The sequence below is a fragment of the Mycolicibacter sp. MU0102 genome (assembly GCF_963378105.1).
Lineage (GTDB): Bacteria > Actinomycetota > Actinomycetes > Mycobacteriales > Mycobacteriaceae > Mycobacterium > Mycobacterium holstebronense.
Genome location: NZ_OY726398.1, coordinates 3,660,696 through 4,583,441 on the forward strand (window position 1 = coordinate 3,660,696; position 922,746 = coordinate 4,583,441).

At 67.5% G+C, this 922,746-nt stretch carries 792 protein-coding genes, 8 tRNA genes, 1 other RNA gene and 9 pseudogenes (2 of these 810 running past the window's edge); 355 read left to right on the forward strand and 455 right to left on the reverse strand.

The features are described 5' to 3' along the window. Nucleotides 1-6: pseudogene (locus RCP37_RS17230) on the reverse strand (ATP-binding cassette domain-containing protein); its annotated part reaches 2,040 nt to the left of the window's first position; the annotation flags it as partial. A 140-nt stretch (nt 7-146) separates the two neighbouring features. On the opposite strand from RCP37_RS17230, the gene RCP37_RS17235 reads away from it, so the two are divergent. The 4 genes from RCP37_RS17235 to RCP37_RS17250 all read left to right on the forward strand — a co-directional run bounded on the left by RCP37_RS17235 (nt 147) and on the right by RCP37_RS17250 (nt 5,069). Continuing rightward, nucleotides 147-1,667: a CoA-acylating methylmalonate-semialdehyde dehydrogenase gene (locus tag RCP37_RS17235; protein WP_308484219.1), complete on the forward strand. Its 1,521-nt coding sequence runs from the start codon at nt 147-149 to the stop codon at nt 1,665-1,667. A 4-nt stretch (nt 1,668-1,671) separates the two neighbouring features. Then, the gene (locus tag RCP37_RS17240; protein ID WP_308484220.1) at nt 1,672-2,835 is read left to right on the forward strand and encodes an isobutyryl-CoA dehydrogenase; all 1,164 of its coding nucleotides are present in this window, start codon (nt 1,672-1,674) and stop codon (nt 2,833-2,835) included. Nucleotides 2,836-2,873: 38 nt separating this feature from the next. Beyond that, the gene (gene mmsB, locus RCP37_RS17245) at nt 2,874-3,749 is read left to right on the forward strand and encodes a 3-hydroxyisobutyrate dehydrogenase (protein ID WP_308484221.1); all 876 of its coding nucleotides are present in this window, start codon (nt 2,874-2,876) and stop codon (nt 3,747-3,749) included. Between the two features lie 69 nt (nt 3,750-3,818). Continuing rightward, entirely contained in the window at nt 3,819-5,069 is a 1,251-nt protein-coding gene (locus RCP37_RS17250) for an HNH endonuclease signature motif containing protein (RefSeq protein WP_308484222.1), read from the forward strand. A 15-nt stretch (nt 5,070-5,084) separates the two neighbouring features. Here the strand turns inward: RCP37_RS17250 and RCP37_RS17255 are convergent, their stop codons facing one another. Then, entirely contained in the window at nt 5,085-5,741 is a 657-nt protein-coding gene (locus RCP37_RS17255) for a L,D-transpeptidase family protein (RefSeq protein ID WP_308484223.1), read from the reverse strand. Nucleotides 5,742-5,812: 71 nt separating this feature from the next. After that, nucleotides 5,813-6,346 carry an HAD family hydrolase gene (locus RCP37_RS17260; protein WP_308484224.1) on the reverse strand — a complete coding sequence of 178 codons (534 nt, stop codon included), beginning with the start codon at nt 6,344-6,346 and terminating at the stop codon, nt 5,813-5,815. A 197-nt stretch (nt 6,347-6,543) separates the two neighbouring features. On the opposite strand from RCP37_RS17260, the gene RCP37_RS17265 reads away from it, so the two are divergent. Both RCP37_RS17265 and RCP37_RS17270 read left to right on the forward strand, forming a co-directional pair. Beyond that, nucleotides 6,544-7,194 carry a response regulator gene (locus RCP37_RS17265; protein WP_308484225.1) on the forward strand — a complete coding sequence of 217 codons (651 nt, stop codon included), beginning with the start codon at nt 6,544-6,546 and terminating at the stop codon, nt 7,192-7,194. A gap of 44 nt (nt 7,195-7,238) precedes the next feature. Further along, nucleotides 7,239-8,441 (forward strand): GAF domain-containing sensor histidine kinase, encoded by a 1,203-nt coding sequence (locus tag RCP37_RS17270; RefSeq protein WP_308487133.1) that lies wholly within the window; start codon nt 7,239-7,241, stop codon nt 8,439-8,441. A gap of 4 nt (nt 8,442-8,445) precedes the next feature. On the opposite strand, the gene RCP37_RS17275 is transcribed toward RCP37_RS17270, so the two are convergent. Next, entirely contained in the window at nt 8,446-8,964 is a 519-nt protein-coding gene (locus tag RCP37_RS17275; RefSeq protein ID WP_308484226.1) for a MarR family winged helix-turn-helix transcriptional regulator, read from the reverse strand. 150 nt (nt 8,965-9,114) lie between these two features. On the opposite strand from RCP37_RS17275, the gene RCP37_RS17280 reads away from it, so the two are divergent. Continuing rightward, nucleotides 9,115-10,167, forward strand: coding sequence for a type III polyketide synthase (locus RCP37_RS17280; RefSeq protein WP_308484227.1), 1,053 nt, complete (start codon nt 9,115-9,117; stop codon nt 10,165-10,167). Nucleotides 10,168-10,176: 9 nt separating this feature from the next. Here the strand turns inward: RCP37_RS17280 and RCP37_RS17285 are convergent, their stop codons facing one another. Further along, the gene (locus tag RCP37_RS17285) at nt 10,177-10,395 is read right to left on the reverse strand and encodes a sigma factor-like helix-turn-helix DNA-binding protein (protein ID WP_373693050.1); all 219 of its coding nucleotides are present in this window, start codon (nt 10,393-10,395) and stop codon (nt 10,177-10,179) included. A 113-nt stretch (nt 10,396-10,508) separates the two neighbouring features. Between RCP37_RS17285 and RCP37_RS17290 the strand changes: the two genes are divergently transcribed. The 3 genes from RCP37_RS17290 to RCP37_RS17300 all read left to right on the forward strand — a co-directional run bounded on the left by RCP37_RS17290 (nt 10,509) and on the right by RCP37_RS17300 (nt 14,503). Continuing rightward, complete coding sequence (locus RCP37_RS17290; RefSeq protein WP_308484228.1) at nt 10,509-11,117, forward strand: TetR/AcrR family transcriptional regulator; 609 nt, start codon at nt 10,509-10,511, stop codon at nt 11,115-11,117. A gap of 150 nt (nt 11,118-11,267) precedes the next feature. Continuing rightward, nucleotides 11,268-12,008 (forward strand): ABC transporter ATP-binding protein, encoded by a 741-nt coding sequence (locus RCP37_RS17295; protein ID WP_308487134.1) that lies wholly within the window; start codon nt 11,268-11,270, stop codon nt 12,006-12,008. Then, nucleotides 12,005-14,503, forward strand: a complete 2,499-nt coding sequence (locus RCP37_RS17300; protein WP_308484229.1) for an ABC transporter permease — start codon at nt 12,005-12,007, stop codon at nt 14,501-14,503. Before RCP37_RS17295 ends, RCP37_RS17300 begins: the two co-directional genes overlap by 4 nt. Before the next feature lie 24 nt (nt 14,504-14,527). On the opposite strand, the gene RCP37_RS17305 is transcribed toward RCP37_RS17300, so the two are convergent. The 7 genes from RCP37_RS17305 to secY form a co-directional block, all read right to left on the reverse strand. Continuing rightward, on the reverse strand, nt 14,528-15,019 hold the full coding sequence (locus RCP37_RS17305; protein ID WP_308484230.1) for a hypothetical protein: 492 nt from the start codon (nt 15,017-15,019) through the stop codon (nt 14,528-14,530). Next, complete coding sequence (locus RCP37_RS17310; protein WP_308484231.1) at nt 15,016-15,699, reverse strand: class I SAM-dependent methyltransferase; 684 nt, start codon at nt 15,697-15,699, stop codon at nt 15,016-15,018. Before RCP37_RS17310 ends, RCP37_RS17305 begins: the two co-directional genes overlap by 4 nt. Beyond that, nucleotides 15,686-16,276, reverse strand: coding sequence for a DUF4389 domain-containing protein (locus RCP37_RS17315; protein ID WP_308487135.1), 591 nt, complete (start codon nt 16,274-16,276; stop codon nt 15,686-15,688). Before RCP37_RS17315 ends, RCP37_RS17310 begins: the two co-directional genes overlap by 14 nt. Nucleotides 16,277-16,358: 82 nt before the next feature. Beyond that, nucleotides 16,359-17,591 (reverse strand): FAD-dependent oxidoreductase, encoded by a 1,233-nt coding sequence (locus tag RCP37_RS17320; RefSeq protein WP_308484232.1) that lies wholly within the window; start codon nt 17,589-17,591, stop codon nt 16,359-16,361. Nucleotides 17,592-17,652: 61 nt separating this feature from the next. Then, a complete protein-coding gene (map, locus tag RCP37_RS17325; protein ID WP_308484233.1) occupies nt 17,653-18,456 on the reverse strand; it encodes a type I methionyl aminopeptidase in 804 nt (267 codons plus the stop codon). Next, the gene (locus RCP37_RS17330) at nt 18,456-19,007 is read right to left on the reverse strand and encodes an adenylate kinase (RefSeq protein WP_308484234.1); all 552 of its coding nucleotides are present in this window, start codon (nt 19,005-19,007) and stop codon (nt 18,456-18,458) included. Before RCP37_RS17330 ends, map begins: the two co-directional genes overlap by 1 nt. Continuing rightward, on the reverse strand, nt 19,004-20,335 hold the full coding sequence (secY, locus tag RCP37_RS17335) for a preprotein translocase subunit SecY (protein WP_308484235.1): 1,332 nt from the start codon (nt 20,333-20,335) through the stop codon (nt 19,004-19,006). Before secY ends, RCP37_RS17330 begins: the two co-directional genes overlap by 4 nt. Nucleotides 20,336-20,649: 314 nt before the next feature. Between secY and RCP37_RS17340 the strand changes: the two genes are divergently transcribed. Together RCP37_RS17340 and RCP37_RS17345 are read left to right on the forward strand one after the other, a co-directional pair. Then, a complete protein-coding gene (locus RCP37_RS17340; RefSeq protein WP_308484236.1) occupies nt 20,650-21,573 on the forward strand; it encodes a class I SAM-dependent methyltransferase in 924 nt (307 codons plus the stop codon). Between the two features lie 5 nt (nt 21,574-21,578). Further along, nucleotides 21,579-22,487: an SAM-dependent methyltransferase gene (locus RCP37_RS17345; RefSeq protein WP_308484237.1), complete on the forward strand. Its 909-nt coding sequence runs from the start codon at nt 21,579-21,581 to the stop codon at nt 22,485-22,487. Nucleotides 22,488-22,571: 84 nt separating this feature from the next. Here the strand turns inward: RCP37_RS17345 and RCP37_RS17350 are convergent, their stop codons facing one another. Further along, nucleotides 22,572-27,551, reverse strand: coding sequence for a PE family protein (locus RCP37_RS17350; protein ID WP_308484238.1), 4,980 nt, complete (start codon nt 27,549-27,551; stop codon nt 22,572-22,574). 396 nt (nt 27,552-27,947) lie between these two features. Further along, on the reverse strand, nt 27,948-28,190 hold the full coding sequence (locus RCP37_RS17355; RefSeq protein ID WP_308484239.1) for a hypothetical protein: 243 nt from the start codon (nt 28,188-28,190) through the stop codon (nt 27,948-27,950). A 115-nt stretch (nt 28,191-28,305) separates the two neighbouring features. Here RCP37_RS17355 and RCP37_RS17360 point away from each other — a divergent pair, with 115 nt between their 5' ends. Continuing rightward, nucleotides 28,306-29,538: a serine hydrolase domain-containing protein gene (locus RCP37_RS17360; RefSeq protein ID WP_308484240.1), complete on the forward strand. Its 1,233-nt coding sequence runs from the start codon at nt 28,306-28,308 to the stop codon at nt 29,536-29,538. Nucleotides 29,539-29,541: 3 nt separating this feature from the next. Here the strand turns inward: RCP37_RS17360 and RCP37_RS17365 are convergent, their stop codons facing one another. The 13 genes from RCP37_RS17365 to RCP37_RS17425 form a co-directional block, all read right to left on the reverse strand. Beyond that, the gene (locus RCP37_RS17365; protein WP_308484241.1) at nt 29,542-29,847 is read right to left on the reverse strand and encodes a DUF732 domain-containing protein; all 306 of its coding nucleotides are present in this window, start codon (nt 29,845-29,847) and stop codon (nt 29,542-29,544) included. A gap of 87 nt (nt 29,848-29,934) precedes the next feature. Continuing rightward, entirely contained in the window at nt 29,935-31,707 is a 1,773-nt protein-coding gene (sppA, locus tag RCP37_RS17370; RefSeq protein ID WP_308484242.1) for a signal peptide peptidase SppA, read from the reverse strand. Nucleotides 31,708-31,840: 133 nt separating this feature from the next. After that, nucleotides 31,841-32,281: a 50S ribosomal protein L15 gene (gene rplO / locus RCP37_RS17375; protein ID WP_308484243.1), complete on the reverse strand. Its 441-nt coding sequence runs from the start codon at nt 32,279-32,281 to the stop codon at nt 31,841-31,843. Continuing rightward, entirely contained in the window at nt 32,278-32,460 is a 183-nt protein-coding gene (gene rpmD / locus RCP37_RS17380; protein ID WP_308484244.1) for a 50S ribosomal protein L30, read from the reverse strand. The genes rplO and rpmD overlap by 4 nt, the downstream gene beginning before the upstream one ends. 2 nt (nt 32,461-32,462) lie before the next feature. Then, nucleotides 32,463-33,158, reverse strand: a complete 696-nt coding sequence (gene rpsE / locus RCP37_RS17385; RefSeq protein WP_105295603.1) for a 30S ribosomal protein S5 — start codon at nt 33,156-33,158, stop codon at nt 32,463-32,465. A gap of 34 nt (nt 33,159-33,192) precedes the next feature. Then, on the reverse strand, nt 33,193-33,600 hold the full coding sequence (rplR, locus tag RCP37_RS17390) for a 50S ribosomal protein L18 (RefSeq protein ID WP_024440397.1): 408 nt from the start codon (nt 33,598-33,600) through the stop codon (nt 33,193-33,195). A 2-nt stretch (nt 33,601-33,602) separates the two neighbouring features. After that, a complete protein-coding gene (gene rplF, locus RCP37_RS17395; RefSeq protein WP_024440398.1) occupies nt 33,603-34,142 on the reverse strand; it encodes a 50S ribosomal protein L6 in 540 nt (179 codons plus the stop codon). A 13-nt stretch (nt 34,143-34,155) separates the two neighbouring features. Then, nucleotides 34,156-34,554, reverse strand: a complete 399-nt coding sequence (rpsH, locus tag RCP37_RS17400; RefSeq protein ID WP_013830245.1) for a 30S ribosomal protein S8 — start codon at nt 34,552-34,554, stop codon at nt 34,156-34,158. 19 nt (nt 34,555-34,573) lie between these two features. Further along, nucleotides 34,574-34,759 carry a type Z 30S ribosomal protein S14 gene (locus RCP37_RS17405; RefSeq protein WP_024440399.1) on the reverse strand — a complete coding sequence of 62 codons (186 nt, stop codon included), beginning with the start codon at nt 34,757-34,759 and terminating at the stop codon, nt 34,574-34,576. Between the two features lie 2 nt (nt 34,760-34,761). Continuing rightward, nucleotides 34,762-35,325, reverse strand: coding sequence for a 50S ribosomal protein L5 (gene rplE, locus RCP37_RS17410; protein ID WP_308484245.1), 564 nt, complete (start codon nt 35,323-35,325; stop codon nt 34,762-34,764). A gap of 2 nt (nt 35,326-35,327) precedes the next feature. Further along, the gene (gene rplX, locus RCP37_RS17415) at nt 35,328-35,645 is read right to left on the reverse strand and encodes a 50S ribosomal protein L24 (RefSeq protein WP_046188192.1); all 318 of its coding nucleotides are present in this window, start codon (nt 35,643-35,645) and stop codon (nt 35,328-35,330) included. Then, nucleotides 35,646-36,014: a 50S ribosomal protein L14 gene (gene rplN / locus RCP37_RS17420; RefSeq protein WP_024440402.1), complete on the reverse strand. Its 369-nt coding sequence runs from the start codon at nt 36,012-36,014 to the stop codon at nt 35,646-35,648. It lies immediately after the preceding gene. A 191-nt stretch (nt 36,015-36,205) separates the two neighbouring features. After that, nucleotides 36,206-37,135 (reverse strand): DUF4436 domain-containing protein, encoded by a 930-nt coding sequence (locus tag RCP37_RS17425; RefSeq protein WP_308484246.1) that lies wholly within the window; start codon nt 37,133-37,135, stop codon nt 36,206-36,208. A gap of 177 nt (nt 37,136-37,312) precedes the next feature. Between RCP37_RS17425 and pstS (RCP37_RS17430) the strand changes: the two genes are divergently transcribed. Next, nucleotides 37,313-38,431 carry a phosphate ABC transporter substrate-binding protein PstS gene (pstS, locus tag RCP37_RS17430; RefSeq protein WP_308484247.1) on the forward strand — a complete coding sequence of 373 codons (1,119 nt, stop codon included), beginning with the start codon at nt 37,313-37,315 and terminating at the stop codon, nt 38,429-38,431. On the opposite strand, the gene RCP37_RS17435 is transcribed toward pstS (RCP37_RS17430), so the two are convergent. From RCP37_RS17435 to RCP37_RS17445, 3 genes are read right to left on the reverse strand one after another with little or no spacing between them, the layout of a single operon-like run. Then, on the reverse strand, nt 38,392-39,300 hold the full coding sequence (locus tag RCP37_RS17435) for a formylglycine-generating enzyme family protein (RefSeq protein ID WP_308484248.1): 909 nt from the start codon (nt 39,298-39,300) through the stop codon (nt 38,392-38,394). The genes pstS (RCP37_RS17430) and RCP37_RS17435 overlap by 40 nt on opposite strands. Before the next feature lie 4 nt (nt 39,301-39,304). Continuing rightward, on the reverse strand, nt 39,305-41,653 hold the full coding sequence (locus RCP37_RS17440) for an arylsulfatase (protein ID WP_308484249.1): 2,349 nt from the start codon (nt 41,651-41,653) through the stop codon (nt 39,305-39,307). Between the two features lie 38 nt (nt 41,654-41,691). Next, nucleotides 41,692-42,636: a LysR family transcriptional regulator gene (locus tag RCP37_RS17445; protein WP_308484250.1), complete on the reverse strand. Its 945-nt coding sequence runs from the start codon at nt 42,634-42,636 to the stop codon at nt 41,692-41,694. A 454-nt stretch (nt 42,637-43,090) separates the two neighbouring features. Here RCP37_RS17445 and RCP37_RS17450 point away from each other — a divergent pair, with 454 nt between their 5' ends. Then, the gene (locus RCP37_RS17450) at nt 43,091-44,149 is read left to right on the forward strand and encodes a hypothetical protein (protein WP_308484251.1); all 1,059 of its coding nucleotides are present in this window, start codon (nt 43,091-43,093) and stop codon (nt 44,147-44,149) included. 150 nt (nt 44,150-44,299) lie between these two features. Further along, nucleotides 44,300-45,499: a type VII secretion protein EccE gene (gene eccE, locus RCP37_RS17455; protein ID WP_308484252.1), complete on the forward strand. Its 1,200-nt coding sequence runs from the start codon at nt 44,300-44,302 to the stop codon at nt 45,497-45,499. Between the two features lie 112 nt (nt 45,500-45,611). Here the strand turns inward: eccE and rpsQ are convergent, their stop codons facing one another. The 11 genes from rpsQ to rpsJ are packed head-to-tail and all read right to left on the reverse strand — an operon-like array spanning nt 45,612 to nt 51,149. Continuing rightward, the gene (gene rpsQ / locus RCP37_RS17460) at nt 45,612-45,929 is read right to left on the reverse strand and encodes a 30S ribosomal protein S17 (protein WP_067969775.1); all 318 of its coding nucleotides are present in this window, start codon (nt 45,927-45,929) and stop codon (nt 45,612-45,614) included. After that, nucleotides 45,929-46,171, reverse strand: coding sequence for a 50S ribosomal protein L29 (gene rpmC, locus RCP37_RS17465; RefSeq protein ID WP_047318355.1), 243 nt, complete (start codon nt 46,169-46,171; stop codon nt 45,929-45,931). Before rpmC ends, rpsQ begins: the two co-directional genes overlap by 1 nt. Continuing rightward, the gene (gene rplP / locus RCP37_RS17470) at nt 46,171-46,587 is read right to left on the reverse strand and encodes a 50S ribosomal protein L16 (RefSeq protein WP_024440409.1); all 417 of its coding nucleotides are present in this window, start codon (nt 46,585-46,587) and stop codon (nt 46,171-46,173) included. The genes rpmC and rplP overlap by 1 nt, the downstream gene beginning before the upstream one ends. Before the next feature lie 2 nt (nt 46,588-46,589). Beyond that, a complete protein-coding gene (gene rpsC, locus RCP37_RS17475; RefSeq protein ID WP_308484253.1) occupies nt 46,590-47,432 on the reverse strand; it encodes a 30S ribosomal protein S3 in 843 nt (280 codons plus the stop codon). Then, nucleotides 47,432-48,058, reverse strand: coding sequence for a 50S ribosomal protein L22 (gene rplV, locus RCP37_RS17480; RefSeq protein WP_308484254.1), 627 nt, complete (start codon nt 48,056-48,058; stop codon nt 47,432-47,434). The genes rpsC and rplV overlap by 1 nt, the downstream gene beginning before the upstream one ends. After that, nucleotides 48,055-48,336 (reverse strand): 30S ribosomal protein S19, encoded by a 282-nt coding sequence (gene rpsS / locus RCP37_RS17485; protein ID WP_024440412.1) that lies wholly within the window; start codon nt 48,334-48,336, stop codon nt 48,055-48,057. Before rpsS ends, rplV begins: the two co-directional genes overlap by 4 nt. A 17-nt stretch (nt 48,337-48,353) precedes the next feature. Beyond that, the gene (gene rplB, locus RCP37_RS17490) at nt 48,354-49,190 is read right to left on the reverse strand and encodes a 50S ribosomal protein L2 (RefSeq protein WP_308484255.1); all 837 of its coding nucleotides are present in this window, start codon (nt 49,188-49,190) and stop codon (nt 48,354-48,356) included. A gap of 27 nt (nt 49,191-49,217) precedes the next feature. After that, a complete protein-coding gene (gene rplW / locus RCP37_RS17495; RefSeq protein WP_308484256.1) occupies nt 49,218-49,520 on the reverse strand; it encodes a 50S ribosomal protein L23 in 303 nt (100 codons plus the stop codon). Beyond that, nucleotides 49,520-50,176: a 50S ribosomal protein L4 gene (gene rplD, locus RCP37_RS17500; RefSeq protein ID WP_047318351.1), complete on the reverse strand. Its 657-nt coding sequence runs from the start codon at nt 50,174-50,176 to the stop codon at nt 49,520-49,522. The genes rplW and rplD overlap by 1 nt, the downstream gene beginning before the upstream one ends. Continuing rightward, a complete protein-coding gene (rplC, locus tag RCP37_RS17505; RefSeq protein WP_308484257.1) occupies nt 50,176-50,829 on the reverse strand; it encodes a 50S ribosomal protein L3 in 654 nt (217 codons plus the stop codon). Before rplC ends, rplD begins: the two co-directional genes overlap by 1 nt. A 14-nt stretch (nt 50,830-50,843) precedes the next feature. After that, a complete protein-coding gene (rpsJ, locus tag RCP37_RS17510) occupies nt 50,844-51,149 on the reverse strand; it encodes a 30S ribosomal protein S10 (protein ID WP_003883485.1) in 306 nt (101 codons plus the stop codon). A gap of 462 nt (nt 51,150-51,611) precedes the next feature. On the opposite strand from rpsJ, the gene RCP37_RS17515 reads away from it, so the two are divergent. After that, a complete protein-coding gene (locus RCP37_RS17515; RefSeq protein ID WP_308484258.1) occupies nt 51,612-52,085 on the forward strand; it encodes a hotdog fold domain-containing protein in 474 nt (157 codons plus the stop codon). Between the two features lie 43 nt (nt 52,086-52,128). Here the strand turns inward: RCP37_RS17515 and RCP37_RS17520 are convergent, their stop codons facing one another. Further along, on the reverse strand, nt 52,129-53,781 hold the full coding sequence (locus RCP37_RS17520) for a carboxylesterase/lipase family protein (protein WP_308484259.1): 1,653 nt from the start codon (nt 53,779-53,781) through the stop codon (nt 52,129-52,131). 114 nt (nt 53,782-53,895) lie between these two features. Here RCP37_RS17520 and RCP37_RS17525 point away from each other — a divergent pair, with 114 nt between their 5' ends. Beyond that, a complete protein-coding gene (locus RCP37_RS17525) occupies nt 53,896-55,149 on the forward strand; it encodes a cytochrome P450 (protein WP_308484260.1) in 1,254 nt (417 codons plus the stop codon). Here the strand turns inward: RCP37_RS17525 and mftG are convergent. From mftG to mftA, 7 genes are all read right to left on the reverse strand, one after another. After that, nucleotides 55,131-56,579 (reverse strand): mycofactocin dehydrogenase MftG, encoded by a 1,449-nt coding sequence (mftG, locus tag RCP37_RS17530; protein WP_308484261.1) that lies wholly within the window; start codon nt 56,577-56,579, stop codon nt 55,131-55,133. The two genes, RCP37_RS17525 and mftG, sit on opposite strands and share 19 nt — an antisense overlap. A gap of 6 nt (nt 56,580-56,585) precedes the next feature. Then, nucleotides 56,586-57,998 carry a mycofactocin biosynthesis glycosyltransferase MftF gene (gene mftF, locus RCP37_RS17535; protein ID WP_308484262.1) on the reverse strand — a complete coding sequence of 471 codons (1,413 nt, stop codon included), beginning with the start codon at nt 57,996-57,998 and terminating at the stop codon, nt 56,586-56,588. After that, nucleotides 57,995-58,741: a mycofactocin biosynthesis peptidyl-dipeptidase MftE gene (mftE, locus tag RCP37_RS17540; RefSeq protein WP_308484263.1), complete on the reverse strand. Its 747-nt coding sequence runs from the start codon at nt 58,739-58,741 to the stop codon at nt 57,995-57,997. Before mftE ends, mftF begins: the two co-directional genes overlap by 4 nt. A gap of 196 nt (nt 58,742-58,937) precedes the next feature. Next, entirely contained in the window at nt 58,938-60,128 is a 1,191-nt protein-coding gene (mftD, locus tag RCP37_RS17545; RefSeq protein WP_308484264.1) for a pre-mycofactocin synthase MftD, read from the reverse strand. A 2-nt stretch (nt 60,129-60,130) separates the two neighbouring features. After that, entirely contained in the window at nt 60,131-61,312 is a 1,182-nt protein-coding gene (gene mftC / locus RCP37_RS17550; protein WP_308484265.1) for a mycofactocin radical SAM maturase, read from the reverse strand. After that, nucleotides 61,309-61,614, reverse strand: a complete 306-nt coding sequence (mftB, locus tag RCP37_RS17555) for a mycofactocin biosynthesis chaperone MftB (protein ID WP_308484266.1) — start codon at nt 61,612-61,614, stop codon at nt 61,309-61,311. The genes mftC and mftB overlap by 4 nt, the downstream gene beginning before the upstream one ends. A 2-nt stretch (nt 61,615-61,616) precedes the next feature. Next, nucleotides 61,617-61,742: a mycofactocin precursor MftA gene (mftA, locus tag RCP37_RS17560; RefSeq protein WP_308484267.1), complete on the reverse strand. Its 126-nt coding sequence runs from the start codon at nt 61,740-61,742 to the stop codon at nt 61,617-61,619. Nucleotides 61,743-61,847: 105 nt separating this feature from the next. On the opposite strand from mftA, the gene mftR reads away from it, so the two are divergent. Beyond that, complete coding sequence (mftR, locus tag RCP37_RS17565) at nt 61,848-62,444, forward strand: mycofactocin system transcriptional regulator MftR (protein WP_308484268.1); 597 nt, start codon at nt 61,848-61,850, stop codon at nt 62,442-62,444. 10 nt (nt 62,445-62,454) lie between these two features. On the opposite strand, the gene RCP37_RS17570 is transcribed toward mftR, so the two are convergent. From RCP37_RS17570 to RCP37_RS17585, 4 genes and pseudogenes are all read right to left on the reverse strand, one after another. Further along, entirely contained in the window at nt 62,455-63,501 is a 1,047-nt protein-coding gene (locus RCP37_RS17570) for a TIGR03857 family LLM class F420-dependent oxidoreductase (protein ID WP_308484269.1), read from the reverse strand. 11 nt (nt 63,502-63,512) lie between these two features. Beyond that, nucleotides 63,513-63,596: pseudogene (locus tag RCP37_RS17575) on the reverse strand (nuclear transport factor 2 family protein); the annotation flags it as partial. A 23-nt stretch (nt 63,597-63,619) separates the two neighbouring features. Then, on the reverse strand, nt 63,620-64,729 hold the full coding sequence (locus RCP37_RS17580) for an alpha/beta hydrolase family protein (protein ID WP_308484270.1): 1,110 nt from the start codon (nt 64,727-64,729) through the stop codon (nt 63,620-63,622). A 3-nt stretch (nt 64,730-64,732) separates the two neighbouring features. Next, nucleotides 64,733-66,361 carry a flavin-containing monooxygenase gene (locus tag RCP37_RS17585; protein WP_308484271.1) on the reverse strand — a complete coding sequence of 543 codons (1,629 nt, stop codon included), beginning with the start codon at nt 66,359-66,361 and terminating at the stop codon, nt 64,733-64,735. A gap of 92 nt (nt 66,362-66,453) precedes the next feature. Between RCP37_RS17585 and RCP37_RS17590 the strand changes: the two genes are divergently transcribed. Genes RCP37_RS17590 through RCP37_RS17600 form a run of 3 tightly spaced genes read left to right on the forward strand, consistent with a single transcriptional unit; the run spans nt 66,454 to nt 69,715 of the window. Then, on the forward strand, nt 66,454-67,464 hold the full coding sequence (locus RCP37_RS17590; protein ID WP_308484272.1) for an aromatic ring-hydroxylating oxygenase subunit alpha: 1,011 nt from the start codon (nt 66,454-66,456) through the stop codon (nt 67,462-67,464). After that, nucleotides 67,461-68,078, forward strand: a complete 618-nt coding sequence (locus tag RCP37_RS17595; RefSeq protein ID WP_308484273.1) for a cysteine hydrolase family protein — start codon at nt 67,461-67,463, stop codon at nt 68,076-68,078. The genes RCP37_RS17590 and RCP37_RS17595 overlap by 4 nt, the downstream gene beginning before the upstream one ends. Beyond that, complete coding sequence (locus tag RCP37_RS17600) at nt 68,066-69,715, forward strand: medium-chain acyl-CoA ligase Mig (protein WP_308484274.1); 1,650 nt, start codon at nt 68,066-68,068, stop codon at nt 69,713-69,715. The genes RCP37_RS17595 and RCP37_RS17600 overlap by 13 nt, the downstream gene beginning before the upstream one ends. A 5-nt stretch (nt 69,716-69,720) precedes the next feature. Here RCP37_RS17600 and RCP37_RS17605 read toward each other — a convergent pair whose 3' ends face one another. Beyond that, on the reverse strand, nt 69,721-71,148 hold the full coding sequence (locus tag RCP37_RS17605; RefSeq protein ID WP_308487136.1) for an aldehyde dehydrogenase family protein: 1,428 nt from the start codon (nt 71,146-71,148) through the stop codon (nt 69,721-69,723). 17 nt (nt 71,149-71,165) lie between these two features. After that, the gene (locus RCP37_RS17610) at nt 71,166-71,984 is read right to left on the reverse strand and encodes an NAD(P)-dependent oxidoreductase (protein ID WP_308484275.1); all 819 of its coding nucleotides are present in this window, start codon (nt 71,982-71,984) and stop codon (nt 71,166-71,168) included. A gap of 125 nt (nt 71,985-72,109) precedes the next feature. Between RCP37_RS17610 and RCP37_RS17615 the strand changes: the two genes are divergently transcribed. From RCP37_RS17615 to RCP37_RS17625, 3 genes are all read left to right on the forward strand, one after another. Continuing rightward, nucleotides 72,110-72,895 carry an SDR family oxidoreductase gene (locus tag RCP37_RS17615; protein WP_308484276.1) on the forward strand — a complete coding sequence of 262 codons (786 nt, stop codon included), beginning with the start codon at nt 72,110-72,112 and terminating at the stop codon, nt 72,893-72,895. Nucleotides 72,896-72,918: 23 nt separating this feature from the next. Then, the gene (locus RCP37_RS17620; protein WP_308484277.1) at nt 72,919-74,199 is read left to right on the forward strand and encodes a cytochrome P450; all 1,281 of its coding nucleotides are present in this window, start codon (nt 72,919-72,921) and stop codon (nt 74,197-74,199) included. Between the two features lie 74 nt (nt 74,200-74,273). Further along, a complete protein-coding gene (locus RCP37_RS17625; protein WP_308484278.1) occupies nt 74,274-75,485 on the forward strand; it encodes a cytochrome P450 in 1,212 nt (403 codons plus the stop codon). 10 nt (nt 75,486-75,495) lie between these two features. On the opposite strand, the gene RCP37_RS17630 is transcribed toward RCP37_RS17625, so the two are convergent. Further along, on the reverse strand, nt 75,496-77,031 hold the full coding sequence (locus tag RCP37_RS17630) for an aldehyde dehydrogenase family protein (RefSeq protein WP_308484279.1): 1,536 nt from the start codon (nt 77,029-77,031) through the stop codon (nt 75,496-75,498). A gap of 104 nt (nt 77,032-77,135) precedes the next feature. Here RCP37_RS17630 and RCP37_RS17635 point away from each other — a divergent pair, with 104 nt between their 5' ends. The 4 genes from RCP37_RS17635 (at nt 77,136) to RCP37_RS17650 (ending at nt 81,248) form a co-directional block, all read left to right on the forward strand. Beyond that, nucleotides 77,136-78,350, forward strand: a complete 1,215-nt coding sequence (locus tag RCP37_RS17635; protein ID WP_308487137.1) for a CaiB/BaiF CoA transferase family protein — start codon at nt 77,136-77,138, stop codon at nt 78,348-78,350. A 75-nt stretch (nt 78,351-78,425) separates the two neighbouring features. Further along, the gene (locus RCP37_RS17640; RefSeq protein WP_308484280.1) at nt 78,426-78,839 is read left to right on the forward strand and encodes a Zn-ribbon domain-containing OB-fold protein; all 414 of its coding nucleotides are present in this window, start codon (nt 78,426-78,428) and stop codon (nt 78,837-78,839) included. 14 nt (nt 78,840-78,853) lie between these two features. Next, nucleotides 78,854-80,002, forward strand: a complete 1,149-nt coding sequence (locus tag RCP37_RS17645) for a thiolase family protein (protein ID WP_308484281.1) — start codon at nt 78,854-78,856, stop codon at nt 80,000-80,002. Between the two features lie 16 nt (nt 80,003-80,018). Next, on the forward strand, nt 80,019-81,248 hold the full coding sequence (locus tag RCP37_RS17650) for an amidohydrolase family protein (RefSeq protein WP_308484282.1): 1,230 nt from the start codon (nt 80,019-80,021) through the stop codon (nt 81,246-81,248). Nucleotides 81,249-81,316: 68 nt separating this feature from the next. Here the strand turns inward: RCP37_RS17650 and RCP37_RS17655 are convergent, their stop codons facing one another. The 9 genes from RCP37_RS17655 to RCP37_RS17695 form a co-directional block, all read right to left on the reverse strand. Continuing rightward, the gene (locus RCP37_RS17655; RefSeq protein ID WP_308484283.1) at nt 81,317-82,075 is read right to left on the reverse strand and encodes an SDR family NAD(P)-dependent oxidoreductase; all 759 of its coding nucleotides are present in this window, start codon (nt 82,073-82,075) and stop codon (nt 81,317-81,319) included. A gap of 142 nt (nt 82,076-82,217) precedes the next feature. Continuing rightward, nucleotides 82,218-82,706: a nuclear transport factor 2 family protein gene (locus tag RCP37_RS17660; RefSeq protein WP_308484284.1), complete on the reverse strand. Its 489-nt coding sequence runs from the start codon at nt 82,704-82,706 to the stop codon at nt 82,218-82,220. Beyond that, entirely contained in the window at nt 82,699-83,121 is a 423-nt protein-coding gene (locus RCP37_RS17665) for a Zn-ribbon domain-containing OB-fold protein (RefSeq protein ID WP_308484285.1), read from the reverse strand. Before RCP37_RS17665 ends, RCP37_RS17660 begins: the two co-directional genes overlap by 8 nt. Before the next feature lie 7 nt (nt 83,122-83,128). After that, nucleotides 83,129-84,337, reverse strand: coding sequence for a thiolase family protein (locus RCP37_RS17670; RefSeq protein ID WP_308484286.1), 1,209 nt, complete (start codon nt 84,335-84,337; stop codon nt 83,129-83,131). Between the two features lie 17 nt (nt 84,338-84,354). Then, nucleotides 84,355-86,574: an acyl-CoA dehydrogenase family protein gene (locus tag RCP37_RS17675; protein ID WP_308484287.1), complete on the reverse strand. Its 2,220-nt coding sequence runs from the start codon at nt 86,572-86,574 to the stop codon at nt 84,355-84,357. Beyond that, complete coding sequence (locus RCP37_RS17680; RefSeq protein ID WP_308484288.1) at nt 86,571-87,128, reverse strand: IclR family transcriptional regulator; 558 nt, start codon at nt 87,126-87,128, stop codon at nt 86,571-86,573. The genes RCP37_RS17675 and RCP37_RS17680 overlap by 4 nt, the downstream gene beginning before the upstream one ends. A 141-nt stretch (nt 87,129-87,269) precedes the next feature. Next, nucleotides 87,270-87,485, reverse strand: a complete 216-nt coding sequence (locus tag RCP37_RS17685) for a helix-turn-helix domain-containing protein (protein ID WP_308484289.1) — start codon at nt 87,483-87,485, stop codon at nt 87,270-87,272. 51 nt (nt 87,486-87,536) lie between these two features. Further along, complete coding sequence (locus RCP37_RS17690) at nt 87,537-88,358, reverse strand: SDR family oxidoreductase (protein WP_308484290.1); 822 nt, start codon at nt 88,356-88,358, stop codon at nt 87,537-87,539. A gap of 4 nt (nt 88,359-88,362) precedes the next feature. Further along, on the reverse strand, nt 88,363-89,625 hold the full coding sequence (locus tag RCP37_RS17695; RefSeq protein WP_308484291.1) for an amidohydrolase family protein: 1,263 nt from the start codon (nt 89,623-89,625) through the stop codon (nt 88,363-88,365). A 25-nt stretch (nt 89,626-89,650) separates the two neighbouring features. On the opposite strand from RCP37_RS17695, the gene RCP37_RS17700 reads away from it, so the two are divergent. Further along, nucleotides 89,651-90,475 (forward strand): AraC family transcriptional regulator, encoded by an 825-nt coding sequence (locus RCP37_RS17700; RefSeq protein ID WP_308484292.1) that lies wholly within the window; start codon nt 89,651-89,653, stop codon nt 90,473-90,475. Here the strand turns inward: RCP37_RS17700 and RCP37_RS17705 are convergent. From RCP37_RS17705 to RCP37_RS17740, 8 genes are all read right to left on the reverse strand, one after another. Beyond that, nucleotides 90,462-91,640: an acyl-CoA dehydrogenase family protein gene (locus RCP37_RS17705; RefSeq protein WP_308484293.1), complete on the reverse strand. Its 1,179-nt coding sequence runs from the start codon at nt 91,638-91,640 to the stop codon at nt 90,462-90,464. The two genes, RCP37_RS17700 and RCP37_RS17705, sit on opposite strands and share 14 nt — an antisense overlap. Before the next feature lie 13 nt (nt 91,641-91,653). Continuing rightward, a complete protein-coding gene (locus RCP37_RS17710) occupies nt 91,654-92,739 on the reverse strand; it encodes an acyl-CoA dehydrogenase family protein (RefSeq protein ID WP_308484294.1) in 1,086 nt (361 codons plus the stop codon). Between the two features lies 1 nt (nt 92,740). Next, nucleotides 92,741-93,595 carry an amidohydrolase family protein gene (locus tag RCP37_RS17715; protein ID WP_308487138.1) on the reverse strand — a complete coding sequence of 285 codons (855 nt, stop codon included), beginning with the start codon at nt 93,593-93,595 and terminating at the stop codon, nt 92,741-92,743. Between the two features lie 5 nt (nt 93,596-93,600). Continuing rightward, a complete protein-coding gene (locus tag RCP37_RS17720; RefSeq protein WP_308484295.1) occupies nt 93,601-95,217 on the reverse strand; it encodes an acyl-CoA synthetase in 1,617 nt (538 codons plus the stop codon). 2 nt (nt 95,218-95,219) lie between these two features. Then, entirely contained in the window at nt 95,220-96,470 is a 1,251-nt protein-coding gene (locus tag RCP37_RS17725) for an amidohydrolase family protein (RefSeq protein ID WP_308484296.1), read from the reverse strand. Nucleotides 96,471-96,474: 4 nt separating this feature from the next. Beyond that, on the reverse strand, nt 96,475-97,278 hold the full coding sequence (locus tag RCP37_RS17730; RefSeq protein WP_308484297.1) for an enoyl-CoA hydratase: 804 nt from the start codon (nt 97,276-97,278) through the stop codon (nt 96,475-96,477). A gap of 135 nt (nt 97,279-97,413) precedes the next feature. Continuing rightward, on the reverse strand, nt 97,414-98,211 hold the full coding sequence (locus RCP37_RS17735; RefSeq protein WP_308484298.1) for an SDR family NAD(P)-dependent oxidoreductase: 798 nt from the start codon (nt 98,209-98,211) through the stop codon (nt 97,414-97,416). Nucleotides 98,212-98,226: 15 nt separating this feature from the next. Next, a complete protein-coding gene (locus tag RCP37_RS17740; RefSeq protein WP_308484299.1) occupies nt 98,227-98,988 on the reverse strand; it encodes a crotonase/enoyl-CoA hydratase family protein in 762 nt (253 codons plus the stop codon). Between the two features lie 153 nt (nt 98,989-99,141). Between RCP37_RS17740 and RCP37_RS17745 the strand changes: the two genes are divergently transcribed. Then, on the forward strand, nt 99,142-99,891 hold the full coding sequence (locus RCP37_RS17745; RefSeq protein WP_308484300.1) for a TetR/AcrR family transcriptional regulator: 750 nt from the start codon (nt 99,142-99,144) through the stop codon (nt 99,889-99,891). On the opposite strand, the gene RCP37_RS17750 is transcribed toward RCP37_RS17745, so the two are convergent. Then, nucleotides 99,892-101,067: a thiolase family protein gene (locus RCP37_RS17750; protein WP_308484301.1), complete on the reverse strand. Its 1,176-nt coding sequence runs from the start codon at nt 101,065-101,067 to the stop codon at nt 99,892-99,894. A 124-nt stretch (nt 101,068-101,191) separates the two neighbouring features. Here RCP37_RS17750 and RCP37_RS17755 point away from each other — a divergent pair, with 124 nt between their 5' ends. The 3 genes from RCP37_RS17755 to RCP37_RS17765 all read left to right on the forward strand — a co-directional run bounded on the left by RCP37_RS17755 (nt 101,192) and on the right by RCP37_RS17765 (nt 104,180). Then, complete coding sequence (locus tag RCP37_RS17755) at nt 101,192-101,815, forward strand: TetR/AcrR family transcriptional regulator (protein WP_308484302.1); 624 nt, start codon at nt 101,192-101,194, stop codon at nt 101,813-101,815. Between the two features lie 67 nt (nt 101,816-101,882). Next, complete coding sequence (locus tag RCP37_RS17760; RefSeq protein WP_308484303.1) at nt 101,883-103,406, forward strand: oxygenase MpaB family protein; 1,524 nt, start codon at nt 101,883-101,885, stop codon at nt 103,404-103,406. 15 nt (nt 103,407-103,421) lie between these two features. Then, a complete protein-coding gene (locus RCP37_RS17765; RefSeq protein ID WP_308484304.1) occupies nt 103,422-104,180 on the forward strand; it encodes a nuclear transport factor 2 family protein in 759 nt (252 codons plus the stop codon). 32 nt (nt 104,181-104,212) lie between these two features. Here the strand turns inward: RCP37_RS17765 and RCP37_RS17770 are convergent, their stop codons facing one another. Next, on the reverse strand, nt 104,213-105,100 hold the full coding sequence (locus tag RCP37_RS17770) for an enoyl-CoA hydratase/isomerase family protein (RefSeq protein ID WP_308484305.1): 888 nt from the start codon (nt 105,098-105,100) through the stop codon (nt 104,213-104,215). Then, a complete protein-coding gene (locus RCP37_RS17775; RefSeq protein ID WP_308484306.1) occupies nt 105,097-105,789 on the reverse strand; it encodes a hotdog family protein in 693 nt (230 codons plus the stop codon). Before RCP37_RS17775 ends, RCP37_RS17770 begins: the two co-directional genes overlap by 4 nt. A gap of 68 nt (nt 105,790-105,857) precedes the next feature. Here RCP37_RS17775 and RCP37_RS17780 point away from each other — a divergent pair, with 68 nt between their 5' ends. From RCP37_RS17780 to RCP37_RS17815, 8 genes are read left to right on the forward strand one after another with little or no spacing between them, the layout of a single operon-like run. Next, a complete protein-coding gene (locus RCP37_RS17780) occupies nt 105,858-106,697 on the forward strand; it encodes an enoyl-CoA hydratase/isomerase family protein (RefSeq protein WP_308484307.1) in 840 nt (279 codons plus the stop codon). Between the two features lie 17 nt (nt 106,698-106,714). After that, nucleotides 106,715-107,521: an enoyl-CoA hydratase/isomerase family protein gene (locus RCP37_RS17785; protein ID WP_308484308.1), complete on the forward strand. Its 807-nt coding sequence runs from the start codon at nt 106,715-106,717 to the stop codon at nt 107,519-107,521. Then, nucleotides 107,518-108,306, forward strand: coding sequence for an enoyl-CoA hydratase/isomerase family protein (locus RCP37_RS17790; RefSeq protein WP_308484309.1), 789 nt, complete (start codon nt 107,518-107,520; stop codon nt 108,304-108,306). The genes RCP37_RS17785 and RCP37_RS17790 overlap by 4 nt, the downstream gene beginning before the upstream one ends. Then, nucleotides 108,306-109,775, forward strand: coding sequence for a class I adenylate-forming enzyme family protein (locus RCP37_RS17795; RefSeq protein ID WP_308484310.1), 1,470 nt, complete (start codon nt 108,306-108,308; stop codon nt 109,773-109,775). The genes RCP37_RS17790 and RCP37_RS17795 overlap by 1 nt, the downstream gene beginning before the upstream one ends. Continuing rightward, entirely contained in the window at nt 109,765-111,288 is a 1,524-nt protein-coding gene (locus RCP37_RS17800) for a class I adenylate-forming enzyme family protein (RefSeq protein WP_308484311.1), read from the forward strand. The genes RCP37_RS17795 and RCP37_RS17800 overlap by 11 nt, the downstream gene beginning before the upstream one ends. Continuing rightward, nucleotides 111,281-112,807, forward strand: a complete 1,527-nt coding sequence (locus RCP37_RS17805; RefSeq protein WP_308484312.1) for a class I adenylate-forming enzyme family protein — start codon at nt 111,281-111,283, stop codon at nt 112,805-112,807. The genes RCP37_RS17800 and RCP37_RS17805 overlap by 8 nt, the downstream gene beginning before the upstream one ends. Before the next feature lie 22 nt (nt 112,808-112,829). After that, the gene (locus RCP37_RS17810) at nt 112,830-113,651 is read left to right on the forward strand and encodes a mycofactocin-coupled SDR family oxidoreductase (RefSeq protein WP_308484313.1); all 822 of its coding nucleotides are present in this window, start codon (nt 112,830-112,832) and stop codon (nt 113,649-113,651) included. Nucleotides 113,652-113,658: 7 nt separating this feature from the next. Beyond that, nucleotides 113,659-115,134 carry an ANL family adenylate-forming protein gene (locus tag RCP37_RS17815; RefSeq protein WP_308484314.1) on the forward strand — a complete coding sequence of 492 codons (1,476 nt, stop codon included), beginning with the start codon at nt 113,659-113,661 and terminating at the stop codon, nt 115,132-115,134. A gap of 22 nt (nt 115,135-115,156) precedes the next feature. Here RCP37_RS17815 and RCP37_RS17820 read toward each other — a convergent pair whose 3' ends face one another. The 12 genes from RCP37_RS17820 to RCP37_RS17875 all read right to left on the reverse strand — a co-directional run bounded on the left by RCP37_RS17820 (nt 115,157) and on the right by RCP37_RS17875 (nt 126,085). After that, complete coding sequence (locus RCP37_RS17820) at nt 115,157-116,353, reverse strand: cytochrome P450 (RefSeq protein WP_308484315.1); 1,197 nt, start codon at nt 116,351-116,353, stop codon at nt 115,157-115,159. Beyond that, on the reverse strand, nt 116,350-116,754 hold the full coding sequence (locus RCP37_RS17825) for a hypothetical protein (RefSeq protein ID WP_308484316.1): 405 nt from the start codon (nt 116,752-116,754) through the stop codon (nt 116,350-116,352). Before RCP37_RS17825 ends, RCP37_RS17820 begins: the two co-directional genes overlap by 4 nt. Nucleotides 116,755-116,768: 14 nt before the next feature. Continuing rightward, nucleotides 116,769-117,464 (reverse strand): hypothetical protein, encoded by a 696-nt coding sequence (locus RCP37_RS17830; protein WP_308484317.1) that lies wholly within the window; start codon nt 117,462-117,464, stop codon nt 116,769-116,771. Further along, nucleotides 117,461-117,589: a hypothetical protein gene (locus tag RCP37_RS17835; RefSeq protein WP_308484318.1), complete on the reverse strand. Its 129-nt coding sequence runs from the start codon at nt 117,587-117,589 to the stop codon at nt 117,461-117,463. Before RCP37_RS17835 ends, RCP37_RS17830 begins: the two co-directional genes overlap by 4 nt. A 14-nt stretch (nt 117,590-117,603) precedes the next feature. Continuing rightward, nucleotides 117,604-118,398: a CbbQ/NirQ/NorQ/GpvN family protein gene (locus RCP37_RS17840; RefSeq protein WP_308484319.1), complete on the reverse strand. Its 795-nt coding sequence runs from the start codon at nt 118,396-118,398 to the stop codon at nt 117,604-117,606. A 22-nt stretch (nt 118,399-118,420) separates the two neighbouring features. Further along, nucleotides 118,421-119,953, reverse strand: coding sequence for a nitric oxide reductase activation protein NorD (locus RCP37_RS17845; RefSeq protein WP_308484320.1), 1,533 nt, complete (start codon nt 119,951-119,953; stop codon nt 118,421-118,423). A 120-nt stretch (nt 119,954-120,073) separates the two neighbouring features. Then, nucleotides 120,074-120,679, reverse strand: coding sequence for a hypothetical protein (locus tag RCP37_RS17850; protein ID WP_373693199.1), 606 nt, complete (start codon nt 120,677-120,679; stop codon nt 120,074-120,076). Nucleotides 120,680-120,850: 171 nt separating this feature from the next. Then, complete coding sequence (locus RCP37_RS17855) at nt 120,851-121,465, reverse strand: TetR family transcriptional regulator (RefSeq protein WP_308484322.1); 615 nt, start codon at nt 121,463-121,465, stop codon at nt 120,851-120,853. An 83-nt stretch (nt 121,466-121,548) separates the two neighbouring features. Further along, complete coding sequence (locus tag RCP37_RS17860; protein WP_308484323.1) at nt 121,549-121,731, reverse strand: (2Fe-2S)-binding protein; 183 nt, start codon at nt 121,729-121,731, stop codon at nt 121,549-121,551. Nucleotides 121,732-121,737: 6 nt separating this feature from the next. Continuing rightward, nucleotides 121,738-123,201: a FadD3 family acyl-CoA ligase gene (locus tag RCP37_RS17865; RefSeq protein ID WP_308484324.1), complete on the reverse strand. Its 1,464-nt coding sequence runs from the start codon at nt 123,199-123,201 to the stop codon at nt 121,738-121,740. 2 nt (nt 123,202-123,203) lie between these two features. After that, nucleotides 123,204-124,394, reverse strand: coding sequence for an amidohydrolase family protein (locus RCP37_RS17870; RefSeq protein WP_308484325.1), 1,191 nt, complete (start codon nt 124,392-124,394; stop codon nt 123,204-123,206). A gap of 35 nt (nt 124,395-124,429) precedes the next feature. Further along, complete coding sequence (locus tag RCP37_RS17875; RefSeq protein ID WP_308484326.1) at nt 124,430-126,085, reverse strand: AMP-binding protein; 1,656 nt, start codon at nt 126,083-126,085, stop codon at nt 124,430-124,432. Nucleotides 126,086-126,142: 57 nt separating this feature from the next. On the opposite strand from RCP37_RS17875, the gene RCP37_RS17880 reads away from it, so the two are divergent. Continuing rightward, the gene (locus tag RCP37_RS17880; protein WP_308484327.1) at nt 126,143-126,886 is read left to right on the forward strand and encodes an enoyl-CoA hydratase/isomerase family protein; all 744 of its coding nucleotides are present in this window, start codon (nt 126,143-126,145) and stop codon (nt 126,884-126,886) included. Here the strand turns inward: RCP37_RS17880 and RCP37_RS17885 are convergent. Further along, nucleotides 126,883-127,536 carry a TetR family transcriptional regulator gene (locus tag RCP37_RS17885; RefSeq protein ID WP_308484328.1) on the reverse strand — a complete coding sequence of 218 codons (654 nt, stop codon included), beginning with the start codon at nt 127,534-127,536 and terminating at the stop codon, nt 126,883-126,885. The genes RCP37_RS17880 and RCP37_RS17885 overlap by 4 nt on opposite strands. Nucleotides 127,537-127,676: 140 nt before the next feature. Between RCP37_RS17885 and RCP37_RS17890 the strand changes: the two genes are divergently transcribed. From RCP37_RS17890 to RCP37_RS17915, 6 genes are read left to right on the forward strand one after another with little or no spacing between them, the layout of a single operon-like run. Then, nucleotides 127,677-128,975: a cytochrome P450 gene (locus RCP37_RS17890; protein WP_308484329.1), complete on the forward strand. Its 1,299-nt coding sequence runs from the start codon at nt 127,677-127,679 to the stop codon at nt 128,973-128,975. Between the two features lie 29 nt (nt 128,976-129,004). Further along, nucleotides 129,005-130,207 (forward strand): cytochrome P450, encoded by a 1,203-nt coding sequence (locus RCP37_RS17895; protein ID WP_308484330.1) that lies wholly within the window; start codon nt 129,005-129,007, stop codon nt 130,205-130,207. A gap of 35 nt (nt 130,208-130,242) precedes the next feature. Beyond that, nucleotides 130,243-131,082 carry a mycofactocin-coupled SDR family oxidoreductase gene (locus RCP37_RS17900; RefSeq protein WP_240175346.1) on the forward strand — a complete coding sequence of 280 codons (840 nt, stop codon included), beginning with the start codon at nt 130,243-130,245 and terminating at the stop codon, nt 131,080-131,082. A gap of 47 nt (nt 131,083-131,129) precedes the next feature. After that, entirely contained in the window at nt 131,130-132,158 is a 1,029-nt protein-coding gene (locus RCP37_RS17905) for a phosphotransferase (protein WP_308484331.1), read from the forward strand. 49 nt (nt 132,159-132,207) lie between these two features. Then, nucleotides 132,208-132,711 (forward strand): SRPBCC family protein, encoded by a 504-nt coding sequence (locus tag RCP37_RS17910; protein WP_308484332.1) that lies wholly within the window; start codon nt 132,208-132,210, stop codon nt 132,709-132,711. Beyond that, the gene (locus RCP37_RS17915) at nt 132,711-133,772 is read left to right on the forward strand and encodes an LLM class flavin-dependent oxidoreductase (protein ID WP_308484333.1); all 1,062 of its coding nucleotides are present in this window, start codon (nt 132,711-132,713) and stop codon (nt 133,770-133,772) included. The genes RCP37_RS17910 and RCP37_RS17915 overlap by 1 nt, the downstream gene beginning before the upstream one ends. A gap of 8 nt (nt 133,773-133,780) precedes the next feature. Here RCP37_RS17915 and RCP37_RS17920 read toward each other — a convergent pair whose 3' ends face one another. The 9 genes from RCP37_RS17920 to RCP37_RS17960 are packed head-to-tail and all read right to left on the reverse strand — an operon-like array spanning nt 133,781 to nt 143,658. Next, a complete protein-coding gene (locus RCP37_RS17920; protein ID WP_308484334.1) occupies nt 133,781-136,183 on the reverse strand; it encodes a CaiB/BaiF CoA-transferase family protein in 2,403 nt (800 codons plus the stop codon). A gap of 4 nt (nt 136,184-136,187) precedes the next feature. Continuing rightward, the gene (locus RCP37_RS17925; RefSeq protein ID WP_308484335.1) at nt 136,188-137,153 is read right to left on the reverse strand and encodes an enoyl-CoA hydratase/isomerase family protein; all 966 of its coding nucleotides are present in this window, start codon (nt 137,151-137,153) and stop codon (nt 136,188-136,190) included. Nucleotides 137,154-137,168: 15 nt separating this feature from the next. After that, entirely contained in the window at nt 137,169-138,287 is a 1,119-nt protein-coding gene (locus tag RCP37_RS17930) for a M24 family metallopeptidase (RefSeq protein WP_308484336.1), read from the reverse strand. Then, nucleotides 138,277-139,476 (reverse strand): M24 family metallopeptidase, encoded by a 1,200-nt coding sequence (locus tag RCP37_RS17935; RefSeq protein WP_308484337.1) that lies wholly within the window; start codon nt 139,474-139,476, stop codon nt 138,277-138,279. Before RCP37_RS17935 ends, RCP37_RS17930 begins: the two co-directional genes overlap by 11 nt. After that, nucleotides 139,476-140,657 carry an amidohydrolase family protein gene (locus tag RCP37_RS17940; RefSeq protein ID WP_308484338.1) on the reverse strand — a complete coding sequence of 394 codons (1,182 nt, stop codon included), beginning with the start codon at nt 140,655-140,657 and terminating at the stop codon, nt 139,476-139,478. Before RCP37_RS17940 ends, RCP37_RS17935 begins: the two co-directional genes overlap by 1 nt. Nucleotides 140,658-140,682: 25 nt before the next feature. Further along, a complete protein-coding gene (locus RCP37_RS17945) occupies nt 140,683-141,873 on the reverse strand; it encodes a cytochrome P450 (RefSeq protein WP_308487139.1) in 1,191 nt (396 codons plus the stop codon). Between the two features lie 50 nt (nt 141,874-141,923). After that, nucleotides 141,924-142,121 carry a ferredoxin gene (locus RCP37_RS17950; RefSeq protein WP_308484339.1) on the reverse strand — a complete coding sequence of 66 codons (198 nt, stop codon included), beginning with the start codon at nt 142,119-142,121 and terminating at the stop codon, nt 141,924-141,926. Beyond that, the gene (locus RCP37_RS17955; RefSeq protein WP_308484340.1) at nt 142,118-142,783 is read right to left on the reverse strand and encodes a TetR/AcrR family transcriptional regulator; all 666 of its coding nucleotides are present in this window, start codon (nt 142,781-142,783) and stop codon (nt 142,118-142,120) included. The genes RCP37_RS17950 and RCP37_RS17955 overlap by 4 nt, the downstream gene beginning before the upstream one ends. Nucleotides 142,784-142,827: 44 nt before the next feature. Further along, complete coding sequence (locus tag RCP37_RS17960; protein WP_308484341.1) at nt 142,828-143,658, reverse strand: SDR family NAD(P)-dependent oxidoreductase; 831 nt, start codon at nt 143,656-143,658, stop codon at nt 142,828-142,830. A gap of 104 nt (nt 143,659-143,762) precedes the next feature. Between RCP37_RS17960 and RCP37_RS17965 the strand changes: the two genes are divergently transcribed. Then, the gene (locus RCP37_RS17965) at nt 143,763-144,209 is read left to right on the forward strand and encodes a nuclear transport factor 2 family protein (protein ID WP_308484342.1); all 447 of its coding nucleotides are present in this window, start codon (nt 143,763-143,765) and stop codon (nt 144,207-144,209) included. Here the strand turns inward: RCP37_RS17965 and RCP37_RS17970 are convergent. From RCP37_RS17970 to RCP37_RS18010, 9 genes are read right to left on the reverse strand one after another with little or no spacing between them, the layout of a single operon-like run. After that, nucleotides 144,186-145,007, reverse strand: coding sequence for an alpha/beta fold hydrolase (locus tag RCP37_RS17970; protein ID WP_308484343.1), 822 nt, complete (start codon nt 145,005-145,007; stop codon nt 144,186-144,188). The two genes, RCP37_RS17965 and RCP37_RS17970, sit on opposite strands and share 24 nt — an antisense overlap. Nucleotides 145,008-145,016: 9 nt before the next feature. Continuing rightward, entirely contained in the window at nt 145,017-145,775 is a 759-nt protein-coding gene (locus tag RCP37_RS17975; RefSeq protein WP_308484344.1) for an alpha/beta fold hydrolase, read from the reverse strand. 17 nt (nt 145,776-145,792) lie between these two features. Then, complete coding sequence (locus tag RCP37_RS17980) at nt 145,793-146,782, reverse strand: cyclase family protein (protein WP_308484345.1); 990 nt, start codon at nt 146,780-146,782, stop codon at nt 145,793-145,795. Continuing rightward, the gene (locus tag RCP37_RS17985) at nt 146,770-147,606 is read right to left on the reverse strand and encodes a coniferyl-alcohol dehydrogenase (RefSeq protein WP_308484346.1); all 837 of its coding nucleotides are present in this window, start codon (nt 147,604-147,606) and stop codon (nt 146,770-146,772) included. The genes RCP37_RS17980 and RCP37_RS17985 overlap by 13 nt, the downstream gene beginning before the upstream one ends. Continuing rightward, complete coding sequence (locus tag RCP37_RS17990; protein ID WP_308484347.1) at nt 147,603-148,916, reverse strand: LLM class flavin-dependent oxidoreductase; 1,314 nt, start codon at nt 148,914-148,916, stop codon at nt 147,603-147,605. The genes RCP37_RS17985 and RCP37_RS17990 overlap by 4 nt, the downstream gene beginning before the upstream one ends. Before the next feature lie 3 nt (nt 148,917-148,919). After that, nucleotides 148,920-150,668 (reverse strand): FAD-binding protein, encoded by a 1,749-nt coding sequence (locus RCP37_RS17995; protein WP_308484348.1) that lies wholly within the window; start codon nt 150,666-150,668, stop codon nt 148,920-148,922. Further along, entirely contained in the window at nt 150,665-151,594 is a 930-nt protein-coding gene (locus RCP37_RS18000) for a 3-carboxyethylcatechol 2,3-dioxygenase (protein ID WP_308484349.1), read from the reverse strand. Before RCP37_RS18000 ends, RCP37_RS17995 begins: the two co-directional genes overlap by 4 nt. Further along, nucleotides 151,551-153,248, reverse strand: a complete 1,698-nt coding sequence (locus RCP37_RS18005; protein ID WP_308484350.1) for a bifunctional 3-(3-hydroxy-phenyl)propionate/3-hydroxycinnamic acid hydroxylase — start codon at nt 153,246-153,248, stop codon at nt 151,551-151,553. Before RCP37_RS18005 ends, RCP37_RS18000 begins: the two co-directional genes overlap by 44 nt. A 1-nt stretch (nt 153,249) precedes the next feature. Next, nucleotides 153,250-154,113: an alpha/beta fold hydrolase gene (locus RCP37_RS18010; protein ID WP_308484351.1), complete on the reverse strand. Its 864-nt coding sequence runs from the start codon at nt 154,111-154,113 to the stop codon at nt 153,250-153,252. 108 nt (nt 154,114-154,221) lie between these two features. On the opposite strand from RCP37_RS18010, the gene RCP37_RS18015 reads away from it, so the two are divergent. From RCP37_RS18015 to RCP37_RS18035, 5 genes are all read left to right on the forward strand, one after another. Beyond that, nucleotides 154,222-154,941 carry an IclR family transcriptional regulator domain-containing protein gene (locus tag RCP37_RS18015; protein ID WP_308484352.1) on the forward strand — a complete coding sequence of 240 codons (720 nt, stop codon included), beginning with the start codon at nt 154,222-154,224 and terminating at the stop codon, nt 154,939-154,941. Nucleotides 154,942-154,960: 19 nt separating this feature from the next. Then, complete coding sequence (locus tag RCP37_RS18020; RefSeq protein ID WP_308484353.1) at nt 154,961-156,589, forward strand: FAD-dependent oxidoreductase; 1,629 nt, start codon at nt 154,961-154,963, stop codon at nt 156,587-156,589. A gap of 109 nt (nt 156,590-156,698) precedes the next feature. Beyond that, nucleotides 156,699-157,130 (forward strand): Rv2576c family protein, encoded by a 432-nt coding sequence (locus RCP37_RS18025; RefSeq protein ID WP_308484354.1) that lies wholly within the window; start codon nt 156,699-156,701, stop codon nt 157,128-157,130. 40 nt (nt 157,131-157,170) lie between these two features. Next, a complete protein-coding gene (locus RCP37_RS18030; protein WP_308484355.1) occupies nt 157,171-157,983 on the forward strand; it encodes an Rv1363c family protein in 813 nt (270 codons plus the stop codon). Continuing rightward, nucleotides 157,980-158,648: a twin-arginine translocation pathway signal gene (locus RCP37_RS18035; protein WP_308484356.1), complete on the forward strand. Its 669-nt coding sequence runs from the start codon at nt 157,980-157,982 to the stop codon at nt 158,646-158,648. Before RCP37_RS18030 ends, RCP37_RS18035 begins: the two co-directional genes overlap by 4 nt. Before the next feature lie 4 nt (nt 158,649-158,652). Here RCP37_RS18035 and RCP37_RS18040 read toward each other — a convergent pair whose 3' ends face one another. From RCP37_RS18040 to RCP37_RS18095, 12 genes are read right to left on the reverse strand one after another with little or no spacing between them, the layout of a single operon-like run. Next, nucleotides 158,653-159,111, reverse strand: coding sequence for a hypothetical protein (locus RCP37_RS18040; RefSeq protein ID WP_308484357.1), 459 nt, complete (start codon nt 159,109-159,111; stop codon nt 158,653-158,655). A 36-nt stretch (nt 159,112-159,147) separates the two neighbouring features. Beyond that, nucleotides 159,148-159,567, reverse strand: a complete 420-nt coding sequence (locus tag RCP37_RS18045; protein ID WP_308484358.1) for a hypothetical protein — start codon at nt 159,565-159,567, stop codon at nt 159,148-159,150. A 15-nt stretch (nt 159,568-159,582) separates the two neighbouring features. Continuing rightward, the gene (locus RCP37_RS18050; RefSeq protein ID WP_308484359.1) at nt 159,583-160,089 is read right to left on the reverse strand and encodes an Rv2253/PknI dimerization domain-containing protein; all 507 of its coding nucleotides are present in this window, start codon (nt 160,087-160,089) and stop codon (nt 159,583-159,585) included. A 20-nt stretch (nt 160,090-160,109) separates the two neighbouring features. Further along, on the reverse strand, nt 160,110-161,651 hold the full coding sequence (locus RCP37_RS18055; RefSeq protein WP_308484360.1) for an MCE family protein: 1,542 nt from the start codon (nt 161,649-161,651) through the stop codon (nt 160,110-160,112). After that, the gene (locus RCP37_RS18060; protein ID WP_308484361.1) at nt 161,652-162,815 is read right to left on the reverse strand and encodes an MCE family protein; all 1,164 of its coding nucleotides are present in this window, start codon (nt 162,813-162,815) and stop codon (nt 161,652-161,654) included. It abuts the gene before it with no gap. Next, a complete protein-coding gene (locus tag RCP37_RS18065; RefSeq protein WP_308484362.1) occupies nt 162,812-164,266 on the reverse strand; it encodes an MCE family protein in 1,455 nt (484 codons plus the stop codon). Before RCP37_RS18065 ends, RCP37_RS18060 begins: the two co-directional genes overlap by 4 nt. Next, nucleotides 164,263-165,357, reverse strand: a complete 1,095-nt coding sequence (locus RCP37_RS18070) for an MCE family protein (protein WP_308484363.1) — start codon at nt 165,355-165,357, stop codon at nt 164,263-164,265. The genes RCP37_RS18065 and RCP37_RS18070 overlap by 4 nt, the downstream gene beginning before the upstream one ends. A gap of 46 nt (nt 165,358-165,403) precedes the next feature. Then, nucleotides 165,404-166,432 (reverse strand): MCE family protein, encoded by a 1,029-nt coding sequence (locus RCP37_RS18075; RefSeq protein WP_308484364.1) that lies wholly within the window; start codon nt 166,430-166,432, stop codon nt 165,404-165,406. Then, nucleotides 166,429-167,730 carry an MCE family protein gene (locus RCP37_RS18080; protein WP_308484365.1) on the reverse strand — a complete coding sequence of 434 codons (1,302 nt, stop codon included), beginning with the start codon at nt 167,728-167,730 and terminating at the stop codon, nt 166,429-166,431. The genes RCP37_RS18075 and RCP37_RS18080 overlap by 4 nt, the downstream gene beginning before the upstream one ends. Then, nucleotides 167,730-167,918: a hypothetical protein gene (locus RCP37_RS18085; RefSeq protein ID WP_308484366.1), complete on the reverse strand. Its 189-nt coding sequence runs from the start codon at nt 167,916-167,918 to the stop codon at nt 167,730-167,732. Before RCP37_RS18085 ends, RCP37_RS18080 begins: the two co-directional genes overlap by 1 nt. Before the next feature lie 29 nt (nt 167,919-167,947). After that, the gene (locus RCP37_RS18090) at nt 167,948-169,153 is read right to left on the reverse strand and encodes a CaiB/BaiF CoA transferase family protein (RefSeq protein ID WP_308484367.1); all 1,206 of its coding nucleotides are present in this window, start codon (nt 169,151-169,153) and stop codon (nt 167,948-167,950) included. After that, nucleotides 169,150-170,652 carry an aldehyde dehydrogenase family protein gene (locus tag RCP37_RS18095; RefSeq protein WP_308484368.1) on the reverse strand — a complete coding sequence of 501 codons (1,503 nt, stop codon included), beginning with the start codon at nt 170,650-170,652 and terminating at the stop codon, nt 169,150-169,152. The genes RCP37_RS18090 and RCP37_RS18095 overlap by 4 nt, the downstream gene beginning before the upstream one ends. Nucleotides 170,653-170,887: 235 nt before the next feature. Between RCP37_RS18095 and RCP37_RS18100 the strand changes: the two genes are divergently transcribed. The 4 genes from RCP37_RS18100 to RCP37_RS18115 all read left to right on the forward strand — a co-directional run bounded on the left by RCP37_RS18100 (nt 170,888) and on the right by RCP37_RS18115 (nt 174,164). Continuing rightward, on the forward strand, nt 170,888-171,589 hold the full coding sequence (locus tag RCP37_RS18100) for an SDR family NAD(P)-dependent oxidoreductase (protein WP_308487140.1): 702 nt from the start codon (nt 170,888-170,890) through the stop codon (nt 171,587-171,589). A 57-nt stretch (nt 171,590-171,646) separates the two neighbouring features. After that, nucleotides 171,647-172,507, forward strand: coding sequence for a mycofactocin-coupled SDR family oxidoreductase (locus RCP37_RS18105; protein ID WP_308484369.1), 861 nt, complete (start codon nt 171,647-171,649; stop codon nt 172,505-172,507). A gap of 63 nt (nt 172,508-172,570) precedes the next feature. Continuing rightward, nucleotides 172,571-172,765: a ferredoxin gene (locus RCP37_RS18110; protein ID WP_024440885.1), complete on the forward strand. Its 195-nt coding sequence runs from the start codon at nt 172,571-172,573 to the stop codon at nt 172,763-172,765. Between the two features lie 16 nt (nt 172,766-172,781). After that, on the forward strand, nt 172,782-174,164 hold the full coding sequence (locus RCP37_RS18115; RefSeq protein WP_308484370.1) for a cytochrome P450: 1,383 nt from the start codon (nt 172,782-172,784) through the stop codon (nt 174,162-174,164). A gap of 47 nt (nt 174,165-174,211) precedes the next feature. Here RCP37_RS18115 and RCP37_RS18120 read toward each other — a convergent pair whose 3' ends face one another. Continuing rightward, nucleotides 174,212-175,396, reverse strand: a complete 1,185-nt coding sequence (locus RCP37_RS18120; RefSeq protein WP_308484371.1) for an acyl-CoA dehydrogenase family protein — start codon at nt 175,394-175,396, stop codon at nt 174,212-174,214. Then, nucleotides 175,380-176,396: an acyl-CoA dehydrogenase family protein gene (locus RCP37_RS18125; RefSeq protein ID WP_308484372.1), complete on the reverse strand. Its 1,017-nt coding sequence runs from the start codon at nt 176,394-176,396 to the stop codon at nt 175,380-175,382. The genes RCP37_RS18120 and RCP37_RS18125 overlap by 17 nt, the downstream gene beginning before the upstream one ends. 268 nt (nt 176,397-176,664) lie before the next feature. Between RCP37_RS18125 and RCP37_RS18130 the strand changes: the two genes are divergently transcribed. The 4 genes from RCP37_RS18130 to RCP37_RS18145 are packed head-to-tail and all read left to right on the forward strand — an operon-like array spanning nt 176,665 to nt 180,209. Continuing rightward, complete coding sequence (locus RCP37_RS18130) at nt 176,665-177,762, forward strand: amidohydrolase family protein (protein WP_308484373.1); 1,098 nt, start codon at nt 176,665-176,667, stop codon at nt 177,760-177,762. 28 nt (nt 177,763-177,790) lie between these two features. Then, nucleotides 177,791-178,933 carry an amidohydrolase family protein gene (locus tag RCP37_RS18135; protein ID WP_308484374.1) on the forward strand — a complete coding sequence of 381 codons (1,143 nt, stop codon included), beginning with the start codon at nt 177,791-177,793 and terminating at the stop codon, nt 178,931-178,933. Beyond that, entirely contained in the window at nt 178,934-179,326 is a 393-nt protein-coding gene (locus RCP37_RS18140; RefSeq protein WP_308484375.1) for a Rieske (2Fe-2S) protein, read from the forward strand. A gap of 16 nt (nt 179,327-179,342) precedes the next feature. Continuing rightward, the gene (locus RCP37_RS18145) at nt 179,343-180,209 is read left to right on the forward strand and encodes an alpha/beta fold hydrolase (RefSeq protein ID WP_308484376.1); all 867 of its coding nucleotides are present in this window, start codon (nt 179,343-179,345) and stop codon (nt 180,207-180,209) included. 5 nt (nt 180,210-180,214) lie between these two features. Here RCP37_RS18145 and RCP37_RS18150 read toward each other — a convergent pair whose 3' ends face one another. Beyond that, a complete protein-coding gene (locus tag RCP37_RS18150) occupies nt 180,215-180,685 on the reverse strand; it encodes a hypothetical protein (protein ID WP_308484377.1) in 471 nt (156 codons plus the stop codon). A gap of 29 nt (nt 180,686-180,714) precedes the next feature. Here RCP37_RS18150 and RCP37_RS18155 point away from each other — a divergent pair, with 29 nt between their 5' ends. The 7 genes and pseudogenes from RCP37_RS18155 to RCP37_RS18185 all read left to right on the forward strand — a co-directional run bounded on the left by RCP37_RS18155 (nt 180,715) and on the right by RCP37_RS18185 (nt 187,125). Then, nucleotides 180,715-182,028: an NADH-ubiquinone oxidoreductase-F iron-sulfur binding region domain-containing protein gene (locus tag RCP37_RS18155; protein ID WP_308484378.1), complete on the forward strand. Its 1,314-nt coding sequence runs from the start codon at nt 180,715-180,717 to the stop codon at nt 182,026-182,028. Then, nucleotides 182,025-182,219: pseudogene (locus RCP37_RS18160) on the forward strand (ferredoxin); the annotation flags it as partial. The gene RCP37_RS18155 and the pseudogene RCP37_RS18160, both read left to right, overlap by 4 nt. Nucleotides 182,220-182,230: 11 nt before the next feature. Beyond that, on the forward strand, nt 182,231-183,895 hold the full coding sequence (locus tag RCP37_RS18165; protein ID WP_308484379.1) for a thiolase C-terminal domain-containing protein: 1,665 nt from the start codon (nt 182,231-182,233) through the stop codon (nt 183,893-183,895). 20 nt (nt 183,896-183,915) lie between these two features. Beyond that, nucleotides 183,916-184,773, forward strand: coding sequence for an alpha/beta hydrolase (locus RCP37_RS18170; protein WP_308487141.1), 858 nt, complete (start codon nt 183,916-183,918; stop codon nt 184,771-184,773). Continuing rightward, the gene (locus RCP37_RS18175) at nt 184,773-185,591 is read left to right on the forward strand and encodes an NAD(P)-dependent oxidoreductase (protein ID WP_308484380.1); all 819 of its coding nucleotides are present in this window, start codon (nt 184,773-184,775) and stop codon (nt 185,589-185,591) included. The genes RCP37_RS18170 and RCP37_RS18175 overlap by 1 nt, the downstream gene beginning before the upstream one ends. A gap of 113 nt (nt 185,592-185,704) precedes the next feature. Beyond that, entirely contained in the window at nt 185,705-186,907 is a 1,203-nt protein-coding gene (locus tag RCP37_RS18180; RefSeq protein ID WP_308484381.1) for a cytochrome P450, read from the forward strand. An 8-nt stretch (nt 186,908-186,915) separates the two neighbouring features. Then, nucleotides 186,916-187,125: a ferredoxin gene (locus tag RCP37_RS18185; protein ID WP_308484382.1), complete on the forward strand. Its 210-nt coding sequence runs from the start codon at nt 186,916-186,918 to the stop codon at nt 187,123-187,125. Between the two features lie 14 nt (nt 187,126-187,139). On the opposite strand, the gene RCP37_RS18190 is transcribed toward RCP37_RS18185, so the two are convergent. The 4 genes from RCP37_RS18190 to RCP37_RS18205 all read right to left on the reverse strand — a co-directional run bounded on the left by RCP37_RS18190 (nt 187,140) and on the right by RCP37_RS18205 (nt 190,333). Beyond that, nucleotides 187,140-187,445, reverse strand: coding sequence for a DUF1330 domain-containing protein (locus tag RCP37_RS18190; protein ID WP_308484383.1), 306 nt, complete (start codon nt 187,443-187,445; stop codon nt 187,140-187,142). Then, nucleotides 187,445-187,651, reverse strand: a complete 207-nt coding sequence (locus RCP37_RS18195; RefSeq protein ID WP_224973123.1) for a ferredoxin — start codon at nt 187,649-187,651, stop codon at nt 187,445-187,447. Before RCP37_RS18195 ends, RCP37_RS18190 begins: the two co-directional genes overlap by 1 nt. After that, nucleotides 187,648-188,943, reverse strand: coding sequence for a cytochrome P450 (locus tag RCP37_RS18200; protein ID WP_308484384.1), 1,296 nt, complete (start codon nt 188,941-188,943; stop codon nt 187,648-187,650). Before RCP37_RS18200 ends, RCP37_RS18195 begins: the two co-directional genes overlap by 4 nt. A gap of 109 nt (nt 188,944-189,052) precedes the next feature. Continuing rightward, nucleotides 189,053-190,333: an amidohydrolase family protein gene (locus RCP37_RS18205; RefSeq protein ID WP_308484385.1), complete on the reverse strand. Its 1,281-nt coding sequence runs from the start codon at nt 190,331-190,333 to the stop codon at nt 189,053-189,055. A gap of 259 nt (nt 190,334-190,592) precedes the next feature. Between RCP37_RS18205 and RCP37_RS18210 the strand changes: the two genes are divergently transcribed. The 7 genes from RCP37_RS18210 to RCP37_RS18240 are packed head-to-tail and all read left to right on the forward strand — an operon-like array spanning nt 190,593 to nt 196,286. Next, nucleotides 190,593-191,138 (forward strand): carboxymuconolactone decarboxylase family protein, encoded by a 546-nt coding sequence (locus RCP37_RS18210; RefSeq protein ID WP_308484386.1) that lies wholly within the window; start codon nt 190,593-190,595, stop codon nt 191,136-191,138. Between the two features lie 4 nt (nt 191,139-191,142). Next, on the forward strand, nt 191,143-192,420 hold the full coding sequence (locus tag RCP37_RS18215; protein ID WP_308484387.1) for an aromatic ring-hydroxylating oxygenase subunit alpha: 1,278 nt from the start codon (nt 191,143-191,145) through the stop codon (nt 192,418-192,420). Further along, nucleotides 192,404-192,727, forward strand: coding sequence for a hypothetical protein (locus tag RCP37_RS18220; RefSeq protein WP_308484388.1), 324 nt, complete (start codon nt 192,404-192,406; stop codon nt 192,725-192,727). Before RCP37_RS18215 ends, RCP37_RS18220 begins: the two co-directional genes overlap by 17 nt. A gap of 2 nt (nt 192,728-192,729) precedes the next feature. After that, on the forward strand, nt 192,730-193,959 hold the full coding sequence (locus RCP37_RS18225; protein WP_308487142.1) for a metal-dependent hydrolase family protein: 1,230 nt from the start codon (nt 192,730-192,732) through the stop codon (nt 193,957-193,959). Then, the gene (locus tag RCP37_RS18230) at nt 193,943-194,362 is read left to right on the forward strand and encodes a nuclear transport factor 2 family protein (protein ID WP_308484389.1); all 420 of its coding nucleotides are present in this window, start codon (nt 193,943-193,945) and stop codon (nt 194,360-194,362) included. The genes RCP37_RS18225 and RCP37_RS18230 overlap by 17 nt, the downstream gene beginning before the upstream one ends. After that, complete coding sequence (locus RCP37_RS18235; RefSeq protein WP_308484390.1) at nt 194,362-195,471, forward strand: acyl-CoA dehydrogenase family protein; 1,110 nt, start codon at nt 194,362-194,364, stop codon at nt 195,469-195,471. The genes RCP37_RS18230 and RCP37_RS18235 overlap by 1 nt, the downstream gene beginning before the upstream one ends. Before the next feature lie 2 nt (nt 195,472-195,473). Further along, complete coding sequence (locus RCP37_RS18240) at nt 195,474-196,286, forward strand: acyl-CoA dehydrogenase family protein (RefSeq protein WP_308484392.1); 813 nt, start codon at nt 195,474-195,476, stop codon at nt 196,284-196,286. 71 nt (nt 196,287-196,357) lie between these two features. Here the strand turns inward: RCP37_RS18240 and RCP37_RS18245 are convergent, their stop codons facing one another. After that, complete coding sequence (locus RCP37_RS18245; RefSeq protein ID WP_308484393.1) at nt 196,358-197,533, reverse strand: acyl-CoA dehydrogenase family protein; 1,176 nt, start codon at nt 197,531-197,533, stop codon at nt 196,358-196,360. A gap of 221 nt (nt 197,534-197,754) precedes the next feature. On the opposite strand from RCP37_RS18245, the gene RCP37_RS18250 reads away from it, so the two are divergent. The 4 genes from RCP37_RS18250 (at nt 197,755) to RCP37_RS18265 (ending at nt 201,741) form a co-directional block, all read left to right on the forward strand. After that, nucleotides 197,755-198,408, forward strand: a complete 654-nt coding sequence (locus RCP37_RS18250) for a TetR/AcrR family transcriptional regulator (RefSeq protein WP_308484394.1) — start codon at nt 197,755-197,757, stop codon at nt 198,406-198,408. 115 nt (nt 198,409-198,523) lie between these two features. Then, nucleotides 198,524-199,087: a TetR/AcrR family transcriptional regulator gene (locus RCP37_RS18255; protein WP_308487143.1), complete on the forward strand. Its 564-nt coding sequence runs from the start codon at nt 198,524-198,526 to the stop codon at nt 199,085-199,087. A 98-nt stretch (nt 199,088-199,185) separates the two neighbouring features. Continuing rightward, the gene (locus RCP37_RS18260; protein WP_308484395.1) at nt 199,186-200,643 is read left to right on the forward strand and encodes an aldehyde dehydrogenase family protein; all 1,458 of its coding nucleotides are present in this window, start codon (nt 199,186-199,188) and stop codon (nt 200,641-200,643) included. Nucleotides 200,644-200,664: 21 nt separating this feature from the next. Next, nucleotides 200,665-201,741, forward strand: a complete 1,077-nt coding sequence (locus RCP37_RS18265; protein ID WP_308484396.1) for an NAD(P)H-dependent amine dehydrogenase family protein — start codon at nt 200,665-200,667, stop codon at nt 201,739-201,741. Here the strand turns inward: RCP37_RS18265 and RCP37_RS18270 are convergent. From RCP37_RS18270 to RCP37_RS18315, 10 genes are all read right to left on the reverse strand, one after another. After that, the gene (locus tag RCP37_RS18270) at nt 201,729-202,022 is read right to left on the reverse strand and encodes a cytochrome C oxidase subunit IV family protein (protein WP_308484397.1); all 294 of its coding nucleotides are present in this window, start codon (nt 202,020-202,022) and stop codon (nt 201,729-201,731) included. The genes RCP37_RS18265 and RCP37_RS18270 overlap by 13 nt on opposite strands. Before the next feature lie 5 nt (nt 202,023-202,027). Beyond that, nucleotides 202,028-202,600, reverse strand: a complete 573-nt coding sequence (locus RCP37_RS18275; protein WP_308484398.1) for a cytochrome c oxidase subunit 3 — start codon at nt 202,598-202,600, stop codon at nt 202,028-202,030. After that, nucleotides 202,597-203,355, reverse strand: a complete 759-nt coding sequence (locus tag RCP37_RS18280; protein ID WP_373693052.1) for a hypothetical protein — start codon at nt 203,353-203,355, stop codon at nt 202,597-202,599. The genes RCP37_RS18275 and RCP37_RS18280 overlap by 4 nt, the downstream gene beginning before the upstream one ends. Beyond that, nucleotides 203,352-204,107 (reverse strand): hypothetical protein, encoded by a 756-nt coding sequence (locus tag RCP37_RS18285; protein ID WP_308484399.1) that lies wholly within the window; start codon nt 204,105-204,107, stop codon nt 203,352-203,354. The genes RCP37_RS18280 and RCP37_RS18285 overlap by 4 nt, the downstream gene beginning before the upstream one ends. Before the next feature lie 110 nt (nt 204,108-204,217). Beyond that, complete coding sequence (locus RCP37_RS18290) at nt 204,218-204,805, reverse strand: TetR/AcrR family transcriptional regulator (RefSeq protein ID WP_308484400.1); 588 nt, start codon at nt 204,803-204,805, stop codon at nt 204,218-204,220. Between the two features lie 21 nt (nt 204,806-204,826). After that, entirely contained in the window at nt 204,827-205,696 is an 870-nt protein-coding gene (gene meaB, locus RCP37_RS18295) for a methylmalonyl Co-A mutase-associated GTPase MeaB (protein WP_308484401.1), read from the reverse strand. A gap of 8 nt (nt 205,697-205,704) precedes the next feature. Further along, entirely contained in the window at nt 205,705-206,472 is a 768-nt protein-coding gene (locus tag RCP37_RS18300) for an enoyl-CoA hydratase/isomerase family protein (protein ID WP_308484402.1), read from the reverse strand. A gap of 59 nt (nt 206,473-206,531) precedes the next feature. Beyond that, on the reverse strand, nt 206,532-207,623 hold the full coding sequence (locus RCP37_RS18305) for an acyl-CoA dehydrogenase family protein (RefSeq protein WP_308484403.1): 1,092 nt from the start codon (nt 207,621-207,623) through the stop codon (nt 206,532-206,534). Then, nucleotides 207,610-208,515, reverse strand: a complete 906-nt coding sequence (locus RCP37_RS18310) for an acyl-CoA dehydrogenase family protein (RefSeq protein ID WP_308484404.1) — start codon at nt 208,513-208,515, stop codon at nt 207,610-207,612. The genes RCP37_RS18305 and RCP37_RS18310 overlap by 14 nt, the downstream gene beginning before the upstream one ends. Beyond that, nucleotides 208,500-209,915, reverse strand: a complete 1,416-nt coding sequence (locus RCP37_RS18315; protein ID WP_308484405.1) for a class I adenylate-forming enzyme family protein — start codon at nt 209,913-209,915, stop codon at nt 208,500-208,502. The genes RCP37_RS18310 and RCP37_RS18315 overlap by 16 nt, the downstream gene beginning before the upstream one ends. 71 nt (nt 209,916-209,986) lie before the next feature. Between RCP37_RS18315 and RCP37_RS18320 the strand changes: the two genes are divergently transcribed. Continuing rightward, nucleotides 209,987-211,009, forward strand: coding sequence for a ferredoxin--NADP reductase (locus tag RCP37_RS18320; RefSeq protein ID WP_308484407.1), 1,023 nt, complete (start codon nt 209,987-209,989; stop codon nt 211,007-211,009). Nucleotides 211,010-211,025: 16 nt separating this feature from the next. Here RCP37_RS18320 and RCP37_RS18325 read toward each other — a convergent pair whose 3' ends face one another. Genes RCP37_RS18325 through RCP37_RS18350 form a run of 6 tightly spaced genes read right to left on the reverse strand, consistent with a single transcriptional unit; the run spans nt 211,026 to nt 218,345 of the window. Then, a complete protein-coding gene (locus RCP37_RS18325; RefSeq protein ID WP_308484408.1) occupies nt 211,026-212,453 on the reverse strand; it encodes an aldehyde dehydrogenase family protein in 1,428 nt (475 codons plus the stop codon). Between the two features lie 16 nt (nt 212,454-212,469). Then, a complete protein-coding gene (locus RCP37_RS18330; RefSeq protein ID WP_308484409.1) occupies nt 212,470-213,420 on the reverse strand; it encodes an SDR family NAD(P)-dependent oxidoreductase in 951 nt (316 codons plus the stop codon). Then, nucleotides 213,417-214,244: a TauD/TfdA dioxygenase family protein gene (locus tag RCP37_RS18335; protein WP_308484410.1), complete on the reverse strand. Its 828-nt coding sequence runs from the start codon at nt 214,242-214,244 to the stop codon at nt 213,417-213,419. The genes RCP37_RS18330 and RCP37_RS18335 overlap by 4 nt, the downstream gene beginning before the upstream one ends. Continuing rightward, nucleotides 214,241-216,085: a flavin-containing monooxygenase gene (locus RCP37_RS18340; protein ID WP_308484411.1), complete on the reverse strand. Its 1,845-nt coding sequence runs from the start codon at nt 216,083-216,085 to the stop codon at nt 214,241-214,243. The genes RCP37_RS18335 and RCP37_RS18340 overlap by 4 nt, the downstream gene beginning before the upstream one ends. Continuing rightward, nucleotides 216,082-217,464, reverse strand: a complete 1,383-nt coding sequence (locus RCP37_RS18345; protein ID WP_308484412.1) for an aromatic ring-hydroxylating oxygenase subunit alpha — start codon at nt 217,462-217,464, stop codon at nt 216,082-216,084. The genes RCP37_RS18340 and RCP37_RS18345 overlap by 4 nt, the downstream gene beginning before the upstream one ends. Further along, on the reverse strand, nt 217,464-218,345 hold the full coding sequence (locus tag RCP37_RS18350; RefSeq protein WP_308484413.1) for an SDR family NAD(P)-dependent oxidoreductase: 882 nt from the start codon (nt 218,343-218,345) through the stop codon (nt 217,464-217,466). The genes RCP37_RS18345 and RCP37_RS18350 overlap by 1 nt, the downstream gene beginning before the upstream one ends. A gap of 330 nt (nt 218,346-218,675) precedes the next feature. Here RCP37_RS18350 and RCP37_RS18355 point away from each other — a divergent pair, with 330 nt between their 5' ends. From RCP37_RS18355 to phoU, 5 genes are all read left to right on the forward strand, one after another. Continuing rightward, nucleotides 218,676-219,260, forward strand: a complete 585-nt coding sequence (locus RCP37_RS18355; protein WP_308484414.1) for a TetR/AcrR family transcriptional regulator — start codon at nt 218,676-218,678, stop codon at nt 219,258-219,260. A gap of 108 nt (nt 219,261-219,368) precedes the next feature. Next, nucleotides 219,369-220,370, forward strand: a complete 1,002-nt coding sequence (locus RCP37_RS18360) for an acyl-ACP desaturase (protein ID WP_308484415.1) — start codon at nt 219,369-219,371, stop codon at nt 220,368-220,370. A 14-nt stretch (nt 220,371-220,384) separates the two neighbouring features. Then, nucleotides 220,385-221,539: a tRNA dihydrouridine synthase DusB gene (gene dusB, locus RCP37_RS18365; protein ID WP_373693200.1), complete on the forward strand. Its 1,155-nt coding sequence runs from the start codon at nt 220,385-220,387 to the stop codon at nt 221,537-221,539. 182 nt (nt 221,540-221,721) lie between these two features. Continuing rightward, nucleotides 221,722-223,986: an LCP family protein gene (locus RCP37_RS18370; protein WP_308484417.1), complete on the forward strand. Its 2,265-nt coding sequence runs from the start codon at nt 221,722-221,724 to the stop codon at nt 223,984-223,986. A 55-nt stretch (nt 223,987-224,041) separates the two neighbouring features. After that, nucleotides 224,042-224,710, forward strand: coding sequence for a phosphate signaling complex protein PhoU (phoU, locus tag RCP37_RS18375; protein ID WP_046282758.1), 669 nt, complete (start codon nt 224,042-224,044; stop codon nt 224,708-224,710). Here the strand turns inward: phoU and hrpA are convergent. Continuing rightward, nucleotides 224,699-228,610 carry an ATP-dependent RNA helicase HrpA gene (gene hrpA, locus RCP37_RS18380; RefSeq protein ID WP_308484418.1) on the reverse strand — a complete coding sequence of 1,304 codons (3,912 nt, stop codon included), beginning with the start codon at nt 228,608-228,610 and terminating at the stop codon, nt 224,699-224,701. The two genes, phoU and hrpA, sit on opposite strands and share 12 nt — an antisense overlap. A 251-nt stretch (nt 228,611-228,861) precedes the next feature. On the opposite strand from hrpA, the gene pstS (RCP37_RS18385) reads away from it, so the two are divergent. Genes pstS (RCP37_RS18385) through pstA (RCP37_RS18395) form a run of 3 tightly spaced genes read left to right on the forward strand, consistent with a single transcriptional unit; the run spans nt 228,862 to nt 231,847 of the window. Continuing rightward, nucleotides 228,862-229,977 carry a phosphate ABC transporter substrate-binding protein PstS gene (gene pstS / locus RCP37_RS18385; RefSeq protein WP_308484419.1) on the forward strand — a complete coding sequence of 372 codons (1,116 nt, stop codon included), beginning with the start codon at nt 228,862-228,864 and terminating at the stop codon, nt 229,975-229,977. Between the two features lie 26 nt (nt 229,978-230,003). Next, the gene (gene pstC / locus RCP37_RS18390) at nt 230,004-230,936 is read left to right on the forward strand and encodes a phosphate ABC transporter permease subunit PstC (protein WP_308484420.1); all 933 of its coding nucleotides are present in this window, start codon (nt 230,004-230,006) and stop codon (nt 230,934-230,936) included. Continuing rightward, nucleotides 230,933-231,847 carry a phosphate ABC transporter permease PstA gene (gene pstA, locus RCP37_RS18395; protein WP_308484421.1) on the forward strand — a complete coding sequence of 305 codons (915 nt, stop codon included), beginning with the start codon at nt 230,933-230,935 and terminating at the stop codon, nt 231,845-231,847. The genes pstC (RCP37_RS18390) and pstA (RCP37_RS18395) overlap by 4 nt, the downstream gene beginning before the upstream one ends. Nucleotides 231,848-231,925: 78 nt before the next feature. Here the strand turns inward: pstA (RCP37_RS18395) and RCP37_RS18400 are convergent, their stop codons facing one another. The 9 genes from RCP37_RS18400 to RCP37_RS18440 all read right to left on the reverse strand — a co-directional run bounded on the left by RCP37_RS18400 (nt 231,926) and on the right by RCP37_RS18440 (nt 241,988). Next, nucleotides 231,926-233,950: a serine/threonine-protein kinase PknD gene (locus RCP37_RS18400; protein WP_308484422.1), complete on the reverse strand. Its 2,025-nt coding sequence runs from the start codon at nt 233,948-233,950 to the stop codon at nt 231,926-231,928. 109 nt (nt 233,951-234,059) lie between these two features. Continuing rightward, nucleotides 234,060-235,166: a phosphate ABC transporter substrate-binding protein PstS gene (gene pstS / locus RCP37_RS18405; RefSeq protein WP_308484423.1), complete on the reverse strand. Its 1,107-nt coding sequence runs from the start codon at nt 235,164-235,166 to the stop codon at nt 234,060-234,062. Nucleotides 235,167-235,223: 57 nt separating this feature from the next. Continuing rightward, a complete protein-coding gene (gene pstB, locus RCP37_RS18410) occupies nt 235,224-236,000 on the reverse strand; it encodes a phosphate ABC transporter ATP-binding protein PstB (protein ID WP_065153054.1) in 777 nt (258 codons plus the stop codon). 309 nt (nt 236,001-236,309) lie between these two features. Then, nucleotides 236,310-237,086, reverse strand: coding sequence for a phosphate ABC transporter ATP-binding protein PstB (gene pstB / locus RCP37_RS18415; protein WP_308484424.1), 777 nt, complete (start codon nt 237,084-237,086; stop codon nt 236,310-236,312). A gap of 52 nt (nt 237,087-237,138) precedes the next feature. Next, complete coding sequence (gene pstA / locus RCP37_RS18420) at nt 237,139-238,053, reverse strand: phosphate ABC transporter permease PstA (RefSeq protein ID WP_046286419.1); 915 nt, start codon at nt 238,051-238,053, stop codon at nt 237,139-237,141. Then, nucleotides 238,050-239,030, reverse strand: a complete 981-nt coding sequence (gene pstC / locus RCP37_RS18425) for a phosphate ABC transporter permease subunit PstC (RefSeq protein WP_373693053.1) — start codon at nt 239,028-239,030, stop codon at nt 238,050-238,052. Before pstC (RCP37_RS18425) ends, pstA (RCP37_RS18420) begins: the two co-directional genes overlap by 4 nt. Nucleotides 239,031-239,079: 49 nt before the next feature. Further along, nucleotides 239,080-240,198 carry a phosphate ABC transporter substrate-binding protein PstS gene (gene pstS / locus RCP37_RS18430; RefSeq protein WP_308484425.1) on the reverse strand — a complete coding sequence of 373 codons (1,119 nt, stop codon included), beginning with the start codon at nt 240,196-240,198 and terminating at the stop codon, nt 239,080-239,082. A gap of 111 nt (nt 240,199-240,309) precedes the next feature. Further along, on the reverse strand, nt 240,310-241,221 hold the full coding sequence (gene mshD, locus RCP37_RS18435) for a mycothiol synthase (protein ID WP_308484426.1): 912 nt from the start codon (nt 241,219-241,221) through the stop codon (nt 240,310-240,312). Further along, nucleotides 241,218-241,988, reverse strand: coding sequence for a winged helix-turn-helix transcriptional regulator (locus tag RCP37_RS18440; RefSeq protein ID WP_308484427.1), 771 nt, complete (start codon nt 241,986-241,988; stop codon nt 241,218-241,220). Before RCP37_RS18440 ends, mshD begins: the two co-directional genes overlap by 4 nt. A gap of 82 nt (nt 241,989-242,070) precedes the next feature. Between RCP37_RS18440 and lmeA the strand changes: the two genes are divergently transcribed. From lmeA to RCP37_RS18470, 7 genes are all read left to right on the forward strand, one after another. Further along, nucleotides 242,071-242,841, forward strand: coding sequence for a mannan chain length control protein LmeA (gene lmeA / locus RCP37_RS18445; RefSeq protein ID WP_308487146.1), 771 nt, complete (start codon nt 242,071-242,073; stop codon nt 242,839-242,841). Continuing rightward, nucleotides 242,838-243,263, forward strand: a complete 426-nt coding sequence (locus RCP37_RS18450) for a thioredoxin family protein (RefSeq protein WP_308484428.1) — start codon at nt 242,838-242,840, stop codon at nt 243,261-243,263. Before lmeA ends, RCP37_RS18450 begins: the two co-directional genes overlap by 4 nt. Nucleotides 243,264-243,313: 50 nt before the next feature. Then, a complete protein-coding gene (locus tag RCP37_RS22205) occupies nt 243,314-243,382 on the forward strand; it encodes a putative leader peptide (RefSeq protein ID WP_350355359.1) in 69 nt (22 codons plus the stop codon). A gap of 91 nt (nt 243,383-243,473) precedes the next feature. After that, complete coding sequence (locus RCP37_RS18455; protein ID WP_308484429.1) at nt 243,474-243,932, forward strand: DUF4395 domain-containing protein; 459 nt, start codon at nt 243,474-243,476, stop codon at nt 243,930-243,932. A gap of 42 nt (nt 243,933-243,974) precedes the next feature. Beyond that, a complete protein-coding gene (locus RCP37_RS18460) occupies nt 243,975-244,808 on the forward strand; it encodes a sulfurtransferase (RefSeq protein ID WP_308484430.1) in 834 nt (277 codons plus the stop codon). A 1-nt stretch (nt 244,809) separates the two neighbouring features. Then, nucleotides 244,810-245,112 (forward strand): DUF1416 domain-containing protein, encoded by a 303-nt coding sequence (locus RCP37_RS18465; protein ID WP_046286426.1) that lies wholly within the window; start codon nt 244,810-244,812, stop codon nt 245,110-245,112. Nucleotides 245,113-245,229: 117 nt separating this feature from the next. After that, nucleotides 245,230-245,904 (forward strand): heme-binding beta-barrel domain-containing protein, encoded by a 675-nt coding sequence (locus tag RCP37_RS18470; protein ID WP_308484431.1) that lies wholly within the window; start codon nt 245,230-245,232, stop codon nt 245,902-245,904. A gap of 36 nt (nt 245,905-245,940) precedes the next feature. On the opposite strand, the gene RCP37_RS18475 is transcribed toward RCP37_RS18470, so the two are convergent. After that, nucleotides 245,941-246,810, reverse strand: coding sequence for an aminodeoxychorismate lyase (locus RCP37_RS18475; RefSeq protein ID WP_308484432.1), 870 nt, complete (start codon nt 246,808-246,810; stop codon nt 245,941-245,943). Nucleotides 246,811-246,845: 35 nt separating this feature from the next. Between RCP37_RS18475 and ygfZ the strand changes: the two genes are divergently transcribed. Both ygfZ and RCP37_RS18485 read left to right on the forward strand, forming a co-directional pair. Then, nucleotides 246,846-247,925 (forward strand): CAF17-like 4Fe-4S cluster assembly/insertion protein YgfZ, encoded by a 1,080-nt coding sequence (gene ygfZ, locus RCP37_RS18480; RefSeq protein ID WP_308484433.1) that lies wholly within the window; start codon nt 246,846-246,848, stop codon nt 247,923-247,925. Between the two features lie 135 nt (nt 247,926-248,060). Further along, complete coding sequence (locus RCP37_RS18485; protein WP_081654520.1) at nt 248,061-248,228, forward strand: DUF3073 domain-containing protein; 168 nt, start codon at nt 248,061-248,063, stop codon at nt 248,226-248,228. Between the two features lie 71 nt (nt 248,229-248,299). On the opposite strand, the gene purM is transcribed toward RCP37_RS18485, so the two are convergent. The 8 genes from purM to RCP37_RS18525 form a co-directional block, all read right to left on the reverse strand. Further along, nucleotides 248,300-249,385, reverse strand: coding sequence for a phosphoribosylformylglycinamidine cyclo-ligase (gene purM, locus RCP37_RS18490; RefSeq protein WP_308484434.1), 1,086 nt, complete (start codon nt 249,383-249,385; stop codon nt 248,300-248,302). A 57-nt stretch (nt 249,386-249,442) separates the two neighbouring features. Continuing rightward, nucleotides 249,443-250,672, reverse strand: coding sequence for an acyl-CoA dehydrogenase family protein (locus tag RCP37_RS18495; RefSeq protein ID WP_308484435.1), 1,230 nt, complete (start codon nt 250,670-250,672; stop codon nt 249,443-249,445). Next, nucleotides 250,669-251,811, reverse strand: coding sequence for an acyl-CoA dehydrogenase family protein (locus RCP37_RS18500; protein WP_308484436.1), 1,143 nt, complete (start codon nt 251,809-251,811; stop codon nt 250,669-250,671). The genes RCP37_RS18495 and RCP37_RS18500 overlap by 4 nt, the downstream gene beginning before the upstream one ends. 23 nt (nt 251,812-251,834) lie before the next feature. Next, nucleotides 251,835-252,689, reverse strand: coding sequence for a TauD/TfdA dioxygenase family protein (locus tag RCP37_RS18505; protein ID WP_308484437.1), 855 nt, complete (start codon nt 252,687-252,689; stop codon nt 251,835-251,837). Between the two features lie 41 nt (nt 252,690-252,730). Next, the gene (locus tag RCP37_RS18510; RefSeq protein WP_308484438.1) at nt 252,731-253,066 is read right to left on the reverse strand and encodes a hypothetical protein; all 336 of its coding nucleotides are present in this window, start codon (nt 253,064-253,066) and stop codon (nt 252,731-252,733) included. Continuing rightward, nucleotides 253,063-254,298 (reverse strand): aromatic ring-hydroxylating dioxygenase subunit alpha, encoded by a 1,236-nt coding sequence (locus RCP37_RS18515; protein WP_308484439.1) that lies wholly within the window; start codon nt 254,296-254,298, stop codon nt 253,063-253,065. The genes RCP37_RS18510 and RCP37_RS18515 overlap by 4 nt, the downstream gene beginning before the upstream one ends. Continuing rightward, nucleotides 254,295-255,053 carry an SDR family NAD(P)-dependent oxidoreductase gene (locus RCP37_RS18520; RefSeq protein ID WP_308484440.1) on the reverse strand — a complete coding sequence of 253 codons (759 nt, stop codon included), beginning with the start codon at nt 255,051-255,053 and terminating at the stop codon, nt 254,295-254,297. The genes RCP37_RS18515 and RCP37_RS18520 overlap by 4 nt, the downstream gene beginning before the upstream one ends. Before the next feature lie 116 nt (nt 255,054-255,169). After that, the gene (locus tag RCP37_RS18525; RefSeq protein WP_308484441.1) at nt 255,170-255,772 is read right to left on the reverse strand and encodes a TetR/AcrR family transcriptional regulator; all 603 of its coding nucleotides are present in this window, start codon (nt 255,770-255,772) and stop codon (nt 255,170-255,172) included. 101 nt (nt 255,773-255,873) lie between these two features. Here RCP37_RS18525 and RCP37_RS18530 point away from each other — a divergent pair, with 101 nt between their 5' ends. Beyond that, a complete protein-coding gene (locus RCP37_RS18530; RefSeq protein WP_308484442.1) occupies nt 255,874-257,025 on the forward strand; it encodes a spirocyclase AveC family protein in 1,152 nt (383 codons plus the stop codon). A 2-nt stretch (nt 257,026-257,027) separates the two neighbouring features. Then, the gene (locus RCP37_RS18535) at nt 257,028-258,236 is read left to right on the forward strand and encodes a cytochrome P450 (protein ID WP_373693201.1); all 1,209 of its coding nucleotides are present in this window, start codon (nt 257,028-257,030) and stop codon (nt 258,234-258,236) included. A gap of 17 nt (nt 258,237-258,253) precedes the next feature. Here RCP37_RS18535 and RCP37_RS18540 read toward each other — a convergent pair whose 3' ends face one another. The 10 genes from RCP37_RS18540 to RCP37_RS18585 form a co-directional block, all read right to left on the reverse strand. After that, nucleotides 258,254-258,706: a MarR family winged helix-turn-helix transcriptional regulator gene (locus tag RCP37_RS18540; RefSeq protein ID WP_308484445.1), complete on the reverse strand. Its 453-nt coding sequence runs from the start codon at nt 258,704-258,706 to the stop codon at nt 258,254-258,256. A 14-nt stretch (nt 258,707-258,720) separates the two neighbouring features. Next, on the reverse strand, nt 258,721-259,968 hold the full coding sequence (locus RCP37_RS18545; protein ID WP_308484446.1) for a metal-dependent hydrolase family protein: 1,248 nt from the start codon (nt 259,966-259,968) through the stop codon (nt 258,721-258,723). A gap of 8 nt (nt 259,969-259,976) precedes the next feature. After that, nucleotides 259,977-260,297 carry a hypothetical protein gene (locus RCP37_RS18550; protein WP_308487147.1) on the reverse strand — a complete coding sequence of 107 codons (321 nt, stop codon included), beginning with the start codon at nt 260,295-260,297 and terminating at the stop codon, nt 259,977-259,979. Between the two features lie 15 nt (nt 260,298-260,312). After that, nucleotides 260,313-261,578, reverse strand: a complete 1,266-nt coding sequence (locus RCP37_RS18555) for an aromatic ring-hydroxylating oxygenase subunit alpha (RefSeq protein ID WP_308484447.1) — start codon at nt 261,576-261,578, stop codon at nt 260,313-260,315. Nucleotides 261,579-261,710: 132 nt separating this feature from the next. Next, nucleotides 261,711-263,228 (reverse strand): amidophosphoribosyltransferase, encoded by a 1,518-nt coding sequence (gene purF, locus RCP37_RS18560; RefSeq protein ID WP_308484448.1) that lies wholly within the window; start codon nt 263,226-263,228, stop codon nt 261,711-261,713. Between the two features lie 51 nt (nt 263,229-263,279). After that, nucleotides 263,280-263,684 carry a sterol carrier family protein gene (locus RCP37_RS18565; RefSeq protein WP_308484449.1) on the reverse strand — a complete coding sequence of 135 codons (405 nt, stop codon included), beginning with the start codon at nt 263,682-263,684 and terminating at the stop codon, nt 263,280-263,282. A gap of 3 nt (nt 263,685-263,687) precedes the next feature. Then, on the reverse strand, nt 263,688-264,530 hold the full coding sequence (locus RCP37_RS18570; RefSeq protein WP_308484450.1) for an alpha/beta fold hydrolase: 843 nt from the start codon (nt 264,528-264,530) through the stop codon (nt 263,688-263,690). Nucleotides 264,531-264,563: 33 nt separating this feature from the next. Beyond that, nucleotides 264,564-266,267 carry an alpha/beta hydrolase gene (locus RCP37_RS18575; protein ID WP_308484451.1) on the reverse strand — a complete coding sequence of 568 codons (1,704 nt, stop codon included), beginning with the start codon at nt 266,265-266,267 and terminating at the stop codon, nt 264,564-264,566. 12 nt (nt 266,268-266,279) lie between these two features. Continuing rightward, entirely contained in the window at nt 266,280-268,574 is a 2,295-nt protein-coding gene (purL, locus tag RCP37_RS18580; RefSeq protein ID WP_308484452.1) for a phosphoribosylformylglycinamidine synthase subunit PurL, read from the reverse strand. 22 nt (nt 268,575-268,596) lie between these two features. After that, on the reverse strand, nt 268,597-269,865 hold the full coding sequence (locus RCP37_RS18585) for a M18 family aminopeptidase (protein ID WP_308484453.1): 1,269 nt from the start codon (nt 269,863-269,865) through the stop codon (nt 268,597-268,599). Nucleotides 269,866-269,917: 52 nt separating this feature from the next. On the opposite strand from RCP37_RS18585, the gene RCP37_RS18590 reads away from it, so the two are divergent. Further along, nucleotides 269,918-270,937 carry a Dyp-type peroxidase gene (locus RCP37_RS18590; RefSeq protein WP_308484454.1) on the forward strand — a complete coding sequence of 340 codons (1,020 nt, stop codon included), beginning with the start codon at nt 269,918-269,920 and terminating at the stop codon, nt 270,935-270,937. Continuing rightward, complete coding sequence (locus tag RCP37_RS18595) at nt 270,934-271,731, forward strand: family 1 encapsulin nanocompartment shell protein (RefSeq protein ID WP_308484455.1); 798 nt, start codon at nt 270,934-270,936, stop codon at nt 271,729-271,731. The genes RCP37_RS18590 and RCP37_RS18595 overlap by 4 nt, the downstream gene beginning before the upstream one ends. A gap of 3 nt (nt 271,732-271,734) precedes the next feature. Here the strand turns inward: RCP37_RS18595 and purQ are convergent, their stop codons facing one another. Beyond that, entirely contained in the window at nt 271,735-272,409 is a 675-nt protein-coding gene (purQ, locus tag RCP37_RS18600) for a phosphoribosylformylglycinamidine synthase subunit PurQ (protein ID WP_308484456.1), read from the reverse strand. Then, nucleotides 272,406-272,645 (reverse strand): phosphoribosylformylglycinamidine synthase subunit PurS, encoded by a 240-nt coding sequence (purS, locus tag RCP37_RS18605; protein WP_024441898.1) that lies wholly within the window; start codon nt 272,643-272,645, stop codon nt 272,406-272,408. The genes purQ and purS overlap by 4 nt, the downstream gene beginning before the upstream one ends. 86 nt (nt 272,646-272,731) lie before the next feature. Between purS and RCP37_RS18610 the strand changes: the two genes are divergently transcribed. After that, on the forward strand, nt 272,732-273,370 hold the full coding sequence (locus tag RCP37_RS18610) for an MBL fold metallo-hydrolase (protein ID WP_308484457.1): 639 nt from the start codon (nt 272,732-272,734) through the stop codon (nt 273,368-273,370). Between the two features lies 1 nt (nt 273,371). Here RCP37_RS18610 and RCP37_RS18615 read toward each other — a convergent pair whose 3' ends face one another. The 6 genes from RCP37_RS18615 to RCP37_RS18640 form a co-directional block, all read right to left on the reverse strand. After that, nucleotides 273,372-275,027 carry an FAD-binding dehydrogenase gene (locus tag RCP37_RS18615; protein WP_308484458.1) on the reverse strand — a complete coding sequence of 552 codons (1,656 nt, stop codon included), beginning with the start codon at nt 275,025-275,027 and terminating at the stop codon, nt 273,372-273,374. 19 nt (nt 275,028-275,046) lie between these two features. Further along, complete coding sequence (locus RCP37_RS18620) at nt 275,047-275,760, reverse strand: DUF2334 domain-containing protein (protein WP_308484459.1); 714 nt, start codon at nt 275,758-275,760, stop codon at nt 275,047-275,049. A gap of 61 nt (nt 275,761-275,821) precedes the next feature. Next, nucleotides 275,822-277,165, reverse strand: coding sequence for a DUF2254 domain-containing protein (locus RCP37_RS18625; protein WP_308484460.1), 1,344 nt, complete (start codon nt 277,163-277,165; stop codon nt 275,822-275,824). Beyond that, a complete protein-coding gene (locus RCP37_RS18630; RefSeq protein ID WP_308484461.1) occupies nt 277,165-277,653 on the reverse strand; it encodes a glutathione peroxidase in 489 nt (162 codons plus the stop codon). The genes RCP37_RS18625 and RCP37_RS18630 overlap by 1 nt, the downstream gene beginning before the upstream one ends. Nucleotides 277,654-277,663: 10 nt before the next feature. Then, entirely contained in the window at nt 277,664-279,790 is a 2,127-nt protein-coding gene (locus RCP37_RS18635; protein ID WP_308484462.1) for a S9 family peptidase, read from the reverse strand. Continuing rightward, nucleotides 279,787-280,683 carry a phosphoribosylaminoimidazolesuccinocarboxamide synthase gene (locus RCP37_RS18640; RefSeq protein WP_308484463.1) on the reverse strand — a complete coding sequence of 299 codons (897 nt, stop codon included), beginning with the start codon at nt 280,681-280,683 and terminating at the stop codon, nt 279,787-279,789. The genes RCP37_RS18635 and RCP37_RS18640 overlap by 4 nt, the downstream gene beginning before the upstream one ends. 40 nt (nt 280,684-280,723) lie before the next feature. Between RCP37_RS18640 and RCP37_RS18645 the strand changes: the two genes are divergently transcribed. Together RCP37_RS18645 and RCP37_RS18650 are read left to right on the forward strand one after the other, a co-directional pair. Beyond that, on the forward strand, nt 280,724-281,359 hold the full coding sequence (locus tag RCP37_RS18645; protein WP_308484464.1) for a hypothetical protein: 636 nt from the start codon (nt 280,724-280,726) through the stop codon (nt 281,357-281,359). Nucleotides 281,360-281,409: 50 nt separating this feature from the next. Then, nucleotides 281,410-282,267 (forward strand): PDDEXK-like endonuclease domain-containing protein, encoded by an 858-nt coding sequence (locus RCP37_RS18650; RefSeq protein WP_308484465.1) that lies wholly within the window; start codon nt 281,410-281,412, stop codon nt 282,265-282,267. Between the two features lie 42 nt (nt 282,268-282,309). Here the strand turns inward: RCP37_RS18650 and RCP37_RS18655 are convergent, their stop codons facing one another. From RCP37_RS18655 to RCP37_RS18665, 3 genes are read right to left on the reverse strand one after another with little or no spacing between them, the layout of a single operon-like run. Next, nucleotides 282,310-283,533 (reverse strand): cytochrome P450, encoded by a 1,224-nt coding sequence (locus RCP37_RS18655; protein WP_308484466.1) that lies wholly within the window; start codon nt 283,531-283,533, stop codon nt 282,310-282,312. A 5-nt stretch (nt 283,534-283,538) separates the two neighbouring features. Further along, complete coding sequence (purB, locus tag RCP37_RS18660; protein WP_308484467.1) at nt 283,539-284,957, reverse strand: adenylosuccinate lyase; 1,419 nt, start codon at nt 284,955-284,957, stop codon at nt 283,539-283,541. Between the two features lie 6 nt (nt 284,958-284,963). Further along, the gene (locus tag RCP37_RS18665) at nt 284,964-285,545 is read right to left on the reverse strand and encodes a hypothetical protein (protein ID WP_308484468.1); all 582 of its coding nucleotides are present in this window, start codon (nt 285,543-285,545) and stop codon (nt 284,964-284,966) included. Between the two features lie 78 nt (nt 285,546-285,623). Here RCP37_RS18665 and RCP37_RS18670 point away from each other — a divergent pair, with 78 nt between their 5' ends. Continuing rightward, a complete protein-coding gene (locus RCP37_RS18670) occupies nt 285,624-286,295 on the forward strand; it encodes a TetR/AcrR family transcriptional regulator (protein ID WP_308484469.1) in 672 nt (223 codons plus the stop codon). Nucleotides 286,296-286,335: 40 nt separating this feature from the next. On the opposite strand, the gene pntB is transcribed toward RCP37_RS18670, so the two are convergent. The 3 genes from pntB to RCP37_RS18685 form a co-directional block, all read right to left on the reverse strand. Next, nucleotides 286,336-287,757, reverse strand: coding sequence for a Re/Si-specific NAD(P)(+) transhydrogenase subunit beta (gene pntB / locus RCP37_RS18675; RefSeq protein WP_308484470.1), 1,422 nt, complete (start codon nt 287,755-287,757; stop codon nt 286,336-286,338). 35 nt (nt 287,758-287,792) lie between these two features. After that, the gene (locus tag RCP37_RS18680; protein WP_308487148.1) at nt 287,793-289,316 is read right to left on the reverse strand and encodes a Re/Si-specific NAD(P)(+) transhydrogenase subunit alpha; all 1,524 of its coding nucleotides are present in this window, start codon (nt 289,314-289,316) and stop codon (nt 287,793-287,795) included. A gap of 138 nt (nt 289,317-289,454) precedes the next feature. Continuing rightward, nucleotides 289,455-290,084: a TetR/AcrR family transcriptional regulator gene (locus tag RCP37_RS18685; RefSeq protein WP_308487149.1), complete on the reverse strand. Its 630-nt coding sequence runs from the start codon at nt 290,082-290,084 to the stop codon at nt 289,455-289,457. 79 nt (nt 290,085-290,163) lie between these two features. On the opposite strand from RCP37_RS18685, the gene RCP37_RS18690 reads away from it, so the two are divergent. Together RCP37_RS18690 and RCP37_RS18695 are read left to right on the forward strand one after the other, a co-directional pair. Continuing rightward, nucleotides 290,164-291,006: an alpha/beta hydrolase-fold protein gene (locus RCP37_RS18690; protein WP_308484471.1), complete on the forward strand. Its 843-nt coding sequence runs from the start codon at nt 290,164-290,166 to the stop codon at nt 291,004-291,006. Between the two features lie 260 nt (nt 291,007-291,266). After that, nucleotides 291,267-293,039 (forward strand): hypothetical protein, encoded by a 1,773-nt coding sequence (locus RCP37_RS18695; RefSeq protein ID WP_308484472.1) that lies wholly within the window; start codon nt 291,267-291,269, stop codon nt 293,037-293,039. Nucleotides 293,040-293,057: 18 nt separating this feature from the next. Here RCP37_RS18695 and RCP37_RS18700 read toward each other — a convergent pair whose 3' ends face one another. The 8 genes from RCP37_RS18700 to RCP37_RS18735 form a co-directional block, all read right to left on the reverse strand. Continuing rightward, nucleotides 293,058-293,654, reverse strand: coding sequence for a hypothetical protein (locus RCP37_RS18700; protein ID WP_308484473.1), 597 nt, complete (start codon nt 293,652-293,654; stop codon nt 293,058-293,060). A 30-nt stretch (nt 293,655-293,684) separates the two neighbouring features. Then, nucleotides 293,685-294,953: a phosphoribosylamine--glycine ligase gene (gene purD / locus RCP37_RS18705; protein ID WP_308484474.1), complete on the reverse strand. Its 1,269-nt coding sequence runs from the start codon at nt 294,951-294,953 to the stop codon at nt 293,685-293,687. A 129-nt stretch (nt 294,954-295,082) separates the two neighbouring features. After that, the gene (locus RCP37_RS18710; RefSeq protein WP_308484475.1) at nt 295,083-304,970 is read right to left on the reverse strand and encodes a hypothetical protein; all 9,888 of its coding nucleotides are present in this window, start codon (nt 304,968-304,970) and stop codon (nt 295,083-295,085) included. Nucleotides 304,971-305,687: 717 nt separating this feature from the next. Then, a complete protein-coding gene (locus tag RCP37_RS18715) occupies nt 305,688-306,563 on the reverse strand; it encodes an SDR family NAD(P)-dependent oxidoreductase (RefSeq protein WP_308484476.1) in 876 nt (291 codons plus the stop codon). Then, nucleotides 306,560-306,985, reverse strand: coding sequence for a carboxymuconolactone decarboxylase family protein (locus RCP37_RS18720; RefSeq protein ID WP_046286453.1), 426 nt, complete (start codon nt 306,983-306,985; stop codon nt 306,560-306,562). The genes RCP37_RS18715 and RCP37_RS18720 overlap by 4 nt, the downstream gene beginning before the upstream one ends. Further along, on the reverse strand, nt 306,985-307,875 hold the full coding sequence (locus RCP37_RS18725) for an NAD(P)-dependent oxidoreductase (RefSeq protein ID WP_308484477.1): 891 nt from the start codon (nt 307,873-307,875) through the stop codon (nt 306,985-306,987). The genes RCP37_RS18720 and RCP37_RS18725 overlap by 1 nt, the downstream gene beginning before the upstream one ends. Next, nucleotides 307,872-308,624: an SDR family oxidoreductase gene (locus RCP37_RS18730; protein WP_308484478.1), complete on the reverse strand. Its 753-nt coding sequence runs from the start codon at nt 308,622-308,624 to the stop codon at nt 307,872-307,874. The genes RCP37_RS18725 and RCP37_RS18730 overlap by 4 nt, the downstream gene beginning before the upstream one ends. Nucleotides 308,625-308,655: 31 nt before the next feature. After that, nucleotides 308,656-310,125, reverse strand: coding sequence for an aldehyde dehydrogenase (locus RCP37_RS18735; RefSeq protein ID WP_308484479.1), 1,470 nt, complete (start codon nt 310,123-310,125; stop codon nt 308,656-308,658). Nucleotides 310,126-310,306: 181 nt separating this feature from the next. On the opposite strand from RCP37_RS18735, the gene RCP37_RS18740 reads away from it, so the two are divergent. The 11 genes from RCP37_RS18740 (at nt 310,307) to RCP37_RS18790 (ending at nt 320,961) form a co-directional block, all read left to right on the forward strand. Continuing rightward, on the forward strand, nt 310,307-310,945 hold the full coding sequence (locus RCP37_RS18740; protein WP_308484480.1) for a TetR family transcriptional regulator: 639 nt from the start codon (nt 310,307-310,309) through the stop codon (nt 310,943-310,945). Further along, a complete protein-coding gene (locus RCP37_RS18745) occupies nt 310,942-312,159 on the forward strand; it encodes a cytochrome P450 (protein ID WP_308484481.1) in 1,218 nt (405 codons plus the stop codon). Before RCP37_RS18740 ends, RCP37_RS18745 begins: the two co-directional genes overlap by 4 nt. Beyond that, nucleotides 312,160-312,987 (forward strand): SDR family oxidoreductase, encoded by an 828-nt coding sequence (locus RCP37_RS18750; RefSeq protein WP_308484482.1) that lies wholly within the window; start codon nt 312,160-312,162, stop codon nt 312,985-312,987. Further along, nucleotides 312,984-314,339, forward strand: coding sequence for a lanosterol 14-alpha demethylase (locus tag RCP37_RS18755; RefSeq protein ID WP_308484483.1), 1,356 nt, complete (start codon nt 312,984-312,986; stop codon nt 314,337-314,339). Before RCP37_RS18750 ends, RCP37_RS18755 begins: the two co-directional genes overlap by 4 nt. 19 nt (nt 314,340-314,358) lie before the next feature. Beyond that, nucleotides 314,359-314,565, forward strand: a complete 207-nt coding sequence (locus RCP37_RS18760; RefSeq protein ID WP_308484484.1) for a ferredoxin — start codon at nt 314,359-314,361, stop codon at nt 314,563-314,565. Nucleotides 314,566-314,567: 2 nt separating this feature from the next. Then, a complete protein-coding gene (locus tag RCP37_RS18765) occupies nt 314,568-315,122 on the forward strand; it encodes a nuclear transport factor 2 family protein (RefSeq protein WP_308484485.1) in 555 nt (184 codons plus the stop codon). A gap of 26 nt (nt 315,123-315,148) precedes the next feature. Next, nucleotides 315,149-316,231, forward strand: a complete 1,083-nt coding sequence (locus RCP37_RS18770) for an NAD(P)H-dependent amine dehydrogenase family protein (protein WP_308484486.1) — start codon at nt 315,149-315,151, stop codon at nt 316,229-316,231. Nucleotides 316,232-316,282: 51 nt separating this feature from the next. Beyond that, complete coding sequence (locus RCP37_RS18775) at nt 316,283-317,023, forward strand: glucose 1-dehydrogenase (RefSeq protein WP_308484487.1); 741 nt, start codon at nt 316,283-316,285, stop codon at nt 317,021-317,023. A 71-nt stretch (nt 317,024-317,094) separates the two neighbouring features. Further along, entirely contained in the window at nt 317,095-318,345 is a 1,251-nt protein-coding gene (locus RCP37_RS18780; RefSeq protein ID WP_373693055.1) for a cytochrome P450, read from the forward strand. Nucleotides 318,346-318,488: 143 nt separating this feature from the next. Then, nucleotides 318,489-319,616 carry an NDMA-dependent alcohol dehydrogenase gene (locus RCP37_RS18785; RefSeq protein WP_308484489.1) on the forward strand — a complete coding sequence of 376 codons (1,128 nt, stop codon included), beginning with the start codon at nt 318,489-318,491 and terminating at the stop codon, nt 319,614-319,616. A gap of 85 nt (nt 319,617-319,701) precedes the next feature. After that, nucleotides 319,702-320,961 (forward strand): IS30 family transposase, encoded by a 1,260-nt coding sequence (locus RCP37_RS18790; RefSeq protein ID WP_308483379.1) that lies wholly within the window; start codon nt 319,702-319,704, stop codon nt 320,959-320,961. A 45-nt stretch (nt 320,962-321,006) separates the two neighbouring features. Here the strand turns inward: RCP37_RS18790 and RCP37_RS18795 are convergent, their stop codons facing one another. Continuing rightward, a complete protein-coding gene (locus RCP37_RS18795) occupies nt 321,007-321,537 on the reverse strand; it encodes a YceI family protein (RefSeq protein ID WP_308484490.1) in 531 nt (176 codons plus the stop codon). Between the two features lie 121 nt (nt 321,538-321,658). Here RCP37_RS18795 and RCP37_RS18800 point away from each other — a divergent pair, with 121 nt between their 5' ends. Beyond that, nucleotides 321,659-322,063 (forward strand): HIT family protein, encoded by a 405-nt coding sequence (locus RCP37_RS18800; RefSeq protein WP_308484491.1) that lies wholly within the window; start codon nt 321,659-321,661, stop codon nt 322,061-322,063. A 3-nt stretch (nt 322,064-322,066) separates the two neighbouring features. Here the strand turns inward: RCP37_RS18800 and RCP37_RS18805 are convergent, their stop codons facing one another. Further along, the gene (locus RCP37_RS18805; RefSeq protein WP_308484492.1) at nt 322,067-323,530 is read right to left on the reverse strand and encodes a sensor histidine kinase; all 1,464 of its coding nucleotides are present in this window, start codon (nt 323,528-323,530) and stop codon (nt 322,067-322,069) included. Between the two features lie 63 nt (nt 323,531-323,593). Continuing rightward, a complete protein-coding gene (locus RCP37_RS18810; RefSeq protein ID WP_308484493.1) occupies nt 323,594-324,313 on the reverse strand; it encodes a response regulator transcription factor in 720 nt (239 codons plus the stop codon). 117 nt (nt 324,314-324,430) lie between these two features. On the opposite strand from RCP37_RS18810, the gene RCP37_RS18815 reads away from it, so the two are divergent. Further along, nucleotides 324,431-325,174, forward strand: coding sequence for a hypothetical protein (locus RCP37_RS18815; RefSeq protein ID WP_308487150.1), 744 nt, complete (start codon nt 324,431-324,433; stop codon nt 325,172-325,174). On the opposite strand, the gene RCP37_RS18820 is transcribed toward RCP37_RS18815, so the two are convergent. The 3 genes from RCP37_RS18820 to RCP37_RS18830 all read right to left on the reverse strand — a co-directional run bounded on the left by RCP37_RS18820 (nt 325,163) and on the right by RCP37_RS18830 (nt 325,746). Continuing rightward, entirely contained in the window at nt 325,163-325,285 is a 123-nt protein-coding gene (locus RCP37_RS18820) for a hypothetical protein (protein WP_308487238.1), read from the reverse strand. The genes RCP37_RS18815 and RCP37_RS18820 overlap by 12 nt on opposite strands. After that, entirely contained in the window at nt 325,230-325,637 is a 408-nt protein-coding gene (locus RCP37_RS18825; RefSeq protein ID WP_308484494.1) for an HNH endonuclease, read from the reverse strand. Before RCP37_RS18825 ends, RCP37_RS18820 begins: the two co-directional genes overlap by 56 nt. A gap of 33 nt (nt 325,638-325,670) precedes the next feature. Next, nucleotides 325,671-325,746 (reverse strand) — tRNA-Thr (locus RCP37_RS18830). A 272-nt stretch (nt 325,747-326,018) separates the two neighbouring features. Between RCP37_RS18830 and RCP37_RS18835 the strand changes: the two genes are divergently transcribed. Continuing rightward, nucleotides 326,019-327,269 carry a hypothetical protein gene (locus RCP37_RS18835; RefSeq protein ID WP_308484495.1) on the forward strand — a complete coding sequence of 417 codons (1,251 nt, stop codon included), beginning with the start codon at nt 326,019-326,021 and terminating at the stop codon, nt 327,267-327,269. A 49-nt stretch (nt 327,270-327,318) separates the two neighbouring features. Here RCP37_RS18835 and RCP37_RS18840 read toward each other — a convergent pair whose 3' ends face one another. From RCP37_RS18840 to RCP37_RS18855, 4 genes are read right to left on the reverse strand one after another with little or no spacing between them, the layout of a single operon-like run. Continuing rightward, on the reverse strand, nt 327,319-328,179 hold the full coding sequence (locus RCP37_RS18840; RefSeq protein ID WP_308484496.1) for an alpha/beta fold hydrolase: 861 nt from the start codon (nt 328,177-328,179) through the stop codon (nt 327,319-327,321). 9 nt (nt 328,180-328,188) lie between these two features. Next, complete coding sequence (locus tag RCP37_RS18845) at nt 328,189-328,995, reverse strand: glucose 1-dehydrogenase (protein WP_308484497.1); 807 nt, start codon at nt 328,993-328,995, stop codon at nt 328,189-328,191. Then, complete coding sequence (locus tag RCP37_RS18850) at nt 328,995-329,792, reverse strand: SDR family NAD(P)-dependent oxidoreductase (RefSeq protein WP_308484498.1); 798 nt, start codon at nt 329,790-329,792, stop codon at nt 328,995-328,997. The genes RCP37_RS18845 and RCP37_RS18850 overlap by 1 nt, the downstream gene beginning before the upstream one ends. After that, nucleotides 329,783-330,748: an alpha/beta hydrolase gene (locus tag RCP37_RS18855; RefSeq protein WP_308484499.1), complete on the reverse strand. Its 966-nt coding sequence runs from the start codon at nt 330,746-330,748 to the stop codon at nt 329,783-329,785. The genes RCP37_RS18850 and RCP37_RS18855 overlap by 10 nt, the downstream gene beginning before the upstream one ends. Nucleotides 330,749-330,882: 134 nt before the next feature. Here RCP37_RS18855 and RCP37_RS18860 point away from each other — a divergent pair, with 134 nt between their 5' ends. After that, nucleotides 330,883-332,325 (forward strand): wax ester/triacylglycerol synthase family O-acyltransferase, encoded by a 1,443-nt coding sequence (locus RCP37_RS18860; RefSeq protein WP_308484500.1) that lies wholly within the window; start codon nt 330,883-330,885, stop codon nt 332,323-332,325. Here RCP37_RS18860 and RCP37_RS18865 read toward each other — a convergent pair. Next, nucleotides 332,242-333,108 (reverse strand): acyl-CoA dehydrogenase family protein, encoded by an 867-nt coding sequence (locus RCP37_RS18865; RefSeq protein ID WP_308484501.1) that lies wholly within the window; start codon nt 333,106-333,108, stop codon nt 332,242-332,244. The two genes, RCP37_RS18860 and RCP37_RS18865, sit on opposite strands and share 84 nt — an antisense overlap. Before the next feature lie 69 nt (nt 333,109-333,177). Here RCP37_RS18865 and RCP37_RS18870 point away from each other — a divergent pair, with 69 nt between their 5' ends. Then, nucleotides 333,178-334,269 (forward strand): acyl-CoA dehydrogenase family protein, encoded by a 1,092-nt coding sequence (locus RCP37_RS18870; protein WP_308484503.1) that lies wholly within the window; start codon nt 333,178-333,180, stop codon nt 334,267-334,269. A 5-nt stretch (nt 334,270-334,274) separates the two neighbouring features. On the opposite strand, the gene RCP37_RS18875 is transcribed toward RCP37_RS18870, so the two are convergent. Both RCP37_RS18875 and RCP37_RS18880 read right to left on the reverse strand, forming a co-directional pair. Beyond that, nucleotides 334,275-335,096: an IclR family transcriptional regulator gene (locus tag RCP37_RS18875; protein ID WP_308484504.1), complete on the reverse strand. Its 822-nt coding sequence runs from the start codon at nt 335,094-335,096 to the stop codon at nt 334,275-334,277. Between the two features lie 23 nt (nt 335,097-335,119). Next, nucleotides 335,120-335,896 carry a glucose 1-dehydrogenase gene (locus RCP37_RS18880; RefSeq protein WP_308484505.1) on the reverse strand — a complete coding sequence of 259 codons (777 nt, stop codon included), beginning with the start codon at nt 335,894-335,896 and terminating at the stop codon, nt 335,120-335,122. Nucleotides 335,897-335,996: 100 nt separating this feature from the next. Here RCP37_RS18880 and RCP37_RS18885 point away from each other — a divergent pair, with 100 nt between their 5' ends. Continuing rightward, on the forward strand, nt 335,997-337,649 hold the full coding sequence (locus tag RCP37_RS18885) for a flavin-containing monooxygenase (RefSeq protein WP_308484506.1): 1,653 nt from the start codon (nt 335,997-335,999) through the stop codon (nt 337,647-337,649). Nucleotides 337,650-338,074: 425 nt separating this feature from the next. Beyond that, the gene (locus RCP37_RS18890) at nt 338,075-338,698 is read left to right on the forward strand and encodes a TetR/AcrR family transcriptional regulator (RefSeq protein WP_308484507.1); all 624 of its coding nucleotides are present in this window, start codon (nt 338,075-338,077) and stop codon (nt 338,696-338,698) included. Nucleotides 338,699-338,728: 30 nt separating this feature from the next. On the opposite strand, the gene dmpG (RCP37_RS18895) is transcribed toward RCP37_RS18890, so the two are convergent. From dmpG (RCP37_RS18895) to RCP37_RS18920, 6 genes are all read right to left on the reverse strand, one after another. Continuing rightward, a complete protein-coding gene (dmpG, locus tag RCP37_RS18895; protein ID WP_308484508.1) occupies nt 338,729-339,757 on the reverse strand; it encodes a 4-hydroxy-2-oxovalerate aldolase in 1,029 nt (342 codons plus the stop codon). Next, nucleotides 339,757-340,686: an acetaldehyde dehydrogenase (acetylating) gene (locus RCP37_RS18900; RefSeq protein ID WP_308484509.1), complete on the reverse strand. Its 930-nt coding sequence runs from the start codon at nt 340,684-340,686 to the stop codon at nt 339,757-339,759. The genes dmpG (RCP37_RS18895) and RCP37_RS18900 overlap by 1 nt, the downstream gene beginning before the upstream one ends. A 120-nt stretch (nt 340,687-340,806) precedes the next feature. Next, entirely contained in the window at nt 340,807-341,673 is an 867-nt protein-coding gene (locus RCP37_RS18905) for an SDR family oxidoreductase (RefSeq protein ID WP_308484510.1), read from the reverse strand. 65 nt (nt 341,674-341,738) lie between these two features. Then, a complete protein-coding gene (locus tag RCP37_RS18910; protein ID WP_308484511.1) occupies nt 341,739-342,584 on the reverse strand; it encodes a mycofactocin-coupled SDR family oxidoreductase in 846 nt (281 codons plus the stop codon). Beyond that, entirely contained in the window at nt 342,581-343,378 is a 798-nt protein-coding gene (locus RCP37_RS18915; protein WP_308484512.1) for a mycofactocin-coupled SDR family oxidoreductase, read from the reverse strand. Before RCP37_RS18915 ends, RCP37_RS18910 begins: the two co-directional genes overlap by 4 nt. Continuing rightward, nucleotides 343,378-344,991 carry a flavin-containing monooxygenase gene (locus tag RCP37_RS18920; protein ID WP_308484513.1) on the reverse strand — a complete coding sequence of 538 codons (1,614 nt, stop codon included), beginning with the start codon at nt 344,989-344,991 and terminating at the stop codon, nt 343,378-343,380. The genes RCP37_RS18915 and RCP37_RS18920 overlap by 1 nt, the downstream gene beginning before the upstream one ends. A 130-nt stretch (nt 344,992-345,121) precedes the next feature. On the opposite strand from RCP37_RS18920, the pseudogene RCP37_RS18925 reads away from it, so the two are divergent. The 9 genes and pseudogenes from RCP37_RS18925 to RCP37_RS18965 form a co-directional block, all read left to right on the forward strand. Beyond that, nucleotides 345,122-345,553: pseudogene (locus tag RCP37_RS18925) on the forward strand (FAD-binding oxidoreductase); the annotation flags it as partial. A gap of 83 nt (nt 345,554-345,636) precedes the next feature. Continuing rightward, nucleotides 345,637-346,754 (forward strand): IS3 family transposase gene (locus RCP37_RS18930; protein WP_308483786.1). Its coding sequence is split into 2 segments (ribosomal slippage): nt 345,637-345,904 and nt 345,904-346,754, totalling 1,119 coding nucleotides; the frame shifts between segments, so codons are not numbered across the junction. A gap of 43 nt (nt 346,755-346,797) precedes the next feature. Then, nucleotides 346,798-347,427: pseudogene (locus RCP37_RS18935) on the forward strand (flavin reductase family protein); the annotation flags it as partial. 101 nt (nt 347,428-347,528) lie between these two features. Continuing rightward, complete coding sequence (locus RCP37_RS18940; protein WP_308484514.1) at nt 347,529-348,710, forward strand: acyl-CoA dehydrogenase family protein; 1,182 nt, start codon at nt 347,529-347,531, stop codon at nt 348,708-348,710. A 9-nt stretch (nt 348,711-348,719) separates the two neighbouring features. After that, on the forward strand, nt 348,720-349,628 hold the full coding sequence (gene bphC, locus RCP37_RS18945; RefSeq protein WP_308484515.1) for a biphenyl-2,3-diol 1,2-dioxygenase: 909 nt from the start codon (nt 348,720-348,722) through the stop codon (nt 349,626-349,628). Between the two features lie 98 nt (nt 349,629-349,726). Then, a complete protein-coding gene (locus tag RCP37_RS18950) occupies nt 349,727-349,876 on the forward strand; it encodes a hypothetical protein (RefSeq protein WP_308487151.1) in 150 nt (49 codons plus the stop codon). Further along, nucleotides 349,812-350,302 (forward strand): annotated as a pseudogene (locus RCP37_RS18955) (flavoprotein); the annotation flags it as partial. The gene RCP37_RS18950 and the pseudogene RCP37_RS18955, both read left to right, overlap by 65 nt. 222 nt (nt 350,303-350,524) lie before the next feature. Next, nucleotides 350,525-351,394 carry an IclR family transcriptional regulator gene (locus RCP37_RS18960; RefSeq protein ID WP_308484516.1) on the forward strand — a complete coding sequence of 290 codons (870 nt, stop codon included), beginning with the start codon at nt 350,525-350,527 and terminating at the stop codon, nt 351,392-351,394. Continuing rightward, nucleotides 351,391-352,338: a LipP1 family hormone-sensitive lipase gene (locus RCP37_RS18965; RefSeq protein ID WP_308484517.1), complete on the forward strand. Its 948-nt coding sequence runs from the start codon at nt 351,391-351,393 to the stop codon at nt 352,336-352,338. Before RCP37_RS18960 ends, RCP37_RS18965 begins: the two co-directional genes overlap by 4 nt. On the opposite strand, the gene RCP37_RS18970 is transcribed toward RCP37_RS18965, so the two are convergent. Further along, nucleotides 352,328-353,566: an NADH:flavin oxidoreductase gene (locus RCP37_RS18970; protein ID WP_308484518.1), complete on the reverse strand. Its 1,239-nt coding sequence runs from the start codon at nt 353,564-353,566 to the stop codon at nt 352,328-352,330. The genes RCP37_RS18965 and RCP37_RS18970 overlap by 11 nt on opposite strands. Nucleotides 353,567-353,668: 102 nt before the next feature. Here RCP37_RS18970 and RCP37_RS18975 point away from each other — a divergent pair, with 102 nt between their 5' ends. Then, nucleotides 353,669-354,034, forward strand: coding sequence for a hypothetical protein (locus tag RCP37_RS18975; protein WP_308484519.1), 366 nt, complete (start codon nt 353,669-353,671; stop codon nt 354,032-354,034). After that, on the forward strand, nt 354,027-354,650 hold the full coding sequence (locus RCP37_RS18980) for a Dabb family protein (protein ID WP_308484520.1): 624 nt from the start codon (nt 354,027-354,029) through the stop codon (nt 354,648-354,650). The genes RCP37_RS18975 and RCP37_RS18980 overlap by 8 nt, the downstream gene beginning before the upstream one ends. A 14-nt stretch (nt 354,651-354,664) precedes the next feature. On the opposite strand, the gene RCP37_RS18985 is transcribed toward RCP37_RS18980, so the two are convergent. Both RCP37_RS18985 and RCP37_RS18990 read right to left on the reverse strand, forming a co-directional pair. After that, entirely contained in the window at nt 354,665-355,552 is an 888-nt protein-coding gene (locus RCP37_RS18985; protein WP_308484521.1) for an SDR family NAD(P)-dependent oxidoreductase, read from the reverse strand. Then, the gene (locus RCP37_RS18990; RefSeq protein ID WP_308484522.1) at nt 355,549-357,471 is read right to left on the reverse strand and encodes an NAD(P)-binding domain-containing protein; all 1,923 of its coding nucleotides are present in this window, start codon (nt 357,469-357,471) and stop codon (nt 355,549-355,551) included. The genes RCP37_RS18985 and RCP37_RS18990 overlap by 4 nt, the downstream gene beginning before the upstream one ends. 118 nt (nt 357,472-357,589) lie before the next feature. Here RCP37_RS18990 and RCP37_RS18995 point away from each other — a divergent pair, with 118 nt between their 5' ends. From RCP37_RS18995 to RCP37_RS19040, 10 genes are all read left to right on the forward strand, one after another. After that, on the forward strand, nt 357,590-359,173 hold the full coding sequence (locus RCP37_RS18995; protein ID WP_308484523.1) for an acyl-CoA synthetase: 1,584 nt from the start codon (nt 357,590-357,592) through the stop codon (nt 359,171-359,173). Between the two features lie 171 nt (nt 359,174-359,344). Then, the gene (locus RCP37_RS19000) at nt 359,345-360,463 is read left to right on the forward strand and encodes a zinc-binding dehydrogenase (protein WP_308484524.1); all 1,119 of its coding nucleotides are present in this window, start codon (nt 359,345-359,347) and stop codon (nt 360,461-360,463) included. 24 nt (nt 360,464-360,487) lie between these two features. Then, nucleotides 360,488-361,912, forward strand: a complete 1,425-nt coding sequence (locus RCP37_RS19005) for an aldehyde dehydrogenase family protein (RefSeq protein WP_308484525.1) — start codon at nt 360,488-360,490, stop codon at nt 361,910-361,912. Nucleotides 361,913-361,979: 67 nt separating this feature from the next. Next, on the forward strand, nt 361,980-362,759 hold the full coding sequence (locus RCP37_RS19010; RefSeq protein WP_308487152.1) for a crotonase/enoyl-CoA hydratase family protein: 780 nt from the start codon (nt 361,980-361,982) through the stop codon (nt 362,757-362,759). Further along, nucleotides 362,759-363,910, forward strand: coding sequence for an acyl-CoA dehydrogenase family protein (locus RCP37_RS19015; protein WP_308484526.1), 1,152 nt, complete (start codon nt 362,759-362,761; stop codon nt 363,908-363,910). Before RCP37_RS19010 ends, RCP37_RS19015 begins: the two co-directional genes overlap by 1 nt. Continuing rightward, nucleotides 363,907-364,944, forward strand: a complete 1,038-nt coding sequence (locus RCP37_RS19020) for an acyl-CoA dehydrogenase family protein (RefSeq protein WP_308484527.1) — start codon at nt 363,907-363,909, stop codon at nt 364,942-364,944. Before RCP37_RS19015 ends, RCP37_RS19020 begins: the two co-directional genes overlap by 4 nt. A gap of 106 nt (nt 364,945-365,050) precedes the next feature. Further along, nucleotides 365,051-365,557 carry a nuclear transport factor 2 family protein gene (locus RCP37_RS19025; RefSeq protein ID WP_308484528.1) on the forward strand — a complete coding sequence of 169 codons (507 nt, stop codon included), beginning with the start codon at nt 365,051-365,053 and terminating at the stop codon, nt 365,555-365,557. 3 nt (nt 365,558-365,560) lie between these two features. Further along, the gene (locus tag RCP37_RS19030) at nt 365,561-366,451 is read left to right on the forward strand and encodes an SDR family NAD(P)-dependent oxidoreductase (protein WP_308484529.1); all 891 of its coding nucleotides are present in this window, start codon (nt 365,561-365,563) and stop codon (nt 366,449-366,451) included. Between the two features lie 10 nt (nt 366,452-366,461). After that, nucleotides 366,462-367,418: an alpha/beta hydrolase gene (locus RCP37_RS19035; protein ID WP_308484530.1), complete on the forward strand. Its 957-nt coding sequence runs from the start codon at nt 366,462-366,464 to the stop codon at nt 367,416-367,418. A 140-nt stretch (nt 367,419-367,558) separates the two neighbouring features. Beyond that, nucleotides 367,559-368,635, forward strand: coding sequence for a hypothetical protein (locus RCP37_RS19040; protein WP_308484531.1), 1,077 nt, complete (start codon nt 367,559-367,561; stop codon nt 368,633-368,635). Between the two features lie 65 nt (nt 368,636-368,700). On the opposite strand, the gene RCP37_RS19045 is transcribed toward RCP37_RS19040, so the two are convergent. Then, nucleotides 368,701-368,994 carry a ferredoxin gene (locus RCP37_RS19045; protein WP_308487153.1) on the reverse strand — a complete coding sequence of 98 codons (294 nt, stop codon included), beginning with the start codon at nt 368,992-368,994 and terminating at the stop codon, nt 368,701-368,703. After that, a complete protein-coding gene (locus RCP37_RS19050) occupies nt 368,978-370,162 on the reverse strand; it encodes a 3-ketosteroid-9-alpha-monooxygenase, oxygenase component (RefSeq protein WP_308484532.1) in 1,185 nt (394 codons plus the stop codon). The genes RCP37_RS19045 and RCP37_RS19050 overlap by 17 nt, the downstream gene beginning before the upstream one ends. Nucleotides 370,163-370,288: 126 nt before the next feature. Here RCP37_RS19050 and RCP37_RS19055 point away from each other — a divergent pair, with 126 nt between their 5' ends. Further along, nucleotides 370,289-371,968 carry a 3-ketosteroid-delta-1-dehydrogenase gene (locus tag RCP37_RS19055; protein WP_308484533.1) on the forward strand — a complete coding sequence of 560 codons (1,680 nt, stop codon included), beginning with the start codon at nt 370,289-370,291 and terminating at the stop codon, nt 371,966-371,968. A 53-nt stretch (nt 371,969-372,021) separates the two neighbouring features. Further along, nucleotides 372,022-373,638, forward strand: a complete 1,617-nt coding sequence (locus tag RCP37_RS19060; protein WP_308487154.1) for an FAD-binding protein — start codon at nt 372,022-372,024, stop codon at nt 373,636-373,638. Nucleotides 373,639-373,640: 2 nt separating this feature from the next. On the opposite strand, the gene RCP37_RS19065 is transcribed toward RCP37_RS19060, so the two are convergent. Continuing rightward, entirely contained in the window at nt 373,641-374,309 is a 669-nt protein-coding gene (locus RCP37_RS19065; protein WP_308484534.1) for a PadR family transcriptional regulator, read from the reverse strand. 129 nt (nt 374,310-374,438) lie between these two features. Between RCP37_RS19065 and RCP37_RS19070 the strand changes: the two genes are divergently transcribed. The 3 genes from RCP37_RS19070 to RCP37_RS19080 are packed head-to-tail and all read left to right on the forward strand — an operon-like array spanning nt 374,439 to nt 377,126. Next, the gene (locus RCP37_RS19070; RefSeq protein ID WP_308484535.1) at nt 374,439-374,975 is read left to right on the forward strand and encodes a flavin reductase family protein; all 537 of its coding nucleotides are present in this window, start codon (nt 374,439-374,441) and stop codon (nt 374,973-374,975) included. Continuing rightward, the gene (locus RCP37_RS19075) at nt 374,968-376,515 is read left to right on the forward strand and encodes an FAD-binding protein (RefSeq protein ID WP_308484536.1); all 1,548 of its coding nucleotides are present in this window, start codon (nt 374,968-374,970) and stop codon (nt 376,513-376,515) included. Before RCP37_RS19070 ends, RCP37_RS19075 begins: the two co-directional genes overlap by 8 nt. Beyond that, nucleotides 376,512-377,126, forward strand: coding sequence for a PaaI family thioesterase (locus tag RCP37_RS19080; protein ID WP_308484537.1), 615 nt, complete (start codon nt 376,512-376,514; stop codon nt 377,124-377,126). The genes RCP37_RS19075 and RCP37_RS19080 overlap by 4 nt, the downstream gene beginning before the upstream one ends. A 16-nt stretch (nt 377,127-377,142) precedes the next feature. On the opposite strand, the gene RCP37_RS19085 is transcribed toward RCP37_RS19080, so the two are convergent. From RCP37_RS19085 to RCP37_RS19100, 4 genes are all read right to left on the reverse strand, one after another. Next, nucleotides 377,143-377,760: a hypothetical protein gene (locus tag RCP37_RS19085; protein ID WP_308484538.1), complete on the reverse strand. Its 618-nt coding sequence runs from the start codon at nt 377,758-377,760 to the stop codon at nt 377,143-377,145. Then, a complete protein-coding gene (locus RCP37_RS19090; RefSeq protein ID WP_308484539.1) occupies nt 377,757-378,557 on the reverse strand; it encodes an Rv1363c family protein in 801 nt (266 codons plus the stop codon). Before RCP37_RS19090 ends, RCP37_RS19085 begins: the two co-directional genes overlap by 4 nt. Before the next feature lie 144 nt (nt 378,558-378,701). After that, on the reverse strand, nt 378,702-379,103 hold the full coding sequence (locus tag RCP37_RS19095) for an Rv2576c family protein (RefSeq protein WP_308484540.1): 402 nt from the start codon (nt 379,101-379,103) through the stop codon (nt 378,702-378,704). Next, the gene (locus RCP37_RS19100; RefSeq protein WP_308484541.1) at nt 379,096-379,491 is read right to left on the reverse strand and encodes a hypothetical protein; all 396 of its coding nucleotides are present in this window, start codon (nt 379,489-379,491) and stop codon (nt 379,096-379,098) included. The genes RCP37_RS19095 and RCP37_RS19100 overlap by 8 nt, the downstream gene beginning before the upstream one ends. A gap of 142 nt (nt 379,492-379,633) precedes the next feature. Between RCP37_RS19100 and RCP37_RS19105 the strand changes: the two genes are divergently transcribed. Then, entirely contained in the window at nt 379,634-380,143 is a 510-nt protein-coding gene (locus tag RCP37_RS19105) for an Rv2253/PknI dimerization domain-containing protein (RefSeq protein ID WP_308484542.1), read from the forward strand. Between the two features lie 48 nt (nt 380,144-380,191). On the opposite strand, the gene RCP37_RS19110 is transcribed toward RCP37_RS19105, so the two are convergent. From RCP37_RS19110 to RCP37_RS19145, 8 genes are read right to left on the reverse strand one after another with little or no spacing between them, the layout of a single operon-like run. Next, entirely contained in the window at nt 380,192-381,727 is a 1,536-nt protein-coding gene (locus tag RCP37_RS19110) for an MCE family protein (RefSeq protein WP_308484543.1), read from the reverse strand. Next, nucleotides 381,727-382,935: an MCE family protein gene (locus tag RCP37_RS19115; protein WP_373693056.1), complete on the reverse strand. Its 1,209-nt coding sequence runs from the start codon at nt 382,933-382,935 to the stop codon at nt 381,727-381,729. Before RCP37_RS19115 ends, RCP37_RS19110 begins: the two co-directional genes overlap by 1 nt. Then, nucleotides 382,932-384,401: an MCE family protein gene (locus RCP37_RS19120; protein ID WP_308484544.1), complete on the reverse strand. Its 1,470-nt coding sequence runs from the start codon at nt 384,399-384,401 to the stop codon at nt 382,932-382,934. The genes RCP37_RS19115 and RCP37_RS19120 overlap by 4 nt, the downstream gene beginning before the upstream one ends. Continuing rightward, nucleotides 384,398-385,480 (reverse strand): MCE family protein, encoded by a 1,083-nt coding sequence (locus RCP37_RS19125; protein WP_308484545.1) that lies wholly within the window; start codon nt 385,478-385,480, stop codon nt 384,398-384,400. Before RCP37_RS19125 ends, RCP37_RS19120 begins: the two co-directional genes overlap by 4 nt. Beyond that, nucleotides 385,480-386,511, reverse strand: coding sequence for an MCE family protein (locus RCP37_RS19130; RefSeq protein WP_308484546.1), 1,032 nt, complete (start codon nt 386,509-386,511; stop codon nt 385,480-385,482). The genes RCP37_RS19125 and RCP37_RS19130 overlap by 1 nt, the downstream gene beginning before the upstream one ends. After that, entirely contained in the window at nt 386,508-387,701 is a 1,194-nt protein-coding gene (locus tag RCP37_RS19135; RefSeq protein ID WP_308484547.1) for an MCE family protein, read from the reverse strand. The genes RCP37_RS19130 and RCP37_RS19135 overlap by 4 nt, the downstream gene beginning before the upstream one ends. Nucleotides 387,702-387,718: 17 nt before the next feature. Further along, nucleotides 387,719-388,567 carry an MlaE family ABC transporter permease gene (locus RCP37_RS19140; protein ID WP_308484548.1) on the reverse strand — a complete coding sequence of 283 codons (849 nt, stop codon included), beginning with the start codon at nt 388,565-388,567 and terminating at the stop codon, nt 387,719-387,721. 12 nt (nt 388,568-388,579) lie between these two features. After that, nucleotides 388,580-389,392 (reverse strand): MlaE family ABC transporter permease, encoded by an 813-nt coding sequence (locus RCP37_RS19145; RefSeq protein ID WP_308484549.1) that lies wholly within the window; start codon nt 389,390-389,392, stop codon nt 388,580-388,582. 207 nt (nt 389,393-389,599) lie between these two features. Here RCP37_RS19145 and RCP37_RS19150 point away from each other — a divergent pair, with 207 nt between their 5' ends. Further along, the gene (locus RCP37_RS19150) at nt 389,600-390,427 is read left to right on the forward strand and encodes an SDR family NAD(P)-dependent oxidoreductase (RefSeq protein WP_308484550.1); all 828 of its coding nucleotides are present in this window, start codon (nt 389,600-389,602) and stop codon (nt 390,425-390,427) included. Nucleotides 390,428-390,467: 40 nt separating this feature from the next. Next, nucleotides 390,468-390,920: a hypothetical protein gene (locus RCP37_RS19155; protein ID WP_308484551.1), complete on the forward strand. Its 453-nt coding sequence runs from the start codon at nt 390,468-390,470 to the stop codon at nt 390,918-390,920. A gap of 68 nt (nt 390,921-390,988) precedes the next feature. On the opposite strand, the gene RCP37_RS19160 is transcribed toward RCP37_RS19155, so the two are convergent. Next, nucleotides 390,989-391,849: an SDR family oxidoreductase gene (locus RCP37_RS19160; RefSeq protein WP_308484552.1), complete on the reverse strand. Its 861-nt coding sequence runs from the start codon at nt 391,847-391,849 to the stop codon at nt 390,989-390,991. A 61-nt stretch (nt 391,850-391,910) separates the two neighbouring features. Here RCP37_RS19160 and RCP37_RS19165 point away from each other — a divergent pair, with 61 nt between their 5' ends. Then, entirely contained in the window at nt 391,911-392,786 is an 876-nt protein-coding gene (locus RCP37_RS19165) for an NAD(P)-dependent oxidoreductase (RefSeq protein ID WP_308487156.1), read from the forward strand. 6 nt (nt 392,787-392,792) lie between these two features. Here RCP37_RS19165 and RCP37_RS19170 read toward each other — a convergent pair whose 3' ends face one another. Together RCP37_RS19170 and RCP37_RS19175 are read right to left on the reverse strand one after the other, a co-directional pair. Next, on the reverse strand, nt 392,793-393,614 hold the full coding sequence (locus RCP37_RS19170; protein ID WP_308484553.1) for an SDR family oxidoreductase: 822 nt from the start codon (nt 393,612-393,614) through the stop codon (nt 392,793-392,795). Nucleotides 393,615-393,705: 91 nt separating this feature from the next. Further along, nucleotides 393,706-394,638, reverse strand: coding sequence for an enoyl-CoA hydratase (locus tag RCP37_RS19175; protein ID WP_308484554.1), 933 nt, complete (start codon nt 394,636-394,638; stop codon nt 393,706-393,708). Nucleotides 394,639-394,737: 99 nt separating this feature from the next. Between RCP37_RS19175 and RCP37_RS19180 the strand changes: the two genes are divergently transcribed. Beyond that, nucleotides 394,738-394,911: a hypothetical protein gene (locus RCP37_RS19180; protein ID WP_109403096.1), complete on the forward strand. Its 174-nt coding sequence runs from the start codon at nt 394,738-394,740 to the stop codon at nt 394,909-394,911. Beyond that, nucleotides 394,912-396,396, forward strand: a complete 1,485-nt coding sequence (locus tag RCP37_RS19185) for an alpha,alpha-trehalose-phosphate synthase (UDP-forming) (RefSeq protein ID WP_308484555.1) — start codon at nt 394,912-394,914, stop codon at nt 396,394-396,396. It abuts the gene before it with no gap. 56 nt (nt 396,397-396,452) lie between these two features. On the opposite strand, the gene RCP37_RS19190 is transcribed toward RCP37_RS19185, so the two are convergent. From RCP37_RS19190 to RCP37_RS19250, 13 genes are all read right to left on the reverse strand, one after another. Beyond that, nucleotides 396,453-396,992 (reverse strand): hypothetical protein, encoded by a 540-nt coding sequence (locus RCP37_RS19190; protein WP_308484556.1) that lies wholly within the window; start codon nt 396,990-396,992, stop codon nt 396,453-396,455. A gap of 17 nt (nt 396,993-397,009) precedes the next feature. Further along, nucleotides 397,010-397,498 carry a mammalian cell entry protein gene (locus RCP37_RS19195; RefSeq protein ID WP_308484557.1) on the reverse strand — a complete coding sequence of 163 codons (489 nt, stop codon included), beginning with the start codon at nt 397,496-397,498 and terminating at the stop codon, nt 397,010-397,012. Next, on the reverse strand, nt 397,495-398,166 hold the full coding sequence (locus RCP37_RS19200) for an Rv1363c family protein (RefSeq protein ID WP_308484558.1): 672 nt from the start codon (nt 398,164-398,166) through the stop codon (nt 397,495-397,497). The genes RCP37_RS19195 and RCP37_RS19200 overlap by 4 nt, the downstream gene beginning before the upstream one ends. Continuing rightward, nucleotides 398,163-399,854, reverse strand: a complete 1,692-nt coding sequence (locus tag RCP37_RS19205) for an MCE family protein (protein ID WP_065042413.1) — start codon at nt 399,852-399,854, stop codon at nt 398,163-398,165. The genes RCP37_RS19200 and RCP37_RS19205 overlap by 4 nt, the downstream gene beginning before the upstream one ends. A 6-nt stretch (nt 399,855-399,860) precedes the next feature. Beyond that, entirely contained in the window at nt 399,861-401,048 is a 1,188-nt protein-coding gene (locus RCP37_RS19210; protein WP_308484559.1) for an MCE family protein, read from the reverse strand. Next, nucleotides 401,045-402,379 (reverse strand): MCE family protein, encoded by a 1,335-nt coding sequence (locus tag RCP37_RS19215; RefSeq protein WP_308484560.1) that lies wholly within the window; start codon nt 402,377-402,379, stop codon nt 401,045-401,047. The genes RCP37_RS19210 and RCP37_RS19215 overlap by 4 nt, the downstream gene beginning before the upstream one ends. Next, on the reverse strand, nt 402,376-403,434 hold the full coding sequence (locus tag RCP37_RS19220) for an MCE family protein (protein WP_308487157.1): 1,059 nt from the start codon (nt 403,432-403,434) through the stop codon (nt 402,376-402,378). Before RCP37_RS19220 ends, RCP37_RS19215 begins: the two co-directional genes overlap by 4 nt. Continuing rightward, complete coding sequence (locus RCP37_RS19225) at nt 403,421-404,458, reverse strand: MCE family protein (protein WP_308484561.1); 1,038 nt, start codon at nt 404,456-404,458, stop codon at nt 403,421-403,423. The genes RCP37_RS19220 and RCP37_RS19225 overlap by 14 nt, the downstream gene beginning before the upstream one ends. Further along, entirely contained in the window at nt 404,458-405,630 is a 1,173-nt protein-coding gene (locus RCP37_RS19230; RefSeq protein ID WP_373693202.1) for an MCE family protein, read from the reverse strand. Before RCP37_RS19230 ends, RCP37_RS19225 begins: the two co-directional genes overlap by 1 nt. Nucleotides 405,631-405,670: 40 nt before the next feature. Beyond that, nucleotides 405,671-406,513, reverse strand: a complete 843-nt coding sequence (locus RCP37_RS19235) for an MlaE family ABC transporter permease (protein WP_308484563.1) — start codon at nt 406,511-406,513, stop codon at nt 405,671-405,673. Then, complete coding sequence (locus RCP37_RS19240) at nt 406,510-407,274, reverse strand: MlaE family ABC transporter permease (protein ID WP_308484564.1); 765 nt, start codon at nt 407,272-407,274, stop codon at nt 406,510-406,512. The genes RCP37_RS19235 and RCP37_RS19240 overlap by 4 nt, the downstream gene beginning before the upstream one ends. A 240-nt stretch (nt 407,275-407,514) precedes the next feature. Next, complete coding sequence (locus RCP37_RS19245; RefSeq protein WP_308484565.1) at nt 407,515-408,426, reverse strand: 3-oxoacyl-ACP reductase; 912 nt, start codon at nt 408,424-408,426, stop codon at nt 407,515-407,517. 79 nt (nt 408,427-408,505) lie between these two features. Further along, on the reverse strand, nt 408,506-408,700 hold the full coding sequence (locus RCP37_RS19250; RefSeq protein WP_308484566.1) for a ferredoxin: 195 nt from the start codon (nt 408,698-408,700) through the stop codon (nt 408,506-408,508). A gap of 193 nt (nt 408,701-408,893) precedes the next feature. On the opposite strand from RCP37_RS19250, the gene RCP37_RS19255 reads away from it, so the two are divergent. Both RCP37_RS19255 and RCP37_RS19260 read left to right on the forward strand, forming a co-directional pair. Further along, nucleotides 408,894-410,072: an acyl-CoA dehydrogenase family protein gene (locus RCP37_RS19255; RefSeq protein WP_308484567.1), complete on the forward strand. Its 1,179-nt coding sequence runs from the start codon at nt 408,894-408,896 to the stop codon at nt 410,070-410,072. 34 nt (nt 410,073-410,106) lie between these two features. After that, complete coding sequence (locus tag RCP37_RS19260) at nt 410,107-411,204, forward strand: acyl-CoA dehydrogenase family protein (protein WP_308484568.1); 1,098 nt, start codon at nt 410,107-410,109, stop codon at nt 411,202-411,204. Nucleotides 411,205-411,212: 8 nt separating this feature from the next. On the opposite strand, the gene RCP37_RS19265 is transcribed toward RCP37_RS19260, so the two are convergent. After that, nucleotides 411,213-411,722: a nuclear transport factor 2 family protein gene (locus tag RCP37_RS19265; RefSeq protein ID WP_308484569.1), complete on the reverse strand. Its 510-nt coding sequence runs from the start codon at nt 411,720-411,722 to the stop codon at nt 411,213-411,215. A gap of 29 nt (nt 411,723-411,751) precedes the next feature. On the opposite strand from RCP37_RS19265, the gene fadD17 reads away from it, so the two are divergent. Then, nucleotides 411,752-413,269 (forward strand): long-chain-fatty-acid--CoA ligase FadD17, encoded by a 1,518-nt coding sequence (gene fadD17, locus RCP37_RS19270; protein ID WP_308484570.1) that lies wholly within the window; start codon nt 411,752-411,754, stop codon nt 413,267-413,269. A 28-nt stretch (nt 413,270-413,297) separates the two neighbouring features. Here fadD17 and RCP37_RS19275 read toward each other — a convergent pair whose 3' ends face one another. After that, nucleotides 413,298-413,774, reverse strand: coding sequence for an Rv1419 family lectin (locus tag RCP37_RS19275; RefSeq protein ID WP_308484571.1), 477 nt, complete (start codon nt 413,772-413,774; stop codon nt 413,298-413,300). Between the two features lie 263 nt (nt 413,775-414,037). On the opposite strand from RCP37_RS19275, the gene RCP37_RS19280 reads away from it, so the two are divergent. Both RCP37_RS19280 and RCP37_RS19285 read left to right on the forward strand, forming a co-directional pair. Beyond that, nucleotides 414,038-414,742, forward strand: a complete 705-nt coding sequence (locus RCP37_RS19280; RefSeq protein WP_308484572.1) for a hypothetical protein — start codon at nt 414,038-414,040, stop codon at nt 414,740-414,742. A 42-nt stretch (nt 414,743-414,784) separates the two neighbouring features. Then, the gene (locus RCP37_RS19285) at nt 414,785-416,338 is read left to right on the forward strand and encodes a succinic semialdehyde dehydrogenase (protein ID WP_308484573.1); all 1,554 of its coding nucleotides are present in this window, start codon (nt 414,785-414,787) and stop codon (nt 416,336-416,338) included. 3 nt (nt 416,339-416,341) lie between these two features. Here the strand turns inward: RCP37_RS19285 and RCP37_RS19290 are convergent, their stop codons facing one another. Then, the gene (locus RCP37_RS19290) at nt 416,342-417,757 is read right to left on the reverse strand and encodes a WS/DGAT/MGAT family O-acyltransferase (protein ID WP_308484574.1); all 1,416 of its coding nucleotides are present in this window, start codon (nt 417,755-417,757) and stop codon (nt 416,342-416,344) included. A 62-nt stretch (nt 417,758-417,819) separates the two neighbouring features. Further along, complete coding sequence (locus tag RCP37_RS19295; protein ID WP_308484575.1) at nt 417,820-419,472, reverse strand: medium/long-chain-fatty-acid--CoA/3-oxocholest-4-en-26-oate--CoA ligase; 1,653 nt, start codon at nt 419,470-419,472, stop codon at nt 417,820-417,822. Between the two features lie 69 nt (nt 419,473-419,541). Here RCP37_RS19295 and RCP37_RS19300 point away from each other — a divergent pair, with 69 nt between their 5' ends. The 3 genes from RCP37_RS19300 (at nt 419,542) to RCP37_RS22210 (ending at nt 421,669) form a co-directional block, all read left to right on the forward strand. Then, on the forward strand, nt 419,542-420,342 hold the full coding sequence (locus tag RCP37_RS19300; RefSeq protein WP_308484576.1) for a crotonase/enoyl-CoA hydratase family protein: 801 nt from the start codon (nt 419,542-419,544) through the stop codon (nt 420,340-420,342). Further along, entirely contained in the window at nt 420,342-421,337 is a 996-nt protein-coding gene (locus tag RCP37_RS19305) for an NAD-dependent epimerase/dehydratase family protein (RefSeq protein ID WP_308484577.1), read from the forward strand. The genes RCP37_RS19300 and RCP37_RS19305 overlap by 1 nt, the downstream gene beginning before the upstream one ends. A gap of 83 nt (nt 421,338-421,420) precedes the next feature. Further along, nucleotides 421,421-421,669, forward strand: a complete 249-nt coding sequence (locus RCP37_RS22210) for a putative endonuclease domain-containing protein (RefSeq protein ID WP_373693057.1) — start codon at nt 421,421-421,423, stop codon at nt 421,667-421,669. A gap of 21 nt (nt 421,670-421,690) precedes the next feature. On the opposite strand, the gene RCP37_RS19315 is transcribed toward RCP37_RS22210, so the two are convergent. Then, a complete protein-coding gene (locus RCP37_RS19315; RefSeq protein WP_308484578.1) occupies nt 421,691-422,920 on the reverse strand; it encodes a cytochrome P450 in 1,230 nt (409 codons plus the stop codon). A 30-nt stretch (nt 422,921-422,950) separates the two neighbouring features. On the opposite strand from RCP37_RS19315, the gene RCP37_RS19320 reads away from it, so the two are divergent. The 4 genes from RCP37_RS19320 (at nt 422,951) to RCP37_RS19335 (ending at nt 426,457) form a co-directional block, all read left to right on the forward strand. After that, entirely contained in the window at nt 422,951-423,676 is a 726-nt protein-coding gene (locus tag RCP37_RS19320; protein WP_308484579.1) for an acetoacetate decarboxylase family protein, read from the forward strand. Nucleotides 423,677-423,792: 116 nt separating this feature from the next. Then, nucleotides 423,793-424,107, forward strand: a complete 315-nt coding sequence (locus RCP37_RS19325) for a DUF2563 family protein (RefSeq protein ID WP_308484580.1) — start codon at nt 423,793-423,795, stop codon at nt 424,105-424,107. Continuing rightward, complete coding sequence (locus tag RCP37_RS19330; RefSeq protein WP_308484581.1) at nt 424,089-425,975, forward strand: TNT domain-containing protein; 1,887 nt, start codon at nt 424,089-424,091, stop codon at nt 425,973-425,975. The genes RCP37_RS19325 and RCP37_RS19330 overlap by 19 nt, the downstream gene beginning before the upstream one ends. Further along, nucleotides 425,972-426,457, forward strand: coding sequence for an Imm61 family immunity protein (locus RCP37_RS19335; protein ID WP_308484582.1), 486 nt, complete (start codon nt 425,972-425,974; stop codon nt 426,455-426,457). Before RCP37_RS19330 ends, RCP37_RS19335 begins: the two co-directional genes overlap by 4 nt. 43 nt (nt 426,458-426,500) lie before the next feature. On the opposite strand, the gene RCP37_RS19340 is transcribed toward RCP37_RS19335, so the two are convergent. Continuing rightward, complete coding sequence (locus tag RCP37_RS19340) at nt 426,501-428,051, reverse strand: acyl-CoA synthetase (RefSeq protein ID WP_308484583.1); 1,551 nt, start codon at nt 428,049-428,051, stop codon at nt 426,501-426,503. 66 nt (nt 428,052-428,117) lie between these two features. Next, entirely contained in the window at nt 428,118-429,149 is a 1,032-nt protein-coding gene (locus tag RCP37_RS19345) for an LLM class F420-dependent oxidoreductase (RefSeq protein ID WP_308484584.1), read from the reverse strand. 58 nt (nt 429,150-429,207) lie between these two features. On the opposite strand from RCP37_RS19345, the gene RCP37_RS19350 reads away from it, so the two are divergent. The 4 genes from RCP37_RS19350 to RCP37_RS19365 are packed head-to-tail and all read left to right on the forward strand — an operon-like array spanning nt 429,208 to nt 432,881. Then, a complete protein-coding gene (locus tag RCP37_RS19350) occupies nt 429,208-430,200 on the forward strand; it encodes a Zn-ribbon domain-containing OB-fold protein (protein WP_308484585.1) in 993 nt (330 codons plus the stop codon). An 8-nt stretch (nt 430,201-430,208) separates the two neighbouring features. Further along, nucleotides 430,209-431,273 carry a thiolase family protein gene (locus tag RCP37_RS19355; protein ID WP_308484586.1) on the forward strand — a complete coding sequence of 355 codons (1,065 nt, stop codon included), beginning with the start codon at nt 430,209-430,211 and terminating at the stop codon, nt 431,271-431,273. Beyond that, the gene (locus RCP37_RS19360; RefSeq protein ID WP_308484587.1) at nt 431,273-432,457 is read left to right on the forward strand and encodes a thiolase family protein; all 1,185 of its coding nucleotides are present in this window, start codon (nt 431,273-431,275) and stop codon (nt 432,455-432,457) included. The genes RCP37_RS19355 and RCP37_RS19360 overlap by 1 nt, the downstream gene beginning before the upstream one ends. Nucleotides 432,458-432,470: 13 nt before the next feature. Beyond that, nucleotides 432,471-432,881 carry a nuclear transport factor 2 family protein gene (locus RCP37_RS19365; RefSeq protein ID WP_308484588.1) on the forward strand — a complete coding sequence of 137 codons (411 nt, stop codon included), beginning with the start codon at nt 432,471-432,473 and terminating at the stop codon, nt 432,879-432,881. Nucleotides 432,882-432,899: 18 nt separating this feature from the next. Here the strand turns inward: RCP37_RS19365 and RCP37_RS19370 are convergent, their stop codons facing one another. Next, complete coding sequence (locus tag RCP37_RS19370) at nt 432,900-433,433, reverse strand: gamma carbonic anhydrase family protein (RefSeq protein ID WP_308484589.1); 534 nt, start codon at nt 433,431-433,433, stop codon at nt 432,900-432,902. Nucleotides 433,434-433,543: 110 nt separating this feature from the next. Here RCP37_RS19370 and RCP37_RS19375 point away from each other — a divergent pair, with 110 nt between their 5' ends. Then, nucleotides 433,544-434,716: a 3-ketosteroid-9-alpha-monooxygenase, oxygenase component gene (locus RCP37_RS19375; protein ID WP_308484590.1), complete on the forward strand. Its 1,173-nt coding sequence runs from the start codon at nt 433,544-433,546 to the stop codon at nt 434,714-434,716. Between the two features lie 10 nt (nt 434,717-434,726). After that, nucleotides 434,727-435,197, forward strand: coding sequence for a hypothetical protein (locus RCP37_RS19380; RefSeq protein ID WP_308484591.1), 471 nt, complete (start codon nt 434,727-434,729; stop codon nt 435,195-435,197). A gap of 86 nt (nt 435,198-435,283) precedes the next feature. Here RCP37_RS19380 and RCP37_RS19385 read toward each other — a convergent pair whose 3' ends face one another. The 3 genes from RCP37_RS19385 to RCP37_RS19395 are packed head-to-tail and all read right to left on the reverse strand — an operon-like array spanning nt 435,284 to nt 438,341. Beyond that, on the reverse strand, nt 435,284-436,429 hold the full coding sequence (locus tag RCP37_RS19385) for a sulfotransferase family protein (RefSeq protein ID WP_308484592.1): 1,146 nt from the start codon (nt 436,427-436,429) through the stop codon (nt 435,284-435,286). After that, nucleotides 436,429-437,211, reverse strand: coding sequence for an SDR family oxidoreductase (locus tag RCP37_RS19390; RefSeq protein ID WP_308487158.1), 783 nt, complete (start codon nt 437,209-437,211; stop codon nt 436,429-436,431). The genes RCP37_RS19385 and RCP37_RS19390 overlap by 1 nt, the downstream gene beginning before the upstream one ends. Before the next feature lie 2 nt (nt 437,212-437,213). Further along, complete coding sequence (locus RCP37_RS19395) at nt 437,214-438,341, reverse strand: hypothetical protein (protein WP_308484593.1); 1,128 nt, start codon at nt 438,339-438,341, stop codon at nt 437,214-437,216. A gap of 96 nt (nt 438,342-438,437) precedes the next feature. Here RCP37_RS19395 and RCP37_RS19400 point away from each other — a divergent pair, with 96 nt between their 5' ends. The 5 genes from RCP37_RS19400 (at nt 438,438) to RCP37_RS19420 (ending at nt 443,303) form a co-directional block, all read left to right on the forward strand. Beyond that, nucleotides 438,438-439,373 carry an IclR family transcriptional regulator gene (locus tag RCP37_RS19400; protein WP_308484594.1) on the forward strand — a complete coding sequence of 312 codons (936 nt, stop codon included), beginning with the start codon at nt 438,438-438,440 and terminating at the stop codon, nt 439,371-439,373. Next, nucleotides 439,370-439,837, forward strand: coding sequence for a nuclear transport factor 2 family protein (locus tag RCP37_RS19405; protein ID WP_308484595.1), 468 nt, complete (start codon nt 439,370-439,372; stop codon nt 439,835-439,837). The genes RCP37_RS19400 and RCP37_RS19405 overlap by 4 nt, the downstream gene beginning before the upstream one ends. Further along, complete coding sequence (locus RCP37_RS19410; protein WP_308484596.1) at nt 439,834-440,775, forward strand: TIGR03619 family F420-dependent LLM class oxidoreductase; 942 nt, start codon at nt 439,834-439,836, stop codon at nt 440,773-440,775. The genes RCP37_RS19405 and RCP37_RS19410 overlap by 4 nt, the downstream gene beginning before the upstream one ends. A gap of 12 nt (nt 440,776-440,787) precedes the next feature. Beyond that, entirely contained in the window at nt 440,788-441,507 is a 720-nt protein-coding gene (locus RCP37_RS19415; RefSeq protein WP_308484597.1) for an EthD domain-containing protein, read from the forward strand. 524 nt (nt 441,508-442,031) lie between these two features. Further along, nucleotides 442,032-443,303 carry a cytochrome P450 gene (locus RCP37_RS19420; RefSeq protein WP_308484598.1) on the forward strand — a complete coding sequence of 424 codons (1,272 nt, stop codon included), beginning with the start codon at nt 442,032-442,034 and terminating at the stop codon, nt 443,301-443,303. A 57-nt stretch (nt 443,304-443,360) separates the two neighbouring features. On the opposite strand, the gene RCP37_RS19425 is transcribed toward RCP37_RS19420, so the two are convergent. The 5 genes from RCP37_RS19425 to RCP37_RS19445 are packed head-to-tail and all read right to left on the reverse strand — an operon-like array spanning nt 443,361 to nt 448,508. Then, the gene (locus RCP37_RS19425) at nt 443,361-443,624 is read right to left on the reverse strand and encodes a hypothetical protein (protein ID WP_308484599.1); all 264 of its coding nucleotides are present in this window, start codon (nt 443,622-443,624) and stop codon (nt 443,361-443,363) included. A 31-nt stretch (nt 443,625-443,655) separates the two neighbouring features. After that, nucleotides 443,656-445,737, reverse strand: a complete 2,082-nt coding sequence (locus RCP37_RS19430) for a RecQ family ATP-dependent DNA helicase (RefSeq protein ID WP_308484600.1) — start codon at nt 445,735-445,737, stop codon at nt 443,656-443,658. 7 nt (nt 445,738-445,744) lie between these two features. Next, entirely contained in the window at nt 445,745-446,773 is a 1,029-nt protein-coding gene (gene dmpG / locus RCP37_RS19435; RefSeq protein WP_308484508.1) for a 4-hydroxy-2-oxovalerate aldolase, read from the reverse strand. Beyond that, the gene (locus RCP37_RS19440; protein ID WP_065153197.1) at nt 446,773-447,702 is read right to left on the reverse strand and encodes an acetaldehyde dehydrogenase (acetylating); all 930 of its coding nucleotides are present in this window, start codon (nt 447,700-447,702) and stop codon (nt 446,773-446,775) included. Before RCP37_RS19440 ends, dmpG (RCP37_RS19435) begins: the two co-directional genes overlap by 1 nt. A 20-nt stretch (nt 447,703-447,722) precedes the next feature. Beyond that, nucleotides 447,723-448,508 carry a 2-keto-4-pentenoate hydratase gene (locus RCP37_RS19445; protein ID WP_308484601.1) on the reverse strand — a complete coding sequence of 262 codons (786 nt, stop codon included), beginning with the start codon at nt 448,506-448,508 and terminating at the stop codon, nt 447,723-447,725. 206 nt (nt 448,509-448,714) lie between these two features. On the opposite strand from RCP37_RS19445, the gene RCP37_RS19450 reads away from it, so the two are divergent. Continuing rightward, entirely contained in the window at nt 448,715-450,937 is a 2,223-nt protein-coding gene (locus RCP37_RS19450; protein ID WP_308484602.1) for a TIM-barrel domain-containing protein, read from the forward strand. A 1-nt stretch (nt 450,938) separates the two neighbouring features. Here the strand turns inward: RCP37_RS19450 and RCP37_RS19455 are convergent, their stop codons facing one another. Then, nucleotides 450,939-452,198, reverse strand: a complete 1,260-nt coding sequence (locus RCP37_RS19455; protein WP_308484603.1) for a cytochrome P450 — start codon at nt 452,196-452,198, stop codon at nt 450,939-450,941. A gap of 255 nt (nt 452,199-452,453) precedes the next feature. Here RCP37_RS19455 and kstD point away from each other — a divergent pair, with 255 nt between their 5' ends. The 6 genes from kstD (at nt 452,454) to RCP37_RS19485 (ending at nt 461,361) form a co-directional block, all read left to right on the forward strand. Then, nucleotides 452,454-454,145: a 3-oxosteroid 1-dehydrogenase gene (gene kstD / locus RCP37_RS19460; RefSeq protein WP_308484604.1), complete on the forward strand. Its 1,692-nt coding sequence runs from the start codon at nt 452,454-452,456 to the stop codon at nt 454,143-454,145. A 2-nt stretch (nt 454,146-454,147) separates the two neighbouring features. After that, complete coding sequence (locus tag RCP37_RS19465; protein ID WP_308484605.1) at nt 454,148-455,008, forward strand: enoyl-CoA hydratase ChsH3; 861 nt, start codon at nt 454,148-454,150, stop codon at nt 455,006-455,008. A gap of 384 nt (nt 455,009-455,392) precedes the next feature. Beyond that, entirely contained in the window at nt 455,393-455,575 is a 183-nt protein-coding gene (locus tag RCP37_RS19470; RefSeq protein ID WP_308484606.1) for a hypothetical protein, read from the forward strand. 308 nt (nt 455,576-455,883) lie between these two features. Beyond that, nucleotides 455,884-457,395: a PPE family protein gene (locus tag RCP37_RS19475; protein ID WP_308484607.1), complete on the forward strand. Its 1,512-nt coding sequence runs from the start codon at nt 455,884-455,886 to the stop codon at nt 457,393-457,395. A 386-nt stretch (nt 457,396-457,781) separates the two neighbouring features. After that, nucleotides 457,782-459,485, forward strand: coding sequence for a hypothetical protein (locus RCP37_RS19480; RefSeq protein ID WP_308484608.1), 1,704 nt, complete (start codon nt 457,782-457,784; stop codon nt 459,483-459,485). A gap of 382 nt (nt 459,486-459,867) precedes the next feature. Further along, nucleotides 459,868-461,361 carry a PPE family protein gene (locus RCP37_RS19485; protein WP_308484609.1) on the forward strand — a complete coding sequence of 498 codons (1,494 nt, stop codon included), beginning with the start codon at nt 459,868-459,870 and terminating at the stop codon, nt 461,359-461,361. On the opposite strand, the gene RCP37_RS19490 is transcribed toward RCP37_RS19485, so the two are convergent. Genes RCP37_RS19490 through RCP37_RS19515 form a run of 6 tightly spaced genes read right to left on the reverse strand, consistent with a single transcriptional unit; the run spans nt 461,358 to nt 467,365 of the window. Continuing rightward, on the reverse strand, nt 461,358-462,515 hold the full coding sequence (locus RCP37_RS19490; RefSeq protein ID WP_065039216.1) for a 17-hydroxy-3-oxo-4-pregnene-20-carboxyl-CoA lyase: 1,158 nt from the start codon (nt 462,513-462,515) through the stop codon (nt 461,358-461,360). The genes RCP37_RS19485 and RCP37_RS19490 overlap by 4 nt on opposite strands. Next, on the reverse strand, nt 462,515-462,916 hold the full coding sequence (locus RCP37_RS19495) for a MaoC family dehydratase (RefSeq protein WP_308484610.1): 402 nt from the start codon (nt 462,914-462,916) through the stop codon (nt 462,515-462,517). Before RCP37_RS19495 ends, RCP37_RS19490 begins: the two co-directional genes overlap by 1 nt. After that, nucleotides 462,913-463,896, reverse strand: a complete 984-nt coding sequence (locus RCP37_RS19500; protein ID WP_308484611.1) for a bifunctional MaoC family dehydratase N-terminal/OB-fold nucleic acid binding domain-containing protein — start codon at nt 463,894-463,896, stop codon at nt 462,913-462,915. The genes RCP37_RS19495 and RCP37_RS19500 overlap by 4 nt, the downstream gene beginning before the upstream one ends. Before the next feature lie 13 nt (nt 463,897-463,909). Then, nucleotides 463,910-465,073 (reverse strand): acyl-CoA dehydrogenase FadE29, encoded by a 1,164-nt coding sequence (gene fadE29, locus RCP37_RS19505; protein WP_308484612.1) that lies wholly within the window; start codon nt 465,071-465,073, stop codon nt 463,910-463,912. After that, the gene (locus tag RCP37_RS19510; protein ID WP_308484613.1) at nt 465,074-466,078 is read right to left on the reverse strand and encodes an acyl-CoA dehydrogenase family protein; all 1,005 of its coding nucleotides are present in this window, start codon (nt 466,076-466,078) and stop codon (nt 465,074-465,076) included. Between the two features lie 36 nt (nt 466,079-466,114). Then, complete coding sequence (locus RCP37_RS19515) at nt 466,115-467,365, reverse strand: cytochrome P450 (RefSeq protein ID WP_308484614.1); 1,251 nt, start codon at nt 467,363-467,365, stop codon at nt 466,115-466,117. A gap of 158 nt (nt 467,366-467,523) precedes the next feature. Between RCP37_RS19515 and RCP37_RS19520 the strand changes: the two genes are divergently transcribed. The 4 genes from RCP37_RS19520 to RCP37_RS19535 are packed head-to-tail and all read left to right on the forward strand — an operon-like array spanning nt 467,524 to nt 470,522. Next, nucleotides 467,524-468,675, forward strand: a complete 1,152-nt coding sequence (locus RCP37_RS19520) for a steroid 3-ketoacyl-CoA thiolase (RefSeq protein ID WP_308484615.1) — start codon at nt 467,524-467,526, stop codon at nt 468,673-468,675. Next, nucleotides 468,675-469,064 (forward strand): DUF8021 domain-containing protein, encoded by a 390-nt coding sequence (locus RCP37_RS19525; RefSeq protein ID WP_308484616.1) that lies wholly within the window; start codon nt 468,675-468,677, stop codon nt 469,062-469,064. The genes RCP37_RS19520 and RCP37_RS19525 overlap by 1 nt, the downstream gene beginning before the upstream one ends. 9 nt (nt 469,065-469,073) lie before the next feature. Continuing rightward, nucleotides 469,074-469,562, forward strand: coding sequence for a nitroreductase family deazaflavin-dependent oxidoreductase (locus RCP37_RS19530; RefSeq protein WP_308484617.1), 489 nt, complete (start codon nt 469,074-469,076; stop codon nt 469,560-469,562). A 9-nt stretch (nt 469,563-469,571) separates the two neighbouring features. Beyond that, complete coding sequence (locus RCP37_RS19535; RefSeq protein ID WP_308484618.1) at nt 469,572-470,522, forward strand: histidine phosphatase family protein; 951 nt, start codon at nt 469,572-469,574, stop codon at nt 470,520-470,522. A 127-nt stretch (nt 470,523-470,649) separates the two neighbouring features. On the opposite strand, the gene RCP37_RS19540 is transcribed toward RCP37_RS19535, so the two are convergent. Then, nucleotides 470,650-482,808, reverse strand: coding sequence for a hypothetical protein (locus RCP37_RS19540; RefSeq protein ID WP_308484619.1), 12,159 nt, complete (start codon nt 482,806-482,808; stop codon nt 470,650-470,652). Nucleotides 482,809-483,581: 773 nt separating this feature from the next. On the opposite strand from RCP37_RS19540, the gene RCP37_RS19545 reads away from it, so the two are divergent. Further along, entirely contained in the window at nt 483,582-486,824 is a 3,243-nt protein-coding gene (locus tag RCP37_RS19545; RefSeq protein ID WP_308484620.1) for a helix-turn-helix transcriptional regulator, read from the forward strand. 41 nt (nt 486,825-486,865) lie between these two features. On the opposite strand, the gene RCP37_RS19550 is transcribed toward RCP37_RS19545, so the two are convergent. The 3 genes from RCP37_RS19550 to RCP37_RS19560 form a co-directional block, all read right to left on the reverse strand. Then, on the reverse strand, nt 486,866-487,705 hold the full coding sequence (locus RCP37_RS19550; protein WP_308487159.1) for a fatty acid desaturase: 840 nt from the start codon (nt 487,703-487,705) through the stop codon (nt 486,866-486,868). A 343-nt stretch (nt 487,706-488,048) separates the two neighbouring features. Then, complete coding sequence (locus tag RCP37_RS19555) at nt 488,049-488,954, reverse strand: SDR family oxidoreductase (protein ID WP_308484621.1); 906 nt, start codon at nt 488,952-488,954, stop codon at nt 488,049-488,051. 13 nt (nt 488,955-488,967) lie between these two features. After that, on the reverse strand, nt 488,968-489,732 hold the full coding sequence (locus tag RCP37_RS19560) for an SDR family oxidoreductase (protein WP_308484622.1): 765 nt from the start codon (nt 489,730-489,732) through the stop codon (nt 488,968-488,970). A gap of 68 nt (nt 489,733-489,800) precedes the next feature. Here RCP37_RS19560 and echA20 point away from each other — a divergent pair, with 68 nt between their 5' ends. The 4 genes from echA20 to ipdC are packed head-to-tail and all read left to right on the forward strand — an operon-like array spanning nt 489,801 to nt 493,250. Next, complete coding sequence (gene echA20, locus RCP37_RS19565; protein ID WP_065039185.1) at nt 489,801-490,559, forward strand: (7aS)-7a-methyl-1,5-dioxo-2,3,5,6,7,7a-hexahydro-1H-indene-carboxyl-CoA hydrolase; 759 nt, start codon at nt 489,801-489,803, stop codon at nt 490,557-490,559. Further along, on the forward strand, nt 490,556-491,434 hold the full coding sequence (ipdA, locus tag RCP37_RS19570) for a cholesterol ring-cleaving hydrolase subunit IpdA (RefSeq protein WP_308484623.1): 879 nt from the start codon (nt 490,556-490,558) through the stop codon (nt 491,432-491,434). The genes echA20 and ipdA overlap by 4 nt, the downstream gene beginning before the upstream one ends. Then, on the forward strand, nt 491,431-492,183 hold the full coding sequence (gene ipdB / locus RCP37_RS19575; RefSeq protein WP_308484624.1) for a cholesterol ring-cleaving hydrolase subunit IpdB: 753 nt from the start codon (nt 491,431-491,433) through the stop codon (nt 492,181-492,183). The genes ipdA and ipdB overlap by 4 nt, the downstream gene beginning before the upstream one ends. Next, entirely contained in the window at nt 492,180-493,250 is a 1,071-nt protein-coding gene (gene ipdC / locus RCP37_RS19580) for a (3aS,4S,5R,7aS)-5-hydroxy-7a-methyl-1-oxo-octahydro-1H-indene-4-carboxyl-CoA dehydrogenase (protein WP_308484625.1), read from the forward strand. Before ipdB ends, ipdC begins: the two co-directional genes overlap by 4 nt. A 12-nt stretch (nt 493,251-493,262) precedes the next feature. Here the strand turns inward: ipdC and RCP37_RS19585 are convergent, their stop codons facing one another. Beyond that, entirely contained in the window at nt 493,263-493,652 is a 390-nt protein-coding gene (locus RCP37_RS19585) for a VOC family protein (RefSeq protein WP_308484626.1), read from the reverse strand. Between the two features lie 34 nt (nt 493,653-493,686). Next, nucleotides 493,687-494,373, reverse strand: a complete 687-nt coding sequence (locus tag RCP37_RS19590; RefSeq protein ID WP_308484627.1) for a DUF899 domain-containing protein — start codon at nt 494,371-494,373, stop codon at nt 493,687-493,689. A gap of 86 nt (nt 494,374-494,459) precedes the next feature. Here RCP37_RS19590 and RCP37_RS19595 point away from each other — a divergent pair, with 86 nt between their 5' ends. Then, nucleotides 494,460-495,065, forward strand: a complete 606-nt coding sequence (locus RCP37_RS19595; RefSeq protein ID WP_308484628.1) for a TetR/AcrR family transcriptional regulator — start codon at nt 494,460-494,462, stop codon at nt 495,063-495,065. Between the two features lie 18 nt (nt 495,066-495,083). Here RCP37_RS19595 and RCP37_RS19600 read toward each other — a convergent pair whose 3' ends face one another. Genes RCP37_RS19600 through ipdE1 form a run of 5 tightly spaced genes read right to left on the reverse strand, consistent with a single transcriptional unit; the run spans nt 495,084 to nt 499,460 of the window. Further along, nucleotides 495,084-495,749: a TetR/AcrR family transcriptional regulator gene (locus RCP37_RS19600; RefSeq protein ID WP_308484629.1), complete on the reverse strand. Its 666-nt coding sequence runs from the start codon at nt 495,747-495,749 to the stop codon at nt 495,084-495,086. An 11-nt stretch (nt 495,750-495,760) separates the two neighbouring features. Beyond that, nucleotides 495,761-496,915 (reverse strand): steroid 3-ketoacyl-CoA thiolase FadA6, encoded by a 1,155-nt coding sequence (gene fadA6 / locus RCP37_RS19605; RefSeq protein ID WP_308487160.1) that lies wholly within the window; start codon nt 496,913-496,915, stop codon nt 495,761-495,763. A gap of 13 nt (nt 496,916-496,928) precedes the next feature. Further along, a complete protein-coding gene (gene kstR2, locus RCP37_RS19610) occupies nt 496,929-497,507 on the reverse strand; it encodes a TetR family transcriptional regulator KstR2 (protein WP_308484630.1) in 579 nt (192 codons plus the stop codon). 4 nt (nt 497,508-497,511) lie between these two features. Then, entirely contained in the window at nt 497,512-498,315 is an 804-nt protein-coding gene (ipdF, locus tag RCP37_RS19615; protein ID WP_308484631.1) for a (5R,7aS)-5-hydroxy-7a-methyl-1-oxo-2,3,5,6,7,7a-hexahydro-1H-indene-carboxyl-CoA reductase, read from the reverse strand. Next, nucleotides 498,312-499,460 carry an acyl-CoA dehydrogenase IpdE1 gene (ipdE1, locus tag RCP37_RS19620; protein ID WP_308484632.1) on the reverse strand — a complete coding sequence of 383 codons (1,149 nt, stop codon included), beginning with the start codon at nt 499,458-499,460 and terminating at the stop codon, nt 498,312-498,314. Before ipdE1 ends, ipdF begins: the two co-directional genes overlap by 4 nt. Nucleotides 499,461-499,566: 106 nt before the next feature. Between ipdE1 and fadD3 the strand changes: the two genes are divergently transcribed. The 9 genes from fadD3 to RCP37_RS19665 are packed head-to-tail and all read left to right on the forward strand — an operon-like array spanning nt 499,567 to nt 509,242. Then, nucleotides 499,567-501,111: a 3-((3aS,4S,7aS)-7a-methyl-1,5-dioxo-octahydro-1H-inden-4-yl)propanoate--CoA ligase FadD3 gene (gene fadD3, locus RCP37_RS19625; protein ID WP_308484633.1), complete on the forward strand. Its 1,545-nt coding sequence runs from the start codon at nt 499,567-499,569 to the stop codon at nt 501,109-501,111. Next, nucleotides 501,112-502,245, forward strand: coding sequence for an acyl-CoA dehydrogenase family protein (locus RCP37_RS19630; protein WP_308484634.1), 1,134 nt, complete (start codon nt 501,112-501,114; stop codon nt 502,243-502,245). Further along, nucleotides 502,242-503,207, forward strand: coding sequence for an acyl-CoA dehydrogenase family protein (locus RCP37_RS19635; protein WP_308484635.1), 966 nt, complete (start codon nt 502,242-502,244; stop codon nt 503,205-503,207). Before RCP37_RS19630 ends, RCP37_RS19635 begins: the two co-directional genes overlap by 4 nt. After that, nucleotides 503,208-504,158, forward strand: coding sequence for an acyl-CoA dehydrogenase IpdE2 (gene ipdE2, locus RCP37_RS19640; RefSeq protein ID WP_308484636.1), 951 nt, complete (start codon nt 503,208-503,210; stop codon nt 504,156-504,158). It begins immediately after the preceding gene. A gap of 19 nt (nt 504,159-504,177) precedes the next feature. Next, nucleotides 504,178-505,164: a bile salt hydrolase gene (locus tag RCP37_RS19645; RefSeq protein ID WP_308484637.1), complete on the forward strand. Its 987-nt coding sequence runs from the start codon at nt 504,178-504,180 to the stop codon at nt 505,162-505,164. Beyond that, the gene (locus RCP37_RS19650) at nt 505,161-506,351 is read left to right on the forward strand and encodes an alpha/beta hydrolase family protein (RefSeq protein ID WP_373693059.1); all 1,191 of its coding nucleotides are present in this window, start codon (nt 505,161-505,163) and stop codon (nt 506,349-506,351) included. The genes RCP37_RS19645 and RCP37_RS19650 overlap by 4 nt, the downstream gene beginning before the upstream one ends. After that, nucleotides 506,348-507,514 (forward strand): pyridoxal phosphate-dependent aminotransferase, encoded by a 1,167-nt coding sequence (locus tag RCP37_RS19655; protein WP_024442404.1) that lies wholly within the window; start codon nt 506,348-506,350, stop codon nt 507,512-507,514. The genes RCP37_RS19650 and RCP37_RS19655 overlap by 4 nt, the downstream gene beginning before the upstream one ends. Nucleotides 507,515-507,559: 45 nt before the next feature. Then, nucleotides 507,560-507,958, forward strand: coding sequence for a heme-binding protein (locus tag RCP37_RS19660; protein ID WP_024442403.1), 399 nt, complete (start codon nt 507,560-507,562; stop codon nt 507,956-507,958). A 9-nt stretch (nt 507,959-507,967) separates the two neighbouring features. After that, nucleotides 507,968-509,242, forward strand: a complete 1,275-nt coding sequence (locus tag RCP37_RS19665) for a hypothetical protein (RefSeq protein WP_308484638.1) — start codon at nt 507,968-507,970, stop codon at nt 509,240-509,242. Here RCP37_RS19665 and RCP37_RS19670 read toward each other — a convergent pair. Then, the gene (locus tag RCP37_RS19670; RefSeq protein ID WP_308484639.1) at nt 509,237-509,707 is read right to left on the reverse strand and encodes a hypothetical protein; all 471 of its coding nucleotides are present in this window, start codon (nt 509,705-509,707) and stop codon (nt 509,237-509,239) included. The genes RCP37_RS19665 and RCP37_RS19670 overlap by 6 nt on opposite strands. Before the next feature lie 7 nt (nt 509,708-509,714). Between RCP37_RS19670 and RCP37_RS19675 the strand changes: the two genes are divergently transcribed. Then, on the forward strand, nt 509,715-510,641 hold the full coding sequence (locus RCP37_RS19675) for an alpha/beta hydrolase (protein ID WP_308484640.1): 927 nt from the start codon (nt 509,715-509,717) through the stop codon (nt 510,639-510,641). A 14-nt stretch (nt 510,642-510,655) separates the two neighbouring features. On the opposite strand, the gene hsaB is transcribed toward RCP37_RS19675, so the two are convergent. From hsaB to hsaA, 3 genes are read right to left on the reverse strand one after another with little or no spacing between them, the layout of a single operon-like run. After that, the gene (gene hsaB, locus RCP37_RS19680; RefSeq protein ID WP_308487162.1) at nt 510,656-511,207 is read right to left on the reverse strand and encodes a 3-hydroxy-9,10-secoandrosta-1,3,5(10)-triene-9,17-dione monooxygenase reductase subunit; all 552 of its coding nucleotides are present in this window, start codon (nt 511,205-511,207) and stop codon (nt 510,656-510,658) included. 20 nt (nt 511,208-511,227) lie between these two features. Beyond that, nucleotides 511,228-512,127, reverse strand: coding sequence for an iron-dependent extradiol dioxygenase HsaC (gene hsaC / locus RCP37_RS19685; RefSeq protein ID WP_308484641.1), 900 nt, complete (start codon nt 512,125-512,127; stop codon nt 511,228-511,230). Between the two features lie 49 nt (nt 512,128-512,176). Next, nucleotides 512,177-513,367: a 3-hydroxy-9,10-secoandrosta-1,3,5(10)-triene-9,17-dione monooxygenase oxygenase subunit gene (gene hsaA / locus RCP37_RS19690; protein WP_308484642.1), complete on the reverse strand. Its 1,191-nt coding sequence runs from the start codon at nt 513,365-513,367 to the stop codon at nt 512,177-512,179. Nucleotides 513,368-513,540: 173 nt separating this feature from the next. Here hsaA and RCP37_RS19695 point away from each other — a divergent pair, with 173 nt between their 5' ends. Both RCP37_RS19695 and RCP37_RS19700 read left to right on the forward strand, forming a co-directional pair. Beyond that, the gene (locus tag RCP37_RS19695; RefSeq protein WP_308484643.1) at nt 513,541-514,629 is read left to right on the forward strand and encodes a 2Fe-2S iron-sulfur cluster-binding protein; all 1,089 of its coding nucleotides are present in this window, start codon (nt 513,541-513,543) and stop codon (nt 514,627-514,629) included. Nucleotides 514,630-514,651: 22 nt separating this feature from the next. Then, a complete protein-coding gene (locus tag RCP37_RS19700; protein WP_308484644.1) occupies nt 514,652-515,212 on the forward strand; it encodes a hypothetical protein in 561 nt (186 codons plus the stop codon). Between the two features lie 11 nt (nt 515,213-515,223). Here the strand turns inward: RCP37_RS19700 and RCP37_RS19705 are convergent, their stop codons facing one another. From RCP37_RS19705 to glgX, 4 genes are all read right to left on the reverse strand, one after another. Beyond that, nucleotides 515,224-519,369: a bifunctional nitrate reductase/sulfite reductase flavoprotein subunit alpha gene (locus RCP37_RS19705; protein ID WP_308484645.1), complete on the reverse strand. Its 4,146-nt coding sequence runs from the start codon at nt 519,367-519,369 to the stop codon at nt 515,224-515,226. Nucleotides 519,370-519,585: 216 nt separating this feature from the next. Beyond that, nucleotides 519,586-521,310, reverse strand: a complete 1,725-nt coding sequence (treZ, locus tag RCP37_RS19710) for a malto-oligosyltrehalose trehalohydrolase (RefSeq protein WP_308484646.1) — start codon at nt 521,308-521,310, stop codon at nt 519,586-519,588. Then, entirely contained in the window at nt 521,303-523,609 is a 2,307-nt protein-coding gene (treY, locus tag RCP37_RS19715) for a malto-oligosyltrehalose synthase (RefSeq protein WP_308484647.1), read from the reverse strand. Before treY ends, treZ begins: the two co-directional genes overlap by 8 nt. 3 nt (nt 523,610-523,612) lie before the next feature. Continuing rightward, complete coding sequence (gene glgX, locus RCP37_RS19720) at nt 523,613-525,811, reverse strand: glycogen debranching protein GlgX (RefSeq protein WP_373693060.1); 2,199 nt, start codon at nt 525,809-525,811, stop codon at nt 523,613-523,615. A 157-nt stretch (nt 525,812-525,968) separates the two neighbouring features. On the opposite strand from glgX, the gene malQ reads away from it, so the two are divergent. From malQ to RCP37_RS19735, 3 genes are read left to right on the forward strand one after another with little or no spacing between them, the layout of a single operon-like run. Further along, entirely contained in the window at nt 525,969-527,966 is a 1,998-nt protein-coding gene (malQ, locus tag RCP37_RS19725; RefSeq protein ID WP_308484649.1) for a 4-alpha-glucanotransferase, read from the forward strand. Between the two features lie 30 nt (nt 527,967-527,996). After that, nucleotides 527,997-529,817: a maltose alpha-D-glucosyltransferase gene (treS, locus tag RCP37_RS19730; RefSeq protein WP_308484650.1), complete on the forward strand. Its 1,821-nt coding sequence runs from the start codon at nt 527,997-527,999 to the stop codon at nt 529,815-529,817. Next, nucleotides 529,814-531,166: a maltokinase N-terminal cap-like domain-containing protein gene (locus RCP37_RS19735; protein WP_308484651.1), complete on the forward strand. Its 1,353-nt coding sequence runs from the start codon at nt 529,814-529,816 to the stop codon at nt 531,164-531,166. The genes treS and RCP37_RS19735 overlap by 4 nt, the downstream gene beginning before the upstream one ends. Here RCP37_RS19735 and glgB read toward each other — a convergent pair. The 3 genes from glgB to RCP37_RS19750 form a co-directional block, all read right to left on the reverse strand. Then, nucleotides 531,159-533,375, reverse strand: a complete 2,217-nt coding sequence (gene glgB / locus RCP37_RS19740) for a 1,4-alpha-glucan branching protein GlgB (protein ID WP_308484652.1) — start codon at nt 533,373-533,375, stop codon at nt 531,159-531,161. The two genes, RCP37_RS19735 and glgB, sit on opposite strands and share 8 nt — an antisense overlap. Nucleotides 533,376-533,382: 7 nt before the next feature. Further along, the gene (locus tag RCP37_RS19745; protein WP_308484653.1) at nt 533,383-535,395 is read right to left on the reverse strand and encodes an alpha-1,4-glucan--maltose-1-phosphate maltosyltransferase; all 2,013 of its coding nucleotides are present in this window, start codon (nt 535,393-535,395) and stop codon (nt 533,383-533,385) included. A 92-nt stretch (nt 535,396-535,487) separates the two neighbouring features. Continuing rightward, a complete protein-coding gene (locus RCP37_RS19750; protein ID WP_308484654.1) occupies nt 535,488-537,620 on the reverse strand; it encodes an acyl-CoA dehydrogenase family protein in 2,133 nt (710 codons plus the stop codon). Nucleotides 537,621-537,838: 218 nt separating this feature from the next. Here RCP37_RS19750 and kstR point away from each other — a divergent pair, with 218 nt between their 5' ends. From kstR to RCP37_RS19770, 4 genes are read left to right on the forward strand one after another with little or no spacing between them, the layout of a single operon-like run. Further along, nucleotides 537,839-538,510 (forward strand): cholesterol catabolism transcriptional regulator KstR, encoded by a 672-nt coding sequence (gene kstR / locus RCP37_RS19755; RefSeq protein ID WP_308484655.1) that lies wholly within the window; start codon nt 537,839-537,841, stop codon nt 538,508-538,510. 16 nt (nt 538,511-538,526) lie between these two features. After that, on the forward strand, nt 538,527-539,792 hold the full coding sequence (locus tag RCP37_RS19760; RefSeq protein ID WP_373693061.1) for an MFS transporter: 1,266 nt from the start codon (nt 538,527-538,529) through the stop codon (nt 539,790-539,792). A 4-nt stretch (nt 539,793-539,796) separates the two neighbouring features. Then, nucleotides 539,797-540,717, forward strand: coding sequence for an MBL fold metallo-hydrolase (locus RCP37_RS19765; protein ID WP_308484657.1), 921 nt, complete (start codon nt 539,797-539,799; stop codon nt 540,715-540,717). Further along, a complete protein-coding gene (locus tag RCP37_RS19770) occupies nt 540,714-541,958 on the forward strand; it encodes an SLC13 family permease (protein ID WP_308487163.1) in 1,245 nt (414 codons plus the stop codon). The genes RCP37_RS19765 and RCP37_RS19770 overlap by 4 nt, the downstream gene beginning before the upstream one ends. Here RCP37_RS19770 and RCP37_RS19775 read toward each other — a convergent pair. Genes RCP37_RS19775 through cysS form a run of 3 tightly spaced genes read right to left on the reverse strand, consistent with a single transcriptional unit; the run spans nt 541,955 to nt 545,199 of the window. Further along, a complete protein-coding gene (locus RCP37_RS19775; protein WP_373693203.1) occupies nt 541,955-542,818 on the reverse strand; it encodes a glycerophosphodiester phosphodiesterase in 864 nt (287 codons plus the stop codon). The genes RCP37_RS19770 and RCP37_RS19775 overlap by 4 nt on opposite strands. A 29-nt stretch (nt 542,819-542,847) precedes the next feature. Then, on the reverse strand, nt 542,848-543,789 hold the full coding sequence (gene rlmB, locus RCP37_RS19780) for a 23S rRNA (guanosine(2251)-2'-O)-methyltransferase RlmB (RefSeq protein WP_308484659.1): 942 nt from the start codon (nt 543,787-543,789) through the stop codon (nt 542,848-542,850). Continuing rightward, the gene (gene cysS, locus RCP37_RS19785) at nt 543,790-545,199 is read right to left on the reverse strand and encodes a cysteine--tRNA ligase (protein ID WP_308484660.1); all 1,410 of its coding nucleotides are present in this window, start codon (nt 545,197-545,199) and stop codon (nt 543,790-543,792) included. Nucleotides 545,200-545,325: 126 nt separating this feature from the next. On the opposite strand from cysS, the gene RCP37_RS19790 reads away from it, so the two are divergent. Further along, nucleotides 545,326-546,189, forward strand: coding sequence for a hypothetical protein (locus RCP37_RS19790; protein WP_308484661.1), 864 nt, complete (start codon nt 545,326-545,328; stop codon nt 546,187-546,189). Between the two features lie 16 nt (nt 546,190-546,205). Here the strand turns inward: RCP37_RS19790 and ispF are convergent, their stop codons facing one another. Genes ispF through carD form a run of 3 tightly spaced genes read right to left on the reverse strand, consistent with a single transcriptional unit; the run spans nt 546,206 to nt 547,876 of the window. Continuing rightward, nucleotides 546,206-546,682 carry a 2-C-methyl-D-erythritol 2,4-cyclodiphosphate synthase gene (gene ispF / locus RCP37_RS19795; protein WP_308484662.1) on the reverse strand — a complete coding sequence of 159 codons (477 nt, stop codon included), beginning with the start codon at nt 546,680-546,682 and terminating at the stop codon, nt 546,206-546,208. After that, nucleotides 546,679-547,344 carry a 2-C-methyl-D-erythritol 4-phosphate cytidylyltransferase gene (gene ispD / locus RCP37_RS19800; RefSeq protein WP_308484663.1) on the reverse strand — a complete coding sequence of 222 codons (666 nt, stop codon included), beginning with the start codon at nt 547,342-547,344 and terminating at the stop codon, nt 546,679-546,681. The genes ispF and ispD overlap by 4 nt, the downstream gene beginning before the upstream one ends. A 43-nt stretch (nt 547,345-547,387) precedes the next feature. After that, on the reverse strand, nt 547,388-547,876 hold the full coding sequence (gene carD / locus RCP37_RS19805) for an RNA polymerase-binding transcription factor CarD (protein WP_046316144.1): 489 nt from the start codon (nt 547,874-547,876) through the stop codon (nt 547,388-547,390). 271 nt (nt 547,877-548,147) lie between these two features. Here carD and RCP37_RS19810 point away from each other — a divergent pair, with 271 nt between their 5' ends. Beyond that, entirely contained in the window at nt 548,148-548,696 is a 549-nt protein-coding gene (locus RCP37_RS19810; RefSeq protein ID WP_308484664.1) for a copper chaperone PCu(A)C domain-containing protein, read from the forward strand. A gap of 60 nt (nt 548,697-548,756) precedes the next feature. After that, nucleotides 548,757-550,163 (forward strand): DNA repair protein RadA, encoded by a 1,407-nt coding sequence (gene radA, locus RCP37_RS19815; protein ID WP_308484665.1) that lies wholly within the window; start codon nt 548,757-548,759, stop codon nt 550,161-550,163. A gap of 7 nt (nt 550,164-550,170) precedes the next feature. Here the strand turns inward: radA and RCP37_RS19820 are convergent, their stop codons facing one another. Further along, nucleotides 550,171-550,935, reverse strand: a complete 765-nt coding sequence (locus tag RCP37_RS19820) for a hypothetical protein (protein ID WP_308484666.1) — start codon at nt 550,933-550,935, stop codon at nt 550,171-550,173. A gap of 79 nt (nt 550,936-551,014) precedes the next feature. Further along, nucleotides 551,015-551,644: a carbonic anhydrase gene (locus RCP37_RS19825; RefSeq protein WP_308484667.1), complete on the reverse strand. Its 630-nt coding sequence runs from the start codon at nt 551,642-551,644 to the stop codon at nt 551,015-551,017. On the opposite strand from RCP37_RS19825, the gene RCP37_RS19830 reads away from it, so the two are divergent. Then, a complete protein-coding gene (locus tag RCP37_RS19830; protein WP_308484668.1) occupies nt 551,643-552,581 on the forward strand; it encodes an iron-sulfur binding domain-containing protein in 939 nt (312 codons plus the stop codon). The two genes, RCP37_RS19825 and RCP37_RS19830, sit on opposite strands and share 2 nt — an antisense overlap. Here RCP37_RS19830 and RCP37_RS19835 read toward each other — a convergent pair. After that, nucleotides 552,548-553,309 (reverse strand): alpha/beta fold hydrolase, encoded by a 762-nt coding sequence (locus RCP37_RS19835; RefSeq protein WP_308484669.1) that lies wholly within the window; start codon nt 553,307-553,309, stop codon nt 552,548-552,550. The two genes, RCP37_RS19830 and RCP37_RS19835, sit on opposite strands and share 34 nt — an antisense overlap. Nucleotides 553,310-553,332: 23 nt before the next feature. Between RCP37_RS19835 and mhuD the strand changes: the two genes are divergently transcribed. Genes mhuD through RCP37_RS19850 form a run of 3 tightly spaced genes read left to right on the forward strand, consistent with a single transcriptional unit; the run spans nt 553,333 to nt 555,671 of the window. Then, nucleotides 553,333-553,650 carry a mycobilin-forming heme oxygenase MhuD gene (mhuD, locus tag RCP37_RS19840; protein ID WP_024442369.1) on the forward strand — a complete coding sequence of 106 codons (318 nt, stop codon included), beginning with the start codon at nt 553,333-553,335 and terminating at the stop codon, nt 553,648-553,650. 4 nt (nt 553,651-553,654) lie between these two features. Beyond that, nucleotides 553,655-555,001 (forward strand): serine hydrolase, encoded by a 1,347-nt coding sequence (locus RCP37_RS19845; protein ID WP_373693063.1) that lies wholly within the window; start codon nt 553,655-553,657, stop codon nt 554,999-555,001. Nucleotides 555,002-555,017: 16 nt separating this feature from the next. Continuing rightward, a complete protein-coding gene (locus RCP37_RS19850; protein ID WP_308484670.1) occupies nt 555,018-555,671 on the forward strand; it encodes a dihydrofolate reductase family protein in 654 nt (217 codons plus the stop codon). Between the two features lie 65 nt (nt 555,672-555,736). On the opposite strand, the gene clpC1 is transcribed toward RCP37_RS19850, so the two are convergent. The 14 genes from clpC1 to ftsH all read right to left on the reverse strand — a co-directional run bounded on the left by clpC1 (nt 555,737) and on the right by ftsH (nt 570,440). Beyond that, the gene (gene clpC1 / locus RCP37_RS19855; RefSeq protein ID WP_308484671.1) at nt 555,737-558,256 is read right to left on the reverse strand and encodes an ATP-dependent protease ATP-binding subunit ClpC; all 2,520 of its coding nucleotides are present in this window, start codon (nt 558,254-558,256) and stop codon (nt 555,737-555,739) included. 296 nt (nt 558,257-558,552) lie between these two features. Continuing rightward, nucleotides 558,553-558,888 (reverse strand): histone-like nucleoid-structuring protein Lsr2, encoded by a 336-nt coding sequence (gene lsr2 / locus RCP37_RS19860; RefSeq protein ID WP_024442366.1) that lies wholly within the window; start codon nt 558,886-558,888, stop codon nt 558,553-558,555. A 115-nt stretch (nt 558,889-559,003) separates the two neighbouring features. Beyond that, entirely contained in the window at nt 559,004-560,527 is a 1,524-nt protein-coding gene (gene lysS / locus RCP37_RS19865) for a lysine--tRNA ligase (protein ID WP_308484672.1), read from the reverse strand. A 51-nt stretch (nt 560,528-560,578) separates the two neighbouring features. Continuing rightward, a complete protein-coding gene (locus tag RCP37_RS19870) occupies nt 560,579-561,391 on the reverse strand; it encodes a type III pantothenate kinase (protein ID WP_065040518.1) in 813 nt (270 codons plus the stop codon). Nucleotides 561,392-561,393: 2 nt separating this feature from the next. Continuing rightward, on the reverse strand, nt 561,394-561,810 hold the full coding sequence (gene panD, locus RCP37_RS19875) for an aspartate 1-decarboxylase (protein WP_308484673.1): 417 nt from the start codon (nt 561,808-561,810) through the stop codon (nt 561,394-561,396). Then, nucleotides 561,810-562,745 carry a pantoate--beta-alanine ligase gene (panC, locus tag RCP37_RS19880; protein ID WP_308484674.1) on the reverse strand — a complete coding sequence of 312 codons (936 nt, stop codon included), beginning with the start codon at nt 562,743-562,745 and terminating at the stop codon, nt 561,810-561,812. Before panC ends, panD begins: the two co-directional genes overlap by 1 nt. Further along, a complete protein-coding gene (locus RCP37_RS19885; RefSeq protein WP_308484675.1) occupies nt 562,742-563,644 on the reverse strand; it encodes a Rossmann-like and DUF2520 domain-containing protein in 903 nt (300 codons plus the stop codon). Before RCP37_RS19885 ends, panC begins: the two co-directional genes overlap by 4 nt. Before the next feature lie 128 nt (nt 563,645-563,772). Beyond that, nucleotides 563,773-565,137 (reverse strand): DUF6779 domain-containing protein, encoded by a 1,365-nt coding sequence (locus tag RCP37_RS19890; RefSeq protein WP_308484676.1) that lies wholly within the window; start codon nt 565,135-565,137, stop codon nt 563,773-563,775. 105 nt (nt 565,138-565,242) lie between these two features. Then, nucleotides 565,243-565,728: a DUF3180 domain-containing protein gene (locus RCP37_RS19895; protein ID WP_308484677.1), complete on the reverse strand. Its 486-nt coding sequence runs from the start codon at nt 565,726-565,728 to the stop codon at nt 565,243-565,245. Next, nucleotides 565,728-566,246, reverse strand: coding sequence for a 2-amino-4-hydroxy-6-hydroxymethyldihydropteridine diphosphokinase (folK, locus tag RCP37_RS19900; protein WP_308484678.1), 519 nt, complete (start codon nt 566,244-566,246; stop codon nt 565,728-565,730). The genes RCP37_RS19895 and folK overlap by 1 nt, the downstream gene beginning before the upstream one ends. Further along, nucleotides 566,243-566,632, reverse strand: coding sequence for a dihydroneopterin aldolase (gene folB / locus RCP37_RS19905; RefSeq protein WP_065040511.1), 390 nt, complete (start codon nt 566,630-566,632; stop codon nt 566,243-566,245). The genes folK and folB overlap by 4 nt, the downstream gene beginning before the upstream one ends. Continuing rightward, nucleotides 566,625-567,461: a dihydropteroate synthase gene (gene folP / locus RCP37_RS19910; protein WP_308484679.1), complete on the reverse strand. Its 837-nt coding sequence runs from the start codon at nt 567,459-567,461 to the stop codon at nt 566,625-566,627. The genes folB and folP overlap by 8 nt, the downstream gene beginning before the upstream one ends. Next, entirely contained in the window at nt 567,458-568,036 is a 579-nt protein-coding gene (gene folE, locus RCP37_RS19915; RefSeq protein ID WP_308487165.1) for a GTP cyclohydrolase I FolE, read from the reverse strand. The genes folP and folE overlap by 4 nt, the downstream gene beginning before the upstream one ends. A 16-nt stretch (nt 568,037-568,052) precedes the next feature. Beyond that, the gene (ftsH, locus tag RCP37_RS19920) at nt 568,053-570,440 is read right to left on the reverse strand and encodes an ATP-dependent zinc metalloprotease FtsH (RefSeq protein ID WP_308484680.1); all 2,388 of its coding nucleotides are present in this window, start codon (nt 570,438-570,440) and stop codon (nt 568,053-568,055) included. Nucleotides 570,441-570,549: 109 nt separating this feature from the next. On the opposite strand from ftsH, the gene RCP37_RS19925 reads away from it, so the two are divergent. Genes RCP37_RS19925 through RCP37_RS19935 form a run of 3 tightly spaced genes read left to right on the forward strand, consistent with a single transcriptional unit; the run spans nt 570,550 to nt 573,784 of the window. Next, nucleotides 570,550-571,566 (forward strand): alpha/beta fold hydrolase, encoded by a 1,017-nt coding sequence (locus RCP37_RS19925; RefSeq protein WP_373693065.1) that lies wholly within the window; start codon nt 570,550-570,552, stop codon nt 571,564-571,566. After that, nucleotides 571,563-572,768 (forward strand): LLM class flavin-dependent oxidoreductase, encoded by a 1,206-nt coding sequence (locus RCP37_RS19930; RefSeq protein ID WP_308484681.1) that lies wholly within the window; start codon nt 571,563-571,565, stop codon nt 572,766-572,768. Before RCP37_RS19925 ends, RCP37_RS19930 begins: the two co-directional genes overlap by 4 nt. Continuing rightward, nucleotides 572,768-573,784 carry a zinc-binding dehydrogenase gene (locus tag RCP37_RS19935; RefSeq protein WP_308484682.1) on the forward strand — a complete coding sequence of 339 codons (1,017 nt, stop codon included), beginning with the start codon at nt 572,768-572,770 and terminating at the stop codon, nt 573,782-573,784. The genes RCP37_RS19930 and RCP37_RS19935 overlap by 1 nt, the downstream gene beginning before the upstream one ends. A gap of 62 nt (nt 573,785-573,846) precedes the next feature. On the opposite strand, the gene RCP37_RS19940 is transcribed toward RCP37_RS19935, so the two are convergent. Next, entirely contained in the window at nt 573,847-574,701 is an 855-nt protein-coding gene (locus tag RCP37_RS19940; RefSeq protein WP_308484683.1) for an SCO6745 family protein, read from the reverse strand. 65 nt (nt 574,702-574,766) lie between these two features. Here RCP37_RS19940 and RCP37_RS19945 point away from each other — a divergent pair, with 65 nt between their 5' ends. The 3 genes from RCP37_RS19945 (at nt 574,767) to RCP37_RS19955 (ending at nt 580,145) form a co-directional block, all read left to right on the forward strand. Next, entirely contained in the window at nt 574,767-575,507 is a 741-nt protein-coding gene (locus tag RCP37_RS19945; protein WP_308484684.1) for an SIMPL domain-containing protein, read from the forward strand. An 83-nt stretch (nt 575,508-575,590) separates the two neighbouring features. Continuing rightward, a complete protein-coding gene (locus RCP37_RS19950; protein ID WP_308487167.1) occupies nt 575,591-577,105 on the forward strand; it encodes an HNH endonuclease signature motif containing protein in 1,515 nt (504 codons plus the stop codon). A 193-nt stretch (nt 577,106-577,298) separates the two neighbouring features. Further along, nucleotides 577,299-580,145, forward strand: a complete 2,847-nt coding sequence (locus RCP37_RS19955; RefSeq protein ID WP_308484685.1) for an MMPL/RND family transporter — start codon at nt 577,299-577,301, stop codon at nt 580,143-580,145. Between the two features lie 77 nt (nt 580,146-580,222). On the opposite strand, the gene gjpA (RCP37_RS19960) is transcribed toward RCP37_RS19955, so the two are convergent. Further along, nucleotides 580,223-581,077 (reverse strand): outer membrane porin GjpA, encoded by an 855-nt coding sequence (gjpA, locus tag RCP37_RS19960; RefSeq protein ID WP_308484686.1) that lies wholly within the window; start codon nt 581,075-581,077, stop codon nt 580,223-580,225. A 147-nt stretch (nt 581,078-581,224) separates the two neighbouring features. After that, entirely contained in the window at nt 581,225-582,034 is an 810-nt protein-coding gene (locus RCP37_RS19965) for a class I SAM-dependent methyltransferase (RefSeq protein ID WP_308484687.1), read from the reverse strand. Between the two features lie 183 nt (nt 582,035-582,217). Here RCP37_RS19965 and RCP37_RS19970 point away from each other — a divergent pair, with 183 nt between their 5' ends. The 9 genes and pseudogenes from RCP37_RS19970 (at nt 582,218) to RCP37_RS20010 (ending at nt 593,884) form a co-directional block, all read left to right on the forward strand. Continuing rightward, nucleotides 582,218-583,639, forward strand: a complete 1,422-nt coding sequence (locus tag RCP37_RS19970; protein WP_308484688.1) for a PPE family protein — start codon at nt 582,218-582,220, stop codon at nt 583,637-583,639. A gap of 22 nt (nt 583,640-583,661) precedes the next feature. Next, nucleotides 583,662-584,531, forward strand: a complete 870-nt coding sequence (gene scoE, locus RCP37_RS19975; protein ID WP_308484689.1) for a (3R)-3-[(carboxymethyl)amino]fatty acid oxygenase/decarboxylase — start codon at nt 583,662-583,664, stop codon at nt 584,529-584,531. Beyond that, entirely contained in the window at nt 584,528-585,070 is a 543-nt protein-coding gene (locus RCP37_RS19980; protein WP_308484690.1) for an FcoT family thioesterase, read from the forward strand. The genes scoE and RCP37_RS19980 overlap by 4 nt, the downstream gene beginning before the upstream one ends. A gap of 23 nt (nt 585,071-585,093) precedes the next feature. Continuing rightward, nucleotides 585,094-586,650 (forward strand): fatty acid--CoA ligase FadD10, encoded by a 1,557-nt coding sequence (fadD10, locus tag RCP37_RS19985; RefSeq protein WP_373693066.1) that lies wholly within the window; start codon nt 585,094-585,096, stop codon nt 586,648-586,650. 4 nt (nt 586,651-586,654) lie between these two features. Next, on the forward strand, nt 586,655-586,888 hold the full coding sequence (locus tag RCP37_RS19990) for an acyl carrier protein MmaB (RefSeq protein WP_308487169.1): 234 nt from the start codon (nt 586,655-586,657) through the stop codon (nt 586,886-586,888). Beyond that, nucleotides 586,881-590,978, forward strand: coding sequence for an AMP-binding protein (locus RCP37_RS19995; RefSeq protein ID WP_308484691.1), 4,098 nt, complete (start codon nt 586,881-586,883; stop codon nt 590,976-590,978). The genes RCP37_RS19990 and RCP37_RS19995 overlap by 8 nt, the downstream gene beginning before the upstream one ends. A 35-nt stretch (nt 590,979-591,013) precedes the next feature. Then, the gene (locus RCP37_RS20000; RefSeq protein WP_308484692.1) at nt 591,014-591,373 is read left to right on the forward strand and encodes a heavy-metal-associated domain-containing protein; all 360 of its coding nucleotides are present in this window, start codon (nt 591,014-591,016) and stop codon (nt 591,371-591,373) included. Nucleotides 591,374-591,774: 401 nt separating this feature from the next. Continuing rightward, nucleotides 591,775-593,165, forward strand: a pseudogene (locus tag RCP37_RS20005) (WS/DGAT/MGAT family O-acyltransferase). 197 nt (nt 593,166-593,362) lie between these two features. Further along, the gene (locus tag RCP37_RS20010; protein ID WP_308484693.1) at nt 593,363-593,884 is read left to right on the forward strand and encodes a DUF5994 family protein; all 522 of its coding nucleotides are present in this window, start codon (nt 593,363-593,365) and stop codon (nt 593,882-593,884) included. Between the two features lie 475 nt (nt 593,885-594,359). Here the strand turns inward: RCP37_RS20010 and hpt are convergent, their stop codons facing one another. The 4 genes from hpt to dacB are packed head-to-tail and all read right to left on the reverse strand — an operon-like array spanning nt 594,360 to nt 598,363. Continuing rightward, the gene (gene hpt, locus RCP37_RS20015; protein WP_373693068.1) at nt 594,360-594,986 is read right to left on the reverse strand and encodes a hypoxanthine phosphoribosyltransferase; all 627 of its coding nucleotides are present in this window, start codon (nt 594,984-594,986) and stop codon (nt 594,360-594,362) included. 28 nt (nt 594,987-595,014) lie between these two features. Continuing rightward, on the reverse strand, nt 595,015-595,977 hold the full coding sequence (tilS, locus tag RCP37_RS20020; protein ID WP_373693069.1) for a tRNA lysidine(34) synthetase TilS: 963 nt from the start codon (nt 595,975-595,977) through the stop codon (nt 595,015-595,017). Continuing rightward, nucleotides 595,956-596,990, reverse strand: a complete 1,035-nt coding sequence (locus tag RCP37_RS20025; protein ID WP_308484694.1) for an Rv3626c family coenzyme F420 biosynthesis-associated protein — start codon at nt 596,988-596,990, stop codon at nt 595,956-595,958. The genes tilS and RCP37_RS20025 overlap by 22 nt, the downstream gene beginning before the upstream one ends. Next, nucleotides 596,987-598,363, reverse strand: a complete 1,377-nt coding sequence (gene dacB / locus RCP37_RS20030; RefSeq protein WP_308484695.1) for a D-alanyl-D-alanine carboxypeptidase/D-alanyl-D-alanine endopeptidase — start codon at nt 598,361-598,363, stop codon at nt 596,987-596,989. The genes RCP37_RS20025 and dacB overlap by 4 nt, the downstream gene beginning before the upstream one ends. An 80-nt stretch (nt 598,364-598,443) precedes the next feature. Here dacB and RCP37_RS20035 point away from each other — a divergent pair, with 80 nt between their 5' ends. Further along, nucleotides 598,444-598,932: an inorganic diphosphatase gene (locus RCP37_RS20035; protein ID WP_024441707.1), complete on the forward strand. Its 489-nt coding sequence runs from the start codon at nt 598,444-598,446 to the stop codon at nt 598,930-598,932. On the opposite strand, the gene RCP37_RS20040 is transcribed toward RCP37_RS20035, so the two are convergent. Beyond that, nucleotides 598,913-599,611: a TetR/AcrR family transcriptional regulator gene (locus RCP37_RS20040; protein ID WP_308484696.1), complete on the reverse strand. Its 699-nt coding sequence runs from the start codon at nt 599,609-599,611 to the stop codon at nt 598,913-598,915. The two genes, RCP37_RS20035 and RCP37_RS20040, sit on opposite strands and share 20 nt — an antisense overlap. A 110-nt stretch (nt 599,612-599,721) precedes the next feature. Between RCP37_RS20040 and RCP37_RS20045 the strand changes: the two genes are divergently transcribed. Then, nucleotides 599,722-600,159, forward strand: coding sequence for a nitroreductase/quinone reductase family protein (locus RCP37_RS20045; protein ID WP_308484697.1), 438 nt, complete (start codon nt 599,722-599,724; stop codon nt 600,157-600,159). On the opposite strand, the gene RCP37_RS20050 is transcribed toward RCP37_RS20045, so the two are convergent. Continuing rightward, a complete protein-coding gene (locus tag RCP37_RS20050; RefSeq protein WP_308484698.1) occupies nt 600,148-601,137 on the reverse strand; it encodes a TerC/Alx family metal homeostasis membrane protein in 990 nt (329 codons plus the stop codon). The two genes, RCP37_RS20045 and RCP37_RS20050, sit on opposite strands and share 12 nt — an antisense overlap. Nucleotides 601,138-601,290: 153 nt before the next feature. On the opposite strand from RCP37_RS20050, the gene RCP37_RS20055 reads away from it, so the two are divergent. The 4 genes from RCP37_RS20055 to RCP37_RS20070 all read left to right on the forward strand — a co-directional run bounded on the left by RCP37_RS20055 (nt 601,291) and on the right by RCP37_RS20070 (nt 603,824). Further along, the gene (locus tag RCP37_RS20055; RefSeq protein WP_308487172.1) at nt 601,291-602,490 is read left to right on the forward strand and encodes a polysaccharide biosynthesis protein; all 1,200 of its coding nucleotides are present in this window, start codon (nt 601,291-601,293) and stop codon (nt 602,488-602,490) included. Nucleotides 602,491-602,517: 27 nt separating this feature from the next. Further along, complete coding sequence (locus RCP37_RS20060) at nt 602,518-603,216, forward strand: polyprenyl-phospho-N-acetylgalactosaminyl synthase PpgS (RefSeq protein WP_308487173.1); 699 nt, start codon at nt 602,518-602,520, stop codon at nt 603,214-603,216. Further along, the gene (locus RCP37_RS20065) at nt 603,213-603,581 is read left to right on the forward strand and encodes a DUF2304 domain-containing protein (protein ID WP_308484699.1); all 369 of its coding nucleotides are present in this window, start codon (nt 603,213-603,215) and stop codon (nt 603,579-603,581) included. The genes RCP37_RS20060 and RCP37_RS20065 overlap by 4 nt, the downstream gene beginning before the upstream one ends. A 72-nt stretch (nt 603,582-603,653) precedes the next feature. Beyond that, a complete protein-coding gene (locus RCP37_RS20070) occupies nt 603,654-603,824 on the forward strand; it encodes an Rv1535 domain-containing protein (RefSeq protein ID WP_308484700.1) in 171 nt (56 codons plus the stop codon). 10 nt (nt 603,825-603,834) lie between these two features. Here the strand turns inward: RCP37_RS20070 and RCP37_RS20075 are convergent, their stop codons facing one another. Further along, nucleotides 603,835-608,427, reverse strand: coding sequence for a cation-translocating P-type ATPase (locus RCP37_RS20075; protein WP_308484701.1), 4,593 nt, complete (start codon nt 608,425-608,427; stop codon nt 603,835-603,837). 147 nt (nt 608,428-608,574) lie between these two features. After that, nucleotides 608,575-609,519 carry an NAD-dependent epimerase/dehydratase family protein gene (locus tag RCP37_RS20080; protein ID WP_308484702.1) on the reverse strand — a complete coding sequence of 315 codons (945 nt, stop codon included), beginning with the start codon at nt 609,517-609,519 and terminating at the stop codon, nt 608,575-608,577. 32 nt (nt 609,520-609,551) lie between these two features. Here RCP37_RS20080 and RCP37_RS20085 point away from each other — a divergent pair, with 32 nt between their 5' ends. From RCP37_RS20085 to RCP37_RS20125, 9 genes are all read left to right on the forward strand, one after another. Beyond that, nucleotides 609,552-611,345, forward strand: a complete 1,794-nt coding sequence (locus tag RCP37_RS20085; protein ID WP_308484703.1) for a hypothetical protein — start codon at nt 609,552-609,554, stop codon at nt 611,343-611,345. A gap of 72 nt (nt 611,346-611,417) precedes the next feature. Next, a complete protein-coding gene (locus RCP37_RS20090; RefSeq protein WP_308487174.1) occupies nt 611,418-612,128 on the forward strand; it encodes a VIT1/CCC1 transporter family protein in 711 nt (236 codons plus the stop codon). Between the two features lie 11 nt (nt 612,129-612,139). Then, on the forward strand, nt 612,140-613,402 hold the full coding sequence (locus RCP37_RS20095; protein WP_308484704.1) for an APC family permease: 1,263 nt from the start codon (nt 612,140-612,142) through the stop codon (nt 613,400-613,402). 33 nt (nt 613,403-613,435) lie between these two features. Then, the gene (locus tag RCP37_RS20100; RefSeq protein ID WP_373693070.1) at nt 613,436-617,407 is read left to right on the forward strand and encodes a Pls/PosA family non-ribosomal peptide synthetase; all 3,972 of its coding nucleotides are present in this window, start codon (nt 613,436-613,438) and stop codon (nt 617,405-617,407) included. After that, on the forward strand, nt 617,404-618,747 hold the full coding sequence (locus RCP37_RS20105; RefSeq protein WP_308484706.1) for a M1 family metallopeptidase: 1,344 nt from the start codon (nt 617,404-617,406) through the stop codon (nt 618,745-618,747). Before RCP37_RS20100 ends, RCP37_RS20105 begins: the two co-directional genes overlap by 4 nt. Nucleotides 618,748-618,853: 106 nt before the next feature. Next, on the forward strand, nt 618,854-620,122 hold the full coding sequence (locus RCP37_RS20110; RefSeq protein WP_308484707.1) for a PPE family protein, SVP subgroup: 1,269 nt from the start codon (nt 618,854-618,856) through the stop codon (nt 620,120-620,122). Next, nucleotides 620,119-621,333, forward strand: a complete 1,215-nt coding sequence (locus RCP37_RS20115; RefSeq protein ID WP_308484708.1) for a PPE domain-containing protein — start codon at nt 620,119-620,121, stop codon at nt 621,331-621,333. Before RCP37_RS20110 ends, RCP37_RS20115 begins: the two co-directional genes overlap by 4 nt. Before the next feature lie 27 nt (nt 621,334-621,360). Continuing rightward, nucleotides 621,361-622,125: a response regulator transcription factor gene (locus RCP37_RS20120; protein ID WP_308484709.1), complete on the forward strand. Its 765-nt coding sequence runs from the start codon at nt 621,361-621,363 to the stop codon at nt 622,123-622,125. After that, nucleotides 622,122-623,630 (forward strand): sensor histidine kinase, encoded by a 1,509-nt coding sequence (locus RCP37_RS20125; protein ID WP_373693071.1) that lies wholly within the window; start codon nt 622,122-622,124, stop codon nt 623,628-623,630. Before RCP37_RS20120 ends, RCP37_RS20125 begins: the two co-directional genes overlap by 4 nt. Here the strand turns inward: RCP37_RS20125 and RCP37_RS20130 are convergent. After that, on the reverse strand, nt 623,627-624,925 hold the full coding sequence (locus RCP37_RS20130; protein WP_308484711.1) for a TQXA domain-containing protein: 1,299 nt from the start codon (nt 624,923-624,925) through the stop codon (nt 623,627-623,629). The genes RCP37_RS20125 and RCP37_RS20130 overlap by 4 nt on opposite strands. Before the next feature lie 287 nt (nt 624,926-625,212). Here RCP37_RS20130 and RCP37_RS20135 point away from each other — a divergent pair, with 287 nt between their 5' ends. From RCP37_RS20135 to epsC, 4 genes are read left to right on the forward strand one after another with little or no spacing between them, the layout of a single operon-like run. Continuing rightward, complete coding sequence (locus tag RCP37_RS20135; protein WP_308484712.1) at nt 625,213-626,136, forward strand: family 2A encapsulin nanocompartment shell protein; 924 nt, start codon at nt 625,213-625,215, stop codon at nt 626,134-626,136. Then, nucleotides 626,123-627,775, forward strand: coding sequence for a family 2A encapsulin nanocompartment cargo protein cysteine desulfurase (locus RCP37_RS20140; RefSeq protein ID WP_308484713.1), 1,653 nt, complete (start codon nt 626,123-626,125; stop codon nt 627,773-627,775). Before RCP37_RS20135 ends, RCP37_RS20140 begins: the two co-directional genes overlap by 14 nt. A 34-nt stretch (nt 627,776-627,809) precedes the next feature. Beyond that, on the forward strand, nt 627,810-628,745 hold the full coding sequence (gene cysK, locus RCP37_RS20145) for a cysteine synthase A (protein WP_308484715.1): 936 nt from the start codon (nt 627,810-627,812) through the stop codon (nt 628,743-628,745). A gap of 8 nt (nt 628,746-628,753) precedes the next feature. After that, entirely contained in the window at nt 628,754-629,338 is a 585-nt protein-coding gene (gene epsC / locus RCP37_RS20150; protein ID WP_308484716.1) for a serine O-acetyltransferase EpsC, read from the forward strand. 8 nt (nt 629,339-629,346) lie between these two features. Here the strand turns inward: epsC and RCP37_RS20155 are convergent, their stop codons facing one another. After that, nucleotides 629,347-630,144 (reverse strand): class I SAM-dependent methyltransferase, encoded by a 798-nt coding sequence (locus RCP37_RS20155; protein WP_308484717.1) that lies wholly within the window; start codon nt 630,142-630,144, stop codon nt 629,347-629,349. Between the two features lie 151 nt (nt 630,145-630,295). After that, a complete protein-coding gene (locus RCP37_RS20160; RefSeq protein ID WP_308484718.1) occupies nt 630,296-631,192 on the reverse strand; it encodes a hypothetical protein in 897 nt (298 codons plus the stop codon). A 154-nt stretch (nt 631,193-631,346) separates the two neighbouring features. Here RCP37_RS20160 and RCP37_RS20165 point away from each other — a divergent pair, with 154 nt between their 5' ends. Continuing rightward, nucleotides 631,347-631,874, forward strand: coding sequence for a hypothetical protein (locus tag RCP37_RS20165; RefSeq protein ID WP_308484719.1), 528 nt, complete (start codon nt 631,347-631,349; stop codon nt 631,872-631,874). Between the two features lie 292 nt (nt 631,875-632,166). Here RCP37_RS20165 and RCP37_RS20170 read toward each other — a convergent pair whose 3' ends face one another. From RCP37_RS20170 to RCP37_RS20185, 4 genes are all read right to left on the reverse strand, one after another. Next, nucleotides 632,167-632,568, reverse strand: coding sequence for a hypothetical protein (locus RCP37_RS20170; RefSeq protein WP_308484720.1), 402 nt, complete (start codon nt 632,566-632,568; stop codon nt 632,167-632,169). A 112-nt stretch (nt 632,569-632,680) separates the two neighbouring features. Then, the gene (locus tag RCP37_RS20175; RefSeq protein ID WP_308484721.1) at nt 632,681-633,472 is read right to left on the reverse strand and encodes a hypothetical protein; all 792 of its coding nucleotides are present in this window, start codon (nt 633,470-633,472) and stop codon (nt 632,681-632,683) included. A 131-nt stretch (nt 633,473-633,603) separates the two neighbouring features. Next, nucleotides 633,604-633,679, reverse strand: a tRNA-Thr gene (locus tag RCP37_RS20180). Between the two features lie 29 nt (nt 633,680-633,708). Then, a complete protein-coding gene (locus tag RCP37_RS20185) occupies nt 633,709-634,935 on the reverse strand; it encodes a DNA polymerase III subunit delta' (RefSeq protein ID WP_308484722.1) in 1,227 nt (408 codons plus the stop codon). A 53-nt stretch (nt 634,936-634,988) separates the two neighbouring features. Here RCP37_RS20185 and RCP37_RS20190 point away from each other — a divergent pair, with 53 nt between their 5' ends. Then, nucleotides 634,989-636,653: an adenylate/guanylate cyclase domain-containing protein gene (locus RCP37_RS20190; protein WP_308487175.1), complete on the forward strand. Its 1,665-nt coding sequence runs from the start codon at nt 634,989-634,991 to the stop codon at nt 636,651-636,653. Nucleotide 636,654: 1 nt separating this feature from the next. Here RCP37_RS20190 and topA read toward each other — a convergent pair whose 3' ends face one another. The 3 genes from topA to RCP37_RS20205 all read right to left on the reverse strand — a co-directional run bounded on the left by topA (nt 636,655) and on the right by RCP37_RS20205 (nt 640,532). After that, nucleotides 636,655-639,474, reverse strand: a complete 2,820-nt coding sequence (gene topA / locus RCP37_RS20195; RefSeq protein WP_308484723.1) for a type I DNA topoisomerase — start codon at nt 639,472-639,474, stop codon at nt 636,655-636,657. 116 nt (nt 639,475-639,590) lie between these two features. After that, complete coding sequence (locus RCP37_RS20200; RefSeq protein WP_308484724.1) at nt 639,591-640,202, reverse strand: hypothetical protein; 612 nt, start codon at nt 640,200-640,202, stop codon at nt 639,591-639,593. A 126-nt stretch (nt 640,203-640,328) separates the two neighbouring features. After that, nucleotides 640,329-640,532, reverse strand: coding sequence for a cold-shock protein (locus tag RCP37_RS20205; RefSeq protein WP_005138711.1), 204 nt, complete (start codon nt 640,530-640,532; stop codon nt 640,329-640,331). A 366-nt stretch (nt 640,533-640,898) separates the two neighbouring features. Between RCP37_RS20205 and RCP37_RS20210 the strand changes: the two genes are divergently transcribed. Together RCP37_RS20210 and RCP37_RS20215 are read left to right on the forward strand one after the other, a co-directional pair. Then, nucleotides 640,899-643,262: a DNA 3'-5' helicase SftH gene (locus tag RCP37_RS20210; protein WP_308484725.1), complete on the forward strand. Its 2,364-nt coding sequence runs from the start codon at nt 640,899-640,901 to the stop codon at nt 643,260-643,262. Between the two features lie 296 nt (nt 643,263-643,558). Continuing rightward, the gene (locus RCP37_RS20215; RefSeq protein WP_308484726.1) at nt 643,559-644,596 is read left to right on the forward strand and encodes a PAS domain-containing protein; all 1,038 of its coding nucleotides are present in this window, start codon (nt 643,559-643,561) and stop codon (nt 644,594-644,596) included. On the opposite strand, the gene RCP37_RS20220 is transcribed toward RCP37_RS20215, so the two are convergent. The 7 genes from RCP37_RS20220 to ssd form a co-directional block, all read right to left on the reverse strand. Continuing rightward, on the reverse strand, nt 644,593-644,904 hold the full coding sequence (locus RCP37_RS20220) for an Rv3654c family TadE-like protein (protein WP_255611376.1): 312 nt from the start codon (nt 644,902-644,904) through the stop codon (nt 644,593-644,595). The genes RCP37_RS20215 and RCP37_RS20220 overlap by 4 nt on opposite strands. A gap of 16 nt (nt 644,905-644,920) precedes the next feature. Next, the gene (locus tag RCP37_RS20225) at nt 644,921-645,268 is read right to left on the reverse strand and encodes a TadE family type IV pilus minor pilin (protein ID WP_308484727.1); all 348 of its coding nucleotides are present in this window, start codon (nt 645,266-645,268) and stop codon (nt 644,921-644,923) included. Nucleotides 645,269-645,274: 6 nt separating this feature from the next. Continuing rightward, nucleotides 645,275-645,466 carry a DUF4244 domain-containing protein gene (locus RCP37_RS20230; RefSeq protein ID WP_024441735.1) on the reverse strand — a complete coding sequence of 64 codons (192 nt, stop codon included), beginning with the start codon at nt 645,464-645,466 and terminating at the stop codon, nt 645,275-645,277. A 92-nt stretch (nt 645,467-645,558) separates the two neighbouring features. Beyond that, nucleotides 645,559-646,149: a type II secretion system F family protein gene (locus RCP37_RS20235; RefSeq protein WP_308484728.1), complete on the reverse strand. Its 591-nt coding sequence runs from the start codon at nt 646,147-646,149 to the stop codon at nt 645,559-645,561. Further along, a complete protein-coding gene (locus RCP37_RS20240; protein WP_308484729.1) occupies nt 646,146-646,958 on the reverse strand; it encodes a type II secretion system F family protein in 813 nt (270 codons plus the stop codon). The genes RCP37_RS20235 and RCP37_RS20240 overlap by 4 nt, the downstream gene beginning before the upstream one ends. Next, nucleotides 646,955-648,139: a TadA family conjugal transfer-associated ATPase gene (locus RCP37_RS20245; RefSeq protein WP_308484730.1), complete on the reverse strand. Its 1,185-nt coding sequence runs from the start codon at nt 648,137-648,139 to the stop codon at nt 646,955-646,957. Before RCP37_RS20245 ends, RCP37_RS20240 begins: the two co-directional genes overlap by 4 nt. After that, nucleotides 648,136-649,218, reverse strand: coding sequence for a septum site-determining protein Ssd (gene ssd / locus RCP37_RS20250; protein ID WP_308484731.1), 1,083 nt, complete (start codon nt 649,216-649,218; stop codon nt 648,136-648,138). The genes RCP37_RS20245 and ssd overlap by 4 nt, the downstream gene beginning before the upstream one ends. Before the next feature lie 507 nt (nt 649,219-649,725). Between ssd and RCP37_RS20255 the strand changes: the two are divergent. After that, nucleotides 649,726-650,511, forward strand: a pseudogene (locus RCP37_RS20255) (HAD-IB family hydrolase); the annotation flags it as partial. 437 nt (nt 650,512-650,948) lie between these two features. Here RCP37_RS20255 and RCP37_RS20260 read toward each other — a convergent pair. Then, the gene (locus tag RCP37_RS20260) at nt 650,949-651,695 is read right to left on the reverse strand and encodes an oxidoreductase (RefSeq protein WP_308484732.1); all 747 of its coding nucleotides are present in this window, start codon (nt 651,693-651,695) and stop codon (nt 650,949-650,951) included. Between the two features lie 31 nt (nt 651,696-651,726). Here RCP37_RS20260 and acs point away from each other — a divergent pair, with 31 nt between their 5' ends. Further along, a complete protein-coding gene (acs, locus tag RCP37_RS20265; RefSeq protein ID WP_373693072.1) occupies nt 651,727-653,697 on the forward strand; it encodes an acetate--CoA ligase in 1,971 nt (656 codons plus the stop codon). An 18-nt stretch (nt 653,698-653,715) separates the two neighbouring features. Here acs and RCP37_RS20270 read toward each other — a convergent pair whose 3' ends face one another. Beyond that, the gene (locus RCP37_RS20270; RefSeq protein WP_373693074.1) at nt 653,716-654,432 is read right to left on the reverse strand and encodes a chymotrypsin family serine protease; all 717 of its coding nucleotides are present in this window, start codon (nt 654,430-654,432) and stop codon (nt 653,716-653,718) included. Between the two features lie 57 nt (nt 654,433-654,489). Here RCP37_RS20270 and RCP37_RS20275 point away from each other — a divergent pair, with 57 nt between their 5' ends. The 3 genes from RCP37_RS20275 to RCP37_RS20285 are packed head-to-tail and all read left to right on the forward strand — an operon-like array spanning nt 654,490 to nt 656,152. Then, on the forward strand, nt 654,490-654,645 hold the full coding sequence (locus RCP37_RS20275) for a hypothetical protein (protein ID WP_308484734.1): 156 nt from the start codon (nt 654,490-654,492) through the stop codon (nt 654,643-654,645). Further along, nucleotides 654,642-655,196: a phage holin family protein gene (locus tag RCP37_RS20280; protein ID WP_308484735.1), complete on the forward strand. Its 555-nt coding sequence runs from the start codon at nt 654,642-654,644 to the stop codon at nt 655,194-655,196. Before RCP37_RS20275 ends, RCP37_RS20280 begins: the two co-directional genes overlap by 4 nt. Beyond that, nucleotides 655,196-656,152, forward strand: a complete 957-nt coding sequence (locus tag RCP37_RS20285) for an alpha/beta fold hydrolase (protein ID WP_308484736.1) — start codon at nt 655,196-655,198, stop codon at nt 656,150-656,152. Before RCP37_RS20280 ends, RCP37_RS20285 begins: the two co-directional genes overlap by 1 nt. A gap of 1 nt (nt 656,153) precedes the next feature. On the opposite strand, the gene marP is transcribed toward RCP37_RS20285, so the two are convergent. The 4 genes from marP to nth are packed head-to-tail and all read right to left on the reverse strand — an operon-like array spanning nt 656,154 to nt 659,482. Beyond that, on the reverse strand, nt 656,154-657,347 hold the full coding sequence (gene marP / locus RCP37_RS20290) for an acid resistance serine protease MarP (RefSeq protein WP_308484737.1): 1,194 nt from the start codon (nt 657,345-657,347) through the stop codon (nt 656,154-656,156). Beyond that, on the reverse strand, nt 657,344-658,126 hold the full coding sequence (locus RCP37_RS20295; protein WP_308484738.1) for an NUDIX hydrolase: 783 nt from the start codon (nt 658,124-658,126) through the stop codon (nt 657,344-657,346). Before RCP37_RS20295 ends, marP begins: the two co-directional genes overlap by 4 nt. Nucleotides 658,127-658,163: 37 nt before the next feature. After that, the gene (locus RCP37_RS20300; protein WP_308484739.1) at nt 658,164-658,787 is read right to left on the reverse strand and encodes a TlpA family protein disulfide reductase; all 624 of its coding nucleotides are present in this window, start codon (nt 658,785-658,787) and stop codon (nt 658,164-658,166) included. Between the two features lie 14 nt (nt 658,788-658,801). Then, complete coding sequence (gene nth, locus RCP37_RS20305) at nt 658,802-659,482, reverse strand: endonuclease III (protein ID WP_308487177.1); 681 nt, start codon at nt 659,480-659,482, stop codon at nt 658,802-658,804. 132 nt (nt 659,483-659,614) lie between these two features. Here nth and RCP37_RS20310 point away from each other — a divergent pair, with 132 nt between their 5' ends. Together RCP37_RS20310 and crp are read left to right on the forward strand one after the other, a co-directional pair. Continuing rightward, nucleotides 659,615-659,755 (forward strand): hypothetical protein, encoded by a 141-nt coding sequence (locus RCP37_RS20310; protein ID WP_308484740.1) that lies wholly within the window; start codon nt 659,615-659,617, stop codon nt 659,753-659,755. A 105-nt stretch (nt 659,756-659,860) separates the two neighbouring features. Further along, a complete protein-coding gene (gene crp, locus RCP37_RS20315; protein WP_013830875.1) occupies nt 659,861-660,535 on the forward strand; it encodes a cAMP-activated global transcriptional regulator CRP in 675 nt (224 codons plus the stop codon). Nucleotides 660,536-660,608: 73 nt separating this feature from the next. On the opposite strand, the gene RCP37_RS20320 is transcribed toward crp, so the two are convergent. From RCP37_RS20320 to RCP37_RS20330, 3 genes are read right to left on the reverse strand one after another with little or no spacing between them, the layout of a single operon-like run. Then, complete coding sequence (locus tag RCP37_RS20320; RefSeq protein WP_308484741.1) at nt 660,609-661,388, reverse strand: MBL fold metallo-hydrolase; 780 nt, start codon at nt 661,386-661,388, stop codon at nt 660,609-660,611. Between the two features lie 7 nt (nt 661,389-661,395). Continuing rightward, nucleotides 661,396-661,863, reverse strand: coding sequence for a RidA family protein (locus RCP37_RS20325; RefSeq protein ID WP_308484742.1), 468 nt, complete (start codon nt 661,861-661,863; stop codon nt 661,396-661,398). Beyond that, nucleotides 661,860-662,021 carry a Sp36 family protein gene (locus tag RCP37_RS20330; protein WP_109519602.1) on the reverse strand — a complete coding sequence of 54 codons (162 nt, stop codon included), beginning with the start codon at nt 662,019-662,021 and terminating at the stop codon, nt 661,860-661,862. Before RCP37_RS20330 ends, RCP37_RS20325 begins: the two co-directional genes overlap by 4 nt. A gap of 47 nt (nt 662,022-662,068) precedes the next feature. Here RCP37_RS20330 and bagA point away from each other — a divergent pair, with 47 nt between their 5' ends. Then, nucleotides 662,069-663,091 carry an ATPase BagA gene (gene bagA, locus RCP37_RS20335; protein ID WP_308484743.1) on the forward strand — a complete coding sequence of 341 codons (1,023 nt, stop codon included), beginning with the start codon at nt 662,069-662,071 and terminating at the stop codon, nt 663,089-663,091. Beyond that, nucleotides 663,088-664,239, forward strand: a complete 1,152-nt coding sequence (gene bagB, locus RCP37_RS20340; protein WP_308484744.1) for an ATPase BagB — start codon at nt 663,088-663,090, stop codon at nt 664,237-664,239. The genes bagA and bagB overlap by 4 nt, the downstream gene beginning before the upstream one ends. 37 nt (nt 664,240-664,276) lie before the next feature. Here bagB and RCP37_RS20345 read toward each other — a convergent pair whose 3' ends face one another. After that, nucleotides 664,277-664,612, reverse strand: a complete 336-nt coding sequence (locus RCP37_RS20345; RefSeq protein WP_224974262.1) for a WhiB family transcriptional regulator — start codon at nt 664,610-664,612, stop codon at nt 664,277-664,279. 158 nt (nt 664,613-664,770) lie between these two features. After that, entirely contained in the window at nt 664,771-664,968 is a 198-nt protein-coding gene (locus RCP37_RS20350) for a hypothetical protein (RefSeq protein ID WP_308484745.1), read from the reverse strand. A 16-nt stretch (nt 664,969-664,984) separates the two neighbouring features. Here RCP37_RS20350 and ponA2 point away from each other — a divergent pair, with 16 nt between their 5' ends. The 6 genes from ponA2 to RCP37_RS20380 all read left to right on the forward strand — a co-directional run bounded on the left by ponA2 (nt 664,985) and on the right by RCP37_RS20380 (nt 670,796). Continuing rightward, nucleotides 664,985-667,405 carry a transglycosylase/D,D-transpeptidase PonA2 gene (ponA2, locus tag RCP37_RS20355; RefSeq protein WP_308484746.1) on the forward strand — a complete coding sequence of 807 codons (2,421 nt, stop codon included), beginning with the start codon at nt 664,985-664,987 and terminating at the stop codon, nt 667,403-667,405. A 38-nt stretch (nt 667,406-667,443) separates the two neighbouring features. Continuing rightward, a complete protein-coding gene (locus tag RCP37_RS20360; protein WP_308484747.1) occupies nt 667,444-668,409 on the forward strand; it encodes a metallophosphoesterase in 966 nt (321 codons plus the stop codon). Next, entirely contained in the window at nt 668,406-669,512 is a 1,107-nt protein-coding gene (gene cds1, locus RCP37_RS20365; protein WP_308484748.1) for an L-cysteine desulfhydrase Cds1, read from the forward strand. The genes RCP37_RS20360 and cds1 overlap by 4 nt, the downstream gene beginning before the upstream one ends. A gap of 282 nt (nt 669,513-669,794) precedes the next feature. Next, nucleotides 669,795-669,868, forward strand: a tRNA-Pro gene (locus tag RCP37_RS20370). Nucleotides 669,869-670,065: 197 nt separating this feature from the next. Further along, on the forward strand, nt 670,066-670,323 hold the full coding sequence (locus tag RCP37_RS20375) for a DUF3297 family protein (RefSeq protein WP_308484749.1): 258 nt from the start codon (nt 670,066-670,068) through the stop codon (nt 670,321-670,323). Between the two features lie 71 nt (nt 670,324-670,394). Continuing rightward, nucleotides 670,395-670,796, forward strand: coding sequence for a hypothetical protein (locus RCP37_RS20380; protein ID WP_308484750.1), 402 nt, complete (start codon nt 670,395-670,397; stop codon nt 670,794-670,796). Nucleotides 670,797-671,066: 270 nt separating this feature from the next. Here RCP37_RS20380 and RCP37_RS20385 read toward each other — a convergent pair whose 3' ends face one another. Then, nucleotides 671,067-671,531: a GatB/YqeY domain-containing protein gene (locus RCP37_RS20385; protein ID WP_308484751.1), complete on the reverse strand. Its 465-nt coding sequence runs from the start codon at nt 671,529-671,531 to the stop codon at nt 671,067-671,069. A gap of 25 nt (nt 671,532-671,556) precedes the next feature. On the opposite strand from RCP37_RS20385, the gene RCP37_RS20390 reads away from it, so the two are divergent. Genes RCP37_RS20390 through RCP37_RS20410 form a run of 5 tightly spaced genes read left to right on the forward strand, consistent with a single transcriptional unit; the run spans nt 671,557 to nt 676,833 of the window. Continuing rightward, complete coding sequence (locus RCP37_RS20390; RefSeq protein ID WP_308484752.1) at nt 671,557-672,819, forward strand: hypothetical protein; 1,263 nt, start codon at nt 671,557-671,559, stop codon at nt 672,817-672,819. 9 nt (nt 672,820-672,828) lie between these two features. Beyond that, on the forward strand, nt 672,829-673,437 hold the full coding sequence (locus RCP37_RS20395) for a DUF4129 domain-containing protein (RefSeq protein WP_308484753.1): 609 nt from the start codon (nt 672,829-672,831) through the stop codon (nt 673,435-673,437). Beyond that, a complete protein-coding gene (locus tag RCP37_RS20400; protein ID WP_308484754.1) occupies nt 673,434-674,543 on the forward strand; it encodes a DUF4350 domain-containing protein in 1,110 nt (369 codons plus the stop codon). Before RCP37_RS20395 ends, RCP37_RS20400 begins: the two co-directional genes overlap by 4 nt. Then, nucleotides 674,540-675,517 (forward strand): AAA family ATPase, encoded by a 978-nt coding sequence (locus RCP37_RS20405; RefSeq protein WP_308484755.1) that lies wholly within the window; start codon nt 674,540-674,542, stop codon nt 675,515-675,517. Before RCP37_RS20400 ends, RCP37_RS20405 begins: the two co-directional genes overlap by 4 nt. Beyond that, on the forward strand, nt 675,514-676,833 hold the full coding sequence (locus tag RCP37_RS20410; RefSeq protein WP_308484756.1) for a DUF58 domain-containing protein: 1,320 nt from the start codon (nt 675,514-675,516) through the stop codon (nt 676,831-676,833). Before RCP37_RS20405 ends, RCP37_RS20410 begins: the two co-directional genes overlap by 4 nt. Nucleotides 676,834-676,840: 7 nt before the next feature. Here RCP37_RS20410 and RCP37_RS20415 read toward each other — a convergent pair whose 3' ends face one another. Beyond that, nucleotides 676,841-677,833 (reverse strand): stage II sporulation protein M, encoded by a 993-nt coding sequence (locus tag RCP37_RS20415; RefSeq protein ID WP_308484757.1) that lies wholly within the window; start codon nt 677,831-677,833, stop codon nt 676,841-676,843. A 154-nt stretch (nt 677,834-677,987) separates the two neighbouring features. Between RCP37_RS20415 and RCP37_RS20420 the strand changes: the two genes are divergently transcribed. Then, nucleotides 677,988-678,818 (forward strand): RDD family protein, encoded by an 831-nt coding sequence (locus RCP37_RS20420; protein ID WP_308484758.1) that lies wholly within the window; start codon nt 677,988-677,990, stop codon nt 678,816-678,818. Between the two features lie 203 nt (nt 678,819-679,021). Continuing rightward, nucleotides 679,022-679,801: a PadR family transcriptional regulator gene (locus RCP37_RS20425; protein ID WP_308484759.1), complete on the forward strand. Its 780-nt coding sequence runs from the start codon at nt 679,022-679,024 to the stop codon at nt 679,799-679,801. 14 nt (nt 679,802-679,815) lie between these two features. On the opposite strand, the gene RCP37_RS20430 is transcribed toward RCP37_RS20425, so the two are convergent. After that, nucleotides 679,816-680,547 (reverse strand): HNH endonuclease family protein, encoded by a 732-nt coding sequence (locus RCP37_RS20430; protein WP_308484760.1) that lies wholly within the window; start codon nt 680,545-680,547, stop codon nt 679,816-679,818. A gap of 2 nt (nt 680,548-680,549) precedes the next feature. Continuing rightward, on the reverse strand, nt 680,550-682,067 hold the full coding sequence (gene glpK, locus RCP37_RS20435) for a glycerol kinase GlpK (RefSeq protein WP_373693075.1): 1,518 nt from the start codon (nt 682,065-682,067) through the stop codon (nt 680,550-680,552). Between the two features lie 294 nt (nt 682,068-682,361). On the opposite strand from glpK, the gene RCP37_RS20440 reads away from it, so the two are divergent. Further along, the gene (locus tag RCP37_RS20440) at nt 682,362-684,674 is read left to right on the forward strand and encodes a DUF7159 family protein (protein WP_308484762.1); all 2,313 of its coding nucleotides are present in this window, start codon (nt 682,362-682,364) and stop codon (nt 684,672-684,674) included. Here the strand turns inward: RCP37_RS20440 and egtE are convergent. The 9 genes from egtE to RCP37_RS20485 all read right to left on the reverse strand — a co-directional run bounded on the left by egtE (nt 684,671) and on the right by RCP37_RS20485 (nt 693,054). Continuing rightward, nucleotides 684,671-685,777, reverse strand: a complete 1,107-nt coding sequence (gene egtE / locus RCP37_RS20445; RefSeq protein WP_308484763.1) for an ergothioneine biosynthesis PLP-dependent enzyme EgtE — start codon at nt 685,775-685,777, stop codon at nt 684,671-684,673. The genes RCP37_RS20440 and egtE overlap by 4 nt on opposite strands. Beyond that, nucleotides 685,774-686,742 (reverse strand): L-histidine N(alpha)-methyltransferase, encoded by a 969-nt coding sequence (gene egtD / locus RCP37_RS20450; protein ID WP_308484764.1) that lies wholly within the window; start codon nt 686,740-686,742, stop codon nt 685,774-685,776. Before egtD ends, egtE begins: the two co-directional genes overlap by 4 nt. Continuing rightward, nucleotides 686,739-687,440 carry an ergothioneine biosynthesis protein EgtC gene (egtC, locus tag RCP37_RS20455; RefSeq protein WP_308484765.1) on the reverse strand — a complete coding sequence of 234 codons (702 nt, stop codon included), beginning with the start codon at nt 687,438-687,440 and terminating at the stop codon, nt 686,739-686,741. The genes egtD and egtC overlap by 4 nt, the downstream gene beginning before the upstream one ends. Next, the gene (egtB, locus tag RCP37_RS20460) at nt 687,440-688,720 is read right to left on the reverse strand and encodes an ergothioneine biosynthesis protein EgtB (RefSeq protein ID WP_308484766.1); all 1,281 of its coding nucleotides are present in this window, start codon (nt 688,718-688,720) and stop codon (nt 687,440-687,442) included. The genes egtC and egtB overlap by 1 nt, the downstream gene beginning before the upstream one ends. After that, nucleotides 688,717-690,003 carry an ergothioneine biosynthesis glutamate--cysteine ligase EgtA gene (gene egtA / locus RCP37_RS20465; RefSeq protein ID WP_308484767.1) on the reverse strand — a complete coding sequence of 429 codons (1,287 nt, stop codon included), beginning with the start codon at nt 690,001-690,003 and terminating at the stop codon, nt 688,717-688,719. Before egtA ends, egtB begins: the two co-directional genes overlap by 4 nt. 64 nt (nt 690,004-690,067) lie before the next feature. Then, nucleotides 690,068-690,688: a sensor domain-containing protein gene (locus tag RCP37_RS20470; RefSeq protein ID WP_308487178.1), complete on the reverse strand. Its 621-nt coding sequence runs from the start codon at nt 690,686-690,688 to the stop codon at nt 690,068-690,070. Between the two features lie 34 nt (nt 690,689-690,722). Beyond that, complete coding sequence (locus RCP37_RS20475) at nt 690,723-692,171, reverse strand: catalase (RefSeq protein WP_308484768.1); 1,449 nt, start codon at nt 692,169-692,171, stop codon at nt 690,723-690,725. Between the two features lie 118 nt (nt 692,172-692,289). Beyond that, entirely contained in the window at nt 692,290-692,637 is a 348-nt protein-coding gene (locus RCP37_RS20480; RefSeq protein WP_308484769.1) for a hypothetical protein, read from the reverse strand. Between the two features lie 81 nt (nt 692,638-692,718). Then, nucleotides 692,719-693,054, reverse strand: coding sequence for a hypothetical protein (locus RCP37_RS20485; protein ID WP_046282722.1), 336 nt, complete (start codon nt 693,052-693,054; stop codon nt 692,719-692,721). 231 nt (nt 693,055-693,285) lie between these two features. Between RCP37_RS20485 and RCP37_RS20490 the strand changes: the two genes are divergently transcribed. Beyond that, nucleotides 693,286-694,032: a hypothetical protein gene (locus RCP37_RS20490; protein ID WP_308484770.1), complete on the forward strand. Its 747-nt coding sequence runs from the start codon at nt 693,286-693,288 to the stop codon at nt 694,030-694,032. Here RCP37_RS20490 and RCP37_RS20495 read toward each other — a convergent pair. The 3 genes from RCP37_RS20495 to RCP37_RS20505 form a co-directional block, all read right to left on the reverse strand. After that, a complete protein-coding gene (locus RCP37_RS20495) occupies nt 694,025-695,131 on the reverse strand; it encodes a DUF4185 domain-containing protein (protein ID WP_308484771.1) in 1,107 nt (368 codons plus the stop codon). The genes RCP37_RS20490 and RCP37_RS20495 overlap by 8 nt on opposite strands. Before the next feature lie 90 nt (nt 695,132-695,221). Continuing rightward, nucleotides 695,222-696,268 (reverse strand): aspartate-semialdehyde dehydrogenase, encoded by a 1,047-nt coding sequence (locus RCP37_RS20500; RefSeq protein WP_308484772.1) that lies wholly within the window; start codon nt 696,266-696,268, stop codon nt 695,222-695,224. Next, nucleotides 696,269-697,534, reverse strand: a complete 1,266-nt coding sequence (locus tag RCP37_RS20505) for an aspartate kinase (protein WP_046282719.1) — start codon at nt 697,532-697,534, stop codon at nt 696,269-696,271. 281 nt (nt 697,535-697,815) lie between these two features. On the opposite strand from RCP37_RS20505, the gene leuA reads away from it, so the two are divergent. Both leuA and RCP37_RS20515 read left to right on the forward strand, forming a co-directional pair. Continuing rightward, complete coding sequence (gene leuA, locus RCP37_RS20510; RefSeq protein WP_308484773.1) at nt 697,816-699,633, forward strand: 2-isopropylmalate synthase; 1,818 nt, start codon at nt 697,816-697,818, stop codon at nt 699,631-699,633. 40 nt (nt 699,634-699,673) lie between these two features. Beyond that, entirely contained in the window at nt 699,674-701,503 is a 1,830-nt protein-coding gene (locus RCP37_RS20515) for a sigma-54-dependent Fis family transcriptional regulator (protein ID WP_308484774.1), read from the forward strand. Here the strand turns inward: RCP37_RS20515 and RCP37_RS20520 are convergent. Both RCP37_RS20520 and RCP37_RS20525 read right to left on the reverse strand, forming a co-directional pair. Then, a complete protein-coding gene (locus RCP37_RS20520; RefSeq protein ID WP_308484775.1) occupies nt 701,485-702,591 on the reverse strand; it encodes an alpha/beta hydrolase fold domain-containing protein in 1,107 nt (368 codons plus the stop codon). The genes RCP37_RS20515 and RCP37_RS20520 overlap by 19 nt on opposite strands. A gap of 108 nt (nt 702,592-702,699) precedes the next feature. Further along, a complete protein-coding gene (locus tag RCP37_RS20525) occupies nt 702,700-703,698 on the reverse strand; it encodes a DEDDh family exonuclease (RefSeq protein WP_308484776.1) in 999 nt (332 codons plus the stop codon). A 73-nt stretch (nt 703,699-703,771) separates the two neighbouring features. Between RCP37_RS20525 and RCP37_RS20530 the strand changes: the two genes are divergently transcribed. From RCP37_RS20530 to RCP37_RS20560, 7 genes are all read left to right on the forward strand, one after another. After that, the gene (locus tag RCP37_RS20530; protein ID WP_308484777.1) at nt 703,772-704,992 is read left to right on the forward strand and encodes a Mur ligase family protein; all 1,221 of its coding nucleotides are present in this window, start codon (nt 703,772-703,774) and stop codon (nt 704,990-704,992) included. Continuing rightward, entirely contained in the window at nt 704,989-705,696 is a 708-nt protein-coding gene (locus tag RCP37_RS20535) for a type 1 glutamine amidotransferase (RefSeq protein WP_308484778.1), read from the forward strand. Before RCP37_RS20530 ends, RCP37_RS20535 begins: the two co-directional genes overlap by 4 nt. Before the next feature lie 13 nt (nt 705,697-705,709). After that, nucleotides 705,710-706,990: a PucR family transcriptional regulator gene (locus tag RCP37_RS20540; protein ID WP_308484779.1), complete on the forward strand. Its 1,281-nt coding sequence runs from the start codon at nt 705,710-705,712 to the stop codon at nt 706,988-706,990. Between the two features lie 106 nt (nt 706,991-707,096). Next, nucleotides 707,097-708,320: an alkane 1-monooxygenase gene (locus RCP37_RS20545; protein ID WP_308484780.1), complete on the forward strand. Its 1,224-nt coding sequence runs from the start codon at nt 707,097-707,099 to the stop codon at nt 708,318-708,320. Next, nucleotides 708,320-708,493 (forward strand): rubredoxin, encoded by a 174-nt coding sequence (locus tag RCP37_RS20550; RefSeq protein WP_308484781.1) that lies wholly within the window; start codon nt 708,320-708,322, stop codon nt 708,491-708,493. Before RCP37_RS20545 ends, RCP37_RS20550 begins: the two co-directional genes overlap by 1 nt. Beyond that, the gene (locus RCP37_RS20555) at nt 708,490-708,672 is read left to right on the forward strand and encodes a rubredoxin (protein ID WP_024443033.1); all 183 of its coding nucleotides are present in this window, start codon (nt 708,490-708,492) and stop codon (nt 708,670-708,672) included. Before RCP37_RS20550 ends, RCP37_RS20555 begins: the two co-directional genes overlap by 4 nt. Beyond that, nucleotides 708,669-709,826: an NAD(P)/FAD-dependent oxidoreductase gene (locus tag RCP37_RS20560; RefSeq protein WP_308484782.1), complete on the forward strand. Its 1,158-nt coding sequence runs from the start codon at nt 708,669-708,671 to the stop codon at nt 709,824-709,826. The genes RCP37_RS20555 and RCP37_RS20560 overlap by 4 nt, the downstream gene beginning before the upstream one ends. Here the strand turns inward: RCP37_RS20560 and RCP37_RS20565 are convergent. From RCP37_RS20565 to RCP37_RS20575, 3 genes are all read right to left on the reverse strand, one after another. Continuing rightward, nucleotides 709,823-710,671, reverse strand: a complete 849-nt coding sequence (locus RCP37_RS20565; RefSeq protein WP_308484783.1) for a type IV toxin-antitoxin system AbiEi family antitoxin — start codon at nt 710,669-710,671, stop codon at nt 709,823-709,825. The two genes, RCP37_RS20560 and RCP37_RS20565, sit on opposite strands and share 4 nt — an antisense overlap. A 103-nt stretch (nt 710,672-710,774) precedes the next feature. Next, the gene (recR, locus tag RCP37_RS20570; RefSeq protein WP_308484784.1) at nt 710,775-711,386 is read right to left on the reverse strand and encodes a recombination mediator RecR; all 612 of its coding nucleotides are present in this window, start codon (nt 711,384-711,386) and stop codon (nt 710,775-710,777) included. Further along, nucleotides 711,387-711,722, reverse strand: coding sequence for a YbaB/EbfC family nucleoid-associated protein (locus tag RCP37_RS20575; protein WP_308484785.1), 336 nt, complete (start codon nt 711,720-711,722; stop codon nt 711,387-711,389). A 129-nt stretch (nt 711,723-711,851) separates the two neighbouring features. Between RCP37_RS20575 and RCP37_RS20580 the strand changes: the two genes are divergently transcribed. Genes RCP37_RS20580 through RCP37_RS20590 form a run of 3 tightly spaced genes read left to right on the forward strand, consistent with a single transcriptional unit; the run spans nt 711,852 to nt 715,359 of the window. Next, nucleotides 711,852-712,616: an Rv3717 family N-acetylmuramoyl-L-alanine amidase gene (locus RCP37_RS20580; RefSeq protein ID WP_308484786.1), complete on the forward strand. Its 765-nt coding sequence runs from the start codon at nt 711,852-711,854 to the stop codon at nt 712,614-712,616. 53 nt (nt 712,617-712,669) lie between these two features. Then, nucleotides 712,670-714,049 carry an FAD-binding oxidoreductase gene (locus tag RCP37_RS20585; RefSeq protein WP_308484787.1) on the forward strand — a complete coding sequence of 460 codons (1,380 nt, stop codon included), beginning with the start codon at nt 712,670-712,672 and terminating at the stop codon, nt 714,047-714,049. Continuing rightward, the gene (locus tag RCP37_RS20590; protein ID WP_308484788.1) at nt 714,046-715,359 is read left to right on the forward strand and encodes a class I SAM-dependent methyltransferase; all 1,314 of its coding nucleotides are present in this window, start codon (nt 714,046-714,048) and stop codon (nt 715,357-715,359) included. The genes RCP37_RS20585 and RCP37_RS20590 overlap by 4 nt, the downstream gene beginning before the upstream one ends. A 14-nt stretch (nt 715,360-715,373) precedes the next feature. On the opposite strand, the gene RCP37_RS20595 is transcribed toward RCP37_RS20590, so the two are convergent. Next, nucleotides 715,374-716,606, reverse strand: a complete 1,233-nt coding sequence (locus tag RCP37_RS20595) for an FAD-dependent oxidoreductase (protein ID WP_308484789.1) — start codon at nt 716,604-716,606, stop codon at nt 715,374-715,376. 73 nt (nt 716,607-716,679) lie between these two features. Between RCP37_RS20595 and RCP37_RS20600 the strand changes: the two genes are divergently transcribed. After that, the gene (locus tag RCP37_RS20600) at nt 716,680-717,993 is read left to right on the forward strand and encodes a class I SAM-dependent methyltransferase (protein ID WP_308484790.1); all 1,314 of its coding nucleotides are present in this window, start codon (nt 716,680-716,682) and stop codon (nt 717,991-717,993) included. A 4-nt stretch (nt 717,994-717,997) separates the two neighbouring features. On the opposite strand, the gene RCP37_RS20605 is transcribed toward RCP37_RS20600, so the two are convergent. The 4 genes from RCP37_RS20605 to ffs all read right to left on the reverse strand — a co-directional run bounded on the left by RCP37_RS20605 (nt 717,998) and on the right by ffs (nt 722,022). After that, nucleotides 717,998-719,959 carry a DNA polymerase III subunits gamma/tau gene (locus RCP37_RS20605; protein ID WP_308484791.1) on the reverse strand — a complete coding sequence of 654 codons (1,962 nt, stop codon included), beginning with the start codon at nt 719,957-719,959 and terminating at the stop codon, nt 717,998-718,000. Between the two features lie 54 nt (nt 719,960-720,013). Beyond that, the gene (locus RCP37_RS20610) at nt 720,014-720,616 is read right to left on the reverse strand and encodes a CHAP domain-containing protein (protein ID WP_308484792.1); all 603 of its coding nucleotides are present in this window, start codon (nt 720,614-720,616) and stop codon (nt 720,014-720,016) included. A 1-nt stretch (nt 720,617) separates the two neighbouring features. Further along, nucleotides 720,618-721,895, reverse strand: coding sequence for an aspartate aminotransferase type Ic (locus RCP37_RS20615; protein ID WP_308484793.1), 1,278 nt, complete (start codon nt 721,893-721,895; stop codon nt 720,618-720,620). A 32-nt stretch (nt 721,896-721,927) separates the two neighbouring features. Beyond that, nucleotides 721,928-722,022, reverse strand: an RNA gene (gene ffs, locus RCP37_RS20620) — signal recognition particle sRNA small type. A gap of 102 nt (nt 722,023-722,124) precedes the next feature. On the opposite strand from ffs, the gene RCP37_RS20625 reads away from it, so the two are divergent. The 3 genes from RCP37_RS20625 (at nt 722,125) to RCP37_RS20635 (ending at nt 724,385) form a co-directional block, all read left to right on the forward strand. Then, nucleotides 722,125-722,210: transfer RNA gene (locus RCP37_RS20625), tRNA-Ser, on the forward strand. An 81-nt stretch (nt 722,211-722,291) separates the two neighbouring features. After that, nucleotides 722,292-723,020 (forward strand): lipid uptake coordinator LucA, encoded by a 729-nt coding sequence (locus RCP37_RS20630; protein ID WP_308484794.1) that lies wholly within the window; start codon nt 722,292-722,294, stop codon nt 723,018-723,020. A 30-nt stretch (nt 723,021-723,050) separates the two neighbouring features. Next, entirely contained in the window at nt 723,051-724,385 is a 1,335-nt protein-coding gene (locus RCP37_RS20635) for a DUF4226 domain-containing protein (RefSeq protein WP_308484795.1), read from the forward strand. Nucleotides 724,386-724,416: 31 nt separating this feature from the next. Here RCP37_RS20635 and RCP37_RS20640 read toward each other — a convergent pair whose 3' ends face one another. The 4 genes from RCP37_RS20640 to RCP37_RS20655 all read right to left on the reverse strand — a co-directional run bounded on the left by RCP37_RS20640 (nt 724,417) and on the right by RCP37_RS20655 (nt 728,999). Then, nucleotides 724,417-724,980 carry a hypothetical protein gene (locus RCP37_RS20640; RefSeq protein WP_308484796.1) on the reverse strand — a complete coding sequence of 188 codons (564 nt, stop codon included), beginning with the start codon at nt 724,978-724,980 and terminating at the stop codon, nt 724,417-724,419. A gap of 10 nt (nt 724,981-724,990) precedes the next feature. Further along, complete coding sequence (locus RCP37_RS20645; protein ID WP_373693076.1) at nt 724,991-725,464, reverse strand: DUF5078 domain-containing protein; 474 nt, start codon at nt 725,462-725,464, stop codon at nt 724,991-724,993. A 215-nt stretch (nt 725,465-725,679) separates the two neighbouring features. Further along, nucleotides 725,680-728,580 (reverse strand): MMPL/RND family transporter, encoded by a 2,901-nt coding sequence (locus RCP37_RS20650; RefSeq protein ID WP_308484797.1) that lies wholly within the window; start codon nt 728,578-728,580, stop codon nt 725,680-725,682. Further along, the gene (locus RCP37_RS20655; RefSeq protein WP_308487179.1) at nt 728,577-728,999 is read right to left on the reverse strand and encodes an MmpS family transport accessory protein; all 423 of its coding nucleotides are present in this window, start codon (nt 728,997-728,999) and stop codon (nt 728,577-728,579) included. Before RCP37_RS20655 ends, RCP37_RS20650 begins: the two co-directional genes overlap by 4 nt. A gap of 128 nt (nt 729,000-729,127) precedes the next feature. Between RCP37_RS20655 and RCP37_RS20660 the strand changes: the two genes are divergently transcribed. Continuing rightward, a complete protein-coding gene (locus RCP37_RS20660; RefSeq protein ID WP_308484798.1) occupies nt 729,128-729,790 on the forward strand; it encodes a TetR/AcrR family transcriptional regulator in 663 nt (220 codons plus the stop codon). A gap of 84 nt (nt 729,791-729,874) precedes the next feature. Here the strand turns inward: RCP37_RS20660 and RCP37_RS20665 are convergent, their stop codons facing one another. The 3 genes from RCP37_RS20665 to RCP37_RS20675 are packed head-to-tail and all read right to left on the reverse strand — an operon-like array spanning nt 729,875 to nt 732,885. After that, nucleotides 729,875-730,906, reverse strand: a complete 1,032-nt coding sequence (locus tag RCP37_RS20665; protein WP_308484799.1) for a DNA polymerase domain-containing protein — start codon at nt 730,904-730,906, stop codon at nt 729,875-729,877. A gap of 1 nt (nt 730,907) precedes the next feature. Next, a complete protein-coding gene (locus RCP37_RS20670; protein WP_308487180.1) occupies nt 730,908-731,951 on the reverse strand; it encodes an ATP-dependent DNA ligase in 1,044 nt (347 codons plus the stop codon). A gap of 16 nt (nt 731,952-731,967) precedes the next feature. Next, the gene (locus tag RCP37_RS20675; protein WP_308484800.1) at nt 731,968-732,885 is read right to left on the reverse strand and encodes a haloalkane dehalogenase; all 918 of its coding nucleotides are present in this window, start codon (nt 732,883-732,885) and stop codon (nt 731,968-731,970) included. A 78-nt stretch (nt 732,886-732,963) separates the two neighbouring features. Here RCP37_RS20675 and RCP37_RS20680 point away from each other — a divergent pair, with 78 nt between their 5' ends. Then, nucleotides 732,964-733,380 (forward strand): DUF302 domain-containing protein, encoded by a 417-nt coding sequence (locus tag RCP37_RS20680; RefSeq protein ID WP_308484801.1) that lies wholly within the window; start codon nt 732,964-732,966, stop codon nt 733,378-733,380. 181 nt (nt 733,381-733,561) lie between these two features. Beyond that, a complete protein-coding gene (locus tag RCP37_RS20685) occupies nt 733,562-735,415 on the forward strand; it encodes a fatty acyl-AMP ligase (RefSeq protein ID WP_308484802.1) in 1,854 nt (617 codons plus the stop codon). Here the strand turns inward: RCP37_RS20685 and RCP37_RS20690 are convergent. From RCP37_RS20690 to RCP37_RS20705, 4 genes and pseudogenes are all read right to left on the reverse strand, one after another. Beyond that, nucleotides 735,412-735,885, reverse strand: coding sequence for an NUDIX hydrolase (locus RCP37_RS20690; RefSeq protein WP_308484803.1), 474 nt, complete (start codon nt 735,883-735,885; stop codon nt 735,412-735,414). The two genes, RCP37_RS20685 and RCP37_RS20690, sit on opposite strands and share 4 nt — an antisense overlap. Nucleotides 735,886-735,888: 3 nt before the next feature. Then, nucleotides 735,889-737,247: a WS/DGAT/MGAT family O-acyltransferase gene (locus tag RCP37_RS20695; RefSeq protein WP_308484804.1), complete on the reverse strand. Its 1,359-nt coding sequence runs from the start codon at nt 737,245-737,247 to the stop codon at nt 735,889-735,891. A gap of 39 nt (nt 737,248-737,286) precedes the next feature. Then, entirely contained in the window at nt 737,287-738,666 is a 1,380-nt protein-coding gene (gene tnpB / locus RCP37_RS20700; protein WP_308484805.1) for an IS607 family element RNA-guided endonuclease TnpB, read from the reverse strand. Continuing rightward, nucleotides 738,666-738,785, reverse strand: a pseudogene (locus tag RCP37_RS20705) (IS607 family transposase); the annotation flags it as partial. The pseudogene RCP37_RS20705 and the gene tnpB, both read right to left, overlap by 1 nt. Before the next feature lie 163 nt (nt 738,786-738,948). Here RCP37_RS20705 and RCP37_RS20710 point away from each other — a divergent pair. From RCP37_RS20710 to RCP37_RS20725, 4 genes are all read left to right on the forward strand, one after another. Further along, the gene (locus RCP37_RS20710; RefSeq protein ID WP_308484806.1) at nt 738,949-739,680 is read left to right on the forward strand and encodes an Rv3717 family N-acetylmuramoyl-L-alanine amidase; all 732 of its coding nucleotides are present in this window, start codon (nt 738,949-738,951) and stop codon (nt 739,678-739,680) included. 2 nt (nt 739,681-739,682) lie between these two features. Beyond that, on the forward strand, nt 739,683-741,146 hold the full coding sequence (locus RCP37_RS20715; RefSeq protein WP_308484807.1) for a neutral zinc metallopeptidase: 1,464 nt from the start codon (nt 739,683-739,685) through the stop codon (nt 741,144-741,146). 343 nt (nt 741,147-741,489) lie between these two features. Further along, nucleotides 741,490-741,813 (forward strand): DUF4333 domain-containing protein, encoded by a 324-nt coding sequence (locus RCP37_RS20720; RefSeq protein ID WP_308484808.1) that lies wholly within the window; start codon nt 741,490-741,492, stop codon nt 741,811-741,813. A 164-nt stretch (nt 741,814-741,977) separates the two neighbouring features. Continuing rightward, complete coding sequence (locus RCP37_RS20725) at nt 741,978-742,820, forward strand: formate/nitrite transporter family protein (RefSeq protein ID WP_308484809.1); 843 nt, start codon at nt 741,978-741,980, stop codon at nt 742,818-742,820. A gap of 27 nt (nt 742,821-742,847) precedes the next feature. Here the strand turns inward: RCP37_RS20725 and RCP37_RS20730 are convergent, their stop codons facing one another. The 4 genes from RCP37_RS20730 to RCP37_RS20745 form a co-directional block, all read right to left on the reverse strand. Continuing rightward, entirely contained in the window at nt 742,848-743,609 is a 762-nt protein-coding gene (locus tag RCP37_RS20730; RefSeq protein WP_308484810.1) for an ANTAR domain-containing protein, read from the reverse strand. Nucleotides 743,610-743,767: 158 nt separating this feature from the next. After that, a tRNA-Ser gene (locus RCP37_RS20735) sits at nt 743,768-743,858 on the reverse strand. A gap of 29 nt (nt 743,859-743,887) precedes the next feature. Beyond that, the gene (locus RCP37_RS20740) at nt 743,888-744,355 is read right to left on the reverse strand and encodes a nucleoside deaminase (protein ID WP_308484811.1); all 468 of its coding nucleotides are present in this window, start codon (nt 744,353-744,355) and stop codon (nt 743,888-743,890) included. Beyond that, complete coding sequence (locus RCP37_RS20745) at nt 744,352-744,873, reverse strand: tRNA adenosine deaminase-associated protein (protein WP_308484812.1); 522 nt, start codon at nt 744,871-744,873, stop codon at nt 744,352-744,354. Before RCP37_RS20745 ends, RCP37_RS20740 begins: the two co-directional genes overlap by 4 nt. Before the next feature lie 84 nt (nt 744,874-744,957). Between RCP37_RS20745 and RCP37_RS20750 the strand changes: the two genes are divergently transcribed. After that, a complete protein-coding gene (locus RCP37_RS20750; protein WP_308487181.1) occupies nt 744,958-745,899 on the forward strand; it encodes a prephenate dehydrogenase in 942 nt (313 codons plus the stop codon). Here RCP37_RS20750 and RCP37_RS20755 read toward each other — a convergent pair. Continuing rightward, a complete protein-coding gene (locus RCP37_RS20755; RefSeq protein WP_373693077.1) occupies nt 745,865-746,461 on the reverse strand; it encodes a putative glycolipid-binding domain-containing protein in 597 nt (198 codons plus the stop codon). The genes RCP37_RS20750 and RCP37_RS20755 overlap by 35 nt on opposite strands. 105 nt (nt 746,462-746,566) lie before the next feature. Between RCP37_RS20755 and RCP37_RS20760 the strand changes: the two genes are divergently transcribed. Beyond that, nucleotides 746,567-746,896 (forward strand): LapA family protein, encoded by a 330-nt coding sequence (locus RCP37_RS20760; protein ID WP_308484813.1) that lies wholly within the window; start codon nt 746,567-746,569, stop codon nt 746,894-746,896. Between the two features lie 10 nt (nt 746,897-746,906). Here RCP37_RS20760 and RCP37_RS20765 read toward each other — a convergent pair whose 3' ends face one another. The 6 genes from RCP37_RS20765 to RCP37_RS20790 are packed head-to-tail and all read right to left on the reverse strand — an operon-like array spanning nt 746,907 to nt 752,062. Beyond that, nucleotides 746,907-747,551: a histidine phosphatase family protein gene (locus RCP37_RS20765; protein ID WP_308484814.1), complete on the reverse strand. Its 645-nt coding sequence runs from the start codon at nt 747,549-747,551 to the stop codon at nt 746,907-746,909. Nucleotides 747,552-747,585: 34 nt separating this feature from the next. Further along, on the reverse strand, nt 747,586-749,457 hold the full coding sequence (locus RCP37_RS20770; protein ID WP_308484815.1) for an alkyl/aryl-sulfatase: 1,872 nt from the start codon (nt 749,455-749,457) through the stop codon (nt 747,586-747,588). A gap of 47 nt (nt 749,458-749,504) precedes the next feature. Next, entirely contained in the window at nt 749,505-749,639 is a 135-nt protein-coding gene (locus RCP37_RS20775; RefSeq protein ID WP_308484816.1) for a hypothetical protein, read from the reverse strand. A 7-nt stretch (nt 749,640-749,646) separates the two neighbouring features. Beyond that, entirely contained in the window at nt 749,647-749,829 is a 183-nt protein-coding gene (locus RCP37_RS20780; RefSeq protein WP_308484817.1) for a hypothetical protein, read from the reverse strand. 42 nt (nt 749,830-749,871) lie between these two features. Continuing rightward, complete coding sequence (locus RCP37_RS20785) at nt 749,872-751,380, reverse strand: sensor histidine kinase (RefSeq protein WP_308484818.1); 1,509 nt, start codon at nt 751,378-751,380, stop codon at nt 749,872-749,874. Next, on the reverse strand, nt 751,358-752,062 hold the full coding sequence (locus RCP37_RS20790) for a response regulator transcription factor (protein WP_308487183.1): 705 nt from the start codon (nt 752,060-752,062) through the stop codon (nt 751,358-751,360). The genes RCP37_RS20785 and RCP37_RS20790 overlap by 23 nt, the downstream gene beginning before the upstream one ends. 75 nt (nt 752,063-752,137) lie before the next feature. On the opposite strand from RCP37_RS20790, the gene RCP37_RS20795 reads away from it, so the two are divergent. From RCP37_RS20795 to RCP37_RS20825, 7 genes are all read left to right on the forward strand, one after another. After that, nucleotides 752,138-752,482 (forward strand): nuclear transport factor 2 family protein, encoded by a 345-nt coding sequence (locus tag RCP37_RS20795; RefSeq protein WP_308484819.1) that lies wholly within the window; start codon nt 752,138-752,140, stop codon nt 752,480-752,482. A gap of 93 nt (nt 752,483-752,575) precedes the next feature. Further along, on the forward strand, nt 752,576-753,574 hold the full coding sequence (locus RCP37_RS20800) for a phosphotransferase family protein (protein ID WP_308487184.1): 999 nt from the start codon (nt 752,576-752,578) through the stop codon (nt 753,572-753,574). Next, nucleotides 753,571-754,824, forward strand: coding sequence for an amidohydrolase (locus RCP37_RS20805; RefSeq protein WP_308484820.1), 1,254 nt, complete (start codon nt 753,571-753,573; stop codon nt 754,822-754,824). The genes RCP37_RS20800 and RCP37_RS20805 overlap by 4 nt, the downstream gene beginning before the upstream one ends. Nucleotides 754,825-754,894: 70 nt before the next feature. Beyond that, nucleotides 754,895-755,203 (forward strand): hypothetical protein, encoded by a 309-nt coding sequence (locus RCP37_RS20810; protein ID WP_019737957.1) that lies wholly within the window; start codon nt 754,895-754,897, stop codon nt 755,201-755,203. 28 nt (nt 755,204-755,231) lie between these two features. Continuing rightward, nucleotides 755,232-755,987 carry a hypothetical protein gene (locus RCP37_RS20815; protein ID WP_308484821.1) on the forward strand — a complete coding sequence of 252 codons (756 nt, stop codon included), beginning with the start codon at nt 755,232-755,234 and terminating at the stop codon, nt 755,985-755,987. Between the two features lie 9 nt (nt 755,988-755,996). After that, nucleotides 755,997-756,737 carry a hypothetical protein gene (locus RCP37_RS20820; protein WP_308484822.1) on the forward strand — a complete coding sequence of 247 codons (741 nt, stop codon included), beginning with the start codon at nt 755,997-755,999 and terminating at the stop codon, nt 756,735-756,737. Further along, complete coding sequence (locus tag RCP37_RS20825; protein ID WP_308484823.1) at nt 756,734-757,483, forward strand: hypothetical protein; 750 nt, start codon at nt 756,734-756,736, stop codon at nt 757,481-757,483. The genes RCP37_RS20820 and RCP37_RS20825 overlap by 4 nt, the downstream gene beginning before the upstream one ends. A gap of 21 nt (nt 757,484-757,504) precedes the next feature. Here the strand turns inward: RCP37_RS20825 and RCP37_RS20830 are convergent, their stop codons facing one another. The 3 genes from RCP37_RS20830 to RCP37_RS20840 all read right to left on the reverse strand — a co-directional run bounded on the left by RCP37_RS20830 (nt 757,505) and on the right by RCP37_RS20840 (nt 758,191). Further along, a complete protein-coding gene (locus RCP37_RS20830) occupies nt 757,505-757,882 on the reverse strand; it encodes a BlaI/MecI/CopY family transcriptional regulator (RefSeq protein ID WP_308484824.1) in 378 nt (125 codons plus the stop codon). 110 nt (nt 757,883-757,992) lie between these two features. Then, nucleotides 757,993-758,065 (reverse strand) — tRNA-Arg (locus RCP37_RS20835). Nucleotides 758,066-758,102: 37 nt separating this feature from the next. After that, nucleotides 758,103-758,191: transfer RNA gene (locus tag RCP37_RS20840), tRNA-Ser, on the reverse strand. A 97-nt stretch (nt 758,192-758,288) separates the two neighbouring features. Between RCP37_RS20840 and hisC the strand changes: the two genes are divergently transcribed. The 3 genes from hisC to RCP37_RS20855 all read left to right on the forward strand — a co-directional run bounded on the left by hisC (nt 758,289) and on the right by RCP37_RS20855 (nt 760,329). Then, the gene (hisC, locus tag RCP37_RS20845) at nt 758,289-759,335 is read left to right on the forward strand and encodes a histidinol-phosphate transaminase (RefSeq protein WP_308484825.1); all 1,047 of its coding nucleotides are present in this window, start codon (nt 758,289-758,291) and stop codon (nt 759,333-759,335) included. Between the two features lie 11 nt (nt 759,336-759,346). Then, nucleotides 759,347-759,760, forward strand: a complete 414-nt coding sequence (locus RCP37_RS20850) for an SRPBCC family protein (RefSeq protein ID WP_046287114.1) — start codon at nt 759,347-759,349, stop codon at nt 759,758-759,760. A gap of 98 nt (nt 759,761-759,858) precedes the next feature. Continuing rightward, nucleotides 759,859-760,329, forward strand: a complete 471-nt coding sequence (locus RCP37_RS20855) for a DUF4334 domain-containing protein (RefSeq protein ID WP_308484826.1) — start codon at nt 759,859-759,861, stop codon at nt 760,327-760,329. 9 nt (nt 760,330-760,338) lie between these two features. Here the strand turns inward: RCP37_RS20855 and RCP37_RS20860 are convergent, their stop codons facing one another. Together RCP37_RS20860 and RCP37_RS20865 are read right to left on the reverse strand one after the other, a co-directional pair. Further along, complete coding sequence (locus RCP37_RS20860; protein WP_308484827.1) at nt 760,339-761,325, reverse strand: TerC/Alx family metal homeostasis membrane protein; 987 nt, start codon at nt 761,323-761,325, stop codon at nt 760,339-760,341. 56 nt (nt 761,326-761,381) lie between these two features. Continuing rightward, the gene (locus RCP37_RS20865) at nt 761,382-761,957 is read right to left on the reverse strand and encodes a TIGR03086 family metal-binding protein (protein ID WP_308484828.1); all 576 of its coding nucleotides are present in this window, start codon (nt 761,955-761,957) and stop codon (nt 761,382-761,384) included. Nucleotides 761,958-761,980: 23 nt separating this feature from the next. Between RCP37_RS20865 and RCP37_RS20870 the strand changes: the two genes are divergently transcribed. Genes RCP37_RS20870 through lipE form a run of 4 tightly spaced genes read left to right on the forward strand, consistent with a single transcriptional unit; the run spans nt 761,981 to nt 765,272 of the window. After that, nucleotides 761,981-762,805, forward strand: a complete 825-nt coding sequence (locus RCP37_RS20870; protein ID WP_308484829.1) for a crotonase/enoyl-CoA hydratase family protein — start codon at nt 761,981-761,983, stop codon at nt 762,803-762,805. Then, nucleotides 762,805-763,128, forward strand: a complete 324-nt coding sequence (locus tag RCP37_RS20875; protein ID WP_065042122.1) for a DMT family transporter — start codon at nt 762,805-762,807, stop codon at nt 763,126-763,128. The genes RCP37_RS20870 and RCP37_RS20875 overlap by 1 nt, the downstream gene beginning before the upstream one ends. Next, nucleotides 763,125-763,997 carry an acyl-CoA thioesterase gene (locus RCP37_RS20880; protein ID WP_308484830.1) on the forward strand — a complete coding sequence of 291 codons (873 nt, stop codon included), beginning with the start codon at nt 763,125-763,127 and terminating at the stop codon, nt 763,995-763,997. The genes RCP37_RS20875 and RCP37_RS20880 overlap by 4 nt, the downstream gene beginning before the upstream one ends. Nucleotides 763,998-764,030: 33 nt before the next feature. After that, nucleotides 764,031-765,272 carry a lipase LipE gene (gene lipE / locus RCP37_RS20885; RefSeq protein WP_308484831.1) on the forward strand — a complete coding sequence of 414 codons (1,242 nt, stop codon included), beginning with the start codon at nt 764,031-764,033 and terminating at the stop codon, nt 765,270-765,272. A 130-nt stretch (nt 765,273-765,402) separates the two neighbouring features. Here lipE and RCP37_RS20890 read toward each other — a convergent pair whose 3' ends face one another. The 9 genes from RCP37_RS20890 to RCP37_RS20930 form a co-directional block, all read right to left on the reverse strand. Then, nucleotides 765,403-769,551 (reverse strand): PGRS repeat-containing protein, encoded by a 4,149-nt coding sequence (locus RCP37_RS20890; protein WP_308484832.1) that lies wholly within the window; start codon nt 769,549-769,551, stop codon nt 765,403-765,405. A 60-nt stretch (nt 769,552-769,611) separates the two neighbouring features. Next, entirely contained in the window at nt 769,612-770,736 is a 1,125-nt protein-coding gene (gene gjpA, locus RCP37_RS20895; RefSeq protein ID WP_308484833.1) for an outer membrane porin GjpA, read from the reverse strand. Between the two features lie 543 nt (nt 770,737-771,279). After that, the gene (locus tag RCP37_RS20900) at nt 771,280-771,765 is read right to left on the reverse strand and encodes a MarR family winged helix-turn-helix transcriptional regulator (RefSeq protein WP_308484834.1); all 486 of its coding nucleotides are present in this window, start codon (nt 771,763-771,765) and stop codon (nt 771,280-771,282) included. Between the two features lie 85 nt (nt 771,766-771,850). Beyond that, nucleotides 771,851-772,363: a MarR family winged helix-turn-helix transcriptional regulator gene (locus RCP37_RS20905; RefSeq protein WP_308484835.1), complete on the reverse strand. Its 513-nt coding sequence runs from the start codon at nt 772,361-772,363 to the stop codon at nt 771,851-771,853. Between the two features lie 419 nt (nt 772,364-772,782). Then, on the reverse strand, nt 772,783-773,328 hold the full coding sequence (locus tag RCP37_RS20910) for a MarR family winged helix-turn-helix transcriptional regulator (RefSeq protein ID WP_308484836.1): 546 nt from the start codon (nt 773,326-773,328) through the stop codon (nt 772,783-772,785). 596 nt (nt 773,329-773,924) lie between these two features. Next, a tRNA-Ser gene (locus tag RCP37_RS20915) sits at nt 773,925-774,014 on the reverse strand. A gap of 100 nt (nt 774,015-774,114) precedes the next feature. Then, nucleotides 774,115-776,598: a PGRS repeat-containing protein gene (locus RCP37_RS20920; protein ID WP_308484837.1), complete on the reverse strand. Its 2,484-nt coding sequence runs from the start codon at nt 776,596-776,598 to the stop codon at nt 774,115-774,117. A 48-nt stretch (nt 776,599-776,646) separates the two neighbouring features. Then, the gene (gene gjpA / locus RCP37_RS20925; protein ID WP_308484838.1) at nt 776,647-777,726 is read right to left on the reverse strand and encodes an outer membrane porin GjpA; all 1,080 of its coding nucleotides are present in this window, start codon (nt 777,724-777,726) and stop codon (nt 776,647-776,649) included. A 455-nt stretch (nt 777,727-778,181) separates the two neighbouring features. Next, the gene (locus RCP37_RS20930; RefSeq protein WP_308484839.1) at nt 778,182-779,183 is read right to left on the reverse strand and encodes a MarR family winged helix-turn-helix transcriptional regulator; all 1,002 of its coding nucleotides are present in this window, start codon (nt 779,181-779,183) and stop codon (nt 778,182-778,184) included. Between the two features lie 75 nt (nt 779,184-779,258). Here RCP37_RS20930 and RCP37_RS20935 point away from each other — a divergent pair, with 75 nt between their 5' ends. Continuing rightward, a complete protein-coding gene (locus RCP37_RS20935; RefSeq protein WP_308484840.1) occupies nt 779,259-780,227 on the forward strand; it encodes an NAD(P)H-quinone oxidoreductase in 969 nt (322 codons plus the stop codon). 201 nt (nt 780,228-780,428) lie between these two features. After that, nucleotides 780,429-781,049, forward strand: coding sequence for a GNAT family N-acetyltransferase (locus RCP37_RS20940; RefSeq protein ID WP_308484841.1), 621 nt, complete (start codon nt 780,429-780,431; stop codon nt 781,047-781,049). Nucleotides 781,050-781,190: 141 nt separating this feature from the next. Here RCP37_RS20940 and RCP37_RS20945 read toward each other — a convergent pair whose 3' ends face one another. The 6 genes from RCP37_RS20945 to RCP37_RS20970 all read right to left on the reverse strand — a co-directional run bounded on the left by RCP37_RS20945 (nt 781,191) and on the right by RCP37_RS20970 (nt 807,789). Then, nucleotides 781,191-790,241 (reverse strand): PE family protein, encoded by a 9,051-nt coding sequence (locus tag RCP37_RS20945; protein WP_308484842.1) that lies wholly within the window; start codon nt 790,239-790,241, stop codon nt 781,191-781,193. A gap of 109 nt (nt 790,242-790,350) precedes the next feature. Beyond that, entirely contained in the window at nt 790,351-799,122 is an 8,772-nt protein-coding gene (locus tag RCP37_RS20950; RefSeq protein WP_308484843.1) for a PE family protein, read from the reverse strand. Between the two features lie 87 nt (nt 799,123-799,209). Further along, a complete protein-coding gene (locus RCP37_RS20955) occupies nt 799,210-801,615 on the reverse strand; it encodes a hypothetical protein (RefSeq protein WP_308484844.1) in 2,406 nt (801 codons plus the stop codon). 49 nt (nt 801,616-801,664) lie between these two features. After that, on the reverse strand, nt 801,665-803,968 hold the full coding sequence (locus RCP37_RS20960) for an autotransporter outer membrane beta-barrel domain-containing protein (protein ID WP_308484845.1): 2,304 nt from the start codon (nt 803,966-803,968) through the stop codon (nt 801,665-801,667). 454 nt (nt 803,969-804,422) lie between these two features. Next, a complete protein-coding gene (locus tag RCP37_RS20965) occupies nt 804,423-806,309 on the reverse strand; it encodes a fatty acyl-AMP ligase (RefSeq protein ID WP_308484846.1) in 1,887 nt (628 codons plus the stop codon). Between the two features lie 283 nt (nt 806,310-806,592). Next, nucleotides 806,593-807,789 (reverse strand): cysteine desulfurase-like protein, encoded by a 1,197-nt coding sequence (locus RCP37_RS20970; protein WP_308484847.1) that lies wholly within the window; start codon nt 807,787-807,789, stop codon nt 806,593-806,595. Nucleotides 807,790-807,913: 124 nt separating this feature from the next. Here RCP37_RS20970 and RCP37_RS20975 point away from each other — a divergent pair, with 124 nt between their 5' ends. The 7 genes from RCP37_RS20975 to RCP37_RS21005 are packed head-to-tail and all read left to right on the forward strand — an operon-like array spanning nt 807,914 to nt 813,657. After that, nucleotides 807,914-809,848 (forward strand): DUF6541 family protein, encoded by a 1,935-nt coding sequence (locus RCP37_RS20975; protein ID WP_373693204.1) that lies wholly within the window; start codon nt 807,914-807,916, stop codon nt 809,846-809,848. A 26-nt stretch (nt 809,849-809,874) separates the two neighbouring features. Then, nucleotides 809,875-810,402 (forward strand): bacterial proteasome activator family protein, encoded by a 528-nt coding sequence (locus RCP37_RS20980; protein WP_308487185.1) that lies wholly within the window; start codon nt 809,875-809,877, stop codon nt 810,400-810,402. Nucleotides 810,403-810,421: 19 nt separating this feature from the next. Continuing rightward, complete coding sequence (gene wzt / locus RCP37_RS20985) at nt 810,422-811,231, forward strand: galactan export ABC transporter ATP-binding subunit Wzt/RfbE (RefSeq protein ID WP_308484849.1); 810 nt, start codon at nt 810,422-810,424, stop codon at nt 811,229-811,231. Then, on the forward strand, nt 811,228-812,148 hold the full coding sequence (glfT1, locus tag RCP37_RS20990) for a galactofuranosyltransferase GlfT1 (RefSeq protein WP_308484850.1): 921 nt from the start codon (nt 811,228-811,230) through the stop codon (nt 812,146-812,148). Before wzt ends, glfT1 begins: the two co-directional genes overlap by 4 nt. Further along, nucleotides 812,145-812,975, forward strand: coding sequence for a galactan export ABC transporter permease subunit Wzm/RfbD (gene wzm, locus RCP37_RS20995; protein WP_047320635.1), 831 nt, complete (start codon nt 812,145-812,147; stop codon nt 812,973-812,975). Before glfT1 ends, wzm begins: the two co-directional genes overlap by 4 nt. Before the next feature lie 56 nt (nt 812,976-813,031). Further along, the gene (gene vapB / locus RCP37_RS21000) at nt 813,032-813,256 is read left to right on the forward strand and encodes a type II toxin-antitoxin system VapB family antitoxin (RefSeq protein ID WP_308484851.1); all 225 of its coding nucleotides are present in this window, start codon (nt 813,032-813,034) and stop codon (nt 813,254-813,256) included. Further along, entirely contained in the window at nt 813,247-813,657 is a 411-nt protein-coding gene (locus RCP37_RS21005) for a PIN domain-containing protein (RefSeq protein ID WP_308487186.1), read from the forward strand. Before vapB ends, RCP37_RS21005 begins: the two co-directional genes overlap by 10 nt. Before the next feature lie 9 nt (nt 813,658-813,666). Here RCP37_RS21005 and RCP37_RS21010 read toward each other — a convergent pair whose 3' ends face one another. Continuing rightward, nucleotides 813,667-813,834 (reverse strand): hypothetical protein, encoded by a 168-nt coding sequence (locus tag RCP37_RS21010; protein WP_308484852.1) that lies wholly within the window; start codon nt 813,832-813,834, stop codon nt 813,667-813,669. 202 nt (nt 813,835-814,036) lie between these two features. On the opposite strand from RCP37_RS21010, the gene RCP37_RS21015 reads away from it, so the two are divergent. Continuing rightward, the gene (locus RCP37_RS21015) at nt 814,037-814,282 is read left to right on the forward strand and encodes an antitoxin VapB family protein (protein WP_308484853.1); all 246 of its coding nucleotides are present in this window, start codon (nt 814,037-814,039) and stop codon (nt 814,280-814,282) included. Further along, nucleotides 814,267-814,671 carry a type II toxin-antitoxin system VapC family toxin gene (locus RCP37_RS21020; RefSeq protein ID WP_308484854.1) on the forward strand — a complete coding sequence of 135 codons (405 nt, stop codon included), beginning with the start codon at nt 814,267-814,269 and terminating at the stop codon, nt 814,669-814,671. Before RCP37_RS21015 ends, RCP37_RS21020 begins: the two co-directional genes overlap by 16 nt. A 49-nt stretch (nt 814,672-814,720) precedes the next feature. On the opposite strand, the gene RCP37_RS21025 is transcribed toward RCP37_RS21020, so the two are convergent. Next, complete coding sequence (locus tag RCP37_RS21025; protein WP_308484855.1) at nt 814,721-815,383, reverse strand: hypothetical protein; 663 nt, start codon at nt 815,381-815,383, stop codon at nt 814,721-814,723. Nucleotides 815,384-815,638: 255 nt separating this feature from the next. Next, a complete protein-coding gene (locus RCP37_RS21030; protein WP_308484856.1) occupies nt 815,639-818,143 on the reverse strand; it encodes a PE family protein in 2,505 nt (834 codons plus the stop codon). Between the two features lie 357 nt (nt 818,144-818,500). Between RCP37_RS21030 and RCP37_RS21035 the strand changes: the two genes are divergently transcribed. Next, on the forward strand, nt 818,501-818,911 hold the full coding sequence (locus tag RCP37_RS21035) for a GtrA family protein (RefSeq protein WP_308484857.1): 411 nt from the start codon (nt 818,501-818,503) through the stop codon (nt 818,909-818,911). Nucleotides 818,912-818,980: 69 nt separating this feature from the next. On the opposite strand, the gene RCP37_RS21040 is transcribed toward RCP37_RS21035, so the two are convergent. From RCP37_RS21040 to RCP37_RS21055, 4 genes are all read right to left on the reverse strand, one after another. Continuing rightward, a complete protein-coding gene (locus tag RCP37_RS21040) occupies nt 818,981-832,480 on the reverse strand; it encodes a beta strand repeat-containing protein (RefSeq protein WP_308484858.1) in 13,500 nt (4,499 codons plus the stop codon). A 440-nt stretch (nt 832,481-832,920) separates the two neighbouring features. Beyond that, nucleotides 832,921-848,424, reverse strand: coding sequence for a beta strand repeat-containing protein (locus RCP37_RS21045; RefSeq protein ID WP_308484859.1), 15,504 nt, complete (start codon nt 848,422-848,424; stop codon nt 832,921-832,923). A gap of 579 nt (nt 848,425-849,003) precedes the next feature. Next, entirely contained in the window at nt 849,004-864,462 is a 15,459-nt protein-coding gene (locus RCP37_RS21050; protein WP_308484860.1) for a beta strand repeat-containing protein, read from the reverse strand. Between the two features lie 736 nt (nt 864,463-865,198). Then, on the reverse strand, nt 865,199-865,747 hold the full coding sequence (locus RCP37_RS21055; protein ID WP_308484861.1) for a hypothetical protein: 549 nt from the start codon (nt 865,745-865,747) through the stop codon (nt 865,199-865,201). A gap of 77 nt (nt 865,748-865,824) precedes the next feature. Here RCP37_RS21055 and RCP37_RS21060 point away from each other — a divergent pair, with 77 nt between their 5' ends. The 7 genes from RCP37_RS21060 to RCP37_RS21090 all read left to right on the forward strand — a co-directional run bounded on the left by RCP37_RS21060 (nt 865,825) and on the right by RCP37_RS21090 (nt 880,165). Beyond that, the gene (locus tag RCP37_RS21060) at nt 865,825-867,207 is read left to right on the forward strand and encodes a decaprenylphosphoryl-beta-D-ribose oxidase (protein ID WP_308484862.1); all 1,383 of its coding nucleotides are present in this window, start codon (nt 865,825-865,827) and stop codon (nt 867,205-867,207) included. Further along, the gene (locus tag RCP37_RS21065) at nt 867,208-867,972 is read left to right on the forward strand and encodes a decaprenylphospho-beta-D-erythro-pentofuranosid-2-ulose 2-reductase (protein ID WP_308484863.1); all 765 of its coding nucleotides are present in this window, start codon (nt 867,208-867,210) and stop codon (nt 867,970-867,972) included. 181 nt (nt 867,973-868,153) lie between these two features. Further along, a complete protein-coding gene (locus RCP37_RS21070; protein ID WP_308487187.1) occupies nt 868,154-869,989 on the forward strand; it encodes a galactan 5-O-arabinofuranosyltransferase in 1,836 nt (611 codons plus the stop codon). Next, a complete protein-coding gene (locus RCP37_RS21075; RefSeq protein ID WP_308487188.1) occupies nt 869,986-873,210 on the forward strand; it encodes an arabinosyltransferase domain-containing protein in 3,225 nt (1,074 codons plus the stop codon). Before RCP37_RS21070 ends, RCP37_RS21075 begins: the two co-directional genes overlap by 4 nt. Nucleotides 873,211-873,325: 115 nt before the next feature. Beyond that, nucleotides 873,326-873,643 (forward strand): hypothetical protein, encoded by a 318-nt coding sequence (locus RCP37_RS21080; RefSeq protein ID WP_308484864.1) that lies wholly within the window; start codon nt 873,326-873,328, stop codon nt 873,641-873,643. Nucleotides 873,644-873,722: 79 nt separating this feature from the next. Beyond that, nucleotides 873,723-876,989 (forward strand): arabinosyltransferase domain-containing protein, encoded by a 3,267-nt coding sequence (locus RCP37_RS21085; protein WP_308484865.1) that lies wholly within the window; start codon nt 873,723-873,725, stop codon nt 876,987-876,989. Further along, entirely contained in the window at nt 876,986-880,165 is a 3,180-nt protein-coding gene (locus tag RCP37_RS21090; protein WP_308484866.1) for an arabinosyltransferase domain-containing protein, read from the forward strand. The genes RCP37_RS21085 and RCP37_RS21090 overlap by 4 nt, the downstream gene beginning before the upstream one ends. A gap of 8 nt (nt 880,166-880,173) precedes the next feature. Here RCP37_RS21090 and RCP37_RS21095 read toward each other — a convergent pair whose 3' ends face one another. The 13 genes from RCP37_RS21095 to glf all read right to left on the reverse strand — a co-directional run bounded on the left by RCP37_RS21095 (nt 880,174) and on the right by glf (nt 902,889). Continuing rightward, the gene (locus RCP37_RS21095) at nt 880,174-881,592 is read right to left on the reverse strand and encodes an MFS transporter (protein ID WP_308484867.1); all 1,419 of its coding nucleotides are present in this window, start codon (nt 881,590-881,592) and stop codon (nt 880,174-880,176) included. Between the two features lie 227 nt (nt 881,593-881,819). Further along, nucleotides 881,820-883,112, reverse strand: coding sequence for a PE-PPE domain-containing protein (locus RCP37_RS21100; RefSeq protein ID WP_308484868.1), 1,293 nt, complete (start codon nt 883,110-883,112; stop codon nt 881,820-881,822). 393 nt (nt 883,113-883,505) lie between these two features. Next, nucleotides 883,506-885,059, reverse strand: a complete 1,554-nt coding sequence (locus RCP37_RS21105; protein WP_308484869.1) for an acyl-CoA carboxylase subunit beta — start codon at nt 885,057-885,059, stop codon at nt 883,506-883,508. Further along, on the reverse strand, nt 885,056-890,398 hold the full coding sequence (gene pks13 / locus RCP37_RS21110; RefSeq protein ID WP_308484870.1) for a polyketide synthase Pks13: 5,343 nt from the start codon (nt 890,396-890,398) through the stop codon (nt 885,056-885,058). Before pks13 ends, RCP37_RS21105 begins: the two co-directional genes overlap by 4 nt. Before the next feature lie 6 nt (nt 890,399-890,404). Beyond that, nucleotides 890,405-892,315: a long-chain-fatty-acid--AMP ligase FadD32 gene (gene fadD32 / locus RCP37_RS21115; RefSeq protein ID WP_308484871.1), complete on the reverse strand. Its 1,911-nt coding sequence runs from the start codon at nt 892,313-892,315 to the stop codon at nt 890,405-890,407. A 409-nt stretch (nt 892,316-892,724) separates the two neighbouring features. Next, on the reverse strand, nt 892,725-893,681 hold the full coding sequence (gene culp6 / locus RCP37_RS21120; RefSeq protein ID WP_308484872.1) for a carboxylesterase Culp6: 957 nt from the start codon (nt 893,679-893,681) through the stop codon (nt 892,725-892,727). A 269-nt stretch (nt 893,682-893,950) separates the two neighbouring features. Beyond that, nucleotides 893,951-894,844, reverse strand: a complete 894-nt coding sequence (locus tag RCP37_RS21125) for an alpha/beta hydrolase-fold protein (RefSeq protein ID WP_308484873.1) — start codon at nt 894,842-894,844, stop codon at nt 893,951-893,953. Between the two features lie 171 nt (nt 894,845-895,015). After that, nucleotides 895,016-896,008 carry an esterase family protein gene (locus RCP37_RS21130; RefSeq protein WP_373693078.1) on the reverse strand — a complete coding sequence of 331 codons (993 nt, stop codon included), beginning with the start codon at nt 896,006-896,008 and terminating at the stop codon, nt 895,016-895,018. Nucleotides 896,009-896,294: 286 nt separating this feature from the next. Further along, nucleotides 896,295-898,319 carry a terminal beta-(1->2)-arabinofuranosyltransferase gene (zomB, locus tag RCP37_RS21135; RefSeq protein WP_308484875.1) on the reverse strand — a complete coding sequence of 675 codons (2,025 nt, stop codon included), beginning with the start codon at nt 898,317-898,319 and terminating at the stop codon, nt 896,295-896,297. Beyond that, nucleotides 898,297-899,220 carry a decaprenyl-phosphate phosphoribosyltransferase gene (locus tag RCP37_RS21140; protein ID WP_308484876.1) on the reverse strand — a complete coding sequence of 308 codons (924 nt, stop codon included), beginning with the start codon at nt 899,218-899,220 and terminating at the stop codon, nt 898,297-898,299. The genes zomB and RCP37_RS21140 overlap by 23 nt, the downstream gene beginning before the upstream one ends. Beyond that, nucleotides 899,217-899,798: a phosphatase PAP2 family protein gene (locus tag RCP37_RS21145; protein WP_373693079.1), complete on the reverse strand. Its 582-nt coding sequence runs from the start codon at nt 899,796-899,798 to the stop codon at nt 899,217-899,219. Before RCP37_RS21145 ends, RCP37_RS21140 begins: the two co-directional genes overlap by 4 nt. Continuing rightward, a complete protein-coding gene (locus RCP37_RS21150) occupies nt 899,795-901,690 on the reverse strand; it encodes a glycosyltransferase (protein WP_308484877.1) in 1,896 nt (631 codons plus the stop codon). Before RCP37_RS21150 ends, RCP37_RS21145 begins: the two co-directional genes overlap by 4 nt. Continuing rightward, a complete protein-coding gene (gene glf, locus RCP37_RS21155) occupies nt 901,687-902,889 on the reverse strand; it encodes a UDP-galactopyranose mutase (RefSeq protein ID WP_308487190.1) in 1,203 nt (400 codons plus the stop codon). The genes RCP37_RS21150 and glf overlap by 4 nt, the downstream gene beginning before the upstream one ends. Nucleotides 902,890-903,188: 299 nt before the next feature. Between glf and RCP37_RS21160 the strand changes: the two genes are divergently transcribed. Continuing rightward, nucleotides 903,189-904,091 (forward strand): hypothetical protein, encoded by a 903-nt coding sequence (locus RCP37_RS21160; RefSeq protein ID WP_308484878.1) that lies wholly within the window; start codon nt 903,189-903,191, stop codon nt 904,089-904,091. Nucleotides 904,092-904,261: 170 nt separating this feature from the next. Beyond that, on the forward strand, nt 904,262-905,983 hold the full coding sequence (locus RCP37_RS21165) for an N-acetylmuramoyl-L-alanine amidase (RefSeq protein WP_308484879.1): 1,722 nt from the start codon (nt 904,262-904,264) through the stop codon (nt 905,981-905,983). 16 nt (nt 905,984-905,999) lie between these two features. On the opposite strand, the gene RCP37_RS21170 is transcribed toward RCP37_RS21165, so the two are convergent. From RCP37_RS21170 to RCP37_RS21185, 4 genes are read right to left on the reverse strand one after another with little or no spacing between them, the layout of a single operon-like run. Next, the gene (locus RCP37_RS21170; RefSeq protein ID WP_308484880.1) at nt 906,000-906,830 is read right to left on the reverse strand and encodes an HAD family hydrolase; all 831 of its coding nucleotides are present in this window, start codon (nt 906,828-906,830) and stop codon (nt 906,000-906,002) included. Further along, nucleotides 906,830-907,624, reverse strand: a complete 795-nt coding sequence (locus RCP37_RS21175; RefSeq protein WP_308484881.1) for a lysophospholipid acyltransferase family protein — start codon at nt 907,622-907,624, stop codon at nt 906,830-906,832. Before RCP37_RS21175 ends, RCP37_RS21170 begins: the two co-directional genes overlap by 1 nt. A gap of 3 nt (nt 907,625-907,627) precedes the next feature. After that, nucleotides 907,628-908,404 carry a lysophospholipid acyltransferase family protein gene (locus RCP37_RS21180; RefSeq protein WP_308484882.1) on the reverse strand — a complete coding sequence of 259 codons (777 nt, stop codon included), beginning with the start codon at nt 908,402-908,404 and terminating at the stop codon, nt 907,628-907,630. A gap of 7 nt (nt 908,405-908,411) precedes the next feature. Further along, on the reverse strand, nt 908,412-909,203 hold the full coding sequence (locus RCP37_RS21185) for a lysophospholipid acyltransferase family protein (protein WP_308484883.1): 792 nt from the start codon (nt 909,201-909,203) through the stop codon (nt 908,412-908,414). 83 nt (nt 909,204-909,286) lie between these two features. Between RCP37_RS21185 and RCP37_RS21190 the strand changes: the two genes are divergently transcribed. Continuing rightward, nucleotides 909,287-910,846 carry an MBL fold metallo-hydrolase gene (locus tag RCP37_RS21190; RefSeq protein WP_308484884.1) on the forward strand — a complete coding sequence of 520 codons (1,560 nt, stop codon included), beginning with the start codon at nt 909,287-909,289 and terminating at the stop codon, nt 910,844-910,846. Continuing rightward, on the forward strand, nt 910,843-911,181 hold the full coding sequence (locus RCP37_RS21195; RefSeq protein WP_308484885.1) for a hypothetical protein: 339 nt from the start codon (nt 910,843-910,845) through the stop codon (nt 911,179-911,181). The genes RCP37_RS21190 and RCP37_RS21195 overlap by 4 nt, the downstream gene beginning before the upstream one ends. Nucleotides 911,182-911,197: 16 nt before the next feature. On the opposite strand, the gene RCP37_RS21200 is transcribed toward RCP37_RS21195, so the two are convergent. Both RCP37_RS21200 and RCP37_RS21205 read right to left on the reverse strand, forming a co-directional pair. Then, on the reverse strand, nt 911,198-912,754 hold the full coding sequence (locus RCP37_RS21200) for a phytoene desaturase family protein (protein WP_308484886.1): 1,557 nt from the start codon (nt 912,752-912,754) through the stop codon (nt 911,198-911,200). Between the two features lie 69 nt (nt 912,755-912,823). Then, complete coding sequence (locus RCP37_RS21205; protein WP_308484887.1) at nt 912,824-913,408, reverse strand: TetR/AcrR family transcriptional regulator; 585 nt, start codon at nt 913,406-913,408, stop codon at nt 912,824-912,826. Between the two features lie 80 nt (nt 913,409-913,488). Between RCP37_RS21205 and RCP37_RS21210 the strand changes: the two genes are divergently transcribed. Together RCP37_RS21210 and RCP37_RS21215 are read left to right on the forward strand one after the other, a co-directional pair. After that, entirely contained in the window at nt 913,489-913,962 is a 474-nt protein-coding gene (locus RCP37_RS21210) for a DUF2834 domain-containing protein (RefSeq protein ID WP_308484888.1), read from the forward strand. 67 nt (nt 913,963-914,029) lie between these two features. Further along, nucleotides 914,030-914,590: a TetR/AcrR family transcriptional regulator gene (locus RCP37_RS21215; RefSeq protein WP_308484889.1), complete on the forward strand. Its 561-nt coding sequence runs from the start codon at nt 914,030-914,032 to the stop codon at nt 914,588-914,590. 4 nt (nt 914,591-914,594) lie between these two features. Here the strand turns inward: RCP37_RS21215 and RCP37_RS21220 are convergent, their stop codons facing one another. From RCP37_RS21220 to RCP37_RS21240, 5 genes are read right to left on the reverse strand one after another with little or no spacing between them, the layout of a single operon-like run. Further along, nucleotides 914,595-915,035, reverse strand: a complete 441-nt coding sequence (locus tag RCP37_RS21220; protein WP_308484890.1) for a DUF5078 domain-containing protein — start codon at nt 915,033-915,035, stop codon at nt 914,595-914,597. Next, nucleotides 915,032-915,364, reverse strand: coding sequence for a DUF732 domain-containing protein (locus RCP37_RS21225; RefSeq protein WP_308484891.1), 333 nt, complete (start codon nt 915,362-915,364; stop codon nt 915,032-915,034). Before RCP37_RS21225 ends, RCP37_RS21220 begins: the two co-directional genes overlap by 4 nt. Next, nucleotides 915,364-918,309, reverse strand: coding sequence for an MMPL/RND family transporter (locus RCP37_RS21230; RefSeq protein ID WP_308484892.1), 2,946 nt, complete (start codon nt 918,307-918,309; stop codon nt 915,364-915,366). The genes RCP37_RS21225 and RCP37_RS21230 overlap by 1 nt, the downstream gene beginning before the upstream one ends. Beyond that, nucleotides 918,306-918,731, reverse strand: a complete 426-nt coding sequence (locus tag RCP37_RS21235; RefSeq protein WP_308484893.1) for an MmpS family transport accessory protein — start codon at nt 918,729-918,731, stop codon at nt 918,306-918,308. Before RCP37_RS21235 ends, RCP37_RS21230 begins: the two co-directional genes overlap by 4 nt. Beyond that, on the reverse strand, nt 918,728-918,949 hold the full coding sequence (locus RCP37_RS21240; protein ID WP_308484894.1) for a hypothetical protein: 222 nt from the start codon (nt 918,947-918,949) through the stop codon (nt 918,728-918,730). The genes RCP37_RS21235 and RCP37_RS21240 overlap by 4 nt, the downstream gene beginning before the upstream one ends. A 151-nt stretch (nt 918,950-919,100) precedes the next feature. Between RCP37_RS21240 and RCP37_RS21245 the strand changes: the two genes are divergently transcribed. Then, entirely contained in the window at nt 919,101-919,658 is a 558-nt protein-coding gene (locus RCP37_RS21245) for a TetR/AcrR family transcriptional regulator (RefSeq protein WP_308484895.1), read from the forward strand. A gap of 12 nt (nt 919,659-919,670) precedes the next feature. On the opposite strand, the gene serS is transcribed toward RCP37_RS21245, so the two are convergent. Next, on the reverse strand, nt 919,671-920,933 hold the full coding sequence (serS, locus tag RCP37_RS21250) for a serine--tRNA ligase (RefSeq protein WP_308484896.1): 1,263 nt from the start codon (nt 920,931-920,933) through the stop codon (nt 919,671-919,673). A gap of 82 nt (nt 920,934-921,015) precedes the next feature. Here serS and RCP37_RS21255 point away from each other — a divergent pair, with 82 nt between their 5' ends. The 3 genes from RCP37_RS21255 to RCP37_RS21265 are packed head-to-tail and all read left to right on the forward strand — an operon-like array spanning nt 921,016 to nt 922,720. Next, nucleotides 921,016-922,125 (forward strand): septum formation family protein, encoded by a 1,110-nt coding sequence (locus RCP37_RS21255; RefSeq protein WP_373693080.1) that lies wholly within the window; start codon nt 921,016-921,018, stop codon nt 922,123-922,125. Beyond that, complete coding sequence (locus tag RCP37_RS21260; RefSeq protein WP_224974483.1) at nt 922,122-922,472, forward strand: metallopeptidase family protein; 351 nt, start codon at nt 922,122-922,124, stop codon at nt 922,470-922,472. Before RCP37_RS21255 ends, RCP37_RS21260 begins: the two co-directional genes overlap by 4 nt. A 59-nt stretch (nt 922,473-922,531) precedes the next feature. Further along, entirely contained in the window at nt 922,532-922,720 is a 189-nt protein-coding gene (locus RCP37_RS21265; protein WP_308484898.1) for a hypothetical protein, read from the forward strand. On the opposite strand, the gene RCP37_RS21270 is transcribed toward RCP37_RS21265, so the two are convergent. Further along, nucleotides 922,717-922,746 carry the 3' end of a histidine phosphatase family protein gene (locus tag RCP37_RS21270; RefSeq protein WP_308484899.1) on the reverse strand. Its footprint extends 660 nt past the window's final position, so only the last 30 of its 690 coding nucleotides appear in the window; its start codon lies beyond the right edge, outside the window — the gene reads right to left on this strand; the stop codon is at nt 922,717-922,719. The genes RCP37_RS21265 and RCP37_RS21270 overlap by 4 nt on opposite strands.

The window sequence follows — 922,746 nt, forward strand, 5'->3', positions numbered from 1 at the left end:
GGTAGGACAACCCTAGTGTCGGGTGCTCCATACCCGCTGTGAACGCACGCGAGAACCCTCTAGCAATTACTAGGATGTCCTAGTATTCTCGGGCTCGGGCCGATCCAGCCCATCACTCGCCACTGAAAACACTCCGGGATGAGCGCATGAGCACACAGATTCCGCACTTCATCGATGGCCACCGAAACGCCGGCACGTCACAGCGCACCACCGACGTCTTCGACCCCAACACCGGCGAGGTGCAGGCCACCCTGCCGCTGGCCAACACCGCCGACGTCGACGCCGCGGTCACCTCCGCGGCAGCGGCCCAGCGCGATTGGGCCGCCTACAACCCGCAGCGCCGGGCCCGGGTGATGATGCGTTTCATCGACCTGGTCAACACCCATGTCGGCGAGCTGGCCGAGCTGCTCTCCCGCGAGCACGGCAAGACCCTCGAGGACGCCCGCGGCGACATCCAGCGCGGCATCGAGGTGATCGAGTTCTGCGTCGGCATCCCGCATCTGCTCAAGGGCGAGCACACCGAGGGAGCCGGCCCCGGCATCGACGTGTTCTCGCTGCGCCAGCCGCTGGGCGTGGTCGCCGGGATCACCCCGTTCAACTTCCCGGCAATGATTCCGCTGTGGCAGGCCGGACCAGCCCTGGCGTGCGGAAACGCCTTCATCCTCAAGCCGTCCGAACGTGACCCGTCAGTGCCGGTGCGCCTTGCTGAGCTGTTCGTCGAGGCCGGGTTGCCGCCGGGCGTGCTGCAGGTGGTGCACGGCGACAAGGAAGCCGTCGACGCCCTGCTGCACCACCCGGACGTCGCCGCGATCGGCTTCGTCGGCAGCTCCGACATCGCGCAGTACATCTACTCGACGGCCACCGCCAACGGTAAGCGCGCCCAGTGCTTCGGCGGGGCCAAGAACCACATGATCGTGATGCCCGACGCCGACCTGGACCAGGCCGTCGACGCGCTGATCGGCGCCGGCTACGGCAGTGCCGGCGAGCGCTGCATGGCGATCTCGGTGGCGGTCCCCGTCGGCGAGCAGACCGCCGAGCGGTTGCGTTCCCGACTGGTGGAGCGCATCAACAGCCTGCGAGTCGGCCACAGCCTGGACCCCAAGGCCGACTACGGCCCGCTGGTCACCCGGGCCGCTCTGGACCGGGTCAACGACTACATCGGCCAAGGCGTGACCGCCGGCGCCGAGCTGGTGATCGACGGCCGCGAACGGGCCAGCGACGACACCCAATTCGGGGACGCCGATCTGACCGGCGGCTTCTTCGCCGGACCGACGCTGTTCGACCGTGTCACCACCGATATGTCGATCTACACCGACGAGATCTTCGGCCCGGTGCTGTGCATGGTCCGTGCCCACGACTACGAAGAAGCCCTGCGGCTGCCGAGCGAGCACGAGTACGGCAACGGGGTGGCGATCTTCACCCGCGACGGCGACACCGCCCGCGACTTCACCTCCCGGGTGCAGGTCGGCATGGTCGGGGTGAACGTGCCGATCCCGGTGCCGGTGGCCTATCACACCTTCGGCGGCTGGAAGCGGTCCGGCTTCGGCGACCTCAACCAGCACGGGACGGCGTCCATCACCTTCTACACGAAGGTGAAGACCGTCACGCAGCGTTGGCCCTCGGGGATCAAGGATGGCGCTGAATTCCACATCCCCACAATGGAATAGGACAATGAACACCATCTTGGATGACGAAGAACGGGTGATCGTCGACACCGCGGCAGCGTTCGCCGACAAGCGCCTGGCCCCCTACGCCCTGGAATGGGACGCCACCCACCACTTTCCGGTCGACGTGATGCAGGAGGCAGCCCAGCTGGGGATGGCGGCGATCTATTGCCGCGACGACGTGGGCGGCTCCGGGCTGCGCCGCCTGGACGGGGTGCGGATCTTCGAGCAGCTCTCGATCGCCGACCCGGTGATCGCTGCCTACCTGTCGATCCACAACATGTGTGCCTGGATGATCGACAGCTACGGCACCGAAGACCAGCGCAAGAGCTGGGTGCCACGGCTGGCGTCGATGGACGCGGTGGCCAGTTACTGCCTCACCGAACCCGGCGCGGGCTCGGACGCCAGCGCATTGAGCACGCGCGCGGTGCGCTCGGGCGACGACTACGTGCTCGACGGGGTCAAACAGTTCATCTCCGGCGCCGGAGTCTCGGACGTCTATGTGGTGATGGCCCGAACCGGCAGTGACGGCCCGCGGGGCATTTCCACCTTCATCGTCGAAAAAGACACGCCGGGACTGAGTTTCGGTGCCGCCGAGCAGAAGATGGGCTGGAACTCCCAGCCGACCGCGCAGGTGATCTTCGACGGGGTGCGGGTGCCGGCTGAGGCGATGCTCGGCGGCCCCGAGGGCGACGGCAACGGTTTTGCCATCGCGATGAACGGCCTCAACGGCGGCCGGATCAACATCGCCGCCTGCTCGATGGGCGGCGGACAGGCAGCATTCGACAAGACCGGCAGCTACCTGGCTGACCGGACGGCATTTGGTAAGGCGCTGCTGGACGAGCCGACGATCCGGTTCACCCTGGCCGACATGGCCACCGCGCTTCAGACCTCACGGCTGCTGTTGTGGCATGCGGCGACCGCGCTCGACAACAACTCCCCCGACAAAGTGGAGCTGTGCGCGATGGCCAAGCGCTACGTCACCGACGCCTGCTTCGACGTCGCCGACAAGGCACTGCAGCTGCACGGCGGGTACGGATATCTGCGCGAATACGGTCTGGAGAAAATCGTCCGCGATCTTCGGGTGCACCGCATCCTGGAGGGCACCAACGAGATCATGCGGTTGGTGATCGGCCGGGCCGAAGCGGCCCGCGTCCGGTCCGGTCAGTAACCCCCGCCACCGGCACCCCGGGCCACTTAGGAGCACATATGGCAATCGTCGCGTTTCTCGGTCTGGGCCACATGGGTGGGCCGATGTCGGCGAACCTGGTCGCCGCCGGGCACACCGTGCGCGGCTTCGACCCGGTGCCGGCAGCCACCGCGGCCGCCGAGCAACACGGCGTGAGCATCCACGCCAGCGCCGCCGAGGCGGTGGCCGGTGCGGACACGGTGGTGACGATGCTTCCGCACGGGGACGCGGTGAAGAGCTGCTACGCCGAGATCCTGCCCGCGGCCTCCCCCGACACCCTGTTCATCGACAGCTCCACCATCTCGGTGGCCGACGCCCGCGAGGTGCACGCCCTGGCCGGCTCACACGGGTTCGCCCAGCTCGATGCGCCGGTGTCCGGCGGAGTCACCGGTGCGGTCGCAGGGCGGCTGGCATTCATGGTCGGTGGCGAGGACGCCGCCGTGGCACGGGCTACCCCGGTGCTGGAACCGATGGCCGCCAAGGTCATCCACTGCGGGGCGGCCGGCGCCGGCCAGGCCGCCAAGGTCTGCAACAACATGGTGCTGGCCGTGCAACAGGTGGCGGTCGCCGAGGCGTTCGTGCTGGCCGAAAAGCTGGGCCTGGCCGACCAAGCCCTCTTCGACGTGATGACCGGCGCCACCGGAAACTGCTGGGCGCTGCACACCAACTGCCCCGTCCCGGGTCCGGTGCCGACCTCTCCGGCGAACCGGAACTTCGAGCCGGGTTTTGCCACCGCGCTGATGAACAAGGACCTCGGGCTGGCGATGGACGCGGTCGCCTCCACCGGGTCGGCTGCCCCGCTCGGCAGCCACGCCGCCCAGATCTACCGCGACTTCGCCGCCGAACACAGCGCGCAGGATTTCAGCGCGGTGATCAACCTGCTGCGCGACAGCTGAGCGCGCCGCCGGCCTGAACGATCGCGATCGCCGCCCGAACTTGTCGGACCCTCCTGCCATGCTGATGGCATGTCCGCGACCGCGACCTCGGCAGGCGCAGAAACGCGTCCTGACCAGCGTCTCGAGCTGCTGTTCGAGGAACTCTCGGAGCTGACCGGCCAGCGCAACGCGATCGATGGCCGCATCGTGGACATCATCGCCGAGATCGACCACGACGAACTCTGGGGCGCAACGGGGGCACGCTCGGTCGCCGCCCTGGTGGCCTGGAAGACCGGAACATCGCCGGGCAACGCGCACACGATCGCGACCGTGGCGCACCGCCGCGAAGCGTTTCCCCGCTGCACCCAAGGGATGCGCGACGGCCGCTTCTCCCTGGACCAGGTCGGCGTAATCGCCCAGCGAGGCGGCGACGGATCCGACGAGCACTACGCGCAGCTGGCCGGTGTCGCCACGGTCAGCCAACTGCGCACGGCGGTCAAACTCGAACCACGCCCCTACCCCGGCCCGCGGCCCGACCCGCAGCCGGCGATCACCAAGAACTCCAACGCCGAACTCGACATCTGGCGTATCGCCTTGCCGCACACCGAATCAGCCATGCTCGACGCCGCACTGCAGTCGCATCTCGACGCCCTGATCGCCGCGTGGAGCCGCGACCGTGACAGCAACACCACCACGCCCGACAACCATCCCCCGATGCCGACCCAGATCGATGCGTTCCTGTCACTGGTCGAGACCGGGTGGGACACCGAGGCACAACGACGACCGCACGGTCAGCGCACCACCGTCGTGGTGCATCTTGATATCGAACAGCAGATCGCCAACCTGCATCTGGGCCCGCTACTGCCCGAATCCGAGCGGCAGTACCTGACCTGTGACGCCACCTGCGAAGTGTGGTTCGAGCTTGCCGGCGAAGTGATCGGATGCGGTCGATCGACCCGCACCATCAGCCGTCGACTGCGCCGCGCCCTCGAACACCGCCATGCCACCTGCGCTGTTCCCGGATGCAGCGCCACCCGCGGCCTGCACGCCCACCACATCCGACACTGGGAAGACGGCGGCGAAACCGAACTGAACAACCTTGTCCTGGTCTGCCCCTATCACCACCGGCTGCACCACCGAGGCATCATCACGATCACCGGGCCGGCCGACCATCTCCTCGTCACCGACACAGACGGCCGACAACTGCACCCCGGATCACTGGCCCGCCCACCACGCACCCCCGCACCCGCGGTCGCACCCTGCCCCGGACCGACCGGCGAACGCGCCGACTGGTGGTGGTACCAACCCTTCCAACCCCAAGCACCACCGAGCACTAACTGACCTGCAGCCTGCGGCCTACTTCGCGATCGCCATCACTGCGCCCGGCCGTAGCCAGCCGATGATCTTCACCAGCGTGGCGTCATCGATGGCCACGCAGCCCGCCGTCGGCCCACCGTCGGTGGTGTGAAAGAAGTAGGCGGAGCCGTCACCGGGGGTGCGGGTTTTGTTGACGCCGATGACCACCGCGTGCCGATACTGCGGGATGTTGAGGTTCTCGCTGGCCGACGTGTTGAACGGACACTGGGCTTTTTTGCAGACCTGCATGGTGTTGTAGGTCGGGCTGCCCGAGTCGCTGTCCCACCAGTGGTCGGATCCGACCTGCACATACGGCAGTCCCCCGCCAGGATTCGGCGCGGTGCCGAACGCCGAATCGAGCGTGTAAAACCCCATCGGGGTCGACGGCTCGCCTTCCTTGGTCTCTCGCGTGATGCCTGCGGAGCCGACATGTGCCGGGATCCCGGCCGCGATCGCTTCCCAGCCCGCGGCAGTCCGCTGATAGACATCGATCTTGGCGGTCGAATGACCAACTCCGACAACCGAAACCACCTGGGTAGCGTTGCCGACCGCATTCCCGAACCACGGTTCGACGACCGCCGCGGCCAGCGGCGCGGTCACCGACGTCACGCCCATCGCGCACAGCGCTGCGCACAAAAGAACCACCAGTCGACGCACCACAGCATGGTCGGTGACCGGAGGGGTCAGCGTCAAACAATGGTCATGGCGCGGCGTAACCAGCGCCGAGATCAACCTGCTTCGCGGCAGCTGAACCGGGCGACCACCCGCTGCGCCTGCAACTCCCGGCAGCCGTTGGCCAGCAGTCCGTCGTAACGGCTGGAACCCGCGTAGATCGCCGGCAGTCCGATCGCGGCTGCGGTGCGGGCCCCGGACTCGTAGCCGGCGATCACCAGCGCCTCCCCGGCCACAATGCCAAGCTCCCACAGCGCCAGCCGGTAGAGCTCGGCGTCCCCGGCGGGGCCGGTCAGGTCGTCGGCGCTCACCACGGTCTCGGCCATGCCGTCACCGATCAGTTCCCGCACCCGCTCCTGCACCCAGGCACGCGGGCCAGCGCCGACCACCGCGATCCACAGACCGGTGGCGAACAGGCTCAACACCAGGTCCACCAGGCCCGAGCGGGGTTCGCCGTCGGCGTCGGCGAGTGCGTCAAGATCGAAGATCACCGCTTGTAGGGGGTAAACCTCGGCATCCGGGTGCGCCTGGTCCCACCAGAACGGGCGGCCCGGACCGGTCCATGTCGCGAGTTCAGTTGTGATCTGCATAACAGACACCGTGCCGGAAAGAGGCGCGGGTGTCCTCCCCCATTGGGGGGATCTGGGCGGGGTAATCACCGCCGGGTTCATCGGCGGTCCCAACTTCGCCTCTCCTCCGCCGTCCCTACGGGCCGACTCCGTCGAGCCTCGCTGAACCGCCCGGTTCATTCGGCGGTCCCAACGTCGCGGGGCCCTATTGTCTTGCTATGCCCGTGCGCCTGGTCCTCGTCGACGACCACGAGATGGTGATCGAGGGCCTGCGGGCCATGCTCACCGCGTTCGCCGACCGGATCGAAGTGGTCGGCCAGGCGATCAACGCCGAACAGGCCATGGCCGTGATCGCCGACACCGACCCCGACATCGTGCTGTGCGATGTGCGGATGCGCGGTGAGAGCGGCCTGGACCTCTGCCTGGCGCTGCGGGAACGCGACCCGGAACGCAAGGTCGTGATGCTCTCGGTCTACGACGACGAGCAGTACCTGTTCGAGGCGCTGCGCGTCGGCGCGAGCGGTTACCTGCTCAAGAGCATCAGCAGTGACGACTTGGTGCATCAGATCGAGTTGGCCCACCGCGGTGAGACGGTGATCGACCCCGGACTGGCAGCGCGGGCGGCCGGCACCGCCGCACGACTGCAACGCGACGAGTTCTGGCCCGGCGCCCGCCAGGGGCTCACCCAGCGAGAAAGTGAGATCCTGGCCTACATGGTCAGCGGGCTGTCCAACCGCGGGATCGCCACCAAGCTGGTGATCGGCGACGAGACGGTCAAATCTCACCTCCGCTCGATCTACCGCAAACTCGGGGTGTCCGACCGGACCGGTGCGGTGGCCACCGCGCTACGCGAAGGCATCTACCGGTGAGCTCCACCAGCGGGCCGCGCTCCCGCCCCCGCAAGACCACGGCGGTGCGGGATTTCGTCGACGCCAACCACGAGCTGGCGCTGCTGCGGGAGCTCATCCAGGCCGCCTCCAGCGGGCCGGGCGTGGAGCCGCTGGCCGCCGCGGCGGCGCGGATGATCACCGCGGCCACCGGCACCGACGTCTGCTTCGTGCACGTCCTCGACGACACCGAGCGCTCGCTGACCCTGACCGGTGCTACCCCACCGTTCGACACCGAGGTGGGCAAGATCCGGCTGCCGCTGGGATCGGGGGTCTCGGGCTGGGTGGCGCGGCACCGCGAGCCGGTGGTGATCAGCGACAACAAGGAGGCCGACTCGCGCTACCTGCCGATCGAGTCGCTGCGTGGGCGCGACTTCACCTCGATGGTGTCGGTGCCGATGGAGACCGATCCGGGCGGGCTGGTGGGTGTGCTCAACGTGCACACCGTGACGCGCCGCGAGTTCACCCCCGGCGACGTCGAGTTGCTGCGGGTGATCGGCCGGCTCATTGCCGGTGCCATGCACCAGGCCCGGCTGCACCGGCAGCTGGTGGCGCGTGAACGTGCCCACGAACTCTTCGTCGAGCAGGTGATCGAAGCCCAGGAGATCGAGCGGCGCCGGTTGGCCGGCGACATCCACGACGGCATCTCCCAGCGGCTGGTGACGCTGGCCTATCGGCTGGACGCCGCTGCCCGCGCGGTCGGCAATGACCCGGACGAGGCGTCGACGCAGCTCGAGGCCGCTCGTGAACTCGCCGGGCTGACCCTGCAGGAGACCCGGGTGGCGATCAGCGGGCTGCGGCCACCAGTGCTCGACGATCTGGGCCTGTCCGGTGGCCTGGCCAGCCTCGCCCGGTCGATCCCGCAACTCACGATTGAGCTGGACCTGGCCGAGACCCGGTTACCCGAGCACATCGAGCTGGCGCTGTACCGGATCGCGCAGGAGGGCCTGCAGAACGTGGTCAAACACGCAGCCGCGACGACGGTGCGGCTGGGATTCGCGATCACCGCCGACCCCGACACGGCGCGGCTGGAGATCGTCGACGACGGGGTGGGTTTTGACACCTTCGAGCACCCCGTGGGCGGCGACGAGATGGGCGGCTACGGGGTGCTGTCGATGGCCGAGCGCGCCGAGCTGGTCGGTGGCCGGCTCAACATCCGGTCGCGCCCTGGAGCGGGCACCGCCGTCATTGCCACGATCCCGATCCCGTCCCCCGCCGCACGCGCGTGAATCGCTAGAAGTCCCCGGCGTTGCGCCGCAACGTCTCGATCGCCGAGGACAACGTCCGCGATTCCTGAACCGACATACCGATGTCGGCGAACACCTCACGGTTGAGGCTGAGCGTGGCGTCCGCAACGGTGGCGCGACCCAAGTCGGTGATCGACACCAGCGTGGTGCGGCCGTCGGTGGGGTGCGGCAGCCGCTCGACCAAGCCGGCCGCCTCCAACCGCCGGATCGCGTGCGTGACACTGGTGACGTGGACCTGTAGCCGGTCGGATGCCTTGGTGATCGGCAACTCCCCAGAGCGGCTGAACGCCAGCAGCCGCAGCAGCTCGAATCGAGAGAAGCTCAAGTCATAGGGCCGCAGGGTCGCCTCCACCCGCGCCAGCAGGATCTGGTGGGCGCGCATCACCGATGTCACCGCCACCATTCCGTCGGCGACCTCACCCCAGCCTGCCCGCTCCCAGTTGGCGCGGGCCAGCGCGATCGGGTCGGCTGGGGCAAGATCGCCGGAGGAACTGGAAGCTGCCACGCCCTTTTCTTACCGCACCGCGCGCCACCGTCACGTCGGTGTGCGGCAATTGCCACCCCGGTGCCGGTGGCAGAACGCGAAGGCAGAGGTCGGAAGGTTCAGCGCGGTAGCGGAATTGAACCGTTGAGCGCTCGGCAACGTGACACCAACATGACCCCCTCTTCGCCTTCGCTTGCTGCGGTAGCCGTTGAATTCCCGCCGAACCGCTACAGCCAAGAGGAATCGGCCCAGGCACTGGGCGATTTCGCCGGCCCTGAATTTCGGCGGTTCTTCGAGGCCAGCGGCGTTGCATCGCGCCATCTGGCGTTGCCGCTGCCGCGCTACGGCGAGCTGAGCGGTTTCACCGAGGCGAACGACACCTTCATCGAGGTCGCCTTGGACCTCGGTGAGCAGGCCCTACTGGCGGCCCTGGATGCCGCGAAGGTCAAACCGGCCGACGTCGACGTGATGGTGTCGACGACGGTGACCGGGCTGGCCGTACCGACACTGGAGGCCAGGTTGGCGGCCAGGGTGGGGCTGCGGCCCGACGTCAAGCGAATCCCGCTGTTCGGCTTGGGCTGCGTCGCGGGCGCTGCCGGAGTGGCTCGGATGTACGACTATCTGCGTTCCTACCCCGACCAGGTGGCGGCGTTGCTCGCGGTCGAGCTGTGCTCGCTGACCATTCAGCGCGACGACCGTTCGATGGCCAATTTCGTGGCGGCCAGCCTGTTCGGTGACGGCGCGGCCGCCGTGATCGCGACCGGGGCGAACCGGCGCCCGCTCCGACCGAAAGCGCCGAAAGTATTGGCCACCCGCAGCCGGCTCTACCCCGACACCCAGGACGTAATGGGCTGGGACATCGGCACCAGCGGCTTCCGGATCAAGCTGTCCGTCGAGGTCGCCACCGTCGTCGAGAAGTATCTGGCCGAGGATGTTCGCAACTTCTTGGCCGACTGCGGGATGACCGTCGACGACGTGTCGACCTATGTCTGCCATCCCGGTGGACCGAAAGTTATCGAGGCGGTCCAGGACGTGTTGGAGCTGCCTGCCGATGCGCTGGATCGAACCCGAACGTCGTTGCGCGAGAACGGGAATCTGTCATCGGTCTCGGTACTTGACGTGCTGCGGGCCACCATGACCGATCCGCCGCCGCCGGGCTCGTTCGGACTGATGATCGCGATGGGGCCGGGATTCTGCTCCGAACTCGTACTGCTTGGCTGGTAGCCCGAGGTATTACCGGTTGATTCCGGCCCTCGGGAGACCGGCCCGCAATGCGCACAGCGCCTCGTGCAGCTCGCCTTTGACCGTGTCGTCACCGATACCGAGATCCGCGGCGATCTGCGCTGTCGTCCAGCCGAGGTAGTAGGACCGGTAGATCACGGCGCGGTACCGGCCCGACAACCGGGCCAGTGCACCTTTGACCTGGTCCGCACTTCCCGCCGACGGCACCATCCCGTTCCGCCTCCGACCCGGTACACCTAGCCATCCTTGTAAGGACCGATACAACTACACCATAGATGTATCTCGCGCGACATTTCTATCTTTTTGTCGCTATCCTTTGAGGCGTGCCCGCCGTGCCGAATTTTCAGGCCGAGGTCCGGCAGATGCTCTACAACCGGATCCTCGACGCGGCCCACGCGCTGGTCTGCGCCGAGGGGTGGCAAGCGGTGAACATGTCGCGCATCGCCGCCACGGTCGGCATCAGCCGGCAGGTGCTCTACAAGGAGATCGGCGCGAAGCAGGCGCTGGGCGAGGCCTTGGTTCAGCGTGAGACCACCCGGTTCATCACCGGCGTGATCACGGCCATCCAGTCCCACCCCGACGACATCGCCGCCGGTCTGGCCGCCGGCGCCGCCTTCACCCTTCGCGCCGCCGCCGACGATCCCCTGGTCACCGCGACGCTGACCCGCGAGAACCAGGCTGAGGCGGGCCTGACTCCGCTACTCACTGTGGGACCGACGCCGATCCTGGCCGGTGCGGTCGAGGCCATGGCGGCCGCGGTCCGCTCGTCCTACGACCTGCCCGATGCCATCGATCGGCAGCTGAATTCGATCGTCGAGGTCGATGTCCGGCTGACGCTGAGCCATCTGCTGCAGCCGATGGGCGGCATCGACGATGCCGTCCGCCAGATCCACAGCACCTTGCGTGCGCTGTTCGACGCCGCGGCGTCCTAGGCATCCATGGGTGCAATTCCCGGCAACCCGGTCCCCACGCTGAACCACAGAGCCTCGCCAAGCGTGTCAAGGATCAGAACCCGCGGATAGGGAGTGACGCCCTTGCACACCGATCTTCGCCTTCACCGGGATCAGTCGCGCCCAAGTGAGCTGACCATCGAACTACGCGACGTCGTCCGCGAGTACCGGATCGGCGGCCAATTGGTGCGCGCACTCGACCGGATCAACCTGCATCTCACCGGCGGCCAGTTCGTGTCGATCGTCGGGCCGTCGGGCGCGGGCAAGAGCACGCTGTTACATCTACTCGGGGCACTGGACTCCCCCGACAGCGGTTCGATCGTGTTCGACGGCGCTGAGATCGGCCGGCTCGGGGACGAGCAGGCGTCGGCGTTTCGCCGGCATCGGGTGGGGTTCGTGTTTCAGTTCTTCAACCTGCTGCCAACCCTGTCGGCGTGGGAGAACGTAGCCGTTCCCAAGCTCCTCGACGGCAGCCGACTGGACAGGGTCAAGCGCGATGCGATCGAGTTACTGGGGCGGGTCGGGCTCGGTAACCGGGTCGAGCACCGTCCGGCGGAGCTGTCCGGCGGCCAGCTGCAGCGTGTCGCGATAGCCCGGGCCCTGATGATGGATCCGTCGCTGATCCTCGCCGACGAACCCACCGGAAATCTCGACTCCGCAACGGGCGCTGCGATTTTGCGGCTGCTTTCCGAAGTGGCGCACGAGGGCGGCCGCTCCCGGATGGTGGTGATGGTGACCCATGACCGCGATGCCGCGGCAGCCACCGACCGGGTGATCAGCCTGCAGGACGGCCGGGTCGGTTCCGACAGCGGGTCGCCGCGCGATGAACACCGCGGATCGTCACGCAATGGACGGGCGACGGTCCGGCGATGACGTCGGCGATCGCCGCCACCGCGAGCCGACTTCGGCTGTTCAGTCTGCGCGAATTGGCCGTACACCGGCGTCGTACCGTCGCCACGGTCACGGTCATGGCCGTGTCGGCGATGTATCTGGTTGCGGTGCTGGGCATCTTCGGGTCGATCACCGGTTCGGTGAATCGGCTCTCCGACGGGATCGCCGGGTTCGCCTCACTCGAAGTGTCCGGCGTCACCGATGCGGGATTTCCCGACTCGCTGGCGGCCGAGGTAGCCCGGGTTCCCGGCGTCGCGACCGCGGCGCCGCTGATCCGGGCGACCACTCCCACGGCCACCGGGACAATCCTGTTGTTCGGCGCGGATGCCAGCAGCGTGGCCCTGGCCGGCGCGCTGGCCGATGCGCTGGCTCATCCGCCGACGGGGCCATCGCCGACACCGAGCGGCGTGCAGGTCGGGCCCGGGGTGGGCCATGGCAAAGGCGACGGATTCCGGCTGGGCACGACCTGGGTCACGGTGACGCAGGTGCTCACCGGCAAGCATCTCGCCGACCTCAATGGCGGCAACTACGTGCTGGCCCCACTTGCCTTGGCGCAGAACATCACCGGACGCGCTGGCCAGCTCGATTCGATACTGATCACCACCAAGCCGGGCACGGACCCGGCCGCGGTGCGCACCGCGGTGACCTCCGCCGTCAACGGGCGAGCGATAGTCGCCGAACCACGGATGCGCGCCACTCGCGCCGGCGACGGCGTCAAGCTGATGAACTACATGGCGCTGATGGGCGCGGCGGTTGCGTTGGTGGTCGGCGCGTTCCTGGTCTACACCACCATGACCATGGCGATCGCTCAACGCCGCCCGGCCATCTCGACACTGCGCGCGATCGGGGGCCGCCGCTCCACCATCGTCACGGACCTGATCGGTGAAGCCGCCGCCCTCGGCGTACTAGGCGGAGCCTTCGGCGCGGTCTTAGGAATATTCCTGGGCCACTTGGCTATCCGCCGACTGCCCCCGGCCATCACGCAGGGACTCGAAGCCCGGGTCGAGTACTGGCTGCCCGGCTACGCACTGCCGGTCGCAATAGCCGCTACGGTCCTCAGCAGCGTGACCGCGGCGGCCATGGCGGCGCGGCAGGTCTACAAGGTGTCGCCGATCGAGGCGTTGGCGCCGGTCGGGGCCTCCGCCGCCGACACCGTGCCGCGCCGGCTGCGCACGGTGACCGGAGTCGTGGCCGTCGCGGTGATCACCGTGTCGTTGTTCATCATCGCGGGCCATCGCGGCACCACCTCCCTGGCGGCGATGATCGCGGTGTTCTGCGCCGAGATCACCCTTGGCTTTGCCCTCACCGCGTCCCTGGTCACCGCGGCGGCCGCTGCGGCCCGGACCTTCGGAAAGGTCGGCGCGGTCGGGGCCGCGACCATCGAGCGTGCGCCGCGGCGGGTGTGGGCCACCGTGATGACCGTACTGATCGCCGTGGTCACCACCGTGGTGATCACCGGTACCGACAACGACATGATCTCCTCGGCGCGCGCCATCTTCGCGCCCGTGGCGGGAGTCGACGTGTGGGTCAGCGCGAACGCTCCGGACAGCTTTCCCACCGACGCTCTGCCACAGGGCCTGGAAGATCGCGTGGCAGCGGTACCGGGGGTAGACCGGGTCAGCCCGGGCGCCTACGGATTTGCCGTGATCGGTGGCACCCGGGTGATGCTCGACGGATTCTCCCCCGGCTCGGCCGATCCGCTGTTTCGCGCACTCGGTGACCAGACGCGCCGCGATGTGCTCGACGGCCGGGGCGTGGTGCTGTCGCAGAACCTGGGCACCGCCCTGGGCGTACGGGTTGGCGACGAGTTGCAACTGCAGACACCGCGCGGCCCTCGCCAAGCGGCGGTGCTGGCGCTGGTGCCGTACTTCTCGACGGTCATCGGAACCGTCGGGATCGGCCTCGACCAGCTACGCGCCTGGTTCGATCGTCCGGCAGTGACCACACTGCAGGTGACCGCCGCCGATGGGGTCGATCCGGCGCGGCTGCTCGCCGACATCCGCCGAGTGGTCCCCGAGCCGAACTACGTCTACGACGGGCGAACCGCCCTGGCGGGCCTCGAAGCACCGCTGCGCCAGAGCATGGTGATCGCCAACGCGGTACTGCTCATCGTGGTGTTCGTCGCCGCGGTGGCCTTGTTCACCACGTTGACCCTCTCGGTACTCGAACGTCGCCGCGAGATCGGTGTGCTGCGGGCTATGGGCGCCGATCGCCGCTTCACCGTGCAGATGGTGCTGGCCGAAGCGGCCGGCATCGGTGTGATCGGCGGCCTGGTGGGGCTGGCGATCGGCCTGACCGATCAGTGGCTCTACAGTCTGGTCAGCGCCGAGATCATGAATTTCACCGTCACGTTCCAACCGAGCGCGGTGGCACCGGCCTACGCCGTGGGCGCGGTGGCGATCAGTCTGCTCGGCTCGGTGCCGCCCGCACGACGAGCCGCGAGGCTCAACATCATCGACGCGGTCGCGAGCGAATAGGGCGGAATCGCTATCTCGACTGCCTCAGACGAGACCGAGCTGGATGAGTTCGATGAAGAACTCGGCGAAAGGGTCCGTAAACGGCAGGGAGAACGAGAAGTCCAGATCCGGATTGTCCGGAACGATGAACGTATTGACCGTCTCCCCGGCCACCCCGATACTCGCTGCCCCGAACCCCAGGTTGTCCTCCGGATCGGTTCCCGACGTGAGAATGTCGGTGAACAGCGACGTCTGAAGGACGACCGCAACGTAGTTGTCGTCGGACGGGTCCCCAGCCGAGGTGAGGGTGAACAACCCGAAATCGGTGGTGTGACTGATGAAGTCCGGGTCGTCGACCACGGTGGACAGAGCGGCACCCGGGTCTCCGAAGTCACCGAAGAGCCAAGAGTCGGCGCCCATACCGCGGCCACCCCCGTCGGCGTAGGCCGGAGTACCGATCGCCAACGGGACTAGCCCGGCGGCCAAAGCCGCGCCGACACCTACGGCCGCTCGGCGGCTCGCAATTGTTCTACTCATGGTGGGAACTCCAATCTCTCGACGTTACCTAGCCCACGTTCACGCCTGATCGGCGGTTCACGCAGCACAGTGGCGAACCCCTGCAGCTGCGGTGTGCACGGCGGCGGTACCGGAGTACGTCGAATGCTGGACAGACCGGTGGTGTCGAATCCTGCTGCGGCGATAGCGTCGATGGTCCGGCGGTTCGGCCGGCAGCCGGACGCCAGCCATGCCCACGGCTCCGCGATCAGGTCTTGGAATCGACCCATCGCGCCGTCACCGCGGACATGCTCAAGCACCACCAGCCGGCCCCCTGGGGCCAGCACCCGGCGAATCTCAGCGAGGGTGGCATCGACGTCGTCGACCGAGCACAGCACGAGACCGACATGTACCGAATCGAAACTGTTGTCCGGGAAGGGAATCGACTCACCCACTCCATCGACGATATCCACCGCGATGCCGTGGCGGCGGGCGATCGCGGCGGCCATCCGGCGCATCGCGGGCTCCGGTTCGATGGCCGCGACCGACGTCACCGCCGCGGGCAGAAACATCAGGTCCGCACCCGGCCCGAGGCCGACCATCAGCAACCGGCCCATCGCGTGGCTCATGGCCGTCCGACGGTACCGGCGATAGAACAGCCGGTCGAAGAACGGCATTCCGAGCCGATACACGTACGGGAACAGCGGATTACGGCGCGCCATCGCTCCCCCACAGCTTGCCCTGATCCAGCCGGAAAGGCGGATACTCGTCACTCATCAAGGAGACGTAGACAGCCACACGGTAACGCCACCGGACGATCCCCAACAGCAGATCTGACATGCCGGTCGGGATCGTTCCGGTGACCAACAACGCCACCGCGTTGATCACGCAGAGCAACTGCAGCGCAGGCTCCAGAGCCCAACACATCAGGATCTGCGGCAACCCCAACAACCACCACTTGATCAGCACCGTCCGGCGCTCGAGCCGCTCGGGATAGTCGACCTGCAGATCGGCCGGATAGTCGGGCCGAGACGCCAGGGTGAACGGCGGGAATCTGTCGGTGCTGTTCATCGGAAACCGGTAATTCATGACGCGCCACGACCAGCGCAGCACGCCCACGTTGAAGTCGAAGATCGGTCGCGGGTATCGCCCGGTGATCGCAATCGCCACTCCGGCAACAAAGGTCAGCGGCACGTAGGCCAGATACAGGGCGATCAGGATCGGGTAGTGCGGGGTGGCCAGCACGCACCATTTGATCAGCCAGAGCCAGCGCGACGGACTGTCGAAGTCACCGCGCACCCGCACCGGATCGGCCGGTGCCGGCGCGACGGGGCGAGCGACCACATTTTCATGCGTGGGAAGCGACATTGGCCCGCCCTCCTCAGTGACTGTGATCTGTGGTCTGGCCGGCGGTGTGATCGATGTCGGCCAGCCCGAGGCCGCGGTTGATCTCAGCCGACATCCGGCGATGACTGACTGAGCGCAAAAACATGGTCATCCCCCAGGTGTGCAATCGATCCGGGATGTACGCCGCCGGCCGCAGCACCAGCTCACTGTGCGACAGCTGCAGCGCCGTCACCCGCGATACCGCCGCCACTTTGCGGCGGCGAGTGTTCTCATACCAGCGCAGCGCGCGTCCCAGATCGCCATGCGACGGTGCCGACCGGAGATCCGCGAGCGCCTTGCACAGCACCATGGTGTCCAGCAGCGCCTGGTTGGTTCCCTGCGCCATGGTGGGCGGCATGGTGTGCGAAGCGTCGCCGATCAGGGTGACCGCCCCGCGGCCTGAGCCGGGAACCGGATGACGAAAGTGTGGGTAGGGCGATCCGGCCAGGTCGTCGTCGGTCAAGGCGGCCAGCACGCGATCGACCGGCGCGGACCACCCGGCGAACTGTTGGCGGATCATGTCGATCGGGGATGCCGGCCGAACGAAATCCGGCGACCATGGCAGGTCGAACCACCACTGCAGCTCAGTGCCACCGGCCGGCCACAACCCGAGGTTTCCGTGCTTGCCGACGACCATTAGTGCCACCCGCTTGTCGGCGACCAGGCCGGGGAGGCTGACCAGGCCCTGCCAGCTGCTCCAGCCGGTCGGCTGGGCTGGTGGCGCGTCGGTGAGGTCCCGCACCATCGAATGCAGCCCGTCGGCGCCGATCAACAGATCCCCGCTGACGGAGCTGCCGTCGTGGAAATCGACGCGCACTGCGCCGTCGGTAGCGCTCATACCCACCGCGCGGGCGTTGCACCGGATGCGTTCGGACGGAAAGTCCTCCAGCAGGCGTTCCAGCAGGACCCGGCGCGGAACCATCCGGACCGGTGCGCCCAACCCCCGCTCCATCGCTGTCATGTCGAGCGTGGCCAGCGGGCGCCCGGTGGACGTCGTCACCTGGACCGCAGCCAACGGCTGACCGGCTCCAGCCATGTCCACGCCCAGCTGCCCCAGCACCGTCGCGCCGTTGGACCAGATGGTCACGGCACCGCCGCCGGCCTGAAGGTGCGGCCGCTGCTCGAAAACGGTGACGTCGTGACCGTCACGCACCAGTCCGCGAGCAAGCGAAAGCCCCGCCACGCCCGCGCCGACCACGAGGATGCGCAAGGCTGATGGCGCGTTCAAGGCTCGCACCTTCACCGTGGTGACACGGTTCAGCGAGGCCTTTGGTTCATTCCCCTACGAATCAGCCCGCAGCTGGGCTGGTCAGAATCCTGGGTCCGTCCTCGGTCACCGCAACACTGTGCTCCCAGTGCGCGGCGCGCGACCCGTCGGCGGTGACGACGGTCCACTCGTCTTCAAGGATCACGGTCTGGTCGGTTCCCAGCGTCAGCATCGGCTCGATGGCCAGCACCGAGCCCGCCACCAGCAGCGGTCCGCGGCCCGGCGATCCCTCGTTGGGCAGGAAGGGGTCCATGTGCATCTGGCGGCCGATACCGTGGCCGCCGTAACCGGCAACGATGCCGAAAGAGCGCTTGAACTCCGTCGACGCGGCCCGGGCGCCCATTTCGATGGCGTGTGACACGTCGCTGAGTCGGTTGCCCACCACCATCGCCGCGATGCCGGCCTCCATCGCCTGTCGGGTCGCCGCGGACAGGCTTTCGTCGGCCGCGCTGAGCGTCCCGATCCCGAAGGTGACCGCGGCGTCGCCGTGCCAGCCGTCCAGGATCGCGCCGCAGTCGATGGACACCAGATCGCCGGCCGCCAGCACCTCGGCCGCCGTCGGGATGCCGTGGACCACCCGGTCGTTGACCGAGCTGCAGATCGATGCCGGGAAGCCGTGGTATCCCAGGAACGACGGCGTGGCGCCCGCGTCCCGGATCACCGATTCGGCGATTTCGTCCAGTTGCAAGGTCGAGACGCCGACGGCCGCTGCTTCGCGGACTGCGGCCAGCGCGGCGGCGACGACGGCGCCCGCCGCAGCCATCGCGTCGAGCTCACCGGGGCTGCGATGCGGCACCGCTTTGCGCCGCTTCGGCAGTCCGATCACTACTGTCCCAGGGCGTTCAGGGCGCGGCTAAACACCTCATCGAGCGTGCCGAGCGCGTCCACCACGTGCAGCTCGTGCTCGTCCTGGTAGTAGTCCAACAGCGGCGTGGTCTCCTCGCGGTAGACCATCATGCGGTTGTGGATGACATCGGCGGTGTCGTCGGCGCGGCCACGTTCCTTGAGCCGCTTGAGCAGTTCGCTCTCGGTGACCCGGAACTCGAGCACCGCATCCAGCTTGGTCTGGCGACGCTCCAGCATGGTGTGCAGTGCCTCGGCCTGCTCCACCGAACGGGGGTAGCCGTCGAGGATGAATCCGTTGGCGGCGTCGGGCTGATCGAGCCGGTCGTCGACCAGCGCGTTGGTGAGCTCCGGCGGCACCAGGTCTCCGGCATCGAGGTACTGCTTGGCCTGCTTGCCCAGCTCGGTGCCCTCGGCGATGTTGTGGCGGAACAGATCGCCGGTGGAGATCTGCGGGACGCCCAGCTTCTCCGCCAGCTTCGCCGCCTGGGTGCCCTTGCCGGCCCCCGGCGGTCCCAGCAGTACGACTCTCACTTGAGGAACCCTTCGTAGTTGCGCTGCATGAGCTGGCTCTCGATCTGCTTCACCGTGTCCAAACCGACGCCGATCATGATCAGCACCGCGGTGCCGCCGAAGGGCAGGTTCTGAACGGTGCCCGAACTGCCCATGTGCAGGAACAGGTTGGGCAGCACCGAGATGACGCCAAGGTAGATCGAGCCAGGCAGCGTGATCCGGCTGAGCACATAGCGCAGGTAGTCCGCCGTCGGGCGTCCCGGCCGGATGCCCGGAATGAAGCCGCCGAACTTCTTCATCTCGTCGGCCCGCTCGTCGGGGTTGAACGTGATCGACACGTAGAAGTACGTGAAGAAGATGATCAGGCCGAAGTACAGCGCGATGTAGACGAAGTTGGACGGGTCAGACAGGTAGGTGCTGACGAACTTGTCCCACCAGCTGTTGCCGGGGCCGCCGCTGCCACTGTGGACCAGCTGGGTGATCAGCTGCGGAATGTAGATCAGCGACGAGGCGAAGATGACCGGGATAACGCCGGCCTGGTTGACCTTCAGCGGCAGGTACGTCGACGTGCCGCCGTACATGCGCCGGCCCACCATGCGCTTGGCGTACTGCACCGGGATACGGCGCTGGCCCTGCTCCACGAAGACCACGCCGACGACGATGGCCAGTGCGGCCAACAGGACCATGGTGAACACCACGGCGCCGCGGGAGTCGAGGATGGTCTTGCCCTCGATCGGAATACGGGCGGCGATACCGACGAAGATCAGCAGCGACATGCCGTTGCCGATGCCGCGCTCGGTGATGAGCTCGCCGAGCCACATCACCAGCACCGCCCCGGAGGTCATCACCAGCACGATCACCATCAGGGTGAAGATGCTGTGGTCGGAGATGATGTCGTGGCGGAGGCTGCAGGTCTGCAGCAGTCCGCCGTTGGCGGCCAGCGCCACGATGCTGGTGGCCTGCAGAACGGCCAGCGCAACCGTCAGATAACGGGTGTACTGCGTCATCTTGTTCTGGCCGGACTGGCCTTCTTTACGCAGTTCCTCGAAGCGCGGGATCACCACGGTGAGCAGCTGCACGATGATGCTGGCGGTGATGTAGGGCATCACGCCGATGGCGAACACCGTCAGCTGCAGCAGTGCGCCGCCGGAGAACAGGTTGATCAGTGAGTACACCTGGGCGGCATCGCCACCGCTGACTTCCTTGATGCACTGCTGCACGTTCTGGTAGTCGACGCCGGGCGACGGGATCGCGGCTCCCAGCCGGTACACCACGATGATGCCCAGCGCGAAGAGGATCTTGCGCCTCAGGTCGACCGTCCGCAGCGCTGAGATGAAAGCCGAGAACACTCTTCTCCTCCTGCGCAGCCGAGGTCCGGTCGCGGCGTTCCAATGGGCTGTTGTGTCCCAGCCCCGGTTAGTCCTGGGTTAGTCCTGCGTTTTCGCGTCCACGGGCCGGCCAGCTATGACAAGGCCACGCGTGTCCTAGGCGCGTCAGCAGTCTACGAGAGTAACAGCTGCGCACGACGGGCCGGGCGGGCGTTGGCGGCACTGCCAGCGCGCGATCAGCGTAGCGGCGTACAGTCGTCGATAGCTCGTTAAATACGCTAACTAACTTCCCGGCGGCACTCGACCGGCAGAGCTAGATAGATAGGAGTGCGCACATGGCACGTACCGATAACGACACCTGGGACCTGGCCTCCAGCGTGGGCATCACCGCCACCGGCGTGGCTGTGGGCCGCGCGATCGCCAGCCGGGCCGCCCATCCCCTGATCAACGACCCGTTCGCTGAGCCGCTGGTGCGTGCCGTCGGCCTGGACCTGTTCACCAGATTGGCCAGCGGTGAGATCGCCCCGGAAGACTTCGGCGACCAAACCCCGATGGACATGGCCCGGATGGCCGACAACATGGCGGCCCGCACCCGGTTCTTCGATGACTTCTTCGAAGATGCGGGCGCCGCCGGCATTCGCCAGGTCGTCATTCTGGCGTCCGGACTGGACTCGCGTGCCTACCGGCTGGACTGGCCGGCGGGCACCGTCGTCTATGAGGTCGACCAGCCCGAGGTGATCGAGTTCAAGACCCGCGTACTGGCCGAGCAGGGTGCGCAGCCCACCGCCGAGCGGCGGACCGTCTCGATCGACCTGCGTGAGGACTGGCCGGCGGCGCTGCGGGCGGCGGGCTTCGACCCCGCCCTGCCGACGGCCTGGAGCGCGGAGGGACTGCTGGGTTACCTGCCCCCGGACGCGCAGGACCGGCTGCTGGACACCGTCACGGCACTGAGCGCACCGGGCAGCCGGATCGCCACCGAGAGCATGCCGGGCCTGGACGCCGACGCCGAAGGACAGGCCCGCCGGCGCATGCAGGAATCCGCGGAACGGATGCGCAGCCACGGCGTCGACATCGACATGGCCGAACTGCTCTATTTCGGGGACCGCAACGAAGCCGGTAGTTATCTGGCCGACCACGACTGGTGGGTCGACAGCCACGACGTCGGCGCCTTGTTCGCCGAGTACGGGCTGCCACCACTGGATGTCGACGACGAGCCCGGCTTCGGCAAGCTGGCCTACATCAGCGCGATTCGGGGCTGAGGGCCATGGCACGCACTGAGAACGACAGCTGGGACCTGGCCTCCAGCGTGGGCACCACCGCCACCATGGTCGCCGCCGCCCGCGCGCTGGCCACCGCGGAAGCCGAGCCGATCATCTCCGACCCCTTCGCGGCGCCGCTGGTGCGGGCGGTCGGGATCGACTTCTTCACCAAGATGGTCGACGGCACGCTCGACCCGGCGGTGGCCGCCGAGGCCAAGTCCGCCGCCGAACCGATGACCGCCGTGATGGCAGTGCGCACCCGGCTCTTCGACGATTTCTTCGGCCAAGCCGCAGACGCCGGCGTCCGGCAGTCGGTCATCCTGGCCGCCGGACTGGATTCGCGGGCCTACCGGCTGGGTTGGCCGCAGGGCAGCGTGGTCTACGAGATCGACCAGCCGGACGTGATCGAGTTCAAGTCCCGCACGCTGGCCGACTTGGGGGCCCGGCCGACCGCCGATCGCCGCGCGGTGGCCGTCGATCTGCGCGACGACTGGCCGGCTGCATTGCGCGACAGCGGTTTCGACCCGACCAAGCCCACCGCGTGGAGCGCTGAGGGTCTGCTCATCTATCTGCCGCCGGATGCGCAGGACCGGCTGTTCGACCACATCACCGCGTTGAGCGCCCCGGGCAGCCGGGTGGCCACCGAGTACCACCCCGACGGCGCGGCGACACTGAGCGACTCGAACCAGTCACTGGGCCAGCGGTTCGCCGACCAGGGTCTGGATCTCGACATCGCCACCCTGGTGTACTCCGGCGAGCGAAACCCGGTCGGGGCATACCTGACCGAGCGCGGGTGGCAGGTCCGCGAGCGCGGCCGAGAGACCGTGTTCGCCGACTACGGTCGTACCTTTCCCGACGGTGACATCGTGGCCCGGCTGCGTAATTCGGTTGCCATCGAGGCGATTCGGCTCTAAACCGCACTCCGCCACCCCAACGACGATGGCCGCCGGTCCCGAAGGACCGACGGCCATCGTCGTGTTGCGTAGGTGGCCGCGCTATCAGCTCGGGGGAATGACCCCGCCACCCTTGCCACCCTCACCGGGCTGTCCAGGCGGGCCCGCCGTGCCGCCGCCGGCAGCCGCACCGCCACCGCCGGCCGGGCCACCTGGCCCGGCGGCTCCAGGACCACCCGGGGTGCCGTCGGCACCGTTGCCGCCGTCTTGACCTGCAGTGCCGTTGGGGTTGTTGGCCGCACCGCCCTTACCACCGAGGTTGCCGCCGGCCGCGTTTCCGCCGCTGCCGCCGTTACCGCCGCTGCCGCCGTTACCGCCGGCGCCACCGTTGGGGTTCGTCGCGCTGCCGTTGCCGCCGCTGGCACCGGCACCACCGGCACCACCGTCGCCGCCCCTGCTGCCGTTGCCGCCGGCACCACCCTGACCGCCGTTACCGCCGTTACCGGAGTTGCTGCCGCCGAGGCCGCCGTCGCCGCCCTTGCCGCCGTAGCCACCGTCGGCGCCGTTAGAGCCGTTGCCGCCGGTACCACCGGTGCCGCCGGCACCCGCCGACTGGCCAGGCGTATTGCCGGCGTCGGCGCCGGTCCCACCGGTGCCGCCGTTGCCGCCCTTGCCGCCGATTCCGGTGCCGTTGCTGCCGGTACCGCCGGTGCCGCCGTTGGGGTTGCCGGACTGATCGCCGTTGGTGCCCGTCGACCCGGTCCCGCCGGTCGTGCCGGGGCCGGTCGGGGCATTGGCGCCCTTACCAGCGTCACCGCCGTTACCGCCGTTTCCGTCAGCGCCGGCGTTGCCGCCCTTGCCGCCGTTGCCGCCGTACTGGCCGGTGCTGGTCGCGTCGGCACCCTTGCCGCCGTTCCCACCGTTACCGCCGGTTCCGGTCGACCCGGCCTTGCCGTCCGCGGCCTGGCTTCCGTCACCGCCGGTACCGCCCGTTCCGGCGGTCCCCGCGCTACCGCGGTCACCGCCGTCGCCGCCGTTGCCGCCGTGACCGCCGTGCGCACCGGTTCCGGTGGTGTTGGTCTGCGCCCCGTCGCCGCCGTTACCGCCGTTACCGGCATTGCCGGCGTTACCGGCATTGCCGCCCTTGCCACCAGCACCGGCGGAGCCGCTGCCATTGGCTCCGGTACCGGCCACGCCACCGTTGCCGCCGGCAGCACCGTTGCCACCGTTACCGCCGCTGCTGGCGTCGCCGCCCGCCGCGCCGTCGGGGTTCACACCGGAGCCGTTGCCGCCGGTGGTGCCGTTACTGCCGTGGCCGCCGTTGCCGCCGTTGCCACCGGCACCGCCGGCGCCACCGTTGCCGCCGACACCGGAGTTGGTGCCGCCGAGACCGCCCGCACCACCGTTGCCGCCGGCGGTGCCGTTGCCGCCGTTGGTGCCGTCGATGCTCGGGTCCGTGGAGTTGGTGCCGTTGGCGCCGTTGAAGCCGGTGCCGCCCGCGCCGCCGTTGCCACCGCGGCCATCGGGGCCGGCATTGCCGCCCTTGCCGCCGTCGCCGCCGGTCTGGTTCGCGTTGGTTGCCGAGCCGCCCTTGCCGCCGGCACCGCCGTCGCCGCCGGTGGCGTTGGCACCCGTGGAACCGTTGGCCGCCTGCGTGGTTCCGTCGCCGCTGGTGCCGCCCTGGCCGCCGGCTCCGGCCGTGCCGCGCACGCCGCCGTCGCCGCCGTCGCCACCGTTTCCGGCTTCCGTACCGACACCGCCGCCTAGGCCGGCGCCACCTGCGCCGCCGTTGCCGGCGTTACCGGCGTTGCCGCCCGCGCCGCCGATACCGCCATCGCCGGCATGCCCGTCTTTGCCGTCGGTGGCAGTGCCGCCGACGCCACCGTTGCCGCCGCTGCCGCCGGTGCCGCCGACACCGCCGTTACCGGCGTCGCCGCCGTCCGTACCGTTGCCGCCGGGCAGGGTGGCGTCGATACCGGCGGTGCCGTTGGCGCCGCTTCCGCCGATGCCGCCGACGCCACCGGCCCCGCCGACACCGCCGTTGCCGGCGTCACCGGAAGTGGTACCGCCCGCGCCGCCGGCGCCGCCATTGCCGCCCTGGCCGCCATCGCCGCCCAGGGTGCCGTTGCCGTTGCTGTCGGTCACGCCAGCCAGGCCGTTGGCGCCGGTACCGCCCGCGCCGCCGTCACCACCGGTGCCGATGGCCCCGGCGTTGCCGCCAGCACCGCCGTTGCCGCCGTTGGTTCCCGGAGCGGTGGCGTCGAAGCCGCGACCGCCGGTACCGCCATTACCGCCTGCGGTGGCGTCCGCTCCGGCAACGCCGTCAGTTCCGGCGGTACCGCCGCTGCCGCCGGTGCCGGCTCCGGCACCGGTGCCGCCCAGACCGGCCGCACCGCGGTTGCCGCCGTCGCCGCCCTTACCGCCGTCGGGATTGTCGGCGTCGCCGGCGGCACCGGTTCCGCCGTTGCCGGCGTTGCCGGCGTTTCCGCCATCGCCGGCGTTCCCACCGTCACCGTTGCTGCCGCCGTTGCCGTTGGTCGCGGTACCGGCATTGCCGCCCACGCCGCCATTGCCGCCCACGCCGCCGTTACCGCCATCGCCGGCGTTACCGCCCGCGCCGTCGTCGACGCCGGCCACCCCGGTTGCTCCGTCTTGGCCGGTACCACCGCTGCCGCCCGTTGCGCCGTCACCGCCGTTGCCGCCGTTGCCGGCGTTACCGGCCTGAGCGCCACCGCTACCGCCCGCGCCACCGGCACCACCGCTACCGCCGGCGCCGCCGATGCCACCGGATGCGCCCGGCACGTCGCCGTCGGCACCGACTGCGCCCAGCGCACCGCTACCGCCGGCTGCGCCGTTGCCGCCGTTGCCGATCAGGCCACCGTGGCCGCCGGCGCCGCCGGCGCCGCCGTCGGCGCCCGGGACGGCGTCCGGGTCGGCCGAGGCGTCATAACCCGCGCCGCCGTTACCGCCGTTGCCGTGAATGCCGGTGACTCCGGTCCCGGCCACACCGTCGAGACCGTTGACGCCGCTGGCCGGGTTGCCGCCGGTGCCGTGCACACCGGCGACGCCGGCGTTGCCCGCCGTACCGGGGTCGCCACCGTTGCCGCCCTTGCCGCCGTTGGGGTTTGCGGCGTTGCCGGCCGCGCCGTTGCCACCGTTGCCGGGGGTGTTGGCGTTGCCGCCGCTGCCGGCGTCGCCGCCGTTGCCGTTGAGGCCGACCACGCCGTTGTAGACGACGCCCGCGTTGCCACCGTTACCGCCGGCGCCACCGTCACCTCCGCTGCCGCCGCGGCCACCGTCCTGGCCGTCCTGGCCGGGGAGGATTCCGTCCGCGCCGTTGGCGCCGGCCCCGCCGCCGCCGCCGTCCGCGCCGTTGCCGCCGTTGCCGCCGTTGCCGGAGTTGCCGGCGTCGCGTCCGCCGTCACCGCCGTGTCCGCCTTGTCCGCCGTAACCGCCGACCTTGCCGTCCACACCGGCGTCGCCGGGGTTGGCGCCGTCGGCACCGGCGGCGCTGCCGCCGCCATGGCCGCCGTTACCTCCGTTGCCGCCGTCGCCGATTCGCCCTGCGGCGCCACCGCTTCCGGCGGCACCACCGTTCTGGCCCTGGCCGTCGGCCAGCACGCCGCCGTTGCCGCCATTGCCGCCGTGACCGCCGTTGCCACCACTGATGGCCACCGCGCCGTCCGCACCGGAGGCGGCCCGAGTGCCGTCGCTGTTGAGGCCACCGAGCCCGGCGATGCCGACGATGCCGCGGTCACCGCCGGCCCCACCGTTACCGCCGTCACCGGCGGACAGGCCGGTTCCGTCGTTGCCGCCATTACCACCGTTGCCGCCGTTACCGGCATTGCCGGCGTCGCCGGCGCTGCCGCCGGCCCCGGCCGCGCCCGCAGCGCCAGCGGGGTGGATGCCGAGGAAGCCGCCCGCACCGCCCTTACCGGCATTTCCACCGGCGCCGCCGTTGCCGCCGTTACCACCGTTACCGGCGTCCATGCCGTCTTGTCCGGGCAGGCCGCTGCTGACGCCGGCGCCACCGGCATTGGTGCCGTGCAGACCGTTCTGGCCATCACCACCGGCGCCACCGTCGCCGCCGATGCCACCGTTGCCGCCGTTGCCCGCGGCACCGAACAACAGGCCCGCCCGGCCGCCGGTACCACCGTTGCCGCCGATACCGCCGAAGCCGCCGTGATCACCGCTCGCCCCGAACGTGGCTCCGTCCGCGCCGTCGCCCCCGAAGCCACCGGCGCCACCCGCACCGCCGGCACCGCCGTTGCCGATGAAGATGGCCGCACCACCAGCGCCACCGAAACCACCAGCGCCGCCGCCGATTCCACCGAGGCCACCGGCGCCGCCGAAGCCGCCGTTGCCCAGCAGCCAGCCGCCGGCGCCACCGTCCCCGCCGTTACCGGCGTCGCCACCGGCAATGCCATCGAGTCCGGCGCCACCGGCGCCGCCATTGCCGATCAGTCCGGCGGCTCCACCGATCCCACCGTCAGCGTTGATGGCGTTACCGGCCACCCCGGCGCCACCGTCGCCGAACAGGAATCCACCGTCACCGAGGTTGCCGAAAAGGCCCGAGCTGCCCAGCAGCGAGTCGTTGACCCCGTCGAAGCCATCGATGCCGTTGCCGATCAGCACCCGGCCGAACAGGTCGACGAAGGGCTGGTTGACGAGGTTGAGCAGCGGTTCGGCGTAGCCCATCAGGTCTTGACTGACCGCGTACAAGGGCAGATAGATGTAGTTCTGGAATCCCGTGTAGAGCACGTGGTCCATCTCCGCCAGCCATGGGCCCAACGGCTGCGTGGGGTCGAAGGCGAAGATGCTGGAGTCGAACGCGGCACCCGCATCGAGGCCGGCGAAATAGTCATCCGACGATCCGGTGAACCACAGACCCGAGTCGGCCGACCAGGAGTCGAACATCTCCAGGATCGGCTGCATGATCAGGTCGTCGAAGTCCGCACGGGCGGACGGAGCGGTTGCCACCGGGCCCACCCCGAAAGCCAGGAACGCGCCGACTGCGCTTCCGGCGCCGGCCACCCGCCGGCCGCCACCACGGGCACTTTGCCGACGGTCACGACTCTTTTTCATGCCGAATCTCCCAATTTCTGAATTCGTTACCAAATGAATCGCCGGTTCGACGCGAATCCGCGAACCGCAATGCGATTTACCTGTGCCGCAAGGTAGCCGAGTTTGAGGTCACCGACGACTTGAAAATTAGGTATTTGCAGTGCCTCGTGCCGCGATAAACCCTGATTGACCTGAGAATTAGCCGAAATTGAGAGGTGCGCCATATGGGCGAAATCATGATTTGCTTACGGCTGTGACTGCCGCCACGCATTAGGTAATATTGCCTAGTCAACACCCATATTGAAATAGCGAAACCCTTGAAAAATGACTAATGGCCCTATCGGACGATCGCATGCATCGAAAATGGCAGCCCCTGGGGCCAGTTGCGGGACGGCAACGAGGGCACCGGCCCGACGCTTAGCCGCTGACGCTCAGCCCCGCCGCGGCGCTTCGCACGGCGTCCCCGATGACGCCGACGGCCTCCTCGGCCAGCGGCCGTGTGGGGTGCAGGCACAAGATGAGCTCGACGGCGCCGCGTGCGCCGAACACCGGCGCAGCGATGGTGGCGACGAAAGGTTCGCCGGCCGACGTGTCGTCGACAGCCGCACTCGTTGCCGCCGCGGCGAACTCGGCGTGCAGGCGGTTCAGAATCTGTCCCACCTGCGGGGTGCTGCTGTCATCGGCGATGGGTGACTGACGGGCCCGGTCACCCGAGGGCCCTGGCGAAATCGCAATTCGGCAATGGCCGGATGACCGGCAACGGTATAACCACCCCATGGTGCTCAAGGTCAAGGTTCCCCAAGATCTGATCGGCGGAGACGTCGATGCGGGCTACGGCAAGGTCGCCGATGCGTTTCGGGCCAACTTCGCAGCAGGCCGTGAGGTGGGCGCCGCGGTCTCGGTGTATCGCGACGGCGTCAAAGTCGTTGACCTGTGGGGCGGCTACCGCGATGGAGTTGCGCGTGCGACATGGCAACAGGACACCATGGTCAACGTCTTCTCCAGTACCAAGGGCGTGGCGGCCCTGGCCGTGGCACTGGCGGTCTCGCGGGGACTGTTCGGCTACGACGACAAGGTGGCAACCCACTGGCCGGAGTTCGCCCAGGCCGGCAAGGGTGACGTCACGGTCCGCCAACTGCTGGGCCATCAGGCCGGGCTGAGCTCGCTCAAGCCCGCACCCATGCTGGCCGATGTCGCCGCCCCGGATCGACTGGCGCCCATGCTCGCCGCGCAGAAACCGCTCTGGGCGCCCGGCACCCGGCACGGCTATCACGCGATCACGTTGGGCTGGTACGAATCCGAACTCATCCGTCGCACCGACCCCGCGGGTCGCACCCTGGGCCGGTTCTTCGCCGACGAAATCGCTCGGCCACTCGGGCTGAACCTGCACATCGGCCTGCCGACGTCGGTGACCCGCGATCAGGTGGCGGTGCTGCATCAATGGAAGCGCGCCGAGTCCCTGCTGCACCTCAATGTGATGCCGGCGGCCCTGGTGGCGGCGTCGTTCAACCCGTTCGGACTGCTGGGACGAGCGAGCTCCCTGCCGCGCGACATCAGACCCTGGGACGGCGACTACAACCGCGACGAGGTGCGCGCCGTGGAGATCCCGTCGGCCAACGGGATCGGTTCCGCTTCGGCGATCGCGCGGCTCTACGGCGCCGCGGCAACCGCAGATCCGGCGCTGCCGCTAAGCCCCGATGTGCACGACGAACTGACCGCGATGCCGGCACCACCGTCTCGCGGCGAACGCGACAAGGTTCTGGGCGTGGCGGTGGTGTTCTCGCTGGGGCTGTCCAAGCCGGCCTTCGCCTCCGCCTTCGGATCGTCGGACAGGGCTTATGGCACACCGGGTTTCGGAGGCTCTTTCGGATTCGCCGACCCCGACACCGGTATCGGCTATTCATATGTGATGAACCGCTTGGGTTTTCACCTCTACAGCGATCCTCGCGAACTCGCGCTGCGTCAGGCCTTGTTCCGCGACGTACTAGGCGCCCGGCTGCAGTCCTGACCCCTACATGTACTGGGGGCAGTAGTGCGCCGTGGAGATCGCGGCGAACTGGCCGGCCGTCTGAATGGTGAAGCCCGGGTTGGTGGTCTGCACCGCCACGACGGTGTCCATCGGTGACAGTCCCGCGTCCATCAGCTGACATACGGCGTGGCCGGCCGAGACGGTGGCATCGTCGTTGGCCCGGTGACTCAGTCCGGCACCGTTCAAGGTGGCCAGGAACTGTCCATCGATACCGGTCGGCGCGGCGTTGGCGGGAGCGGCCAGGCCGACCATCGCGCTCAGACCTGCCAGCAGCAGTAACCGTTTCATGGCTCTAAGCATGGGCGGCGTCGGTTAAAGACGTGTTACCGAGCTTTTACTGCCGCGAAGAGAATTGTTGATTCGAAGTTACGCGCTTTACCAGCGCGACTCCCCCATCCACAGCACGTGCGCACCGTTGATCGAGCGTTCGACCTGGTCGACGACCCCGGTCAGGGACCGCACCAGCAGGCCGCCGACCGCATCGGACAGCGCAGCCGCTGGTTGCGACGACTGGCGCGGCCGGACGAACTCCCACAACGACGAGCCGGGGTAGGACACGGTCCGCACCTGCGCGTCCGCGTCGAGCCCGGCCAGCACCTTGGCGCGGCGCACCGCCGTGCGCAGCCCGCCCAGCTCGTCGACCAGCCCGCGGTCGGCCGCGTCGGCACCGGTCCAGACCCGCCCGCGCGCCACCGCGTCCACCGCATCAGTGGACAGGTTGCGGCCTTGCGCCACCCGCGCCACGAAGTCGTTGTAGAACAGATCGGCTTCGGTCTCGACCTGCCCCTGCTGCTCGGCGGTGAACGGAGCGTTGATCGACCAGGCGTCGGCGTTGGCCCCGGTACGCACCGAGTCCGTCCCCACTCCGAGGCGATCCTTGAGCTCACGGGCGACCAGCTTGCCGGTCACCACCCCGATCGATCCGGTGATGGTGGCGGGATTGGCCACGATGGTGTCGGTGCCCGCGGAGATGTAGTACCCGCCGGAGGCCGCGACCGCACCCATCGAGGCCACCACCGGCTTGCCCGCTGCCCGGGCCTGCTGCACCGCTCGCCAGATGGTTTCGGACCCGGTGACCGAACCACCCGGGCTGTCCACCCGCAGCACGATTGCGGCGACCTCATCATCGGCCGCGGCCTCACGCAGCGCGGCGGCGATCGTATCGCCACCGACATTGCGGTTGCCCAGCGGCGACAGCTGCGGCCCGCCCGAGCCACTGACGATCGCCCCGGACACCGTCACCACCGCGACCGCCGGCTTGGGTTTGCGTCCTGGCAGGGTTGGTCCCGACCCGCCGGCCGTGGCGTGGGCATAGCGCCCCAGGAACAGCCGCGGGGGTGCGCCGTCGTCGTCGGCGTCGGTGGTGTCCTCGGCTCCGGCCAATGCGGCGATCCGGTTGTAGGCCTCGTCGCGGAATCCGATCCGGTCGATCAGGCCCGAGGCCACCGCGTCGTCACGCAGCAGCGGTGCTTTGTCGGCCAGACCATCGACGGCATCGGCATCAAGCTTGCGGGACTCGGCGACGGCCGCGCGTACCTGAGCGTGCAGGCTCTCCACCAACGCGGTGTCGGCCTCACGGTGCGCGTCGGTGTAGGAGTCCTGGGTGAACAGGTTGGCCGCCGACTTATATTCGCCGCGGGCCACGAACTGCGCCTCGATGCCGGCCTTGCCCAGCGCACTGCGCAGGAAGGTCGCATTGGTGGCGAAACCGATCAGCCCGACCGTCCCCGACGGCTGCATCCAGACCTCGCCGAACGCCGAAGCCAGGTAGTACGACAGCGTGCCCGGGTAGGTTTCGGCCCACGCCAGCGATGGTTTGACGGCGGAGAACTCGGCGATCGCCGCCCGCAGCTCCTGCACCGGCCCGGCGGCCGCCGACGACAGCTGCACGCGGGCAATCAATCCCGCGACGCGCGGGTCTTCGGCGGCACGGTGGATCGCGGCGACCACCTCACGCAGCACCGGCGGCCGGCCACCGGATCGGATCAGGGCCAGCGGGTCGAAAGCCCCGGTCTCGTGGGGCAGCTCCTGCAGGTCGAGTTCGAGGATGACACCGTCGGGCACGCCGTGGTGCCGGGCGGTGTCGATACGCCGCGCGACGCCGCGCAGGTCGTCCAGGCCGGGCACGCCGGTCAGCAAGGAGAACATGATTTTGAGCCTACCGGCGCCGCCCGACATGACCGGAGCGCACGGCGGGCCGGCGTATCTGCCCCCAGATGCAGAATCGCACCCCACCTGCTGGTGGAGTGCGATTCTGTAGCTTCTCGCGGCGGGACAAGCCCTACAGCTCGGTGGCGGTGCCTCCGGCTGCGGTGATCTGGTCCCGGGCGCTGCCGCTGAACTTGTGGGCGGTGACGTCGACCTTGACGGTCAGCTTTCCGTCGCCGAGCACCTTGACCAGCGTGTTCTTCCGAACGGCACCCTTGGCGACCAGCTCGTCGAGGCCGATGGTGCCACCCTCCGGGAACAACCGGTTGATGTCGCCGACGTTGACAACCTCGTACTCGGTACGGAACCGGTTACGGAAGCCCTTCAGCTTGGGCAGCCGCATGTGGATCGGCATCTGCCCACCCTCGAACCGGACCGGCACGTTCTTGCGTGCCTTGGTGCCCTTGGTACCGCGGCCCGCGGTCTTACCCTTGGAACCCTCACCACGACCGACGCGGGTCTTCTTGGTGTTCGACCCGGGCGCAGGGCGCAGGTCGTGCAGCTTGATGGTCATTCTGCTTCCTCCACTTGCACGAGGTGGTGAACAACCCGGATCAGCCCACGGGTCTGCGGGTTGTCCTCACGCACCACCGACTGGCGGATCTTGCGCAGGCCCAGGGTGCGCAGGCTCTCGCGCTGCTTCCAGCGTGCACCGATGATGCCGCGGACCTGGGTGATCTTCAGGTTAGCCATGATTACGCCGTGCCTTCCCGCGCCGCGGCGGCAGCCAGAGCTTCGCTCTCGCGACGAGCCTTGAGCATCGCGGCCGGCGCAACGTCTTCGATGGGCAGGCCACGACGGGCCGCCACCTCTTCGGGACGCTGCAGCATCTTCAGCGCGGCAACGGTGGCGTGCACCACGTTGATCGCGTTGTCGCTGCCCAGCGACTTGGACAGGATGTCGTGCACGCCCGCGCATTCCAGCACGGCACGCACCGCGCCGCCGGCGATCACACCGGTACCCGGGCTGGCCGGACGCAGGAAAACCACACCGGCGGCGGCTTCACCCTGCACCGGGTGAGTGATGGTTCCACCGATCAGCGGCACCCGGAAGAAGCCCTTGCGAGCCTCCTCCACGCCCTTGGCGATCGCGGCAGGCACTTCCTTGGCCTTGCCGTAGCCGACGCCGACCAGGCCGTGGCCGTCACCGACGATCACCAAGGCGGTGAAGCTGAACCGGCGGCCACCCTTGACCACCTTGGACACCCGGTTGATCGCGACGACGCGCTCCAGGTAGTTGCTCTTGTCGCCGTCCCGGTTGTCACGGCCGCCGCGGCCGCCATCGCGGCCACCACGTCCACCGCGGTTGTCACGGTTGTCGCGCCCGTCACTGCGGGGGGCACTGCCCGTGTCGGGACCTGCCGAAGAGGCCCCTGTCGGCTGCTCCGCCATCATGCGGTCCTTCCAGTCATCTTCACGTCAGTCATCAGAAGTTCAATCCGCCCTCGCGGGCCGCGTCAGCCAGCGCAGCGATGCGTCCACCGTAGGTGTAGCCACCGCGGTCGAACACCACGTTCTCGACGCCGGCGGCCTTGGCACGCTCAGCGATCAGCTGGCCGACCCGCACACTGTGGGCCTTCTTGTCGCCGTCCACACCCCGCACGTCGGCCTCGATCGAGGACGCCGCAGCCACCGTGTGACCAGCGAGGTCGTCGACCAGCTGGACGTGGATGTGCCGCGAGGAGCGGTGCACGACCAAGCGGGGACGCTCGGCGGTGCCGGACACCTTCTTGCGCAGCCGCGCGTGCCGACGAATCCGGTGCGCACGCCGAACCTCGGAGATGTTCTGCCCGACGGGTTTGCGGTCCGGGGTGCCTGTTTGTGATTGCGCCATGACTACTTACCTGTCTTTCCGACCTTGCGGCGAACCTGCTCACCCTCGTAGCGCACACCCTTGCCCTTGTAGGGGTCGGGGCGACGCAGACGGCGGATGTTCGCCGAGATCTGGCCGACCTTCTGCTTGTCGATGCCCGAGACCGAGAACTTGGTGGGCGTCTCCACCGCGAAGGTGATGCCTTCCGGAGCCTTGATCAGCACCGGGTGGCTGTAGCCCAGCGCGAACTCCAGGTCGCTGCCCTTGAGCGCGACGCGGTAGCCGACGCCGAAGATCTCCATCTTGCGGACGTAGCCCTCCGACACACCGGTGACCAGGTTGGCCAACAGGGTGCGGCTCAGGCCGTGCAACGACCGGTTGCGCCGGTCGTCGTCCGGCCGGGTCACCACGAGGGCGCCGTCATCGTTGCGAGCAACGTTGATCGGCTCCGCCACGGCGAGCTCCAGGGTGCCCTTGGGCCCCTTGACCGATACGTTCTGACCATCAATGGTCACGTCGACCCCGGCGGGAACCGGGACCGGCTGCTTACCAATACGCGACATGTCTGCTACTCCCTCACCACACGTACGCGAGGACTTCGCCGCCCACGCCCTGCCTGGCCGCCTGACGGTCGGTGAGCAGACCCGAGGACGTGGAGATGATCGCCACGCCCAGGCCGCCGAGCACCCGTGGCAGGTTGGTCGACTTTGCGTAGACCCGCAGGCCCGGCTTGGACACCCGGCGCAGACCGGCGAGGCTGCGCTCCCGGTTCGGGCCGTACTTGAGGTTGACCACCAGCGCCTTGCCCACCCGGGCGTCTTCGACGTGGTAGTCGGTGATGTAACCCTCGCGCTTGAGGATCTCGGCGATGTTCGCCTTGATCTTCGAGTGCGGCAAGGTCACCTCGTCGTGGTACGCCGAGTTGGCGTTACGCAGACGGGTCAGGAAGTCCGCGATCGGATCCGTCATAGTCATTTAGGCTGCTCCTCCACCCTCACCAGCTGCTCTTCTGCACACCGGGCAGCTCGCCGGCGTGCGCCATTTCGCGCAGGCAGATTCGGCACAGGCCGAACTTCCGGAGCACCGCGCGCGGGCGGCCGCACTTGTTGCAGCGGGTGTAGGCGCGCACCGCAAACTTGGGCTTGCGGGCCGCCTTAATAACCAACGCCTTCTTAGCCATGGTCAGTTCTCCTTGAACGGAAAGCCGAGAGCCCGCAGTAGCGCTCGTCCTTCGTCGTCGTTGGTCGCCGAAGTGACGACGGTGATGTTCATCCCCCGCGGGCGGTCGATGGAGTCCACGTCGATCTCGTGGAACATCGACTGCTCGGCCAGCCCGAAGGTGTAGTTGCCGGAACCGTCGAACTGCTTGGCCGACAGTCCGCGGAAGTCGCGGATACGCGGCAGAGCGATCGAGGTGAGCCGGTCCAGGAACTCCCACATCCGGTCACCACGCAGGGTGACCCGGGCACCGATCGGCATGCCCTCGCGCAGCTTGAACTGCGCGATGGACAGGCGGGCCTTACGGATCTCCGGCTTCTGGCCGGTGATCGCGGCCAGGTCGGTGACCGCGTTGTTGATCAGCTTGGCGTCCCGGGCGGCTTCGCCAACACCCATGTTCACCACGACCTTCACCACGCCCGGGATCTGCATCACGTTGGCGTAGTTGAACTCTTTGTTCAGCGCGTCCCGGATCTCCTCGCGGTAGCGCACCTTCAGCCGAGGCTGGGTCTTCTCTGCAGTCGTCATCTCTAGATGTCCTTGCCGTTGCGCTTGGAGACGCGAACCTTCTTGCCGGACTCGGCGTCCACCCGGTAACCGATCCGAGTGGGCTGTCCGTCGGAGTCGACGACCATCACGTTGGAGACGTGGATCGGGGCCTCTTGGGTGACGATTCCGCCCGAGGAGGCACCGGCCTGGTTGGCCGAGTTCGCGACGTGCTTCTTGATCCGATTGACACCCTGGACCAGCACGCGGTTGCGGGTGGGGAAAGCCTGCAGGACCTTGCCCTTGGCGCCCTTGTCCTTGCCGGCGATGATCAGGACGGTGTCGCCCTTATGGACCTTCATCTACAACACCTCCGGTGCCAGCGAGACGATCTTCATGAACTTCTTCTCGCGCAGCTCGCGACCGACCGGCCCGAAGATGCGGGTTCCGCGCGGGTCGTTGTCGGCCTTGATGATCACGGCCGCGTTCTCGTCGAACTTGATGTAGCTGCCGTCGGCGCGGCGACGCTCCTTGACGGTGCGCACCACGACGGCCTTGACGACATCACCCCGCTTGACGTTGCCGCCCGGGATGGCGTCTTTGACGGTTGCGACGATGACATCACCGATGCCTGCGTATCGCCGCGACGAGCCGCCGAGCACCCGGATGCACAAGATCTCCTTGGCGCCGGTGTTGTCGGCGACCTTCAACCGCGATTCCTGCTGAATCACCAGATCTCCTAAATTTTCGAGTCGACGCCCGGCACGCCAAGTGGCATGCCGGATTCTCCCCGGTAGTGCATTGTCTTCTTCATTGCCGAAGTGCACGCAGGGCCAGCTTGCGCTAGCCGAGGTCTGCTGACGGCAACCCCTAGAGCTTAGGCGACGGAACCCCCAACACCAAATTGCTGGCCAAGCCGGGCTCAGTCGTCCCCTTGCCGCACCCAGGCGTAGATGAACAGACCCATCGCCGCCGCCAGCGCGATCAACACCCACTGGACAATTGCCTGGTCAATCCAGGAGCCCGGCGGCGGGGCGCCGGGGAGGATGTTGCGCAGCGGGATGATCGCGAACAGATTCGCGGCATACCAGGTAGCGAATGGGGGCAGAAATTTCCGCCGGCCCATCGCCATCGGCACGGCCACGATCAGAGCCAGGGTGGGCAGGCTGATCAGAACCAGGCAGATTCCGAGGTCGAAAATCAGCGGCCCCCGAGCGCGCTGGATCTTCACCACCACCGCGGCATCGGCATCGCCTCGCTGGTTTCGGGTCCGGCTGGCGTCATGCACCCGGGCGACGCTGGCGTCCCAGCCGTCGAGCGATCCGGTGACCTCCACTCGGGCGGGGATCCGTTTGCGGTCTTCACCGGTCCCGACGAACACATCTGCCGACAGCTCTTCGGTGGTGTAGGTGTCGAAGGGCCAGTTTCCCGGGGCGCCGTACGCCTCGATGGTCGTGCTGACCCGCGCCGGCGCGTCCCCCGCGGGAAAATGCAGGTCCCCCAAGTCATTCGGGGGATACAACCGCACCGCAAGCTCGGTGTTCAGTACATCGAACCGCTTGTCGTACAACGACTCTCCGGGATGAACGAGAACATCGACCGCGAGTCGGTTGGCTACCGGGTTCAGCTCGTGAAGCCGCACCTGCACGATGGTGTCCTGCGGGTTCGCCGTGCTCAGGTCGAGCGGCGGGAGCGGACTGTCCGATCCCTGCAACGCGTGAACACCGAACAGCGATGACACGTAGGCCACCACGATCGCGACCAGGATCACCGCGCCGGTCAAGTAGCGCGGTCGTTGGCGCCGCTTCGCCGCCGCAGTGCCGGCCGCGCCTGATTGGGGCTCAGTGGTCATCGGCAGTCAGGGTAGCGAACCGCGGAGCCGGCCGCGCCGAGCAGAAGATGTCCCCAAACATGCTGGCCGGCAAGCGTATCGGAATCCGATCTAACTCGCTCAGACGTCACTCTCCGCCCGCACCCCGTTTACCTACTGTTCGACAATATGCGAGTTTCGGTTGTTATACACACGGCCATGAATCGTTTTCGGGCTGTCGCAACCCGAACGCCGGCCGTGGCCGCCGGCATCCTGCTCGCTGCGGGCCTGACACTGTCGGCGTGCTCCGTGCCCCATATGACACTGGCGTACGCCAGTGAACTCGTGACGTGCGGGGGCAAAACAGATCTGAAAGCCAGCGGTTCGACCGCGCAGGCGCACGCGATGGCCGAGTTCGTCGGTGTCTATCGCTCCGCCTGTGTCGATCGCACGCTCGACTACACCGCCAACGGTTCGGGCGCCGGCATCGCCGACTTCCTGGCCGGGGACACCGATCTCGCGGCGTCCGATTCGCCGCTGAACGCTGAGCAGCGGACGTTGGCCAAGCAGCGCTGCGGCGGTGCGGACGCGTGGCACCTGCCGATTGTGTTCGGGCCGATGGCTATCACCTATAACCTTCATGAGGTCGAATCGCTGGTACTCGACGCTCCCACCATCGCCAAGATCTTCAACGGCAGCATCAGCCGTTGGGACGATCCGGACCTCGTCGCACTCAACGGGCCCATGCCGGCTCAGGACATCCGCGTCGTGTACCGCAGCGACTTGTCCGGCAGCACCGAGAACTTCCAGGCCTACCTGCGGGCCGCATCCGGCGGAGTCTGGGCCACCGAGGCGGACAAGACGTTCAACGGTGGCGTCGGTATCGGCGCCAAGGGCAACGAGGGCACCGCGGCGCTGGTACGCACCACCGAGGGTTCAATTAGCTACAACGAGTTGGCTTTTGCCATGGACCAGGGACTTTTCGCCGCCGAGATCAAGACCCCGGCCAGCCGCAAGTCCAAACGCCCGGTACGCATCGGCACCGACTCGGTCGGCAAAACCATCGCCGGCGCGAAGATCACCGGAACCGGCAATGATCTCGTGGTCGACATCTCGTCGTTCTACAACCCGACCCAGGGCGACGTGTATCCGATCGTGTTGGCCGGCTACGAGATCGTCTGCTCGAAATATCCCGACCCGATCGTGGGTCAGGCGGTCAAGGGTTTCCTGCAGGCGGCCGCCGGCCTGGGCCAGTCCAACCTCAACAAGCAGGGCTATATCCCGCTGCCCCCCGACTTTCAATCGCGGGTCTGGACCGCGATCGACGCCATCTCCTGATCGGTCGCGCAACGAAATCCGATATGGCTCGTTGCCGTGTCCTGTGACTGCGGGGACCGGGCCGCGGGGCGATAGCGGTGGCAGTACTCCGGCGCGCACAGATGCGAGCCACCTTTGAGGGTCTGGCTGATGTCGGGGTGCGCGGGGCCGGCCGGCGCGCAACAGGCCTTCGGCTGCGCTGGCCGGTCCTGGAGTCGATGGTGGGCCGAGAACTCGGTGGTCGTCCACTCCCAGACGTTGCCGATCATGTCGAGTAGCCCCCAGGCGTTCGGCGGAAACGTTCCCACCGGTGACGTCCCGGCCCAGCCCAGTGCGCCGTCGTTGCGGTAGGGAAAGTCGCCCTGCCAGGTGTTGGCCAGCAACGCACCGCCCGGCCTCTCCTCCTCGCCCCACGCATACGTGCTCACGCTGCCGGCCCGGGCGGCGTACTCCCATTCGGCCTCGGTCGGCAACCGCCGCCTGGCCCATCGGGCAAAAGCCGCCGCGTCGGGATAGGCCACCTGGACCACCGGGTGATCCGGTTTATCCTCGACGGTGCTTTCCGGTCCGAACGGGTGCCGCCAGCTGGCGCCGGGGATCCATCGCCACCACTGCCGCCAGTCGCGCAGGTCGACCGGCCCGTCAGTGGGATGAAACACCAGGGCGCCCGGTTCGGCGTCGCCGTACAGTGCCGGATCGAGTTCCTGCTCGGCGAGGGTCACGTAGCCGGTAGCGTCGACGAACGCGCCGTACTGCGCGTTGGTCACTGGATGACGCTCCAGCGCGAACGGCTGCACCGCCACGCTGTGGATGGGCGCCTCTTCGGGATAGAAACTCGTCGAACCCATCCGGAAAACCCCGGCCGGGATCTCGACGAGGTCCGTCAACATCACATCAGTCCCGCGAGAATGCAGCAGCGATAGTCTTTTTCACATCCAGGTACGGCTCACCGCTGACATCCACGGCGACGTCCGCGATGGTCCCGCCGGTGAAGGCGAACGGAGCACGGTACGCCGACGACACCGCCTGGCCGGTATTGCGCCCGACGCTGACTCCACCTCCGGCCAACGCGAAGGCACCCGGCTGGGCGACCATGTCGGGCAGGGTGGCGACTACTTCGTCGTCGATGTACAGCGCGGCCGAGCCGAGAGGCGTGTGACTGCCCTCGACCGTTCCGGTGCGCTCGAATCGGACGCCGAAAATATGCTGCCCCAACGGAACCGGGCCGGGCGAGGACAGCCACTGTTCGCGCTCGCCGAGGAAGTTGTAGACGTAGTGCAGTTTGCCGCCCTGAACGAACAGCGCATGACCGCCGTGTCGGGCACCCTGCTTGAACAGCAGCCCCTCCGCAGCAGTGGAATCCACCGTAACGCGGGCCAACACCGAGAAGGATCGACCGCGAAGCTCCACGCACGCCCCCAACGGCACCTCAGCGGTGTTCGGGTAATAGGTGTAACCGGTACGGTCGCCGGCCAGGTACGGCCGCTGGCGGGTGGTCATCTCGAAGATATTCAAGTCCGCCAACGGCAGACCGTTGTACTTCTCGGCCTCGGCGAACCACATCGCCTGGAGTTCTTGGACTTTGTCCGGATGCTCAGCGGCCAGGTCGTGGCACTGACTGCGGTCCTCGGCGAGGTGGTAGAGCTCCCACCGGTCGTCGTCGAAGTGACTCCAGCCCGACGGGGTTGCCGCGTGCACTGTGTTGGCGAACCAGCCACGGTGCCAGATCCCGCGGGTGCCCAGCATCGTATAGAACTGGGTGTGCTTGCCGGTATCAGCGGCCGGGTCAATCAGCGCCGCTTTGAAACTCACACCTTCCAGCGGCCGCTGGGCAATACCGCGCACAGTTTCCGGCGGTGTGATGCCGAGCAGGTCGTAGACCGTCGGGGTCACGTCGCACACGTTGACATAGGTGTCGCGCACCTCGCCGCGCGCGGCGATTCCCTTGGGCCAGCTGACGATCGCGGGGTCGGCGATGCCGCCTTCATGGGAGGCATAGCGCTTGTAGAGCTTGTAGGGCGTGTTGAACGCCATCGCCCACCCGACCGGGTAGTGGTTGTAGGTTTCCGGACTGCCCAGCTCATCGAAGAGTTTCATCGCCTCTTCGACGGAGTCGATGTAGCCGTTGAAGAACTTGTTCTCGTTGGGCGACCCGTTCGGACCGCCCTCGCCGCTGGCTCCGTTGTCGGAGATCACCACGACGATGGTGTTGTCGAGTTGCCCCGACTCTTCCAGGTAATCCAAGATCCGCCCGATCTGGGCGTCGGTGTAAGTCTGGAAACCCGCGAACACCTCAGCCATCCGAGCGAACAGACGCTTCTCGGAGTCATCGAGACCGTCCCACGGACGGACCATGTCCAGCAGTGGCCAGGGCTGGCCGTCGGCACTGGTGACGCCCGCGTACGGGTTGACCTCGGACAGCTCAGTGTCTTCCGGCACCAACCCCAGCTTCTTCTGGTTAGCCAGCACGATCTCTCGGTACTGTTCGTAGCCCATGTCGAAACGCCCGGCATAGCGGTCGGCCCATTCGGCGAACACATGGTGCGGGGCGTGGCCGGCACCCGGGCAGACGTAGCCGAACCAGGGCTTTCCGGGCGCGATGGTCTGCGCATCGCGGATGAATTCGATTGTCTTGTCGGCGATGTCCTTGGACAGGTGATAGCCGTCCTCCGGCGTGGCCGGCGGCGCGACTGGGTGGTTGTCATAGACCAGGTCCGGGTACCACTGGTTGGTCTCACCTCCCATGAAGCCGTAGAACCGTTCGAATCCGCGCTGGGTGGGCCAGTGCCGTCGGGCGCCGGCCATGTTGGACTCTTCCAGCGGGGTCAGGTGCCACTTGCCGACGCAGAAGGTGTTCCAGCCCTGTTCGGCGAGAACCTCACTGAGCAGGGCGGTTTCGAAGGGGATGCGTCCGCTGCAGTTGGGGAAGCCGTCGGTGAACTCTTCGATGGTGGCCATGCCGACGCTGGTGGCGTTACGTCCGGTCAGCAGCGAGGCCCTGGTCGGGGAGCACAGGGCGGTGGTGTGGAACTGGGACAGTCGGACACCGCGCTCGGCGATCCGACTCATCGTGGGCATCTCCACCAACCCGCCGAAGCAGTCCCAGGTGGCGATGCCGGTGTCGTCCCAGACCAGGTACAGCACGTTGGGCGCGCCTTCGGGGGCGGTCGGCGCCGCGAACGGCCCCCAGTCCGGTTCGGAATCCCGGATATCGAGACTGACCTTGCCCGTGAATTCCACCATTGCTCACTCCGTCGTCGGCCCCCGGAACGGATGAGACACTACCGGCCCGGCGCGCAGGCGGCAGCGTTTGAAGCCTGGGGCCGCGCACGCGTAGCCGATAGGCGGTTGTCGCCGATGCCGGCCGACACCAGCTCGCCGAGGAATGCGGCGGCCGCCGGCGAGGGCGCCCGCTCCAGCGGGGTGATCAGCGCCAGCTCGCGTGGGATCGCCGGGTCGGTTGCCACCCCGACCAGCTGATCTGACTTCGCCACCAGCGACGGCGGAAGAAATGCCACGCCCACGCCGGCAACAACCAGGTCGACCAGGTCGAGCGGACTATTGGATTCGGCGCAGACGGTTCGGACAAAACCGAGTTCGGCGCAGATGCCATCAATGTGCAGGCGCGTTCGAAGGTCCGCCCGGCGCTCGACGAACTCACGCTCACGCAGGTCAGTCAGCGGGACGGCATCGCTGGCCGCGAGCGGATCGTCGCGGCGTACCGCCAGCACCAGCGGCTCGATTCCCAACGACAGGTCCTTGACCCGGCTCCCGTCGTAGGGTCGACAGACGAAGGCCAGGTCCACGTCGCCGTCGGCGGTCGCCTGCACCAACGTGTCGATGGAGTCGTGTCGCAGCGTGATATCGATGCGCGGAAAATTTCGGTGATAGCAGGCCAGCAACCCCGCGAGATCGACGGTTCCCAGCCCCTGGATCACCCCGATACTCAGCCGCCCGCACAGCACTCCCCTGACCGCGTCGACGGCGGCCCGTGCGTGGTCGGCCGCAGCCAGGGCATTCTGTGCGTCCGGCAGCAGCGCCAGTCCAGCCGTGGTGAGGTCGACGCGGCGATTGTTGCGGACCAACAACGCGGTTCCGAGCTCCTGCTCCAGGCTGCTGATCGATGCGGACAGGGTGGACTGCACCACGTGGACCTTCGCAGCCGCCCGCGTGAAGTGCAGCTCTTCGGCCACAGCGACAAAGTGTTTCAGCTGCCGCAGCTCCATAGCGATCAGTGTGACGCCCGACGCCGATTGGTCAAATCGAATGTTGGCTTGTGCCAACACGATTACTTTGAGACTGCTGAGACCAACCCGCGACGAACGCTGATTTTTGCCACAGGTCCACTGCCGCAATGCCTTACATCGACGCCCCCACGTGCGTCGATCGACATGGGCGATTCTCTACATTGAGATTAACTGTTGAAATATCCGCTCACAGGGGTGGTGACGGCGCCGTCCACCCGTTAGCGTCTGACGAGGACGCCGAGGGGGGTTGAGGCAAAGTCCCTGGCATCCGGACATCCGTTGTCGCACACCATCATCGCTGCTACTACGACGCCTGGACTGGAGCTGTGGTGCGCGCGAGAGGGAGCGAACGCCGGTGTTCAGCACGCCCGGCACGTTCGAAGGGGAACGCACAGGACCGGGGCCACCCAAGCACGGAAGGAACGCACCAAAAATGAATCGTCGGATCATATTGTCGGCCGGTGGGGTCACCGCGGGTCTACTCTCGACCACATTCCTGCCCGCGACAGTCGCTTTCGCCGACAACGGTGTTGGCGCGGCCGGAAATGTCGGCAGCACCGCGATTCCGGTCGACCTGGCAAGCAATGTCGCCGGTACCGGCGGAGCAGGAGCCCTGGGCGACGCCGGCGCCCTCGGCCCGGAGGCTTCAACGCCCGCCCCACCGCCGTTCGGCGATCTGGGCGCACTGACGCCCACGGCGGGTACGCCCAGCCCGTTGCCGCTCGGTGACACCGGGGCGATACCGCCGATCACCGGCACACCGGACACCACGACGGCAGGCGCCCCCGATGCCGTGCCCGGCGCCACTCCCGATGCCATGCCCAGCGCCACTCCCGGCACCGGCGATGGCTTCACCATCGGCGACACCACCTTCAATCCCGTCCTCGCCGACGGATCGGCGGGCTTCTCCCCGGTCAGTCCGCTGTTCAGTGCACCGCCGTTGTTCCAGGTCGGCGAGGGTGATCAGTCCTTCGACGTGTCCAGCGGCACGGGAACCGGCGCTACCGATCTCGGTAACGTCACCGCCAGTGAGAACGTCACGAACCTGTTCGGCGGTATCCACAACACGGAGTTCACCATCACCGACGTGGCCCCGGCCTCCGGTGCGACCGCTTCCGACCTGCCCGCCGTGGGAACGGTGTACGACGTGATGAACTTCGGCAACGGGTTCGAGAACGTCTATACCGATATCCCCGGGGCCGACGGTGCCACCAATTCCATCACCGACACCCTCACGACGCCGTTCGGCGACTTCAACATTCCGACCGATTTCGATGCGGCCGGGCTGCTTGATCCGGGCGAGGCCTTCGGCCTGTCGGCGATGGGCGCAGATACCGCAGGCGGTGCGGCCGACGCCGCCAGCGCCGCAGCGGGCGGCGCCGCTGATGCGGCCAGTAGCGCCGCGGACGCCGCCGGCGGTGCGGCCGACCTCACCGGTGGTTTCCCGGACATCTCGGGAATGTTCGATCCGACAAGCCTGTTCGGCATCTGACGCGCGTAGCAGGTCAGATCAACCGACCCCCAAACATCCCAGGTCACCCCGCACCAGGCCTGGGATGTTTGGCCCGCGCACACAACGGGTAGCCCGGTCACCGCACACTTCATGGAAGTTCTGGGGGGAAACCATGAGTTGGATACATCGATGAGGGCGCAGCATTCCTTCGGGCTCAATCTGTCCTGGCTGCGCGTGACCACGGTATTTCTGATCGATATCGGCATCTTATGGATCGCCGGTCATTGGCCGGCCCAACTCGGGCCCGCCGAGCGCGCTTGGTGGCCGGCGGTCGGCGTTGCCGCGGTGCTCTCGACGGCTGCGTTGATCACCCACCGTCGGGTACCGCTGACGGCGATCGTGTCGGCTCGGCTACTCGATCGCTTCGCGACCCCTGCGGCGTTTCTCACCGAAGGCTGCACGCCCGGCTTCGACCACCGCCGTCGATACAGTCGCGACGTCGTCGGAGTACGCGAACATCGCGGGCGACTGGTATCGGTGATCGCCGTACCGGCCGCGCCAGTCGGAGCTACTGGGCGGCATCGCCGGGTCCCGGCGCCGGTACCGACGCTCTCCGCAGAGCTCGTCGCCGCCGGCCTGCGCCAGTTCGACGTACGCCTGGATGGGATCGACATCGTGTCAGTACGAACGTGCGACTCCCCCACTGATGCTCCCGATGACGAACGCGGGAACGACGCGACGGCGGTCAATGGGCCCGACTCCTGCGCACCCCAGGACAACTGGTTGATCCTGCGGATGGATCCGATGCACAACACCGAGGCGGTGGCGGTCCGCGACTCAGTCGCCGCGACCCTGGCCGTAGCCACCGAACGACTGGCGCGAGACTTGTGCGAGCGTCACCTGGACGCGCGCATCCTGTCCGCCGACGAGTTCGACCAGGTCGACACGGCGCTCCTGGCCGGTCTGCAGCCCACCCGTCTCCGCCGACGTCGCCGCCGCCTGAAGCAGAAAGAGAGCAAGGGCCCCAAGCAGTTCGCGGCCACATTATGGATGTCGCCGCGCGACATCAACACAGAGAATCTAGAGCGGCTGTGGCTGCCGGAGACCGATACGACCGCGGTGACGGTGCGCCTGACGCCGCAGCAGCGCCACACCGACGTCGCGGTCCTGGTGCGCTACCACACCGCGAGCAGATTGCCCCGGAACGCCTCGGCAGGCTTGAACCGTCTCAACGGCCGCCAACTGACGGCCTTAAGTACCAGCCTGCCGACGCCGACCCAACGCACGCTGGCGGTCCCGGCCCGGGTGCTCAACGGCGAGGATTCGTTGCAGGTTCCGCTCGGCCCGACTGCGCCGCAACCGTTGGCGCGGGTCAAAGTTCCGGCATGACCCGGTCACGACCCCAAACACGACCCCAAACAGGACCCCAAACACGACGAAGCCCCGCGACACAGGTCGCGGGGCTCGGTCGCTACTACGGCGTAGTTACTACGCCGTGAAATTACTTGGCCTTTTCCAGGATCTCGACCAGGCGCCAGCGCTTCGACGCCGACAACGGACGGGTCTCCATCAGCGACACGCGGTCGCCGATGCCGGCCGTGTTGTTCTCGTCGTGAGCCTTGACCTTCTTGGTGGTCCGGATGATCTTGCCGTACAGCGGGTGCCGCACACGGTCTTCGAGCTCGACGACGATGGTCTTCTCCATCTTGTCGCTGACCACGTAGCCGATCTGGGTCTTGCGGCGGCCCCGCACCGTCTCCGTGCGCGGGGTGTGCTTGGCACCCTTCTCCGCGGCGTTAGCCTTTGCAGCCTGTGCCATTACGATGCCTCGCCTTCAGAACCAGCGGGACCGGACGCCAGGCCCAGTTCCCGTTCGCGCAACACGGTGTAGATGCGCGCAATCTGGTGGCGCACCGTGCGGAGCCGACGGTTGTTGGTGAGCTGCCCGGTCGCCATCTGGAAACGCAGGTTGAACAGCTCTTCTTTGGACTCGCGCAACTGCTCGACGAGCTCGTCGGCGTTAAGCTCGCGCAGTTCGCCAGCGGTAACTCCCACTGCCATCAGAACTGCTCCTCTCGGGTGACGATTCGCGCCTTGATCGGCAGCTTGTGGATCGCCCGGGTCAGTGCGGCGCGGGCAATGGCCTCATTCGGGTAGCTCAGCTCGAACAGCACCCGGCCCGGCTTGACGTTGGCGACCCACCATTCCGGCGAACCCTTACCGGAACCCATACGGGTCTCGGCGGGCTTCTTGGTCAGCGGACGGTCCGGGAAGATGTTGATCCACACCTTGCCGCCACGCTTGATGTGCCGGTTGATGGCGATACGAGCCGACTCGATCTGCCGGTTGGTGACGTAGGCGTGCTCCAGTGCCTGGATGCCGTACTCACCGAACGTCACCGCGGTGCCGCCGCTGGCGATACCGCGCTGCTTGGGGTGGTGCTGCTTGCGGTGCTTGACCTTACGGGGAATCAACATGATTAGCTCTCCGTGCTCTGCGTTTCCGCTGCGGCGGGAGCGGTCTCGGTGACCGTTTCCGCAGCAGCGGCGTTGTCAGTGCTCTCAGCGGCCCGCCCGGCGTCGGTGCTGGTCGCGGTGGTACCCGAGGCGCCGCTGCGGCGCGGGCGGGTGCCCGTCGGGCGCTCGCGGCGCGGACGGTCGGCCGACGGTGCGGCAGCGGCCAGCTCGCGCTTGCCACCGACGATGTCGCCCTTGTAGATCCAGACCTTCACGCCGATCCGGCCGAAGGTGGTCTTCGCCTCGTACAGCCCGTAGTCGATGTCGGCCCGCAGCGTGTGCAGCGGCACCCGACCCTCGCGGTAGAACTCCGAGCGGCTCATCTCAGCACCGCCGAGGCGGCCCGAGCACTGCACCCGGATGCCCTTGACGTTGGGCTGACGCATCGCCGACTGGATCGCCTTACGCATCGCGCGGCGGAAAGCCACACGGTTGCTCAGCTGCTCCGCGACGCCCTGGGCAACCAGCTGCGCCGTCGATTCGGGGTTCTTGACCTCGAGGATGTTCAGCTGTACCTGCTTGCCGGTCAGCTTCTCCAGGTCGGCACGGATCCGGTCCGCCTCGGTGCCGCGGCGACCGATGACGATGCCCGGTCGAGCCGTGTGGATGTCCACGCGGACCCGGTCACGGGTGCGCTCGATCTCGACGTCCGCGATGCCGGCGCGCTCCAGGCCACTGGACAGCAGCCGGCGGATCGCCACGTCTTCCTTGACGTAGTCCGCGTACTGCTTGTCGGCGTACCACCGCGACTTCCAGTCGGTGGTGATCCCGAGCCGGAAGCCGTGCGGGTTGATCTTCTGGCCCATTACTCCGAGCCCTCCTTCGCGTCGGACGTCTCAGGCGCCTTCTTGGCTGCCGCCTTCTTGGCGGGCGCCTTCTTCGCCGCAGCTTTCTCAGTCGTCTTGTCGGCAGCCTTGGCTGCGGAAGCCTTCTTGGCCGGCGCCTTCTCGGTCGCCTTGGCCGCCGAAGCCTTCTTCGCCGGGGCCGTCGCACCCGCCTGTCCGGAGGCGGCCTTGCTGCCCTGCGCACGACGCGCCCGTGCAGCGCTGGCCGACTGTGCCGAGCCACCGCCGGAGGACGGCCGGCTCTCCACGATCACCGTGATGTGGCTGGTGCGCCGACGGATCCGGTACGCACGCCCCTGGGCGCGCGGCTTGATCCGCTTAGCGGTCGGGCCCTCGTCGGCGAAGACGCTGGCCACCACGAGGGTGGACGGGTCCAGGCCGTCGTTGTTCTGGGCGTTGGCCGCCGCGCTGGCGATGACCTTGGCCACCGGCAGGCTGGCCTGCTGCGGTGCCCAGCGCAGGATGTCCAACGCATCGGCCACCGACTTGCCACGGACCAGGTTGATCACCCGGCGTGCTTTGCTGGCCGAGATACCCACGTGGCGGGCCTTGGCGACAGCAGACGGAAATTCAGTCGTAACGCTCACCGGCGCTTAGCCTTCCGGTCGTCTTTGATGTGTCCCTTGAAGGTGCGCGTCGGAGCAAATTCGCCGAGCTTGTGCCCGACCATCGACTCGGTGACGAATACCGGAACATGCTTGCGGCCGTCGTGTACGGCGAACGTGTGCCCGATGAAGTCCGGGATGATCGTCGACCGACGTGACCAGGTCTTGATGACCTGCTTGGTGTTCTTCTCGTTCTGAACGTCGACCTTCTTGAGCACATGCTCGTCGACGAACGGACCCTTCTTGAGGCTGCGTGGCATCGCTTTCCCTCCGATTCCTAGCGCTTCTTGCCGGTGCGCCGGCGTCGGACGATGAGCTTGTCGCTGGGCTTGTTCGGCCGGCGGGTGCGACCCTCCGGCTTACCCCACGGGCTGACCGGGTGGCGACCACCGGAGGTCTTGCCCTCACCACCACCGTGCGGGTGGTCCACCGGGTTCATAACCACACCACGGACGGTCGGGCGCTTGCCCTTCCACCGCATACGGCCGGCCTTACCCCAGTTGATGTTGGCCTGCTCGGCGTTGCCCACCTCGCCGACGGTGGCGCGGCAGCGCACGTCGACGCGGCGGATTTCACCCGACGGCATACGCAGCGAGGCGTAGGCGCCTTCCTTACCCAGCAGCTGAATGCTGGAGCCAGCGGAGCGGGCCAGCTTGGCGCCACCACCGGGGCGCAGCTCCACGGCGTGCACCAGGGTGCCCGCGGGGATGTTGCGCAGCGGCAGGTTGTTGCCAGGCTTGATGTCGGCGTTGGCACCCGACTCGACCACGTGACCCTGAGCCAGACCCTGCGGCGCGATGATGTAGCGCTTCTCGCCGTCCAGGTAGTGCAGCAGCGCAATGCGCGCGGTGCGGTTCGGGTCGTACTCGATGTGGGCGACCTTCGCGTTGACGCCGTCCTTGTCGTGCCGACGGAAGTCGATCACGCGGTAGGCACGCTTGTGACCGCCACCCTTGTGCCGGGTGGTGATCCGGCCGTGGGCGTTACGCCCACCGTGGCCGTGCAGCGGCCGAACCAGCGACTTCTCCGGGTGGGAGCGGGTGAGCTCAGCGAAATCGGAGACGCTGGCACCGCGACGACCGGGGGTCGTCGGCTTGTACTTGCGGATTCCCATGTCAGTTAGATCTCTCTCTCACGCCGGTCAGGCCGGTGCGGCGAACAGGTCGATCGGCTTGCTGCCGGGCGCCAGAGTCACAATGGCGCGCTTAGTGTCTTTGCGCTTGCCGTAGCCGGTCTTGGACCGCTTGCGCTTACCCGGCCGGTTCGCGGTGTTCACCGACGCAACCTTGACCGCGAAGATCTTCTCGATCGCGATCTTGATCTGCGTCTTGTTCGTGTCGGGGTGGACCACGAACGTGTACACGTTGTTCTCGATCAGCCCGTAGGACTTCTCAGAGATGACCGGCGCGAGGATGATGTCGCGGGGGTCGGGGATGGTCGCCATTAGGCCGAAACCTCCTCGGTTTTGGCGGTGTGAGCCTCGATGTAGGAGTTCAGCGCTTCGACGCTGAACACCACGTCGTCGGCCCGCAGCACATCGTGGGTGTTGAGCTGGTCCGGGGACAGGATGTGCACACCCGGCAGGTTGCGCACGCTCTTGGCACCCGTCTCGTCGGCCCGGCCGATAACCACCAGCACCTGCTTGCGGTCAGTGATCGAGCCCAGGAACGTCTTGGCGTCCTTGGTCGACGGGGTCTGTCCGCTCACCAGCTCGGTGATTGCGTGGATCCGGCCGTTGCGCGCCCGGTCCGACAACGCTCCGCGCAGGGCGGCGGCGATCATCTTCTTCGGGGTGCGCTGGCTGTAGTCGCGCGGCTTGGGGCCGTGCACCACGCCACCACCGGTGAACTGCGGCGCCCGGGTCGAACCCTGACGGGCCCGGCCGGTTCCCTTCTGCCGGTAAGGCTTACGGCCACCGCCGCTGACCTCACCGCGGGTCTTGGTGGAGTGCGTACCCTGACGGGCCGCGGCCAACTGAGCGATCACCACCTGGTGCATGAGCGCAATGTTGGCGGGAGCGTCGAACAGCTCGGCGGGCAGCTCAACCGAGCCACTCTTCTTGCCGTCCGGAGTCTTGACGTCAATCTTGATGCCGGCCATTACTTCTCACCCTTTTTGATCGCGCTGCGGACCAGAACCAGCCCACCGTTGCGGCCCGGAATGGCGCCCTTGATCAACAGCACACCGTTCTCGGCGTCAACCTTGTGCACCACCAGGTTCTGGGTGGTCACACGGTCGTTGCCCATCCGGCCCGACATCCGGGTGCCCTTGAACACCCGGCCGGGGGTCGAGCAGCCACCGATGGAACCCGGACGGCGGTGCACCGCCTGGGCGCCGTGACCGGCGCCCTGGCCGCGGAAGCCGTGCCGCTTCATGGTGCCGGCGTAGCCCTTGCCCTTGGAGGTTCCGGTGACGTCGACGTAGCTGCCGTCTTGGAAGATTTCAGCGGTCAGCTCCTGGCCGACCTCGTACGCGGCTGCGGCGGCCTCGTCGTCGAGTCGCAGCTCGGCGAGGTGACGGCGGGGGTTCACACCCGCGGCGGCGTACTGACCGGTGACCGGCTTGTTCACCTTGCGAGGGCTGATCTCGCCGTAGGCGAGCTGCACGGCGCTGTAGCCGTCGCGCTCGGGGGTACGGATGCGGGTGACCACGTTGGGTCCGGCCTTGACGACCGTGACCGGCACGACCTTGTTGTTCTCGTCGAACACCTGCGTCATGCCCAGTTTGGTACCCAAAATACCTTTGCGTGCCATGGTTTTCGGTGCTCCTACTGGATGTTGACGTCGACGCTGGCCGGCAGATCGATGCGCATCAAAGCGTCAACGGTCTTCGGCGTGGGATCAAGAATGTCGATCAGCCGCTTGTGGGTGCGCATCTCGAAGTGCTCCCGCGAGTCCTTGTACTTGTGCGGGGACCGGATAACGCAATACACGTTCTTTTCGGTCGGCAGCGGCACCGGGCCGACTACGGACGCACCGGTACGAGTGACCGTCTCAACGATCTTGCGCGCCGAGGCGTCAATCGCCTCGTGGTCGTAGGCCTTGAGCCTGATGCGGATCTTTTGTCCCGCCACGCTTCTGCTACCTCACTCCTGCAAAGGGGGTCCGTTTTTCGAACCCTTCGTGCCCCAGCTCGCCTGCACCTTGTCGGACCCGTGGGTCCGGTGTCGACACTGCGCTGGGCGCTGCCGCCGCTGTTTACCTGTCCTGGTCCACCGGTCCCCGCGGTCGGGCGTGTCGCCCGCACACGTCCCCGTGCACGGTGAAAAAGCTCCGTACAGCGAGGATGGGACCGGATGCGCCCGGGTGGGCGCTGGTCGTATGCCCAGCCAGGGACAACCCCGGCGCAGGCGAACCTGAATAGTATGCCCCAGATCGGGTCAGCGGCCAAATCCCCGCGGTTTAGCGAGGCTCGACGAAGGAGAGGCGACGCTGGAACCGTGGCATCAACCCAGCGATAGCACTTTCGGTGCTCGGGACCGGCAGCCCTGGAGCCGCCCGGCAACCCATCTTACTTGTCGGTAAGGTAGGTCATTGTGACCGCATCGACCAGTACCTATCAAACATGGCGACGCCTGGCGGGCATCCCCGGCGGCACGCGACTGTTCTCCGCCGCGGCGATGGCCCGGGTCCCGTACTTCGCCTCGGTGCTTCCGCACGTGGTCCGGATGGAGCCCGGGCTGGCCGAGGTGCTGGTGCCTAAGTGGCCGTTCGTCTACAACCACCTGCACACCGTGCACGCGATCGCATCCTGCAACGCGGCCGAAGTCGCGATGGGGATGCTGATGGAGGCCACCGTGCCGCGCAGCCACCGCTGGATCCCCAAGGCGATGAACGTGGCCTACCTGGCTAAGGCGACGACGTCGTTGCGGGCGACGGCCCGGCTGGACCCGCCGGACTTCGGTTCGATCACCGAAGGTACTGAGGTGGTGGTGCCGGTCAGCATCACCGACAAGTCCGGCGTCGAGGTGGTGCACGCCGACATCACCACCTGGGTCACGCCGGCCTGATCACGGGCGAGCCTGCCCGCTCCCCCGTCTCCCCGCCGAAAGGTCAGCCGCGGATCGTCGCCCAGAAGTCGCACTGGTGCTCGGCGGCGTAGTCGGTGATGATCCGACTGCCGTCGGTGCGCAGTGACATCCACCGCCGGTCGGCTCCGGTTCCGATCGCGGGCCAGTCGGGTTGATCGACGGCGATCGGCGCACCGGTGACCACGAACCCGGTCCAGTACTCGATCATCTGGTCGGACAGTCGGCGCTGGGCGGGGTCCAGCGGCGGGGCGCCGCCGATGTCGAAGAGATAGCGCATCTCCAACGAGTGGGTGGCGCCGATCGGGAACGGCACCTGGTCGTACAACTCCGGGGCCGGTGCGTGCGGGTCGTCGAATTCGTAGCCGTAGACGGGCGCGCCGCCAGCCAGGCCGCGGGCCATCCGGTCGGCCAGGCAGGCGAAGATGTCGTCAGTGGCAGCGGCCGCGTAGGCCAGCGAGACGCTGCCGTCGAACCGGCCCGGCGGATAGTGCTCAGCCACCGCGGCGGCCGAGTCGCGACCGAAGGTGTCCCCCAGCTCGTCGGGGTATTCCGCGGCGGTGATCTCCTGCCCGACACGCAGATAGCGCAGCGCGACGAACATGGTGAACTCGTCACGGTTGACCCCCAGCAACACCGGCTTGCCCGCGGGGCCGCCCGCTGCCGGGGATTCCCGGAACACTCGGACCGGATCCTTGGGCAGCAGCGCGCCGCCGACCACCGGCCCGCTGAGGTGATCGGTGCCGAACCGCGAGTACCACAGCGGCTTGGCCAACCGGTCGGGCGGCAACGCCCGCAGACACGACGCAGTCTGCTCGTCAGGGTCGTGCGGCGCCGTGGCCCGCTCGCCGCATCCCAGAGATTCGGTGTATTCGCGGCTGACCCGCTGCGCCTCGGGCACCTCGACCTGGGCCTGGCACGGCCCACTCTGGATGATGGCGGCACGGAACAGGCCAGCCGAGTCCGGGGCGGCCAGGTGGTCGCAGACCGACATGCCACCGGCGGATTCGCCGGCGATCGTCACTTTGTCTGGGTCGCCGCCGAATTCGTCGATATTGTCGCGAACCCAACGCAGGGCCGCCTGCTGGTCGGCCAGGCCATAGTTGCCGGGTTCCCCGAGCGCCGGGTCGGCCAGGAAGCCGAGCGCCCCCAGCCGGTAATTGATCGTGACGACGATGATGCGTCCGCGGACGGCAAGCCGTTGCGCGTGGTAGATGTCGCCGGCCCCCCGCATGAAACTGCCGCCGTGGATCCACACCATGACCGGTAGCGGCTCGGCGGCCGAGCCGGTGGGCGTCCAGACGTTGAGCGTCAGGCAGTCTTCGCTGATCGGATCGACGTCGGCGGCGTCCGGCTGGATGCACCAGGGTCCGCGTTTGACCGCGTCACGTACACCCGGCCACGCCAGCATCGGCGCCGGGCGTTGCCACCGCAACGGCCCGACCGGCGGCGCGGCGTACGGGATCCCCTGAAACAGCCGGTGATCCGGACCGACGGTTCCCCTCAGCAGGCCAGAGCCGGTCCGCACCACGTCGGCGTTGAGCGCGACCGCCCGGGGACCCACGCTCGGGTGCGACGCCGCCCCGTCCGAGCGCGCGCACCCGCCGGCCAACACCGCAGTCAGCGCCAGGACGACGGCGCCGACCCGGCGACCCCACCGGCACGATCCGATCGACATGACCGAAGAGCCTAATCGGGGTGGATCAGCCCAAAGCGCCGCCACGGCGGCCGGCGATCCGCAACACTGGGCTCAAACCTGACACGTGTCAAAAATATCGACGAGGAGCAGGGTATGAGCACACCGATTATCGACCAGGCCGCCCAAGTGTTCGTCGACCCCAGTGCCTATGCCGATGAACCCCGTCTGCACGCAGCCCTGACCCATCTGCGCGCACACGCACCGGTGTCCCTGGTCGATCGTCGGCCCTACCGCCCGTTCTGGGCCATCACCCGCCACGCCGACATCATGGAGATCGAACGCGACAACCAGCTGTGGATCAACGCGCCGCGTCCCGTGCTGGCGCCCGCCGACGCCGACGACCTGCAGCACTCCCTGCTGGAGTCCGGGATGGGTCTGCGGACCCTGATCCACATGGACGATCCGCAACACCACAAGATGCGCTCAATCGTCTCAGATTGGTTCCGCCCCAAGGCAATGCGAATGCTCAAGACCCGCATCGACGAGCTCGCCCAGCAATACGTCGAGAAAATGGTGCAGCTCGGCCCGGAGTGCGACTTCGTCCAGGAGGTCGCGGTCAACTACCCGCTGTTCGTCATCATGTCGCTGCTGGGCCTACCGGAGACGGATTTCGGCCGCATGCTGCGGCTGACCCAAGAACTGTTCGGCGGCGACGACGAGGAGTATCGCCGCGGCTTGACTCCCGAGGAGCAGCTGCCGGTGCTGCTCGACTTCTTCTCTTACTTCGGGGCGCTGACCGCGGCGCGACGAGCACAACCCACCGAGGACCTGGCCTCCACGATCGCCAACGCGACCATCGACGGCGCACCGCTGTCGGATGTGGACACCGCCTCCTACTACGTCATCATCGCCACCGCCGGCCACGACACCACCAGCGCAGCGATCAGTGGCGGCCTGCGCGCACTCGTCGAGCACCCTGATCAGCGCGAGCGGCTCCGCTCCGACCTGCGCCTGATGCCGACTGCGGTCGAGGAGATCATCCGCTGGGTGACGCCGGTCAAGGAGTTCATGCGCACCGCCACCGCCGACACCGAAGTGCGCGGTGTGCCGATCGCCGAGGGCGAATCCGTTTATCTGTCCTACGTTTCGGCCAACCGCGACGAGGACGTGTTCGACGACCCGTTCGCGTTCGACGTCGGCCGCGACCCGAACAAGCATCTGGCGTTCGGCCACGGCGTGCATTTCTGCGTGGGTTCGGCCTTGGCGCGCATGGAGATCAGCAGCTTCTTCAGCGCCTTGTTGCCGCGGCTGGAAGCCATCGAACTGGCCGGCGAGCCGCAGTTGGTGTCGACGACGTTCGTCGGCGGCCTCAAGCACCTGCCGATCCGCTACCGGCTGCGCTCCTGACCTGACAGCAGTGTCGCGGCCCGATGCGCGAGCATCGCGATCGTCGCGTGCGGCCCGCGACTGGTGATCCGGGGCAGCGCCGAGCCGTCGATCACCCACAGCCCGTCAATGCCACGCACCCGACACTGCGCGTCGAGCACCGCCGCCTGGTCGCCGTCGACTCCGATCGGTGCACTACCGCACAGGTGCTGGGATGTCGACCAGCGCGGTTCGCCACCACCGCCTCTCAACCCCAGCATCTGCTTGACCAGGTCCACTCCACGGCGCAACGCCATCAGATCTTCGGGCTCGGTGTCATAGCGGTGTTCGATGCGTGGTGGCACCTGCGGATCCGCCGAGATCAGGCTTATCCGGCCGCGAGCTCGCGGATTCATCAGCGCCACCCCGATCTGCGGCTGATCGGGCGTGTCGCTCTCGCCGACCATCGTGGCGAAACCTGCTGTGTAGGGCCGGATCTCCAAGTCCTCATGGTGCAGAACGGCCTCCAACACCGGGCGGCCCGGCGTGCCTGGCCATTCTGCTGCCACCAGCCATTCCGGGTGATCCGCACAGTGCGCGCCGACTGGAAGCGCTGCCCTTACCACGACACCGGCATCGCGCAGCATTGCCTCTTCACCGACACCGGACAGCATCAACAGATGTGCTGATCCGATCGCACCGGCGCATAACACGATTCGATCCGCAGTCAGCTTGATGGGACCCTGCTCACCAATCGCTTCGACGGCGATGGCTCGATCGCCTGCAATGGCAACACGGACCGCTCGGGTCTGCGTGAGCACAGTGAGGTTGTCCCGCGACAGCGCGGGCCGCAGGTATGCGACACCCGGTCCGGTACGCACGCCGTCGGGGGTGACGTTGAGCGGCACGGCGCCAGCGCCGGATTGTGTCGTCAGCGTCGCGTCGTTGAGATCGTCTATCCAACCAAACCCTGCTCGCTGAACCGCTTCATTGAATTGTTTTGTGTTATCGCAGATTTCACGGGTGCGACGAACGGGTATCGGGCCCGCGTCGCCGTGTTGGGGGCCCTGGAAGTCAAGGTCGGTCTCGACAGCCCGAAAGGACTCCAGCAGCTGCGGCCACTCCCAGCCCGCGGGGTAGCCGGCGAAGTCTGCCGGGAGCCCCCGACAGAAATACCCCCCGTTGACCGCGCCGGAGCCTCCGACGGTCGCACCCCGCACGATCGTCAGCGCAGTGTCGGCTCTGGTGATCAGCTCCGCGCGATACCGCCGCACCAGCCGGCTGGCCGGGCCGATCGGCAACGTCAGCGCATCGGCGGTCTGCGCAGCTAGGACCGGATCCTCCAGACCTGGACCCGATTCGACCACCGTGACGGCGTACGAAGGATCCGACGAGAGCATGGCCGCGACAATCGATCCCGCGCTTCCAGCCCCCACCACCAGCGCATCGCTGTGTATCACCGGAACGGTCAAGGCGACCTAGCTGCGAATCTGCGGCTTGAGTGCGGCAAGGTTGCGTTCGCGTACCACCCCGGTCCACAGACCGGCGCCATATGCCAGATCGTCGACTCGCTTGAGCAGCAGATAGGCCGGCAGCCCCAGGGGCCGAGAATCGTCTTCACTGCGCGCGTGCCGCAGCCAGTCCACCACCCCGTCGGCGACCGCCGCCAGCAGTAGCGCCCTGCGGCATCGCTGTGACACGCATGCCGCCAGCAGGGCGACCGGCCAGTAGTGCCGGCACAGCGCCGAGGCGAGCTGCAGCCCGGCGCTCGCCAATCCGCGCAACGTCACCATCAGCACGTCTGCCGGCGCGGTGTCCGGGCCGCGCATGGACCGGGCAACCCGGTGGCCGGTCATCGCGGCGATCACCAACGAGACCAGATAGCCCAACGCCGAGCCGAGGGCCATCAGGGCCCAGCCCGCCAGCGCCCAGCCCGAGATCACCATGGGCGCGGCTTTGTCGGGGTGACGGGCCGACAGCGGCGCCGCCGAACCCCCGTAAAAAGCCTTGCGCGCCACCCAATCCCGCAGCTCTATCCGATGATCGTGGGCGACCTGCGCAATCGGCTCGTAGCGCAACCTGCTGCCGGCGTCCACCAACCGCCAGCACAGGTCGACATCTTCACCGGAATGCAGCGCCTCGTCGAAGCCGCCCAGCTCCCGTAGCGTGCCGGAGCGGCAGATGATCGCCGCGCTGGGGACGTAGGCGACCTTGCCGTAGGGCACCACCGGCGCCTCGCAGCCGCCCAGGTCCAGCGACGAACGGATGGCCTCGTACCGCGCGACCAGGTGTCCGCTGTCGGCCATACCGACGATGCGGGGGGCGACCAGGGCCACGGCCGGGTCGCAGAAGTGCCCCAGCAGTGCCTCCAGCCAGCCCCGGCGCGGCACCACGTCGGAATCCAGGAACGCCACGAAATCTGTCGTGCAGGCCATCAACCCGGTGTTACGCGCGGCCGCCGGCCCCCGGTTCTCCGGGTGGCGCAGTACCTGCACCTCGCAACAGTGCGCAGCGGTCAGATCCTCTTGGCGGATCGGGACCTGCGACCCGTCATCCACCACCACGACACGCAGTCCGCGCAGTGCCGTCACCAGCCGTTGCAGCCCGACGATGTTGTCCCGCACCGGGATAACCACCGTCACGTCTCGATACGATGGCCCGCCTGCGGGCCGCGGGTGCGCGACAGTAGCATCGAGCAGGGTTCGGGCCAGTTGTGCGCTGACGGCGTCGCGTACTTCCAACCGGCCGTCGGACAACATTCCCTGAGCAGCCGGGGCCAACCGGAGCAGCCGGGTCGGTGAACCACCCAACAGCGTCGATCCCCGCCCCAGGACCCGCACCTTCCGGTCCACCTGCACGGCGAAACCGTCCGGCAGCCGAGCGGCGGTCATCGCAGCATCCCGTCGGGCCCGGGCGCCCAGGCGCCGATGGCCGCCAGGCCGGCGTCGGCCATCTCGCCGAAGAGTCGGCGCCCTTCGGCGGCGGTGGCGGTGGTCGGGTCCCCCAGCACCCCGATGGCGCTCACCGCGGCGACGCCGCCGTCGCGCATTGCGGGCAGCAGCTGCACCAGCGGCGCGCTGTTGCCCGGCAGTGCCCGGTCGAACCTCACGCTGTCGGGCGAAAGATGCAGCAGCAGAGACGTTTCAGTGTGACCAGCATGGGCATCGGCGCACGGAGCGGCGCACGGAAGCCACGCCACGTCGCGGCCTTCGAAGCGCAGCCGGCCTACCGCCTCGATTAAGGCGGGCACATTGCCTCCATGGCCGTTGACGAAAACCACCCGCTGCGCCCAGCAGCAGGCGGAACGGCCGTACTCCAGCAAAAGCTGGATCAGCGCCTCGGTGCCGATCGAGATGGTGCCGGCAAAGCTCTGATGCTCGCCGCTGGCCCCGTAGGCGATGGCAGGCGCGACCGCCCAGCCCGGCCCCGTCGCGGAACCCGCCGACCGCTCGGCCAGCTCCTGGGCGAGCGCGCGCGCGACCCGGGTATCGGTGTCCAGAGGTAGGTGCGGGCCGTGCTGCTCAGTCGACCCGACGGGGACTAAAAGCATCATCCCGCGCCCCCGCAGCTGACCCTGTAGCCGGTTCTGCAGCTCGCTCCAGGTCGAACCACCGAGCTCGCCGCCAACCGCCATCGGACGATGGTAAGCGAATTCACCTGTCGTACACCAGTTGTTGACGAGTACGACCGGCGTAAATTTTTCGCGCCAGGGGCCCGAAATGCCCCCGGCTGATCACGTCCGTCCCGTCCGCCACGGGCGTATCAGGATTGAGCCTGATTTAGCAGGTGGGCGCTTCCGGTCCGACAAGCGGCGGACCGGGGCCATCCGACTAGACCTCGGCGGCGGGCACGCCCAGCGCCCGGGAGAATCCGGCCGGAATCAGGATGTCGTCCGTCGACAGATCGTGCACCGAGGCCCGGCCGAGGCCCATCAGGGCCGAGTCGATGCCGCCCCGGAGGATGTCCAACACGTTCTCCACCCCGGGCTGTCCGGCGGCGGCCAGGCCCCACAGGTAGGCGCGTCCGATCATCACGGCACGCGCTCCCAGCGCCACCGCCTTGACGACATCGCTGCCCCGCCGGATACCACCGTCCAGCAACACCTCGATCTGGTCGCCCACGGCCTCGGCGATGGCCGGCAGGGCCCGGATCGCCGCCGGGGTACCGTCCAGGTTGTTGCCGCCGTGATTGGAGACTGAGATCGCCGAAACACCGGCATCCACAGCACGTTTCGCATCGTCAACCCGCATCACGCCCTTGAGCATGAACGGCCCGCCCCACAGCTCACGCAGCCAGGCGATGTCTTCCCAGGTGGGCGGCGGGGTACCCATCCACTCCCCATAGGCCTGGAAGAACGGCGGCCCGGCCTCGCCGCGGCCCGCTTGGTTGGGCACCCGCAGGGTCGGCGGACGCATGGTCTTGGCCCACCGCAGGAACCATCCGGGCCTGGTGAGAGCCTCCGGCATCATCTTGACCATGGTCTTGAGGTCCATCTTCTCCGGGATGGTGGGGCTGCCCCAGTCCCGCCCGTGCGAGAAGCTCCAGTCGGTGGTGGCGATCATCCCGACGGCCCCGGCCGCCCGAGCGCGCTCCACCCGCTCGGCAATCGCGTCGCGACCGCCCAGCCAGTAGATCTGAAAGAAGGTCTTGGGGTTGGCCGCGATGACCTCTTCCATCGGCTTGCTGGCAAACGACGAGAGACCCATCGCGGTCCCGCGCGCCGCCGCCGCTCGCGCGACGGCTACCTCGCCATCCGGGTCGACCGCCTGCACCCCGGTCGGCGAGATCATCACCGGCATCGAGATCTCTTGCCCCATAACCGTTGTCGACAGTTCGCGACTGGCCGGCGCACCCACCACGTGCGGGGCGAATCCCAGTTCGCTGAACGCCGCCACGTTGTCGCTGACCGTCAGGCCCTTTTCGCTGGCCGAGATCAGCGAGGAGTAGGCAGACTTCGGGAGCCGCTTTTTGGCTCGTTCCTGGGCAATAGCAACCGTTTCGAACCAGACATCACGAGCCATTATCAGATGGGACTTTCATTGCAGAGGCGGGCCGGCGGACGCATGGACAGCGTCAACGGCACCACATTGGTGATCGGTTTGCCGCGGGAATGATCCGCGGCCGGGCGGGGCTTGCTGCGATCGGCAGCCAGCGCGGGTGCGCCGTAGCCCTGGACGCATTCCGGATCGGGCCCATCCAGCGGCAGGCCGGTGAAGAACTTTGCTGCCATGCAGCCGCCCCGGCAGCTGTCGTAGTGGTCGCAGCTTCCGCAGGCGCCAGCGGACTGCGGCTCCCGCAGTTCACGAAACAGCGGAGCGTGCTTCCAGACGTTGTCGAAACCGCCGTCGGACAGCACGTTTCCAGCCAAGAAACGGTCGTGGATGGCAAATGGACAGGCGTAGACATCACCGACGGGGTCGATGAGGCACACCACGCGCCCGGCGCCACACATGTTCAGCCCGGCCAGCGCGCCGGGCGCGCCAAGTCCGGACAGGTGGAAGAAGGAGTCACCGGTGAGCACCCGTTCCCCGTTGGCCACCAGCCAGTCGTAGAGCTGGACCTGCTGGTCGGCGGTCGGGTGCAGGTCGTCCCAGACGTCGGCGCCTCGCCCCGACGGCCGCAGTCGGGTGATCCGCAGCGTCGCACCATAGCGGCTGGCCAACTCGGCGAAGTCGTCAAGCTGGTCGATATTGTGGCGGGTCGCAACGACCGAGATCTTGGCGTCGGAGAATCCTGCCGCGGCCAGGTTCTCCAGCGCCCGGATCGCCATATCGAACGAGCCGGGACCACGGATCGGGTCGTTGACCTCTGCGGTCGCACCGTCCAGGGAGATCTGGACGTCGACGTAGTCGCTGGCCGCCAGCTTGGCCGCCACCTCGGGGGTGATCCTCAGACCGTTGGTGGAGAACTTCACGCCGACGTGATGCTCGGTGGCGTAATCCACCAGCTCCCAAAAGTCCGAGCGCACTGTGGGTTCCCCGCCACCGATGTTGACGTAGAACACCTGCATGCGTTCCAGCTCGTCGATGATGTCCTTGCACTGTTGCGTAGACAGCTCGCGGGGATCGCGCTTGCCCGACGAGGACAGGCAATGCACGCACGCCAGGTTGCAGGCGTAGGTCAGCTCCCACGTCAGGCAGATCGGAGCGTCAAGCCCGTGCTCGAATTGTTCGATAAGCCGGGGCACCGGTGCCACGGATGTCATTGGCCCTCCCTGGGCATCAGCATCTTCGAATCCGCCAGCACGCGCAGCGCGTGCAGGTAAGGACCCTGATCGGCATCGTCGACTCCGGCTGCGCGGCAGGCGGATCGGACATTGTCGTGGTCCGGAAGAGACCGCACCACTTCGACGATGGTGCGGTTCTTCAGGAACGACAACTTACGGGTGCCGAAGTGGTACAGCAGCGCACCAAACGGCTCCGGGCGGAGCGCCACCTGCGGGTGCAGCTCCCAGCCGCGGTCGGGGTCGAACGCTGTTGCCTCCGAGGCCACGGCGACCTCCGGCATGGTCAGTAGACGCCGCACATGCCGTCGATGGACACCTCTTCGACCAGGCTTTCGGTCACGAGCTCTGAATTCGATGTCGCCGACGAAGCGGCTCCGGCCGTGCTATCGATCTTTTGGTTCTGGTCCATGACGCGGGCCTTTCTCACGTTCGGGTTCGACAAAGGACTGTCGTGTCGGTCACAATCTCGCACAGAATATGGCATCGAGTGCCGTAAAGGAAGTGGGGCTGTCAGATGGGCGGTACGCCGGATCCCCACCCCCGCGCCGGGCGGCGCCGCTCCACCACTCCGCAGCACATCACCGACGTGGCGATCGACTTGTTCGCCGCTCGCGGATTCGGCGAGGTCAGCGTTGATGACGTGGCGCAGGCCGCCGGTATCGGCCGTCGCACGGTGTTCCGGTACTACGCCTCGAAGAACGCCATCCCGTGGGGCGACTTCGACGCGCACCTGCACCAGCTACGGGAACTGCTGGACGGTATCGAACCCGGAGCGCCACTCGGTGACGCACTGCGTGCGGCACTGTTGGCGTTCAACACGTTCGGCGAGAGCGAGATGGCGCGCCACCGCCGGCGGATGCGGGTGATCCTGCAGACCGATGAGCTGCAGGCCTACTCGATGACGATGTACGCCGGCTGGCGCAGCGTCATCGCGGAGTTCGTGGCACACCGGGCGGGTCTGGCCCCGGATGACCTGCGGCCGCAGACGGTGGCGTGGATGATGCTGGGGGTGGCGCTCAGCGCTTACGAACGGTGGCTGGGCGATGAGTCGCTGGTATTGCCACAGGTGCTCGGCGACGCGTTCGACGCGATCCGCGGCGGCCTGGACTGAGCGTCAGCATCTACCCCGCGATATCGCGATAGGCGGCCACTACCGGCTCCAGCTCGTCGGGGGTGGCGCCGTGCATGATCAGCGCGTCGGCGCCGTAGTCGAACTCCTGGCGGATGCGCTCGGCGCAGCGCCGCGCCGTACCGGTGGCCGCCGGCTGAAGCCACTCGTCGGGGATCAACGTCGCGATGTGCTCGATCTGCGCGGCGCTGGCCTTGTGGTCGATACCGCCTGGAATCGACGTCACCACCGGGTCCTCGCGGAAGCGCTGCAGCACCGCCGGGTCCCAGTTGTTGGTGCGCACCAGCAGATCGCCGTAACCCTGCAGGTAGGTGGCCAGCCGCGCCACGGTCTTTTTCAGCCGCAGCTCTTCGGGCAGGTGATCGCCTACGGTGGCGAAACACGACCACACCCGCACACTCGCCGGGTCGCGGCCGGCTCGTTCCGCGGCGTCCTTCACTGTTTTCACGCTGCGCTGCAAGGTTTCCGGGGTGAAATAGGCGTGCAGGATGACGTCGTCGAAAAACGCTCCGCCCAGCTCGAGCGTCTTCGGCCCGAATGCCACCAGCGCCAGCCGGATGTCTTCGGCGAAGTCCGGGTCCAAGAACAGCACCTGATACCGGCCGATCGGCCCATCGTGGCCCAAGATCACCTCGCCGTTCCAGAGTCGGCGCATCACCTGCGCGAAGTCGGCCATCTGCGCGGTGGTGACGTTCGGGATCCCGAACGCGGCGTACATGGCGGCCACGCCGCGGCCGATGCCCAGGGTGAACCGTCCCCGCGACAGTCGGTGCATGGTGGTCGCCCAGGACGCGGTGATCAACGGATGGCGGGTGTTGTGATTGGTTGCCGCGGTGGCGATCTGCATCCGGTCGGTGACCGCGCACGCGGCCCCGACCAGCGAGGACGCCTCCTTGACGTTCCAGCGTTCGGAGATGAACGCGGTACCGAACCCGAGTTCCTCGCCGCGGCGGGCTTCATCCATCAGCGCGGCCGGGCCTTCCCCGCCGGCGCCGGCCAGCAGGTAGTAGCCCAGTTCATCGAGAACCCGTTCAGTCATGCCCAGACCCCTTACTTGTCGCCGCAATTGCACACCTCGGTGATCCTGCCGTCGATCACGCGGAACACTTCCATACTGGCGATGGTCAATTCGGTGCTCGCCGTCGTCGCCGGCACCATCAGCCACCTCCGATCGCCTCGCAAAGGAACCGTTCTGTCTCCGCCTGCACCCGTCGCGAAAAGATATGCCCGACATGGCCGCCCTCGTGCCAGAACAGCCGGCCGCCCCACCGCTGCTGTAGCGCCACCGCGGTTTCGGGGTAGGCCATCGCATCGTGGCGCGCGGCCACGATCAGCCGGCGATCGGCGGGCGGAGCCGGGTCGGTAGCCAACGGGTCCACCACCGACATCAGCGCCGCGGCGGTCGGCGATCGCAGGGCTTCGCCGACGGTCTCACCCCCTGCGCCCCAACGCCACAGGTGACGAGCGACCATGGCGTTGAGCCCGGCGATCGGGGTGTAGACCGCGACCGCGTCGACCCCGGTCTCCAGGTGCGACACCAGCGCGGCCACCGGACTGCCCAGTGAGATGCCTGCCACCGTGACGGAGGTGGCCTGCGGCCGCAGCCACCGCACCACGGCACGCACTTCGGAGATGGCCCGCATCGTGCCGGCCACGTTGGCGAGCGGGTCGTGGCCGGGGTAGGCGGGCCAGGCGTCGCGGCGCACCCCATGACCGGGCTGAATCGGCAGCGCCACATTGAAACCCAGGCGGTGCAGCCGCTGCACCCGCGCCACCATCAGGTCCGAGCCGTTGCCCTGACCCGCCCCGTGCACCCAGACCAGCCAGGGCCGTGGGGCGCCACGGTGGCGGCACAGGTGCACCGTCGCCCTCGCCGGTCCGCCGAGATGTTCGGCCTGCAGCGACGGCGGCAGCAGCGGGTCGTGATCGAACGTCAGCCGCTCATAGCACACGCGGCCGAACCGATGCCTTCCGATTGTCCTCGTCTGCAACGGTTCCGGCTCAGCATGGGCGGCGTCGATACCCAGCGCGGTGAGTTCCTCGGCGGCTGGGGCGCAGGCGCTCAACGGTCGCGCGAGGATGGGCGCCGGGGCCAGCAACGTCATCGCCGTCAGAGTGAGCTCGTCGACCATGATCTCGCCGAGCTGTCGGGCCGCGGCCGGCGACGCCCCGTGCCACTCGGCCGATTGCCGCAGCGCATCCAGAGACCGAGGCAGCACCGAACCCAGGCCGCGGACGATCCGAGGTAGCCGTTGGGAAGTCGCCATCGGTTATCCGAGCCTGAAGCCGGTGTAGCCGGCGGCGGCGATCTCGTCACAGCGGCGGCGGTATTCGGGGATGCCGCCGGTATAGCCCATATACATCCGCTTCTTGCCGGGAACGTTGCCGCCGTTGTACCAGGAATTGCACGTCGGGTGCGCCAGCACGGTCGCCGCGACCAGCGAGGTGGTGTGTTCGATCCACTCGGCTTGTGCGGTCGGCAGTGCCTCGATGGTGCGCATTCCTGCTGTCCGCAGGTAGGTGATGCAGTCCCCTATCCATTCCACATGCTGTTCCAACGCGGTGACGAAGTTGGTCGCCGCGCTGGGGCTGCCGGGCCCCTGGACGGTGAACAGATTGGGAAAACCGGCCACTTGCAATCCCAAATAGGACACCGGTCCCTGCTCGGCCCAGGTGTCGCGTAGCGACTGTCCGTCTCGGCCGCGGACGTCAATGCGGCTCAGGGCGCCGGTCATGGCGTCGAATCCGGTGGCGTAGACGATCACGTCGAGGTCGTAGTCGCCCCGGCTGGTTCGGATACCGGCGGCCGTCACCGTCTCGATCGGTTCGCGGCGAAGATCGACCAGGGATACGTTGTCGCGGTTGAAGGTTTCGTAGTAGCCCTGGTCGATGATCGGGCGCTTGCAGGCGAACGGATAGGTGGGCACCAGTGCGGCCGCCGTCTCGGGGTCGTGCACGATCCGGGCGATGGCTTCGCCGTAGAGCCGGGTGGCCATTCGATTCGCCTCGATGTCGAAGAACAGATCGCCCCAGTTGAGCGCGCCCAGTACGCCGTGTTCGGAGATCGCACGCAGTTGCTCGTCGCGGCTCGCCGACTTCAGCGGCGGGCGGCTGAGCATGTCCAGCAGCACCGAGAACGCCGAGAGCCGTGCGGCGCCCACCGGGTGAGCTCGTTGCGCGGCCCGGATCTGGCCGTAGTTCGCCTTGAGCTCGTCCAATTCACCCGGCGCGAATTGCCGGACCTCCCAGGGCAGCGTGTACGCCGCGGAACGCTGAAAGACGTACAGCTGGCCCACGTCTCGGGCGACGACCGGGATCAGCTGGACACCGGTGGACCCAGTGCCGACGACGCCGACGCGCCGTCCGGTCAGGTCATGGCCTTCCTTCGGCCATCGGCCGGTGTAGAGCGTGGTGCCGGCGAAATCATCGATTCCGGCGATATCGGGTTGCAGCGGCGCCGACAGGATGCCCGAGGCGGCGATCACGAAGCGGGCGCGCAACCGCTGCCCCGCCGCGGTGTCCACCACCCACTCGGCGGCCGCCCCGTCGAAGGTCATCGCGGAGACCGTCGTGTTGAACGCAATGTCGCGGCGCAAGTCAAGCCGGTCAGCGACGAATCGCAGGTACGCCTCGATCTCGGGTTGGGCCGGCATGGTTTCGGTCCACGTCCACTCCTGCTGGATCTCCTCGGAGAAGCTGTAGGAGTACTCGATGCTTTCGATGTCGCAGCGCGCGCCGGGATACCGGTTGACAAGCCATGTCCCACCGACGTTTTCGGCGGTCTCCAACACGCGGGCGTGGACGCCGCGCTGGCGCAGGTAATGCAGCGCATACAGGCCCGAGAACCCGGCGCCGACGATCAGCGCGTCGAGAACCTCGGGCTCATCGGCGTCAGTCATCGTCCGGCCGCCTTTCGTCGACACTTCCGCAGGGTTGCCTATCGATGGGTTTACGGTACGGTATTCAGTTGGATGGCGTGGGAGGAAATGCGATGAAGGTTCCGTTCACCTGGAAGGTCACCGGCTGGTTCATGATCGGCTGGTCACCGGAGTTCGCCACCGGAACGACCCGCGCACTGCACTACTTCGGCGAGGACCTGGTCGCCTACCGCGACGCCGACGGCGAACTACATGTGATGGAGGCGCACTGCAAGCACATGGGCGCCCACCTGGGCCACGGCGGCACGGTGGTCGAAGACCGCGTCGAGTGCCCGTTCCACGGCTGGCAGTGGGGCCCCGACGGCTGCAACAAATTCATCCCCTATCAGCCGGACCGGCCGAACAAGGCGTTGCGCCTGCGGGTCTACCCGGTCCGCGAACAGCACGGCTGCGTATTCGCATGGCACCACCCCGACGGCGCCGAACCCCACTGGGAGATGCCCGACATCTTCGGCAAATTTCCCCAGTTCACCGCCGGCCCGCAGGACTACTACCGGGCCTACCCGGAGTTCTCCCGACGCCTGGAGGGCGAACCGGTTCACCCGCAGATCGTCGCCGAGAACGCCGCTGACAGCGCACATTTCCAGTACGTGCACCACGCCACGGTGACGCCGAGAGTGCTCGATTGGAAGATGGCCGACCAGGAGTGGCAGTTCGTCGCAGGCTGGCCCGACGAGCGCGCCGACGACCCGGAACAGATGGCGTTACGCTTCCACAGCCATCTGTTCGGGCTCGGCGGGGCGATCAGCATCTTCGAAGGCGTACAGCAACACCGGCTGATCTTCACCTGCACCCCGGTCGACGAGGGCCGCTCAGACCTGTTCTATTCGATCTGGTGGCCGCGGATTCCCGGTGATGACTCCGACGCGCCGCCGGATGACGTGCGGGCGCGCGTCGAGGAGCAGTTCCTGACCACCGTCGAAGACGACCTGGGCATCTGGCGCTACCAGCGCTACATCCAGAATCCGGCGCTGTCCAAGGTCGACGCGAAACCATTTATGACGCTGCGGAAATGGGCGGCGCAGTTCTACGATGTGCCGCCCACCGAGGCCGTCTTGACATGACCGCCGCGCTGGCGGACCTAGTAGCGCCTGCGCACACCGCACTCATCACCCAAGAGTTGCAGGGCGCGGTAGTCGGACCCGACGCCGGCTTGGCGGCCCTCGCCGACGAGGCGCGCCGTGAGGCACTGCCCAACATCATCCGGCTGCTGCCGGCGGCGCGGTCGGCCGGCGTTGCGGTGGTGCACTGCCTGGTGCACCGCCGCCCGGACGGCTTGGGCTCCAACCACAACGCGCGACTGTTCGCCGCCGGCCGCCGCGCGGTGCGCATCGATCCGGGCAGCGCCGGCGCCACCCTGCTGCCCGAGTTCGGGCCGGAGCCGTCTGACCTGGTGCTCAGCCGCTGTCACGGCCTCGGGCCGATGGGCGGAACCGATCTGGATGCAGTCCTGCGCAACCTGGGAATATCCACCGTCGTCGCGGTGGGGGTCTCGCTGAACGTCGCTATCCCCAACCTGGTCATGGACGCGGTCAACGCCGCCTACCGGGTGGTGGTGCCCCGCGACGCGGTGGCCGGTGTCCCAGCCGAGTACGGTGCTGCCATCATCGACAACACGCTGTCGCTGCTGGCGACGATCACCACCACACAGGAGCTGATGGACACGTGGCAACCCTGACCCAGTTCACCGTGCCGGAGGTCACCGACGCGGTGGCCGCAGCGATTCCCGACCGCGACATGATCATCCAGGGCGACCGGCGCTACACCTATGCGCAGATCCTCGAGCGGTCCAACCGGCTGGCGTCCTACCTGCACTCCCGCGGGCTGGGCTGCCACACGCCGCGGTCGGACCTGTCTGCGCACGAGACCGGCCAGGATCTGCTGGGGATCTACGCCTACAACGGCAACGAGTTCGTCGAGACCCTGCTGGGCAGCTTCCGGGCCCGGGTGGCGCCGTTCAACGTCAACTACCGCTACGTGCGCAAGGAATTGGCATACCTGCTGGCTGATTCCGGCGCCACCGCGCTGGTCTACCACGCCGCCTTCGCCCCCACCCTGGCCGAGGTACTCCCCGAGCTTCCGCAGCTCAAAGTGCTCATCCAGATCGCCGACGACTCCGGCAACGCCCTGCTCGATGGGGCGGTCGACTACGAAACGGTGCTGGCGGAGAGCTCCCCGGAGCCGCCACCGGTGCAACCCTCACCCGACGACCTGTATGTGCTCTACACCGGTGGCACCACCGGGATGCCCAAGGGCGTGCTCTGGCGTCAGCACGACATCTTCATGGGCTCGTTCGGCGGCCGCAACCTGATGACCGCCGAAGAGGTCAGCTCCATCGACGACATCGTGGGGCCGGCCCGGGAGAACCCGGGCATTAGGCTGATGATCCTGCCGCCGCTGATCCACGGCGCCGCCCAGTGGGCGGTGATGACCGCGATCAACACCGGCCAAACCCTGGTCTTCCCTTCGGTTGTGGACCATTTCGACGCCGACGACGTGGTACGCGCCATTGAGCGGGAGAAAGTGCTGTCGGTGACCGTGGTCGGCGATGCGATGGCCCGGCCGCTGCTGGACGCGATCCGCAAGGGCAGCGCCGACGTGTCGTCGCTGCTGGTGGTGGCCAACGGCGGCGCCCTGTTGACGCCGTACGTCAAGCAGCAGATCGTCGAGACACTGCCCGGCGCCATGGTGATCGACGGGGTCGGATCATCGGAGACCGGCGCCCAGATGCGTCACATGTCGACCTCGGGCGCCGTGTCCACCGGAACCTTCGCCGGCGGACCGGACACCTGCGTGGTGGCCGAGGACCTGGTGACCGTCCTGCAACCCGGCCACGACGGCCTGGGCTGGCTCGGCCAACGCGGCTACGTCCCACTGGGCTACAAGGGCGATGCAACCAAGACCGCGGCGACGTTCCCGGTGATCGACGGGGCGCGCTTCGCCGTTCCCGGCGACCGGGCGCGGCACCTGGACGACGGTTCGATCGAGCTGCTCGGCCGGGATTCGGTGACGATCAACTCCGGTGGGGAGAAGATCTTCGCCGAGGAAGTCGAGACGGCGCTTGCGTCGCATCCGGGCGTCGTCGACGTGGTGGTCGCTGGCCGGCCCAGTGAACGCTGGGGCCAGGAGGTGGTGGCCGTGGTGGCCCTTGCCGAGGATGCCGCCGTCACGGCCGCCGAACTCATCGAGCACGCCGGCGGGTCACTGGCCCGCTACAAGCTGCCCAAAGCAGTCGTGTTCCGGTCGACGATCGTGCGCAGCCCGGCCGGCAAGGCCGACTACCGGTGGGCGCGCGAACAGGCCGAGCAGGGCTAGCGCCGTCAGCCGCGTTTGATCCGGCGGCGAGTCCGGTTGCGCGCCGAGCGCAGCATCGCGTCGGCGTAGACGCGCATCGCGGGCCGAAACGGCGGCGCCGCGCTTCCGGTCATGCTGAACGGCAGGTCGGAGCCCACCACGGTCCGGTAGTGGCTGAACGCGTCGAAACCCGCCTTGCCGTGGTAGGCGCCCATGCCGCTGCGCCCCACCCCGCCGAACGGTGCCCCCGACGGAATCATCTGTGCCGCAAAATCGTTGCGGGCCACTCCACCGCTTCGGGTGCGCCGCACGAAGTCCCGAAAGTTCTTGCCGTCTGGACCGAACCAGTAGGCGACCAGCGGAGCGGGGCGCGCGTTGATCGTCTCGATCGCTTCGTCGAGGGTGCCATAGCCCTGCACCATCAGCACCGGACCGAAGATCTCCTCGTCGGCGATGCGCATGCTCTCATCGACGCCGCGCACCAGGGTGGGGGCGATCTTGCGGGAAGCGCGATCCGGCAGCGCCTCCCCGTCGGGCGCGACGGTCTCCACCACGGCGCCGCGGTCGCGCGCGTCGTCGATCAGGCCCAGCACCCGGTCGAAGTTGGCTTCGTTGACACTTGAGCAGTAGTCGCCATTGGTCAGGATCGTCGGGAACATGTCCCGCAACGTTTGCCGGGCGACATCGACAAATGCGTCGATGTCGCGCTCGGGCACCAGAACATAGTCCGGGCATACGCAGACCTGGCCGCCGTTGACCATGCGGGCCGACGCGATCCGCTTCGCCGATCGCGCGATATCGGCGCCGGGCGCCACCACGACGGGGTTCTTCCCGCCCAGTTCCAAGGTCACCGGGACCAGGTTGTCCGCGGCGGCGCGCTGCACCAGCGCACCTACCGACGGCGAACCGGTGAAGAAGACGTGATCGAACGGCAGACCGGCGAACGCGGCCGCCACATCAGCGCCGCCGGTGACGACGGCGAATTCGTTTTCGTCGAAGTACTTCGGTGCCAGGTTCGCCATCAGCTCGGCGGTGTGCGAGGTGATCTCGGACATCTTGACCATCACCCGATTGCCCGCCGCGAAGGCTGCCGCCGCCGGCACCACCACCAATTGCAGCGGGAAATTCCACGGCCCGATGATGCCCACCACGCCAAGCGGACTGGGTCGCACCTCGGCGCGCAACCCTACCAGCCGGGCCGCACGCAGCAGCTTGCTGGGACGCATCCATTGTCGGACATGCGATCTGGTGTGCTCGACTACGGGGACGATGCCGATCATCTCGGTGGCCAGTGAGGCCGCGCGCGATCGGGTACCGAAATCTCGCGCCATCGCCTCGGTGAACGCGTCGATGTTGTCCAGCACCATCGCCAGCAGCCGATCGATACGGTTGCGCCGGACCGCGGCGCCCGGCGGCCCGTCATCCACGAAGGATCGCCGCTGCTTCTCCAGCAGCCTCGCCAGCTCGGCGGTCACGACAAATCCAGCGGCCCGTTTTGTGCCACGGTCTGCAGCTGGCCCAGTTCTACGCCACGGTCGGCGGCGGCCTCGATGCAGGCCGCAACGTCCTTACGCATAAAGGGCGCAACGACTTTGGCGAAGCTATCCACCCCACCGGCCGATTGCACGTACCCCGCGGCCCGGCTGCCGCCGCTGCACTGCGCCAGCGCCTCGAACAGGCTGGTATCGCGCACGCCGAGGCTCTTGCCCAGTTCGACCGCGGCGGCGACCAGTTGCGCATTGGCGGCGAACAGCACGTTGTTGATCAGCTTGAGGTTGAGCGCGGTGCCCAGTGCCCCGGTAAGGATCACCGGGTCGGCGTAGGCCGCCAAGACCGGCTGCGCGCGGGCCACCGCGTCGTCGGGGCCGCCGAGCAGCACCGTCAGCGTGCCGGCCTCGATGTCATGAGCGCCGCCGCTGACCGGAGCGTCCACCAGTGCCGGGCCGTTCGGGAACTCCGCCGCCAGAGTGGTCAGCGTGCTCACCGTCCCGGTGGTGTGAGACACCACGACTGTGCTGGAGTCGGCATTGGCCAGCAAGCCGTCGGCGCCGGTGGCGACCTCGAGCAGTTGCGCGTCGGAGAACAGGCAACTGATCACGACTCCGGCGTCGCGAGCGGTCGCGGCGATTGACTCCACTGGCACGGCGCCGACGGCCGCGAGCCGTTCGCGCACCTCGGGCCGCCGGGCGTAGACCTGAACGCGATGCCCTGCGGCGACCAGGCGCGCGACCATCGGTTCGCCCATCTGGCCGGCTCCCACGAATCCGACGACCTGGCCCGTTGTGCTCATTCTCGGCTCCTCAAGGCAGCTTTCGGCTATCCGGTAAGGGCAACCGTAGCATTGTCCGCGAGCGCCGAATTCGTTACAGTCGTGCTTACTGTCGACTTTTCGGGTACACCAGAAGGCTGGCGAGGATGACCAACCCGCAGCGCAAGGTCGTGGTCGTGGGCGCGGGGTCGGGAATCGGCGCCGCCACCGCCGCGCACTTCTACATGCGTGGTGATTTCGTTCTCGCCGTCGACGTGCACCCCCACCACACGCCGGCATCGCAATACGCCAACTGCGACCTTCGGGATGCCGCGGCCATCGCGGAGTTCGCCGCCGGGGTCGGTGACGGCTGGGATCTGCTGGCTCATGTCGCCGGCGTACCGGGCACCGCATCGGCCGCCGATGTGCTGACGGTCAACTACCTGGGTATGCGCCTGATGACCGAGGGCCTGCTGCCGCGGCTTCGTCGCGGCGGGGCGGTGGTCGCGGTGGCATCGACGGCGGCACTCGGGTGGGAGCAGCGCATCCCGTTACTCAACGGCCTACTCGAAGCGACAGACGCGCCGGCCGTTCTGCGCTGGCAGGCCGGCCAGGACCCGGCCTATCCGGTCTACAGCACCTCCAAGCAGGCCATGATCCTGTACGCCAAGCGGCGCGCCGCGACCGCGCACGCCGAGTACGGCGTGCGAATCAACACCGTGAGCCCGGGCCCCGTCGAAACGCCGATCCTGCCCGACTTCGAACGGTCGATGGGCAAACAGACGCTCGACACCGTACGCGCCACCGTCGGACGGCACGCCGGCGTCGACGACATCGTCCCGGTGATCGACTTCCTGGGCTCCGCCGCCGCCGGCTGGATCACCGGCCAAGACGTTCTCGTCGACGGCGGCTTCATCAACGCGATCACCGCCGGCACACCCATCCCCGCGTAGGGCCAACCTTCCGAGAGGAAACCATGACAATCGACTCGTCACCTGCCGCACCGATTTCCCCGCACCCCTACCATCGCCTCGACATCTCTGAAACCGAGTTCTGGGGCAAGGATTTCCGGACCCGGGACGAGACGTTCGCGACGCTGCGCAACGAACCGGGCCTGACGTGGCACCGGCCGATCGACGCCGTGTTCCCCCACCAGGAGACCGGCTACTGGGCGGCGACCCGGCACGCCGACGTCAAGTTCATCAGCCAGCACGAAGAGCTGTTCTGTTCCCGCGAAGGCGTCAGCGTCGACCCGATGCCGGCCGAGATCCAGCGCAACATGACGTTCTTTCTGGCGATGGACCCGCCGGAGCACACCCGGTACCGCAAGCTCATCAGTTCGGGCTTCACACCGCGGCAGGTCCGACGCATCGAGGATCAGATCAAGGCCAACTCCCGCAGCATTGTCGACGACCTGTTGACCCAATTGCGCAGTGGCGACCAGATCGACTTCGTCGCAAGCTGTTCCGGCCAACTGCCGATGCGCACGGTCTCCGACATGATCGGCATCGACCCGGCCGACCAGCAGAAGGTCGCCTACGCCGCCGAATGCCTGTTCAGCGGGAGCGACGACGAGTACGCCTCACTGGAGGAGCGGGCGGTGCACGTCATGACGCAGCTGGGCGTGCTGGCCGGCTCCGGCGTCGAACTGGCGCAGCGCCGCCGCGCCGAACCGCACGATGACCTGATGACCGAGTTGGTCAATGCCGAGGTCGACGGCCATCGTCTCGCCGACGCCGACCTCGGATCCTTCATGGTGCTGCTGGGCTCTGCGGGCAACGACACCACCAAGCAGGCCACCACGCACGCATTCAAGGCCCTCGTCGAACATCCTGAGCAGCGCGCCTGGCTGTTGGACGATTACGACAATCGGATCGGCGGGGCGGTCGAGGAATTCGTGCGCTGGGCGACACCGGTACTCGCCTTTGCCCGCCACGCGGTGGTGGACACCGAGGTCGCCGGGACCGAGATCAAGGCCGGCGAGAAGGTGGCGCTGTACTACTGCTCCGCCAACCGCGACGAGTCGGTGTTCGACCGGCCGCATGAGTTCGACATCACCCGTGCCGCCAACCCGCACCTGGGCTTCGGCGGCGGTGGCGCGCACTACTGCCTGGGAACCCACGTCGCCCGGATGGAGCTGCGGCACCTGTTCTACGAGCTGCTCACCCGGTTGCCCGAGGTCACGCTCGGCGAGCCCGAATACCTGCAGAGCACCTTCGTACACGGCATCAAACGGATGCCGATCAGCCTGGCCTGACGCTGGCGCGATACTTGCTTAATCGTTTACTGTAACGTTTACAGTACGTTGCTATACCCGACGGGAGATCAGCCGTGGAGAGCCAGGTTGACGACATCGCTGCCGCACTCGATAAGCCGGCCGGCTACCTGAAGAACCCCTACCCGTACTTCCAGAGCAAGCGAGAAGGACCCGGGGTCTTCCCCGGAACGGTCATGGACTACTCCAAGACCCCGGCATCGCTTCGGCCCAAGACCCAGTTCGCCGCTGTCTCCTTCGAGGCGGTGAATCAGGTCTTCCGCGAGGCGGATTCGTTCAACTCGCACATCTATGACGTCACGATCGGCCTATTCATCGGACCGACCATCCTGGCGATGGAGGGCGAGCCGCACCGCAAACATCGCAACCTCGTCTCATCGGCGTTCAAACGTAAGTCGTTGGTGCATTGGGAGCCGGAGGTGGTGCGGCCGGTCTGCACCACCCTGATCGATGAGTTCATCGCCGACGGCACCGCCGATCTGGTGTCCGGCTTTACGTTCGAGTTCCCCACCCGAGTCATCGCCAAGCTGTTGGGCTTGCCCGAAGAGGACCTGCCTTGGTTCCGCCAGCGGGCGATCGAGCTGATCAGCTACACCGTCAACTATGAGCGGGCGTTCGCCGCTTCGGCAGAGCTGAAGGACTACTTCCTGGCTCAGATGGAGAAACGCAAATCCCAGCCGACCGAAGACATCATCGGCGATCTGGTCACCGCGGAGGTCGACGGCGAGAAGCTCACCGACGAAGCGATCTTCTCGTTTCTTCGCCTGCTGCTGCCCGCGGGCCTGGAGACGACTTATCGGGCCACCAGCAACCTGCTGTACCTGCTGCTCACCCATCCCGACCAGTTCGCGGCGGTGCGCGCCGACCATGATCTGATCGGCGCCGCCATCGAGGAGGGGCTGCGCTATGAGACGCCGCTGACCACGGTGCAGCGCACCGCCATCCGCGACACCGCGGTGGCCGGCGTGGAAGTTCCCGCCGGCGCCGTGGTCGACGTCTGCATCGGGTCGGCGAACCGTGACGAGGCACGATGGGAACGGCCGGAGGAATTCGACATCTTCCGCAAGTGGATTCCGCACATCACGTTCGCCGCCGGCGAGCACACCTGCATGGGGCTACATCTGGCTCGAATGGAGATGCGGGTCGCGATGGAATGCCTGCTGGACCGCCTCGGCGAGATCACCCTGGTCGCCGATGACAACCCACACATCTATGGGCAGCCGTTTCGCTCCCCGCGGTCGCTGCCGGTGAGGTTCACCGGCAAGTAGCTGTGACTCCTCACGCCCCGCGGGGCTTGCGGTAGCCGATCGTCTTGGTCTCCAAGTACTGCGAGAACCCCTCGATCCCGCACTGCCTGCCCCAGCCGCTGCTCTTGTAGCCGCCGAACGGTGCGTCGGCCCCGTAGTACATGCCACCGTTGACGCCGATCGCGCCGGTCCGGATCCGGCGCGCCACGCCCAGTGCCCGCTCGTTCGATGCCGAGACCACGGCTCCGGCCAGCCCGTAGGCACTGTCGTTGGCGATGCGCACTGCCTCGTCGTCGTCACTGAACGGCAGCATCACCAGGACCGGCCCGAAGACCTCCTGCTGCGCGATGGCGGCGCTGTTGTCGACCCCGACGATCACGGTCGGCTGCACGTAGTGTCCGCCCGCCAGCGCGTCCGCCAGGCCGGTGACTTCGCCTCCGCCGGTGGTGATCTCGGCCCCATCGCGGCGAGCCTGCGCGTAGGCGTCGAGCACGCGCTGCTTTTGCGCGGCGCTGATCAGCGGGCCGACCAGGGTCTGCGGCAGCGCCGGGTCGCCCACGGCGACGGCAGCGAAGGCCTCGGTGACCGCGGCGACCAACTCGTCGAAGAGGCTGGTATGCACCAGCATCCGGGTGGTGGCCGCGCAGGCCTGTCCGGCGTGCACGCACACTCCTACCGCACCGGGAATCACCTTGGCCGGGTCGGCGTCGTCGAGCACGATCAGCGCCGACTTTCCGCCCAGCTCCAGGAAGGTCCGCTTCATGGTGTCGGCGCTGGTGCGAGCCAGCAGCTTGCCGACCGCGGTGGATCCGGTGAAGGAGATCATGTCGACCCGAGGGTCGGTGCCGAGCAGTCCGGCCACCTCGTTGGACGGCGTGGGCACCACGTTGACCACCCCGGCGGGGATGTCGGTGTGCTCAGCGATGAGGCGACCCAGCCGGGTGGCGTTCCACGGGGTGTTCGGGTCGGGCTTGAGCACGACGGTGTTGCCCGCCGCCAGGGCCGGCCCCAGCTTGTTGAGGATCACCTCGATGGGAAAGTTGGACGGTGTGATCGCCGCGACCACACCGACCGGATCTTTGACGACGGTGCGAATGTTGCGGTCGCCAAACAGTCCGCCGCCGTCAAGTAGCCGCTCCCAGTCGAACTCATCGATCAACCGACTCGGGTAGCGCAGCCCGTCGACGAGCGGCCAATCCAGCTGTGCCAGTTGGGTCGTCATCACCGGGCAGCCGACCTCGGCGATCAGCTCGGTGCGCAGCTCCTCCTTCTCGGCCTCCAGCGCCGACTGCAGTTGCGCAAGGCAGCGTTTGCGCAGTTCTCGGTTGGTCGACCAGTCGGTGTCGTCGAACGCTCGCCGGGCAGCACCGATCGCCTGCTGCATGTCGCGGCGGTCGGCGGCCGCGGTGGTCCCCAACAGCCGTCCAGTGGCCGGACTGTGATTGTCGAACTGCGCACCCGAGCCCGCCGCCACCAACTTGCCGTCGATCAGCAGGCGCGACTCTGCCGCCGCGGCAGCCCGTTCGCCGATCTCGATGCTGCTGACCCGCTGTCCGACGTCGCTCACCTCGCCCCTTTCGGATGCCCAACCGTAACCATTACAGTAGAATACTTCAATTGGTTCTCGATGGGTTCACACGGCGGCAGGAGCGCGCTGAGTTGATCAAGGTCATGGACGGCTTCCGGGTGCTGGAGGTCGCGCAGTTCACGTTCGTCCCGGCGGCCGGGGCGATCCTGGCCGATTGGGGGGCCGACGTCATCAAGGTCGAGCACCCAGTGCGCGGCGACACCCAGCGCGGGTTCATCCGGATGGGCGGCTTCGAACTCGACCCCGACCGGCATCCGCTGATCGAACATCCCAACCGCGGCAAGCGCAGCGTCGGCATCGACGTCTCGACCCCGGACGGTCAGCAGGTGCTCTACGAGCTCGCCGCCTCCGCTGACGTATTTCTGACCAACTACCTGCCGCGGGCACGGCAGAAGAACAAGTTCGATGTGGAACACATCCGCGCCGCGAATCCGAACATCATCTATGCCCGCGGCAGCGCATACGGCGACAAGGGCCCCGAGCGCGACACCGGCGGCTTCGACGGCACCGCGTTCTGGACCCGCAGCGGAGTGGGGCACGCCCTGAGCCCGGAAGAGCTCGGTGCGCCACTGTCCCAGGGAATCCCGGCGTTCGGCGACTCGGTCGGCGGCATGAACATCGCCGGCGGGATCGCTGCCGCACTGCTGCATCGCGAACGCACCGGGGAAGCCCTCGAGGTCGACGTCTCGCTGCTGTCCACCGCGTGGTGGGCGGCCGGCGCCAGCGTGACCCAGGGCATGGAGACCGGCGAGGCCATGCGTGCACTCATGCCGCAATCCGGTGGCTCACCGGCGAATCCGTTCCTGGGCAACTACACCACCTCCGACGGCGGCACCATCAATCTGTGCATCGTCAGCCCGACCGGATACATCCGGGACACCTTCGAGCATTTGGGCATTCCCGATGCGGCGGACGACCCCCGCTTCTCCGACGTGCTGCCGCTGATGCAGAACGCCGAGGCAGCCAGCGCACTGATCGTCGCCGCGATCGGCTCCAAACCGTTCGAATACTGGCGTCAGCACCTCAAGACCATGAAGGGCCAGTGGGCGCCGTTCCAGAGCCTGGTCGACTTGGGCTCCGACGAACAGGCCATCGCCAACGACATGATCGTCGAGGTCGAGGCGGGCGACGGCGGGCCGGCGTTCAAAGTGGTCCGCGGTCCGGTCCAGTTCAACCATGAGCCGCTGGAGACGACCCGCGCCCCGCAGGCATCCGAGCACACCGAGATCGTGTTGATGGAGCTCGGAATCGACTGGGAACGCATCGAAAAGCTCAAAGAATCGGGCGCTATCGCCTAACCGTCGTTGAGTCTGCGGCCACGGAGCTGCCTACTCGACCCTTTCCGCCACCAACGCAGAGTCAACGGAGGACCGATGCAGAAAGCTCTAGCACCCGACATTTCGACGTGGCCGGACGCCAGCCCGCAGCTGATCGGCAGCCGCTGCGGCGGCTGCGCCGCCACGGTGTTCCCGGCCCAGCCACGCTGTCCGAGCTGCAGCGGCGACCAGATGAGCCAGGAGCTGCTGCCGCGCACCGGCACCCTGGTGGCCTGGACCACTCAGGGCTTTCCGCCCGGGGCGCCATATCTGGGTCCAACCGGTAAGGACTTCGTACCGTTCGGTGTCGGTCTGGTGCAGCTGGGCGACGTCATCCGGGTCGAAGGTCGCCTCACCGAGAACGAGCCGGACAAGCTGGAATTCGGCATGCCGGTGGAGCTGGTCATGATTCCGTTCACCTCCGACGCCGACGGCAACGAGGTCATCACCTTCGCCTTCCGGCCGGTATAGGAGACCGCGATCCCATGACTCATGACGTAGCGATCATCGGTGTCGGCCTGCACCCGTTCGGCCGATTTGAGGGCAAGTCCGCGATGGCGATGGGGGTCGATGCGATCTTCGCCGCGGTGGCCGACGCGGGGGTGGACTGGAAAGACATCGGCGCCGCGACCGGTGGCAGCTGGACGGTGGCCAATCCCGATGCGATCGTCGGGATGGTCGGGCTGTCGGGTATCCCGTTCACCAACGTGTTCAACGCATGTGCCACCGCTGCCAGCGCGGCCAAGGTCTGCTCCGACGGTATCCGGCTGGGCGACTATGACATCGGCATCGCCGTCGGCCTGGACAAGCACCCGCGCGGGGCGTTCACCGAAGACCCGGCGCTGGTCGGAATGCCGCGGTGGTATGCCGAGAACGGTCAGTACCTGACCACTCAGTTCTTCGGCATGAAGGCCAATCGCTACCTGCACGATCACGGCATCTCCCAGCAGACGTTGGCCAAAGTCGCGGCGAAGAACTTCCGCAACGGCGTGTTGAACCCGAATGCGTTCCGGCGTAAGCCGATCTCCGAGGAGGAGATCCTGGGCTCGGCGATGCTGAACTATCCGCTGACCCAGTACATGTTCTGCGCACCGGATGAGGGCGCGGCGGCGGTGGTCATGTGCCGCGCCGACATCGCGCACCGCTACACCGACAAGCCGGTGTACCTGCGCGCGGTGGAGGTCCGCACTCGGCACTACGGCGCCTACGAGGTGAACACCACCTTCGCCCCGGTGACCGAAGACGTGGCGCCCACGGTGTACGCCGCCCGCGCTGCCTTCGAAAAGGCCGGTGTCGCGCCCGAAGATGTCGACGTTATCCAGTTGCAGGACACCGACGCCGGCGCCGAGATCATCCATATGGCCGAGTGCGGCTTCTGCGCCGACGGCGACCAGGAGAAGCTGCTGGCCGACGGCGCGACCGAGATCACCGGATCACTGCCGATCAACACCGACGGCGGGCTGATCGCCAACGGTGAGCCGATCGGCGCGTCGGGACTGCGCCAGATCCACGAGCTGGTGCGCCAGTTGCGCGGCGAAGCCGGCGACCGCCAGGTGCCCGGCGAACCCAAAGTCGGGTTCGCTCAGCTCTACGGGGCACCGGGCACGGCCGCGGCAACCATCCTGACCACCTAGCGACCGGGAGACACCCATGAGCCAGTTCCGTGACGCACCGATCTTCGATGCCGACCAGCACATGTACGAGACCCCCGAGGCGCTGACCAAGTACCTGCCGGAGAAGTACTCGCGGGCGGTCCAATTCGCCCAGATCGGCCGCCAGACCCGGATCATCATCAACGGCAAGGTCAGCGACTTCATCCCGAACCCCACCTTCGAGCGGGTGGCCGCACCGGGCGCACACGAGAAGTTCTTCGCTGGGGAGAACACCGAGGGCCTGACCCTGCGCGAGATGCAGGGCAGGGCGATCGAGGCGCCGCCGGCAACCCGCAACCCCGCGGACCGGGTCGCCGAACTGGACCGCCAGGGCGTCACCGAAGCGTTGAACTACCCCACGTTGGCCAGCTTGGTGGAGCATTCCAGCGCCGACGACCCGGAGCTCACGCTGGCAATTGTTCACGCCCTGAACCAGTGGATGGCCGAGCACTGGACCTATGACTACGACGGCCGGGTGTTCTCCACGCCGATCATCAACCTGTCCGAGGTCGAGGGCGCCCAGCGAGAACTGGAGTACATCCTCGATCAGGGCGCAGCAGTGGCGCTGATCAAACCCGGGCCGGTCAACGGCATCCACGGTTGGCGCTCCCCGGCGCTGCCGGAGTTCGACCCGTTCTGGCGTGATGTCCAGGCCGCCGGTCTGCCCATCGTGTTGCATGCCAGCTTCCCGCCGCTCGACGCCTACGTCGGCCGCTGGGAACCGCCTTACACACAGAACTTCATGACGCAGAGCGCTTTCCGCTGGATGGTGTTGGGGCACCGGGAGATCGCCGACATGATCACCGCGCTGATCTGCCACGGCACCCTGACCCGCTTCCCCAAGCTGCGCATCGCCAGCGTGGAGAACGGCAGCTCCTGGATCGGGCCGCTGTTTCACGACTTCGGCGACCTGTACAAGAAGATGCCGCAGAACTTCCCCGAGCATCCGCATGAGGTGTTCCGGCGCAACATCTGGGTCAGCCCGTTCTGGGAGGGCGCCGTCTCCGATGTGGTGGACACCGTCGGCTGGGACAAGGTGCTGTTCGGATCGGACTATCCGCATCCCGAGGGTCTGGCCGAGCCGAAGGGATTCTGGAAGTACGCCGAGGGCATGGACGTTCGGCGCACCTATGACTTCATGGGTGACAACGCCCGCCGGTTCATGGGGCGCCCGATCGCGAATCCGGACCCGGCCGCGCTCAAGCCACCGGCATTCGCCGACGCCTAGTGTTGACTCTGCGGTCAGGGCTGCGACACACCGCAATTCACCACCCTGGCCGCAGAGTCAACGCAGGGTCACTTCGGCGCGAAGCGCTGGCCGGCGTCCAGACGGATGCACTGGCCGTTGAGCATCGGATTCTCGACGATGGCGGCCGCCAGTTTGGCGTACTCCTCCGGGCGGCCCAGCCGCTTGGGGAACGCCGCATCCTTGGTCAGCACGGCGGCGAACTCGTCGGGGATGCCCTCGGTGAGGCCCGTGGCGAACAGACTGGGCGCGATCGCCAGCACGCGGACGCCGACACTGCCCAGATCGCGGGCCATCGTCAGGCACATTCCGGCGATCGCGGCCTTGGACGCCGTGTAGGCGACCTGCCCGATCTGGCCTTCGAACGCCGCGATCGAGGAGGTATTGATGATCACGCCGCGCTCGTCGTCTTCGGGCTCGTTGGTGCTCATGTGCCAGGCCGCGAGCCGGCTGACGTTGAAGGTCCCGACGACATTGAGATCCTGGGTGCTGCGAAAGGCCTCCAGGTCGTGCGGTCCATCCCGCTTGATCGTTCGTTGTCCGATACCGCCACCCGCGGTGGTGACCGCGATGTGCAGCCCGCCCAACGCCTCGACCGCCTCGTTCAGCACCCGCTCGGTACCAGCGAAGTCGGTGATGTCGGCTTCGAAGAAGAGGCCGCCGATCGATTCGGCCACTTCCTTGCCCTTGGACTGCGGCCGGTCCAAGACAGCCACTTGGGCACCGCGTTTGGCCAACAGCTCCGCTGTCGCCTTACCGAACCCCGATGCACCACCGACGATGATCGCGCGCTTGTTTTCGATCTCCACGAACACTCCCCTTGTTTGGACACGACGACCCGGGGCCGCCCCGGCGCCTATACTATAGCTATTCCCGTAATACATTCAGTATGGCGTATGAGGGTCCCCGCGATCGAGCCGGCGATCGGCCCGGACAGCCAGCGTCAAGCACTCAATCGATGAACCGGCCGACGACTCTGGCCAGCAACGATCGAACCCGCGGCGAGAGATAGACCGCGAACAGCCCGTTGAAGATGTCCTCGCGCAGCCTGGTCAGCGTCGAGGTCTTGATCCGCCAGTCGCCGTCGACCTTTTCGTAGGTCTCGGTGTAGTGGCCGTAGCCGCGCAGGTTGACGCCGGGGCCGAATCGCACCACGTCTTCCAGCGCCCACACTCCATGTGCCGTGGTCGGTGAGTCCAGCTCGATGTCGGGCGCGTGGACCTGGTGGACAGTGGGCTCATCTCGCAGGCTTTTTCGGGTGAAGGCCACGAATTCGTCGGCGCCAGTGATGACTTTGCCACCCGCACTCGATGTATCGCTGACGAAATCATCGGTGAACAGCGCGCGCCAGGCCACCCAGTCTTTGGTGTCCAGATACCGGCAGTAGCGCGACTTCAGGCGTTTGATCGCCTCGATCTGCGCCGCGGTGTCGTCAGCCACGACTCGGCGCCGGTTCGTAGCGCAGCATCGTGACGTCGTGGTCCGGGTAGTCGCAGAACACCGGCTGCACCCGCATTCCCACCGCCAGATCAGCGGGATCAACGTTGACCAGTTCGGTGGAGAACCGCGGTCCCTCATCCCATTCGACGATCGCCAGCAGCTGCGGGACGGCGTCGGCGAAGTGCGGCCCGACCGGGCGGCGGGCCACCGTGAAGGAGTACAGCGTGCCCATCCCGGAGATTTCGCGCCATTCCAGATCATCGGCCAGCGTGCGCGGAGCGCGGACTCGCGGATAGAACACGTAGCTCTCGGTCGACGGCGAGTACTGGATGACGATGCGGTGCTGCGCCAGCGCATCCCAGAACGGAGCGGTGGTGGGGGTCTTGACCGGCATCGGCCGTTCGAAAGTGATCATCTCCGGTCTAGTCCCCTTCCAGGATGAGCGTCGTCTGTTCCGACAGGATTCCGCCGTTGCCCGAGACGAAGGCCCGGTTGCAGTCGGCCACCTGCGCGGCCTGAGCCCGGCCCATGATCTGGCGAGTGGCGTCGCAGACGTGGTGCATACCGCCGGCCAGGCCGGCTTGGCCGAATCCGAGTTGACCGCCCGCGGTATTGAGCGGGAAGTCGCCGCGGAAGGTCAGGTCATGATCGGCGAGGAACTGCATGCCCTTGCCCTTCTCGCAGAACCCCGCGTCCTCCAGCGACAACAGCACGGTGATCGTGTAGCAGTCGTAGATGGAGACCATGTCCATGTCCGCGCGCGTCAGATCCGTCATGGCGAAGGCGGTGTCGGCGGCCTCGCGGATGGGAGTCGCCAGCAGATCGGCTGCGTACGTCGGGGTTTTGAACGGCACGTGTTCGCCGAATCCCTTAATCCACACCGGACGGTTGCGGGCTCGCTTGGCGATGTCGGCACTGGCGATCACCACCGCGGCGCCGCCCACACAGGGCATCACGATCTCCAGCATGTGCAGCGGATCGGCGATCACCGGGCTGGCCAGCACGTCCTCGACGCTCAGCGGGGTGTCGCGCCAGATGGCGCCGTCGGTGTGATTGGCGTTGGTGCGCTGATCGACGACCAGTTTGGCCATCGCCCGTTCGTCATAGCCGTAGACGGCGCCGTAGCGCGTGGCGACCTGGCCGTAGGGGCCGTTCTGCCCCAGGTTGCCGTAGGGAATCTCGAACTCTGCTTGCGGAGAACCGTATTGGTTGCTCGAGGACCCGAAGAACATGGCATCGACCAGTGGCTTGGGTTTACGTTCCGACATCGGGGTGATGTAGCGGGCCGGCAGCGCGCACAGCACCACATCACAGATGCCCAGTTCGATCGCCGCCGCGGCGCGCCAGACCATGGCCGCGGCACTGGCCCCACCCAAGTCGACGATCTCGGCGAACCGCGCTGGAACCCCGAGGTATTCAGCGATCGTGGACGGCACGAAGATCTCCGATTCGCCCAGGTGCGAGGTGACGATGCCGTTGACGAGTTCGCCCGGAAGGCCCGCGTCGGCCAGTGCTGCCGCGCTCAACTCGGCCCACTGCTCCAGGGTGAACGGGGCCGGGGTGGCCTTGTTCATCCGTTCCGGCGGCAGCTCGACATAGCCGACGATCGCGGCGTCTCCACGTAGTCCCATGCGGGGTGTCCTTTATCTCATTTGCGGGGCAGGCCGAGAATCATCTGGGCGATGATGTTCAGCTGAATTTCCTTGGTACCGCCGCCGATCAGCTCGGCCGGCGACAACAGATACGGCTCGACAACTGCCGGGTCGGAATCGGCGACCATCGCCAATCGCCCTACGGTTGCCAATGTGGCGTGGAAGGTGCGGCGCAGCAGCACGTTCATCGCCACTTTCGCGATGCTTGACGACGCCCCCATGCCTTCGCCGTCCAGCAGCCTGATGGTCTCGCGCACCCCGAGCGCCCTGATCGCGTTGGCGTATGCGTCGAGTTCGCCCAGTGCGCGCAGTGCGTCTCCGCGCGATCGGCCCGGGGCCGCGGCGATGGCCCGCAGCGCCACAGCCCGGTCATTCTCGACGTATCCGCTGATGGCGGTGCGCTCCTCGGCCATCGTGGCGATCGCCAGTTGCCAGCCTTCGGTGGGCTCCCCGAGCAGCATCTCGTCGGGTACGAAGACGTCGGCGAGGAACACTTCGTTGAATTCGGCTGCCCCGGTGGCCATTACGATCGGCTGGACTTCGATCCCCGGCGAGCGCATGTCCACGATGAAATAGCCGATCCCGCGATGCTTGGCCACCGCGGGATCGGTACGGGCCAGCAGTGCGCCGTAGTCGGCGCGCTGCGCTGCCGAGGTCCAGATCTTGTGGCCGCTAATGCGCCATCCGCCGTCGACCTTGACCGCGCGAGTGGTCAACGACGCCAGGTCGGAGCCGGCCCCGGGCTCGGAGAACAGTTGGCACCAAGCGAGTTCGCCGCGCTGGGTCGGGGGAATCAGCCGCCGCTGCAGGGCATCCGGTGCAGCGCGCACGAGCGAGGGCAGGATCCATTCGGCGATGCCCAGTGACGGCCGGACCAGCCCGGGTCGTTTGGCGAACTCCTCGATGATGATCAGCTGCTGCAATGGGGAGGCGTCGCGTCCCCACGGCGCGGGCCACTGCGGGGCGATCAGTCCGGCGTCGGCGATCAGCGTCCGCTGCGGGCCCGTTTCGAAGTGGGGGTAGTCGCCTTGGCGTCCCGGACCGTCGTTGGCCAGCGCTTGGGCGGCGTCGAGAGTCGTGGCCACGCCCGCCCGGAATTCGGCTTCCGCGCCGCCGAGGTCGACGGTGAAGTCCCGCTGCTGCCCGACGGTCAGCTCGCCGAGCCGGCGAGCCCAGTCGGTGGCAGCACCGATCGAAGCGGCGATGCTGGTGGCGCGGCGCCAGTACAGGTGCAGATCGTGTTCCCAGGTGAACCCGATCGCGCCGAACATCGTCAAGGTGTCGAACACGGTGTCCGGACACGGCGCGACCGCCGTCAGCGCGGCGGTGGCCGCGGCCATCCGATGTTGTTCGGGACTGTCGGTCGCGGCGCGCAGCGCGTCCCAGGCCGCTGCGCAGGCCAGTTCGGCGTTGACCAGCAGCATGGCCGCATTGTGTTGCAGGGCCTGGAAGGTGCCGATCGCGACGCCGAACTGTTCGCGGGTGCGCAGGTGCGCGGTTGCGGCCTCGACACACCATTCGGCGATCCCGGCACACACCGCAGCCACCAGCCCGACGGCGAGGTATTCGGCACGCTCGGAATCGATTCCGGTCAGGACATCGTCGGTGCTCACCGGGTGATCGACGACGGTGATGGTGGCCAGGTCGGTGAGCAGGTCGGTTCCGGTCACCGACTGGACGTCTGCTCGGTCGGTGTCGACGACCGCCCATACGTCCATACCGTCGTCACCGGTGGCGCAGACCAGCGCAAGCCGGGCCGCGCGGGCGCCGGAGATCACCTCGGAGGTACCGCTGATCGACCAGCCGTCATCGGTCCGTCGCGCGGTGAAGTCGGACTGTCCGGCCAGCACGACGGTGGCCGGGGCCCCGGCGGCGACCGCCCGCAGAAACTCCTCCCGCGCCGGCGTGGCCTCGGCGAGCAGACCGACCGCGCCGGCGGTCACCGTCGGCAGCAGTGGACCCGGTAGAGACACTGTTCCCGCGGCCTCCAGTACCGCGGCGACGTCCAGCAGCCCACCGCCCTGTCCGCCGCAGTTTTCGGGCAGGTGAATCGCGTGAAACCCGTTAGCGACCAGGTCATCCCACCAGGGTGGTAATTCTCCGTTCGCCAGCGCATCGAAGGCCTTTCGGGTATCGGTCATCGGCGCGCGCCGGCTGGCGAACTGCCGCAACGACTCGCCGAGTTGGCGTTGTTCGACGCTGAGCGTCACGCTCACGAGCTCTCCTCATGTTCTCCACGTGCAGTCCACTGCGATTGGATACGCGCGGCGGTTTCTCGTACGGCCACACCGAGATCGGCGACCTCCGCGGCGGTCAAGGCTGCGAAGGGGGCGACTCCCACCGACATCGTCACCGTCCCGTCGGCGTCGCGAACCGGCGCCGAGACGCTGGCGATCGGATGCCGCTCGGTGTCGCCGAGTTCGTCGGGCAAGTAGTCGACCTCGGTGAGATCGGCGAACGCCGTGGCCAACCGGGCGGTGATCTCGTCCGGCTCGCCGTCGGCCGCCAGCGCCTGCAGCGCCGAGTACACCCGGACGTATTCGCGGCTCATCCGGTCGATCGCGTAGCCGCGCCGGCCGACCTCGTCGAGCACGGCGGCCAGCCGTCGCCGCAACCGCGGCGATGGTGCGCCCAGCCCGCTGAGCCATTCCTTCTTGACCGGTTCGCCTGCGCCGGCGATGAATTCACGGCCGAACGGCGCCACCAGCGGAATCCGGAAGCCGGCACCCAACCGCAGACCGGCGATCGACTCCCCGACCGAATCGGTCACCACCACCGTCGCACCCTGGCGAGCACCGAGGATCACCTGTCGGCCGACCGCGTCGAAAAGCCGCTGCAGCTCCGGCCGGAAGGCCTGCCGGTTGATGGGGCGGGCGAGCGCGGCCAGCGCGGGGCCCCAGGAATATCCACCCTACTGGCGGTCGCGCACCAGCCACTGCCGGCTAGCCAGAGTGGCGAGGATCGCGTGGCAGGTGCCGTGACTGATGCCCAGGGTCTGCGAGATCTCCGACAGGGAGAAATGCCGTTCCGGGTCGGCGGCCAGCAGCTCCAGGATCCGCATCACCCGCTCGGTCGGCGGCGAGGAGACCGGACGGGCCGTGCCGTCCGCGTCCGTCGCTGCCGTCATACTTTCGAAAAATACGTCGAATAGTCGACGCACGCAAGTTCGCGGCGGACGTCAGTCGGAGGCCGCCACGCGCGCTCGCTCCCGCATCGACGCCACCACACCGCCGTCGTTGAGGATGTCGGTTCCGGTGAGATATCCCGCCTTGGCGCTGACGCAGAATGCCAGCAGCTCGGCCATCTCCTCGGGCGTTCCCCAGCGTGGGACCGCGGCGTCGGTGACCAGCGCCCCGGCGCCGGCCCGCTCCTCCAGCCGGCCCATCTCGGTGTCCACCGAACCGGGTGACACCGAGACGATGCGCAGCCCGCGCCCATTGAACCGCTCGGCCTGCGAGCTGGAGTACCAGCGTACGAACGCCTTGCTCACCGCGTAAGCGATGCCCGAGCGCACCTCTTCGGGAAACCCGCTGTAGCCGGCCGCCATGGTGTCCACGAACGCCGGGCCGTCCTGCAGTGCCAGCGGGAACTGCCCGGCCGGGATCAACTCCTCGGGCAGCAGGTGAGCCGCCATCGACGCCACGTTGACGATCGCAGCGCCCTCGGGTGCCGCACCAAAGAAGATCTCGTTGACGTTGACGGTGCCCACGGCATTGGTCCGCATGACATAGTCGGCATCCCCCATGCTCGGGCTGACTCCGGCGGTGTGGATCACCGAGGTGACGGGCCCGATGCCGGCCGCGGTGTCGAACAGCGCAGCGACCGCGTCGCGATCGGTGACGTCGCAATTGATCAGCCGGACGTCGAAGCCTTTCAAGGCCGCCGCGGCGTCCAGCCGGTCTTGCCGGACATCGCAGAGCACGACCGGCTGCTCGCGGCCGACGATCTTCGCGGTGGCCAGCCCCATCCCGCCGGCGCCACCGGTGATCACAGACACCATCGCGTCAGGCCTGCGCCAACTGCTTCTGCGCGTACCGCTGCGCCCATTCGGCCCGCGGCCGGATGGAGACGTCCACGTCGGTGGCCGTCGCCCGCAGCGCGCCTACCGTCGCCTGCGCACGCGGCGTGTGCGCGAACGGATCCCAGCCGAAGAACCGGCAGGAGTTCTCCCAGGTGATCTTGTTGATGTCGGAGTCGTCGGCGCCGGCGGCCTCCAGCTCGGCGAGCACCTGCTCGGGGGCATCCGGCCAGAAGCAGTCCGAGTGCGGGTAGTCGCACTCCCAGGCGATGATGTCGATACCGATCTCGTGCCGCAGCTTCAGCGACGTCTTGTCGGTGACATAACAGGCCAGCGAATGCTCGCGGAACACTTCGGACGGCAGCTTGTCGCCGAAGTCGCGGCGCAGCCACTTCTGGTTGGTGTAGTGCCGGTCGCTGCGGTCCAGATAGAACGGGATCCAACCGATACCGCCCTCGGAGAACGCGAATTTCAGGTCCGGGTAGTTGCGCATCGCCGGACCCCACAGCAGGTCCTGGGCGCACATCGCCGAGATCTGGGTGGCCAGGATGATCAGGTTATCGATCGGGGCGTTGGGGGCCATGCTGATCGCGCCGAAGCCGGTGCCGATGTGCAGGCACATCACCACGCCGGTCTCCGACAGCGTGCGGAACACCGGGCCCCAGTACTCGTCGTCGTGGTAGCTGGGCAGTCCCTCCAGGTGTGGCAGTTCGGGCATGGTGACCGCCCGGCAGCCCTTGGCCGCCACCCGGCGGATCTCGGCGCACATCGCCTCGGGATTCCAGGTCGGCAGGATCGCGATCGGGATGAAGCGGCCCGGATAGGAGCCGGCCCACTCATCGATGTGCCAGTCGTTGTAGGCCGACACCATCACCAAGGTGACGTCCTCGCGCGTCATGTTGAGGTGCCGCGCGGAGAACCCGGTGAAGGTCGGGAAGCACATCGAGGCGAGGATGCCGTTGCGGCTCATGTCGCGCACCCGCTCATGCACGTCGTAGACCCCGGGACGCATCTCGGCGAAACCGGCGGGGTCGCGGCCCCACTCCTCGGCGGGCCATGACACCACCGCATTGAGCCCGCTGACGCCTTGCGGGCGGCCCTGATACATCCACTGGTCGACGCCTTTTTCGTCGGTGACGACGATCGGTGCCTCCGTCTTGTACTTGGCCGGGACATGGTTGAGGAACATGTCGGGCGGCTCCACCACGTGGTCGTCGATGCTGACCAGGATCAAGTCGTCGATGTTCATGGCTCTACTAGTACCCTGGAAAATCGTGACCGTCTCCGCGCGTTCGGCCATAGATTTTGCAGAACCGGCCAACATCGATCTGCGCCGTGGCGGCCGCGCGCGGGCCGGCAGCTACCTCTACGAGGGACGGCAACTGGTCACCGGCTGGCATTCCCATGACTTGCACCAGATCGAGTACGCCGTCGGTGGCGTGGTCGAAGTCGAGACCGCCGCGGCGCACTATCTGTTGCCACCGCAGCAGGCGGCCTGGATCCCGGCCGGCCTGGAGCATCAGGCCGTCATGCGCGCCGAGGTGCGCACCGTGGCGGTGATGTTCGACCCTGAGCTGGTCGCCCACGCCGGCGACCGGGCCCGCATCCTGACCGTTTCGCCGCTAATCCGGGAGATGATGCTGCATTCGCTGCGCTGGCCAATCGAACGGGCCGACGGCGACGTGGTCTCCGATGACTTCTTCCGCACCCTGGGGCACCTGGTCTCTGCCGCATTGGACCACGAGGCGCCGCTGAGCCTGCCCACCTCGGATCACCCGATCGTCGGCGCGGCCATGGTCTACACCAAGGAACACCTGGCGTCGGTGACCGCGGCGGAGGTCGCCCACGCCGTCGCCGTCTCCGAGCGCACCCTGCGCCGTCAGTTCGAAGCGGTGATCGGCATGTCCTGGCGCACCTACCTGCTACACGCCCGAATGCTGCAGGCGATGGCGCTGCTGGCCGCCCCCGACCAGGGGGTCCAGCAGACCGCAACGGCTATCGGCTTCGACAGCTTGAGCGCGTTCACCCGGGCGTTCACCCGCTTTGCCGGCGAGGCTCCCTCGAGCTACCACCGCCGAATCATGACTACGACGTCTTAACCACCGGGGGCGAATAGTTCGGCTTGCCCAGGCCCAGTACGTATTGGGCGATCATGTTGCGGAACACTTCGAGAGTCCCGCCGTAGATGCCGACCAGCGGAGCGAACCGGAAGACGTAGTCGCTCGCCCCGCCGTCGATGGCACCGTCGGTGTCGATCGGCAGCGCCGACGCACTTCCGAGCAGGTCCATCAGGTCCGGCGAGACATCGCGCATCGCCTGCGCCAGTGCCACCCGTCCGAAAATGGATGGCGCCGACAGCGACGCCTCCACCCGCGCCGCGGCGCGCCCGAGCCGGTAGGCCACCGAACGATCCGCGATGCTCCCCGACCGCCCGGCCACCTCGCCCGCCTTGTCGACAGCGACGGCCATGAAGTTCGCCTGGTGCATCATGATCGAGACATCCTGCAATCCATCGGGATTGGCGTCCACAGCGCCGTGTTCGACGTTGAGCGGCTCACGCAGCACGGTCCATCCGCCGTTGACCTCGCCAAGGCGGTACTTGTCGTCGACGCGCACGTCGCTGTAGTAGACGATGTTGGTGCGGTCGCCGTCGACGGTGCGGAGGCCCTGGATCTCGATGCCCGGAGTGTTCAACGGAACCAGGAACATGGTGAGGCTCTTGTGTTTCCGCGCCTCTGGATCGGTGTTGGTGATCAGGAAGACGTACTGGCAGTTGTGGGCGCCGGTGGTGAACATCTTGGAGCCGTTAATGATCCAGTTGTCGCCGTCGCGCACCGCGCGGGTCTTGCAGGTTGCGACGTCGGAGCCGCCTTCGGGCTCGGTGTAGCCCAAGCAGAGTCGGATGTGGCCGCTGAAGACCCCGGGCAGAATCTCCTCACGCAGCTCGGGCGAGCCGAAGGAGGCGACCGACCGGGCCACCATCGCCGTGGTTCCCCAGGTGACCCAGGGCACGTGGGCGCGGCGCTTCTCCAGTTCCCAGATACGTCGGCGCACGCGGGGTAGGCCGCCGTCGGCCTCGGTTTTCCACTCCGCCTCCAGGTAACCCGCGGCGCCCAGCGCCAGGTGAACGACCTCGTCGAAGTTGTCCCCGGTCTCGCGGTCGCGGCGCTTGACGTCCTCAGTCACGTGAGTGGCCAGGAATGCGCGTACCTCGTCGCGGAAAGCCAAGTCATCGTCGGTCAGCTGTGGTTGTGAGAAGTCCATGATCGTTGGTGTCCTATTCGGCTGCGTGGGCGGCGGTTTCGCGGGCGGCGGTTTCACGAACGGCGACGAGCTCCCCTATGCGGCAGGCAGTGACTCCGGGATCGCCCCCGGCCAGGGGCCAGCCGCGGGCCCGGACCAGGTACGCGGTGGCCGCGGCTTCGGCTGACACGCCCAGACCCCCCTGGATGTGGACCGCCATGGTGGCGGCCTTGGCGGCTTCCTCTGCCATGAAGACGAAGGCCGAGGCCGCCAGCTCCGGCCGCTCATCGGGCTCGTTGTCCATGAACCATCCGGCGCGGTAGGCCAGGTTACGTCCGGAGGCGACCGTGATCGCCATATTCGCCAGTGGGTGCGAGATCGCCTGCAGGGTGCCGATCGGCACACCCAGGGTGTATCGGGTCTTGGCGAACTCCGCGGCGATGGTCATGGTCTGCTCCACCATCCCGACCAGCGCTGAGGCGGTCAGTAGTCGCCATTCATCCAGCGCCCGCTGATATTCCGCCAGCGCCTGAGGCCCGCTGGCCAGCACGGTCGCCGCGTCGGCTTCGGCCGGGTCGACCCATGCCATCGGCAACCGGCCGATGTTGTCGACGCGAACCGGCCGGGCTGCGAACGCCAGGCGCACCACCGCATCCCCGTCACGGACGATGATCGTGTCGGCGATCGAACCCGTCGGCAGCAGCCGCGGGCCGGCGGTGGCCTCCTGGTGCGGGTCGAACGCAATCAGTCGATTCCCGCTCACGATGTCGGCGGTGGCGTCGGCGTCCGGCGATAACCCACCGAGGCGGCCCAACAGGCGCGCGGCGCAGACTTGGTCGATCCAGGGAACCGGCGCCAGGGAGCGACCGATCTCCTCGGCGACCAGCGCAAGGTCCACCAGCGTGGCTCCGTCGCCACCGACCGATTCCGGCAGCGCCATGGTGGTGGCGCCCATCGCACATAGCCGCTCCCACAGGTTCTTGTCGAACCCGGATTCCTCTGCGGCACGTACTGTTTCGATCGGGCTATGCGTGGTGAAGAACTGTTTGTAGGCAGCCTGCAACGCGACGTGGTCCTCGGTCAGGCTGTAGTCCAGCCTGCGCAGTTCGAAACGATCCATCTCAGCTCTCCTGTTCGGGTACGGCGCCGCGTTCGGCGAAGAAGAAGTCGGCGGCATTGCGGTAGAGGTACTTGTCGAGCACGTCGGGTGGTAGGTCCAGAGCGCGCGCCTCGGGCACTACCCGGTCCATCCGCAGCACCGGCCAGTCCGAGGCGAAGATGACCTTGCCGGCGCCCCGGGTGCGCATGAAGTGCAGCAGGCTTTCCGGCAGTCGTTTCGGCGACCAGGCCGAGGTCATCAGCCGCAGGTTGCGGTACTTGATGAGCAGGCGGATCGCCACGTCCCACCAGGGGTCGGCGCCGTGGATCATGCACAGTCGCAATTCGGGAAATCGCACACAGACCCGGTCCAGGTGGATCGGGTGCTGCACCTCACCGGGGATCGGCGGCCCCGGAATTCCGGTGTTGACGCACAGCGGCAGATCCAGCTCGGCGCACTTGGCGTAGAGCGGATAGTAGACCGCGTCACTGGGCGGATACTGGCCATCGCCCCAGAAGCTCGGCCCCACAACGGCGTAGACCACCGGCAGGTCGCCCGCGACGGCACTCAATTCCCGAAGCGCGGGCACCGGACGCAGCAGGTTCATGCCGCCCATTGCCAGCGCGAACCGATCTGGCCGGGCTTCCACGAACTTTCGCGCGGTCACCGATGGTTTGACCAGGTTGTCCATCAAGACGGCCTTGGTCACGCCGTGGGTGTCCATCTCGTCGAGCAGCGCCGACATGTCGACCGGCGCGAACATCGACTCGGGTCCCTTGAAGTAGTCATCGCGAGTTCTGACCATCCAGGACGGCTGCTCGTTCTCGCCGAAGTGCACGTTTGCCAGACAATCGATTACTTGTGACTGCTCGCTCATGCCCGTCATGCCGTAGCCACCTCATTCACCTGTCGTTTGGCCCAGCGATAGTCGGCCTTGCCATTGCCCAGCCGGCGCACCTGCGCCACCATGACGTACGCCTTGGGCACTTTGAAGCCCGCCAGCACCAATCGGCAGTGTGCGTCCAACTGCTCCTCGACCACACCCGAATCCGGTTGCGGTACAACCAGCGCGACCAGCTCTTCGCCCCAGCGCTCGCTCGCACGGCCCACCACGAGCGCGTCGGCCACCGCCGGGTGAGCGCGCAGCACGTCCTCGACCTCCTCGACGAACACCTTCTCCCCGCCGGTGTTGACCACCAGGGAGTCGCGACCGAACAGCCGCAGCGTTCCGTCCTTCTCGATGCTGGCGCGGTCGCCGGAGATCACCATCCGCTGACCGTCGATCTCACCGAAGGTGCGCTGCGTCGCGTCGGCGTCGTCGAAGTATCCGAGCGGGATCCGGCCGGTCCGCACCACCCAACCCACCTCGGGATCACCGGGTTCCAGGAACCGGGTGCGGTCCTGCGACACCACCGACCCCCCGGTCCGCAGATCGAAGGTGTCACGCCGCGCGTCGCGCTGGCTTCGCCCGAAGCCCAGATTGCCGGTCTCCGAGGAGCCGTAGCCGTTGATCAGGGTGATCTGCGGGAGCAGTTCCAGCAGCGCCGCCTGGTACTTCGGATTGGTTGCGGCACCGCCGGTTCCGATCGAGTGCAAGGAAGACAGGTCATAGGGACCCCGGCGCAGTTCGGCGACCAGTGGCGCGGCGTAGGCGTCGCCCACCATGGTCATCAATCCGACCTTCTCCCGCGCTGCGATATCCAGCACCGAACGGGGATCGAATCTGGTGCGGGTGTCGTTGAGGATCACTGTCTGGCCGCTCAAAATCGCCGAGAATGCGGTCCACAGTCCGGCGGCGTGCATCAGCGGTGACAACGCGAACCAGGGCGCACCGGCGTACTGCACCTTCTGGTGGATCTCCGCCGCGCAGGCGTGGTCGTCACCGACCATCGACGACACGTAGATATCGCTTTGTCGCCACAGCACGCCCTTCGGGCGCCCGGTGGTTCCCCCGGTGCAGATCATCAGCAGATCGTCCGGGGACGGCGTCACCGCCTGATCGGTATCGCCCTGCGCCAGGGCATCGTCCAGCGATACCGCGTCGAGCCCGGGTCCGTCGGCGATGCTGTCGTCGATCCGGATCAGCAGCTCGGCGCCGGATTCGCGGAGCGTGTCAACGAATTTCGTCTCGAGGCTGGAGTGGTAGATCACCGCTCGGGGACGCAGATAGTCGAGGAGCTCACCGGCCTCGGCCGGGGTGTAGTAGTGGTTGACGTTGACCGGGACCGTGCGGGCCTTGAGGCAGCCGATCACCATGTCGGGGTACAGGTCGTTGTGCATGAGCAGCGCGACGCGGTCTTGGCCGCACTCCCAGTTGCGCAACTCCGAACGCTCACGCTGGACGCCGAGACCGCGACCGGTCAGGAAGTTGGCCAGTCGACGGCTGCGCTCGGCGGATTGCGCGAAGGTGCTACTTCGGTCCCCGCAGATCGTCATGGCCCGGTCGGGCACGGCCTCGGCGATCGCGTCGAGGACCGCGCCGAGAGTCCATTCGCCCACCGTCAGACCGAAGCTGTCAGGTGGGCGACGCCCGGTGCGCAGCGGTTCGGATCACCCAGCAGAGTCAATGCGTTGTCCCGCATTACCATTCGGGTATCTTCCACGCTGAACTCGGGGAACTGCGGGATGTCGGCGGTGAAGGTCGTCGGGTCGGCCAGGCCCTCACCGTGCGGCCAGTCCGAACCGAACAGGATCTTGTCGACGCCGATGGTGTCGGCCAGCAGCTTCACGTCGTCCTCGTAGTAGGGGGCAATCCAGACGTTGTTGCGCAGCTGCTCGATCGGATCTTCCTTGTAGTGGTACGGCGCGTTGTTGGCGGACTTCTTCAACCGCTTGATCAGCCGGTAGACGAAGTAGGAGCCGTTCTCGATGCTGACCACCTTGAGCTTGGGGTGACGGGTGAACACCTGATGCACGATCATCGAGGCGATGGTGTCGTGGATCGCGCGATCGTCCATGATCACCATGTCCAGCGGGTCGCGTTTACCGAATCCCTTGAACACGCCACTGCCGCCCCACAACGCCGGGATCGCCATGTAGCCGGAGTCGGACAGGTGGAAGACGACTGCGACGCCCGCCTCGGCGAGGCGCGCCCACACCGGGTCGTGCACGGGGTCACCGAGGGACCGGGCCCGAACCTCGCCGGGCACCGGCGCCGGGCGCACACACACCAGCTTGGCTCCGCGGCTGATCACGAATTCGACTTCCTCTACTGCTTTTTCGGGGTCGGCTAACGAGATGATCGGTGCGGATATCACGCGGCCGTCGGGACGGTCGAAGCCCCAGTCCTCGTCGAGCCACAGGTTGAACGCGTGCACCGACGCGATGGTGGCGGGGATGTCGTGCTTGAGCCCCTCCTCCACACCACAGGCGAAAGTCGGCAGCATGAACACCGTCTCCAGCCGCTGCCGGTCGAGCACCTGCACGCGGGCGTCGCGGTTCTGGTATTCGGGATGCTCGGAGAGCCGGTCGAGCTTCATCAACGACGCCGGCTCCACGCCTTCGGGAATCTCGCCGCGGAACAGCAGATCCAGGCAGCCGGGTTCGATGATCGGGTCGAAGTTCGGGTTCGGGATGAAATGGTTGACGACCCCGCCGAATACCGCCAGGGTGCGATTGCCGTCCTGCACCATCTGGACACCGCGGCTGCGGAATTCCTTGGGCAGGTGCCGAGTGAACGCGTCCAGCGGCTCGTAGTAGTGGTTGTCGACGTCGACGGCCAAGTACGGGAGCCGTTCAGGTGCGGTAGTCATGCGCTCAACCTTTCTGGGTGAGGGGCGGGAAGTTCGGCGGGCGTTTCTCGAAGAAGCTCGTGATGCCCTCGATGAGGTCGGGGCGCGCCAGCGATTCGTACATCAGGGTTTCGGCACGTGCACTGACCGCGGCGACGTCGTCTAGTGCGTCGCGGTAGACCTGGCCTTTGATCACCGCCAGCGACGCCGGTGAGCAGTGTGCGGCGATGTCACGCGCGTAGGCCGTCGCACGCTCCAGCATTTCTTCGGGTTCGACGACGTAGTTGACCACGCCGAGTTCGCGGGCTTCCTCGGCGAGGAAAGTGCGCCCGGACAACAGCAGATCCATCGCCGGGCCCATGCCGGCCAGTCGCGGCAGTATCCACGTGATTCCGTGCTCGGCGACCAGGCCGCGACGGGTGAAGGCGGTGGCGAATTTGGCACCGGCCGCGGCGAACCGCACGTCGCACATCAGCGCATGGGTCAGCCCGATTCCGACGCAGGAGCCGTTGATGGCCGCGATCACGGGTTTGCGCAACTCGGTCAGGAAATGCGGGGGGCGGTCCCCGACCAGTTGGGACACGTCGGTGCCGGATGCGTCGACGGCGTCGGGACCCGTTTGAGTGCCGCCACCCAGATCCGCACCGGCGCAGAATCCCCGGCCACTACCGGTCACCACGATCGCCCGCACCGCGGGATCCGCCTCGGCACCATCGATGGCGGCGTAGAAACCGGCGGCGATATCGGGGCCCCAGGAATTGAGCCGCTCCGGACGGTTGAAGGTGATCAGCCCGACGCCGTCATGCACGTCGTAGAGCACCGCGGTCATCGACCCCGCAACCTCCGCCTCGAAGCAACCGGATAGTTCTTACTGTATACCTTTCGGTAGCGCATTCCGCAACCTCCGAGGTTCCTGCCTCAAGCCACTATGCACGCAGGTCAGGAGCAAATTCGGGTCAGCCGATCAGGTGAAATCCGAGCCGCCGTCAACGTTGACGTTGGCGCCGGTCATGTAGGCGTTGCGACGGGAGGCCAGAAAGGCTGCGACCGCGCCCACTTCGTCCGGCAGGCCCGCCCGTGGCAGCTGCGCCGGGTGGCCGAAATGCTCGGCGATGGCCTCCATCAGCCGGTAGGGGTCCTCCCCGTCCACCCCGACCGAGCGAGCCCAGCCGACCAGCGCCTCGGAGGCGACGCTTCCGGGCGAGACCACGTTGACCAGAATCTCCTCGGGCGCCAGGAGCAGCGCCAGGTTCTTCGAGATGCTGTTGACCATCGCCTTGGCCGCGGTGTAGGCAACCAGGACTGTGCTTTGGCGCTGCGTCGACTGCGCCGAGAAATTGACGATTCGAGCCCATTCGGCCTTGCGCAGCAACGGCAGCGCCGCCTGCACGGTATGCACCATCCCCATCGCGCCCTGGTCGATCGCCCGGCGCCACTGCTCATCGGTGAGATCTTCGAAGGTGCCCTGCACGTCGGGGCCGGCCGCGTTGATCAGAATGTTGAGCTCGCCGCCCCAGCGCTCACCGAGGTCGGCGAAGGCCCGCTGGACCCGGTGCTCATCGCAGGCGTCGGCGACTATGCCGATCGCCTCCGGACTGCCGCGTCCCCTCAGGTCGTCACACGCGCGGTCCAGGTCGGCAGCCGAGCGCGCCATGACCGCCACCCGGGCCCCGTCGTCGGCCAGACAACGAGCGGTGGCCAGTCCCATCCCCCGGCCACCACCGACGACGACGGCGCGCGCGTTGCGCAAACCCAGATCCACGGCCGCAGACCAGTGTCAGGCGCCGGTCCAGTTCGGGGCGCGCTTCTCGGCGAACGCGATGGCACCCTCCTTGGCGTCATGGGAGGTGAACACCGGCGCGATCAGCTCACCCTGCTTCTGCCAGATCTCGTCCTGACTCCAGCCGGCGGACTTCACCATGATCTCCTTGGTCACCGCGACGGCCAGCGGGCCATTGGCGGTGATCCGTTCGGCCAGCGCGGTGGCCCCGTCCAGCGCTTCGCCCGGCTCGGTGAGCACGTTGACGAAGCCCCACTGGGCGCCCTGTTCGGCGGTGAAACTCTCACCGGTCAAAGCCAATTCGAGCGCCTTCTGATACGGAATGCGGTGCGGCAACCGCAACAGGCCACCGCCGGCGGCCACCAGCCCCCGCTTGACCTCGGGGATACCGAATTTCGCGCCCTGGGCGGCCACCACCAGGTCGGTGGCCAGCACCAGCTCGGTGCCACCGGCCACCGCGTGTCCTTCAACCGCGGAGATGAGCGGTTTGCGCGGCGGGCGCTCGGTGAAGCCGAGCCCACGCCCCGGCACATACGCCAACTCCCCGGCCGCGAACGCCTTGAGATCCATTCCCGCACAGAAATTGCCGCCGGCCCCGGTCAGCACCCCGACCGACAGTTCGGGAGTGTCGTCCAATTCGTCGCAGGCCGCAGCCAACCCCTCGGCGACCGCCTTGTTGGCCGCGTTGCGCGCTTCCGGCCGGTTGATCGTGATGATAAGAATCCGTCCGCGACGCTCGCGCAGTACCGCTTCTGACACGGCTCACCCTTCAGGCGTTGTGACAAGGTATATCAAAATGCTTACCATAGGCTTTACGGTAAGAGAAGCTCATTACCCCGCGCGAGCGAGCGGCACAGGTAGGTTTAACGGCGAAGAATCCGGCCGTGTCGACCAGAACTGGAGGTACCCGCAGTGGCAAAGCAGCCAGTCGCCGAGAAACGGCAACGGCGCGAACGCGGATCGATCAACCCCGATGACATCATCGACGGCGCGTTCGAGCTCGCCGAACAGATCGGGGTCGACAACCTGAGCATGCCGTTGCTCGGTAAGCATCTCGGCGTCGGCGTGACGAGCATCTACTGGTACTTCCGCAAAAAGGATGACCTCCTCAATGCGATGACCACCCGGGCCCTACGCCAGTACACGTTCGCCACCCCATACGTGGAGGCCAAGGACTGGCGTCAGACGCTGAGCAATCACGCACACAGCATGCGGTCGACGTTCCTGGGCAATCCGATCTTGTGTGATCTCATCCTGATTCGGGCCGCACTGAGCCCGCGGGCCGCGCAGCTCGGCGTCCAGGAAGTGGAGCGGGCGATCGCCAGCCTGGTGGAGGCCGGCTTGTCGCCGCAGGATGCTTTCGACACCTATTCGACGGTCTCGGTGCACATCCGCGGGTCGGTGGTGCTGCAGCGGCTCTATGAGAAGAACCGGGCATCGGATGCCGAGGGGCCGTCCGATTTCGAGGAGGCCCTCGTCATCGACCCGGCCGTGACCCCGCTGCTGGCAGAGACCACCAGGCAAGGGCATCGAATCGGCGCAGCAGATGACGCCAACTTTGACTACGGGCTCAACTGCATTCTCGATCACGCCGAGCGGCTGATCGAGCAGAACGCCAAGCCGGCGCGGCGTCGCGCCACGCCGGCTTCGGCCAAGCGCTAGCTAGACCTCGATCACCACCGCGCCGCCCTGGCCGCCGCCGGCGCACATGGCGGCCACACCGATGCCACCGCCACGCCGCTTCAGTTCGTAGAGCAGCGTGGTCACCATCCGGGCACCGGATGCGGCGATCGGGTGGCCGAGGCTGCAGCCGCTGCCGGAGAAGTTCACCAGCTCTTCGTCGATGCCGTATTCCTTGCACGCCGCGATCGGCACCGAGGCGAACGCCTCGTTGATCTCCCACAGCGCGACGTCGCCGACGGACAGCCCGGCCCGCTGGAGCACCTTGCCGATCACCTTGACGCCGCCGAGCCCGGTGTCACGCGGTGCGACACCGACCGAGCCCCAGGCTTTGACGGTGCCCATGACGGTCAGGCCCTTGTCGCGGGCGTAGTCGGAGTCGACGATCGCGACCGCGGCCGCGGCGTCGTTGGTGCCGCTGCTGTTGCCGGCGGTGATCGAGAATCCCTCGATCTCGGGGTGCAGCACCTTCAGGCCCGCCAGCTTCTCGGCTGTGGTGTCGCGGCGGGGGAACTCGTCGACCTTGAATTCAACTACCGATCCGTCGGGGAGCTCGACCTTCAGCGGGATGATCTCGTCGACGAACTTGCCGGCGTCGATCGCAGCGATCGCCCGCTGATGCGACCGCGCGGCCCAGGCGTCCATCTCTTCGCGGGTGATGCCCGCCGCCTGCGCGGTGTTCCACCCCACGGTGATCGACATGTCGCGGGTGGGCGCATCCGGGGTCTCCGGGTGCGTCGGAGGCATCCAGCGCTCCTCGAACTTCAGCTCGGGACCAGGGATGCGCCAGTTCGTCAGCGGCGTCATCGACAGCGACTGCACGCCGCCGGCGATCAGCACCCGCTCCATCCCGGAACCGATCTGCGCCGATGCGTTGCCGATTGCGGTCAGACTGCCGGCGCAATGCCGGTTGACCGACTGGCCGGGTACCGACTCCATGCCGCACGCAGCAGCCGCGTAGCGGGCGAGATCGCCGCCACCGTAGTGGGATTCAGCGAAAATGATGTCGTCGATCTCGGTCGGCTCGACGCCGGACCGGCGCACCACCTCGGGCAGCACCGTGGTGATCAGCGTCTCGGGGGGCGTGTTGACCAGTGTTCCCTTGAACGAACGTCCGATGGCCGTACGAACGGCGCCGACGATGACAGGTGTAGGCATTTTTCCGACCTTACATTATTCGCCGTTTTTGTAAAGTACGTGATCGCGCCCGCAGCGTTCGGCGTCGGCCTTCACGAAGTTTGCGGGCGGTCCGGCACCCAGATGACGCGGTAGCCTGCCCGCCATGACGCCGGACAGCGCGAATCAATGGCGGGGCACTTCGTCGGCCGAGCGCGCCGACGATCGACGGCAACGGCTGATAGACGCCTGCGTGGAGGTCCTGGGGCGCGACGGCGCGTCCGGACTAGGCGTCCGGGCCGTCTGCCGGGTGGCCAACGTCAGTCACCGCTACTTCTACGACTTGTTCCCCGACACCGACGCCTTATTGCTAGCGGCATATCAACAGGCCGTACAACAGTTGCTCGCCGAGGTCGGATCAGCCATCAATGCCAGTGGCACGGATATTCGCGAACAACTGCGCGTCGGTTTCGACGCGGCCACGGCCTTCTTGGAGGAGAACCCGGCATATGGCCGGTTGATCTTCCAGGAGGCACTGGCGAATGAGGCTCTGCGACGACATGCGGCGCCGGCCCTGCCGGCCTTCCTGCTCGCCGCACGGGAAATGGCCGAACCGGGTGGCACGTCGGCAGCCCATCCGCTTGAGACGGCCCTGATCTCCGGTGGGCTGGCGGCAATATTCATCGAATGGCTCTCGGGAACGGCCGCATTCAGCCGGTCGGAGTTGGTCGACTACTGCACGGACTCAATGATGGCAATCCTGTTCCTGGGCCGCCGGCCGCCTAAGTAGTTGACAGGCGTCAACCCATGGGACACACTCGTGTCCCATGTCGGTTAGTGGCTTACCGGATTACCCGGTGGCAGAGCTGGGACCCGAGGGCTTCTTTGGGCCGGATTCGTTGGCGTGGCAGGTTTTTACCGCCCCGGCCACAGCCCTGATGATCGCGCAGATCACCAATCTGCTGGAAGTACCGCACATCGACTTCCAGTCGGTTCTTGTCGATCACGACCCACTGTTCCCGACCAATCGCAAACGTCAGCGGGGGCTTGGTAGCGCGCGTAAAGATGGCTATTTCCATGACCGGCTCCGCCGAACGTTGAGCGTTCCTTTGCCGATTCTCTTTGCGGACAAGCAGTCCGCCGTCGCGTGCGCCGACCGCTTGATGCACTACCACCGGCCGATGACCGGCCAGCCCACCGAAGACGCCCCCGCGTATTCGGCGACGTCGCCGGAGACCATGTTGTTCGGCGCGGTCACGATCTCCCACGCCGCGCTGACGGCATACGAGCGGTTCGCGTTTCGCCAGGGGCGGCTCCCGCGGCGCTTGAGTGTGGCCGATCGTGACCGGTACTTCGCTGAGATGTCAACGCTGGCGATCATGATGGGTGTACCCGCCGCCGACGTGCCGATGACCGCAACCCAGGTGGACGCCTACTACCGGTCGATCGCCGCCAAGTTCAAGCTTCGTCGTCGCTTCCGCAGCGCTCAGTTCAAAGCTGCTGCCGCACTGGTTGTTCCTAGAGGGTGGCGTGATGTGCCGAAGACAGCTGGCGACATTGGGCTGATGGCCTCAGCCGCCGTCGCATGCGCGGCATTACCACGCCCGTCGCGTCGCCTGAACGGGCTGCCCGCCGTCGCAGATCCGATGCTCTACGCGCTATATGCGGCGTCCCTTCCGCTGTTCGCACTCTTGAGCTTGCCGGGAATCCGGTCGCTCGTCTTGCGCTGGTACCTCGGCGCTGCAGACACCGCCACGCTCACCGCGGCGCGGCGGACACTGTCACCCCCGAGCAAGCCCCGCAGCGTTCCAGGCATTTGCATGACCGACCCCAGCCCTCTGCCGGCGGGCACCGGGCCGATTGCAATGACTGAGGCCGAAGCGTTGGCATTGTTCGACTCGCTCGCATCCTGCCCGGTAGCGACACTTCGAGGTCGCTGGGCAGGGCGGGAGGTGCTGACCGGAGGTCCGTTAGACGGCGCATTGGCCAACGTGTCGTGGTACGGCAAACAATTCGACGGAATTCACGCGGTGCATCCGCTGATGGTCCGCGACAGGGCCGGACACCCCTTTGCATTGAAGCCGTCGGCGGTGCCGATGCGGTTGATCTCGCACCCGATCCCGGCGCCACGCTGGATACCGAGACTCGCACCGCGACTGGTAACTGCACTCAAGCCGATCCTGCGGGCGCGCACCTACGGAGCGGATCTGACAACCACAACTTTTCGTGGAGTTACCACGGCCGCGATGGCCTACCGCGATAAGCCCGTGGTCGACGTGTTCCGGTTGGTTGACGAAAGCACCGTACTGGGGTTGATGGATTATCCCGGCATGTCCAAGCCCTGTTTCTTTGTCCTGCACCGTGATCCACAGACATCGTGATCAAAGGAGACCGCAATGTTCGATGAAGCAAAATTTCAAGAAGCCCTAGCCCAGCCCCGCTTGCAGGGCCACGTCCCGGAGTTTCTTCACTCAAACCGGGCGGTTCCCATTCGGGTCATCCAGGAACCCGAACTCCAGGCGATGACCAAACAGTGGTTCGTCGACTTCGACCGCAAGCTGGACCACTACAGCACACACTTCAACACGGACCTGTCCTGGGTTATGACCTGGGCGAAGAAATACTGGTGGAGCTTTTTGGTCCGCGACATGGACATCAACAACGAGTTGTACGCTCCCGACGTCACCTACACCGACGTCACTACCTTCGGTCGAACCATCGTCGGTATTGATGACTTCGTCACCTACAACTTCGCGTTCTTCGAAGCGATCCCGGACTGGCGTTATGACCCGCTGCCCGACCAGGTCTATATCGACGTCACACCAGAGGGCAAAGTCCGTACCATGATCCGCTACATCGGCAGTGGCCACTGGAGCGGCGGGCTGAGGCTGCATCCCTACGATGAAACGGCCCCCGTCATCTACGGCGACGGCCGTTTCATCCAGGCTCCGGCCGTCGATCGGTACCACTTCAACGCCGACGGACTCATGGAGGAGGGCGAAACCCTCTACGACATCCTGGACGGCCTGCAGCGCGGTGGCGTGCTGCCCCGCGACGACAGCTGGGCGCTACGCACCCTGTTCTCCGCATCCAAAATCCCGGCCACGCTCAGTCGCGTACGCCAGCGCATCCCGATCCTGCGCAAGCACACCTAAGCCCGCGTCAGCGCTGATCGCGTACCGGCAATTCACGGCTCCGGGACGTGGAAGTGCTCGTCACGCAGCCGGAACGCCTCCTTGGTTCCGTGCTGCGCCCGGGTCTTGACGAAGTTGAACTCCCCCGGCGCGAACTGCAGGTTGGTGCCATAGGCGTGAAACAGATAGCTGGCCACCTCTTCGCCCTGATACGCCTGGCTCTGCTCGACGAGCCGAAACGCCTCCTTGGCGATGACGACCCCGTCGGCGGGCATCTTCGCGGCCTTGCACGCCCAGTACCGGGCCCGCGCGGTCACCGCCGCCGGATCGCAGGTCTCGGTGAACACCCCCAGATGTTCGACCGACGCGGCCTCGATGATGTCCCCGGTCAACAACAGCCGCCGCGCCAGCACGGGTCCGAGGCGGTGAAAGAACATGTGCAGACTGCCCAGCGCCGGGCCCAGAAACCGCGTCGCGGGCATGCCGATCTTGGTGTCACGCGCGACCACCGAGATGTCGGTCATCAGCGCCATCTCGAAACCGCCGCCGAGCGCATACCCACTGATCTCACCCACTGTGACCTTCGGGAAGCCCATCAGATTGTGATAGAAGCCGAAAGATTTGCGGTCCACGGTAAGTCGGCGTCGCTGGCTGGGCCTGCCCTTGTCCGCCGGCTGCGCGGTCTCCCCGCGCCCGCCGTACCAGCCGTAGGCGTTGTTCATGTCGGCCCCGGTGCTGAACACTCCTTCGGCGCCCCGCAGCAACACCACGACCAGATCGTCGTCCTCGGCGACCCGGTCCAGGCAGCGGGCGACCGCGTCGCGCATGGCCGCATCGTAGGAATTGCGCCGGCCCGGGTTGTTCAGCGTGATGGTCGCGATGCGCCCGTCGGGATCGACATCGAAGAGCACGCGATCGTCGGCGGTCTGGGCTGCGCTCATCGGTGGGACCCCTCATCTTGTCTGCGGCCGAATCGAATGGCACTCAATTTGTTCGGCGGCGCCGCCGCCGTGGTGACCTCGCCGGTACACAGCAGCTCGCCGCGATGCAGAAGCCGCGCAGTGGAAGCGATACCCCGCTCCACCTCGGTTCGCACGATGTTGAAGTCCAGCTCGGTGAGGATCGGCGTCGGGCGCCGGTAAGTGACCAGCAGTGAGCGGGTACGCCCGGCCGAGCCCGCCGCGCAGCTCTGATGCTGAGTCACGCAATCGAAGAACACCCCGAGAAAGCCGCCGTGCACCAACCCCGGGGGCCCTTCGTAGGGCAGTGGGAAGGTGACTGTGCCCGAGGCGGTATCGCCATCGAGGTGGTCGAATCGATACTCCGGGAAGCACGGGTTGAACGATCCGACGTCGAATGCGTGCGCCAGGTAGACCCGACCGACCGAGCCATCAGCCGATTCCAGGCGGGGCATGGCCTCCACCGGGGCCACTGCAGCCAGTTGCCGCTCCCAGTCGGCGAACTGCACCAGCATGTCGTCCACCAGCGGATGCGGGTGTTCCAAGGCGAGCAGCAGCCCGGTCAGGCGGCGCATGGCACCAGCAACCGCGACGGTCTGCCCCAGCGGCAGCTCGCCGAAACGGGCGGCATCGCCGGCCGAAACCACGAAGTTCCCCGAACCGTCCGCCATAGGCCTTTCTCCGCCGAATCGCGCTAATCGTATAGCCTACTGTAGCTATCACGATATAGCGTTGAAAGGTGGACACCACCGTGGCCGACTCCCCCGATTCCGGGTCCGGCTCAGCCCCCGAAGGCGCAGTGACGGCGCAACGTGACGGCACGCTGCTCCGCCTGACCCTGGCGCGCCCGGAACGCCGGAATAGCCTGAGCTCGTCGATGACCGATGCACTGGTCACGGCCCTGACCGAGGCGGCAAGCGACGACACGCTGCGCGCCATCCATATCCGGGGCGCCGGCGATGATTTCTGCGCCGGCGCCGACTGGGTGGCCACCAATGCCGGCGGCCAGCGACCCCGCACCGGAGATCTGGTGCGCCGCGTCCCGCACGCCGCGCACCGGGCGATCGAACTGCTGCAGACCATCCAGTTGCCCGTCGTGTGCAGCGTCCGGGGTTGGGCGGTGGGCCTGGGCTGCAACCTGGCGCTGGCCGCCGACTTCACGGTGGCCGCCACCGACGCGGTGTTCTGGGAACCGTTCGTGGCGCGCGGCTTCAGCCCCGACTCGGGATCGACCTGGCTGCTGCCACGGCTGGTGGGACTGGCTCGGGCCAGACGCATGCTGCTGCTGGGTGAACAGGTCAGCGGCGCATCCGCGCAGGATTGGGGACTGATCCACCAAGCAGTGGCGCCGGCGGACCTGGACTCGGCCACCGAAGAGCTGCTGGCCGCCTTGGCGCAGGGCCCCACGGTAGCGATCGGCCTGACCAAACAGGCACTGCATCACGCACAGCATGCGACGTTGCCGCAAGCCCTGAACCAGGAGCTGTTCAGCCTTGAACTCAGCTGCCGTACCGGGGATTTCAAAGAAGGCCTAGCCGCGTTCGCGCAGCGGCGACCACCTGGCTTCACCGGCCGCTGAGAAGGAAAGAGACGGCAATGCCGACGTTCGACACCATCGACTACGACGTGCGCGGGCACACCGCCACGATCACGCTGAACCGCCCCGAGGCGCTCAACGCGCTGAGCCCGCACATGGTCACCGAACTGCGGACCGCCTATGCCGAGGCCGAGAGCGACGAGGCGGTGTGGGTGGTCATCGTCACCGGCACCGGGCGGGCGTTCTGCACCGGCGCCGACGTGAAGGAGATCCCCGGCGACGGCAAGGTGATCAACGAACGGCCCTATCTGTCGACCTACGAGCAATGGGAGGCTCCGCAGGAGGGCACTCCCCCGTTCCGGACGATGGCCAAACCGGTGCTGGCGGCGATCAACGGGATCTGTTGTGGCGCAGGACTGGACTGGGTGACCACCTGCGACATCGTGATCGCCTCGGACCGTGCGACGTTCTTCGACCCGCACGTCTCGATCGGCCTCGTCGCCGGTCGCGAAGTGGTGCGGTTGGCCCGCGTACTGCCGCGCTCCGTCGCGCTACGGATGGCCATGATGGGCAAGCACGAGCGTATGGACGCACAACGCGCCTACGACCTCGGCATGATCAGCGAGGTGGTGGAGCACGACCGACTGTTGACTCGCGCCCACGAGATCGCCGACATCTTGAACTCGAACGCTCCGCTGGCGGTACGCGGAACGCGGCTGGCGATCCTCAAGGGCCTGGATCTGCCGCTGCACGAGGCGGAGATGCTCGCCGAATCGTTCCGGGAACGCAACCTGCACACCCAGGACTCACTGGAGGGGCCGCGGGCCTTCGTCGAGAAGCGTGCACCGGAATGGCAGTGCCGATGAGCAGCGAGTTCACCACGGTCCTGCTCGACTTCGACCGCACCGCACACGTCGCGACCATCACGTTGAACCGGCCGGACCGGCTCAACGCGTTCGACCGCACCATGTGCGAGGAGATGGCCGCGGCATGGCGGATCGTCAAACTCGATACGGAGGTCAACGCCGTCGTGCTGCGCGCCGCCGGTGACCGGGCATTCAGCGCCGGACTGGACATCAAGTCCTCCTACGGCCAGCCCGACAACGTCTGGAACCACGAAGATCCCGGCGAATTGCTTAGCCCCAAGTGGCAGAAGATGTTCAAACCGGTCATCTGTGCCGTGCAGGGCATGTGCACCGCGGGTGCGTTCTACTTCATCAACGAGGCCGACGTGGTGATCTGCTCGGACGAGGCCACGTTCTTCGACTCCCACGTCTCTGCCGGACTGGTCTGCGCACTCGAGCCGGTCGGGCTGATGCGCCGAATCGGGTTGGGCGAAACCCTGCGGATCGCGCTGATGGGCAACGATGAGAGGGTCAGCGCCGACACCGCGTTGCGCATCGGCATGGTGACGGAAATCGTTGCGCGCGAACACCTCTGGACGCGAGCGCACGAGATCGCCACCACCATTGCGGCCAAGCCGCCTTCGGCCACCCAAGGCACGGTGAAGGCGATCTGGGAATCCCTGGACAAGCCCTACCGCGCCGCCCTGGACCAGGGCCTGATCTACACCAGACTGGGCAACCCACTGGGCAAGGCCGAACTCGACGCGCAAACGCCGCGCCCCGCCGCACCGCCGCGGATCCGCTGATGACGCATCCGCTGAGCCGGCGCATCGCCGCCGTGCTCGATCTGGCGCCAGAGGCACCGGCATTGCAGTACGACGGCCGGTGGTCCTCCTGGTCGCAACTCGGAGCCCTGGCGCAGCGCATCGCGGAACTGACACCGCCTGGTGGACGAGTTGGGATCCTGCTGCGCAACCGCCCCCCGCAGGTGGCCGCCTTACTCGGGGTCTTGCTCGCCGGGGGCTGTGTGGTGGTGATCAACCCGTCGCGCGGCGATGACCGCACCCGCTCCGAGATCACTGCGCTGGAGCTGCCGGTGATCATCGGGCACGCCGATGACCTGGCCGCCCTGGTCACCGCGACACCGTGCACCACATTGGTGACGATCTCCGATCTCACCGCAGACCCACAGATCACCGCGGCCAGCGAGCCCAACCTCGATCCGGGGCGCCCCGGCGTGGCGGTGTGGATGCTGACCAGCGGAACGACCGGACCACCCAAGCGCGTCGACCTGCGGTACGACATGCTGGCGCACAGCGTGATCGGCCCCGACCCCGAGCATCTCCCCGCACCCACCCAATTGCGCCGCGGCATCGCGATCGTCAACGCCCCGCTGGTGCATATCGGAGGCGTGTACCGGGTGTTGCAGTGCATCGCCGAGGCACGATCCTTTGTGCTGCTGGAGCGATTCGAGCTGCAGCGCTGGGTCGAAGCGGTACGAACTTGTCGGCCGCGCGCGGTCTCGTTGGTGCCGGCCGCATTGCGCGCGGTGCTGCATTCGGACCTGAGCCGCGAGGATCTGGCCGGGATCCGGGCGGTCACCTCCGGGACCGCGCCGCTGTCCGCCGACGACGCCGACGCGTTCACCGCCAAGTTCGGCATACCGGTGCTCACCTCCTACGCCGCAACCGAATTCGGTGGCGGTGTCGCCGGCTGGACCCTGGCCGACTATCAGCAGTACTGGCAAGCAAAACGCGGCAGTGTCGGACGCGCGAGCCTCGGCGCGCAACTGCGCGTCGTTGACGACGACGGCGCGCCGCTCGGCGCCGATCAGCCCGGGCTGCTCGAGGTCAAGCCCGGCCAGCTGGGGCCCGCTACGGACTGGATGCGCACCACCGATCTGGCCCGTATCGACGCCGACGGCTTCCTGTGGATCCTGGGCCGGGCGGATCAGGCCATCATCCGCGGCGGATTCAAGGTGCTGCCCGACGATGTGCGGGTCGCGCTGGAAGCACACCCGGCGGTCAAAGGTGCCGCAGTCGTGGGCCGTGCCGACGAGCGTCTGGGACAGACGCCGGTGGCGGCCGTCGAGCTGCGTTCTGGAGCCTTCGCCGACGCCGGGACGCTGACCGAGTTTCTGCGCGGCCGGCTGGCCGGCTATGAGATTCCGACCGAGATCGCGATCGTCGACGTCATCCCGCGGACGCCGTCAGGAAAGGCCGACCTGGGCGCGGTTCGGGACCTGATCGGCATGTCGAGCAAGCATGCTCGCTGAGACCCTGCCGCAGATCCTGCGCACCCAAGCGCGGAGCCGCGGCACCCACCCGCTGCTGATCTGCGACACCGAACGGATCAGCTACGCCGACGCCGAGCAGCGCTCCGCGGTGTTGGCCCGCCGACTCGTTGCGCTGGGCGCCGGCAAAGGCAGCCACATCGGGCTGTTGTATCCCAACGGCCCAGCGTTCGTGGTCGGCATGCTCGCCGCGGTCCGGATCGGCGCGGTGGTGGTCCCATTCCCCACCCTGTCAACGGCTCCAGAGCTGCGCGACCAGCTGGCGCACAGCGACGTGCGGATCCTGCTGGCCGCCGAATCCTACCGATCGCACGACTACCGGGCGCGGTTGACCGAAGTCCTCGGAGACGTCGATATCGATGGCGCAGCAACGCTGTTCAGCGTCCACGCGCCGCAGCTGCGCCATGTGCTGTTCGACGCCGAACACGGTGGCACGACCGACGTGGACATCTTGGACGACTTGGAGGACCTGGAATCCGGGGTCGACGGCGGCGACTCGCTGGCGATCATCTACACCTCCGGCTCCAGCGGCACACCCAAGGGCACCGTGCACAGCCACGCCGCCCTGATAGGCCACCAACGCAATCTCAACGCGATCCGGCGACTCACCGCCGAAGACATCTTGTTTTGCAATTCGCCGTTCTTCTGGATCGGCGGGTTCGCGTTCGCGCTATTGGCCACGATGCTGGCCGGATCGACACTGCTGTGTTCCAACGCCGCCGACCCCGCTGCCACGCTGGACCTGCTCGAAGCCGAGAAGCCCACGCTGACCAATGGATATGTCGCCAGCATCGCCGCCCTTGCGCAGCACCCGAGCTTCGCCGGACGCGATGTGTCCACGCTGCGCCGCGGCAACCTCTACCCGATCATGGCGCCAGGCGCCCGCCCGGCCGATCCCGAGCTGCGGCACAACATGCTCGGGCTGACCGAGACCGGCGGCGTCGTACTGCTCAGCGGCGACGAGACCGACCAGCCCGAACACCGACGCGGAAGCTTCGGCATACCGGCCCCCGGCTTTGAGTGCCGGGTCGAGTCCGGCGAACTGTGGGTGCGCGGCCCCTACCTGATGCAGCGCTATTACAAACGCAGCCGGGAGGAATGTTTCGACGCCGACGGCTGGTTCCACACCGGCGATTTGGTCCGCACCGACGACGACGGCTACTTCTACTACCTGGGCCGACAAGACCGGGTGATCAAGACCGCGGGAGCCAATGTGTCTGCCGCCGAGGTGGAGCGAGCCATCACCAAGGTCACCGGCGGCGCCGTCGCGCATGTGTTCGCCGTGCCCGACCCGGACCGGGGTCAGCTGGTGGCCGCGATCATCGTGGCCGGCGACACCGATGTCGACGAGGGACAGTTACGCGCGCGGCTTGCCGCCGAGCTGTCCGCCTACAAGATCCCGCGCCGAATCACCTACGTCCCCGCCGCGCAGATCCCGCTGCTGTCCAGTGGGAAAGTCGATCTGCGACGGTTGGCGGAGGTGCTCGATGCCTGAGGCTCTGACTGTCGACACCGTGGTGCGCTCGCGCGCCTGCGCACATCCGGCCAAACCGGCGGTGATCGACCCGCTCAACCGGCTCAGCTACTTAGACCTCGAGGTGTCATCGCGTGAGCTGGCCGCGGTGTTGGTGCAGGCTGGTATCGGCAAGGGCAGCCGGGTGGGGCTGATCATGCCCAACGGTGTCGACTGGGTCCGCATCGCGGTCGCCGTGACCCGGATAGGGGCGGTGCTGGTCCCCCTGAGCACGCTGCTGACACCACCGGAACTGGCCGCGCAGCTGCGTGTTGCCTCGGTGCAGTTCCTGATCAGCGTCCAGGAGTTTCGCGGCCGCCGTTACCTCGATGGCCTTCCCGAGGATCTTGCGTCGCTGCAACGTATCTGGACAGCAGAACAGGTGGCCGACGCGGTCGCCGAAGCCGGACCCACTCGAATCGTCGACGCCCTGACCGCGACCGTGACGCCCGCGGACCCGATGCTGATCATGTTCACCTCCGGCAGCAGCGGCCCGCCCAAGGGGGTGCTGCATTCGCACGGCAGCGCGCTGGGAGCGGTCGCCTCCGGCCTGGCCACCCGCTGCATCGACGCCGATACCCGGCTGTATCTGCCGATGCCCTTTTTCTGGGTCGGCGGCTTCGGCGGCGGCGTGCTCTCCGCACTGCTGGCCGGGGCGACCTTGATCACCGAGGAGATCCCGAAGCCCGAGACCACTTTGCGCCTGTTGGAATCCGAGCAGGTCACGTTGTTCCGTGGCTGGCCGGACCAGGCCGAAGCACTGGCCCGCCACGCCGGGGCCACCGACCTCTCGGCGCTACGGCCCGGCAGCCTGGAGGCGCTGCTGCCGCCGGCATTGCGCGCCGAGCCCGGGGCACGAGCCAATCTGTTCGGGATGACCGAAGCGTTCGGGCCGTACTGTGGCTATGCCGCCGACACCGACCTGCCGCATTCGGCGTGGGGAAGCTGCGGTAAACCCTTTGCCGGCATGGAGGTTCGGATCGTCAACGCCGATACCGGCGTACCGGTGGCCCCCGATACGGTCGGAATGATCCAGCTACGTGGGCCGCACACACTGCGCGGCATCTGCGGTCGCACTCGGGAGGAGGTCTTTACCGTCGACGGCTTCTACCCCACGGGCGACCTGGGCCGCCTCGATCGCGACGGGTTCCTCTTCTACCACGGTAGATCCGACGACATGTTCAAGGTCAGTGGCGCCACGGTCTACCCCAGCGAAGTCGAGAAAGCCCTGCGCAGCATCGCCGGTGTTGCGGCCGCGGTCGTCACCAACGTGACCGACGGGGAACGCAACCGAGTGGGAGCGATGGTGGCCGGCGACGGGCTGACCATCGAAGCACTGCGCGATCGATGCCGCGATCGGTTGAGCTCGTTCAAGGTGCCGGCGGTATGGCTGATGGTCGCCGGACCCGATGCCATCCCGCACGGACCGACCGGCAAAGTGGACAAACGACGCGTACGAGACATGTTGACCGCTGAGTATCACGCCGATACACAGGCGTGAACCAACAACGGAGGGAACGGATATGACAGACCGACTGACCGACAAGGTGGCATTCGTCACCGGCGCAGCACGAGGACAGGGACGCGCCCACGCGGTACGGATGGCGAGCGAGGGCGCAGACATCATCGCGGTGGACGTGGCCGGGAAACTGCCCGACTGCGTGCCATACAACCCGGCAAGTCCCGAAGATCTGGCCGAAACAGTCCGACTGGTCGAGGCCACCGGGCAGCGCATGGTGTCCGCGATCGTCGACACCCGCGACTACGACGGCTTGCGTGAGGCGGTCGCCGACGGGGTCGCCAAACTCGGGCGCCTCGACATCATCGTCGCCAACGCCGGTGTTGCTGCCCCGCAGGCCTGGGATGCCATCTCCCCAGAGAACTTTCGCGATGTCATGGACATCAACGTGACCGGCACCTGGAACACCGTGATGGCCGGCGCCCCGCACATCGTCGCCGGGAAGCGCGGCGGCTCGATCATCTTGATCAGTTCGGCCGCCGGGATCAAGATGCAGCCGTTCATGGTCCACTACACGGCCAGCAAGCACGCCGTCACCGGAATGGCCCGCGCGTTCGCCGCCGAATTGGGCAAGCACGCAATTCGGGTCAACAGCGTGCACCCCGGCCCGGTCAACACCGACATGGGCACCGGCGACATGGTCAGCGCGCTGGGCCAGGCGATGGAGACCAATCCCCAGCTGTCGCAGATGCTCACACCCTTCCTGCCCACCTGGGTAGCCGAACCGGAGGACATCGCCGGCACCGTGTGCTGGCTGGCCAGCGGCGACTCGCACCTGGTCACCGCCGCGGCGATTGCGGTGGATCAGGGCTGCACACAGTACTGAGCACGCCATGGAACGGTTCAGCGCGGCGCTGTCTGCGAGCTTGAACAGCTACGGCGCGGCACCGTGCATCGAGTTCGAACGGCACTGGTACTCCGGCTACGACATCACCGGATACGTCGCTTCCGTCGAGGATCACCTGCGGCGGGCCGGAATCGGCCCCGGCGAACCGGTCGGACTGGTGGTGCGCAACCGAGTACCCCACGCTGCCGTCATCCTCGGGTTCATCGCCGCCGAGCGGCCGGTCGTGATGATCTACTCCTACCAATCGACGCAGGCCATCGCACGCGACATCACCGCGCTGCGGCTACCGGCGGTCCTGGCCGACCGGCAGGATTGGAGCAACGAGGCGATCGAGGCTGCCGGCGCCCGCGGATCCGCCGCGATCGCGCTGTCCGATCGGCCGCTGGATGTCGAAACACTCACCCCACGAAAACAGCTCGACGATAACCAGGCCGAGCCGCAACAGCGCCGCCCTGGCCTGCACATCCTGAGCAGTGGCACCACCGGACCCCCCAAACGGGTACCGGTTGACACAGCGGCGTTGCAGCACACCGTGTCGACCATGACGGTCGGCCGGACTCCGCTCCCCGACGATCCGCCGGAGTTGGTGTACTGGCCGTTCGGCAGCATCGGGGTCTGCCAACTCCTGGTCGGACCGTACCTGCGCAAGCGGGTCGTACTGCTGGAGAAGTTCACTGTCGAAGCGTGGGTGCGCGCGGTCAAGACGTACCGGATCCGGCGGACCGGTGTGCAGCCCGCGATCCTGCGGATGCTGCTCGACGCCGACGTCGCCAAGGAGGACCTCGCGTCTTTGGAGTACTTGCCCGGGGGTTCCGGGCCGCTCGAGCCCCAGCTGCGTGAAGAATTCGAGACCCGCTTCGGCATACCCCTGCTGTGGGCTTACGGCGCAACCGAGTTCGCCGGATCCGTCTGCGCCTGGACACCGGAGTTGTACCGCCGCTACGGTGCTGACAAGCTGGCCAGCTCCGGCAGGCCACTGCCCGGCGTGCAGGTGCGCATCATGGATCCAGACAGCGGCGACGAGGTGGCGGTCGGTGAGCGCGGCGTGCTGGAAGCCCGGATAGACGTGGTGCGTCCGGGCTGGATCCGCACCACTGACATCGCGTCGGTGGACTCCGACGGTTTCATCACCCTGCACGGCCGCGGCGACGGAGCGATCAATCGGGGCGGGTTCAAGATCCTGCCGGAAACCGTGCGTGCCGTGCTCATCATGCATCCGGCGGTTCGTGACGCCTGCGTGGTCGCTATCCCCGATCCCCGCCTTGGCCAAGTGCCGGCCGCCGCGGTCGAACTGCGGGAAGGCTTTCCGTCGCCGACCGCCGATGAGCTGATCGGCCTGGTGCGCGAAACACTGCCCAGCCATCATGTGCCCGTTGCCATTGCCGTCGTCGATGAGCTGCCACGCAACGCCGCGCTCAAGGTGCGCCCCGCCGACGTCGCCGCGCTGTTCGACACCGGCTAGGCCGCACGTGGGGCGCCGAGAGTCAGGCGGACGGCCCGATCCTTAACTGCAGCGTGGGCAGTGCGCACGTCGCAGACGGCCAGGTGATCTCCGGAACGAAGCCAGGGGCGAGCTCAAACTCAGGAATACGGGCCAGCCACTCCGAGACGATGAGCTTGAGTTCCATGCGAGCCAGGTGCGAACCCAGACAGCGGTGTGGTCCGCCACCGAATCCCCAGTGTTTGTGGACCTTTCCATCGAGGACCAGCTCGTCGCCGGAGCGCTCGTCGGACCCGTCGCGATTGATCGCACCGAGACAGAGGCGCACCTGGGCGCCCGCCGGAAGGTCGACGCCGGCAACCGTGACCGGGCGAGTTGTCGCTCTTCCGACGACCGGTGCCGCAGGTTCGAGGCGGATCATCTCCTCGACAAAGACCGCGATGCCGTCGGCATCGTCGCGCAACCCGGCACGCAACTCGGGCCGGCGAGCGAGTTCCAGCATCGTTGCGCCGATCGTTGCGGTGACGGTATCCAGACCTGCCAGCACGAACACCAGAGACAGCCCGATTGCCTCACTGTCGCTCAGCGAGTCCGCACCGCGCAGCAGCTCGGAGAGAACGCCGGGGAACGGATCCTTCCGTTGTTGCGCAACCGCTTCAGCGAGATATCCGTACAGTTCCACCGTTGGGGTCAGATCCACGCTCGAGGGGTCATTCGCGAGACTCAACGCAATGATTGCGTCTTTCCAGGCGACGAGGCGGTCTCGATCCTCGAGAGGTAGCCCGAACAGCGTGAGGAATACCTGCGAGGGATAGGGGGTGGCCAGCTCGGCCATCACCTCACACCGGTCACGCTCGGCGATCTCGGAGATGATCTGAGCGGCCTGCGCCTGCAGCGAGGGCAGCAGGGCGATCAGAGTCTGTGGGCTGAAGTAGCGATGCAGCAGCTGCCGATAGCGCGTGTGCTCGGGCGGATCGAACCCCAACGGCACCAGCGGGACCGGGCTGATCATGTCGTCGTAGGGGATCCTCGACGAGAACACCTCCCAATTGCGCAGTGCGGCGAGAACATCTTCGCGGCGAGTCAGGTAGTACCAGCCGTCGCCGGCCAACACCGGCCCGAGATCACGCAACGCCGCCCAACCTTCACCGCGATCGCGGGCCATCGGCAGGTCAGCGTAGGCGACGTAGGGCAGTTCGGGTGCTACGTGTCCATCGGTCACGGGCGCAGCGGTGCTCATCCGCCCGCCTGTTGTTCGGCATTCTGTTTGGCCTGGCGGGCCTGATACCGGTCGACCAACTCCCGGAAGCCCAGCCGGTGGTATTGCGGGACAGGCTGGATACCCCAGATGTCCTTGGCAGTGTCCTTGCCCTCGGCGCCCTCTGGAGGCCCGAGCGGCGGGTAGGGGTACTTGCACTCCAACGTGTCGTCGGAGAACCGGGTCTTCAGCAGTTCGCTGCAGATCTGGGTGAGACTCAGCGTCGGATAGCCGTAGTAGACCGCCATGAACGGCAGGGTGAATGCGCCCTCGATGACGAGCGCCACCAGGCACACCAAGGTGGCGCGCTTGATCCACTTGTGCATTCGCGCGTAGTACGCGGTGGTGCCCGGCGGCAGTACTTCGGCGGCAGGTGTTTCCATCATCGGCCCCTTTATCAGTCGGAGAAGATTTCCCGGTTGACGGTGTGCAGGTACGGGATCGCTAAAAACGGTGTGATGTAGAAGATGTCGTAGAGCCACCAGCCGATTACCGGGAAGATCACCCCGGCATAGCGCACGTCGGCGTACATGGTCATGTTGAAGACGTAGAGAATCCAGATGAGTACGCCCATCCAGCAGGTGACGATCATCCATTGGTGACCCCAGCGCTTCATCTGCAAAAAGCCGATCGCGGCGGCGCAACGCATCGCGAACACCGTGAGGATCATGCCGAAGACCATGGATTTCTCGCCCGGCCCAGCGGCGCCCCCGACCCACAGTTCGTTGTAGTGCCAGAAATAGCCGGCGTCGAACATGTGGCCCCAGCCGATCATCAGCACCCGGTTGATCAGGGTGTGATTGGCGACCAGGTCCAGCGACCAGCCCAGGCTGTTGAGCATGCCGTCGATCAGCACCAGATATCCGATCAGGGTGACGATCATGGGCCGCACCGCCAGACCCGCACGCTGGGCCTCGCGTTGCAGCCAAACCCCGCGTAGGAAGATCGGCAAACCGATAAAGCCGGGCACCCACATTCCCATCAACGCTGCGCCAGCAATCATCCAGCGGTCGGCTCGGCGCTGGGCGCCACGCGATTGCGTCTCATGATCTTCGAGCGCGACGAAGTTCGTCGCCGAGGCCGGCGCACTCACAGCTGCCACCAGCCCCGGGCGAAGGACATGTACAGCTGGATGCCGAACATGATGGCCAGATAGCCGTAGATGAAGACCTGAAAGACGATCAATGCTCGCTTGCGGTTACGTTCTTGCTGGTCCACGTCCGCTTCCTTTCCTAGGGGCGCTCGGTCTCAGTGGTGAGCACGCTGGCGGCCACTTCACGTAGGCCATCGTGAATTCCGCCGTCGGTGGTCAGCGGCGCCAGGATGCACGCTTCGGCGGCCTCGGGCTCGCTGGCGCCGGCGGCGACCAGTTGCGCGGCGTTGACCAAGGTGCGCGTCGAGGGCGGTTCGAAGTGCAACGCCTGGTCTGCGGTGCGCAGGGCGATGGCGCACTGCACCAGGCGATCGGCGATCTGCGGTTCGACACCGGTCTCGGCCACGATCACCTGTGCCTCGCGCTCCGGGGGTAGGTAGTGCATGGGCAGCGTGGCGAACCGCTGCCGAAAGGACGGCTTCAGCTCTTTGAGCGACCTCCGGTAGGCGGGGTTGTAGGAGCAGACCAGCATGAAGGTGTCTGGCGCCGTGATGGTTTCACCGGCCCGATCCAGGTACAGGGTGCGACGGTGATCGGTCAACGAGTGCAGCACCGCCAGCGAGTCATGCCGTGCCTCGACGACTTCGTCGAGGTAGCAGATCGCCCCGGACCGCACCGCTTTGGTCAGCGGCCCGTCGGTCCACACCACGTCACCGCCGGCCACCAGGAAGCGGCCCACCAGATCCGAACTGGTCAGGTCGTCATGGCAACTGATGGTGATCACCGGCCGGCCCAGCAGCAAGCCCATGTGTTCGACGAGCCGGGTTTTACCGCAGCCGGTCGGGCCGGTGAGCATCACCGGGATGCGGCGCAGGTAGGCCCTCTCGAACAACTGCACTTCGTTGCCGTTGGCGAAATAGACATCGCTGCTCATCGGGCTCCTCGCACGTCGTCGGTCATGCTGCGGTCAGTTCGCGGTGTACGTGGGCCAGTACGCGCGGTAGCTCCGCGACCCGCCGAATCCGTTGGGAACGAAGCGGTCCGAACACCTCGGGGAGTGGATCTACGCGCACGGGCCCGACGCCGACGTAGTACACGCACACGCCGGCCTGGTCGGCTTCTTCGACGGCATGCGCGACATCGGCCCAGGCGTATCGGCCTTCGTAGCCCTCGTCGGACATCAGTCCATCACCGATCATGATGAGCAGCCGCCGCTCGGAAGGCTGCGCCAACAGCCGGCTGGTCAGATGTCGCAGCGGTGCACCCAGCCGGGTGTAGCCGCCGGTGCGCAGTCCCAGACCGCTCGGCGCGACGAACTTGCGGTCGCCGAAGTCTTTGAGGCAGTGCACTTCCACGTGGTGGCGGGTGTTGCCGGTGAACGCGAAGATGCCGTGGCGCTGACGGGCGCTCGTCATCGCTGCCGAGAGCGCGTCCGCGCAGGCCAGCTCCAGGCCGAACAGCCGGCCACCATGCACGCCCAGCGACGAGCTCGCATCGAGCAGCACCGCGGTGGTCACGTCCCGGCCTGCCGGTAGCAACTCCCGGAAGATCCGCGGCTCCCCCGCCTCCCCGGCGAGCATGTCGAGGCGGTAGCTGACGTAGGCGTCGACGTCGAGATCGGATCCGTCGGCGAGCCGGTTGGTCATGGCGCGCACGGTGTGCTGCTCGAACCACTTACGCAGCTCGATCGCGGCCGGTGAGGGCTCGCCCGATGGTGTTCGCCGGTCGCGCTCCACCACCGCGACGTGGTCGGACAACAAGCTGCCGGTGTGCATGTTCCACTCCGGGTAGGGGATGCCGGCTCGCCGGTCGCGACCGAGAAAGCGATCGTCGTCTTCGGGTCGGCTCGGTGGCGGCATGGTGGTGTTGCGAACTCCCCCGTCACCACCGACCGGTACCGAATACGGGCGGGGGCGCCGCTTTTGGTTGCTGGACCACGGCATGCGGCCAAGGCGGCGCACCGAGGAGGTCAGGCGCCCCGGCTCGGTCCAGGCGGCCGGCAGCGTTCCGGTCAGTGGATGCCCGGCCAGCGGCTGCCGGGTGCGCGCCAAGACGGTCGCGCGGTCGAACATCTCGGCGGCCGCCATCTCGGGATCGGCGGGATCGAGGTCCGGCAGCACCCGCTGCAGCTCGGCCACCAGGCCCGGCCACCGCCCAGCCACCCAACCGAGTGCCACCTGCGACTCGACGAACGTCAGGGCCAGAAGCTCACGCGGCGATAGGTCGGCCAACCGGTACTGCGCGATTCGCTCCTTGGAGGGCGAACATTGCAGCGCCACCCCGCAGGTCAGCGTCCGTCTGGTCCAGCCCGGCCCTGAGGGATGAGGGGGGTGGGGCACGTAGACGGTCGACAGATTCGGGTTCAGGCTGAAACTTCTTCGGGCGCCGGTCATCAACCGTGCACCGTCGCGGCGTCGGTCGCTCAATGCGACTGCCGTCAGCGCACAGCTGGTCTCCAGCGCCAGGGGGTCCACGCCTACCCCGGTCAAAAGGTTCCGATGCTTGAGAACATCCAGTACCAGAACGCGATGATCAAACACGTTCCGCCCCACGCGGCGACGTAGCGGAGTATCTCCCAAAGCCAGGTCATCAGGGTTTCCTATCGTTGATCAGTCGGAGAAGATCTCCCGGTTGACGGTGTGCAGGTACGGGATTGCCAAAAACGGTGTGATGTAGAAGATGTCGTAGAGCCACCAGCTGATCACCGGGAACACCACACCGGCGTACCGCGCATCGGCGTACATGGTCATGTTGAACACGTAGCCGATCCAGATCACCACGCCCATCCAGCAGGTCACCACCATCCACTGATGACCCCACCGCTTCATCTGCAGAAATCCGATCGCCGCCGCGATACGCATGGTGAAGACGGTGAAGATCAGCCCGATCTCCCAGCCCTTCTCGCCCGGGCCGGCCGCCCCGCCGATCCACAACTCGTTGTAGTGCCAGAAATAGCCGGCGTCGAACATCGCGCCCCAGCCGTTGAGCAGCACGCGGGCCAGCAGGGTGTGATTGGCCACCATGTCCAGTGCCCAGCCCACGGCGTTGATCGCGGCGTCGATGATCACCAGGTAGCCCAGCAACGTCACCAGCATGGGCCGCACCGCCAGACCGTCGCGTTGGGCCTTGCGCTGCAGCCAAATTCCGCGCAGGAACAGTGGGAGGCCGAAGATGCCCGCCGCTGCCGTGCCGATCAGCATGCCGCCACAGATCATCCATCGGTCTGCCCGGCGCTGGGCGGCCCGTGACAGCTCCAGGTGCTCATCGAGACCGAGCCCGTCGCGCAGTTGCTGCGGTGCAGTAGGCAATAGCCGCCCCCTCGCCGTTTGAGGAACGCCTACGACGGTAGGGAAATCACTGACTTAAGTCAATGACTTTTGGCGAGTTCAGTGCGCAGCACCCAGGCCACGCAAGGTCCTGGTCACGTAGTCGGCGACCAATTCCGGACGAGATGGCCAGTCATGGGTGGTGATGAGCAGGGCGTAGAGGCCGAGCAGGAAGAACACCGCACTGTTCATCGCGACGACGTCGTCGTCGATCTCGCCGCGCTCCCGCGCCACTTCGATACGCTCGGCGATCAGCACAATCAGCGGGTGATGCTCGCCGTTCTCGGCAGGCGGTCGGGTCGGCGAGAAGTGCAGCGCCAGGAATTCGGTGAACAGCGGATCACCCAGACGTCGCTCCAGATCGATGATCAGGCGGGCGGACTCAGCCAAGATGTCCGAAAGCCCTTGGCGCTCACTAAGAAATTTCTCGAACTGCCTGGTGATTCGTTCTTCCTCCCGGCGCTCCAACTCCAGCAGCACGTGCTCCTTGGTGGGGAAGTGAAAGAAGAATGTGCCGTGCGCGACGCCGGCGGCGGCGACGATGGCCCCGACGTCGGCCTGGGCCATCCCGGTCCGCTTGAATTCGGCAGTCGCCGCACCCAGCAACCGCTCGCGCGTCTGCAGGCGCCGAGCTTCGCGCGCCGTCACCTTCGCCGGCTTGTCCGCCACCGCCATGCTTTGATCCCTCTGTCCACCGACCCTGCGCCATCCGCCGTCACGACAGTATCGCCTTCCGGCGGCCGCGCACATTAGATGACTTAAGTCAGCGTTTTGGATTCCTGCAGGGTGGTCGAGATCAGGGCCCGGATGTTGTTTCGGCAGCGTCCACACACCGTCCCGGCTCCGGTGCGCTCACCGACCTGCTTGGTGGTCGTGGCACCGGCTCGGGCCGCGTCGATGACCTGCTGACTGGTCACCCCGGCGCACAAGCAGACGTACACAGCGCGTCAGGCCCCGGTCTCGAGGGCCTTTGCCTCCAGCTGCACTTTGTCCACCTTGCCCGTGGCGTTCAACGGCAGCGCGTCGACGAAACACACCGAGCGCGGCACCTTGAAACCTGCCATTCGGTCGCGGCTCCAAGCGATCAGGTCGGTCTCGGAGAGCGGCGCATCCCCGGCACTTTTCACCACAAACGCCTTGCCGACCTGACCCATTCGCGCATCGGGCACGCCGATCACCGCAACCTGCGAGATCCCCGGATGCTCCAGCAGGAAGCCCTCGATCTCGGCGGGGTAGGCGTTGAAGCCGCCGACGATGAACATGTCCTTCTTGCGACCAACGATGCGTAATCGGCCGGCGGCATCCAGCGTGCCGACGTCCCCGGTGTGCAACCAGCCTTGCGCGTCGATGGCCTCGGCGGTCGCCGCCGGGTCGTCGAGGTAGCCGACCATCACGTTGTAGCCGCGCACCAGGACTTCGCCGTCAGCGGCAATGCTCACCTCGATGCCTTCGCAGGCCTGCCCCGCCGTGGTCGCGATGTCCTCGAACGAGTCGCCGCGCCTAGAGGCGGTTACGGTACCGGCTTCGGTGAGCCCGTAACCGGTCATGATGGATCGGAACGGCAACTCGTTGCGAATACGCCGGATCAGGTCCACCGGGATGTCCGCGGCTCCGGTGACCGCGGCACGCAGCGACGACAAGTCGTGCGTACCGCGCGCATCCAGCAGTGACTGATACAGCGTCGGGGGGCCGGGAAGCATGGTGATGCGTTCGGCTTCAATGAGTTCCAGGACGGTGTCGACCTCGAAGACCCGCACCGGAACCATGGTGGCACCGCGGATGCATGCGGCGATGCAGCCCGCCTTGTAGCCGAACGTGTGGAAGTAGGGGTTGACCATCAGGTACCGGTCGCCCTCGCGCAGGTCGGCCAGATCGCACCACTCGGTATAGAGCCGCAGGTTCTGTTGATGGGTCATCATCACGCCTTTGGGCCGGCCCGTCGTGCCCGAGGTGAAGATGATGTCGGCGATGTCGCCCCCGTCGACGCTGCGGTGCACCGGCGAACCCGTGCTCAGGAAGTCCGATTTCAGATCGATCACCGGCACACCGGGCGGGGCGCTGAAATCCAGTCCGAGAAAGCCCTTCTCCACCAGGACGAGCTTGGCGCCGCTACGGCGGATGATGTCCTCGGCTTCGCTCGGTTTGAACCGGGTGTTGACCGGAACCAAGACGCCGCCGGCGGTCAGCAGCCCGAAAGCGGCGATAATCCAATCCGCCGAGTTCGGTGCCCAGATCGCTACCCGATCGCCATTGGCGACACCGGCCGCGGCGAATGCTCCTGCCGCGCAACGGACCCGGTCGGCCAGCTTAGCGAAGCTAAGCCGTACCGGGCCGTCGGCGATCGCCTCGGCATCCCCGAAGCGATCGCCGGCGCTCAGGACCATCTCGGGAATGGTCTGCCAGCGTGGCACCGCTAAACGGTGACGAGCCGACCGAGGTTGCCGCCCATGATCTTGGCCTGGTCCTCGATGGGCAGGTGCGACAGCGCGGTGATGTAGTGGGTCGGCTCGGCCAGACCCTCCGGATGCGGCCAGTCCGAACCGTAGAGCACCTGGTCCACACCGACCAGGTTGATCAGGTCGTCGATACCCTCCTCGTAGAACGGGCTGACGTAGATCCGGTTCTTGATCTCCTCCATCGGGTTGCCCAGGAACGCCTCGGGCGCCTTCCGGTAGACCTCGGTCATGGAGTCCAGCAGCGGGAACATCCACTTGGAGCCGGCTTCCACAATGCCGACCTTCAGCTTGGGGTGGCGGAACAGGGCGCCGTGAATCACCCACGAGGCCACCGCATCCTGGATCGGGCGCCACTCGTTGAGGATGCCCATGGCGTTGGTCTGGAACGGCAGCATCTCTTCCACCGAGCCGTCCCACTCCGAGGTGTAGCGGGAGTAGCCGCTGTCCGACGAGTGCATCCCGATGAAGACGTCGTGCTCGACGCACCTCTCCCAGAACGGGTCGAACTCGGGCAGCGCGAACGAACGCGGGCCGCGGAAGCCGGGCACCGGAGCCGGGCGGATCAGGATGGCGCGGGCGCCGCGCTTGACCGCCCACTCCAGTTCCTCGATGGCCTTCTCGACGATCGGCAGGGTGATGACCGGTGTGGTGAAGATGCGGTTCTGGTAGTTGAAGCCCCACACCTCGTCCAGCCACTGGTTCAGCGCGTGGATGATGACGTGGATGGTGACCGGGTCATCGCGCAGCCGCTCCTCGATGAGGCTGGCCAGCGTCGGGAACATCAGCGAGCGGTCGATGCCCAGCTCGTTCATCAGCTCCAGCCGGGGGGCGGGCTCGAAGAACGCCGGAATGGACTTCATCGGTTCGCCGAACAGTTCGCGCTTGCTCTTGCCGTCGGGATTGCCGTACTTGAAGTACTCCTCCCAGGCGCCGGGCTTGGCGACCACCGAGAAGGTGGGGTTCGGGATGTAGTTGCTGATCTGGCCGCGGATGGCGATCTTGGTGCGCCCGTTGATCTCCACGTACTGGACGACGTCCTTGTACTCCTTGGGCAGGTACTTGGTCAGCGCTTCGGGCGGCTCGTAGAGGTGGTTATCCGCATCGAACAAGGGGAACGGGACGTCCACGCGATGTGACAGTTGACCCATGAAATGCTCCTTTTCGGTTCATGAGAATCTTATTCTCATGAAGGTGTCGTTGCAACACTGCCTGTGAGCTGCTTGCGGACCAGGTACTTCTGCACCTTGCCGCTGGCGGTGCGCGGGAAGTCCTCGACCTCGCGCAATTCCTCGGGCCACTTCTGCCGCGCGACGCCCATCCGCTCGAAGTGCTCCTGCACCTGCGACATGGCCGGCAGCTCGCACGCCGGTTTGAGGCGCAGCACCGCGACCGCCCGCTCCCCTAGCCGGGCATCCGGAGCCGCGACCACGACCGCTTCGGCCACCGCCGGCATCGCCAGCAGGACGTCCTCGACCTCTACCGCGCTGATGTTCTCGCCGCCGCGGATGATCACATCGGCTTTGCGGTCGGTGATGGTCAGATACCCGTCGGCGTCGAGCACCCCGATATCGCCAGTGTGGTACCACCCGTCGGCATCGAAGGCCGCCGCGGTCAGCGCGTCGTCGGTGTAGCCCAGGCACAGGTCGGGTCCCCGGCTCAGGATTTCGCCGTCAGGGGCCAACCGCACTTCCACGCCGGGCCGGGCATCGCCGTCGGTGAACAGCCGCTTGTCCTCGGGAGCGCTCGGGCGTGACCCGGTGATCGACGGGTGCTCGGTGCTGCCGTAGGAGCGGAAGACGAAGATGCCCAGGTCAGCAAGTCGTCGGGTGACCGCACCCGGCACCGTCGACCCGCCCAGCCCGACGTGGCGGATGTGGTGCAGGTGGGCGTCGGTGAAGTCCGGGTGGTCGAGCAGGCTGGTGACGAAGTACGGCGGTCCGCCGCCGATCGACACCCCCTGTTCTGCCATCAGCGCCAGCACCTTGGCGGGATCCCAGACATCGGCGAGGTCGATCGGCGCCCCCTCCAGCACCGGGATGAGAAACGCCCCGACCATGCCGATGAAGTGTCCGACCGGAGTGGCGGTGAGCTGCCGACCGCGGTCCTTGGGGTAATTGGCGAGCAACTGGCGGGTCTCGCAGCACAGGGTCTGGTGACTGTGGATGACGCCCTTGGGTTCACGGGTGGTCCCGGAGGTGAATGCGATCAACGCGGGCGCCGCGGGATCGGCATCCAGGGTGCCCGCCATCGGTTCGTCGGCGAGCAGGTCTTCGAAGTCGTCAACGTTCCCGCCCACCACGCTCGCGTCGTTCCCGCCCACCACGCTCGCGTCGTTCCCGCCCACCACGCTCGCGTCGTTCCCGCCCACCACGCTCGCGTCGTTCCCGCCCACCACCCCGACGATCGGGATGTCGGCGCACAGCTCGGGACGGAAACTCATCCGCCCGAACCGCTCGGCGGTGATGAACACCCGCGGCCGGCTGGCGGACAGGATGAAGCCCAATTCCCGCGGACCGTAGAAGTGCACGACGGGCACCACGACCGCACCCAGGAACGCCGCCGCCCAGAACGCCGCGGCGGCCTCCATCCAGTTAGGCAGCTGCAGCGCCACCACGTCACCCGGACCGACGCCGCGGGCTCGCAGGCCGGCCGCCAGACGGCGGGCAACCAACTCGACGTCGGCAAAACTCCCCCGCCACGGCCGAACCGCCGAGTGCACCTCGAACCCGGTCTCGGCGCCCGCCGCCAGCCCGCTAGCAAGCAGGTCACCGAGGGTTTCGCGGGTCCACCACCCCTGCTCTTCGTAGTGCCGAGCCAGGTCGGCAGGAATCTTTCGCATCTTGCCCGTGATGCTATTCTCCGTTTTTGAGAATGCCAATATCTTGAGCGGAGAGCCATGGGCCAGGACTGTCCGGACGAGCTGGACGTACAACTGGATGACGGCCTGGCCGTCATCACCATCAACCGGCCCCAGGCCCGCAACGCCATCGCCCCCGAGACCATGGAGCAACTCGACCGGGCGCTGGACAAGGTCGCCGGGGCGCAGGCCCTGGTGATCACCGGCGGCGGCGACCGCGCCTTCGTCTCCGGCGGCGATCTCAAGCAGCTCGCCGCCCTGCGCACCGAAGCCGAAGCGTCGGCCATGGCCTGGCGTATGCGCTCCCTGTGCGATCGCATCGCCGCGTTCCCGGCACCGGTGATCGCGGCACTGAACGGCCACGCGTTGGGCGGTGGCGCCGAAGTGGCGGTCGCCGCCGATATCCGCATCGCGGCCGCCGACATCAAGATCGCGTTCAATCAGGTGTCCCTGGCGATCATGCCGGCCTGGGGTGGCGCCGAGCGGCTCGGCAAATTAGTCGGGCACAGTCAGGCGCTGCTGCTGGCCGGCACCGGAACCATGCTGGACGCCTCGGCGGCCGAACGCATCGGCCTGATCAACCGGGTGGTCCCGAGGGAGTCCTTCGACGCCGAATGGCGCGCCCTGGCCCGGTCATTGGCCAACCCGTCGGCCGGGGAGATCAAACGGGTGCTCGGCGGCGCATCGGCGGACGAGGCGGTGGCGGCGTTCGCCCGGTTGTGGGTCGCCGACGAGCATTGGCAGGCCGCCGATCGCCTCCAACAAGGCAGGAAACAGCGCTAATGCTCGGCGGGCCCCGAGGCCAGCGCGACGCCCGAGAGCGGCGCGTACGGCGGCGGGTCACCCTCGAGCCGTTGCAGCCAGCGCTCGACGAACTCGATGGTCTCGGGGTGACCGAGAGTCATGCCCAGCGCCTCCTGCTCGATGATCAGCATCCGCGAGGCGCTGGTCATCAGAACCATCAGCACCGTCGGCGGGAACTCCGCGTCGTCGACGCCGTACCGGGCAAACAACCCGGATACCGCCGCGATCTGTTCGGCGCGCAGCCGCTCGGCGTAGTTGGCGATCTCGGCCCGCAAGGCCTCGCGCTCGTTGGCCACGGTGATGAACTGCATGGTCAACGCCGTCCAGGCCGGATCGGTGTTGAATCGCCACAGCGCCCAGAGTGGCTGCGGCGACGCCAACACCGCCGCCTGCTCGGCCAAGCCCTGATCGCCGCGCCGGCGGAAAATCGCCAGGAACAGGTCGTCCATGGTGCGGAAGTAGTAGTGCACGAGCTGATGTTTGAGGCCCGCCCGCTCGGCGACACGACGGGAGCTGACCGCACCGGCGCCGTCGGTCAGCAGCAGCTCTTCTGCCGCGTCGAGCAACAGGGTCCGGTTCTTCGCGTCCGGGGCGCCAATTCTGCGCTGCCCCTTAGCCGATTCGGGCATACAGTTCGCTCCGCATCGTTGTCGTCACCTTTACACCTTCGGCGGCCATCGTAGTGGCGCCGCAACCCTTGACCCCCCAACCCCGCCCATGCTAAGCAGGTGCACAGCATCTGTCAGCCCGTTCCGCAGAGAGGTCCACGTTGACTGACTTCGCGACGATCGATTTCTTCACCGATCAGTCCCTGGTACCCGATCCCCACCCGTACTTCGACTATCTGCGGGCCCAGAGCCCGGTCACCCCGCTGGGCGTGTACGACGTGGTCGCGGTAACCGGCCACGAAGAGGCCAACGAGATCTACCGCGACTCCGACACCTACTCCAACCTCGTCGCGGTCGGCGGCCCGTTCCCGCCGCTGCCATTCACCCCCGAGGGCGACGACATCAGCGAGCAGATCGAGGCACACCGCCACCTGATGCCGATGACCGAGCACATGGTCACCATGGACCCGCCGACGCACACCAAGGCCCGGTCGATACTGAGCCGACTGCTGACGCCGAAGCGGCTCAAGGAGAATCAGGACTTCATGTGGCAGCTGGCCGACCGCCAGCTCGACTACTTCATCGACAGCGGCAGCTGCGAGTTCCTCACGGAGTATGCGAGGCCGTTCGCGCTGCTGGTGGTCGCCGACCTGCTCGGTGTGCCCGAAGCTGACCGGCCGGTGTTCCAGGAGGTGCTGGGCGCGCCGCAACCCGGCGCCCGGATCGGCTCGCTGGATCACGAAGAGCTGGCCCACGATCCGCTGGCATGGCTGGACGACAAGTTCAGCCGCTACCTGTCTGACCGCCGGGAGAACCCGCGCGCCGACGTGCTGACCGACCTGGCCACCGCCACCTACGAGGACGGGTCGATCCCCGAGATCATCGACGTGGTCAAGAGCGCCACCTTCCTGTTCGGGGCGGGGCAAGAAACCACCACCAAGCTGCTCAGTGCCGCGTTGCGGTTCATGGCCGAGGACCCGGCCCTGGTCGAGCAGCTCCGCAGCGACCGCAGCAAGATCCCGAACTTCCTCGAGGAGACCCTGCGCCTGGAAAGCCCGGTGAAGACCGACCCCCGACTGGTGCGTAAGACCACCACCCTGGGCGGGGTCGAGCTGAAAGCCGGCACCGTCGTGGTCATGTTCCCCGGCGCCGTCAACCGGGATCCCCGCAAATTCGAGAACCCGCACGAACTGCGGATCGATCGGCCCAATGTCCGCGAACACCTGGCCTTCGCCCGCGGCAGCCACACCTGTCCGGGCTCGCCGCTGGCACGCGCCGAGAGCCGCATATCGCTGGAACGAATCCTGGATCGGATGACCGACATTCGGCTCGACGAGACCCAACACGGCCCGGCCGGCGAGCGCCGGTTCACCTTCGAACCGACCTTCATCCTGCGCGGATTGACCGAACTGCACCTGGAATTCACCCCGGTGGCCGCTCCGGTCAGCGCCGGCCTGTAGACCGCAGCTCTGCCGAAGGGACCAACAACATGACGGTGACCACCACCGACGAAGCGCGCTACGACCCGTATGACGTTGACCTCAACAGCGATCCGTACCCGATGTTTCGTCGGCTTCGCGAAGAGGCACCGCTGTACTACAACACCGAGCACGACTTCTACGCGCTGAGCCGGTTCGACGACGTCAACAAGGCCCTGGTCGATCACCAGACGTTCAGCTCGGCGCGCGGGGCGATTCTGGAGCTGATCAAGGCCAATACCCCGATCCCGCCGGGGCTGATTCTGTTCGAGGACCCACCGATCCACGACATCCACCGCAAGCTGCTGGCCCGGATGTTCACCCCGCGCAAGATCGCCGAACTCGAATCGAAGATCCGCGAGTACTGCGCCCGTTGCCTCGATCCCCTGATCGGTACCGGCCGCCTCGATTTCGTGGCCGACCTCGGTGCCCAGATGCCCATGCGCGTGATCGGCATGCTGGTGGGCATTCCCGAAGCCGATCAGGAGGTCATTCGGGACCGCTCGAACGACAACATGCGCACCGAAGCCGGCAAGCCGATGACGGTTGCGTCCGAAGGATTCGACGACGGTTCGATCTTCGCCGACTATCTCGACTGGCGCGTCGAGCACCCGTCCGACGACATCATGACCGAACTGCTCAACGTCGAATTCACCGACGAATCCGGCACCACTCGGCGGCTGACCCGCGACGAGCTGCTGATGTACGTGATGCTGGTGGCCGGGGCCGGAAACGAGACCACCACCAGGCTGATCGGCTGGACCGGCAAGGTGCTGGCCGAGCATCCCGACCAGCGCCGCGAGTTGGTGGCAAACCCGGCATTGGTCCCGCAGGCCATCGAAGAGCTGTTGCGCTACGAGCCACCGGCACCACACGTGGCGCGCTACGTCACCCGGGATGTGGAGTACTACGGCCAGACCGTTCCCGAGGGCAGCGTGATGATGATGCTGATCGGCGCCGCTAACCGCGACCATCGCCGATTCGCTCCCGACGGTGACGTTTTCGACATCCACCGCGAGTCCCGCCAGCACCTGACCTTCAGTGTGGGCGCGCACTACTGCCTGGGCGCCGCACTGGCGCGCCTGGAAGGGCGAATCGCGCTGGAGGAGATCCTCAAACGCTTCCCCGACTGGGAGGTCGACCTCTCCAAGGCAGCGCTGTCACCGACTTCGACGGTCCGCGGGTGGGAGTCCATGCCCGCGTCGGTCGAATGAATCCACTTCTACAAGTTATGAATTGAGGTTTCCCTATGGCTGGACGTGTTGAGGGCAAGGTCGCGTTCATCACCGGCGCGGCCCACGGTCAGGGCCGCAGTCACGCGGTGCGGCTGGCCGAGGAGGGCGCCGACATCATCGCGATCGACGTCTGTAAGCCGATCGTCGAGAACTCGCCCATCCCGCCGGCCACCCCGGAGGAATTGGCCGAGACCGTCGACCTGGTCAAGGCGCGCGGCCGTCGGATCTTCACCGCGGAAGTCGATGTACGCGACTTCGACGGGCTCAAGGCCGCCGTGGACGCCGGCGTGGAGGAGCTGGGTCGCCTGGACATCATCGTGGCCAACGCCGGTATCGGCAACGGTGGCGACACCCTGGACCAGTGCAGCGAGCACGACTGGCAAGAGATGATCGACATCAACCTCTCCGGAGTGTGGAAGACGGTCAAAGCGGGTGTCCCGCACCTTATTTCCGGCGGCAAGGGCGGATCGATCATCCTGACCAGCTCCGTCGGCGGACTGAAGGCCTACCCGCACTGCGGCAACTACGTCGCCGCCAAGCACGGCGTGGTGGGCATCATGCGCTCGTTCGCGGTCGAGTTGGGGCACCAGAACATTCGCGTCAACACCGTGCACCCCACTCACGTCAGCACCGGAATGATCATGAACGAGGGCACCTGGAAGATGTTCCGCCCGGACCTGGAGAACCCGGGCCCCGACGACATGGCGCCGATCTGCCAGATGTTCCACACCCTGCCGGTGCCCTGGGTGGACGCGGTGGACATCAGCAACGCGGTGCTGTTCCTGGCCTCCGACGAAGCCCGCTACATCACCGGCGTCACCTTGCCGGTCGACGCGGGAAGCTGCCTGAAATAACCGTCTCGGCCATTCCCGACAGCTGGGACGCGATATCCCCGGAGTGGATGACCGCCGCGATCAGCGGTCACCACCCCGGGGCGGTCGTAGACGCCGTCTCGGTCGCGGCCCGCGACGACGGCACCAATCGGCGGGCGCGCCTGGCCCTGAGTTACGCGTCCGGCAGCGGTCCGGCCACCGTGTTCGCCAAGGCCGTCGACCCCGAGCACGCCGACTTGGTGGAGTTGACCAGTGGCCTCTACCACGAGCCACGGTTGTTTCTCTCCGATGTCGCACTGCCCCTTGACCATCCGACCGTCTACCGCGCGGTCATCGACGAACCGCGTCGCGACTTCCTACTGATCATGGAAGACATCACCGCAGCCCGCGGCGCCGAACCGCGTGATGCGACCCGGCCGCTCACCCTCGACGAGGCAGCACAAGGGGTGCGCGGCCTGGCCCGCCTGCACGGGGCGTTCTGGGGAGAGCGCATCAGCGCCAATCCTGCGCTGGGCTGGGTGGAGCCGTTCGTCCCGTTCGCCGGCCTGGAGTTGGCGCCACTGGAGGTGGCCTACGAGCGGCTGGGCGAGTCGGTGCCGTCCGAGATCACCGCGATGTCCGGCACCGAACTGTTCAGCGACACCTGGGCCCGCTACATCCGCAGCCTGACCCGCGGACCGCAGACGCTACTGCACGGCGACCCACACATCGGCAATACCTACGTGTTGCCCGACGGTGACGTCGGTTTCCTGGACTGGCAGATGGTGCGGCGCGGCAATTTCTCACTGGACCTGGGCTACTTCCTGCAGGGTGCACTGACCATCGCCGACCGGCGCGACGGCGAACGTGCGCTGATCGAGGAATACCGCGGCGCCCTGAGCCTTCCCGCCGGGCAGTTGCCGTCAGCCGAGGAGATCTGGCTGCACTATCGGGCGTCAGCGGCGCATGGCCTGGCAATCTGGATCGCGACGCTGTCCGGCGGCGACAACTGGCAGCGGCCCGACATCAGCCTGGCGCTCGCCCAGCGTTATGCCGCAGCGTTCACCGATCTGGATACCCGTGGCGCACTGGGCGCGCTGGACTCCGACCCCTGCTGAACTCCCGCGAGCCATACGCCACCCGGGCAGCAAGTGAGAGAATCTCGGCATGGAGTGGACTGGAGCTGTATACGCCGACGCACCGACGGTGGAGGTGTCCACCTGGATCGACGCCCCGCCAGAGCGTGTCTGGGAACTGGCCAGCGACATCCACGCGGTCGCCGAGGGCAGTCAGGAGCTCCAGCGCGTCGAATGGGCCGACGGTGACGGTCCCCGGCTTGGCGCTCGGTTCACCGGGTATAACCGGCATCCCGCCCTCGGGGAATGGTCCACGATCTCCGAAGTGGTCGAGTTCGAACCGCTGACGGTGTTCGGTTGGGCCGTGAGCGATCCCGACAACCCCACTTCGTCGTGGCGGTTGAGCCTGGCCCCGGAGGGGACCGGCACCCGCCTGACCGAATGGATGCAGCTGGGGCCCGCGCCGTCCGGGCTTTCGCTGGCCATCGCTGCGATGCCGGACAAGGAACAGAAGATCGTGTTCGTGCGGCTGCGTGAATTCGAAGCGGGTATGACGGCCACCCTCGATCACCTCAAACAGCGCGCCGAGCACTGATGCGCGCGGCGATCACGCTGGAGGCGGCCAGCGTCGGCAGCTGGGAGCATCAGAAGCTGCTGGTCCGCGAGGCCGAGAGGATGGGCCTGGACATCTGCTGGGTCGCCGAGGCCTGGGGCGCGGATGCGGTCTCGGCACTGGGCTACTACGTCGCGTGCACCGACCGAATGCTGCTGGGATCGGGGATCATCCAGCTGTCCACCCGGACCCCGGTCGCCATCGCCCAAGCCGCCATCACGCTGTCCAACCTGTCCGGGGGACGTTTCCTGCTCGGTCTGGGTGCCTCGGGCCCGCAGGTCATCGAGGGGCTGCACGGTCAGTCCTTCGACCGGCCGCTCGGCCGGATGCGCGAGACCATCGAGATCATCCGGCAGGCGATCGCCGGAGAGCGCATCGTCTATAGCGGCAAACAGTTCCAGATCCCCCGACCCGGTTCGGCCACCAAGCCGATGCGGTTATCGATGCGGGCCGAACACCCGATCCCGCTGTATCTGGCCAGCCTGACCCCGGCGATGCTGACGCTGACCGGCGAAGTCGCCGACGGCTGGCTGGGCACCAGCTTCGTGCCCGAGGGCGCCGACGCGGCCTACTTCACCCATCTCGACAGCGGCCTCGCCCGCTCCGGGCGCACTCGAGCGGACCTCGACGTCTGCCAGGGCGCGGAAGTGTCGTTCGCCAGCGACGAGAAGCATTTGAAGGAACTGATCGACAGCCGCAAGACCGAACTGGCCTTCAGCCTGGGCGGAATGGGTTCGGCCAGTACCAATTTCTACAACCAGGCCTACAGTCGCCAGGGCTGGTCGGATGTCGCGGCCGCAGTGAAGGAACGCTGGCAGGCCGGCGACCGGGAGGGCGCCGCCGCGCTGATCACCGACGAGATGGTGCTGGCCACCACCTTGATCGGCACCCCCGCAATGGTTCGCGATCGCCTGCAGGTCTGGTGCGACACCGGCGTGGACACCGTGCGGGTCTACCCGGCCGGCGAGCGCCTCGAAGATCGGATCGCCACGCTGGGGGCGGCGATCGAGCTGGTGCACTCGATCACGCCCGGCGGGCAATAGCGGCCCGGCTATCCGGGTGAGCTGCCGATAACCCCATCGGCTGACAACGCGGCTATCTCGGCCTCGGTAAGCCCCAGCTCGCTGAGCAGCTCATGATTGTGCTGGCCCAGTAGCGGTGCCGGTCGGGTATGAATACGGCTCGGGCCCTGCGACATTCGAGCCGGCAGTGTGCTGTGCGGAGCGGGACCGTTGACCGGGTGATCGACCTGCTCGAAGAAGTTCCGCTCGGCCAGCTGCGCCAACTCGGTCTGGCGATGCGGTTGCATGACTTTGGCGACCGGGACCCCGGCGTCCCACAGTGCTGCGACGACATCGTCGCCGCTGCGCGTCGCGCACCAGTCGGACAGCTGCTCGTCGATCAGGTCGTGGCGGGCGCGTCGTCCGGTCGCGTCCGACAAGGCCGGATCGGCAGCCCAGGCCGGGTCACCCAGCGCAGCCCGCAGACCGGCCCACTGCTCGTCGGTAGCAACGGCGATGGCGACCCAGCAGTCTTCCCTGCCGAATTCGTCGACGCCGGAGGTCCGATAGAAGTTCTGCGGGGCAGCCGCCGGCCCGCGATTTCCGTCACGTTGCAGCAGCGCACCGTTGGCGGAGTATTCGATCACTTGCTCGGCGGCGATGTTGAGTGCGGCGTCGATCATGGCCGCCTCCACCAGCACGCCCTGCCCGGTGCGGCGCCGATGCTCCAGTGCCAGCAGCAGACCCGTCAGCGCATGCACGCCCGCGTTCGGGTCGCCGATCGAGTACGGCTCATAGGGGTTGCGATCGGGGTAGCCGGTCAGCCAGCTCAGCCCGGCAGCGTCCTCGATGACGTAGGCGAACGCCGGATTGTCCCGCCACGGGCCGTCCAGACCGAATCCGGGCATTCGCAGCATGATCACGTCGCTGCGCAGCGACTGTACGAAGTCGAAGTCCAGACCCAGGTTCTCGATGACGCGGGGGGTGAAGTTCTCGACGATGACGTCGCAGCCGGCGATCAATCGGTGCAGCACGTCGCGGCCGGCCTGCGTCTGGAAGTCCAGCGTCAGGCCCTCCTTGTTGGTGTTGAGCGCGGAGAAGATCGGGGACTTCTCCCACCACGACTCCTCGCTGACCGGTATCCCGGCGATCAGCCGGGTACCGTCGGGATGCCGGGTCGACTCGAGATGGATCACCTCGGCGCCGAGCATCGCCAGCAAATGCGTGCACGACGGTCCGGCCCAGAAGGTGGTCATGTCCAGCACGCGGATTCCATGGAGCGGCAGCCGCTCCCCAACGGATTTCGAAGCCGGTGCGTCGCGCCGCGCCGGCGGCGACTGCCGATAGGAGTCGGTGTGTTCGCCCAGCCGCGGTGCCGGGATCGGTGCCTGCAGCGCCACACCGCTGAGCCGATAGGGCGGGACCGGCTGGATGAAACCGTCGCGGGGATTGCGGGTGAATACCTGGCGATGCCGAAAGTGATCGAACGTCGGGACGTTTTCCCCGTTGCCGACCGGCGAGTTGGGTATCCGGAACGCCGATGCCAGGTCGCGGACATCGTCGACCTTGTGACTGCGTACCCACTCGTACAGCTCCGACGCGTGCAGGTTCGCCTGTTCGGTGATCGACAGCGGCGAGTTCTCGTCGATCCACTCGTCGTGCCCCGACATCGCACACAGGTCGAACCACTGCTGCGCGGTGCCGCAGCCCAACGCGACCAAACCGTCGGCGGCCTCGGCCACGCCGGGCACCGTCGGCCGGCGCTCGGACCGCCAGGGACGATCGAGGACCTGGAAGTAGGTGACGGGATAGTAAGTGAGGCCGAGGATCTGGGTTTCCAGCGCGGACAGGTCGATCAGTTCGCCGCGGCCGTCGCGCAGCGCGCGGACCCGCGACGCCAACGTCATCGCCGCCGCATAGGCCCCGGCGAGCCACTCCCCGGCCTGGCCGCCGACGTGAACCGGCGCGCGATCCTGCGATCCGCGGCCAAGCCCGACCGCTCCCCCCGACCAGGCCTGCAAGGTGAACTCGGTGGCCGGGCGGTCCCGCCACGGGCCATCCAGTCCGAACGGCGTGATGGCGGTGACCACCAGGTGCGGGTGCCGCCGGTGGATCTCGGCGGGCGCCAACGACGGGTGCTGGCCGACGGCCCCGCCCGGCGACCACACCACCGCGTCGGCGGAGGCCAGCAGCCGGTGCACGAACTCGATGTCGTCGACGTTGCCTGGGTCGGCCACGACACTGTGTTTGGAGCAGCCCAGGAAGCTGAACAGTGCACCACCGGTTTCGGGATCGACCTCGGCTCCCGAAGCCGACCATCCCCGCAATGAATCCCCCTGCGGGGGTTCGACATCTACCACCGTTGCTCCCCCGTCGGCGAGCATCTTCGTGGCGTAGGCGCCGGCAATACCGTCGGAAAGGTCGACGACGGTGTAGCCGTGCAGCGGTCCCACGGCGTCAGGATTCCTTGTCGCGGCTGGACTTGCTCAGCCGGAAGTCGGGAGGAAACCTCGAGTCGTTGTCCTTGACCGCTCCGGACAGACCGGATTCGATGGCCTCATCGAGCATCAGGTCGTCGGCGTCGGGTGCCACACCGGAACCCATCGACTCGAAGAACGCCGACAGCAGGCTGCCCATGTACTCACCCTGATGCTGCTTGTAGACCTCGAAGAACATCTTCTGCATGAACACGGTGTCGACCGGGCGGTTGCGTGCGCAGGCCAGCGCGTACTTGTCGACCTCGGCTTCGAGTTGGTCGCGCGGGACCACCTTGTTGAGGAAGTTGCACTTGTCCATGTCGGCGGCGGTGAAAGGCCGGCCGGTGAACACCATTTCGGAGAACTTGCGTAGCCCCATCATCTGCACCCAGGTCCACATCCGCGGTCCCCAGCCGTAGTAGCGGAAGGACGGGTGGCCGAACAGCGCGTCGTCACTGGAGATCACCAGATCAGCGTCGGCGGCCTGATAGAAGTGCCAGCCGTAACAGTAGCCCTTTGCCTCGACGATGCTGATCTTCTTGAGCTCCTGCAGCGGCCGGTTGCCGGCCTGCACATTGGCGTACCAGGCGCTGATGGTGGCGCCGTTGCGAAAGGTGCCCTGGGGCGGATAGTTGACGTCCATGCCTTCCAAACGCAGCTCGGCCAACCGCTTTTCGGGATCGTCGACACCCTCCATGAACTCGGGTAGGTCCGCACCGCTGCCCAGGTTGTCTCCGACACCGCGGATCACCACCACTTTGACGTCGTTGTCCACGCTGGCTCCGCGCAGCAGGTCCGCGTAGCGCAGCCGCGCCGATGATGTCGGGGCGTTGAGGTATTCGGGCCGGTCGAAGGTGATCGTGGCGATCTTGGTGGCCGGGTCCTTGTGGTAGCGGATGATCTCTTCCGCGGACGGCCGCTCGGAAGGCCCTGGCGTGTCTGACATTCGCGAACTGCTCCTTTAGCTGGAGGTACTGGTGGTCAAAACTTCGTGGTCGTCTTCGGTGATCAGAACGGCCTCACGCCCGAATACCGCGCCCACCCCGGGTTCGAACACGTAACCGGTGACGGCCAGCACCATTCCCGGTTCCAGCCGTCCGGACGCCGCGGTCTGCGGCAGGTGCGCCGACACCACCGGCGGGTCGAATCCCAGCCCCAGACCGTGGGCCACCGGAACCGGCGGCAGCGGTTCCCCGGCGTCGGCGTAGGCGCTCAGCAGCGCACTGCCGGATGCGCCGGGACGGCAGGCGCCAGACAGCTTCTTCCACAACCCATCCCAGCGCCGGTAGAGCGCGGCGGTACTGTTGTCGGAACTACCGCCGACCGCGAAGGTGCGTCCCACCTCTCCGAGATAGCCGCCGGCGAGCACAGCTGCCGAGATCGCCACCAGGTCCCCAGCCCGGACCCGGCCGCCGCCACCCGCACGCCGCCACGGGTATTCCCGCGAGGTCACCCAGACGACGTCTTGGTTGGCCGGGGTGGCGGCCCCTCCCGCGCTCATCGCCTCCATCAGCACCCCGGCCAACGTCTGTTCGCTGACGCCGTCGTCCACTGCGACCGCTGCCGCTGCCAACGCCGACGCGGCGATGGCCACCGCGGTCCGCAGCGCCGCGACTTCCTCGGCGGTCTTGATGGACCGCGCGGCCCGCATGGCGGGTTCCCCGTCGACGAGTTCGGCTTGCGGGAAGGCCAGTGGGAGCAGTTGGGCGAACAGCGGTGACATGGCATCGGTTCCGACCCGTCGTGCGGCCATTGCCCCGTCGAGATGCGCCAGCGCGGCAATGATGTTCGTCGGATTCCACGAAACCTCGTTCAGGTGATCGCGCGGAATGTCCTCGGGTACACGTTGCTCGGAGGAGCGCAGCAGGTGAACCGCGCCGGTTGCTCGCACCAGTACGCAGTTGGGAGCAAACGAACGAGTGCCAGCCATCCAGCGCTGCGGGGTGCCGGTGAGGTAGCGGACGTTGGCCTGACGCCCCAACACCAGCACATCGAGGTCGTGGGCTTCCATCTGGGCCAGCGCGCGCTCACGTCTCCCGCAGCTCAGCGCCAGCGCATCCGACGCAACCTCAGTAGGCATACGGCGCCTCGGGATCGTCGGTCAAGGAGAGGAAGCCGTCCTCGGTGACCACCACGACGTGCTTGCGGCGGTATCCGCCGGACCCGTCCTGCCACACCCTCGGCTCCAGCACCAGCACCATGCCCGGCTCGAACACGAAGTTCTCGTCGAATTCGGCACCCAGGTCGGTGCCGATCATCGGCGCTTCACCGGCGGTCACCCCAAGGCCGTGACCGAGGTGGCCGTGCGGCAGCCATGGCCGCCGTCCGCCGTTGGCGGCAGTGGCCACTCGGGCCAGTTCTCCAGCGGTGGCACCGGCCCGCGTCACGTCGAGCACGGCGGCAAGAACCGCATGCCACTGTCGAAACTGCGCCTGCTGGCGTGGTGTCGGGTCGGCGCCGACGAGCCAGGTGTGACCGAAGGCCGAGCAGTATCCGCCGTAGCTGATCGAGGCGTCAGACCACACCACATCACCCACGGACAGCTCACGGCCGGAACCCGTCGTCGACAGCTCGCCGGGCCTCACCTGCCAGATCGGTTCGAGCATGATGGCGTCGGCGCCGCATTCGAAAGCGCGGCGCAGGAAGTGCGCCGACAGGTCGCGCTGCCCGACGCCGGGACTCAGCCTCGCCCGCACCTCGGCCATCACCCGCCCGGTGATCTGACACGCGGTCCGGATATAAGACAATTCGTCGGCGGTCTTGGTCAACTTGGCGGCATTGACCACCTGCGCCGCATCGACCGGCCGGCGCGCCGCGAACAGCCGCTGCTGGGCGCGCCGCATGGCACCGGTGCACTCGTCGACCCCGACCACAGCGGTGCCCGGGATCAGCTCGGCGATGACTCGGGCGAATTGGTCGACACCTTCGTCGCATTCGAGGAACGCCGGCGGGTGCAGGTGATCGGCGGCCAGATCGGATTCCCAGGCGTTGCGCTCGGGCGCGAACAGATGCGGCAACGGGTCGTCGGCAAGCACCACGGCGATCGGTCGATCGATGTGGGACAGACCCGCGTCACCCGGCCGCCAGCTGGTACCGGTGGCATAGGTGACGGCGTCATTGCCCAACAACACCAGGGCGTCGATGCCCCGCTCGGCCATCGCAGCCCGCAGCCGCCCGCCGGTCTCCCGACGCAGTCGCGCCCGGTCCGGAGCTTCTGCGATCTCTACGCCGCCGGCCGCGACCGAGAGCGTTGCCGCAGCAGCCGCCATCACACACCCAAGAATGCTTTGATGTTGCTGCTCACCACTTTCGCCGCGTCCTGCGGTCCCAGGGCTGCGACAACGTTGGCCAATGACTTCTCCGAGTAGCCAAAGGTGCTCTCGTTGTGCGGGTAGTCCGACGACCACATCACCTTGTCCACCCCGATCTGATCGATCAGTCGCAGGCCAAGCGGGTCGACCATGAACGATGCACTCATGTGGGTGTCCCAATAGTGGCGGATGTCGTGTTGCAGTTGGTGGGTGAACATGTGCTGATAGGAGGCCAGCAGGTGTTCGGCGTCCTGCAAAGCGGTGGGAACCCAGGCGATCCCGCCTTCGAACCAGCCGATCCGCAGTCCCGGGTGACGGTCGAGGATGCCGGAGAAGATGTATTTGGCGAACTGTTCGCGGAACGAGTCGACATTGACCATCATGCCCACCACGACACTGTTGACCTCGCACGGCGTCTTCGGCGGGGTCTCACCGATGTGGTGGGTGATCGGTAGCCCGGCCTGCTCGATCTCATCCCAGACCGGATCCATCACCCGGGCACCGAAATCGATAATGTTGCCGTCGTCGTCCTTGCCGGGGTTCAGCGGCAGCAGAAACGTCTTGAGTCCCAAGGACTTCAGTTCAGCCAAGGTGCGCCTGGTACCGGCGGGGTCCCACCAGTTGATCAGGCCCACCCCGTAGAAGTGGCCGTTCGACCGCTCCTGCAACTCGGCCATGTACTCGTTGTAGATGCGGAAAACCCGCTCCCGCAGCTCTTTGTCGGGGAAATGAAACAACGCCAGTACCGCGTTGGGGAACGCCAGTTCCTTGTCGACGCCGTCGGTGGCCAGCTCGGCGATCCGTGCCTCGATGTTGCTGCTGGCCGCACCGGCCAGATCGTCGTATTGCATGAGCACCGCGGAGAAGTCGCCCGGTAGGAACGACTGCCCCTTGCGGCCGACCATGTACGCGCCGTCCTCGTACCAGATGCGGGGCGCCTTGTCCTTGAGGTCCTCGGGGAACCGTTGGTAGAAGATGTCGTCGGCGATCGAGATGTGGTTGTCGGCGGAGAACACTTCGGTACCGGCCGGCAGCCCGACACCAGCGATGCCCGCGCCGACGCGTCCGTGCCGGTCTTTGGGCGCCCCGTAGCCGCCGGCGGGATAGAAAGCTGTGTCTTGAGTTGATGTGCTGGCCATGTCAATCCACTTCCAATCGGGGCGGTTACCAGGTGACGGGGAGTTCGTAGACGCCGTAGGCGAGCCGGTCGTTCTTGAACGGGATCTCGCCGATGTCCACCGCCAGCTTCAGGGTGGGGATGCGCTGGAACAGGGTGCGGAAGGCGATCACCATCTCGGCGCGGGCCAGCTGCTGACCGACGCACTGGTGCGGGCCGAATCCGAACGCCATGTGCTGGCGAGCCGGTCGCGCCAGGTCCAGCACATCCGGCTCGGGGAAGACCGAGGCATCCCAGTTGGCCGGCGCCAAGTCGATGATGATGCCCTCACCGGCGCGAATGGTCTCGCCGCCGATCTCGATGTCCTCAAGTGCCACCCGGCGCTGGCCGGTGTGGATGATCGACAGGTAGCGCAGCAGTTCCTCGATCGCGTTGGCGATCGCGGCGTTGTCGTTGCCGCGGAACACCGCTGTCCTCTCGGCGATCTTGCCGGGTTCGTGTAGCAACGCCACGATGCCCAGGCCGATCATGTTCGCGGTGGTCTCATGCCCGGCGATGAGCATCCCGGTGCCCAGCTGGGTGGCCTCGCGCACCGACAGCTCACCGTTTTTCACCCGCTTGCCCAAGTCGGAGACCATGTCGTCGGTCGGTTCGGCCATCCGGGTCTCGAGCAGCTGGACCAGGTACTTGGAGAGTCCGGTGGCGCCCTCAGCGAGATCGTCGGAGGTGGCGTTGCGGTCCACGCCCATGGTGGCGTGCTGCTGGAAGAACTCGTGGTCCTCATAGGGCACGCCGAGCAGTTCGCTGATCACCAGGGAGGGAATCGGCAGCGCGAATCCCTCGATCAGGTCGGCCGGTTGCGGCCCGGCCAAGATCGCGTCGATGTGTTCGTCGGTGATGCGTTGCGCGACCGGGGCCAGGGCGTCGACCCGTTTCATGGTCAGGCCCGGGGACAGAATCCGCCGGTACCGGATGTGTTCGGCGCCGTCGGTGGTGAACACCGACTTGGGTCGGTGGTCGACGCTGGCGCGCATCATCTCGTTCCAGTGCGGGAACCCGGGCTGGTGGTCGTCGACGCTCACGCGGGGATCGGAGAACAGGGTGCGCACCGCCTCATAGCCGGTGATCAGCCACGGGGTGCTGCCGTCCCAGATCCGCACCCGGCTCAGCGGCCGCCGCGCTGCCAGCGTCATGGTCTCCGGCGGTGGCGCGAACGGGCACCGGCCGTCGCGGCTCATCGGATACTCCGGCGTTGCAGTGCTGGCAATGGTGGACGCTTCGGTCACGCTCACTCCTCGACGATCTTGATGGCTCCGGACGGACAGACTTGGGCCGCCTGGCGCACGGCGTCGGCCAACTCCTGCGGCGGGGACTCATCGAGCAGGACGACGACACCGTCCTCATCACGCTGGTCGAACACCCGGGACGCAAACCCCACGCATTGCCCCGAGGACGCGCAGATGTCTTGGTCGACGGTCACTTTCATTGCGGGCCTCCCTGAGCTCCGGTGACCGGAGCGAGCCACAGACCCACGATTGCGTCGATCAGGTCGGATCCGGCTTCGGTCCAGCTGGCGGATGCCGACGCTCCAGATGCCAGCGCGCGCTCGTGTTCGGCGCAGGTGTGCATCAACAGGTTTCGGGCCATCACGTTGCGGGCCTGGTGGACACGCAGTGGAAGATCCGGCAGGCAGGTGTTGATGCCATCGACGACCTGCACCAGCGACGGCGAACTCAGCGCGTCCTTGACGACGATGTTGTGGTAGGCCGGATCGGCCATCACCTGCGCAGCAAATCGCGCATACCAGGTCGGATTGCCTAGCGCAGCAAGGTGATCGGTGAGTGGACGGACCAGGCAGGACACCCAGTGGCGCAGTTCGGCGGAATCCGCCGCGTCCGACACCATCTCTTCGCGCAGCCGTTCGACCGGCACTCGGTGGCGGCGCTCGATCTCGCGGACCAAGTCGGTCTTGGTGCCGAAGTGGTATCCGACGGCGGCGTTGTTGCCCTGGCCGGCGGCTTCGCTGACCTGCCGATTGGAGACCGCGAACACCCCGTGTTCGGCGAACAGCCGTTCGGCCGCGGTCAGGATCGCTTCCCGCGTGCTGCTGGCTCGTTCAGCCCGCACGGCCCGATCAGCGGTGGTCACGGCGTCAGTCAACCGCGATTCACAGTTTAAGTCAAGCGATTGATTTAATTTTTTGCAGCATCCGCCGGCTTGCTGCGGCGACGGATCGCCTTGCCTGCGACGGTTCCGCCGTCCACCGGCAGCACCACGCCCGTCACGTACCGGGAGCGCTCACCGGCAAGGTAAAGCGCAGCTTCGGCGACGTCGGCCGCGGTTCCCTCCCGCTTCAGGGGCCGGTCGGCCCGCATCGTCTCGCGAATCGCCGCTTCGTACCGTTCCAGGTCCTCCGGATCCAGGTTCGCCGCCGCCGACGACGCCACGAACGGCGTCGGAACGTTGCCGGGGGCAATGGCATTGACCCGGATGTCGTAATGAGCCAGCTCGATCGCCGCGGACTTGGTGAACTGGATGACCGCGGCTTTCGACGCGCGGTAGGTCATCACCCCGCCGCCGGCCTGGATGCCGCCGATCGAGGTCAGATTGAGGATCGACCCGCCGCCGGCCTTGGACATGTACCGGGCGGCGTCGCGAGTACCGGCCATCACGCCGAGCACGTTGACCGCCATGATGCGGTGAAAATCGGCCAGGTCGTCGTCGAGAAACCTGTTGTGCATGGTGCCCGAGACACCGGCGTTGTTGACCATGATGTCCAGTCCCCCGAACGTCTCGACGGCCGTTTCGACCAGCGCGCCCACTTGGGCCGGTTCGGAGACGTCGGCGACCCGGAACGTCGCATCCGCACCCAGTTGTCCCGCGAGCGCTTCGCCGCGTTCGCGATCCAGATCGGCGATGACGACGCGTGCCCCCTCGGCGAGGAATCGCTCGGCGATCCCGCGACCGATACCCGATGCACCTCCGGTGACGATTGCCACCTTGCCGGCCAATTCGTTGCCCATCTGCACCCTTCCGCCGCGACCGTGCTCGTCGTTCGACTCAACCCGTTTCCCCGAGTTCAGTCAAGCGACTGATTTAAATGGTCAGGAGACCTAGAGTCGGCAGGATGACAGGCCCCTTCTCGGCTGATGATCGGCTGGAGATCTCCGCGCTGCTCTATCGCTACGCCCGCGCCGTCGACACCAAGGACTGGACGCTGTATCGGTCGGTGTTCACCGAGGATGCCGTCATCGACTACTCATCAGCGGGCGCGATCTGCGGCACACGTGACGAAGTCGCCGATTGGCTGGCGAGCGGCTTTGAGGCAATCCCGATGTCGATGCACTACATCACCAATATCGAAGTACTGGAATACCGCGGCGATTCCGCAGTCGCGCAGGCAATGTTCTACAACCCCATGCAGCTGCCCGGCATGACGGGCTTGAGCTACTGCGGTGGCTACTACCACCATGAACTGGTCCGCACCGGCGACGGCTGGCGCAGTGCGCATCTGCGCGAAGAGAACGTCTGGTTCACCAATGCCCCGGCCTCAGTCCAGGAAGTCCAGCAGTAGGCCATTGACCTGTTCGGCCTGCTCGATCTGCGGGCAATGGCCGGCGCCGTCCACCACGACCGCGCGCCCGTCGGGTATCTGGTCGGCGATCTGGACAGCCCAGCCGGGCGGGAGCAGCTTGTCGCAGGCACCTTCGACCACCAGCGTGGGTACCGAAATACGTTCGTAGCGGCGACTGCTCGACGCCGGTGGTGGCGTCTCGGCTCCGGGCCGGCGGAACCGGGCCGCCGCCACCGCCTCCCAGGCCCCGGGCGCCACACTCGATGCATGACGCCGCGCGACGTAGTCGTCGTCGGCCGGATAGGCCGGATCGTGAAACAGCGCTGCCACGATCCGGCGCATCGCGGGCACCGTCGCGTCGTAGTCGTAGAGCGCGGCCATGTGTTCGTTCTGCTGGATCTCCCCGCCCCCGCAGATGAGCACCAGTCGCCGCACCGGCAACTGCGGCGCATCGGACGTGGTGTCGACCAGCAGCATGATCGCGCCCATCGAATTGCCCACGAAATCAGCGGATTCGACTCCCAGTGCCGCGCAGAACCGCGCGACGTGGCGGATCCGCATGCCGCGCCCGTCGTTGAAGTCGATGACCTTGGCCGACTCACCGAACCCGAGCAGGTCCGGCGCCAGTACCCGATAGCGCTCGGCCAGTGCGGGAATGGTTCTTTCCCAGCCGAGTTCCGCGCCGGCGCCGAACTCGCCGCCGTGCAGCAGAACCGCCGCGGGACCGAACGGGTCTCCCGCCTCCAGGTACGAAGTGTTCAGGCCGTCCACGACGACGGTCTTGCGGGTAACCAGCACGGGGACTCCTCAGTCGGGGATCAGCGGACCGGTCGGCCGGGTCGTGGTGGCGTGCACCAATAGTTCGGCGAGTTCGGCGGGGCGGCTCAGGAACGGTGAGTGCGAGGCGTCGATGGCCAGGGGCTCTACCCCGAGCCGCCCGCAGACCAGGTCCGCCAGCCAGCGCGGATAGGCACGGTCCTGCTCGCAGCGAATGAAGCTGCGGCCGATATCGGCCGACCAGAAGTGCGGCACCGATACCGGCGCAACCGTCGTCTCACCGAACCGTTCCGGCCCGAGTCGTTCGAAGGCCCACCGCAGCGTGTCGTCATCGCAATCGTGGTAGAAGTACTGCCGCGCGCCGTCGATGTCGGCGAAGGTCATCGTCCCGTCGTCGGCGAAGTGCAGGTAGCTCAGCATGTCAGCGGCCGCGGTGTCGAAGAACTGCGCTCCCTCGCTGCCCATCGTCATCGCATCGGTGTAGCTGCGGCCCTCCCTGGGCAGGGCCGCGGCAAGATAGATGATGTGGCGCACCAGATCCGGGGCACTGTCGGCGCCCAGGGTGGCGTCGAAGCCACCCCCGGAGTGCCCGACCAGAACATCGCCGGGTTGCAGCACCGAGGCCACGGCCTCTCGGCGGTTGGCCAGGGTGGACTCCTCATGGAGTCGGGCACCGTGGCCGGGTAGGTCGACGGCGATACCGGTGTGGCCGATCTTCGACAACTCCGCGATGGTGCGACTCCAGCACCACGCTGCGTGAAACCCACCGTGCACGAAGACAAATCGCATGATGCTCCCAACCCGGGCTATTTGATCGCGATCGGGTTCACCGGCGATCCGACTCCGCCGGTCACCCGCAGGGGCGGCGCCACCAGCTGGAACTCGTAGCGGCCGTCGGCGGCACAATCTGCGGCCAGCGCGCCGAGGTCCCAGTACTCCCCGAGCATCAACCCCATGTCGCGCAGGCACAGCATGTGTAGGGGCAGATAGGTTCCCTCAACGCCGGAGACCGGGTCCTCGACCATCAAATTGTCCGCGGCCACGGCGGCGACGTCATGGGCGTGCAGCCAGGAGGCGCACCGCCAGTCCAGTCCCGCGCCCGGTTCGGCGCCGTTGCCGGTCACCGAAAACCGTTCCCACCAACCGGTTCGGACCACCACGATGTCGCCGGTCCCGACGCTGACATTCTGGGCGCGGGCGACCTCGTCGAGTTCCTCGGGGGTGATCGGGGTGCCCAAAGGCAGGAAGGTGTCCGCTCCGCGGTGCGCGACCACATCGAGAAGAACACCCCGCGAGGTGATCCCCTTGCCGTCGACTTTGTCGATCCCGCAGTGGTAGGCGCCCTGGCTGGTCACCGAGGCCGCCGGGAAGCCGTTGTAGAGCTGGTCGTCGTAGTAGACGTGCGAGAGCGCGTCCCACTGGCTGGCGGCCTGCAACGGCATCACGATCATGTCGTCGTTGAACCGGAACGGGTTGTCAACGAAGAACTCGCCCAGCTGCTGCGCGACGATATTGCGGTGCCATTCCGGGCCGTATTGCGCCAGCGTGCTCACGTCGCCGCCGTCGACGGTCATCACGTGAATCGGGTTGTGCCGGAACTGGAGCGCGCCCTGCGGTCCCGAGGACCCGAAGTCCACCCCGAGCGGGAACACCTTGCCGTGCCGAACCAGTCCGGCAGCCTCGGTGACCTTCTGCGGCGTGATGAGGTTGAGGGTGCCCAGTTCGTCGGCGTCGCCCCAGCGGCCCCAGTTGCGGACCGTCTCGGCCACCCGCCGGAACTCGGTCAGGTCGGCCACGGCGTCGATCCGTCCGTCAGGGCGGCAGCGACCCGGCCGCCGGTGTTGCCACCGTCGACCCAGAGCACCTGGCCGGTGATGTAGCCGGCCGCCGGACTGTTCAGGAACACCAGCGGTGCAGCCTGTTCGTCGGCGGTGGCGACCCGCCCCAGCGGCTTGGGAATGTCATCGAGAAGGCCCTGCCCATACCTGCTGCGTAGTTGGTCGAGGATCGGGGTTTCGGTGACACCGGGTGCGGTGCAGTTGATCCGGATTCCGCGTTTCGCCAGGGGATCGGCGTTGAGCATGCCGTAGAGGATGATCGCCTCTTTGGACAGCCGGTAGCCGCCGTCGGCAAGCGCGGCGGGATTGGCACGGCACCACTGTAATCCGGCAGCCATGTCATGGGAGTTCAACAGGCCGACCGTGATCTGGGCGTTCTCCCGGTAGGCCGCCGCAGCCAGCGAGGACACATTGGCGATCGCCGATCCCGCCGGCATCGCCGGCAACAGCGATTCGGTGAGGTGACGCAAGCCCAGGAAGTTGATTGTGACCACCCGCTCGGGGTCACCGATGCCCGAGGAGACCCCGGCGACGTTGAACAGCGCATCGACTTGCCCCGCCGCCCGGATCGCTGCGGCGGCTCGATCGATGGACGCCGGATCCGTCAGATCCGTCGCGTGAAATTCGTCGGCGCTTGCCGCAGGCTCGACTCGGTCCAAGCCGACGACCTGCGCCCCGAGCTCACCAAGCTGCGTCACCAGCGCCGCGCCGATTCCCGACGCGCAGCCCGTGACCACGGTCCGTCGACCGTCGTAGCGCCACAGTCCGGACGTCGCGCTCACCGCTGGCCGCGTTCCCGCTCTTCCTTAGCCAGTTGCGCAGCCTGCACCCGACCCTCGTTCATCTCGGCCATCGCCTCGGGGATCTCGGTGGCGGTGAAGGTGCCGCCTCGACCGGTCGGCAATCCGCCGAATGAGTAGGACTCGTCGAATGCCGGTGCGGTGGGCGCTTGTCGACGGGCCTCCAGCTTCTCCAGCACCGGCTCAAGCCGCTTGGCCTTCTCGGCGACTGCCTTCTCGTCGCGTTCGATGAACTCCGGCAGCACCTCTTTGCCCATCAGTTCGATGGCCTCCATGGTCGCCTCGTGGCTGCGCGGGTTGAGCAACAGGATGAGCTCATCGACGCCGCTCTCCTCATAGCCACGCAGGAACTCCCTTGCGGTCGCGGGGCTTCCGATTGCCCCGCGGCCCGGCCCATAGGCCAGCGTCGGGTCCTTCTCCACCTCTTCGAGGTAGCGGTTCCACACCCCGGTGCGGCCCGGGGTGTGCTCGCCGGTCATGTAGTAGTGCATGATCCCGAACGAGAAGAATCCGCCGCCGACCCCGAGGCGCGCGATGGCCTGCTCATCGGTGGGGGCCACCATCATCGACAGGTCGCCACCGATGGCCAGGATGTTCGGGTTCACCTGCGGGGTGACCGGGACGCCGTTCTCTTCGAGTTCCTTGTAGTAGCCGTTGACCCGCTCGGCCAGCGGGCCGGGGCCGGTGTAGGCGAAACTCAGTGCGCCGATGCACTTCTGGGCGGCCATCTGCACCGAAGCCGGCCGGGTGCAGGCCACCCAGACCGGCGGATGCGGCTTCTGCATCGGCTTGGGCACCACGTTGCGGGCCGGCATCTGCACGTGCTGGCCGTCAAAGCCGGTAAACGGCTCCTCGGTCATACAGCGAATCGAGACCTCGAGTGCTTCCTCCCACTGGGTCCGCTTGTCGGCCGGATCGATACCGAATCCGCCGAGCTCGGCGATCGAGGATCCCTCCCCGGTACCGAACTCGACCCGGCCACCGGAGAGCAGGTCCAAGGTGGCGACCCGCTCGGCCACCCGGGCGGGGTGGTTGACCACCGGGGGCAGGTGCATGATCCCGAAACCCAGCCGGATGTTCTTGGTCCGCTGGCTGGCCGCGGCCAGGAACATCTCCGGCGCGGTGGCGTGGCAGTACTCCTCCAGGAAGTGGTGCTCGGTGAGCCAGACCGTGGAGAACCCGGCCTTGTCGGCCAGCTCCACCTCGTCCAGGCCGTCGGAGAACAGCAGGCGTTCATCGTCGTCGGACCATGGACGCGGCAGCGCGAACTCGTAGAACAGTGAGATCTTCACGTTTTACCTCCTGGGCGATTGGTTGGGAGTCTGCGATTCGGCGGAAGGATGGCGATCAGAAATATCGGCAAGGTGTTGGGCGGCGACGTAGCCGAAGGTCATCGCGGGGCCGATGGTTGCGCCGGCGCCGGCGTAGCTGCGGCCCATCACCGGGGCCGAGGTGTTGCCCACCGCGTAGAGGCCCTCGATCACCGAGTCGTCGGTGCGTAGTACCCGGGCGTGCTCGTCGGTACGCAGACCACCCGAGGTGCCCAGATCGCCGAGGATGATGCGGAACGCGTAATAGGGCGGCTTGCCCAGTGGGTACAGGTTGGGGTTGGGCAGCGTCGGGTCCCCGTAGTAGTTGTCATAGACACTGTCGCCGCGATGGAAGTCGTCATCGTGGCCGGCGCGGGCCAGCTCGTTGAACCGCTGCGCCGTGCTGCGCAGCCTTTCGGCCGGAACGCCGATCTCGCCGGCCAGCTCCGCGAAGGAGTTGGCCGCCTTCACCACACCGGAGTCCAGCCAGGCCTGCGGTATTCGGCGCCCGGTCGGCACGGGTGCGCCGGGGATCTTCGGGATCGGCAGGTGTCCGGCGACGACGTAGCGGTGAAAGGATCGCTGGTCGGTGACCAGCCAGCACGGGATGTGGGTGACACCGGCCTGCTGGCCGGCGATCATGGCGTGCGCGAAGTCCATGTAGGGCGCCGCTTCGTTGATGAACCGCTCGCCGTCACCATTGACGATGAATTGGGACGGCATCATGCGTTCGTTGAGCATGAACTGCAGGCGCCCGTCGGGCCAGCACACCGCCGGGAACCACCAGGCCTCGTCGAGCAGGTCGGTAGCCGCGCCGACACGTTCCCCGGCCCGGATGCCGTCGCCGGTGGCCAGCGGGTTTCCGAAGCTCCAATCGTGTTCCAGCACAGGCTGGTGCTGCTGGCGCCACGCCAAGTCGTGGTCGAACCCGCCGCTGGCCAGGATCACACCGCGGCGCGTCGCGATGCGCTGTGTCGCGCCGTCGCGCTGCACCACCGCACCGATCACCGCCCCGGAGTCGTCGGTGATCAGCTCGGTCATCGGTGCGTCCAGCCACAGCGGTATGTCACGTTCGACCATGGCCAGGCGCAGCCGCGCGGCCAGCGATTGGCCGATGGCGGCCATCCTGTCCCCGAACACCCGGGCGCGAAACATCCGCCACAGCAGCTTGACCAGAACCGCTTTGCCCCGCCACGACTGGCGGACTTGGTAGAAGAGCCGAAGGTCCTTGGGGCCCAGCCAGATCCCCTTGGGCGCTAGCGCCAGCGGGGCCAGCAGGTTCTGCTCCTCGTCGCCGAGCTTGCGCAGGTCGATTGCGGGCACGTTGATGGTGCTGCCCAGCTCTGAGCCGCCCGGCAGCTCCGGGTAGTAGTCGGCGTAACCGGGCTTCCAGACGAATTCGAACCAGGAGCTGGTGGCTTCCAAGAATTCCATCATCTGCGGCGCGGCATCCACGTATTGCCGCAGCCGCGCATCACTGACCAGCCCGTCGGTGATGGTGCGCAGGTAGGTGAGGACGTCGTCGGGGTCGGGCACATAGCCCTCCCGGCGCTGCGACGGCGCCCCCGGTACCCAGATGCCGCCGCCGGACAGCGCAGTGGATCCGCCGAAGTACCGCGACTTCTCCACGACCAGGGTGTCCAGGCCGCGGGCGTCGGCGGCCAGTGCCGCGGTCATTCCGCCGCCGCCGGAGCCGATTATGAGCACGTCGACGACGTGGTCTGGTTCGGTCACCGGATCACCTCCGTGGGTTGCGCGGTGCGGATGGCGAACCCGGCGATCAGTTCGGGGGCCGGCCGGTAGTAGCGATGGGTGATGCGGTAGGGGCCCTGCGCCGCGAGCGCACCGAACGCGGCTGCCCAAGTGCGGATCTCGTGCGCGGAGCCACCACCGGACTCGGTGATGAACGCGTTGGACCAGTCGTTGAGGTCGTCGAGGCGGCCGCTGTCCACGATCGACAAGAACCGCTCGTCGAATTCGGGGTTCAGCGGTGCGAGGTCGTTCGTCCCCGCCGCGAAGTCGCGGGCCGCCGCGATCACCGTGTCCTGGCGGGCCTGGCGCTGCTCGGCGCTCATGGCGGTGCCGTGCAGGATCCGGTCCCGGGTGATCGGTGGCGCGGTCGCCAAGGTCGGGATAGGCGGATCATGCGAGAGCCCGCCGGATCCCACCACCAGTACCCGCAGGTCCAGACCGGCCAGGAACTCCCCCACCGCCGCGCCCAGCGCGCGGGCGCGGTGTATCGGCCCGAGCGGGGCGGCGACGGCATTGAGGAAGATCGGGATCACCGGGCACGCCGCGGCGTCTCCAAACAGCCGCTCAAGGGGCTGGGCAACGGCATGGTCGACGTCCATGGAAGCCGAAACAGATACGTCCACACCGTGTTCCAGCACTGCCTGCGCGCACTCGCGCGCAATGTCGGCCGGAACGTTCAGCGACCCGAGGTGCGTGCCGTAGTCACCGATGCCTTGGGCCGCCGTGCCGATGCAGAACGGCGGCATCAGTTGTAGGAAGAACCCGTTGTAGTGGTCCGGCGCAAATATCACCGTCAGCTGCGGGTCGAATTCGGCGACGAAGGTCGCAGCTTCGGCGATCGCGGCCTCGATGTCGTCCATCAATTCACGGGGTGGTCCCGGCAGATTCAGCAGGGGACTGTGGGACATGCAGCACAGGGCCAGTGTCATCGGGGCGATCACCCCCTCGCACGGTCACGGCCAGCACATCAAACAGTCGTGTGCTCACCTCGGGGGCGCGCTGGGCGATGCAGGCCGCGGCGATACAGCGGTCCGGGCGCAGGAACAGCACCGACTCGCTGTGGCGGTCGAACCATGCTTTCAGCTCCCCGGTCCGGTCGCCGACGATGGTGATCGCGGGGTCATCGGCCTGACCGGGAGGAGTCCAGCGCAGCTGGGTCGAGGGCCGCACCGCGATGAAGCTCGCCCCCAGGTCCGTCCACCGCGCGAAGGCGTCTTCGCCGAGCAGCACCCGGGGATTGTTGTTCCAGGCCAGTACCGCGAACCCAGTGCCGATCACGTCGTCCAGGAGAAGGTCTGTGCCGCTGCGGGTATCGACGCGGGGCTGGATGAACAGGGTTCCCGCCGGAGAATCGGGCCGGCGTGGCTGGTCATGGACGACTGCGCCCTGCTCATAGCGCGGCATCGGCTTGAACCGCATCTCCAGCACGTAGCGTTTGAGGGTCGGTACCGCCGAGGCGGCACGGATCACCCGGTCGCGCAGGCCGGCGACGCGCCGGTTGGTCGGCGAGATCACCTTGCCCACCATCGTGGAGAGGTCGATCATCGCGCGGGCATGCTTGCGCCGCTCGGTGTCGTAGCTGTCCAGCAGGCTGGGCCCAGCCTGTCCCCGGACCACCGCGGCCAGCTTCCAGCCCAGGTTCATCGCGTCGCGAATCCCGCTGTTGTAGCCCTGGCCCTGCCAGACCGGCATCAGATGGGCGGCGTCGCCGGCCAGCAGCAGCCGCCCGCGGCGGAAGGCCCCGGCGATCCGGGAGTGGTGGGTGTAGAGCCGATGGCGGATCACGTCGACGTCGTGTGGATGCGGCAAGAACGGGGCCAGCATGGCCGCGACGAATTCGGGATCCTCTGCCTGCTCATCGGTCTCGTCGGCGTGGATCATGAACTCGAACCGGCGAATACCGTGCGCAATCGAGATCGATGCGTACGGGCGCGCCGGGTCGGCTCCGACCTCACTGTTGGGATGACCGAGCGGGTCATTGGCGATGTCGACCACCAGCCAGCGCGTCGAGGAGGTGGTGCCGTCGAAAGACACGCCCATCAGCCGGCGGGTGGCGCTGCGCCCGCCGTCGCACCCGATCACGTACCGAGCCGAGACCGTCTGGGGTTCCAGTCCCTCGCCGCCAATGCTCACCGTGACCGAATTGGGGGTCTCGGCGATCCCGGACATCGGCCGGCCCCACAACACCTGGACGTGGTCGAAGCGCTCCAGGCCGCGCAGCAGTTCTGCGTCGACCAGTGGCTGTACGAAGCCGTTGCGCTTGGGCCAGCCGAAACAGGCGTCGGCGGGCGCCATTTCGGCCAGCAGTCGCCGGCGGCCGTCGTAGAACCGCAGGATCTGGTTCGGGACGGTATGCGGCAGCACGGCATCCACCAGGCCGATCGCCTGGAAGGTGCGCAGCGACTCATCGTCAAGGCCGACCCCGCGGGGATAGTCGATGAGGGTATCGCGGTCCTCGACGACCAGGGTGCGAATCCCTTGCAGGCCGAGGATATTGGCCAGGGTCAGGCCGACCGGTCCCGCGCCGACCACGACGACTTCGACATCACTGAGCGCAACCACGCTAGCGCTCCAGCAGGAATTCCAGGTGAAGGCGGTTGAAGGTCTCGGGGTCCTCATACTGTGGCCAGTGGCCGCAGCCGGGCATCAGTTCAAACCGGGCGCCCGGGATCATCGATGCGATCCGCTTGCCCTCTTCGACGTCGGCCGTCGGGTCGTCGCTGGTCCAGACCACCAGGGTGGGCGCAGTGATTTTTCCGTATTCGGCGGGCCCCAACAGGTTCCGCGCCCGGATCTGCGGGTCCTGCAGCGCCATGATGTCGCGCATCGCGTCGACGAATCCCGGCAGCCGGTAGATCCGCTGGCGGCTGGCGACGATGTCGTCGTAGTCCTTGCTCTTATCGGCCATCAGCCACTTGATACGCGCCTGGACCGTTTCCCAGCTTGGATTCTCGACCGCAGCCATCGACAACGTGATGATTCGCTTCATCACCTCGGGGTCAGCCTGGGAACCACCCGCGGTGTTGAGCACCAACCGGTGGACCCGGTCCGGGTAGTCGATGGCGGCGCGCGCCGCAACCCATCCGCCGAGGGATTCGCCGCTGATACTGGCCGTCTGCGCACCGATCGCGTCCAGCACATCCATCAGGTGCGCCACGTAGTGGCCGACCTCCAGGGGATGACCGGGCTTGTCGGTGTAGCCGTGACCGAGCATGTCCACCGACCAGGTCCAGAAATGCTCGGCGTGTGCGGCGAGATTGCGGACGTAGGCCTCGGCGTGCCCGCCGGAGCCGTGCAGCAGCACCAGAACCGGCTTGGCCGGGTCGCCGGCCCGCAAGTACCGGGTGCGCACACCGCGCGCATCAAGGTAGCCCTGCTCGAACGCGACGCCCTGGAGGTCACTCCAGACGCTCTCGAACTCCGGCACCGCCCACCTCTTCCCTAGCTCGCGCGGAAATGCCATTCTCGTTTTACGCCATATTGAACGTGCTTTTATCGCACACGTATGTACGTTATATTCAAGAGCATCACTCTCATGCGGGTGGATGTCAAGGAGGCCGTGCTGATGCCCGACGCTGCCGCCGAGACCGCGCGGGGTTCGCAGACCCTGGCCCGCGGATTGGCCGCCTTACAGGCGGTGGCCGCTGCACCGGAGGGGCTGACGGTGCAACAGGTCGCCGATCGCGTCGGCGTGCACCGGACCATCAGTTATCGACTACTGAACACGCTGACCGGCTTCCGGCTGATCGCCAAGGGAGACGACGGCCGGTACCGCTCGGCCGCCGCATTGGCCGTACTGGGAGCCTCGTTCGACCACAACGTCCGGCAGCTGAGCCTGCCGACGCTGCGCGCGCTCGCCGACGAACTCGGGACCACGGTGTCGCTGCTGGTCGCCGAGGGGGACCAGCAGGTGGCCGTCGCGGTCATCGTCCCCACCCAGGTCGGCTACCAACTCGCGTTCCACGAGGGCAGCCGCCATCCGCTCAGCCTCGGCGCCGCCGGAATCGCGCTGCTGGCAGCCATGCCCGCGCGCCCCGGCGAACGCGAGATCGTCCCGCAGACGCGCGAGCGCGGCTGGGTGGTCACCCACGGCGAGATCGAGCCCGGAACCTTCGGACTGGCCGTGCCGGTTCGACGCCGCCCGCCGGCGCCGCCGACCTGCATCAACCTGATCTCGCACCGCGAGGACGTGGTGCTGCGCGGCCGCGACGCCGTGCTGGCCGCTGCCGGCCGACTGTCCGAGATCTTGAGCTGAGATGCGAGAGGAAACCTTAATGCCAGCCGGCGCGCATGACGATTGGGACGAGACCGTCGACGTGGTGGTGCTGGGCACCGGCGGCGCCGGGCTCACCGCCGCACTCACCGCGGCAGTACACGGCGCGACGGTGGCCCTCTACGAGAAGTCGAACACGGTGGGCGGCACCACCGCGGTCTCCGGTGGTATCGCCTGGATTCCGGCGCACGACCGGGCTCCCGGGCTGAGCATCGAGGCCGCGATGGACTACCTGCGCGCCCAGTCCTTCGGCGCGATGGACGACGCGCTGGTCTCAACGTTCGTGCAGACCGGCCAGGAAATGGTCGAGTTCGTCGAAGCCCACAGCGATGTCCGCTTCGAGGTCGCCACCGGATTCCCGGACTACAAACCGGAGCTGCCCGGCGGCCGCCCGTCCGGGGGACGCTCACTGAGCCCGCTGCCCTACGACGTCTCCCGGGTGGACTCCTGGCAGGACCGGATCACCGCGTTCCCCGCCGACTACAGCAACGTCGGATTCGACGCCGAGACCCGCGCCCGGCTGCACGCCGACATCGAGACAACGGCCGGCGACGATATCTGCGTGGCCGGCACCGCGCTTATCGCCGGCCTGCTACGCGGTGTGCTCGACGCCGGGATCACGCCGCAGACCGGGTGCCGCGGCGTCGAGCTCCTCACCGACGCCCAAGGCATCATGGGTGTGCGGATCGAGGGCGACGGCACCTCGCGGCGGGTACGCGCCCGGCGGGGCGTCATCTTGGCCAACGGCGGCTTCGAATGGGACGTCTCTCTGGTGGAGGCGTTCCTGCGCGGGCCGATGCGCGGCGCGGTGTCGCCGCCGAACAACACCGGTGACGCGCTGCGCATGGCAATGGCGAACGGCGCGGACCTGGCCAACATGGGCGAGGCATGGTGGGTCCCGATCGTCCGGATCCCCGGGGACACCATCGACGGGGAACAGCGCAGCCGCAGCGTGCGGCTCGAGCGGACCCGCCCGCGCAGCATCATCGTCAACCGGGCCGGGCGGCGGTTCGTCAACGAGGCGTGCGACTACAACTCCATGGCGGGCGCCTTCCATTACCTGGAGCCACGCGGCGGCTACGTCAACGATCCGGCGTGGATCGTGTTCGACGCCGAGCATCTGCACCGCTACGGATTCCTCGGCGTCGCGCCCGACGGCACTGCCCCGGAGTGGTTCTCACAATCGCCCGATCTGGCCGCCCTGGCCGCCAAGATCGGAATCGACGCCGAGGGTCTGGCACGCACGGTGGCCGCCTGGAACCGCGACGTGGCGGCGGGGTCGGATCCCGAATTCGGGCGAGGATCCAGCGCCTACGACGGCTATTGGGGTGACGAGCAGGCCGGCACAGTCGCCGGACGCACCCTGGGGCCCATCGACACCGCTCCCTTCTACGCCGTGCCGCTGTCCATCGGAGCAATGGGCACCAAGGGCGGGCCGCGCACCGACTCCGACGGCCGGGTCCTGCACGTCACCGGCCGGCCCATTCCTGGACTGTTCGCCGCGGGCAACGCGATGGCGGGCGTGACCGGCCGCGCCTACGGTGGCGCGGGCGGCACCATCGGACCGGCCATGGTGTTCGGCTTCCGCGCGGGGCGCGCAGCTGCCACCACCGGCGCAGGGACCTCATGAGCGGCTCGTTCCCCCGTCACCGGCAGAGCGGAAATGCTATTCTTCCCTGCAAAGAATTTGAGTCTTTGGCAGCGCGGCCGCTCCGGCGGATGCAGCAGTGGAGGAGCCCGTGACAGGCAGGCAGATCGCCGCATCGTCCCTGGTTGCGGGGATAGCGCTTGGCGGCGCACTGGCCGCCGCCGCCCCGGCGACCGCCGATGACACCGCACCGCACCGGGTGCGCTACTCGGTCAGTTCCACCGAGACCGCCCAGGCATACATCTACTACCGCGAAGTCCAGCCGCCCAATTTCGGCGAGTACAGCCACAACCCGTATCAATACAGTCCGAAGGCGGACGTCATCATCGGGCCGGGCCAGCCCTGGATCTTCGACACCACCCTGGCCGATCCGCAGGACTGGGCCATGGTGGTGGTGTCGCTGCCCGCGATGCATCCCGCACCGGGCGCACCCGGCTTCGTCTGCGAGCTGCGGATCGACGACGTCGTGGTCGCCACCGACGCCGGTACCAAGGGGGCGCTCTGCTCGCTCCGCACTTGGTGAGGGACCCTGGTGCTGAGTGGACAACGGACAGGAGAGGCGTATGCCGTCGCGTGATCCGGCGAAGCCGGAGGGTCCCAGAAAGCACGTCGGAAAGCACGCCGCCAAGCACGCCTCGAAGAATGCGCTGACGCTGGCAGAGGCCGAGGCCAAAGCCGCCGAGGCGGCGGCGGAGTTGGCCCGCGCCCGAGCGGAGCTGCTCAAGGCACAGCAGGAGCCCGAGCCGGAAACCACTGCGGCGGTCGAGCTGGACACCACCCAGGGAGTCGAGACAACCGAAGCGGCCGAGCCGGCCCCGGGCGTTGACGAGGCTGGTGACGGGCGTGCCGTCGGGCAGTCGGCCGCGCGGCCCCGAAAGCTCACCGGAATCCGCAAGGTCCTGCCCTGGGCTGCGGCGACGCTGGCCGTGCTCACCATCGGTGGGCTGATCGCGGCGGATGTGGTGATGCTGGCCCACCACAACAACGTGGCGCTGCGCCAGCGCCAAGCCGCCGAATACGCCGCGGCCGCTCGTCAGGGCGTGGTGACGCTGATGTCGCTGAATTACGAAACCGTCGATGACAACGTCAAGGCGATCCTCGACAACTCGACCGGCGAGTTCAAAAAGGACTTCGAAGACCACGCCGGCGACTTCACCCAGGTGGCCCGCAAGTCGAAAACCATCACCACGGTCGACTCGGCGGTCGCGGGGGTGGAATCGATGTCGGACGCCGACGCGGTGGTGCTGGTCGCGGCCAACACCAAGGTCACCAATATCGCTGGGGCCAAAGAGGAACCCCGCAGTTGGCGCCTCACCGTACACCTGGCTCACGAAGGCGATCGGATCAAGATGTCGAAGGTGGACTTCGCGGCATGAGCGAATCCGACGAGTCCGACGTGACACCCGAGGCGACCGAGGCCGAGGCCGTCGACGAGGACGTGAAAGACGCTGCCGTGCAAGACGCTGCCCTGCAAGACCAAGACGTTGCCCCAGAGTCTGGCGAGCAGCCGGCGGAAGAGTCACCGGCCGAGCAGCCGCAAGCCGGCCCGACTGTCTCCACGGCGCGCTGGATCGCCGCTGCCCTGGCCGGACTGCTGGTGGCGTCGGCGGGGCTGACCGCCTGGCTGTATTTCGGGGTGCTTCGGGCCGATCAGCAACTCGGACCCGCGGCCGAGCAGGCCGTGATGGCGGCCGCCGCCGACGGCGCGATCGCCGTGTTGACCTATGCGCCCAAGACCATGGAGCAGGATTTCGCCGCCGCCGAGAGCCACCTCACCGGCGACTTCCTCGCTCACTACACCGATTTCACCCAGAAGGTCGTGACCCCGGCGGTCAAGGAGAAACAAGTACAGACCGTAGCCGCGGTGGTTCGCAAGGGCCTCGTATCCCTGCACCCCAGTTCCGCAGAGGTGCTGATCTATCTCAACCAGACCACGATCAGCAAGACCAATCCGGACGGCTCGTTCTCGATGAGCAGCGTCAAGGTCGGCTTGGAGAAGCACGACGGCCGGTGGCTGATCTCCTCGTTCGACCCCGTCTAGCCTGTTACATCCGGACCAGGGCGAACGTCCAGGTGTTCACTCCACCCGGGCCATTCATACAGCCCACGTCGAAATGTGATTCGACCACACCGGCCAACGTGTTCGCGTCCCAGGTGTAGGTGTCGCGCGTCGGCATCGAGGGCCCGAACGGACAGGTCAGACCGTTGGGGAAATCCGAGGTGAACGAGTACTGACCGTTCACCAGTCGGGCGGTCCCGCCGTAGTAGCCGCGACCGAAGAAATGCGGCCGGTCGATCGCACTCACCGTCACGCAGCCGGCTGGCAGGTCGTCGAACTTGCCCATCGTCTCGCAGGGGTAGGCCGCCCAGACCCACGTAGCGTCGGTCCACCGATTGCTCAGGACGTCGTAGTTGCCGTAGCGCATGTCGGCCGCGGCGACCGGCGCCACCACGATGCCGGCGGTCAACGCGCCCAGCGCTGCTGCGATCATGGTTCGAAACATGGGTGACCTCCTCGACTTGCCAAGATTGTTGTGCCGCTATAGATCACCGCGACGCCACAACGACTCGCCGTCGGCGACACAGGTCAAGAAAAGCCCGTCGGGCGCCTGCGCCACCTCGCCGGAGTATTCGTTGCACTTGCTGTTCTCCTCTTTGACGCCGTGCATCTCCGGGGAGCGGAACCAGCGCGGTTCGTACCGGCGAGGCGAAGCGCAGTACACCAGTCGGCCCGGCAGGGTCGAGGGCCCTGCGACCGCGGATCCGAAGACGAAGTAGGTGGTGTTCGAGCACGGCGCACCCAGTACGACGTTCGGCATGATTCCGGGTGTGCACGACGGGACGTCGCACATCGGGACGTACGGGTCGGCGACCGCCGGCGCCGCGGGCGTCACGCCGGCGACCGTCCCGGCGGCAAGTACCGCCGCGATGAGCACTTTCATCACCCGAGGGTTCTGCATGGTCTCCCCTACCGCCTAGAGTCGCTGCACCGTCAGCGGCATGACGATCACCGTGGGCTGGTTGCGTCCGCATGCCCCCGAGACTCCGATCGTCCGGTCGTAGCCGACAAGCCGGTCGATGTTGCGTTTCTCGTACTGACCGTTGGTATCGCTGCCCTGAAACTGGTAGCGCTGCCGGCCCGACGAGGTGGTGCCGTCCGGGCAGGTCTGCCAGTTCTCGTGGAAGCGGTCGACGATCCAGCGGGAGGTACGAAACTCGAGCGGCGCCGTCCAGCCCTGGTCGCTGCTCACCTGTCCGGTACAGACGTGCGCGTTCTCGCAACTGGAACTGAAGGTCCACACCGAGGTAACCGTGACCTCGTTCATGAAGACCTCGTTGGTCTTGGCCAAGTCCCCGTTAGAGGTGACCCGGTAGGGGCCGTTGAGCTCAAAGCCCAGCGCAGCCTGCGCCGACGGCGTCGGGAACATCCCCACAACAAGGCCGAAAGCCGCTGCAGCGGCGGCTAACTCCCGTGCCCGCATGATTCGTCCTCCTTCGGCACTCAGTTCGGCATCAGATCGGTCCACGACTTGGGCCCGGAACCGGGAACCAGGTTCGTCTGCTGCTCGTAGCGCCCATCGGGTGTCATGTACTTGCCGGTGTTCGGGTCGTAGGGCACCACCGCGACCGACGGCGTCTGTTCACCGATCCCGGAGTTTCCGGCCAACGGCGGCGGCGCAGGCACCTGTGGCCGTGGAGAATCCGGTGGTGTGCCCGACGGGGTGGCCCACGGCGGCAGCGGGGTCCCCCCGACCGGAGCGAAGAGCCGGTCACTGAAGTCGACCCGGTCATCGACCGGGATCCCCTGCTTGAGGAGGTTCGGGTCGAACGCAGTGGGCCCGGTGAGGTGCTGGCGCATCGCGATCGGGACGAATCCCTTGGGGTCGTCGCAGAGTTCGACAGTGGGCGCACGCTTGCCCGGATGCTCGATACACGGGAAGTTGCGGGCGCCGCGCACCGATACCGGCGAATCCTGCGGCAGTTTGCAGTACAGACCGTCGGGGGTGTCGATTGTGGTGGTATCGGCCGGGGAACGCCACGACGACGGCGGCAGGAACCCCACAGTGCAGGGGTTGGGGTCACCGAACGTGAGGGTGAAGTCGCCCTGCGGCAGACCAGTCGGGTTGTTCTTGGGCAGACCGAATGACTGCTGGGCGGCAATGTATCCGGGCAGTAGCACCATCAACTGCTCCAGCGACGGGTTGTAGACCATCAGCACCTGCCCGAGGGTGTTCAGGTTCGCCAGCAGGATCGGCAGCGTTGGCTTGAGGTCCTGCATCAGGCCCGATACCTCGTCGGCGAATCCGGGTCCGCGTTGCAAGATGGCGCGCAACTGCGGGTCGTTGGCGGCTACCTGTTCGGAGATGCCGGCCACGCTGCGGGCCCAGGTCCGGATCGCGTCGGTGCTTTGCACCTGCGAGTCCAGCAGCGGCGCACTATTATCGACCAGCTTCCGCACCTTGTCCGAGACTCGGTTGGCGTCACCGCTGATGGTGGTTGCCGAGTCCAGCAATGACTGGAAGTCGTAGCCGGCGCCGTCGAAAGCCTGGAAGGTCTCGTCGAGCAGATTGCTGAGCTTGTCCTTCGGAATCGAGTCGACCAGCGCGCTGACCTGATCGAGCATCGGACCGACCTGTTGAGGAACTTCGGTGTCCGAAGCCGCGATCACCGAGCCGTTGTGCAGGTACGGGCCGCCGTCGCTGCGCGGCAGCAGGTCGACGTACTGCTCACCGATGGCCGAAACACTGCGCACCGCGGCCACCAGATCGGCCGGGACCTTCGGTGATCGATTCAGCGACAACGTGGCACGCACACCGCCCGGAGTCAGCTCGACGTTGGTGACCGTGCCGATCTGCACCCCGTTGTAGGTGACGTTGGAGAACCGGTAGAGCCCACCGGTCTCGGGTAGATCCAGCTTGACCATCACCCGGCCGATTCCGAGCATGGTCGGCACCTGCATGTAGCCGAAGAGCATGGCCCCCACGCCGATCACCGACGCGACCAGGAACAGGATCAGCTGGATCCGAACAAAGCGTGTCAGCATCTAGCCACCGCCTCCCGAGCCAACCGCTCCCTGCGGCAGGGCCTGGCCCGATGACTGCAGGATCGGCTCTTGCAGCGGATCCTGGGAGAAGTTCAGATACCAGGGATCGCCGGGCGCCGGAACCAGTTTCGCGTCCTCGTCACCCCACTGAGTACCGGCGAACAGCGCCCGCTTGAGCCGCGGTTTGGTGAGGTCGAAGACGGCGAACAGGTTCAGGAAGTCGCCCCGCACGGCGCGCTCGATCGCATTCGGCCCGTACGGGAACGCCGAGGCGTAGGCCACCGCCGAGTTGAGCTCCGGACCGATGTCGGCCAGCGAACGCAACGCCGGTTCGATGTGGATGAGGTCGGAGACCAGTTGGTGCCCGGAGTCGTTGACCAGACCCGCCGACAGGTCGCCGAACTGGCCCAGCTTGGTCAGGGCAGTGACGAACTTCGGGCGTTCTTTGATCAACACGTCGATGGCCGGCGGAATCTTGTTCAGCGCACGGTCGATGGTGTCGCGCTGCCCGGCGAAAGTTGTTGCCGTCCGGTTCATCTCTTCGATGGCCTCGACGATGTTGTTCCGTTGCCGGTCCAGCGCACCGGTAAAGTGGTCCAGCCGGACGATCAGATCGCGAATGTCGCTTTCCCGGCCTGCCATCGAGGCGCTGAAGTTGTGGATGATGTCACCGATCTGCCCGAGCCCGCCGCCATTGACCAGCACCGCCAGCGAGGACAGGGTCTGTTCGGTAGACGGATAGGTCGAGGAGTCGCTCAGCGGGATCTTGGCTCCGGACATCAATCGCCCCGTCGGCGCCTGCCCGATCGGCGGATTGAGCGCCAGGTGCATGGAACCGAGCAGGCTGGTCTGCCCGACGGTCGCCACCGCATTCGCCGGCACCTCGACACCGGGGTTGACCGCGATGTCGACGTTGGCATGCCAGTTACTGACGGTCATCTTGCCGATGCTGCCGATCACCACATCGGAGAGCATCACCGGCGAATTGGATTCCAGTGTCCCGACATTGGCCAGCTCGACTGTGAAGTGCTGCGCCCCGGAACCGCGTCCCTGAACACCCGGCAACGCCATCGAGTTCAGACCGCCGAAGGCACAGCCGGTGGTGGTACCGGCGACCGCGAGGGCAAGTGCAGCGCTGCGCCGCAAGGAACGGAGACCGATCATGGTGAGGGTGTCCCTTCCGCGGGTAACGGACCAGGCAAGCCGGGCGGCGGCCCCGGCGGCGGACCGCCCGGCAGCAGCATCCCGTCGAAGGTGGTCGGACTGGGCAGCGGCGCACCGGGGATCAGCGGCGGCGTCGCTGTGGCGGGCAGTCCGTCCGGCGCGTAGGAACCCCGCGGCTGCAGCGGATCCGTCCACCCGGGTGGGGGCGGGACGTCGCCGTTCAGCCCGGTGTAGGCCGAAATCGACGGCGTCTGTTCCGGCAGATCTCCCGGATGTTCGGCGTGCGGCATCAACGCCGGGTCGGTGTAGATCAACTTGTCCGGGCTGGCCGCCTTCGTCAGGTACGGAGACATCGGGAACGGGAGCCCGTTGAAGTTCAGCAGACGCATGGCCGGACCGAGGTACCCCTCGCACAGCTTGCCGGTCTCCGTCGACGTCACGTTGCCGATCGCGCCGGTCATCGTGCAGATCGCCTGAACCGGGTTGCTGAAGTTGGCGAACGCGAACGAACCCACCGGGGTCCCGCTGGTCACGTTGTACATGTTGAGCGTGTTGGCGATCGCGTTCGGGGTGATATGCAGGATATTGCGGATCGCATTCTTCGAATCGACCAGCGTCTGACTGACTTTGGCAACGCCCTGCAGGGCCTCGGCGGTTTCGGCGCGGCTCCCCGCCACGAAATCCCGGACCGTGTCGATCGCAGCCGCGAAGTCGGTGAGCGCTGCATCCAAGTTGGATCGGCTGTCGTTGACCACACTGGTCAACGTGGCGAGCCGCGACTCGAACACCACGATCTGCTGATCACTATCGCGTAGCGCGGTCACGAACGTCTGCAGACCCGAGATGATGTCAACGATATTGCCGCTACCCTCGGCGAAGATCCGGGCCACGCCGGAGAGCTGCTTCAGCGTCTCGCGCAGTTTGGCGCCGTTACCGTCCATCGCATTGGCCGCGCTGTCGATGAAGCGCGACGCCGACGTTCCCGAAATTCCGCTGCGCGGCCCCAATTCGGCGGCAAGCCGGTTCAACTGGGTCTTGACCTCATCCCACTCGACCGGGACAGCGGTGTGCTCGCGCGGGATAACCGCGCCGTCAGCAAGGGTCGGCCCGTCGCCGCGGTGGTAGGCGGGGGTCAGTTGGACGAACCGCGCCGCCACCAGGTTGGGCGCGACGATGACAGCTTTGGCATCGGCCGGTATCGGCACCTTGCGGTCGACCCGCAACGTCAGTTTGGCCTGCGTGCCCTGCGGTTCGATGCGGTCGATAGTGCCGACCTTCACCCCGGCAACCCGGACCTCGTCACCGGGATAGATCGCGGTAGCGGTGGAGAAGTACGCGGTGATCCGGGTCGGCTTCAGGACGGTCTGGCGGACCAGGATGCCCGCACCCGCCAGTAGCAGCAGTGCCACCAGGCCTGCCGCCGCGATCTGCAGTGGATTACGGGTCTTCATCGGGGCGGCAGATCTCCTGGTTGCGGAATCCCATTGACCGGGAACGGAATCTCGGCCCGCGGCCCGGCATTGTCCGGCGGCTGCCCGGCGTCGACGCCGCGCCGGAAGCCGAACGCGTAATCGAAGAATGGCTGGAACAACTGCGGCAGGAACAGGTTCGGCACATAGGCGCTGTAGTAAGCACCGTTGGACACCGTCTCACCCTGGGTCAGTTCGTATTTCGCCAGACCGGGCAGCGCTTTGGCGAGATTGTCCCGGTTCTTCTCCAGGATCTTGTTCAGCTCAATGACCTTCGCCAGCGTCGGTTTGAGCTGTTCGTTGTTCTGGGCGACGAGTTCGGACAACTGCCGCGACACCGCCGAGGTGCTGACCAGCAGGTTGACGATCGCCTGCCGCCGGGTGTTGAGCACCTCGACGAGGCTGTCGGCGTCCAGGATCAACGAATTGATCTGCTGGCTGCGTTCGGAAAGCACACCGGTGAGATCGGCGGCCGACTTCAGCAGATCGGCAAGGCCTTCATTGCGGCTGTTCACCGCCCGGGACAGCCTGCTCAGGCCGTCGAACGTCGGCCCTAACTGCGGGGCGATCTGGTCGATGGTGTCCGAGAGGGTGTCCAATGACCGGTTCAGCGACTCGGTGTCGGTACCGGCGGTGTTGGTGGTGAGTTCACCGACCACATCGACCAGTGAGTACGGCGACGACGTGCGGGTGAGCGGGATGACCTCGAGCGGGTGCATCTTGCCGCTGCCGGCCGGCTCGACCGTCAGCACCCGCTCACCGAGCAGCGACCCGGTGCGGATGTGCGCGGTGGTTTGCCCGCCCAGCCCGTACTTGCCCGCCAGGGTGAAGGTAACCAGGGCATCGCCGTTGTCGAGCGCGACGTCGGTCACCGAGCCCACCTTGATCCCCGACAGCGTGACGTCGGCGCCAGTACTGAGGCCACCGGCTTCGGCGAACCGCGCCTGGTAGCGCACGCAGGTGGCCCACTGGATCAGTTGTTCGGGCTGCAGCCCGATCGCGACGATGAACGCGACGACCACAACGCCGATAAGACCCATGCGCATGAGGTGGCTGCCGTGATACTTCAGCATGAGCGCACTCCCCGCCCTACCGGCGTGGTTCCGGGCAGCATGCCACTCAGTCGGTGTCGCTGCATCGGCCCTCCTCCGCCTTGATCCAGGGGAACACCGCGGTTCGGCCTTGGGTATCGCTGACCCGGACCTGAACCGCGCAGATGTAGTACTGGATGAACCCGCCGTAGGCCCCGAGCCGGATGGCCTTGCGGTAGTTCTCCGGCGCCTTCTGCAACGACATGTCCAGGCCGGCCAGGTCGGCGTTGATCGCGGTAGTCAACCGATCGACCTGAGTGATCGTGTTGGTCAAGGGATCCCGGGCGTTGCCGAGCAGATCGGCCAGCGATGCGGTGCCGCGGTCAAGAGCTGTCACCGCAGTCCCGATCGGGTCGCGGTCGGCCGCCAGCCCGGCGACCAGCTTGCCCAGCCGGTCGATAGCACCGGAGAACCGTTTGTCGCCGTTGGACAGGGTGGCCAGCGTCGTGCGCAGTTGGTCGATCAGGGACTCGATCACTTGGTTGTTGTCGGCCAGGGAATTCGAGAACGACGAGGTCCGCGACATCAGTGAGTCGATGGTGCCGCCCTGGCCCTGCATGATCTGGATCAGCGAGGCCGTCAGCGAATTGACGTCCTCGGGATTCAGGCCGCGGATCACCGGCTTGAGGCCGTTGAGCAGCAGGTCCAGATCCAGCGCCGGCGCGGTCCGCTCGAGCGGGATCTGCGCTCCCTTTCCCAACAGCTGAGTCGACCCCGGCCCATCGGCCAGTTCCAGGTAACGGTCACCCACCAGGTTCAGGTAGCGCACCGAGGCCTGGGTGCCGGTGGTGAGCGGAATGTTGCGGTCGGCCTGGAACTTCACCAAAACCGTTCCGTCCGGACGCAGCGACACGCCGCCGACCGTGCCGACCCGCACGCCGGCGACCCGCACGCTGTCGCCGGCCTTGAGCCGGGAGGCATCGGCGAACACTGCTTGGTAGCCCACCGTGGGGCCGGTCCGGACCTCAGCGAAGATCGCGAACAGAAATACCGTTGCCAGCACCATCACCACCGCGTAGATGCCGAACTTGACCAGAGTTCCGAGCCCGCTTCTCATCCCGGCATCCCCACCTGGGCGCTGTTGCGCGGCGGCCCAGCGATCGGCCCGAACAGCGCCTGCTTGAGGCCATCGGAGTTGAGCAGAATGCCCTGGTTGCCGTACTCGTACGGGTTGGCTCCAGTGTCGGCGATCAACGCGGGCACCCGGTATTCCGGCGGTACGTCGGGCAGGCCCAGTTCCGTGCAGTAGGAACGGTCGGAGCGGGCCGCCACCTTCGGTAGATGGTCGGGGTAGCGGTAGCGTTCCTTGGCCAGGGTGAAGCTGGCGGTGATGATGATGCCGGGGACGTTGAACGGCGGGGATTTGGCGAACGGCACCAAGCCACCGATCGAGCAACCGAGTTCCTCGTGGTACTTGTCCAGCAGCGCGGCGGTCGGCTCCAGCACCTGCGTCAAGTCGGTCAGGGCCTGCCGGTTCTCGCCCAGGACCTCGTTGCCGGTATCGGCCAGACCGATGGCACTGAGCAGGAAGGTGTCCAGGCTGTTCTGCTCGGTCACGATGCTTTCACTCATGGTGCTGGTGGCGCCCAGCGCGGCGGTGAGGTCCGGGGCCGCATCGGCGTAGGACCGAAACACCGGCGCCATGGTGGCGGTCTCGTGTTCCAGGGTGCCCAGGCTGGGCTCGATCTCGGCCAGCAGCTTGTCGAAGTCGGTGAGCGCCTGGCCCAGCTTCTGCCCGCGCCCGTTGAACGCCGTCGAGACGGCGCTCAGCGTCTCGTTGAGTTTCTTCGGGTCGATCTTGTCCAAGACCCGCACCAGTTGTTGGAACACCGTGTTGATCTCGACGGTGACGTGTTCGCCCGCCAGGACCTGGCCGGCGTGCATGCGGGCGGTGACCGGTTCCGGCGGCGGCACCAGATCCACGAACTTGGCCCCGAACACCGTCGAGGAGGCGATCCGGGCGCTGACGTTGGCCGGGATCATCGACAGTTGTCCGGGTTCCATCTTCAGGTGCAGGACAGCGGTACCGTCCGGCTTGGCCTCGATGTCGCCGACCTTGCCGACCTGGACACCGCGGATCTTGACTTTGGCGTCGGGATACATCACCAGGCCGGCGCGCTGCGACAGCACCGTGACCGGCACGGTGCGGGTGAAGCTGCCCCGGAAAAGGCCGATCGGCAGCCCGATCGCCGCCGCGATCGTCAGCACCGTCACCAGCCCGATCAGCGGACGCAGGTAGGTCGGCTGCTGGCGCCGGGTACCGGCGGGCCGATGCCGGCCCGCGGCGGCCGCCGCTCGGTCCGGATCATTGAGATGGCCGCCCAGCGGCGGATCTGCGGTCGCTCCCAGGACCATTACCGCTCCGCCACCGAAGCATTGAGGCAGCCGTCATCGTGAGCCCAGATCAGCGCTCCGGCACCACTAAGCACCACCGCTGCCGCCCCTTCCACGATGGTTACCGCCGACACCGCAGGCTCGGAGAGTTCTACGCACTGTGCCACACCACTGGCACCCACCGGGTGGCCTTTGGCGATGTATGGCATCGAGAAACTCCTTGCTGCTACCCGGTCGCCTAGGTGACCGCGCCGACGGTCTTGAGTTCGATGATGCGGTCCCAGTCCAGGCCCAGCTCGGCAAGGATTTCGTCGGTCTGCTCGGCGAATCCGGGTGCCGCACCGGTCACCGGTGCGGCCACGTCGAACTGCACTGGGTTGGCAACCAACTCGAGTTCACCTGCCTGCACGATGTATTCGTTGGCGCGGATCTGCGCGTCCTGCGCGGCCTGCAGGGTGTCCTGGACCGGCGCCCACGGGCCGGCCAGCGTGGCGAAGCGCTCACTCCACTCGGGTAGCGTCCGCTTGGCCATTGCCGCGCGCAGGATTTCCACGGCCGCCGCGGTGTGCTCGGCAAAGGACTGCGCGGTGGCAAACCGTGGATCGTCGATGTAGTCGTGCAGTTCCATGTGTTGGCACACGTCGGCCCAGAACTTGGTGGGCTGCATCATGACAAAGGAGATGTAGCGCTCGTCGGCGGTCGCGTAAACCCCTACCAGCGGGTTGATCGGCGAACCATGCACTCCGGGCGGCTGTTGAATCAGGCGCTCGCCCAGATGACTGGTCAAGGCGACCGTATGGCCCATGGCCCACAGGCCGCTGCCCAGTAGGGACACATCCACCACCGACGGCTCGCCGGTGCGCTCACGCTTGAACAGCGCCGCCGCGATACCGCCGGCCAGGTTGGTGCCGGAGATGGTGTCCCCGTAGGCGGGTCCGGGCGGGCCGATCATGCCCTCGATACCGGGCGGGGTGATGGTGGCGGCGGTACCGGCGCGACACCAGAAGGCGGTCATGTCGTAACCGCCCTTTTCCGATTCGATGCCGCGGGGGCCCAGCGCGCTGCCGCGGGCGTAGATGATCTTCGGGTTGACCGCACGGATGTCCTCGACATCCATGGCGAACTTGCGGCGGTGACCGGGAAGAAAACTGGTCAGAAAGACGTCTGCGCGTTTTGCCAGTTCGAGCAACACTTCGCGCCCCTCGGGCGTCGACACGTCCAGACCGATGCTGCGCTTACCGCGGTTGGCGTGCTCGATGTTGGGGTTGGGGTCGCCTTCGACCCGCAACATGCCGGTTTGACGCAAGCCGCGCTGCGGGTCACCCGTCACCGCGTGCTCGACCTTGATGACCTCGGCGCCCCACTCCGCCAGCACGGCACCGGCCGAGGGGACGAATCCGTACATCGCGACTTCCAGGACACGAACGCCCTCGAGCGGCCTCATCCGCCTGCTCCGGCGACCGGCACGGCGAACGTCTTGCTTTCCAGGAATTCCTCCAGTCCAGCAGTGCCCATCTCACGGCCGATGCCGGACTGTTTGTATCCGCCGAACGGCGCGTCCGGGCTGAAGTAGTTGCCGCCGTTGATCGAGAACGTTCCGGTCCGGATCCGGCGTGCCAGCGCCAGCGCCCTGTCCTGGCTGCCGAAGACAGCACCGGACAGTCCGTAGATCGAGTTGTTGGCGATCCGCACCGCATCATCGTCGTCGTCATAGCCGATCACGGTCAGGACGGGTCCGAAGACCTCCTCCTGTGCGATCTCGCTGTCCGGGTCGACGTTGGTCAACAGCGTTGGGGTGTAGAAGAAGCCGGGGTCGACCCTTTCCCCGCCGGTCACCAAGGTGGCACCGGCGGCCACCGCGCGCTGCACCATGGCGTCGACCTTGTCGCGCTGCTTGGCGCTGATCAGCGGACCCATGTAGGTCGTGGGGTCGGTCGGGTCGCCGTAGCGCACGTGGGAGAAGTTGGTCTTGATCATCTCGACGATCTCGTCGTGATGGCTGTTGGGCACCAGCAGCCTTGATGTCAGTGCGCAGCCCTGGCCGGCGTGGGTGACCATCGAGAACGCGGCGAACACCGCGGCCATGTTGAAGTCGGCGTCATCGAGGACGATGGCCGCCGACTTGCCGCCCAGTTCCAAAAAGACTCGCTTGAGTGTCCCGCTGGCGGCGGCCATGATCGCCCGGCCGGTGGGGGTGGACCCGGTGAAGGTGACCATGTCCACGTCCGGATCGGTGGTCAATACGGCACCGACCGCGGGGTCCGACGAGCTGAGCACATTGACCACCCCGGCAGGGATATCGGTGTGGTTGACGATCAGTTCGCCGAGGGCGAGAGTGACCAGCGGGGTGTCGGGCGCGGCCTTGAGCACCACGGTGCAGCCGGCGGCCAGCGCGGGCGCGAGCTTCGCCAGGGCCAGCTGGTTGGGGTAGTTGTAAGCGATGATCGCGCCGACGACGCCCGCGCCTTCCTTCTCCACCCAACGGTGATGCAGCATTCCGCGACTCTCGACGTTGCCGAGGTCTTCGGTCATCGGATAGTCCGCGAGCAGATCGGCGTAGTACCGCACGATCGCGATCGGCCCGTCCAGTTGAGCTCCCTGGGTCAGCGCCGCCGTGGCGCCCACCTCGGCGATAGTGAGCGCGGCGAACTCCTCGCGGTGTTCGACGAGCGCCTTGTGCAGCTGATCCAGGCAGCGGATCCGCAGTGCGGTGTCGGTGGCCCAGTCGCCGGTATCGAAGGCCCGACGCGCCGCCGCGACGGCCGCGACCGCGTGCTCGACGCCGGCCTCGGGCGCATAGCCCAGGACTTCGCCGGTGGCCGGGTTGAGCGAGGCATACGTGGCGTCCGCCTCCACCAGTTCACCGTTGATCAGCAGTCGCCGGTCGACAACCTGCCCGAGAGAGCTATCGGCGGTGGTCTCTGCTGTGTCCTGCGAACGCATCAAGCCTCCAGATGGGTAACTCGGTTCTCATCTGCGGCGAATCATACATCTCATATGTGAGAACTCAAGGGCGTCCGAAAAGCATTGCAACCTGCCCTTCTACGGCGAGAGTTAATGCAGCTACGGCATTTTCGCTGCTAGGAGGCCACGCCGGCGCACCTTGCCAGAATCCGATATGCGAGAGTACGATTCTCAACGCTCGGAAAGGAGATTCTTTGTGACCGAGACGGGCCTCGTGAGGACTGCTGTCGTGACCGGGGGCGCCTCGGGTATCGGTGCGGCAGTCGTGAACCGATTACGTGCCGCCGGCCACCGGGTGGCCATCATCGACCTCAAACCTGACGGTCAGGATCTGGCCTTTGCCGCCGACGTGACCGATCGCGCGCAGATCGACGCCGCGCTGACCCAGATCCGCGAACAGCTCGGGCCGGTCACCATCCTGGTCAACGCCGCCGGCAAAGACGGCTTCAAAAAGTTCAGCCACATCAGCTTCGAGGACTGGCAGCAGATCATCGACATCAACCTCAACGGTGTATTTCACACCGTTCAGGCGGTGCTGCCCGACATGGTCGAAGCCGGCTGGGGCCGCATCGTCAACATCTCCTCGTCGAGCACCCATTCCGGGACTCCTTATATGGCGCACTATGTTGCCGCCAAGTCCGCCGTCAACGGACTCACCAAGACGTTGGCACTGGAGTACGGGCCCAGTGGTATCACGGTCAACGCCGTACCGCCGGGCTTCATCGACACCCCCATGCTGCGCAACGCCGATCGGCAAGGGTTCCTCGGCAACATCGAGGACAACATCGCCAAGACCCCCGTGCGGCGCATGGGACAGCCTGAAGACATCGCGGCGGCCTGCGCATTCCTGGTGTCCGAGGAGGCCGGCTACATCACCGGACAGATCCTCGGCGTCAACGGCGGCCGAAACACCTGACATTCACCATATTTCGCCACGCCACGGCGTGCATGGGCACTAACGAAAGGAACAGCAGTGGGACGCGTTGCCGGAAAGGTCGCATTCATCACGGGAGCAGCCCGCGGACAGGGCCGCAGCCATGCACTGCGACTGGCCGAGGAAGGCGCCGACATCATCGCCGTCGACTACTGCACCGACTTCGAGACCATCGGCTACAAAATGGCCACCCCCGAAGATCTCGAAGAAACCAAGAACTTCGTCGAGAAGACCGGCCAGCGCTGCATCATCGCCCAGGCCGACGTCCGTGACGCAGCCGCACTCAAGACAGCACTGGAAGCCGGCATCGCCGAGCTGGGCAAGCTGGACATCGTTGTCGCACAAGCCGGTATCGCCGGGATGAAGGGCCAGCCACCGCTGCAGGCATGGACCGACGTCATCAATACCAACCTGGTCGGCACCATGAACGCCGTACATGTGGCGCTGCCGCACCTGAAGGAAGGCTCCGCGATCGTGGCCACCGCCTCGGCCGCCGCGCTGATGGACGCACACAGCAAGCCCAACCCGGGCGGCGACCCGGGGGGCATGGCCTACATGACCTCCAAGCGGATGATCTCGCAGTTCATGCACGACCTGGCCACCGAACTATCACCGCGGGGCATCCGGGCCAACGTGATCCACCCGACCAACTGCAACACCGACATGTTGCAGAGCGAGCCGATGTATCGCTCGTTCCGTCCGGACCTCGAACACCCGACCCGTGCCGACGCCGAACCGGTCTTCTATGTCCAGCAGGCGATGAAGGTGCCGTTCATCGAACCCGAAGACATCTCCAACGCGGTGCTCTGGCTGGTCTCCGACGAGGCCCGGTACGTCACCGGAATGCAGCTGCGGGTGGACGCCGGTGGGTATCTCAAGTGGTACGACTACCACATCTGATGACGCCCGCGGCTTTGCCGAGCGGCAGGCCGCACACCGAAATCGGTTGAAAGGAGCGAGAACATGAAGGTTTCCGTTGACGGACAGCGATGCCAGGGCCACACGCTGTGCGCGATGATCGCGCCCGATTCCTTCGTGCTCAACGACATTGACGGCACCTCTTCGCCGGTATCCGAAGTGGTTCCAGCCGATCAGCAGGACGCCGTGCGCGAGGCCGCACACTCCTGCCCCGAACAAGCCATTCTCATCGAGGAATGAAATTAGGGAGGATTCCTTGAGCGTCAACGATTCCCTGGCCGCGACCGGCCAAGACGATGCAGCCGACGAGCGGAAGAAGAACACCTTCTACTTCGACCGGCACACCCCGGAGTACCGCGATCAGTTCGAAGAGATCACCAACGAGATGCAGGCCAAGTGCCCGATGGCGTGGAGTCCCACCTACAACGGGCACTGGGTGGCGGCCGACAGCAAGCACGTCTTCGAACTGGCCCGCTGTCCCGTCGTCTCCAACCATCACGACATCAGCGGCGAAACACCCTTCCAAGGCATCACGATCCCCAAGGCCAGCCGCGCGACCGTCGTGCGCGGCGGCATCCTGGAGATGGATGAGCCCGAGCACAGCGCCTACCGCGGCGCGCTGAATCCGTACCTGTCCCCCGCCGCGATCAAGCGGTGGGTGCCATTCGTCGACGAGATCACCCGCGCCGCACTCGATGAGCACATCGAGTCGGGCCAAATCGACTTTGTCGAGCATCTGGCCAACGTGGTTCCCGCGGTGTTCACCCTCGCGATGATGGGCATCGAGCTCAAGAAGTGGAACGTCTACAGCGAGCCCACCCACGCCTCGGTGTACACCCCGGAGCACTCGCCCGATCGCGAGAAGATCAACGAGCAGCATCGCGAAATGGGTATCGACATCATCAACAACATGATGGAGATCCGGGACAACCCGCGTCCCGGCCTGGTCAACGCGCTGATGCAATTCCGCATCGACGGTGAGCCCGCTCCCGATATCGAGATCCTGGGCAACCTGGGCTTGGTCATCGGTGGCGGCTTCGACACCACCACGGCGCTGACCGCACACGCGCTGGAATGGCTCGGCCAGAACCCGTCCGAGCGCACCCGGCTCAGCCAGGAGCGCGCAACGCTGCTGGATCCGGCGACCGAGGAGTTCCTGCGGTTCTTCACCCCCGCGCCGGGCGACGGCCGGACGTTCGCCGAGGACGTCGAGGTCGAGGGGCAGCAGTTCAAGCAGTACGAGAGGCTGTGGCTGTCGTGGGCGATGGCCAACCGCGACCCGGCGGTCTTCGAGGATCCGAACCGGATCATCATGGATCGTAAAGGCAACCGGCACTTCAGTTTCGGCCTGGGAGTGCACCGCTGCATCGGGTCCAACGTGGCGCGCACGGTTTTCAAGTCGATGCTGACCGCGGTGCTCGACCGGATGCCCGACTATCAGTGCGACTCCGAGGGGGCGGTGCACTACGACACCATCGGTGTCATCCAGGGCATGCGGAACCTGCCGGCGACCTTCACCCCGGGTAAGCGGCTCGGGCCGGGGTTGGACGAGACCCTGGAGAAGCTGCAGCGGATCTGCGACGAGCAGGGGTGCGCGCGTCCGATCACCGAACTCAAAGAACAGGTCGTCATCGACTGACGCTCGCGCCCTTGCGTGATCAGACGCTCGCGCGGCTGGCTGGCGAGTCAGCCGCGGGGCAAGCCCAGCCCCTGCTGAGCGATGATGTTGCGGTGAATCTCCGAAGTGCCCCCGGCGATGGTTCCGGAGAAGCTGCGGGCATGGCGCTCGAACCAGCTGGCGAAATAGCTGTCGAGGTTCATCGGCGCATACTGTCCCGAATTCGCTGGGTGCACAAGGCCGTCCACCCCGGCGGCATCCAGCGCGTGACCGGAGGCGAACATCTCGGCCTCGGAGCCGAGCAACTTGAGCACCGACAGTGCGGCCACGTCCTCCTCGCCGCGCGCCGCGCGCGCCAGCGCTGCCGACCCCAGCAGGCGCAGCGCCTGGTAGTCCATGACCGCCGTGGCAAACCGGTCACGTTCGAGTGCGCCCTCGGGATGGAAGTCGGCGATGATGTTGTCCAGCCGGTCGGCGAAACCCAGCCACATCATGGTGCGTTCGTGGCCCAGGGATCCGTTGGCCACCCGCCAGCCACCGTGCAGCGGACCGACCAGGTTCTCCGCCGGCACCCGCACATCGGTGAAGAAGACCTCGTTGAAGTCTTGGTCGTCGATCCCGCAGATGGTGGGGAACGGACGGCGCACCACTCCCGGGGTGTCGGTCGGGATGACCAGCACACTGATGCCCTTGTGTTTGGGCGCATCGGGATCGGTGCGAACGAAGGTCAGCAGCACGTCGGCGTCATGCGCCCCCGAGGTCCACACCTTCTGGCCGTTGACGATGAAGGCATCCCCTTCTAAGCCGTCTCGTACCGCCCTGGTCCGCAATGAGGCCAGGTCCGATCCCGCGCTCGGCTCGCTCATGCCCAGCGAGGCGGTGATCTCAGCGCGCAGAATCGGCACCGCCCAGCGTTGCTTCTGCTCAGCACTGCCGAACGAAAGCAGAGATGCCGCAATGATATTCACACCCTGCGGATTAAAGCTGTGATAAATGCGTCGCCGGCACAGCTCCTCTAGGTGCACGAACTGTTGCAGCAGGGTGGCGTTGCGGCCACCGAACTCCGGCGGATTGCCGGGCAAGAACCAGCCGTTGTCGAACAGCAGTCGCTGCCAACGGCGCGCCCACTGCGGCATGTGCGACACCGAACGTGGCCGCTCCATGGTGTCGGCCTCGGGGGGCAGGTTGGCGTCGAGGAATGCCGCGAACTCGGCGCGGAATTCCTCGACCTCGGGATCAAATGCGAGCTGCAAGGTATTCCTCGGCGATCGCGGCCCGGTGCTGCGCGGCACCACCTAACATCAGCTCGCCTGCTTTGGCTCGCTTGAGCGCGAACTGCAGGTCGTTCTCCCAGGTGAATCCCATCGCACCGAACAGTTGCAGCCCGTGCCGGAAGACCACCGACTGGCATTCCCCGGCGGCAGCCTTGGCCATGGCGGAGGCCATCCGCCGCCGCGGGTCATCGACGGCGATCGTCAGCGCGGCGAAATAGGCCAGCGCCCGGGCGCGTTCGATCGCCACATGCATGTCGGCGGCCTTGTGCTGGACGGCCTGGAAGGAGCCGATCGGCACCCCGAACTGTTGCCGGCTGCGGACATGCTCCAACGCCAGGTCGAGAATGCGTTGGCAGGCGCCGACCGTCGTCATCGCCATTCCGCTGAGCGCGACGTGGCGGGCCCGTTCGACATCGACGCGGACCCGGGCGCTGTCGGGCACCTCGACTCCGGCGAAGGACACGTCGCTCACATGTAGCGTCGGATCGAAGACGGCCGACTTGCGCGTCGTCACCGCACCGGCGTCGACCAAGAACACGCCCGCCGCGGTGACCACCGCCAGCCGATCGGCGCGATCGCCGTCCAGGACGTGCAGGGCGGTTCCCGCCAGCACCCAGCCCCCGGCGTTGCGGTGCGCGGTCACCCCGCTGAAGACCGCTGCGCCAGTGGAACCGTCCGGGTTGTGGTGTTCACCGGCCAGCGGCGCGAACTGGGTCATGGTTGCCAGGAACGGCGTGGGATCAGTCGCGCGGCCCAGTTCTTCGAGGACGATCGCCAGCTCTACCGCGGTTTCCGGCTCATGCAACTCGGTCCAGCCCAGGTCGACATAGACCTTCCAGAGAGAGTCGACCAGGGGCTCGGCCTCCCCCACTGCTCCTTCTACGACACTGCGCACCAGCGAGGGCGAACACTGTTTACCCACTACATCGCGAACCGTGCCCTGCCACAGTCGCTGATCTTCGTCGAACTCCAAGAGCATTGCAGCCACCTCTCCCAAGCGCCGATCGAGAATAACATTCTCGCTAACGGATGTAACGATCTCGCCTTGAGATGCCTTGTCATCACCGCACAACGCGGTAGCGATCGCCCCAACGCCCCGCCACCCGCGGGCGGCGATCACACGCCAGAATGAGAACCTTGTTCTTGCGTGCAAAGAATACAGCTATACAATGGTCCCCACCGGGGGTCGGGCGGCACGGTGACTGCACCACAGTGCCCGGCGGGCGTTACGACGAAGGGCGGCGTTGATGATCGAGCACCCGGACGGCACGCGCACGCCCGTCATCGACGCCAGCGTGCACGTCTTTGCGGCATCCAACTCCGACCTACGCAGCTTCATGCGGGAACCGTTCAAGAGCCGGGGCTTCCCCGACTACGAGATGGACTGGTACGGCGCGCCGGGCGGCGAGTACGCGCCCGGCACCGACGGCCCGCAGCGCCAGTACCCGGGGTCGGACCCCGAGGTGGTCGCCCAACACCTGTTCACCGAACGCGGAGTCGACGTAGCCGTGTTGCACCCGATGACCCGCGGCGTCATGCCGGACCGGCATCTGGGATCAGCGATCGCCGCGGCGCACAACGAGATCCTGGTGTCACGCTGGCTGGACCACCCTGAGCACGGCGAGCGCTTCCGGGGCACCATCCGAGTCAATCCGGACGATATCGCCGGCGCGCTGCGCGAGATCGAGCGATGGAAGAGCCACCCCCGCGTCGTGCAGATCGGCGTACCACTGCAATCCCGGGAGCTCTTCGGCAAACCGCAGTTCTGGCCGCTGTGGGAAGCAGCCATCGACGCCGGCCTCCCGGTCGTGGCGCACATCGAGGTGGGTTCAGGCATCTCCGCCTCGCCAACACCGTCCGGCGTTCCCCGCACCTACGAGCAGTACGTCAGCTTCATGGCATGCAATTACCTGTACCACCTGATGAACATGATCGCCGAGGGCGTTTTCGAGCGGATGCCGGCGTTGAAGTTCGTCTGGGCCGACGGCGCCGCGGATCTGCTGACGCCGCTTATCTGGCGGATGGACACCTTCGGGCGACCACACCTAGAGCAGACGCCGTGGGCGCCGAAGATGCCGAGTGACTACCTGCCCGGCCACGTCTACTTCGTGCAGGGCGCCATGGATGGCCCCGGGGACACCGATTTCGCCGGTGAATGGTTCGGCTTCACCGGCAAAGACGACATGGTGATGTACGGGTCCAGCTATCCGCACTGGCAGCGCAACGAACTGACCGTTCCGCGCGCGTTCAGCGCCGAACAACGCGACAAGCTGTGCTGGCGCAACGCCGCTGGCCTCTACGGCATAGAAGTCCCTGCCGTACCGGCCGTCGCGGGCGCACACTAGAGAGCAGTAGGGACCGAGGGAGTTCACGATGACCGTGACAGCTACCGAGCGCAAGCCCGCCGCCGAACGAATCGCCGTGCGATGCGTGGATTCGGACGTTCATCCCGTGCCCCGGCGCGGCGATCTGGTGCAGTATCTGCCCGAACCCTGGCGCAGCAAATACTTTCTGCCCCGCCGGGTCGGCGAACAGATCTACTACGACGCCCCCGACTACGCACACGCCTATGCCATGCGCGTTGACGCGTTCCCGGCCGACGGCGAATTCCCGGGAAGCGACCCGGAGTTGGCGTTCAAACAGCTGATCATGGAAGCGGGCGCCGACTACGCGATACTCGAGCCCGCCGCCTACCCGGCCCGCTTTCCCGAAGCACAGCAGGCGATGTCGTCCGCGCTCAACGACTGGCAGGCCAACCACTGGCTCGACGCCAAGAACAATTGGCATGAGCGCTGGCGCGGCTCGATCTGCGCCGCGATCGAGGACCCGGCCGGCGCGGTCGCCGAGATCGAGAAGTGGGCCGGCCACCCCTACATGGCGCAGATCCTGATCAAAGCGGAACCCCGGCCCGCGTGGGGCGACCCCAAGTACGACCCGATCTGGGCGGCGGCCACCAAGCACGACATCACCGTGAGCTGCCATCTGTCCCGCAGCCATCACGAAGAACTGCCGATGCCGCCGGTGGGAATGCCCAGCTACAACCACGACTTCATGGTCACCTACTCGCTGCTGGCGGCGAACCAGGTGATGAGCCTGGTGTTCGACGGGGTCTTCGACCGGCACCCGAACCTGCGCATCGTGCTCGTTGAACACGCCTTCACCTGGATCCTGCCGCTGATGTGGCGGATGGACGCCATCTATGCGGCCCGCAAGTCATGGGTGGACATCAAGCGCAAGCCGAGTGAGTACGTCAAGGACCACATCAAATTCACCACGCAGCCATTGGACTACCCCGAGGACAAGACCGAACTCGCGCGGGCCCTGGAATGGATGGAGTGCGAGAAGATCCTGCTCTATTCCTCGGACTACCCGCACTGGACCTTCGACGACCCGCGCTGGCTGGTCAAACACCTACCCAAGGCGGCCAGGGAAGCGGTGATGTTCAAAAACGGATTGCAGACCTACCACCTGCCCGACACGGTCCCGGCCCTCGAGGGACAGGTGCGGGTGTTCTAGATGAGTCACGACGAGCAGCGGCCCCGGCTGGCCCAGGGCCGCGAGCACATTGTTGCCACGATCGATGAAATCCCTTCCGGCACGCACAAGCTCGTGCCAATCGGGCATCACGGAGTCGGCGTGTACAACATCAATGGAACGTTCTATGCGATCGCGAACTTCTGCCCGCATCAGGGGGGTCCGCTGTGCTCTGGCCGACTGCGCGGGCGCACCGTCGTCGACGAGGAGAGCCCGGGCGACGCCGCCATGGTCCGTGACCTCGAATACATCCACTGCCCCTGGCATCAGTGGGGTTTCGAACTCGCCACCGGTACGACCGCAGTCAAACCGGAGTGGAGCATCCGCACCTACCCGGTGCGGGTAGTCGGCAACGACGTCCTCGTCCAGGCCTAACACACAGGAGTTTTCGGTGGCCTCTATCGAAGTCAACGCCGGCAACGTTGTCTACGAAATCCTCGGCACCGCCGGTGATCTGATCGTCTTGACACCCGGTGGCCGGTTCTCCAAGGAGATCCCCGGGCTACGCCCGCTCGCCGAAGCACTCGTCGAGGGCGGCTACCGGGTGCTGCTGTGGGACCGTCCTAACTGCGGCGCGTCCGACGTGCAGTTCTACGGCCAGTCCGAATCGCACATGCGCGCCGAGACGCTGCATGGACTGCTCACCGCCTTGGAGACCGGGCCGGTCATCCTGGCCGGCGGCTCAGGCGGCGCGCGAGACTCGATCCTGACCACCATGCTTTATCCGGAGTTGGTCACCAAGCTGGCGCTGTGGAACATCGTGGGTGGCATCTACGGCACCTTCGTACTGGGGTCCTACTACGTGGTGCCCAGCATCCTGGCCGCGCGCGGCGGCGGGCCGGCGGCCCTGCTGGGCGTCCGCGAGTGGCAGGAGCGGATCGAGGAGAATCCGAACAACAAGCAACGACTGCTGGACCTGGACGGGGACGCGTTCCTCAAGGTGATGCTGCGCTGGCTCAACGCATTCGTCTCCAAACCGGGCCAGACGATTCCCGGCGTGGACGACGAGATGTTCGACCGAATCAGGGTTCCCACGCTGATCATCCGCGGCGGCGAGAACGACTGGGATCACCCCAAGCGCACCTCACTGGAGGTCAACTGCCTGATCAAGGGATCCGAGCTGATCGACCCACCGTGGCCCGAAGATGCCTGGGAGCGGGCCGCTGAAGATCGGGCATCAGGAAAAGTCAGTCACTTCAACATGTTCGACACCTGGGTGCAGGCCGCCCCGGCGATCCTGGAATTCCTGGGCCGCTGATGATCTCAGCGGGTGTGAATGTAGACCTCGCAGTTCAGCGACGCCTCCAGCGCGGTGTGGATCCGACTCTCGCCGACTCGCTGCAGATCCGGATCCGCCAACGTCACGTGCACGACGTCCAGACCATCGGGCCCCGATACGCGGGCTATCTCACCGGACAGTCCCAGCCCGGCCAGCACCCCGTGCACGTCGTCGTCGGTGCCTCTGCTCAGGTAGGTCACCACGCCCGGCGCCGGCATCGTGTCGAAGGCCTTGGCGCACAGCTGCATACCGATATCGATGACGTCCCGTTCGGCTCCGGTGATCAGCAACCGGACGTGGCGTCGGCCCACCGGCATGGCGGCAATGTCGGCATCGACCACGTCGACACCGGCTTGGCCGGCCAGGTCTCGCAGCGTTGCCATTCCCGCCGTCAGATGCTCGGGCATCAGTTTCCCGGCCGGGTCGACGTCGAGTCGTACCACCGCTGTTCTCACGTCCGCGAGCCTAGCCAAAAGAGGTGTCAATGACGACCAACAGCACGGTGACCCCGGACGCCAAAACGATCACCGTGGCCGCCTGGCCGAGCTGCCCGCCGCGGCTGCTTCGCATGCAATCCAGCGCCGAAGACGCAGCGGAATACCTGGCCGGCGGCGGCTATCAACCGTTGCCGGACCCGGACCAGTTTCTCGCCGAGGTGGAAAGCAGCGGATTGCTCGGCCGCGGCGGCGCGGCGTTCCCGCTCGGAGTCAAGCTGCGTTCGGTGCGCGACGGGGGCCGCCGCGGGCGCGACACCGTGGTGGTGGCCAATGGCGAAGAGGGCGAACCAGCTTCGGTCAAGGACCGGTGGCTGCTGCGCAACCGCCCGCATCTGGTGCTGGACGGATTGCGGCTGGCCGCCGCGACGGTGGCGGCAAGTCGCGCCTACGTCTACGTCTCCGATGCATGGGCAGCCCGTAGCATCGAGAACGCACTGACCGAAATCGGCCCGGAAGTCCTTGGCGGACTGTCGATCAGGGTTTTCGTTGTCGAGGCGGGCTACGTGGCCGGCGAGGAGACTGCGGCGGTGCGGGCCATCAACGGCGGCCCGGCCAAACCGACGGACAAACCACCCCGCCCCTACCAGCAGGGAATCGGTGCGCTCCCGACCCTGGTCTCCAATGTCGAGACGCTGGCGAATCTGCCTTATCTGCAACGGCATGGCGCAGACACATTTCGCGCGGACGGGACTGCGTTGTCGCCGGGTACCTTCTTGGCCACGGTCAGCGGCGGCGGGCGACCTCCCGTGCTCTACGAGCTACCGCATGGCGTGACGATCGCCGAGCTGCTCAGCACGCACGGGATTGCGGCCGAGCAGGTCCGTGGCGTCCTGATGGGTGGCTACTTCGCCGGCCTGCTCAACCGCGAAGCGCTGGCGGCCACCCTCGACCACGAGTCGCTGCGCGCAAGCGGCAGCGGCCTGGGCTGCGGGGCGATCTCCGTTCTCACCGACGACTGCCCTGTCGCTGTGGCGGCAGCGGTGTTGGCCTATTTCGGCAGGGAGAACGCCGGGCAGTGTGGGTCGTGCTTCAACGGCACCGTGGCTATGGCCGCAGTCGCCGAAGCCCTGCGGGATGGCGTCGCGACCGCCGAAGACGTGCAGCGGCTGCAACGGTGGGCCGGTGTGCTGCCCGGGCGAGGCGCCTGCGGCACACTGGACGGCGCCACCAATGTTGCTGCCAGCCTGCTGACCCGGTTTCCGGACTTGGTAACGCGCCACCTCGACGGCGCCTGCGACGCCTGCCGTGGCGGTGCCTTCCACGCGATGCGTCCCTACGAGGTCGAGGAGGCGACGGCATGAAGATCCGCCTGGATCGCACGCTGTGCGACGGGTTCGGCTACTGCGCCAAACACGCGCCCAAACATTTTTCGCTGGACGACTGGGGATATGCCTCCCTGACCGGCGACGGGTCGGTTGAGCAGGCCGACGAGCACGACGTCATGCGCGCTCTGCTGGATTGTCCGGTGCACGCCATCATCGAAATCACCGAGGAGGACGACCTGTGAGCGCACCTGGGCGCCCGCTTCCCGCGGTCACCCCCGAGAACGAATTCTTTTGGACCGCTGGCGCTGACGGCGTGCTCCGGCTGCAGAAATGTCTCGACTGCGCCGCACTGATCCATCCGCCACAACCGGTGTGCCGGTATTGCCGCAGCATGAACATGGGTGTACGAGACGTGTCTGGGCGGGCCACGCTGGCGGGGTTCACCATCAACCACCGATTCAGCTTTCCCGGTCTGCCGGCGCCCTATGTGGTGGCCCAAGTAGCGATCAACGAAGACCCACGAGTTCGACTGACCACCAACATCATCGACTGCGACCCCGATCAACTCGAGCTGGGCCAGCAAGTAGAGGTGGCGTTCGAGAACATCGAGGACGTCTGGCTACCGCTGTTTCGACTAGCACCGGCCGGTGCGGAAGACTCAGCGTCCAAGCCGCTTCCCGACGACGAGATAGCGCCCGAGGACTACGCACAGTATGTGCGCCCGATGGTGACCGCCGAGAAGTTCGAGGACAAGGTGGCGCTCACCGGGGTCGGGGCTTCACGGATGGGCCGTCGGCTCATGGCTGCGCCACTGGCTCTGACCGTGGAGGCATGCCAGGCGGCTGTCGCCGACGCAGGGTTGACCTTCGAGGACATCGACGGACTCTCAACGTATCCGAGCTTAGACGTCGCGGGCATGGGTGAAGGCGGGGTCTCGGCGCTGGAGGGCGCGATGGGGTTCCGCCCGACCTGGATCAACGGCGGCATGGACACCTTCGGTCCGGGCGGCTCTGTCATCGCCGCGATGATGGCCGTGGCCACCGGGCTGGCCCGCCACGTGTTGTGTTTCCGAACCGTGTGGGAATCGACATTCAGCGAGCTGTTGAAGGTCGGCAAAGCCTCACCACCCGGCGGACGGCGCACGAACAGCTGGCAGATTCCGTTCGGCGCCACCTCGGCGGCACACACACTGGCACTCAATGCGCAGCGGCATTTCCACCGCTATGGCACCACCCGCGAGACACTCGGCTGGATCGCGTTGAACCAGCGGGCCAATGCCGCACTCAACCCGACCGCGATCTACCGCGACCCGATGAGCATGGACGACTACCTGTCCGCGCGGATGATCACGACCCCGTTCGGCCTCTACGACTGCGACGTCCCGTGCGATGGCGCGGTCGCGGTGATCGTGTCGGCCCTCGACGCGGCACGCGATCTGGCCAAGCCGCCGATCCGGGTCGAGGCGGTCGGCACCCAGATCATCGAGCGAACCGACTGGGACCAGAGCACGCTGACCCACGAGCCGCAGGTCCTCGGCCAGTCCGCGCACCTGTGGTCGCGGACGTCGTTACGGCCGGCGGATGTCGACGTTGCCGAACTCTACGACGGGTTCACCTTCAACTGCCTGTCTTGGATTGAGGCACTGGGCTTTTGCGGCATCGGCGAAGCTAAGAGCTTTTTGGACGGCGGGGTCAACATCGCGCGCGACGGGGTGCTGCCGCTGAACACCCACGGTGGTCAGCTCTCGCACGGCCGCACGCATGGCATGGGACTGATCCACGAGGCCGTCACCCAGCTGCGCGGTGAGGCCGGTGAACGCCAGGTTCCCGGCGCCAGGGTCGCGGTGGCGAGCAGCGGCGGACTGACACCGAGTGGGGTCATATTGCTGCGGACCGACTCGTGAGCGCCACGGTGCGCCCGCGGATGGTCAGCGCCGACGGGGTGCCGATGTCGGCACTGGTCGCCGAGGTCCCCAACCCGCATGCGGTGATCGTCGCGCTGCACGGCGGCGGCACCACGTCGATCTATTTCGACTGCCCCGGACAGCCAACGCTGTCACTGCTGAGAACCGGTGCGGCGCAGGGCTACACGGTGATTGCATTGGATCGTCCGGGCTACGGCAGTTCGGCCCTGTATCCGGAGGCGATGACCGAGCCCGAACAACGCGTCCGGCTGGCCTACCTAGCCGTCGACCGGATCCTCGGCGACCGGGCGCGCGGCGCGGGGCTGTTCGTGCTGGGCCACTCCAACGGCTGTGAGCTGGCGGTGCGGATGGCCGCGGCCGATCGCGGCGTGGACCTGCTCGGTCTGGAACTGGCCGGCACCGGGCTGCGCTACCAGGACGCAGCGCGCGCCGCATTGAGCTCGGCCGGACCCGGCCAGCGACCAACCGGCCTGCGCGAACTGCTCTGGGAGCCCGCCTCGCTGTATCCGGAAGCGGTGCTGCGCGGTATCACCAACGCGTCCTCGGGCGCACCGTATGAAGCCGACATGGTGGCCAGTTGGCCGCGGCGGGACTTTCCGTCACTGGCCGCACAGGTTCGGGTGCCGACGCGCTTCACCTTCGCCGAGCACGAGAAGGTCTGGGAGTCCGGTCCGGACGCGCAGCGCGAGATCCGCGACATCTTCACCACCACAGACAGTTTCACGAGCAACCACCAGCCCGAGGCGGGCCACAATCTCAGCCTCGGCTTCAGCGCAGCGGAATATCACCGCTCGGTGCTGTCATTCGTCAACGATTGCGCGACCGCTGTCGTCGCGCGGGACTCGGAGGTCAGCTGATGCGCGTCGGATTCATCGGGTTGGGCAGCCAGGGCGCGCCGATGGCGCGGCGCATCGTCGAGAGCGGCTATGCCACGACGTTGTGGGCGCGACGGGACGGCACACTGGAGCCCTTCTCCGACACCGAGGCACGCATCGCCGACTCCCCCGCGAAGCTGGCCGGCCAGAGCGACTTGGTCTGCCTGTGCGTGGTTGGTGACTCCGACGTCGAGGAAGTGGTTCGGGGCGACAACGGTGTGCTGGCCGGCCTGCAGCCCGGCGGGATCATCGCGATTCACAGCACGGTCCATCCCGACACCTGTCGCCGGTTGGCGCAGCACTGTGCCGAACAGCAGGTCTCGGTGATCGATGCTCCGGTGAGCGGGGGCGGCCCGGCCGCCGCGGCCGGCACGTTGCTGGTGATGGCCGGAGGCGAAGCCGACGTCGTGGAGCGCTGCCGACCGGTCTTTCAGACTTACGCCGACCCGGTGGTGTATCTGGGCGAGCTCGGCTCCGGCCAGGTGACCAAGTTGCTCAACAATCTGTTGTTCACCGCCAACCTCGGGACTGCTGCCACCGCGCTGGCGCTGGGCAAGCAATTGGGCGTCGCCACCGACCGGCTCGCCGAGGTGGTGTCACGGGGCAGCGCGAACAGCTTCGCGCTGAACAGCATCCGGGGTTCCGGCGGCACCCTGGACCGGTTGGCCGGGCTGGCGGGATCCCTGCTGCAGAAGGATGTCCGATTGGTGTCCGACTTGGCGGAGCGAGCCGGGGCGGATCCCGGCGCCGTGCTCGATGCCGCCGATGCGGCGCTGTCCCTGATGGATCACCCCCGGTGACGCCGGTCTGCGGTGACCCCTTCCGACAAGCTGCCGTTTGTCTTACAGTAGCGGTTATAGTCCATCGTCCCAGCGTCGGCTTCCCCTAGCGTCCGGCGCACCGAGGAGGTTCGATGACCAAGGCGGAACTCATCTTCGACCCGTTCTCCGATGAGTATTACGAGAACCCGTTCGACATCTATCGGCGCATGCGCGAGGAAGCGCCGCTGTACTACAACGCCGAAGAGGACTTCTACGCGCTGACGCGCCACGAAGATGTGTCGGCGGCTCTCAAGGACTTCGAGACCTATTCGTCGGCCCGCGGCTGCGATCTCGCGATGGTGCGCTCGGGTGAGGCCCCGCAGAAGATGATCATCTTCATGGATCCGCCCGATCATCGGCACATGCGCAGCCTGCTCAACAAGGCCTTCACCCCGCGCGCGATTCAGGCCCAGCGCGACACCGTCATCGAGCAGGTCGAGCGGTTCCTGGGCGCGGTCGACCCCGACGGTTTCGACCTGGTGGGGGACTTCTCCGGCCCCTTCCCGGTGGAGGTCATCACGCGGATGGCCGGGGTACCCGACGAGTATCGCCAACAGGTTCGGCACTGGATCGACACGACGCTGCACCGCGAGCCGGGGCAGATCGCGACCAGCGAGGCCGGCATGCAGGCCACCATCGAGACCGCGACGTACTACTACGGGTTGATCCAGGAGCGGCGCGCCGATCCGCAGGACGACATGATCAGCCGGTTGATCGCCGCCGAAATGCCTGGCGAGGACGGTCAGATGCGGCGCCTCGACGATATCGAGATCACCGGATTCGCCTCGCTGCTCGGGGCCGCCGGCGCGGAAACCGTCACCAAGCTGGTCGGCAACGCCGCGGTGATCTTCGCCCGTCAGCCCGACCAGTGGCAGAAGCTCCTCGACGATCGCAGCAAGGTTCCCGCCGCAGTCGAGGAACTGCTGCGCTACGAGGGCCCGGTGCAGTACAACGTCCGCTACACCCTCAAGGAGGCGCACGTCGCCGGCGGCATCATTCCGGCCGGCAAACCGGTGTTCTTGATCGCCGCGGCCGCCAACCGCGATCCCGAAGCGTTCACCGATCCCGACACTTTCGACATCGACCGCGACCAGACGCAGGCGCAACACCTGGGCCTCGGGTACGGGATTCACAGCTGCCTGGGGGCAGCGCTGGCCCGGATGGAAAGCGTCGTCGCCTTGGAGCGACTGCTGGACTTCATGCCTCGTTACGAGGTGGATTGGGATGGCCTGCAACGAGTTCACATGCAGAACGTCTCCGGCTGGAAGAACGTTCCCGTCCGCGTGTTGCGTTAGGGGTGCCGATGTCACGCCGACAGGTAGTGGTCGATTACGGGCTGTGCGAATCCAATGCGATCTGCATGGCCATCAACCCGGAGGTGTTCCACGTCGATGACGACGACAACCTCTTCATTCTCAAGCCTGACATCACCGCCGAGACCGAACGCGACGTCGCCGAGGCGGTCCGTCGCTGCCCGCGCCAGGCCCTGGCGATCGTCGAGGTCGACGACTAGGCGTCCTCGCCGCGTCAGGGGCGCGCCGGGAATCCCGACAGGATCACCGCATTGCATTCGGCGGCGGCCTGCCGCAGCTTGACCGCCTCCTGGTAACCCTCGGAGTTGTACCAGGCGCGGGCCGCGTCCACGGATTCGAATTCCAATACCACGGTTTGGTTTCCGTGCCACTGGCCTTCCAGCACCTCATGCTGGGTCTCGACGGCCAGGATCGTGGCGTTGGCCATCGTCGGCCCCGCCGCCTTACCGTAGGCAACCATGCCCGCAGGGTCCTTAATGGCCTCGGTCAAGATCACATATCCCTTGGGCGCGTTCGCCATTAGCTCTCCTGAGTGTCGGTGACGTCGTCGATGGCACGTTCTGGGCATTGCTTGATGGCGTCGCGGACCGCGTCTTCGAACTCGGCCGGCACCTCGCCGACGGTGACCTCGGAATAGCCGTCGTCGTTGATGGCGAACACCTGCGGGCAGATCGTGGTGCAGATGCCGTGTCCGGCACAGCGATCCGGGTCAACCCAGGCCTTCATCGCACAGTCCGCTCGGCCGGGGTGAATTCCAGGTTCAGTTGGGTCAGTCCGCGCAGGATGTAGGTCGGGATGTAGTGGAATTGGCGCGCGCCCTCTGGGCCGTGCAGCTCGTCGGAGATCCTGATGTCGGTGGTGCGGTCCAGCAGCCGCTCGATGGCGATGCGGGTTTCGGCACGGGCCAGCGGCGCACCGGCGCAGCTGTGGATACCACGTCCAAAGGTGATGTGCTGACGAGCATTCGAGCGCGCGGGGTCGAAGGTCTCGGGGTCGGTAAACCGGCGCGGATCCCGGTTCGCCCCGGCCGCCAGCACCATCAGCGTCGTGCCGGCCGGGACATGCACTCCACCGATCTCGGAGTCCACCCGGGAGAGCCGGAAGTCACCCTTGACGGGACTCTCAAAGCGCAGCACCTCCTCGATGAAGTTCGGGATGAGGCTGCGGTCATCACGGAGTCGCTGCTGGATGTCGGGCCGCTCCCCGATGATCCTCAGCGCGGAGCCGAGCAGGCGCACCGTGGTTTCCTGGCCGGCCGAGTAGACGTTGGCGGCCACCTTGGCCACGTCCATCGGGTCCGGAATGGAACCGTCGGGGAACGTCGCCTCCGCCATGCCGGTCAGCACGTCGTCGCGCGGTGCACTGCGTCGGTCGGCGATATAGCCGGCGAAGGTGGCGTAGAGGAACTCCAACGGGCTGTGGGCCAGCGCCTTGGCATCGGTGCTGCCGATCCCGCCCCCGGCGTTGCGCTGAATGTTCTTGACGAAATCATCACGATCTTCATCCGGGACACCGAGCAGGTCCGCGATGACCAGCAGGGTGAACGGGGCGGCGAATCCGCCAATGAATTCACCGGCGCCGGGCGCCAGGAAATCGTCGAGTACCGCATCGGCGAGCTCCCACATGGCGTCCTCGTTCTCCTTGAGGCGCTTGGGGGTGAGCAGTCGCATCAGCAACGCACGGTGGTTGGTGTGCGTCGGCGGGTCCAGGGTCGGCAGTTGGTCGCTGAACGGCAGTTTGTCGCGGTGCTTGTCGATCAGGCCCGCGACGGTCTCGCCCCCCAGGTCGCCGTCGAGCGGCACCGGGAAGCCGGGGAACGGGCCGGTCACCGCGATACACGAGGAGAAGACCTCGGCATTGCCGGCCACCGCGCACGCCTCGTCCCAGCCGGTCACCATCGTCACGCCGTGGTGCGGCTCGCGAGTTACCGGCGACCGCTCACGCAGCGCGCGCAGATAGGGGTATGGGTCGCCGACCACCGTTTGGTCGGTGAAGAAGTCGATCGTGTCTGGATCCATCGAGCCGTTTCGCTCCCTCTCACAACCGAGAATCCCATTCTCGTAACCGGTGAATAGAATTTCATATCCCAACGGTGCCCGTCAATGTTGCCCGGGCCGCCGGCCCGACTCAGCTGTTCGACCGCGCGGCTTCCATCAACGCGTTCGCCTGGCGATCGCCGTCCTTGTGGTGGCTGAGCGCACGGATCGAGACGTCGTGGCCCTCGGCAGCCTTCCGCAGCGCACCGACTCCCGCCTGCTCGCGGGGTATGTGCGAGAACGGGTCGAACGAGTACCAGCGCATGGCGTTTTGGTGAGTCATCTTGTTGATGTCGTCATCGGATACGTTGTTGGCACTCAGCACATTCCACAACTCTTCGGGCGCTCCGGGCCACATCGAGTCGCTGTGCGGGTAGTCGGCCTCCCAGGCGATGTTGTCGATACCGATCAGGTGGCGCAGTGCAATACCCACCGGATCGGAGATGAAACAGGTCAGGAAGTGCTCCCGGAACACCTCGGAGGGAACCTTCCCGCCGAAGTCCTGACCGGTCCAGGTCGAATGCATCTCGTAGGTGCGGTCCACGCGCTCCAGGAAGTACGGGATCCACCCGGTGCCGCCCTCGGACAGGGCGACCTTGAGGCCCGGATACTGCTTGATCGGCCGGGACCACAACAGGTCCGCGGCGGCTTGGACGATATTCATCGGCTGCAGAGTGATCATCACGTCCATCGGCGCATCGGGGGCGGTGATGGCCAGCTTGCCGGACGATCCGATGTGCACATTGAGCACCATGTCGGTGTCGCACAGCGCCCGCCACAGCGGGTCCCAATACGCGTCGTGGAAACTCGGGTAGCCCATCGCGGCCGGGTTCTCGGTGAACGTCAGGGCATGCACGCCCTTCTTGGACACCCGCCGCACTTCGTCGGCACACTTCTGCGCATCCCAGATCACGGGGATCGCCATCGGAATGAAACGCCCGGGATAGGCCCCGCACCATTCGTCGATGTGCCAGTCGTTATAGGCCTGCACCAGCGCCACCGAGAAATCCGCGTCGTCGGTGGCGAAGAGTCGACCGGCGAAGCCGGGGAACGACGGGAAGCAGATCGAGCCCAGAATGCCGCCGGCATTCATGTCCTTGACCCGCTCGTCGACGTTGTAGCAGCCGGGCCGGATCTCATCGAGGCCCTGCGGCTCCAGGCCGTACTCCTCTTTGGGCCGGCCCGCGACCGCATTGAGCGCCACGTTGGGGATCACCACGTCGCGGAACTGCCACGAGTCGGAACCATCGGCGTTGTGCACCAAACGCGGCGCGTCATCGAGGTACTTGCGCGGCAGGTGGTTGGCGAACATGTCCGGTGGTTCAACGGTGTGGTCGTCGACGCTGATCAGAATCATGTCGTCCTTGTTCACGGCCATCCTCCGTTCCGGGCACGGCACAGCGGGCCGCCCCAACGACGTCTCCAATGAAAACTATCTTCCCGTTTTCGGAGAATCAACCTTCGCACAAGCTCTCGGCGTTGCGCCGCCCGCGGCACGACGGGGCGCGGCGCACACCGTTGCACCCACTCGCCCCACCTGCGCAAACAGCGAAGTGTTGACCAATCGAGCCAAACATGGAAATCTACTGGTCAAATATGAGAATGTGATTCTCGTAAACGAGGAGGAACCGATGCGCCTGACTCCGCTGTCGGAGTCCCAGTGGGACGAGGAGGCGGTCCAGCGTGCGCTGGCCCAGGTGCTGACCGCCGATCGGCGCAACTCCCGCGACGCCGGGTCGGCGATGACCATGTTGGTTCACCACCCGAAGCTGGCCCGGGCCTTTCTCAAATTCAACGTCGAGCTGCTGTACCGCTCATCGCTGCCCGGAAACCTTCGCGAGCTTGCGATTCTGCGGACCGCGCACCGCCGCGGCTGCGAATACGAGTGGGTGCACCACATCACGATCGGCAAAGAAGCCGGCCTCACCGACGCCGACATCGAAGACCTGCAGCACGGCGCGGGACGCGACGAGCTGCACCAAGCCGTGGTGAACGCGGCCGACGAACTCGAGGAGGACTCCCGGCTCTCCCCCGCCACCGAGGCGGTCCTCGCCAAACACCTGGACGAGCAACAACTGATGGAACTCGTCTTCACGGTCGGCTGCTACAGCATGTTGGCCATGGCATTCAACACCTTTGGCGTTGAACTTGACGAACAACCCGAATCAGAGAGGTAGTACAGTGGCGCACTTCCCCAAGCCGGCTGCCGGCAGCTGGACGCAGAGCTATCCCGAACTGGGAACCGAGCCAGTCGATTACAGCGACTCCATCGACCCCGCATTCTTCGAAGCCGAGCGCGAAGCGGTCTTCAAGCGCACGTGGATCAACGTGGGACGCGTCGAACGGCTCCCCAAGACGGGCAGCTACTTCACCCGCGAGCTGCCATCGGTGTGCAAGGGCACCTCGATCATCGTCGTCAAAGGCAAAGACGGCGTGGTGCGCGCCTTCCACAACATCTGCCGTCACCGCGGAAACAAGTTGGTGTGGAACGACTTCCCCAACGAGGAGACCTCAGGTACCTGCCGACAGTTCACCTGCAAGTACCACGCCTGGCGCTACGGTCTGGACGGCGACCTGACCTTTGTCCAGCAGGAAGACGAGTTCTTCAACGTCGACAAGACCGACTACGGCCTGGCCGGTGTGCGCTGCGAAGTATGGGAAGGCTTCATCTTCGTCAACTTCGACGACAACGCGCAGCCGCTTGCCGACTACCTCGGGCCGCTGGCCAAGGGGATCGAGGGCTACCCGTTCGGCGAGATGACCGAGACCTACTCCTACCGCGCCGAGGTCGGCAGCAACTGGAAGCTCTTCATCGACGCGTTCATCGAGTTCTACCACGCGCCGATCCTGCACCAGGGGCAGTACACCAAGGAGGAAGCCGCCAAGATCCAGAAGTTCGGCTACGAAGCGCTGCACTACGAGCTGGCCGGCCCGCACAGCCTGCAGTCGACGTGGGGTGGTCAGGCGCCGCCCCCCGACATGTCTATGGTCAAGCCATTGGACCAGGTGCTGCGCAGCGGACTGTTCGGCCCGTGGGACAAGCCGGATCTCATCGCCAACCTCAAGGAACTGCCGCCGGGCGTGAACGTCAAGCGAGTGCCGCAGTGGGGCATTGACTCATGGCTCTTCTACCCCAACTTCATGCTGCTGATCTGGGAGCCGGGTTGGTACCTGACCTACCAGTACTGGCCGACCGCAGTCGACAAGCACACCTTCGAGGCCAACCTGTACTTCGTGCCGCCGAAGAACGCTCGCGAACGCCTGGCCCAGGAGCTGGCCGCGGTCACGTTCAAGGAGTACGCACTGCAGGACGCCAATACCTTGGAAGCCACCCAGACCATGATCGGCACCAAGGCCGTCAAGGACTTCCTGCTGTGCGACCAAGAGATCCTTATCCGCCACCTGCACAAGGTGAACCGCGACTTCGTAAAGGAGCACCAAAATGCCGCTGCCGTCTGAGTTCGCCGCCCTGGAGCCCTATTTGGACTGGGACCTGGCTCACGAGCCCGACCGCTACGCTAAGCGGCTCGCGTCATCCATGGCCGAGATGCAGCAGTTCTACGACGTCGCGTTCCCGCTGCTGGACGACGCCGCTACGTACTGCGACAAGTTTCCACTGGACGACTTGCCAGATGACGCAAAGACTCTCATGCACATCATGCAATCCCTCGTCATGGTGTCCTTCCCGATCGAGGCATGGAAGCAGCCGCGCGTCCCGGACAGTGGCGCGGCGTGGGTGGAACTCCTGAGCGAGCCGGTGATCTAGGAGTGCTGACACTCAAGGCGGCCGGGCTGCTGGACGTCGACGCCGGAGAGATCGTCCGGCCTGGAGTGCTGCATATCGACGGTGACCGGATCGTCGGCGTCGGCGAACGCCCGCCGGGCAGCGTCGAAGCCGACGAGACGATCGACCTCGGCGACCTGATCCTGCTGCCCGGGCTGATGGATATGGAGGTCAACCTGCTGATGGGCGGCCGGGGCGAAAACCCCGGCCTGTCCCAGGTTCAGGACGATCCGCCGACCCGGATGCTGCGTGCGGTGGGCAATGCCCGACGCACCCTGCACGCCGGCTTCACCACGGTGCGCAACCTGGGACTGTTCGTCAAAACCGGCGGATACCTGCTCGACGTGGCGCTGGGCAAGGCGATCGACGCCGGCTGGATCGAAGGGCCGCGGGTGGTGCCGGCCGGTCACGCGATCACCCCCACCGGCGGGCACCTGGATCCGACCATGTTCGCGGCGTTCATGCCCGGCGTGCTGGAGCTGACCGTCGAGGAAGGCATCGCCAACGGTGTCGACGAGATCCGCAAAGCGGTTCGCTATCAGATCAAGCATGGTGCTCAGCTGATCAAAGTGTGCTGCTCGGGCGGCGTCATGTCGTTGACCGGTGAAGCCGGCGCGCAACACTATTCGGACGAAGAACTGCGGGCCATCGTCGACGAGGCACACCGGCGCGGGCTGCGCGTGGCCGCACACACCCACGGCGCCGAGGCGGTCAAGCATGCGGTGGCCTGCGGCATCGACTGCATCGAGCACGGGTTCCTGATGGACGACGAAGCGATCGCGATGCTCGTCGAGAACGACCGCTTCCTGGTGACCACCCGACGCTTGGCCGAGGCGATGGACGTGTCCAAGGCGCCGCCCGAACTGCAGGCCAAGGCAGCCGAGATGTTCCCCAAGTCCCGCACCTCGATCAAGGCCGCCTACGAGGCCGGGGTCAAGATCGCCGTCGGCACCGACGCCCCGGCCATCCCGCACGGCCGCAACGCCGACGAACTGGTCACCCTGGTCGAATGGGGCCTCCCGCCGGCCGCGGTGCTCAAGGCGGCGACGGTGACCGCGGCCGAGCTGATCAACACCGACGACCGCGGCCGGCTGGCCGAGGGGCTACTCGCAGACATCATCGGAGTTCCGGGAGATCCGTTGTCCGACATCACCGTTACCCGCAATGTTGCGTTCGTCATGAAAGGCGGCAAGGTATATGTCAACAAGAACTGACGACCTGGTCGAGATCCAGCAGACGCTGGCCCGCTACGCGGTGACCATCACCCAGGGCGACATCGACGGGTTGGTGGCAGTGTTCACCCCCGACGGCACTTACAGCGCATTCGGCGAAACCTATTCACTGGACCGGTTTCCGGTGCTGGTCGATGCCGCGCCCAAGGGCCTGTTCATGACCGGCACCCCGGTCATCGAGTTGGACGGCGACACCGCGACCGGCACTCAGCCGCTGTGCTTCATCGACCACGCCAGCCACGACATGCGGATCGGCTACTACAACGACACCTACGTGCGCACCGCCGACGGCTGGCGGCTGCGGACCCGCAAGATGACGTTCATCCGGCGCAGTGGCACGCATGACGCGGGGCGCCCGCACGCCATCGGCAGGCCGACCGCCTGATGAATGTCGCTGCGTTCCAAGCTGATCTACGCGCTTGGCTCGACGAGAACGACCTGAGCCCCGGACCGGAGAACTCGCTCGAAGGACACCTCAAGCAGTTCGCCCGAGTCTCGGCCGCGCTCTACGAAGCGGACTGGATGCGGTACGGCTGGCCGGTCGAAGCCGGCGGCCTGGGCGGACCGGCCATGCTGCGCGCCATCGTGGGTGAGGAGGTGGTCGGGCGGCGCCTGGTCGAACCGGGCCCCTACTCCATGCTCGAGGTGCTGGCACCGACGATGATCGACTACGCGACCCCGGAGCTGGCCGCTGAGATGGTCCCGAAGTTGCTCAGCGGCAAGGAACAGTGGTGCCAGGGTTTTTCCGAGCCAGGATCTGGCAGCGACCTGGCATCACTGAGCACCCGCGCCGTCCCGCGGGGCGACCAGTGGGTGATCAACGGCCAGAAGGTCTGGACCAGCTTCGCCCAGTACTCGCAGCGCTGCATCCTGCTGACCCGCACCGGGGACGCCGATACGCCGAATCACCAGGCGATCACCGCCTTCTTCGTCGACACCGACACCCCCGGTGTCGATGTGCGCCCGCTGCGCACCATGCACGGCGTCGACGAGTTCTGCGAGGTCTACTTCGATGATGTCGTCGTCGACGGCTCACGGATGCTCGGCAAGCCCGGCGACGGCTGGCAGCTGGCCATGGACCTGCTGCCCTATGAGCGCTCCACCTGCTTCTGGCAACGCATCGCCTACCTGTACTCACGCTTCGATGCGCTGATCGCCGAGGCGAAGCGCCAAGGCGCCGCGGTCGACAACGACTTGGGCGCGGTGTACCTGGCGTTGCACACCTTGCGCTGCCGCTCCCGTGCCACCCAGCACCGGCTGGCCGACGGGCACCGGCTGGGCCCGGACACCTCGGTCGACAAGGTGTTGCTGGCCAGCGCCGAACAGTTGCTCTATGACACCGCCCGCGACCTGATGCCGGGTGTCATCGAGCTGGACGAGGGTGAGTGGCGCGCCGAGTACCTGTACTCCCGGGCGGCCACCATCTACGGCGGTACCGCCGAGGTTCAGCGCAACATCATCGCCCGCCGACTGCTCGATCTTCCCAAGGAGTGACGATGACCACCGGAATGGACACCGCCGCGCTCGTTCTGCTGGAAGAGACCCTGCGTAAGACCATGGCGTCGTCGTCCGGCGCTGCGCTCGACCAGGCCCTAGCCGAACTCGGTTGGGCGGAAATGCTTGCCGAAGAACCGGATATGGCAATCCCGCTGGTGTTCCGGTTGCTCGGCGAGACCGGGGCGCATGCCTCGGTACTCAACGACGTGATCCTGGAGACCATCGGCGGCCTGCCCGGCGGCACTCCCCCGATGCCCTATGCCGGTGGCCGATGGGTGATCTGGGAGCGCCGGGAAAGAGAAGGCCACCCCGCCGATCCCGTTCTTGGCGGGCTTCCATTGCGCGAGATACCCGGCGGAGAACTCATGCGCCTGGGTGAGGCCCGCCGCGCGTTGGGATGGTGGCTGGTCGGCTCGGCGCGGGCAATGTTGACGCTGGCCCGCCAGCACGCACTGGACCGGGTGCAGTTCGGCAAGTCGATCGCGTCCTTCCAGGCCGTTCGGCATCGACTGGCCGAGACCCTGGTCGCCATCGAGGGCGCCGAGGCCACCCTCACCGTGCCCATCATTGACAGCCCGGACCTGACGTCCATATTGGCCAAGGCCGCCGCGGGAAAGGCCGCACTGACCGCGGCCAAACACTGCCAGCAGGTGCTCGGCGGCGTCGGCTTCACCGAGGAACACGAACTGCACCGCCACGTCCAGCGGGTCCTGGTGCTCGACGGTCTGCTCGGCAACGCGCGCGAGTTGACCCGCCAGGTCGGCGGCGGTCTGCGGGCCCGCGGCTCGGCGCCCCGCATGGTCCAGCTCTGAGTCGCCGAATCGGCATTCCACGACGGGACACGCCGATCCAGAGTCGCCGGATTCCGTCTCGGCGGTGAGGGTCAGCCCCGCGGCAGGCCGAGCACCCGTTGCGCGATGATGTTGCGCTGGATCTCCGAGGTGCCCCCGGCAATGGTTCCCGAGAAACTGCGCAGATACCGGTCGAACCAGCTTCCAGAGGCGTGATCTTCGTTGAGCGGCATATAGGTACCGGAGCTGCCGGGGTGGATCAGGCCGGCCGCACCCACATTGTCGAGCGCGTGTTCCGCGGCGTTCTGCACGGCTTCTGAACCAAGCAGCTTGAGCACCGACAGAGCGGGCACGTCCTGCTCACCGCGCGCGGCCTGCGCCAGGGCCACCGAACCGAGCAGCCGCAGCGCCTCGTTGTCCATCAGCAGCGTGGCGAAGCGGTCACGGTCCAGCGCACCCACCGGACTGAAGTCATGAATCAGATCACGTAGCCGGTCGGCGAAGCTCATCCACAGCAGCGTGCGTTCGTGACCGAGTGAGCCGTTGGCCACTCCCCAGCCGCCGTTGAGCGGCCCCACCAAGTTCTCGGCAGGCACCCGGACGTCGGTGAAGAACACCTCATTGAAGTCGATGTCGTCGTGCGCACAGGCCGATGCAAAAGGCCGTCGCACAACGCCTTCGGTGTCGGTGGGGATCAGTAGCACACTGATGCCCTTGTGTTTCGGTGCATCCGGGTCGGTGCGTACGAACGTCAGCAGCACGTCGGCATCGTGGGCGCCGGAGGTCCAGACCTTCTGACCGTTGACCACGAAGTGGTCGCCGTTGAGCACCGCCCGGGTCTGCAGACCGGCCAGGTCCGATCCGGCGCCGGGCTCGCTCATCCCCAGAGATGCGGTGATCTCGGCCCGCAGAATCGGTACCGCCCAACGATGTTTCTGCTCCTCGGTGCCGAACGACAGCAGCGAGGCGGCGATGATGCCCACCCCTTGCGGGTTGAAGCTGGGGTAGATACGCCGGCGGGACAGTTCTTCTGAGTGCACGTACTGCTGAAGAATCGTGGCGTTGCGGCCGCCGAATTCGGGCGGATTCGCCGGCAGTAGCCAGCCGTTGTCGAACAACAGTCGCTGCCAGCGGCGGGCCCAATCCGGCACGTCCGAGCACGAATGCGACCGTTCCAGAGCGTCGGCATCGGAGGGCAGATGCTCGTCGAGGAACGCCGAGAACGCGGCCCGGAAGTTCTCGACTTCAGGATCAAAGGTCAGCTGCATGGGCGAACTCCTCGGCTCGGGCGCCGCGGGATACCCGATTCGAACGCGGCTGGCGATCTTGCTCGTCCGCTTCCCTAGACGCGGAGATGAGAATATCATTCTCGAATGGAGAAGTTACGATCTCTGAATCGTCGGCCCCACGCCGGTGTGCCGCACCACCGGCGCATTTGTGTCCAGTACAGTTGCGCCATGTCTCGGTCACCGCAGCGTCCGGAACGCCGGTGACCAATCCGAGCGAGGAACCCGCCTGGAAGCAGCGCGCGGTCGAACGCTCGATCAAGACGGCGAAGATCCGCGCGGCGCAACGCGTCCAGCGGTTTCTGGATGCCGCGCAGTCGATCATCATCGAAAAGGGCAGCACGGACTTCACCGTGCAGGAGGTCGTGGACCGCTCGCGCCAGTCGCTGCGCAGCTTCTACCTGCAGTTCGATGGCAAGCACGAGCTGCTGCTGGCGCTCTTCGAAGACGCCCTGAGTCGCGCTGCCGATCAGATCCGCGCCGCCACGGCCAATCACTCCGATCCACTGGAACGGCTCAAGGTCGCCGTCGAGTTGTTGTTCGAGTCGTCGCGCCCGGACCCGGCCGCCAAACGGCCGCTCTTCACCGACTTCGCCCCGACCCTGCTGCTGACCCACCCCGTCGAGGTCCGGGTCGCCCACACGCCACTGTTGGAGTTGCTCGCCGAGCTGACCGAACAAGCCGCCGACGCCGGTCGGCTGCGTACCGGCGCCAACCCCCGGCGGGTGGCTGCCATGATCATGCAGACGGTCATGTTCAACGCCCAATCCAGCCCCGCCTCAGCCGATCCGGCGGTCAACCCGCTGACCGCCGAGGAAGTCTGGGACTTCTGCGCGCACGGCTTCGAACGCAGCTGAGCTGATTGAGCCCCCTCCCCCGGGCGACGGGACGGATTAGACTGCGGCCATTGCCATGCGTAGGAAGCCCGACCCGCAACAACGGCGTCGACAGCTGTGCGATGCGGCGATCGAGCTGCTCGGCGCGGACGGCGCCCGCGGACTCAGCCACCCCAAGGTCGATCGCCGCGCCCGCATGCCCGCAGGGACGACATCGTTTTACTTCCGCACCCGCAAGGCCTTGATGCACGCGACGGCCTCCCGGGTGACCGAGCTCGACCTCGCCGATCTCAGCGCCATGTCGGAGCTGGCCGACGATGGCGACGGCCGTGCCTCGGGCACCATGGGGCTGGCGACGATGGTGGTGCTGGCCGGCGCCGCGCCGTGGGTGACGCGAACACGTGCGCGCTACGAACTGGCGATGGAGGCCGGTCGCGACCCCGAACTGGCCGAGATCATCCGGCAGAGCACAACTCAATTCCATGAGCTCGTCCGACGAGCGGTCTCCCAGTGGCAGACTCACGACTCCGAACCCGATCCGGCAATGCTGGACGAACAGACCTATGCGGTCCTGCGCTTCGTCAACGGCGTCATGGTGGAGTCCTGCCAGGGCCACGATGTTGATCGCAGTGCCGAACAGGTCGATCGGCTGATCCGGGCGATCATCGCCGGCGTGCGCGAACAACACGCCGCCGACTGAGCCACCACACGGCGACCACCGCCAACCCTAGACATCGGCTGGGGAACCACATACCCTCGTGCAAACGCAATTATCCGAATGCGAGAAGGGGATTATCCATGTCGGTGCAGACGGTGTTGGACGACATTCGCAAGGTCCCCGGCACCGGAGACGTGATTCCGATCATCGATCCGGCCACTGAAGAGCAGCTGACCGAATTCACCGACTGCGGACCCGAAGCGGTCAACGACGCCGTCGCCCGGGCCAAGGCCACCGCCGAGTCCGGGGTGTGGTCGCAGATGGCCGACTACGACCGGGCCAAGGTGCTGTGGAAGGTCGCCGACCTCATCGACGAGAACGCCGAGATCCTCGCCGAACTGGAGTCCGTCAACGCCGGCATTCCGGCCTCGCAGGCCGCGATCATCACCAAAGTGGGTTCGGAGTGGTTCCGCTACTACGCCGGCTGGTGTACCAAGATCGACGGCATCGCACGAGATGTGAACACCGGTGGCCTGACCGGCATCGAGTCACACCAGCACGTCTACACGCTGCGCGAGCCCTATGACGTGGTGGGCCTGATCTTCCCGTGGAACGGACCGGTCTTCAACTTCTGCGCCAAGCTGGCGCCGTCGCTGGCCGCCGGCTGCAGCAGTGTGGTCAAACCGGCCGAGGAAACCCCGCTGTCGGCGCTGGTCCTCGACCGCATCCTGAGCGAGGCCGGCGTTCCCGACGGCGTGGTCAACATGGTGCTGGGCTACGGCCACACCGCCGGTGCTGCGATCACCGCGCACCCGGACGTGGACAAAGTTGCGTTCACCGGGTCCACCGAAGTCGGTCGTGAGATCGTACGCTCCTCTGCCGCAAGCAATCTCAACAAGATCACCCTGGAACTCGGCGGCAAGTCGCCGGTGATGATCTTCGACGACGCCGACCTCGATATGGCCATCACCATGGCGGCGTTCGGCACCTTCGTGCACTCGGGCCAGGCCTGCGTCTGTGGTTCGCGTGTGTTCGTCCAGCGCGGTGTCTACGAGCGCGTGGTCGAGGGCTTGGCGAACATGGCCAACATGATGAAGCTCGGTGGTCCCAAGGAAGAGGGCGCCATGGCAGGTCCGCTGATCAGCCAGAAGCAGCTCACCCGGGTGCTCGGCTACCTCGAGCAGGGCAAAGCCGACGGCAACGAGTTCGTCACCGGCGGCCACCGCCTGGACCGCAAGGGCTACTTCGTGCACCCGACCGTGGTCACCAATGTCGACCCCGATTCCAGCCGGCTGTTCCAGGAGGAGATCTTCGGGCCGGTGGTGACGGTGCTGCCGTTCGACGACGAAGACGAGGCGATAGCCCTGGCCAACAACAGCAGCTACGGTCTGGCCGCCACTGCGTGGACCTCGAACCTGGGCCGGGCGCATCGACTGGCCAAGCGACTCAAGGCCGGAACGGTCGGACTGAACTGTCAGATGCAGTTCGACCACTCGATGCCGTTCGGCGGATACAAGCAGTCCGGCTGGGGTTACGAATCCGGCAAAGCGGGCATCGAAACCTACCTCCAGACGAAAATCGTCTGGGCGCAGATGTAGCCGGCGACTCCGAACAACGACATGGTTGACTCCCCCGCCTCCCCCTACCGGGTCGTCCAGTGGACGACCGGAAACGTCGGCAAGAGCTCCGTTCGGGCGATCGCCGGCAACCCGAATTACGACCTGGTCGGCCTCTTCGCATGGTCGGACGACAAGGTCGGTCGCGATGCCGGCGAGCTGGCCGGCATCGCCCCGATCGGCGTCGCCGCCACCAACGACGCCGCGGCGCTGCTGGCGCTCAAACCCGACTGCGTGGTCTACAACCCGATGTGGATCAACGTCGACGAACTGGTGCAGATCCTGTCGGCGGGCGTAAACGTCGTGACGTCAGCGTCTTTCATCACCGGGCACAACCTCGGCGACGACCGGGCCCGACTCGACGAGGCGTGCCGCAAGGGCGGTTCCACGCTGTTCGGATCCGGAGTCAGCCCGGGGTTTGCCGAACTGCTGGCGATCGTGGCGGCAACGGCCTGCGACCGGGTCGACAAGATCACCATCACCGAGACGGCCGACACCACCCTCTACGACTCTCCCGACACCGAACGGCCGGTGGGCTTCGGCGCCGCGATCGACGACCCGGACCTAGAACCCATGGCCGCCCGCGGCACGGCGGTCTTCGCCGAGGCGGTCCGGCTGGTCGCCGACGCCATGGGCGTCGAACTCGATGAGATCACCTGCTCGTGCGAATACGCCCAGACCACCGCGGATCTGCCGATGGCTTCGTGGACGATCCCGGCCGGGCATGTGGCCGGGGTCTTCGCCAGCTGGCAGGGAATCTCAGGCGGCCGATGCGTCATCGACATCAACGTGCGGTGGCGCAAAGGGCAAACGCTCGAGCCGGATTGGCAGCTCGACGGCGATGGCTGGAAGATCACCATCGACGGCCGGCCGACGGTGAACATGCAGGTCGGGTTCACCCCGCCGCCGGACCTGATCGCCTCGGCCAAGTCCCTCGACGACTTCTTCGAGCTCGGCCACATCATGACCGCGATGCCGCCGATCAACGCCATACCGGCCGTCGTCGCCGCCGAACCCGGGATCGCCACCTACAACGATCTGCCGCTGAACCTGCCCCGGTTCCCCGCTCAGAACAGGTAGATCACCAGTACGGCCGTGCACAGCACGGCCAGCCAGGTGTCGGTGGTGCGGCGCAACCAGATCGGTGCGGTGCGCACCTCCATGAAGTTGCGGATGATCAGCCGGGCTTTGACGGCCGACAGCGCGATCACCGTGACGGTAATCGGGATGCTCGGCTCGACGTGCCCGGAGGTGTGTCCCGGGGCCAGCCACCACGCCAGCACGGTGATGACCACCAGAACAAGCCAAGTTCCGGTGAGTAGCGGGTCGGCTGCGAAGCGGGATTGCTGCGGTGCGGTCACAGAGTTCACCTCATCACGTAGAGCAGGGCGAAGATGACGACCCAGAGCAGGTCGACCATGTGCCAATAGGTGGCGCCCTGTTCGACCATGCTGACCCGCGCCCGGCGTGGGTTGCGCAGTTCCCGGATCACGACGCCCAGAATCAGCAAGCCAAGGCCGACGTGGAACAGGTGCACGCCGGTAAGCACGTAATAGAAGCTGAAGAAGGCGCTGGAATTGGTGTGCCCCGCATGTATTTCCGCGGACCACTCATAAACCTTGAGCACCGCGAAGAGCGCTCCGCACAGTGCCCCAGCCCGCACCAGGTGCACGGCGCCGGTGCGATCGCCGGCCCGGGCGGACTGCACGCTTTGGGCCACCAGCCAGGAGCTGGTGATCAGCACGATGGTGTTGATCACGCCGATGGTGATGTTGAGGTGCTGCTGATCGGCCAGGAACTGCTCGGGTGCGCGCGTCCGGAAGACCAGGTAGGCGATGAAGTAGCTGCCGAAGATGAACAGGTCGCCGAGCACCATGAACCACATGTGGCCGTCGCCGGGCAGATGCGTACGGACGTTTGACGCTTTCAGGTCAGTCATCGGCGTGTCTCCGCAAGGGATTCGGGGGCTTCGCGTTTGCCGGTGACCCACATGATCGGGAAGATCAGCCCGATCCAGGCGGCGAAGATGACGACGGCGATGTAGAACGAGATGATGCCGTTCCAGGAGAAGGCGCCTGATTCGAACAGCCACATCTGGGTGGCGATCACTTCGGTGACGATCTGCCAGACGGTGATGTAGGCGAACCACTTTGGGAAGATGTTGTTCTTGTCGTAGAAGATCGCCAGCGCCAAACAGAAATAGGCGGCGGTGAAACAGCCCAGCGATCCGTTGTAGGACAGTGTCCCCAGGTCGTAGAAGAAGCGCACCAGCTCCGGGTCGCGATCTGGCCGGAACACCGCGAGCAGGTAACACAGCATCATCAGCTGAAATCCCGGGACCGCCCCGACCGCCATGGCACCGATGTAGCCGTAGGCCAGCACCGAACCCGAGCTCATCCGTTTCATGTGATAGCCGATGAGGCCGTTGGAGATCGCGGCGCCGCCGGTGATCACCAGCAGCATCACAAAGCCGATCTGAATCGTCCACGCGTGTTGGTGATACCAGGCCTGGATCTCGGGCATGCCGACATCGGGGCGCGGCGGCGGCGTCACCCGGCCCAGCAGGCAGACACCGAGACCCATCAGCAGATAGAACGCCACCGAGATCCAGAACACCACCCGCACATCGGGTTTGCCTCCGGCCGGCGGTGCCTCGTCGGCCCGGGGTCCGTAGAGCAGTGTCGCGATATTCACCGCGCCGGTCCTTCGATCAAGCCTTCGGCCACGCCTTGGCGATAGAGCGCATCGCGCAGCGCAAAGAACATCGCGATGACGAATACTGCGAACGCGCCGTTGCGAACCCAGAACGAGATGAGCCCGTCCCAGGCCAACGGTCCGGTGGTGAACACCGTCGCCGCGACCGAGGGCAACATTGCCAGGGCGGTGATCACCGAAAGGTGGGCCACCCAGCGCGGGAACACCGGATCGGGTCCGCGGTCGAAGTAGACGGCACAGGCGAGCATGGCGAACTGCGCCACGATCATGCCGACGGGAGCGATAAACGACAGCCACGCCATGTCGTTGAGCGCTTGAATCACCTCCGGGCTGCGGTTCGGGCGAAACGCCGCCACCCCGAAGTAGATGTTCGACAACGCGAACAGCGTCGCGCCGCTGACCACGGCAGCCAGGTAGGCGTAGGCGAAGGCGTGACTCTGGCCCGACATGCGCTTCATCTGCGCCACGATCAACACCAGAAACGGCACGATCATGATCCCGCACAGGTTGAACCCGACCATGCTTAATCGGATCCAGGACCGATGCTCGTCGTAGAACTGCGCCACCTGCCCGGCCGACATGGTTGGCGACATCGGCGGGAAGAAGCCCGGGAATGCCGCGAACATCGCGAGCAATACCGCGGCGACGACCGGACCCGACCACAGCAGCACCAGCTGCGCCCGGAATGCGGTGGCCTGCGGCGTCTCCTCCGCCTCAGCGATCATCTGCATGGCCTGGTCCCTTCGCTGCTCCCCCGGCGACACAAGTCGGGCGGGTGCGGGGACCGGATCACCCCCTAGCCGATCGACTACCCGAAGATAGCCGAGCGGCTATCCGGCGGTCAATGGCCGTCGAGAGGTTCGATGAATCGTTTGGTGAGCCGCAGCAATTGGGCGCGCAGCGTGTCATCGTCGACGTGACCCACCAGCGGATGCATCACCCCAACGGCGATGGCGCCGGACAACATCGCCGCCGACACCACGGCGTCATCCCCGGCGTCGCCGACGAGCACCCCGTAGAGCCGCGCGATGAACAGTTGAAAAGGCTGGTGCTCGGCCAGCAGCCGGACGATCACCGGATCGAACTGCAGGGTGCTGGCCGCACCCCGTCGACGCACCGCCATGTCGATGACGCCGTCGAGCAACACTTCTCGAGCCCGCGGTCGACTCTGCTCGGTTTCGGCAGCCTCCAGCGCCTCCTCCAACGCGCCCAGCTCCCGCTCGGTGAGTGCGACGACGATCTCTTCCTTGGTCTTGAACTGGTGGTAGACCGCCGCCTTGGTCACCCCGATCACGTCGGCGATCATCTGCAGCGACGTTCCGCCCACGCCGTGTTCGCCGATCAATTGCAGCGCAGCGTCGAGTATGCGCGTCTGCGCCGCGCTGCGGGGAATGAAGCGGAACTGGGTAGCGGCCGGAGTGGAAGCCATGCGATGAGAGTAGCCAGTCGGCTAGTCAGATAACAGCCGCTCCGCCGCTGAGTAGGGATCGTCGGTTCCGTCGACAACCAGTTCGGTGAGCCGGTCCAGCGCGGGATGGGTGCGCAGCCGGGTCTGAGCCAGTGACAGGATCTGCGCCCGCGCCCGGGCCAGCCGGCGCTCGCGACTGTCGGTGCGGTGATGGGCTTCGATCGTGTCTACCAGCTCGTCCAGACCCTCGCCGCGCGCGGCGATCAGGGTGAGAATCGGTGCGCCGGTGTGGTGCAACTCGATGCGCAGGTCGCGCACGGTCTGTTCGGCACCCTCGCGGTCGGCCTTGTTGACCACCACGATGTCGCCCACTTCCAGCAATCCGGCTTTGGCGGCCTGGACCGCATCGCCGGCGCCAGGATTGAGCACCACGATTGTCGGATCGGCGATCGCGGCGATCTCGATCTCGGACTGGCCCACCCCGACCGTCTCCAGCAGCAGCACGTCGAATCCGAGCGCGGCGAGCAGCTGGAGGGCTGCGGGCACCGCCTCGGCCAGTCCACCCAGGTGGCCGCGGGCCGCCACCGACCGGATGAGCACGTCCGGGTCGTTGATGTGGGCAGCCATCCGGATGCGATCACCCAGCAGTGCGCCGCCGCTGAACGGCGAGGACGGGTCGACGGCCAGCACCGCCACCCGCAGGCCCCGCTGTCGGTATGCCCCTACCAGAGCAGCGATCGTGGTGGACTTGCCGGCCCCCGGCGGTCCGGTCACTCCGATGACTCGCGTGGCCGCAGGCCCCACGGCGGACAGAACCTCGCCCCGCCGGCCGCTTTCGACCAGGCTGAGCAAGCGGCCGGTGGCGCGGACGGAGCCCCCGCGCGCCGCGGCCAGCAACTCGGCAATGGTCATCGGCACCGTCAGTTCTTGTTCGCGGTGAGCCGATCGATGATGGCCGCGAAGTCGTCGGTCTTGAAGGACTGATCTTCGGCCATGTTGGCGAAATCCAACGTGGCCAGTACCGCGCGCTCCAGGTGGATGTTGAGCAGCCGCTTGGTGCTCTCCACCGCCTGGCGGGGTAGCTCAGCGATTCGCTTGGCACACGAAATTGCTTCCGCCAGCGGGTCTTCCGCTACGTGGTTGGCCAACCCCAGCTCCACCGCCCGGGCCGCCGGAATACGCGCTCCGGTCAGGGCGTACTCCTTGGCCAGCAGCAGGCTCATCTGCAACGGCCAGGTGAGCGGGCCCCCGTCGGCAGCGACCAGACCCACCTGCACGTGCGGGTCGGCCAGGTAGGCCGACTCCGAGATGTAGACGATGTCGCTCAGCGCCACCAGACTGCAGCCCAGTCCGACGGCGGGCCCGTTCACCGCGGCGATCACCGGGGTACGGCAACGTGCCATGCCCAGCACGATATCGCGGCCGTGCGCAATCGTCTTGGCGCGCAGCTTCTCGTCGCGACGCAGTTCGTCGAGGTAGGCGAAATCGCCCCCGGCAGAGAACGCCCGACCGCTGCCGGTCAGCACCGCCGCCCGCGCCTCGTCGTCCTCCTCCAACCGGGGCCACAGTTTCGCCAGGCCGGTGTGCAGTGCGTCATTGACGGCGTTGAGCGCGTCGGGGCGGTTCAGCGTGATGATCCGCAGCGGGCCCTCGGCGCGCACATCGATCTCAGCAGGCATGTCGTACATGTCTTACGCTCCTTCCATAGTCGCGACCCGCTTCACCCGGACTTCGTCCGCGTTCGCGATCACGACGTCAATCCCAGGATTCGGCCGGCAATGATGTTCTTCTGGATCTGCGAGGTACCGCCCATCACGCTCTGGGCGCGGCTGTACAGGTAGGCGCTGAGCAGGTCCGGGTCGTCGACCCCGCCAACCGCCAGCGCAGCGTGGCCGACGGACTGCTCCACCCAGGTCATCAGCAGCTTGTCCAGTGAGCCCTCCGGCCCATGCGAGAGCCCGTCAAGCTGTTCGGAGAGCCGTCGGCGCACATGCAACCGCAGCATCTCGGTTTCCACTGCCGCCCAAGCTAATTCCTCCGGTACGTCACCGGCTACCCGCTTCGCCATCTGGCGCACCAGCTTGCCGTAGCGCGCCGAGTACCCCAGGGTCGACGGTTCGCGCTCATGACCAACCACCGTCATCGCCAGCGCCCAGCCCTCCCCCGGCGCACCGATCATCTGGCTTGCCGGCACCCTCGCGCCGTCGAACAGCACCTGGCCGAATTCCGTGGTGACACCGTTGATCATCTGCAGCGGTCGCTGCTCGATTCCGGGCTGGTGCATCGAGATGATGAACGCCGAGATGCCGCGGTGCCGGGGCGCGTCCTTATCGGTGCGGGCCAACAGCAGGCACCAGTCGGCGACATCGGAGTAACTGGTCCAGATCTTGTGGCCGTGTATGACGTAGTCGTCGCCTTCACGGGTCGCCGTGGTGGTCAGCGACGCCAGGTCTGAACCGGCCCCGGGCTCGGAGAACCCCTGGCACCAGCGCTGGGTGCCGTCGATCATGCCGGGCAGGAACCGTTGCTGCAGTTCTGCACTGGCGTGGCGACCCAGCCCGACGACCAGATACCCCAAACTCGGCCGCGGCGGGGCGCCGGCAGCGGCCAGCTCCTCGTCGACGATGACGTCATAGACCGGCGGCAGCTCCTGGCCGCCGTACTCGCGCGGCCAGGACGCCCCGAAGAACCCGCCTGCATACAGCGCCTGATGCCACTCACCCTGGCGCGCCCAGTACTCGTCGTCGCCGGCGGCGGGGAAGGTACCAGCCCGCTCGGTCAGCCAGGCCCGAAGCCTGCTGCGAAAGTCGGCTTCGGCGGGCGAATCACGAAAGTCCATCTGCGATCTCCCTTATCGTCACGGGCCACAGGCCGGTCGAAGTCAGCGCCCGCCGCAGATAGACGTGCGCCGCGCACTCCCAGGTGTTGCCGATTCCGCCGTGCACCTGGATCGCGGTCTCGCAGACCGTTCGCGCGGCGCGGGCGCAATAGATCTTGGCGATCCGGGCGGCATGTACCGCGTCGGCCGCGGGCGCTTCGTCGACCGCCCAGGCCGCGTGCCGCAGCACGCTCACCGACCCCTCGATCAGCGCCAGTCCCTCGGCGAGCAGGTGGGCGATGGCCTGATAGGACCCGATGGGTTTGCCGTACTGCTCACGGATCTTGGCGTAGTCGCACGCCAGACCGTGCGCGCCACGTGCGGTGCCGACCAGATCCGCGCACGTCGCCACCAACGCCAGTGCCTGCCAACGCAACGCGTCCTCGGCACCGAGCTCGCCGACCCGCTGCGCCGCATCGGCAAGGTCGGCGACGGGCCGGGTGAGGTCGGCTCCGGTGCGCAGCGCCCCGACGGGGGCGGTCAGCACCGCGCGCCCGTGCACCGTCACCGCCTGCGCTGCACCGCGCGCGTCGATGGCGGTGTCACCGACCGCAACGGTGGTCGGGTCCTCACCCAGGGCTACGTGGCGGTGCAGGTCGTCGGCAAGTGCCGGCCCGAGGAACGGCACGTCGACGAGGCCGCGACCGAACTCCTCGGCGACGATCGCCACCTCAACGCCCGATGCACCGTCGGAACGTAAAGCGCGCCAGCCGGTCTGGGCAACAGCACGTTCCAGGCGCGCTATCCGGCTCGCGTCGTCGAGCTCGGCCACCGAGCCGGGTCCCAGATCATCGGCGAGCTTGGCCGCGGCATCTCGCAGTTGGCGCTGCTCGGCATTCAGCCGGACATCCATAGGCGCTCCTTCAGTAGTCGGCGCAACAGTTTTCCGGAAGGCAACCGGGGGATCTCGGGCACGAACACCACCCGGCGCAGCCGCTTGTAGGACGCGAGGCGATCGCTGACCAGGGCGCACAGTTCGTCGTCGCTGACCGGCGCGCACAGTGCGACCGCGGCGACCACGGCCTCACCGTCACGCTCGTCGGGCACCCCGAACACGCCGCAGTCAGCGACCGCAGGGTGCTCGTGCAACACGGCTTCGATCTCGGCGGGGGCGACCTGAAAGCCGCGGACCTTGATCATCTCCTTGCAGCGATCGGTGATCCGCAACCAGCCGCCGGCGTCGAGGTATCCCACGTCGCCGGTGTGAAACCAGCCGGCGCGCACGACTTCTGCGGTCGCCGACGCGGGAAGGTAACCGGCCATCAGGGAATCGGACCGGACCAGGATCTCCCCGGGGACACCGGCCGAGAGCTGCTCACCGGTTTCGACATCGACTACCTGCAGCTGAACGCCGGCTACCGGCCGGCCCACGGTGTCCAGGCGCCCGGCGGCAGCGTGGCTGCAAGCAATCACCGGTAGCTCACTGGTGCCGTAGGCCGGCACAACGGGCACGCCGGTGCGTCGGGTGACGGTGTCGGCGACGGCTGCGGTCACCGGGGTGGCACCCCACATGATGAAACGCAGTGAGGACAGGTCGAACGATTCCAGGTCCGGATGCGCCGCAATGGCCAGGGCGATCGGCGCCACCGCCATTTCCACGGTGATCTTGTCCGAGCCGATCGATGTGAGCATGGTGTCGATGTCGAACCGCCGGTGCAACCGCACCCAGGCCCCGACCTTCAGCGCGGTCAAGATGTTGAGCAGCCCGAGGATGTGCGACGGCGGCGTCGCCACTTGGATTCGGTCGGCGGCGGTCAGCCCCAACGCATCCCGCCAGTGCCGTACCGCCGCGGCCAGCGAGGCGTGGGTGTGCCGGACAGCTTTGGGTAGCCCGGTGGTGCCGGAGCTGAACACCAGCAGTGCATCGGAGCCGGCCGGCGGCGGCTCACCGTCCCACCTGCCGGCCGGAATCTCGGCCATCACGTCGTCGAGGTGTCGCATCGGCATCAGCTCGGCGAGCACCGGGTGGTCGCCGAGTGCGCACCGGGGTTGCACCAGCGCGAGGGCGTGCGCCACCTCGTCGTGCTTCCAGGCGGGGCTGATCAGCGCGACGGTCGCCCCCAGGCGCCAGATGGCACGCACCGCGATAACGAACTCCGGCCGATTCGACGACATCAGCGCCACCCGGTCCCCGGCGCTCACACCGTCAGCCGCCAGGACGGCCGCCAGGTCGCCGGCCAGCGCGTCGAGCTCGGGCAGCCGCCACTGCCGATCCTCGAACGCAAGCACTGCTGTAGACGATCCTGACGACATTTGAGAAGATCCTATCGGTTTGAGAGAATAGTATTCTCTCAAGCGAAGAACGCAAACCAGAAGGGGTGGGCATGGCGGTCACTCATGTATTCCGGCGAGCGACCGTGACGCGCATCGTCAAGGAGACGGCCGACGCCTACACCTTCGTGCTGGCGCCGCATGAAACGCCGTTTTCCTACCGGGCCGGTCAGTACTCGACGTTCCAGGTGCGGGTCGACGGCGAGGAGCTGTACCGCTCTTACTCGATGTCGAGCGCGCCAGAGTCCGACACCGAGCTGATGACCACGGTCAAACGTGTTCCCGGCGGCAAGGTGTCGAACTGGTTGCTGGACAACCTGGCCGAAGGCGACGAGTTGGTGATGACCCGCGCGGCCGGGACCTTCTGCCTGCAGGAGTCGACGGCTCCGCTACTGGCGTTCTCCGGCGGCAGCGGAATCACGCCCATCCTGTCGCTGGCCAAGAGCGCTTTGGCGACCACCGACCGCGTCCTGCGACTGCTCTGCGCCGATCGGGACGCGTCCGCGGCGATCTTCGAGCGCGCACTGGACGAACTTGCCGCCCGCTACCCCGGCCGACTGTCCGTGCAACACCACCGCGACGCCGACGACGGCCTACTCGACGCCGCGGCGGTCACCGCATTCGTCGGTGCCGACACCGGCGCGGACTGCTACGTGTGTGGACCAGCCGGATTCATGGATGTGGTGCGCACGGCCTGGCCCGGCCCGGGCCGGCTGTTCATCGAGGACTTCGATGTGGCGACCAGCACGGCATCGGCCCCGTCTTCGGCGGCGCCCCCAACGCCCCGCACCGACGCCGAGGTGACCGGGACGGTGACGATCCACCTTGGGCGCCAGAAGGAATCGGTGCCACGGATCGCCCGCGAGACCCTGCTAGAAAGCGCCCGGCGGGCCGGACTGGCTCCCCCATTCTCCTGCGAGGCGGGTAACTGCGGCACCTGCATCGCGCACATCACCGAGGGCAGCGCGACCATGATCAACAACACGGTGCTCGACGATGACGAGGTCGCCGACGGCTACATCCTGACCTGCCAGGGCCTGCCCGAGGGTGGCTCAATCACTATCCACTACGAGTAGGGCGGCGCGGCGGCCCTCAGCCTGCCGCCCCGTAACCCAAAGTGCTCTTGGTCTCCAGGTATTCGTGGAATCCGGCGTCGCTCCATTCGCGGCCGTTGCCGCTGCGCTTGTAGCCGCCGAACGGTGCATTCAGGTCGAAGGCGTGGTTGATCGCCACCCACCCGGCCCGGATCCGGCGGGCGATTCCCCGCGCGGCGTCGATGTCGGCACCCGAGACGTAGCCGGCCAGACCGTACTCGGTGTCGTTGGCGATCTCGACGGCCTCGTCGATGTCGTCATAACCGAGGATGCACAGCACCGGCCCGAAGATCTCTTCGCGCGCGATCGTCATCTGGTTCGTCACCCGCGCGAAGACCGTCGGCCGGACGAAGTAACCGGTGTCGAGCCCATCCGGCCGGCCGGCGCCGCCGGCGGCGACCGTGGCACCCTCGGCAATGCCCTGCTCGATCAGGCCCTGCACCTTCGCGAACTGCGCCGCTGACGCCACCGGACCGATCGCTTTCGGATCGGCGGGGTCGCCGACCTTGACCTGGTCGGCGACCGCATGGGCGATCGCGATGGCCTCGTCCATGCGTGAGTTCGGCACCAACATCCGCGACGGGGCGTTACAGCTCTGCCCGGAGTTGACCATCATGGTCGACACCCCGGCGGTGACACTGTCGACGAACGCGTCGTCGTCGAGCACGATGTTGGCGCTCTTACCGCCCAGCTCCTGGGTCACCCGCTTCACGGTCGGGGCCGCGTTCTCGGCCACCGCTACGCCGGCGCGGGTGGAGCCAGTAAACGACACCATGTCGACGTCCGGGTGCCGCGACAGCGCCGAGCCGACTCCGGGCCCGTCGCCGTTGACCATGTTGTACACGCCGGCCGGGACGCCCGCGGCGTCCATGATCTCGGTGAAGATGTAGGCCGAGAACGGCGCGACCTCAGAGGGTTTGAGCACCATGGTGCAGCCGGTCGACAACGCCGGGTAGACCTTCACCGCGATCTGGTTCAGCGGCCAGTTCCACGGCGTGATGAGACCGCATACCCCGATCGGCTCGCGCTCCACCAGGGTGTCGCCGCGCTGCTCGCTGAACGAGAAGTTCTTGAGCGCGTCGATGGCCGTGACGAGGTGACCAGCCCCGAGATTGACCTGGACCCCGGCGGCCAGGCTGGGCGGCGCCCCCATCTCTTCACTCACCGCGTCGGCCAGGTCGCCGCTGCGCCGCTGATATTCGGCGAGGATCGCCTGCAGCAGATCCAGCCGCTCCGCGCGGCTGCTCTGCGACCAGCTGGTGAAGGCACGGCGGGCCGCGGCGACCGCGAGGTCGACGTCTGCCGCCGAGCCGAGTGCGATCTTCCCGCAGACCATTTCGGTGGCCGGGTTGTCGACGTCGAGCGTCTTCGGTTCGGCCGGGTCCACCCACCGGCCATCGATATAGAACTGGGTGTACTCGCGCATCACAACACTCCTTCGACTACTGGATTCCGTCGGCACTCGGCCGGGTTTGTTCGCTCTGGGCCACTCCGAAGCTGTACCGGATATGTGCGGCGTGCCCGTCGGGCGCCACCGGGAATATCACCGGTTCGGTGACGTCGCGGATCGCCTCGATCCGCGCGTCGACGTCCTCGATCGTCCAGGACGGTTGATACACGCCAGGGCTCTCGACCAGCGCGGCCCGGGCCACCCGCCCGGCCAGGGCGATCAGCACTTCGCCGGTGACCGAACAGGATTCGTGTGCGAGCCAGCCGACCACCGGCGCGACCAGTTCGGGTTCCATCGGCGGGTATGCCGAGGTGTCGATCCCCTGGGCCATCCGGGTCACCGCCGCCGGGACCACCACGTTGCAGCGGACACCGTGAGCTGCGCCCTCCAGCGCCGCGACGTTGCTCAGCCCGATCACGCCCGCCTTCGCGGCCGCATAGTTGGCCACGTCGGCGTTGCCGTAGATTCCGCCGATCGACGAGGTCAGCACTATGCGACCGTAGCCTGCGTCACACATGGCGCCGAAGGCCGCCCTCACCACATGGAACGCGCCACGCAGGTGCACGTCCAGGACCGCGTCGAACTCTTCCGAACTCATCTCGCGTAACGGGGCCCGGCGGACGTTTCCGGCATTGTGGATCAGGACGTCGACCCGCCCGTAGCGCTCCAGCGCGGCGCCGATGATGGCCTCACCGCCGTCGGGAGTGGCGACCGACGCGGTGCAGGCCACCGCGGCACCGCCCGCATCGCGGATCTCGGCGGCGACCCGCTCGGCCGGATCTTCGTGCATGCCGTCACCGGTGAGGTCGGCACCGGTGTCATTGACAACGACAACGGCTCCCCGCTGCGCCAGCAGCAGTGCGTAGGCGCGCCCCAGTCCCCGCCCGGCACCGGTCACGACGGCGACGCGGCCATCGAAGCGCAGCGGAGGTGGTGCGCTCAAGCGAACGGCTCCTCACCGGCTAGCTTGGTCCGCTGCAGCATCCGGCCCGAGTCGGGGGCATACGGCAACGCCCGGTGCATGGTTCCGGTGTTGTCCCACATCACCAGGTCCCCAACCGACCACTGGTGCCGGTAGACGAACTGCGGCCGGGTCGCCCAATCACGCAACCGGACCAACGTAGCGGCGCTGTCCCGGTGGTCCATGCCGACGATGTGGCTGGCGGTGCAGCCCAAGATCAACGATCTGCGGCCGGAGCGGTGCGTCCAGACCACCGGTAGCTCGCACTCCCCGATCGCCATCATCTGGCGCAGCGCCGCGAACTCGGGTTCGGGGTCGTAGTACAGCAGCGTGTTCCACGCCGAGTGCATCGCGCGAAGCGACGCGAGCTTGTCCTTGTCGTCCTCGCCGAGATCGTCGTAGGCCGCATAGGTGTTACAGAATTCGGTGTCGCCGCCGCCGCCGGCCGGCAACACCTTGCTGGACAACAGCGACGCCAAGATCGGCACCTCGTTCATGGTGCCGTCGAGATGCCAGTAGAACGACCCCTTGAGGTAGTCGGCCTGCTTGTTCACCGTGGTGTCGAGCGTGACGTCGTAGACCGCCTCGCCGTCGCGTTCGGGCGCCAGCGTGCCGAGGGTTTCGGTGAACGCGACCTGCTCGGCAGCGGTCAGCCCGATCTGCGGGAACACCAGAACGCCACGCCGCTCGAGCAGTTCGCGGATGGCACCGGCGTGCACGCCGGACAGCAACGCATCCTTGTCGGCCAGCACTTCGGTCCCGATGCGCTCAGTGAGATCTCGCGTCGCGAATGTCGTGGCTGTCACTGCAGATCCAGGCCTTTCAGATCGCCGGCCGCACGCCAGTCGCGCAGCAGGTCATCGAACGCGTAGAAGCCCGGTGAGTAGACCTCGCCCAGGAACGAGCGGCTGGCGTCGCCGAATCCGCGACCCTCGTTGTTGTAATAGCCTGGGGTGCAGGATAGGTCGAATGCCGAGTTGTCGAATGCCAACTCCCGGACGGTGTTCACCCAGCCGTCCTGGCCCTCCTGACTGGGCTCGACGACTGTCGCCTTCCGGTTGAGAGCCTCGGCGATGATGTAGGCGATGTGCTCGGCCTGCTGCTCGAACATCGCGGTGGTGTTGGCCGACACGCCGCCCTGGATGAAGCCGGTGTGGAACTGATTGGGGAACCCGCGGCTGGTCATCCCGTGCAGGGTTTGATACCCGTCGCGCCAATGGTCGAACAGTGATACCCCATCGCGGCCCTCGATGGCGTCGATCGCGTACCGGCGGCTGATCTCCGTGGATATCTCGAAACCACTGGCGAAGATGACGCAGTCAACCTCGTACTCGACGCCGCCCGCGACAATGCCTTTCTCCGTGAGCTTTTCGACACCCTTGGATTCGGCTACGTCGACCAGGGTGACATTGGGCCGATTGAACGCCGGCAGGTAGGTGTCGCTGGAGGTCGGACGCTTGCACATGAACCGGTAGTACGGCTTGAGCGCCTCTGCGGTCTGCGGATCGTCGACGATACCGTCGATGCGGCGGCGCAGCCGCTCCATGATCTTGTAGTCCTCCTCCTCCCGCATCGCCATGATCTCCTCGACGCCGAGAGCCATCGGGTCGGGGCTGGAACCGATGCGAGCGGTCAGGTTGCGGCCCAACTCGGTCCAGAAGTCGCACACCATATCGGGGGCGTCGAACACCACGCCTTCGAACGGTGACCAGCGGTGAAAATTCCGCTTGCGTTCGGCCTGCCAGCCCGGTTGCAGCGACGCGGCCCACTGCGGATCGGTGGGCTCGTTTCGGCGGAAGTCGACCGACGACGGGGTGCGCTGAAAAACGTAGAGCTGCTTGGCGTCCCGTCCCAGGTGCGGGACCAGCTGCACACCAGTCGCCCCGGTACCCACCAGAGCCACGCGCTTGTCCGCCAGCTTGTCCAGGCCACCGTTCGCGTCGCCGCCGGTGTAGTCATAATCCCAGCGGGCCGAATGGAAGACGTGGCCGCCCGCCTTCATGAAATCGTTGATGCCGGCGATGCCGGGCAGCTTGGGCCGGTTGTAGGAGCCCTGCGCCATCACCACGAAACGCGCCCGCAGGTCGTCGCCCCGGTTCGTCGTCAGCCGCCAGCGCTTGATCCCCTCGTCCCAGCGGGTGGTGCGCACCTGGGTCGAGAAGATCGCCCCGTCATAGAGACTGAAGTGCTTTCCGATGTTCTGGCAGTGCTGGAAGATCTCGGCACCGTCGGCGAACTTCTTGGACGGGATGAAGTCGAGCTCTTCGAGCAGCGGCACATAGCAGTACGCGTCGTTGTCACATTGGATTCCGGGGAACCGATTCCAGTACCAGACGCCGCCGAAGTCGCCAGCCATCTCGATAATCCGCACGTCGGCCACGCCGGCCTTCTTCAGGTAGGCGCCGGCGAGCAGTCCGGCGATGCCGCCGCCGAGGACCACCACCTCGATGTCGGCATCGATGGGGTCACGCGGAGTCACCGCGGTGTGTGGATCGACCTCGGCGAACTCCACGAAGTCATCCTTGAGTTCAAGGTACTGACTCGAGCCGTCGGAGCGAACGCGCTTGGCGCGCTCGGCGGCGTACTTGCGCCGGAGCGCTTCGATGTCGAAGTCGTCCGGAGTCTGGGTCGGCGGGCAGTCCGTCATCGATCGATTCCTGTCGGGATTTCTTGAGGCGCACCGGCGCTCATGTACTTCGACAACTGGTGGTGCAGATTGACGATGGCGCGCTCCCGGTAAGGGTTGGGCTTGGCGCCGGGATAGCCGAGGGATTTCATTCCCTGCTGCACCGCTGCCATGTTGGAGAAGTCCTGCGGGAGAACCGAGCGCCAGCCCGGGTCCCCCACCGGGGTGTACTCCCATTGGGTTTGCGGCTCTTCACCTTTGGGAAAGAGCTCGAACACTGAGACTTCGAAGATGCACTTGTCGGGGCTGTAGCTGGGGTGCGGCCGAGCGCTGTAGCACAGGGCACTGGTCAGTCCCTGACCGATCTGGAAGTTCGGGAAGATCTGCCAGGCGGTGCCCGCCTGCCCGAGCACGTCGGGAGGAATCGTCGGCCAGATGACCCCGCGGGCCGCGTCGTCGCGGCGCGCCGATGCGAGCCAGTGCTCGAGGACCTTGTCGGCCGGAGTGCCCTCGGGCAGCTCGTCGACCAGCCGCTTGGCGGCGTTCACCAACGTTGCAGTGGTGGTGGCGTTGGTCTCCTCCATGGTGTAGACCTGCATCTCCGCGGTCGACACCCGCGGATCGGCGCCGGTCCCCAGCCGGATCTTCGACTTTGTCGCCTCCAGATCGTCGGGAGCGTCGTAGCCGAGGTTGCTGTGCTTGCCCTGCACCCGCGCCCAGCCCTTGAACTCACCGAACTTGTTGAACTCCGGATGGGTTGTGTAGACGTGGTAGGTCTCGTTGAAGGCCTCCATGGCGACCTTCCAATTGCAGTCGAACTCCAGCCATTTGCGCCACTTGTAGCGCATGTTCTCCAGGCCGAACGGTTCGAGGATCTTCGCGGCCGGGAATAGGTAGTCGGCCAGCGATTCGCAGTCGGGGTCCATGTTGATCCAGAGCCAGCCGCCCCAGGTATCGACCTGCACGGAGCCCAGATGGGTGTTCGCGGGCGTCAGAGTGCCTTGCCAGTCATCCTGTTCGCGAATGTGAGTGCAGGCTCCGTCGAGCCCGTAAGTCCAGCCATGGAAACCGCAGACGAACGACTTGCGGGTGCGCGCGCAGGCGTTCTTCGCCCCGGCGGGGGTGTCGACCAGTCGGCGGCCACGGTGCATGCAGACGTTGTGGTGCGCCCGAAACTCGTCGGGTCCGCTGCGGACGACGATGATCGAGTCGTCGAGGATGTCGTAGGTGAGGTAACTGCCCACCTCCGGCAGATCTTCGACCCGCCCGACCTGCTGCCATACCTTGCGCCACAACTTGTCTCGCTCGGCGCGGGCGTAGTTGGGGCACGTGTAGGCCTCGACGCCGATCGTGACCGGGCGTGCGAGTTCGTCGTCGGAACCCTGGACCGGATCGGTCATCACATCCTCCTTATCGCAGCACGGAAGGTGTTGTCCTTGAGGAACAGCGAGGTGTTGTCGGCGTCGAGGTGACTCCATTTGAGGTTGAGCCCGCCGTCGACCAGCAAGGTCTGCCCGGTGATGTAGCTGGCCAGATCGGAGAGCAGAAACAGGATCGGACCGGCCTGTTCCTCGGGTTGCCCGCGGCGCCCCATGGCGATCGCCTGCAGGTCGCGATCGGGATCGGAGTCGGTGTAGGTGGCCGAGGCTGCTGTGTTGGTGACGCCCGGAGCCACCGCGTTGACCCGAATCCCGGCCGCTGCCAACTCGACTGCCATGGTGCGGGTCATCGCGACGATCGCCGCTTTCGCTGTGCCGTAAGCGATATGGAACGGCGCGGTGTTCATCCCGCTGATGGAGGAGATCGACACGATCGAGCCCGGCCGCTGCTGCGCCACCAGTGCGGCCGCGACCGCACGGCTCATGAAAAAGGCGGTCTCCAGGTTGTGCGTGAAGATCTTTCGCCAGTCGGCACGCACCACTCTGGTGGACGGCATCCAGGTCGCCGGCTCCGCACCACCGGCAACGTTGACAAGCCCGTAGAGCTGCCCGTCGGCACGCTGCGCGGCTTCGAGCACCGTGGCGACACCCTCGTCGGTGGACGCGTCGGCGGCCACGGGTATCACCGACAGACCCCGGTCGGCCAGCGGCGCGATGTGCTCGTGGAGGTTTTCCTGCGAGCGGCTCACCGCGACCACGGTGGCCCCAGCCTGCGCGGCCATCGCGGTGATCGTCGTGCCGATTCCGCCACCGCCGGCGCCCGACACCACCACGATCCGGCCGCGAAGGTCCAGGGGATTGAAGTCGCTCAACAGGCTGGGAGGAGTGCAGTGATCCGCCATGACCCGCTTTCACCTGGCACCGACCGCAATTCGGATGCCCGGCAGGCACCGAGATCGCGGAATTGTCCGGACAACATATGTCGTTCTTCGTTCTGAAGAACACTATTCCGCAGCGGCAAGCGCAGAGTCAAGAGCGGAACCCGGGTTCCGATGGCCTTATTGTCTGGACCAATGCGACGTGTGCAGCCGTCCCGGTTCGGCATCGCCGGCAGGCACTTCGCGGCGGGGCGAACGTTTGCTCGAAACGCCTTGCGTCATGATGGAACCCACGCCGAGCGTCGCCGAATTTGAGTACGCGCGTTGGCAGATCGAGCTGAGGGGAGATGCGAATTGTCTTCCAGTCAACGCCGGGGCCGCTGGTCCGGGGTCCCACTGGCAGAGCGCCAAGCCTTGCGCCGAGACGAATTCCTCGCCGTCGGCGTGCAGTTGCTCGGAGACGCACGCGGACCCACGCTGACTATCCGGTCGGTCTGTCGCGCGGCCGCGCTGACCGAGCGCTACTTCTACGAGAGCTTCGCCGATCGTGACGAGTTTGTCCGCGAGGTGTACGACGACGTGTGCACGCGGGCGCTGGCGGCGATGCTTTCGGCCCGCAATCCCCGCGAAGGCGTGGAATGCTTCATCACCCTGATGGTCGACGACCCGGCTCGCGGCCGGGTGCTGCTGCTGGCCCCGGAGCGGGAGCCGATCCTGGCCAGCGCCGGCGCCAAATGGATGCCGGACTTCATCGTGATGCTGCAACGCACCCTTACTCGCATCGGCGACGCGGCGGTCCAGCAGATGGTGGCGACCGGACTGATCGGCGCGATGACCACCCTGTTCGCTGCCTACCTGAACGGCAAACTCGAGGCCAGCCGCGCCCAATTCATCGACTTTTGCGTCGAGATGCTGCTCACTGCACAGATCGTGCGCTAGTCCAGGCCACAAGTTCACAGGCAAACACGCACCGCGAAAACTTGATGCTACCGACAGACACAGATATATTGCCTGCAACTAGTCGACACAGATATCTGGGGAGCTGCCATGGCACGGGAATGGACCGACCTGGAGTTGCTGCACGAACTCCAGCCCGTCGTAGAGAAACTCATCGACCGACACTTCACCATGGCCAAGGACTGGAACCCCCACGACTACATCCCCTGGTCCGAAGGCAAGAACTACTACGCGCTCGGCGGGCAGGACTGGCACCCCGAGCAGTCGAAGCTGTCCGAGGTCGCCCGGACCGCAATGGTGCAGAACCTGCTGACCGAGGACAACCTGCCCTCGTATCACCGCGAGATCGCGATGAACTTCACCATGGACGGCCCATGGGGCACCTGGGTCAACCGCTGGACCGCCGAGGAGAACCGCCACGGCATCGCGCTGCGCGACTACCTGGTGGTCACCCGCAACTGCGACCCCATCGAACTGGAAACGCTGCGGATGGAGACCGTCAACCGCGGTTTCAGCCCGGGCCAGAACCACCAGGTCTCCGGCGACCTGTTCGCTGAGAGCCTGTTCGACTCGGTCATCTATGTCAGCTTCCAGGAGCTGGCAACGCGGATCTCGCACCGCAACACCGGCCAGGCCTGCAACGACCCCATCGCCGACCAGCTGCTGGCGCGGATCTCGCACGACGAGAACCTGCACATGATCTTCTACCGCGACATCAGCGCTGTCGGTTTCGACATCGCGCCGGAACAGGCGATGGCCTCGCTGCACCGGGTGCTGGCCAACTTCCAGATGCCCGGGTTCGTCGTACCGGAGTTCCGCCGCAAAGCCGTGATCATCGCGGTCGGTGGCGTCTACGACCCGATGATCCACCGCGACGACGTGGTGATGCCGGTGCTGAAGAAGTGGGGCATCCTCGAGCGGAGTTTCAGCGGCGAAGCGGCCCGCTACCAGGAGGGGATCGCCAAGATCGTCGCCGAGCTGGACGAGACGTGCGAGAAGTTCGAGCTGGCCAAGCAACGCCGGCTCGAGCGGGAGGCCAAGATGGCCGAGAAGCGCGCCGCCAAGAAGGTGTTGGAGCCATCAGCGCCGTAGTCAGTGGCGGCGACCTGGTGCAGGCAAAGCCGGCGCTGCGGATCGGTTCGCTTCAGCTTGCCAGTCCCGTGGTGCTGGCCCCGATGGCCGGCGTCACCAACGTCGCATTCCGCACGCTCTGCCGCGAGCTCGAACAGTCTCGGGCCGGAACGGTCAGCGGGCTCTATGTCTGCGAGATGGTGACCGCACGCGCGCTCGTCGAACGGCACCCCGCCACCCTGCACATGACGACGTTTGGGCCGGAGGAGTCACCGCGCTCGCTGCAGCTCTACACCGTCGACCCCGACACCACTTACGCCGCGGCGAAGATGATCGCCGATGAAGGGCTCGCCGACCATATCGACATGAATTTCGGCTGCCCGGTGCCCAAGGTGACCCGCCTCGGCGGCGGGTCGGCGCTGCCGTACAAGCGCCGGCTCTTCGGCAACATCGTCGCCGCGGCGGTACGCGGCGCGGCCGGCACCGACATTCCGGTGACCGTGAAATTCCGGATCGGCATCGACGACGCCCACCACACCCACCTGGACGCCGGACGCATCGCCGAGGCCGAAGGGGCCGCAGCGGTGGCCCTGCACGCCCGGACCGCGTCACAGCGCTACTCCGGCACCGCCGACTGGGAGCAGATCGCGGCGCTCAAAGCGCAGGTCCGCTCCATTCCGGTACTGGGCAACGGCGACATCTTCGAAGCCGGCGACGCCCTGGCCATGATGGCGGCGACTGGTTGCGACGGGGTGGTGATCGGCCGCGGTTGCCTGGGTCGCCCATGGTTGTTCGGCGAGCTCTCGGCGGCTTTCGCGGGCCGACCCACACCGACCCCACCCACGTTGGGCGAAGTCGCCGACATCATCCGCCGCCACGGCGAACTGCTGGCCCAGCACTTCGGCGAGGACAAGGGCATGCGCGAGATCCGCAAGCATGTCGCCTGGTACCTGCACGGATTCCCCGCCGGTTCCGAGCTGCGGCGCGAGCTGGCGATGGTGACCACGCTGTCCGAGCTCGACGAACTGCTCAAGCAGCTGGACGGATCGGTCCCCTTCCCCGCGGCCGCTACCGGCCCCCGCGGGAGACAGGGCTCACCGGCCAAGGTCACCCTGCCCGAAGGATGGTTGGACGACCCCGATGACTGTGCGGTGCCGGCCGGGGCGGACATTATGCACTCGGGTGGCTGAAATGAGACTTTGTCGACATCGCGTGTCTGGCAAGTTCTCAGTAGAATAAGTACCTTATTGCTCCAGGCAGGGTTACCCCTGCGGGTGCAGACGAAGGTGCGGAGACCAATGCCGATCATCCGTACCGCACTGGCCTGCGATCCACGCGCGCCGGTACCAAGGACTCGGAGGCCCCTGAGGACATGAGTGACGGCGACAACGCCACTCCTGGCCGCTGGGCGCCGGAGGGCCACGATGACGGCGACCATCAGCTGATGACGATGACACCGCCTGGACCCGCACCTTGGGAACGCTGGCAGAACTCGTCTGAGGAAACCCCCGTCCCGCACCGGCGAAACGCGTCCCGGCGTCGCAACGGGTCGGTGAGCGTCGCCGACCTGATCGCCAGGGTCAACGCCGAGCCTCCGCCTTCGGGTGGACGCAGCCAACGCCGAGCCACCTCAGCCCCGCCCGAGCCGGAAGTGGCCGAGTTCGTCGAGCACGTGGAGCCGGCGGAGCCCGCCAGCGTATCCGAGGTATCCGAGCCCGAAGCCGAGTACACCGCGCTCGAAATCGCCGATGTACCGGCCCCGATGCCCGACATCACCGAAGTGGCCTACCCGTCGGAAGTGCCCGACCTCGACCGTATTCACGGCACGTCACTCGAGCCGGCCGGTGCCCCCGACTGGGACGAGTTGGCGCCTGCCACCGAGGCGCCGGGCCTATACGGCGGTCCCGAGATGCAGCGGGGCCTATACGGCGGTCCCAGCTTCGCCTCTCCTCCGTCGAGCCTCGCTGAACCGCCGGGTGTCGAGCCTGAGATGCCGCCGGTGCGGATCGACCCGCCTCGCCGCACACCGCCGGCGGACGCCGAACCGGCCCCGCACGGGCCCCACCACCGGGCAAAGCTCGCGGGCCGGGCGGTCGCGGCCATGATGGCAATCCTCGCCCTGGTGCTCACCGGGTCGGCATGGCAGTGGAGTTCGTCGAAGAACCGCAGCCTCAACCACGTCAGCGCGTTGGACCCCGACTCGCACGACATTCTCGATGCGGCCGGCCAGTACGGCGACGAGAACTTCCTGATCGTCGGCGCGGACACCCGCGCCGGCGCCAACAGCGACGTCGGCGCCGGCAGCACCGACGACGCCGAGGGAGCTCGCTCCGACACGATCATGCTGGTCAACATCCCGGCGAACCGTAAACGCGTGGTGGTGGTGTCGTTCCCCCGCGACCTGGCGATCACCCCGATCCAGTGCGAGGTCTGGAACTCCGCGACCGGCGCCTACGGACCGATCTACGACGAGGACACCGGAACCTACAGCGACGACGTCGTCTACACCGAGACGAAGCTGAACTCGACCTACGCCTTCGGCGGGCCCAAGTGTCTGGTCAAGGAGATCCAGAAGCTGTCCGGACTGGCGATCAACCGGTTCATGGCCGTCGACTTCGTCGGATTCGGCAAGATGGTCGACGCGCTGGGCGGCGTCGAGGTGTGCACCCCCAGCCCGCTCTACGACCTGGTGCTGGGCAGCGTCCTCGAAGACACCGGACGCCAGCGAGTCAACGGCGGCACCGCGTTGAACTACGTGCGGGCTCGGCACGTCACCACCGAGGACAACGGCGACTACGGCCGCATCAAACGCCAGCAGCTGTTCTTGTCGTCGCTGCTGCGTTCGTTGATCTCCACCAACACCTTCTTCTCGCCGACCAAGCTCAACAATGTGGTCAACATGTTCATCGGCGACAGCTCGGTGGACAACGTCACCACCAAGGACCTGGTGAACCTCGGCCAGTCGTTGCAGAAGGTCGCCGCCGGTCACATCACCTTCGTCACGGTGCCGACCAGTGAGACCGATGAGAACGGCGACGAGGTCCCCCGGATGGATGACGTGCGGGCACTGTTCGACGCCATCATCAACGACGACCCCCTACCCGGCGAGAACGACCACAACGCCACCTCGGTCCCCACCACGGCGGCGGCCAGCCCCACCACCCCGTCCACCTCCCTGCCCGGCTCACCGGCCACCCCGGTAATCAGGCCGCTCAGCGAGCAGGTGCACGCGGTCACGACCTCGCCCGCCGATGTCACGGTGCGGGTGTCTAACGCCACCGAGCAGTCCGGCCTGGCCGGCGCCACCTCCGAGGGCCTGCAACAGTGGGGCTTCAACGTCGACAATGCCGACGACTACCCCGGCACCGTCAAGGCCACCAAGGTGCTCTACTCCCCCGGAAACGAGCAGGCCGCCGCCACGGTGTCCTCGGCGCTGTCGGGAGCGCCGATCGAGCGGGTCAGCGGGCTGGGCAGCATCGTCCGTGTTGTCCTGGGTTCAGACTTCCGTACGGTGACCAAGCCGGTGGCCAGCGGCTCGCAGGTCAGCGTGCAACTCAACCGCGGAGCCAGCGTCGAACCGACCGAACTGCCCGACGACCTGACCGTCACCAACGCCGCCGACACCACCTGCGAGTAGCGCCCACTCCCCGCCCAACCCGCGCGAATCGCGGTCCACGGTTAGTCTTGAGGGCATGCGAACCGCGTACCACGAGCAACTCTCGGATCTGGCCGAACAGCTCGGCACGATGTGCGGCTTGGCCGGGGCAGCAATGGAACGCGCCACACAGGCGCTGCTGCAAGCCGACTTGATGCTGGCCGAACAGGTGATCACCGATCACGAGCAGATCGCCGCGATGAGTACCCGCGCCGAGGAAAGCTCCTTCGTGCTGTTGGCGTTGCAGGCCCCGGTCGCCGGGGATCTGCGCGCCATCGTCAGTTCCATTCAGATGGTGGCCGACATCGACCGGATGGGCGCGTTGGCCCTGCACGTCGCCAAGATCACCCGCCGGCGCCACCCGCAACACGCGCTGCCCGAAGAGGTCAACGGGTACTTCGCCGAAATGGGCAGGCTTGCAGTCGAATTGGGCAACAGTGCCCAAGAGGTGCTGTTGTCGCGCGACCCGGAGAAGGCCGCCCGGATCCGCGAAGAAGACGACGCGATGGACGACCTGCACCGGCATCTGTTCTCGGTGCTGATGGACAAGGAGTGGCGACACGGAGTGGCCGCCGCCGTCGACGTGACGCTACTTGGGCGGTTCTACGAGCGGTTCGCCGACCATGCCGTCGAGGTCGCTCGTCGGGTGATCTTCCAGGCGACCGGTAAGTTCCCCGACGAGCACACCCTGCCATCAAGCGAGTAGCGCGTCGATCGCCCGGTAGATGCGCTGTTCGCTGACTGGGCGCGGGGTACCGAGCTGCTGAGCCCACAGACTCACCCGTAGCTCTTGGATCTGCCGCGCGATGTCACGTACGTCGCTGTCGCGATGGCGCGCCGTAGGCAAGGTCGCCAACAGGTCCCGGTAGGCATCTTGCACCGCGTGCACACGTGCCATCTTTTCCCGGTCGGCCTGCAACGCGCGGGGCAGCTGCTCCACCCGACGACGGACGGCGGTCAGGTAGCGGACGAGATCCCCTAGGTGCGCGCGACCGGTAGCGGTGACAAAACCGGGCGCCAGCAGCGCACCCAGCTGATCGACGATGTCGGCGATCGCCTCGGCCTGGCCGGGCGGCGGCTGCGCCGGCAGCACCACTTGGGTGTCCCGGGCCGCGGCCAGCACCTGCGCAACTCGGGTAACCACGTCAACGGTGGTCGGCACCAGCGCGGCGGCCACCCGGTTGCGCAACGCGATGTACTCGTCTCTGGTCCACACCGGTGCCTGCGTCAACGCGTCGGTCGCGGCGTCGGCGCAGTCGTCGATGAGCGCCGCCAACGTCCCGTTCGGATTCGCCTTGAGCATTAGCCGTGTCCGCGAATCCAGCTCACGCTCGACCGCTTTGACCGGCAACGGAACATCGCAGCGCAGCAATCGACGGATACCGGGGCCGAGCGCGGACCGCTGCTGCGCCTCTGTGGAGAACACCCGTAGCTGTGCGGTGTCGCCGGCATCGACAAAAGCCGGGAAGCCACGAACAGCGCGCCCAGCCACCACCCTCTGCACGGCCCGAGGCAGCGTGTCCAAATCGTCCGGCCAGCCGCGCAGGCCGCTGCGTTCCAGCTCCGCGCCGACCGCATCGGCGACCGCCTCGCGGGCTGAGGACGCCAGTCGATCCTGCAAGACGCCGAGGTCCTTGCCGCGAGCCACCTCGGTGCCGTCTGCGGCCTCCACGGCGAAGGTGACCCTCAAGTGCGCGGGAAGCTTGGTCAGGTCGAAGGCATCGATCGGGACCAACACACCGGTGCGGCGACGAAGCTCATGTATCAGCGACTCCAGCAGCGGCTCGCCCGGCCCGATCGCCGAGAGCACCGCGCGGGCCGTGTCGGGGGCGGGAACGAAGTTGCGTCGCAGGTCCTTTGGCAGGGATCGGATCAGTGCGGTGATCAGCTCTTCGCGCAGCGCCGGTACCTGCCAGGCGAACTCGTCGCCGCCGAGGCGTGCCAGCACATCGATCGGTACGTGGACGGTGACCCCGTCGTCGGCAGCGCCCGGCTCGAAGCGATAGGTCAGCGGCAACGCGAGATCCGCGGTCGCCCAACTGTCCGGCCGGTCAGCGCCGAGTGTCTCGTCGGCCCGCAGCAACTCGTCGCGAGTAAAGGTCAGCAGCTCGGGTGTGGCCTTCTGCTGCTTTTTCCACCAGCCGTCGAAGTGCCGTGCCGAGACCACCTCAGCGGGAATCCTTGTGTCGTAGAGGTCATACACGGTGTCGTCATCGACGATCAGATCGCGACGACGAACTCTGTCCTCCAGCTCCTGCAGTTGGGTGCGCAGCGCGGCATTGTCGGCGAGGAATCGGTGCCGGGCCACCCAGTCGCCCTCCACCAGCGCGTGCCGGATGAACAGCTCACGAGCCACCGCCGGCTCCACCCGGGCGTAGCCGACCCGGCGGCGCGCCACCAGCGGCAGCCCGTAAAGCGTCACCTTTTCGAAGGCCATCACCTCGCCGCGCTTGGCGTCCCAATGCGGTTCGCTGTAACTGCGCTGCACCAGATCTGCCGCCACCCGCTCGACGGTTTCCGGCTGGATGCGCGCGGCGGTCCGCCCGAACAGCCGGCTGGTCTCCACCAGCTCGGCCACCATCGTCCAGCGCGGTGGTCGTTTCGCCAGCACCGAACCGGGCGCCAGCACGAATTTCGAGTTGCGTGCGCCGGCGAACTCCCGACCGTCGTCGCGCCGCATCCCGACGTGCGAGAGCAACCCGGCCAGCAACGCAGCGTGGACGGCTGCCGGCTGAGCGGGCTCACCGGATTCACGGATGCCGATATCGGCTGCGATGCTGCGCAGCTGCCCCACCAGGTCCTGCCACTCCCGGATCCGCAGGTAGTGCAGGAACTCATTGCGGCACATCCGGCGAAACGCACTGCCGCTCAGAGATTTCCGCTGCTCTGACAGATACGACCACAGGTTGAGATAAGCGGTGAAGTCGGAATCGTCGTCGACGAACCGGGCATGCTTGGCCCGGGCCGCCTCCTCTCGATCAACTGGCCGCTCCCGGGGATCGGGAATGGTCAGGGCGGCGGCGAGCACGAGCATCTCTCGGACACAGCCCTCGGTCTCAGCGGCCAGGATCATCCGGCCCAAACGCGGGTCCACCGGCAGCCGGGCCAGCCGGCGGCCGACATCGGTGATCGCTCCCTGCGCGGTGAACGCGCCGAGCTCGACCAGCAGCGCGACCCCGTCGCGGATGCTGCGCGAATCAGGCGGGTCGAGGAAGCCGAAGTCTTCCACCGCACCCAGCCGCAGCGACGCCATCCGCAACAGCACTGCGGCCAGGTTCGTGCGCAGCACCTCGGGGTCGGTGTAGCGCGGTCGAGTGTCGAAGTCGACTTCGCTGTAGAGCCGGATGCATACCCCGGGGGCAGTTCGGCCACATCGGCCGCTGCGCTGCGCAGCCGACGCCTGCGAAATGGGTTCGATCGGTAGCCGCTGAACCTTCAGCCGGCGACTGTAGCGCGAAATTCGCGCATTGCCCGGATCGATCACGTAGCGGATGCCCGGTACCGTCAGCGATGTCTCAGCCACGTTGGTGGCCAGCACAATCCGCCGACCTGCGCGCGCCGGGGCGAATACCTTCTGCTGTTCGGCAGTCGACAGCCGCGCATACAGCGGCAGAATCTCGGTATTGGTCAGACCGCCGAGAGCCTCTGCGGTGTCGCGGATCTCGCGCTCACCAGAGAGGAACACCAGAATGTCGCCGGGTGGTTCGGCGGACAGTTCGTGCACCGCATCGACGATCGCCTCGATCTCGTCGCGGGTTTCGGTCCGGATGATCTCCTGATCCGGGTCATCCGGGTCATCACCGGCCTCCGAGCTGACCGGCAGCTCCAGTGGGCGATACCGGATTTCCACCGGGTAGCTGCGGCCGGACACCTCGACGATCGGCGCTGGGCCACCGCCGCGCCCATCATCGAAATGCGCTGCGAAACGCTGAGGTTCGATGGTGGCCGAGGTGATGATCACCTTCAGGTCTGGGCGACGCGGCAACAACTCGCGCAGGTAGCCGAGCAAAAAGTCGATGTTGAGGCTGCGCTCATGTGCCTCGTCGATGATCAGCGTGTCGTAGCGAAGCAACCGCCGGTCCCGTTCGAGCTCGGCGAGCAGGATGCCGTCGGTCATCAGTTTGATCAGGGTCCGATCGGACACCCGGTCGGTGAACCGGACCGCGTACCCGACGACATCGCCTAGCGGGCTGGACAATTCGTCAGCGATACGCTGAGCGACGGTGCGGGCGGCCAGCCGCCGCGGTTGGGTATGGCCGATGGTGCCCCGAATGCCGCGGCCGAGCTCCAGGCAGATCTTGGGCAACTGGGTGGTTTTGCCTGAGCCGGTCTCGCCGGCCACCACCACGACCTGGTGGTCCCTGATCGCCGCGGCGATCTCGTCGCGGCGGCCGCTGACCGGCAGATCGGGATAGCGGACGTCCGGTACCGCCGCACGCCGAGCGGCAACCAGCGCTTGCGCCTCGCCCATCCGCTCGGCCAGCTTTCGCACCTGCTCGGGCTTTCCGCCACGCAGGTCCTTCAGTCGCCGTCCGAAGTAGGCCGCGTCTCGCAGGGTCAGCTCATCGAGGAGCGTGCGCAACTGCGCGACGGACGGTTCGACCACTTCGCGAAGCTTACGGGCCGGGGTCGACCTACCTGTCATCTGGCATTTAGCCAGTCCATATCAGCGTCATCTGAATTCCACCAGAATTCCACCGTTAGATCATGGCTGTTCACCCTACCGTAACCTTCGTTCGCCGCATTAAATGGAGAAGTGACCCGGAGCGCAGGTGATTGTTGCGAATTGTCGGCCGGGTTGATCCGGTGATGCCGCACAAGCGGTCATCACCCCTAATTTGTCTGCGAAAGGGCAATGTGAAACTGAACGGAATTGGCGCGACGCTGGGCATTATGGCGACCGGCGCGTTGGTGTTATCCGGGTGCGGCAGCGACAAGAACACCGACACCGGTGAGAAGACAACCTCGAGCTCGGCGGCCGCCAGCGGAAACTGCGGAGGCACGGACACGCTCAAGGCCAGCGGATCGACCGCACAGCAGAACGCTATGGCCCGGTTCGTCAAGGCGTTCAACGACGAGTGTCCGGACCACAACGTCAACTACACCGCCAACGGATCGGGCGCCGGTATCCGGGAGTTCGTCGGCGGCCAGACCGACTTCGCCGGTTCCGACGTCCCACTGGGCACCGACGACTATGCGCAGGCGCAGCAGCGCTGCGAATCGCCGGCATGGAACCTGCCGGTGGTGTTCGGCCCGATCGCCATCACCTACAACGTCCCCGGCGTCGACACACTGATCCTCGACGGCCCGACCGCCGCGAAGATCTTCAACGGAGCCATCACCAGCTGGGATGACGCGGCGATCAAGGCGCTTAACCCGACGGCCACGCTGCCGGCCCAGCCGATCCATGTGGTGTTCCGCAGTGACGAGTCCGGGACCACCGACAACTTCCAGCAGTACCTGGATGCCGCCTCCGGCGGGGCCTGGGGCAAGGGCGCCGGCAAGGCCTTCAACGGTGGCGTCGGCGAAGGCGCCAAGGGCAACGACGGCACGGCCGGAGCCATCTCGTCCACCGAGGGCGCGATCACCTACAACGAGTGGTCCTTCGCCCAGGCCAAGAATCTGCACACCGCCCAGATCGTCACCTCAGCCGGCCCCGAGCCGGTCACGATCAGCACCGAGTCGGTCGGCAAGACCATCGCCGGCGCCACCATCAAGGGGCAGGGCAACGACCTGGTGCTCGACACGGCGTCGTTCTACCAGCCGACTCAGACGGGCTCCTACCCGATCGTGCTCGCCACCTACGAGGTGGTGTGCTCGAAGTACCCGGAGGCTGATGTCGGCACGGCGGTGCGGTTGTTCCTGAAGTCCACCATCGGCGCGGGCCAGAGCGGCCTGGCCGACAACGGCTACGTTCCGATCCCCGAGGCTTTCAAGGCTCGCCTGGCGTCCGCGGTCGACGCCATCTCGTGACACCCGGGAACCCATCGACGCCGTTGATGGACAGCCGCTCGCCGAGAGGCGAGCGGCTGTTCCGGGCGGCCGCGGTCTCGGCCGGATCGACAGTGGTGGTGGTGATCGCGCTGATCGCGATCTTCCTGCTGGTGCGTGCTGTCCCGTCGTTGCTCGCCAACGACGCGAACTTCTTCACCAGCCCGGAGTTCCGCACCACCGATCCCGACGACCTGTCGTTCGGCATCCGGGACCTGCTGATGGTCACGGTGTTGAGCTCGGTATTCGCGTTGACGCTGGCGGTGCCTATTTCGGTGGGCATCGCGGTCTTCCTCACCCAGTACGCGCCCCGGCGGCTGACCCGACCCTTTGCCGTGGTGATCGACCTGCTGGCGGCGGTGCCGTCCATCATCTTCGGCCTCTGGGGGATCTTCGTGCTGGCGCCGATGCTGGTGCCGTTGATGAGATTCCTCAGAAGCCACTTGGGCTGGTCGTTCCTGTTCCATAAGGGCAACGTGTCACTGGCCGGCGGCGGCACGATCTTCACCGCGGGCATCGTGCTGGCGGTGATGATCCTGCCGATCATCACGTCGGTCTCGCGGGAGGTGTTCCGCCAGACCCCCTTCGCTCACATCGAAGCCGCCCAGGCCCTGGGCGCCACGCGGTGGGAGGTGGTCCGCATGGCGGTGCTGCCCTACGGTCGCAGCGGCGTGATCGCCGCCGCGATGTTGGGCCTGGGGCGGGCGCTGGGCGAGACGGTCGCGATGCTGATCATCCTGCGGGCCGCGGCAAAGCCTGGAAATTGGTCGCTGTTCGACGGCGGCTACACGTTCGCATCCAAAATCGCGTCGGCGGCCGCGGAGTTCAGCGCTCCGCTGCCGACCGGCGCCTACATCGCCGCGGGGTTCGCATTGTTCGCACTTACGTTCTTCGTCAACGCCGCCGCTCGTGCGGTGGCCGGCGGCAAGGTCAACGGATGACGGCCCAACTGCTCGACGCACCGGTCAAGCCGTCGGTACCAACACATCGCCATCACCTCAGCATGCGGCGCCGGTTGACGGACAAGCTGGCCACCGCGGCGTTCGTGTCCTCGTTCGCCGTCGCGGCGATCCCGTTGGTCTGGCTGCTCTGGGTGGTGGTGGCCCGCGGTTGGCACGCGATCACCAATCTCAGCTGGTGGACGCATTCGCTACGCGGCGTACTGCCCGAAGAATTCGCCGGCGGGGTGTACCACGCGCTGTACGGCACCCTGGTGCAGGCCGGGGTGGCCGCGGTGCTGGCGGTACCGCTGGGTCTGATGACGGCGATCTACCTGATCGAGTACGGCGGCGGCCGGTGGGCGCGGTTGACCACTTTTATGGTCGACGTGCTCGCCGGGGTGCCCTCGATCGTGGCGTCACTGTTCGTCTTCAGCCTGTGGATCGCCACCCTGCGATTCGAGCAGAGCGCATTCGCCGTATCGCTGGCCCTGGCTTTGCTGATGTTGCCGATCGTGGTGCGCTCCACCGAGGAGATGTTGCGTCTGGTCCCCGACGAACTGCGGGAGGCCAGCTACGCGCTGGGGGTGCCGCGGTGGAAGACGATCCTGCGCATCGTCATACCCACCGCTCTCTCGGGAATTCTGTCGGGCATCTTTTTGTCGATCGCCCGGATCATCGGTGAGACCGCTCCCGTATTGGTGCTGGTGGGCTACAGCCGTTCGATCAACTACGACATCTTTCACGACAACATGGCCTCGCTGCCGCTGCTGATCTACTCCGAGCTGGGGAACCCGCAGGCGGCCGGGGCCGCCCGAGTCTGGGGTGCGGCGCTGACGCTGATCATCCTGGTCGCGGTCAGCGCGATCGTGGCAGCCGTGGCTACTCGGCTCACCTCGGTCCACGACCGCTGAGCCGAAGCTGTAGCCGGCGCATCAACCCGGCGGTTCAGCGAGGCTCGACGAAGGAGAGCCGAAGCTGGAACCGGCGCATCAACCCCGCGGTTCCGTGCCGCCGACCAGTTTCACCACCCGGTTATTGCCCCGGTCGGCGACATAGAGGGCACCGTCCGCGCCGACCACGACCTGCAGTGGAGTGTTCAGCCCGGTGAACGGCAGCTTCGTCTGGGTATTGGCCCCGGCGGTCAGCTTCACCACGGTATGACTGTCGTGGTTGGTGACGAAGACGTTGCCGGCCCCGTCAACGGTGACGCCCCACGGGGCATCGAGACCGGTGAATGGCAGCACGCTCTGGGTATTGGATCCCGCGGCGAGCCGCACCACCCGATCATTGTCGGTGTCGGTGACGTAGACGTTGCCCGAGGAGTCGACGGCCACATCGTCGGGGTTGTGCAGCCCGGCGAACGGCAGCACCACCTGGGCGTCGGCCCCGGCCGGCAACTTGACCACCCGGTTGTTACCCCGGTCGGCGACGTAGACGCTGCCGTCCTTGTCCACCACCAAACCCTCCGGATAGTTCAGCCCGGTGAACGGCAGCTCGGACTGGGCGTGGGAATCCGGGTCCAGCTTCACCACCCGATTGTTGAAGTCGGTGACGTACACCGCGCCGGCCCGATCGACGGCTACCCCTTGCGGCTCGTAGAGCCCGGTGAACGGCAGCATCACCGGGGTGTTCGATCCCGGCTCCAGCTTCACCACGCGGCCGTACATGCTCTGGTTGGTGACGTAGACGTTTCCACTACTGTCCAGCGCCAAGCCCCCCGGCGAGAGCCGGAAGCTCAGGCCCTCCAAGGGCAGCACACTCTGCCCGTTCGCCGACGCCGACGCCGACGCCCCGGGAGATGTCTCCGAACGGTGGGTGACCGCGTAACCGCCCACGCCGACTGCGACCAGCAGCGCCGCGGCGGCCGCGGCTGGCACCAGCCATCGGCGATCTCCGCGGTTCTTTGACTCGGCGGCAAACGCCGGTGCGGCGGCCGGGGGCTGCTGCGCCGGCCGGTCCCGCCAACCGGTGAGCGCGGGCCGTATCTGGGTCTGCTCGTGCGGCTGGTCATAGGAGTTCGCTTCATAGGCGCGGTGTTCGTAGTTGACCGGCTGTTGGCGGTAACCGTTGGCAGGAGAGCTCCCGCCGCCGTTGGTGGAGGCACCGACGGCGCTGGCCATTCGGGTGGCCACACCGCCCTGCTGGACGATCATTGCGGCCTGATGCTGCTCTGCGGTGGTCAGCGCGTCGTGCGCGGCACGTGCCAGGTCACCGGCGCTGCTGTATCGCTCCCGCGGATTCTTCGCCATCCCCCTGGCGATCACCTGGTCCAAACCGACCGGCACCACGCCCGGCCGCAGTTGGCTGGGCCGCGGGGCGGGCTCCATCAGATGGGAGGCGATCAGCCGTTCGATGGTCTCGGTCCGGTACGGCTGTTGACCGCTCAGACACTCGCTCAGCACACAGGCGAGCGAATAGATGTCGGCACGGTAGTCGACCTCGCCCCCACTGAACCGCTCTGGCGCCATGTAGTTGTAGGTGCCCAGCGCCATCCCGGTCTGCGTCAGGCCGGGATCCGCCGCAGCGCGGGCGATACCGAAATCCACCAGATAGGCGAAATCATCCCGGGTGAGCAGGATGTTCGCCGGCTTGATGTCGCGATGGGTGATTCCACCGGCGTGCGCGGCGTCCAGGGCAGCTGCCACCTGTTCGATCACCGCCACCGCTCGCGCGGGGGGAAGCGGGCCGGAGCGCTGCAACTCCATGCCAAGGTCATTGCCGTCGATCAGCCGCATCTCGACGAACATCTGACCGTCGATCTCGCCGTAGTCGTGGATGGGCACCACGTGCGGCTCGGTCAGCCGGCCTGCGGCGTCGGCCTCGCGCTGCATCCGGGTTCGGAATGCCGGATTGCCCGACAACACCGGGGCGATCAGCTTCAGTGCGACCGATCGGTGCTTGCGGGTGTCCTCGGCCTCATAGACCTCACCCATGCCACCTCGCCCCAGCAGCCGAAGCAGCCGGTAAGGACCGAATTGGGAGCCCACCTGGGAAGCCGGTCCGTTATTGTTCACGACGCTCCATTCGCCCGGTCAGGATTGGCATCAAGCAATCAACTGTTGCGGTGAACAGAAGATTAACCAAAGGTTACCAGCGAAAATGGATCCCCGCAGATCTCGACGATCAGGAAATAGCGTCGACCGCCGTCTTCAATTTCGACGTAAATTCCGGAGGTAGCGGAATATATCCGTACTGGTCCAGATCCTGCTGTCCGTCGCCGATCGCCGCCTGCATAAACGCCTTGACCGCTTGCGCCGTCGCCGAGTCGGGATATTTGGAGCAGACGATCTCGTAGGTCACCAGCACGATCGGGTAGGCACCCGCCACGGTCGGTTTGTAGAACGACGAGGTGTCCACCACCAGATCGTTTCCGGCACCGCTGAACTTGGCCCCGGCGATGGTCTTGTCCACCGAGTCGACAGAGATGGTCACCGGTTGCGGGCCCGCCGACGTGACGATCTGGGCCATGTTGAGCTCACGCCCCACCGCATAGGACCACTCGTTGTAGGTAATCGAGCCCTCGGTGCTTCGCAACATCGCCGACGTGCCGTCGTTGCCGGCCGCGCCGACACCGGTACCACCATTGAAGGCCTTGCCCACCCCGCGCCCCCAGGATCCGTCGGAGGCGGTGTCGAGGTACTTCTGGAAGTTGTCGGTGGTTCCGGAGTCGTCGCTGCGGAACACCACGTGGATCGGCTCGGCGGGCAACGCCGCGTCCTTGTTGAGAGCCTTCAGCGCGGGGTCATCCCACTTGGTGATGGTGCCGTTGAAGATCTTGGCCATCGTGGGCCCGTCCAGGTCGAGTTCGTTGACGCCGCCGATGTTGTAGGTCACGGCAATCGGACCGAAGACGGTCGGCAGGTGCCAGGGCGTCGAGCCGCACCGCGCCGCCACCCGCTGCGGCTCACCGTTGGAAGGATCGAGCGGCGAGTCAGATCCGGCCAATTCGGTTTGCCCACTGGCGAATTCAGCAATGCCGTTGCCAGATCCGTTGGCCCGATAGTCCAGGGTGTAGTCCGGGCAGGCCCGGATGTAGGCGTAGACGAACTGTTCGATCGCGTGCGCCTGGGCCGTCGAACCGCTTGCAGTCAGCTTCTGCTTGCCGCCGCACTGCACCGCGGAGGATCCCGACCCCGAGGCCGACGACGATTCGCTACCACCGCAGGCCACGACCATCAGCAGTACAGCCGCCAGCAGACTCGAGACGATACCGAATCGGTTGATCCTCAACGGCGCTCCTTCGGCAGTCAGCGGGGAAACCACACGGTAGCCGAATCCGGTAATAAGTCAGCCAAAGCGACCCGAGATGTAATCCTCGGTTTCCTTAAGTCTCGGATTAGAGAAAATCTTCTCGGTCCCGTCAATCTCGACCAATCGGCCGGGCTTCCCGACGGCCTCCAGGTTGAAGAACGCCGTCTGATCACTCACCCGCGCCGCCTGCTGCATGTTGTGAGTGACGATCACGATGGTGTAGTCCTGCTTGAGCTGGGAGATCAGCTCTTCGATAGCCATCGTCGAGATCGGATCCAACGCCGAACAGGGCTCATCCATCAACAGTACGTCGGGTTGCACCGCGATAGCCCGCGCGATACACAACCGCTGCTGCTGACCACCGGAAAGCCCGCCGCCAGGCTTATCCAGCCGGTCCTTGACCTCGTTCCACAAGTTCGCCCCGCGCAGCGACTGCTCGACGGTCTCGTCGAGCAACTTGCGATTGCGCACCCCTTGCAGCGTCAGCCCGGCGACCACATTGTCGCGGATCGACATGGTGGGAAACGGGTTTGGGCGCTGAAACACCATCCCGATCGCCTTACGGACCCCCACCGGGTCGATGCCCGCCTGGTAGATGTCCTCACCGTCGAGCAACACCGAGCCCTCAACTCGCGCGCCCTGGATGACCTCGTGCATCCGGTTGAGCGTGCGCAGCACCGTCGACTTGCCGCAGCCCGATGGCCCGATGAACGCGGTGACGCTGCGTGGCGGCACCGACAACGTCACATCGGCCACCGCGTGAAACGACCCGTAATAGATGTTGACGTCGCTCAGGTCCAACCTTTTGGCCACTGGCAGCCTTCTCCTCACTCGACTCAACCTGTCCCGGCCCGAATGTTCGGCGGCCCAGACCTTCTTGGAGCAACGATCTGCGCGCCAGCCTAGCCACGATCTTGAGTCCCGCAATTTGGACAACGGCATCGACGCCGCCCGCCTATACCTCGAAGCGCCACGGTCCGATGGCGGCGGCGGCGACAATCACCGCCAGATCCGGGTGACGTACCAGCAACTCACGCCGCGCAGGCCCGTGAGCTGATACCCGAAATACGTTACGCCCCAGGCGGTTAAGCCGCCGATCGTGACGCCTGCGCTCGCGATCGCCTAGCCGAATCGACCGGAGATGTAGTCCTCGGTCTCTTTGAAACTCGGGTTGGAGAAGATCTTCTCGGTCCCGTCGATCTCGATCAGCCGGCCGGGCTTGCCGACATCGGCCAGGTTGAAGAACGCCGTCTGATCACTCACCCGCGCCGCCTGCTGCATGTTGTGAGTGACGATGACGATGGTGTAGTCCTGCTTGAGCTGGGAGATCAGCTCTTCGATAGCCATCGTCGAGATCGGATCCAACGCCGAACAGGGCTCATCCATCAACAGTACGTCGGGTTGCACCGCGATAGCCCGCGCGATACACAACCGCTGCTGCTGACCACCGGAAAGCCCGCCGCCAGGCTTATCCAGCCGGTCCTTGACCTCGTTCCACAAGTTCGCCCCGCGCAGGGAGAACTCCGCGGTTTCGTCGAGCGCCCGGCGGTTACGGATTCCCTGCAGTTTGAGGCCGGCCACCACGTTGTCACGAATGGACATGGTGGGGAAGGGATTCGGGCGCTGAAACACCATTCCGACGGCTTGGCGAACCCCCACCGGGTCGATTCCGGGGCGGTAGATGTTCTCGCCGTCGAGCAACACCGAGCCCTCGATGCGGGCACCCGGAGTGGTCTCGTGCATCCGGTTGAGCGTGCGCAGCACCGTCGACTTGCCGCATCCGGACGGACCGATGAACGCGGTGACACTGCGCGGCGCGACCGACAGCGACACGTCGGCCACCGCGTGAAACGACCCGTAAAAGATGTTGAGGTCGGTGAGGTCCAACCTTTTAGCCACCGTGCAGCTCTCCTTGTTCGCCCATCGCTACGCGCTGGTTGTCGAGACCGGTCTAGAACTTCTTGGGAGCGAAGATGCGTGCCCCGAACCTGGCCGCCACGTTGAGTAGCGCGATCAGCAGGATGAGCGTCAGCGCAGCGCCCCAGAGGCGATCCGTGGGCACCGCGCTGGCGCCCGCCCCGGCCGATGTCTGGTCATACATCATTCCCGGCAGCGACCCCATGAAGCCGTGGAACATATCGAAATTGATCGCCTGCGAGTAGCCGACCAGGATCAACAGCGGCGCGGTCTCGCCCATCACCCGGGCCAGCGCCAACAGTATTCCGGTGACGATGCCGGACAGCGCCGTCGGAATCACGATGCTGGTGATGGTCTTCCACTTGGGTGCGCCCAACGCGTAGCTGGCTTCGCGCAGGTCCATCGGAATGATCCGCAGCATCTCCTCGGTGGCTCGCACGATCACCGGCACCATCAGCAGCACCAATGACAGCGACACCGCGAAACCGGAGCGGTGAAATCCCAAGGTGGCCACCCACAACGCGTAGACAAACAGCGCGGCAACGATCGACGGCACCCCGGTGAGGATGTCGACCATGAACGTCGCCAGCTTGCCCAATCGGGTACCGGCACCGTATTCGACGAGATAGATCGCGACGAAGATTCCGATCGGGATTGAGATGGCCGCGCACAGCAGTCCTTGCAGCAGGGTCCCGATGATCGCATGGTAGGCACCGCCGCCGGCCACGAACGCCGTCATGCCGGCCTGCGAGTGGGTCCACCAGGAACTGGTGCTGACGGCACCGAAACCGAAGTCGAACACCGAGTACATCACCCACACCAGGGGCACCAACGCCAAGGCCATCGCGGCGGTGACCAGCACCGTCGCAATCGAATTGGCCACGCGGCGGCGCAGGCCGACCCCCGCAAACGTGCGCAGTTTGACGGGCCGGTCTAGCAACGCGGTCATGAATGCACCTTCTGGGTGATCGCGGCGCGCGCCAGCGCGTTGACGACAAGCGTCAGCACGAACAACACCAGACCGGCTGCGATGTAGGCGCCCGCCTTGTACTGATCGTTGAATTCCGATGCGGTGGCGGCGATCTTGGTGGCGAAAGTGGAACCGCCGTCGAACAGCGACCAGTTGAACGCCTTCTGGGTGGAACGCAGGATGATCAGCAACGCGACCGTCTCACCGAGCGCGCGACCCAAGCCCAGCATCGCAGCGCTGATGTAGCCGGAGCGACCGAACGGCAGCATCACCATCTTGACCACCTCCCAGCGCGTCGCGCCCAGCGCCAGGGCGGCCTCGACCTGGCCGCGGGGCGTCTGAGCCAGCACCTCGCGGGTGACCGCGGTGATGATCGGCAGGATCATCACCGCCAGCACGATTCCGCCGGTGAAGATGGTGCCGCCGCCCGCCACCGAGGCGTTGCCGTCGGCGAACAGGAAGAACCCGCCGAGGTGTTCGTTGAGCCATAACGCGGTGCCGCGCAACTGCGGGGCCAGCACATACAGGCCCCAGGCTCCGTAGATGATCGACGGCACGGCGGCCAGCAGTTCGACCATGTACCCCAAGAGCCCGACGAGCCGCCGGGGCGCGTACTCGGCGAGATAGATCGCGACGCCCAGCGCGACCGGCATTGCCAGCAACAGCGCGAACAGCGAGACGAACACCGTCACCTGCAGCATCTCTGCGATGCCGAAGTGCATCGCAGAGGTGTTGGTGGTGACCCAACTGCCGCCGTAGGTGAAGAAGTTCTCCCGGTTGCGCTGCAGCGCCGGTATCGCCCGCAGCAGCAGGAAGCCTCCGACGGCGCTGATCAACACGATGATCAGCACCCCGGAGCCTTCTGCGACTAGGCGGAACAGCCGGTCTTGCAGGCGGCTGCCGGTGGAACGCAGCGCCGTCGGGGTCACCGACGACGTCGATGCAGGCGCGGACACAGACGAGTCGGCGATGCCTGACACCCCCTCATCGCTTGCGGCACGGCGGCTACTGGATCGCGTCGATGGCGGCACTCAAGCGCCGTTTCAACTGGTCCGGCAGCCGGACGTAACCGGCGGACGACAGTTCGTCCTGGCCGCTGGTGGAGGCCGTCCTCAGGAAGGACTTCACGGCCGCCGACGTGTCGGGGTCGTAGCCCTTGGAGCAGACGATCTCATAGGTCACCAAGACTAGCGGGTACGCAGCGGCCTGCTTGGTGCCGTAAAGCGACCTCAGGTCCAACCGCATGTCGTTGGTGTCCGGGGAAACGAATCCGGCCGACTGAATCGCGACACCGGCCGATTCGTCGGTGGCCGCGACCACTCCAGAGCCGGAGTCGATCATCGCCGACCGAAGGTTGGCCTGGTCGGCGAAGCCCTTCTCGACGTAGCCGACGGCACCGGGCGTGCTCTGCACCGCCTGCACGACCCCGGCCGACTTCTGCGCGCCCTCGCCGACGCCGCCCTGGAATTCGCTGCCTTCACCCTTGGTCCAGGTCTGCGGTGCTGCAGCGCTGAGGTACTTCTGGAAGTTGTCGGTGGTGCCCGACGAGTCCGAGCGGTAGATCGGCGTGATGGCGATCGGCGGGAGTTCCACGCCCGGGTTGAGGGCCACCAGCGCGGGGTCGTTCCAGCTGGTGATGGCTCCGCTGAAGATCCGGGCAAGCACGTCACCGTTGAGGACCAGGTTCTCCACCCCGTCGAGGTGGTAGGCGATGCTGACCGGCCCGAACACCAGCGGCAGATGCCATGCCGGGTTCTGACCGCAGCGGTCGGCCGCCTCGGCGACCTGCGCTTCGCTCAGCGGCGAGTCCGAACCGGCGAAGTCGACGTGCCCGGCGATGAACTGCTCGCGGCCGGCGCCCGACCCGGTCGGGTTGTACGACAGGTTCTTGCCCGAGCACTCTTTGCCCCACACCTGGTTGAACACCGCTATCGCGTTCTGCTGAGCAGTCGATCCCTCAGCGGTCAGCGTGTTCTTGCCGGCGCACTCGGCGGAGTCGGCTTTGCCGGAGGTGGTGCCGGTGCCGGACGGGCTTGCGGTGTTGTCATCGCTGCCGCAGCCACTGAGCGCCAGACCGGTCATCGCGGCCGCTACCAGCGCAAGACCCGCCTTTGTGCGTTTCATCAGTTCTCGCTTTCTCGCTTCCGGTTCAAATCTCTCCGGGAACGTATGCGGCACTTATGGATGGCAGCCACATGGCAGATGAACGGGCGGTGAATAGATTCCAGAGCCGCATCAAGGCTGATCCAGCGCGGCGTAAGCGGTGTCGACACTGTGCACCACAAAGCCCAACTGCTCGTAGGTGCGCAACGCCGCGGTGTTGTCCGCCTCGACGTAAAGCAGCACGATCGGCGCCTCGACATCGGCAAGCCGGTCCGCCAGGTAGACCAGGCCGATCTCGGTCAGCACCCGGCCCAGACCGCGGCCCTGGGCGGCCGGATCGACTCCCACCACGTAGACCTCGCCGGCGCGTTCGGCGCCCGGTTTGCCGGAGTGAATCTTGGTCCAGTGAAACCCCAGCAGCACGGGTCCGTCGAACGCCAGAAACAGTCCGGCCGGATCGAACCACGCCTCGGCGCGCCGCTGCGCCAGATCCTCGGCCGTCCAGCCGCCCTGCTCGGGATGCCAGGAGAACGCGGCGTTGTTGACGCGCAGCAGTTCGGCGTCGTCGCTCGTACCCGCATAGGTGCGAATCGTCACCCCGGACGGAACCGTCGTGTTGATGCGGAGGTCGTGCAGCGATCGGCGCATCTGCAGCAGCTCACGGACCGCGGCCAGCCCCAGCGCCTCGGCCGTGGATCGGGCGGCGGGCAGGGTGCCGTGCGCCCAGAACCGGGTGCCACCGTCCGTTTTGGCCAGTGCGGCGCGGGCCATCGTCGCCCCGATACCGCGCCGCCGGGCCTGCGGCGCCACCACCAGCTCCGCCATCGGCACGGCATCCTCGGAGCCCGCGGCCAGGTTCAGATAGCCCAGCACCGCCCCGCCGTCGGCGGCGACCAGATGTTCGGTGCGCGAAGCGGCGAGCTCCCGCACTACCTGCTCCCCTACCGGGGCGACGCCGTCATGGTGGCCGGCAGCGGTGATCAGCTCGCGGATCTGCCGCTGCTGGTCATCGGTCAGTGCGGCATGCCATTGCGGGGCGGTCACTGACTGGTCAGCGGCTCGGGCGCACCGCCGTCGGCGCCGTCGAGGTCCTCGACCATGTCGTCCTCGCCCTCGTCGCCGGATGCGGCCGCGGAGTGGCCCCGCACCGGCCGGACCGCTTTGTATCCGACGTTGCGGACCGTGCCGATCAGCGACTCGTACTCCGGCCCGAGCTTGGCGCGCAACCGCCGGACGTGCACGTCGACGGTGCGCGTACCGCCGAAGAAGTCGTAGCCCCAGACCTCCTGCAACAACTGCGCCCGGGTGAAGACCCGGCCGACGTGTTGGGTGAGGTACTTCAGCAGCTCGAACTCCTTGTAGGTCAGGTCCAGCGGACGGCCCCGCAACCTTGCGGTGTAGGTGCCCTCGTCGATCACCAGCTCGCCGAGCTTGGTCTGTCCCGAGGCCTGCTCGGCGGCCGGCGCGCCATGGCGTCCGGTCAGCAGCCGCAGCCGGGCGTCGGTCTCGGCGGGTCCGGTACCCGGAAGCAGAATTTCGTCGATACCCCACTCGGCATTGACCGCCACCAGTCCGCCCTCGGTCACGATCGCGACCACCGGGACCGATCCCGCAGTGGCGCTCAGCAGCCGGCACAGTCCGCGTGCCGCGGCCAGATCGGTGCGCGCGTCGACCAGAACCACCTCGGCCGAACCGGCCTCAAGCAGCGCAGAAACCTCGGGCGCCGCTGTCCGCACGGTGTGTGCAAGCAGGGACAGTGACGGCAACACCCCGTCGGGGTGTAGGTCAGCGGTCAACAGCAGTAGCTCCAATAGAGGCCCTCCAGCGTCCCAGGTGATCTAACGATAGCGTGCGACCTGCCAGAATGACCGAGTGCGCAGGGTGCTTATCGGTATGTCGGCCGCGATCGCGGCCCTGGTCTTGGTGGCCGTCGGGGTCGATTTCGGCGCAAGCGTCTACGCCGAGTACCAGTTGTCACGGGCGGTACGGCGGGCCACGGACCTGCGTGCGGACCCGTTCGTGGCGATCCTGGGCTTCCCGTTTCTGCCGCAGGCGCGCCGCGATCACTACACCGAGGTGGAGATCAAGGCCCCGGCCGTCGAGCAGCCGATGATCGGTAAGTCGATGCTGGAGGCCACCATGCACTCGGTCGACTTGACCGAAGCCACTTGGCACTTCCGGCCGGACGCCCCGATCCCGGTGGCCAGGCTGGAGAGCCGGATCATCATCGGCTCGGTGCATTTGGGCCGCTACCTGGGCATCCGTGACCTGATGGTGGAGGCGCCGCCGGCCGAGACCAATGACAACACCGGCGGCACCACGGAGTCCGGAATCTCCAGCAGCCACGGGCTGGTATTCACCGGCACGCCAGCGGGTTTCGGCAAGCGGGTGAGCGTGGCCGTGGATCTGTCGATCGGTGGGGAAGATCACAGCACACTGGTGATCACCCCGACCGGCGTCCTAACCGGCCCAGACACCGCCGACCAGGCTGTGCCCGAGGAGCAGCGCGCCGCGGTGCTCACCGCATTCCGCGGCAGTCTGCCCCAGCAGCGGCTGCCGTTCGGGTTGATCCCGACCAGTCAGGGCGCCCGCGGCTCCGATGTGATCATCGAGGGCATCGCCGACGGAATGACGGTCACCCTTCCGGAGTTCCGTCAGAGATGAGCATCGTCGCGATCTTCGCCGCCCTGGTCTTCGCTGGAGCGATCGGATGGTGGCTGAACCGACGGGCCGGTGTGTTGCGACAGCTGCCCGACTCCGGGACTGGCGACGACGCCGCCGCCGCGTCCGATGCCGCGTTCTTGGGGCTGGAACCGGGACGCCCGGCAGTGGTGCATTTCTCGGCGCCGTGGTGCGGACCGTGCGCCGGTGTGCGCCGGGTGGTGGAGAAGGTCTGCGATGACCTCGGGGGTGTCGCCCACCATGAAATCGACATCGATGCCAACCCCGATGCGGCGCGCAGGTTCTCGGTGCTGTCGCTGCCGACCACCGTGATCTTCGACGCCGACGGGCGCCAGCGCTACCGTGCCGCCGGCGTCCCGACGTCGGCGGACCTGCGTTCTGCGCTGGAACCTCTGTTGGCTTGACGGCCCCTACGTTGGGTAGTCTGAACGTCGTGTTCGCCCGCCTTGAGCTTGTGCTCACCAAGCGCCGCACAGTCGACCTGTGCCGCACCGCGGGCTGCTGTTGTTGTCGTTGTCGCTGAGACGCGCGTTTTCGCGTCGCTATCGGAGCCGCCCGGGAAGCCGTGGCATGCATCCACCAGCCACTCGCCACGACAACAACAGGGAGCATTTATGTCGAACACCTACACCACCCAAACCCAACAGGTAGACGTCCGGGGCCCCCGGTTCGCCGCCTGGATCACCACCGCCGTACTGGTGGCCGTCCTTCTCATCGCCGGGTTCAGCCCGGTCGGTGCGGCCACCTTGCTGGCCGCCCAAGCCGTCGTCTTCGCTATCGGCGCAACCTTGGGCCCCCGCCGCCACCCCTACGGATTGCTGTTCGCGCGGCTGGTGGCACCGCGGCTGGGGCCGGTCACCGAGCGTGAGCCGGTGGCGCCGCTGCGCTTCGCCCAGCTCGTCGGCCTGGTGTTCGCCGTGATCGGGGTCGCCGGGTTCGCTTTGGCCCCGGCAGTCGGCCTGATCGCGACGGCCTTTGCACTGGCGGCGGCCTTCCTCAACGCCGCCTTCGGCATCTGTCTGGGCTGCCAGCTCTACCCGCTCGTCGTACGCCTGCGGCCGAACACCGCGTAACCCACAGCATTCCCCTGGAAGTCACCGGAAAGGATTCCCACCATGGCACGCTCTGACGTCCTGGTCTCCACCGACTGGGCTGAGAGCAATCTCGACGCGCCCAACACGGTGTTCATCGAAGTCGACGAAGACACCAGCGTCTACGACATCAATCACATCCCGGGCGCAATCCGGCTGGACTGGCGCAAGGACCTGCAGGACCCGGTACGCCGCGACGTCATCGACGAGGCCGCGTTCTCCAAGCTGCTCTCCGAACGCGGTGTCGCCAACGACGACACCGTGATCCTCTATGGGGGCAACAACAACTGGTTCGCCGCCTTCGCCTACTGGTACTTCAAGCTCTACGGACACCAGTCCGTCAAGCTGCTCGACGGCGGCCGCAAGAAGTGGGAGCTCGGCGGGCGTCCGCTGTCGAGCGAAACCGTCACTCGACCCGCCACGTCCTACACCGCCAAGCCGCTGGACGAATCCTTGCGGGCCCGCCGCGACGAGGTGGTCGCGGCGATCAACACCAAGAACCTCGTCGACGTGCGCTCCCCCGAGGAGTTCTCCGGCAAGATCCTGGCTCCGGCGCACCTGCCTCAGGAGCAGAGCCAGCAGCGCGGCCACGTCCCGAGTGCGATCAACGTGCCGTGGAGTCGTGCCGCCAACGAGGACGGCACCTTCAAGTCCGATGAGGAGCTGGCCAAGCTGTACGCCGACGCCGGCCTGGATGGTCAGAAGGAGACCATCGCCTATTGCCGTATCGGTGAGCGCTCGTCGCACACCTGGTTCGTGCTGCGTGAGCTGCTCGGACATCGCAACGTCAAGAACTACGACGGTAGTTGGATGGAATACGGCTCCCTGGTGGGCGCCCCGATCGAATTGGGAAGCTGATATGTGCTCTGGACCCAAGCAAGGGCTCGCCCTGCCTGCCAACGTCGACCTGGAGAAGGAGACGGTGATCACCGGCCGCGTGGTGGACAGCTCCGGTGCGTCCGTCGGCGGTGCCTTCGTCCGACTGCTGGACTCCTCGGACGAGTTCACCGCTGAGGTCGTGGCCTCGGCCACCGGTGACTTCCGGTTCTTCGCCGCGCCCGGCGCCTGGAGGGTGCGCGCCCTGTCCTCGGCCGGTAACGGCGACGCCGTGGTGACCCCCTCCGGGGCGGGCATCCACGAGGTCGACATCAAAGTCGCCTGACGACTCGCGATAGACTCCCCCCGTGGTGTTGTTCTTCGAGTTGATGCTGGTGGCGGCTACTGGCCTGATCACCTGGTTTGCGCTGTACACGCTGTATCGGCTGATTACCGACGAGATGTGACTGCCTCCGACGGGGGTACGCCGGATGCCGGCGAGCGCCAGGTCGACCGGGGTTCCGGCGACCGCGCGGTAGCTGCCGCCGCTGAGCGTGCCAAGCAGACGGCGGCACGCAACATTCCGGTCTTTGACGACCTGCCGTTCACCGATACCGCCAACCTGCGTGAAGGTGCGAACCTGCACGACGCCCTGTTGGCGCTGCTGCCGTTGGTCGGGGTATGGCGTGGTGAAGGCGTGGGCCACGGTACGCAGGGCGACTACCGGTTCGGTCAGCAGATCGTGGTGTCCCACGACGGCGGCGACTACCTGAACTGGGAAGCGCGGTCCTGGCGGCTGTCCGACGACGAGTCCAGCCAACCGGCCCTACGCGAAACCGGCTTCTGGCGGTTCGTGGACGATCCGGACGACCCCGACGAGTCGCAGGCCATCGAACTGTTGCTGGCGCACTCCACCGGCTATGTGGAGCTGTTCTACGGGCGCCCGCACGGCCCGGCCTCCTGGGAGCTGGTCACCGATGCGCTGGCCCGCAGCAAATCGGGGGCCCTGATCGGCGGGGCCAAGCGGCTGTACGGGATCGTCGAGGACGGCGATCTGGCCTACGTCGAAGAGCGGGTGAACGCCGACGGCGAACTGGTGCCGCACCTGTCGGCGCGGTTGTCCCGCTTCATCGGCTGATCTTCTTGCGTTGACTCTGCCGCAGGGTCATTCCCTTCAGTGGCCGATTGCGGTGTCGACCAGTCCAGCGAATTCCTGCTCGGACACCCGCGGTTGCAGCGCCCGGCCGTCCAAGGTGTGCACCCGCGCAGCCAAGGTGATGCTGGACACCAGCCAGAGATCTTGCGCCGCAGCGAGATCCGCCGGCCGCAGCGGGGCGTATTCGCATTCGTAGCCCGCGGCGCGAGCCACGTCGAACAGTGCCTCCTGGGTGGTACCGCGCAAGATCGGGTGCGACAGCGGCGGGGTAATGAGGCGTCCGGGTTCCACCAGCACCACCGTCGAGCGCGGCCCCTCCAAGACGTAGCCGTCGGAACTGATGAAGATGACGTCGTCGGCGCCCTGTTTCGCGGCGTACCGCAGCGCCGCCATGTTCACCGCATAGGACAGCGTCTTGGCGCCGGCCAGCAGCCACGGCAGCTCCAGCCCCTGCGCCGACAGACCACGGTCCAAGGTGATCACCGCCACGCCCTCACGGCGGGCCGCCGCGATGCGTTCCGGCAGCGGGGTCAACATCACGTAAGCGGTTGGTGCCGAACCGGTTTCTCGGCCCCGGCTGTAGATCATTCGCAGCGCGCCCTCGCCCGTTCCGGCCCACTGCTGCACCGCCTCGTCGACGGCGCGGCGCCAGTCGTCCAGGTTAGGGGCCGGCAGGTCCATCAGCTCGGCGGAGCGCGCCAGCCGCGCCAGGTGAGCATCGAGCAGGCAGGCGGCGCCGTCGCGCACCAGCAGCGTCTCGAAAACCCCATCTCCGCGCAGCGCCGCCAGATCGTCGGCGTGCAATAGCGGCGAGCCGGCTGCGGCAAGCCCACTGCCCACGGTGACGATCGTCACGACGCTGTCTTCCACATCGGCCTCCGGTGCCATGGACCGTGAGCGTAGCGGCTCCGTAGAGTTGACCCGTGTCCGCCGTCCCCGCACCTGATTCCGGCCCCGACGCGGGCGCCATCTGGCATTACGGCGACCCGTTCGGCGAACAGCGCAGCGCTGAAACCGCGGCCGTGTTGGTCGATCGCTCCCACCGGGCGGTGCTCGCGCTGAGCGGCGCGGACCGCAAGACGTGGCTGCACAGCCTGTCCACCCAGCACGTCGCCGATCTTCCTGACGGCGCCAGCACCGAGAACCTGACCTTGGACGCCAAGGGCCACATCCAGAATCACTGGATCCAGACCGAACACAGCGAACGGACCTTCCTCGACACCGAGCCGTGGCGGGGCGCGCCCCTGATCGAACACCTGCGCAAGATGGTGTTCTGGGCCGACGTTGCCATCGAGCCGGCGGACTTTGCGGTGCTGTCGCTGCTGGGTCCCGGCGGGGATGCCCCGGCCGTCCTCGAGGCGTTGGGGTTGGCCGCACCGCTCGGGGCGACGGCGGTGCCGGTCGGAGATGCCGGGGGTTTCGTCCGGCGAACGCCCGGCCGCGACGCGCTGGAACTGCTGGTGCCGCGCGCCGAGAAGAGCGAGTGGCAGCGCCGGCTGACCGGGGCCGGGGTGCGGCCCGCGGGAATATGGGCCTACGAAGCCGACCGGGTGGCCACGCGGCGCCCACGGTTGGGCGTGGACACCGACGAGCGCACCATCCCGCACGAGCTGAACTGGATCGGTGGCCCCGGCATCGGCGCGGTGCACCTGGACAAGGGCTGCTATAGCGGGCAGGAGACCGTAGCTCGGGTGCATAACCTGGGCAAACCGCCGCGGATGCTGGTGCTGCTGCACCTGGATGGCTCGGTGGACCGGCCCTCAACCGGAGATCCGGTGACCTCAGGCGGGCGCTCGGTGGGCCGGCTGGGCACGGTGGTGGACCATTTCGAACTGGGCCCGATCGCGCTGGCGCTGCTCAAACGCGGGCTCCCGGCCGACACCCCGCTGCTGACCGGTGCCGACTCCGAGGTCAGCGCGGTGATCGACCCCGAATCGATGCCGGCGCCGGATGTGCGTGGCGCGGGGCGGCTTGCGGTTGACCGGCTACGGGGCCGACTTTGATAGTGGTCACACCGGCACAGGGCAGGTCGGCAGCTCTGCGATCGGCACGGTAAGCTGTCGGCAGGACAATAAACACATTCAGATCGGAGCCGCCTGCACGTGGGGCCGCTCCGTTATTGCGCGAGGGGGTCCCCCATGGGCCGCGGCCGGGCTAAGGCGAAACAGACCAAGGTTGCTCGGGATCTGAAATACAGCTCACCGTCGACCGATTTCAGTCGGCTTCAGCGGGAGCTGGCCGGGTCTGAGGTCAACGACTCCGAGGGCGACGACTCCTGGAACGGCGACGACGACTGGCGCCGCTGAGCGCCAGGCGTAACCGCTGGCCCTGATTAGGGCTGGACTGATCTGACAGGGCTGGGCAGACCCGCGAGGGCCTAGAACCTCGGGTGTTCCCCGACCAGCTTGGCCCCGTCTCCCGGTTCGGCGTTCTTCCCCGGCTTGGCAACTGTGCCGAGCGGCCAGCAGTCGACGTGGCGGGCAGTCAGGATTGCCAGCGCGCGGTCGGTGTCCTCCGGCGCGACGACGGCAACCATTCCGACACCCAGGTTGAACGTCTTCTCCATCTCCGCGCGGCTCACCCGTCCACGCTGGGCGATCATCGCGAACACCGGAGCGGGAGTCCAGGTACCACGGTCCACCTCGGCGATCAGCCCATCTGGGATGACCCGCGCCAGGTTGCCGCCCAAGCCGCCACCGGTCACGTGGCAGAACGTCCGCACCTGAGTCTCGGCGGCCAGCGCCAGGCAGTCCTTGGCGTAGATGCGAGTCGGTTCCAGCAGTTCCTCACCGAGGGTGCGGCCGAATTCCTCGACGTGGCCGGCCAGGTTCATCCGGTCGATGTCCAGCAGCACCGCCCGCGCCAACGAGTAGCCGTTGGAGTGCAGGCCCGAGGAGCCCATCGCGATCAGCACGTCACCGGGGCGGACCCGGTCGGGGCCCAGCACGTCGTCGGCCTCAACCACGCCGACACCGGTCGCGGAGATGTCGTAGTGATCGGGTTCCATCAGGCCGGGGTGCTCGGCGGTCTCCCCGCCCAGCAGCGCGCAGCCGGCCTGCACACACCCCTCGGCGATGCCGGAGACGATCGCAGCGACGCGTTCGGGCACGGTGCGGCCGACGGCGATGTAGTCCTGCAGGAACAGCGGCTCGGCGCCGCAGACCACCAGGTCGTCGACGACCATGGCCACCAGATCGATGCCGACGGTGTCGTGCTTGTCCAGCGCCTGGGCGATCGCCAGCTTGGTGCCCACACCGTCGGTGGAGGACGCCAACAGCGGCTCACGGTAGTCGTTGCGCAGGGCGAACAGGCCGGCGAAGCCGCCGAGGCCACCCCGCACCTCCGGCCTGGTGGCCTTGGCGGCCAACGGTTTGAACAATTCGACGGCCCGGTCACCGGCGTCGATGTCCACTCCGGCCGATGCGTAGGTAACGCCCTGGGAGCTTGATTCTGCTGAGGTCATCGCGGTAAAGGCTACCGGTCGCCGGCTGCGGACGGTATCGCGCTCGACGTTACGGGCTCAGAGCCGGTTATGGCGGACCTGATTGAACGGCACGCCGCGGTCGGCGGCGTACTCGCGAGGCAGGCCCAGAACGCGTTCGGCGATGACGTTGCGCGCCATCTCGTCGCTGCCACCACCTAGGCCCACGGTCTGCCGGGACAGATACCGCCGGCCCGCTCTGAGCAGGTGCGCCTCGTCGTCCACCACAGCCAACGGACCCGCGACCGCCATAGCGGTGTCGACTTCCAGGTAGGTCACATCGGAATGGAACAGCCGGATGATCGAGGCCGCGGCCGGCGGAAGTTCACCGCTGCGCATGCCACGCCCGGCGTAGTCGATGAGCTTGTCGCGAACCATGCGCCGGGCCAGCACCCGGCCGATCTGGTCCTGGGTCAGCGGGTCGTCCGCGGTTCCGGCGTCGTGCGCCAGGGTCAAGAAGTCGCCGGCGGCCATCTCGGTGCGCTCGGGGCCACGCCCACTGGCGAACTCCGAACCCTGCCCTACGGCCCGACGCTCGTGGTAAAGCAGCCGCGACGCGACGTCCCAGCCCTTGTTGACCTCGCCGACCACCGTGTCGGGCCCGAGCCGCAACCCGTCGAAGAACTCTTCGCAGAACTCGTTGGAGCCGTCGACCTGCTCGATGCGGCGCAGCGTGACGCCGGGCGCGTCGATCGGCACCAGGAACATGGTCAGCCCGTCGTGCTTGGGCACCGTCGAATCGGTGCGGGCCAGCAGCAGCCCGAAGTCGGCGGCAAACGCACTGGTGCTCCAGGTCTTGGCCCCACTGACCACCCAGTCGTCGCCGTCGCGCTCGGCGCGGGTGATCAGGCCGGCCAGATCGGATCCGCCGCTGGGCTCCGAGAGCAGCTGCACCAGTACCTCGTCGCCGCGCAGCGCGGCGCTGATGTGGCGGCGCTTCTGTTCCTCACTGCCGGTGTCGAGCAGGGTGGCACAGCAGATGGTGAAGGTGGGGACGTTGAGGATCAGCGGCATCTCGTAGCCGGCTGACACGGCGTCGAAGGCCTTCTGGTAGCTCAGGTCCAGGCCGAGTCCGCCGTACTCGCGGGGGAAGCAGATCCCGGCGAAGCCGCCGTCATGCAGCCGTCGTTGCAGTTCGCGTGCGCGCTGCCAGGCGCCGTCGTCGTCGCGACCGTTGCGCGGGGGGCGCTGCGGGTCCAGGCGCGGCATGTTGGCGGCCAGCCAGTCGCGCGCCGATGCGGCGAAGGCCTCAACGGTGATGTCGTTCATGCGGCGGGCTCCGTGCTGCTGGCGGCCGCGTAGATGGCCTGGTGGTGTTCGGCGGGCGTGCCGAGCAGATTCCGGTACAGGGTGGCCCGGCGCAGATACAGGTGCAGGTCGTGTTCCCAGGTGACGCCGATCCCGCCGTGCAGTTGGACGCACTCCTGAATCAGCCGGCCGGCATGTTCACCGAGATAGGACTTGGCCGCGCCGGCCCACATGGCGGCGTCGGGATCACGCGCGGCCACCTTGTCCACGGCGCCGGCGGTGATCGCGCGGCAGGCGTGCAGCCACATGGTCATGTCGGCGAGTCGGTGTTTGATCGCCTGGTAGGACGCCAGCGGCCGGCCGAAGCTGTAGCGGTCGCGGGCCCACGCGACTGTCATGGCCATGACGGCGTCCAAGATCCCGGCCGTTTCGGCGCACACCAGCGCGATCGCGACCTGGGTCTGGCGGTCGATGAGCGCACCGGTCTGTGTCGCGGTGCCGACCACCGCGGATGGGTCGATTTCGGTATCACTGAATTCGATGCGCGCGTACTGCTTCACCAGATCGATGCCGGGCTGCGGTGTCACCCGCACTCCGGCGCTGTCGGTGCGGACCAGGAACTGGCGCAACGCGCCGTCGTCGGTGCGCGCGCCGATCAGCACCAGGTCTGCCCGGTCTCCGGCCTCCACCCGATCCTTGACCCCGTTGAGCCGGTAGCCGCCGGCGATGCTGGTTGCGGTCAGGCCCGGCTGGTGCGGACGAAAGCCCCGACCGGGTTCGTCGGCTGCCCAGGTCGCCACCATCTCCCCCGAGATCAACGCCGCGATGCTCTGCGCATGCGCGTCCCGGTTGTCGGCGTCGAGCAGACCGGCCAGGACCACGCTCACCGGGTACAGCGGCCCGGGCGCCACAGTGCGCCCGATCTCGGTGGCGATCGCGGCCAGATCGCGCAGGCCGCAGCCCGACACACTGCCGCCGCCGAACTCCTCGGGCACCAGTAGGCCGGCCCAGCCTAGATCGGCGGCCTGCCGCCACCACGCCGCATCGTAGGAGCCGCCCCGCGCATGCAGGTCGCGGTAATCGCGCAGCGCCGCCGTCTTGTCCAGGAATGCGCGCGCCGTGGCGACGAAAAGCTCGCTCTCCGTTGACACATCGGTCATGTCATCTCCTCCGAAAACGGCAGTCACCGGATGGGCTCGTCACCGAGCACCGTGGTGCGCAGCATTTCCCGGGGAGAATCCGGGTCATAGGGGGCGGCCCGATGCAGGACGCCACGGTTGTCCCAGATGACGGTGTCACCCACCGACCAGCGGTGACGATAGACCCGATCGGCCACGGTGGCGCGCTGCAGCAGTTCGTCCAGCAGGGCGCGCCCCTCGCCCAGATCCATGCCGACGACATAGTCGGCGGAGGCACCGAGCACCAGTGATCGGCGACCGTTGCGGTGCGTCCACACCAGTGGATGTTCGTGGGTGGGCCGGGCCCGCCACCGGGCCAGCTCTTCCGGCGACGGGTCGGGGGTGACCCGCCGCTGGGAAGCCTCCAGTGAGTGGACGACGCGCAGTGCGCCATAGCTCCGCTTCTCGTCGTCGGTGAGTAGGTCGTAGGCGGCGTACGAGCTGGCGAATTCGGTCTCGCCGCCGCGCTCGGCTACCTGCACCGCCGAGAGCACGGTGGCTTTCTGCGGGTATTCGTCGCCGGTCGGCGTGCACCCGTCGATGTGCCAGTCGAAGGTGGCACGCAGGTAGCTGGCCGAGGAGTTCTTGGACCGGTTCAGCGTGACGGGGTAGATGCCCGCGACCTCGTGATGGCCGTCGGCGGAGTAGTCGACACTGCCCAGCCGGCCGCAGAACGCGACCTGGGCACGGGGGTCGATGCGCAAGCCCCGGAAGACCAGAACGCCGTTGTCTTCCAACGCCTCGAGCACCGCGGCGCCCAGACTCGCCTGATCCTCCGCGGCAGCTAGCTGCCGCGGGTCAATGCCGAGGACCTCGGCACCGACCGAGGATGTCAGCTTGTTGATGGTGAGCAGACTCATCGACCTGTCCTTTCTGACAAGGTATTTCGCGCTGGTGACCGCTAAGGGATGGGCCAGCCGGTGCGGATCATGACGGCGTCGGCGGCATCGACCGGGGCGGGTTGCTGCATGATCTCCACCGCCATCGCCACCATCACCAGTGAATAGATCAAGTGCAGCAGGTGCAGGGCGTCCTCGGGAAGTTCGTCCAGGGCGAACTTGTCGCAGTAGTCGATCGCTTCTTCCAAGCGTGGAAAGAACGCGTCGTAGAACTGCCGCAGTTCGCCGATGGTGCTGGCCAGCCGCTGATTGAAGCGTTCGGTTTCGGTTGGCAAACACCAGGTTTCGGCGAAGCATTCGAGCTCGGCGAAGGCGCTGGGCAACCGTTTGGCGGTCATCGCGGAGCTCCTACGCCGGCGTGCGCGCGCCGGTAGTCGTCCACCCAGTCGACGACCACCTTGTGCAGGTGCCGCACCAGGATCTCCTGATCGCCCAGCGGGAAATCGTCGATCACGCCGTACTCCAGCGCGGCCTGGGTGCCGCCGAGCATGCCGGCGTCTTGCAGCGCGAACTCTTTGAGCACCACCGACGCCACCTCGTGCTCGATGCGCTCGCGCACGGTGCGGGCCGGATGGAAGTAGGTGTGGGCCTCGAATCGGTGGGTGTTGTGCGAGGTGGGCCAGTACCGGTAGAGCAGGTACCAGCCGCCGTAGATGAGGATCTCGGTGTTGGGGAAGATCTGGAAGTTGCTGATCCCCCACGGTTCGATTCCACCCGGGTTCAGCCCGGCCGGCAGTTCACCGATGTCGGGCGTCTCCCAGGGACCGACCAGCCCGCTGCGGGTGGCCCGCTCGATCGGGTACATGTACTCCGGGGGCAGCAGCCATCGCCGCCGGCCGGCGGTGGAGACCAATCGGTGCGGCCCGTCGAGTTGGAAATGGCCGCAGGTGAATCCGGCGCCGGGTACCCGAACTTGGGCCGGCACTTGCTGGGAATGCAGCGCCGGGACGTGGTAGTACTCCTGGAACGCGTCAGCGAAGATCTTCCAGTTGCTGTTGTTGTGGGCCACCCAGTCGTAGCGCTCGGTCAGCTTCTCGAACGGGTAGCCGTCGAGGCCGGTGAGCATAGGCCCGAGGAAGTCCCGCAGGGTCTGACGCGGCGCGGTGTCGAGGTTGACGAAGATGAAGCCGTTCCAGATGTCGCAGTGCAGCGGCATCAGGGCTGCGGTGTCGGCCCCGTCGAATTCGTGCGTGCGACGGCATCGCTTGCAGGTGATCTCCTCGACCTGCCCGGCGGTCTCGCGGTCGGGATATTCATGCCAGACGAGCTTGGTTCCGCAGCGCGGGCAGACGTTGTGGAAGGCGCGGATTCCCCGGTCGGTGTGGACGAGAAGCACCGACGCCTGGGCGGCTTCGATCTCTTTGGTGGCATAACTGCCGTGTTCGGGAAGTTCCTCGATGCGCCCGATGTTGAGCCAGGCACGTTTGAACACCGCCTCGCGCTCCAGTTCGAAGAACTCCGGCGATGTGGAGTCGGCGAAAGAGATCGGGCCGGTGCCCAATTCCGGGTAGTGCTCGGTCCACGAGCCCTCGGGAGTCCGGCCGGATCGCACCGAAGGTTGTTCTGTCACAACACTGCTCCTCCGTTGACGCCGAGTACTTGACCGGTGATGAAACCGGCTTCCTCCGAGCACAAGAACCCGACCGCCGCGGCGATGTCCGCGCCGGTGCCCAGCCGGCCCATCGGGATATTGGCCGCGATCTGCTCGTTCGGTGGCAGGTATCCGGCCGCTTGGCCTTGGTGCTGCATGGGCGTCTCGATACCCGACGGCGGGATGTTGTTGACCGTGATGCCTTGGGCGGCGTATTCGCGGGCCAGCGATTTGGTCAGGGTGATGACCGCCCCCTTGGACGCGGCGTAGTGCGCGGCGAACGGCGATCCGCGCTGTGCGCTGGACGAGGAGATCATCACGATGCGCCCCCACCCGGCGGCGACCATGTCCGGCAGTGCGACCTGACAGCAGTGAAAGGTCCCGGTCAGGTTGACATCGATGATCCGCGCCCAGGCCTGCGGCGTGATGTCGGCGAAGGCCGAGTATCCGAAGAGGCCGGCGCTGGTGACCAGCGCGGCGACCGGGCCGAGTTCGCTGCGCACTTTGGCGAATGCCTCATCGACGGCGGCCCGATCGGTGACGTCAGCCTCGATGCCCAACGCGGTCCCGCCCTGGCCCCGAACATCGTCGGCAACCCGCTGCGCGGCTTGACCATCGACGTCGAGAACGGCGACGCGATAACCGCGCCGGCCCAGTTCGTGGCAGGTGGCCTCGCCCATGCCCGAGCCGCCACCGGTGACCACGGCGACCCGCTGCGGCACCTCTGTGGTCATTGCATCCCCTTCGGCGTCGATCGGTGAATCGCGACCCTGGACGTCCTCGCCGGGGAATGTTATCAAGTACTTGTTATTGATCTCAAGTGTTGGACGTTCGGACCTGCCGGACGGCGTCAGGGCAGCTTGATCATCGAGACGTACATCGCCACCACCGGCCGGTAGAGGTCGATCCCGTCGAGTTCGCTGGCCAGCACGGCGGAGTCGCTGGTGGCGACGAGAACCTGCGCCAGGTTGAGAGCCGGGATCAACAGAGTTCCCCCGAGCCGTTCGACGCCTTCGACGATGAAGGTCGCCAGCTGCTCGACGACCTCGGCCCGCTTGGCGGCGACGCGATCCCGAGCTTCGGGATTGCGCAGCAGGTACAGCGTGAATTCGTACCCGAGTGCGGCATGCTCAGCCCCTCGGTCCCGACTCAGCCGCTGCCAGCGCTCGGCGATGTCGTCGAGCTCGCGCACTCCTACCTGAGTCGCGTTCGCCATCACTTCGGCGAAGTTCTCGAAGTACCGGCGCCAGTAGCGATCGCTGACCGCCAGGAAGAGCTCATCCTTGGCCGCAAAGTGCTTGTAGATGGCGCCCTTGGTATAGCCCGCAGCCTGGGCAATGTCGTCGAGAGTCGCGGTGGTGAAGCCCTTTTCGGCGAAGACTTCCTCGGCGGCGTCCAGCAGCAGCGACCGCGTGCGCTCGAGCCGGCGCTCACGAGTCCACTGCTCAACCATGGGCCAAATTGTCCCACAGAATCTGCGATACCTCTTGGCATCACAGATACCGATGAGTATATTTTGCACCGTCCCGGCCCATCCCGGAAGGAGACCGCGCTATGAGTAGCGGCTTGTCGAGTCAGGTCGAGTCCGTTCCGACTGGGCCGGAGCCAAGCGGCCATGCCAGCGGCGGGCCCGTCAAGGTATGGGCGACGGTCGGCGCAGCACTGCTGACGCTGCAGCTGTACGTGTGGACCCGGTGGATCACCGGGCCGTTCTTCGAGCGCGTCCCCGGCGGGCCGAACGATCCGCCCATGTACATGAAGGTGCCCCTGATGGCCAACGCCATCGTGCTCTGGGTCGGCCTGCCCGTCGCCGTGTGGTGGTTCTTCGTCCGTCCATGGCGCCGCGAACGCCGAATCACGTTGGACGGCTTGCTGTTTGTCTCAATGGGCCTGATGTTCTTCCTGGATCCGCTGCTCAACTACTTCAACACCTGGTGCACCTACAACACCTGGCTGTTCAACCGAGGTTCGTGGACATCGCATATCCCGGGCTGGGTGTCGCCCGAGGAGCCCGGCCGCCAGGTGGCCGAGCCGCTGCTGACGAATATTCCCGGCTATGCCTATGGCGTGCTGATGATCACCATTGCCGGGTGCTGGATCATGGGAAAGATCAAGGCGCGCTGGCCCTCCATCAACAACTTGCGCCTTATTGCAATCACCTACGCAATCTCGTTCATCTTCGATTTCGTCATGGAGGGCTTGGTCCTGCTGCCGATCGGTTTCTACACCTACCCCGGCGCCATCCGGTCGGTGTCGATTCATGCCGACACCTACTACCAATGGCCCATCTATGAAGGCCTGATGTGGGGCGCGGTCCAGGCGGCGCTGTGTTCGCTGCGCTTCTTCACCGACGAGCGCGGGCGTACCGTCGTCGAGCGCGGTCTCGACCAGGTGCGAGGAGGCTTGGCCCGCCAGCAGTTCACCCGATTCTTGGCGGTCTTCGCCGGGGTCAGCGCATGCTTCTTCGTGCTCTACATGGTTCCTGCGCAATGGATCGCCCTGCACTCCGACCCGTGGCCGGCCGACCACCAGAAGCGGTCCTACTTCACCGGCGGGATCTGCGGTGATGGCACCGACCGGCCCTGCCCGAATCCTGTTCTGCCACTGCCCACCAACCGTTCCGGCTACATCGACGTCGATGGTCGCTTGGTGCTGCCCGAGGGCATCGGCATACCACCCGTAGTGCCGTTAGAGCGCGGCGAGTGACGATCGCCGTGGCCGCCACCACCGCTCCGGACGTGTACTACGACCCCTGGGATGTCGGCCTCAACGCCGATCCCTATCCGATGTTCACCCGGCTGCGGGCCGAAGCGCCGCTGTACTACAACGAAGTTCACGACTTCTATGCCGTGAGCCGATTCCAAGACGTCAATGCGGCCCTGATCGACCACAAGACTTTCAGCTCAGCCCGCGGGGTGGTGCTGGAGATACTCAAGGCCGACATCGAGATCCCTTCGGGGATGCTGATCTTCGAGGATCCGCCGATCCATGACATCCATCGCAGCCTGTTGGCCCGGGCATTCACTCCGCGCAAGATCAATGCACTCGAGGGCGCCATCCGCGAATTCACCTCCCGGTGCCTGGACCCGTTGATCGGCGCGGAGCGAATCGATTTCGTCAAAGACCTCGGCGCGGTGATGCCGCTGCGCGTGGTGGGCATGCTGTTCGGCATCCCCGAGGATTACCAGCGGCGCGTTCAAGAAGACGGCGACAAGCATGTGCGCACCCAGCGCGGCGGGCAGCTGACCGACAATCCTGACGGCGCGCTCACCGACGGCCAGGTCTTCGCCGACTTCATCGACTGGCGCATCGACCATCCGGCCGACGACCTGACCACCGACCTGCTACAAGTCGAATTCACCGATGAGACCGGCAGCACGCGGCGACTACGCCGCGAGGAGCTGCTGATGTTCATGAACGTCGTCGCCGTGGCCGGCGCCGAGACCACCACCCGTCTGATCGGCTGGATGGGCAAGTTGCTGTCCCAGTACCCCGATCAACGCCGACTGCTGGCCGAGGACCGGTCTCTGTTGCCGAACGCTATTGAGGAGATCTTGCGCTATGAACCGCCGGCGCTGCAGGCCGCGCGCTACGTCACGCGCGACATCACGCTTCACGGCCGGATGATCCCCGAGGGGGCGGCGATCCTGACTCTGATCGGCGCGGCCAATCGCGACGAGCGCCGGTTCGGGGCGACTGCGGAGTCCTTCGACGTCACCCGGACACCGCGGCAACACCTGACCTTTGGGGTCGGCGCCCACTACTGCCTCGGCAACGCGCTCGCTCGTCTCGAAGGCCGGATCGCCCTCGATGAGATCCTCAATCGCTTCCCGGACTGGGAGGTCGATCTCGACGCTGCGCTCTTCTCGTCCTCCTCAGCCGTGCGCGGCTGGGACAGCATGCCCGCGCGGGTCTAGAACTGCTCGAGGCGTGCTCAGGGTTCCACGTGGTCGGCGAACAGGGTGTGGCCGGTGCCCTGCTCGACAACCCGGGCCAGGAGCGCGCGCAGCGTCTCCTGCTCCTGCGGGTTCAGCACGCTGAACACCTGATCGTGGGCGGTGATCGCATCGGTGACGACCGCTGAGGTCACCGCTCGCCCCTCATCGGTCAGGTAGGCCCGCAGGATTCGGCCGTGGTGGGGATCCTGCTTGCGCTCCACCAGTCCGCGGCGCTCGAGTGCACTCAGGGCCAGTTGCACGCCCTGCGGGGTGATCAGCAGGCGACGTGCCAGTTCGGCCCCGGACAGCCCCGGTTCTCCGGCGAGCTGGCGCAACAGACCGATCTGGGCGGTGCTCACCCCATGCTCGCTGATCGCCTCGTTCACGGTCGTCAGCGAGTAGTAGAAGGCCTGCTTGAGCAGCCACAGGATGTTGTTGGTGAGATCCATGTCCCGCTTCCCTGTCAGCTGCGCTTGCAGACCTGGCCGTCCTTCATGACGAATCGCACGTCTCCGGTGGTGCCGATGTCCCGGGTCGGGTCACCCGGTACGGCGATGATATCGGCGCAGTAGCCCGGGGCCAGTCTGCCCAGTTCATGCGCGGCGTCGATGAGTTCGGCACTGACCACGGTGGCTGCCCGCAGTGCCTGCACCGGTGTCATGCCGCGCTCCACCAGTGCGCACAATTCTTTGGCGTTCTGGCCATGCGGGATTGCCGGCGCATCGGTGCCACACGCAATGCGTACACCGGCTTCGATCGCGCGGGGCAACATGGCCTTGGCCCGCGGAAACACCTCGGCCGCCTTCTTGCGCAGCTCCGGAGCGATCCGGTCGACGGCCAAGGCATCCGTCAAGTAGGTGGTGGAGACCAGGAACGTGCCGTGGTCCACCATCATCGCCAGCGTCTCGTCGGTGGCCAGGAAGCCGTGCTCGATGCAGTCGATGCCGGCCCGGATACATGCCCGAATCGCGGTGTCGCCGATGGCATGTGCGGCAACCCGCACCCCGGCCCGATGCGCCTCGTCGGCGATTGCGGCCAATTCGGCGTCGGAGTATTGCTGAGCACCCGGAGCGGTGCTGTGTGACATCACCCCGCCGGAGGCCGACACCTTGATCAGCTTGGCGCCGTGGCGGATCTGGTAACGCACGCAGGCGATCACATCCGGTACACCATTGGCGATGCCCTCGGCGATCGACAGTGGCATGACGCCGGGCGCGAGCCGTTGGAAGACCGTCGGATCCAGGTGGCCGCCGTAGGGCGTGACGGCATGGCCGGCGGGGTAGATCCGAGGCCCCGCGTGCCAGCCCTGGTCGATGGCACGCTGCAGCGCGACGTCGAGTAGGTAACCGCCGGTCTTGACCATCAGCCCCAGGTTGCGGACTGTGGTGAAGCCGGCTTCCAGTGTGGTTCGTGCGTTGACCGCGGCGCGCAATGTGCGGTAGGCGGGATCGTCCTGCACGCCGTGCAGCGGGGTGGGAAGCCCCTCTGGACTGCCCGGTCCGCCGATGAGCAGGTTGAGCTCCATGTCCATCAGGCCGGGCAGTAGCGTGACGTCACCGAGGTCGATGTCGTCAGCCGAAACCGGAACGGGCGCCTCGGGATTGATGGCGGCGATCCGCCCGTCCTCGACCACCACGACGGCGGGTGACCGGACGACGCCGGCGTCGATGTCGAGCCATCGATCGGCCCGCAGCACGCATTTCTCACTCACCGGGCGGCTCACGGGAACGGCTCGACGATGCACTCGATGACGGCCGCGCCCGAGTCGGGAACGCGCGGCTGCTTCCAGGCTTCGGCCGGGAATGCCACCGTGATCATGGAATACAACAGGTGCATCAGGTTCAGCACATCCTCGGGCAGGTCGTCGAGGCTGAACTTGTCGCAGTAGGCGAGCGCATCTTCGGCGCGGGCCGTGATGGCGTCGTAGAACGCCTGCATGTCTGACATGGAACTGCTCAGGCGCTTGGCGTAGCGCTCTGGTTCAGATGGCAAGCACCACTGGTTGAACGGTTCGAGGTCGGCGAATTCCTTTGGCAGCATGGCAGTCACGATTCCTCAGACCTTGGCCGTGGTGCGCTCGTGTTCGGCGATCCACGCGGCGGTCTCGGCATGGAAGTGCCGGATCAGCACCTCTTGGTCGTTGAGCAGGAAGCGATCCACCACCCCGGTGCCGATCATCGTGTGGGTGGCCTCCAAGGTGCTGGCGTCCTGCAGCCCGTACTCCTTGAACGACACCGCCGCGAGTTCTTGGGCGACCCGCTCGCGGGGCGTCCGCGGTTGGGGAAAGTACAGCGTGCCTTCGAAAATGTGCGAGTCGTGTCCAGTCGGCCAGTAGTGGTAGGTCAGATACCAGCCCTGGCCCCAGAACAGGATCGTGAAGTTGGGGAAGATCTGAAACGAATCCAAGCCCCACGGATCGCATTTCGCGGGATTGAGACCGTCGGGCATCGGGCCGATATCCGGCGGGTCCCACGGGCCGAAAAGCCCGCTCTGGCAGATGTCCTCGATGGGCTTGCGCATCTCGGACGACATCTCCCAGGCCCTGACACCTGAGGTGCTCACCAGGCGGTGCGGGCCCTCGATCTGATAGTGCGGCGCCTCGAAACCGGCCTGTTCGGCCGCCACCCGAAAGGCCGTCGGTGTCTGGTTCCCGTGCAGCACCGGCGCGTGATAGAACTCCTGGAACGCGTCGAGGAAGAGCTTCCAGTTGGAGTTGACCGACGAGCGGTACTGCCATCGGGATGTCATCTGCCCGAATGGGTAGCCCTCCAAAGCCGTAACCATGGGCCCGAGGAATTCGCGCAGTGATTGCTCCGGGGTGGCGGCGAAGTTGACGAAGATGAATCCTTCCCAGACGTCACAGTGCACGGCGACCAAGCCGTAGCGACTCTTGTCCAGGTCGAAGAACTCTTCCTCCTGCTGAACGAAGGCCAGATTGCCATCCAAGTCGTAGCGCCAGGCGTGGTACTTGCAGGTGAACTGGCGGCAGTTTCCGCTCGTCTCCTCCAAGGGCATGTTGTCCCACACCAGCTTGTTGCCCCGGTGCCGGCAGACGTTGTGATAAGCCTTGACCTCGCCGGATCCGGTTCGCACCAGGATGATCGAGGTGTTGACCACCTTGAGTTCCCGAGTGAAATAACTGCCCTTCCGCGGAATCTGCTCTACCCGACCGACATTCAGCCAGGCGCGCCGGAAGATCGCCGCGCGTTCCTTCTCGTAGACATCGGGGCTGATGGAATCGCGGTACGACACCGGTTCGGTACCGAGCTCGGGGTAGTGCTGGGTCCAACTGCCCTCGGGCGGCTTGGGAAAACGCGCCACAACCACTCCTGTCCTCACGCCGGGTCACGAGTCTCGTCGGCGCCGACGCTATCGAGCGGCACGTCCAGTGTCAAGTAGTTGATACTTGTGCGCGGAGTCAGCTTCAGGAGTTCCTGAAGGACTGACTTCGGGTTAGGACTGGCTCAGCGCGGCGTCGTTGTCGGTCTCGGCTTTGCGCGCGGTGTTGCTCAGCATCTGCTCGACGACGTTCTTGCCCAGGGCACTGTCATCGGGCAGCTCGATCGGGTAGCTGCCGTCGAAACAGGCACAGCACAGCCGCGATTTGGGCTGCTCGGTGGCCGCAATCATGTCTTCTTGCCCGACATACCCGAGGCTGTCGGCGCCGATGGCGCGCCGCACCGCTTCGACCATCTCGGTCTCGTCCTCGACGGCGTTGGCGATCAGCTCGGCCGGCGAAGCGAAGTCGATGCCGTAGAAGCACGGCCACTTCACCGGCGGGGAGGCGATCCGCACGTGCACCTCGACTGCGCCGGCCTCGCGCAGCATCCGCACCAGGGCGCGCTGCGTGTTGCCCCGCACGATCGAGTCATCGACGACGATCAGCCGCTTGCCGCGGATGATCTCCCGCAGCGGGTTGAGCTTGAGCCGAATACCGAGCTGACGGATGGTCTGCGACGGCTGGATGAAGGTCCGCCCGACGTAGGCGTTCTTGGTCAGGCCCTGTCCGTAGTCGATCCCGGACTCCTGGGCGTAGCCCACCGCGGCGGGGATGCCGGATTCCGGCACGCCGATGACCAGGTCGGCCTCCACCGCGTGCTCGCGGGCCAGCCGCCGGCCGATCTCCACCCGGGTGGCGTGTACCGACCGACCGCCGATGGTGCTGTCGGGGCGGGCCAGGTAGACGTATTCGAAGACGCACCCCTTCGGGGTGGGGTTGGCGAACCGGGTGGAGCGCACGCCGTCGGCGTCGATCGCCAGCAGCTCTCCGGGCTCGATGTCGCGGACGAACGAGGCACCGACGATGTCGAGCGCCGCGGTCTCCGAGGCCACCACCCAGCCGCGGTCGAGCCGGCCCAGCGACAACGGCCGCACGCCCCACGGGTCGCGGGCGGCGTACAGGGTGTTCTCGTCCATGAAGGTCAGGCAGAACGCACCGCGCGCCGTCGGTAGCAGCTCCAGCGCCGCCTGCTCCAGGGAGGTGTCGGCGGCCCGGTGCGCCAGCAGCGCACCCAGGATGTCGGAGTCGGTGGTGGCCACGCCGGGACGGCGGGTGTCGATCAGCCCCAGTTCGCGGGCCCGACCGGCCAATTCGGCGGTGTTGACCAGGTTGCCGTTGTGACCCAGGGCCACGCCGGTACCGGCCGCGGTGTTGCGGAACACCGGCTGGGCGTTCTCCCAGGTGGTGTCGCCGGTGGTGGAGTAGCGACAGTGCCCGACCGCCACGTGCCCGGGCATGGCCAACAGCGTCTGCTCCTCGAACACCTGGCTGACCAAGCCCAAGTCTTTGAAGACCAGCACCTGCGAGCCATCGCCGACTGCGATCCCGGCGGCTTCCTGGCCACGGTGTTGCAGCGCATACAGGCCGTAATAAGTGAGCTTCGCTACTTCTTCACCGGGAGCCCAAACTCCGAATACGCCGCACTCTTCACGGGGTGCATTCTCTAGGTCTACTACCTGCTGGTCCGGCACGTTTCAGCTGCTCCAAGGGGACGGGCCACAGTGACGATGTTCAGTCTACGGTCAACAAGCGTCAAGTTTCACCAACGGCAACCAATCGGTGATCTCGGCGGCTCGCGAACCCGACAGTCGCAGCTTTCCGGCTGCGGCCGCGTTGCCGGTCTCCAGCAGTCCGGTGGCCAGCAGCAGCCAGCTGCGCGGATCGGTCTCGACGACGTTGGGCGGGGTGCCGCGAGTGTGTCGCGGACCGGCGATGCACTGCACCGCGACGAACGGCGGGATCCGCACCTCGACGCTGGCGCCGGGGGCCAGTTCGGCCAGGGTGCGCGCGGTCAGCCGGACGGCGGCCGCCAACTCGGCGCGGTCGGGTGCGGGCAGATTCTCGTCACGCAGCCACGCCGCGAGGGCCAGCACCGCTGCGCGGGTTTGTGCCGGGTCGGGCTGTGGACGTGAGCGGGCGGCGGACATGGGTCAGTCGATGGGGTGTGCGGCGAACCAGTCGAGCAACAGGTCGGCGAGCCGGTCCGGCTCAGTGTCGGGAATCCAGTGTGAGACGCCCGCCATGACCTCGAATCGGTAAGCCGCGTCCACGTAGCGGACGGTGTTGCGCGCCGCCTTGGGCTTCAGCGCGATGTCGTCGTCGCTCCAGACATACATCGTCGGCACCGAGATCTGCTGGTTGCTGTCGCGCAGATTCGACAGCGGCATGCCTCGGTACCAGTTGAGCCCGCCGGTCAGCGCGCCCGGTTCGATCATGGCCTGCGCATCCCGTTCGGCCGCGGCCGAAGTCTGCCCGCTTCGCCGCAGAGCCTTGGCGGCCACCGCGCCGTTCCCGCGCGTCAGCAACCATTCCGGGAGCCGCGGCAGCTGGAAAAACCCCATGTACCACGACGCCAGGCCCTGACGACTGGTGACAAACGACTTCAGGAAGGCCGCGGGGTGCGGTACCGACACCGGCGACACCGTGGCGAGCCGCTCGGGCAGTTCGGCCGCCACTCCCCACGCCACCGCGGCACCCCAGTCGTGGCCCACCAGGTGCACGCGCTGCGCGCCACTGGCGTCGATCAGTGCGCCGATGTCGGCGACGAGTTCGGACACCCGATAGTCGCGGCGCCGCGGTGGCCGAGCACCGGGTGAATAGCCGCGCTGGTTGGGCGCCAGGCATCGGTAGCCCGCGGCGGTGAGCCGGTCGATGACGGCGTTCCAGCTGTCGTTTCGCTGCGGGAAGCCGTGCAGCAGCACCACAACGGGGCCGTCGGGCGGCCCGGCGTCGCGAACGTCGAAGACCAGGCCGTCACGGGTGTAGCGCTGCATGGGTGCAGCATTCCGCACGACCCCGGCGGTTGCCTAGCCGCCCCGCAGGGCCGCGCGGACGCGCTCGGTATCGGCCGGCGTCCAGCCGTCGGGTGGCAGCACCGCCACCCAGCCGTCCAGGATCGTGTCGGCATAGTTGTGACCGTGGCCTGCGGGCATCTGCTCACCGTGGAACAGGTCGGCGCTGACCTGCCAGAACGTCACCACCGGGTACCAGCGCATGGATGCGGTGCGGTCCGGGCCGGGTGCTTCGGTCAGCCAGTCCGGCCGCGCGAACAGCAGGTCCGTCGACCACCACACCACCGGGTCGGAGGCATGCTGCAGGAACAACACCCGGGTGCCGTCCCACGGCGGCGCGGCGATCCGGGCGATCTCGGCCGGCACCGTGCCCTGCGAGAACCGCACCGTGCGGCCGTTGTCGTAGCGCGGCAACACGGCGGTGCTGCCGGGGTCGCGCCGCACCAGCAGCGCGTGCCAGAGCGGGCTGGCCTGCGGCGGCCCCACCCACAGCACGGACTCATAGCCCATGTCGGCGATATCGGGCAGCCAGTCGAACGCGGCCTGCCCGGCCATCGACCCCAGGCTCTCGCCGTAGAGCACCAGCTTGGGCCGCTGCCCTACTGGAAGGCCACGCCACCGCTCGGCGATGGTGCGCACCAGCAGCCGTCCCGAATCCATCGATTTGCGTTGGTCGGCCAGGAAGGAGATCCAACTCGGCAGGTAGGAGTACTGGACGCCGACGATCGCGGTGTCGCCGTTGTAGAGCATCTCCAGCGCATCGGCCGCGGCCGGATCCACCCACCCGGTGCCCGTGGTGGGCACCACCACCAACACCTGGCGATCGAAGGCGTGGGTGCGGTCCAATTCGTCGAGCAGCAGCTGCATTCGCCCCTGGTCGTCACCGGCGCTGTGCAGCCCGGCATACACCCTGATGGGTTCGCGGGCGGGCCGTCCGTTGATCCGGCTGAGCTCGGCGGCGTGCACTCCCCCGGCGACGAAGCTGCGGCCCTGACTGCCCAGGGTCGCCCAGGGCGCCAATGACTCGGGGCTGCCGGATCGCTCCGGCTGCAGCGGCTGGATCGTTCCGGCCACGGTGGCGCTGTCCTCGGGCTGGAACACCGCGCTGGCGCCGGCGAAGAAACCGCGGATCAGCACGCCGTTGATCAAGGTGGTCAGCAGCACGACGACGATCGCGCTGCCGATGAACATGGCGACTTCGCGGTGCAGGTGCCACCGCCGGATCAGGGCCCGCGCCAGCAGTCGACTGGCGTCGATCAGCACCCGCACCGTCGCCACCAGCGCGGCGGCGACCCCGATCGCCACGCCGAGGGTGCGCAGATAGCCCAGTGTTGCCGGGCCCTCGATGCCCAGCAGCTCGGAGACCTGACGCTGCCAGCCGGCGGCTGGGATCAGCATCAGAACGCACGCGGTCGGGGCCGTCACCACCACTGTTGCCTTGAGTGCGAGCAAGGCCGGACGCGGCGGCGGCCACCAGCTGGCGCCGCGCAGTAGGAAACGTTCCACCGTGGCGCCGATCAGCACGCCCAGCCCGTAGCCGAAGGCTGCGTTGATCCCGCCGATCAGTCCCTGGAACACCCAGTCGCGCGGCAGCAGCGACGGGGTCAGCGACAGGCAGAAGAACAGCGCACCGAACGCCACTCCGACGAACCCCAGGCGCAGCAGGCTCCAAGCCCACACCAGCAGCGGGTGTTTCGCCGGTGGCTCGGCCGCTCCCATGCCGCTGGGGCTTTACCCGAACAGTCCCGGCAGCACCGCTTCGGAGGTGCTGCGCAGTTCGGTCAGCGACACACTGAACTGGCCCTGGACCTCTATCTCCGGCGAGGCCTGGTCCACCACACCGACACGGGTGGCCGGCAGGCCGCGTGCCTCGCACATCGAGCGCAATCGGCTCTCCTCGGTGCGCGGCACCGCCACCAGCGCCCTGCCCGCCGACTCGGAGAACAGGAAGACGAACGGATCGGCATCTTCGGGAAGCAGGATGCGGCAACCGGTTTCACCGGCGATCGACGACTCGACGACGGCTTGGATCAGCCCGCCTTCGCTCAAGTCGTGGGCAGCCGAGATCAGGCCGTCGCGCGATGCCGCGCTCAGCACCTCGGCGAGCAGCTGCTCGCGTTCCAGATCGACCTTCGGCGGCAGCCCGCCCAGGTGATCGCCGGTCACCTGCGCCCAGATGGACCCGTCGAACTCGTCGCGGGTGTCGCCGAGCAGGATCAGCGTCTCGCCCGGTTCGACGCCGAACGCCGTCGGAATGCGGCGGCCGACGTCGTCGATGACCCCGAGCACCCCGACGACGGGGGTGGGGTGGATCGGCGTGGCGCCGGTCTGGTTGTAGAAGCTCACATTGCCGCCGGTCACCGGAATCCCCAGTGCCGCACAGCCATCGGCCAGACCGCGAACGGCCTCGGCGAACTGCCACATCACCCCGGGGTCTTCCGGAGAACCGAAGTTCAGGCAGTTGGTGACGGCGATCGGCGTGGCGCCGGTGACGGCCACGTTGCGGTACGCCTCGGCCAGTGCCAGCTGCGCCCCGGTGTAGGGGTCGAGCTTGGTGTAGCGGCCGGACGCGTCGGTGGAGATCGTGATCCCGCGCCCGGAGGCCTCATCGATACGCAGCATGCCGCCGTCGGCGTGCTCGGCCAGCACAGTGTTGCCGCGCACGTAGCGGTCGTACTGCTCGGTGATGAAAGCCCGGCTGCACAGGTGCGGGCTGCCCAGCAGCGCAAGCAGAGTCGCGCGCAGCTCCTCCCCCGTGGCCGGGCGCGGCAGCTTGTCCGAACGGTCGGCGTTCAGCGCATCCTGGGTGTCGGGGCGCGCCACCGGGCGCTGATAGATCGGGCCTTCGTGGGCCACGGTGCGCGGCGGCACGTCGACGACGGTCTCGCCGTGCCAGGTGATCTGCAGCCGGTCGCCTTCGGTCACCTCACCGATCACGGTGGCGAGCACGTCCCACTTGGCGCAGACCGCCATGAAGGCGTCCACGTTCTCCGGGGCGACCACGGCGCACATGCGTTCCTGCGACTCGCTGGACAGCACCTCGGCCGGACTCATGTTCGCCGCGCGCAGCGGCACCTTGTCCAGCTGAATCGCCATGCCACCGTCGCCGGCGGACGCCAACTCGGAAGTGGCACACGACAGTCCGGCACCACCGAGATCCTGAATGCCGACCACCAGCTTGGCGGCGTAGAGCTCCAGGCAGCACTCGATGAGCACCTTCTCGGTGAACGGGTCGCCGACCTGAACCGACGGCAGCTTCTTGCGGCCTTCACCGCTCTCATCCCCGCCGAAGGTGTCCGATGCCAGCACCGACACCCCACCGATGCCGTCCAGCCCGGTGCGCGCACCGAACAGGATGATCTTGTTTCCGGCGCCGGAGGCGAACGCCAGGTGCAGGTCTTCCTTCTTCAGCACACCGACACACAGGGCGTTGACCAACGGGTTGCCCGCGTAGCACGGGTCGAAGATGGTTTCGCCGCCGATGTTGGGCAGCCCCAGCGAGTTGCCGTAGCCGCCGATGCCGCGCACCACCCCGTCGAGCACCCGGCGGGTGTCGGGGGCGTCGGCGGCGCCGAAACGCAGCTGGTCCATCACCGCGACCGGGCGGGCGCCCATCGCCATGATGTCGCGCACGATGCCGCCCACCCCGGTGGCCGCGCCCTGGTACGGCTCGACATAGGACGGGTGGTTGTGCGACTCCACTTTGAAGGTGACCGCCCAGCCGTCGCCGATGTCGACGACGCCGGCGTTCTCGCCGATGCCGGCCAGCATGGCCTTGCGCATCTCGTCGGTGGTGGTCTCACCGAAGTAGCGCAGGTGCACCTTGGAGGACTTGTAGGAGCAGTGCTCGCTCCACATCACCGAGTACATAGCCAGCTCGGCGTCGGTGGGGCGGCGGCCCAGGATGTCGCGGATGCGCTGGTACTCGTCGTCCTTGAGACCCAACTCGGCGAACGGTTGCGGGTGCTCGGGCGTTGCGGCGGCGTGTTCGACGGTGTCCAGCGTGGTCGGGGGCGTCACGGGCACAGTCTATGGCACCGATTTCGGCTCAGTCCGGCGCCAGGAATGCCGTCAGGGCCGCCGCGTAGGAGGTCACGTCGCGTGCGCCCATCAATTCCCGTGCCGAATGCATGGCCAGCTGCGGAGCGCCCACGTCAACGGTGGGGATCCCGGTGCGTGCGGCGCTCATCGGTCCGATGGTCGATCCGCAGGGCAGATCGGCCCGATGCTCATAGCGCTGCAGCGCCACCCCGGCCTGGTCACAGGCCAACGCGAAGGTGGCGGCGGTGCGGCCGTCGGTGGCGTAGCGCAGGTTGGGCTGCACCTTGAGCACCGGGCCGGCGTTGACCGCGATCGGGTGGCCCGGTTCGTGACGCTCCGGGTAGTTCGGGTGGGTGGCGTGCGCCATGTCCGCCGAAGCCAGCGTGGAAGCGGTCAGCCGGCGCAGGAAGTCCTCACGGTCGCCGCCGGCGGCCAGCGTGATCCGCTCCAGCACGGTTAGCAACAGATCGGACTGGGCGCCGTGATCCGACGTCGATCCGACCTCCTCGTGGTCGAACAGCACCAGCACCGGCAGGTAGCGGCCGGGCCCGGCGGCGAGCAGAGCCTCCAGCCCGGCGTAGCAGCTGGCCTGGTTGTCCAGCCGCGGCGCGCTGACGAATTCGCGGCCCAGCCCGGTCACGGTCGACGGCGCCAGGTCGTGGGTCATCAGGTCGAACCCCAGCACGTCGCGCGGCTCGACGCCGGCGCACTGCGCCACGTAGCCGAGGAAGTCCGGGGACCGGCCATCTCCCCAGACCGCGTTGACGTGGCGCTGGGGATCCAGTTTGACCGCGGCGCGGTCGTCGGCCAGGTGGATGGCCAGCTGCGGCACCCGCAGGATCGGCTCGTCGATCCGGACCAGATGGTGGCTGATCCCAGAGCTTTCGGCGCCGCTGCGCACCGAGAGCCGGCCGCTGATCCCCAGGTCGCGGTCCAGCCAGGAGTTCAGCCAGGCGCCGCCGTAGGGCGCCAGGGCCACCAACTGCCAGCCGGCGACCTCGCGGGCGGGGTGCTGCTTGACCCGCAGGTTCGGGCTGTCGGTGTGCGCGCCGATGATCCGGAACGGGAGGTGGCCGCCGTGCTCCGGACTATTCCATGCAATCAGCGACCCGGCCCGGACGGTGAAATACCGCCCCGGCGTCTGCGGCCATCGGTCGGTTTCGGCCGCCTCGGTGTAGCCGGCGGCTCGGAGCCGTTCGGCCACCGTGTCGCAGGCGTGAAACGGCGACGGAGAGGCGTCGATGAACTCGCATAATCCGGTTGCGGTGGCCGCCATGGGGTTAAGTCTTTCGCATCCGGACGCCGATGGGGGCGTTAGGGTCGATAGCGTGCCGTCCGTTCAGCCCGTCACCGCTCCCCTGACCTGTTCGGCCATTTTCCTGGTGGCCACCATCAACGACGGCGGCGAGCAGGCCGTGCACGACGCATTGCCCGACCTGGCGGGTTTCGCCCGGGCGATCGGCTTTCGCGACCCGACCAAGCGATTGTCGGTGGTGACCTCGATCGGCTCGGAGGCGTGGGACCGGCTGTTCGCCGGGCCCCGGCCGGCCGAGCTGCATCCATTCGTCGAGCTGACCGGTCCCCGCCACACCGCCCCGGCCACGCCCGGGGATCTGCTTTTTCACGTCAAGGGCGAGACCTTGGACGTCTGCTTCGAGCTGGCGGGACGGATCGTCAAGGCGATGGCCGGTGCCATCACCGTGGTCGACGAGGTGCACGGCTTCCGGTTCTTCGATAATCGCGACCTGCTCGGTTTCGTCGACGGCACCGAGAACCCGGTCGACGACGAAGCGGTGGCGGCCACCGCGGTCGGTGACGAGGATCCCGACTTTGCCGGCGGCTCCTATGTGCACATCCAGAAGTACCTGCACGACATGGCCGCCTGGGAGGCGCTGCCGGTCACCGAGCAGGAACGCGTGATCGGCCGGACCAAGGCCGACGACATCGAGTTCGACGACGCGGTGAAACCGGCCAACTCGCACATCGCGCTCAATGTCATCACCGACGAAGAGGGCAACGAACTGGACATCGTGCGGCACAACATGCCGTTCGGCTCGGTGGGCTCCGGCGAGTCCGGCACCTACTACATCGCCTACGCGCGGACGCCCCAAGTCACCGAGCAGATGCTGCGCAACATGTTCTTCGGCGATCCGCCGGGCAACACCGACCGCATCCTGGACTTCTCCACCGCGGTCACCGGCGGAATGTTCTTCACCCCCACCGCCGACTTCCTCGACGATCCGCCGCCGCTCCCCGGAGCAGCGACACCCACCCCCTCCGAGCCCGTCGAGACCACCGGCGTTCAAGGCTCACTGAACATCGGCAGCCTGAAAGGAACCTCGCAATGAACAACCTGTATCGCGATCTGGCCCCAGTCACCGAAGCGGCCTGGGCCGACATCGAGCAGGAGGCCACCCGGACCTTCAAGCGGCACATCGCCGGACGCCGGGTGGTCGACGTCAGCGAGCCGGCCGGCCCGACGGCCGCCGCGGTGGGCACCGGTCGGCTGACCGGCATCGGCGCGCCGGCCGACGGCGTCGAAGCGCATCTGCGCGACAGCAAACCGCTGGTGCGCCTGCGGGTTCCGTTCACCCTGTCGCGTGACGAGATCGACGATGTGGAGCGGGGCTCGCAAGACCCTGACTGGGACCCGGTGAAGGCCGCGGCCAAGAAGCTGGCGTTCGCCGAGGACCGGATCATCTTCGGTGGCTACCCGGGCGCCGCGGTGGAGGGGATCCGCAGTGCGAGCTCGAACCCGGAGCTGACGCTGCCGGATGACCCGCGCGGCATCCCCGACGTGGTCAGCCAGGCGCTGTCGGCGCTACGGCTGGCCGGGGTGGACGGCCCGTACTCGGTGCTGTTGTCCGCGGACGCCTACACCAAGGTCGCCGAGACCTCCGATCACGGCTATCCGATCCTGGAGCACCTGCGCCGGCTGGTCACCGGCGACATCATCTGGGCGCCGGCGATCGATGGTGCGTTTGTGCTGACCACCCGGGGCGGCGATTTCGACCTGCGGCTGGGCACCGACGTGTCGATCGGCTACCTGTCGCACGATGCCGAGAACGTGGAGCTCTACCTGCAGGAGACGCTGACGTTCCTGTGCTACACCGCGGAGGCCGCGGTCGCGCTGACCTGCTAGAAGCTAGACCGACAGCACCGCGTCCAGCGCGGAATAGAACAACCCCAGCCCGTCATCGCTGGGCCCGGTCAGGGCCTCGATGGCGTGCTCGGGGTGCGGCATCAGCCCGACCACCCGGCCGTTGGCCGAGCTCACGCCGGCGATGTCGCGCAGCGAGCCGTTGATGTTGTCGAGGTAGCGGAACACCACCCGACCTTCGCCTTCGAGCTCGTCGAGCACCGCTTCGGAGGCCACGTAGCGGCCCTCGCCGGACTTCAGCGGCACCAGCAGGTCGGCGTCGGGGTCGAACCGGGAGGTCCAGGCCGTGTCGGTGGAGGCCACCCGCAGCCAGACGTCGCGGCAGACGAAGTGCAGGCCCGCGTTGCGGGTCAGGGCTCCGGGCAGCAGTCCGGCCTCGCACAGCACCTGGAAGCCGTTGCAGATGCCGAGTACCGGCATGCCTTGGCCGGCGGCCTTGATGACCTCGCCCATCACCGGGGCGAACCGGGCGATGGCACCGCAGCGCAGGTAGTCGCCGTAGGAGAAGCCGCCGGGCACCACCACGGCGTCAACGCCCTTGAGGTCGGCGTCGGCGTGCCACAGGCTGACGGGCTCGGCACCGACGAACCGGACCGCGCGGGCGGCGTCGACGTCGTCGAGGGTGCCGGGGAAGGTGATGACGCCGATCCGGGCGCTCACGAGGTCTCCCGGCTGACGGTGAAGTCCTCGATCACCGTGTTGGCCAGCAGCGATTCGGCGATCTCGGCCAGTGCGGCGTCGTCGATCGAATCGTCGACTTCGAGCTCGAAGCGCTTGCCCTGCCGCACATCCGACACTCCGGTGTGTCCGAGCCGAGAAAGCGCTCCGACGATCGCCTGTCCCTGCGGGTCAAGGATCTCGGCTTTGGGCATCACGTGCACAACCACCCGGGCCACGGGTGCTCCCTACTGTCGACGGGGGAATCGGTCGGGTCAACAATACCGATGCCCGTCGGTGGCGCCGGAGCGCACAATCTTTAGGTATGCAACTGACCCACTTCGGCCATTCCTGCCTGCTCGCCGATTTCGGCGGGACCACGGTGCTGTTCGACCCCGGCAACTTCTCGCACGGCTTCGAGGGCATCACCGGTCTGGCGGCCATTCTGGTCACTCATCAGCACCCTGATCACGCCGACGTAGCGCGGCTGCCGGCCCTGATCGACGCCAACCCGGGTGCCGCGCTCTACGCCGACCCGCAGACCGCGGCCCAGCTGGGGCCGCCCTGGCAGGCGGTGCACGTCGGGGATGCCTTCGACGTCGGGCCGCTGCGGGTGCGCGGGGTGGGCGGGCAGCACGCGGTGATCCATCCGGAGCTGCCGATGATCGACAACATCTCCTACCTGATCGGCGACGACGAGCATCCGGCCCGGTTGATGCATCCCGGCGACGCTTTGTTCGTACCCGGTGAACCGGTGGACGTGCTGGCTACCCCGGCGGCGGCGCCGTGGATGAAGATCTCCGAGGCCGTCGACTACCTACGTGCGGTGGCGCCGCGGGCCGCGGTGCCGATCCACCAGGGCATCATCGCCACCGACGCCCGCGGGATCTATCACGGCCGCCTGGCCGAGATGGGGCGCGCCGACTTCCAGGTGCTGCCGCAGGAGAGCGCCGTCACCTTCTGATCTAGGCGATATCGCTGGCGGCGCCCCGGCCGGCAGCCCGACCGGAGAAGATGCACCCGCCCAGGAAGGTGCCCTCCAGCGCCCGATAGCCGTGCACGCCGCCTCCGCCGAAGCCGGCCACCTCGCCGGCCGCGTACAGCCCGTCGATCGGCTTGCCGTCCGCGCCCAGCACCCGGGAGTCCAGGTCGGTTTCCAAGCCGCCCAAGGTCTTGCGGGTCAGGATGTGCAGCTTGACCGCGATCAGCGGGCCGGCGGAAGGATCGGTCAGCCGATGTGGGGCCACCACCCGGCCGATTCGGTCACCCAGGTAGGCCCGGGCGCCGCGGATCGCGGTGATCTGGCCGTCCTTGCTGAATCGGTTCGCCAGTTCACGGTCGCGCGCGGTGACCTCGGCCTCGACCGTCGCGTAGTCCAACGGCACCACGTCGGGCAGGTCGTTCATCGCGGCGACCAGGTCACGCAGCGATGAGGCGTGCACGAAGTCCACCCCGCGGTCGATGAACGCCTGCACCGGCGGGGGCGGCCCGGACCGGGCCCGTGACGCGGCCAGCTGACGCAGACTCCGGCTGGTCAGGTCGGGATTCTGCTCCTGGCCCGACAGCGCGAATTCCTTCTCGATGATCCGCCGGTTGAGCAGGAACCAGGTGTAGTCCTGACCGGAGCGCGCGATGTGCTCGAGCGTGCCCAGGGTGTCGAAGCCGGGATACAGCGGCCCGGGCAGCCGCGCGCCGGCGGCGTCGAGCCACAGCGGTGACGGGCCGGGGATGATGCGGATGCCGTGACCGGGCCAGATCGAGTCGTAATTGGTGATGCCCTCGGTGTAGTGCCACATCCGGTCCCGGTTGATCACCCGGCCGCCGGCGGCCTCGGTGATCCCGATCATCCGGCCGTCGACGTGGGCGGGCACCCCGGCCAACAGTTGCGCAGGGACCCGGCCCATCCGCTCCGGCCAGTTCTGTCGCACCAGATCGAGGTTGCCGCCGATGCCGCCGCTGGTGACCAGCACCGCCGGAGCACGGAATTCGAACTGCCCCACAGTGTTCCGCGATGACGCCACGCCGCGTTCGGCGGCTGAGGGTTCCAGCACACTGCCCCGAACCCCGGTCACCCGGCCACCCTCGACGATCAGCTCGTCGACCTGGTGCCGGAAGGCGTAGCGGACCCTGGAGCGGCCCCGCAGCCGGCCCGCGAAGATCTCCACCAACGCCGGTCCGGTTCCCCAGGTGATGTGAAATCGGGGCACCGAGTTGCCGTGCCCGATGGCGCCGTAACCGCCGCGCTCGGCCCAGCCCACCAGCGGAAACACTTTCAGTCCGCGGGCCCGCAGCCAGCTGCGCTTCTCACCCGAGGCGAAGTCCACGTAGGCATGCGCCCATTGCCGCGGCCAGTGGTCCTCGGCCCGGTCGAAGCCTGCGGTGCCCAACCAGTCCTGTAGCGCCAGTTCGTAGCTGTCGCGGACGCCCAGCCTTCGCTGCTCGGGGCTGTCGACGAAGAACAGTCCGCCGAAGGACCAGAATGCCTGTCCGCCCAGGTTGGCGCTGTTCTCCTGGTCGACGATCAGGACACGCTGGCCACGGTCCACCAGTTCGCAGGCCGCCACCAGTCCCGCGAGACCCGCCCCGACGACGATCGCGTCAGCGTCCGCCTTACCGCTCATGGCGTCCCAGGGTAACGACTCAGGCGCTCAGCTCCGACGTCACATCGACCGGCGGGAGCGGCCAGCGGTAACGCTCCGGGCGGCAACCGTGGCCCAACGCGGTATCCACCGCCTCCAGCATGGCCTCGGTCACGCCCGGCTTGCTCAGTTGCCGCGCACCTACCGACAGTCGCACCACGCCGTCGCGACGGGCGATGCGTTCGCTGGTGGCCACCACCATCCGGCACCACCAGGGCGCGCTGAGAAAGCCGGCCCCCACGCCGATCACCCTGGCCCGCGAGGTGTGGTCCAGCACCAGGTCGGTGACGCCGTGCAAACCGGCCAGAAGCCGGAAGCCGTTGCGCGGCAATGCCATGACGGTGCCCGGCGACACGGTCCAGCCGGGCGCGGCGAACAACCGGGTGCGCAGTCCCAGATGTTCCATCACCCGGTCGGCGCCGAGCAGTCGCAGATTGGCCTCGTGGGCGGGCAGCGTGGCGAACTCGCCGCGACGCTTCTTGGTGGCGGCCTCGTCGAAGCCGTGCAGCACGATCGCCGCGCCGTCGGCGCGCCGCTGCGTCAGCCACTCGACGGTGCCCGGGTCGCGGTCGAGCCGGTAGTCGGCACCCAGCCGCGGCGCCACCAGCAGCGATACACCGACGCCGCGGGCATCCAGTTGCGCGCAGAAGTCCTCGGCATCGGCCTGGGTGTGCGCCCCGATCCCGGAGACGGAGACGATCAGTTGTCCGGTCACAACATCAGTGTGACCAGCGCAAGTGTCCAGGCGGTGACGTCGAGGAAGACGTCAGATAGCGCTACGGGGTCGCCCGCCGGCGGCTGTGGTCGGCCGGATCGGTGGTGTCGGCGGCGATCGCCTTGAGCCGGGCCAGATCACGGGGATGCAGATCCGGCGCCATCTCCAGCGATTCCAGAAGCAGGTCGGTCTGTTCTCGCAGGGCGGGCAGGTGCTCGGGCCGGCCGTATTCCTTGACGTGAGCGACCAGCATCCGCAGTACCCGCAGGATCGCCGCCGCCACCATGGGCTGACTGGGCGCAACCTGGCGAAGTTGATCGAAACCGTGCCCGATGTATTCCTTGGGGTCGAGATCCCAGGGCCGCAACAGTATTCGCCCGTCCGGTCCGGCCACCGCCCGCGGTCGCGGCGGTACCGTCAGCACGCGGCGCAGCAGGCTACCCACCCGCAGCGTGGCCTCCACTGCGGTGGTCGGGTCGTTGATCGCCGAGCTGAGCGCACGCAGCCCTATATCGACCAGCTGACGGAAGGCGAAGTCGACGTCTTCCTGCATGGTGCGACTGTCACTGACGACGACGGCCCGGGACAGCTTGTCCCGCACCCGATCCGGATTGGCCGGCACCGGCCAGATGGTGACCAGTGGCTGGCCCAGGTGGATGTAGGCACCGACGCGGGTGTCCAACCGGATTGTGGTGCCGGCCGGGATGGCAGCCAGCAGCCGCTGGGGGTTGACCTGACTGACCCAGCCATTGCCGGGCGAGGTCAGTCGCAATGCATCCGGGGGAACGTCCATGTCCGCCTCGTGGGCGGGTCGCTCGTGAGCGGCGGCGGCCGCGACGGCGTCGATCACCATCGAGCCCTCGGCCGCGATCTCCCGCACCACCTGCCCGACCTCCAGCCGGTGGGCCAGGTGGTCGACGTGGGCGATGATCGTGATGACAGTGGCGATCGTCAGCACGACCGCGACCGTCACCGTCAGCGGCGGCGCGGGGACGGGCGACGATCCATCGAGATCAGGCAGGCTCAGCACGCAGTACACGAACGACGCGACCAGCAGGCCGATGACAACCTGGCTGAGCCGGTCCCGGATGAACCACCGCATCACGCGGGGTGAGAGCTGCGAACTCGCCAGCTGCAGGCTGACGATGGTCAGCGAGAAGATGACTCCCGCAGTGGTGATGGTCGCGCCGGCGATGGTGGACAGCAGCGTGGTCGCCACGCCGCTGTCCATCTTCAGCAGGAAGCGCGGCGACGGGCCGATGTTGCGATCCGCCACCCGGGTGATGACGGCGAGCGCCATCCCGCCGAACACGATCACCAACGGCAGCGCGAACAGGCTCTCCCGGAACCGGTAGGCCAGCGCCGCCGCCCGCACGCTGGGGAAGCGTTCCGACCGGGTATGCATCAGCCAGGCAGGACGGCTTCGATGGCGGCGATCACCTCAGGTGCGTCCGGCACCGTAGTGGGCCGGAAGCGGTTGACGACAGTGGCCCCTGGGGCGAGCAGGAACTTCTCGAAATTCCACTGCACGTCACCGGCGGCGCCCTCGGCGTCGGCGGTCTGGGTCAGCTCGGCATACAGCGGGTGGCGGTCCGCACCGTTGACGTCGGTCTTGGCCAGCAACGGGAAGGTCACCCCGTAGGTGGTCGAGCAGAAGGTCGCGATCTCCTCGGCCGTTCCGGGCTCCTGGCCCATGAACTGGTTGCAGGGCACGCCCAGCACGGTCAGGCCGCGATCGCCGTAGTCCTGCGCGAGCTTCTCCAGCGCGCCGTACTGCGGGGTGAGTCCGCATTTGGACGCGACATTGACCACGAGCACCGCGCGGTCGGCGTAATCGGCCAGCGAGGTGGAACGGCCGTCAAGGGTGGTCAGCGGGATTTCGGCGAGGCTCATGGCCGCGACGTTACCCGCAGCCGACAACCGCCAGCAGCCAGGCGTAGGAGAAGGCGATCTCTTTCCAGCGTTCGTAGCGCCCGGAGATCCCGCCGTGGCCGGCGTTCATCTCGGTTTTCAGCAACACCGGGTTGGCGTCGGTCTTGGTGTGCCGCAGCGCCGCGACCCACTTCGCCGGCTCGACGTAGTACACCCGGGTGTCGTTCAGGGAGGTCATCGCCAGGATCGGCGGGTATTCCCGGCGGGCGATGTTCTCGTATGGCGAGTAGGACTTCATGTAGAAGTAGACGTCCTTGTCGTCCAACGGGTTTCCCCACTCGTCCCATTCGATGACGGTCAGCGGCAGCGACGGGTCCAAGATGGTGGTCAGCGGGTCGACGAACGGCACCTGCGCCACCACCCCGGCGAACAGGTCCGGCGCCAGGTTCGTCACCGCCCCCATCAGCAGGCCGCCGGCGCTGCCGCCCATCGCCACCAGATGTCCGGGTCGGCAGACCCCCGCATCGATCAGGTGACGTCCCACGGCGACGAAGTCGGTGAAGCTGTTCTTCTTCTCCAGCAGCTTGCCGCGCTCGTACCACAGCCGGCCCATCTCGCCGCCGCCGCGAACGTGGGCTACGGCGAACACCATCCCCCGGTCCAGCAGCGACAACCGTGCGATCGAGAACTGCGGGTCTTCGCACGCCTCGTAGGCCCCGTAGCCGTAAAGCAGTGTGGGAGCCGGGAGTTCGATACCGGCCCGGTGCACGATCGACACCGGGATCCGGGTGCCGTCCTCGGCGTAGGCCCAGTCGCGGTATTCGACGTAGTCGGTGCTGCGGTATTCGCCCAGCACCGGTTGTTCGCGCAGCAGTGTGCGTTCACCGGTCGCAAGGTCGATGTCGTAGACCCGCACCGGGGTGATGAACGACGTCGCACCGACCCGCAGTTTCGGGGCGTCCCAGTTCGGGTTGGTGGCCAGACCCGACGACGTCAGCTCGGTGTCGAAGGTGATCTCCTGCGGCGATTGGAGTTCACCGTCGGGGCCGATCGGCCACAGCTGGATGCGGGGCAGACCCTCGGCGCGGTACCCGACCACCAGATGGTGGGCGAAGGCATCCACCCCGTCGAGCCGCACGTCGTCGCGTCCGGCGATCAGGGTTTGCTGCGCGGCCGGATCGCCCGCCTTGGCTACCGGCACTTGCACCAACGTGAAGTTGACCGCACCGTCGTTGTGCAGCATCAGGAATTGGTCCTGGCCGCCGATGATCGCGTGCTCTACGGCGTACTCGACGCCTTCGCGGCGAGGCAGCACCACGGTGAACTCAGCGTGCGAGTCGGCCGCGTCGGCGTAGCGCACCTCGGTGGTGATCGACGAGCCGGCCGCGATCAACACGTAGGCGTCACTGCGGGTGCGTCCCACCGACAACCAGAATCGTTCGTCGGCCTCGTGGTAGACCTGCTCGGAAGACTCTGCCGACACCCCGATTCGGTGGCGCCACACGGTATCCGGTCGCCAGGCCTCGTCGACGGTCGTGTAGTAGACAGTCTGATTGTCGGTCGCCCAGGTCACCCCGGCGCCGATCCCGGCGATCTCGTCGGGAAGCAGCTCACTGGTGCGAAGATCCTTGAACCGCAGGGTGTACCGCTCGTCGCCGACGACGTCGACGGAGTAGGCCAGGATGTGACTGTCCGGGCTGACGCTGGCGGCACCGAGCGCGAAGAAGTCGTGCCCTTCGGCCTCGGCGTTCTGGTCGAGCAGCACCTGCTCGCTGGGGATCTCGGTGGTCTCGTCGAGCTGCGGTGGATCCCAGTCATCGGGACCGTTGATCGGGCAACGGCAGTGGACGCCGTACTGCTTTCCTTCGAAGGTGCGCGCGTAGTACCACCAGTCGCCGCGACGCGCGGGTACCGACAGGTCGGTCTCCTTGGTGCGGGCCTTGATCTCGTCGAAAATGGCCTGACGCAAGGGTTCCAGGTGCGCCGTGGCGGCGTCGGTGTAGGCGTTCTCGGCTTCCAAGTGAGCGATGACAGCGGGATCGGACTTGTCACGCAGCCACTCATAGGAGTCGACGAAGACATCCCCGTGATGAGTGCGGGTGCTGTCTACTCGCTTGGCTGAGGGTGGTCCTGGAGGGGTCAGTGACACGTCGGTCATGCTCCGGGGCCGACCCAGTCGTCAAAGGACAGACCTGAAATGCGTTCGTAGGCCTCGATGTAACGGGCGCGAGTCGCGGCGATGATGTCGTCCGGCAGCGCCGGGGGCGGCTGATCTCCAGAGCGGTCCCAACCGGATTCCGGGCCGGTGAGCCAGTTGCGGACGTACTGCTTGTCGAAGCTGTCCTGCACGACCCCGGCCCGGTAGTGGTCGGCCGGCCAGTACCGCGACGAGTCGGGAGTGAAGACCTCGTCGGCCAGCACCAGGTTGTCATGTTCGTCGACGCCGAACTCGAACTTGGTGTCGGCGATGATGATTCCCTTGGTCAGCGCGTGGTCGGCCGCCTGCACATAGGTCGCCAGGGTGCGGTCGCGCAGCTGGCCGGCGCGTACCGGCCCTACCAGGTCGATCACCTGCGCGAACGAGATGTTCTCGTCGTGCTCACCGATGTCGGCCTTGGTCGCCGGAGTGAACAGCGGGTTGAGGAACTTGCTGGCTTCCACCAATCCGGGCGGCAAGGGGATGCCACAGACGGCACCATTGCTCTGGTAGTCCAGCAGGCCCGAGCCGGTCAGGTAGCCGCGCGCCACACACTCCACCGGCATCATCTTCAGCTGGCGCACCACCAGCGCGCGGCCGAGCACCTCGTCGGGGATGCGCGGGTCGTCGGGCGGCCCGGCCAGGTGATTGGGGGCATCGACGAGGTCGAAGAAGAAGACACTCATCGCGGTCAGGATGCGGCCCTTGTCCGGGATCTCGCTGTCGAGGATGTAGTCGAACGCCGAGATCCGGTCGGTAGCGACGAACAGCAGATGCTGCTCATCGATCCGGTAGAGTTCGCGGACTTTGCCGCTGGCCAGGTGCTGGTAATCGGAGAGCGCGGGTCGCGACATTCGGCCAGCTTAGCGGTAGGCACTGTGCTGGGATCGGATGATGACCTCCCGGTTGCTGCCCTACGCCACCTCCCCCGGCCGCCTACTGGCCCAACTGTTCAGCGACCTCGTCGTCGCGGCGTGGACCTTCTTGTGGGTACTCGTCGCGCTCGCCGTCCATGGCGCGGTCACCACCATCGCCGGTGTCGGGCAGCAGTTCGAGCGCGGCGCCAACGGTGTGGCCGACAGTTTGACGTCGGCAGGCAAGAGCGCGGACCGTATCCCGCTGGTCGGCGACGCCGTGAGCAAGCCGCTCACCGCGGCGGGCCATGCCGCCGTCGACATCGCCGGGGCCGGCCACAATCTGAACACCACGGCCGGCTGGCTGGCCTACCTGCTCGCGTTCGCGGTCGCGGCCCCGCCGATTCTGGCGGTGGCGATGCCGTGGCTGGCCTTGCGACTGCGGTTCTTCTTGCGCAAACGAGCGGTGCTGGGGCTGTACGCCACCATGGCCGGGCAGCAACTTCTGGCGCTGCGCGCGCTGACCAATCGTCCTTTGGGGAAGCTGACCGCGATCAGTCCCGACCCCGCCGGGGCCTGGCGCCACGCAGACCCCGCGGTGATCGGCGGCCTGGCCGCCCTGGAACTGCACTCCGCGGGCGTGGCCCGGCGATCTCGGCGCGGTCCGGCTCGCTGAGCGGGGGAAATCGCACGGAACCCGGGCCGGTCGGGCCACGTCCGACCTATGTGGACAACTATCTACGGCGTCACGACGGTGTGATCACCCGCTCGCAGGCCTTGGAGTGCGGCCTCTCCCGCTCCGCCATCGGCCGCCGACTCCAATCTGGACGCTGGCGGCGCTGCGGGCCCGGCGTGTACTTTGCCGACGATCGTCCGTTCACCACCGCCGCGCGCATCCGGGCAGCGGTGTGGAGCTACGGAATTGACGCCGTCGCCAGCGGATTGGCGGCGGCCTGGTGGCACCAGCTGACCACCGCCGCACCGAATCTGGTCGAGGTTACCGTTCCTCGCAATTCACATGGGCGGGCTCATCGAGGCACCCGGCTCAGGCGCCGAGACCTCTTTCCCGCGGATGTGGTCGAGCGCAGGGGGCTGCTGGTTACCGGGCTCGCCCTGACGACGGTCGAGGCCGCTGCCCGTCGTGGCGGGGGCCCCAAGGTGATGGATACCGCCCTGCAGCGCCACACCGAACTACCCCACCTGTGGCGGGCCCAGCTGCGAAACGCGGGCCGGCAGGGTTCCCCGGCGGCCCGTCGGATGCTGCAGGCGGCAGAGAGCGGCGCGCGTTCACAGGCCGAGCGAATGCTGGTCCAACTGTTGCGCGATGCCGGCGTCACTGGATGGGTGGCGAACTATCGACTGGGCGGCTACAAGATTGACGTTGCCTTTCCAGAAATCGCCGTTGCGATCGAAGTTGACGGCTGGGCGTATCACAGCGGCCCGGATGAATTCGAAGGTGACCGGGTGCGGCAGAACCAGATCGTGCTGCGGGGGTGGACCGTGCTCCGGTTCACCTGGCTGGACTTAGTCACTGCCCCGGATCGGGTCATCACCGAGATCCGGTGGGCGATTTCGGCGCGATAGTGCCCGCTGAGCGGGTAAAACCGCGCCGAAATCGCAGGGGATCTAGGGCCGCAGTTCCACCATCATGTGCCGCATCCCGGTGTGCCGGTTGCTGCGCGTCCACTCCACCGGCTCCACGACCGCCAATTCGCCGAACCGGCTCAGCAGCTCCTCGTAGAGCACCCGCAGTTCCAGTCGGGCCAAGTGGGCCCCCAAGCAGAAGTGGGCGCCGTGGCCGAACCCGATGTGTGGGTTGGGTTTACGGGTGATGTCGAACTGATCGGCCCGCTCGAACACCGCCGGGTCGCGGTTGGCCGAGCCCTCCCACACCAGCACCTTCTGGCCGGCGTCGATGGTCTGCCCGCCCAGCACAGCGCGCCGGCTGGCGGTGCGCCGCTTCGACGGAGCCGGCGAGGTCCAGCGCAGGATCTCTTCGATGGCGGTGGGCAGCAGATCGAAATCGCTACGCAGCAAACGGTATTGGTCGGGGTAAGCAGACAGTGCCAGCAGCCCGCCGGCGATGGCGTTGCGGGTGGTCTCGGCGCCGGCACTGAACAGCAACTGGAAGAACAGATACACCTCGAGATCGCTGAGCTCGGGGTCGGTCGAGTTGGCCACCACCGAGAGCATGTCGTCGGCGGGCTCGGCGCGCTTGGCCGCGATCAACTCCCGTCCGAAGGTGTAGACCCGGTTGCCGGCGTCCTCGATGGACAGTCGCGACACCACTGCCTTGCGTGAGCCGCGGAAGTCGAAGCTGGGCTCAATCGCCTCGAACAGCCAGTGCCGGTCGGCTTCGGGAACACCCAACAGGATGCAGATCATCTGCATCGGAACCTCGGCGGCGATGTCGACCAGGAAGTCGAAGGGAACCCCGGGCTCGACGGCGTCGAGCAAGGCCCGCGCCCGGCGCCGCAGATCGGTCTCGACGCGGCGGATCATCCGCGGAGTCAGTCCGGAGCTGACCAGCCGACGGACCTGCGCGTGCCGCGGGTCGTCCATCATGTTCAGCAGCTGCCCGGCGATCGGGAGGTCCTGCAGCACGGTGCCGCCGAACGGCCGGTCCCCGCCGGTGACCGACGAATAGGTCTGCGCGTCGCGCAGCACTTCCAGCGTCTCGGCGTGCGTGGCCACCGACCAGAAGCCGTCGCCGTCCGGAGTGTGGGCGGTGGGTTCGTGCCAGTACACCGGCGCCACCCGGCGATGCAGCGCGAACAGCTCGTGCGGGAAGCCGTCGGCAAAGTTGTCCAGATCGGTGAAGTCGATGCTCGCGAGCTCCTGGACCTCCATGACAGCTACAGGATCGCGCCCGGGCTGTAGGCAGCCCCGGCCGGATACCGCTCGACGAGTTCGGCCACCTCGGCCGCCACCCGGTCGACCTGGTCGGCGGCCGCGCCGGTGAATGCCTGGCGGTCGGCGACGGCCGCATCCAGCGCGGCCCGGTCCAGTGGCAGCCGGTCGTCGGCGGCCAGCCGGTCCAGCAGGTCGGGTTCGGCACCGCGCTCGCGCATCGCCAGCGCGACGGCCACCGCGTGTTCCTTGATCACCTCGTGGGCGGCTTCGCGTCCCACCCCGGCACGCACCGCGGCGATCAATACCTTGGTGGTGGCCAGGAAGGGCAGGTAGCGGTCCAGTTCGCGGGTGATCACCGCCGGGTAGGCCCCGAATTCGTCGAGCACGGTCAAGAAGGTCTCGGTCTGCCCGTCGACGGCGAAAAAGGCGTCGGGCAGTGCGACGCGACGCACCACCGAGCAGAAGACGTCGCCCTCGTTCCACTGCGCGCCAGCCAGTTCGGCAGCCATCGAGGCATAGCCGCGCAACACCACCTGCAGCCCGTTGACCCGCTCGCAGCTGCGGGTGTTCATCTTGTGCGGCATCGCCGACGAGCCCACCTGGCCGGGTGCGAATCCTTCGGTGACCAGTTCGTGGCCGGCCATCAGGCGGATGGTCTGCGCCAGCGAGGAGGGGCCGGCACCCAATTGCACCAGCGCCGAGACCACGTCATGGTCCAGCGAGCGCGGATAGACCTGCCCGACGCTGGTGAGCACCGCCGAGAACCCCAAGAATTCGGCGACCCGACGTTCCAGCTCGCTGAGTTTGGCGGTGTCGCCGTCGAACAGGTCCAGCATGTCCTGCGCGGTGCCCATCGGGCCCTTGATGCCGCGCAGCGGGTAGCGGTCGATCAGCTCACGCACTCGGCGCAGCGCGAGCAGGGTCTCCTCGGCAGCCGAGGCGAACCGCTTACCCAACGTGGTGGCCTGCGCGGCGACATTGTGGCTGCGCCCGGCCATCACCAGGTCGCGGTAGGCCGCCGCGTGGCTGACCAGGCGCGCGGCGACCGCGACCCCGTGGTCGTGGACCAGTTGCAGGGACTGGCGAATCTGCAACTGCTCGACGTTTTCGGTCAGGTCCCGGCTGGTCATGCCCTTGTGAATTTGCTCGTGACCGGCGAGGGCGTTGAACTCCTCGATACGGGCCTTGACGTCGTGGCGGGTCACCCGCTCACGGGCCGCGATCGACGCCAGGTCGACGTCACCGAGGACAGCCTCGTAGTCGGCGATCGCCCGTGCGGGCACCGGCACGCCCAGCTCGGACTGGGCGCGCAGCACCGCCAGCCACAGCCGACGCTCGGCAACGATCTTGGCCTGCGGCGACCAGATGTCTGTCATGGCGGTACTGGCGTAACGGGTGGCCAGCACATTGGGAATGCTCACGAGCAGCTAGCTTACGGTCGTGCGCTCCGGTGGAGTCGGACTGGCCTGGGCAGCGGGCACGGCTTCCACGATGACCGGGCCTCGGCCTTCGGACAGCGATATCGCCGCATCGATGAGGTAGTCCCCGACGACCTGGACGGCACGCCACGGGGGCACCGGTTCGCAGATAAAGGCGGGGTTGGTTCGGGTGGCCCGGCGCATCACGTTCTGACATCCCTGCGCGAACTGCACCCGCTGCACTGTCACGTCGTCAGCCCGGCTGGTCAGCGGGTAGGGATTCTGGGTGTAGCGAATGCACGCGCCGTTTCGGTCGATGCCGTAGCCGGCCGGCAGGCCGCCATAGGCGTCGATGGTGAGCGGCCAGAAGGGCGGCGCAAGGTCGAAAGAGCGCACTATCTCGCGCCGCGGCCCGACGGAGACGTGGCGGGTGAGGGACCGGGTGCGGCAGCGGGTGGCGATGTCGTAGGGGCGGACCCGCTTGTTGCGCATGAACTCCAGGAAAACCTCGACCGCGATCCGGGCTGCCGGCGGCAACTCACCATGCTCGAACGCGGCATTACTCTCGTTGGCTCGGCCAACGGTCAACATGACGACTCCACATGTCGAGAAAAACGGACAGGCTCGTAGTCTGACACAGACTGCCGGTCGGTGAGTACGCTTTGGCCAATGGGGAACGGGAGGCCGACCCGGCGGGACATGCACGCTGGGCTCACGCGGACCGCGGTGCTCGACGCTGCCCGGATTCTTTTCGTTGCCAAGGGCTTCGAAGCGACCTCCGTCGATGAGATCGCGCAGGCATCGCACTCCAGCAAGGGTGCCGTCTACCACCACTTTCGCGACAAGCAGGCGATCTTCGCCGAGGTGTTCAGGCTCAGCCAGGCCGACGTCATGCAGGCCGTACTACCGGGCGCCCTGGAATCCATGCCCGACGGCGCCAGCCCGTGGGAACAGGCGCTGTTGGCGATCAGCGCGGTACTGCGCTGCTACGTCCACAATCACGACGCCCGGGTGTTGCTGCGGGAATCGGCCAGCGCACTGGGTTGGGACCGCAAGCAGACCGTCGACGAGGAACTGGCACTTCCGTTGCTGCGCGGCGTGCTCGGCGAGCTGATCGAGACCGGCCAAATCGTGGCCGTACCGGTCGGCGTCACCGCCGAATTGCTCTACGCCCTACTCAGCAAGACCGGGCCCATCATCGCCGCCGCCGACGATCCCGCACAGGCGGTCAACGAGATCGAGCCGGTGCTGTTCGCATTGTTGAACGGCCTGCGTCGCGAGCCGTCGCAGCCGGCCGGCGAAGCCAAACGCTTGGGTTTCGCCCGGCCGCAGACGCCCTGAGTAAGGGCGCCGCGACACTGGCCGCGCCGGTGACGCGCCCTTACAGCGCGTGCAGGATGTCTTCGACCCGGTCCTTGGCGTCACCGAACAACATGGCGGAGTTCTGCCGGAAGAACAGCGGGTTCTGCACGCCCGCGTAGCCAGAAGCCATGGAGCGCTTGAAGACGATCACGTTGTCGGCGTCCCACACGGTCAGCACCGGCATGCCCGCGATCGGGCTGGACGGGTCTTCGGCGGCGGCCGGGTTGACGGTGTCGTTGGCGCCGATCACCAGGACCACCGACGTGTCACCGAAGTCGTCGTTGATCTCGTCCATCTCCAGCACGATGTCGTAGGGCACCTTGGCCTCGGCCAGCAGCACGTTCATGTGGCCGGGCAGTCGGCCGGCGACCGGGTGGATGCCGAAGCGCACGTTGACGCCGCGGTCGCGCAGCTTGCGGGTCAGTTCGGCGACCCCGTACTGGGCTTGCGCGACGGCCATGCCGTAGCCCGGGGTGATGATCACCGAGTCGGCGCCGCCCAGCAGCTCGGCGACCCCTTCGGCGGTGATCTCGCGGTGCTCGCCGTAGTCCTTGTCCTCGGCGGGGCCGGCTTCGATCCCGAAGCCACCGGCGATCACCGAGATGAACGAGCGGTTCATCGCCTTGCACATGATGTAGGACAGGTAGGCACCCGAGGAGCCGACCAGCGCGCCGGTGATGATCAGCAGGTCGTTGGAGAGCAGGAAGCCTGAGGCGGCCGCCGCCCAGCCGGAGTAGCTGTTGAGCATCGAGACGACCACCGGCATGTCACCGCCGCCGATGGAAGCCACCAGGTGCCAGCCCAGCGCCAGCGCCAGCAGTGTCACCACGATCAGCAGCCACAGCTTGGGCTCGTACACGAACCACACCGTCAAGGCGACGAACGCGACCAGCGCACCGATGTTGAGGAAGTTCTTGCCGGGCAGCATCAGCGGGTTGGACTTCATCCGCGCCGAGAGCTTGAGGTTGGCCACGATCGAGCCGGTGAAGGTCACCGCACCGATGAACACGCCGATGAACACCTCGGCCGAGTGGATGCCGAACAGCCCCTGGGCGGCCAGTTCGCGAGCGTCGGCGCTGCACGGGCTGTTTTCTACGTGCAGGTAGCCGTTCCAGCCGACCAGCACGGCAGCCAGGCCGACGAACGAGTGCAGCAGCGCGATCAGCTCGGGCATGCCGGTCATCTCGACGACCTTGGCGCGCCACAGCCCGATTGCCGCACCGACCACGGTGGCCCCGATCAGCAACGCCAAGCCGATCGGATTGATGTCGTGATGCACCGCCAAGGTGATCGTCGCGGCCAGCGCCACCGCCATCCCGAGGATGCCGAAGCTGTTGCCGGCCTTGGACGTCTCGTGCTTGCTCAGCCCGGCCAGGGCCAGGATGAACAACAAGGCCGCGACGATGTATGCCGCCGAGGCGGCGGTCTCAACTGAAAACATAAGCGGGGTCTACTCCAAGTCGGGGAGCGCAGCGCCTAGCTGCGGGAGAACATGGCGAGCATGCGGCGGGTCACCGCAAAACCACCGAAGATGTTGATGCTGGCCAGCAGGATCGCCGCAGCGGCCAAACTCGTGATGGCCGGGTCGCCGTGGCCGATCTGCAGCAGCGCGCCCACCACGATGATTCCCGAGATCGCATTGGTCACCGACATCAGCGGCGTGTGCAGCGCGTGGTGCACATGGCCGATCACGTAGTAACCGATCACGATCGCCAACGCGAAGACCGTCAGGTGCACCTGCAGCGCCGCCGGCGCCATCGCGACCAGTGCGAACAACACGGCCGCGGCCGAGACCACCACGCCCAGGCGGCGTCCGGCCGACATCGGTTCCTTGTTCGCCTTCGCGACCACCGGGGCTTCGGCAACCTTGGCCGGGGCGGCCGAGACCTGCACCGGCGGCGGGGGCCACGTCGACTCGCCGTCGCGGACCACAGTCATCGACCGCTGCACCACGTCGTCGAAGTCCAGCACCAGCTGGCCGTCCTTGCCGGGTGTCATCAACTTCATCAGGTTGACCAGGTTGGTGCCGTAGAGCTGCGACGCCTGCGCGGGCAGCCGGCCGGCCAGGTCGGTGTAGCCGATGATCGTCACCCCGTTGTCGGTGACGACGGCCTGGTCCTTGACGGTGCCCTCGACGTTGCCGCCGTTGGCCGCGGCCATGTCGACGATCACGCTGCCCGGCTTCATCGCCGCCACCATGTCGGCGGTGATGATCCGCGGCGCGGGCTTACCCGGGATGAGTGCGGTGGTGACGATGATGTCGACGTCGGCGGCCTGGTCGGCGTAGAGCTGCGCCTCCCGGGCCTTGTAGTCGTCGCTCATCTCCTTGGCGTAGCCGGTGGCCGACACCTCGGTCTCAGTCGATTCGATCGACAGGTACTCCCCGCCGAGCGAGCGGACCTGATCGGCCACCTCGGGACGCGGGTCGGTTGCCCGCACGATTGCACCCAGGCTGCCGGCGGCACCGATCGCGGCCAAGCCCGCCACCCCGGCGCCCACGACCAGCACCTTGGCCGGCGGCACCTTGCCTGCGGCGGTCACCTGGCCGGTGAAGAACCGGCCGAAGACGTGGGCCGCCTCGATCACGGCGCGGTAGCCGGCGATGTTGGCCATCGAGCTCAGTACGTCCAGCGACTGCGCACGCGAAATCCGGGGAACCGCGTCCATTGACAGCGCGGTGATGGGCCGGCGGGCCAGATCCTCCACCCGATCCGGGTTCAGGGCCGGGGCCAACAGGCTGACCAGCGTCGCGCCCGGCTTCATCCCGTCCAGCTGCTCGATCGAGGGGGCATTGACACCGAAGACGATGTCGGCGGTGCGTGCCTCGCCGATGGTGGCGCCGGCCTCGGTGTACGCCGCGTCGGAAAAGGACGATGCTTCGCCGGCACCGGAATCCACTACGACGTCGTAACCGAGCTTGGTCAGTGCAGCGACGGTCGTCGGCGTCGCCGACACACGCGTCTCACCGGGCTGCGCCTCGGATAGGACACCGATATTCATGACGTAGCTCTCCACATTCGCGTCTCTTCGCCGTCTTCCGGCGCTTACGGCGCTTTTCCAAGCGCCTCCGGACCCTCCGTTACCCGCCAGTAGCTAAGGAGCGACAAAGGGATCGAGGCAGCATACCGTGTGGGCTTCTCAGGCCGACACCGCGCGCTGGTCCAGTGGAGCGAGCATATCGATGACGTCGACGACCGCGGCCCGGGCGGCTGCCCGGGGGCCCTGCAGGTCATCGACGAGCGCCGCCATCACCGCGCCGTCGACCATGCAGACCAGGGAATAGGCCATCTCTACCCGCGTGATCCGCCCGGAACGTTCGACGGCCTCGGTGACCGCATCGGACCGTTGGTGCAGGATACGGCGCTGAATGTCACGCAGCGCCGGGTGGCGAGAGCACACGATGTAGCGCTCATAGCGGGAGATGAGCTGCTCGGTTACTTGCGGACCGCTCTCCGGATTCTCTTGCGACCCCACCAACAGCTCCACCAGGATGTCCGCCGTGGTCTCGGCACTGCGCCGGCGCCGGGACAGCTCGGTGATGCGAGCCCGCAACTGCGCGACCTCCAACATCCCGATGTGTTCCACCGCGTGGGCGATGAGGTCGTCAAGTGACGAGAAGTAGTAGGTCGTCGACGCCAGCGGCAGCCCGGCCCGCTGCGCCACGGCGCGGTGGCGCACCGCATCGAACCCACCCTCACGCAGCAGCTCGGCGGCGGCGCTGATCAGCGCATACCGCCGCCGCTCGCCCTTGGGCGTCACTGCTGTCATCACGACTAGAGATGCTGCCAGCCCAGGTAGCGCTGCATCATGCGTTTCCGCCTTTTCGGACAAACCGCACCCCGCTGGCATGATGGCCGCCATGCCGGAGTTGAGCCGACGAGCGGTACTGCGCGCCGGGGCCATGTTGGGCACCGCGGGCGCGCTGGGGGCGAGTTCACTCCTGAGTGCGCGATCCACGCAGGCCGCCCCGCTGCAGGCCGCACCCACGATGTCGACGGGCTCGTTCGCCTCGGCGGCGCGCGGAGGAATCACCACCAACTGGGCAATCGCCCGGCCCCCCGGCCAGACTGGGGCGTTGCGTCCGCTGATCGCGTTGCACGGCAAGGGAAGTGACGCCGCGACAGTGATGGCCGGTGGCGTCGAGCAGGGCCTGGCCGAAGCTGTCGACGCGGGACTGCCTCCGTTCGCGGTGGTCGCCGTTGACGGCGGCGGGAGCTACTGGCATCGCCGTAGCTCCGGGGAGGACTCGGGGGCAATGGTGACCGACGAGTTGTTGCCACTGCTGGCCGAGCAGGGCCTGGACACCTCGCGGGTGGGATTCATCGGCTGGTCCATGGGCGGCTACGGCGCCCTGCTGCTGGGGGGCCGGCTCGGCCCGCGCCGAACCGCCGCGATCTGCGCGGTCAGCCCCGCACTGTGGCTGTCGCCCGGAGCGACGGCGCCGGGGGCGTTCGATGGCGCGTCGGACTTCTCGGCCAACTCGGTTTTCGGGATGCCGGCATTGGGCTCGATCCCGATTCGGGTGGACTGCGGAAACGGCGACCCGTTCTATTCGGCGACCCAGGCCTTCATCGCCCAGCTGCCCAACCCGCCGGCGGGCGGCTTCTCCCCGGGCGGGCACGACGGCTCCTATTGGAGCTCTCAGCTGCCAGCTGAGTTGACCTGGATCGCCCCGCTGCTGACCGCCTAAGCATTCTTCAGGCTCCGAACACCGCTGGCACGAAAACCAGGCAACCACCGCGGCGCTGGAGCTACCGCGAATCTGGGTTGATGTCCCGTAATTCGGCCGCATTGTCTCCTAAATCGTTGAATTCGTCCGATATTTGAGCCATATAAAACCTTGTGTGACGAAGAACACGCAAGGTACCGTCGAAAAGTACCCACCAGTAACTCAACTGATTCTGAGTGCCATTAAATGCCAGTCCAACCGACCCAATTGGAAGGCCTGTGATGACAAATCGACGAATCCAGACGGCCGCCGTTGCTGCCACCGCCGGCGGTGGGCTGATCACCGCCGCACTCATGCAAGCCGCGCTGGGCACCGCTGCCCCGGGCGACAACGCCTTCACCATCGACGGCACCGTTTTCGACCCGATCACCTCATCCGGCACCAAAGGCTTCGACCCGGTCGGTCCACTCAGCCTGGCTCCCCCGCTGCTGGGCCTCGGTGGCGGGTCGGTGAGCATTGGGCCCACCAGCTTGGACCTCGCCCCACAAACCTTCGACTTGTACAACGGCACCGAATCGCTCGGCAGCATCAGCACCAACGAAACCGTCGCGAACCTGCTGGGCATGTCCAACACCGCGTTCACCGTCCTCGACACCATCCCCGCCGATGGGGTCGAGGCGTCGGCGCTACCCGCGAAGGGAACGGTCTACGACGTACTCAACCTGGGCAACGGCTTCTACAACGTCTACGTCGCCACCCCCGGCGCGAACGGCACCGTCACCGACACCCTGGTGACGCCGTTCGGCAACACCGACCTGAGCTCGCTGTTCGCCGACATGAACGCCGCCAACCCGCTGCAGCCGGGTGACGCGTTCACCCCGCTGCAGGCCGGCGACAGCAGTATCGGCGCCGACGCCTTCAGCATCGGCGGATTCACGTTCAACCCGTTCAGCACCGGGGAGGACGGCACGGTGACCGAGGGCTTCACGCCGGTCGACTCCCTCGCAAGCCTGCCGCCGTTGTTGAACCTCGGCGGCGGCCAGCTGGTGTTCAGCCTGGGGTATCCCGAAACCCAGCCGCAGGCCTTCGCTCCGCAGGACTTCGACGTCTACGGGAGCAGCGGCAGCGAGCTCGGCAGCGTCCAAACCGCGGTGGACGTGGCGAATCTGTTGGGAATGACCAACACACAGTTGATCATCCAGGGTGTCACCGCTACCGACGGTGTGGACGCCTCGCAGCTACCGGTACTGGGGTCGGTCTACGACGCCTTCAACCTCGGCGGTGGCTGGGTGAATGTGTACACGGCGACGCCGGACGTCACCGTCGACGGCACCGTCACCCCCGGCACTGTCCACGACACCTTGGTCACGCCGTTCGGCAACATGAACCTGGACTCGCTGTTCGGCGGCATCAATGCCGCCAACCCGCTCGACCCGGGTGACGCCTTCACCGGGCTGCAGGTCGGCGACAGCAGCCTCGGCGATGACGCCTTCAGCCTCGGCGGCTACATCTTCGACCCGACTCTGGGCTTGACCGGCTCGGACGAGGGTTTCAACATCGTGCCGTCGCTGCTCGGCGTCGGGCCGCTGCTTAGCCTCGGCGGTGCCTCGGTCGGCATTGGTGGCGGTACGCCGATCGACTTCGCCCCGCAGGTCTTCACCGTCTACGACGACTCCGGGTCGAGTCCCACCGACCTCGGGACCATCACCACCGGCGTGAATGTGTCGAACCTGCTGGGGATGGCCAACACCGAGTTCACCGTGGCGAGCATCGCGGCTGCCGACGGGGTGGACGCCTCGCTGCTGCCCGCGGCAGGAACCGTCTATGACGTCCTGAACTTCGGCGGCGGTTGGCAGAACATCTACATCGCCACGCCGGGCGACGACGGCACCATCACCGACACCCTGGTGACACCGTTCGGCAACGTCGACCTGAGCTCGCTGTTCGGCATCTTCAACGCCGCCAACCCGCTCGACCCGGGTGCCGCCTTCACCGGTCTCGACGACGTAGGCGCCATGTTCGCAACGGACCCACTGGCCCTGTTCGGGCTCTGATCGGTAACCCCAGCCGGGTTACTGGCAGAGCTTGCCCAGCGTGGTGATGTGCGAGTCGAGGTCATGCCCCAGCTGCTCGCGCTCCGTATTCGGTTGCCCGACAAGGTAGCTGAGGTTCAGACGCTCCAGCGCACCGGCCATCTTCTGGGTGGAGTCCACGATGTCTTGCGGCGTCGCGGGGTCCGCCTCGAGCCGGCCACGCAGATAGGCCGCACCCGCAGTCAGCGACAACCGCGCGTTGGCGGCCACCGCGAGCTGGGCGACGGGGTTCTCCGGGTCCGGGTTCTTCATGTGCATGTTGTTGGCCACCGCTTGGCGAGCAAGCACGACCGCGCCGCACACGTCCTTCTTGGCGTCGTTGACCTGCTCGCTGCTGAACTTGCCAGAACCACCCGAGGACGAGCTACCGGACGGCCACAAAGCGGACACGGCGGCACCGCCGATGAGCCCGGCAACCAGTCCGATGGCCGCGGCGATCAGCAGGGGGCCGGTGCTCGACTGCGCCGGGGCCGGGGCCGGGGTGGGCGCTGGCCGCCGTTTCGCCGTGCCGGCACTTTTCGCCGGGGCATCCTGTTCTTCGGATGCAGTGGTCTCCGGTTCAGTTTGGTCAGCCATGGCACCAAGGATAGCGGTAGGCGCCTGCGGTCAGATCTGGATCTTGCCCTCGGCGGCAGCCGCGCCGATGTCGCTGCGGAAGTGGCTTCCCGGCAAGCGAATTGAGTCGAGGATCCGGTAGGCGTCGGCACGCGCGGCATTCAGGTCGTCTCCGACGCCCACCACCGAGAGCACCCGCCCGCCGGAGGACACCACTGCCCCATCGTCACGGCGTGCGGTACCGGCGTGCAGCACCCCGTCGGCCTCGGCGCCCACAATCACGTCCCCGACACGGGGCCGGCCGGGGTAGTTCTCTGCGGCCAGCACCACGGTCACCGCGGCCGCATCCCGCCAGCGCAACACCCCGAACTCGCTCAGCCCGCCGGTGGCGGCGGCGTGCAGCAATTGCCCGAGCGGCGACTCCAGCAGCGCCAGCACTGCCTGGGTCTCCGGATCGCCGAAGCGGCAATTGAATTCGACCACCGACGGCCCGGTCGACGTCATCGCCAGACCGGCATACAGCAATCCGGTGAACCGGCTGCCGCGCCGGAGAAGTTCGGCCGCGACGGGTTCGACGACGTCGGCGACGATGCCGGCCGCAGCCTCCCGGGACAACCAGGGCAACGGTGCGTAGGCGCCCATGCCACCGGTGTTGGGCCCGCTGTCGCCGTCACCGACCCGTTTGAAGTCCTGCGCCGGCAGCAGCGGCACCACGGTGGCGCCGTCGACGATGCAGAACAGGGACAGCTCGGGGCCGTCCAGGAAGGACTCCAGCAGCACCGGATGCCCGCTGTCGAGCAGGCCGGCGGCGTGGGCGCGGGCGGCAGTCCGATCTGCCGTGACGACGACGCCCTTGCCTGCGGCTAGCCCGTCGTCCTTGACCACCCAGGCCGCGTCCCCGGCATCCGGACCGAACCGGGTCAGGGCGGCGTCCAGGTCAGCGGGGCTGTCGACGATCTCCGAGCGGGCGGTGCGCACGCCGGCGGCGGCCATCACGTCCTTCGCGAACGCCTTGGAACCTTCGATGCGGGCGGCGTCCTGCGACGGTCCGAAGCAGGCGATCCCGGCGGCACGCACCGCATCTGCCACACCCAAGACCAACGGCACCTCCGGCCCGATCACCACCAGGTCGGCCTCGACGTCGCGGGCCAAGGCGGTGACCGCCGACGCCGAGGTGATGTCGATGTCTCGTTGCTCGGCTACCGCCGCAGTACCGGCGTTGCCGGGGGCGATCACCAGGTGATCGACCTTCGGGTCATTGCGAAGGGCTAGGAGTAACGCATGTTCCCGGGCGCCGGAACCGATCACCAGGACGCGCATGGGCGCTACTCCTCTCTGAGTTCGCCTCGCTTCGTCATCGGCGAGGCCGAGACAAAGGATATATAGCGTCGATCACTGCGGATGGCGCTGCATACCTCTGGCCGCGTATTGCCCGGCCGGGTAATCGGGTCAGGCCGGGGCGCCTGTTGCGCCAGCCTGACCGCCAGAACCGGCCTGGCCGCCTGAACCACCTGTCCCAGCGGCGCCGGCCGTACCGCCCGCGCCGCCCACTCCGGGGGTGCCGCCGTTGACTTCGACGACGCCGTTGGCACCGTTGCCGCCGACGCCGCCGTTGCCGCCGTCGCCGTTTTGGCTGCCCTGCGTAGTCGCAGGCCGGCCGTCTGAAGCGCCCGGACTGCTGGTGCCGGCGTCACCGCCGGCCCCGCCAGTGCCGCCGATGCCGCCGGTGCCGTTATTGCGATAGATGTCGCCGTTCGCACCCGCTCCGCCGTCGCCGCCGTACGCACCGTTGCCGCCGATTCCACCGGTGCCGATGCTTCCGGCGTTTCCGCCGTTACCACCGCGCCCGCCGTTGCCGCCATAGCCGTTGTTGGCGTCGATCCGGCCGGCCCGGCCGTTTCCACCGATACCGCCGTTTCCTCCGGAACCCGCCTGGCCAGTGGCAGCGCCGGCATTGCCACCGCTACCGCCATTGCCGCCGTTTCCGCCGTAGCTGTTGTTGGAGGTCGAGGTGCTGTCAGCACCGTTGCCTCCGTCACCGGCATTGCCGCCACTGCTGACGATCGGTCCGGCGGTGCCGACCGACCCGTTCTGCCCGCCGTTACCGCCGTTGCCGCCGTTGCCGCCGTAGCCGTTGTTGTAGCCCAGCTGACCGTCGTGGCCCTGACCACCGTTGCCGCCGTTACCGCCGGCGCCGGCCTGGCCAGTGCTGTTCGCGGCGTTTCCTCCGAAGCCGCCGTTGCCGCCGTTACCGCCGTAGCCGTTGTTGTAGCCGACTTGGCCGTCCGCACCGTCTCCACCGGCCCCACCGGTACCGCCGTTGCCCACCTGGCCGGCAGCGCCAACCGTGCCGGCCAGCCCCCCGGTCCCGCCGCGTCCGCCGTTGCCGCCGTAGCCGTTGTTGTAGCTGACTTGGCCGTGGGCTCCGGCGCCACCATCGCCGCCGACACCGCCGTTGCCGGCCGTGCCGGTGCCGTTGCCAGCGTTGCCTCCCAGACCACCGGTTCCGCCGGTGCCGCCTTGGCCGTTGTCGTACGTCACGCTGCCGGCCGCGCCGGTTCCGCCCGCGCCACCGTCGCCGCCGTTGCCGGCCACACCGCCGTGGCCGACGGTCCCGGCCAATCCACCGGTTCCGCCGTTGCCGCCCTGAGCTCCGGTGCCGCCGTTGTAGGCGCGCACACCGTCAGCACCATCGCCACCGGTACCCCCAGTACCGCCGTTTCCGACCTGGCCGGTGGCCCCTCCGGCGTTGCCACCGTTGCCACCGGTGCCACCGGTGCCGCCGTAACCGTTGTTGACCGCGAACTCACCCGTGGCACCCGCGCCGCCGGCACCGCCGTTGCCGCCAGCACCGACTCCGCCGTCCGAGCCCATGACCGACCCGCCCAGGCCGCCCTTCCCGCCGGTGCCGCCGTTACCGCCGTTGCCGCCGCGGCCGCCGCCGGACTGCATGGTGGTGGCGTCCGCGCCGTTGGCTCCGTTACCGCCCGTGCCGCCGGTGCCGCCGTTGCCGTGATCGCCGCCGTTGCCGCCGTTGCCGCCGGCACCACCGTTGGCCGCGGTCTGGCCGGTGGTGGCGGGAGGAGCCGGGGTGTAGCCAGCGCCGCCGTCGCCGCCGTTTCCGACAATGACTCCGGTGGGGGCACTGCCGGAGGTACCGGCCTGGCCACTGCCGTTCGAGCCGACTCCCGCCGTACCTGCGGCGCCACCGTGCCCGACGTTGCCGCCGTTACCGCCGTTACCGCCGTTGGTGTGGGTGGCGATTCCGGACGCACCGTTGCCGCCGTCGCCGGGGTTGGCGCCGTTACCCCCGCTGCCGGCATTGCCACCCGTGCCTTGCGCTCCGGCGCTGCCGCTGCCGTTATTCAGTGCGCCCGCCGCACCGCCGTCGCCCCCGTTGCCGCCCTGGCCACCGGCTCCACCGTTGCCGCCGTTGCCGCCGTTGCCGGTCCCGCCGTTGGCGAAGCTGCCGGTATTGCCGTCATTGCCCTTGCCGCCGGCGCCACCGGTAGCTCCGTGGCCGCCGTTTCCTCCGGACCCCGCATTTCCGGCTTGGGTGCCACTTGCTCCGCCTGCGCCACCCTGCCCGCCGGATCCACCGGTGCCACCGGTGTTGCCTGACGCCCCTGGGTTCTGGCCGTCTGCGCCCTGAGCACCCGTGGTCCCATCGCCACCGTGGCCACCGTTACCGCCATTGCCGCGGTCGCCGCCGTTGCCGCCAGCACCACCGTTACCGCCGTTGGTGCTCGCTGCAGCGTGGTCGTCACTGCCGGCGTCGTAGCCGTTGCCACCGTTGCCGCCGTTGCCGACGACACCGGTCACACCGCTACCGGCAATTCCCTCTTGGCCCGCATTGCCAGTACCTGCGCTGCCCCCGGTCCCGGCCGCGCCACGTTCTCCACCCGCGCCGGCCGCACCGGCGTTGCCGCCATTGCCGCCGTTACCGCCCGCGAGGTGAGCGGCGTCACCGGTCTTGCCATCGCCGCCATCGCCGGGCGTGCCGGCGGCGCCGCCGCGCCCACCATTGCCGCCGCTACCGTTGGCGCCTGCCACGCCGCCGGCTGCCGTGGAGGCTCCACCGTTGCCGCCCGTACCACCGGCACCGCCGGCACCGCCGTTGCCGCCGTCGCCGGCATTGCCGCCGTGGGCACCCGCCTCGGCGTTCCCATCGCCGGCTGCGTCGTAGCCGTCGCGGCCTTCGCCACCATTGCCGCCTTGGCCGCCGTTGCCGCCGCTACCGCCGGCACCACCGACTGCCCCGGTCCCCCCATGACCACCGGATCCTGCTGCGCCGCCCCTGCCGCCTTCTTGACCGTTGTCGCCGAGGTTGACTCCATTGAGGCCCTGGTAGCCGGCGCCGCCATCGCCGCCGGCACCGCCGTCACCGCCGTTGCCCTGAGTGCCGTTGAACCCGCTGGCGCTGCCATCGGCGTTCCGGCCGCCGTTGCCGGCCGCACCGCCGTTGCCTCCGTTGCCGCCGTTGGTCCCGGCGCCGCCGTTGCCACCCGGCGCGGTCGCCTGGCTGCCATCAACACCGTCAGCACCGCGACCACCGGCACCACCATTGCCGCCAACACCGGCCGTGCCATCACTACCCCCAGCAGCCTGACCACCACGCCCCGAGCCACCCACACCACCAACACCGGCGTTACCACCAGCGCCACCAGCGCCACCGGCCTCACCATCAATGGAGGTGTTGCCGTTGCTCAGACCATCACGACCCGCCGCCCCATCAGTGCCCGCAGCACCACTACCGGCGTTACCACCAACACCACCAAGGCCCTGCAAACCATCAGTGCCCGCAGCACCATCAGCAGCCCGCGTGCCATCACCACCAACACCACCAGCGCCCGCAGTGCCCGCCACACCACCGGCACCACCATCGCCACCAGCACCACCAGCACCACCAGCGCCGCCATCAAGACCAGCACCGGACTGCCCAACACCACTACCGCCGTGACCGCCGGCACCACCATCGCCACCGTTGCCACCACTGCCCGCGTTACCACCCACGCCACCAACACCGGCAACACCATCGTGGGCACCAGTACCGGCAACACCACCAGCGCCGCCAGCACCACCATTGCCACCACGACCGCCATCAGCGCCATCGCCACCGCGGTCACCAGCACCACCATTGGTCGATCCGGCCGTCCCGTCGCCACCGTTGGAACCAGCCCCACCATTGGAACCGACCCCACCATTGGCACCGTGACCACCAGCACCACCGACGCCACCATTGCCGCCATCACCATCAGAGGCGCGGGTCACCCCGTCCGCGGTCAGACCACCGTGACCACCATTGCCACCGGCACCACCATTGCCACCGGCGCTGCCATCAACAGCACCGGCGACGCCATCAACACCGTCAGCACCGCGACCACCGGCACCACCATTGCCGCCAACACCGGCCGTGCCATCACTACCCCCAGCAGCCTGACCACCACGCCCCGAGCCACCCACACCACCAACACCGGCGTTACCACCAGCGCCACCAGCGCCACCGGCCTCACCATCAATGGAGGTGTTGCCGTTGCTCAGACCATCACGACCCGCCGCCCCATCAGTGCCCGCAGCACCACTACCGGCGTTACCACCAACACCACCAAGGCCCTGCAAACCATCAGTGCCCGCAGCACCATCAGCAGCCCGCGTGCCATCACCACCAACACCACCAGCGCCCGCAGTGCCCGCCACACCACCGGCACCACCATCGCCACCAGCACCACCAGCGCCACCATTGCCGCCATCAAGACCAGCACCGGACTGCCCAACACCACTACCGCCGTGACCGCCGGCACCACCATCGCCACCGTTGCCACCACTGCCCGCGTTACCACCCACGCCACCAACACCGGCAACACCATCGTGGGCACCAGTACCGGCAACACCACCAGCGCCGCCAGCACCACCATTGCCACCACGACCGCCATCAGCGCCATCGCCACCGCGGTCACCAGCACCACCATTGGTCGATCCGGCCGTCCCGTCGCCACCGTTGGAACCAGCCCCACCATTGGAACCGACCCCACCATTGGCACCGTGACCACCAGCACCACCGACGCCACCATTGCCGCCATCACCATCAGAGGCGCGGGTCACCCCGTCCGCGGTCAGACCACCGTGACCACCATTGCCACCGGCACCACCATTGCCACCGGCGCTGCCATCAACAGCACCGGCGACGCCATCAACACCGTCAGCACCGCGACCACCGGCACCACCATTGCCGCCAACACCGGCCGTGCCATCACTACCCCCAGCAGCCTGACCACCACGCCCCGAGCCACCCACACCACCAACACCGGCGTTACCACCAGCGCCACCAGCGCCACCGGCCTCACCATCAATGGAGGTGTTGCCGTTGCTCAGACCATCACGACCCGCCGCCCCATCAGTGCCCGCAGCACCACTACCGGCGTTACCACCAACACCACCAAGGCCCTGCAAACCATCAGTGCCCGCAGCACCATCAGCAGCCCGCGTGCCATCACCACCAACACCACCAGCGCCCGCAGTGCCCGCCACACCACCGGCACCACCATCGCCACCAGCACCACCAGCGCCACCATTGCCGCCATCAAGACCAGCACCGGACTGCCCAACACCACTACCGCCGTGACCGCCGGCACCACCATCGCCACCGTTGCCACCACTGCCCGCGTTACCACCCACGCCACCAACACCGGCAACACCATCGTGGGCACCAGTACCGGCAACACCACCAGCGCCGCCAGCACCACCATTGCCACCACGACCGCCATCAGCGCCATCGCCACCGCGGTCACCAGCACCACCATTGGTCGATCCGGCCGTCCCGTCGCCACCGTTGGAACCAGCCCCACCATTGGAACCGACCCCACCATTGGCACCGTGACCACCGGCACCACCGACGCCACCATTGCCGCCATCACCATCAGAGGCGCGGGTCACCCCGTCCGCGGTCAGACCACCGTGACCACCATTGCCACCGGCACCACCATTGCCACCGGCGCTGCCATCAACAGCACCGGCGACGCCATCAACACCGTCAGCACCGCGACCACCGGCACCACCATTGCCGCCAACACCGGCCGTGCCATCACTACCCCCGGCAGCCTGACCACCACGCCCCGAGCCACCCACACCACCAACACCGGCGTTACCACCAGCGCCACCAGCGCCACCGGCCTCACCATCAATCGAGGTGTTGCCGTTGCTCAGACCATCACGACCCGCCGCCCCATCAGTGCCCGCAGCACCACTACCGGCGTTACCACCAACACCACCAAGGCCCTGCAAACCATCAGTGCCCGCAGCACCATCAGCAGCCCGCGTGCCATCACCACCAACACCACCAGCGCCCGCAGTGCCCGCCACACCACCGGCACCACCATCGCCACCAGCACCACCAGCGCCACCATTGCCGCCATCAAGACCAGCACCGGACTGCCCAACACCACTACCGCCGTGACCGCCGGCACCACCATCGCCACCGTTGCCACCACTGCCCGCGTTACCACCCACGCCACCAACACCGGCAACACCATCGTGGGCACCAGTACCGGCAACACCACCAGCGCCGCCAGCACCACCATTGCCACCACGACCGCCATCAGCGCCATCGCCACCGCGGTCACCAGCACCACCGTCAAGCGAACCCGCAGTCCCATCGCCACCGTTGGAACCAGCCCCACCATTGGAACCGACCCCACCATTGGCACCGTGACCACCGGCACCACCGACGCCACCATTGCCGCCATCACCATCAGAGGCGCGGGTAAGACCGTCTGCCTGTAGGCCGCCTTGGCCGCCGTTGCCACCGGCGCCGCCGGCACCACCCGCGGTGCCATCGATTGCGCCGTTGGTGCCGTTGGTGCCGTCGAGGCCGGTGCCGCCGGCCCCGCCGTTGCCGCCCTTGCCGGCGGTGCCATCACTGCCTGCTGCGGCGGTGGTGCCGTTACCGCTGTCGCCGCCGGCGCCGCCGGTGCCGGCGTTGCCGCCCTTGCCGCCGTCTTGTCCGGCATACCCACCGGTGTGCTCGGTGGTGCCATTGGCGCCATCAGCACCATCAGCACCGGTGCCGCCGTTGCCGGCGTTCCCACCAACACCACCAATACCGTGGGCGCCGGTGCTCGAGCCGGTACCGCCGACCCCACCGGCACCGCCGGTGCCACCGTTGCCGCCGCGGGTGCCATCAGCACCCGGGGTGGCCCCGTTGCTGCCGTTGAAGCCGCTACCACCGCGGCCCCCACCGCCACCAGCTCCACCGGCACCATCAGCGGCCGCCGTGACCCCATCGGCTTCCAAGCCACCCGTGCCGCCGTTGCCGCCGGCCCCGCCGGCACCACCGGCAGTGCCATCGGGGTTGGTTGCGTTGCCGTTCACACCATCAAGACCGGTACCACCGAGGCCACCGGCACCGCCCTTACCCGCTGCGCCATCACTGCCGTTCGCCGCGGTCGTGCCGTTACCACTGTCACCACCGGCGCCCCCGACACCGGCGTTACCACCGGCGCCGCCGTCACCACCGGCATAGCCGGCGGTGTGCTCGGCGTTGCCGTTGGCGCCGTTCGCCCCGGCGGCGCCGTTGCCACCGTTGCCGGCGTTACCACCGACCCCACCAGCACCATGGACACCCTCGATCGTGCCGCTGCCGCCGACACCACCGGCGCCGCCGGCGCCACCATTGCCACCGCGAGTGCCATCAGAGCCCGGCTCATCCCCGTTAGTCCCGTTGAGGCCGTTACCACCGCGGCCGCCCAGGCCACCGGCACCACCATTGCCCGTCGTCGCCTGCGTGCCATCGGTGTTCAGACCACCGGTGCCGCCGTTGCCGCCGGCCCCACCCGCGCCGCCCGCAGTGCCATCGGGGTTTTCGGCGGTGCCGTTGACCCCATCAAGGCCCGTGCCGCCGTGGCCACCGTTGCCACCGATCCCGGCGACGCCATCGGCGCCGCTGGCCGAGGTAGTGCCGCCGCCGCTGTCGCCGCCGGTACCGCCCTTGCCGGCGTTGCCACCATTGCCACCGTCCTGGCCGGCGAACCCGCCCGCATGCTCGCTATCGCCATCGGCGCCGTCGCCACCATCAGCGCCGTTACCACCATTGCCGCCGTTACCGCCCAAACCGCCAACACCGTGAGCGCCTTCGACCGAACCGTGACCGCCCTGCCCGCCGTTGCCGCCGGCACCGCCATCACCAGCGTTGGTGCCATCACCACCGGGGCCATCGCCGTTGTAGCCGTTGAAACCGTTACCGCCGGCGCCGCCATCACCACCAGCACCACCCACACCTTGGGCGGCCTGGGCGCCATCGGCGTTCAAGCCACCGGCGCCACCCTCGCCGCCGTGGCCGCCGTGGCCACCACCGGTGCCATTAATGCTGCTCGCGACACCATTGGTGCCCAAGAAGCCATCCCCACCGGCCCCACCATTGCCACCCACCGTGGCCGACCCATCGAGACCATCGGTGGCCTGGCCACTGCCATCACCGTTGGCACCGCCGGTGCCGCCGGCACCGAAGTCCCCGCCGCGGCCGCCGGCACCACCATTGCCGGCATCGGGATGCTCGGCGCTGCCGGCCGCACCCTGGCCGCCAGCACCCGCGTTCCCGGCGTTGCCGCCATCCCCGGCGGCCCCGCCGGCACCCGAAGTGCCCGCGTTGCCGTGCGCCGCGGTTCCCGCAGCACCGCCGGCACCACCATTGCCACCGGCACCACCGGAGCCGGCGTCGCCGCCGGCGCCGCCCTTGCCATCCCCGCCGTCGGCGAACGACCCGGTTACGCCGTCGGCGCCGCGGCCGCCGCCACCACCGGCCGCGCCCTTACCACCAGCACCACCGGAGCCGGCGTTACCGGCTACCGAACCACCCGAGCCACCCGCACCACCGACACCACCATTGCCGCCGGTGCCACCCGAGATCCCGGACGCACCCGGGTAGGCGCCATCGGCGCCGGTTGCGCCCGCAATACCGTTACCACCAACACCGCCAGAAGCGCCGTTGCCGTGAGCGCCACCATTGCCCCCGGCGCCACCGGCACCACCCGAGGTGCCATCGCCGTTGGCCAAGACCCCGGTGCCGTGACCGCCGTTACCGCCGACACCACCGTTGCCACTGATCCCGGTCGGGACCAGACCATCGGCGCCCGGACGGCCCGCGTTGCCCCACATCCAGGACATGAACTTCTCACCCGCGGCCCCACCTAGGCCGGCGATGGTGCCGATCTGGCCACCATCACCGCCAGCACCACCATCACCACCGCCGAGGGCGCCATCACCACCGGCACCGCCAGCGCCACCGTCGCCGGCCAAGCCCGCATTGCCCCCCGCTCCGCCATCACCGGCAGCACCGAAGTGCCCACCCACACCACCCACGCCACCACGGCCACCGGCGCCACCATCGCCACCGACCCCGCCGACGCCACCATTGCCGCCCAGATCATCGACACTGACCGCGCCGGCACCACCAGCGCCGCCGGTGCCACCGGTGCCGCCGGCACCACCAGCGCCGCCGATACCACCGAGACCGAGCACGAACCCGGCCGCGCCACCGGCGCCACCATTGCCACCCAGGCCACCGATCAGCCCGTCACCACCATCGGTGCCATTCAGCGCCGCCAACACCCCATCAATACCCGCGGCACCCGCGGCACCGACCGCGCCCGCACCACCGGCGCCCCCAGCGCCACCGAAACCGATCAAGCCCGCGACATCACCACCGGCGCCACCATTTCCGCCGGCCAGCAACGCGTCAATCGAGGCCCCACCCGCACCACCAGCGCCGCCATCACCGAACAACCAGCCACCCACACCACCAGCGCCGCCATCGGCACCCTCAAAACCCGCACCGCCGGTGCCGCCGTTGCCGAACATGCCCGCAGCGCCACCGACGCCACCGACACCCCCAGCGATCCCGGCCACACCCGCAGCACCGGCGCCACCATCACCGAACAAGAAGCCGCCATCACCGAGGTTTCCAAACCACCCCGTAGCCCCCAACAACGAGTCATTGGACCCGGTGAACCCATCGACACCGTTACCGATCAACTCCCGACCGAACAAGTCCACAAACGGCTGGTTGATCAAGTCCAAAAACTGCTGATTACCAGCAATGAAGTCCTGCGTCAGGTCATACAGCGGCAGATACAGGTCCTCGTGGTAGAACGACGCCACCGCCAGATCGAACTGCTCAAAAGCATCAAACAAGAAGTTGCCCGCATCCGCAGCACCCGGATCGGCCCACCCCGCCCACAACGCCGAACCCGGATCGGTCAACTCCGACCAAAACACCGGATCCAACAAATCAAAACCATCAGCCGACGCCACCGGCGACGACCCCACCCCAAACCCCAAAAACACCGCCACAACACTCGACGCAGCAGCTACGCGATGCCCCACGCGCGGACCGGACGAACGAACAACGTCGCCGCACATCTGCCGGCCCTTCGAACGGCCAAGGGCCTTGCTGTTGTGCTGACGAGTCACGTCTTACCTGCTCTCGGACCGGCGTGTCCTCAACCTGAGGAAGCGGACAGATTCCGCGAAGACGGAAGCTACCGGCGAGTAGCGGGGCCCGCCACTCGAAAATGGAGAGAAGTGTCCTGTCGTGGACAAAGCGCGACCGAAACAGGCCTAAAACGCCTGGTCGTATTCACTTCAGAAATGAAGTCCATCACTATGGACTGAAAAAGTGAAATCACTCATAGGCTTACTAACGGAAACGTCAATTTGGGCCAAGAAAAGAGGCCTCAGTCCTTCGACGACCGACCAATCCGGACTGCCCTAGGGGGCCTAGGGTAACCCGTACGCGACTTTCGTCCACTTGACTGCCATCTTCGCCACCATGGGTTTTCCGGCGGCGTTCCAGCCAAGAAGCGAGGATGGGGTCTGCCGACGTCACCGACTAGCACGTCCGCGCGCCGGCACACCTGACTCTCAGATCCCGACGGGTCGAGCTACGTAGTGGACCAGGCGACCTCGCCTGATAAGCGAAGAACGAATCACCCCGGATGTGACGGCCGACGAAAGCCGCTGAACATTCGTGGCGACGGCGTCAAGAAGTGAGGTCCCGCCGTGTCAGCGGCTCGCCACCATGGTGTGCAGTTCGTCGACGGTCCAGGGCGAAAAGCGCTGATGATCGCGGTAGCCGAGCACCGCGGGAACCGGGCGTTCGAAGCGGCCCAGGAAGCCACCCGAGGCCAGGAAAACCGATCCGCTCACTTCGGCGGACAAATCGCTGGCCAGGTAGGCGTACAGCGGGGCGACGTAATCGGCGGGGGCTGGATCAAGCGAAGCCCGCATGCTGATCTCATCCAACAGGCCTCTGGCGTTCAGGTCTCGGATGTGTTCCTCATAGTCGCCTCCGGTGGACAACCGTGTCTTCGCGCCCGGACAGACGACATTCGCCCGCACCCCGTGGGGCGCGAGTTCCGCGGCCACCGCCAGGGTCAGTCCGTTGATCGCGCCCTTGCCGGCGGGATATCCGGTGCCGCCGTAATCGCCCAGAAATGCCACCGACCCGCTGTTCACGATCGAGCCGCGGCGCTGCTCAACCATGATCGGCGCGGCCGCCCGGCAGGTCTGAAAAGCCGTGCCCAAATGTGCGTCGAGCAGGCCGTGGAACTGCTCGGTGGACACCGACAGGATCGAGGAGCCGGGGGGTTCGGCGACGCCGGCGCAGTTGATCAGCACGTCGACGCTGCCGTACTCCTCCCGACAGGCCTGGACCAGTGCCACGGCGGTCGCCTCGACATGGGCCGCGCCGGCCAGGCCGACGGCCCGCCCACCCGCTGCGGTGATCGCTTCGGTGGTGTCCTGCACCGCCCCCGGGTCCCGGCCGTTGACCACCACTCCGGCACCGCAGCCCGCCAGCAGCAGCGCCACCGCTCGGCCGATGCCGCGGCTGCCGCCGACCACAACGGCGCCCCGCGCGGCGAGCAGGTCCTGGGTCACTCGCCCTTCTGCTTATCCAGCACGGCTGCGACGTTGGCCTTCTTGTCCTCGCCCTTGCCCGCGGCAGCGGCCTTGTTGCGCTTGGCAATCACCTTCTCCACCACGGCGTTCAACCCGGATCCGCGTGGGAAGCCGACGTAGTGGGTGATGAAGATGGCCATCTCGCGCAGCTCGTCCTCGGTCAGCTCACCGTTGTGCAGGGCGGCGTTGACCTGGATCTCGGCCAGGTCCTTCTCCCCCACCGCGGTGACCACCGTCAGCGTCATCAGGCGCTTGTCGCGCATGGAAAGCCCCGGGCGGCTCCAGATCCGGCCGAACAGGTGGTCGGCGGTGAGCGCGAAGTACTCACCCGGCATATCGGGCATGTCCCAGGCGTAGACCTCGTTCATCTTGGCCAGCCCGGTACGGCGCAGTTCGTCCATCAGATCTCTCCCGGTTCTTGAAAAGCGGAGTCCTCGGTGTGCGGCACGCCCAGACCGGCGGCGAGTTCGGCGAGCGCCACCTGGGCGAGCGGAAGGTCGACCCCGGTGGCCTGTCCCAATCCCAGTGCGAGACTGAGGTCTTTCTCGCCGAGTCCCCGGGTGTGGGTGAAGGCGTTGTACAGGAAGTGGTCCGCCGGCAGCGGTGCAGTCGAGTCCAGCAGCATGATCGCGCCGGGGCCGCCGGTGAGCGCATCGGTGTGGCGCACCACCCGGCCCAGCGCCTGCAGATCGAGTCCGGCCGCCTCGGCCAATTTCATGGCTTCGCCGGCCGCCGCGTAGGCAGTGAACGTCAACATGTTGCGTGCCAGCTTCATTCGGGTTCCAGCGCCGGGCTCCCCGGCGTGGATCACCAGCGATGCCCACTGCTTGAATGCCGGCTTGATCTGCTCGTAGACCGCCCGATCGGCACCGACCATGGTGGCCAGTTGGCCCTTCTCGGCCGCCCCGGCACCACCGCTGACCGGCGCGTCGATGACGTGAATGCCCTGCGGCTTGAGTTCCTCGGCCAGCTCGGCGGCCGTGGTGTCGGCGATCGTCGAGTGGATCGCGATGACGGTGCCCGGCTTCGCGGCGGGCACCAGCTCGGCGACCACCTGTCGTACCTGGGCGTCGTCGAGCACCGTGATGCTGATGATGTCGGCGTTCGCCCCGACCTCGGCGACGCTGCCCGCAACGCTGGCCCCGGCCTCGGCCAGTGGCGTCATCGCTTCGGTCCGCAGGTCGAATATCGTTACGCCGCCGGGCCAGTCGACCAGACGCTTGGCCATCGGCGCCCCCATATTGCCGAGGCCGATGTAGCCAAGACGGGGCTGCTGTTCCGGGCTGCTCATGAGCGGATGATCTGTCCGCCGTCGACGTTGAAGATCTGGCCGGTGATCCACGACGCCTGCTCCGACAGCAGGAACAGGCACATCGGGACGAGATCCTCGGGCGTGCCCATCCGGGCCAGCGGCAGCTGCTGCACCATCTGCTTGACGATGGCCTGTGGGGTGGTGACCCGGTTGGCCTCGGTGTCGATCGGGCCGGGTGCGATCGCGTTGATCCGGATGTTGCGCCAGCCCAGCTCACGGGAGAGCTGCTGAGTCAGGCCGTTGACGCCGACCTTGGCCAGACCGTAGAAGTTGGAGTACACCCATGCCGCGGTGGAGGACTGGTTGACGATCGCGCCGCCGCCCCGCTTGGCCATGTGCTCGTAGACGGCTCGCGTGCAGATCAGTGCGCCGTCCAGATTCACCCGCATGAAGTTCTCGTAGTAATCCCACGGCACGGTCAGCAGGCCGTCGAGCTTCATCCCGCCGAAGATCGCGGCGTTGTTGACCAGGTAGTCGATTCCGCCGAACTCGGCCACGGCCGCATCCGCCATGGCCTGCGCCGATTCCAGGTCGGAGACGTCGACGCGCACCGCGATCGCCTTGCCGCCGTCGGCAACGATCTGGTCGGCCACGGTCTTCGCGCCGTCGATGTTGATGTCAGCGACCACCACCGCGGCGCCGTCGGCGGCGAGGGCCTGGGCATAGGCCTGCCCGATACCGCCACCAGAGCCGGTGACGATAGCCACCTTGTCGTCGAATTGGCCCATCTGCTTGTTCTCCTTGATCCGGTACTAGTCGTTAGTTCGCTGCTGTCGCAATAGCTTTGATTTCCAGGTACTCCTCGAACCCGGCGACGCCCATCTCGCGGCCATTGCCGGACTGCTTGTAGCCACCGAACGGCATATCCGCGGAGTACCAGACCCCGCCGTTGACGTTGACGGTGCCGGCCCGCAGTCGGGCCGCCACCCCTGCCGCCCGCTCGGCGTCGGCACCGTAGACGGTGGCGGACAACCCGTAGGGCGAGTCGTTGGCGATGCGCACCGCGTCGTCGTCGCCGTCATGCGGGATCACGGTGAGCACGGGGCCGAAGATCTCCTCGCGAGCCACCCGCGCCTCGTTGGTCAGCCCGGCGATCACGGTGGGTTCGATGAAGAACCCGGCGGGCTGATCCGCTGGGCGACCGCCGCCGCAGGCAAACGTGCCGCCCTCCTCGATCGCCAGATCCAGGTAGCTCTGCACCCGGTCACGCTGGCGCGCGGAGATCACTGGGCCGCAGATGGTGCCGGGCTTCGACGGGTCACCGGCCTTGATCGAGCCCATCGTGCCGGCCGCGATGGCGACCGCCTCGTCGTAGCGGGCCCGGGGCACCACCAGACGCGTGGTGATCGCGCAGCCCTGCCCGGCGTGCAGGCAGACCGAGAATCCTGCCACCGAGCACGCCGCGGCCAGGTCGGCATCGTCGAGTACCAGGAAGGCGGACTTGCCACCTAGCTCCAGAAACACCTTCTTGATGGTGGCAGCGGCGTCGGCCATCACGCTGCGGCCGGTGGCGGTCGATCCGGTGAACGAAACCAAGTCCACCCGTTGGTCTTTGGCGAGCATGGCACCCAGCGCGTGGTCAGTCGAGGTGACGATGTTGACCACGCCCGGCGGAATGTCGGTCTTCTCCGCGATCAGCTCTCCGAGCACCGCAGCGACCCACGGAGTGTCGGGTGCGGGTTTGAGCACGACGGTGTTGCCGGCGGCCAGCGCCGGGCCCAGCTTGGCCAGGTTGATCTGGTGCGGGAAGTTCCACGGGGTGATAGCGCCGACGACGCCCACCGCCTCCCGCACCACGGAGCGTCGAGTGGGGATGCCCATCGGCGACGCCTCACCGAGATCCTGTGTCCACTCGTAGTTTTCGGCGGTGTCCGCGGCGAAGCTGAGGTCGTTGATCGGCCCCTCCAGCTGCGCGCCGGCGGTCAGCATCCGGGGGGCGCCCACGTCGGCGATCGTCAGATCGCGAAGCTCCTCGACATGCTCGAGCATCGCCTCACGCAACTGACGTATGCAGCGCACCCGCAGTTCGGTGTTGGTCGACCAGTCGGTCTCGTCGAACGCCCGGCGCGCCGCACCGATAGCGCGATCCATGTCGGCGGCGTCGGCATTGGCCGCCTCACCGAGCACCTCTTCGGTGGCCGGGTTGACGGTGGCAAAGCCGCCGGCTCCGCCCGAGGTCAGCTTGCCGTCGATCAGCAGCCGGCTTACGCCGTCAGCCAGTAATGCCATCAGTCACTCCCGCAGCTTGGTCGCAGTCCCCGTGAAGAAACACTGCGAAAATGGACACATGTCCGTTATCACCGGCTCGAACCCTAGCCCCAGAGTTGGCGCGCCCGCAACCCTCTTAGCCTGAAACCGTTGCTTCCCAGGGGACTTGCCTAACAAATCCATCTTCAGCTACGTTGGACAGGTGTCCAGCGAATCGGTGGCGGCAGTCACATCTACGAACGCTGCCTTTCCCGACCCCGCGACCCCGGGCGCCACACCCGCTCCCCGGAACCGGCGCCAGGAGGAGACCTTCCGCAAGGTGCTGCGCGCCGGCGTCGAGATGCTGCGGGAGAAGTCCTACGCAGACCTGACCGTGCGCGCCGTCGCTGCCCGCGCCAAGGTCGCCCCGGCGACCGCCTACACCTACTTCTCCTCCAAGAACCATCTGATCGCCGAGGTGTATCTGGACCTGGTTCGTCAGGTCCCGTACTTCACCGACGTCAACGAGCCGATGCCGAGTCGGGTCAACCAGGCGCTACGGCACCTGGCGCTGGTGGTCGCCGACGAGCCCGAGGTCGCGGCGGCGTGCACGGCGGCACTGCTCAGCGGCAACAGCGACCCGGCGGTCCGCACGGTGCGCGACCGGATCGGCGCGGAGATCCACCGCCGCATCATCTCGGCGTTCGGCCCGGACGCGGACCCCCAGAAGGTCTCCGCCCTGGAGATGACCTTCTTCGGCGCTCTGGTCAACGCCGGCAGTGGCGCCTTCACCTACCACCAGATCACCGATCGGCTGGCCTACGTCGTCAGCCTGATCCTCGAATCAGGAGCACCACGATGACCTTGCAGACGGCACCACCCGTCCTCAACCCCTACGACTACGACTTCCACGAGGACCCGTTCCCCTACTACCGGCGGCTGCGGGACGAGGCCCCGGTGTACCGCAACGAAGAGCTCGACTTCTGGGCGATCTCACGTCATCAGGACGTGCTGCACGGGTTCCGCAACAGCGAAGCGCTGTCCAACCGGGACGGGGTATCCCTGGACCCGGTCTCCCGCGGCCCCCATGCCCAGCTGGTGATGTCGTTTTTGGCGATGGACGATCCGCAGCACCTACGGCTTCGCACCCTGGTGTCCAAGGGCTTCACCCCGCGCCGGATTCGCGAGCTCGAGCCCCAGGTGATTCGGCTGGCGCGCCAGCATCTGGACAACGCGATCCAGCCCGGCTCCGACGGCACCTGCTCGTTCGACTTCATCAATGACTTCGCCGGCAAGCTGCCGATGGACGTCATCTCCGAGCTGATGGGCGTGCCAGAAGCCGACCGGGCCCGCATCCGCGAGCTCGCCGACGGGGTGCTGCACCGCGAAGACGGGGTGACCGATGTCCCCCAGTCGGCGATCCAGGCATCGATGGATCTGATGACCTACTACAACGAGATGATCGCCGACTTCAAGAAGAACCCGGCCGACAACTTGACCTCAGCCCTGCTGGAAACCGAGGTCGACGGTGACCGGCTCGGCGACCAGGAAATCCTGGCGTTCTTGTTCTTGATGGTGATCGCGGGCAACGAGACCACCACCAAGCTGCTCGGCAGCTCCATCTACTGGGGCCACCGCAACCGCGACCAGCTGACGCCGCTGTTCGCCGACCGCTCCCGGATCCCGCTGTGGGTCGAGGAGACACTGCGCTACGACACCCCGAGCCAGATCCTGGCCCGCACCGTCGCGGAGGACTACACCCTGCACGGCACCACCATCCCGGCCGACTCGGTGGTGCTGCTGTTGCCCGGTTCCGGAAACCGTGACGAGCGGGTATTCGACGACCCCGACGCCTTCCGGATCGGACGCGACATTGGCTCCAAGCTGCTCAGTTTCGGCAGCGGTGCCCACTTCTGCCTCGGCGCACACCTGGCCCGGATGGAGGCCCGGGTGGCGCTCGACGAACTTTTCAGCCGGATCAGCGACTACCAGGTCGATGAGGCCAACGCCGTGCGGGTGCATTCATCCAACGTGCGCGGCTTCGCCGACCTCCCGATCACCGTCAAGGAGGCATAAATGCCACGTTTCGACCCATCCCCGGCCCGACGGCCCGCCATCGTCACGGGCGCATCCTCGGGTATCGGCGCCGCCACCGCAGAAGAGCTGGCCAGCCGCGGATTCCCGGTCGCGCTCGGTGCCCGACGGACCGACAAACTCACCGAACTGGTCGGCAAGATCCGCGACAACGGCGGCGAGGCGGTGGCGTTCCCGCTCGACGTCACCGACGCCGACTCCGTGAAATCCTTTGTGGCGTCCAGCATCGATGCGTTGGGCGAGATCGAATTGCTGGTCTCCGGCGCCGGCGACATGTTCCCCGGACGCATTCACGAGCTGCCCACCGAGGCGTTCAACGACCAGATCCAGGTACATCTGATCGGCGCCAACCGGCTGGCCACCGCGGTGCTGCCGGACATGGTCGCCCGCCAACGCGGCGACGTGATCTTCGTCGGATCCGATGTGGCAATCCAGCAGCGTCCGCACATGGGCGCCTACGGTGCGGCCAAAGCCGCGCTGGTCGCGATGGTGCACAACCTGCGAATGGAGTTGGAGGGCACCGGGGTTCGAGCCTCGATCGTGCACCCCGGACCGACCCTGACCGAGATGGGCTGGAAACTCTCGGCCGAGCAGGTGGGGCCGATGCTGGAGGACTGGGCCAAGTGGGGTCAGGCGCGCCACAGCTATTTCCTTCGGCCGCAAGACCTGGCTCGCGCCATCGCATTCGTCGCCGAAACTCCGCGCGGCGCACACATCGTCGACATGGAGGTGCAGCCCGAGGCCCCGCTGCGCGACACCGCCTCCGATCGCCAGAACCTGCAACTGGGCGAGGAAGGAATGCCGTCATGAGCGTCACCACTGAGGTTCCCCGGGTCTCCGGGGGCGAGGCCGAGCACGGTCACCTCGAAGAATTCCGCACCGATCCGATCGCGTTGATGCAGCGCGTGCGCGACGAGTGCGGCGACGTCGGATGGTTCGACCTGGCCGGCCGCAAGGTCGTGCTGCTGACCGGCGCCGAAGCCAACGAGTTCTTCTTCCGTTCCACCGACGACGAGCTCGACCAGGCCGCGGCCTACCCGTTCATGACCCCGATCTTCGGCAACGGCGTGGTGTTCGACGCGCCGCCGGAGCGGCGCGCGGAGATGTTGCACAACACCGCACTTCGCGGCGAGCACATGAAGCGCCACGCCAGCACCATCGAGCATGAAGTGCGCCAGATGATCGCCGACTGGGGCGACGAGGGTGAGATCGACCTGCTGGAGTTCTTCGCCGAGCTGACGATCTACACCTCGACGGCGTGCCTCATCGGGCGAAAGTTCCGCGAAGAACTCGACAACCGGTTTGCCCAGCTGTACTACGAACTGGAGAACGGCACCGACCCACTGTGCTACGTCGACCCGTATCTGCCGATCGAAAGCTTCCGGCGCCGTGACGAAGCCCGCGTCAAGCTGGTCGAGCTGGTGCAGGGCATCATGAACGGCCGGCTGGCCAACCCGGAATCGGACAAGAAGCGCCGGGACATGATCGATGTCATGGTGTCGATCCCGGACGAGAACGGCAACCCGCGGTTCTCCGCCGACGAGATCACCGGGATCATCATCTCGATGATGTTCGCCGGGCATCACACCAGCTCGGGAACCAGCGCCTGGACGTTGATCGAGATGCTGCGCCACCCGGAGGCCCATGCCGCGGTGATCTCCGAACTCGACGAGCTCTATGCCGACGGTGGCGAGGTGAGTTTCCATGCGCTGCGCCAGATCCCGAACCTGGAGAACGTGCTCAAAGAGACCCTGCGCATGCATCCGCCGCTGATCATCTTGATGCGGGTGGCCAAGGGTGAGTTCGAGGTCTGCGGCTACCCGATCCACGAAGGCGACATGGTGGCGGCTTCGCCGGCGGTCTCCAACCGAATCCCGGAGAACTTCCCCCAGCCCAATGACTTCGTGCCGGAGCGCTACAACGAACCGCGCGAGGAAGACGTCATCCACCGCTGGACGTGGATCCCGTTCGGGGCCGGTCGGCACCGCTGCGTGGGGGCGGCCTTCGCCACCATGCAGATCAAGGCGATCTTCTCGGTCCTGCTGCGCGAGTACGAGTTCGAGATGTCGCAGCCGGCGGAGAGCTACCGCAACGACCATTCCAAGATGGTGGTGCAACTGGCCCGCCCCGCCAAGGTGCGCTACCGCCGCCGCAACAAGTAGAGGCCGAGGGAGCGCTGAAATGGGTAGCTACACAGTGAAGGTGGACCTGGACTTGTGCCAGGGCCACGCCATGTGCGAACTGGAGGCACCCGACTACTTCCAGGTGCCCAAGCACGGCAAGGTCGAGATCCTCGACTCCGAACCACCAGACCAAGACCGCCGCCAGATCCAGGCAGCCGTGCGGTCCTGTCCCACCCGAGCGTTGTCCATCGAAGAGAAGGAATAGACATGGCGACTTCAGCCCCCCTCCCCCGCGAGACCTACGACGACTGGGTCGAGCGCTGGCTGCAGGCCAACCGCGACGCCGAGGCGGCCGGTGACTGGCGGCCGCTGGCCGACTTCTACTCCGATGACGCCACCTACGGCTGGAACATCGGCCCCAAAGAGGACGTCATGTGCGTCGGGATCGACGAGATCCGCGACATCGCCCTGGGCCTGGAGATGGAGGGGCTGGACAACTGGCAGTACCCGTACCAAAAGGTGCTCATCGATGAGAAGCAGGGCGAGATCGTCGGCTTCTGGAAGCAGGTCGCGACAGACGCCGACGGTGCCGAGTCGGAGATCTACGGCATCGGCGGCAGCTGGTTTCGCCTCAACGCCGACGCGAAGATCGAATGGCAGCGTGACTTCTTCGACTTCGGTCACGTCCAGAAGCTCTACCTGGACCTGATGACCGCCGGCAAGCTCTCGGCCGGGATGCAGAAGCGCATCGAGCGCAGCCTGGCCGGTGAGAAGCTGCCCGGCTACTACCCGCTGGGAACAGCTCCGGTTCCACTCTGGTAGAACACAACTCACTTCCAGGAGAACTCGTGGCCATACACGTCGCCCTGATCGGCACCGGCAACGCCGGGCGCATCGCCCTGCGCGGGCTGATCACCAATCCCGCCTACGAGCTCACCGGAGTGTGGGTCTCGACAGCAGCCAAGGTGGGCCAAGATGCCGGCGAGCTCGCCGGTCTCGACGTCCACACCGGCATCGCCGCCACCGACGACTTCGAGGCGATCATCGGCGCCAAGCCCGAGGCCGCGGTCTACTGCGCGATGGGTGACACCCGACTGCCCGACGCGCTCAAGGACGTCTGCCGACTGCTGGCCGCCGGCATCAACGTCATCGGGACCGCCCCGGGGGTGCTGCAATACCCCTGGGGCGTCATCCCGGACAAGTTCATCGCACCCATCGAAGACGCGGCCCGCCAAGGCAATTCAAGCGTCTACGTCAATGGTGTCGATCCCGGCTTCGTCACCGACATGGTGCCGCTGGCCTTCGCCAGCACGTGCCAACACATTGAGCAGATCCGCTGTCTGGAGATCGCCGACTACGCGACCTACGACGGCGCCGAGGTCATGTTCGACGTGATGGGCTTCGGCAATTCGCTCGACAACGTGCCGATGCTGCTGCAGCCGGGCATCTTGAGCATCGCGTGGGGCGCGACAATTCGCGAGCTGGCCGCCGGCCTGGGCGTGACCCTGGACGCCATCACGGACTCATCCGAGCGCGAGCCGGCGCCCGAGGCCTTCGATATCGCCGCCGGCCATATCCCCAAAGGCGGTGTCGCCGCACTCAAGTTCGAGATCAACGGCATCGTCGACGGCAAGCGGCTGATCGTGGTCGAGCACGTCACCCGGCTGCGCAGCGATCTGCGGCCGGACTGGGCGCAGCCGGCACAGCAGGGCGGCTCCTATCGGGTGGAGATCACCGGCGAGCCGTCCTACACCGTCGACATCTGCCCTACCAGCCGGCACGGCGATCACAACTACGCCGCGATCGCGGTCGGTGTTGGCCGCGTGGTCAACGCGATTCCGGCCGTCGTCGCCGCACCGGCCGGCATCGTCACCACCCTCGACCTGCCGTTGGTCGGCGCGCCCGCCGTCATCGCGGGAACCGGCGACTGAGAGACCGAAGACAACCACCAGCACTGAACTGAACTGAAAGGCGGAATGCCCATGGGGCGTGTAGACGACAAGGTAGCCCTGATCAGCGGGGGTGCGCGCGGCATGGGCGCGGCCGACGCTCGAATGCTGGTCAACGAGGGCGCCAAGGTGGTCATCGGCGACGTGTTGGACGAAGAGGGCGCGGCGCTCGCGGCAGAACTGGGTGACGCCGCGCGGTATGTGCATCTCGACGTTCGCGACCCGGAGCAGTGGGCCACCGCGGTGAGCGTCGCGGTCGAGACGTTCGGGAAGCTGAACGTGTTGGTCAACAACGCCGGGACCGTCGCACTGGGCCCGCTGCGCAAGTTCGATCTGGATCAGTGGCACAACGTCATTGACGTGAATCTCAACGGCACGTTCCTGGGGATGCGCGCCTCCATCGATTCGATGATCGCCGCCGGCGGCGGGTCCATCATCAATGTGTCCTCGATCGAGGGTCTGCGCGGCGCCCCGATGGTGCACCCCTATGTGGCCTCGAAATGGGCGGTGCGCGGACTGACCAAGTCCGCCGCTCTCGAACTGGCCCGCCACAACATTCGGGTCAACTCGCTGCACCCCGGTTTCATCCGCACCCCGATGACCGAGCATCTGCCCGAGGACATGGTGACCATTCCGCTGGGGCGGCCCGGCACCTCCGACGAAGTCGCCACCTTCGTGCTGTTCTTGGCCAGCGACGAGTCTTCCTACGCCACAGGTTCGGAGTTCGTCATGGACGGCGGTCTGGTCACCGATGTTCCGCACAAAAATGGTTGACACTCGGTCATACACCTAGCCATCATGTGTATGCCCGAGCGAGGTTCATCATGCTCCAGTGACAACCAAAGGTGTTCGTCTTGACATCAACGCAATCAGCTTGTCCGTTCGGTTCGGGTTTCGATTTCACCGATCCGGATGTCCTGCTCCACGGCATGCCGATCACCCAGTTCGCCGAGCTGCGCAAGACCGCGCCGATCTGGTGGAACGAACAGCCGTCGCACAGCAACATCTTCGATGACGGCGGCTACTGGGTCATCAGCAAACATCAACACATCAAAGAGATCTCGCGCGACAACGACGTGTGGTCGACCAACGCCAAGGGCGCGGTCATGCGCCTGCCCGACGGCATCTCCGCCGACCAGTTGGACCTGACCAAGGCGTTGTTGATCAACCATGACCCGCCCGAGCACACCCGACTGCGCAAACTGGTGTCCCGACTGTTCACGCCCCGCTCCGTGAGTGCGCTGGAAGCGACGCTGGCCCAGTCGGCACGCGACATCGTCGCTGCGGCGGCCGAGAAGGACAGCGGCAATTTCGTCGACGACATCGCGATGCAACTGCCGCTGTTGGCGATCGCCGATCTGCTCGGGGTTCCCGAGGCCGATCGGGAGAAGCTGTTCCACTGGACCAACTCGATCATGAACACCGACGACCCGGATTTCGACTCCGATCCGGCAATGGCCAACGCCGAGTTGATGGGCTACGCGTACACCATGGCCGAGGAGCGGCGGCGCTGCCCGGCCGACGACATCGTCACCCGGCTGGTCCAGGCCGACATCGACGGTGAAGCGCTCGGCGAGACCGAGTTCGCGTTCTTCGTCATCCTGCTGGCGGTGGCGGGCAACGAGACCACCCGCAACGCCATGACGCACGGCATCAACGCGTTCGCGGAAAACCCCGATCAGTGGGAGCTCTACAAGCGGCAGCGCCCCGAGACCGCCGTCGACGAGATCGTGCGCTGGGCGACCCCGGTGCACTGCTTCCAGCGCACCGCGAAAGTCGACACCGAGCTGGGCGGGGTGGCCATCAGCAAAGGCCAGCGGGTCGGGCTGTTCTACAGCTCGGCCAACTACGACGAAGAGGTCTTCGACCGGCCGTTCAGCTTCGACATCCTGCGCGACCCCAACCCGCACCTGGCGTTCGGCGGGCAGGGCACCCACTACTGCATCGGTGCCAACTTGGCCCGGATGGAGATCCGGCTGATCTTCGACGAAATCGCCAACCAGCTCCCGGATATCGCAAAGCTGGCCGAGCCACAACGACTGCGCTCCGGCTGGATCAACGGCGTCAAAGATCTGCAGGTCGCCTACCACGGCTAGGCCGTCGGCGGCGCGAATCGGCGGTGTGGAGGTAGGGGTTCGAAGGGGTTCGAACGAACCTCCCCGCGGCCCCGTAGTCGGTTATAGGCTCCGAGCAGGGGACTGCCGGACGTCCGGAAATTCAAGAGGAAAGCAGGTTTGCGGTGAAGACAAAGGGTGCGTTGCTCTGGGAGTTCAACAAGCCGTGGTCGGTCGAGGAGATCGAGATCGGTGACCCCCAGAAAGACGAGGTCAAGATTCAGATGGAGGCGGCCGGAATGTGCCACTCCGACCACCATCTGATGACCGGCAGCATCCCCATGGCCGGCTTCCCAGTCCTCGGCGGGCACGAGGGCGCCGGCATCGTCACCGAGGTAGGCCCCGGGGTGGAAGACATCGCCCCCGGCGACCACGTGGTGCTGTCCTTCATTCCGTCCTGTGGCAGCTGTCCGACCTGTCAGTCCGGATTGCGCAACCTGTGCGACCTGGGTGCTGGCCTGCTCAACGGCGTGGCCGTTAGCGATGGCACCTTCCGTGTCACCGCACGCGGCGAGGGCGTCTACCCGATGACGCTGCTGGGCACATTCTCACCGTGGATGGTGGTGCACAAATCTTCGGTGGTGAAGATCGACCCGTCGATTCCGTTCGAGGTAGCCTGCCTGGTCGGCTGCGGCGTCACCACCGGCTACGGCTCGGCTGTCCGCAGCGCCGACATCCGCCCGGGTGAAGATGTCGCGATCGTCGGCGTCGGCGGTGTGGGCATGTCGGCACTGCAGGGCGCGGTCAATGCCGGTGCTCGCAACATCTTCGTCATCGACCCGGTGGACTGGAAGCGCGACCAGGCGCTGAAGTTCGGCGCCACGCACGTCTACCCCGACATCTTCGCCGCGATGGGCGGCATGATGGAGGTCACCCATGGCCTGATGGCCCGCAAGGTGATCGTCACCGTCGGCGAGGTGCACGGCGCCGACGTCGACAACTACATGATCTTGACCGCCAAGGGCGGTACCTGCGTACTCACCGCGATGGGGTCCATGCTCGACAACCAGGTCACACTCAACCTGGCGATGCTGACGCTGCTGCAGAAGAACCTGCAGGGCACCATCTTCGGCGGCGGAAACCCGCAGTACGACATCCCGCAGCTGCTGTCGATGTACAAGGTCGGCAAGCTGAACCTCGATGACATGGTGACCCGCCAGTACAAGCTGGAGCAGATCAACGAGGGCTACCAGGACATGCTGGACGGCAAGAACATTCGCGGCATCATCCGCTACACCGACGCGGATCGCTAAATCTCCAGTTGACTCTGCGCTGAGGGCGACGAAGTGCGACCTGGGCTCAGGGGGTGGTTGCAACACTTCGTAGTTGGGGGTGTTGATGACTGGTCAACCGCAGGTGTTGTCGGTGCAGCGTCGGTTCTGGGATTTGATCGCTGCGGGATGCTCGTCGTCAGACGCTGCTCTGTTGGTCGGCGTGTCGGTGACCTGTGGCGGTAAATGGTTCCGCAGATTCGGTGGTGTGAACCCACGAATGCAGGATCCGCAGGGACGCAAACGACCGCGACTGTCACCGGACGACCGTGAACAGATCATGATCGGCACCGCTGGCGGGGAGTCGATCCGTTCAATCGCCGGCCGGCTCAACCGGGCTCCGTCGACGATCATGCGCGAGATCCACGCCAATGGCCGGTGCCGTACCGCGCCAGGTCGTTACCGAGCGAAGTACCGGTTCGGTGCTCGCCGAGCGGGCTGGGATGCCAAGTCCGGCTATTCGGCACGGATCGCGCAACGCCGCAGCGAAGAACGGGCGCGGCGCCCCAAAGCGGGAAAGCTGGCCCGCCACCGGGCGCTGCGCGAGGAGGTGCAAGCGTTGTTGGTCATGAAATACAGCCCGCAGCAGATCGCTGGGCTGTTGGCCAAGACCTACCCTGACCGCCCGGAGATGCAGGTGTCCCACGAGACCATCTACAAGGCGCTCTACGTGCAAGGACGCGGCGAGCTGCGCCGTGAGCTGACTCAGTGCCTGCGCACCGGGCGAGCGCTGCGCAAACCCCGTGCACGTACCGGCCGCCCCACCTCGCAGGGCCGGATTGCGGGCATGGTCAATATCAGCCAACGTCCCGCCGAGGCCGCCGACCGTGCCGTCCCCGGCCATTGGGAAGGCGACTTGATCATCGGCAAGAACCAGGCCTCCCAGATCGGCACCCTCGTGGAGCGCTCCACCGGATTCGTCCAGTTGCTGCATCTGCCGGCACGTCGCGACCCCGAAACGGTGGCCGAGGCGATGATCGCTGCGATCAAAACCCTGCCTGAAGCCCTACGTCGGTCCCTGACCTGGGACCAAGGCAGCGAAATGCATCACCATGCCCGTATCAGCTTCGAAGCCGACATCGACATCTACTTCTGCGACCCGCACTCACCATGGCAGCGCGGCAGCAACGAAAACACCAACGGGCTACTGCGCCAATATTTCCCGAAGGGCACCGACCTGTCAGTGCACTCCGCCGACTACCTCGCCGAAGTCGCCGCCGAACTCAACGGACGACCCCGCAAACGCTTCGACTGGGACAGCCCCGCCCAAGTCCTCAAGCGACTACTGTCACCCCCGACAGAAACCACTGTTGCAACCAAACCATGAATCCGCCCGAGAAGCACCCGCCCTCAGTGCAGAGTCAACGAAGAATTAGGCCGGCCGGAAGACCAAGCTGGCCTTGAGCCTGGTCCGGTTGCCGACCATGCCCAGAAAGTTCCCTTCCACCGCAAACTGCTTGCGGGTGACGATCGCCTCGGTGGTCAGCCGCACGCCGCCGTCTTCGAGCGGGGTCACCTCGACTTCCAACGGCAACGGTCCGGTGATGCCCTTGACGGTCAGCTCGGCATCCAGCCGGGCGACATCGCCGCCGGCCGGTTCCCCACCGGTGACCACGACGGTGATGTCGGGGTAATGGTCGGTGTTGAAGAAATTCGATCGACGCAGGTCGTGGTCACGAGTGCCCAATCCGGTGTTGATCGAGGCGGCCTTGATATCGACCCGGCCCGACACCGTCTTGTCACGCTTGATCTCGCCGCTGCCGCTGAATTCGGTGAATGCGCCCCGGACCTTCAGCGCGCCCCACATGGTTCCGTTCTGGAATCGGACACTTGACTGCCCGGGATCCAGATTCCAGGCTCCCACTGCCTTAGGACTGCTGAGAAATGTTGCGACAGATGACATCTCATCTCCTCTGCCTCTGGCGTGGCAAGCCCGCACTACGGGTATTCAGGGGTATCAGCCCGTTTTCGATGATACGCAGCAGCGGCCGTTTAATCTGGCACTCGGCGCATATGCTGAACCCATGACCACCGTGTTCACCAAAATCATCAACCGGGAGCTGCCGGGTCGATTCGTCTACGAGGACGACGACGTCGTCGCCTTCTTGACCATCGAACCGATGACCCAGGGCCACACGCTGGTGGTACCCCGCGCCGAGATCGACGGGTGGCAGAACATTGACAACGCGGCGTTCAACCAGGTGATGGCGGTAGCGCAGAAGATCGGCAAAGCGGTGTGCCGAGCGTTCGACACCGAGCGGGCCGGCATGATCATCGCCGGCCTAGAAGTCCCCCACCTGCACGTCCATGTCTTTCCGACCCGCAGCCTGTCCGACTTCGGTTTCGCCGGCGTGGACCGCAATCCGTCAGCGGAATCGCTCGACGAGGCGCAGGCCAAGATCAAGGCCGCGTTGGTCGAACTGGGCTGAGCTTCAGACGATCTCAGCGGGTAACTCGGCCGCACGAGCCGAGGTGTCGGCAAGACGCGGCAGCGAGACCCGGAACGTGCAGCCCTGTCCCGGCGGAGAGCTGACGGTCACCGAGCCATGGTGCGCCCGCGTCAGCGAGTCGACGATCGACAGCCCTAACCCGGTGCCGCCGCTGGCTCGCGCCCGTGATGAGTCGGTCCGGAAGAACCGCTCGAAGACCCGCTCCACATCCTCCTCGCTCATCCCGGGCCCCTGGTCGACGACCTCGAGGATGGCGTCGTCGCCCTCAGTACCGACCCGCACGGTGATCGCGGTGCCGTCCGGGGTGTGCTGCAGCGCATTGGAGACCAGGTTGCTCAGCACCTGCCGCAGCCGGGCTTCATCGCCGAGCACTTCGGGGGTTCCGGGGCCGTCGAAGACCTCGAGTTCGACGGCGCGATTCGGTGCGATGGCCCGGGCGTCGTGCACAGCGTCGGTGGCCAACACCAACAGGTCGACCCAGTGGCGCTCCAGCGGACGCTGAGCATCGGTTCGGGCCAGCAACAGCAGGTCCTCGACGAGCAGGCCCATCCGGCGGGCTTCGCTTTCGATGCGCGACATCAGCAGTTCCACATCGCGGGCCGCGCCCTGCCGGTACAGCTCGGCGAAGCCGCGAATCGTGGTGAGCGGGGTGCGCAGTTCGTGGCTGGCATCGGTGATGAACCGCCGCATCCGCTCCTCGGAGTTGCGCGCGCTTTCCGCCGAGTCCGCCGAGGAGGCCACCGCCTCCTGGATCTGCGCCAGCATGCCATTGAGCGCCAACGTGAGGCGTCCGACTTCGGTACGCGGATCACGTTCGGGCACACGGCTGTCCAACTGGCCGGCAGCGATTGCGGCCGCGGTCCGTTCGACCTCGGCCAGCGGCCGCAGGCTGCGGTTGACCACCACATAGCCGGCGGCGCCCAGCACCAACAGCACCCCGACGCCGATCGTCACCCGCCACCAGGCCAGGTAGCGCAGCGTGGCCCGGGGATCGGACAGATCCCTGGCCACGGTGATCAGCCTGCCGTTCTCGCCGTGCACCGACAACGCCCGCCACTGCACGCCCGACCCGTCGACGGAGCCGATCGTGATCGGCACCGACCCCACGTCGTTGTCCGGCGGCAGCAACGGCTCGGCGTTCTGGTCATTGACGACGGTCCAGATGCTGCCGTCGGGGTCGACGTCGCGGACATAGAAGCTCGTCGGCGGGCGGCCGGGATTGGGGTCCTCGCCCTCCCTCGACGGCACCCGCCCGCGCTGTTCCAGCGCCCAGCCGTGGGCGGCGTCGATGAGTGTGGCGTCGATCCTGCCGATCAGCCGGTGCCGCAAGATTGTGGTCACGGCATACCCCTGCGCCAGTAGCCCGATGGCCACCATGGCCAGAGTGGCAGCGACCAGGCTCACTTTCAGCGGCAAGATGTCCCGAAGGGGTTTGACCGTCCCCATATGTTTCGACCTATAACCCGTTTCCGGCCTTCACGGGCCACCGTCGTTCGTCGCGGCTCGCATTCATCGTGGCTCGCGCAGCACATAACCGACCCCACGCAGCGTGTGCAACAGGCGCTTTTCGCCGGTGTCGATCTTGCGTCGTAGGTAGGAGACGTAAGACTCCACCACATTGACGTCGCCACCGAAGTCGTAGCGCCAGACGTGGTCGAGGATCTTCGGCTTGCTCAGCACCGTGCCGGCGTTGATCACGAAGTACCGCAGCAGCGTGAACTCGGTGGGCGACAACGAAACCGGCTGGCCGGCCTTCCACACTTCGTGGGTGTCCTCGTCGAGTTCGATGTCGGCGAAGACCAGCCGGGAGTTGCGCGGCTCCTGGGCGCCCTTTCCGGCCCGGCGCAGGATGACCCGCAGCCGCGCCACCACCTCCTCCAGGCTGAAGGGCTTGGTCACGTAGTCGTCGCCGCCGAGGGTCAGCCCGGTGATCTTGTCCTGCAGCGAGTCGCGCGCGGTCAAGAACAGTGCCGGGGCGTCGATGCCGTCGGCGCGCAGCCGGCGCAGCACCCCGAATCCATCCATGCCCGGCATCATCACGTCGAGGATCACCGCGTCCGGACGAATCTCGCGTGCGCGGTCCAGCGCCGCCGGTCCGCTGGAGGCCGTGTAGACCTCGAAACCCTGGAATTTCAGACTGACCGACAGCAGCTCGACAATGTTGGTTTCGTCATCGACGACCAAAACGCGGGCCTCCGGTGCAGCGTCGTGCGCGGCTGTTGCTCCCATAGCGTCAATTCCCTCGCGGTCCGGTGAAAACCACCTGGATATCGGCTGTATGTTTACTGTCAATCAAACTAGCCGATACCCGCTCCCAATGCCCCCTAGACTGGCCTGGTGAGCCTGGTGAGCCTGGTCAAACAGCTTATTGCCGTGTCCACCGCCCCGGCGCGGATCGGTCTGTCGATTGCCGACGCCAGTCTCGGCGTCGCCACGACAGCGCTGGGATTGGCCCGTCAGGCCCTCGGCGATGCCGGCAAGCAGGGCGCGAACAGCTCGATGGCGCACATGCTGGGCCTGGACGACACCATCGCCCGGGCCAACCGGCTGGCCAAGTTGATGGACGACGACGCGCCGCTGGGGCGTGCGCTGGCGCCGGGCGGGCCGGCCGATCGGCTGCTGGCACCCGGCGGCCTGGTCGACCAGCTGACCGGGCCGGGAGGACTGATCGACCGGCTCACCGCCGAGGGCGGCGGGCTGCAGCGAGCCCTGCAACCCGGCGGCCTGGTGGATCAACTGACCGACGAAGACGGGCTGATCGAGCGACTGCTGGCCGAAGACGGCTTGGCGGACCGACTGCTGTCCGAAGGCGGGCTGATCGACAAGCTGACCGCGCGCAACGGGCCCCTGGAGCAACTCGCCGGTGTCGCCGACACCCTGAGCCGGCTGGCCCCCGGCATGGAGGCCCTGGAGCCGGCGATCGAGACCCTGCAGGAGGCGGTGATCGCGCTGACCATGGTGGTCAACCCGCTGAGCAACATCGCCGAACGAATCCCGCTGCTGCCTCGCCGATCCAGCCGGCGTTCGTCGCCCCGGACGGTGCGCTCGCAACGGGTGATCGACCAGGACCCGACCGAATCAGAGAATTGAGCCCGCTGTGGTGATGGCGGCGGCCCGCCACGCCCCGGCGTAGGAATCCGGAACATCAATAGGACCGGCCATCGGCGTACCGCTGCCGCCGGTAATAGCGCCCCCTGCCACGATTCCTCGCCTTGTAAGTCGGCAGCTGACTGTCACAGTTGGGACAAACAAGCCGCAGATTCTCACGACGGTTATTGTTCGCGTCTCCATCGATGTGGTCGATGATCAGCGTCAAGGAAGCGCTGTTCCACGTGCCCTCGATGCCGCAGATCGCACAGCAACCGCCCTGCTGCTCATTCAAGTAGTCCCGGACATAGTTTCCGAGGTATGACGTGCCACCACAGACTCCGGTGTCGAGCCAGGCCTCCAAGAGCAAGCGTCGGCGGTGCGACTGTTGACATGCGTTGCTACAGAACACCCTTAGCCGACGGCCTTCAAAATCGACGCCGCACCCGAGACAGGTCACTGTCATGAGACGGACGCTATCCGTCAGGGCCGACAGAAATGGAGCCGCGTGAGAGACTCGAACTCTCGACATCCGCTTTACAAGAGCGACGCTCTACCAACTGAGCTAACGCGGCCGGGCCGGCTCAATGAGCCATGGCGATTGTACGACGAGGTGATGCCGTCAGATCCGCCCACTCCCGCAGGCTCGAGCGCGCGGAGGCGCGAGCGGCGCTGCCGGCTGCCGTCGAGTCGGCAGCACCTCGCGGGAAGTGGTACAGCAAACTCGGGACCCCTCACGCGGTGAGCGCCCGATATTTCATTTGACGTTTACTGCGCTTTTTCTTACCTAAACGGGTATAGGCTCTCAGGCTGCAGGCAGTTCATTCGACTTGGGGGAAGAAGAACCATGCAGCTGACGCTCAACCCGTTTATCACCGGCACCGTCGCAATCACCAGCGCGGCCCTCGTCGCCGTCGCACCCGCAGCGCCACAACTGGAGATCCTCCAGAACCGGTCGGTCGAACTCACCGCGGTCGCCTCGTCGGCCGCCGCCACCAACTTGGGATTCATCGTCATCGACGACGGCACCGTCGGGCTGTTCCCCCTCGGCCCGATGGCCGACATGCTCGGCCTGGGGAACGTCACGCTGGCGCAGATCGTCAATTTCTTGGGCATGGGCGATGACCAGCTGAGCGAGTTGCTCCCCGGCCTGGTCAACGGCCTTGGTCTCGGCCACACCACGGTAGGAACGCTGGTCAATGGTCTCGGACTGTCCGACATCGGGCTGGCCGGTCTGCTCAACGGCCTGGTCGACGGGCTCGGCTTGGACAGCGTCACCCTCGGCGCTCTGGTCGACGGCCTGGGCTTGGGCGGCCAGAACGTCGGCGCCCTGGCCCTGGGTCTGGTCGACGGTTTGGGTCTGGGCGGTGTCACCCTGGACCAGTTGGTGACCGGCCTGGGCTTCGGTGACATGGAGCTGAAAGACCTGGCACCGATCCTCACCTCCTTGGGCTCCGCCGTGCCGGGCCTGAACAACGTCACGTTCGGTGACGTGGTGAGCGGGCTGGGCATGAGCAACGTTCAGCTGAGCACGATCCTCACCGACCTCGGCGGAAACGCCATCTTCCTCAACACCTTGCTGGGGTGGGTCGGGGTGATCCCGGGCCTCAACAACATCACCACTCTGGGCGGTCTCCTGGATCTCGCCGGCCTAACCAATGCCGCAGTCTTCCCCGGCGTGGTGAATCTGCTGACCGACCCCGCCGCTGGTGTCGGCGGCATCAGCCTCAGCAGCGCACTCGATGTCCTGGGCCTGGACGGTGTCACCCTGGATCAGCTGCTGCCCACGCTCCCGCTGAACATGTCCGTCGCCGGCCTGCTGGGCGGACTGGGCCTGGATGACACCACCCTCGGCGACTTGCTCGGTTCCGGGCTGATCCCGTCGGCTGCCACGGTGGGCGGCCTGGTCGATTCGCTGGGCCTGTCGAGTACCACCCTCGACGCCCTGATCGCCGGGCTCAACGGCTCAGGACTGAGCCTGCTCAACGACAGCCTGAACGACCTGCTCACCAACGTCGGCGTCGACGATGCCACCATCGACGACCTGCTCACCGGGCTCGGCCTCTACGACCACGCCCTGTTCAGCTTCAGCTTCTAAAGGCAGTCCCCGGGCCGGCAAAGGCAGGCCCGGGGCTGGGCAAACCGCGTCAGTCGCGGGTCAGGTACTCCAGCACCACGCGGGTGAAGGCGTCCTTGGCCTCGATCATGGTCCAGTGCCCGCAGTTGGGGAACACGTGCGTCTCGGCGTCGGGGATGGTCCGCATCGGGATCAGCGCCATGTCCAGCGGACTGACCCGGTCGTCGCGGCCCCAGGTGACCAGCGTCGGCGTCTTGAGCCGGTGCATCATCGCCCACGGCAGCGGTCCCTTGGACGCCTGCATCATCTTCACCATGTTGGTGAAGGCTTCCTTGCCGTACATCCGCCGTGCGCTGGCCAGGGTGTCGGGGTCGGTGGCCAGTGCCCACCGCTCCTCGATCAGCTCTTCGGTGATCACCGAGGGGTCGTAGACCATCGAGTGCAGCCAACGCACCAGCGCGTCACGGCTGGGGTTGTCGACGAAGTCCTGCAGCAACCGGATTCCCTCGGCCGGTCCCGGGCTGAGCAGGTTGGTGCCGATGCCGCCGATGGTCACCAGCTTGCGCACCTTGTCGGGGTTGCCGATCGCGTAGCCGATGCCAACGCCGCCACCCATCGAGTTGCCCACGATGCTGAACTGGTCCAGACCCAGCGCTTCAACGAAGGCCGGCACCGCGCCGAACGCAGTCACCATGGGATGCCCGCCGAAGTCGTCGCTGATCCCGAACCCGGGGAACTCCAGCACCAGGCAACGGAAGTGCTCGGCGAACGCCGGCAGCACGCCGCGGTAGTTGCGCCATCCGGTCACGCCCGGCCCGGAGCCGTGCAGCAGCAGCAGCGTCGGCCCGTCGCCGGCTTCGTGGTAGCGCAGCACCCCTTGCTCGGTGGTGACCTCGCGCAGGGTGTCGTCGTGGCTCAGCTCGGCCGGCATGTGTTCTCCTCAAAGATCCCGAAAGTCTTTAGACACGCTAATGCCGGACGATGCCCGTCGCGGTGTCGGGGTCGGGATCTTGCCCGCGCTTGCTCCGCCGTCGACGGCCAGTTCGGCTCCGGTCACATACGCCGAGGCATCCGAGGCCAAGAAGGCGACCACGTCGGCGACTTCGGAGGGCAGCCCGATGCGGGTCAGCGGTGCTGCCGGGTGTCGCCCCAACCCGGGCCGGACGCCCAGGTGCGCGACCATCGGGGTGTCGATCATGCCGGGGTGGACCGAGTTGACGCGAATCCCATAGGGCCCCAATTCGATTGCCGCGACCTTCGTCATGCCGCGCAGCCCCCACTTCGATGCCCCGTAGGCGCTGTAGCCGGCCAGACCCTGCAATCCGGCTTGCGATGACACATTGATCACCGACCCGCCGCCGCTGGCCTGCATCGGCTCCACCACCGCCTTGACGCCCAGAAACGCCCCGATGAGGTTGACTCGCAGCATCGCATTGAAACCCGCGGCGGACTGTTCGACGAGCGGAATCGACTGGCAGATCGCGGCATTGTTGACCAGCACATCGAGGCGCCCGAACTCGCTGACCGCAGTCTGGACCACGGTCTTCCACCCGGCCTCGTCGCCGACGTCGTGGCGCACGAACCGGGCCCCGAGTTCGGCGGCGAGGCGCTCCCCGTCGTCGGCCTGCACATCGGTGAGCACCACCTGAGCGCCGAGCTCGGTGAACAGCCGGGCCTCAGCGGCGCCCTGCCCGCGTGCGGCCCCGGTGATGATGGCGACCTTGCCGGTCAGGTCAATTCCGGCCATCAGTCGCGGTCCTGATCGATACCGGTCAACATCAGTTCGGAAACCCGCCGGGGGAACTCGGCGAACTTGGCCATCGCCACGATGTTGCGCGGCATGATGACATGCCGGCGGTTGCGCTCGACCGCCCCCGCAATGGCCTCCGAAACCGCCACCGGGTCAAGGGATTCGCGGGGAATCATCCGCCACCGAATGGATCGCTCAATGGTGCGCCGGGCCGGCCCGAACGCCCGGATGTGGTCGATCATGTCCGTCTTGACCTCGCCGATCTGCACCAGCGTGGTGCCAACCGGCTTTCCCCGCAACTCCCCGCGAATGCCGGCGGTGAAGTGACTCAGCCCGGCCTTCGACGACCCGTAGAGCGTCAGGCCGGGCCCCTGCGAGATGGCGCCCATCGACGACACGTTGACGACATGGCCGCGACCGCGCGCCACCATGCCCGGTATCACCTGGCGGCACAGTTCCATCGGCGCTGCCAGGTTGATCTGCAGCAGGTTGCGTACCTGCGCAGGGGTCGCCTCGTGAAACCGGCCGACATGGTCGACGCCGGCGTTGTTGATCAGCACGTCCACCGGCCCATCGGCTTCCACCCGGTCGACCAGTGCCTCCACCGCCGCCGGGTCGGACAGGTCGGTCGGGTAAGCCTTGCCGTCGAGCTCCTTGGCCAGGATCTCCAGCGCCGCACCATCGCGCGCCACCAGCGCGACGTCGGCGCCGCGCTCGGCAACCACCTGGGCGATGCTCCTGCCCAGACCACGGCTGGCGCCGGTGATCAAGACCCGAGCGTTCCTCAGCTGCATGGTGATCCTTCCGGTAGGGCCGCACGGAGCACCGCGCAGACGTCGTCGCTGGCTTGGGCCGCGAAGGGCAGATGGTCTGCCAGATTGAAGAAGCCGTGGAAGCCCTGCGCGTAGCGCGTGACGCTGGCCGCCACGCCGGCGTCCTGAAGCCGCTGGGCGTACTCCTCGCCCTCGGCGCACAGCGGGTCCAGCGCGCCGGTGACGACGTGGGCCGGCGGTAGGCCGGTGAAGTCACCGAGGATCGGCGAAGCCAGTACAGCGGTCCGGTCGCCGTCGCGACCCAGGTACTGCTCGGTGAACCACTGCATGTGCGCCGCGGTGAGGGTCCCGTTGGGGGCGGGCCGGGCACCGGACGCCGACGCCTGCTTGCGTCGCTGATCGACGACGGGATAGATGAGCAACTGGAATGCGATCGCGGGCCCGCCATGGTCGCGGGCGAGCATGGCCACCACCGCGGCCAGGTTGCCGCCGGCACTGTCACCGGCGACTACGAACCGCGCCGGATCGCCGCCGAGTTCGGCCAGATGGGCCGCCACCCACTGGGTGGCCGCCCAGGCGTCATCGATCGCGGCGGGGAACGGCGCTTCGGGAGCCAGCCGGTACTCGACCGACACCACGATCGCTCCGGCACCGTTGGCGAGCCGGCGACAGCAGGAGTCGTGCGAGTCGAGGTCGCACAGTACGAAGCCGCCGCCGTGGAAATAGACCAGCACCGGCAGCTTCTCCCCGGGTGTGCCCGGCACGAGGGGGAAGTAGATGCGCACCTGCATCGGGCCGGCGGGGCCGGGAATGTGGCGCTCATCGACCCAGCCCACCGGGACGGGTCTAGCCGGTCGCCGGCTCGCTTTCAGGCTGGCCCGCACCTGGACCGCGTCGCCGTCACCGGCCGCGATGGATGCGAAGGCCGCGCTCATCCGGTCGGCCAGCTCGGTCTGCATCGAGGCGATATCGCTCACGCAGCGCAACGTAGAACGCGCCGCACTCCGGCGAATCCCGATGTCTCAATGGCCGAGACAACGTGTCGGGCCGGGCACACCGCAGGCATACAAGTGAACCGGACCACATCACGGCGAGAGCGAGTGGAGCGACAATGCGGCGTCTGACCGGCGAGGACAACAGCTTTCTGGCGTGGGAGAACGCCGCCCAACCGCAGCACACCATCAAGGTGATGGTGCTCGACCCGAGCCGCGGTCAACGGCCACTCACCTTCGAGGCGGTCAAGGCGATGGTCCCGGGCCTGGTAGACCGGATCGAGCCGCTGCAGTGGCAGTTACTGATGCCCCGGTTGCGACTCGGTCGGCCCTGGTGGGTGGTCCGTCCGCACATCGACGTCGAGCACCACGTCCGGCGGGTCACCCTCACCGCGCCCGGGGGCGATCACGAACTGGCGCTGGCGATCAACGTGATCTTCCACGACCGCCTCGACCGCAGCCGCCCGGCCTGGCAGCTGTTCTACGTCGACGGCTTGACCGACGGCAGGATCGCGCTGATCTGGAAGATTCACCACGCGGTCGCCGACGGCACGGCCTCGCTGCGCATCCTGGAAGCACTGTGCGGCACCGAGACCGGCCCCTCGACCCTGCCGCAGAACGAGCGCCGGCCGGCGCCGTGGCACTGGCTTCCGATGGTGGCGCGCCATCAACTCGCTGCGGCGCTCGGCCTGCCCCGGGTCGTGGCCCGCACCGCCGCGGTGAGCCGGGTCATTCTGCGGCGCCGCCGCGACGGCAAGCCGGGCTATGCCGCCGCGTTCGCCGCGCCCGGCGCCCGCTTCAACGCGCCACTGACCGCGGAGCGCCACTTCGCCTTCCGCGGCTGCGACATGACGGTCGTCAAGGAAGTCGCTCGGGCTTACGGAGTGACGGTCAACGACGTGTTCCTGGCCGTCTGCAGCGGCGCGTTGCGCGCCTACCTCGACCGAAACGGCGAACTGACCGAGGAAGCACTCACCGCGGTGGTGCCGGTGTCGATGCGCCCTCCCGAGGGCGACCCCTGGGGAAACAAGGTGGCCCGGTGGAACGTCGCGCTGGCCACCGACATCGCCGATCCGCTCGAGCGGCTGACCACGATCGCCGCGGCGACTCGAATCGCCCGCGAGGTTCAGGCCGAACGCGACCTGTGGCTGCAGCACGACTGGATGGAGTACTGGCCGCTGTTCTGGTTCTACTCGCGCGCCCTGCCGCTAATCGGTGAGCGGACCACACACCGACCGACGTTCAGCCTGATCGCATCGAATATGCGAGGGCCGCAACAGCTTTACTTTAGCGGAGCGCCGGTTGAGCGGTTGATCTCGTCAGGTCCGCTGGTGTTCCCGATGGGGTTGAACTTCACCGGGTGGAGCTACGAAGGCCAGCTGACGATCGGGGTGCTCAGCTGTGGGGCGCACGTGCCCGACCCCTGGCAGATCGCCGACGGCCTGCCTGCGGCACTGGCCGAGCTGGCGAGCGCAGCCTCAGCGGTCGAGGTCGTCGAGCAGTCGCAGTGCCAGCCGGCATCCGGTGTGGACATCACGCCACAGGCGGGCGACCGGGTCTAGGGCGTCCAGCGCGTGGCCGCGGCTGCTGCCCAGAACGCGGTCGGCGGCGTCGCGGGCCCGCACGGCGGCCTGACGCTGAGCCCGCGCCGCGGTCGGCGGCTCCTGCGTCAGCGACGCGACGACCTGCAGCGTGGCGGCGTCGATATCGGCGGCGGCCCGGGCCGCATGCCGGGTCGACACCGCCAGATCGGCCGTCTCCGCGCTGCCGTAGGAGGCGGCCAGCTTCTCCTGGACCTGGGCGACGTGCGCCCGCCACAGTCCGTCGGCGGCACCGGCCACCGCGGCGGCCGCCGCTGCGCCGGTGATGACGGCGGCACTGTCATTGCGCGCCGGAAAGACCCGCTCGTCGGCGACGGGCAAGGCCGTCACCGTCAGCTCGGCGAGCCCGGCCTCGGGCAGCCCACCAGGTTCGGTGGGCGCTACCGCCGCGACATCGGCGCGCGGCACCAGTACCAGACGGTCGTCATCTGCTGTCAACAGCAACCAGTCCGCGAGATCGGCGCCGGCGACATCGCACCACTGACCGGTCAGCCGGCCTCGCTCCAACCGGCCGCCCGGGCCTCGGCCGATCGCGACCCGCGCTCCGTTGTCACCACCCCAGATGTCGGTACCGGCGTGATCGGGCAGGGCGCCGGCCCAGTAGGCCGCCGCGTTGGCCATCGCGCAACGCCAGCCCGCGGACCCGTCCTGTGCGGCTGCGGCCGCCACGGCAGCGATGAATTCCCCGACCGGCATGGATTGGCCGCCGAATCGCTTGGGCTGCAACATCTTCCAGGCTCCCATGGAATTCTCCTCGCGGACGTGCGGCCGGCCCCACAATGAATGCTATCCACGACACGAAGGGCGGTGCGCATGGTCGAGGGCGTGTTGGCGGCGGTTCGCCCGTTGTTGCCGGCGATAGCCGCGGCCGCCGAAACGGTCGACCGGGACGGGGCGGTGGCATCCGATACCGTCGCGAGCCTGCGCGATGCGGGTGTGTTCGCGCTGCTGCAGCCCGACGGCTTCGGCGGTCGACAGACCGATCCGGACAACTATCTGGGGACAGTCGCCGAGATCTCGGCGGCCTGCACCTCCACCGGGTGGCTGGCCGCGGCGCTGGCGGTCAACTCCTGGCATCTGGCCCTGTTCGATGGTGCGGCCCAGCGCGATGTCTGGGGCGGCGATCCGGGGGCGCTGATCTGTTCGGCGTACGCCCCCACCGGCCGATTGGAGCGTGCGGGCGACGGTTTTCGGCTGACGGGGCGGTGGAGCCGCTGCGCAGGAGTGGAGCACGCGTCCTGGCTGATCGCCGGGGCGCTGGTCGTCGGGACAGACGGCGCCGCCGAAGACTTCACGGTGGCGTTGGTGCCCCGCGAGCACTACACCGTCGAACCCACCTGGAACAGCCTGGGGCTGCGCGGGATCGGCGCACACGACGTGGTGGTGTCCGGTGCACCCGTACCGGCCCAGCACTGCTTCGGCTGGGTCAGCGACGCACAGCGATCCACACTCGCACCGCTGTATCGGCTCCCCCAGCCCACGCTGTACACCCACGCCGGGACCGCACCGCTGCTCGGCGCCGCCGCCGGGGTGCTCGACGCGCACCGCGATCAGATGACGAACCCGCTGGGCGTATTGGCCATGGCGGCTGCGGGACTGGAGGTGTCCACGCTGCAGATCCAGCGCAACCTCGCCGAGCTCGCCGACTGTGCCCGGTCGGGCACCACCCCCGATGCCCAGCTGATGCTGCGGGCCCGCCGCGATCAGGTGCTGGCGTTCGAGCGGGCGATGCAGGCGGTCGAGCGCTGCGTCGAGCAGGCCGGCGCCGCTGCGGACGCCCGGCTGGACCGGGTCTGGCGCGACATGCAGACCGCGCGGTTGCACGCCGCCAACGACGTGGAGCGGGTGTTGACGGCGGTGGGACAGTTCGCCTTTGGGCTGCCCGTCGACGACCTCATCCTGTGAGGCGGTCAGACCCAGGCGTCGGCGGAGATGGTGCGCAACACCCGGGACAGCATGCTGTCGGTCTCGGTCTCGCGCTGCTGGCCGTCGGCCGATGTGGACCCGCTCAACTCGTGGGAGATCCGGCCCGCGGCGCGCATGACGAACGGCGCGGTGCGCTGCAGCCGGTGCATCGGCACCGCGCCCGTCAACGACAGCCCGGCGATCACGCCGTCGCCCGCCCGGATCGGTGCGGCGACACTGGAGAAGCCCACCGCCAGTTCCTCGGTGTCGTAGGCCAACCCGTGCCGGCTGCGAATCCGGGCCAGTTCGCGGTGCAGGGTCGCCCGGTCGCCGATGGTGGCGCGGGTCCGTTTGGGCAGCCGGTCGCCGACGAGCGCATCGACATCCTCGGCCGGCAGGCATGCCAGCAGTGCCTTGCCCAGCGCGCTCGCATACGCCGGGGTGCGGCCGGCCACCCGGGTCGGTACCAGCGCGCCACCGTCGCCGGCGACCTTGTCGAGGTAGACCACGTCGGCACCGAGCAGCACCCCGAGGTGCACCACCAGCCGGGTGTCCGAGTGCAGGCGGGCCAGGGTCGGCGAGGCCACGCCGCGCAGTTCGGCATGGTCGACGATCTGCGCCACCGGCAGCGGCGAGGAGGCCATGCCGTAGCCGTCGGGCCGATGCCGCACCAGGCCGGCCGCTTCCAGCTGGGTCAGGATCCGATGCACCGACGAGCGCGGCAGCCCGGTGCGGGCCGCCACCTGGTCGAGCCGCAGCCGTTTGCCGGGCTCGTCGAACAGGTTGATGATCAGCGCCACTCGCGCCACCATCGACGTGGCATCCATACGAGGGCATTATCCCCGGGGAGTCACTGGCCCATCACGTATTTCACAGTCGGTCCCGCGGTCCAGCCACCGTCGACGGCGATCTCCGCGCCGGTGATGTAGGCGGCCTCGTCGGACAGCAGGAAGCTGACGGCCCCGGTGATCTCCTCGGGCAGACCGACGCGGCCCATCGGGGTGTTCGGGTACTGCCCCTCTCCGGGCGCGATGCCGACCTGCGCGGTCATCGGGGTGTAGGTCATGCCGGGATGCACCGAGTTGACCCGGATCTTCTCGGGTGCCAGTTCCACCGCCGCGATCTTCGACAGGCCGCGCACCCCCCACTTGGATGCGCCGTACCCGGCAGTCAGCGCCAGCCCCATCAACCCTGCGGCCGACGAGATGTTGACGATGGACCCGCCGCCCGCGGTCCGCAGCGGCGCGATGACGGCCTGGATGCCGTTGAACACGCCCACCAGGTTGACCTCCAGCACGCTGCGGAAGTGCGCGACGGGCTCGTGCTCGATGAGCTGCCCGGTCGCGACCCCGGCGTTGTTGACCATCCCGGTCAGCCCGCCGAACTCGGTGATCGCCGACTGCACCGCGGCTTCCCAGTCGGCCGGGTCGGTGACGTCGAGGTGGACGTAGCGCGCGGCGTCGCCGAGTTCGGTGGCCAGCCGTGCCCCGTCCTCGTCGAGCAGGTCACCGATCACCACCCGGCCGCCGCCGGTGACGACGTTCTGGGCGAACGCGGCACCCAGGCCGCGCGCACCGCCAGTGATCAGGACGACTTTGCCGGCCAGTCGGGCCGTGTTGGTGAGCATGGCCATAGCTTCGGGGCGCGTGCGCCCCACGTCACAGCCAGTCCCACCCAGCGAGACAGCCGGTGGGGGGCGCAGCCCAGGGTTCCTAAGGTCGCCGGTCATGGAGACGAACGTGGACGTGGTGGTGGTCGGCGCGGGCTTCGCCGGGCTCTACGCGCTGCACCGCCTGCGCGGTGACGGGCTGAAGGTGCGGGTGTTCGAAGCGGCCGACGGGGTGGGCGGGGTCTGGTACTGGAACCGCTACCCCGGTGCCCGCTGCGACGTCGAAAGTGTGGACTACTCCTACTCCTTCGACGCCCAGCTGCAGCAGGACTGGGACTGGTCCGAGAAGTACGCCACCGGACCGGAGATCCTGCGCTACCTCAATCACGTCGCCGACCGTTTCGATCTGCGCCGCGACATCTCGTTCGGGACGCGGGTGACCAGCATGGTGCTCGACGAGACCACCCTGACCTGGCAGGTCCGCACCGACGCGGGCGAGGTCGTGACCGCCCGATTCTGCGTGCTCGCGGTCGGTCCGCTGTCTAACGCCAACATCCCGGCGATCGACGGGCTGGAGTCCTTCGCCGGCGAGACCTACCACACGGCGCAGTGGCCGCACGGCGGCGTGGACTTCACCGGCAAGCGGGTCGGTGTCATCGGCACCGGTTCCTCGGGCATTCAGGTGATTCCGCCGATCGCCGCGCAGGCCAGCCGGTTGGAGGTGTTTCAGCGCACCGCCAACTACAGCATTCCGGCCGGGAACGCGCCGCTGGACGAGGCCACCCGCACGGCGCAGAAGGCCGGCTACCCCGAACGCCGGCGGCTGTCGCGGGCCAGCGGCGGCGGCTCACCGCACGAGCCGCACCCATCCTCGGCCCTGGAGCTGAGCGCCGAGCAGCGCGACGCCGCTTACGAGCGACGCTGGCAGCTCGGTGGCGTGCTGTTCTCCAAGACCTTCCCCGATCAGCTGGTCACCTTGGCCGCCAACGACACCGCACGCCTGTTCTGGGAGAACAAGATCCGCGCGATCGTCGATGACCCGGCGACAGCCGAACTGCTGATCCCCACGGACCATCCGATCGGCGCCAAGCGGATCTGCACCGACGACAACTACTTTGAGACCTTCAACCGCGACCACGTGCATCTGGTGAACCTGCGCGCCACCCCGATCGAGCGGATCGACGAACACGGCATCTATACCACCGCGGCACACCACGATCTGGACGTCCTGGTCTTCGCGACCGGCTTCGACGCCATGACCGGGTCGGTCGCCAAGATCGACATCGTCGGGCGCGACGGCGTGACACTCAACGACGCCTGGGCCGATGGACCCCTCACCTACCTGGGGTTGAGCGTCCCCGGATTCCCGAACCTGTTCAACATGACCGGCCCGGGCAGCCCGTCGGTGCTGGCCAACATGGTGCTGCACTCCGAATTGCATGTCGACTGGGTTGCCGAGGCGATCGCATACCTGGACGCGCATGGCGCCGCTGCCCTGGAGGCCCGCCGGGATGCGGCCGCCGACTGGGGTACCGAGTGCGCGCAGCGCGCTGCAGACACCCTGATGACGCAGGCGAATTCGTGGTATCTGGGCGCCAACATCACCGGACGGCCGCGCGTCTTCATGCCGTTCGTCGGCGGCTTCGGCACCTACGGCGCGATCATCTCCGACGTGGCGGCCGCGGGCTACAAGGGATTCGATGTTGACGGGATGGCGCGGACCAAAGCTATTGGTGAGCTTTCTCGGCTCGGCGATCGCTGCAGCGGTTGAGTAGCCCGGCCTGGCCGCATTTGCCTACGGCCCTGGGCCCGATCGCAGACGCTTTGCACGCACTCGAACTCGAACCGGACCCGGTCTTTCTCGTATCCGCTCGAAGCGAGGCGACAAGCGTGCGCTGCCCTTTCCGTATGAGCACAAGACAACGCTCGATCCTCATCTGGCAAAAATCGTTCCAGTGAATGAGCAGTCATCACCCAACTGATCTGTGCGCAACTTATCGTGCAGGGTCTGGGGCCGCCACCATTGCAGATCCACTGGCGGTAGGGGCCTTGAGAGATAGGGTGCGATGTGTCAGTCCGACTCGGTTCGGTGGCCGTCCGTTCTGGATCGGCACCGATCCTACGGACGACCAGAGCCGTTACCGCATTAAGTGAGTTCGCTCCGGATGCTATGCCCCGTGGTTCGGAAGCTCGCCGGTGACTCAGCCTCAGCCAGACCATCGGCGCGAACGCATTTTGACCGCGGCATTGCAGCAGGCCGCTCATGGCTATGGAGGGGTCCGGATACGGGCGGTGGCCGATGCCGCTGGGGTGCCGCTCAGCTCTGTCTATTACTACTTCCCATCAAAGGACGGTCTGCTACTGGAATGCTTGCACAGTTGGTTGAGTGACTTCACAACTTACGACGTGGCCGACAACGGTCGCGGTACTGAGCCGCACCAGCGGCTGCTTAGCACCGTCGAATCGCTCACTACCCAGTTAGAATTGACACCATTCCTCGCGGAAGCTGCGGCGCGCGCATATCTCAATGCGACTGGAACAGCCGCGCGTAAAGCCGAACTAGTGCGGGACAAGCTGATCCAAATCTTCGCCGACGTCATGCACCACCACCAGCCCGCTCAACCTGATCACAACCATCAGGTGGCGGCACTAGTTGCGGATGTATGGATAGCAAACATCCTTGCGATAACCCAAAATCGGACAACGGCGCTTGATCTGTGTCGGCGACTCGAACACGCCCTTGCGGCGATCCGCGAAAATGCTAGACCCCAGAATCAGGCGCCGAAGCCCAGTGCGAGGCCATCGATCCGAGGGGCGTGAATTCCTTGCGGCCGCTCCGTCATGCCGCGACTATTTCGCAGCCCGCTCCCGCTGGATCTCCAGCGCGATGTCGATGAGCTGGTCCTCCTGGCCGCCGATCAGCTTGCGCTGCCCGGCCCGGTGCAGCAGCTCGTGAGCGGGCACGCCGTAACGCTCGCCCTGGCGCACCGCGTGCTTGAGGAAGCTGGAGTACACCCCGGAGTAGCCCATGATCAGCGCGTTGCGGTCCAGCACGCACTCGGCCGGCATGGCCGGGCGCACCACTTCCTCGGCGGCGTCGGCGATGTCGAAGAAGTCGATCCCGGTCTTGATTCCGACCTTGTCGAACACCCCGATCAGCGCCTCGACCGGGGCGTTGCCCGCACCCGCGCCGAATCGGCGCACCGAGCCGTCGATCTGCTTGGCACCGGCGCGCACCGCCTCCAACGAGTTGGCGACACCAAGCCCGAGGTTCTCGTGGCCATGAAAGCCCACCTGAGCGTCATCACCGAGCTCGGTGACCAACGCGGCCACCCGATCGCGAACACCTTCCATCACCAGCGCACCGGCCGAGTCGACCACGTACACGCACTGGCAACCGGCATCAGCCATGATGCGGGCCTGGGCGGCCAGCTTCTCCGGGGTGACGGTGTGGGCCATCATCAAGAACCCGACGGTCTCCAGGCCCAACTCGCGGGCCAGGCCGAAGTGCTGGATCGAGACATCGGCCTCGGTGCAGTGGGTGGCGATCCGGCAGATCTCGCCGCCGTTGCCCTGCGCCTGCTTCATGTCTTCCTTGGTGGCCACGCCGGGCAGCATCAGGAAGGCGATCTTGGCGTCGCGGGCCGTGGCCGCCGCGAGCTTGATCAACTCCTGATCGGGCGTCTTGGAGAACCCGTAGTTAAAGCTCGACCCGCCCAGCCCGTCCCCGTGGGTCACCTCGATCACCGGCACCCCGGCGGCGTCGATCGCGGCGACGATCGCCGAGACCTCCTCGGGGGTGAACTGGTGACGCTTGTGGTGGCTGCCGTCGCGCAGCGAGGTGTCGGTGATCCGCACATCGAAGATGTGGTCGCTCATTACGCTCCTCCAGCCTTTGCTGCCGCCATCTCGCGGGCGATCTCCTCGCCGACCTTGGTGGCGGCGGCGGTCATGATGTCCAGGTTTCCCGCATACGGCGGCAGGTAATCGCCGGCGCCCTCGACTTCGACGAAGGTGGTGACCACGGCGCGCCCGCCGGAGTTCAGCGACGGCTCGTCGAACTGCGGCTCGTTGAGCAGCCGGTAGCCCGGCACATAGGTCTGCACCTGGGCGACGACGTCCTTGATGGACGCGGTGATCGCGTCGCGGTCGGCGTCTTCGGGGATCTGGCAGAAGATGGTGTCGCGCATGATCATCGGCGGGTCGGCGGGGTTCAAGATGATGATCGCCTTGCCGCGCTCGGCACCGCCGATGGTCTGCACACCCGCCGAGGTGGTCTTGGTGAACTCGTCGATGTTGGCCCGCGTACCCGGCCCGGCCGACACACTCGCGACGCTGGCAACGATCTCCGCGTACGGCACGGTGCCGCCCTGGGTTTTGACCGCGCGAGTGACCGCGTACACGATCGGAATGGTGGCCTGGCCGCCGCAGGTGATCATGTTGACGTTCGGTGCGTCGACGTGTTCGTGCAGGTTTGCCGGCGGGATCACCGCCGGGCCCACCGCGGCCGGGGTCAGGTCGATGGCCCGGATGCCGGCGGCCTCGTACTTGGGCGCGTACGCCTTGTGCACGTAGGCGCTGGTGGCCTCGAAGACGAAGTCCGGCTTCTCATCCAGGGCCAGCAGCCAGTCCGCCCCCTCGGCCGAGGTCTCCAGGCCGAGCTTGCGGGCTCGGGCCAGGCCCTCGGACTCCGGGTCGATACCGATCATCCAGCGCGGCTCCAGCCACTCCGAACGCAGCAGTTTGTACAGCAGGTCGGTGCTGATGTTGCCCGACCCGACAATCGCCACTGAGGCTTTGGCAGCCATGAACGCTCCTCTATTGGAAAACCAGCCAGACCGCAATGGCCAACCACCTGGACTCTTCCCCGGTTCGGTGCCGTTGCGCGCGTGATCGTCCGCTCACCGGACATCGCACACCTCACCGGTTCAAGTTCGCCCCAGGGCGCGCCTTGAGCGGGCGTACGACAGGAACCTCAGCAGATAGCGAGGCAGGCCCCTGAAAGGCACAGCAGCTGGCCACGACTCAGAGCGGAAGTATGCATCGGAGCCGCCGTCGACGAAGATAACACTGCCACAAAGAAATTCAGCGGCATCGGACAGCATGAACACCATCCAGTCCGCGATCTGCGCTGCGTCCCCGTATCCCCCTACAGGCACCGGAAACGCCTTGATCGCCTTGGCCTCTCCAGGATTGTCCAGCTGCTCGGCCAGCAACGGCGTCATGATCGCCCCCGGCGCAAGCGCGTTGAGCCGGATACCGGCCCCAGCCCACTCGGGGGCGACGGCGTGGCGTCGCACCCAACGTGACACCGCGATCTTTGACGCTGCGTAGCTCATGGCGGCGGAACGGTTGCCGAAGATGCGAACTGCACCCAGCGCTTTGTCGACATCCCCGGCGAGCAGAGAACGGACGGCCCGGCGGGGCACCATGGGAGTTGTCGTGGTGGAGTTGCTGGCAACGACGACAACTTTGGCGCAACCAGCGCTGGCGAAGGCCGACCGCAGCGCCGTCAACAGGTCGACAACGCCGAAATAGTTGACCTGCGCGATCAGCCGGCTGCGTCCGGGAATGGGCCCCAGTCCGGCGGCAAGTACAGCACCGTCGAGGACTCCACCACAGGCACCCAACGCCGCCTCCGCGGCAGAGCGGCGTCCGTCCTGGGTCGAGAGGTCGGCGCGTATCTCTGCGTCGTTGATGTCGATTCCGATGACCTTATGGCCGGCCGCCCGCAGCTTCTCGGCGGCTTGGCGACCCATACCAGATGCCGATCCAGTAACAACGTACGTTCCCACTGCGCGCCTCTCCCTACCGCCACCAAACCCAGGTCATCGTCGACGACCTTCGGCCCAACATTCCGTCACCGCGGTTGCCGCTGCGTGCTTCCCGCATCCACAGGCAGGGCGACTCCGGTGATGTACCGGGCCTCGTCCGACACCAGGAACAGACACGCGTTTGCCACGTCGACAGGATCCACCCACGCAATATCAAGCATGTTCATCGTCTTTGCCGACTCAGCGAACTCGTCACGCGTGGGCGGCCGATGCAGGTCCGGCCGAAAGGCGCTGCGTACCGCGTCGTTCTGAATCATCGGCGTGTCGACATTGGTCGGATGGACTGTGTTGACCCGTACGCGATGCGGCGCCAGCTCATTGGCGAGACTGCGCATCAGGCCGACCACACCGTGCTTAGCCGCCGTATAGTGCGCGACTCCCACCAGCCCGGTCAGACCCGCGATAGAGCTCACCAAGACCATGGCACCGCCACCGCGGGCTATCACGTGCGGCGCACTGACCTGACAGGTGTGGAACACCCCAGTCAGATTGATGTCCAGCATCATGCGCCAAGTCTCCTGTGGAAGGTCCACCGCAGATCCGCGTGACGTTATCCCGGCGGTGGCACAGACGATATCGAGTCCCCCGTGACGGCTCACGGCTTCGTCGACGGCTGCACGCAACGCCTCGCGTTCACGGACATCGGCCACCGCAGTCGTCATGTTTCCGCCGACGGAACGCACCTGGCGCGCCGTTTCATGAAGGTCGTCGGGGGTGGAAGGCGGCACCACAACCGTATCCACGGGTCCACACAGGTCGATTCCGATGATGTCGGCGCCCTCTTGGGCAAAGCGCAGCGCCTGCGCCCGACCGATTCCGCGCGCCGCGCCCGTGATCAGCGCTACCTTTCCAGAGAGCCGAGGTACCGTCATGTCTTCTCGGTCAATCCGGCGTCGACGACCAATTGCGCTCCGGTGACATAGCGGGCCTCGTCGGAAGCCAGGAAGGCCGAAGCATTGGCGACATCACGCGGCTGAACCCACGGCACCGGCAGCAGGTTGCGCGCTGCCAGAACCTCGATGGCGTCGGCTTCGGTCGGGTCGTCGAGATCGGGCCGCAATCGCCGGTAGGTTGCCTCGTTGCGAACCATCGGCGTAGCCACCGCACCCGGGTGCACCATATTCACGCGGATCCCGCGTGGGCCAAGCTCGTTCGCGAGCGTACGAGCCAGACCTACCGCCGCGTGCTTGGAGGCAGTGTAGTGCGCAGTGCCGCCGGTTCCGCGAATCCCGCTGGTCGAACCGATGATGACGATCGAAGCGCCCACCCCCAGATGGGGCGCAGCTGCCTTCACGGTATGCCACACGCCGGTGAGATTGATGTCGAGCGCATCCCGCCAAACCTGGGCCGCGAGCTCCCACACTGGTGCGCCGGATGCGTGGATGCCGGCATTGGCAATCACGATGTCCAGACGCCCCAGGTCGGCCACCGCCGCGTCGATGGCCGTGGACAACGAGTCGAGATCTCGGACGTCGGCCACCGCGGTCAGGCAACGGCGTCCACCCTCGACAAGAGCCGCCGACATCACCGCGAGATCGTCGGCTGCACTGGATATGTCGAGCGCGATGATGTCGGCGCCGCACTCGGCCAGTCGCTCGCAATGAGCACGCCCCGTCCCACGTGCGGCACCGGTCACCACGGCGACTTTGCCGGCCAGGTTGGGCATCACGAAGCCTTGAGGAGCCTGAATCCACGGTATCCCTTGCCGGCAACCTCGGCACAGATGTCGAGGTAGGTGGCGAAGCCTCCGATGAAGAGCATGAACACCCGGGGCTTTCCGGGCACGTTGGCACCCACGTACCAGGAGTTCGCCTTCGGAAATAGGGTGGCGTCGGCCCGCTGGTTGCATTCCGCAACCCAGGCGTCCACCGCATCGGAGCTGGCCTCCATGGCCGAGTAGCCGTGCTCATCGAGGTAGGCGATGGCATCGGAGATCCATTGAATGTGCGCCTCGGCATGCAGAACCATGTTGGCCAGTACCGCCGGGGCGCCGGGCCCCGAAACCAGGAACAGGTTGGGGAATCCGTCGACACCGAGGCCGAGGTAGGTACGGGGACCCTCCGACCAGTCGTCGGCCAGCTTGCGCCCGTTGCGTCCGACGATGTCAATCTTGGCCAGCGTCCCGGTCATAGCATCGAAGCCGGTCGCCAGCACGATCGCATCTAGCTCGTAGTGCGCTGCCGAAGTCTTGATGCCTGCCTTGTAGATCGCCTCGATCGGCGTCTCACGAACACTGACCAGATCCACGTTGGGCCGATTGAATGTCTGGAAGTAATTGGTATCGGTGCAGATTCGCTTGGTACCGATCGGATGGTCGTTGGGGATCAACAGTTCGGCGGTCTTGGGATCGTCGATCACCGCACGAATCTTCTCTACGTAGAACTTGCGGGCCTCTTCGTTGGCCTCGATATCAATCATCTGATCGGCGAAGGTCTTGGAGAACAACACGCCGCCCAGCTGCCAGCGCTCCTCGAAGGCCGCCCGGCGCTCTGCGGTCGAGACTTGCATGGTCAACTTCGGATGTGGCACATGCGGAGACCCTCCGCCACTGCGCCAGGACATCTGGCGCCGTTCGGCATAGGTGGCCTTGGCGTGAGTGATCTCCTCGGCGGTCAACGGGCGGTTGCCCGCGGGCACGCTGTAGTTGGGGCTGCGCTGGAATACGACGAGCTGTGCGGCCTGCTCCGCGATGATCGGAATCGATTGAACTCCAGAAGAACCGGTTCCGATAACGGCGACCCGTTTGCCGGCGAAGTTCACTCCTTTGTGCGGCCAGTGCGCGGTGTGATAGATCTCGCCGCCGAAGGTCTCCAGTCCCGGGATGTCCGGAGTCAAGGGCGAAGACAGCGGCCCGGTGGCCATCACCACAAAGCGCGCGACGACGGTCTGTCCGTTGTCGGTGACGACCGTCCATCGCGTCGCGTCCTCGTCGAAGACAGCCGAGACCACCCTGGTGTTGAAGGTGATTCCCGGCCGCAAATCCAACGTGTCGGCGACCCAGTTGATGTACGCGAGGATCTCACTTTGGGTGGCGTACTTCTCGGTCCAGGTCCACTGCTGTTGCAAGTGGTCGGAGAACGAGTAGCAGTAGTCGAGGCTCTCGACGTCACAGCGCGCACCGGGGTACCGGTTGAAGTACCAGGTGCCGCCGACTTCGGGTGCCGCTTCAAAGACACGGACCGACATACCCTGCGCCCGGAACTTATGCAGGGCATAAAGTCCGCCGAACCCGGCACCAACCACAATGACGTCGACGTAGCTATCAGTCGCGCTGCTCACGACGGCTACCGTAAGGAATTCCCAGGCACTCGGGCCCCGCTACTTCCCAGTCAACGGGCATCGGGATTTTTCTCCCAGCCACCGGTGAACGCGCCCCGCTGCATTCGCGGACCTACACACAATGTCGCGCATGACCGATGCAGAACCCGCCGGCCGACCCGGGATCACCTCGCGTGCCGTATCACTGACCGTCACCGCCGTAATCGAGGAGAGCCCTGACGCCAAGTCGGTGGTGCTGGACATTCCCGACGAGCATCGGGAGCGATTCGGCTACCGCCCGGGTCAGTTCCTGACCCTGCGCGTGCCCAGCGACGTGACCGGCTCGGCCGCTCGTTGCTACTCACTGGCGAGTTCACCGCACACCGACGACGCACACAAAGTCACTGTCAAGCGCACCAACGGCGGATACGTGTCGAACTGGTTGTGCGACAACGTGTCTGTCGGTGACAAGATCGATGTTCTGCCCCCGTCGGGCCAATTCACACCACAGGACCTCGATGCCGATTTCCTGCTGTGGGCAGCGGGCAGCGGGGTCACCCCGGTGATCTCGATCCTCAAGTCGGTATGGCCTGACCCCGATCGGTTGATCCATGGTTTATGAGAGTCTTGCGGCCCACGTTGTGGGCAGGAAGGCTCGACAAGATCATGACGACGAGGAAACGGCACAGCCCCGAGCAGGTTGTGCGCAAGCTGATGGCCGCCGACAGGCTGCTGGCCGAGGGCAAGGACACCGCGGAGGTCTGCCGTGAACTCGGGGTCTCCGAGGCCACCTATCACCGGTGGCGCAACCAGTTCGGCGGGTTAAAAGCCGAGGACGCCAAGAAGCTCAAGGACCTCGAACGCGAGAACGCCACCCTCAAGCGCCTGTTGGCCGATGCCGAGTTGGAGAAGGACGCGCTGCGGGAGATCGCCAAGGGAAACTTCTAGGCCCGGAACGCCGGCGGGCAGCCGTTCGTCACCTCCAGCGTGTGCTGGGGGTCAGCGAACGGTTCGCCTGCCGCGTCACCGGGCAACACCGCGCCACCCAACGCCACGAACCCACGTCGGCGACACCCGAGGATCCCGACGCCGCCCTGCGGGACTGGCTACGCGCCTACGCCAAGACCCATCCCCGTCGTGGTTTCCGGCCGGCCTACCACGATGCCCGCGGCGAAGGCTGGATCGTCAATCACAAGAAGATCCAACGCCTGTGGCGCGAGGAAGGCCTGCGGGTCCCGCAGCGCCGCAAGCGCAAACGCCACGGCACCTCTACCGCCCCGCCAGCGGTCGTCGCGGATGCTCCCGACCGGGTGTGGGCCGTCGACTTCCAGTTCGACGTCACCACCGACGGGCGGCCGATCAAGATCGTGTCGATCATCGACGAACACACCCGCGAATGCCTCGGCGACATGGTCGAGCGCAGCATCACCGGCGATCACCTGATCGGCGAGCTCGACCGTGCGGCCGCCGAACGCGGAACTTATCCCGCGGTGCTGCGCTGTGACAATGGACCTGAATTAGCCTGCGGCGCAATGGCTGATTGGGCCGACGGACAGGTCGGGCTGCACTTCATCCCGCCCGGCGAGCCTTGGCGCAACGGCTACGTCGAGTCGTTCAACTCCCGCATCCGCGACGAATGCCTCAACATCAACAGCTTCTGGTCGCTGGCCCAGGCCCGTGTCGTAATCGGCGACTGGAAGCACGAGTACAACCACCATCGGCGGCATTCATCGCTGGGCTACCTACCGCCTGCCCGCTATGCTGCCGCCTGTACCCACCGATGAACGACTCTCGTTCGCCGTGGACCAGTTCACGGGGTCCGGCCAGGTACTCGCGGCTGGCACTGGGCGGGTAGTCCTGTGCTACGCCAACCGCGATGAGAGTTCGGTGATCTTCGCCGCGGAGCTGCGCGAACTCGCAGCCCGCTACGCGGGTCGGCTCACTGTGATGCACTGGCTGGAGTCGATCCAGGGCCTGCCGACCCGCGCCCAATTGGGCGGATTCACCCGGATGTTCACCAATTGCCAATCGTTCGTCTGCGGGCCCGAGCCATTCATGGCGGTGGTCAAGGACGCGCTCAGCGAGGCTGGCGTACCACGCGAGAACATCCACCTCGAGGTGTTTCAGTCGCTCACGGGCGATCCGTTTGCCGAATTGCCCCTTGAGAACATCGACGCCGACGAAGAGTCGTCCGAAGCGGAGATCAGCATTGATGGAATGGTCCATCATCTCGGTTGGCCCAAATCTCGCAACCTGGTCGATGTCATGCTCGCCGCGGGCGTCGACGTTCCCTTCTCCTGCCGGGAGGGCAACTGTGGCTCGTGTGCGGCAACGGTGGTCGAAGGTGAGGTCGATTTGGGCAACGCCGCGATTCTCGAGCCGGAGGACATCGCCGAGGGGTTGTTCCTCGCGTGCCAGGCGCGCCCGCGGTCGGGCAAGCTGAAGATCGAGTTCTGATCGGACGCGCGCGCCCCACGGACAGCAATCGCCGGCGAATGTCGTCCGCTGACCGGGACGGGGTGGGTAATCGCACGCATACCGCGTCCACCATCGTTGACATGACTAAACGGGTGATCGACCGCATCGCGGAGCTAGCCGACCAGCTGCGAGGGCGAGCCGAGGAAGCCGAGAAGATCGGCAAGCTGACCGACGACACGGTCAAGTCCATGAAGGAAATCGGCAACATTCGGCTGTTGCAGTCGAAGAAGCACGGCGGGCTCGAGGTTCACCCTCGCGAGTTCGCCGAGACGGTAATGGCGACCGCCGCACTGGACCCCTCCGCAGGGTGGATCAACGGCGTGGTCGGTGTGCACCCCTACCAGATCGCCTACGCCGATCCCCGTGTGGGCGATGAGATCTGGGCCGACGACGTTGACACCTGGGTAGCGTCGCCCTACGCCCCGCAGGGGGTCGCCAAGCCGGTCGAGGGTGGCTACATTTTCAACGGCCGTTGGCAGTTCAGTTCCGGCACCGACCACTGCGACTGGATCATCCTGGGCGCCATGATCGGCGACGCGCAGGGCAAGCCATTGATGCCGCCGCAGATGCTGCACATGATCCTGCCCCGCAAGGACTATGAGATCGTCGAAGACTCGTGGGACGTTGTGGGACTGCGTGGCACGGGCTCCAAGGATGTGATCGTCTCCGACGCTTTCGTGCCCAGCTACCGAACGATGGATGCGATGCACGTCATGGACGGCACCGCCCAGCGCGAAGCCGGGATGACCGAGCCGCTCTACCTGATGCCGTGGTCGACGATGTTCCCGCTTGGCATCTCCTCGGCCACGATTGGCATCGCCGAAGGTGCGCTGGCCGCCGCACTCGCCTACCAGCGCGAGCGGGTGAACTCCAGCGGCGTGGCGATCAAGGACGATCCCTACGTGATGTTCGCCATCGGCGAGGCCGCCGCCGACATCAACGCCGCGCGACAGGAACTCCTCGCCAACGCCGACCGCATCTACGACATGGTGGCCGCCGGCCAGGAGGTCTCGTTCGAGAACCGAGCAGCCGGGCGCCGGACGCAGGTACGCGCAGTCTGGCGCGCGGTGTCCGCGGTCGACGAGATCTTCGCCCGCTGCGGCGGCAACGCAGCTCGGATGGATAAGCCGCTGCAGCGGTACTGGCGTGACGTTCACATCGGGCAGGCACACGCCATCCACGTCCCCGGCACGGTCTATCACGCATCGGCGCTGAGCTCGCTAGGCGTGGACCCGCAGGGTCCGCTGCGGGCAATGATCTAGGAGTTGACCGTGAGCCCGATCAAGAGCCTCGGCTACGTTTCGGTCCACGCCGCCGACATCGAGCGGTGGCGCCACTTCGCCTTCGGGGTACTGGGTTTCGCGCAAGGTAGCGGCCCCGATCCGGATTCGCTTTACCTGCGGATGGACGAGCGCTCCGCGCGGATCATCGTATCGCCGGGCGATAGCGACAAGATCGCCACCGTCGGCTGGGAAGTTCGCGACCATTCTGATCTAGAGGTACTCGCGCGCACCCTCGATGCTGCGGGAGTGCCCTACAAGCAGCTGTCGCTGGCAGAAGCCGATGCTCGCCGTGTCGAGGAGGTCATCGCTTTCGAAGATCCCGCCGGCACTTCGCTTGAGGTGTTCCACGGTCCGGTTCTCGACCACAGTCCGGTGGTCACCCCGTTCGGAGCACGATTTGTGACTGGCGATCAGGGTCTCGGGCACGTGGTACTGCCGGCACTCGACGTCAACGGCCTGTTCGAGTTCTACACCGAAGTACTGAGGTTCAAGTCGCGCGGCGCCTTCCGAGTGCCCGTACCGCCGGAGTTCGGGCCGGTGCGCGTTCGCTTCCTGGGCGTCAACGACCGGCATCACAGCCTGGCGCTGTGCCCCGCTGCAACGCTGCGCGACCCCGGGCTGATCCACCTCATGGTGGAGGTCGACAGCCTCGACAGTGTCGGGCAGGCGCTTGACCGGGTCGCCAAGGATGGGTTCCAGGTGTCGTCGACGCTGGGGCGGCACACCAACGACAAGATGGTGTCGTTCTACGTCCGGGCACCCGGAGACTGGGACATCGAGTTCGGCACTGAGGGCATGCGGGTCGACGAAACGTATTACACCGCTGAAGAGATCACGGCCGACAGCTACTGGGGTCATCAGTGGGTGGACGACCTGCCGGCAGCGATGCGGCCGTGACGACGGACTTCAGCCCGGCCGCCGCCGAAGTGGCCGGCTGGGATTACGAAGTCGACGTTGTCATCGCAGGTTTCGGTGTCGCTGGCGCCGCCGCGGCCGTGGAGACCGCCCACACCGGCGCAGAGGTCCTGGTGATTGAACGCACCGGCTCGTGGGGTGGAGCCGCGGCGATGGCCGGTGGGTTACCCCGGCCGGCTCGGAAAACTGGCGCTGTATCACCAGGACAACACGGCGTTTCTGATCATTGACGGTGCGGCCCAGGAGGAGGCGATGGCCTCGGCGTCACCGAAGCTGATGATGCGCTCACCCACCTGGGTCGCCGACACCGTCGTCGACCTCGAGACTGAGATGAGCCTGGCGCCGGGCGCGCTGCAGGCCACCGTGGCGGCATACAACGACGGCGCTGCTCGCGCAGGAGATCCCCTGCTGCACAAGAAGGCGCAATGGCTGAAGCCGATCGGTTCCCCTGTCGGCGCCATCGACCCGCGGGGAGAGCACGGATTCACGCTCGGCGGCCACGTACTCCACGTCAGTGGTGAACCCATCCCGGGGCTGTATGCGCCGGGATGATCGGCCGCCCGACTCGCGGCGTGGCGCTCTACGCCAGTGGGGTGTCACTGGGCGACGGCAGCTTCTACGGCCGACGGGCCGGACGCAGCGCAGCTCGGGCCTGACGACACCCACAACCTGCGACGCACAGCGCCGGACAGGGGTTGCCCTGAGGGACCGACGCGTAGCCCGTCGCGCCACTCCGCAGGTTGGCGAAACTCTGGCGTCGGGCCCGCGGATGTGCGACCACTCAAATTCAGCCGGAAGTGTGACAACAGCGACACCCATGTGGTAGATATATGACCATTAGTCATATGCCTATTAGGCATGTACCGGAGGATTTCTCAATGCCCGCGACAGCCGCATTACCCGTGACCGCCGCCAAGGGTGCGCCCAACGAAACCCCTAGCGCCGTGATTGATCGGGTATCCCTAGTCCTCGACGCGTTCGACGGGCCCGGCCGTCTTACCCTGGCGCAGATCGTGCGCCGGACTGGGCTCCCCCGATCGTCAGCGCACCGCATGCTCGAGCGTCTCGTCCAGCTCCGGTGGCTTCGCCGCAGCGGCCGGGACTACGAACTGGGCATGCGCCTTGTCGAGCTGGGTTCCCTGGCGGTACACCAGGATCGCCTGCACAAGGCCGCGTTGCGTAAGCTGCACGAACTTCACGCCGCGACCGGCTTGGTGGTTCACCTCGCCGTCCTTGACGGACCCGACGTCGTCTACATGGACAAGGTCGGCGACCGCATGGCCGCGGTAATCCCGACCCGTGTCGGTGGCCGCCAACTGGCGCACTGCACGGCGGTGGGGAAGGCCATGTTGGCGTTTGCCGACGAGCGCGACATCGACGTCTTGAACTCCGACCGGCTCCCCCGTCGGACCAAGTATTCGATTTCCACGCACGCCCAACTCCGTAGCGAACTACTCAAAGTCCGCTCTCACGGCTTCGCGTCCGACCGGGAGGAGTCGCTGCCCGGCTTCGGCTGCGTCGCGGCACCGATCGGCGACCCGGGCGAGGCGGTCGCCGCGATCTCGGTCTGCGGGCCGATGAACCGGATAAAGCTGGACCAGCGGTTGGTCGCTCCGGTGCGTATCGCCGCGATGGGCATCTGGCAGGCGGTCGACTCCGGGCCAGTGCGAGTGTCCCCAACCCTGCAGCAGATGCGACCGCTGCGCGGCGGCCCGACCGCTCGCGGCGGGGCCCTGCAGCTCGCATGATGCTGGATTCCCAGATCGCGAGGATCATCGAAGCCCTCAACGCGGGATTTCCGCCGGTGCACACGATGACCGGTGCCGAAGCCCGAGCCGCCATTCGCTCGCGCTTCACTCCTGCGACCGATCCCAAACCCGTGGCCCAGGTGCGTGACCGAACTATCGCTGGGCCGGAAGGTCCGCTCGAGATCCGGGTCTACCGCCCACGCGCTGCAGACACCAACTCGGTTCCGACCCTGGTGTGGGCACACGGTGGCGGGTGGGTGTTCTGCGACTTGGACAGTCATGACGACCTGTGTCGAGACTTTGCGAATCAGCTTCCGGCCGTGGTTGTTTCCGTGCACTACCGGCGGGCGCCGGACGAAGGACGGTGGCCCGCCGCGGCCGAGGACGTGTACGCGGCCACCGTTTGGGCGGCAGACCACATCGTCGAACTCGGCGGCGACCCGAACCGGCTCCTCATCGGCGGCGACAGTGCCGGCGGCAATCTTGCCGCGGTCACCGCATTGATGGCACGCGACCGCGGCCGCCCACACTTGGGAGCTCAACTGCTCCTGTACCCCGTCATCGCTGCCGATTTCGACACGGCGTCTTATCAGCAGTTCGGCCGCGGTTACTACAACCCCAAGCCCGCATTGCAGTGGTATTGGGATCAATACGTGCCCACCGTGGCCGACCGGTCCAACCCGTATTCGTCCCCACTGCAGGCCCCGGACCTGTCCGGTCTGCCGCCGACGGTCGCGGTAATAGCTGGCCATGACCCGTTGCGCGATGAGGGGCGCGCCTACGCCGAGGCGCTATACGGTGCGGGTGTTCCCACCGTGGTGCGCTACTTCGAAGGCGGCGTGCACGGCTTCATGACCATGCCTGCACTCGACATCTGCAAGAGGGCCCGAGCCCAGGCATGCGCGTCACTGACTGAGCTCCTGGACCCGCCGGTCACGACGTAACGGGCGGGCCTTCAGACGGCATGATCAGGGGCTCGGCTTGGCCATAGCGCTGTTCTGGGTCGAGGACGCAGTGCGTGCGCGTGAAGACCGTAACCATGCACTTGTTGTTGTGATCGCAGCGGCTGCGTACCCGCGGGTCCTCGATCATCCTGCCGACCAGGTCGGGCTCACGCAGCAGCGCACGACCCATGGCCATGAAGTCGAAGCCCTCACGCATACCGGTTTCCAGGTGGTCACGGGTGGTGATGCCGCCGAGCAGGATCAGCTTGGTGTTACGCATGATCGGCACGAACTGCCGAGCCGCGGACAGCATATAGAGATCCTCATACGGATAGCTGCCCATGGCCCACTTGCCCATCACTCGCACCCCGGGCCGCAGCGCCGGGGGCATCACCCGGGCGAACTCGCGTACCGGCACATCTCCGCGGAACAGATACATCGGCTTGAAAACCGATGAGCCCTGGGTCAACTCGATGGCATCGAGCGTGCCATCAGCGTCCAACAACGCTGCCGTGCGTAGCGCCTCGTCGATCCAGATGCTGCCCGGCAGACCGTCGTCCATGTCCAGCTTCGCGATGACGGCGATCCGATCGCCTACCACTTCGCGGACTCGTGCGGCGATCTCCCGCACGAACCGAGACCGTCCGTCGATGTCACCCCCGTACTCGTCCTTGCGGCGATTGATCAGCGGCGAAAGAAAGGAGCTCGGCAGATACAGGTGACCGAAATGCAGTTCGACAGCATCAAATCCGGCGTCGACGGCCACCTGCGCCGCGGCACCGAATTGATCTATGACGGCGAAGATCTCGTCACGGCGAATCTCCCTGCAGTAGGCGAACGAAGTGGGATTGACAAAGCGACTCGGTGCCACCGCGGTGACACCGGTCAGCTTCTTCTGGGCGACCACACCGGCATGGCCGAGTTGCGCAGAGATGGCCGCGCCCGTCTCATGCACCGCATCGGTGAGCTTCTTGAGACCCGGTAGAGCTTTGGTGTCCATCACGATCTGCCCTGGCGCGCTGGCCCCCTGCTTGGACACACAGCAGTACGCGACCGTGGTCATGCCGACGCCCCCCTTGGCAAAGCTCAGGTGGAAGTCGATCAGATCGTCGGTGACCAGCCCGTCTGGCGAGCGACCTTCCGATGTCGCGGCCTTGATGACGCGGTTGCGCAATCGCACCGGACCGAGCTGAGTCGGAGCGAACGGATTGAGACGTAGGTCGTTCATCGGCTAACCGTGCTCGCCGGCGCGGGTGCCCGTCAACGGTGGTATCCCGATGTCCGGGAAGGCAACCGGACGTATTGCCGGGCCGCCTCTAGCCTCGACTGCATGGCTGACGGTGAAGTGTTCGTCATCGACCGCATTCGGACCAGGCCGGGGCAAGCCCGACGATTCGTCGATCGTTACCTTGCCGAGTACGCGCCTGGTGCCAGGGAGCGCGGGATGCGGCTGCAGAGCGTACTCGTCAGTCCGCCCATCTGGTTCGGCGATCAATCGAACACGATCACCATCACCTGGTCACTACCCGACCCGCTGGCCTGGTGGAAGATGACCTGGAAGGGTCGCCCAGACTCCCGGTTGGGCCAATGGTGGTCGCAGATCGACGAATTGGTGGCAGAACGCACCCGCTCGGTCGCGGCCGCCGCCGAGGACGTCGACACGCTGTGCGCCACGGCGGAGCCGGCCGATGTTTAACGTCACCCGGCTGATCGACGTCGAGAGCGGTGACGGCGATCGTTTGCTCTTCCGCCTTCGAACACTGGCCGAAAGCAGTGGGGCTCTGCGATGGATCGTCGAGCCGACCGACTCAGGTTCACGCAACGGCGGAGACATCCTGGCGCACCTGCGTTTCGCCGACGAGCCGTCGTGGCGAATCGCTGAACCGCACTTCGTCGCCGCGCTGGCCGATCCCGCGATCACCCGAATCAACGGTGCGACTTATCCAGGGAACCCGGTCCGTACCGGCAGGCCGGGATCGGTCTACCGGACGCTGCTGCTGCGGGTTCAGCCGGATACGCCGCCTGAGACCCTGGCCCGGTTCGAGGCGGAGCTGAAGTCTATGGCCGACTACGTCACGACCATCTGCGCATGGCAGCTGAGCCGCGTGAGCGACGCGACCGGCACCGCATGGACGCACGTGTTCGAACAGGAATTCACCGATGTGGCCGGGTTGATGGGCCCCTATCTGATGCACCCGATCCACTGGGCAGTGGTGGACCGGTGGTTCGATCCCGAGACCACCGACGTGATCGTCCGCGATCGGGTCTGCCACAGCTTCTGCGCCACGGACCGTGCCCTACTGCGGCCGTGAGTGCAGCCGAGAGATCACAGCCCGGCGGGCAGGATGTTGGGGTTGGCTTGCTGGGGAGGTTCCAGGGGCGGCAGCCGCGTGACGCCGTCCAGGCTGTGCACGGCAAGCTGCTGGGACCACGGGTAGTGCAGGCTGAATGCAACTAAGCCGGTTCGCTCCGCCGCCGGTAGGTGGCACATCGCCAACACCGTCTCCGCCAGGTACTCCACCGGCTCGGTCGGAAACGACTCGGGTATCAGACTGTCTGCGCCCGGCGTCCTTATCGCGCTGGACGGTCCCACCACGTTGACGGCGATGTTGGAATCCACCAATTCGGCCGCAACCCCCTGGCTGAGCCGGTGCAGTGCTGCCTTCATCGACGCGTAGATCACATCTCCGGATGACTTGTTGTACTCGCGGAAAGGGCGCGCCGGCGCGAGGCCTGTGACCGATCCGATGTTGACGATCCAGCCCGCACCTTGACGGCGCATGTGTGGAATGGCTTGCTGGATCAGCACAAACGGTGTGCGCACATAGTGTTCGACGGTGCGATCGAAAGTCTGGATCGGCATGGCTTCGATGACCGAGTAGTCAGCGTAGCCGGCGTTGTTGACCAGGATGTCGATCCGACCAGTCCGCTCTACCACCTGGTCGACCAGTGCGGCGCGCTGCAGTTCGTCCTCGAGATCGGCGGCGATGCCAAACGCCTTGCCACCGCCCGCCTCGATCAGTTCGACGGTCTCGGCGATCGTGCCGGGCAGCGCCTCGGTCTGCCCGGCACGCATCGACGGTGACGGCTGGTGCGAACGTGCGGTCACCGCAACGGTCGCCCCTTCGGCGGCCAGGCGCTGAGCGATCGCCCGCCCGATGCCGCGACTGCTTCCGGTCACCAACGCGCTTTTACCACTGAGCAATCGGGTCATCGGAGGAGGAGATCCTCCTCGATCGGAGCACGGTGACTCTGCCATACCTCGATCAGCCGGAACGGAAATGCGGTAACGATTCGCCCGCCGCCGGAGCGGTAATAGGTGTGTGCGGTGGGCGTGTGGCACCACACGGTGTCTTGCATCGCCGTGTCGATCTGGCCGACGTAGCTTTCGAACGCCTCGGGTCTGACCTCGATGGTCGCCACGTCGCGCTGGGCCATCAGCTGCAGACATTCCATGACGTAGTGCACCATCACCTCCACGCCGAAGTTGTGCCCGGCCCCGTGCCCCGGGCTGTAGTTCGGCGCCGAGGAGATGAACATGTTCGGGAAGCCGGGCACCATGCCACCCCGATACGCGCTCGGGCTGTCCCCCCAGACCTCATTGAGCTTGATCCCCCCGCGGCCGCGGATGTCCACTGTCGACAAGAAGTCCAGGTAGTAGCCGGTGGCGTAGATGATGATGTCCAGATCGATCTGCCGACCGTCCTGGGTCACGATTCCCCGTTCGTTGACCTCGGCGGGTTCGCTGGCCTCCACGTCTACATGCGGTTGGGCCAATGCCGCGTAGTAACCACCCGGGTCACGAATGATGCGTTTGCCATACGGCGCGAAGTCGGGGGTGACCTTCTTGGCCAAGTCGGTGCCGGCGCCGAATGCCCGGTCGATGTAGTCCAGGCACATCTGGAGCAACACGTCGTTGGCCGGTGAGATCGACAAATGGTCGGCCGCCCAGTCGGGGTCCCGCACGATGACCGGATAGTTGTTGTCGGCGGTTCCCCAGAACGACTTGAGACGGTTCCAGTTGGCGTAGAACGGAATATGGGTGTTGAGCCACCGGCGGTACTCGGGTACGTCGTCGGTCAGTCGCTTGCGCGGCGCCACCCAGTGGGGCTGACGCTGGAACACCGTCAAGTGCTCGACGTCGCCCACACAGGCGTCGACGATCTGTACCGCAGTACATCCGGCACCGATGATCGCTATCTTTTTGCCGCGCAGGTCCAGATTCGGGTCCCACTCGGCGGAGTGGACGCTGACGCCGGCAAAGGAGTCCATGCCGGCCAGATCCGGCCATCGCGGCCGGTTGAGGTAGCCGGCCGCGGGGATCACCACGTTGGCATAACTGACGCCGCGGACGCCGTCGGGTCCGAGGGTCTGGATCTGCCACTGCCGACGGTCCTCGTCCCACCACAGCGCCTGTACCTCGGTGCTGAATCGGGTGTGGTCCCGCAAATTGTTCTCGGTGGCAACCGACTCCAGATACTTCTGGTACTCGGCGCCTTGCGGGTAGTAGCTCGACCACGCGGCGTTGATATCGCGTGACAGCGAATAGTAGGCCGACGGCGTGTCGACACCGATGCCGGGGTAGACGGCGGTGTACCACGTACCGCCGACCTCGTCGTTGCGGTCGATGATCTCGAAATTGATCCCCGCAGAGGAGCATTCCAGCGCGGCAGCCATGCCCGCGATTCCAGCGCCGACGATGACGACCTTGAAGTCCTCCGGAAGCTGGGCGCTCCGCGGCAGCACCGGCCGCGACGGGTGAAAGCCGCCCTGCTCCAGCAGCAAGTCGACATACTCGCTGCCCACCGCGGTTCCAAGCGCCAGTGGAGCGACCCCGGCGAACAGGGCCGTATCGTCGGCCGGCAGCGCGCCGGCGGGCCGCGGCTGGCCCAGCGCCGCCGTCACCGCATCCACCAACGCCTCGCGGGTCTCGGGGTCGGTGACACCAACCTGTTCCGGCGGATCCGGCTCGAACGAGATCTTGTCCGCGAACCGCTCGGCAACAGCCGGGTCACCGGTCAGTTGGGCCAGCACCGCAACCAACACTCCGGCGTCCGCTTGACGCAGATACGTCCTCAGCTCGTCGGGATCCGAGCCTGTGTGCTCAGGGGTCACGGTCGCATCGGTCGTCATCGAACCTCCTTGCTCGTAGCCCGAGTATGTGGCCGCCGACGGCGATCCGTCCGGCCCATGTCTACTCAGCGGGACGCGGTTTGGCCGCAACCGGAGTCTCGGGCCTACAGTCCGGGGCATGAACGAGCTGGACGCCGTGCTGGCCTCGGCACGCAGTCACGCGCTGGGCGATGTTCCGCGACGCTCGGCCCGCAAACAACCGGACAAGATCGCCCTGGTCGACGGCGATATCTGCCTGACCTTCGCCGAGTTCGAGCACTTGGTCGATCGCGCCACAGCCGCATTGCAGGACAACGGCTTTTGTCCCGGCGACCGGGTTGCCCTCCTGGCGCACAACTGCTGGCAGTACGCGGTGCTCGCATTCGCCACCGCGCGTGCCGCGGTCGTGCTGGTCCCGATCAACTTCATGCTGACCGCCGAGGAGATCTCGTTCATCCTGGGTCATAGCCGGGCATCCGGACTCATCGTGGAGGCCGATCTGGTGGCCACCGCTCAAGCTGCCATGCAGTTTGCCGAGCGCGCACTCACCACGGCGGTTATGGTCCTGCCTGGTCAGACGCTGCCGGCGGGCTGGGATGACTTCGACCACTGGCTGGCAACCTCGTCAGCGGCTCCTGCCCCGTATGTCGCCGACGATCAGCTGATCCGCCTCATGTACACCAGCGGTACCGAGGCACATCCCAAGGGCGCCATGCATTCGACTCGAAGCCTGATGGGCAACTACATCAGCTCGATCATCGCCGGTTCGATGGAGGGCACCGACGTCGTCGTCCACTCTTTGCCGCTGTATCACTGCGCGCAACTCGACAATTTCTTGATCACCGCTGTTTACCTTGGGGCCACCAGCGTCATCCTGGCGCGACCGGAACCCGAGACCGTGCTGCGCACAATCGAAAAATATCTCGCCACAAGCTATTTCGCTCCGCCAACGGTGTGGATCTCACTATTGAGGTCTCCGCTTTTCGATTCTGTCGACCTGTCGAGCCTGCGCAAGGGATACTACGGCGCCTCGGCGATGCCGATCGAGATCCTGGCAGAGATGCGTGAACGGCTGCCCGGCCTGCGGCTGTGGAACTTCTACGGCCAGACCGAGATGGCACCGCTGGCCTCGGCTCTTGGACCAGAAGACCAAGATGCGCATGCCGGCGCAGCGGGCCGTCCGGTGATCAACGTGGAGACTGCCATCCTCGACGATGAGGGTGTCCCGGTGGGAACCGGCGTGGTCGGCGAGATAGTCCATCGAAGTCCGCACTTGATGCTCGGATACCTCGACGACCACGCGAAGACCGCCGACACATTCCGTGGCGGCTGGTTTCACTCCGGCGATCTGGGCTACTACGACGAACACGGCCTGCTGCATGTAGTGGATCGCAAGAAGGACATGATCAAGACGGGCGGCGAGAATGTCGCCAGTCGCGAAGTCGAAGAGGTCATCTACCGCCACCCTGGCGTCGAGGAGGTGGCAGTGTTCGGTCTGCCCCACCCGCGGTGGGTGGAGGCGGTGGTCGCCGCGGTGGTGATCCGCGACGGCATCGTGGTCACCGAGGACGAGCTGTTGGGACACTGCCGGACACATCTGGCCGGGTTCAAGACACCTAAGCAGCTGTTCTTCGTCGACTCGCTGCCCAAGAACCCGAGCGGAAAGCTGTTGAAGCGCCTGTTACGGGAGCGGTTCAGTCCGACACACGCCGTTTCCGGCTGATCGATCCAGGACGGCTCACGCGATGACCGCTGGGCGGGAAGCGCGGATCAGCCTACTCTGCCAAGCAAATAGTCTGCCGCGAGGGCGGCGCTGCGTCGACTCTGGCTTCGATGACATCGCCGCGACAGACGCCCGAGATCGAATCTGATTTCAAGGGAAAGGAATTCACCTGTGAGCTCAGCGCAGAACACGGGACGTATCGCCCGCTTCGATGAGCCGGGAAAGCCGTTTGAGATTGAGACCGTGCCGGTGCCCGAGGTCGGTCCGGGCCAGATCCTGATCCGGGTGACCCGAGCTAACATCTGTGGTTCCGATGTGCACGCCTGGCATGGCACCTTCGCCACGCGCGGTCTCGGCGGACAGCTTCCCACCGTCTTGGGCCACGAAATGGTCGGCTCGATAGCCGAACTCGGCGAAAGCATTACCGCCGACTCGAATGGCAAGCCACTGAATGTCGGCTCGCGCGTGGTGTTCCCGTACTTCTTCTGCTGCCACACCTGCCGCAACTGCCTGACGGGGCGCCGCAACGCCTGCCTGAATCTGAAGATGGCGATGCTGGGTCGCGCGGACCAGCCGCCACACTTCGTCGGCGGCTACGGCGACTACTTCCTGCTACCGGCTGGCGCCGTGGTTTACACCGTGCCGGACTCGGTCTCCGACGAGATCGCCGCCGGTGCCAATTGCGCACTGTCACAGGTGATGTATGGCCTGGAACGCGTCGAGCAGCAGCTCGGCGACTACGTCGTGGTCCAGGGCGCGGGCGCTCTCGGCCTGTATGCCGTGGCAGTGGCCAAAGCACGGGGCGCCGCCAAGGTGATCGCCATCGACGGCGTCCCAGAACGACTCGAATTGGCCAAGGCCTTCGGCGCCGACGCCGTCATCGACATCACCGAAATCACCACCGACAAGGAGCGCGCCAAGATCGTCCGTAGGCTCACCGACGGACAGGGCGCCGACGTGGTGGTCGAGGTGGTCGGACACCCCTCGGCGATCGATGAGGGCCTCAAGCTACTCGGCCAGTTCGGGCGTTACGTCGAGATCGGCAACATCAACATCGGCAAGTCCTTCGAGTTCGACCCGTCGCGGTTCGTCTTTGCCAACAAGACCATGGTCGGGGTCTCGCTCTACGATCCGGCCGTGCTGTCCCGGGCCCTGGACTTCCTGGCGGAAAACCAACACAGGCTGCCTTTTGAACGGCTGGCCGCTGCCTGTTACTCGCTCGACGACATCAACGAGGCCTTCGCCGCCGCCGAAGGCAAACGCGATGTCCGCGCCAGCATCGTGCCGTAGAACCAGACGAGGCGGAGAAAAACCATGAGCAACAACCACGACTACACCCGCACCAAGCTCTTCATCGACGGGCAGTGGGTCAACCCCCACGGCACCGACGCCATCGAGGTGATCGACCCCGCGACAGAACAGGTGTGCGGCACCGTTCCCAGCGGTACCGAGGCAGACGTCGACGCTGCGGTCACCGCGGCTCGCGCTGCGTTCGATCCGCTGATCAGCGTCGCCGAGCGGCGTGACCGTCTCGACGCGGTGATCACCGCAATGGAAAAGCGGCTGCCCGACATCGCCGAGACCATCACCCGCGAGATGGGCGCCCCGATCCGTATCGCGCGCAGTGTTCAGACCCAGGTACCGCTGGCCGTGGCCCGCGGATTCGCCGACGCGCTGGCCACCTTCGAGTTCGAGGAGCGAATCGGCAACTCACTGGTGCTCCGGGAACCCTACGGCGTGGTCGCGGCGATCACTCCGTGGAACTACCCGCTCTACCAAGTGGTCGCCAAGGTTCTGCCCGCCATCGCGGCCGGTTGCACCGTCGTCCTCAAGCCGAGCAACGAGGCTCCCCTGTCGGTGTTCGAGTTCGTCGAAGCGCTCGAAGACGCCGGCCTGCCGCCGGGTGTGGTCAACCTGGTGTCCGGCCCCGGCCGGGTCATCGGCGAACGGATGTCGGCGCATCCCGAAGTCGACTTCGTCTCCTTCACCGGGTCCACCGGTGTCGGAAGCCGGGTCGGGGAACTGGCCGGTAGTTCCATCAAGAAGGTGGCACTCGAGCTCGGCGGCAAGTCGGCCAATGTGGTCCTCGACGGCGCCGACCTTGCCACCGCGATCAAGGTCGGCGTCGGGAACGCCTTCTTGAACGGCGGACAGACCTGTATGGCCTGGACGCGGATGCTCGTGCCGCTGTCCCGCTACAGCGAGGCATTGGACCTGGTATCTGCGGCGGTGTCGAAATATTCCGTGGGCGACCCGTGGGAACCGGACACCCGGCTGGGCCCGTCGGCCTCCCAAGCACAGTACGAAACCGTGCTCGGTTTCATCGAGCGGGCACCCGCAGACGGTGCCCGTCTGGTTACCGGAGGCGGCCAGAAGTTGCGCGATGTCGGCTACTACATCGCCCCGACGGTGTTCGCCGACGTCCACCCGGACTCCGAACTGGGTCAGGAGGAAGTGTTCGGGCCGGTGCTGGCCGTCATTCCGTTCCGCGACACCGACGAGGCGCTGCGCATCGCCAACGCCACTCCCTATGGCTTGTCCGGTGCGGTATGGGCCGCCGACGACGACACCGCGATCGGCTTCGCCCGACAGGTACAGTCGGGCCAGCTCGACATCAACGGCGGCAAGTACAACCCCGCGGCACCATTCGGCGGCTACAAGAAATCCGGGATCGGACGAGAGCTCGGCCGGTTCGGCTTCGAGGAGTACCTGCAGACCAAGTCCCTGCAGTTGCCGTAGCAGGCGCTCCCCCATACCGCGACGGCCCTGGCGCCCCAGCGAGAATCGAGGTATTCCAGTCATGAGCATGCCCGCCGGGCCACTGGTCATCACGTCGGACGACGCGGTGCAGGTGTGGACCATCAACCTGCCGCACATCGGCAATGCCATCACCGACCAGGAATTCATCACGGCTTTCGAGAGTGCGGTCGAAGCCGCGAACTCCGACACCACCGTCAGGACGGTGATCCTGACCGGTGAGGGAAAGATCTTCTCCGCCGGCGGAAACGTGAAAGACATGGCCAACCATGAGGGCATGTTCGGCCTGGAACCGATCGAGCAGCGTTACGCCTATGTCGACGGAATCCAGCGCCTGCCGAGAGCCCTGGCGCGTCTGGAGGTTCCGATCATCGCTGCGGTGAACGGCGCGGCGATCGGTGCCGGCTGCGACCTGGCCGCAATGTGCGACATCCGAATCGCCTCCGAACGCGCCTCCTTCGCCGAAAGTTTCGTACAGATCGGCCTGGTACCCGGCGATGGCGGTACGTGGTTTCTGCAACGGGCCATCGGCTACGAGCGGGCAGCCGAGATGACACTGACCGGAGACCGCATCGACGCGACGACGGCACACGCGTGGGGCTTGGTCAGCCGGGTGGTCCCCCACGACGAACTCATCACCGCGGCCAAGGAGCTGGCGGAGCGGATCGTCAAGAACCCTCCGCATGCCCTGCGGATGGCCAAGCGCCTACTGCAGGAGTCACGAACCGGCCTGCTGGAGTCGACGCTGGGGATGGCAGCCGCGATGCAGCCGCTGGCCCACCGCGACGCCGAGCATGTGCGCCGCATCGAGCGGTGGCGGAGCGTCTGATGGCGCTTCCCCGCCTCGTTCCCGCGGCCACCTCCGAGACGGCCGTAACCGCGGATCTGCGGGCGGAAGTCCGAGCGTTCCTCGCCGAGCAGATTGCTACGGGCGGATTCGTCCCTGCGGTGGACGCATGGTTGTGCGGATGGAACGAGACGTTCACCGCCGCGCTGGGCGCCCAGGGCTGGCTCGGCATGACAGTGCCGAAGGAATATGGCGGTCAAGGTCGGTCGTTTCTCGAGCGTTTTGTCGTCACGGAGGAGTTGTTGGCCGCCGGGGCGCCGGTAGCGGCGCACTGGATTGCCGACCGTCAGATCGTTCCCTCACTGCTCAAGTACGGCACTGAGGATCAGAAGCGCGAGTTTCTGCCCAAGATCGCGTCCGGTGACTGCTTCTTCGGGATCGGGATGAGCGAACCGGACTCCGGCTCGGACCTGGCCAGTGTGCGCACCCGGGCGGTCCAGACCGAGGGCGGCTGGAAACTCTCCGGCACCAAGGTCTGGACCTCAGGAGCGCACTACGCTCACGCTTTCATCGTGCTCGCCCGCACAGCGCCGGTGGATCCCGCCCACCGGCATGACGGGCTGAGCCAGTTCATCGTGCGCCTCGACGGCCCCGGCATCGAGGTACGGCCGATCATCTCGATGAACGGTGGCCACCATTTCAACGAAGTGATCCTCGAAGACGCATTCGTGCCAGACGCGATGGTGTTCGGCGAAATCGGCGAGGGCTGGCGCCAAGTGACCTCCGAACTCAGTTTCGAGCGAAGCGGACCTGAGCGGTTGCTCTCCACCTTCCCACTGCTGGCCACCTCCGCCGAAAGTATGGCCAACGGGGAGATCCCCCGTGACGCAAACCTGGGGCGCCTCGTGGCCAGGGTCGCCGGGCTCCATCGGATGTCCACCGCTGTCGCGGACGCGTTGGAACGCCGCCAACCGGCCGATATTCCGGCCGCCGTGGTCAAAGTTCTCGGCACCACCACCGAGGGTGATATCGCGGACTTCGCCGACCTGCACGCCGGTGATGACTCCGCCATCGAATCCGGGCATCGCGAACTGATCATGTCCGCGGTGGATCAGCGGCCCGGCTTCACGCTCCGTGGCGGAACCAACGAGGTGCTGCGCGGTGTGATCGCGCGGGGATTGGGGCTACGATGACCGACTCCGCGAGCAACGCCGCCGACGTCGATCCCGACCTGGTCACCATGATCGACGCGGTGTTCGCGAACTACCGCGAGTCCCACCCGCCGACTGGGTCTATCGCCCGCGACGCCGAATTGTGGTTGAGCCTGGACCAATTGGGTTTGCTGAGATTGTCCGGCTCCGAACGGTCCGGAGGAAGCGGAGCGGACTGGTATGAGTCAGCCGCGCTGATCACCGCGGCGGTTCGCCACGGCGTACGTATTCCGTTGGCCGAGCATGACATGTTGGCCTGCTGGCTGCTCGAAGCAGTTGGCGCGCCGATCGACCAGGCCGCCCGTACGGTCTGCGTGCTTGATACGGCCGGAAACGCAACCGCCGTACCGTGGGCGTCGACAGCCGAACGGATCGTGGTCGTGTGGCCGGACGGCCAGCGGTATCTGATGACCGATGCGGACTGCACAGATCTGCGAATCGTGCCGGGTACCAATCTGATCGGCGAGCCCCGGGACAGCGTCTCCGCCGATATCGGGTCCCTGACCGGTACCGCGGTCTCGGCAGAGCTCGTCGAACAACTGCGGCTGAAGTCCGCGCTGGTGCGCTCGATTCAGGTCTGCGCAGCCCTGGACAGCATCCTCGAACTCACTGTCGATTACGCATCGTCGCGCGTTCAATTCGGCCGGCCCCTGTCGAAGTTTCAGGCGATCCAACATCTCATCTCTGACATCGCCACCGAGGCCGCGCTGGCACGCGCGGCTACCGAAGCGGCTCTGGCCGCCGCGGTCGAAAGCGATTGGTCGGCTGCCAAACTCGGCTTCTTCGTCGCGGTGGCGCGGTCCTGCGCCGGGCACGCAGCCTCGGTCGCGGTCCGAAACGGCCACCAGGCCCTGGGCGCCATCGGCACCACCATCGAACACCGGCTACACGAATACACCCGTGCTGCACTGGCCTGGCGTTCGGAGTTCGGATCTGTCCGTCACTGGGACGAGGAAGTGACGCGTGCCGCGCTAGGCGCTGGGTCAGCCGGTCTGTGGGGCCTGATAGCCGACTGACCCGATGTTCCACTGACCGGTTACCACCGTGTCGCAGCCGGCCGATCGGGGGTTGACTCCAAGGAGCACTTGGTTTCCGCACGCCAAAACTTGGGAGACATGTTCCGTGAGCACTGACAATGCCATCTCGCTGACCGAGCTGCAGAACTTCATCGGCGAATTCTGGTACCACTACGACGAGGCTGACTACCCGAAGATGGCCGCCGCTTTCGCCGCGGATGCCACCTACCTCAGTCGAAGTGACTCTGGAGCATGTCCCTTCGAAGAATCCCTCGCCGCTGACCTCACCGGTGCGGCGAAGGTTGTGCCGTGGCTTATCGAACATCGCGACGCAAGCCCATACCCCCTGCGTCACCACACCACCAATCTGCACATCACCCACCACGAGGGTGACGTCACCTACGCGCGCTTCTACATCTTCGTCAACCAGGTCACCAACTTCGTTCCATTCGCGGTTTCCAGCGGAGTCACCGAGGTCGGCGTTCGCCGTGGGGGTAGCAGTCCCAGCGGGCTTGAGTTCACCAAGATGTCGGTCATCCTCGATGTCACGAACTCCGAACCATTGGTCGGCAGTGGGCTTCCCGGCGCCGAGAACGCCTCGGCGAACACCTGACCAATGAGCACCGATCCCTTGAGCCCACGCGAAGTCTTCAACGGCGGTGTCGCCGTCATCACCGGGGCCGCGGCCGGGATCGGCGCCGGTCTGGCCCGTCATGCGCACCGGCTGGGAATGTCTCTGGTCCTAGCCGATATCGACCGCGACGCGGTCGCGGCGCTGCGCGACGAGATCATCGCCGGCGGAGGCAGCGCTGTCGACGCGGCGTGCGACGTTCGCGATCAAGACGCCATGGCCGCATTGGCCGAGCGCGTCTACCGCGATGTCGGACCGGTGCGCCTGCTGGTCAACAACGCGGGGGTGGAGCAGTTCGGGTACCTGTGGGATACCCCGGTGGCCAACTGGAACCGGGTGATGGACATCAATGTCAGCGGCGTATTCCACGGCATCCGAGCGTTTGTGCCGAGAATGATCGCCGCCGGCTCCCCGGCCTGGATCTGGAACCTGTCCTCGATCGGGGGGGTGGCGGCGGTTCCGCTGCAGACTCCCTACATCGTCAGCAAGCACGCCGTGCTGGCACTGACCGAATGCCTGCGCCTGGAGATCCAGCTGGCCGGCCACGACGAGCGCATTCACGTCCAGGCGGTGCTGCCCGGGGCGGTGAAGTCCAACATCTTCGAAGCAGCGGGCGGCGTGGGCGCCGACCTTGCCGACGCCGACGTGGACGCCGCCGACGCACAGCGCGACGCGATGCTCGCGATCAAAGCGGACGCGATGGATCCGCTCGAAGCCGCGAAAGAGATCTTCGAACAGTCCGCCCAGGGCGCGTTCTACCTGTTGACTCAACCCGAGTACGTGCGTTCGGCGATGGCCGAGCGGGCCGAAGTGCTGAGGACACTCATCCCGCCACAGTTGCGGGACAAGCGCCGCTTCGATCCCGCCGAACACTAGGAGCCCCACAGTGAACGGGCCACACCGTCCCGCGCTAGACCCCGACGCCGCTGCCAGGGTTGCTGGCTTCGGACCACCGACCCCGATCCGGGAACGCGGCCTCGATCAGGTACGCGCATCCTTGGAATCCGCACCGTTGCCGCCGGACATGCCGGAAATGGCTGAGACCGCCGATGCGGTGATACCCGGCCCGGGTGGCCCGATTCCCGTTCGCATTTACCGCCCACGGCCCGGCACCGGGCTGTCACCGGTGATCGTGCACCTGCATGGCGGCGGACTGGTCATGGGCTCCAATCACTCGTTCGAAGCGATGGCCCGTGCGCTGGCGGCCGCCAGTGGTGCGGTGGTGATCGCCGTCGACTACCGTCTGGCGCCGGAGAATCCGCCACCGGCGCAGTTCGAGGACGCCATGGCCGCCACCGAATGGACAGCCGCCCACGCAACGGATCTCGGCCTGGATCCGCACCGACTGGTGATCGCCGGCGACAGCGCCGGCGGCGGCGTGGCGGCGGCAATCGCCTTGGCCGCACGCGACCAGGGCGGGCCCCCGATCTTCGCCCAGCTCTTGATGTATCCGGGTGTGGACCGCGACATGGCTGCGGCCTCGGTGCTCCGGAACCTCGAGGCGCCGATGCTCTCCCACGACGACATCGTCTATCTGCACGAGTTGGCCGATATCGGAGCGGGTTGCCCGCACGACATCCGCCGGGTCCCGGCCTATGCCACCGACCTGCGCGGCCTCCCACAAGCCATCGTCGTCACCGCTGAGCTCGATCCGATCAGCGACTGGGGCGAGCGCTACGCCGGCAGGCTGCGCGACGCCGGAGTGCAGACCACGATCACGCGCTATCCGGGCATCTACCACGGCTTCTTGATGCGCTCCGAGGCGACTGCGCGAGGACGGCTGGCGATGGCCGAGATCGGGGCGTTGTTGCGCGCGAAATTCACCCACCCGCTGCCCTTCTAGGTGGTCCAGCTCCACTTCTAAGGGCTGACTAACGTCCCGATGGTTGGACACCAACGGTTCGGAATACCGGTGGCGCCGCACACAATCGAGACCAGCAATGGCGTAGTTCAACGCCGGAACCAAGTGAAGGAGTACTTGTGATGCTCACCGAAGAGCGGCGAATGGAGCTGTCCGACATCCTGCGCCCCGCTTCGCCCCCACGCGAAATCGCCGACGTCTACACCGACGACCAGCGGGAGCGCCTTCTCAACGTGGTGCGCAAGGACGGTCCCTGGAGCTTGATCATCGCCCAGCACTTCGCTTCTCCGGAAGAGCTGATGGCCACCATGAGCGGCCAGTTCCCGGAGGGTTTCACACCGACACTGGACTTGTTCTTGACGCCCACTTTTCGTGGCTCCCTGGCCAACCACGGCACCGTGCTCTACCCCGAGCTGCACGACTGCTTCTACAACGCCGAGTTCCTGGAGATGGCCAAGTCGTACTGGAATGCCAAGTACGCCAAGCCTCAGATGATGTTGTTCAACATCAACGGCCCGTGCGCCAATCGCGACCCGGGGCACCTGGATTCGCCGAGTTTCCGCGGTGTACGTTACGAAAATGCTCCGACCTGGCTGGTCAGTGTGATGGGCAAGTCCGGGCTGTTTGGGGATTACATGATCAAGATGGCACAGGTCATCACCTGGTTCTCGTTGGACCAGGGCAGTGGATTCACCTACTGGCCGAACGGTCCGCTGCGCACACCCGAACGGCTCCAGCCGCCGGTCTACAACCGCGGTGTGGTGGTGCAGAACGAGATGCTGGTGCATCGGGGAGAGGCAAACGGTCCCCTTGAGCAGCAAGTGCCCACCGGGCTGGCATTCGACACGATGTTCGCCGGCGACCCGCACTCCCGTGATCACTGGATCCTCAAGAACGGCGACGACGTCATCGCGCGCCATCACACCGACGAGCTGCGCTTCCTGGTGCACTGGTCTTCGGAGGTCTACGAGGACTTCGACGAGCTCAAGAAGAACATGGACCACTCCGACGACCTGACCATCGACAAGGCCATCGATATGATGGTCGACGATCTCGCCAAAAAGGGCTACAAGTTGGACATCCCGAGCGAGCCCCTGCATGACCCCGCCTTCATCGGCGCACTCAATGCCGGCTATGACCTCGGCGGGCCCGCCGTTTACCCGGAAGAAGCGCCGCTGAGCGCCTTCCGGTTTGCTTGAGGTCCCTGGCAGCACGGTGGGGCTTCACGGATCTGGATCTTGTGGAGCCTCACCGATCAGCACTGTCATAGTTCGTCGAGAATCGGCAAGGAGCCCTTGGTTGCGGCCTCTTCTATGGAAGCGCGCAACATCGGGCACACCAGAAAGGTGCCGGGTCTCAGTATCGTCCCGCCGATCGATGTCGGTGAACACTGCTCGGCCTGGCGCCGACGCTCGTGGCAGCGGCCCGCCGAATCCCCGTTCCACTGCACACTGGTCTGTTCCCAGCTGTTCTTGCGGGCCAGTACCCGCGCACCACAGGATGCGCAAGTCACCGGCGTCATCGGCGCATCGCTCAGCCGGTTATCCGGACGCATGATCTGACGTCGTCAGACCCACCAGACGGGGCAACCGGTTGGCGGCGATGTTGTCTTCCACTTCCTTCAGCCAGGCCTCACGGGGGCGGGTGGTGTCGATCTCGAACTCGAATCGATCGACCATGTCCGGCGTGACATCGCCGGCGTTCACGTAGAACTGTTCGTACCACCGGCGCACCTGGTAGACGGGACCGTCCTCTTCGCACAGCAGGGGGTTGTCGATCCGCGCCTTGCGCCGCCAGATGGCTACGTCCTGCTCGAATCCCATTTTCACGAAGTCGCCGAGTGCGATGGCCATCTGCATCGCCGTCTCGTCGTCCAACCCGCCGGTCTTCTCGACGGTGATCCCGTACTGCAGGACAAACGAATCGGCGTCAATCGGGTAGTGACAGTTGAGCAGTACGGTGCGCTGATCACCGTGCTCGTAGTGGTAAGTGAGGTCATCGATCATGAACGAGGGGCCGTAGTAGGACGCCACCGAGGTGGTGCCAATGATCTTGGCGCCCTCCCCGGAACCGAGATCCGGCCGTGCCTCGCTCTTGTAGTACTGGGTGGCGACATGACCTTCGAATACATTCTTGAAGCTGGTGGGAAGTCCGCCGTGGATGTAGAAGAAGTGCGCCATATCGACAATGTTGTCGATGATCTCGCGGCAGTTGGTGTGGACAACCGTGCTGTACCAGTGCCAGTCGGTCCAGCTGTCCTCACCGACGCCTTCGATACGCGGGATCGTGACATCGGCGGGTGGGGCCTTCTTCTCCGGGTCGTTCCAGGCGAACAGCATGCCGTCCTGCTCCATAGTCGGCCAGGTCGCGGTGCGGGCCAGTTTGGGAACCCTTCGGCTGTAAGGAATCTTCTTGCATCGGCCGTCCCCGCCCCAGCGCCAGTCGTGGAACGGGCAGGCGATCTCGTTGCCCTTGACCTGACCGTCGGAAAGGTCGCCGCCCATGTGGCGGCAATAGGCGTCCAGGATGTTGATCTTGCCGTCCGCACCGCGAAAGACCACCAATTTGCCGCCGAATGCATTGATCGAATGCGGCTTTCCATCACCCAGGTCACGCGTCAGCCCGAGGCAATGCCAACCTCGCGCGAACCGCGTCGGCGCAGCCTGGGCCTCGATCTCTCGAACCCCTCCGAAGCAGTCTTGGTCTGACGGTGTCATCTCGGCCATCCTCGCTGTTCATCGCTTGCAGAAACTGTTGTCGTTCTAACACCGCGCGGGTCGACCAACGGGCCGGTGTTCCACTGACCGGGCGGGGCGCCGAAACTTCACCGTCGTTGGGCCCAGAATCGTCCGGTGACCGATCCGAACAACATCACAGTCGATCTCCTCGTCGTTGGCTCTGGTACCGGGATGGCGGCTGCGCTGACCGCGCACGAGGAGGGGCTGTCGACGCTGATCGTGGAGAAGACGCCATACGTCGGCGGGTCGACCGCGCGTTCGGGAGGCGCGTTCTGGATGCCGGCCAATCCGATCCTCGCGGCGGCAGGATCCGACGACACGGTTGCCGCCGGACGCACCTACCTCGACGCGGTCATCGGCGAGGCGTCAGCTCACGAACGGGCACACACGTTTCTCTACTACGGCGGATCAACGGTGCAGATGCTGCGCCGCACCACGCCGATGAAATTCCAGTGGGCCAAAGGCTATTCGGACTATCACCCCGAGAAGGCGGGGGGCAGTGCGATCGGACGCACCTGCGAATGCCGGCCATTCAACACCGCGGTGCTCGGCCCGGATCTGGCGCGACTGCGCCCGGGAGTGATGAAGTCGTCGTTCCCGATGCCGGTGACCGGCGCGGACTATCGTTGGCTCAACTTGATGGTCCGGGTGCCGCGAAAGTCATGGCCTCGCATATTGCTTCGCGCGTTCCAGGGCATTGGAGGACTGGCCCTGCGCAGGCGATATGCTGCCGGCGGCCAAGCCTTGGCAGCCGGCATGTTCGCCGGCGTGTTGCGCGCGGGAATCCCGGTGTGGACCAACTCACCAGTCACAGAACTGCGCGTCGACGACGGCCGAGTGACCGGTGCTGTGGTGAACCGAAACGGCACTGCAGTCACCGTGGTTGCCCGCCGTGGTGTCGTGCTGGCGACCGGCGGATTCGACCACCGGATGGACTGGCGGCACAAATTTCAGTCCGAGCGCCTTGACGAACATGCCAGCCTCGGTGCCGAGGGGAACGTGGGCGACGGTATTCGCCTGGCCCAGGACTCCTGCGGCGCCGACACCGCACTGATGGACCAGGCCTGGTGGTTTCCGGCCTTTGCGCCGCTGCCGGGCGGGGAGCCGACCGTGATGCTCGCCGAGCGCTCGCTGCCCGGTTGCCTGTTGGTCGACCAGAACGGTCAACGATTCGTCAACGAGGCCATCGACTACATGTCCTTTGGACAGAAGCTGATCGAGCGCGAGCGGGCCGGCAACCCGGTCGAGATCATGTGGATGATCTTCGATCAGAAATACCGCAACAGCTACCTTCTCGCCGCGGAGCTGTTTCCGCGCATACCGATCCCCGCGACGTGGTACGACGCCGGCATTGCGCACCGCGCCGACGATCTGGCGACATTGGCCCGTGCGATCGACGTTGATCCGTCGGCCTTCGGCGTCACGATGGATCGCTTCAACCGGTTGGCGCGGGCGGGTGTGGACACCGACTTCGACCGCGGCGCCAGCGCATACGACCGCTATTACGGCGACCCGACCATCGCACCGAATCCCAATCTACGTCCGGTCGATGCCGGCCCGTTCTACGCCGTGAAAGTCGTTCTCAGCGACCTGGGCACCTGCGGCGGACTTAGGACCGACGTGCGCGGACGGGTGTTGCGAGAGGACGGATCGGCGGTCGACGGGCTCTACGCGATCGGCAATAGCGCCGCCAACACCTTCGGCGCGAGTTATCCGGGCGCCGGGGCGACCATCGGCCAGGGCCTGGTGTTCGGCTACATCGCTGCGTTGCACGCGGCCGGCAAGCTCGACTGAACTGAAACTTCGATGAGTCTCGCGCACAAAGGAACTCACACATGAACAGCGCCATGTCAACGTCTCGAGAATACGACGTAGTAGTTGTCGGATTCGGTGCCGCCGGCGCCGCCGCAGCGATCGAGGCCGCCAGCTGCGGGGCACGTGTACTGGTGCTGGACCGTGGTTACGGCGGGGGCGCGACGGCGCTGTCGGGCGGAATCGTTTATGCGGGCGCGGGAACGCACGAGCAGCACGCAGGAGGTTACGAAGACTCCGTCGAAGACATGCTCGCCTACCTGCGGCAGGAAGTCGGCGACGCGGTATCCGAGGAGACTCTTGTCCGGTTCTGTGAGCAGAGCCCGGCAATGATCGAATGGCTCAAGGCGCAGGGCGTTGAGTTGCGGGGCGGAAAGGTCTCGTCGTACAAGACCTCCTACCCCACCGACGACTTCTACCTCTACTATTCCGGAAACGAAAAGGCACACCCTTATGTCCAACATGCGCGTCCGGCACCTCGCGGTCACCGCGTGCTGGCTCCCGGGATGAGTTCGGGTAAAACACTGTTCGAGCACCTGCGCCGGGCCGCGCAGGCGATCGGGGTCGACTTCATTCCCCTGGCCCGCGTTCACGACCTCATCAAAGACGAGAACGGCCGGATCGCCGGTGTGCGTTACCGTGCTCTCGATCTGGCGCATCGGAACGTACGTCAACACGCACTGTTGACCAGACTCACTGGGAAGGTGGGCAATTGGCTACCCGGGTTGGTCAAAGGGGTGGTTGCACGAACGGAACGTCTCTGGGCCGAGGGCGCAGCAGACGGTGAGGCCCGTGGACGCGCAGTGGTGCTGGCGGCGGGAGGATTCGTCTACAACCGTGCGTGGATGCAGGAGTTCGCCCCGGCCTATATGAAGATCTCGCCGCTGGGAACAGCCGGGGACGACGGCTGCGGCATCGGGCTAGGTCTGGCCGCCGGCGGCAAGACCGACAAAATGGGCAACGTCACCGCATGGCGGTTTCTCGCGCCACCGAGCGCCTTCTTAGAAGGACTGACCGTGGGTGCCGACGGACGGCGCATCATCAACGAGGACCTCTACGGCGCAACACACGGCGATGTGATGATGCGTCAATTCGGCGGCACCGGCTGGGCCATCTACGACGCCCCCACGTGGAAGAAGATCCGAGATCAGGTCAACGATCAGACCCAGCTGTTCCAGCGACTTCAATTGCTCTACCTGCGGACCATCGGGCACAAGAAGGCCCTCACCATCGAGGGCATCGCTGAGAAGAACGGCATCGACCCGAAGGGCCTGCGGCGCACGGTCGATGCCTACACCGACGGAATCATCAGCGGCGCGGGCGATCCGGCACGAAAGGATCCGGACTTGTGTCCACCCATGCAGCGAGGCCCGTTCTACTCGATCAACATCTCGGCCGACTCATCGATGTTCTATCCGATTCCAGGACTGACGTTGGGTGGCCTCGTCGTGGATGAGGCGACGGGCGAAGTGGCACACCGCGACGGCGGAGCCGTGCCGGGGTTGTACGGCGCCGGACGAAACGCCGTGGGCATCTGCTCCAACAGCTACGTGAGCGGCCTTTCGATAGCCGACTGCATCTTCAGCGGGAGACGCGCCGGCGCCCACGCGGCGCACGAGTTGGGCTTCGAACCGGCGCGTCGGGAGAACTGACGTCAGGCTTGGTCGTCTTCGGCAGCGATACGCCTTTCGACCTCGTACCAGTAGTCACGCACCGGGAATTTGGTTCCGTCCTGGCCGCTCTTGGCGAAGGTCTCCTCGACCTCGTCCAGGTCTTTGATCATCCGTAGTGCCAGCTCGCGTTCCGCCGCGTAGTACTCCTCGGACCACCGCAGCGCCAGCCTGGCGTAGGACCACGCCGGCTCCTCGCCGGCCCACCGCGCTTCGGTCGCCGCCGCGCGATGCATCTGCTCGACCTGGGCGACGTGTGCGGTGAGAACCTCCCTGAGCCGGCCCGGATTCATCAGGTGACCGAGGATGACCCGCATCAGCGGGTTGTGTTTGAGAGTGGGAGGTTCAACGGGTTCGTCGTTGGCCCACCGGGTCACCGCGGTCAGCCCCGCATCGGTGATCTTGTACATCCGCCGGCTGCGGACGCCGGCGTCAACACGCGAGGTGACCAGACCGCGCTGTTCAAGCCGCTTCAACTCCGAGTAGATCTGGCTGTACGCCGGACTGGAGTAGAAGAACCGAATGGTCCAGTTGAACCACTTCTTGATGTCGTAGCCGGAGAGCTCGTCTCCGCCCGACAGCATGCCCAACAGCGCCCAACCCGTAGGCGACACGCTCAACGCCTCAGCGGCACCGTCGGTGGACTCACTCACCGTATAAGGCTAACAACGAAAGATGTCGCCGAAACGGCACAGCTACCGCTGACCGGGAACCCGCGTTGCACAGGCGGCTACGCAGGACCGACAGTGGCAGGCGGAAAGTTCCCCCGCGCGAGGAGAGGCATGTCCGACAAAGCCACCAGAATCCCACCCGGTGACCTGCTCATTCCGCTCGCTCCCCAAATGCGTCGGGTCCTCGGGCATTTCTGTACCGGGGTCGCCGTCATCACCGCACATGACGGAGGCCGCCCCCTCGGTTTCACCTGTCAATCGGTCACGTCGGTGTCCCTGGACCCGCCCTATGTCTCGTTCTGCCCGGCCAATACCTCGAGCAGCTGGCCCTTGATCCGCAAGGTCGGGAGGCTCTGCATCAACATCCTCTCGGAGCACCAAGCCGACGTGTGCACACAGTTCGCCGTCCGCAGGAGCGACAAGTTCAGCGGAGTGACGTGGTTCCCGGGAGTCAACGGATCACCCGCATTGGAGGGCACGCTCGCTGCGATCGAAGCCGACGTGGAGTTCGAGCACGAGGCCGGCGACCACACGATTGTGATTGCACGGGTGACCGGTCTGCGAGCCCACCAGGAACGAGCGCCCCTGTTGTTCTACCGCGGCGGCTTCGGCAGCTACAGCGGCTTCGACGGCGGCCGCGATGGGTGACTTCGACTCGGTCTTCGATGTCGTCGTCGCAGGTTCTGGCGGAGGGATAGCCGGCGCCTACACCGCTGCGCGCGAAGGTCTTTCGGTGCTGCTGGTGGAGGCCACCGATCGGTTCGGCGGGACGACCGCATACTCCGGGGGCGGCGGAATGTGGTTCCCGTGCAATCCCGCGCTGAAACGCGCCGGCACCGACGACACCATCGAGGAAGCTCTCGGCTACTTCCACGCAGTCGTCGGCGACCGCACTCCTCGCGATCTCCAAGAGAGCTACGTCCGCGGCGGCGCGCGGTTCATCGAATACCTTGAGCAGGACCCGGGTTTCGAGTTCGTGGCCTTTCCCTGGCCGGACTACTACGGTGCGGTGCCCGGCGCCCGCAACGACGGCTTCCGACACACCGTCCCGGCGCCGCTCCCGGATCGAGAACTCGGCAGTTACGCCGGTTCGGTGCGCGGCCCTCTCGACACTGAACGCCTCGGTATGCCGGCCCCCGACTTGCTGATGGGCGGTCGGGCACTGGTCGGTCGATTCCTGGCCGCGCTCGACAAGTTGCCGAACGCCACCTGCTGGCGTAATGCCCCGCTCACTGAGCTGATCGTCGACGACGGCAAGGTGATGGGAGCAGTGGTCGATCACAGTGGCAAGCCGGTACGGATTCGATCCAAGCGTGGTGTCCTACTTGCCACGGGCGGGTTCGAGCAGAACGCGGCGATGCGGTCGCATTACCAGGTGCCCGGCGACGCAAAGGACACGATGGGCGCCCCGGGCAACACAGGCGGCGCCCACCGTGCCGCCATGGCGGTCGGTGCAGACGTCGATCTGATGGATCAGGCGTGGTGGTCGCCAGGGATGATCCACCCAGACGGTCGGGCGGCGTTCGCGCTGTGGTTCACCGGCGGCATCTTCGTCAACCAGGACGGCCACCGATTCGTCAACGAGTCGGCCCCCTATGATCGGCTCGGCCGGGAGGTACTGGCGCAGGTCGATTCCGGTGAGACCAGGTTGCCGTTCTGGATGATCTATGACAACCGCACGGACGGGATCCCGCCGGTCGGCGCCACCAACGTATCCATGGTCGACGCTATCGAATACCAGAAGGCGGGTTTGTGGCGCACCGCGGACACGCTCGCCGGTCTGGCCGCGGCCATCGGTGTTCCCGAGGCCAATCTGGCGGCAACCATCACACGTTTCAACCAGCAGGCCGCGGCCGGTGTGGATGACGACTTCGCACGGGGCAACGAGGCCTACGACCGGGTTTTCACCGAAGGTGCCTCGCCGTTGGTTGCGATAGATCGGCCGCCGTACCATGCGGCCGCGTTCGGCATATCAGATCTGGGCACCAAAGGCGGGTTGCGTACCGACGACCGCGCCCGGGTTTTGACCGCTGACGGCGCCACCGTGCCTGGGCTCTATGCCGCCGGAAATACGATGGCCGCGGTCAGCGGCACCACCTATCCGGGCGGGGGAAACCCGATCGGCGCTTCGCTGCTGTTCAGTCACCTCGCCGCGCTGGATATGGCCGCACGGGAGGACCGGCGGTGAACGAGCCGATCACGCCGGAAGACGCACAGCGCTCGGCCAGTGTCTTCGAACCGCTGACCCGATCACTGCGTGAACTCATCGATGTCACGATCCGCAGTCAAGTAAACGCCGCCGATGTGCGCAAGGCGCGCGCCTTGATCGACGAGGCGCGCGAACTCCTGGGAGCCCGTCTGGACTCCAACCCGTTCGGCGTGCGCTTTACAACCGACGGGCAGGCACTGCCCTGGGGCAATGTGGCGATCGGTATGCGCAACGCACTAGCACCTCCGCTGCACGTTCGGCGTGACGAGGAGGCCGGTCGAGCGACAGCCGACCTTGTGTTGGGTGCGGCATACGAGGGTCCGCCGGGACAGGTGCACGGCGGTATGTGCGCGCTGATCCTCGACCATCTGCTCGGAGCCACCGCCCACCGACGCGACGAGCCCGCCTTCACCGGAACCCTGACTCTTCGCTACGTGGCCCCCACTCCCCTGGGCCGGCTGCGGGCGGAATCCTGGGTGGAACGCGAGGATGGCGGAAAGACTTTCGCTGCCGGTCATCTCCTGGATGAAAAGGGGCGTATCACCGTCCAGGCCGAGGGGATCTTCATCAGGCCGAAGCGACCGGCATGAACAGTCGGGGCGGACCTCACACCGGGTCCAGCGCCGAAATCAACCACCGCGAGTCGACCTTGGCCAGACTGACCACCACACTGCTGGCGGTGAGCGCTGGTTCGCGACGTTCGCGGCTGACGGTTTCCTGATTGAGGAACACCAGCACCTTCGCGTCGTTCGGCCGGATCTCGATCAGTCCCGCATTCACCACCTGCGCGGCGGCCTGGATTCCCTTGGTCCGCACGGCCGGAGCGACAACGTCGTCACTGAATTTGCCGTAGTAGGTCAAGAAATCGCCGGCCATCAGAGCCCGGGCCCGCTCCAGGTCCTGGCCCAGGGTCTCGGGCGAATACGACAGCAATGCCACCGTCGCCGATGATGCGGCACGCACTGCGTCATCGGCGGCCACGGCGTCAGACTGGCGGGCCGGGCGATAGGCGGTCCCGTACACAACCAGGGCCAGCACCGCAGCCACCGTCAGCACAGCGCCGAGGAAAAGCTGCTTGCGGTGTTCGCTGAGCGCTGCCTTGGTCCGTTCGATCCAACCGGGAGCGGTGTCGGCGGTTTCGCCGTGAGAACGCGTCGATTCATCGGCTGATTCCGGAACTGTACCGGCGTCGTCAGCGATCTCGGGGGCTTGATCGACGGTCATGGCACGAACTCCACTTTCGACATCTTGATCTGATCGCCTTCTCGCTGCAGATCCACAGTGAGGCGCCACCGTCGCGGAGCTTCGTCGGCTCCAGCCGCGTTGGTCACGGTGGACGAGGCGGACACCAGGACAACAGCGGACTCCGAGGTCATCGACTCCACCGCCGCCGCAGTCGCCGTTGCCTTGGTGGTCACCTTCGCATCCTTGGCGACTCTGCTGAAGTCGTCGGCGGCGCCCAGGAATTCATCCCGGAACGGCCCCGTCGAGTTGTCCACGATTCGTTGCACACTGCCTTGCGGATCATTGAAATCGATCGACATCAGGGTGATCACCGCTTGACGCGCCGCCGCGACGAACTCGGCGCGGTTTCGCTCTTGCGCCCGCACGTTCCGTTGCTCTCGAAGCATCAGTCCACTCGCGGCGAGCAGCGCAACCGCGCACAACACGATCGCCGCCGTAGCCAGTTGCCCCCACCGCAAACCAGAAAACCGTTCCCGGGTGCGTGGGCCCTCCGACACAACGGGGTCGAGCGCATCGGCATCGGCATCGGCATCGGCATCGGCATCGGCATCGGCATCGGGACACGCTAGGACATCGCAGTCGGAGTCCCCGTCGGCGTTGCGCCCTTGCTCCCGCAGGCGGATGGCTCGAGCCCGCGCTTGGGCCGCCACCGCCTCGGCCTCGGCGGCCTCAGCCTCTGCCCGCTGCACGAGTTCGCCGACGTCCTCGGGCACGTCAACTGCTGCGTGCCGCGTAGCAGGCGTCACCTGATCCGACATCTCCTCGGTTTTCGACATAGCGCCCACCGGTTTCCCTTCATCGCCGGGTCGGACCGACAACGGCCGACGTCGGCACCCTAAAGCTGGCCCGCGGCGTTATCGGGGCGGCTTCCCATCCAGTGGGCCGTATCAAAACAGGCACGGACCCCCCGCGACGATCGATCACCAATGACGCAACGCGCACAGCGCGCCCTTCGGGCCGTCGGCGGTGGCAACCACAGCCCCGTCCACCTTCAGCTCACATCGAAACCCAGGTTCTCCCGGCACACGGCCACTGCTGGCCGTCACCATCGCCCACCTCTGCGGATCCACCAGCGTGGCGTGCAACACCCACGGCGTTCCAGGCCCCACGTCTACCCGCACTTTGGGGCTGAATTGGTAGGGGTTGTGACTGTAGTCGGCCCACGTCGGCGGATCGGTGTCCCGATAGTAGATGTCTGCGGTCACCGGAGATTCGGCGCTCACGATATAGACGACTTCATGCAGAGCAGGCGGATCCGCGTGCGCCGGTACAACGAGGGAGCCCGCGGCGGTGAGCACTGCCGCGAGCGCGGTCCTAGCCATCACCGCGACTCCAACGCGGAGCACCGTTTTTCGACTGGCAGCTGAGAAACAGTCCGTCAGGGGCCTGGGCCACCCAGTTCTCGTATCCCGCACAGCTTGAGTCCAGTTCCTTGACTCCCGCCATCGACGGGGAGCGGAAGTACCGCGGTTCGTAGCGTCGCGGCGACCCGCAGAACACCAGCCTCTCCGGCAGGATCGAAGGCCCGGCGACGGCAGTCCCGAAGACGTAATGGGCAGTGTCGTGACACGGCTGCCCCAGAACCACACCCGTGGCCAGGCCCGGCACACACGACGGATCGTCACAGGAGACCGGGTCCGCCCCCGCCGGGGCCGCGATCGTCAAGGCCGCAGCCAATACCGCCGCAGCCAATACCGCTCTTCGCCGCATGCTTGGGGACTCTGTCAGTCGGCTGCGGCTCTGCAACGTTGATGGTCCACTCAGCGGACATCTCGCCTCGCTGCCGACTGGGGGCGGTGTTTACTTCGGACGCTGCAGTCTCCGTGCCCTAGACCACTCCGAGGAGCATGCCATGCCACGTAGGCCCGCAATCGCGGTCGCCGTCGCTGCGGTGGCACTGGGAACGACGACTTCCGGTGTTGCGCAAGCCGATCATCCCGACTGGGGCCTCAACGGCACCTACACCGCCACCTCCAACGGCGAGTGGGCGCGAAAGAACGAGATCTTCTACGACCAGGCCAGCCGCCGCAGCGTCTGGACGATCAACACCATCTGCAGCTACCCCGGCGAGTGCGCCGGAACGGTGCGCAGCGACGAGAACTGGACCGCACCGATCTACCAGAAGAGCTCGGTCTGGTACGTCAAACGCCCCATCGACAACTGGGTCCCCTGCCCGGACGGCAGCGCCGCGCCGGGGCTGCAGACCTTTCGGTTCAAGGCGATGACCCCCGAAGGCGCGAATGCGGACCCGACATCGACGACACTGGTCGGCGAAGACACCACCACCGGACCCAGTGGCGCCTGCGGGGCGAGCAAGCCGGTCTACATCAATATGCCCTTCAAGCTCAGCAAGATCGGTTGATCCCACAGATCTGCTGAGCCGCTGCGTCGCTCGCATCCGGGCAACGCCTCACTTCGGCAGCATGTCCTGCCAGTGCTGCGCGGCCGGGCGCACCAGATCGGACTGGGTATACACCTTGCCGTCTGGCGCCGCATACTGTCCGGTCCGCGGGTTGTAGGTGGCGAACGCTACCGCAGGCCCGGTTGTGCCAGCCCCGTAGCCACTCGGCGCGACGGGAGCGGAGCCTTTGGCGGGTGCCGGTTGCGCCGCCGGCGCCGGCCCGGCCTCCGCACCGCCGGGCGAAGGTCCTTCGGCGGGGCCGAATATCTGGTCCCCGAAGGTGATCCGGTCATCCGGGGGAATACCCTGGGCGATCAAGGCGGGGTCGATCGGGTACGGGCCTGTGACATGCTGGCGCATCGCCAGCGGCTCGAAAGGCTGGTCGCTCTCGCAGATCTCGACGGTCGGAGCCCGTTTCCCGGGCTGGGCCATGCATGGGAAGTTCCGTGCACCGCGCACCCCGATGGCCGAGTCCTGCGGAAGTTTGCAGTACAGCCCGTCCGGCGTATCGACGTCGGACAGGTCCGCGGGCGAACGCCACGACGATGGCGGCAGGAAACCCACCGTGCATGCGGGCGGGTCGCCGAGCGTAAGGCTGAACTCCGAAATCGCCATGCCTGTCGGGTTGTTCAGCGACGAACCGTAGGACTGGGTGGCGGCCAGATAAGGCGGCAGCAACACGAGCAGCTGCTCCATCGATCGATGGTAGACGAGTCCGATCTGGCCGATGGTGGTCAGATTTGCCAGCAACACCGGCAGTGTCGGTTTGATCTGGGTGAGCAGACGCGAGGCTTCGTCAGCAGCCCCCGATCCGGTGCGAAGAATGGTCTGCACCTGCGCATCACGAGTTGCCACCTGTTCGGTGATCCCGGCGAGGCTGCGCGACCAGGTCCGGATCGCGTCCGCACTCTCGGCTTGGCCGTCCAGCAACTGCTCGCTGTCGTCGATCAGCGTCCGGGTGCTGTCGGCGACTCCGTCGAGCCGAGAAGCCAGATCACTCGACGACTCGAACAGCGCGCCGAGATCATTCCCGGTTCCGTTGAGCGCCTTGAAGGATTCGTCGAGCACGACGCTGAGCTTGCCGGAGGGAATGCTGCTCACCAACTCGCTCATCTGGTCGAGCATGGGGCCGACAGGTTTTGGCAGCGACACGTCGTCGGCACTGATGGTGGAGCCGCTCATGAGATACGGCCCGGTATCGGTGCGCGGTTGCAGATCCACGTACTGCTCTCCCACCGCGGACACGCTGCGCACGTTAGCCTGCAGGTCTGCGGGGATCCGCGGCGAAGCCTTCAACGACATCGACACTTCGGCGCCAGCACGGGTGGGTCGGATGTCGGTGACCTTGCCGACCTCCACACCGCGATAGGTCACGTTGGAGAACTTGTAGAGACCTCCGGTGGCGGGCATCTGCAGCTTCACCGAGATTCGCCCGATACCGAGCAGAACTGGAGCCTGCATGTAGACGAAGACCATCGAGCCGACACCGATGACGGAAGCGATCGCAAAGATGATCAATTGGTTACGGACGAAACGGGTGAGCATCAACTGCCGCCTTGCGCCGGTGGTGACGGGGGTTGGCCGTCGGGTGGACCTATATCAGTTGCAGTCAGCGGAGGCAGGGTCGCCACCTCGGTGGGGGGCGGACCCAGCGGGGCCTTCAGCGGATCCCGCGTGTAGGTGGAGTACCAGGGGTCGCCGGGTGCGGGCACGAATGAAGCGCCCGGCTCGCCCCACCTGGTCCCGAGCAGTATTCCGCTCTTCAGGCGCGGAATGGTGAAGTCGAACACGATGAATTGGTTCATGTAATCGCCGCGGATGCCGCGGTCGATGAACTCCTGCGTGTACGGGTAGGTAGGCAGGTAGGAAAGCGCGGTGGTCAGATCCGGTCCTACGTCTGCGAGCGCGCGCACAGTCGGCTCAAGATTCTCCAGGTTGCGGACGATATCGGCCTGTGAGTCAGCGATGAGTCGATTCGCCGTCGCGCTCAGGTCACCCAGCTTGTTCAGGGCGGTGACCAGTTGCGGCCGTTGCCTGTTCAGAACGTCAAGGGCCGCAGGAATTCGATCCAGGGCAGCGGTCAGCACGTCTCGCTGACCCGCGAACGTCTCGGCCATCCGGTTCAGCGAGGTGATCGTCGCAACGATGTTGTCACGCTGGTCGTCCAGCAGTGTCACCACGGTGTTCATTCGGGTGAGCAGATCGCGGATCTGAACTTGGCGTCCGTCGAGAGCCGCGTTGAAGTTGTGGACGATGTCGCCGATCCGGGTGAGGCCGCCACCGTTGACCACCACCGACAGGGACGAGAGTGTCTGCTCCGTCGAGGGGTATGTCGAGGACTTGGACAGCGCAATGGTCGCACCCGGCCGCAACCTCCCAGTGGGCGCCTCGCCCAGGGGCGGATCCAAGGCTAGGTGCATCGAGCCCAGCAGGCTGGTCTGGCCCACGGCGGCCACCGCGTTGGCAGGAATTACTACGTCGGGCCGGACCGAGATCTCGACGTCGGCGCGCCAGTTGTCGACGGTCATCTTGCGAATCGCTCCGACAACCACGTCACTGACCATGACGGGCGAATTCGATTCCAAGGTACCGATATTGGCGATCTGGACACGGTAAGTCACCGCGTCAACACCGGTTCCCACCGTACCGGGCAGCGGTAACGAGTTGAGCCCGTCGAAAGAACACCCCGAGCTGAGCAGAGCTGCGCAACCCACCACAGCGGCCATTCGCCGGATCGACTTCTCCCTCGTCACGGCGCGCCTCCCGGGCCCGATAGGCCGGCCCCGCCGGGCAGCAACAGCTCGGTCAGATCCGATGCGGCCGGCACCGGTGGCGGCGGTGCCGGCACCCCGGGGGGAACGGGAGCACCGGGGTACAGAGCCGGGTGCCGATGCGCGGGCAATCCTTCTGGCGCATACATCCCGGCACGCTGCGAGGGGTCGGTCCACCCGGGTGGAGGCGGCACGTCGCCGGCCCCGGTGTAGGCCGAGACCGCCGGCGGTATCTCCTGCGAACCCGGACCGGTCCCCCCTCCCCCGGGCGCCAGTGCGGGATCGGAATAGATCACGTTCTTCGGCGACGGCCCCAGATAGGCGTTGAACGGCAGGGGAAGATAGTTGAAGTTCATCAGGCGCAGCGCGGGTCCCAAGTACTGGGCGCAGGCCTTGCCCGAGGCTTCGGCGGTGGCATTCTCCACCGCTGCGATCGCCGAGCAGATGGTCGCGACGGGGTTCGCGAAGTTATTCATCGCGAACGATCCTCGGGGGCCGCCGGTGTCCGGATTGTAGATGTTATAGCCGTTGACCAGGGCGTTCGGCGCCGCGTGCAGGACGTTCTTGACCACCATGCCGTTGTCGGAGAGCACCTGAGTCACATTCGCCAAACGCTGGATCTGTTCAGCGGTCTGCTCACGGGAGCCGGCGATGAATCGCTGAATCTTGCCGACGACGCCCGCCAGCTCGTTGATGGCCGAGTCGAGGTCGGAGCGGCTGCCGTCGACAACGCTGGTAACATCGGCGAGACGGCCCTGAAACTCCACGATCTGGGTGTTGCTGTCGCGCAGCGCAGTCACGAATGTCTGGAGATTCTGGATAACTGCGACGATGTCGCCGCTGCCCTTTCCGAGAACCCGGCCGACATCCGCCAATTGGGTGATGGTCTCCCGCAGCTTCTCGCCGTTTCCCGCCATGGCGTCGGCGGTGGTATCGATGAAGCGCCCCAGCGAGGTGTTCGATACCCCGCTCGACGGTCCCAGGTCGGAGGCAAGACGAGTGAGCTGCTCTTTGATCTCGTCCCATTCGACCGGAACCGCAGTTCGATCCTCGCCGATCTCGGCCCGGTCGCCCATGGTGGCCCCACTGGCCTGCGGGCTCGATTCGTAGGCGGGCGTCAGTTGCACGTAGCGAGCCGACACCAGGTTGGGCGCCACGATGATGGCTTTCGCATCTGCGGGAATGGGCACGCCGCGATCCACCTTGAGCACGATCCTGGCGCGGGTGCCCAACGGCTCGATGGATTCGATGGTCCCCACCCGCACGCCGACCACCCGGACTTCGTCACCGGGATAGATGGCTGTTGCCGATCTGAAGTAGGCGACGATCGTCTTGGGGCCCCAAAGCTGCTGATAGCCCACGACCACAACCGCGGTGGCTATCAGCAGCGCAACACCGATGACCAGGAGCTTCTTGCCCCGATGGCCGGGATTCATGCCGTGCTTCATCGCGACCCTCCTGGAATTCCGTTGTAGGGGAAGGGGAACTCGGCACGCGGTCCCGCGTTGTCGCGGGGTTGTCCGGCATTGACACCGCGGCGGAATCCGAGTGCGTAGTCGAGGAACGGTTGGATCGCCGGGCCGGGCAGCAGGTTGGATGCAAACCCGTAGTAGTAGAACCCGTTGTTGACGGCCTCACCTTGAGTCAGCTGGTACTTCGCCAAGCCCTTGAGCGACTTCTCTAGATTGTCGCGGTTGCGTTCGAGCATCTTTGCGACGCTGTTTAGCTGCGCGAGCGTAGGCGCCAGTTCTTGTTCGTTGTCGTCGACGAGCCCGGAAAGCTGTTGTGCCACTGCGGAGGTGTTGGCAAGGAGATCGACGATCGCGTGGCGCCGGTCCTGAAGCACACCGAGCAGGTCATCGGCGTTGAGGATCAGCTGATTCACCTGCGCACTGCGTTCGGACAGGACCCCGGTGACCTTGGCGGCAGACGCCAGCAGGTTGCTCAACGATTCGTTGCGATTGTTCAGCGACCTGGACAATCGACTCACCCCATCGAAGGTGGGCGCCAGTTGCGGCGCCAGCCGTTCGATGGTGGTCGACAACGTGTCCAGGGATTGGTTGATGGTCGCGGTGTCGGTCGCGGCCGTGTTCGACGTGAATTCCCCGAGCGCGTCTGTCAGCGAGTACGGCGAGGATGTTCGAGCCAACGGGATGACGCCGCGGGCACCGATACTGCCGCTACCTCGCGGTTCGATGACCAGAACCCGTTCACCGAGCAGAGTTCCGATTCCGATGTGCGCTGTGGTGTCCTTGCCCAGCCGTACCTTGCTGTCGGCGGCGAAGCTCACCAACGCCTTCCCGTGATCGAGTGCGACGCCGGACACCGTGCCGACGGTGACACCCGACACTTTGACGTTGTTACCGGCGGACAGTCCACCCGCTTCGGCGAACAGCGCCTGGTATCTGATAGAGGTCGCCATCGCCAAGATCTGCTTGGGTTGCAACCCGACCATGATGATCAGCGCGATCAGCACCAGACCGACCAACCCCAAACGGAAAAGCGATGATTCGCGGTACTTCAGCATCAGGGTTCACCACACCTTCCGGTGTTCTGGATAACCCACGGGAAGTGAGCCGTGCGACCCTGCAGATCGGTTACCCGAAGGGAGACACCGCAGATGTAGAGGTTCAGCCAGCTACCGTACGAGCCGAGGCGTACCAGTTTGCGGTAGTTCTGCGGTGTCTTCTGCAGCAGCAGGTCGAGTCTTGCCAGATCGGTTTCGTTCGCCACCAACGGGGCCAGCCGGGTCAGCTGATCCACCGTCGCCGACAGCGGCGGGCGTGCCTGAGTCAGTAGTCCCGCCAAGGAGGCGGTCCCGTTGTCGAGCGCGGTGATCGCCTTGCCGATCGGATCGCGTTCTGCCGCAAGGCCGGTCACCAAGCGCTCCAGACCGTCGACCGCGCCGGAGAACTTCTTACCGTCCTTGGCCAGCACCCCCAACGTTTCATTGAGGTTTTCGATGAGCTGCTCCACGGTGTGTCCGTTGTCGGCCAGCGCGTTGGTGAACGACGACGTTCTGGTGAACAGCGACTCCAGGTCACCGCCCTGCCCCTGAAGAACCTGGATCAACGAGCTGGTCAGCGCATTGACATCGTCCGGGTTGAGGCCCTGGACGACCGGTTTGAGGCCTCCGAGCAGCAGGTCGAGATTGAGCGCCGGCTCGGTTTGGTCGACTCCGAAACGTGATCCCGGCGGCCGGATTCTCGTCGATCCGGGGTCGTCGATGAGCTCCAGGTAGCGGTCACCGACCAGATTCAGGTAGCGCACCGCGACTTTAGTGCTCTCGGTCAGCCTGACATTGTTGTCGGCGTCGAAGGCCACCACCACGGTGTTGTCGGGCTGCAACGCGATCTTGCGCACGGTGCCGACTCGAATGCCGGCGACACGGACGGAGTTTCCCGTCTTGAGGCTCGAAACATCTTGGAAAACGGCCGAGTACGGACTGGTGGAACCCGACCGGTATTGGCTGAAGATCGCGAACAGCACCGCGGTGAGCATCACCATCGTCAGACCGAACGCACCGAACTTGGCGGCGGTCTTTCGCAGGCCGCTCATCCGGGCTGACCGATCTGTCCGCTGTTTCGTGGTGGACCGTCGATCGGCCCGTAGAGCAGCTGCTTGAGTCCGTCGGAGTTCAGCAGAATTCCCTCATTGCCGTACTGCGCCGGGTTGGCATTGACATCGGTGATCACAAACGGCGGATGCTTCTGGAACCCGACTTTGGGCAGATCCGTGCACTGTGGTCCGCCCCTGGCCGCGACCTTGGGCAGGTTCTGCGGATACCGGTAACGCTCTTGACCCAGAACCACGGTCTGCAGGAGCAGGCCGCCGGGGACTGGCGTGCCCGGTGCTTTGGCCAGCTCGACCGCGCCGCCGAGTCCGCAGTTCAACGCATCGTGGTACTGGTTGGTGAGGTCTGTCGTCGGGCCGAGCAGTGCCATGACATCGGTGACCGCCTGGCGGTTGGTGCCCACGACGTCATTTCCTGTGTCGGCCAGGCCGATCAGACTGATCAACAGCGTGTCGAGACTGTGTTGTTCGCTGACCAGCGTCTGGCTCATTCGGGTCGTCGCGGCGGCAGTGCTGGTCAGGTGAGGCGCTGCGTCGGCGTAGGCGCTGACCACCTCGGGCGCGACGCTGAGCTGACGCTCCATGGCGGGCAGGCTGGGATCGATTCGTGCCAGGAACGCGTCGAGGTCGGTCATCATCTGACCGATCCGATCGCCGCGGCCGTCCAAGGCGGTGGCCAAGGCGCCCAGCGTCTCGTTGAGCTTCGTGGGCTCGATCTTCTGCAACACCGACGACAGTCGCTCGAAGACCGAATTGATCTCGACGGTGACGTGCTCGACATCCAGCACCTGACCGATCCGCAGGGAGCGTGCCGACGGATCCTCAGGCGGCACCATGTCGACGAATTTCGAACCGAACACGGTGGACGAGGCGATGCCGACGCGGACGTTTTCCGGGATGACGTCCATATACGCAGGGTTCATGGCGAGATGCAGTGCGGCGCGACCGTCCGGCAGCGCCTCTATCGACCGCACCGAACCGACTTGCGCGCCATGCAGTTTTACTTTTGCGCCCGAGTCCATGACCAGTCCCGCACGTTGCGACAACACCGTGACGGGCACAGTCTTGGTGAAGCTGCCCCGAAAGCATCCCAGGCCCAGCGCGACGGTGGCCACGGCCACCGATACCGTGGCCAGCCCCAGGAGGGTGCGTCGCGCCTTCGAAGTCGTTGCCATCTGAATTGTGCCCGCCTCTAGCCCGACAAGTTGAAGTTGCCGTTGGATCCGTAGACGGCCAGTGACACCAACAACGTCACCGAGATCACGACCACGAGTGAGGTTCGCACGGCTGTGCCCACCGCGACCCCCACTCCGGAAGGACCGCCGGCGGCGAAGTAGCCGAAGTAGGTGTGTACGAGCAGGACCGCGATAGCCATCAGGATCGCCTGCAGAAACGACCACAGCAGATCTATCGGGTTGAGAAAGGTTGCGAAGTAGTGGTTGTACAGGCCGGCCGACTGTCCGAACATCACCACGGTTGTCAGCTTGCTGGCAACGAAGGACAAGATCACTGCAATCGAGTAGAGCGGCGCGATGGCAACCATTCCCGCCACAATCCGGGTGCTCACAAGGTATTCGACGGCACGGATACCCATGGTCTCCAACGCGTCGATCTCTTCATTGATCCGCATGGCACCAAGTTGGGCCGTCACACCCGCTCCGAACGTGGCCGCCAGACCGATCCCAGCGACGACCGGCGCCGAAATCCGGACGTTGATGAATGCGGCCAGGAAGCCGGTCAAGGCTTCGATGCCGATGTCACCAAGTGAGCTGTAGCCCTGTACCGCCAGTGTACCGCCGGCGGCGAGGGTGAGAAACCCGACGATGACGACGGTTCCACCGATCATCGCCAATGTCCCTGCCCCCATGCTGATCTCAGCGATGAGGCGTATCACTTCACGCCGATAGCTTGAAGCCGCATGCGGGACACCGCCCAAAGCGCGGCCGTAGAAGGCGGTGTGATCACCGATGCGGCCAATGGTTTCGATCGGTCTGTTCAGTTCCCGCGCCAATTGCGGATGAAGCGCACGCAAGCTAACCATTCGGTGCCCCGGCTAGCCCGATGTCATCTGGATGCCGATGGCGGTGACCACCACATTCACCACGAACAGAGCCATGAATGCGTAGACGACGGTCTCGTTGACCGCGTTCCCCACCGCCTTAGCGCCACCTCCGCTGATCGTCAGGCCGCGGTAGCAGGCCACGACGCCTGCGATCAGGCCGAACAGCGCCGCCTTCACGCACGAGATGATGACTTCGGGAACCCCGGTGAGCAGCGTGATGCCAGCGGCGAAGGCGCCGGGATTAACGCCCTGGATGAAGATCGAAAAGGTGTAGCCCCCGAGGATCCCGATGATGACCACGAGGCTGTTGAGCAGCAGCGCGACAATCCCCGATGCGAGCATCCGGGGAGTCACCAGCCGCTGAACCGGGTTGATGCCCAGCACCTCCATGGCGTCGATCTCTTCACGGATGGTGCGCGACCCCAGATCAGCACACATCGCGGTGGCGCCGGCGCCGGCCACGATAAGCACGGTCACCATCGGGCCAACCTGCGTGACCGCGCCAAACGCCGCCCCGGCCCCCGAAAGGTCCGCTGCTCCCAACTCCCGCAGCAGGATGTTCAGGGTGAAGCTGACCAGCACGGTGAACGGGATGGCGACCAGCACGGTGGGCATCAGCGACACCCTGGCCACAAACCAAGACTGCTCGAGAAGTTCCCTTCCCTGGAAGGGCCTACGGAACAGGAACTTGACCGCGTCGGACGACATGGCCAGTAGCCCACCGACTGCCTGCATGGTTCCGACTCCACCGGATCCGAGCACTCGTAGTCCGGAGGACCAGCGGTCTTGGGCACCGTTGACCATGTACCGCAAACCCTTCGCTGGTGGTTCGACCGAACCATGTCACCGGCTCGCCCGCTCGGCGGCCACAGACACCGTGACAGCCGCAGGTGTTCTGCGACACACTTTGTCCCACCTACCGGGAAGCGCCGCGGCGCGGGCGTGCAGCGGGCGAGAACGTACCTGCTGTCCCCACGCATAGCGGTCCACCACAACGACAGGAGGTCGCCTGTGTCACTGCCCACCGATCCGTCTGCCGGTTTCGCACGCTACGTCGACCGCCGGGTACTGGTCACCGGTGCGGGATCCGGCATAGGCCAGGCCTGCGTTCTGCGGATTCTCGCCGAGGGCGGCCGCGTGGTCGCTGCCGACATCAGTGCCGACGGGCTGGGCGACACGGTCACCAAAGCCGGCGAGTTCGCGGGCGGCTTGTCGACGGTGGCGATGGACATCGGTGACGAGGAGTCGGTCCGCGCGGGCGTATCCCAGGCCGTCGAGGTGCTGGGCGGCCTGGACACCCTCGTCAACGCCGCCGGAATCCTGCGGTCCGCGCACTTGACCCAGACCACCCTGGCCGACTTCGAGCAGGTGATTCGCATCAACCTCGTCGGCACCTTCCTGGTCACCCGGGAAGCCATCGCAGCACTGCACGAAGGTCGAGGGCCATCGGTGGTGAACTTCAGCTCCACGTCTGCACATTTCGCTCACCCCTATATGGCCGCCTACGCGGCCTCCAAGGGCGGTGTGCTGTCCATGACTCACGCCTGGGCGATGGAGTTCGCACGGGCCGGCATCAGGTTCAATTCGGTTCAACCCGGCTCGATCGCGTCGGGGATGACCGATGGATCGGGGGCATCGCGACAGAGCATCGGCCCCGGATTGCCTGACGACGTGGATTTCGGCCTGTTCGCCAAGGTCGCACCGATGCTGCCGCTTGAGGGTGGCGCGATCTTCGCCAACCCGGATGCGGTGGCGGGCGTGGTGGCCATGCTGGGCAGCGACGACGCATACTTCATCACCGGGACCGAGGTCCGGATCGATGGCGGCTCCCACATGTAGGGACAGCGATGCCAGCCTGCTGCGATACATGGAGGACAGAATGAAGGTCACCGGTCTGCTGTGCGCACTTTCGGCGTTGGGAACCGCCGGAGTGTTCGCCGCCCCACCAAGCTATTCCGAGCCGTTCTTCGCGAACTACCAACTCGTGCTGCCGGACCGCCAGGACTTTCACTCCTGGACGTGGGCGGTATCGCACTGCGTGCCGGCGGCGGATAGCTGCGCGCACATCCAGGCGATCCCCATGCCCGTAGCCAAAGCTTTCGAATACTCCGGCGAGGCCCAGCTTGCTGACGGTCGCTACACGCTGACCCTCGATGTCCCTGACGGATTACGTTGCGGCAACATCTACTACGGACCCACCATCCCAACGCGTGACGACTACTCCTGGGACGCGACCACACTGCAAGGGACTTTGACATCAGCGTTTGCGGTCGGCTGCGGCGGGACGCCGGGCGGAGTTCTCACCTACCCGTTTGCACTGGTTCGCCTCTGAACCACCTGGAAGTCAGCTGCCAACTGCATCGCTTGCACAGAGATCTGCGAGACGTCACGACCGCGCTATCAGGACGTCGACGGCGCCCGAAACGACCTCATCCGCAGCAGGTAGCGAGGCACCCCCGAGATACCGAGACTGCGTGGCCAGTCATCGCTGCGGAAGTAGGCGTCCGTGCCCCCATCGACGAAGATGACGCTGCCGCAAAGGAAGTCGGCGGCATCCGAAAGCATGAACAGCATCCAGTCGGCCAACAGTGCGGGATTCCCGTAGCCGCCGACCGGCACTGGGAACGACTGAACAGCTTTGGCCTGCTGCGGTATCGCCAACAACTCATCGAGCAATGGAGTCTGGATCGCGCCGGGCGCCAGCACGTTGAGCCGGATACCGGCCACGGCCCACGCCGGAGTCACCGCGTGCCGGCGTGCCCAGCGGGTCACCGCGATCTTCGATGCCCCGTAGGCCATCGACGGCGCCGCGGGGCCCAGCAGCTTGACTGTTCGCACCGCCCGCGCCGTCTTGCCGGCCAGCAGGGCGCGCACCGCGCGACGTGGAACAGCGGGGATGGTGGTCGACGAATTGCTGCCGATCACCACCACTTTGGCGCGCTCAGCGGCGGCCAGCGCCGGTCGCCACGCCTCCAACAGGTCCACCACCCCGCGGAAGTTCACCTCGAAGATGGTCCGGGGCATGCTCGGTCCCGGCTTCGGGCCCAGCCCCGCCGCCAGGACGGCGCCATCGAGGCGGCCCCCACACTGGGCCAGCACCTGCTCGGCGGCAGCGGAGCGTCCGGTCGGGCCGGACAGGTCCGCGACGACGTCGGCGTCGCGCAGATCGACCCCGATCACGGTGTGGCCGGCCGCCCGCAACTTGTCCGCCGCCTGGCGTCCCATACCGGATGCCGACCCGGTCACCGCGTAAACACCCACGACACGTCCTCCTCAATCCGTTGCGCTTCGTCATACAGGCTTACAGGGCATGGGGGACACCATGCACATCGGATTCATCGGACTCGGGAACATGGGCAGCGGCATGGCCGCCAATCTGCTCAAGGCGGGTCATGCCGTCACCGCCTACAACCGGTCACCGGCCAAGGTGGCCGCCCTGGCACAGCAGGGCGCCACGCCGGCACGCACGGTGGCCGACACCTGCCGCGGCGACGTGGTGCAGACGATGCTGGCCGACGACGAGGCCGTCGAGAACGTCGCGTTCGGCCCGGACGGGATTGTGGCGTCGTTGCCACCGGGCGGGACCCACATCTCGTCGAGCACCATCAGCGTGGCGCTCGCCCAACGGCTCACCGCCGCGCACGCGGAAGCAGGGCAGTCCTATATCGCCGCACCCGTCTTCGGCCGGCCTGACGCCGCCGCTGCGGCAAAGCTTTTCGTGATCGCGGCGGGCGCGCCGGCGGCGCTGAATCTGGTGTCGCCGCTTTTCGACGCGATCGGACAGCGCACCTTTGTGGTGTCCGAGCAGCCGTACACCGCCAACCTGGTGAAGCTGTCCGGCAACTTTCTGCTCGCCACCGTCATCGAGTCGCTCGGTGAGGCCATCGCGCTGGTGGAGAAGGCCGGGGTGGACCCGGCGGGCTACGTCGACATCCTCACCTCGACGCTGTTCAACGCTCCGGCGTATGCGACCTACGGCGACCTGATCGCCCGCAAGAGCTTCGAGCCGGCCGGTTTCGCCGCCACCCTCGGGCTCAAGGACGTCCGCTTGGCGTTGCAGGCCGCCGAGGAGCTGACCGTGCCGCTGCCGCTGGGCAGCCTGCTGCGCGACCGTTTCCTGGCGCTGCTGGCCAACGGCGGCGGACAGCTGGACTGGTCGGCGATCACCACCCTGGCCGGACGCGACGCAGGGCTCTAACGGCCGCTAGCCTTCGACCACTCCGCGCAGCCCGTCGGCCCCGAACGCCGGCTCCAGCATCGAGGAGAAGTCTGGGCCGCGGCGCAGCATCTGCCCGCCGTCGACGTTGATGACCTGACCGGTGATGTAGCCGGCCGCGTCACTGAGCAGGAACAGCGCCAGGTTGGCGACGTCCTCGACTTCGCCGGGCCGCGGCAGCGGCGTCGAGACGCGGTAGTCCTCGCTGAGTGCGGGCGAGTCCAGGATCGGGGCGACCAGCTCGGTACGGGTCAGGCCCGGGCGGATGCTGTTGACCCGCACCCAGGAGGCGCCCAGCTCGTCGGCGGCCAGCTGCATCATGTGGTCCAGTGCCGACTTGGTGGGCCCGTAGGCGCCGAACCAGCGGTGGGTGTTGCTGGCCGCGATCGAGGAGATCCCGACGAATGAGCCCCCGCCGCCCCGCACCAGCGCCCGACCGGCGTGCTTGAGCACATACAGGGTGCCGTTGACGTTGAGGTCGACGGTGCGCCGCCACAGCTCCGAGTCGATCTGGGTGATCGGCCCGATGGTCAGCGACCCGCCGGCGCAGTGCACCACGCCGTGTAGCCGGCCGTTCTTGGCCACGGCGGCATCGACGGCGGCGATCACGCTGTCCTCGTCGGTGACGTCGGTCGGCAGGTGACGGACGGTGTCGCCCAGCTCGGCAGCCACCTTCGCCAATCGATCGGCGTCTCGCCCAACGATCAGGACATCGGCCCCGGCGGCCGCCAGCGCGGCGGCCACGGCCTTGCCGATGCCGCTGCCACCGCCGGTGACCAGGTAGCTGCGGTCTTCAAAGGAAAGCTGCACACCGACCCCTCACATCGAAACTGAAACACGTTCTACCTATGGAACCATGCCTCAGGCCGGCGTCCCCGCCGAACGACGCAAGGCGCTCAGCTCAGGGTTGGTCGCGGCGGGCCACAGCGGTGGGCCCGGCGGTGCGCCAGTCTTCGACATCCGGGGGCAACCCCAACGGAGCCCGGTTCTCGTTGTGGGCCGCCCAGTGCGCGTGCCCCAGCTGATGGATGTGGAAGCCGTGCCGCAGCGCCTCGGTGAAGCCCATCGCGTCGGCAGCGCCGTTCACCGAATCCTTGATCAGCAGCGCAGCCATGGTGGGCAGCTTCGCGATGCGCTGGGCGAACTCCAGCGTCTTGTCCGCCAGCTCATCGGTCGGGAACACCTTGGAGACCATGCCCAGCCGGTGCGCCTCGTCGGCGTCCAGCGAGTCCCCGGTCAGCAGCAGCTCCTTGGCCTTGCGGGGCCCGAACTCCCACGGGTGGGCGTAGTACTCCACCCCGGGCATGCCCAGCCGCACCCCGACCACGTCGGAGAACCGGGCGTTGTCGGCGGCCACGATCAGGTCGCACGCCCAGATCAGCATCAGCCCGGCCGAGATGGCGTTGCCCTGCACCTGCGCGATGGTGATCTTGCGCAGGTCGCGCCACCGGCAGGTGTTCTGGAAGAAGAAGTGCCACTCCTGCAGGTACGTCTTCTCCACCACCGGCTCCCGGGTGGCGCCGTGGGATTGGAACGTCGGGTGCTGCGCCGGGCCGGGACGCCGCTCGAGCAACGTGGCTTCGGACCCCAGATCGTGGCCGGCAGAGAAGTTCTTGCCCCGCGCGGCCAGGATCACCACCCGGACGGTGTCATCGGCCTCCGCGCGGCCGAATGCCTCGTCAAGCTGCACCAGCAGGGTGCGATTCTGCGCGTTGTGCACGTCGGGGCGGTTCAGCCAGATCCGGGCGATGCGCCCGTCGTCGAGCGTTTCGTAGTCGACCAGGCGATCCGAAGTCTCGCCAGCCTGCTCCGATGCGGTGTCCGATGTACCCATTGCCTCCGCCCTCGCCGTCTTCGCATCACAGGCTACGGCGGCCGGCCTGAGCTGCCCGAGCCAGGTGTGACACAGCGCGCACTTCGCTAGAGTCAAGTCATGCCTGCTAAATCCGAACACGCCGACATCGAGGACGTGGAACCGCTGGCCGACAGCACCGCGCGCCAAGCTCGGCGAGTGGTTGCCGCCTACGCCGAGGACGCCGACGAGTGTCGCGTCTTCCTATCCATGCTGGGGATCGGGCCCGCGACACCCGACAAGAACGGGGCGTAGATGCCGGAGGCCGGCGGTTCAGCGAGGCTCGACGAAGGAGAGCCGAAACTGGGACCGGCGCATGAACCGGGAGAGTCCGATTTCGTCGTGGTGGCCAACCGGCTGCCGATCGACATCGAGGTGCTCCCCGACGGCACAACGGCGTGGAAGCGCAGCCCTGGCGGATTGGTCACCGCACTAGAGCCTCTGCTGCGCAAGCGCCGCGGCGCCTGGGTCGGCTGGCCCGGCAGCCTGGAGGCGCCCGACGGGCCAATCGACATCGAAGACCTGCGGCTGCATCCGGTTCCGTTAGACACCACCGATATCGCCGAGTACTACGAAGGCTTCTCCAACGCCACCCTGTGGCCGCTGTATCACGACGTGATCGTCAAACCGATCTACCACCGGCAGTGGTGGGACCGCTACGTCGACGTCAACCGCCGCTTCGCCGAAGCAGCTTCGCGGGCCGCCGCGCCCGGCGCCACGGTCTGGGTCCAGGACTATCAGCTGCAGCTGGTACCCAAGATGCTGCGGGATCTGCGGCCCGACCTGACCATCGGCTTCTTCCTGCACATCCCGTTCCCCCCGGTGGAGCTGTTCATGCAGCTGCCATGGCGCGCCGAGATCGTCGACGGACTGCTCGGCGCCGACCTGGTCGGCTTTCACCTGGCCGGCGGCGCCCAGAACTTCTTGTACCTTGCCCGCAACCTGGCCGGCGCCGTCACCTCGCGCGGCTCGGTCGGGGTGCGCAGCCGGTTCGGCGAGGTGCGGCTGACCGATCGCACCGTGCGGGTCGGCGCCTTCCCCATCTCGATCGACTCAGGCGAACTGGACCGCAAGGCGCGAGAACGCGGAATCCGCCGGCGCGCCAAAGAGATTCGTGCCGAACTGGGCCATCCTCGCAAGGTCCTGCTCGGCGTGGACCGCCTGGATTACACCAAGGGCATCGACGTCCGACTCAAGGCGTTCAACGAGCTGCTGGCCGAGGGACGCGCCAAGCGGGACGACACCGTACTGGTGCAGCTGGCGACTCCGAGCCGGGAACGGGTGGAGAGCTACCAGATCCTGCGCGACGACATCGAACGCCAAGTCGGCCATATCAACGGCGAGTACAGCGAGGTCGGCCACCCGGTGGTGCACTACCTGCACCGCCCGGTCCCCCGCGATGAGCTGATCGCGTTCTTCGTCGCCAGTGACGTCATGCTGGTCACCCCGCTGCGTGACGGGATGAATCTGGTCGCCAAGGAATACGTGGCGTGCCGCAGCGACCTGGGCGGCGCCTTGGTCTTGAGCGAATTCACCGGTGCCGCAGCGGAATTGCGGCAGGCTTACCTGGTCAACCCGCACGACCTCGAGTGCGTCAAGGACGTCATCGAGGCGGCGATCAACCAGACCCCTGAGGAGGGCCGGCGACGAATGCGGGCGCTGCGCCGTCAGGTACTGGCCCACGACGTGGACCGCTGGGCCCGATCGTTCCTCGGTGCGCTGGCCGACTCCGCGGAGTAACTCCGCCGACGGCGCCGACCCGCTACGCCCGGCTGGCGCCGCGCTTGCGATCGCCGCTAGCTACACAGATGCTGCGGGTTGTCCTGGCAGTTCAGCGGGTAGTGGACGACCGGGTACGGCAGCGGCGAAACGAAGGTCAGCGTGAACGCGCGCTTGGTCAACCCGGGCTGCAGACCACACACCGCGTTGTGCGCGGTGGTGTAGGTACCGTTGAGAGACGTGTCGAACTGGTACATCTCGTCGCTACCGGCGGTGCTGCCATCGGAGCACCGGGTGCCCGCCAGGAGCGGTGTCTTGTACGTCCACTGGCCGTTGGCCAGCCGGTAGGCCCCGGCCTGTCCGGGCGGGCCGTTGCTTTCGACCTGCAGCTTGCAGCCGACCGCCAGGTGCAGCGGCACACGGCCGTCGCCGACCGTCGGGACGCACAGCGGATAGATCTTCCAGGTCGCGGTCTTGGCACCGTCGTTGTAGGTGTAGATGCCTTCCAACGTGCCTTCTGGAATCGCTTGGTCGTCGGCGCCGGTTTGACCTGCCAGCCCGGTGGCCGCCGTCATGGCCGCAGCGAAGGCGACCAGGCCGCGAACGAGATTCCCCATGGCGCTCATCCTCTCAGCTAAATCGGCACGATATTGCTGATCAGCCACTTGCGGTCGATCTTGCGGAAGTCCACCCGCAGGCGGCTCCCCTCGTAGTACTTCTCCTTGGACTTGCCCGTCACGGTGCGGTTGACGAACACCAGGACCGAACCCGAGGCCCGGCGCGCAACCATAGCAGCGACGCCGACGACATCGACCTGGTTCACCAACTGCTTTTCGCGGGCCTGCGGGATGATCTCCTTGACGGCACGAGCCTCGAATTCACGGCGGTAGTCCCCGGTGAACATCGGGTAGGTCTCGGTCAGGCTGCGTTCCACAGTCTTGTACTCATAGCCAAGTACTTTGGGGATCTCGTCGGCGGTCAGTTTGACCAATTCCTCGCGCGCCGACTGCTCACCATGTGTCTCAACCCGGTTCCAGTACAGCTTTCCCGCCGATGCGCCAAGACCCACGAACGCAGCGAGCAGTCCCGCCACGACGGCAATCAACACCCACTTGCGCGTCATCGGCTGCCGTCCGGCCACTTGAGGTCGTAGGCGGTCATGTTTCCCGCGTCGTCTTCGTGCACGATCACCCGCAAAGCGTAGGGCTGCGATGGCTTGTTGACGCCATCGACGTCGGTGGCGGTAGCCCGCATCGCCACCAACACCGACGCGTTGCCGGAGACGTTGTCGACGCCCTCCAGGGCCTTGGCGTTGATCACGGCTTCCGAGCTGTGCTTGGTCTCGCGGAGCAACGCCTTGAGGTTCTCGGCGTTGGCGGCCATGGTGTCGCGCAGCGGTCCGCTCGTGCCAGCCACGAACAGATCCACCTGGTCACTGATGGTGTCGGGCGTATAGGTGTACATGTTCAGCACAGTCTGGACCGCGGTGTCAATGAATCGCTGGTCCCGCTGCTGCGCCGCGTCGGCATGCCGGTGTTGCACCCCGAGCGTGGCGACCAGCCCACCGAGCAGGACCGACGCCGCCAGTCCGACCGCGCCCGCCAGTTGCGCGGTCTTGCGGGCGTTGGGCTGCCGGCGCGGCGGCGGTCCGGCGGGCCGAACCGCCCGTACCGCGGCGCGGCTGGGTGCTGGAATCCGTACCGCACTCGGCGTCGTCTCGCCGGCATCACCCGCTGGTCCAGCAGCCCGCGAGGCCCGGCGCCGGACCTTAGCGTCGTCGGGTCCGCTCACGTCTGCCTCGGCGCGAGCATCAGATCAGCCCAGTTCTCCGCGGGCAGCCACTTGTCGGAGCCGGAGACGAACACTCCACTGTTGCCGGCCGGATCCACGAACTTTCCGGACCGGTCGTAGGTGCTGTAGGCGACGCTATTGGCCTCGGCCGGCAACGGTCCCGGAGCCGGACCGGGCGCCGGTGCGGGGTCACGGCCGTAGGCGGGAAGGCCACCATTGCCCCCAGGACCAGTCGGCAGGTTCTGGTCCGGCGGCGCGTAGTACGGCCACGGCGCCGGCGGGTTGGGGCCGAGCTGGTTCGGCGGGTACGGCAGCGGGAACGGCGGGTTGGGCGCCGGACCGGGGCCCGCGGGCACACCGGGCGGCAGCGCCACGACCGGCGGTCCCGGGTCGTAGTCCGTCGACGGCGGGATGTAGGGGAACTTGTTCATCGGATTCAGCATCCGCGGGTCGGTGATCGGTGTGTCATACGGGACCGGCGGCCCACGCCAGGTGTTGCTGCCGATCGGCACGAAGCCCTGCGGGTCACGGCAGAGCTGGATGGTCGGCGCCCGCTTGCCCGGGTACTCCATGCACGGGTAGTTGCGCGCGCCGCGAACCGCAGTCGGGTCGTTCTGCGCGGCTTTGCAGTACAGGCCCTTGGGCAGCTCGCGGACGGTTTCGTCGGCCGGAGTGCGCATCTCGGTGAACGGCAGGAAGCCGACCGTGCAGGGCGGCGGGTCGTGCATGTCGATCTTGAAGTCCAGCTTGGCGCCCTCGTCCATCGGCACGCCACCGGCGACGGTGATCAGGGCCGCCATCAGGGCCGGGAACACCACCAGCGCCTGCTCAATGGAGTTGCGATAGATGACCCCGACCCGCCCGAAGTTGGCGATGCTGGCCGCCAGTGTCGGGAAGGAGGCGCGGATTCCGTCGAATGTGGTGTTGGCTTCGTCGGCGACGCTGGGCAGGGTCTGCAGCACCTCGCGGAGCTGCGGGTCGGCGTTGCGCACTTCGGTGGTGACCGCCGCCAGCGACTGTGCCAGCTTCTTGATGCCATCACCGCCGCGGATCTGGGCGTCCAAGAAGGGCTCGACCTGGTCGACCAGCTTCGAGGTCGCCTCGAAGTTGTCATTAGCCTCGTCGATCAGCTGCCGCGACGAGGCGATCATCCGGGCCAGCTCCTGCCCCGACCCGTTGAACCCTTCGAACGCGCTGCGCAGCAGATCACGAAGACGGCTGTTGGCGACACTGTTGACCAGCGACTGCGCCTGGTCCAGCAGTCCGGCGATGTCCTGGCCGATCGCGGTGCGGTCCTGGCCGATGCGCGCGCCGCTGTGCAGCACGCCTGCGGCGGCCTCCCCGGCCGGCGGGACCAGATCGATGTACTGCTCACCGATCGCGGACATGCTCTTGACGGTGGCGGTGACATTGCCGGGGATCTTGGTGGCGCTGTTGAGCCGCATGGCGGCATCAACGCCGTGGTCGCTGAGTTGAACAGATTCCACCCGACCCACGGTCACGCCGCGGTAGGTGACGTTGGCGCTCTTGTAGATACCGCCGCCGCCGATGAAGTCGGCCGTCACCTTGTAGGTCCCGATGCCCATCCGGCTCGGGGCATGCAGATACAGGATCGAGATCGCACCGACGGCCAGCACTGTGACCACGGCGAAGATCCCGAGTTGGATTCGAACGAGGCGGGTCAGCATCGCAGGTCATTCCTCATAGTGGGGAGCCGTGCCGGGCGGGATCTTGAACGGGTCGGCAGCCTGCCCGGACAGGTTCGCCATCTCGCCGATCAAGAAGTCGGGTGGGTTGAGGATGTCGTGCATGTGCGGCATGTTCGGGTCGAAACCACCGGTGGTGAACACCGTCTCCCCGAATCGCCGCAGCGTCATGTCGAAGATGACATAGACGTTGAGGAAGTCGCCGCGCACCGCGTTGCGCAGATACATCGACGGGAACGGGAAGGTCGGGATGAGCGGAAACGCCGTTACCAACTCGTTGGCGTTCTCAGCGAACGCCTTGACGACCGGGTACAGGTCCTTGATGTCGGCCGCGAAGTCTTCCTTGGTCTCGCTCATGATCCGCGATCCGACCACGGCCAGCCTTTGCAGTGCGCCGAACGCATCGACGATGTTGCTGCGGTTGTCGTTGAGCACCTGCAGCGCCGCGGGCATGGTGTCCAGCGCCCGCGCCAGGCTGGGAGCGCTACGGGCCAGGGTAGCCCCGACCCGGTTCAGCCCCTCGGCGGCCGCGACGATGTCGCGCGCCTGGCGATCCAGCGACGCGGTGAGTTCGGCCAGCCGCGGCACCAGCTCGGCAAAGGCGCCGGCCCGGCCGGCGACCGCGGCGTAGGCCTCTTCGGTGATGTCTTGCACCGCACCGAGATTGCCCTGGTTGACCACCACGCCCAGCGAGGACAACACCTCTTCGGTACTGGGGTAGCGCCCGGTCCGGCTGAGCGGAATCTCATCGCCTCGGGCGAGGGTGCCGACCGCAGGTTGGTCGGTCGGCGCGGCCAGCTCGATGTGCTGAGACCCCAGCAGCGAGGTCTGCGCGACCTTCGCTATGGCGTTGGCCGGCAGATGCACGTTGCCGTCCAGCGACAGCTTGACCGAGGCGTAGAAGGTGCCGTCGGGCTGTTGCACTGCCCGAATGCCCGAGACACTGCCGACGGTCACGTCATCGACCATCACCGGTGAGTTCTGCGGCAGCGTAGTGACATCCGGCAGTTGCACCGTGATGCTGTAGGAGCCGCGGCCATGGCCGGCGGTCCCCGGCATGTTCAGCGAGTTCAGCCCGCCGAACTGGCAACCGGACAACACCAATGCCCCGGCACCGAGCACCGCACCGCGCCGGCCGACCCGCTGCAGCGCGCCGCCAAGAGTCTTCACGCTCATCCGCCCTCCCGGGGTGCACCGGCACCGGGCTGGGCCGGCCCCGTCGGGCCGGGCGCCTTGCCCAGCTGCCCCGGCGCGGGCGGCGGCAAGAACAGCGCCGCGACATCTTCGGTGTTCGGCGGCGTGACACCCGGAGCCGGCAGCCACTTCAGATAGGGCACCGGAGTCTGGGCCTTGGCCTCGGTCTCGGGGGTGTCGTAGATGATCTGGCCCTTGTAGGCGGTGATCGAGTTGATCGGGTGGAACAACAGCGGGATGAAGTTCATCGCCCACCGGCGCATGACCGGTCCCATCCGCTCCTTGCAGATCTCGGCCCGCTTGAAGTTGTCGGGCACCGAACCGATGTCGAAGACGCCGCCGCAGATGAACTGCACCGGGTTGGCGAAGTCGGGCAGGGACAGCAGGCCGGCGAGCGAGCCCTGGGCCGGGTTGTAGATGTTGTAGAAGTTGACCAGGCCGTGCGGGGTGATGTGCAGCACCTGCTCGAAGTTGTCGCTCTGTTCCGACAACATACTGGTGAAATCCGCCAGCTTGTTGACCTGCGCGATCAACGCGTCGTTGTTGTTGTGCAGGAAGCCGCGCACATCGCGCAGGGCCTGGCTCAGCGTGCCCAGCGTGACATCCAGGTCTTTGGAGCTGTCCGCCAGCACTGCCGACACCGCAGCCACGTGGTCGGTGAACTGCACGATCTGCTCGTTGCTGCCGGAGAGCGCGTCGACCAACACCTGCAGGTTCTTGACGGTCCCGAACAGGTCAGTGCGCGAGTCACCGAGACGGCCCGTAGTCGTCGACAGTTCACGCAGTGCGTTACGGAACGAGTCGCCGTTGCCGTCGAAGGTATCGGCGGCCTGGTTGACGAATGCACTTAGTACGCCGTTGAGCTTGCCCGACTCGGGCGCCAATTGGGCGCTGAGCTGGGTCAGCTCCTGCTTGACCTCGTCCCATTCGACCGGGACCGCGGTGCGGTCTTCGCCGAGCACCGCTCCGTCGCCCAGCTTCTCGCCTTCGGTGTAAGCCGGGGCCAGCTGAATGACCCGCGCGGAGACGATGTTCGGTGCCATCAGCAGCGCATGCACGTCGGCCGGCAGCGGTACGTCCTTGCGCACCGACATGGTGATCTTGACGTTCTCGGCACGCGGCTCGATGGACTCGATGCGGCCGACCGGGACCCCGACCACCCGGACGTCGTCGCCCGGGTAGAGGCCCACTGCCGACGCGAAGTATCCGGTGATGCGGTAGTTGCGCTGCGCGGGCAACACCACGTACGCCGCGGCGGCCAACAGTATGGCCAACGCCCCGGCGAGAACGATGCGTGAGGTTCGGCGCGTCATGGTGACTTCGGCCTAATAACCGTGCGGTCGGAGATCATTCCGCGCAGGTAGTCGGCCAGGCTGTCGGGCAGCTTGCCGGGCTGGAAGAACATGTCGAGCAGCACCTCCGACATGGTGGGCGGCGGCAGGCCGTAAAGGTTGATCTGGAAGCCCGGTCCCGACGCGACCACCTCGCCGAGCGTGGTGGCGTATCCGGGCAACCGGTCCAGCGCTCCGGCGATCCGATCCTTGCGCTCGATCAGGTTGTCCAGCACCAGATTGAGCTTGTTCAGGGTGGGACCGATCTCTTTCTCGTTATCGGTCACGAATCCGGAAAGCTGTTGTGAGACATCGTCAATACCGCCGACCAGGGCGCCCAGGGCTTGGCGGCGCTCATCCAGCGCGGCAAACAGCTGGTTGCCGTCGAGCACCAGCCGGTTCACCTGGGCAGCACGCTGATTGAGCACACCGGTGACAACCTGGGCGTGCGACAGCAACTGGCCCAACGCCTCATCGCGACGGTTGAGGCTGCGCGACAAGTCGGCCACCCCGTCCAGGGCTCCGCGCAGCTGCGGGGTCGCCTCGCGCATGGAGTCGGTGAGCACCTGCAGCGCTTCCTCGAAGCGCGGCTTGTCCAGATCGCGGACGTTGCCACCGAGGTCCTGCAGCGCGTTGTTGAGTGTGTACGGGGCACGGGTGCGGTCCAGCGGGATCGAGGTCACCGAACCGGCCCCGGCGGGAGTGACCGAAAGGGCTTTCTCACCCAGCACGGTGTCGGTACGGATGGCCGCCAGCGACTGGTCTCCCACCCGGACCTTGCGGTCTACGGTGAAGTCCACTTTCGCGCTGGCGCCGGCCAGCGACACCGACTTGACCTTGCCCACCCGGATACCGGACACCGTCACGTCGTTGCCGGGAATTATGCCTCCGGCGTCGGCGAAGTAGGCGTGGTAGTTCTTGCCCTGCGGCCAGAACGGCAGGCTGGTGTAGCCGAAGGACACCAAGACCAGGAACGTCACCAGTGCGATGCCCAGCAGACCCGTGCGAACCGGGTTTACGCCGTCAATTTTTGACAGGAGAGCACCTCCCCTTGCTCGTGTCGTTCTGGCCGCCCATGGGCAAGATGATGTCACTGCCGGCAGGGCCGTTGAACTTCAGCGCGACGGTGCAGTAGTTGATGTTGAAGAACGAGCCGTAGGCGCCCAGGGCGTTCAGCCGCAGGTAGTTCTCTTCCAGCGGGTCGATGACGTCGTTCAGCTCCTGCTTGCGCTTGTCCAGCACAGTAGCCAGCGGCCGCACGTTCTCGATGACACCCTGCAGCGGGCGCCGGGTGCGGCGCAGCGTGTCAGTGAGGTCAGTCTCGACCGAGGCCAGTGGGCCGATCGCACCGGCGATCGCATCCTTGCCCTGGGCCAACCCGGTGATCAGCTGCTGCAGCCGGTCGACAGTGGCGTCGAACTGTTGGCTCTTGTCGTCGACTGTGGTCAACACCGTGTTCAGGTTGTTGATCACGTCGCCGATCAGCTGGTCGCGGGAGGCCAGCGTGGTGGTGAATGAACTAGTACTGGCCAGCATCTGCGACAGCGCACCACCCTGGCCCTGCAGCAGCTCGATCAGGGCGTTGCTGATCTCGTTGATCTTTCCGCCGTCCAGGCCCTTGAGCAGCGGGCGCATCCCGCCCAACAGCGCATCGAGGTCCAGGGCGGGCTGGGTGTGGTCGCGGGCGATGGTGCCGCCCGGCGGCAGCTTGTGCAGTTCCCCGGCGCCCGAGGCGATCTCGAGATACCGGTCGCCGACCAGGTTTTCGTAACGGATCAGCGCGCGGGTCGAATCGTAGATCTGGTAGCGCTTGTCGACGTCGAAGGTGACCTTGACGGTGTTCTCCGGCGTCAGCTCGACGCGCTTGACGGTGCCCACCGGGATTCCGGAGATCCGCACGTCCTCGCCGCCTTTGAGCCGAGAAGCACTGGCGAAGTCGGCGTGATAGGTGTGGTTCGAGGCGAATCGGAATTCGCCGAACACCACCACCAGACCGGCAGACACCAACAGCATGGCGACGGCGAAGATCGACACCTTGATCAGGGTGCTGCGCGAATTCATCAGTATTCATCCCGTTCCGCGAAGGCGCCGTTGAAGAGGAACTGCGCAGTGGAGGGGGCGTCGAACTGCACCTCGGTGTTGGGCTGGAACGGGATGTAGGCACTGTCGGTCACCAGGAACGGCGAGCGGAACCAGGAGCCGCCGTACTGCTTGCTGGGGATGTCCGGCAAGCCGCGGCAGTTCGGCCCGCCGCTCGCGTTGGCCACCGGCAGGCTCTCCGGGTAGGTGTAGGCCGGCGCGCCCGGGATGAAGCTGGACTGAACGTACAGCGCCGGCTTGGTGCCGCCCAGCGACGGGCCGAAACGCTCCAGGGCCTTTTGGACTCCCTTGAAGAGACAGCCGAACTCGGGCGAGTACTCGGCCAGCAGGCTACTCATGGCGCGGAAGCGCTGAATACCGGCGATGAAATCGTCAGCCGCCGGAGCGAAGGTGTCGTAGCCGTTGTTGGCCAGCCCGGTCGTCGCCAGCAACGCCTTGTTCAGGTTCTCCCGCTGGTCGACCAGTGTCTTACTGATCGCGGGGACGTTGTCGAAGGTCGTGGCCAGATCCGGGGCGGCATCTCCGTAGATGTTGCCGACGACTGCGGTCTTGGCGAAGCCTGACTGCAATTGGGGCAGTTTCGGATTGAGCTTTCCGAGGTAGCTGTTCAGCCCGGACAGCAACCCGCCCAAGTTGTCGCCGTTGCCTCGCAGCCCCTCGGCCAGCGCGCTGACCGATCCGTTGAGCTGCACCGGGTCGAGCTTGTCCAGCAGGTCGGTCAGCTTCTGGAACAGCGTGTTGACTTCCAGCTGCACATCGGATGCCTGGACGTTCGCGCCGTTGCGCAGCGTGGCGCCAGAGGGCACCGGCGGCGGCACGAACTCCACCGACTTGGCCCCGAAGATGGTGTTTCCGGCGATGTGCACCGCGGCGTTCGACGGGATCTGGCGCATCGCAGCACTGTCGATGGCGAGCGACAGTTTGGCCTGGTCGCCCTGGTACGAGATCGTCTTCACCTTGCCGACCTGGATGCCGCGGTACTTGACCTTGGCGTCCTGCTCCATCACCAAGCCGGCACGCGGCGAGGTGACGGTCACCTTGTCGGTGGAGCTGAAGACCGAGACGTAGGACAGATAGGTGAACACGGTGGCGGCAAGCAGAATCGCACCGAGGATTGCCGCAGCAATCCGCACCTGGGTACGCGTCGATCCCGTTTGCACGTGTATTCCCTTGCTAGCCCGAAAGGTTGAAGTTGCCGGAACCGCCGTAGACGGCAAGTGAAACGAACAGCGTAATGACGACGACCACGACCAGCGAGGTCCGCACGGCCTGACCGACCGCAATGCCCACCCCGACCGGGCCGCCCGCCGCGTTGAAGCCGTAGTTGGTATGCACGAGCATCACCGCGACGGACATGATGATCGCCTGCAAGAAGGACCACAGCAGATCCGTGGGGATCAAGAAGGTGTCGAAGTAGTGGTCATAGAGGCCTGGTGACTGCGCGTTGATGAACACCGTGGTGGACCGGGCGGCGAAGAACGCCGCCAGCACCGACAGTGAATACAGCGGAATGATCGCGATCAGGCCCGCCACCAGCCGGGTGGACACCAAGTAGGACACCGCATGGACGGCCATCGATTCGACGGCGTCGATCTCCTCGGCGACGCGCATGGCACCGAGCTGCGCGGTGGTGCCGGCTCCGATAGTGGCGGCCAGTGCGATGCCGGCTACCACCGGCGCGACGATCCGCACGTTGAGGAACGCGGACAGGAAGCCGGTCAGCGCCTCGATGCCGATGTTGCCCAGCGAGGAGAAGCCCTGGACCGCGATCACGCCACCGGAGGCCAGGGTGAGGAAGGTGGCCACCCCGACCGTGCCGCCGATGATGGCCAGCGCGCCGGTGCCCATGGTGATCTCGGCGATTAGCCGGACGGTTTCCTTGCGGTACCGGGTCAGTGCGTTGGGGACGTACCGGATCGATTCGGCGTAGAACAGTGCCTGCTCGCCGAAGTTGTCGACGGCCTTGGGCACCCCGCGGAACAACCGCCGGAACCGCAACGTGGCGTCGTAACTCATTTGACCAACACCCGGACGCTGATCGCGGTCATGACCACGTTGATGACGAACAGACAAATAAAGGCGTAGACGACGGTCTCGTTGACCGCGTTGCCTACGCCCTGAGGGCCGCCCTTGGCGGTCAGCCCGCGATAACAGCCGATCAGACCGGCCGCCGTGCCGAACAGCAGCGCCTTGATCTCGGCCATCACCAGCTCGCCGAGCCCGGTGAGCACGGTGAGACCGTTGATGAAGGCGCCGGGGTTGACGCCCTGCAGAAAGACGGAGAACACGTAGCCGCCGACCAGACCGATGGCACACACCAGGCCGTTGAGCAGCAATGCGACGAAGGTCGACGCCAAGGCCCGGGGCACCACCAGTCGCTGGATCGGGTCGATACCGAGCACCCGCATCGCGTCGATCTCTTCACGAATGGTTCGGGCGCCCAGGTCTGCGCAGATGGCGGTCGCGCCCGCGCCGGCCACCACCAACACGGTCACCACCGGTCCCAGCTGGGTGATGGTGCCGAACGCGGTTCCGGCGCCGGACAGGTCGGCAGCGCCGATCTCGCGCAACAGGATGTTGAGCGTGAACGCCACCAACACAGTGAAGGGGATCGCGACCAGCACCGTCGGCAACAGCGACACCCGGGCGATCATCCAGGTCTGGTCGAGGAATTCGCGGTACTGGAAGGGCCGTCGGAACATGGCCCGGAACGTCTCTATCGACATCTCTACGAAGCCGCCCACGGCCCGAGCCGGAACCGTGAGTTGTTCGATCAAGACGCGTCCTTCCCTCAGGTCGGGCTTGCAGGGCATCGGTGGTCGCAAAACTGTATCCGGCAACCTCGCGCGACCGGCGTCATTCGTGCAATTCAGACGCCGCCCCGCGTGAGCCGGATCATATTAACTAGAACACGTTCTCAGTGTCAAAGAACACGTTTCAGCGAGATTCCTGAGATATTCGCCCTGGTCACAACACATTGTGACCTACGCCTCGCTGTAACGCGTTCTAATTTTGTTCTAATCGCCGGACATCAGTTCGGAAGCCGAGAAAGTCCGGGCCGGGTCCCGGCCGGCGAAGTAATTCGCCAGCGTGTCCGACAACCCGCTCGGGTCCCATGCCTGCCCGTCGGCGCTGAACTTACGTTCCACCGTCGGCGCGGCCATCAGGGTTACCTCAGGTCCGTAGACCACGAAAACCTGACCGCTGACCGCAGCCGAGGCCGGGGATGCCAGGAACCGGACCAACGTCACCACGTGCTCGGGCGAAAGCGGGTCGATCTCGCCTTCACCAACCTTGGCCTCGCCGAACACATCGGCGGTCATCGCGGTGCGGGCCCGCGGGCAGATCGCGTTGGCAGACACGCCGTAGCGGCTCAGCGCCCGGCTGGCCGAGAGTGTCAGCGCGGTGATCCCCGCCTTGGCCGCGCCATAGTTGGCCTGCCCGACCGGGCCCATCAGGCCGGCCTCCGAAGAGGTGTTGATGATGCGGCCGTAAACGGCACCGGCCTCAGCGTCCTTGGCCTTCTGACGCCAGTAAGCCGCAGCGTTGCGAGTCAGCAGGAAATGTCCACGAAGGTGGACTGCGATCACAGCGTCGAAGTCGTCGTCTGACATGTTGAACAACATCCGGTCGCGGGTGATCCCGGCATTGTTGACGACGATGTTCAGCCCGCCCAGGCCGTCGGCGGTGCTGACGAGCTCGTCGGCGGTGGACCGCTGACTGATGTCACCGGCCACCGGCACACCCTTGCCGCCGGCCGCCGCGATCTCGTCGATCACGTCGGAGGACTCCAGCGCCGGCGCGATGTCGTTGACGACAACCGTCGCCCCGGAGCGGGCCAACCCGATCGCCTCGGCTCGGCCCAAGCCGGCGGCTGCGCCGGTCACCACTGCGACCTTGCCGGTCAGGTCGATCGCGCTGTCAGTCATCTACGCCGCTCCTTTACGTCACCGGCGCACTCGTTGTCACCGGCGCCTATGAATACCTCTAGTCGTTGCCAGTGGGAGGCTAGTCGTCGACGCGGCGCAGCGCGGCCCGCGGGCACTCGGCGATGGCCTGCTCGGCATGGGCTTCCCGGTCCGCCGGGACGGGGGCCATCTTGACCTCGGCCTGCTCGTCGTCGTTCAGATCGAACAGGTCGGGGTCGATTCCGACGCAAATCGCGTTGCCCTCGCAACGATCCAGATCTACCTCAACTCGCATGACATTCTCCTGTAAAAGCCCTGCGTCGACCGAGCATCTGCGGTCGTCGTCGTCCACTAGTGTCACCATACGATTCGACAGCTCTCCCACACGAGCCGCTAGGGCCGTTGGACCCCGGGACTAGAACGTGTTACAACGGGCTGTCGAACCAAAATCTTATCGTGACACCGATCACCAGCGAAGGACTCCCCTGATGCAGATCAGCTACACGCCGGCACAAGAAGAGCTGCGCAGCGAACTGAGGTCCTACTTCACCACGCTGATGACGCCGGAGCGCCGCGAGGCCCTGAGCTCCACCCAGGGCGAGTACGGCACCGGCAACGTTTATCGGGAGACCGTGGCCCAGATGGGTCACGACGGCTGGCTGACGCTGAGCTGGCCCAAGGAGTACGGCGGCCAGGCGCGCTCGACGATGGATCAGCTGATCTTCACCGACGAGGCCGCGATCGCCGGTGCGCCGGTACCGTTCTTGACCATCAACAGCGTCGCACCGACGATCATGGCGTTCGGCACCGAAGAGCAGAAGAAGTTCTTCCTGCCCAAGATCGCCGCCGGCGAGCTGCACTTCGCGATCGGCTACTCCGAGCCGGGCGCGGGCACCGACCTGGCCTCGCTGCGCACTACCGCGGTCCGTGACGGCGACGACTACGTGATCAACGGCCAGAAGATGTGGACGTCGCTGATCGCCTACGCCGACTACGTGTGGCTGGCGGCTCGGACGAACCCGGAGGCCAAGAAGCACCGCGGAATTTCCATGCTCATCGTGCCCACGAGCGCCGAGGGCTTCTCCTGGACGCCGGTGCACACCATGGCCGGCCCGGACACCAGCGCCACGTACTACCAGGACGTGCGGGTGCCGGTGACCAGTCTGGTCGGCGAAGAGCACGCGGGCTGGAAGTTGGTGACCAACCAGCTCAACCACGAGCGGGTTGCCCTGGTGTCGGCGCAGCCGATCCTGCTGGCTCTCGAAGAGGTCCGCGAATGGGCACAGAACACCAAAGACGCCCACGGCAACCGGATCATCGACTCGCAGTGGGTGCAGCTCAACCTGGCCCGGGTGCTGGCCAAGGCCGAAGTGCTCAAGCTGATCAACTGGGAGCTGGCCTCCACTGACAAGGCCGCGCCGTCCCCGGCGGACGCCTCGGCGGCGAAGGTATTCGGCACCGAGTTGGCCACCGAGGCCTACCGCCTGCTGATGGAGGTGCTCGGCACCGCCGCCACCGTGCGCCAGGACTCCCCCGGCGCACTGCTGCGCGGCCGGGTGGAACGGATGCACCGGGCCTGCCTGATCCTGACCTTCGGCGGCGGCACCAACGAAGTGCAGCGCGACATCATCGGCATGGTCGCCCTGGGCCTGCCCCGTAACCGCTGACCTATATACCCAAGGACTTTGGAGGCAAGTACTCATGGACTTCACCACTACCGAAGCATCTGACGACCTTTCGGGTCTGGTCGGCACCATCGTGGACGCGGTGTGCACGCCGGAGCGCCAGCGTGAGCTCGACGCGTTGGAGCAGCGCTTCGACGCCGAGCTGTGGCGCAAGCTGATCGACGCCGACGTCGTGTCCAGCGCGGCGAGCGAGTCGCTGGGCGGCGGCGGGTTCGGCGTGCTGGAGCAGACGGCGATCCTTACCGCACTCGGCCGTCAGCTGGCCGCCGTGCCCTACCTGGAGTCGGTGGTGCTGGCCGCCGAGACGCTGGCCAAGTTCGGCTCCGCGGAGCTGCAGCAGGCTTGGGGTGCTCCGGCCGTGACCGGCGAGAAGATCCTCACCATCGCCCTCGACGGCGAGATGGGCGAGGGCCCGGTTCGGGCGGCCGCCGCTGGTGATGGCTTCCGCCTCACCGGTACTCGCACCCAGGTCGGTTTCGCTTCGGTCGCCGACGCATTCCTGGTGGCTGCCGAAACCGATTCGGGCGCAGCGGTGTTCCTGGTCGCGGCCTCCGACCCCGGCGTGACGGTGACCTCGCTGGCCACCACCGGACGGGGCAGCGTGGGCCACCTGGAGCTCTCCGGGGTCGAGGTGGAGGCCGGCCGCCTGGTCGGTGGCGCCGAAGTGCTCGACCGCCTGATCAGCGTGGCGGCCCTGGGCCACAGCGCCTACCAACTGGGAGTGTTGGAACGCGGCCTGGCGATGACCGCCGAATACGCCCGCGAGCGCGAGCAGTTCGACAAGCCGATCGGCAGCTTCCAGGCGGTGTCGCAGCGGCTGGCCGACGGCTACATCGACGTCAAGGGCCTGCGCCTGACGCTGACCCAGGCGGCGTGGCGGGTCAGTGAGGGTCTGCCGGCGACCACCCAAGTGGCCACCGCCGCCTTCTGGGCTGCCGAGGCCGGCCACCGGGTGGCGCACAGCATCGTTCACATTCACGGCGGGGTCGGCATCGACATCGACCACCCGATCCACCGCTACTTCCTGGCCGCCAAGCAGACCGAGTTCGCGCTTGGCGGCGCCACGGGACAGCTGCTGGCGATCGGCCGCGAACTGGCCGAAACGCCGGCGTAGTTGGTTGGCTAGCGGTTCAGCGCTTCACCGAACGTCACGTTGAACCCGGGCAGGTCTGTCAGGGCGATGGTGGCGTCGTAGGTGCGCTGGTAGCCGGTGTGGCTGAGCTTCCAGCCGTCCTCGGTGCGGCGGTAGGTGTCGTGATAGAAACCTGCCCCGATCAGCATCAGGTTGACGTCGGGCACAATCACCCGGTCCTGCAGGTACCAGATACCGGTGGCGGTGTCCGGGCCGGTGAGGGAGATCTCGGGGTGGTTGACCCGGTGCTCGGTGATGATGTTGCCGGGAAGCGAGTTCCGCATGAACTCCACCAGCGAGTCACGGTCGGCGAAGGTCTGCTTTTTGCCCATCGACTGGCCGTAGGCGGCGGTGACGTCCTCGGCCAGGGTGGCCGCGAAGTCGTCCCAGTGCTTGGTGTCCAATGCCCGCATGTAGCGGTACTTGACCTGCTTGATCTCGTCGATGTCGGCGATATTTTTCAGAGCTGCTATGGCGTCGAAAGCCTGCGAATCAGTCACCGCTCTATTGCATCACTAATCTGATCACCATGTCAGCACCCGCCCAGATCGACCAACAGTCCACCGTCACAGCACTGCTGGCGCAAGTCGCCGAGGTGGACGACCGCGGTGTCTTCTACGAGGACACCTTCGTCAGCTGGCGAGACCACATCGCCGCGGGCGCCCGGCTCGGCGCGGCGCTTCGGGCCCGCCTCGATCCGGACAAACCACCACATGTCGGTGTGCTGCTGGGCAATACGCCGTTCTTCTCCACGATGCTGGTGGCGGCGGCACTGACCGGCATCGTGCCGGTGGGCTTGAACCCCACCCGCCGGGGCGCGGCCTTGGAGCGCGACGTGGCCCACGCGGACTGTCAGCTGGTGCTGGCCGACAACACCGCCGACGTCACGGTTCCCGGCATGATCGATGTCGAATCACCCTCGTGGCAATCGGAATTGGCCGGGTATGACGACACACCGGTGAGCTTCCGGGAGGCCGACCCCGACGAGCTGTTCATGCTGATCTTCACCTCGGGCACCAGCGGTGACCCGAAGGCGGTGCGCTGCACCCAGTGGAAGGCGGCGTTCCCCGGGGTGATGCTCTCGGGGCGGTTCGGGCTGGGGACTTCGGACGTCTGCTACCTGTCGATGCCGCTGTTTCACTCCAACGCGGTGATGGCGGGCTGGTCGGTGGCGGTGGCCGCCGGTGCCTCAGTCGCGTTGCGCCGCAAGTTCTCCGCCTCCGGGTTCATTCCCGACGTGCGCCGTTTCGGCGCCACCTACGCCAATTACGTGGGCAAACCGCTGTCGTACGTGCTGGCCACCCCGGCGCAGCCCGACGACGCCGACAACCCCCTGCGACTTCTTTACGGCAACGAAGGCGCACCCCGGGATCTGGAGCGGTTCGCGGCGCGGTTCGGCTGCACCGTGATCGACGCCTTCGGCTCCACCGAGGGTGGAGTGGCGATCGGGCGCACCCCGGACACCCCCGCCGGCGCGCTGGGCCCGCTGATCGACGGCAACACCATCATCGACGTCGAGACCGGTGAAGAGTGTCCGCCCGGCGTGGTCGGCGAGTTGGTGAATGCCAGTGGCCGCGGCCAATTCCGCGGCTACTACCGCGATCCCGAGGCCGAGGCGCAGCGGATGGCCGGCGGGATCTATCACTCCGGCGACCTGGCCTACCGTGACGAGGCCGGCTACGCCTACTTCGCCGGCCGGCTCGGCGACTGGATGCGGGTGGACGGCGAGAATCTGGGTACCGCACCGATCGAGCGGATCCTGCTGCGCCACAACGCCGTCGCTCAGGTCGCGGTGTATCCCATCCCGGACCCCGCGGTGGGCGATCAGGTGATGGCCGCGCTGGTTTTGGCCCGCGGCGCGTCGTTCGACGCCGACGCCTTCCGCGAGTTCCTGGCCGAGCAGCCCGACCTGGGCCCCAAGCAATGGCCGTCATATGTGCGGGTGGCCGAGGAATTGCCGCGCACCGAGACGTTCAAGGTGCTCAAGCGGGTGTTGACCGCCGAGGGCACGCAGTGCGCCGATCCGGTTTTCCGGATCTCGCGTTAGCCGGCAGTCCTATGCCCCGCCGGCGCTGTCACGAGATGACATCCCAGCCTTGGCTCGGATCGCCGTCGCAGTAGCGGGTGGAGACCCACGTCCCAGGTCCCGGTCCGCCGAGGACAGCGAGGCACAGCCAGCCCGGGTCGGTCGTGACCTGACCATTGGGATCGAGATTCCAATTTTGGTCCCACATTCCGATACAGGGCCCGAGGTGCGCGAAAAGGCCGTCGCCAGCCGGATTTATCAGGCATCCCCCGGGGAAGGCGACGTTCTGCAGCTGCCTGCCATTGAGGTACCAGCGCTGGGAGTCCGAATCCCCGCAGGGGTTGACCACCACCGCAGCGAAATAGTTCGCGCTGGGGGCATCAAGACAAAAATCGCCCAGCCGGCTGCTTAGCCGGACCGGGCCGTCGGCGGCCGCCAGACCGGCAACTCCCACCGCGACGCACAGCGCCGTACCGAGCGCGGCAAGGACCCGGCCGACACCGCCCATCACGCGCAACCGGTGCATTGTTCGCCCCATCTTCTCGGCCCCGTCCACCCCCGTCACCCCAGGTGATCAGCAACTCCTACCACCATGGCCGCCGTCGATGAGCCCCAAATGACGAATTGCCCACTCCGGTTCCGGCGGGGCGCGCGGTGTGGCCACCACCGTTTCGAACCCCCGGCGCGCAATACTGAATCAATGCCTGCTGCCCGCCGCGTGCTCGTCGCAGTCCTGGCCGCCGCCCTGGCCCTCCCCTGGCCCTGGCCTCCCCCGCCTCCGCAGAGCCGTTGCAGACCAGCTTCGCGCAGCTGGCCAACACCATCCCGGCCAACATCGGCATCGCCTACGCCCCAGCCGGCCAGAACGGAGCGGGCACGCTGGGCAGCCTGCAGAACGGGGTCGCGTGGTCGTCTATCAAGGTTCCACTGGCCATCGCGGCAATCCACGCCAACGTCGCGAACGCCAAAGACCTGGCGGCGCGTGCCGTTACCGCGTCCGACAATGACGCCGCCGAGAAGTTGTGGTCCGAATTGGGGCCCGCGCCCCAGGCAGCCCAGCAGGTTCAAGCTGTCCTGCGGGCGGGCGGCGACTCCGGCACCGCAGTGGAATCCCGACGGCTGCGGCCTGAATTCAGCGCGTTCGGTCAGACCCAGTGGCCGCTGGCCCGCCAGGCCGTGTTCGCCGCACACCTGCCCTGCATGCCAGTTGCCTCACCCGTTGTCAGCTTGATGCGCAACACGGTTCCCGACCAGCGCTGGGGCCTGGCAAGCCTCAACGTCCCCAGCAAGGCGGGGTGGGGTCCTGGTCGAGGCGGGGGCTACCTGGTGCGCCAGTTCGGCGTGGTGCATGCGCCGGCCGGCGACCTCGGGGTGGCGCTGGCCGCCGAACCCAAGGACGGCAGCTTCGAATCCGGGATTGCGGCGCTCAACCAGATGACCCAGTGGCTCAGTGCCCATGCCGCCGAGCTACCGGGTGGCCGCTGCGCGGGGTAGTTTGGCGGCTAACCACGTGTTACCCGCGAGTAGGAGTTCACCATGCCCGCCCCATCCGCCGCAGACTTCGACCGACTGCGTCAACTGTCCGCGATCGACGACATCGATGCGCGGCAGTCGAAGACCATCGACGAGGTCTTCACCGGTAAGCCGCTGACCACCATCCCGGTGGGCAACGCCGAGGATGTGACGGCGGCATTCGCCAAGGCCCGCGCGGCTCAGCGCACCTGGGCGGCGCGCGGCGTCAAAGAGCGCAGCGCGATCATCGAGCGCTACCGCGATCTGGTGATCGCCAACCGGGACTTCCTGATGGACGTCTGCCAGGCCGAGACCGGCAAGGCGCGGTCGGCGGCTCAGGAGGAGATCCTCGACATCATGCTCAACGCGCGCTACTACGCGCGTCAGGCCACCAAGTTGCTGGCCTCCAAGCGGGTACCGGGGCTGCTGCCCGGCATCGTCAAGACCGTGATCAACCATCACCCCAAGGGCGTAGTGGGCGTGATCGCGCCGTGGAACTACCCGATGACGCTGTCGATCTCCGACGCCATCCCGGCGCTGCTGGCGGGCAACGCAGTGGTGGTCAAGCCGGACAGCCAGACCCCGTACTGCACCCTGGCCAACGCCGAACTGCTGTATCAGGCCGGCCTGCCGCGTGACCTGTTCGCGGTGGTGCCCGGTCCCGGTTCGGTGGTCGGCACCGCGATCGTGCAGCAATGCGACTACCTGATGTTCACCGGCTCCAGCGCCACCGGTCGCACCCTGGCCGAGCAGTGCGGCTCCCGGCTGATCGGCTTCTCCGCCGAACTGGGCGGCAAGAACCCGATGATCGTCACCAAGGGCGCCAACCTGTCGGAGGTCGCCAAGGCCGCCACCCGCGCCTGCTTCTCCAACGCCGGGCAGTTGTGCATCTCGATCGAGCGGATCTACGTCGAGCGCGACGTCGCCGACGAGTTCGCCGCGAAGTTCGCCGAGCAGGTGCGCGCCATGCAGCTGTCGAACGCCTACGACTTCTCCGGCGACATGGGCAGCTTGATCTCCGAAGACCAGATCAAGACCATCTCCAACCATGTCGATGACGCGAAAGCCAAGGGCGCCAAGGTCATCGCTGGCGGAAATGCCCGCCCGGACATCGGACCGTTGTTCTACGAGCCGACGGTGCTGACCGACGTCACCGACGAGATGGAGTGCGGTCGCAACGAGACGTTCGGCCCGGTGGTCTCCATCTACCCCGTCGACAGCGTCGAAGAGGCCATCGCAAAGGCCAACGACACCGAGTACGGCCTGAACGCCAGCGTGTGGGCCGCCAGCAAGGCTCAGGGTGAGGCGATCGCCGCGCGCATCAAGTCCGGCACGGTCAATGTCGATGAAGGTTACGCGCTGGCCTTCGGCAGCGTCGCCGCCCCGATGGGCGGTATGAAGGCCTCCGGGGTGGGCCGCCGCCACGGTGCCGACGGAATCCTGAAGTACACCGAGTCGCAGACCGTCTCCACCGCCCGGGTCCTGAATCTCGACCCACCACTGGGGATTTCCGGCCCGCTGTGGCAGAAGATGCTGACCCCGATGATCCGCGTGGTGCAGGCGCTACCGGGCCGGTAGCGCTCAGCGCCGGCCGGTGCGGTTCTTGCCTCGGTCGATATCGCGCTCCAACTCGGCCAGCGCCGGCTCGATCGCATCGGCCATCTTGTGGATGTCCTCGGCGATCTCCGGCGTGGTTACGAAACCGAAGTCGAGGTGGTCGCGGTAGGAGAAGCAGGTGATGTTCAGCGCCACGTCCATGACCGGCGGGCCGAGCGGCACCAGTGACTCCAGTTCCGCCCCGGCCATGTAGATCGGAATCGGCGGGCCCGGCACGTTGGAGACGACGAGGTTGATCGGGGCCAGCCGATTCGACAGCCCGGTCGCGGTGTAGGCACGGGCGGCCAGCTGCAGTAGCCCGGGCGGGGTGGTATCGGTCAATCCCATTATCTGGTGCGCCGACAACGCCTTGGCCATCTGCTTGGCACTCTGGGTGCTGGCGTGAATCGTCTTGAGCCGCTGGGCAGCTCCCTCGATGTCAGTCCCCATCGAAACCGTCATCGAACTGACCTTGTTACCGACCTCGCCCTGGCTCTCCTCGGTGCGGGTCGATACCGGGATCTGGGCGACGAGTGGCCTGTCCGGCAACTCCCCGCGCTCGCCCAGATACTGCCGAACTGCGCCGGCGACCATAGCGAGCACGACGTCGTTGAGCTTGACGCCGTAGGCGTCCTTGACGGCCTTGATCCGGGCCAACTCGACCCGGGCGGCGCTGATCCGCCGGTGCGGCGAGACGCTGGCGTTGAACCGGGTCACCGGGGCGTCGAAGTAGCGCGGAGGTTTGCGGGGCAGTCCCAGTCCCACGGTGGCAATCTGCTGGCGAACTGTCTGCTGCAGCAGCCGGCCGATGCGGTAGGGCGTCTTGACCGCGACGTTGACCAATTCCTCGACGACCCGGCGCTCGTAGCTGGGGATGGCGGATCCATTCGAGGACCCGATCGTCTCCGGTAGTGGCGGCCGTGGCTCGGGCGTGATGTCCAGCATGATCTCGAACAGTCCTGCGCCAGAGACACCGTCGACGATCGCGTGATGCATCTTGGTCAGCGTCGCGACCCGGCCGCCGCTGACTCCTTCGATGACCCACATCTCCCACAGCGGGCGGGAGCGGTCCAGCTTGTAGGACATCAGCCGGCCCACGAGCTCTTCGACCTCGCGCCGCCCGCCGGGAGCGGGAACGCCGATGCGCCGCAGGTGGAAGTCGATGTCGAGATGCTCGTCTTCGACGAACCACGGTCGGTCCAGCCCCATGGGAGAAGGAGTGACCCGCCAGCGCAGCTGCGGCAGTTGCGGTAATCGCTCGATCAGAAGCTGGCGAACCCGCTCAAAGCTGTAGTTCGGCGCATTGGTGGTGTCGCAGATCGCCAACCCACCGATGTGCATGTGCCAGCCCGCCGTTTCGGCAGACCAAAACGCCGCGTCGACGCCCGAAAGTCGCTGCATCGACAGAGACTAGCCCGCAAAGCGTTCCGTCGAGGGCAGCTCTGCACCAAAAACTCGGTGAGTTAGCTCTCTGCCGACACGTGCTTGGCGTGCACCTCGTCGGCGGGACGGGCTTCGGTCTGCTCCTTGGCCCAACGGTAGTCGGGTTTGCCGGCCGGGGAACGCTTGACCTCGTCGACGAACCACAGACTGCGGGGCACCTTGTAGCCGGCGATCTCGGTACGGGCACAGGTGTTGATCTCGTCCAGCGAAGGCCGGGCATCGCCGCGCGCCTGCACCACCGCGGCCACATGCTGGCCGTAGCGGGCGTCGGGCACGCCGACCACCAGCGCGTCGAAGACGTCGGGGTGAGTCTTGAGGGCGGCCTCGACCTCTTCGGGGTAGATCTTCTCCCCACCGGAGTTGATCGACACCGAGCCGCGACCCAGCATCGTGACGCTGCCGTCGGCCTCAACCTGCGCGAAGTCGCCCGGGATCGCGTAACGCACGCCGTTGATGGTGCGGAACGTCTCGGCGGTCTTCTTCTCGTCCTTGTAGTAGCCGACCGGGATGTGGCCGCGCTTGGCGATGATGCCCCGCACGCCCGAACCCGGCTGGACCTCGTTGCCGTCGTCGTCGAGCACCGTCGTGTTCTTGTCGATGGTGACCCGCGGTCCGCCGGTGTGCGCTTCGCCCTTGGCGACGATGCTGGTGCCGCCGAAACCGGTCTCCGAAGACCCGATGGAGTCGGTGATGATCCGGTTGGGCAGCAGCTCCAGCAGGCGCTCCTTGATGCTCGGGCTGAACAGCGCTGCGGTGGACGCCAGCAGGAACAGCGACGACAGGTCGTACTCGTTGCCGGCGTCCTGGTGGGCCAACAGCGCATCCAGCAGCGGGCGCGCCATTGCGTCACCGGTGAAGAACAGCAGGTTGACCTTGTGGTCGTGGATGGTGCGCCACACTGCGTCGGCGTCGAATTCCGGTGCCAGCACCACGGTCTGGCCACTGAACAGCGACATCCAGGTCGCCGACTGGGTGGCGCCGTGGATCATCGGCGGGATCGGGTGGCGGACCATCGGCGGGTTGGCGACGGCCTGCTTGGCCAGGTCGTACTCGTCGGCGATCGGTTCGCCGGTGGCGAAGTCGGTGCCGCCGAACAGCACCCGGTAGATGTCCTCGTGGCGCCACATCACGCCCTTGGGGAAGCCGGTGGTGCCACCGGTGTAGAGCAGGTAGATGTCATCGGCGCTGCGCGGTCCGAAGTCCCGCTCGGGCGAGCTCTGCGCCAGTGCGGCCTCGAACTCCACGCCGCCGTAGCGCTGGTAGTCCAGATCGCTGCCGTCCTCGACCACCAGGATGGTCTTGACGTGCGGGGTGTCGGGCAGCACGTTGGCCACCCGGTCGGCGTACTGGCGCTCGTGCACCACCGCGACCATGTCCGAGTTGTCGAACAGGTAGCGCAGTTCGCCCTCGACATAGCGGAAGTTGACGTTGACCAGGATGGCGCCGGCCTTGATGATGCCGAGCATCGCGACGACGATCTCGTTGCGATTGCGGCAGTAGAGGCCGACCTTGTCGTCCTTCTTGACGCCCTGACTGATGAGGTAGTGGGCCAGCCGGTTGGCCTTCTCCTCTAGCTGCCCGTAGGTCAGCTCGTCAGGCCCACAGATCAGGGCAACCCGATCCGGTACGGCGTCGATGGCGTGTTCGGCTAAGTCGGCGATGTTGAGAGCCACAACACACAAACTAGAACGTGTTACATTTCGATTTCAAGTCGAGGCCCCAACCCGGAAAGGCGGACGCCGGTGAGCGAGTCGTCAGAACAGCCCCACGCCCTCGTTGAGCAGCGCGGACACACGCTGATCGTCACCCTCAACCGGCCCGAGGCCCGCAACGCCCTTTCCGGCGAAATGCTGGCGATCATGGTCGAGGCCTGGGACCGCGTCGACAACGACGACGAGATCCGCTCGTGCATCCTGACCGGCGCCGGTGGTTATTTCTGCGCGGGCATGGACCTCAAGGCAGCCAACAAGAAGGCGCCGGGCGACTCGTTCAAAGACGGCAGCTACGACCCCTCGCGTATCGACGGCCTGCTCAAGGGCCGCCGGCTGACCAAGCCGCTGATCGCCGCGGTGGAAGGCCCGGCCATCGCCGGGGGTACCGAGATCCTGCAGGGCACCGACATCCGCATCGCCGGTGAAAGCGCCAAGTTCGGCATCTCCGAGGCCAAGTGGAGCCTGTACCCGATGGGCGGCTCCGCGGTGCGGCTGGTGCGTCAGATTCCCTACACCATGGCCTGTGACCTGCTGTTTACCGGTCGCCACATCACCGCCGCCGAGGCGCTGGAGATGGGCCTGATCGGGCATGTGGTGCCGGACGGTTCGGCGCTGGACAAGGCGCTGGAGATCGCCGAGCAGATCAACAACAACGGCCCGCTGGCGGTGCAGGCGATGCTGCGCACCATCCACGAGACCGAAGGCCTGCACGAGAACGACGCCTTCAAGATCGACACCAAGATCGGCATCAAGGTGTTCTTGAGCGAGGACGCCAAGGAAGGCCCGCGGGCGTTCGCCGAGAAGCGCAAGCCGGAGTTCAAGAACCGCTGATGCGGGTCGCAGTCACCGGCGGCACCGGCTACCTCGGCGCCCACACGGTCAAGACACTGCTGGAAGCCGGGCATTCGGTGCGGCTGCTGGTCGCCCCGGGCTGCGGTGACGAGCCCGTCATCCCCCGGCTGCGCGAACTGGGCGCTCTGGAGGTGCTCGACGGCGACATCCGCGACACCGCGGTGGTGGCTGCGCTGTTGGACGGCTGCGACTCGGTGCTGCATGCCGCCGGGGTGGTCGGCACCAACGACCGCCAGGAAAAGTTGATGTGGGACATCAACGCCTACGCCACTGAAGCGATTCTGACCCGCGCCGTTGCCGCCGGCCTGGACCCGGTGGTGTCGGTCAGTTCCTACAGCGCGCTCTTTCCGCCACCGGACGGGATCATCGGCCCGGATTCGCCGACCGTGCCGGGGCGCAGCGCGTATGCGCGCACCAAGGCCTACGGCGAGCGGGTGGCCCGCAGGCTGCAGGACGAGGGCGCACCGGTCGTGGTCACCTATCCCTCCAGCGTCGTCGGCCCGGCGTTTCACACCGCTCCCGGCGTCACCGAACGGGGCTGGGCTCCGATCGTGAAGTACCGGGTGGCGCCGGTGGTGCGCGGCGGCATGGCGATGGTCGACGTCCGCGACATCGGCCTGGTGCACGAAGCGCTGATGCGTCCCGGACGCGGCCCGCACCGCTACCTGTGTGGCGGAATCATGGTCAGCTTCGACGAGATGATCGCCGCGGTCGAGCAGGGTTTGGGCAAGCCGGTGCGGCGAATTCCTATTGCTCCCAGCGTCTTCAAGGGCATCGGCCGGGTCAGCGACCTGGCCAGCAAGCTGCTGCCGCTGCCCGAGTCGCTGAGCTACGAGGCGGCCTGGCTGCTGACCTCTGCCACCCCGACCGACGACTCGGCCACGCTGGCCGATCTGGGGCTGGCGTGGCGGTCACCGATCGAGGCGATCGTGGAGTCGCTGCGGGCGCCCCTCGCCTCCCCGCCCAACGTGTAACCACTGCGAAGATCCGGCCGGATTTTCGCAACCAGTGCACGCCACAGACCCAGATCCCGGTCTACGACAAATGGCAGCAACTGGTGGCTGTGCTGGATATGGGTTGGGAGGAGATCAAAGTCGGCCTCGACTACGAGGGCGACCACCATCGCACCAGCGCACGGCAATTCAACAAGGACATCCGGCGCCATGAGACGGTCACTGGTCTTGGCTGGATCAACCTGCGGATCACTGTCGAAGACACCGAAGCCGGGATCACCGGCCGAGTCAGCGATGCCTGGGCTCGCCGAACGTGTACTGAGCCTGAGATTTTCGCGAAACATCCGGCCTGATTACACGCTCGGCGAAGACGCCTAGACCAACACCGGTTTGCTCGGGGTGAACACCACCGGCATCGATTCCAGGCCACTGACGAAGTTCGCCGGGCGCAGCGGCAATGCGTCGCCGGATGCCAGCCGCAGATCCGGCAGGCGCTGCAGAATCCGCTGCGTCATCAGCCGCAATTCCAGCCGGGCCAGCTGATTGCCCAGGCAGAAATGCGTGCCGAAACCGAACGCCACGTGACTGTTGGGGTCGCGGGTGACGTCGAAGCGTTCCGGCTCGTCGAACACCGACTCGTCGAAGTTGGCCGACTCGAACAGCAGCAGCATTTTCTCGCCCTCGCGCAGCTGCGTGCCGTGGAACTCAGTGTCGCGGGTCAGGGTGCGACACATGTTCTTCACCGGCGAGGTCCACCGCAGCATCTCCTCGATCGCCACCGGCAACCGATCGGGTTCGCGCTGCAGCAACTCCCACTGATCGAGGTGGCGCAGTAGCTGGGCCGTGCCACCGGACAGGGTGTGCCGAGTGGTCTCGTCACCGCCGATCAGGATCAACAGCGTCTCGAAGATGATCTCGTCGTCGGTCATCTGTGCGCCGTCCACCTCGGCGTTGACCAGCACGGAGAACAGGTCGTCGGTGGGCTCGGCCCGACGTTTCGTGATGGTGTTCCTGGTGAATTCGGTCCAGCCGGCGAACGCCGCCATGACCGCTTGAGCCGTCGCCGATTCCGGATCCAGGTGTGAGCTCAGTCCGGCCACCAGGTCGTCTGACCACCGCAGCAGCATCGATCGTTCTTCGGGCAGCACCCCGAGCATGTCACCGATCACCGCCATCGGAAGCGGGGCGGCGATATCGCGGACGAAGTCGCATTCACCGCGCTCGCACACCGCGTCGATGAGGGTGTCGCACAACGTCTCGATGGACGGCAGCTGGGCATGCACGCGTTTACGGGTGAACCCGGCGTTGACCAGCTTGCGGCGCAGCAGGTGCGCGGGGTCGTCCATGTCGATCATGTACGGGAAGCCCGGTTGATCGGGACGGATGCCGCCGGCGTTGGAGAACACCTCGGGTGTGCGTTCGGCGTCGATCACCGCTTGGTAGGTGGCCGCCGCGGCCAGCCCGTTGCGGTCCCGGAACACCGGCTCGTTGGTCCGCATCCAGCCGTAGGCGCCACGAGCACCCCCGTCGGCGTAGAACGTGCCGTCGGTCAGATCGACGTCCGGCTTGGTGGCCGGCTTCGCATCGGCCATTACCTCGGTCATTGACGTCCTCCCCGGATTACAGTGGGAGCCATGGCTCTTTCACAGCACACCATCGCTGGCACTGTGCTTACCATGCCGGTCCGTATCCGTCACGCGGATGTGCATTCCGCTATGTTTTCGGTCCCTGCAGACGCCGCGCAGGCGATGATCGACTACAGCGGCCTGCAGGTCTTCCAGCAGCAGCCGGGGCGCGCCGTGGTCAATCTGATGCTGGCGCGCTACATCGACGGCGACCTCGGCCGCTACCTGGAATTCGGCACCGCGGTGATGGTCAACCCCCCGGGCACCGAGGCCAGCGGCTGGCGCGCACTGGGCGCCGCCGGCGCGTTCATCCACCATCTGCCGGTCGACCAGGAGTTCACCCTCGAGGCCGGACGCACCATCTGGGGATTCCCGAAGATCATGGCGGACTTCACCGTTCGCGACGGACGGCAGTTGGGTTTCGATGTCGCCGCTGGCGGCCAGCACATCGCCACCATGGAATTCGGTCGCGGGCTGCCGGTTCCGGGGTTGCTCACGTCCAAGCCCCGGGTGCTCCAAGCATTCAGCCATCTCGACGGGGTTACCCGCCAAGTACCTTGGGAGATGCGGATTTCGAAAGTGCGCGGGTCGCTCGGCGGCACCACGCTGCGGCTGGGCACCCACCCCTACGCCCGCGAGCTGGCCGCGCTGGGCCTGCCCAAGCGGCCGATGATGTCGTCGACCGTGGGCCGCGTCGAGATGACCTTCGGCGACGCACAGGTGATCGGCAGCTAACCGTCCACGCACGGCCGGGGCTGATCCACGAACTTCGGCCATTCTCCTCGGTGAATTGACGCCCGCACGACCGGCTGTCAACGTTGATTCACAGCTGACGCAATAGAGGAGTCACGATGTTCGTCGATCCGGCAATGCTGAAGGACGGGGCAACCCATTCGCACAGCGCCGCGGACCACGCCCAGGCGGGCGCGGCGTCGTTGGATCAGACTGCGGTGGCGGCGGGAATCTTCGGCAGTTTTGGCGCCGCCGACACCTTCCACCAGGCGATCTCGACCCGCCATTGCGACCACATCACAACCCTCAACGATCAGCGCCGGGTTTTGGCCGATGTCGCGGACAAGGCACACCACGCCCGGCGGGCATTTATCGGTATGGATCAGCACAACGCGGCCGAACTTCGTGCAGTGCGGTGCAACTCCGCTACATAAGCCTGCCGCTGCTCATCGATGCCGTGGGCGGCGACCCGTGGCAGGTCAACAACACCCTGCGAAGCGGTAACCCGGCCGCTGTCGACGAGCTCGCGCAGGCCTTCCACAACGCCGGCGCGTGTACCGCCGCGTCCAGCGCGGCGTTCACCCAAGCCCGCCAACGCTTTCAGGCCGCTTGGAACCGGGAGAACGGCGAGCACCCGATCAACGACTCGGTGGAAGTGCAACGCGCCACCGACACCTTGCACCTGCAGCAAACCCAGCTCACGGCAATCGGCACCGACCTGGAGATGATCGCCGCCGCGCTGGCCGAGGCCCAGAAGTCGGCGGCCGCGAAGATCAACGCGCTGGAGATCCAGCTTCAAGACATCGACAACCGCATCTGCATGTACCAGCAGGCACACCTGGATACCGCCGAGTTGGAGCAGGTCGCTATCGATGACACTGCCGGCATCTTGCACCAGATCGAAAAGCTCCGCGACGACTACGCCGGAATACTTCAGGTTTCGACAACCAAGCTGCTCTCCCACGGCTACGACCGGGCACCGCTGGGTGGCCCCCTCGGTCCCGCCCCGAGCGCGCCGGGCGACCAGTCCGCGTTCGAGGAGCTGTTGCGCGCCAACGACCAGGCGGTGCTCGATGCAATGGCGCGGGTGCGGGCCGCCCAAAAGGCACTCGACGACGCCACGGCCAAGGCTTACCAACGGGGCGCCGGCAGCGACGCGGCCCAGGAGGCGATGACGCGGCTGCCGGCCTTGAAGAAGAACCTCGCCGATGCCCTCGACGACCTGGGCAAGATCCCCGACTACTCGACCATCGATCCTGCCTCGGTGCGCCTGGGCCCCGACGGCGCCGTGTCATTCGCCTACACCCTCGAGGGTCAAAAGGTGGTGGTGACCGGCACCCTCAAAAACGGCACCGGCGAGATCTACGACCAAGGCGCCGCCGCCGGCAGTGGCGCCTACTTCAGCTATCAGGACGGCGAGCTGGCCGCCTCCCGGTTCCTCGACCCGGGCCGCGTCACCCCCGATGACGCGCTGCTGCAGAACGTCATCTTCACCGCGGTGGGTGCCGGGCCCGCCGTCACCGCCGGCAAGGCCGGCGTCGAAGCCGGCTGGCAAGGCATACGGTCCCTGTTCGCCCGCGAAGCCCTCGAAACCAGCGGCGGTACCGCTGCCGCCTTGAGCGCCGACAACGTGCTGCCGCGCGCGATCACCCAGGCCGAAATCCGCGCGCAGGCCGCCGCCGACGATCTCGCTATCCACCACCCCGGCGTGCACGCCCCGGTCACCACCAGTGGCGATAACATCCCGCCACCGCTGACGACCGCCGATCAAGGCCCAGCGGTGCTTACGCACGAACACGTCCCACACAGCGGGCCACACGTGCCGGCCCCAGCAGCCGAGGTACATCCATTACCAGCTGATTCACCCTTGTTCGAGGGCTACCACCCCATCGAACCGGGACCACAATTCACCGACTCCGCCGGCCGCTTGATCTACCCTGATGACAGCCTGGCCAGCAAGCCGTACGCAATACCGGGCACCGTCATCCCCGACGCCGACTTGACCGCGGGAACCGAACTCGGACGATTCGGCAAACCCGGCGGCGCCTATTTGGCCCCCGATGGAACACCCTTCGCCCAGCTGTCGCTACCGCCAGGAAGTGCCACTAACCCCTATTACACATACGTCGTAAATGATCGGACAGCGCTTCCGCCCGGCTGGCGCCTAGAACAATCCCAAGCAGCCCCTTGGTTCCACCAACCCGGCGGCGGAACCCAATATCGCGTGATAGCACCAGCAGGAGAAGACGCTTCGATCGAGGCATTGATCGAGTCAGGTTACCTGAAAGAGGTTCGTAGATGACAGGCAAATTCACTCGACTGTCCCACGCATGGGCCGAGTTTGCTAATTTGGCCAGCCTGAGGAGTATTTCCGTATCGCTGGACAACAAGGCGGCGGCAACTTTTCTAGCCGACGACGAATCATTTTACCTTTACAAAGAGGGTGACTGGTGGGTAGTAGATCGGACAGACGACCGTGGTAAGCGCTACACTGCTACTGCGAAATTTTCCAATTTCGAACTCCTAGAGAAATACCTGATTTGGCGATGGGGTTCCACTGCGCGAAGCGCATTCTCCCTGGAAAGCTTGGGTCCGCCCCTGTACAAGATGGGCTTCAGCAGCAACGTCACTGTGGCGCCAACCGAAAACCAATGGAAAACAGAGATCAAATCGGCCGCAGGAAGCGCGATTCTAGGACAGCCTTACAGCACCATCTTCAGTCATTTGATGTCGAAATCCATTGACGAGATCAACGAGATGGTTAGAGCAGGGTTTCCCACATGAGCGGACACCAGGGCACACAGAGGCAGCCGAGCGCGCCTCACCCCTAAATCTTGGCGTCCCGCCCCTCCCAGTACGGGTCGCGCAGCTTGCGCTTGTACAGCTTGCCGTTGGGGTCGCGCGGCATCTCCGTGATGTAGTCAATTGACTTGGGCAGCTTGAACTTCGCCAGCCGCGCCGCCGCGTACTCCATCAGCTCGGCGGTCAGCGCGTCATCGCCCACAACACCCTCGGCCGGCTGGACGACGGCCTTGATCGCCTCGCCCCAGTCCTCGTCGGGCACCCCGAACACCGCGACGTCGAGCACCTTCGGGTGAATGATCAGCTCGTTCTCGATCTCGGCCGGGTAGACGTTGACCCCGCCGGAGATGATCATGTTGGTCTTGCGGTCCTGCAGAAACAGGTAGCCGTCCTCGTCCAGGTAGCCGACGTCGCCGACGGTGAACAGGTCACCGGCCCGGTTTTCCTCGGTCTTCTTCTGGTCGTTGTGATAGGCGAAGGTAGAGCCGCCCATCTGCATGTAGACGGTGCCGACCTCACCGGCCGGCAGCTCGTTGCCGTCGTCGTCGAGCACCTTGACCACCGAATACGGCCAGGCCTTGCCCACCGAGCCCGGGTGCGTCAGCCACTCGGCGCCGCTGATCTTGGTGCCGCCGCCCTCGGTGGCGGCGTAGTACTCGGTGATCACCGGACCCCACCAGTCCAACATCTGACGCTTGACCTCGGGCGGGCACGGCGCCGCACCGTGAATCATGTTGCGCAGCGAGGACATGTCGTAGCGCTCGCGCACCTCGGCGGGCAGTGCCAACAGCCGACGGAACTGGGTGGGCACCATGTGGCTGTGGGTGACCTTGTGCTGGTCGATCAACGCCAGCATCTCTTCGGGGTCCCACTTGTCCATCAGCACCACCTTGTGACCCAGCTGGATGGAGATCGACGAGAAGTTCAGCACCGCAGTGTGATACAGCGGCGAACCACAGATGTGCACGTGGTTGTCGAACGGCAGCAGGTCATACAGCGCGAAGAAGCCGGCCGAGGCAACCGGCACCGCGTCGGGGTCGGCGCCGGTGAGCGGACGCTTGACACCCTTGGGCTTGCCGGTGGTACCGGAGGTGTAGAGCATCGCGGCGCCCATGGTGCGCACGTCGGGCCGGGTCGCCGGCTCGTCGGCACCCAATGCGGACAAAGGATGGAAACCCTCGATCGCTCCGACGGCGAACCGCCCCTCGGCGGGCAGGCCGGCCTCGTCCGCGGCGATCGTGGCTGCCTCAGCGAACCGCTCGTGGGCGACAACAACTTTCGCGCCGCTGTCGGAGATGATGTAGCCGATCTCCGGACCGGTCAGGTGCCAGTTGATGGCCACGATGTAGAGCCCGGTCTGCATGGCGGCGAAGTACACCGCGAGCGTGTCGACGATATTCGGCAGCACCATCACCAGCACGTCGCCGGGCTGCAGGCCCATCGCCTGCAGGCCGCGACCGTAGCGGTCCGCGCGGGCGGCCAGTTCCGCGTAGGTCAGCTGGCCACCGTGGACGTCCACCACGGCGACGGCGTCGGGGGTGTCACGGGCAATGTTCCACAGGCCGGCTTCACTCATTCGGCCAATCTAGAACGTGTTCTAGTCTGCCCGCAAGGTGGGACCGGCGCCGCGCGCCGAACCGAACTAAACCAGCGAGGCCAGCTGCTGAATCTGCTCGGTGCTGCGTCCGGTGACCACCATCATGGTGACGCCGGCGGCCTCCCAGACCTTGATCTGCTTACGGACGTAGTCGACGTCGCCCACGATCGCGGCGTCGTCCACCAGCTCGTCGGGGATGATCTCGCCGGCCTTGTCCTTTTGCCCGCCGCGGAACAACTTGGTCACGTCGTCGACGACCTCGCCGTAGCCCATCCGGCGGTAGACCTCGGCGTGGAAGTTGGTGTCCTCGGAGCCCATGCCGCCCATGTAGAGCGCCAGGTAGGGCTTCATGGCGGCGAACGCCGCGGCGCGGTCTTCGGTGATGACGATGTTGGCCGTCGCACAGATCTCGAAGTCTTCGCGGGCGCGCCGTGCTCCCGGTCGGGCAAAACCCTCGTCGAGCCATTCGTTGTACATGCCGGCCAGCCGCGGGGCGTAGAAAATCGGCAGCCAGCCGTCGGCGACCTCGGCGGCCAGTGCGATGTTCTTCGGACCTTCCGCCCCCAGCATCACCGGGATGTCGGCGCGACGCGGGTGGGTGATCGGCTTGAGCGCCTTGCCCAGTCCGGTGCTGCCCTCACCGCTGATCGGCAGCGGGTAGTGCGGTCCGGCACTGGTCACCGGGGCCTCGCGAGCCCAGACCTGCCGCAGGATGTCGATGTACTCGCGGGTGCGGGCCAGCGGCTTGCCGAAACGCTGGCCATACCAGCCCTCCACCACCTGCGGCCCGGACACGCCCAGACCCAGGATGTGACGGCCACCGGAGAGGTGGTCCAACGTCAAGGCGGCCATCGCGCAGGCAGTCGGAGTACGCGCCGACAGCTGAACCACCGAGGTGCCCAACCGAACCCGTGATGTCGACGAGCCCCACCAGGCCAGCGGCGTGTAGGCATCGGAGCCCCACGCCTCGGCGGTGAAGACCGAGTCAAAGCCGGCATCCTCGGCCGCGGCCACCAGTTCGGCGTGGTTGGTCGGCGGCTGCGCGCCCCAATATCCGAGTTGCAGTCCCAGCTTCATCCTTGGCTCCTCGCTCGCCTGCTTGCCACCATTGTTAGAACCTGTTCTACTCGATGCCGTGACTGCCAGCCAAAGCAACCGCGCGCAGATCGATGAGCATGAGCCGCCCCTCTCTGCGCCGCTGAAGTTGTCCTTCGACTACACACGTTCAGTCGGCCCCGTTCTGGGCGCGTTCTTCACCGCTCTGCGTGAGCGCCGCATCGTCGGTGTACGTGGTTCCGACGGTCGGGTGTACGTGCCGCCGGCCGAGTACGACCCGGTCAGCTACGAACCGCTCACGGAGATCGTACCGGTGGCCAGTGTCGGCACCGTGGTGTCGTGGTCCTGGCAGCCGGCCCCGTTGGAGGGGCAGCCGCTGGACACCCCGTTCGCCTGGGCGCTGATCAAGCTCGACGGCGCCGACGTGCCGTTGCTGCACGCGGTGGCGGCCGCAAGCAGCAGGGACATCAGCGTCGGGACCCGGGTGCACGCACACTGGGCCGACGAGACCGTCGGCGCGATCACCGACATCGCTTACTTCGCGATCGGCGAAGACGCGGAGCCGGTCGCCGACACCCCCGATGACCGCGACCCGGTGACCATGGTGGTGATCCCGTCCAGCCTGGAGATCCAGCACACCGCCTCGCTGCCGGAGAGCGCATATCTGCGCGCCTTGCAGGAAGGCAAGCTGCTCGGGGCGCGCACCGGCGCCGAGGGCAAGCTGTACTTCCCGCCCAAGGAAGCCGATCCGGCCACCGGCCTGCCGTTGGACAACTTCGTCGAGCTGCCCGACAAGGGCACGGTGACGACGTTCGCCATCATCAACATTCCGTTCGCCGGGCAGCGCATCAAGCCGCCCTACGTGGCCGCCTACGTGCTGCTCGACGGCGCCGACATTCCCTTCCTGCACTTGGTGTCTGAGATCGACGCCCATGACGTGCGGATGGGAATGCGCGTCGAGGCGGTGTGGAAGCCCCGCGAGGAGTGGGGCCTGGGCATCGACAACATCGAGTACTTCCGGCCCACCGGCGAACCGGACGCCGACTACGACACCTACAAGCACCACCTGTGAGGGGCAGCATGACGCAACGCGATGTCGCGGTGGTGGGCTTCGCCCACGCCCCGCACGTTCGCCGCACCGACGGCACCACCAACGGCGTCGAGATGTTGATGCCGTGTTTCGCTCAGTTGTACTCCGACCTGGGCATCGCCCAGACCGACATCGGCTTCTGGTGCTCGGGTTCCTCGGACTACCTTGCCGGACGGGCTTTCTCGTTCATCTCCGCGATCGACTCGATCGGCGCGGTTCCGCCGATCAACGAGTCGCATGTGGAGATGGACGGCGCGTGGGCGCTGTACGAGGCCTACATCAAGGTGTTGACCGGCGAGGTCGACACCGCGCTCGCCTACGGCTTCGGCAAGTCCTCTGCCGGCCAGCTGCGCCGGATCCTGGCCCTGCAGACCGACCCCTATACCGTCGCGCCGCTGTGGCCGGACTCGGTCTCGATCGCAGCCCTGCAGGCCCGGCTCGGTCTGGACGGCGGCCAATGGACCGCTGAGCAGATGGCGCGGGTGGCACTGGATACGTTCGCCGTCGCCGACCGGGTTGATTCGGTCGAGCCCTCCACCAGCCTGGACGAACTGCTGGGGCGCCCGTTCTTCGCCGACCCGCTGCGCCGGCACGACATCGCACCGATCACCGACGGCGCTGCCGCGATTGTCCTGGCCGCGGGCGACAAGGCCCGAGAACTGTGCGAAAACCCGGCGTGGATCACCGGTTTCGAGCACCGCATCGAGTCTCCGGTGCTGGGCAGCCGGGACCTAACCCGCTCTCCATCGACCACCGCGTCGACGCGCGCCGCCAGCGGCGATGACATGCCCGCGGTAGACGTCGCCGAGATCCACGCGCCGTTCACCCATCAGCATCTGATCCTGACCGAGGCGATGCGGTTGCCGTCGAAGACGAAGGTGAACGCCTCCGGCGGTGCCCTGGCGGCCAATCCGATGTTCGTAGCCGGGCTGGAGCGCATCGGCTTCGCCGCGCAGCACATCTTCAACCGTTCGGCGGGCCGGGTACTGGCGCATGCCACCAGCGGTCCAGCGCTGCAACAGAACCTGGTCGCGGTGATGGAAGGACGCAACTGATGGGCCAACTCGCTGCAGTGCTGGGAACCGGGCAGACCAAGTACGTCGCAAAGCGCCAAGACGTCTCAATGAACGGCCTGGTGCGTGAGGCCATCGACCGCGCGCTGGCCGATTCGGGCTCGACGTTCGACGACATCGACGCGGTGGTAGTCGGTAAGGCGCCGGACTTCTTCGAGGGCGTGATGATGCCCGAGTTGTTCATGGCGGATGCTGTTGGCGCCACCGGCAAGCCGCTTATCCGGGTGCACACTGCCGGTTCGGTGGGCGGGTCGACCGCGATCGTGGCGGCCAGCCTGGTCAAGTCCGGCAAGTACCGGCGCGTGCTGGCGATGGCCTGGGAGAAGCAGTCGGAGTCCAACGCCATGTGGGCGTTGAGCATCCCGGTGCCGTTCACCAAGCCGGTCGGTGCCGGCGCCGGCGGCTACTTCGCCCCGCACGTGCGCGCCTACATCCGCCGTTCCGGAGCGCCGAACGACATCGGCGCGATCGTCGCGGTCAAGGACCGGCTCAACGGCGCCCGCAACCCGCTGGCCCACCTGCACCAGCCCGACATCACGGTGGAGAAGGTGATGGCGTCCCAAATGCTGTGGGACCCCATCCGTTTCGACGAGACCTGTCCGTCTTCGGACGGTGCTTGCGCGATCGTGATCGGTGACGAGACCGCCGCGCAGGCTCGCATCGATGCGGGCGAGCCGGTGGCCTGGATTCACGCCACCGCGCTGCGCACCGAACCGTTGGCCTACTCCGGGCGCGACCAGGTCAATCCGCAGGCCGGCCGGGACGCCGCTGCCGCGCTGTGGAAGGAGGCCGGGATCACCAGCCCGATCGACGAGATCGACGCCGCGGAGATCTACGTGCCGTTCTCCTGGTTCGAGCCGATGTGGCTGGAGAACCTGGGCTTCGCTGCCCCCGGTGAGGGCTGGAAGCTCACCCAGGCCGGCGAGACCGCGATCGGCGGGAAGCTGCCGGTCAACGCTTCCGGCGGGGTGCTGTCATCCAACCCGATCGGCGCCTCGGGCATGATCCGGTTCGCCGAGTCGGCGATCCAGGTGATGGGCAAGGCCGGCGACCACCAGGTGCCGAACGCCCGCAAGGCGCTGGGCCACGCCTACGGCGGTGGCTCGCAGTACTACTCGATGTGGGTCGTCTCCGCTGACAAGCCAGCCGACAAGCCCGCCAAGTGAGAGGACCACTCGCATGAACGCAGATCACCCCGCCCACCTGGCAGGTAAGCGCTCCCGCGACGCGGTAGCAGCCCGCGACAAGGAGGCCTGGCTGGCGAACTTCGCCGGCGATGCGATCGTGCAGGATCCGGTCGGTCCGTCGCACTTCGACCCTGAGGGCAAGGGTCACCGCGGTCGTGACGAGATCTCGGCGTTCTGGGACAAGGCGATCGCGCCCACCGACAAGATCGAATTCAATTTCTCCGATACCTTCCAGTGCGGCGACGAGGAAGCCAACACCGGGAACATCACCATCACCATGGGCGGCCACCAGATCGTCACCGAGGGCGTGTTCACCTACCGCGCCAACGACAAGGGTGAACTGGTCGCGCTGCGCGCCTACTGGGAGTTGGACCGCGCCGCCAAGACCGCCCGCAAGCTCTAAGCGCGGCGCTGCGGCCGGTCACTCCGGCGTGACCGGCTCCATGCCTTCGCGGTAACGCTGCGCGAGATCGCGGTAATACGGCGGGTTGGCGTTGATCCACATCTCGGCGCCGGTCCCCGCGATCGGACCCTTGACGACGGCGGGCGAGCCGGTCACCAGCATCCCGGCGGGGATCTTGGTGCCGGCAAGCACCATCGCACCGGCCGCCACCAGGCTGCGGCTGCCGATCACCGCGCCGTCGAGCACGGTGGCGTGGTTGCCGATCAGCGCCTCGGCACCGATGTTGGCGCCGTGGATCAGGCACATGTGGGCGATCGTCGCGCCCGGGCCGATGTCCACCGGCACACCGGGCGGCACATGCAGCACCGAGCCGTCCTGCACGTTGGCGCCTTCCCGCACCACGATGGGTGCGTCGTCGGCCCGCAAGATGGCGCCGAACCACACCGAGGCCCCGGCTTCGATGGTGACGTCGCCGATCAGTGTGGCAGTGGGCGCGACGAAGGCCGTCGGATCGATCCGTGGCGAGCGACCATTGAAGGAGAACAGCTGCATCGTTCACATATACCAGGGACCAAAGACCCCGAACCAGCAGGGTTTATTGCGCAAACAGGTGTCAAAACTGTAACGTGTTCTAGTTAGAAGCAAAGGGTTGGAGGCAACAGGTGAGCACTGACAACGCCGAGGTCGGCGTCCGCCACATCGATACCGGAACACTGCCGGACCGCTATGCGCGTGGCTGGCACTGCCTGGGACCGGTGAAGGACTTCCAGGACGGCAAGCCGCACTCCATCCACGCGTTCGGCGCCAAGCTGGTGGTGTTCGCCGACTCGCACGGTGACCTGCACGTGCTCGACGCCTACTGCCGCCACATGGGCGGGGACCTGAGTCGCGGTGAGATCAAGGGCGACGAAGTCGCCTGCCCGTTCCACGACTGGCGCTGGGGCGGCGACGGCCGCTGCAAGCTGGTGCCCTACTCCAAGCGGACGCCGCGGGTTGCGCGCACCCAGTCCTTCCCGACCGACGTGCGCGGCGGGCTGCTGTTCATGTACAACGACCCGGAGGGCAACCCGCCGCCGGACGAGGTGCGGATCCCGGAGATCGCGGAGTGGTCCAGCGGCGAGTGGACCGACTGGCGCTGGAACTCCATGGTGATCGACTCCAACTGCCGCGACATCATCGACAACGTCACCGACTTCGCGCACTTCTTCTATATCCACTACGGGCTGCCCACCTCGTTCAAGAACGTCTTCGAGGGCCACATCGCCTCGCAGTACCTGCACAATGTCGGGCGTTCCGACGTGCCCGGCCTGGGCACCAGCTACGGCGGTTCGGAATTGGACTCCGAGGCCTCCTACTTCGGTCCGTCGTTCATGATCAACTGGCTGCACAACAGCTACGGCGGCTTCAAGGCCGAGTCGATCCTGATCAACTGCCACTACCCGATCAGCCAGGACCAGTTCCGGCTGATGTGGGGCGTCATCGTGCAGAAGCCCAAGGGCCTCGACGACGCGACCACAGAGAAGATCGCCGACGCCATGACCGACGGCGTCAGCAAGGGCTTCCTGCAGGACGTCGAGATCTGGACGCACAAGAGCCGGATCGAGAACCCGCTGCTGGTCGAGGAAGACGGGGCGGTCTACCAGCTGCGCCGGTGGTACTCGCAGTTCTACGTCGACGCTGCCGACGTCACCTCGGAGATGACCGACCGCTACGAGATCGAGATCGACGCCACGGTGGCCAACGAGAAGTGGAACGCGGAGGTCGCCGAGAACCTGCGAGTGCAGGAAGCGGAAGCGAAGGCCCCAAAGGTTTCAGAAACCGTTAACGCAGAGTAGGTCTGACACCATGGCCCGCGAGGTTCCCGACGCCGGTGAGCTGGCCCGGTCCATGCTGATGTTCTACGGCCCGCACGACGACCACGGCGAGCACGGCGACTCCCCCGACGACGACGGGCCCGACACCCGTTACTCGCGGCAACCGCTGTTTCCGGTCGACCCGGAACGCTACGAGGCGATTCGTGCTGCGACCGAACGGGATACCGACCGCTACCTGCATTCGGGTCTGATGCCGGTGGAATGCCGGCACTGCACCGCCACTGTCGAGGTCAAGAAGCTGGGCCCCGGATACACCTCGGTGCAATGGAATTCGGCGGCGGTGAAGCAATGCGCCTATTTCGCCGCCGAGCGCGAGGCCGGCCACGCCAGTAGCCGTAGTCGCGGCTGTCCGAAGCTGTCGAAGAGTATTTCGCACGCGGTCGCCGAGGGCCACCTGGAGGAGCGCTCCAGCGCTCCCCCGCCCGGCGACGGCATCGACTAGCTCACTTCAACCCGCGAGCAGACATAGAATCGCACCCCGCGATGGCGGTGAGTGCGATTCTATGTCTGCTCGCGCCTAGAAGAGGCTCACAGGCCGGCGAAGCGCTCCCGGACCTGCCCGGCGGTCAATCCATAGTCGGCCAGCGAGTATTCGTGCTTCGGCGCCCGCGGTCCGGTCTTGCTGGCGGCATAGTCGTCGGCCATCGCCTGGCGCGCCTCATCGGAGAGCGGCAGACCGAAGTGTTCGTAGATGCCCGCGGCGGTGGCCAGCGGGTCGGCGACGAACTCCTTGTAATCGATATCGCAGAACTGCGCCTGATCGTATTGCGCGCGTTGGGTGTTGAACAGCTCCAACCCGCGCGCCCAGGTCTCCATCTCGTCGGCGCCGATCCGCGCGCCCACGAAGGTGTTCGACTGGCCTTCGGTGGTGTGCCGAGCCAGCGAACACATCGACGCCAGGATGGTTTCGGCCGGCCGATGGCACTGCACGATGAGCGCATCGGGGTAGACCGCCATGATCGCGTCCAGCGCGAACAGGTGGCTGGGGTTCTTGAGCACCCAGCGCTTACCCGGGTCGTTGAGCCCGATCAGCTGCAGGTTGCGGCGGTGCCGCCGGTACGACGGGATCCAGTCCCGCTCGGAGAGCCAGCGCGAATAGCTCGGCAGGTGCGCCAGCGTCTCATAGGACACCGAGTGCAGCGACTGGCGCAGCAGCTGCCAGCACTCCTCCAAGCCGTCGGCGGTCATGAAGTGCAGCCCGGTGTAGTCCGGGTTCTCGTCGTGGTGCCGCGCGAACTGAGCCTGCATCTGGGTGAAAACCGGGTTGCTGTCCCAGGTTTCGCGTGGCGGCCGCGGCTGCGGGAACTCGGCCAGCCACATCTCCAAGCCCTGATGCGCCGGGTCGGCGCCCAGCAGCCGGTGCAGCGCGGTGGTTCCGGTACGGGGCAGCCCGGTGACGAAGATCGGCCGCTCGATGCCGACCTGGGTGTACTCGGGGTTCGCATTCCAGCCGGCCTGCGACAGCAGCCGGGCCACCAGCGCAGCGCGCAGGAAGAACCGGTTCATCTTGCTGCCCAGCTCGGTGAGATCGGCCTCAGTGCGATAGGAATCCAGCAGCACGCCGAGCGCTTCGCGGTAGTTGTCGTCGTCGGGGCCGAAGTCGTCCAGACCCACCATCTTGGTGGCCGAGGCGTGCAGATCCTCGACGGTGCCTACATCGGTACGAGCCGTCATCAGTTGTGGTACTCCCCGCAGTTGACGTCGAGAACCTGCCCGCTGATCCCGCTGGCCAGATCGCTGGCCAGGAACAGCACCGCCGAGGCCACCTCGTCCTCGGTGGGCAGTCGCCTCAGGTCGGAGTTGGCGGCGGTGGCCGCATAGATCTGCTCGACGGTGGTGCCGTACTTGCCGGCCTGGTGGGCGAAGTAGCTCTGCAAGGTGTCACCCCAGATGTATCCGGGCGCTACGGAGTTGACCCGGATGCCCTGCTCACCCAGTTCGGATGCCAGCGACTGCGACATCGCCAGCAGCGCGGCTTTGGCCATCTTGTAGGCGCCGTACTTGGGCTGCGAGTGCCGGATCACCATCGAGTTCAGGTTGACGATCGAGCCGCCTGCCGCCGCCAGCGCCGGCGTGAAGCCCTGGGTCAGGCGCAGCGCGCCCAGCCCGCTGAGTTCGATGGCGTCGCGGATGTGTTGAAACGTGGTCTGCGCCAACGGCTTCATCGACGGCACCCGGAAGGCGTTGTTGATCAAGACGTCGATGTGGTCGAACTCGGCTGAGACTGCCTCCACCAGGTGCGCGACCTGGTCGTCATCGGTGATGTCGGCCGGGACCACCAGGGCGCGACGCCCGGCAGCCCTGACCTGCTTGGCCACCTCTTCCAGGCGATCGGCGCTGCGCGCGACCAGCACCAGGTCGGCACCCTCGGCCGCGAACCGATTGGCCATCGTGCTGCCGAGCCCCGGCCCGACCCCACTGATCACAACGACTTTGCCCGTCAGCATTCCGGTCATCTTCACCCCAGCATTCTGTTAGCGATTTGCTGCTGCCGCTGCGCGATTCGCGCTCGCCAGTCCTCTTGCGAAATCTTGTTGTGGTCGTAGAAGGGCAGTGCCGTCTGCACCGCATCGACGTCGATGAGCTCGACGGTGGGGCCGTCGGCCTCGGTGAGTTGCCGCGACACCCGTTGCCAGCGGAACTGCAGGAAGCCGCGCCGATGGGCACACGTCTCGACCCAGTTGGTGACCCCGGGATCGGTGTCGGAGACCACGATCCGGATCTTGCCGTCCGGATCGGCTTGCGCCTGAGTGCCGTTCAACGAGGTCTGGTGGTTGATGTAGTCCAGCGAGATGTACCACAGACTGCCCAACTGGAATCCCAAGTACGGCGCGTCCGACACCGGCAGCGTGATGACCAGCGCCTGGCCGGGCTCGAGCTCGTAGTGCCCGGCCGACGAGTACTGCGTGGCCAGCCCGCCCGGCGTGAGCCGCGGCGCCACCATGGTGTTGACCGGGAGGTTGAGATAGAACCACTGCGGGAAGGCCAGCCAGGTCTTGACGCGGTTGATCAACTGCTTTCCCGCTGCCGCATAACGCTTCTCGATGAGTTGGCGGGTCAGCGGCGGCGGCGCGGTGCCTTCGGTGTCGGTCCGGGCGATCGAGAGCGTGCCGCGCTGGGCGGCCCAGTCGTTGTAGACCTCGCGGATCACCAGTTGCGCCGGCGTCTTGGGCTGGAAACGCCAGGTGAAGGTGCCGTCGGCGGCAACATCGAGTTCGCGATCGTCGAAGGCGGCCTCGCTGGCCGGGACGTTGTCGTCGGTGTATTCGCCGCCGAGCAATTGGAAGCTCAGGTCGGTCGTGGTTCCCCGGGTGCCCTGCACCACGTAGTCGTTGCCGGGACGCACGACAGTGCCGAAGTACAGCGTGTCGGGGTTGTCCAGGCCCATCTTGGTGAACGGCCCGGTGCCCGAGAGCAAGAACGGGTGGTCGCGCTCGCTGTTGAAGGCGGCGTGCACACACGCCTCGACACCGCCGGCCAGGTATTGCAGGCCCTCGAGCAGGTCGGCCTCGGTCTCGATGTGCGGGGCCGCGGCGACCAGCTTCTCCGCCTCGGCGATCGCGGCCGACAGGGGTTCGGAGTACATCGCTGCAGCACCTCCCAAATCGTCGATTGGTCCATTATTGGACCGAGATGGTAGATATCTCGAACCGACTTTAGACGGTCGCGGTAGCATGCTGCAATGGCTGTGCCTGAACAAGCGGCGCCCCAACGGATCGTGCGGTCGTCCCCGCCGACCGAGCGGGTGGTGACGATCCTGGATTTTCTGGCCCGCCACCCCGACCAGAGCTTCGGCCTTTCCGAACTGGCCCGGCGCACCGAGCTGTCCAAGCCGACCTGCCTGGGCATCGCCAACGCCCTGGCCGACGCGGGCTACCTGACACGGGACCATCCCGACAAGACCTACCGACTCGGACCGGGCCTGATCTCGCTCGGTCGCGCGGCCCAGCAGTCGCTGCGGGTCGGCCCCGAGGCACGCGAGCAACTGCGGCGACTGTCCGCGGATTTCGCCACTTCGGCGGCGCTGAGCGCGGTGGTCGACGACCGGATCACGGTGCTGGAACTGGTGGCGGCACCCAACGCCCATCTGGGAGTTCAGGCCGGCCAGAGTTATCCGTTTGCGCCGCCGGTCGGGCTGATGTTCGTGCTCTGGGACGACCCTGCCCTGCAGGATTGGCTAGCCCGCCAGCCCACCATCCCGCTGCGATCGGAGAGCGAACGACTGCAGCGCGTCGTCGACGAATGCCGTGCCGATGGGTATCTGGTCGAGCGCCTGACACCGGGCGGACAACGGCTCTACGGGTTGATGGCGGGCCTGTCCAGCGATCTGCCCGACGAACTGCGGGCCCTGCTCGGTGAACTGGTCTCCGATATCGGCGAGCGGGTGTATCTGCGTGGCGAAGCCGGCACCCGGGGCCGCCACGACATCAGCGTGATCTCCGCGCCGGTCTACGACCACCATCAACGCCAAGCAATGGTGGTGTCGCTGCACGCCCAGCGAGCACTGACCGACTCCGAGATCACCAAGTGGGCCCGCGGACTGCTGCGGACCGCCGAGGCGCTCACCGCGCAGCTCGGCGGGAGCAAGCCCGCATGGCTGTTAGGTTCGGCGCCATGACCACGCTGGTCTTGTCGACTGCCTCCCGACTCGAGCTATCCGGGCTCGTGCACCGCTACGCCGGCTACGTCGACGCGCGACGATTCGACGAGGTGGCCGAATTGTTCACCGCCAACGCCGAACTCGTCCTGCCGGATCCGCCGGATCACCTGGAGCCATGCGTGCGACACCACGGCCACGCCGGCGTACGGGACGCAATGTCGGCACTGACCGCGGTAACCCGCACCCAGCACGGCATCGTCGGCGAGATCTACGCGAGTGCGACGCCCGGCGATGTCGCGACCGGAGAGATCACCGGGGTAGCGCATCATTGGATCCAGCACGACGGCAAGCTCACTGACCACGTCTGGTATCTGCGCTACCGCGACACCTATCACCGCGTCGAGCAGGGCTGGCGGATCGCGCAGCGGGCGCTGACCATCGACGCGATCGAATCCCGACCGGCCCGCCAGGTGCGCTCATGACTTCAGTACAGAAGCCGCAAATCTCTTTTCAGCTGAAGACTTTCACCGACGACCCCGGCCACGACTGGTGCACCACTCTGGCGCTGGGCGCGGCGATGGACGCTGCGGGCATCGATCGTGTCGTGGTCTCCGATCACGTGGTGTTCGGCGAGAACCCGGACGCCTACGCCGACCCCCGACTGGGCGGGATCGCCGGCGGGCGCCAGCCGACCGGCCCCGACGGCCAGTGGCTGGACCCGCTGATCGTGCTGACCGCGCTGGCCGCCACCACCACCCGCATCCGCTTGGGCACCGCGGTGTTGCTGGCGGCACTGCGCCGGCCGGCCGTGCTGGCCAAGGAGCTGGCCACGCTGGACGTGTTGTCGGGAGGACGGCTGGATCTCGGCGTGGGCGTCGGCTGGCAACGCGAGGAGTACGAGGCCGCCGGCCTGGCGTTCGAGCGCCGCGGGCGGCTCCTGGACCACACCCTGGAGGTGTGCCAGACATTGTGGACTCAGCAGCGCAGCACTTACACGTCCCCGGAGTTGTCCTTCGAGAACATTCACCAGATGCCCAAACCTGTTGCGCCCGGCGGGGTTCCGATCTGGGTGAGCGGCACCGTCAACGATGCGGTGGCGCGCCGGCTGACCCGGTTCGGGTCCGGCTGGATCCCGTGGGGCCCGGCGATGCGCGACCCGGCCGGCGCGATCGCGGCCATGAAGGAGCGCATCGCGCGCCTGGGCGGCGATCCAACTGGCCTGCAGGTCCTGGGCCACGCGACCACCGCCAAGCACCCGGACGGCTCCCTGGACACCGAGGCCACCGCGGCCTCCGCACCGGCACTGGTAGCCGCCGGGGTCACCGATGTGCGGGTCACCTGCTCGCTGCCCAAAGACGTCGGCCGGGCCACTGATCTGCTTCGCGAGCTCGTCGAGGCGTTCCGCGCCGCAACCGGTTAAGGAGAGACATCGATGGAAAAGGTCATGATCGTCGCGCGGACAACCGATTTCAGCGAGCGGTGGTGCCAGAAGCTGCGCGGTCCGATCGCGACGAAACTGCTGGATCTGGAGCTGCCGGGCGTCGTGGTCAACGTGCGCGACGAGCCGGTGCGCGACTCCATGATGACCCTGACGACGCTGGATCCGCCGGCGGCGGCCGTCATCAGCCTGTGGACCCAGCAGTACTACGGGCAGCAGGCCCGCGATGCCATCGCGCTGATCGAAGCAGAATCCGATTCGGCGGCAGCGTATCTGGTGACCGAATCAATGCCCATGCCGCCACCGGACCTCGGCGAGGGCCGCCGTACCCGCGGGCTGGCCAACGTGGCGTTGCTGCGCCGGCCGGCCGACTTGGACGAGGCGACCTGGCTGCACCGCTGGCACATCGACCACACCCAGGTCGCGATCGACACCCAGGCGACCTTCGGCTACACCCAGAATGTCGTGATCCGCCCGCTCACCGCCGACGCGCCCCGAATCGACGCCATTGTCGAGGAGAACTTCCCCGACGAGGCGGTGTCAGACCCGTACGCGTTCTACGGCGCGGCCGACCAGGCCGACCTCACTGATCGGGTGGGCCGGATGATCGCCAGTGTCAGCGCTTTCGGCGCTCACCTGAACATCGACACGGTGCCCACCAGCCGCTATGTGTTCCGATCGCCGTTCGTCACACACACTGCTGGGACAGCGTGATCAACGCCTGACGCACATCGGGGTGCAGTTCCAGATAGGCCAACACCGGGTTGGGTGCGCTTGGGCCCTCCTGCTTGCCCTGCTCGTTCAGGTCGTTCCTGACATCTGGATGCCACCACTTGGCGCGAAAGTAGCGCCACCTAGCAGTCGGCGGCGCCGGCTGACGGCTGGCGTCGGACCAGCATTGTCATGGCGGCCAGGCCGTCTCACCACGACGGCACCGTACCGTCGGCGCGAATTGTCTTGACGGCAAACTTTGCTCGTGCAACCATACTAAAAGGTATGTTAGAGGTGTGTCGTCAACCGATGCGGAGCACCGCCATGGCGATTGGGGCGAATCTGACTCAACTTCTGCGGCGGGGCAATGGCCTCCCTGCGGCCACTTTGCGATGTCGAACACTGCACCCGTCTTTAGTAGCTGGCCGTAAATCAACCCAGCGACGGCGTTTCAGCAGCTCGGGCTAGACCCCCGTGCAGCGACACGGACAAGGGATGAGGCGATGCGGCGCGCACCCTCGGGGTCCTTGGCCGAACTGTTGAGCCGGCGCCGCAGTCATCAAGGAAAGAGAAACATGACACTCTCGTCGGCCAATCTGAGTCTCGATCCCATGCAGATCAGCCCATTCTGGGACGCAGACGCTCACCAGCGGCTCGCCGCCTTCGCCGACATTCGTAAGCACGGCGATGGAGTCCAGTACCTCGAAGGCGCAGATGGATCAGGAGCTTGGTCCCTGACTTCTTACCAAGCTGTCCGAACAGTCAGCCGCGACCCCCAGACTTTCTCCAACACGCAGGGATTTTCGCTCGACGACCTTCCGCAGCATTTGCTGGAGATGCTCGGATCCATCATCGCAATGGATGGCCCCAAACACCGAAACCACAGACGCCTCGTTCAGGTAGCCTTTTCGCCCCGCGCTATTCGCCAAATGACAGATTACGTCGGTATTTTAACTGATTCCATCATCGATAATATTCGTCAAACCCGAACGTTTGACTTCGTTGAAACGGTCGGCGCGCACCTCCCGTTCCAGGTAATTTCCGATCTGCTCGATATTCCGGTGGACGATCGCGGCCGACTGCGGGAACTTATTGACCTAATCCTAGGGGTCAATGACTCCGATGTCAGCGACGTCGCGACCAGCCTGAACGCAGCGGCCGAGTTCTTCAACTACACCATAGACCTCGGTAAACAGCGGCAAGCACACCCCGGCGACGACATTACCTCGCAACTCATGAACGCCGAGGTCGATGGCAACAGACTTACACCTATCGAATTCGGTTCCTTCGTTATATTGCTCGCCGCAGCCGGCAACGATACCACTCGCACCGGACTATCTTGGGCCATGTCTTTACTGAGTGCGAACCCCGACCAAAAACGGAATCTAGCCCAGAATTTCGAGGAACTTAATAACAACGCGATCGAAGAGATCCTACGGTGGTCATCCCCGGTTCTACATATGCGACGTACAGCGACCACCGATACCCAATTGGGTGAACACATCATCAAGAAAGGCGCCAAGGTGGTCCTGTGGTATCTAGCCGCCAACCACGACCCAACCGTGTTCACCGACCCACACACCTTCGACATCCATCGACACAACGCACGCGAGCACGTGGCCTTCGGAGCCGGCGGCCCACATCATTGCCTCGGCTCCGGATTGGCCCGCATGGAGATGCGCGTGGTACTCGAGAAGCTACTCACAAGCTTCCCCGATATTCGAGCCAGCGCCGAACCCGAAGTTCTCCGCTCGCAATTCGTTCACGGCATCAAAACCCTGCCCTGCACTGTCGACTGAACTGAGAATGTTCGCAGGGGCAACCCACCAGCCGCTATGTGTTCCGATCGCCGTTCGTCACACACACTGCTGGGACAGCGTGATCAACGCCTGACGCACGTCCGGGTGCCGTTCGAGGTAGGACAGCACCGGGTCAGGCGCCCCTGGGTCCTCCTGCTTCCCCCGATTGGACAGGTTGTTCTTCACGTCGGGATGCCGCTTCAGGTACGAGTCGACGGAGTTACCGAAGGTTTGGTCGCATGGTGCCGCGTTGGCCACCGGTGTCAGTACCCCGGCCACGCTCAGCAAGCCGACCGCAATCGCTCGAGTAAGACCGCTCATCACTCGACGGTACCCGCGCCGGCGGAGTGGCTCAGTTGACGCTGGCCAGGGCGAACGGCAGGACCTGCGGCGCACCGGCAGCACGCAACACCCGGGCCGCCATCGTCAACGTCCACCCGGTGTCGGTCACGTCGTCGACCAACAGCACCGGGCCGACACCGGCCGGAAGTTCCGCCGGCGGCAGCCAGCAATCCTGCAACGCGGCGACCCGGTAGGCCGAGTTGGCTGCCGTTGTCGCGCGCCGGTGCGGCGCGTACCGCAAGGTGTCCAACCGGGTCAGGCGGCCGAGTTCGGCCAGCCGGTCAGCCAGCGACCCGATCAGGACCGGGTGCGTCGCCGAATCCAGCCCCAGTACCGCGGTCGGCCGGCTCTGCCACCCCCAGCCGGCCAGCACACTCACCGCCGCGCGCACCACCTCGTCAGGAACCTCGCGGTCCGGCTCGTCGAGCAGCCGCCGCAGCCGCGCACCCCAGCCCAGATCGGTGAGCCGGCCGATGACCCGACCGGGTTCCGGGCCGTCGGCGATCCGGCCGGAGAGTTCGACGCCGAGTTGCGCCAGCCCGGACGGCCACTGCCGCCGTGGCGTGATCTCCACCCCCGGGCGCATCAGCCGCTCCCGGGTGGCCGCGGCCGCGGCGGAGTCCACTTCGGCGTCAAATCGCGGCCCGGCGCAGTTGTCGCAACGACCGCAACGCTCCCCAGCCTGCAGCTGGGGGTCGTTGAGTTGGGCACGCAGGAAGCTCATCCGGCAGCCGTCGGTGCTCTGGTAGTCCAGCATGGCCTGCTGCTCGGCCCGGCGGAGCTCGTCGAGCTTGCGGTAGCGCTGCTCGTCGTAAGTCCATGCCGCGCCGGTGCCCAGCCAACCGCCCTTGACCCGGCGTACCGCGCCGTCGACGTCGAGGACCTTGAGCACCATCTCCAAGCGCGACCGATTCAGGTCGACCCGAGCCTCCAATGCCGGCGTCGACAGCGGCTGATCGGACGACAACTCGCCGATCACCTTGCGCACCAAAGCCTCCGCCGGGAAGGCCAGGGAGGCGAAGTAGCGCCAGATGTCGGAGTCCTCGGCACCGGGCAACAGAATCACCTCAGCGCTGGCGGTGGCGCGCCCGGCCCGACCGACCTGCTGGTAGTAGGCGATCGGCGAAGACGGCGCACCCAGGTGGATGACGAACCCCAGGTCGGGCTTGTCGAATCCCATGCCCAACGCCGAGGTGGCGATCAGAGCTTTGACCCGGTTGGCCAACAGATCGGCCTCGAGTTGCTCCCGGTCTGCCGAGTCGGTGGAACCGGTGTAGGCGGCCACCACGAACCCCTGTGCACGCAGGTCGGTGGCCACATCGTGGGCTTGGGCCACGGTGAGCGTGTAGACGATCCCGGAGCCGGGCAGCTTCTCCAGGTGAGTTCCGATCCAGGCGGCCCGCTGAGCCGGGCCACCGGCTTGCACAACCGACATCCGCAGCGACTCGCGGTCCAGGCCGCCACGCAGCACCAGTGTGTCGCCACCGCCGACCCCGAGCTGGCCGGCGACATCATCGACCACCCGGTCGTTGGCGGTCGCCGTGGTCGCCAACACCGGGATGTCGGCGCCGAGTTCGGCGATCAGGGTGCGGATACGCCGGTAGTCCGGCCGGAAGTCATGGCCCCAGTCCGACACGCAGTGCGCCTCGTCGACCACGACCAGCCCGGCCCGGGCCGCCAGCGCCGGCAGCACCTCATCGCGGAAGTCGGGATTGTTGAGCCGCTCCGGGCTGACCAGCAGCACGTCCAATTCGCCCGCGGTCACCCGGCGTTGCACGTCGGCCCACTCGGTCACGTTCGAGGAGTTGATGGTGGCCGCGTGCACACCGGCTCGCTCGGCCGCGGCGACCTGGTTGCGCATCAACGCCAGCAGCGGCGAGACGATCACCGTCGGACCGTTCCCGCTGGCCCGCAGCAACTTCGCCGCGATGAAGTACACCGCCGACTTGCCCCAGCCGGTCCGCTGCACCACCAGGGCGCGGCGGCGCGCCACCACCAGCGCCTCGATCGCGGCCCACTGGTCGTCGCGCAGCCGCGCCTGCGGTCCGGCCAGCTGCTCCAGAATCGCCTGGGCCTGCGGCCGCAAAGTCATGCCGCGATTATTTCGCAGCCCGCTCCCGCTGGATCTCCAGCGCGATGTCGATGAGCTGGTCCTCCTGGCCGCCGATCAGCTTGCGCTGCCCGGCCCGGTGCAGCAGCTCATGGGCGGGCACGCCGTAACGCTCGCCCTGGCGCACCGCGTGCTTGAGGAAGCTGGAGTACACCCCGGAGTAGCCCATGATCAGCGCGTTGCGGTCCAGCACGCACTCGGCCGGCATGGCCGGGCGCACCACTTCCTCGGCGGCGTCGGCGATGTCGAAGAAGTCGATCCCGGTCTTGATTCCGACCTTGTCGAACACCCCGATCAGCGCCTCGACCGGGGCGTTGCCCGCACCCGCGCCGAATCGGCGCACCGAGCCGTCGATCTGCTTGGCACCGGCGCGCACCGCCTCCAACGAGTTGGCGACACCAAGCCCGAGGTTCTCGTGGCCATGAAAGCCCACCTGAGCGTCATCACCGAGCTCGGTGACCAACGCGGCCACCCGATCGCGAACACCTTCCATCACCAGCGCACCGGCCGAGTCGACCACGTACACGCACTGGCAACCGGCATCAGCCATGATGCGGGCCTGGGCGGCCAGCTTCTCCGGGGTGACGGTGTGGGCCATCATCAAGAACCCGACGGTCTCCAGGCCCAACTCGCGGGCCAGGCCGAAGTGCTGGATCGAGACATCGGCCTCGGTGCAGTGGGTGGCGATCCGGCAGATCTCGCCGCCGTTGCCCTGCGCCTGCTTCATGTCTTCCTTGGTGGCCACGCCGGGCAGCATCAGGAAGGCGATCTTGGCGTCGCGGGCCGTGGCCGCCGCGAGCTTGATCAACTCCTGATCGGGCGTCTTGGAGAACCCGTAGTTAAAGCTCGACCCGCCCAGCCCGTCCCCGTGGGTCACCTCGATCACCGGCACCCCGGCGGCGTCGATCGCGGCGACGATCGCCGAGACCTCCTCGGGGGTGAACTGGTGACGCTTGTGGTGGCTGCCGTCGCGCAGCGAGGTGTCGGTGATCCGCACATCGAAGATGTGGTCGCTCATTACGCTCCTCCAGCCTTTGCTGCCGCCATCTCGCGGGCGATCTCCTCGCCGACCTTGGTGGCGGCGGCGGTCATGATGTCCAGGTTTCCCGCATACGGCGGCAGGTAATCGCCGGCGCCCTCGACTTCGACGAAGGTGGTGACCACGGCGCGCCCGCCGGAGTTCAGCGACGGCTCGTCGAACTGCGGCTCGTTGAGCAGCCGGTAGCCCGGCACATAGGTCTGCACCTGGGCGACGACGTCCTTGATGGACGCGGTGATCGCGTCGCGGTCGGCGTCTTCGGGGATCTGGCAGAAGATGGTGTCGCGCATGATCATCGGCGGGTCGGCGGGGTTCAAGATGATGATCGCCTTGCCGCGCTCGGCACCGCCGATGGTCTGCACACCCGCCGAGGTGGTCTTGGTGAACTCGTCGATGTTGGCCCGCGTACCCGGCCCGGCCGACACACTCGCGACGCTGGCAACGATCTCCGCATACGGCACGGTGCCGCCCTGGGCTTTGACCGCGCGAGTGACCGCGTACACGATCGGAATGGTGGCCTGGCCGCCGCAGGTGATCATGTTGACGTTCGGTGCGTCGACGTGTTCGTGCAGGTTTGCCGGCGGGATCACCGCCGGGCCCACCGCGGCCGGGGTCAGGTCGATGGCCCGGATGCCGGCGGCCTCGTACTTGGGCGCGTACGCCTTGTGCACGTAGGCGCTGGTGGCCTCGAAGACGAAGTCCGGCTTCTCATCCAGGGCCAGCAGCCAGTCCGCCCCCTCGGCCGAGGTCTCCAGGCCGAGCTTGCGGGCTCGGGCCAGGCCCTCGGACTCCGGGTCGATACCGATCATCCAGCGCGGCTCCAGCCACTCCGAACGCAACAGTTTGTACAGCAGGTCGGTGCTGATGTTGCCCGACCCGACAATCGCCACTGAGGCTTTGGCAGCCATGAACGCTCCTCTATTGGAATCTATGCGAAAACCAGCCGGACTGAACCCAGCCCGGTGAAGTCGGCGACACAGTCGTCACCGGCGTGTACGTCGATGGCCCGGGTCGCGGTGCCCGGCAAGACGATGTCGCCTGCCTTCAACCGCACCCCAAAGCTTTCCACCTTGCGAGCCAGCCAGGCCACCGCGGTGACCGGGTTGCCCAGCACCGCGTCACTGCGGCCCTGCGCGACCACCTCGCCGTTCTTGGTCAGCGCCGCATCGATGTTCTTGATGTCGATGTCACCGGGCTTGACACGCTGCTTGCCCAGCACGAATCCCGCCGACGAGGCGTTGTCGGCGATGGTGTCGCAGAGTTTGATCTTCCAGTCGCTGATCCGGCTGTCGATCAATTCGATTGCCGGGGCGAAGGCCTCGGTCGCGGCCAGCACGTCCTCTTCGGTGCAGTCCGCGCCCGGCAGATCCGCGGCCAGGATGAAGGCCACCTCGACCTCGATCCGCGGGTAGAGGTAGTTCGAGGCCTTGACCGGCTTGTCCTCGAACACCTGCATCTCGTTGAGCAGGTGCCCGTAGTCCGGTTCGTCGACGCCCATCATCTGCTGCATCGCCTCGCTGGACAGGCCGACCTTGTGGCCGACCACGCGGGCGCCCTCGGCGATCCGCTGGCGGATGTTGATCAGCTGGATCTCGTAGGCGTCGACGACGTCGATGCCGGGCTGAGCCGCCGTCAACGGAGAGATCGGAACCCGACTCCGCTCCGCTTGCGCCAACTCGGCGGCGAGTTCCTCACGGATCTGGGCGCTGAGCATCTTCGATGGTCCCCTCGGGTGGTGTTGAGCGGATGAAACGAGCCGTTCAGCGGCAATTCTATAACGTGTTCTAAAACGCCAACACTGAGACGAGGCCGTAGCCCCGTAGCGACCCGGACGTGATGTGTACCCGACAGGATCTGCCGATGAAACAACTGTCGGGACAACAGTCAACTTTTTGAAACTCCGGAGGCGCCGTGCGGTCGATGGCCATCATGACCAGCATTGGCCTGGCCGCTGCGGCAATCGCGGTTGTCCCACCCACCGCGGCACTCCCGGATGCCGGCGAGCTGAACTTTGCCGGTCCCGGCTTCGCCGTGCGCATCAATCAGACACCGTTTGCGATGCAGGTGCTGAACTCCGCTGGCCAACCGGTTTTGACGCAGGTACCCAGCAACGGTGGGCCGCGGCTGGTCCGCAACGAAGCCGCGAAGCCGCTGGGTGTGACCCCATCCGAGTGGCTGTTTCCCACCCGGTACACACCGTTCACGTTCACCGTGGGTACGTCCTCGACGACCCCGTTTCTGATCAGCCCGCTGTGGGTGGGTGACCTGTGGGAGGCCTCCAGCTGCGGAATGCAGTACGCGGCTACCGGAGTGCTTTCCACTCGCCCCTTGCCGCAGGGCCTGGAGCTGACGCTCAGTACCGACGACCCGTCGGGTCGCACCCTGGGGGTGACTCTCAGCGAGGACTCCGGGCGGCTGCGGGTGTCGGTCGTCCCCAGCAGCACCCAGGGCATCGTCTCGATGGGAGACAGTTTCGCGTCGCCGGCCGGTGAGCGGTTCGCCGGCTTCGGCGGCCTGCACAACGGACTGGATCAGCGCGGGGGCCGATTCACCAACTGGGTGCAGGAGGCCAACGTCGGCGCCGGGCCGTTGGCACCGGTGTTCAATGTCCTGATGGCCGGCTCCGGCGGCCCGCACTACCTGTTCCCCGGCGGTCCGAGGGCCGCCTACTACGTGCAGCCACAGTTCACCTCGACCGCGGGCTACGGCTTCCTGCTGGCCCAGACCGAGCTGGCCGACTGGCATTTGGACTCCGATCGCCCCGACGCCTGGCACGTCAACGTCGCAGCCGCCCACCTGGACTACGAGGTCGCCGTCGGTGACCCGGGACAGGTGATCAGTGCACTCAGCGCTGCCAACGGCCGCCATCGCGTCCCGCCGGCATGGGCGCTGGGCACGCAGCTGGACCGCCGCATCGTGACCGGGCAGACCGGGGCCGACTACGCAGCAACCGTCCGCAGCGACCTGGCCAACATCGTCGCCTACAACCTGCCGATCACCGCGTACCGCCCCGAGGCCTGGATGACCATCGACCCGGCGGTCCTGCGCCAACTGATCAGCGAATTCGGCTCGCACGGTATTCACGTGCTGCTCTACGTGCGCAGCTTCGTCAGCATGGATCCGCTGCGCAACACCAGCCCGGCGGACTACCGGTACGCGGTGGCCAACAACTACGTGGCGACCCACGCCAATGGCAGGCCCTACATCGTCGGCTCCCCCAACCAGGCGCTCGGCGGACAATCTGCCGTCATCGACTTCACCAACCCCGCCGCCAAAGCATGGTTCCAGCACACCGTGCGGGAGATATTGGAGACCGGGGCAGACGGTTTCATGAGCGACTTCGGCGAACAGACCCTGCCCGACATGCATTTCGCCAACGGGCAGACCGGCGCCACGATGCACAACGCCTACCCGACGCTGTACCAACAGGTGGTCCGCGAGGCGGTGGACGCCTACGAGCAGTCACATCCGGGCCGCAACATCTGGTTCTACAACCGCGCGGGCTATACCGGGTCGACCCGCTACGAGGGCGGCAACTTCCCGGGCGACGAGAGCACCGACTTCTCGGTGGCCTCCGGCCTGGCCGCACTCATCCCGGACATGCTCAACCGGGGCCTGGCCGGCGCCTATGGCTATGGCACGGACATCGGCGGTTATCAGGATCTGCTGGCCGGCCCCACCCCCAAGGAGCTGTTCGTGCGGTGGTCTCAGATGGCGGCACTCTCACCGATCATGCGGGTGCACGGGGCTCACTCCGGCACCCACATGCCGTGGGACTTCGACCAGGAGACGTTGGACACCTTCCGGCAGCTCGCCGAGCTGCGCAAGCAGGCCATCCCATTGATCTCCGCGACCTGGGCCACCGCGGCCAGCACCGGGGTGCCGTTGTCGCGGCCGGTGTGGCTGGCCGCGCCCAACGATCCGCAGGCGTGGGCAGCAGACCAGGAATGGATGATCGGATCCGATGTCCTGGTCGCCCCGGTCGTCACCCAGGGCGCCACCTCGCGGAAGGTCTATTTCCCGCCCGGTTGCTGGACACGCAAAGACAGCGAAGGAAGCTACACCGGCCCGTCGGAGTCCACCGTGGCGGCGCCGCTGACGGACCTGCCCTACTTCGCCCGCTGCAACACCGGCGGCTTCTAGATCACCGACCGCCGGTGTAGTCCACGTTCCAGTGCTTGATGCCGTTGAGCCAACCCGAGCGCAGTCGCTGCGGGCGGTCCAGGGGCTTGAGGTCCGGAATGTTGTCGGCGATCGCGTTGAAGATCGACCCGATCGTCATCCGCGCCAAATGCGTGCCGATGCAGTAGTGCGCACCGGTGCCGCCGAAACCGACATGCGGGTTGGGGTCACGCAAGATGTTGAACTCCTGCGGCTTGTCGAACACCGTCTCGTCGAAGTTGGCCGCGCGGTAGAACATCACCACTCGCTGACCTTCTTTGATCAACGTGCCGTTCAGGTTGTGATCGCGGGTCGCGGTGCGCTGGAACGACGTCACCGGAGTAGCCCAGCGCACCACCTCGTCGGCGGTGGTCGCCGGGCGCTCCTTGCAGAACAGCTCCCACTGCTCGGGATGCTCGGTGAACGCCATCATCCCCTGAGTGATCGAGTTGCGAGTGGTCTCGCTGCCGGCCACCGCCAACAGGATGATGAAGTAGCCCAACTCGTCATCACCCAGCTTCTCGCCGTCGACGTCGGCCTCGACCAGTGTCGTGACGATGTCCGGGCCGGGGTTCTGGCGCTTGAGCTCGGCGAGCTTGAGCCCGTAGGTGATGATCTCCAACGCCGAGGCCGCCGGGTCGTAGTGCGCGAACTCCGGGTCGTCGTACGAGGTCATCTGGTTGGTCCAGTCGAACAACTTGCCGCGGTCCTCCTGCGGCACCCCCATCAGCCCCGCGATCGCCTGCAGCGGCAGCTCCGAAGCCACTTCCACCACGAAGTCACCGCTGCCCCGGGCCAGTGCTTCCTTGGTGATCGCCTGCGCCCGCGCCTGCAGGTCATCGTGCAGCGGCAAGATGTGCCGGGGCGTGAAGCCGCGGGAAATGATGCGCCGCTGCCGGGTGTGCTTCGGCGCGTCCTGGTTGAGCATCAGGATCCGTTGCGCGTCGAGTTGTTCGCGGGTTGTTTCGTCGTGGAACCTGGGGATGGCCCCGTTGCGCTCACTGGAGAACACGTCGTCGAGCCGCGAGATCTCCTTGACGTCCTCGTGCCGGGTGATGGCCCAGTAACCGCCGTCTTTGAATCCGCCGCTCTTGTCGTCGGGCTGCGCGATCCACTTGATCGGCTCGCTGCGCCGCAGTTCGGCGAACTCCGCGTCGGGTAGTCGCTCGGCGTAGATCTCCGGGTCGGTGAGGTCGAAACCGGCCGGAATGCCGGTGGCTGACGCGATAGAAGGGCTGGCCACGATGACAACTCCTCACTACTGATCCGCAGGAGAAAACGATACGTTCTCGCGCCAGTAAAGCATGCCTTTACCTCAGGCGGAAGGGCAGAAAGGCCCTGCATGCGGGGCAAAACTAGAACACGTTCTACTATCGCGCCAGGTCTGCCTGACCTGGCCGGAACCGCCGGGTTACCAGCAGGGTAGGGAACGGTTGTCCGGGGGCCGCCCGAGCAATAAGGCCAGCCAACTGGCGCCCAGGCGGGGCAATTCTATAACGTGTTCTACATGGCCGAACAGGAGTACGACGTCGTCGTGGTCGGAAGCGGCGGCGCCGGGATGGTCGCCGCCCTCACCGCCGCCCACCAGGGACTGTCCACCATCGTCATCGAGAAAGCCGCCCACTACGGCGGCTCTACAGCTCGCTCCGGTGGTGGCGTGTGGATCCCGAACAACGAGGTGCTGCAGCGCGCGGGCGTCAAGGATGACGCCCAAGCCGCCCGCACCTATCTGCACACCATCGTCGGTGACGTGGTTCCGGCCGAGAAGATCGACACCTACCTGCAGCGCGGGCCGGAGATGCTGTCGTTCGTGCTCAAGAACTCGCCGCTGAAGATGTGCTGGGTTCCCGGCTACGCCGACTACTACCCCGAGCAGCCCGGCGGCAAGCCCACCGGCCGTTCGATCGAGCCGAAGCCGTTCAACGCCAAGAAGCTGGGCGCCGACATGGGCGGCCTGGAGCCGGCTTACGGCAAGGTGCCGCTGAATGTGGTTGTCATGCAGCAGGACTACGTCCGGCTCAACCAGCTCAAGCGCCACCCGCGCGGGGTGCTGCGCAGCCTGAAGGTGGGCGCCCGCACCATGTGGGCCCAGGCCACCGGCAAGAACTTGGTCGGCATGGGGCGTGCCCTGATCGCACCGCTGCGCATCGGCCTGCGTGACGCCGGCGTCCCGGTGCAGCTCAACACCGCGCTGACCGACCTCTATGTCGAAGACGGCGTGGTCGCCGGTGTCTACGTCCGTGGGGCGAGCGACCCCGAATCGAGCGAGCCAAAGCTGATCCGCGCCCGGCGCGGCGTCATCTTGGCCAGCGGCGGATTCGAGCACAACGAGCAGATGCGGGTGAAGTACCAGCGCGCCCCGATCACCGCCGACTGGACCGTGGGGGCGAAGGCCAACACCGGTGAGGGCATCGTGGCCGGCGAGAAGCTCGGCGCCGCCCTGGACATCATGGAGGACTCCTGGTGGGGGCCGACGGTGCCGCTGCCCGGATCACCGTGGTTCGCACTGTCGGAGCGCAACTCGCCCGGATCGATCATCGTGAACATGGCCGGCAAGCGGTTCATGAACGAGTCGATGCCCTACGTCGAGGCCTGCCACCACATGTACGGCGGCGAATTCGGCCAGGGCCCCGGCCCCGGCGAGAACATCCCGGCCTGGCTGATCTTCGACCAGCGCTACCGCAACAACTACATCTTCGCGGGATTGCAGCCGGGCCAACGGATCCCGAAGAAGTGGCTGGAGTCCGGCGTGATCGTCTCCGCCGACACCCTCGACGAGCTGGCCACCAAGACCGGCGTGCCGGCCACCGCATTGGCCGCGACCGTCGAGCGGTTCAACGAGTTCGCCCGCACCGGCGTGGACGAGGACTTCCACCGCGGTGAGAGCGCCTACGACCGCTACTACGGTGACCCGACCAACAAGCCGAACCCGAACCTGGGCCAGATCGCCCAGGGCCCGTTCTACGCGGCCAAGATGGTGCCGGGCGACCTGGGCACCAAGGGCGGGATCCGCACCGACGTGAACGGCCGGGCACTGCGCGACGACGACAGCGTCATCGCGGGGCTGTACGCGGCCGGAAACGTGAGCGCACCGGTGATGGGCCACACCTACCCCGGACCGGGCGGCACCATCGGACCCGCCATGACGTTCGGCTACCTGGCCGCCCTCGACATCGCCGGAAAGGCCTAGCTATGGCGATCGATCTCGACGTCGCATTGGGAGCAGAGTTCGGCCAGGTCGAATTCTCCTGGACCGCAACCAATGTGCAGCTCTACAACCTGGCGCTGGGCGCCGGGTCGGACCCGATGGATCCGCGTGAGCTGAGCTACGTGGTGGACGGCAAGCCGCAGGTGTTGCCGACGTTCGGCTGCGTTGCGGCCTCGTTCAACGAGGTGGACCCGCCGAAGGTGAGCTGGCCCGGGATCGAGATCGACCTGGCCAAGATCCTGCACGCCTCGGAGAAGGTCACCGTGCCGGCGCCGCTGCCGCCGTCGGGCAGCGCCCGCGCGATCAGCCGGATCGTCGAGGTGTGGGACAAGGGCAAAGCCGCGGTGGTGGTGCTCGAGACCTCGGTGACCAGCACCGACGGCACGCCGCTGTGGACGCAGCACCGGTCCATCTTCGCTCGCGGCGAGGGTGGCTTCGGCGGCGAACGCGGGCCGTCGACGTCGAGTGAACTGCCCGACCGGGCACCGGATTTCGAAGTCGACATCGCGGTGTCACCGCAACAGGCACTGCTCTACCGGCTCTGCGGCGACCGCAACCCGCTGCACTCCGACCCGGCGTTCGCAGCCGCGGCGGGCTTCGACCGGCCGATCCTGCACGGTCTGTGCACCTACGGCATGACCTGCAAGGCGGCGGTGGACACCGTGCTCGACGGTGACGCCGGCGCGGTCCGTTCCTTCGGCGCCCGGTTCGCCGGCGTGGTCTTCCCGGGCGAGACGCTGCGGGCCCGGCTGTGGAAAGACGGCGATCGACTGGTGGGCAATGTCGTGGCGCCCTCGCGTGAGGATGCCGCCATCCTCAACGATGTGGAGCTTGTTACGGCCTAGCTACTTCGACCTGAAGCGGGCTTCTGGTGAGCGTGGCTTGGAGTGGTCACGGCCGGGATGAGCGAGTCTGTCATGTGATTGAGCCTCCCGAGTTTCAGTGGACACCCGAGACAGCGGTGCACGGGTTCGCCGGGAGGAAGTGGGTATGTGCAGGGCTCACCTCGAGCGCCCCTGATCGAATGGGCGATCTACCAAGCCGGTGGGCCGGTGGGCGTCGAGATCGACGAGGGTGGCCACCGGAGCGAATCGCCGTGGGCTGATTCCGGCCAGTCGCTGCCGGCACATGAGGCTGCCGCGGTCTTACCGGAAATGACTTCCCCGTCCTCACTCGGATCTGCAGAACAGCCCGGATCGCGGTGCGCCATACACCTGGCCGGAGGCGTCATGGAAACGCCGGTGATCGGCACGATGGCGAAGTTGACCTTCTCGGCTTCGATGACCCGGTACGCTTCCACCGTTCCGTTCGGAGGCGACGAAGCTGCGGATTTTTCAAAAGCTGCCGGCCCGAACGCAATTCAGCGTTCTCTTCGCTCAACAGCACCCGCTCAGGACGCTCGTCAGCATTAAGCGCCACACCATTATCGTCGGCGTCGGACGCCTCGCCGGCGAGGCGCACCCAGCGGCCCAACGCTTGCTCACCCACACCGATCTCGGCGGCCACAGGGCACGGGCCGACCGGTCTCGATTACCAGGCGGGCAGCCTGCTCCTGAAACGCCGGGCGTACGTCTTGCGCTTGCCCGACATACGGACATCCGTCTCACGGGAACAGCAGTACCACCAGTCACGTGTCCACCAGCAGTCCTCGGCGTCCACGGCCAGCGCACAACTCTTATCATTATTGATAATGATTTTCATTTTCAGTATGGTCAGCTCTATGACCGCGCCTATGTGGATGGCATCTCCTCCAGAGGTTCATTCAGCTGCGTTGAGCAGCGGCCCTGGGCCCGGCCCACTGTTGTCCGCCGCCGGCGCATGGTCATTGCTGAGCCTTGAGTACACCGCGATCGCCGAAGCGCTGCGGGAATCGTTGGCCGCCACCGAGGTCGGGGCATGGCAGGGACCCAGCGCCGCGAGCTACCTCGCCGCGCATCTCCCGTACTTGGCGTGGCTGACCAAAGCCAGTGCCGACAGCGCCGTGCATGCCTCCCAGCACGAAACAGCGGCCGCGGCCTACGTCACCGCGCTGGCGACCATGCCGACGTTGGCAGAGCTGGCCGCCAATCACGCCAGCCATGGTGTATTGGCCGCGACCAACTTCTTCGGCATCAACACCATTCCGATAGCGCTCAACGAAGCCGACTACCTCCGAATGTGGGTCCAGGCCGCGACCACTATGGCCACCTACGAAGCGGTGTCCGGCGCAGCATTGGCCTCGGCGCCGCAGCCGGCTGTAGCGCCAACGATCGTCGACCACAGTCACGACGACCACGAGCACGACGAGCACGACGACCACGAGCACGAGCACGAGCACAACGACGACGACGACCTGGATGGCGGTCACAACCACGATCACGCCAGCGAGGGCCTAGATCCGACGGACCCGAGATGGTGGGGGGCCGTATGGGGCGAACTGGGCTACTACGCCGAAGTGCTGCTGATCGACCTGCTGACCAATCCTGGCGCGTTCATGACCGACCTCACCTGGATCATCGCCGACCTGACGTTCCATGCCGCCCAGCTCGCCCCGCTGCTTAGCCAGCTGGCCCCGGCGCTGCTGCAGACGGCGCTGGCCTTGTCCATCAGCAACCTGGGTTGGGCGGCGAGCCTTGCCGGCCTGGCAGGCCTAGCCGGAATTCAGCCGGCTTCCGTCCCGGTCGGCGCCGAACCGATCGCCCCGACCACACCTGCGACCGGCGCGTCGTTGGGTGCACCACCCGCTCCAGCGTCCACGACTGTCGGCACGCCTTCGCCGGCTTCGGTTCCTACCAGCGCTCCACCGAGTCCGATGCCACCACCGGCTCCACCTCCGCCAGCAGGCGGGGGGTTCTTCCCGCCGTACGTTATCGGCCCTACGGGCGCAGTGACCCGGGCCAACGCCAAAGCCAGTTCCCGCAGCGCGAGCAAGGCATCGAATCCCGACCCGGCCACCGAAGACTCGACGGCGGCCGCTGCCGTACGGAATCGGCAAAGAAGCCGGCGGCGTCGAACTGCACGAGGGCACGCAGACGAATTCATCAAGGTGTACGCCGACAACACAGCACTGCCTGAACCCGAGCCCACATTGTCGACTCGCGTGTCGGCCAGTATCGCCGGTGGGCTGGGGCTCTCCGGCACACATACCGAGGAGGATTCCCCTGCAGCGGGATTGACCACCTTGTCCGGTGATGACTTCGGTAGCGGGCCGACAATCCCGTTGTTACCCGAAAGCTGGCACGACAATGCCTAATGGTCCGCCTGTGAATTACCGCGACAATTTGTAGAGCGGGGTGTTAAGGCATACATATATCCAACCGTATATGCGACTCCACCCATATCTGATTTCGGATAGATATGGAACGTTACATATATGCAGTCATAACAATTTGACCGGTAGTCCCAACACAGATTGAGGGTGTGTAGATGAGTGATCGCAACAACATCAGGCGGAAGAACAACGAGCTGCGTCGCACAATAGGTGCAGGTAGCACAGTTGCTGCGTTTTTGGCGTTTGGGATGTCGCCATTGATATCAGCGCCGGTTGTACGCGCGGACGATATCCTCATCGACCTGCCGGATTTCAGCACGCTATCCGATGTCAGCGGTCTGGTCGATGCCAGTTTCCTATCAACGGACGTGCCCGGCTCGGCGGCGGAATCGGGCTTTAGCTGGGCCAATGTCTTTGACGCGACCTATGACAATCTCCATGCTGGAGCACAGGAATTCCTCGTTGACCCCGCCAATGCTGGGCTGCTTGAGTTGCTCAACGGCTTCGGCCTCTATGAGGCACTATTCGGGCGGCTGTTGATCGGCAACGGAATCGACGACTTCGCTGGCGCCAACACCTCGCTGTTCGGTTGGTTGCCCGGTATCGGCGACCTCGGCGACGGGGGTTTCCTGTTCGGTGACGGTGGTACCGGCACTGACGCCAGCTACCTCGACGGTGTTCTGAGCGCCGCCGGCGCGGGCGGCAATGCTGGGCTGATCGGCAACGGGGGCATCGGCGGCGTCGGTCTGGCCACCGGTTACTACGGTGGTGACACCTTGGTCGCAGCGACTGCTGGCGGGGCAGGAGGATCGGGCGGCCTGCTGGTCGGTGACGGCGGCGCCGGCGGCGCGGGTGGCCTGGGTCTGAATGGCAGCATCGCCGACGGCCTCGACGGTGGTGTCGGCGGCGCCGGTGGCGCGGGAGGGAACGCCTACTTCTACGGTTCCGGTGGTGCGGGCGGCAGGGGCGGCGCCGGCGGCAACGGCGCAGCGGGTGCTGACGGACAGATAGACCAGGTCGGCGGTGCTGGCGGCGACGGCGGCGTTGGCGGTGTCGGTGGAACCGGCGGCAACGGTGGGTGGATCATCGGCCACGGCGGTGCTGCCGGTCGCGGGGGCAACGGCGGCTACGGCGGTGACGGTGGCGAGGGCGCCGACGCGGTCGCGCACAGCCATGACCACGATCATGAGCACGAGGATGAGCTCTTCATCCATGAGGCCACCGCTGGTGGGGCCGGCGGAAATGGCGGAAATGGCGGCGCTGCGGGCGAGGGCGGGCTGGCTCGCACGCTCTTCGGTAGCACCTTCGGAACCACGGGCGCCGCTACGGCCGCAGGGATGGGTCGCGACGGCGGTGACGGCGGCGGTGGCGGAGCCGGCGCAGTCCACGGCACCGACGTCCTCTCGGACGGAGCAGCTGGCGGCGCGGGTGGTAACGGCGGAAACGGCAGCACCGGTGGCGCAGGCGGCGCAGGCGGCGCCGGGAGCGCCGGAATTACCGGCGGCGCAGGCGGCAACGGCGGCAACGGCGGAATCGGCAGCGCAGTCCACGGCGGTGCCGGTGGCGCCGGTGGTAACGGCGGGCACGGAAGCCATATCGGTGGTGCCGGTGGCGCCGGTGGCGCCGGTGGCGACAGTGAGACACGCGATGGCGGGGCCGGCGGCACCGGAGGTGCCGGCGGCAACTCTGCCGGTGCGACCATCACCTTGCCGGACACCACCGTGATCTCCGGGGCAGCCGGTGACGGCGGGGGCGGTGGTGACGGCGGCAACAACATCGGCACCCACGGCGCCGGTGGCGACGGTGGCGCCGGTGGTCGCGGTGGCAACGGCGTCGCGGCCCTCGCGCCTGGTGGTGCCGGTGGCCATGGCGGCCATGGCGGCAATTCGGGACCCTTGGAGGGCGAAGCCGGTACCGCAGGCGGGCTCGCCGATGGCGCATTCGGAGGTATCGGTGGCACTGGCGGAGTCGGGCATGAGCACGATTCCAGCCATGACCACAGTGGGGAAGAACCGCCCATCAATCCCGACGAAGACGATGACCACGACCACGACCACGACCACGACCACTAACGTCGTAGTCGCTGGCGGAAGTCACCGCCTCTGAGGTCCTTCGGGGAGGGCCCCGCACGCCGGGCGTGCGGGGCCCTCCCGCCATTCGGTAAGTCGATCAGCCACCCTCGCCGTGTTGCTGATGCCAAGCAATGAACTTCCGAGGCTGGTGTTACGGCGCACCTCCCGCCGTTTGGTCACGTTCCCGGCCAGGCGAAACGACGACCCCAACTATTCAGTGGACGGCGGCCGACTGGTGGGCAATGTGGTGGCGCGGGGACGGAAGGACGCCGTCACCTCAACGATGTGGAGCTTGTTTCGGCCTAGGTTTCCCGACAGCGCCCGCCCGAAGCCAGGCAACCCTAATTGAAAATGACTTTCATCTTCGGATAATCTGTCCGGCATGACCGCGCCGGTATGGATGGCCTCGCCCCCCGAGGTGCATTCGGCCGCGCTGAGCAGCGGCCCCGGGCCCGGGGCCCTGTTGTCTGCTGCCGGCGCCTGGTCGTCGCTGAGCCTGGAGTACACCGCAATCGCCGAGGCATTGCGGGAAGTGCTGGGAGCCACCCAGGCAGCGTCGTGGCAGGGACCCAGCGCCGAGCGCTATCTCGCCGCACACCTGCCGTACTTGGCCTGGTTGGCGACGGCCAGTGCGGACAGTGCCGCACGTGCCTCTCAGCACGAGACGGCGGCCGCCGCCTACGTCAGTGCGTTGGCGGCCATGCCCACCATGCCGGAACTGGCGGCCAACCATGCCATCCACGGAGTCTTGGTCGCTACCAATTTCTTTGGGGTCAATACCATCCCCATCGCGATCAACGAAGCCGACTACGTGCGGATGTGGGTCCAGGCCGCCACCACGATGGCGACCTATGAAGCCGTCTCCGGGGCAGCGGTGGCCTCGACCCCACAGCTTGCCGTGGCACCGCCGATCGTCAACCACGCCGAGGCTGACCACGATCACGACCATGACCACGACCACGAAGATGGCGACGATCACGACCACGATCACGACCACGACGGGATCCACGACGGCGACCTGGATCCGACCGACCCCGAATGGTGGAAAGACGTCTTCGGGGAAATGGGCGAGTGGGCCAAGATCATCGTCAACGACCTGCTGACCGACCCGGCCGCGCTGCTGACAGATCTCCCAGTCATCATGGCCGATCTGACTTTTCACGCCAGTCAGCTTGCCGCCACCTTGAGCCAGTTCGCGCCGGCGCTGTTGCAACCCGCGCTGGGCCTGGCGATCGGCAACCTGGGGTGGGCCGCCGGCCTCGCCGGACTCGCCGGAATTCAGCCCGCCCCGCCCGTACTGCCCGCCGAAGCCCTGCCCGCTGAAAACCCCTTGGCCTCCGTGGGCTCAGGCAATACGTCCACTACGGTCGCCAACACCGCTGCGGCACCGACCACGGCGGGCTCGGTATCGGCACCGACCACCAGCGCCGCGCCCGCGTCAGCACCTCCCGCGGCTCCCCCGGCAAGCGGCTCCCCGGCGCTCTTCCCGCCCTATGTGATCGGCCCTCCCGGTGCGACCGGCCGGATGCCCGCTGCGACCCGCGCTCATGCCGTCAGGAAGGCACAGAATCCGGAAGCAGCCGCCGAGGCGGCGGCCGCGGCTGCGGCCGCACGGGATCGGTCCAGGGCCCGCCGGCGCCGAAGTGCGCGCGGGCATGCGGACGAGTTCATCTACGTCTACGCCGACGACGCCCCCGATCTCGGGCCCGACGTCGCGACTCGCGCCTCCAACAGCAGTGCCGGCCCGCTGGGGTTCGCTGCGGCGCAAGCCAAGCCGGGTCTGCCCGCCACAGGTTTGACCACGCTGGCGAGCGGCGGCTTCAGCGACGGGCCGACCCTTCCGCTGTTGCCCGAGAGCTGGGGCGAGGGCGCTTAGCCCAGAATCAGGCCAGAGGTAGGCACACCGGTCCCGGCGGTCACCAGCACGTGCTCGACGCCATCGACCTGGTTGACCGAAGTGCCGCGCAGCTGACGCACACCCTCGGCGATGCCGTTCATGCCGTGGATGTAGGCCTCGCCGAGCTGGCCGCCGTGGGTGTTGATCGGCAGCCGGCCGCCGAGTTCGATGGCCCCGCCGGCGATGAAGTCCTTGGCCTCGCCCTTGCCACAGAATCCCAGCTCTTCCAACTGGATCAGCGTGTAGGGGGTGAAGTGGTCGTAAAGCACCGCGGTCTGGATATCGGCGGGCGTCAGACCCGACTGCGACCACAGCTGCTTGCCCACCAGGCCCATCTCGGGCAGGCCGAGCTCCTCGCGGTAGTAGGAGTACATGGTGAACTGGTCGGCCCCGGCGGCTTGCGCGGCCGCCTCGATGATCGCCGGTCGGTGCTTGAGGTCGCGGGCCCGCTCCGGCGTGGTGACGACGATCGCCACCCCGCCGTCGCTCTCCTGGCAGCAGTCCAGCAGCCGCAGCGGTTCGGCGATCCACCGCGAGTTCTGGTGATCCTCAATGGTGATCGGCTTGCCGTAGAAGAACGCCTTCGGGTTGGTCGCCGCGTGCTTGCGGTCGGCCACCGACACTGCGCCGAAATCCGCACTGGTGGCGCCGTATTCGTGCATGTAACGCTGGGCGATCATCGCCACCGATGCGGCCGGGGTGCTCAGGCCGTGCGGGTAGGACCAGCTGTACTCCACGCCGCGCGAGTCGGCGTTGACCGTCAAACCGGTCATCACCTGGCCGAACCGGAACTCCGAGCGCTCATTAAAGGCCCGGTATGCGACCACGACTTCGGCAACTCCCGTGGCCACCGCCAGGGCGGCCTGCTGCACCGTGGCCGCGGCGGCGCCGCCGCCGTAGCCGATCTGGGAGAAGAACTTCAGCTCACCGATCCCGGTGGCACGCGCGACGGCGGTCTCCAGGTTGGAGTCCATGGTGAAGGTGACCAGGCCGTCGACGTCGGAGGGCTTCAGGCCCGCGTCGTCGAGGGCGTCGAGCACCGCCTCGGCGGCCAGACGCAGTTCGCTGCGCCCGGATTCCTTGGAGAAGTCGGTCGCGCCGATTCCGGCGATAGCCGCCTTACCGGACAACATCAGGCCTCCCCGAGGGTGAGTGTGGCGGTGGCGATGACATGGTCACCAAGGCTGTTGTTGCCCACGACTTTCACGGTGACCAGGCCGTCGTCCACCGCCGTCACCTCCCCGGAGAAGGTGACGGTGTCGTAGGCGTACCACGGCACACCCAACCGCAGCCCGATCGAGCGGATCACCGCGTTGGATCCGGCCCAGTCGGTGATGTAGCGCTGCACCAGACCGGTGTCGGTCAAGATGTTGACGAAGATGTCCTTGGAGCCCTTGGCCTGCGCCTTGTCCCGGTCGTGGTGCACGTCCTGGTAGTCGCGGGTGGCGATCGCCGTGGAGACGATGAACGTCGGGTCACCGTAGATCTTCAGCTCGGGCAACTTGGTGCCCACGTCGACAGTCGGCGCGCTCATGCCCCGTCTCCTTCCACAGGCTCCCAGGCGTACAGCGTCCAGGCTGGACCGGAATCACTGGCGGGAAAATCGAGATAGGTTGCGCGAACCGGCATTCCGATCTTTATTGCGGCCGCGTCGGCCCCGCGGAGCTCACCGAGCATCCGCACGCCCTCTTCGAGCTCGACCAGCGCGATCACGAACGGCAGGCTGCGGCCGGGGACCTTGGGCGCGTGGTGCACCACGTAGCTGAACACCCTTCCCTTGCCGCTGGAAACGACGTAGTCGGTGGTCTCGGTCTTGTCCTTCCAGACCGCCGGTACCGGCGGGTGCTGCAGGCTGCCGTCGGGGCGGAGCTGGATGCGCAGCTCGTGTGCGGCCACCCCGTCCCAGAAGTACTGGGAGTCCCGCGACCACGACGGGCGCATCATCTTGTCGGGGTCCAGATCCGCGGGCACAGCCGCAACCGGACTCGCGTCCGCTTTGTCCTTGGGCAGGAACTTCAGAATGCGCCAATTCATGTCGGCCACGCATTCCGCGTCTTCGTCGCCGTTCACCCACCAACGGATCTTCTGGGTGACGAAGTAGCCCTCTCCCAGGCCGGTCTGCTTGGGGCCCACGATGTCGGTCACCTCGGCGGTGACGCTGACATCCTCGCCGGGGCGCAGGTAGCGGTGGTAGGTCTGCTCGCAGTTGGTGGCCACCACGCCGACATAGCCTGCGCCGTCGAACAGTTCCATGACCTTGCCGAGCGGGTCGTCGGCGGGGCGCTCCCCGCCCAGGCCCATCATGGTCCAGACCTGGATCATGGCCGGCGGAGCGACGATTCCGGGATGCCCAGCCGCCTGCGCGGCCGCCTCGTCGGTGTAGATCGGGTTGGCGTCGCCGATCGCGTCGACCCAGTGCCGAATCATCGGCTGGTTCACCGGATCCCGGCCGGTCCGCGGTTTGCTGCGGCCCGACGCCAGTATCTGCTCGATCCCGGAGGAAAGGTCGCTCATCTGTCTCCTCGACTCATCGTGAAACCCGCGGAACCTTCAGCCCAGAAGCGGCGATCATCTCGCGCATGACCTCGTTGACGCCGCCACCGAAGGTGATCACCAGGTTGCGCTTGGCCATCTTGTCCAGCCAGACGAGGACTTCGGCGGTCTCGGGGTCCGCCGGGTTGCCGAATCTGCCGACGATCTCCTCGGCGAGGCGATTGACTTCCTGGATCCGCTCGGTGGAGAACACCTTGGTGGCCGCAGCGTCGGCGACGGCGATGTTCTCACCAGAGGATGCCACCTGCCAGTTGAGCAACTCGTTGATACGCCAGATCGACTTGATCTGCGCCAGCAGATGTTTCACGTCGTCGTGCTCGATCGGCGTAACGCCGTCCGAACCAGGCTTGGACGCCCAGCGGTGTACCTGGTCGTAGATGCCGGCGATACGACCGGCCGGCCCCAGACCGACGCGCTCGTGGTTGAGCTGCGTGGTGATGAGCTTCCAGCCACCGTTCTCCTCGCCGACCAGCATGTCGGCGGGTACGTGCACGTCGTTGTAGTACGTGGCGTTGGTGTGATGGGCCCCATCGGACAGGATGATCGGAGTCCAGGAGTATCCAGGATCCTTGGTGTCGACGATGAGAATCGAGATGCCCTTGTGCTTGGCAGCGGTCGGGTCGGTTCGGCAGGCCAGCCAGATGTAGTCGGCGTCGTGGGCGCCAGTGGTCCACATCTTCTGCCCGTTGACGATGTATTCGTCACCGTGCTTGACCGCGGTCGTGCGCAGTGAGGCGAGATCAGTGCCGGCGTCGGGTTCGGAGTAGCCGATCGCGAAATGCACGTCGCCGGAAAGAATCCCGGGCAGGAACTTCTTCTTCTGCTCTTCGGTGCCGAGCAATTGCAGCGTCGGGCCGACGGTCTGCAAGGTGACCATCGGCAACGGGATGTCGGCCCGGTTCGCTTCGTTGATGAAGATCTGCTGCTCGACGGGTCCGAAGCCTAGGCCGCCGTACTCCTTGGGCCAGCCGACGCCCAATTTGCCGTCGCTGCCCATCCGCTTGATCACGGCACGGTAGGCCTCGTTGTGCCGATCCGACTCCATCGCCTGCGCCTCTTCGGGCGTGATGAGGGTCGAGAAGTACTCGCGCAGTTCGGCTTGCAGCGCCCGCTGCTCGGGTGTCAGGTCGATGAACATTTACGCTCCCACCAGATCGAGGCGGTGCACGGGACCACCCAACAGCCGGGTCAAGTCTTTGATCGAGGAGTAGTAGCGGTCCATCGGGTAGGTGATGTCCATGCCCATACCGCCGTGCAGGTGGTGGCAGAGTCGCATGGCCGGTGCAGCCTGCGATGTCAGCCAGTAACCCAGGATGCCGAGGTCTTCGCCGGCGTCAAGGCCTTGGGCCAACCGCCAAATCGCTGATGTCGCCAGCAAGGCAATGGTCCGCGAGGCGATGTACACCTCGGAAAGCTGCGCGGCCACCGTCTGGAACGTCGACAGGGGACGGCCGAACTGCTCGCGGGTGGCGACGTAGTCGGCGGTCAACCGCAGGGCGCCTGCCACCAGCCCAGCCCCGAAGGCCCCGGTGGCGGCCAGCGCCAACTGGTTGACCCGGTCAACGCTGGCGCCGTCGAGCACGTCGGCGTCCGCGATCGCGACGTCGGCGAACGTCACCACGTATTCGTCGGATCCGTTGGAGGTCGGGGTCTTGGTGACCGTGACACCGTCGGCGTCCGGGGCGACGACCACCACCGCCTTGTCAGCCGTGACGATCAGCCAAGTCGCCGCCTGGGCATAGGCCACACCGGTCTTGGTGCCGTTGAGCTTTCCGCCCGCAAAGCTGGTCGCGGGGTGCTCCGGCAACTGTCGGCCAGGTTCGTTCAGCGCGGCCGAGAGCACCGCGCCGGTGGGCACACCCGACAGATACCGGTCCTGCTGGGCATCGGACGCCAGGTCCAGCAGCGGAATCAACCCCAGGCCCAACGTCGCCAGCGCGGGACCGATGGTGCCGTGACGGCCAATCTCGGTCAGCGCGGTGGCCAGCTCCGACAGGCCCAGGCCGTCGCCACCGAGTCGCTCCGGCACGCCCAGCGCTGCGACCCCGCCGGCTACCAGCGCATCCCAGGTGTTGTCTCGGTCGAGCACCGACGTCACCACATCGGCGACAGCCTGCTGCTCCGGGTTCGGTGTGAAATCCACCCGAATCCTCCTTGATTCGTTAGGCCGTCAGTGTGCTCAGTGCGCGACCGGGCACGCACCCGAGTAGTCCACCGGCCAGTGCTTGATGCCGTTGAGCCAGCCGGACTTCAGCCGCTCCGGGTCGCCCATCGGCTTCAGGTCGGGCATGTGGTCAGCGACCGCGTTGAAGATCAGGTTGATGGTCAGGCGGGCCAGGTTGGCGCCGATGCAGTAGTGCGCACCGGTGCCGCCGAAGCCGACGTGCGGGTTCGGGTCACGAAGGATGTTGAAGGTGAACGGGTCGTCGAACACCTCTTCGTCGAAGTTGGCCGAACGGTAGGACATCACCACGCGCTCGCCGGCCTTGATCTTGACGCCGTCGATCTCGGTGTCTTGGCTCGCCGTGCGCTGGAATGCCGAAACCGGGGTGGCCCAACGGATGATCTCGTCCACGGCCGTCTGCGGCCGTTCCCGCTTGAACAGTTCCCACTGGTCGGGGTTCTGCGAGAACGCGACCATGCCGTGCGTGATCGAGTTGCGGCTGGTCTCGTTGCCGGCGACCGCCAGCATGATGACGAAGAAGCCGAACTCGTCGTCGCTGAGCTTCTCGCCGTCGATGTCGGCCTGGATCAGCTTGGTCACGATGTCGTCGGTGGGGTTCTTGCCCCGCTCCTCGGCCATCTTCATGGCGTAGGTGATGACCTCGAACGACGACATCGCCGGGTCGACGTCGGCGTACTCCGGGTCCTCGCCGGCGGTCATCTCGTTGGACCAGCGGAACAGCTTGTCCCGGTCGTCCTGGGGCACGCCGAGCAGTTCAGCGATGGCCTGCAGCGGCAGCTCGCAGGACACCTGCTCGACGAAGTCGCCGGTGTTGGACGCCGCGGCGGTCTGAGCGATCTTCTGCGCCCGGGCCTTCAGCTCGTCCTCGAGCCGCGAGAGTGCGCGGGGGGTGAAGCCCCGGGAGATGATCTTGCGCAGCCGGGTGTGGTGCGGCGCGTCCATGTTCAGCAGGACCGCGCGCTGCAGGTCGACGGCCTCGCGGGTCATCTCCTGCGGCCAGACCGGAATGGCGCCGTTCATGGCACTGGAGAAAACGTCGCTGCGCAGCGAGACGTCCTTGACGTCCTTGTGCTTGGTCACCAGCCAGTAGCCCTTGTCGCCGAAGCCGCCGGTTCCGCCGGGAACGTCGACCCAACGCACCGGTTCGGACTTACGCAGCTCGGCGAGCTCGTTGACCGGGAGGCCCTTCAGGCTCATCTCGGAGTCGAGGAAGTCGAAGTCGCTGGGGATGGCGGGGCAGCCCATGTGCCTACTCCTAGGGTGATCTGTTAGTCGGTTCGACGACGCCGAACAACGCCGTCTAGTGCCTGATTGCGACCATTGAAACACGGCCCGACCGCAGATCAAAGGCAGTGCTGCATCGTCGCTTGTCAGACTAATGAAACGTGTTCTAGCCTGGCCGCATGGGTAATCCTGTCATCGTCGAAGCCACACGCAGCCCCATCGGTAAACGTAATGGCTGGTTGTCCGGCCTGCACGCCACCGAGCTTCTCGGGGCGGTGCAGAAGGCGTTGGTCGCCAAGACCGGCATCGACGCGGGCAGCGTCGAGCAGGTCATCGGCGGCTGCGTCACCCAGTTCGGCGAGCAGGGCAACAACGTCACCCGGCAGTCCTGGCTGGTGGCCGGGCTGCCCGAGCACGTCGGCGCCACCAGCATCGACTGCCAGTGCGGCAGCGCACAGCAGGCCAACCACCTGATCGCCGGCCTCATCGCCAGCGGTGCCATCGACATCGGCATCGCCTGCGGTATCGAGGCGATGAGCCGCGTCCCGCTGGGCGCGAACGGTGGCGGTGCCCGCGCGGCGTCCTGGGACATCGACCTGCCCAACCAGTTCGAGGCGGCCGAGCGCATCGCCAAGCGCCGGGGCATCACCCGCGCCGACGTGGACGCACTGGGGCTGCGGTCCCAGCAGCTGGCCAAGCAGGCCTGGGCCGAGGGCCGGTTCGACCGGGAGATCTCCCCGATCGAGGCCCCGGTGATCGACGAGAACAAGCAGCCCACCGCCGAGCTGAACATCGTCAGCCGCGATCAGGGCCTGCGTGACACCACGGCCGAGGGCCTTGCGGCGCTGAACCCCGTCATGGAAGGCGGTATCCACACGGCCGGCACCTCGTCGCAGATCTCTGACGGCGCAGCCGCGGTGCTGTGGATGGATGAATCCGTGGCACGGGCGCAGGGCTTCACCCCGCGGGCCCGGATTGTCAGCCAGGCCAACGTCGGCGCTGAGACCTACTACCACCTGGACGGCCCGGTGCAGTCCACCGCCCGGGTGCTGGAAAAGGCCGGGATGAAGATCGGTGACATCGACCTGGTCGAGATCAACGAGGCGTTCGCCTCGGTGGTGCTGTCCTGGGCCGCGGTGCACAAGCCGGACATGGATCGGGTCAACGTCAACGGCGGGGCGATCGCGCTGGGGCACCCGGTGGGTTCCACCGGCAGCCGGCTGATCACCACGGCGCTGCACGAGCTCGAGCGCACCGACAAATCGACCGCGCTGATCACCATGTGTGCCGGCGGCGCGTTGTCCACCGGCACCATCATCGAGCGCATCTAGTGGCCTCGGTTTCGGAGACTGACCGCATCGCGGCGGCCCAGGCCTACATCGACGCGCTGGTCAGTCACGACTCCTCCGCGGTTCGATTCAGCCCGGACTGTGTCCGGATCGAGGTGGGGCTCAAAACCGGTTTCTCGGGAAATCATCTGCGCCGCAGTCTCAACCGCGGTCCGCAGTTCCGGCTGATCTCGGCTGCCACGCTGCCGAAGTACAGCATCGACGGCGACGACGTGCGGGCGGTCTACGACATCATCACCAAGCCGTCGCTGTTCGGGATCCGAGTGTGCTCGCACGTCGACGAGGTTTTCCGGATCCCCGCCGACAGCCCGGACGGCGCCGCCGTCATCCACCACATCCGCGCGGGGATTCGTCCGTTCATCCACCGTTAGAGTGAGCCCGTGAGCAACCCAGACACCCCAGAGAAGCCGAAGTCGCTGGATTCGCCGGTCACCGGGACGGTGATCAAGTGGATGTCGCGGGCCAACACCTGGGCCTACAAGGCGACCGGCGGCCGGGTCGGCGGTAAGTGGCGGTTGGGCACCAAGCATTTCGGTGAGGTTCCCGAGGTCGGCATCCTCACCACCACCGGACGCAAGTCCGGTCAGCCGCGGGAGTCCCCGCTGTTGTTCCTGCGCGAAGGTGACCGGGTGATCCTGGTGGCCTCTCAGGGCGGGCGCGCCACCAACCCGATGTGGTACCTGAACCTCAAGGCCAACCCGCAGGTGTCCTTCCGGATCCGCAGCGAGGTGCTCATCCTGCATGCCCGCGACGCCAGCGAGGCCGAGCGGGCCGCGTACTGGCCCAAGCTCGACACGATGTACCCCGACTTCGTCAACTACCGGGCCTGGACCGATCGGGAGATCCCGATCGTCATCTGCGAGCCCTAGCGCCCGCCGGTGATCCGGAATTCGCGGCGCCTGCGGTATGGGGCGGCCACCGTTCCTGCGGTCGTCGTGTTGTTCGCCGCGCCGACGGCGCGGGCTGCCGAATCGATCACGCTGGAGTTCGTGCGCCACGGGCAAGCCGGCGACAACCTGGTGATCAACAACGAGGTTCCCGGTCCCCCGCTCACCGAACTCGGCCAACAGCAGGCGCACAGCGTCGCCGATCTCCTAGCCGATGACGGCATCACCGGTATCTACTCCTCGATCATGACCCGCGCGCACGAGACCGCGGATCCGCTGGCAGCGCTACTGGGCCTGCCCGTGCATGAGTTGTCCGGGCTCAATGAGATCGATGCGGGTCTTCTCGCGGACCTTCCGGTGAACGTCGGCGGCCTGCCGGTGGGGGCGGTGCTGTACGCCGCGGCCCCGATGCTGTGGGCGTTGGGCCTGTATTGCGTTCCGCAGCTGGGCTCCTCGGATTTCAACGGGATGGTTTTCCAGGACCGTTTCTCCGATGCCGTCGCCGCGATCTATGCCGGCAGCGCCGGCGGCGACACCGATGCGGTGTTCGCCCACGAAGGGTCGATCGTGTTTTGGACGTTGATGAACGTCGACAATCCCGACTTCGGCATCATCCTCAACGAAGCGCTGACCACCGGTGAGCTGCTGCCCTTCACCGGTGTCATCGAGGTCCGGGGCAACCCGGAGGACGGCTGGACACTGGTCAGCTGGAACGGGCAGCCGGTCGCCGAAGATCCGGGACTGCTCACCGAGCTCTTCGTCGACGTGCGCGATGTGATCACCGCGCCGCAGATGGCGTTCTTTCACATCTGGGAAGCGCTGCTCAACGGGGATCCGACGACGTTCCTGGACGCCGTGCAGGCCGGTGCCGACGAGGTCGGCGCGGCGGCCCTGCAATTCCCGGTCGAGGTGTGGAACGACCTGCTGGGAGTGTCGTTGTAGCCCGGCTGGCCCCAACGGACCACACGATCCGAGCGGCTGCCCATAGGCGGCACTCTTCGAGGCAAGTAGCCGAAAGGCCCCGCACCCCATGTGAACTTGCCATGGGGTGCGGGGCTTTCAGCCTGGATCAGTAGTTCGCGCCGTAGGCGCCGTCGTGGCCCATGCTGCCGCCCTTGCCGGTGCCCCCATCGGAACCGTCCTGGCCGTTCGGGCCACCCGTACCACCGGCGCCACCGGACCCGCCGATAGTGCCAGCCGCACCGCTGGGACCACCGGGGCCGCCCTTGCCGCCATCGGGATGGTCTTCGGTCCCTTGACCGCCGGTGCCACCGGTTCCGCCGCCGCCGCCCGTACCCGCGCCGCCGCCGTTACCGCCGTTGCCGCCGGCACCGGTGGCGCCGTTGGCCGCGGTGCCGCCGTTGCCGCCCGCACCGCCGTCGCCGCCGATACCGCCCCCACCGCCGGGGCCACCGGTGTAGCCGGTACCACCGCCGGCCTCGCCGGTCTCGCCGCTCTGGCCGGGGCCGCCGCGACCGCCGGTGCCACCAGTGCCGCCGTTACCGCCGGCGCCACCGTCACCCGAGTTCGAGCCGCCCAGGCCGCCGTCGCCGCCGTTGCCGCCGACGCCGCCGATGCTGCCGGAATAGCCCGGGCCGCCCTTATCCGGCGAGGTGCCGCCGGTCTGGCCTTGGCCGCCGGTCCCACCGTTGCCGCCCCGGCCGCCGTTTCCGTCCGGCCCGGCGTTGCCGCCGCGGCCGCCGTCGCCGCCGGCCTGACCGGTCATGGCCTCGCCGTTGCCGCCGTCACCGCCCTTACCGCCGTTACCGGTACCGGCAGCATCAGCGCCCTGGGAACCGTCCGCAGCCGCACCACCGGCACCACTACCGCCCTGACCACCAGCGCCGACGCCGCCACGCTCACCGCCGTCACCACCGGCACCACCGGCACCAGCGGTCGCATTGCCGCCGCCACCAGCACCGCGGCCACCATCGCCACCGTTACCAGCAGCACCGGCACTACCACCGTCGCCACCAACACCACCGACACCCTGCTCACCGGCCTTGCCGTTGGTCGCCGAACCACCAGCGCCGCCGTCACCACCGTGACCACCCGCACCACCAGTACCGCCATTGCCACCGTCGCCACCATCGGTGCCGTCGCCGCCACTGCCCGCCGCAGCATCGTCACCAACCGAACCATCGACCCCGGCACCACCGGCACCGCCGACGCCACCAGCGCCACCAGCACCGCCGACACCGCCATCACCCGACAGTGAGCCGCCCTTACCGCCAGCACCACCGGAGCCACCAGCACCCGCATCAGCACCATCGGTGCCATTACCGGAACCATCCGTGATACCCGCAGCACCACCAGCACCCGTACCACCAGCACCACCAGCGCCACCGTCTCCGACAGTCCCGGCGTCGCCGCCCTGACCACCGTCGCCGCCGGCCTGACCACTCACGCCCTCGCCGTTGCCGCCGTCACCGCCCTTACCGCCATTGCCGGTACCAACCGCCTCAGCACCCTGCTGGCCGTCAGCGGCCGCTCCACCGGCACCACTGCCGCCCTGGCCACCAGCGCCAGCAGTACCGCGCTCGCCGCCGTCGCCACCGGCACCACCGGCACCAGCGGTCGCATTGCCGCCGCCACCAGCACCGCGGCCACCATCGCCACCGTTACCAGCAGCACCGGCACTACCACCGTCGCCACCAACACCACCGACACCCTGCTCACCGGCCTTGCCGTTGGTCGCCGAACCACCAGCGCCGCCGTCACCACCGTGACCACCCGCACCACCAGTACCGCCATTGCCACCGTCGCCACCATCGGTGCCGTCGCCGCCACTGCCCGCCGCAGCATCGTCACCAACCGAACCATCGACCCCGGCACCACCGGCACCGCCGACGCCACCAGCGCCACCAGCACCGCCGACGCCACCGTCACCAGATTGGGAGCCGCCCTTACCGCCAGCACCACCGGAGCCACCAGCACCCGCATCAGCACCATCGGTGCCATTACCGGAACCATCCGTGATACCCGCAGCACCATCAGCACCCGTACCACCGGCACCACCAGCGCCACCGTCACCGACAGTCCCGGCGTCGCCGCCCTGACCACCGTCGCCGCCGGCCTGACCACTCACGCCCTCGCCGTTACCGCCGTCACCGCCCTTACCGCCATTGCCGGTACCAACCGCCTCAGCACCCTGCTGGCCGTCAGCGGCCGCTCCACCGGCACCGCTGCCGCCCTGGCCACCAGCGCCAGCAGTACCGCGCTCGCCACCGTCACCACCGGCACCACCGCTGCCCGCAGTTGCACCATTGCCGCCGCCAGCACCGGCACCACCGTCGCCACCGTTACCAGCAGCACCGGCACTACCACCGTCGCCACCAACACCACCGACACCCTGCTCACCGGCCTTGCCGTTGGTCGCCGAACCACCAGCGCCGCCAGCGCCACCGTGACCACCCGCACCACCAGTACCGCCATTGCCACCGTGGCCACCATCGGTGCCGTCGCCGCCACTGCCCGCCGCAGCATCGTCACCAACCGAACCATCGACCCCGGCACCACCGGCACCGCCGACGCCACCAGCGCCACCAGCACCGCCGACGCCACCGTCACCAGATTGGGAGCCGCCCTTACCGCCAGCACCACCGGAGCCACCAGCACCCGCGTTACCGCCATCAGTGCCGGTACCGGTGCCATCGGTAATACCCGCAGCACCATCAGCACCCGTACCACCGGCACCACCAGCGCCACCGTCACCGACAGTCCCGGCATTGCCGCCGCGGCCGCCGTCGCCGCCGGCCTGACCACTCACGCCCTCGCCGTTACCGCCGTCACCGCCCTTACCGCCGTTACCGGTACCAGCAGCATCAGCGCCCTGGGAACCGTCCGCAGCCGCACCGCCGGCACCGCTGCCGCCCTGGCCACCAGCGCCAGCAGTACCGCGCTCGCCACCGTCACCACCGGCACCACCGCTGCCCGCAGTTGCACCATTGCCGCCGCCAGCACCGGCACCACCGTCGCCACCGTTACCAGCAGCACCGGCACTACCACCGTCGCCACCAACACCACCGACACCCTGCTCACCGGCCTTGCCGTTGGTCGCCGAGCCACCAGCACCGCCAGCGCCACCGTTGCCACCGAGGCCACCGCCGCCACCGTTACCGCCGTGGCCACCATCGGTGCCGTCGCCGCCGCTGCCCGCCACCGCATTGTCACCGGTCGAGCCGTCAACACCGGAGCCACCGGCACCGCCGACGCCGCCAGCACCACCAGCACCGCCGACGCCACCGTCACCAGATTGGGAGCCGCCCTTACCGCCAGCACCACCGGAGCCACCAGCACCCGCGTTACCGCCATCAGTGCCGGTACCGGTGCCATCGGTGATACCCGCAGCACCATCAGCACCCGTACCGCCGGCACCACCGGCGCCACCGTTGCCGATCGCGCTGCCGTTACCGCCGGCACCACCATCACCACCGTTGGCACCCGAGGCCGCAGCCGGGTCACCGGCCGCGTCGTACCCGGCGCCACCGTTACCACCATTGCCCTGCGCACCGTGGGCATCGGAGTCGCCACCAGCAGAACCGTCAGCACCCGCCGACGAACCGGAACCACCGGTTCCACCAGCGCCACCGTTGGCCAGCGCACCACCATCACCGCCGTTACCGCCGGTCGTGTTGCCCGCGGTACCGGTAGCACCGTTACCACCGTCGCCGGCCTTACCCGCATCACCACCATCGCCGGCATTACCGCCAGCGCCCTGGCCGCCAGCACTGCCATTGGTAGCCGAACCACCGGCACCACCGGCACCGCCATCGCCACCCTTGCCGCCGGCACCCGCGGCACCACCGGTGCCACCGTGACCGTCACCGCCACCAACGAACGTGCCAGCCTCACCGGTAGCGCCATCGCCACCGGCACCACCGGCCGCACCGGAACCACCAGCACCACCGGCGCCACCGTTACCCGACACCGACCCACCGGAACCACCAGCGCCACCACGACCACCGGAACCACCCGCGTCACCAGCACCACCAGCTTCACCGGAGTCAGCGGCGCCATCAGTGCCGGCGTTGCCGACCTTGCCGTTACCACCCGCACCACCGGCGCCACCGTTGCCGATCGCGCTGCCGTTACCGCCGGCACCACCATCACCACCGTTGGCACCCGAGGCCGCAGCCGGGTCACCGGCCGCGTCGTACCCGGCGCCACCGTTACCACCATTGCCCTGCGCACCGTGGGCATCGGAGTCGCCACCAGCAGAACCGTCAGCACCCGCCGACGAACCGGAACCACCGGTTCCACCAGCGCCACCGTTGGCCAGCGCACCACCATCACCGCCGTTACCGCCGGTCGTGTTGCCCGCGGTACCGGTAGCACCGTTACCACCGTCGCCGGCCTTACCCGCATCACCACCATCGCCGGCATTACCGCCAGCGCCCTGGCCGCCAGCACTGCCATTGGTAGCCGAACCACCGGCACCACCGGCACCGCCATCGCCACCCTTGCCGCCGGCACCCGCGGCACCACCGGTGCCACCGTGACCGTCACCGCCACCAACGAACGTGCCAGCCTCACCGGTAGCGCCATCGCCACCGGCACCACCGGCCGCACCGGAACCACCAGCACCACCGGCGCCACCGTTACCCGACACCGACCCACCGGAACCACCAGCGCCACCACGACCACCGGAACCACCCGCGTCACCAGCACCACCAGCTTCACCGGAGTCAGCGGCGCCATCAGTGCCGGCGTTGCCGACCTTGCCGTTACCACCCGCACCGCCGGCGCCGCCGTTACCGATCGCGCTGCCGTTACCGCCGGCACCACCATCACCACCGTTGGCACCCGAGGCCGCAGCCGGGTCACCGGCCGCGTCGTACCCGGCGCCACCGTTACCACCATTGCCCTGCGCACCGTGGGCATCGGAGTCGCCACCAGCAGAACCGTCAGCACCCGCCGACGAACCGGAACCACCGGTTCCACCAGCGCCACCGTTGGCCAGCGCACCACCATCACCGCCGTTACCGCCGGTCGTGTTGCCCGCGGTACCGGTAGCACCGTTACCACCGTCGCCGGCCTTACCCGCATCACCACCATCGCCGGCATTACCGCCAGCGCCCTGGCCGCCAGCACTGCCATTGGTAGCCGAACCACCGGCACCACCGGCACCGCCATCGCCACCCTTGCCGCCGGCACCCGCGGCACCACCGGTGCCACCGTGACCGTCACCGCCACCAACGAACGTGCCAGCCTCACCGGTAGCGCCATCGCCACCGGCACCACCGGCGGCACCGGAACCACCAGCACCACCGGCGCCACCGTTACCCGACACCGACCCACCGGAACCACCAGCGCCACCACGACCACCGGAACCACCCGCGTCACCAGCACCACCAGCTTCACCGGAGTCAGCGGCGCCATCAGTGCCGGCGTTGCCGACCTTGCCGTTACCACCCGCACCGCCGGCGCCGCCGTTACCGATCGCGCTGCCGTTACCGCCGGCACCACCATCACCACCGTTGGCACCCGAGGCCGCAGCCGGGTCACCGGCCGCGTCGTACCCGGCGCCACCGTTACCACCATTGCCCTGCGCACCGTGGGCATCGGAGTCGCCACCAGCAGAACCGTCAGCACCCGCCGACGAACCGGAACCACCGGTTCCACCAGCGCCACCGTTGGCCAGCGCACCACCATCACCGCCGTTACCGCCGGTCGTGTTGCCCGCGGTACCGGTAGCACCGTTACCACCGTCGCCGGCCTTACCCGCATCACCACCATCGCCGGCATTACCGCCAGCGCCCTGGCCGCCAGCACTGCCATTGGTAGCCGAACCACCGGCACCACCGGCACCGCCATCGCCACCCTTGCCGCCGGCACCCGCGGCACCACCGGTGCCACCGTGACCGTCACCGCCACCAACGAACGTGCCAGCCTCACCGGTAGCGCCATCGCCACCGGCACCACCGGCGGCACCGGAACCACCAGCACCACCGGCGCCACCGTTACCCGACACCGACCCACCGGAACCACCAGCGCCACCACGACCACCGGAACCACCCGCGTCACCAGCACCACCAGCTTCACCGGGAACGTCGCCGTCTTCGCCGTCCTGGCCGGCTAGACCGTCGCCGCCGTTGCCGGCGTCACCGCCATTGCCGACCGCTCCGGCATTACCGCCGGCGCCGCCGTCGCCGCCGGTCACGCCGCCCTTGCCGCCGTCACCGCCGTTACCGCCGTCACCGGTCTCGGCGCCGCCGCTACCACCAGCGCCACCGTTGCCGCCCGAACCGGTCTGGCTTCCCTCGCCGCCGTGGCCGGCGTCGCCGCCGTTGCCGTTGTTGCCGGCGTTTCCGCCCGCGCCGCCCGCGCCACCGTCGCCAGTGCCGGTGCTGTTTCCACCGTCGGCGCCGTTGCCTCCGTTGCCCGAGTTGGTACCGCCGGCACCACCTGCACCGCCGGCTCCACCGTTGTTTCCGTCGCCACCCTTACCGCCGGCACCACCGCTGCCGTCGCCACCTGCGTCACCACCGGCGCCACCATTTCCGCCGTTGACCGAACCGTCGGTCGAGGTGTAGCCGTCGCCACCGGCACCGCCGTTACCGCTAGCCGGTGCATCCGCGCCGTCCGCGCCGTCGGCGCCGCCAGTGCCAGTGCCCGAAGCGCCGCCACTGCCGGCCTTACCGCCGGCACCACCGGCACCGACCGTGCCGGTGTCGCCACCCTGACCGCCCTGACCGCCGTTGGGGTTCGATGCATCCCCGTCAGCTCCCTGGCCACCGTTACCGGCCGCTCCGGCGTCACCGCCCTGGCCGCCGTCACCACCGTTGCCGTTGCCACCGGCAGCACCGTTGGTTGCCGTGCCGCCAGCACCACCGGCACCGGCCGCGCCACCGGCGCCACCATCGCCACCGTTACTACCCGTACCACCGCTACCGCCGGGTGCAGTCGCGTCAGCACCATCGAAGCCCTGGCCACCGGAGCCACCGTCGCCACCGTTGCCCCCCAGACCACCGGCACCACCAGCACCGACCGTCGAACCGCCGGTGCCACCGGCGCCGCCGGAGCCGCCTGCGCCACCGGCGGTGCCATCCGAGCCATCAATGCCCACACCTGTGCTGTCGGCGCCATCGGTACCCGCGGCACCGTTACCACCGTTACCACCGGCACCACCATTGCCGTGATCACCGGCAGCGCCACCGGCGCCACCATTGCCACCGGCCGTCCCCGGCGCAGCGGCCGGGTCACCGGCCGCGTCGTAACCGGTACCGCCGTTGCCACCATGACCGCTGATCGGGGCGGCGCCGTCCGCGCCATCGCCGCCGCCAGTGCCAGTGCCCGAAGCGCCGCCACTACCGGCCTTTCCCCCGGCACCACCGGCACCGACCGTGCCGGTGTCGCCACCTTGGCCACCCTGACCGCCGTTGGGGTTCGAAGCATTGCCGTCGGCGCCGTCGCCACCGTTACCGGCCGCACCGGCATTGCCGCCCTTACCACCGTCACCGCCGTTGCCGTTGCCACCCGCGGCACCGTTGGTCGCCGTGCCGCCGGCGCCACCGGAACCGGCCGCACCGCCGGCGCCACCATCGCCACCGTTACTACCGGCACCACCGTCACCACCGGGCGCGGTCGCGTCCGCACCGTCGTAACCAGCACCACCTTGACCGCCATCGCCACCGTTGCCGCCCAGACCACCGGCACCACCAGCACCGACCACCGAGCCACCAGCACCACCGGCGCCACCGGAGCCGCCGGCACCACCCGCGGTGCCACCCGAGCCAGCAATGCCCACACCGGTGCTGTCGGCGCCATCGGTGCCCGCAGCACCGTTACCGCCGTTACCGCCGGCACCACCATTGCCGTGATCACCGGCAGCGCCACCGGCACCACCATTGCCACCGGCCGTCCCCGGCGCAGCACCAGGATCGCTCGCAGCGTCGTAACCGGCACCGCCCTTACCACCGTTGCCGCCGCTGTTGGGCGAGGTACCCGCATTGCCGTTGGCACCGGCTGTTCCGCCCGTGCCGCCGGTGCCGCCCGCACCGCCGACACCGACGTTTCCGCCTTGTCCGCCGTTGCCGCCGTCCGGGTTATCCGCCGTTCCGTCCGCACCGGCGCCGCCGTTACCGGCCTGGCCGCCACCACCGCCATCGCCTGCGCGTCCGCCGATACCGGTCGTGCCACCACCGGCGCCGCCGTTACCGCCCGCACCACCGGCACCACCGTTGCCGCCGTCGAAACCGTCTTGGTGGCTAGCATCGCCGTCCGCGCCGTGGAAGGCGTTGCCGCCGACCCCGCCGTTGCCGCCGTAGCCACCGGCACCGTCACCGCCGTTGGAGGCGTAGTTGCCGCCGCCGCTCGAGCCGCCGGCACCGCCGGCACCGCCGGCACCGCCGGCACCGCCCTCTTCACCGGCGTAGCCGTCCATGTGCTGGGCATCGCCGTTCGCGCCATTGGCTCCGTTGGCGCCATTTCCACCGTTGCCGCCGTTACCGCCCGCGCCGCCGGCGCCATGAGCGCCGGCATTGGCGCCGGTGCCGCCGACGCCGCCGTTACCGCCGGGACCGCCGTTACCGGCGTCGGTGCCGGCGGCACCCGGAGCGGTGCCGTTGCTGCCGTTGAATCCGTTACCGCCGATGCCGCCGGCACCACCGGCGCCGCCATTACCGGTCGCGGCCTGCGAGCCGTCGGCGTTGAGGCCGCCCGCGCCGCCGTTACCGCCCACTCCACCATCGGCACCCGAGGTGCCGTCGACGTGCTCCGCGGTGCCATTCACGCCAGACAGCCCGGCGCCACCAGCGCCGCCGTCACCACCGAGACCACCGAGACCACCGGCGCCGGCGGCGGCGTAATTGCCGTTTCCGCTGTCGCCACCGGCCCCGCCCTTGCCGGCGTCGCCCCCCGAGCCACCGTCCTGGCCGGCGTAACCGGCCTGGTGCTCCGCGTCGCCGGCAGCACCATTGCCGCCGCCCGCGCCGTTACCACCGTTGCCGCCGTTGCCACCGACACCGCCGACGCCGTGTGCACCGGTCGCCGTACCGGTGCCACCGACACCGCCAGCACCGCCGGCCCCGCCGTTGCCGCCGCGGGTGCCGTCGGCGCCCGGCTCGTCACCGTTGACGCCAGTCAAACCACTACCGCCACGGCCACCAGCGCCGCCGGCACCACCATTGCCGGTTGCCGCGCTCGAACCGTCGACATTCAGACCGCCCGCGCCGCCGTTACCGCCGGCACCACCGGCGCCACCAGCCGTTCCGTCGGGGTCCTGCGCGGTGCCGTTGGCCCCGTCGAGACCGGTACCACCGATTCCGCCGTTCCCGCCGGCGCCGGCTTGGCCGTCGGCGCCATTGGCGGCATGGTTGCCGTTGCCGCTGTCACCACCGACCCCGCCCTTGCCTGCGTCGCCCCCGGCACCACCGTCTTGGCCGACGTAGCCCGCCTGATGCTCAGCGTCGCCGTTGGCGCCATTGGCACCGTCGGCGCCGCTGCCACCGTTACCCGCGTTGCCTCCGACGCCACCGACACCGTGGGCACCCTCAACCGTGCCGACGCCACCAGCACCGCCTGCCCCACCGGCACCGCCGTTGCCGCCGCGGGTGCCGTCAGCACCTGGGGTATCGCCGTTGGTGCCGTTGAACCCGTTGCCGCCGCGGCCACCGGCACCGCCGGTGCCACCGTTGCCGGTTGCGGCCTGGCTGCCGTCGGTGTTCAGACCACCCGCACCACCGTTGCCGCCCGCGCCACCGGCGAAGCCCGCACTGCCATCAATATTTTCAGCGCTGCCGTTGGCACCGTCGATACCGGTGCCACCGTTGCCGCCGTTACCACCGGCTCCTGCTATGCCGTCACTACCGGCAGCGGCGTGGTTGCCCCCGCCGCTATCGCCACCGGCACCGCCCTTACCGGCGTCACCGCCGGCGCCACCGTCCTGGCCGGCATAACCCTCGGAGTGCTCGGCATCACCGTTTGCTCCATCGCCGCCGTCGGCGCCGTAGCCGCCGTTGCCGCCGTTGCCACCAAGCCCGCCGATGCCGTGCGCGCCGTCGGTTGCCCCGTTGCCACCGGCGCCACCATTACCGCCCGCGCCACCGTTACCGGCGTTGGTCCCATCGGCGCCGGGGGCATCACCGTTGAACCCGTTAAGACCGTTGCCGCCGGCGCCACCATCACCACCAGCGCCACCATCACCGAAGGCGGCCTGGGAGCCGTCCGCATTGAGACCACCGGCGCCGCCATCACCACCCGCCCCGCCGTGACCACCGGCAATGCCGTCGATGTCATCGCCAACACCGTTGGCGCCCAAGGCTCCACGGCCACCGGCCCCACCGTGGCCACCCGCACTGCCGGCGCCATCGAGCCCATCGGCAGCGCCGCCACTGCCATCGCCATTGGCGCCACCGGCGCCTGCGGCGCCGAAACCACCGCCGGCACCACCGGCGCCACCATTGCCGCCATCACGGTGCCCCTCGATGCCCTCAGCACCGGCACCGCCGGCACCGGCCTGACCTGCATTACCGCCGTCACCTGCGGCGCCACCGGCGCCCGCACTACCAGCCGCACCGTGCTCAGCGGTTCCCGCCGCACCACCGGCACCACCGGAACCGCCGGCACCACCACTGCCAGCGTCACCGCCGGCGCCACCATTGCCGTCGCCGCCATCGTCGAACGAGCCCGCCGCGCCTTGCGCACCAGCGCCGCCGCCACCACCGGCAGCACCCTTACCACCGGCACCACCACTGCCGGCGTTACCGACCAGCGATCCACCGGAACCGCCAGCGCCACCGGCACCGCCGTGACCGCCGGCACCACCGTTGATCCCCGCGGCACCGGGCTGCGCCCCATCAGCACCGGTGACACCAACAGCACCGTCACCGCCGAGCCCACCCATGCCGCCACTGCCGTAAGCGCCACCATTGCCACCGGCCCCACCAGCGCCACCGGAAGCGCCGTCACCGTTGGCCAGGGCACCGGTGCCGTGACCCCCCGCACCACCTGCCCCGCCATTGCCACTGGTCCCGGTCGGCAGCTGTCCGTCGACACCCGGGCGCCCGGCGTTGCCCCACATCCAGGCCATGAACTTGTCGCCAGCAGCACCACCAGCGCCGACGGTGGTACCGATCTGGCCGCCCTGACCACCAACGCCGCCATCACCACCACCGAGAGCACCATCACCACCGACACCACCGGCGCCACCATCGCCGGCAGCCCCCGCATTGCCACCAGCACCGCCATCACCGGCGGCACCGAAATGCCCACCGATACCACCGACACCACCCCGGCCGCCGGCACCACCATCGCCGCCGAGCCCACCGCCACCACCATTGCCGCCGAGGCCATCAAGGCTTACGCCCCCAGCGCCACCGGCGCCACCGGTGCCGCCCACACCACCGGCGCCACCGGCGCCACCAATACCACCGAGCCCCAGCACAAACCCAGCCGCACCACCAGCACCGCCATTGCCGCCCAGCCCGCCGGTTAGGCCGTCACCACCAGCAGCGCCGTTCAGCGCCCCCAAGACACCATCAATGCCTGCCGTGCCTGCAGTACCCACCGCGCCGGCGCCACCAGCACCGCCAGCCCCGCCGAATCCGATCAGGCCCGCGACATCGCCACCGGCGCCACCATTACCGCCGGCCAGCACGGCATCGACCGAAGCCCCGCCCACGCCACCGGCACCACCATCACCGAACAACCAGCCACCCAGGCCGCCGGCGCCGCCATCGCCGCCCTCGACGCCCGCACCACCGACGCCACCATTGCCGAACATGCCGGCGTCCCCGCCGACACCACCGGCGCCGCCCAGGATCCCGGCCACCCCGTCGGTTCCGGCGCCACCATCGCCGAACAAGAAGCCGCCATCACCGAGGTCACCGAACCACCCCGTACTACCGAACAACGAGTCATTGGAACCGGTGAACCCATCAACACCGTTACCGATCAAATCCCGGCCGAACAGGTCCACAAACGGCTGGTTGATCAGCGCCAACAGCTGCTCGTTACCCGCGATGAAATCCTGCGTCAGGTTGTACAGCGGCAGATACAGATCACTGTGGTAGGACCCCGACACCGCCAGATCGAACTGCTCGAACGCGCTGTAGAGAAAGTTCTCCCCCGCCGCCGGCCCCGGTACCGCCCAACCGGCCCAAAACCCTGGATCCAGCAGATCCTCGAAACCATCGGCGTGCGCCACCGGGACCACCGCCAACGGCGACATCCCAAAAGCCAAGAACGTCGCCACCGAACTCGACGCCCCTACAACGCGACGCCGCACCACGCCCTCACTCGCCGAACGACCAAATTTGCTAGACACCCGCCGACGCATGGGAACAACCTCTCAACAGTTTCTACTAAGGGTTCGCGAAGGTTCGAATTATGGCCTTGGGTCCACAAATCGACAACTCGAAAAGACAGAACTGTGCTGGAGGCCACATTTACGCATATTCTGTGACTCGCTATGTCATGACAAATATGCTGGTGAGCGCGATTTTGAGACATTGATCACAGACGTGCGACGCTCGTCACATTCGGTAGTTCAGCGCATTTTCTAGATGCTTTAACTGTTGCATAGGTAATTTTAATGAGTGGTTGTACCTGCCTAGCTTTTGGAAGCTATTGACAGGAGCGCTCATACCATAGAAATGGTCCATTAAAGATTTGCTGGAGTCGCCAAATTGTGGCTGCAAGACGCCGAATGAACGCGACTCGTTTCGCGCCGGCGTGACCACGGCCACAGCGGGCCGCTGTCTCTGGTCCTTACCGCCGCTGCCCTCGATCGGCAGCTCGCGAACAGCTGGTCACCTACGAAGAAGGTTCACTGTCCAGCGCGCAGTAGGCACGCACAGCCCGTCCCTGCCACTGTCCGCGGCGCGCCCTCGAACAGCATCGGTAAGAGTGCCCAAAATCGACCGGTGGCGCGCCCCGAGAAGTGTCGGTACAAATGCGTAATGGTCGGGAAACAAGAGGTACCGCTGCGCAGGTCATCCATCCTGGGAAGGAGTGCTGGCCGCTTGCGCGAGCATTGTGACCTTTAAGGGACGGTACATCTTGTCGAACGCAAGCGAGGCAGGTTTCCCGTCCGCCGTAGCGCGGACGGTCTTGGTGGTCGACGGCGGGGGCACTCGACCACAGTGGCAGCCGGGGACGGAGTCGCTATCGACCGCCCTCGAGTGGCTGGAGCGCACGCTGGCCGAGTCGGTTGCCGCCCACCGCGGTGTCCGTCTGATCGAGCAGGACTACGGCGACCGGTTCGCCGCCGGGTTCGCCGATGCCAGTGACGCGGTGGCTTGCGCTATGGCGTTGCAGCGCACGCCTTCGGCACCAATCCGGCCGCGGATCGCGGTGCACGCCGACGAGGTACCGCTGGTCGAATCGAGCACGTACCCCGGGTCGCTCGTGAACCGCGCCGCGCGGTTATGCGACCTGGCCCATGCTGGTCAGACGGTCTTGTCGGAGACTGCGCAGCAGCTGACGGCTGATTGGCTGCCGTTGGAGGCCTGGCTGGTCGATCTGGGTGTTCACCGGCTGCGCGGCATACCGTATCCGGAGCGCGTGGCGCAGCTCTGTCACCGCGACCTCGTCGGCGACTTTCCGCCGCTTCGAACCGGAAAATCGGTGGCCGAGCCACATTTCCCGACACCGCTGACGAGTTTTGTCGGACGCGAGGCCGAGTTGGCCGAGCTGCGGCGTCTCGTGGCCGACAACCGTCTGGTGACGTTGACCGGCACCGGAGGAGTAGGCAAGACCCGGTTGGCGCTGCAACTGGCCGACGAGTTGGCCGACCAGTACCGCGACGGCGCATGGTGCGTCGATCTGTCACCGATCACTGATCCAGACCTGGTACCCGAGCGCGTAACGCATACGCTGGGCCTGCCCGATCGGCCGGACCGATCCCCGGCTGATTCCCCCATGCGCTTCATCCCAGACCGGCACCTGTTGTTGGTACTGGACAACTGCGAGCATCTGCTGGATGCCTGCGCGCAGCTCACCGCCACGCTGTTGGGCGCCAGTGCGGGACTGACGATCCTGGCGACTAGTCGGGAACCGATCGGGGTGGCGGGTGAGGTGACCTGGACGACTCCGTCGCTCTCGCTGGTCGACGAGGCCGTCGAGTTGTTCCGGCAGCGCGCTCGGTTGGTCCGACCGGGTTTTACCGACACCAATGATGATGCCGCGTTGGTAGCCGAGATCTGTCGGCGTCTGGACGGGGTGCCGTTGGCGATCGAGCTCGCGGCGACACGGGTTCGGGCGTTGTCACTCACCGAGATAGCGGACGGGCTACGCGAGCGATTCCAGCTGTTGACCGGCGGTGCGCGCACAGTGGTGCCGCGACAACAGACGTTGCGCGCCTCAGAGGACTGGTCGCATGACTTGCTGAGCGAATCCGAACGCGTGGTGTTTCGCCGGCTGGCGCCGTTCGTCGGCGGATTCGACCTGGACGCCGCGCATGCTGTCGCCGGCGATACCGATCTCCCGCGCGGCCAGGTGATCGACAAGGTCACCCAGTTGGTGGATAAGTCGCTATTAGTGGCCGACAGCACCGGGGAAGCGACGCGCTTCGGGATGTTGCAGACAGTGCAGCAGTACGCCCTGGAAAAGCTGGAGCAATCCGGGGAGTCCGAGACCATCCAGGCGCGCCATCGTGATCACTACACGGCTCTGTTCGAAGCCAAGGCGGCCGCCGGTTACGGGTGGGATTTCGAGCAAGCGGAGCTGGAGATCGACAACCTCAGGGCTGCCTTCAATTGGAGTCGTGCGCATGGCGATATCGACCTTGCCGCGCGCCTTGCCGCATCGTTATTCCCGCTGTGGATCCATAGCCGGACCTTGGAGGGAGTGGCGTGGTTCGACGCCGTCCTCGCCGCACCCGCCGCGCTGCCGCCTGCCGCGCGTGCGCGCGCTCTTGCCGATAAAGCCATCTTCGAGGCATTGACCGGGAATTACGGCCAGGTCGACCAGGCCGAGCAGGCGGTCTCCATCGCGCGGCGCCTCGATGACCCCGCTCTGCTCGCCTGGTCGCTGGCAGCCTGCGGTTTCACCTGTAGTTACAGCCCCGAACTCGCCCTGCCCTACTTCGACCGGGCCATCGAGCTGTCTCCCGCTTTGAACGACGACTGGCGATTGAGCCAGATCTACGGAGTGCAGGCCTATTCCGCCTTTGTGGCTGGGGACTTGACCATCACGCGCGCGGCCGCGAAAAGAGGACAGGCCCTCGCCGACGCCGTCGGCGACTGGTCGGTTTCGCGCCTGTGCCGTCTGTGTCTGGGGTTGACCCATCTTCACCGCGGCGAACTCACCAAAGCCGTCGCGCACGTCCGGAACGTGGCAGTCGAAGCCGAGGCGGCGCACGATCCCTTGTTCAGCACCCAGAGTCTGGCGGTCCTGGCCGAAGCCCTTGCGTGCCAAGGAGACACCCGCGGGGCGCGAGCCGCGGCGGATGCATGCGTCGAGGCCGCCGCGGACCTCATCGATTTCCACCGTGCCGTTAGCTTCGGGACGGTGGTGGACGTGTCACTGGCCGCCGGAGATGCCGCCGGCGCACTCGGCGCCGGTGCGGCGGCGTTTGATGCGTGTCCACTGCCGCAACTGTGGGCGATAAACGGCAATCCGGTCGCCAGGGCCGCGTTAGCGTCCGGTGACCTGGTCACGGCGCGCCATCTGGCCGACGAAGCGCTTGCGGTGGGGTCCGGATTCCAACGGATATTGCTGCTGCAGATACGAGCCCGGGTGGCGATGGCCGAGGGCGAACTGAAGCAGGCCGAGCGGGACGCGCGTGACGCGTTGACGATCGCGGCAGAAACCGAGGGTTATCTGGCCGTCCCCGATCTGATCGAATCGCTGGCAACACTGGCCTGCGCTGCAGAGCAGCACCATCGCGCAGTACGGTTGTTCGGCTCGGCAGCCGGCACCCGCGATCGCACCGGCGCAGTCCGCGCCAAGATCTACAACACCGAATACACCGACGCAGTCAATGCGCTACGAGAAGCGATGCCACAGAAGGATTTTGATCGCCTCTGGAAAGCGGGTTCGGGGTTGTCGACGGCTGACGCCATCGCGTACGCGTGCGGAGGCAATGGTGAGCCTAAGCGCCCGGCGAGCGGCTGGGCCTCGCTGACCCCGGCCGAGCACAACGTCATTCAGCTCGTCAGCGCTAGCCTTCGCGACAAAGACATCGCCTCGAAGCTGGGCATCTCGCCGCGGACCGTGCATTCCCACCTGAACCACATCTACACCAAGCTGGATATCTCGTCCCGCTTGCAACTCGCCCAAGAAGCGGCGCGTCATATGTGATCCACTGGCCTATCGCCAGCGCAGCCTTACCGGCGAAGTTGTTAGACCGGTGGAGCTTCGGGACTGACGTGCTCCCAGTTCTTCCACCGCCGGAACTCGTCGGCGTCCAGTTCCCGGCCCAGCAGGGTGGTGACAGCGACGCTGTGCTCCAGATAGAGGTCCTCGTTGCGCCGCCACGCGGGAAGGTAGCGATAAAACGGCAACCACGGGTGCAGATGGTGTATCAGGTGGTAATTCTGGGACAGCATGAGCGGTGCCAGTAGCCATTCCATCCCGGCCCGGACTCGGCTGGCACGGTACATGTTTTCTCGCTGCGTCGCCGCGAGCCCGTTATGCGGCAGCCAGTCGAACGCCGCCGCGATGACGAAGATAGCGATGCGCTGCGGGATCAACACGACAACCGCAAGCAACCAGAAGTGATCGGTGACGATTGCCGCGACGGCAATCGCGGTCGTTACTGAGAGCGCCACCGCTGTTTCGCCGAGCTCGGCCGCCGGGCGCCGCCAATCACGCTGCATCCGACCCCACAGCCTGCGGGTGTACCAGCATGCGTAGAAGACATCCATCAGTGCCCAGCGGAACGGCAGCTGCCAGGTGGGAGCGTGAGTGGCAAACATGTCCGGGTCACGGTCAGCGTCGTTGGTGTGGCGGTGATGCTCGCCGTGCACATAGCCGAACGACGGCAACGAGAACGACGGCGCCACGAACACCCAGGCCACCCGGCCAACCACCGCATTGGCCCATCGCGCCGAACAAAAAGAGTGGTGCAGGGCTTCGTGCGCCACCGAGAACATCACGTATGTGACCAGGGCGCTCAGCGGGATGCCCACCCAGGCCGGAATGGCTCCGCGAGCCACCCCGACGGCCACGAAAACGAACACCGCCAAAGCGCCAACCGCGAGGCCAAAAGTGGGCCACGCGAAATTCGGTACGCCTTCCTGAGGGTGTGGGTGTCGTCGGCGCCGTGGTGCCGCGCGCGAACTGTCCGGCACCTCGCTCAACAACACAAAACCTCCAGCTAGAACACTAGTTGCGAAACTACTGGGCCCAAACCAAGTGCAGCTGAAAGATTACGTTGGTTCCCGATGTGGCTCGGGCAACTACGCTCTGTTGTCCTGCAACGTGTTTATCACATTATTGACGCCAGCGTATAAAACTGCTGGTCCTCGCAACGGCCTCTTGGGGTGGTCTACGGGCCCTTCAGGCCTCTTGGCCTACCGGCTCTCAGGCCCCGTATACCGGCACCGGTGTCCGCGCCTTGGCCAGCAGATCGGTGACGACCGGACCCAGCTCGGCGGGATCCCAACGGGAGCCCTTGTCGGCCTGCGGGCCGTGCGCCCAACCCTCGGCGACTCGGATCTTGCCGCCTTCGACCTCGAAGACCTTGCCGGTCACGTCACGCGACTCGACACTGCCCAGCCACACCACCAGCGGACTGACGTTCTCCGGGGCCATGGCGTCGAAGGCCTGGTCTTGAGTGTTCATCATGTCGGCGAAAACGGTCTCGGTCATCCGGGTCCGCGCCGACGGGGCGATGGCGTTGGCGGTGACGCCGTAGCGGCCCATCTCCGCGGCGGCGACCAGGGTCAGCGCGGCGATGCCCGCCTTGGAGGCGCTGTACGTGGCCTGCCCGACACTGCCCTGCAGGCCCGCGCCCGAGCTGGTGTTGATGATGCGAGCGTCTACCGTTTCGCCGGCCTTGGCCTTGGCCCGCCAGTACGCGGCAGCGTGCTTCATGGTGGCGAAGTGGCCCTTGAGGTGCACCGCGGTGACGGCGTCGAATTCCTCTTCGGTGGCGTTGGCGAACATGCGGTCCCGGACGATACCGGCGTTGTTCACCAGCACATCGAGCGTGCCGTAGGTGTCGACAGCCTGCTTGATCAGAGCCTCGGCCTGGCCCCAGTCGGCGACATTCGAGCCGTTGGCGACGGCTTCGCCACCGGCGGCGACGATCTCGTCGACCACGTTCTGGGCGGCGCTGCCCCCACCGGCCGGCGAACCGTCCAGGCCCACCCCGATGTCGTTGACCACGACCCGGGCACCCTCAGCGGCGAAGGCCAGCGCGTGCGCCCGGCCGATTCCGCCGCCCGCTCCGGTAACGATGACCACGCGGCCGTCGAGAAGTGCCATGTGTGTTGTCTCCTTATTTGTTAGCGCTGGAAGCGTCGAGGTAGGCGGGCTTCTCGCCGCCACCATGCACGGTCAGGCTGGCGCCACTGACATAGGACGCCAGATCAGAACTCAAAAATGCTGCCGTCCAACCGATCTCAGACGGTTTAGCCAGTCGGCCCAGTGGCACAGTAGCGCCGACGGCGGCCACCGAATCGGCGTCGCCGTAGAACAGTTCGGACTGCTCGGTCTCGACCATGCCGACCACGATCGAGTTGACTCGCACCTTCGGCGCCCATTCGACGGCCAATGATGTGGTCAGGCTGTCCACCCCGGCCTTGGCCGCGCCGTAGGCGGCGGTACCCGGTGACGGCCGTCGGCCGCTGACACTGGTGATGTTGACGATCGACCCCCCGCCGTCCTGGCTCTGCATGACCGCGTTGGCATGCGTCGAAACCAGCAGGGCGCTCAGCAGATTCAGCTCGATGATCTTGCGACTGAAGTTGGCCGACGCATCCGCGGCCAGTGCGAACGGAGACCCGCCGGCGTTGTTGACCACGATGTCGATCCGGCCGTGGGTGGCCACGATCGCCTCGATCAGGCCCTTCACCGCGTCGTCGTCGCGGACGTCGCAGGAATGGAACTCATACGGCGAGCCGTCCACCGGGCGTCGGGCGCAGGTCACCACCGTCGCGCCCTGATCGGCGAAGACAGCGCTGATGCCCGCGCCGACGCCGCGCACTCCGCCGGTCACCAGGACCACCTTGCCGGTCAATCCGAGGTTGATCGCATCACCCACTGTGCTAGCGTACCAAGCAAGTGCTTGCTTAGGTATCTAAGGCCCCAACACGACAGGGAAGTCCGCCCATGCCGATCACATCCAAAACCGTCGAACCGGGGATCGTCGCGGTCACCGTCGACTACCCGCCGGTCAATGCCCTGCCGTCGCGGGCCTGGTTCGAGCTCGGCGAGGTCATCACCGCCGCCGGCAACGACATGTCCACCCACGCGGTGATCCTTCGCGCCGAGGGCCGCGGCTTCAACGCCGGTGTGGACATCAAGGAAATGCAGAACACCGAGGGCTTCACCGCCCTGATCGATGCCAACCGCGGTTGCTTCGCGGCATTCAAGGCCGTCTACGAGTGCGCGGTGCCGGTGATCGCCGCGGTCAACGGCTTCTGCGTCGGCGGCGGCATCGGCCTGGTCGGCAACGCCGACGTGATCGTGGCCTCTGACGACGCCAAGTTCGGCCTGCCCGAGGTGGAGCGCGGCGCCCTCGGTGCAGCCACCCACCTCTCCCGGTTGGTGCCGCAGCACATGATGCGCCGGCTGTTCTACACCGCGGCCACCGTCAACGCCGCCACCCTGCACCAGTACGGATCGGTGCACGAGGTGGTGCCGCGCGCCGAGCTCGACGAGGCCGCGCTGCGGGTAGCCCGCGATATTGCGTCCAAGGACACCCGGGTCATCCGGGCGGCCAAGGAAGCCCTCAACCTCATCGACGTGCAGAAGGTCAACTCCAGCTACCGCATGGAGCAGGGCTTCACCTTTGAACTCAACCTCTCCGGTGTCGCCGACGAGCACCGCGACGAGTTCGCCGGTACCGAGAAGGGCGCCAAGAAATGAGCAAGGTAACGACTCTCGACAACGCCGTCGCCGAACTGCGCGACGGCATGACCATCGGTATCGGCGGCTGGGGTTCGCGCCGTAAGCCGATGGCGTTCGTCCGTGCCATCCTGCGCACCGACGTCAAGGATCTGACCGTGGTCACCTACGGCGGACCGGATCTGGGGCTGCTGTGCTCGGCCGGCAAAGTGCGCCGGGCCTACTACGGTTTCGTCTCGCTGGACTCCGCGCCGTTCTACGACCCGTGGTTCGCCAAGGCCCGCACCACCGGTGCCATCGAGGCCCGCGAGATGGACGAGGGCATGCTGCGCTGCGGGCTGCAGGCCGCCGCCCAGCGGCTGCCGTTCCTGCCGATCCGTGCCGGGCTGGGCAGCTCGGTGATCGACTTCTGGGAGGGCGAACTCAAGACCGTCACGTCGCCGTACCCGGTTGAGGGCGGGCACGAGACCCTGGTCGCGATGCCGGCGCTGAACCTGGACGCCGCGTTCGTGCACATGAACATCGGCGATGAGCGCGGCAACGCCGCCTACACCGGGATCGACCCGTACTTCGACGACCTGTTCCTGATGTCGGCACAGCGCCGGTTCCTGTCGGTGGAGAAGATCGTGCCCACCGAAGAGCTGATCGCCAGCACGTCGCCGCAGACCCAGGTGATCAACCGGATGATGGTGGACAAGGTGGTGGCGGCCCCGGGCGGCGCTCACTTCACCATCGGGGCAGCCGATTACGGCCGCGACGAGAAGTTCCAGCGGCACTACGCCGAAGCCGCCAAGTCCGATGAGACCTGGGCGGAGTTCAAGGCCACCTACCTGTCCGGTAGCGAAGACGACTACCAGGCGGCGGTTAAGGCATTCGGAGCGGAGGCACAAGCATGACCGACTCACCCACTCGCGCTGAGATCTGCGCCGTCGCCTGCGCCGAGCTGTTCCGCGACGCCGGCGAGATCATGGCCTCACCCATGGCCACGGTGCCGTCGGTCGGCGCCCGGCTGGCCCGCCTCACCTTCTCCCCCGACCTGGTGCTCACCGACGGGGAGGCCCGCATCCTGGCCGACACCCCGGCGATCGGCAAGGTCGGGCCGTTGGAGGGCTGGATGCCGTTCAACCGGGTCTTCGAAACCCTGTCGTGGGGCCGGCGCCATGTGATCATGGGCGCCAACCAGATCGACCGCTACGGCAACCAGAACCTGTCGGCGTTCGGCCCGCTGCAGCAGCCCACCCGGCAGATGTTCGGAGTCCGCGGCGCACCCGGCAACACCATCAACCACACCACCAGCTACTGGGTGGGCGCTCACTCGTCGCGGGTGTTCTGCGAGGCCGTCGACATCGTCTCGGGCATCGGCTACGACAAGGTGGACCCGGCCAACCCGGCGTTCCGGTTCTTCAACCTGGGCGGGGTGGTGACCAACCTCGGGGTGTTCGACTTCAACGGCCCAGACCACCAGATGCGTGCGGTCTCGCTGCACCCGGGCGTCACCGCCGACGAGGTCACCGATAACACCTCGTTCGAGGTGCACGGCCTGGCCGACGCTGTGACGACCCGGTTGCCTGAGGTCGAGGAGCTGCGGCTGATCCGCGAGGTCATCGACCCGAAGTCGCTGCGGGACAAAGAAGTCAGAGCATGAGCCGGTTGAAGACCCCGCTGACCGAACTGGTCGGCATCGAACACCCGGTGGTGCAGACCGGGATGGGCTGGGTGGCCGGCGCCCGACTGGTCTCGGCCACCGCCAACGCCGGCGGTCTGGGCATCCTGGCCTCGGCGACCATGACGATCGACGAGCTGGCTACTGCCATCAAGAAGGTGAAGTCCGCCACCGACAAGCCCTTCGGGGTCAACATCCGTGCCGACGGCGCCGACGCCGGCGACCGGGTGGACCTGATGATCCGCGAGGGCGTCAAGGTGGCGTCGTTCGCGCTGGCCCCCAAGGCCGAGTTGATCGCCAAGCTCAAAGAGGCCGGCTCCGTGGTGATCCCGTCGGTGGGTGCGGCCAAGCACGCCAAGAAGGTCGCGTCCTGGGGTGCCGACGCGGTGATCGTGCAGGGCGGCGAGGGCGGCGGCCACACCGGACCGGTAGCCACCACACTGCTTCTTCCATCGGTGCTTGACGCCGTCGCCGGTACCGACGTCCAGGTGATCGCCGCCGGCGGTTTCTTCGACGGCCGCGGCCTGGCCGCCGCACTGTCCTACGGCGCGACCGGCGTCGCCATGGGCACTCGGTTCCTGTTGACCAGCGACTCCACCGTTCCGGACGCGGTCAAGCAGCGCTACCTTGCCGCCGACCTGAGCGGCACCGTGGTGTCCACCCGGGTCGACGGGATGCCGCACCGGGTGCTGCGCACTGAACTGGTGAACAAGCTCGAAAGCGGCTCGCGGGCACGCGGTTTCAGCGCCGCCATCCGCAACGCGGCGAAGTTCAAGAAGATGTCGCAGATGAGCTGGCCGACCATGGTCAAAGACGGACTGGCGATGCGGCACGGCAAGGAACTCACCTGGTCGCAGGTGCTGATGGCCGCCAACACCCCGATGCTGCTCAAAGCCGGTCTCGTGGAAGGCAACACCGAAGCCGGCGTGCTGGCCTCGGGTCAGGTGGCGGGCATCCTGGATAGCCTGCCGTCCTGCGCCGAGCTGATCACCTCAATCGTCGACGAGGCCGTCGAGCACTTGCGCAGTGCCAACTCATTCGTCGTCTGAGCGGCGCTGGGCTCAGACCTCGACCACCATCAGGGTGTGCCCGGTCGGGTCGCGAAGCCAGAACATCGGCGGAACCGGGTCGCCCATCCGGGCCACCTGGTCGTCCACGTCGACCCCGAGCTCACGTATCGCAGCGTGCGTCGCTTCGATGTCGTCGGTGGTCAGCGTGATGCCGGTGACCACCGGCTCGACCGGACCGCTCTCCGGCGGCGGCGGAGCCAGTGCGATGCCGGTGTTCCCCTCGGGCGGGTAAACCTCGATCCACCGGTAACCGCCACCGAATTCTTCGTCAGTGCGCTTCTCGAAGCCCAACGACTCGTAGAACGCAACCGCTTTGTCCTGCTCAACTGTCGGTACGCACACAAGGTTGATCGTCTTCAGGCCGATCTTGGCAGTGCTCATCATGCTCCTTCTGGGGTGGGGAGTGTTGGGACACTTACGAATTGACGCCGTATAGCTCGGCGATCTCCGGCGAGCTGGCCCAGCGGCCGTAGGTTGGGCCCTGCGGCCAGCCGTCGGGCGAGTCCTGCCACTGTTCCTGCCGCCCATAGGGCAGCACGTCGATCAACGGAAACACGTGGCTGAGCTGTTCGACCCCGCGGTGGTTGGTGTGCCAGGTGCGGTACACCGCATTGCCCTGGCGCAAAAAGACATTCACCGCGAACTGACCACCCGGCGGCACTCCGACATCGGACCCGAACGGGCTGCTAGCGGTGCTGTACCAGGCCATCTGGTTGCCGACTCGCCGCTGGTAGGCGATCGCTTCGTCGATGGGCCCCTGCGTGACGATCACGAACCGTGCGTCATAGGCCGAGAGGAAGTCGAGTCGGGTGAACTGCGAGGTGTAGCCGGTGCACCCCGGGCACTGCCATTCCTGGCCCGGCGACCACATGTGGTGGTACACGATCAGTTGGCTCTTGCCCTCGAACACCTCATGCAGACGCACCGGCCCGCCCTCGCCTTCGAGCACATAGTCATCCATAGCGACCATCGGCAGGCGCCGGCGCTGCGCGGCGATCGCGTCGAGTTCGCGGGTGGCCGCCTTCTCCCGGGCACGCAACGCATCGAGTTCCCGTTGCCAGGTCTGGTTATCCACGACCGGCGGCGCCTGAAAACCCGTCATCGATGAAAACCCCCATTGTCATGTGTACGGCGTCCACATTAGTTATGTTCACACCGTACACTTCGACCTGAGGGGGCTGTCAAGAGGTGACTGCGACAAAGGCCGGCTATCACCACGGCGATCTGTGCGCGGCACTGATCGACGCGGGCCTGCAGCTGACCCGGCTCGGCGGTCCAGAGGCCCTTACCGTCCGGGAGGCGACGCGGCGCGTCGGGGTCTCCCCCAACGCCGCATACCGCCACTTCGCCGACCGTGAGGCGCTGTTGAGGGCGGTCGCGATCGCCATCGGAGACCGAATGGCCGCGCGCATGCTCCCACCGGTGAGCCGGCGCGGCACCCCGCAGCACCGGGCGCGCAATCAGCTCCGCGCGGTCGGACTCGGCTACATCGGATTCGCGTTGGACGAGCCGGGGTGGTTCACCGTGGCTTTCTTCGGCTCTGGAGTCACCTCGGTCGACGACGACGCAGTCCCCCCACCGTTTCGCGCGCTGGTCGACGCACTCGATGCGATGACGGATGCCGGTGTGCTGCATGCGAACCGGCGCGCGGGGGCAGAGTGGCCGTGCTGGTCGGCGGTGCATGGATTCGCCGAATTGGCCCTGCGCGGGCCGCTGCGCGGCGCCCCCCGCCCCGACCTGGACGCGTTGGCAGGGCGAACGGTCGACGACATCATCGCCGGGCTGGTGGCGTGAGGCGGCGACTGCGCGGGTTCAGCTGGCTTGGGCGGGCCGGTGGATCCCGTTAGTGACCGTGATCACGAATGAGGTGAGATCGTGAGTGAGGTCGTCCACCGATCGCTGCGGGTCGGTCTGGTGCAGGAACTCGGCGATGATCTCGAAGAGTCCCCCAACAGTGGCTACAGCCATCGACCGGTAGTCGAAGCTCTCGCCAGCGTGGGCCTTGCTGCGCCAGAACGACTCGATAAAGTTCGCCGTCCATCTACGGTTGGCCCGCCGTTGCGCCTCAACCCGCGGCGAGATTCCGGTGCTTTCCCGAAACGCAACGATCGCAACCCGGGGGTCTACAACCAGCTCGTGGGCGAACACTTCGAGAACGCGGCGCACCGTCGCCTCTTCGGCCTCGTCGGGAGCGCCGTGGAGCAACTCCTCCTCGACCCTTGCCTCGATGCGGACGCCGATCTCGTTCATCAGCGCCAGGTAACAGTCTTCCTTGCTGTCGAACAGTTCATAGAACGCCTTGTTACCAACGTAGGCGGTTTGGCAGATCTGCTCGATCGACGTGTTGACGTAACCATCTCGGGCGAACAATTCGAACGCAGCGGTCAAGAGTTGCTCACGGCGCTGAGCTCGGCGCTGATCAGCGTCGAGCCCGCGAATCCGGCGCCCCCCTGGTGCCGTCGGAGTCGGCTTTTCCATAAAGCCCGATTTTAGCCGCCAAGTCGCTCGATGATCGTGACGTTAGCCGTGCCCCCGCCTTCGCACATCGTCTGCAACCCGTATCGGCCGCCGGTGCGCTCCAGCTCGTTGAGCATGGTGGTGAACAGCTTGGCCCCGGTGGCCCCGAGCGGGTGACCCAGTGCGATCGCCCCGCCGTTGGGGTTGACCTTGGCCGGGTCGATCGGGAACTCCTTCATCCAGGCCTGCACCACCGACGCGAACGCCTCGTTGATCTCGACAACATCGATGTCGTCGATGCTCAGGCCGGTCTTTTCCAGCGCGTAGCGGGTGGCCGGAATCGGACCGGTCAGCATGATCACCGGGTCGTCGCCGCGGGCACTGATGTGGTGAATACGAGCGCGGGGCGTCAGACCGTGCGCCTGCACTGCGCTTTCTGAGGCCAGCAGCACCGCCGCCGACCCGTCACAGATCTGGCTGGACACCGCAGCGGTCAGCCGTCCACCATCGACCAGCGTCTTGAGCGAAGCCATCTTCTCCAGCGTGGACTCACGCGGGCACTCGTCGACCCGGAAACCATCGACGTCGATGATCTCGTTGTCGAAACGGCCCTCGGCGATCGCGGTGAAGGCCCGCTGGTGGCTCTGCAGCGCGAAGCGCTCCATATCCTCGCGGGAGATGTCCCAGCGCTCGGCGATCATCTCGGCGCCGCGGAACTGGGAGACCTCTTCGTCGCCGTAGCGTTCCAGCCACTTCTTCGACTCGTTGGTCGGCGAGGTGAAGCCGAACTGCTCGCCGACGACCATCGCCGACGAGATCGGGATCCAGCTCATGTTCTGCACGCCGCCGGCCACGATCAGGTCCGCGGTGCGCGACATGATCGCCTGCGCACCGAACGAGATCGCCTGCTGGCTGGAGCCGCACTGCCGGTCGACGGTGACCCCGGGCACCCCTTCGGGGTAGCCGGCGGCCAGCCATGCCAGTCGGCCGATGTTGCCGGCCTGGCCGCCGATGGCATCCACGCAGCCGGTGATCACATCGTCGACGGCGGCCGGATCGACGCCGACACGGTCCAGCAGACCACGAAAAGCCAACGCGCCCAAGTCGATCGGGTGATAGGTGGCCAGCGATCCGTTGCGCTTGCCGACGGCGGTGCGAACAGCATCGATGACGTACGCTTCAGAGATTTGTGCGGCCATTTCAGACTCCTTCTTTGGTGATGCCACCCAGCACGATGGCGAGGTATTGTCTGCCGACTTGTTCGGCGGTCAATGGACCACCCGGGGAGTACCAGCGCACCGATACCCAGGTGGTGTCGCGGATGAAGCGATAGACCAGGTCGACGTCGAGGTCGGGCCGGAAACATCCCGCTTCAATGCCCTGCTGCAGCACGTCAAGCCACATCTTACGTTGCTGACGGTTGCGTTCATCGACGTAGGAGAACCGTTCGTGGGACGACAGCCGCTTGGCTTCGTCCTGGTAGATGACGACCTGGGCGTGCCGATGCTCGATCGCGTCGAACGAGGCCAGAAACAGGCCCTTGAGGCGCTCCAGCGGATCGCTTTCGCTGTCGATGATCTGCTGGTACCGGGCGAACAGCCAGTCCAAAAAGTCGCGCAGCACCTCGTCGACCATCTCCTCTTTGGACGAGAAGTGGTGATACAGACTGCCGGACAAGATCCCCGCGGCGTCGGCGATGTCGCGCACAGTCGTGGCGCGCAGGCCACGCTCGGCGATCATCGTCGCCGCCAGGGTCAGGAGTTCGTCACGGCGCGTCATGGCATCAGGCGCGCTGGCTGGAAACCGAGATGATCTCGCCGGTCAGGTAGCTGGAGTAGTCGCTGGCCAGGAACGCGATGGTGGTGGCGATCTCCCACGGCTCGGCGGCCCGGCCGAACGCCTCGTCGCCGGCAAGGCGGTCCAGCAGTTCGGACGAGCTGGTCTTCTCCAGGAACTTATGCCGGGCGATAGACGGCGAGACGGCGTTGATCCGCACCCCGTATTCGACGGCCTCGATCGCGCTGCACCGCGTCAGAGCCATCACGCCGGCCTTGGCCGCGGCGTAGTGCGACTGCGAATGCTGTGCACGCCAACCCAATACGCTGGCGTTGTTGACGATCACCCCACCGTGTTCGACGCCCCGGAAGTAGCGCAGCGCCGCCCGGGTTGCCCGCATCACCGAGGTGAGCGTCACGTTGAGCACGCGGTCCCACTCGTCGTCGGTCATGTCGATGACCGGGGTCTGCCCACCGAGTCCGGCGTTGTTGACCAGCACGTCGAGCCGGCCCATCTTCGCCACCGCCTCGTCGAACAGCGTGTCCACCGCAGCGGTGGAGGTGACGTCGCAGACCACCGCCTCGACCCGGCCCAGCCCGAGGCCGGCCAGCTCGTCGCGGGTCTCGCCGAGGCGGCGCTCGTGGTAGTCGGAGACCACCACGTCAGCGCCTTCGAGCAGCGCGCGCCGCGCGGTGGTGGAGCCGATCCCGGTGCCTGCGGCGGCGGTCACCAGAACCGTCTTGCCCGCCAATAGGCCGTGCCCGGCGATCTCTTCCGGTGTCTTGGACAGATCCTTGGACGTCGAGGTCATCCCTTTGCCTCCCGGGGTAGGCCGAGAACCCGCTCGGCGATGATGTTGCGCTGAATCTCGTTCGACCCGCCGTAGATGGTGTCCGAGCGGGTGAACAGGTAGAGCCGCTGCCACTCGTCGAACTCGCCATCGCGCAGCACCATCGAGTCACGCCCGATGATGTCCATGGCCAGCTCACCCAGGTCGCGATGCCAGTTGGCCCACAACAGCTTCGAGACGTTGTCCTGACCGGGCTGCTCGACGTCCATGGTGGCCATCGCGTAGGACCGCATCGACCGCAGGCCGACCCAGGATCGGGTCAACCGCTCGCGAATCAACGGGTCGTCGGCGGCACCGTTGCGCGCCGCGAGCTCAGCCAGCGAAGACAGTTCACGGGCGTAACGGATCTGCTGGCCCAGTGTCGACACGCCACGCTCGAAGGTGAGCGTGCCCATCGCGACCTTCCAGCCGTCACCGGGCTCCCCGACCACCAGGTCGGCGTCGGTGCGGGCGTCGTCGAAGAACACCTCGTTGAACTCCGAGGTGCCGGTGAGCTGCACGATCGGCCGGATCTCGACGCCGGGCTGGTCCAACGGCACCAACAGGTAAGACAGGCCGTTGTGCCGCTTGGAGCCCTTCTCGGTGCGGGCCACCACGAAGCACCACTGCGACAGGTGCGCCAGCGACGTCCACACCTTCTGGCCATTAATGACCCACGCATCGCCGTCGAGAACGGCCGTGGTGGCCACATTGGCCAGGTCGCTGCCTGCGCCGGGCTCGGAATAGCCCTGGCACCACAGCTCGGTGACATTGCGGATGCCGGGCAAGAAGCGCTGCTGCTGCTCGGGCGTGCCGAAGGCGATCAGGGTCGGCCCCAGCAGCTCTTCGCCCAGGTGGTTGACCTTGTCCGGCGCGTCAGCCTTGGCGTATTCCTCGTAGAACGCCACCCGGTGTGCCACCGACAGGCCGCGCCCGCCGTGTTCCACCGGCCAGCCCAGGCAGGTCAGGCCGGCGTCGGCCAGATGGCGGTTCCACGCCATCCGCTCCTCGAAAGCCTCATGCTCGCGCCCCGGGCCGCCAAGGCCCTTGAGCTCGGCGAACTCCCCGACCAGGTTCTCGGCCAGCCATGCACGGACCTCAGCCCGGAACTCCTCGACTGCTTGCACCCTTGTAGGCTAACCTACCAAGCACTTGCTCGGCTACGAGCCGTCGAGCCCAGGGAGCCCGCGCTGACGGCGATGCAGAGTTCAGCGACGGGGAGGAGCAGCGCCTATGAGTACAGAACCGCAGACCACACCTGCGGCCCTGGACCACATCGCGCGTGCGCTTCCCGACCATGACGCCCTGGTCACCGAGGACAAACGCTTCACCTACGCGAGCCTGCGCGACGAAGTGCGGCGCGCCGCCGCGGCCCTGATCGCCCTGGGCGTGCAGCCCGGCGACCGGGTTGCGCTCTGGTCGCCCAACACCTGGCACTGGGTGATCACCTGCCTGGGCACCCACTACGCCGGCGGCGTGCTGGTGCCGCTGAACACCCGCTACACCGCGGCCGAGGCCACCGACATCATGGTCCGCAGCAAAGCCAAGGTGCTGGTCGGCATGGGCCGGTTCCTCAAGACCGACCGGCTCACCGAATTGGACCGCGACCAGCTGCCCGACCTGCAGCACGTCATCCGGATTCCGGTGGATGTCGCCGACGGAACCTGGGACGAGTTCATCGCCGCCGGCGCCGCGGTGCCGGCCGCCGAGGTCGATGCGCGCGCCGCCGCCGTTGGCCCCGATGATCTGTCCGACATCCTGTTCACCTCCGGGACCACCGGCCGCAGCAAGGGCGTGCTCTGCGCGCACCGGCAGTCGCTGGCCGGCCCGGCGGCTTGGGCCCAGTGCGGCCAGATGACCGAGCAGGACCGCTACCTGTGCATCAATCCGTTCTTTCACAACTTCGGCTACAAGGCCGGCATCCTGGCCTGCCTGCAGACCGGAGCCACCCTGATTCCGCAGGTCACCTTTGACCCGGCCGGTGCGCTGCGCGCCATCGAATCCCATCGGATCACCGTGCTGCCCGGGCCGCCCACCATCTACCAGACCCTGCTGGATCACCCCGAGCGTGACCAACACGACCTGAGCTCGCTGCGGTTCGCGGTCACCGGAGCGGCCACCGTCCCGGTCGTGCTGATCGAGCGGATGCAGACCGAACTCGACATTGACATCGTGCTCACCGCTTACGGTCTGACCGAGTCCGGCGGGTTCGGCACCATGTGCCGCGCCGATGACGACGCCGTCACCGTCGCCACCACCTGCGGGCGCCCTATCGGTGACTTCGAGCTGCGTCTGGAAAGCACTGGCGGCGACGCGGATTCCGGCGAGGTGCTGCTGCGCAGCGCCAACATCATGCTCGGCTACCTCGATGACCCGGAGGCCACCGCCGCAGCGATCGACGAGCAGGGCTGGCTGCACACCGGCGACATCGGGACCGTGGACGCCGCTGGAAATCTGCGGATCACCGACCGACTCAAGGACATGTACATCTGCGGCGGCTTCAACGTCTATCCGGCCGAGATCGAGCAGGCACTGGCCCGCCTCGACGGCGTGGCCGACGTGGCGGTGATCGGCGTACCCGATGAACGGATGGGCGAAGTGGGCCGCGCCTTCATCGTTCGCCGGCCCGGATCGAAGCTCGACGAGGCAGCGGTGATCGCTTACGCCCGTGAGAATTTGGCGAACTTCAAGGCACCGCGATCGGTGACCTTCACCGACTCCCTACCGCGCAATCCCGGCGGCAAGGTGGTCAAGCATGAATTGAGAGAGTGGGCCTAGATGGACCTGAATATTGATGCAGAGGTCGAGGAGTTCCGTTCGGAGGTCCGCGACTTCCTGACCGCGAACTCCGACAAGTTCCCGACCGAGTCCTACGACACCGCCGAGGGATTCGAGCAGCACCGCCGCTGGGACAAGGTGCTCTTCGACGCCGGCCTGTCGGTGATCGCCTGGCCGAAGAAGTACGGCGGGCGTGACGCCAGCATGCTGCAGTGGGTGGTGTACGAGGAGGAATACTTCCGCGCCGGTGCGCCCGGCCGGGCCAGCGCCAACGGCACCTCGATGTTGGCGCCGACGCTGTTCGCGCACGGTACGCAAGAGCAGCTGGACCGCATCCTGCCGAAGATGGCCAGCGGCGAGGAGATCTGGGCGCAGGCGTGGTCGGAGCCGGAGTCCGGCAGTGACCTGGCGTCGCTGCGTTCGACGGCCACCAAGGTCGACGGCGGCTGGAAGCTCAACGGGCAGAAGATCTGGAGCTCGCGGGCCCCGTTCGGTGAGCGCGGTTTCGGTCTGTTCCGTTCCGACCCCGAAGCCCAGCGCCACCACGGCCTGACCTACTTCATGTTCGACCTGAAGGCCGACGGCATCACCGTGCGCGCCATCGAGCAGCTCGGCGGCGAGACCGGCTTCGGAGAGATCTTCCTCGACGATGTCTTCGTCCCGGACAACGACGTGATCGGTGTGCCGAACGAAGGCTGGCGCGCCGCGATGAGCACGTCGAGCAACGAGCGCGGCATGAGCCTGCGTAGCCCGGCCCGGTTCGTGGTGGGCGCCGAGAAGTTGGCGGCCATGTGGAAGCAGCACGGCAGCGATCCGGTGTTCACCGACCGCGTCGCCGACGCCTGGATCAAAGCTCAGGCCTACCGGTTGCAGACGTTCGGCACCGTGACCCGGCTGGCTGCCGGCGGTGAGCTGGGCGCGGAATCCTCGGTGACCAAGGTGTTCTGGTCCGACCTCGACGTTGCCCTGCACCAGACCGGCCTGGACATCCGCGGCGCCGACGGCGAACTCGCCGACGCCTGGACTCACGGTTACCTGTTCTCGCTCGGCGGCCCGATCTACGCCGGCACCAACGAGATTCAGCGCAATATCATCGCCGAGCGGCTGCTGGGCCTGCCCCGGGAGAAGAAATGAAATTCGATCTAGACCAAGAGCAGCGCGACTTTGCGGCCAGCATCGACGCCGCCCTGGGTGCCGCCGACGTGCCCGGCGCGGTGCGCGCCTGGTCGCAGGGTGACGCCGAGCGGGGCCGTCAGGTCTGGAATCAGCTGGCCGAGCTCGGCGTGACCGCGCTGGCGGTGCCGGAGGAGTTCGACGGCATCGGCGCCCATCCCGTCGACCTGGTGTTGGCCATCGAGGCGCTCGGCCGCTGGTGCGTGCCCGGGCCGGTGGTGGAGTCCATCGCGGTGGCACCGATTCTGCTGGCCGGCTCACCTGATGCCGGGTCGCAGCTGGCCGCCCTCGCCGCCGGTGAGCTGATCGCCACGGTGGCACTGCCGCCGCACACTCCGCGGGCCCTGGACGCTCAAGCCGCCGACCTGGTGTTGCTGGCCGAGAACGGGACGGCGTCGATCGCACAGGCCGGCACCCGTCACGCCTCGGTGGACCCCAGCCGCGGCGTCTTCGACGTGACCGCGACCGGCGACACCTGGAACGCCGACACCGCCCGCGCCTACGAGATGGGTGCCCTGGCCACCGCCGCGCAGCTGATCGGGGCCGGGCAGGCGATGCTGAACACCGCGGTCGACTACGCCAAGCAGCGCACCCAGTTCGGTCGAGTGATCGGCGGCTACCAGGCCATCAAGCACAAGCTCGCCGACGTGCACATCGCGCTCGAATTGGCCCGCCCCCTGGTGTACGGGGCGGCACTCTCGTTCACGGACAGCTCCCCCGACACCGCCCGCGACGTCAGCGCCGCCAAGGTTGCCGCGTCCGACGCCGCCCTGCTGGCCGCGCATTCGGCGCTGCAGACCCACGGCGCCATCGGCTTCACCAGCGAGTGCGACCTGTCACTGTGGCTGCTGCGGGTGCAGGCCCTGCGTCCCGCGTGGGGGGATCCGACCGCGCACCGGCGTCGAGTGTTGGAGGCGATCTAAGTGGCCCGTAACGACGAACGCGACCTGCTGCGCCAGACCGTGGCTGCACTGGTCGACAAGCACGCCACACCCGAAGCCGTGCGCGTGGCGATGGAGTCCGAGCGCGGCTACGACGAATCCCTGTGGCAGCTGCTGTGCGAGCAGGTCGGCGCCGCCGCCCTGGTGGTGCCCGAGGAGCTCGGCGGCGCCGGCGGCGAACTGGGTGATGCCGCAGTCGTTCTCGAGGAACTGGGCAAGGCACTGGTTCCCACCCCGCTGCTGGGCACCATCTTGGCCGAGCTGGCGCTGCTGGCCGCCCCCGAGCCCGACGCCGCGACGCTGGAGCAGCTGGCCGAGGGCGGCGCGATCGGAGCGGTCGTCTTCGATGACGACAACACCGTGGCCAACGGTGACATCGCCGACATCGTCGTGGGCGCCCGCGACGGCCAGTTGCAGCGCTGGACCGAATTCAGCACCGAGCCGGTGGCCACCATGGACCCCACCCGGCGCCTGGGCCGGATCACCGCCACCGCCACCGCGCCCATCGGCGACGACCCCGGCATCGCGGACTACGCGGCGATCCTGTCGGCCGCCGAGCAGATCGGCGCCGCGGCCCGCTGCCTGGAGCTGACCGTGGAGTACACCAAGAGCCGGGTGCAGTTCGGCCGGCCGATCGGCAGCTTCCAGGCGCTCAAGCACCGGATGGCCGACCTGTATGTGGCCGTGTCGGCCGCGCGCGCGGTTGTCGACGACGCCATCGCCGAGCCGTCGGCGACCTCGGCCGCGCTGGCGCGCGTGGTCGCCAGCGAGGCGTTTTCCAAGGTGGCCGGCGAGGCGGTGCAGCTGCACGGCGGTATCGCGATCACCTGGGAAAGTGACATCCAGCTGTACTTCAAACGCGCACACGGAAGTTCGCAACTCTTTGGCCAGCCGGCACACCATCTTCGCCGGTTGCAGGCCGAGGTGGTCTGAAGGCCCGTACGGTAGCGGCATGTGTACTCGCCTGGTTTACCTCGGCCCGAACGGCAACATCATCACCGGCCGGTCCATGGACTGGAAGCTGGATTTGGAGACCGATCTGTGGTCGATGCCGCGTGGTGTGAAGCGCGACGGCCGGGCCGGGGCCAATTCCATCGAATGGACCGCAAAGTACGGCAGCGTGGTGGCTACCGGCTACAACATCTGCACCACCGACGGACTGAACGAAGCCGGTCTGTCGGCGAACCTGCTCTGGCTGGCCGAATCGGTGTACCCGCAATACGACGGCAGCCGCCCCGGGCTGTGCATCTCCATCTGGGCCCAGTATGTCCTGGACAACTTCGCCACCGTGGCCGAAGCCGTCGCCGCGCTGAAGGCCGAAGCGTTCCAGGTGGTGACCGACGGCGTGCCCGGTGAGGACCGCCTGGCCACGCTGCACCTGTCGCTGTCGGACGCGACGGGCGACAGTGCGATCGTGGAATACGTGGACGGCAAGCAGGTCATCCACCACGGGCGCCAGTACCAGGTGATGACGAACTCGCCGATCTTTGAACAACAACTTGCGGTGAACTCCTACTGGGAGCAGTTGGGTGGCACGGTCATGCTGCCGGGCACCAACCGGGCCGCGGATCGTTTCGCGCGGGCCTCGTTCTACGTCAACGCGATACCGAAATCCGAAGATCTCAAGATCGCGCTCGCGTCGGTGCTCAGTGTCGTGCGAAACGTCTCGGTGCCGTTCGGCATCTCCACACCGAATGAGCCCAACATCTCCTCGACCCGCTGGCGCACGGTCGCCCATCACACCCGCAAGTTGTACTGCTTCGAATCAGCGCTGACCCCCAACGTGTTCTGGGTGGACCTGAACAAACTGGACTTCGACGAAGGCGCCCCAGTACGCAAGCTCGCCCTCGGCTCCGACGACAGCAATGTCTTCGCCGGCGAGACATCGGCGAGTTTCGAAGCGGCCGAGGCGTTCACCTTTCTCGGATTGAACAAGTGAGGTCGCCGCGCCGCAATGCGCTGTTGGCCGCCGGACTGGCCGCCCTGGTGTTGGCCGCACCCGCGGCCGCTGAGCCGGCGCCGCAGTGGTCGGGCCTTGACGCGCGCAGCTATGCCGGCCCCATTCCCCCCGAAGGGGGTCTGATCACCACGGTGCCACTGGACCCGGCCCTGTCGGTGACCGGCGCCGCCAAGGCATTCCGGATCCTGTACGCCACGACCGATCAACACGACCGGCCCGCAGTGAGCACGGCGGCGGTCTTCGTTCCGCACGGGGCGCCCCCGGCGGGCGGATGGCCGCTAATCGCATGGGCGCACGGCACCGTCGGGCTCGGCGACGACTGCACGCCGTCGGCGCGGCCACGTAGCGCCCGCGACAACGAATACCTGTCGCACTGGCTCGACGAGGGCTACCTGGTGGTCGGCACCGATTACGCCGGGCTCGGCACGCCAGGGCTGATGAGCTATCTCAACAGCGCCGCCGAAGCGCACTCGGTGATCGACTCCGTGCGAGCCGTGCACCAGATGGACCTGCCGCTGTCGCCCAAGTGGGCGATCGTGGGTCAGTCCCAGGGCGGCGGCGCGGCGATCAACAGCGCGTGGTGGGCCAGCCGCCTCACCGCCGGCAGCGGCCTGGACTATCGAGGCGTGGTGGCCACCGGCACACCGGCCAACATCGAACGGCTGGTCATGGAGGCCGGACCCGATCTGCCGCCGCAGTCGGTGCCTCCCGCCGCGATCAGTTACGCCTCGTACATCGTGGCCGCCCTGCGCGAAGCGCTTCCCGAGATCCCCGTCGACAGTGTGCTGACTCCTCGCGGGCGCGAGCTGGCAGACCGGGCCGAAACCGTCTGCAAGACCGACCTGGACCGACAGGCGGCCGGAACCAGAATCGATGAGCTGTTCAGCGCGCCGGTGGCGTCGCTGGACGGGATCGGCGCGGCGCTCGACGGCTTCATGGGCACCCCCACCGGCGGATACGATCGGCCGATCTTTTTGGGGCACGGCCTGCTCGACACCGACGTGCCAGCCCGGTCCAGCCAAACGCTGTATCAGCAGCTGATCGACAACGGCCAGAATGTCGAGCTGCACATCTACCCCGACCAGGACCATTCCGGCACGGTGCTCGCCGCTATGCCCGACGCCACCCGCTTCCTGCACCGCATCATGACGGAGGATGACTCATGACCGACCGGGTTGCGCTGCGCGCGGGCATTCCGCCGTTCCATGTGATGGACGTGTGGCTGGCCGCGGCCGAACGCCAACGCACCCATGGCGATCTGGTGAATCTGTCGGCCGGCCAGCCCAGTGTGGGCGCCCCCGAACCGGTGCGCGCCGCCGCCGCAGCAGCGCTGAACGCCAATGCGCTGGGCTACACCGTCGCACTGGGCATCCCGGAGCTGCGCTCGGCCATCGCCGGCTCGTATGCCGACCGCTACGGGCTGAGCGTCGACCCCGACGACGTGGTGGTGACCACCGGCTCGTCGGGCGGATTCCTGCTCGCATTTCTGGCCTGTTTCGACGCCGGCGATCGGGTGGCGATCGCCAGCCCGGGCTATCCCTGCTATCGCAACATCCTGACCGCGCTGGGCTGCGAGGTGGTCGAGATCCCGTGCGGGCCCGAGACCCGCTTCCAGCCCACCGCCGCCATGCTCGCCGAGATTCCCGGACCGTTGGCAGGGGTCATCGTGGCCAGCCCCGCCAACCCGACCGGGACCGTGCTGGAACCGGCGGAGCTGGCCGCGATCGCCGCCTGGTGCGACACCGCCGGTGTGCGACTGATCAGCGACGAGGTCTACCACGGCCTGGTCTACCAGGGTGCACCGCAGACCAGCTGTGCTTGGGAGACTTCGCGGAACGCGGTGGTGGCCAACAGCTTCTCGAAGTACTTTGCGATGACCGGCTGGCGGCTGGGCTGGCTGCTGGTGCCGCCGGCACTGCGCCGTGCGGTGGACTGCCTGACCGGCAACTTCACCATCTGCCCGCCGGTGCTGGCCCAATACGCGGCGGTCGCGGCGTTCACGCCGGAGGCGATCGCAGAATCCAACGGCCACCTGCGGCACTACGCCGCCAACCGGGAACTGCTGCTCGGCGGACTGCGGAGCATGGGCATCGACCGGTTGGCCCCCACCGACGGCGCGTTCTACGTCTATGCGGACCTCGCAGAGCACACCGACGACTCACTGGCGTTCTGCGCGCGCCTGCTGGCCGACACCGGTCTCGCGCTGACGCCGGGCGTCGACTTCGACACCGAACGCGGCAACACCTTCGTCCGGCTGTCGTTCGCCGGCCCGACCGCCGACATCGACGAAGCCCTGCGCCGACTCCGCGGGTGGCTGCCGCTCCGGTAGGTTTACCTTCCAAGCTGGAAATACCTGATCGAAGGGACCACTGCTATGCGCATCTCCACGACTTCTGGCCTGGCGCTCGGCGCCGCAGCCGCCGGCATCCTCGGTGCGGTGGCCGCATCGGCACTGACCACCAGCACGCCCGCCGCCGACGCCGCGCCCGCCTCCTGCACCGCGGCCGGGCTGTCCAGTACCGCCAGCGGCGTGCTGGGCCAGGCGGGTGTGTTCCTCCACGACCACCCGGAGGCCAATGACGTGCTGACCAACGCGGCCACCATGCCCGCGGACCAGGCCAAGTCCTCGGTTCAGGGCTACTTCATCGGCCACCTCGACCAGCTGTCGACCCTGCAGGGCATCGCCCAGCCGCTCACCGACCTGAAGAACCAGTGCGGGATCGCGGTCTCGCCGACCCAGCTGGCCATGCTGCTGGAGACCGTCAGCAAGTAGGCCTGGGCAATGGCCCTGGCGATCACTGAACAGGAACGGGCCGCGCTGGCGCAGGCGGCCGGTTTCGGGCTGTTCGCCGCCATCACCGGACGCCGGTCGCGACGGTTCCCCGTGGGCGGCGCCATTCCAGCCGGTGCGCTGGCCTACACCAGCCGCCGTCCGGTGCAGCCGCTGTCCGAGGTCGAGCGAGCCCTGCTGTTGTCGCTGATGGCCGGCACCACCGGCTGGCATGACGGGATCGCGCACCATCCCGGGTACGCCCCGGCGCTGCCGAACTATCCCGGCAGCGCCACCGGGCGCGCCATGCCGTCGGCGGCCGGCTTTCACACCAGCCAGCTGTTCTTCACCGACGACACCGGCTGCTATCTGCTGCCCACCCGCGATCAAGAACCACGCGAGTTCGACAGCATCGAAGAGTGGATCGGCCATACCGCCGATTCCTATGTCCGGATTTCGGAGTCCCGGCTGGAACTACCCCGTGAAGAGCCCTACATGGAGGGCCACAACACCTGGATCGGCAACCACCCGGGCAGTCTGTTGGCCTTCAATGTGGCTGACCTGGCCGAACATCTGCTGGAGAACCTGTGGTTCTTCGCGGCCAACGGCTATCCGATCCGCGACGACGTCCATGGTCGCGAAATACCCGGCATACAGTCGTTTTCCGGTTTGGCGCATGCCGACGACGCGATACCGCTGTCGTTCGTGGAGCAGTACACCCTGACCGAGGCCAGTGCGGAGTTGTCCATCGCGGCCCATAACGGAGCGCTGGGCTTGCAGGCAATGGGCTTGGGCGGCTGGATCTTCGACGGTCTGGACCGGTTGTCGGTGCTGGGCGGCTCCGGTGACCCGCGTGCCCCCGGACTGGGTTTTGTCGCCGACACCGATCCGCGCTGGCCGTTCCCGAATGTCACCGGGTTACCCGGTCACTTCGAGACGCTGAGCCCGCCGCATGTCGCCTCGGTCGCGCAGGGTGTGCAAAAGCTGGTGGCCCGCAAATTCGGGCCCGGCGGTCCGTCGCACCCCGACACCCCGGGTCCGTGGTCAGACAGCCGGGCCGTGCGCGGATCGGCACTGGCGCCGGACCGCATCGCCGAACTGGTCACCTGCGAGGCGTCCTACATCTACGACACGTTCGGGAAACTGCCGGGCACCGTCCCGACGGTGCATGTGCTGATGTACCTGCAGGCCCAACACCTGGACACCGACTTCTACGACGAGTTCTATTCCCCCGGCGCGTATCTACGCACCCACGCCGAGCACCAGCGCTGCTGGCACGGCTCATGACCGCCGGCGAACTCCCCCGATGACGGTGTAAACCAACCCCACCACCAACAACGCGAACTTGGTAAGTGCCGCGCTACGTGCACGCCGGGCATTGGTGTCGACGTCCACGCCGTCGAGGGCCTTGAGCAGTGTCACCCCTTCGATCGCATCGCCGGCGACTGCTCCGATCGGCAACAGCCGCAACAAGATCGGATGACCGTGGCGACTGCGGACACGCTCGATGAGCAACAGTGCCGAGGCCCCGTACGTGAGCATGTAGCCGAAGTCGAGCCACAGCGACCACCGTGCCCACCGTCGACCGTCGGCGCCCCAGACCGCCAAGATCTCCTGAACTCGTTCGGCATTGCCGGCCAGCTCAAATCCGATGATGCCGGGGCCACCCGTCTTGCGCATCCCGCGCTCCAGCACCAGCATCACCGCGGCGTAGGCGAGCGTCGCCACCGCCGACCAACCAAGTCGCTTCACCCGGTGCATGGTAATCGAGCGGCTGGTCCGATTCAGCCGACTTCAGCACCGGCCGTCAGCTAGATTGCCGACCATGAACCGAGCGGACGTCACCTTCCTATCCGCTGGAACACCCTGCGCGGGCTGGCTCTATCGTCCGAGCGGTTCCTCCGGCGACATCCCGTGCGTAATCATGGCGCACGGTTTCGGGTTGACGCGCCAGGACGGACTGGCGGGCTACGCAGCGGCGCTGACCCAAGCTGGGGTCGCGGTGCTCGTCTATGACCATCGCCACTTGGGTGATTCGGAAGGTGAACCCCGGCAACGTATTCGGACCTCAGAGCAGCTCGAGGATCGGCTGGCCGCCATTGCCTTCGCGCGAACACTCGATGGGATTGACCCCAACCAGATCATCCTGTGGGGCTACTCGCTGAGCGGTGGAACCGCACTCGAGGCAGCCGTCGCAGATCAACACGTGGCCGGCGCGATCCTGCTCTGCCCCTTCCTCGACGGCAGGTGGCGAACAGTCCACGGCCTGAGAACGCAGCCGCGTAATGCGCTGTGGCTGATGGCGCAGGCGATGCGGGACGCGGTGATACCGGTAGCCGCCGCCCCCGGCGGCCGCGCCGGACTCACCTTCCCCGGTGAACTCGACGGATTTCTGTCAGTTGTGGCACCGGGTTGGCGCAACGAAGCGCACGCCGGCCTGGCACTGCCGTTGCCGCGCTGGCGTCCGGTTGCGCAGGCGAGAAAGTTCACCTGCCCAGTGCTGATCCAGGCCGGCGAACGGGATATCTCGGTGTCGGCGCGGGCCATCGCTCGTGTCGCCGAGCGGGCACCACGAGCGACCCTGAAGAACTACGACGTCGACCACTTCGAACCGTTCTGCGACGGTCATTCGTCCCAGATCATCGACGATCAGCTGGGTTGGCTCAGAGCTCTTTCACGAGCCTGAGACCAACACCGGAATCACAGCCAGGTGTCGTCGGTGGTGGCGGTGAGGAACGCCTCCAGGTCGTCACGCCAGTGCGCCGGAGTGGTCTTGTCCGGCTCGATGCCGGTGTAATCGCCGCGATAGAACAGCAGCGGCCGCGGCTTCACCTCCGGGACATCCGACAGCGACTGCACCGCTCCGAACACCACGAAATGGTCGCCGCCGTCGTGCACCGAGGCCACCGTGCAGTCGATGTGGGCCAGCGATCCGCCCAGGATCGGCGACCCCAGCGGGGACGGGCTCCAATCCACGCCGGCGAACTTGTCCGGTTCCCGCGAGCCGAAGCGGGCGCAGACGTCCTTCTGCTCCTCGGCCAGGATGTTGACGCAGAACTTTCCGCTGGACTCGATGGCCTGCCAGGACCGTGACTGCTTGGTCGGGCAGAACAGCACCAGTGGCGGGTCCAGCGACAGCGCGGCGAACGACTGGCAGGCGAAGCCGACCGGCACATCGTCATCCACGGTGGTGATGATCGTGATACCGGTGCAGAACTGGCCGAGTACGTTGCGGAACGCACGCGGGTCGATCGAGAGGTCCTCAGTCACCGCTACTGCATACCCACAGTGAAGTCATGTCCCCACAAGCTGACCGCGGTGCTCTCCCGGGCCACCCAGTCGTCATCGTCGACCTCGAGGCCCTCGCAGCCGAACTCGATCTGGAAACCGCTGGGCGCCTTCATGTAGAAGGACAGCATCTTGTCGTTGACGTGCCGGCCCAGGGTGGCGGCCATCGGCACCTTGCGACGGTAGGCGCGGTCCAGGGCGAGCCCGACGTCGTCGGCACTCTCCACTTCGACCATCAGGTGCACGATTCCGGTCGGAGTCGGCATGGGCAGGAAGGCCAAGCTGTGGTGACGCGGGTTGCAGCCGAAGAATCGCAGCCAGGCCGGGTCACCGTCAGCGGGGCGGCCGACCATCTGCGGGGGCAGCCGCATCGAGTCACGCAACCGGAAGCCGAGCACGTCGCGGTAGAAGTGCAGCGCCTCGGCGTCGTCCTTGGTCGACAGCACCACGTGGCCCAGGCCCTGCTCTTCGGTGACGAACCGGTGGCCGTAGGGGCTGACCACGCGACGGTGCTGCAGCGCCACCCCGTGGAAGACCTCCAGGTGATTGCCCGACGGGTCGTCGAACGCGATCATCTCCTGGACGCTGCGCTCAGCCAGCTCGGCGGCGGTGGCTTCCTTGTAGGGCGTGCCCTCGGCGTCCAGTCGCTGCCGAATGTCCTGCAGCCCTGCGGCATTGGCGCATTCCCAACCGGATACCAGCAACCGGTCGGAGTCCCCGGGCACGACCACCAGCCGGGCCGGGAACTCGTCCATCCGCAGGTACAGCGCACCTTCGGTGGTACCGGATCCCTCGACCATGCCGAGGACCTTCAGCCCGAAATCCCGCCAGGCCGCCATGTCGGTGGCCTGGATCCGCAGGTAGCCCAGCGAACGGATACTCATCGGTGATACCTCCAGCAAGCTCTTCTATGTCCCAGCCAGGTCCGGTCGATCAGACCATGGTGTCGCCGGGCGGCAACCCGAACTCGTGGTTGCCGAAGATCATGTATGCGCGCTCCGGGTCGTTGGCGGCGTGCACCCGACCCGCATGCGCGTCACGCCAGAACCGCTGCACCGGAGCGTCGTTGGACAGCGCGGTGGCACCGGCGGCCTCGAAGAGCCGGTCGATGGAGGCGATGGCCCGGCCGGTGGCACGGACCTGGTCACGCCGGGCCCGGGCCCGCAGCTCGAACGGGATCTCCTGGCCGGCGGACAGCAGCGCGTACTCGTCGCCGACGTTGCCGATCAGCTGACGCCAGCCGGCGTCGATGTCACTGGCGGCCTCGGCGATCCGGACCTTGGCGAACGGGTCGTCCTTGGCCTTCTCCCCGGCGAACGCCGCACGCACCCGCTTGCCCTGGTGCTCGACGTGAGCCTCGTAGGCGCCGTAGGCCATGCCCATGATCGGCGTCGAGATGGTGGTGGGGTGAATGGTGCCCCACGGCATCTTGTAGACCGGCGCGGTGTTGGTCTGGTAGCCGCCGGCGGTGCCGTCGTTCATCGCCCGGTAGGACAAGAAACGGTGCCGCGGCACGAAGGCGTCCTTGACCACGACGGTGTTGCTGCCGGTGCCGCGCAGGCCCACCACGTGCCAGACGTCGTCGATGCGGTAGTCGGAGATCGGGATCAGGAAGCTGCCGAAGTCGACCGGCTTGCCGTCCTTGATCACCGGGCCACCCAGGAAAGCCCAGGTGGCGTGGTCGCAGCCCGACGACCAGTTCCACGAACCGTTGACGATGTAGCCGTCGGCGGTTTCGGTGACGACACCGGCGCCCATCGGCGCGTAGGACGAGGAGATCCGGACGTTGGTGTCCTCACCCCAGACGTCTTCCTGGGCCTGCTGGTCAAACAGCGCCAGGTGCCAGTTGTGCACGCCGATGATGCCGGCGACCCAACCGGTGGAGCCGCAGGCACTGGCCAGCCGGCGCACTGCCTCGTAGAAGAGGGTCGGGTCGCACTGCAGGCCACCCCACTGCTCGGGCTGCAGCAGCCGGAAGAAACCGGCGTCCTCGAGCGCCTTGACGTTGGCGTCAGGCAGCTTGCGCAGGTCTTCGGTCTCCTGGGCGCGTTCGCGCAACTGCGGCAGAAGGTCGTCGATGGCGGCCAACACCGACTGCGCGTCACGCTGTTGAATGGACGTCACTAGATTGCCTCCCAGAAGTGAACAGGTTCTTCCGGCCCGTTTTCCAACCAGCCTAGAGTGAGATTAGAACACGTTCCGATTTGTGTCGAGCGGGGTGTTCCTGCAGCTGGTAGCAATACCGGACCACTTTTCTGTAACCTGTTCTAGTTATGACCGAAGATGAAGGGCGGCCCGTGACGGAGACCATTCCGGACGAACCACTCGGTGCTCACGTGCTGGAACTGCAGATCACCGAAGTCGTCACCGAGACCGACGACGCACGCTCGCTCGTCTTCGGCGTGCCCGACGGGGCGGACGACCCGGAGATCTCCGAGCAGCGGTTGAAGTACTCGCCGGGCCAGTTCCTGACGCTGCGGATCCCCAGCGACCAGACCGGCTCGGTGGCACGCTGCTACTCGCTGTGCAGCTCGCCCTTCACCGATAGCTCGCTGGCGGTCACCGTCAAGCGGACCGTCGACGGCTACGCCTCGAACTGGTTGTGCGACAACGCCCACCCCGGCATGCGCATCCACGTGCTGGCACCCTCGGGCACTTTCGTGCCGAAGTCCCTCGACACCGACTTTCTGCTGTTGGCCGCCGGCAGCGGGATCACCCCGATGATGGCGATCTGCAAGTCGGCACTGTCGCAGGGCAGCGGCAAGGTGGTGCTGGTCTACGCCAACCGTGACGAGCGGTCGGTGATCTTCGGCGCCGCGCTGCGCGAGCTGGTCGACAAGTACCCCGACCGGCTGACGGTCGTGCACTGGCTGGAGTCGGTGCAGGGCCTGCCGAGCCGCGCCGCGTTGGCCCAGTTGGCGGCCCCCTACACCGACCGCCAGGTCTTCATCTGTGGCCCCGGCCCGTTCATGCAGGCCGCCCGCGAAGCCCTGGAGGCCTGCAAGGTGCCGGCCGAGCAGGTGTATCTGGAGGTGTTCAAGTCGCTGGACAGCGACCCGTTCGCCGCGGTCAAGATCGCTGACGCCCCCGAAGGCGAGCAGGCCGCAGCGCCGGCCACCGTCGTCGTCGAGCTGGACGGCGAGAAGCACGAGCTGGTGTGGCCGCGGCACGTCAAGCTGCTCGACCTACTGCTCGACAAGGGTCTTGATGCCCCGTTCTCCTGCCGGGAGGGTCACTGCGGTGCCTGCGCCTGCGAGCTCAAAAAGGGCAAGGTCACCATGGAGATCAACGATGTGCTCGAACCCCAGGACCTCGCCGAAGGGCTGATCCTGGCCTGCCAAGCCCATCCCGAGACCGATTCGGTGGAAGTGACCTACGACGAGTGACTCAAAGCTAGGTTGGTGCGACATGAAGCGGTTGTTGATGATCCCGGCATCTTTGACGCTGTTGGCGGCGCTGATCCCAGCCGCGACAGCCTCGGCGGCCAGTGAGACCAAGACCTCGTTGTTCCCGGTGAACGAATTCGATCAGCTGCAGACGCACAGCTTTGTCGACTGCAGCGCTCCGCCGCTGTGCCGTTTCACCGTCGGGGTACAGCGGCAGACTCCGGACGGAATGGCCGGGTTCCCGCCCGATCTGTGGGCCCGCCAGAGCACCGAGATCCGCTCGTCGAAGCGCACCGCCTATCTGGATGTGCACACCGACGGCGGTGAGGGCTGGTTCAAGGACCGCGGCGGCCCGGGCACCAAGGTGTTCAAGGACGGCACCGGCGCGGTGATCCAGTCGATGTACTACGGCGAGGGCCCGCCGGAGAAATACCAGACCAACGGCAGCATCGACGTCCTGGAGTACTCCACCGGCCGCCCCAAGACCGATGCCAACGTGATCGTCTGCACCCATGTGCAAGTGGTCTACGCCGGGGTCAACCTGACCACGCCGTCCACCTGCGCCCAGACCGTGTTTTCCTAGCCACAGCTTGATCAGTACACGTCGCGCTGATAGCGACCGGCTGACGACAGCGCCCGCACATGGGCTTTCGCGGCGTCGCGGGCGAGCAGCCCATGTCGTGCGGCGATATCGCAGATCGCGCGGTCGACCTCCTTGGCCATCTGGCTCGCGTCACCGCACACGTAGAGGTGTGCGCCGTCTTGCAACCACTCCCACACTTCGGCTCCGCGCGCGCGAAGCAAGTCTTGTACGTAGACCTTCTCGGGCTGATCGCGGGAGAACGCCAGATCGAGTTCGGTAAGCAAACCGCTGGCCTGCATGTCCCTGAGCTCGTCGCGGTAGTAGAAATCGGTGGCGGCATTGCGTTCGCCGAAGAACAACCAGTTCCGCCCGCGATGCCCGAGCGCGCGGCGCTGCTGCAGGAAGCCGCGGAACGGTGCGACGCCGGTACCCGGCCCGATCATGATCATCGGGGCGTTGGGGTCCGCCGGCGGCCGGAAATGGTTGGTGGACTGTACGAATATGCCGATCTCGGCATCGTCGCTTCGGTCCGCCAGATATGTCGAGCACACGCCGCCGCGCGGCACTCCCCCACACTCATAGCGCACCGCGCCTACCGTCACGTGCACCTCGCCGGGGTTGTCGACGCATGCCGACGATATCGAGTACATCCGCGGTGCCAGAGGTTTGAGCACGCCAAGCCAGTCTTCGACGGTGGCCCGGACCGGGATGGCGGCCAGCACATCCACCGACTGGCGCCCCCACACCCAATCCGACAGCGCAGCCTTGTTCTCCGGCCGCAACAGTTCCACGAGCTCGCGGTCTTGGCTGCGCTGCGCCACGAATCGCAGCAAATCACCGGTGATACGGGTGATTTCGAATCGCTCGACCAGCGCCTGTCGCAACGGCATCGAACCGTGCTCGGCGAGCTCGACGACGTGCGTGCCGTCGAGGCCGGTCACCGTCAGCCATTCGTCTACCAGCGCGGCACTGTTGCGTGGCCATACCCCGAGTGCGTCACCGGCCTGATAGCTCAGCGTCGCTTCGGGAAGCGCGAACACCAGCTGCCGCACCTCCTTTGTCGAACCCGGGCCGCTGAGCACGGTGTTACGCATCAGCCTGGTGCGCAGCGGATTCTTCCTGCTGTACCGACCCGGTTCCCTCGACGAGCGGGCCACGACGGGAGCCGCAACCTCCGGCACAGCCGGAGTCGGCACGGCGCTCAGGGCCCCGCGAAGCGTTCTGAACCATTCGTCCACGGCGTCGTCGTAATCGGGCTCGCAGTCGACACGGTCCAGGATTCGGGTAGCGCCGAGTTCGGCCAGTCGGGTGTCGAGTTTGCGCCCGTAACCACAGAAGTCGTCGTAATTGGAGTCGCCCAGCGCCAACACCGCGTAGCGGGTGTCGGTGAGTTGTGGCGTCCCATCGGCGGACAGCTCTTCCCATAGGACGGCGCCGTTGTCGGGCGGGTCACCGTCACCGGTGGTGCTGGAGACCACGATCAGCTGTCGGGTTGCCGGCAGTCCGGCTGCCGGGAAGTCGTTCATCGTGTGCAGCGCGACCGGCAGCCCGGCCTCCCCGAGGTGGGCCGCGCAGCGCGCGGCCACCTCTTCGGCATTGCCGGTCTGCGAGGCCCACAACACCACGATTGACTCTGAGCTCGACCCATCGGCCTGAGGCCCGCTCGCCGACGTTGGGTGCCGGGAGTACAACCCGGCCAGCAGGCCGTCTACCCACATTCGGGTGGTCGGCTCCAGCGGGGCATTGGCCGGCACCGTCGGCACACCGGTTGCGCTGCGCCCTGCCTCGGTGCGGAGTGCGGTCAGCAATCCACTCAAGTAGATGCGCTCCATAGGAGCGAATGATGGCACCGTGGTCACGGATTCCCCACTGAGCCCGAACAATTCGATAAGGGTATCCACCCGGTCCAGGCCGCTGTCCCCGGACTGCGGTATGCCAGGCGCTGTCAATTCGCGCGGCGATTCGACAACAACCTTGGCCAAGGTCACCGCGCACGCCTTGTATTCGGGCTGTTGCGATGTCGGGTCGACGGCGTCATTGGTGACGGCGTTGATCGACAGGTACTCACCGAACGCGTCATTCCAGTGGAACGGTGCGAAGCAGTTCCCCGGACGCACCCGGTCGGTAACCACCGCCGGCAGCACGGCCCGGCCCCGGCGCGAGGCGATCTCCACAGGGTCGTCGTCGACGATGCCCAGCCGGCCGGCATCGTCCGGGTGGATCTCCACGAACGGTCCGGGGTTGAGCTTGTTGAGCTTGGCGACCTTTCCGGTCTTGGTCATGGTGTGCCACTGATGCGGCAGCCGCCCGGTGTTGAGCAGGAACGGATAGTCGTCATCGGGCATCTCGTCGGGCAGCAGGTGCGGGCGCGCGAAGAAGACCGCTCGGCCGGACTCGGTCGCGAACGCCAGCCGCGGCACGCTGCCGTCCTCGCGGACCAGCTGCGTCTGACTGGCCCCGTCGTTGAGGTAGCGGATGGGGTGGCGGTTCTGCGCGCTCTCTGGCGGGCACGGCCACTGGATCGGCGTCTGACGCAACCGCTCGTAGGTGATGCCGCGGAGGTCGTAGCCGGTCTTGGGGTTGGCGAATCGTTTGATCTCTTCGAACACGTCTTCAGCGCTCGAGTAGTCGAACGCCTTGGCGTATCCCATTTCAGCTGCGACACGAGCGATGATCTGCCAGTCCGGCAGCGATTGGCCGACCGGGTCGAGCGCCTGTTGAAAGAGTGTGAGATTGCGCTCGGAGTTGACCATCACTCCGTCGCTCTCACTCCACAGCGCTGCCGGCAGCAGCACGTCGGCGTAGGCGCTGGTCTCGGTCTCGGCGAACGCATCCTGGGCGATCACCAGCTCGGCCCGTTCCAGCCCTTCCAACACGGTCTTCCGATTCGCCACTGTCGCAACCGGGTTGGTGCAGATGATCCAGCACGCCTTGATCTGGCCATCGGCCATCCGAGAGAACATGTCGATGGTTCCGGCGCCCACCTCGGTGCGCAGCGAGCCGCGCGGGATACCCCAGATGCCTTCGACGAACTCGCGGTCCTCGGCGCAGGCGACGCTGCGCTGGCCAGGCAGGCCTGGACCCATGTAGCCCATTTCCCGGCCGCCCATGGCATTGGGTTGACCGGTCAGGGAGAAGGGTCCGCTGCCGGTTTTGCAGATGGCCCCGGTGGCCAGGTGCAGGTTGCAGATGGCGTTGGTGTTCCAGGTTCCGTGGGTGCTCTGGTTGAGTCCCATTGTCCAGCAGCTCATCCAGTTCCCCGCCTCACCGATCCATGCTGCGGCAGTGCGAATGTCGGATTCGGGGATTCCGGTGAGCTCAGCCACCGCCTCCGGAGTGAATTGCTTCAGGAAGCTGGGCATGACCTCCCAGTCCTGCGTGTACTCGGCGATGAACTCGTCGTCGGTGTGGCCATTCGCGACGATCAGATGCAGCAGCCCGTTGAGCAGTGCTAGATCGGTTCCGGGCGCGATCTGCAAGAACAGGTCGGCCTTCTCCGCGGTGGCAGTGCGGCGTGGATCGACGACGATCACCTTGGCGCCGGCCTTGACGCGGTCCATCATCCGCAGGAACAGAATCGGGTGGCAGTCGGCCACATTCGCACCGATCACGAAAAACACGTCGGCGTGATCGAAGTCCTGATAGGAGCCGGGCGGCCCGTCGGCACCCAGTGACATTTTGTAGCCGCTGCCCGCGCTGGCCATACACAGCCGCGAGTTGGACTCGATCTGGTTGGTGCCGATGAAACCCTTGGCGAGCTTGTTCGCCAAGTATTGCGCCTCGGTGGACATCTGCCCGGAGACGTAGAGCGCGACGGCGTCGGGCCCGTACTCGTCGATGATCGCCCGCAACCGGCCGGCGCAATGGGTGATGGCGGTATCGATGTCGGTCGGCTCGACGGGCTCATCGCGGCCGGGCCGCATGAACGCCGACTCCATGCGGCCGGGCGCGGCGAGCAGATCCGCGGTGGTGGCGCCCTTGGTGCACAACCGGCCGAAGTTGGTCGGATGGGATTGGTCACCGCTGGATTTGGCCACTGCGCGGCGCCCGGTGGCCGGATCGGTTTCGACCTGTAGCACCACGCCGCATCCGACCCCGCAGTAGGCACACAGGGTGGAGACGGCCTCTGCATGCTGCGAGTCGTCTTGCGCGGGCATGGAAGGTCACCTCCTGCGGTTGCGAGCCTCGCCGCCACCTTGCCGGGGCTACGTTTCAAGATCATTTCGGGACCATTACCACGCGTTGCGATATTATTGCAGCGCCGGTGAATATCGGCCCTGACCAGCCCCGATCCGCCGAATGAGGCACTGCGTGACGGCGGCCACAGTTCTCGGCGCGAACGATCAGCGAGTCCTACATCGGAGGTAGGGCGCTCAACGAGCCGGACGCAGAACCGCGAATGTATGCCCCGGAAGTTGGGTGATTTCACGCCCGACCGTCGGTGATCCCCAAGCCAGTACCAGCTCGCCGCTGGCCGGCACACTGACCGTGTCCTCGCTGAGATTGCAGACGACCAGCAGCGGACCGCGGTGCATGGCGATCCATCGCCTGTCCTCGTCGTAGTCGATCACCAGCTGGCTCAACCAGGGGCCGGCCGGATCGATTTCAGTGCGTAGCCCGATCAGTGCCCTGTAGAGGCGCAGCAGCTGCAGGTGGGGTTGCTCCTCGAGCTCGCACCAGGCCAGCTTGGACCGCTGGAAGGTTTGCGGATCCTGCGGATCGGGGATCTCGTCGGCATTCCAGCCGTGCTCGGCGAACTCGGCTTTGCGGCCTTCGGCGGTGGCGCGTGCCACCTGCGGGTCCTCATGCGAAGTGAAGAACTGAAAAGGCGTGCGCGCGCCCCACTCCTCCCCCATGAAAAGCATTGCCGTATAAGGCGACAGCAGTACCAGTGCAGCCTTTATCGCGAGTTGCCCGGCCGTCAGGTTCTGTGATGGGCGGTCACCGAGCGCTCGGTTGCCGACCTGATCGTGGGTGCAGGTGTAGGCCAACAGTCGGGTAGCCGGGATCTGCGAGATCGGCAGCGGCCGCCCGTGACGCCGGCGGCGAAACGAGGAGTACGTGGCCGCGTGAAAAAAGCCGTTACGCAGGGTGGTCGCCAAGGTGGCCATGCTGCCGAAGTCAGCGTAATAGCCCTGCCGCTCACCGGATACCGCGGTGTGGATGGCGTGGTGGATGTCGTCGTCCCATTGCGCGGTGATCCCGTAGCCACCGTCTTCGCGACGGGTGATGGTGCGGGGATCGTTACGATCGCTTTCCGCGACGAGCGACAGCGGACGACCCAACTGCGCTGCCAGCGCGTCGGTTTCGGTCGACAACTCTTCCAGAATATTGATCGCTGTGGTGTCCACCAGCGCGTGCACGGCATCCAGCCGTAGGCCATCGATGTGGAAGACCCGCATCCAGCGCAGCGCGCAGTCGATGATGTAGCGGCGCACTTCGTCGGAGTCCGGGCCATCGATATTGATGGCGTTGCCCCATGGGTTACGTGTGTCCGACAGGTACGGCCCGAACCGGGGAAGGTAATTCCCGGACGGCCCAAGGTGGTTGAACACGGCATCGATCAGTACTCCCAGGCCCCGGCCGTGGCAGGCATCGACAAAGCGCGCCAACCCATTCGGGCCGCCGTAGGGCTCATGCACGGCGTACCACAGCACACCGTCATAGCCCCAGCCGTGCACGCCGGAAAAAGCGTTGACCGGCATCAGTTCTACGAAGTCGACGCCCAGATCGACCAGGTGATCCAGCTTGTCGATCGCGGAATCGAAGGTGCCCGCGGGCGTGAATGTGCCGACGTGCAGTTCATAGATCACCGCACCTTCGGCTGGCCTCCCCGCCCAGTCGTCGTCGGTCCAGGTCAGGCTGGCCTCGTCCCACACCGCCGAGCGGGCGTGCACGCCGTCGGGCTGGCGGGCCGACCGCGGATCCGGGAGAACCTGCGGGTCGTCATCGAGCAGATAGCCGTACCGGGTGTCGGGCGCCACGTCGAGCGTCGTTCGCCACCACCCATCAGCCGAACGGGCCATCGGGTGTGCCACCCCAGCGATATCGAGGCCGACAACTGCTGGTGTCGGTGCCCAGACGGCGAAGTCAGTCATCGACACGCTCCAGCAGCACAACCGGTAGTTCGGCGAACAAGTCGACGGCCCGGACCGGTCCGCTGTGCCTGACGCCGGAGAGCGCGTCGGACCATGTACCGGGAGGCAGCGTGACAACCGTATCGCCCCATCCGGTGCCCTGCAGGCGCACCGTCCAACGGCTGACCGCCACCATCACGTCATCGCCGCGGCGAAAGGCCACGACATGTTCCGACGCCGGTCCTGCCGCCAGCACTGGGTGGTAGCCGCCGTGGAGGAAACTGTCGGGGCGGGCTCGTCGCATCTGCAATGCCGCAGCGACCACCCGCATCTTCGGATGATGCAAGGACTCCAGCGCTGCCCGGCGCGCGTCGTAGTCGACCGCTCGCCGATTGTCCGGGTCGACCAAACTGTCATCGCAGAGCTCGGTGCCCTGATAGACGTCCGGGACGCCGGGGACGGTCAAGGACAGCAGTTTCTGCCCCAGGATGTCGCTTTCGATATGCGGAGCGAGTTCGGCGACGAACTGCGTCAGTTCCTGCGCGATAGGACCATCCAGTATGTCGTCGAGCCACTGGTGCAGCGCGCCCTCGAACGCCGCGTCGGGGTCGTGCCACGACGTCCGCCGGTCCGCCTCGCGAGCCGCCTTTTCGGCATAGGCGTGCAGTCGCTCGCGCAGTGCGGTGGTCACCCGGCCGTCGAGTGGCCACACACCGAAAATGTTCTGCCACAGGAAAAGCCCGGTTGTCAGATCGCGTGAGGGCGTCCTGGATTCCCAACGAGCGACGAACTCCGCCCACAGCGACGGCACCTGCGACAACACCCCGATGCGGGCCCGCACATCCTCGCCGCGTTTGGTGTCGTGGGTGGACAGCGTGATCATCGTGTGCGGCCAGCGGTGTGCGCGGGTGGCGGCCCGGTGATGAGACTCGGCCGAACCGACGCCGAAATGCTGCGGGTTGCCGCCCACCTCGTTGAGCGACACCAGTCTGGCGTCGCGGTAGAACATGCAGTCTTCGGTCGCCTTGGCGGTGACCGCTCCGCACAGCTGCTGCAGCCGCACTCCCGCTTCCCGGGCTTCCCGGTCGCCGGCGATCGCTGCGGCCAGCAGTGCAAGCGGCTCGTCGAGTTCCGGCCGCTGCGCATGCGTGTGTGCCAGCGCCACCGGCAATAGCGCCCCCGACCCGCGATAGTCGCTGCGATAGACACCGATGTGTCCGAGCAAGGTCACGATGGCGTCAGCCAGCAGCGGATGATCAGCGCCGGTAGCGCTGGCCACACAGCGGCACAGCCGCGCCAGCTCGCTGCCCAGCGTCTCAGCAGCCGCGATCTCCTTCTGCTCGGCCAGCAGGGCCGGCATCGCGCGATAGTCGATGCCAGCGGTCTCGCACAACTCGGTCAGCGCCGGCTCACCGTTCGGGTCGATGAACAGCCCGCCGATCTCCCGCAGGGCGTCGTACCCGGTGGAGCCGGCCACCGGCAGGCTTGGGTCAAGCGACTCGTCAACGGCCAGAATTTTTTCCACGACGATCCACGCGTCAGGTCCGGCCAACTCACGCAGCCATTCCAGGTACCCTCGCGGATCTGACAGTCCGTCCGGGTGATCGACCCGCACGCCATCGACAAGACCGGCGTCGAACCAGCGCACCAGCTCGACGTGCCAGGCGTCGAAGACCGCTCGATCCTCTTGACGCAGGCCGGCCAGCGACGTGATCGAAAAGAAGCGACGGTATCCACAGCTGCCGTTGCGCCAACCGACCAGACGATAGTGCTGTCGATCGTGGACTTGGGCGCCGCTGCCGGCGCCGGTTCCGGGCGCGATCGGAAACACCAGATCTCCCAGGCGCAGCGACTCGCCGTCGACGGCCAGATCCGCGACATCGTCATCAGATCCCAGTACCGGCAGAATGATTCGGCCGTCACCGAGGCCCCAATCGATGTCGAAAAATGCGGCGTACCGCGAGGAACGGCCGTGCTTGAGCACATCCCACCACCACGGGTTCTGCTCTGGCCTTTGCACCCCGACATGATTGGGCACGATGTCGATGATCAGACCGATACCGCGGGCACGTGCCGCCGCCGACAGCCGCGCCAAACCCGGCGCGCCGCCCAGTTCGGCAGAGACCGTAGTCGGATCGACGACGTCATAGCCGTGCGTCGATCCGTGCACCGCGGTCATGATCGGTGAGAGGTAAAGGTGCGAAATGCCCAGTGCATCGAAGTAGTCGAGGAGGTTCTCGGCGTCGGCGAAGGTGAACGCGAAACCGCTGTCTGCGCCCCGCAGCTGTAACCGGTATGTGGACAGCACCGGGCGGGCCATGCGTTAGCGCACTTTCCGCAGGACGAGCAGCGCACGCCCAGGAACGGGTAGCTCGTCCCCGGCCTGTGCGCCCGGCCCAGCCTGGGATGTCGGCTCAGCGGTGTCCAATTCGACGGTCCATTCTTGGGCGTAATCCTTGCCGGGAACGGCGAACTCGACCGTCTCCTCGTGCGCATTGAAGCACAGCAGGAACGAGTCATCCACCACCCGCTGGCCCCGCATGTCAGGTTCGCGGATCGCCTCGCCGTTGAGGAAGACCATGATGCACTTGTCGAAACCGTTGTCCCAATCGTCTTGGCTCATCTCCTGGCCGGCGGGGGTGAACCACGCGATGTCGCCGATCTCGTCGTCGTGGCGTACCGGGCGGCCCTCGAAGAACCGGCGACGGCGAAACACCGGATGCTCTTTGCGAAGCTGCGTCACGTGGCGGGCGAAGGCCAGCAGATCGGCATTGGTGTCGGCCAGCGACCAATCCATCCAGGCGAGTTCGGAGTCCTGACAGTAGGTGTTGTTGTTGCCCTGCTGCGTGCGCCCCAGCTCATCACCGTGCGCGATCATCGGCGTGCCTTGGGACAGCAGCAGGGTGGCCAGGATGTTGCGTATCTGGCGAGCCCGCAGCTCTTGAACTTCTGGATCGTCGGTGGGGCCTTCGACGCCGCAGTTCCACGACCGGTTGTGGCTCTCGCCGTCGGAGTTGTCGTCGCCGTTGGCCTCGTTGTGCTTTTCGTTGTAGGAGACCAGGTCGCGCATCGTGAACCCGTCGTGGGCGACGACGAAATTGATGCTGGCACCCGGCCGGCGCCCGGTGGCCTCATAGAGGTCTGACGAGCCGGTGAGCCGCGAGGCGAACTCCCCCAATGTCTCCGGTTCGCCGCGCCAGTAATCGCGCACGGTGTCGCGGTATTTTCCATTCCATTCGGTCCACAGTCCGGGAAAGTTGCCGACCTGATAACCGCCCTCACCGACGTCCCACGGCTCGGCGATCAGCTTGACCTGGCTGACCACCGGGTCCTGCTGGATCAGGTCGAAGAACGCCGAAAGGCGGTCCACATCATAGAATTCGCGCGCCAAGGTCGATGCCAGATCGAAGCGGAACCCGTCGACGTGCATCTCGGTCACCCAATACCGCAGCGAGTCCATGATCAGCTGCAGCGCGTGCGGATTGCGCGCATTGAGGCTGTTGCCCGTTCCGGTGTAGTCCATATACATGCTTCGGTCGTCGTCGACGAGCCGGTAGTAGGCGGCGTTGTCGATGCCACGGAAGTTGATGGTCGGGCCCAGGTGGTTGCCTTCGGCGGTGTGGTTGTAAACCACATCCAGGATCACCTCGATGCCGGCTTCATGCAAGGTGCGCACCATGGCCTTGAATTCCGCGACCGCCGCCCCTGGCTGCCGGTTTGCCGCGTACTGGCTGTGTGGGGCGAAGAACCCGAAAGTGTTGTAGCCCCAATAGTTTCGTAGGCCCATCCGAAGCAAGCGGTCGTCGTGCATGAACTGGTGTACCGGCATCAGCTCGACAGCAGTGACATTGAGCGCCTGCAGGTGATCGATGACTACCGGGTGAGCCAAACCGGCGTAGGTGCCGCGCAGTTCCTCGGGGATGCCGGGGTGCGTCTGCGTCATGCCCTTGACGTGAGTCTCGTAGATGATCGTCTCGTTGTAGGGGGTCTTCGGCGGCCGATCGGTTGCCCAGTCGAAGTACGGGTTGATCACCACGCTGGTCATGGTGTGCCCGAGCGAGTCGACCCTCGGCAGCGTCTCGCTGCGGGGCGGGTCGTCTCCGGCTGCCATGTCGTAGGAGAACAGCGCCTGGCCGAAGTCGAAATCGCCGGTGAACGCCCGGCCGTAGGGGTCCAGCAACAGTTTGCTGGAATCACAGCGATGTCCGGCCGGCGGATCGAACGGCCCGTGCACCCGAAAGCCGTAGTTCTGTCCCGGCGACACCGTCGGCAGGTAGGCGTGCCAGACGTAGCCGTCCACCTCCTCGAGCGGTACGCAGGTCTGGTCACCGTCCTCGTCGATCAGGCACAGATCGACCCGCTCGGCGATCTCCGAGAAAAGGGCGAAGTTGGTTCCCCCACCGTCGTAGCTGGCCCCGAGCGGGGCACTGCTGCCCGGCCAGACGGTGTGCGACACAGGTGGGGCCTCAGCTGAATCCCCGGCCGCGGTGACCACCCTCGCCGGATTTCGGGTAGTGCCCATACTCGCCCAATCTCGTCACGACATCTGATTCCACGTGCCTTTGCCGAGGGTGGCTACCCGCCTGCCGGGCGGTCAAACTATCGCCGGCTACGACACTACGGTCCGGTTCGCGGGGGTGGGGAGTTGAAATGCGTCCCAGGCGGGTATAGGCGTTGTTGTGGCGCCCGATGACCTACGCCGGCTGGCAGCGGCGCACGGCGTAGCCACCGCCTATCGCAACGAACGGCGCGAGTTGGTGCAGGTGGATGCCGACGTCGTGGTCCAGATCCTGCGGCTGCTCGAAGTCGAGGCCGGCAGCGAAGCCGATCGTCGTGCCGAATTGGTCAGACTGGACGAACGCGAGCGTGCGGGGGTTTCGGCTCCCACGCTCGCCGTGCGGCTGACCGGGAGTGCCCTACCGTTCTCCGGGGCCGCCGCTCTGGTGAACGAAACCGGCGAACAAACGGTGGTGCGCGAGGAACTGCCCGCCGATCTGTCGCCGGGCTGGTATCAACTTCACCTGCGCAATGGCCAGGAAGTCACGCTGGTGGCGGCTCCCGCCCGGGTGCCGCAGGCGCCGGTCGTATGGGGATGGATGCTGCAGCTCTATGCGTTGCGGTCCGCGCATTCGTGGGGCATCGGCGACCTGTCAGACCTTCGGGATTGGGTGGCCTGGACAGCAGCCGAGCACGGCGCCGGGGCGGTGCTGCTCAATCCGCTGCACGCGCCGGGGCCGACGCATCCCGTGCAGCCGTCGCCGTATACGCCGTCGAGCCGGCAGTTCGCCAACCCGCTGGCCCTGCGCATCGAAGACCTCGACGCCTACCACCGTTGCGACCCGGACACCCGTTCGGAAGTCGATGCGCTGCGAGTCGCCGCGGACACCGCGAAGATCGACTACGACCTGGTCTGGGCGGCTAAACGCTCGGCCCTGGAGTTGCTCTGGCGTGCTGAAGGGCGGCCCGGCCCGCTCGACGAGGCGTCGGAGACCCGGGCGTTGCGTGACTGGGCGACCTACTGCGCGCTGGCCGAACGCCATGGCGGTCGGTGGTCGAGTTGGCCGGTGCCGCTGCACGATGCAACCGGCGCCGCGGTAGCGGCCGCGCGGCGGAAGCTTGCGCCGAGGGTCGCGTTTCATGCCTGGGTGCAGCAGCGCTGTGTGGAGCAACTGCTGGCGGTACAGCGCGCCGCCAAAGATTCCGGCATGGCGCTGGGCGTGCTGCACGACCTGGCAGTCGGCGTCGACGGCGATGGCGCCGATGCGTGGGCACTGGCCGACGTACTGGCCGTTGAGGCCAGTGTCGGCGCGCCCCCGGATACGTTCAGCCCTCGCGGGCAGGACTGGTCTCTACCGCCCTGGCGGCCAGACCGCCTGGCGGACACCGGCTACCAGGCGGTACGCGACATGCTGCGGGCCGTCCTGGCCCACGCGGACGGTGTGCGCATCGATCACGTCGCCGGCTTGTGGCGGCTGTGGTGGATCCCGCCTGGCGAGAGCCCCGATCGCGGCACCTACGTCCACTACGACGCCGACGTCATGCTCGCGGTGCTGGCGCTGGAGGCGCATCGCGCCAACGCCGTGGTCATCGGCGAGGACCTGGGAACCGTCGAACCGGAAGTCACCCGCGCCCTGGCCGACAACGGAATGCTGGGCTGCGCGGTCTCCTGGTTCACCCGTGACGAATCGACGCCCAACCAGCCGTTGCTTGCACCGTCGGCGTGGCCTTCGCGAGTGGCTGCCAGCATTTCCACCCACGATCTGCCCACCGCAGCTGGATTCTTCCGCGGCGAGCACGTACGGGCCCGCGCCGAGCTGGGTCTGCTCGACGACGTGGCGGCCGCCCAAGGCGCCGCCGAACAGGAACGAGCCGAGTGGCTCGCCCTGCTGCGCTCGGAAGGTTTTCTTGAGCAGGACGACATGACCCCGGAAGAACCGCAGATCATCGATGCCATGCACCGCTTTCTGGCGGCCACCCCGAGCCGGCTGAAGCTCCTCTCCCCCTACGACGTGCTGGCCGAGCCTTGTCAGCCCAACCTGCCGGGCACCGTCGATCAATATCCGAACTGGCGTCTGCCCCTGCCGGAGTCTCTTGAGCAGTTGCAGGCCGACCCGAGGATCGCCCGCACCGCGGCGTTCTTCTCACCCGATCAAGGTCACCAATCGTCTGCCAGGTAATCACGTCCGGAATGGGGTACATGTCGAGATATGGCCATCGACGCTGACGACGAATTTGGTCAGGACCTAGACCCGGGGGCGGGTAGCCATGTCGAGGACGGGATCGTCGAGCACCCGAGCGCGGACGACTTCGGCGATGCCGCGGCCCTGCCCGCGGATCCCGTCTGGTTCAAGCGAGCGGTGTTCTACGAGGTGCTGGTCCGGGCGTTCTACGACTCCAACGGGGACGGCATCGGCGACCTGCGCGGCCTGACCGAGCAGCTGGACTATCTGCAGTGGCTCGGCGTCGACTGTCTGTGGCTACCGCCGTTCTACGACTCGCCGCTGCGTGATGGCGGCTATGACATCCGGGATTTCTACAAGGTGCTGCCGGAGTTCGGCACGGTCGATGACTTCGTCGAGCTGCTCGACGCGGCGCACCGGCGCGGCATCCGGGTCATCACGGACCTGGTGATGAACCACACCTCCGACAGCCACCCCTGGTTTCAACAGTCGCGGCAAGACCCGGACGGCCCCCACGGCGACTACTACGTGTGGAGTGACACCAGCGAACGGTACGCCGATGCCCGAATCATCTTCGTCGACACCGAGGAGTCCAACTGGACGTTCGACGCGGTACGCAAGCAGTTCTATTGGCACCGGTTCTTCTCCCACCAGCCCGACCTGAACTACGACAACCCGGCGGTGCAAGAGGCCATGATCGACGTGCTGCGGTTCTGGCTGAACCTCGGCATCGACGGGTTTCGCTTGGACGCGGTGCCGTACCTGTTCGAAAGAGAGGGCACCAACTGCGAAAACCTGCCCGAGACACATGATTTCCTGAAACGCTGCCGCAAGGTGGTCGACGACGAGTTCCCCGGCAGGGTTCTGCTGGCCGAAGCCAATCAATGGCCCACGGATGTGGTCGAATACTTCGGCGATCCCGACACCGGCGGCGATGAATGCCACATGGCATTCCACTTCCCGCTGATGCCACGCATTTTCATGGCGGTACGGCGCGAGTCACGCTTCCCGATTTCGGAGATCATGGCGCAGACGCCACCGATACCTCACCTGGCGCAATGGGGAATCTTCCTGCGTAACCACGACGAACTGACCCTGGAGATGGTCACCGACGACGAGCGCGACTACATGTACGCCGAATACGCGAAAGACCCGCGGATGAAGGCGAATGTGGGAATCCGGCGCCGACTGGCCCCACTGCTGGACAAGGACCGCAACCAGATCGAACTGTTCACCGCGCTTTTGCTGTCGCTACCCGGATCCCCGATCCTCTACTACGGTGACGAGATAGGAATGGGCGACATCATCTGGTTGGGCGACCGCGACGCGGTGCGCACCCCGATGCAGTGGACACCCGACCGCAACGCGGGCTTCTCCACCGCGAACCCCGGCCGCCTTTACCTGCCGCCCATTCAAGACGCGGTCTACGGCCATCAGTCCGTCAACGTCGAATCGCAGCGCGACACCTCCACGTCGTTGCTCAACTGGACCCGCACGATGCTCGCCATTCGACGCCGGTATGAAGCCTTCGCCCTCGGCGGATTCCGCGAACTGGGCGGGTCCAATCCGTCGGTGCTGGCCTACGTGCGAGAGATGGTGCCAGAGACCTCCGGCGGCGACGGGAGCGTCCAGGGGGACACGGTCTTATGTGTCAACAACCTGTCCCGGTTTCCCCAGCCGATCGAATTGAACCTGCAGCACTGGGACGGCCACATACCGGTGGAACTCACCGGTTCGGTGGAGTTTCCGCGAATCGGAAAACTGCCCTACCTACTCACGCTGCCCGGGCACGGCTTCTACTGGTTTCAGCTGTGCGAGCCATGCGAGCCGAGGGAGGACATGCCATGACTGGTGGCACCGGCGAACCAGCAGGCCTGCCGTGGGCGGAATGGCTACCGACCCGACGCTGGTATGCGGGACGGAATAGGCAACTGGCGCAGGCAGATCCCTTCCTGGCGGTAGAGCTCGGGGGCGGATTGCAGCTGGTGCTGATCGACGTCGGCTACACCGACGGCACCGCCGATCGCTACCAGGTGATAGTCAGCTGGGACATTGATCTGGCACCGGAGTACGCCCAGATCGCGACGATCGGAACCCACGCGGGCCATACCGCCTCCGACGCACTATATGACGCTTCGGCAATCCGAGTGTTGTTGTCACTGATCGATTCATCAGCCCAGCGGGGCGACGTCACATTCACTCCCGAGCCGGGGGTAACGCTGCCGGTTCGCGCCGATTCGCGCGTATCAGAAGCCGAGCAGAGCAACACCAGCGTTATCGTCGAGGAAGAAGTGGTCCTCAAGGTGTTCCGCCGAATCAGAGATGGGATCAATCCGGACATCGAACTCAACGCAGCGCTGGGCCGAGCCGCCAACCCCCACGTGCCGCGACTGTTCGGCTCTTACCAGATTGAGTTGCCGGGCGACTCCGGCGTGCTGCCCTACGCGCTGGGCATGGTCAGCGAATACGCGATGAACTCCGCCGAGGGCTGGGCGATGGCCACCGCGAGCGTGCGCGACCTGTTCGCCGAAGCCGATCTGTACGCCCATGAAGTGGGCGGCGACTTCGCCGGCGAGTCGTACCGACTCGGCGAGGCTGTCGCATCGGTGCACCGGTCCCTTGCCGACACCTTGGGGACTTCGCAGTCGGTCTTCCCTGCCGATGCGCTGTTGTCGCGATTGTCGGCGACCGCGAAGACCGTGCCCGAAGTACGCCCCCACCTGTCGGCTATCGAAGAGCGATTCGCCGCACTCGCCGGTGAGGCCATCACGGTGCAACGAGTCCACGGCGACCTGCATCTGGGCCAGGTGCTGCGCACCCCGAACGGGTGGCTGCTGATCGACTTCGAAGGCGAGCCCGGCGCACCGTTGTCGGAACGTCGCAGGCCGGACTCGCCGCTGCGCGATGTCGCCGGCGTACTGCGGTCCTACGACTACGCCGCGTACGGGAAACTGGCCGACCTGTCGCGAGACGGCCAAGACCGGCAACTGGCCACCCGGGCCCGTGAGTGGCTGGACCGTTGTCGCAGCGCCTTCTGTGAAGGCTACGGGGCGGAGTCCGGCACCGACCCACGTGATCACGCAACGCTGCTGGCCGCCTACGAATTGGACAAGGCGGTTTACGAGGCCGGCTACGAGGCCCGTCACCGGCCCGCCTGGCTACCGATTCCGCTGCGGGCGCTGAGTCGACTCAGCTAGCGGGATCGGGTTCCAGCCACAACGCCGACAGTGGCGGCAGCACCAGCACCGCAGAGGCCGGGCGACCGTGACGTGGCTCGTCGACGGCGTCGACGCCACCGAAATTGCCTGCGCCACCGCCGTTGTAATCGACGGCATCGGTATTGAGTATCTCGCGCCACCGGCCCGCGAACGGCAGGCCGAGGTGGTAGTCGGTATGGGTCACACCGGAGAAGTTGAACACCGCCGCCAGCACCGATCCGTCCGACGCGTAACGCAGGAAGCTCAGCACATTGTTGGCGGAGTCGTTGGCGTCGATCCAGGAATAGCCGGCCGGGTTGATGTCTTCGCTCCACAGCGCGGGACGGCTGCGGTAGACGGAATTGAGATCGCGTGCCAGGCACTGAATTCCCGCGGAGAAGCCGTCCTGCCCTCCCGAAGAGTCGAGCTGGAACCAGTCCAACCCGCGCTCCTCGGACCATTCGGCACGCTGACCGAACTCCTGGCCCATGAACAGCAGCTGCTTTCCGGGATGCGCCCACTGGTAGGCCAGCAGACTGCGCACCCCGGCCGCCTTGGCATGGTCGTCACCGGGCATGCGGCTCCACAGCGTGCCCTTGCCGTGCACCACTTCGTCATGGCTGATCGGCAGCACGAAGTTCTCGCTGTAGGCATAGAGCATCGAGAAGGTCATCTCGTGGTGATGGAAGGAACGGTGCACCGGATCGTGGCCGAGGTAGGCGAGGGTGTCGTGCATCCAACCCATGTTCCACTTCATCGAAAATCCCAGTCCACCAAGGCTGGTCGGCCTCGACACGCCGGGCCACGAAGTCGATTCTTCGGCAATGGTGACGATACCGAGCGCCGATTTATGTGCGGTGGCGTTCATCTCCTGCAGGAACTGCACCGCCTCCAGGTTCTCGCGACCGCCGTAGACGTTGGGCGTCCAGCCGCCCTGGGGTCGCGAGTAGTCCAGATAGAGCATCGATGCCACGGCGTCCACTCGTAACCCGTCGATGTGGAATTCCAGCAGCCAGTACAGCGCGTTGGCCACCAGAAAGTTGCGCACCTCAGGTCGGCCGAAGTCGAACACATAGGTTCCCCAGTCGAGTTGCTCACCGCGTCGCGGATCGGCGTGCTCATACAGCGGGGTGCCGTCGAACCGGCCCAACGCCCAGGCGTCTTTCGGAAAGTGCGCCGGCACCCAGTCCACGATGACTCCGATGCCGGCGCGGTGCAGCGCATCGACCAAGTAACGGAAATCGTCGGGCGTGCCGAAACGCGCGGTCGGCGCGTAGTACGAGGTCACCTGATAGCCCCACGATCCGCCGAACGGGTGCTCGGCAACCGGTAGCAGCTCGATGTGGGTGAACCCTTGCTCCACAACGTAGTCCGTCAGCTCGGTGGCAAGCTGCCGATAGCTCAGCCCAGGCCGCCAGGACCCGAGGTGCACTTCGTAGATGCTCATCGCTTCGAACGCCGGATTCGCGGTGGCCCGCCGATTCATCCAGTCGCTGTCGCTCCAGGTGTAGCGACTGGTAGCTACGCGTGAGGCAGTGTGCGGCGGGGTTTCGGCCGCGAACGCCATCGGGTCAGCCCGCTCGGTGACCACATCGTCTGCGCCGTGAACCCGGAACTTGTACAGGCCGTCGACCGGAAACCCCGGCCAGAACAGTTCCCACACACCGGAAGAGCCGAGTGCCCGCATGGGTGCTCCGATACCGTCCCAGCCGGTGGCGTCACTGATCAAACCTATTCCCTTGGCGTTGGGCGCCCACACCGCGAATGACACACCGGTCACCGTCCCGTCCGGGGTGGTGAACGTGCGCGGATGGGCGCCAAGGGCGTCCCACAGCCGTTCGTGCCGCCCCTCTCCGAACAGGTGCAGGTCGATCTCGCCCAGCGTCGGCAGAAAGCGATACCCATCGGCCACCACGTGCGGTTCCGCGGCACCGGGATAGTCGATCTGCAGCCGATAGTCGATCAGGCCCGCGAAGGGCAGTGTCGCGGCAAACAACCCGTTGCCCAGGTGTTGCATCGGGATCCGGTCACCGCCCACCAGAACCGCCACCGCACTCGCGCCCGGGCGCAGGGCTCTGATCACGCTGCTTTCACCGTTGTCGTGGGCGCCCAGGATCGCGTGCGGGTCGTAGTGCACGCCGGACATCAGCCGATCGAGGTCCTCGGGGTTCACCTGAAGCTCACTGGGTGGGTGCTTGATTCGGGTCATCGGGTCTTCACCTCCGATGCAGCAGCTCGGTTCGCGCGGGTGTACTCATCTCCGGCATGTTGATGATGTGGGCGACCGCCCGGCTCGGGTCGAGTCGCACGTAATTGTCCTGCCCCCATTGGTATTCCTCCCCGCTGATCTCGTCACGCACCCAGAACCGCTCGTAGGGCTCCATACCCAGCGCCGTCATGTCCAGCGACAACGTCGCTTCCTCGGCGGCGAACGCGTTCAGCGTCACCACCACCAGCACGGTGTCACCGCTGGCCGGATCGAACTTGCTGTAGGCCAACAGCGCGTCGTTGTCGACGTGATGGAAATGCAGGGTGCGCAGTTGCTGCAGGGCAGGGTGCCGGCGGCGAATGGCGTTGAGCGCAGCGATGAACGGCTCCAGCGATCTGCCCTCGCGGCGCGCGGCGGCGAAATCGCGCGGTCGCAGTTCGTACTTCTCTGAGTTCAGGTACTCTTCGCTTCCCTCGTGCAGCGCCTCGTGTTCGAACAACTCATAGCCGGAGTACACCCCCCAGGAGGGGCCCATCGTCGCGGCCAGTACCGCCCGAATGGCGAACATGCCGGGGCCGTGATGCTGCAGACTGGCGTGCAAGATATCCGGCGTGTTGACGAACAGGTTGGGGCGGCGAAAGTCCGCGAATTCGGCGATCTCTTCGCCGAATTCGACGAGTTCGGCCTTGGACGTTCGCCAGGTGAAGTAGGTGTAAGACTGGGTGAAGCCGAGCTTGGCCAGGCCGTACTGCCGCGCCGGCGGGGTGAAGGCCTCTGACAGGAACAGCACATCGGGATCGGTGGCCTTCACCTTCGTGATCAACCATGCCCAGAACCCAGGCGGTTTGGTATGGGGGTTGTCAACCCGAAATATTGTGACCCCGTGCGAGATCCAGAACTGCACCACCCGATGCACCTCGGCGTACAGGCCGGCGGGATCGTTGTCGAAATTCAACGGGTAGATATCTTGGTATTTCTTCGGCGGATTCTCCGCGTAGGCGATTGTCCCGTCCGGTAACTCGGTGAACCACTGACGGTGTTGACGTGCCCATGGATGATCCGGGGCGCACTGCAACGCCAGATCCAAGGCGACCTCCAGGCCGAGTTCGCCGGCGCTGGCAACGAATTGGTCGAAGTCATCGAGTGTTCCTAAGTCGGGGTGTACCGCGTCGTGGCCGCCCTCGTCGCTGCCGATCGCCCATGGCGACCCGACGTCGCCGGATTCGGCCACCGCGGCATTGTTGCGGCCCTTTCGGTGCACCTTTCCGATCGGGTGGATCGGCGGCAGATACACCACGTCGAATCCCATCTCGGCGATCCGCGGCAGCGCCGACGCCGCGGTGGCCAGCGTGCCGTGCACCGGAGCGCCCGCGCTGTCCCATCCGCCGGTGGAGCGCGGAAACATTTCGTACCAGGCGCTGAAACGCGCTAATGGCCGATCCACCCAGACCCGATACTGCTGCCCGCGAGTGAGCAGGTCACGCAGCGGGTAGCAGGTGACCAGCTGAGAGATCTCGTCGGACAATGCCGGCGCCACGCGAACCATCGGGTCTCCCGGATCGCGCAACGCCGAAGCCGCCGCCACGACGGGCTCTCGCTCGCTGCGGGGCATCGCCGCAGCGGCACGGTCCAGCAGCTCGGCGCCGATCAGCAGATCGTTGGACAGCTCGGCCTCGCCCTGGCCGGCGTCCAGCTTGGCAACCAGCGCGTCACGCCAGGTGCGGATCGAATCGGTCCAGCCGTCGACCCGAAATGCCCACATTCCGGTCTGGTCGGGAACGAACTGGCCATGAAGGACGTACGGCTCGTCGCCCTCGCGCATCGGAAGCAGCGCCGGCCCTATTCGGCAGGAGTCCGCACTGCCGAGACAGCACACCACCAAAGTCGCCGCGACCACTTCGTGTCCGTCACGCCACACCGCAGCGCGGACCGGCACGGTCTCCCCGACCACTGCCTTGGCGGGTTGCCTGCCGCAGGACACAACCGGCGTAACGCCATCGACCACGATTCGGCCCGGCACCCAGCACTCCGTTCGTCGGCAGCGATTCCGACAGTGGGTACCCGCGGCGACGGAAAGCTACGCGAGGCGAAGAACGGCGCGACAGTGGACAGCTAGCCCCGCGGCAGCCCCAGCAGCCGCTCGGCGGCCAGCGTCAGCAGGATCTGCTCGGTGCCCCCGGCGATCGACAGGCACCGGGTGTTGAGGAAGTCGTGCACTTCGCGCCCGGCCACCGCGCCGGCCCCGTCGGCCACATCCATCCGGAACTCGGCCAGCTCCTGGCGGTAGCGCACCCCGATCAGCTTGCGCACCGAGGACTCCGAGCCGGGGTCTTGGCCGCCGACAGCAAGCTGGGCGATGCGTTGATCCAGCAGCGAACCCGCCTGCGCGGCGATGATCAGCCGCGCGAGCCGCTCGGCGGTGGCGGTGTCGGGTTCCCGATCCGCCAGGGTTTTGAGCAGTTCCTCCATCGGGTTGCCCAGCGCGGTTCCGCCGGCGATCGCGACGCGCTCGTTGGCCAGCGTGGTGCGGGCCAGCCTCCAGCCGTCGTTGACGCCGCCCACCACGTGCTCGTCGGGAACGAATACGTCGTCGAGGAAGACCTCGTTGAACAGGGCCTCGCCGGTGATCTCCCGCAGCGGCCGGATGTCGATGCCCTCGGCGGCCATGTCGACCAGGAAGTAGGTGATGCCCTTGTGTTTCGGAGCTTCGGCATCGGTTCGGGCCAGGCAGACGCCCCACTGCGAGTCGTGGGCTCGCGACGTCCAGACCTTCTGACCGGTCAGCCGCCAGCCGCCGTCGACCTTGACCGCCTTGGTGCGCAGTGCCGCCAGGTCCGAGCCGGCGCCGGGCTCGGAGAACAGCTGGCACCAGAACACCTCGCCGGTCAGGGTGGCCGGGATGAAGCGCTCGATCTGCTCGGGCGTGCCGTGTTCGAGAATCGTCGGGGCTGCCCACCAACCGACCACCAGGTCGGGACGCCCGACGCCGGCTGCGGCCAGTTCCTGGTCGATCACCAGCTGCTCGGCGGGGCCGGCCGCGCGTCCGTAGGGAGCCGGCCAGTGCGGCGCCAGCAGACCGGATTCGGCCAGCGCCACTTGGTGCTGGTCGGTCGGCAGCGCCGCGATGCGCGCGACCTCCGCGGCGATCTCGGGCCGGATGTCGGTGGCCTCACCGAGGTCGACCTCCAACCGGCGGCGCAGGCCGTCGCGGGTCAGTGCGGCGGTGCGGCGCAGCCACCGCTGCGGCCCGCCCAGCGCCTGACTGATGCCGTAGGCCCGGCGCAGGTACAGGTGCGCGTCGTGCTCCCAGGTGATCCCGATGCCGCCGAGCACCTGGATGCAGTCCTTGGCGTTGGCCTTGGCGGCGTCGATGCAGATCGCGGCGGCAACCGCGGCCGCGATCGCGAACTGCTGGTCATCGGGGTCGGCAGCGGCACGCGCCACATCGCTGGCCGCCACTGCGGCCTGATCGGCGCGGCACAGCATCTCCGCGCACAGGTGCTTGATGGCCTGGAAGCTGCCGATCGGCTTGCCGAACTGTTCACGGACCTTGGCGTATTCGACCGCGGTGTCCAACGCCCAGCGGGCGACCCCGGCTGCCTCGGCGGCCAGCACCGTGACCACCAGATTCTCTACCCGGTTGCCGGCCTCTAGGACCACTGCCGGCGCTGCGGTCAACGTCACCTTGGCCAGCGGTCGGGAGAAGTCGGTAGCGGCGAGGGGCTCGACGTTCACCCCGTCCGCGCCGGCGTCCACCAGGATCCAGTCCTGTCCGGCCGGCAACAGCAGCAACCCGTCGGCGGTGGCGCCGAGTACCCGCTCAGCGGTGCCGGAGGCCTGCCCGGCTGCGGCGTCGAAGCTCACCGTCGCCGCGGACGGGTCGGTGACCACGCCGGCAACCCGCTCGCCGGCTGCCAGAGCTTCGATCAGCGCCGGATCGGTGATGACCAGGGTGGCCAGCGCGGTGGTCGCTACCGGCCCGGGGACCAGGGCCTTGGCGGCCTCATCGACCATCGCGCACAGGTCCTCGAGTCGCCCACCGGCCCCGCCGGACTCCTCGGGCACCGCCACACCGAACAGGCCCAAATCGGCCAGCCTCGCGAAAACGGCTCGCCAGGAATCAGTTTCGCCCAATTCCGCAGCGCGAACGGCCTCGGCGGTGCCCGCGGCGGCGGCCCAGTCGCGGACCAGCTCGCGAGCGGCGAGCTGTTCGGCGGCACTGGTCTCCGTGGTACTCACTGACACGCTGGGCTCCTCGGGGTCGAGATGGGCTTGAGAGAGGCGGGTCACGAACGCCCCCACCAACCACTAGAACGTGTTCTAATAGTGCCAGCGTCCGAGCGTCAAGTCGAACCGTAATGGCTGGACACGTTGGGTCCGGCCGATGTCGGGAGTAGAAAAATTCAACTACGCGGTGCGTATCGTTATGGGCCAGTAGATCGACGGAGGGAGCCGCGCAGCACATGTCGTCACAAGCTGAGGGCACCACAGGCCGCGGATCGACCAGCCAACCGCGTGAGGTGGTCAACGTCGCTGTGCTGACTGAATCCGACCTGGGGTCCGAAGCGCAGCGCGAACGGCGCAAGCGCATCCTGGACGCGACGCTGGCGATCGCATCCAAGGGCGGCTACGACGCGGTGCAGATGCGTGCCGTCGCCGACCGCGCGGACGTGGCCGTCGGCACCTTGTACCGCTACTTCCCGTCGAAGGTTCACCTCCTGGTCTCGGCGATGGGCCGAGAGATCGCACGGGTGGACACCAAGACCGACTCGGCGACGTTCGCCGCAACCACCCGCCACCAGCGGCTGAACCTGGTGGTCAACAAACTCAACCGAGCCATGCAGCGAAACCCGCTGCTCACCGAGGCCATGACCCGGGCGTATGTCTTCGCCGACGCCTCGGCGGCCGGCGAAGTCGACCACGTGCAGAAGTTGATCGACGGGATGTTCGCCGGGGCCATGAGCGACGGCGAGCCGACCGAGGAGCAGTACCACATCTCCCGGGTCATCTCGGATGTGTGGCTGTCCAACCTGCTCGCCTGGCTGACCCGGCGGGCGTCGGCCACCGATTTCAGCACCCGACTGGACCTGGCTGTCCGGCTGCTGATCGGCGACGACGACAGTCCCAAGGTCTAGCCCCACTTCCGCGAAGATGCGCATCGGTTCGACAGATTCAGAACCGGTGACGGATCCGATCCCGCGCCGGCTGGCGCACGCGCTGGACCTGTTGAACTTCACCCTGGCCGACGTGCGCGACGGGCTGGGCCCCTATCTGTCGGTCTACCTGCTGGTGACCCACCATTGGGACCAGGCGTCGATCGGCCTCGTGATGGCGATCGGCGGAATTGCCGCGGTCATAGCGCAGACGCCGGTGGGTGCGCTGGTCGACCGGACCGCGGCCAAGCGAACGCTGCTCGTTGTCGGTGCGCTTGCGGTAACCGCGGCGGCCTTGGCGATGCCGCTGTTCCCCGGCTTCTACAGCGTCGCCGCCTTGCAGTTGCTGACCGGGATCGCGGGTTCGGTGTTCGCACCGGCGCTGGCCGCGATCACCCTCGGCGTGGTCGGTCCACGGATGTTCGCGAAACGGCTCGGCCGCAACGAATCGTTCAACCACGCCGGCAATGCCGCGACCGCAGCGGCCACCGGAGCCCTGGCCTACTTCTACGGCCCGATCGTGGTGTTCTGGATGCTGGCCGCGATGGCTGCGCTGAGCGTCGTGGCCACCCTGCGGGTCCCCGAATCCGCGATCGATCACGACGTAGCGCGGGGCATGGACCATCTGGCCGGCGAGCCCCATCCGCAGCCGTCGGGGTTCGCGGTGCTGCTGCGCAACCGGCGACTGCTGGTGTTCGGCGCGACGGTGGTGATGTTTCACTTCGCCAACGCGGCGATGCTGCCGTTGGTCGGCCAGGAATTGGCTCTGGTCAACACCGAAGTCGGCACCGCACTGATGGCGGCGTGCATCGTGGCCGCCCAGCTGGTGATGGTGCCGGTGGCCTATCTGACCGGCACCAAAGCCGATGTCTGGGGTCGGAAGCCGATCTTCCTGGTGGGGTTCGCGGTGCTGACCGTCCGCGGGCTGCTCTACCCGGTCTGGGACAACTCCTACTGGCTGGTCGGGGTGCAGTTGCTCGACGGGGTGGGAGCGGGGATCTTCGGTGCGCTGTTCCCGTTGGTCGTCCAGGACGTCACGCACGGCACCGGCCGCTTCAACGTCAGCCTGGGGGCCATCACGGCGGCCTGCGGCGTCGGCGCCGCATTGTCGAACTTCATCGCCGGCCATATCGTCTCCGCCGCCGGCTACAACGCGGCGTTCATCGCATTGGCCGCGGTGGCCGGCACGGGTTTCGTGCTCTACCTGACCGCGATGCCCGAGACGGCCAGGCTCAGCGGCGCCAACGCACCCCCGCTAGCCTAGGCGAATGCGCCTCAAGCTCGGCCGCCCCGACATCGCCCGGTACGCCGACCGGTTCGACGTCACGCCCGCGGCGCCGGGCGCGCCGCTGTCGGTGACCTGGCTCGGCGTGACCAGCATGCTGATCGACGACGGGTCATCGGCGCTGATGACCGACGGCTATTTCTCTCGCCCCAGTCTGGCCCAGGTGGCACTGCGCAAGGTATCGCCGTCGCCCGCCCGCATCGACGCCTGCCTATCCCGAGCCGGCGTGCATCAGCTGGCCGCGGTGATCCCGCTGCACTCACACATCGATCACGCGCTGGACTCCGCGGTGGTGGCCGAACGTACCGGTGCGTCGCTGGTGGGTGGCGAGTCGACGGCCAATGTCGGCCGGGGACACGGACTCTCGGACGATCGCCTGATCGTCGCGGCGTCGGGAACGCCCATCACGCTGGGTGCCTACGACGTCACCCTGATCGAGTCGCGGCACTGCCCACCGGACCGTTTCCCCGGCGTGATCAGCGCCGCGGTGGTCCCACCGGTGCGGGCGTCGGCCTATAAATGCGGTGAGGCGTGGTCCGCGCTGGTGTCCCACCGCCCCTCGGGGCGCAACCTGCTGATCATGGGCAGCGCGGGCTACATCCCGGGGGCGTTGGCCGGCCACACCGCCGACGTGGTCTACCTGGGCATCGGCCAGCTCGGCATCCAGCCCCGGCCATACCTGGTCGACTACTGGAATGAGACGGTCCGCGCCGTTGGCGCGTCGACGGTGGTGTTGACCCACTGGGACGACTTCTTCCTGCCTTTGTCAAAGCCGTTGCGCGCCTTGCCCTACGCCGGCGACGACCTCAACGTCACGATGCGGGTTCTGTCCGAGCTGGCCGAATCCGACGGGGTCGGCCTGCACCTGCCCACGGTCTGGCGTCGTGAGGATCCGTGGGCCTGAACCTGGCACTTGCGCTGCTGCTGCTTGCCGTGGTGCTGGGGTTCGCGGTGGCCCGCCCGCGGGGCTGGCCGGAGATGTTCGCGGCGGTGCCCGCCGCCGCCATCCTGGTTGCCACCGGCGCGATCTCGATGCACGACGCACTCAGCGAAGCCGCCACGCTGCTGCATGTCGTCGCATTCCTGGGCGCGGTGCTGGTGCTGGCGCAGCTCTGTGACGACGAGGGCCTGTTCGAGGCCGCTGGTGCGGCGATGGCACGTGCCGACGTCGGTCCGCCGCAACATCTGCTGCGCAGGGTCTTCGTCATCGCCGCCGGTTTGACCGCGGTGCTGAGCCTGGACGCGACGGTGGTGCTGCTAACGCCGGTGGTGCTGATGATGGCCCGCCGCCGCCACGCCCCCATCCGCCCACACGCGTATGCGACCGCGCACCTGGCCAACACGGCCTCGCTGCTGCTGCCGGTGTCGAACCTGACCAATCTGTTGGCGTTCAACCAAGCCGGCCTCTCGTTCGTGAGGTTCACCGCGCTGATGGCGGCGCCGTGGCTGGCCACCACCGCGGTCGTCTACCTGATCTTCCGCTGGTTTTTCCGGGCCGATCTGCGGGCCACACCGGTGCACCAACACGCCGGGCCACCGCCCCCAGTTCCGGTGTTCGTCCTGGTGGTGCTGGCGCTGACGCTGGCCGGCTTCGTGGTCGCCGAGACGTTCGGCGTCCCGGCGGCATGGGCAGCCGTCGCCGGTGCGGCCGTGCTGGCCGTCCGTGGTCTGGCCCAGCGGCGCAGCACCCCGGCCGGCATTCTGCGGGCCGCCAACCCCGGCTTCCTGGTGTTCGTGTTGGCCCTCGGCGTGGTGGTTCGGGCCGTCGTCGACAACGGCCTGGGCGCCCAGATGTCTACGATGCTGCCGGCGGGCTCGAGTCTGGCGGCGCTGCTGGGCATCGCGGCGGTCGCCGCGGTGCTGGCTAACGTGGTCAACAACCTGCCTGCGACGCTGGTGCTGGTGCCGTTGGTGGCATCGAGTGGCCCACTCGCGGTGCTGGCGGTGTTGATCGGGGTCAACATCGGACCCAACCTCAGCTACACCGGCTCGCTGTCGAACCTGCTGTGGCGCCGAGTGTTACGCCGCTACGAGGTACCGGCCGGAGTCGGCGAATACACCCGCCTGGGGTTGTGCACGGTTCCGGCCACGCTGGTGGTGGCCGTGTTGGCACTGTGGGCGAGCGCTCGGCTGATCGGGGTCTAGCGGCTCGGGTACGACGGCGGCAGCGGCATGCCCAGCTCGGCCAGCACCGTGCGCAGCCGGTTCGGATAGTCCGTGATGAGCCCGTCGACTCCCGCGGCAATCTGCTGTCGCATGGCGTCGGCATCGTTGACCGTCCACGGGATCACCCGCAGCCCGGCCGCATGGGCACGTTCGGTGAACGCTCGATCGACCACCGCGTAATCCGGCGACACGATGTCGGCCCCGACTGACACCGCCCCAGAGATCGGGTCAGGCCCCTGCTCCCACAACGCAACCAACGGAATGGCCGGCTCCGCGGCGCGCACCAACGGCAGTGTGCGCCAGTCGAAACTCTGGATCTCGACGGCGTCCTGCTTGCCGGCGGCCCGCACGGCCGCCAGGATCACGTCGACGATCTGCTGCTGGTTGTCTGCGTCGACCTTGGTCTCGATGTTGTAGCGGACGCCCGCGTGACCGGCGAGCGCGAAGACCTCCGGCAAGGTGGCGATCACGTTGCCCGGCACTACTTCCGCATCCGGGAATTCCGGCAGCAGGTGTCCGCAGTCCAGGGTTCGGATCTGAGCGAGGGTCAGTTCGGCTACCCGCTTGCCCACATACGGGTAATCGGGATCGCCGGCAAACGCCGGTCCGGTGTCGGCACACTTCGCCGGCTCGATCACCGGGTCGTGCCACACCAGGGGCTGTGCGTCGCGCGTGAGCACGATGTCCAACTCCAGGGTGCTGACGCCCAACTCGAGCGACTTGGCGAAGGCGCGCAACGACTCCTCGGTGGTCTCGCCCCTGCCGCCGCGGTGCGCCTGAAGATCAAACGCCGACGGCTGCGCGGCCGCAGTCGCCGAGGGATTCACCACCGCAGCCATCAGCACCACCGCAACCAACGCGCGGCGAATCACCGCCGCTGACGGGCGATCTCGGCCAGCACCACCCCGGCGGCCACCGATGCGTTGAGCGACTCAGTGGGTCCGGACATCGGAATCGACACGATGGCGTCGCAGTTCTGCCGGACCAGACGGGACAGTCCCTTGCCCTCGGATCCGACGACCAGCACCATCGGGCTGGTGCCGTCCAACTCATCGACCACGGTGTCACCGCCGGCGTCGAGCCCGACGATCTGCAGGCCGCGGTCTGCCCACGCCTTCAGCGTTTGGTTCAGGTTCGGCGCCCGCGCGATCGGAACTCGTGCTGCCGCACCGGCACTGGTACGCCAGGCCACCGCGGTCACCGACGCCGACCGACGCTGCGGGATCACCACACCGTGTCCGCCGAACGCCGCGACCGACCGCACGATGGCGCCGAGATTGCGCGGATCGGAGATGTTGTCCAGTGCGACCAGCAACGGCGGCGCCACATCGTGGCGCGCGGCGGCGATCAGGTCGTCGGGATGCGCGTAGCTGTAGGGCGGGACCTGCAGAGCGATGCCCTGATGCAGCCCGTTGGTGGTCATCTTGTCCAGGTCGGACCGCGGGACCTCCAGGATCGGCAATCCGGAATCGGCTGCCCGAGTAACCGATTCGGTCAGACGCTCATCGGCCTCGGCACCCAGCGCCACATACAGCGCGGTGGCTGGGATTCCGGCACGCAGGCACTCCAGAACCGGGTTGCGTCCCAGTACGGTCTCGTTCTCGTCGGTCTTCTTGGAGGTCCGGTAGGCGCGTTGCTTTGCCGCGCGCTTGGCCGCCTTGGCCGCCGGGTGATATTCCCGCTGGTGCGCCGGCGGGGTGGCGCCACGGCCTTCGAGCCCGCGGCGGCGCTGCCCGCCGGAGCCGACCGTCGGCCCCTTCTTGGTGCCGGGCTTGCGCACCGCACCCTTGCGCTTGGAATTTCCGGCCATCTACTCAGACCCCTCCACCAGTAGTGACCATTGCGGACCATCCCCGGTGTCGGTGACATCGATACCGGCATCCTTGAGCCTGCAGCGGATCTCGTCGGCCAATTGCCAATCCCGTTCCGCGCGAGCGGTTTCCCGGCGTTCCAGCTCGGCACGCACCAAGACGTCGACCGCAGCCAGCGCCGCCGAGGTTTCATCGCGCGATTCCCAGCGCTCGTTGAGTGGGTCGCAGCCCAGCACATCCATCATCGCCCGGATCGCACCGGCCGCGGCCAGCGCGCCCTCGTGGTCACCGGTGTCCAGCGCCCGGTTGCCTTCCGCGCGCGTCCGGTGCACTTCTGCCAGGGCGATCGGCACCGACAGGTCGTCATCGAGGGCTGCGGCGAAACGGTCCGTCCAGGTGGTGGGGACCACCGCGCCCACCCGGCTGCGCACCCGGTGCAGGAAGTCTTCGATGCCGACGTAGGCGTTGACGGCGTCGCGCAGCGCGGTCTCGGAGAACTCGAGCATCGACCGGTAGTGCGCGCTGCCCAGGTAGTAGCGCAGTTCGGCCGGCCGGACCCGTTGCAGCACTGCCGACATCGACAGCACGTTGCCCAGCGACTTGCTCATCTTCTCGCCACCCAGGGTGACCCAGCCGTTGTGCAGCCAGTAGTTCGCGAATCCATCTCCGGCGGCGCGGCTCTGGGCGATCTCGTTCTCATGGTGCGGGAAGACCAGATCCATCCCGCCGCAGTGGATGTCGAATTCGGCACCCAGGTAGGAGCGGGCCATCGCCGAACACTCCAGGTGCCAGCCGGGACGGCCCGGGCCCCAGGGCGTGGGCCAGCTGGGCTCACCGGGCTTGGCGCCTTTCCACAGCGTGAAGTCGCGCGGATCGCGCTTGCCGGTGGCGACCCCCTCACCCTGGTGCACGTCGTCGATGCGGTGACCGGACAGCTGGCCGTAGTCGGGGTAGCTGAGCACGTCGAAGTACACGTCGCCGCCGCCGGCATAGGCGTGCCCGCGCTCGATCAGGCGCTCGATCAGCTCGACCATCTGAGTGATGTGCCCGGTGGCGCGCGGTTCGGCCGATGGTGGCAGCACCCCCAGCGCCTCATACGCGGCGGTGAACTCACGCTCGTGGGTGGCGGCCCACTCCCACCACGGCCGACCCGCTGCGGCGGCCTTGGTCAGGATCTTGTCGTCGATGTCGGTCACGTTGCGCACGAAGGCGACGTCGTAGCCGCGGGCGGTGAGCCACCTGCGCAGTACATCGAATGCCACGCCGCTGCGGACATGGCCGATATGAGGCGCCGCCTGGACGGTGGCACCGCAGAGATAGATAGACACATGGCCGGGCCGCAGCGGGACAAATTCACGCACGGCGCCGGTTGCCGTGTCGTGCAGCCGCAGGCTGGGGCGATCGGTCACGACGGGCCAGCTTACCGGGCGCTGAGCATGCAACCGCCACGCGCGCCGCTAGCAGGGGCTTCCCAGCATGGGATACCGGCCGCCGCATCGGTGGACAGGGGGTGTGACGTGGCATATATTGCGGCAGTGAGTAAACGTCTGGTGGCAGTCTCTGGAGCGGTCTTGGCTGCGGTCGCATTTGCAGGTAGCGCGACGGCATACGCCGATGAGCCGAACAACAACCAGCAGCAGCCTCAGCCCGCGGAAGTTGTAGCCGCGGTTACTCCCGCGCCGGCCGAGCACGAAGCCGTGCAAGGCGCCCAGGCCCAGAGCGAGGCAGTCCAAGACCCCCAGGCTCACACCGAGGCTATGCAAGACGCCCAGGCCGAGCAGCAGCGGCAGCAGGCCGAGCAGCAGGCCGACCAGGCGGCCATGGGCGCCTCTACCGCCGGCGCGACCCAGGCCAGTGCCATGGGTGGCCAGATCGGTATGTCGATGGCAATGATGGCGCCGATGCTCGCGATGATGGTCCCGTCGCTGGCTACGCCCCTGATGACTCCGCTGCTGTCCGGTCTCGCCACCTCCGGCGCCAACAATGCCGCAAACGCGGCTACCGACGCCGCTTCGGCCGCTGCGACCGACGCCTTCAACTCAGGTGCCCCGGAAATCGGCTCGGCCGCCGCAAGCGAGCTCTTCAGCTCGTCCTCCGCTGCGGATCTGCCTTTCGACCTGGGCAATATCGACTTCTTGTCTAGCCTGGACCCCGACCTGGTGGCGGGGGCAACCGGGGACGTAGTCAGTGGCGCCCTAGCCGACGTCGCTGGTGACGTCGCTGGCGACACCGCGGTCACCACTTCCGGCGCGCTTCTCGACGCAATCCCCGACCTTGGCGCCAACATCGGCGCGGACGCCGCCACCCTTGGCGCGGACGCTGGCGTGCAGATTGGCACGACGGTCGCCACCGAGGTTCCGTGTGGCATCCTCGGCGCGATCTTCGGCTTCGGCTGCTAAAGCCCCGCCGAGCTAACTATCCCGGCACCACCAACGCGGTAGCCACCGCGGCCAGTCCCTCACCTCTACCGGTGAGCCCTAGGCCGTCGGTGGTTGTTGCCGACACCGAAACCGGTGCGCCCAGCAATTCCGAGAGCAGCTGCTGCGCTTCAGCGCGGCGTGGTCCCACTTTCGGCCGATTGCCGATGACCTGCACCGCGGCATTCCCGATCACGAAGCCGCTCTCGGCGAGCAGTTCGCGCACATGGCCGAGCATCACAGCACCGGTTACTTGTGCCCAGCGGGGCTCGTCGACGCCGAACACCGCTCCCAGGTCCCCCAACCCTGCCGCCGACAGCAGCGCGTCACACAGGGCGTGTGCGGCCACGTCGCCGTCGGAGTGCCCGGCACAGCCGTCGGCGTCGGGAAACAGCAACCCCAGCAGCCAGCACGGCCGGCCCGGCTCGATCGGGTGCACGTCGGTGCCCAACCCGACCCGCGGCAGCACACTCACCGGTTCACCACCGCCTCGGCGAGCACCGCGTCCAGTGCGGTGGTGATCTTGAAGGCCAAGGGATCGCCTTCGACGGTCTGGACCTGGCCGCCGACGTGTTCGACCATCGAGGCGTCATCGGTGAACTGCGTGCCCGCACCGGCTTGCTGATAAGCCCGCAGAAGCAGGTCGGCGGCGAATCCCTGCGGGGTCTGCACGGCCCGCAGGCCGGCCCGCTCCGGCGTGCCCAGGACGGTTCCGTTCGCGTCGACCGCTTTGATGGTGTCGGCGACCGGAAGCGCCGGGACGACGGCTCGGTACCCGGCATGCAACGCCTCGACCACCCGGACCACCAGTCCGGGCGGGGTCAACGGACGTGCGGCGTCGTGGACCAGCACGAAATCGGGCTCTCCGGCGCTGGCCAGCGCCAACCGGACTGAATCGACGCGGTCGGCACCGCCGGCAACGACGGTGGCCGTTCCACCGAGGATCAATTTGGCCTCGTCGGTGCGATCCGGCGGCACCGCGACCACGACCTGATCGATGACCCCGGACTCGCGTAGACCCGCCACCGCGCGCTCAACCAGCGTTACGCCGCCCAGCAGAAAGAAGGCCTTCGGCATTCCAGCGCCCAGCCGCACACCCGAACCGGCGGCCGGCACCACGGCTACTGTGTTTGGCACCGGATCCCCGGTCGCTCAGAACGACGCGGTAAGGACACTGCGGTCAGGATGCTGCGGCCAGCACCTCGTCGAGAATGATCTCCGCCTTGGCGTCATCGGTGTTCTCGGCCAGGGCCAGCTCACCGACGAGGATCTGACGTGCCTTGGCCAGCATCCGCTTCTCACCGGCGGACAGGCCGCGCTCCTGGTCACGCCGCCACAGGTCACGAACGACCTCGGCTACCTTGTGCACATCGCCGGAGGCGAGCTTCTCCAGGTTGGCCTTGTAACGACGCGACCAGTTGGTCGGTTCTTCGGTGTGCGGGGCACGCAACACCTGGAAGACCTTGTCCAGGCCTTCCTGGCCGACAACGTCACGCACACCGACATATTCGGCATTTTCAGCGGGAACTCGAACGGTGAGGTCGCCCTGCGCCACCTTAAGGACCAGATAGTCCTTTTGCTCGCCTTTGATGGTCCGGGTTTCAATCGCCTCGATCAACGCTGCACCGTGGTGTGGATATACGACGGTGTCTCCGACCTTAAAGATCATCTGATTTGAGCCCCTTTCGCTACCCCATGCTAACACGTCGCCACAACACTCGACCACCAACGGTGCAGGTCAGGGGCACCGCGACCCCAGGAGGGGGGTTGACACCGCGACGGAAGCGTGCTGGGTCGAACCTGATCGGAGCCTGATCCGGGCTGGTCGGTGGGGTCTCGGTGGGGGTCGCGAGCGACCGGTAACCCTGCGCTACCGCCAGCAGATGGTTGCTACTACAGTGCATAGTCACAAGTCGTGACGGCCGAGCAGGAGACCACACGTGAACTCGTTCAGCAGGGCCTTCAACAAGGCTGCGATCGCGCTGATTGCTGCGGCGGCGCTGGCCGGCTGCGGTACCGGACAGATCTCTCAAACCGCTGACCAGGCATCCGCGGTCAACGGCGCCTCCGCGACCATCGGTGATCTGGCGCTGCGCGACGTGCGCATCCAGGCGACGCAGACCGGCGACGCGTTGGAGCCCGGCCAGACCGTCGACCTGGTGTTCGTGGTCAGCAACCAGTCGACCGACGCCAACGACGAGCTGAGCGACATTAAGACTTCGATCGGCAAGGTGTCGCCGACCGGCAGCAAGACCGTGCCCGTCGGCGGTGTCCTGGTGGTCAGCGCTCCGGCGGGCCCCGACCTGCCGACGGCTCCCGCCGCCAAGGCGCTGCCCGAGGTGGCCAACGCCAACACCGCCACGGCGACGGTGACCCTGGACAAGGCGATCCGCAACGGCCTCACCTACGACTTCACCTTCACCTTCAAGAAGGCCGGCGAGGTGCGCGTGGACGTGCCGATCTCGGCCGGCCCGGTTTCGCACCACTGACGTCGCATCTGACGTCGCGTCGCGGCCCGCACTGTCGGACCTAGCCGATACGGTCGCCGAGTGGCCAAGGCACGTTCGCTCTTTCGCTGTTCGGAATGCGGGAACACCACCGCGAAGTGGTTAGGCCGCTGCCCGGAGTGCGGCAGCTGGGGCGGTATCGACCCGGTAGGCGAAGCCGCAGCACCGGCAGGTGGGCTGCGGCCGGCGGCCCCGGCACGGCCCGCGGTGCCGATCAGCTCCATCGAGGTCGGTCGCGCACGGCCGGCGTCAACCGGTGTCACCGAACTCGACCGGGTCTTGGGCGGCGGGGTGGTCCCCGGCTCGGTCACCCTGTTGGCCGGCGATCCCGGTGTCGGTAAATCGACGCTGCTGCTTGAGGTCGCTCACCGCTGGGCGCTGGCCGGGCGCCGAGCGCTGTACGTCTCCGGCGAAGAGTCCGCGGGGCAGATCCGGCTGCGCGCCGAGCGCACCGGATGCAGCCACGACGAGATCTATCTGGCCTCCGAATCGGACCTGCAGACGGTGCTGGGGCACATTGAGGCGGTGCGCCCCACCCTGGTGGTGGTCGATTCGGTGCAGACGCTGGCCGCGGCCGACACCGACGGCGTGGCCGGCGGGGTCACCCAGGTGCGGGCCGTGACGGCCGCTCTGACCGCGGCCGCCAAGACTGCCGATGTGGCGCTGGTCCTGGTCGGGCACGTGACCAAGGACGGCGCGATCGCGGGCCCACGTTCCCTGGAGCATCTCGTCGACGTGGTGCTGCACTTCGAGGGCGACCGCAACACGGTGCTGCGAATGGTGCGGGCGGTCAAGAATCGTTTCGGCGCTACCGACGAGGTGGGGTGCTTCCTGCTGCGCGACGACGGCATCGAACCGATCGCCGACCCGTCCGGGCTGTTCCTGGAGCAGCGCAGCGAGCCGGTGGCCGGTACCGCAATCACCGTCGCACTGGACGGCAAGCGCCCGTTGATCGGCGAAGTGCAGGCATTGTTGGCCAAGCCGGCGGGGGGCTCGCCACGCCGCGCGGTCAGCGGCATTGACCACTCCCGCGCCGCGATGATCACCGCGGTCTTGGACAAGCACGCCGAACTTCCGATCGCAGCCGGCGACATCTACCTGTCCACGGTGGGCGGTATGCGGTTGACCGATCCGTCCACGGATCTGGCTGTCGCGATCGCACTGGCATCGGCCTATGCGGATCTGCCGCTGCCGGCGACCACCGTGGTGCTCGGCGAAGTGGGCCTGGCCGGGGACCTGCGGCCGGTCAGTGGAATGGACCGCCGGCTCGCCGAGGCGGCCCGGCTCGGCTTCACCACCGCGCTGACTCCCCCGGGCGCTCCGGCCACCGTGGGTGGCCTACGCACAGTGCCGGCAGCCAACATCGTTGCCGCGCTGCACCACCTGGTCGAGATCGCCGACCGGCGCGGCGGTCACGTGGCGCCTCCGCAGCTACTCGATCGGGCCTAAGGAGCGGTCAGTTGCCCGGCGGCGGCGCGTCCGGCGGGGGCACGTCCTGCCCCGGCGGCGGTACGTCCGGCGAGGGCTCGGTAAGCATGAATGGCACCGTTGCGGATCTCAGATTGCCGAGTTGGACGACGAGGTTGTAGGTCCCGGGCCCGATCGGCTGCCGCGGCAGCGGGCACTGCGGAGCCGAACCCATTCCGGTCCAGGTCACCGTGGTGGTCACCTGCTCGCCGGGGTCGAAGGTCTTCACCAGGGTCTCGTTGGACGGCGCGCAGTCCAGGTTCGACCACAACCGCTGGTTGTCCAGTGAGTAGACGTAGGCAGCCAGTACCGCGGCACCCACATCCCGCTTGCAGGCCACCAAGCCGATGTTGGTGACAACCATGGTGAACTGCGGCTGCTCCCCCACCGTGTACTGCGGACCGGTCAGACCCTTGACCGCCAGCGTCGAGTCGGGGCAGTCGTCGCCCTCCTTGAGCACCGGAGGCGGCGTCACCGCGGCGGTCGGGGTCGGCACTTGTGGTGGCGCCTGCTCCGCGGGAGCCACCACGGGCGTCTTGACCTCTTCAGGCGACTGATTCTGCGGCTTGGCCTGCTGCGCGGAGGTGGACTTCTTCCCGCCGGCATTGTCGGCACCGGCACTGCTGCCGTGAACGACGCCGAAGATGATGGCCGACACGACTGCAATCACGATGAGCGCAATGCCCAGCGCGAGGCCACGTCGTCGCCAATAGATCTGCGAAGGCAGCGGACCCTGCGGTTCCAAATCGAGCACGTTCTCACGGTAGGACGACCTCACCGCGAGTTGTCCGACCCGTCCCGGCGTGTCGTAGCCGCGTTGTGACCTTCGGCGACTATTCGGCGCCGAAATCGCCGATGTCGCCCAGATGGTTGCGCGCCGATACCCGTCCGTCGGCCAGGTGATAGGTGGCGCCGACCACCGCCAGCGAACCGGCCTCGATCCGATCGGCGACCGCCTTGGAGCGGGTCGCCAGCTGCGTCACCGTCTCGTCGACGTGGCGGGCCTCGAACTCGTCGACGGCACTGAGCCCGTCGCGGCGGCCCACCAGGATGGACGGCGTCACCCGTTCGACGATGTCGCGCAGGTAGCCCCCCGGCACAGCCCCGTCATCCAACGCCGCCAGCGTCGCCTTGACCGCGCCGCAGCTGTCGTGGCCGAGCACGACGATCAACGGAACGTTGAGCACCTCGACCGCGAATTCGATCGAGCCCAGCACCGCCGAGTCGATGACGTGGCCGGCGGTGCGGACCACGAACATGTCGCCCAGGCCCTGATCGAAGATCAGCTCGGCGGCCACCCGACTGTCACCGCAGCCGAAAACCACTGCGGTCGGCTTCTGTCCAGCGGCCAGTGCGGCGCGCCGCGCGACATCCTGGCTCGGATGGCTGGGCTCGCCAGCGACGAAGCGCTCGTTACCCTCTTTGAGTGCTTTCCACGCTGAGATCGGGTTGGAATTAGGCATGTCCGATATTCTGCCTGCGAATCCAGCGCAGCGCGCGGCGAGGATCGAATTTCACCAGCTGTTCAACTGGTTCGCGTCGGCTGAACGCGATCTGCCTTGGCGTGCCGGCGATGTCACGCCGTGGCAAATCCTGGTGAGCGAGTTCATGCTGCAGCAGACTCCGGTCGCACGAGTGCTGCCGATCTGGCCGGACTGGGTGGCGCGCTGGCCGACCCCGTCGGCGACGGCGGCGGCAAGCCAGGCCGACGTCCTGCGGGCCTGGGGAAAGCTCGGGTATCCCCGCCGCGCCAAACGGCTGCACGAATGCGCGACCGTGATCGCCCGGGACTTCGCTGACGTGGTGCCTGACGATGTCGACGTGCTGCAGCAGCTGCCCGGGATCGGCAGCTACACCGCCAGGGCGGTGGCCAGCTTCGCCTACCGCCAAGCGGTTCCGGTGGTGGACACCAACGTGCGCCGGGTGGTGGCCCGGGCCGTACATGGACAACCCGACCCCGGCGCCCCGTCGACGAAGCGCGACCTCGCCGACGTGGAGGCACTGCTGCCCAATGCCGACCAGGCCCCCCGGTTCTCCGCGGCGCTGATGGAGCTTGGCGCCATCGTGTGCACCGCACGGTCGCCACGCTGTGACGGCTGCCCGCTGCGGCACAGCTGCAGCTGGCGGCTTGCTGGTTCACCGCCGGGCACCGGACCCAAGCGTCCCGCCCAGCGCTATGCCGGCACCGATCGTCAGGTCCGCGGACGACTACTGGATGTGTTGCGGGACAACGCCGTTGCGGTGACACGCGCAGACCTTGACCTGGCCTGGCCGGCGGACGCCGTGCAACGCGAACGCGCCCTGACCTCACTGCTGGGCGACGGCCTGGTGGAGCAGCTCGCCGACGGCCGCTTCGCGTTGCCCGGTCAGGACAGGAACGACTCGACGGCCTCGCGGTAGATCTGCGGCGCCTCGTCGTGCACCAGGTGCCCTGCATCGGGAACGTGCAGATAGGTGCTTTCGGCCGCGAGACGGTGCATTTCGCGCATCTGCCCCGGCGGGGTCACCGAGTTGCCGGCCTCGATCAGCAACGTTTCGCAGCGCACGTTCTGCCACTGCTCCCAGTAGTCACGGGTGCCCCATTCGGCGGCGATCTGCAACCACCACTCGGGTCGGCCGTGCAGCCGCCAACCGGTCTCGGTGCGGTCGAAGGCTTCCAGGAAGTAGCGCCCGGCGATCTCGCCGAATTCGGCGATCACCTTTTCGGCACTGGTGAACTCGACGGGAAGGGCATGCGCCCACGGCTCCCACGCCCCGGTGGTGAAAGCGGTGAAGTCCGGCGCCATGTCCTCGACCACCAGCGCGGAGATGAGCTCGGGGTGCCGGGCAGCCAGGCACCACGAGTGCAGTCCGCCCATCGAGTGCCCGATCAGCCGCACCGGGCCCGGCAACTGCTCGACGGCGACGGCCAGGTCGGCGACGAAGCGTTCGGTGGAGATCGGATGCGGGTCGGCGACCTCACGACCGCGATGCCAGGGGGCGTCGTAGGTGTAGACGGCACCCAGCCTGGTCAGCCACGGCAGCTGCCGCGGCCAGGTGGTGCCACGGCCCATCAGTCCGTGGACCAGCACCAGCGGCGTCCCGTGTCCACCGCGGTAGGTCAGCAGCTCGGTCGACGCGATCCCCACCCGGGGCACGGTAGCCTAGGCCCATGTCAGTGGTGAAGATCAATGCAATCGAGGTGCCCGCCGACGCCGGGCCCGAACTGGAGAAACGGTTCGCAAATCGGGCGCACGCTGTGGAGAACCAGCCCGGTTTTCTTGGCTTCCAGCTGCTGCGCCCCGTCAAGGGCGACGACCGCTACTTCGTGGTGACGCACTGGGAGTCCGACGAAGCGTTCCAGGCGTGGGCACAGGGGCCCGCCGTCGAAGCTCACGCCGGACAGCGGGCCAAGCCGGTGGCGACCGGAGCATCGTTGCTGGAGTTCGAGGTCGTGCTTGACGTCGCCGGAACCGCCGCACAGGCCTAGCCCCGTGCGGCGCCACCTGGCGACATGGACGACCGCTCTGACCCTGGTCGCCCTCGCTGCCGGGGCAGCCGCCGGCTGCGCCCCTTCACCTGCATCGCCCGCCGATGCCGGGTCCGACAGCGGCGTGACGATTTCGACCAAGACTCCGCCGGGTCTGCGCGCCAAGCAGACCATGGACATGCTGAACTCCGATTGGCCGATCGGTCCGATCGGGGTGGCGACCCTGGCCGCACCGGACAAGGTCGAGCAGGTGGTCACGACCATGGAATCGCTGTGGTGGGACAGGCCGTTTCACCTCGACAGCGTCGACATCCGGGCCGGCGCGGCAACCCTGCACCTGACCACCTCCTACGGTGCGCGCCAAGACATCAGGCTCCGCACCGACGACAACGGGATGGTGGACCTGTTCAAACCGACCACCGAGGCACCGACCATCGGCTCCTGGCACGACCTCGATGCGGTGCTGAACAAGACCGGTGCGCGGTACTCCTACCAGGCGTCGCGGATCGAAGGCGGCGTCTGTAAGCCGGTCGCCGGTGCCAACACCGCCCAATCCCTGCCGCTGGCATCGATTTTCAAGTTGTATGTGCTGCTGGCGGTGGCCAACGAGGTCAAGGCCGGGACGGTGTCGTGGGACGACCCGCTGACCATCACTGGCCGGGCCAAAGCGGTCGGCTCGTCCGGCTTGGAGGAGCTGCCCGACGGCGCCCATGTGTCGGTGCGCAGGGCCGCCGAGAAGATGATCGCCACCAGCGACAACATGGCGACCGATCTGCTCATCGGCCGGGTAGGCGCCCGCGCGGTCGAGCATGCACTGGCCGCGGCCGGTCACCACGACCCGGCCAGCATGACGCCGTTTCCCACCATGTACGAACTGTTCTCGGTGGGTTGGGGCAAGCCCGATCTGCGCGAGCAGTGGCAGCACGGTTCACCGCAGGAGCGGGCAAAGCTGCTGCAGCAGGCCGATTCCCGGCCCTATGAGCCCGATCCGATCCGTGCGCATATCCCGGCGTCCGCCTATGGCGCCGAGTGGTACGGCAGCGCGGAGGACATCTGCCGGGTACATGTCGCACTGCAGGCCGCTGCGGTGGGTAAGGCTGCACCGGTGCGGGAGATCCTGTCCGCGGTGCGTGGCATCGATCTGCCGCGTACCGACTGGCCCTACATCGGTGCCAAAGCCGGCGGTCTGCCCGGCGACCTGACCTTCAGCTGGTACGCCGTGGACCGGGGCGGTCAGCCGTGGGTGGTCAGCTTCCAGCTCAATTGGCCGCGTGATCACGGTAAGAGCGTCGGCAGTTGGATGCTGCAGGTCGCCAAGCAGGCGTTCGGCCTGCTGCCGACGCAGCGCTAGCCCAGGAAGGGATTCCATGCGACCACTGGTCCGGGTGCAGAACTTCAGCGTCTCCAGCGACGGGTACGGCGCCGGGGAAGGGCAAAGCCACGAGCGTCCGTTCGGTCATGCCGATCCGGCGGAATTCATGTCCTGGGCAGGAGCCACCGCGCACTGGGTCAACCGGACCGATCCCGGCGGCAGCTTCGGACTCGATGACTACATCACCCGCGACTGGGCCTACAACATCGGCGCAGAGATCATGGGGCGCAACAAATTCGGTCCGCAGCGCGGCCCGTGGGAGAACTACGACTGGCAGGGATGGTGGGGCGATGAGCCTCCGTTCCGCACCCCGGTGTTCGTCCTCACCCACCATGCGCGACCGTCATTCACCTTGGGCGACACCACCTTCCATTTTCTCGATGCCTCCCCCCAGGACGCACTGGCGCGGGCGTTGGCTGCCTCTGAGGGCAAAGACGTGCGCATCGGCGGCGGCGTTGCGACGGTTCGGGAGTTCCTCGACGCCGATCTCATCGACACGATGCACGTCGCGGTCGCACCGGTCGAGCTCGGCCGCGGGGAAAGATTGTGGACGAGCCCCGAAGAGCTAGTCGACCGTTTCCATCTTGAGCAGATCCCAAGCCCCAGCGGGATGGTGCACCACTTCTTCTGGCGGCGAGGCCTGCGCTGACAGACCTGTTGAACGCGAAACGGGCGGCACCTCGCAAGGTGCCGCCCGTTTCGCGTCAGTAGCAGTTACTCCGCGCCGGCCTTAGCCAGATCGGATGCCTCCGCCGTCGGCTTCGGGCTACCGGCAAAGGTGAACACCGCGTTCTCGTGTGCACCCTCGCCGTCCCAGTTCTCGACGTCGACAGTGACCAGTTGGCCAGCACCCAGCTCATCGAACAGGATCTTCTCCGAGAGCTGGTCTTCGATCTCGCGCTGGATGGTGCGTCGCAGCGGACGCGCACCCAACACCGGGTCGAAGCCGCGCTTGGCCAGCAGTGACTTGGCCTTGTCGGTCAGCGCGATGTCCATGTCCTTGGCCTTGAGCTGCTTGGCCACCCGGCCGATCATCAGATCGACCATCTCGATGATCTCTTCCTTGGTGAGCTGGTGGAAGACGATGATGTCATCGATGCGGTTCAGGAACTCCGGGCGGAAGTGCTTCTTGAGCTCGTCGTTGACCTTGAGCTTCATCCGCTCGTAGTTGTTCTCCCCGCCACCCTGGGTGAAGCCCAGTCCGACCGCCTTGGAGATGTCGGAGGTGCCCAGGTTGGAGGTGAAGATCAACACGCAGTTCTTGAAGTCCACCGTGCGGCCCTGCCCGTCGGTGAGCCGGCCGTCCTCGAGAACCTGCAACAGGCTGTTGTAGATCTCGGCGTGGGCCTTCTCGATCTCGTCGAACAACACCACCGAGAACGGCTTGCGCCGCACCTTCTCGGTCAGCTGACCGCCCTCTTCGTAGCCGACGTAGCCCGGAGGGGCACCGAACAGCCGCGACGCGGTGAACCGGTCGTGGAACTCGCCCATGTCGATCTGGATGAGCGCGTCGTCGTCGCCGAACAGGAACTCGGCCAGCGCCTTGGACAGCTCGGTCTTACCGACACCAGACGGGCCGGCGAAGATGAACGAGCCCGACGGCCGCTTGGGGTCCTTCAGCCCGGCACGGGTACGCCGGATCGCCTTGCTGACCGCCTTGACGGCGTCCTCCTGGCCGATGATCCGCTTGTGCAGCTCGTCTTCCATCCGCAGCAGGCGGGTGGTCTCGGCCTCGGTGAGCTTGAACACCGGGATACCGGTCCAGTTGCCCAACACCTCGGCGATCTGTTCGTCGTCGACCTCGGCCACGACATCCAGATCCCCGGAGCGCCACTGCTTTTCCCGCTCGGCGCGCTGCGCGACGAGTTGCTTCTCCCGATCCCGCAGGCTGGCCGCCTTCTCGAAGTCCTGCGCGTCGATCGCGGACTCCTTCTCCCGGCGCGCGTCGGCGATCTTCTCGTCGAACTCACGCAGGTCCGGCGGCGCGGTCATCCGGCGGATTCGCATCCGGGCACCGGCCTCATCGATCAGGTCGATCGCCTTGTCCGGCAGGAACCGGTCGTTGATGTAGCGGTCGGCCAGGGTGGCTGCCGCCACGATCGCCGAGTCGCTGATCGAGACCCGGTGGTGGGCCTCGTAACGGTCCCGCAGACCCTTGAGGATCTCGATGGTGTGCTCGACAGTGGGCTCACCAACCTGCACCGGCTGGAACCGGCGCTCCAGTGCGGCGTCCTTCTCGATGTACTTGCGGTACTCGTCGAGGGTTGTGGCGCCGATGGTCTGCAGTTCACCGCGAGCCAGCTTCGGCTTGAGGATCGAGGCCGCGTCGATCGCGCCCTCGGCCGCACCGGCACCGACCAGGGTGTGCAACTCGTCGATGAACAAGATGATGTCGCCGCGAGTGTTGATCTCCTTGAGCACCTTCTTCAGGCGCTCCTCGAAGTCACCGCGGTAACGGCTGCCGGCCACCAGCGAACCCAGGTCCAGGGTGTAGAGCTGCTTGTCCTTCAGCGTCTCCGGGACCTCACCGGCCACGATGGCCTGCGCCAGACCTTCGACCACAGCGGTCTTGCCGACGCCGGGCTCACCGATCAGCACCGGGTTGTTCTTGGTGCGCCGGCTCAGCACCTGCATGACCCGCTCGATTTCCTTCTCGCGGCCGATGACGGGGTCGAGCTTGCCCTCCATGGCGGCCGCGGTCAGGTTGCGACCGAACTGGTCGAGCACCAGCGAGGTGGACGGTGAGCCGGACTCGCCGCCCCGTCCCCCGGTGCCGGCCTCCGCGGTCTCCTTGCCCTGGTAGCCACTCAGCAGCTGAATCACCTGCTGGCGGACCCGGGTCAGGTCAGCGCCCAGCTTCACCAGAACCTGGGCGGCGACGCCCTCACCCTCACGGATCAGGCCGAGCAGAATGTGCTCGGTGCCGATGTAGTTGTGGCCGAGCTGCAGCGCCTCACGCAGGCTCAGCTCAAGCACCTTCTTGGCGCGCGGGGTGAACGGGATGTGCCCGGACGGCGCCTGCTGGCCCTGGCCGATGATCTCCTCGACCTGGCTGCGCACCCCTTCCAAAGAGATGCCCAGGGACTCCAGCGACTTGGCGGCGACGCCTTCACCCTCGTGGATCAGGCCCAGCAGGATGTGCTCGGTCCCGATGTAGTTGTGGTTGAGCATCCGGGCCTCTTCTTGGGCCAGGACGACAACCCTGCGGGCGCGGTCGGTAAATCTCTCGAACATCGGTGGCTACCTGCTCTCCCTCGCGATCGGCACTTGATCGGCCTCGGCTCGGCCGGCGTGCCTGCTGTCCACTCTAGTGGGCGGCGCAGCGCGCTGTGACCTGCCTTGCAGTGCGTACTGAATCGACCATCCGATGGCCCGTCTCGAAAGACCTGACACCGGATGCAAGGGACCAACGTCTAAACCCACCGAATGTGTTCCGACGGGCGCAAGGTTCGCCAGCAGCGAAACCTATCGGGTCCACGCGACGGTCCCAGGTTCGCCGATCCTGCGTCGAAGCCTCGCTGAACCGCCGGCTAGGTTGCGGCGTGAAATGCGTCGATGATGTCGGCCGGGATACGCCCGCGGGTCGACACATTGTGCCCGTTACGGCGGGCCCATTCGCGGATCGCGGCGCTCTGCTCGCGGTCGATGGTTCCACGGCGACCGCCACCGGAGCGGCCACGCCGGCGGCCTCCGACCCGACGGCCCGCATCGGCCCACTTCTTCAGTTCTGCGCGCAGTTTCGTAGCATTCTTGCTTGAAAGGTCGATCTCGTAGGTCACCCCGTCCAGGCCGAATTCGACCGTTTCGTCGGCGGCACCCTCACCATCGAAATCATCGATCAAGGTGACGGTCACTTTTTTCGCCATTGGTACCCCTTGGTTAGCTTTCGTGCGCGCAATCGGTGCGCAAGCCGTATTCGACCTCGCCGACTAATCTGCCATAAAGATACGCCTGCTTCAACACAACAGGCTTCGGCGCAGTTCAGTTACCTTGGCGACGAACAATCGGAAACAAAACGGTGTCTCTAATTGATAGACCCGTCAACACCATCAACAGGCGGTCGATACCCATTCCGGTACCTGTGCAGGGCGGCATCGCGTGTTCCATCGCCGCCAGGAAGTCCTCGTCGAGGGCCATCGCCTCGTCATCTCCGGCGGCCGCTGCGAGGGCCTGGGCAGCGAAACGTTCGCGCTGCACCACCGGGTCAATGAGCTCGGAATAGCCGGTGGCCAGTTCGACACCGCGCATATAGAGGTCCCACTTCTCGGTGACACCCTCGATGCTGCGGTGCTGGCGAGTCAGCGGCGTCGTCTCGACCGGGAAATCCCGAACGAATGTCGGGGCACTCAGTGCATGGCCGACAGCGTGTTCCCAGAGTTCCTCGACCAGTTTGCCGTGTCCATAGCCGCGATCTTTAGGTATTTCCACGCCGAGTCGATCCGCGATCGCCCACAGGTCGGCCACCGAGGTCGCGGGGGTGATCTCCTCACCGAGTGCGGACGACAGTGATGGATACATTTCAACCGTCGCCCATTCACCGTCAATGTCATAGATGCTGCCGTCGGGCAGCGGCAGTTGACGGGTCCCGATCACCTCATCGGCGACCTCTTGAATAATCTCGCGGGTAGCCACTGCCGAGTCGTCATAGGTGCCGTAGGCCTGGTAGGTCTCCAGCATCGAAAACTCGGGCGAATGCGTGGAATCGGCGCCTTCATTCCGGAACACACGATTCAGTTCGAAGACCCGGTCGAACCCACCGACAACGCAGCGTTTCAGGAAAAGTTCTGGTGCGATTCTCAGGAAAAGGTCCGCGTCGAGGGCGTTTGAATGGGTGACGAAAGGCCGGGCGGCCGCTCCGCCGGCCAATGTCTGCAGCATCGGCGTTTCGACCTCAAGGAATCCGCGACGCTCAAGCGCGTTGCGCACCGCGCGAATGACCGCGATGCGCTGGCGGGCCACTGTACGCGCCTCCGGCCGGACGATCAGGTCGACGTAGCGCTGCCGAACCCGCGACTCCTCGCTCATCTCCTTGTGCGCCACCGGCAGCGGGCGCAACGACTTGGAGGCGATCTGCCAGGAATCCGCCAGCACCGACAACTCGCCGCGGCGGGAGCTGATCACTTCGCCGCGCACGTAGACGATGTCACCGAGGTCGACGTCGGCCTTCCACGCCTCGAGCTCCTGCTCCCCGACACTGGCGAGGCTGATCATCACTTGAAGCTGGGTGCCGTCGCCCTCCTGCAGGGTCGCGAAGCACAGCTTGCCCGAGTTGCGGGCGAATACCACTCGCCCCGCGATGCCGACGACGTCGCCGGTGGCGGTGTCGGCGGCCAGGTCGGGGTAACCGGCCCGGATCTGGGCGAGCGTGTGGGTACGGTCCACCGCCACGGGGTAGGGGTCGCGGCCTTCGGCCAGCAACCGAGCCCGCTTGTCGCGGCGGATCCGGAACTGCTCGGGGAGGTCGGATTCGTCCTGCGTGGCGGGGGAAACGTCGGCGGAGCTCACGACCCGCCAGCTTAGAGGAACAGGGGCTACAGAACGAAAAGCCGGCGGCGCTCAGCGCGCCGGACGGAGCCTGCCCCGCTGGCTGTCCCGGTTGCGTTCGAACACCAGCCGCAGTCCGTCCAGCGTCAGATTGGCGTCGTGATGGTCGACCGTCTCCAGATCGGCCAGCAACAGCGGCGCGGAGTGGCCTGTGGCGACCACGGTCACGTCGTCCCCGGCGCCCGCGGCCTCCTCGCGAACCCGGCGAACCAGACCGTCGACCAGGCCGGCGAACCCGTAGACCGCGCCGGCCTGCATGCATTCGACGGTGTTCTTACCGATCACCGAGCGCGGCCGGGTGAGCTCGACCCGGCGCAGGCCGGCGGAGCGGGCAGCGGCGGCGTCCGAGGAGATCTGGACGCCGGGCGCGATGGCACCGCCCAGGAACTCCCCCTTGGCCGAAACCACGTCGACGCAGATCGACGAACCGAAGTCGACGACGATCGCTGCCGTCTTGAACTTGTGAAACGCGGCCAACCCGTTGACGATCCGGTCGGCGCCCACTTCCTTGGGGTTGTCCACCAGCAGCGGGATCCCGGTGCGCACCCCGGGCTCGATCAATACGGCGGGGACCGAGGGCCAGTACTGGTCGAGCATCAGCCGAACTTCGTGCAGCACCGACGGGACGGTGGACAGCGCGGCGGCGCCGGTGAGTTGTTCGCCGTCGTCGCCGATGAGTCCATCCAGCGTCAGCGCCAGCTCGTCGGCGGTGATCTCCGCCTCGGTCCGAATCCGCCACTGCTGCACAACGTTTCCGTTGTCACCGGAACCGGAGATCAGACCGATGACGGTGTGGGTGTTGCGGACGTCAATCGCCAGCAGCACGGTTAGTGCACGCTTCTGGGCGAGAGCAGATCCGAAACGTCGTCGGGAACGAAGGCCGGGTCGTCACCGAGGTCCACCTGCTTGTTCTCGGCGTCGACGAACACGATCCGCGGCCGGTAGCGACGGGCCTCGGCGTCTTCCATGGTGCCGTAGGCGATCAGGATGACCAGGTCGCCGGGGTGCACCAGATGCGCTGCCGCACCGTTGATTCCGATGACACCGCTGCCCCGCTCGCCGGTGATGGCGTAGGTGACCAGTCGGGCACCGTTGTCGATGTCGACGATCGTGACCTGCTCGCCCTCGAGCAGGTCAGCAGCGTCCATCAGGTCGGCGTCGATGGTCACCGAGCCGACATAGTGCAGGTCAGCATGAGTGACCGTGGCACGGTGAATCTTCGACTTGAGCATCGTCCGAAACATCAATTCCTCCGGGTTTGTGCGGCTAACGCCACATCGGCGTCGATGGGAATTCCGAGCGTGATCGCCGCATTGTCGAGCAGTCGGGTCGAGCCGACCCGGGCGGCGATCAGCAGGCGTCCGGCTCCTTCGGCGGGTGCCGGGCCGAGGTCGACGCCTCGAACCTCCAGGTAGTCGACGTCGACGGCAGGTACCGCGGACAACACCGCGGCGGCGGCATCCAGGGCCGCTTGCGCACCGGCCGCGGCCGCGCGCTCGCCGGCAGCCAGGGCGGCCGACAGAGCCGTCGCGGCTTCGCGCTGCGCGGGGTCGAGGTAGCGATTGCGCGAGGACAGCGCCAGGCCGTCGGACTCGCGCACGGTGGGAACTCCCACCACCGTCACATCGAGGTTGAGGTCGGTGACCATCTGGCGCACCAACACCAACTGTTGATAGTCCTTCTCCCCCAAGAACACCCGGTCGGGGTTGACGATCGACAGCAGTTTGCAGACCACGGTGAGCATGCCGGCGAAGTGGGTCGGGCGCGCGGCCCCTTCGAGTTCGGCTCCCAGCGGTCCCGGATGTACGGCGGTGCGCGGGCCGTTCGGATACATGGCAGCGGCAGTCGGCGTGAAAACCAGGTCGACCCCCGCGGCACGCAGCGCAGCCAAGTCGTCGTCCAGGGTGCGCGGGTAGGCGTCGAGGTCCTCTCCGGCGCCGAACTGCAGCGGGTTGACGAAGATCGACACCGCCACCACCGAACCGGGCACCCGTTGCGCCGCGCGAACCAGCGACAGGTGACCCTCATGCAGGGCGCCCATGGTCGGCACCAGCACCACCCGGCGGCCGGTCGACCGCAGGGCCCGGCTGACTCGGGCGACATCGTCCGGGCGCTCATAGACGTTGAGCCCGCCGGCGGTGAAGGTGGGCTGCGGGCCCCGGACCGTATTCGAGCTCATCGAGCCAGCACCTCCAGCACGTCGTCGGCGGCACCGGCGCGGTGCGCCGTGCGCAGGGCGTTGGTGCGATAAGCCTCGGCCAGGTCGGGGTCCACGGCGGCCAGCGCCCGCAGGTGCCGGGCCACGGTGGCCGAGTCGCCGCGGGCCACCGGACCGGTCAGTGCGGCCCGGCCGTCACGCAGGGTGTTGGCCAGCGCGGCGCGCACCAGCGGTCCGAGCACCCGCTCGGCGATTCCGTCGGGGTCATCGGCCACGGTCGAGCCGAGCCGCCCCGGCAATGCCGCCCGCAACGCGGCCAGCGCGTCGTCGATGACGGTGACCACGTGGTTTCCGCCGTGGCACAGTGCGGCGTGGTAGAGGGTGCGGGCGGATTCCTCGACGCGGAACGGCTCAGCGCCGATCTCGAGCGTCAGTGCCTCTGCGATGGCGAAGCCGATCTCGTCGGCAGCGGTGATACCGAAACAGCTCTCGGACAACCGGTCGATGTCCTCGTCCGAGCCGGTGAAGGTCATCGCGGGATGAATGGCCAGCGGCAGGCAGCCCTGCTCGGTCAGCGGCGCAAGCACGCTGATCCCGGTGGCCCCGGAGGTGTGGACGACGATAGTGCCGGCGCGCACTGCCCCCGTAGCGGCCAGACCGGCCACGATGCCGGCCAGTTCGGTGTCGGGGACGGCGAGCAGCAGCAGTTCCGCGTCCGCGGCGACATCGGGTACCGGCAGGATCAGGCTGTCGGACAGCCGGCGCGCAGCGCGCTGCCGCGACTCCTCGGAGATGGCACTGCACGCCACCACGACATGCTCGGCGCGCTCCAGCGCAACACCGAGTGCGGTGCCGACGCGGCCGGCCGAGATGACGCCGACCTTGAGCCGGGCGGGCCGCAGTCCGTCGAACTGCGCCATGCAGACGACCTCACAGGTTCTCGTGGTTTTCGTTCCAGTCCCGCGCTGCGGGTACCGGACGGTCGCCGGTGAGTCTATCCCGATCGGTCCGGGCGCTGCGAGTGACGTTGGTCGCAGTTGAGCGGGGATCAGTCCTCGCGGCGGCGGTGCCGGCGGCCTTCGGTCGAGGCGGGCTGCAGCCGGGCCAGCAAGTCAGCCACCGACTGGCCGCCAGTGCTGGGGCCGTCAGCGCTCCCATCGGCGCCGGCCGAGTGCCGGGACGCGGCCGCACTGACGTGGGCGGGAGCCGCCGGCTCGGCCACCTGCGGCTCAACGACTACCGGCGGTGCCGGGTTGACCGGAGTCGGCTGGACTTGCTCGCCGGCAGGCTCCGCCGCGTGCCGAGAGCGCGCCCGACGACGACCGCCTCCCTCGTGGCGTGCGGCTTCGGCGCCGTTCACCGGACCGGCGGCGGATTCGGCCGAGCCGGAGTGGCGACCGTGGCGGCTCGGCGTTTCGGTGCTCTGCTCGGGCACGCCGTGCCGTCCGGCTTCCGCCGGAACATCCGCGGACCAGTGGCTGCCGGGAGCGCCCGGGGGCAGCCATTCCCCTTCGGCGCCAACGGGTTTCCAGGACGGGGCCGGCGCTGCGGACCGAGGAGGCGCAGGCTGCGGGGCCGGTGGCGGCTGCGGCGGCTCCGGCTCGCGGCGGGGTTCGGGCGCGACGAAGGGCTGCGGCGGCTGGGCCCAGCGGGTGGCGGCCGGTTGTGCCGGCGGGGTCTCCTCGGGGATCCGGGGTGATTCGTCGGCGCTACGGCGATGCGAACCGCGGCGGCCCTCGACGTGCTGCGCCTGCGGTTTCTGCGGAGTCTGGGGCGGGGGGCTCCCGGCGGCCGGGATCCGCACCTCCGGAACGTCGATGATCGGGTTCTCCGCGGTCGCGGTGACCGAGTCCGGCGGGTAGCTCGTGGTGGCCGCCGACGCGACCCGGGTGGCACCGGTGTGGGGTTGCTCAGCGGAGCGCGCCCAGTCGCTGTAGGCACGGACCGGGGTGCGCTCAGGCTCGAGGGCCGGTCGGTGACTCAGGTCGGCGTCGAAGAGAATCTCCAGGTTGGTGCGCAGCGCGGACAGCTCGGCGCGCAACGCGGCGACCTCGTCGGCGGCCTGTGCCCGCAGTTCGGAGGCCAGTTCGCGGCGCAGCTGGGACTCCACCGTCAGCTCGTATTCGCGCCGCGCGGAAATCTCCCGGTCCAGTTGTAGGTCGTAGACCAACTTCAGGTCTCGGGCGCGGGCCTGGTCCACATCGCTTTGCCGCCGGTAGATCACCGAGACGAACGCCGCCGCGACTGCGGCCCACAGCGCGATGATGACGGCGAGTTTGAGCAGCTCCACCCGACTGGTGAACACCAGCGCCGAACTCGCGGCGATCGCGAGGATCAGCAACGCCGTCATCAATGTCCAGCCCGGCCTGCGAACTCCACGCCGACCCGGGGCGCGGGACAGGACCGAATTCATCTGCGCCGCTCCACCTCGTCGCTCTGTCGGGTACCGCTGCTGGCGCGCATTGCCCGACTGTACCTGTACGAGGTCAATCCGCGTGTCGCCCCACTCCGGCGATTCTTACCCGGGTTGGTTTCCGGTCAGCTCGGCGGACGGGCCCGGATCGTGCGGCGACTTGCAGCGGTTCTGCAGCCACAGCGCGGCGATGAGCAGAGCCAGCGCGCTGGCCGCGGCGACCACGGCGCCGCCGGTGTCCTGGGCCGCAACCTGCAGCGTGGACCGGCGTGGCAGCAGATAGCCGAGCACACCCAGCCAGAAGCCGAGCACCAGCGCCCCCATCCAGGCCGATGCCTTGGCGACCACCACGGTGCGAGCCACCGCGAGCGGATGCAGCCGGCCGGACCCGACGCCGATCTGGCCATCGTCGATCTTCACGCCGACGTAGCGACCCCAGGCGCCCTCGGCAATCGCGGCCGCCAGCAGCGATATCCCGGTCCACACGGTGATGGGCGGAAACCATCGGTACAGCAGCGGGACCGCCAAGCAGCTGATGATGGCGACCGCGACTGCCGCGGCGGCCACGTCACGCTTGCGAGTCGGGCCCATCAGAGCTGCAGCACCAGGTCGGTCAGCGAGACCCCGGCACGCTCCGCCGGGTCCAGTTCGTCGAGCAGATCCGTCACCGCGCGCGGCCGGCTGTCTACGGTCAGTCGTGCCTGCGGCTCGACCGACAGCCAGGGCACCAGTACGAATGCACGCAGATGGGCCCGGGGATGGGGCAATGTCAGCTCGTCGTCGTCGGACAGCACCTCCATCCCGTGCGGATCGCGGCAGCTGATCACGTCGACATCCAGGGTTCGCGGCCCCCAGCGCTGCGTGCGCACTCGCTCAGCCGCCTGCTCCAGTTCGTGCGCGCGGCGCAGCCAGACTTCTCCGTCGGCGGCCGGATCGTCGACGATCAGCACCGCATTGAGGAACGGGCCCTGTTCGACGCCGCCCCACGCCTGCGTCTCGTACACCCCCGATACCGCGCGCACCGCGGGACTCAGGCCATCAACTGCCGACTGCAGCAGGGCCAGTCGGTCACCCAGGTTGGACCCAATGGAAAGCACGGCGCGACTCATGCCGGGACCACCTTGCCGCGCCGGTCGGTGCGCGAGCGCCGGGCCACCACCGCAACGTCGGCGAAGGTGAGCGGGATCGGGGCGTGTGGCTTGTGCAGCGTCACCTCCACGGCCTGCACCCGCGCGTCGCCCATCACCTCCTCGGCGATCTCGGCGGCGACGGTCTCGATGAGATCGCGAGCCGGGCCCGCGACGATATCCGCGGCACGCTGAGCGAGCTGTCCGTAGTCGTAGGTGTCGGCCAAGTTGTCGCTGGCCGCCGCAGCGGCGAGGTCCATCCAGACCGTGATGTCGACGATGAAGTCCTGACCGTCGGCACGCTCGTGCGCGAACACACCGTGGTTGCCGCGAACCTTCAAGCCGCGCAACTCGATCCGATCAGTCATCGCTTGCGCCTCCTTGATTCCAGGCTTCCAGGACTCGTAGCGCGTCGACCGAGGCCCGCACGTCGTGCACCCGCACACCCCAGGCGCCGTGCAGCGCGGACAACGCCGATATCACCGCGGTGGCCGTTTCGCGCTCGTCGGGCGGCCGCGGCGTGCCGTCCTCGCTCGCCAGCAGCGTACCGAGAAAACGCTTGCGTGACGCGCCGACCAGCACCGGCAGGCCGAGGTCGACCAATCGTGGCAACCCATGCAGCAGGGCCCAATTGTGTTGCGCGGTCTTGGCGAAGCCCAGACCGGGATCGACGATCAATTGCGCCGGGTCCACGCCGGCGGCCACCGCCGCGTCGACGGCGGAGAGCAGATCCCGACGAACCTCGGCGGCGATGTCGCCGTAGCACGGCACCCGATGCGGATTGTCGGGATCGACCGGCCGCCAATGCATCAGCACCCAGCGGGCACCCGAAGAGGCCAACAGCGGAGCCATGGCGGGGTCCGCCGCTCCCCCGGACACGTCGTTGACGATCGCGGCGCCGGCGTTCAGTGCCGCTTCAGCGACGGCGGCGTTCATCGTGTCGATACTGACCGTAATACCGTGGTCAGCCAGTTCTTTGACGACCGGAACCACTCGCTGCGCTTCGGCTCGCGGGTCGGTGCGCACCGCGCCGGGCCGGGTCGATTCGCCCCCCACGTCGATGATCGCCGCACCCTGGCCCGCTAGCGCTCGGCCGTGCTCAACGGCGCGATCGACGTTGAGGTAGCGCCCGCCGTCGGAGAACGAATCGGCGGTGACGTTGACCACCCCGACGACCAGCACGCGTGTCTGGCTCACTTGCGCCGAATGAGTTCCAGGGCCTCAGCGCGCGACGTGCTGTCGGTTTTGAACTGCCCGCGGACCGCCGAAGTGGTGGTGATCGCACCGGGTTTGCGCACTCCGCGCATCGCCATGCAGAGGTGCTCGGCCTCGACCACCACGATGACTCCGCGCGGATTGAGTTTGCGCATCAGGGCGTCGGCGACCTGTGCGGTCAACCGCTCCTGTACCTGCGGCCGCTTCGCGTAGAGGTCCACCACCCGCGCCAGCTTGGACAGACCGGTGATCCGGCCGTCGTAGCCGGGGATGTAGCCGACGTGCGCGACACCGTGAAAGGACACCAGGTGGTGCTCACAGGTCGAGTAGAGCGGGATCTCCTTGACGATCACCAGCTCTTCGTGCTGCTCGTCAAAGGTGGTCTCCAGCACCGCATCCGGGTCGGTGTAGAGCCCGGCGAACATCTCCTGATAGGCCCGCGCCACCCGAGCCGGGGTGTCGAGCAGACCTGGGCGGTCGGGGTCTTCGCCCACCGCGAACAGCAGCTCGCGCACGGCGGCCTCAGCCCGCGCCTGATCGAAAATTGTCGACGTCATCGTCGACCCCGCTTTCTCAGTCACCGGACGGCTGCTCGGACCGGTTGTTCTCCGTGCCATGACCGCCGCCATCTGCCTCACCGGACGATGCCGGCGGTGGCGGTGGCTGACCCGCACCGGGATACGGCTGGGGCTGGTGCTGATACGGCGGGTAGTGCTGGGCGGGCGGGTAACCACTCTGCGGCCAGTGCTGGGGCGGGTACCAGTAGCCGCCCTGCTGCGGGGCCTGCGTCTGCTGCTGCGAAGGCGGCCAGCCGGGTGCGTGCCAGCCCGCCGGCGCCCCATAGTCGGGTTGGGTGCCCGCGTCGCCACCGGCAGGCACACCGTTGCTGCCGTTGGGGCCGGATTCACCCGCCCGGGCCGCCGCCTCTCGCGACGCCTGAGCGATGGCGGCCTTGAACGCCGGTTCCGGCTTCGGCTGCGGCCACGGCTCGCCCCGCTCGATGGCCAGCTCACCGGGGGTCTTGATCGGCGGCTTCTCGGACGGGACCCGCCCGCCGAAGTCGTCGAACGCCGTCAGCCGGGGCCGCTTGTTCACGTCGCCGAAGATCTTCTCCAGGTCGGCGCGGTGCAGCGTCTCCTTCTCCAACAGCTCGCCGGCCAGCACATCGAGCACATCGCGGTATTCGGTGAGGATCTCCCAGGCCTCGGTGTGCGCGGCCTCGATCAGCTTGCGAACCTCGTCGTCGATGTCGCGGGCCACTTCGTGCGAGTAGGCGGACTGCGTACCCATCGCACGCCCGACGAACGGGTCGCCGTGGTCGGTGCCGTAGCGGACCGCGCCGAGCTTGGCACTCATGCCGTATTCGGTGACCATGGCGCGCGCGACCGCGGTGGCCTTCTCGATGTCGGAGACCGCGCCGGTGGTCGGCTCGCGGAACACCAGTTCTTCGGCGGCACGCCCACCCATGGCGAAGACCAACTGGGCGATCATCTCCGAGCGCGTGCGCAGCCCCTTGTCCTCTTCGGGCACCGCGACCGCGTGCCCGCCGGTACGGCCGCGGGCCAGGATGGTGACCTTGTAGACCGGGTCGATGTCGGGCATCGCCCACGCCGCCAGGGTGTGGCCGCCCTCGTGGTAAGCGGTGATCTTCTTCTCGTGCTCGCTGATGATCCGGCCCTTGCGGCGCGGACCGCCGATCACCCGGTCCACCGCTTCTTCCAGTGCCGCTCCGGTGATCACGGTGCCGTTCTCGCGCGCGGTCAGCAGCGCCGCTTCGTTGATCACGTTGGCCAGGTCGGCGCCGGACATGCCGACGGTGCGCTTGGCCAGCCCGTCCAGGTCGGCGTCGGGGCCGATCGGCTTGCCCGCCGAATGCACCCGCAGCACCGCCCGCCGCCCGGCGATGTCGGGGTTGGTCACCGGGATCTGGCGGTCGAACCGGCCGGGCCGCAGCAGCGCGGGGTCGAGGATGTCAGGCCGGTTGGTGGCCGCGATCAGGATGACCCCGGCCCGCTCGCCGAATCCGTCCATCTCCACCAGCAACTGGTTGAGGGTCTGCTCGCGCTCGTCGTGTCCGCCGCCCATGCCGGCACCGCGCTGGCGGCCGACCGCGTCGATCTCGTCCACGAAGACGATGCACGGGCTGTTCTGTTTCGCCTGTTCGAACAGGTCCCGCACCCGGGAGGCGCCGACACCGACGAACATCTCCACAAAGTCCGAGCCGGAGATGGTGAAGAAGGGCACGCCTGCCTCACCGGCGACCGCGCGGGCCAGCAGCGTCTTGCCGGTGCCGGGCGGGCCGTAGAGCAGCACACCTTTGGGGATCTTGGCGCCCAACGCCTGGTAGCGGCCCGGGTTCTGCAGGAAGTCTTTGATCTCGTAGAGCTCTTCGACCGCCTCATCTACGCCGGCGACGTCGGCGAAGGTGGTCTTGGGCATGTCCTTGCCCAGCTGTTTGGCTCGTGATTTGCCCATGCCGAAGCCCATCCGGGCGCCGCCCTGCATTCGGGAGAACATCACGAACAACCCGATCAGCAGCAGCATCGGCAACATGTAGATCAGCAGTGAACCGAGCAGACTGCCCTGGTTCACCGTGGTGTTGATCTCGGCCTTCTTGGCGGTCAGCGCGGTGTAGAGCGGAACCGCGTACCCGGTCGGGTACTTGGTGATCAGCTTGTCGACCTTCTCGGCCCGGCCGGGTTTGTCGGCTTTACCCGACTTTCCGGCTTTGTCGGTCACGTCAACGCTGGTGAGCGGGGTCTTCAGGACCAGGCGCAGCTGTTGCTCGCGATCGTCGAGCTGGGCGCTCTTGACGTTGCCACTGTGGATCTGGGCCACCGCCACCGAAGTGTCGACCGGCTTGTATCCGCGGGTGTCGTCGCTGAAATAGAAGAACGACCAACCGAGCAGCAACACCACTGCGATCGCGGTTACGGTGCGGATCACGTTTTTGCGATTCATCAGACATCGGCCGGGCGCGGCCAAATCCTTCCAATACATGCAGCTGGGCATGTTCAGGCTACCGTCCCTTGCGGTTAACCTGCCTGGCCGGACTCTGGAACCCTGTTCGATGGCGGCCCGGTTGTGCTTTGGTGTGACGGTGGCTCCCGCAATCGAACGAGCAACTCAACGATTCGTCGACACCAACGGCGTGACCCTGCGGGTCACCGAGGCCGGCGAGCGCGGCGCCCCGGTGGTGTTGCTGGCTCACGGATTCCCGGAATTGGCCTTCTCGTGGCGCCATCAGATCCCGGCACTGGCCGACGCGGGATTCCACGTACTGGCACCCGATCAGCGCGGATACGGCGGCTCGTCACGACCGGATGAGATCGCGGCCTATGACATCGCTTCGCTCACCGGGGATCTGGTCGGCCTGTTGGACGACGTCGGCGCCCAGCGTGCGATCTGGATCGGCCACGACTGGGGCGGCCCGGTGGTGTGGAGCGCCGCGCAGCTGCACCCGGACCGGGTGGCCGGCGTGGTGGGGCTCAGTGTGCCGCCGGTGCCCCGACCGCAGGCTCCTCCGACGGAGGCGTTCCGCAATATCTTCGGCGAGAACTTTTTCTACATGCTCTATTTCCAGGAGCCGGGCGTCGCCGACGTGGAATTGGATTCCGATCCAGCGCGCACCATGCGCCGGATGATGGGCAGCCTCAGTCCCGGCGACCGCGAATCGGCGTTGCTGATGACGGCTCCCGGGCCGATGGGCTTCATAGATCGGCTTGCCGAGCCGGCGGCGCGTCCGGATTGGATCAGCGCCGACGAACTGGACCACTACATCGCCGAGTTCACCCGCACCGGGTTCACCGGCGGGCTGAACTGGTATCGCAACCTCGACCGCAACTGGGAGATCATGACCACTCCGCCCGCCGCCACCATCGACATTCCCACGTTGTTCATCGCCGGGTCCGCCGATCCGGTGCTGGCCTTCACCCGCCGTGACCGGGCCGCCGAGCTGGTGACCGGCCCCTACCGCGAGGTGATCATCGACGGCGCCGGCCACTGGCTGCAACAAGAGCGGCCCGACGAGGTCAACGCCGAGCTGTTGGAATTCCTGGCGGGCCTGCCGACCGGAGCGGCATCGTGACCGCCCGGCCGCTGCGCTTCGGGGTCTTCATCACCCCCTTTCACGCGCTGGGTCAATCACCGACGGTCGCACTGGAATACGACCTGGAGCGCGTCGTCGCACTGGACCGGCTGGGCTTCGACGAAGCCTGGTTTGGAGAGCATCATTCCGGCGGGTACGAGCTGATCGCCTGCCCCGAAGTGTTCATCGCCGCCGCCGCCGAACGCACCAAGCACATCCGGCTGGGCACCGGCGTGGTTTCGCTGCCGTATCACCACCCGTTGATGGTGGCCGACCGTTGGGTACTGCTGGACCACCTGACCCGCGGCCGGGTGATGTTCGGCGCGGGACCGGGTGCGCTACCCACCGACGCCCACATGATGGGCATCGATCCCGTCGAGCAGCGCCGGATGATGCAGGAGTCCCTGGAGGCGATCCTGGCGCTGTTCCGGGCCGAGCCGGGCGAGTTGGTCACCCGCCATTCGGACTGGTTCACCCTGCGTGACGCAGCCCTGCACATTCGCCCCTACACCTGGCCGTATCCAGAAGTCTCTGCGGCCGCGATGATTTCGCCGTCCGGGCCGCGGCTGGCCGGTGCGCTGGGCACCTCGCTGCTGTCACTGTCGATGTCGGTGCCGGGCGGGTTTGCGGCCCTGGAGAACACCTGGGAAGTGGTGCGCGACCAGGCCGCCAAAGCCGGCCGCGACGAACCGGACCGGGGTGACTGGCGGGTGCTGAGCATCATGCACATCGCCGACACCCGTGAGCAGGCGGTGGCCGACTGCACCTACGGACTGCAGGACTTCGCGAACTACTTCGGCGCAGCCGGGTTCGTACCGCTGGCCAGCGAAGTCGAAGGCTCGCCGCAGACGCCGACCGAGTTCGTCGAGGCCTACGCCGCGGCCGGGAGTAGCTGCATCGGCACCCCAGATGATGCGATCGAACACATCACCGGGTTGTTGGAGCGCTCCGGCGGATTCGGGACCTTGTTGTTCCTCGGGCACGACTGGGCCTCACCCGAGGCCACGTATCACAGCTACGAGCTGTTGGCCCGCAAGGTGATTCCCCACTTCAAGGGCCAGCTCGCCGCACCCAGGGCGTCGCACGAATGGGCCCGCGGCATGCGCGACAAACTGTTCGGCCGGGTCGGCGAGGCGATCACGAACGCCGTCGTCGAGCACGTGACCGAGTCCGCGCCCCCCGAAACGGATAGTTCGCACTGATGCGCGCGGCGGTGCTGCGCGACGGGCGGATGATCTACCGCGACGACGTGCCGGAGCCGACGCCGGGTCCGGGCCAGGTGCTCGTTGCGGTGACCGCCTGTGGAATCTGCGGATCAGACCTGCATTTCGCCTCGCACGGCGAGCAGGTGCTGGCCGCGACGCAGGCCATGTCCGGCAGCCCGTCGTCCCGTGCGTCCGTCGATCTGGGCGCCGATATCTTCATGGGCCACGAGTTCAGCGCGACGGTGCTCGAAGCCGGTCCCGGCACCGACACCTTTGCCGCCGGAACTCCCGTCACCTCCATCCCGATCTTGCTAGCCGCCAAGGGCATTGAACCGATCGTCTATTCCAACACCACGTTGGGCGGCTACGCCGAGAAGATGCTGCTGTCGGCTCCGCTGCTGGTGCCGATCCCCAACGGACTGGATCCCCGCCACGCCGCACTGACCGAGCCGATGGCCGTGGGACTGCATGCGGTCAACAGATCCGGCATCGTGGCCGGCGAGACTGCGCTGGTGTTGGGCTGCGGACCGATCGGGATGGCTATCGTCGCAGCCTTGCGCACCGCAGGGGTGGAAGACATTGTGGCAGCTGACTATTCGCTCGCCCGGCGAGACCTTGCGACGACCATGGGCGCGCATCGCACCCTCGACCCGGCGCAGGGGTCGCCGTTCGACACCGTCACCCCGAACGTGATCTTCGAGGCAGTCGGTGTGCCGGGCATCATCGACGACGTGCTGCGGCGAGCGCCGGCGCGCAGCCGGCTGGTGGTGGCCGGAGTGTGCATGGAACCCGACACCGTGCACCCGTTCTACGGCATCGCCAAGGAGATCAGCGTGCAGTTCGTACTGGCCTATGAGCCGGCGGAGTTCGCCGCGTCACTGCGGGACATCGCCGAGGGCCGGATCGACGTAGCTCCGCTGATCACCGGCGAGGTCGGACTCGACGGCGTGGGTACCGCTTTCGACGAGCTGGCCGACCCTGGCCGGCACTGCAAGATCCTGGTTACGCCCTAGGGCTCGTCACGCTTTAGTCAGATGGCGCTAGCCCGCTGCGCCCGGCTCCGCCGCGCTTGCGACTAGCCCCTGGGGAAGGCACCGGCGTCGACCAGCTGCTTCGACCACCCGCCCACCAGTTCCACCAATTCACCGAGGTCGTCGCCGAGGCGGGCCACGATCGGGGCACATGCCGCATCCGTTGCGGCCTCGACGGCCTCGCGAGCGGCGCGTCCGGCATCGCTGAGCACGCCGTCGCGCGCCAGGCCACGCTCGGCCAACCGCTCCTCGCCGCCGGTCAACTGGTCATCACTCCACGCCCGGGACCGGACGTAGGTACGCGGCGGGAGTCCGCGATAGAGCTCGGTGATCAGGCCGATCTCCACGGCATCGAATCCCGCTGCAACCCAGGCGTTGATGTGTGCGTCGCCGCGGAATTCGCGGAGCTGGTCAGCCAACAGCCAGGCATCGGTCAGCGGCTCACCGACCAGCCCGTCGGCAACCAGTCCGGCGAACAGCGGCTTGCCCGCCACCGAGAGACCGTCCACAGCGCGGCGCAGCAGTTCCACCGCGCGGTCGATGCCCTCGGGAGCGGCCCCCAGAACTCGGCGCAGTTGGCCCACCGCACCTTCGGTGCGCGCCGCCCGGATGGTCGGCGCGTCAGTCAGCTTCCAGCCGTAGCCGACGGCGGGAACGACCACCGCCGGGTTGAACACCCCGAACGTTGCGGCGATCACGTCGCCGGGCGCCTGCCCGAGCGCGGAGCCCCGACTGCAGAAGTACGCTGGCCCGTCCGGCATTTCGACACCACCGGAGGTTGCGGGGCTGGCGCCGAAACCGAGTGCAGCGTAACCGCGGTGACACTCCGGGGAGAAGTACACCTGGCCGGCGAACGGCTCAATGGCGCTGGACAGTACTCGCGACGGCGCGGTGGTCATCGCCTCAGTGTGCCGCACGAGGCTTTTCCGCCGGCGTGCGCGTCGACTCCGATAGGGTGCCAGTCATGCCGACACACAGTGCCCGGATGGTTCTCCGCTGGTCCATGACGATGGCGCTGGCCGGCGTGGCCGCCCTCGCGATGGCGGGCTGCGATGCCGCGCCGGGCGGCGGAACAGACATCCCGCGCCAGGTGACCGTGGTGGGCACCGGCGAGGTCCAGGGGGTTCCGGACACGCTGACCACCGAGGCGGGCATCGAGTTCGTCGCCGGAGATGTCACCAGCGCGATGAACCAGACGAGCGAGCGTCAGCAGGCGGTGATCGACGCCCTGGTGGATGCCGGCGTGGATCGCAAGGACATCAGCACCACCCAGGTCAGCCTGCAGCCGCAGTACGGCAATCCCGATTCCAGCGGGTCGTCCAACATCACCGGCTATCGGGCCGGCAACACCATCCGGGTCAAGGTCGAGCGCGATTCCGCCTCCCAGGTGCTGGCGGTGATCGTGCGAGCCGGCGGGGACGCCACCCGGATCAATGGGGTGAGCTACTCCATCGAGGACGATTCGGCGCTGGTGCGCGGCGCCCGGGAGCGGGCCTTCAACGACGCCAAGGACCGCGCCGAGCAGTACGCCCAGCTGTCGGGCCTGCGACTCGGTCAGGTGATCTCGATATCCGAGATCGCCGGCGAGACGCCGCCGACGCCGGTCGGGATGCCGATGCCCCGCGCGATGGCCGCCGCTCCCCCAGTCGAGCCCGGCCAGCAGACCGTGAGCTTCACCGTGACGGCGGTCTGGGAGCTGAGCTAGACCCCTGACCTTCTGATCCGTAGTCAGCCCGAGGTTTCTTGTCGGACGGCCCCTATAATATCGAACGTATGTTCGAATCGTCGATGTCGCGGCTACCTACGCCGGGTTCGTTGACGGAGTTCAGGGCGTGGTTTCTGCAGCGCCACCCGCGCACTACGCCGGAGTCGGCGGCGTTGGTGGATCGGGTTTGTGCGTCGGCGCGGGCGGAGAATCGGGCGGCGGCGGCGCAGTTGGTGGCGATCGGGGAGTTGTTCGCGCTGCGCTTGAGCGCCTGTGGTGAGACCGAGCAGTGGGCGGTCGATACCGAGGCGGCGGTGGCTGCTGAGGTGGCGGCGGCGTTGCGGATCAGTCAGGGGTTGGCGGGCAGTCGGTTGCACTATGCCCGGGCGATGCGTGAGCAGTTGCCGCAGGTGGCGGAGGTGTTCAAGGCCGGCGATATCGATATGCGGTTGTTTCAGACGATGGTGTATCGCACCGGGTTGATCACCGACCCGGAGGTGCTGGCGGTCGTCGATGGGCAGTTGGCGGCGCAGGTGACGCGGTGGCCGTCGCTGACCATGAACCGGTTGGCGGCACAGATCGACAAGATCGTGGCCAAGGCCGACGCTGATGCGGTGCGCCGCCGCAAAGAGCGCCAAGCCGAACGCGAGATCGTGTTCGGGAACTTTGTCGAAGGTGGTCTCTCGGAGATCCAAGGCAGCCTGTTCACCACCGATGCCCGTGCGGTGGACAAGGCGCTGGATGCGCTGGCCGCCACGGTGTGTGAACACGATCCACGCACTCGTGAGCAGCGGCGTGCCGATGCGATGGGGGCGTTGGCTGCCCGCGCGGATCGGTTGGGTTGTCGCTGCGGTCGTCGCGATTGCGTGGCGGGCGGTCGTGCGGCCGCCTCACCGGTGGTGATTTATGTGATCGCCGAGCAGGCCACCGTCGACGGGACTGGTGATGCGCCGGGCTCGTTAGTCGGGTCTGACGGATTGATCCCGCCGGAGTTGATCGCCGAGCTGGCCCGATCGGCCCGGTTGGTGTCGTTGGTGCATCCCGGCGATGCCCCGCCCGAGCCGGGGTATGTGCCCTCGAAAGCATTGGCGGATTTTGTGCGGTGCCGGGATATGACGTGCCGTTGGCCCGGTTGTGACCGCCCGGCCCTGGACTGCGATCTGGACCACACGATTGCCTACGGTGACGGCGGTTTTACGCATGCGTCGAATCTCAAATGCTATTGCCGCACACATCATTTGGTGAAGACGTTTTGGGGCTGGCGAGATCAGCAGCTGCCCGACGGCACGGTGATCCTGACCTCGCCATCGGGGCAGACCTATGTGAGCACCCCGGGCAGTTCCCTGCTGTTCCCGCACTTGTGCGCACCCACCGGGGAATTGCCGACACCACTGCGCCGCGATAACGACCGCTGTGGGGAGCGCACCGCGATGATGCCCCGCCGCCGGCGCACCCGCGCCCAGAACCGCGCGGCCCGCATCGCCACCGAACGCAACCAAAACCACAAAGCCCGCCAAGCCCGACGCGCCGCATTCGACACCGTCTGGTTCCCGAAAGTGGCCCCCGGCATCGACCCCGACGACCCGCCGCCCTTCTAACGGCGGTCAGCCCAGGCATGGGAACTTTCCATGTGCCTCATCCGACTCATTAGGCGATGACTTACGCCGACCGCCTACTGCTGAAAACGACAGGTGTCCGAGCAGAGCGGAACAGCGCTGCGGGAAATGTCCGTCCCAGGGGTTATGAACCACGCCATCTATTAGTGGTGCCCACGGGAAGTTGCCGTCATCGATGACAGCCGCTGCTGGCCCTGAGATCGCCTCGCCTGCACCGCCCCCGCCTCTCCAAGCAGAAGGCTCCGGCGTTGCCACATGGATTCGGCGGCTCGCCGTCCCGATCATCCTCGGATGGCTCGCAATCGTCGTCGTCCTCAGCACCGCGGTGCCGCCGCTCGAAATCGTTGGCCAAATGCGCTCGGTGCCCATGAGCCCGGAGTTCGCGCCGTCGGTCACCGCGCTGAAGCGAATCGGCCACGTCTTCGGCGAGTACACCTCCGACAGCTCGGCGATGATCCTCCTCGAGAGCCAACAGTCACTCGGCGACGATGCACACCGCTACTACGACGCTCTTGCCCGCAGGCTCAACGCCGATACCGCCCACGTGGAGCACGTCCAGGATTTCTGGGGTGACCCACTGACTGCGGCCGGCGCGCAGAGCAACGACGGCCGCGCTGCCTACGTGCAGGTCTACCTGGCCGGAAATCAGGGCGAGACGCTGGCGAACGAGTCGCTGGAGGCGGTCCGCAAAATCGTCGCCGAGGTCGAAGCCCCACCGGGAGTACGCACCCATGTCACCGGCCCAGCGGCTCTGGCCGCCGACGAGCAGGCAGCCGGTGACCACAGCGCGCAAGTCATTGTGGCCCTGACCTTCTTGGTCATAACGGCGATGATTCTGTTGGTCTACCGGTCAATAGGCACCGGGCTGATCGTCTTAGCGTTGGTGTTTCTCGCCCTCGCAGCGGCCCGTGGCGTGGTGGCCGGGCTCGCGTACTTCCATCTCATCGGCCTGACCACCTTTGCGACCAACCTGCTGGTCACCTTGGCCATAGCGGCCGCGACCGACTACGCGATCGTTCTGGTCGGCCGCTACCAAGAGGCCAGGACCGCCGGCGAAGACCGCGAAACGGCCTACCACACGATGTTCGCCGGAACGGCGCACGTGATCCTCGCCTCGGGATCGACGATCGCGGGTGCCACGTTCTGTCTGCACTTCACCCGGCTCCCCTACTTTCAGACGCTCGGTATTCCGCTGGCCGCTGGAATGGTCGTCGCCATGCTGGTGGCGTTGACGCTCGGTCCGGCGATCATCACCGTGGCCAGTCGGCGGGGGCTCCTGGAACCCAAGCGCGCCATGCGGATCCGCGGCTGGCGCAAAATCGGCGCGGTGATCGTCCGCTGGCCGGCTCCGGTGTTGGTGGCCAGCACCGCGCTGACCCTGATCGGCCTGCTGGCGCTGCCCGGCTATCGCACCAGCTACAACGAACGCCGCTACCTACCTCCGGATCTTCCCTCCACGGCCGGCTATGCCGCAGCCGAGCGGCACTTCTCCACGGCGCGGATGAATCCCGAGGTCTTGCTGGTGGAGACCGATCGAGACCTGCGCGATCCGGCGAGCTTCCTGGTGATCGACAAGATCGCCAAGAGGGTCGTACGCGAACCGGGGATAAGCCGGGTCCAGACGATCACCCGACCCGATGGCACGCCACTGACGTTCAGCACGCTGCCGGCTCAGCTCAGCCTGCAGGGCACTCTGCAGGTTCTGAATCAGGGCTACCTGCGGGACCGCATGAACGACTTTCGCGCCAGCGCCGAAGATCTGCAGCGCGGCGTCGACGCCATGGAGCGGATGCAGCTGGTGATGACCGAGATGGCCGCCACCACCCACAGCATGGTCGACAAGACGCATCAACTGGCTTCCGACACCGCGGAATTGCGGAATCACCTGGCGGACTTCGACGATTTCCTGCGCCCGCTGCGTAGCTATCTGTACTGGGATCCGCACTGTTTCGACATCCCGACCTGCTGGGCCCTGCGATCGGTCTTCGGTGCCCTCGACGGGATCGACGTGTTGAGCGGCGACATCGACCAGGTGCTGCCCGACCTTGATCGGCTCGACGCACTGATGCCACAGCTGCTCCGGCAGCTGCCGGCGCAGATCCAGACGCTGACGTCGACGCGGACGACGATGCTCACCATGTATTCCGCCCAGAACGGCCTGCTGGATCAGACCGCGGCGATGCTGGACAACCAGTCCGCTATGGGCACGGCGTTCAACGACTCGAAGAACGACGACACGTTTTATCTGCCACCGGAGGTCTTCGACAACCAGGACTTCAAACGCGGCTTGAAGGTGTTTCTGTCACCGGACGGCCACGCCGTTCGGTTCATCGTCACTCACGACGGCGATCCCCTTACCCCCGAAGGGATCACACATGTCGACGGCATTAAGCACGCAGCCAAGGAGGCCATGAAAGGCACTCCGCTGGAAGGTTCGAAGATCTACGTCGGCGGTACGGCGTCGGTATTCAAGGACATGCAGGAGGGCAACAACTATGACCTCATGGCCGTCGGTATAGCCGCACTGTGTCTGATCTTCATCATCATGCTGATCATCACCCGCAGCGTGATCGCCGCCGCGGTGATCGTCGGCACCGTGCTGGCGTCGCTGGGGGCGTCGTTTGGTTTATCGATCTTGTTGTGGCAGCACATTATCGGTTTGGAGCTGCACTTTATGGTGATGGCGATGTCGCTGATCATCCTGCTGGCCGTCGGCTCGGACTACAACCTGCTGCTGGTCGCCAGGTTCAAAGAAGAGATCAACGCCGGGCTGAACACCGGAATCATTCGAGCGATGGGCGGCACAGGTTCGGTGGTGACCTCGGCCGGAGTGGTGTTCGCCCTGACGATGCTGTCGATGGCGGTCAGTGATCTGACCGTGGTGGCACAGATCGGCACCACCATCGCTATCGGCCTGCTGTTCGACACTCTGGTTATTCGCTCATTTGTGACGCCCTCGATTGCCGCGCTGCTCGGCAAGTGGTTCTGGTGGCCCCTGGTGGGTCGAAAGCAGTTGAATTGACGGGAAGTCAGAGGCGGGCGCCCAATGATGTTGAGGGCGCCCGCCTCCGTCGCTCACCTGACGAAACACTCCGTGCGTCAGCTCATCCCGCCCGCAAACATCTCGACGAGACTGACCAACGACGCGATGAGACCAACACCCTCGCCCGGGGCCGAGTACGGCATTCCCATCCCTACCATCTGCAGGTCGAGACCGAGCGAGTTATAGATCGAACCACCGATGCTGCCGGAATCTGTTACTCCGGGTGAGAGAAGACCGCCGAAATCGAAGCTGGCGCCGAGGACCGCGTTGCCTTCCGGGACCTGCAAAGCATCGTTCAACAACGGCACCAACGCATCCAAATTCAAGGTGGCGCCGTTGAAGAACGCACCGACCATGTTCGCGGGCGTGGCCAGAAGCCCTTGCAGCGCCGCCTCAAAATCGCTGTCACCAATACTGTCGACGATCGACCCGACGCTGTTGATCAGCTCCACCCCGGGGCTCAGCAGCGGGCCGATCAGTCCCATCAGGACGCTGCTCAACGGTGACGACAAGAGCGTCAGAATTGTGGCCGCGGGCTCGGCGGCTTCTACCGGCACGACCCCCATACCCATGTCCATCCCGGCCAGATACTGCAGACCCCAGAGATGGCTCCAGTCCAGAGTTTGTGCCGCCAATTCCGAGCCCTCAGGGGTGGCGATGTCGACACCGAGGAAGGTCACCGCGGCAAAAGCCTCTTGCAGAGAACTGGGGAACCCGAAGTCAGCATCTTTGATCGCGTCGAAAATCTCAGTGGCGTTGGCAGACGCGGTGTTGAAAACATCAACCCAGGGTCCGATCAGGTCGAGTGACGCAGTGAGCTGCACTGACGGCATCGCCGAGACGGGAAGCGCTGGCATCACTGGGTTTACCGCGATCAACCCGGAAACGGCCAGGGCAGTTCCCCCGGCCATGAGGCCACGGAAGCCGATGCGCGGTGCAAGGTGCTGAGAGTCACGAGACGGTGTCATGCCTAGTTTGTCGCGCGGGAGAGGGGGTTAGTTCCTGCTTCAGAAGAAATCCTGAAGTGATGTAGATCAAACTTTCAGGGTCCGCCGAAGTCAGCCGAACTCGACGAGAGTGGTCGGCGCCCGAAATCGTCTCAAGCTACGCATGCGGTAGATCAACGGAACAGCTCTTCCTAGTACCGTGCCCCGCCCGCGCGGCATGCCCAATTCCGATACCGCACGAACCCCGGGCACCGCACGCAGCTCGTCATAGTCGTTCGCCGTGAACCAGAACGGCATTGGCGGCGCGGTGTAGTTCGCGCTGAGCTTGAAACCTCGGCGGCACGAGTACGCACTCAACAACTTCGGGACACTGTCGAAGATCATCCGGCCGCCGGGAAACCGCTCTGCGCAGGCGGCGAACAGTGCGAACACCGCTTCGCGATCCAGGTATTGCAGCAACCCCTCGACAGTGATGAACACCCCAGCGGAGTCGTCGACCTCGTCCATCCACGAGTAGTCGAGTGCCGACTGGGCACAGTACCGCAGCCGATCTGAGTTCGGCAGTAACCGCTGACGCAGTCGCGTGATAGGTTCCAAATCCACCGAAAGCCAGCTCAACTGGCCGTTGTCGACCCGCCAGAAGCTTGTCTGCAAACCCTCCGCAAGGGCGACCACGGTCGCGCACGGATGCACGGCCAAGTACTCCCGCGTGGCCTGGTCGAACACCAGGGCCCGCATCGCGGTGGCCTGGTGGGTCCTGCCGAAGTCGGCGTAATCGTAATCAAGTTTGTTGCGCAACTCGATTGCCAACGTGTCGTCGATCACACCGTCGGGCCGCTCCGCCTCGGCTGCCCGCTGATACAAGGTGAGTAGCGCGGTCTCCGATATCCCCTCGAGATGGCGGGCGTCAATGACTGGCACGCCTTCAGACCGTACCCGCCGGGCCCCCGCGAGTCGCTGCGAGAAACCTAACCGCAATCGGCCGGAACTTTTTGATTCTCTTGTCCGACCACCTCGTTGGCGGGTACTGGCCCGCGCTTTGCGTTCCGCGCAATCCACAACATCAGAGGAGGTGCCATCCTGACCGCCCCGATCTGGATGGCAATGCCTCCGGAGACACACTCCGTTATGCTCGCGGCTGGCCCAGGGCCAGGACCTCTGTTGGCAGCCGCCGCGCAATGGCAGCAGCTCAGTGTCATCTACGACGACACCGCCGCTGAATTGACGCAGGTACTGGCTGCGGTGCAGACCGGCCACTGGCAGGGCCCCACCGCGACGGCGTATCTGTCCGCGCACACGCCGTACCTGACCTGGTTGGAACAGGCGGCCGCTGACGCTGCCACGACCGCCGCACAACACCAGACGGCTGCCTCCGCATATAGCGCCGCAGTGGCCGCGATGCCCAGTCTCGAAGAACTGGCCGCCAACCATACGATCCACGCGGTGCTACTCGCCACGAACTTCTTCGGAGTGAACACCGTCCCGATTGCCGCCAACGAGGCCGACTACACCCGGATGTGGGTGGAGGCCGCCGAGACCATGTCCGTATATCAGGGCACCGCCACCGCAGCCGTCGCAGCGACCCCGCAGATCCGCCCCGCTCCACCCATCGTCTCCAGCCCCGCCAAAGCGACCTCCCCAGAAGGCGTTGGAGACGGCAATTGGCTGCAAGCACTTACCCGCCTCGTCACTGAGCTTCTCAACAATGCCGGCAATGTCGAAGAGCTGTTGCGCATCTTCGAGGACTTCTTCAAAAACCTAGGCTTCAACCCGGTGATCGCTGCCTTCCTGGCGGCGGTCGCGTTGATCGCGTACGACGTGTTGTGGTACCCCTACTACGCGTCATACGGCCTGTTGCTGTTGCCGTTCTTCGCTCCCGCGCTCAGCGCGCTGAGCGCCTTGAAGTTGCTACCGCTGCTGAACGGCCAACAGATCCCGACGGATCAAGGACCAGACATCGTCGCCCCGTTAGCTGGTCAAGGAAGCTTGGACATTCCAGTCGCGACGATTGTGGCACCGCCCGCTGCGGCCGGCTCCTCGGCTGGCTTGGGCGGCACCGCCAGTGCATCAGGACCGAGCACACCCGTCGTCCCGAGCGCCGACGGCGTTGCCGCGCTGATCTCCTATGTCGTCTCCGGCTGGGGACCACCCGGCGTCGAGACCGGCCCCAAAGACGATATGGCTGCCTCCAACAGCGCCGCGGTATCCAGCCGTGCAACCTCTCCGCGGGTCATCGCCGCTGATGCCCGCAGCCGACGCAGTCGACGCAGCAGAGGCCGGGTTCGTATGCACGGCAACCGTTACGAATTCCTCCAGGCTGGCGAAGGCGCGATCGTAGCCGCGGACTCCGATGCCGGCCCCGCCGAACGACCCGCGGCCATCGCAGCAGTGGTCGCCTCCACCCGCGCCGCTGGACTCACAGGGCACGCTGACGAAATCCGGCGAGTACCGATGTTGCCCACCAGCTGGTGCGCCTCCGACGAGGTAGAGCAACTGACACAACCGATGAAGGAGGGAACGGAATAATGAGCAAGGAAAGCCAGATCGGATGACGCTCACCGTCAGAGGCACCGGCCTTGGAGCGGAGATCACCGGGGTCGACCCGAACGATCTGAGCGCCATCACCAGCGACGAAATTCGCGAGATCGTATACGCCAACAAGCTCGTCATCCTCAAAGGCGTTCACCCCTCGCCGGAGCAGTACTTGCAGCTGGGCAGGATCGTCGGCGACATCGTGCCCTATTACGAATCCATGTACCACCATCACGAGTTTCCGGAGATCTTCGTATCTTCCACCGAGGAACACCAGGGCGTTCCGCGAACCGGCGCGTTCTGGCACATCGACTACATGTTCATGCCCGAGCCGTTCGCCTTCTCGATGGTGTTACCCCTGACCGTTCCCGGACCCGACCGGGGAACCTACTTCATCGACCTCAACCGGGCCTGGGAGTCGGTACCCGGCGCTTTGCAGAACGCCGCCCGAGGAACGTTGAGCACTCATGATCCCCGGCGGCACATTAAGATCCGCCCCGACGACGTATACCGGCCGATCGGGGAAGTGTGGGACGAAATTACCCGGACCACACCACCCATCAAATGGCCGACCGTAATCCGGCATCCGAAGACCGGCGAAGAGATTTTGTATATCTGCGCGTCGGGGACCACTCGAATCGAAGGCCAGGACGGTCGGGTGCTCGATCCAGAGTTACTGCAACAGCTCATGTCGGCGACCGGGCAACTGGATCCGGATTTCACACATCCCTTTATCCACACACAACACTACGAGGTCGGAGATATCATCTTGTGGGACAACCGAGTTCTGATGCATCGCGCCAAGCACGGCAGCTCTGAAGGAACTTTGACCACGTATCGACTGACCATGCTCGACGGCCACCAGACCCCGGGATACGCAGCATGAGCGTCACCACTTCATCTCATCCCGCACTAGGCGATGCGGCACCGATCGCCGAGGACGTGCTGGCCACCGTACTAGAGCCTTATACCTATAAGGGTTGCCGATACCTGGTCGATGCGGTGTCGCAAGCGGACACTGATTCTGTTCTAGCTCAGGGTAACTTCTCGATCGCCGAGTCTGCCTACATCCGTAGCACTGGACATTTCAATGCGGTCGAGTTGGTGCTGTGCTTCAATCAGCTCGCTTACAGCGCTTTTGCGCCGGCCATCGGCGGTGGCATCATTCCGGCCTTTCGCGGCTGGGGGCTCGAAGACTATTGCAAGCACCAACTCTCCAGCATGTTCATCAGAAACTCATCGTCACGGTTCAAACGGCCGATCGACGCCAACAAGTTCAGCGCCCGGCTTGAATGCCGAAACTTCGAGATCGTGCAACGCACGGTGCGCTATCTGCGCGTGCCGTGCGCTATCGAGTTCTGGGACGACCACGGCGGCTCGGCCTTCGGCGAGTTCGAACTCGCCGCTCTGAACATCCCCGGCTGACAACCCAGAATAGGCACGCAGGCATGATGATTCCGGCCCCCACGTCCGTACTGGATCGCATTCTCGAACACGTGCGCCACCGCCCCGACGCCATCGCATTACGTCGTTGCGACGGCAGAAGTCCGGTTAGCTACAGGGAACTGGCTGCCGAGTGGGAACGTCTGGCCGCAGCACTGCAGGCTAGGGGGGTTTCGCTGGGCTCTCGCGTACTTGTTGTTTCCGACAACGGACCACAGACATACCTGGCGGTGCTTGCCTGCGCCCGACTGGGCGCCATTGCCGTTCTGGCGGAGGGCAATCTGCCTATGGCCACCGTCGAACGGTTCGCCGAACTCACGCAACCTGCCGCAGTTCTGTGCACCGAAGGCGCCCGACTGTCCCTCTCGAACCCGCCGGAGTCCCTCGCCGCGGTACCGCGGCTGTCGGTTGCCGAGGACACCCCCTCGCTCGCGGCTCCGGGCGTGACCCCGAGGCCGAACGGTGGCGCCGATGACCCGCTGGCGATGATCTTCACCAGCGGCACCACCGGCGAACCAAAGGCTGTGCTGCTGGCCAATCGGACCTTCTACGCCGTCGCTGACATTCTGCGGGAGACCGGCTTGACATGGATCGATTGGGTGACAGGCGAAGTCGCTTACTCGCCGTTGCCGGCCACCCACATCGGTGGCCTGTGGTGGATTCTGAACTGCCTGATGCAAGGTGGTACGTGCGTCACCGGCGGCGAAGGCGGAGCGTCGCTGTTGGAGATAATCACGACCAACGAGGTCGCTACGGTCTGCCTGGTCCCGACTCTGCTCTCGCGTCTGGTAGCCGAGTTGAAGACAACCGGTAGGTCGATGCCACCTTCGCTGCGTTTTCTCGGTTACGGCGGATCGCGGGCCATCGCATCCGACGTGCAGTTCGTCGAGACCGCAGGGATACGCACCGCGCAGGTCTATGGGTTGAGCGAAACTGGTTGCACCGCACTATGTCTTCCCACCGCACCGGGGTCGATCGCCGCCATCAAGGCAGGAGCGGTCGGTCGACCCTACCCAGGCGTGCGGGTTCACCTCGATGGCGATGGCAGCGGACCGGCTGGCCCGCCGGCCTCGTCGGGAACTTTGTGGATCAAATCGCCGGCGAACATGCTGGGGTACTGGAACAACCCGGACCGGACCGACGAAGTACTGAGCGACGGGTGGGTGAACACCGGTGACCTACTCGACGAAGGCAGCGACGGGTACTTCTATATTCGAGGGCGGGCCTCGGAGATGATCATCTGCGGCGGAGTCAATGTCGCCCCCGACGAGGTTGACCGCGTCGCAGAATCCGTCCCGGGGGTCCGCGAGGCAGCATGCTATGAGATCCCCGACCCGGAGTTCGGAGCCCTCGTCGGCCTCGCGGTGGTCGCATCGGAAGAACTGGACGAGGGCGGTGCTCGCAACCTCAAACAGACAATTGCAGCCCGTTACCGCAGCGAGGTGGAATCGGCCGCCCGCCCGTCGCGGATCGTCTTAGTCACCAGGATTCCGCGAACCCAGTCCGGGAAGGTCATGCGCACGTCGTTGGCCGCAGCGATCGATGCGCGCGCACATGGTTGAGTCCATCCGACAGCGGATCCTCGGTGCGGTCTGCGACGTGCTCTACATCGACGAAGCGGACCTCTTCGACGGTGACGACACGGACCTTCGCGATCTTGGTCTGGACTCGATTCGATTCGTTTTGTTGATGAAACGCCTCGGAGTGGACCGCGAGTCTGAGTTGCCGGCGCGCTTGGCGCGCGACCTGTCGATCGCCGGCTGGGTTGCCGAGCTGGAAGATCCCGACCTGCATGCCTGATTCCCAACCCCCAGCGCCCATCCCGCTGTCTGTCTCCCAGCAGAACATCTACCGGGGTGTGCTCCAGGATGCCGATCCCACGCTGTATCTGATCGGCCGCCGGTATCGCTTGTTCCCCATACCTCTTCCCCAGTTCCGGGTCGCGTTGGAAGCCGCTATCCAGCACAACCCGGTGCAATTGTGCGTTCTCGAACAAGCCCAGGCACCATATCCGCACCTGGTTCCGCTACTGCGAGCCGTCGATCTGGTGCAAATATCCGGCGACGACGCGGAACTGCTGGTGCGGGAGTGGGATTCGGGGATTTTGTCCCGCCCCCTGGTGCGCTACACCGTGCAAGTCGATTCGAGCGGCGACGTCGTGGGCCTGGACATGCACGCCCACCACCTTCTGCTCGACGGTGGTGCGACCGGTCTGATCGAAGCCGACTTGGGCCGCAACCTCTCCGCCGGAAGCTCCGAATTGCCCGACATAGCCGCCGGCCTCGAGCGCCTCGCCGAAGCCCACAGCCGGGAAGCCGAACAAGTTGACGCCGCACAACGGCGGCTGACCGAATCGGTGCAGCGGGAGTTGGCAGGCGAGGTAGCCACTGGCGGCTATCCGCAATCGCCACCGACGTCAGGCGGTGCTCGCCGAGGAGTTCTGCGCGAGTCAGTCCAGATCACCGGATCCGGCTATGACGCGATCACGAAGCTGGCCGCTCGGGCACAAGTACCGCTGCACGTGTTGGTTACGGCAGCCTCCGTGGCCGTCGATGCAGGCCGTCGAAGCAGTACCGAGGCCATGGTGGTGCACGCCATCGACAATCGTTTTGGTGAGCCCGCTCTTGATGTGGCCACCTGCATCGTCAACTCAGTTGCTCAGTCCATTCGCTTCCCAGCATTCGCATCAGTGCGAGATCTTGTGGCCAATGTGGACCGCGGATACGTCAAAGCAGTGCGGCGGCGCTGGTTTCGGGAGGAGTTATATCGCCGCATCTATCTGACCATCAACCGGACTCCCCAGACTGATGCATTGGCGCTCAACTTTCTTCCGGACCCCTGCGCCCCCCAACTGCGTCCGTTCCTCGACGGCATGCCCATTACCACAGATATCGGGCCGATCGAGGGCCTGACCGTGGCAGCCGTCCAAGACGATCCGCAGCAGACCCTGACGCTGTCGACCTGGGATGACGATCACCAAAACGACCGGCCCCAATCCCGGGACATCGCAACCCTGATCGCCCAGGTGTTGCTGAAGATGCCGGCCCAGTGGAATCAGCCGGTCGCGATGGGGGTGGACCAGTGGTTCGAGGTTCACACCGACGGTACGTGCCATTCCACCGACATCGCGCCCAGCCCAACAAGACCGGCCGTGGCAGCATGGTTTCTGGACGCGGACACCGACATCGACGGCTGGCGACAACGCCGGCGGTATGTCGATCCTTGGATCGATTGGCTGGTGAGTTCGGGCATCGAGCCCGGTGAACTGTTGGTATTCACTGACGATCAAACCGACAAGACCATCGATCTGTTGGTCGCATGCCATCTGGTCGGTTGCGGCTACAGCGTCTGCGAGCACACCGATGAACTCGAAAGCCGATTAGCGGCCGTCGGACCGGAAAGCGGGCTTTTGGCACGATTGGTCGACGTCAGCAATACCGACCTGCCGACACAGCCCACGCGCCTGAGGGACCGCCTTCAACAGGTCCGCAAAGACGAGCACTTAGCGCAACGGATCGCCTACATCATGCCGACCTCTGGATCGACCGGCAGCCCCAAGCTGGTGCCGATCACCCACGGCGCACTGGCGATCTTCTGCCGGGGAGCGCGCCAGGCCTACGGGTGGGAGCAACACGACACTGTCCTGCAATGTGCGCCCCTGACTTCGGATATCAGTGTCGAGGAGATTTTCAGCGCCGCACAATCCGGTGCCGCTCTGGTTCGCTCTGCGGCAACTCGAACCGGAGATCTCACGCAACTGGGAGAAGACCTGACGCGGCACTGCGTTACCGTCCTCGATCTGCCTACCGCCATCTGGCAGCTGTGCTGCGACGAGCCCGATGTGCTTGCCACCGTGGCGGCATCACGCGTACGCCAAATCGTGATCGGCGGCGAGGCGGTTCGCTCCTGTGCCGTCGAGAAGTGGCAGGCGGTTCGTGGTGTTTCCGACGTCGCGCTGATCTCAAGCTACGGCCCCACCGAGGCGACTGTGGTGGTGACGTGCCTACCACTGGACGGCGAGGGGGCCACTGCCGAGCCAAGCTACCAGCGGCGACTGGGGCAACCGCTGGCTGGAAACACCGTTTTCGTGGCATTCGGTGAGGTTGTTTTGCTCGGCGACGAGGTATCTGCGGGATACGTGGGTATCGCCAGCCCCAACTTTGGCACCGTATTCGGCATCGACGGTTCGCCACTGCGTGCGTTTGCCACCGCTGACCGAGTGATCTTGGACGGCAAGGGCTTCCCAGTATTTGCGGGTCGCAGGGACGCCGTTGTGAAGCTCGCCGGCCAGCGCGTCGACACTGCCGAGATCACCCGGCTGATCGCCGAGGATCCCACGATCTGCGATGTTGCCGTGGAACCCGACCACACCCGGCTCGGAGTCTGGTACACCAGCCTGGGCACCCGTGATGGAGCCGCCGACCCCGCAGCCGAGCAACGAATTCGCAAAGTTCTGCAGGCCGCCCGGATCCCCGGATTTGCGATCTCGGCCGTCTCGGCTATTCCGCGAAAACCCAGCGGCAAGGTTGATTCCGATCGTCTGCCCAAGACTCAACACGAAGACACCGGCACAGCGTCGGCCCAAGCAAACGGCCTGGCTCAACTGTGGAGTCGGCATCTGGACCGCGACCTGCACCCGGAATCGTCACTGCTGGCCGAGGGTGTCGGCTCGCTGGATCTGATCCGCATCCTGCCTGCCACCCGCCGCTACCTCGGCCGGCACGTGTCATTGCTGGATGTGATCAGCGCCGACAGCGCCAGCCGGTTGATCGAAAATACCGACGGGATGGGGATGGACGAGGTCACAGCCGCCGAGATCGACGACGATCTCGCCAGCCTGGCCCCGTCACTGCCCTACCCCGCACCAGGCCCGTGCTCCGAGAACACCGGCACCGTTGTGGTGTTCGGCGCCTCGGGAATCCTGGGCACCGGCTTTGCTCGAGCTGCCGCCGAGCTGCGCGCCCACGGATTCGATTCGGAGCTGGTCTTGGCCACCACCTCGGAACTGCCCGATGCTGGTCCCTGGCCAGAGCTACCCAGGGTCGACGGTGTTCGCATAGAACACATTGCCCCGCAATGCGTTCCTGAGCTTATCCGCACCACCCACGCTGCGACCGTGGTCAACGCCATCGGCAATACCAATGTGGTGGTGCCATATCGGGAGCTGCGGCCGGCCAATGTGGAGGCGGTGTCGAACATTGTTGCGGCCTGCGTGGCACAGGGCACCCAGCTGGTGCAGTTATCGACCTCGGTGGTGAGCCCGCAACCGGCAACACCGCAGGTTGTCGATCCGCGTGCCGCGCCTTATCCCTACGCGGCTTCCAAGGCACTGGCCGAGCTGATTGTCGCGCGCAACGCCGGCCCGCTGGCCTTCTCCCTGGTACGGCTACCCCGGGTGTTGGGCGAGCCGCACCAACTGCGGACATCGGCCGATATTTTGGTTGCGCTCGCCGATGCCTGCACAGCACTGCGTGCTCATCCCGCCGTGCACCTGACCGAGGAGGTCACCAGCAACCGGTCGGCTGCGACGGTGATCCTGGGCATGCTGTCAACACCCCTGGGACGCACCGTCACCGCGCTGCGGGGAACACCCATCGAATACTCGAAATTTCTGGCTCACTTCGGCTCCCACGAATACGACGTCGACCGCTGGAAGCAGCACTTGGACGCCAGTGACTGGGCCAGACGCAACCCACGCCGGTGGGCGGTAATCGACGCCTGGCTCACCTTGGGGATGCGCCTGGGTGAACGGTCCTACGCGCAATACCTCTCCGGACACGCCAGTTTCGAGCTGCAGGTCGATTCGGTCACCGAATTGGCTGCGCCGTCTTCGCGGCTGGTCGAGCTGGTGGCTCACGGTTGCGGCGTGGAACCGGACGGCCCTTTCTGACGACCACTCATAGAGGACCTGAAGAAGGAGAAGCCTTGTCCGACATTCGACGGATCCAACTCGACGTGACCGGTATGACCTGCCGGATGTGCTCTGCGCACATCGAGCTGAAACTGAACTCGATCGACGGGGTTCGGGCCTCAGTGGACTTCCCGAGCGCGACCGCCACCATCGATGCCGATTCCGCCGTGAGCGTCGCAGCATTGTGCGCGGCCATTGCAGACGCGGGTTACCAGGGTGAGCTGCGGTGGGAACGGCCGCGCACCGCTGAGGACTTAAAGATCCCCGGCGGTCCCATCAAGCGAATCGCGCGCCTGACCCGGCTCCTCTCCAGGGGCCGGCGCATGCAAGAAGCCGGTATTCAAACGCCGGACGCAGCAACACCGATTCGCTGATCAGCGGGGCCCCTGACAGGGCCGGCAAAAGGCGGCTAAGCGCAAGAACCGCGCCGCTCACATGGATCCGGTCCCGGGGGCCGACCAAGCTGGCGAGCTGAGACAACGGCCAACTTGTGGCGTACGGTTGATCCCAGCGGTGATGCTCCACTTCATCCGATCGAAACCACATTCTTTGCGGACCCGCTGGGCGGGCACTCCAGCCTCCCAATCGCAACGAGGTGCCATTGCGCCACCGCGACCAGCGGGGTCATCGCCGACCTGAAGATGCGAGGCGAAGGCAACCCTCCGTGGTATCTGGGCCTGAATCAACGAGATTCGCCCAGCCGAACCGATGCTCTCGCCGAAAGCCATTGCTGCACCACTGATGGTGCTCTCTTTCTGCCTGGAGCTGTGCCCTGATGTTGATTCCCATGTCCCCGACCGATTCGATGTTCTTGCTGGCCGAATCGGAGAATCGCCAGATGCAGGTGGGTGGGATTGCCCTGTTCACCCCGCCCGAAGGTGCCTGCGCCTTGGATGTCCGTCAGATGTTCGCGGCGGCTATCGCTCGCGACGACGTCGCCGGCATGTGGCGCAAACGGGCTCGCCGCTCAGTGCTGTCGCTGGGGCAGTGGGGCTGGGACAGTGGCACCGACGTCGACCTCCAACACCATGTGCAGTATTCGGCGCTGCCGCGGCCCGCCGGACTGCGGGAGTTGTGGACGCTGGTGTCGTGGCTGCACGCAATCCCGCTGGACCGGGATCGGCCGCTGTGGGAGATGCACCTGATCGAAGGCCTCGCCGACGGCCGCTATGCCGTGTATATCAAGGTCCACCACGCGCTCACCGACGGCGTTTCCGCGATGGGGATGCTGCGTGCGGCGTTGAGTCCTGACCCGGCTCGCCGCGGTCAGCCTGCGTTGTGGGAGCCGGCCGACACGCGCTCCGCGTCTGCCCCCGACTCAACGTCGAGCAGTTCGCTGGCGGGGCGGGCGACGGCGGCGATCTGGCACGGAGCACGCGATGCCGCGGGGTTGCTGCCGGCGCTCACCGGCACGCTGGTGCAGGCCCTCCGCCAGCGCTGCGGCGCACTGTCGCTGGTCACACCGCACACCATGTTCAATGTGGCGATTGACAGTGCCCGGTCTTCACCGGGGGCTCGTGGCCGCTGGAACGATTGCAGTTGGTCGCCAAACACAGCGATGCAACGGTCAACGATGTGGTGCTGGCCATGTGCGCAGGCGCCCTGCGCAATTACCTGACCACTAGGAAAGCGCTGCCGTTGGCGTCGCTGGTGGCGATGATTCCGGTCTCACTGCGGCTGCCCGGGCCTGCAGCCGGCCGGGACAACACCGGCAACAGAATCGGGTCTCTGATGTGCGGCCTGGCCACCGACCTAGCCGATTCCGGCGAGCGATTGGTGTCGGTGCGGAACAGCATGCGCGAGGGCAAGACCGCGCTGGGCACGCACACTCAGCTGCAGATCCTCGCGATGAGTGCGCTGGGTGCCACGCCACTGGCGTTGGGCATGCTCGTCGGTCAGCACGGGCTGCTGCGCCCCCCGAACGTGATGATCTCAAACGTGACCGGTTCTCCGGTGCCGTTGTACTGGAACGGCGCCCGCCTCGACGAGCTCTATCCCCTGTCGATCCCAGTCGACGGACAGGCACTGAACATCACCTGCACGAGCACCGACGACACGATCGCGTTCGGGCTTACCGGCTGCCGCGAAGCCGTTCCAGGACTGAGTGAGCTGACCAGACTTCTCGACGAAGAACTCCGCCAGCTCGAGCACGCCGTCGGACTCTGATGACTCGGGGCATCGCGGCGGCCGACACCAGTCGGGGGTCGCCCCGGTGGCCGGCCCGCGGCTCGTAAGCGCCCCGAACTGCGAAGTTCGGGTAGGGTATGGCATATCGGCGGTATTCCGCATCTGACCGTTCTAGGTTGTATCGCCGCCGATTTGAAGGTAACCGGCCGATTCGCGGCCCAGTCAGGAGCGTCGTTATGACGCAACAACAGACCCACTTCGCAACAAGCCGGCACCCGACGCCACCGCAACGCAGACCGCGGTTGCGCTTGAAACCAAAGGCAGCGCAGGCCGGACACGTCGACGGGGCCTGGTGGCCATGGAGCGGCACTCTCACCACCGAGCTCCCGGGCCTGCTCTCGGTGTTGTCGGTTCGAGTCGGGAGTATTCAACGCGTGCGGTACAACCTCAGCGAATGGGCGCCGGCACCTTCCAAACTCACTACCGACGGACGAACCGTACGACTCGATGGATATGAACGTCAGCCGGTCAACACTCTGGAGGTCCTCGGTGCTGACCGGAGCCGGATCCTCTTGCTCGTGGTTCCGCCTCGCACCAAGCCCGACCAGGCACACGAGACGATGATGAGCGCGGCGGCACCCAATAACGACTCAAACGTGGACGCACTGCTCGTAATCAGTGACCGCGAAAGAGAATCCCGCACCGCCCGAGCCCACGCGGAACATCGATGGGTTTCCAAAGCCGGCGATCTCAGTTGATTCGTCAGGGCTGACGGTGCCCGGGAGCCGGTCACTATCGAATCGCCCTGTCTGAGCCGTAGTCCACGACGCCCCCCGCAAGATGGTCATGTGTTCGGCTTGCCGTGGCGCTGTCGGGCTCCTGAATATCTCGTAATACAAAGCACTTTCGTGCGCGACACGATCAACAGCAAGGTCAACAAAGTGAAAACCCAACAAGAACAGAAGAAGCGATGAGGTCGTCGGCCACGGCGATCAGGGACACTGACAGCGACAATGCCGGCATCTGGCTATGGCGAATTGTCGATGACTTTACTACTGAGCTCTCTGCCGATGACTGCCACACCATCTACAACACCATCTCCAGCGGCCTGGCTGACGGCTGGCAGCCCACTCGGACTGAGGTTGCGAACCTGGTGGACTTCGCCCGCCAGCAGGCGGTAGCAGCGGAGCACGATTCCTTCGCCAGAAGGCCTCGCCGCCCTTCTGGCCGTGTTCAGCCCTGATAGACCCGCGGGTCCAGGGTGCCGATGTACGGCAGGTCGCGGTAGCGCTCGGCGTAGTCGAGGCCGTAGCCGACCACGAAGTCGTTCGGGATGTCGAAACCCACGTAGGCGATGTCGACGCCGGCGCCCAGCGCGTCGGGTTTGCGCAGCAGGGTGCACACCCGAAGGGACCGGGGCCGGCGGGTGGCCAGATTGCGCAGCAGCCACGACAGGGTCAGTCCGGAGTCGACGACGTCCTCGACGATCAACACGTCGCGGTCGCTGATGTCGCGGTCGAGGTCCTTGAGGATGCGCACCACCCCCGACGACGACGTCGAGGAACCGTAGGAGCTGACCGCCATGAACTCGAACTGCGTGGGCAGCGGAATCGCCCGGGCGAGATCGGTGACGAACAGCACCGCGCCTTTGAGCACGGTGATCAGCAGCAGGTCGCCGCTCTCGGCGCTGCCCCCGGCGTAGTCGGCGGCGATCTGCGCGGCAAGTTCGGCAGTGCGGGTCCGGATCTGCTCCTCGGTCAGCAACACCGATTTGATGTCACCCGCGTACAACTCGGGTTTCTCCCCCGGCAAGATCGCAGCCACCAGCACAGCGTGCCATGGCGGGAGTTCGACAACCAACTGCAGCGGAGGAAATCACGCCCGCGGCTTAGACCGGCTCGCTGCGCAGCCGCAGCAGGCCGTCGCCGCGAACCGCGAACAGCCGCTGTCCGCGCAGGTCCGATCCGATCGCCACTCCCCCTTGGCCGCGCCAGGCGGTCACCAGCCGGTCCACCGCGCGGATCTGCAGGTCGGTCAGGCCGCGCCCGCCTCCGTCGATCAGCCAGCGCCGGATCACCGCCAGGCGCACCGGGCCCGCCAAGGCCGCCAGCGCAGCAGCGTCCAACGCGGCGCCCGCGGTGGCTCCGGGCAGTGCCTGCTCGGCCAAGGCATCGATGAGCTCGGTGTTCTCCCGCAGTGCGATCGCCGTCCGGGCCAGGGCTTCGGCTACCCCGCCGTCCAGCACGTCCTCCAACAGGGGCAGCACTTCGGCGCGCAGCCGCACCCGAGTGAAGCGGTCGTCACTGTTGTGCGGGTCGAGCCACGGCGTCAGCCCCAGTTCGGCGCAGGCTTGCGCGGTCTGCGCACGTCGCACCCCCAGCAGTGGCCGGCACCACGGTGGGTCGTACGGCCGCATCCCGGCCATCGACCGGGCTCCCGAACCTCGGCCCAGCCCGAGCAGCACTGTCTCGGCCTGATCGTCGAGTGTGTGTCCCAGCAGTACAGGGTCCCGGCCGCGAGCATCGGCCAGCGCGGCGTAACGGGCCGTGCGCGCCGCCGCCTCCGGACCGCCCTGGGCTCCGACGGTCACCGGAATAACCTGCGCATCAACGCATCCCAGCTCGAGCGCCTGACGGCGCGCGGTCTCGGCCACCTGGGCCGAATCGGCTTGCAGGCCATGGTCGACGATCAGCGCGGTGGTGGGCCGCATCCGGACTGCGACAGCAGTCAGCGCCAGCGAATCGGGTCCACCGGACAACGCGACCGCCCAGCCTGCCCCCTGCGACAGAAACTGCTCGGCGTACGCCCCCAACGCGGCGCGCAGCGCGGCTACAGCACCCGGTCGATCCACCGCTGGGGCTCTTCGATCTCGGCGGGCAGCGGCAGGGTCTGCGGACCAGACCACACCGCGTTGAACCGGTCCATACCGACGCGGCCGACCACGGCGTCGACGAAGGCCTTGCCGCGGGTGTACTGGCTCATCTTGGCGTCGAGGCCCAGCAACGCCCGCAACAGTCGTTGCAGCGGCGGCTGGCTGCGCTGACGGCGTTCCTCGAAGCGGTTCCGAATGGTCGCCACCGACGGCACCGCCATCGGCCCGACCGCGTCCATCACGTGGTCGGCGTGGCCTTCGAGCAGCGTGCCCAGCATCAGCAACTGGTCCAGCGCGGTGCGCTGCTCCTCGGACTGCACCGCCCGCACCAGGCCCAGGATCCCCGACGGGCCCGGCGACTCGGCATCGTTCTGGCGGCCCCGCAGATAGTCGGCCAGCCGGCCCACCACCTGGGTCAGATCCGGGCTGCTGTCGCCGGTCAGTACCGACAGGGCATCCGACATGTAGCCGGCCAGCCACGGGTTGACGCTGAACTGCACGCGGTGCGTCACCTCGTGCAGGCACACCCACAATCGGAAGTCGGCCGGCGTCACCTGCAGCTGGCGCTCGACGGCGACCACGTTGGGATAGACCAGCAGTAGCGCGCCACCGCCCGCACAGAACGGGTCGTATTGGCCGAGGATGCCCGACGAGACGAAGGCCAGCACCGCGCCGGTCTGCGCCCCGGTCAGCCGGCTGGTGAGGAAACCGGAGGGCCGCTCGGAGGCGCCCATCATCACCCGCATCGATTCGGCGGCCGCGGCGATCCACTGCCGCCGGTCGACTACGCGGGCGTCGGGGACCGGGCCATCGTCGCCGAGACCCGTGACCTCTCGGACCAGCGGTTCTGCCGCGCGGGCGCTGGCGTGCAGTTCCTCGATGACCTGGCGGCGCGTGTAGTCGGTCATCGGCGGTGCGGGCCGTGCCAGCCAGCCACCGACCGTCGCGGCGAACTCAAAGTCCACCGCGCCCCCGACGTCCGATTCGCTCATCCGCATCCGCAGGTTCGCAGCACCGCGGCCAGCGCGTCGATCGCCGTGCGCCCGGTGGGTCCGGCGTCGTTGGAGATGAACGCAAACGTCAGCACCCGCTGGTCCCGGTCGGTGACGATGCCGGCCAGCGCATTGGTGCGGGTCAGCGAGCCGGTCTTGGCCCGCAGCCAGCCGGCCGCGCCGCGCCCGGTCTTGGGGTTGAGGAACCGCTCGGACAGCGTGCCGCTGCCGCCGGCGACCGGCAGCATGTCCAGCAGCGGGCGCAGCTCGGGCAGGTCCGGCCCTGCGGCCGCCTGCACCACCGCATCGAGGGTCCGAGCCGACAACCGGTCGTCGACCGACAATCCGCTGGAGTCCTGCAGGTTGGCTCCGCTGACCGCGATGTGGGCGGTGGCCAGCCGGTTGGTCACCGCGTCGACGGCTCCGGCAAACGAGCGGGGCCGGCCCATCGCCGCGGCCACCTCGCGAGCGATGGATTCGGCCATCACGTTGTCCGAGGCGTTCATCATCTCGCCGAGGCGGACCACCAGCGGTGCCGATCGAACGGCGCCCAGCTCGCGTCCGGTCACCGACGAGGAGGCAATGCTCACGTTGTCGGGGTCGATGCCCAACTCTGCGGCCAAAGCCTTTCCGGCGTCCAGCGCGGGCGTCGTCGATCGCCGGGACTCGACGGTGGTCGGCTGGACCCGCCCGCCGTCGACCATCACCGCCTCGATCGGGGCGATGTCACCGCCTTCGATGTCCTCGGCATCCCACCCCTGGGCCATGGTCGGGCCGGTGAACGCCGACGTGTCGACCTGCACCTCGGTGACGCTCACCCCGCTGCGGCGCACCTGCTCGGCCAGATCGCTGATGCGCGCGGCTTCGCGATACCAGGTGTCCTGACCGACCTCGGCCGTCGACAACGTGGGGTCCCCGCCACCCACCAGCACCACCACTCCGGGCTGATCGCTCGCCGTCACCCGGGTGGTGACCCGGGCGCCCTGATCCAGCGCCAGCAGGGCAGCCGCTGCGGTGAGCACCTTGTTGGTGGACGCCGGCTGCATCGGCAGGTCTTCCTGTTGGGTCCACAGCGCCTTGCCGGTCAGTGCATCGGTGATGCGGCCGGTGAGCCGGCCCAGATTCGGGTCGGCCAACGCCTGGGCCATGGCGGCGGCCAGTGCAGTGCCGACCGGCACCGGGGCGTCGTCGGAGACCGGAACCACCCCGGGTTTGGCGGTCGCCACCGGTGCCGGCGACACGACGCGCGCACCTGCGCCGGATTCGTCCGGGAGCACAACGACCGCCAAGACCACCACGGCGGCGGCCAGCGCCAGCACCGCGGCCGCGATACCCAGATGCGCGCTGCTGTGTCGCCACCGAGTGGGTTGCATGTCTCTCCTCCGCTGTCAGGCGCAATTGTGCCGGACGGGCGGAGTCCGGGCGTGAATCCGGGCCGCTCTAGACTGACCCGGTGCAATTCGACGTGACCATCGAAATCCCCAAGGGCCAGCGCAACAAGTACGAGGTCGACCACGCCACCGGGCGTGTCAAGCTCGACCGCTACCTGTACACGCCGATGGGCTACCCCACCGACTACGGCTTCATCGAGGACACCCTCGGCGAGGACGGCGACCCGCTGGACGCGATGGTGCTGCTGCCGCAGTCGGTGTTCCCGGGTGTGCTGGTCGAGGCACGTCCGGTCGGGATGTTCCAGATGACCGACGAAGCCGGCGGCGACGCCAAGGTGCTGTGCGTGCCGGCCGGTGACCACCGGTGGGACCACATCCAGGACATCAGCGACGTGCCCGCCTACGAGCTGGACGCGATCAAGCACTTCTTCGTGCACTACAAGGACCTGGAGCCGGGCAAGTTCGTCAAGGCCGCCGACTGGGTTGACCGCGCCGAAGCCGAGGCCGAGATCACCCGGTCGATCGAGCGGTTCAAGACCTCCGGTCACTGACCCCCAACACGTCCAGCAGCAGCGCGAGCTGGGCGTCGAACAACGCCCGCGGCGCCGATAGGGTGTCCGCGCCGTAACCACCGAACACTTCCAAGCTGACCGCGCCCACGAGGGCGGCCCACAGCAGGAAGCATTTGGCGACGACGCCATCGTCGCCGGGGAAGCCGAACTCCGCGCGGAGTCGCTCGAAGTCTGCCGATAGCGGTTGCGCTGCACCGCTTTTGCCGGACGCGATATCGCCGGCCGCGATTCCCGCCGCGATCGCTTCGAAGAATGCACCGACAACCCGGGTACCTGGTGCCACGGTCTGCTCAGCCGGCGCGTGGTAGCCGGGAACCGGGCTGCCGTACAGCAGCGTCCACCCGGCAGGATGGGCCAGCGCCCAGTCCCGCACCGCGTGGGCGATCGTCACGATGTCCTGGCGCCACGGCACCGGCGACGCCGATGCGCGGGCCCGGCCCACAGCATCGGCCAGATCGTTGTAGGCGTCGACCAGCAGCAGGGTGATCAACTCGTCGCGGCTGCCCACGTACCGGTAGACCGCCGAGGACACCATGCCCACATCGCGGGCGACCGCGCGCAGCGACAGCCCGGCCGCCCCGTGGGTGCGCAGATGATGCCGTCCGACCTCGATGATCTGCGCCTCGATGCGTTCCCGCGACTCCTGCCGTTTTCCCACGGCACCAGTCTGACAGATAAGAGAGCACCGCTCTTGCTTTGCCCCCTGCGATGTGTCACGATCAGAAAAACGAGAGCGCCGCTCTCGATATCGCGAGTAAGGGGACGACCATGGCCACCGGATACGACCGACCCAATGCCGCCGCCCGGTTCGCCAATACGGTGATCCGCAAGTTGGCCGAGGCGGGCATCAGCATTGCCGGCACCCGCGCGATCTCCGTGCGCGGCCGCAAGAGCGGCAAGCGCCGTGGTGTCGTGATCAATCTGCTGACCGTCGAGGGGGTGGACTACCTGGTCTCGCCGCGGGGCAACACCGAGTGGGTTCGCAATGTGCGCGCCGCCGGTGAGATCGAGGTCGGGCCCCGGTGGCGGCCGCGCTCGGCTCAAGCCACCGAAGTCCGCGACGACGATAAACCGGAGGTGCTGCGCCGCTACCTTCAACGGTGGTACTGGCAGGTCAAGGGATACGTAGCGGGGCTGACGCCGGAGTCCAGCGACGACGAGCTGCGGGCCGCAGCACCGTCGTTCCCGGTCTTCTCACTGCGTTGAGGTCGCCCCACGGGTCCGGTACAGGCTGGCCACCGTCGTCAGCGCCAACACTCCCACCACGACCCCCAGGCTGACCGGGGTGGGGATCTCCGGGACGTTGAGCGGCCGGCCGGAGTTGATGAACCACACCTCGTTGGTGCGCAGCGCATGCAACACCATCCGCACGCCAATGAACCCCAGGATCACCGCCAGGCCTTGGGACAGATACACGAACCGGCCCAGCAACTTGCCGAGAATGAAGTAGAGCTGGCGCAGCCCCATCAGGGCGAACACGTTGGCGGTGAACACCAGATAGGGCTGACGCGTCAGTCCGTAGATCGCCGGAATCGAGTCCATCGCGAACACCACGTCGGTGGTGCCCAACGCCAACCCCACCAGGAACATCGGCGTGACAGCCCAAGCCCCTGAACTGTCCCGGATGAAGAACCGCACGCCGGACCAGCGATCGGTGGCGTTGAAGTGGGTGCGAGCAAACCGCACGATGAAGTTGTTGCCGCCTTCGCCCTCCCCTTCGCCGGTGGGGTCGTCGTGGCGGAGCAGTTTGATCGCGGTGTAGGCCATGAAGGCACCGAACACATAGAACGTCCAGGACAGCCGCTGCACCGCGACCCCGCCGAGCGCGATGAACACCGCCCGGAACGACAGCGCCATGACGATGCCGACGAACAGCGCCTCCTGCCGGTACTTCTTGGGCACGTTGAAGCTGTTCATGATGATCACGAACACGAACAGGTTGTCGACCGAGAGGCTGTACTCGGTCAGCCAGCCGGCATAGAACTGCATGCCGTACTTCGCGCCGTGAAAATGCCACACCCAGACGCCGAACGCCACCGCCAGGCTGAGGTAGAACGTCAGCCATCCCGCGATCTCGCGGATCGACGGCTCGTGCACCCGCCGGCCGATGATCAGCAGGTCGAATCCGAGCACTGCGCCCAGCCCCGCGAATGTCAGCAGCCATTCCAGCAGCGACGGGTCCAACAGCGGGCCTCCGGTCAGCGAGTCAGTTCAGCGGGCTGCCCGACGGTACCCCGCGGCCCGCTTAGTATTTTCGCCGTGGTGACCGATGTGGGTGGTACCGGATCCCCCGGGTTCCCCCGTGGGCTGACCACCGGTCCCGTCGCCCGAGCCAGTATGGCCCGGGTCGGCACCGCAACCCTGCTCAGCGCGCTGTGCGGCTACGCGGTGCTGTATCTGGCGGCGCGTGATCTGGACCCGGCGGGTTTCTCGGTGTTCGGCGTGTTCTGGGGTGCATTCGGACTGGTCAACGGCGCCGCCAACGGCCTGCTGCAGGAGACCACCCGGGAAGTCCGGTTCGCCGGAGACTCCACGCGCGAGCGCCCCTCCACCGCACACACCCGCCCGCTGCGGGTGGCCGGACTGAGCGGGCTGGTGGCGGCCGCGGTGGTCGCCGCCAGTTCGCCGTTGTGGAGCGGCCACGTGTTCGTCGAGGCGCGCTGGCTGTCGGTCGGGCTGCTGTGCTTTGGTCTGGCCAACTTCGCGGTGCACGCCACGCTGCTCGGCATGTTGGCCGGCGCCAACCGCTGGACGCAGTACGGCGCGCTGATGGTGACCGATGCGAGCGTCCGGGTGGCCGTGGCCACCGCGACGTTCGTCGTCGGCTGGGGCCTGGTCGGATTCTTGTGGGCCACCGTGGCCGGCGCGCTGGCCTGGCTACTGCTGCTGGCCGCCTCACCCACGGCCCGCTCCGCAGCGCGACTGCTGACTCCGGTGAGCACGGCGGGATTCCTGCGCGGCGCGGCGCATTCGATAACCGCAGCCGGGGCCAGCGCGATCCTGGTGATGGGTTTTCCGGTGCTGCTGCAGGCCACCTACGGCGAATTGGGTGCTGCGGGCGGCGTGGTGATCCTGGCGGTCACGGTGACCCGGGCACCGCTACTGGTGCCGTTGACCGCTATGCAGGGCAACCTGATCGCGCACTTCGTCGACCAGCGGGGCCGCCGGCTACGGGCACTGCGCACGCCCGCGGCGGCCGTCGCCGCACTGGGCGCGGTGGGCACGGTGGCGGCGGGCCTGCTCGGACCTTGGCTGCTGCGCACGGTGTTCGGCGCGGATTATCGTGCCGACGGGCTGCTGCTGGCCGGACTGACAACAGCAGCCACGGCGATCGCGCTGCTGACGCTGACCGGGGCGGCGACGGTGGCCGCGGCACTGCACCGCGCCTATGCCCTGGGGTGGGTGGGCGCCACGGTGGCCTCGACCTTGCTCCTGCTGCTGCCGTTGGACCTACCGACCAGAACCGTGGTCGCCCTGCTGTGCGGTCCCCTGGTGGGAATCGTCGTGCATCTAGCCGCGTTGCGCACCGATTCGTAAGCCGGGCAGGCGTGTATTTTCTAAACCATCGATACCCGCTACCCCGATGTCTGGATCATCGTCCCGGCGTTCAACGAGGCGACCGTCATCGGTGACGTGATCGCCGGGATCCGTTCGGTTTTCGACTACGTGGTCTGCGTGGACGACGGAAGCGCTGACGACACCGCCGTCACGGCGCGACGCGCGGGCGCCTACGTGGTGCACCATCCGGTCAACCTCGGTCAGGGCGCGGCCATCCAGACCGGGGTCGAGTTCGCCCGCCGTCAGCCCGGCGCTCGACTGTTCGCCACCTTCGACGCCGACGGCCAGCACCGCGTCGCCGACCTGATGCGCATGATCGACCATCTCGACAGCGCCGACCTCGACATCGTGATCGGCACCCGGTTCGCCGCACCCGAAGCTGCCGCAACGGTGCCGCCGCTCAAACGAGCGATACTGCGGACCGCGGTCTGGCTCAACCCGCGAATTCGCCGACTTGGACTCTCCGACGCCCACAACGGCCTGCGGGTGTTCAACCGGCGAGTGGCCGATGGCCTCGACCTCACCATGAACGGGATGAGCCATGCCGGGGAGTTCATCGCGCTGATTGCCGAGAACCGCTGGCGGGTGGGCGAAGAGCCGGTCGAGGTGCTCTACACCGACTACTCGAAGTCGAAGGGGCAGCCGCTGCTCAACGGCGTCAACATCCTGTTCGATGGGTTGCTACGCAAGAGGATGTCGCGATGAACTGGATCAAGGTTCTGCTCATCGCGGCGGTGCTGATGCTGCTGATCTACCTGTTGCTGTCGCGTCGGTCCGCCCAGTCGCGGGCCTGGGTGAAGGTCGGCTACCTGGTGTTCGTGGTGGCCGGCATCTATGCGGTGCTGCGCCCCGACGACACCACCGTGGTGGCCAACTGGCTCGGGGTGCGCCGCGGCACCGATCTGATGCTGTACGTGCTGATCATGGTTTTCGCGTTTACCACGCTGAGCACCTATATGCGATTCCGCGATCTGGAGCTGCGTTATGCCCGGCTGGCGAGGGCGATAGCGCTTACCCAAGCCCAACCGCCCGAGCCGCCTAAGCCGTCTGGGCCGTATAAGACACAGTAATTCGGCAACAGTTGTCCCAGAGGTAACAGCAGGTTTGCCGATCGTCCGATTCCAGCCCTCACCGTTGCAGGTATGCGGACTACCCAAGTCCTGGCAGAACCTCTGGCCGACGCGACAGCGGCACTTCTGACGGTGCCGATGGTCGAGTTGTACGCAGTGCTCTGGCGTGCCGGTCTGCTGGAGGTGCGACTTCGCGCATCCAAGCGACCGCTGCCGCAGGTGACGGTGCTTCAGCCGGCGTAACGGGACAGCCTTAGCGCACCAGCTCCAGCTTCGCGGACGACTTCTTGGCGGGGGCCTTTTTGGCCGGGGCCTTCTTGGCCGGCGTTTCCTTGGCCGGGGTTTGCTTGGCCGCCGGAGCCTTCTTGACCGGAGCCTTCTTGACCGGGGCCTTCTTCACCGGGGCTTTCTTGACCGGAGCCTTCTTGGCGGGGGCCTTCTTGGCGGGGGCCTTCTTTGCAGCTGGAGCCTTCTTGGCCGGTGCCTTCTGGGCCGGAACCGCCGACACCGCCTTGATGGGGGCCTCGATCTCCTGGGCGGGGGCGGCGATCTCCTTGGTGGGAGTTGTCGAGAACCGGCTCGCCACAGCCACCGCGGCGGTGGCCGCCGCGGCCGTGCCGAGACCCTGCGCCCAGCCGATCGGGCCGACCGGCGTGCAACCCAACAGCTGGCTGACCCCGGGCGCGGAGACGATCGCCGCGAACAGCGCGAACGATCCGGCCGCGGTGGCCAGCACCATTGGCGCCCGCGAATCGACCACGGTTTGACAGAGTTCGGTGGTCACCAGCGAGATCAGCGCCACCGTTGCGGCCCGCTGCGGCAGACCCGTCGCCGAGGCCATCGCCCAGGCTGCGGTGCCCGCCGCGGCGGTGACTCCGCCGCGGAACGCCACCGCGCGCCACAGTTTGCGCTCGTCGAGTCCGGGCACCGCGTCACCGATCGGGCCGGCCGGAGTGCTCACCGCCACGGCGGTGGCCGGCAGCGCGTCGGTCAGGGTGTTCATCAACAGCAGCTGCCGGGTGTTCAGCGGTGAATTCCCCGTAATCGCAGTGCCGATGACGGAGAACATCACTTCGCCGGCGTTGCCGCCCAGCAATCCGGAGATGGCCAGTTGCACACCGCGCCACAGTCGCCGGCCCTCGTCGATCGCGTCGACCAAGGCACCGATCTTGCCGTCGGTCAGCACCACATCGGCGGTGGCATGCGCCGAATCGCTGCCGTGCGCAACGACACCCAGACCTACCGTTGCGGCCCGGATCGCAGCGGCGTCGTTGGCGCCGTCGCCCACCATCGCCGATACCCGGCCGGCACGCTCCAGCGTCTGGACGATCTGCACCTTGTTCTCCGGCGACATTCGGGCGAAGATCACCCGCTCGCAGACCACACGCTCTTGTTCCTTGCGGTTCAAGGCATTCCACTCCGAGCCGGTGATGACCTGCTCGGGAGCGACGGTCACGCCCATCTCGGCGGCGATCGCGGTGGCCGTGATCGGGTGGTCACCGGTGATCATCCGGATGTCGACGCCGCGGGCGGCCAGATCGGCCAGCAGCTGCGGCGCGTCGGCCCGGGGGGTGTCGGCCAGGCCGAGGAACCCGAGCAACGTCAGCCCGGAGGCACTGACCTCCACGAGACGTTCCGAATCGTCCTGAACGGCCTGCACCTGGGCGGCGGTCAGCTTGCCGTGGGCGACCGCGATCACCCGCAGGCCCTGGGCGGCCATCGCGGCCACCTGCTGCTCGATCTTGGCGTCGGCGTTCTTGCAGGCCCCCAACACCACTTCCGGTGCGCCCTTGACCAGCAGCTCCGATCCCAACACCGACGCCGAGAAGGCCCGGCCGGAGCGGAACGGCAGGTGAGCGTCGGGCTCGATCCACGGCCGGGCGCCGCCGGCGGCCGCCGCGCCCTCGACGATGGCCTGGTCGGTGGCGTGCGCGTGGGCCGCGCCGTCGGGAGCCGGGGCCGCCTGCGCGGCCGTGCCGAGGACGTCGTCGTCGGAATATCCCGCAAGCGGGCGCACCGTGGCGACCCGCAGCCGGTTCTCCGACAGCGTTCCGGTCTTGTCGAAACAGACCACGTCGACCCGGCCGAGCGCCTCCACCGACCGCGGGATTCGCACCAGCGCACCGGTTTTGGTCAACCGCTGCGACGATGCGTGCTGGGCCAAGGTGGCCATCAGCGGCATGCCTTCGGGGACGGCGGCGATCGCGACCGCGATCGCGTTGCCGAGCGCGACCCGCAGCCCGCCCTGGCGCAGCAGGCCCAGCGCGCCGACGGCCACACCGCCGGCGGCGCTGTACGGGAATGTCCGGTACATCAGCTGGGACAGGTGGTGCTGCAGGCCGACCTCGGGCAGCTCGCCGGAGGCCAGTTCGGAGGCCCGGCGGGCCTGAGTGTCGGCGCCCACGGCGGTCACCATCGCCAGCGCCTTGCCGGCGATCACCGTGGTGCCCGCGTACAGCATGGAGCTGCGCTCGGCCAGTTCGGCGCCGGGAGTCGGGTCCAGCTGTTTGCCGACCGACAGCGATTCGCCGGTCAGCGCGGATTCGTCGACCTCGACGTCGGACACCTCGATCGTCCGGGCGTCGGCGGGCACCACCTCGTTGCTGCGCACCTCGATCAGGTCGCCGGGCAGCAGTTGTTCGGCGGGGATCTCGTGGTAGGTCGGGGTACCGGCCAATTCCCCCTGCGAACCCATCAGTACGACCCGCGCCGGCGGAGCCTGCTGGGCCAGCAGGGTGTTGAGCCGGCTCTCGGCCCGCAACCGCTGATAAGCGGCCAGCATGGCGTTGCCGGTGAGCACCGTGCCCACCATGACGGCGTCGATCGGCGAGCCCAGCATGGCGGTCGCCGCCGAGCACAGCGCCAGGATCGGCGTCATCGGGTCGGACAACTCTTCACGCACGGCGTGGAAGTACGGCCAGAACATGCCTTGCGTTTCCGCGTCGACCGGCGCGCGTTCGGCCAGCGGCAGCACCGCGTCCGGCGTCAACAGCTCCCGCGCCTGCTCGACCGTCATGGCATGCCACTCGTAGGCCGGTGCCGGCTTCGGTGCGTGTGCCCGCAGCACTCGGCGGGCCAGCAGGTAGCCCGACAGCATTCCGGCACCGGCACCGACGGTCACCGGTCCCGGGCCGCGGCTCTGCCCCGCCCCGACACCGGGGATGGTCGCCCGAACCCCGCGGACCAAAAGCAGCCCGGCGATGGACGACGCCCCGATCGAGATCGCGACCCCGCGCTCGGTGGCCGTCCGGGCAGCCGGCAGCGCGCGCAGCACCTGCCATGCGCCGGCCAGGTCGGCCAGCAGCAGGTCGGCATAAAAAGGAGGCGGGCTGTCGGTGTGCTCGCTCGTCGGCATGACACCCAGCGCCAGATCCGCCGCCGCCAGCGCCTGCGCTGCCGAGGTGGACAACACCGCAACCGTGCGGCCGGCCTGCTGCAGGTCGGCCACGGCGGCGGCCAGTGCACCGTCGAGATCCTCACCGGAGACCGGTCGGATGTCGTCAAAGCCGGGGCGCAGCTCGCCGAGGATCTCGGTGTCCACCGTGACCAGCTCCGCGCCGGAGGCACGTGCTTCCAGGACCACCGCCGAGGCCAGCGCGTGGTGCGCGGGCAGGATCAGCGCGTCTACCGGCTCCGTGCGGGTCGAGCCGCGGGCCGTCATCCCGGGAACCCGGTGCCAGCCCGGGCGCAGTCCGGGCTTGTCGAGCAGGTTCTGCGCACTCTGCCACGCCTTCGGCAGCTCGTGCTCACTGGCGCCGCGAATCTGCACCACCCGGCGTTGTTCACCGGTCAGCGCCCGCGGGTCGATGACCACGGTGTCGATCTTGTCGAGGCGGCGCAGACTGTCCGGCCGCAGCGGCAGCACTTCGTGCGAGTCGGCCAGGCCCTGTCCCAGGGTGGCGGCGAACGATTCGCAACTGGTGCGCACCGCTTTCGGCGAGGTGGCCAGGATCGCGCTCGAGGTCATGTCCAGGTTGCGGGTCAGCGCGCCCACCGCCCCAGCCGCGACCACCTGCGCCACCGCGGTGCGCTTGAGGTAGCGCTCGGCTAGACCGTCCGGTCGCGGGACAGGCCGCGCGGCGGGGTGCACGTCCGGGTGCTCGGCGTACCGGGCCAGCTCCGGTTCGTAGCGATTCCAGGCCAGCGCCCCGGCGCGGGTCTCGGAGGCTTTGAGGCCCTCCACCATCAGATCCACCGCCAGGATCGCCGGGGACATGGTGATGACGTGCGACCCGAGCGAGACCAGGGAAAGCACCCTGTCGGTCTTGGCCGGGCCGATCCGGCTCGCCAGGGCGTTGCGGACCAACGGCTGATAGCGGGCCACCGACGCCGCGGCGTCGAACATCTTGGGCGCGGCCGGCCAGCGCATCGCACTGCCCACGGTGGCGATCGCCAGCCCTACCGCGTTGGCACCCACCATCGCGCCCTTGGTGGCCAGCAGTAGCCCATCGCCCGGCAGTGCCGCGGTCTCGGTCGCGGTCAGTTGGACGTTCTTTTCGACCGCCTCCACCTTGGCACACAAGTCGGCCAGCGAAACGTGGTCACCGATCTCGACCACCACCCGGGACAGCGGGCGATTCAGCCGCACCGAGGTGACGCCGGGCTCGGCCCGCAGGGCTTCGGAAACCTCGGCACCGATGTCTACGCCGTCGGAGTCGTCGAGCCCGTGCACCTCGATCCAGGCCCGTCCGGCACCGCGCCAACTGCGTCGGCTGGTCAGATCGGAGCGCTCACCGGCCAGGATCTTGGCGCCTTCACGCAGGGGGATGGCGGCGAGATCCAGGCTGGCTGATGCGACGGCGCCGACGGCGTCCAGTCCGAAACGGCCGATTGCGAAAACATCCATGGATTGCCTCCAGCGTCATAGCAGCGCTGGAGGTCTCTTCCGCCGGCTGCCCGGCCCACAGCCCCGGTCACCCGATGACGGGCGACGTGATGACGACACTGCGAATTGGGGAATACTCCCCTCCGACCGGCCAGTATGCCACAAAGTTCAGACGGTCTTCACCTGCCGGAAGTACTCCACGGTGCGTGTCACCCCGTCGGCCAGCGCGACCCGCGGGCGCCAACCCAGCACGTCCGCGCCCCGCGAGATGTCCAAGCAGGACCGCTTAAGGTCACCGAGGCGCGGCGGATGGAACTCCGGGTCATCAGGTGCGCCGACGGCGGCGGCCACCGCCGTATGCAGCTGCCGGTCGGAGGTTTCCACCCCGGTGCCGACGTTGAACCGTTGCCCGTTGCCCTGCTCCCCCGAAGCCCGGACGAAGGCGTCCACCACGTCATCGACGAACACGTAGTCGCGGGTGTTCGATCCGTCGCCGAACACCTTGGTGGGCCTGCCCTCCAGCAACGCCTGGGCGAAGATCGCCACCACCCCGGCCTCGCCATGCGGGTCCTGGCGCGGTCCGTAGACGTTGGCCGGCGCGATGTGGGAGCACTGCAGCCCGTAGAGGTGGCCAAAGGTGTTGAGGTAGATCTCACCGGCCACCTTCCCGGCGGCGTAGGGCGAGGCTGGGTCGGTCGGCACGTCTTCGCCGGTCGGATAGCTCTGCGGGGTGCCGTAGATCGACCCGCCCGAGGAGGTGTGCACAATCTTGCGCACCCCCGCCGTCCGCGCGGCCTCGGCCAGCCGGATCGTCCCGACGACATTGACCGAGGCGTCGAAGACCGGGTCGGCCACCGAGTGGCGTACATCGATCTGGGCGGCCAGGTGAAAGACCACCTCGGGCTGGTGCTGCGCCAGGATCTCCTGCAGGTCCGCCGAGACGATGTCGGCCTCGACGAAGGTGAAGCCGGCGTCGCCGGCCAGATGCTCGATGTTGACGGCTCGCCCGGTGGCGAAATTGTCCAGCCCGACTACCTGATGCCCGTCCGCCCGCAGGCGGTCGACCAACGTCGATCCGATGAACCCGGCTGCTCCGGTGACCAGTGCTCGCACCGGCCCACCATACCGACAGGTAAGAAAGACTGATGCGCACCCGGATCACCGCCCTGCCGTGGGTCTGCTGGGCGGCGGTGGCATTGATCGCCGCGCAGCTGGTGGTCCGGGCGGTGGTGGCTTTCGGGGGCTACTTCTACTGGGACGACCTGATCTTGATCGGCCGTGCCGGCACCCATTCGCTGTTGTCGCCGGCGTACCTGTTCGACGATCACGACGGCCATGTGATGCCGGGCGCCTATCTGGTGGCCGGGGCGCTGGCCAAGCTGTGGCCGCTGCAGTGGGCCGCGCCGGCGATCAGCCTGGTGGTCCTGCAGCTGCTGTCGTCGTGCGCGTTGCTGCGCGTGCTGTGGGTGATTCTGGGCTGGCGGCCGGTGCTGCTGGTACCCCTGACCTTCGCGTTGTGGACCCCGCTGGGCCTGCCGGCCTTCGCCTGGTGGGCCGCAGCGCTGAACTCGCTACCGCTGTGCGCCGCATTGTCCTGGGTGTGCGCCGACGCGATCCTGTTGGCGCGCACTGGGAGTCGGCGCTATGCCTACACCGCCACCCTGGCCTACCTGGGCGGGTTGGTGTTCTTCGAGAAGTCCGCCGTGATCCCGTTCGTCGCATTCGCGGTGACGGCACTGTTGGGCTACGTCTCGGGTAAGCCGCTGACCGGTGCGGTCGTCGGGGCGTGGCGGGCCGGGGCCCGGATGTGGACGGCGATGCTGGCGGTGACCGCGGGGTGGATCGGGGTCTACCTGGCGGTGGTGAATCAGAAGCGGTGGAGTTTCGACCTCGACATGACCCGCGACCTGCTGCTGCGCTCGATCACGCACGGCATCGTCCCGAGCCTGGCCGGTGGCCCCTGGACGTGGGCACGCTGGGCGCCGGCCTCGCCGTGGGCGCTGCCGGGACCGGTGGTGATGACGCTCGGCGCTCTGGTGCTGGCCGGGCTGTTGGCGGTGTCGGTGGCGCGCAAGCATCGTTTGGCGCCGGTGTGGCTGGCCGCGGCCGGCTACGCGGCGGCCTGCCAGGTGCCGATCTATCTGATGCGGTCTTCGGCGTTCACCGCGCTGGAGCTGGCTCAGACCCTGCGCTACCTGGCCGATCTCGTCGTGGTGCTGGCGATCCTGGGTGCGATCGGGTTGTGCGCCCCGAACCGCGCCTCGTCGCGGTGGCTGGACGCCTCACCGCTGCGCACCGTGGCCGTGACCGGCCTGGCGGCGGCGTTCACCGCGAGCAGCTTGTACTCGACGGGCACGTTCTTGACCTGCTGGCGAGACGATCCGGCTCGCGCGTACCTGCAGAACGCCCGGCACGGCCTGGCCGCCGCCCACGCCGACTCCGATGCGCCGATGCTCGATCAGGAGGTGGACCCGCTGGTGCTGCAACGGGTCGTCTACCCGGAGAACCTGGCCAGCCACATGTTCGCCCTGCTTGCCGACCGTCCCGAGTTCGCCTCGGCGACGACGCAGTTGCGGATGCTGACCAACTCGGGGACGGTGGCCGACGCCCAGGTGACCTGGGTCCGCTCCCTGGTTCCCGGACCGGTGCCGCACTGCGGCTATCTGATCCAGCCGGACCGGCCGGCGACCCTGGCACTCGACGGCCCCCTGCTGCCCGCGGACTGGACCGCCGAGATCAACTACCTGGCCAACGTCGACGGCGCGATGACATTGTCACTGTCGGACGGTCCCGACGTGCGCGTGCGGGTCCGCCCGGGCCTCAACCGCGTCTTCGTGCGGCTGCCCGGCGCCGGGTACAACGTGTCCGCGCGTGCTGACACCGCGGCGCTGTCGGTGTGCATCGCGGTAGGACCGGTCGGCTACCTCGCGCCCCGGTAGCGCTTCTGAAGTCACCTGCAAGTAATTGCTGGTCACGGCAGCGGATTGGGCGCTACGGTGTCGCGCATGCCGATGCTTCCACCGCACTCAGCCGAGCCCCACGACGGCTCGCTGGCGTCGAAACTCAATTGGTTGCGCGCCGGAGTATTGGGCGCCAACGACGGCATCGTCTCGATCGCGGGCATCGTGGTCGGTGTTGCCGCGGCCACCGTGCAACGGGGTCCGATCTTCACCGCCGGTATCGCCGGTGTGGCGGCCGGCGCTGTATCAATGGCCCTCGGTGAGTACGTTTCGGTGAGTACGCAACGTGACACCGAACAGGCTGTGCTCCACAAGGAGCGTCGCGAACTGCAACAAGACCCGGCTGCCGAGCTCGATGAACTTGCGAGTTTGTATGAAGCCAAAGGACTGTCGGCGGCAACAGCCCAGTTGGTGGCCGAAGAGCTGACCCATCACGATGCGTTCGCTGCGCACGCTGAGGTCGAGCTGGGCATCGATCCGGACGATTTGACCAACCCGTGGCAGGCTGCGGCGGCATCAGCCCTCGCGTTCACGGTGGGAGCGCTGTTGCCGATGGTCGCGATCCTGCTGCCGCCAACGACGTGGCGAGTGCCGGTGACCGTCCTGGTCGTGCTGCTGGCGCTGATGCTCACCGGTGTGGTCTCAGCACGCTTGGGTGGGGCAAACGTCCGAAACGCCTTGATCCGCAATACCACCGGCGGGGCGCTCGCGCTGGGCACCACATACCTGATCGGCCAGTTGGTCGGCCACACAATCGGCTAGGTCTTGGGCTGATGGACGATCACGCGCCCCCCGGCGAGCTGCGCCGGCAGCTGGGCCTGTTCGACGCGGTGACGATCGGGCTGGGCTCGATGCTCGGCGCCGGCATTTTCGTGGCGTTGGCGCCTGCGGCCGCAGCGGCCGGTGCGGCGATGCTGATCGGCCTGGTCGTGGCAGCGGTGATCGCCTACTGCAACGCGATTTCCTCGGCGCGGCTTGCGGCACGGTATCCGGCCTCCGGGGGTACCTACGTATACGGACGCGAGCGGCTGAGCCCGTTCTTCGGCTATCTGGCCGGGTGGGGATTCATCGTCGGCAAGACCGCATCGTGCGCGGCCATGGCGCTGACCGTGGGTTTCTATGCGTGGCCAGCGCACGCCCACGCGGTCGCGGTGACGGCGGTGCTGGGGCTGACCGCCGTCAACGTACTGGGCGTGCAGAAATCGGCGTGGCTGACCCGGGTGATCGTGGCGGTGGTGCTGGCGGTGCTGGCAGTGGTTGTGGTGACCGCCGCGGGCGCCCACGGTATTAAGACCGGTGGATTCGACCACTCGTCGGTGTCGGTGCCGGGGGTGTTGCAGGCAGCGGGCCTGCTGTTCTTTGCGTTCGCCGGCTATGCCCGCATCGCCACGCTGGGCGAGGAGGTACGGGACCCGGCCCACACCATTCCGCGCGCGATCCCGATCGCCTTGGCCATCACCCTTGTGGTGTACGCACTGGTGGCGACGGCAGCACTGAATGTTCTTGGCGCAGAAGGTCTTGCCAGCGCTTCGGCGCCCCTGGCGCAGGTGGTGACCGTCGCCGGGGCGGCCAAACTGACCGTGGCGGTCCAGATCGCAGCGATACTCGCGGCGACCGGGTCCTTGCTGGCCTTGATTCTGGGAGTGTCTCGTACCACCCTGGCCATGGCCCGTGACCGGTATCTGCCCGGGTTCTTGACCGCGGTGCATCCCCGGTACGGGGTGCCGCACCGCGCCGAAATCGCGGTCGGTCTGGTGGTTGCCGTGCTGGCCGCCACTACCGATATTCGTGGTGCCATCGGGTTTTCCTCGTTCGCGGTCCTGGTGTACTACGCCGTGGCCAACGCCGCGGCCTGGACCTTGTCTGCCGCCGAGGGCCGTCCCCCGCGCCTGATCCCGATCATCGGCTTGGTGGGCTGCATTGTTGTCGCGTTCGCCTTGCCAGTCACCTCGGTCCTGGCCGGCCTCGCGGTGTTTGGCGTGGGTATTGCCGCTTACGGCGTGCACCGCCGGTTGGCGCGGCTCGGCCGTCGGTAGCCCTCACCCGGGGAACAACGCGCCGAGCTGACGGTGACGCGCTGCACTCCCCGACCGTGCTGGGTACGTTCTACAGTCGTGCCCTCACCGCAAGTCCCCGCGCAATATCTGCGCGGCTGCTCGGCGCCGCAGCCCCGCACCCTGATCGACATTCTGCAAGAGACCGCTGCCCGCTACCCCGATGCTCCGGCCATCGACGACGGCAATGTGGTGTTGACCTACGCGGAGCTGATCGAGGACATCGCCGACAGTGTCGCGTGGCTGGCCGCCCGCGGCCTGGGCCGCGGCGATCGCATCGGCATTCGGATGCCGTCGGGCAATTACGCGCTGTACGTGGCGATCCTGTCCACGCTGGCGACCGGCGCGGCCTACGTGCCGGTGGACGCCGACGATCCGCCCGAGCGCGCCGAGCTGGTGTTCAACGAAGCCCAAGTGGCAGCGGTGATCACCGAACAGGGATTGATTCGCGGCCCCGGCGCGTCCCGCGGCTGGCGGGCCACGGCTCCGCAGACCAGCGACGACGCCTGGATCATCTTCACCTCGGGGTCCACCGGCACCCCGAAGGGCGTGGCTATCACGCACCGCAACGCGGCGGCCTTCGTCGACGCCGAAGCCCAGCTGTTCTTGCAGGACAACCCGATCGGGCCCGGCGACCGAGTGCTGGCGGGGCTGTCGGTCGCGTTCGACGCGTCCTGCGAGGAGATGTGGCTGGCGTGGCGCTACGGCGCCTGTCTGGTGCCGGCGCCGCGGTCGCTGGTACGCAGCGGCATGGACCTGGGGCCATGGCTGGTGTCACGCGACGTGACCGTGGTGTCCACCGTGCCCACCCTGGCGGCACTGTGGCCGGCCGAGGCATTGGAGGCGGTGCGGCTGCTGATATTCGGCGGCGAGGCCTGCCCGCCGGAGCTGGTGTCCCGGCTGGCAGTGGACGGCCGCGAGGTGTGGAACACCTACGGCCCCACCGAGGCCACCGTGGTGGCATGCGCGGCGCAGCTCGACGGCACCGGCCCGGTTCAGATCGGACTGCCGCTGTTGGGTTGGGACCTGGCCGTGCTCGGCCCCGACGGGGCACCGGTGGCCACCGGCGAAGTCGGCGAGCTGGTGATCGGCGGTGTCGGGCTGGGCCGCTACCTGGACCCCGACCGAGACGCCGAGAAGTACGCGCCGCTACCGCAGCTGGATTGGCCGCGGGCCTACCGCAGCGGCGATCTGGTGCGGTTGGACGCCGACGGGCTGGTGTTCTGCGGCCGGGCCGATGACCAGGTCAAGGTCGGCGGCCGGCGCATCGAATTGGGCGAGGTGGACAGCGCCCTGGTGACGCTGCCCGGCGTCAGCGGCGGCGCGGCTGCGGTGCGGACCAGCGCCGCGGGAACCCCGCTGTTGGTCGGTTACCTGGTCAGCACCGACCCGGACTTCGATCTGACGGCCGCACGCGCCGAGCTGGGCCGGCAGCTGCCCGCCGCGCTGGTGCCCCGGCTGGTGCTGGTCGACGAACTGCCTACGCGCACATCGGGCAAGGTGGACCGCGATGCGCTGCCGTGGCCGGTCGGGCCGGAGCCGGGTGCCCTGCCCGGCGGAGTTCTCGCCGACGGCCCGGACAGCACCCTGGGCTGGCTGGCCGGACTGTGGCGCGACGTGCTGGGCGCCGCGGTCGACGACGAGCAGGCCGACTTCTTCGCCCTCGGCGGCGGATCGCTGCAAGCCGCACAGCTGGTGGCCGCGGTGCGGCAGCGTTACCCGCAGACCACCGTCGCCCAGCTCTACGACCGTCCGCGCCTGGGCTCCCTGGCCGGGTTCCTCGACGACATGGGCCGCAGTGATCCCGCAGCCGAGGCCGCGTCCCGCGCGGTTGAGCCCACGCCGTGGCAGACCCAAGCCGCGCAGGTGCTGCTGTCGGTGCCACTGGCCACGCTGACCGGGCTGCAGTGGGTGACGTGGCTGGCGCTGATCAACAACGTGGTGTCGGCGGTGCACCCGCTGTCTTGGCTGGTGCGGCTCGACTGGTGGTGGGTGATCGCCGCCTTCGTGCTGTTCGTGACCCCGCTGGGCCGGATGGGCATCGCCGCACTGGGGGCGCGCACACTACTGCGCAACCTGGCGCCGGGGACCTACCGGCGCGGCGGACCCGAGCACCTGCGGGTCTGGATCGCCGAACGGCTCGCCACCGCCAGCGGCGCCGAGAACCTTTCCGGCGCACCGTGGCTGGTGTATTACGCGCGGGCTCTGGGTAACAAGATTGGCGAGGGCGTGGACCTGCACTCCGCCCCGCCGGTGACCGGGATGTTGACGCTGGGCCACCGGTGTTCCATCGAGCCGGAGGTGGATCTGACCGGGCACTGGATCGACGGCGATGCGTTCCACGTCGGTCCCGTGACGGTAGGCAACGACGCCACCATCGGTGCCCGCACCACCCTGCTGCCCGGCGCCACGGTCGGCAAGGACGCCGACGTCGCTCCCGGGTCCGGGGTAGTCGGTGAGGTGAAGAAGGGCCAGTACTGGACGGGTTCGCCGGCGGTGAAATCCGGTAAGGCGCACCATCCCTGGCCGGATCACCGGCCGCCGCCGCGCCCGGTGTGGGCTGCGGTGTACGGCCTGACGTCGCTGTTGCTCGCCGGCCTGCCGCTACTGGCGCTGGGAGCCGGGCTGGCGGTGCTGGGCCGGGCCGTTCGGGACTGCGCCACGCTGACCGAGGCAATCCGCCCGGCGGCGCTGGCCACCCCGCTGGCCGCGCTGGTCGCGATGTTCAGCTATGCCGCCTTGACCGTGATCGGGGTGCGGCTGTTGTCGATCGGGCTGCGCGACGGTTACCACCCGGTGCGCAGCCGGGTGGGTTGGCAGCTGTGGGCCACCGAACGTCTGATGGACGACGCTCGTGACTATCTTTTTCCGGTGTACGCCAGCCTGATCACACCGTGGTGGCTGCGATTGCTGGGGGCCAAGGTGGGCGCCGGCACCGAGATCTCCACCGCGCTGGTGATCCCGAAGTTCACCACGATCGCCGACGGCGCCTTTCTCGCCGACGACACCATGGTGGCCTCCTACGAGTTGGGCGGCGGTTGGATCCACGTCGCACCGGCCACCATCGGCAAGCGCGCATTCCTGGGCAATTCCGGGATCACCCAGCCGGGCAGGCGGGTCCCCGACAACTCCTTGGTGGCAGTGCTGTCGACGGCGCCGCACAAGGCCAAGACCGGCTCGTCGTGGCTGGGCAGCCCGCCGGTGCGACTGCGACGTAAAGCCGCCGACCTCGACGCCGAGCGAACGTTCGAACCCCCGCTGCGACTGAAGGTGATGCGCGCCGTCATGGAGACATTCCGGCTGATCCCGGTCGTGGTCACGTTCGCGATCGGGGCCGCGGTTTTGGGCGCGTTGCAGTGGGGGGCAACAACGTTCGGCTACGGATGGACCGCCCTGGGCAGCGGCGTCACGCTGCTGGCCGCGGGTGCAGTGGCCGGCGGCAGCGCGGTGGTGGCGAAATGGCTGACCGTGGGCCGGATCCGGGCGTCACAGCGCCCGCTGTGGTCGTCGTTCGTGTGGCGCAACGAGGTCTCCGACGCTTTCGTCGAAACGGTTGCCGCCCCGTGGTTCGCCCGCGCCGCAACCGGTACCCCGGTGATGAACCTGTGGTTGCGGGCGCTCGGCGCCACCATCGGCCGCGGCGTGTGGTGCGAGACGTACTGGCTGCCCGAAGCCGACCTGGTAACGCTGGACGCCGGCGCAACGGTGAACCGCGGCTGCGTGGTGCAGACCCACCTGTTCCACGACCGGATCATGCAGATGGACACCGTCACGCTGGATGCAGGCGCCACCTTGGGGCCCAACTGTGTGGCGTTGCCCGCGGCCCGGCTGGGCGCCGGTGCCACCGTCGGACCGGCCTCGCTGGTGATGCGCGGCGACGAAGTGCCGGCGGCGACGCGCTGGCAGGGCAATCCCATTGCGCCGTGGCCGGTGTCGGGTAAGAAACGCGGCTCATCGGCCGCCGCTAGGCAGGAGCCCGCGGCGTGAGCAAACCCACGAAGGCAGCCAAGGCCCCCGCTCCTGTTGTTGACCCGTATCTGCCCGGCAGCGGCAACAGCGGCTACCGGGTATCGCGCTACGAGCTCGACCTGGAGTACAAGGTCAGCAGCAACCGGCTCTCGGGCACCGCGACCATCACCGCGGTCGCATTGGCCGCGCTGCGCGAGTTCACCCTGGACCTTGCCGACACACTGTCGGTGGCGAAGGTGTGGGTCAACGGCCGACCACCCGCGCGGTTCGCCACCTCGTCGGCGAAGCTGCGGATCACGCTGGGCGCCACGGTGCCGCCGGGCGCCGCGCTGGTGATCGTCGTCCGGTACTCGGGATCACCGCGCCCCAGCGAAACACTGTGGGGCGAAGTTGGTTTCGAGGAGTTGACCGATGGCGCACTGGTCTCCGGGCAGCCCAACGGCGCACCGTCGTGGTTCCCGTGTGACGATCACCCCTACGCCAAGGCCAGCTACCGGATCCAGATCAGCACCGACAGCCCGTACTACGCGGTGGCCAACGGCGAACTGATATCGCGACGGACCCGGGCCACCCGCACCACCTGGACCTACGAGCAGCCCGAGCCGACCCCGACTTATCTGGTAACCCTGCAGATCGGCCGGTACGTGGCCCGCCGGTTGCCGGGCTCGACGGTGGCAATCCGTGCGGTGCTGCCGGCCCGCCTGCAGACCGAGTTCGAGCAGGATTTCGCAGAACAGGCACAGATGATGGAGCTGTTCGTGCGCCTGTTCGGGCCCTACCCGCTGGCGGCAGGCTACACCGTGCTGGTGACCGACGATAATCTGGAGATTCCCCTTGAAGCACAGGGGATTTCGATCTTCGGAGCCAACCACTGCGACGGCACCGGGGGCTCCAACCGACTGATCGCCCACGAACTGGCCCACCAGTGGTTCGGTAACAGCGTGACCCTGCGACGCTGGAGCGATATCTGGCTGCATGAGGGGTTCGCCTGCTACGCCGAATGGCTGTGGTCGGAACATTCCGGCGGACCGAGCGCCGACCAGCTGGCGCGCCGTTACCACCGTCAACTGGCGGGCCTGCCGCAAGATCTGCTGCTGGCCGATCCCGGACCGGCCGACATGTTCGACGACCGGGTGTACAAGCGCGGGGCGATCACCCTGCATCTGCTGCGCGGCCGGCTGGGCGACGACGCCTTCTTCGCGCTGCTGCGCGACTGGACGTCGCGCTACCGTCACGGCAACGCCGGCACCGAAGACTTCACCGCACTGGCCGCCGGATACGCGGGCGAACCGCTGCAATCGTTGTGGCAGGCCTGGCTGTATTCCACTGCAGTTCCCCCGCTGGCAGCGCCTCGTTAACCAAACGGGCCCGGTAGATATGTGTTTCGTATGAGTCATCGCTGCCGAGTTGCCCGGTCGTAGCTAGCGAAAATAGCGTCAAATATCGGCGATCGAGGAGTGGCCGATGAATTTCGCAGCGCTGCCACCTGAAGTCAACTCTGGCCTGATGTACACCGGAGCGGGCTCAGGACCCATCCGCGCCGCCGCCACCGCCTGGAAAACCATGGCAGCCGAACTCGAATCAGCAGCCAACAACTACCGCACCATCATCGCCGAACTCACCGACCAAACCTGGCAAGGCCCGTCGGCAACAGCCATGGCCGCCGCCGCCACCCCCTACGCCGCCTGGATGAGCACCACCGCCACCAAAGCTAGCCACGCCGGCACCCAAGCCGCAGCCGCCGCGGTCGCCTACGAAACCGCCTACGCCATGACCGTGCCCCCAGCCGTCATCGCCGCCAACCGCACCCAACTGGCCACCCTGGTCGCCACCAACTTCCTCGGCACCAACACCGCCGCCATCGCCGCCACCGAAGCCCACTACAGCGAAATGTGGGCCCAAGACGCCACCGCCATGTACGCCTACGCCACCAACGCCACAGCAGCCACCCAACTACCCACCTTCACCGCACCGGCCGACGCCACCACGGGCGGGTCATACGACGGCGCCGGCGAGGAAGGTCTGTTACTCAACATCCTGGTCGCACTGCTGGAGGTGGACAGCATCGCTCCTTTCGAAGGCGGCGGTGCGGGACTGGAATTCGGCGGCCTGGCCATCGAAACGGCTAGCTTGGCGCCCTTCGCAGGGCTGGGTTTCACCGGCGACTTCGGTGCCGTCGGCGGCCTGGGCCTGCTCGGCGACGCGCTGCCTGTCGGCGCTGCGCTGGGTGTTGCCCCAGCCGTGGTGGCCCCGGTGCCCGCCGCGGGCCTGGTCAGCACCGGCCGCGCCGCAATGCCCTGGGCCGGTGTGGGCAAGGCGATACCCGTGGGCGGCATGTCGGTCCCGCGGGCCTGGGCGGCGGCCGCGCCCGCGGCGCTGCGCGAAATCACCTTGCTCTCAACCCAATCCAGCGCCATGTCAGCGGCAGCGGCGGCCGGCGCTGAACTCCCCTTGGCTGAGATGGCGCTGGCCGGCGCCGCGGGGCGTGCCTTGACCAGATCGGCCGGCAGCGACGGCGCCGAACGCCGCGCCGCCCCGGTGCCGGCGCCCAAACAAGCCGATCCGGACCCATCGGAGGAGCCGGAGGACACCGTGACGGGTGTGGAGGTGCTTGCCGAACTGCGCGGGCTTGCCGAACTGCACGAATCGGGAGTCCTCACCGACGAGGAATTCCATCGGCAACGCGAACGCGTCATCGACATGTTCGTCGACGGGGCGGCGGCCGGCCAGTGAATTTCGCAGCGCTGCCACCTGAAGTCAACTCTGGCCTGATGTACACCGGAGCGGGCTCAGGACCCATCCGCGCCGCCGCCACCGCCTGGAAAACCATGGCAGCCGAACTCGAATCAGCAGCCAACAACTACCGAACCATCATCGCCGAACTCACCGACCAAACCTGGCAAGGCCCGTCGGCAACAGCCATGGCCGCCGCCGCCACCCCCTACGCCGCCTGGATGAGCACCACCGCCACCAAAGCCAGCCACGCCGGCACCCAAGCCGCAGCCGCCGCCACCGCCTACGAAACCGCCTACGCCATGACCGTGCCCCCAGCCGTCATCGCCGCCAACCGCGCCCAACTGGCCACCCTGGTCGCCACCAACTTCCTCGGCACCAACACCGCCGCCATCGCCGCCACCGAAGCCCACTACAGCGAAATGTGGGCCCAAGACGCCACCGCCATGTACGCCTACGCCACCAACGCCACAGCAGCCACCCAACTACCCACCTTCACCGCACCGGCACCCAACACCGCCGCCGATACCGGCGCCGGCACGGTGTCGCCCGGCCTGCTGGTCGATATGGTCAGCGCGGTTTTCGAGGTGGGCAGCGTCGGGCCCTTCGGGGCGATCGGCCTGGGCGGCGCATTCGGCGGTCTGGCGATGACGCTGGGAGAACTCGCCCTTCCCGAAGGAGCCGAACTGGGGGCTCTGGGTCTGATCGGTGAAACCGCGCCCGCCCTAGGCAGTTTGGTCCCGACAGCCAGCCTGGCAGGGACCGGCACAGCGTGGGCCAGCGCCGGCAAGGCGATACCGGTGGGCGCCATGTCGGTGCCGCGGGCCTGGGCGGCGGCCGTTCCCTCGGCGCTGCGGGACGTGGTGTCCGCTTCATCCGGTAGCGCCTCCGCCGCAGCCGGGCCGATGGCGACCGCGGCCAAGCTCCCGTATTCCCAGATGGCGCTGGCCGGCGCGGCCGGGGGCGCCTTGACCAACCCGGCGGGCACCGAACGCCGCTGCCCGCCGGCCACGGGGCCCAATCTCGCTGCACCGCCCAAGCGGGCCGCAGAGCCCGAAGATCCGGACGCCTCGGTAAAGGTCGACAGAGCCGACAAGTCGAAGGCCATCGGCGTCGTCGCCGAACTACGCGCGCTGGTCGAATTGCGGGACTCGGGCATTCTGACGCCGGAGAAATTCGCCCAGCGGAAGCACCGTCTGCTCGGCGAATGACCCCGACTCGGTGGAAGATGGCGACCGATGGTGAGTAACACGGACGGTCAAGCTCCACGCAAGGCGATCCTCGGGCAGCTTCCGCGGATCTATCGCCCGGACGGCTCCCCGATTCGGGTGCTGCTGGTTGATGACGAGCCGGCGCTGACCAACCTGGTGACCATGGCCCTGCATTACGAGGGGTGGGTGGTCGACGTCGCCCATAACGGACGCGACGCCGTGACCAAGTTCCACGGCGGGACGCCGGATCTGCTGGTGCTCGACATCATGCTGCCCGATATCGATGGGCTGCGGATTCTGCAGCGGGTCCGCGAATCCGACCCCTATACGCCGACACTGTTTCTCACCGCCCGCGACTCGGTGACCGACCGGGTGACTGGACTGACCTCGGGCGCCGACGATTACATGACCAAGCCGTTCAGCCTGGAGGAGTTGGTGGCCCGCCTGCGTGGGCTGCTGCGCCGGTCGAGTCAGCTGACACCGCCGATGAACGAGATCCTCACCGTGGGCGACCTGACGTTGGACGGCGCCAGCCGCCAGGTCACCCGCGGCGGCACCGCGGTGGCGCTGACCACGACCGAGTTCGAACTGCTGCGTTTTCTGATGCGCAACCAGGGTCGGGCGTTGGGCCGTGCGGAGATCTTGGACCGGGTCTGGAATTACGACTTCGCCGGCCGCACCAGCATCGTCGACCTCTACATCTCCTACCTGCGTAAGAAGATCGACGCCGACCGGGCGCCGATGATCCACACCGTGCGCGGAGTGGGATACATGTGCAAGCCACCCGAATGACCGCCGCCCCCAAGCCTCCTCGGTGGCGTCCGCGTGGTCTGCGCCGGCAATTGGTGCTGGGGGTGTCGGCCGTGGTCACCGCGGTGTTCGTGGCGGTGGGCGCGGTGTCGGTGCTGAGTCTGCGTACCTACGTCACCGCCACGATCGACGCCGACCTCTACGAGTCACTCAATGCCTTCAGCCACTACTTCGCCGACTATCGCCACGTCGACAACGTGGTGGGGCCCGACGGCCAGTCCAACATCGGCGCGGCCATGCTCGGTTTCAGCGATCAAACCCCGGGCAATGTGCTGGCGGTGCTGCGCGACGGCGTGGTGATCGGGGCGGTGGTGTTCACCAAGCGCGACCCTTATCGTGCGCCCGCCGATGTGGTGGCCACCATCGCCGGGGGGCACTGGGCCGGTGGTGCACCGCAGACGGTGGAGTTGGGCAGCTTGGGCGACTATCGGGTGGCCACCCGCGCGGTCGATGATGACGACCTGTTGTTCATCGGCGGATCGATGCACCTGGCGAACCGTACCGTCGATCGCCGAATGGCCGCTGCCTCAGCGCTTTACACATTGGCACTGCTGGTCACCGCGGGGTTGACCATCACCGTGGTCAGCTATGCGTTGCGGCCGCTGCGCCGGGTCGCGGCGACCGCCGCCTCGGTGGCGGCGATGCCGCTGGCCGAGGGCGACGAGCGCATCACCATTCGGGTGGCCGAAGCCGACGTCGACCCGGGCAACGAGGTGGGAATCGTCGCCGGCGCCCTGAATCGATTGCTGGACAACGTCGACAGCGCACTTGCCTACCGCAGTGACGCCGACCGGCGGATGCGGCAGTTCATCACCGACGCCAGCCACGAGCTGCGTACACCGCTCGCGGCCATTCAGGGGTACGCAGAACTGACCCGGCAGGACAGCGCGGCCCTGCCGCCCACCACCGAGTACGCGCTGGCCCGCATCGAGGCCGAGGCGCAGCGGATGGCCTCGCTGGTGGAAGAACTGTTGTTGCTGTCGCGACTCGGCGAAGGCCAGGACCTGCAGCTCGAAGATGTCGACCTGGCCGACCTGGTGCTCGACGCGGTCAACGACGCGGCCGCCGCCGCGCCGAGCCACCACTGGATCAAAGACCTGCCCGCTGCCCCGGTGTGGGTTCGCGGCGACCGCGCGCGGCTGCACCAGGTCGTCACCAACCTGTTGAAGAACGCCTGGGTGCACACCCCGCCCGGGGTGACGGTCACGACGGCCATCACCGCAGACCACGGCGGAGTGGGTGGGCCGGCCGCGGACTTGACGGTGGCCAACGACGGGCCCGGTATCGACGCCGAATTGGTACCGCACCTTTTCGAGCGGTTCGTCCGGGCGGACAAGGCCCGCTCCGGTGAATTGGGCAGCACCGGGCTGGGGTTGGCGATCGTCTCCTCGATCGTCGGCGCGCACCGCGGCTCGGTGAGTGTGGAGTCGACCGAGGGCTGGACGGTGTTCCGGGTGCGGCTGCCGCTGGCAGATCCGGCGCGCTAGGCGGATCGGGCCGCTGACCGCGGTCGTCGCGACCGGTGCGGCAAGGCTCGTCGCTGCGGCCAAGAGAGGTCGAAGTCGACGACCAGCGCCGCCGGAACCGCCAGCGCCACCGGGGTGAACATCTGCGAGTCCTGTTCTGCGGCAATGCCAGTGAGGACCCGCCCGCCGTAGCCGTCTTCGGTACCGGGCACCGTGACGCGCACCCGTGCCGACACCGCGCCCGGGCGCGGACGCAGGTAGAACACGCTGCCCGGCTCCACCGGGCCGGTCAGCTCGTTGCCGTCGGCATCCAGCAACACCGCGCCCTCGGCGCTCAGCGCCGCGGAGTCCGCGACGGACAAGCGCAGCGGCCCCACCAGTCCGTCGGCCATGGTGGCGGCCGAGACGTTCAATCCCGGTGCGGTGGTGCGCGCGCCTGCCGCGCCGGCCAGCAGGTAGCGGTACAGGGCCACGATGCGATCGGCATTGCGATAGGTGCTGGTGCCGTTGAGCCAGAAGTCGACGTCGCCGAGAGTGGCCGCCGTCCCCGGCCCAGCAACCGACAGTCGGTAGAACCGGTGGCCCCCGACGGTGGCACCCACGCCGAGCGCCTTGCGGTGAGCGCCGGCGGCCTCAACGGCCAGCCGCGACGAGGGCACCGCCCGCCAGCTACGGCCGTCATCGGACTTGTGCAGGGTCACCGTCACCGGCTCCGAGGCGACCAGTTCCAGGGTGTAGCCGCCCAACTCAAGGGCCTCTTCGAACTCGACGGTCACCCCGTCGGCGTCGCGCAGCACCCGGACCGGCTCGGTGCGGGCACGGGTGTCCAGCTCCAAACCGTTGGTCAATCGCCAGATCGCGGCCTGGGTGGCGGCTATCGCCTCGTGCTCAGTGATGTTGCCGCGTCCCAGCGGGTGGCCGGCCTCCCGCAGCCGACGGCTCAACTCGACGGTGGTCAGCCGTGGGACCGAGTTGCGCAGGATCCAGTCGACCTGAACTTCGCGGGGGTCACGGGCGCCGGCACGCAGGTTCGGAACCGCCGACCAGGTGTCGATCCGGTATGCCGATGGCCGGGTGGGCGCGACGCCGTGGAAGTCCAGCGAATAGGCGGCGATGCCGGGGTTGAGGCGAATCAGATCGGTACGGGCGCTGGTGCCGTCGGTGAACACGATCCGGTCGACGGTGTGCGAATAGGTGCCGCCGTGGTAGCGGGTCATTCGGTCGATGTCGACGGCCGGGCGGGGTTGCACCCTGCGACGGACGGTCACCGTGGTCTCGGTGTCGAGAACAGGAAATACGGAGGTTGAAACGGTCATGCCGAGTCGACTTTCTGGTCTGAAGCGCGCACGGCAGCATCTCGCCGAGAAAAGGGGCGGGCTGCGACGCTAAGGAATCAGGGCGTCAGAGAATCAACAACAACAACACGCGGCAAGGCGGCACAAAGTGTGCGGCTGTGGCAGCGTGATGTTCGACATACACATACCCTACGACATGTACCGCAGCGGCGCGAACTGCGAGGGATTCAATTCGCCCTGAGCGCAACTGGTGGGCAAACCCGGACCATAGTCCATGATTGGCGCCGTCACTCATCAGGAGGAAAGCAATGACGTCCGCTCAGAACGAATCTCAGGCGCTCGGGGACCTCGCCGCACGGCAACTCGCCAATGCGACCAAGACTGTCCCGCAACTGGCCACCATCACGCCGCGCTGGCTGCTGCACCTGTTGAACTGGGTCCCGGTCGAAGCCGGTATTTACCGGGTCAACCGGGTGGTCAACCCCGGCCAGGTCGCCATCGCAGCCGAGCAGGGCGCCGGTTCGGAGGAACCGCTGCCGCAGACGTTCGTGGACTACGAGACCAGCCCGCGGGAGTACACCCTGCGGTCGATCTCCACGCTGCTCGATGTGCACACCCGGGTCTCCGACCTGTACTCCAGCCCGCACGACCAGGTCGCACAGCAGCTGCGCCTGACGATCGAGACCATCAAGGAACGCCAGGAGTACGAGCTGGTCAACAACCCGGAGTACGGCCTGTTGGCGCAGGCCACACCGGAGCAGACCATCTCCACCCTGACCGGCCCGCCCACCCCCGACGACCTGGACTCGCTGATCACCAAGGTGTGGAAGACCCCCGGATTCTTCCTGACCCACCCGCTGGGCGTGGCCGCCTTCGGCCGCGAAGCCACCCGCCGCGGTGTGCCGCCTGTGGTGGTGAACCTGTTCGGCGCCCAATTCATCACTTGGCGCGGCATCCCGATCGTGCCGAGCGACAAGGTGCCGGTGGAGGACTCCAAGACCAAGTTCCTGCTGGTGCGCACCGGCGAGGAGCGCCAAGGCGTCGTCGGGTTGTTCCAGCCCGGCCTGGTCGGTGAGCAGGCGCCGGGGCTGTCGGTGCGGTTCACCGGCATCAACCGGTCGGCGATCGCGTCCTACCTGGTCACGCTGTACAACTCGCTGGCCGTGCTCACCGACGATGCGCTCGCCGTGCTCGACGACGTCTCGGTGGACCGTTTCCATGAGTACAAGTGATCGCGGGCCGGTAAACCCACCGGTCAGCGCCGCTGAGCTGGAGGTACTGGCCAATCAGCTGTATGCCGCCCGGCCCGGCCCGGACTCACCGCCGCAGACCACCGCGGTGGCGCCGCGCGGCGGCGCACCCGACCCGTCCGGACTGCTCCCGCCGGGGGTAGCCGGCCTGTCGGCCTTCGCGGTGCCGAGCGGCATTGTGCCGACCGTGCCCGGGGTGCTGGCCGGTTCCCCGGCCGGAGCTGTCCCGGTCGCGCCGCGTGGGTCGGCTCCCGGCTGGCCCGGGGGCGTGCCGGGGGTACCGCAGCTGGATTGGCAGGACTCCCCCGCACCGGCCGCGGGCGGCGACGAGGCGAACTACGCCTTCTTGTCCCGCGCCGTGCCGGCCGCCGAACCGGCTCCGACGGTGCCGGACTCGCACGAGATCTTCGACGTCAACGCGGTACGCGCTGACTTTCCGATCCTTCGCGAGACCGTCAACGGCAAGCCGTTGATCTGGTTCGACAACGCCGCCACCACACAGAAGCCGCAGGCCGTCATCGACCGACTGTCGCACTTCTACACCCACGAGAACTCCAATATTCACCGGGCCGCACACGAACTCGCGGCCCGCGCCACTGATGCATACGAGGACGCCCGCGACACCGTGCGGCGATTCCTGGGTGCACCGCGCAGCGAGGACATCGTGTTCGTGCGCGGCACCACCGAGGCGATCAACCTGGTGGCGTACGCCTGGGGTGGCAAGAATCTGGGCCCCGGCGATGAGATCGTCATCACTCACCTAGAGCACCACGCGAATATCGTTCCGTGGCAATTGATCTCCAAGAAAACCGGGGCGATTCTGAAGGTGGCTCCGGTGGACGAGGCGGGCAACCTGCTGCTGGGCGAGTTCGAGGATCTGCTGGGACCGCGAACCAAACTGGTTGCCGCCACACATGTCTCCAACGCGCTGGGCACCGTCACACCGGTGCACGACATCGTCGAGCTCGCACACCGCTACGGCGCTCGGGTGCTGATCGACGGGGCGCAGTCGATCCCCCACATCCCGATCGACGTGCAATCGCTGGGCGCGGACTTCTTCGTGTTCTCCGGGCACAAGATCTTCGGTCCCACCGGGATCGGAGCGCTCTACGGCACCGCCGAGGCGCTGGCCGAGACGCCGCCGTGGCAGGGTGGAGGTAACATGATTGCCGACGTCACCCTGGAACGCTCGATCTACCAGGAACCGCCCAACAAGTTTGAGGCGGGCACTGGCAATATCGCGGACGCGGTCGGCCTGGGTGAAGCCCTGCGCTATGTGGAACGGGTGGGCATCGAACGCATCGCCGCCTACGAGCACGCCCTGCTCGAATACGCCACACCACGCCTGGCCGATATCCCCGGGGTGCGGCTCGTGGGCACCGCCGACGAAAAGGCCAGTGTGTTGTCGTTCGTGCTGGCCGGCCACGAGCCGTTGGAAGTGGGCAAGGCACTCAACTCCGAGGGCATCGCGGTGCGCGCCGGTCACCACTGCGCACAGCCGATCCTGCGCCGTTACGGCCTGGAGGCCACCGTGCGGCCGTCGTTCGCGTTCTACAACACTTTCGAAGAGATCGACGTCTTCATCAAGGCCGTGCGGCGCATTGCCGAAGGGAGCGCGTAGCACCTATGGCGGCCTTGGTAGGAAAGGGCATTTGATGGGCAGGATCTACAACAACGTCACCGAGCTGATCGGCCATACGCCGCTGGTGCGGCTCAACCGGCTGACCGAGGGACTGGGCGCTCAAGTGGCGGCCAAACTCGAGTTCTACAACCCCGCCAACAGCGTCAAGGACCGTATCGGCGTTGCGATCATCGACGCCGCTGAGAAGTCCGGCCAGCTGCGCCCCGGGGGCACCATCGTGGAGGCCACCAGCGGCAACACCGGCATCGCCCTGGCGATGGTGGGCGCCGCCCGGGGTTACAAGGTGATCCTGACCATGCCGGACACCATGTCCACCGAGCGCCGGGTGATGCTGCGCGCCTACGGCGCCGAGATCGTGCTGACGCCGGGCTCCGAGGGCATGGCCGGCGCGGTGGCCAAGGCCAAGCAGATCGTCGCCGACACCCACAACGCCCTGTCCGCAGACCAATTCGCCAACCCGGCCAACCCGGCCATCCACGAACGGACGACCGGCGAAGAGATCTGGAAGGACACCGGCGGCGCGGTCGACATCTTTGTCGCCGGCATCGGTACCGGCGGCACGCTGACCGGCGTCTCGCACACCCTGCGGGCCCACAAGCCCGAGGTCCAGATCGTCGGCGTGGAACCCAAGGACTCCGCGATCCTGCACGGCGCCGACCCCGGCCCGCACAAGATCCAGGGCCTGGGCGCCAACTTCGTCCCCGAGGTGCTCGACCGTGACTGCTACGACGAGATCATCGACGCGCAGTTCGACGACGCCATCCGGGTGGCTCGCGCACTGGGCACTGAGGAGGGCATCCTCGGCGGAATCTCGGCCGGTGCCAACGTGTGGGCCGCCCTCGAGCTGGCCAAGCGCCCCGAGAACGCCGGCAAGCTGATCGTGGTGGTGGTTCCCGACTTCGGCGAGCGCTACATCTCGACACCACTGTTCGAACACATTCGGCAGTGAGCGCGCTCATGAGCGTGTGGACGACGGTGCGTGAGGACCTGCGCAACGCGCGCGACCACGACCCGGCGGCGCGCGGGGACTTCGAGAACGCCCTGGTCTATTCGGGCCTGCATGCGATCTGGTCGTATCGGATCGCGCACCGACTGTGGGCCAAGCCGGCGCTGCGCGGGGTGGCCCGCGTGCTGGCTCAGGCCACCCGGTTCGCCACCGGTATCGAGATCCACCCGGGCGCGACGATCGGGCGGCGATTCTTCATCGACCACGGCCTGGGCGTGGTGATCGGCGAGACCACCGAGATCGGCGATGACGTCATGGTCTACCACGGTGTGACCCTCGGCGGGCGCTCGCTGAGTCACGGCAAGCGCCACCCGACCATCGGCAACGGCGTCACGGTGGGCGCCGGGGCGAAGGTACTCGGTCCGATCACCATCGGAGACGGCAGCGCCATCGGCGCGAATGCTGTTGTGACCCAAGATGTGCCGGCGGATTGCATCGCCACCGGAATACCGGCCGCGGTACGTCACCGGACTGAGAAGCAGCGGGAGCCGCTGGTGGACCCGACCAGCTACATCGACCCGGCGATGTACATCTAAAGACAGGTTCAGGGCGAGGGTTCCGCGGCGATCACGTAGTCGTGACCGTGCCGCAGGCCGCCGTCACGGGCGAGGATGAGCAGCGCTCGAAGCCGTAGCTCTTCGACATATTGGAGCATCCCGCTGCCCAGCGCCGCGGACCCGAAGCGTTGAAGTCGCCTGCGGCACATATCAAGCTGGCGGTTGACATGACCGGGTCCGTAGCGAATCGGGAAGCGTCGACTCTCCACGATCGCAAACCCGGCCCGTTCGAGCTGGCGCAGCATCCAGTCGAGCGGATATTCGCGGTAGGGCCGTTCCCCGGCCAGCAGCAGACACGCGTCGCGGGCCCGCCCGATTTCCCAAATGATGCGGCCGCTTTCGGTCTCGGGCCGGTACTGAACGTAGGGTTCCAGCCCGGTGACATAGAGCCGGCCGGTGTCGGCGATCAGCGGGCGCAATCGTTCGAACGCCTGGTCCTGCCAGTACGGGGCGAAGCCCTCGATCGCGCCGACGAGATAATCGACCAGCACGGTGTCGAAGGTTTCGCCGGCGAGCAAACTGTCATCGATCCAGTTGCCGACCAGCAGCCGGTCTTGTGGCCGGATTCCGTCGCCCAGTGCCGCACGGGCCGCCTCGGCCATGCTGGGTGCAGCCGTGATCGCGGTCCAGCGGTCGGTCGACAGTGTCCGAATCCACTCCAGAGATTTCACCCCGGTACCGGAGTCCAACATGGCGCCCCATGCCCGGTCGCCGTGCAGGGTCTCGATGTAGCGAAACAGTGACGACACTTTGGGTTTGGCGTTGGCGTGCAAAAAATCGCTCATTTCGAGTCGTGGTGTCCACACGCCTGCAGCCGTGTGGGCCAGGGCCGCGTTGCGCGGTCTCAGGGTAGCGCGATTTGACGCTTATTGACAATCATTGTCATTAGCGTGAATGACCTGGGCGTGGCGATCAGCGAGACCACGCCGCGGTGACTCATTGCGTTTGACGCATGATGTCGACGAACTTGATGCCTTCTTTGCGCAAGGTCTCTGTCACACCTGTGGTGGAGATGCTGGAGTTCAAATTGGCGTTCGTGACGATGCGCTCGAACTTGCCGGCCCTGATCGCGTCGCGCGCCTCCTGAATGAGTTGACGCTCAGCCTGGGAAATGTCCGTGCGCGCGAGGTGTTGTTCAAACTCAACGAGGACCTTGGCAACATTCTGGTTGAAGTTCTTTGTCAGAGCCGTCACCGAGCTGACGTTTCCCCCTCGTGAAAGCGCTTTGTTGTCGACGAAGCGCACGATTCCGTCCTTGATCGTGACGAGGTCAATACCGCCCTGGTTGGTGCCGGCAATGTCCGGCTTATACGACAGGATGCGATGCCCATCACGGGCATACCGGTCAGCTGCCATACGCTCGCCGAAGTTTCCGCGGGCCAGATGCGGCGCGGGCGTTCGCCCACCTGGGGCGGGGTGCGGTTCGGAGCGAAACTCGCGCATGAAAGCTTCAAGATCTTCGTCAACCACGTGACGCAACGGATCACTGCCTGCTTGCGGCGCTGACGGTTTGGGCACCCCGGTGGGCCGCGCTGCCTGCGTCGCACTACGTTCGGCGCCACCACCAACCGAAGCCAAATCACGTAGGAATGCCTTCTCCGCCGTCGTTGTCCCCCGTCCCAGCGTCAGCAATCGCCGGGCACCGGACAGCGCGGTTCCAAGGACTCGTTCGATAGGCAACATGAACAACGCGATGTTGACCGCTTGGCGGGTGTAGCTGACCGAAGGGTTGTTCTCGAAATCATGGCGCGCTTGTTCGGGTGAGCCCGGAGCCGAAGCGGTCCCCTCGCCAAGAAGCCCGGTCAGAATCTCAAGGGCCGTTCGGCCGATCACACGATGAGGTTCAGTCGACTTCAGTGCCTCGAGGTCATCTCGGTTGTGGACTCCGGGGGGCGGGAAGTTGGTGTTGTCGATGTGAGTGCGCCCAGTCGCAGGGTCGTAGAAGGGGCGCTGCGTAGGTGAACCGGGAGATACGCCACGCAGCAGATTGAACGGATCTCCCGGCGGACCTGTCGGAGCCGACGGCGGAGGCGACGGCGGAGGCGACGAAGGTGGCGGAGCCGACGGCGGAGGCGACGAAGGTGGCGGAGCCGACGGCGGAGGCGACGAAGGTGGCGGAGCCGACGGCGGAGGCGACGAAGGTGGCGGAGCCGACGGCGGAGGAGACGAAGGTGGCGGAGCCGACGGCGGAGGCGACGAAGGTGGCGGAGCCGACGGCGGAGGCGACGAAGGTGGCGGAGCCGACGGCGGAGGCGACGAAGGTGGCGGAGCCGACGGCGGAGGCGACGAAGGTGGCGGAGCCGACGGCGGAGGCGACGAAGGTGGCGGAGCCGACGGCGGAGGCGACGAAGGTGGCGGAGCCGACGGCGGAGGCGACGAAGGTGGCGGAGCCGACGGCGGAGGCGACGAAGGTGGCGGAGCCGACGGCGGAGGCGACGAAGGTGGCGGAGCCGACGGCGGAGGGCTGATCGGAACGACCCGGATCGTATTGGTGTCGAAATCTACCCGTCCGTAGCCATCAGCATTTCCGTCGGCATTTAGGTGAATCGCCCATTGGTTTCCGTCGTTATCCGTGTAGTAGTTCCAGGAACCACCCTTCCCATCCCCGTATGTGACTCCGGACGGATGGACGACAGTTCCGTTCGGCAAGACAGTGTCGTTTTGGTTCGTTGCGCCGAGGTTGTGCTGGTTCGTTCCGTCGGTTTGTGTACTGGTGCTAGCTGGATCGGGAGAGATCGTGTGGCCGCCGTCGCCGTCGCCGGTGGGCGGTGGACTCGGCAGGTGATCGTCGCCGTCGGCGGGTGCACCTAGAGGATGGTCGCCTCCGGTCGGCGGTGGCGGATGGTCATCGCTGCCGGGCGACGGCGAACCCTGCGGGTGATCATCGCTGCCGGGCGGCGGTGGGCCTTGCGGGTGGTCGTCGCTGTCGCCAGGCGGCGGGCTCGGCAACTGATCGTCGTGGTCGGGCGGCGGCGGCCCCTGCGGGTGATCATCGTTGTCGGGCGGCGGGCTCGGCAAGTGGTGGTCGTCACTATCAGCCGGCGGTGGGCCTTGCGGGTGGTCGTCACTATCAGCCGGCGGTGGGCCTTGCGGGTGGTCGTCACTATCAGCCGGCGGTGGGCCTTGCGGGTGGTCGTCACTGTCGCCAGGCGGCGGGCCCGGAAGGTGGTCGTCACTGTCGCCAGGCGGCGGACTCGATAAGTCCTCATCGTCAGAACTGTCCTGCGTGTCGCTGTCGACGTCGTCGGAGGACCCGTTCAATGTGTCGTCATCGGCGACCTGGTCGTGCATCTCTCAGCCCATCCAGTGGTCGTGCCCGTGTCAGATAAGGCCGTCGCACACTTGGGGAAGCTCCATCCCGGCGTCGCGTGCACTTCTACACCAGTCAGCCTTGACTTCTTGGTGTTCCTGCTGGTCCTGACGAATCTGATCACCCACGCGTGGTGCAGCAGTGAAAAAGAAGATGGCGACAACGGCTGCGACAACGAAGAAGCCACAGAGGACTACACCCGCCACAACGAATTTCGCCGTGGTCCAGCGGCGGCCAATAGTCGCGTCGCTCAGGCCGATCGCACCGGTGATCCCCTTGCGCATCTGGACTGCTGTGTCCCGGGTCAGGTTGTAGGCATAGTCGGTTTCGATAAATCCGCTGTTGCCGGTCGCGCTCGGTACTTGAACGAGATCACCATCGAGGATCCCGCCCTCAAGCAGAATGCCGCGCATTTGGACGAGAACTGGCGGCGCACCGTCGGGTGGACACAGTTGAAATTCGAGGGTCTGAATGGATCCGCCGCTGGCGAGTTGTTGCTGCTTGGAAACCCTCTTGGCGCGTCCGACGATGGTTCCGGGTGGCGCATTGACGTCTACGGACGGCGCAACTTGGGGCTCTGATTCAGTTTGCGCTCGGTGTAGGTCTTGAGGCGGGGTGGGATCTGCCGCCGCGGCGCGTGCGGTGTCCGCCGCCTGATTAGCTGTGGCGCCAGCCCGCAACGACCGTAACGCGGCGTCGGCCGCGCGCTGAATCGCTTGTTCGTCGCCGTCGACATTGCGGCGTGCCCATTCAACCCACTCGTCTCTTTTCGGGTTGGGTCTCGGAACATTGGGGTTCGTCATGGTTCCGCCCATTTCACAGCGAGTTGACGTGATTCTGGCAAATTATCCCGCTGTGGCGGCACCGTGCCAAGGGTTTTCTCTGAGGAGCAACCGAAACAGGCGTTAGGCGAACCGGAGAAACGTCAAACTTGTGGAGCCACCTAGGAGAATCGAACTCCTGACCTATTCATTACGAGTGAATTGCTCTACCGACTGAGCTAAGGTGGCGCGCCCCGCCTAAACCGGGCCGGGTCAGTCTACAGGTCGTCCCGCAGGGCCTGCCCGACGGTGGCCACCATGGCGCCGACGGCGAAGCGGGGCTTGACGTTGGCCGCCAGGGCGTCACGGCATTCGAGCACCGCCTCGATGCAGCGCAACAGCCGATCCGGCGACGCGTGGGCAGCGATCGCCGCCACCGCATCGGTCATATCCGGGTGGTTCGGCCGGGCGACGCCGGCCGAACCCGTGGCCGCCAGCAGGGCGTCGCGGAAGTAGGTGGCCAGGTCGATCAGGGCCCGGTCCAGCGCGTCACGCGAGGCCCGGGTCTGGCGGGATTTCTGCCGGCGCTCCAGGTCCTTGATCACCCCGGCGGTGCCGCGCAGTGTTCCGGCGGTGCCCTTGCCGGTCCCGCCTGCCCCCAGCGCGGTGCGCAGCTCCTCGGTCTCGACCTCGGCGCGCTCAGCGGTCAGATCCCGCGCCTCGGACTCTGCTGCGGCCACCAACTCGTCGACCGCGGTGAACGCCCGCGACGGGGTCGCCGCGTCGCGCGCCAGCGACAGGGCGCGCTGACGGCGCTGCCGGGCCTCGGAATCGGTGGCCAGCCTTCGAGCCCGGCCCACGTGGCCGCCGCTGATCGCAGCCGCCCAGTCCGCCGTCTCGCGGTCGAGCCCGTCGGCGTCGATCAGCACCTGGGCGATAGCCGCCGGCGGCGGCGTCACGAGCGCCACGTGGCGGCAGCGGGACCGCAACGTGATGGCGATGTCCTCGGGGTCGACCGAAGGGGCGCACAAGAGAAACACCGTCGAGGGCGGCGGCTCCTCGACGACCTTCAGCAGGGCGTTGCCCGCGCCCTCGGTGAGCCGGTCGGCGTCCTCGACCACCACGATCTGCCAGCGGCCCGTGCCGGGACGCCGGGAGGCGGCCTGCACGATGGCCCGCATCTCGTCGACGCCGATGGACAGTCCCTCGGGCACTACCCGCCGTACGTCGGCGTGGGTGCCGGCCATCGTCGTGGTGCAGGCGCGGCACCGTCCGCAGCCCGGTCCGCCCTCGGACTCGTCGGCAGTGCACTGCAGCGCCGCGGCGAAACACACCGCCGCGATCGACCGGCCCGATCCGGGCGGGCCGGTGATCAACCAGGCATGGGTCATACCCCCGGCGGTCGTGCCACTGTGTGCTGAATCACGTCGAGACGCCCGCGCGGCAGCCAGCAGGTCGGTTTCGACCGACTGCTGGCCCACCAAACGCGCAAAAACCCCGGACATCATCGGTCACAGTAGTGGCTTGACCCGACGTTCCAACGCCATCAGCCTCGGTCATTCCCCCTCTCGCCCGATACGGTGTGCTGGTGAGCACCACCACGACCCTGGTCGGGCGGATCAACCGATTCGTCCGCTGGGTCGTGCGCACACCCTGGCCGGTTTTCACGCTGAGCATGCTGCAAGCCGACATCATCGGTTCGCTGTTCGTCTTCGGTTTCCTGCGCTTCGGCCTGCCCGAGGAAGACCGCATCAATCTGCAGGACCTGCCGCGCCTGAACCTGGCGCTGTTCGCGGTCGTGCTGCTGTGCCTATTCGGGCTCGGCTTTTCGATCAGCACCGCATTGCTGATGCCGGTGTTCCGCTGGCAGCGCCGGGAGGCGCTGCTCGCCGATCTGGAGACCAACGGCGACTCCGATCCCGCAGATACCGAGCTGGCCCGGTCCCGGGCGCTGCGGATGCCGTTCTACCGCTCCCTGATCAGCATCTGCTACTGGACGGTCGGCGGGGTGGTGTTCGTCATCATCAGCTGGCAGGTGGTGCACAACGTCGTGCCGGTCGTGGTCACCGCCACCGCCCTGGGCGCCGCCGCCACCGCGATCATCGGTTACCTGCAGTCCGAGCGGGTGCTGCGGCCGGTCGCCGTCGCGGCCCTGCGGGACGGGACCCCGGAGAAGCTGCGGGCGCCGGGAGTGATCCTGCGCCAGCTGCTGACCTGGCTGCTGTCGACCGGCGTGCCGGTGCTCGCGATCGTGCTGTCGGTGTTGGCCGGCAAGGCATCGTTGCTCAACGCCTCGCCGGACAAGCTGTTCACCCCGATCCTGCTGATGGCGCTGGCCGCACTGGTGATCGGGCTGGCCGGCACCGTGCTGGTGTCGATGTCGATCGCCGACCCGCTGCGCCAGTTGCGCTGGGCGCTTGGCGAGGTACAGCGCGGCAACTACAACGCGCACATGCAGATCTACGACGCCAGTGAGCTCGGGCTGCTGCAGGCCGGGTTCAACGACATGGTGCGTGACCTGGCCGAGCGGCAGCGACTGCGCGACCTGTTCGGCCGCTACGTCGGTGAGGACGTGGCCCGACGTGCCCTAGAGCGTGGCACCGAGCTGGGCGGCCAGGAGCGCGACGTGGCGGTGCTCTTCATCGACTTGGTGGGTTCCACCCAGCTGGCCGCGACTCGGCCGCCCAGCGAGGTCGTCAACCTGCTCAACGAGTTCTTCCGGGTCGTGGTCGAGGCCGTTGGACGCCACGGCGGTTTCGTCAACAAGTTCCAGGGTGACGCGGCGCTGGCCATCTTCGGTGCGCCCATCGAGCACCCGGATGCTTCGAGCGCGGCCTTGGCGGCGGCCCGCGAACTGCACGACGGCCTGCTGCCGGTGCTCGGTTCCGAAGAGTTCGGCATCGGGGTGTCGGCCGGGCGGGCCATCGCCGGCCACATCGGCGCCCGGGCCCGTTTCGAGTACACCGTGATCGGCGACCCGGTCAACGAGGCCGCCCGGCTCACCGAGCTGGCCAAGTTGGAGGACGGCCACGTACTGGCTTCGGCGGTGGCGGTCAGCGGCGCGGTCGACGCCGAGGCGCTGTGCTGGGAGGTCGGCGAGATCGTCGAGCTGCGCGGGCGCGCCGTTCCCACTCAGCTGGCGCGGCCACTGAACCTCGCAGCGCTGGAACCGATCCCGGCCGAGATCGTCGAGGACGCCGAGCCCGCGGCCGCAGCCGACTGACTCAGCTCTTGGTGGCCTTCTTCGCGGCTGCCTTCTTCGCCGGCGCCTTTTTCGCGGGCGCCTTGCGGGCCGCCGTCTTCTTGGCGGCCTTCTTGACCGGCCCCCGCGCGCGCCGGTCGGCGAGCAGTTCAGAGGCACGCTCATCGGTGATCGTGGCCACCTCATCGCCCTTGCGCAGGCTGGCGTTCGTCTCGCCGTCGGTCACGTACGGACCGAATCGGCCGTCCTTGATCACCATCGGCTTGCCGCTGGTCGGGTCGGTACCCAACTCCCGCAGCGCCGCAGTCGCAGCCGCTTGGCGGCCACGGCGTTTCGGCTCGGCGTAGATCTTGAGCGCCTCTTCGAGGGAGATCTCGAAGATCTGCTCCTCGGTGGCCAGCGACCGAGAATCGGTGCCGCGCTTCAGATATGGCCCGTAACGGCCGTTCTGCGCGGTGATCTCATCGCCGGACTCCGGGTCGACGCCGACCACCCGCGGCAGCGACAGCAGCTTCAGCGCGTCGTCGAGCGTCACGGTTTCCAGGCTCATGCTGCGCAGCAGTGAACCGGTGCGCGGCTTGGGACCGGTCGGCTTCTTGCCCTTCTTGGCCGTCGCCCCGGACTCGTCGTCCGGTGGTGGCGGCAGAACTTCGGTGACGTACGGGCCGTAACGCCCGTCCTTGGCGACGACCTCATGCCCGGTGGCCGGGTCCACACCGAGCGACCGGCCCTCCTGCGGGGTGGCGAAGCGTTCCTCGGCCAGTGCCAGGGTCAGCTCGTCCGGCGGCAGCGAGTCGTCCAGGTTGGCCCGCTGCGGGGTCGGCTCGCCGTCGTCCCCGGTGATCATCCGCTCCAGGTACGGGCCGTTCTTGCCCACCCGGACATAGACCGGCCTGCCCTCGGCGTCATCGAACAGCTTGATCGAGTTGATCTCGCGGGCGTCGATGCCCTCCAAGTTGACCCCGACCAGCTTCTTCAAGCCACCGGCGCGAGAGATGGAGCCTTCCACCCCGTAATCGCCGCCGAAGTAGAAGTTGTGCAGCCAGTCGGTGCGACGCTGGCGCCCGGCGGCGATCCCGTCGAGCTCGTCCTCCATGGCGGCGGTGAAGTCGTAGTCGACCAGCCGGCCGAAGTGCTGCTCAAGCAGCCCGATCACGGCGAACGCCACCCAGGTCGGCACCAGGGCACTGCCCTTTTTGTAGACGTAGCCGCGGTCCTGGATGGTCTTGATGATCGAGGAGTACGTCGACGGTCGGCCGATGCCCAGCTCTTCGAGCGCCTTGACCAGCGAGGCCTCGGTGTAGCGCGCGGGCGGGTTGGTGGCGTGCCCGTCGGGGGTCAGCTCGGTGGCGTCCACCCGCTGACCCTGAGTGAGCAGCGGCAGCCGCCGCTCGGCGTCGTCGGCTTCACCACCGGCCAACTCGTCGACGGTCTCCACGTAGGCCTTGAGGAAGCCAGCGAACGTGATGGTGCGACCGCTGGCGGCGAACGTCACCTGCTGACTGCCGGATTGCCCGCCGATCCGCAGGCTCAGCGTGGTGCCGCGGGCGTCGGCCATCTGCGAGGCGACGGTGCGCTGCCAGATCAGCTCGTAGAGCCGGAACTCGTCACTGCCCAGCTCGTTGCGCACCGCGTCGGGGGTGGCGAACGTCTCGCCGGCCGGCCGGATCGCCTCGTGGGCTTCCTGGGCGTTCTTTACCTTGCGGGTGTACTGCCGCGGCGACGGCGAGACGTACTCCTCGCCGTAGAGCTGGCGGGCCTGGGTACGCGCGGCATCGATTGCCGACTGCGACAGCGTCGTCGAGTCGGTACGCATGTAGGTGATGTAGCCGTTCTCGTAGAGCCGCTGGGCGATGCTCATCGTCCGCTCGGCGGAGAACCGCAGCTTGCGGCCGGCTTCCTGCTGCAATGTCGAGGTCATGAAGGGCGCGTAGGGCCGCCGGGTGTAGGGCTTCTCCTCCACCGAGGTGACCGACAGCGATGCGCCCTGCAGGCCGGCCGCCAGGGCGGTGGCCGCGGCTTCGTCGAGGACCCGCACCTCGTCGGGCTTCTTCAGTGCGCCCAGCGAGTCGAAGTCGCGACCACTGGCGACCCGCAGTTCGTCGACGGCGACCAGTCGGGCGCTGAAGTTGGGCGGGGAGGCCGTCGGGTCGGAGACGCTGGCGTCCAGTTGGGCGACCACGTCCCAGTACGAGGCACTACGGAACGCCATCCGCTCGCGTTCGCGCTGCACGATGATGCGGGTGGCCACCGACTGGACGCGGCCCGCCGACAGCTTCGGCGCAACCTTCTTCCACAGCACGGGGCTGACCTCGTAGCCGTACAGCCGGTCCAGGACGCGCCTGGTCTCCTGCGCGTCTACCAGGTCAATGTCCAGGTCGCGGGGGTTCTCGGCGGCGTTGCGGATCGCCGGCTCGGTGATCTCGTGGAACACCATCCGTTTGACCGGGATGCGCGGTTTCAGGGTCTCCAGCAGGTGCCAGGCGATCGCCTCGCCCTCCCGGTCACCATCGGTGGCCAGATAGAGCTCATCGACGTCCTTGAGCAGGTCCTTGAGCTCGGCAACGGTGCTCTTCTTGTCGGGGCTGACGATGTAGAGCGGTTCGAAGTCGGCGTCCACGTTGACACCCAGACGCGCCCACGCTTCGGTTTTGTACTTCGCCGGTACGTCAGCGGCGTTGCGGGGCAGGTCCCGGATGTGCCCTCGGGAGGACTCGACGACGTAATTGCTGCCCAGGTAGCCCGCAATTTTCCGTGCCTTAGTTGGCGACTCGACAATGACGAGCCGCCGCACGGGTGTTTTATCGCCATTGCGGGCGCTCACCGTCTTCGAGTCAGCCACCTTGCGCTTACCACTCCACTTCTGTCCGCACCGCCGCGTCACGGCCGCGGTGGACAACTGACAATCTCGCACTCACGCCCGTGCCGATGCAAACCGGCGTTCAGCAGTGCATTCTCTCAAAGACCGTCCGCATGGCCCGGGATCGTGGCCCCGACACGCGGCCATTGACTCAACGCCTCGGGATCCGCGGGTGATTCCCCGACGTTTTCGACCAGCCGCGACAACCGGCGGCGGCCCGTGATCCGCAGCGCCGGATGGCCCCCACGAGTCCCGATCAGCGTGGGCGCGATCCCCGCCCGCATCATGGCCGAGGCCAGCGGCTCGTAAGTGTCCGGCGCGTGCGGATCGAGGCCGAGCAGGTATCGGTCGTCCTCGGCCGTCCCGGCCGCCAGCGTCCACGCCCGCAGTTCCCGCGGACCCGGCAGCCATTGCGGCGGCACCGTCTTGACGGCCCCGCGGGTCCAGGCCTGGGCCAGTACGCGCAGGCGCGCGTCGACCGCAGTCCGCACCAGCGGGGTGTCTTCCTCGGTGCGAGTGACCTCGGACAGCAGACCGGCTTCACCGATCAACTCGGCCAGCGCCACAGCCCGCCAGGGGGCGTCGACCACGACCGACAGCCGCGCGCCATCGCCCACTACGACGATCTGTCCCGGGCCAGCCAGTACCCCGGTGAGGTCGGCAACGCTGGGCGGCACCGACTCTGCCGAAAAGAAGGAAAGCTGGCTCACGTCACCGACAGTAAGCCGGTCCACCGTCCGGCGGCATCCGGGGCGGTCTTACCCGCCCGAAACGAAACCCCCCGGCTTAGCTCCGTTGGCGGGAGCTGCCCGGGGGGTGACGTCAAATTCCGTGGCTCAGACGGCGCGGACGCCCGTGGCCTGGGGGCCCTTGGGGCTCTGCCCGACCTCGAACTCCACCCGCTGGTTTTCCTCAAGGGTGCGAAAGCCGCTTCCCTGGATCTCCGTGTAGTGGACAAACACGTCCGCCGAGCCGTCCTCTGGTGCGATGAAGCCGAAGCCCTTTTCCGCGTTGAACCACTTCACAGTTCCCTGTGGCATTTGTCGATCTTTCCTTACTCTTCTTGCCCGGTGCGCTACGCACCGTTGTTCGGGGCACCGATTTTCGCTGCCCCGGGCCTGTTCCGACCGCCGTACCCTGGCGGTCGGCCGGTGCTGTACCGACACTCCCCCGCGGGCACTGCGGCCGCAACCACAGATCCTGCGAAGGCTTAACACGAACACAGAAGCTACGACCGCCATCAGTCAACCATGTTCGTCGCGCCGAGGACAGACTGCGGTGCCGAAATCTCTACCAAAGGGTGAACAATACGGCGGCGGCATTCGAGGCCGGCGGTTCAGCGAGACTCGACGTAGGAGAGGCGAAGCTGGGACCGCCGCATAAACCAGGCAATTGAGGATGGACCAATGACGGCGAATTTCGGTGGTGAATTGCTGGCCGCCGCGCTCGCCGGGGTCGAGACCGGTGAAGACCCGCTGCGTCACGTCGCCGACCTGCCGCCATCGGCGGGCCGCACCAGCGCCTGGCCGGACTGGGCCGAGCCCGACGTGATCAGTGCCTTCACCGAACGCGGGATCGAGGTGCCGTGGTCGCATCAGCTGGCCGCCGCCGAATTGGCGCACGCCGGGCAGCACGTAGTGATCAGCACCGGCACGGCGTCGGGGAAATCGCTGGCCTATCAACTTCCGGTGCTGCAGGCACTGGCGACCGATCCCCGCGCCCGGGTGCTCTATCTGTCGCCGACGAAGGCGCTGGGGCACGATCAGCTGCGCGCGGCGCACACGCTGAGCATGGCGGTGCCACGCCTGGGTGGCGCGGCCGGAGCCGTGGCGCCCACCGCCTACGACGGCGACAGCGCCGCCGAGATCCGCCGGTTCGCCCGGGAACGGTCCCGCTGGGTGTTCTCCAATCCGGACATGATCCATCTGTCGCTGCTGCGAAACCACGCCCGCTGGGCGGCCTACCTGCGCGGGCTGCGCTTCGTGATCGTCGACGAATGCCACTATTACCGGGGAATCTTCGGCTCGCACGTGGCGATGGTGCTGCGACGGCTGCTGCGGTTGTGCGAGCGCTATGCGGCGCCGGGGGCCGCTGCCGGGCCCACCGTGATCTTCGCCAGCGCCACCACCGCGTTACCGGGCGCCAGCGCATCGGCCCTGATCGGCGAGCCCGTCGCCGAGGTCACCGAGGACGGCTCGCCGCACGGGGCCCGGACCGTGGCCCTGTGGGAGCCGGCGCTGCGCACCGATATGACGGGTGAGAACGGCGCACCGGTGCGCCGCGCCGCCGGCACCGAGGCGGCCCGGGTGATGGCCGACCTGATCGCCGAGGGGGCACGCACCCTGACCTTCGTGCGCTCACGTCGGGGCGCGGAACTCACCGCGCTGGCGGCCCGCACCCGGCTGGAATCGGTCGCCCCAACGCTGGTCGACAAGGTCGCCTCCTACCGGGCCGGCTACCTGGCCGAGGATCGCCGCGCCTTGGAGCGCGCGCTGGCCGACGGCGAGCTCTACGGCCTGGCCACTACCAACGCCCTGGAGCTGGGGGTGGACATCGCCGGGTTGGATGCGGTGGTGATGGCCGGCTTCCCCGGCACAGTGACCTCGTTCTGGCAACAGGCCGGCCGGTCGGGTCGGCGGGGCCAGACGGCGCTGATTGTGCTGGTCGCTCGCGACGACCCGCTGGACACCTACCTGGTGCATCACCCCGAGGCGCTGCTGGACAAGCCGATCGAGCAGGTGGTGATCGACCCGGCCAACCCCTATGTGCTGGGGCCGCAGCTGCTGTGTGCAGCCGCCGAACTGCCGTTGACCGTCGCCGAAGTGGCGCGCCTCGGTGCCGAGCAGGTGGCCGACGACCTGGTCGACGAAGGATTGCTGCGACGGCGCTCTGACCGGTACTTCCCGGTACCCGGGCTCGACCCGCACGCGACGGTGGAGATCCGCGGCTCGGCCGGCGGGCAGGTGGTGATCGTGGAAGCCGACACCGGCCGCCTGCTGGGCAGCGTCGATGCCGGGCGAGCGCCGGCCACGGTGCACACCGGCGCGGTGTATTTGCATCAGGGCGAGAGTTATGTGGTCGATTCGCTGGATATCGAGCGTCAGATCGCGTTCGTGCATGCCGAGGATCCCGGCTACGCCACGTTCGCGCGCGAGATCACCGACATCGACGTGACGGGGGAAGGCGAACGCGCCTGGTTCGGCCCGGTCAGTCTCGGGCTGATGCCAGTGACGGTGACCCACCAGATCGTCGGCTATCTGCGACGGCTGCCGACCGGGGAGGTGCTGGATTTCATCGACCTGGACGTGCCGCCGGCGACGTTGCCGACCATGGCGGTGGTTTACACCATCGACGCCGACGAGCTGGCCGCCTGCGGGGTCGCCGAACCTGCGATCCCGGGTGCGCTACATGCCGCCGAGCATGCGGCGATCGGGCTGCTGCCACTGGTGGCCAGCTGCGATCGCGGCGACATCGGCGGCCTGTCCACCGCGGTGGGGCCGGAGGCGCTGGGAGGCCTGCCCAGTGTCTTCGTCTACGACGGTCACCCCGGGGGCGCCGGCTTCGCCGAGCGGGGATTCCGTGCTGCGGCCACTTGGCTTACCGCCACCGCGGAGGCGATCGAATCCTGCGAGTGCCCGCACGGATGTCCGTCGTGCGTGCAGTCGCCCAAATGCGGCAACGGCAATGACCCGTTGGATAAGCAAGGCGCGGTGCGAGTGCTGCGATTGGTGCTCGGCAAACTCGACGGCTCGCATACGGGCTCTGAATGACTGCGGGAGTCGGCCGACCCCCCGAACGGCCGACTCCCCCGAGCCCTTACCCCGTCAACTGCGTCGCAGTGACAGGCGTCACCACGCAAAACAGCACGCGGGACAGTAAGACGAACGGTCGAGAGATGCGATCCGTTCCCAACCCGGTACATGACCGGATGCGGCCGTAAGTTACCGGCTGCACCGGATCCTCCGCAACTTGGCAGCGCGTCGGGCTGTGCGAAACGGACGCGAATTCCGGGAAATTATTCACTGTTGACGCTGGTAGAAGGGCGGTAGCCGTAATATCCCGACTTATGGCGCACGACTGGTTGCTGGTGGAAACCCTCGGGGGTGAACCGGTAGTCGTCGCGCAGGGCCGCCAGCTGAAGAATCTGGTGTCACTCACCCAGTTCCTGCGACGCAGCCCACACCTCGCGGCGATTCAGACCGCGATCGCCGAATCGGTGCGCACCGGGCAAAGCCTGGCCAGCATCACGCCCCGCCGCGATCGGGTGATCCGCACCGAACCCGTGGTGATGTCCGATGGCCGGGTGCACGGGATACACGTCTGGACCGGGCCGGCCGACATGGAACCATCTGAGCGCCCCATCCCGGGCCCGTTGAAGTGGGACCTGACGCTGGGGGTGGCCACCGACACCAGGGAGTCGCTGACCAACAGCGGCAAGGACCCGGAGGTGGAGGCCACTCATGGCCGGGCGTTCGTCGAAGAGTTGCCCGCCCGCGAATTCAGCCCGAACGAGAACAAGGTGCTGGCCCTGGCGATCCGGGCCGAACCGGGCCAGACCATCTGCAGCAGTTGGGATGTCACCGATTTCCACGGTGAGACCATTCGGGTGGGATTCGTGGTCCGCACGGCCCGAGAGGCCGTTCCTGGGGGGCGTGAGCATCTGGTGACGCGCGGGATGAATTGGCGTGGCCAGTTCGACGGCGCAGTGCAGCGCCCCGACTTCCTGGCGCAGCAGATCCTGCATGCGCTGGCCCAGCCGGGCGTGCACCGGGCCATGGTGGATCTGGCCAATCGGCGGTTGCTGAAATGGCTGGATGAGCCGTGCCCGTTCTACGACTGGCGCAGTCCGGCGGAGGTATCGCGAGTCCATCCCGACGACCAGGTACAGATCGCCCGGATGGAGACCGACCTGGCCAGCTCCCAGGCGCCGGCGAGCGGGGTGCTGCGGCTACGCCAGAGCGACGGCGGTTGGGCGCCGGTCCACGTGACGGTCAACCGGGTGGAACTCGACGAGGGCACCGTGGCCGGGCTGGTTGCGCTGCGCCTGCCCACCGAGGCCGAACTCGCCGACACTGGGTTGAGCGCCACTGTCGAAGCTCCCTAGTCGACAGGCCCGGCGCGAGCCGTCGCGCGGGCGGGGCCAAACCGCCAGCCGGGGACCGGCATCGCGACGGTGATCACCACGTCGAGTCCGTCTACCGCGCAACTGATTTCACCGGCATGCATTCGCGATCCCAGCATCGTGGCTTGCGCGCACGCGCCGGCGGGCCCGGCCGGAACCCGGCCCGCAGCGGCCAGCGCCGCCAGGTCGGCGATGGCCTGAGCACGATGTCGCGCGATGACCGCACCACCGAGTACGAAGCCGCCGCCGGTGACGCTCAGCAGCACCGCGACCATCGCGGCCGCGGCCACGGTGGCCCCGCCGGCTTCACCGCGACGGCTCGACCGCCGAGACCGCTTCGGCGGTGATCGCCAAGCCGGGCAACAGAACCGGCCGGGCGGTGACGCGGGCAACCACCACGTCACCTTCGGAACGCAGCCGGACCGTCGCACCGTCGGGCGCAATCTGGCGCACCACCGCGGTGACCGCGGAGGCGTCGCCGCGTGCGGCCAGCCGGGCGGCTTCCCGCGCGGCGTCGACGCAGCGGATTTGGGCGGACACCGCGGTGATCCCGGCCAGGCAGAGCACCAGCACCGAGACCAGTGCCGCCAGCGCAAACGCTGCCTCGACCGTGCTGGCGCCGGTGTCCTCGACGAATCGTCCACGGCCGCGCACGACCCGTCAGACCTTGGTGTTCAGCGCGCGCCCGATGACGCGGTTCAGTGCCGACACGATCGAATCACCGGTGACCACTGTGTAGAGGATCGCGCCGAACGCCGCGGCCGCGATTGTCCCGATCGCATATTCCACCGTGGACATCCCGGAGTCATCGGATGCCAGCAGCACCATCTTCAACGATAGGACACGAAACATGTTGCGTACCTGTGATACCCGAGTACTCACACAGCCTCCTTCATCGGTAACCTACTCATGTTCTCGCGGTTGGTCCGCCAAGCATCGCCCGATCAAAACAGCCCCGACCGCAGCACGTCACCGGCCAGGCCGGCCACGACCGGCACGATTCCCAGGCAGACGAATGCGGGCAGAAAGCACAATCCGAGCGGCCCAGCAATCAACACCCCTGCTCGCTCTGCGGCGGCCGTCGCCGAATGCGCCGCCTCGTCGCGACACTGCACAGCAAGTTCACCGAGTCCACTGGCCAGCGCGGCACCCGATGACCCCGACCTTCGGGCCAGGCGCAGCACCGCGGTGGTTGTCGGGTCGAGCGCACCGGCAGCCGAATCGTTCGGCGCCGACCAGGCAATGGCCGGTTCGGCACCCAGCGCCAGCAGGTCCGCGCCCCGGTGCAATGCCGCCGCGAGTGCCGGCGGCGCGTGCCGGGCGGTGGCCCGGGCCGCTCCGGACACGGACATCCCCGAGGTCAGGCAGAGCGCGAACACCTCGAGGTCAGCTGCCAGCGCCAGCGCATCGGAGCCCGGGACTGTCCGACGCAGCGTCGGACGTGCTGGCCGGGGTAGCCCGGCCCGCTCCCGCACCGTCTCCGGTCCGGCGGCGGCGAGCACCGCCACAGCCAGCAGCATCGCGGCGCCGGTCATAGGACACCGCCGGCCTGGGCGGTGATCCGGTCTGACCACAGCAGCCCGGCGCAGACCAGGCCTATCCCGATCAGCGACAGCACCCCGCCCGTTCCGCCGAGCAGAAAGACCACCGGCCGGGCTCCGATCAATTGCCCCAGCAGCACACCCAATACCGGCAGACAGGCCAAGAGCGTCGCTGAGGCGCGGGCGCCGGCCATGCCGGCTTCGGCACGCGCCGAGAACCTTTGCCGGGCAGTGATATCGCGCTGCGCGGCTTGCATCAGCGCGGCGATCGCCAAGCCGTGTTGTCCCCCGAGTTCCCAGTAGGCTGCGAGCCGCTCCCACTGCGAGGGCAGTGCCGAGGATACGGCGGCATCGCGCAGGCCGGTCGCGACATCGGCACCGAGCCGCGCCCGAGCGGCGACTCCGCCCAGCCCGGCGGCCACCGCGGGATGGTTGGATTCGGCGGCGGCCATAGCGAACGCCCGCACCGGATGCGCTCCGACGCGCAGCTCAGCCGCCAGGGCGTCCAGTGCGGTTTCCAGGGCACGCGCTTCCGCGACGGCCCGACGACGGCGCAGACCACGGCGACGTCGCACGATGGCGGTGGTGCCCAACAGGACTCCGGCCAACCACGTGCTCCGCGGCAGGACCAGCGCGACCAGCACAGCAGCCCCGGCCACCGCGCCGATGAGGCTCCAGCGGCCGGCCCGCCCGGCGACCGCAGCGCCAAGCGGTTGGTCGGGCGGTGCGAGGCGGCGGCGTGGCGAAGCACCGAGCAGGATCGCCGCGGCCAACGCCAGTGCCGCGGTCGCGGGGCCGCTCACGCGGGCATCCGATCGCGCAGCAGCGCGCGGAATTCGGCGGCGTGGTCGGTCAGTCCGCGTCCGATCTGCCACACCGGCGCGGCCTGCACGTGCCCGGCAGCCGTGCGGCGCAGCATCGAGATGTCGGTGAGTCGCCGGATGCCGTCGCGGTCGCGCGCGACGTGCATCAGCACCTGGACGGCCGCCGCCAGTTGGCTGTGCAGGCCGGCACGGTCCAGACCGCCCAGTGCGGCAAGCGCTTCCAGGCGGGCCGGGACTTCAGCCGAGTTGTTGGCGTGTACGGTTCCGGCGCCGCCGTCGTGGCCGGTGTTCAATGCGGCCAGCAGGTCGACCACTTCGGCGCCCCGGACCTCGCCGACCACCAGCCGATCCGGCCGCATCCGCAGCGCCTGCCGAACCAGCTCGCGCAGACTCACCTCGCCGGCACCTTCGACGTTGGCCGCGCGGGCCACCAGTCGGACCAGGTGCGGGTGGCGCGGCTGCAACTCGGGTGCATCCTCCACGCACACCACCCGCTCGCCTTCGCTGACCGCGCCGAGCAGAGCGGCCAGCAGGGTTGTCTTACCGGCGCCCGTACCGCCGGAGACCAGAAATGCCAGCCGGGCGGTGATGATGTCGGACAGCAGGGTGGCGGCCTGCGGCGCAATGGCGCCGGCGGCGGTCAGTGCGGCGAGGTCTTGAGTGGCTGGATGCAGCACGCGCAGTGACAGGCACGTCCCATCGGCGGCAACCGGCGGCAGAATCGCGTGCAGGCGCACGGTGAACTCGCCGGTGCCGATCCCGTGCAACTTCCCGTCGACCCAGGGCTGGGCGTCGTCGAGCCGACGTCCCGCAGCTACCGCCAGCCGCTGGGCCAGCCGTCGCACCGCAGCTTCATCGGCGAACCGAATCTCGCTGCGCCGCAAACCGTCCCCATCGTCGACCCACACCGCATCGGGAGCGGTGACCAGAACGTCGGTGGTGCCCGAGGAACACAGCAGTGGTTCCAGCACGCCGGCGCCGGTCAGTTCGGTCTGCAGAACCCGCAGGCTGGACAGCATTTCGGTATCGCCGAGCACACCACCGGATTCAGCCCGGATCGCTGCGGCCACCGCCTGAGGGCGCAGCTCCGAGTCTCCCCGGGCCTCCCAAGACTGCGCTGCCAGACGTTCCCGGACCCGGTCGATCAGCGAATCTTTCATGAGGCCAGGGCTTTCCGCTGAGGCAACAGTTCAAGGACCCGACCGGCCGCCGCCGCCAGCGCAGAGCGGCGATGCAACCGCAGACCCGCGTGTTCGAGGCGCTCAACCAGTCGGGGTTCGGCCCGCAATCCAGCCAGCAGTGGTAACCCGATGATCTCTGCCACCTCCGCGGCCCGAAGACCGCCGGGAGCCGGTCCGCGCACGACCAGGCCGACGTGGGGGTTCACCGCGCGCAACCGCGGTGCGATCGCGGCGCCGGCCGCGCACGACCGTACGTCGCAGGAGCTGACCACCACTACGAGATCGGCAGCGCTCAGGGCGGTTTCGCCTGGATCGGCCAACACCCGGGGAAGGTCGCAGACCACGGTGACCCCGCCACGACGGCCCGCATCCACGACAGCGTCGACGGTGCCGGCGTCGACATCAGCGGTCTGGTAGGCCGCGTCGCCCCGGCGGGCACCGGATAGGACACTCACCCCGCGCTGACGGGGCAGCGCTTCGCGCAGTGCCGGCCAGGTCAGCCGCCCGCTGTGTTGCGCCAGGTCGCACCAGCGGAGGCCGGCAGCGTTCTCAGTGCCCACCAGCAGATCGATGCCGCCGCCCCACGCGTCGAGGTCGACCAGCAACGCATCACCTGCGTGCTGGGCCAGCGCCGTCGCCAGCAGCGATGCGCCCGCTCCCCCGCGCGCGCCGATCACCGCGATGACGTCGCCGCGGCGCACCCCATCGCGCACCGATTCGCCGGCCTCGGCCAGCTCGGCAACCAGCTCGTTGCCTTCAGCGGGTAGGGCCAGCACCCGTTGCGCCCCGACGGCGACGCCGACTTGCCAGGTGAGTGTGGTGGGTTGACCGCCGGTGAGCACAACGACGTGGGAGCGGCGCGGCAACCGGGCCGGGCCGCACCGGGCGGCAGCCTCCTCATCGAGCACCACGGCCGCCGCAGCCGACCAAGCCCTGCGGTTCGGCATCTCGGCGCCGAGGTGAATGATGCGTGCGCCCGCCGCCGCGGCTACCCGGTCCAGTTCGTCACGCAGCGCCGGTTGGGTGACAAGGGCCAACAGGCCGGTGGCTGCGCTCACCGCCTCACTGTGGCGCGAGAGGCTTCGTCACGACACCCGATTGCCAGCGGGTGTGGACGAAATTCCCGACTGTGCATAACCCAAAGTACGTGTTACCGATAAAACCAAACTAATCGTATGAAAAGCCGGATCTGTAACACGTTCCAGTCAGCGCGGGGGCTCTCCGGCGAACTAATTACCGGTTAAAAAAGACGACCCCCGCCAGGGGGGGAGGAGGCGGAGGTCGTCGCGTATCAACCCCGGGGGGTCGGGCCGATACACCCTCAGCATAAGCCGAGTGATGCCACTATACACACGACAGGGTGGTCCGGCGCAAGTGTTTGCAAGTGTTGCTATCAAATGGCGACCTAAATCTCGCACTACGTGTGAAGTGCTCTTTCTCCCGTAGCACCGGGTTAGCAGACCTCTCACACCTATGCTGTGGCGGTGACCGCATCCACCCCGCAGCCGCACTCAGCGCCTACGTCGTCAGCCGACTCTGCGGCACTTTTTGCGGCCCCTCGAACCCGCACAGCCGCGTTCCTGGACCTCGATCAGACGGTCATCGCGAAGTCCAGCGCACTGGCCTTCAGCAAACCCTTTATGGACCAGGGACTGATCAACCGTCGCACCGTGCTCAAGTCGAGTTATGCGCAATTCCTGATGCTGTTGTCCGGCGCCGACCACGATCAGATGGAGCGGATGCGCGCCCACCTGACCAACATGTGCACCGGCTGGAACGTGGAACAGGTCAAGGCGATCGTCAACGAGACGATGCACGACATCGTCACGCCGCTGATCTTCGCGGAGGCCGCCGAGCTGATCGCCGATCACAAGCTCTGCGGCCGCGACGTGGTGGTGGTCTCGGCCTCAGGCGAGGAAATCGTGGCGCCCATCGCCCGGGCGCTGGGTGCCACCCACGCCATGGCAACCCGGATGGTGGTCGCCGACGGCAAGTACACCGGCGAGATCGCGTTCTACTGCTACGGGGAGGGCAAGGTACAGGCCATCCGCGAGCTGGCCGCCCGCGAGGGCTACCCGTTGGAGCACTGCTACGCCTACTCGGACTCGATCACCGACCTGCCGATGCTGCAGGTGGTCGGGCATCCGTCGGCAGTGAACCCCGACCGCGCGCTGCGCAAAGAGGCGATCGCCAACGGCTGGCCGGTGCTGACCTTCTCGCGGCCGGTGTCGCTGCGTGACCGCATCCCCGCGCCCTCCGGTGCCGCGCTGGCCACCACTGCCGCAGTCGGCGTCAGCGCACTTGCCGCCGGCGCGCTCACCTACTCCCTACTGCGCCGACTGGTGCCTTGATCCGGCCTCTAGCAAACATCGCTGATCACAATCCGATGACACCGCACACGCCGTATGCGATTGACCCTTGCTGTGTCGTGCGTCACGTAGTACAAAGGAAGCACGGAAGCCGGTAAGGCCAGGGTCGACCCGGAAGAGAAGGATCGACCTCCCGAACCGCACTTCCCAGTACGGAGAGCGGTACCCACGCGGAGCCACAGCCGCGAAGATGGCAGAAGTGTTGCGGGCCTGCGTAATTGCGGAACGTGATCGGTGTTGTCAGCCCTTTGGGTGGGGTTGCAGCCGAAGAACACCGCAGGAGCGCCGAGGCCACCCACGCAGCCCACGTTGGACGCTTGGTAACCGTGTACCGTGCTAGCGGGCGGCGAGCCGAATCATTCGGAGCGCCGCCCGCTTCGTTCCGTTCCGGGACCTCTTCAAGTGGCCCGAATCAGCGCTTAGCGACCCGCTTCAGCAATCCCCAGCGCATCGAGTGCACCGGTGCGCATCGCGCCGCAACACAGCAGCAGCCAGGCGGTGACACCCTCGGCTGAACCGGTCGCGAAGTCCGCCGCCGCCCGCCGGTAGTCGCGTGCGTTGCGCATCCAGGTCACCTCGGGCACTCCTAGGCCGTGGCGGTCCAATCCGCTGGCGATGGTGACCAGCCGGGCCGCGCCGCGGGCCACCACGCCGTCGGCACTGCCGAACGGTGCCAGCGTCAGCAGTTCACCGTGCACCACCGCGGCGAAGACCGGGGCGGCCACCGACGTGCCGCCGGTGGCCAGGTCGGCCAGCATCTCCAGCCGGCGCCCGACGGCCGCGCCGCCTTCGGGCCGGCCGAGACGCTCCTCGTCGACGAGGTCCGCGGCGGCCAACACATGCAGCCGGGCCAAGGCCTGCAGCGGCGCACGCCGCCACACCTCGACCAGGGTGGTCTCCCCGCCTTCCAGAGCCTGGGCCACCCGCAGGGCCCCGGCGAACACCGGGTCACAGGTCGAGGCGGCGTCCACGGCCGCGGGACCCCCGTCGAGCACCGACGACGCCCGCGCCGCCCGCAGGGAGGCCTCCGCGGCACTGACCGGCCAGCCCCGCATGTTGGTCTTATGCCGATGCACCCGAGCCAGCTCGTCGCGTACCTGCTCACTGGCCTCGGAGACACCGGGCAGCGCAGCTAACGGGGCCAGTGGATCCTCCGCGGTGGTCACGGGCTGTGACACTACCGCCGCAGTGATCGCAATGATTAGGCTCCTGACCGTGACCGCAACCTCAGCCGCTTCTGCGCCGTCGTACCCGCCTGCCGCCGAGTTCGTCGCCCAGGCCAACGCGGGTCCCGAGTTGTACCGCGCAGCCGAATCCGATCGGCTCGCCTTCTGGGCCGAGCAGGCCAACCGGTTGAGCTGGGCAACACCCTTCACCGAGGTGCTCGACTACACAGACGCCCCGTTCGCGCGCTGGTTCGCCGACGGCAAGCTCAACGTCGCCTACAACTGCGTGGACCGCCACGTTGAAGCCGGCCACGGCGACCGGGTGGCGATCCACTGGGAGGGCGAGCCCGACGGCGACGCCCGCACCATCACCTACGCGGACCTGCTGGCCGAGGTTTCCCGGGCCGCCAACGCGCTGACCGGGCTCGGCCTGGTCGCCGGCGACCGGGTGGCGATCTACCTGCCGATGATCCCCGAGGCGATCATCGCGATGCTGGCGTGCGCGCGGTTGGGCGTCCTGCACACCGTGGTGTTCGCCGGTTTCTCCGCGCACGCGCTGCGCTCCCGAATCGACGACGCGCAAGCGAAGGTGGTCATCACCTCCGACGGGCAGTTCCGCCGCGGCCAGCCGGCACCGCTCAAGCCCGCGGTCGACGAGGCGGTCGCCGATGCTCCGAGTGTCGAGCACGTGCTGGTGGTGCGACGCACCGGCGGCGAGGTGTCCTGGAACGCCGACCGCGACCTGTGGTGGCACGACGTGGTGGATCCGGCTGCACCACAGCACACCCCGGAGGCGTTCGAAGCCGAGCAGCCCCTGTTCCTGCTGTACACGTCGGGGACCACGGGCAAGCCGAAGGGCATCGTGCACACCAGCGGCGGCTATCTGACGCAGGCGGCCTACACCCACCACTACGTCTTCGACCTCAAGGCTGCCTCCGACGTCTTCTGGTGCACCGCCGATGTCGGGTGGGTCACCGGCCACACCTACGCGGTGTACGGGCCGCTGGCCAACGGCGCCACCGAGGTGATCTACGAAGGCACTCCCGACTTCCCGGACCAGCACCGACACTTCCAGATCATCGAAAAGTACGGTGTGACAATCTATTACACCGCGCCCACGTTGATCCGCACGTTCATGAAATGGGGCCGCGAGGTCCCCGACGCTCACAACCTGTCCAGTCTGCGGCTGTTGGGTTCGGTCGGCGAACCGATCAACCCGGAGGCGTGGCGCTGGTATCGGCGGGTGCTCGGCGCGGACGCGCTCCCGGTGGTCGACACCTGGTGGCAGACCGAGACCGGCGCCGCGATGATCACCCCGCTACCCGGTGTGGCCGCGGCCAAGCCGGGTGCCGCGATGACCCCGCTGCCCGGGATCTCCGCTCGCATCGTCGACGATCACGGCGATCTGTTGTCGCCGGATAACGCAGCCGGGGAACCGGTTTCGGGCTACCTGGTCATCGATCAGCCGTGGCCGTCGATGACCCGCGGGATCTGGGGCGACTCGGAGCGTTTCATCGAGACCTACTGGTCGCGCTTCGCCGAGCAGGGCTGGTACTTCGCCGGTGACGGCGCCCGCTACGACGCCGACGGCGACATCTGGGTGCTGGGCCGGATCGATGACGTGATGAACGTGTCGGGGCACCGCATCTCTACCGCTGAGGTCGAGTCCGCCCTGGTCGGCCACGAAGCGGTGGCCGAGGCCGCCGTCGTCGGCGCCATCGATGAGCAGACCGGCCAACGGATCTGCGCGTTCGTGGTGCTGGCGGCATCCCACAGCCACGTGGGCGGCATCATCGTGGACGAGCTGCGTGAGCGCGTCACCGTAGAGATCTCGCCGATCGCCAAGCCCCGCAACGTCCATATCGTCCCGGAGCTGCCCAAGACCCGCAGCGGCAAGATCATGCGGCGGCTGCTGCGCGATATCGCCGATGGCCGCGAACTCGGCGACACCTCAACCCTGGTGGACCCCAGTGTGTTCGACGCGATCCGGGCGGCCGACTGAGCCCATGCGGCGACCCGCCTAGCCGATCGGGACGAAGCCCGCACCTGGCCGGTCGTTGGCGTTGATGTCGCCCAGCACGGCGTTGATCGACACCACGACCGCCGGTGTGTGCAACGGGATGTACTTGATCACGCAGGTCGGCAGCGCGTCGCTGAACGCGCCGTGGATCATGCCGACCAGCATGTTGTTCACCACGACCGGCCCGCCGGAGTCTCCGGGGCGCCCGCAGACCTGCATCACGATGGTGCCCGGGTCTTGGCCCGGCCCCCAGGTCAGGCCGCAGGAGTTGCCGGTGGTACGGCCCTGCTTGCAGGCGATCTGACCGAAGATCGGGTCAGGACCAATGCCGCCGATCACGAAGCCGCCGAAGTTGGATACCGGCGTCACCTTGGTCGGGTCGAACTCGATCACCGCATAGTCCAGGCCGTCATTGCCGGCCACCATGTGGCCGATGATGCCGTTGCCTTCGGAGCCCTCGGCCGCCACCTGGGCGCCCGGGCCACCGCAGTGTGCCGAGGTGAAACCGATCAGTGCACCGGTCTTGTCATGGCCGATCGCGGTCAGCGTGCACAACGTGTCCTCGTCGACCACGATGCCGGCGCCCCCGCCCATCACCACCTTGTCGTCGGCGACGACCCGGGCCACCGGTGCGACGACGGTGGCCAAGACAGCACAGGTCACCCATGCCAACAGCGCAGTCGCGCTGCGCAACAACCAGCGGTGTGCGATCTGCACAGCGGTTCTCCCGTCGATCAACTCCACCCCCGGTGGTAGAGAAACAGCCTAACGGCGGTGAGTGACCTGGCGGGGCTGGGCGCGCCGCGGGCTAGCACCGTCGGGGCCGCGGTGGCTCGCGATCTGCCGCAGCTTTCCGGGGCCACTCGTCGGGTCAGCTACCGCATGGCAACATTAAGCCGCGACGACGGCGAACGGGAGGACAGCCAGTGAGCAAGGCCGATCGCAGGAATGCATTACGCGCCGCAGCTAAGGCGGACCGCAACGGCGTGCCCAACACCTTGGCGACCATCCCGTTGGCCGACCCGCATGCGCTGCCCGCCGACCCGTCCCTGGGGGAGCTCGTCAAGGACGCCACGGCCCAGATGTCGACGCTGGTGCGCGCGGAGGTCGAACTGGCCCGCGCCGAGATCACTCGGGACGTCAAAAAGGGCCTGACCGGCAGCGTGTTCTTCATCGCGGCCCTGGTCGTGCTGTTCTACTCCACCTTCTTTTTCTTCTTCTTCGTCGCCGAGCTGCTCAACATGTGGCTGCAGGACTGGGCCGCCTACCTGATCGTGTTCGGGATCATGCTGGTGGTGACCGTGGCCCTGGCGCTGCTCGGCTTCCTGCGGGTGCGCCGTATCCGCGGGCCGCGCCAAACGATCGAATCGGTGCGTGAGACCCGCGACGCGCTGCGTCCCGACCCGGACCGCCTGCACGGCTCTCCGGCGTCTCCGGCGGGCTCGCCCGCCAGGTCGACCACCGATCCCTCGGGCTGGTAGTGCCGCCACCGGATCCGTCGATCACCCGCATCGACGGGCCGTGGCGACACTGGGACATCCACGCCAACGGCATCCGCTTCCATGTCGTCGAGGCGGAATCAGCCGACGACCGCGCCGCCGACGCCCCGCCGACGTCGCGACCGCTGGTGATGCTGCTGCACGGGTTCGGCTCGTTCTGGTGGACCTGGCGTCATCAGTTACGCGGGCTGAGCGGTGCTCGGGTTGTCGCCGTCGATCTGCGTGGCTACGGCGGCAGCGACAAACCTCCTCGCGGCTACGACGGCTGGACACTGGCCGGGGATACCGCCGGGTTGATCCGGGCCCTGGGGCACTCCTCGGCGACTCTGGTCGGCCACGCCGACGGTGGCCTGGTGTGCTGGGCGACGGCTCTGCTGCACCCCCGACTGGTGCGCGATATCGCCGTGGTCAGCTCGCCGCATCCGGCGGCGCTGCGCAACTCGGCGCTGACCCACGCCGACCAGGGCAGGGCGCTGTTGCCGTGGTTGCTGCGGTACCAGGTACCGTTCTGGCCGGAGCGCTCCCTGACCCGCCACGATGGAGCCGAGCTTGAGCGTTTGGTGCGCAGTCGAGCTGGGGCGAACTGGCAAGCGAGTGCGGATTTCGCCGAGACCATCGGGCACCTGCGCACCGCGGTACAGATTCCGTCGGCGGCGCATTGCGCGCTGGAGTACCAGCGCTGGGCCGTGCGCAGTCAGCTCCGCGCTGAGGGCCGACGGTTCATGAGGGCGCTGGACCTGCGCACGTTGAACATTCCGCTGCTGCACCTACGCGGCGACGACGACCCCTACGTGCTGGCCGACCCGGTCAACAAGACCCGGCAGTACGCGCCGCACGGGCAGTACGTGTCGGTGCCCGGCGCGGGGCATTTCGCTCACGAAGAGGCGCCCGAGGTGGTCAACGACCACCTGACGCAATTCTTAAGCGGCAGAGCTTAACTCACTCTCCCCCGACACATGTCTGCGTCGAAACCGGCTGAGTGTCGCCGATGCGGGCGAGCTGACCCGTCACCTCCTCAGCGGTCATCACGAACCCGGTGTCAGCGTCGTCGACCGCCGCACCGAACACCACGCCGATCACCCGGCCGTCCATATCGATCATGGGGCCGCCGGAATTGCCTTGCTGCACAGTTCCTCTGATGGTGTAGACCCGACGGGTGACAGTGGTGTTGCGGTAGATGTCGGGGCCCTCAAGGTTGATGACGTCGCGGATCCGGGCCGGAGTGGCCTCGAAGACCCCACCACCGGGGTAGCCCAGCACCAGCGCATCGGTGTCGGCTTGGGCGGGCGAGGAGGCGAACGTCAACGGCGGCAACGGCAGATCGGGCACCGCAAGGATCGAGATGTCTTCCTTGGGATCGAAGGAGATCACCGTGGCCTCGTACGACTTGGTGCCGCTCTCCACGGTGACGCTGTCCGAGCCGGCCACCACGTGCGCGTTCGTCATCACCCGAGTGGGCGAGATGACGAATCCGGTGCCTTCCAACACTTTCTGACAGTTGGGCGCCACACCACGGATCCGCAGCACGCTGGGCGCAGTGGCTTCCACCACTGGGCTGGCGGCCAGTTCCGGGTTCGGCGCATCCACCGCGGCGATCGGCGCGTGACTGAAGGGCTCCAGCACGGCGGGCAGCCCGGAGTCGTCGAGCACCGCCGAGAGCCGCCGCGGCACGTTCTTGAGCCACTGCGGCGCGACATCGTCGACCTGACGCAACACTCGCGAATCGTTGACGGCCGCGGCCAGGTTCGGCTGATCGGACGCGGTCAGCGGGGTGGCCAGCAGCCAGGCCGCGATCAGCACCACCCCGAGCTGCAGCACCACCCCGACGATGGAGTCGACTCCGCGGACACCGGGGCTGCGGATCGCTCCACGCACCGCCCGGCCCAGCACCACGCCGGCAACCTCGCCGATGACGACCATGGCCAGGATCAGAAACAGCGCGGCGAACAGTTTCAGCCGCGCACCCGAAACGCTTTCGATCAGGTGCGGGGCCAGCAGCACCCCGGCCATCGCCCCCAACGCAACACCGACGAAGGAGAGCAGGGAGCCCAGCGCGCCGGAACGCCAGCCAGACACTGCGGCAACGAAGGCGATCGCCAGCACGGCGATGTCCAGCCACTGCGACGACGTCATATCCCAGTCATCCCCGTTCCACCAGGTTCTTCTCCAACCAAAGCCATGGCCTCGTCCAGCCCGAGTACCTCGCTGGTATCCCAGGGCTGCGCCCAGCCGGCCACATCCAGCATCGCCGAGATCACCTGGGCGGTGAATCCCCAGACCAGCATCTGGTTGAGCCGGAACGCCGGCATAGCCCAACGTCGACTGCGCGCATCACGGTAAACCATCAACCGGTTCTCGGGGTTGATGAACGCCCGGACTGGAACGCGGGCCACGATCGCGGTCTCGCCCGGGTCTACCGCGGTCACCGGTCCGGGATCCTCGGAATAGGCCAACACCGGCACCACATGGAACCCCGAGGGGGCGATGAAGATCTTGTCCAACGTGACCAACGGGTGCACCCGGACCGGGTCGATCCCGGTCTCCTCGTTGGCCTCCCGCAACGCGGTGGCAATAGGCCCGTCGTCGTCGGGATCGACCGCTCCGCCCGGAAATGCGGCCTGGCCGGCGTGATGACGCAGCGTCGAGGCACGCACCGTGACCAGCAGGTCAGCCGATTCCGATATCGCCTCCGGCGGGCCGCCGAGCGGGCCGGAGAACAGCACCAGCACGGCCGCGTCGCGCCGGCTTCCGGTGACGCTGGCCTTGGCGTTGGCGGCCGTGATCATCGCCCGAACATCGGCGGGCAGCCGGTGCAGGTAGGCCGTCGGCACCTTCTCGACGTTGTCGACCAGGGGGCGCAGCCAAGACGGGGCGCGCGACGGGGCCCAGGACTGGGACTCGCCAGCGCTCACCGCGCCTCCCTCTGTGCCGGATCCTGATCACCCCACATCAGCGGCCGCTGTTCTCGACGGCGGCGGCGATCTCTTCGGCGTTGGCGAAGGGCTGCGGCAGGATGCGGGCAACGCTACCGTCCGCGGCCAGCACCACCGTCGCGGGCATCACATTGGGCACCCGCAACGCCGCCGCCAGCTGCCGGCGGCCGTCTTGCAAGGTGGGCAGCCGCACGCCCAGCTCGGCCAGCAGGGCCAACCCGGCGGCTTGGTTGTCGTCTTGATGCACCGTCACCACCGTCACGGTCGACCCGACCCGGCGCTGGTATTCGGCGAACGCCCGCAGCTCGTCGCGGCACGGCCCACACCAGTACGCCCACAGGTTGAGCACTACCTTCCGACCGGCGAACATCGCCGCCACGTCGACGGGCGAACCGTCGGCCGCGCACTCGACGGTGACGCCGCGCAGGGCGCTCGGCCCGCCGTCGCCCGGTCCCGCCTGGCAGGGCGGCAAGTCGGCGCGCTGGCGTAGGGCGGTCAGGTCGGCGCCAACTCCGGCGACGGCCGGGCCACGGCCCGGCGGCACGGCGGCCGGCTCGCGGCGCAGTTCGTTCACCAATCCGGTGAGCAGCGCGGCAACCACCGCCAGTACCGCTACGGTCCACCGCGTTGAACTGCTCATCCGCGTGACGGCCGCTACAGCCCGGCCAAGGCCAGCAGATGCTCGGTCTCGGGGCCTTTGACCAGAGCAGCAGCCTCCATCGGAGAGGTGGGCCCGATTCCGAACGACGGGCAGTCCTTGGCCAGCACGCACACCCCGCAGGCCGGCTTGCGGGCGTGGCAGACCCGTCGGCCGTGAAAAATCACCCGGTGGGACAGCAGCGTCCATTCCTTGCGTTCGATGAGCTCACCGACCGCGTGCTCGACCTTGACCGGGTCTTCCTCGCTGGTCCACGCCCAGCGTCGCACCAGACGGCCGAAGTGGGTGTCGACGGTGATGCCCGGGACCCCGAACGCGTTACCCAGGATCACGTTGGCGGTCTTGCGGCCCACCCCGGGCAGGCGCACCAGCTCGTCCATCGTGTCGGGCAGTTCGCCGTCGAAGCGCTCGACCAGCATCTGGCCCAGGTTGATCAGAGAAGCCGCCTTGTTGCGGTAGAAGCCGGTGGGCCGAACGAGCTCCTCCAGCTCGGTGCGGTCGGCTTGGGCGTAGTCCAGCGCCGTGGGGTACCGGGCGAACAATGCCGGCGTCGTCAGGTTCACCCGCACGTCGGTGCACTGCGCCGACAGCACGGTGGCGACGGCCAACTCCAAGGGATTGGTGAAGTCCAACTCGCAGTGGGCGTCGGGAAAGGCCTGCGCCAGAGTCCGATTCATCCGGCGAGCGCGCCGGACCAGGCCGGTCCGGGTCTCTGTTCGCGCCGCGCTGGGCGCCTTGTCCACTGTCACCTCCGACAGGGTACTAATTTGTGACCCCAACGAGACCTTGCCCATGTTTACTGACGACTTGTGTCCTGGTTGCTGATCACCACCATCCCGATGCTGCTGATGCTGTCAGCGGTCGGGCTGGAACGCATCGAAACCGGGCTGGGTCAGGTGGAGAAGGCGAATCCGCAGTTTCCTCCGAATCGGCATGCCAACCGTGTGTAGCGTTGTAACCTCGCTTGACGCCTAGCTCTAGACTCAGGTGGCTGGCCGGGTAGCGGCCCGCACTTATCGATTTCAAACCTTCATCAAAAACATCTAAGGGGCATCGTGGACGAGATCCTGGCGAGGGCCGGAATCTTCCAGGGAGTTGAGCCCAGCGCCGTAGCCGCGCTGACCAAGCAGCTTCAGCCCGTGGACTTTCCGCGCGGACACACCGTGTTCGCCGAGGGAGAGCCCGGCGACCGGCTGTACATCATCGTCTCCGGGAAAGTGAAGATCGGCCGGCGTTCTCCTGATGGCCGGGAGAACCTCCTGACCATCATGGGCCCCTCGGACATGTTCGGTGAGCTCTCGATCTTCGACCCGGGTCCCCGGACGTCGAGCGCGACGACCATCACCGAGGTGCGCGCGGTCTCGATGGACCGCGACGCCCTGCGGTCGTGGATCTCCGATCGGCCCGAGATCGCCGAGCAGCTGCTGCGGGTATTGGCCCGCCGGCTGCGCCGCACCAACAACAACCTGGCCGACCTGATCTTCACCGACGTGCCCGGACGGGTCGCCAAGCAGCTGCTGCAGCTGGCGCAACGGTTCGGCACCCAGGAAGGCGGGGCCCTGCGGGTCACCCACGACCTGACTCAGGAAGAGATCGCCCAGCTGGTCGGGGCCTCGCGCGAGACGGTGAACAAGGCACTGGCCGACTTCGCCCACCGCGGCTGGATCCGGCTCGAGGGCAAGAGCGTGCTGATCTCCGACTCCGAGCGGCTGGCCCGCCGAGCGCGGTAGTCCCTTTCCGCCGAAGCTGTAGTTAGCGCGTAAAAGTGCGAGTAGACACCGCGCTAACTACAGCTTCGACGCGCTACTGGCCCCGTAGATAGTTCAGCTGGGCCTGCACCGACCATTCGGCGGCGCCCCACAGCTCTTCGTCGACGTCGGTGTAGACGTGTTCGACGACCTGTCGGGCGGTGGCGTCCTCGCCCAACGCGGCCAGCGCCGAACGCACCTGTTCGAGCCGCTGTTCGCGGTGCTCCAGGTAGCCGCTGGCCACCGCCTCGATGTTGGGCAGCTCCGGTCCGTGCCCGGGCAGCACCGTGCGCCCACCCAGCCCGCGCAGGCGCCGCAGCGAGTCCATATAGCGCGTCAGGTCGCCGTCCTCGGAGTCGATGACGGTGGTGCCGCGCCCCAGCACGGTGTCGGCGGTCAGGACTGCGTCGTCGAGCACGAACGACAGCGAGTCCGCGGTGTGCCCGGGAGTGGCGAACACGGTGATCCGCAGCCCGGCCGCGTCGATCACCTGGCCATCAGTCAGGCCGCCGCCGAGCCGACGCTGAAATCCGCTCCCTGCGGAGTACACCGGTGCGCCGACGGCGTCCACCAGCTTGTCGATGCCTTCGGTGTGATCGAAGTGCCGGTGACTGATCAGCACCAGGGCGATCCGGCCGACCTCAGCCAGCCGGCCGATGTGCTCGTCATCGTCAGGCCCCGGGTCGACGATCACCACCTCGTCGCTGCCCGGGCCACGCAACACCCAGGTGTTGGTGCCGTCCAGGGTCATCAACCCGGGGTTGTCGGCCAGCAGCACCGACGCGGTCTCGGTGACCGGCCGCAGCCGACCGTACGCGGGATGACTGGCCGACACCGCTGCGCTACTCCGCCGCGGCCTTCAGCTCGACGATCAGTTCGACCTCCACCGGCGCGTTCAGCGGCAGCTCGGAGACCCCGACCGCGGAGCGGGCGTGCTTGCCGGCATCGCCGAACACCTCACCCAACAGTTCGGAGGCCCCATTGACCACGGCGGGTTGCCCGTTGAAGTTCGGCGCCGACGCGACGAATCCGACCACCTTGACCACCCGGGCCACCGTGTCGAGCCCGACCAGGGCATCCACGGCGGCCAGCGCGTTGAGAGCGCAGATCCGGGCCAGTGCGTGCCCGTCCTCCGGGGCGACCTCCGCACCCAGCTTGCCGGTGCGCGGCAATTCGCCGGCCTGCATCGGCAGCTGACCGGAGGTGTAGACGAGGTTGCCGGTGCGCACCGCCGGCACGTAGGCCGCCAGCGGCGCCACCACATCGGGCAGCTCGATCCCGAGTTCGGTCAGCCGGGCCCGCCAGCTCATTGTGGGCGCTTCAGGAAGGCGATGAGCTGCTCACCGGAGGGCCCCGGCAGCACCGACACCAACTCCCAGCCGTCTTCTCCCCATTGGTCGAGGATCTGTTTGGTGGCGTGCGTGATCAAGGGGACGGTGGCGTACTCCCAGACCGTGCGTTGACTCATGGCAGCGAGCTTATCGCTAGGACGCCCAAGTACTTGGTTAGCATGCAGTGGTGACAGCCACATCCAGCAGCGAGCCGCTTCTCGGCTGGCCTTCGCGATTGACGAAGGCCCGGCTGCATTTCGTGACCGGCAAGGGCGGTACCGGCAAGTCGACGGTCGCGGCCGCCCTGGCGTTGTCGCTGGCAGCCGGCGGACGTCGGGTACTGCTGGTGGAAGTCGAAGAGCGCCAAGGCATTGCGCAACTCTTCGACGTGCCGCCGCTACCCATTACGCCACTCAAGGTCGCGACCGCCGAGGACGGTGGGCAGGTCGACGCGCTGGCGATGGACATCGAGGCAGCGTTCCTGGAATACCTGGACCTGTTCTACAACCTGGGGATCGCCGGGCGGGCGATGCGGCGCGTCGGAGCGGTCGAGTTCGCGACCACCATCGCGCCCGGACTGCGCGACGTCATCCTCACCGGCAAGATCAAGTACCACGTGATCCAGACCGACAAGAACAACAAGCCGGTCTACGACGCGATCGTGGTGGATGCGCCGCCGACCGGCCGGATCTCCCGGTTCCTCGACGTCACCAAAGCGGTGTCGCAGCTGGCCAAGGGCGGCCCGGTGCACTCGCAGGCTGACGGCGTGGTGAAGCTGCTGCACTCCGATCAGACGGCCATCCATCTGGTGACGCTGCTGGAGGCCCTGCCGATGCAGGAGACCCTGGAGGCCATCGACGAGCTGCGGGCGCTGGACCTGCCGATCGGCAGCGTGATCGTCAACCGCGACATTCCCGCACACCTGGACCCCGCGGACTTGGCCAAGGCCGCCGAAGGCGTCGTCGACGCCGACGCGCTCCGGGCCGGACTGACCGCGGCGGGGATCACGCTGAGCGACGACGATTTCGCCGGCCTGCTGACCGAAACCATCCAGCACGCCACCCGCATCAGCGCCCGGACGGAAACGGCCGAGCAGCTGCAGCAGTTGGACGTGCCGCGCCTGCATCTGCCGACGATCACCGACGGGGTCGACCTGGGCAGCCTCTATGAACTTTCCGAGATTCTCGGCCAACAGGGGGTTCGATGACACCCGACACGACCGGCAAGCCGCTGGCGCTGGACTTGGCGGCAATCCTGTCCGATACCGCCAATCGTGTGGTGGTGTGCTGCGGCGCCGGTGGCGTCGGCAAGACCACCACTGCCGCGTCGATGGCGCTGCGGGCCGCCGAATACGGCCGCACCGTGGTGGTGCTGACCATCGACCCGGCCCGCCGGCTGGCGCAGGCGCTGGGCATCGAAGACCTCGGCAATAACCCGCAGCGGGTACAACTGCCCGCGGAAGTGCCCGGTCAGCTGTACGCGATGATGCTCGACATGCGCCGCACCTTCGACGAGATGGTGACGCAGTACTCCGGCCCGGAGCGGGCCGAGGCGATCCTGGGCAACCAGTTCTACCAAACGGTCGCCACCTCGCTCTCCGGCACGCAGGAGTACATGGCGATGGAGAAGCTCGGCCAGTTGCTGAGCGAGGACCGCTGGGACCTGGTGGTCGTCGACACCCCGCCGTCACGCAACGCCCTGGACTTCCTGGACGCACCCAAGCGGCTGGGAAGCTTCATGGACAGCAGGTTGTGGAAGTTGCTGCTGGGCCCCGGACGGGGCATCGGCAAGCTGGTGGCCGGCGCGGTCGGCCTGGCGATGAAGGCCCTGTCGACTGTGCTGGGTTCGCAAATGCTTTCCGACGCAGCGAATTTCGTGCAGTCCCTGGACGCCACCTTCGGCGGCTTCCGGGAGAAGGCAGACCGCACCTATGACCTGCTCAAGCGCCGCGGCACCCAGTTCGTAGTGGTGTCGGCAGCCGAACCCGATGCGTTGCGGGAGGCGTCCTTCTTCGTCGACCGACTCTCCGAAGAGCACATGCCGCTGGCCGGGCTGATTCTCAACCGCACCCACCCGATGTTGTGCGACCTGCCCATCGAGCGCGCTATCGACGCGATCGAGACGCTGCAGGAGCCCGGCACAGCCCTGCCCGAGGGGACGAAGGCGCTCACCACGGCGGCCCTGCAGATTCACGCCGAGCGCGGTGCCACCGCCAAGCGGGAGATCCGACTGCTGTCGCGTTTCACCCGGGCCAACCCGCGGGTTCCCATCGTGGGGGTGCCGTCATTGCCGTTCGACGTCTCCGATTTGGAGGCGCTCGGCGCGATCGCCGATCAGCTGACGGCGAAGAAGTAGAAGTAGAAGTAGAAGCGAAGAGGCACTCAGCCCGGCGTCAGCCGGCGTCACGCTGCTTGCGCTGGGCGGCGAAGTACTCGCGCCAGGAGGTCACTTCAGGGTGCTGCTTGAGCAGCGCCCGGCGTTGCCGCTCGGTCATGCCGCCCCACACACCGAACTCGACCCGGTTGTCGAGGGCGTCGGCCAAACACTCGAGCACGACCGGGCAGTGCCGACAGATCACCGCGGCTTTGCGTTGTGCCGCACCGCGCACGAAGAGTTCGTCGGGATCCGCACCGCGGCAGACGGCCTTGGAAACCCAGGCGATTCGACCCTCGTCCTGCACGCCGCGCAAGACGGTTCGGGGGGTTTGTGATGCTGAAGCCGTTGGCATGCTGGTGTCGTGAACCGCTGTCGCTGCAACAGACACTGACGATCCTCCGTCCCGGCCGCCGCCGGCAGCCACCTATTCAACATCGGCGCCGACCGACACACTGCGATCTACGCCACATCGTGTCATCAGTGTTACCTGAATCGCACTTGATGTCCAAGTTAGGTGGTCAGGTGGTGTCTGCGCAACAGGTTGATCGGCACTTTTTTGGGACGACCGTGCAGTCCGATCATGATCTGCGTCGCGGTCAGCAGCCAGACTTCCCGGGAACCGACATTTTTTGACGTCTGCGTCAGATACCGGGGTGGGGGTTGATGGCGGTGGCCCGCCTCGCCCGGCTCCGCCGCGCTTGCGACCACCGCTAGTGTGTTAGCCATGTCGGAGCGCCCCCCGACCGGCCCTACTGTGCTCAAACTGGCCGGGAGTTGTCTGCTCGCCGCCGTGTTGCTCGCGGCGCTGCTGTTTCCCGTCGCCGGCGGTGTCGGCTTGATGTCCAACCGCGCGTCCGACGTGGTGGCCAACGGATCGGCCCAGCTGGTCAGCGGTGATGTGCCCGCGGTGTCGACGATGGTCGACGCCAAGGGCAACACGATCGCGTGGTTGTACTCGCAGCGCCGATTCGAGGTGCCCAGCGACAAGATCGCCGACACGATGAAGTTGGCGATCGTCTCCATCGAGGACAAGCGGTTCGCCGAGCACAGCGGGGTGGACTGGAAGGGGACGCTGACCGGGCTGGCCGGCTACGCCTCCGGGGACATCGACACCCGCGGCGGGTCGACCCTGGAGCAGCAGTACATCAAGAACTACCAGTTGCTGGTGCTGGCCCAGACCGACGCCGAGAAGCGGGCCGCGATCGAGACCACCCCCGCGCGCAAGCTCCGCGAGATCCGGATGGCGCTCACCCTGGATCGGACCTTCACCAAGCCGCAGATCCTGACCCGCTACCTCAACCTGGTGTCGTTCGGGAACAACTCGTTCGGCATCCAGGACGCCGCCCAGACCTACTTCGGTGTGGATGCCGTGGACCTGAACTGGCAGCAGTCGGCCCTGCTGGCCGGAATGGTGCAGTCGACCAGCACGCTGAACCCCTACACCAATCCCGAGGGTGCGCTGACGCGACGGAACCTGGTGCTGGACACCATGATCGAAAACATCCCCGGCGAGGCCGACGCACTGCGCGCAGCCAAGCAAGAGCCATTGGGCATCCTGCCGCAGCCCAACGAGCTGCCGCGGGGCTGCATCGCGGCCGGCGACCGGGCCTTCTTCTGCGACTACGTGCAGGAGTACCTGACGCGGGCGGGGATCAGCAAGGAACAGGTGGCCCGCGGCGGCTACGTCATCCACACCACGCTGGACCCTGACGTGCAGGCCCCGATCAAAGAGGCGATCGACACCTTCGCCAACCCCAACGTGCAGGGCATTGCCAGCGTGATGAGCGTGATCAAGCCCGGCAGCGACGCACACCCGGTGCTGGCCATGGCCAGCAACCGCACCTATGGACTCAACGCCGACCTCGGCGAAACCATGCGGCCGCAACCGTTCTCGCTGGTCGGCGACGGCGCCGGGTCGATCTTCAAGACATTCACCGTGGCCGCGGCGCTGGAGATGGGCATGGGTATCAGCGCCGATCTCGAGGTGCCCGGCCGGTTCCAGACCAAGGGCATGGGCTCAGGCGGCGCCAAGGGCTGCCCCAAGGAGACCTGGTGTGTGGTCAACGTCGCGCCCTACCGGTCGCCGATGAACGTCTCCACCGCGCTGGCGACCTCGCCCAATACCGCATTCGCGAAGCTGATCTCCCAGGTCGGCGTCGGCCGCACCGTGGACATGGCGATCAAGCTGGGCCTGCGGTCCTATGCCGATCCGGGCACCGCCCGCGACTACGACCCGGACAGCAACGAGAGCCTGGCCGATTTCGTCAAGCGGCAGAACCTGGGCTCGTTCACCCTCGGCCCGATCGAGGTCAACGCACTGGAGCTGTCCAACGTTGCCGCCACCTTGGCCTCCGGTGGGGTCTGGTGCCCGCCGAACCCGATCGACAAGGTCTTCGACCGCAACGGCAACGAGGTGGCTGTGACCACCGAGACCTGTGAGCGAGTGGTTCCCGAAGGTCTCGCCAACACGATGGCCAACGCCTTGAGCAAGGACATCCAAGGCGGCGGCACCGCGGCGCCGGCCGCCGGTTCGGTGGGTTGGGACCTGCCGATGGCGGGCAAGACCGGCACCACCGAGGCGCACCGCTCGTCGGGCTTTCTGGGCTTCACCAACCGCTACGCGGCGGCCAATTACATCTTCGACGACTCCCTCTCGCCGGGAGATCTGTGCTCGTTCCCGCTGCGGCACTGCGGGGATGGAGACCTCTACGGCGGCAACGAGCCGGCCCGGACCTGGTTCGCCGCGATGAAACCGATCGCCACCGACTTCGGCGACGTCATCATGCCGCCGACCGAGCCGCGGTACGTCGACGGCGGCCCCAACTCACGGGTGCCCAGCGTGACCGGCCTGGACGTGGACGCCGCCCGGGCGCGACTCAAGGAAGTCGGGTTCCAGGTCGCCGACCAGCCGAACTGGGTCAACAGCAGCGCCCGTTCCGGGGCCGTGGTCGGCACCTCACCGAATGGTCAGACCATTCCCGGTTCGATCATCACTATCGAGGTCAGCAACGGCATCCCGCCGCCACCGCCACCGCCGCCGGACGGCCTGCCGCCGATCGGGCCGGTGGGTTCGACGGTGGTGGAGATTCCCGGGTTGCCGCCGATCACCATTCCGCTGCTGCCGCCCCCTGCACCGCCGCCGTAACCGCGGTAGCGCGCTCTGAGCGCAGTAGTCTGAACGCCATGGCTCCTTCACCTGCCCTGACCCGGTCCGTCGTCGCCGCTTCGGCGGTGCTCGGGCCGGCGGCTCTCGCTATCGGCTATGGCGCGATCATCGAACGCAACGCGTTCGTGGTGCGCGAGGCGACGATGCCGGTGCTGGCTCCCGGCTCCGCACCACTGCGGGTCCTGCACATCAGCGACATCCACATGCGTCCCGGGCAGCACCGCAAACAGGCCTGGCTGCGGGAGTTGGTGCGCCTGGAGCCCGACCTGGTGGTCAACACCGGCGACAACCTTGCCCATCCGAAGGCGGTGCCGGCGGTGGTGCAGGCCCTGGGTGATCTGCTGTCGGTGCCGGGCGTGTTCGTGTTCGGCAGCAACGACTACTTCGGTCCGCGGCTGAAGAACCCGGCCAAGTACCTGACCAAGCCGACGCATCGCATCCACGGCGTCCCGCTGCCCTGGCAGGACCTGCGCGCGGCCTTCACCGAGCGGGGCTGGCTGGACCTGACCCACAACCGTCGTGAATTCGATGTGGCCGGACATCGGATTGCCGCGGCCGGTGTCGACGACCCGCACATCGAGCGGGACCGTTACGAGACCATCGCCGGCCCGGCCGACCTGACCGCCGATCTGCGCCTGGGGCTGACCCATTCGCCGGAGCCACGCGTGCTGGACCGGTTCGCCGGCGACGGCTACCAGTTGGTGATGGCCGGACACACCCACGGCGGCCAGCTGTGCGTGCCGTTCTACGGCGCACTGGTGACCAACTGCGGGCTGGATCGCTCCCGGGTCAAGGGGCCCTCGCAGTGGGGTGCGCACATGCGCTTGCACGTCTCCGCGGGCATCGGTACCTCACCGTTCGCACCGGTGCGGTTCGCCTGCCGTCCCGAAGCCAGCCTGCTGACCCTGGTGGCGGCGCCCACCGGCGGTGACGACTCGCAGCTCACCCGCGGCTCGACCCAGCCCTCCGTGTCGGCCCGTTGACTGGGCGGATCGCCGACCACGGGCATCCCCGGCGCTGGGCCGACAACGCGATCCGGCTGATCGAAGCCGACGCACGGCGCAGCGCCGACACCCATCTGCTGCGTTACCCGCTGCCCGCGGCGTGGGCCGCCGAGGCCGACGTTGCGCTGTACCTCAAGGACGAGACCACCCACATCACCGGCAGCCTCAAGCACCGGCTGGCCCGCTCGTTGTTTCTCTACGGGCTGTGCAACGGCCGGATCGCCGAGGGCACCACGGTGGTCGAGGCGTCGTCGGGGTCCACCGCGGTCTCGGAGGCATATTTCGCTGCCCTGCTGGGCCTGCCGTTCGTGGCGGTGATGCCGTCCTCGACCAGTGCATCAAAAGTGGCGCTGATCGAGGCGCAGGGCGGGCGCTGTCATTTCGTCGCGCATTCCGCCGATGTCTACGCCGAAGCGGAGCGGATCGCCACGGACACCGGCGGGCACTACCTGGACCAATTCACCAATGCCGAACGGGCCACCGACTGGCGCGGCAACAACAACATTGCGGAGTCGATGTTCTCCCAGATGCGCGACGAGGCCCATCCGATCCCGGAGTGGATCGTGGTGGGGGCCGGCACCGGCGGCACCAGCGCAACGATCGGCCGCTACATCCGGTACCGCCGACACGCGACCCGGTTGTGCGTGGTGGACCCGGAGAATTCGGCCTTCTACCCGGCCTATTCGCAGTGCCGCTACGACGTGGTGGTCGAGGAATCATCGCGGATCGAAGGCATCGGCCGGCCCCGGGTGGAACCGTCGTTCCTGCCCGATGTGGTGGACCGGATGGTGACCGTGCCCGATGCCGCCTCGGTGGCCGCGGCGCGGCACGTCAGCGCGGTGTTGGGGCGTCGGGTGGGCGCCTCGACCGGCACCAATGTCTGGGGAGCGTTTGCGCTACTGGCCGAGATGGTTGCCGACGGGCGCAACGGATCGGTGATTACCGTGCTGGCCGACAGCGGCGACCGCTACGCCGACACCTACTACAACGACGACTGGCTGGCGCAGCAAGGGCTGGACCCGACGGGTCCGGCCGCAGTCTTGGCCGAGTTCGAGAGGTCCTGCCGGTTCGCATTCGCCTGAGCCCGCTCTTCGGCTGCTTCGGGGTTGGTGGCCACCAGCCACACCGCAGCCAGCGCGAAGAAACCGGCATAAACCGCTCCGCCTAACAGCGTCATGATTTGACTCCCTTTGCGCTAAACCTTATTAGCCAGTCTGCCTAAGTCCGCCTATGTTTGCGAGCTCCACGCGCCGGATGTGGGGCGTTTCATGCTCCGGGGCGCTAGTGAGCTAGGCCTCGATGACCGTTGAACTGGGCGTTTGGGTGACCGGCGGCGCGGTGCGATACGCTGTCGTGGCTTCACACGGGGTGTGGCGCAGCTTGGTAGCGTGCTTCGTTCGGGACGAAGAGGTCGTGGGTTCGAATCCCGCCACCCCGACTCAGGTTGTTGCAGGTAGAGGGCTCTGACTGGTCAATCCGGTCGGAGCCTTTTTCCGTTCGGTCCGCCATTGGTCCGCAGTAGATCTCAGCGCCGGCACTCATGGGTGGCGGTGATTTCATCCAGCCAGGCTTGGTCGCGTAGGTTCTCAGGGAACCAAATCCGAGAACGTAACGCAGCATTCAACGAAGGCCATCATGTCCGAGGATCAGAACACAGACGTTCCACCGAATCAGCTCTCCATCGATCCGCGTAGCGCCTTCTATGACGAGGAGACGCTCCGCCGCGACGTGGGTATTCGCTTCAATGGCGTCGAGCGAACCAACGTCCACGAATACAACGTGGCCGAGGGTTGGGTGCGTGTGGAAGTTCCCACCGCCAAGGATCGCCGCGGAAATCCGATGGTCGTCAAGCTCAGCGGCACGGTTGAGCCTTACTTCCGCGAAGCGGAATAGCGGACGCCCTTCGGTCCCTGGTTGTATCGAAACCAGTCCCCCAGCCTCCTTGGCCGTAGACAATGTCTGCTGTGGACTTCCCGATGCGCTATGACCGGTGGTATCGACCGCTGGCGACCGTGTTGGGCTTGGGGCCCGGGCGCGCCAGCATCCGGGTGGCCGACGGTCTGCTGCAAGTCCGCAGCGGATGGGCCTTCGCCATGGACATCGCCTTGGACAACATCGAATCCGCCCAGCCGGCACCGGAACGCATGTGGGGCTGGGGCGTCCATCAGGCGTGTAATGGCTGGCTGGTCAACGGATCTCGCCACGGCGTGGTCCAGATACGGCTCACCCACGCCGTCAAACCGAGCAAAGCACCGACGGCCGGCGTGTTCAACAGGCCGGTCCGCTGTCTCTACGTCAGCGTTACCGACCCCGACGGCTTCATCGCCGCGCTGACGGGCTGGCAGTTGCCCGCCACCGGTTCCTAGTGCCATTCACGGACCGCGGCGAGGCTCCTGCCGGCCGAAACCGGCCTATGCTGGTGTTGTGATCGAAGCGGTACTCCCGTGGGCGCTTCCCGTCGTCGTGATTCTCGTCATCGTGACGATCCTGATCGCGCTTTCGGCACATTTCAACCACGACTGAGCGGTGCTACGACTCGGCGACATCGATACCGAAAATCGGCCTCGACGGGCCAGTCCGGTCGAAACTGGTTGGAGCGCCACTGCCTTGATCGGCGCCGACACATCGGGCTATCGCTAGAGCCGTTCGCGGACCGCGGCCGACAGCCGCGAACCATCGGCCTTGCCCGCGGCAATCGCGGTGGCGGCCTTCATCACCTGGCCCATGTGTTTCATGTGCGGCCGCTCCCCGATCGCCTCGGCGACCTGCGCCAGCGCGGTGTCGACGACGTCAGCCAGTTCGGCGTCGCTGAGCGGCGCCGGAAGGTACTCGTCGATGATCCGAGCCTCGGCGTGCTCTTCGGCGGCGAGGTCACCCCGGCCGTTCTGGGTGTAGATCGTCGCGGACTCCGCACGCTTGCGGGCTTCGCGTGCCAGCACCTTCAGGACGTCCTCGTCGGTAAGTTCTCGGGCCTGTTTGCCGGCGACCTCTTCGGCCTGGATCGCGGCCAACAACATTCGCAGGGTCGCCGTGCGCAGCTTGTCCTGCGCCTTCATCGACGCCGTGAGATCGGTACGCAACTGGGATTTGAGTTCCGCCATGCCCCATAACGCTACGCTCAGCCACATGGTGAATCCGCCTCCGCCCGGCTACCCCGGACCTGGTTTTCCGTCGCCCGGATACGGCCCGCCGCCCGGCTATGGCCCACCACCGCCCGGCTACGGACCCCCGCCCGGCTATGGCCCACCATCTCCGGCCCCGCCTTCGGCATACGGCCCACCGCCCGGCTACGGTCCCCTGCCTCCGGGATACGGCCCACCGCCCGGCTACGGTCCCCCGCCTCCGGGATACGGCCCACCGCCCGGCTACGGCCCGCCGCCGGGATACGGCGCCCCGGTGGGCTATCCGCAGCCTGAACTCAAGCCCGGCATCATTGCGCTGCGCCCATTAAGCCTGACCGACATCTACAACGGCGCCGTCGGCTACATCCGGGCCAACCCGAAAACCGTGCTCGGCCTTACCGCCGTGGTGGTGGTGGTCACCCAGATCATCAGCGGAATCGCCCAGTTCGGCCTGGTGTCGGCGCTCGGCCCGTCGGGTCCGGGTAGGTCGCCGTCGGAGCTCTCCGGTGGTGACGTGGCGGCGTGGCTGACCGGTTCTGTCGGGGCGGCTATCGTGACCGCCCTGGGCACCATCGTGTTGACCGGCCTACTGACGGTGGTGGTTGGCCGCGCGGTGTTCGGGTCGCCGATCACCATCGCCGAAGCCTGGGCGATTGTGCGTGATCGCTTCGGTCCGCTGATCGGACTGACCGCCCTGATCGGCCTCGCCGCGGCGGTGCTGTGTGGTTTCGCGGCGGCCCTGATCGCCGTCGCCGACGGAGCGGGCGGCACCGGCGCCGCTGTGTTGATCGCCGTGCCGCTGGTACCGGCACTGATTGCAGCATTGGCCTACGGCTACACCGTGCTGGTCTTCGCGCCGACCGTGATCGTGCTGGAACGCCAACCCGTGTTCGAAGCGATGCGCCGCTCGTTCTACTTGGTGCGCAACAGTTTCTGGCGAGTGCTGGGCATCATGGCGCTGACTGCACTGATCATCTCGCTGATCAGCAGCGCAGTGGCGTTTCCCTTCAACATCTTCGGCATGATCGTCACCCACGGGGCGGACGCCCTGACCGGCGGTGCACAGTTGAGCCTGTTCTCCCGGATCGGAACGACGATCGGGGAGATCATCGTGTTGCCCTTCAGCGCCGGGGTGTCGGTACTGCTGTACACCGACCGCCGCATCCGGGGCGAGGCCTTCGACCTGGTGCTGCGAACCGGCGCCACCGGTGGGCCGTACGTCGGCGGATGGACCGACAACCTCTGGCTGACCCGGCCCCCGGGGTAAGGATCGCGGGTGCCCACCGTCGACGTCGACCGCGAAGCCGCCCGCGAGGCGGCCGAACGCGAGCTGGCAAAACCGATGTACCCGCGGCCGTCACCTAAGCAGCAGTTCCTCGATTTCATTGAGATGCTGGTACGGCGGTTGGTGCTCAAGGGTGCAGAGTTGCCGGGCGGATGGTTCACCATCAGCGTGTTGCTGATCGTCCTCGCGGCAGCCGTGGTGGCCGCCGTGCACGTCAGCCGTCGCATGCTGCACGACGGCTACCGCGGCGATCCGTTGTACGGCGCCACACAGCTCAGTGCCGCCGAACACCGTGCCGCCGCGCAACGCCATGCCGCAGCGGGAGATTGGGTCGAGGCGATACGGCACCGCCTGCGGGCCGTGGCTCGCGCGCTCGAGGAGAACGGGGTCTTGCGTCCCGCCACGGGCCGTACCGCCACCGAACTGGCCCGCGACGCCGGTGCGGCTCTACCGGCCCTGGCCGGTGAGCTGTTCCGGGCTGCCGAGACATTCAACGACGTCAACTACGGCGAGCTGCCCGCCACCCCGGAGGGATATCGGATCGTCGCAGAACTCGACCAGCGGGTGCAGGCCACAACTCAGGCTCGGCAGTACCGATGACGACCAGGCGGCGGACATGGCTGTGGGTGGCGGCGGCCTTGGCCGTGATCGTGGCGGTTTCGGCGGTGGGCGCCTACCTGACCACACCGCGGCCGGGCGGCCGAATGGATCCCAATGCCACCGGCCCCGAGGGCACGCACGCGCTGGTGACACTGCTGCGTCACCGCGGGGTCGAGGTCGTGCCCGCCGCAACCGTCGATGACGTTGCCTTACAGGCACGTCCCGACACCTTGGTCTTGGTGGCCCAGACCCCGCGCATCACCGGCAGTGAGCTGATGAACCAGCTGGCCGATCTGCCCGGCGACCTGCTTCTGGTGGCACCGGACGCGCTGGCCCGCAAGGCCCTCGCACCGGGCATCCGGTCTGGCCCCGCACGGGCGTACACCCACCAGCCCGACTGCAGCCTGCGCGAGGCGCAACAGGCCGGAGCGGTCGACCTGCGCACCACTGCCACCTATGTTGCAAACAAAGACCATTCGCTGGTCAGCTGCTATGACGGCGCCCTGGTGCGCTATCGCGACGGCAAGCGGACCGTCACCGTGATCGGCAGCGAAACGTTCATGACTAACGCCGACCTCGCCCGGGAAGGCAACGCCGCGCTGGCCATGAACCTTGCCGGCACCTCCGATCGCCTGATCTGGTATGCGCCCCAACATGTTCAAGGAGCAAAATCGGGAAAGGCCGCGATTGCCGGCCTGATCCCGCCGAACATGCGATGGCTGTTCTGGCAACTGTGCGTGGCACTGGCACTGGCCGCCGTCTGGAAGAGCCGCCGGCTCGGCCCCCTGGTCACCGAACAATTACCCGTGGTCGTCCGCGCATCAGAGACCGTCGAAGGGCTCGGCCGGCTCTACCGCTCGCATCGGGCCCGCGATCGAGCAGCCGCCGCCCTGCGCACCGCGGCTCTGCGCCGACTGGCTCCGCGCCTGGGATTGGGCCCGGGACCCGAACCGCCCGCGTTGGTCGCGGCAGTGTCGACGCGCATTGGGGCGCACCCGGAATGGTTGTGGCACTTACTGTTCGGTCCTCCTCCTGAGTCCGACGATGCCCTGGTCGCCCTGGCCCACGCACTCGACGACATCGAAAGGCAGGTCACCCACTCGTGACTCACACTCCCGCAGAGAATCCGGCTGCTGCCGCAGCCCGCGACGCATTGCTGGCGCTGCGCAGCGAAGTCGCCAAGGTAGTGGTCGGCCAGGACGCTGTAGTCAGCGGCCTGGTGATCGCGTTGTTGTGTCGTGGCCACGTGCTGCTCGAAGGCGTTCCGGGCGTGGCGAAAACACTGCTGGTCCGAACCCTGAGCGCCGCGTTGCGGTTGGACTTCAAACGGGTCCAGTTCACGCCGGACCTGATGCCCGGAGACATCACCGGTTCGCTGGTCTACGACACCCACACCGCGGAGTTCGTGTTCCGGCCCGGGCCGGTTTTCACCAACCTGCTGCTGGCCGACGAGATCAACCGGACCCCGCCCAAGACCCAGGCGGCGCTGCTGGAGGCGATGGAGGAAGGTCAGGTCAGCGTCGACGGCGCGGCCAAACCGCTGCCCGACCCGTTCATCGTCGCCGCCACCGCCAACCCCATCGAGTACGAAGGCACCTACCGGCTGCCGGAGGCCCAGCTCGATCGCTTCCTGCTCAAGCTGACTGTGCCGCTGCCGGTTCGCGAAGCCGAAATCGACATCTTGGCTCGGCATGCACGGGGCTTCGATCCGCACGACCTGTCCGCGGTGGCCCAGGTGGCCGGCGCGCAGGATCTGGCGGCCGGGCGCGCCGCCGTGCGCCAGGTGCTGGTGGCCGACCAGGTGCTGGGTTACATCGTCGACGTGGTCGCGGCGACGCGGCACTCGCCCGCCTTACAGCTGGGTGTCTCGCCGCGCGGTGCGACCGCGTTGCTGGCCACGTCGCGGTCGTGGGCGTGGCTGTCCGGGCGCAACTACGTGACGCCCGACGACGTCAAGGCGATGGCCCGCTCCACACTGCGGCACCGGGTGATGTTGCGCCCGGAGGCCGAACTCGAAGGCGCCACCGCCGACGGCGTTCTCGATGCCATCCTGGCCTCGGTTCCGGTGCCGCGCTGGTGATTCTGACCGGTCGTGCCGCGCTGATCGCACTGCTTTGCGCCGTGCCGATCACGCTGGCCCCCTGGCCGGCGGCCGCATTCGCGGTGCTGCTGGCCGGGCTCACGGCGGCAGTCCTGCTCGACGTCGCGTTGACGACAGATCCCGCCACGCTGCACATCGACCGGTCCATGGACAACGCGGTGCGACTCGGCCAGACGATCACGACCACCCTATGGATCGTCAACGGCGGCCGCCCATTCCGCGGGCAGATCCGTGACGCCTGGTCGCCCAGCGCCTGCGCCGCACCGCGCTCCCAACCGCTGCAGCTCGCGGCCGGCCAGCTATCCCGAATAATCACCGAGCTACGGCCGATCCGCCGCGGCGACCAGCAGTCCGACCGGGTCACGGTCCGCTCGATCGGGCCGCTGGGACTGGCCGGGCGCCAGCGGTCTCGGCAGGTGCCCGGGCAGATGCGGGTGCTTCCGCCGTTCCTGTCCCGCCGGCATCTGCCGGCACGGCTGGCCCGGCTGCGGGAGGTGGACGGGAATCTTCCGGTGCTGGTTCGCGGCCAGGGCAGTGAGTTCGACTCGCTGCGCGAATACGTCGCCGGTGACGACGTGCGCTCGATCGACTGGCGGGCCACCGCACGGCGCTCCGAGGTGGTGGTCCGCACCTGGCGGCCCGAGCGTGACCGGCGGGTCGTCATCGTGCTCGACACCGGCCGCACGGCGGCCGGCCGGATCGGGGTCGATCCGACCGCACGCGATCCCGCGGGCTGGCCGCGGCTGGATTGGTCGATGGATGCCGCACTGTTACTGGCGGCGTTGGCATTACGCGCCGGCGATCACGTCGATCTGCTCGCCCATGACCAAGTGACTCGGGCCGGGATATTCGGGGCATCGAGGACTCGACTGTTCGCTCAATTGGTCGACGCGATGGCGCCACTGCAGCCGGCGCTGGTCGAATCCGATGCCGCGGCGATGCTGGCCACCTTGTCCCGACGGGCGCGCCGAGGCAATCTCGTTGTGCTGTTGACCGATCTCAACCCCTCCGCCCTGCAAGAGGGCCTGCTGCCGGTGTTGCCGAATCTGACGGCGGCCCACCAGGTGATCCTCGCGGCGGTCGCCGATCCGCGAGTGGAGCGGCTGGCTCACGGACGCGGCGACGCGGCCGCGGTCTATGACGCCGGCGCCGCGGAGCGGGCCCGCAATGACCGCCGCGCGATGGCGGCCCGACTGCGTCGCAGCGGCGTGCAGGTCATCGACGCCCCGCCCGAGGATCTGGCGCCAGCACTGGCCGATGCCTATCTGGCGATGAAGGCGGCCGGCCGGTTGTGACGGACGGCTAGCCGGTGGGCACGACGTCGGGGGCATCGGCGATGTCACCGGTTTCGCCGGCGGCCACCGCTTTGCGCCCGAAGTACACCACGTAGGCCAAAAATGCCGCCTCCACTGCGGCCCCGATGCCGATCCGCAGCCACGTCGGCAACGGCGACGGGGTCACCACCGCCTCGAGCAGCCCGGCCACGGCGAACACCACGACCAACCCCACGGCGACCGCGACGACGGCGCGGCCCTGTTCGGCGAGCGCCTGTGCGCGGGGCCGATCGCCCGGGGCGATCACCGTCCAGCCCAGGCGCATGCCCACCGCCCCGGCCAAGAACACCGCCGTCAGCTCCAGCAGCCCGTGCGGGGCAAGCAGTCCCAGCATGAAGCCGCCCCGGCCGGCGTGGAACATCAACCCGAGTCCCAAGCCGAGGTTGGCGGCGTTGGAGAACAACAGCGCCGGAATCGGCAAGCCCAGCAGGACTGAGAAGGCAATGGCGCGAGCGGCCACCCAGGCGTTGTTCACCCAGACCTGCAGCGCGAAGGACCCGGCCGGGTGATCGCTGTAGTAGGCGGCGAAGTCGTGGTTGACCAATCGATCGATCTCCGCGGGGGTGCCGATCACCGCCTGCACGTCGGGGTTGCCGGCCACCCAGCAGGCGATGACCGCCGACACCGCCAGAAACAGCACGGCGGTGCCCAGCCACCACCGCCAGGCGCGGTAGGCAACCACCGGAAACGACACCGTCACGAACCGGACGAATTCCGAGGCCAATGGCGCATGGGCACCGGTGACGGCGGCACGCGCCCGCGCCACCAGGGCGGAAAGTCGGCCGATCAGCGCTGCGTCCGAAGACGACGAGCGCACCACCGAAAGATGAGTGGACACACGCTGATAGAGGTCGACGAGCTCGTCGACCTCTGCGCCGGTGAGCCGCCGCCGTTTCTTGACCAGTGTCTCCAGCCGGTCCCAGGTCGGTCGATGGGTCAGCACGAAGGCATCGACATCCACGTGGCCGAGCGTAGCGAGGACTGCGAGCACGGCGAAGCCGGGCGACGCAGGTCCGCGCCAACAGACACAGCGAGGACTGCGAGCACGGCGAAGCCGGGCGACGCAGGTCCGCGAGCGCCTCGATGAGACCTGTTCGGCGAGTAGCGTCTGAGCTATGGCGAACCGCAGCCCCGAGCTGGTGACCGGCGACGCCGTCGTCCTCGACATCGCGATCGCGCAGCTGCCGGTGCGCGCGGTGAGCGCGCTGATCGACATCGCCGTCGTGATCGTGGGATACCTGTGCGCGATCGTGCTGTGGGCCACCACCCTCGGCCGGTTCGATGACGCGTTGACCACCGCCATCATGATCATCTTCGCCGTGCTGCTCTTGGTCGGTTACCCGGTCATCATGGAGACCGTCACCCGGGGCCGCTCGCTGGGCAAGATGGCGATGGGATTGCGGGTGGTCTCCGACGACGGGGGCCCGGAACGCTTCCGGCAGGCACTCTTTCGGGCGCTGGCCTCAGTTGTCGAGATCTGGGGATTGACCGGCAGCCCGGCGGTGATCTGCAGCCTGCTGTCACCGCGCGGCAAACGCCTGGGCGACATCTTCGCCGGCACGGTGGTGATCAGTGAACGCGCGCCGGTTTCGACGCCGCCGCCCATGATGCCGCCCGGGCTGGCCTGGTGGGCCTCGACGTTGCAGTTGTCGGGCCTGCGGGCCGAATCCGCCGAACTGGCAAGGCAGTTCCTGGGCCGGGCCGGACAGCTTGACCCGCATACCCGGCAGATGATGGCCTACCGGATCTCCGGTGATGTACTCGCGCACATCTCGCCGCCACCGCCTCCGGATGCCCCGCCCGAACTGGTGCTGGCCGCCGTGCTGGCCGAACGGCATCAGCGCGAGCTGGCGCGGTTTCAGGTCATGCCGCCCGGGCCGTATTTCCCGCCGCCTCCTGCGCCGTGGCCGCCACCGAATACCGGTGGATTCTTCCCCCCGAGCTAGCGGGCCGAGCCCTTGTTCCCTGGCGGTCAAACGACCACCAGGACCTCCGCCGGCGATAGCGCTGTCGCTTCAAATTCCCTTCGGCACTGTCTCGACCGTCTCTGGTCCGGCCTGGCGCTACCGTTGCATCTCGATAGTTCTCGATATATCGTTAGCGTATCGGGAGCGAATCGCGCTCCCCCTTCCCAAGCAACGAGGTACGCATGAACAGCCCCTTTGGTCCGCCCGGCGGACCCTTCCCAGAAGACGCCGAACACCACGTCGGTTTCGGTTTCGGCCCGGCGACGCCACATCAGCGCCGCGCGGCACACATCGCGCGCCGGCAGGCCCGGCGTGAATTTCGCAGGCAGTTGCGCGACCACGCCGCCGAACATTGCGCACCCTTAGGCTTCGGCCCCGGCCACGAGGCCGCCGGCCCCGGATTCGGCCCGGATTTCCGGCACGGATTCGGCCCGGGGTTCGGCCCTGGTTTCGGACCCGGCGGTCCCGGCTTCGGCTTCGGCTTCGGCCCCGGCGGGCACCGTGGACACCGGCGCGGCAATCGCGGACGGCGCGGCGACGTGCGACTCGCCATCCTGGCCCTGCTCGCCGAGGGCCCGATGCACGGCTACGAGATCATTCAGCAGATCGCCGAACGCAGCCAGCAGCTGTGGCGCCCCAGCCCCGGATCGGTCTACCCGACCTTGCAGATGCTGGTCGATGAAGGTCTGATCACCGGCACCGAGACCGATGGCAAGAAGCGGCTTTTCGAATTGACCGAAGAAGGTCGCGGAGTCGCCGGGACGATCGAGACCCCGCCGTGGGAGCAGATCGCCGACGGCGCCGACCCCGGGCAGCTCAACCTGCGCACCGCGACCGGCCAACTGTTCGGTGCCGTCGCGCAGGCCGGCCAAGCAGCCACGCCAGAGCAGCAGCAGCGCATCGTCGACATCATCAACGGCGCCCGCAAGGAGATCTACGGGATCCTCGGGGAAACCGACTGAGTTGACCGTGCGGGTCAACAGTGACGAAGGACCCGATGCATCGCGGTCTTCTCGTTAGATGAAACCCACAGTCCGTAAGCGGTTTTGACCGCGATCTGACGGGCTACGAATTCGCATTCGAACGCGGCGTTCGCCGGCAGCCAGCCGGCGGCGTCGCGGAATGCCTTGTCGAAGTTGGCTTGGGCGCTGACCGCGAGCAGGTTACGGGGATCGTTGGCGAAATCGCGGCGGCGGCTGTCGTCCCAGGTCCGCGCCCCCTTGTACCAGGCGTCGGCCAACGACACGAGATGGTCGACCTGCACGGCCTCGGACGTCTCGGGGCCACGGGCAAAGGCGATGGTCTCCCCGGAGTACGGGTCGTGCAGGACGCCACGCTGCACCAGGCAGGTTCCCCGTCGCAGTTCGACCTCAGTCAGGTCGCGGCGCAGGATGTCGTCGCGGGTATTGCAGCCGTTGTGGCCGAATTCGACGTCGACGTCGTCACTCCACCGCTCGCCGAACCGGTAGCGCTTGAAGTCCTTTTCGCGATCCCAGCCCTTGACCGGCAGCGCTTCGAGCAGGCGGCGCGCGTCGTCATAGCCAGGATCCAGCGGCACCGCACTCGGCGTCGGCGGCGTCGGCGGCGTCGGCGAGGGCCCCGCGGGCTGCGAAAACCAGCCGGCCTGCTGCCACCACGCCCAGCCGACAACGGCCACCACGACCAGCGCAACCAACGCGCCGGGCAGCACCCGCCTGCGTGCGGCCATTCTCAGGGCAGCTCGACCCAGTCCAGCGTGCGCTGCACGGCCTTTCGCCACCCGGCATAGCCTTCGGCGCGCTGCTCATCCGACCAATTCGGGGTCCAACGCCTGTCTTCGCGCCAATTGGCGCGAAGATCGTCGGGCCCCTTCCAGAAACCGACGCCCAATCCGGCCGCATACGCAGCGCCCAGGGCGGTAGTTTCGGGCACAACCGGCTTGACCACGTCGACCCCGAGTACGTCGGCCTGGATCTGCATACACAGGTCATTGGCGGTGATACCGCCGTCGACCTTCAAAACACCAAGGTGCACACCGGAGTCGGCTTCCATCGCTTCGGCCACGTCTCGGCTCTGGTAGCAGATCGCCTCCAGGGTGGCCCGGGCCAGATGCGCGTTGGTGTTGAATCGGGACAGCCCCACGATCGCGCCGCGCGCGTCCGAACGCCAGTACGGTGCGAACAGCCCGGAGAACGCCGGCACGAAGTACATCCCACCGTTGTCGGAGACCTGGCGAGCGAGGCTCTCGACCTGCGTGGCGCCGCTGATGATGCCCAGTTGGTCGCGCAGCCACTGCACCGCGGAGCCGGTGACCGCGATCGAGCCTTCCAGCGCGTACACGGGCTTGGCGTCGCCGAACTGGTAGCAGACCGTGGTCAACAATCCGTTGTTGGAGCGGACGATCTGCTCACCGGTGTTGAGCAGCAAGAAGTTTCCCGTGCCATAGGTGTTCTTCGCCTCACCCGCCGACAGGCACACCTGGCCGACCATGGCGCTCTGCTGATCACCCAGGATGCCGGCGATCGGCACCTCGCCGCGCACCGGTCCGGTGCTCGCGGTGACCGCATGCCGGCGCCGCGTCGACGACGCCGTGATGCGCGGCAGCATCGCCTTCGGGATCGAGAACAACGCCAGCAGTTCGTCGTCCCAGTCCAGGGTCTCGAGGTTCATCAGCATCGTGCGGCTGGCATTGGTGACGTCGGTCAGGTGCACACCGCCACGCGGCCCCCCGGTCAGGTTCCACAGCACCCAGCTGTCGCAGGTGCCGAACAGCGCCTCGCCACGTTCGGCATCGGCACGCACCCCCTCGACGTTGTCGAGAATCCACTGCAGTTTGCCGCCGGAGAAGTAGGTGGCCGGCGGCAAGCCTGCCTTGCGCCGGATCACCTCCCCGTGGCCGTCACGCTCGAGGGCCGCCGCAATGGCGTCGGTTCGGGTGTCCTGCCAGACGATCGCGTTGTGGTAGGGCTGGCCGGTCTTGCGGTTCCACACCACCGTCGTTTCGCGCTGGTTGGCGATGCCCAGCGCCGCCAGATCCGTCGCGTGGAGTTTGGTGGTGTTCAGCGCCGAGACCAGCACCGCCGCGGTGTGGTTCCACAATTCGAACGGATCGTGTTCCACCCAGCCGGCTCGCGGCAGGATCTGTTCGTGTTCGAGCTGATGGCGGCCCACCTCTGCACCGTCATGGTCGAAGATGATGCAACGAGTGCTGGTGGTGCCCTGGTCGATCGACGCGACGAAATCGGCCAAGTCTGACTCCTGTCCATACCGGTGCCGGTCGGTGCCGGGTCCATCATCGCCCACCTGGTCCGATCGGGTGGCGCTACACGGCAGGATCGCGACGCCCGAGCAGGTCAGTCCACAAAATTAGACATTCTTCACGAACCCATCAGACGCTATTCATTCACTCACCCGCATATTTCGATGTATTGCGAGTACATCTCGTGATGGTGAACAAACGGTGTCGGAACGCCGCCGATGTTTGTGCCCCCCAGAAGCCGCCGTGGCCGACCGCGTGCAGGTCAGAACTGAATCGGAGAAGACATGGACGTCGTCCTCGGTGTGGCACTTGCGTCGAGCGCACCCACCACCATCCACACCGTGCTGGTCTGCGGAGAACGCGGGGACGGCGTGACGCTGGAAGAGCTCAGCATTGACGTGCCTTCCGACGACTCCGGCGAATTCGCCGCCGTCGACGCGTTGATCGCCGCGATCTTGCGGGCGAGGGACGCCGCAGACTCGGCCGGTCTGCACCTGGTGTCGACCGGCGTGACGGTGACCGATCCGCTCGACGCGGCAGCACTGAGTTCACGGCTTTCCAGCGGCGCCCTCGAGGGTTTGGAGAACGTGGCTCTGGTCTCCCCGGTGCTTGCGGCGGCAAGCTTGGCCCACAACCTGGGACAGACGGTCGGCTGCGACCAGATGGGGCTGCTGTCCGTCGAGGCGTCGACCGCGACACTGGCCATGGTCGACTGCACCGACGGCACCATCACCCGGATCTTTCGGCAAGCCCTCGATGACGGCGATGCCACCGCCGCGGTCCACACGGTCGCCGATCGGCTCAACGCCGCCCACACGTCGCCGGACGGTCTGTTTCTGATCTGCGCCGAGGGCGATTCGACCGCGTTGCGGCCACAGCTGGAGGCCACGGTCGACCACGAGGTATGCGAGCCCGCGGAGCCGCGTGCCGCCCTGGCCCGTGGTGCGGCTCTGGCCTCTGCCCGCCTGGTCGGTGTCGAGGCGGAGTCCGCCGCGCTGGCCTACACGCAAGAACCCAGCTCCTGCGCCGTCGGCCCCTGCTACTACGACATCCCCGGCTTTGACGCCGACGACCTGGCCTACAGCGCAGTGCCCGACGAAGACGCCGAAGCGGCCACCGAGATCTTCGCACCGGTGGGTCACCCGCCTCGCCGTCCACTGTTGGTGGCCAGCGCGGCGTTGGCGTCTGCCGCGTTCGCCGCAGCGTCGGCGCTGATGGTGGCCATGACGCTGGACATCACCCCCAACCTGGTCGCGCTGCGCCCGGATCTCGGTCGGGCGCTGACCATTCCGCACCGGGCTCCGAATCTTCAAGTACCCGCCACCGAGCCGTTCGGGGGACAACCACCGGTGATGGGGCAAGCGCCAGCGGACTCGATTCCACTGCCGCCGTTGAGCCTGCCGTCGGCGCCCGACCTTCCGGCGGCAGTGCCGCTGGGTGCCCCGGCGCCCGGTCTGCCGGCACCACAGCCGGTGGCGGCCGGGGCAAGCACCGGGCCATTGTTCGTACCCGCCCCGATCTTCGGCCCGCCGATGCCCATCCGCCCGCCGGCGGCGCAGACGCCGTCGCCCTTCCTGTTGGCGCCGCTTCCGCAGCCGGCCCCACACCGGCCCGTCTTGGCGGGGTTGACTGATCTGTCATTCCTGTGGGGATTGCCCGGCAAGAGGCCGACGGCACCGGCCCCGGTGGTCAAGCCCCAACCGCCCGAGGTCAAGCCCGAACCCCCGGTGGTCATTCCCACGCCGCCCGTCGAGCTCCCCAATCCCCCGGTGGTCAAGCCCGATCCGCCGATCGTGAAGCCCCAACCGCCGGTGGTGAAGCCGAACCCGCCGATCGAGCTCCCCGATCCGCCGGTCGTGAAGCCCAATCCCCCGGTCGTCAAGCCCGAAATTCCGGTGGTCAAGCCCAATCCCCCGGTCGTCAAACCTGAAATCCCGGTGGTCAAGCCCAATCCCCCGGTCGTCAAACCTGAAATCCCGGTGGTCAACCCGAACCCGCCGGTGGTGAAACTGCCGGATCCGCCGGTTCAGGTCCCGGACATTCCCGCAATCAACCCGAACCCGGGAATTCAGCTGCCGGAGCTGCCTGTCAAGGTGCCTGACGCACCCGCGGTCAACCCCAATCCGGGAATCCAGTTGCCGAATCTGCCGATCCAGCTGCCGAATTCAGGCCCCCCGGCCGGGCTTCCGGTTCCCGAGGCGCCGTCACTGCCGTCACTGCCGTCACTGCCCGCACCCCAGGCGCCGTCACTGCCGGCATTCACCGCACCCCAGGCACCCGCACTGCCCTCGCTGCCGGCACCGCAGGCACCCGCACTGCCCGCACTGCCCTCGATCCCGGCACCCCAGGCACCCGCACTGCCCTCGCTGCCCGCACCGAGCGCACCCTCCATGCCCAACCTGGGTGGTGGCCTGTTCGGCGGAGGCGGTAAGCCCGGCGGGATCTTCGGCGGCGGTGGAAGGCCCGGTGGCGGACTGTTCGGGGGCGGAGGCGGCGGCGGCTTGTTCGGCGGCGGCGGATCCCGCGGTGGAGGACTCTTCGGCGGTGGGGGCGGGGGCCTGTTCGGCGGCGGAGGCAAGGGCCTGTTCGGCCACTAGCGTTCGCCGAGAACGGCCTTCATCGCCCCGCGTGGCGCATCGGCCAACGCCGTAGCGAGCACCTGCACGTCGTCCTCGGTGGTGTCGAGGTGCGGCGAGATCCGCAGCACGGGCATGGTCAGCTCCAGCGGTGCGCGTTCGACTCCGGCTGCGGTGGTAACGATCCCGTGCTCGGCGATCAGCCAGGCCCGCACCTCCACCGGATCAGTGCCCAAGGGCGGTACCAAGGTGGTGATGGCGCTCGGCTCGTCGAGCGGTTCGACCACCCGCCAGCCGGGTAGCTGAGCCAGCACCCGTCGGCTGCGGGCGCCCACGCCGGCCAGCGCAGCCCGCACCGCCACCGGCCCGGCCGTCAGATGTTCCCCCAGCGCAACACAGAACCCCACCTGTGCAGCGACATTGACGTCACCAGCCTCCGGTCCGGGCTCCGACAGTGCGGCCAACGCGGGCCGCACTGCGAGTGCCCCGACACCGCGCGGCCCGGCAAGCCACTTGCGTGACGACGAATAGACGGCATCTGCGCCCACGGCGCAGTCGATCTGGCCCAGGGCCTGCGCCGCGTCGACAACTAGTGGAATGCCGAGCCCGCGGCAGATATCTGCCAGCTGCGCCAAGGGCTGCACCAGCCCGCGGTGACTGCCGACCGGAGTCAGGTGCACCAGGCTCGGCGGGTCGGCCGCTAGTGCGGTCGCCGCCTCGTCGAGCACCAGGCGGCCGGTGTCATCCACCGGCAGCATCCGCCAGCTGAACCCGTGCGCCGCGATCACCCCCAGATTCGGGCCGTACTCGCCGGGCAGGCAGGCCAGGGTGCGCTGCGCCCCCGGCCATCGGGACAGCAGCAGATCCAGCGCATTTCGCGACCCGGTGGTGAACACCACGTCGGCATCGGCCGTGCCGGTCAGTGCCGCGAATGCCGCCCGCCCGGCATCGAGTACCGGCGCGGCCGCCTCGGCGGCGACGTAGCCACCGACCTCGGCTTCGTGACGGGCATGGCGGGCTGCCGCATCCAGTGCCTCATAGCTCTGCCGTGAGCAAGCCGCACTGTCCAGGTGCAGCCCGGCGACCGGTGGGCGCGCGGCACGCCAACTGTCGGCGAGGCTCATTTGATGGCGAGCGACAGGCCGAAATCGCCTGCCGCGTCGGTCCACCACCGTCGGCGGCGAAGACCCGCGGCGGCCAGTTCGTCGGCCACCTGCTCCGGCCGGAATTTGCAGGACACCTCGGTCAGCATCTCCTCACCGGCCGCGAAATCGACAGCCAGATCCAGCGCACCGACCACGACATGCTGGGCGCGGCGGGCCCGCAGCCACATCTCGATGCGCTGCTCCGCCGAATTCCAGCGCACCACATGGGCGAACTCGTCCAGGTCGAAGTCGGCATCGAGTTCACGATTCACCACCGCAAGCACGTTGCGGTTGAACGCCGCGGTCACCCCGGCCGAATCGTCGTAGGCACGCACCAGCCTGCCGGTGTCTTTGACCAGATCGGTGCCCAACAACAGACCATCACCGTCGTGCATGACGGCGGAAAGGTCGGCCAGGAATTCGGCGCGTGGCCCCGGCGTCAGGTTGCCGATGGTCGAACCCAGAAACACGAACAGTCGCCTGCCGCCGTCGGGGATCTGTGCCAGGTGATGCTCGAAGTCGCCGCAGACACCGTCCACTCGCACGCCGGGATAGTCACCGGCAATCGCCTCCCCCGCCGTTTCCAGCACCCCGGCGTCCACGTCGAAGGGGATGAATCGACGCAACTTCCCGGCGCCCTGCAGTGCGTCGAGCAGCATCCGGGTCTTTTCCGAGGTGCCACTGCCCAGTTCCACCAGGGTGTCCGCACCCGACAGCGCCGCCACCTCGCCCGAATGGGCTCGCAGGATCTCCGCCTCGGCGCGAGTCGGGTAATACTCGGGCAGCCGAGTGATCTGGTCGAACAGCTCGCTGCCGACGTCGTCGTAGAACCACTTGGGCGGCAAAGACTTCGGATGCTGCGCCAGTCCGTGACGGACGTCGGCCCGCAGCGCGGTGCGTGCCGCGTCCGCGGCCAGGTGATTGGCAATGGTGACCCCCGTCATCGGGTCACGCCCAAGGCGGTGACACGGACCTCTCCGTCGCGCGCGTCCACCAGGTGACAATCCGGGATATCCACCCAGCGCGGGTCGTCGTCGTAAGGCTCGCTGGCCAACACCACACCATCGGCACTGTGCAACATCGACAAGGTATCTCCCCAGGTCGTCGCCAACATCCGGGAACCGTTGGCGGCCACTATGTTCAGTCGCGCTTGCGGATCGGCCGCACCGACCTCGGCGATCACCTCGCCCAGCGATTCCACCCCGCGGGCAAAGATTGTCGCGGCCAATACGGCGCTGTCACACACCGATTCAGCACGATCGGTGGCGGTCAGGACCTCGCGGTTCACCACGCCGTTATGCGAGAGCAGCCAACTTCCGTCGGTGAACGGCGCGGTGGCGCTGGCCTCGATGGGCATCCCGACGGTCGCCGAACGCACCGCAGCCACCACGCAGTGGCTGGCCAACACCGGGGCGATCGAGGCGAACGACCCGTCACTCCACAGCGGTGCCGCGCTGCGCCACCGACGAGGCACCCCGCCCTGGATGGCATCGAAAAAGCCTGCGCCCCAACCGTCGGCGTTGAGCAACCCGTGCTGCTGCCGGCGCGGAGCATAGGACTGCACCAGCAGCCCCTGCGGCGGTTCCAGCATCAGCTCGGCCAATGACCGCGGCCGGCCCAGCCAGCCCAGGTGCCGGCACATCAGGCGTCCCAGGCCAGTCGGACACCGGCGAAGATCTGGCGCCGATAGGGGTGGTCCCAATTACGAAAGCTCGGCCGCAGGATCTCGCGGGCGACCGCCCACGAGCCGCCGCGCAGCACCCGGTAGTCGCCGCCGAAGAACGGCTCCGAATAGCGTTGGTAGATCATCGGCGAAAAGCCCGGCCACGGTTGCAGGGGCGAACTCGTCCACTCCCAGACATCGCCGAGCAGTTGTTGGGCGCCATAGGCCGACGCCCCGTCCGGGTAGGCCCCGACCGGCGCCGGTCGCAGCGCCGCACCGCCGAGGTTGGCTACCTCGGCCGACGGATCGGTCCCGCCCCACGGATAGCGGCGTCGCGCGCCGACGACCGGATCCCAGGCGCAGGCCTTCTCCCATTCGATCTCGGTGGGCAACCGGGCCCCGGCCCATGCCGCGTATGCCTGCGCCTCGAAATAACTGATGTGTTGCACCGGCTCGTCGTCGGGCAGATCCTCGGCGTGGCCGAATCGGACCCGGGATCGATGATCGGGGCCCCAGAACTCCGGCGCCGTCAACCCGGCCTGCACACAGTGGCGCCAACCCCGTTCGCTCCACCATTGAGGTTGCCGGTATCCGCCGGCGTCGATGAACTCGCGCCATTCGCGGTTGGTCACCGGCACCCGGCCGATCCGGAAGGCCGCCACATCGACGTGGTGCGCGGGGCGCTCGTTGTCGAGCGAGAAGGGCTCATCGCTGGCGTTCACGCCGAGTACGAATTCGCCGCTCGGTACCAGCACCGAGGTTCCTGCAAGCTCGGGCCGCCCGCCGGGCAGGCCGTCGCCCGCGCCAAGCAGCGGCGGGCCGGCACGTAGGTTCAGTGCCTGCAGCATGGTCTCATCGTGCTGGTATTCATGGCTGAGCACCAAGCCGAACACGAACCCGTCCCCCGGGCCGTCGGGATGAGTCTCCAGCTTGTCGAAAACCTTGGAACGCACGGTGGCGCAATACTTCCGGGCCTGATCGGGTGCCAACAGCGGTAGGGCGACGCGGCTGGCACGGGGGTGGATGAAGGCGTCGTAGAGGCCCTCGACATCGGCCGGCAGCATGCCGGGGCGCGCCGGGTCGCCGTCGCGCAACAGCCACAGCTCCTCCTGCTGACCGATATGCGCCAGGTCCCATACCAGCGGGCTCATCAGCGGGTCGTACTGGCGGTGCAGCTCGGCGTCGTCGAAATCGACGAGCGTCAGCGTGCGCTGTCGCGCCCGGGTCAGGTCGCGGGCCAATATTTCGGATGTGGTCATAACTGTCTGCGCGCCAGTCGAGTCACCATCGCGGTGGGGTCGGTCCGGGTCACTTCGTCGGTGACGTCGTCGGCCGGGCAGCGGCCTCGTTCGACCATGCCGGCCAGCCGATCCATCCCGTCGCGCAGGGATGCCGGCGCGCGGTCAGCGGCCAGGCCAATGCAGCGTCGGGCCGCCGCATGCAGCCGCGGGTCGGCTAGGCCGATCCGGGCGGCGACGTCCCAAGCGGTAGCGACGGGGGCGACGGCTTCGGCGGCGCTGTCGGCGGCGACCGGGTCATCGAGCAGGGTGGCCAGGGTGAATACCAGTGCCGGCCAGAGGGTGTCGTCAACACTGTCGAGGTAGCGGATCTCCAGCCATCCGCGTGGGCGCACTGGAGGAAACAGTGTGGTCAGGTGGTAGTCGAGGTCTTTGGTGCCAGCACGGCGGTCGCCGAGCCGCACCCGTCCGTCGGCCCAGTCGGCGAACGGCACGTAACGGCTGACCGGAATGGCTTCGGGAGTGTGCACCAGCATGACGGGCGCTTTGAGCGCGTACCGCGCCCAGTCGGTGGCGGGATCGGTGCCGTCCAGGCCGAGGACGGGACCGCAGCGCGCCGAGTCCAGCCGGCTCCACACCCGCTGCCGGGTGGAGCGCCAGCCGGAGAACTCCCCGGCCAGCAGCGGGGAGTTCGCGGCGATCGCGACCATCGTCGGGCCCAGCGCGTGGGCCAGCCGGACGCGGTCGGCCCACCCGGAACGTGTACCGGCATCCAGATTCAGCTGGACCGACGCCGTCGCAGTCATCATCGCCGCACCGGCCGAACCGGTGTGGCTTGCCGCGAAGAACTGTTCCATGGCCGCGTAACGCTCGCCGGGGTTGACCCGCTCCGTGGGCCGCAGCGGGTCGGCGCCCAGCTGCACCAGACCCAGGCCGGCGTCGGCGAACGCCGCCCGCAGCACCGCCTGATCGGCCGCCATCGCGTCGATCGCGGCGAGGGCATCGGTCAGGGGCGGGCCGGAGAGCTCCACGGCGCCGCCGGGCTCGACTGTGACGACACTGCCGCCCGGCAAGGCCGGCAGGGACCGCAGCACGTCACCGATCTCGGCCCAGCCGGGCCGGCGGTACGGGTCGGTCGGGTCGAAGCAGTGTGCCTCGATCTCCAAACCCACCCGGCCGTGCGGGGCGTCGGTGAGGCAACGCTGCGTGATGTAGTCGGCGGCGTCGGCGGCACCGGACAGCTCGGGGCCGCCCAGGCAAGACTCATCTCCGCGGGACAGTTGCGTCGCCGCGGCGAACCCCATATCAACCCCTCCGCCCGTCGATCTTCCCGACGCTACCGGAGAGGGGCGACAAGCGGACCGATGATTACTGACCTAGCGAGTTCTGCATCGCCCCTGCCAGCACGTTCACCGCGGGGCCGGCGTTACCGGACTGGCAGACCTTGGCCTGCAACAAGACGTTGGCCCGCAACCGGGTCTGGTTGAAACAGCGCCGGTCGGTACCGGCCTCCTGCTTGGTCCAGGCCGCGTCGGTTGCCGTGGCCGGCCCGCCGCTGAACTCCCAGATCTGGGTGACTCCGTTGTCCAGATGCATCGCGGTGGTGCGCCCCGAGCAGCCGCCGGTCCGGTCGACGACACGGTGGAATGCCGCGGTGGCAGCATCGTTGGTGGCGAATACCCCCACCGCCTGTTTGACGAAGTGGCCCTGATCGGTGGCCGAGGACTGAGTGACGGCGCTGTTGAACGACGCCAGGTCGGGATCGTTGTAGACCTCGGGCAATCCGATGTCCGCCCAGTTGTTGCATGCCGGGTCGTCGACCCAGTAGGCCTGGAACGGCAGACCGGAGACGGCTTCGAACCCCATCGGGGCGCCGACGATGTTGCCGACCGAGCCCTTCGGCAGCACCGCGTAGGAGACCACGCCGGGTTCGGAAGGCCCGGCGGCGGCGACCGGGGCGACCGCCGCTCCGGCAGCGGCCAATCCCATTCCCGCCAGCAGGGTTGCGCCGGCCCGCCGGCCGTCAGGCAAGGTTGGCCCGCACCCCGGCCTCCACCGCGCGACCCAGATCGGGGTCCACGTTGCGCCAGTACTCGAACACCCGGGACAGCACCGGCTCGGTGACACCGGCCGAAACATGCCCAATAATATTGGCGGCCAACCGCTTCCGCGCATCGTCATCGAGAACATCGCGGACCAGAGTGCGGGCCTGGCTGAAGTCGTCGTCGTCGGGGCGCAACGTGTAGGCGGCGCGCACCATGTCCCCGTCGGCGTGCCAACGCACTTCGGCGGCACGGGCCGGGTCAGCCTTGGGACCGCCCATCGAGTTCGGCGCGTACACCGGGTCCGTCGCATTGACGAACCGCATGGCGCCGTCCTTGGAGTAGCTGTGCACCTCGGATTTCGGTGCGTTGACCGGCAATTGACTGTAGTTCGTCCCGATCCGGGCCCGGTGGGCGTCGGCGTAGGAGAAACCTCTAGCCAACAGCATCTTGTCCGGGCTCAACCCGGTGCCGGGCACCATGTTGTTGGGCTGGAACGCCGCCTGCTCGATCTCACTGTGATAGTCGCTGACATTGCGGTCCAGCGTCAGTTTGCCGACGTCGATCAGCGGGTAGTCGGCGTGCGGCCACACCTTGGTCAGATCAAACGGGTTGTAGCGGTAGGTCTTTGCCTCCTCGAACGGCATGATCTGCATCTTCAGCGTCCAACTCGGATACTCACCGCGCTCGATCGCCTCGTACAGGTCCCGCTGGTGGTAGTCGGCATCGACGCCAGCCAAACGGTCGGCCTCATCCTGGGCAAGGAACTCCACGCCCTGGTCGCTGATGAAGTGGTACTTGACCCAGAAGATCTCTCCGGCGGCGTTGATCCAGCTGTAGGTGTGACTGGAGTAGCCGTTCATGTGGCGCCAGTTCTTCGGGATGCCCCGGTCCCCCATCAGCCAGGTGACCTGGTGAGCCGACTCCGGCGTGAGGCTCCAGAAGTCCCACTGCATGTTGTGGTCGCGCAGATTGCTGGCCGCGCGACGCTTCTGGGAGCGGATGAAGTGTTGGAACTTCAACGGATCACGCATGAAGAAGACCGGGGTGTTGTTGCCGACCAGGTCGAAGTTGCCCTCCGACGTGTAGAACTTCGTCGCGAACCCCCGCGGGTCCCGCCAGGTGTCGGGGCTGCCCCGCTCGCCGGCGACGGTGGAGAACCTCGTCAGCGTCTCGGTCTTGGCGCCCGGGGCAAACACCGCGGCCCTGGTGTATCTGGTGACGTCCGCGGTGACCTCGAAGTGCCCAAATGCCCCACCGCCCTTAGCGTGCGGCTGACGTTCGGGGGTGCGCTCCCGGTTGAACATCGCCATCTGCTCGATCAGATAGTGATCCTGCAACAGGATGGGACCATCCGGGCCGAGCGTCAGCGATTCACCGTCGCTGGGCGCCGGAATTCCGGCATCGGTGGTGGTGTGGTGCTCGGTCATCTACCTGTCTCCCCTGGTACGTAAACCTTCTGACTCAAGACGTGTGGCCGAGTGTGCGGTTTGGTGTGCTTCACAGCGGAATTCACACCTAAACCGCACACTCGGCGAAACTCGGACCTCAGCGGTGCGGCGGAGCCGACGGTGGTGGCGGTGGCGCGGGCGGGCCGGCGGGACCGCCGGGGCCGTTACCCGGGCCGGCGGGCCGGAATCCCGGCCACCCTTCCTCGCCACCGGGCCCGCCCGGCCCGAAGCCGGGGCCCATCGGCGGACCGTGATGCATCATGCACGGTCCGTGGTGGTGGTGCCCGTACCAACCGCCGCCGCTGAGGTAAACGCCGGTGCCGAAGATGACGGCGGCGACGAAGACGGTTCCGGCGACGATCACCACCCAGGCAGCGGCTTGGTAGAGCCGGTTCGGCGGTGGTGGCGGAGGAGGCGGTGGTGTGGAAACTGGCGACTCGCTCATACCGATCAATCATGCCCCACAACGACGCCGGCCGCCGCCCTTCGGGAGGGGCGACGGCCGGTTGCTCGTGGCCGGACCGGGTTACCGGCCGGGTGGGGGCGGCGGGGCCTGGGTGCTCACCGAGGGCGGCAGCTCGCCGGGTCCTCGCTGGTCCGGGCCGGGTCCCATCGGCCCCGGGCCGCGGTGGTGGCCCTTGTGGAACATCGCGTGCTGGCCGTGATGCCCGTGGTGTCCGTGGCAGTGGTGTCCGCCGGGGCCGCCGCGGCTGACCCAGACGCCGGCAAAGAAGATCGACGAGACGATGAAGACGATGCCGGCGACGATCGCGACCCAGGCCGCGAGCCGATACAGCCAGTAGGGCTTGGGCTCACCCGGCGGTGCCGGTGGGGTGGTTGTGGTGTCAGGTGTTTCGCTCATACAAGGCATCTTGCCGGGGGCAACACCGGGCGCCGCTAGGTCTTGGCTATGCATCAGCTATGAGCCCTGCGGGGCGGAGGGACCCGACAGCCACCCTATGAATAGCGCCAGAAAGTCCAGGGAAAACCCTGTATCCCCACCACGCTTCGCGCTCCTAACATCGCTCTCAGAACCAAGCCATCGGGGCGGGGAGCAGCAGGGGAAGGCACGACCATGGGGACTCTGAAACGTGTGGGCAGCCTGAGCGTATTGGCGGCCGGGGTGGGCATCGGTGCGGCTTTGGCGGCTACGCCGGGGGTCGCTTTCGCCGGGTCAAACTCGGTGGACGGCGGCGCGGGTGCACTGGGCGTAGTCGCCGCCTTTGCGGCAGCGGACATCGGTGACGCGGTCGCCGGGATCGGTGCAGCGGGCTCGATAACCCCACCGACCATCCCCACCGACTACGCCAACTTTGCGATCTCGTTCAGCGGGATCCCGTTGTATCAGTCTGGAACCGCGTTTGCCGTGTCGGACTTCGGCAACTTTGCGATCGCCCACGGAGATGGCGCCGTCGCCACCGCGTGGCACGGCCTGTTCAACTACGCCTCGGCCACCGGTGACCACAGCGTCGCCGACGCCGGCTATGGCGGTGGATCGTTCAACAGCGCCACCGTGACGGGCGAGAACAGTGCCGCGTATGCGGGGTGGGTCAATGGAATCACCGCCAACGGCAATGTCGCCAGCGTCACCGGGGACTTCTCCACGGCTTACGCGGGTGTCCCCAACGGGGGCATTGCGGGCGGCAGCTTCAACTCGTCCACAGTTGAAGGCGCGCACTCCTTCGCCACCACCGGCCTTGACGGCAGCAGCGGCAACGTGGCCAGTGCCATCGGCGACTACACCACGGACGTCGTCCCCGCCACGGGCGCCGCGGACACCGACCTCCTCGGTGACGGCGGCACCGATTTCTGGGCCGACCTGTGGCACCTGTTCAGCTGACCGACCAGGGCTTGAACGGGTTCACCGCGAACTGGATCACCCGATAGGGCGCGCGATCACGCGGCTGGGTGTTCCATTGGCTGACGAACACCCGCAGCTCATCGAGGGTCGATCCCGGCGAGATGTAGCCGCCGTAGGGCTGGGCCAGCCGGTTGTCGTACGGCGACGGCAGGGTCTCGACGGGCACCGGCGGATCGGGCCACTCGGCGTGCTGCACCACCGTGGTCACCGGGGCAGTGCCCAGCCCGGTCGGTTCGTAGGCCACCCGCACTTCCATGTTCCCGGTGGTGCCGTTGAAGTAGGACAGCACCGGCCTGCCGTCGATCTGGCGCAGGCTGAGCTCACCGATCTGGTCGTTCCACAGCGGCGTGGGTGTGTGCCCCCAGCCCGCGGTGGCCGACCAGCCCTGCCAGGCGGACCGGTCGGTGAACTTACCCGGTGTGACCCGGTACAGGGTCACCGGCGAGCTGCGGTCAAAGTTGTTGGCCACCAAATACACCCAGCCGGTGGCCGAGTCCGGCGTAGGAATCGGGTCGTAGTAACCGCTGATCTGCGACTGACCGCGATCCTGGTAGGAGGCGGGCCGCTCCGACCCCGGCACAGTCTGCCAACCCGGTTGCGCCGGATCGGCTTTCACCAGCCGAGAGCTTTGCGGCACCAGCATCTTGGCGGTGGTCACCATCAGATAGTTGGTCCGGTTGATCGAGACGATTCCGGCCGGCAGCTGCGTACTGCCCGCCGGCGCAGGGTCGGCCAGTAGCGGCTTGCTCACCCCGAGTACCCCGGCGTAGCGCACCCCGTCGGAGTCATCGACCGAATCGGGGTCCAGCCGCAGTGCGATCGGCGAATACCAGCCGCCGTACCCAACGCCCTGGCCGGCGAAGCTGTCCCCGCAGATCTGCAGCACCGCGGTGGGGAACTCCATGAACTCGCACAGGTCGGTGGCACCGATACCGTAATCGCCGGTGGGCGTTCCGGTTCCGGCACTGGGGCCGATTCGCACCACTTGACCTTCGGCCAGGGGCCACAGCACCGGACGCGGGATGGGCGCCGGCGGCTCGGCGTGCGCCGCCCCGGGTAGAGCCAACAGCAGCGCCATCACCGCCGATCCCGCCGAGCGTGTACTCAGACCGAAAAATCGTGGAAGATTTCGCGCTGAGTACACGTTCGGCGCCTTGGCAGGGCCGCGTCAGGACCCGGAAGATCCAGCCAGCAGCTCGGCGATCTGAATCGTGTTGAGCGCCGCACCTTTACGCAGGTTGTCCCCGGAGACGAACAGCGCCAGGCCGCGCCCGTCGGGAGCACCCGGATCAACCCGGATTCGTCCCACCAGCGAGTCGTCGGCGCCGGCGGCAGCCAGCGGGGTCGGCACGTCGGTCAGCGTCACGCCGGGGGCGTCGGCCAGGATCTCGGCGGCCCGTTGCGGCGACAGCGGCCGGGCGAACTCGGCGTTGATCGACAGCGAGTGCCCGGTGAACACCGGCACGCGAACACACGTGCCGCTCACCAAAAGCTCTGGCACACCCAGGATCTTGCGGCTCTCGTAGCGCAGCTTCTGGTCCTCGTCGGTCTCGCCCGAGCCGTCGTCGACCAGCGAGCCCGCCAGTGCGACCACGTTGAACGCGATCGGTGCGACGTACTTGTTCGGCGCCGGGAAGTCCACCGCGCCGCCGTCGTTCACCAGTTGCTCGGCCCCGTCGACGACCGCACGGACCTGCGACGCCAGCTCCTGCACGCCGGCCAGCCCGCTACCCGAAACCGCCTGGTAGGTCGAGATGATCAGCCGGGTCAGGCCGGCCTCGTCGTGCAGCGGCTTGAGCACCGGCATCGCCGCCATCGTGGTGCAGTTCGGGTTGGCGATGATGCCCTTGGCCAACTTCTTGCCGCGCACATCGCGGTCGAAGTTCACCTCCGAGACCACCAGCGGGACATCGGGATCCTTGCGCCAGGCCGAGGAGTTGTCGATCACCGTGACCCCGGCGGCGGCGAACCGCGGCGCCTGCACCCGCGACATCGTCGCGCCGGCGGAGAACACCGCGATGTCCAGCCCGGACGGGTCCGCGGTCTCGGCGTCCTCGACCTCGATCTCGGCGCCGCGGAATTCCAGCTTGCGCCCGGCCGAACGCGCCGACGCGAAGAACCGCACCTGCTCGGCCGGGAAGTTGCGCTCCTCCAGCAGGGTGCGCATCACCTGGCCGACCTGGCCGGTCGCACCCACAACACCGATGGAAACCATTTAGCGCCCCGTCCCGCCGTACACCGTGGCCGCCTCGTCCGTGCCGAGGCCGAACGCCTCGTGCAGCGAAACGACGGCCTTGTCCAGATCATCTTCGGCGCACAGCACCGAGATCCGAATCTCGGAGGTGGAGATCAGGTCGATGTTGACCCCGTTGTCGGCCAACGTCTCGCAGAAGGTGGCCGTCACGCCCGGGTGGCTGCGCATCCCGGCGCCGATCAGCGACACCTTGCCCACCTTGGCGTCGTAGAGAACCTCGGTGAAGCCGATCTCGCCCTTGAGCGACTCCAGCTTGGCCACCGCGGCCGGCCCGTTGTCGCGCGGGCAGGTGAAGGTGATGTCGGTCTTGCCGTCCTCGATCTTCGAGACGTTCTGCAACACCATGTCGATGTTGATGTCGGCGTCGGCGACGGCGCGGAAGATCTTGGCCGCGTAGCCGGGCAGGTCGGGGATGCCGACCACGGTCACCTTGGCTTCGCTGCGGTCGTGTGCGACTCCGGTCAGGATGGCGTCTTCCATGGGGATGTCCTTGATCGATCCGGAAACGATGGTGCCGGGCTTGTCCGAGTAGGAGGACCGGACGTGGATGGGCAGGTGGTAGCGGCGGGCGTACTCCACGCAGCGCAGCATGAGCACCTTGGCGCCGCACGCGGCCAGTTCGAGCATCTCCTCGAACGTGACGGTGTCCAGGCGCTTGGCGTTGGGCACGATGCGCGGGTCGGCGCTGAAAATGCCGTCGACGTCGGTGTAGATCTCGCAGACGTCGGCCTTCAGCGCCGCAGCCAGCGCGACCGCGGTGGTGTCCGAGCCGCCGCGGCCCAAGGTGGTGACGTCCTTGGTGTCCTGGCTAACGCCCTGGAAGCCGGCGACCAGCACCACCTGGTCCTCGCCGAGCGCGGCCTGCAACCGGCCCGGGGTGACGTCGATGATCTTGGCCTTGCCGTGCGCACCGGTGGTGATGACCCCGGCCTGCGACCCGGTGAACGAGCGGGCGTTGCAACCCAGCTCCTCGACGGCCATCGCGACCAGGGCGTTAGAGATCCGCTCTCCGGCGGTCAGCAACATGTCCAGTTCGCGGGCCGGCGGAGCAGAACACACCTGCTGCGCGAGGTCCAGCAGGTCATCGGTGGTGTCGCCCATCGCCGAGCAGACCACCACGACCTCATTACCAGCTCTTTTGGTCTCGACGATGCGCTCGGCGACCCGGCGGACCCGGTCGGCGTCGGCCACCGACGATCCGCCGTATTTCTGCACGACGAGCGCCACGGTCGTCCTTTCCGCCGATCTGACTGATCGGGCCTCTACAAGAACCTCAACAAGGATAGGGGAAGGACTTCGCGGGTTCACTCGGCCTCCGGGGCGAGGACGTGCGAGGACATCGCGCTGCGGCCAGTGGATTGGCGTGTAAGCTTCTCCACGTGCAGCGCGCGCTCCTGCTCGGACGCCGCGACGGGGTCTGACCAGGACCGGCTCCCCGTCGCGGGTTTCGCCGATGCGCCGGTTCTTGAGTCCACTGGACAAGTCCCTGACAAGCCGGAGCGAAAATCGTGACTACCTATTCCAGCCCTTCTCACCCGGACGCCTTCACGTCCACCCGTGCCATCACCACACCCGCGGGGCCTCCCAACCCCGGCCAGCCCGCCTGGAACCCTCAGCGCGGCTCGGCAATGCCGGTCAACCGGTACCGTAGCTTCGCCGATGAGGTCGAACCCGTCACACTGGCCGACCGCACCTGGCCCGACCGTGTCATCGAACGCGCCCCGCTGTGGTGCGCGGTCGACCTGCGCGACGGCAACCAGGCGCTGATCGACCCGATGAGCCCGGCCCGCAAGCGGCGGATGTTCGACCTGCTGGTGGCGATGGGCTACAAGGAGATCGAGGTCGGCTTCCCGTCGGCCAGCCAGACCGACTTCGACTTCGTCCGCGAGATCATCACCGAGGGCGCGGTGCCCGACGACGTCACCCTGCAGGTGCTGACCCAGTGCCGCGACGAGCTGATCGAGCGCACCTTCGAAGCCTGCGCGGGCGCCAAGAGCGTGATCGTGCACTTCTACAACTCGACATCGGTGCTGCAGCGCCGGGTGGTGTTCCGCGCCGACCAGGCGGCGGTGCAGGCCATCGCGGTGGCCGGGGCACGCAAGTGCCTGGCAGAGCAGGCCAAGTACCCGGACACCCGGTGGCGCTACGAGTACTCGCCGGAGTCCTACACCGGCACCGAACTGGAGTACGCCAAGGCGGTCTGCGACGCGGTGGCCGACGTGATCGAGCCGACGCCGGACAACCCGATCATCTTCAACCTGCCGGCCACCGTCGAGATGGCGACCCCGAACGTCTACGCCGACTCGATCGAGTGGATGAGCCGCAACCTGAAGCGACGCGACTCGGTGATCCTGAGCCTGCACCCGCACAACGACCGCGGCACCGCCGTGGCCGCCGCGGAGCTGGGCTATCAGGCCGGAGCCGACCGGATCGAGGGCTGCCTGTTCGGCAACGGTGAACGCACCGGCAACGTCTGCCTGGTAACGCTGGGGCTGAACCTGTTCTCGCGTGGGGTGGACCCGCAGATCGACTTCTCCAACATCGACGAGATCCGCCGCACCGTCGAGTACTGCAACCAGCTGAACGTGCCCGAGCGTCACCCCTACGGCGGCGACCTGGTCTACACCGCGTTCTCCGGCAGCCACCAGGACGCCATCAACAAGGGCCTGGACCAGATGAAGATCGATGCGGACGCGGCCGACTCCGACGTCGACGACATGCTCTGGCAGGTGCCCTACCTGCCGATCGATCCCCGCGACGTGGGCCGCACCTACGAAGCGGTGATCCGGGTCAACTCGCAGTCCGGCAAGGGCGGCGTGGCCTATGTGATGAAGACCGACCACGGCCTGGTGCTGCCGCGACGGCTGCAGATCGAGTTCTCCAAGGTGATCCAGCAGCTGACCGACGGCGAGGGTGGCGAGGTCACCCCCAAGGAGATGTGGGACGCCTTCGCCGACGAGTACCTGAACCCGATCCGTCCGCTGGAGCGTATGCACCAGAAGCTGCTCGCCGCCGAGACCGACGACGGCACCGACCGCATCGAGGCCACCGTCTTGGTCGACGGCGTGGAGACCGAGATCACCGGGTCCGGCAACGGCCCGCTGGCCGCGTTCGTCGATGCCCTGGGACAGGTCGATGTCCAGGTTCACGTGCTGGACTACTCCGAGCACGCGATGAGCGCCGGCGAGGAGGCCCAGGCCGCGGCGTACGTGGAGGCTCAGATCGGCGACAACACCGTCTGGGGCGTCGGGATCGCACCATCGATCACCACCGCGTCGCTGCGGGCGGTGGTCTCCGCGGTGAACAGGGCGGCCCGGCTCGGCTGACGCGCGACCTACGGGGGGCAGGCATGATGCGAGTGACGCGATGTCCGGGGATGACAACCCGCTGCTGAGGGCTGCCGCCGACCGGATGGCATTCCTCGAGTTCGGCAGGCCAAGCGTCGCGGGAGTCTCCGACCTGGTTGTCGCTTCGTGGGAGCGCAGCCGGGATGCCGGTGTGGATGCCGTCCGCCCGATCAGCACGTTCACCGATGAGATCGACACCGATTCGCTGTTGGCGCGCTGCGCGCGCCCAGTGCTGGAGCAGTTGGGCGACGACACCTCCGCCGCCGACCTGCCGCTGGCCATCGGCCTGAGCGACCGCAAGGTGCGCGTCGTCCAACGGATCGATTCCTCCGCGACGGCCACCCGGCTGTTCGACCGGGTCCAGTACGCTCCCGGATTCGACTTCTCGGAGTCGGCCGTGGGCACCAACGGGGCCGGAACCGTCTTCGAGTCAGGCCAGCCCGTCAGCATCGTCGGCCCGGAGCACTACAGCGAGAGCCTGGAGAACTTCGCCGCCTGTGGCGCTCCGATCCTCGACCCGGTCACCGGCCGCGTCGAGGGCGTCGTGGCCATCGCCACCTTGACCCAGGCGTGGAACCCCGTCATGCACGTTCTGGTCAAGAACGCCGCTAAGGAGATCAGCCGCAACCTGCTGCTCGACCGCAGCCAGACGCAACAGGCCGTCTTCGACGCCTACCTACGCGTCACGGCCCGGTCGGCCCGCGCGGCCGTGTTCGCCTTCGGTGCCGCTCTGCTGATCGCCAGCCCCGCCGCCCAGCAGATGTTCGACGCCGGGGAACAGCAGGTGCTCCGCGACCACGCGACGTTCCTGCTGGCCCACAGAGAACGCGCCAGCGACACCGTCGTGCTGCCGAGCAGCCAACGCATCGTGCGCATTCGCGGAACCCGGGTCTTCGCCGGTACCGAAGTCGCCGGCATGCTGGTGATCGCCGAACCGGCGACCTCTGGGCGCGCCGGATCGGCGGGCGCCGCCGCTGAGCCCGGCGCGGTCCCACTCGGGGTGACCACGCTGTTCGGCTCGCAGAAATCCCTGGCCGGCGGCCGCGCCCCGGCATGGGTGCGTGCCTGCGACGAACTACGCGAGGCGCTGGAGAGCCAGACGCCGGTACTGCTGGTCGGCGAATCCGGCGTAGGCAAGTTCACTCTGGCGACGCAGCTTTTTCAATCGGTCCATCCCGGCGCTCGCAGCATCACCATCGACGCCGAACAGCTTGCGACACACGACGCGGCCGGCCCACCACCCAGCGGTCCGGGCGGGCCCGCTTTGCACATCGCGCGTGACATCGATCAGGCGAGCCCGGCGGGCATCGCAGCGCTGAACGCCTACTTCGCTGCGGTCGAATCGCTCGCCTTACCCGGCTGGGTGGTCGCGACCGTGTCGCAGGACCCGTCCGGCTCAACGCAATCAACGCCGGAGTTCGGTGAGCTGCTGAGCCACTTTCATGCCGCGATCACCGTGCCGCCGCTGCGCTACCGCACCGATGATCTGCCGGGCATCACCGCCGCCCTGCTGCGCGGGATCGCACCGGAACGCAAGGTGCGGCTCAGCCCGGGGGCGCACCGTCTCATCAGCCGATACCCGTGGCCCGGCAACGTCAGTCAGCTGCGGGCGGCCTTGGCGCATGCGCTTAGCCAACGCCAGATCGGTGAGATCGCCGACACCGACCTGCCGGGATACTGCCAGGGCGTCGCCCTCCGGGCCTTGACTCAGCTCGAAAGCCTCGAACGAGACGCGATCGTGGCGGCCCTACGACAGGCCGGCGACAACCGGGCCGCTGCCGCCGCGCAACTGGGGATGTCGCGGTCGAGCCTGTACCGGAAGCTGAAGACCTACGGGATCACCACGTAATCGTCGATCGCGTCCGGGACCGTCACCCAGTCGGTCGCCTCACGGATGTACTGGCCGATCTGGCGCAACGACCGGTTGGCCTCGGGCACCATCGGGCCGGCGATCTGGAACACGTGCATCTGGCCCGGCCACACCCGCAGCTGGACCGGAACCCCGACATCGGCCAGGCTCTGCGCAACCAGCTTGGCATCCTGCAACATGACTTCGGAGCCCGAGACGTGGATCAGGGTGGGACACAACCCGGATTCGATGTGGTCCAGTGGTTCGAAGACCTCTTCGGGGGCGCCGTCGCTGCGGCGTTCGGCGGCGTGCGTAACCAGCTCGATCAACGCGTCGAAGGCCTTAGCCGGGAACATCGCATCGCTGCCGCTGTTGGGGTGCGTACGCCGAGAGGTCTTGGCGATCTGGCTCAGCGGCGACATGCAGACCAGAGCCGCGGGCTGTTCGGCCTCATCGAGGAGCCGTTGGGCCAGCGCCAGCGCCAGGTAGCCGCCGGCGGAGTCACCGGCCACCACGATCTGGTCCGGCGCATAGCCCTGGCTACGCAGCCACTGGTAACCCTCGTAACAGTCGTCGATCGCCGCACCGATCGAGTGGGTGGGGATCTTGCGGTAGTTGACCGCCAACGCGGGGCTGTCCGCGTACTTCGACAGCGTGGTGATCAGCCGGTCATGGGTATTGACTCCACATGTCATGAAGGCGCCGCCGTGCAGGTACAGCACCACGCGCCCGGCACCGTCCGCCGGCCGCACCCCGGCGGCGCGGACCAACCGCGCTGTGCAACGCGACAGCCGAATCGTGTGGCGAACGCTGCCCGGGGCGGAGGGGACGACCCGGGCAGCGTGGTCCACCAGGCCCCATGGCCATGGAGCTTTCGGCAGCTGACTGCCGATCGCCAGGATGGGCCGGATGCTGAGCCGGGCGGCGAGCCCGACGAGTTGGCCGGCGAGGCTGGGGCCGTTCTCCACGACCTCCTCCGGCAGCGCGGAATTCCGCCGGCGCGCCGGGGTCGACGCGCCTCGACGAGCCCGGCCTAGCAGCGGGGTCACGTCGGGGGTTGCCCGGTCTTCACGCACAGCGGTGGTCATCGCTGCAGCGCCGATGACCGCAAATGTTTCGTCACGGTTAACAGCATGGCGTTATCCGTTCACCTGTCGATGTCCCAATTTGGGACACTCGCCGCCCCGGGCGGGGCACTAAAACAGCGAGATCTGATCGCCGGCGACCCCGGTGTCGACGAACTCTTCGATGCCGGTGCCTCCGACGATGCCGCCCGCCCGGCCCACGCACGCCATGAAGTCCTGGTCAGAGACCGTCGGCACGCCCAGCTCGCGCGCCAGGTAGCCCTTGCCCTGCTCGGGGCGGTCCTCGTTGCAGATCACCAGTGAGGTGTGGGCGTCGACGACGTCGCTGTAGGCCAGCCCCACGTGCAGGATGCGTTCGACGAGCTCCTCATGGGTGCGGGTGCACTCCGCCGACAACGCCACCCTCATGCCCTGCACCAGCGGGCGTCCCCGCACGTAGCGGCCCGGGTTGAGGTAGGCGCACGGCATCCGCGACGCCAGCGCCTTCAGCGGCCGTAGTTCCTCGTGGGTGATCCGCCCGTTGGGCCAGCGCCGCCGGGTCACCGGCCGCACCGGCAACCACACATCGCGCTCCCGGGCGCGCTGCAGTGCAGGCTCCAGCACCCCGGCCAGCACCCGTGCATCATCGAGTGCGTCGTGCGCCCGGGTCTGGACGACGCCCCAATGTGCGGCCAGTGACTGCAACCGCAGGTTGGGCAGGCCCAGGTCCAACCGTCGCGCAAGCTCCAGGGTGCACATCACCGAATCGACGGGCAGTACCGCACCGGCCATCTCCGCTTCGGCAGCCAGGAACGTGTAGTCGAACGCCACATTGTGGGCCACCAGGGTGCGCCCCGGCAGCAGCGCGACCACCTCGTCGACGACATCGGCGAACTGCGGCTGCCCGGCCAGCATCTCCGCGGTCAGCCCGTGCACGTGAGTGGGCCCGGGGTCGATGCCCGGATTGACCAGGTGCGACACCGATTGCTCCACCCGACCGTCGGCGTCCAGTGCCAACGCGGCGACGCTGAGCACCCGGGCCTGCCCAGGACGAAACCCCGACGTCTCGACGTCGACCACGACCCAGCCGTCGCCGGGTTCGCGGGCCGGGCGGCCCCACCGAGCACTCATGTGACGAGGATGGCATGCCGGTGTGACCGATCCGGGCCGTCACCGCCCGTGTCGCCGCCTTAAACTCACCGCCATGATCACCGCCCGCGGACGCCTGGCGCTGGCCGCCGGCACGAGTGCCCGGTGGGCGTCGCGAGTGACCGGCCGCGGTGCCGGCGCGATGATCGGCGGTCTGATCGCGATGACCCTGGACCGATCGATCCTGCGTCAGCTCGGCGCGGGGCGACGCACCGCGATCGTCACCGGCACCAACGGCAAGTCGACCACCACCCGCATGCTCGCGGCCGCGCTGAGCGACCTGGGCGCGGTGGCCACCAACTCCGAGGGCGCCAACATGGACGCCGGGCTGGTGGCGGCGTTGGCCGCCGACCGGACCGCTGGGCTGGCGGCGCTCGAGGTCGACGAGATGCACGTCCCGCACGTCTTGGACGCAGTAAATGCCGCGGTAGTCGTTTTGCTCAACCTGTCTCGGGATCAGCTGGACCGGGTCGGCGAGATCAATGCCGTGGAGCGCGCGCTGCGCACCGGCCTGGCCCGTCATCCGCAGACGGTGGTAGTCGCCAACTGCGACGACGTGCTGATGACCTCGGCCGCCTACGACTCCCCCAACGTGGTCTGGGTCGCCGCCCGCGCCGGCTGGTCGGGCGACTCGGTCAGTTGCCCACGCAGCGGCGAGGTGATCGACCGCCACGAGGACCACTGGCGCTCCACCGGTAGCGAGTTCAGCCGGCCCACCCCGCAATGGTGGTTCGACGACGACTCGCTCTACGGGCCGGACGGTCTGGTGCTACCGATGCGACTGGCCCTGCCCGGCACCGTCAATCGGGGCAACGCCGCCCAGGCCGTGGCGGCCGCCGTCGCGCTGGGCGCCGATCCGGCCAAAGCCGTCGCAGCGGTTTCCGCGGTCGACGAGGTGGCCGGCCGCTACCGCAGCGTGCAGGTCGGCGACCACACGGTGCGGATGCTGCTGGCCAAGAACCCCGCCGGCTGGCAGGAAGCCCTGTCGATGGTCGACAAGCACGCCGCCGGAGTGGTGATCGCCGTCAACGGGCAGGTGCCCGACGGCGAAGACCTGTCCTGGCTGTGGGACGTGCGCTTCGAGCACTTCGAAGAGGTGCCGGTGGTGGCGGCCGGCGAGCGCGGAACCGACCTGGCGGTGCGGCTGGGCTACGCCGGTGTGCAACACACCCTGGTGCACGACACCCTCGCCGCGATCGCATCCTGCCCACCCGGTCCGGTCGAGGTGGTCGCCAACTACACCGCGTTCCTGCAATTGCAGCGGAGGTTGGCATGACCGTGCGGATCGGGCTGGTGCTGCCCGACGTGATGGGCACCTACGGTGACGGCGGCAATGCGGTGGTGCTGCGGCAGCGACTGCTGCTGCGCGGGATTCCCGCCGAGATCGTCGAGATCACCCTGGCCGAAGCGGTGCCCGAGTCCTTGGACCTCTACACCCTGGGCGGCGCCGAGGACTACGCCCAGCGGCTGGCCACCCGGCACCTGATCACCCACCCGGGTCTGCAGCGCGCGGCGGCGCGGGGAGCGCCCGTGCTGGCGATCTGCGCGGCCATCCAGGTGCTGGGGCACTGGTATGAGACCTCGGCCGGTGAGCGGGTCGAGGGGGTCGGGTTGCTCGACGTGACCACCTCTCCGCAGGAGTCGCGCACCATCGGCGAGGTGGTCGCCACGCCGCTGCTGGCGGGGTTGTCGGCGCCACTGACCGGCTTCGAGAACCACCGCGGCGGCACCGTGCTGGGGCCGGACGCCTCGCCGCTGAGCGCGGTCACCAAGGGCGCCGGCAACAGGGCCGGCGACGGCTACGACGGTGCGGTGCAGGGCAGCGTCGTCGCCACCTACCTGCACGGGCCGTGCCTGGCCCGCAACCCGGAACTGGCCGATCTGCTGCTGTCGAAGGTGGTCGGCGAGCTGGCGCCCCTGGAACTGCCGGAAGTGGACGTGTTGCGCCGCGAACGGCTGGCTGCGCCCCGGCGGGTCTGACTACGGTCGGACCATGACCGATCAGAGCGCCCCGGATGCCCCAGTGGCTGAGGCCGCGATCGCAATCTCCCAGCGCCTCTACGATCGCCTGGCCGAGACCATCGGGGTCATCGAGGATCTGGTCGCCAAGGAGTCACCGGACCTCACCAGCGACTCGTCGCTGCTGCAGCTGCTGCACGAGACCGTGTCGGCGAACGTCGACACATACTTCTCGGCGATCCGCCACAACATTCCGGTGGCTGACATCGCGGCACCACCGGTAGCCCTGGAACACGCGCGCCGGCTGGCGCAGCGCGGGGTGCCGGTCAACGCGTTGGTGCGCGGCTATCGGCTGGGCCACTCGGTGGCACTGCAATTGGTGCTGGCCGAGATCCGTTCCGCCGAACTGGATCCGGACCTGAGTCTGAGCGTCCTCGGCACTATGTCGGCGCTCATGTTCGGCTATATCGACGAGATGTCGCAGCAGGTGTCCGCCGTCTACCAAGCCGAGCGGGAACGCTGGCTGGAAAGTCGAAATGCGGTGCGCGCGTTGCGTGTCCGCGACATCCTTGCCGATGAGAGCAGCGACGTCGACGCGATGACAACAGCGATCCGTTACCCGCTACGGCGCACCCATGCCGCGATCGTGGTGTGGTACCCCGATTCGGCCGGCGACCGACTGGCCGCCGCGGAGGGTTTTATCAAGCACCTCGCCGAGTCGCTGCCGGTGCAAGGGGCACCGCTGTTCGTCCCGGCCGACAGCGCATGCGGGTGGGCGTGGCTTCCGCTGCCCTCGGACGCCACAGACGATGTGGTGGAACAGATCCGCGCCTGCGCACTCGCCGCGGAAGGCGAGCCGTGGGTGGCGATCGGTGATCCGCTGCCCGGCGTCGAGGGTTTCCGCCGATCGCACCAGCAGGCCCTGGCGGCCCACGCCCTGGCGGTCGCCTCCGGCGCTACCGCGAACCGGGTCAGTGCGGCCGGGGACCCCGGACTGTCCGCGGCGGCGCTACTCGGCGGGGACAACCTGACCGCCGCGCGGGCCTGGGTCGCCGAGGTGCTCGGCCCGCTGGCCTGTGCGACCGAGAGCGACGGCCGGCTGCGCGACACCCTGCGGGTGTTCCTGCGCACCGGATCGAGCTTCAAGGCGGCCGGCGAGCAACTGCATTTCCATGTCAACACCATGAAATACCGGGTGCAACGGGCCGTCGAGCGGCGCGGGCGCCCGATCGCCGACGATCGCCTGGACGTCGAGATCGCCTTGCTGCTGTGTCAGTGGTACGGCGCCGCGGTGTTGTCTTCCGGGGACGAATAGCCGGCCGAATTCCGGCCGCGCGGGACGAGCGGCGAGGCTGCGGCGCTACCTAACGTCAGGCACATCCGAAAACACATGGTGTGACCGAGGCGAGGGGTTGAACGCGATGAGCACCGAGATGGCCAGCGAACCGAAGCTCTGGCAGGACAAGAAACGTCACCTGTGGCTGCTGGGCCTGGTGGTGCCCACCATGCTGTTTCTGGTGTTGCCGCTGGTCTGGGCGCTGAACCAGGCCGGCCTGCACATCGCGGCACAACTGCCGTTGTACATCGGGCCGATCCTGCTCTACGTGCTGCTGCCGGCGCTCGACCTCTGGATCGGCGCCGACGGGCAGAACCCGCCCGATGAGGTGATGGCGGCGCTGGAGAACGACAAGTACTACCGCTACGCCACCTACGCCTACATCCCCTTCCAGTACGCCAGCGCCATCTTCGGCGCCTACCTGTTCACCGCCTCGGACCTGGGCTGGCTCGGCTTCGACGGGTCGCTGGGCTGGCTGGGCAAGATCGGGGTGGCGCTGACCACCGCGACGGTCGCCGGAGTCGGCATCAACACGGCCCACGAGCTGGGCCACAAGCGCGAGTCGCTGGAGCGGTGGCTGGCCAAGATCACCCTGGCCCAGGTCTGCTACGGCCACTTCTACGTCGAGCACAACCGCGGCCACCACGTCCGGGTGGCCACCCCCGAAGACCCGGCGTCGGCCCGCTTCGGTGAGACATTCTGGGAGTTCCTGCCGCGCAGCACTTTCGGCGGCATTCGCTCGGCGTGGGAGCTGGAGGCCCAGCGGGTCCGGCGGACCGGCAAGAGCCCGTGGAACCCGCGGACCTGGGCGGACAACGACGTGGTCAACGCGCTGGCGATGTCGGTGCTGTTCTGGGGCGTGATGATCGCCGTGTTCGGCGTCGCGCTGCTGCCCTACGTGCTGATCAACGCCATCTACGGGTCGTCACTGCTGGAGTCGGTGAACTACCTCGAGCACTACGGGCTGGTGCGCCAGAAGCAACCCACCGGACGTTACGAGCGCTGCACACCGCAGCACAGCTGGAACTCCGACCACATGGTCACCAACCTGTTCCTCTACCACCTGCAGCGGCACAGCGACCACCACGCCAACCCCACCCGGCGCTACCAGACTTTGCGCAGCTTCGACGACTCGCCGAACCTGCCGGCCGGCTACGGGGCGCTCATTGGGGTGACCTACTTCCCGACGGTGTGGCGCAAGCTGATGGACCACCGGGTGCTCGAGCACTATGCCGGCGACATCACCCGGGCCAACATTCACCCGCGGGTGCGCGGCAAGGTGCTGGCTCGCTACGGGGCAGCCGCCTGATGGCCGTTTACAGGTGCCCGGGCTGCGGCTACCTCTACCACGAGGCCAACGGGGAGCCCCGCGAGGGATTCCCGGCCGGCACGTCCTGGCAGCAGATCCCCGATGACTGGACCTGCCCGGACTGCGCGGTACGCGAAAAGCTGGATTTCGAACCGATCGGAGTGAACTCATGAGCGACTACAAACTGTTCCGGTGCCTGCAGTGCGGCTTCGAATACGACGAGGCGCTGGGTTGGCCGGAGGACGGCATCGAGCCCGGCACCCGCTGGGCCGACATCCCCGAGGACTGGAGCTGCCCGGACTGCGGCGCGGCCAAGGCCGACTTCGAGATGGTGGAAGTGGTCCGGCCGTGAGCGGGGTGCTCATCGTCGGGGCCGGCCTGGCCGCGGTTCGCACCGCCGAACAGCTTCGCCGCAACGGCTTTGGCGACCCGATCACGATCGTCGGCGCCGAAGAGCACCCGCCGTATGACCGACCACCGCTGTCCAAGCAGATGCTGCGCGGCGAAGTGGATGATGTTGCGTTGAAGCCGGCGAGTTTCTACGAGAACAACAGCATCACCCTGCGCCTGGGTGTCCCCGCTATTGGTTTCGACGCCGGGGCGCACACCGTGGAGCTGGCCGACGGACAGCTGCTGGGCTACGACCAGTTGGTGATCGCCACCGGCCTGGTGCCCAACCGCATCGCGGCGTTTGGCGATCTGGACGGCCTCTGCGTGCTGCGCTCGCTCGACGACTGTGTGGCGCTGCAGCGCCGGGCCGCGAGCGCACGCCGCGCCGTGGTGATCGGCGCCGGCTTCATCGGATGCGAGGTCGCGGCCAGCCTGCGCGGTCTGGGAGTGCAGGTGACGCTGGTGGAGCCGCAGCCCGCGCCGCTGGCCGGCGTGCTGGGCGAGCAGGCCGGGGCACTGATCGCCCGGCTGCACCACGATGAGGGCGTCGACGTGCGCACCGGTGTGGCAGTTGAGTCCATCTCCGGCGGCGACGGCGTCGAGTCGGTGACGCTGTCCGACGGATCGGTGATCGAGGCCGACCTCGTGGTGGTCGGGATCGGATCACGCCCGGCCAGTGACTGGTTGACCGGCAGCGATGTCGAGGTGGCCGACGGTGTGGTCTGCGACGCGGTCGGGCGTACCAGCGCCCGGGATGTGTGGGCGGTCGGCGACGTGGCGTGCTGGGACGGTAACCGCGTCGAGCACTGGAGCAACGTCGCCGATCAGGCGCGGACCCTGGTGGCGGCGATGCTGAACTCCGAAGCGGTGGTGAGCCCTGGGGTGCCCTACTTCTGGAGCGACCAATACGACGTCAAGATCCAATGCCTGGGACGGCCACGAGCCGGCGACACCGTGCACGTGGTCGATGATGACGGTCGCCGCTTCCTGGCCTACTACGAGCGTGACGGGGTGCTGGTCGCGGTGGTGGGCGCGGGTATCCCGGAGAAGGTGCGGGCGGCCCGCGCCGGGATCGCCGCTGGGGTGGCGATCGCCGACGTGCTGGCGCCGGTCTAGGGACGCCAGCCGCGGGCGTGTAGCGCCTCGGTGACGCGGCGGATGGTCGCTTGGGGGTTGTCCTCGTTGATCACCTGGATGTTGATCCAGCCCAGGCGTTCCAGCTTGCGCTGGCGCTGGCGGTCTTTGACGTACTGCGCGCGATCTTTTTGATGGTGTTCCCCGTCGTATTCGGCGGACACCTTGTAGTCCTCCCATCCCAGATCAAGCCAGGCGAACGGCCAGTACCCCCGCTCGATCACCGGGATCTGGGTGGTCGGAGTCGGCAGGCCCGCGTCGATAAGCAGTAGCCGCAGCCAGGACTCCTTGGGTGAGGCGGCGCCGGCGTCGACGAGCGGAAGTGCCGCCCGCAGCCGTCGTAAACCGCGGGCGCCTTGGTGGTGCTTGGCGATCAGGATTACATCCTCAGCGCTGAACGGGGTGGCTCTGGCGAGGGCGTCCAGCCGGGCGATCGCCTTGCCTCGCGGCAGGTGCCGGGCCAGGTCGTAAGCGGTGCGCGCGGGGGTGGTGACCCGGATCCGGCCGACGTGGGTGACCTCGTCGTCGCGCAGGTTTTCGTCGCGAACGATCAGGCCCCGCGGCGGCCGGGTATTCGACCAGATCAGCTCGATCGGGATATCCACGTCCACCCACCTGGCGCCGTGTAAGGCGGAGGCGGCCACCCCTGCGATCACGCCTTGGCGTCCAGACCGCAGCCAAGCCCCTTCGATCCGGTCGCGCAGCGTCAGCTGATGTGTCTTCGGCACATAGACGTCGCGGAAGATCGCCCGGTGCCAGCGACGCAGTTCATAGTCGGTGAGCCGGCCGTGCGCCAGCGCTTCGCTGCCGATGAAGACCTCGCCCATGTCCAGATACTGCCGACGGACACCGACACCCCACGCGAGTCTGTAGTTAGCGCGAAGAAGTGCGAGTAGTGACCGCGATAACTACAGGCTCGCGGGAGAGGGGCTAGGCCATGGCGCGGCGGCCGGTGAAGGCCCGGCCCAAGGTCAGCTCATCGGCGAACTCCAGGTCGCCGCCCATCGGCAGCCCGGACGCCAAACGCGTCACGCTGAGCCCGGGAATGTCGCGCAGCACCCGCACCAGATAGGTGGCGGTGGCCTCACCCTCGGTGTTGGGGTCGGTGGCGATGATCACCTCACTGACGTCCACCCCATCGACCCGCTCCCCGACCCGATTCAGCAGCTCACGCACCCGCAGTTGCTCGGGGCCGATCCCCGACAAGGGATCCAGCGCGCCGCCGAGCACGTGGTAACGGCCGCGGAACTCCCGGGTGCGTTCGATGGCGGCGACGTCCTTGGGCTCCTCGACGACGCAGATCTGGGCGAAGTCGCGGCGCGGGTCCCCGCAGATCCGACAGCGCTGCGCATCAGCGACGTTGCCGCACACCTCGCAGAACTGCACGCCGTCGCGGACCTTGGTGAGCACCGCGGTGAGCCGGTCGATCTCCGGCGGCTCGACCGACAGCAGGTGAAACGCGATCCGCTGGGCGCTCTTGGGGCCGATGCCCGGCAGCTTGCCCAGCTCGTCGATCAGGTCCTGAACCGGACCCTCAAACACCTAGGCTCCCGGCATGCCGAGCGCGCCGCCCATGCCGCCGGCCAGCGGCGACAGCCGCTGCTGGGCCAGCGTGTGCGCCTTCTTGGAGGCGTCCGCGAGCGCTCCCACGATCAAGTCCTGCAGGGTCTCGATGTCCTCGGGGTCGACGACCTTCGGGTCGATGTGCACCGCGAGCACTTCGCCGCCGCCGTTGGAGGTGACCTTGACCAGGCCGTTTCCGGCTTCCCCGTGCACTTCGGTGACGGCCAGCTCCTGCTGCGCCTGCAGCAGTCGTTGCTGCATCTGCTGAGCCTGGGCCAGCAGCGCCGACATGTCGGGCGGGCCTCCTGGTTGCATGACACTCCCCTTGCTTGGTCGTCTTCAAGTCGTGTGCGTGGTCTCGACTGGGTTGCGGCTTGGTTTCAGCTGCGAGACCCGGTGCGTGTGAGAATTCCAGCGTAGTCGGCCCCGGCCTACGTTGGCGGCGTGCGCGTACCAGTTCTTGTCCGTGTCGGTATCGCGATCACCACCGGCCTGGTGGTGGCCGCCGCGGTGCCGAGCGCCCCGATGTCCTTCGCCGCCCCCGCCAACATCGCCGGCATGATCGTGTTCCTCGACCCCGGCCACAGCGGCGCGGGCGACCCCGCCGCCCTGTCGCGTCAGGTGCCTAACGGCCGGGGCGGCACCAAGAACTGCCAGACCAGCGGCACCGCGACCAACTCCGGCTATCCCGAGCACAGCTTCACCTGGGATACCACGCTGCGGATCCGCCAAGCCCTCAATTCCGCCGGCGTTCGCACCGCGATGTCGCGAGGTGACGACAACGGGCCGGCTCCGTGCATCGACGCACGGGCCGCGGCGGCCAATGCGCTGCACCCCAATGCCATCGTGTCCATCCACGCCGACGGCGGGCAGCCCGCCGGCCGCGGATTCCACGTCAACTACTCCGCACCCCCGCTGAACCCGGCCCAGGAGGGCCCGGCGGTGCGGTTCGCCCAGATCATGCGCAGCCAGTTGCAGGCCGCGGGCATTCCGCCGGCCAACTACATCGGCACCGACGGCTTGAAGGGTCGCGCCGACCTCGCCGGGCTCAACCTGGCCGAATACCCGTCGGTCTTGGTCGAGCTCGGCAACATGAAGAACGCAACGGATGCGGCCTTGATGGAGAGTCCGGCGGGCCGCCAGCGCTACGCCGATGCCGTGGCGCGCGGCATCGCCAGTTTCCTGAGCGCTCAGACACAAGTGCCCTAACTCGCAGCGCTGCGGCGTGCACGCCCGCCGATCCGCCGTTAGCGTGGGAGGTGATGTCCGTTCGGCCGGCCGATACACCGACATCCCACGTGCGGGGGGTGCGCCGGCTGCTGGACAGCTACCGGAGCATCCCCGCCGACGAATCGGTCCGGCTGGCCAAGCCCACCTCCAACCTGTTTCGGGCGCGCGCGAAGCGCCAGGCGCCCGGTCTGGACACCTCGGGCCTGGTGAGCGTCATCGCCGTCGACCCGGAGAACCGCACCGCCGACGTCGACGGCATGTGCACCTATGAGGATCTGGTCGCCGCCACCCTGCCCTACGGCCTGGCGCCGTTGGTGGTCCCGCAGCTAAAGACGATCACCGTCGGCGGTGCGGTCAGCGGCCTGGGAATCGAGTCGGCGTCGTTCCGCAACGGGCTGCCGCACGAGTCGGTGCTGGAGATGGACGTGCTCACCGGCGACGGCGAGCTGCTGACGGTATCGCGCGACCAGCACGAGGATCTGTTCCACGCGTTTCCGAATTCCTATGGGACGCTGGGGTATTCGACACGACTGCGGATCGAACTGGAGGACGTCAAGCCGTTCGTCGCGTTGCGGCACATCCGTTTCGATTCCCTGGACGAGCTGGTCTCGACGATGGACCGCATCATCGACACCGGCGGGCTCGAAGGCGTTCCGGTGGACTACCTCGACGGCGTGGTGTTCAGCCCCCGGGAGAGCTACCTGTGTGTCGGTATCGCGACCGACTCCCCCGGCGCGGTCAGCGACTACACCGGCCAGCAGATCTACTACCGCTCGATCCGGCACGCACATGGGATCAAAGACGACCGGCTGACCATCCACGACTACCTGTGGCGCTGGGACACCGACTGGTTCTGGTGCTCGCGCGCGTTCGGCGCGCAGCGTCCCCTGGTGCGACGGTGGTGGCCGCGACGCTATCGGCGCAGCAGTGTCTACTCGAAGCTGATCGCCTACGACCAGCGCTTCGCCATCGCCGACCGGATCGAGAAGCGGCATCACCGCCCGCCTCGTGAGCGAGTGGTGCAGGACATCGAGGTCCCACTGGAACGCTGTCGGCAATTCCTGGACTGGTTCTTCGCTCACGTCCCGATCGAGCCGGTGTGGTTGTGCCCGCTGCGGCTGCGCGGCGACGAGGAGTGGCCGCTGTACCCGATCCGGTCCAATCGCACCTACGTCAACGTCGGATTCTGGTCGTCGGTCCCGGCCGGCGCCACCGAGGGAGCCACTAATCGACTGATCGAGGCCCAGGTGAGCGAGCTCGACGGCCACAAGTCGCTGTACTCCGACTCCTACTACACCGCCGCGGAGTTTGACGAGCTCTACGGCGGTGAAACCTATCGGAGGATCAAGAAGACTTACGACCCCGACTCGCGGCTACTGGACCTCTACGCCAAGGCGGTGCGACGACGATGACGATCGACAGCGAGCAGGTACGCACTCCGACCGGCAGATTGAGCCTGGCCCAGGTGCTGGAGACCCTGGCCACCGACGGACACCTGCCGCTGCGCTTTACCGCCTACGACGGCAGCAGCGCCGGCCCCGAGGACGCACCCATGGGCCTAGACCTGTTGACCCCGCGCGGCACCACGTATCTGGCCACCGCCCCGGGCGACCTGGGAATGGCCCGGGCCTACATCTCCGGTGACCTGGGGCTGCACGGCGTGCACCCAGGGGATCCCTATCGGCTGCTCAAGGCACTGGCCGACGAGCTGCACTTCAAACGCCCCTCGCCCAGAGTGCTGGCCAACATCGTGCGCTCGATCGGGATCGAACATCTGGTGCCGATCGCCCCGCCACCCCAAGAGGCACTGCCCCGGTGGCGACGTATCGCGGAAGGATTGCGACACAGCAAGTCTCGGGATGCCGAGGCGATCCATCACCACTACGACGTGTCCAACACCTTCTACGAGTGGGTGCTGGGGCCCTCGATGACCTACACCTGCGCGGTCTATCCGACCCCGGATGCGACGCTGGAGCAGGCCCAGGAGAACAAGTACCGGCTGATCTTCGACAAGCTGCGGTTGAGCCCCGGCGACGTGCTGCTCGACGTGGGCTGCGGCTGGGGCGGCATGGTGCGCTACGCGGCGCGGCACGGGGTGCGCGCCATCGGCGCGACGCTGTCGGCCGAGCAGGCCCAGTGGGCGCAGCGCGCGATCACCGACGCCGGCCTATCCGACCGAGCCGAGGTGCGGCACTGCGACTACCGCGACGTCGGCGAATCCGGATTCGACGCGGTTTCCTCGATCGGGATGACCGAACACATCGGCGTGGCCAACTACCCCGCCTACTTCGGATTCCTCAAGTCCAAGCTGCGCCCCGGCGGCCTGCTGCTCAACCACTGCATCACCCGGGCGGACAACAAATCCAGTGTGACCGCGGGCGATTTCATCGACCGCTATGTGTTCCCCGACGGGGAGCTGGCCGGATCCGGCCGGATCATCAGCGAGATCCAAGACGTCGGCCTCGAGGTACTGCACACCGAGAACCTGCGCACCCACTACGAGCTGACCCTGCGCGACTGGTGCGCCAACCTGGTGGCGCACTGGGACGACGCCGTGGCCGAGGTCGGGCTGGCCACTGCCAAGGTGTGGGGCCTATACATGGCTGGTTCCCGGCTGGGCTTCGAGCACAACGGTATTCAGCTTCATCACGCGCTGGCGGTCAACGGTGGCGGGGCCATAGAAGGCGCCGTCCTGCCGCTGCGGCCGTGGTGGCGGCCCTAACGGCCCTAACGGCTCTAGCTGCTCTGGCGGCGGGCGAAAGCCGGGGCCCGCTCCGGGCGCACGCCCACACCGACCAGGTAAGCCGGAATCGCCGAGAGCCAAGGCAACATCGCGAACAGCTTTCCCACGCTCGCCGGCGGGCTGAGGTTCTGGCCGCGCAGGATGGGGTTCAGCGCTCGGTGCGCTGCCCGCTGCACCGATTGGGTCACGACGGTGGGCAGCTCCCGACGTCGCTGTACGGCGGCCAGATCCCGGGCGGTCACCCGCCCTTGCCGTAGCGGCTCGGCCAAGATGGTCGCAGCGGCCACCGCATCCTGCACCGCCAAATTGATGCCGACCCCACCCACCGGCGACATGGCGTGCGCGGCATCGCCTATGCACAACAGCCCATCAATGCTCCAGTGCCGCAGCCGATTCACCCGCACGTCAAGGTGTTTGACGTCGTCCAGGCTCTGCAGCGCCCCCACCGAATCCGCGGCCTCGGGAATGAGCTCGACCACGTCGCGACGGAATCCCTCGATACCGCGCGCCCGCTTGTCCGCGTCGGTGCCCTTGCGCCCCAGGTAGGCGACCTGAAAGTAACTGTCGCGCGGAATCATGATGGCGGCCCGGCCCGGCCCGAGGCGGGGCAACAGGGTGGGCTGGGCGGCGCGGTCGTTCGGTAGCCGGAACCACCACACATCGAAGTTCACCGGAAACTCCCGCGAGTGCAGGCCCGCCTCATGCCGCGCGACCGACCAGCGCCCGTCGCAGGCCACCGTGAGATCGGCACGCAGTTCGCCGGTGCCCTCGGCATCGCGGTAGCGCACTCCGGCCACCCGACCGTTCTCGTGCAGCAACCCCGTGACCTCGGTCTGCATTCGCAAGGTGAACGTCGGCTCGGTCTGCGCGGACTCGGCGAGCAGGTTGAGCAGGTCCCACTGCGGCACCATCGCGACGTAGGGGTGCGGCTGGCGGCGCAATCGGCCGAAGTCGACCACCGTGACGTCGCGCCCGGCCACGTCGAGGCTGACCTGGTGGATCTCGCTGTGCGCCAGCGTCGCGAAGCGCTCCCAAAGCCCGAGTTCATCGAGGAGTCGCAGGGTGGTGGGGTGCACGGTGTCGCCGCGGAAATCGCGCAGGAAGTCGGCGTGCTTCTCCAGCAGCGTCACCTGCACACCGGCCCGGGCCAGCAACAACCCGAGAACCATGCCTGCCGGTCCGCCACCGACAATCGCGCAGGTGGTTGCTTCGGTCCTATTGCCCATTGCGGTGCCACGTTACGCGGGTTTGAGGTGGCGCCCGGGCGGTTATCCGCATCTGGGCAAGGGGGGTTTCATCATGACGGCCAAAACGCTCATCAAAGGCACGAAGACCACTACGAACGGCAAGCTCGGTTTGGCCGAGGTTCTGATGCTCCTGGCGGGCGGAGGTCAGCCACCGCTGAAGATCTCCGCCTACGACGGAAGCTGCGTCGGGCCCAGCGACGCGGAGCTGGGTGTCGATCTACTGAACCCGCGCGCCACCGCCTATCTGGCCACGTCACTCGGTCAGCTCGGGATCGCCCGCGCCTACGTCGCCGGCGACTTGGAGCTGCGCGGCGTGCATCCCGGCAATCCGTACCCGGTGCTCAACGCCATGGCGGATCTGGAGTTCAAGCACCCGTCGCCGCGCGAGTTGGCCAATATCGTCCGGTCCATCGGGCTGAAGAACCTGAAGCCGATCCCGCCGCCGGCGGAGGAAGCCCCACCCCGATGGCGTCGTACCGCGGAGGGACTGCGGCATTCCAAGGCTCGCGACGCCGACGCGATCCATCACCACTACGACGTCTCCAACACCTTCTACGAGTGGGTGCTCGGTCCGTCGATGACCTACAGCTGTGCGATCTACCCCAATCCCGGTGCGAGCCTGGAGGAAGCGCAGGAGAACAAGTACCGGTTGATCTTCGAAAAGCTGCGCCTGCAATCCGGCGACCGGCTGCTCGATGTGGGCTGCGGCTGGGGCGGCATGGTGCGCTACGCCGCCCGCCGCGGCGTGCAGGCGCTCGGGGTGAGCCTGTCGACCGAGCAGGTCGAGTGGGCACGTACGGCGATCGCCGACGAGGGACTCACGGGCCTGGCCGAGGTGCGGCACTGCGACTACCGCGATGTCCGCGAGGACGGGTTCGACGCCATTTCATCGATCGGGGTGAGCGAGCACATCGGGGTGAAGAACTACCGCTCCTACTTCGGCTTCCTCAAGTCGAAGTTGCGCACCGGCGGGCTGCTGCTCAATCAATGCGTGACGCTGCCGGACAACTCGATCTACCGCGGCGACGCCTTCACCGACCGCTACGTCTTCCCCGACGGCGAGATCACCGGCTCTGGCCGAGTGATCTCCGACATCCAGCAGACCGGGCTCGAAGTGCTGCACGAGGAGGACTTCCGCCACCACTACGCGATGACGCTGCGGCAGTGGAACCGCAACCTGGTGTCGCACTGGGACGAGGCCGTCGCCGAGGTCGGGCTGGGCCGGGCCAAGGTGTGGGGGCTGTACATGGCGGCCTCGGTGCTGTGCTTCGAACGCAACCTGTTCCAGTTGCATCAGGTGTTGGCCAGCAACGTCGACGGGGATGGCGACGACGACCTGCCGCTGCGGCCTTGGTGGCAGCCCTAGCCGATCAGTCGCCGCTGATCCGGCGGGCGCCCAGCTCGTTCTGCAACAACTCCAGGGCCACTTCTTCGGGATCGCGACGAGGCGGGGCACCGGAAGCGTCCGCCGTGTTTTCCAAAGCCTCGGCCAGCATGGCCTCCTCGTCGGCGCGGCGCGCCGACTCCACGTCGACCTGAGCGGGCGCCGCCGACTGGCCCGCGTCCGGAGCCGGTCCGCCGGCCTCGCAGCGCACCCGCCAGTTCACCCCGAGGGCATCCTTGAGCGCCTCGACGATGACGTCGGCGTTGCGCTGCTCGGAGAGCCGCCGGGCCAGTGGGGCGGACTCGTGGCTGAGCACCAGGGTGTTCCCGTCCACGGTGCGCACCGTTGCGCCGGCGAGCATCACCTCGGTGGTGCGGCTGCGCTGACGAACCTTGTCGCGCACCGTGGTCCACATCGCGCGCACGGCGGCGGCATCGGGCTCGCCCGGGGTCACCGCTGCAGCGGGCGCAGGCGCCGGCGGCGCCGCAGTGGGTTCCGGTTCGGGCTGGGGCGCGGGGGCCGGCGCGGGTGGGGCAGCGGGTTCGGGTTCGGGCACCGGCGCGGCGGGTGCCGGCACCGGCTCGGGAGTGGAGGTGGCGGCGGGCACCGGCGCAGGCGCGGGCGCGGGGGCAGATCCGGGCTCAGCGGCCCGGGCAGAGCGACGGGTGAACTGCTTGCCGGGCGCTGCGGCGGGTGCCGCTTGCGTGGCGGCAGCGGCCGGGGCCGGCGCGCTGGCGGCGGGGGCGGCCCCGGTCCGCGCGGGTGCCGCCGGGATCGACATGTCCAGTCGGCCCTCGATGCGCTCAACCCGTTGCAGCAGTGCGGCTTCGGTGTCGGCGGCCGACGGCAACAGCAGCCGGGCGCACACCACTTCCAGCAGCAACCGGGGAGCAGTCGCGCCGCGCATCTCGCCCAGACCGGCGTGCACCACCTCGGCATAGCGGGCCAGGGTCGCCGGACCCAGCCGAGCGGCCTGCTCGTACATGCGTTCCAGCATGTCCTCGGGCGCGTCGACGACACCCTTGGCGACCGCGTCGGGGACCGCCTGCAGCACGATCAGGTCCCGGAACCGCTCCAGCAGGTCAATGGCGAACCGGCGCGGGTCGTGGCCGGCGTCAACGACCGCCTCCACCGCTCCGAACAGCGAGGCGGCGTCCCCGGCGGCCAAGGCGTCGACCGCCTCGTCGATCAGCGCGACATCGGTGGCCCCCAACAGACCCAGCGCCCGTTGATAGTGGACATGGTCAGTGCCGGTCTCGTCCTTCTCCGAGCCGGCCAGCAGCTGGTCGAGCACCGAGAGGGTGTCACGCGGCGAGCCGCCACCGGCCCGGATCACCAAGGGAAACACCGCGTCGTCGACGGCGACGTTCTCCTGCGCGCAGATCCGGCCGATCAGCTCCCGCATGGTGCGCGGCGCAAGCAGCCGAAACGGGTAGTGGTGGGTGCGCGACCGAATGGTCGGCAGTACCTTCTCCGGCTCGGTGGTGGCGAACACGAAGATCAGGTGGTCGGGCGGCTCCTCGACAATCTTGAGCAACGCGTTGAAACCCGCCGTGGTCACCATGTGCGCTTCGTCGATGATGAAAATCCGGTACCGCGACTGGGCGGGCGCGTAAAAGGCGCGGTCTCGCAGATCACGGGTGTCGTCGACGCCGCCGTGGCTGGCCGCGTCGAGTTCGACGACGTCGATGCTGCCCGGGCCGTTGGGAGCCAACGCCACGCACGAGTCACACGTTCCGCAGGGTGTCGGGGTCGGCCCCTGCGCACAGTTCAGCGACCGGGCCAGGATGCGCGCCGACGAGGTCTTGCCGCAGCCGCGAGGTCCGGAGAACAGGTAGGCGTGGTTGATCCGGCCCGCCGACAACGCGGTGCACAGGGGTTCGGTGACGTGCTCCTGCCCCACCACTTCGGCGAAGGATGCCGGCCGGTATTTGCGGTAGAGCGCCACGCCAGCAGGGTACTTGCTCGGCCCGACGACGGTGCAGGCCCGGCAGCCGAAGTGCTACGCCTTCGGGCGCAGATACCCCAGTGTGTTCCACATGGGGCTGACGTCACGCCAGTTCAGCGTCACGAACAACCGGCCGCTGGAGTTCTGTTCGGCGACCTCGTACTGAAGCAGGCTGCCGCTGCCGCGCACGGCCGTCACGACCCCGGCATGCCCGTGTTCACTGACGTACCCACCGGGGCCGTAGACTACGACGTCCCCGACCCGCGGTGCGTTCAGACCGCCGTCGAACGGCACCTGGTCGAAGTATTGGCCCAGACCATTGGTGGGGAAATGCTCGTAGAGATCGAAGGCATTGCCGCTGGGGTCTCTATTTCGCCATGAACCCAGCGCCTGAATGTATTGCTGCACGAGCGGATAGCACTGGCCATCGCCGTACATCACCGGATTTCCCAGTGCGCCCTCGGCGGCATCGTGGCGGAAGGCGTCGAGTTGTTCGGCGGCCCTCGGCGGCAATAATTCGCCGCCGTCAGGCCCGACCTCGCTCGCCGGCACCGGCTTCGGTTCGACGGGCGGACCCGGCAGTGCGTACGCCGCCGGTACCGGGCCCAACATCACGAAAGCTGCCGCCAACACCGTGCGGCCCCAAACGCCCGCCATGTCAGCCCAGCAGGTGCTCGGCGGCGGCCAGCAGCGCACAGGTGGCCAGACCGTCGACGGCATTGCGCAGGTCCTCGGTGGACGGGAACGACGGGGCGATCCGGATGTTCTTGTCCTCGGGGTCTTTGCGGTATGGGAACGACGCACCGGCTTCGGTGACCGCGATGCCGGCATCCTTGGCCAGCGCCACGGTGCGCCGGGCGGTGCCCGGCCAGACATCCAGGCTGATGAAGTAGCCGCCCTTGGGGTCGGTCCACGACGCGATCTTGGAGTCACCGAGCCGGTTCTCCAGGATCTCGGCGGCTAACTCGAACTTGGGCGCCAGGATCTCTTGGTGGCGGCGCATGTGCACCCGCACGCCGTCAGCGTCGCCGAAGAACCGCAGGTGACGCAGCTGGTTGACCTTGTCCGGGCCGATCGAGCGCTTCCCGGCGTACTGCAGGTACCAGGCGATGTTGCCCAGCGAGCCACCGAAGAAGCTGACGCCGGCACCGGCGAAGGTGATCTTCGAGGTGGAGGCGAACACGTACGGCCGGTTCGGGTTTCCGGCGGCCGCGGCCAGCCCCAGCACATCGATCTGGTGGGGGAACTCGGTGGTCAGGGTGTGCACCGCGTAGGCGTTGTCCCAGAACAGCCGGAAGTCGGGCGCGGCGGTCTTCATCTGCACCAGCCGGCGCACGGTCTCCCAGGAGTAGGTGATGCCGGTCGGGTTGCCGAACACCGGCACCGTCCACATGCCCTTGATGGCCGGGTCGGCGGCGACGAGTTCTTCGATCAGGTCGACGTCTGGGCCGTCCTCGCGCATCGGGACCGGGATCATCTCGATGCCCAGGGTCTCGGTGATCGCGAAGTGCCGGTCATAGCCGGGCACCGGGCACAGGAACTTAACGCCCTGACTCTCGTCTTTCCAGGGCCGCGGCGAGTCCACGCCGCCGTGCAGCATCGAGTAGACGACGACGTCGTGCATGAACTCGAGGCTGGCGTTGTTGCCGGCGATCAGGTTGGGCACCGCGATGCCGAGCAGCTCCCCGAAGATGGAACGCAGCTCGGGCAGACCATGCAGGCCGCCGTAGTTGCGGGTGTCGGTGCCGTCGTCGCCGCAGTAGTCATCCGGGCCAGGCAGGGCCAGCAGGCCGTTGGCCAGGTCGAGCTGCTCAGGCGCCGGCTTACCGCGGGTGAGGTCCAGTGAGAGCTTCTTGGCCTGCAGCTCGGCGTAGTCCCGCTGGTAGCGCTCATATTGCGCGGTCAGGTCGGCACGGTGGAGGGTATGCAGCGACACGGGTGCGCCTTTCGACGTCGAAGGCTCGACATATAAGGGGACCCCGCGCACCCGCCAGAGCCCATTGACCCTTGCTGCCTTCCGGCCCTGGGGGAGTTCACAGGATGGACGCCGCGCGGGGTCCACGGGCAAGTCTAGCGGTCCAGCACAGCGCGGCGACGCGGGGCGGGAAGCCGGGCAGGAAGAGGAGTGCGCAGAGCACCCAAGGGACTCAGCTACCATTGCCGACGGAGGATTCGCCTAGTGGCCTATGGCGCTCGCCTGGAACGCGGGTTGGGTTAATAGCCCTCAGGGGTTCAAATCCCCTATCCTCCGCACCCGATTCAGGTGCGGCCGGACCGAAAGATCAAGGTCCGGTCGCACCTGAATCACTAGCCGACGAGCATGGGAGGTGGCGTGAGTCGTACCGTCGCCACGGTTTGGCACGCGTCGCTCTCGACTCTCGCCGCCATCCTGTATTTCCTCTTTGTCCTGCCGCGGTGGTGGGAGCTGACCGGCTTCAGCCCGCACGTGCTGGGCACCGTGATGCGAGTCCTCCTCGGACTCCTGGTCGGGGCGACGGCCCTGCCGGTGGCAGCGGTGTTGAAGCAGTCCCGCAAGCCCGAGTACGGCACCCCGCAGCTTGCGCTGTCGCTGCGGACCGGCTCGATCGTGGCGCACCTGGTGGCCGCAGCGTTGATCGCCGGCACCGCGGTCAGTGAGATCTGGTTGTCGCTGGACAGCTTCGGCGTCTGGCTGTTCGGGATCTATGGGGCCGCAGCCGCGATCGCCCTGTTGGGAATCGGTGCGTTCTACCTGACGTTCGTCGCCGAACTGCCGCCCCCGCCGCCCAAACCGATCAAGCCCAAGGCCGAAAAGCAGCCCAAGAAAGAGCGCCGGCGGGGCAAGAAGTCCGGCGACGACGAGGCTGAGGACGCTGAGGACTCCGGGGACGCCGACACCTACGAAGAATCGGGCGACGAGTCCGACGACGACGCTGAAGCTGATGCTGACGCCGCGGTTGATGACGAGCCTGAAGCCACTGAGATCGTCGAGTCGACGGGCGACGAAGCGAGCGAGCCGGCTTCAACCGGCGAGGACAAGCTGCGGCCGTCCGGCAAGCGCCGGGCGAAAAAGGACCAGTAAGCCCAATCCGGCCCGGCTACCCTGTTCGCTATGGCCGAGAACCTCGGTGCCTTCGCGGATGCGGCGCGCGCGCGTGAAGAGGAACTCGCGAACCGGCTGGCCACATCGGTAGCAGCGGACAAAGAGCTCCAGACGGTCCTGCAGCAGGCCGTCCGCAACGCAGTGAGTTCACGGCAACGCCTCGACGCCATCGAGGCCGAGATCCGCGAGTCGGCCGCCACCTGGCCAGGACTGGACACCCCCGCCGGTTCCCGCCAGTTCCAGCGGTTCCTCACCGCCAAGACCCGCGAGATCCACCGGGTGGTCTCCGACGCCGCCGCCGACAGCCGGCACCGGGCGCAGCTGGCGCAGACCCTGACCAACCATTACAAGTTGGGCAGCGGTGAGGACGGCCAGGACCCCCATATCCGGCTGGTGGACAACACGATTCCAGCTGATAGCCAGCAGCCCCGCGATCCCACCATCGCCGGCGTGGGCAGCCCGCCCATGCCGGAGAAGCAGGACGGTTCGCCGTATGACCTGGGCGCGACAATCCCGGGCACCGGCATCGTCATCACCGGCGACCCGGAGAGCGGCCACCCCCGCCTGCACACCCCCGGCAAGCCCGCCATCGATAATCCGTTCCCCGTCGACGAGGGCTTTCGGGCATTGCCGACCGGGACCGCCGTCGGCCCCGACGGCCAGCAATACGCCTTTTACAGTGTGCGGCCCTACGGGCTCGGCACCTCACCGGACAACTACATCGCGCCCGAATCGCGGGTCCAGAATCTGGCCGATCCGGCAACGGATTTGGGGCCGCTGCTGGGCACCCCGCTCGGCTCGGACACCAAGGTGGGCATCTCCCAGGCCAGCGGCGTCTACGACCCGGCATCGGGAACCATGATGATCGTCGGCAACGTCGGACAGGACGGTCAGCGCGCCCTGTGGCAGTCGGCCCCGGTCGCCGCCGGTGACCCGCCGAATGCCTGGATGAACAGCCTGCACGAGGTCGGCACCTTCAACAATCTCGGTCCGGCCGATCGGGAGAATCAGATTGTGTCGCTGCCCCAGGGCGGGTATCTGTTGACCAGCGCCAGCGACGATGGCCAGGTCGTGGGCGTGGCCGCGGGCAGCCCGCAGGGACTGCTGCAAGCTCCCTCGCAGGATCTCACCGGCCCCGGATTCATCCCGAGCCCCGGTAATGAGCCGGCCGTCCCCTACGGGCCGAGCATCGTCAACATCGAGACGCTTCCCAACGGGCAAGAGCAGGTCACGATGCGGGTCAGCACGTGGCCCAGGCCTGAGGGCTGGCCGAGTGGGCCAGATGCCCCGCCACCGCCCTATCACCCACGGACCTACACCACCACGTTCAACGTCAACCCGTAGCGCAGGACGGCCCTGCAAGGCCCGAGAATCTCTAGAACGCCGTGCTGCCCGACGGGCTCAGCACGAAGCCGTGATGCCCCAGCGAGGTGTCCAGGCAGGCGACAAGCTGGTCGGTGCCCACCGCGCAGGTGACGTTGCCGTACGACAACTTCTGCCCGACGCCCAGGAAGGCTCCGTTGGAGAATTGGCGGCCGCAGCCGGTCGATTCGCGGTTCAGCCGCAGCCCCGCCGCGCCCTGCGAGCGCACCGTCCCGATCACACAGCCGCCCGGCACCGGGGCGCCCGAGCCCAGCGGCGCGTTGGCCAAGCCCGGCATGTCGCCGTCGCACATGATGGCCTGCGACGACCCCGCGGGCGGGTCGACGGCGTCGAATTGGCAGGCGACGTTGTAGGGCGTGGAGAAGTTCACCCAACGCCCCGGCCCCTTGGGGCCCGTCGAGATGTAGTTGTCCACCGGGACCGCGGTGAAGTCGTCGAAGTTGGGGAACCCCGCCGGTTGCGCGCTCGCAGGTGATCCCGGGGCCCCGAGAAACAGGCCGCCCGCCGCGCCGGCGACGAGCAGAGCCCGCATGACTCGACGGGTGGAACCGTTCATCGGTCTCCTGTTACGGCTTGGGGGCCCAGTCCCACACCGACATGTCGTCGCGCGGGTACTGACTGCAGGCCTCGGTCGACTTGGCGACGACGCCCTTGTTGTTGAAGAAGATCTTGGCGTGGTTGGGCCACGACACCGTCAGCGGGTCGGCGAAGTTGGTCGCCAACTCCTCGGAGTAGGCCCGGCGCTGATCGGGGTTCAGCGAGAAGAACCAGTGCATCTTGTCGATGGTGGCCTGCTGGACCTGGACCGGCTTGTTGTGCATGTCGATCATGTAGCGCTCGTAGTAGATCGGCGACAGGTCGCGGCTGGCGGCCAGCATCTGCTCGGCACTGCAGTCGGTGCGAATCACGCGACGCGGGATCGGGAAGTCGTCGGTCGCGTCGGCGGAGGCGGTGGCGGGCAACAGCACCGCGGCCACGGCTGCGCCGGCGGCGGCAGCGGTCACGACGATGCCCCGCAGAATCGAGCGGTGCGTACGCATGGAGTCCACTGTAGCCATTCCCCCGGTCCTTTCACTCATCAGTTTTCGGACGCTAAACCCGCCGGTGAGACCGCTGAGCCGGGTGAAGCAGGTGAGGCGAAAGCGCCGGCAAATGGCCACTTCGCCATCCGAACTCAGTAAGCAATGCTACATAACTTTAGTCATGCTACCTAATTGGTTTTCTGGGCCCTGAGCATGCGATCGCTCACATTCGGCTACCCCTTGTGGGCCAGCTCCTCGGTAGCATCCCCTCGCGCAAGGGCGGCCGCTTCTCGATGCCGGGCCGCTTTCCCGCCGACGTGCGGCAGCACATTGATCGGCCACCAGAACCAGCGCCCCAGCAACGCCGCGATCGACGGAGTCATGAACGCCCGCACGATCAACGTGTCGAACATCAGCCCCAACCCGATGGTGGTGCCGATCTGCCCGATGATGCGCAGGTCACTGACCGCCATCGACGTCATGGTGAAGGCGAACACCAGCCCGGCCGAGGTGACCACCTTGCCGGTGCCGCCCATCGCCCGGATGATGCCGGTGTTGAGTCCGGCGTGGATCTCCTCTTTGAGCCGGGCGACCAGCATCAGGTTGTAGTCCGACCCCACCGCCAGCAAGACGATCACGCTCATCACCAGGACCAGCCAGTGCAGCTGCATACCGACGAGGTACTGCCAGAACAGCACCGAGAGCCCGAACGACGCCCCCAACGACACGGCCACCGTGCCGACGATCACCAGCGCGGCGATCAACGCGCGGGTGATCAACAGCATGATGATGAAAATCAGGCACAGCGAGGCGATTCCGGCGATCAGCAGGTCATAGTTGGAGCCGTCGTGCATGTCCTTGAACAGCGATGCGGTTCCGCCCAGATAGATCTTGGCGTCCTCGAGCGGCGTGCCCTTGAGAGCTTCCTCGGCGGCGACACGGATCTTGTCGATGTGCGAAATGCCTTCGGCGGTAGCCGGATTACCCCGGTGGCTGATCATCATCCGCACAGCCTTGCCGTCCGGGGAGATGAACATCTTCATCGCGCGCTTGAAGTCCGGGTTCTCGAACACCTCCGGCGGCAGGTAGAACGAGTCGTCGTTCTTGGACTCGTCGAACGCCTTGCCCATCGCGGTGGCGTTGTCGCTCATCTCGTCCATCTGGTCGAAGATGCCGGACATGGTGCTGTGCATCGTCAGCATCATGGTCCGCATGGTCTCCATGGTGTCGATCATCGGCGGGAAGGTGGTCAGCATCTGCGGCATCAGCGCATCCATGTCGCCCATGTGCGCGATCATCTTGTCCATGCTCTCGCTCATCGGATCGACGCTGTCGACCATGTCGAACGCCGAGCGCAGCGAGAAGCAGATCGGGATGTCGTAGCAGTGCGGTTCCCAGTAGAAGTAGTTGCGAATCGGCCGCCAGAAGTCCTCGAAATCGGCGATATGGTCGCGGATCTCATAGATCTGGGCCTGTAGGTCGTCCATGTCGACGACCATCTCGTGGGTGATGCCGGCCAATTGGCTCATGTGGCCGTACATCTGGCGCATGGTGGCGATGGTCTGGGCCATCGCCTCGGCCTGGGTGAGCATGTCGTCCATGCGCTTCTTCTGGAACTGCATGGTCTGCAGCTGACCGGCGTTCTGCATGCTGATCTGGAACGGGATCGAGGTGTGCTCGAGCGGGGTGCCCTGCGGACGGGTGATCGCCTGCACCCGGGAGATCCCGACGACCTTGAACACCGCCTTGGCCAGCTTGTCGATGACCAGGAAGTCCGACGGGTTGCGCATGTCGTGGTCGGACTCGATCAGCAGCACCTCGGGCAGCATCCGGGACTGGGAGAAGTGCCGGTCCGCTGCGGCGAAACCTTCATTGGCCGGGATGTCGGTGGGGATGTACTTGCGGTCGTCATAAGCCGGTTGGTAGCCGGGCAGCGTCAGCAGGCCGACCGCCGCCACCGCCAGCGAGGCCACCAGCACCGGTCCCGGCCAGCGGACGATCACCGTCGCCACCCGCCGCCAGCCGCGGGTGCTGGTGGCGCGCTTGGGGTCGAACAGGCCGAATCGGCTGCCCACGGTGATGACCGCCGGCCCCAGGGTCAATGCCGCGGCGACCGAGACGAGCATGCCCACCGCACACGGGATGCCCAGCGTGACGAAGTAGGGCATGTGGGTGAAGTGCAGGCAGAACACCGCGCCGGCGATGGTCAGGCCCGATCCCAGGATGACGTGCGAGACGCCCGCGAAGGCGGTGTAGTACGCCGATTCGCGGTCTTCGCCGGCCTGGCGGGCCTCGTGATAGCGGCCGATCAGGAAGATCGCGTAGTCGGTGCCGGCGGCAATCGCCAGCGAGACCAGCAGGTTGACCGCGAACGTGGTCAACCCGACCCAGTGGTGATGTCCCATGAACGCCACCACGCCGCTGGCGGCGTTCAGCTCCATGTAGACCATGCCCAGCAGCAGCCCCACGGTGATGATCGAGCGGTAGACCAGCAGCAGCACGGTCAGGATCACCAGGATGGTGACCAGCATCATCTTGAACATGGACTTGTCGCCGGCGTGGTTCATGTCCTTGGCCAGCGCCGCGGTGCCGGTCACGTAGACCGTCAGCCCGGGCGGGGCCTGGACCGAGTCCACGATCTGGCGAACGGATTCGACGGAGTCGTTCGCAGCCGCCTGGCCGATGTTGCCGACCAGGTTCAGTTGCACGTACGTCGCTCGGCCGTCGGGGCTTTGGGCACCGACGGCGGTCATCGGGTCACCCCAGAAGTCCTGCACGTGCTGGACGTGTGCGGTGTCGGCCTTGAGCTTCTCGACCACTTCGGCGTAGTACTCGTGCTCGGCATCGCCCAGCTCGTGGTCGGCTTCCAGCACGACCATCGCGGTGCTGTCGGAGTCCGACTCCTGGAAGACCCTGCCCATCTCGGTCATCGCCTGCATGGATGGGGCGTCTTTGGGGCTCGCCGAAACGGCGTTCTGCTTACCGACCTCCTCCAGTGGCGGGACGGTGGCGACGAGCACCGCGATCAGCGCCAACCACGCCAGAATGATCGGTATGGCGAACCGGCGGATAGTCCGTGCGATGAAAGGTCGCTGCGGCGCGGTGCCGGCGGCGTGGGCGCTGGGCTGGCTCATGCCGCCTTCAACAGGCAGAAGGTGTAGGCGTTGACCTCGTTGGAGATCCGTTCCGCCTTCACTTCTCCGTCCACGCTGATGCGGCAGCCGATGCTGTTGCTATTGCCTTGGGCCATGAGGCTTCCCACTACCGCGGGAAGGGTGGTGACGATTTCGAGATGCCACGGCAGGACGGCGTCCTGGACGCGTTGCGGTTCGGAGTTGACGTCGAAGTAGCTGATGTCAGCCACCGTTCCTGGCGGGCCGAAGATTTCGTAGGTCAACCGCTTGGGGTTGAACGGTTTGGTTTCGTCGTTCTGACCGTCGGAATAGGAGGGGCGCTTCTCAGAGCCGAACAGGCCGTGGATGCGCGTCACGGCGAATGCGGCGACACAGACCACTGCCAAGATCACCAGGGGTATCCACACCCGGCTCAGCACCTTGAAAATCGGAGTCCCCTTCACCAGACATCTTTGGGTACCCTAACCCACGTCGACGGAGCGTAAGCGCACGCTACAGCACTTCTGAGGACACCTGCAACGCACATAGCGTGCGTTATCCTCGCGCTGTGCGCCAGGCGACCTTCCAACGCGCCCGCAGCGACGAGAAGAAGCGTCAGCGGGCCGAAGCGCTGATGGAGGCGGCGCGTTCGGTGGCATTGGAGACCGGTGTCGCCTCGGTGACCCTGACGGCTGTCGCAAGCCGCGCCGGAGTGCACTATTCCGCGGTGCGGCGTTATTTCAGCTCGCACAAAGAGGTGCTGCTGCGTCTGGCCGCCGAAAGCTGGGAACACTGGTCAGCCACCGTCTGCACGGCGCTGCGCGAGCCCGGTCCGATGTCTGCCGCACGGGTCGCGGCGACCCTGACCAGCGGATTGGTCGCCGACCCACTGTTCTGCGACATGCTGGCGAATCTGCACCTGCATCTGGAGCACGAGGTCGATGCCGACCGGGTGATCGAGGTTCGCCGTCGGAGCTCCACGGCGGGATTGGCCATGGCCGACGCCATCGAGCGTGCCCTGCCCGACCTCGGCAAGGAAGGCGCGTTAGACCTGCTGCTGGCCTCGTACTCACTGGCGGCGCCGTTATGGCAGATCGCCCACCCGCCGGCGGACCTCGCCGAGGCCTACTCCGCGGAGACCCAGGTTCCGCCTGATTGGAATCTGGACTTCACCACGGCTTTGACCCGGCTGCTCACCGCCACCTGCGTCGGGCTGCTACGCCAGGAGTGAAGGTCCTGGCGTTGAGATTGCAGCCAGGGCTGCTATCTCAAGTCCCGGCACAGCCCTGAATGCAAAAACAAGACCTCCGTCCACCTAGTTGCCCCTATGCGAATCGGTATCCCGACTGGGCTGCACCCGCTTGGGTTCGCCCGGCATCTTCGGGTAATTCGGCGGGTAGGGCATGTCCCCCAGTCCGCGGGCTTCGTCGGAAGCCACCATGTCGAGCAACGGCTCGAGGGATTGTTCGAGGTCGTCGATGGTGCTCCACGGGTCACCGCGATCAGCGATCAGCTCGGGCACCGTACTGATGGTGTAGTCGTCCGGATCGGCGCCGTCGGCCAACTCATCCCACGTCAACGGCGTGGAGACGGTGGCGATAGGCGTGGCCCGCACCGAATAGGCCGATGCCATGGTGCGGTCGCGGGCGTTCTGGTTGAAGTCGACGAAGATCCGCGCGCCACGTTCTTCCTTCCACCACGAGGCAGTGACCGCGTCCGGTGCGCGTCGCTCAATCTCGCGAGCCAGCGCGATACCTGCCCGGCGGACCTCGATGAAGTCCCAGTCGGTCTTGATCCGCAGATAGACGTGCAGTCCGCGGCCGCCGGAGGTCTTGACGTAGCCGATGAGCCCGAGTTCGTCGAGCAGCGGGCGCACCACCTTGAGCGCGACCGCACGCGCCTCGGCGAAGCCGGTGCCCGGCTGCGGGTCCAGGTCGATGCGCAGTTCGTCGGGGTGGTCGGTATCCGGGCAGCGCACCGGCCAGGGATGGAAGGTCACCGTGCTCATCTGCACAGCCCACAGGACGTCGGCGGGCCGGGTGACCTTGAGGACCTCTGCGGTGCGACCGGACGGGAACGTCACCTGGCAGGACTGCAGACTGTCCGGACGCCCCCGCGGCAGGCGCTTCTGGTAGACCTCGTCGCCATCGATGCCGTCGGGGAACCGCTGCAGATGGCTGGGCCGGTCGGCCAGGGCGTGCAGCAGCGGTCCGCCCGCCACCGCCAGGTAGTAGTCGGCCAGCGCCCGCTTGGTGCCGCCGGCGCCCAACCGGGAGAAGTACACCTTGTCGCCGCTGGTGAACCGGACGGCGGTGCCATCGACATCTAACTCCTCGGAGCCGGCCATCTCAGGTCTCCAGTACGTCGGCGAGGTCGTAGTTCAGCGGCGCCTCGAGCTGTTCGAACGTGCAGCTGGCCGGGTCCCGGTCGGGGCGCCACCGCAGCAGCTTCACGGTGTGCCGGAAGCGGTCCCCTTCCATCTGGTCGTAGGCGACCTCGGCGACCCGCTCGGGCCGGATCGGGACCCACTGCTTGTCGGCGGCAGAGTTCCATCGGCTGGCCTCGCCCTCGCGGATGTCACCGACGCGCAGCGGCTCCAGCTCGGCCTGAAGTTTGAGCCGATCGGCATCGGTGAACGCCGACGAACCGCCCACCATCGCCAGCTCGCCGTCGGGGCGATACAGCCCCAACAGCAGCGAACCGATGCCGGCGCCGCTCTTGTGGATGCGGTATCCCATCACCACGCAGTCGGCGTCCCGGTGGTGTTTGACCTTGACCATCTCGCGCTTGCCGGGCAGATACGGCCCGTCGGTCCGCTTGGCTACCACCCCGTCCAGCCCGGCGCCTTCGAACGTGGTGAGCCAGCGGGTGGCCTGCTCGGGGTCCGCGGTGGCCCGGGTGATGTGACAGCTGGCGCCGCCGGTGATCAGATCGGACAGCGCATCGCGTCGCACCCGAAACGGCTCGTCGAGCAGCGACGCCGAACCGGTGGCCAGCGCGTCGAAGGCGATGAACTGCGCCGGGGTCTGCTGCGCCAGTAACCGCACCCGGCTCTCGGCGGGGTGAATCCGCTGGCTCAGCGAATCCCAGTCCAGCCGGGTCCGCCCGCCGATCTGCCGCGGCACCACCACCTCGCCGTCGAGCACACAACGCGGGGCGGTCTCGGCGCGCAGCGCCTCCAGCAGCTCCGGGAAGTAGCGGCTCAGCGGTTTGCCGTTGCGGGACTGCAGCAGCACGTCATCGCCGTCGCGAAACACAATGACACGAAAGCCATCCCATTTGGGTTCGTAGGACCACCGCCCCGGCTCCTCGCCCTCACCCGGAACCTTGGCGGCTGCCTTGGCGAGCATCGGGGCTACCGGCGGAGCCACGGGAAGGTCCATGGGGTCCATCATGGGCGCTGACGAGTCAGCGCCGCAGGAACTCCAGGACGTGGCGGGCGAGTTCCTCGCCGGCATCCTCTTGCAGGAAGTGCCCGGCGTCGTGGATCGTCGGGTGCGCTCGGCCGTGTGCCCCGACCATCTCGCGCTCGAAGATGGGCGCCATGGCGCCGGTGATCGGGTCGCCGTCACTGAACGCGACCAGCATCGGGGTCTGCGAGGCGCACAGCGCAGCCCACGCCGCCCGGTTGGCCGGGGCCGCCGGATCCTCGGGCGTGGTCGGGATCAGCGACGGCATGGTCCGGGGACCGACGCAATAACTGTCGTCGGGGAACGGGGCGTCGTAGCCGGCCCGCACAGCCTCACTCATCGGCCGGCGGCATCCGGCCTGCACGAACCAACCGACGTTGATCGTCGGTGCGGTCTGGATCGCCTCCCGAAAGCGCCACCAGACCTCCGGCATCGGAATGTCCCCGGTGGGCAGACCGGTGTTGGCCACGACGACGCCACTGAACCGGTCCGGGTTCTCCGCCAGCACCCGCAGCCCGATCAGCCCGCCCCAGTCCTGGCACACCAACGTGACGTTCTGCAGGTCGAGGACGTCGAACGCCAGCGCACGCATCCATTCGACATGGCGCGCGTAGGTGTGGTCTTGCGCGCGGATCGGCTTGTCGGACCGGCCGAATCCGACCAGGTCCGGACAGATGACCCGATACCCCGCCTCGGCCAGGATCGGCATCATCTTGCGGTACAGATACGACCACGACGGCTCGCCATGCAGCATCAGGATCGGGTCCCCGTCTTCAGGACCGTCTTGCACCCACGCCACCCGCAGCGTGCCGCCGGGCTCGTCTTCGTCCAGGTCGTCGAGGTCGCAGAACTGCGGCGGGTAGGCGAAATCCGGGAGGCCGGCGAACCTGTCGTCGGGCGTGCGCAGGGTCTGCATGAGGCGACGATACCGCGAAGGTATATACCCCCGGGGGTGTCTGGTAGGCTGGGATCACCGCGACCAAGGAGGCCTGGAATGTCCGTGGCAATGAGCACCGCAGTGACCGGCGCTGATTTCGACGCAGTTACTGAGAAGACCCGAGAGGTTTTGAAGGACAACGGTTTCGGCGTTCTTACCGAGATCGACATGCAAGCAACACTGAAAGCCAAGCTCGGTGAACAGATGGAGCGCTACCTGATCCTGGGTGCCTGCAATCCGCCGCTGGCGCACCGGGCCGTGACCGCCGAGAAGCGCATCGGGGTGCTGCTGCCCTGCAACATCGTGGTCCGCGAAGACACCGAGCATCCGGGCACGGTGCTGGTGGAGGCCATGAATCCGCAACTGATGGCCCAGGTCATCGACAATCCGGCTTTGGCGGCAATCGCCGACGAAGTGAGCGAGAAAATCCGCACCGTCATCGATACGCTGTCGGTTGCCTTGCGCACCACCTGAAAGGAACCGCCGATGTGCTACCCCGTGCCCTGCCAAGTCTGCGGTAAGACCACCTGGGACGGGTGCGGCGATCACATCGCAGAGGTGAAGGCCCAGGTGCCCCCGGAGCAGTGGTGCGCCGGCCACTCGGAGACGCAACGCTCCTAGTCGCGCCGCTGGGCGCACCGTTTATGGTGTGGGGATGGCCGAGCATTTCATGCCGAACGCACACACGCTGGTGGACATGCTGCGGTTACAGGCGGACCGGTACGGGGACAAGGTCGCGTTCAAATTCGCCCCCGACGGCAATAACGTCACGGCCAGCCTGACATATCGGGAACTCGACGACAAAGCTCGGGCAGTTGGAGCCGATCTCCAGCGGCAGGGCGCTGCCGGGCAAAGGGTGCTGGCGATCTGTCGGCCGGGCCTGGACAGCATCATCAGCATCTTCGGCTGCTTTTACGCTGGGGCGATCGCGGTGCCCGTCGACACGCCGCTGGCCCGCCTGAAGCTGGTCGCGCCCGATGCGCAGGCCACCTTCGCGGTGGCAACCTCCACCACCCAAACCCAACTTCAGATGGCGGCCGCCGATGTGCCCGGCATGTCGGCGCTGCGGTGGTGCGCCATCGACCAAGCCGTCGCCCCCGAAACGTGGCAGGCGCCCGACATCGACCCGAGCAGCACGGCGATGATCCAGTACACCTCCGGTTCGACAAAGTCACCCAAGGGTGTGGTGGTGACGCACGGCAACCTCATGCACAACCTGGAATCCATCCGGCGGGCCTACCACGGCAACGAGGATGAGACGTGCGTCTACTTCCTGCCGCAGCAGCATGACATGGGGCTGATCGGCGGGGTCCTGGAGATGATCTACGTCGGCTGCACCACCGTATTGATGTCGCCGATCGTCTTCTTCCAGCGGCCGATGGCGTGGCTGGAAGCGATGTCTCGGTTCCGCGCCAACACGACTGCAGCACCCAACAGCGCCTACCGGTTGTGCGTCAAACAAAGCACCCCCGAGCAGCGTGCGGCACTGGATCTGTCGCACTGGACCACCGCCGCGAGCAGTTCCGAACCGATCAGTGCATCGACCATTCAGGAGTTCGCCGACGCGTTCGCTCCGGCGGGATTCCGCATTGAGGCGTTTCTCGCGTGCTATGGCCTGGCCGAGGCCACCCTGCTGGTCTCCGCAGACCCCACTCCTGGGGTCGCCGGCGTCCGCTACGTGGACAGCAAGGCGCTGAGCGAGAACCGCACCGTCGACGTCGACGCCACCACCGACGCTGTCGCAGTGGTCAGCTGCGGCCCACCGGTGTACGGCCAACGGGTCGTGATCGCCGACCCGGAGACTCGCCGCCTACTGGGACCGGACGAGGTCGGCGAGATCTGGGTGTCCGGCCCCAGTGTTGGGCAGGGGTATTGGGATCGGCCGATAGAGAACGCACACAGCTTCGCCGGTTTCCTGTCGGACACCGGTGAAGGCCCCTTCCTGCGGACCGGCGACATGGGATTCCTGTGCCAGGGTGAGGTATTCGTCACCGGGCGCTGGAAAGACCTCATCACCATCGGCGACAGCAATTACTTCCCGAACTACATCGAGCCGACTGTGCAGGACAGCCATCCGGCGTTGCTGCCCGACCGCGGCGCGGTCTTCGCGGTGCAACCGAAACCGAATGCCGACAGCCGCCTGGTGATCGTGCAGGAACTGGACTATCGGCAGCAGGTCGCCGAGAGCGACTATGCCGCAATCATGGAGTCCATCCGCGCGTCGGTCAGCGAACAGCACGGTTTGGACGCCCATGACGTATTGCTGGTTCCCGCGATGCGGGTGCCCACCACCTCAAGCGGCAAGATCCAACGGAGCGAATGCCGGCGACAGTTCCTCGCCGGCGAACTCAATGCGCTGGCGCAGTGGCATGCTCCGGCCGCGCCGGCGGTACGGCACCCGCAGGCACCCGAAGGAACCGGCGCGAGCACGCTGGCCCGGATGATCGTTTCCAGCTTGGCGCAGCGCCGTCAGCAGCCAGGAACACCGCCAAATCCCGCCAACAATTAAGGCTCAGACCCCAGGTAGTCGACCAATCGGTCGAGGAGGGGCCGCTGCCCGGCCAACAACTTGATTCGCGCCTGGGCCACCGAGAACCAGCCGACCCGGTCGACTTCAGGAAACTCCCGTCGTTGTCCCGACCGCGGAGGCCACTCCAATTCGAATGTGTTGCTGCGGGCGTCGGTCACGTCGAGGTCGCCGCGCACGGCGAACGCCGTGACCACCTTTCCGCCGGCCTGGCGCACCTCACCCAGATCTGCTCGCTCGCCATCCGGCGGCGGCAGGCCAAGCTCCTCGGCGAATTCACGTCGTGCGGTGTCCCACGGGTCCTCACCCTCGGGTTGTTCGCCCTTGGGAATCGACCAGGCCCCGTCGTCCTTGCGCGCCCAGAACGGTCCACCGGGATGGGCGATCAACACCTCGACTCCGCCGTCGGCGCTCGACCGGTACACCAGTACCCCGGCGCTGCGCTTGGCCACGCCTCACACCCCCACGGCGTGTTCCAGGTCTTCCAGCGCGGTGTTCAAATGCCCGAGCAGGCGCTGCAGGTGCGGAACCGAGCGACGGCAGCCGACCAGCCCGAAATCGAGATTGCCGGCGTTGCTGACGACGGTCATGTTCAGGGCCTGCCCGTCCAACGCGATCGACATCGGATAGTTGCCGTCCAGGCGGGCACCGCGCCAGTACAGCGGCTCGGCCGGGCCGGGCACGTTGGAGATGACGATGTTGAACGGTGGCTTGGCCGCCGAGACGAACCCGGGAATCGCCGCCAAGGCCAGCGGCGCCATGTTGGCCGCCGACAACGCCAGCGCCTGGGTGCGCGGCAGTTCGCTGAACACCTTCTTGTTGCGGCGCATCGACTCGCTGATGGTCTCCAGCCGCTGCGCCGGGTCTTCGAGGTCGGTGGCCAGGTTGCACAAGATGGTGCCGACCATGTTGCCCCCGGAGTCGGCTTCGGCTTCGGTGCGCAGGCTCACCGGGACCATCGCCACCAGGGGATGGTCCGGCAGGGCGCTGCGCTCATCGAGGTAACCACGCAGCGCGCCGGCGCACATCGCCAGCACCACATCGTTGAGGGTGACGCCGGCCGCCCGTTTGACCGCGATCACCCGCTCCACCGGCCAGGACTGCGCCGCACATCGGCGGGCGCCGCCGATCTTGACGTTGAGCATGGTGCGCGGCGCTTCGAACGGCAGGGTCAGTTGTTGCTCCAGCAGTGCGGCACGCGCCAGCTTCACCGTCGACGGGCCCAGGGCGGCAACGCCTTTGACCATCGAGGTCAGTTCGCTCAACGGAGACGGAGAATCCGGGCGCGGCCGTGACTGGGGCCGGACCGACCACGGGGTGCGCAGTTCCGACTCCCGCGGGTCGGTCGAGAGCGTGTGGCGCATCAGCCGCAGCAGCGAGACACCGTCGATCAGCGAGTGGTGGACCTTGACGTAGACCGCGAACCGGCCGTCGGCCAGCCCCTCCACCACGTGGGCTTCCCACAGCGGGCGGTGCCGGTCAAGCAGGCTGCCGTGCAGCCGAGAGGTCAGCTCCAACAGGTCGCGCACTCGCCCGGGTACCGGCAGCGCCGAGCGCCGCACGTGGTACTCGAGGTCGACGTCGTCGTCGAAGGCCCAGCGCAGGCTCGAGATGCCACCGAACAGTGACGCCGGACGCTTCCGGAACGCGGGCTGCAGATCACGGGCGCCCAGCAGGCCCCGGTAGATCTCGCCGACGAATTCCGGTCCGGAGCCCTCCGGCGGCTCCAACAACATCAGCCCGCCGACGTGCATAGGGTGCTCACGCGTTTCGGTCAGCAGAAAGACCGAGTCGAGCGGTGACATCAACTGCATCGATCTATTAGACCGTTCCAAGTGGGTGATCGTTAGTGATCACGCGACTTGCACCCCGTCTCGGGGTTGTTCGGCAGCCTCGCGGCTGCGTCCCTTCCGCGCTTCACAGCCACCGGCCCGGCTACGCCGGGTCTTACGGTCGGCTCCACGCTTGACGGCGGCCCCAACTGGGCCGACGACGCTATTGGGTTCCTCGTAGCGCGCGAGGTTCACAGCGGCGCAATCATCACGCTGATGGAAGGCTGAACACGAGTCGCATTGCCAGTGTTCAGCCCAGCCGATGTCCTGCACATGCCGGCAGGCATGACAGGTTTTCGACGACGGAAACCAGCGGTCAGCGACCACCAGTTGTGACCCGTACCAGCGTGTCTTGTAGGACAGGTGCCGGCGCGGTGTGCCCAGAGCCGCATCGGAGAGTCCGCGCCGACGAGCGCGGGCCCCCGGCAGGCCCTTTTGCCGCAGCATCCCCGCCGCATCCAACCCTTCCATCACGATGCGGCCGTGAGTTTTGGCCAACCGTGTGGTCAGGACGTGCAGGTGATGGGTGCGAACATCGTTGACCCGGCGATGCAGCCGGGACATCTCGGTGCTGCGCTCACGATAGCGGCGCGAGCCTTTCCTACACCGGGAGCGGGCACGACTGACGTGCCGCATTGCTTTGAGTGCCGCTTCGAGCGGTCGCGGATTGGGCACCCGCTCAATCACATTGCCGTCAGCGTCGGCGACGGTGGCCAGTCGGCGCACCCCGACGTCGACCCCCACCCGCGAGCCGGGACGGGCGGTATGGGGCTGTTGGGGGCGTTGCACCACCACCCGAACCGACACGTCCAGCCGCGTACCGTTGCGCCGCACCGTCATCGCCAGGACCCGCGCCCGCCCCGCTCGGATGAGCCGTTCAATCCGGCGGGTGTTCTCATGCGTACGAACAGTGCCAATGACCGGCAAGGTTAAGTGCCGGCGGTCAGGCTCGACGCGCATCGCCCCAGTCGTGAACGACACTCGATCGGCGTCACGGCCCTTGCGCTTGAACCGCGGGAAACCCACCCGCTTACCGGTGCGCGCGCCAGATCGGCTCTGCTGCCAGTTCCAGTACGCATCCACAGCACCGGCCACCCCGTCGGCGTACGCCTCCTTCGAGCACTCCGGCCACCACACAACCCCGGTCTCGGCGTTGACACACACGCCGTCTTTGGCCTGATTCCAGCGTTTACGCAGTGACTGCAGCGACGGTTTCGCCGCCTCGACACCAGTCTCACGCCACGCCCTGGTATCGGCTTTCAGAACCGCCACAGCCCAGTTATATGCCTTACGGCGAGCACCGAAATGCCTAGCCAACGCGCGGGCCTGATCTTCGGTCGGGTCCAAAGTGAACCGGAAAGCCTGTACCCAACAGCCTTCGGGGATCTCGAAGCGCGCCATCAGGGCGCCTCATCGTCATTGGCAGCCGCAATAGCTCTTTTAGCCCGGTTGGCCGCGGCACGTCTCCCGTAGACCTGGGCACACATGCGGGTGAGGATCTCGGTCATATCGCGCACCAGAAACCAGCGATACGCGGTCACCCGAGCAGCGCCGTTGCGGTCAGCCGCCTCCGCCAGATTCATACACCCGTTCCTACAACGCACCACCGACAACTACCGACCACCGAGACCTCGACAGCTGACGACCCCGGAGGGACCCATGGCCGCTTGCTAGTCTTGCCCCGTGCGCCGGCGGGCCGTTGTCTGTGTCGCCTCGGCCGCGTGCTTGCTCGCGGCCGGTATTGTCGCGCCCGCCGCTCCGGCAGATCCCGCCGTTGCCGGCAAGACGGTGTTTCTGGACCCCGGGCACAGCGGCGCCAACGACGCCTCGATCGCCCGGCAGGTTCCCAACGGGCGCGGCGGCACCAAGCCCTGCCAGACCAGCGGAACCGCCGCCGCCGATGGCTACCCCGAGCACAGCCTGAACTGGGACGTGACCAACCGGATCCGGTCCGAACTCGAACGGCTGGGCGTGCACACCGAACTCTCACGCGGCGACGACACCTCGGTAGGCCCGTGCATCGACGCGCGCGCCGCTGCGGCCAATGCCGCGCATCCGGACGCGATCGTGTCCATCCACGCCGACGGCGGGCCCGCCTCGGGCCGCGGGTTTCACGTCAACTACTCCAGTCCGGCGCTCAACGACGCCCAGTCCGGACCGGCGGTGGTGCTGGCCGGCGACATTCGGGATTCCTTGACGGCCGCGGGAATTCCCCAGTCCAGCTACCTCGGCGCCGAGGGCATGTACGGGCGAGCGGATCTGGCCGGGCTGAATCTGGCCGAGTATCCGGCGGTGCTGGTCGAGCTGGGCAACATGCGTAGTGCCCAGGACGCGGCGCTGCTGGAAAGTGCCGACGGGCGAGCGCAGTACGCCGCGGCGGTCACCAGCGGGATCGTGGCCTACCTCAGCAGGTGACGATGGCTCAACGCGGATTCGGTCGTACCGCCAGAACACTTTTCGGGGTGGCCGCCCTGACCCTGGCGCTGACGGGCTGCGCACCCGACAGCGCCCCGACGGTGATTGCCGGGCACGCGATATCGATGCTGTATGACCCTGGACGGGTCGGGGGACTGCCCACCGCCGAGGGGCCCAGCGGCCCGCGCGGCGACGTTCCGCCGGTGACCGCCCGGGTAAGAAACAGCGACGGCGGGGACATCGACCGCCTCTCGCTGCTGGCAATCGATGACATCGAGGACTTCTGGACGCAGCACTACGCCGAGGCGCTGCGCGGACGCTTCCAGCCGGTCTCGACGCTGATGTCCTATGACTCCACTGACGCAGACGGCCCGTCGGTGTGCGGCGGCGAGGTCTACCACCTGCCGAACGCGATGTATTGCCGCCGGATGGACACCATGGCATGGGACCGCGCCAAGTTCTTGCCCACCGCCCGAAAGTACTTCGGCGACATGGCGGTCAACGGGACGCTGGCGCACGAATACGGGCACGCCCTGCAGAACATGGCCGGGATCGTCAATCCGCTGACGCGCACCCTGGTCCGCGAACAGCAGGCCGACTGTTTTGCCGGGGTGTATCTGCAATGGGTGGCCGCGGGCAGTTCGCCGCGGGTGCAGTTGAGCACCGGCGACGGGCTCAACCATGTGCTGGCCGGGCTGATCGTGATCCGCGACCCGGTGTCGACGCCGGACAATCCGGTCTCGATCTCCGATGAGCACGGCACCGCACTGGACCGCGTCGGGGCCTTTCAAACCGGCTTCGACGGCGGCGCGGCGATGTGCGCCGAGATCGACATGGACGAGATCCGCAAGCGACGTGGCGATCTGCCCAATTCCCTGTTCGATTCGGAAAACCCGCAAAGCGACCTCACGATCGACGAGTCGGTGTTGTCCACCCTGATGGAGCAGCTGGGCCAGGTCTTCGGCTTGTCCCGCCCGCCGGAGCTGGCCACGTCGGGCAAATGCCCCAGTGGTCACCAGCCCGATCCGGTGGCCTACTGCCCGGAGTCCAACCTCATCGTCGTCGATCTGGCCGGACTGCAGGAGATAAGCGCGCCGACCGATCAGTCCACGCTGGGTATGCCGCAGGGCGACAACACCGGATTGTCGGCCGTCACTTCGCGGTATGCGCTTGCGGTGCAACGTGAACGCGAGGTCGGTTTGGAGTCGGCGGCGGCGGCGTTGCGCACCGCGTGTCTGACCGGGGTGGCCCAGCGCCGGATGGCCGAGCCCATGACGCTGTCATCCGGCCCGGGCTTGACGCTGGCCGGCGGCGACCTCGACGAGGCGGTCACCGGTCTGCTGATGAACGGCATCGTCGCCAGCGACGCCGACGACAACACCGTGCCGGCGGGCTTCACCCGGATCCTCGCGTTCCGCTCCGGGCTGCACGGCGACATCGACGGATGCTTCGAGCGGTTCGGGTGATGGGCGCGATGTCATGAACCGTCCAGACGACCCGCGCCAACGGCCGGAGCGGCGGACCACGCCGATACCGCGGCCACCACAGCAGCCGCAGGGGCCGCGCGGACCGGGTGGGCCGGGTGGGCCACCCCCGCAGCGACCGCGGCCGCCCGAACGGCCCTGGTATCTAGAGGTCCGCCGGCCCCCGACACCCCCGCCGCACCGAATACCACCGCCCCCTCAGCCGCACCGGCCACCGCCGTCGGGCCCTCGCCCTCCGGTACCGCCGGACCGTCGCGCGCCGCGGGCGGGCTCGGATGCCGGTGCCCCGAAACCGGCGAGCCCGCAACCTCCGTCGAACCGCGCCGTGCTGATCGCCGCGGGCCTGACCGGACTGCTGGCCCTCGGCGTGCTTCTGACGTTGGTGCTGCGCGGCACCGTCGGCGGCTCGGGCCCCGTCGAGCTCGATGTGCTCAAGGCCCAAGACGGAGTTCTCCAGGTGCTCACCGACCCGATCAACGGCTACGGACGCGACAACGTGACCAATGTCCGCTGCAACAACGGGGTGAATCCGACCGTGCGCAAGGGCACCAGTTTCAGCTGTGTGGTCACTGTCGACGGCGCTCAGCGCCGGGTGCTCGCGGAATTCACCGACGACGCCGGGACGTATGCGGTCGACCGTCCGCGGTGATGTCTTAGCTGGTAAAACGCGGAAAAGTCCACGCAAAGTCGTTGTTGGGCAACGTCTGTGGGCTGACTAGGAGTTGGCTGACGAGCTAGGTCCGAGCGGGCCGCAGCGAAATAGGGTCACACGCGCCGATCCAACTACTGCGCCCTGTGGCCCTGAGGAGTTCGATGACCTACGTCAAGCCGCCCGAGCTGATCAATGTGATGATCGACGCCGGCCAGTCCAAGATTTTCATGTCCACCCGTGACACCCTGATCCGCGCATTCATGGCCGGTGCGACACTGGCGCTGGGCGCGGCCTTCGCGGTGACCATGACGGTGCAGACCGGTCACGCGATCATCGGGGCAATGCTGTTTCCGGCCGGTTTTTGCATTCTCTACCTGCTCGGATACGACTTGCTGACCGGCGTGTTCGTGTTGGCGCCGCTGGCCTGGCTCGACAAGCGTCCGGGGGTCACGATCGGCGGAGTGCTGCGGAACTGGGGACTGGTTTTCCTCGGCAACTTCGCCGGTGCCTTCACCGTCGCGGTGCTGATGGCGATCGTGTTCACCTACGGCTTCTCCAGCCCGCCCAACGAAATCGGTCAGGCGATCGGGCACATCGGCGAGGCGCGCACGCTCGGCTATGCCGCACACGGTTTTCCGGGCATGCTGACGTTGTTCGTGCGCGGCATGTTGTGCAACTGGATGGTGTCCACCGGGGTAGTCGGAGCCATGCTGGCCACCGACGTCACCGGGAAGGTGATCGCCATGTGGCTGCCCGTATCACTGTTCTTCGCAATGGGATTCGAGCACTCGGTCGTCAACATGTACCTGTTCCCCTCCGGCCTGATGCTCGGCGGGCACTTCACCATCGGGGACTACATCGAGTGGAACGAGATTCCCACGGTGCTGGGCAATCTGGTGGGCGGATTGGCGTTCACCGGGTTGGCGATGTACGCGACTCATTCGCGGACCGCACCCAAGCGCAACACTGCGGCGGTGCAGAAGGAAGTGACTGCCGGAGTCTGACCGCCGCATCGCGACCGGGCGCGGTGATCAGCGACGATCCGGGTGATCGATCCTGGTGAGCTTGCGGGCGACGTGAGCCACCGGCGTGTTGGTGTCCTGCGAAATCTTCACCAGCAGGTTGAAGGCGGCCGTGGCGTCGATGTCGTACCGCTCCATCAAGGCGCCCTTGGCCTGGCCGATCGTGTCGCGGTTTTCGATGGCGCGCTGTAGTTGCTCGGCCTCGCGGACCAAGGCCCGTCGTTGTTCGTGGTGGTGCGCGTTTTCGGTGGCACTGACCGCGCTCAAGACCCGCAGTAGCTCCGCCGCCGACCAGGACTCACCGTCTTCGAGGGCACGCTCCATCGTGGCGACGGCCTGCTGAACCTGCGTGACCGGCTCAACGTGGTGCACCGCCCCCAACAGCACGCCGTGGTCAATCAGGGGCGCATTCCAGGGCTTCCACACCTTCGGCACGAACTTATCGGGGGTGCGCAGGTCGCGAACGTCGTAACGCTGCAGCCACATCCGATGGGGACGGCCGGTGCGCATTGCTGTCTCCAGCGACATCTCGAGATTCGATCTGCCGTTGGCTTTCGGGTCGCTGGGGTTTTCCGGAAAGGCGTCGAACAGGAAATCGCCCAGCAGCTCGGTGCGCCGACGCAGCGATATCCGTTCGTAGGCTGCGTTCACGCCCCGGATCCGTAGATCGCGGTCCAGCAGCAGGACAGCCCCGGTTGTACGACCTTGGCCCAGCCGCCGGGCCATCTCATCGAATCGGTCCTGACCCGGCAATTTCATTACAGCTGCCACGGTTCCCTCATAGCCAGCCCCCGCACCGCCAACAGCGAGCCCCCTACCCGACAAATCGTATCGGCGGCAAAGCACCAGTCCGGCCGAGAGGGGCCCGACAAACAGAAAACCCCGGCCGAAGCCGGGGCAATCCGTAACTGATGAGGCGACTCATCATGTGGCGGTGGCGGAGGGATTTGAACCCTCGGTGGGGGGTTACCCCACACACGCTTTCGAGGCGTGCTCCTTAGGCCGCTCGGACACGCCACCGCGGGACAGCGTACCCAACGAGGGGGCCATCAGCCCAATCGCTGCCGGGCGAAGAACGCTTCCAGTGGTGCAGCGCACTCTGCGGCGAGCACTCCACCTCGTACTTCGGGGCGATGGTTGAGCCGGCGGTCGCGCACTACGTCCCACAATGAACCGACGGCCCCGGTCTTGGGTTCGAAGGCCCCGAACACCAGGCGTTGCACCCGCGCGGCCACCAGGGCGCCCGCGCACATGGTGCAGGGCTCCAGGGTGACGGCCAGCGTCGCGCCGGTCAGTCGCCAACCGTCACCGAGGACGGCGGCAGCAGCGCGGATGGCCAGCAGTTCGGCGTGCGCGGTCGGGTCGGACAGAGTTTCGCGCGCATTGGCCGCCTGGGCCAGCACGGTGCCGTCGGGACCGACCACCACCGCACCCACCGGCACATCGCGGGGTCCGGCCTGGCCGGCGGCCACCAGGGCCGCGCGGATCAGGTCCTCGTCGGTGAGCGGGCCGCTCACCGACTGCGTCGCGGCAGCGCCGCGGTGAGCTGCTCGTCGAATCCCATCTCGTTGGCGATTCGGTGCAGCTGCTCTTCGACGGCCAGATCGGGCTCGTCGAGAATGACGCTGAGCACCGCGGCGGGCAGGCCGATGTCGGACAGCACCCCCAGATCGCCCTCCTCGAACGGGTCGGCGTCCTCCAGGTCGTCGGCGTCGATGTCGGCGTCGATCTCCTCGAGCACCTCGTCGGCGAGGTCGTAATCCAGGGCTGCGGTGGCATCCGAGAGCAGCAGGCGGGTGCCGGCCGGACCCGGCCGGATGATCACAAAGAACTCGTGGTCGACATTGATCAGACCGAAAACAGCCCCGGCGCTGCGCAGTTCACGTAGCTCGGTCTCTGCTGTGGACAGGCTGGTAAGGGCCGCGGCACGCATCGACGTGCACCGCCACTTGCCATCTTCGCGCACAACAGCAACTCCGAAACCGTCCAGCGTCTCTGCCGGCCGGCCCGGTGCAGACGAGCTCTGTGCTCCCATGGGCGCCTACGGTAGTCGCCGCTTACGCCCTTGACCAGCGTGTGCCAACCTGGACAGGTGGCAGTAAGCACAGTGAAAACTCCGGTGTGCGTTTTGGGGCTCGGTCTGATCGGCGGTTCGGTGCTGCGTGCGGCCGCGGCGGCGGGCCGGACGACGTTCGGCTACAACAGGTCAGCCGACGGGGTGAACGCCGCAGTCGCCGACGGATTCGACGCCACCACCGAGCTCGAAACAGCCCTCAAGCGCGCCGCGGCGACCGGTGCGCTGATCGTGATCGCCGTCCCGGTACCGGCGCTGCCGATGCTGCTCGGCCCCATCAGCCGCCTGGCACCCGACTGCCCCCTGACCGACGTCACCAGCGTCAAGAGCCCGGTGCTCGATGAGATCACCGCGGCGGGACTACAGGCTCGCTTCGTCGGTGGCCATCCGATGGCTGGGACCGCCCACTCCGGTTGGCCGGCCGGGCACGCCGACCTGTTTCAGGGCGCACCGTGGGTGATCAGCGTCGACGACCAGGTGGACCCGGCGGTGTTCGCGCAGGTGCTGGACCTGATTCTGGACTGCGGGTCGCTGGCGGTACCGGCGCGCTCGGAGGAACACGATGCGGCCGCGGCCGCCATCTCTCATCTGCCGCACCTGATGGCTGAGGCGCTGGCCGTGACGGCGGCCGACGTACCGCTGGCGTTCGCGCTGGCCGCCGGATCCTTCCGCGACGGCACCCGGGTGGCCGGAACGGCTCCCGATCTGGTCCGGGCGATGTGTGAGGCCAATTGGCAGCGGCTGCTGCCGGCGCTGGATCGCGCAATCGCATTGTTGTCCGACGCGCGTGATTCGCTGTCGGCCTCGGATTCGGTGGCCGAGCTGGTTAATCATGGGCACGCCGCCCGCACGCGCTACGACAACTTCCCCCGCAGCGAGATCGTCACGGTCGTCGTCGGCGCCAAGGACTGGCGCCGGGAATTGGCCGCTGCCGGGCGGGCCGGCGGGGTGATCAGATCCGCGTTGCCAACCCGGGATAGTCGATGACGAAGCCGTCGGCATCGACGGTGACGGTGGTGCCGCGGGCATCGGTTCCCGGCGTGATCACCTTGATGCCCGGCCGGGTCCCGACGCTGCTGTAGCTGGCGGTCGCCGCCACCACCGACATGTCGGGCAGGTTCAGGTACAGCGTGGGCAGGGTGATCGCAGCCTCCCGCTCGTGCAGCCGGGCCCGCCGGATCGGCAAGGTGTTGAAAAACGGGCTGAACAGCATGTCGATGTCCAGGGCACCGTCATAGCCGGCGCGGGACTGCCCGCGGGCGTCCGTGACCAGCCACATGTTCTCTTCGTCGCGGGCGATCACCAGCTGGCGTTCCCGTTCGGCGAGGGTGACGGTCAGCCCCAGCCGTTTGGTGGCGCCGGACTCATCGGTGTGCAGGTCGTAATAGACGCCGAACGCCGGGTGGTCGGCGGTGGCCCCGGCCACGATGCGGCCATTGGCCCGGATCCGGTTTCCGGATAGCTGCACACGAACCGACTCCATCCGGGGGGCGTCGGGCGCCCGCCAGGTCAGAATCGCCGGCCACTGACCGGACGGGGCTGCACTCACCAATCCACCGTAAGCGACCGGCCAACGATCCGCAGTCAGCGCCCCCCGGTGCGCAAACTCACCAGAACCCGTTCATTCCTGGCCTCTACGCGGCAAGATGTCCCCATGAGCAGCGACCCGAGCGTGCCCGTCGACCCGCCTGCGAGCGAAGCCAGCACCCCGCCGCCTGCGGCGACGATGCCGTTGACCCGCGCCGGCGCACTGTGGAGCGCGCTGATCGCTGGTTTCCTGGTCCTGATCGTGTTGCTGGTGTTCATCACCCAGAACACTGGCCCGGTCGATCTGGCGTTCTTGACCTGGACCTGGAGCCTGCCGAAGGGCGTGGCGATCCTGCTGGCGGCGATCTGCGGCGGGCTGCTGACCGCCCTGGTGGGGACCGCGCGGATCTTCCAGCTGCGTCGCGCCGCCAAGAAGACTCTCGCGGCTCGGCGGTAGCCCGCCGGGATCAGCCCGCGGCTTCGCCGCTTTCCTCGCTGCCGGGCAATCGGGCCTGATTGCGCGGCAGCAGGTCCCAGACATGCTCGGTGCCGTTCGTCGCTGCCACTGCGGCCTGGCCGGACCGTGAGTACAGCAGCCGCGTGATCGACACGTAATCGATGGGAAACGACAGCAACCGCTGGGTGCCCAGAACCTGGTGCAGGATCACGTTGATCACGCCGCCATGGCTGAACACCGCGACCGTGTCGTCGGGCCCGGAGCCGGCCACCACGGCGGCGACCGCGTCAGCGACTCGGGCGCAGAACGCGGCCTCGTCGACGTCGGCGGGCAGGTGCCCCTGCGCCATCCGGGCCCAATCCTGGGGCCGCTCGGTGCGCAGCTGTTCGACGGGCAGATAGCCGGCCAGATCGCGGTCGTACTCGGCGAACCGCTCATCGATGTCGACGCTGCGCCCGAGTTGCGCGGCCAGCGGCTCAGCGGTCTGGATCGCCCGGCGCTGCGGGCTGCTGACCAGCCGGGTGATCGGGAATCGCGCCAGCGCGTCCGGCAGGCGTTGTGCCTGGGCGAAGCCGGTCTCGGACAGCTCGGGATCTGAGCCCTGGCCATACTCGCTGCGTAGCGGCAGGGCATGGCGGATCAGCAGCAACTGCACGCCTGTCACCATAAGGGGCCAGCTCGGCCCGGCCTCACGGGGTGACGATGTTGAAGTTCGGGTCGGGGTTGTCCAGTACGCCGAGCAGGTTCGCCCAGGCGCTCTGGTCGCCGGAGACCTCCAGCCCACCATTGCCCAACAGCGCCGCCAGCAGCGCCAGCTTGGTGGGCGCGGTGACGGTGACGTCCGCGCTGCCGGAGTCCGCCGGCGTCTTGCGGTGCACGAGCACCCCGTTGCGCAGGGTGAGGCGATAGTTGACCCCAGTGTCGGCGAACGAGACGTCGAGGGCCAGCGACAGGTCCCAGGCGCGCGGCCCGTTGATCCGGATCGCCAGGCTCTCGAAGAGCTGCTCGGGGCTCAGTTGCGAGATCAGGCCCACCGAGGTGACCTGGCCGACGGTGCCGAAGTTGCCGGTGCGCAATTCGGTGGCGCCGGAGAGGAAGAAGTTGCGCCAGGTCGCGTTCTCCGCGCCGTAGGCCAGTTGTTCGAGCGTGTCGGCGTAGAGCCTGCGTGCCCCCGCGTGGTCGGCGTCGGTGAACATCGCATGGTCGAGCAGGGTTGCTGCCCAACGGAAATCGCCGTCATTGAAGGCTGCCTCGGCCAGTTCGACGACGCGGTCGACGCCGCCCAGCGCTGCCGTGTAGCGGGGTCCCAGGGCCTCGGGCGGGTGCGGCCACAACCGGGCCGGGTTGCCGTCGAACCAGCCCAGGTACCGCTGGTAGACGGCTTTGACGTTGTGGCTCACCGAGCCGTAGTAACCGCGGGCGTGCCAGGCGTTTTCCAGCGCGGGCGGCAGCTGGAACTGTTCGGCGATCTCGACTCCGGTGAAGCCGCGGTTGAGCAGCCGCAGCGTCTGGTCGTGCAGGTAGGCGTACAGATCGCGCTGCAGCCCGAGGTATTCCGCGATTCGCTCGGTGCCCCACGTCGGCCAGTGGTGCGAGGCGAAGACGACGTCGGCCCGCCCGGCGAAAGTGTCGATGGCCTCGGTGAGGTAGCCGGCCCAGGCCCGCGGATCGCGGACCAGTGCGCCACGCAGGGTCAGCAGGTTGTGCTGGTTGTGGGTGGCGTTCTCGGCCATGCACAGCGCCCGGAATTGCGGGAAGTAGAAATGCATTTCGGCCGGCGCTTCGGTGCCCGGCGCCATCTGGAACTCGATCTGTACGCCATCGATGACATGGGACTCGCCGGTCTGGGAGATGGTGACGGTGGGGACGATGACCGACACCTCCCCGGTCGAGGTGTTCTGGCCCAGGCCGCAGCCGACCTGCCCGCGTGGCCCGCGGTCCAGCACGGTGCCGTACATGTAGCCGGCCCGGCGCAGCATCGCAGTCCCGGCGTAGACGTTCTCGGCCACCACGTGCTCGATGAAGCCCTCCGGGGCCAGCACGGCCACCCGCCCGGCATCGACGTCGGCCTGCGACGTCACGCCCAACACGCCGCCGAAATGGTCGGCGTGACTGTGGGTGTAGATCACCGCGGTGACGGGGCGGTCCGCGCCGCGGTGCTCTCGGTAGAGCTTCAGTGCGGCGGCGGCGACCTCGGTGGAGATCAGCGGATCGATGACGATGACCCCGGAGTCGCCTTCGACGAAGGTGATGTTGGAGATGTCGAAGCCGCGCACCTGGTAGATGCCCTCGACCACTTCGTAGAGGCCCTGTTTGGCGGCCAGCTGCGATTGGCGCCACAGCGACGGGTGCACCGAAGTCGGCGGGTCACCGGCGAGGAAGTCGTAGCTGTCGTTGTCCCAGACCACTTGGCCGTCGGCCGCGGTGATGACACACGGCGTCAATGCGGCGATGAAGCCCCGGTCTGCGTCGGCGAAATCCGTTGTGTCACCGAAGGGCAGCGCCTTGCGGTGCGCGGCGTGGGCGGCTTCGATCGTTGCACTCACCGGCTGGTTTTCCATGGCGCCCAGCTTGCCACCAATGCCGTGCCGCGGTGTGAGTTGTCGCGTCAGTGGCGCCGACGCAACGAGGTCAGTGCGTTGCGCAGCCGCTTCGGCCACGATGGACGGGCGACCCGGTCTCGCGTCTCGCGCGCCTCATTGGCGTAATCGCGGATGGATTCGTCGCCTTCTTCAGCACGCATGGGATCACTACTCCGGTGAGTCGTCGGGCGGGGCCGGCGGGTCTTCGGGAACCAGCCGTTCGGGCACCTCGGCGGGCGCCAGTCGTTCCGGCGGTTCCGCGGGCACCAGTCGTTCCGGCGGCTCGTCGGGAACCCGCCGCTGTGGCGGCTCTTCCGGCCGGCCCGGTTCGGGTGGCAGTTCGGGATTCATCTGGGTCGCCTACCCGCCGGGCGGCGGGTGCAAACCCCGGGGCTACCGGGGCAGGCGCACCGTGAAGGCGGTCCGGCCGGGTTCGCTGCTGACGGCGATGGTGCCCCGGTGTGCCCGGACCACCGCCGAGGCGATCGCCAGCCCGAGACCGGTGCTGCCGCCCTTGCGCGATCGGGAGGTGTCCCCGCGGGCGAACCGCTGGAAGATCTCCGGCAGGAATTCCGCGGGGATTCCCGGGCCGTCATCGGTGACGCTGAGCACGGCGTCGTCGCCGTCGACACCCAGCCGAAGGGTCACCACGGTTCCCGGGCCGGTGTGGACACGGGCGTTGGTCAGCAGGTTGGCCACCACCTGGTGCAACCGGGCGGCGTCACCGGGCACCGTCACCGGCTCGTCGGGCAGATCGAGTTGCCACTGATGATCCGGCCCCCCGACGTGCGCATCGCTGAGGGTGTCGACCGCCATCCGGGACAGGTCCACCGGCTCGTGCTCCAGCGGACGGCCGGAGTCCAACCGGGCCAGCAGCAGCAGGTCTTCGACCAGTTGGGTCATCCGCTCGGTCTCGGACTGCACCCGGCTCAACGCATGCGCCAAGGCTTGCGAGTCCGCGCCATCGGATGCCGGAATTCGTTGCGCCAGCTCGGTGTAACCACGGATCGCGGTCAGCGGTGTGCGCAGCTCATGACTGGCGTCGGCGACGAATTGGCGCACCCGGGTCTCGCTGTCCTGGCGGGTCGACAGCGCGGCAGCGATGTGGTCGAGCATCCGGTTGACCGCGGCGCCCAGTTGTCCGACCTCGGTGCGGGGATTGGCGTCGGATTCGGCGACGCGCACCGGCAGCGTCGCCTCACCGCGATCCAACGGCAGGCCGGCGACTTCGCCGGCGGTCTGCGCGACGCGGCGCAGCGGGGTCAGTGCTCGCCGGATCACCACGCTGCCGGCGGTGGCCACCGCGGCCACGGCGACCAGGGTGACCAGGCCGAAGATCAGCAGCACCCGGACCATGGTGTCGTCCACCGCAGCCAGCGGCAGCCCGGTGACCACCACGTCGTCACCACGTCGAGCGGTGGTCGCGACCACCCGGTAGCGGCCCACGCCGTCGAGGCGACGCGTCACCGGCGGTTCCCCGGCCAACACATCGGTCAATCGTGTTGTGGCTGACGGGCTCAGTTCCTCCCGCTGACCCGAGATGCTCAGATAGCCCGCCTCGACGCCTTGACCAGGTCCGGAAGCACTCCCGCTTTCGATCACGGCACCGACCATGCCGGCCGGCTGGCCGGGGGCGTCCAGGAAGTCCGGACCCGGCCCCGGGCGCGGCCGGTGGTGCCGATGCCCGGGCGGCGGCAATGGCTGGCCGTGCAGCCGCGCGGAGCGGCGTGAGGCGTCGGAGAGCTGATGGTCGAGTTGGCCGACCAGATACTGGTAGAGGGCCAGTTCCGTCACCGCACCGATACCGAGGCAGGCCACGGTGAGCAGCACGATCTGACCGACCAGCAGCCGCGCCCGCAGCGACCAGGGACGCCAGAGATTAAGGAGCGGGCTTGAGCACATAGCCCGCACCGCGCAGCGTGTGGATCATCGGCGATCGGCCGTTGTCGATCTTCTTACGCAGGTAGGAGATGTAGAGCTCGACGATGTTGGCCCGGCCGCCGAAGTCGTAGTCCCACACCCGGTCCAGGATCTGCGCCTTGGACAGCACCCGCTTGGCGTTGTGCATCAGGTAACGCAGCAGCTCGAATTCGGTGGACGTCAACGTGATCGGGTCACCGCCCCGGGTCACCTCATGGGAATCCTCGTCGAGCACCAGGTCACCGACCACGATCTGGGCGCCGGCCTCGGCGGTGCTCACCCCGGTGCGGCGCAACAGCGCTCGCAGCCGCAACACCACTTCTTCGATGCTGAACGGCTTGGTGACGTAGTCGTCGCCACCGGCGGTCAACCCCGCGATGCGGTCCTCCAGGCCGTCCTTAGCGGTCAAGAACAGCACCGGTAGCCGCGGGTTGATCTCCCGCAGCTTGTGCAGGACGTCGAGTCCGCTCATGTCGGGAAGCATCACGTCGAGCACCACGACGTCGGGACGTTCGGCCTTGGCGGCGGCGATCGCCGAGGCACCATCCCCGGCCATCGCGGTGGTCCAGCCCTCGTAGCGCAGCGCCATCGACACCATCTCGGCCAGCACCGACTCGTCGTCGACCACCAGCACCGTGATGGGCTTGCCGTCGGCGCGCGACATCACGACACGTTCGACCGATCCCCGTGGCGCAGACATCACGTTCCAGTATGTCGGTCGCGCCGATATGTTCATCGCATGGCACGCTCACCGCAGGAAATCTTCGACCATCACCTCCAGGCTCTGCTCGCGCGCGACGTCGACGAGCTGCTCGTCGACTACACCGACGACTCGGAGCTGATCACTCCCGCCGGCGTAGCGCAGGGCAGCGGCGGCATCCGGGCCGCGTTCAGCCAGCTGTCCGCGGCACTGGCCGATGCGAACTTCGAAATCAAGTCGCAGACCTACAGCGGCAACGTGCTGCTGCTGGAATGGACGCTGGACGCACCGGGTTTCGGCGTCGACGGGGTGGACACCTTCCTGTTCGACGAGGACTCGATCCGGGTGCAGACGATCTCCCAGCAGGTCCGCCCCAAGAGCTGACACCGCTGCAAACGGGGCCCGCGAAACCACTGAATCGCTGCGGGCTGACGGGTTAGGTTTCCCCCCGTGAACCTCGAAGCGGTCGCGGACTGGATGTCCGCCCAGAACCTGGGCGAGGGCCCGCTGGAAAACGTCACCGAACTGTCCGGCGGCACCCAGAACGTCATGCTGGCGTTCGCCCGGTCCGGCCGCAGCTACGTGTTGCGGCGCGGCCCACGGCATCTGCGACCGCGCAGCAACGCGGTGATGCTGCGGGAGACCCGGCTGTTGGGCGCGCTGGCCGGCACCGACGTGCCCCATCCGGGATTGATCGCAGTCTGCGACGACCCGGCGGTGCTCGGCGACGCGGTGTTCTACCTGATGGAGCCGGTCGACGGGTTCAACGCGAGTGGGGAACTGCCCGCGCTGCACGCCGGCGACCCGGAGGTCCGGTACGGCATGGGCCTGTCGATGGCCGACGCGCTGGCGAAGCTCGGTGCGCTCGACCACGTCGCGGTGGGGTTGGCGGACTACGGCAAACCCGACGGCTTCCTGGAACGCCAAGTGCCGCGGTGGCTTTCCGAATTGGACTCCTACCGGCAGTTCGAGAACTATCCCGGGCCCGACCTGCCCGGACTCGACGACGTCGCCGACTGGCTGCAGCGCAACGTGCCGACGTCCTGGCAGCCGGGGATCCTGCACGGCGACTATCACGCGGCCAACGTGATGTTCTCCCCCACCGGACCGGAGGTGGCGGCGATCGTGGACTGGGAGATGTCGACCATCGGGGATCCACTGTTGGACCTGGGCTGGCTGCTGGCCACCTGGCGCCAGGATGACGGGTCCAGCGTGTTCAGCCACACGCTGACCGGCATGGACGGGCTGGCCTCCCCCGATGACCTGGTGCAGCGCTACGCCGCGGGCAGCTCCCGCGATCTGACGCATATCGGCTGGTACACGGTGATGGCCGCCTTCAAGCTGGCCATCGTGATCGAGGGCACCCTGGCCCGGGCGTCGGCAGGCATGGCCCAGAAGGAAGTGGGCGATCAGTTGCACGAGGCCGCCGTCTGGCTCTTCGACCGGGCCCAGACCTGGATGGCGAGCGCGAAATGACGGACCAGCGCAACTACGTCGCCGGCATCGACCACATTGTTAAGGCCGACACTCGGCGTCTGATCGACATCTTCAAAGACCTGCATCGCAACCCCGAGTTGGGTTTCAACGAAGTGCGCACCGCGCGGACCGCCGCGCAGGCCCTGAGCAACCTCGGCTTCACGGTGACCACCGGGATCGGTCGCACCGGCGTGGTGGCGGTGCTGTCCAACGGCCCAGGCCCGGTAGTGATGTACCGGGCCGACATGGACGCGCTGGCAGTGCCCGAGGCCACCGGCCTGGACTACGCCAGCAGCAACCCGGCACTCGGACACATGTGCGGCCACGACGCGCACGTGACCTGGATGTTGGGGTTGGCCAAGGTGCTCGCCGAGACCGCCGATTCCTGGTCGGGCACCGCGGTGCTGATCGGACAGCCCGCCGAGGAACTGATCACCGGCGCCCAAGCCATGATCGACGCGGGCCTCTATGACGTCGCTCCCAGACCGGACGCTTTCCTGGCGATGCACACCGCGCCCGTACCGGTCGGCATGGTCGCCGCGGTCGGCGGAGAACGGATGGCCGGTACCGATCAGCTCGACATCGTGTTCCACGGCGTCGGCGGCCATGGGTCGATGCCCCAGCTGGCCGTTGACCCGGTACTCATGGCGGCGCAGGCGGTCGTGCAGTTCCAGAGCATTGTCAGCCGGGCCGTCGCCCCCAGCGAGACGGCGGTGCTGACTGTCGGCTCGGTGCAGGCCGGCAGTGCCTACAACGTCATCCCGGACCGGGCACTGCTCAAAGTCAACCTGCGCTGGTTCAACCCCGCTGTGCGCGAAACGATGCTGACCCGTATTCGGGCGATCTGCGAGGGCATCGCGCGCAGCTACGGCATGCCCGAAGACCGGCTGCCGGACATCACCATGGCCGGTGGCGCCACCCCGCTGGTCAACGACACCGCGCTCACCGACCGGGTGGCGACCGCGCTGGGCGATCTGCTCGGCCCGGACAACGTCGTGCGTCAGCTTCCAGCCCTGACCGGCTCAGAGGATTGCCACCTGCTCAAAGGGCCGCACGTCGATGTACCACTGGCATATCTGCTGGTCGGGGTGGCCGACCCACAGGTGTACGCGAAGTCCGCGGAAAAGGGTCAATTGTTCCCGTACACACCGCACTCGCCGGACTATGTGGTCGACCTTTCCGCTATCCCGCTCGGAACCAGGATTGCAGCCCGTGCAATGCTTGAATTGCTTACTCCCAGTCGGTTTTAGTAGTCATTACACTCCGCCGAGTTTCTGAAACACTTGTGCGGTCCACGAAGACGAGCTAAGGTGTATTGCTGTGGACGATCGTCACAAAGACCCAACCGTCGTGTTGCCCTACCTCGTGGGCAGGCCGCTAGGAGCGACCGAGGTCTACGAGGCATTCGGCTATCGCAAGTCCGCCTACTACAAGGCGGCCCATGAGGGCCGACTGATCAGCGCGGACAACCTGATCCGAGTCGCCAGGTACTTCGGCCTCAACCCCGTCGACCTGCAGGTACGGTTCGGATTGATCGAGCACGACGCCGTCGCCGAATACCTGGAGTCCTCATCGCGGCCGCTGCGGCTGGGTGATCTGAAGGCGGATCTGGACAAACCGCCCGTCTAATCGGACCGTCAGGAAGTACCGTCGACGCATGACGTCGGCGTTAATTGGTGCCACCGTGTTGGTGGCGCTGTACACCCTGTGGGTGCGCCGCGATACGTGGTGGTCGCGGTGGGAGATCGGTATCACCCTGGCGATCGCGCTGGAGACCTTCGCGCTCGTATTGATGTCGCCATGGGCAGCCCAAACCCTGGGCCCGGGGCTGCACCAAGTCACCCGGATCTGGAATATCCAGCAGCTGGCCGGTCACATCTGCTTCGTCGTCGCCATCGCGGCCAACATCTACCACGTGCTGGCACGCCTGGCCGACTTCGATCAATTCCGCCCGTTGTTCCGACTGCACGTCCGGTTGCCCCTACAGGCCGGCGTGGTGGCGATGGTGGCAGTGTTCCTGATCGCCGACGCCGGCTACCGACCGGACGGTTTCTCCTCGCTCGGGGGCGGCGGCGCCTGGGCGCGCGCATACTGGGTGCTGTTGTCCCTGATGCTGATCTTCCTGTCCGGCTACGCGACGCGGGTGCTGTCGATACTCCGATCCGATCCACGCGCCAAAGAGACCGTCGAGCTCTACACGGCCTCTACGGCCTTCGCGGTGGCGGCCATCATGGCGCTGTTGAGCAATGCGTGGTCCAAAGCCGATGTCAGCCCGCTGATTTGGCTGTGCGCATGTATTTCCGTGGCGATCTTCGCCTACGGCTCGGCCCGTTCCTGGCAGGCCAAAGCCGCGTGGTTCACCAGCAGCGAGCCTCCGATTACGCAGCCCAACCCGCCGCAAGCCCTGTCGTGAGGGCACCCGATGACGTCCGGAATCATTCTCGCCACATTGGCAGTCGTCGCCTATAGCCTCTGGGTTCGCCGCGACACCTGGTGGACGCGCTGGGAGAACGCCGCCACCTTCGCGTTGGCGTTGGAAGCCTGTGCGCTGCTACTGATGTCGCCGTGGGCCGGAGCCAAGATCGGCCCGGTGCTGCACAACGGCCTCGGGGTGTGGAACGTTCAACAGCTGATCGGCCACCTGTGCCTGATCGTTGCCGTCACGGCGAACATCTATCACATGCTGGTGCGATTGGCCGACCCCGATCAAGTGCGGTTCATCATGCGCCGCCAGCTCATGATCCCGATCTGGCTGGGCATCGCCGTGATGGTGCCGGCCTTCCTGCGCTCCGATCAGGACTACCAGCCCGACGTGTTCGCCGCGCCCAGGACCGATGCCTGGATGGAGCTGTACCAGTTGGTCGGCTGCGCCCTGGTGCTCTACCTCAGCGGCTACGTCAGCCGGCTGATGCTGACCCTACGACACGATCCGCGCGCCAAGGCCACCATTGACCTCTGGCTCGTGTCAATGGCGTTCGCCGCCGTCGCATGCGTGATCGTGCTCGCTTCGACGTGGGTCGACGGTGACAACGCCAGCCGCGGGATCTGGCTCTGCATCTGCTTGGCGGTGGGCACGTTCGCCTACGGGTCCGCGCGATCCTGGAAAGCCAAGAGCGCCTGGTTCACCGCCAACGGCGACGAGTCGGTGATCGGCGCGCAATGACACCAGCGTTCATCCTGGCCACCGTGGCGATGGTCGTCTATTGCCTGTGGGTTCGTCGCGACACCTGGTGGTCACGCTGGGAGGCCGGCGCCACCTTTGCCATCGCAATGGAGGGCCTTGCCCTGGTCTTGTTGACGCCCTGGGTGGGCACCGAGCTGGGCCCGACCCTCTACGACCTGTTGGGGCGATGGAACGCCCAGCAGGTGCTCGGGTTGCTGTGCCTGTTCGCCGGGGTGATCGGAAACATCTACCACATGCTGGTGCGGCTCGCCGATCCCGCGCACGTGGGGCCGATCATGCGCAAGCACCTCCTGGTGCCGGTGGGCTCGTGCATGGCGGTGATGCTGGTGGCGTTCTTCAATACCGACCGGGGCTTCGAGCCAGACCTGTTCGCCACGCTGTCCGGCGATCGCTGGGTGACCGCCTTCGAGGTGACCGCCAGTGCGGTGTTGCTGTACCTGACCGGCTACGTCGCCCGGCTCATGTTGTCGCTGCGGCACGATCAGCGGGCCAGGACCACGCTCGTGCTGTACCTGACCGCAATGACTTTCGCGGTGGCGGCCTGCTTGGCCGGAATCATCTCGATCTGTATCGACCGCGACGCCGGCCCGGCGATCTGGGCCTGCGTCTGTCTCTCGGTGTCGATCTTCGCCTACGGCCTGGCGCGGTCCTGGCAGGCCAAGAGGGCATGGTTCGCACCGAACACCTCCACGCCGCGCAGCGACAGACGAAGCGACCGGGCCTAGCCGACGGCGCGTGGCACCGATTCAGGCGCCATCGAGTTCAGCCAACGCCCGTCGTAGCGCGGTGGCTTCGTCGGCGCCGACGCGCTCGACGAAATGAACCAACGCGGCCTCGCGTCCGCAGGAGTCGGCCACCTGATCGAGCGCGTACGACATCAGTTCGGCGACCAACTCGGCGCGGCCCTGCTTCGGCACATACCGGTGGGCGCGATTGTCACGCCGCTGGACCACCAGATTCTTCTTCGCAAGTCGTTGCAGCACAGTCATGATCGTGGTGTAGGCCAGGTTTCGCTTCACGGCCACCGACGCGTGAACCTCACGGACAGTCAACGCCCCCGACGCCGACCACAGGCACTCCATGACCGAGCGTTCGAGATCACCCAACCCAATGCGCGCAACCACAAGGTAAGGCTAACCTAATTTAGGAGATTCGGCGTGGGGAGCGGCCACAGCTGCCCGTCAAACAGAAAAGCCCCGGCCGTAGCCGGGGCAATCTGTCACCGATGAAAATGTGCGCCCGAAGGGATTCGAACCCCCAACCTTCTGATCCGTAGTCAGATGCTCTATCCGTTGAGCTACGGGCGCCTGTCTTCAGTTGTCGGTCGAGCAAGCCCGGCCGTTGCGGAGGCGAGAGGATTTGAACCTCCGGTCCCCCGTAAAGGGGACAACTCATTAGCAGTGAGTCCCATTCGGCCGCTCTGGCACGCCTCCCGAACTCGTTGAGGGTACCGGATCACTCCCCAAGTTCTGAAACCGCGGGGTGAGTGCGGGGAAGTAAGCCGCCAACGACACACATATGCTGTGGTCCGTGACCGCCCGACTGCGCCCGGAGATCGCCGCGCTGCCAGCCTACGTCGAGGGTAAGACGGTCCCCGGATCGATCAAGCTCGCCAGCAACGAGACGGTGTTCCCGCCGTTGCCCAGCGTGGCCAAAGCCGTCGAAGCCGCTCTGGCTACCACCAACCGCTACCCGGACAACGGCTACGCCGCGCTGCGGACCCGGCTGGCCGAGCACGTCGGGTTCGGCCGGGAGCACGTGGCGGCCGGTTGCGGATCGGTGAGCCTGTGCCAGCAGCTCATCCAGATCAGTGCCGGAGCCGGCGACGAGGTGGTGTTCGGCTGGCGCAGCTTCGAGATCTACCCGCTGCAGGTGCGTACCGCCGGCGCCGTTCCGGTGCAGGTGCCGCTGCGCGAGCACACCTACGATCTGGACGCGATGCTGGCCGCCATCACCGAGCGCACCCGGCTGATCTTCGTCTGCAACCCGAACAATCCGACCTCCACCGTCGTGGACCCCGACGCGCTGGAGCGGTTCGTCGCCGCGGTTCCACCGCACATCCTGATCGCCATCGACGAGGCCTATGTGGAGTACATCCGCGACGGCCTGCTCCCCGACAGCCTGGGACTGGTCAGGCGTCACCCGAATGTGGTTGTGCTGCGCACGTTTTCGAAGGCCTACGGGCTGGCCGGTCTGCGGCTGGGCTACGCGGTCGGCGATCCGGAGATCATCACCGCACTGGGCAAGGTCTACGTGCCGTTCACGGTGTCCAGCGTGGCGCAGGTCGCCGGGATCGCCTCCCTGGACGCCGCCGACGAGCTGATGGCTCGCACCGATGCGGTAGTCGCCGAGCGGGCCCGGGTCTCCGCCGCGCTGCGTGAAGCCGGGTTCGAGCTGCCGGATTCGCAGTCCAACTTTGTGTGGCTGCCACTGGCCGAGCGCACCGCCGACTTCGTTGCCGCGGCCGCGGCGGCCCGCATCGTCGTCCGCCCCTACGGGCAAGACGGAGTCCGGGTGTCCATCGGCGCGCCGGAGGAGAACGACGCGCTGTTACGGTTCGCACAGACGTACCGCTGAGGAGGAACTTTATGCACGCGACCGCGACTGCCACCGTCGCCGCATCTGCGGCTCAGGTATGGGCGGTGCTCTCCGACTACGAGGGCATGTCCAGCTGGGCCCCCGGACTGAAGATCACCGTGATCCGGCCCGGAACACCCGAGCCCAACGGCGTCGGCGCCCAGCGTCGCATCCAGGCGGTGCCGGGCATGGCGCCGCTGGTGGAGGAGATCATCGCGTTCGAGCCGGATCAGCGGCTGAGCTACCGCGGCGTCTCGGGCATCCCGTTCCGCAACTACGTCGGCAACGTGGCCCTGCGGTCGACCGGATCCGGCACGGAGATCAGCTACACCGTCAGCGCCGACAACCGCCTGCCCGGGGTCGCCGCGGTGCTGGCGCAGGGCCTGCTGTTCGGCCTCAAGCGGGCCGTGAACAAGGCCGCCTGAGCTTTTCCCTTCTGGCCGAGCGTGAAATCAGCTTCACACTCGACCGGCGCTTGTGAAGCTAACTTCACGTTCGGCGACAAAACCAAAGGATTTGCACCATGAATGACGAGCTGGCCCGCAAGACGTTCAATGCGCTCAAGGAGCGCACCGACCAGATCCCCGACGCCGAGATCGACGAATTCTGGGCGACCCTGCCGCCGGCCACCGTCGAGCAGATGATCGGCGAGTGGCGCGGCGGGGAGTTCGTCACCGGCCACAAGATGAACGGCCTGTTGGACAAGGCCCGCTGGTTCGGCAAGACGTTCAACTCGCTCACCGACGTACAGCCGCTGGTGTGCCTGGACGAAGACGGCAACAAGTTCTCCAACGTCAAGCTCGGTAAGGGCGAGGCGAGCCTATGGGCCGAGGAGTTCCGCGGCGAGGTGGTGGCAACCATGGTCTACGACGGTCAGCCCACCCATGACCACTTCAAGCGGGTCGACGACAACACCGTGCTGGGCATCATGAACGGCAAGGCGGGAGTCCTCGACAACGGCCGCTACTTCTACTTCTATTTGGAGCGCGTGTAGTCGCCGCGATCAGCGGCGCAGCACCAGCTCGGGCTCGGTGTCGCATCGGGTTGCGTCCGGTGCTTCCCGGCGGTGGCGTAGCGAGGCGATGACGGTGGCGGTGAGCACGCCGACGATCACCAGCAGCGACGGTCCGGTGCCGATCTCGACGCCGCCGGCGCCCTGTTCGTGCATCGCGTGCATGATCAGCTTCACGCCGATGAACCCGAGGATCACCGCCAGTCCGTAGGACAGGTACACCAGCCGGTCGAGCAGGCCGTCGATCAGGAAGTAGAGCTGCCGCAGGCCCAGCAGGGAGAAGGCCGTCGCGGTGAACACGAGATAGCTGTTCTGGGTCAGGCCGAATATCGCCGGGATCGAGTCGAGCGCGAAGAGCACATCGGTGCCGGCGATCGCCAGCATCACCAACACCATCGGGGTGATCGCCCAGCGCCCGTCCATGCGGGTGAACAGCCGGTCGCCGTCATAACGCTCGCTGGTGGGCACCACCTTCTGCACCAGCCCGACGATGACATCGGGGGTGCGGTGGGATACCTCTGCGCTGCCCGACCTGAGCATGTTGCCCGCCGCCAGCAACAGGAGCAGGCCGAAGAAGTAGAACACCCAGGCGAAACGGTTGATCAGCGCGGCGCCGAGCACGATGAAGCCGGTCCGCGCGGCCAACGCCATGACGATCCCGAACAGCAGGACCTTCTGCTGGTCGGCGCGCGGCACTCGGAAGCTGGCCATGATGACCAGGAATACGAACAGGTTGTCCACCGAGAGCGCCTTCTCGGTGACGTAGCCGGCGAAGTACTCCGAGCCCGGGTCAGCTCCCCCGAAGACGAACACGCCCACCCCGAAAAGCAGGGCGACGCCGATGTAGCCGGCGGACCACAGCGCGGATTCCTTCAGCGTCGGAATGTGCGCCTTGCGGACATGAACGAAGAAGTCGAACGCCAGGAGCCCCACCAGGCCGACGATCGTCAATGCCCATAACCATCCGGCAACGTCCATGTGCCATCCACGCTAGGCAGCTTGAACGACGCTGGATTGGCCAGCAGGTTGCGAGGCTATGACCGTCCGGTGAAGGCGATCAGCTTCTGCAGGCTCGATGCCGAACCGGGGACGTCGACCGGGTCATCGAACCCCGCTCGCACCCGGCCCGCCGGTGTGATGATCGCCTGCGCCAGGCCCAACACGTACTCGACCAGCGGTTCGGCCACCTGCACCGTGCGGCCCGTCGCCGTCGCGTAGTCCCACGCGTGCACCAGGAATTCGAGCGCCAGAATGCCCACCGCCATCGTCGCAGGCAGCTCGTTGGGGCCGATCGCGACGGTGCCCTGCAGGCCACGCCCGTGCCAGGCGTCCAGAGCCGGCCGGGCCGCGGCGATGACCTGCCGTTCCGGCGCCTCGGCGGGGTCGCTGTCGGCGAACACAGCGCCGGCCGCGCCGCCCAGGACGCGGATGGAGTTCAGCAGATGCGCGGTCAGCTGGGCGACGTCGAATTCCGAGCACGGCGTCGGATTGGTCAATTCGTCGCTGCTGATGTGATGCAGCACCTGCGCCAACACCCCGAGGGCCGCTTCGGCGCCGGCCAGCTCGTCGGCCGGGGGCGCATCGGGACCGGGTCGCAGATCGGAGGCCATGAGTCCACGCTACGGTCTGAAGTATGGCCGAGACCTATGAATCCGTCACCGTCGAGATCAAAGACCACGTTGCCCAGGTCACGCTGATCGGGCCGGGCAAGGGCAATGCGATGGGCCCGGCGTTCTGGGCGGAGCTCCCGGAGGTCTTCGCCGAGTTGGACGCCGACCGCGACGTGCGGGCGATCGTGCTGACCGGCTCCGGCAAGAACTTCAGTTACGGGCTGGATCTGGCCGCGATGGGCGGCACTATGACACCGATGCTGGCCGAGGGGGCGCTGGCCCGGCCGCGGGCGGACTTCCACCGTGAGCTGCAGCGTATGCAGGGTGCGATCACCGCGGTGGCCGACTGCCGCACGCCGACCATCGCGGCGATCCAGGGCTGGTGCATCGGCGGCGGGGTCGACCTGATCTCGGCGGTCGACATCCGCTACGCCGCGGCGGACGCCAAGTTCAGCGTGCGCGAGGTCAAGCTGGCCATCGTCGCCGATGTGGGCAGCCTGGCCCGGCTTCCGCTGATCCTGTCCGACGGTCACCTGCGTGAACTCGCGCTGACCGGCAAGGACATCGACGCCGCTCGGGCAGAGAAGATCGGCCTGGTCAACGACGTCTATGCCGACGCCGAGGCCTGCCTGGCCGCCGCCCACGCCACCGCGACCGAGATCGCCGCCAACCCGCCGCTGACCGTGGCCGGGGTCAAAGACGTTCTGGACGAGCAGCGCACCGACCGGGTGGCGGCCAGCCTGCGCTATGTCGCGGCGTGGAACTCGGCGTTCTTGGCGTCCAAAGACCTGATGGAGGGTATCGGCGCCATCATGGGCAAACGCAAGCCCGAGTTCACCGGCGAGTGATGGCCTGGCTGCTGCTGCTGGGAGCGATCGGTTTCGAGGTCGCCGGCACGCTGTCGATGCGCGCCTCCGACGGCTTCTCCCGCTGGCAGTGGGCGATCCCGGTGGCCGTCGGCTATGTGGTGTCGTTCGTGTTGCTGGCGATGGTGCTCAAGCGCGGGATTCCGGTCGGGGTGGCCTACGGGGTCTGGTCGGGCATCGGCGTGGCGGCGACGGCGGTGCTGGCCCGGTTCTTGTTCGACGATCCGTTCACCCCGGTGATGGCCGGTGGCGTGGTGCTGATCGGCGCGGGCGTGTACCTAATGGAGATGGGGGCGCACGCATGAGCGTTGACGTGCCGCACCGCCAGCCGGCCCTGGCCGACATCATCGCCACCCTCGACGTCGACCGCGTCGACGACGAGCACTTCGTGGCCACCCAGCTGGACAACCGGATCCACCACATCGTCGGCGGGCATATCGCCGGCCAGGCGCTGATCGCCGCCAGCCGCACCGCGCCGGGACGGGTGCCGCACAGCGTGCACGTCTACTACCTGCGGGCCGGGGACGCCCGCCGCCCGGTCGACCTGCACGTGGAGGTGGCCCGCGACGGCGGAACGCTGTCGACGCGCCAGGTCACCGCCCGCCAAGACGGCCAGATCCTGCTCGAGGTGCTCTCGTCGTTCACCACCGCCGTGGACGCACCGGAATACCAGCAGCCGATACCGGATGTCCCCGACCCGGATTCGCTGCCGTCGTCGCAGGAACAACTGTCCGCCTACGCCGAGGAACTCGGTGGCTACTGGGTCCAGCCGCACCCCTTCGACCTGCGCTACGTGGACGCACCGCCGCGGATCGCCATGGAGCGTGCCGAACCGTCGCCGCGGTTGCGGTTGTGGTGGAAACCCGCCGAGGCGGTGCCCGCTGATCCCGCGATGCACAGCGCCCTGCTGACCTACCTGTCCGGCACCACCATGGTGGAGGCCGCGCTGACCATGCGGCGCACCAACCAGGCCAGCACCTTCAACGCGCTGATCGACCATGCGCTGTGGTTCCAGCGCCCCGTCGACCTCTCGGACTGGGTGTTGTCGGACCAGTTCACGCCCAGCGGCATCGCCGGGCGCGGCCTGACGACCTCGACGATGTACAACCGGGCGGGGCAGCTGGTCTGCCTGGCGACCCAGGAGCTCTATTTCGGCCGGGGCCGCGCCGTCTGAGGCCCGCCGGGCCTCGCACGTAACCTGGCGGGCATGACTCCTGACGGCACCGTCCGTATCCCCGCCGACCTCGACGCCGTCACCGCGATCGGCGACGAGGACCACTCCGGTATCGACCCGGCGGCCGTGGACCGGATCTGGCGGGCCGCCCGGCACTGGTATTCCGCCGGCCTGCACCCGGCCATCCAGTTGTGCCTGCGCCACAACGGCCGCGTGGTGCTCAACCGGGCGATCGGGCACGGCTGGGGCAACGGCCCCGAAGATCCCGAGGACGCCGAGTTGGTCCCGGTGAGCGTGGACACCCCGTTCTGTGTGTACTCGACCGCCAAGGCCATCACCAGCACCGTGATGCACATGCTGGCCGAGCGCGGCGCCTTCTCCCTCGATGATCGGGTCAGCGACTATCTGCCCGACTACGGCCGACACGGCAAGCACCGCACCACCATTCGGCACGTGATGACCCACAGCGCCGGAGTGCCGTTCGCCACCGGGCCCAAGCCCGACCTCAATCGCGCCGACGACCCGGAGTACGCCCAGGCACAGCTGGCCAATCTGCGCTTGGTGTACCCGCCCGGGCTGATGCACATGTACCACGCCCTGACCTGGGGGCCGCTGACGCGGGAGATCGTGCGGGCAGCCACCGGTCGCGATATCCGGGACGTGCTGGCGACCGAGATCCTGGACCCGCTCGGGTTCCGGTGGACCAATTACGGTGTTGCCCCGCAAGATATTCCGCTGGTGGCGCCCAGCCATGCCACCGGCAAGCAGCCGACCGGCGCGGCGGTCGCGGTGTTCCGCAAGGCCATCGGCGGGTCGGTCCACGAGATCATCCCCGTCACCAACAGCCCGTTCTTTCTGACCACGGTGGTGCCGTCGTCGAACACCATCTCCACCGCGTTCGAGCTGTCGCGGTTCGCCGAGATCTGGCGCCGCGGAGGCGAACTCGACGGGGTGCGGGTGCTGTCACCGGAGACCCTGCGCGGGGCGACGGCGCAGTGCCGCCGGTTGCGGCCCGACGTGGCCACCGGGCTGGCGCCGCTGCGCTGGGGCACCGGTTACATGCTGGGGTCGAAGCGGTTCGGGCCGTTCGGCCGGAACGCTCCGGCCGCGTTCGGGCATCTTGGCCTGGTCAACTGCGCTATCTGGACAGACCCCGAGCGGGGGCTGTCGGCCGGACTGATCTCCAGCGGTAAGCCGGGTCAGGACCCGGAGGCCAAGCGCTACACCGCGCTGATGAACACCATCGCCGCGGAGATGCCCCGTTCTCTGCGTTGACGCTGCGCTCAGGGTGGGAAAGTGCGAGTAGGGCACGCCGTGAGCAGAGTCAACGGGCTAACCCCGAACGCGACCGCGGCCGCCGAGTCCGGTGAGGGACCCGACGGCCGCGATACGCGATCTGCGGAGGTTAGCCCGGTCGGCCTTGGTTGCCGTTGGCGCCCGTGGGGCCGTTGGTGCCGGGTGACCCGCCGGGGGCGGCGGCACCGCCGGTGCCACCGGAGCCGCCGGTGCCGCCAGGACCGCCCGGCGCACTAGCGCCGGCGTTGGTGTAGCCGCCGTTGCCGCCGTTGCCGCCCTTGCCGCCTGCAGGCCCGGCACCGCCGTTACCGCCGGTTCCATCGGTACCGCTGGTGCTGTTGCCGCCGACACCGCCGGCGCCACCGTTACCGCTGTCGCCACCGTTGCCGCCGGTACCGCCGGGCTGGGGTGCGCCGGCGATGGGGACACCGCTCTTACCGCCGTTGCCGCCCACGCCGCCGAGACCACCGGCGCCGCCGTTGCCGCCCTTGCCACCGTTGCCGGTGTTGGAGGCGCCGCCGCTACCGCCCTGGCCGCCATTACCGCCATCACCGCCGTTGGTTCCGGTGCCACCCTTACCAAAGGGGCTATCGGCTCCAGCCGTGCCAGCTTTGCCGGCTCCGCCGGATCCACCGATACCACCGTTGCCACCGTTGCCGCTGTTGGAAGTGCCGCCGACGCCACCGTTGCCGCCATCGCCGGCGGTTCCGTCAAGGGGTTGGGCGCCGCCAGCACCACCGCCACCACCGGTGCCACCGGTGCCGCTGCCGGAGCTACCACCGGCACCGCCGTCCCCGCCGTCGCCGGAGGTCCTGCTCTGGTTGCCGATACCGCCGGCGCCACCCTGGCCACCGACACCGCCGTTGCCATCGAGAGCACCGTTGATGCCGGTACCACCGGCACCACCGTTACCGCCGTTGCCACCGTCGAGGCCATTGCCAGCCGCGTCGACCCCGCCGACACCACCGACGCCACCGTAACCACCGATGCCGGCCGCGCCATCGGTACCGGTGTCGGAGGTGCCACCGATACCGCCCTTACCGCCGTTACCGCCGTTACCGCCGACGGTTCCGTCGGTGGTGGCGCTTGCCACCGCACCGGCCTCGCCGGCCCCACCGGAACCGCCGGCACCACCGAAGCCGCCGTTGCCGCTCCCGGAGGTTCCGCCGTTACCGCCGGCACCACCGTCGCCGGAGGCCTTGCCGTTGGTTCCAATGCCGCCGTCGCCACCGGCACCACCCGAACCGCCGTTGCCGTCGACACCACCGTTGACGCCGGTGCCACCGGCACCACCGGTACCGCCGTTGCCACCGCTCAGACCAGCACCGTTGACATCGACGCCGCCGACACCACCGGCACCACCAGCACCACCGAGTCCGGCCGCGCCATCGGTACCGGTGTCGGAGCTGCCACCGATACCGCCGGCACCACCGTTACCACCGTTACCGCCGGCGGTTCCGCTGGTGGTCGCGCTGCCAATCGCACCCGCTGCGCCGACACCGCCAGCGCCTCCGACGCCGCCGGCGCCACCGTTACCGCTGCCGGAGGTACCACCGGTACCACCGGTACCACCCTCGCCGGAGTTTCCGCCGTTAGTTCCGGTACCGCCGGCACCGCCGGCACCACCGACACCACCGTTGCCGTCCTTGGCATCGTTGCCCGCCGCCCCGTTGGAGCCACTGGTACTGGCCCCGCCGGCTCCAGCTTGCCCAGCGCTGCCACCGGCGCCACCGACGCCACCGTTGCCGCCGCGCAAACCGTTGCCGTTGTCGTCGACACCGCCCTTACCGCCGACGCCACCGTTGCCGCCAAGGCCACCGCCGCCGGCGTTACCGCCGTTACCGCCAGTACCGGAGACCGCGGCACCGCCCTTACCGCCGTCACCGCCTTGGCCGCCATCGATGCCGGCGTAGCCGTCGCCACCTGCGGCCCGCGGGTGCGGAATACCGGCGGTTCCGGCTTTGGAGGACCCGCCGAGTCCGCCGTTAGCGCCGTTACCACCGTTACCGGTGCCCGTCGCGGCGCCGCCGGCACCACCATCACCGGCATTGCCGCCACCGGAGCCACTTCCGCCAGAGCCGCCGATACCACCGTTGCCGCCGTTGACGGCGCCGGCCCCGGTGCCGCCACTACCACCGTTACCGCCGTTGCCGGCGGGCCCGGTCGGGAAGACGTTCAGAGTGCCGCCAGTCGTGTTGGCACCAGACCCACCGATACCACCGTTGCCGGCGCGGCTGAGGCCGAAGGGATTGGCGGGATTGGTCGCGCCGGCGCTGTTACCGCCAACTCCGCCGTTACCGCCGCTACCACCTTGCAGCTGCGCGATACCACCGTTACCGCCGTTACCGCCGTTACCTCCGATTGCAGTGCCGTCACCGCCGCTGCCTCCATCGCCGGCCTGACCACCGGAGCCGCCGCCGTTCGCTAGGCCGGCCGCTGCGCTACCGCCATTACCGCCATTACCGCCATTACCGCCGGCGCTGATCACGCCGTTCCCGGTCGCGCCATCGGCACCGTCACCGGCATCACCGCCGTGACCGGCGCCGCCGTTGGACCCGGCCGCACCGCCGGTCCCACCGTTACCGCCGTTGCCGCCCTTGCTGAAGACGGTTCCGTCGCCGGACTTCCAACCCGTGCTGGCGGCACCGTCGGCGCCGTGGCCACCGTCGCCGCCGACACTCGTGGTGCCGCCGCCGCCACTACCGCCGTTACCACCGGTGCCGCCGTTGCCGCCGATGTAGGTGCCGGTGCCGGCCGCTCCACCGTCGCCACCGTCTCCACCGATGCCGTTGCGGGGGGCTTGGGTGACGGGCGGGATGTAACCGCCGGCGCCGCCGGCGCCGCCGGCGCCGCCGCTGCCGCCGGTGGTTTGCACGGTTTCGTCGTCAGTGGCCGCATTACCGCCGGCGCCACCGTTGCCACCATGGCCCCCCTGTCCTCCTTCCCCGAGGGTGGCGGCGCCCCCGGTGCCACCGGCGCCGCCGTTGCCACCGTGGAGCGAACCGAAGCCGCCCGCGCCGCCGGCACTGCCGTCTCCACCGACGCCGTCAGCCTGCCCAGCACCGCCGTTACCCCCGGCTCCGCCGATTCCGCCGGTAATCCCGGCGCCGCCGTTACCGGCCGCACCGCCGTCAGCGCCAATGGTCCCGGCTCCACCGGCTCCACCGCGGCCTCCAGCGCCGCCGTTGCCAAGGTAGTCACCGTTTGAGTCCTTGTAGGCGTCGCCGCCATCGGATCCGGCGCCGCCCTCTGTGGCGTCCCCAGCCTGGCCGGCGTGCCCGTACGAGCCGTTGTATTTCTCGCCGGCAACACCGCCCGCGCCGCTGTTGCCGCCCGCACCGCCGGCCGCGCCATTCAGGTGAGCCGCAATGCCGTCGTCGATCCCGTTTGCGGCGGTCCCAGCGTCACCGGCGACGCCACCGGCACCGCCATTGCCGCCGTTACCGAACAGGTAACCGCTGCGCCCACCGGCGCCACCGGCACCGCCGTTGCCGCCATTGCCGCCGATTCCCGTGCCGCCGTCGGCGTAGCTGCCGTTAGCGCCCGCCGTGCCATTGCCGCCAGCGCCGCCGTTGCCGCCGGTGCCAAAGAACCAGCCCACCGCGTCGCCACCGCTGCCGCCGGCACCGCCACTGCCGCTCACGCCGACACCCAGCCCGCCGGCCCCGCCGTCACCACCGATACCCATGAAGGACCCGCCGAAACCGCCGTTGCCACCGGCACCGGTCTCGAAGCCGTCGCCACCGACACCGCCGTTTCCGAACCAGCCCGCCGCACCACCGGTGCCGCCGGCCAGCGACGCATCGTCGCTGTCCCAGCCGGCGCCGCCGTCTCCGAACCACAGTCCGCCGTCACCACCGTTGGGGTCGAGCGCGGTTCCGTCGGCACCATCACCGATCAAGAACAGACCCGAAGAGTCGTTGATCCAGCCGTTGACCAGCTCACCGAGATCGCTGTTGATCCAGGCCTCCACCCCGAAATGGATGGGCTCATAGATCCAGCTCTGGAGGATGCCGCTCAGACTGAAGTCCCACGCCGCCGCGCTCGAATCGGCGGACAGCGACGAGGTTGGGTCAAACCAGTCCCACGAGAAGTCCAGTCCGTCGGCTTGCGCCGAGGGGGCTGCCGCTAGGGGCGCCATCCCGAACGCCAAGAACGCGGTGGCAGCACCACCGGCACCGATCACCCGCCTGCGGCGTGCCTGGCCGGCGGCCTCCTGCTGACCGCAGCGCCGGCTGCTGCTGTGACGACGACTCATTTACGAACACCTTTCATCAGATGTAAAACTCTGGGGTAGTTGAGGTTTGGGATAGGTAGGTCAGCCGAAGATGCCGTCGAAGAAGTCCTGGAACCCACTGAAGACGTTGGTGGCTTCGGCGGCGAAGTCATCGGGGATCTGCGGCAGATCGACTCCGAGCGCGGGCTGGGTCACGACGACTGTGCCCGAACCGTCCCAGCCCGAGCCCAGCAACGCGCTGATGACCTGCCCCCACATCTCGAAGGCCGCGATCGGGCCGATCGCTTGGCCGTCAGCGGCGATTTGCCCCAGCGACGGAACACCGACCAATTGCAAACCGAGGGAGTTCAAGATGGAGCCGCCGACAACCGGAACCGAGGCGTCGACCTCGCCATTGGCGCCCATCGCCTGGTAGGTGGTGAGCGCCACCGAACCGGTGCTGAGCAGACCACCAAAGGCAAATTCCAAGTGGTCGAGACTCATGCCGTCCGGGAGGAATCCGGCGTCGTTGATCGAGGGCAGCACGAAATCAAGGTTGAGGGTGGCACCGTTGAAGAAGCCGCCAACGGTATTGGCGATGATGTCACTGAAGCTGTCACCGTCGGTGATGCTATTCAGCAGGGCCACCCAGGGGCTGATGCCCGGACCCAGCAGGCCCATGATGATGCCGGACAGCGGCGAGACCATGAACTGCAGGATCGAATTGACCATGTCCACGTCGGTGCCGGCCGGCAGGTATCCCGGAACCTGGGCGAGGATCACGGCGTGACCCGAGGTGATCGATCCGTCGATCGTGTGGTGGGTCACCGTGTTCTTCGTATCGGTCAAGACGTCCAGCGGCAGCGTGTAGCCGTCGCGCACCGCGACCAGGTTTTCCTGGATCTGCGTGTTGATGTCAGCAAGGGTGCTGCTGCTCGGGTCGTTGAGGAAATGGTTGAGGTAGCCCACCGCGTTGGCGTACAGCTGCTGCAGCGCCACACCGGGGGCCAGCATGTAGTTGTCCTTCAGGACCGAGAAGTTGGCATTGGCGGTGTTGATCACGCCTTCCCAGGTGTCGAGAAAGCCAGGCAGGCCGGTGAGCGCGACGTCAACGACCGAGGCAACCGCAGGTGCAGGCGCCGGCGCCACCACCGGCGTGGCCGCGATCAGGCCGGTCCCGGCGAGGACGACACCGGCCGTTGCGTAGGGGCGAAGAATGGCGTGCAAGGGAGCTCCTTCAGGTCATGTGACTCAGCACACGGAACGTAACTGAGGGAGACCTGAAAATCAGCAGTCAGGAGAGGCCTGACCGCAAAGGCGCTCACCCCGCACTGCTTCGGCTATCTAGCCGGTCGACGAAACCCCAGGTGCAGGCATTAACATATGTTCACAGCAAACGTCCGAGTACGACAGAATCGTTCAACTGGAAATTACCGACCAGTAAGAACTGAAACACGTTCATCCGTGCCTATTTCGCACCTCGTCGGCGCGTAATAGCTGCTGACCTGGGCGGGGGTGACTCGGCGACAAAGTTCAGGGTGTCGCTGTAGAAACGTGTATCAACACATTTCGCGGCAGCACGGACGTCTATTAGGTGAACTTTAGCTAACATTGGATTGACGCATGTCGGTGCAGGTAGCGAGCCCGTATCCTGCGTGTGCAGGCAGACGCGGGAACCTCGGATCCCCGTCCGAGGGTCACATTCCCTGAGAATCTTTTCGAGCAGCCTTCGGGCACTTCAGCCAGCGAGCGGGGCAGGTCCGGCTGCGCTCAGTACCGCTCGGGAAGACCGGTCCGACGGCAGACGTCACCGAGGGCGATCGCCTGCTGACGCGAAAGCTGATCGAGGTAGTACGCACGAATTCCGCGCGCGTAGGTCACCACCGCAGGTGCGAACCGCTTCCGGCCTTCGGCGGTGATGTGGGCAAGCACTGCTCGGCGGTCGCCTGGAAGCGGACGCCTACCGACCAGCGACTGAGCCTCCAGGCGGTCGATCAGCGACGTCACCCGACTGGGCGCCAGCGCAAAAGCCTTGGCCAAGTCCCTCATTCGGGCCGAACCGGTCTCTGAACTGGCCAGCCGGTCCAGTACCAGGACCTCGAACAGGGTTAATCCGTGGGCATGGACCAGGCTGTCGTTCAACGCGGCAAGCAGGCGTTCGGAGGTGTCCACGAATTGGTGCACGCAGGTGCTTTCCGCGGCGTCGAGCACCGGCAATTCCCACACTGGCCACTCAAGAGCCCGCAGGTGCCCCATGCCGGGCGATGGTATCCATGCGACGCGGCAACTGGTGCTGTATTGGGCAACTTGGTGCCGACAGACTGGGCGAGAGACTAGTGAATCAGTCCAGCGTCGACTTTCTCGGAAGGTCAGCGTCTTCCAATGACGCACTTATCTGATGGCAGCTGGCACCCAGGGCGAGCATCTGCTGACGAGACATCTGGTTCACATAGAGCCGGCGGATCTGTTCGGCGTAGGTTTTGCGGGCCTCCCCCAACCTCATTCGGCCGTCGGGGGTGATCTCGGCCCGCACTCCCCGCCCGTCACCAGGGATGGGGATCCGACGGACCAGGCCGCGGCTTTCCAGCCGCCGAGTCAGCCAGGTGACTCGACTGCGAAGCAGCATCAGCGCGGCGGCCAGTTCGCTCATTCGGACAGAACCGGTCTCGGACCTGGCGAGCAGATCCAGCAGGCGAAGCTCGGACAGGTCGAGACGATGCCGGCCCATCAGGCTTCGGTTCAGCGCGGCCAGCAGACCCGTCGACGACTCGACGAACACTTGCCAGGAATTCTGTTCGATTTCTTCGAGCCCCGGCAGCCGCATCGCCGGCGCCTGAGCCCCTGTGTCCTCCACGGCGGGCGACGGTACCGAAACCCTTCCCGCATTGACTACGGAAATCGGCGTGGTTTGCCACCTTCGGCGTACATCCGCAAGACGCTTCGAGAGCCCGCAACGTCCCGCGTCGCCACATCCAGCCTCTTCACCGGCGGTTTCGGAGCAACTCCAGCAAATATGCAAACGGAGCCGATTGATTCAACCGGCAATTAACTCGCGGGTAACAATCAGAACGTGTTCTAGCGGTGGTTTGACGTAGCCACGGCAGCTACACGACCAAGGTAACTGCTGGACACGCGCTATGCCCCGAAATCGACAAGCATTGGCTGAGAACTTTGGCGCTGAACAGCAGTAATACGTGCATCAGCAACCCCACAGCGAGCGGGAGTTCGGCCACGAGCAAACGCCCTATCGAGGCGAAATCAGACGGGTGCGGATCAGAGCGGCGGCCTGTCCGCGGGCCCGCCCTGGGCCGGCCGGGACACGTAGAGCGTTGCGTCGGCCTGCCTCAACCCGGAATTGATCCGTCGGCAATTCTCCTCGAGGGTGGCGAGCTGGCGCCGCGACAGGGTGCCGATGAGATGGGTCTTAACCCCTTTGGCGTAGTTGAGACTGGCATGTCCTGCCACCTGACGGCCGTCGTCGCTGATCCGAGCGACCACCCCACGTCGGTCATCAGAATTCTGTTCGCGCTGAACCAAACCCCGCTCTTCGAGCCGATGAATTCGCTTGGTCATGTGGTGCGGGTTCGCCCCCAGCGCGTCGGCCAGGTCGCCCATCCGTGCCGCACCGTCGTCGGACTTGTCCAGGATGTCGAGCACCCGCAAGTCGATGACAGAGAGATGGTGCGCTTCGGTCAGCCAACGATCCATCGTGGTGTGAAAGCGCAGCGCGGCGTGTAGGAAGTTCTGCCACGACTTCTGTTCAGCGATGTCCAATCCGGGAAGATCACTGGGGGTACGTCGACGAGACGGACGTTGCATGCCGTCATGGTAGCCAGGCTTTGTCCCAGTGCACCAACATCATTCCGATCACTAGTTGATTCACCAGTCGATGTAGGTCGACCTCAGGCCCAGCAGGCGATCGTCAGAATTGAATCCAAAGTGATTGAAACGTTGTCATTTATCCAAGTCATGGGCGCGTTGAGCGCGACTTGGGTGTGGATGTCCACTCGGGTTCAACGGTTTTCTGCGCCCTACACGTACTCCAGCAGCGATGAGATGTTTCCATATTAGATACATAATGAGGCCGGTGAACCGGGGACTGCAGACGGTTGTGGCTACCGCGCGGTATAGCCTCATGCTGCGCAATTGGGCAAACTCTCCGCGCATCGCGCCAGACTGCGGCCGAAACCGGTTCTCCGCGAGTGGTTGCCACACCAGGAGGAAAGAAACTGTTCAACCGGTTGATTGGGAGTAGCACCGCACGCTAGTACGAATCCCTAACCGGCACTTGAAACTCAGATGCGGCCGTCGGAGGTATCAGTCCAGTCAACGACACACTGGTCTTTCGGTGGGGCGATTCCTCGGCGGGCGTGGCAAGCGCGAGCGGTACGAACGGCATCGTCGCCGGGCTGGAATGGCGGTGGCGGAGGGATTTGAACCCCCGGACGGTTTTAGCCGTCTCTCGCTTTCAAGGCGAGTGCATTAGGCCGCTCTGCCACGCCACCGCGGGAAATCGTACCTTGGCCGGATCGGCGCGCCCGGGCAGTCGCAGACTCGCACGCGCACGGCGCCTTTAGTGCGAGTCTGCGACTGCTCATCACCGGGTCACCCGGGTTGGCCGCTACCTCCGGTGGTGCCGGGTTGGCCCGGCGGGGTGCCGGTACCTGCCGCTCCGCCGGCGCCACCGGGACCGGCTGCCCCGGCGGCGCCGTGTGCGCCGTTGGTGCCATTGGTACTGGCGCCGCCTGCTCCACCGGCCGCGCCGTTGCCACCGGTTCCACCGTCACCGCCGTTGCCGCCGGGCAGGGTGTTGCCACTGGAGTCGGTGCCGCCGTTGCCGCCCTTGCTGCCGTCACCGCCGGTCCCTCCCGTGCCACCGGTACCACCATTGCCGCCGTTTCCGGATTCGGCCTTGCCCCCGTTCCCGCCCTGGCCGCCATTGCCGGCGGTACCGCCGTCGTGGCCATTCCCGCCGGGGCCGTGCGCGGGGTTGGTCGCGGGTCCGCCGGCGAAGCCCGTGCCGCCGGTTCCGCCGGCACCGCCATTCCCGCCGTCCACGGCGCCGTGCGCGTTACCGCCGATACCACCGGTCCCGCCGTTACCGGCGACACGGATCGTGCTCGCGCCGCCGGCGCCGCCGGTTCCGCCATTTCCGGCGTGGCTGGGACCCAGCCCGTAGGGGTTGCCGGTAGGGATGGTGACACCGCCGCTCTCGCCGCCGGCACCACCGGCACCGCCGGCACCACCTGGACCGCCGAGACCGCTGCCACCCAGCAGAAGGGCGCCAGCGCCTCCGATGCCGCCGTCACCGCCGTTGCCGCCCGATGCGGTACCCGTACCACCGGCGCCGCCCATTCCGCCGATGCCGCCAATACCGTTGGCGTAGGTGACGCCGCCCGTACCGCCGGCGCCGCCGTTGCCTCCGACGCTGACGACGCCCGGCCCGGTTGCGCCATCGGCGCCTGCGCCGCCCGCGCCGCCGGCGCCGCCATCGCCCTCGATGGCAGCAACGCCCTGCCCGCCGTTTCCGCCGTTGCCGCCTTGGCTGTAGGTGGTACCTGTCCCGTCGTCCCACCCGGTACTGGTGGCGCCGTCGCCGCCGTCGCCGCCACCGTAGCCGCCGTCGCCGCCGTTGCCTCCGACGTAGGTGCCGGTTCCACCGCGCCCGCCGGCCCCACCGATCCCGGCTCCACTGCCAAAGTTCGAACCGCCGACACCACCGTTACCGCCGAAGGTTTGGACGGCGGGATCGCCGGTAGCACCGTTACCGCCGTTACCGCCGACACCGCCGTTACCACCGATGGTCAGGCCGCCCGAGCCGCCGTCTCCCGCGTGGCCGGCGGTGGCGTCGCCGCCGTTACCGCCGTCACCGGAGTTACCTGCACTGTTGTCCCCGTACGCGCCGCCGCCGCTGCCGCCGCTACCGCCGTTGCCACCGTTGAGACCGTTACCGCCGACGCCGCCGTTACCGCCGTCACCACCGGCACCGCCGTTGCCGGGATAGCTGCCGTACCCAGCCTGGCCGCTGTCGCCGCCGGTGCCGCCGTCGCCGAGGTAGGCGCCGTTGATGTCTTGGTAGGCGTTGGCACCGTTGCCGCCGTTGCCGCTGGCGCCGCCTTTCCCGGCACTGCCAACCTGCCCGTAGGACGGGTTGCTGTAGATGGAGGAGCCACGGGCACCGGTCACGCCGCTGGTGCCGCCGTCACCGCCATAGGCACCGTTGCCACCGTTGACGTGCTCGAGGGTGCCGATTGCACCCGCACCACCGTTCCCGCCCGCTCCGCCGTTACCGGCGGCGCCACCGTTGCCGAAGATGAACCCGCTGCGGCCACCGTCCCCGCCGTTACCGCCAAGGCCACCGATTTGGCCGGCACCGTCGCCGCCGTTAGCGAACGTGCCTGCGGCACCGTTGCCGCCGGTACCGCCGTTACCGCCGGCCCCGCCATTGCCGAACAGCCAACCCGAAGCGTTGCCACCGGCACCGCCATTGCCCATATAAATCGGACCGGCAAGTCCGCCACCGCCGTCGCCGCCGGCTGCACCGTTGCCCATCCAGGTGCCGCCGGCACCACCGGCCCCGCCGTCAGCGCCAGCGCCACCGGTCCCGCCGGCGCCACCATCACCGAGCCAGCCGGCCGCATTGCCGCCGGCGCCGCCAACCACCCCGGCATCACTGCTGCTCCAGCCGTCACCGCCGTCGCCGAACCACAGGCCGCCGTTACCGCCGTCGGGATTGACTTCGGTGCCGTCGGCGCCATCGCCGATCAGGAACTGCCCGGACGAGGCGTTGATCCAGCCGTTGACCATCGTCCCGAAGTCACTGTTGATCCAACCCTCCAGGGAAGCGTGGATCGGCTCGTAGAACCATTGATCCAGCATCGTGGTCCAGTCGAAGCTGCCCGCGTCGGCCGGTGCGGCCGCCAGCCACGCCGACGAATCGAAAAGGTCTGCGATCCAATCGAATTCATCGGCCTGAGCCTGTGGCGCCACGCTCAACGGCGCCATTCCGAACGCCAGGAACGCACCGGCAGTGCTAACGGCGCCAATCGCACGCTGGTGACGAGACGAGGTGGTGTGATGACGATTCATCGTGAGGGAGACCTCTCTAAAGTATTGGGGGGTAACGGTTAAGGAGAATCAGAGTCCGAGCAGGTCGCCCAGCCAGCCGAACGCATCAGTTGCGGCGCCACTGCCGCCGTCATCAACTATGGGCAGTTCCGCACCGGCCAACGGCGGAGTGACGACGACCGGGCCCTTGCCATCCCAGCCCGAACCCAACAGGGCCCCGACGGTTTGGCCCCAGGCCTGCCAGGCCGCGATCGGCCCGATGCCGGCACTATTGAGATCGAGGGTGCCCAACACCGGGACCCCGCTGAATTCGATACCGACACTTTGGAAAATCGATCCGCCGACTGCGGGCACAGATGCGACGACCTCGCCGCCAGGGCCGAGCACCTGGTACGGGCCGACCGCAACAGCGCCCGGCGATAGCAGACCACCGAAGGCGATGTCCAGGTGGTCCATGTTCATGCCGGTGGGGAAGTAGCCCGACGAATTGATCATCGGCAGCAGAGCACCCAAGTTCAAGGTCGCGCCGTTGAAGAAGGCGCCGCCCATGTTGACCAGGGTGTCGAACGGGCTGTCGCCGTCGGTGATGCCGTTGAGCAACGCCACCCACGGGCTGATCATCGGCCCGATCATCCCCATCAACACCGCACTGGCGGGAGAGCCCAAGTAGTCGATGATCGGCATGATCGACTCTTTGTCCACACCCGCAGGGATGTAGCCCGCGACTTGACCGAACATCAGCGCATGTGTGCCATCCATCGTGTGGTTAAGCACCGTGGAGTGGGTCGCATCGGTCTCGTTCTGCAGCGCCCAACCCGAGATCACCGCATTCAGATGCAACTGAATCTCTTCGTTGACGTCGTTGGTGGAGCCCGACGGGTCGGTGAGCAGCCGATCCCAGTAGTCCATCTGGTTGGCCCAGAACTGTTGCATCCCCACTCCGGGCGCCAGGTACCAGTTGTTCAACAAGCTGGTCAGGTTTGCCGAGCTGGCATTGAGCACGTTGTCCCACGCACTGGTCAACGCCACCGCGGCGGACTGAACATCGGGCACCGCGAGCAGCGGCGCAGACACCGGGGTGACCGCGACAAGACTGGCCCCGACCAGAGCCACACCAGCGGTGACATAGGGGCGAATGGTGGCGTGCAAGGGGAGCTCCTCGGCAGGTGGATTGATGACGTGCTGAACAGCGATGAACGTAGCTAAGCGACGGCTGAGTTTCTCTAATCGAACGTTGTTATTCGCGAACATGTTTGGCGAGGCGCGTGCCCACAGTCCTGCTGCCGGACTGCGAACGCCCACGTCACAGGCGGAATCGGGACTGCCCCGTCGAGGGCGAGCCGGCGTAGAACTGTTTCAAGTGGTAACTACCGTCGAGTAACCGTCTTCGCTTGTCCCCCAAGCGATAACATGATGGTCGAGGTAGCAAACTTTGAGAACACCGAATTTCACAATTCGCGCAACTAGCGCGCTGCGGCGACGACCCCTGCTGTCTTGCGTTGGGCCACTGCGTGATTGAAACTTTCGGCCATAGGACACCGTGCGCCGTGCGATCCATCAGCAATTCGAGCAGCACAGCGTGCTACCGCGTTCCGGCGAACGCTTCAGGCCGGTCGCTCGGCCCCGCATTTCAGGGCAATGCTGATCCTGCGGCAGGCATCGCCCAGTGCGATCGCCTGACGGTGCGACATCGAATCCAAGTATTTCCGGCGAATCTCTCCGGCGTAGGCGACACGCGCCTGGCCCACTCGGGCCCTGCCGAGAGCGGTGATGGTGGCGAACACGGTTCGCCGATCGCCCTGGCCGGCGACACGGTTCACCAGTCCCAGGTATTCCAGCCGACTGATCTCTTGGGTAACCCGGCTGGGCATCAGTGCGAACAACTCGCCCAACATGCTCATCGACCCTGATCCGCCCGGCGACTTGGCGATCTGGTCCAGCAACAGAACGCAGATCAACGTGAGTTGCTGTGCGTCCATCAGCCGATCACTCATAGCGGGGAACAGCGCCTCCGACGACTCCAGAAACTGATGCCAGCAACGCTTGCCGGCATCGTCGATACCGGGCAGCGAACAAGCGGGGGCCTCAGGGAAGATCGACTCGTCACCTACGCCTTGTCGGTCTGGATTGCTCAGCCCTTCGTTGATGCGCCAACAGTTCTCCGCGACGGTAGTCACTTGTCGGGCCGTCAACGGATCGAGCAGGTAGCGCGCAACGCCCTGCGCGTAGGTGATTTTCGCCTGCTCGATCATGAACCGGCCGGTTTCGGTGACGAGCGCGGCCACCCCCCGTCGGTCATGCAGATCCGGCTCGCGCCGGACCAATACACGTGCCTGAAGGCGGTCGATACGCTTAGTCATCTGGCGTCGCGTCACCGCCAACGAACTGGCCAAATCACCCATTCGCGCGGATCCGTCGTTGGAGCTGGCCAGGATCTCCAGAACCCGCACGTCGATCACCGACAGCTGGTGTGCAGTGGAGAGCAACCGGTTCATTACTACATCGAATCGCAGCACAGCTTCCAAATAGTGTTGCCATGCTTGACGTTCGGCGAGAGCCAAGCCGGGTAAATCACTCCCCGTCCGGCGGCGATCGTGGCGCTGCACAGCGTCATGCTAAGCCCAACACTTAGGTTTCCTCATCGTTTTCGGCCGCGTGGGGCCGGTAGTAGCGTGTCGGATATGCGCGCCATCATCGCTGATACCCCCGATGTCCTCGCTTGGCGAGAGGTCGCCGATCTTCAACCGGCGCCGGGCGAGGTGCTGATTCACGTTGCCGCGGCCGGGGTGAACCGGGCCGATCTGCTGCAGGCGGCCGGTTTGTATCCTCCCCCGCCCGGGGCCAGCGACACCCTTGGTTTGGAGGTTTCCGGCGTCATTGCTGCAGTCGGCGACGACGAGACGGGCTGGGCTGTCGGACAACAGGTCTGTGCCTTGCTGGCCGGGGGCGGCTACGCCGAGTACGTCGCGGTTCCCGCGCCCCAGGTGCTGCCTGTTCCGGACGGGGTGGACCTGGCCGATGCTGCCGCTCTGCCGGAGGTGGCCTGCACCGTCTGGTCGAATCTGGTCTTGACTGCTGGGTTGTCCGAGGGCCAGTTGCTGCTGGTGCACGGTGGAGCCAGCGGTGTAGGCAGCCACGCCATTCAGGTGGCACGTCAGCTCGGGGCGTGGGTGGCCGTCACCGCAGGATCAGAGGCCAAGTTGGAGTTCTGTCGTGAACTGGGAGCCGAGATCACCATCAACTATCACGACGAGGACTTCGTGGCGCGGGTCCGCGAGGCTGGTGGTGCCGACGTGATCCTGGACATCATGGGGGCGGCCTACCTGGACCGCAATATCGATGCGCTGGCCGATGACGGTCGGCTGGTGGTCATCGGAATGCAGGGCGGGGTCAAGGCCGAGCTGAACCTGGGCAAGCTGATCTCCAAACGCGCCCGGGTGATCGGCACCGCCTTGCGCGGCCGGCCGGTGGAAGGGCCGCACAGCAAGGGCATGGTGGTAGCCGCGGTGACCACCGATCTCTGGCCGATGCTCGGCGACGGCCGGATCAAGCCGGTGATCGGTGCGCGGCTGCCTATCGCGCAGGCCGCCGAAGCACACCGGATGCTGTCCTCGGGTGAGGTGACGGGAAAGGTCGTGCTGACGCTCTAGGGGCTACACATGCGTCGGTACACAGCACCATCTTTTAGGCGCCGAGGGCACGTATTCGGCACTGACATTCATCAGGCAACGTAGCATCATTGGCGAGCTAATTGTCGGCGGCGCTGCCGTCAAGGGATTTCCAGGAGGAGTTTTCATGGTTACCGGAACCGGTCCCGCCCCAACGGATTTGACTCCGCTATGAGTTCGCGAATGCCGCGGCAACGGCTTGGCGTCAGCGACTACATCCTCTCGGTTCCGCCGCCGCCGCTGCCTGTTTTCCCCGAGCCGTACAGCGTCCGTTACGCGGACCCGGCCGGCGACGCAGAGTTGATCTCAAACTGGATGAATCTGCCGCACCTGGCCGACACGTGGGGCTATGCCTATCCAGCCGATCAATGGCGCCGCCACATGGAGGTCCAGTACGAGAGCAACTACTCGCGGCCCTACGTCATCAGCATCGACGGCCGGCCGATGGCCTACATGGAGCTGTTCCGGGCCGCACAGGATGACGTGGCCACCCTTTATGATGCGCATCCCTACGATGTGGGGTTGCACATCGCCTTCGGCGAGGTCGAGATGCTCAAGCAAGGACACGGGTTTCCACTCTTCAACGGTCTTGTCGACGGCGTGTTCGAAGTCGAACCGGAGTGCCGACGGATCATCGGCGACACCAACGCAGCTAAAGATTCCAACGGGCGCCGCGCCTGGGAGCGGCGCAATGGAACGTTTCTCGGCGAGCACTACATGTCCAGCTGGGGTCAACACATCGCACTCTTCGCGCGGCTGCGAACCCCGGAAGACATGCCGCGGAGCCACCGCAAGGAGTCATAGGCGCAGCGGCCAATAGGGGCGGTGACAGATTTCTCTGTCACCGCCCTTTTTCGTCCGCGTACGTTCGGCTAGCCCCAAACGTACAAATCCCCGAATCCGACACCGAAGCGTCGGACCGGGGATTCGTACGTTCGCGCTGGGCTACGGTGCGCCCGTGCCGCCAGCGCCACCGGCGCCGCCCGTGCCAACGCTGCCACTGGGGGCTTTACCGGCCACACCAGCGGTACCGGCACTACCGGCGACGCCGTCGCCATTCGTACCACCGGCGCCGCCCGTACCACCGCTGCCACCGCCGCCGGCGAAGTTGGACTTGCTGGGCTTGGAGGCACCGTTGACGCCGTTGCCGCCCTTGCCACCCATACCACCGGCACCGCCCTGAGCCGTGGTGCCGTCGGCGTTGGCACCGCCCTGACCGCCGGTGCCGCCCTGGCCGCCGTTGCCGCCGGACCCGCCGGTACCGCCACCGCCGGTGCCCTGACCGACCAAGCCGTTGTAGCCAGCACCACCGGCGCCACCGTTGCCGCCGACGCCTGCCGTACCGCCCTTACCGCCCTGGCCACCCTGACCGCCCGCGCCATGTGCACCGGACTGTCCGTCACCCAGCGCAACACCACCGGCGCCGCCCTGGCCGGCCGCGCCGCCGACGCCGCCGTCGCCGCCCTGGCCGCCCTCGCCGCCGGTACCACCGGTACGACCGGGCAGGCCGAGGCCGCCGGCACCACCGGCACCGCCGGTGCCGCCGTTACCGCCGGTACCGCCGCCGCCGCCGATCCCGCCGCTGCCGCCGAGACCGCCCTCGCCGCCGTCACCGGTGAGGGTGCCACCGGCACCACCGACACCACCGGTGCCACCCGCGCCACCGGCGTACCCGGTGGCGCCCTTGACGCCGGCGCCGCCGGTGCCACCGGGCATGGCGTTGCCGTTCGGGTCCTTGGGCTGGTTACCCGTACCGCCGTTACCGGCAACCGAGGTGTTGTTGCCGGCGTTGCCGCCGTTACCCGCGTTACCGCCAGTGCCACCGGTGCCGTGCTGGGCGGCCGAGCCGCCGTTACCGCCGTTACCGCCGGCGGCACCGGCGCCGTTCGCGGCGTTGGTACCCGAGGTTCCATTGGCACCGATACCACCGTTACCGCCGGTGCCACCATTGCCGTACTCGCCGAGGGCGTTGCCGCCGGTACCGCCATTTCCACCGGCCTGCGCCAGGCCGCTGCCCAGCACCGTGCCGTTGCCACCGTTACCGCCGGTGCCGCCGACCGCGACCGCGCCGCCGTTGCCGTCGGTACCACTGGCCGCCTGGGTGGCGCCATCGCCACCGAGGCCACCGGCGCCGCCGTCGCCGCCCGCACCGGCGGTGCTGCTGCTGTTGCCGCCCTTACCACCGTTGCCGGCCACCAGGTTCGAGCCGCCGCCCGCACCGTCGCCACCGCGGCCGCCGACGCCTGCGTTGCCGCCCGCGCCACCGCTGCCACCCGTGGCGCCGAGTCCGTCGGCACCGCTGTTACCGACGGTCGCCGTGCCACCGGCACCACCGTTGCCGCCTGCGCCACCAGCGCCACCAGCGCCAGCCTTACCGGTGGCGTCGCCACCGACACCACCATTGGCACCGCTACCTGCGGTGGCGTTGGTGCCTGCGGCGCCGTTGGCGGCATGGCCACCGGCACCGCCCTGACCGCCGACGCCACCGTTACCGCCGACACCGCCGTCACCGGCGATCGAGCCACCGACGCCGCCGAGACCACCGTTGCCGCCCGCGGTACCAGCCGTGCCGTCGGTGCCGTTGCCGGACCCATCGGTGATGCCCGCGACGCCGTTGGCTCCGGCACCGCCGTCGCCGCCTACGCCGCCGTGACCAATGGTTCCGCCGGCGCCACCATTACCGCCGTCGCCGCCCTGCTGGCCCAGCGCTGCGTTGCCACCGTGACCGCCGTTACCACCGTTGGCACCGAGGAGGGCACCGTCTTGGCCGTTGCTAGCCGCGGTGCCGTCACCGCCGAGACCACCGGCGCCGCCAGCACCGGCCGTACCGGCGATACCACCGGCACCACCGTGGCCACCGGACCCGGCGATGGCATTGACGCCGCCGCCGGCACCGCTACCGCCGTTACCGCCGTTGGCACCGTTTCCGGTGTTACCACCGGCGCCACCCGCGCCGCCCGCGCCAGCTGCACCCGCGTCACCGAGGGTCGCCGCACCGCCGACGCCACCGGCACCGCCGTTACCGCCCGCTCCACCGTTTCCGTTAGCGCTGGTCGCGTCGGAACCGTCGCCACCGTTGTCACCCGTGCCGGCGCCCGCATCAGCGCCATTGGCTGCATTCGCACCGGCGCCACCGTTACCGCCGGCTCCACCGCCGCCACCCAGGCCGCCAGCACCGCCGTTGCCCGAGGTAGTGCCACCGGTACCACCCGCTCCGCCGGCGCCACCGTTACCGGCCGCGGTGCCCGAGGTGCCGTTGCCGGAACCGTCGGTGATGCCGTCGACGCCGGCCGTACCTGCGCCACCGTTACCACCAGCACCACCGGTACCGATCGCTCCGGCCGCGCCACCCTTACCGCCGGCGCCACCGTCTTGTGCGCCATCACCCGGCAGGAGCACGCCGTTGCCGCCGTTACCACCGGCGCCGCCGTCACCGCCGGAACCGTTGGTCCCGGCCTGCCCGCTGGCTGCCTGGGTGCTGCCCTGGCCGATACCGCCCAGCCCGCCAGCACCGCCGTGATCCCGGTCACCACCGGTACCACCGTCGCCACCGTTGCCGGCCACAAGGCCACTGCCACCGTTGCCACCAGCACCACCGGCGCCGCCGTTACCGGCGTTGCCGGCATTGCCACCGGCACCGCCGACGCCACCTGCGCCGTGGGCCGCGTTGCCGCCGATACCGCCGGCACCACCGGCAGCTGCGTTACCGCCGAGGCCACCGTTGCCACCGAGGTCACCGGCTGCCCCGATGAGACCGTCACCGCCGTTGCCGCCGCTACCACCGGTGCCGCCCACGCCGCCGGCACCGCCGGCGCCCGACGTGCTGCCACCGGCGCCACCCTGGCCGCCGTAGCCACCGACGCCACCGTTACCACCAGTGGTCCCGTTGCCGTCATTGCCGGTCACGCCGATAACACCGTTGCCGCCGTTACCACCAGCGCCACCCTGACCACCGGTGCCTATCGCACCGGCCGCGCCACCGTTACCGCCGTAGCCTCCGGCCTGACCGGTCGACCCGTCGGCCAGCAGTGCACCGATACCACCGGCACCACCATTGCCGCCGTTGCCGCCGCCGCCGTCCGCGCCGATCGCACCGTTGGCACGGTAGGTGACGCCGTCACCGTTCAGGCCGCCCTTGCCCGCGGCACCACCGACGCCGCGGTCACCGCCGGCACCGCCGTTGCCGCCGTGTCCGGCGGTGTCGTTGATACCGCCGCCAGCGCCCGATCCGCCGTGGCCACCAGTGCCTGCGGTACCGGACGCGCCACCGTTGCCGCCGATGCCGCCGCTGCCGTTGAGGCCCGCAGTGCCGTTGGTCGCGGTGCCACCGGCACCACCGTTACCGCCGGCGCCACCGATACCACCATTGCCACCGTTACCGCCGTCGGTGCCATCGCCACCGTTGCCACCGGAGCCGGCCGCCGCATTCGTGCCCGCGAGGCCTTCAATACCGGCGCCACCAGCACCGCCGTTGCCGCCGGCGCCACCGACGCCGCCCAGGCCGCCGTTGCCGGAGATGGAGCCACCCTTACCGCCGCTACCGGCGTTACCGCCAGCTGCGCCGTTGCCGCCGGTTCCACCGTTGGCAGCGGCGACCGAGCCGACCGCACCCGTGGCGCCCGCACCACCGTTGCCGCCCGCACCACCGTTACCGATCGTTCCGGCGTCGCCGCCGAAGCCACCGGCGCCGCCGGCCTGCGCGGTGCCGTCGCCGAGGAGCACACCGGTGCCGCCCTTGCCGCCTGCGCCGCCGTTGCCGCCGATCGCGGAGGTACCCGCATTTCCGCCGGCCGCCTGGCTGGTGTTGGAGGCGTTCCAGCCACCGGCACCCGCCGTGCCCGCGGCGCCACGGTTACCACCGTCGCCACCATTGCCACCGGAGCCGGCAACCGAACCGCTGCCACCGCCGGCGCCGTCTGCACCGCGGCCGCCATTACCGGCGTTACCGGCATTACCGGCGTTACCACCGACACCACCGGCACCTTCACCACCGGCCGCGCCGTTGCTTGCGCTACCCCCGGCACCACCGGTACCACCGGCTCCACCGTTACCACCGATGCCGCCGTTGCCGCCGTCGGTGCCATCGGTGCCAGACGCCCCGCTGCCCGCAGTGACCACCGCGCCGCTGGTGCCATCGGCACCGTTGCCCGCGTTGCCACCGGCGCCACCAGCGCCGCCGACTCCACCGGCACCACCGTTGCCGGCGGCCGTTCCGCCCTGGCCACCGATACCACCGGACCCACCGACACCACCGTGGGTGCCGTTGGTGCCATTGCCGTCAATGTCCGTGATGCCTGCCGCGCCCGCTGCGCCGGCGCCACCGGCACCACCGGCGCCACCGTTGCCGGCGGTCGCCGCGTTACCGCCCAGGCCACCAGCGCCGCCGCCCTGGCCAATGTTCGAGCTGCCGATGACTCCGACGCCGACGCCACCTTGACCGCCGGCACCACCGTCGGTGCCGTGGCCGGCCGTACCGCCGTTGCCGGCCGCGCCGTTGCCGGCCGAACCGATTCCGCCGACACCCGCGGTGCCGGCCGCGGCGCCATCGGCACCGTTACCGCCCGTGCCGCCTGCGCCTGCGTTGGTGCCGCCGCCTCCACCGAGGCCGGTGCCACCGACGCCACCGGCACCACCGGAACCACCGGCACCGGCGTCACCGCCGACGCCACCGACACCAGCGGTCGCTTCACCGCCCGTGCCACCGCTACCGCCCGCACCACCGGCCGCGGCGTTTCCGCCGTTGCCGCCCGCGGTGTCGGCAATGGTCGCGTCAGCGCCCGCGCCACCGGCGCCACCCTTACCGCCGGCGCCACCGGCGCCGCCGGCGCCGCCGTTGCCGGAGGTGGTTCCACCGAGACCACCGGTACCACCGTTGCCGCCGACACCGCCGATGTAGCCGTTGGTGCCGTTACCGGCAGTGATGCCGTCGACGGTGGCACCGATGCCGCCCGCACCGCCGGCGCCGCCGTTGCCGATCGCGGCGGCGTTACCACCGACGCCACCATGACCGCCGCCCTGGCCGACCCCGCCCGAGAGACCCACGCCGGCGCCGCCCTGGCCGCCGGTTCCGCCGTTGCTGGCGATGCCGTCCGGGCGAGCGGAGCCATTCGCCCCGTTGGTGGTGCCGGCACCGCCGAGGCCCACCTGGCCCGCTGCGGCTCCGAGTGCGCCGTTACCGCCGTTACCGCCGTTACCCGCGGTCGCCGCACCGCCGCCACCGAGGCCCGTGCCGCCGACGCCGGCGACACCGCCATTGCCGCCGATGCCGGCGTTCCCGCCGTTTCCACCGGTGCCGTTGGTAGCTGCGCCACCCTGTCCGCCGTTACCGCCCACGCCGCCGGCGCCGGCGTTGCCACCGTTGCCGCCGTCCGTGTCGGCCACCGTGGCGTTGGCGCCCGCACCACCGGCGCCACCCTGGCCGCCGACACCGCCGAAGCCGCCGTCGCCGCCGTTGCCCGAAGTGCTACCACCGGCGCCGCCCTTGCCGCCGTCGCCACCCGCGCCGCCGACAAACCCGTCAGTGCCGTGACCGTTATTGCCGGTTACGCCGTCGACCGTCGCGCCCTGACCACCGGTACCACCGTGACCGCCGTTTCCGACCGCAGCCGCATTGCCGCCCTGACCGCCATTGCCGCCGCCCTGGCCCACGTTCTGGCCGGTGATCGCGCCGAACCCGTCGCCACCGCGGCCGCCGTCTGCGCCGTCGGCGTTGACTCCATCGGTGCCCACGGCGCCGTTGGCGCCACCGGTGACACCGAGCCCACCGACTCCGGCACCACCGGCCTTGCCACCGAGGGCACCGTCACCACCGTTACCACCGGCACCCGCGTTGGCGCCGCCACCGCCGCCGCCGCCCTGACCGCCGACCGCAGCGGTACCGGCGTCGCCACCGCTGCCTGCCGCACCACCGACACCGCCAGTACCGGTCTGCGAGATGCCACCCGATCCACCGCTACCGCCGGCGCCACCAGCGCCTGCGGCACCACCGTTGCCGCCTGAGCCATCCAGGAGGTAGGCGTCATCAGCCGCGCCACCGTTGCCACCCGTGCCACCCTGACCACCGGCGCCGCCGGCACCGCCGTTTCCGGAGTTCGCTCCACCCGCGCCACCGGTACCACCGTTACCGCCAGCCGCGCCGCTGCCACCGGCAGTGCCGTCGATGACGACGGTCGTCCCATGGGCCCCGGATGCGCCGGCGCCACCGTCACCGCCGGCACCACCTTGACCGTCGTTGCCGGCCGCGCCGCCGTTACCACCGGCGCCACCGGCCTGCGCGACCACGCCGCCGAGCAGCTCACCGTCACCGCCCGTGCCGCCTGCGCCGCCGTTGCCGCCACCACCGGCCGCGCCGACCCCGCCGCTAGCGGCCTGCGTGGTGTTGTCCGCATTCCAACCGCCCGCACCACCAGCACCGGCCGTGCCGCGGTTACCGCCGTCGCCACCCTTGCCGCCGGAGCCGGCCGTGGCACCGTTGCCGCCGCCGGCGCCGGCACCACCGTTACCACCGTTACCGGCGTCCCCGGCCGTACCGCCGACGCCACCCGCGCCGCCATCACCCTGGGCGCCCGCGTTGCCCGCGGCCGCGGTGCCGCCGGCACCACCCTGACCACCGACACCACCGGTACCACCGGCCCCACCATTACCGGCGTTGACACCGTCGGTGCCGCTGCCGCCGCTGCCGGCAGCCGCGTCGATACCGTTCTCGCCGTCGAAGCCCTTACCGCCGGTACCACCGGTACCGCCTACGCCGCCCGCACCACCGGCACCGCCGTTACCCGAGGTCGCACCACCGGCACCGCCCGCACCACCGGCGCCACCGGCCGCGCCGGTTCCACCGGCCAGGCCGTTGCCGTTGAGATCGGTGCCACCGGTCTGTCCGGTCGCGCCCTGACCACCGGCACCACCGTTGCCGCCGTTACCGACGTCGCCGGCGTCGCCACCGTTACCGCCGGCGCCACCGGCCTGGACCGTGCCGTCGCCGAGGATCTGGCCGGCGCCACCGACGCCACCGTCTCCACCGTTACCGGTGGTACCTGCGCCACCGGCGACACCGGAGGCGGCGTGAGTCGAGCCGCCGCTGGAGCCTCCGGCACCGGCGTTACCGCCTTGACCTGCAACCGACGTGGAGTTACCACCCTTACCGCCGGCTCCGGCTGCTGCCGCAGATCCGCCGCCGGCACCGGCACCACCGGTACCACCGTTACCCGCCGCGCCACCGGCACCGCCGTCGCCACCGATGCCACCGACACCGTGGACACCGGCCAAGCCCTGCGCCGACGTGCCACCGGCACCACCGGCACCGCCGGCACCACCGGCACCACCGTTGCCAGCCGTGCCGGTCGCGTCGCCACCGTCGCCACCGTTGTTGCCGCTACCGGCAGCCGCGTTCGCGCCGTCGGCACCGTTGGCCGCGGCGCCACCAGCGCCACCGTCCGCACCGGCACCACCGGCACCACCGGCACCACCGTTACCGGACTGCGCCGAACCACCAGCGCCACCGACACCACCAGCGCCGCCAGCGAGACCACTGATGCCGTTGCCGTCTTCGTCGGTCTCACCGGCGGTCCCAGCCGCACCGGCGCCACCATTACCGCCCGCGCCGCCGTTGCCCAGGTTTCCGGCGTTACCACCAGCACCACCCGCGCCGCCGGTGCCACCGGCAACGACCGCGTCGGCACCGTCACCACCAGCACCACCGTTACCACCCGTGGTCGCCGCCGCACCCGCATTGCCGCCAGCACCACCAGCACCCGCGATGCCCGCGTTACCACCGGCGCCGCCCGCGCCACCAGCAAGGTGCGAAGCGTCGCCGTCAGCACCGGCACCACCATTTCCACCAGCACCCGCGGCGCCACCGTTACCGCCCTGCCCGGCAGCACCGGCGGCACCCGACGATCCGATCAGACCACCGGAGCCGCCAGCACCGGCCGCACCACCAGCACCACCGACGCCACCGTTGCCACCATTGCCCGCGTTGCCACCCGCGTCACCAGCAACAATCGCGTCATCACCGTCGCCACCATCACCACCGGCACCACCAGCGGCACCCTGACCACCGGCACCACCCTTACCGCCGGAACCGATCAGCCACGAACCCTTACCACCGGCACCACCGTTACCACCGGCGCCACCATTGGAACCGATACCACCATCGAGGCCCGCAAGACCCGAAGCACCCGCAGCACCCACCGCGCCATCGCCACCGAGGCCACCATTACCACCAACGCCATAGAACACACCAATGCCAGCACCACCGGCACCACCATTGCCACCGGCACCACCATCGATGCCATCGCCGGCAACACCACCAACGCCACCGACACCCATCCACCAGCCACCAGCACCACCGGCACCACCATCGCCACCATCAATACCGGCACCACCAGCGCCACCATCACCAAAACCGCCCGCCGAACCACCGACACCACCAATGCCATCGGCCGACGTACCAGCAGCACCACCATCACCGAACCACAAACCACCAGAACCACCAGCAGCCTGCGCCAGCGTCCCACCATCAATACCGTCAGCACCGTTACCGATCAGGATCTGACCGAAACCAAACAGGTTGATAAACGAATTAACCTGCTCACCAAACGGACTCAGAATCCACGCCTGCCCCAAGTCATGCAACGGCGTGTAGAACAACGAACCGAACCAGTCATCAGCGGCCGCCGAACCCGGCAGATCCGCCACCGACGCATCAAACGACAGACCCAAATTCGACAGCAGCGGCTCCCACGCCCCCTGGTCGAACAACGTGTCCCACGACGACGCCTGACTCAAATCACCCAACGCACCAGCCAGATCCGCACCGAACAGGTCAACCACCCAGTCCAGCTCATCAGCATGCGCCACAGGAGCCGCCGACAACGGCGACATCCCAAAGGTCAAAAACGCCCCAACCGCACTCCCGGCAGCGGCCACCCGGCCACCCCGGCTGCGTACGCCGCCGGCGAAACCACGACGCCCTTTGCCGTGCTGCTTGTCAGTCATGCGGGACTCCCTATTCTGCGACGAACCCATGTCGGTGATGCTTTCTCGGATCAAGTTCTTGGTGTGCTAAGTACCGGACGCCCGGCGGGGACGAGACACGAGCGGATCATCATCCGGTCGCTCCCGCAGTGCCGGCGCCGCCCGCGCCGCCCGTGCCGCCGGTACGGCTGCCGGTGCCCGACGGGTTACCACCGGCAGCGCCGGGGTTGCCCGGGTTGGCGACGTTGCCGCCACCGCTGGTGCCACCCTGGCCACCGGTGCCGCCGGTGCCGCCCTGGCCGCCGGGGAAGTTGTTGCCGCCCGAGTTGGCGGCGGTACCGCCCGCACCGCCGGTGCCACCCTTGCCGCCGGCACCACCGCTGCCGTTGGTGCCGTTGGTGCCGGAAGTACCCGCCGTGCCGTTGCCGTTGTTCTGGGCGCCGGCCGCTCCACCTTGGCCACCGGTACCGCCGTTGCCACCGGCGCCGCCGGCACCACCGTCACCGCCCTGGCCGCCGGCAAAGGTACCGCTGGTACCAGCCGCACCGGTACCGCCCTTGCCACCCGCGCCGCCGGCCGAGCCGGTAGCACCGTTGCCGCCGTTACCGCCGGAGCCGGAGTTACCCGAGTTGGAGCCGCTGGCGCCGCCGGCACCACCCGCACCGCCGTTGCCGCCGTTCTTGCCGGCGCCGCCGTCGCCGCCGGCGTTGCCTTGCAGACCGGAGTTGGCTGCCGGGGTTCCGGAGGCGTTGGCACCCGTTGTGCCGGTCGTGGTTCCGGCGCCACCGGCACCGCCATTGCCGCCCTTACCGCCGTTGCCGTCGAGCAAGGCGCTACCGCCGGCGCCACCGGCACCACCGGACTGGCCGTTGTTCGAGGCGTTGCCGGCGGCGCCGGTTGCGCCGTTACCGCCGTTACCGCCGTTGCCCGCCGCACCGGCCGCGCCGGCCGTGCCGCTACCGGCCTGAACGGTGTGGCCACCGTTCCAGCCGCCGGTGCCGCCGGCACCAGCAGTACCTGCGTTGCTGTTGCTGTTACCGCCGTTGCCACCGGCGCCCGCGACGGTGCCCGCGCCCACGGTGAGCGTGGCGCCGTTACCGCCGTTACCGCCGCTGCCGGCGTTGCCCGCATTGCCGCCCTTGGCGCCGGCACCGCCGACGCCGTTGGCACCCGTGGAACCGCTGGTCGCGGTGCCGCCGATACCGCCGTTACCGCCGCTACCGCCCTTGCCGCCGTTACCGCCGTTGCCGTTGGCGTCGCCACCATTGCCGCCCGCTGCGCCGGTGCCGGCGGTGGCGTTGGCACCAGTGGTGCCGTTGGCGGCGTTACCGCCGCTGCCGCCGATACCACCGGCGCCACCGCTACCGGCCGCACCGCCGTTGCCAGAGGTCAGGCCGCCCTTGCCGCCGTTTCCACCGTTACCGCCGTTGCCACCGGCGCCACCGTTGGAGCCCTCACCGGTCACCTGGGTGCTGCCGTTGGCGCCGGCGGCGCCCGTGCCGCCGTTACCACCGGCGCCACCGGTACCGACCGCACCGGCACCACCGCCGTCACCGCCGTTACCACCGGACTGCCCCGCACCGCTGCCGAGCACTACGCCCGCGCCACCGGCACCGCCGTTACCACCGTTGCCGGTGGCGACGTTGCCGGCCGCACCGAATGCACCACCGGCCGCGATCTGGCCGTTGGCGCCTACGCCGCCCGCACCGCCGGCCGCGCCGACACCGGCGAAGCCACCGCGTCCACCGTTACCACCGTCACCGGCGACGATGTTGGCGCCGCCGCCGGCACCGGCACCGCCGTTGCCGCCGCGACCGGCCTGGCCACCAGCACCGCCGTCGCCGCCCTTGCCGCCGACGCCCGCCGCGCCCTGCGCTCCATTGGTGGCAGTACCGCCGAGTGCACCCGCGCCACCCTGGCCGCCGATACCACCGTTACCGCTGGTTCCCGCGTCGCCGCCGTTGCCACCGTTGAGGCCGCTGCCCGCGGCAGCGTTTGTGCCGTCAGTGCCGTTAGCCACGCCACCGACGCCGCCGTTACCACCGAAGCCACCGCGTCCGCCTGCGCCACCGTTACCGAACTGGCTACCGCCAGCGCCGCCGACGCCACCGTTGCCACCGACGCCGCCGGCGGTTCCGTTGGTGCCGTTGCCGCTGCCGTCGATGATGCCGTTAGCGCCCGTCGCGCCGGCTCCACCGTTACCACCGGCGCCACCGTTGCCGATGATTCCGGCCGCGCCACCGATGCCGCCGTTACCGCCCTTCTGCGATGAACCGTCACCGAGGATCTGGCCGGCACCACCGTTGCCTGCATTACCGCCGTTGCCGCCCGAGCCCACCGCACCGTTGGTGCCGTTGGCCGCCTGACCGCCCACGCCGAAGCCGCCCGCGCCGCCGGCACCGGCTGTACCGAGCCGGTCGCCGCCTGCGCCACCGTTACCGCCGTTGCCGGCCACCGCGTTGAGTCCGCCGCCGCCGCCGACGCCACCGGCGCCACCGTTGCCCGCGTTACCGGCGTTACCGCCGTTGCCGCCGGCACCCGCGGTGCCGGCCACAGCGTTGCCGCCCAGACCACCGTCCGCGCCGCTGGCGGCGTTGCCCGCCGCGCCACCGTTACCGCCGTTGCCGCCACCGGTGCCGGCCGCGCCGTTGCCGCCGTTACCGCCGTTACCGCCGTTACCGCCGTTACCGCCCGCGCCACCGTTGCCGGAAAGCGAACCGCCGGCGCCACCGTTGCCGCCCTTACCGGCCGCGGCAGCGTTGCCACCATTGGTGCCGTTGCCGTCGCCGCCGGTGATTCCAGCGGCTCCGCTGGCTCCGTCACCACCGTTACCGCCCGCGCCACCGTCACCGACGTTGCCGCCGGCGCCGCCGTTGCCGGCCTTGCCGCCGGCCTGTCCCGAGCCAAGTGCGCCGTTGCCGCCGTTGCCGCCCGCGCCACCGTTACCGCCGTGCGCGGCCGCGGCACCGTCGATGCCGTCGGCGCGCTGGGTGCCGTCGGCGTTGAACCCGCCGGTGCCGCCGTTTCCGGCCAGCCCGATGTTTCCGCCGGCGCCACCGTTGCCGCCGGTACCGGCGATCGCGTTGACGCCGCCGCCGGCACCGTTGCCGCCGCGGCCACCGTCGGCCCCGGTGCCGGCGTTACCGCCGCTACCACCGACGCTGCCCAGCCCGTCGGCACCGGCCGTGCCGTTGGTCGCCGATCCACCGGCGCCACCGTTGCCGCCGTCGCCACCGTTACCGCCGGAGCCGCCGTTACCGCCAGCACTGCCGTTGCTGCCAACGCCGCCCGTGCCGGCCACCGCGTCGAGGCCCGCCTTGCCTACAGCACCGTTGCCGCCGTTACCGCCGGTACCTGCCACACCGGCGCCACCGCCCGCGCCGCCGTTACCGGAGATCGAGCCGCCCTTGCCGCCCGCGCCACCATCGCCGGCGTTACCGCCGGAGAGGCCGTTTCCACCGTTGACCACGCCACCGGTGCTGCCATTCGCGCCGTTGCCACCGATGCTGCCGGAGCCACCGGCGCCACCGGCGCCACCGTTGCCGATTGTTCCGGCGTCACCACCGGCACCGCCCGCGCCGCCCTCCTGCGGGATGCCGCCGGCCAGCGTCGAACCGTTGCCACCGCGGCCACCGGCACCACCGTTGCCGCCAGTACCGACGCCGCCGTTGCCGCCGTTGCCGGCCTGCTGACCGTCGCCGCTCACGCCGCCCTTGCCACCGAGGCCGAACTGGCCACGGTCGCCGCCGTCGCCGCCGTTGCCGCCCTTGCCGGCGACGGCGTTCAGGCCGCCACCGGCGCCGTTGGCACCGTTACCGCCATTGCCGGAGTTGCCTGCCGCACCACCCTGGCCACCGACCCCGCCCGCGCCGGCCGCACCGTTGTTGCCGAGTGTGGCCGTGCCACCGAGACCGCCGACGCCACCGTCACCACCGAGGCCACCGTTGCCGCCGCTGCCGCCGTTGCCGCCGTTTGCACCGGAGAGGCCACTGCCGAACGCGGCGTTGACTGCGTTGGCACCGTCTGCGCCGTAGCCACCGCGGCCACCGGCACCACCGTTGCCAGCAGCGCCTCCGGCGCCGGCGTCGCCCGACTCGCTACCGCCGGCGCCACCGTTACCGCCGTTGCCGCCGAGGCCACCGACACCGCCGTTGGTGCCGTCGCCGCCGTTGCCGAGGCCGTCAACGATTCCGTCGGTACCGGCCTTGCCGGTGGAACCGACGCCACCGTTGCCGCCTGCGCCGCCGACGCCGACCAGTCCGGCCGCGCCACCGTGGCCACCATCGCCACCGGCCTGCGGTGACCCGTCGCCGTGGACAAGTCCGACACCACCGTTACCACCGGCGCCGCCGTTACCACCGATCGCCGCAGCACCAGCGGCGCCATCGGCGGCTTGTGCGGTATGGCTGGCGTTCCAGCCACCCTCGCCAGCGGTCGCCCCGGCTTCGCCACGGACACCACCCTTGCCGCCGTCGCCGCCGTTGCCGGCCTTGACACCGGCGCCACCACCGGCGCCGCTACCACCCTGGCCGCCGTTGCCGGCATTGCCCGCATCACCCGCGTTACCGCCGACGCCGCCGCTGCCCTCAGCTCCGGCCTGACCGTTGGCGGCAGTGCCACCGGCACCGCCGTTGCCGCCCTGGCCACCGTTACCACCGACGCCACCGTTACCGGCGTCGCCCCCGGCGGTCCCGTCGCCGCCACTGCCCGCGACGGCATTGGTTCCGGCCGTGCCATTGGCGCCGTTGCCACCGTGTCCGCCGTTACCGGCGGCCCCACCGTTGCCGCCGGCGCCACCGTTACCGGACACCGAGCCGCCGATACCGCCCGCGCCACCGACACCGCCGGTTCCACCGTCGGCACCATTGGTGCCGTTGCCGCTTCCGTCCGTGATGCCGTTGACCGTCGCACCGGCACCACCGTGGCCGCCAGCACCACCATTGCCGACCAGGCCACCGCCGCCGCCGACACCGCCGGCGCCGCCGCCCTGGCCGGTGTTGGTCGCGCTGATCAGGCCCGTTCCGGCGCCACCCTGGCCGCCGGCGCCGCCGTCGCTGCCGTGGCCAGCAACCCCAGCTCCGCCCTGGGCTCCGGCGTGGGTGCCGGCACCACCGACGCCCGCGGCGCCCGCGGCGCCACCTTCGCCACCTACGCCGCCCGCGCCACCTGCGCCCGCCTCAGCGGCGCCGCCGCCGCCCAGGCCAGCACCACCGGCTCCGGCGATACCGGCGTCACCGCCGTCACCGGCGTCACCGCCGACGCCACCGGTTCCGTTGTTGGCCACACCGCCCTGGCCGCCGGTACCGCCCTGGCCGCCCGCACCGGCGTTGCCGCCGTTACCGCCCGCGGCGTCAGCCACCGTCGCGTCTGCACCGGCGCCACCGGCGCCACCGGCGCCACCGTTACCGGCGTTCCCGCCTGCACCACCGTTGCCCGAGGTGGTACCACCGGCGCCGCCGACGCCACCGTTACCACCGGCGCCGCCGACGAAGCCCGCCAAGCCCGTGAGTCCGGCCACGGTGGCGCCCAGGCCACCGATACCGCCGGCACCACCGTTGCCGACTGCCGCGGCGTTACCGCCCGTGCCACCGACGCCACCGGCCTGACCGGTCAGACCGTCGCTGGCCAAGCCGACGCCGGCACCACCGGCACCACCGTTGGCGCCGTCACTGCTCAGGCCGGCCTGGCCCGCAACGCCGCTGGGACCTGTGGTGAGGCTGCCGATGCCGCCGGCACCGGCCTTGCCGCCCGCGCCGCCGTCGGCGCCGTTGCCGCCCTTGCCGCCGTTTCCAGCTGCGTCCTGGCCGTTGCCACCGAGGCCTGCGCCACCGGCCGCGGCCTGGCCCGCCGCGCCACCGTTGCCGGCGTCGCCGCCCGCCCCGCCAGCGCCCTCGGCGGCCGTACCACCGGCACCACCGGCACCGCCGGCGCCACCGGCGCCTGCATTGCCACCGTTACCGCCGTCGGCGCCGGCCACTGTGGCGTCGTTGGCCGCGCCACCGTTACCACCGACGCCGCCCTCGCCACCAGCGCCACCCAGACCACCGTCACCGGCGCCCGATCCGCCGGCACCACCGACGCCGCCCTGACCGCCGGCGCCGGCGTTACCGCCAGCGGTCCCATTGCCGCTGCCGTCAGTCGTTCCGTTCGTTCCATCGGCGCCCCGGCCACCGGCGCCGCCCGCGCCACCGTCACCGTCGACGGCCGCGTTACCGCCCTGGCCGCCCGCGCCACCGGCCTGACCGGTCACGCCGTCGCTGGCCAGACCGACACCATCGCCACCAGCGCCACCAGCGCCACCGTTGCTGCCAGCACCGTCATAGCCCGAAGCGCCAGTGGCACCGCCGTCAGTTCCCGCGCCTGCCGAGCCGGCAGCACCACCAAGGCCACCAGCACCACCCTGGCCGCCAGCACCGGCTTCGTCGGTTCCGCTGCCGCCAAGGCCCTTACCACCGGCTGCGGCTTCGCCTGCGGCGCCACCGTTGCCTGCGGCACCGCCCGCTCCGCCCAGGCCTCCGCTGCCACTGGCACCGCCGGCACCACCATCGCCGCCGATACCGCCCGCACCAGCGTCACCACCGTTGTGTCCCGCACCACCGGCCACTGTCGCGTCGGCCGCCGCGCCACCGTTACCACCGGTTCCACCGGTTCCACCGGCACCGCCGACGCCACCGGTACCCGAGTTCGATCCGCTGGTACCGCCGGTACCACCGGCGCCACCAGCGCCACCGGTTTCGCCGGTCGTGCCGTCACCGTTGAGGTCGGTTTCACCGTTGCCGCCGGTCGCGCCCTGGCCACCGGCACCGCCGGCGCCACCATCGCCGTCGACGTCGGCGCTGCCACCGTTACCGCCGACGCCACCGGCCTGGACCGTGCCGTCACCGAGGATCTGGCCGGCACCACCGACGCCACCGACACCACCGTTACCGGTGGAACCTGCGCCACCGGCGACACCGGAGGCGGCGTGAGCCGAGCCACCGCTGGAGCCACCCGCACCGCCGTCGCCACCCTTACCGGCGACGGAACTCGAGTTACCGCCATTGCCGCCGGTTCCGGCTGCTGCCGCGGATCCGCCGCCGGCACCGGCACCACCGGTACCACCGACGCCCGCCGCGCCACCAACACCACCGTCGCCACCGATGCCACCGACACCGTGGACACCGGCCAGGCCGTGCTCCGCCGTGCCGCCAACACCACCCGCGCCGCCTACACCACCGACGCCACCGTTACCGGCGATTCCGGTCGCGTCGCCACCGGCCTCACCGTCGTTGCCGCTACCGGCAACCGCGTCCGCACCGTCGACGCCGTTGGCCGCGGCGCCACCGACACCACCGACACCACCACGGCCACCGGCGCCACCGGCGCCACCGTTACCGGCCAGCGAGCCGGCGGCGCCACCAGCACCACCGAGGCCACCGTTACCACCGGCGAGACCTGTTGTGCCGTTGCCGTCTTCGTCGGTCTGTCCCGCGACGCCGGTGGCACCGTTGCCGCCGATACCGCCGGCGCCGCCGTTGCCCAGGTTGCCGGCGTTACCACCAGCACCACCATTACCGCCAGCAGCTCCAGCAACGAGAGCGTCGGCACCGTCACCACCGGCACCACCATTACCGCCCGCAGTCGCCGCCGTACCCACAGCACCGGCCACCACACCGGCACCACCAGCACCGCCAACACCGGCGTCGCCACCACGACCACCAGCACCACCATTGAGATGGGTGGCGTCGCCATCAGCACCGGCACCACCGTTACCGCCAATTCCCGCGGCGCCACCGTTACCACCGTTGCCACCAACACCGGCGGCACCCGACGATCCGATCAGACCACCGGAGCCGCCAGCACCGGCCGCACCACCAGCACCACCGACGCCACCGTTGCCACCATTGCCCGCGTTGCCACCCGCGTCACCAGCAACAATCGCGTCATCACCGTCGCCACCATCACCACCGGCACCACCAGCGGCACCCTGACCACCGGCACCACCCTTACCGCCGGAACCGATCAGCCACGAACCCTTACCACCGGCACCACCGTTACCACCGGCGCCACCATTGGAACCGATACCACCATCGAGGCCCGCAAGACCCGAAGCACCCGCAGCACCCACCGCGCCATCGCCACCGAGGCCACCATTACCACCAACGCCATAGAACACACCAATGCCAGCACCACCGGCACCACCATTGCCACCGGCACCACCATCGATGCCATCGCCGGCAACACCACCAACGCCACCGACACCCATCCACCAGCCACCAGCACCACCGGCACCACCATCGCCACCATCAATACCGGCACCACCAGCGCCACCATCACCAAAACCGCCCGCCGAACCACCGACACCACCAATGCCATCGGCCGACGTACCAGCAGCACCACCATCACCGAACCACAAACCACCAGAACCACCAGCAGCCTGCGCCAGCGTCCCACCATCAATACCGTCAGCACCGTTACCGATCAGGATCTGACCGAAACCAAACAGGTTGATAAACGAATTAACCTGCTCACCAAACGGACTCAGAATCCACGCCTGCCCCAAGTCATGCAACGGCGTGTAGAACAACGAACCGAACCAGTCATCAGCGGCCGCCGAACCCGGCAGATCCGCCACCGACGCATCAAACGACAGACCCAAATTCGACAGCAGCGGCTCCCACGCCCCCTGGTCGAACAACGTGTCCCACGACGACGCCTGACTCAAATCACCCAACGCACCAGCCAGATCCGCACCGAACAGGTCAACCACCCAGTCCAGCTCATCAGCATGCGCCACAGGAGCCGCCGACAACGGCGACATCCCAAAGGTCAAAAACGCCCCAACCGCACTGCTGGCCCCCAACAGTCGCCGGCTACGCCGACCCTGCTGGCCGTTGCCCGAAGTGTTACGCCCTACTGCCATTTGGGATGTCCTATCTGTGTGGCCCACAGTTGTGCTAGCTCTGTCTGTCATGAAGTTTGGATTTGGCGGCTTAGCTGCTCAGCAGGCTCAGCCGTAGAAGCCCAACGCCGCCGCGATCTGGTTCGGAATGTCGTTGAGCCACTCCGACGCCACGCCGAAGAAGTTGCCGTTGATGCCCAGCACGCCCAGGTCGGACAGCCCCAGCCCGTCGATCAGGCCGTTGATATCGAGGCTGCCCAGGCCGAGGTCGGTGAGCAGCGAGTTGATCGTGCCGTCGAGGCCGAGGTTGGCAACGATGGTGTCCAGGTCGTAGTTGTCCAGGCCGATCCAGCCGAGGAGGGTGCCCAGCGTGGGGTCGCCCAGCACGCTGGTCATCAGGTCGGTGATGAACTGGTCCAAGTGCACCTCGTCCAGGCCCAGACCACCCAGGATGCTCTCGATGGAGACACCGCCCAACAGGCTGTTGATGAACTCATCGAGAGACTGGTTGTCCAGGCCCAGGCCGGAGAGAATGCCGGCGATCGAGATGCTGCTCAGCCCGAGGCGGTCGATGAACATGTCGATGTCGATGTTGTTCAGGCCCAGGTTGTTGAAAATCGACTGGATGTAGATGTCGTTCAGGCCGAGGCTGTCGATCAGGCCGGACAGGCTCAGGCTGCCCATGCCCCAGTCCTCGAACAGGGTGAGCAACGTGGTGTCGGTCAGCCCCAGCCCCGCAACGACACTCGTGAAGAGTTCGGTCAACGTCGGGTCGAAGCCCCAATCGGTGAGGAACTGCCCCAGAGTGACATTGCCGGTCAGGTCGCCCAGACCGTTGAACAGGTCCTCCAGCGTGAAGTCACCGATGCCCATCGCATCGACCCCTTGGATCACGGTGACGTCGTAGAGGTGCAGGTTCTGGAGAGTTACGCCAACGGTGTTGGTGCCCATCACCGCGCCGAGAGTGGGGTTGCCGGCCTTCTCGAGGAGGCTGGCCTGGTCGGGGGCGAGAATCCCCAACGGGGTGTCACCCAGGTTGGCGTAAGCCGGATCTGGGCTGGGAAGCGTGTACAGCAAGGCCTGAACCGGGATGTCGTTTACCGGAGTGTCGGGAGGGTAGCCCATGGTGTTCTCGCCGATCGGCATCTCCTGGAAGATGTCCCCGAGCGTCGTGTTGCCGTAATCGCCGATGAAGTCGCTCAAGGTGGCGCCGGGCGGGAACATGGAAAGCAGCATGTCCGTCAACGGAGTGTTGGCGCTGATGTCCGGTCCGAGGAAACCGTCGTTGAGCAGGTCAATCAGCGTCTGGTCGCCGTACTCGCCCAACATTCCCGCGAGCGCGCCGACGGTGACGGTGCCGAGGCCCATCTGCTCGAAGAAGTCGGTCAGCGGGGGGTCGCCGAACGAATCGGTCAGCAATCCGCCGATAGTCCAGGTCGGGTCGATCAAGCTGGCCAGGGACTCGTTGCCCTGAGCGCCGAGCAGGTCCTTGATCAGGCCACCGACGGTGGCGTCGTCCCCGCCGACGAAGCTCAGCACGAGTTCGGACAGGCTGGGGTTGCCGATGTCGGTCTGGTTGAGCAGGGCGATCAGCAGGCTGGCGACCGAGTCGCCGGGCTCGATGCCACCGAGGCTCTCCAGCAGCTCAGCGATGGTGGGGTTGCCGATGCCCGCCTCGTTGAAGAGGCCGATCAGCAACTCGGAGAGCGACTGAGTGCCGATGCCCATGTCGTTGAGCAGGTCCACCGGCGTCATGTGTCCGAGGCCGAGCCCGTCGAGCAGGTCGATGATCAGCGTTTCCAGCGGAACATCGCCGATACCGGCCTGCGACAGCAGGTCGGTGATGGTGGTGTCGCCCATGCCGGACAGCTCGACCACGTCACCGATGTTGAAGTTGGCGTCGATCGGCTGCCCGGGGGTCAAGACACCGTTGAACAACGGGAAGTAGGCGCCCCCGAAGTCGACACCGCTGCTGCCGTTGAGGAAAGCGTCCAACAGCGTCGCCGGCGCGCCGATCAGAGCCGAGAACGACTTCATCGGGTCGGTGAAGATGTTGTTGACGATCTCGTCCATGATCTGCTGGAACGCGTTGCCCATGGTCACCCAAGGGCCAATGGCGGCCAGCAGCGAGTTCAGCCACAGCGGCATCTGCAGGTCGATGTCGACGGGGAAGGGGAAGGCCTGGACGCCGATGGTGGGCATCGAGTTGGTGAAGATGTTGATGACATCCGGGATGCCGTTGATCGCCTCTTGCGGGTTCGCGAAGATGTGCTGCAGCAGACCCCACATGTCCACGGAGTTCTGGTTCAGCGCCTGCAGGTTCGCGATGGTGTTCTCGAACAGGTCGGTGTAGGGCGAGAAGAAGCCCGACGTGAGCGCAACACCGCGCTGCTCGACCGTGGCGAGCTGGTGCTGAAGCTGCGGCAGGTTCGAGGCCACGGGGGGAACCGCGACCAGGCCCACCCCGACGACAGCCAGGCCGGTGGTGACGTATGGACGAAGTGTTTGCTGCATGACGCCCTCCCGGACGAAAGTTCCGAAGTTGCTTTGCCGTTCAGGTCGCTTAGCCACTGAGCACCGCCGTGATCTGGTCCCCTAGGCCGTCAAGCCAGTAGGACATGGAGCCCCAGAACTCGCCGATCTGCGCGTTGATCACGGTCATATCCCCGAGCCCCAGGGACGCCAGGAGCTCGTCGACGGTCTGGAGGCCGAAGTCGCCGAGCAGCGCACTGACCGTCGAGGTCCCGAACAGCGAGTCGATCAACTCGTTGAGGGTCTGGTCGCCCAGGCCCAGGGCGAGCATCTGGTCGGCGATGGTGCTGATGCCGAAGAACTGGTCGAACAGGTCGCTGAGCGACTGACCGCCGAGGCCGAAGTCGTTGAGCATGTCGTTGACGGTCTGCGGGCCCAGCGCCTGACGGATGATGTCGTCGAGGTGCATGCTGCCCAGCCCACCGTCGTCCAGAGCATTGGCGACGGTCTGGTCACCGAAGGTCTGGTTGAGCAGTTCACTCATGGTCTGGTTGCCCAGACCCGACTCAGCGAGCATGTCGATGATCGTCTGGTCAGCGGGCACCAGTTGGTCGATCAGGGCCGACAGGGTGGTGTCGCCCATGACGCCGAGCAGCGAAGAGAGCGGCGCGTCGGGCATGCCGGCCAGCACCAGGTCGGTCAGGGTCTGATCGGCCATGCCCGAGTCGGTGAGCATCTGACCCAGGGTCATCGAGAAGTTCGTCGAGATCATCTCGTTGAGGGTCATCTCGCCCATCGGGCCGAGCATCGAGATGAGGGGGTCGTTCAACTGGTCGCCCAAGAAGGAGGCGATGGTCGTACCCGCCAGGGAAGCCGACAGCAGAGCGTCACCGCCCTTGTCCAGCGGGGTCATGCCGGTAGCGGCGAGCATGTCGTTGACCGTGAGGTTGCCGGTGATGTAGGACAGGTTGCCGAGGATGGTGCCCACCGACAGATTGGTGATACCCAAAAGGTCGGTGACGTCCCCGACCGTCACCGCGCCGAAGCCCGCGAAACCCATGACCTCGGCGACTGTGGTGTCGCCGTAGGAACCGAGTACCACCGAAACCAACTGGCCGATGTCAGCGTCGGCAAGGCCGGCCGAACTGAGCAGGTCCATGATCGTCTGATTGCCCAGGCCCAGCCCGCCGAGCAGCGAGGTGATGAACTCATGGGTGGTCTGGGTGCCGAGGCCCGTGGCGTCGAGCATGTCCGCCGCGCTCTGACCGCCGAGGCCCAGCGCGTCCACCGCTGTTTGCAGCAGGCCGTTGAGTGTCAGGTCGCCGGCGCCGATGTCAGCGATGAGCTCGTTGACGGTCGGGTCGCCGATGCCCATCGCGTTGAGCACGTCCATGCCCAGGTCGGCCAGCTTGAGGTCGGCCAGACCGACGTCGCCGGCGATGTCGACGATCGTCGGGTTGTCGAAGCCCAGTGCGTTGGTGAAGTCGATGGCGATATCGGCGACCTGAACGTCGCCGATACCCAGCATGTCCATGAGTTCGGCGATGGTGGGGTTGCCGATGCCCACCGCGTCGAAGATCGTGCTCAGCACGCTGGAAACCTCAAGGCTGCCCAGGCCGAGGGCGTTGATGACGTCGACGGGGGTGTCGTCACCCAGTCCGACGCTGTCCAGCAGGCCGGTCAACATGCCGGCGACCTCAAGCGTGCCGATGCCGGTCTGGTCGAGCAGGCTGGCGATGGTCTGGTCGCCGATGTTGAGGTTGTTGGCCAGCTCCTCAGCGGTCTGGTCGATGATGAGGTTCTGACCGGGGACCAGGATGCCCTGGAACGCAAGAACGCTGCTGCCGGCGATGTCGACAGTGCTGGTGCCGTTCAGCCACGCGTCGACCAGACGCGGGAACGCGGTGAAGATGGCCGCGAACGGGTCCAGCGGATCATTGGGGTTGAAGATCTGGTTGAGAATGTCCTGCATCGCGTCATTGACCGTGACCAGCGGGCCGATGATGCCCATCCCGATGGTCAGGATCGGCGAGAGCAGGACCATCAGCGGGTCGGAGCCGCTGATCGACGGCATGATCGACGTCAGGAAGTCGAAGACCTCCGGCAGCCGCGACAGCGAGCTCGGGTCGCTGAAGATCTGCTCCAGCAGGTTTCCCCAGCCGTTGTCGGAGCCCATCGCCGCCAGGTTGGTAGCGGTGTTGCTGAACAGGTCCTGCCACGGTCCGAAGAAATCAGCTGTGAGCTTCACAGGATGGTGCTGGACCAACTCATGGGCCTGGCGAGGCTCAACTTGGGGCCGCAGCACCGCCGCGGGAACTGCCCCGTTGACCGCGATCAACGCGGCACCCGCGATCGCGACACCGGGGGTGACGTACGGGCGAAGCGCGAGCTGCATCATGCTCTCCTACGGACACTGACTACGGACGTTGCTTAAACTTACATGAGTTTTCCGTTTTGTCGAACGGGAATTTTTGTAAGGAAAAACTTCATGAAAACCCCGGCGCATGACACGTAGTGCGATGCATTTCCGGCCCAGCGGACCGTGGTGGACCTGATATCGCAGCAGGCCCAGGAGTCGACCGAGGAGCTTCTCAGGTTTTGTTAACGGCGATTCGCGGCCGAGCCGCTCGTTAAGGCAGGAAGCGGCATGACCGCTACCAACCTGATGACCCCGCTTGCCAGCAGGTTGCCCGATTCGACGACAAAGTCGCCGCCAGCTACTGGCCGGAAAGTGACGTCGATCACAGAAGTCAACGGCGCTTCGCTGCGCGGGCCGGCCTCGCTTCCTCAGCGGGGTTTCGCGCGCCGCGGCCGAGTGGCATGCGGCGGCGGGCTCAGCGGGGCTGACTTCAGCCCTGGCCCGGCGAGCCTTCCCGCCGGTGCTGCGCCAATCCGGCCGCGACGGCCCGCCCCAGTCCAGCCAACAGCGCACCCTTGATTCCCGGGCCCGTTTTTGCCGGCCGCGGCTCCGCCCACTCCGCCAACACTGTCAGCTCGCCGGCGACGTACTGGTCACGGCACGCACCGCGCTGAATCTTGCCGCTGGTAGTAGTAGGTATCCGCATCGGTTTGAGCAGCACGACGGCCTGAGCGTCGATGCCATGGTTGGTGCGGATAGCCGCCCGGATCGAATCGATCAGGTCTTTCGGATCGACCCCGACCGCCTCGTGGTGGTGCACCTCCTGCACCACCACCATGTATTCGGGGGCGTAACGCTCGGTCGGCAACTGGAACACGGCGCCACGGCTGGGCATCAGCGCCGGGTGGCAGGCCTGCACGGTCAGCTCGATGTCATTCGGATAATGGCTGAATCCGTTGATCGTCATCAGGTCCTTGCACCGGCCGGTGACGTACAGTTCGCCTTCCCGGAAGAACCCCAGATCGCCACTGCGCAGGTAAGGACCCTCGCCGGTGTCGGCGAGGTGCGCTTGGAAAGCATGCTCCGTTTCCTCCGGCCGCCCCCAGTAGCCCACTCCGACGCAAGGGCCGGCAACCCAGATCTCGCCCACTTCCTCAGCGGTGCGGGGTAGCCGCGTCTCGGTATCGACGATTCGGACATCCAAGAGCTCCGACTTCTTGCCGCAGCCCACCAGCGGTAGAGCGGTTTCTGAGTGGGCGGCATCGGCTGCCACCTCGACGATCCGGTCCTCGCTCAGCGCGGTCCGGTCGAAGTGCCGGACCACCGGCAGTGGCGACTCGGACATGCCCGTCACGCCCAGGGTCGCCTCGGCCAGCCCATAGGCCGGAAGGAACGCCTCGGGACGGAACCCGGCCGGTGCGAACGCCTCTGTGAAGGACTGCAGCGTCTCAGCACTGATCGGCCCGGCTCCGACCACGGCGATCGACAGGCTCGACAGGTCCAGGGCCGCCCGCTGCTCCGCGGTGCTGCGTTTGACGCAGGCCTCGTAAGCGAAGTTGGGGGCGGCGGTGATGGTCGCCTGGTAGCGCGAGATCGCCTGCATCCAGCGGAGCGGACGCATCAAGAAGGCGCTCGGCGACATCAGCACGGTGGTGCGGCCGCCGTAGATGGTGCCGAGGATGCCCCCGACAAAGCCCATGTCGTGGTACTGCGGCAGCCAGGACACCCCGCTGATCGGGCTGTTCATCACTGGCGCGTCATCCGGCGGATTCAGCGCCCACCGCATTACCTCCAGATTGCTGAGGTAGTTGCGGTGCGTCAGCACGCAACCCTTCGGCACCCCGGTGGAGCCCGAGGTGTACTGGATCATGGCGAGGCTGTCGGCACGGACGCTCTGCGGCTCCCAGGCCGCCCCGTCGTCGGGGGCCTCATCCATGGCCAGCCAGGTCAGCTTCGGCCCGGCACTGAGGCCGTCCACCGCAGACTTCATCTTGGCCTGGGTCTTCGCCGTTGCCAGCGCGAAGCGCGCATCCGATTCGGGCACGACGGTCTCGATCCGGCGGATAGGCCAGTGCTCGTCGACCGGTATCGCGATAGCGCCGGCGTAGAAACAGCCGAACAGCCCGGCGATGCTGTCCACACCGGGGCGGCAGAGCACCAGCACACGCTCACCCGCGGCGCCGTGAAGCTGCAAGCTCGCCGCGATCGAGCGGGCACGACGGTCCAGGTCGCGGTAGGTGACCCGGTCCTCTTCGATATCGCCTTCTGGGCAGAAGATGAAAGCGGGCGTGTCCTGGAAACGCGCAGCCTGCTGCTGCATCAGGTCGACAAGGGTGTCCAACTCCAAGGGAGCCAAGGAACTCGTCAGTTCTGCCATCTTCTGCGTCTGCCTTCGGAAGTGCTGGGGTGTGACGCCCACAGCGTAGCGGCGACTGCAAGCGCGTTGGAGCCGGACGAAGCAGCTCGCCGGCGGATCAGACCATATAGAGAGTTGCCCGCCTTGGCGCGACAACGGCTGTCAACTCACGTGCCGCCGCAACAGATCCACCTGACATAACGAGCGTTGTCGCTCAAAGCCGGGCAATCGTTCAGATCCTGTACCCGCCGTGCAGTTGGGACGAATGGGTTTCAGCCACCGACGGCGGCAACCCGGCGTCACCTCAGCCCAGCGACGCCAGCGCCCGAACCAGCTGGTCGACTTCGGCCATCGTCGAGTAGTGGCCCAGCCCGACGGTGACCGCTCCCCCGATGTCATTGACGCCGATCGCGTCGAGCACCCGGGACCCGGCATTGGCGATCGCCAGCACACCGTTGTCGGCCAACCGCTGCACCACTCGTTCGGCCGGCACCTTCTGTACTGCGAAGCTGACCACCGGGATGCGCGCCTCGGGCTGGCCGATCAGCATCACCAGCGGCAGCGACCGCAAGGAACTCAGCAGGTACTCGAACAGCCGGTTCAGATACGCCGCGGCAGACTGCATCGATACCGCCAGCCGCTCGCGGCGGCTACCCCGGGCCGACTCGTCCAGCGACGCCAGATACTCGACACTGGCCACCAGCCCCGCCAGCAGACCGAACTGGTGCAGGCCGACTTCCAATCGGGCCGGGCCCACGGCGTGCGGGTCCAGCGACACCGACCCAAACGTGTCGATCAGCGCCGGGTCGCGAAAGACCAGCGCGCCCACCGGCGGCCCGCCCCAGGAGGCCGCGTTGACGGCCACCACGTCCGCCTCGACCTCGTTGATGTCGAGTAGTTGGTACGGCGCCGTGGCCGAGTGGTCGACGACGGCCACGCCGCCCACATCGTGGACCAGCTTGGTGACCGGCCGAAGATCGGTGACGGTGCCCAGTACCCCCGAGCCCGAGGTGAGTGCCACCAACCGGGTAGACGGGGTGATCAGGTTCTCCCACTGCCAGCTGGGCAGCTCCCCGGTCTCGATGTCGACCTCGGCCCACTTGAGCTTGGCGCCATAAAGGTTGGCAGCCCGCACCCAGGGGGCGATGTTGGCCTCGTCGTCGAGACGGGTGACCACCGTCTCGTAGCCCAGGCTCACCCGCGACGACGCGGCATCGGCCAAAGCGCTCAACAACACGGCGCGATCGGGACCCAGCACCACCGCGGCAGACTCCGAGCCCACCAGATCGGCCACCGCCTGGCGGGCCGCGACCAACACCGCGGCACTGCGGCGGGCCGCCGGGTGCGGGCCGACCGCCTTCGCCAACGATCCCCGGAACGCGGTCGACACGGTGGTGGCCACCGAGTCCGGAATCAACATGCCCGACGACGAATCGAAATGAACCCATCCGTCACCGAGCGTCGGGTGCAATCCGCGCACGCGAGCGACGTCATAGGCCATGCCAGCCACCTTAAAACTTCTCAAAATCGATCGGTGAACGTCTCGGATAACGAGATAGCTCCCCCGCAATACGGAGCCAGGCCACCTTGGCAGACATACTAGTGCAGTGCTTCTGGGCTTCGGAATGGTCACGGCGCTTTTGCTGCTGGTGCTTCCGGGTGCGCTCGTAGCGGCCGGCGCCGGGTTGAACTGGCCATTAGCCGTGGCGGTCGGCCCGGCGCTTACCTACGGAATCGTAGGCCTGGCCATCGTCCCTTTCGGCGCTATCGGAATCCCTTGGAACGCAACCACTGCAGCGGCTGCATTGGTGGTGGTCGGCGTCGCGGTGTGCGGCTTGGCGAGGGGAATGCGATCTTTGCTGGGGCGCCGTCCCGGCATCCATGTGGCGGCCCCCTCGCCGGCACTGTGGCCGATACTCACGGTGGCCGCCGGAACGCTGCTGGGGGTATTGCTGATCGGCTGGGCCGCGCTGCGGGGAATCGCGGACTGGCAGAGCATTCCCAGCACCTGGGACGCGGTGTGGCACGCCAACACCGTCCGATTCATCCTCGACACCGGCCAGGCCTCACCAACTCACATGGGCGAGCTGCGCAATGTCGAAACCCACGCCGCGCTGTATTACCCGTCGGCATTCCACGCGCTGACCGCGGTGCTGTGCCAACTGACCGGCGCCGCACCCACGACCGGCTACACCCTGGCCGGGCTGGCCGCCTCGGTGTGGCTGTTTCCGGTCAGCGCAGCGCTGCTCACCTGGAATCTGCTGCAGCGGGTGACGAGCACCGCTGTGACGGCGGTGTCGGCGGGCACCGCCGCCGCGCTGTCGGCGTCCTTCACCGCGCTGCCCTACGTCGAGTTCGGCACCGCCGCGATGCCCAATCTGGTGGCTTACGGGCTGGTGGCGCCGGCCTTCGCGCTGATCACCGCGGTCCGCATCCTGCGGGACCGGATCTGCGTGGCGGTGCTGGCGCTACTGGGCGTGTTCTCGGTACACCTGACCGGGGGCGTGGTCACGGTCTTGCTGGTGGCGGCCTGGTGGCTGAGTCCCTCCGACGGTGCGCTGTGGAATCCGCTGCGCGGGAAGCGACGGGACACCCTCGCCCTGGCCGGGGTCCTGATCCCGACCGGGCTGCTGCTGTTGCCGCAGCTGCTGAGCGTGCGCAAGCAGGCCGAGATCATCGCCGGGCACGCGTTTCTGACCCACGAGGGCCGCAAGTCGGGTCTGCGCGACGCGCTGCTGATGCACACCCGCCACCTCAACGACTTTCCGATCCAATACGCGCTGGTGGCGCTGGCCGCGGCGGGGGCAGCAGTGCTGGTGGCCCGCAAGGTGTGGTGGCCGTTGGCGCTGTGGGCGGTGCTGGTGGTGGCGGTGGTGCAGTCCTCGGCTCCGCTCGGCGGCCCGGTAGGCAACGTGGTGGGCACGTTCACCGACCTGTTCTACAGCGACCCGCGCCGAATCATGGCGGCGATGACGCTGCTGTTGGTCCCGATGGCCGGAGCGGGCCTGGCGGCGCTGGCCGCGTTCGTTTCCAAGCCGGCGGGAGTGCGGGCGCGGCCGGTACTGACCGGGCTGCTGCTGGTGACCGCGACGGTCGGGCTGGCCTGGCATTACCTGCCGCGGCACGCGTTCTTGTTCGGCGACAAGTACGACTCGGTGATGGTCGACTCCCGAGACCTGCGGGCGTACGCCTACCTGGCCGACCTGCCCGGGGCCCACGACACCGTGATCGGCAACGCCAACGTCGACGGCAGTGCCTGGATGTACGCAGTCGCCGGCCTGCACCCGCTGTGGACGCACTACGACTACCCTCAGCAGCAAGGCCCCGGCCCGGAGCGGTTCATCTTCTGGGCATACGCCGACGACGCCGACACCGATCCGCGAGTGGCGGCTGCCGTGCACGACCTCAATATCCGCTACGTGCTGATCAGCAGCCCGACGGTCCGCGGGTTCACCCTGCCCGACGGGCTAGTGTCACTGGAGAAATCGCGGTCCTGGGCCAGGATCTACGACAATGGCGGGGCGAGTATCTACGAATGGCAAGGAGAGACAGCGCGGTGACCACCAGCGGCAGCAGCGCAGACGGCATGGACAGCGCCGGTGGCGTCGAGATCATCAGCGGCGCCGACCCGCGGCTGCTGGCGGCTGGGCTCAACGGCTCCACTGACGCCGCCGATGATGACGAGGCGTCGCTGACCGACCTGATCGAACAGCCCGCCAAGGTGATGCGGATCGGCACCATGATCAAGCAGCTGCTCGAAGAAGTCCGCTCGGCTCCCCTGGATGAGGCCAGCCGGATTCGGCTGCGCGAGGTCCACTCCGCCAGCATTCGCGAGCTCGAGGACGGCCTGGCCCCGGAGCTGCGCGAGGAGCTGGACCGGCTGACACTGCCGCTACGCGAGGACGCCACACCGTCGGACGCCGAACTACGGATCGCCCAAGCCCAGCTGGTGGGCTGGCTGGAGGGCCTGTTCCACGGCATCCAGACCGCGTTGTTCGCCCAGCAGATGGCTGCCCGGGCGCAGCTGGAGCAGATGCGCCACGGCGCCCTGCCCCCTGGCGCCGGCGGGCCCGGAAGTCACAGCCAGGGCCACGGCTCCGGCCAGTACCTGTAAGCCAGCCAGCGGAATTGCCGTGTCTGACAACGATCCTCGTATCGAAACCCGCGACGCCTGGGTCGAGTTCCCCATCTTCGACGCCAAGGCACGATCGCTGAAGAAGGCGTTCCTCGGCAAGGCCGGCGGGGCGATCGGGCGCAACAACTCCAATGTGGTGGTGGTCGAGGCGCTGCGCGACATCACCATGTCACTGTCCTTGGGCGATCGCGTCGGTCTGGTGGGGCACAACGGCGCCGGAAAATCCACCCTGCTGCGGCTGCTTTCGGGAATCTACGAGCCGACTCGCGGGTCGGCATCGGTGGTCGGGCGGGTGGCGCCGGTCTTCGACCTGGGTGTGGGTATGGACCCGGAGATCTCCGGCTACGAAAACATCATCATCCGGGGGTTGTTCCTCGGACAGACCCGCAAACAGATGGCCGCCAAGGTTGACGAGATCGCCGAATTCACCGAGCTGGGCGACTATCTGGCGATGCCGCTGCGCACCTACTCCACCGGTATGCGGGTGCGGTTGGCGATGGGCGTGGTCACCAGCATCGACCCGGAGATCCTGCTGCTCGACGAAGGCATCGGCGCGGTGGACGCCGAATTCTTGAAGAAGGCCCAGACCCGGCTGCAGAAGTTGGTGGAGCGGTCCGGGATCCTGGTGTTCGCCAGCCATTCCAACGAATTCTTGGCTCGACTGTGCAAGACCGCGATGTGGATCGACCACGGCACCATCCGGATGACCGGTGGGATCGAGGAGGTGGTCGGCGCCTACGAAGGCCCGGATGCGGCCCGGCACGTACGCGAGGTGCTTGCCGAGACGCAGGCCGGGGATCAGCCGTGACCGAAACCGTCTACGCCGTCGTCGTCACCCACCGGCGGCCCCAGCAGCTGGCCGAGTCACTGAAGGCGCTGACAACCCAGACCCGGGCACCCGACCACGTGATCGTGGTCGACAACGACTTCGGCTCTGGTGACCCGACGGTCGCCGAGCTGGTGGCCGGCCAACCGGTGCCGTGCACCTACCTCGGGTCGCGACGAAACCTGGGCGGCGCAGGAGGTTTCGCGCTGGGCATGCTGCACGCCCTGGCCGCCGGCGCGGATTGGGTATGGCTTGCCGACGACGACGGCCGTCCGGCGGACGCCGGCGTCCTGTCGGCGCTGCTGGACTGCGCGGCCAAACATCGGCTGGCCGAGGTGTCCCCGATGGTGTGCAACATCGACGACCCGTCCCGGCTGGCCTTTCCGCTACGACGCGGGCTGGTGTGGCGGCGCGAGGTCGGCGAATTGCGCAGCGGCGCATCGGATGAGGATCTGTTGCCCGGAATCGCGTCGCTGTTCAACGGGGCACTGTTCACCGCGGATGCCCTGGACGCGGTCGGTGTGCCGGACCTGCGGTTGTTCATGCGCGGCGACGAGGTGGAAGTACATCGCCGGCTGGCTCGGTCCGGACTGGCATTCGGGACGTGCCTGAACGCGGCCTACTTGCACCCGTGCGGTTCGGCGGAGTTCAAGCCGATCCTTGGCGGCCGGATGCACGCCCAGTACCCGGATAGCGCCGCCAAACGTTTCTATACCTACCGCAACCGCGGCTATCTGATGGCTCAGCCCGGCATGCGCCGGTTGCTGGTCCAGGAATGGCTGCGGTTCGGCTGGTTCTTCCTGGTGTCGCGCCGCGACCCGGCCGGCCTGATGCAGTGGGCCCGGCTGCGCCGACAGGGACGCCGAGAACAGTTCGCCAAACCGGAGGGGCAGCAGTGAGCTTCGACGACGTTGCCGCGCAGTCCAAGACGTTTGCGCGGGCACGGGCCGATCTGGTGGACGGGTTCCGCCGCCACGAGTTGTGGCTGCACCTGGGCTGGCAGGACATCAAGCAGCGCTATCGGCGCAGTGTGCTGGGCCCGTTCTGGATCACCATCGGCACCGCGACCACGGCGGTGGCGATGGGCGGCCTGTACTCCAAGCTGTTCCACCTCGACCTGGCGGTGCACCTGCCGTACGTGACGCTGGGGCTGATCGTGTGGAACCTGCTCAACGCCGCCATCCTGGAGGGCGCCGACGTGTTCGTCGCCAACGAGGGACTGATCAAGCAGTTGCCGACGCCGTTGAGTGTGCACGTCTACCGGTTGGTGTGGCGCCAGATGATCCTGTTCGCGCACAACATCGTCATCTATCTGCCGATCGCGCTGATCTTCCCGAAACCCTGGTCGTGGGCGGATCTTTCGGTGATTCCGGCACTGCTGCTGATCGCCCTGAACTGCGTATGGGTGTCGCTGTGCTTCGGAATTCTGGCCACCCGCTACCGCGATATCGCTCCACTGTTGTTCTCGGTGGTGCAGCTGCTGTTCTTGATGACGCCGATCATCTGGAACTACGACACCCTGCGCGCTCAGGGAGCGTCACGCTGGACGGCGGTGGTGGAGTTCAACCCGCTGATGCATTACCTGGACCTGGTGCGGCTGCCGCTGCTGGGGGCGCATCAGCCGCTGCGGCACTGGGCAGTGGTGCTGGTGCTGACCGTGGTCGGCTGGGCGGTGGCGGCGCTGGTGCTGCGCCAGTACCGGGCCAGAGTGGCGTACTGGGTGTAGCGCCGCACCGGGGCCGCCCCTACGCTGATAGCACTGATATCAGGAGGTGAGCGCTGATGGCTGACATTCTCATCCGAGGGTTGTCAGACACGACCGTCGCGCAAATCGACACCGAGGCGGCTGCCCAGGGACTCTCCCGCAACGAATACCTGCGCCGTAGGTTCGAAGCGGAGCGGTCAGCCGATGGCGGCGCTCGGCTGACAGTCGCGGACCTGCGTCGTGCCGCCGAAGCTGCTAGGGATCTCGACGATCCGAACGTGATGGAAGCTGCCTGGCGGTGACGACCTGGCTGATCGACAAGTCCGCCTACACGCGACTCGGGGAGTCTCCTGATGCACAGGAATGGGCGGATCGGATCGGACGCGGCGTGGTCCGCATCAGCACCGTGACGCGACTCGAGATCGGCTATTCCTTTCACAATGCGGAACAAGCACGCCACGAAACCCTCTCGCCCCCACTGTCTCTCATGCCGTTGGAGTATGTGACTCCGGCGGCCGAGAACCGCGCAATTGCGACTCAACTGCTGCTGGCCGATCGCGGCCAACATCGAGCACCGTCCGTTCCTGACCTTCTTGTGGCTGCTATAGCAGAAACCGCCGGCCTAACGGTCCTGGCGCTGGATAGGGGCTACGAGTTGATCGCCGACCTAACCGGACAACCCATCGACCGGCTTCGGCTCTGACCGCGGGGTTCAGTCGCCGTCGCAGCGGTAGGCGCTGATCACGTCGGGATCGGGATCGGGATCGATGCCGAGGCCCGATCCGTGCGGCACGGTGATCCGCCCGTCCGTCGTCGGCGTCGCGACCCAGACACAGCGGCGTGATGAGATCGACCAGCGCGTGGGCGGCCAGGCTGGCACCGCGCCGGCCGAACGCCTCGGCCCAACCCACCATGCTGTCGTCGGTGGTCTCCTTGACCAGTAGTGAGTCCGCGCTCGACAGCTTTTCACTCCACAGCGTGGCGCCGGGCAGGCCCGGTTTGAGCGGAACCCGCAGCGGGACGACCTCGATTCCGGCAATGCTCCTGGCTATCCATGTATCCATGCATGTATACACGGATACATGGCCACCAAGACGATCTCGATCGACATCGAGGCATACGAGCGGCTCAGAGCAGCTCGCCGCTCACCGGACGAATCGTTCTCCCGTGTCATCAAGCGCGCGCACTGGCGCAACGAGGCTCGTACCGCGGGCGCACTGCTGGCAGCGTTGGCCGCGCTGCCGGTTGCCACCGAGGACGAACTCGAACGCCTCGACGAGGCGCAGCGGATGGACTTCCCCCCGGATGATCCGTGGCGCCCCGCGTAAGCGTCGACACGACGTTCCTTATCGACTTGCGGCGAGAACAGGCTGCCGGGACTCCGGGTGGGCCGGCGCATCGGTTCTTAGGCGAGTCGCCCGATACCGAATTGTTCCTCTCGACCGTTGCACTCGGTGAATTTGCCGCGGGGTTCGAGCGCAGCGACGATCCGATCATCGTCGGCGTGCGCGAACGCCACGTCCTCGTTCCGGTCGACGATGCTGTCGCGCTCACCTATGCGGAAGTCTCCCAGGATCTGCGCCGCCGAGGGAACATGATCGGCAGCAATGACCTATGGATCGGCTGCACCAGCCTTCGTCTCGGAATCCCGGTTCTGACCCACAACGTCGCGGACTTCCGCCGGATCCAGGGACTCGGAGTCATCTCCTACCGCTAAGACCCCGCCGCGGCGCTGTGCCACCGACTGGGTGTAGCGGCCCCGCGGATCAGGCGATCAGGTCGCCCAGGCCCAGATCGGGAAGCACGACGTCGAAACCGTCCGCGGGCAGCGCGGTGTCAAAACCGTCTGCAGGGAGCACGCCGTCAAGGCCAACCGGAGTGAATACGTCATCCCAACTGCCGGCGTGGAATATGTCGCCCAAGCCGGTCAGGCCGATGGCCTCACTGGAGCCGGGATCGAGCAATTCACCGGTGAACCAGTTGCGGGTTTCATACCAGTCCAAGAGGTTGCCGGCCAGATTCGATACGGCGTCGAAGGCCGTGCCCAACAAGGTGACGGTGTCCACGACACCCTGCCAGCCTTCGGTGATCAGCAGCAGTGGCGCGCCGAACACCAGCGTCAGTGGGATAACCACGAACAACTCGCCAAGCGCCTCGAGGCTGATGACGAATGGGAACAGCGGATTGCCCGGGTCGTCCAGGAACGGGATGATCCAGCTCAATCCGGTTAGCGCACCGACGATGTCCATCAAGCTGGAATCGGCGGACAGTGCGGTCAGTTCGACCGGGGTGAAGACCGCCGCTGACGGAAGAGTCACCGGGGACGCTGCGGCGGGAATAGGTGTGACGGCGCCGGCCGTCAACGCGACCACACCAGCGGTTGTAACGCTGGCGATGGCCCGAGAATATCCGTTCGACGCAGTCCACATAGCCAGTGATTGTATTGCAGTGCAGCGAGATCTTCGAATTGAAAACCGAGTACTGGGACAAATCGGATTGCGGCACCTGAGAAATACGTTGCTCTGCTGCATCCGACGCGTGCGCAGTCGTGCTTCTTGCTCCAGATCGTAAGCGCGGCTATGTCTTTCGGAACACCCGCAGTCGGTCGGCTAGTTCCGATAGACGCCACAAAAGAAACACCCCGCACATTCGTGCGGGGTGTTTCTTTTGTGTTGTCGGGACTGCTACGGCTGGCCGACGGGCGGCTCCGGAGCGGTACCCGGGGTACCGGCCTGGCCGGGGGCACCGTCGCTCTCAGCATCCGGGCCCACGCCACCGGCGCCGCCGTCGCCACCGGCGCCTCCCACGCCGTCAGCACCCGGGGTGTCACCGGCGCCACCGTTGAGGCCATCATCACCCAGCGCCGGGGTGACGACATCGCCACCGTTACCGCCGTTGCCGGCATTGCCGCCCTGGACCTCACCCGCGCCACCAGCGCCGCCGTCGCCACCAGCGCCACCCTGGACGCCGTCGATCGGGCCAGAGGTGTTCGGGAGGTTAAGCACAGCGTTCGGGTCGCCCCAGCGGATGTCGCCGCCGGCGCCGCCGTTACCACCGACACCGCCGTTACCGCCGACGCCGCCGGTGCCGTCGGTGTTCGCCAAACCTGCGCCACCGGCACCACCGTCGCCGGCCTCGCCACCGTTGGAACCAACGGCATTGAGGTCGTTACCACCGTTGCCGCCGGCACCACCGTTACCACCGGTGGCACCGCTGCCGCCGGCCCCACCGGCGCCACCGGCACCGGTGACATTGCCTGGCGACCCCACCGGGTTCTCAACGGCAACAGCGGAAGTGATGTCGGGTGTGTCGCCACCGTTACCGCCGGCACCACCGTTGCCGCCATCGCCGATCTGGCCATCGCTGCCGTTTGTCGCTCCGAGGCCAGCAGCGCCACCGTCGCCACCTGCACCACCGGCACCACCGTTGCCGGAGCCGCTGAAGCCATGGATGCCGCCGTTCTCGCCATGAATCCCGAAGCCGCTGACCCCGCCGTCACCGCCGACAGCACCGCTGCCGCCGAGACCACCGTTGCCGCCGTTGCCGGTCTGGCCACCGCCATTACCACCGGCTCCACCGGAACCACCGGCACCACCGTTCTCACCATTGCCGGCCGGACCGCCGTCACCGCCGGCATCGGGTTCCACCGTTCCATCGGCACCGTTGGCGCCGGCAGTGCCGTTACCGCCGTTACCGCCGTTGGCGCCGTCAGCGTCCACACCCGCGGCACCTGCGTTGGCGCCAGCACCACCGGCCGCACCACCGGCCGCGGCCGCACCGCCGTTACCGCCCGCGCCACCGTTACCGGCGTTACCGCCAGTCCCAACGCCGTCCGCGCCGACGCCGCCGACACCACCGAGCCCGCCGTTTCCGCCGACGCCACCGTCGCCGTTGGCACCAACCACACCATCGACCGAGCCCTTACCGGCCGCGCCACCGACACCACCGACACCACCGATCGCGCCGGCGCCACCATTACCACCGGTACCGCCGTCGCCATCGCCATTATTGGCGAAGCTGCCCTCGGCGCCGGCGATACCGGCACCACCGTTGCCGCCGGCACCACCGACGCCGGCCGCGCCACCGTTACCTGCGACGCCCACGGTGTGAACACCGAAGAACCCACCGCGGCCACCGTTACCGCCGACACCACCGTTACCGCCGACACCACCGTTACCGGCGTTGCCGCCGTTGCCGTCCTGGGTGTCCGCGCCTGCAGCCCCGTTACCACCGATGCCACCGACGCCACCGACGCCACCGGTACCACCGGCACCGGAGTTGCCGAAGAGGCCGGCCACACCGCCGTTACCGCCCGCGCCACCGTTACCGGCCGTCCCGCCAGCCAGGCCGACGCCACCCGCGGCACCGGTACCGCCGGTACCGCCGGTGCCACCCGCGCCACCGTTGCCGATCAGGAAGCCACCGTTACCACCGACACCACCGGCGAAACCAATCACTCCGATGTCGCCGATGCCGCCCTGGCCACCGGCGCCACCGTTGCCCATGAAGAAGCCGCCGGCGCCGCCGTCGCCACCGAGGCCGAAGAAGCTGCCGCCGTCGCCACCGTTGCCGATGAGGCCCGCGTTGCCACCGTCAAGGTTGAAGGTGGTCGAAGCGAACTCGTAGGTGCCGTTCTCGATGTCAGCCAGGGTGACCGCGTTACCACCGTCCATCAGGACCGCGCCGTTGGCGCCGATCACGTCACCCTCGGCGTTGACAAACGCGCCGCTACCGCCGTCGCCGAACAGGAAGCCACCACCGGATGCAGCGTGGTAGACCAGGTCGCCGTCACCGTTGATGCTGACGTAGGCACTGTCGCCGTTGTCGAAAATGCCGTCGAGTCGCAGACCACTGTCGATCAGGAACTGACCGATGCCGTAAATCGGCTGGTAGATGACCAGATTGAGGGTGTTCGCTACGAGCGCGTTGAGGTCGTCCAGCGGGGTGGTGGCCGCCGAGCCGGCCACGTCGCCATCGAACGCGCCAAAGCCGGACCAGTCAAACCCCGACGTGTCGGCCGACGGCAGCTCGATCCAGCTGAACAGGTCACCAAAGTCGAAATCGGCGCTAGCCGGCGCCGCCATGATCGGCGTCATGCCAAAGGCCAGGAAGGCGCCCACGGCACTGGTAGCGCCCACGACGCGGCTCACTTTGCGTTTGCCGTTCTTGTCAGCGAAGCGGTAAGACATGGATTCCCCTCAGATGGATTGACTGGTCACAGTTGACGACGACGTAAGTAACTTAGCCAGCGTTAAGCTAACAGAAGTGTGATGGGCCGGCAAACGTATGCACATAATTGCTGAGAAATTTTTTAGGCAAGTCACCTGACCAGCAATTGAGCTGCAGAACCCCGCCCCAGGTAGTGAGGCTCTCCCGGCCATCAACCCGGAGCTGGCCGACCGGATCCGTTGCCCCGAGGCGCCGGCTGTGCTTTTTATCAGACTGACGGGAACAGCGCCTGCTCACTTCGTCACACAGCGCGCCGCGGCGCCGGTGGGCCTGAGACCGGCAGGATCCCGCTCCCGGGCCCTGATTAGGCTTCCCGGGTGGATGAGACGAGCAGCGGTCCTTTGCGCCTGTCGACACAGGTGTGGCGTTTCCTGCTGACCGGGGCACTGTCGGCGGTGGTGGACTTCGGCCTATACCTGGTGCTGTACCTGGGGGCAGGCGTGCCGGTCGACATCGCCAAGGCAGGCAGCTTCATCGCCGGCACCACCACCGCGTACCTGATCAACCGGCGGTGGACGTTCCAGTCCACGGCGCACGCCGGGCGGTTCATCGCGGTGATGGCGCTGTATGCGCTGACGTTCGCGGCCCAGGTGGGGATCAACCACCTGGTGCTGGAGCTGCTGGATTACCAGCGGTGGGCGCTGCCGGTGGCGTTCGTGGCGGCGCAGGGCACCGCGACCGTGATCAACTTCGTGGTGCAGCGGACGCTGATCTTCCGGGCGGGCTGACTAAAGAAGGGCCCCGGTTGGAGCGCCTTTCGGCGGCCCGACCGGGGCCCTTCTCACGTGATGCCGCGGCTATATCCCCGGCTGGTTCGCCCCGTTCACCCCGGGAGCGTCCACACCGGACACCTGGTCACCGTATTGGATCACCAGGTTGGTGTCTTCGCCGTTCCCGCCGACGTAGCCACTTCCGGTTCCGCTACCGCCGTTGCCGCCGGTGGAGCTGGAATCAGTGACCGTCGATGCGGTACCGGCTCCGTCGTTGCCGTAGGCACCCAGCCGGGCCTGGCCACCGTCGCCACCTTCGCCGCCGTCGATGCCATCGCCGCCACGACCACCCACAGACGTTCCGTCGGCGACGTTGCCGATGTCACCACCGGTGACGATGCTCGCCTTGCCGCCGTCGCCGCCCTGGCTGTTCGCACCCGTAGCGTCACCGCCGGCACCGCCGGTGGACGTGCCGCTGGACATGCCTCCCGGTCCACCGCCAAGCCCGCCGTTGGTCAGCTTGGAGCTCTGGATGACCGAACTACCGCCGTCACCGCCCTGGCTGTTGGCGCCGGTCGCGTTTCCGCCGGCACCACCGGTGGAGTGGCCGTAGCTGATACCGCCGACAGCGCTGGTCGCCGAGGCGTCACCGGACTCCAACTCACCCCAGCTGCCCTTGCCACCGGTGCCACCGTCGGTGCCGTCGCCGCCGCGGCCGCCCTGGGCGATCGCGTCGTAGCCGCGGTAGCCGATCGATCCGCCCGGGTTGTCGACCACCAGGTAGCCCGCGCCACCGTCACCGCCGATGCCGTTGTCGCCGGTACCGCCTTCGCCGCCGAGGGCTTGTGCGGTGGTGATCATCGAGTCGGTGCCGGTAGCCGAAGCAACCGCTTCACCACCGGCGCCACCCTGGCCGCCGTTGGCTGCACTGCCACCGTCACCGCCGACGACCTCGACATCGTGGATCTTGGCCCCATCGGTGGCGGCGATGGCGGCGTCGCCACCGTCCGCGGTAGCGCTGCCGCTGCCGCCGGTTACCGAACTCTCGGTGATCCAACCGCCGCTGGACGCAGTGGCCGTGGCGTTTCCAGCGCCGCCATCGGCTCCCACCTCCCCCGCTTGGGCGGTCACACCAGCAATGGTGCTGTTCGCACCGTCAGCGGTGATAGCAGCACTGCCGCCGCTGACGCCTGCTCCAGCGTCGGTTCCAGTGGCGCGACTGCCGGAGATCAAGCCGCCATAGGTGGCCTGCACCAGACCGCTGCCGCCTGCTGCGCCGGCCGCACCGTCGCCGCCGGTAGCACTGCTGTTGTAGATGTTGATGCCTGCATCCGCCGGGTCAGAGCCATTGCTGGTGTGGCCGATCCGGCCCTCACCACCGGCACCACCGTTGACGCCATTGGCACTGTCGCCGCCGTTACCACCGGTCGCCGACCCGTTGGTGATGCTGCCGCCGTAGCCACCGGAGCTGATCCGGCCGGTACCACCGGCACCACCGGTGTGGCCGACGCCGCTTTCGGTGGTACCCGTACCGCCGTTGCCACCGTGGGCCGTACCGGTGACGGTGCCACCGCCACCGCTTTGCATGTCAGCACGGATCTGAGCGTCACCGCCGATACCACCGGTGCTGCCGTAGCCAACACCGTCGCCACCGTTGCCGTTGGTGGCTTGACCGCCGGCGTGAGCATCTGCACCGAAGGCGCCCACCTGCGCGTAGAAGGTGTAACTACCGCCCTTGCCGCCATCGAGACCGTCACCACCGTTACCGCCGGTGACAACAGTGTCCGCGTCCACGGTGGCACCGTCACCGGCGGCGTAAATCCGTCCACCGGAAGCATTTCCACCGATCCCACCGTGACCCGAGTTGTCCGCGGTGGCGTTACCGCCCGTACCGCCGTAGATGGTGCCGGCAGCCGAACCACCGTCTTGGTAGTACGAGCCGGTAGCGATACGGGCCGAACCGCCCAGACCACCCACACTGCCGCCGCCGGTTCCGTCACCGCCAACACCGGCCAACGCCTTACCCGTCACATCCCCACCAAGGTGGGCAGTGTGGTCGTTGGTCTGGTAGATGGTCCACAGCTCCGAGTAACCGCCGGCGCCACCCTTGCCGCCGTCGAACCCGTCACCGCCGTTGCCACCGATGGCCTGCGCGTCGTGGACGCTGCCATCCAATTGCGAGGCCACCGACGCATACCCGCCAGCGCCACCCGTACCACCGTTGCCGTCACCGACGCCGGCGTTACCACCGGTCACGGTCACATTGGTGACGTCGCCACCCAACCGATCCGCCGTCCCGTTATCCGCCGCCGACGGCAGTGTCCCGCCAGCCATGATGTTGGCCGCACCACCGGCAGCACTATCCGAACCATCACCACCAGTCACGTGGCTGTTGTCGACGTTGCTGGAGTCAGTGGCCACCAGTGATGCGTTGCCACCCAGCGCGCTTCCGCCGGCACCGCCGTCACCACCGGTGACAGAGCTGTTCGAAACGGAGCTGCCCGAGGAGACGGTCGCCGTGGCCGAACCACCAGCACCGTTCACACCACCGTTACCGCCATCAACATCAAGACCGTTGACGGTGCCGCCGGTGACCGTGACGGTGGCACCGCCACCGGCCCCGGTGCCCGTACCGGCGTTACCACCGGTGAGGTGAGCGTCGGTGACATTTCCGCCGCCGGTCACAGTCAAGCCACCCGAACCACCCAGCGTGGTACCGGTGCTCTCCCCAGCGGTCACCGAACTGTCAGCGACATGACCACCATCCGTGGTGATCCGCGCCCCCGGACCCTGCTGAGTACCGGCGCTGTTACCACCGGTGACCTGGCTGTTGGTGATGGTGTCACCCTCACCCCGGGCGATGATCACCGTGTCAGAGGTCACCCGGCCAGCGGCCCCAGGAACCCCGGCACCACCGTCACCACCGGTAGCAGTCACGCCGGTAACCGATGAGTCCTTACCGAGGGCCTGAACATAGGTGTAACCACCCTGACCGCCCAGGGCCCCGGCACCGGTGCCATCACCACCATCACCAGCGGTCACCGTGCCGTTAGCCGTGGCGCCCTCATTGAGCGCCCCGACCTGGCCGGTAAAGCCCCGACCGCCGGTGCCGCCATCAATACCGTCACCACCGTTACCGCCGTGGGCAGTACCACTGGCCTGCGCACCAGCGCCACCAGCGACGACGCTGCCGGTATTGCCGACACCACCCGTGCTGCCAGCCCCGACCGCGTTACCACCGGCACCACCGGTCGCCACACCCTGCGCGGTACCACCATTGCCACCCAGGCCGCCACTGGCGAAAGCCCCTTGGATGTTGGCGCTGCCACCGTTACCACCCGTGCTGCCCACACCGGTTCCCGTACCACCGTTACCGGCAGTGGCCGAGCCGTAGGCAGTTCCGTCCTGGCCCGCGGTGACCTGCGCGTAGCTGCCGTTACCACCGGTACCGCCATCGAAACCAGCACCACCGGCACCACCCTGGACCACCGTGTCCACATTCGCGTCACCGACCGTGCCGCCGTTGCCGACGAAGGCGTATGCATTGTTGCCATTACCGCCATGGCCACCGTTCTCGCCTGCACCACCGGCACCGCCGATGGCGTGCACCTGGTCCGGGTCACCGGCAATACCCACCGTGCCATCCGGGGCCCGGACGATAGCGACACCACCCGTGCCGCCGGTGCTGCCAGTGCCATCCGCGGCACCACCGACACCACCGGTGGCATTACCCGAGGCGTGGTCATCGTTGCCGACGATCACACCCGCATCGGTGATCCCGGCGTCAACAAAGGCATTACCACCGGCACCCGCCTTGCCACCGGCCGTACCAGCACCGCCATCACCGCCGCGGGCAGTGCCCTCCGCCGTGGTCTGAGCACCGCCAGCCATCACCCGCGCCGCACCACCAGCACCACCGATACCGCCATTGGCATCGCCGGAGCCACCATCACCACCAATCGCGTGGCCGTTGGTAACCGCACCACCCTGCTGAGCGGTCACAGTGGCGTTACCACCGGTGGAGCCGATACCGCCGCTGCCCGCAATGCCGCCAACCGCGGAACTGCCCGCCACGGTGGACCCCAAGCCATCAGCGGTGACGTCAGCTGCCCCGCCGGCCACACCGTTGACACTGTCACCAGCAGTGGCGATGCCATTGCTGATCACGCCACCATCGGTGGCGCTGATCGTGCCGGTGCTGCCGGCCGCGCCCGCCGCACCATTCGCGGCAGCAGTGGCGTTAGAGCCGTTACCGCCGTCACCACCGGTGGCCGCGCCACCGGCTGTGCCGCCGTCGGCGACCACCGTCGCGGCACCACCGACTCCGCCGGCACCACCGATCCTGTTGGTGCTGAAGCCGTCACCGCCGTTACCACCCGTGCCGCCGGTAGCCGAAGTGGTGTCATCACCATTGACGTCGACGGTGTTGGTCACGGTGCCACCGTTGTGCGCCTCGATCGAGGCGGCACCACCGTTTCCTCCGATACCACCGTTAGCGGTGGCGCCGATATTGCCGACGACGCCGCCAGCACCACCGGTCGCGGTCCCGCCCGCCACAGTGCTCGCACCATCAGCCGAGACCGTCGCCGCACCACCATTTCCAGCGGCGGCGGTAGCCAAACCACCCGTCGCCCCGGCGCCACCGATGGCCGTACCCGACGCTGAGCTGGTGTCCGAAGCCGTCACCGTCGCGGCGCCGCCCTTGCCACCGACCCCGCCGGCCTTAACCAACGACGCCTCACCGCCATCGCCACCGCGACCACCAGTAGCCGCACCACCGGCGGTCCCACCGTTAGCCGTGATCCGGCCATCTGCCCCAGCACCACCGGCGCCACCGTTGAAAGCCGTGGTGGCGTCGCCGCCGTCACCACCAGCACCACCGGTAGCCGCACCACTGGCCGTACCACCGTCAGCAATCACAGAGGCGTTACCGGCCAGACCACCGGCACCACCGGCCTTGCCACCGATGGCCTCGCCGCCGCTACCACCATTACCGCCGGTAGCCGTGGTGGCGCTGGTTACGGTGCCACCGTTGTGCGCCTCAATGAACGCAGCACCACCGTTTTGGCCCTTGACACCATTGCCACCGGTACCGCCGTCGCCGCCGGTCGCGGTACCACCCAGCACGGTGCTATTGCCGTCTGCAGAGATGGCGGCCGCACCACCAGCACCGACAGAGCTGCCAGTCAGGCCGCCCATAGCACCCGCACCACCGATCGCCGTACCGGTAGCGGTGCTGGTGTCCGCTGACGTGACAGTCGCAGCTGCGCCCGCACCACCGGTACTGCCAGCCTTGTCGACACTGGCGTCACCACCGGTACCACCGGCACCACCGGACGCCGAGCCACCGGCCGTCCCACCCGTGGCCGTGATGCTGCCAGCACCGCCGACACCACCGTTACCACCGACACCGCCGGTGTTGGCATTGCCACCGCCACCCCCGACACCACCGGAAGCCGCACCGCTGGCCGTGCCACCGTCAGCAGTAATAGTGGCCTTGCCGCCGGCCGCGCCGTTACCGCCGGCAAAGCCAGCAGCCCCTTGCCCGCTACTGCCGCCGGCACCACCGACAGCCGTGGTGCCGTCCGTGTTGGTGACAGTGCCACCGTTACGCGCCTCAATGGTCGCCGCACCACCGGCCGCGCCCCGGCCATCACCGCCATTGCCACCGGCACCGCCGATGGCCGTACCACCCTGCACCGAGCTGGCCGCACCGTCAGCAGAGATCGTCGCCGCACCACCGCTACCGGCAGTGTTGCCCGTCACGCCGGCCGTACCACCAGCACCACCGATCGCCGTACCGCTGGCACTACCGCCCGCTGACGCCTTGACCTCCCCGACACCCCCGGCAACACCGTTAGCGCCGGCCTTGTCGACACTGGCATCACCGCCGTCACCGCCAGCACCACCGGTGGCCGTGCCGTGGACCGTGCCACCATCGGCCGTGAGCCTGCCAATGGCGCCGGTAGCGCCGTTGCCGCCCGCGCCGCCGGCGTCGCCCGCGCCACCGTCGCCGCCGACGCCGCCGGTGGCCACACCGGTAGCGCTGCCACCGTTAGAGGCAGTGACGGTACCGGCACCGCCCGTCCCGCCAGTGCCACCCGCGCCGCCGTTGAGGGTGTCGCCGCCGCTACCGCCCACGCCACCGGTGACGTCAGCGTCGGACACCGTGCCGCCCGTGTTCGCCGTGATGGTGGCAGCACCACCCCTGCCGCCGGCGCCGCCTCCGGCACTTCCGGCACCGCCCGCGCCGCCGGCCAGCGTGCTGTTCTCAACTTGACCACCGTCGGCCGTGACCGTCGCCGCACCACCCGCGCCATAACCCGTCTGGCCATCGGCACCGACAAGCACGGTATCGGTCACCGTGCCGCCGTTTCTGGTAGTGATCCCGGCCGTTCCGCCAGCACTGCCGGCAGCACCGGCGCCGCCAGTGACGTGACTATCCGTGACGTGGTCACTACCAGTGCCCGGGTTGCCGCCGTCACCTCCGACGAAGTTCGTCGCGCGCCCGCCATTGCCGCCATTGACGCCATCAGCACTGTCGCCGCCACGTCCACCGGTCGCCGAACTGTCGGTGCTGGTGCTGTTAGCCGAATTGGCCTGCACATAGGCCTGGCCGCCATTACCGCCGGTCAGCCCATCGCTACCCGTACCGCCATCGCCACCGTTTGATTGACCATCAGTGATTGTGGAGTTCTCGCCCAGTGCCCGGACCCAACCCAACCCACCGTCGCCGCCCTTGCCGCCCGCACCGACGCCGTCGCCGCCGCTGCCACCGTAGGCTTCGCCGTCAGCCTTGGCACCGTCAGCCAGCGCCGACACCTGACCACCGATGCCGTTGCCACCGGTGCCACCGGCGAGGCCATCCCCACCCGAGCCACCGACCGCGATACCGGAGGCTTCTGCGCCGGCACCGCCCGCGATGACGGAACCGTTGCGGGCAATGCCACCGGTACCGCCACCAGTCGCATTACCACCGGCACCGCCAGTCGCAGTGCCAGACGCGGTACCACCATTGCCGCCCAAACCACCGGGCTGCCCATCACTCCAAGCCGCCTGAATACCGCCCGTGCCACCGGCACCACCGACACTGCCCGCACCCTCGGCACTGCCACCGACCCCGCCGATCGCCGTGCCGGAGGCATCGCCGCCGGTCCCGTAGCCCTCCAGACCGGCATACACGGCGCCGCCGCCACCGACACCGCCTACGCCGCCATCGCTACCGGTGCCGCCACTAGCCCCGGTGGCCGTCGCGTCATGAACGAAGCCGCCCTGCTCAGCGCTCGCATACCCGACACCGCCGGCACCACCCGTGCCGCCGGTCTCGCCAGCACCACCGGTACCACCGGCGACAGTGACCTTGTCAACCATGCCACCCGAGTTGGCCTCGACCGTCGCGCTACCACCGACACCACCGGTACCGCCGTTGGCGTCACCGATCCCGGCATTGCCGCCGGTGGCCGAGCTGTCCGTGACGCTGCTACCGGTCCCGTCAGCGGTGATGACCGCTGCACCACCGGCCGCACTGTCGCTGGCGTTGCCGCCGGTCGCCAAGACCGTGTCGATCACGGCGCCGTCCGTCGCAGTCACGTTGGCGCTGCCGCCGGCACCGCCCGAACCACCGTTACCACCAGTGACCGTGGCGTTGATGACCGCGCTGTCCGCGCCGTCAACAGCAATGGCCGCCGCGCCGCCGTCGAAGCCGTCACCGGCGTTGCCACCGGTCACCGTGCTGCCAGCGACACTGCCACCGTTGGTGACCAGCAGCGAGGCGCCGCCGCCAAGGGCGTTGTCGCTGTCTTGTCCGCTGGCCACCGTGGTGTTTTCGATGGAGCCGCCGTCGGTAGCGATCAGCGAGTTGCTGGCGCCGTCGCCGCCGACCACACCGTTGAGACCACCATTGCCGCCGTCGCCGCCGGTGACAGTGCCGTCGGTGATGTCGCTGCCCAGGCCGTCGGCGTGGATGGTCGCGCCGCCACCAGTACCGCCGTGGCCGCCGGCCGCGGTGGTGCTACCGGCGCCACCGTCGCCGCCCTTACCGCCGGTCGCAGTACCGGTAGCGGTGCCGCCGTTGGTGCCGCCCACATAGGCACCACCGCCACCACCACCGCCGGCACCGCCGAAGCCGGCATCCGTGCCGGCGCTCAGGGCGCCGCTGCCGCCGAGGCCACCGGACCCGCCGACCGCGCCGGCGCCGATGCCGGCACCGGTACCGCCGGCACCGCCGTCGCCGCCCTTACCGGCCGCGCCGCCATTTACAGCCGCACCACCGATGCCACCGGTACCGCCGATACCACCGGCTTGGCCGAGCAGCCCGTCGCTGCCGACACCATCGCCGTCGCCACCCTTGCCGCCGTTGCCGCCGTCGCTGGTCGCGCCCGACGTGCCAGCCGCACCGCCGGTACCGGCCGTTCCCGCACCCGTACCGGCCGCACCGCCAGCACCGGCCGCACCACCAGCGGCGCCGTTACCACCGCTACCGCCGGCACCCGCGGTGTCACCGCCACCGCCGCCGGCGCCGTCACCGCCCGCGCCGGCCGTTCCTGCGTTGCCGCCGCTACCACCGGTACCACCATTGCCGTTGACGACACCACCGCTACCACCGGCACCACCGGCCCCGCCCTGACCACCGGCTCCGGCATTGCCACCGTTACCACCGGAGTTGTCGCCGCCGGTGGCGCTGAAGCCTTCGCCGCCGTTACCGCCAGAACCACCGGCACCGCCTTGACCTCCGGTGCCACCGACGTTGCCGGTTCCGCCCGCGCCGCCGGTTCCACCGGCGCCACCCGCGCCACCGTGGTCGCCGTTGGGATCCCCGTCGACTCCTGCCAGGCCGTTGAAGCCCTGACCGCCGATGCCACCGGCACCACCATTGCCGCCGTCACCCTCCGCGGCCCGGGTGAGGCCATCGGTTTGTAGTCCGCCCTGGCCGCCGTTACCGCCGGCACCACCAGCACCGCCGGCGCCACCGTCGATGTCGAGCGCATCACCGGCAGTGCCAGCGGCACCGTCCTTGCCGTGGCCACCATTGCCACCGACACCGGCGGTGCCATCGGCTGCGTTACCGCCGCCGACCTCTAGGCCACCCTTGCCGGCGTTACCGCCGGTACCACCATCGCCACCGGCCGTACCTGCGGCCGCACCGCCATCGCTGGCGGCGTCATACCCGGCGCCGCCGGCACCACCGCTGCCGCCCTTACCGGCCGAGCCATTGCCGCCGCCGGCCGACTGAGCACCGTTACCACCAGCCGCGAAACCACCCGCGCCACCGGCACCGGCGTTACCACCGTCGCCACCGTTGCCACCGATACCGCCCGTGGTGTTGACGGCGTCGCCGGCCATGCCGACCGCCCCGTTAGCGCCGTCGGTGCCACTACCGCCCTGGCCACCGACACCACCGACGCCGTCGGCGCCGGCGACCGAACCGGTACCGCCGACGCCGCCGTTACCGCCGACGCCGCCATTGCCACCGGAAGTACCGGCCGCGGCACCCGCTCCGAGCGCGTCATAGCCGGCGCCACCGGCGCCACCCTTGCCGCCGTCACCGCCAGTGCCCGACGTCGCCCGCGTGGCTCCATCGGCCTGCAGACCACCTAGGCCGCCGTTGCCGCCGTTACCACCCGCGGTGCCAGCGGTGCCGTTGACGTTGAGGGCGTCGCCGGCAGTGCCCGCGACCCCGTCCTTGCCGTCGCCACCGTTGCCGCCGACGCCGGCCGCGCCGTCCGCGGCCCGGCCGCCACCGACCTGCAGGCCACCCAGACCGGCGTTACCACCGACACCGCCCTTGCCACCGGCGGTCCCAGCTGCGGCGGCACCATCAGAGGCCGCGTCATACCCGGCACCGCCGGCACCGCCGCTGCCGCCCTTACCGGCCACACCGTTGCCGCCCGACGCGGCCTGAACCCCGCCACCGGAGAAACCACCGGCGCCACCAGCACCTGCGTTACCACCATTGCCACCATTGCCGCCGGCACCACCGTCGGGGTTCAGCGCGCTACCAGCCGTACCGACCGCGCCGTTGGCGCCATCGGTGCCCGAGCCGCCCTTGCCACCGACACCACCAGCGCCCTGGGTGCCGGCCGTCGAACCCGTACCGGCCACACCACCGTTACCACCGGCGCCGCCGTTGCCACCGGACGTGCCCGCCGCCGCACCAGCGGCCACCGCGTCATAACCGGCACCACCTACGCCACCGGCACCACCGTTGCCGCCCTTGCCCGCCGCCGCATGGGTGGTCCCATCGGCCTGCAGACCACCCTGGCCACCGTTACCACCGTTACCACCGGAGGTGCCGGCCGTGCCGTTGATGCTGCCCGCGGTGCCCGCCGTACCGGCAGCGCCCGCCTTACCCGAGCCACCATTACCGCCGACACCGGCGGTACCGTCCGCGGCACGACCGCCGCCGACCTGCAGACCACCCTGGCCGGCGTTACCACCGATACCGCCGTTGCCACCGGAGGTACCGGCCGCCGCCGCACCATCGGAGGCGGCGTCGTACCCGGCGCCACCGACACCGCCGCTGCCGCCCTTACCGGCCACACCGTTCGCGCCACCGGCAGCCTGCGTGCCACCACCGGAGAAGCCACCAGTACCACCGGCACCGGCGTTACCGCCATTGCCACCATTGCCGCCGGCACCACCGTCGGGGTTCAGCGCGCTACCAGCCGTACCGACCGCGCCGTTGGCGCCATCGGTGCCCGAGCCGCCCTTGCCACCGACACCACCAGCGCCCTGGGTGCCGGCCGTCGAACCGGTACCGGCCACACCACCATTGCCACCGGCGCCGCCGTTGCCACCGGACGTGCCCGCCGCCGCACCAGCCGTCACCGCGTCATAACCGGCACCACCTACGCCACCGGCACCGCCATTGCCGCCCTTGCCCGCCGCCGCATGGGTGATGCCATCGGCCTGCAGACCACCCTGGCCGCCATTGCCACCATTACCACCGGACGTCCCGGCGGTTCCATTGACGTTGACCGCATCCCCGGCCGTGCCCGCCGTGCCGTTCTTGCCGTGCCCGCCATTGCCACCGAGACCGGCCGTGCCATTCGCAGCGTTGCCGCCACCGACCTGAGCACCGCCCAGGCCGGCGTTACCACCGACACCACCGTTGCCGCCGGACGTCCCGGCCGCCGCCGCACCATCGGCGGCAGCGTCATAGCCGGCACCACCGGCACCACCGCTGCCGCCCTTACCGGCCACACCGTTGCTGCCCGACGCGGCGAAGTTGCCGCCACCGGAGGCGCCACCGGCACCACCCGCGCCGGCATTGCCACCATTGCCACCGTGCCCACCGGCACCACCATCGGGGCTACCGGCAGTTCCCGCTGTACCGACCGCACCAGTGGCGCCATCGGTACCCGAGCCACCATTGCCACCGACACCGCCGACACCGTGCAGACCGGCGACCAGGCCGGTACCGCCGACGCCACCGCTACCGCCAGCGCCACCGGCGCCGCCATCGGTACCCGGAGCCGCACCGGCGCCGACTGCGTCATAGCCGGCACCGCCCTTGCCGCCCGCGCCGCCGTCGCCGCCGAGTCCGGTCGCAGCACGCGTGGTGCCATCGGCCTGCAAGCCGCCCAGCCCGCCGTTACCGCCGCGGCCACCCGCCTGACCGGCGGTGCCGTCGACGTCGCTGGCGGTGCCGTTGATCCCGTCAGCGCCGTCCTTGCCGTCGCCGCCGTTGCCGCCGACCGCGGCGACGCCGGAGGTCGCCCGCGATCCGTCGGCTTCCAGACCGCCGAGGCCGGCGTTACCGCCGGCGCCACCGTTGCCGCCGCCGGTGCCTGCGAGCGCGCCGGGATCGGTGGCCGCGTCGTAGCCGTGGCCGCCGACGCCGCCGTCGCCGCCCTTACCGGCCGACCCGTGGGAGCCCGACGCGGCGAAGTTGCCACCACCAGAGGCACCACCGGCGCCACCGACACCGGCATTGCCACCGGTACCACCGTTGCCGCCGTCGCCGCCGTTCATGGTCGACGCCGTGCCCATGACCCCCGCCGCACCATGAGCGCCGTCGGTACCGGAACCGCCGTCGCCGCCGACACCGCCTACACCATGGGTTCCAGTGGTGGCGCCGGTACCGCCGACACCGCCATTGCCGCCCACACCACCGTTCCCACCCGACGTGCCCGCCGCCGCCCCGTCGCCGAGCGCGTCATAACCGCGACCACCCTGGGCGCCGGCACCACCGTTACCGCCGCCACCTTCGGCAGCGCGCGTGACGCCGTCGGCCTCTAGACCGCCCTTGCCACCGTTACCGCCCGCGCCACCGTTGCCGCCGGCCGCGCCATCGGGCGATGCCGCGCTGCCGTCAGCGCCGGTGTAACCCGCTCCACCGTTGCCACCATGGCCACCGCTACCGGCGGTACCACCGGTGCCGTTGGCCGCCTGCCCGCCGGCACCTTGGCCACCGACGCCGCCCTGGCCCGCGTTGCCACCGGCACCACCGGCCTGGCCGGCGAACCCGTCGACGTGCGCTGCGTCGCCGTCGGCACCGTCGGCACCGTCGTGGCCGTCGCCACCGACACCGCCATCGCCACCGGCTGCGCCGACGCCCTGGCCACCTTCGGTGCCCGCGGCGCCCGCGCCGGCAAACAAGCCCCCGGCACCACCGGCGCCAGCCTTGCCTGCGGCACCACCGTTACCACCGGCACCACCGTTACCGCCGCTGATCGCGTCGACGCTGCCCGCGGTCCCGTTCTCGCCGTCGGCGCCGTCACCACCGGCGCCACCGGCGGCACCCGTGCCGCCGGATCCGCCCTTACCGCCCTCACCGAACCAGTTCGAGGCCCGGCCGCCGGCACCACCATTGCCACCGGCGCCACCGTTCTGACCCGCGCCACCATCGGCGCCGGCCAACACACCAGCCAGCCCCGCCGCGCCGACCGCACCGTCACCGCCGGTGCCGCCGGCCCCCGCGGTACTGAACAGGGCCCACAACGCAGCGTCGCCACCGACACCACCGGCACCACCGTCGCCACCCGCGGTGACCGCGCTTCCACCGTCACCACCATCGCCGCCGTGGCTCAGCCACCCGAACCAGCCGGCGGCGCCACCATCGCCACCGGCACCGGTGTCAAACCCGTCGCCGCCGTGGCCACCGTTACCGCCGAACAAGCCACCCTGACCGCCCGCACCGCCGTCGTAGACGCCGCCGGAACCATCGGCGTCCCATCCCGCGCCGCCGCTTCCGTAGATCCAACCGCCGGCGCCGCCGTCGGGGTTAGCGGCCGTGCCATCCGCGCCGTTACCGAACGGCATCAGCCAGTTGATCTCGCCGAAGTTGAAGGACGCGTCCGCAGCACCGGGCCAGCTGAAGTCCGCCGCCCCGATACCGCTGAGGTTCAAATCAGCCAGCACTGCATCCCAGGTGGCGGTGTCGCCCCAAGAATCGAAGACCCCGTCCCAGCTGGCCGAGTCCAGAACGACTCCCCAGGCCGCCTGGTCGCCCCAGTTGACACTGAGATCCGCGACGGCCGAACCGAGGTCCTGACCGAACAGGTCCACCCACACGTCTTCGATATCTGCGTGCGCAGCGGGCGCCGCGGCTAGCGGCCCCAAACCAAACGCGAGAAACGCGCTCACTGCAGTTCCCGAGCCCAACGCTCGGCTGCTGCGACGACCTTTGAAACCGCTTTGACGGTTGCGAGACATGGCACGTGCCCCTTAGCTGAAGATATTGACGACGGTGGCAAATCTAATGACCGGCAAGGTTAACAGGGGCAAATTCTTAGTCAACCCCTCTTTTCGTGAGGATCCTGCAGGGGAGTGACAATGCCTGTTTTCAGCGTTTTTACCAGGGCATTACCCGAATTGGGCAGGACCTTTGTAAACGCTCCCACGCACATTCACAGCTGGCCGACACCACTCATGCCTCTCTCAGATTAGGTAAAAATGCCGACAAATTGTTTGCCAGAGCGGACGCACTAGGGCAGCCATCGTGTAAGGGCCCAACGCCATCACGGCCCGGTCGGATGACCGGGCCGTGATAGGTGGAAAGGGCGGCCAGTTGCGCCCGGCACCCCCTACGGGTTGTTCGCGCCGTTGTTCCCAGTGGCGGTCTGTCCGTCGGCGTTCTGGTCACCGAGAGCGACGACACCCGCTTCGGCACCGTTGCCGCCGGTCTTACCGACGCCGGTTCCGCCGCCACCGTTGCCGCCGGTGGCGGTGGCGTTGTCGGCAGATGGAGCACTGGCGCCAGGGATCGTGGGGTTCCCGGCGTAGACGTTGCCGTCCGCGCCGTCGCCGCCCTTACCGCCATCGGCACCGGCACCGCCGTTGCCGCCGGTGGCATGCCCGCTGGTGGTGCTGCTGTCCTCACCCAACGCGTGGATCCGGCCATGTCCACCGTTGCCACCGTTGCCACCGTTGGTGACTGAGCCACCGGCGCCGCCCTCAACCGTGCCGCTGGAGACGGAACCGTCCCCGCCTGCGCCGATACTGGCCTTGCCGCCATTGCCGCCGGTACCACCGCCGGTGGCGTTGCCGCCGGCGCCACCGGTCGACGTTCCGCTGGCCGTTCCGCCGTCACCGCCAGCGGCCGGGTTGCCGTAGAAGTAGGTGGTCTTGGAGCTCTGAATGTCCGAGCTCCCACCGTTACCGCCGACGCTGCCGTTCCCGGTGGCCTCACCACCAGCACCGCCGGTGGAGTGACCGTAGGAGTTGCCGCCGGGGCCGTTGGACTCCAGCTCACCCCACGAACCGTTGCCGCCGTGGCCGCCGTCGATTCCGGCACCGCCGGCACCGCCGATCGCGACGGCGTCATTGCCGCCGCCGCCGACCGAGCCGCCCGCAACGTCGACCAACAGCTCACCCTTTCCACCGTCACCGCCAGTCCCGGCATTGCCAAGCCCGCCAGCGCCGCCGTGCGCCTCCCCGGTGATGGTGCTGCCAACACCGGTCGCGCCCGCCACTCCGAGCCCGCCGGCACCACCCGTGCCACCGTTTTGGGCGTTACCGCCGGCACCGCCGTCGACGGTGGTGTCGGTGATGTGGGCACCGTCGGTCGCGACGATGGCGGCGGCACCGCCGGCCCCGCCAGCGCTGGTGGCATCACCCACCCCGGCGTTGCCGCCGGTCGCGTGGCTGCCAGAGATGAGGCTGCCCGACCCGACAGCGGTCAGGCTTGCCGCACCGCCGGCAGCGGTGTCACTGGCATTGCCACCGGTGACCGAGCTGTTCTCAATCACCCCGCCACCGCTGACGGTCGTCGTAGCCGCACCGCCAGCAAAGTTGGCGGTGTTCGCACCATTGGTGACGGTGGTGTCGACGACCCGGCTGCCCGCGCCACTGACAATCAGGGAGTTGTTGGCTCCGGCGCCGCCGTCGACGCCATTGGCCCCGCCGTCGATTCCGTCACCGCCGCGAACGTGGCCGTCATCGATGACCCCGTTGTCCGTGGCGGACATGGTCGCCGTGCCGCCGGCACCGCCCTTGCCCCCGGCGCCGATGGCCGAGCCGGCACCACCGGTTCCGCCGGTGCCGCCGGTCGCGGTGCTGTCCGGGGTGATGGTGCCGCCAGTACTGGTGGAGATGCTGACCGTGCCACCGGCACCGCCGGCGCCACCGGCGAAGCCGACACCACCGACACCACCGGCACCGCCGTCACCGCCGATCGCCTGGCCGCTGCCGGCCACCGCCGCAGCGTTGGCTCCCGCACCACCGGCGCCGCCAACCCCACTGTTGGTGCCACCGGCACCGCCGACGCCGCCGTCGCCGCCCTGACCGACGTTGCCGGCCGTGTCGCCGCCGATACCGCCCTCACCGCCTCGGCCACCGTTGCTGCCCAAGCCGACACCGCCGGCGCCACCGTCACCACCGTCACCACCGGAGTTGACGACACCGGTCGAGGTCTGGCCGCCCGACATCCAGAAGGTGCTGTTCCCGCCGCTGCCGCCGTTGCCGCCGACCGCGCCATTGGTGCCGTTGACGCCACCGTCGCCGCCGTCACCGCCGGCGGAGGAGCCATTGGTGATCTGCGTCCCGGCCGCCCCCGACGGGTCAGCGGCCTGAATCCAGCTGTCCCCGCCGGTGCCACCGTTACCACCGAGACCTGCCCCACCGTTACCCGAGGAGGCAACCCCGCCGGTGATGCTGCCGTTCAGGCCCGCGACGTTGGTGAAGCCACCATTACCGCCGACGGCACCTGCCACGCTGGCGTCCCCACCATTACCGCCGGTGGCCTGCGCGTCAGCAACACCCGTGCCGGCGGCCAGCACCAGTGCGGCGCCGCCGTGGCCGGCCTTGCCGCCGTTGGTGGCGTCGCCACCGTCGCCGGCGGTGGCAGTGCCGCTCACCGTTCCACCCGTAGTGGGCGTGTTACCGGAGTAGCCGGCCTGCATCTCAGCCCAGGCGCCGTTACCACCGACGCTGTTGGCGCCGGTCCCGTCGCCGCCGTCGCCGGCGGTAGCGGTGCCGCTGACAGAGCCACCCACACCAGCGGTCACTGCCGCGGCGCCACCGCTGCCGCCCTTGCCGCCGCTGTTACCGGCGCCACCGTCGCCACCGATCGCGTGACCATTGGTGACCGCACCACCCGTGGCAGCGACGTCAGCGTTGCCGCCCACGCCCCCCTTACCGCCGTTGGCGTCACCGAAGCCAGCGTTGCCGGCGACGGCGGAGCTGTCGGTGACGGTGCTGTTTGCACCGTCCGCGGTGACACTGGCCTGGCCACCGGCCACACCGCCGAGGCTGTCGCCCGCGGTGGCGGTGCCGTTGGTAACCACACCACCGTTGGTGGCGCTGATCGTGCCGGTACTGCCGGCCGCGCCGGCCGCCCCATTCGCGGCACTGGTGGCGTTGGCGCCGTTACCGCCGTCACCACCGGTGGCCGCACCACCGGCCGAGCCGTTATCGGCGATCACGCTGGCGTTACCGCCGAGTCCGCCGGCACCGCCAAGCCGGTTGGTACTGAAACCGTCACCACCGTTACCACCCTTGCCACCGGTAGCAGAAGTGCTGTCCTGGCCGCTGCCGTCAACGGTGTTGGTCACGGTGCCGCCGTTGTGAGCCTCGATGGAGGCGGCACCACCGTTGGCACCTGCACCGCCCTTACCGCCGGTGGAAGTGCCGTAGTTTCCGACAACACCACCGGTACCGCCGGTCGCAGTACCGCCCTGCACGATGCTGGCACCGTCCGCCGAGACCGACGCCGCGCCACCGTTTCCGGCGATAGCGTTCGTCAAGCCGCCCATCGCCCCGGCGCCACCGACGGCCGTACCCGTTGCAGAACTGGTGTCCGAAGCGGTCACCGTGGCGACACCACCCATACCGCCGGCACCACCGGCCCTGACCAACGAAGCAGCACCGCCGTCGCCACCTCGACCACCCGTGGCCGCACCATCGGCGGTACCACCGTTAGCTTCGACGGTCGCGGTGCCACCGACACCGCCGACGCCGCCGGCCAGGCTGCCAAGGCCCGCGCCGGCGTCGCCACCGGCACCGCCATGAGCTGTAGTGGTGCCGAACACAATTCCGCCGCTATGCGCGTCAATCAGGGCGGCGCCACCCGCGCCGCCGGCCACACCGGCCTTGGCGGAGCTGGCGTCAGCGCCGGTACCGCCGGCACCGCCGGTGGCCGAACCGCCCGCAGTGCCACCGTCAGCCTCGACGGTGGCGGCGCCGCCGGTACCGCCCTTACCACCGGCGAAGGTGTCGAGGCTCGAACCGGTGTTACCACCAGTACCGCCGGTAGCGGTGGTGGTGCCGGCAACGATCCCGCCGTTGCGTGCCTCGATCAGGGCGGCACCACCGGAACCACCGGCCACCCCGGCCTTGCCGGCGCCGGCGTCACCGCCGGTTCCGCCCGCGCCACCGGTGACCGTACCGCCGGCCGTGCCACCGTCAGCGTTGATGGTGGCCTTCCCCGCAGCACCGCCGACACCACCGGCCAAACCGTTGTCGCCGGTACCGCCGTCGCCGCCGTCGCCGCCGGTCACCTGACCGCTGGCGGTGCCGCCGTTGGCCGCACTGATCGCGCCGATACCACCAACGGCGCCCTTACCGCCCAGGCCGTCGCTGTTGTCGCCACCGCTGCCGCCGACACCGCCGTGCACGGTGGCGTCGGAGACGCCCCCACCGGAGGTCACGGTCACCGTGGCCGCGCCGCCCACGCCGCCGGCGCCCATGGCGCCGCCGCCGCTGCCGCCGACACCGCCGATGGCGTTGGTGTTGGCGACGGTGCTGTCGACGCCGTCCGCAGTGATGCTTGCCTTACCGCCGGCGGCGCCGACTCCGCCTTGACCGCCGGTAGCGGTGCTCTCCGAAATGGCTGCACCACCGGTCGCCGTGACGGTGGCTGCCCCGCCGGTGCCGCCGGCACCGCCCTGGCCGGCCTCGGCCGTCACCTCCGTGACCGTTGTACCAACGCCGTCGGCGTTGATGTTGGCGCTGGACCCGTGGCCGATCGCATGACTGTCGGTGATCTCCGCGTGGTCAGTAGCACTGACCGTCGCGCCCGCCCCATTGAAGCCCGCCCCACCGTCACCGCCGGTGGCAGAGCTACCGGTGATCAGCACGCCCACCCGGTTGCCCTGTCCAGTGCTGGCACCGACCGTACCGGCACCGCCGATACCGCCGTTGACCCCGTTGGCACCCTCGCCACCGTTGCCGCCCGTGCCAGTGCTGTCCTCCACGATGCCGCCGGCACCGATACCGACGATTCCGGTGGAACCCCTACCACCGGTTTGGCCATCGCGACCGTCACCGCCGTTGCCGCCCTTAGCGGTGCCATCGATGACGGTGGCGCCGTCGCCGTCGGCTCGGACCTGCCCGTTCAGCCCATCCCCGCCGACGCTGCCGACGCCGTAGCCGTCACCGCCCTGGCCGCTGGTGGCAGTTCCCGAGGCGTATGCGTGGTCGCCGAACGCGAGCAGCAGCGAATGCTGAGTAACCGAACCACCCGTACCACCGTCAAAACCATCGCCGCCCTGGCCGCCGATAGAGATACCGGTGGCGTGGGAGCCGTCACCGCTGGAGTAAATCCGGGCCGAGCCGCCGGTCCCGCCGTTTCCACCACCGGTGGCGTCACCGCCGGCCGCACCCGTCGCAGTGCCTTCGACGGTGCCGCCCACGGTGTCAGTGGCGTTATAACCGCTCTGCATCTGCGCGGAGCCGCCGTTGCCGGCAATGCTGCCAGCGCCGTCGGCCGTGCCGCCGACGCCACCGGTCGCATAACCGGTGACCGTGCCGCCGTTGTTGTACACACCCGCGGTCATGTTCGCGTAGCCGCCGGCGCCGCCCTGGCCGCCGTCGGTTCCGGTGCCTCCGTTGCCCGCATCAGCGATCGCGTCATGGACGGTGCCGCCGCCGTTGGCGGCGATGGTGGCACTGCCACCGGCACCACCCGTACCGCCGTTGGCGTCACCGACGCCCGCATTGCCGCCGTTGGCGGAGCTGTTGGTGACGGTGCTGTTGGTGCCGTCGGCACTGATGGTGGCGCTACCACCGGCTCCGCTGTCACTGCCGTTGCCGCCCTTGGCATGGCTCCCCGAAACGGCGCCGCCATTGGTGGCGCTCAGCAAGGCGTTGCCGCCCGCCCCGCCGTCACCAGCGTTACCACCGGCCACCGAGCTGTTCATGATGCTGCTGCTGGAGTCGATGTTGACCACCGCCGCGCCACCTGCGAAGGCGTCCGTGGAGTTGCCACCGGTAATCGTCACGTTGGAGACAGTGCCGCTGACAGTGACATCGGCGATGGCACCGGTCTGGCCGGCCGCACCAGGAGCGGTCGCGGTGCCATTGCCGCCGTCACCACCCTTACCGCCGGTCACAGTGGTGTTGTCGATGGTTCCCGTGCCGCCCACGTGGGCACCGCCACCGCCGCCACCGCCGCCACCGCCGTAGCCGATACCGTCGCCGATCCAACCGGTCCCGCCGACGCCGCCGGCACCGCCGACCGCGCCGTCGCCGACCGAGGCACCGGATCCACCGGCACCACCGGTGCCGCCCTTGGCGCCCGTGCCGCCATTGCCGCCGTTACCGCCGGTGCCGCCGGATTGCGGAACCGATCCGCTCATGCCGTCGGCGTCACCGCCGCGACCGCCATTGCCGCCGTCACTGCTGGTGCCCGCGTCTCCGACTGTCCCGCTGGCACCTGTGGCGCTACCAGTGCCGCCGGCACCCGCCGCCCCACCGACACCGCTGCCGCCGTTGCCGCCGTTACCGCCGTTACCGGCCAAGAGGCCGCTGCCGCCGTTGGCGCCGGCGCCGCCGTTACCAGCCTTACCCGCGTCACCGCCGCTGCCGCCGTTACCACCAGCACCGCCGGCACTACCCGACAGACCGGTGCCGCCCTTGCCGCCCGCACCGCCGGCGCCGCCGGCGCCGGCGTTGCCGCCGCTGCCGCCCGCGGCACCCGGCGTGGCCGCGTCCGCACCGTTGATGCCGTCACTGCCGGCACCACCCTTACCGCCTGCACCACCGGTGCCACCACCGATGCCGTTACCGCCTACGCCACCAGCTCCACCGGCTCCACCGGCAACACCGTTGGCGCCGTTGCCGGCCAGGTCAGTGACGTTGGCGGTCGGACCGGCGTCACCGCCGTTGCCGCCGACACCACCACTGCCACCGTTGCTGGTAGAACCGGTACCGCCGGCACCACCGGCACCACCGTCACCCGCAGCACCGCCCGTGGCGTTGCCGCCATTGCCACCCTTGCCGCCGTCACCGGCCGCCGCGCTCGCGCCCTGGGAGCCACCGGCCCCGCCGGCCCCGCCGTTGCCGCCCTTACCGGGGTGGTAATCCGAGCCGTCCGGGTTGGCGTTGTTTCCGGCACCGGCCGTGCCGCCGTTGCCACCGGCGCCACCGTTACCAGCGGCAGCGGTTGCGGTGCCATCGGCGCCCTTGCCACCGGCGCCACCGCTTCCGGCCCAGCCGCCGGCGCCCACCGCGCCGTCCTGTCCGCCATCGGTGCCAGCGCCACCCTGGCCTGCGGCGCCCCCGTCACCGCCCTTACCGCCGTTGCCACCGTCGAGCCCGCTGCCTGCCGGGGCGTTGACGCCTGCGGCACCGTTGAGTCCCTGGCCGCCCTGGCCGCCGCGGCCGCCGTTACCGCCGCCGACACCACCGATGCCCTGACCGCCTGCGCCGCCAGCACCACCGGCGCCACCGTTACCGCCGTCGTAGCCGTTGCCATTGGCGTCGGTTCCGCTGCCGGCCGCAGCCTGGCCACCGCGGCCACCCAGCCCGCCGTCGCCACCACGCCCGTTGGCTCCGTCAGCGGCGTCGCCAGCGCCGGCACCACCAGCACCCGCGTTACCGCCGGCACCGGCGGCACCACCGACACCACCGTCGCGACCTGCGCTGCCAGCGACTGCTCCCGGGTTGCCCGCGGTACCGCCTCGACCACCGACACCTCCGGAACCACCGGCACCGCCAGCACCTCCACTGGCGTCATCGATGCCTTGGCCACCGGCACCACCGACGCCACCGTTGCCGGCAGCACCGCCCAAACCACCGTCGCCCGCGTCGATCCCCGCCGGGCCGTAACCACCGTGGCCACCGGTACCGCCGACGCCACCATTGCCGGCGGCACCACCGGTGCCGCCGATCACGCCGACGCCACCGACACCACCATTACCGCCGTCTCCACCGATACCGCCGTTACCGCCATCAGTACCGAGCAACGAGCCCCAGCCGCCGCGACCGGCTTCGCCGCCGACGCCACCAGCGCCACCGACACCACCGGTACCGGCGTTCGACTCACCGCCGGCGCCACCGGCACCGCCTTCGCCACCGTTGCCGGCGGTCCCGCCGACCACGCTGTGGTCGTAGCCGTCAGCGGTAGAGCCCGGGTTCTCCGCGGTGCCGGCCCAACCACCGATTCCCCCGGCGCCACCGGCGCCACCCGCGCCACCATCACCGACCGGACCCGTGGCCGCGCCACCGTCACCACCGACACCACCCTTGCCGCCGGCGCCGCCCTGACCGGTGGTGTTTCCACCGTGCCCGTTCTGGAAGCCACCCTGACCGCCGTTACCACCGGCACCACCGGCACCACCGGCGAAACCGTCGCCGGCAGCGTTGTCCGCACCGGCCGCACCCGCGCCACCGTTGCCACCCGCGCCGCCGTTACCGGCGCCCTTCAGCGGGTCGTAGTACCCGGCGACGGCGGAGCTGCCGCCGTTACCACCGGCAGCGCCAGCTTGACCGGTGCCATCCGGGAGCTGGCCGACACCGTCACCACCGTCACCGCCGTTGCCGCCGTCACCGCCGAGTCCGACCGCGCCCCGGGAACCGTCGGCAGCAGAGGTGCCATCGCCATTGTCGCCGCCAGCACCACCGGCACCACCCCGGCCGACCAAGCCGCCGGTACCGCCGTCGCCACCCTTACCGGCGGCGATGCTGGCAGCGCCGTCTCCGTCACCACCGTCACCACCGTCACCACCGTTTCCGGCGTTGCCGCCAGCACCGCCCGATCCGCCGACACCACCGGCACCGTGCTGGCCCGAGCCGCCACCACCGGCAGCACCGGCCGCACCGCCGACACCACCGATGCCACCGTCGCCACCAACGGTGGCATTGCCGCCGTTGCCGCCCTTGCCGCCGGCCACCCCGGTGTTACCCGAGTTGTCCGTGCCCGCAGCACCATCGACACCACTGCCGCCGGCACCACCGGTGCCACCTTGACCGCCCGCGCCGCCGTTGCCGCTGACGCCGGAGACAGCACCACCGGCACCGCCGGCGCCACCGACGCCACCGGCACCACCGGTGCCACCAGCCGTGGTCGCCGACGCACCCGGCGTCGTGCCGCTCTTGCCGGCCACGCCGGTTGCGCCAGTACCGCCGACTCCACCGGCACCACCGTCGGCGTGCGACCCACCAGCGCCACCGGTACCACCGGCACCACCGTTCTGCGCTACCAGCGAGCTGCCGACCACGCCGTCACCAGCGCCACCGGCACCGCCCTGGCCGCCCGCACTGTCTGTACCGGCGCCGCCAAGGCCGCCAGCGCTGCCGGTGCTGCCGGCCCCAGTGCCAGCCGCACCGCCCTGACCGCCGCTGCCGCCGTCGGCACCGTAACCGCCCTTACCACCGGAGCCGGCGGTGACGGCTCCGCCGCCACCAGCACCGTCGCCACCGACACCGGCCGTGCCGGCGTTGCCGCCGTTACCGCCCGCACCGCCATTGCCGTTGACGGACGTGCCGCTACCGCCGGCACCGCCAGCACCGCCCTTACCGCCCGCACCGGCGCTGCCACCGTTGCCGCCGTCAGCGTCACTGCCGGCCGCAGCGGATGCACCCGCACCACCACTGCCGCCGGTGCCGGCGTTGCCACCCGCACCGCCCGTACCGCCAATGAAGCCCGCGCCACCGGCACCACCGGTGCCGCCAGCACCACCGGCACTGCCGTCTTCACCGGAATCGCCGGGGTTGGCGCCCGCCTGGCCCGTGTAGCCCTCGCCGCCGGCCCCACCGGCACCACCGGCACCACCGTCGCCCGAGTTCGCCCGTGGACCGCCGTTGGCTGCCATGCCGCCCTGGCCGGCGTTACCGCCGACGCCACCGTTGCCGCCGACACCGCCGTCGACACCCAACGCGCCCGCCGCACCGGCGTGCCCGGTGCCGCCGTCGCCACCGTCACCACCGATGCCCGCGATGCCGTCAGCACCGCTGGCGACCTGGCCGGTACGCCCCACACCGCCGCTACCACCGCTACCGGCGTTGCCACCGACACCACCGGCGCCGCCGGCGTACCCATCGAGGTGCGTCTGTGTGCCGTCGGCACCGTCGGCACCCCGACCGCCCGCACCACCCGAGCCACCGGCGCCACCAGCGCCACCGAGACCCTCCAGGCCGAGCGTGGAGCCCGAGCCGCCTGCGCCACCGGCACCACCGGCACCACCGTTAGAACCCGACTCACCGGCGCCACCGGCGGCGCCGTCGCCCGCACCCTGAACAGCAGCCTCGCCCGCTTGACCGGTGTAGCCGGCACCACCGACACCACCGTTGCCACCGGCACCGCCCGCGCCCTGCGCGGCGTGGCTGTTGTCGGTGTTCAGGCCACCCAGGCCACCGTTACCACCGGCACCACCGGCACCACCGGCGGTGCCGTCGACGTTCGGTGCAGTGCCCGCGACACCATTGGCACCGTCTTTACCGGCGCCACCATCACCGCCGGCACCCGCGGTGCCATCAGCGGCGCGCGTGCCGCCGACCTGCAGACCACCGTGGCCGGCGTTACCACCGACACCACCATCGCCACCAGAAGTGCCTCCGGCCGCAGTGGCATCAGTTGCCGCGTCATAACCGTCACCGCCGGTCCCGCCGTTGCCGCCCTTACCGGCCGACCCATTGGTGCCCGACGTCGCGAAGTTACCGCCACCCGAGGACCCACCGGCACCACCCGCACCGGCGTTACCACCATCGCCACCATGGCCACCCGCACCACCAGTGCGGTCCTGCGCCGTGCCCGTGGAACCCACGCCACCATCGGCGCCGTCCGTGCCCGAACCACCAGCGCCACCAACGCCACCAGCGCCGTGCTGGCCCGCAGTCGAACCGCTCCCGCCGGAACCGCCATTGCCACCGACACCACCATTGGTGCCCGACACGCCCGCAGCCGCACCATCGGCCACCGCGTCGTAGCCCGCGCCGCCCTTACCACCGGAACCACCATTGCCACCGGTGCCATCAGCGACCCGGGTGCCACCGACATTCAGACCACCCTGCCCGCCGTTACCACCGGCGCCACCGGCGCCACCGTTGCCGCCGGATTGGCCCGCGATGTGTGAATCGGCCCCGTCAAAGCCCGTACCACCGGCCGCACCGGCACCACCGACACCCGCGGTGCCATTGGCGCCAGCCGCGGCCGTACCGCCCAGGCCCGCACCACCGAGACCACCCTTACCGGCATTACCGCCGGCGCCACCACTGCCGCCGTCCTGGCCGTCGACATGGCCCGCAGTACCGGCAGCACCCGCCGCACCCGAACCACCCTTGCCACCGGAACCCCCGGCGCCACCGGCACCGCCGAGGCCCTGCGTTCCGGCCGTCGAGCCCGTGCCGCCGGCACCACCGGCGCCACCATTGCCACCACTGGTGCCCGACTCACCGGCACCACCGTCAGCACCGGCAACCGTCGCGTCAGCACCGGCCTGACCGGTGTACCCGGCCCCACCCTTGCCACCGGCACCACCGTTGCCACCGGTGCCATCAGCGACTCGGGTGCCACCGACGTTCAGACCACCTTGCCCGCCGTTACCACCGGCACCACCAGCGCCACCATTGCCACCGGAGACCCCGGCACCCGTCGAATCAGCACCGGTGAAGCCCGCACCACCGGCCGCACCGGCACCACCGACACCCGCGGTGCCATTGGCGCCAGCCGCGGCCGTGCCACCCAGGCCCGCACCACCGAGACCACCCTTACCGGCATTACCACCGGCACCACCATTACCGCCGTCGAAACCGTCGACATGCGACGCCGTGCCGGCAGCACCTGCCGCGCCCGCACCGCCCTGACCACCGGAACCACCGGCGCCACCGACACCGCCGACACCCTGCGTGCCCGCCGTCGAGCCCGTACCGCCGGCACCACCGACACCACCATTACCACCATTGGTGCCCGACTCACCCGCACCACCGTCAGCACCCGGGACCGTCGCGTCAGCACCCGCCTTACCGGTGTACCCGGCACCACCCTTGCCACCGGCACCACCGTTACCACCAACGCCCTGCGTGGCGCGCGTGCTGCCATCGACCTGCAGGCCGCCCTGACCACCATTACCACCAGCACCACCGGCACCAGCATTGCCACCGGACACACCCGCACCCGTGGAGTTCGCACCGTCGAAGCCCTGACCACCGGCAGCACCGGCGCCACCGACACCAGCGGTGCCATTGACACCAGCGGCGGCCGTGCCACCCAGGCCCGCACCACCGAGACCACCCTTACCGGCATTACCACCGGCACCACCATTACCGCCGTCGAAACCGTCGACATGCGACGCCGTTCCGGCAGCACCTGCCGCGCCCGCACCGCCCTGACCACCGGAACCACCGGCGCCACCGACGCCGCCGACACCCTGCGTGCCCGCCGTCGAGCCCGTACCGCCGGCACCACCGGCACCACCATTACCACCATTGGTGCCCGACTCACCCGCACCACCGTCAGCACCCGGGACCGTCGCGTCAGCACCCGCCTTACCGGTGTAGCCGGCACCACCCTTGCCACCGGCACCACCGTTACCACCAACGCCCTGCGTGGCGCGCGTGCTGCCATCGACCTGCAGGCCGCCCTGACCACCATTACCGCCGGCACCACCGGCACCAGCATTGCCACCGGACACACCCGCACCCGTGGAGTTCGCGCCGTCGAAGCCCTGACCGCCCTGACCGCCGGCGCCACCCACTCCAGCCGTGCCATTGGTCCCGCCGGCCGCCTGGACCCCGGCACCGCTGTCACCACCGGCACCGCCCTTACCGGCGTTGCCGCCAGCGCCACCGGCCTGACCCGCCGTGCCGTCCACATGCGAGGCCGTGCCGACTGCGCCGGCCGCACCATCGGCACCCTTGCCACCGGAGCCGCCGTTACCGCCCTCGCCGCCGACACCGTGCGCTCCGGCGTTAGTGCCGGTGCCGCCCACACCGCCGGCACCACCGGCGCCACCGTTGCCGCCGTTCTCACCGGCCGCGCCGGCAGTGGCCCCATTCATGCCTTCATAACCGGCGCCACCCTTACCGCCGGCGCCGCCGTCACCGCCGTCACCGTCAGCAGCCCGCGTGTTGTCGGCGTTCAGACCACCCTGGCCGCCATTACCGCCGGCCCCACCGGCCTGGCCCGCCGTGCCATCCGGGGTGGCCTGGGTGCCATCGTTGCCGTCCGCACCGTTGTTGCCGTCACCACCATCGCCACCCACACCAGCAGCCCCCGACGCCGCCCGAGAACCATTGGCCTGCACGCCACCCACGCCGGCATTACCACCGGCGCCGCCGTTACCGCCGGCGGTGCCCGCAGTCGCGCCGAGGTCGGCCGCGGCGTCATAGCCCGCGCCACCGACGCCACCGTTGCCGCCCTTACCGGCCACACCACTGGCGCCGCTGGCGGCGTGGTTGCCGCTACCGGAATCGCCGCCGGCACCACCGACACCGGCGTTACCGCCGTTGCCGCCGTTGCCACCCGCGCCACCGTCGGGATCGGCCGCATTACCGGCCGTGCCGGCGCCACCATCGGCACCATCGGTGCCCGATCCGCCCTTACCGCCCACGCCGCCGGCACCATGGGTGCCCGCCGTGGAACCGGTGCCACCGACACCGCCGTTGCCACCGATACCGCCGTTACCACCCGAGGTACCGGCCGCGGCACCAGCACCCAGCGCGTCATACCCGGCGCCACCCTTGCCGCCGGCACCACCATCACCACCGACCCCAGCCGCAGCGCGAGTACCGCCAACTGCCTCTAAACCACCCTGGCCACCGTTACCGCCGGCACCACCATTGGTACCGGCCTTGCCATCGGGGTCCAGCGCCGTACCCGCGGCACCCGCGCCACCGTCCTTACCGTCACCACCGGCACCACCGACACCGGCCGCACCCGAAGCCCCGTGCGTCGTGCCATTGGCCTGCAAACCACCCAGGCCCGCATCTCCACCAGCGCCACCATTGCCACCGGCAGTACCGGCCACCGCGGTCGCATCCGAGGCCGCGTCATAACCCGCGCCACCGGCGCCACCGCTGCCGCCCTTACCAGCCGTGCCCGCCGTACCGCTGGCGGCCTGACCCCCCGGTCCCTGGCCGCCCGCACCGGCGTGTCCGGCGTTGCCGCCGTGCCCGCCGGCCTGGCCGTCGAAACCGTCAGGGTGCGCTGCGGTCCCGGCGTCACCGTCCGCGCCGTCGATGCCGGCGCCACCGTTACCGCCGTTACCGCCCAGGCCTCCGGAATCTTGCGAGCCGGCCGCACCGGACGCGGCGTCACCCATGAACCAGCCACCGGCGCCGCCGGCGCCAGCCTTGCCTGCCGCGCCACCGTTGCCGCCGATGCCGCCGTTACCGCCATTGCTGCCGTCCGCGCCGGCCACTGCGCCGTCGGCGCCGTCGGCTCCGGCCCCTCCGGCGCCGCCCTTGCCGCCGTCACCGGCCGCACCGCCCTGACCGCCGGCACCGAACAGGTAGGCGCCCTTACCGCCGGCACCGCCATTACCGCCGTTCCCGCCGTTGCCGCCGGCACCACCGTTGCCGTCGCCTCCATTGGCGAAGCTGCCGGCCGCACCCGCGGCGCCGGCGAAGCCGTTGCCGCCGGCACCACCGGTGCCGGCTGAGCTGAACACACCCCACAGGGCGGCATCCCCACCGGCGCCGCCATTGCCGCCAGCAGTGCCCAGGTCGTCGGCGGTACCACCGTCACCACCTGCGCCGCCACGGCTGAACCAGGAGAACAGGCCGGCGCTACCACCGTCACCGCCGTTACCACCGTCGTTGCCGTTACCGCCGGCACCACCGTTGCTCCACCCGCCGAACAGGCTGCCCCCGCCGCCATTGCCACCGGTGTGGCCGTCACCACCGTCGCCGGCGTCACTGAACGTGGAGAACCAGCCGACGCCACCACCGTCGCCACCGTTACCACCAATGCCGTCACCACCGGCACCACCGCTGCTGCTGAACAGGGCGAACAGGCTTCCCGTACCACCGTCGCCGCCGTTGTAGCCATCACCACCGTCGCCGGCGTTGCTGAACCAGGAGTACCACCCGACGTTGCCGCCGTCGCCGCCGTTACCGCCGGCACCGCCGTTACCACCGGTGCCCGCACTGCTGAACCAGGAGAACAGGCCGACGTTGCCGCCCTTACCACCGGCACCGCCGCCGCTACCGCCGATACCACCGACGCCGGCGTCGCTGAACCACGCGAAGGCGGCGCCGTCGCCGCCGAGGCCACCAGCGCCACCGTCGATACCACCGGCACCGCCGGCACCGGCGTGGCTGAATGCGGCGAACCAACCGACACTGCCACCGGCGCCGCCGTCGCCAGTGCCCCAGCCGTCACCACCGGCACCGCCGTCGCCGCCGAACAAACCGCCTTGGCCGCCGGTGCCACCAGCAATCCCGTCGATGCCATCGGCGTCCCAGCCCGCGCCACCGGTGCCATAGATCCACCCGCCGGCGTAGCCGTCGGGATGGTCAGCCGTACCGTCGGCGCCGTTGCCGAACGGCATCAGCAAGTTGTAGTCAAACAGGTTGAACTGCGCAGAGCCCGGCAGGCTGAAGTCGGCCGCGCCACTGAAGATGTTCAGGTTCAGGTCCGCCAGGACCGCATCCCAGGCCTGCGCACCGAAGCTGTCGAAGGCGAGAGACCAACTGGAGGGGTCTAGGACGACGCCCCAGGCGTCCTGATCGCCGAAGTCGAGGGCCAGGCCGTTGAAGGCATCGCCGAGGTCCTGACCGAACAGGTCGATGAGAACGTCGTCGAAGTCCGCACGCGCCGTCGGAGCCGCCGCCATCGGCCCCAAGCCGAACGTCAGGAACGCGCCGACCGCGCTACTCGCACCGATGATCCGGTTGCTGCGACGACCCTTGTCCTGGCGGTGACGGCCCATAACCCATTTCCCCTTAACAAACACATAGGTGATACACAGCGAACCTTGCGTGACGAGATTAACATTGATTCCGAAAGAGTCAATTCGAGTTCACTTAACAGGCCTGCAGCCGGAAATGGCGGTTAACCAGGCGTTTTAACTCAACTGCAGAGCACTTTTTGAGTATCCACCTGCGAGTTTCCCGTCCAAGGCCTGAAAGAATCAGGTCGGTTCTGGCCCTCCTGGGGCAGTCCGAGACCGTTCTCGCCGCACCAGTCACAAGCCCTAGTGCCGCGGACCGCGCCCGGCGTCCTCTGGCCTGAACGCCAGTTCTTCCCGCACGTGGTATCGGCGTCAGATTCTCGGTAGCGATTCGAGAGACAGGTATCCGCGCCATCAGCCGCCCGTGCGCATGCAGCGTCATCACCCGCCGGAGGGTCCGATCAGGCGACGGGCATCGGGCATCGGGCATCGGGCATCGGGCATCGGGCATCGGGCATCGGGCATCGGGCATCGGGCATCGGGCATCGGGCATCGGGCATCGGAGACGACCATCGCGGCCGGTCGAGAGACCCGGCCGCGATGGTTCGGCGGGTCGGGTTACGGGTTGTTCGCGCCGTTGGCGCCGGTGGCGGTCTGTCCGTCCTGGTTCTGGGCGTTGACCGCATAAACATCGCCCTCGGAACCGTTGCCGCCGGTAGCACCGGTACCGGTACCACCGTTGCCGCCCGTGGCCGTGGCATTGTCGGCCGACGGATGGTCGGACGACGTGCCACTGCTGTCGAGCCCCGCCGCGACGTTGCCATCAGCCCCGGCGCCGCCCGTGCCGCCGCTGACACCGGCGCCGCCGTCGCCGCCGGTGCCAGCGCTGCCGGTAGCACTGCTGTTCTCGCCCAGGGCGTTGACCCGACCAGATCCGGCATTACCGCCCTGGCCTGCGTTGCCGACACCGCCGTCACCGCCGTTGGCCGTGCCGCTGGCGACTGCGGCGGTCCCACCTGCCGCGATGCTGGCCTTGCCGCCATTACCGCCGTGTCCGCCGTTGTAGGCAGCGCCACCGTCACCGCCCGTCGACGTGCCGCTGACCGTCCCGCCATAGCCACCGGCGGTCGGGTTGCCGAAGAAGTAGGTGGTCTTAGAACTCTGGATGTCGGAGCTTCCCCCGTTACCGCCGACACTGCCGTTGCCGGTGGCCTCACCGCCGGAACCCCCGGTGGAGAGACCGTAGGAGTTGCCGCCGGGGCCGTTGGACTCCAGTTCACCCCAGGAGCCGGTTCCGCCGTGACCGCCGTTGATCCCGGCGCCGCCATCACCGCCGATCGCGATAGCGGAATTGCCGCCCCCGCCAACCGAGCCGCCAGCGACGTCGACGAGCAGCTCGCCCTTTCCTCCGTCACCGCCGATCCCGGCGTTGCCAAGCCCGCCAGCGCCGCCGTACGCCTCCCCGGTGATGCTGCTGCCGACCCCGGTCGCCCCGGCCACACCGACACCGCCGTCGCCACCCGAGCCGCCGTTCTGGCCGTAACCACCCTCGCCGCCCTTGACGGTGGTGTCAGTGATCTGCGCTCCGCCGGTCGCCGCGATGCCGGCCGCGCCGCCATCACCACCCGTGGCACCGACAGAGCCGTCGGTGTCCCCACCGTTACCGCCCGTCGCGTTGCTGCCGGAGATGAGGCTGCCCGTACCGGTGGCCGTCAGGCTCGCGGCACCGCCGGCAGCGGTGTCACTGGCATCGCCACCGGTGACCGTGCTGCCGGTGATGACGCCGCCACCGCTGACGGATGCCGTCGCCGCACCGCCCGCGAAATTGGCAGTGTTCTGACCACTGGTGATGGTGGTGTCGGTGATGCTGCTGCCAGCACCATCGACGACCAGCGAGTTATTGGCACCATTGGCACCGTTAACACCGTTGGGCCCGCCATTGAGGCCGTCGCCACCCTCGACGTGACCGTTGTTGATCGCACCGCCATTGAGCGCGGACATGCTCGCCGTGCCGCCGCCACCACCATCGCCGCCGGCCCCGGTCGCCGAGCCGGCGCCGCCGTCGCCACCGGTGCCGCCGGTCGCGGTGCTGTCCGACGAGATGGTGCCACCGGTGCTGGTGGACAGGCTGGCCGCGCCACCGTTTCCACCCTTGCCGCCGGCGAATCCGGTGCCACCGTTGCCGCCCTTGCCGCCGTCACCGCCGGTGACGGTGCCACTGGTGGTGCTCCCGCCGCTGATGCTGGCCGTCCCGCCGTTGCCGCCCGCGCCGCCGTTGGCGCCATCGCCACCGGTGCCGCCGTCGCCGCCGTTACCGCCGTTGATGCTGAGGCCGTTGTAGTCGGTGCCCGCGCCTACGTTCAGCGTCGCACCGATCCCGGTGCCACCCTTGCCGCCGATACCGCCGTTGGTACCGGCCGCTCCACCGTCACCACCGTTACCGCCGGACACCTGCCCGTTGGCGAAGCTGCCGCCACCGGTCACGTTCAGGGTCGCCACACCACCGGCGCCGCCGACGCTGCCACCGGTCCCGACGCCGGCGTCACCGGCTTGGACCGTGGTGTTGCTGACGGTGGTACCGCTGCCGTCGGCGGTGATCGTGGCATTGCCACCGACCGCGGTGGCGCTGTTCTGACCGCCTATCGCGTGGCTGTCGGAGACCGCTCCCCCGTTGGTGGCGTTCACGTCGGCTTGCCCACCCACACCTGTGGCCCCCGCGTCGGCGCCGATGGCAGAACTGTTGGTGATGGTCCCGTTGGTCGCCTGGAACTGCCCATGGCCACCGGCGACGGTGCCTGCCGAGTCGCCGCCGACAGCGGTGGCACCGGAGATGTTGCCGCCGCTGCCGGGGTCCCCGTAGGTTCCGGCGAAGACATACGCCTGACCACCCAGCGCACCAGTAGGGCCGACCACGTTCCTGTCGCCGCCGGCACCACCGGTGGCTGCGCTGTCGGTGGCGATACTGCCAGTGCCGTTCGCCACGATCCTGCCCTGACCACCGAATCCGGCGTGGCCACCGTTGGTCGCCGCACCGCCGTCACCTCCGATCGCGGTACCGGAGGCCTGACTGTTCACGCCGAAGGCTTGGACGTTGCCGATGGTGCCGTTGCCGCCGACACTGCCGGCACCGGTGCCGCTGCCGCCATTGCCGCTGTGCCCGATACCGCTGGCCTGTGCCCCGGCGGCGAACGCGCCCACCTGACCGCTGCTGCCATTGCCACCCTGGCCGCCCGCCAAACCGGCGCCGCCGTCGCCGCCAAGGCCGCTGCCGCTGGCTACGGCGCCAGTGCCGCCCGCGACCACACTGCCGATGCCGCCGTTGCCGCCCGTGCCTGCGCCGGTGGCCTCACCACCGTTACCGCCCTTGCCAATTCCGCTGGCCGAACCGTCGTTGCCGCCAATGCCCGTCCGGACAAAGCCGCCCTGAATACTGCCGCTGCCGCCGTTGCCGCCGGTACTGCCGACGCCGGTTGCATTGCCACCGGTGCCGCCGGAGCCATCACCCGAGGCACTACCACCGGTGCCACCTTCCACACCGGCGGTCACCGCGGAGTAACCACCGACGCCGCCCTTGCCGCCCGCGAATGCGTTGCCGCCGGAGCCGCCCGTCGCGGTGGCCGCGGTGACGCTGCCGCCCAGTGCGGCTGTGACGTCGGAATCAGCACCCTTGCCGCCAACGCTGCCGGCGCCGTCGCCGTTACCGCCGTTACCGCCGGTGGCGTCGCCGCTCGCCGTGCTGCCGCTACCGGCGGCCGTCACCCGGCCCGCGCCGCCGATGCCGCCGGTACCACCGTTGCCCGCAGTGCTGCCCGCACCGCCGTCGCCGCCGACTGCGTGGCCGCCGGTGACTTGACCTCCTGCGAGTGCCGTGACCACAGCACCACCGGCGTCACCACCGATACCGCCGTTGGCGCCACCTACGCCAGCCTTGCCGCCATCGGCGGAGCTGGTCGCCACCTTGCTGCCCGCGCCGTCGGCCGTGATCGTGGCCGACCCGCCGTTGGCGGTGGCGTTGCTGTCCTGTCCGGTGGCCTGGCTACCGGAGATGCTGGCGCCATTGGTCGCCTGCAGCAGCGCGATTCCGCCGTTGTGGCCGGCTCCGCCGTCTCCGCCGGTGGCACTGCTGTTGGTGATGGTGTCGCCGCCGGAAGTCACCGTGTTCGGGTCGCCGGCAAAGACCTGCGCCCGGCCACCCTGGCCGCCGTCGACCCCATGGGCGCTGTCACCGCCCTTGCCGCCGACCGCGGTGCCGTTGGTGATCGTGTCGCCCGTGGCGTTGGTCTGCACGTATGCCTGACCGCCCGCACCGCCGGCCTTGCCGGCTCCACCGGTGCCACCATTGCCACCGGTGGAGCTGCCATTGGTGATGGTGCTGTCCTGACCCAGTGCACGGACCCACCCCAGACCGCCGTCGCCGCCCTTGCTGCCCGAACCGTCACCGTCACCACCGTTACCGGCCTGCCCGGTCCCGCTGGCGTAAGTCCCATCGCCCAACGCCGCCACCTGGCCGTTCTGGCCGTTACCACCGGCGCCGCCATTGAGGCCGTCACCGCCGTTACCGCCGTGGCCGGTGCCACTGGCCTCCGCACCGGCACCACCGGCGTTGATGCTGCCGTAACTGCCGTTGCCGCCTTTGCCGCCACCCGTGGCATTGCCGCCGTCGCCACCGATCGCCGTGCCGTGTGCCGTACCGCCGGGCCCGCCCAGACCGCTGTGCGCCTCGCCGGCATCGATACCACCGTTGCCGCCCTTGCCACCCTGGCTGGTGGAATCGGTCCCGGTGCCACCCTTGCCACCGGTGGCCTGACCGTACGACGTGCCGTCCTGATGTGCTTCGACGCCACCGAGGCCACCCTTGCCGCCGCTGCCACCGTTGTTGCCGTCGCCACCGGCGCCACCCGTAGCGGTAGTGCCGGCCGGGTTGCCAGCGTCGACGATGACCTTGCCGCCGTCGGTGGCGGAGATGTAGCCGGTGTTCCCGTCGCCGCCGGTACCGCCGTTGCCCACGCCGCCGTCACCGCCGGTCGCGGTGCCGGTTGCGGCGCTGCCCACACCGTCGGCGGTGACAGTGCCGGTTCCGCCGACGCCTCCGTGGCCGCCGTCATTGCCTCCACCACCGCCACCGCCCTGGGCGGTGGCGCCGTCGACGCTGCCGCCGTTGGTGGCGCCGACAACGGCTTGCCCACCGGTGCCGCCGACACCGCCGTTGCCGTCGCCGGCCCCGGCGTCGCCACCGATCGCATGGCTGTTCGAGACGCTGCTGTTCGTGCCGGTTGCGATCATGGTTGCCGCACCGCCGGCAGCGGTCTCGCTGGCGTCGCCACCGGTCACCGAGCTGTGGGTGATGCTGCCGCCGCTGCCGACTGTCGCCGTGGCGGCGCCACCGGCGAAGTTCGCCGAGTCCAGACCGCTGCTGACCGTGAGGTCAGTAACGCTGCCGCCAGTGACCGTCAGCGAGTTATTCGCACCGTTGGCACCGTTGACGCCGTTGGGTCCGCCGTTGGTGGCGTCACCCCCGGTGACGTGACCGTCGGTGATGCTGCCACCGTCGGCGGTCATCGTGCCGCTGCCGCCGCTGCCGCCGTGGCCGCCGTTGGCCGTGGCGCTGCCGGCCCCGCCATTACCGCCGTTACCGCCGGTCGCGGTGCTGTCGGCGGAAATGGTCCCGCCGTTGGCGGTCGTGACGGTGCCGCTGCCGCCGCTGCCACCCGCGCCGCCGTCGAAGCCGTTGCCGCCCGCACCGCCGTCACCACCGTTACCGCCGATAGCAAGGCCGCTTCCGACCGAGGAAGTGCCGTAGCCGCCGCTGCCGCCGTTACCGCCGGCGCCGCCGTTGGTGCCGCCGTGGCCGCCGTTACCGCCGTTGCCGCCGGTGCTGCTGCCGGTCTGGCCGAGGCCACCGCCAATGCCGTTGCCGCCGTTACCGCCGTCGCTGCCGGCACCGTCGCCGCCGTTACCACCGTTGCCGCCGTCGCCGCCGGTACCGACCGCGTTAGTGGAGGTGACCCCGCCGGAAACCTGGACATTGCCCCAAGCGCCGACGCCTCCGTTGCCGCCGACCGCACCGTTGGTGCCGTTCAAGCCGCCGTCACCACCGTCGCCGCCGATCGCGGTGCCATTCGTGATGTGACTGCCTGTCGGACCCGCGTAATCAGTCACCTGAATCCACGCACGACCGCCGTCACCGCCGTTGCCGCCGAGGCCGTCACCGCCGTTGCCCGCGGTGCCTTGGCCGCTGACGCCCCCGTTGAAGCCGGCCATGTTGGCAGTACCACCGAGACCGCCAGTGACACCGGCACCGTCAGCGTCGCCACCATCACCGCCGGTCATGTTGCCGTTGACGGTAGCCCCGGTTCCGGCGGCTCGCACCGACCCATAACCGCCCTTACCGGCAATGCCGCCGTCACTGGCGTTGCCGCCGTCACCACCGTGAGCGGTACCGGTCGCAGTGCCGCCGGTCGGAGCTGTCGGCGCAATGCCCGCTCCGACCTGGCCGCCGCCGCCACCGCCACCGATGCTGCCGACGCCGGTGGCAGTGCCGCCGTTGCCGGCGATGGCGGTGCCGGTGGCGCTGCCATCCTCTGCGGCGGTAATCCTGCCGATGCCGCCGTTGCCACCGACACCGCCGTCAATGCCGACACCGCCGTTGCCACCTTGGCCCGTCCCGCTGGCGATGCCGCCTCCGATGGAGGTCACGACGTAGCCGCCGCCACCGTTACCCCCGGTGCCGCTGCCGCTAGCGGCTGCGCCGGTGCCGCCGGTGGCCTGACCGACGGCAACGGCACCCACGCCGTCAGCGGATATGAGTCCCTGACCACCCACGCCGCCGTTACCACCGGTGGCGGTGTCAGAGCCATTGCCGCCGGCACCACCGTCTTTGCCAACAGCGATGCCGCTGGCGGCACCACCGTTGGTGGCGACGACGGCCGCGCCGCCACCGCCACCGCCACCACCGCCGCCGTAGCCCGGTCCGCTACCGGTGCCCGCGGCACCCGCGCCACCGGCGCCACCGTTGCCGGCTGTCGCGGAGCTTCCGACGCCCGCGCCCTGAAGGATGCTGGCGCCCGCGCCACCCGCGCCACCGGCTCCGCCGGCCCCGTTCGCAGCACCGCCTACGCCGAGCCCCCCGGTGCCACCGTGACCGCCGGTGCCACCGGCCTGAACACCGGCCACGCCGGCGTAGCCGCCATACGAGCCGGCGGCAATGCCCTGCCCTTTACCGCCCTGACCGCCGGTGCCTCCGTCGCTGGTCGTGCCCGCGGTGCCATCTGAACCGTTGATGCCGCCCGTGCCCGTGCCCGAGCCGGCCGCGCCGCCGGCCCCCACCGCGCCACCGCTGGCACCGTTGCCGCCGTTGCCGCCGGCACCGGCCGTCGCGTTGCTACCGCCGCCGGCGCCGCCACCGCCGTTGCCCGCGGCGCCGGCGTTGCCGCCATTGCCGCCGTTACCGCCGTTGCCGTTGGTGCCGTCGGTGCTGGAGCCACCCACCGCGCCGCCACCACCGGCGCCACCGGCGCCGGCGTCGCCACCATCGGTGCCGGACTGCCCACTGCCCGCCGTGGCGGTGAAGCCTGTGCCGCCGTTGCCACCGTCGCCACCGCGGCTACCGCTGGAACCCTGTCCGCCATTGCCGCTGCTGCCGGCAGTACCCGACACCGAGCTGCCGCCGGCGCCACCGTTGCCGCCCTGACCGAACTGATACGGCGGAACGAACGTCAGCACACCACCGGCCCCATCGCCGCCGGCGCCACCATTACCGGCGTTCAGCGTCGCAGTGCCATCGCCACCGTTACCGCCGTGGCCGCCATCGGTGTTGACCCCGCCGTCACCACCCTTGCCGCCCTGGCCACCGTTGCCCGATCCGGCGGCATTGCCGCCGGCCGCACCCTCGCGGCCCACGCCGCCCCAGCCGCCGTCACCACCATTGCCGCCGTTGCCGACGAGCGTGGCGTCGCCGCCGGTGCCGCCGGTAGCCAGCGCGTTACCGCCGTTACCGCCGTTACCGCCGGCGCCACCAGTGCCGGTGGCCCCCAGAGCGTTACCGCCGACACCACCGGTGCCGCCCCAACCGCCCAGACCGCCCCAGCCGCCGTTGCCGCCGTTGCCGGTGCCCAGTGCATCGCCACCGTTGCCAGCCACCGAACCGGTGTCACCACCATTGCCGCCGTTGCCACCGGCGCCACCGTCACCGGCCACCGAGTCACCACCGCGGCCACCGACACCGCCACCCAGATGTGCCGTCCCGCCGGCGTCGCCGCCATTGCCGGCGTTACCCGCACCCGTGGCGTCACCGCCATCACCACCGTTGCCGCTGTGCCCGGCGTTGCCACCGTTACCGCCGGCGCCGCCAGTGCCGGTTCCCCACGCCTTACCGCCGTCACCGGCCGAACCCGAGTTCGGTCCGGCGCCGAACAGTGCATCTCCGCCGGACCCGCCGGTACCACCATTGCCGCCGTCACCACTGGCATTGGTGGCACTCGAGCCCGCACCAGCGTTACCGCCGTTACCACCGTTACCGGAGTTGCCGCCCTTGCCTCCGTCACCGGAGCCCAGGGCGTCGCCGCCGCGACCGCCACCACCGGAGGTGCCGCCGTCGCCACCATTGCCGCCCACCTGGCCGGCACCGTTGGGACCGGAGTTACCGGCGCTACCAGCACCACCATCGCCACCACTACCGCCGACACCACCGGCGCCACCATTACCGGTCCCACGGCCCGTGCCACCGGCACCACCGACGCCACCGTTACCACCATTGCCACCGGTGTTTCCGGCCTGGCCCGCCCCGGCCACCGCGCCCGCGTTACCCGTCGCACCATTGCCACCGCGGCCACCGACGCCGCCGGCCTGGTCGAGGCCCGCGTCACCACCGGCACCACCGGCGCCACCGTTCTGGCCGGTCACACCATCAGCGGCAAAGCCCTGACCGTCACCACCGATACCGCCATTGGCGCCGCCGCTGGACGTGCCCGCAGCGCCGTTACCACCGGCGGTGCCGGCAGTGCCCGCGCCCGTACCGGCGAGGCCGCCGGAACCGGCCGTGCCGCCGTCGGCGCCGTCGCCGCCGCGACCACCACTGCCTGCGGTGTTCCCACCGCCGCCACCGGCACCGTCGCCGCCCTTACCGGCCGTACCGGCATTGCCACCGCTGCTGCCGTTGCCGCCGTTGCCGTTGGTGGTGCTGCCACTGCCGCCGTCGCCGCCATTGGCGCCGTTACCACCGGCCCCGGCGTTACCACCATTGGTGCCGCTGCCGCCGCTGCCGGCCGTGGCGCTGGTCCCGGCCACACCGTTGCCGCCCGTGCCCGCAGCGCCGGCGTTGCCGCCGTTGCCGCCGATGACACCATCGCCGCCCTTACCGCCGGCGCCGGCGTCACCCCCGGCCGTGCCGCTGTCACCCGGGTTGACCCCAGAAGTGCCAGTCGCGCCGTTACCACCCCCGCCGCCGTTACCGGCCTGACCGGGGTGGTAGTCATCCGGCGTGGCGTAGTCGTTGGTGCCGGCACCGGCGTTACCACCGTCGCCGCCTCGACCGCCGCTACCGCCGTCCTTACCGCTGCCCGCGGCGGCTGTACCGCCGTTGCCGCCCTGGCCGCCGTTGCCGGCCCAACCACCGGTGCCCAGGTTGCCGGTCTGGCCGCCGTCAGTGCCCGCGCCACCCTGACCGGCGCCGCCACCGTCGCCGCCGGCACCACCGTTACCACCGTCCAGGCCACTGCCAGCCGCGGCGTTAGCACCGGAAGCACCGCCACCGCCCTGACCGCCCTGACCGCCCCGGCCACCGTTGCCGCCGCCGATGCCAGCGATGCCCTGACCACCGGCACCACCGTCACCGGCCTGACCACCCTTGCCGCCCGCCAGGCCGTTGCCGTCCACATCACGCAGGCCGTTGACCGCGCCCTGGCCGCCCCGGCCACCTAAGCCACCATCACCACCAGTGCCGTCAGTGCCGTCGGAGCCGCCGTTGTGTCCGGCGCCCCCGGCGCCCGCGTTGCCGCCGTCGCCACCATCAGTGCCGGCACCACCATTACCGCCCGAACCCCACTTACCGACACCACCGGTGCCGCCCTCACCACCGGTACCACCGGACCCGCCGGCACCACCGTTGGTGGCGTTCGTGCCGACACCGGCCTCACCACCGGTCCCACCGTTTCCGCCGGCACCGGCCGCACCCGCCGCCAAGCCGTCGAGACCGCCGGCGTAGTTGCCCGAACCGCCGTGGCCGCCGTGGCCACCGGTCCCACCGTTTCCGGCGTTACCGCCGTCGGTGGCAATCAGGCCAGAGCCACCGGCGCCGCCGTTACCGCCGTTACCGCCGCCACCAGCGTTGCCGCCGACACCGTCCGCACCGCCGGCGTCGCCACCGGTACCGCCGATGCCACCGTTGCCGCCGTCGCCACCACTACCGGCCTCACCGGCATCACCCTGGACACCCGTGTTGCCGATGCCGTTGTTCAGAGCCCCCGCGGCACCGCCATTGCCGCCGGCACCACCGTCTCCACCGATCCCGCCCGCGCCGCCGTTCTTGTCCAGCGTCGGGTGCAGGCCCAGGGCGTGATCAGCGCCTTGGCCACCGTTGCCACCGTCACCACCGTCGGCACCGGCACCACCCTTGCCGCCACTACCGGCGTTACCGGCCAAAGAGCCGCTGGCGCCACCGGCACCTCCATTACCGCCCGCGCCACCCGCCTGGCCCGCACCGCCGGCATGACCCGCGTCAGTTACCGGAGCACCCGCGTTGACGTTGCCGTAGCTGGTTCCGTCAGCGCCGATCACACCGTCACCACCGGAGCCACCATTGCCGCCGCTGCCGCGGCTGCCACCATCGCCACCGGCACCGCCGCTACCGCCACGGTCACCGGCGTTCACGCCGTTGAAGCCGTCACCGCCATTGCCCCCGCTGCCGGCGATACCGGTGATCTCGGTGCCATCCGTCCCGGTCCCACCGCTCGTGGAACCCGTTCCCGCGGTGCCCGCCTGGCCGGCGGTGCCGACCTCGCCGCCCTGGCCACCATTGCCGGCGTCGACGTGGGTGGCATCGCCATCAGCACCTCGGCCACCATCACCGGCCGTACCCGCATCGCCGCCATCACCGGCGTCACCACCGGCACCGGTGGCACCGTTCAAGCCGCCGCCGGTCGAGGTACCCCCGACGCCGCCCTTGCCGCCGTTGCCGCCATTGCCGCCACTACCGCCGGAGCCGCCAGAGCCGCCGTTGCCGCTGCCGCCATTGGCGAACGTGCCTTGGGCGCCGGTGGCCCCGTTACCGCCGCTACCACCGTCACCTGCGTTGCCGCCCGCACCGCCGGTTCCACCGACGAAGCCCGTTCCACCGGCCCCGCCGTCGCCGCCGGCCCCGCCGTTACCACCGCTTTCACCCGAATCACCGGCATTGGCACCGCTGGCACCGACGTACCCGGCGCCACCCTTACCGCCGGCGCCGCCGTTACCGCCGTTGCCCTGCGCGGCGTGAGTGGTGTTGTCGGCTTCCAGGCCGCCCGCGCCACCGTTGCCACCGGCACCGCCCTTGCCGCCGGCCGTGCCGTCGGGGTCGGCTTGGGTGCCCGCATTGCCCGCGGCACCGGTCTTTCCGTCGCCACCGCTACCGCCAACCCCCGCAGTGCCGTCAGTGGCGTGTCCGCCCCCGACCTGCTGGCCGCCATGCCCGGCGTTACCACCGACACCGCCATTGCCACCGGAAGTGCCCGCAGCCGCCGACCCATCGGAGGCCGCGTCATAACCGCCGCCACCGGCACCACCATTGCCGCCCTTACCGGCCGAACCATTGCCACCGCTCGCGGCGTGGTTGCCGCCACCGGAGTCACCACCGGCGCCGCCGGCACCGGCGTTACCACCATTGCCACCATTGCCACCCGCACCACCGGTGCGATCCTCGGCAGTGCCGGTGCTGCCGGTGCCGCCATTGGCGCCATCGGTGCCGCTACCGCCCTTGCCACCCACACCACCAGCGCCATGCGCACCCGGGTTGGCACCCGTACCCCCGGCGCCACCATCGCCACCGGCACCACCATTTGTGCCCGAAACACCCGCGGCCGCACCCTCGCCCACCGCGTCATACCCGGCACCACCCTTACCACCAGCACCACCGGCACCACCGTTGCCCTGCGCCGCATGCGTGCTGCCGTCAGCCTGCAAACCACCGGCGCCGCCGTTACCGCCTGCGCCACCGGCCTGACCGATACCGCCGGCCACACCTGCAGTGTGGCTGTCAGCACCATTGGCACCGGCCTTGCCGCCGCCACCATTGCCACCGACACCGGCCGTGCCATCGGCAGCGTGTCCGCCCCCGACCTGCTGGCCGCCATGCCCGGCGTTGCCACCGACCCCGCCATTGCCACCGGAAGTGCCCGCAGCCGCCGCCCCATCGGAGGCCGCGTCATAACCGCCGCCACCGGCACCACCATTGCCGCCCTTACCGGCCGAACCATTGCCACCGCTCGCAGCGTGGTTGCCGCCACCGGAGTCACCACCGGCGCCGCCGGCACCGGCGTTACCACCATTGCCACCATTGCCACCCGCACCACCGGTGCGATCCTGCGCGGTGCCGGTGCTGCCGGTGCCGCCATTGGCGCCATCGGTGCCGCTACCGCCCTTGCCACCCACACCACCGGCGCCATGCGCACCCGGGTTGGCACCACTTCCGCCGGCGCCACCGTCACCACCAACACCACCATTGGTGCCCGAAGTGCCGGCCGCTGCGCCCGCAAGGACCGCGTCATACCCGGCACCACCCTTGCCACCAGCACCACCATTGCCGCCGACACCAGCAGTGGCGTGCGTGGTGCCATCGACCTGCAAGCCGCCCAGGCCCCCGTTGCCGCCGGCGCCACCGGAACCACCATTGCCACCGGCAACGCCCGCGGTGCTGGAGTTGGCACCGTCGAAGCCCTTACCACCCTGACCGCCGGCACCACCCACACCCGCGGTACCAGCGGTTCCATCGAGGGCCTTGCCAACACCGTCGCCGTTGGCGCCACCGGTCCCGGCCTTGCCGGCGTTACCACCGGCACCACCATTACCGCCGGCGGTGCCGTTCACGTTGCTGGCCGTGCCATCGGTACCGGCCGAACCCGCGGCACCTGCGCCACCGTTGCCGCCGTTGCCACCGACGCCACCCGCGCCGGCCGTGCCGTCGTTGGTGCCCTGCCCACCGGCGCCACCGGCACCACCGTTACCCCCGGCCCCACCGTTGGTGCCGCTGCCACCCGGCGTGGCTCCGATGACGCCCGCGAGGCCCGTCCCGCCCTTACCGCCGGCGCCACCGTTGCCGCCATCGCCCTGGGCGGCATGTGTCCCGTCGGTTTCCAGACCGCCCTGGCCACCGTCACCACCGGCGCCACCAGCGCCGCCATTGGTGCCGTCCACATGTCCGGTGGTGCCATCGATGCCGGCGAAGCCTGTGCCACCGGCACCACCCTTGCCGCCGACACCGGCCGAACCGTCGTTGCCGCTGCCGGCGTTGGTGCCATCGCCGTTGTCGCCGCCGGCGCCGCCCTTGCCGGCGTTGCCACCGGCCCCGCCGGTCTGACCCGCCGTACCGTCCACGTGGGTTGCCGTGCCGGCAAGACCGGCCGCGCCCGTGGCGCCGTCACCACCCGAGCCGCCGTCCCCGCCGACGCCACCGGCGCCGTGCGCTCCTGCGTTGGTGCCGGTTCCGCCGACACCACCGGCGCCACCGGCGCCACCATTGCCGCCGTTCTCCCCGGCCGCACCGAACCCAGCGCCATCCAAGCCCTCGTAGCCGGCGCCGCCCTTGCCGCCGGCACCACCGTTGCCGCCGTCGCCATCAGCGGCCCGGGTGTTGTCGGCTTTCAGGCCGCCCTGGCCGCCGTTGCCACCTGCGCCACCGGCCTGACCTGCAGTGCCGTTCGGGTTGGCCTGGCTACCATCGGTGCCGTTACCGCCGTCCTTGCCGTCACCACCGTTGCCGCCGACACCGGCAGCGCCTGCGGCCGCGCGAGAACCGTTGGCCTCCAAACCGCCGACGCCGGCGTTACCGCCGACGCCACCATTGCCGCCCGCGGTGCCCGCCGCCGCGGCCACGTCGGCGGCGGCGTCATAGCCGGCACCGCCGACACCACCGCTGCCGCCCTTACCGGCCGACCCGCTGAGACCGGTCGCGGCATGGTTGCCATTGCCGGAGTCACCACCGGCGCCGCCGGCACCGGCGTTACCGCCGTTGCCTCCGTTGCCGCCCGCGCCACCATCGGGGTTGGTGGCGTCTCCGGCGGTTCCGGCCCCGCCATTGGCGCCATCGGTGCCCGAGCCGCCCTTGCCGCCGACGCCGCCGGCGCCGTGAGCCCCCGCCGTCGAACCGGTGCCGCCGACACCGCCGTCGCCGCCGGCACCACCATTGCCGCCTGAAATACCCGGGCCGGCACCGGCACCCAGGGCGTCATAGCCGACGCCGCCCTTGCCGCCGGCGCCACCATCGCCACCGACGCCGTCCACCGCACGCGTGGTGCCGTCGGCCTGCAAGCCACCCTGCCCGCCGTTACCACCGGCGCCACCATTCGTACCGGCCTTGCCATCAGGATCCAGCGCGCTGCCCGCGGCACCGGCCGCACCGTCCTTGCCGTCGCCCCCAGCGCCACCGGCACCGGCGGTGCCCGCCGCCGCATGCGTGCCATCAACGCGCAGACCACCCAGACCCGCATCACCACCGGCACCACCATTGCCACCAGCCGTACCCGCCGCAGCGGTGCCATCCGAGGCCGCGTCATAACCCGCACCACCGGTACCACCGCTGCCGCCCTTACCGGCCGTGCCCGCCGTGCCGCTGCCGGCCTGACCACCAGCGCCCTGACCACCGAGACCGCCATGCCCGGCGTTGCCACCAGTGCCGCCGGCCTCACCCGCGCCACCGTCCACATGCGTCGCAGTCCCGTCCGCGCCGTCAGCGCCGTCGAGACCCTCACCACCGCTACCACCGTTGCCACCCACACCGCCGGCACCCTGGGAGCCGGCCGCGCCCGCGGCAGCATTGGGTATGAACCAGCCGCCGGCGCCACCGGCACCGGCCGTACCCGCGGCACCACCATTGCCGCCTACTCCACCATTGCCACCACCGGTGCCGTCGACGTCGAGACTGGTGCCATCGGCTCCCTCGGCACCCGCACCGCCGGCACCGCCCTTACCGCCGTCACCGGCCGCGCCGCCCTTACCGCCGGCGCCGAACCAGTACGAACCCCGGCCACCAGCGCCGCCGTTACCGCCGGCACCACCCTTGCCGCCGTTACCTCCGTTGCCATCGCCACCGTTGGCGAAGCTGCCGGCCAACCCGGCCGCACCGGCAACCCCGTCACCGCCCTGGCCGCCGACGCCCGCCGTGCTGAACAGACCCCACAGCGCAGCATCACCACCGATGCCACCGGTTCCACCGACGCCACCGACCGTGGTCGCGTCGCCGCCGGCACCACCGTCACCTCCGTGGCTGAACCAGGCGAACAGACCCGCGGCGCCACCGTCACCACCGTCACCACCGTCAATGCCATCACCGCCGGCACCACCGTCGCCGCCGAAGAGGCCGCCCTGGCCACCGTTGCCACCGTCGTCGCTGGCGCCGGTGCCGTCGGCGTCCCAGCCCGCGCCGCCACTGCCGTAGATCCAGCCGCCGGCGCCACCGTCGGGGTTAGCGGCCGTGCCGTCCGCACCATCACCAAACGGCATCAGCCAGTTGATGTCCCCCCAATTAAAGGACGCATCGGCAGAGCCGGGCAGATCCAGCGAGGCCGCACCGATGCCGGCCAGATTCAGATCAGCCAGGATTGCATCCCACATGGCCGGCTCACCCAAGCCGTCGAAGAACGGCGTCCAACTCCCCGGATCGAAGACCACCGCCCAGGCGGCCTGGTCGCCCCAGTCGGCGCTCAGATCCGCAACGGCCGTCCCCAGGTCAGGACCGAACAGATCCACCCACACGTCTTCGATATCGGCGTGAGCGGTGGGCGTGGCCGCCAGCGGTGCCATGCCGAACGTCAGGAACGCGCTCACCGCGGTTCCGGCGCCGAATACCCGGCTGCGACGAGCCTTAGATCCCCCTTGACGATGACTAGCCATGACCCGTATCCCCTTTAGCCGAACTTAGCTGGCGCACAATGGCAGCTCAGTAATCGTGATGAACCGTTACGTTAACAGCGATTCTTGTACAGTCAACCCTTTTCCGCCTGAACAGACTGGCGAGCTCGCCAGGGGCTTGCGACCTGTAATTCTGGTTAGCAGGACTGCATAAGTGGACTTATTATGCGAGGTGCGAATCGGGAGTTCACAGCCATCCGCCAGGTTAACGACTATTCTTTAACGCTCAGCAAATGCATAGCCCGTGTAAAAACGTTTGCTGGGTAAGCACAGCGGAGCCGGCCGCGCCGTAGCGGCGGCGGGCCGACTTCCGGCCACGGCAGCCTGCCCTCGGTCGCGGCGGGGCTTGCCGCACAATGCGGCAAGCCCGACGTTGAGTAACACCTGGAATGTCTTCTGACACAACGGCCCTGTCGCGAATAAGTTCACGTTTCAGAGTAACTACGCTCGGACATGGACGGACACAGCCGAATTGACGTCGGACAAAACGATAGGGACCCGGTGGCCAAGGCCGCGGTGGCGTCGCACGTGAAAGGCACTGACCGCCAACGGACCTGATCCTGCTCACATACCTTCAGCGATGCGGCTACGAGCCGCCCCTGGCGCACGTGACCACTCAAGGAAAGATGTCCGGCCGGCCGCAGCCGTCAACCCCACAAACGAATCAGCACCGGCTGCGCCAGTGGCGCAACCGGTGCTGAACCGGATAGCTACGGAATTACTGCTGCTGGCAGAGGTTGTCCAGGACGTCGATCTGCCCGCGCAGCTGGTCGCGCAGCGGCTGCTGGACGGCGTCCTCGGGCGAGTGCCCGGCCAGGTAGTTGATGCTCAGCGCCTCGAGGGTGTCAGCCATGTCGCCAACGGCCTTCGACAGGTCGGCCGGGGTGGCCGGGTTGGCCTCAAGGTTCTGGTGCAGGAAGGCGCCGCCGGCGAACAGCGAAAGTCGCGCGTTGGTGCCCACCGCCAGGTCACCGGCCAGGTCGCCCGGGACCGGGTTCTGCAGGTTGGTGTTGAACTGCGTGCCCTGACGCACGACGGCCTGCGCCTCGCAGATCTTGCCCTTGGCGTCGGCGCGCTGGTCGTCGGAGAACTTCTGGCTAGTCGACGGGTGGAACCAACCGAGAATGGCCAAAACGATGCCGATCACGGCCAGCGCCAACGCGGCGATCGTGGGCACCGACAACGCCGATGCACTGGTGGAAGATTGCGGAAAACCCGCGCTCTTGGGCTTGGCAGACGAAGATTCACTCGCAGGAGTCTCAGGCATTGCGCGATCGTAGCGGGACAGCTCGCATTAGTCACGCGCAACCAGGATCCGGCGCGTTGCCGGTACCCTCATGTGCGATGTTGAGCACCGAGCTGCAGACCACACCACGCCGCCTCACCGGTTGGGGCCGCACCGCGCCGAGCGTGGCGCAGGTGTTGTCGACCCCCGACGTCGAGGTCATCGCCAAGGCGGTGGCGCGGGCGGCCGACTCCGGAAACCGGGGCGTGATCGCGCGGGGCCTGGGCCGGTCTTACGGCGACAACGCCCAGAACGGCGGCGGCCTGGTGGTCGACATGACCGCGCTGAACCGGATCCACTCGATCTCCTCGGACCGCGGTGTCGTCGATGTCGACGGCGGGGTGAGCCTGGATCAGTTGATGAAGGCGGCATTGCCCTTCGGGTTGTGGGTGCCGGTGCTGCCCGGGACTCGCCAGGTCACCATCGGTGGAGCGATCGCCTGCGACATCCACGGCAAGAACCACCACAGTGCGGGCAGCTTCGGCAACCACGTGGTGTCGATGGAGTTGCTGACCGCAGACGGTTCGGTGCGGCACCTGACTCGAGACGGTGACGAGGCTGCATTGTTCTGGGCCACGGTCGGCGGCAACGGCCTGACCGGGATCATCCTGCGCGCCACGATTGCCATGACGCCGACCGAGACGGCGTACTTCATCAACGACGGCGACAACACCACCACTCTCGACGAGACCATCGCCTTCCACAGCGACGGCAGCGAAGCCGACTACACCTATTCCAGTGCATGGTTCGACGCGATCAGCCCGCCGCCGAAACTGGGCCGCGCCACCATCACCCGCGGACGGCTGGCCTTGCGCGACGAGCTGCCGAAGAAGCTGGCCCGCAATTCGCTGAAGTTCGACGCGCCGCAGTTGATGACGGTGCCCGACATCTTCCCCAACGGGTTGATGAACAAGGTGAGCCTGAGCGCCATCGGTGAGCTGTACTACCGTCGCGGCGGCCACTATCGCGGCAAGGTGCAGAATCTGACGCAGTTCTATCACCCGCTGGACCTACTTGGTGAGTGGAACCGCGGCTACGGGCCGGCCGGCTTCGCCCAATACCAGTTCCTGGTGCCCACCGAGGCCGTCGAGGAGTTCAAGAGCATCATCATCGACATCCAGGCCAGCGGGCACTATTCGGCGCTCAACGTGTTCAAGCTGTTCGGACCGGGAAACGAAGCGCCGCTGAGCTTCCCGATGCCCGGCTGGAACGTGTGCCTGGACTTCCCGATGAAACCCGGCGTCAACGAGCTGCTCAACGAGCTGGACCGCCGCGTGCTGGAGTTCGGCGGCCGGCTCTACACCGCCAAGGACTCTCGCACCACAGCGGAGAATTTCCACGCCATGTACCCGCGGATCGACGAATGGATCGCGGTGCGCCGCAAGGCGGACCCCGACGGGATCTTCGCCTCCGATATGGCCCGACGTTTGGAGCTTCTGTAGATGGTGTTCGACGCAACCGGAAACCCCCAGTCGATTCTGCTGCTGGGCGGCACGTCCGAGATCGGCCTGGCGATCTGTGCGCGCTACCTGCGCAATGCCTCGGCGAGCGTGATCTTGGCCTGCCTGCCCGGTGATCCCGGCCGGGACGGCGCCGTGGCGGCGATGGAGGCGGCCGGCGCGAAGTCGGTGCGGATCGTCGACTTCGACGCGCTGGACACCGCGAGCCACCCGGCGATGATCGACTCCGCTTTCGGCGCCGGCGATATAGATGTGGCGATCGTGGCATTCGGCATGGACGCCGACGCCGAGGAGCTCTGGCACAACCAGGCCAAGGCGGTTCAGGTCGCGCAGATCAACTACACCGCAGCGGTATCGGTGGGTGTGCTGCTCGCCGGCAAGATGGGCACTCAGGGCTTCGGGCAGATCATCGCGATGAGCTCGGTGGCCGGTGAGCGAGTGCGCCGGACCAACTTCGTCTACGGCTCCACCAAGGCCGGGCTCGACGGCTTCTATCTCGGCCTGGGCGAGGCGCTTCGCGAAGACGGGGTACGGGTGCTGGTGATCCGGCCCGGCCAGGTGCGCACCCGATTCTCCGCGCACGTCAAAGAGGCGCCGTTGACCGTCGACAAGGAAGACGTCGCCGAACTGGCGGTGGCCGCAGCCGCCAAGGGCAAGGAGATCGTCTGGGCGCCAGGGGCGTTCCGCTACGTCATGATGGTGCTTCGGCACGTTCCACGGGCGATCTTCCGCCGGTTGCCGATCTAACCGATGAGCCGCGCCGGTCTCGTGCGTCACACACGTCACGCGGGGGAAGGCTGCGGTGCGTTGCCCACCTTCGAGCGACAACGGTTGTCGCTCCAAGCCGGGCAATCGACATATATCTGTTTCCTGGTGACAGTTGGGACTGGTGGTGACCGTGCGTAATGCGCTGAACACGGTGGCCCAGATGATGCTGGCCGCCGCGCTGGCCGTCGTCGTCGCGGTGGTCGCGCTGATGGCGATCGCCCGGGTGCAGTGGCCCGCGTATCCGTCGTCGAACCAACTGCATGCGCTGACCACCGTCGGGCAGGTCTGCTGCCTGGCCGGGTTGGCCGCCGCCGGGTGGCTGTGGCGGCGAGGCCGGCGCGCCGTGGGCTGGATCGCCGCGGTGGTGTTCGTCTCGGCGTTCTCGGTGGTGACGCTGGCGATGCCGCTGGGCGCCACCAAGCTCTACCTGTTCGGGATCTCGGTGGACCAGCAGTTCCGCACCGAATACCTGACCCGGCTGACCGACAGTCCCGCGTTGGCCGACATGACCTATCTCGGGCTGCCGCCGTTCTACCCGCCGGGCTGGTTCTGGCTCGGCGGGCGGGCCGCGGCCTGGACCGGGTTGCCGGCCTGGGAGATGTACAAGCCGTGGGCGATCACCTCGATCACGGTGGCCGTCGCGGTCGCGCTGGTGCTGTGGAACAAGCTGATCCGCTTCGAGTACGCGCTGCTGGCCACCCTCGCCGGGGCGGCGGTGACGCTGGCCTACAGCTCCCCGGAGCCCTACGCGGCGATGATCACCGTGCTGCTGCCCCCGGTGCTGATCCTGGCCTGGTCGGGCCTGCGGGCGTCCGGCCGCGGCTGGGGCGCGGTCATCGGCGCCGGTATCTTCCTGGGTTTTGCCGCCACCTTCTACACCCTGCTGGTGGCCTACACCGCATTCACCGTGACCCTGATGGCCGTGGTGCTGGCGGCGGCGCGGGCGATCAAACGGGCCGGCGTCAACGCCGCGCTGAGCCCGCTGGCCCGGTTGGCGGTGATCGGGGTGATCGCCGCGGCCATCGCCTCGATCACCTGGACGCCCTACCTGCGCCAGGCGCTCTACCATCCGGCCGGCGAGACCCGCAGCGCCTTCCACTACCTGCCCGGCGACGGCGCCGAGCTGAGCTTCCCGATGCTGCAGTTCACGCTGCTCGGGGCGCTGTGCCTGCTGGGCACGCTGTGGCTGGTGACGCGGGCCACCAAGTCAACCCGGGCAGGGGCGCTGGCGATCGGCGTCGTCGGCGTCTACCTGTGGTCGTTGCTGTCGATGCTGTCCACGCTGGCCCTCACCACGCTGCTGAGCTTCCGGCTCCAGTCGACGCTGACGGTGCTGCTGGCCACGGCCGGAGTATTCGGCTTCATCGAGGGCGCCCAGGCACTCGGCCGGGCCGCGCAGGGCTGGCACACCATCGTCTATCCGGTCGCGACCGCGGTGGGGCTGGCCGGGGCGATCGCGTTCAGCCAGGACATTCCCGAGGTGCTGCGGCCCGACATCACCGTCGCCTACACCGACACCGACGGCCACGGCGACCGCGGCGACCGACGCCCGCCGGGCGCGGCGAAGTACTACGAGGCGGTTGACGCCGCGATCACGCAAGCCACCGGCAAGCCGCGCAACCAGACAGTGGTGCTCACCGCCGACTACAGCTTCCTGTCCTATTACCCCTATTGGGGCTTCCAGGGGCTGACGCCGCACTACGCCAACCCGCTGGCACAGTTCTCCGCGCGCGCCGCCGCGATCGAGGCCTGGTCCAAGCTCGAGACGTCTGAGCAGTTCACCCGCGCGCTCGACGACTTGGCGTGGCCGGCGCCGACGGTGTTTCTGATGCGGCCCGGCGCCGGCGACACCTACACGCTGCGGCTGGCCAAGGACGTTTACCCCAACCATCCCAACGTGCGGCGCTACGCCGTGGAGCTCGATGCGGCACTGTTCGCCGGGCCGCATTTCCAGGTGCAGAAGATCGGCCCGTTCGTGCTTGCCATCCGCACCTGACGGACGCCGTCGAGGACACCGATACCATCTGGTCCGTGACCGATACGCGCGCCGACTACCGGATCGCTCGGGCCGTCGCCGTCGTCGCCGGCGTACTGGGCACCCTATTGGCGATCCTCACCCCGTTGTTACCGGTCAAACAGACCACCGCCGAGCTCAACTGGCCGCAGAACGGTGCCCTGGCCAGCGTGCAGGCACCGCTGATCGGCTACGTCGCCACCGACCTGGACATCAGCGTGCCGTGCCAGGCCGCGGCCGGCCTCACCCCGACCAAGTCGGTGCTGCTGTCCACGGTGCCCAAGCAGGCACCCAAGGCCGTCGACCGCGGACTGCTCATCGAACTCGTCAACGACGACTTGGTTCTGGTGGTCCGCAACGTGCCGGTGGTGGTGGCGCCGCTCTCGGCGGTGCTCGGCCCGGACTGCCAGAAGCTGACCTTCACCGCGCACGCCGACCGGGTCACCGCCGAGTTCGTCGGCCTCAAGTACGGACCCAACGCCGAAAAGCCCGGCTCGCCACTGACCGGGACCCGCAGCGGCTATGACTTCCGGCCGCAGATCGTCGGCGTCTACACCGACCTGACCGGCCCGGCGCCTGCCGGCCTGGACTTCACCGCCACCGTCGACACCCGCTTCTCCAGCGCACCCACCCCGCTCAAGCTGGCCGCGATGATCCTCGGGCTGACGCTGACGCTCGTCGCGCTGATCGCCCTGCACGTCCTGGACACCGCCGACGGCACCCGGCACCGGCGCTTCCTGCCGGCCCGCTGGTGGTCGGCCTCGCCGCTGGATGCGCTGGTCACGTTCGTGCTGGTCTGGTGGCACTTCGTCGGAGCCAACACCTCCGATGACGGCTACATCCTGACCATGGCGCGGATCTCCGAGCACGCCGGTTACATGGCCAACTTCTACCGCTGGTTCGGCACCCCCGAAGCGCCGTTCGGCTGGTACTACGACCTGCTGGCGGTGTGGTCGCAGGTCTCCACCACCAGCATCTGGATGCGGCTGCCCACCCTCGGCATGGCGCTGGCCTGCTGGTGGCTGATCAGCCGCGAGGTGATCCCCCGACTGGGCCACGCCGTCAAACACAGCCGGGCTGCGGCCTGGACCGCGGCCGGCATGTTCCTGGCGTTCTGGCTGCCGCTCAACAACGGCCTGCGCCCCGAGCCGATCATTGCGCTGGGCATCTTGGCGACCTGGTGCTCGGTGGAACGGGCGGTGGCCACCAGCCGGCTGCTGCCGCTGGCGATCGCCTGCATCATCGGCGCGATGACGCTGTTCTCCGGACCGACCGGGATCGCGTCGATCGGTGCGCTGCTGGTGGCGATCGGGCCGCTGCGCACCATCTTGCACCGGCGCTCCAAGCAGTTCGGGCTGGCGCCGCTGCTGGCGCCCATTGCCGCGGCGGTCAGCATCACCGCGATCGTGATCTTCCGCGACCAGACGCTGGCCGGCGAGATCGAGGCCAGCACGCTGAAGTCCGCAGTCGGGCCCAGCCTGGCCTGGTTCGAGGAGCACGTCCGCTACGAGCGGCTGTTCCTGGCCACCCCCGACGGCTCGGTGGCGCGCCGGTTCCCGGTGCTGGCGCTGGGTGTCGCGCTGGCGGTATCGGTGGCGATGGCGTTGCGCAAGGGCCGCATTCCCGGCACCGCGGCCGGACCGAGCCGACGCATCATCGGGATCACCATCATCTCGTTCATCGCGATGATGTTCACCCCCACCAAGTGGACGCATCACTTCGGGGTGTTCGCCGGGCTGGCCGGGTCCCTGGGTGCGCTGGCCGCCGTCGCGGTGAGCGCCGCGGCCATGCACTCGCGGCGCAATCGGACGCTGTTCACCGCGGTGGTGCTGTTCATCACCGCGCTGTCGTTCGCCAGCGTCAACGGCTGGTGGTACGTCTCCAACTTCGGGGTGCCGTGGTCCAACGCCTTCCCCAAGTGGCATCTGGCGTTCGCCACCATGGGCGTGGCGCTGACGGTGTTGGCGGCCCTGGTGGCGGCCTGGTTCCACTTCACCAATGGCGCCGAGCGGACACCGCGCTGGGCGGCGCTGTCGGGCTACCCGCTGGCGATCGCCTCCTGGATGCTGATCGTGTTCGAGGTGGTGTCGCTGACGGCCTCGATGCTCGGCCAATATCCGGCCTGGACGGTGGGCCGCTCCAACCTGGGCGCCCTCACCGGCAAGACTTGTGGCCTGGCCGACGACGTGCTGGTCGAACAGGACCCCACCGCCGGAATACTCACCCCGGTCGACTCCCCGATCGACGAGGCCCTCGGCGCGACGTTCTCGGTCGGGTTCACCCCCAACGGAATCCCCGCCGACGTCTCGGCCGACCAGGTGATCGGCCCGCCCGGCCTGGGCCGGCTGGCCGACGACGACGCACAGACCGCCGGCGGTGAGGCCGGTACCGAGGGTGGCACCACCGCCGCCGAGGGGGTCAACGGTTCACGGGCCCGACTGCCCTACAAGCTGGACCCGGCCCGGGTGCCGGTGCTGGGCAGCTGGCGCGCCGGCATTCAGGTCCCGGCGCTGCTGCGCTCGGCCTGGTACCGGTTGCCCGCCGACCGGGCCAGCGCCGGACCGCTGCTGGTGGTGGCGGCGGCGGGCCGGTTCGACCGCGGCGAGGTCACCGCGCAGTGGGCCACCGAGTCCGGCGCCGCGAACGACAAGCCCGGCGGGACGGTCGAGTTCGGTGACATCGGCGCGGTCCCGGCCTGGCGCAACCTGCGCGCGCCCATGTCGGCGATCCCGGCCGAGGCCACCCGCATCCGGTTGGTGGTCCGCGACGACGACCTGGCCCCGCAGCACTGGATCGCGGTGACCCCGCCGCGCGTCCCGCAGCTGCGCACCCTGCAGGAAGTGGTGGGCTCCGAAGACCCGGTACTGCTGGACTGGCTGGTCGGCCTGGCGTTCCCCTGCCAGCGTCCGTTCGGTCACCGCAACGGGGTGACCGAGGTGCCGAAGTGGCGGATCCTGCCAGATCGTTTCGGCGCCGAGGCGAACTCTCCGGTGATGGACAACAACGGTGGCGGCCCCTTGGGGATCACCGAGTTGTTGGTGCGCGCGACCACGGTGCCCAGCTATCTGAACCACGACTGGTTCCGCGACTGGGGTGCCCTGCAGCAGTTGACGCCGTACTACCCCGCGGCCACACCTGCGCACCTGGATCTGGGCACCGCCGTGCGCTCCGGGCTGTGGAGCCCGGCGCCACTGCGGCACTGATCTCGCTCGCACGTCTCACTCACCTCACCCGTCACCGGAACCGAGGCATGTGGCAGTTGCCCGCCTTTGAGCGACAATCGCCGCCGTGTCGGAACGCGGTGCCAGGGTTCGCCACATGACGAATCGGAGATCATTGCGCGGCATCGAGCTGCGTTACGTACTGACCCACTACCTGCTGCATCACGGGACGTGCAGCGTCGGCGAACTGGCCGCGGAGCTGGACTCCCGGGGCTTCGGCGTCCAAGGACGGCCGTCGAAGGCGATCTCGGATGCCCTGCGCTGGGAACGCGGGCGCGGCCGGGTGTTCCGGCGCGGCCGGGGCCGCTACGGGCCCGCATCGATGCCGCGCAGTACCGAGTATCGGATTCATCAGCGGGTGATGGCGTTGCGGGCCGAGGCGGCGCAGCAGGAACCCGTCCACAACCCGACATAACGTGGGTTGTCGCTCAAAGCTGGGCAACTCTCCCTATGGTCCGCCGCGGCGCCAACGCGGTCGCCTAACATCGAGGCTCGTGTCCTCCACCAACGACCAGCCCAAGCAGCGCTATCGGATCGCCCGGCTGATCGCGGTGGTGGCCGGCCTCACCGGCGTGCTGCTGTGCGGCATCACCCCGCTGCTCCCGGTCAAACAGACCACCGCCACCATCGCCTGGCCCCAGGGGCTCGACGCCAACGGCCACGTCAGCGACGTCACCGCTCCGCTGGTATCCGGTGCACCTCGCAGCCTGGACATCACCATCCCCTGCTCGGCGATGGCCACCCTCCCCGAAAAGGGCGGGCTGGTGCTGTCGACCGTGCCGGCCGGTGGCGTCGACGCCACCGCGCACGGCCTGTTCGTGCGGGCCAACAAGGCGAGCGTGTTCGCCGCCTACCGCGACCACGTGGCCGCGGCCGCCCCGCGGAGCAAGCTCGCCGACTGCAGCGAACTGCACTTGTGGGCCGGGGCCGGCGGCGTCGGCGCGGATTTCGTGGGCATCCCCGGCGCGGCCGGCACCTTGCCACCGGAGAACAAGCCGCAGATCGGCGGCGTCTTCACCGAGTTGGAGATCGGCCCGCAACCGGGCCTGAACGCCCGCATCGACGTCGACACCCGGTTCATCAGCGGACCCACCCTGCTCAAGACCGCCGTGATGGCGCTCGGCGTGCTGGCGGTGCTGGCATCGATCGTCGCCCTGGCGGTGCTGGACGGACCGCGGCGTCGGCGCGCCAGATCCAAGGTCCATGCGGTGACCCGACTCGCCGACGTGGGCGTCATCGGCACGCTCGCACTGTGGCACGTCATCGGCGCCATCTCATCCGATGACGGCTACAACCTCACCATGGCGCGCAACGTCGCGCACGCCGGCTATGTGGCCAACTACTACCGGTTCTTCGGCACAACCGAGGCCCCGTTCGACTGGTACCCCTCGCTGCTGGGCCAATTGAGCGCGATCAGCACCGCCGGGGTGTGGATGCGCCTGCCCGCCACGCTGGCCGGCATCGCCTGCTGGCTGATCATCAGCCGCCGCATCCTGCCGCGGCTGGGCCGGCTCTCCGGCAACCGGGTGGCGGTGTTCACCGCCGCGGCGATGTTCGCGGCGGCCTGGCTGCCGTTCAACAACGGCCTGCGCCCCGAGCCGCTGATCGCGCTGGGCACGCTGGTGGTCTGGGTGCTGGTGGAACGCACCATTGCCACCCGCCGGCTGGTGCCCACCGCGCTGGCGGTCCTGGTGGCGATCTTCACCGTCACGTTGGCTCCGCATGGACTGATCGCGCTGGCCCCGCTGCTGACCGGCTCCCGGGCCATCGGGGCGGTGATCCGCAAGCGCCGGGCCACCGACGGTCTGGTCGCGCCGCTGGCCGTGCTGGCCGCGGCCGCCTCGGTGATCGCCGTGGTGGTCTGCCGATCTCAGTCCCTGGCCGCGGTCGCCGAATCGGCCCGCATCAAGTACGTGGTCGGTCCGACCATCGCCTGGTACCAGGAGTTCCTGCGGTACTACTTCCTGACCGTCGAAGAAAACGTCGACGCCTCGCTGACCCGCCGGTTCGCCGTGCTGGTCCTGCTGTTCTGCATGTTCGCCATGTTGGTGGTGCTGCTGCGGCGCGGCCGGATCAACGGGGTGGCCAGTGGCCCGGCCTGGCGGCTGATCGGTTCCACCGCGGTGGGTCTGCTGCTGTTGACGTTCACCCCGACCAAGTGGGCGGTGCAGTTCGGCGGGTTCGCCGGGCTGGCCGGGGCGCTGGCGGCGCTCACCGCGTTCACCTTCGCCCGCGTCGGGCTGCACAGCCGACGCAATATGACCCTGTATGTGACCGCGCTGCTGTTCCTGGTTGCCGTGGCGACCTCCGGGGTCAACGGCTGGTTCTACGTCGGCGGCTACGGAGTTCCGTGGTTCGACATCCCGCCGGTGATCGCCAGCCGCCCGGTGACCTCGATGTTCCTGGCGGCCTCGATCGCCACCGGCCTGCTGGCCGGCTGGCAGCACTTCCGGCTGGACTACACCGGACACACCGAGGTGACGCCCAACCGGCGCAACCGGATCCTGGCCTCCACCCCGCTGCTGATCGTCGCCAGCCTGATGGTGCTGCTGATGGTCGGCTCCATGGCCAAGGCCGCCGCGGGACGCTACCCGGCCTACACCACCGCCAAGGCCAACGCCGAAGCTGTCCTTTCCGCGATCTCGCGGCCATCGGCCGGCTGCGCCATGGCCGACGACGTGCTGGCCGAACCCGACGTCAATGCCGGCCTGCTGCAGCCCGTCAGCGGCCAGACCTACGGCGAGCTCGGCCCGCTGGGTGGTTCGGACCCGTACGGCTTCGACCCCAACGCCGTGGACGAAGACCTGACCTCGCTGGCCGTCATCGCCAAGCCTGGTGTGCCCAACGCGGATGCCTCCCCGAACAAGCCCAGCGCCAACCAGAGTGACGCGGCGGGCACCGCCGGCGGCAAGATCCCCGACGACGCCCCCGACGGCGTGAACGGCTCCCGGGTGGCGCTGCCGTTCGGCCTGGACCCGGCCGTCACCCCGGTGCTCGGCTCCTACAAAGAGCAGGTCGCCGCGCACGCCACCTCGGTCTGGTACCGACTACCGGAACAGTCGCCAGACCGGGCACCGATTGTCGTGGTCACCGCTGCCGGCGCCATCTGGTCACACGGCGAGGACGGCAAGCTCGACTACGGCCAGCCGCTGAACCTGGAGTGGGGCACCAGCAACCCCGACGGCACGTTCAAGGCGCTCGGGCAGACCGAACCGATCGACATCGGGCCGCAGAACTCCTGGCGCAACCTGCGTTTCCCGCTGGCCTGGGCGCCGCCGGGCACCGACGTGGTGCGCATCGTCGCCAACGACCCGAACCTGTCGACCGAGCAGTGGATCGCCTTCACCCCGCCGCGGGTGCCGGTGGTCAAGACCATCACTGAGTTGATGGGCTCGCAGACCCCGGTGCTGATGGACATTGCCGTCGCGGCGAACTTCCCGTGCCAGCGGCCGTTCGCCGAACACCTGGGCATCGCCGAGCTGCCGGAGTACCGGATCATGCCCGATCACAAGCAGACCGCGGCGTCGTCCAACCTGTGGCAGTCCGCCGAGGACGGCGGGCCGTTCATGATCACCCAGGCCATGCTGTGGACGACCACCCTCCCGACCTACCTGCGCAATGACTGGTATCGCGACTGGGGTGCGGTGGAGGCCTATCACCGTCTGATCCCCGCGAAGGACGCGCCCGACGCCGTCATCGAGCAGGGCACCGTCACTGTTACCGGCTGGAGCCGGCCCGGACCGATTCGAGCACTGCCATGACCCCGCCTGTGACCGACCGTGACCTGAAACTGACCCGCTGGGTGGCCGTCGTCGCCGGCCTCGTGGGCTTCCTGCTGTCGGTGGCCACCCCACTGCTGCCGGTGGTGCAGACCACCGCCACGCTGAACTGGCCACAGCACGGCGAGCTGAGCAGTGTGACGGCACCGCTGATCTCGCAGACCCCGATCTCGATGACGGTGAAGGCGCCGTGCGCGCTGGTGCGCCAGTTGCCCGCCGCGGGCGGCACGCTGCTGGCGACCGCGCCGGCCAAGGGCAAGGACGCCGCGCTCAACGGGCTGTTCATCACCGTCACCGAGAAGCGGGTGGACGTCACCGACCGCAACGTGGTGCTGGCCACCGCGCCGCGGGCCAAGGTGGAAGGCCCCGGGTGTACCGACATCGAGGTCACCTCGTCGCACGCCGGAACCTTCGCCACCATCGGCGGGATCACCCAGCGCTACGGCTGGGGCGACCCGAACCTGCGCCCGCAGATCGTCGGGGTGTTCACCGACCTGGCCGGTCCCGCGCCGGCCGGGCTGTCGCTGACCGCCGACATCGACACCCGGTTCTCCACCAAGCCCACGGCGCTCAAGCGGGCCGCGATCTACGCCGCGATCCTGGCCACCGTGATCGCGGTGCTGGCGCTGTGGCGCCTGGACCGGCTCGACGGCCACCGGATGCACCGGCTGATCCCGAGCCGCTGGCGGTTCTTCTCACTGGCCGACGTGGCGGTGGTCTTCGGGTTCCTGCTCTGGTACGTGATCGGCGCGAACTCCTCCGACGACGGCTACATCCTGGGGATGGCCCGAGTCGCCGACCACGCCGGCTACATGAGCAACTACTTCCGATGGTTCGGCAGTCCGGAAGACCCGTTCGGCTGGTACTACAACCTGCTGGCGCTGATGACGCACGTGTCCGACGCCAGCATCTGGATCCGGCTGCCGGACTTGGTCGCCGGGCTGGTGTGCTGGCTGCTGCTGAGCCGCGAGGTGCTGCCCCGGTTCGGCCCGGCGGTGGCTGCCAGCAAGCCCGCGTTGTGGGCGGCCGGCCTGGTGCTGCTGGCGGCATGGATGCCGTTCAACAACGGCCTGCGTCCCGAGGGGATCATCGCGGTCGGTGCGCTGATCACCTGGGTGCTGGTGGAGCGGGCGATCATCTCCAGCCGGCTGACCCCGGCGGCGCTGGCGATCATCTGCGCGGCCTTCACCCTGGGGATTCAACCGACCGGCCTGATCGCGGTGGCCGCACTGCTGGCCGGTGGCCGGCCGCTGCTGCGGATCCTGGTCCGTCGCCACCAGATTCACGGCACCTGGCCACTGGTGGCACCGCTACTGGCCGCCGGCGCGGTGATCCTGACCGTCGTCTTTTCCGACCAGACCATCCGCACCGTGCTGGAAGCCACCCGGGTTCGCACCGCGATCGGCCCCAGCCAGGCCTGGTACACCGAGAACCTGCGCTACTACTACCTGATCCTGCCGACCGTCGACGGCTCGCTGTCGCGGCGGTTCGGTTTCCTGATCTGCGCGCTGTGCCTGTTCACCGCGATGTTCATCATGTTGCGGCGCAAGCGCGTTCCCGGTGTCGCCAGCGGCCCGGTGTGGCGGCTGATGGGCGTCATCCTGGCGACGATGTTCTCGCTGATGTTCGCGCCCACCAAATGGGTGCACCACTTCGGGCTGTTCGCCGCGGTGGCCGGAGCGATGGCGGCGCTGACCACGGTGCTGGTATCGCGACAAGTGGTGCGCTGGTCGAGAAACCGAATGGCGTTCGCGGCAGCGGTGCTGTTCATCCTGGCGTTGTGTTTCGCCACCACCAACGGCTGGTGGTACGTCTCGAGCTATGGCGTGCCGTTCAACGCCGACATGCCGCGCATCGGCGGTATCACCGTCAGCACAATCCTGTTCGCCATGTTCGCCGTCGCGGCCGGTTGGGCGGCCTGGCTGCACTTCGCGCCGCGTGATCGCGGCGAGGGCCGGTTGGCCCGCGCATTGACCGCCGCGCCCATTCCGGTGGCGGCCGGCTTCATGGTGTGCGTGTTCGTCGCCTCGATGGTGGCCGGGATCATTCGTGAGTACCCGACCTACTCCAACGGCCTGGCCAACGTGCGGGCGTTCGTCGGCGGCTGCGGGTTGGCCGACAACGTGCTCGTGGAGCCGGACCCCAATGACGGCGCGCTGACGCCGCTGCCCGGTGAGTACGGCGATCTCGGCCCGCTGGGCGGGGTGGACCCGGTGGGCTTCACCGCCAGCGGGGTACCGGAGAAGGTGGTCGCCGAGGCGCTGCGGATGCCGATCACCCAGCCCGGCACCGACTACGACTGGGACGCCCCGAAGAAGCTGAAGACGGCCGGAGTCAACGGGTCGACCGTCCCACTGCCTTACGGTCTGGACCCGGCCCGGATTCCGTTGGCGGGCAGCTACAGCACCGACGGTCAGCAGGAGTCCAAGCTGACGTCGGCCTGGTACGCGCTGCCCCCGGCCGATGACGGGCACCCGCTGGTGGCGGTGACCGCCGCGGGCACCATCGCCGGCAACAGCGTGCTCAAGGGCTACACCACCGGGCAGGACGTGCAGCTGGAGTACGGCGTGCCCGGACCCAACGGCGCCCCGGTGGCCGCCGGACGGCTGGTGCCCTACGACCTGTTCGGCGAGTGGCCGCGGATGTGGCGCAACTTGCGCTACCCGCGGGCGCAGATCCCTGCCGACGCCGTCGCGGTACGCATTGTGGCCGTGGACAAGTCGCTGAACCCGCGGGACTGGATCGCGTTCACCCCGCCGCGGCTGCCCGAGGTGAAGACCATCCAGGAGTACATCGGCTCCGACAAGCCGGTGCTGCTGGACTGGGCGGTGGGCCTGGCCTTCCCGTGCCAGCACCCCATGCTGCACGCCAACGGTGTCACCGAGGTGCCCGAGTACCGGATCACCCCGGACTACAACGCCAAGAAGCAGGACACCGATACCTGGCAAGACGGGGTCAACGGCGGCCTGCTGGGCATCTCCGACATGCTGCTGCGCGCCCACGTGATGGCCACCTACCTGAACTACGACTGGGGCCGCGACTGGGGCTCGTTGCGTCAGTTCGAGGTGATCACGCCGGCCACGCCCGCGGAGTTGGACCTGGGCAGCGCTACGCGTTCGGGCTGGTGGTCACCCGGCCAGATCCGGATCAAGGCGTAAAGGGGCTCTCAAGCCGCTGGGGCCTCATCGGCTTGCTTCGCGATGACGGCTGCCAGCTCCCGCTCGAGTTCGCCCTGCGCGCCGGGGATGTCCGTTCCGCGCAGGGAGCACCCGAGGGTCTCCGGCAGGAACCGCAGTGCGACCAAGCCAAGCACCGCGGCGGCCACCAGATATGCCGCCGGAAAGAGCTGCCAACCGGTGTGTTCAATGACCGAGTCGGCCAGCACCGGTGCGGTGCCGCCGAAGACCGCGACCGCCGCGTTGTCGGCAATCGCGAAGCCCGCGTAGCGCACCTGGGTGGGGAACATCGCCGGGAAGGTCGCCGCCACGGTTGCCAGCGGCGCGGCGAACAGCACACTGAGCACGGTGAATCCGACCAGCGCGCAGGCGAATCCCTGACCCATGAGCCAGTACATCGGCAACGCCAACACGATGAACCCGATCAGCGATCCACGCCACAGCGGCTTTCGACCGATCCGGTCCGACCACGCCCCGGCGAACGGAATACAGGCCATCATGGCCAACTCCCCGACCAGCACCACAGCCGTCCTGCTGCGCTCGTCGAGGCCGGCGGAGGCGTGCAGATAGGTCGGCTGGTAGGTCACCAGGGTGTAGTCGATGATGTTGAGCGCGACCAACAGCGCGAACGTCACCAGGATCGGTCGGGTGTAGTTGGTCAGCAGGTCGACCAGTCGGTCCCACGCCGATCCCTTGATCGCGTCGCAGGCGACGCATTCGGCGAACACCGGGGTCTCGGGCATCCGGCTGCGCAGCACCAACCCCAGCACGCCTAACGGCAGGGCCAGCAGGAACGGAATGCGCCAGCCCCAGGCGGCCATCTGTTCGTGGCTGAGCATCGCCTCCAGTGCCAACACGACGGCACTGCCCAGGACAAAGCCGCCAACAGCACCGAACTCCAGGAAACTGCCATAGGTCCCGCGTTTGTCATCGGGAGCACTTTCGGCCATGAACGTTGCGGCGCCGCCGTATTCACCACCGGTGGAGAAACCCTGCACCACCCGCAGGGCGATCAACAGCCCTGGCGCCCACCATCCCGCAGTGGCATAGGTGGGCAAGACACCGATCAGCGTCGTCGCCACTGCGATCAGCGCAATGGTCGCAACCAGTACAGACTTGCGCCCGAACCGGTCTCCGATCGGGCCCCAGATCATGCCGCCCAGCGGCCGAAGCAAGAAAGAGACGGCGAAGCCGAGCATGGTCCCGAGGTTGCCGAGAGTGTCCGGGAAGAAGGCCTCAGTCAGATAGGTCGCCACCACGGCATAGACGCCGTAGTCATACCATTCGGTTGCGTTGCCGATTGCCGAGGCCGCAATTGCCTTGCGCAGCAGTCGTTTCTGGCCATCTGGAACGGTCCGAGATTTCCGCGCAACCGGCGCCGACGGCCTGGCCGGCAGCAGTAGACTCATCGCGCCTCGCCACTAGGGCACATGCTGCCAGCACACACGTCGACCCCCTCGTCAGGCCTCCGACGGTTCGCACGGCGATCCGGGCAGCCGGAAACACGTTCCGGCCCCGCACAATCGGAACCTCGGCGGCCAGCCCATCATGGGATCGCCTGGGGTAAACGATAATTGGTTTGCTACAGAAGTGACTGGTGTTGCTGAAGCGTTACGCAACACTTATCCGTCCGAGACTAGGACGCTGCCTCCCAGTAAGCGGGATCCAGGTACTGGCCGACCAGCGATTCCCACATCATGTTGGTCAAACCGTTGAGCATGTCGTCCACCGTCGGGTCGTCGCCGGCAGCGACGCCCACGCCGGCCATAGCCGCGAGCAACCCGTCCAGTGCGGGATTGTCGAGCATGTCCACTTGCACGTATGTCTCGGGGTCGAACAGGTCAGAAACGAAAGCGTTCACGCCGCTCATCGTCGCTTCAAACAGCGCGTTGCCGACCACGTTCCAATCGAGGTCCGGCATACCCTCTGACGCCATCGTCGGGACGTCCGCGGGGCCGTCGTTCCACCCGTGATCGATATTGCCGTAACCCAGGTTCACCAGGATGCGCGTGACCGGCTCCAGCAGGTCATAGATTGGCTTTCCGGTAAATGGAACGAACAGCAGCGGGTACAACAGCGGAAGATACTCGCTGGGAATCATGTAGGAGTTGATCATGCTGTCCGGGCTGGACTCCAGCAGGACGGCGTCCGCGATCTGGTCGGGGGTCAAGCCAAGGTACGCAATGTGCTGGATCGCCATACCCATGATGGCGTTCAGGCTGGACAGCGGATTCAGGAAATATTGCGGGAAGCTCGCGAAGCCGTCGTACTCCAGGGTGTAGATGTCGGTGGGGTACAGATCATTCGGCGTCGGGTTACCGAGCGTGATGTTGTCTTCCGCCATGTTCTCGACGACGTCCGGGTAACCCGAGAATCCGACCATCAAGCCACCAAGGGGATTTGCCGAATCACCGATCAACACGAAGTGCACGGCCGAACTCGGCACCCCGGCGTCGTGGAGCTGTTGCATGGTGAATGTCGTGAGGGCGGCGCTCTGCGAGTAACCGAAGACCGTCACCGGGTGGTCCTCGTCCACCTTGCCTTCGTCGATCAGGGCCAGTACCCGGTCGGTCAGATCCGCCGCACCCCTGGCCATCGACTCGTCAAGTAGGTACGCCTCCTGAGGAGTGGTCAGCACCTCGAGGTCTCCGCCGAACCCGTTGGGCTGCAGGAACAGCGCATTCACGGTGTCGGCGTAATGCTCACTCGGCGTCGGGAGCATGCTCGGGCCCATAATGAGCGCGATCCCGGAGCTCGCGAGCGAGCCGCCCCCCGCGGCGGACAGCGCTACCGCGGCATGCTCGGGACCCGAAGTCCACGACGAAACCTGGGGAGCACCCGCGATACCCGCAACCATGACGGTGGCAGCAAGCGCAGCTCGCAGGCCGGACTCGCAGCGACTGGACCGTGCCGAGACTGCATCAAACATCGAAAATTCCTCGCCAGATTCTCGAGGCCGCACATGAGTGGGGCGTTGCCGGACCTGAATGATTTCAATCACACTCTGTTATGTCAAATTCAGGTTCACTAATCTGGAAACCAGCATCGACCAGGAAGAACCGGACGCACCCTGAGAACATAAAACGCCTTATGCGGCCAGACCCTGAGCCAGCACTAAGCGGCGACGCGAGCTAGATGTACTGCCCGGGGAAGCGTGTGAACGCATAGGGGCTCGGTGGGGACGAGTGAGCATGTGCACGCTGCCAGCCCCGGCGAGCCTTGGCGAATTCCTTTGAGCGACAGCACGACCCGGTGGCCGCTAGCCACACCGACACCCCGTTCACCGGGGGCGTGCGGTTGACAGCCTCCCGGGGAGTTACAACTAGATCGGCAGCAGGCCGTGCTTGCGCTGGACCTTGGGGAAGTTCTGCTTGTCCCGCAGCAGACGCAGCGACTTACGCAGCAACAGCCGGGTCTCATGCGGCTGGATCACCGCGTCGATGTAACCCCGCTCGGCAGCAGTCCACGGGATCGCCATGTTCTCGTTGTAGCCGGCGATGAAATCCGCCTTGATCTTCTGCACCTCGGGCGCGGTCGGATCCGGGAAGCGCTTCACCAGCAGCTGAGCCGCGCCGTCGGCGCCGATCACCGCGATCCGGGCGGTGGGCCAGGCAAAATTCAGGTCAGCGGACAGCTGCTTGGAGCCCATCACCGCATACCCGCCGCCGTAGGCCTTGCGGATGATGACGGTCACCTTCGGCACGTCGGCCTCGACGATGGCGTTGAAGAACCGGCCGCCGCGCTTGATGATGCCGTTCTTCTCCTCCGCCACCCCGGGCATGGCGCCGGGAGTGTCCACGACGAAGACCAGCGGCAGGTTGAAGGAGTCGCAGAACCGGATGAAGCTGGCCGCCTTGTCGGAGGCCTCGGTGTCCACCGCCCCGGACATGTACATCGGCTGGTTGGCGATCACCCCGACCGGATGCCCGTCGACCCGGGCGAACGCTGTGATCATCGCCTGGCCGCGCTGGTCGGAGATCTCGAAGACGTCGCCGTCGTCGAAAATCCGCAGCAGGATCTCGTGCATGTCGTAGGCGGTGTTGTCCGCGTCCGGAACGATCGAGTCCAGCTCGAGGTCGTGCGGCGTGATCTCCGGCTCGAGGCCCGGGTTGACGATCGGTGCGTCGTCGAAGTGGTTGGCCGGCAGGAACGACAGGTAATCGCGCACGTACTGGAACGCCGCCGCCTCGTCCTCGACCACCTTGTGAATGTTGCCGCGCTGCGCCTGCGCGTCGGCGCCGCCGAGCTCGTCGAAGGTCACGTCCTCACCGGTGACGTCCTTGATCACGTCGGGGCCGGTGATGAACATGTAGCCCTGATCGCGCACCGCCACCAGCAGGTCGGTCTGGACCGGCGAATACACCGCTCCCCCAGCGCATTTACCCAAAATGATGGAGATCTCCGGCACCAGGCCGCGCAGCATCTCGTGGCGGCGGCCCAGCTCGGCGTACCACGCCAGCGACGTCACCGCGTCCTGGATGCGCGCGCCCGCGGAGTCATTGATGCCGATGATCGGGCAGCCGACCATGGCCACCCACTCCATCAGCTTGGCCACCTTGCGGCCGAACATCTCGCCGACCGAGCCTTGGAACACGGTTTGGTCGTGGCTGAACACCCCGACGGGCCGGCCGTTGATCCGGCCGTGGCCGGTGACCACGCCGTCGCCGTACAGCGCGTTCGGGTCACCGGGGGTCTTGCACAGCGCGCCGATCTCCAGGAACGTGCCCGGGTCCAGTAGCGCGTGGATGCGCTCGCGGGCGCTCGGAATGCCCTTCTTGGCCCGCTTGGCGATAGCCGCCTCACCGGCGGGTTCCTTTGCCAGCTCCAGCTTCTCGCGGAGCTCGGCCAGCAGTTCGGCGGTGGTCTTGTTACTCACTGCTCTCCCTGGATCCGGTTGATCGCCTCACTCATGTGAGCACCCACCTTGGCAATGTACGGCTCGTCAATCACCTGAACGTGCTCGCCCCCGATCGGCACAATCTCCAAGTCGGAGATGTATTCGCCCCAGCCGCCGTCGGGCTTGCGGGTCGCGTACGCGGGCTCGAACACGATGGCGTCATCGTGGTAGCGGTCGGCCATGTACAGCGTGACGTGCCCCTCGTAGGGCTGGATCTCGATGGTGTCCAGGGCCCGGTTGTCCAGGTACGACGTGCGCTGGTGCTCGATGATGCCGCCCGGGATCTGCACGCCGCTTTGCGCGACGACGTCCAGCACGAAACGGACCTGGCCCTCGTCGTCGAGCTTCTCCAGCTCCTCGTAGGGGATCTCGGGAACCTCGACGTTGAAGGTGCGCTCGGCGAACCGTGCGTACCGGTCCCAGCGCGCCCGCATGCCTTCCTTGCTCTGGTCGATCGGCTCACCGGGCAGCACCAGGTCGAGCAGCCCGACGTAACGCACGTCGGCGCCGGCCTGCTTCAGCCCGATCGCACACGCGTAGGCCAGCGCCCCGCCCAGCGACCACCCCGCCAAAAGGAACGGCCCGTCGTGCAGCTCCAGCAGCCTGGGCACGTACTCGGCAGCGCGCTCCTCGATGGACCCTTCCACCCGCTCGATGCCATACACCGGGAGGTCAGCGGGCAACCGCTTCATCAGCGGCTCGTAGACCACGGTCGAACCACCGGCCGGGTGGAACACGAACAGCGGAGCCTTGTTCGAACCTTCGGGCTTGGCGCGCAGCGTCCGGACGAAACCGTCCACCACGCCGTCTTCCAGCTGGTCGCGGACGATGGTCGCCAGGGCCTCGATGGTGGTCGCCGACCTCACGTCGTCGACGGTGATGATGCCCTCGGCACGCTCCGACAGCCGCTCGGCCATCTTGGCCACCGTGTCGTCGTCGACGGCGGGCAATTCGTTGAAGATGCCGCCCGGCGACTTCCCGGTGACGATTGCCCAAGTGGCGAACGTGACCCGCTCGGCGGCGTCACGCGGCGGCACGTCGGCGCCCAGCGCCTCGGTCACCGCCTCCTGGGTGAGCACCTTGGCGGCCGCGGCCGCGGCGGTCTTGGTGCTGACCCCGCTCGAATTGGCACCCGGGCCGGAAGGATCGGTGGGCGGCGGCGGAACCGCGGGGCCAGCCGGGTTGGTCGGCGGCGGCGGAATCGGGATGTCCGAGGCAGGCGGCGCCGCTTGGATTTCCGGTTCGGCTGACGGAGCCGGCGCGGTTTCCGCCGACTCCGCCGCCTTGGCCGCCGCAATGATCGCGGCCTGCTCGGCGGCGATCTCGTCAGCCGTCTGGGTCTTCTGGTGCTCGTGCAGCGCCTCGATCTCGTCGCGGTGCTCGACGGCGTAGCGGATCATCTCCGCGACGTTGTACAGGTTCGCGTCACGGACCGCGGTCAGCTGGATCGGCGGCATGTCGAAGTCGTATTCGACCCGGTTCTTGATCCGCACGGCCATCAGCGAATCCAGGCCCAGCTCGATCAGCGGCACCTCCCACGGCAGGTCCTCGGGCTCGTAGCCCATGGCGCTGCCGACGATCGTGCCCAACCGGTCCGCGATGGTTTCGCCGGATTCCGGCGACCACTTGGCGAAGCCGGCCGCCAGCCCGGCGCCGGCCGTCAGGTTGTCGTGCAGGATCGCGGCGTCGTCGACCTGTTCCTCAACCGGCGCAACCGAAGTCGTAGTGGATTCGGCCACCGCGGTGCCCGCGCCGACGGCGATCGGCAACACCCCGGCTGCGCCGCCACGCGACACCAGCGCGTCGTAGACCAGCGTGAACGACTCCCCAATGCGCGCGTGCACCTGCACGGCCGCGCCACCGGGGTGCCGGGTCAGCGTCGTCACCAGCCGCGAACCCTCACCGGGGACCGCCCGCTGTTCGGAAGCCACCAGAGTCGAGTCCGGAATGACTGTTGCGGCAGCGGCTTTCACCAGGGCGGCCAAGTCCGTCTCACCGCGACCGGCGTATTCGAAGACGTGCCGGCCGTCCGGGGTCGCGACGTGCGAGCCGGGCATGACACCGGTGGCGTCGCCGGAGAAGCGGGCGTCGAGCCAGTACGGCTTGCGCTTGAACCGCGTCGGCGGGATGTTGGCGAACTCCGCCGGGCTGATCGGGCCTTCGACCTCACGGGGGAACAGCGTGCGGAAGTCGAGGTCGTGACCGTAGACGTAGAGCTGGGCCATCGCGATGGTCATGGCGTCGACGTCGTCGGTCTTGCGAGCCAAGGTGGCGATCAACTGGGCATCGTGGAGCCCAGCGCTGGCCGTCGTCAGCCCAACCTGCATGAGCGCGACCGGGTTCGGCGCCAGCTCAAGGAAGGTGGTGTAGCCGTTGTCGACGGCGTTGCGGACCCCATGGGTGAAGTAGACGCTGTGTCGCATCCCCTTCTTCCAGTAGTCCACATCGTGGATCGGCTCGCCGCCGGGCTTGACGTAGCTGCCCTCGTGCACGGTCGAGAAGATGCCGATGTTCGGGGTCTGCGGCTCGATGCCCTGCAGCTCCGCCGAGAATTCGCCCAGCAGCGGGTCCATCTGCGAGGTGTGGCCGGCACCCTTGGTCTGCAGCTTGCGGGCGAAGCGGCCCTCGGATTCGGCGCGCGCGACGATCTCGTCGATCTGCTCGGGCGGACCGCCGATCACGGTCTGGCTGGGGGCGGCGTAGACGCACACCTCCAGCCCGGGGAAGTCGGCGAACACCGTCTTGAGTTCCTCGGCGGAGTACTCGACGAGCGCCATGAACCGGATGTACTCGCCGAACAGCATCGCCTCGCCCTCACCCATCAGGTGTGCGCGTGAGCAGATCACCCGGGTGGCGTCGGCCAGCGACAGACCACCGGAGAAGTAGGCCGATGCCGGCTCGCCCAGTGACTGGCCGATGACGGCGGTCGGACGCGCTCCGTGATGCTTGAGCACCTCGCCGAGCGCGATCTGGATGGCGAAGATGGCGATGTTGGACGTCTCGATGCCGTAGTCGTGCGAGTCGTCGAGGATCAGCTCCAGCACCGAGTAGCCGCGCTCGTCCTGGACGTGGGCGTCGACCTTCTCGATCCACTCGGCGAAGATCGGGTCGCGCAGGTAGAGGTTCTTGCCCATCTTGCGGTGCTGGGCACCGAAGCCGGCCATCACCCAGACCGGCCCGTTGGTGACCGGTCCGTCGACGGAGTAGACGTTCGGCTTCTGCTTGCCCTCGGCGACCGCGCGCAGGCCGGCGATGGCCTCGTCGTGGTCGTGGGCGAGCACCACGGCGCGCGAGCGGCCGTGGTTGCGCCGCGAAAGTGACCGGCCGATCGCGGTCAGCGGGGTGGCCCGGCCTTCTTCGCTGTCAATCCAGTCGGCCAGCTCGGCCGCGGCAACCTTCTTGCGGGAGGTCAGAAATGCCGAGATCGCCAGGGGGATGAGAGGCTGCACCGGCTCTTGCGCCGCCAGCTCGGCCAGCGCCTCGTCGCGCAGCCGCAACGCCTCATCGGTCAGGCCGGGCAGCTCGTACTCGGGCTCGTCACCGTAGCCGTGCGAATTCTCCGGTGCAATGAACTCGCCGTACTCGTCGAAGCGCGGGGCCTCGTGCTCGATGACCTCGTCGGAAACCGGGTCTGCAGCAGTCTCTTCGGGCGCCTTCTCCCGCTCGATCACGTCGCGCGGCAACACCTCACGCACCACCAGGTGCGCGTTGGCCCCACCGAACCCGAAGCCGGAGACACCGGCGACCGCGTAGCCGCCGTAACGCGGCCAGTCGGTGGCGGTGTCGGCGACCTTCAGGTGGGTGCCGGCAAAGTCGATGTACGGGTTGGGTCCGGCGTAGTTGATCGACGGCGGGATCTTGTCGTGCTGCAAGGCGAGCACGACCTTGGCCAGGCTCGCCGCACCGGCTGCCGACTCCAGGTGTCCCACATTGGATTTCACCGCACCCAGCAGGGCGGGCTTGTCCGCGGCGCGGCCCCGGCCGACCACCCGACCCAGCGCCTCGGCCTCGATCGGGTCACCCAGGATGGTGCCGGTGCCGTGCGCCTCGATGTAGTCGACGGTGCGCGGGTCGATACCGGCGTTCTTGTAGGCCTTGCGCAGCACCGCGGCCTGAGCGTCCGGGTTGGGCGCCAGCAGGCCGTTGGATCGGCCGTCGTGGTTGACCGCGGAGCCGGCGATCACCGCGAGGATCTGGTCGCCGTCACGGCGCGCGTCGTCCACTCGCTTGAGGATCAGCACGCCGGCGCCCTCGGCACGCGAGTAGCCGTCGGCATCGGACGAGAACGACTTGATCCGGCCGTCGGGCGACAGCACCCCGCCGACCTCGTCGAATCCGACCGTCACCAGCGGGGTGACCAGCGCGTTGACGCCGCCGACCACCGCCACGTCGGCCTCGCCGTTGCGCAGCGCCTGCACACCGGCGTGCGCGGCGACCAGTGACGACGAACATGCGGTGTCGACAGTGACCGACGGACCGCGGAAGTCGTAGAAGTAGCTGACCCGGTTGGCGATGATCGAGCTGGAGTTGCCGGTGATGGCATACGGGTGGGTGATGCTCGGGTCGGACAGCGCCAGGTTCTGATAGTCGCCATTCGTCGAGCCCATGTAGACCGCGACCGCTTCGCCGCGCAGGCTCGAGGCCGGGATCCGGGCGTGCTCGAGCGCCTCCCAGGTCAACTCCAGCGCCATCCGCTGCTGCGGGTCGACGTTGTCGGCCTCCATCTTCGACAGCGCGAAGAACTCCGCGTCGAAGCCCTTGATGTCGGAGAGGTAGCCACCGCGGGTGCGAGCCTTCTTGACCCGCTCGGCAACCCGAGGCTCCTCCATGAACTCCGACCAGCGGCCCTCGGGCAGGTCGGTGATCGCATTGAACCCCGCGAGCAGCTTTTCCCAGGTGTCCTCGGGGGTGTTCATGTCGCCCGGGAATCGGGTGGCCAGGCCGACGACGGCGATGTCGGCGACATCGGCGTCGCGCGACCAGTCCTCGCCGGCCGCGTCGTCCTCCAGCACCGGCTCGCCCTCGACGATCACGGTGGCCAGCGCCTCGATCGTCGGATGCCGGAACGCCACGGTCGCCGACAGCGTGACCCCGGTGAAGTCCTCGATGTCCGACGCCATCGCCACCGCGTCCCGCGACGACAGGCCCAGTTCGATCAGCGGAGCGGTCTCGTTGATCTTCTCCGGCGACTGGGAGGTGGCATTGGCCACCCAGTTGCGCAGCCAGGCCCGCATGTCGGCGACGGTCAGGTCGGTGCGGCTGGTGCCGCGCAGGATTGCGTCGTCGCCGTCGCCGGTCATCTGCGGAGCCTCGCTCATCTGGGGTTAGACCTCGTCGGGGTAGGCGTTCGGGCCGGTGGTGCCGCCGCGCAGGCTGCCATCGAGGTAGGCGGCCCGGCAGGCGCGGCGACCGATCTTGCCGCTGGAGGTGCGCGGCACGGTGCCCGCGGACACCAGCAGCACGTCACGCACGGTCACGCCGTGGCGCACCGCGATCGCCGCCCGGATGTCGTCGGCGATCGGCTGGTAATCCAGCTTGTGGGCGCCCGGTGCGCGCTCGGCGACGATCACCAACTGCTCGGAGCTGTCCTCGGGGTCGAACTTCAGCCCAGAGTGCGGGTTGTCGAAGGCCGACTGCGGCAGCTGGTTGGCCGGCACCGAGAACGCCGCGACGTAGCCGGCGCGCAGCGCGCGGCTGGCCTCCTGCGCGGAGTACTCCAGGTCCTGCGGGTAGTGGTTGCGGCCGTCCACGATCACCAGGTCCTTGACTCGGCCGGTGATGTAGAGGTCGTCCTGGTAGTAGGCGCCGTAGTCACCGGTGCGCACCCAGAAGCCGTTCTCGTCGGAGCCCTCGGCCCGAGACGGGTTGTTACGCGTCTTGAGTACGTTCTGGAACGTGTCGGCGGTCTCTTCTTCACGGTTCCAGTAGCCGCCGCCCATGTTGTTGCCCTGCAGCCAGATCTCGCCGATCTGGCCGTCGGGCAACTCGGCGCCGGTCTCGTAGTCGACGATGATCGTCCACTGGTCGACGCTGATCCGTCCGGCTGAGGCCTGCGCGACGGCGTTCGGCGCATCCTCCGGTACCTCGACCAGGCGGTTGGCGTTGTTGAGCGCTTCGCGGTCGACGTAGATGATCTTGGGCTTCTCGCCGATCGGGGTCGTGGACACGAACAGCGTGGCCTCGGCCAGGCCGTAGGACGGCTTGATGGCCTCCTCACGGAACCCGTACGGCGCGAACGCCTCGTTGAACTTGCGCAGCGACGCCGCAGACACCGGCTCACTGCCGTTGAGGATCGCCTTGACGTTGCTCAGGTCCAGCGGCGGCTCGCCCTCCTTGGGCAGGCCGCGCGCCGCAGCATGCTCGAAGGCGAAGTTGGGGGCCGCCGAGTAGACCTCGCCGGTCTCCCCCTCCTTGCGGGCCAGCTCACGGATCCATCGGCCTGGCCGGCGCACAAACGCGGCCGGGCTCATGAAGGTGAACTGCTGACCCATCACCGACGACAGCAGGATGGTGACCAGACCCATGTCGTGGAAGAACGGCAACCAGCTGACGCCCCGGTCACCCTCGCGGCCCTTGAGCGAGTCCAGCAGCTGCACGACGTTGGTGGGCAGGTTCAGGTGGCTGATCTTCACCCCGGTCGGGGTGCGGGTGGAGCCGGAGGTGTACTGCAGATAGGCGACGTCGCTCCGGTCGGTGTCGGGCATCACCCAGGTCGAGCCCACCTCCGGCGGCAGCGCGTCGACCGCGATGACCCGCGGTCGGGCGTTGGCCGGGCGGCTGCGGAAGAACTTGTTGACGCCTTCCGCGGAGTCGCTGGTGGTCAGCACCGCCGACGGGGTGCAGTCGTCGAGCACCGCGTGCAGCCGGCCCACGTGACCCGGCTCACCCGGGTCGAACAGCGGCACAGCGATGCGACCGGCGTACATGATGCCGAAGAAGGACACCAGGTAGTCCAGGTTCTGCCCGCACAGGATCGCCACCCGGTCACCGGGCTTGGTGACCTGCTGCAGCCGGGCACCGATCGCCCGGTTCCGCGCGCCGAACTCCGACCAGGAGAGGTCGCGCTCGATACCGTCACGCTCGGTGGAGAAGTCCAGGAATCGGTACGCGATCTTCTCGCCGCGCAGCGCAGCCCAGCGCTCGACGGTCCGCACCAAGTTGGCGTTGTCCGGGAACCGGATCTTGCCGTCCTTGACGAACGGGTTGTGGTAACTGGCCTGTGTTGCCGGGGCCATGCAAAATCTCCTGTCGCGAACATACGTTCTCAGTCAGCTGCCGGGCGCGTCTTGGCCACGCCGCTGCGTTACATCGCGCGGGCCCGGGACCTCACAGATGGTAATGGGTTGCCGGCTCCCGACGACGCGCTGCTGCTCTGCGGCCACGGACCGCCGCTCTTAAATTGTTCTTAATGTTAGAGGTCGGTGCGGTCCATGCCAAATCAAACGGTACCGCGTGTGACGCCGGTCTCCGGGTCACGAAGCGGTCCCAGCTTCGCCTCTCCTTCGTCGAGCCTCGCTGAACCGCGGGGTCCATACGGCAGTCCCAGCTTCGCCTCTCCTTCGTCGAGCCTCGCTGAACCGCGGGGTCCATACGGCAGTCCCAGCTTCGCCTCTCCTTCGTCGAGCCTCGCTGAACCGCCGGGCGTCAGCCGTGCGGCGGACGGGGCGCGTTGTCGATGAGTTCACGCGCCCAGTTCAGCGTCCACTGGGTTGCGGACAGGCCGTCCTGGCTCCAGACGTCGGTGGTGCCGTACAGCGCGTGCACCGGCTGAGCAGCACCGCCGGCCAGCGTTGACAGCGTCGCCGGCAGCTTGCCGACGCTGAACGCCTCCTGCGGGGCCGCGCAGACCAAGTCACCGACCGCGCAGATCTCGTTGGTGCGCTTATCGAGGTCGCCGAAACCGCCCTCGCGCGCGCCGGTCATAGTCAGCCCCATCCCGGACAGGATCGGCAGCTCGTGCAGGGTCACCTCGGCGCCCTGACCGGGCGGAGACGGCGGGACGTCTACACCCACGCCGGTCTGGCGGCGGCCGTCGGCGATCAGCGTGACGCCCAGCACCAGGTCTTCGTCGACCGGCCCCTCCCCGTTGCCGATCTTGCTGGCCACGTCGCCGGCGATCACAGCGCCCTGCGAGAAGCCGACCAGCACGTAGCTGGTCAGCGGGCACCGGTCATTCATCTCGGTCAGCGCCTTGATGGTGGCGCGAGTGCCTTCGGCGCGGCTGTCGTTGTAGCTCATCTGCTTGTCGGCTGACAGCGGGTTATGGAACTGCGCGGTGTAGGGAACCGTGTAGGTCTGCACCCGGGCGGCGTCGAACTGCTGGGCGATCGGGCGGGTGACGGTGAGCAGAAGCGCGATCGGGAACTGGGTGGGGTCGAGCGGGTTGTCCGTCGGCGAGGTCTCCCAGGTACCGGGCACCGACACCAGCTGCACGTCCGGGCAGCTGGCGTCCTGGTAGGCCGGGCGCGGCTTCTTGGTCCGCGTCGGGACCGAACTGGTCGACGGGACGCCCGCGCCCGGCTGCTCCGCGATCGGGGGTGTGGCCGGGCGCCGAATCCAGATCACCACCGCGACGATCACCAGCGCCACCACGAGCGCCATCGCGCCGGCAGCGACCCAGGCGAGGAGGCGGCGCCGGTTAGCTGGGGACTTGCGAGGAGATTTCGCGGATTTGCGCGGGGTTCTCGATGTCTTCTTCTTGGCCATATCGCCTTTCACGGTACAGATCGGCGACGGCACACACTGACTCTGCGTCCAGGGCGGCGCTCACTCGAACTTTCCCGCCCTGGACGCAGAGCCAACGCAGAGGAACTAGCGGCTAGCGGATCGCTCGGCCCAAGCGCGATCCCGCTTCGCCCGGCTTCGCCGCGCTAGCGGATCGCGCCGACGATGTCGCCGGCCATGGCGCCCAGCTGCGAGGCCCACGATCCCCAGCCGTTGTCACCGGCGGAGAAGTCGAAGTGACCGTTTTTGCCGCGCACCTGGCGGTACTGCGAGTTGAAGTACCGACCGCTGCCGGCCGCCTGCGACGGGTCGCCGATCATCGCGGCCGGGTTGGAGGCGCCGCCCAGCGGAGCGTAGATCCAGACCCGGGTGTTGTTCTGCGCCAACAGGGTGGCGTGCACGGTCGGGTCGTGCCACTTCCACCGGCCCAGCTGCGGTGCGCCCCACATGCCGTACGGGTCCACGCCGCCAAAGTTCTGCAGGCCCGCGGCGATGACGCCGCCCTCGGTGGTGTTGGCCGGCCCCAGGAAGCCCGACATCGAGCCTGCGAAGCCAAAGCGGTCGGGGTGGAAGGTGGCCAACGCCAGGGCCCCGTAACCGCCCTGCGACGCACCGACCACGGCGTGCCCGCCCGGCGCCAGGCCCCGGTTGGCCGCCAGCCAGTCCGGCAGCTCACTGGACAGGAAGGTGTCCCACTGCTTGCTGCCGTCCTGCTCCCAGTTGGTGTACATGCTGTAGGCGCCGCCCGCCGGCGCGACCACCGAGACACCCTTACCGGCCAGGGTGCCCATCGCGTTGCCCGCGGTCACCCAGTTGCTCACGTCGGGGTGGGCATCGAACGCGTCGAGCAGGTACACCGCGTGCGGACCTTGGTTGAGGAACGCCACCGGGATGTCGCGGCCCATCGAGGGCGACGGGACCATCAGGTTTTCGAACTGTGCGGCATGTGCGGTGGAGCCGACGATCGTGCCCCCGCCCCACATTCCCAGCATCAGCACGGCTACACACAGCGCCCGCAGCAACTTCGACAGTCCGCTCATATCCACCTCGCTCGTCGGCACAGATTCTCAGATGATTCCACCCGCTGGTCGCGCGCCCTGACCCCGGGAGGTAGTCAATCACACGGCACTCGCGGGTAAGGCAGGAAACGACCGACGGCGACGACCCATCAGGTCGCCGCCGTCGGCGGTACAACTATTCAGCGTTCTGGACTACTCGCCCGAGCTGCTGCTCGCGCCGCTACCCGGCGTGGCACCCAGGTGGCTCTGCAGGTCCGGCTTCATGGCCTGCAGCTGCTGACCCCAGTACTCCCAGCTGTGCGTGCCGTACTCCGGGAAGTTGAAGATCGCGTTGTTGCCGCCGGCCGCGGTGTAGAGCTCCTGGAACTTCTTGTTCGCACCGATCATGAAGTTCTGCTCGAGGAACACGGCCGGGATGTTGTCGCCACCCAGCTCGTTGGCCTTGCCGTTACCGCAGAAGACCCACAGGCGGGTGTTGTTGGCCACCAGCTTGTCGACGTTGACCGTCGGGTCGTTGCGCAACCACGCCGGGTCGCTGTCATCGCCCCACATGTCGTTCTTCTTGTAGCCGCCGGCGTCACCCATGGACAGGCCGATCCAGCCCTTACCGGTGGACGGGTTCAGGTAACCCGACAGCGAACCCGCGTAGGTGAACTGGTTGGGGTGGTAGATCGCCAGCGTCAGCGCCGACGAACCGGCCATCGACAGGCCGACCGCGGCGTTGCGGCTCTGGCTCACGCCGTACTCCGAGGCCAGGTAGGCCGGCAGCTCGCTGGTGAGGAAGGTCTCCCACTTGTAGGTGGAGCAGCCCGCCTTGCCGCAAGCCGGCTTGTACCAGTCGCTGTAGAAGCTGGACTGGCCACCGACCGGCATGATCACCGAGATGCCGGAGTTCAGGTACCACTCGAACGCCGGGGTGTTGATGTCCCAGCCGTTGAAGTCGTCCTGGGCCCGCATACCGTCGAGCAGGTACAGGCCCGGGGAGTCCGAACCGCCGCTCTGGAACTGGACCTTGATGTCACGACCCATACCCGCCGAAGGCACCTGCAGGTACTCGACCGGCAGACCCGGCCGGGAAAACGCGCTCGCCTCCGGGGTACCACCGACGACACCGACCAGTCCCGCCAGCAGAGCCGCGCCACCGGCAGCGACCATCAACCTGTCAAGCAGCTTCATCCTTGGCATCCTCATTCGTTCGTTGCCGTACTTTGCTCATAGCGTGGCCCGACTCGGACCCGATCTGTGCGTACCAACGCAACAGTGCCGGTGTAGTCAACCACAAAAGGCTCGCCATCGAGGAGCCCGCGTTCCATTGCAGGGCCCGCCACCCGGGCTGTGACTGGATTTTGTGACAGTCGCCGTCCTGCGCTCCCGTGGGCATACCAGCCGGTGAGACCCGGCAAGGCGGGTAGCTGCCAGGCCTGGAGAATGACGTCGGTCACAATTTTTGGCTCGGCCCGGCATCAGACGGTCAGGGGAGCTCAGGCGGCATCCCGGTGTAGGTCGGTCGGGTCGGTTCGGGCACGGCCAGCCCGCAGCGGATCAATTCGTCGCGCGGGACCCGCTCGATCCGGTATCGGGTGAAGCCCGGCGAGTGCAACACGTTGGACAGGAACCGGCGCGGGCCCATCGGCGCACGCACCGAGCCCAGCACCGCCGCGGTGTCGGGGCAGCGCAGGGCCGCCTCCGCCTGGGCGATCCAGTCCTGGTCCAGGTATCCCGGGATCAGCGGGTACCACTTGACCCACGGACCGTCGGCCACCACCCAGTCGCGGAACAGGTCCTTGTCGTGGCCGATCCGTCCGTGCTCCAGCCGCTCGGTGTGCGCCGCGATCGGATTGATCAGCCCGATCTGGTCCAGCACCCGAACGTCCAGGCCGGTGTTCATGCCCAACATGCCCATGTTGGTGAAGAAGACAGTGTGCGGCCCGGTGCCGCCCGGATCGGGATCGGTCGGAACGCCGATGCCCGGGGGCACCGGCAGGATGACCGGCACCACGTCCCACTGGTCGTAGTTGCCCGACGGCAGCAGCAACGCCCCGTCGGGGGTGGCGGCGATCGTGGTCAACACCGCGCGCATCCGCGGATAGCCGAGGTAGTCCGCGGCGGTCAGCGGGTGGGCGTTGCCGGTCGCCTGGGAGTAGAACCGGCGCTCGTCGACGATCCCGGAGTAGGTGACGCGGGTGGCGTCATAGCCCATCCCCGGGGAGTTGGCCGCCCACAGCGCCCAGCCGGCCACCGCCAGCCACAGCAGACCGACAGCACCACTGAGCGGGTAGCCGGCTTCCCGGCGGAAGCGCGCGCCGTCGGGCAGCAGTACCGGAATGACCGCCACCGGGGCCAGCATGCAGAACAGCGGCGCCAACAGCACCCGCCCGTGCATGAAGTCGCCGCCCTGACGCACCCAGTAGGCCGCCTGCAGCAGACCGCTGAACACGAAGAAACAGACCACCGCGCCCGGGCTCTGCACCAGCCGGGCCCACGGGCCGACGCCGGGCGGCACCGGCCGGCGCGGCCGGTAGCGGACGGCGGCACCCACCCACAGTGCCGCGCCGAGCGCCACCAGCAACACGGCGGGCACCCACAGCGCGTAGGGGGCGTTGAAGTTGGCCAGGTAGATCATGCCCTGCGACCACTTGTCACCGGCCGCGTCTTTGGCCAGCGCGGTCCCCGGCACCAACAGCGCGTAGTAGCCCATCCGGAAGATCTGATACGCCACCGGCAGCGCGCCGCCGGCCACCAGGATCAGCGCGCGGGGCCGCCAATCCCGCGCCGAGATCAACAGCATGATCAGCGCGCCGCCGCCGATCAGCGCCAATTCGGGGCGGACCAGCACACTGCAACCGGCCACGAAGGCCAGGCACGCGGCGAAAAGGGCACCGCGAGCACGGGATCGGGGCATCCGCAGCGCCTGGGACCAGCAGACCAGCATCCACCACAACAGCCCCAGATAGGCCAGCACCAGGCCGGCCTCCAGGCCGGAGGTGGCGAAGTCTCGGGCCGGGGGAATCGCAATGTAGACCAGCGCCCCGGCCGGCAGCAGCAGCGCGCGGCGACCCTGCAGGCCCGGCGCGTAGAGCCGGGCGGCGCCCAGCATCAGCATCGCCACTCCGGCCAGGCTCAGCGCCAGCGCGAAGATCAGCGCCACATATTCCATACGTACCGGCCCACCGAGCCAGCTGCCGAGATACATCAGGTACGTCCAGGCCGTCGAGGTATTGGCCTCTACGCGCTCCCCGACGTTGAACACCGGGCCGTTGCCGGCCAGCAGGTTGCGCACGGTGCGCAGCACGATCAGGCCGTCGTCGGAGATCCAGCGCCGCCGCCACGCGCCGATGCCGAACATCAGCAGCACCACCGCCACCCCGGCCCACGAGCTCAGCCGCACCGAAGGGCTGTAGGAGACCGCGGGCCAGCCCAGCGGCCGGACCCGGGGGTCCGGCGCTCTGCCGCTCGCAGCCCCCCGGGCCGAGCTAGCCGAAGGCGACGGCAACACCGATGGTTCCGATCCAGGCCAGCGCCGCCAGCTGCAGCACCCGGTCGCGGCGCAGGATGTCCTCGGCTTCGCCGGCCATACCGCCGTCGACGTCGACCGCGAAGCGCAGCACTCCGATGACGATCGGAATGATCGATACCGCGAACCACGAACCCGAACCGCTGTCGCGTTCGAACGCGTACAGGCTGTAACAGACCAACATCGCGGTGGCCGACGCCGTCCAGACGAACCGCAGGTAGGTGCTGGTGTAGTTCTCCAGCGACTTACGAATCTTGGCGCCGGTCTGTTCGGCCAATTGCTTCTCGGCGTAGCGCTTGCCGGCCGCCATGAACAGCGACCCGAACGCCATCACCAACAGGAACCACTGCGACAACGGAATGCTGGCGGCCACGCCGCCCGCGATGGCCCGGATGAGGAACCCTGAAGAGACGATGCAGATGTCCAGCACCGCTTGATGTTTGAGACCGAAGCAGTAGGCCAGCTGGATGGCGAGGTAGATCGCCATCACCAGAGCCAGGTTCGGGGTCAGCCACCAGGAGATACCCAGCGAGGCCGCCGAGAGGACCGCCGCCAGGGCGTAGGCCAGTCCGACCGGCACCACACCGGCGGCGATCGGCCGGAATCGCTTGGTGGGATGCGCCCGGTCGGCTTCCACATCCTGGGCGTCGTTGATCAGGTACACCGCGGACGCCGCCAAGGAGAACACCACGAACGCGATCAGCGACTTACGCGCCAGATCGGCGTAGTCGTAATGGACGCCGCCGCCGAGCGCAGCCAGCGGCGCCGCGACCACCAGGACGTTCTTCACCCACTGGCGGGGCCGCATGGCCTTGATCACCCCGGAGAGCAGGTTGGCCGGCGGGCCGAGCTCCGACGTGCGATCGTGCGTTTCTGCGCTCATGCCGAGTCTCCAGAGTTGTCCAGGCGGATCGCGGCTGCCGCGACGGCGGCGCCGATCAGCGCGCCGGCGGCAACATCACTGGGATAGTGCACGCCGAGCACCATGCGCGACAGCGCCATCGGCGGCACCAGCACCGCCGGCAGGGCTCCACGCCGCAGGCCGGCCGCGCGGCCCAGCAGGATGGCCGCCGCCGCGGTGGAGGTGGCGTGCGCCGAGGGGAAGCTCAAGGCACTGGGCGTGCCGACATTGATCGCGATCGCCGGGTGGTGCGGGCGTTTGCGGCGCACGATGCGTTTGATGACCACCGCCGCGGCGTGCGCGGCGAATGTTCCGGCGCCGGCGAGCAGCCAGCTGCGGCGCCGCTGCGGCTGGAGCAGGGCGCCGAGCGCCGCTACCGCCAGCCAGCCCAGGCTGTGCTCGCCGAAGTGCGACATCGCCCGGGCCACCGGCAGCACGCCGGGCCGACCGGTCAGGGCCGACTGCACCCCGACCAGCACGGCGTCCTCGCCGTGCGGGGGTACCGAATCATCCAGATCTTCCAGGTTCGTGCGGTCGGGGGCGCCGCTGAACTCGATCATGACGTCGTGGCACCGTCGGGAAGCAGCACCGTCTCCCACTGCTGTTTGCTCGCCAGCGTGGGCAGCGCCCGGCGGTAGGCCCGGCGCAGGCTGTCGAACCGGCGCGCCAATTCGTATTGGCGGCGCAGCGATTCGCGCAGCAGCGAGAACATCTTCTCCCGGTCGCGTTGCCGGTAGACCACACCGCGTCCGTCGGCGGTGGTGACGGTGACGCCGTCCTGGGTGCACAGCAGGAACCAGCGAGCGTCCTGGGTCGGCACGTTGAGCTGCGGGCGGCGATGGTGCTCCGGCTCGGTGGCCTTGAGGTTGTGCAGAATGCCGCGGGCCAGGCGGTAGCCGATCGACAGCGGCTGCACCGGCGGGCGCATTGCCCGGCTGCGCCGCGACGGAGTCGGCAGCTCGCTGGCCGCCGGCAGTACCACCGCGTCGGGATAGGTCTTGCGCAGCGCGTGGATGTCGGGCAGTGCCGACTCCAGGATCGAGAAGATGTGCTCGGGGCCGGCCATGAAGTCGTCCAGCGCCTTGTTCTGCACGGCGACCGTCGAGTACTCAAGGCAGGCAAGGTGTTTCAGGGTGGCCTTGAGGTGGCTGCGGATCAGCCCGGAGATCTTCCCGTCCCAGTGCAGGGCCGCCACCATCAATCGGTTGCGCAGGTGGAAGTAGGCCTGCCAGTCGATCGCGTCGTCTTTGTCGCTCCAGGCCATGTGCCAGATCGCCGCTCCGGGCAGCGTGACGGTCGGGTAGCCGTGCTCGCCGGCCCGGATCCCGTACTCGGCATCGTCCCACTTGATGAACGACGGGATCGGCTGGCCGATCTCTTCGGCAACGGCGCGCGGGATCATGCACATCCACCAGCCGTTGAAGTCGACGTCAATGCGCCGGTGCAGATCCGGGGACTCGGCCAGCGAGTCGGTGGCGAAGTTGTGGTCGTACTCGGTGTGCGGGGCGTTGGTCCACATGAACACGCCCGAGTCGACGACCTCACCCATGATGTGCAGGTGCGAGGGCTCCTGCAGGTTGAGCATGTGCCCGCCGATCAGGGTGGGCGTCTTGGCAAACCGGTTCAGTGCCAGCGCCCGCAGGATCGAGTCCGGCTCGATGCGGATGTCGTCGTCCATGAACAGGATCTGTTCACAGCCGGTGTTCTTCAGCGCCTCGTACATGACCCGGCTGTAGCCACCGGACCCGCCGAGGTTGGGCTGGTTGTGTATCGACAGCCGGTCTCCCAGACCGGCGGCGGCCGCGGCGAAGCCGGGGTGGTCGCGAACCTTACGGGTGCCCTGGTCGGGCACGATGACCGCGCTGATCACCTCGTCGACGTCGGGGTCGGAGGTCAGTGCCAGCAGCGCGTTGACGCAGTCGTCGGGCCGGTTGAAGGTCGGGATGCCGATGGCGATGTCGGCCCGGCTGGGAGCCTCGATGGGGGCGTACCAGCCGCCGCGGTCCAGCGTGACCGCGGTGTCGGTGGTGATGTCGAACCAGATCCAGCCACCGTCCTCGAACGGCTGCAGACCAATCTCGAATTCCACCACAGTCGGGGTGTCGCTGTTTTCGACCGACCCGAAAGGCTTGCCGTCCACGGCGATACGCGCACCGGTCGCTTTGGAGCGGTAGACATCGACGCGCCCGGCCCCGGTCAGCTCCAGCTGCAGCACCACCGATTCGACGATCGACCAGCGACGCCAGTAGGACGCCGGGAACGCGTTGAAGTACGTGGCGAACGAGACTTCGGACTCCTCGCCGATCTCCAGGCTGGTGCGGGTAAGCGGGTGCGCACGTCGGCTGTTGGTCTCGGATTCCTCGATGTAGAGCTTGCGCACATCCAGCGGCTCGCCCTGGCGAGGCAGGATGATCCGCGAAAGCCGGCTCACCGCGCGCGAACTGTCGGTCATGCCTTACTGCCCTCCCCCAGCGGCACCCCTTCGGACAGGTGCGGCGCCAGGATGTTGTCGTACATGTTCAACGCACTGGCGATGGCCATGTGCATGTCCAGATATTGGTAGGTGCCCAGCCGCCCACCGAAGAGCACCTTCGCGGTCTCCATCTCGGCCTTGGCGCGCGCCCGGTAGGACGTCAGCACCGCCCGGTCAGCCTCGGTGTTGATCGGGTAGTAGGGCTCGTCGGCGTCGTCGGCGAAACGCGAGTACTCGCGCATGATCACCGTCTTGTCGGCCGGGTACTCCCGCTCCGGGTGGAAGTGCCGGAACTCGTGGATGCGGGTGAACGGCACGTCGCCGTCGTTGTAGTTCATCACCGGCGTGCCCTGGAAATCTCCGGTGTCGAGCACTTCGAGCTCGAAGTCAAGGGTGCGCCAACCGAGCTTGCCCTCGGCGTAGTCGAAGTAGCGGTCCAGCGGCCCGGTATAGACCACCGGGGCGTCGGGGTTGGCTGCCCGGAGCTCGTCGCGGACGTCGAACCAGTCGGTGTCGAGCCGGACCTCGATGCGCTCGTCGGCCGCCATGTTCTGCAGCCACGCGGTGTAGCCGTCGACCGGCAAGCCCTCGTAGGTGTCGTTGAAGTAGCGGTTGTCGAAGGTGTAGCGCACCGGCAGCCGGGTGATATTGGCCGCCGGCAGTTCCTTGGGGTCGGTCTGCCACTGCTTGGCGGTGTAGTCCTTGACGAACGCCTCGTACAGCGGGCGGCCGATCAGGCTGATCGCCTTCTCCTCGAGGTTCTGCGCGTCGGCGGTGTCGATCTCGGCAGCCTGTTCGGCGATCAGCGCCCGGGCTTCGTCGGGCGTGAAATAGCGTCCGAAGAACTGCGACACCAGACCCAGACCCATCGGGAACTGGTAGGACTGGCCGCCGTGCATGGCGAACACCCGGTGTTGGTAACCGGTGAACTCGGTGAACTGCCGCACGTAGTCCCAGACCCTCTTATTAGAGGTATGGAACAGGTGCGCACCGTACTTGTGGACCTCGATGCCGGTCTGCGGTTCCGCTTCGGAGTAGGCGTTGCCGCCGATGTGCGGACGCTTCTCGACGACGAGAACGCGCTTGCCGAGCTGCGTGGCTGCGCGCTCGGCGATGGTCAGGCCGAAGAATCCGGAACCCACGACAAAGAGGTCAAAACGAGCGGTCATCGGCGCCAAGGGTAGCCGACCAGCGCCCGCCCGCATCGTCGGCGCCCCGCCGTCCCCGCTTGCACCTTGACTATCGCCCGCCGATTCCCGGCAGCTCGGCAATCCGGAGGCGCCGAGGCCGCCCCCGGACGCCGAAGAAGGGTTGGTAGCAGTTTCCTCACGATTCGATCTCGTCACTCTTTTCACACGAGTCACACGCGTACCGTCGGTCACGTAGGACAGATGCAAGTGCAGTAAGCGCCACCATGGCCCCCCAAAGCAGAGAAGCAGCGCGGGGCCCGACGGCAAAACATATTGAGGAGACTTCCGTGCCGAACCGACGTCGACGCAGGCTCTCGACAACCATGAGCGCAGTCGCCGCCCTGGCGGTCGCGAGTCCGTTCGCAGTTGTCGCAGTGTCCGAGCTGGCCGCCCACAGCAGCGCGCCTCAGCACCACGACTTCGTCGCGGCTTCGTCCGTGGCCGACCTGCCCAGTGAGCTGATCACCGCCCTGACCCAGGGCCTGTCCCAGTTCGGGGTGAACCTCCCGCCGGTGCCTGGCTTCAGCAACGGGGGCGCCTCAACCGGGATGTACCCCGGCCTGACGTCACCGGGTCTGGGCACACCGGGCCTCACTGACCCGTCCCTGGGCATGCCGGGCCTCACTTCGCCCGGCCTGGGCACGCCGGGGCTCACCTCGCCCGGACTGGGCACGCCGGGGCTCACCGACCCGTCGCTGACCACGCCGTCGCTGTCGACGCCGCCGCTGGGCACGCCCGGGGTGTCCACCACGTCCGGCCTGACGACACCCGGACTGACCACGCCGCCGCTGACCGATTCCGGCCTGACCAGCCCGGGATTGACCAGCCCCGGCCTGACCAGCCCGTTGACCAGCCCCGGCCTGACCAGCCCCTTGACCAGCCCGGGGTTGACCAGCCCGGGCCTGACCAGCCCGGACACCGGCCTGCTCGGGTCCGATGGTCTGCCGCTCACCTCGCCGGTGGGCCTGGACCCCGGACTGGACGGCACCTACCCGATCCTCGGCGACCCGTCCCTGGGCATGCCCGAGGAGAAGGGCGGCCTCGTCAGCGACCTGATGAGCGCCGCCAACCAGCTGGGCGCCGGACAGGCCATCGACCTGCTCAAGGGTGTGGTGATCCCGTCCATCGCCCAGGCCGCGCAGGGCGCCGGACCGGCAGCTGCCGCCGCCCCGGCCCTGCCGCTGCCGTAACAAGACACAACAGCGGAGCTGTTCCGCCCCGACGGCACCGCAGAGTCAGCCCGCACCCGGCGGGCACCGGAGGACTCTGCGGTGCCGTTAACAATGCCCAGGAACCGGCCGGTGTCGGTGGACGCGTGTCGCATCACCAACAACACATGACACATACGTAACATCAGCACGTGCCAACCCGTCGTCGTCCCCCGCCGACGATCAAGCTGACCGCGTCTCTCGCGACCGTGCTGATCCTGCCGTGGGCGTTGAACTCCGGGTCGGGCTTCAAATCGATCGATGCCTCCCAGACGCCCCCCAGCGCTGCCGCGACCAAGCTGACCCAGCAGCCGTTGCCAGATCTGGAGCCGGGCGTCACCGTTCGAGAGATCACCCAGGACGAACCGTTCACCATGGTCGCGCTCACCGGCTCCGACCTGAGCGGCACGTCGGCACGGATCCGAGCCAAGCGCGCCGACGGGACCTGGGGGCCCTGGTATGCGACCGCGCACGAGGCCAAGCAGGAGACACCGGGGCCACGGCCTGCCGATGCGCCCGCCCCCGGTCCGGACGGGACCGAGCCGGTGTTCGTCGGCCGGACCACAGCGGTACAGATCGCGGTGACTCGGACCGCTCCCAACGATCAGGCCAAACCCAAGGCGAAGGGGCCGGCCGCCACGAAAGGCCCGGCCAAGCGCGAGTCCGCCCCCACAAAGCCCGTCCTGGGGCCCGAACTCGGTTATGTGCCGGCCACTGCCGCGCAGCCCCTGGCCCAGAACGTCTCCGCGGTGCTGATCACGCCGCCCAAGGCCCCGGCCGACGCGCAGTGGCAACCGCCCAAGGCGGTGCTGGGCCCGGGCCAACCCCCCAACATCATTCCGCGCAGCCACTGGGGTGCGGGCGCCTACGGCCGGTGCGGCAAACCCGTGGAGAGCGGCCCGGTCCACGCGGCCGTGGTGCACCACACCGCGGGCTCCAACGACTACGCCCCCGAAGACTCCGCGGAGATCATCCGGGCGATCTACGCCTATCACACCCGCACCCTGGGCTGGTGCGACATCGGCTACAACGCGCTGGTGGACAAGTACGGCCAAGTTTTCGAGGGCCGGGCCGGCGGTCTGACCCGGGGCATCATGGGCAGCCACGCGGGCGGGTTCAACAGAAATACCTGGGGCGTGTCGATGATCGGCACCTTCGACGACGCGCCTCCCCCGCCGATCCAACTCGAGACGGTCGGCCGGTTGTTGGGCTGGCGGCTGGGTCTGGACCGCACCGATCCGCGCGGTACCACGCAGCTGGTCTCCGCCGGCGGCTCGTTCACCCACTTTCCGCGCGGCGCGTCACTGATGCTGCCCTCGATCATCGGCCACCGCGACCTCGACGCGACCGAGTGCCCCGGCGAGCAGGGCTACGTCGCGCTCAACGAGATTCGGGAGATCGCCGCCCGGTTCAACGAACCGCCTGGGCCGGAAGACCTCGCCCGGGTGATGGAGGGCGGCGCCATTCACACCCGCTGGATGGAACTGGGCGGTGCAGAGGGCATGCTCGGCGCCCCGACGTCGCCGGAGGCGATCGGCGAGGGCGCCACCAAGTACGCCACCTTCGAACACGGCGCGGTGTACTGGTCGCCGGAGACCGGCGCGCAGCCGATCACCGGGGCCATCTACGACGCCTGGGCGTCGCTGGGTTACGAGCGCGGCGTGCTCGGGCTGCCGACCAGCGCCGAGCTTGCCGAACCCGAATGGGTGGGCCAGAACTTCCAGCACGGCACCCTGAACTACAACCGGGCCAGCGCGACGGTCATCCGGGTCGTCGACGGCAATGCCGAGGTGCTGCCCCCGCCGCCGCCGGAGGGTCCACCGGTGCAGCTCGAGCGCTTCTCGCGGGTGATCGATCCGTTCGCAGTCGGTTAGCTCGGTTGGCTCTGCATCAACGCAGGAAGATCCGCTCCAGGACCCGCGCCAGGCCGTCGTCGGTGTTGGGTGTGGTGATCTCGGCGGCCGCCGCCAGCACCTCGGGGTGGGCATTGCCCATCGCCACGCCGTGTCCCGCGCGCACCAGCATCGGCAGGTCGTTGGGCATATCCCCGAACGCCACCACCTGCTCGATGCCGATACCCAGCGGCGCGATCAGCTCCTCGATGCCGCTGGCCTTGGTGATACCCGCCGGCACTACCTCGATCAGCCCGTTGTTGGTGGAGTAGGTCAGCTCCGCGGCCGTTCCGATATGGGCCTGCAGCTGCTCCGCCATGGCGGCACTGGACATCCCCGCCTTGCGAATCAACAGCTTGATCGCCGGCTGCGACAACAGGTCGTCCAAAGACACCTCGGTGTTGTCGGGGTTGAGCCAGGCGTGTTCGTAGCCCGGCGAACTGACGAACTGCGGCGTGGCCGCATCGTGCGCGCTCTCGCCGATGCGCTCCACGGCCAGGCCCGCCCCCGGGATGGCGCGGCTGGCGACCTCGGCCAGTTTGACCAGGCTGTCGGCCGAGAGTGTGCGTGCCGAGACCACCCGATCGGTGGCGGGGTCGTAAAGCACCGCCCCGTTGGCGCACACCGCCATGGGGGCGAACCCGAGCGCGTCGACCACCGGCGCTATCCACCGCGGCGGGCGTCCGGTCGCCAGGACGAAGCGGGTGCCGGAGTCCACCGCTGCATGAACCGCGTCGCGCGTCCGCGCGGTGATGTTCTCGGTGTCGTCGAGCAGGGTGCCGTCGACGTCGCTGGCGATCAGCGCGGGCGGTCCACCGTGTGGCTGCATCAGCGCGAACTCCGTTCGGCCAGTGTCCGGCGCAGGCGTCCGCCCTGGGCCTGCTCGGTACGTTTGCGATCACGCTCGGCCAGCTCAGCTGCCCGCATCTCCAACGCTTCGGCCATGGTGGGCGCGCTGCCACCCAGCCGGCGCGGCACCCAGTACGCCCCCGCCGGATGTGGGTACTCCAGTTGCGCCGCTTCGAGCATCGCCGCCATGGTGCTCCTCAGCTCAGTGGTGGTCGCCGCCACATCAGCACCCGCAGCCATCGGCGCGCCGACCTTCGCCAGCACCGGAATATGGTTGCGCCACAGATGCTTCGGGTGGTCTTTTGTCCAAACTCGGTGGATTCCCCAGACGATGACCGGGATGAGGGGAACGCCCGCGCTGTGGGCCATCCGGGCAGCCCCCGTCTTGAACTCCCGCAACTCGAAGCTGCGGCTGATGGTGGCCTCTGGATTCAGACCGATCAGCTCGCCTTTCCGCAACTGCGCCACCGCTTCGTCATAGGCGCCGGCCCCGGCGGAGCGGTCGACCGGGATCAACTTGATGTGCTTGATCACGTAGTTGACCACCGGGACCTCGGTCATCTCGGCCTTGATCATGAATCGCAGCCGGCGGTGCCGCTGCAAGGCCGCGATCGAGGCCGGATACCAGTCCAGGTAGCTGGTGTGGTTGACGGCGAGCACCGCCCCGCCGTGCTCGGGAATGTTCTCCAGGCCGTCGATGGTCACATGCGGCCCGTTGGCGTTCGCCAGCCGCGGGACAACAATCTCCAGCGCCCGGAAAAAAGGTTCTGCCATGCGCTACTGCTCCGTGCCAGATGGGTCGGGCCGGCGGTCGCCCGCGCGCTTGCGCATCCGTTCCGTCAGCTCCTGCTCTTCGGCAACCCTAGCCTCGTCGGGGGTGGGCGCGCCGCCGCCAAGTCGCCGGGGCACCCAGAACTCGCCTGCGGGGTGCGGGTATTCCTGCTGCACCTGAGCCAGCAGCGGCGCCATACGCTCGCGCAGTCGGGCGCTGAGCGCGGCGGCATCACCGGATGGGGCCAGCGGTTCGCCCGCCAGTACGGTGATCGGAATCTTGCTGCGCACCAACCTCGCCCTCGGGTGATCCTTGGTCCACAGCCGGTGGGCACCCCAGACGATCAGCGGGACGATCGGCACCTGCGCTTCTAGTGCCATACGGGCCGCCCCGGATTTGAATTCCTTGAGCTCGAAACTGCGGCTGATGGTGGCTTCGGGGTAGACCCCAACCACTTCGCCGGCGCGCAACGCGCTGACCGCGTGCTGGTAGGCGTCGGCGCCGGCCCCGCGGTCCACCGGGATGGTCCCGGTGTGGTGGATCAGGTAATTGACCAGCCGCACCTGCTGCATTTCGGCTTTGATCATGAACCGCATCCGGCGGCCGCGGTGATACGCCGCCAGCCCCGCGGGCAGGAAGTCCACGTAGCCGGTGTGGTTGATCGCGATCACCGCACCGCTCTCAGCCGGGATGTGTTCCAAGCCGTGGTAGTCGACCCGTGCCCCGGCAATCCTCACCGCGCTCAGTGCAGTGAGTTCCAGCGCTCGAAAGACCGGCTGCATGTCAGCGCTACTCCGCGGCACCCGTCGGGCTCGGCGGCTTCTTCTTCCCGGCGGACCGCTCCTCGGCCCTGCGCGCCGCTTCGGCGGCGTCGAGCTCGAGCGCCTCAGCGGGCGTGGGGGCGCTGCCGCCCAGGCTGCGCGGTACCCAGAAGGCGCCGCCGGGATGGTCGTCGGGATAGGAGTCCTGCGCCTGTTCGAGCAGGTGCTGCATCCGGGTCTGCAGCAGGGCACGCAGCTCATCGACCGGGAGCGTGGACGGGATCGGCTCACCGATCGTCACCGTGACCGGCACCTTGGTGCGACCCAGCTGCTTTGGGTGGTCCTTGGTCCACAGCCGCTGGGCGCCCCACACGATGTGCGGGATGATCGGCACCTGCGCCTCGATCGCCATCCGTGCGGCGCCGCTTTTGAACTCCTTGAGCTCGAAGCTGCGGCTGATGGTCGCCTCCGGGTAGACCCCGACCAATTCGCCGGCCTTCAGCTTGGCGACCGCGGTGGCATAGGACTCCGCGCCCTGGCTGCGATCCACCGCGATGTGCTTGCAGCCTCGCATGATCGGGCCGGTGAAGCGGTTGTCGAAGGTCTCCTTCTTGGCCATGAAACGCACCCAGCGCCGCGGTTTCGCGTCGTAGGAGGCCACACCGGCGAACAAGAAGTCGAAGTAGCCGGTGTGGTTGATCGCGACCACCGCGCCGCCGGTGGCGGGAATGTGCTCCCGGCCGGTGACGATGATCTTCAGACCCTCATAGCGCCACAGCGTTCGCGCAGCGGCAGCGACACCGCCGTACCAAGCCTCCACAGCACTCAAGCCTAGGCGATGCCGCCGGCTTGGCCGCCGGTAAGCTCGGGAGGGATCTCTTACAGCGTCGGGAGTAGGAACTAGTGCAGGTCACCAGCGTCGGGCACGCCGGCTTCCGGATCGAGACCGCCGCAGGCAGCATCCTGTGCGACCCGTGGGTGAATCCGGCCTACTTCGGCTCGTGGTTCCCGTTCCCGGACAATTCGGCGCTGGACTGGGACACCCTCGGCGACTGCGACTACCTCTACATTTCCCACCTGCACCACGATCACTTCGACCCGCGGCACCTGGCGGCGCACGTCAACAAGGACGCGGTGGTGCTGCTGCCCGATTACCCCGTGCCCGATCTGCGCCGCGAACTGGAAGAGCTGGGCTTTCACCGGTTCTTCGAGACGACCGATTCGCAGCGGCAAACCGTGTCCGGCCCCAAGGGCGATCTGGACGTCATGATCATCGCGCTGCGCGCCCCGGCCGACGGCCCGATCGGCGACTCCGGGCTGGTGGTCTCCGACGGCGTGACCACCGTGTTCAACATGAACGACTCCCGCCCGATCGACCTGGACGTGCTAGCGGCCTTCGACGCGATCGACGTGCACCTGGTGCAGTACTCCGGGGCGATCTGGTACCCGATGGTCTATGACATGCCGGCCCGGGCCAAGGAGGCGTTCGGCACCCAGAAGCGCCAGCGGCAGATGGACCGCGCCCGCCAGTACATCGCCCACGTCGGGGCGACCTGGGTGGTGCCGTCGGCAGGACCGCCGTGTTTCCTGGATTCCGAGCTGCGTTACCTCAACGACGACCACGGCGACCCGGCCAACATCTTCCCCGACGAGATGGTGTTCCTCGACCAGCTGCGTCGCAACGGTCACGACGGCGGGTTGTTGATGATTCCGGGGAGCACCGCGAGTTTCACCGGAGCGCAACTGGATTCGCTGATCCACCCGCTGGACGAAGCCGACGTCGAGGCTATCTTCACCACCGGCAAGGCGGACTACATCGCCGCCTACGCCGATCGGATGGCGCCGGTGCTGGCCGCCGAGAAGGCCTCCTGGGCGCCCGCGGCCGGCCCGGCGATGCTCGAGCCGCTGCGTGCCCTGTTCGAGCCGATCATGGCCCGCAGCAACGAGATCTGCGACGGCATCGGCTATCCGGTCGAGCTGGCGCTGGACGGGGAAGGCCACACCGAGACGGTGGTGCTGGACTTCCCCAAACGCATAGTGCGCGAGCCGATTCCCGGCGAGAAGTTCCGCTACGGCTTCGGCATTCCACCTGAGCTGGTGCGGACCGTGCTGCGCGACAGCGAACCGGACTGGGTCAACACCATCTTCTTGTCCACCCGGTTCAGGGCATGGCGGGTCGGCGGTTACAACGAGTACCTGTACACCTTCTTCAAGTGCCTCACCGAGGACCGGATCGTCTACGCCGAAGGCTGGTTCGGCGAGAGCCACGACGACTCGGCAACCACCACACTGGGCGACTGGCAGGTTCAGCGTCGCTGCCCGCACATGAAGGCCGACCTGTCGAAGTTCGGGGTGGTCGAGGGCGACATCCTCACCTGCAATCAACACGGCTGGGAATGGGATCTCAAGTCCGGTCGCTGCCTGACCGCCAAGGGCCACGAATTGCGTTGCGAGAAGCTGTGACCGGCGACTCCTACGATGACGGATTGGTCGTCCTGGATCGCCGGGCGATCACGTTGCGCCGCTACCACTTTCCCTCCGGCACCGCGAAGGTGATCCCGCTGTCGGCGATCCGCGGTTACCGCGCGGAGCCGCTGGGCATGCTGACCCACCGATTCCGGATCTGGGGCAGCTCGGATCTGCGGCGCTGGCTGCCGCTGGATATCAAGCGCCCGACGCGGTCCACCCTGATAACACTGGAGCTGCACGGCGACCCGTGGCCGCATCCGGCATTCACCCCGGCGGATCCGGACACGTTCCGGGCACTGCTCGACGAGCTGCTGGCGGCCCAGCGGTAATTGCCGCCGACCGCGCTCAGCGGTCGGCCAACACCTGCTGTGCGGCGTTGTAGCCGGGGATGAACGTGATCCCCGGCCCGCCATGGCAACCCGCACTTCCCAGATACAGTCCTGCCACCGGTAACGGCTGGCCGAGAAAGCCCCGCGGCCCGGGCCGGTTGGGGCCGATCTGGTCCGGATTGAGCAAGCCGTGGCAGTAGTCGCCGCCAGGCGCACCGAACATGGTGCCCATATGACGTGGGGTGAAGGTGGTGTGCCGAGTGATGCTGCGTTCGAAATTCGGTGCCAGCCTGGTGATCTTGTCGATCACCCGCTGCCCCATCTCGACCTTCATCTCGCCGTAGTTGCCGTCCCCCTCGATGGGAAACCACAGCGCGAACGCCGACGCGGCATGCTTGCCCGGTGGGGCCAGCTCGGGATCGTGCAGCGACGGGATCTGCAGCACCACAGTCGGATCGGTCGGGACGATGCCGCGGCGCGCATCCTCCCACTGCTGCTGGACCTCTTCGGGCGTGCAGAAGATTCCTACCGAAGCCTGCATGGCAGGCTCATTGAGCGCCTCATAAGGCGCGGTGAACACCGGTGCCTCCTCCAGCGCGAAATGCATCTGCAGGTAGCTGCCACGGTGGTCGGTGCGGGCGTAGCGCGCGCGGACGTCGTCTGGGACCGCAGCCGCGTCCAGCAGGCCGGTGACGGTGGCGTCGGGAGCGATCGCCGACACCACCACCGGTGCGCTCACGGTGTCGCCGGACTCGGTGCGCACGCCGCTGACCGCCCCATCGGCGACAAGGATTTCCGCGACCGTGGTGCGCAGCCGCAGCTCTCCGCCCAAGCCGGTGAACGTGTCGCACAGGTGCCCGGTGAGCGCGCCGATTCCGCCGCGCAGCTTCTTCATCAGCACGGTGTTCTCGTCGGGCACGCCCAGGCCGTAGGCCAGTGCCGCGGCGCTGCCGGGCGTGGCTGGTCCGCGGTAGAGGGTGTTGACGGCCAGCACGGTGAAGGAGCCGCGCAGCGCCGCGTGCTTCTCCCGGTCGGGTAGGTAGCGGTCCAGCACGTCGGTAACCGAACCGAACAGCATGTCGTCGATGGCCGATCGCTCGAATTCATTGGCGGCGCAGGCATACATCTCGTCGAGCGATTTCGGCGGCCGCCCCGCCTCGAAACGGCCCAGCGCCCGAGTGGGCGCCTGACTCCAGGCCAGCAGCCCGGCCATGCCGTTGACCGCCTCGGCGCCATGCACCTCGGACAGGTGGGTGAACAGCTTCATCGGGTCGGTGTACTGGACCAGCGGGTCGTCACCGACGCCGCGCATCGCCACCGACATGACCTCGAGGTCGATGCTCTCCAGACCGTCGAGGCCCAGCTCCGCGCTGACCGCGGCCGACGTCGGGAACTGCACCGAGCCGGCGATCTCGAACCGATAGCCGTCGAACAGCTCCACCGTGGAGGCCATCCCCCCGGCGTAGCGCCCGGCCTCCAGGCACAGCGTGCGCAGCCCGGCGCGCTGCAGGATGAGCGCCGCGGCCAGGCCATTGTGTCCAGCGCCAATGACGATCGCGTCGTAGTCGGTCATTTCATCCGCCCCTTCCCGCTTTCCGGGAACGCTGGCATGAGTGAAACAGTTTTGTCAATATTGACGTAACTAAAGTTTGCCCAGCGAGTCCAGCGCAGTACGGCACATCCGGGCCAGCTCGGCCAGCGAGCGGTCCGCACCCAGCATCCAGACCTCCATCGCGGCGAACACCGCGGCCGCGATGCAGCGGGAGGTCACCGCGACCCGCAGCGGGTCACTTGACCCACGCCTCGCGGTGGCCCGCATCCGCTCGGCCACCGCGTCGCCGAAATCGGTCTCCACCTGCCGGATGTGGCGCACGATGCGCTCGGGATCGAGTTCCTCCTCGCGCAGCGCGGCGATGCGGGTCACCGCCTCGACGTCGTAGGGAAACGCAAAGATCGCCGCCTGAACCGCCTCGATCATCGGCTCGGCGGGCGGGCGGGCAGCCAGGGCGCTGCGGAACCACTGCAGTCCGGCGTCGTAGTCCGCGAACAGCAGGTCATGCTTGGAAGTGAAGTGCCGATAGAACGTCCGCAGCGACACCCCGGCGTCGGTGGCGATCTGCTCGGCCGAGGTGTCCTCCACGCCCTGCGCCAGGAAGCGGACCAGCGCGGCCTGCCGCAACGCTTCGCGGGTGCGTTCGCTGCGCGCGGTCTGCGGGGCTCGTGGCATGCGCGTAAAGGTACCTCAGCGTCACGCCGGTCCAGATGGCAATATTGACAAAACTTAGGGCGCATGGTGAGACTGACCGCATGATCTCGCTCATCGTGCATGCAGTGCTCGGCCTGGCGACTATCTGGTGGATCGTGGCATCCAACCGCGCGGTCTTCGCGAAACCCGCTGGGGGCAGTGCCTTCTCACCCCTGGAGGTCGTGTACTACCTGATCGGCATCGGCTCGATCGTGCTGGGCTGGTACTTCAACATCCGCTTCGTCCAGGAATACGCGCACGGCCCCAACCACAATCCGATCTGGGGGCCGGGCAGCTGGACACAGTACATCCAGCTGATGTTCACCAACCCGGCCGCGGGTTCGGCCAGCCAGGACTACACGATCATCAACGTCGTTCTGCTGCCGCTGTTCACCATCGTCGACGGCTACCGGCGTGGACTGCGGCGCCCGTGGCTCTACTTCGTGTCGAGCCTGTTCACCAGCTGCGCGTTCGCGTACGCCTTCTACTTCGCCACCATCGAGCGCCAGCACCGGCACGCCAAGGCTGCGACCTAGCGGGGTCGTTGCAGGACTGCCTCCACCACACCGCGATAGGCTGGCCGCGTCGACGAGGAGGAATGTCGTGGCCAAGCCAGTGGCACCGCGCGGATCCGCGCGCGAGCGAGTGCTGCAGGCGGCCTTGGACCTGTTCATCGAGCACAGCATCGGTGGCACATCCATGCAGATGATCGCCGACCGGCTGGGCGTGAGCAAACCCGCTGTCTACTACCAGTTCCGGTCCCGCGATGACATCGTCGTCGCGCTGGTGGAGCCGATGTTCGACGATATCGTCCGGGTCATCAAGATCGCCGAGGCCATGCCGACGCAGCAGGGCCAGCGGGACGTGACCGTCAGTGGCGTCGTCGAACTCGCCGTCCGCTACCGCCGGCTCGCCTTCCTGTTCTACGACCGCGGCATGGAGCACGCGGTGCGGGCCCGCGACGACTTCATGGCCGTCAGCGACGCCGCGGCGGCCATCCTGCGGGGCCCCGATCCCGATGCCAGAACTCGGGTGATCACGACCACCTTGATGGCTGGAGCCTTCACCGCAGCAGCCGACCCCGAACTGGCAGACATTGCCGACGAACAGCTGCACGAGATCCTGCTGGACACGGCACGGCAGATCATGGCGTTACTGACCTAGCGGGTCAGGTCCAGTTCCACACGCCCATGTCGGCAGCGGGGTACTGCTCGCACACATCGGTCGTCCGGGCAGCAACGCCGTGGTTGTTGAAGAACAGCTTGGCCCAGTTCGGCCACGCGAAAGCAAGTTTCTCGTAGTAGATGTCGGTGGCCAGGTTCTCCGAGTAGGCGCGCCGGCCCGGGTAATCCATGCCAAAGAACCAGTGGATCCGATCCTGCACCGCCTCATGTACCTGCGGGGACTTGTTGTTGTAGTCGATCATGTAGCGCTCGTAGTAGACCGGCGTGACATCGCGGGCGGCCGCCATGATCTGTTCGGCGGTACAGGTGGTGTGCAGCATCCGGTTGGGAATCGGGAAGTTCTCCGTCGCATCGGCCGATGCAGTCCCCGCCGCGGCCATACCGGTCAGCAGCCCTACCGCCAGAGCCCAGCTCTTGCGGTTCATCGAATACCTCCAGCGTGTTCCAGAACGGTCAGCTTGTCGGGGCAGTAGGTGCTCAGCGCCGTACCCACAAACTGCCAGGCCTGTTGGGGGTCGGCGCCTTTGATGTTCTTGGCGACGAACGCCGCCGACTCGGAAGCGTCGCGGTCGACGTCGTTGGCCAAGCGCTTGCAGGTGAGCTTGCCGATCCAGGCGTTGTAGTCACGCGCCCCGTAGATCCCGTAGCCGTGCAACCGGCCGGCGAATTCGGTGTCGACATCGGCGTGCGCCGGTCCCGCGAGGATGATTGCCGCCGACACAGCTGCCAACGCGGCTACGGGTCCGAACCTCATCACCAACCTCCCCGATGCGCTCCGCCACCTGACTCCACGAGCTCGTCGCTCGGGTTGCGCTGCAACGGCGCCGGCCAGGGAGAGGGCTTGGGCCGCAGCCGCGGCACCTGCGGCCACCAGAACCATTTGCCGAGCAGCGTCGCGATCGACGGCGTCATGAACGACCGGATGATCAGGGTGTCAAGTAGCAGCCCCAGGCCGATCGTGGTGCCCACCTGACCGATCACCCGCAGTTCACTGATCGCCATCGTCATCATCGTGAAGGCGAACACCAGTCCCGCCGCGGTGACCACCGACCCGCTGCCGCCCATCGCCCGGATCATGCCGGTGTGCAGCCCGGCGTGGATCTCCTCCCGCAGACGGGAAACCAGCAGCAGGTTGTAGTCGGCGCCCACCGCCAACAGGATGATCACCGCCATGGCCATCACCATCCAGTGCACCTGCAGACCGATGATGTTCTGCCAGAGCAACACCGACAACCCGAAGGCGCTGCCGAGTGACACCACCACGGTGCCCACGATCACCAGCGCGGCCACCACGGCACGGGTGATGATCAGCATGATGATGAAGATCAGGCACAGCGCCGCGACGCCGGCGATCAGCAGGTCGTAATTGGAGCCCTCCTGCATGTCTTTGAACATCGCGGCGGTACCACCGACGTAGATCTTCGAGCCCTCCCAGGGGGTGGTCTTGATGGCTTCCTTCGCGGCAAGCTTGATCGCGTCTATGTGCTTGATGCCTTCTGCGCTCAGCGGATCGCCCTCGTGATTGACGATGAACCGCACGGCATGCCCATCCGGCGACACGAAACTCTTCATGCCGCGCTGGAATTCGGCGTTATCGAAGATCTCCGGAGGCAGATAGAACGAGTCGTCGTTGCGAGCCTTGTCGAAGGCCTCCCCCATCGCGGCGGGATCCCCTTGGGCTTCCTGCGCCTGCTTGGCCAGTCCACTTTGGGTGGCATAGGTCGTCAGCATCATGGCCTTGGTGTTCTTCATCATCTGGATCATCGGCGGCATCAGCGTGAGCATCTGCGGCAGCTGCGCGGCCATCGCGTCCATGTCCGGAACGATCTGCTTGAAGCTGTCGGTCATGGTGTCGACTCCATCCATGGCATCGAAGACCGATCGCAGCGCGTGGCAGATGGGGATGTCGAAACAGTGCGGCTCCCAGTAGAAGTAGCTACGCATCGGCCGGAAGAAGTCGTCGAAGTTGGCGATCTTGTCGCGCAGTTCTTCGATGTCGCCGACCATCAGGTGCATCTTGCCGACCATGCGCCCCATGGTGGCGTTCATCTCCTCCATGAGCTCGATCATCTTTGTCATCGTGTCGATGTTGACCTGCATCTCCTCTGCCTGGGCCAACATCTCCGTTGTGCGGTCATCGTTGAACTTGCGGGTCATGTCCTGGCTGACGGCCTGCATGCCGAGCATGTAGCCGAAGGTGGAGTGTTCCATCGGAATACCCTGGGGCCGGGTGATGGACATGACCCGGGACACGCCCTCCACCCCGGTGACTCGTTTGGCGATTCGCTCGATCACCAGAAAGTCCCCGGAGTTTCGGATGTCGTGGTCTGTTTCGATCATGAGCATCTCGGGGTTCATCCGCGCGGAGGGAAAGTGCCGATCCGAGGCCAGAAACCCTTGGTTGGCGGGTAGATCCGAGGGCATGTACGCGCGGTCGTTGTAGCCGGGCTTGTATCCGGGCAGCGCGAGGATTCCGACCAAGGCTACTGCGGTTGCGGCGATCAGAATCGGTCCCGGCCAACGACTTACGGCCGCGCCGATCTTCCGCCAGCCGCGCCCACGGTTGGCCCGCTTAGGTTCCAGCAGGGTCCCGAATCGGCCGGCCACCGAGATGACGGCAGCGCCCATCGTCAGCGAGGTGATGACGACGACAGTCATGCCGATTCCCAGCGGAATCCCCAACGACTGGAAGTAGGGCAACCGGGTGAAGTGCAGGCACAGCGTGGCACCGGCGATGGTCATGCCCGAGCCGAGCACCACATGGGCGGTGCTGCGAAACATGGTGTAGTACGCCTGTTCCCGGTCTTCACCGGAGCTGCGCGCTTCCTGATATCGGCCGATCAGGAAGATCGCGTAATCGGTGGCTGCCGCGATGGCCAGTGTCACCAGCAGGCTGGTAGCGAAGGGTGAAAGCCCGATCAGCCCGTGATAGCCCAGGAATGCCACGATGCCGCGGGCCGAGGCCAGCCCGGTCACCACCATCGCCAGCGCCAACGCCACGGTGGTGATCGATCGGTAGACCGCCAGCATCATGGTGATGATGACCACGAACGTCAGCGACTCGATCATGTGCATGCTGCGAGTGCCGGCCTTGTCCTGATCGGCCGCCAACGCTGCACCGCCGGTCACATACGCCTTCACGCCCGGTGGCGCGGTGACACTGTCTACTGCTTGGTTGACCGCTTTGACCGATTCGTTGGCCAGCGCCTCGCCCTGGTTGCCCGCGGTATAGATCTGCACGTACGCGCTCTTGCCGTCCGGGCTCTGGGCTCCCGCGGCCGTCAGGCGATCACCCCAGAAGTCCTGGATGTGTTCGACGTGGGTGGTGTCGGTCTTGAGTTTGGCGATGATCTGGTCGTAGTAGTGGTGGGCGTCTGCGCCCAGTGGCTCGTCGCCCTCGAGGACCAGCATGACCGAGCTGTTGGAGGTGAACTCCTTGAACACCTCACCCTGCCGTTTGACGGCGATCATCGACGGCGCGTCGTCCGGAGTCATCTGGACCGCGGCCATCTCGGCGACCTTCTCCAGCTGGGGGACGGTCACGTTCGCCAAAACGATGATCGCGATCCAGCCCAGCATGATCGGAATAGCTAGGCGCCGAATCCATTTGGCAATCCGGCCGGGGTTGGCGTGGTCAGTCGCAGCGGGGATAACCTCGGTCGGCGCCTCGGGGGGGAAGTTGTCCGTGGAAGTGCTCATGCAGATTTCACCAAGCAGAAGGTCAGGGCGCTGACGCCGGTGGCGGTTCTCTCGTCTTTGAGCTCGTTGTCGATGCTGATGCGACAGCCCAGGGTGGAGCCTTTGCCCTGCGCGTAGAGGTTCGGCGATACCGCGGACAACGTGGTGCTCAGGGTCACCGACCACGGCAGCGTCGCGGCGTCGACGCGCTGCGGCTTGCTGTCGAGGTCGAGGTAGCTGATGTCGGCCGTCGCGCCGGGTTCACCGAAGACCTCATAGGTCACGACCTTCGGGTTGTACGGCTTGGTGTCGTCGACTTTGGTGCTGATCAGGTGCGAGTTGTCGCCGCCGAAGTAGGTGCGCAGCCGCAGAACGGTCAGCGTCCCGAGCACCACCACCGCCACGATGAGCAGCGGCATCCATGCCCGCCGCAACGCCTTCATCGATCAGACCCCGCCGTGCCGCCGGCCTTGCTGACCACCACCAGGACATGGGTGTCGGCCGCAAACCGATTCGCCGTGGCGCCGAGTTCGGCGATCGCATCGAACAACGGATGGTCGCCAGCCACGATCTCCGGCGCGTCAACCACATAGGCCGTGAAGCCCGGGGCCAGCGTGGCCGGATCAGAGCGGGAAAGCTTGTGCACCTGTGGGTTCAGCATCAGCGACGCCCTTTCCAATCCGGATCTGCGGTTAAGCGTGACGGAAAGCTAAGTTATACGATCAGTAAAGTAGAATCAAGCGATCGGTCAGCAGAACTGTGCGACGTGGCTCACGCCAGTGAGCGGTCGACCGGTGCAGGGAGGCATGGGAGTGGCGAAGACGATGGCGCCGCGGGGTTTCGCGCGGGAGCGCGTATTAGAGGCCGCGCAAGGGCTGTTCGCCGAGCATGGGGTGAGCGGCACGTCGCTGCAGATGATCGCCGACCGATTGGGTGTCAATAAATCGGCGGTGTATTACCAATTCCACTGCAAGGACGACATCGTGGTCGCGGTGTTTCGTCCGGTGTTCGAGGACATCTCCCGGGTGGTCGCCATCGCCGAGGCCATCGACTCTCGCGAGGTGCAGCGCGAGGCCACCATCAGCGGCATCATCGAGCTGGCTGTCCGGCACCGCCGCACCACGGCCCTGGTCCACACCGATCCCGCCGTGGTGGGGATCGTCGAGGCCATCGGAGACTTCCGGGACGCCTCCCGGCGCCTGCAGGCGATCCTGGCGGGACCCCAGCCCGACCCGGCCACCCTCATCGCGATCGCGGTGCTGGTGCCCGGAATTCTGGGCGCGGCAGCCGATCCCGCGGTTTCGGACATTCCCAACGAGGAACTGCACCGGATGCTGTTGGACTGCTCGCGCCGGCTCTTTGCCGCCTGACGCGGACGCGGGTCAGGAGCCGGACGGCTCCAAGACCTCGACGCCGACGTAGGGCACCAGCGCCGGCGGCACCCGCACGCTGCCGTCGGGCTGCTGGTGATTCTCCAGAATTGCCACCAGCCAGCGGGTGGTGGCCAGGGTGCCGTTGAGGGTGGCCGCGGTCTGCGGCTTGCCGTTCTCGTCGCGGTAGCGGGTGGCCAGCCGGCGGGCCTGGAAGGTGGTGCAGTTCGACGTCGACGTCAGCTCCCGGTAGGTGCCTTGAGAGGGCACCCACGCTTCACAGTCGAATTTGCGGGCGGCCGAGGATCCGAGATCGCCTGCGGCGACATCGATCACCCGGTAGGGCACCTCGATTCGGGCCAGCATCTCGCGCTGCCAGCCGAGCAGCCGGTCGTGTTCGCCTTCGGCGTCCTCGGGCCGGCAGTAGACGAACCCTTCGACCTTGTCGAACTGGTGTACCCGGATGATGCCGCGGGTGTCCTTGCCGTAGCTGCCGGCCTCCCGGCGGAAGCACGACGACCAGCCGGCGTAGCGCAGCGGTCCGCCCGACAGATCCAGGATCTCATCGGAGTGGTAGCCGGCCAGCGGCACCTCGGAGGTGCCCACCAGATACAGGTCGTCGGCTTCGAGCCGATACACCTCGTCGGCGTGCGCACCCAGAAAGCCGGTGCCGGACATGACTTCAGGCCGGACCAGCGACGGGGTGATCATCGGGGTGAATCCGTTGTCGACGGCCAGCCGCACCGCCAGCTGCAACAGACCCAGCTGCAATAGCGCGCCGCGACCGGTCAGGAAGTAGAACCGCGAACCGGAGACCTTGGCTCCGCGGCCCATGTCGATCAGGCCCAGCGCCTCACCGAGCTCGAGATGGTCCCGCGGATTCTCGATGGCCGGTGGCTCACCGACCACGTCGAGCACCGCAAAGTCGTCCTCGCCGCCGGGGGGGACTCCGTCGATCACCACGTTGGCGATCGCCATGTGCGCAGCGGTGAACGCGGTCTCGGCCGCTCCTTGGGCGGTCTCGGCCGCCTTGACCTGCTCGGCCAGCTCTTTGGCCTGCGCCAGCAGGGCGGGGCGTTCCTCGGGTGAGGCCGCTCCGACCGACCGGCTGGCGGTCTTCTGTTCGGCACGCATCGAGTCCGCGGCCGCGATGGCGGCGCGACGTGCGGTGTCGGCGGCCAGCAAGGCGTCCACCAGGGCCGGGTCCTCACCGCGACCCACCTGGGAGCGGCGGACACGGTCGGGATCTTCACGCAGCAGCTTCAGGTCGATCACGGCAAAACCCTACAACCTGGCCGGCTGTATCACTTTCGCATCATTTGTCACGCCCCAGCGGCTGCCTGTCAGAATGGACGCGATGTCAGAGGCAGCCGACCAGGAGAATCCACCCGCCAAGCGGGTGTCTTGGCGACGCACGCTCCAGGCCGCCCCTACGCGCCGCGCCCTGTTGCTGACCGCGTTGGGTGGGCTGCTGATCGCCGGTCTGATCACCGTGGTGCCCGTCCTCGGCGAGGGCCCAGGCGGGCTGCTGGGCCATCTGAACGCCGAGCCGGCACCGGGTGCGGGCGGCAAAGGCACCGGTCCGGGACTGGGGCTGGGCACGGTCAAGGGCAACGAGGCGATCGACCATGCCGTTGCCGGCGACTGCCTGAACTGGCCGGAGAACGACTTGGACGCGGCGACGATCGTCAGCTGCGCCGACGAGCACAAATTCGAGGTGGCCGGCCCGGTGGACATGAAGATGTTCCCGGGCGCCGAATACGGTCCCGATGCCCCGCCGCCGTCGATGGCCCGCATCGAGCAGATCACCCAGGAGCAGTGCGAGTCGTCGGTGCGCCGCTATCTCGGTGCGAAGTTCGATCCGCACAGCAAGTTCGTGGCCAGCATGCTGTGGGCGGGCGAACGCGCGTGGCGCCAGCACGGTGAGCGCCGGATGTTGTGCGGCCTGCAACTGCCGGGCGTGGGCGGCCAGCAGACCGCGTTCGTCGGCAAGATCGCCGACATCGACCAGTCCAAGGTCTGGCCGCCGGGCACCTGCCTGGGCATCGATCCGGCCACCAACCAGCCCAACGACGTTCCGGTCGACTGCGCCGCACCGCATACCAAGGAGGTCACCGGCACGGTCAACCTGGCCGAACGGTTCCCCGATGCGCTGCCGCCCGAGCCTGAGCAGGATGCGTTCATCAAAGAGTCCTGCACCCGGCTCACCGACGCCTACCTCGACCCGGTGCAGCTGCGCGATACGACGCTGACGTTGACCTACGCCACTGTCTCCCTGCCCAGCTGGTCGGCGGGCAGTCGCGAGGTGGCCTGCAGCCTGGGCGCCACCCTGGGCAACGGCGGCTGGGCGGCGCTGATCAACAGTGCCCGCGGATCGCTGCTGATCAACGGCCAGCCCCCGATCCCGCCGCCGTCGATCCCCGCGGAGCGGCTGAACCAACTGCCCACCGGTAGCCAGCCGCGGTGAGTGTCCAGATGGACCCGCGCCGGTTCGACGATCTCGTATCCGACGCGCTGGACCTGATTCCGCCCGAGCTGGCCGCCGCCTTCGACAACGTGGTGATCCTGGTGGCCGACCGCAACGCCGAGGAACCCGACCTGCTCGGCCTCTATGAAGGGGTGGCGCTGACCGAGCGCGATTCAAGCTATGCCGGGTCGTTGCCGGACACCATCACCATCTACCGGGATGCGCTGCTGGAGATGTGCGAGTCCGACAACGAAGTGGTCGACGAGGTCCGGATCACGGTGATCCACGAGATCGCCCATCACTTCGGCATCGACGACGACCGGCTGCACGAACTGGGCTGGAGTTAACGGCGCCCGACGCGGCGCGCCGGAACGACCTTGTCGGCACGCAGTGCTAGGAACGATCCATGGATGATCACTGCCGAGACTGCCGGGCGGGGCTGGAGCACTGCCACGGCACACTCATCCACCACGTACAGCAGGCCGCGGAGTGCACTGAGGACGGCTGCCCCGGCGAGGTGCTGCCGCACTCGTTCGCCCTGGACTGCGAGGCGGTCGGGTGCCGCTGCGCCGAGGTGTACGCGCTGGCGGTCTAGCCCATCGGGTCGGTGTCGGACCGCAA

Coding starts and splice junctions, on each gene's coding strand:
- RCP37_RS17235 (WP_308484219.1), top strand. CDS start 147: ATGAGCACACAGATTCCGCACTTCATCGATGGCCACCGAAACGCCGGC.
- RCP37_RS18750 (WP_308484482.1), top strand. CDS start 312,160: ATGCCACGTTTCGACCCATCCCCGGCCCGACGGCCCGCCATCGTCACG.
- RCP37_RS17445 (WP_308484250.1), bottom strand. CDS start 42,636: ATGGAGCTGCGGCAGCTGAAACACTTTGTCGCTGTGGCCGAAGAGCTG.
- RCP37_RS18020 (WP_308484353.1), top strand. CDS start 154,961: ATGCCAGCCGGCGCGCATGACGATTGGGACGAGACCGTCGACGTGGTG.
- RCP37_RS18045 (WP_308484358.1), bottom strand. CDS start 159,567: ATGCAGAACCCTCGGGTGATGAAAGTGCTCATCGCGGCGGTACTTGCC.
- RCP37_RS21125 (WP_308484873.1), bottom strand. CDS start 894,844: ATGAGCGGACTGTCGAAGTTGCTGCGGGCGCTGTGTGTAGCCGTGCTG.
- rplR (WP_024440397.1), bottom strand. CDS start 33,600: ATGGCGCAATCACAAACAGGCACCCCGGACCGCAAACCCGTCGGGCAG.
- RCP37_RS20940 (WP_308484841.1), top strand. CDS start 780,429: ATGCCGCGGCAACGGCTTGGCGTCAGCGACTACATCCTCTCGGTTCCG.
- RCP37_RS18760 (WP_308484484.1), top strand. CDS start 314,359: ATGGGTAGCTACACAGTGAAGGTGGACCTGGACTTGTGCCAGGGCCAC.
- RCP37_RS18455 (WP_308484429.1), top strand. CDS start 243,474: ATGTCGAACACCTACACCACCCAAACCCAACAGGTAGACGTCCGGGGC.
- RCP37_RS20665 (WP_308484799.1), bottom strand. CDS start 730,906: ATGGCCGGCTCCGAGGAGTTAGATGTCGATGGCACCGCCGTCCGGTTC.
- RCP37_RS20525 (WP_308484776.1), bottom strand. CDS start 703,698: ATGAGTGCTCGGTGGGGCCGCCCGGCCCGCGAACCCGGCGACGGCTGG.
- RCP37_RS20910 (WP_308484836.1), bottom strand. CDS start 773,328: ATGCAACGTCCGTCTCGTCGACGTACCCCCAGTGATCTTCCCGGATTG.
- RCP37_RS18995 (WP_308484523.1), top strand. CDS start 357,590: ATGAACGAGCTGGACGCCGTGCTGGCCTCGGCACGCAGTCACGCGCTG.
- RCP37_RS20815 (WP_308484821.1), top strand. CDS start 755,232: ATGACGTCGGCGTTAATTGGTGCCACCGTGTTGGTGGCGCTGTACACC.
- RCP37_RS19385 (WP_308484592.1), bottom strand. CDS start 436,429: ATGACGGCTCGTACCGATGTAGGCACCGTCGAGGATCTGCACGCCTCG.
- RCP37_RS20540 (WP_308484779.1), top strand. CDS start 705,710: ATGACCGATCAGAGCGCCCCGGATGCCCCAGTGGCTGAGGCCGCGATC.
- RCP37_RS20855 (WP_308484826.1), top strand. CDS start 759,859: ATGAATGACGAGCTGGCCCGCAAGACGTTCAATGCGCTCAAGGAGCGC.
- RCP37_RS19320 (WP_308484579.1), top strand. CDS start 422,951: ATGGCTCTTTCACAGCACACCATCGCTGGCACTGTGCTTACCATGCCG.
- RCP37_RS20640 (WP_308484796.1), bottom strand. CDS start 724,980: ATGAACGGTTCCACCCGTCGAGTCATGCGGGCTCTGCTCGTCGCCGGC.
- RCP37_RS18695 (WP_308484472.1), top strand. CDS start 291,267: ATGACAAATCGACGAATCCAGACGGCCGCCGTTGCTGCCACCGCCGGC.
- RCP37_RS17905 (WP_308484331.1), top strand. CDS start 131,130: ATGACCGCCGCGATCAGCGGTCACCACCCCGGGGCGGTCGTAGACGCC.
- RCP37_RS18970 (WP_308484518.1), bottom strand. CDS start 353,566: ATGAACGACCTACGTCTCAATCCGTTCGCTCCGACTCAGCTCGGTCCG.
- RCP37_RS20245 (WP_308484730.1), bottom strand. CDS start 648,139: ATGAAAGATTCGCTGATCGACCGGGTCCGGGAACGTCTGGCAGCGCAG.
- mmsB (WP_308484221.1), top strand. CDS start 2,874: ATGGCAATCGTCGCGTTTCTCGGTCTGGGCCACATGGGTGGGCCGATG.
- RCP37_RS19440 (WP_065153197.1), bottom strand. CDS start 447,702: ATGGCTGCCAAAGCCTCAGTGGCGATTGTCGGGTCGGGCAACATCAGC.
- RCP37_RS18755 (WP_308484483.1), top strand. CDS start 312,984: ATGAGCGTCACCACTGAGGTTCCCCGGGTCTCCGGGGGCGAGGCCGAG.
- RCP37_RS17900 (WP_240175346.1), top strand. CDS start 130,243: ATGGCTGGACGTGTTGAGGGCAAGGTCGCGTTCATCACCGGCGCGGCC.
- RCP37_RS19630 (WP_308484634.1), top strand. CDS start 501,112: ATGGACCTGAATATTGATGCAGAGGTCGAGGAGTTCCGTTCGGAGGTC.
- RCP37_RS18040 (WP_308484357.1), bottom strand. CDS start 159,111: ATGTTTCGAACCATGATCGCAGCAGCGCTGGGCGCGTTGACCGCCGGC.
- RCP37_RS18775 (WP_308484487.1), top strand. CDS start 316,283: ATGGGGCGTGTAGACGACAAGGTAGCCCTGATCAGCGGGGGTGCGCGC.
- RCP37_RS19370 (WP_308484589.1), bottom strand. CDS start 433,433: ATGCAGCTGTTCTCCTTCAATGGTCGCTCGCCACGGATCGATCCGACG.
- RCP37_RS18550 (WP_308487147.1), bottom strand. CDS start 260,297: ATGCTGCCAAAGGAATTCGCCGACCTCGAACCGTTCAACCAGTGGTGC.
- RCP37_RS18680 (WP_308487148.1), bottom strand. CDS start 289,316: ATGAATATCGGTGTCCTATCCGAGGCGCAGCCCGGTGAGACGCGTGTG.
- RCP37_RS18575 (WP_308484451.1), bottom strand. CDS start 266,267: ATGGGAGCGGCCGAGCCACCGGCGAAACACCCGCTGCTGGTGTGGGCT.
- RCP37_RS19250 (WP_308484566.1), bottom strand. CDS start 408,700: ATGCGAGTTGAGGTAGATCTGGATCGTTGCGAGGGCAACGCGATTTGC.
- mftF (WP_308484262.1), bottom strand. CDS start 57,998: ATGACCGCCGCTCGGCTGCCGGACGGTTTCGCCGTGCAGGTGGACCGG.
- RCP37_RS21015 (WP_308484853.1), top strand. CDS start 814,037: ATGGCCACCAAGACGATCTCGATCGACATCGAGGCATACGAGCGGCTC.
- RCP37_RS20230 (WP_024441735.1), bottom strand. CDS start 645,466: ATGTTTCGTGTCCTATCGTTGAAGATGGTGCTGCTGGCATCCGATGAC.
- RCP37_RS20075 (WP_308484701.1), bottom strand. CDS start 608,427: ATGGATGTTTTCGCAATCGGCCGTTTCGGACTGGACGCCGTCGGCGCC.
- RCP37_RS19070 (WP_308484535.1), top strand. CDS start 374,439: ATGTCCGACAAAGCCACCAGAATCCCACCCGGTGACCTGCTCATTCCG.
- RCP37_RS18155 (WP_308484378.1), top strand. CDS start 180,715: ATGACGACCAACAGCACGGTGACCCCGGACGCCAAAACGATCACCGTG.
- RCP37_RS19995 (WP_308484691.1), top strand. CDS start 586,881: ATGCCTGATTCCCAACCCCCAGCGCCCATCCCGCTGTCTGTCTCCCAG.
- RCP37_RS21200 (WP_308484886.1), bottom strand. CDS start 912,754: ATGACCGACTACGACGCGATCGTCATTGGCGCTGGACACAATGGCCTG.
- RCP37_RS18465 (WP_046286426.1), top strand. CDS start 244,810: ATGTGCTCTGGACCCAAGCAAGGGCTCGCCCTGCCTGCCAACGTCGAC.
- mftR (WP_308484268.1), top strand. CDS start 61,848: ATGGGCGGTACGCCGGATCCCCACCCCCGCGCCGGGCGGCGCCGCTCC.
- RCP37_RS17725 (WP_308484296.1), bottom strand. CDS start 96,470: ATGACTACCGCACCTGAACGGCTCCCGTACTTGGCCGTCGACGTCGAC.
- RCP37_RS19235 (WP_308484563.1), bottom strand. CDS start 406,513: ATGAGTTACGACGCCACGTTGCGGTTCCGGCGGTTGTTCCGCGGGGTG.
- RCP37_RS17820 (WP_308484315.1), bottom strand. CDS start 116,353: ATGAGCACCGCTGCGCCCGTGACCGATGGACACGTAGCACCCGAACTG.
- RCP37_RS18885 (WP_308484506.1), top strand. CDS start 335,997: ATGGAGACGAACGTGGACGTGGTGGTGGTCGGCGCGGGCTTCGCCGGG.
- RCP37_RS18310 (WP_308484404.1), bottom strand. CDS start 208,515: ATGGATGTCCGGCTGAATGCCGAGCAGCGCCAACTGCGAGATGCCGCG.
- RCP37_RS19655 (WP_024442404.1), top strand. CDS start 506,348: ATGACCGACCGGGTTGCGCTGCGCGCGGGCATTCCGCCGTTCCATGTG.
- RCP37_RS20645 (WP_373693076.1), bottom strand. CDS start 725,464: ATGCGTACGCACCGCTCGATTCTGCGGGGCATCGTCGTGACCGCTGCC.
- purD (WP_308484474.1), bottom strand. CDS start 294,953: ATGCGCGTCCTGGTGATCGGTTCCGGCGCCCGGGAACATGCGTTACTC.
- RCP37_RS20725 (WP_308484809.1), top strand. CDS start 741,978: ATGACCTACGTCAAGCCGCCCGAGCTGATCAATGTGATGATCGACGCC.
- rpsH (WP_013830245.1), bottom strand. CDS start 34,554: ATGACTATGACGGATCCGATCGCGGACTTCCTGACCCGTCTGCGTAAC.
- RCP37_RS18530 (WP_308484442.1), top strand. CDS start 255,874: ATGAGTAGCGGCTTGTCGAGTCAGGTCGAGTCCGTTCCGACTGGGCCG.
- fadD10 (WP_373693066.1), top strand. CDS start 585,094: ATGATGATTCCGGCCCCCACGTCCGTACTGGATCGCATTCTCGAACAC.
- RCP37_RS18230 (WP_308484389.1), top strand. CDS start 193,943: ATGTCAACAAGAACTGACGACCTGGTCGAGATCCAGCAGACGCTGGCC.
- egtD (WP_308484764.1), bottom strand. CDS start 686,742: ATGACGGGGGTCACCATTGCCAATCACCTGGCCGCGGACGCGGCACGC.
- RCP37_RS19700 (WP_308484644.1), top strand. CDS start 514,652: ATGAAGCGGTTGTTGATGATCCCGGCATCTTTGACGCTGTTGGCGGCG.
- RCP37_RS18275 (WP_308484398.1), bottom strand. CDS start 202,600: ATGACTGACCTGAAAGCGTCAAACGTCCGTACGCATCTGCCCGGCGAC.
- RCP37_RS21175 (WP_308484881.1), bottom strand. CDS start 907,624: ATGGCAGAACCTTTTTTCCGGGCGCTGGAGATTGTTGTCCCGCGGCTG.
- RCP37_RS18730 (WP_308484478.1), bottom strand. CDS start 308,624: ATGGGCCAATTCGACGACAAGGTGGCTATCGTCACCGGCTCTGGTGGC.
- RCP37_RS17940 (WP_308484338.1), bottom strand. CDS start 140,657: ATGGCCAGCACATCAACTCAAGACACAGCTTTCTATCCCGCCGGCGGC.
- RCP37_RS19335 (WP_308484582.1), top strand. CDS start 425,972: ATGACAGGCAAATTCACTCGACTGTCCCACGCATGGGCCGAGTTTGCT.
- RCP37_RS18350 (WP_308484413.1), bottom strand. CDS start 218,345: ATGGCGGATCACTGCACTCCTCCCAGCCTGTTGAGCGACTTCAATCCC.
- RCP37_RS18625 (WP_308484460.1), bottom strand. CDS start 277,165: ATGCATACCCGGTCGGAACGCTTCCCCAGCGTGCGGGCGGCGGCGCTG.
- RCP37_RS21090 (WP_308484866.1), top strand. CDS start 876,986: ATGACCCCGCCTGTGACCGACCGTGACCTGAAACTGACCCGCTGGGTG.
- RCP37_RS17755 (WP_308484302.1), top strand. CDS start 101,192: ATGACGCCGGACAGCGCGAATCAATGGCGGGGCACTTCGTCGGCCGAG.
- RCP37_RS19260 (WP_308484568.1), top strand. CDS start 410,107: ATGGACTTCACCACTACCGAAGCATCTGACGACCTTTCGGGTCTGGTC.
- RCP37_RS18305 (WP_308484403.1), bottom strand. CDS start 207,623: ATGGACTTTCGTGATTCGCCCGCCGAAGCCGACTTTCGCAGCAGGCTT.
- eccE (WP_308484252.1), top strand. CDS start 44,300: ATGAGGGCGCAGCATTCCTTCGGGCTCAATCTGTCCTGGCTGCGCGTG.
- treY (WP_308484647.1), bottom strand. CDS start 523,609: ATGGCCCGCCCGGTGCTGTCCACATACCGGTTACAGCTGCGGGGCGCA.
- RCP37_RS20980 (WP_308487185.1), top strand. CDS start 809,875: ATGGACAGCGCCGGTGGCGTCGAGATCATCAGCGGCGCCGACCCGCGG.
- RCP37_RS17850 (WP_373693199.1), bottom strand. CDS start 120,679: ATGATCTGTGGCGGCATGCTGATCGGCACGGCAGCGGCGGGCATCTTC.
- RCP37_RS18940 (WP_308484514.1), top strand. CDS start 347,529: ATGACTAAACGGGTGATCGACCGCATCGCGGAGCTAGCCGACCAGCTG.
- RCP37_RS20650 (WP_308484797.1), bottom strand. CDS start 728,580: ATGAGCCAGCCCAGCGCCCACGCCGCCGGCACCGCGCCGCAGCGACCT.
- RCP37_RS19345 (WP_308484584.1), bottom strand. CDS start 429,149: ATGAAGCTGGGACTGCAACTCGGATATTGGGGCGCGCAGCCGCCGACC.
- RCP37_RS19945 (WP_308484684.1), top strand. CDS start 574,767: ATGCCGACACACAGTGCCCGGATGGTTCTCCGCTGGTCCATGACGATG.
- RCP37_RS20535 (WP_308484778.1), top strand. CDS start 704,989: ATGACCGTGCGGATCGGGCTGGTGCTGCCCGACGTGATGGGCACCTAC.
- RCP37_RS20110 (WP_308484707.1), top strand. CDS start 618,854: ATGAATTTCGCAGCGCTGCCACCTGAAGTCAACTCTGGCCTGATGTAC.
- RCP37_RS20440 (WP_308484762.1), top strand. CDS start 682,362: ATGGACGTCGTCCTCGGTGTGGCACTTGCGTCGAGCGCACCCACCACC.
- RCP37_RS17265 (WP_308484225.1), top strand. CDS start 6,544: ATGCCCGTGCGCCTGGTCCTCGTCGACGACCACGAGATGGTGATCGAG.
- RCP37_RS17520 (WP_308484259.1), bottom strand. CDS start 53,781: ATGTCGATCGGATCGTGCCGGTGGGGTCGCCGGGTCGGCGCCGTCGTC.
- RCP37_RS18965 (WP_308484517.1), top strand. CDS start 351,391: ATGATGCTGGATTCCCAGATCGCGAGGATCATCGAAGCCCTCAACGCG.
- RCP37_RS20175 (WP_308484721.1), bottom strand. CDS start 633,472: ATGACGAACCCCAATGTTCCGAGACCCAACCCGAAAAGAGACGAGTGG.
- RCP37_RS21205 (WP_308484887.1), bottom strand. CDS start 913,408: ATGCCACGAGCCCCGCAGACCGCGCGCAGCGAACGCACCCGCGAAGCG.
- RCP37_RS17925 (WP_308484335.1), bottom strand. CDS start 137,153: ATGTCAGACACGCCAGGGCCTTCCGAGCGGCCGTCCGCGGAAGAGATC.
- RCP37_RS19315 (WP_308484578.1), bottom strand. CDS start 422,920: ATGACCGAGGTAATGGCCGATGCGAAGCCGGCCACCAAGCCGGACGTC.
- RCP37_RS21145 (WP_373693079.1), bottom strand. CDS start 899,798: ATGATCGAGTTCAGCGGCGCCCCCGACCGCACGAACCTGGAAGATCTG.
- RCP37_RS18000 (WP_308484349.1), bottom strand. CDS start 151,594: ATGTCCCACAGTCCCCTGCTGAATCTGCCGGGACCACCCCGTGAATTG.
- RCP37_RS21230 (WP_308484892.1), bottom strand. CDS start 918,309: ATGAGCACTTCCACGGACAACTTCCCCCCCGAGGCGCCGACCGAGGTT.
- ponA2 (WP_308484746.1), top strand. CDS start 664,985: ATGTCGGAGCGCCCCCCGACCGGCCCTACTGTGCTCAAACTGGCCGGG.
- egtE (WP_308484763.1), bottom strand. CDS start 685,777: ATGAGCCTCGCCGACAGTTGGCGTGCCGCGCGCCCACCGGTCGCCGGG.
- RCP37_RS18655 (WP_308484466.1), bottom strand. CDS start 283,533: ATGGAGGTCCAGGAGCTCGCGAGCATCGACTTCACCGATCTGGACAAC.
- RCP37_RS17825 (WP_308484316.1), bottom strand. CDS start 116,754: ATGGAAACACCTGCCGCCGAAGTACTGCCGCCGGGCACCACCGCGTAC.
- RCP37_RS19590 (WP_308484627.1), bottom strand. CDS start 494,373: ATGACGGGTTTTCAGGCGCCGCCGGTCGTGGATAACCAGACCTGGCAA.
- RCP37_RS18210 (WP_308484386.1), top strand. CDS start 190,593: ATGCGCCTGACTCCGCTGTCGGAGTCCCAGTGGGACGAGGAGGCGGTC.
- pks13 (WP_308484870.1), bottom strand. CDS start 890,398: ATGAGCGAGGCTCCGCAGATGACCGGCGACGGCGACGACGCAATCCTG.
- RCP37_RS20795 (WP_308484819.1), top strand. CDS start 752,138: ATGGCACGCTCACCGCAGGAAATCTTCGACCATCACCTCCAGGCTCTG.
- RCP37_RS17840 (WP_308484319.1), bottom strand. CDS start 118,398: ATGAGCAGCGATGTCTATTTCGCCAACGGCAACGAAGTGCAGTTGTTC.
- epsC (WP_308484716.1), top strand. CDS start 628,754: ATGAGCGTGTGGACGACGGTGCGTGAGGACCTGCGCAACGCGCGCGAC.
- RCP37_RS19430 (WP_308484600.1), bottom strand. CDS start 445,737: ATGACTTTGCGGCCGCAGGCCCAGGCGATTCTGGAGCAGCTGGCCGGA.
- RCP37_RS17730 (WP_308484297.1), bottom strand. CDS start 97,278: ATGACCGCGGTGCTCTACGACGTGCATGACGGCGTCGGGCTGATCACC.
- RCP37_RS17960 (WP_308484341.1), bottom strand. CDS start 143,658: ATGGGCAACGAATTGGCCGGCAAGGTGGCAATCGTCACCGGAGGTGCA.
- RCP37_RS18720 (WP_046286453.1), bottom strand. CDS start 306,985: ATGGACGAACTGCGCCGTACCGGGCTGGCCAAGATGAACGAGGTCTAC.
- RCP37_RS18190 (WP_308484383.1), bottom strand. CDS start 187,445: ATGGCGAACGCGCCCAAGGGATATGTGATCTTGACCGAGGCCATTAAG.
- RCP37_RS20155 (WP_308484717.1), bottom strand. CDS start 630,144: ATGAGCGATTTTTTGCACGCCAACGCCAAACCCAAAGTGTCGTCACTG.
- RCP37_RS20495 (WP_308484771.1), bottom strand. CDS start 695,131: ATGGCGCTGCTGTTGGCTCTACCCGGGGCGGCGCACGCCGAGCCGCCG.
- RCP37_RS18265 (WP_308484396.1), top strand. CDS start 200,665: ATGGTTGACTCCCCCGCCTCCCCCTACCGGGTCGTCCAGTGGACGACC.
- RCP37_RS19490 (WP_065039216.1), bottom strand. CDS start 462,515: ATGTTGTCCGGTAAGGCGGCTATCGCCGGAATCGGCGCGACCGACTTC.
- RCP37_RS20480 (WP_308484769.1), bottom strand. CDS start 692,637: ATGAGCGAGTCGCCAGTTTCCACACCACCGCCTCCTCCGCCACCACCG.
- RCP37_RS17350 (WP_308484238.1), bottom strand. CDS start 27,551: ATGAAAAAGAGTCGTGACCGTCGGCAAAGTGCCCGTGGTGGCGGCCGG.
- RCP37_RS19005 (WP_308484525.1), top strand. CDS start 360,488: ATGAGCAACAACCACGACTACACCCGCACCAAGCTCTTCATCGACGGG.
- RCP37_RS18220 (WP_308484388.1), top strand. CDS start 192,404: ATGCCGCTGCCGTCTGAGTTCGCCGCCCTGGAGCCCTATTTGGACTGG.
- RCP37_RS19360 (WP_308484587.1), top strand. CDS start 431,273: ATGGGCCAACTCGCTGCAGTGCTGGGAACCGGGCAGACCAAGTACGTC.
- RCP37_RS19010 (WP_308487152.1), top strand. CDS start 361,980: ATGCCCGCCGGGCCACTGGTCATCACGTCGGACGACGCGGTGCAGGTG.
- RCP37_RS21045 (WP_308484859.1), bottom strand. CDS start 848,424: ATGGGCCGTCACCGCCAGGACAAGGGTCGTCGCAGCAACCGGATCATC.
- RCP37_RS18975 (WP_308484519.1), top strand. CDS start 353,669: ATGGCTGACGGTGAAGTGTTCGTCATCGACCGCATTCGGACCAGGCCG.
- RCP37_RS20325 (WP_308484742.1), bottom strand. CDS start 661,863: ATGAGCTGGCGGGCCCGGCTGACCGAACTCGGGATCGAGCTGCCCGAT.
- RCP37_RS19775 (WP_373693203.1), bottom strand. CDS start 542,818: ATGGCTGCGGTGGTGAATCCCTCGGCGACTGCGGCCGCGCAGCCGTCG.
- RCP37_RS18450 (WP_308484428.1), top strand. CDS start 242,838: ATGAGCATCGTCGCGATCTTCGCCGCCCTGGTCTTCGCTGGAGCGATC.
- RCP37_RS20685 (WP_308484802.1), top strand. CDS start 733,562: ATGGCCGAGCATTTCATGCCGAACGCACACACGCTGGTGGACATGCTG.
- RCP37_RS21030 (WP_308484856.1), bottom strand. CDS start 818,143: ATGTCTTACCGCTTCGCTGACAAGAACGGCAAACGCAAAGTGAGCCGC.
- RCP37_RS18725 (WP_308484477.1), bottom strand. CDS start 307,875: ATGAGCAGCCCGGAACAGCAGCCCCGTCTTGGCTACATCGGCCTCGGC.
- rpmC (WP_047318355.1), bottom strand. CDS start 46,171: ATGGCAGTGGGAGTTACCGCTGGCGAACTGCGCGAGCTTAACGCCGAC.
- RCP37_RS18030 (WP_308484355.1), top strand. CDS start 157,171: ATGCCGTCGCGTGATCCGGCGAAGCCGGAGGGTCCCAGAAAGCACGTC.
- RCP37_RS19085 (WP_308484538.1), bottom strand. CDS start 377,760: ATGACCGTCGATCAAGCCCCCGAGATCGCTGACGACGCCGGTACAGTT.
- pstA (WP_046286419.1), bottom strand. CDS start 238,053: ATGACCGCGTTGCTAGACCGGCCCGTCAAACTGCGCACGTTTGCGGGG.
- RCP37_RS20140 (WP_308484713.1), top strand. CDS start 626,123: ATGAGTACAAGTGATCGCGGGCCGGTAAACCCACCGGTCAGCGCCGCT.
- fadE29 (WP_308484612.1), bottom strand. CDS start 465,073: ATGTTCATCGACCTGACACCCGAGCAGCGGGCGCTGCAAGCCGAACTG.
- RCP37_RS18900 (WP_308484509.1), bottom strand. CDS start 340,686: ATGGCTGCCAAAGCCTCAGTGGCGATTGTCGGGTCGGGCAACATCAGC.
- RCP37_RS19125 (WP_308484545.1), bottom strand. CDS start 385,480: ATGCTGAAGTACCGCGAATCATCGCTTTTCCGTTTGGGGTTGGTCGGT.
- RCP37_RS18520 (WP_308484440.1), bottom strand. CDS start 255,053: ATGACCACAGAGGTGCCGCAGCGGGTCGCCGTGGTCACCGGTGGCGGC.
- folE (WP_308487165.1), bottom strand. CDS start 568,036: ATGACGTCGACAATTTTCGATCAGGCGCGGGCTGAGGCCGCCGTGCGC.
- RCP37_RS19825 (WP_308484667.1), bottom strand. CDS start 551,644: ATGCCTAATTCCAACCCGATCTCAGCGTGGAAAGCACTCAAAGAGGGT.
- RCP37_RS18865 (WP_308484501.1), bottom strand. CDS start 333,108: ATGGGAGCCTGGAAGATGTTGCAGCCCAAGCGATTCGGCGGCCAATCC.
- RCP37_RS20820 (WP_308484822.1), top strand. CDS start 755,997: ATGACGTCCGGAATCATTCTCGCCACATTGGCAGTCGTCGCCTATAGC.
- pstS (WP_308484425.1), bottom strand. CDS start 240,198: ATGAAACGCACAAAGGCGGGTCTTGCGCTGGTAGCGGCCGCGATGACC.
- RCP37_RS20125 (WP_373693071.1), top strand. CDS start 622,122: ATGACCGCCGCCCCCAAGCCTCCTCGGTGGCGTCCGCGTGGTCTGCGC.
- RCP37_RS18915 (WP_308484512.1), bottom strand. CDS start 343,378: ATGCCCAACCTGGCCGGCAAAGTCGCCGTGGTGACCGGTGCCGCACGT.
- acs (WP_373693072.1), top strand. CDS start 651,727: ATGATTAGGCTCCTGACCGTGACCGCAACCTCAGCCGCTTCTGCGCCG.
- RCP37_RS17310 (WP_308484231.1), bottom strand. CDS start 15,699: ATGGCGCGCCGTAATCCGCTGTTCCCGTACGTGTATCGGCTCGGAATG.
- RCP37_RS20890 (WP_308484832.1), bottom strand. CDS start 769,551: ATGAGTCGTCGTCACAGCAGCAGCCGGCGCTGCGGTCAGCAGGAGGCC.
- RCP37_RS20715 (WP_308484807.1), top strand. CDS start 739,683: ATGGCTCAACGCGGATTCGGTCGTACCGCCAGAACACTTTTCGGGGTG.
- RCP37_RS19600 (WP_308484629.1), bottom strand. CDS start 495,749: ATGGAAAAGCCGACTCCGACGGCACCAGGGGGGCGCCGGATTCGCGGG.
- rplX (WP_046188192.1), bottom strand. CDS start 35,645: ATGAAGGTCCATAAGGGCGACACCGTCCTGATCATCGCCGGCAAGGAC.
- meaB (WP_308484401.1), bottom strand. CDS start 205,696: ATGACCATTGCCGAGTTGCTGGCCGCGGCGCGCGGGGGCTCCGTCCGC.
- RCP37_RS17635 (WP_308487137.1), top strand. CDS start 77,136: ATGGACGGCTTCCGGGTGCTGGAGGTCGCGCAGTTCACGTTCGTCCCG.
- rpsE (WP_105295603.1), bottom strand. CDS start 33,158: ATGGCGGAGCAGCCGACAGGGGCCTCTTCGGCAGGTCCCGACACGGGC.
- RCP37_RS18800 (WP_308484491.1), top strand. CDS start 321,659: ATGACCACCGTGTTCACCAAAATCATCAACCGGGAGCTGCCGGGTCGA.
- RCP37_RS20860 (WP_308484827.1), bottom strand. CDS start 761,325: ATGGACGTTGCCGGATGGTTATGGGCATTGACGATCGTCGGCCTGGTG.
- RCP37_RS17945 (WP_308487139.1), bottom strand. CDS start 141,873: ATGAGCCGCGACGGCCGGTGCCCGTTCGCGCCACCGCCGGAGACCATG.
- RCP37_RS19215 (WP_308484560.1), bottom strand. CDS start 402,379: ATGACGCGCCGAACCTCACGCATCGTTCTCGCCGGGGCGTTGGCCATA.
- RCP37_RS18085 (WP_308484366.1), bottom strand. CDS start 167,918: ATGCCATACATCGCCAAAGGCCACCCGGTGGGTGCCAGTGGTGTGGCA.
- RCP37_RS18835 (WP_308484495.1), top strand. CDS start 326,019: ATGCAGCTGACGCTCAACCCGTTTATCACCGGCACCGTCGCAATCACC.
- RCP37_RS17695 (WP_308484291.1), bottom strand. CDS start 89,625: ATGAACATCGACGACTTGATCCTGGTCAGCATCGACGACCACGTGGTG.
- RCP37_RS20955 (WP_308484844.1), bottom strand. CDS start 801,615: ATGCAGCAAACACTTCGTCCATACGTCACCACCGGCCTGGCTGTCGTC.
- RCP37_RS18505 (WP_308484437.1), bottom strand. CDS start 252,689: ATGAGTCTGCTCACCATCAACAAGCTGACATCCTCGGTCGGTGCCGAG.
- RCP37_RS21180 (WP_308484882.1), bottom strand. CDS start 908,404: ATGCAGCCGGTCTTTCGAGCGCTGGAACTCACTGCACTGAGCGCGGTG.
- RCP37_RS20205 (WP_005138711.1), bottom strand. CDS start 640,532: ATGCCACAGGGAACTGTGAAGTGGTTCAACGCGGAAAAGGGCTTCGGC.
- RCP37_RS20550 (WP_308484781.1), top strand. CDS start 708,320: ATGGCCGTTTACAGGTGCCCGGGCTGCGGCTACCTCTACCACGAGGCC.
- RCP37_RS18635 (WP_308484462.1), bottom strand. CDS start 279,790: ATGACCGACGTGTCACTGACCCCTCCAGGACCACCCTCAGCCAAGCGA.
- culp6 (WP_308484872.1), bottom strand. CDS start 893,681: ATGGCGCTCGTGGTGGCGCTGGTGATCGTCGCGGTGGTGATCTGGATT.
- RCP37_RS20780 (WP_308484817.1), bottom strand. CDS start 749,829: ATGAATCCCGAACTGCCACCCGAACCGGGCCGGCCGGAAGAGCCGCCA.
- RCP37_RS20600 (WP_308484790.1), top strand. CDS start 716,680: ATGACGGCCAAAACGCTCATCAAAGGCACGAAGACCACTACGAACGGC.
- pstA (WP_308484421.1), top strand. CDS start 230,933: ATGACGGCCCAACTGCTCGACGCACCGGTCAAGCCGTCGGTACCAACA.
- RCP37_RS17715 (WP_308487138.1), bottom strand. CDS start 93,595: ATGAGCGAGCAGTCACAAGTAATCGATTGTCTGGCAAACGTGCACTTC.
- RCP37_RS20095 (WP_308484704.1), top strand. CDS start 612,140: ATGGACGATCACGCGCCCCCCGGCGAGCTGCGCCGGCAGCTGGGCCTG.
- RCP37_RS18825 (WP_308484494.1), bottom strand. CDS start 325,637: ATGACAGTGACCTGTCTCGGGTGCGGCGTCGATTTTGAAGGCCGTCGG.
- RCP37_RS19885 (WP_308484675.1), bottom strand. CDS start 563,644: ATGGCGCAGTTCGACGGACTGCGGCCCGCCCGGCTCAAGGTCGGCGTC.
- RCP37_RS19145 (WP_308484549.1), bottom strand. CDS start 389,392: ATGGTCAACGGTGCCCAAGACCGCTGGTCCTCCGGACTACGAGTGCTC.
- egtA (WP_308484767.1), bottom strand. CDS start 690,003: ATGGGGTTCGCCGCGGCGACGCAACTGTCCCGCGGAGATGAGTCTTGC.
- RCP37_RS19425 (WP_308484599.1), bottom strand. CDS start 443,624: ATGAGCGGTCTTACTCGAGCGATTGCGGTCGGCTTGCTGAGCGTGGCC.
- RCP37_RS17965 (WP_308484342.1), top strand. CDS start 143,763: ATGACAGGCCCCTTCTCGGCTGATGATCGGCTGGAGATCTCCGCGCTG.
- RCP37_RS17300 (WP_308484229.1), top strand. CDS start 12,005: ATGACGTCGGCGATCGCCGCCACCGCGAGCCGACTTCGGCTGTTCAGT.
- RCP37_RS19410 (WP_308484596.1), top strand. CDS start 439,834: ATGACTTCAGTACAGAAGCCGCAAATCTCTTTTCAGCTGAAGACTTTC.
- RCP37_RS17580 (WP_308484270.1), bottom strand. CDS start 64,729: ATGGCGACTTCCCAACGGCTACCTCGGATCGTCCGCGGCCTGGGTTCG.
- RCP37_RS20960 (WP_308484845.1), bottom strand. CDS start 803,968: ATGCAGCTCGCGCTTCGCCCGTACGTCACCCCCGGTGTCGCGATCGCG.
- panD (WP_308484673.1), bottom strand. CDS start 561,810: ATGTTTCGGACGATGCTCAAGTCGAAGATTCACCGTGCCACGGTCACT.
- RCP37_RS21130 (WP_373693078.1), bottom strand. CDS start 896,008: ATGCCAAGGATGAAGCTGCTTGACAGGTTGATGGTCGCTGCCGGTGGC.
- RCP37_RS19635 (WP_308484635.1), top strand. CDS start 502,242: ATGAAATTCGATCTAGACCAAGAGCAGCGCGACTTTGCGGCCAGCATC.
- RCP37_RS18125 (WP_308484372.1), bottom strand. CDS start 176,396: ATGCTCTTGGAGTTCGACGAAGATCAGCGACTGTGGCAGGGCACGGTT.
- rplP (WP_024440409.1), bottom strand. CDS start 46,587: ATGTTGATTCCCCGTAAGGTCAAGCACCGCAAGCAGCACCACCCCAAG.
- RCP37_RS19660 (WP_024442403.1), top strand. CDS start 507,560: ATGCGCATCTCCACGACTTCTGGCCTGGCGCTCGGCGCCGCAGCCGCC.
- RCP37_RS17665 (WP_308484285.1), bottom strand. CDS start 83,121: ATGATCACTTTCGAACGGCCGATGCCGGTCAAGACCCCCACCACCGCT.
- RCP37_RS18235 (WP_308484390.1), top strand. CDS start 194,362: ATGAATGTCGCTGCGTTCCAAGCTGATCTACGCGCTTGGCTCGACGAG.
- fadD17 (WP_308484570.1), top strand. CDS start 411,752: ATGTCAGCACCCGCCCAGATCGACCAACAGTCCACCGTCACAGCACTG.
- RCP37_RS17405 (WP_024440399.1), bottom strand. CDS start 34,759: ATGGCTAAGAAGGCGTTGGTTATTAAGGCGGCCCGCAAGCCCAAGTTT.
- RCP37_RS19765 (WP_308484657.1), top strand. CDS start 539,797: ATGCGCCTCAAGCTCGGCCGCCCCGACATCGCCCGGTACGCCGACCGG.
- RCP37_RS20530 (WP_308484777.1), top strand. CDS start 703,772: ATGATCACCGCCCGCGGACGCCTGGCGCTGGCCGCCGGCACGAGTGCC.
- RCP37_RS19950 (WP_308487167.1), top strand. CDS start 575,591: ATGTCGCGGCTACCTACGCCGGGTTCGTTGACGGAGTTCAGGGCGTGG.
- RCP37_RS21100 (WP_308484868.1), bottom strand. CDS start 883,112: ATGTTTGATGCAGTCTCGGCACGGTCCAGTCGCTGCGAGTCCGGCCTG.
- RCP37_RS18140 (WP_308484375.1), top strand. CDS start 178,934: ATGAGTCACGACGAGCAGCGGCCCCGGCTGGCCCAGGGCCGCGAGCAC.
- mftE (WP_308484263.1), bottom strand. CDS start 58,741: ATGGCGGTTGGCGGCGAGCTCGGTGGTTCGACCTGGAGCGAGCTGCAG.
- RCP37_RS20430 (WP_308484760.1), bottom strand. CDS start 680,547: ATGGCCGCACGCAGGCGGGTGCTGCCCGGCGCGTTGGTTGCGCTGGTC.
- RCP37_RS17340 (WP_308484236.1), top strand. CDS start 20,650: ATGGCACGTACCGATAACGACACCTGGGACCTGGCCTCCAGCGTGGGC.
- RCP37_RS20575 (WP_308484785.1), bottom strand. CDS start 711,722: ATGCAACCAGGAGGCCCGCCCGACATGTCGGCGCTGCTGGCCCAGGCT.
- rpsQ (WP_067969775.1), bottom strand. CDS start 45,929: ATGGCACAGGCTGCAAAGGCTAACGCCGCGGAGAAGGGTGCCAAGCAC.
- RCP37_RS19520 (WP_308484615.1), top strand. CDS start 467,524: ATGGGTAATCCTGTCATCGTCGAAGCCACACGCAGCCCCATCGGTAAA.
- pntB (WP_308484470.1), bottom strand. CDS start 287,757: ATGTTTTCAGTTGAGACCGCCGCCTCGGCGGCATACATCGTCGCGGCC.
- RCP37_RS17640 (WP_308484280.1), top strand. CDS start 78,426: ATGCAGAAAGCTCTAGCACCCGACATTTCGACGTGGCCGGACGCCAGC.
- purM (WP_308484434.1), bottom strand. CDS start 249,385: ATGACCTCAGCAGAATCAAGCTCCCAGGGCGTTACCTACGCATCGGCC.
- RCP37_RS19105 (WP_308484542.1), top strand. CDS start 379,634: ATGCCACGTAGGCCCGCAATCGCGGTCGCCGTCGCTGCGGTGGCACTG.
- RCP37_RS18765 (WP_308484485.1), top strand. CDS start 314,568: ATGGCGACTTCAGCCCCCCTCCCCCGCGAGACCTACGACGACTGGGTC.
- RCP37_RS18200 (WP_308484384.1), bottom strand. CDS start 188,943: ATGGATCCAGACACGATCGACTTCTTCACCGACCAAACGGTGGTCGGC.
- RCP37_RS17610 (WP_308484275.1), bottom strand. CDS start 71,984: ATGAGCACAACGGGCCAGGTCGTCGGATTCGTGGGAGCCGGCCAGATG.
- RCP37_RS18880 (WP_308484505.1), bottom strand. CDS start 335,896: ATGCTCACCAACACGGCCCGACTGGCCGGCAAAGTCGTCCTGATCACT.
- RCP37_RS19340 (WP_308484583.1), bottom strand. CDS start 428,051: ATGAGTGAAGCCGGCCTGTGGAACATTGCCCGTGACACCCCCGACGCC.
- RCP37_RS19305 (WP_308484577.1), top strand. CDS start 420,342: ATGCGGGTCGCAGTCACCGGCGGCACCGGCTACCTCGGCGCCCACACG.
- rpmD (WP_308484244.1), bottom strand. CDS start 32,460: ATGGCTAACCTGAAGATCACCCAGGTCCGCGGCATCATCGGTGCACGC.
- RCP37_RS18735 (WP_308484479.1), bottom strand. CDS start 310,125: ATGGCATTACTGGCTGACGGCGTAAGCCGGCTGCTGATCGACGGCAAG.
- RCP37_RS17975 (WP_308484344.1), bottom strand. CDS start 145,775: ATGCGATTTGTCTTCGTGCACGGTGGGTTTCACGCAGCGTGGTGCTGG.
- RCP37_RS18860 (WP_308484500.1), top strand. CDS start 330,883: ATGCGGCGTCTGACCGGCGAGGACAACAGCTTTCTGGCGTGGGAGAAC.
- RCP37_RS17440 (WP_308484249.1), bottom strand. CDS start 41,653: ATGGTGGAATTCACGGGCAAGGTCAGTCTCGATATCCGGGATTCCGAA.
- RCP37_RS17305 (WP_308484230.1), bottom strand. CDS start 15,019: ATGAGTAGAACAATTGCGAGCCGCCGAGCGGCCGTAGGTGTCGGCGCG.
- RCP37_RS19225 (WP_308484561.1), bottom strand. CDS start 404,458: ATGAATTCGCGCAGCACCCTGATCAAGGTGTCGATCTTCGCCGTCGCC.
- RCP37_RS18185 (WP_308484382.1), top strand. CDS start 186,916: ATGTCACGCCGACAGGTAGTGGTCGATTACGGGCTGTGCGAATCCAAT.
- RCP37_RS19500 (WP_308484611.1), bottom strand. CDS start 463,896: ATGAGCGACCTTTCCTCCGGGATCGAGCAGATACTGGCGTCGGGCCGC.
- rplO (WP_308484243.1), bottom strand. CDS start 32,281: ATGACCATCAAGCTGCACGACCTGCGCCCTGCGCCCGGGTCGAACACC.
- RCP37_RS20610 (WP_308484792.1), bottom strand. CDS start 720,616: ATGGCGGGCGTTTGGGGCCGCACGGTGTTGGCGGCAGCTTTCGTGATG.
- RCP37_RS20870 (WP_308484829.1), top strand. CDS start 761,981: ATGGCCGAGACCTATGAATCCGTCACCGTCGAGATCAAAGACCACGTT.
- RCP37_RS20360 (WP_308484747.1), top strand. CDS start 667,444: ATGGCTCCTTCACCTGCCCTGACCCGGTCCGTCGTCGCCGCTTCGGCG.
- mftA (WP_308484267.1), bottom strand. CDS start 61,742: ATGGACCAGAACCAAAAGATCGATAGCACGGCCGGAGCCGCTTCGTCG.
- RCP37_RS17240 (WP_308484220.1), top strand. CDS start 1,672: ATGAACACCATCTTGGATGACGAAGAACGGGTGATCGTCGACACCGCG.
- RCP37_RS17345 (WP_308484237.1), top strand. CDS start 21,579: ATGGCACGCACTGAGAACGACAGCTGGGACCTGGCCTCCAGCGTGGGC.
- lmeA (WP_308487146.1), top strand. CDS start 242,071: ATGTCGGCCGCGATCGCGGCCCTGGTCTTGGTGGCCGTCGGGGTCGAT.
- RCP37_RS17810 (WP_308484313.1), top strand. CDS start 112,830: ATGACAGACCGACTGACCGACAAGGTGGCATTCGTCACCGGCGCAGCA.
- RCP37_RS21220 (WP_308484890.1), bottom strand. CDS start 915,035: ATGAACCGCAAGAGCTGGGCTCTGGCGGTAGGGCTGCTGACCGGTATG.
- RCP37_RS19395 (WP_308484593.1), bottom strand. CDS start 438,341: ATGTACTCCGAACCCCTGTCGGCCGCGATCGCCGAGGCGGAGAAGCTG.
- RCP37_RS18510 (WP_308484438.1), bottom strand. CDS start 253,066: ATGACCGCCAAACGGTTGCCCAGCGCCTTCGCCGAGCTCGAATGCTTC.
- RCP37_RS18795 (WP_308484490.1), bottom strand. CDS start 321,537: ATGTCATCTGTCGCAACATTTCTCAGCAGTCCTAAGGCAGTGGGAGCC.
- RCP37_RS17895 (WP_308484330.1), top strand. CDS start 129,005: ATGACGGTGACCACCACCGACGAAGCGCGCTACGACCCGTATGACGTT.
- RCP37_RS18475 (WP_308484432.1), bottom strand. CDS start 246,810: ATGGCACCGGAGGCCGATGTGGAAGACAGCGTCGTGACGATCGTCACC.
- RCP37_RS18615 (WP_308484458.1), bottom strand. CDS start 275,027: ATGAGCGGTAAGGCGGACGCTGACGCGATCGTCGTCGGGGCGGGTCTC.
- RCP37_RS18960 (WP_308484516.1), top strand. CDS start 350,525: ATGCCCGCGACAGCCGCATTACCCGTGACCGCCGCCAAGGGTGCGCCC.
- RCP37_RS18055 (WP_308484360.1), bottom strand. CDS start 161,651: ATGCTGACACGCTTTGTTCGGATCCAGCTGATCCTGTTCCTGGTCGCG.
- RCP37_RS17365 (WP_308484241.1), bottom strand. CDS start 29,847: ATGAAACGGTTACTGCTGCTGGCAGGTCTGAGCGCGATGGTCGGCCTG.
- rplF (WP_024440398.1), bottom strand. CDS start 34,142: ATGTCGCGTATTGGTAAGCAGCCGGTCCCGGTTCCCGCCGGGGTCGAC.
- dacB (WP_308484695.1), bottom strand. CDS start 598,363: ATGCAACCCACTCGGTGGCGACACAGCAGCGCGCATCTGGGTATCGCG.
- RCP37_RS19380 (WP_308484591.1), top strand. CDS start 434,727: ATGGCCCGCGAGGTTCCCGACGCCGGTGAGCTGGCCCGGTCCATGCTG.
- RCP37_RS17930 (WP_308484336.1), bottom strand. CDS start 138,287: ATGCCTACTGAGGTTGCGTCGGATGCGCTGGCGCTGAGCTGCGGGAGA.
- RCP37_RS20425 (WP_308484759.1), top strand. CDS start 679,022: ATGAACAGCCCCTTTGGTCCGCCCGGCGGACCCTTCCCAGAAGACGCC.
- RCP37_RS18500 (WP_308484436.1), bottom strand. CDS start 251,811: ATGACCGATGTGTCAACGGAGAGCGAGCTTTTCGTCGCCACGGCGCGC.
- RCP37_RS19155 (WP_308484551.1), top strand. CDS start 390,468: ATGAAGGTCACCGGTCTGCTGTGCGCACTTTCGGCGTTGGGAACCGCC.
- gjpA (WP_308484686.1), bottom strand. CDS start 581,077: ATGGCCGGGGGAACTGCCCTGGCCGTTTCCGGGTTGATCGCGGTAAAC.
- RCP37_RS18195 (WP_224973123.1), bottom strand. CDS start 187,651: ATGAAGGCCTGGGTTGACCCGGATCGCTGTGCCGGACACGGCATCTGC.
- RCP37_RS20520 (WP_308484775.1), bottom strand. CDS start 702,591: ATGACCACCGCTGTGCGTGAAGACCGGGCAACCCCCGACGTGACCCCG.
- RCP37_RS18670 (WP_308484469.1), top strand. CDS start 285,624: ATGGGGAACGGGAGGCCGACCCGGCGGGACATGCACGCTGGGCTCACG.
- RCP37_RS18790 (WP_308483379.1), top strand. CDS start 319,702: ATGACTGGTCAACCGCAGGTGTTGTCGGTGCAGCGTCGGTTCTGGGAT.
- RCP37_RS17765 (WP_308484304.1), top strand. CDS start 103,422: ATGTTCGATGAAGCAAAATTTCAAGAAGCCCTAGCCCAGCCCCGCTTG.
- RCP37_RS17250 (WP_308484222.1), top strand. CDS start 3,819: ATGTCCGCGACCGCGACCTCGGCAGGCGCAGAAACGCGTCCTGACCAG.
- RCP37_RS18170 (WP_308487141.1), top strand. CDS start 183,916: ATGGTCAGCGCCGACGGGGTGCCGATGTCGGCACTGGTCGCCGAGGTC.
- RCP37_RS17790 (WP_308484309.1), top strand. CDS start 107,518: ATGAGCAGCGAGTTCACCACGGTCCTGCTCGACTTCGACCGCACCGCA.
- RCP37_RS18240 (WP_308484392.1), top strand. CDS start 195,474: ATGACCACCGGAATGGACACCGCCGCGCTCGTTCTGCTGGAAGAGACC.
- lsr2 (WP_024442366.1), bottom strand. CDS start 558,888: ATGGCGAAAAAAGTGACCGTCACCTTGATCGATGATTTCGATGGTGAG.
- RCP37_RS19940 (WP_308484683.1), bottom strand. CDS start 574,701: ATGACCACCGCGCCGTCGCGAGTACTGTCCAGCGCCATTGAGCCGTTC.
- RCP37_RS19400 (WP_308484594.1), top strand. CDS start 438,438: ATGGCTGTGCCTGAACAAGCGGCGCCCCAACGGATCGTGCGGTCGTCC.
- RCP37_RS19925 (WP_373693065.1), top strand. CDS start 570,550: ATGGCGGCCCGGTTGTGCTTTGGTGTGACGGTGGCTCCCGCAATCGAA.
- RCP37_RS18980 (WP_308484520.1), top strand. CDS start 354,027: ATGTTTAACGTCACCCGGCTGATCGACGTCGAGAGCGGTGACGGCGAT.
- RCP37_RS19980 (WP_308484690.1), top strand. CDS start 584,528: ATGAGCGTCACCACTTCATCTCATCCCGCACTAGGCGATGCGGCACCG.
- RCP37_RS18840 (WP_308484496.1), bottom strand. CDS start 328,179: ATGCCGGCCGAGCTGAGCCACGACGACACCCTGCGCGAGGTCACCACC.
- RCP37_RS20170 (WP_308484720.1), bottom strand. CDS start 632,568: ATGAGGACTTATCGAGTCCGCCGCCTGGCGACAGTGACGACCACCTTC.
- RCP37_RS19555 (WP_308484621.1), bottom strand. CDS start 488,954: ATGGCACTTCTCGACGGCCGCGTGGTCATCGTTACCGGAGCGGGCGGC.
- RCP37_RS17435 (WP_308484248.1), bottom strand. CDS start 39,300: ATGTTGACGGACCTCGTCGAGATCCCGGCCGGGGTTTTCCGGATGGGT.
- RCP37_RS18645 (WP_308484464.1), top strand. CDS start 280,724: ATGACCTCCCGGTTGCTGCCCTACGCCACCTCCCCCGGCCGCCTACTG.
- RCP37_RS20945 (WP_308484842.1), bottom strand. CDS start 790,241: ATGACTGACAAGCAGCACGGCAAAGGGCGTCGTGGTTTCGCCGGCGGC.
- RCP37_RS17285 (WP_373693050.1), bottom strand. CDS start 10,395: ATGGTGCCGTCGGCGGGAAGTGCGGACCAGGTCAAAGGTGCACTGGCC.
- RCP37_RS18990 (WP_308484522.1), bottom strand. CDS start 357,471: ATGACGACCGATGCGACCGTGACCCCTGAGCACACAGGCTCGGATCCC.
- RCP37_RS17855 (WP_308484322.1), bottom strand. CDS start 121,465: ATGGCGGTGGCGGACAAGCCGGCGAAGGTGACGGCGCGCGAAGCTCGG.
- mftD (WP_308484264.1), bottom strand. CDS start 60,128: ATGGCTCGTGATGTCTGGTTCGAAACGGTTGCTATTGCCCAGGAACGA.
- RCP37_RS18315 (WP_308484405.1), bottom strand. CDS start 209,915: ATGTCGTCAGGATCGTCTACAGCAGTGCTTGCGTTCGAGGATCGGCAG.
- RCP37_RS19120 (WP_308484544.1), bottom strand. CDS start 384,401: ATGAAGCACGGCATGAATCCCGGCCATCGGGGCAAGAAGCTCCTGGTC.
- folB (WP_065040511.1), bottom strand. CDS start 566,632: ATGACTGATCGGATCGAGTTGCGCGGCTTGAAGGTTCGCGGCAACCAC.
- RCP37_RS19050 (WP_308484532.1), bottom strand. CDS start 370,162: ATGGCCGAGATGACACCGTCAGACCAAGACTGCTTCGGAGGGGTTCGA.
- RCP37_RS20970 (WP_308484847.1), bottom strand. CDS start 807,789: ATGGCCTATGACGTCGCTCGCGTGCGCGGATTGCACCCGACGCTCGGT.
- RCP37_RS20935 (WP_308484840.1), top strand. CDS start 779,259: ATGCGCGCCATCATCGCTGATACCCCCGATGTCCTCGCTTGGCGAGAG.
- RCP37_RS19110 (WP_308484543.1), bottom strand. CDS start 381,727: ATGCTCACCCGTTTCGTCCGTAACCAATTGATCATCTTTGCGATCGCT.
- RCP37_RS19180 (WP_109403096.1), top strand. CDS start 394,738: ATGCCTGCTAAATCCGAACACGCCGACATCGAGGACGTGGAACCGCTG.
- RCP37_RS20770 (WP_308484815.1), bottom strand. CDS start 749,457: ATGGAAAACCAGCCGGTGAGTGCAACGATCGAAGCCGCCCACGCCGCG.
- mhuD (WP_024442369.1), top strand. CDS start 553,333: ATGTCAGTGGTGAAGATCAATGCAATCGAGGTGCCCGCCGACGCCGGG.
- RCP37_RS18870 (WP_308484503.1), top strand. CDS start 333,178: ATGGTCGAGGGCGTGTTGGCGGCGGTTCGCCCGTTGTTGCCGGCGATA.
- RCP37_RS20585 (WP_308484787.1), top strand. CDS start 712,670: ATGTCCGTTCGGCCGGCCGATACACCGACATCCCACGTGCGGGGGGTG.
- ipdC (WP_308484625.1), top strand. CDS start 492,180: ATGAGCCGGTTGAAGACCCCGCTGACCGAACTGGTCGGCATCGAACAC.
- RCP37_RS19135 (WP_308484547.1), bottom strand. CDS start 387,701: ATGGCAACGACTTCGAAGGCGCGACGCACCCTCCTGGGGCTGGCCACG.
- RCP37_RS19365 (WP_308484588.1), top strand. CDS start 432,471: ATGAACGCAGATCACCCCGCCCACCTGGCAGGTAAGCGCTCCCGCGAC.
- RCP37_RS18300 (WP_308484402.1), bottom strand. CDS start 206,472: ATGTACGACATGCCTGCTGAGATCGATGTGCGCGCCGAGGGCCCGCTG.
- treS (WP_308484650.1), top strand. CDS start 527,997: ATGGCCATCGACGCTGACGACGAATTTGGTCAGGACCTAGACCCGGGG.
- RCP37_RS17880 (WP_308484327.1), top strand. CDS start 126,143: ATGGGCCAGGACTGTCCGGACGAGCTGGACGTACAACTGGATGACGGC.
- RCP37_RS20565 (WP_308484783.1), bottom strand. CDS start 710,671: ATGGGCGAGGTCTTCATCGGCAGCGAAGCGCTGGCGCACGGCCGGCTC.
- RCP37_RS20875 (WP_065042122.1), top strand. CDS start 762,805: ATGGCCTGGCTGCTGCTGCTGGGAGCGATCGGTTTCGAGGTCGCCGGC.
- RCP37_RS18245 (WP_308484393.1), bottom strand. CDS start 197,533: ATGCAGCTGACCTTTGATCCTGAAGTCGAGAACTTCCGGGCCGCGTTC.
- treZ (WP_308484646.1), bottom strand. CDS start 521,310: ATGACTGACTTCGCCGTCTGGGCACCGACACCAGCAGTTGTCGGCCTC.
- RCP37_RS18050 (WP_308484359.1), bottom strand. CDS start 160,089: ATGCGGGCACGGGAGTTAGCCGCCGCTGCAGCGGCTTTCGGCCTTGTT.
- RCP37_RS17870 (WP_308484325.1), bottom strand. CDS start 124,394: ATGGGTCAACTGTCACATCGCGTGGACGTCCCGTTCCCCTTGTTCGAT.
- lipE (WP_308484831.1), top strand. CDS start 764,031: ATGACTCCTGACGGCACCGTCCGTATCCCCGCCGACCTCGACGCCGTC.
- RCP37_RS17705 (WP_308484293.1), bottom strand. CDS start 91,640: ATGGACTTCTCACAACCACAGCTGACCGACGATGACTTGGCTTTCCGC.
- RCP37_RS20545 (WP_308484780.1), top strand. CDS start 707,097: ATGAGCACCGAGATGGCCAGCGAACCGAAGCTCTGGCAGGACAAGAAA.
- RCP37_RS18665 (WP_308484468.1), bottom strand. CDS start 285,545: ATGTTGACCGTTGGCCGAGCCAACGAGAGTAATGCCGCGTTCGAGCAT.
- RCP37_RS20760 (WP_308484813.1), top strand. CDS start 746,567: ATGAGCAGCGACCCGAGCGTGCCCGTCGACCCGCCTGCGAGCGAAGCC.
- RCP37_RS20800 (WP_308487184.1), top strand. CDS start 752,576: ATGTCCGCCCAGAACCTGGGCGAGGGCCCGCTGGAAAACGTCACCGAA.
- RCP37_RS19390 (WP_308487158.1), bottom strand. CDS start 437,211: ATGACCGGAATGCTGACGGGCAAAGTCGTTGTGATCAGTGGGGTCGGG.
- RCP37_RS17670 (WP_308484286.1), bottom strand. CDS start 84,337: ATGGGACTACGTGGAGACGCCGCGATCGTCGGCTATGTCGAGCTGCCG.
- RCP37_RS21240 (WP_308484894.1), bottom strand. CDS start 918,949: ATGCTGAACCCACAGGTGCACAAGCTTTCCCGCTCTGATCCGGCCACG.
- panC (WP_308484674.1), bottom strand. CDS start 562,745: ATGAGCTCGAATACGGTCCGGGGCCCGCAGCCCACCTTCACCGCCGGC.
- RCP37_RS20850 (WP_046287114.1), top strand. CDS start 759,347: ATGCACGCGACCGCGACTGCCACCGTCGCCGCATCTGCGGCTCAGGTA.
- RCP37_RS21265 (WP_308484898.1), top strand. CDS start 922,532: ATGGATGATCACTGCCGAGACTGCCGGGCGGGGCTGGAGCACTGCCAC.
- RCP37_RS19100 (WP_308484541.1), bottom strand. CDS start 379,491: ATGCGGCGAAGAGCGGTATTGGCTGCGGCGGTATTGGCTGCGGCCTTG.
- RCP37_RS18875 (WP_308484504.1), bottom strand. CDS start 335,096: ATGGATGCCACGTCGATGGTGGCGCGAGTGGCGCTGATCATCAACCTG.
- RCP37_RS19935 (WP_308484682.1), top strand. CDS start 572,768: ATGCGCGCGGCGGTGCTGCGCGACGGGCGGATGATCTACCGCGACGAC.
- RCP37_RS19020 (WP_308484527.1), top strand. CDS start 363,907: ATGACCGACTCCGCGAGCAACGCCGCCGACGTCGATCCCGACCTGGTC.
- RCP37_RS17950 (WP_308484339.1), bottom strand. CDS start 142,121: ATGAAAGTGACCGTCGACCAAGACATCTGCGCGTCCTCGGGGCAATGC.
- RCP37_RS20790 (WP_308487183.1), bottom strand. CDS start 752,062: ATGTCGCGCGCCGACGGCAAGCCCATCACGGTGCTGGTGGTCGACGAC.
- RCP37_RS19190 (WP_308484556.1), bottom strand. CDS start 396,992: ATGGGGAATCTCGTTCGCGGCCTGGTCGCCTTCGCTGCGGCCATGACG.
- RCP37_RS17750 (WP_308484301.1), bottom strand. CDS start 101,067: ATGCCTACACCTGTCATCGTCGGCGCCGTTCGTACGGCCATCGGACGT.
- RCP37_RS19585 (WP_308484626.1), bottom strand. CDS start 493,652: ATGAGCACTGCCAAGATCGGCCTGAAGACGATCAACCTTGTGTGCGTA.
- RCP37_RS20555 (WP_024443033.1), top strand. CDS start 708,490: ATGAGCGACTACAAACTGTTCCGGTGCCTGCAGTGCGGCTTCGAATAC.
- RCP37_RS20025 (WP_308484694.1), bottom strand. CDS start 596,990: ATGAGCGAATCGGACGTCGGGGGCGCGGTGGACTTTGAGTTCGCCGCG.
- RCP37_RS20635 (WP_308484795.1), top strand. CDS start 723,051: ATGGCCGAGAACCTCGGTGCCTTCGCGGATGCGGCGCGCGCGCGTGAA.
- RCP37_RS20675 (WP_308484800.1), bottom strand. CDS start 732,885: ATGCAGACCCTGCGCACGCCCGACGACAGGTTCGCCGGCCTCCCGGAT.
- RCP37_RS19470 (WP_308484606.1), top strand. CDS start 455,393: ATGGAAACGCCGGTGATCGGCACGATGGCGAAGTTGACCTTCTCGGCT.
- dmpG (WP_308484508.1), bottom strand. CDS start 446,773: ATGAGCGACCACATCTTCGATGTGCGGATCACCGACACCTCGCTGCGC.
- RCP37_RS17885 (WP_308484328.1), bottom strand. CDS start 127,536: ATGCCCGAATCGGCTAAGGGGCAGCGCAGAATTGGCGCCCCGGACGCG.
- RCP37_RS18540 (WP_308484445.1), bottom strand. CDS start 258,706: ATGGATCTCACCAACAACATCCTGTGGCTGCTCAAGCAGGCCTTCTAC.
- RCP37_RS18015 (WP_308484352.1), top strand. CDS start 154,222: ATGCGGGTGGATGTCAAGGAGGCCGTGCTGATGCCCGACGCTGCCGCC.
- RCP37_RS21225 (WP_308484891.1), bottom strand. CDS start 915,364: ATGAGGTTCGGACCCGTAGCCGCGTTGGCAGCTGTGTCGGCGGCAATC.
- RCP37_RS21140 (WP_308484876.1), bottom strand. CDS start 899,220: ATGAGCGCAGAAACGCACGATCGCACGTCGGAGCTCGGCCCGCCGGCC.
- RCP37_RS17645 (WP_308484281.1), top strand. CDS start 78,854: ATGACTCATGACGTAGCGATCATCGGTGTCGGCCTGCACCCGTTCGGC.
- egtB (WP_308484766.1), bottom strand. CDS start 688,720: ATGACCACATCCGAAATATTGGCCCGCGACCTGACCCGGGCGCGACAG.
- RCP37_RS19760 (WP_373693061.1), top strand. CDS start 538,527: ATGCGCATCGGTTCGACAGATTCAGAACCGGTGACGGATCCGATCCCG.
- RCP37_RS20390 (WP_308484752.1), top strand. CDS start 671,557: ATGGTGAATCCGCCTCCGCCCGGCTACCCCGGACCTGGTTTTCCGTCG.
- RCP37_RS20185 (WP_308484722.1), bottom strand. CDS start 634,935: ATGTCCGGGGTTTTTGCGCGTTTGGTGGGCCAGCAGTCGGTCGAAACC.
- RCP37_RS19075 (WP_308484536.1), top strand. CDS start 374,968: ATGGGTGACTTCGACTCGGTCTTCGATGTCGTCGTCGCAGGTTCTGGC.
- RCP37_RS18565 (WP_308484449.1), bottom strand. CDS start 263,684: ATGTCCGCCGCCCGCTCACGTCCACAGCCCGACCCGGCACAAACCCGC.
- RCP37_RS19245 (WP_308484565.1), bottom strand. CDS start 408,426: ATGACTGACAGCGCGATCGACCTGACCGGCAAGGTCGCAGTGGTGACC.
- RCP37_RS18080 (WP_308484365.1), bottom strand. CDS start 167,730: ATGGTCCTGGGAGCGACCGCAGATCCGCCGCTGGGCGGCCATCTCAAT.
- fadD32 (WP_308484871.1), bottom strand. CDS start 892,315: ATGGCCCCGGCAACACAGGCCAGTTACCACAACCCGTTCGTCAAGGAC.
- RCP37_RS17805 (WP_308484312.1), top strand. CDS start 111,281: ATGCCTGAGGCTCTGACTGTCGACACCGTGGTGCGCTCGCGCGCCTGC.
- RCP37_RS20385 (WP_308484751.1), bottom strand. CDS start 671,531: ATGGCGGAACTCAAATCCCAGTTGCGTACCGATCTCACGGCGTCGATG.
- RCP37_RS18525 (WP_308484441.1), bottom strand. CDS start 255,772: ATGGTTGAGCAGTGGACTCGTGAGCGCCGGCTCGAGCGCACGCGGTCG.
- RCP37_RS20470 (WP_308487178.1), bottom strand. CDS start 690,688: ATGGGATTGGCCGCTGCCGGAGCGGCGGTCGCCCCGGTCGCCGCCGCC.
- fadD3 (WP_308484633.1), top strand. CDS start 499,567: ATGAGTACAGAACCGCAGACCACACCTGCGGCCCTGGACCACATCGCG.
- RCP37_RS19325 (WP_308484580.1), top strand. CDS start 423,793: ATGTTCGTCGATCCGGCAATGCTGAAGGACGGGGCAACCCATTCGCAC.
- RCP37_RS17800 (WP_308484311.1), top strand. CDS start 109,765: ATGCTCGCTGAGACCCTGCCGCAGATCCTGCGCACCCAAGCGCGGAGC.
- RCP37_RS18345 (WP_308484412.1), bottom strand. CDS start 217,464: ATGACCGATCCGGTCCAGGGTTCCGACGACGAACTCGCACGCCCGGTC.
- RCP37_RS19445 (WP_308484601.1), bottom strand. CDS start 448,508: ATGCTCAGCGCCCAGATCCGTGAGGAACTCGCCGCCGAGTTGGCGCAA.
- RCP37_RS20485 (WP_046282722.1), bottom strand. CDS start 693,054: ATGAGCGAAACACCTGACACCACAACCACCCCACCGGCACCGCCGGGT.
- RCP37_RS20375 (WP_308484749.1), top strand. CDS start 670,066: ATGTCCGAGGATCAGAACACAGACGTTCCACCGAATCAGCTCTCCATC.
- mftB (WP_308484266.1), bottom strand. CDS start 61,614: ATGCCGGAGGTCGCCGTGGCCTCGGAGGCAACAGCGTTCGACCCCGAC.
- RCP37_RS17650 (WP_308484282.1), top strand. CDS start 80,019: ATGAGCCAGTTCCGTGACGCACCGATCTTCGATGCCGACCAGCACATG.
- RCP37_RS20745 (WP_308484812.1), bottom strand. CDS start 744,873: ATGGGAGCACAGAGCTCGTCTGCACCGGGCCGGCCGGCAGAGACGCTG.
- bagB (WP_308484744.1), top strand. CDS start 663,088: ATGACACCCGACACGACCGGCAAGCCGCTGGCGCTGGACTTGGCGGCA.
- RCP37_RS19355 (WP_308484586.1), top strand. CDS start 430,209: ATGACGCAACGCGATGTCGCGGTGGTGGGCTTCGCCCACGCCCCGCAC.
- cysK (WP_308484715.1), top strand. CDS start 627,810: ATGGGCAGGATCTACAACAACGTCACCGAGCTGATCGGCCATACGCCG.
- mftC (WP_308484265.1), bottom strand. CDS start 61,312: ATGACATCCGTGGCACCGGTGCCCCGGCTTATCGAACAATTCGAGCAC.
- RCP37_RS19015 (WP_308484526.1), top strand. CDS start 362,759: ATGGCGCTTCCCCGCCTCGTTCCCGCGGCCACCTCCGAGACGGCCGTA.
- RCP37_RS18910 (WP_308484511.1), bottom strand. CDS start 342,584: ATGACGGTACCTCGGCTCTCTGGAAAGGTAGCGCTGATCACGGGCGCG.
- RCP37_RS20045 (WP_308484697.1), top strand. CDS start 599,722: ATGGCCACCGGATACGACCGACCCAATGCCGCCGCCCGGTTCGCCAAT.
- RCP37_RS21065 (WP_308484863.1), top strand. CDS start 867,208: ATGGTGTTCGACGCAACCGGAAACCCCCAGTCGATTCTGCTGCTGGGC.
- RCP37_RS20300 (WP_308484739.1), bottom strand. CDS start 658,787: ATGAGCAGTTCAACGCGGTGGACCGTAGCGGTACTGGCGGTGGTTGCC.
- RCP37_RS20695 (WP_308484804.1), bottom strand. CDS start 737,247: ATGCAGTTGATGTCACCGCTCGACTCGGTCTTTCTGCTGACCGAAACG.
- RCP37_RS20065 (WP_308484699.1), top strand. CDS start 603,213: ATGAACTGGATCAAGGTTCTGCTCATCGCGGCGGTGCTGATGCTGCTG.
- RCP37_RS19515 (WP_308484614.1), bottom strand. CDS start 467,365: ATGGGCTGCCCCGCCATCCCCAGCGACTTCGACTTCCTCGACTCCGAG.
- rplD (WP_047318351.1), bottom strand. CDS start 50,176: ATGGCCGGCATCAAGATTGACGTCAAGACTCCGGACGGCAAGAAGAGT.
- RCP37_RS18075 (WP_308484364.1), bottom strand. CDS start 166,432: ATGAGAAGCGGGCTCGGAACTCTGGTCAAGTTCGGCATCTACGCGGTG.
- tnpB (WP_308484805.1), bottom strand. CDS start 738,666: ATGGCGCGCTTCGAGATCCCCGAAGGCTGTTGGGTACAGGCTTTCCGG.
- RCP37_RS20950 (WP_308484843.1), bottom strand. CDS start 799,122: ATGGCAGTAGGGCGTAACACTTCGGGCAACGGCCAGCAGGGTCGGCGT.
- glgX (WP_373693060.1), bottom strand. CDS start 525,811: ATGGGCACTACCCGAAATCCGGCGAGGGTGGTCACCGCGGCCGGGGAT.
- RCP37_RS19285 (WP_308484573.1), top strand. CDS start 414,785: ATGCCCGCCCCATCCGCCGCAGACTTCGACCGACTGCGTCAACTGTCC.
- RCP37_RS19665 (WP_308484638.1), top strand. CDS start 507,968: ATGGCCCTGGCGATCACTGAACAGGAACGGGCCGCGCTGGCGCAGGCG.
- RCP37_RS19465 (WP_308484605.1), top strand. CDS start 454,148: ATGGCGATCGATCTCGACGTCGCATTGGGAGCAGAGTTCGGCCAGGTC.
- RCP37_RS19165 (WP_308487156.1), top strand. CDS start 391,911: ATGCACATCGGATTCATCGGACTCGGGAACATGGGCAGCGGCATGGCC.
- RCP37_RS17915 (WP_308484333.1), top strand. CDS start 132,711: ATGCGCGCGGCGATCACGCTGGAGGCGGCCAGCGTCGGCAGCTGGGAG.
- kstR2 (WP_308484630.1), bottom strand. CDS start 497,507: ATGACGCGCCGTGACGAACTCCTGACCCTGGCGGCGACGATGATCGCC.
- RCP37_RS20680 (WP_308484801.1), top strand. CDS start 732,964: ATGTCCGTGGCAATGAGCACCGCAGTGACCGGCGCTGATTTCGACGCA.
- RCP37_RS20235 (WP_308484728.1), bottom strand. CDS start 646,149: ATGACCGGCGCCGCGATGCTGCTGGCTGTGGCGGTGCTCGCCGCCGCC.
- RCP37_RS17590 (WP_308484272.1), top strand. CDS start 66,454: ATGAAGGTTCCGTTCACCTGGAAGGTCACCGGCTGGTTCATGATCGGC.
- RCP37_RS21055 (WP_308484861.1), bottom strand. CDS start 865,747: ATGCCTGAGACTCCTGCGAGTGAATCTTCGTCTGCCAAGCCCAAGAGC.
- RCP37_RS18630 (WP_308484461.1), bottom strand. CDS start 277,653: ATGAGCCTCGCCGAAATCCCGCTGACCACCCTTGACGGCCGTTCCACC.
- RCP37_RS18290 (WP_308484400.1), bottom strand. CDS start 204,805: ATGGCTTCCACTCCGGCCGCTACCCAGTTCCGCTTCATTCCCCGCAGC.
- RCP37_RS18370 (WP_308484417.1), top strand. CDS start 221,722: ATGAGTGACGGCGACAACGCCACTCCTGGCCGCTGGGCGCCGGAGGGC.
- RCP37_RS17585 (WP_308484271.1), bottom strand. CDS start 66,361: ATGACTGACGCCGATGAGCCCGAGGTTCTCGACGCGCTGATCGTCGGC.
- RCP37_RS19645 (WP_308484637.1), top strand. CDS start 504,178: ATGTGTACTCGCCTGGTTTACCTCGGCCCGAACGGCAACATCATCACC.
- marP (WP_308484737.1), bottom strand. CDS start 657,347: ATGACGTCGTCGCAGTGGCTGGACATCGCCGTGCTGGCGATCGCCTTC.
- rpsS (WP_024440412.1), bottom strand. CDS start 48,336: ATGCCACGCAGCCTCAAGAAGGGTCCGTTCGTCGACGAGCATGTGCTC.
- RCP37_RS21170 (WP_308484880.1), bottom strand. CDS start 906,830: ATGCAGCCACACGGTGGACCGCCCGCGCTGATCGCCAGCGACGTCGAC.
- RCP37_RS20515 (WP_308484774.1), top strand. CDS start 699,674: ATGTCCGGGGATGACAACCCGCTGCTGAGGGCTGCCGCCGACCGGATG.
- RCP37_RS18090 (WP_308484367.1), bottom strand. CDS start 169,153: ATGAGGCCGCTCGAGGGCGTTCGTGTCCTGGAAGTCGCGATGTACGGA.
- RCP37_RS18570 (WP_308484450.1), bottom strand. CDS start 264,530: ATGCAGCGCTACACCCGTGACGGCCTGGTCTTCGACGTTCGCGACGCC.
- RCP37_RS19275 (WP_308484571.1), bottom strand. CDS start 413,774: ATGCACCGGTTGCGCGTGATGGGCGGTGTCGGCCGGGTCCTTGCCGCG.
- RCP37_RS17280 (WP_308484227.1), top strand. CDS start 9,115: ATGACCCCCTCTTCGCCTTCGCTTGCTGCGGTAGCCGTTGAATTCCCG.
- rpsC (WP_308484253.1), bottom strand. CDS start 47,432: ATGGGCCAGAAGATCAACCCGCACGGCTTCCGGCTCGGGATCACCACC.
- RCP37_RS18340 (WP_308484411.1), bottom strand. CDS start 216,085: ATGACGGACTGCCCGCCGACCCAGACTCCGGACGACTTCGACATCGAA.
- clpC1 (WP_308484671.1), bottom strand. CDS start 558,256: ATGTTCGAGAGATTTACCGACCGCGCCCGCAGGGTTGTCGTCCTGGCC.
- RCP37_RS21255 (WP_373693080.1), top strand. CDS start 921,016: ATGTCAGAGGCAGCCGACCAGGAGAATCCACCCGCCAAGCGGGTGTCT.
- RCP37_RS20775 (WP_308484816.1), bottom strand. CDS start 749,639: ATGCGTGCTGAAGAAGGCGACGAATCCATCCGCGATTACGCCAATGAG.
- RCP37_RS18260 (WP_308484395.1), top strand. CDS start 199,186: ATGTCGGTGCAGACGGTGTTGGACGACATTCGCAAGGTCCCCGGCACC.
- RCP37_RS19090 (WP_308484539.1), bottom strand. CDS start 378,557: ATGTCGAAAACCGAGGAGATGTCGGATCAGGTGACGCCTGCTACGCGG.
- RCP37_RS17450 (WP_308484251.1), top strand. CDS start 43,091: ATGAATCGTCGGATCATATTGTCGGCCGGTGGGGTCACCGCGGGTCTA.
- RCP37_RS18595 (WP_308484455.1), top strand. CDS start 270,934: ATGAACAACCTGTATCGCGATCTGGCCCCAGTCACCGAAGCGGCCTGG.
- RCP37_RS20595 (WP_308484789.1), bottom strand. CDS start 716,606: ATGGGCAATAGGACCGAAGCAACCACCTGCGCGATTGTCGGTGGCGGA.
- RCP37_RS20865 (WP_308484828.1), bottom strand. CDS start 761,957: ATGGCCTCCGATCTGCGACCCGGTCCCGATGCGCCCCCGGCCGACGAG.
- RCP37_RS18850 (WP_308484498.1), bottom strand. CDS start 329,792: ATGCAGCTGAGGAACGCTCGGGTCTTGATCACCGGCGCCAGCCGTGGT.
- RCP37_RS18095 (WP_308484368.1), bottom strand. CDS start 170,652: ATGCGTTCGCAGGACACAGCAGAGACCACCGCCGATAGCTCTCTCGGG.
- RCP37_RS17815 (WP_308484314.1), top strand. CDS start 113,659: ATGGAACGGTTCAGCGCGGCGCTGTCTGCGAGCTTGAACAGCTACGGC.
- echA20 (WP_065039185.1), top strand. CDS start 489,801: ATGCCGATCACATCCAAAACCGTCGAACCGGGGATCGTCGCGGTCACC.
- RCP37_RS18285 (WP_308484399.1), bottom strand. CDS start 204,107: ATGCAGATGATCGCTGAGGCGGAGGAGACGCCGCAGGCCACCGCATTC.
- RCP37_RS19675 (WP_308484640.1), top strand. CDS start 509,715: ATGGTAATCGAGCGGCTGGTCCGATTCAGCCGACTTCAGCACCGGCCG.
- RCP37_RS19175 (WP_308484554.1), bottom strand. CDS start 394,638: ATGGGTACATCGGACACCGCATCGGAGCAGGCTGGCGAGACTTCGGAT.
- RCP37_RS20010 (WP_308484693.1), top strand. CDS start 593,363: ATGACGCAACAACAGACCCACTTCGCAACAAGCCGGCACCCGACGCCA.
- RCP37_RS20920 (WP_308484837.1), bottom strand. CDS start 776,598: ATGAATCGTCATCACACCACCTCGTCTCGTCACCAGCGTGCGATTGGC.
- RCP37_RS19205 (WP_065042413.1), bottom strand. CDS start 399,854: ATGCTGACCCGCCTCGTTCGAATCCAACTCGGGATCTTCGCCGTGGTC.
- RCP37_RS20135 (WP_308484712.1), top strand. CDS start 625,213: ATGACGTCCGCTCAGAACGAATCTCAGGCGCTCGGGGACCTCGCCGCA.
- ipdA (WP_308484623.1), top strand. CDS start 490,556: ATGAGCAAGGTAACGACTCTCGACAACGCCGTCGCCGAACTGCGCGAC.
- egtC (WP_308484765.1), bottom strand. CDS start 687,440: ATGTGCCGGCACCTGGGCTGGCTGGGCCGGCCGCGGTCATTGGCCGAG.
- RCP37_RS19895 (WP_308484677.1), bottom strand. CDS start 565,728: ATGGGCCCGACTCGCAAGCGTGACGTGGCCGCCGCGGCAGTCGCGGTC.
- RCP37_RS17595 (WP_308484273.1), top strand. CDS start 67,461: ATGACCGCCGCGCTGGCGGACCTAGTAGCGCCTGCGCACACCGCACTC.
- RCP37_RS20085 (WP_308484703.1), top strand. CDS start 609,552: ATGCGCACCCGGATCACCGCCCTGCCGTGGGTCTGCTGGGCGGCGGTG.
- RCP37_RS17935 (WP_308484337.1), bottom strand. CDS start 139,476: ATGGCGGCTGCTGCGGCAACGCTCTCGGTCGCGGCCGGCGGCGTAGAG.
- RCP37_RS19095 (WP_308484540.1), bottom strand. CDS start 379,103: ATGGCTAGGACCGCGCTCGCGGCAGTGCTCACCGCCGCGGGCTCCCTC.
- RCP37_RS20090 (WP_308487174.1), top strand. CDS start 611,418: ATGCTTCCACCGCACTCAGCCGAGCCCCACGACGGCTCGCTGGCGTCG.
- RCP37_RS21080 (WP_308484864.1), top strand. CDS start 873,326: ATGACGAATCGGAGATCATTGCGCGGCATCGAGCTGCGTTACGTACTG.
- RCP37_RS20900 (WP_308484834.1), bottom strand. CDS start 771,765: ATGGGGCACCTGCGGGCTCTTGAGTGGCCAGTGTGGGAATTGCCGGTG.
- RCP37_RS19405 (WP_308484595.1), top strand. CDS start 439,370: ATGACCACGCTGGTCTTGTCGACTGCCTCCCGACTCGAGCTATCCGGG.
- RCP37_RS18460 (WP_308484430.1), top strand. CDS start 243,975: ATGGCACGCTCTGACGTCCTGGTCTCCACCGACTGGGCTGAGAGCAAT.
- RCP37_RS21060 (WP_308484862.1), top strand. CDS start 865,825: ATGTTGAGCACCGAGCTGCAGACCACACCACGCCGCCTCACCGGTTGG.
- RCP37_RS18810 (WP_308484493.1), bottom strand. CDS start 324,313: ATGGGAGCAACAGCCGCGCACGACGCTGCACCGGAGGCCCGCGTTTTG.
- RCP37_RS20400 (WP_308484754.1), top strand. CDS start 673,434: ATGACGACCAGGCGGCGGACATGGCTGTGGGTGGCGGCGGCCTTGGCC.
- RCP37_RS21210 (WP_308484888.1), top strand. CDS start 913,489: ATGATCTCGCTCATCGTGCATGCAGTGCTCGGCCTGGCGACTATCTGG.
- RCP37_RS19415 (WP_308484597.1), top strand. CDS start 440,788: ATGGAAAAGGTCATGATCGTCGCGCGGACAACCGATTTCAGCGAGCGG.
- RCP37_RS18360 (WP_308484415.1), top strand. CDS start 219,369: ATGGCACGGGAATGGACCGACCTGGAGTTGCTGCACGAACTCCAGCCC.
- RCP37_RS20785 (WP_308484818.1), bottom strand. CDS start 751,380: ATGTGCTCAAGCCCGCTCCTTAATCTCTGGCGTCCCTGGTCGCTGCGG.
- pstS (WP_308484247.1), top strand. CDS start 37,313: ATGAATCGTTTTCGGGCTGTCGCAACCCGAACGCCGGCCGTGGCCGCC.
- RCP37_RS19060 (WP_308487154.1), top strand. CDS start 372,022: ATGTCAACGTCTCGAGAATACGACGTAGTAGTTGTCGGATTCGGTGCC.
- RCP37_RS20420 (WP_308484758.1), top strand. CDS start 677,988: ATGGCGAACCGCAGCCCCGAGCTGGTGACCGGCGACGCCGTCGTCCTC.
- RCP37_RS19290 (WP_308484574.1), bottom strand. CDS start 417,757: ATGCAGCGACTTTCGGGCGTCGACGCGGCGTTTTGGTCTGCCGAAACG.
- RCP37_RS17525 (WP_308484260.1), top strand. CDS start 53,896: ATGAGCACACCGATTATCGACCAGGCCGCCCAAGTGTTCGTCGACCCC.
- RCP37_RS18845 (WP_308484497.1), bottom strand. CDS start 328,995: ATGGCCGGAATTGACCTGACCGGCAAGGTCGCCATCATCACCGGGGCC.
- RCP37_RS18610 (WP_308484457.1), top strand. CDS start 272,732: ATGCAACTGACCCACTTCGGCCATTCCTGCCTGCTCGCCGATTTCGGC.
- RCP37_RS21070 (WP_308487187.1), top strand. CDS start 868,154: ATGATGCTGGCCGCCGCGCTGGCCGTCGTCGTCGCGGTGGTCGCGCTG.
- RCP37_RS19890 (WP_308484676.1), bottom strand. CDS start 565,137: ATGAATTCGGTCCTGTCCCGCGCCCCGGGTCGGCGTGGAGTTCGCAGG.
- RCP37_RS20130 (WP_308484711.1), bottom strand. CDS start 624,925: ATGACCGTTTCAACCTCCGTATTTCCTGTTCTCGACACCGAGACCACG.
- RCP37_RS20475 (WP_308484768.1), bottom strand. CDS start 692,171: ATGACCGAGCACCACACCACCACCGATGCCGGAATTCCGGCGCCCAGC.
- RCP37_RS20880 (WP_308484830.1), top strand. CDS start 763,125: ATGAGCGTTGACGTGCCGCACCGCCAGCCGGCCCTGGCCGACATCATC.
- RCP37_RS17620 (WP_308484277.1), top strand. CDS start 72,919: ATGACAATCGACTCGTCACCTGCCGCACCGATTTCCCCGCACCCCTAC.
- rlmB (WP_308484659.1), bottom strand. CDS start 543,789: ATGGCCGGAAATTCCAAGCGCAAGGGTGCGGTGCGCAAGCCCGGCACC.
- RCP37_RS18985 (WP_308484521.1), bottom strand. CDS start 355,552: ATGACCCGATTGCTCAGTGGTAAAAGCGCGTTGGTGACCGGAAGCAGT.
- rplW (WP_308484256.1), bottom strand. CDS start 49,520: ATGGCGACCATCCCCGACCCCCGCGACATCATCCTCGCGCCGGTCATC.
- sppA (WP_308484242.1), bottom strand. CDS start 31,707: ATGTTCTCCTTGCTGACCGGCGTGCCCGGCCTGGACGACCTGCGCGGC.
- RCP37_RS18700 (WP_308484473.1), bottom strand. CDS start 293,654: ATGGCTGACCAAACTGAACCGGAGACCACTGCATCCGAAGAACAGGAT.
- RCP37_RS18065 (WP_308484362.1), bottom strand. CDS start 164,266: ATGAAGACCCGTAATCCACTGCAGATCGCGGCGGCAGGCCTGGTGGCA.
- RCP37_RS18110 (WP_024440885.1), top strand. CDS start 172,571: ATGAAGGTTTCCGTTGACGGACAGCGATGCCAGGGCCACACGCTGTGC.
- RCP37_RS17685 (WP_308484289.1), bottom strand. CDS start 87,485: ATGACGGCAGCGACGGACGCGGACGGCACGGCCCGTCCGGTCTCCTCG.
- RCP37_RS18585 (WP_308484453.1), bottom strand. CDS start 269,865: ATGGCGGCCACCGCAACCGGATTATGCGAGTTCATCGACGCCTCTCCG.
- RCP37_RS20590 (WP_308484788.1), top strand. CDS start 714,046: ATGACGATCGACAGCGAGCAGGTACGCACTCCGACCGGCAGATTGAGC.
- scoE (WP_308484689.1), top strand. CDS start 583,662: ATGACGCTCACCGTCAGAGGCACCGGCCTTGGAGCGGAGATCACCGGG.
- RCP37_RS17710 (WP_308484294.1), bottom strand. CDS start 92,739: ATGGATCGTTTCGAACTGCGCAGGCTGGACTACAGCCTGACCGAGGAC.
- RCP37_RS20825 (WP_308484823.1), top strand. CDS start 756,734: ATGACACCAGCGTTCATCCTGGCCACCGTGGCGATGGTCGTCTATTGC.
- RCP37_RS19955 (WP_308484685.1), top strand. CDS start 577,299: ATGACAGCCGCTGCTGGCCCTGAGATCGCCTCGCCTGCACCGCCCCCG.
- RCP37_RS21150 (WP_308484877.1), bottom strand. CDS start 901,690: ATGACCGACAGTTCGCGCGCGGTGAGCCGGCTTTCGCGGATCATCCTG.
- RCP37_RS18485 (WP_081654520.1), top strand. CDS start 248,061: ATGGGCCGCGGCCGGGCTAAGGCGAAACAGACCAAGGTTGCTCGGGAT.
- RCP37_RS18070 (WP_308484363.1), bottom strand. CDS start 165,357: ATGCTGAAGTATCACGGCAGCCACCTCATGCGCATGGGTCTTATCGGC.
- carD (WP_046316144.1), bottom strand. CDS start 547,876: ATGATCTTTAAGGTCGGAGACACCGTCGTATATCCACACCACGGTGCA.
- RCP37_RS19485 (WP_308484609.1), top strand. CDS start 459,868: ATGACCGCGCCGGTATGGATGGCCTCGCCCCCCGAGGTGCATTCGGCC.
- RCP37_RS19130 (WP_308484546.1), bottom strand. CDS start 386,511: ATGAGCGGCCTGCGAAAGACCGCCGCCAAGTTCGGTGCGTTCGGTCTG.
- RCP37_RS17360 (WP_308484240.1), top strand. CDS start 28,306: ATGGTGCTCAAGGTCAAGGTTCCCCAAGATCTGATCGGCGGAGACGTC.
- RCP37_RS19210 (WP_308484559.1), bottom strand. CDS start 401,048: ATGAGCGTGAAGACTCTTGGCGGCGCGCTGCAGCGGGTCGGCCGGCGC.
- rplB (WP_308484255.1), bottom strand. CDS start 49,190: ATGGGAATCCGCAAGTACAAGCCGACGACCCCCGGTCGTCGCGGTGCC.
- RCP37_RS20975 (WP_373693204.1), top strand. CDS start 807,914: ATGGTCACGGCGCTTTTGCTGCTGGTGCTTCCGGGTGCGCTCGTAGCG.
- RCP37_RS19970 (WP_308484688.1), top strand. CDS start 582,218: ATGCCTCCGGAGACACACTCCGTTATGCTCGCGGCTGGCCCAGGGCCA.
- RCP37_RS19030 (WP_308484529.1), top strand. CDS start 365,561: ATGAGCACCGATCCCTTGAGCCCACGCGAAGTCTTCAACGGCGGTGTC.
- RCP37_RS20330 (WP_109519602.1), bottom strand. CDS start 662,021: ATGAGTCAACGCACGGTCTGGGAGTACGCCACCGTCCCCTTGATCACG.
- kstR (WP_308484655.1), top strand. CDS start 537,839: ATGTCGTCACAAGCTGAGGGCACCACAGGCCGCGGATCGACCAGCCAA.
- RCP37_RS20120 (WP_308484709.1), top strand. CDS start 621,361: ATGGTGAGTAACACGGACGGTCAAGCTCCACGCAAGGCGATCCTCGGG.
- RCP37_RS18325 (WP_308484408.1), bottom strand. CDS start 212,453: ATGCGCGAGTACACCCAGTTCTATATCGATGGCCGGTGGGTGGACCCG.
- RCP37_RS19195 (WP_308484557.1), bottom strand. CDS start 397,498: ATGACGCGCAAGTGGGTGTTGATTGCCGTCGTGGCGGGACTGCTCGCT.
- RCP37_RS21095 (WP_308484867.1), bottom strand. CDS start 881,592: ATGAGTCTACTGCTGCCGGCCAGGCCGTCGGCGCCGGTTGCGCGGAAA.
- RCP37_RS18640 (WP_308484463.1), bottom strand. CDS start 280,683: ATGTCGCGACCCGCGCTCTCCGATTACCAGCACCTGGCCAGCGGCAAA.
- folK (WP_308484678.1), bottom strand. CDS start 566,246: ATGAGTCGCGCCGTGCTTTCCATTGGGTCCAACCTGGGTGACCGACTG.
- RCP37_RS17785 (WP_308484308.1), top strand. CDS start 106,715: ATGCCGACGTTCGACACCATCGACTACGACGTGCGCGGGCACACCGCC.
- RCP37_RS20670 (WP_308487180.1), bottom strand. CDS start 731,951: ATGGACCCCATGGACCTTCCCGTGGCTCCGCCGGTAGCCCCGATGCTC.
- RCP37_RS18180 (WP_308484381.1), top strand. CDS start 185,705: ATGACCAAGGCGGAACTCATCTTCGACCCGTTCTCCGATGAGTATTAC.
- RCP37_RS20345 (WP_224974262.1), bottom strand. CDS start 664,612: ATGCCAACGGCTTCAGCATCACAAACCCCCCGAACCGTCTTGCGCGGC.
- rplE (WP_308484245.1), bottom strand. CDS start 35,325: ATGACGACTGCAGAGAAGACCCAGCCTCGGCTGAAGGTGCGCTACCGC.
- RCP37_RS21235 (WP_308484893.1), bottom strand. CDS start 918,731: ATGAAGGCGTTGCGGCGGGCATGGATGCCGCTGCTCATCGTGGCGGTG.
- RCP37_RS17425 (WP_308484246.1), bottom strand. CDS start 37,135: ATGACCACTGAGCCCCAATCAGGCGCGGCCGGCACTGCGGCGGCGAAG.
- RCP37_RS20500 (WP_308484772.1), bottom strand. CDS start 696,268: ATGGTTTCCATCGGTGTTGTGGGTGCGACCGGCCAGGTCGGCCAGGTG.
- RCP37_RS19040 (WP_308484531.1), top strand. CDS start 367,559: ATGCTCACCGAAGAGCGGCGAATGGAGCTGTCCGACATCCTGCGCCCC.
- RCP37_RS17875 (WP_308484326.1), bottom strand. CDS start 126,085: ATGCGAAAGATTCCTGCCGACCTGGCTCGGCACTACGAAGAGCAGGGG.
- RCP37_RS20210 (WP_308484725.1), top strand. CDS start 640,899: ATGACGGCGAATTTCGGTGGTGAATTGCTGGCCGCCGCGCTCGCCGGG.
- rplC (WP_308484257.1), bottom strand. CDS start 50,829: ATGGCACGCAAAGGTATTTTGGGTACCAAACTGGGCATGACGCAGGTG.
- RCP37_RS19140 (WP_308484548.1), bottom strand. CDS start 388,567: ATGGTTAGCTTGCGTGCGCTTCATCCGCAATTGGCGCGGGAACTGAAC.
- RCP37_RS18805 (WP_308484492.1), bottom strand. CDS start 323,530: ATGGGGACGGTCAAACCCCTTCGGGACATCTTGCCGCTGAAAGTGAGC.
- RCP37_RS21025 (WP_308484855.1), bottom strand. CDS start 815,383: ATGTGGACTGCGTCGAACGGATATTCTCGGGCCATCGCCAGCGTTACA.
- RCP37_RS19705 (WP_308484645.1), bottom strand. CDS start 519,369: ATGCCCGCGCAAGACGACTCGCAGCATGCAGAGGCCGTCTCCACCCTG.
- RCP37_RS17795 (WP_308484310.1), top strand. CDS start 108,306: ATGACGCATCCGCTGAGCCGGCGCATCGCCGCCGTGCTCGATCTGGCG.
- RCP37_RS17260 (WP_308484224.1), bottom strand. CDS start 6,346: ATGCAGATCACAACTGAACTCGCGACATGGACCGGTCCGGGCCGCCCG.
- RCP37_RS17770 (WP_308484305.1), bottom strand. CDS start 105,100: ATGAGCGCAGCCCAGACCGCCGACGATCGCGTGCTCTTCGATGTCGAT.
- phoU (WP_046282758.1), top strand. CDS start 224,042: ATGCGAACCGCGTACCACGAGCAACTCTCGGATCTGGCCGAACAGCTC.
- RCP37_RS19450 (WP_308484602.1), top strand. CDS start 448,715: ATGGCCATCATGACCAGCATTGGCCTGGCCGCTGCGGCAATCGCGGTT.
- RCP37_RS18130 (WP_308484373.1), top strand. CDS start 176,665: ATGATCGAGCACCCGGACGGCACGCGCACGCCCGTCATCGACGCCAGC.
- dmpG (WP_308484508.1), bottom strand. CDS start 339,757: ATGAGCGACCACATCTTCGATGTGCGGATCACCGACACCTCGCTGCGC.
- RCP37_RS17570 (WP_308484269.1), bottom strand. CDS start 63,501: ATGACTGAACGGGTTCTCGATGAACTGGGCTACTACCTGCTGGCCGGC.
- ipdF (WP_308484631.1), bottom strand. CDS start 498,315: ATGACCTCGACGTCCAAGGATCTGTCCAAGACACCGGAAGAGATCGCC.
- RCP37_RS20215 (WP_308484726.1), top strand. CDS start 643,559: ATGGCGCACGACTGGTTGCTGGTGGAAACCCTCGGGGGTGAACCGGTA.
- RCP37_RS17910 (WP_308484332.1), top strand. CDS start 132,208: ATGGAGTGGACTGGAGCTGTATACGCCGACGCACCGACGGTGGAGGTG.
- RCP37_RS18060 (WP_308484361.1), bottom strand. CDS start 162,815: ATGATCGGTCTCCGTTCCTTGCGGCGCAGCGCTGCACTTGCCCTCGCG.
- RCP37_RS18175 (WP_308484380.1), top strand. CDS start 184,773: ATGCGCGTCGGATTCATCGGGTTGGGCAGCCAGGGCGCGCCGATGGCG.
- vapB (WP_308484851.1), top strand. CDS start 813,032: ATGGCTGACATTCTCATCCGAGGGTTGTCAGACACGACCGTCGCGCAA.
- ipdB (WP_308484624.1), top strand. CDS start 491,431: ATGACCGACTCACCCACTCGCGCTGAGATCTGCGCCGTCGCCTGCGCC.
- RCP37_RS21050 (WP_308484860.1), bottom strand. CDS start 864,462: ATGGCTAGTCATCGTCAAGGGGGATCTAAGGCTCGTCGCAGCCGGGTA.
- RCP37_RS17615 (WP_308484276.1), top strand. CDS start 72,110: ATGACCAACCCGCAGCGCAAGGTCGTGGTCGTGGGCGCGGGGTCGGGA.
- RCP37_RS20805 (WP_308484820.1), top strand. CDS start 753,571: ATGACGGACCAGCGCAACTACGTCGCCGGCATCGACCACATTGTTAAG.
- RCP37_RS18495 (WP_308484435.1), bottom strand. CDS start 250,672: ATGAACGACATCACCGTTGAGGCCTTCGCCGCATCGGCGCGCGACTGG.
- RCP37_RS19830 (WP_308484668.1), top strand. CDS start 551,643: ATGTCCGATATTCTGCCTGCGAATCCAGCGCAGCGCGCGGCGAGGATC.
- pstC (WP_308484420.1), top strand. CDS start 230,004: ATGGACAGCCGCTCGCCGAGAGGCGAGCGGCTGTTCCGGGCGGCCGCG.
- RCP37_RS19475 (WP_308484607.1), top strand. CDS start 455,884: ATGACCGCGCCTATGTGGATGGCATCTCCTCCAGAGGTTCATTCAGCT.
- RCP37_RS19850 (WP_308484670.1), top strand. CDS start 555,018: ATGCGACCACTGGTCCGGGTGCAGAACTTCAGCGTCTCCAGCGACGGG.
- RCP37_RS19255 (WP_308484567.1), top strand. CDS start 408,894: ATGCAGATCAGCTACACGCCGGCACAAGAAGAGCTGCGCAGCGAACTG.
- glgB (WP_308484652.1), bottom strand. CDS start 533,375: ATGACCCGAATCAAGCACCCACCCAGTGAGCTTCAGGTGAACCCCGAG.
- RCP37_RS20070 (WP_308484700.1), top strand. CDS start 603,654: ATGCGGACTACCCAAGTCCTGGCAGAACCTCTGGCCGACGCGACAGCG.
- RCP37_RS19185 (WP_308484555.1), top strand. CDS start 394,912: ATGCCGGAGGCCGGCGGTTCAGCGAGGCTCGACGAAGGAGAGCCGAAA.
- nth (WP_308487177.1), bottom strand. CDS start 659,482: ATGAATCGGACTCTGGCGCAGGCCTTTCCCGACGCCCACTGCGAGTTG.
- ftsH (WP_308484680.1), bottom strand. CDS start 570,440: ATGAATCGCAAAAACGTGATCCGCACCGTAACCGCGATCGCAGTGGTG.
- RCP37_RS17775 (WP_308484306.1), bottom strand. CDS start 105,789: ATGGCGGACGGTTCGGGGAACTTCGTGGTTTCGGCCGGCGATGCCGCC.
- RCP37_RS18685 (WP_308487149.1), bottom strand. CDS start 290,084: ATGACAGCAGTGACGCCCAAGGGCGAGCGGCGGCGGTATGCGCTGATC.
- RCP37_RS18690 (WP_308484471.1), top strand. CDS start 290,164: ATGATGGCCGCCATGCCGGAGTTGAGCCGACGAGCGGTACTGCGCGCC.
- RCP37_RS20055 (WP_308487172.1), top strand. CDS start 601,291: ATGGCCCGGGTCGGCACCGCAACCCTGCTCAGCGCGCTGTGCGGCTAC.
- RCP37_RS19735 (WP_308484651.1), top strand. CDS start 529,814: ATGACTGGTGGCACCGGCGAACCAGCAGGCCTGCCGTGGGCGGAATGG.
- hsaC (WP_308484641.1), bottom strand. CDS start 512,127: ATGAGTATCCGTTCGCTGGGCTACCTGCGGATCCAGGCCACCGACATG.
- RCP37_RS18745 (WP_308484481.1), top strand. CDS start 310,942: ATGACCTTGCAGACGGCACCACCCGTCCTCAACCCCTACGACTACGAC.
- RCP37_RS19495 (WP_308484610.1), bottom strand. CDS start 462,916: ATGAGCGCGCCGACTGTCGACGTGGGCACCAAGTTGCCCGAGCTGAAG.
- RCP37_RS18135 (WP_308484374.1), top strand. CDS start 177,791: ATGACCGTGACAGCTACCGAGCGCAAGCCCGCCGCCGAACGAATCGCC.
- RCP37_RS18320 (WP_308484407.1), top strand. CDS start 209,987: ATGGCGGTCACTCATGTATTCCGGCGAGCGACCGTGACGCGCATCGTC.
- RCP37_RS17690 (WP_308484290.1), bottom strand. CDS start 88,358: ATGGTGTCTGTGATCACCGGTGGCGCCGGCGGGATGGGGCTGGCCACC.
- RCP37_RS18035 (WP_308484356.1), top strand. CDS start 157,980: ATGAGCGAATCCGACGAGTCCGACGTGACACCCGAGGCGACCGAGGCC.
- RCP37_RS20965 (WP_308484846.1), bottom strand. CDS start 806,309: ATGGCAGAACTGACGAGTTCCTTGGCTCCCTTGGAGTTGGACACCCTT.